General features: G+C 33.5%; 788 protein-coding genes, 8 tRNA genes, 3 pseudogenes and 1 riboswitch (2 of these 800 cut by a window edge). Of the genes and pseudogenes, 540 read left to right on the top strand and 259 right to left on the bottom strand.

The window, feature by feature from the left end:
• From Q0X14_RS07890 to Q0X14_RS07850, 9 genes are all read right to left on the bottom strand, one after another.
• Nucleotides 1–1,702: the 5' portion of a DUF2723 domain-containing protein gene (locus Q0X14_RS07890; protein WP_297836717.1), read on the bottom strand. The gene continues 1,271 nt to the left of window position 1, outside the view; the window shows 1,702 of its 2,973 coding nt (coding positions 1–1,702); it begins with the start codon at nucleotides 1,700–1,702; the stop codon falls past the left edge of the window.
• A gap of 36 nt (nucleotides 1,703–1,738) precedes the next feature.
• A complete protein-coding gene (locus tag Q0X14_RS07885; RefSeq protein ID WP_297836714.1) occupies nucleotides 1,739–1,963 on the bottom strand; it encodes a hypothetical protein in 225 nt (74 codons plus the stop codon).
• A gap of 182 nt (nucleotides 1,964–2,145) precedes the next feature.
• Nucleotides 2,146–2,787: a tRNA (guanosine(46)-N7)-methyltransferase TrmB gene (trmB, locus tag Q0X14_RS07880; RefSeq protein WP_297836711.1), complete on the bottom strand. Its 642-nt coding sequence runs from the start codon at nucleotides 2,785–2,787 to the stop codon at nucleotides 2,146–2,148.
• 94 nt (nucleotides 2,788–2,881) lie between these two features.
• A complete protein-coding gene (locus tag Q0X14_RS07875; RefSeq protein ID WP_297836708.1) occupies nucleotides 2,882–4,423 on the bottom strand; it encodes a DUF6029 family protein in 1,542 nt (513 codons plus the stop codon).
• Nucleotides 4,424–4,450: 27 nt separating this feature from the next.
• Nucleotides 4,451–4,948 (bottom strand): TlpA disulfide reductase family protein, encoded by a 498-nt coding sequence (locus tag Q0X14_RS07870; RefSeq protein WP_297836704.1) that lies wholly within the window; start codon nucleotides 4,946–4,948, stop codon nucleotides 4,451–4,453.
• A 4-nt stretch (nucleotides 4,949–4,952) separates the two neighbouring features.
• The gene (locus tag Q0X14_RS07865; RefSeq protein ID WP_297836701.1) at nucleotides 4,953–5,678 is read right to left on the bottom strand and encodes a T9SS type A sorting domain-containing protein; all 726 of its coding nucleotides are present in this window, start codon (nucleotides 5,676–5,678) and stop codon (nucleotides 4,953–4,955) included.
• 87 nt (nucleotides 5,679–5,765) lie between these two features.
• On the bottom strand, nucleotides 5,766–8,057 hold the full coding sequence (locus tag Q0X14_RS07860) for a T9SS type A sorting domain-containing protein (RefSeq protein WP_297836700.1): 2,292 nt from the start codon (nucleotides 8,055–8,057) through the stop codon (nucleotides 5,766–5,768).
• 28 nt (nucleotides 8,058–8,085) lie between these two features.
• Nucleotides 8,086–8,913, bottom strand: a complete 828-nt coding sequence (locus Q0X14_RS07855; RefSeq protein ID WP_297836697.1) for a hypothetical protein — start codon at nucleotides 8,911–8,913, stop codon at nucleotides 8,086–8,088.
• A gap of 54 nt (nucleotides 8,914–8,967) precedes the next feature.
• Nucleotides 8,968–10,863: a T9SS type A sorting domain-containing protein gene (locus tag Q0X14_RS07850; protein WP_297836696.1), complete on the bottom strand. Its 1,896-nt coding sequence runs from the start codon at nucleotides 10,861–10,863 to the stop codon at nucleotides 8,968–8,970.
• Nucleotides 10,864–11,130: 267 nt separating this feature from the next.
• Between Q0X14_RS07850 and Q0X14_RS07845 the strand changes: the two genes are divergently transcribed.
• The 7 genes from Q0X14_RS07845 to Q0X14_RS07815 all read left to right on the top strand — a co-directional run bounded on the left by Q0X14_RS07845 (nucleotide 11,131) and on the right by Q0X14_RS07815 (nucleotide 21,294).
• Nucleotides 11,131–12,087: a hypothetical protein gene (locus tag Q0X14_RS07845; protein WP_297836694.1), complete on the top strand. Its 957-nt coding sequence runs from the start codon at nucleotides 11,131–11,133 to the stop codon at nucleotides 12,085–12,087.
• A gap of 102 nt (nucleotides 12,088–12,189) precedes the next feature.
• Nucleotides 12,190–13,095 (top strand): hypothetical protein, encoded by a 906-nt coding sequence (locus Q0X14_RS07840; protein ID WP_297836692.1) that lies wholly within the window; start codon nucleotides 12,190–12,192, stop codon nucleotides 13,093–13,095.
• 32 nt (nucleotides 13,096–13,127) lie between these two features.
• A complete protein-coding gene (locus Q0X14_RS07835) occupies nucleotides 13,128–15,071 on the top strand; it encodes a transglutaminase-like domain-containing protein (protein WP_297836689.1) in 1,944 nt (647 codons plus the stop codon).
• Nucleotides 15,072–15,084: 13 nt separating this feature from the next.
• A complete protein-coding gene (locus Q0X14_RS07830; protein ID WP_297836686.1) occupies nucleotides 15,085–15,762 on the top strand; it encodes a hypothetical protein in 678 nt (225 codons plus the stop codon).
• A gap of 396 nt (nucleotides 15,763–16,158) precedes the next feature.
• Nucleotides 16,159–18,540, top strand: a complete 2,382-nt coding sequence (locus Q0X14_RS07825; protein ID WP_297836683.1) for a hypothetical protein — start codon at nucleotides 16,159–16,161, stop codon at nucleotides 18,538–18,540.
• Nucleotides 18,541–18,558: 18 nt separating this feature from the next.
• On the top strand, nucleotides 18,559–20,367 hold the full coding sequence (locus tag Q0X14_RS07820) for a hypothetical protein (protein ID WP_297836681.1): 1,809 nt from the start codon (nucleotides 18,559–18,561) through the stop codon (nucleotides 20,365–20,367).
• 282 nt (nucleotides 20,368–20,649) lie between these two features.
• The gene (locus tag Q0X14_RS07815) at nucleotides 20,650–21,294 is read left to right on the top strand and encodes a T9SS type A sorting domain-containing protein (protein WP_297836678.1); all 645 of its coding nucleotides are present in this window, start codon (nucleotides 20,650–20,652) and stop codon (nucleotides 21,292–21,294) included.
• 81 nt (nucleotides 21,295–21,375) lie between these two features.
• Here the strand turns inward: Q0X14_RS07815 and aspA are convergent, their stop codons facing one another.
• Nucleotides 21,376–23,244 (bottom strand): aspartate ammonia-lyase, encoded by a 1,869-nt coding sequence (gene aspA, locus Q0X14_RS07810; protein ID WP_297836675.1) that lies wholly within the window; start codon nucleotides 23,242–23,244, stop codon nucleotides 21,376–21,378.
• A gap of 174 nt (nucleotides 23,245–23,418) precedes the next feature.
• Between aspA and leuS the strand changes: the two genes are divergently transcribed.
• From leuS to fbp, 8 genes are read left to right on the top strand one after another with little or no spacing between them, the layout of a single operon-like run.
• Nucleotides 23,419–25,887, top strand: a complete 2,469-nt coding sequence (gene leuS / locus Q0X14_RS07805) for a leucine--tRNA ligase (protein ID WP_297836672.1) — start codon at nucleotides 23,419–23,421, stop codon at nucleotides 25,885–25,887.
• 36 nt (nucleotides 25,888–25,923) lie between these two features.
• Entirely contained in the window at nucleotides 25,924–26,328 is a 405-nt protein-coding gene (locus tag Q0X14_RS07800; RefSeq protein WP_297836668.1) for a GxxExxY protein, read from the top strand.
• Between the two features lie 60 nt (nucleotides 26,329–26,388).
• Nucleotides 26,389–27,669 carry a serine--tRNA ligase gene (gene serS / locus Q0X14_RS07795; RefSeq protein ID WP_297836665.1) on the top strand — a complete coding sequence of 427 codons (1,281 nt, stop codon included), beginning with the start codon at nucleotides 26,389–26,391 and terminating at the stop codon, nucleotides 27,667–27,669.
• 9 nt (nucleotides 27,670–27,678) lie between these two features.
• A complete protein-coding gene (locus tag Q0X14_RS07790; RefSeq protein WP_297836662.1) occupies nucleotides 27,679–28,005 on the top strand; it encodes a hypothetical protein in 327 nt (108 codons plus the stop codon).
• Nucleotides 27,935–28,552 carry a nucleotidyl transferase AbiEii/AbiGii toxin family protein gene (locus Q0X14_RS07785; protein WP_297836661.1) on the top strand — a complete coding sequence of 206 codons (618 nt, stop codon included), beginning with the start codon at nucleotides 27,935–27,937 and terminating at the stop codon, nucleotides 28,550–28,552. The genes Q0X14_RS07790 and Q0X14_RS07785 overlap by 71 nt, the downstream gene beginning before the upstream one ends.
• Before the next feature lie 15 nt (nucleotides 28,553–28,567).
• Nucleotides 28,568–30,316: an ABC transporter ATP-binding protein gene (locus tag Q0X14_RS07780; RefSeq protein ID WP_297836658.1), complete on the top strand. Its 1,749-nt coding sequence runs from the start codon at nucleotides 28,568–28,570 to the stop codon at nucleotides 30,314–30,316.
• A gap of 24 nt (nucleotides 30,317–30,340) precedes the next feature.
• Nucleotides 30,341–32,131 (top strand): ABC transporter ATP-binding protein, encoded by a 1,791-nt coding sequence (locus tag Q0X14_RS07775; RefSeq protein WP_297836655.1) that lies wholly within the window; start codon nucleotides 30,341–30,343, stop codon nucleotides 32,129–32,131.
• A gap of 29 nt (nucleotides 32,132–32,160) precedes the next feature.
• The gene (gene fbp, locus Q0X14_RS07770; RefSeq protein WP_297836652.1) at nucleotides 32,161–33,171 is read left to right on the top strand and encodes a class 1 fructose-bisphosphatase; all 1,011 of its coding nucleotides are present in this window, start codon (nucleotides 32,161–32,163) and stop codon (nucleotides 33,169–33,171) included.
• 57 nt (nucleotides 33,172–33,228) lie between these two features.
• Here the strand turns inward: fbp and Q0X14_RS07765 are convergent, their stop codons facing one another.
• A complete protein-coding gene (locus Q0X14_RS07765) occupies nucleotides 33,229–33,492 on the bottom strand; it encodes a hypothetical protein (protein ID WP_297836650.1) in 264 nt (87 codons plus the stop codon).
• Between the two features lie 119 nt (nucleotides 33,493–33,611).
• Between Q0X14_RS07765 and Q0X14_RS07760 the strand changes: the two genes are divergently transcribed.
• Together Q0X14_RS07760 and Q0X14_RS07755 are read left to right on the top strand one after the other, a co-directional pair.
• The gene (locus Q0X14_RS07760; protein WP_297836647.1) at nucleotides 33,612–34,616 is read left to right on the top strand and encodes a glycosyltransferase family 9 protein; all 1,005 of its coding nucleotides are present in this window, start codon (nucleotides 33,612–33,614) and stop codon (nucleotides 34,614–34,616) included.
• Complete coding sequence (locus Q0X14_RS07755; protein ID WP_297836644.1) at nucleotides 34,609–35,889, top strand: glycosyltransferase N-terminal domain-containing protein; 1,281 nt, start codon at nucleotides 34,609–34,611, stop codon at nucleotides 35,887–35,889. The genes Q0X14_RS07760 and Q0X14_RS07755 overlap by 8 nt, the downstream gene beginning before the upstream one ends.
• Before the next feature lie 6 nt (nucleotides 35,890–35,895).
• Here the strand turns inward: Q0X14_RS07755 and Q0X14_RS07750 are convergent, their stop codons facing one another.
• Together Q0X14_RS07750 and Q0X14_RS07745 are read right to left on the bottom strand one after the other, a co-directional pair.
• On the bottom strand, nucleotides 35,896–36,405 hold the full coding sequence (locus Q0X14_RS07750) for a DinB family protein (RefSeq protein ID WP_297836642.1): 510 nt from the start codon (nucleotides 36,403–36,405) through the stop codon (nucleotides 35,896–35,898).
• Between the two features lie 12 nt (nucleotides 36,406–36,417).
• Nucleotides 36,418–37,392 (bottom strand): isoaspartyl peptidase/L-asparaginase family protein, encoded by a 975-nt coding sequence (locus Q0X14_RS07745; RefSeq protein WP_297836640.1) that lies wholly within the window; start codon nucleotides 37,390–37,392, stop codon nucleotides 36,418–36,420.
• A gap of 37 nt (nucleotides 37,393–37,429) precedes the next feature.
• Between Q0X14_RS07745 and Q0X14_RS07740 the strand changes: the two genes are divergently transcribed.
• A complete protein-coding gene (locus tag Q0X14_RS07740) occupies nucleotides 37,430–38,074 on the top strand; it encodes a DUF2459 domain-containing protein (RefSeq protein WP_297836637.1) in 645 nt (214 codons plus the stop codon).
• On the opposite strand, the gene sugE is transcribed toward Q0X14_RS07740, so the two are convergent.
• Genes sugE through Q0X14_RS07715 form a run of 5 tightly spaced genes read right to left on the bottom strand, consistent with a single transcriptional unit; the run spans nucleotide 38,075 to nucleotide 42,356 of the window.
• Complete coding sequence (gene sugE / locus Q0X14_RS07735; RefSeq protein WP_297836633.1) at nucleotides 38,075–38,398, bottom strand: quaternary ammonium compound efflux SMR transporter SugE; 324 nt, start codon at nucleotides 38,396–38,398, stop codon at nucleotides 38,075–38,077.
• Between the two features lies 1 nt (nucleotide 38,399).
• On the bottom strand, nucleotides 38,400–38,960 hold the full coding sequence (locus Q0X14_RS07730) for a DUF4476 domain-containing protein (protein WP_297836630.1): 561 nt from the start codon (nucleotides 38,958–38,960) through the stop codon (nucleotides 38,400–38,402).
• 8 nt (nucleotides 38,961–38,968) lie between these two features.
• Nucleotides 38,969–41,077, bottom strand: a complete 2,109-nt coding sequence (locus tag Q0X14_RS07725) for a S46 family peptidase (RefSeq protein ID WP_297836627.1) — start codon at nucleotides 41,075–41,077, stop codon at nucleotides 38,969–38,971.
• A gap of 13 nt (nucleotides 41,078–41,090) precedes the next feature.
• A complete protein-coding gene (locus tag Q0X14_RS07720; RefSeq protein ID WP_297836624.1) occupies nucleotides 41,091–41,372 on the bottom strand; it encodes a P-II family nitrogen regulator in 282 nt (93 codons plus the stop codon).
• Nucleotides 41,373–41,375: 3 nt separating this feature from the next.
• Nucleotides 41,376–42,356: a sodium-dependent bicarbonate transport family permease gene (locus Q0X14_RS07715; RefSeq protein ID WP_297836620.1), complete on the bottom strand. Its 981-nt coding sequence runs from the start codon at nucleotides 42,354–42,356 to the stop codon at nucleotides 41,376–41,378.
• Nucleotides 42,357–42,697: 341 nt separating this feature from the next.
• On the opposite strand from Q0X14_RS07715, the gene Q0X14_RS07710 reads away from it, so the two are divergent.
• The 4 genes from Q0X14_RS07710 to priA are packed head-to-tail and all read left to right on the top strand — an operon-like array spanning nucleotide 42,698 to nucleotide 48,891.
• Nucleotides 42,698–44,752 (top strand): acetate--CoA ligase, encoded by a 2,055-nt coding sequence (locus Q0X14_RS07710; protein ID WP_297836619.1) that lies wholly within the window; start codon nucleotides 42,698–42,700, stop codon nucleotides 44,750–44,752.
• Nucleotides 44,753–44,775: 23 nt separating this feature from the next.
• Nucleotides 44,776–45,840: an LD-carboxypeptidase gene (locus Q0X14_RS07705; RefSeq protein WP_297836616.1), complete on the top strand. Its 1,065-nt coding sequence runs from the start codon at nucleotides 44,776–44,778 to the stop codon at nucleotides 45,838–45,840.
• 49 nt (nucleotides 45,841–45,889) lie between these two features.
• Nucleotides 45,890–46,426 (top strand): hypothetical protein, encoded by a 537-nt coding sequence (locus Q0X14_RS07700; RefSeq protein WP_297836615.1) that lies wholly within the window; start codon nucleotides 45,890–45,892, stop codon nucleotides 46,424–46,426.
• Complete coding sequence (gene priA / locus Q0X14_RS07695; protein ID WP_297836613.1) at nucleotides 46,426–48,891, top strand: primosomal protein N'; 2,466 nt, start codon at nucleotides 46,426–46,428, stop codon at nucleotides 48,889–48,891. The genes Q0X14_RS07700 and priA overlap by 1 nt, the downstream gene beginning before the upstream one ends.
• A 98-nt stretch (nucleotides 48,892–48,989) precedes the next feature.
• Here the strand turns inward: priA and Q0X14_RS07690 are convergent, their stop codons facing one another.
• A complete protein-coding gene (locus Q0X14_RS07690; RefSeq protein ID WP_297836610.1) occupies nucleotides 48,990–49,793 on the bottom strand; it encodes a YIP1 family protein in 804 nt (267 codons plus the stop codon).
• 164 nt (nucleotides 49,794–49,957) lie between these two features.
• Here Q0X14_RS07690 and Q0X14_RS07685 point away from each other — a divergent pair, with 164 nt between their 5' ends.
• The 4 genes from Q0X14_RS07685 to amrB all read left to right on the top strand — a co-directional run bounded on the left by Q0X14_RS07685 (nucleotide 49,958) and on the right by amrB (nucleotide 53,641).
• Nucleotides 49,958–51,337 (top strand): tryptophanase, encoded by a 1,380-nt coding sequence (locus Q0X14_RS07685; RefSeq protein WP_297836607.1) that lies wholly within the window; start codon nucleotides 49,958–49,960, stop codon nucleotides 51,335–51,337.
• A 121-nt stretch (nucleotides 51,338–51,458) separates the two neighbouring features.
• Nucleotides 51,459–52,253: a DUF4905 domain-containing protein gene (locus tag Q0X14_RS07680; protein WP_297836604.1), complete on the top strand. Its 795-nt coding sequence runs from the start codon at nucleotides 51,459–51,461 to the stop codon at nucleotides 52,251–52,253.
• A 9-nt stretch (nucleotides 52,254–52,262) separates the two neighbouring features.
• A complete protein-coding gene (gene amrA, locus Q0X14_RS07675; RefSeq protein ID WP_297836601.1) occupies nucleotides 52,263–52,826 on the top strand; it encodes an AmmeMemoRadiSam system protein A in 564 nt (187 codons plus the stop codon).
• Nucleotides 52,823–53,641, top strand: coding sequence for an AmmeMemoRadiSam system protein B (gene amrB / locus Q0X14_RS07670; RefSeq protein WP_297836598.1), 819 nt, complete (start codon nucleotides 52,823–52,825; stop codon nucleotides 53,639–53,641). The genes amrA and amrB overlap by 4 nt, the downstream gene beginning before the upstream one ends.
• Before the next feature lie 7 nt (nucleotides 53,642–53,648).
• Here amrB and Q0X14_RS07665 read toward each other — a convergent pair whose 3' ends face one another.
• Entirely contained in the window at nucleotides 53,649–54,647 is a 999-nt protein-coding gene (locus Q0X14_RS07665) for an inorganic phosphate transporter (protein ID WP_297836595.1), read from the bottom strand.
• A complete protein-coding gene (locus tag Q0X14_RS07660; RefSeq protein WP_297836593.1) occupies nucleotides 54,647–55,258 on the bottom strand; it encodes a DUF47 family protein in 612 nt (203 codons plus the stop codon). Before Q0X14_RS07660 ends, Q0X14_RS07665 begins: the two co-directional genes overlap by 1 nt.
• Nucleotides 55,259–55,394: 136 nt before the next feature.
• Between Q0X14_RS07660 and Q0X14_RS07655 the strand changes: the two genes are divergently transcribed.
• The 3 genes from Q0X14_RS07655 to Q0X14_RS07645 all read left to right on the top strand — a co-directional run bounded on the left by Q0X14_RS07655 (nucleotide 55,395) and on the right by Q0X14_RS07645 (nucleotide 60,167).
• Nucleotides 55,395–56,888 carry a glycine--tRNA ligase gene (locus tag Q0X14_RS07655; protein ID WP_297836591.1) on the top strand — a complete coding sequence of 498 codons (1,494 nt, stop codon included), beginning with the start codon at nucleotides 55,395–55,397 and terminating at the stop codon, nucleotides 56,886–56,888.
• A gap of 360 nt (nucleotides 56,889–57,248) precedes the next feature.
• Entirely contained in the window at nucleotides 57,249–58,715 is a 1,467-nt protein-coding gene (locus Q0X14_RS07650; protein WP_297836589.1) for a glucosyl transferase, read from the top strand.
• A 321-nt stretch (nucleotides 58,716–59,036) separates the two neighbouring features.
• The gene (locus Q0X14_RS07645) at nucleotides 59,037–60,167 is read left to right on the top strand and encodes a tetratricopeptide repeat protein (RefSeq protein ID WP_297836587.1); all 1,131 of its coding nucleotides are present in this window, start codon (nucleotides 59,037–59,039) and stop codon (nucleotides 60,165–60,167) included.
• Between the two features lie 36 nt (nucleotides 60,168–60,203).
• Here Q0X14_RS07645 and porQ read toward each other — a convergent pair whose 3' ends face one another.
• A complete protein-coding gene (porQ, locus tag Q0X14_RS07640) occupies nucleotides 60,204–61,139 on the bottom strand; it encodes a type IX secretion system protein PorQ (protein ID WP_297836585.1) in 936 nt (311 codons plus the stop codon).
• Between the two features lie 140 nt (nucleotides 61,140–61,279).
• Between porQ and Q0X14_RS07635 the strand changes: the two genes are divergently transcribed.
• Nucleotides 61,280–63,445 carry a S46 family peptidase gene (locus Q0X14_RS07635; protein ID WP_297844704.1) on the top strand — a complete coding sequence of 722 codons (2,166 nt, stop codon included), beginning with the start codon at nucleotides 61,280–61,282 and terminating at the stop codon, nucleotides 63,443–63,445.
• Nucleotides 63,446–63,458: 13 nt separating this feature from the next.
• Here Q0X14_RS07635 and Q0X14_RS07630 read toward each other — a convergent pair whose 3' ends face one another.
• Complete coding sequence (locus Q0X14_RS07630) at nucleotides 63,459–64,382, bottom strand: EamA family transporter (protein WP_297844702.1); 924 nt, start codon at nucleotides 64,380–64,382, stop codon at nucleotides 63,459–63,461.
• A 103-nt stretch (nucleotides 64,383–64,485) separates the two neighbouring features.
• On the opposite strand from Q0X14_RS07630, the gene Q0X14_RS07625 reads away from it, so the two are divergent.
• The 5 genes from Q0X14_RS07625 (at nucleotide 64,486) to Q0X14_RS07605 (ending at nucleotide 68,048) form a co-directional block, all read left to right on the top strand.
• Nucleotides 64,486–66,594, top strand: coding sequence for a PAS domain S-box protein (locus Q0X14_RS07625; protein ID WP_297844699.1), 2,109 nt, complete (start codon nucleotides 64,486–64,488; stop codon nucleotides 66,592–66,594).
• 14 nt (nucleotides 66,595–66,608) lie between these two features.
• Nucleotides 66,609–67,244, top strand: coding sequence for a response regulator transcription factor (locus Q0X14_RS07620; RefSeq protein ID WP_297844697.1), 636 nt, complete (start codon nucleotides 66,609–66,611; stop codon nucleotides 67,242–67,244).
• A gap of 96 nt (nucleotides 67,245–67,340) precedes the next feature.
• The gene (locus tag Q0X14_RS07615) at nucleotides 67,341–67,718 is read left to right on the top strand and encodes a response regulator transcription factor (RefSeq protein ID WP_297844695.1); all 378 of its coding nucleotides are present in this window, start codon (nucleotides 67,341–67,343) and stop codon (nucleotides 67,716–67,718) included.
• A gap of 76 nt (nucleotides 67,719–67,794) precedes the next feature.
• A tRNA-Asn gene (locus tag Q0X14_RS07610) sits at nucleotides 67,795–67,869 on the top strand.
• 41 nt (nucleotides 67,870–67,910) lie between these two features.
• A complete protein-coding gene (locus Q0X14_RS07605; protein ID WP_297844692.1) occupies nucleotides 67,911–68,048 on the top strand; it encodes a GIY-YIG nuclease family protein in 138 nt (45 codons plus the stop codon).
• 271 nt (nucleotides 68,049–68,319) lie between these two features.
• Here the strand turns inward: Q0X14_RS07605 and Q0X14_RS07600 are convergent, their stop codons facing one another.
• From Q0X14_RS07600 to fucP, 6 genes are all read right to left on the bottom strand, one after another.
• Nucleotides 68,320–70,419, bottom strand: a complete 2,100-nt coding sequence (locus Q0X14_RS07600; protein WP_297844689.1) for a glycoside hydrolase family 97 protein — start codon at nucleotides 70,417–70,419, stop codon at nucleotides 68,320–68,322.
• 16 nt (nucleotides 70,420–70,435) lie between these two features.
• Complete coding sequence (locus Q0X14_RS07595) at nucleotides 70,436–72,433, bottom strand: glycoside hydrolase family 9 protein (RefSeq protein WP_297844687.1); 1,998 nt, start codon at nucleotides 72,431–72,433, stop codon at nucleotides 70,436–70,438.
• Between the two features lie 28 nt (nucleotides 72,434–72,461).
• Nucleotides 72,462–74,306, bottom strand: coding sequence for a peptidyl-prolyl cis-trans isomerase (locus tag Q0X14_RS07590; RefSeq protein ID WP_297844684.1), 1,845 nt, complete (start codon nucleotides 74,304–74,306; stop codon nucleotides 72,462–72,464).
• Nucleotides 74,307–74,448: 142 nt separating this feature from the next.
• Nucleotides 74,449–75,678, bottom strand: a complete 1,230-nt coding sequence (locus Q0X14_RS07585; protein WP_297844681.1) for a glycoside hydrolase family 5 protein — start codon at nucleotides 75,676–75,678, stop codon at nucleotides 74,449–74,451.
• A gap of 135 nt (nucleotides 75,679–75,813) precedes the next feature.
• Entirely contained in the window at nucleotides 75,814–76,791 is a 978-nt protein-coding gene (locus tag Q0X14_RS07580) for an ROK family protein (RefSeq protein ID WP_297844677.1), read from the bottom strand.
• Nucleotides 76,791–78,125, bottom strand: a complete 1,335-nt coding sequence (gene fucP, locus Q0X14_RS07575; protein WP_297844674.1) for an L-fucose:H+ symporter permease — start codon at nucleotides 78,123–78,125, stop codon at nucleotides 76,791–76,793. Before fucP ends, Q0X14_RS07580 begins: the two co-directional genes overlap by 1 nt.
• 244 nt (nucleotides 78,126–78,369) lie before the next feature.
• Here fucP and Q0X14_RS07570 point away from each other — a divergent pair, with 244 nt between their 5' ends.
• The 14 genes from Q0X14_RS07570 (at nucleotide 78,370) to Q0X14_RS07505 (ending at nucleotide 105,924) form a co-directional block, all read left to right on the top strand.
• Nucleotides 78,370–79,683, top strand: a complete 1,314-nt coding sequence (locus Q0X14_RS07570; RefSeq protein ID WP_297844671.1) for an extracellular solute-binding protein — start codon at nucleotides 78,370–78,372, stop codon at nucleotides 79,681–79,683.
• Nucleotides 79,683–81,167 (top strand): ATP-binding protein, encoded by a 1,485-nt coding sequence (locus Q0X14_RS07565; RefSeq protein ID WP_297844668.1) that lies wholly within the window; start codon nucleotides 79,683–79,685, stop codon nucleotides 81,165–81,167. Before Q0X14_RS07570 ends, Q0X14_RS07565 begins: the two co-directional genes overlap by 1 nt.
• A 9-nt stretch (nucleotides 81,168–81,176) precedes the next feature.
• Nucleotides 81,177–82,646, top strand: a complete 1,470-nt coding sequence (locus Q0X14_RS07560) for a sigma-54 dependent transcriptional regulator (protein WP_297844665.1) — start codon at nucleotides 81,177–81,179, stop codon at nucleotides 82,644–82,646.
• A 165-nt stretch (nucleotides 82,647–82,811) separates the two neighbouring features.
• Nucleotides 82,812–85,157, top strand: a complete 2,346-nt coding sequence (locus Q0X14_RS07555) for a glycoside hydrolase family 2 TIM barrel-domain containing protein (RefSeq protein WP_297844661.1) — start codon at nucleotides 82,812–82,814, stop codon at nucleotides 85,155–85,157.
• Nucleotides 85,158–85,306: 149 nt separating this feature from the next.
• Nucleotides 85,307–86,932: a sodium/solute symporter gene (locus tag Q0X14_RS07550; RefSeq protein ID WP_297844659.1), complete on the top strand. Its 1,626-nt coding sequence runs from the start codon at nucleotides 85,307–85,309 to the stop codon at nucleotides 86,930–86,932.
• A gap of 61 nt (nucleotides 86,933–86,993) precedes the next feature.
• Nucleotides 86,994–89,447 (top strand): sugar-binding protein, encoded by a 2,454-nt coding sequence (locus Q0X14_RS07545; protein ID WP_297844655.1) that lies wholly within the window; start codon nucleotides 86,994–86,996, stop codon nucleotides 89,445–89,447.
• Nucleotides 89,448–89,514: 67 nt separating this feature from the next.
• On the top strand, nucleotides 89,515–92,241 hold the full coding sequence (locus Q0X14_RS07540) for a TonB-dependent receptor (RefSeq protein ID WP_297844652.1): 2,727 nt from the start codon (nucleotides 89,515–89,517) through the stop codon (nucleotides 92,239–92,241).
• Nucleotides 92,242–92,261: 20 nt separating this feature from the next.
• On the top strand, nucleotides 92,262–95,381 hold the full coding sequence (locus Q0X14_RS07535) for a hypothetical protein (protein WP_297844650.1): 3,120 nt from the start codon (nucleotides 92,262–92,264) through the stop codon (nucleotides 95,379–95,381).
• 15 nt (nucleotides 95,382–95,396) lie between these two features.
• Nucleotides 95,397–96,428 carry a PorV/PorQ family protein gene (locus Q0X14_RS07530; protein ID WP_297844647.1) on the top strand — a complete coding sequence of 344 codons (1,032 nt, stop codon included), beginning with the start codon at nucleotides 95,397–95,399 and terminating at the stop codon, nucleotides 96,426–96,428.
• A gap of 71 nt (nucleotides 96,429–96,499) precedes the next feature.
• Nucleotides 96,500–98,311, top strand: coding sequence for a family 16 glycosylhydrolase (locus Q0X14_RS07525; RefSeq protein WP_297844644.1), 1,812 nt, complete (start codon nucleotides 96,500–96,502; stop codon nucleotides 98,309–98,311).
• A 38-nt stretch (nucleotides 98,312–98,349) separates the two neighbouring features.
• Nucleotides 98,350–100,584: a glycoside hydrolase family 3 N-terminal domain-containing protein gene (locus Q0X14_RS07520; RefSeq protein ID WP_297844641.1), complete on the top strand. Its 2,235-nt coding sequence runs from the start codon at nucleotides 98,350–98,352 to the stop codon at nucleotides 100,582–100,584.
• Between the two features lie 51 nt (nucleotides 100,585–100,635).
• Nucleotides 100,636–102,612 (top strand): cellulase family glycosylhydrolase, encoded by a 1,977-nt coding sequence (locus Q0X14_RS07515; protein WP_297844638.1) that lies wholly within the window; start codon nucleotides 100,636–100,638, stop codon nucleotides 102,610–102,612.
• Nucleotides 102,609–104,282, top strand: a complete 1,674-nt coding sequence (locus Q0X14_RS07510) for a CotH kinase family protein (protein WP_297844635.1) — start codon at nucleotides 102,609–102,611, stop codon at nucleotides 104,280–104,282. Before Q0X14_RS07515 ends, Q0X14_RS07510 begins: the two co-directional genes overlap by 4 nt.
• Nucleotides 104,283–104,328: 46 nt before the next feature.
• Nucleotides 104,329–105,924, top strand: a complete 1,596-nt coding sequence (locus Q0X14_RS07505; protein ID WP_297844630.1) for a sodium:solute symporter — start codon at nucleotides 104,329–104,331, stop codon at nucleotides 105,922–105,924.
• A gap of 50 nt (nucleotides 105,925–105,974) precedes the next feature.
• Here the strand turns inward: Q0X14_RS07505 and Q0X14_RS07500 are convergent, their stop codons facing one another.
• Nucleotides 105,975–106,961 (bottom strand): aldo/keto reductase, encoded by a 987-nt coding sequence (locus tag Q0X14_RS07500; protein WP_297844627.1) that lies wholly within the window; start codon nucleotides 106,959–106,961, stop codon nucleotides 105,975–105,977.
• 231 nt (nucleotides 106,962–107,192) lie between these two features.
• Here Q0X14_RS07500 and Q0X14_RS07495 point away from each other — a divergent pair, with 231 nt between their 5' ends.
• The 3 genes from Q0X14_RS07495 (at nucleotide 107,193) to Q0X14_RS07485 (ending at nucleotide 112,374) form a co-directional block, all read left to right on the top strand.
• The gene (locus tag Q0X14_RS07495; RefSeq protein WP_297844624.1) at nucleotides 107,193–107,645 is read left to right on the top strand and encodes a (2Fe-2S)-binding protein; all 453 of its coding nucleotides are present in this window, start codon (nucleotides 107,193–107,195) and stop codon (nucleotides 107,643–107,645) included.
• 1 nt (nucleotide 107,646) lies between these two features.
• The gene (locus tag Q0X14_RS07490) at nucleotides 107,647–109,752 is read left to right on the top strand and encodes a xanthine dehydrogenase family protein molybdopterin-binding subunit (protein WP_297844621.1); all 2,106 of its coding nucleotides are present in this window, start codon (nucleotides 107,647–107,649) and stop codon (nucleotides 109,750–109,752) included.
• A gap of 207 nt (nucleotides 109,753–109,959) precedes the next feature.
• Nucleotides 109,960–112,374 (top strand): outer membrane beta-barrel family protein, encoded by a 2,415-nt coding sequence (locus tag Q0X14_RS07485; protein ID WP_297844618.1) that lies wholly within the window; start codon nucleotides 109,960–109,962, stop codon nucleotides 112,372–112,374.
• A 73-nt stretch (nucleotides 112,375–112,447) separates the two neighbouring features.
• On the opposite strand, the gene Q0X14_RS07480 is transcribed toward Q0X14_RS07485, so the two are convergent.
• The 4 genes from Q0X14_RS07480 to Q0X14_RS07465 are packed head-to-tail and all read right to left on the bottom strand — an operon-like array spanning nucleotide 112,448 to nucleotide 121,499.
• Complete coding sequence (locus tag Q0X14_RS07480; RefSeq protein WP_297844616.1) at nucleotides 112,448–113,953, bottom strand: TPR domain-containing glycosyltransferase; 1,506 nt, start codon at nucleotides 113,951–113,953, stop codon at nucleotides 112,448–112,450.
• On the bottom strand, nucleotides 113,950–117,585 hold the full coding sequence (locus tag Q0X14_RS07475; protein WP_297844614.1) for a glycosyltransferase: 3,636 nt from the start codon (nucleotides 117,583–117,585) through the stop codon (nucleotides 113,950–113,952). The genes Q0X14_RS07480 and Q0X14_RS07475 overlap by 4 nt, the downstream gene beginning before the upstream one ends.
• A gap of 3 nt (nucleotides 117,586–117,588) precedes the next feature.
• Entirely contained in the window at nucleotides 117,589–120,201 is a 2,613-nt protein-coding gene (locus Q0X14_RS07470; protein ID WP_297844610.1) for a methyltransferase domain-containing protein, read from the bottom strand.
• Nucleotides 120,201–121,499, bottom strand: a complete 1,299-nt coding sequence (locus tag Q0X14_RS07465; RefSeq protein ID WP_297844608.1) for a cytidyltransferase — start codon at nucleotides 121,497–121,499, stop codon at nucleotides 120,201–120,203. The genes Q0X14_RS07470 and Q0X14_RS07465 overlap by 1 nt, the downstream gene beginning before the upstream one ends.
• Nucleotides 121,500–121,750: 251 nt before the next feature.
• Between Q0X14_RS07465 and Q0X14_RS07460 the strand changes: the two genes are divergently transcribed.
• The 71 genes from Q0X14_RS07460 (at nucleotide 121,751) to Q0X14_RS07110 (ending at nucleotide 184,612) form a co-directional block, all read left to right on the top strand.
• Complete coding sequence (locus Q0X14_RS07460; RefSeq protein ID WP_297844606.1) at nucleotides 121,751–123,604, top strand: hypothetical protein; 1,854 nt, start codon at nucleotides 121,751–121,753, stop codon at nucleotides 123,602–123,604.
• A 146-nt stretch (nucleotides 123,605–123,750) separates the two neighbouring features.
• Nucleotides 123,751–124,539, top strand: coding sequence for a flagellin (locus Q0X14_RS07455; protein ID WP_297844603.1), 789 nt, complete (start codon nucleotides 123,751–123,753; stop codon nucleotides 124,537–124,539).
• A gap of 65 nt (nucleotides 124,540–124,604) precedes the next feature.
• Nucleotides 124,605–124,952 (top strand): flagellar protein FliS, encoded by a 348-nt coding sequence (locus tag Q0X14_RS07450; protein WP_297844601.1) that lies wholly within the window; start codon nucleotides 124,605–124,607, stop codon nucleotides 124,950–124,952.
• Entirely contained in the window at nucleotides 124,942–126,702 is a 1,761-nt protein-coding gene (fliD, locus tag Q0X14_RS07445) for a flagellar filament capping protein FliD (RefSeq protein WP_297844597.1), read from the top strand. The genes Q0X14_RS07450 and fliD overlap by 11 nt, the downstream gene beginning before the upstream one ends.
• Nucleotides 126,703–126,708: 6 nt before the next feature.
• The gene (locus Q0X14_RS07440) at nucleotides 126,709–127,026 is read left to right on the top strand and encodes a hypothetical protein (RefSeq protein ID WP_297844594.1); all 318 of its coding nucleotides are present in this window, start codon (nucleotides 126,709–126,711) and stop codon (nucleotides 127,024–127,026) included.
• A gap of 1 nt (nucleotide 127,027) precedes the next feature.
• Nucleotides 127,028–127,279, top strand: a complete 252-nt coding sequence (locus Q0X14_RS07435) for a flagellar biosynthesis anti-sigma factor FlgM (protein ID WP_297844592.1) — start codon at nucleotides 127,028–127,030, stop codon at nucleotides 127,277–127,279.
• A 93-nt stretch (nucleotides 127,280–127,372) separates the two neighbouring features.
• The gene (locus Q0X14_RS07430; RefSeq protein ID WP_297844589.1) at nucleotides 127,373–128,092 is read left to right on the top strand and encodes an ATP-binding protein; all 720 of its coding nucleotides are present in this window, start codon (nucleotides 127,373–127,375) and stop codon (nucleotides 128,090–128,092) included.
• On the top strand, nucleotides 128,082–129,479 hold the full coding sequence (locus tag Q0X14_RS07425) for a sigma-54 dependent transcriptional regulator (protein WP_297844587.1): 1,398 nt from the start codon (nucleotides 128,082–128,084) through the stop codon (nucleotides 129,477–129,479). The genes Q0X14_RS07430 and Q0X14_RS07425 overlap by 11 nt, the downstream gene beginning before the upstream one ends.
• A 95-nt stretch (nucleotides 129,480–129,574) precedes the next feature.
• Entirely contained in the window at nucleotides 129,575–130,060 is a 486-nt protein-coding gene (locus Q0X14_RS07420; RefSeq protein ID WP_297844585.1) for a chemotaxis protein CheW, read from the top strand.
• 67 nt (nucleotides 130,061–130,127) lie between these two features.
• Nucleotides 130,128–130,511: an energy transducer TonB gene (locus tag Q0X14_RS07415; RefSeq protein WP_297844582.1), complete on the top strand. Its 384-nt coding sequence runs from the start codon at nucleotides 130,128–130,130 to the stop codon at nucleotides 130,509–130,511.
• A 14-nt stretch (nucleotides 130,512–130,525) separates the two neighbouring features.
• Nucleotides 130,526–132,667 carry a methyl-accepting chemotaxis protein gene (locus Q0X14_RS07410; RefSeq protein ID WP_297844580.1) on the top strand — a complete coding sequence of 714 codons (2,142 nt, stop codon included), beginning with the start codon at nucleotides 130,526–130,528 and terminating at the stop codon, nucleotides 132,665–132,667.
• A 185-nt stretch (nucleotides 132,668–132,852) separates the two neighbouring features.
• Entirely contained in the window at nucleotides 132,853–134,238 is a 1,386-nt protein-coding gene (locus Q0X14_RS07405; protein ID WP_297844578.1) for a HEAT repeat domain-containing protein, read from the top strand.
• Nucleotides 134,239–134,248: 10 nt separating this feature from the next.
• Entirely contained in the window at nucleotides 134,249–135,157 is a 909-nt protein-coding gene (locus tag Q0X14_RS07400) for a protein-glutamate O-methyltransferase CheR (RefSeq protein WP_297844575.1), read from the top strand.
• Between the two features lie 5 nt (nucleotides 135,158–135,162).
• The gene (locus Q0X14_RS07395; protein ID WP_297844572.1) at nucleotides 135,163–135,528 is read left to right on the top strand and encodes a response regulator; all 366 of its coding nucleotides are present in this window, start codon (nucleotides 135,163–135,165) and stop codon (nucleotides 135,526–135,528) included.
• 11 nt (nucleotides 135,529–135,539) lie between these two features.
• Nucleotides 135,540–135,929 carry a response regulator gene (locus Q0X14_RS07390; protein ID WP_297844569.1) on the top strand — a complete coding sequence of 130 codons (390 nt, stop codon included), beginning with the start codon at nucleotides 135,540–135,542 and terminating at the stop codon, nucleotides 135,927–135,929.
• Complete coding sequence (locus tag Q0X14_RS07385) at nucleotides 135,930–136,688, top strand: hypothetical protein (RefSeq protein ID WP_297844567.1); 759 nt, start codon at nucleotides 135,930–135,932, stop codon at nucleotides 136,686–136,688.
• Complete coding sequence (locus Q0X14_RS07380) at nucleotides 136,688–138,496, top strand: chemotaxis protein CheA (protein ID WP_297844563.1); 1,809 nt, start codon at nucleotides 136,688–136,690, stop codon at nucleotides 138,494–138,496. Before Q0X14_RS07385 ends, Q0X14_RS07380 begins: the two co-directional genes overlap by 1 nt.
• Nucleotides 138,486–139,595 (top strand): chemotaxis response regulator protein-glutamate methylesterase, encoded by a 1,110-nt coding sequence (locus tag Q0X14_RS07375; RefSeq protein ID WP_297844559.1) that lies wholly within the window; start codon nucleotides 138,486–138,488, stop codon nucleotides 139,593–139,595. Before Q0X14_RS07380 ends, Q0X14_RS07375 begins: the two co-directional genes overlap by 11 nt.
• Nucleotides 139,564–139,809: a hypothetical protein gene (locus tag Q0X14_RS07370; RefSeq protein ID WP_297844556.1), complete on the top strand. Its 246-nt coding sequence runs from the start codon at nucleotides 139,564–139,566 to the stop codon at nucleotides 139,807–139,809. The genes Q0X14_RS07375 and Q0X14_RS07370 overlap by 32 nt, the downstream gene beginning before the upstream one ends.
• 253 nt (nucleotides 139,810–140,062) lie before the next feature.
• The gene (flgB, locus tag Q0X14_RS07365; RefSeq protein ID WP_297844554.1) at nucleotides 140,063–140,449 is read left to right on the top strand and encodes a flagellar basal body rod protein FlgB; all 387 of its coding nucleotides are present in this window, start codon (nucleotides 140,063–140,065) and stop codon (nucleotides 140,447–140,449) included.
• On the top strand, nucleotides 140,446–140,943 hold the full coding sequence (gene flgC / locus Q0X14_RS07360; RefSeq protein ID WP_297844552.1) for a flagellar basal body rod protein FlgC: 498 nt from the start codon (nucleotides 140,446–140,448) through the stop codon (nucleotides 140,941–140,943). The genes flgB and flgC overlap by 4 nt, the downstream gene beginning before the upstream one ends.
• A 1-nt stretch (nucleotide 140,944) precedes the next feature.
• Nucleotides 140,945–141,187 carry a hypothetical protein gene (locus Q0X14_RS07355; RefSeq protein WP_297844550.1) on the top strand — a complete coding sequence of 81 codons (243 nt, stop codon included), beginning with the start codon at nucleotides 140,945–140,947 and terminating at the stop codon, nucleotides 141,185–141,187.
• A gap of 1 nt (nucleotide 141,188) precedes the next feature.
• Nucleotides 141,189–141,479, top strand: coding sequence for a flagellar hook-basal body complex protein FliE (fliE, locus tag Q0X14_RS07350; RefSeq protein ID WP_297844548.1), 291 nt, complete (start codon nucleotides 141,189–141,191; stop codon nucleotides 141,477–141,479).
• Nucleotides 141,480–141,483: 4 nt separating this feature from the next.
• Nucleotides 141,484–143,082, top strand: coding sequence for a flagellar basal-body MS-ring/collar protein FliF (gene fliF, locus Q0X14_RS07345; protein WP_297844546.1), 1,599 nt, complete (start codon nucleotides 141,484–141,486; stop codon nucleotides 143,080–143,082).
• Nucleotides 143,075–144,115: a flagellar motor switch protein FliG gene (fliG, locus tag Q0X14_RS07340; protein WP_297844543.1), complete on the top strand. Its 1,041-nt coding sequence runs from the start codon at nucleotides 143,075–143,077 to the stop codon at nucleotides 144,113–144,115. Before fliF ends, fliG begins: the two co-directional genes overlap by 8 nt.
• On the top strand, nucleotides 144,108–144,734 hold the full coding sequence (locus Q0X14_RS07335) for a FliH/SctL family protein (RefSeq protein WP_297844540.1): 627 nt from the start codon (nucleotides 144,108–144,110) through the stop codon (nucleotides 144,732–144,734). Before fliG ends, Q0X14_RS07335 begins: the two co-directional genes overlap by 8 nt.
• Nucleotides 144,724–146,040 (top strand): flagellar protein export ATPase FliI, encoded by a 1,317-nt coding sequence (fliI, locus tag Q0X14_RS07330; RefSeq protein WP_297844537.1) that lies wholly within the window; start codon nucleotides 144,724–144,726, stop codon nucleotides 146,038–146,040. The genes Q0X14_RS07335 and fliI overlap by 11 nt, the downstream gene beginning before the upstream one ends.
• A 7-nt stretch (nucleotides 146,041–146,047) precedes the next feature.
• A complete protein-coding gene (gene fliJ, locus Q0X14_RS07325) occupies nucleotides 146,048–146,482 on the top strand; it encodes a flagellar export protein FliJ (RefSeq protein WP_297844536.1) in 435 nt (144 codons plus the stop codon).
• A complete protein-coding gene (locus Q0X14_RS07320) occupies nucleotides 146,479–147,117 on the top strand; it encodes a hypothetical protein (RefSeq protein WP_297844534.1) in 639 nt (212 codons plus the stop codon). The genes fliJ and Q0X14_RS07320 overlap by 4 nt, the downstream gene beginning before the upstream one ends.
• On the top strand, nucleotides 147,117–149,801 hold the full coding sequence (locus Q0X14_RS07315) for a flagellar hook-length control protein FliK (RefSeq protein WP_297844532.1): 2,685 nt from the start codon (nucleotides 147,117–147,119) through the stop codon (nucleotides 149,799–149,801). Before Q0X14_RS07320 ends, Q0X14_RS07315 begins: the two co-directional genes overlap by 1 nt.
• 10 nt (nucleotides 149,802–149,811) lie before the next feature.
• Nucleotides 149,812–150,495 carry a flagellar hook capping FlgD N-terminal domain-containing protein gene (locus Q0X14_RS07310; RefSeq protein ID WP_297844530.1) on the top strand — a complete coding sequence of 228 codons (684 nt, stop codon included), beginning with the start codon at nucleotides 149,812–149,814 and terminating at the stop codon, nucleotides 150,493–150,495.
• Entirely contained in the window at nucleotides 150,496–150,867 is a 372-nt protein-coding gene (locus Q0X14_RS07305) for a TIGR02530 family flagellar biosynthesis protein (protein ID WP_297844527.1), read from the top strand.
• A gap of 110 nt (nucleotides 150,868–150,977) precedes the next feature.
• Nucleotides 150,978–152,612, top strand: a complete 1,635-nt coding sequence (locus Q0X14_RS07300; RefSeq protein WP_297844524.1) for a flagellar hook-basal body complex protein — start codon at nucleotides 150,978–150,980, stop codon at nucleotides 152,610–152,612.
• Between the two features lie 152 nt (nucleotides 152,613–152,764).
• The gene (locus Q0X14_RS07295) at nucleotides 152,765–153,340 is read left to right on the top strand and encodes a flagellar basal body-associated FliL family protein (protein ID WP_297844521.1); all 576 of its coding nucleotides are present in this window, start codon (nucleotides 152,765–152,767) and stop codon (nucleotides 153,338–153,340) included.
• Nucleotide 153,341: 1 nt separating this feature from the next.
• Entirely contained in the window at nucleotides 153,342–154,316 is a 975-nt protein-coding gene (gene fliM / locus Q0X14_RS07290; protein ID WP_297844518.1) for a flagellar motor switch protein FliM, read from the top strand.
• Between the two features lie 10 nt (nucleotides 154,317–154,326).
• Nucleotides 154,327–154,707 carry a flagellar motor switch protein FliN gene (gene fliN / locus Q0X14_RS07285; RefSeq protein ID WP_297844515.1) on the top strand — a complete coding sequence of 127 codons (381 nt, stop codon included), beginning with the start codon at nucleotides 154,327–154,329 and terminating at the stop codon, nucleotides 154,705–154,707.
• The gene (gene fliO, locus Q0X14_RS07280; RefSeq protein WP_297844512.1) at nucleotides 154,707–155,039 is read left to right on the top strand and encodes a flagellar biosynthetic protein FliO; all 333 of its coding nucleotides are present in this window, start codon (nucleotides 154,707–154,709) and stop codon (nucleotides 155,037–155,039) included. Before fliN ends, fliO begins: the two co-directional genes overlap by 1 nt.
• Complete coding sequence (fliP, locus tag Q0X14_RS07275) at nucleotides 155,036–155,803, top strand: flagellar type III secretion system pore protein FliP (RefSeq protein WP_297844509.1); 768 nt, start codon at nucleotides 155,036–155,038, stop codon at nucleotides 155,801–155,803. The genes fliO and fliP overlap by 4 nt, the downstream gene beginning before the upstream one ends.
• Nucleotides 155,800–156,069, top strand: a complete 270-nt coding sequence (gene fliQ / locus Q0X14_RS07270) for a flagellar biosynthesis protein FliQ (RefSeq protein ID WP_297844506.1) — start codon at nucleotides 155,800–155,802, stop codon at nucleotides 156,067–156,069. The genes fliP and fliQ overlap by 4 nt, the downstream gene beginning before the upstream one ends.
• A 2-nt stretch (nucleotides 156,070–156,071) precedes the next feature.
• On the top strand, nucleotides 156,072–156,839 hold the full coding sequence (fliR, locus tag Q0X14_RS07265) for a flagellar biosynthetic protein FliR (protein WP_297844503.1): 768 nt from the start codon (nucleotides 156,072–156,074) through the stop codon (nucleotides 156,837–156,839).
• Nucleotides 156,840–156,842: 3 nt separating this feature from the next.
• Nucleotides 156,843–157,913: a flagellar biosynthesis protein FlhB gene (gene flhB, locus Q0X14_RS07260; protein WP_297844500.1), complete on the top strand. Its 1,071-nt coding sequence runs from the start codon at nucleotides 156,843–156,845 to the stop codon at nucleotides 157,911–157,913.
• 5 nt (nucleotides 157,914–157,918) lie between these two features.
• Nucleotides 157,919–159,970, top strand: coding sequence for a flagellar biosynthesis protein FlhA (gene flhA, locus Q0X14_RS07255; RefSeq protein WP_366522790.1), 2,052 nt, complete (start codon nucleotides 157,919–157,921; stop codon nucleotides 159,968–159,970).
• The gene (flhF, locus tag Q0X14_RS07250) at nucleotides 159,960–161,060 is read left to right on the top strand and encodes a flagellar biosynthesis protein FlhF (protein WP_297844494.1); all 1,101 of its coding nucleotides are present in this window, start codon (nucleotides 159,960–159,962) and stop codon (nucleotides 161,058–161,060) included. The genes flhA and flhF overlap by 11 nt, the downstream gene beginning before the upstream one ends.
• Nucleotides 161,057–161,944 carry an AAA family ATPase gene (locus Q0X14_RS07245; RefSeq protein ID WP_297844491.1) on the top strand — a complete coding sequence of 296 codons (888 nt, stop codon included), beginning with the start codon at nucleotides 161,057–161,059 and terminating at the stop codon, nucleotides 161,942–161,944. The genes flhF and Q0X14_RS07245 overlap by 4 nt, the downstream gene beginning before the upstream one ends.
• Nucleotides 161,945–161,997: 53 nt before the next feature.
• Nucleotides 161,998–162,234 (top strand): hypothetical protein, encoded by a 237-nt coding sequence (locus Q0X14_RS07240; protein ID WP_297844488.1) that lies wholly within the window; start codon nucleotides 161,998–162,000, stop codon nucleotides 162,232–162,234.
• On the top strand, nucleotides 162,227–162,856 hold the full coding sequence (locus Q0X14_RS07235; protein ID WP_297844485.1) for a sigma-70 family RNA polymerase sigma factor: 630 nt from the start codon (nucleotides 162,227–162,229) through the stop codon (nucleotides 162,854–162,856). The genes Q0X14_RS07240 and Q0X14_RS07235 overlap by 8 nt, the downstream gene beginning before the upstream one ends.
• Nucleotides 162,849–163,727 (top strand): HDOD domain-containing protein, encoded by an 879-nt coding sequence (locus Q0X14_RS07230; RefSeq protein WP_297844482.1) that lies wholly within the window; start codon nucleotides 162,849–162,851, stop codon nucleotides 163,725–163,727. Before Q0X14_RS07235 ends, Q0X14_RS07230 begins: the two co-directional genes overlap by 8 nt.
• 9 nt (nucleotides 163,728–163,736) lie before the next feature.
• The gene (locus Q0X14_RS07225) at nucleotides 163,737–164,621 is read left to right on the top strand and encodes an HDOD domain-containing protein (RefSeq protein ID WP_297844479.1); all 885 of its coding nucleotides are present in this window, start codon (nucleotides 163,737–163,739) and stop codon (nucleotides 164,619–164,621) included.
• On the top strand, nucleotides 164,618–165,907 hold the full coding sequence (locus Q0X14_RS07220) for a hypothetical protein (protein ID WP_297844475.1): 1,290 nt from the start codon (nucleotides 164,618–164,620) through the stop codon (nucleotides 165,905–165,907). Before Q0X14_RS07225 ends, Q0X14_RS07220 begins: the two co-directional genes overlap by 4 nt.
• Nucleotides 165,904–166,215, top strand: a complete 312-nt coding sequence (locus Q0X14_RS07215; RefSeq protein WP_297844473.1) for a hypothetical protein — start codon at nucleotides 165,904–165,906, stop codon at nucleotides 166,213–166,215. The genes Q0X14_RS07220 and Q0X14_RS07215 overlap by 4 nt, the downstream gene beginning before the upstream one ends.
• Nucleotides 166,216–166,226: 11 nt before the next feature.
• Nucleotides 166,227–166,934: a flagellar hook basal-body protein gene (locus tag Q0X14_RS07210; protein WP_297844470.1), complete on the top strand. Its 708-nt coding sequence runs from the start codon at nucleotides 166,227–166,229 to the stop codon at nucleotides 166,932–166,934.
• A 10-nt stretch (nucleotides 166,935–166,944) separates the two neighbouring features.
• Complete coding sequence (gene flgG / locus Q0X14_RS07205; RefSeq protein ID WP_014561360.1) at nucleotides 166,945–167,745, top strand: flagellar basal-body rod protein FlgG; 801 nt, start codon at nucleotides 166,945–166,947, stop codon at nucleotides 167,743–167,745.
• 18 nt (nucleotides 167,746–167,763) lie between these two features.
• Entirely contained in the window at nucleotides 167,764–168,402 is a 639-nt protein-coding gene (gene flgA / locus Q0X14_RS07200; RefSeq protein WP_297844463.1) for a flagellar basal body P-ring formation chaperone FlgA, read from the top strand.
• 4 nt (nucleotides 168,403–168,406) lie between these two features.
• Nucleotides 168,407–168,976, top strand: coding sequence for a flagellar basal body L-ring protein FlgH (locus Q0X14_RS07195; RefSeq protein WP_297844460.1), 570 nt, complete (start codon nucleotides 168,407–168,409; stop codon nucleotides 168,974–168,976).
• 7 nt (nucleotides 168,977–168,983) lie between these two features.
• Nucleotides 168,984–170,078 (top strand): flagellar basal body P-ring protein FlgI, encoded by a 1,095-nt coding sequence (locus Q0X14_RS07190; RefSeq protein ID WP_297844457.1) that lies wholly within the window; start codon nucleotides 168,984–168,986, stop codon nucleotides 170,076–170,078.
• Between the two features lie 11 nt (nucleotides 170,079–170,089).
• Nucleotides 170,090–170,902 carry a transglycosylase SLT domain-containing protein gene (locus tag Q0X14_RS07185; protein ID WP_297844453.1) on the top strand — a complete coding sequence of 271 codons (813 nt, stop codon included), beginning with the start codon at nucleotides 170,090–170,092 and terminating at the stop codon, nucleotides 170,900–170,902.
• Nucleotides 170,902–171,354 (top strand): flagellar export chaperone FlgN, encoded by a 453-nt coding sequence (flgN, locus tag Q0X14_RS07180; protein WP_297844448.1) that lies wholly within the window; start codon nucleotides 170,902–170,904, stop codon nucleotides 171,352–171,354. Before Q0X14_RS07185 ends, flgN begins: the two co-directional genes overlap by 1 nt.
• A 2-nt stretch (nucleotides 171,355–171,356) precedes the next feature.
• Complete coding sequence (gene flgK, locus Q0X14_RS07175) at nucleotides 171,357–172,715, top strand: flagellar hook-associated protein FlgK (protein WP_297844446.1); 1,359 nt, start codon at nucleotides 171,357–171,359, stop codon at nucleotides 172,713–172,715.
• A complete protein-coding gene (flgL, locus tag Q0X14_RS07170) occupies nucleotides 172,715–173,962 on the top strand; it encodes a flagellar hook-associated protein FlgL (protein ID WP_297844443.1) in 1,248 nt (415 codons plus the stop codon). Before flgK ends, flgL begins: the two co-directional genes overlap by 1 nt.
• Entirely contained in the window at nucleotides 173,959–174,735 is a 777-nt protein-coding gene (locus Q0X14_RS07165; protein WP_297844440.1) for a MotA/TolQ/ExbB proton channel family protein, read from the top strand. Before flgL ends, Q0X14_RS07165 begins: the two co-directional genes overlap by 4 nt.
• Complete coding sequence (locus Q0X14_RS07160; RefSeq protein ID WP_297844731.1) at nucleotides 174,630–175,406, top strand: OmpA family protein; 777 nt, start codon at nucleotides 174,630–174,632, stop codon at nucleotides 175,404–175,406. The genes Q0X14_RS07165 and Q0X14_RS07160 overlap by 106 nt, the downstream gene beginning before the upstream one ends.
• Before the next feature lie 8 nt (nucleotides 175,407–175,414).
• Nucleotides 175,415–175,798 carry a flagellar assembly protein FliW gene (gene fliW / locus Q0X14_RS07155; RefSeq protein WP_297844437.1) on the top strand — a complete coding sequence of 128 codons (384 nt, stop codon included), beginning with the start codon at nucleotides 175,415–175,417 and terminating at the stop codon, nucleotides 175,796–175,798.
• A gap of 3 nt (nucleotides 175,799–175,801) precedes the next feature.
• Entirely contained in the window at nucleotides 175,802–176,035 is a 234-nt protein-coding gene (gene csrA / locus Q0X14_RS07150; protein WP_297844434.1) for a carbon storage regulator CsrA, read from the top strand.
• A 1-nt stretch (nucleotide 176,036) separates the two neighbouring features.
• A complete protein-coding gene (locus Q0X14_RS07145; protein ID WP_297844431.1) occupies nucleotides 176,037–176,738 on the top strand; it encodes a response regulator in 702 nt (233 codons plus the stop codon).
• A 3-nt stretch (nucleotides 176,739–176,741) separates the two neighbouring features.
• On the top strand, nucleotides 176,742–177,602 hold the full coding sequence (gene motA, locus Q0X14_RS07140; RefSeq protein ID WP_297844428.1) for a flagellar motor stator protein MotA: 861 nt from the start codon (nucleotides 176,742–176,744) through the stop codon (nucleotides 177,600–177,602).
• A complete protein-coding gene (locus Q0X14_RS07135; protein ID WP_297844424.1) occupies nucleotides 177,602–178,378 on the top strand; it encodes an OmpA family protein in 777 nt (258 codons plus the stop codon). Before motA ends, Q0X14_RS07135 begins: the two co-directional genes overlap by 1 nt.
• Nucleotides 178,375–178,767 carry a response regulator gene (locus tag Q0X14_RS07130; RefSeq protein ID WP_297844422.1) on the top strand — a complete coding sequence of 131 codons (393 nt, stop codon included), beginning with the start codon at nucleotides 178,375–178,377 and terminating at the stop codon, nucleotides 178,765–178,767. The genes Q0X14_RS07135 and Q0X14_RS07130 overlap by 4 nt, the downstream gene beginning before the upstream one ends.
• Entirely contained in the window at nucleotides 178,764–179,426 is a 663-nt protein-coding gene (locus Q0X14_RS07125; protein ID WP_297844419.1) for a response regulator, read from the top strand. The genes Q0X14_RS07130 and Q0X14_RS07125 overlap by 4 nt, the downstream gene beginning before the upstream one ends.
• 56 nt (nucleotides 179,427–179,482) lie before the next feature.
• A complete protein-coding gene (locus Q0X14_RS07120; protein ID WP_297844416.1) occupies nucleotides 179,483–180,127 on the top strand; it encodes a hypothetical protein in 645 nt (214 codons plus the stop codon).
• 319 nt (nucleotides 180,128–180,446) lie between these two features.
• The gene (locus Q0X14_RS07115; RefSeq protein WP_297844413.1) at nucleotides 180,447–181,928 is read left to right on the top strand and encodes an ATP-binding protein; all 1,482 of its coding nucleotides are present in this window, start codon (nucleotides 180,447–180,449) and stop codon (nucleotides 181,926–181,928) included.
• Between the two features lie 221 nt (nucleotides 181,929–182,149).
• A complete protein-coding gene (locus Q0X14_RS07110) occupies nucleotides 182,150–184,612 on the top strand; it encodes an ATP-binding protein (protein ID WP_297844410.1) in 2,463 nt (820 codons plus the stop codon).
• 8 nt (nucleotides 184,613–184,620) lie between these two features.
• Here Q0X14_RS07110 and Q0X14_RS07105 read toward each other — a convergent pair whose 3' ends face one another.
• The gene (locus tag Q0X14_RS07105; RefSeq protein ID WP_297844407.1) at nucleotides 184,621–185,268 is read right to left on the bottom strand and encodes a response regulator transcription factor; all 648 of its coding nucleotides are present in this window, start codon (nucleotides 185,266–185,268) and stop codon (nucleotides 184,621–184,623) included.
• A 19-nt stretch (nucleotides 185,269–185,287) separates the two neighbouring features.
• Nucleotides 185,288–188,389, bottom strand: coding sequence for a PAS domain S-box protein (locus tag Q0X14_RS07100; protein ID WP_297844404.1), 3,102 nt, complete (start codon nucleotides 188,387–188,389; stop codon nucleotides 185,288–185,290).
• Between the two features lie 113 nt (nucleotides 188,390–188,502).
• Here Q0X14_RS07100 and Q0X14_RS07095 point away from each other — a divergent pair, with 113 nt between their 5' ends.
• Nucleotides 188,503–188,955 carry a hypothetical protein gene (locus tag Q0X14_RS07095; RefSeq protein WP_297844401.1) on the top strand — a complete coding sequence of 151 codons (453 nt, stop codon included), beginning with the start codon at nucleotides 188,503–188,505 and terminating at the stop codon, nucleotides 188,953–188,955.
• A gap of 7 nt (nucleotides 188,956–188,962) precedes the next feature.
• Nucleotides 188,963–190,381 carry an AMP-binding protein gene (locus Q0X14_RS07090; RefSeq protein WP_297844399.1) on the top strand — a complete coding sequence of 473 codons (1,419 nt, stop codon included), beginning with the start codon at nucleotides 188,963–188,965 and terminating at the stop codon, nucleotides 190,379–190,381.
• A 172-nt stretch (nucleotides 190,382–190,553) separates the two neighbouring features.
• Here the strand turns inward: Q0X14_RS07090 and nadE are convergent, their stop codons facing one another.
• From nadE to Q0X14_RS07060, 7 genes are all read right to left on the bottom strand, one after another.
• A complete protein-coding gene (gene nadE / locus Q0X14_RS07085) occupies nucleotides 190,554–191,519 on the bottom strand; it encodes an NAD(+) synthase (protein WP_297844396.1) in 966 nt (321 codons plus the stop codon).
• Between the two features lie 18 nt (nucleotides 191,520–191,537).
• Complete coding sequence (locus tag Q0X14_RS07080; RefSeq protein ID WP_366522802.1) at nucleotides 191,538–192,113, bottom strand: asparagine synthase C-terminal domain-containing protein; 576 nt, start codon at nucleotides 192,111–192,113, stop codon at nucleotides 191,538–191,540.
• Nucleotides 192,114–192,258: 145 nt separating this feature from the next.
• Nucleotides 192,259–192,543 (bottom strand): asparagine synthase-related protein, encoded by a 285-nt coding sequence (locus tag Q0X14_RS15610; RefSeq protein WP_366522801.1) that lies wholly within the window; start codon nucleotides 192,541–192,543, stop codon nucleotides 192,259–192,261.
• 10 nt (nucleotides 192,544–192,553) lie between these two features.
• Nucleotides 192,554–193,519 (bottom strand): asparagine synthase (glutamine-hydrolyzing), encoded by a 966-nt coding sequence (gene asnB, locus Q0X14_RS07075; protein WP_297844391.1) that lies wholly within the window; start codon nucleotides 193,517–193,519, stop codon nucleotides 192,554–192,556.
• Nucleotides 193,520–193,521: 2 nt separating this feature from the next.
• The gene (locus Q0X14_RS07070; protein WP_297844389.1) at nucleotides 193,522–193,785 is read right to left on the bottom strand and encodes an acyl carrier protein; all 264 of its coding nucleotides are present in this window, start codon (nucleotides 193,783–193,785) and stop codon (nucleotides 193,522–193,524) included.
• A 3-nt stretch (nucleotides 193,786–193,788) separates the two neighbouring features.
• Entirely contained in the window at nucleotides 193,789–194,301 is a 513-nt protein-coding gene (locus tag Q0X14_RS07065) for an acyltransferase (RefSeq protein ID WP_297844387.1), read from the bottom strand.
• 122 nt (nucleotides 194,302–194,423) lie between these two features.
• On the bottom strand, nucleotides 194,424–195,119 hold the full coding sequence (locus Q0X14_RS07060) for a 4'-phosphopantetheinyl transferase superfamily protein (protein ID WP_297844385.1): 696 nt from the start codon (nucleotides 195,117–195,119) through the stop codon (nucleotides 194,424–194,426).
• 294 nt (nucleotides 195,120–195,413) lie between these two features.
• Here Q0X14_RS07060 and Q0X14_RS07055 point away from each other — a divergent pair, with 294 nt between their 5' ends.
• From Q0X14_RS07055 to Q0X14_RS07020, 8 genes are all read left to right on the top strand, one after another.
• On the top strand, nucleotides 195,414–196,262 hold the full coding sequence (locus Q0X14_RS07055; protein ID WP_297844383.1) for a cupin-like domain-containing protein: 849 nt from the start codon (nucleotides 195,414–195,416) through the stop codon (nucleotides 196,260–196,262).
• Between the two features lie 33 nt (nucleotides 196,263–196,295).
• Nucleotides 196,296–204,260, top strand: coding sequence for a non-ribosomal peptide synthetase/type I polyketide synthase (locus Q0X14_RS07050; protein WP_297844380.1), 7,965 nt, complete (start codon nucleotides 196,296–196,298; stop codon nucleotides 204,258–204,260).
• A gap of 7 nt (nucleotides 204,261–204,267) precedes the next feature.
• A complete protein-coding gene (locus tag Q0X14_RS07045) occupies nucleotides 204,268–206,844 on the top strand; it encodes an amino acid adenylation domain-containing protein (RefSeq protein WP_297844378.1) in 2,577 nt (858 codons plus the stop codon).
• Nucleotides 206,845–206,864: 20 nt separating this feature from the next.
• Nucleotides 206,865–207,773: a hypothetical protein gene (locus Q0X14_RS07040; RefSeq protein ID WP_297844376.1), complete on the top strand. Its 909-nt coding sequence runs from the start codon at nucleotides 206,865–206,867 to the stop codon at nucleotides 207,771–207,773.
• A 177-nt stretch (nucleotides 207,774–207,950) separates the two neighbouring features.
• Complete coding sequence (locus Q0X14_RS07035) at nucleotides 207,951–209,465, top strand: glycosyltransferase family 39 protein (protein WP_297844373.1); 1,515 nt, start codon at nucleotides 207,951–207,953, stop codon at nucleotides 209,463–209,465.
• A gap of 48 nt (nucleotides 209,466–209,513) precedes the next feature.
• On the top strand, nucleotides 209,514–210,029 hold the full coding sequence (locus Q0X14_RS07030) for a hypothetical protein (protein ID WP_297844371.1): 516 nt from the start codon (nucleotides 209,514–209,516) through the stop codon (nucleotides 210,027–210,029).
• A 16-nt stretch (nucleotides 210,030–210,045) separates the two neighbouring features.
• The gene (locus Q0X14_RS07025; RefSeq protein WP_366522800.1) at nucleotides 210,046–210,672 is read left to right on the top strand and encodes an ATP-grasp domain-containing protein; all 627 of its coding nucleotides are present in this window, start codon (nucleotides 210,046–210,048) and stop codon (nucleotides 210,670–210,672) included.
• Nucleotides 210,673–210,678: 6 nt separating this feature from the next.
• The gene (locus Q0X14_RS07020) at nucleotides 210,679–211,362 is read left to right on the top strand and encodes an HAD family hydrolase (RefSeq protein WP_297844368.1); all 684 of its coding nucleotides are present in this window, start codon (nucleotides 210,679–210,681) and stop codon (nucleotides 211,360–211,362) included.
• A gap of 1,164 nt (nucleotides 211,363–212,526) precedes the next feature.
• On the opposite strand, the gene Q0X14_RS07015 is transcribed toward Q0X14_RS07020, so the two are convergent.
• Complete coding sequence (locus Q0X14_RS07015; RefSeq protein WP_297844365.1) at nucleotides 212,527–213,435, bottom strand: glycosyltransferase family 2 protein; 909 nt, start codon at nucleotides 213,433–213,435, stop codon at nucleotides 212,527–212,529.
• Nucleotides 213,436–213,978: 543 nt separating this feature from the next.
• On the opposite strand from Q0X14_RS07015, the gene Q0X14_RS07010 reads away from it, so the two are divergent.
• Nucleotides 213,979–214,905 carry an SGNH/GDSL hydrolase family protein gene (locus Q0X14_RS07010; protein WP_297844363.1) on the top strand — a complete coding sequence of 309 codons (927 nt, stop codon included), beginning with the start codon at nucleotides 213,979–213,981 and terminating at the stop codon, nucleotides 214,903–214,905.
• A 1,392-nt stretch (nucleotides 214,906–216,297) separates the two neighbouring features.
• On the top strand, nucleotides 216,298–217,389 hold the full coding sequence (locus tag Q0X14_RS07005) for a DNRLRE domain-containing protein (RefSeq protein WP_297844360.1): 1,092 nt from the start codon (nucleotides 216,298–216,300) through the stop codon (nucleotides 217,387–217,389).
• Between the two features lie 1,696 nt (nucleotides 217,390–219,085).
• On the opposite strand, the gene Q0X14_RS07000 is transcribed toward Q0X14_RS07005, so the two are convergent.
• Together Q0X14_RS07000 and Q0X14_RS06995 are read right to left on the bottom strand one after the other, a co-directional pair.
• A complete protein-coding gene (locus tag Q0X14_RS07000; RefSeq protein ID WP_297844358.1) occupies nucleotides 219,086–220,291 on the bottom strand; it encodes a peptidoglycan bridge formation glycyltransferase FemA/FemB family protein in 1,206 nt (401 codons plus the stop codon).
• 413 nt (nucleotides 220,292–220,704) lie between these two features.
• Nucleotides 220,705–221,394, bottom strand: a complete 690-nt coding sequence (locus Q0X14_RS06995; protein ID WP_297844355.1) for a hypothetical protein — start codon at nucleotides 221,392–221,394, stop codon at nucleotides 220,705–220,707.
• Between the two features lie 468 nt (nucleotides 221,395–221,862).
• Here Q0X14_RS06995 and Q0X14_RS06990 point away from each other — a divergent pair, with 468 nt between their 5' ends.
• From Q0X14_RS06990 to Q0X14_RS06950, 9 genes are all read left to right on the top strand, one after another.
• A complete protein-coding gene (locus tag Q0X14_RS06990) occupies nucleotides 221,863–222,438 on the top strand; it encodes a hypothetical protein (protein WP_297844353.1) in 576 nt (191 codons plus the stop codon).
• Nucleotides 222,439–222,741: 303 nt separating this feature from the next.
• Nucleotides 222,742–223,125 (top strand): hypothetical protein, encoded by a 384-nt coding sequence (locus tag Q0X14_RS06985; protein ID WP_297844352.1) that lies wholly within the window; start codon nucleotides 222,742–222,744, stop codon nucleotides 223,123–223,125.
• On the top strand, nucleotides 223,125–223,883 hold the full coding sequence (locus tag Q0X14_RS06980; protein ID WP_297844351.1) for an ImmA/IrrE family metallo-endopeptidase: 759 nt from the start codon (nucleotides 223,125–223,127) through the stop codon (nucleotides 223,881–223,883). The genes Q0X14_RS06985 and Q0X14_RS06980 overlap by 1 nt, the downstream gene beginning before the upstream one ends.
• A gap of 3,366 nt (nucleotides 223,884–227,249) precedes the next feature.
• Nucleotides 227,250–230,135 carry a discoidin domain-containing protein gene (locus tag Q0X14_RS06975; protein WP_297844347.1) on the top strand — a complete coding sequence of 962 codons (2,886 nt, stop codon included), beginning with the start codon at nucleotides 227,250–227,252 and terminating at the stop codon, nucleotides 230,133–230,135.
• Between the two features lie 1,422 nt (nucleotides 230,136–231,557).
• Nucleotides 231,558–232,748 carry an ATP-grasp domain-containing protein gene (locus Q0X14_RS06970; protein WP_297844344.1) on the top strand — a complete coding sequence of 397 codons (1,191 nt, stop codon included), beginning with the start codon at nucleotides 231,558–231,560 and terminating at the stop codon, nucleotides 232,746–232,748.
• The gene (locus Q0X14_RS06965; protein ID WP_297844341.1) at nucleotides 232,723–233,403 is read left to right on the top strand and encodes a PHP domain-containing protein; all 681 of its coding nucleotides are present in this window, start codon (nucleotides 232,723–232,725) and stop codon (nucleotides 233,401–233,403) included. The genes Q0X14_RS06970 and Q0X14_RS06965 overlap by 26 nt, the downstream gene beginning before the upstream one ends.
• 295 nt (nucleotides 233,404–233,698) lie before the next feature.
• Nucleotides 233,699–234,754, top strand: a complete 1,056-nt coding sequence (locus Q0X14_RS06960) for a polysaccharide deacetylase family protein (protein ID WP_297844338.1) — start codon at nucleotides 233,699–233,701, stop codon at nucleotides 234,752–234,754.
• Between the two features lie 1,265 nt (nucleotides 234,755–236,019).
• Nucleotides 236,020–239,886: a YCF48-related protein gene (locus Q0X14_RS06955; RefSeq protein WP_297844335.1), complete on the top strand. Its 3,867-nt coding sequence runs from the start codon at nucleotides 236,020–236,022 to the stop codon at nucleotides 239,884–239,886.
• Between the two features lie 300 nt (nucleotides 239,887–240,186).
• Nucleotides 240,187–241,176 carry a hypothetical protein gene (locus tag Q0X14_RS06950; RefSeq protein WP_297844333.1) on the top strand — a complete coding sequence of 330 codons (990 nt, stop codon included), beginning with the start codon at nucleotides 240,187–240,189 and terminating at the stop codon, nucleotides 241,174–241,176.
• Between the two features lie 316 nt (nucleotides 241,177–241,492).
• Here the strand turns inward: Q0X14_RS06950 and Q0X14_RS06945 are convergent, their stop codons facing one another.
• The 27 genes and pseudogenes from Q0X14_RS06945 to Q0X14_RS06815 form a co-directional block, all read right to left on the bottom strand.
• Nucleotides 241,493–242,488 (bottom strand): glycosyltransferase family 2 protein, encoded by a 996-nt coding sequence (locus Q0X14_RS06945; protein WP_297844331.1) that lies wholly within the window; start codon nucleotides 242,486–242,488, stop codon nucleotides 241,493–241,495.
• A gap of 61 nt (nucleotides 242,489–242,549) precedes the next feature.
• On the bottom strand, nucleotides 242,550–243,506 hold the full coding sequence (locus Q0X14_RS06940) for a glycosyltransferase (protein WP_297844329.1): 957 nt from the start codon (nucleotides 243,504–243,506) through the stop codon (nucleotides 242,550–242,552).
• A complete protein-coding gene (locus tag Q0X14_RS06935; protein WP_297844326.1) occupies nucleotides 243,493–243,942 on the bottom strand; it encodes a GNAT family N-acetyltransferase in 450 nt (149 codons plus the stop codon). Before Q0X14_RS06935 ends, Q0X14_RS06940 begins: the two co-directional genes overlap by 14 nt.
• Nucleotides 243,943–243,974: 32 nt before the next feature.
• The gene (locus Q0X14_RS06930) at nucleotides 243,975–245,186 is read right to left on the bottom strand and encodes an ATP-grasp domain-containing protein (protein ID WP_297844324.1); all 1,212 of its coding nucleotides are present in this window, start codon (nucleotides 245,184–245,186) and stop codon (nucleotides 243,975–243,977) included.
• 1 nt (nucleotide 245,187) lies between these two features.
• Entirely contained in the window at nucleotides 245,188–246,264 is a 1,077-nt protein-coding gene (locus Q0X14_RS06925; RefSeq protein WP_297844321.1) for a sugar-transfer associated ATP-grasp domain-containing protein, read from the bottom strand.
• A 6-nt stretch (nucleotides 246,265–246,270) separates the two neighbouring features.
• Nucleotides 246,271–247,401: pseudogene (locus tag Q0X14_RS15605) on the bottom strand (DegT/DnrJ/EryC1/StrS family aminotransferase).
• Nucleotides 247,402–247,726: 325 nt separating this feature from the next.
• Nucleotides 247,727–248,860 (bottom strand): lipopolysaccharide biosynthesis protein, encoded by a 1,134-nt coding sequence (locus tag Q0X14_RS06915; RefSeq protein ID WP_297844317.1) that lies wholly within the window; start codon nucleotides 248,858–248,860, stop codon nucleotides 247,727–247,729.
• On the bottom strand, nucleotides 248,861–249,517 hold the full coding sequence (locus Q0X14_RS06910) for a hypothetical protein (RefSeq protein WP_297844315.1): 657 nt from the start codon (nucleotides 249,515–249,517) through the stop codon (nucleotides 248,861–248,863).
• 25 nt (nucleotides 249,518–249,542) lie between these two features.
• Nucleotides 249,543–250,295: a glycosyltransferase family 39 protein gene (locus Q0X14_RS06905; protein WP_297844313.1), complete on the bottom strand. Its 753-nt coding sequence runs from the start codon at nucleotides 250,293–250,295 to the stop codon at nucleotides 249,543–249,545.
• A 26-nt stretch (nucleotides 250,296–250,321) separates the two neighbouring features.
• Complete coding sequence (locus Q0X14_RS06900) at nucleotides 250,322–251,566, bottom strand: O-antigen ligase family protein (RefSeq protein WP_297844310.1); 1,245 nt, start codon at nucleotides 251,564–251,566, stop codon at nucleotides 250,322–250,324.
• A gap of 9 nt (nucleotides 251,567–251,575) precedes the next feature.
• Nucleotides 251,576–252,559 (bottom strand): class I SAM-dependent methyltransferase, encoded by a 984-nt coding sequence (locus tag Q0X14_RS06895; RefSeq protein ID WP_297844308.1) that lies wholly within the window; start codon nucleotides 252,557–252,559, stop codon nucleotides 251,576–251,578.
• A 16-nt stretch (nucleotides 252,560–252,575) separates the two neighbouring features.
• Complete coding sequence (locus tag Q0X14_RS06890) at nucleotides 252,576–253,502, bottom strand: glycosyltransferase (protein WP_297844305.1); 927 nt, start codon at nucleotides 253,500–253,502, stop codon at nucleotides 252,576–252,578.
• Nucleotides 253,499–254,485 (bottom strand): glycosyltransferase family 2 protein, encoded by a 987-nt coding sequence (locus Q0X14_RS06885; protein ID WP_297844303.1) that lies wholly within the window; start codon nucleotides 254,483–254,485, stop codon nucleotides 253,499–253,501. Before Q0X14_RS06885 ends, Q0X14_RS06890 begins: the two co-directional genes overlap by 4 nt.
• A gap of 4 nt (nucleotides 254,486–254,489) precedes the next feature.
• A complete protein-coding gene (locus Q0X14_RS06880; protein ID WP_297844299.1) occupies nucleotides 254,490–255,497 on the bottom strand; it encodes a glycosyltransferase in 1,008 nt (335 codons plus the stop codon).
• Between the two features lie 4 nt (nucleotides 255,498–255,501).
• Nucleotides 255,502–256,179: a WbqC family protein gene (locus Q0X14_RS06875; protein ID WP_297844297.1), complete on the bottom strand. Its 678-nt coding sequence runs from the start codon at nucleotides 256,177–256,179 to the stop codon at nucleotides 255,502–255,504.
• Between the two features lie 3 nt (nucleotides 256,180–256,182).
• Entirely contained in the window at nucleotides 256,183–256,626 is a 444-nt protein-coding gene (locus Q0X14_RS06870) for a GNAT family N-acetyltransferase (protein ID WP_297844295.1), read from the bottom strand.
• Complete coding sequence (locus Q0X14_RS06865; RefSeq protein ID WP_297844292.1) at nucleotides 256,627–257,253, bottom strand: PIG-L deacetylase family protein; 627 nt, start codon at nucleotides 257,251–257,253, stop codon at nucleotides 256,627–256,629.
• Nucleotides 257,243–258,493 (bottom strand): glycosyltransferase, encoded by a 1,251-nt coding sequence (locus Q0X14_RS06860; RefSeq protein WP_297844290.1) that lies wholly within the window; start codon nucleotides 258,491–258,493, stop codon nucleotides 257,243–257,245. Before Q0X14_RS06860 ends, Q0X14_RS06865 begins: the two co-directional genes overlap by 11 nt.
• The gene (locus Q0X14_RS06855) at nucleotides 258,490–259,083 is read right to left on the bottom strand and encodes an acyltransferase (RefSeq protein ID WP_297844287.1); all 594 of its coding nucleotides are present in this window, start codon (nucleotides 259,081–259,083) and stop codon (nucleotides 258,490–258,492) included. The genes Q0X14_RS06860 and Q0X14_RS06855 overlap by 4 nt, the downstream gene beginning before the upstream one ends.
• Before the next feature lie 90 nt (nucleotides 259,084–259,173).
• On the bottom strand, nucleotides 259,174–260,112 hold the full coding sequence (locus Q0X14_RS06850) for a Gfo/Idh/MocA family oxidoreductase (RefSeq protein WP_297844285.1): 939 nt from the start codon (nucleotides 260,110–260,112) through the stop codon (nucleotides 259,174–259,176).
• Between the two features lie 843 nt (nucleotides 260,113–260,955).
• Nucleotides 260,956–261,816 (bottom strand): hypothetical protein, encoded by an 861-nt coding sequence (locus Q0X14_RS06845; RefSeq protein ID WP_297844282.1) that lies wholly within the window; start codon nucleotides 261,814–261,816, stop codon nucleotides 260,956–260,958.
• Between the two features lie 69 nt (nucleotides 261,817–261,885).
• Nucleotides 261,886–263,037 carry a hypothetical protein gene (locus Q0X14_RS06840; protein ID WP_297844280.1) on the bottom strand — a complete coding sequence of 384 codons (1,152 nt, stop codon included), beginning with the start codon at nucleotides 263,035–263,037 and terminating at the stop codon, nucleotides 261,886–261,888.
• Between the two features lie 137 nt (nucleotides 263,038–263,174).
• Nucleotides 263,175–264,233, bottom strand: a complete 1,059-nt coding sequence (locus Q0X14_RS06835; protein WP_297844278.1) for a sugar-transfer associated ATP-grasp domain-containing protein — start codon at nucleotides 264,231–264,233, stop codon at nucleotides 263,175–263,177.
• Between the two features lie 21 nt (nucleotides 264,234–264,254).
• Nucleotides 264,255–265,268 carry a GNAT family N-acetyltransferase gene (locus Q0X14_RS06830; protein WP_297844276.1) on the bottom strand — a complete coding sequence of 338 codons (1,014 nt, stop codon included), beginning with the start codon at nucleotides 265,266–265,268 and terminating at the stop codon, nucleotides 264,255–264,257.
• A gap of 2 nt (nucleotides 265,269–265,270) precedes the next feature.
• A complete protein-coding gene (locus Q0X14_RS06825; RefSeq protein WP_297844273.1) occupies nucleotides 265,271–266,317 on the bottom strand; it encodes a GNAT family N-acetyltransferase in 1,047 nt (348 codons plus the stop codon).
• Between the two features lie 81 nt (nucleotides 266,318–266,398).
• The gene (locus Q0X14_RS06820; RefSeq protein ID WP_297844270.1) at nucleotides 266,399–269,020 is read right to left on the bottom strand and encodes a polysaccharide biosynthesis tyrosine autokinase; all 2,622 of its coding nucleotides are present in this window, start codon (nucleotides 269,018–269,020) and stop codon (nucleotides 266,399–266,401) included.
• Between the two features lie 17 nt (nucleotides 269,021–269,037).
• Nucleotides 269,038–269,640, bottom strand: a complete 603-nt coding sequence (locus tag Q0X14_RS06815; RefSeq protein WP_297844267.1) for a polysaccharide biosynthesis/export family protein — start codon at nucleotides 269,638–269,640, stop codon at nucleotides 269,038–269,040.
• 265 nt (nucleotides 269,641–269,905) lie between these two features.
• Between Q0X14_RS06815 and Q0X14_RS06810 the strand changes: the two genes are divergently transcribed.
• The 4 genes from Q0X14_RS06810 (at nucleotide 269,906) to Q0X14_RS06795 (ending at nucleotide 274,175) form a co-directional block, all read left to right on the top strand.
• A complete protein-coding gene (locus tag Q0X14_RS06810) occupies nucleotides 269,906–271,045 on the top strand; it encodes a DegT/DnrJ/EryC1/StrS family aminotransferase (protein ID WP_297844265.1) in 1,140 nt (379 codons plus the stop codon).
• Nucleotides 271,046–271,206: 161 nt separating this feature from the next.
• On the top strand, nucleotides 271,207–272,649 hold the full coding sequence (locus Q0X14_RS06805; RefSeq protein ID WP_297844262.1) for a sugar transferase: 1,443 nt from the start codon (nucleotides 271,207–271,209) through the stop codon (nucleotides 272,647–272,649).
• A gap of 14 nt (nucleotides 272,650–272,663) precedes the next feature.
• On the top strand, nucleotides 272,664–273,680 hold the full coding sequence (locus tag Q0X14_RS06800; protein WP_297844259.1) for a Gfo/Idh/MocA family oxidoreductase: 1,017 nt from the start codon (nucleotides 272,664–272,666) through the stop codon (nucleotides 273,678–273,680).
• A gap of 24 nt (nucleotides 273,681–273,704) precedes the next feature.
• A complete protein-coding gene (locus Q0X14_RS06795; protein ID WP_297844256.1) occupies nucleotides 273,705–274,175 on the top strand; it encodes an acyltransferase in 471 nt (156 codons plus the stop codon).
• Between the two features lie 8 nt (nucleotides 274,176–274,183).
• Here Q0X14_RS06795 and Q0X14_RS06790 read toward each other — a convergent pair whose 3' ends face one another.
• Both Q0X14_RS06790 and Q0X14_RS06785 read right to left on the bottom strand, forming a co-directional pair.
• On the bottom strand, nucleotides 274,184–274,363 hold the full coding sequence (locus tag Q0X14_RS06790; protein ID WP_297844253.1) for a hypothetical protein: 180 nt from the start codon (nucleotides 274,361–274,363) through the stop codon (nucleotides 274,184–274,186).
• Between the two features lie 148 nt (nucleotides 274,364–274,511).
• Nucleotides 274,512–275,978 carry an OmpA family protein gene (locus tag Q0X14_RS06785; protein ID WP_297844250.1) on the bottom strand — a complete coding sequence of 489 codons (1,467 nt, stop codon included), beginning with the start codon at nucleotides 275,976–275,978 and terminating at the stop codon, nucleotides 274,512–274,514.
• Between the two features lie 169 nt (nucleotides 275,979–276,147).
• Here Q0X14_RS06785 and Q0X14_RS06780 point away from each other — a divergent pair, with 169 nt between their 5' ends.
• Both Q0X14_RS06780 and Q0X14_RS06775 read left to right on the top strand, forming a co-directional pair.
• On the top strand, nucleotides 276,148–277,236 hold the full coding sequence (locus Q0X14_RS06780) for an OmpA family protein (RefSeq protein ID WP_297844247.1): 1,089 nt from the start codon (nucleotides 276,148–276,150) through the stop codon (nucleotides 277,234–277,236).
• Nucleotides 277,237–277,417: 181 nt separating this feature from the next.
• Entirely contained in the window at nucleotides 277,418–279,868 is a 2,451-nt protein-coding gene (locus tag Q0X14_RS06775) for a TonB-dependent receptor (RefSeq protein ID WP_297844244.1), read from the top strand.
• A 121-nt stretch (nucleotides 279,869–279,989) separates the two neighbouring features.
• Here Q0X14_RS06775 and meaB (Q0X14_RS06770) read toward each other — a convergent pair whose 3' ends face one another.
• The 3 genes from meaB (Q0X14_RS06770) to Q0X14_RS06760 are packed head-to-tail and all read right to left on the bottom strand — an operon-like array spanning nucleotide 279,990 to nucleotide 282,626.
• A complete protein-coding gene (gene meaB / locus Q0X14_RS06770; protein WP_297844240.1) occupies nucleotides 279,990–281,114 on the bottom strand; it encodes a methylmalonyl Co-A mutase-associated GTPase MeaB in 1,125 nt (374 codons plus the stop codon).
• A 16-nt stretch (nucleotides 281,115–281,130) separates the two neighbouring features.
• Nucleotides 281,131–282,033: a nucleotidyl transferase AbiEii/AbiGii toxin family protein gene (locus Q0X14_RS06765; protein ID WP_297844237.1), complete on the bottom strand. Its 903-nt coding sequence runs from the start codon at nucleotides 282,031–282,033 to the stop codon at nucleotides 281,131–281,133.
• On the bottom strand, nucleotides 282,030–282,626 hold the full coding sequence (locus tag Q0X14_RS06760) for a type IV toxin-antitoxin system AbiEi family antitoxin domain-containing protein (protein WP_297844236.1): 597 nt from the start codon (nucleotides 282,624–282,626) through the stop codon (nucleotides 282,030–282,032). Before Q0X14_RS06760 ends, Q0X14_RS06765 begins: the two co-directional genes overlap by 4 nt.
• Nucleotides 282,627–282,843: 217 nt before the next feature.
• Between Q0X14_RS06760 and Q0X14_RS06755 the strand changes: the two genes are divergently transcribed.
• Together Q0X14_RS06755 and Q0X14_RS06750 are read left to right on the top strand one after the other, a co-directional pair.
• Nucleotides 282,844–287,955, top strand: a complete 5,112-nt coding sequence (locus Q0X14_RS06755; RefSeq protein ID WP_297844233.1) for an amino acid permease — start codon at nucleotides 282,844–282,846, stop codon at nucleotides 287,953–287,955.
• Complete coding sequence (locus Q0X14_RS06750) at nucleotides 287,952–288,686, top strand: mechanosensitive ion channel family protein (RefSeq protein ID WP_297844230.1); 735 nt, start codon at nucleotides 287,952–287,954, stop codon at nucleotides 288,684–288,686. The genes Q0X14_RS06755 and Q0X14_RS06750 overlap by 4 nt, the downstream gene beginning before the upstream one ends.
• Nucleotides 288,687–288,721: 35 nt before the next feature.
• Here Q0X14_RS06750 and Q0X14_RS06745 read toward each other — a convergent pair.
• The 7 genes and pseudogenes from Q0X14_RS06745 to Q0X14_RS06715 form a co-directional block, all read right to left on the bottom strand.
• Nucleotides 288,722–289,240 (bottom strand): annotated as a pseudogene (locus tag Q0X14_RS06745) (transposase); the annotation flags it as partial.
• 97 nt (nucleotides 289,241–289,337) lie between these two features.
• On the bottom strand, nucleotides 289,338–291,509 hold the full coding sequence (scpA, locus tag Q0X14_RS06740) for a methylmalonyl-CoA mutase (protein WP_297844226.1): 2,172 nt from the start codon (nucleotides 291,507–291,509) through the stop codon (nucleotides 289,338–289,340).
• Between the two features lie 112 nt (nucleotides 291,510–291,621).
• Nucleotides 291,622–293,781 carry a methylmalonyl-CoA mutase family protein gene (locus Q0X14_RS06735; RefSeq protein WP_297844224.1) on the bottom strand — a complete coding sequence of 720 codons (2,160 nt, stop codon included), beginning with the start codon at nucleotides 293,779–293,781 and terminating at the stop codon, nucleotides 291,622–291,624.
• A 151-nt stretch (nucleotides 293,782–293,932) separates the two neighbouring features.
• The gene (locus tag Q0X14_RS06730; RefSeq protein WP_297844221.1) at nucleotides 293,933–294,421 is read right to left on the bottom strand and encodes a PD-(D/E)XK nuclease superfamily protein; all 489 of its coding nucleotides are present in this window, start codon (nucleotides 294,419–294,421) and stop codon (nucleotides 293,933–293,935) included.
• On the bottom strand, nucleotides 294,379–295,410 hold the full coding sequence (locus Q0X14_RS06725) for a Dam family site-specific DNA-(adenine-N6)-methyltransferase (protein WP_297844219.1): 1,032 nt from the start codon (nucleotides 295,408–295,410) through the stop codon (nucleotides 294,379–294,381). The genes Q0X14_RS06730 and Q0X14_RS06725 overlap by 43 nt, the downstream gene beginning before the upstream one ends.
• 121 nt (nucleotides 295,411–295,531) lie before the next feature.
• Nucleotides 295,532–295,762, bottom strand: a complete 231-nt coding sequence (locus tag Q0X14_RS06720; protein ID WP_297844216.1) for a hypothetical protein — start codon at nucleotides 295,760–295,762, stop codon at nucleotides 295,532–295,534.
• A 140-nt stretch (nucleotides 295,763–295,902) separates the two neighbouring features.
• A complete protein-coding gene (locus tag Q0X14_RS06715; RefSeq protein WP_297844213.1) occupies nucleotides 295,903–296,415 on the bottom strand; it encodes a PepSY domain-containing protein in 513 nt (170 codons plus the stop codon).
• Nucleotides 296,416–296,552: 137 nt separating this feature from the next.
• Between Q0X14_RS06715 and Q0X14_RS06710 the strand changes: the two genes are divergently transcribed.
• The 4 genes from Q0X14_RS06710 (at nucleotide 296,553) to Q0X14_RS06695 (ending at nucleotide 299,316) form a co-directional block, all read left to right on the top strand.
• The gene (locus tag Q0X14_RS06710) at nucleotides 296,553–297,074 is read left to right on the top strand and encodes a hypothetical protein (protein ID WP_297844210.1); all 522 of its coding nucleotides are present in this window, start codon (nucleotides 296,553–296,555) and stop codon (nucleotides 297,072–297,074) included.
• A gap of 62 nt (nucleotides 297,075–297,136) precedes the next feature.
• Entirely contained in the window at nucleotides 297,137–297,538 is a 402-nt protein-coding gene (locus Q0X14_RS06705) for a zf-TFIIB domain-containing protein (RefSeq protein WP_297844207.1), read from the top strand.
• Entirely contained in the window at nucleotides 297,535–298,092 is a 558-nt protein-coding gene (locus Q0X14_RS06700; protein WP_297844205.1) for a LemA family protein, read from the top strand. Before Q0X14_RS06705 ends, Q0X14_RS06700 begins: the two co-directional genes overlap by 4 nt.
• Before the next feature lie 6 nt (nucleotides 298,093–298,098).
• A complete protein-coding gene (locus Q0X14_RS06695; protein WP_297844204.1) occupies nucleotides 298,099–299,316 on the top strand; it encodes a M48 family metallopeptidase in 1,218 nt (405 codons plus the stop codon).
• 258 nt (nucleotides 299,317–299,574) lie between these two features.
• Here Q0X14_RS06695 and Q0X14_RS06690 read toward each other — a convergent pair whose 3' ends face one another.
• The 10 genes from Q0X14_RS06690 to Q0X14_RS06645 form a co-directional block, all read right to left on the bottom strand.
• On the bottom strand, nucleotides 299,575–300,099 hold the full coding sequence (locus Q0X14_RS06690; RefSeq protein ID WP_297844202.1) for an archaemetzincin family Zn-dependent metalloprotease: 525 nt from the start codon (nucleotides 300,097–300,099) through the stop codon (nucleotides 299,575–299,577).
• The gene (locus Q0X14_RS06685; protein ID WP_297844200.1) at nucleotides 300,099–301,451 is read right to left on the bottom strand and encodes a sigma-54 dependent transcriptional regulator; all 1,353 of its coding nucleotides are present in this window, start codon (nucleotides 301,449–301,451) and stop codon (nucleotides 300,099–300,101) included. The genes Q0X14_RS06690 and Q0X14_RS06685 overlap by 1 nt, the downstream gene beginning before the upstream one ends.
• Entirely contained in the window at nucleotides 301,420–303,027 is a 1,608-nt protein-coding gene (locus Q0X14_RS06680) for an ATP-binding protein (RefSeq protein WP_297844198.1), read from the bottom strand. Before Q0X14_RS06680 ends, Q0X14_RS06685 begins: the two co-directional genes overlap by 32 nt.
• Nucleotides 303,028–303,170: 143 nt before the next feature.
• Nucleotides 303,171–304,340: an NrfD/PsrC family molybdoenzyme membrane anchor subunit gene (gene nrfD, locus Q0X14_RS06675; RefSeq protein ID WP_297844195.1), complete on the bottom strand. Its 1,170-nt coding sequence runs from the start codon at nucleotides 304,338–304,340 to the stop codon at nucleotides 303,171–303,173.
• Nucleotides 304,337–305,116, bottom strand: coding sequence for a 4Fe-4S dicluster domain-containing protein (locus Q0X14_RS06670; protein WP_297844193.1), 780 nt, complete (start codon nucleotides 305,114–305,116; stop codon nucleotides 304,337–304,339). Before Q0X14_RS06670 ends, nrfD begins: the two co-directional genes overlap by 4 nt.
• Before the next feature lie 18 nt (nucleotides 305,117–305,134).
• Nucleotides 305,135–305,782 carry a hypothetical protein gene (locus tag Q0X14_RS06665; RefSeq protein WP_297844191.1) on the bottom strand — a complete coding sequence of 216 codons (648 nt, stop codon included), beginning with the start codon at nucleotides 305,780–305,782 and terminating at the stop codon, nucleotides 305,135–305,137.
• Between the two features lie 368 nt (nucleotides 305,783–306,150).
• Nucleotides 306,151–307,266, bottom strand: coding sequence for a C-GCAxxG-C-C family (seleno)protein (locus Q0X14_RS06660; protein ID WP_297844189.1), 1,116 nt, complete (start codon nucleotides 307,264–307,266; stop codon nucleotides 306,151–306,153).
• A 12-nt stretch (nucleotides 307,267–307,278) separates the two neighbouring features.
• Nucleotides 307,279–307,737 carry a MarR family transcriptional regulator gene (locus Q0X14_RS06655; protein ID WP_297844187.1) on the bottom strand — a complete coding sequence of 153 codons (459 nt, stop codon included), beginning with the start codon at nucleotides 307,735–307,737 and terminating at the stop codon, nucleotides 307,279–307,281.
• A gap of 230 nt (nucleotides 307,738–307,967) precedes the next feature.
• A complete protein-coding gene (locus Q0X14_RS06650; protein ID WP_297844185.1) occupies nucleotides 307,968–308,402 on the bottom strand; it encodes a copper chaperone PCu(A)C in 435 nt (144 codons plus the stop codon).
• 107 nt (nucleotides 308,403–308,509) lie between these two features.
• Complete coding sequence (locus tag Q0X14_RS06645) at nucleotides 308,510–309,109, bottom strand: SCO family protein (protein WP_297844183.1); 600 nt, start codon at nucleotides 309,107–309,109, stop codon at nucleotides 308,510–308,512.
• 115 nt (nucleotides 309,110–309,224) lie between these two features.
• Between Q0X14_RS06645 and Q0X14_RS06640 the strand changes: the two genes are divergently transcribed.
• The 10 genes from Q0X14_RS06640 (at nucleotide 309,225) to Q0X14_RS06595 (ending at nucleotide 319,480) form a co-directional block, all read left to right on the top strand.
• Nucleotides 309,225–310,667, top strand: a complete 1,443-nt coding sequence (locus Q0X14_RS06640; RefSeq protein WP_297844181.1) for an aminotransferase class I/II-fold pyridoxal phosphate-dependent enzyme — start codon at nucleotides 309,225–309,227, stop codon at nucleotides 310,665–310,667.
• 241 nt (nucleotides 310,668–310,908) lie between these two features.
• Nucleotides 310,909–311,334: an OsmC family protein gene (locus Q0X14_RS06635; RefSeq protein WP_297844179.1), complete on the top strand. Its 426-nt coding sequence runs from the start codon at nucleotides 310,909–310,911 to the stop codon at nucleotides 311,332–311,334.
• A 140-nt stretch (nucleotides 311,335–311,474) separates the two neighbouring features.
• Nucleotides 311,475–311,951 carry a transcription elongation factor GreA gene (gene greA, locus Q0X14_RS06630; RefSeq protein ID WP_297844177.1) on the top strand — a complete coding sequence of 159 codons (477 nt, stop codon included), beginning with the start codon at nucleotides 311,475–311,477 and terminating at the stop codon, nucleotides 311,949–311,951.
• Nucleotides 311,952–311,959: 8 nt separating this feature from the next.
• Nucleotides 311,960–313,048, top strand: coding sequence for a bifunctional diaminohydroxyphosphoribosylaminopyrimidine deaminase/5-amino-6-(5-phosphoribosylamino)uracil reductase RibD (ribD, locus tag Q0X14_RS06625; protein WP_297844176.1), 1,089 nt, complete (start codon nucleotides 311,960–311,962; stop codon nucleotides 313,046–313,048).
• Between the two features lie 69 nt (nucleotides 313,049–313,117).
• Complete coding sequence (locus Q0X14_RS06620; protein ID WP_297844174.1) at nucleotides 313,118–313,720, top strand: riboflavin synthase; 603 nt, start codon at nucleotides 313,118–313,120, stop codon at nucleotides 313,718–313,720.
• A gap of 8 nt (nucleotides 313,721–313,728) precedes the next feature.
• Nucleotides 313,729–315,093, top strand: a complete 1,365-nt coding sequence (gene tilS, locus Q0X14_RS06615; protein ID WP_297844172.1) for a tRNA lysidine(34) synthetase TilS — start codon at nucleotides 313,729–313,731, stop codon at nucleotides 315,091–315,093.
• Nucleotides 315,086–315,637, top strand: a complete 552-nt coding sequence (gene hpt / locus Q0X14_RS06610) for a hypoxanthine phosphoribosyltransferase (RefSeq protein ID WP_297844170.1) — start codon at nucleotides 315,086–315,088, stop codon at nucleotides 315,635–315,637. The genes tilS and hpt overlap by 8 nt, the downstream gene beginning before the upstream one ends.
• Nucleotides 315,638–315,652: 15 nt before the next feature.
• Nucleotides 315,653–317,725, top strand: coding sequence for an ATP-dependent zinc metalloprotease FtsH (gene ftsH / locus Q0X14_RS06605; protein ID WP_297844168.1), 2,073 nt, complete (start codon nucleotides 315,653–315,655; stop codon nucleotides 317,723–317,725).
• On the top strand, nucleotides 317,712–318,380 hold the full coding sequence (locus tag Q0X14_RS06600) for a dolichol kinase (protein ID WP_297844166.1): 669 nt from the start codon (nucleotides 317,712–317,714) through the stop codon (nucleotides 318,378–318,380). Before ftsH ends, Q0X14_RS06600 begins: the two co-directional genes overlap by 14 nt.
• 2 nt (nucleotides 318,381–318,382) lie before the next feature.
• On the top strand, nucleotides 318,383–319,480 hold the full coding sequence (locus Q0X14_RS06595; protein WP_297844164.1) for a DUF4837 family protein: 1,098 nt from the start codon (nucleotides 318,383–318,385) through the stop codon (nucleotides 319,478–319,480).
• On the opposite strand, the gene Q0X14_RS06590 is transcribed toward Q0X14_RS06595, so the two are convergent.
• Complete coding sequence (locus Q0X14_RS06590) at nucleotides 319,466–321,391, bottom strand: DUF2723 domain-containing protein (RefSeq protein ID WP_297844162.1); 1,926 nt, start codon at nucleotides 321,389–321,391, stop codon at nucleotides 319,466–319,468. The genes Q0X14_RS06595 and Q0X14_RS06590 overlap by 15 nt on opposite strands.
• Nucleotides 321,388–324,174: a hypothetical protein gene (locus Q0X14_RS06585; protein WP_297844160.1), complete on the bottom strand. Its 2,787-nt coding sequence runs from the start codon at nucleotides 324,172–324,174 to the stop codon at nucleotides 321,388–321,390. Before Q0X14_RS06585 ends, Q0X14_RS06590 begins: the two co-directional genes overlap by 4 nt.
• Before the next feature lie 136 nt (nucleotides 324,175–324,310).
• Here Q0X14_RS06585 and Q0X14_RS06580 point away from each other — a divergent pair, with 136 nt between their 5' ends.
• Both Q0X14_RS06580 and Q0X14_RS06575 read left to right on the top strand, forming a co-directional pair.
• Nucleotides 324,311–324,727 (top strand): hypothetical protein, encoded by a 417-nt coding sequence (locus tag Q0X14_RS06580; RefSeq protein WP_297844158.1) that lies wholly within the window; start codon nucleotides 324,311–324,313, stop codon nucleotides 324,725–324,727.
• A gap of 30 nt (nucleotides 324,728–324,757) precedes the next feature.
• Nucleotides 324,758–327,811, top strand: a complete 3,054-nt coding sequence (locus tag Q0X14_RS06575; RefSeq protein WP_297844156.1) for a T9SS type A sorting domain-containing protein — start codon at nucleotides 324,758–324,760, stop codon at nucleotides 327,809–327,811.
• A 183-nt stretch (nucleotides 327,812–327,994) separates the two neighbouring features.
• Here Q0X14_RS06575 and trpA read toward each other — a convergent pair whose 3' ends face one another.
• From trpA to trpE, 8 genes are read right to left on the bottom strand one after another with little or no spacing between them, the layout of a single operon-like run.
• Nucleotides 327,995–328,780, bottom strand: coding sequence for a tryptophan synthase subunit alpha (gene trpA, locus Q0X14_RS06570; RefSeq protein WP_297844154.1), 786 nt, complete (start codon nucleotides 328,778–328,780; stop codon nucleotides 327,995–327,997).
• On the bottom strand, nucleotides 328,777–329,970 hold the full coding sequence (gene trpB / locus Q0X14_RS06565; protein ID WP_297844153.1) for a tryptophan synthase subunit beta: 1,194 nt from the start codon (nucleotides 329,968–329,970) through the stop codon (nucleotides 328,777–328,779). Before trpB ends, trpA begins: the two co-directional genes overlap by 4 nt.
• Complete coding sequence (aroF, locus tag Q0X14_RS06560; RefSeq protein WP_297844151.1) at nucleotides 329,963–330,991, bottom strand: 3-deoxy-7-phosphoheptulonate synthase; 1,029 nt, start codon at nucleotides 330,989–330,991, stop codon at nucleotides 329,963–329,965. Before aroF ends, trpB begins: the two co-directional genes overlap by 8 nt.
• Entirely contained in the window at nucleotides 330,957–331,604 is a 648-nt protein-coding gene (locus Q0X14_RS06555; protein ID WP_297844149.1) for a phosphoribosylanthranilate isomerase, read from the bottom strand. The genes aroF and Q0X14_RS06555 overlap by 35 nt, the downstream gene beginning before the upstream one ends.
• Nucleotides 331,594–332,388 carry an indole-3-glycerol phosphate synthase TrpC gene (gene trpC, locus Q0X14_RS06550; protein WP_297844146.1) on the bottom strand — a complete coding sequence of 265 codons (795 nt, stop codon included), beginning with the start codon at nucleotides 332,386–332,388 and terminating at the stop codon, nucleotides 331,594–331,596. Before trpC ends, Q0X14_RS06555 begins: the two co-directional genes overlap by 11 nt.
• A gap of 3 nt (nucleotides 332,389–332,391) precedes the next feature.
• On the bottom strand, nucleotides 332,392–333,405 hold the full coding sequence (trpD, locus tag Q0X14_RS06545) for an anthranilate phosphoribosyltransferase (RefSeq protein ID WP_297844142.1): 1,014 nt from the start codon (nucleotides 333,403–333,405) through the stop codon (nucleotides 332,392–332,394).
• Nucleotides 333,402–333,971 (bottom strand): aminodeoxychorismate/anthranilate synthase component II, encoded by a 570-nt coding sequence (locus tag Q0X14_RS06540; protein WP_297844139.1) that lies wholly within the window; start codon nucleotides 333,969–333,971, stop codon nucleotides 333,402–333,404. Before Q0X14_RS06540 ends, trpD begins: the two co-directional genes overlap by 4 nt.
• Entirely contained in the window at nucleotides 333,952–335,427 is a 1,476-nt protein-coding gene (gene trpE, locus Q0X14_RS06535) for an anthranilate synthase component I (RefSeq protein WP_297844136.1), read from the bottom strand. Before trpE ends, Q0X14_RS06540 begins: the two co-directional genes overlap by 20 nt.
• A 393-nt stretch (nucleotides 335,428–335,820) precedes the next feature.
• Between trpE and Q0X14_RS06530 the strand changes: the two genes are divergently transcribed.
• Genes Q0X14_RS06530 through argS form a run of 4 tightly spaced genes read left to right on the top strand, consistent with a single transcriptional unit; the run spans nucleotide 335,821 to nucleotide 338,871 of the window.
• The gene (locus Q0X14_RS06530) at nucleotides 335,821–336,312 is read left to right on the top strand and encodes a hypothetical protein (protein ID WP_297844133.1); all 492 of its coding nucleotides are present in this window, start codon (nucleotides 335,821–335,823) and stop codon (nucleotides 336,310–336,312) included.
• Between the two features lie 7 nt (nucleotides 336,313–336,319).
• Nucleotides 336,320–336,793 (top strand): LytR C-terminal domain-containing protein, encoded by a 474-nt coding sequence (locus tag Q0X14_RS06525; protein ID WP_297844131.1) that lies wholly within the window; start codon nucleotides 336,320–336,322, stop codon nucleotides 336,791–336,793.
• A 9-nt stretch (nucleotides 336,794–336,802) separates the two neighbouring features.
• Nucleotides 336,803–337,246, top strand: coding sequence for a ribosome silencing factor (gene rsfS, locus Q0X14_RS06520; protein WP_297844128.1), 444 nt, complete (start codon nucleotides 336,803–336,805; stop codon nucleotides 337,244–337,246).
• The gene (argS, locus tag Q0X14_RS06515) at nucleotides 337,243–338,871 is read left to right on the top strand and encodes an arginine--tRNA ligase (RefSeq protein WP_297844125.1); all 1,629 of its coding nucleotides are present in this window, start codon (nucleotides 337,243–337,245) and stop codon (nucleotides 338,869–338,871) included. The genes rsfS and argS overlap by 4 nt, the downstream gene beginning before the upstream one ends.
• A gap of 1 nt (nucleotide 338,872) precedes the next feature.
• Here argS and Q0X14_RS06510 read toward each other — a convergent pair whose 3' ends face one another.
• Genes Q0X14_RS06510 through surE form a run of 4 tightly spaced genes read right to left on the bottom strand, consistent with a single transcriptional unit; the run spans nucleotide 338,873 to nucleotide 343,339 of the window.
• Complete coding sequence (locus Q0X14_RS06510) at nucleotides 338,873–339,562, bottom strand: ComF family protein (RefSeq protein WP_297844123.1); 690 nt, start codon at nucleotides 339,560–339,562, stop codon at nucleotides 338,873–338,875.
• A gap of 6 nt (nucleotides 339,563–339,568) precedes the next feature.
• Nucleotides 339,569–341,713, bottom strand: a complete 2,145-nt coding sequence (locus Q0X14_RS06505; protein ID WP_297844120.1) for a hypothetical protein — start codon at nucleotides 341,711–341,713, stop codon at nucleotides 339,569–339,571.
• A complete protein-coding gene (locus Q0X14_RS06500) occupies nucleotides 341,713–342,576 on the bottom strand; it encodes a PhzF family phenazine biosynthesis protein (RefSeq protein ID WP_297844118.1) in 864 nt (287 codons plus the stop codon). The genes Q0X14_RS06505 and Q0X14_RS06500 overlap by 1 nt, the downstream gene beginning before the upstream one ends.
• The gene (surE, locus tag Q0X14_RS06495) at nucleotides 342,545–343,339 is read right to left on the bottom strand and encodes a 5'/3'-nucleotidase SurE (RefSeq protein ID WP_297844114.1); all 795 of its coding nucleotides are present in this window, start codon (nucleotides 343,337–343,339) and stop codon (nucleotides 342,545–342,547) included. The genes Q0X14_RS06500 and surE overlap by 32 nt, the downstream gene beginning before the upstream one ends.
• 146 nt (nucleotides 343,340–343,485) lie before the next feature.
• Between surE and pgeF the strand changes: the two genes are divergently transcribed.
• The 13 genes from pgeF (at nucleotide 343,486) to Q0X14_RS06430 (ending at nucleotide 354,852) form a co-directional block, all read left to right on the top strand.
• The gene (gene pgeF, locus Q0X14_RS06490; RefSeq protein WP_297844112.1) at nucleotides 343,486–344,220 is read left to right on the top strand and encodes a peptidoglycan editing factor PgeF; all 735 of its coding nucleotides are present in this window, start codon (nucleotides 343,486–343,488) and stop codon (nucleotides 344,218–344,220) included.
• A complete protein-coding gene (locus tag Q0X14_RS06485) occupies nucleotides 344,217–345,128 on the top strand; it encodes an EamA family transporter (RefSeq protein WP_297844110.1) in 912 nt (303 codons plus the stop codon). The genes pgeF and Q0X14_RS06485 overlap by 4 nt, the downstream gene beginning before the upstream one ends.
• A gap of 52 nt (nucleotides 345,129–345,180) precedes the next feature.
• Entirely contained in the window at nucleotides 345,181–345,552 is a 372-nt protein-coding gene (gene folB, locus Q0X14_RS06480) for a dihydroneopterin aldolase (protein WP_297844108.1), read from the top strand.
• A complete protein-coding gene (gene folK / locus Q0X14_RS06475) occupies nucleotides 345,552–346,082 on the top strand; it encodes a 2-amino-4-hydroxy-6-hydroxymethyldihydropteridine diphosphokinase (RefSeq protein WP_297844105.1) in 531 nt (176 codons plus the stop codon). Before folB ends, folK begins: the two co-directional genes overlap by 1 nt.
• A complete protein-coding gene (locus Q0X14_RS06470; protein ID WP_297844103.1) occupies nucleotides 346,075–346,734 on the top strand; it encodes a deoxynucleoside kinase in 660 nt (219 codons plus the stop codon). Before folK ends, Q0X14_RS06470 begins: the two co-directional genes overlap by 8 nt.
• Nucleotides 346,734–346,922 carry a hypothetical protein gene (locus Q0X14_RS06465; RefSeq protein WP_297844100.1) on the top strand — a complete coding sequence of 63 codons (189 nt, stop codon included), beginning with the start codon at nucleotides 346,734–346,736 and terminating at the stop codon, nucleotides 346,920–346,922. The genes Q0X14_RS06470 and Q0X14_RS06465 overlap by 1 nt, the downstream gene beginning before the upstream one ends.
• 4 nt (nucleotides 346,923–346,926) lie before the next feature.
• Nucleotides 346,927–348,030 carry a glycosyltransferase family 9 protein gene (locus tag Q0X14_RS06460; RefSeq protein ID WP_297844097.1) on the top strand — a complete coding sequence of 368 codons (1,104 nt, stop codon included), beginning with the start codon at nucleotides 346,927–346,929 and terminating at the stop codon, nucleotides 348,028–348,030.
• A complete protein-coding gene (locus Q0X14_RS06455) occupies nucleotides 348,020–348,976 on the top strand; it encodes a hypothetical protein (protein ID WP_297844094.1) in 957 nt (318 codons plus the stop codon). The genes Q0X14_RS06460 and Q0X14_RS06455 overlap by 11 nt, the downstream gene beginning before the upstream one ends.
• Before the next feature lie 74 nt (nucleotides 348,977–349,050).
• Nucleotides 349,051–350,844, top strand: coding sequence for a translation elongation factor 4 (lepA, locus tag Q0X14_RS06450; protein ID WP_297844093.1), 1,794 nt, complete (start codon nucleotides 349,051–349,053; stop codon nucleotides 350,842–350,844).
• A gap of 11 nt (nucleotides 350,845–350,855) precedes the next feature.
• Nucleotides 350,856–351,743: a signal peptidase I gene (gene lepB / locus Q0X14_RS06445; RefSeq protein WP_297844089.1), complete on the top strand. Its 888-nt coding sequence runs from the start codon at nucleotides 350,856–350,858 to the stop codon at nucleotides 351,741–351,743.
• A gap of 18 nt (nucleotides 351,744–351,761) precedes the next feature.
• Nucleotides 351,762–353,741: a S8 family peptidase gene (locus Q0X14_RS06440; protein WP_297844085.1), complete on the top strand. Its 1,980-nt coding sequence runs from the start codon at nucleotides 351,762–351,764 to the stop codon at nucleotides 353,739–353,741.
• A 41-nt stretch (nucleotides 353,742–353,782) separates the two neighbouring features.
• A complete protein-coding gene (locus Q0X14_RS06435; RefSeq protein ID WP_297844083.1) occupies nucleotides 353,783–354,427 on the top strand; it encodes an O-methyltransferase in 645 nt (214 codons plus the stop codon).
• Nucleotides 354,424–354,852 (top strand): hypothetical protein, encoded by a 429-nt coding sequence (locus Q0X14_RS06430; protein ID WP_297844080.1) that lies wholly within the window; start codon nucleotides 354,424–354,426, stop codon nucleotides 354,850–354,852. The genes Q0X14_RS06435 and Q0X14_RS06430 overlap by 4 nt, the downstream gene beginning before the upstream one ends.
• Here Q0X14_RS06430 and Q0X14_RS06425 read toward each other — a convergent pair.
• Nucleotides 354,849–355,295 (bottom strand): MarR family transcriptional regulator, encoded by a 447-nt coding sequence (locus tag Q0X14_RS06425; protein ID WP_297844077.1) that lies wholly within the window; start codon nucleotides 355,293–355,295, stop codon nucleotides 354,849–354,851. The genes Q0X14_RS06430 and Q0X14_RS06425 overlap by 4 nt on opposite strands.
• A gap of 63 nt (nucleotides 355,296–355,358) precedes the next feature.
• On the bottom strand, nucleotides 355,359–356,024 hold the full coding sequence (locus Q0X14_RS06420) for a YigZ family protein (protein WP_297844076.1): 666 nt from the start codon (nucleotides 356,022–356,024) through the stop codon (nucleotides 355,359–355,361).
• Between the two features lie 71 nt (nucleotides 356,025–356,095).
• Here Q0X14_RS06420 and uvrA point away from each other — a divergent pair, with 71 nt between their 5' ends.
• Entirely contained in the window at nucleotides 356,096–358,918 is a 2,823-nt protein-coding gene (uvrA, locus tag Q0X14_RS06415) for an excinuclease ABC subunit UvrA (RefSeq protein WP_297844073.1), read from the top strand.
• A gap of 4 nt (nucleotides 358,919–358,922) precedes the next feature.
• On the opposite strand, the gene Q0X14_RS06410 is transcribed toward uvrA, so the two are convergent.
• Nucleotides 358,923–359,744, bottom strand: a complete 822-nt coding sequence (locus tag Q0X14_RS06410) for an aldo/keto reductase (protein ID WP_297844070.1) — start codon at nucleotides 359,742–359,744, stop codon at nucleotides 358,923–358,925.
• An 8-nt stretch (nucleotides 359,745–359,752) separates the two neighbouring features.
• Nucleotides 359,753–360,499: a sulfite exporter TauE/SafE family protein gene (locus Q0X14_RS06405; RefSeq protein ID WP_297844067.1), complete on the bottom strand. Its 747-nt coding sequence runs from the start codon at nucleotides 360,497–360,499 to the stop codon at nucleotides 359,753–359,755.
• Between the two features lie 116 nt (nucleotides 360,500–360,615).
• Between Q0X14_RS06405 and Q0X14_RS06400 the strand changes: the two genes are divergently transcribed.
• The 9 genes from Q0X14_RS06400 to Q0X14_RS06360 all read left to right on the top strand — a co-directional run bounded on the left by Q0X14_RS06400 (nucleotide 360,616) and on the right by Q0X14_RS06360 (nucleotide 368,124).
• On the top strand, nucleotides 360,616–362,499 hold the full coding sequence (locus tag Q0X14_RS06400; protein ID WP_297844064.1) for a CocE/NonD family hydrolase: 1,884 nt from the start codon (nucleotides 360,616–360,618) through the stop codon (nucleotides 362,497–362,499).
• Nucleotides 362,496–363,479: a DUF1028 domain-containing protein gene (locus tag Q0X14_RS06395; protein WP_297844060.1), complete on the top strand. Its 984-nt coding sequence runs from the start codon at nucleotides 362,496–362,498 to the stop codon at nucleotides 363,477–363,479. Before Q0X14_RS06400 ends, Q0X14_RS06395 begins: the two co-directional genes overlap by 4 nt.
• Before the next feature lie 74 nt (nucleotides 363,480–363,553).
• The gene (locus Q0X14_RS06390) at nucleotides 363,554–363,850 is read left to right on the top strand and encodes a type II toxin-antitoxin system Phd/YefM family antitoxin (RefSeq protein ID WP_297844058.1); all 297 of its coding nucleotides are present in this window, start codon (nucleotides 363,554–363,556) and stop codon (nucleotides 363,848–363,850) included.
• A complete protein-coding gene (locus tag Q0X14_RS06385; protein ID WP_297844056.1) occupies nucleotides 363,843–364,172 on the top strand; it encodes a type II toxin-antitoxin system RelE/ParE family toxin in 330 nt (109 codons plus the stop codon). Before Q0X14_RS06390 ends, Q0X14_RS06385 begins: the two co-directional genes overlap by 8 nt.
• A gap of 41 nt (nucleotides 364,173–364,213) precedes the next feature.
• Nucleotides 364,214–364,840 (top strand): rhomboid family intramembrane serine protease, encoded by a 627-nt coding sequence (locus tag Q0X14_RS06380; protein ID WP_297844052.1) that lies wholly within the window; start codon nucleotides 364,214–364,216, stop codon nucleotides 364,838–364,840.
• 119 nt (nucleotides 364,841–364,959) lie between these two features.
• A complete protein-coding gene (locus Q0X14_RS06375) occupies nucleotides 364,960–365,319 on the top strand; it encodes a carboxymuconolactone decarboxylase family protein (protein WP_297844048.1) in 360 nt (119 codons plus the stop codon).
• A gap of 120 nt (nucleotides 365,320–365,439) precedes the next feature.
• Entirely contained in the window at nucleotides 365,440–366,777 is a 1,338-nt protein-coding gene (locus Q0X14_RS06370; RefSeq protein ID WP_297844045.1) for an amidohydrolase family protein, read from the top strand.
• A 1-nt stretch (nucleotide 366,778) separates the two neighbouring features.
• On the top strand, nucleotides 366,779–367,366 hold the full coding sequence (locus Q0X14_RS06365) for an XTP/dITP diphosphatase (protein WP_297844042.1): 588 nt from the start codon (nucleotides 366,779–366,781) through the stop codon (nucleotides 367,364–367,366).
• Nucleotides 367,363–368,124, top strand: coding sequence for a hypothetical protein (locus tag Q0X14_RS06360; protein WP_297844039.1), 762 nt, complete (start codon nucleotides 367,363–367,365; stop codon nucleotides 368,122–368,124). Before Q0X14_RS06365 ends, Q0X14_RS06360 begins: the two co-directional genes overlap by 4 nt.
• Here the strand turns inward: Q0X14_RS06360 and ubiE are convergent, their stop codons facing one another.
• The 3 genes from ubiE to rsmA form a co-directional block, all read right to left on the bottom strand.
• A complete protein-coding gene (gene ubiE / locus Q0X14_RS06355; protein ID WP_297844037.1) occupies nucleotides 368,125–368,811 on the bottom strand; it encodes a bifunctional demethylmenaquinone methyltransferase/2-methoxy-6-polyprenyl-1,4-benzoquinol methylase UbiE in 687 nt (228 codons plus the stop codon).
• A gap of 147 nt (nucleotides 368,812–368,958) precedes the next feature.
• Entirely contained in the window at nucleotides 368,959–369,909 is a 951-nt protein-coding gene (locus Q0X14_RS06350; protein ID WP_297844034.1) for a phosphatase PAP2 family protein, read from the bottom strand.
• A 6-nt stretch (nucleotides 369,910–369,915) separates the two neighbouring features.
• On the bottom strand, nucleotides 369,916–370,695 hold the full coding sequence (gene rsmA, locus Q0X14_RS06345) for a 16S rRNA (adenine(1518)-N(6)/adenine(1519)-N(6))-dimethyltransferase RsmA (RefSeq protein ID WP_297844031.1): 780 nt from the start codon (nucleotides 370,693–370,695) through the stop codon (nucleotides 369,916–369,918).
• 117 nt (nucleotides 370,696–370,812) lie between these two features.
• Between rsmA and Q0X14_RS06340 the strand changes: the two genes are divergently transcribed.
• On the top strand, nucleotides 370,813–371,790 hold the full coding sequence (locus tag Q0X14_RS06340) for an ROK family protein (protein WP_297844029.1): 978 nt from the start codon (nucleotides 370,813–370,815) through the stop codon (nucleotides 371,788–371,790).
• Here Q0X14_RS06340 and abc-f read toward each other — a convergent pair.
• The 5 genes from abc-f to Q0X14_RS06315 all read right to left on the bottom strand — a co-directional run bounded on the left by abc-f (nucleotide 371,787) and on the right by Q0X14_RS06315 (nucleotide 378,088).
• A complete protein-coding gene (gene abc-f, locus Q0X14_RS06335; RefSeq protein WP_297844027.1) occupies nucleotides 371,787–373,754 on the bottom strand; it encodes a ribosomal protection-like ABC-F family protein in 1,968 nt (655 codons plus the stop codon). The two genes, Q0X14_RS06340 and abc-f, sit on opposite strands and share 4 nt — an antisense overlap.
• Nucleotides 373,755–373,758: 4 nt before the next feature.
• Complete coding sequence (locus Q0X14_RS06330) at nucleotides 373,759–375,993, bottom strand: two-component regulator propeller domain-containing protein (RefSeq protein ID WP_297844026.1); 2,235 nt, start codon at nucleotides 375,991–375,993, stop codon at nucleotides 373,759–373,761.
• Nucleotides 375,994–376,100: 107 nt separating this feature from the next.
• On the bottom strand, nucleotides 376,101–376,562 hold the full coding sequence (gene ribE / locus Q0X14_RS06325) for a 6,7-dimethyl-8-ribityllumazine synthase (RefSeq protein WP_297844023.1): 462 nt from the start codon (nucleotides 376,560–376,562) through the stop codon (nucleotides 376,101–376,103).
• A 2-nt stretch (nucleotides 376,563–376,564) separates the two neighbouring features.
• Nucleotides 376,565–377,392 carry a PHP domain-containing protein gene (locus tag Q0X14_RS06320; protein WP_297844020.1) on the bottom strand — a complete coding sequence of 276 codons (828 nt, stop codon included), beginning with the start codon at nucleotides 377,390–377,392 and terminating at the stop codon, nucleotides 376,565–376,567.
• A 6-nt stretch (nucleotides 377,393–377,398) separates the two neighbouring features.
• Nucleotides 377,399–378,088, bottom strand: a complete 690-nt coding sequence (locus tag Q0X14_RS06315; protein WP_297844017.1) for a Crp/Fnr family transcriptional regulator — start codon at nucleotides 378,086–378,088, stop codon at nucleotides 377,399–377,401.
• A 208-nt stretch (nucleotides 378,089–378,296) separates the two neighbouring features.
• Here Q0X14_RS06315 and Q0X14_RS06310 point away from each other — a divergent pair, with 208 nt between their 5' ends.
• The 5 genes from Q0X14_RS06310 (at nucleotide 378,297) to Q0X14_RS06290 (ending at nucleotide 385,620) form a co-directional block, all read left to right on the top strand.
• Nucleotides 378,297–380,366, top strand: coding sequence for a peptidylprolyl isomerase (locus Q0X14_RS06310; RefSeq protein WP_297844014.1), 2,070 nt, complete (start codon nucleotides 378,297–378,299; stop codon nucleotides 380,364–380,366).
• An 83-nt stretch (nucleotides 380,367–380,449) separates the two neighbouring features.
• Complete coding sequence (locus Q0X14_RS06305; RefSeq protein ID WP_297844012.1) at nucleotides 380,450–381,169, top strand: hypothetical protein; 720 nt, start codon at nucleotides 380,450–380,452, stop codon at nucleotides 381,167–381,169.
• 926 nt (nucleotides 381,170–382,095) lie between these two features.
• Nucleotides 382,096–382,536, top strand: a complete 441-nt coding sequence (locus Q0X14_RS06300; RefSeq protein ID WP_297844010.1) for a phage integrase N-terminal SAM-like domain-containing protein — start codon at nucleotides 382,096–382,098, stop codon at nucleotides 382,534–382,536.
• Between the two features lie 31 nt (nucleotides 382,537–382,567).
• Nucleotides 382,568–383,332 carry a DUF6602 domain-containing protein gene (locus Q0X14_RS06295; protein WP_297844008.1) on the top strand — a complete coding sequence of 255 codons (765 nt, stop codon included), beginning with the start codon at nucleotides 382,568–382,570 and terminating at the stop codon, nucleotides 383,330–383,332.
• Nucleotides 383,333–383,493: 161 nt separating this feature from the next.
• Complete coding sequence (locus Q0X14_RS06290; RefSeq protein WP_297844006.1) at nucleotides 383,494–385,620, top strand: YCF48-related protein; 2,127 nt, start codon at nucleotides 383,494–383,496, stop codon at nucleotides 385,618–385,620.
• A gap of 255 nt (nucleotides 385,621–385,875) precedes the next feature.
• Here the strand turns inward: Q0X14_RS06290 and Q0X14_RS06285 are convergent, their stop codons facing one another.
• Entirely contained in the window at nucleotides 385,876–386,355 is a 480-nt protein-coding gene (locus Q0X14_RS06285; protein ID WP_297844004.1) for a transposase, read from the bottom strand.
• A 60-nt stretch (nucleotides 386,356–386,415) separates the two neighbouring features.
• Entirely contained in the window at nucleotides 386,416–386,688 is a 273-nt protein-coding gene (locus Q0X14_RS15600; RefSeq protein ID WP_366522799.1) for a transposase, read from the bottom strand.
• Nucleotides 386,689–387,341: 653 nt separating this feature from the next.
• Between Q0X14_RS15600 and Q0X14_RS06280 the strand changes: the two genes are divergently transcribed.
• Together Q0X14_RS06280 and Q0X14_RS06275 are read left to right on the top strand one after the other, a co-directional pair.
• Nucleotides 387,342–388,373: a hypothetical protein gene (locus Q0X14_RS06280; RefSeq protein WP_297844002.1), complete on the top strand. Its 1,032-nt coding sequence runs from the start codon at nucleotides 387,342–387,344 to the stop codon at nucleotides 388,371–388,373.
• Between the two features lie 123 nt (nucleotides 388,374–388,496).
• Nucleotides 388,497–388,964: a hypothetical protein gene (locus Q0X14_RS06275; protein WP_297844000.1), complete on the top strand. Its 468-nt coding sequence runs from the start codon at nucleotides 388,497–388,499 to the stop codon at nucleotides 388,962–388,964.
• Between the two features lie 114 nt (nucleotides 388,965–389,078).
• Here the strand turns inward: Q0X14_RS06275 and Q0X14_RS06270 are convergent, their stop codons facing one another.
• A complete protein-coding gene (locus Q0X14_RS06270; protein WP_297843997.1) occupies nucleotides 389,079–389,729 on the bottom strand; it encodes an OmpW family outer membrane protein in 651 nt (216 codons plus the stop codon).
• Nucleotides 389,730–389,808: 79 nt separating this feature from the next.
• On the opposite strand from Q0X14_RS06270, the gene Q0X14_RS06265 reads away from it, so the two are divergent.
• From Q0X14_RS06265 to Q0X14_RS06245, 5 genes are all read left to right on the top strand, one after another.
• Entirely contained in the window at nucleotides 389,809–390,426 is a 618-nt protein-coding gene (locus Q0X14_RS06265; RefSeq protein WP_297843994.1) for a methyltransferase domain-containing protein, read from the top strand.
• Nucleotides 390,410–390,916 carry a class IV adenylate cyclase gene (locus tag Q0X14_RS06260; RefSeq protein WP_297843992.1) on the top strand — a complete coding sequence of 169 codons (507 nt, stop codon included), beginning with the start codon at nucleotides 390,410–390,412 and terminating at the stop codon, nucleotides 390,914–390,916. The genes Q0X14_RS06265 and Q0X14_RS06260 overlap by 17 nt, the downstream gene beginning before the upstream one ends.
• On the top strand, nucleotides 390,913–394,044 hold the full coding sequence (locus Q0X14_RS06255) for a PD-(D/E)XK nuclease family protein (protein ID WP_297843989.1): 3,132 nt from the start codon (nucleotides 390,913–390,915) through the stop codon (nucleotides 394,042–394,044). The genes Q0X14_RS06260 and Q0X14_RS06255 overlap by 4 nt, the downstream gene beginning before the upstream one ends.
• Before the next feature lie 78 nt (nucleotides 394,045–394,122).
• Entirely contained in the window at nucleotides 394,123–396,090 is a 1,968-nt protein-coding gene (locus tag Q0X14_RS06250; RefSeq protein ID WP_297843986.1) for a M1 family aminopeptidase, read from the top strand.
• 72 nt (nucleotides 396,091–396,162) lie between these two features.
• The gene (locus Q0X14_RS06245) at nucleotides 396,163–398,094 is read left to right on the top strand and encodes a T9SS type A sorting domain-containing protein (RefSeq protein ID WP_297843983.1); all 1,932 of its coding nucleotides are present in this window, start codon (nucleotides 396,163–396,165) and stop codon (nucleotides 398,092–398,094) included.
• Between the two features lie 257 nt (nucleotides 398,095–398,351).
• Here Q0X14_RS06245 and Q0X14_RS06240 read toward each other — a convergent pair whose 3' ends face one another.
• Nucleotides 398,352–398,702: a VOC family protein gene (locus tag Q0X14_RS06240; protein ID WP_297843980.1), complete on the bottom strand. Its 351-nt coding sequence runs from the start codon at nucleotides 398,700–398,702 to the stop codon at nucleotides 398,352–398,354.
• 160 nt (nucleotides 398,703–398,862) lie between these two features.
• Between Q0X14_RS06240 and Q0X14_RS06235 the strand changes: the two genes are divergently transcribed.
• From Q0X14_RS06235 to Q0X14_RS06215, 5 genes are all read left to right on the top strand, one after another.
• Nucleotides 398,863–402,999 (top strand): two-component regulator propeller domain-containing protein, encoded by a 4,137-nt coding sequence (locus Q0X14_RS06235; RefSeq protein WP_297843977.1) that lies wholly within the window; start codon nucleotides 398,863–398,865, stop codon nucleotides 402,997–402,999.
• Nucleotides 403,000–403,128: 129 nt separating this feature from the next.
• Nucleotides 403,129–404,310 carry a T9SS type A sorting domain-containing protein gene (locus tag Q0X14_RS06230; protein ID WP_297843972.1) on the top strand — a complete coding sequence of 394 codons (1,182 nt, stop codon included), beginning with the start codon at nucleotides 403,129–403,131 and terminating at the stop codon, nucleotides 404,308–404,310.
• 12 nt (nucleotides 404,311–404,322) lie between these two features.
• Nucleotides 404,323–405,714: a T9SS type A sorting domain-containing protein gene (locus Q0X14_RS06225; protein WP_297843969.1), complete on the top strand. Its 1,392-nt coding sequence runs from the start codon at nucleotides 404,323–404,325 to the stop codon at nucleotides 405,712–405,714.
• Between the two features lie 25 nt (nucleotides 405,715–405,739).
• Nucleotides 405,740–408,061, top strand: a complete 2,322-nt coding sequence (locus tag Q0X14_RS06220) for a LamG-like jellyroll fold domain-containing protein (protein WP_297843965.1) — start codon at nucleotides 405,740–405,742, stop codon at nucleotides 408,059–408,061.
• Between the two features lie 53 nt (nucleotides 408,062–408,114).
• Nucleotides 408,115–408,669 carry a hypothetical protein gene (locus Q0X14_RS06215; protein ID WP_297843963.1) on the top strand — a complete coding sequence of 185 codons (555 nt, stop codon included), beginning with the start codon at nucleotides 408,115–408,117 and terminating at the stop codon, nucleotides 408,667–408,669.
• Between the two features lie 705 nt (nucleotides 408,670–409,374).
• Here Q0X14_RS06215 and Q0X14_RS06210 read toward each other — a convergent pair.
• Both Q0X14_RS06210 and Q0X14_RS06205 read right to left on the bottom strand, forming a co-directional pair.
• Nucleotides 409,375–409,932 carry a hydrolase gene (locus Q0X14_RS06210; RefSeq protein ID WP_297843961.1) on the bottom strand — a complete coding sequence of 186 codons (558 nt, stop codon included), beginning with the start codon at nucleotides 409,930–409,932 and terminating at the stop codon, nucleotides 409,375–409,377.
• 129 nt (nucleotides 409,933–410,061) lie between these two features.
• A complete protein-coding gene (locus tag Q0X14_RS06205) occupies nucleotides 410,062–410,898 on the bottom strand; it encodes a hypothetical protein (RefSeq protein ID WP_297843959.1) in 837 nt (278 codons plus the stop codon).
• Between the two features lie 82 nt (nucleotides 410,899–410,980).
• Between Q0X14_RS06205 and Q0X14_RS06200 the strand changes: the two genes are divergently transcribed.
• Nucleotides 410,981–412,057 carry an ATP-grasp domain-containing protein gene (locus Q0X14_RS06200; RefSeq protein WP_297843956.1) on the top strand — a complete coding sequence of 359 codons (1,077 nt, stop codon included), beginning with the start codon at nucleotides 410,981–410,983 and terminating at the stop codon, nucleotides 412,055–412,057.
• On the opposite strand, the gene Q0X14_RS06195 is transcribed toward Q0X14_RS06200, so the two are convergent.
• From Q0X14_RS06195 to Q0X14_RS06185, 3 genes are all read right to left on the bottom strand, one after another.
• Nucleotides 412,050–412,811 carry an HAD-IIA family hydrolase gene (locus Q0X14_RS06195; RefSeq protein WP_297843953.1) on the bottom strand — a complete coding sequence of 254 codons (762 nt, stop codon included), beginning with the start codon at nucleotides 412,809–412,811 and terminating at the stop codon, nucleotides 412,050–412,052. The two genes, Q0X14_RS06200 and Q0X14_RS06195, sit on opposite strands and share 8 nt — an antisense overlap.
• 54 nt (nucleotides 412,812–412,865) lie before the next feature.
• Nucleotides 412,866–413,390: a DUF6580 family putative transport protein gene (locus tag Q0X14_RS06190; protein WP_297843950.1), complete on the bottom strand. Its 525-nt coding sequence runs from the start codon at nucleotides 413,388–413,390 to the stop codon at nucleotides 412,866–412,868.
• 139 nt (nucleotides 413,391–413,529) lie between these two features.
• Complete coding sequence (locus tag Q0X14_RS06185; RefSeq protein ID WP_297843948.1) at nucleotides 413,530–415,476, bottom strand: TonB-dependent receptor; 1,947 nt, start codon at nucleotides 415,474–415,476, stop codon at nucleotides 413,530–413,532.
• Nucleotides 415,477–415,593: 117 nt separating this feature from the next.
• A riboswitch (cobalamin riboswitch) is annotated at nucleotides 415,594–415,801 on the bottom strand.
• 247 nt (nucleotides 415,802–416,048) lie between these two features.
• Between Q0X14_RS06185 and Q0X14_RS06180 the strand changes: the two genes are divergently transcribed.
• The 7 genes from Q0X14_RS06180 to secG all read left to right on the top strand — a co-directional run bounded on the left by Q0X14_RS06180 (nucleotide 416,049) and on the right by secG (nucleotide 422,831).
• Entirely contained in the window at nucleotides 416,049–416,726 is a 678-nt protein-coding gene (locus Q0X14_RS06180; protein ID WP_297843945.1) for a succinate dehydrogenase cytochrome b subunit, read from the top strand.
• Complete coding sequence (locus Q0X14_RS06175; RefSeq protein ID WP_297843942.1) at nucleotides 416,723–418,633, top strand: fumarate reductase/succinate dehydrogenase flavoprotein subunit; 1,911 nt, start codon at nucleotides 416,723–416,725, stop codon at nucleotides 418,631–418,633. Before Q0X14_RS06180 ends, Q0X14_RS06175 begins: the two co-directional genes overlap by 4 nt.
• Nucleotides 418,633–419,403 (top strand): succinate dehydrogenase/fumarate reductase iron-sulfur subunit, encoded by a 771-nt coding sequence (locus Q0X14_RS06170; RefSeq protein ID WP_297843938.1) that lies wholly within the window; start codon nucleotides 418,633–418,635, stop codon nucleotides 419,401–419,403. Before Q0X14_RS06175 ends, Q0X14_RS06170 begins: the two co-directional genes overlap by 1 nt.
• A gap of 101 nt (nucleotides 419,404–419,504) precedes the next feature.
• Nucleotides 419,505–421,076 carry a hypothetical protein gene (locus tag Q0X14_RS06165; RefSeq protein WP_297843935.1) on the top strand — a complete coding sequence of 524 codons (1,572 nt, stop codon included), beginning with the start codon at nucleotides 419,505–419,507 and terminating at the stop codon, nucleotides 421,074–421,076.
• Nucleotides 421,077–421,078: 2 nt separating this feature from the next.
• Nucleotides 421,079–422,071 (top strand): GTPase ObgE, encoded by a 993-nt coding sequence (gene obgE / locus Q0X14_RS06160; RefSeq protein WP_297843932.1) that lies wholly within the window; start codon nucleotides 421,079–421,081, stop codon nucleotides 422,069–422,071.
• A gap of 318 nt (nucleotides 422,072–422,389) precedes the next feature.
• A tRNA-Met gene (locus Q0X14_RS06155) sits at nucleotides 422,390–422,463 on the top strand.
• A gap of 23 nt (nucleotides 422,464–422,486) precedes the next feature.
• Nucleotides 422,487–422,831 carry a preprotein translocase subunit SecG gene (secG, locus tag Q0X14_RS06150; protein WP_014561146.1) on the top strand — a complete coding sequence of 115 codons (345 nt, stop codon included), beginning with the start codon at nucleotides 422,487–422,489 and terminating at the stop codon, nucleotides 422,829–422,831.
• A 15-nt stretch (nucleotides 422,832–422,846) separates the two neighbouring features.
• Here secG and Q0X14_RS06145 read toward each other — a convergent pair whose 3' ends face one another.
• A complete protein-coding gene (locus Q0X14_RS06145) occupies nucleotides 422,847–424,121 on the bottom strand; it encodes a D-alanyl-D-alanine carboxypeptidase (protein ID WP_297843926.1) in 1,275 nt (424 codons plus the stop codon).
• A gap of 86 nt (nucleotides 424,122–424,207) precedes the next feature.
• On the opposite strand from Q0X14_RS06145, the gene Q0X14_RS06140 reads away from it, so the two are divergent.
• Nucleotides 424,208–425,065: a TIGR00730 family Rossman fold protein gene (locus Q0X14_RS06140; protein WP_297843924.1), complete on the top strand. Its 858-nt coding sequence runs from the start codon at nucleotides 424,208–424,210 to the stop codon at nucleotides 425,063–425,065.
• A gap of 54 nt (nucleotides 425,066–425,119) precedes the next feature.
• On the opposite strand, the gene rpsU is transcribed toward Q0X14_RS06140, so the two are convergent.
• The 6 genes from rpsU to Q0X14_RS06110 form a co-directional block, all read right to left on the bottom strand.
• Entirely contained in the window at nucleotides 425,120–425,311 is a 192-nt protein-coding gene (gene rpsU, locus Q0X14_RS06135; protein WP_014561143.1) for a 30S ribosomal protein S21, read from the bottom strand.
• Nucleotides 425,312–425,713, bottom strand: a complete 402-nt coding sequence (locus Q0X14_RS06130) for a hypothetical protein (protein ID WP_297843919.1) — start codon at nucleotides 425,711–425,713, stop codon at nucleotides 425,312–425,314.
• Between the two features lie 82 nt (nucleotides 425,714–425,795).
• Entirely contained in the window at nucleotides 425,796–426,248 is a 453-nt protein-coding gene (locus Q0X14_RS06125; RefSeq protein ID WP_297843916.1) for a universal stress protein, read from the bottom strand.
• A 14-nt stretch (nucleotides 426,249–426,262) separates the two neighbouring features.
• Complete coding sequence (locus tag Q0X14_RS06120) at nucleotides 426,263–427,096, bottom strand: hypothetical protein (protein ID WP_297843911.1); 834 nt, start codon at nucleotides 427,094–427,096, stop codon at nucleotides 426,263–426,265.
• Between the two features lie 2 nt (nucleotides 427,097–427,098).
• On the bottom strand, nucleotides 427,099–427,713 hold the full coding sequence (locus Q0X14_RS06115) for a sigma-70 family RNA polymerase sigma factor (RefSeq protein WP_297843909.1): 615 nt from the start codon (nucleotides 427,711–427,713) through the stop codon (nucleotides 427,099–427,101).
• A 55-nt stretch (nucleotides 427,714–427,768) separates the two neighbouring features.
• Nucleotides 427,769–429,184, bottom strand: coding sequence for a M14 family zinc carboxypeptidase (locus tag Q0X14_RS06110; RefSeq protein ID WP_297843906.1), 1,416 nt, complete (start codon nucleotides 429,182–429,184; stop codon nucleotides 427,769–427,771).
• A gap of 93 nt (nucleotides 429,185–429,277) precedes the next feature.
• Here Q0X14_RS06110 and Q0X14_RS06105 point away from each other — a divergent pair, with 93 nt between their 5' ends.
• The 5 genes and pseudogenes from Q0X14_RS06105 (at nucleotide 429,278) to Q0X14_RS06085 (ending at nucleotide 436,438) form a co-directional block, all read left to right on the top strand.
• Nucleotides 429,278–429,829 carry a thioredoxin family protein gene (locus Q0X14_RS06105; protein ID WP_297843903.1) on the top strand — a complete coding sequence of 184 codons (552 nt, stop codon included), beginning with the start codon at nucleotides 429,278–429,280 and terminating at the stop codon, nucleotides 429,827–429,829.
• Between the two features lie 128 nt (nucleotides 429,830–429,957).
• Nucleotides 429,958–433,002, top strand: a complete 3,045-nt coding sequence (gene secA / locus Q0X14_RS06100; RefSeq protein WP_297843900.1) for a preprotein translocase subunit SecA — start codon at nucleotides 429,958–429,960, stop codon at nucleotides 433,000–433,002.
• Nucleotides 433,003–433,016: 14 nt separating this feature from the next.
• Entirely contained in the window at nucleotides 433,017–433,355 is a 339-nt protein-coding gene (locus Q0X14_RS06095) for a P-II family nitrogen regulator (RefSeq protein WP_297843897.1), read from the top strand.
• A gap of 44 nt (nucleotides 433,356–433,399) precedes the next feature.
• Nucleotides 433,400–434,104 (top strand): annotated as a pseudogene (locus Q0X14_RS15595) (tetratricopeptide repeat protein); the annotation flags it as partial.
• Between the two features lie 1,677 nt (nucleotides 434,105–435,781).
• On the top strand, nucleotides 435,782–436,438 hold the full coding sequence (locus Q0X14_RS06085) for an RNA-binding domain-containing protein (protein WP_297843891.1): 657 nt from the start codon (nucleotides 435,782–435,784) through the stop codon (nucleotides 436,436–436,438).
• Nucleotides 436,439–436,459: 21 nt separating this feature from the next.
• On the opposite strand, the gene Q0X14_RS06080 is transcribed toward Q0X14_RS06085, so the two are convergent.
• From Q0X14_RS06080 to rlmN, 3 genes are all read right to left on the bottom strand, one after another.
• Nucleotides 436,460–438,574 carry a hypothetical protein gene (locus Q0X14_RS06080; RefSeq protein ID WP_297843889.1) on the bottom strand — a complete coding sequence of 705 codons (2,115 nt, stop codon included), beginning with the start codon at nucleotides 438,572–438,574 and terminating at the stop codon, nucleotides 436,460–436,462.
• 86 nt (nucleotides 438,575–438,660) lie between these two features.
• Nucleotides 438,661–439,203, bottom strand: coding sequence for an RNA methyltransferase (locus Q0X14_RS06075; protein ID WP_297843887.1), 543 nt, complete (start codon nucleotides 439,201–439,203; stop codon nucleotides 438,661–438,663).
• Nucleotides 439,196–440,293, bottom strand: coding sequence for a 23S rRNA (adenine(2503)-C(2))-methyltransferase RlmN (gene rlmN, locus Q0X14_RS06070; protein WP_297843884.1), 1,098 nt, complete (start codon nucleotides 440,291–440,293; stop codon nucleotides 439,196–439,198). Before rlmN ends, Q0X14_RS06075 begins: the two co-directional genes overlap by 8 nt.
• A gap of 167 nt (nucleotides 440,294–440,460) precedes the next feature.
• Between rlmN and Q0X14_RS06065 the strand changes: the two genes are divergently transcribed.
• The 24 genes from Q0X14_RS06065 to Q0X14_RS05950 all read left to right on the top strand — a co-directional run bounded on the left by Q0X14_RS06065 (nucleotide 440,461) and on the right by Q0X14_RS05950 (nucleotide 457,826).
• Entirely contained in the window at nucleotides 440,461–441,606 is a 1,146-nt protein-coding gene (locus tag Q0X14_RS06065) for an acyl-CoA dehydrogenase (RefSeq protein WP_297843881.1), read from the top strand.
• Nucleotides 441,584–442,054, top strand: coding sequence for a membrane protein insertion efficiency factor YidD (gene yidD, locus Q0X14_RS06060; protein WP_297843879.1), 471 nt, complete (start codon nucleotides 441,584–441,586; stop codon nucleotides 442,052–442,054). The genes Q0X14_RS06065 and yidD overlap by 23 nt, the downstream gene beginning before the upstream one ends.
• A complete protein-coding gene (locus tag Q0X14_RS06055; protein ID WP_297843877.1) occupies nucleotides 442,054–442,881 on the top strand; it encodes a hypothetical protein in 828 nt (275 codons plus the stop codon). Before yidD ends, Q0X14_RS06055 begins: the two co-directional genes overlap by 1 nt.
• Entirely contained in the window at nucleotides 442,865–443,698 is an 834-nt protein-coding gene (locus Q0X14_RS06050) for a tetratricopeptide repeat protein (protein ID WP_297843874.1), read from the top strand. The genes Q0X14_RS06055 and Q0X14_RS06050 overlap by 17 nt, the downstream gene beginning before the upstream one ends.
• A 93-nt stretch (nucleotides 443,699–443,791) precedes the next feature.
• Nucleotides 443,792–444,400, top strand: a complete 609-nt coding sequence (locus Q0X14_RS06045) for a LemA family protein (protein ID WP_297843869.1) — start codon at nucleotides 443,792–443,794, stop codon at nucleotides 444,398–444,400.
• A 3-nt stretch (nucleotides 444,401–444,403) separates the two neighbouring features.
• Nucleotides 444,404–445,105: a TPM domain-containing protein gene (locus tag Q0X14_RS06040; RefSeq protein WP_297843867.1), complete on the top strand. Its 702-nt coding sequence runs from the start codon at nucleotides 444,404–444,406 to the stop codon at nucleotides 445,103–445,105.
• Between the two features lie 106 nt (nucleotides 445,106–445,211).
• On the top strand, nucleotides 445,212–445,544 hold the full coding sequence (locus tag Q0X14_RS06035) for a 4Fe-4S dicluster domain-containing protein (protein WP_297843865.1): 333 nt from the start codon (nucleotides 445,212–445,214) through the stop codon (nucleotides 445,542–445,544).
• Between the two features lie 171 nt (nucleotides 445,545–445,715).
• Nucleotides 445,716–445,982 carry a 4Fe-4S binding protein gene (locus tag Q0X14_RS06030; RefSeq protein ID WP_297843848.1) on the top strand — a complete coding sequence of 89 codons (267 nt, stop codon included), beginning with the start codon at nucleotides 445,716–445,718 and terminating at the stop codon, nucleotides 445,980–445,982.
• Between the two features lie 183 nt (nucleotides 445,983–446,165).
• Entirely contained in the window at nucleotides 446,166–447,008 is an 843-nt protein-coding gene (locus Q0X14_RS06025; protein ID WP_297843846.1) for an MBL fold metallo-hydrolase, read from the top strand.
• Entirely contained in the window at nucleotides 447,005–447,358 is a 354-nt protein-coding gene (locus Q0X14_RS06020; RefSeq protein ID WP_297843843.1) for a Rieske 2Fe-2S domain-containing protein, read from the top strand. The genes Q0X14_RS06025 and Q0X14_RS06020 overlap by 4 nt, the downstream gene beginning before the upstream one ends.
• A 2-nt stretch (nucleotides 447,359–447,360) precedes the next feature.
• Complete coding sequence (gene queG, locus Q0X14_RS06015) at nucleotides 447,361–448,281, top strand: tRNA epoxyqueuosine(34) reductase QueG (RefSeq protein WP_297843839.1); 921 nt, start codon at nucleotides 447,361–447,363, stop codon at nucleotides 448,279–448,281.
• A gap of 91 nt (nucleotides 448,282–448,372) precedes the next feature.
• Nucleotides 448,373–449,326 (top strand): thioredoxin-disulfide reductase, encoded by a 954-nt coding sequence (gene trxB, locus Q0X14_RS06010; protein WP_297843838.1) that lies wholly within the window; start codon nucleotides 448,373–448,375, stop codon nucleotides 449,324–449,326.
• A 144-nt stretch (nucleotides 449,327–449,470) separates the two neighbouring features.
• Nucleotides 449,471–450,376: a GTPase Era gene (era, locus tag Q0X14_RS06005; RefSeq protein ID WP_297843835.1), complete on the top strand. Its 906-nt coding sequence runs from the start codon at nucleotides 449,471–449,473 to the stop codon at nucleotides 450,374–450,376.
• A 19-nt stretch (nucleotides 450,377–450,395) separates the two neighbouring features.
• Nucleotides 450,396–451,325: a DMT family transporter gene (locus Q0X14_RS06000; protein WP_297843832.1), complete on the top strand. Its 930-nt coding sequence runs from the start codon at nucleotides 450,396–450,398 to the stop codon at nucleotides 451,323–451,325.
• A complete protein-coding gene (locus tag Q0X14_RS05995) occupies nucleotides 451,291–451,572 on the top strand; it encodes an acylphosphatase (protein ID WP_297843829.1) in 282 nt (93 codons plus the stop codon). Before Q0X14_RS06000 ends, Q0X14_RS05995 begins: the two co-directional genes overlap by 35 nt.
• Nucleotides 451,569–452,066, top strand: a complete 498-nt coding sequence (gene ispF, locus Q0X14_RS05990; protein WP_297843826.1) for a 2-C-methyl-D-erythritol 2,4-cyclodiphosphate synthase — start codon at nucleotides 451,569–451,571, stop codon at nucleotides 452,064–452,066. The genes Q0X14_RS05995 and ispF overlap by 4 nt, the downstream gene beginning before the upstream one ends.
• Nucleotides 452,059–452,676 carry a DedA family protein gene (locus Q0X14_RS05985; RefSeq protein WP_297843824.1) on the top strand — a complete coding sequence of 206 codons (618 nt, stop codon included), beginning with the start codon at nucleotides 452,059–452,061 and terminating at the stop codon, nucleotides 452,674–452,676. Before ispF ends, Q0X14_RS05985 begins: the two co-directional genes overlap by 8 nt.
• Nucleotides 452,677–452,678: 2 nt before the next feature.
• Nucleotides 452,679–454,325, top strand: coding sequence for an apolipoprotein N-acyltransferase (lnt, locus tag Q0X14_RS05980; RefSeq protein ID WP_297843821.1), 1,647 nt, complete (start codon nucleotides 452,679–452,681; stop codon nucleotides 454,323–454,325).
• A 47-nt stretch (nucleotides 454,326–454,372) separates the two neighbouring features.
• Nucleotides 454,373–454,570 (top strand): hypothetical protein, encoded by a 198-nt coding sequence (locus Q0X14_RS05975; protein WP_297843819.1) that lies wholly within the window; start codon nucleotides 454,373–454,375, stop codon nucleotides 454,568–454,570.
• Nucleotides 454,570–454,971: a type II toxin-antitoxin system VapC family toxin gene (locus tag Q0X14_RS05970; protein WP_297843816.1), complete on the top strand. Its 402-nt coding sequence runs from the start codon at nucleotides 454,570–454,572 to the stop codon at nucleotides 454,969–454,971. Before Q0X14_RS05975 ends, Q0X14_RS05970 begins: the two co-directional genes overlap by 1 nt.
• Complete coding sequence (locus tag Q0X14_RS05965; RefSeq protein WP_297843808.1) at nucleotides 454,958–455,983, top strand: GntG family PLP-dependent aldolase; 1,026 nt, start codon at nucleotides 454,958–454,960, stop codon at nucleotides 455,981–455,983. Before Q0X14_RS05970 ends, Q0X14_RS05965 begins: the two co-directional genes overlap by 14 nt.
• A gap of 16 nt (nucleotides 455,984–455,999) precedes the next feature.
• On the top strand, nucleotides 456,000–456,683 hold the full coding sequence (locus tag Q0X14_RS05960) for a methyltransferase domain-containing protein (RefSeq protein WP_297843805.1): 684 nt from the start codon (nucleotides 456,000–456,002) through the stop codon (nucleotides 456,681–456,683).
• Nucleotides 456,684–456,689: 6 nt separating this feature from the next.
• Entirely contained in the window at nucleotides 456,690–457,130 is a 441-nt protein-coding gene (locus tag Q0X14_RS05955) for a thioesterase family protein (RefSeq protein WP_297843803.1), read from the top strand.
• A 6-nt stretch (nucleotides 457,131–457,136) separates the two neighbouring features.
• A complete protein-coding gene (locus Q0X14_RS05950) occupies nucleotides 457,137–457,826 on the top strand; it encodes a ribonuclease H-like domain-containing protein (RefSeq protein WP_297843800.1) in 690 nt (229 codons plus the stop codon).
• A gap of 563 nt (nucleotides 457,827–458,389) precedes the next feature.
• Here the strand turns inward: Q0X14_RS05950 and Q0X14_RS05945 are convergent.
• From Q0X14_RS05945 to floA, 3 genes are read right to left on the bottom strand one after another with little or no spacing between them, the layout of a single operon-like run.
• Nucleotides 458,390–460,384 (bottom strand): ATP-dependent helicase, encoded by a 1,995-nt coding sequence (locus Q0X14_RS05945; RefSeq protein WP_297843797.1) that lies wholly within the window; start codon nucleotides 460,382–460,384, stop codon nucleotides 458,390–458,392.
• On the bottom strand, nucleotides 460,384–460,944 hold the full coding sequence (locus Q0X14_RS05940; protein WP_297843795.1) for a hypothetical protein: 561 nt from the start codon (nucleotides 460,942–460,944) through the stop codon (nucleotides 460,384–460,386). Before Q0X14_RS05940 ends, Q0X14_RS05945 begins: the two co-directional genes overlap by 1 nt.
• Entirely contained in the window at nucleotides 460,937–461,929 is a 993-nt protein-coding gene (gene floA, locus Q0X14_RS05935) for a flotillin-like protein FloA (RefSeq protein WP_297843793.1), read from the bottom strand. The genes Q0X14_RS05940 and floA overlap by 8 nt, the downstream gene beginning before the upstream one ends.
• A 359-nt stretch (nucleotides 461,930–462,288) precedes the next feature.
• On the opposite strand from floA, the gene Q0X14_RS05930 reads away from it, so the two are divergent.
• From Q0X14_RS05930 to Q0X14_RS05895, 8 genes are all read left to right on the top strand, one after another.
• Nucleotides 462,289–464,778, top strand: a complete 2,490-nt coding sequence (locus tag Q0X14_RS05930; protein WP_297843790.1) for an ATP-dependent Clp protease ATP-binding subunit — start codon at nucleotides 462,289–462,291, stop codon at nucleotides 464,776–464,778.
• Nucleotides 464,779–464,869: 91 nt separating this feature from the next.
• Entirely contained in the window at nucleotides 464,870–465,154 is a 285-nt protein-coding gene (locus tag Q0X14_RS05925) for a 4a-hydroxytetrahydrobiopterin dehydratase (RefSeq protein ID WP_297843787.1), read from the top strand.
• The gene (locus tag Q0X14_RS05920) at nucleotides 465,151–465,462 is read left to right on the top strand and encodes a tetratricopeptide repeat protein (RefSeq protein ID WP_297843784.1); all 312 of its coding nucleotides are present in this window, start codon (nucleotides 465,151–465,153) and stop codon (nucleotides 465,460–465,462) included. Before Q0X14_RS05925 ends, Q0X14_RS05920 begins: the two co-directional genes overlap by 4 nt.
• Nucleotides 465,455–466,033 (top strand): orotate phosphoribosyltransferase, encoded by a 579-nt coding sequence (pyrE, locus tag Q0X14_RS05915; RefSeq protein ID WP_366522798.1) that lies wholly within the window; start codon nucleotides 465,455–465,457, stop codon nucleotides 466,031–466,033. Before Q0X14_RS05920 ends, pyrE begins: the two co-directional genes overlap by 8 nt.
• Nucleotides 466,030–467,157 carry a mechanosensitive ion channel domain-containing protein gene (locus Q0X14_RS05910; protein WP_297843778.1) on the top strand — a complete coding sequence of 376 codons (1,128 nt, stop codon included), beginning with the start codon at nucleotides 466,030–466,032 and terminating at the stop codon, nucleotides 467,155–467,157. The genes pyrE and Q0X14_RS05910 overlap by 4 nt, the downstream gene beginning before the upstream one ends.
• A 6-nt stretch (nucleotides 467,158–467,163) precedes the next feature.
• Nucleotides 467,164–468,438 carry a M64 family metallopeptidase gene (locus tag Q0X14_RS05905; RefSeq protein ID WP_297843775.1) on the top strand — a complete coding sequence of 425 codons (1,275 nt, stop codon included), beginning with the start codon at nucleotides 467,164–467,166 and terminating at the stop codon, nucleotides 468,436–468,438.
• A gap of 11 nt (nucleotides 468,439–468,449) precedes the next feature.
• A complete protein-coding gene (locus Q0X14_RS05900) occupies nucleotides 468,450–469,682 on the top strand; it encodes a PP2C family protein-serine/threonine phosphatase (protein ID WP_297843772.1) in 1,233 nt (410 codons plus the stop codon).
• A gap of 17 nt (nucleotides 469,683–469,699) precedes the next feature.
• Nucleotides 469,700–471,064, top strand: coding sequence for an NAD-dependent succinate-semialdehyde dehydrogenase (locus Q0X14_RS05895; protein WP_297843768.1), 1,365 nt, complete (start codon nucleotides 469,700–469,702; stop codon nucleotides 471,062–471,064).
• A 65-nt stretch (nucleotides 471,065–471,129) separates the two neighbouring features.
• On the opposite strand, the gene Q0X14_RS05890 is transcribed toward Q0X14_RS05895, so the two are convergent.
• Nucleotides 471,130–475,251: a PAS domain S-box protein gene (locus Q0X14_RS05890; protein ID WP_297843766.1), complete on the bottom strand. Its 4,122-nt coding sequence runs from the start codon at nucleotides 475,249–475,251 to the stop codon at nucleotides 471,130–471,132.
• A gap of 102 nt (nucleotides 475,252–475,353) precedes the next feature.
• Here Q0X14_RS05890 and Q0X14_RS05885 point away from each other — a divergent pair, with 102 nt between their 5' ends.
• The 7 genes from Q0X14_RS05885 (at nucleotide 475,354) to Q0X14_RS05855 (ending at nucleotide 481,136) form a co-directional block, all read left to right on the top strand.
• On the top strand, nucleotides 475,354–476,676 hold the full coding sequence (locus tag Q0X14_RS05885; RefSeq protein WP_297843763.1) for an MgtC/SapB family protein: 1,323 nt from the start codon (nucleotides 475,354–475,356) through the stop codon (nucleotides 476,674–476,676).
• Between the two features lie 9 nt (nucleotides 476,677–476,685).
• Nucleotides 476,686–477,414, top strand: a complete 729-nt coding sequence (truA, locus tag Q0X14_RS05880; protein WP_297843760.1) for a tRNA pseudouridine(38-40) synthase TruA — start codon at nucleotides 476,686–476,688, stop codon at nucleotides 477,412–477,414.
• 2 nt (nucleotides 477,415–477,416) lie between these two features.
• Nucleotides 477,417–478,172 carry a 3-oxoacyl-ACP reductase family protein gene (locus Q0X14_RS05875; RefSeq protein ID WP_297843757.1) on the top strand — a complete coding sequence of 252 codons (756 nt, stop codon included), beginning with the start codon at nucleotides 477,417–477,419 and terminating at the stop codon, nucleotides 478,170–478,172.
• 1 nt (nucleotide 478,173) lies between these two features.
• Nucleotides 478,174–478,623 carry a DUF2231 domain-containing protein gene (locus tag Q0X14_RS05870; RefSeq protein ID WP_297843754.1) on the top strand — a complete coding sequence of 150 codons (450 nt, stop codon included), beginning with the start codon at nucleotides 478,174–478,176 and terminating at the stop codon, nucleotides 478,621–478,623.
• Between the two features lie 115 nt (nucleotides 478,624–478,738).
• Complete coding sequence (locus tag Q0X14_RS05865) at nucleotides 478,739–479,338, top strand: outer membrane beta-barrel protein (protein ID WP_297843751.1); 600 nt, start codon at nucleotides 478,739–478,741, stop codon at nucleotides 479,336–479,338.
• Nucleotides 479,339–479,346: 8 nt separating this feature from the next.
• Complete coding sequence (locus tag Q0X14_RS05860; RefSeq protein WP_297843748.1) at nucleotides 479,347–480,129, top strand: enoyl-CoA hydratase-related protein; 783 nt, start codon at nucleotides 479,347–479,349, stop codon at nucleotides 480,127–480,129.
• 8 nt (nucleotides 480,130–480,137) lie between these two features.
• Nucleotides 480,138–481,136 carry a hypothetical protein gene (locus Q0X14_RS05855; protein ID WP_297843745.1) on the top strand — a complete coding sequence of 333 codons (999 nt, stop codon included), beginning with the start codon at nucleotides 480,138–480,140 and terminating at the stop codon, nucleotides 481,134–481,136.
• A gap of 49 nt (nucleotides 481,137–481,185) precedes the next feature.
• On the opposite strand, the gene Q0X14_RS05850 is transcribed toward Q0X14_RS05855, so the two are convergent.
• The 4 genes from Q0X14_RS05850 to Q0X14_RS05835 are packed head-to-tail and all read right to left on the bottom strand — an operon-like array spanning nucleotide 481,186 to nucleotide 485,046.
• Nucleotides 481,186–482,538, bottom strand: coding sequence for a pitrilysin family protein (locus tag Q0X14_RS05850; protein ID WP_297843741.1), 1,353 nt, complete (start codon nucleotides 482,536–482,538; stop codon nucleotides 481,186–481,188).
• On the bottom strand, nucleotides 482,539–482,832 hold the full coding sequence (locus Q0X14_RS05845) for a hypothetical protein (protein WP_297843739.1): 294 nt from the start codon (nucleotides 482,830–482,832) through the stop codon (nucleotides 482,539–482,541).
• Entirely contained in the window at nucleotides 482,813–483,805 is a 993-nt protein-coding gene (locus Q0X14_RS05840) for a pitrilysin family protein (protein ID WP_297843736.1), read from the bottom strand. The genes Q0X14_RS05845 and Q0X14_RS05840 overlap by 20 nt, the downstream gene beginning before the upstream one ends.
• A gap of 5 nt (nucleotides 483,806–483,810) precedes the next feature.
• Nucleotides 483,811–485,046 carry an ectonucleotide pyrophosphatase/phosphodiesterase gene (locus Q0X14_RS05835; RefSeq protein ID WP_297843733.1) on the bottom strand — a complete coding sequence of 412 codons (1,236 nt, stop codon included), beginning with the start codon at nucleotides 485,044–485,046 and terminating at the stop codon, nucleotides 483,811–483,813.
• Between the two features lie 297 nt (nucleotides 485,047–485,343).
• On the opposite strand from Q0X14_RS05835, the gene Q0X14_RS05830 reads away from it, so the two are divergent.
• From Q0X14_RS05830 to Q0X14_RS05810, 5 genes are all read left to right on the top strand, one after another.
• Nucleotides 485,344–486,708: an alkaline phosphatase D family protein gene (locus Q0X14_RS05830; protein WP_297843728.1), complete on the top strand. Its 1,365-nt coding sequence runs from the start codon at nucleotides 485,344–485,346 to the stop codon at nucleotides 486,706–486,708.
• Between the two features lie 184 nt (nucleotides 486,709–486,892).
• Nucleotides 486,893–488,245: a TonB-dependent receptor gene (locus tag Q0X14_RS05825; protein WP_297843725.1), complete on the top strand. Its 1,353-nt coding sequence runs from the start codon at nucleotides 486,893–486,895 to the stop codon at nucleotides 488,243–488,245.
• Nucleotides 488,226–488,681: a hypothetical protein gene (locus Q0X14_RS05820; RefSeq protein ID WP_297843722.1), complete on the top strand. Its 456-nt coding sequence runs from the start codon at nucleotides 488,226–488,228 to the stop codon at nucleotides 488,679–488,681. The genes Q0X14_RS05825 and Q0X14_RS05820 overlap by 20 nt, the downstream gene beginning before the upstream one ends.
• Nucleotides 488,666–489,571, top strand: coding sequence for a hypothetical protein (locus Q0X14_RS05815; RefSeq protein ID WP_297843720.1), 906 nt, complete (start codon nucleotides 488,666–488,668; stop codon nucleotides 489,569–489,571). Before Q0X14_RS05820 ends, Q0X14_RS05815 begins: the two co-directional genes overlap by 16 nt.
• On the top strand, nucleotides 489,498–490,172 hold the full coding sequence (locus tag Q0X14_RS05810; protein ID WP_297843717.1) for a hypothetical protein: 675 nt from the start codon (nucleotides 489,498–489,500) through the stop codon (nucleotides 490,170–490,172). The genes Q0X14_RS05815 and Q0X14_RS05810 overlap by 74 nt, the downstream gene beginning before the upstream one ends.
• 137 nt (nucleotides 490,173–490,309) lie before the next feature.
• Here Q0X14_RS05810 and lepB (Q0X14_RS05805) read toward each other — a convergent pair whose 3' ends face one another.
• A complete protein-coding gene (gene lepB / locus Q0X14_RS05805; protein ID WP_297843715.1) occupies nucleotides 490,310–491,254 on the bottom strand; it encodes a signal peptidase I in 945 nt (314 codons plus the stop codon).
• A gap of 14 nt (nucleotides 491,255–491,268) precedes the next feature.
• Nucleotides 491,269–492,723, bottom strand: coding sequence for an Asp-tRNA(Asn)/Glu-tRNA(Gln) amidotransferase subunit GatB (gene gatB, locus Q0X14_RS05800; RefSeq protein ID WP_297843713.1), 1,455 nt, complete (start codon nucleotides 492,721–492,723; stop codon nucleotides 491,269–491,271).
• Nucleotides 492,724–492,974: 251 nt separating this feature from the next.
• On the opposite strand from gatB, the gene Q0X14_RS05795 reads away from it, so the two are divergent.
• The 6 genes from Q0X14_RS05795 to Q0X14_RS05770 all read left to right on the top strand — a co-directional run bounded on the left by Q0X14_RS05795 (nucleotide 492,975) and on the right by Q0X14_RS05770 (nucleotide 498,963).
• Nucleotides 492,975–494,486 (top strand): SLC13 family permease, encoded by a 1,512-nt coding sequence (locus Q0X14_RS05795; protein WP_297843711.1) that lies wholly within the window; start codon nucleotides 492,975–492,977, stop codon nucleotides 494,484–494,486.
• Between the two features lie 11 nt (nucleotides 494,487–494,497).
• Nucleotides 494,498–494,806: a DUF4286 family protein gene (locus Q0X14_RS05790; protein ID WP_297843708.1), complete on the top strand. Its 309-nt coding sequence runs from the start codon at nucleotides 494,498–494,500 to the stop codon at nucleotides 494,804–494,806.
• A 70-nt stretch (nucleotides 494,807–494,876) separates the two neighbouring features.
• Nucleotides 494,877–495,287 carry a hypothetical protein gene (locus Q0X14_RS05785; protein ID WP_297843705.1) on the top strand — a complete coding sequence of 137 codons (411 nt, stop codon included), beginning with the start codon at nucleotides 494,877–494,879 and terminating at the stop codon, nucleotides 495,285–495,287.
• A 180-nt stretch (nucleotides 495,288–495,467) separates the two neighbouring features.
• On the top strand, nucleotides 495,468–497,315 hold the full coding sequence (gene pepF / locus Q0X14_RS05780; protein WP_297843702.1) for an oligoendopeptidase F: 1,848 nt from the start codon (nucleotides 495,468–495,470) through the stop codon (nucleotides 497,313–497,315).
• Between the two features lie 14 nt (nucleotides 497,316–497,329).
• Nucleotides 497,330–498,343, top strand: coding sequence for a guanosine monophosphate reductase (locus Q0X14_RS05775; protein WP_297843699.1), 1,014 nt, complete (start codon nucleotides 497,330–497,332; stop codon nucleotides 498,341–498,343).
• A gap of 44 nt (nucleotides 498,344–498,387) precedes the next feature.
• The gene (locus Q0X14_RS05770; protein ID WP_297843696.1) at nucleotides 498,388–498,963 is read left to right on the top strand and encodes a DUF1579 domain-containing protein; all 576 of its coding nucleotides are present in this window, start codon (nucleotides 498,388–498,390) and stop codon (nucleotides 498,961–498,963) included.
• Nucleotides 498,964–499,067: 104 nt separating this feature from the next.
• Here the strand turns inward: Q0X14_RS05770 and Q0X14_RS05765 are convergent, their stop codons facing one another.
• The 4 genes from Q0X14_RS05765 to Q0X14_RS05750 all read right to left on the bottom strand — a co-directional run bounded on the left by Q0X14_RS05765 (nucleotide 499,068) and on the right by Q0X14_RS05750 (nucleotide 502,575).
• Nucleotides 499,068–501,308: a heavy metal translocating P-type ATPase gene (locus Q0X14_RS05765; protein ID WP_297843693.1), complete on the bottom strand. Its 2,241-nt coding sequence runs from the start codon at nucleotides 501,306–501,308 to the stop codon at nucleotides 499,068–499,070.
• Complete coding sequence (locus Q0X14_RS05760) at nucleotides 501,305–501,502, bottom strand: heavy-metal-associated domain-containing protein (RefSeq protein WP_297843691.1); 198 nt, start codon at nucleotides 501,500–501,502, stop codon at nucleotides 501,305–501,307. Before Q0X14_RS05760 ends, Q0X14_RS05765 begins: the two co-directional genes overlap by 4 nt.
• Before the next feature lie 95 nt (nucleotides 501,503–501,597).
• On the bottom strand, nucleotides 501,598–502,143 hold the full coding sequence (locus tag Q0X14_RS05755; protein ID WP_366522797.1) for an AraC family transcriptional regulator: 546 nt from the start codon (nucleotides 502,141–502,143) through the stop codon (nucleotides 501,598–501,600).
• 54 nt (nucleotides 502,144–502,197) lie between these two features.
• A complete protein-coding gene (locus Q0X14_RS05750) occupies nucleotides 502,198–502,575 on the bottom strand; it encodes a hypothetical protein (protein ID WP_297843687.1) in 378 nt (125 codons plus the stop codon).
• A gap of 237 nt (nucleotides 502,576–502,812) precedes the next feature.
• Here Q0X14_RS05750 and Q0X14_RS05745 point away from each other — a divergent pair, with 237 nt between their 5' ends.
• From Q0X14_RS05745 to Q0X14_RS05655, 19 genes are all read left to right on the top strand, one after another.
• A complete protein-coding gene (locus Q0X14_RS05745; protein ID WP_297843685.1) occupies nucleotides 502,813–503,145 on the top strand; it encodes an HU family DNA-binding protein in 333 nt (110 codons plus the stop codon).
• A complete protein-coding gene (locus Q0X14_RS05740) occupies nucleotides 503,142–503,867 on the top strand; it encodes a tetratricopeptide repeat protein (protein WP_297843682.1) in 726 nt (241 codons plus the stop codon). The genes Q0X14_RS05745 and Q0X14_RS05740 overlap by 4 nt, the downstream gene beginning before the upstream one ends.
• A 137-nt stretch (nucleotides 503,868–504,004) precedes the next feature.
• Nucleotides 504,005–504,077 (top strand) — tRNA-Thr (locus tag Q0X14_RS05735).
• Nucleotides 504,078–504,269: 192 nt separating this feature from the next.
• Nucleotides 504,270–504,710, top strand: coding sequence for a division/cell wall cluster transcriptional repressor MraZ (mraZ, locus tag Q0X14_RS05730; RefSeq protein WP_014561067.1), 441 nt, complete (start codon nucleotides 504,270–504,272; stop codon nucleotides 504,708–504,710).
• Entirely contained in the window at nucleotides 504,707–505,630 is a 924-nt protein-coding gene (gene rsmH / locus Q0X14_RS05725) for a 16S rRNA (cytosine(1402)-N(4))-methyltransferase RsmH (protein ID WP_297843679.1), read from the top strand. Before mraZ ends, rsmH begins: the two co-directional genes overlap by 4 nt.
• Entirely contained in the window at nucleotides 505,627–505,956 is a 330-nt protein-coding gene (locus Q0X14_RS05720; protein ID WP_297843676.1) for a cell division protein FtsL, read from the top strand. Before rsmH ends, Q0X14_RS05720 begins: the two co-directional genes overlap by 4 nt.
• Complete coding sequence (locus Q0X14_RS05715) at nucleotides 505,949–507,928, top strand: penicillin-binding protein (protein WP_297843674.1); 1,980 nt, start codon at nucleotides 505,949–505,951, stop codon at nucleotides 507,926–507,928. Before Q0X14_RS05720 ends, Q0X14_RS05715 begins: the two co-directional genes overlap by 8 nt.
• Entirely contained in the window at nucleotides 507,928–509,394 is a 1,467-nt protein-coding gene (locus Q0X14_RS05710) for a UDP-N-acetylmuramoyl-L-alanyl-D-glutamate--2,6-diaminopimelate ligase (protein WP_297843671.1), read from the top strand. Before Q0X14_RS05715 ends, Q0X14_RS05710 begins: the two co-directional genes overlap by 1 nt.
• Nucleotides 509,394–510,782: a UDP-N-acetylmuramoyl-tripeptide--D-alanyl-D-alanine ligase gene (gene murF, locus Q0X14_RS05705; protein ID WP_297843668.1), complete on the top strand. Its 1,389-nt coding sequence runs from the start codon at nucleotides 509,394–509,396 to the stop codon at nucleotides 510,780–510,782. The genes Q0X14_RS05710 and murF overlap by 1 nt, the downstream gene beginning before the upstream one ends.
• The gene (gene mraY, locus Q0X14_RS05700; protein ID WP_297843665.1) at nucleotides 510,783–511,892 is read left to right on the top strand and encodes a phospho-N-acetylmuramoyl-pentapeptide-transferase; all 1,110 of its coding nucleotides are present in this window, start codon (nucleotides 510,783–510,785) and stop codon (nucleotides 511,890–511,892) included. It abuts the gene before it with no gap.
• On the top strand, nucleotides 511,892–513,238 hold the full coding sequence (gene murD / locus Q0X14_RS05695) for a UDP-N-acetylmuramoyl-L-alanine--D-glutamate ligase (protein ID WP_297843662.1): 1,347 nt from the start codon (nucleotides 511,892–511,894) through the stop codon (nucleotides 513,236–513,238). Before mraY ends, murD begins: the two co-directional genes overlap by 1 nt.
• Complete coding sequence (locus Q0X14_RS05690; protein ID WP_297843660.1) at nucleotides 513,235–514,380, top strand: putative peptidoglycan glycosyltransferase FtsW; 1,146 nt, start codon at nucleotides 513,235–513,237, stop codon at nucleotides 514,378–514,380. Before murD ends, Q0X14_RS05690 begins: the two co-directional genes overlap by 4 nt.
• Nucleotides 514,370–515,473, top strand: a complete 1,104-nt coding sequence (murG, locus tag Q0X14_RS05685; RefSeq protein ID WP_297843657.1) for an undecaprenyldiphospho-muramoylpentapeptide beta-N-acetylglucosaminyltransferase — start codon at nucleotides 514,370–514,372, stop codon at nucleotides 515,471–515,473. Before Q0X14_RS05690 ends, murG begins: the two co-directional genes overlap by 11 nt.
• Entirely contained in the window at nucleotides 515,470–515,946 is a 477-nt protein-coding gene (locus tag Q0X14_RS05680) for a hypothetical protein (RefSeq protein WP_297843654.1), read from the top strand. The genes murG and Q0X14_RS05680 overlap by 4 nt, the downstream gene beginning before the upstream one ends.
• The gene (murC, locus tag Q0X14_RS05675) at nucleotides 515,946–517,319 is read left to right on the top strand and encodes a UDP-N-acetylmuramate--L-alanine ligase (protein ID WP_297843653.1); all 1,374 of its coding nucleotides are present in this window, start codon (nucleotides 515,946–515,948) and stop codon (nucleotides 517,317–517,319) included. Before Q0X14_RS05680 ends, murC begins: the two co-directional genes overlap by 1 nt.
• A complete protein-coding gene (locus Q0X14_RS05670) occupies nucleotides 517,316–518,077 on the top strand; it encodes an FtsQ-type POTRA domain-containing protein (protein WP_297843650.1) in 762 nt (253 codons plus the stop codon). Before murC ends, Q0X14_RS05670 begins: the two co-directional genes overlap by 4 nt.
• Entirely contained in the window at nucleotides 518,040–519,332 is a 1,293-nt protein-coding gene (gene ftsA, locus Q0X14_RS05665; RefSeq protein ID WP_297843647.1) for a cell division protein FtsA, read from the top strand. Before Q0X14_RS05670 ends, ftsA begins: the two co-directional genes overlap by 38 nt.
• Nucleotides 519,333–519,352: 20 nt before the next feature.
• Entirely contained in the window at nucleotides 519,353–520,639 is a 1,287-nt protein-coding gene (gene ftsZ, locus Q0X14_RS05660) for a cell division protein FtsZ (RefSeq protein ID WP_297843644.1), read from the top strand.
• A 7-nt stretch (nucleotides 520,640–520,646) separates the two neighbouring features.
• On the top strand, nucleotides 520,647–520,862 hold the full coding sequence (locus tag Q0X14_RS05655) for a hypothetical protein (protein ID WP_297843641.1): 216 nt from the start codon (nucleotides 520,647–520,649) through the stop codon (nucleotides 520,860–520,862).
• Nucleotides 520,863–520,891: 29 nt separating this feature from the next.
• On the opposite strand, the gene Q0X14_RS05650 is transcribed toward Q0X14_RS05655, so the two are convergent.
• Nucleotides 520,892–521,086, bottom strand: coding sequence for a CPXCG motif-containing cysteine-rich protein (locus Q0X14_RS05650; protein WP_297843638.1), 195 nt, complete (start codon nucleotides 521,084–521,086; stop codon nucleotides 520,892–520,894).
• Nucleotides 521,087–521,220: 134 nt separating this feature from the next.
• Here Q0X14_RS05650 and Q0X14_RS05645 point away from each other — a divergent pair, with 134 nt between their 5' ends.
• On the top strand, nucleotides 521,221–522,888 hold the full coding sequence (locus Q0X14_RS05645; protein WP_297843635.1) for a hypothetical protein: 1,668 nt from the start codon (nucleotides 521,221–521,223) through the stop codon (nucleotides 522,886–522,888).
• Nucleotide 522,889: 1 nt separating this feature from the next.
• Here the strand turns inward: Q0X14_RS05645 and Q0X14_RS05640 are convergent, their stop codons facing one another.
• The 3 genes from Q0X14_RS05640 to Q0X14_RS05630 all read right to left on the bottom strand — a co-directional run bounded on the left by Q0X14_RS05640 (nucleotide 522,890) and on the right by Q0X14_RS05630 (nucleotide 524,022).
• Nucleotides 522,890–523,387, bottom strand: coding sequence for a YajQ family cyclic di-GMP-binding protein (locus Q0X14_RS05640; protein WP_297843633.1), 498 nt, complete (start codon nucleotides 523,385–523,387; stop codon nucleotides 522,890–522,892).
• A gap of 290 nt (nucleotides 523,388–523,677) precedes the next feature.
• A tRNA-Pro gene (locus Q0X14_RS05635) sits at nucleotides 523,678–523,752 on the bottom strand.
• 93 nt (nucleotides 523,753–523,845) lie between these two features.
• The gene (locus Q0X14_RS05630) at nucleotides 523,846–524,022 is read right to left on the bottom strand and encodes a GIY-YIG nuclease family protein (RefSeq protein WP_297843630.1); all 177 of its coding nucleotides are present in this window, start codon (nucleotides 524,020–524,022) and stop codon (nucleotides 523,846–523,848) included.
• Between the two features lie 324 nt (nucleotides 524,023–524,346).
• Here Q0X14_RS05630 and pyrR point away from each other — a divergent pair, with 324 nt between their 5' ends.
• The 13 genes from pyrR (at nucleotide 524,347) to Q0X14_RS05565 (ending at nucleotide 542,314) form a co-directional block, all read left to right on the top strand.
• Nucleotides 524,347–524,892, top strand: a complete 546-nt coding sequence (pyrR, locus tag Q0X14_RS05625) for a bifunctional pyr operon transcriptional regulator/uracil phosphoribosyltransferase PyrR (protein WP_014561047.1) — start codon at nucleotides 524,347–524,349, stop codon at nucleotides 524,890–524,892.
• 11 nt (nucleotides 524,893–524,903) lie between these two features.
• The gene (locus Q0X14_RS05620; RefSeq protein WP_297843628.1) at nucleotides 524,904–525,824 is read left to right on the top strand and encodes an aspartate carbamoyltransferase catalytic subunit; all 921 of its coding nucleotides are present in this window, start codon (nucleotides 524,904–524,906) and stop codon (nucleotides 525,822–525,824) included.
• Between the two features lie 9 nt (nucleotides 525,825–525,833).
• Nucleotides 525,834–527,126 carry a dihydroorotase gene (locus tag Q0X14_RS05615; protein ID WP_297843625.1) on the top strand — a complete coding sequence of 431 codons (1,293 nt, stop codon included), beginning with the start codon at nucleotides 525,834–525,836 and terminating at the stop codon, nucleotides 527,124–527,126.
• A gap of 144 nt (nucleotides 527,127–527,270) precedes the next feature.
• Complete coding sequence (locus tag Q0X14_RS05610) at nucleotides 527,271–528,083, top strand: hypothetical protein (protein ID WP_297843622.1); 813 nt, start codon at nucleotides 527,271–527,273, stop codon at nucleotides 528,081–528,083.
• Between the two features lie 65 nt (nucleotides 528,084–528,148).
• Nucleotides 528,149–528,592 carry a DUF4783 domain-containing protein gene (locus tag Q0X14_RS05605; RefSeq protein WP_297843619.1) on the top strand — a complete coding sequence of 148 codons (444 nt, stop codon included), beginning with the start codon at nucleotides 528,149–528,151 and terminating at the stop codon, nucleotides 528,590–528,592.
• Complete coding sequence (locus Q0X14_RS05600) at nucleotides 528,592–532,422, top strand: ATP-binding protein (RefSeq protein ID WP_297843617.1); 3,831 nt, start codon at nucleotides 528,592–528,594, stop codon at nucleotides 532,420–532,422. The genes Q0X14_RS05605 and Q0X14_RS05600 overlap by 1 nt, the downstream gene beginning before the upstream one ends.
• Nucleotide 532,423: 1 nt before the next feature.
• Nucleotides 532,424–535,984, top strand: coding sequence for a UvrD-helicase domain-containing protein (locus tag Q0X14_RS05595; protein ID WP_297843615.1), 3,561 nt, complete (start codon nucleotides 532,424–532,426; stop codon nucleotides 535,982–535,984).
• A gap of 17 nt (nucleotides 535,985–536,001) precedes the next feature.
• Nucleotides 536,002–536,454: a hypothetical protein gene (locus Q0X14_RS05590; RefSeq protein ID WP_297843612.1), complete on the top strand. Its 453-nt coding sequence runs from the start codon at nucleotides 536,002–536,004 to the stop codon at nucleotides 536,452–536,454.
• A 26-nt stretch (nucleotides 536,455–536,480) separates the two neighbouring features.
• Nucleotides 536,481–538,109 carry a spore maturation protein gene (locus Q0X14_RS05585; protein ID WP_297843610.1) on the top strand — a complete coding sequence of 543 codons (1,629 nt, stop codon included), beginning with the start codon at nucleotides 536,481–536,483 and terminating at the stop codon, nucleotides 538,107–538,109.
• Nucleotides 538,102–539,064, top strand: coding sequence for a D-glycerate dehydrogenase (locus Q0X14_RS05580; protein WP_297843608.1), 963 nt, complete (start codon nucleotides 538,102–538,104; stop codon nucleotides 539,062–539,064). The genes Q0X14_RS05585 and Q0X14_RS05580 overlap by 8 nt, the downstream gene beginning before the upstream one ends.
• Before the next feature lie 55 nt (nucleotides 539,065–539,119).
• Nucleotides 539,120–540,241, top strand: coding sequence for an alanine dehydrogenase (gene ald, locus Q0X14_RS05575; RefSeq protein WP_297843605.1), 1,122 nt, complete (start codon nucleotides 539,120–539,122; stop codon nucleotides 540,239–540,241).
• Between the two features lie 21 nt (nucleotides 540,242–540,262).
• Entirely contained in the window at nucleotides 540,263–541,618 is a 1,356-nt protein-coding gene (locus Q0X14_RS05570) for an acetyl-CoA hydrolase/transferase C-terminal domain-containing protein (protein WP_297843602.1), read from the top strand.
• A gap of 6 nt (nucleotides 541,619–541,624) precedes the next feature.
• Nucleotides 541,625–542,314: a metallophosphoesterase gene (locus tag Q0X14_RS05565; RefSeq protein ID WP_297843599.1), complete on the top strand. Its 690-nt coding sequence runs from the start codon at nucleotides 541,625–541,627 to the stop codon at nucleotides 542,312–542,314.
• Here the strand turns inward: Q0X14_RS05565 and Q0X14_RS05560 are convergent.
• From Q0X14_RS05560 to groES, 3 genes are all read right to left on the bottom strand, one after another.
• On the bottom strand, nucleotides 542,311–546,156 hold the full coding sequence (locus Q0X14_RS05560) for an AAA family ATPase (RefSeq protein ID WP_297843596.1): 3,846 nt from the start codon (nucleotides 546,154–546,156) through the stop codon (nucleotides 542,311–542,313). The genes Q0X14_RS05565 and Q0X14_RS05560 overlap by 4 nt on opposite strands.
• A gap of 121 nt (nucleotides 546,157–546,277) precedes the next feature.
• On the bottom strand, nucleotides 546,278–547,906 hold the full coding sequence (groL, locus tag Q0X14_RS05555; RefSeq protein ID WP_297843593.1) for a chaperonin GroEL: 1,629 nt from the start codon (nucleotides 547,904–547,906) through the stop codon (nucleotides 546,278–546,280).
• A gap of 22 nt (nucleotides 547,907–547,928) precedes the next feature.
• Complete coding sequence (groES, locus tag Q0X14_RS05550; protein ID WP_014561032.1) at nucleotides 547,929–548,228, bottom strand: co-chaperone GroES; 300 nt, start codon at nucleotides 548,226–548,228, stop codon at nucleotides 547,929–547,931.
• A gap of 152 nt (nucleotides 548,229–548,380) precedes the next feature.
• Between groES and Q0X14_RS05545 the strand changes: the two genes are divergently transcribed.
• Nucleotides 548,381–549,178: a CPBP family intramembrane glutamic endopeptidase gene (locus Q0X14_RS05545; RefSeq protein WP_297843589.1), complete on the top strand. Its 798-nt coding sequence runs from the start codon at nucleotides 548,381–548,383 to the stop codon at nucleotides 549,176–549,178.
• A gap of 11 nt (nucleotides 549,179–549,189) precedes the next feature.
• Nucleotides 549,190–549,906 (top strand): pyridoxine 5'-phosphate synthase, encoded by a 717-nt coding sequence (locus Q0X14_RS05540; RefSeq protein WP_297843586.1) that lies wholly within the window; start codon nucleotides 549,190–549,192, stop codon nucleotides 549,904–549,906.
• Between the two features lie 260 nt (nucleotides 549,907–550,166).
• On the opposite strand, the gene Q0X14_RS05535 is transcribed toward Q0X14_RS05540, so the two are convergent.
• Nucleotides 550,167–551,396: an anion transporter gene (locus Q0X14_RS05535; protein ID WP_297843583.1), complete on the bottom strand. Its 1,230-nt coding sequence runs from the start codon at nucleotides 551,394–551,396 to the stop codon at nucleotides 550,167–550,169.
• Nucleotides 551,397–551,506: 110 nt separating this feature from the next.
• On the opposite strand from Q0X14_RS05535, the gene Q0X14_RS05530 reads away from it, so the two are divergent.
• Nucleotides 551,507–553,030 carry an AbgT family transporter gene (locus Q0X14_RS05530; protein ID WP_297843580.1) on the top strand — a complete coding sequence of 508 codons (1,524 nt, stop codon included), beginning with the start codon at nucleotides 551,507–551,509 and terminating at the stop codon, nucleotides 553,028–553,030.
• A 7-nt stretch (nucleotides 553,031–553,037) separates the two neighbouring features.
• On the opposite strand, the gene Q0X14_RS05525 is transcribed toward Q0X14_RS05530, so the two are convergent.
• The 3 genes from Q0X14_RS05525 to Q0X14_RS05515 all read right to left on the bottom strand — a co-directional run bounded on the left by Q0X14_RS05525 (nucleotide 553,038) and on the right by Q0X14_RS05515 (nucleotide 557,866).
• Entirely contained in the window at nucleotides 553,038–554,786 is a 1,749-nt protein-coding gene (locus tag Q0X14_RS05525; protein ID WP_297843578.1) for a sodium:solute symporter family protein, read from the bottom strand.
• A gap of 74 nt (nucleotides 554,787–554,860) precedes the next feature.
• Nucleotides 554,861–556,303, bottom strand: a complete 1,443-nt coding sequence (locus tag Q0X14_RS05520; protein WP_297843575.1) for a sodium:solute symporter — start codon at nucleotides 556,301–556,303, stop codon at nucleotides 554,861–554,863.
• A 240-nt stretch (nucleotides 556,304–556,543) separates the two neighbouring features.
• Entirely contained in the window at nucleotides 556,544–557,866 is a 1,323-nt protein-coding gene (locus tag Q0X14_RS05515; protein WP_297843573.1) for a cyclic 2,3-diphosphoglycerate synthase, read from the bottom strand.
• A gap of 238 nt (nucleotides 557,867–558,104) precedes the next feature.
• Between Q0X14_RS05515 and Q0X14_RS05510 the strand changes: the two genes are divergently transcribed.
• Both Q0X14_RS05510 and Q0X14_RS05505 read left to right on the top strand, forming a co-directional pair.
• Entirely contained in the window at nucleotides 558,105–559,565 is a 1,461-nt protein-coding gene (locus tag Q0X14_RS05510; protein WP_297843570.1) for a M64 family metallopeptidase, read from the top strand.
• Between the two features lie 77 nt (nucleotides 559,566–559,642).
• Nucleotides 559,643–560,416, top strand: coding sequence for an AMP nucleosidase (locus Q0X14_RS05505; protein WP_297843568.1), 774 nt, complete (start codon nucleotides 559,643–559,645; stop codon nucleotides 560,414–560,416).
• A 151-nt stretch (nucleotides 560,417–560,567) separates the two neighbouring features.
• Here Q0X14_RS05505 and Q0X14_RS05500 read toward each other — a convergent pair whose 3' ends face one another.
• Nucleotides 560,568–561,227 carry a phosphatase PAP2 family protein gene (locus Q0X14_RS05500; protein WP_297843566.1) on the bottom strand — a complete coding sequence of 220 codons (660 nt, stop codon included), beginning with the start codon at nucleotides 561,225–561,227 and terminating at the stop codon, nucleotides 560,568–560,570.
• Between the two features lie 35 nt (nucleotides 561,228–561,262).
• Complete coding sequence (locus tag Q0X14_RS05495) at nucleotides 561,263–562,198, bottom strand: YitT family protein (RefSeq protein WP_297843564.1); 936 nt, start codon at nucleotides 562,196–562,198, stop codon at nucleotides 561,263–561,265.
• Between the two features lie 234 nt (nucleotides 562,199–562,432).
• Here Q0X14_RS05495 and Q0X14_RS05490 point away from each other — a divergent pair, with 234 nt between their 5' ends.
• From Q0X14_RS05490 to fmt, 16 genes are all read left to right on the top strand, one after another.
• Entirely contained in the window at nucleotides 562,433–564,274 is a 1,842-nt protein-coding gene (locus tag Q0X14_RS05490; protein ID WP_297843561.1) for a T9SS type A sorting domain-containing protein, read from the top strand.
• A complete protein-coding gene (locus tag Q0X14_RS05485; protein WP_297843559.1) occupies nucleotides 564,271–564,792 on the top strand; it encodes a hypothetical protein in 522 nt (173 codons plus the stop codon). Before Q0X14_RS05490 ends, Q0X14_RS05485 begins: the two co-directional genes overlap by 4 nt.
• A gap of 8 nt (nucleotides 564,793–564,800) precedes the next feature.
• Nucleotides 564,801–566,960, top strand: coding sequence for a TonB-dependent receptor (locus tag Q0X14_RS05480; protein WP_297843556.1), 2,160 nt, complete (start codon nucleotides 564,801–564,803; stop codon nucleotides 566,958–566,960).
• 60 nt (nucleotides 566,961–567,020) lie between these two features.
• On the top strand, nucleotides 567,021–568,100 hold the full coding sequence (locus tag Q0X14_RS05475) for a T9SS type A sorting domain-containing protein (RefSeq protein ID WP_297843553.1): 1,080 nt from the start codon (nucleotides 567,021–567,023) through the stop codon (nucleotides 568,098–568,100).
• Between the two features lie 18 nt (nucleotides 568,101–568,118).
• Nucleotides 568,119–568,883 (top strand): hypothetical protein, encoded by a 765-nt coding sequence (locus tag Q0X14_RS05470; RefSeq protein WP_297843551.1) that lies wholly within the window; start codon nucleotides 568,119–568,121, stop codon nucleotides 568,881–568,883.
• Nucleotides 568,884–568,887: 4 nt separating this feature from the next.
• Nucleotides 568,888–571,161, top strand: coding sequence for a YCF48-related protein (locus tag Q0X14_RS05465; RefSeq protein WP_297843549.1), 2,274 nt, complete (start codon nucleotides 568,888–568,890; stop codon nucleotides 571,159–571,161).
• A 73-nt stretch (nucleotides 571,162–571,234) separates the two neighbouring features.
• Nucleotides 571,235–572,020, top strand: a complete 786-nt coding sequence (locus Q0X14_RS05460; protein WP_297843547.1) for a TIGR02757 family protein — start codon at nucleotides 571,235–571,237, stop codon at nucleotides 572,018–572,020.
• A gap of 54 nt (nucleotides 572,021–572,074) precedes the next feature.
• Complete coding sequence (locus Q0X14_RS05455; protein WP_297843545.1) at nucleotides 572,075–574,639, top strand: ATP-binding protein; 2,565 nt, start codon at nucleotides 572,075–572,077, stop codon at nucleotides 574,637–574,639.
• A gap of 123 nt (nucleotides 574,640–574,762) precedes the next feature.
• Nucleotides 574,763–576,787 carry an oligopeptide transporter, OPT family gene (locus tag Q0X14_RS05450; protein ID WP_297843538.1) on the top strand — a complete coding sequence of 675 codons (2,025 nt, stop codon included), beginning with the start codon at nucleotides 574,763–574,765 and terminating at the stop codon, nucleotides 576,785–576,787.
• 67 nt (nucleotides 576,788–576,854) lie between these two features.
• Nucleotides 576,855–577,223, top strand: coding sequence for a PqqD family protein (locus Q0X14_RS05445; protein ID WP_297843534.1), 369 nt, complete (start codon nucleotides 576,855–576,857; stop codon nucleotides 577,221–577,223).
• A 2-nt stretch (nucleotides 577,224–577,225) separates the two neighbouring features.
• A complete protein-coding gene (locus Q0X14_RS05440) occupies nucleotides 577,226–578,689 on the top strand; it encodes an aminoacyl-histidine dipeptidase (RefSeq protein WP_297843531.1) in 1,464 nt (487 codons plus the stop codon).
• An 89-nt stretch (nucleotides 578,690–578,778) separates the two neighbouring features.
• Nucleotides 578,779–580,281, top strand: a complete 1,503-nt coding sequence (locus tag Q0X14_RS05435) for an MFS transporter (protein WP_297843528.1) — start codon at nucleotides 578,779–578,781, stop codon at nucleotides 580,279–580,281.
• Nucleotides 580,282–580,358: 77 nt separating this feature from the next.
• Complete coding sequence (locus tag Q0X14_RS05430; RefSeq protein ID WP_297843526.1) at nucleotides 580,359–581,111, top strand: hypothetical protein; 753 nt, start codon at nucleotides 580,359–580,361, stop codon at nucleotides 581,109–581,111.
• A gap of 14 nt (nucleotides 581,112–581,125) precedes the next feature.
• A complete protein-coding gene (locus Q0X14_RS05425) occupies nucleotides 581,126–582,097 on the top strand; it encodes an aminopeptidase (protein ID WP_297843524.1) in 972 nt (323 codons plus the stop codon).
• 143 nt (nucleotides 582,098–582,240) lie between these two features.
• Nucleotides 582,241–582,807 carry a peptide deformylase gene (gene def, locus Q0X14_RS05420; protein WP_297843521.1) on the top strand — a complete coding sequence of 189 codons (567 nt, stop codon included), beginning with the start codon at nucleotides 582,241–582,243 and terminating at the stop codon, nucleotides 582,805–582,807.
• Between the two features lie 8 nt (nucleotides 582,808–582,815).
• A complete protein-coding gene (fmt, locus tag Q0X14_RS05415; protein WP_297843518.1) occupies nucleotides 582,816–583,721 on the top strand; it encodes a methionyl-tRNA formyltransferase in 906 nt (301 codons plus the stop codon).
• Between the two features lie 134 nt (nucleotides 583,722–583,855).
• Here the strand turns inward: fmt and Q0X14_RS05410 are convergent, their stop codons facing one another.
• The 8 genes from Q0X14_RS05410 to Q0X14_RS05375 form a co-directional block, all read right to left on the bottom strand.
• Nucleotides 583,856–584,542, bottom strand: coding sequence for a DNA methyltransferase (locus Q0X14_RS05410; protein WP_297843515.1), 687 nt, complete (start codon nucleotides 584,540–584,542; stop codon nucleotides 583,856–583,858).
• 7 nt (nucleotides 584,543–584,549) lie between these two features.
• Complete coding sequence (locus Q0X14_RS05405; protein ID WP_297843512.1) at nucleotides 584,550–585,218, bottom strand: BsaWI family type II restriction enzyme; 669 nt, start codon at nucleotides 585,216–585,218, stop codon at nucleotides 584,550–584,552.
• On the bottom strand, nucleotides 585,215–586,525 hold the full coding sequence (locus Q0X14_RS05400; RefSeq protein ID WP_297843509.1) for a DNA methyltransferase: 1,311 nt from the start codon (nucleotides 586,523–586,525) through the stop codon (nucleotides 585,215–585,217). The genes Q0X14_RS05405 and Q0X14_RS05400 overlap by 4 nt, the downstream gene beginning before the upstream one ends.
• Nucleotides 586,526–586,920: 395 nt before the next feature.
• Nucleotides 586,921–589,086, bottom strand: a complete 2,166-nt coding sequence (locus Q0X14_RS05395; protein WP_297843506.1) for a hypothetical protein — start codon at nucleotides 589,084–589,086, stop codon at nucleotides 586,921–586,923.
• A 14-nt stretch (nucleotides 589,087–589,100) separates the two neighbouring features.
• Nucleotides 589,101–593,798 carry a hypothetical protein gene (locus Q0X14_RS05390; protein ID WP_297843504.1) on the bottom strand — a complete coding sequence of 1,566 codons (4,698 nt, stop codon included), beginning with the start codon at nucleotides 593,796–593,798 and terminating at the stop codon, nucleotides 589,101–589,103.
• A 131-nt stretch (nucleotides 593,799–593,929) separates the two neighbouring features.
• Complete coding sequence (locus Q0X14_RS05385) at nucleotides 593,930–596,059, bottom strand: hypothetical protein (protein WP_297843500.1); 2,130 nt, start codon at nucleotides 596,057–596,059, stop codon at nucleotides 593,930–593,932.
• A 21-nt stretch (nucleotides 596,060–596,080) separates the two neighbouring features.
• Nucleotides 596,081–599,131: a hypothetical protein gene (locus tag Q0X14_RS05380; RefSeq protein WP_297843497.1), complete on the bottom strand. Its 3,051-nt coding sequence runs from the start codon at nucleotides 599,129–599,131 to the stop codon at nucleotides 596,081–596,083.
• A gap of 251 nt (nucleotides 599,132–599,382) precedes the next feature.
• Nucleotides 599,383–599,880: a hypothetical protein gene (locus Q0X14_RS05375; RefSeq protein ID WP_297843494.1), complete on the bottom strand. Its 498-nt coding sequence runs from the start codon at nucleotides 599,878–599,880 to the stop codon at nucleotides 599,383–599,385.
• A gap of 177 nt (nucleotides 599,881–600,057) precedes the next feature.
• On the opposite strand from Q0X14_RS05375, the gene Q0X14_RS05370 reads away from it, so the two are divergent.
• The 18 genes from Q0X14_RS05370 (at nucleotide 600,058) to rpmA (ending at nucleotide 616,944) form a co-directional block, all read left to right on the top strand.
• Nucleotides 600,058–601,419 carry a pyridoxal-phosphate dependent enzyme gene (locus Q0X14_RS05370; protein ID WP_297843490.1) on the top strand — a complete coding sequence of 454 codons (1,362 nt, stop codon included), beginning with the start codon at nucleotides 600,058–600,060 and terminating at the stop codon, nucleotides 601,417–601,419.
• Nucleotides 601,420–601,536: 117 nt separating this feature from the next.
• Nucleotides 601,537–601,926 (top strand): four helix bundle protein, encoded by a 390-nt coding sequence (locus Q0X14_RS05365; RefSeq protein WP_297843487.1) that lies wholly within the window; start codon nucleotides 601,537–601,539, stop codon nucleotides 601,924–601,926.
• A gap of 92 nt (nucleotides 601,927–602,018) precedes the next feature.
• On the top strand, nucleotides 602,019–603,155 hold the full coding sequence (locus Q0X14_RS05360; RefSeq protein WP_297843485.1) for a PLP-dependent aspartate aminotransferase family protein: 1,137 nt from the start codon (nucleotides 602,019–602,021) through the stop codon (nucleotides 603,153–603,155).
• Between the two features lie 81 nt (nucleotides 603,156–603,236).
• Nucleotides 603,237–604,070 carry a hypothetical protein gene (locus tag Q0X14_RS05355; protein WP_297843482.1) on the top strand — a complete coding sequence of 278 codons (834 nt, stop codon included), beginning with the start codon at nucleotides 603,237–603,239 and terminating at the stop codon, nucleotides 604,068–604,070.
• 55 nt (nucleotides 604,071–604,125) lie between these two features.
• On the top strand, nucleotides 604,126–606,654 hold the full coding sequence (locus Q0X14_RS05350) for a TonB-dependent receptor (RefSeq protein WP_297843479.1): 2,529 nt from the start codon (nucleotides 604,126–604,128) through the stop codon (nucleotides 606,652–606,654).
• A gap of 48 nt (nucleotides 606,655–606,702) precedes the next feature.
• Nucleotides 606,703–607,524 (top strand): hypothetical protein, encoded by an 822-nt coding sequence (locus Q0X14_RS05345; RefSeq protein WP_297843476.1) that lies wholly within the window; start codon nucleotides 606,703–606,705, stop codon nucleotides 607,522–607,524.
• A 37-nt stretch (nucleotides 607,525–607,561) separates the two neighbouring features.
• On the top strand, nucleotides 607,562–607,711 hold the full coding sequence (locus Q0X14_RS05340) for an exodeoxyribonuclease VII large subunit (protein WP_297843473.1): 150 nt from the start codon (nucleotides 607,562–607,564) through the stop codon (nucleotides 607,709–607,711).
• Nucleotides 607,641–607,979, top strand: a complete 339-nt coding sequence (locus Q0X14_RS05335; RefSeq protein WP_297844722.1) for an exodeoxyribonuclease VII large subunit — start codon at nucleotides 607,641–607,643, stop codon at nucleotides 607,977–607,979. The genes Q0X14_RS05340 and Q0X14_RS05335 overlap by 71 nt, the downstream gene beginning before the upstream one ends.
• Nucleotides 607,939–608,751, top strand: coding sequence for an exodeoxyribonuclease VII large subunit (gene xseA / locus Q0X14_RS05330; RefSeq protein WP_297843470.1), 813 nt, complete (start codon nucleotides 607,939–607,941; stop codon nucleotides 608,749–608,751). Before Q0X14_RS05335 ends, xseA begins: the two co-directional genes overlap by 41 nt.
• A complete protein-coding gene (gene xseB, locus Q0X14_RS05325; protein ID WP_297843467.1) occupies nucleotides 608,748–608,981 on the top strand; it encodes an exodeoxyribonuclease VII small subunit in 234 nt (77 codons plus the stop codon). The genes xseA and xseB overlap by 4 nt, the downstream gene beginning before the upstream one ends.
• A complete protein-coding gene (gene dxs / locus Q0X14_RS05320; protein ID WP_297843464.1) occupies nucleotides 608,974–610,920 on the top strand; it encodes a 1-deoxy-D-xylulose-5-phosphate synthase in 1,947 nt (648 codons plus the stop codon). The genes xseB and dxs overlap by 8 nt, the downstream gene beginning before the upstream one ends.
• Nucleotides 610,920–611,921, top strand: a complete 1,002-nt coding sequence (locus tag Q0X14_RS05315; protein WP_297843461.1) for a Gfo/Idh/MocA family oxidoreductase — start codon at nucleotides 610,920–610,922, stop codon at nucleotides 611,919–611,921. The genes dxs and Q0X14_RS05315 overlap by 1 nt, the downstream gene beginning before the upstream one ends.
• Nucleotide 611,922: 1 nt before the next feature.
• Nucleotides 611,923–612,615, top strand: coding sequence for a response regulator transcription factor (locus Q0X14_RS05310; protein ID WP_297843458.1), 693 nt, complete (start codon nucleotides 611,923–611,925; stop codon nucleotides 612,613–612,615).
• Nucleotides 612,605–613,633, top strand: a complete 1,029-nt coding sequence (locus Q0X14_RS05305) for an ATP-binding protein (protein WP_297843456.1) — start codon at nucleotides 612,605–612,607, stop codon at nucleotides 613,631–613,633. Before Q0X14_RS05310 ends, Q0X14_RS05305 begins: the two co-directional genes overlap by 11 nt.
• A gap of 5 nt (nucleotides 613,634–613,638) precedes the next feature.
• Nucleotides 613,639–614,775, top strand: a complete 1,137-nt coding sequence (locus tag Q0X14_RS05300) for a glycosyltransferase family 2 protein (RefSeq protein WP_297843453.1) — start codon at nucleotides 613,639–613,641, stop codon at nucleotides 614,773–614,775.
• 668 nt (nucleotides 614,776–615,443) lie between these two features.
• Nucleotides 615,444–616,298, top strand: a complete 855-nt coding sequence (locus Q0X14_RS05295) for a hypothetical protein (protein WP_297843451.1) — start codon at nucleotides 615,444–615,446, stop codon at nucleotides 616,296–616,298.
• A gap of 67 nt (nucleotides 616,299–616,365) precedes the next feature.
• A complete protein-coding gene (gene rplU / locus Q0X14_RS05290) occupies nucleotides 616,366–616,674 on the top strand; it encodes a 50S ribosomal protein L21 (protein WP_297843448.1) in 309 nt (102 codons plus the stop codon).
• A 12-nt stretch (nucleotides 616,675–616,686) separates the two neighbouring features.
• Nucleotides 616,687–616,944 (top strand): 50S ribosomal protein L27, encoded by a 258-nt coding sequence (gene rpmA / locus Q0X14_RS05285; RefSeq protein WP_297843446.1) that lies wholly within the window; start codon nucleotides 616,687–616,689, stop codon nucleotides 616,942–616,944.
• 66 nt (nucleotides 616,945–617,010) lie between these two features.
• Here the strand turns inward: rpmA and mdh are convergent, their stop codons facing one another.
• From mdh to Q0X14_RS05270, 3 genes are all read right to left on the bottom strand, one after another.
• The gene (gene mdh, locus Q0X14_RS05280; RefSeq protein ID WP_297843444.1) at nucleotides 617,011–617,976 is read right to left on the bottom strand and encodes a malate dehydrogenase; all 966 of its coding nucleotides are present in this window, start codon (nucleotides 617,974–617,976) and stop codon (nucleotides 617,011–617,013) included.
• An 83-nt stretch (nucleotides 617,977–618,059) separates the two neighbouring features.
• The gene (locus tag Q0X14_RS05275; RefSeq protein WP_297843442.1) at nucleotides 618,060–618,473 is read right to left on the bottom strand and encodes an ATP-binding protein; all 414 of its coding nucleotides are present in this window, start codon (nucleotides 618,471–618,473) and stop codon (nucleotides 618,060–618,062) included.
• Between the two features lie 38 nt (nucleotides 618,474–618,511).
• Nucleotides 618,512–620,407 (bottom strand): hypothetical protein, encoded by a 1,896-nt coding sequence (locus tag Q0X14_RS05270; protein WP_297843439.1) that lies wholly within the window; start codon nucleotides 620,405–620,407, stop codon nucleotides 618,512–618,514.
• 207 nt (nucleotides 620,408–620,614) lie between these two features.
• On the opposite strand from Q0X14_RS05270, the gene Q0X14_RS05265 reads away from it, so the two are divergent.
• From Q0X14_RS05265 to Q0X14_RS05145, 25 genes are all read left to right on the top strand, one after another.
• Nucleotides 620,615–620,983 (top strand): NADH-quinone oxidoreductase subunit A, encoded by a 369-nt coding sequence (locus Q0X14_RS05265; protein ID WP_297843436.1) that lies wholly within the window; start codon nucleotides 620,615–620,617, stop codon nucleotides 620,981–620,983.
• Nucleotides 620,974–621,495, top strand: a complete 522-nt coding sequence (gene nuoB / locus Q0X14_RS05260) for an NADH-quinone oxidoreductase subunit NuoB (RefSeq protein WP_014560977.1) — start codon at nucleotides 620,974–620,976, stop codon at nucleotides 621,493–621,495. Before Q0X14_RS05265 ends, nuoB begins: the two co-directional genes overlap by 10 nt.
• 1 nt (nucleotide 621,496) lies before the next feature.
• Nucleotides 621,497–621,985 carry an NADH-quinone oxidoreductase subunit C gene (locus Q0X14_RS05255; protein WP_297843432.1) on the top strand — a complete coding sequence of 163 codons (489 nt, stop codon included), beginning with the start codon at nucleotides 621,497–621,499 and terminating at the stop codon, nucleotides 621,983–621,985.
• 6 nt (nucleotides 621,986–621,991) lie between these two features.
• Nucleotides 621,992–623,242 carry an NADH dehydrogenase (quinone) subunit D gene (gene nuoD, locus Q0X14_RS05250; RefSeq protein ID WP_014560975.1) on the top strand — a complete coding sequence of 417 codons (1,251 nt, stop codon included), beginning with the start codon at nucleotides 621,992–621,994 and terminating at the stop codon, nucleotides 623,240–623,242.
• A gap of 79 nt (nucleotides 623,243–623,321) precedes the next feature.
• Entirely contained in the window at nucleotides 623,322–623,741 is a 420-nt protein-coding gene (locus Q0X14_RS05245) for a four helix bundle protein (RefSeq protein ID WP_297843428.1), read from the top strand.
• A gap of 40 nt (nucleotides 623,742–623,781) precedes the next feature.
• Nucleotides 623,782–624,264 carry an NADH-quinone oxidoreductase subunit NuoE gene (nuoE, locus tag Q0X14_RS05240; RefSeq protein WP_297843425.1) on the top strand — a complete coding sequence of 161 codons (483 nt, stop codon included), beginning with the start codon at nucleotides 623,782–623,784 and terminating at the stop codon, nucleotides 624,262–624,264.
• Nucleotides 624,264–625,586 carry an NADH-quinone oxidoreductase subunit NuoF gene (nuoF, locus tag Q0X14_RS05235; RefSeq protein WP_297843422.1) on the top strand — a complete coding sequence of 441 codons (1,323 nt, stop codon included), beginning with the start codon at nucleotides 624,264–624,266 and terminating at the stop codon, nucleotides 625,584–625,586. Before nuoE ends, nuoF begins: the two co-directional genes overlap by 1 nt.
• A 118-nt stretch (nucleotides 625,587–625,704) precedes the next feature.
• Nucleotides 625,705–627,543, top strand: coding sequence for a hypothetical protein (locus Q0X14_RS05230; protein ID WP_297843419.1), 1,839 nt, complete (start codon nucleotides 625,705–625,707; stop codon nucleotides 627,541–627,543).
• A gap of 641 nt (nucleotides 627,544–628,184) precedes the next feature.
• A complete protein-coding gene (locus tag Q0X14_RS05225; protein WP_297843414.1) occupies nucleotides 628,185–628,727 on the top strand; it encodes a hypothetical protein in 543 nt (180 codons plus the stop codon).
• A 52-nt stretch (nucleotides 628,728–628,779) separates the two neighbouring features.
• Entirely contained in the window at nucleotides 628,780–628,962 is a 183-nt protein-coding gene (locus Q0X14_RS05220; protein ID WP_297843411.1) for a hypothetical protein, read from the top strand.
• A gap of 154 nt (nucleotides 628,963–629,116) precedes the next feature.
• The gene (locus tag Q0X14_RS05215; RefSeq protein ID WP_297843409.1) at nucleotides 629,117–630,874 is read left to right on the top strand and encodes a hypothetical protein; all 1,758 of its coding nucleotides are present in this window, start codon (nucleotides 629,117–629,119) and stop codon (nucleotides 630,872–630,874) included.
• Nucleotides 630,875–630,913: 39 nt separating this feature from the next.
• Nucleotides 630,914–632,347, top strand: coding sequence for a hypothetical protein (locus Q0X14_RS05210; RefSeq protein WP_297843406.1), 1,434 nt, complete (start codon nucleotides 630,914–630,916; stop codon nucleotides 632,345–632,347).
• An 18-nt stretch (nucleotides 632,348–632,365) separates the two neighbouring features.
• Nucleotides 632,366–632,764: a T9SS type A sorting domain-containing protein gene (locus Q0X14_RS05205; RefSeq protein ID WP_297843404.1), complete on the top strand. Its 399-nt coding sequence runs from the start codon at nucleotides 632,366–632,368 to the stop codon at nucleotides 632,762–632,764.
• A 150-nt stretch (nucleotides 632,765–632,914) separates the two neighbouring features.
• Nucleotides 632,915–633,802 carry a thymidylate synthase gene (gene thyA, locus Q0X14_RS05200; protein WP_297843400.1) on the top strand — a complete coding sequence of 296 codons (888 nt, stop codon included), beginning with the start codon at nucleotides 632,915–632,917 and terminating at the stop codon, nucleotides 633,800–633,802.
• Complete coding sequence (locus tag Q0X14_RS05195) at nucleotides 633,799–634,278, top strand: dihydrofolate reductase (protein ID WP_297843398.1); 480 nt, start codon at nucleotides 633,799–633,801, stop codon at nucleotides 634,276–634,278. Before thyA ends, Q0X14_RS05195 begins: the two co-directional genes overlap by 4 nt.
• Complete coding sequence (gene mutL, locus Q0X14_RS05190) at nucleotides 634,278–636,122, top strand: DNA mismatch repair endonuclease MutL (protein WP_297843395.1); 1,845 nt, start codon at nucleotides 634,278–634,280, stop codon at nucleotides 636,120–636,122. Before Q0X14_RS05195 ends, mutL begins: the two co-directional genes overlap by 1 nt.
• Before the next feature lie 39 nt (nucleotides 636,123–636,161).
• On the top strand, nucleotides 636,162–637,817 hold the full coding sequence (locus Q0X14_RS05185) for a methylmalonyl-CoA mutase family protein (protein WP_297843392.1): 1,656 nt from the start codon (nucleotides 636,162–636,164) through the stop codon (nucleotides 637,815–637,817).
• Nucleotides 637,817–638,692, top strand: coding sequence for a decaprenyl-phosphate phosphoribosyltransferase (locus tag Q0X14_RS05180; RefSeq protein WP_297843390.1), 876 nt, complete (start codon nucleotides 637,817–637,819; stop codon nucleotides 638,690–638,692). The genes Q0X14_RS05185 and Q0X14_RS05180 overlap by 1 nt, the downstream gene beginning before the upstream one ends.
• A complete protein-coding gene (locus Q0X14_RS05175; RefSeq protein ID WP_297843387.1) occupies nucleotides 638,689–639,135 on the top strand; it encodes a hypothetical protein in 447 nt (148 codons plus the stop codon). The genes Q0X14_RS05180 and Q0X14_RS05175 overlap by 4 nt, the downstream gene beginning before the upstream one ends.
• Nucleotides 639,135–640,361, top strand: coding sequence for a hemolysin family protein (locus Q0X14_RS05170; RefSeq protein WP_297843383.1), 1,227 nt, complete (start codon nucleotides 639,135–639,137; stop codon nucleotides 640,359–640,361). Before Q0X14_RS05175 ends, Q0X14_RS05170 begins: the two co-directional genes overlap by 1 nt.
• Nucleotides 640,354–640,752, top strand: a complete 399-nt coding sequence (locus Q0X14_RS05165) for a thiol-disulfide oxidoreductase DCC family protein (protein ID WP_297843381.1) — start codon at nucleotides 640,354–640,356, stop codon at nucleotides 640,750–640,752. Before Q0X14_RS05170 ends, Q0X14_RS05165 begins: the two co-directional genes overlap by 8 nt.
• A gap of 108 nt (nucleotides 640,753–640,860) precedes the next feature.
• Entirely contained in the window at nucleotides 640,861–641,994 is a 1,134-nt protein-coding gene (gene tgt, locus Q0X14_RS05160) for a tRNA guanosine(34) transglycosylase Tgt (RefSeq protein WP_297843377.1), read from the top strand.
• A gap of 16 nt (nucleotides 641,995–642,010) precedes the next feature.
• Entirely contained in the window at nucleotides 642,011–642,328 is a 318-nt protein-coding gene (gene yajC, locus Q0X14_RS05155) for a preprotein translocase subunit YajC (protein WP_297843374.1), read from the top strand.
• 3 nt (nucleotides 642,329–642,331) lie between these two features.
• Nucleotides 642,332–643,534 (top strand): bifunctional 3,4-dihydroxy-2-butanone-4-phosphate synthase/GTP cyclohydrolase II, encoded by a 1,203-nt coding sequence (locus Q0X14_RS05150; protein WP_297843371.1) that lies wholly within the window; start codon nucleotides 642,332–642,334, stop codon nucleotides 643,532–643,534.
• 117 nt (nucleotides 643,535–643,651) lie between these two features.
• The gene (locus tag Q0X14_RS05145; RefSeq protein ID WP_297843369.1) at nucleotides 643,652–644,971 is read left to right on the top strand and encodes a nodulation protein NfeD; all 1,320 of its coding nucleotides are present in this window, start codon (nucleotides 643,652–643,654) and stop codon (nucleotides 644,969–644,971) included.
• 44 nt (nucleotides 644,972–645,015) lie between these two features.
• Here the strand turns inward: Q0X14_RS05145 and Q0X14_RS05140 are convergent, their stop codons facing one another.
• The 11 genes from Q0X14_RS05140 to Q0X14_RS05090 form a co-directional block, all read right to left on the bottom strand.
• On the bottom strand, nucleotides 645,016–646,068 hold the full coding sequence (locus tag Q0X14_RS05140; protein WP_297843367.1) for a DUF6263 family protein: 1,053 nt from the start codon (nucleotides 646,066–646,068) through the stop codon (nucleotides 645,016–645,018).
• Between the two features lie 20 nt (nucleotides 646,069–646,088).
• Complete coding sequence (gene ndk / locus Q0X14_RS05135; RefSeq protein WP_297843364.1) at nucleotides 646,089–646,520, bottom strand: nucleoside-diphosphate kinase; 432 nt, start codon at nucleotides 646,518–646,520, stop codon at nucleotides 646,089–646,091.
• 9 nt (nucleotides 646,521–646,529) lie between these two features.
• Nucleotides 646,530–647,537 (bottom strand): succinate--CoA ligase subunit alpha, encoded by a 1,008-nt coding sequence (sucD, locus tag Q0X14_RS05130; RefSeq protein WP_297843361.1) that lies wholly within the window; start codon nucleotides 647,535–647,537, stop codon nucleotides 646,530–646,532.
• Between the two features lie 71 nt (nucleotides 647,538–647,608).
• Nucleotides 647,609–648,106 (bottom strand): GNAT family N-acetyltransferase, encoded by a 498-nt coding sequence (locus Q0X14_RS05125; RefSeq protein ID WP_297843358.1) that lies wholly within the window; start codon nucleotides 648,104–648,106, stop codon nucleotides 647,609–647,611.
• A complete protein-coding gene (gatA, locus tag Q0X14_RS05120) occupies nucleotides 648,107–649,531 on the bottom strand; it encodes an Asp-tRNA(Asn)/Glu-tRNA(Gln) amidotransferase subunit GatA (RefSeq protein WP_297843355.1) in 1,425 nt (474 codons plus the stop codon).
• Nucleotides 649,532–649,604: 73 nt separating this feature from the next.
• Nucleotides 649,605–649,802: a twin-arginine translocase TatA/TatE family subunit gene (gene tatA / locus Q0X14_RS05115; protein WP_297843353.1), complete on the bottom strand. Its 198-nt coding sequence runs from the start codon at nucleotides 649,800–649,802 to the stop codon at nucleotides 649,605–649,607.
• Between the two features lie 15 nt (nucleotides 649,803–649,817).
• Nucleotides 649,818–650,519, bottom strand: a complete 702-nt coding sequence (gene purQ, locus Q0X14_RS05110; protein WP_297843350.1) for a phosphoribosylformylglycinamidine synthase subunit PurQ — start codon at nucleotides 650,517–650,519, stop codon at nucleotides 649,818–649,820.
• Nucleotide 650,520: 1 nt separating this feature from the next.
• Nucleotides 650,521–650,772, bottom strand: a complete 252-nt coding sequence (purS, locus tag Q0X14_RS05105; protein WP_297843347.1) for a phosphoribosylformylglycinamidine synthase subunit PurS — start codon at nucleotides 650,770–650,772, stop codon at nucleotides 650,521–650,523.
• A gap of 2 nt (nucleotides 650,773–650,774) precedes the next feature.
• Complete coding sequence (gene pssA / locus Q0X14_RS05100; protein WP_297843344.1) at nucleotides 650,775–651,497, bottom strand: CDP-diacylglycerol--serine O-phosphatidyltransferase; 723 nt, start codon at nucleotides 651,495–651,497, stop codon at nucleotides 650,775–650,777.
• A gap of 5 nt (nucleotides 651,498–651,502) precedes the next feature.
• Nucleotides 651,503–652,150 (bottom strand): phosphatidylserine decarboxylase family protein, encoded by a 648-nt coding sequence (locus Q0X14_RS05095; protein ID WP_297843341.1) that lies wholly within the window; start codon nucleotides 652,148–652,150, stop codon nucleotides 651,503–651,505.
• Nucleotides 652,150–652,821, bottom strand: a complete 672-nt coding sequence (locus tag Q0X14_RS05090) for a phosphoribosylaminoimidazolesuccinocarboxamide synthase (RefSeq protein WP_297843339.1) — start codon at nucleotides 652,819–652,821, stop codon at nucleotides 652,150–652,152. The genes Q0X14_RS05095 and Q0X14_RS05090 overlap by 1 nt, the downstream gene beginning before the upstream one ends.
• 126 nt (nucleotides 652,822–652,947) lie before the next feature.
• Here Q0X14_RS05090 and Q0X14_RS05085 point away from each other — a divergent pair, with 126 nt between their 5' ends.
• From Q0X14_RS05085 to Q0X14_RS04975, 23 genes are all read left to right on the top strand, one after another.
• Nucleotides 652,948–653,271 carry a YbaB/EbfC family nucleoid-associated protein gene (locus Q0X14_RS05085; RefSeq protein WP_297843335.1) on the top strand — a complete coding sequence of 108 codons (324 nt, stop codon included), beginning with the start codon at nucleotides 652,948–652,950 and terminating at the stop codon, nucleotides 653,269–653,271.
• Nucleotides 653,272–653,273: 2 nt separating this feature from the next.
• Nucleotides 653,274–653,870 carry a recombination mediator RecR gene (recR, locus tag Q0X14_RS05080; protein ID WP_297843334.1) on the top strand — a complete coding sequence of 199 codons (597 nt, stop codon included), beginning with the start codon at nucleotides 653,274–653,276 and terminating at the stop codon, nucleotides 653,868–653,870.
• Nucleotides 653,867–654,607, top strand: a complete 741-nt coding sequence (locus Q0X14_RS05075; protein ID WP_297843333.1) for a class I SAM-dependent methyltransferase — start codon at nucleotides 653,867–653,869, stop codon at nucleotides 654,605–654,607. The genes recR and Q0X14_RS05075 overlap by 4 nt, the downstream gene beginning before the upstream one ends.
• Complete coding sequence (locus Q0X14_RS05070) at nucleotides 654,592–655,176, top strand: hypothetical protein (RefSeq protein ID WP_297843332.1); 585 nt, start codon at nucleotides 654,592–654,594, stop codon at nucleotides 655,174–655,176. Before Q0X14_RS05075 ends, Q0X14_RS05070 begins: the two co-directional genes overlap by 16 nt.
• 256 nt (nucleotides 655,177–655,432) lie before the next feature.
• Nucleotides 655,433–655,672 carry a hypothetical protein gene (locus tag Q0X14_RS05065; protein ID WP_297843331.1) on the top strand — a complete coding sequence of 80 codons (240 nt, stop codon included), beginning with the start codon at nucleotides 655,433–655,435 and terminating at the stop codon, nucleotides 655,670–655,672.
• Nucleotides 655,673–655,770: 98 nt separating this feature from the next.
• Nucleotides 655,771–656,547 (top strand): permease-like cell division protein FtsX, encoded by a 777-nt coding sequence (locus Q0X14_RS05060; RefSeq protein WP_297843328.1) that lies wholly within the window; start codon nucleotides 655,771–655,773, stop codon nucleotides 656,545–656,547.
• Nucleotides 656,548–656,613: 66 nt separating this feature from the next.
• Entirely contained in the window at nucleotides 656,614–658,197 is a 1,584-nt protein-coding gene (locus tag Q0X14_RS05055) for an SLBB domain-containing protein (RefSeq protein ID WP_297843325.1), read from the top strand.
• A gap of 2 nt (nucleotides 658,198–658,199) precedes the next feature.
• Nucleotides 658,200–659,345, top strand: coding sequence for a Wzz/FepE/Etk N-terminal domain-containing protein (locus Q0X14_RS05050; protein WP_297843323.1), 1,146 nt, complete (start codon nucleotides 658,200–658,202; stop codon nucleotides 659,343–659,345).
• The gene (locus tag Q0X14_RS05045) at nucleotides 659,338–659,793 is read left to right on the top strand and encodes a class I SAM-dependent methyltransferase (protein ID WP_297843321.1); all 456 of its coding nucleotides are present in this window, start codon (nucleotides 659,338–659,340) and stop codon (nucleotides 659,791–659,793) included. Before Q0X14_RS05050 ends, Q0X14_RS05045 begins: the two co-directional genes overlap by 8 nt.
• Nucleotides 659,794–659,807: 14 nt before the next feature.
• Entirely contained in the window at nucleotides 659,808–661,343 is a 1,536-nt protein-coding gene (locus Q0X14_RS05040) for a lipid II flippase MurJ (RefSeq protein ID WP_297843319.1), read from the top strand.
• Nucleotides 661,340–662,302, top strand: a complete 963-nt coding sequence (locus Q0X14_RS05035) for a D-glucuronyl C5-epimerase family protein (RefSeq protein ID WP_297843316.1) — start codon at nucleotides 661,340–661,342, stop codon at nucleotides 662,300–662,302. The genes Q0X14_RS05040 and Q0X14_RS05035 overlap by 4 nt, the downstream gene beginning before the upstream one ends.
• Before the next feature lie 137 nt (nucleotides 662,303–662,439).
• A complete protein-coding gene (locus Q0X14_RS05030) occupies nucleotides 662,440–663,399 on the top strand; it encodes a glycosyltransferase family 9 protein (protein ID WP_297843313.1) in 960 nt (319 codons plus the stop codon).
• A gap of 578 nt (nucleotides 663,400–663,977) precedes the next feature.
• Nucleotides 663,978–664,826, top strand: coding sequence for an O-antigen ligase family protein (locus Q0X14_RS05025; protein ID WP_297843310.1), 849 nt, complete (start codon nucleotides 663,978–663,980; stop codon nucleotides 664,824–664,826).
• Nucleotides 664,823–665,935, top strand: coding sequence for a glycosyltransferase (locus tag Q0X14_RS05020; RefSeq protein WP_297843308.1), 1,113 nt, complete (start codon nucleotides 664,823–664,825; stop codon nucleotides 665,933–665,935). The genes Q0X14_RS05025 and Q0X14_RS05020 overlap by 4 nt, the downstream gene beginning before the upstream one ends.
• Nucleotides 665,936–667,771 carry an asparagine synthase (glutamine-hydrolyzing) gene (asnB, locus tag Q0X14_RS05015; protein ID WP_297843305.1) on the top strand — a complete coding sequence of 612 codons (1,836 nt, stop codon included), beginning with the start codon at nucleotides 665,936–665,938 and terminating at the stop codon, nucleotides 667,769–667,771. It begins immediately after the preceding gene.
• Nucleotide 667,772: 1 nt separating this feature from the next.
• Nucleotides 667,773–668,372 carry a GNAT family N-acetyltransferase gene (locus Q0X14_RS05010; RefSeq protein WP_297843302.1) on the top strand — a complete coding sequence of 200 codons (600 nt, stop codon included), beginning with the start codon at nucleotides 667,773–667,775 and terminating at the stop codon, nucleotides 668,370–668,372.
• Nucleotides 668,369–669,322: a glycosyltransferase family 2 protein gene (locus Q0X14_RS05005; protein ID WP_297843299.1), complete on the top strand. Its 954-nt coding sequence runs from the start codon at nucleotides 668,369–668,371 to the stop codon at nucleotides 669,320–669,322. The genes Q0X14_RS05010 and Q0X14_RS05005 overlap by 4 nt, the downstream gene beginning before the upstream one ends.
• Before the next feature lie 87 nt (nucleotides 669,323–669,409).
• Complete coding sequence (locus Q0X14_RS05000) at nucleotides 669,410–670,570, top strand: DegT/DnrJ/EryC1/StrS family aminotransferase (RefSeq protein ID WP_297843296.1); 1,161 nt, start codon at nucleotides 669,410–669,412, stop codon at nucleotides 670,568–670,570.
• Nucleotides 670,571–670,580: 10 nt separating this feature from the next.
• Nucleotides 670,581–671,156, top strand: a complete 576-nt coding sequence (locus Q0X14_RS04995; protein WP_297843293.1) for a sugar transferase — start codon at nucleotides 670,581–670,583, stop codon at nucleotides 671,154–671,156.
• Nucleotides 671,157–671,159: 3 nt separating this feature from the next.
• Nucleotides 671,160–672,125 (top strand): hypothetical protein, encoded by a 966-nt coding sequence (locus Q0X14_RS04990; RefSeq protein ID WP_297843290.1) that lies wholly within the window; start codon nucleotides 671,160–671,162, stop codon nucleotides 672,123–672,125.
• 242 nt (nucleotides 672,126–672,367) lie between these two features.
• Nucleotides 672,368–678,001 (top strand): C25 family cysteine peptidase, encoded by a 5,634-nt coding sequence (locus tag Q0X14_RS04985; protein WP_297843287.1) that lies wholly within the window; start codon nucleotides 672,368–672,370, stop codon nucleotides 677,999–678,001.
• A gap of 28 nt (nucleotides 678,002–678,029) precedes the next feature.
• Nucleotides 678,030–679,862, top strand: coding sequence for a glutamine--fructose-6-phosphate transaminase (isomerizing) (gene glmS, locus Q0X14_RS04980; RefSeq protein WP_297843284.1), 1,833 nt, complete (start codon nucleotides 678,030–678,032; stop codon nucleotides 679,860–679,862).
• Nucleotides 679,863–679,912: 50 nt separating this feature from the next.
• Nucleotides 679,913–679,985, top strand: a tRNA-Phe gene (locus Q0X14_RS04975).
• Nucleotides 679,986–680,039: 54 nt separating this feature from the next.
• Here Q0X14_RS04975 and Q0X14_RS04970 read toward each other — a convergent pair.
• The 6 genes from Q0X14_RS04970 to Q0X14_RS04945 form a co-directional block, all read right to left on the bottom strand.
• The gene (locus Q0X14_RS04970) at nucleotides 680,040–681,458 is read right to left on the bottom strand and encodes an outer membrane protein transport protein (protein WP_297843281.1); all 1,419 of its coding nucleotides are present in this window, start codon (nucleotides 681,456–681,458) and stop codon (nucleotides 680,040–680,042) included.
• Between the two features lie 2 nt (nucleotides 681,459–681,460).
• The gene (locus tag Q0X14_RS04965; RefSeq protein WP_297843278.1) at nucleotides 681,461–681,925 is read right to left on the bottom strand and encodes a hypothetical protein; all 465 of its coding nucleotides are present in this window, start codon (nucleotides 681,923–681,925) and stop codon (nucleotides 681,461–681,463) included.
• Nucleotides 681,922–682,995, bottom strand: a complete 1,074-nt coding sequence (locus tag Q0X14_RS04960) for a hypothetical protein (protein ID WP_297843276.1) — start codon at nucleotides 682,993–682,995, stop codon at nucleotides 681,922–681,924. Before Q0X14_RS04960 ends, Q0X14_RS04965 begins: the two co-directional genes overlap by 4 nt.
• Nucleotides 682,996–683,145: 150 nt before the next feature.
• A complete protein-coding gene (locus Q0X14_RS04955) occupies nucleotides 683,146–683,922 on the bottom strand; it encodes a YjbH domain-containing protein (protein ID WP_297843273.1) in 777 nt (258 codons plus the stop codon).
• 55 nt (nucleotides 683,923–683,977) lie between these two features.
• Nucleotides 683,978–684,361 carry a hypothetical protein gene (locus tag Q0X14_RS04950; protein WP_297843270.1) on the bottom strand — a complete coding sequence of 128 codons (384 nt, stop codon included), beginning with the start codon at nucleotides 684,359–684,361 and terminating at the stop codon, nucleotides 683,978–683,980.
• Nucleotides 684,358–685,269: a hypothetical protein gene (locus tag Q0X14_RS04945; RefSeq protein WP_297843267.1), complete on the bottom strand. Its 912-nt coding sequence runs from the start codon at nucleotides 685,267–685,269 to the stop codon at nucleotides 684,358–684,360. The genes Q0X14_RS04950 and Q0X14_RS04945 overlap by 4 nt, the downstream gene beginning before the upstream one ends.
• Before the next feature lie 100 nt (nucleotides 685,270–685,369).
• On the opposite strand from Q0X14_RS04945, the gene Q0X14_RS04940 reads away from it, so the two are divergent.
• From Q0X14_RS04940 to Q0X14_RS04925, 4 genes are read left to right on the top strand one after another with little or no spacing between them, the layout of a single operon-like run.
• Nucleotides 685,370–687,190: a tetratricopeptide repeat protein gene (locus Q0X14_RS04940; RefSeq protein WP_297843264.1), complete on the top strand. Its 1,821-nt coding sequence runs from the start codon at nucleotides 685,370–685,372 to the stop codon at nucleotides 687,188–687,190.
• Nucleotides 687,187–687,975, top strand: coding sequence for a DUF4292 domain-containing protein (locus tag Q0X14_RS04935; RefSeq protein ID WP_297843261.1), 789 nt, complete (start codon nucleotides 687,187–687,189; stop codon nucleotides 687,973–687,975). Before Q0X14_RS04940 ends, Q0X14_RS04935 begins: the two co-directional genes overlap by 4 nt.
• A complete protein-coding gene (locus Q0X14_RS04930) occupies nucleotides 687,969–689,192 on the top strand; it encodes a peptidoglycan DD-metalloendopeptidase family protein (protein WP_297843258.1) in 1,224 nt (407 codons plus the stop codon). The genes Q0X14_RS04935 and Q0X14_RS04930 overlap by 7 nt, the downstream gene beginning before the upstream one ends.
• 27 nt (nucleotides 689,193–689,219) lie before the next feature.
• Complete coding sequence (locus Q0X14_RS04925) at nucleotides 689,220–690,563, top strand: hypothetical protein (RefSeq protein WP_297843255.1); 1,344 nt, start codon at nucleotides 689,220–689,222, stop codon at nucleotides 690,561–690,563.
• A 19-nt stretch (nucleotides 690,564–690,582) separates the two neighbouring features.
• On the opposite strand, the gene Q0X14_RS04920 is transcribed toward Q0X14_RS04925, so the two are convergent.
• A complete protein-coding gene (locus Q0X14_RS04920) occupies nucleotides 690,583–691,239 on the bottom strand; it encodes an HAD family hydrolase (protein WP_297843252.1) in 657 nt (218 codons plus the stop codon).
• 169 nt (nucleotides 691,240–691,408) lie between these two features.
• Here Q0X14_RS04920 and Q0X14_RS04915 point away from each other — a divergent pair, with 169 nt between their 5' ends.
• The 12 genes from Q0X14_RS04915 (at nucleotide 691,409) to Q0X14_RS04860 (ending at nucleotide 701,932) form a co-directional block, all read left to right on the top strand.
• Nucleotides 691,409–692,251: a hypothetical protein gene (locus Q0X14_RS04915; protein WP_297843249.1), complete on the top strand. Its 843-nt coding sequence runs from the start codon at nucleotides 691,409–691,411 to the stop codon at nucleotides 692,249–692,251.
• Nucleotides 692,229–692,471 (top strand): hypothetical protein, encoded by a 243-nt coding sequence (locus Q0X14_RS04910; protein WP_297843246.1) that lies wholly within the window; start codon nucleotides 692,229–692,231, stop codon nucleotides 692,469–692,471. Before Q0X14_RS04915 ends, Q0X14_RS04910 begins: the two co-directional genes overlap by 23 nt.
• 84 nt (nucleotides 692,472–692,555) lie before the next feature.
• Nucleotides 692,556–693,242 carry a T9SS type A sorting domain-containing protein gene (locus tag Q0X14_RS04905; RefSeq protein WP_297843242.1) on the top strand — a complete coding sequence of 229 codons (687 nt, stop codon included), beginning with the start codon at nucleotides 692,556–692,558 and terminating at the stop codon, nucleotides 693,240–693,242.
• A gap of 151 nt (nucleotides 693,243–693,393) precedes the next feature.
• Nucleotides 693,394–694,377 carry a MoxR family ATPase gene (locus tag Q0X14_RS04900; RefSeq protein WP_297843238.1) on the top strand — a complete coding sequence of 328 codons (984 nt, stop codon included), beginning with the start codon at nucleotides 693,394–693,396 and terminating at the stop codon, nucleotides 694,375–694,377.
• A gap of 2 nt (nucleotides 694,378–694,379) precedes the next feature.
• Nucleotides 694,380–695,255: a DUF58 domain-containing protein gene (locus Q0X14_RS04895; RefSeq protein ID WP_297843236.1), complete on the top strand. Its 876-nt coding sequence runs from the start codon at nucleotides 694,380–694,382 to the stop codon at nucleotides 695,253–695,255.
• On the top strand, nucleotides 695,249–696,196 hold the full coding sequence (locus tag Q0X14_RS04890) for a hypothetical protein (protein WP_297843233.1): 948 nt from the start codon (nucleotides 695,249–695,251) through the stop codon (nucleotides 696,194–696,196). Before Q0X14_RS04895 ends, Q0X14_RS04890 begins: the two co-directional genes overlap by 7 nt.
• Nucleotides 696,186–697,181: a VWA domain-containing protein gene (locus tag Q0X14_RS04885; protein WP_297843230.1), complete on the top strand. Its 996-nt coding sequence runs from the start codon at nucleotides 696,186–696,188 to the stop codon at nucleotides 697,179–697,181. The genes Q0X14_RS04890 and Q0X14_RS04885 overlap by 11 nt, the downstream gene beginning before the upstream one ends.
• Before the next feature lies 1 nt (nucleotide 697,182).
• Complete coding sequence (locus Q0X14_RS04880; RefSeq protein WP_297843227.1) at nucleotides 697,183–698,223, top strand: VWA domain-containing protein; 1,041 nt, start codon at nucleotides 697,183–697,185, stop codon at nucleotides 698,221–698,223.
• Nucleotides 698,220–698,969 (top strand): tetratricopeptide repeat protein, encoded by a 750-nt coding sequence (locus Q0X14_RS04875; protein WP_297843224.1) that lies wholly within the window; start codon nucleotides 698,220–698,222, stop codon nucleotides 698,967–698,969. Before Q0X14_RS04880 ends, Q0X14_RS04875 begins: the two co-directional genes overlap by 4 nt.
• Nucleotides 698,969–700,771 (top strand): BatD family protein, encoded by a 1,803-nt coding sequence (locus tag Q0X14_RS04870; RefSeq protein ID WP_297843221.1) that lies wholly within the window; start codon nucleotides 698,969–698,971, stop codon nucleotides 700,769–700,771. Before Q0X14_RS04875 ends, Q0X14_RS04870 begins: the two co-directional genes overlap by 1 nt.
• Before the next feature lies 1 nt (nucleotide 700,772).
• Nucleotides 700,773–701,531: a tetratricopeptide repeat protein gene (locus Q0X14_RS04865; RefSeq protein WP_297843218.1), complete on the top strand. Its 759-nt coding sequence runs from the start codon at nucleotides 700,773–700,775 to the stop codon at nucleotides 701,529–701,531.
• Between the two features lie 23 nt (nucleotides 701,532–701,554).
• On the top strand, nucleotides 701,555–701,932 hold the full coding sequence (locus Q0X14_RS04860) for a hypothetical protein (protein ID WP_297843216.1): 378 nt from the start codon (nucleotides 701,555–701,557) through the stop codon (nucleotides 701,930–701,932).
• 166 nt (nucleotides 701,933–702,098) lie between these two features.
• On the opposite strand, the gene Q0X14_RS04855 is transcribed toward Q0X14_RS04860, so the two are convergent.
• Nucleotides 702,099–704,354 (bottom strand): PAS domain S-box protein, encoded by a 2,256-nt coding sequence (locus Q0X14_RS04855; RefSeq protein WP_297843213.1) that lies wholly within the window; start codon nucleotides 704,352–704,354, stop codon nucleotides 702,099–702,101.
• Between the two features lie 373 nt (nucleotides 704,355–704,727).
• On the opposite strand from Q0X14_RS04855, the gene Q0X14_RS04850 reads away from it, so the two are divergent.
• Nucleotides 704,728–705,012: a hypothetical protein gene (locus Q0X14_RS04850; RefSeq protein WP_297843212.1), complete on the top strand. Its 285-nt coding sequence runs from the start codon at nucleotides 704,728–704,730 to the stop codon at nucleotides 705,010–705,012.
• A gap of 108 nt (nucleotides 705,013–705,120) precedes the next feature.
• On the opposite strand, the gene Q0X14_RS04845 is transcribed toward Q0X14_RS04850, so the two are convergent.
• Entirely contained in the window at nucleotides 705,121–705,855 is a 735-nt protein-coding gene (locus tag Q0X14_RS04845) for an outer membrane beta-barrel protein (protein ID WP_297843209.1), read from the bottom strand.
• Nucleotides 705,856–705,970: 115 nt separating this feature from the next.
• On the opposite strand from Q0X14_RS04845, the gene Q0X14_RS04840 reads away from it, so the two are divergent.
• From Q0X14_RS04840 to pfp, 12 genes are all read left to right on the top strand, one after another.
• Nucleotides 705,971–707,107 (top strand): M48 family metallopeptidase, encoded by a 1,137-nt coding sequence (locus tag Q0X14_RS04840; RefSeq protein ID WP_297843206.1) that lies wholly within the window; start codon nucleotides 705,971–705,973, stop codon nucleotides 707,105–707,107.
• Nucleotides 707,104–707,811, top strand: a complete 708-nt coding sequence (locus Q0X14_RS04835; protein WP_297843203.1) for a lysophospholipid acyltransferase family protein — start codon at nucleotides 707,104–707,106, stop codon at nucleotides 707,809–707,811. The genes Q0X14_RS04840 and Q0X14_RS04835 overlap by 4 nt, the downstream gene beginning before the upstream one ends.
• Nucleotides 707,812–708,111 (top strand): Asp-tRNA(Asn)/Glu-tRNA(Gln) amidotransferase subunit GatC, encoded by a 300-nt coding sequence (gatC, locus tag Q0X14_RS04830; protein WP_297843200.1) that lies wholly within the window; start codon nucleotides 707,812–707,814, stop codon nucleotides 708,109–708,111.
• Nucleotides 708,112–708,116: 5 nt separating this feature from the next.
• Nucleotides 708,117–708,929: a 3-deoxy-manno-octulosonate cytidylyltransferase gene (gene kdsB / locus Q0X14_RS04825; RefSeq protein ID WP_297843196.1), complete on the top strand. Its 813-nt coding sequence runs from the start codon at nucleotides 708,117–708,119 to the stop codon at nucleotides 708,927–708,929.
• The gene (locus tag Q0X14_RS04820; RefSeq protein WP_297843193.1) at nucleotides 708,907–709,863 is read left to right on the top strand and encodes a pyridoxal-phosphate dependent enzyme; all 957 of its coding nucleotides are present in this window, start codon (nucleotides 708,907–708,909) and stop codon (nucleotides 709,861–709,863) included. The genes kdsB and Q0X14_RS04820 overlap by 23 nt, the downstream gene beginning before the upstream one ends.
• A gap of 55 nt (nucleotides 709,864–709,918) precedes the next feature.
• A complete protein-coding gene (locus Q0X14_RS04815) occupies nucleotides 709,919–710,350 on the top strand; it encodes an HIT family protein (protein WP_297843191.1) in 432 nt (143 codons plus the stop codon).
• Nucleotides 710,343–710,750 (top strand): cobalamin B12-binding domain-containing protein, encoded by a 408-nt coding sequence (locus tag Q0X14_RS04810; protein ID WP_014560894.1) that lies wholly within the window; start codon nucleotides 710,343–710,345, stop codon nucleotides 710,748–710,750. The genes Q0X14_RS04815 and Q0X14_RS04810 overlap by 8 nt, the downstream gene beginning before the upstream one ends.
• Nucleotides 710,751–710,784: 34 nt before the next feature.
• Nucleotides 710,785–714,036 carry a choice-of-anchor D domain-containing protein gene (locus Q0X14_RS04805; protein WP_297843186.1) on the top strand — a complete coding sequence of 1,084 codons (3,252 nt, stop codon included), beginning with the start codon at nucleotides 710,785–710,787 and terminating at the stop codon, nucleotides 714,034–714,036.
• 21 nt (nucleotides 714,037–714,057) lie between these two features.
• A complete protein-coding gene (locus Q0X14_RS04800) occupies nucleotides 714,058–716,121 on the top strand; it encodes an FG-GAP-like repeat-containing protein (RefSeq protein WP_297843183.1) in 2,064 nt (687 codons plus the stop codon).
• A gap of 151 nt (nucleotides 716,122–716,272) precedes the next feature.
• A complete protein-coding gene (locus Q0X14_RS04795; RefSeq protein ID WP_297843181.1) occupies nucleotides 716,273–716,536 on the top strand; it encodes a hypothetical protein in 264 nt (87 codons plus the stop codon).
• A 169-nt stretch (nucleotides 716,537–716,705) separates the two neighbouring features.
• Complete coding sequence (locus Q0X14_RS04790) at nucleotides 716,706–718,889, top strand: UvrD-helicase domain-containing protein (RefSeq protein WP_297843179.1); 2,184 nt, start codon at nucleotides 716,706–716,708, stop codon at nucleotides 718,887–718,889.
• A 42-nt stretch (nucleotides 718,890–718,931) separates the two neighbouring features.
• Nucleotides 718,932–720,320 (top strand): diphosphate--fructose-6-phosphate 1-phosphotransferase, encoded by a 1,389-nt coding sequence (gene pfp, locus Q0X14_RS04785; RefSeq protein ID WP_297843176.1) that lies wholly within the window; start codon nucleotides 718,932–718,934, stop codon nucleotides 720,318–720,320.
• Between the two features lie 172 nt (nucleotides 720,321–720,492).
• Here the strand turns inward: pfp and Q0X14_RS04780 are convergent, their stop codons facing one another.
• Entirely contained in the window at nucleotides 720,493–722,049 is a 1,557-nt protein-coding gene (locus tag Q0X14_RS04780) for a sodium-dependent transporter (protein WP_297843174.1), read from the bottom strand.
• 185 nt (nucleotides 722,050–722,234) lie between these two features.
• Here Q0X14_RS04780 and Q0X14_RS04775 point away from each other — a divergent pair, with 185 nt between their 5' ends.
• The 10 genes from Q0X14_RS04775 (at nucleotide 722,235) to lexA (ending at nucleotide 738,597) form a co-directional block, all read left to right on the top strand.
• Nucleotides 722,235–722,876, top strand: a complete 642-nt coding sequence (locus Q0X14_RS04775; RefSeq protein WP_297843171.1) for a sterol desaturase family protein — start codon at nucleotides 722,235–722,237, stop codon at nucleotides 722,874–722,876.
• 23 nt (nucleotides 722,877–722,899) lie between these two features.
• The gene (locus Q0X14_RS04770; protein WP_297843168.1) at nucleotides 722,900–724,537 is read left to right on the top strand and encodes a glycoside hydrolase family 9 protein; all 1,638 of its coding nucleotides are present in this window, start codon (nucleotides 722,900–722,902) and stop codon (nucleotides 724,535–724,537) included.
• Nucleotides 724,538–724,685: 148 nt separating this feature from the next.
• Nucleotides 724,686–725,918, top strand: coding sequence for an ATPase domain-containing protein (locus tag Q0X14_RS04765; RefSeq protein ID WP_297843165.1), 1,233 nt, complete (start codon nucleotides 724,686–724,688; stop codon nucleotides 725,916–725,918).
• 1 nt (nucleotide 725,919) lies between these two features.
• Nucleotides 725,920–728,739 (top strand): tetratricopeptide repeat protein, encoded by a 2,820-nt coding sequence (locus Q0X14_RS04760; protein WP_297843163.1) that lies wholly within the window; start codon nucleotides 725,920–725,922, stop codon nucleotides 728,737–728,739.
• 256 nt (nucleotides 728,740–728,995) lie between these two features.
• Nucleotides 728,996–730,303, top strand: coding sequence for a glycosyltransferase (locus tag Q0X14_RS04755; RefSeq protein WP_297843160.1), 1,308 nt, complete (start codon nucleotides 728,996–728,998; stop codon nucleotides 730,301–730,303).
• 14 nt (nucleotides 730,304–730,317) lie between these two features.
• A complete protein-coding gene (locus Q0X14_RS04750) occupies nucleotides 730,318–730,752 on the top strand; it encodes a hypothetical protein (protein ID WP_297843157.1) in 435 nt (144 codons plus the stop codon).
• Nucleotides 730,743–732,644 carry a polysaccharide deacetylase family protein gene (locus Q0X14_RS04745; RefSeq protein WP_297843155.1) on the top strand — a complete coding sequence of 634 codons (1,902 nt, stop codon included), beginning with the start codon at nucleotides 730,743–730,745 and terminating at the stop codon, nucleotides 732,642–732,644. The genes Q0X14_RS04750 and Q0X14_RS04745 overlap by 10 nt, the downstream gene beginning before the upstream one ends.
• 9 nt (nucleotides 732,645–732,653) lie before the next feature.
• Complete coding sequence (locus Q0X14_RS04740; RefSeq protein WP_297843152.1) at nucleotides 732,654–734,216, top strand: hypothetical protein; 1,563 nt, start codon at nucleotides 732,654–732,656, stop codon at nucleotides 734,214–734,216.
• Nucleotides 734,217–734,408: 192 nt separating this feature from the next.
• Entirely contained in the window at nucleotides 734,409–737,834 is a 3,426-nt protein-coding gene (locus tag Q0X14_RS04735; RefSeq protein WP_297843150.1) for a PAS domain S-box protein, read from the top strand.
• A 139-nt stretch (nucleotides 737,835–737,973) separates the two neighbouring features.
• On the top strand, nucleotides 737,974–738,597 hold the full coding sequence (lexA, locus tag Q0X14_RS04730) for a transcriptional repressor LexA (RefSeq protein ID WP_297843147.1): 624 nt from the start codon (nucleotides 737,974–737,976) through the stop codon (nucleotides 738,595–738,597).
• Between the two features lie 13 nt (nucleotides 738,598–738,610).
• Here the strand turns inward: lexA and Q0X14_RS04725 are convergent, their stop codons facing one another.
• On the bottom strand, nucleotides 738,611–739,282 hold the full coding sequence (locus Q0X14_RS04725; protein ID WP_297843144.1) for a nucleotidyl transferase AbiEii/AbiGii toxin family protein: 672 nt from the start codon (nucleotides 739,280–739,282) through the stop codon (nucleotides 738,611–738,613).
• A complete protein-coding gene (locus tag Q0X14_RS04720) occupies nucleotides 739,261–739,854 on the bottom strand; it encodes a hypothetical protein (protein ID WP_297843140.1) in 594 nt (197 codons plus the stop codon). Before Q0X14_RS04720 ends, Q0X14_RS04725 begins: the two co-directional genes overlap by 22 nt.
• A 70-nt stretch (nucleotides 739,855–739,924) precedes the next feature.
• On the opposite strand from Q0X14_RS04720, the gene Q0X14_RS04715 reads away from it, so the two are divergent.
• From Q0X14_RS04715 to dinB, 3 genes are all read left to right on the top strand, one after another.
• The gene (locus Q0X14_RS04715) at nucleotides 739,925–740,836 is read left to right on the top strand and encodes a DUF72 domain-containing protein (protein WP_297843138.1); all 912 of its coding nucleotides are present in this window, start codon (nucleotides 739,925–739,927) and stop codon (nucleotides 740,834–740,836) included.
• Between the two features lie 63 nt (nucleotides 740,837–740,899).
• The gene (locus Q0X14_RS04710) at nucleotides 740,900–741,286 is read left to right on the top strand and encodes a GxxExxY protein (RefSeq protein WP_297843136.1); all 387 of its coding nucleotides are present in this window, start codon (nucleotides 740,900–740,902) and stop codon (nucleotides 741,284–741,286) included.
• Between the two features lie 51 nt (nucleotides 741,287–741,337).
• Nucleotides 741,338–742,492: a DNA polymerase IV gene (gene dinB / locus Q0X14_RS04705; RefSeq protein WP_297843133.1), complete on the top strand. Its 1,155-nt coding sequence runs from the start codon at nucleotides 741,338–741,340 to the stop codon at nucleotides 742,490–742,492.
• A gap of 1 nt (nucleotide 742,493) precedes the next feature.
• Here the strand turns inward: dinB and Q0X14_RS04700 are convergent, their stop codons facing one another.
• Genes Q0X14_RS04700 through Q0X14_RS04680 form a run of 5 tightly spaced genes read right to left on the bottom strand, consistent with a single transcriptional unit; the run spans nucleotide 742,494 to nucleotide 745,317 of the window.
• Nucleotides 742,494–742,763 (bottom strand): DUF2442 domain-containing protein, encoded by a 270-nt coding sequence (locus Q0X14_RS04700; RefSeq protein WP_297843130.1) that lies wholly within the window; start codon nucleotides 742,761–742,763, stop codon nucleotides 742,494–742,496.
• A 2-nt stretch (nucleotides 742,764–742,765) separates the two neighbouring features.
• On the bottom strand, nucleotides 742,766–743,014 hold the full coding sequence (locus Q0X14_RS04695) for a DUF4160 domain-containing protein (RefSeq protein ID WP_297843127.1): 249 nt from the start codon (nucleotides 743,012–743,014) through the stop codon (nucleotides 742,766–742,768).
• 25 nt (nucleotides 743,015–743,039) lie between these two features.
• Nucleotides 743,040–743,384, bottom strand: a complete 345-nt coding sequence (locus Q0X14_RS04690; RefSeq protein ID WP_297843124.1) for a histidine triad nucleotide-binding protein — start codon at nucleotides 743,382–743,384, stop codon at nucleotides 743,040–743,042.
• A complete protein-coding gene (locus Q0X14_RS04685; protein WP_297843121.1) occupies nucleotides 743,384–744,742 on the bottom strand; it encodes a sigma-54 dependent transcriptional regulator in 1,359 nt (452 codons plus the stop codon). Before Q0X14_RS04685 ends, Q0X14_RS04690 begins: the two co-directional genes overlap by 1 nt.
• On the bottom strand, nucleotides 744,739–745,317 hold the full coding sequence (locus Q0X14_RS04680) for a hypothetical protein (RefSeq protein ID WP_297843118.1): 579 nt from the start codon (nucleotides 745,315–745,317) through the stop codon (nucleotides 744,739–744,741). Before Q0X14_RS04680 ends, Q0X14_RS04685 begins: the two co-directional genes overlap by 4 nt.
• Nucleotides 745,318–745,482: 165 nt before the next feature.
• Here Q0X14_RS04680 and Q0X14_RS04675 point away from each other — a divergent pair, with 165 nt between their 5' ends.
• The 7 genes from Q0X14_RS04675 to Q0X14_RS04645 all read left to right on the top strand — a co-directional run bounded on the left by Q0X14_RS04675 (nucleotide 745,483) and on the right by Q0X14_RS04645 (nucleotide 753,668).
• Nucleotides 745,483–747,237, top strand: a complete 1,755-nt coding sequence (locus Q0X14_RS04675) for a sensor histidine kinase (RefSeq protein WP_297843115.1) — start codon at nucleotides 745,483–745,485, stop codon at nucleotides 747,235–747,237.
• Nucleotides 747,238–747,313: 76 nt separating this feature from the next.
• Nucleotides 747,314–747,964, top strand: a complete 651-nt coding sequence (locus Q0X14_RS04670; RefSeq protein WP_297843111.1) for a response regulator transcription factor — start codon at nucleotides 747,314–747,316, stop codon at nucleotides 747,962–747,964.
• Between the two features lie 198 nt (nucleotides 747,965–748,162).
• Nucleotides 748,163–748,717 (top strand): outer membrane beta-barrel protein, encoded by a 555-nt coding sequence (locus Q0X14_RS04665; protein WP_297843108.1) that lies wholly within the window; start codon nucleotides 748,163–748,165, stop codon nucleotides 748,715–748,717.
• A 318-nt stretch (nucleotides 748,718–749,035) separates the two neighbouring features.
• Nucleotides 749,036–750,319: a T9SS type A sorting domain-containing protein gene (locus tag Q0X14_RS04660; RefSeq protein WP_297843105.1), complete on the top strand. Its 1,284-nt coding sequence runs from the start codon at nucleotides 749,036–749,038 to the stop codon at nucleotides 750,317–750,319.
• Between the two features lie 98 nt (nucleotides 750,320–750,417).
• Nucleotides 750,418–751,617: a T9SS type A sorting domain-containing protein gene (locus Q0X14_RS04655; RefSeq protein ID WP_297843102.1), complete on the top strand. Its 1,200-nt coding sequence runs from the start codon at nucleotides 750,418–750,420 to the stop codon at nucleotides 751,615–751,617.
• A gap of 102 nt (nucleotides 751,618–751,719) precedes the next feature.
• Nucleotides 751,720–752,961: a T9SS type A sorting domain-containing protein gene (locus Q0X14_RS04650; protein ID WP_297843100.1), complete on the top strand. Its 1,242-nt coding sequence runs from the start codon at nucleotides 751,720–751,722 to the stop codon at nucleotides 752,959–752,961.
• 104 nt (nucleotides 752,962–753,065) lie between these two features.
• Complete coding sequence (locus Q0X14_RS04645) at nucleotides 753,066–753,668, top strand: hypothetical protein (protein ID WP_297843097.1); 603 nt, start codon at nucleotides 753,066–753,068, stop codon at nucleotides 753,666–753,668.
• 186 nt (nucleotides 753,669–753,854) lie between these two features.
• On the opposite strand, the gene Q0X14_RS04640 is transcribed toward Q0X14_RS04645, so the two are convergent.
• From Q0X14_RS04640 to Q0X14_RS04600, 9 genes are all read right to left on the bottom strand, one after another.
• Nucleotides 753,855–755,522, bottom strand: coding sequence for a carboxyl transferase domain-containing protein (locus Q0X14_RS04640; RefSeq protein WP_297843095.1), 1,668 nt, complete (start codon nucleotides 755,520–755,522; stop codon nucleotides 753,855–753,857).
• 121 nt (nucleotides 755,523–755,643) lie between these two features.
• On the bottom strand, nucleotides 755,644–756,801 hold the full coding sequence (locus Q0X14_RS04635; protein WP_297843092.1) for an acyl-CoA dehydrogenase: 1,158 nt from the start codon (nucleotides 756,799–756,801) through the stop codon (nucleotides 755,644–755,646).
• Nucleotides 756,802–756,910: 109 nt separating this feature from the next.
• On the bottom strand, nucleotides 756,911–757,864 hold the full coding sequence (gene meaB / locus Q0X14_RS04630) for a methylmalonyl Co-A mutase-associated GTPase MeaB (RefSeq protein ID WP_297843088.1): 954 nt from the start codon (nucleotides 757,862–757,864) through the stop codon (nucleotides 756,911–756,913).
• Between the two features lies 1 nt (nucleotide 757,865).
• Complete coding sequence (locus tag Q0X14_RS04625; RefSeq protein ID WP_297843086.1) at nucleotides 757,866–758,792, bottom strand: NAD-dependent epimerase/dehydratase family protein; 927 nt, start codon at nucleotides 758,790–758,792, stop codon at nucleotides 757,866–757,868.
• Complete coding sequence (gene nadD / locus Q0X14_RS04620; protein WP_297843084.1) at nucleotides 758,789–759,373, bottom strand: nicotinate-nucleotide adenylyltransferase; 585 nt, start codon at nucleotides 759,371–759,373, stop codon at nucleotides 758,789–758,791. The genes Q0X14_RS04625 and nadD overlap by 4 nt, the downstream gene beginning before the upstream one ends.
• Complete coding sequence (locus Q0X14_RS04615) at nucleotides 759,370–760,068, bottom strand: hypothetical protein (protein WP_297843081.1); 699 nt, start codon at nucleotides 760,066–760,068, stop codon at nucleotides 759,370–759,372. Before Q0X14_RS04615 ends, nadD begins: the two co-directional genes overlap by 4 nt.
• 1 nt (nucleotide 760,069) lies before the next feature.
• A complete protein-coding gene (locus Q0X14_RS04610; RefSeq protein ID WP_297843079.1) occupies nucleotides 760,070–761,020 on the bottom strand; it encodes a PrsW family intramembrane metalloprotease in 951 nt (316 codons plus the stop codon).
• A 70-nt stretch (nucleotides 761,021–761,090) separates the two neighbouring features.
• Nucleotides 761,091–762,332: an ABC transporter permease gene (locus Q0X14_RS04605; protein ID WP_297843076.1), complete on the bottom strand. Its 1,242-nt coding sequence runs from the start codon at nucleotides 762,330–762,332 to the stop codon at nucleotides 761,091–761,093.
• A 4-nt stretch (nucleotides 762,333–762,336) separates the two neighbouring features.
• Nucleotides 762,337–763,230 carry an ATP-binding cassette domain-containing protein gene (locus tag Q0X14_RS04600; protein WP_297843073.1) on the bottom strand — a complete coding sequence of 298 codons (894 nt, stop codon included), beginning with the start codon at nucleotides 763,228–763,230 and terminating at the stop codon, nucleotides 762,337–762,339.
• Nucleotides 763,231–763,423: 193 nt separating this feature from the next.
• Here Q0X14_RS04600 and Q0X14_RS04595 point away from each other — a divergent pair, with 193 nt between their 5' ends.
• The 14 genes from Q0X14_RS04595 to Q0X14_RS04530 all read left to right on the top strand — a co-directional run bounded on the left by Q0X14_RS04595 (nucleotide 763,424) and on the right by Q0X14_RS04530 (nucleotide 776,447).
• Nucleotides 763,424–763,915 carry a DUF177 domain-containing protein gene (locus tag Q0X14_RS04595; RefSeq protein WP_297843071.1) on the top strand — a complete coding sequence of 164 codons (492 nt, stop codon included), beginning with the start codon at nucleotides 763,424–763,426 and terminating at the stop codon, nucleotides 763,913–763,915.
• A gap of 28 nt (nucleotides 763,916–763,943) precedes the next feature.
• A complete protein-coding gene (rpmF, locus tag Q0X14_RS04590) occupies nucleotides 763,944–764,123 on the top strand; it encodes a 50S ribosomal protein L32 (protein ID WP_014560849.1) in 180 nt (59 codons plus the stop codon).
• A gap of 16 nt (nucleotides 764,124–764,139) precedes the next feature.
• On the top strand, nucleotides 764,140–765,186 hold the full coding sequence (gene plsX, locus Q0X14_RS04585; protein ID WP_297843068.1) for a phosphate acyltransferase PlsX: 1,047 nt from the start codon (nucleotides 764,140–764,142) through the stop codon (nucleotides 765,184–765,186).
• Nucleotides 765,183–766,187: a beta-ketoacyl-ACP synthase III gene (locus Q0X14_RS04580; protein WP_297843065.1), complete on the top strand. Its 1,005-nt coding sequence runs from the start codon at nucleotides 765,183–765,185 to the stop codon at nucleotides 766,185–766,187. The genes plsX and Q0X14_RS04580 overlap by 4 nt, the downstream gene beginning before the upstream one ends.
• Before the next feature lie 18 nt (nucleotides 766,188–766,205).
• On the top strand, nucleotides 766,206–767,120 hold the full coding sequence (gene fabD / locus Q0X14_RS04575; RefSeq protein ID WP_297843061.1) for an ACP S-malonyltransferase: 915 nt from the start codon (nucleotides 766,206–766,208) through the stop codon (nucleotides 767,118–767,120).
• A 6-nt stretch (nucleotides 767,121–767,126) separates the two neighbouring features.
• Nucleotides 767,127–767,726 carry a DUF3109 family protein gene (locus Q0X14_RS04570; RefSeq protein ID WP_297843058.1) on the top strand — a complete coding sequence of 200 codons (600 nt, stop codon included), beginning with the start codon at nucleotides 767,127–767,129 and terminating at the stop codon, nucleotides 767,724–767,726.
• Complete coding sequence (gene fabG / locus Q0X14_RS04565; RefSeq protein WP_297843055.1) at nucleotides 767,710–768,471, top strand: 3-oxoacyl-[acyl-carrier-protein] reductase; 762 nt, start codon at nucleotides 767,710–767,712, stop codon at nucleotides 768,469–768,471. The genes Q0X14_RS04570 and fabG overlap by 17 nt, the downstream gene beginning before the upstream one ends.
• Before the next feature lie 86 nt (nucleotides 768,472–768,557).
• On the top strand, nucleotides 768,558–768,791 hold the full coding sequence (locus tag Q0X14_RS04560; protein WP_014560843.1) for an acyl carrier protein: 234 nt from the start codon (nucleotides 768,558–768,560) through the stop codon (nucleotides 768,789–768,791).
• Between the two features lie 47 nt (nucleotides 768,792–768,838).
• Nucleotides 768,839–770,086 (top strand): beta-ketoacyl-ACP synthase II, encoded by a 1,248-nt coding sequence (fabF, locus tag Q0X14_RS04555; protein WP_297843052.1) that lies wholly within the window; start codon nucleotides 768,839–768,841, stop codon nucleotides 770,084–770,086.
• A gap of 2 nt (nucleotides 770,087–770,088) precedes the next feature.
• Entirely contained in the window at nucleotides 770,089–770,868 is a 780-nt protein-coding gene (gene rnc, locus Q0X14_RS04550; RefSeq protein WP_297843049.1) for a ribonuclease III, read from the top strand.
• Between the two features lie 94 nt (nucleotides 770,869–770,962).
• The gene (gene gcvP / locus Q0X14_RS04545) at nucleotides 770,963–773,863 is read left to right on the top strand and encodes an aminomethyl-transferring glycine dehydrogenase (RefSeq protein ID WP_297843047.1); all 2,901 of its coding nucleotides are present in this window, start codon (nucleotides 770,963–770,965) and stop codon (nucleotides 773,861–773,863) included.
• 175 nt (nucleotides 773,864–774,038) lie between these two features.
• Entirely contained in the window at nucleotides 774,039–775,346 is a 1,308-nt protein-coding gene (locus Q0X14_RS04540; protein ID WP_297843045.1) for a POTRA domain-containing protein, read from the top strand.
• On the top strand, nucleotides 775,303–776,022 hold the full coding sequence (locus Q0X14_RS04535; protein WP_297843042.1) for an RsmE family RNA methyltransferase: 720 nt from the start codon (nucleotides 775,303–775,305) through the stop codon (nucleotides 776,020–776,022). The genes Q0X14_RS04540 and Q0X14_RS04535 overlap by 44 nt, the downstream gene beginning before the upstream one ends.
• A complete protein-coding gene (locus Q0X14_RS04530) occupies nucleotides 776,019–776,447 on the top strand; it encodes a septal ring lytic transglycosylase RlpA family protein (protein WP_297843039.1) in 429 nt (142 codons plus the stop codon). Before Q0X14_RS04535 ends, Q0X14_RS04530 begins: the two co-directional genes overlap by 4 nt.
• A gap of 27 nt (nucleotides 776,448–776,474) precedes the next feature.
• Here the strand turns inward: Q0X14_RS04530 and Q0X14_RS04525 are convergent, their stop codons facing one another.
• A complete protein-coding gene (locus Q0X14_RS04525) occupies nucleotides 776,475–776,789 on the bottom strand; it encodes a hypothetical protein (RefSeq protein ID WP_297843036.1) in 315 nt (104 codons plus the stop codon).
• 55 nt (nucleotides 776,790–776,844) lie between these two features.
• On the opposite strand from Q0X14_RS04525, the gene rnhC reads away from it, so the two are divergent.
• The 3 genes from rnhC to Q0X14_RS04510 all read left to right on the top strand — a co-directional run bounded on the left by rnhC (nucleotide 776,845) and on the right by Q0X14_RS04510 (nucleotide 779,219).
• Nucleotides 776,845–777,771, top strand: coding sequence for a ribonuclease HIII (gene rnhC, locus Q0X14_RS04520; RefSeq protein WP_297843031.1), 927 nt, complete (start codon nucleotides 776,845–776,847; stop codon nucleotides 777,769–777,771).
• A 25-nt stretch (nucleotides 777,772–777,796) separates the two neighbouring features.
• A complete protein-coding gene (locus Q0X14_RS04515; protein ID WP_297843029.1) occupies nucleotides 777,797–778,894 on the top strand; it encodes an ATP-dependent 6-phosphofructokinase in 1,098 nt (365 codons plus the stop codon).
• 248 nt (nucleotides 778,895–779,142) lie between these two features.
• A tRNA-Asp gene (locus tag Q0X14_RS04510) sits at nucleotides 779,143–779,219 on the top strand.
• A gap of 170 nt (nucleotides 779,220–779,389) precedes the next feature.
• Here Q0X14_RS04510 and Q0X14_RS04505 read toward each other — a convergent pair.
• The 4 genes from Q0X14_RS04505 to Q0X14_RS04490 form a co-directional block, all read right to left on the bottom strand.
• Entirely contained in the window at nucleotides 779,390–779,716 is a 327-nt protein-coding gene (locus tag Q0X14_RS04505; RefSeq protein WP_297844720.1) for a host-nuclease inhibitor Gam family protein, read from the bottom strand.
• A 23-nt stretch (nucleotides 779,717–779,739) separates the two neighbouring features.
• Nucleotides 779,740–779,862: a hypothetical protein gene (locus Q0X14_RS04500; RefSeq protein WP_297843026.1), complete on the bottom strand. Its 123-nt coding sequence runs from the start codon at nucleotides 779,860–779,862 to the stop codon at nucleotides 779,740–779,742.
• A 236-nt stretch (nucleotides 779,863–780,098) separates the two neighbouring features.
• Complete coding sequence (locus Q0X14_RS04495; protein WP_297843023.1) at nucleotides 780,099–780,344, bottom strand: hypothetical protein; 246 nt, start codon at nucleotides 780,342–780,344, stop codon at nucleotides 780,099–780,101.
• Nucleotides 780,316–780,486, bottom strand: a complete 171-nt coding sequence (locus Q0X14_RS04490; RefSeq protein WP_297843020.1) for a hypothetical protein — start codon at nucleotides 780,484–780,486, stop codon at nucleotides 780,316–780,318. Before Q0X14_RS04490 ends, Q0X14_RS04495 begins: the two co-directional genes overlap by 29 nt.
• Before the next feature lie 227 nt (nucleotides 780,487–780,713).
• On the opposite strand from Q0X14_RS04490, the gene Q0X14_RS04485 reads away from it, so the two are divergent.
• The 6 genes from Q0X14_RS04485 to Q0X14_RS04460 all read left to right on the top strand — a co-directional run bounded on the left by Q0X14_RS04485 (nucleotide 780,714) and on the right by Q0X14_RS04460 (nucleotide 791,746).
• On the top strand, nucleotides 780,714–783,965 hold the full coding sequence (locus Q0X14_RS04485; RefSeq protein ID WP_297843018.1) for a helicase-related protein: 3,252 nt from the start codon (nucleotides 780,714–780,716) through the stop codon (nucleotides 783,963–783,965).
• 83 nt (nucleotides 783,966–784,048) lie between these two features.
• The gene (locus tag Q0X14_RS04480; protein ID WP_297843015.1) at nucleotides 784,049–784,423 is read left to right on the top strand and encodes an endonuclease domain-containing protein; all 375 of its coding nucleotides are present in this window, start codon (nucleotides 784,049–784,051) and stop codon (nucleotides 784,421–784,423) included.
• Between the two features lie 119 nt (nucleotides 784,424–784,542).
• Nucleotides 784,543–788,238 (top strand): N-6 DNA methylase, encoded by a 3,696-nt coding sequence (locus Q0X14_RS04475; RefSeq protein WP_297843012.1) that lies wholly within the window; start codon nucleotides 784,543–784,545, stop codon nucleotides 788,236–788,238.
• 2 nt (nucleotides 788,239–788,240) lie between these two features.
• Nucleotides 788,241–789,125 (top strand): HAD family hydrolase, encoded by an 885-nt coding sequence (locus tag Q0X14_RS04470; protein ID WP_297843008.1) that lies wholly within the window; start codon nucleotides 788,241–788,243, stop codon nucleotides 789,123–789,125.
• 325 nt (nucleotides 789,126–789,450) lie between these two features.
• Complete coding sequence (locus Q0X14_RS04465; RefSeq protein WP_297843005.1) at nucleotides 789,451–789,957, top strand: hypothetical protein; 507 nt, start codon at nucleotides 789,451–789,453, stop codon at nucleotides 789,955–789,957.
• 496 nt (nucleotides 789,958–790,453) lie between these two features.
• Nucleotides 790,454–791,746 carry a hypothetical protein gene (locus Q0X14_RS04460; protein WP_297843002.1) on the top strand — a complete coding sequence of 431 codons (1,293 nt, stop codon included), beginning with the start codon at nucleotides 790,454–790,456 and terminating at the stop codon, nucleotides 791,744–791,746.
• A 132-nt stretch (nucleotides 791,747–791,878) separates the two neighbouring features.
• Here the strand turns inward: Q0X14_RS04460 and Q0X14_RS04455 are convergent, their stop codons facing one another.
• The gene (locus tag Q0X14_RS04455) at nucleotides 791,879–792,652 is read right to left on the bottom strand and encodes an ADP-ribosylglycohydrolase family protein (protein WP_297843000.1); all 774 of its coding nucleotides are present in this window, start codon (nucleotides 792,650–792,652) and stop codon (nucleotides 791,879–791,881) included.
• Nucleotides 792,653–792,672: 20 nt separating this feature from the next.
• A complete protein-coding gene (locus Q0X14_RS04450; RefSeq protein WP_297842997.1) occupies nucleotides 792,673–793,350 on the bottom strand; it encodes a hypothetical protein in 678 nt (225 codons plus the stop codon).
• Between the two features lie 277 nt (nucleotides 793,351–793,627).
• On the opposite strand from Q0X14_RS04450, the gene Q0X14_RS04445 reads away from it, so the two are divergent.
• From Q0X14_RS04445 to Q0X14_RS04405, 9 genes are all read left to right on the top strand, one after another.
• Nucleotides 793,628–794,158, top strand: a complete 531-nt coding sequence (locus Q0X14_RS04445; protein WP_297842994.1) for a 3'-5' exonuclease — start codon at nucleotides 793,628–793,630, stop codon at nucleotides 794,156–794,158.
• A gap of 198 nt (nucleotides 794,159–794,356) precedes the next feature.
• The gene (locus tag Q0X14_RS04440) at nucleotides 794,357–796,201 is read left to right on the top strand and encodes an AAA family ATPase (protein ID WP_297842992.1); all 1,845 of its coding nucleotides are present in this window, start codon (nucleotides 794,357–794,359) and stop codon (nucleotides 796,199–796,201) included.
• Nucleotides 796,202–796,204: 3 nt separating this feature from the next.
• A complete protein-coding gene (locus Q0X14_RS04435) occupies nucleotides 796,205–798,199 on the top strand; it encodes a UvrD-helicase domain-containing protein (RefSeq protein WP_297842989.1) in 1,995 nt (664 codons plus the stop codon).
• Nucleotides 798,200–798,424: 225 nt separating this feature from the next.
• Nucleotides 798,425–799,558, top strand: a complete 1,134-nt coding sequence (locus Q0X14_RS04430; protein WP_297842985.1) for an ImmA/IrrE family metallo-endopeptidase — start codon at nucleotides 798,425–798,427, stop codon at nucleotides 799,556–799,558.
• Nucleotides 799,558–800,064 (top strand): DUF4411 family protein, encoded by a 507-nt coding sequence (locus Q0X14_RS04425; RefSeq protein WP_297842982.1) that lies wholly within the window; start codon nucleotides 799,558–799,560, stop codon nucleotides 800,062–800,064. Before Q0X14_RS04430 ends, Q0X14_RS04425 begins: the two co-directional genes overlap by 1 nt.
• Before the next feature lie 39 nt (nucleotides 800,065–800,103).
• Complete coding sequence (locus Q0X14_RS04420; protein ID WP_297842980.1) at nucleotides 800,104–800,865, top strand: phage Gp37/Gp68 family protein; 762 nt, start codon at nucleotides 800,104–800,106, stop codon at nucleotides 800,863–800,865.
• 193 nt (nucleotides 800,866–801,058) lie between these two features.
• Nucleotides 801,059–802,327 (top strand): hypothetical protein, encoded by a 1,269-nt coding sequence (locus Q0X14_RS04415; RefSeq protein WP_297842977.1) that lies wholly within the window; start codon nucleotides 801,059–801,061, stop codon nucleotides 802,325–802,327.
• 28 nt (nucleotides 802,328–802,355) lie between these two features.
• Nucleotides 802,356–803,000, top strand: coding sequence for a WG repeat-containing protein (locus Q0X14_RS04410; protein ID WP_297842973.1), 645 nt, complete (start codon nucleotides 802,356–802,358; stop codon nucleotides 802,998–803,000).
• 67 nt (nucleotides 803,001–803,067) lie between these two features.
• A complete protein-coding gene (locus Q0X14_RS04405; RefSeq protein WP_297842970.1) occupies nucleotides 803,068–804,138 on the top strand; it encodes a T9SS type A sorting domain-containing protein in 1,071 nt (356 codons plus the stop codon).
• Nucleotides 804,139–804,258: 120 nt separating this feature from the next.
• Here the strand turns inward: Q0X14_RS04405 and Q0X14_RS04400 are convergent, their stop codons facing one another.
• Entirely contained in the window at nucleotides 804,259–804,651 is a 393-nt protein-coding gene (locus Q0X14_RS04400) for an STAS domain-containing protein (protein ID WP_297842967.1), read from the bottom strand.
• A gap of 197 nt (nucleotides 804,652–804,848) precedes the next feature.
• Here Q0X14_RS04400 and hpnC point away from each other — a divergent pair, with 197 nt between their 5' ends.
• Genes hpnC through hpnE form a run of 3 tightly spaced genes read left to right on the top strand, consistent with a single transcriptional unit; the run spans nucleotide 804,849 to nucleotide 807,813 of the window.
• The gene (gene hpnC / locus Q0X14_RS04395; protein ID WP_297842964.1) at nucleotides 804,849–805,688 is read left to right on the top strand and encodes a squalene synthase HpnC; all 840 of its coding nucleotides are present in this window, start codon (nucleotides 804,849–804,851) and stop codon (nucleotides 805,686–805,688) included.
• Nucleotides 805,688–806,530 carry a presqualene diphosphate synthase HpnD gene (hpnD, locus tag Q0X14_RS04390; protein WP_297842961.1) on the top strand — a complete coding sequence of 281 codons (843 nt, stop codon included), beginning with the start codon at nucleotides 805,688–805,690 and terminating at the stop codon, nucleotides 806,528–806,530. The genes hpnC and hpnD overlap by 1 nt, the downstream gene beginning before the upstream one ends.
• On the top strand, nucleotides 806,530–807,813 hold the full coding sequence (gene hpnE / locus Q0X14_RS04385; RefSeq protein WP_297842956.1) for a hydroxysqualene dehydroxylase HpnE: 1,284 nt from the start codon (nucleotides 806,530–806,532) through the stop codon (nucleotides 807,811–807,813). The genes hpnD and hpnE overlap by 1 nt, the downstream gene beginning before the upstream one ends.
• 130 nt (nucleotides 807,814–807,943) lie before the next feature.
• Here the strand turns inward: hpnE and Q0X14_RS04380 are convergent, their stop codons facing one another.
• The 3 genes from Q0X14_RS04380 to Q0X14_RS04370 form a co-directional block, all read right to left on the bottom strand.
• Nucleotides 807,944–811,174, bottom strand: coding sequence for a T9SS type A sorting domain-containing protein (locus tag Q0X14_RS04380; protein ID WP_297842953.1), 3,231 nt, complete (start codon nucleotides 811,172–811,174; stop codon nucleotides 807,944–807,946).
• A 13-nt stretch (nucleotides 811,175–811,187) separates the two neighbouring features.
• Entirely contained in the window at nucleotides 811,188–813,209 is a 2,022-nt protein-coding gene (locus tag Q0X14_RS04375) for a hypothetical protein (RefSeq protein WP_297842950.1), read from the bottom strand.
• 647 nt (nucleotides 813,210–813,856) lie between these two features.
• Nucleotides 813,857–815,233 (bottom strand): M20/M25/M40 family metallo-hydrolase, encoded by a 1,377-nt coding sequence (locus Q0X14_RS04370; RefSeq protein WP_297842947.1) that lies wholly within the window; start codon nucleotides 815,231–815,233, stop codon nucleotides 813,857–813,859.
• A 94-nt stretch (nucleotides 815,234–815,327) separates the two neighbouring features.
• Between Q0X14_RS04370 and Q0X14_RS04365 the strand changes: the two genes are divergently transcribed.
• The 7 genes from Q0X14_RS04365 (at nucleotide 815,328) to accD (ending at nucleotide 827,109) form a co-directional block, all read left to right on the top strand.
• On the top strand, nucleotides 815,328–815,825 hold the full coding sequence (locus Q0X14_RS04365) for a cupin domain-containing protein (protein WP_297842944.1): 498 nt from the start codon (nucleotides 815,328–815,330) through the stop codon (nucleotides 815,823–815,825).
• A 288-nt stretch (nucleotides 815,826–816,113) separates the two neighbouring features.
• Nucleotides 816,114–822,908, top strand: coding sequence for a cell surface protein SprA (sprA, locus tag Q0X14_RS04360; protein WP_297842941.1), 6,795 nt, complete (start codon nucleotides 816,114–816,116; stop codon nucleotides 822,906–822,908).
• Between the two features lie 6 nt (nucleotides 822,909–822,914).
• Nucleotides 822,915–824,483 (top strand): bifunctional response regulator/alkaline phosphatase family protein, encoded by a 1,569-nt coding sequence (locus Q0X14_RS04355; RefSeq protein WP_297842938.1) that lies wholly within the window; start codon nucleotides 822,915–822,917, stop codon nucleotides 824,481–824,483.
• Nucleotide 824,484: 1 nt separating this feature from the next.
• The gene (gene tsaE, locus Q0X14_RS04350) at nucleotides 824,485–824,913 is read left to right on the top strand and encodes a tRNA (adenosine(37)-N6)-threonylcarbamoyltransferase complex ATPase subunit type 1 TsaE (protein ID WP_297842935.1); all 429 of its coding nucleotides are present in this window, start codon (nucleotides 824,485–824,487) and stop codon (nucleotides 824,911–824,913) included.
• Complete coding sequence (gene tsaB / locus Q0X14_RS04345; protein ID WP_297842932.1) at nucleotides 824,876–825,559, top strand: tRNA (adenosine(37)-N6)-threonylcarbamoyltransferase complex dimerization subunit type 1 TsaB; 684 nt, start codon at nucleotides 824,876–824,878, stop codon at nucleotides 825,557–825,559. The genes tsaE and tsaB overlap by 38 nt, the downstream gene beginning before the upstream one ends.
• Nucleotides 825,552–826,268, top strand: coding sequence for a DUF1573 domain-containing protein (locus Q0X14_RS04340; protein ID WP_297842929.1), 717 nt, complete (start codon nucleotides 825,552–825,554; stop codon nucleotides 826,266–826,268). The genes tsaB and Q0X14_RS04340 overlap by 8 nt, the downstream gene beginning before the upstream one ends.
• Before the next feature lies 1 nt (nucleotide 826,269).
• Nucleotides 826,270–827,109, top strand: coding sequence for an acetyl-CoA carboxylase, carboxyltransferase subunit beta (accD, locus tag Q0X14_RS04335; RefSeq protein ID WP_297842926.1), 840 nt, complete (start codon nucleotides 826,270–826,272; stop codon nucleotides 827,107–827,109).
• 10 nt (nucleotides 827,110–827,119) lie between these two features.
• Here accD and Q0X14_RS04330 read toward each other — a convergent pair whose 3' ends face one another.
• On the bottom strand, nucleotides 827,120–827,893 hold the full coding sequence (locus Q0X14_RS04330; RefSeq protein WP_297842923.1) for a biotin--[acetyl-CoA-carboxylase] ligase: 774 nt from the start codon (nucleotides 827,891–827,893) through the stop codon (nucleotides 827,120–827,122).
• 250 nt (nucleotides 827,894–828,143) lie between these two features.
• On the opposite strand from Q0X14_RS04330, the gene dnaK reads away from it, so the two are divergent.
• The 4 genes from dnaK (at nucleotide 828,144) to Q0X14_RS04310 (ending at nucleotide 834,178) form a co-directional block, all read left to right on the top strand.
• On the top strand, nucleotides 828,144–830,063 hold the full coding sequence (dnaK, locus tag Q0X14_RS04325; RefSeq protein WP_297842920.1) for a molecular chaperone DnaK: 1,920 nt from the start codon (nucleotides 828,144–828,146) through the stop codon (nucleotides 830,061–830,063).
• 99 nt (nucleotides 830,064–830,162) lie between these two features.
• Nucleotides 830,163–831,257: a heparan-alpha-glucosaminide N-acetyltransferase domain-containing protein gene (locus Q0X14_RS04320; protein ID WP_297842917.1), complete on the top strand. Its 1,095-nt coding sequence runs from the start codon at nucleotides 830,163–830,165 to the stop codon at nucleotides 831,255–831,257.
• Between the two features lies 1 nt (nucleotide 831,258).
• Nucleotides 831,259–832,290, top strand: coding sequence for a Holliday junction branch migration DNA helicase RuvB (gene ruvB, locus Q0X14_RS04315; protein WP_297842914.1), 1,032 nt, complete (start codon nucleotides 831,259–831,261; stop codon nucleotides 832,288–832,290).
• 10 nt (nucleotides 832,291–832,300) lie between these two features.
• Nucleotides 832,301–834,178, top strand: coding sequence for a M1 family metallopeptidase (locus Q0X14_RS04310; protein ID WP_297842911.1), 1,878 nt, complete (start codon nucleotides 832,301–832,303; stop codon nucleotides 834,176–834,178).
• A 97-nt stretch (nucleotides 834,179–834,275) separates the two neighbouring features.
• Here Q0X14_RS04310 and Q0X14_RS04305 read toward each other — a convergent pair whose 3' ends face one another.
• From Q0X14_RS04305 to Q0X14_RS04285, 5 genes are all read right to left on the bottom strand, one after another.
• Nucleotides 834,276–834,392 (bottom strand): 30S ribosomal protein THX, encoded by a 117-nt coding sequence (locus Q0X14_RS04305; RefSeq protein WP_297842908.1) that lies wholly within the window; start codon nucleotides 834,390–834,392, stop codon nucleotides 834,276–834,278.
• Between the two features lie 75 nt (nucleotides 834,393–834,467).
• Complete coding sequence (locus tag Q0X14_RS04300) at nucleotides 834,468–834,920, bottom strand: YhcH/YjgK/YiaL family protein (protein ID WP_297842905.1); 453 nt, start codon at nucleotides 834,918–834,920, stop codon at nucleotides 834,468–834,470.
• A 27-nt stretch (nucleotides 834,921–834,947) separates the two neighbouring features.
• A complete protein-coding gene (locus Q0X14_RS04295; protein ID WP_297842902.1) occupies nucleotides 834,948–837,044 on the bottom strand; it encodes a sodium:solute symporter family protein in 2,097 nt (698 codons plus the stop codon).
• Between the two features lie 18 nt (nucleotides 837,045–837,062).
• Nucleotides 837,063–837,275, bottom strand: coding sequence for a hypothetical protein (locus tag Q0X14_RS04290; RefSeq protein ID WP_297842900.1), 213 nt, complete (start codon nucleotides 837,273–837,275; stop codon nucleotides 837,063–837,065).
• A 40-nt stretch (nucleotides 837,276–837,315) separates the two neighbouring features.
• Nucleotides 837,316–837,534, bottom strand: coding sequence for a hypothetical protein (locus Q0X14_RS04285; protein WP_297842897.1), 219 nt, complete (start codon nucleotides 837,532–837,534; stop codon nucleotides 837,316–837,318).
• A 196-nt stretch (nucleotides 837,535–837,730) separates the two neighbouring features.
• Here Q0X14_RS04285 and Q0X14_RS04280 point away from each other — a divergent pair, with 196 nt between their 5' ends.
• The 5 genes from Q0X14_RS04280 to phoU are packed head-to-tail and all read left to right on the top strand — an operon-like array spanning nucleotide 837,731 to nucleotide 844,279.
• Nucleotides 837,731–838,804, top strand: coding sequence for a PstS family phosphate ABC transporter substrate-binding protein (locus Q0X14_RS04280; protein WP_297842895.1), 1,074 nt, complete (start codon nucleotides 837,731–837,733; stop codon nucleotides 838,802–838,804).
• Between the two features lie 5 nt (nucleotides 838,805–838,809).
• Nucleotides 838,810–841,086 carry an ABC transporter permease subunit gene (locus tag Q0X14_RS04275; protein ID WP_297842892.1) on the top strand — a complete coding sequence of 759 codons (2,277 nt, stop codon included), beginning with the start codon at nucleotides 838,810–838,812 and terminating at the stop codon, nucleotides 841,084–841,086.
• 7 nt (nucleotides 841,087–841,093) lie between these two features.
• Entirely contained in the window at nucleotides 841,094–842,731 is a 1,638-nt protein-coding gene (pstA, locus tag Q0X14_RS04270) for a phosphate ABC transporter permease PstA (protein WP_297842889.1), read from the top strand.
• Nucleotides 842,732–842,742: 11 nt separating this feature from the next.
• The gene (gene pstB / locus Q0X14_RS04265) at nucleotides 842,743–843,555 is read left to right on the top strand and encodes a phosphate ABC transporter ATP-binding protein PstB (RefSeq protein WP_297842886.1); all 813 of its coding nucleotides are present in this window, start codon (nucleotides 842,743–842,745) and stop codon (nucleotides 843,553–843,555) included.
• Nucleotides 843,556–843,583: 28 nt separating this feature from the next.
• Nucleotides 843,584–844,279 carry a phosphate signaling complex protein PhoU gene (gene phoU / locus Q0X14_RS04260; RefSeq protein ID WP_297842884.1) on the top strand — a complete coding sequence of 232 codons (696 nt, stop codon included), beginning with the start codon at nucleotides 843,584–843,586 and terminating at the stop codon, nucleotides 844,277–844,279.
• Here phoU and Q0X14_RS04255 read toward each other — a convergent pair.
• Complete coding sequence (locus Q0X14_RS04255) at nucleotides 844,276–844,854, bottom strand: TetR/AcrR family transcriptional regulator (protein WP_297842880.1); 579 nt, start codon at nucleotides 844,852–844,854, stop codon at nucleotides 844,276–844,278. The two genes, phoU and Q0X14_RS04255, sit on opposite strands and share 4 nt — an antisense overlap.
• A gap of 191 nt (nucleotides 844,855–845,045) precedes the next feature.
• Between Q0X14_RS04255 and kdsA the strand changes: the two genes are divergently transcribed.
• The 6 genes from kdsA to lptB are packed head-to-tail and all read left to right on the top strand — an operon-like array spanning nucleotide 845,046 to nucleotide 850,220.
• Nucleotides 845,046–845,873: a 3-deoxy-8-phosphooctulonate synthase gene (kdsA, locus tag Q0X14_RS04250; RefSeq protein WP_297842878.1), complete on the top strand. Its 828-nt coding sequence runs from the start codon at nucleotides 845,046–845,048 to the stop codon at nucleotides 845,871–845,873.
• Nucleotides 845,870–846,601 (top strand): hypothetical protein, encoded by a 732-nt coding sequence (locus Q0X14_RS04245; RefSeq protein WP_297842875.1) that lies wholly within the window; start codon nucleotides 845,870–845,872, stop codon nucleotides 846,599–846,601. The genes kdsA and Q0X14_RS04245 overlap by 4 nt, the downstream gene beginning before the upstream one ends.
• A 1-nt stretch (nucleotide 846,602) precedes the next feature.
• Nucleotides 846,603–847,580 (top strand): KpsF/GutQ family sugar-phosphate isomerase, encoded by a 978-nt coding sequence (locus Q0X14_RS04240; protein ID WP_297842873.1) that lies wholly within the window; start codon nucleotides 846,603–846,605, stop codon nucleotides 847,578–847,580.
• Complete coding sequence (gene lptC / locus Q0X14_RS04235) at nucleotides 847,577–848,107, top strand: LPS export ABC transporter periplasmic protein LptC (RefSeq protein WP_297842868.1); 531 nt, start codon at nucleotides 847,577–847,579, stop codon at nucleotides 848,105–848,107. Before Q0X14_RS04240 ends, lptC begins: the two co-directional genes overlap by 4 nt.
• The gene (locus tag Q0X14_RS04230; RefSeq protein ID WP_297842866.1) at nucleotides 848,104–849,498 is read left to right on the top strand and encodes an OstA-like protein; all 1,395 of its coding nucleotides are present in this window, start codon (nucleotides 848,104–848,106) and stop codon (nucleotides 849,496–849,498) included. Before lptC ends, Q0X14_RS04230 begins: the two co-directional genes overlap by 4 nt.
• Nucleotides 849,483–850,220 carry an LPS export ABC transporter ATP-binding protein gene (lptB, locus tag Q0X14_RS04225; RefSeq protein WP_297842862.1) on the top strand — a complete coding sequence of 246 codons (738 nt, stop codon included), beginning with the start codon at nucleotides 849,483–849,485 and terminating at the stop codon, nucleotides 850,218–850,220. The genes Q0X14_RS04230 and lptB overlap by 16 nt, the downstream gene beginning before the upstream one ends.
• Nucleotides 850,221–850,223: 3 nt before the next feature.
• Here lptB and Q0X14_RS04220 read toward each other — a convergent pair whose 3' ends face one another.
• Both Q0X14_RS04220 and Q0X14_RS04215 read right to left on the bottom strand, forming a co-directional pair.
• Nucleotides 850,224–850,754: a GNAT family protein gene (locus tag Q0X14_RS04220; protein WP_297842860.1), complete on the bottom strand. Its 531-nt coding sequence runs from the start codon at nucleotides 850,752–850,754 to the stop codon at nucleotides 850,224–850,226.
• A 1-nt stretch (nucleotide 850,755) separates the two neighbouring features.
• Nucleotides 850,756–851,712 (bottom strand): right-handed parallel beta-helix repeat-containing protein, encoded by a 957-nt coding sequence (locus tag Q0X14_RS04215; protein ID WP_297842857.1) that lies wholly within the window; start codon nucleotides 851,710–851,712, stop codon nucleotides 850,756–850,758.
• 49 nt (nucleotides 851,713–851,761) lie between these two features.
• Here Q0X14_RS04215 and Q0X14_RS04210 point away from each other — a divergent pair, with 49 nt between their 5' ends.
• The gene (locus Q0X14_RS04210; RefSeq protein ID WP_297842854.1) at nucleotides 851,762–852,898 is read left to right on the top strand and encodes an alpha/beta hydrolase-fold protein; all 1,137 of its coding nucleotides are present in this window, start codon (nucleotides 851,762–851,764) and stop codon (nucleotides 852,896–852,898) included.
• On the opposite strand, the gene Q0X14_RS04205 is transcribed toward Q0X14_RS04210, so the two are convergent.
• The 10 genes from Q0X14_RS04205 to Q0X14_RS04160 form a co-directional block, all read right to left on the bottom strand.
• Nucleotides 852,895–853,500, bottom strand: coding sequence for a M15 family metallopeptidase (locus Q0X14_RS04205; RefSeq protein ID WP_297842851.1), 606 nt, complete (start codon nucleotides 853,498–853,500; stop codon nucleotides 852,895–852,897). The two genes, Q0X14_RS04210 and Q0X14_RS04205, sit on opposite strands and share 4 nt — an antisense overlap.
• A complete protein-coding gene (locus tag Q0X14_RS04200) occupies nucleotides 853,497–854,363 on the bottom strand; it encodes a fructosamine kinase family protein (RefSeq protein ID WP_297842846.1) in 867 nt (288 codons plus the stop codon). The genes Q0X14_RS04205 and Q0X14_RS04200 overlap by 4 nt, the downstream gene beginning before the upstream one ends.
• Nucleotides 854,360–854,830: a low molecular weight protein-tyrosine-phosphatase gene (locus tag Q0X14_RS04195; protein WP_297842844.1), complete on the bottom strand. Its 471-nt coding sequence runs from the start codon at nucleotides 854,828–854,830 to the stop codon at nucleotides 854,360–854,362. Before Q0X14_RS04195 ends, Q0X14_RS04200 begins: the two co-directional genes overlap by 4 nt.
• Nucleotides 854,831–854,857: 27 nt before the next feature.
• Nucleotides 854,858–855,280, bottom strand: coding sequence for a secondary thiamine-phosphate synthase enzyme YjbQ (locus Q0X14_RS04190; RefSeq protein WP_297842841.1), 423 nt, complete (start codon nucleotides 855,278–855,280; stop codon nucleotides 854,858–854,860).
• Between the two features lie 30 nt (nucleotides 855,281–855,310).
• Nucleotides 855,311–857,083 carry a M28 family peptidase gene (locus Q0X14_RS04185; RefSeq protein ID WP_297842839.1) on the bottom strand — a complete coding sequence of 591 codons (1,773 nt, stop codon included), beginning with the start codon at nucleotides 857,081–857,083 and terminating at the stop codon, nucleotides 855,311–855,313.
• 10 nt (nucleotides 857,084–857,093) lie between these two features.
• Nucleotides 857,094–858,143: a hypothetical protein gene (locus tag Q0X14_RS04180; protein ID WP_297842836.1), complete on the bottom strand. Its 1,050-nt coding sequence runs from the start codon at nucleotides 858,141–858,143 to the stop codon at nucleotides 857,094–857,096.
• Between the two features lie 14 nt (nucleotides 858,144–858,157).
• Entirely contained in the window at nucleotides 858,158–858,871 is a 714-nt protein-coding gene (locus Q0X14_RS04175) for an MBL fold metallo-hydrolase (RefSeq protein ID WP_297842833.1), read from the bottom strand.
• Nucleotides 858,872–858,894: 23 nt separating this feature from the next.
• Nucleotides 858,895–859,341, bottom strand: a complete 447-nt coding sequence (locus Q0X14_RS04170; protein WP_297842831.1) for a transcriptional repressor — start codon at nucleotides 859,339–859,341, stop codon at nucleotides 858,895–858,897.
• Nucleotides 859,342–859,406: 65 nt separating this feature from the next.
• Nucleotides 859,407–861,428, bottom strand: a complete 2,022-nt coding sequence (feoB, locus tag Q0X14_RS04165) for a ferrous iron transport protein B (protein WP_297842828.1) — start codon at nucleotides 861,426–861,428, stop codon at nucleotides 859,407–859,409.
• Nucleotides 861,425–861,646: a FeoA family protein gene (locus Q0X14_RS04160; RefSeq protein WP_014560733.1), complete on the bottom strand. Its 222-nt coding sequence runs from the start codon at nucleotides 861,644–861,646 to the stop codon at nucleotides 861,425–861,427. The genes feoB and Q0X14_RS04160 overlap by 4 nt, the downstream gene beginning before the upstream one ends.
• Nucleotides 861,647–862,120: 474 nt before the next feature.
• Here Q0X14_RS04160 and Q0X14_RS04155 point away from each other — a divergent pair, with 474 nt between their 5' ends.
• Both Q0X14_RS04155 and Q0X14_RS04150 read left to right on the top strand, forming a co-directional pair.
• Complete coding sequence (locus Q0X14_RS04155) at nucleotides 862,121–862,654, top strand: hypothetical protein (RefSeq protein WP_014560731.1); 534 nt, start codon at nucleotides 862,121–862,123, stop codon at nucleotides 862,652–862,654.
• 2 nt (nucleotides 862,655–862,656) lie between these two features.
• The gene (locus tag Q0X14_RS04150) at nucleotides 862,657–865,344 is read left to right on the top strand and encodes a helicase-related protein (RefSeq protein ID WP_297842822.1); all 2,688 of its coding nucleotides are present in this window, start codon (nucleotides 862,657–862,659) and stop codon (nucleotides 865,342–865,344) included.
• On the opposite strand, the gene Q0X14_RS04145 is transcribed toward Q0X14_RS04150, so the two are convergent.
• The 3 genes from Q0X14_RS04145 to Q0X14_RS04135 form a co-directional block, all read right to left on the bottom strand.
• A complete protein-coding gene (locus Q0X14_RS04145) occupies nucleotides 865,336–866,940 on the bottom strand; it encodes a C69 family dipeptidase (protein ID WP_297842820.1) in 1,605 nt (534 codons plus the stop codon). The genes Q0X14_RS04150 and Q0X14_RS04145 overlap by 9 nt on opposite strands.
• A gap of 64 nt (nucleotides 866,941–867,004) precedes the next feature.
• Nucleotides 867,005–868,402, bottom strand: coding sequence for a sigma-54 dependent transcriptional regulator (locus tag Q0X14_RS04140; protein ID WP_297842817.1), 1,398 nt, complete (start codon nucleotides 868,400–868,402; stop codon nucleotides 867,005–867,007).
• A 15-nt stretch (nucleotides 868,403–868,417) separates the two neighbouring features.
• A complete protein-coding gene (locus tag Q0X14_RS04135) occupies nucleotides 868,418–869,944 on the bottom strand; it encodes an ATP-binding protein (protein ID WP_297842815.1) in 1,527 nt (508 codons plus the stop codon).
• Between the two features lie 231 nt (nucleotides 869,945–870,175).
• On the opposite strand from Q0X14_RS04135, the gene Q0X14_RS04130 reads away from it, so the two are divergent.
• The 15 genes from Q0X14_RS04130 to Q0X14_RS04060 all read left to right on the top strand — a co-directional run bounded on the left by Q0X14_RS04130 (nucleotide 870,176) and on the right by Q0X14_RS04060 (nucleotide 887,265).
• A complete protein-coding gene (locus tag Q0X14_RS04130) occupies nucleotides 870,176–873,277 on the top strand; it encodes an ethylbenzene dehydrogenase-related protein (protein ID WP_297842813.1) in 3,102 nt (1,033 codons plus the stop codon).
• A 93-nt stretch (nucleotides 873,278–873,370) separates the two neighbouring features.
• A complete protein-coding gene (locus Q0X14_RS04125; RefSeq protein WP_297842810.1) occupies nucleotides 873,371–873,691 on the top strand; it encodes a cupin domain-containing protein in 321 nt (106 codons plus the stop codon).
• A 101-nt stretch (nucleotides 873,692–873,792) separates the two neighbouring features.
• Nucleotides 873,793–875,088 carry an asparagine--tRNA ligase gene (asnS, locus tag Q0X14_RS04120; protein ID WP_297842805.1) on the top strand — a complete coding sequence of 432 codons (1,296 nt, stop codon included), beginning with the start codon at nucleotides 873,793–873,795 and terminating at the stop codon, nucleotides 875,086–875,088.
• Nucleotides 875,089–875,094: 6 nt separating this feature from the next.
• Complete coding sequence (locus Q0X14_RS04115; RefSeq protein ID WP_297842801.1) at nucleotides 875,095–875,610, top strand: NADH-quinone oxidoreductase subunit J; 516 nt, start codon at nucleotides 875,095–875,097, stop codon at nucleotides 875,608–875,610.
• 2 nt (nucleotides 875,611–875,612) lie between these two features.
• Nucleotides 875,613–875,918, top strand: coding sequence for an NADH-quinone oxidoreductase subunit NuoK (gene nuoK, locus Q0X14_RS04110; protein WP_014560725.1), 306 nt, complete (start codon nucleotides 875,613–875,615; stop codon nucleotides 875,916–875,918).
• A gap of 9 nt (nucleotides 875,919–875,927) precedes the next feature.
• Nucleotides 875,928–877,865: an NADH-quinone oxidoreductase subunit L gene (gene nuoL / locus Q0X14_RS04105; protein WP_297842796.1), complete on the top strand. Its 1,938-nt coding sequence runs from the start codon at nucleotides 875,928–875,930 to the stop codon at nucleotides 877,863–877,865.
• A 3-nt stretch (nucleotides 877,866–877,868) separates the two neighbouring features.
• Nucleotides 877,869–879,407: an NADH-quinone oxidoreductase subunit M gene (locus tag Q0X14_RS04100; protein ID WP_297842794.1), complete on the top strand. Its 1,539-nt coding sequence runs from the start codon at nucleotides 877,869–877,871 to the stop codon at nucleotides 879,405–879,407.
• 16 nt (nucleotides 879,408–879,423) lie between these two features.
• On the top strand, nucleotides 879,424–880,851 hold the full coding sequence (locus Q0X14_RS04095) for an NADH-quinone oxidoreductase subunit N (RefSeq protein WP_297842791.1): 1,428 nt from the start codon (nucleotides 879,424–879,426) through the stop codon (nucleotides 880,849–880,851).
• Between the two features lie 52 nt (nucleotides 880,852–880,903).
• The gene (locus Q0X14_RS04090; protein ID WP_297842788.1) at nucleotides 880,904–882,460 is read left to right on the top strand and encodes an NAD(P)H-hydrate dehydratase; all 1,557 of its coding nucleotides are present in this window, start codon (nucleotides 880,904–880,906) and stop codon (nucleotides 882,458–882,460) included.
• Nucleotides 882,450–882,857, top strand: a complete 408-nt coding sequence (locus tag Q0X14_RS04085) for a VanZ family protein (RefSeq protein ID WP_297842786.1) — start codon at nucleotides 882,450–882,452, stop codon at nucleotides 882,855–882,857. Before Q0X14_RS04090 ends, Q0X14_RS04085 begins: the two co-directional genes overlap by 11 nt.
• Before the next feature lie 110 nt (nucleotides 882,858–882,967).
• A complete protein-coding gene (locus Q0X14_RS04080; protein ID WP_297842783.1) occupies nucleotides 882,968–883,624 on the top strand; it encodes an energy transducer TonB in 657 nt (218 codons plus the stop codon).
• A gap of 107 nt (nucleotides 883,625–883,731) precedes the next feature.
• Nucleotides 883,732–884,385 (top strand): energy transducer TonB, encoded by a 654-nt coding sequence (locus tag Q0X14_RS04075; protein WP_297842780.1) that lies wholly within the window; start codon nucleotides 883,732–883,734, stop codon nucleotides 884,383–884,385.
• Between the two features lie 125 nt (nucleotides 884,386–884,510).
• The gene (locus Q0X14_RS04070; protein ID WP_297842777.1) at nucleotides 884,511–885,533 is read left to right on the top strand and encodes a YdcF family protein; all 1,023 of its coding nucleotides are present in this window, start codon (nucleotides 884,511–884,513) and stop codon (nucleotides 885,531–885,533) included.
• Between the two features lie 14 nt (nucleotides 885,534–885,547).
• Nucleotides 885,548–886,036 carry a transcription antitermination factor NusB gene (nusB, locus tag Q0X14_RS04065; protein ID WP_297842774.1) on the top strand — a complete coding sequence of 163 codons (489 nt, stop codon included), beginning with the start codon at nucleotides 885,548–885,550 and terminating at the stop codon, nucleotides 886,034–886,036.
• Complete coding sequence (locus Q0X14_RS04060; protein ID WP_297842772.1) at nucleotides 886,033–887,265, top strand: MFS transporter; 1,233 nt, start codon at nucleotides 886,033–886,035, stop codon at nucleotides 887,263–887,265. Before nusB ends, Q0X14_RS04060 begins: the two co-directional genes overlap by 4 nt.
• On the opposite strand, the gene Q0X14_RS04055 is transcribed toward Q0X14_RS04060, so the two are convergent.
• From Q0X14_RS04055 to Q0X14_RS04045, 3 genes are read right to left on the bottom strand one after another with little or no spacing between them, the layout of a single operon-like run.
• The gene (locus Q0X14_RS04055; RefSeq protein ID WP_297842769.1) at nucleotides 887,246–888,244 is read right to left on the bottom strand and encodes a cation diffusion facilitator family transporter; all 999 of its coding nucleotides are present in this window, start codon (nucleotides 888,242–888,244) and stop codon (nucleotides 887,246–887,248) included. The two genes, Q0X14_RS04060 and Q0X14_RS04055, sit on opposite strands and share 20 nt — an antisense overlap.
• The gene (locus Q0X14_RS04050; protein WP_297842766.1) at nucleotides 888,241–889,380 is read right to left on the bottom strand and encodes a methionine aminotransferase; all 1,140 of its coding nucleotides are present in this window, start codon (nucleotides 889,378–889,380) and stop codon (nucleotides 888,241–888,243) included. Before Q0X14_RS04050 ends, Q0X14_RS04055 begins: the two co-directional genes overlap by 4 nt.
• Before the next feature lie 18 nt (nucleotides 889,381–889,398).
• Nucleotides 889,399–890,946 carry a tetratricopeptide repeat protein gene (locus Q0X14_RS04045; protein ID WP_297842763.1) on the bottom strand — a complete coding sequence of 516 codons (1,548 nt, stop codon included), beginning with the start codon at nucleotides 890,944–890,946 and terminating at the stop codon, nucleotides 889,399–889,401.
• A 145-nt stretch (nucleotides 890,947–891,091) separates the two neighbouring features.
• Here Q0X14_RS04045 and Q0X14_RS04040 point away from each other — a divergent pair, with 145 nt between their 5' ends.
• The 13 genes from Q0X14_RS04040 (at nucleotide 891,092) to Q0X14_RS03980 (ending at nucleotide 906,697) form a co-directional block, all read left to right on the top strand.
• Nucleotides 891,092–893,527, top strand: coding sequence for a PP2C family protein-serine/threonine phosphatase (locus Q0X14_RS04040; protein ID WP_297842760.1), 2,436 nt, complete (start codon nucleotides 891,092–891,094; stop codon nucleotides 893,525–893,527).
• A gap of 64 nt (nucleotides 893,528–893,591) precedes the next feature.
• On the top strand, nucleotides 893,592–895,223 hold the full coding sequence (locus Q0X14_RS04035) for a CTP synthase (RefSeq protein WP_297842758.1): 1,632 nt from the start codon (nucleotides 893,592–893,594) through the stop codon (nucleotides 895,221–895,223).
• Nucleotides 895,224–895,229: 6 nt separating this feature from the next.
• Entirely contained in the window at nucleotides 895,230–896,009 is a 780-nt protein-coding gene (locus Q0X14_RS04030; protein WP_297842755.1) for a hypothetical protein, read from the top strand.
• A 148-nt stretch (nucleotides 896,010–896,157) separates the two neighbouring features.
• Complete coding sequence (locus Q0X14_RS04025) at nucleotides 896,158–896,736, top strand: hypothetical protein (RefSeq protein ID WP_297842752.1); 579 nt, start codon at nucleotides 896,158–896,160, stop codon at nucleotides 896,734–896,736.
• Nucleotides 896,737–896,803: 67 nt separating this feature from the next.
• Complete coding sequence (gene purN, locus Q0X14_RS04020; RefSeq protein ID WP_297842749.1) at nucleotides 896,804–897,412, top strand: phosphoribosylglycinamide formyltransferase; 609 nt, start codon at nucleotides 896,804–896,806, stop codon at nucleotides 897,410–897,412.
• 10 nt (nucleotides 897,413–897,422) lie between these two features.
• Nucleotides 897,423–898,940, top strand: a complete 1,518-nt coding sequence (gene purH, locus Q0X14_RS04015) for a bifunctional phosphoribosylaminoimidazolecarboxamide formyltransferase/IMP cyclohydrolase (protein WP_297842746.1) — start codon at nucleotides 897,423–897,425, stop codon at nucleotides 898,938–898,940.
• Nucleotides 898,941–898,948: 8 nt separating this feature from the next.
• Nucleotides 898,949–899,977 (top strand): rod shape-determining protein, encoded by a 1,029-nt coding sequence (locus Q0X14_RS04010; RefSeq protein ID WP_014560707.1) that lies wholly within the window; start codon nucleotides 898,949–898,951, stop codon nucleotides 899,975–899,977.
• Nucleotides 899,977–900,813, top strand: coding sequence for a rod shape-determining protein MreC (mreC, locus tag Q0X14_RS04005; protein ID WP_297842741.1), 837 nt, complete (start codon nucleotides 899,977–899,979; stop codon nucleotides 900,811–900,813). The genes Q0X14_RS04010 and mreC overlap by 1 nt, the downstream gene beginning before the upstream one ends.
• The gene (gene mreD / locus Q0X14_RS04000) at nucleotides 900,810–901,298 is read left to right on the top strand and encodes a rod shape-determining protein MreD (protein WP_297842740.1); all 489 of its coding nucleotides are present in this window, start codon (nucleotides 900,810–900,812) and stop codon (nucleotides 901,296–901,298) included. Before mreC ends, mreD begins: the two co-directional genes overlap by 4 nt.
• Nucleotides 901,295–903,106 carry a penicillin-binding protein 2 gene (gene mrdA / locus Q0X14_RS03995; RefSeq protein WP_297842739.1) on the top strand — a complete coding sequence of 604 codons (1,812 nt, stop codon included), beginning with the start codon at nucleotides 901,295–901,297 and terminating at the stop codon, nucleotides 903,104–903,106. The genes mreD and mrdA overlap by 4 nt, the downstream gene beginning before the upstream one ends.
• Nucleotides 903,096–904,325: a rod shape-determining protein RodA gene (gene rodA, locus Q0X14_RS03990; RefSeq protein ID WP_297842736.1), complete on the top strand. Its 1,230-nt coding sequence runs from the start codon at nucleotides 903,096–903,098 to the stop codon at nucleotides 904,323–904,325. Before mrdA ends, rodA begins: the two co-directional genes overlap by 11 nt.
• Nucleotides 904,326–904,328: 3 nt before the next feature.
• Nucleotides 904,329–905,138: an orotidine-5'-phosphate decarboxylase gene (gene pyrF / locus Q0X14_RS03985; protein ID WP_297842734.1), complete on the top strand. Its 810-nt coding sequence runs from the start codon at nucleotides 904,329–904,331 to the stop codon at nucleotides 905,136–905,138.
• Nucleotides 905,139–905,218: 80 nt separating this feature from the next.
• Complete coding sequence (locus tag Q0X14_RS03980) at nucleotides 905,219–906,697, top strand: DUF2851 family protein (RefSeq protein ID WP_297842732.1); 1,479 nt, start codon at nucleotides 905,219–905,221, stop codon at nucleotides 906,695–906,697.
• A gap of 2 nt (nucleotides 906,698–906,699) precedes the next feature.
• Here the strand turns inward: Q0X14_RS03980 and Q0X14_RS03975 are convergent, their stop codons facing one another.
• The 3 genes from Q0X14_RS03975 to Q0X14_RS03965 are packed head-to-tail and all read right to left on the bottom strand — an operon-like array spanning nucleotide 906,700 to nucleotide 909,037.
• The gene (locus Q0X14_RS03975) at nucleotides 906,700–907,296 is read right to left on the bottom strand and encodes a bifunctional nuclease domain-containing protein (RefSeq protein ID WP_297842729.1); all 597 of its coding nucleotides are present in this window, start codon (nucleotides 907,294–907,296) and stop codon (nucleotides 906,700–906,702) included.
• An 11-nt stretch (nucleotides 907,297–907,307) separates the two neighbouring features.
• Nucleotides 907,308–908,276, bottom strand: coding sequence for an electron transfer flavoprotein subunit alpha/FixB family protein (locus tag Q0X14_RS03970; RefSeq protein WP_297842724.1), 969 nt, complete (start codon nucleotides 908,274–908,276; stop codon nucleotides 907,308–907,310).
• Nucleotides 908,277–908,284: 8 nt separating this feature from the next.
• The gene (locus Q0X14_RS03965) at nucleotides 908,285–909,037 is read right to left on the bottom strand and encodes an electron transfer flavoprotein subunit beta/FixA family protein (protein WP_297842722.1); all 753 of its coding nucleotides are present in this window, start codon (nucleotides 909,035–909,037) and stop codon (nucleotides 908,285–908,287) included.
• Nucleotides 909,038–909,252: 215 nt separating this feature from the next.
• Here Q0X14_RS03965 and Q0X14_RS03960 point away from each other — a divergent pair, with 215 nt between their 5' ends.
• Nucleotides 909,253–909,537, top strand: coding sequence for an ATP-dependent Clp protease adaptor ClpS (locus Q0X14_RS03960; RefSeq protein WP_297842720.1), 285 nt, complete (start codon nucleotides 909,253–909,255; stop codon nucleotides 909,535–909,537).
• On the opposite strand, the gene Q0X14_RS03955 is transcribed toward Q0X14_RS03960, so the two are convergent.
• Complete coding sequence (locus Q0X14_RS03955; RefSeq protein ID WP_297842717.1) at nucleotides 909,538–909,951, bottom strand: SET domain-containing protein-lysine N-methyltransferase; 414 nt, start codon at nucleotides 909,949–909,951, stop codon at nucleotides 909,538–909,540.
• A 311-nt stretch (nucleotides 909,952–910,262) separates the two neighbouring features.
• On the opposite strand from Q0X14_RS03955, the gene Q0X14_RS03950 reads away from it, so the two are divergent.
• The 4 genes from Q0X14_RS03950 to Q0X14_RS03935 are packed head-to-tail and all read left to right on the top strand — an operon-like array spanning nucleotide 910,263 to nucleotide 914,155.
• Complete coding sequence (locus Q0X14_RS03950) at nucleotides 910,263–910,799, top strand: cytochrome c family protein (RefSeq protein ID WP_297842715.1); 537 nt, start codon at nucleotides 910,263–910,265, stop codon at nucleotides 910,797–910,799.
• Nucleotides 910,800–910,817: 18 nt separating this feature from the next.
• Entirely contained in the window at nucleotides 910,818–912,083 is a 1,266-nt protein-coding gene (locus Q0X14_RS03945; protein WP_297842712.1) for a hypothetical protein, read from the top strand.
• A gap of 7 nt (nucleotides 912,084–912,090) precedes the next feature.
• Nucleotides 912,091–913,293: a cytochrome c3 family protein gene (locus Q0X14_RS03940; RefSeq protein ID WP_297842709.1), complete on the top strand. Its 1,203-nt coding sequence runs from the start codon at nucleotides 912,091–912,093 to the stop codon at nucleotides 913,291–913,293.
• Nucleotide 913,294: 1 nt separating this feature from the next.
• A complete protein-coding gene (locus tag Q0X14_RS03935; RefSeq protein ID WP_297842706.1) occupies nucleotides 913,295–914,155 on the top strand; it encodes a hypothetical protein in 861 nt (286 codons plus the stop codon).
• A 75-nt stretch (nucleotides 914,156–914,230) separates the two neighbouring features.
• Here Q0X14_RS03935 and Q0X14_RS03930 read toward each other — a convergent pair.
• A tRNA-Ser gene (locus Q0X14_RS03930) sits at nucleotides 914,231–914,318 on the bottom strand.
• Between the two features lie 116 nt (nucleotides 914,319–914,434).
• Here Q0X14_RS03930 and Q0X14_RS03925 point away from each other — a divergent pair.
• Nucleotides 914,435–914,523 (top strand) — tRNA-Ser (locus Q0X14_RS03925).
• Nucleotides 914,524–914,575: 52 nt separating this feature from the next.
• Here Q0X14_RS03925 and Q0X14_RS03920 read toward each other — a convergent pair.
• The 3 genes from Q0X14_RS03920 to Q0X14_RS03910 form a co-directional block, all read right to left on the bottom strand.
• Nucleotides 914,576–918,235 carry a choice-of-anchor J domain-containing protein gene (locus Q0X14_RS03920; RefSeq protein ID WP_297842703.1) on the bottom strand — a complete coding sequence of 1,220 codons (3,660 nt, stop codon included), beginning with the start codon at nucleotides 918,233–918,235 and terminating at the stop codon, nucleotides 914,576–914,578.
• Between the two features lie 86 nt (nucleotides 918,236–918,321).
• Nucleotides 918,322–922,065 (bottom strand): T9SS type A sorting domain-containing protein, encoded by a 3,744-nt coding sequence (locus tag Q0X14_RS03915; RefSeq protein ID WP_297842701.1) that lies wholly within the window; start codon nucleotides 922,063–922,065, stop codon nucleotides 918,322–918,324.
• 26 nt (nucleotides 922,066–922,091) lie between these two features.
• On the bottom strand, nucleotides 922,092–922,746 hold the 3' end of the coding sequence (locus Q0X14_RS03910) for an endonuclease/exonuclease/phosphatase family protein (protein ID WP_297842699.1). The gene runs 818 nt beyond the window's last position; 655 of the gene's 1,473 nt are visible here — the last part of the coding sequence; the start codon falls outside the window, past its right edge; it ends in the stop codon at nucleotides 922,092–922,094.

Genomic DNA, 922,746 nt, shown 5'->3' with positions numbered 1-922,746 from the left:
GGAAAGAAGGTCTTTTGATTTTTTCAAGTGCAAGTTCAATCAAGCTATGAATTCCAACAGAAATCCAGATTGCAAAAACGAAAAACGCACCAACATAGAAATAATCTCTTTCTCTTGGCTGTGGTTGTTGTTGATTTTGATAGAAGGCAGTAAGATAACCCATCAAAATGAACATAATCATAAATGCAGAAGCCATCTTCCAGTCTTTTCGGAAGTGGAAGTAAATTCCAAGTAAGCCAATCAGAAATGGAATTCCGAATAAAGAATCCTTTACTTCACCGGCAAACTTAATTCCCAATAGTTTTCCAAAAGCATTTCCGATTCCATTAAAAGGTGCAATGTTAGCTCCCTGATCCTGAACCCAGCCTTCACGTCCAGCAAAATTCCACAACCAGTATCTTGTCATCATATGATTCATCTGATAAGAGTAAAAGAAATCCAGGTCGGATGAGTAGTTTGTATAAATTCCTTGTTGGTGAGGTTCAGCACTGAATCTTCTCTTGAAAGTAGGGAAGTCACCGTACTGCTCACGATTCAAATACTTTTCAAGTTTAGGAAATGTATTTGGCTCATTCTCATTCATTGGTGGGTTTTGATTTGAACGGATTATAACCATTGCAAAAGTAGTAAATCCGAGCAGGATAAAAATTGCAGACATAAAAACAAGATGTAGTGTCGGTTTATTATTCTTAACTGCATAATGAACAAGATATCCAAGCACTGCAAAGGTCAACAGAACAACGAGAAGTTCAATTGTAATATTTTCACCACCAATTGTAGTAAGTAATGCCGGAAAATATTTAACAACTCCCGGATAAGTGGCAGCAAGTGCAACACCGCCAATTATCAAAGGCATATAGAAAGAATTTCTTGTAAATACTTTCTTATAATAAATACCCATTATCAAAGCACTTACACCAAGAATGAAAATTTTGAACTTCGAATCAAATGCCTGATATTGCTCAGGTGATGGAGGAGTTGTTGATGTTTCTCCAGCCCACCAAAAAACAGCAAGAAGCAGAATTATTGCTGAGTGTAATAAAAAGATGTATGAAGTTTTTTTAAGACTTTCTTCGTCGTTGACATATTTTCTGAACATAATAATCATAACTACAGGAACAATTGCCAAAACACTCATAAGGTGAACACCAGTTGATAATCCAACTAAGTATGCAATCATGATAATATATTTTTCCGCATCAGGATTATCAGCCCGTTCGTTCCATCGCATAATAAGATAAGTAACTGCCGCAAAAAGAAAGGTACTGAATGCATAAACTTCAGCTTCTACTCCGTTAAACCAGAAAGTATCACTGAATGAAAAAGCTAATGCTCCAATTGCTGCCGAAATGTAAAGGGTCAATCCTTCAAAAAGATTTTCAGGATCTTTTTGTTTGTAATTTTTAATTAGTTTAATGGCAATCAAGTAAAGTAATAAAACTGAAAGAGCACTGGAAAGAACCGATACAAAGTTTACTCTTAATCCAATGTTTTCAACAAAAGGGATTTTTGAAAAAATATTTCCTACAATTAAAAAGAAAGGGGTTCCCGGAGGATGAGGCACTTGCAAGTAGTATGATGCTGCAATGAACTCGCCGCAATCCCAGAAAGAAACCGATGGCTGAACTGTTGCTGCAAATTGCCAGAATGAAATTATAAAAACTATTGCTGCAAAAATTCTGTTCAGTGTTTTTAAGTTCATCTATAACCTCTGATATGAATTTATCGTTGATAAAAATTAGTCTTCTTTTTTTCTGAATAAATCATCCAGTTTGGACTTATCCGGTGCAGTGTAATATTTATCGTAAAGTTCTTTTAATCTCCGCATCGAAACGGAATCAAAATCTTCATCATCCTTATGACGCTTAACAAACATTTTGTACTCATCTAATTCTTTGGGAGTGAATTTTTTCTCACATCTTTTAAGATAATCAAGATATTTCTGCTGATCTCTTCTGGACATTTGAGTATCTCCATCCAAAATTCAATTTTATCAGAACTAAAATAAAGAAAGCCACTCTTCTAAAAAATAAAAATTGGGTTGTATTGCTATATTAATTTGTAGGTTTCAAAGTTCTCAGAGTGCAGAAATTGTACATAATTCCTGTATTTTTTCTTTTGAATAGTCAAATATTTGAAAATAATTTAAGTTAAAGAAAAACATATATACTTGATTTTCTTTCCATCATGAAGATGCTGTATTTCATACTTTGTTTGAATTTTCAGTTCATCTTTATAAAACTCTGAATTGTAAAGATCATCAGTTGCAGCAATCAGTTTCAGATTTTCTTCTTCTATCACTTTAAGAGCATAACTATATAATGTTTCGTCATCAGTTTTAAGATGAATTCTGGCTTTTGGCAAACAGGTTTTTCTGTAAACATCAATAAATCTTTTGTGAACTAATCTTTGCTTAATACTTTTTCTGAGTGGAAACGGATTTGGAAAAGGTATCCATATTTCTTCTACAACAGGATTTTTGAAAACGAGAAATAATCGGTCAATGTATGTAATGATAAACGCAGCATTAATGATTGAAAGGTTTAATGCTTTTTTCGCGCCGGTCCAGATTCGGCTTCCTTTTACATCAACACCAATAAAATTCTTGTCAGGATATTTTTGTGCAAGTGCTAAAGTATATTCTCCGTTGCCGCAACCAAGTTCGAGTACAATGGGATGCTTGTTATTAAAATATTTCTGAACTGATTCGGAAATAGTTTCCAGATTTCCGTGGAAAACATTAGGAAAAGTTCTTACTTCTTTTTGCTTTCTTCCTTTTCGACGCATACTCTGTTAACAAACTGAACAAATTTTTTTGAAGTCGAAAAATAAAGCAAAAGAAACAAAAGGTTAGAATATTTTCACTTAGTAGAATTGAGTTTTATAATCTGGTTAACATCTTGAATTCAATTCCTTTGAATTCAGGTTCGAAACGACAGACACCACCAATACAGATGTTACCAGCTTGCCTTGAGCCAATCAATAAACTTAAGTCAGTGTGCGAGGAAATTTTATATCCGAATTGCACAAAGCTCCAGACTTTACGTATTGTTTTTCCTTCTTCAGGTTCTTTTGTCTGGATTTCACTAACCCAGGCAACATTAAACAAAGGTGAGCGTAAATATTCAATAGAAATTACATCAGAAAAATATTTCTCGGATGTAATTCGGTTTTTAGTGTGTTGATGTTCCAGAATTAGTTTTAGAGTGTTTACTTCGCCGAAATAATATTTCCCTTCAAAAACAGGAGTTAAATTTTTTGTGTTTGAGGAAAGCTCTTCATTGTAACCCAATGAAAGAGTTGTGTTGATCTCATCGTTCCAGGAATGATATGCCTGTACGAAAAATTCTTTGAACTGAGTAACTGTCTCAAGATCAAAACCATTTACTCTTTGAAAATATGAACTTCGTGGAAGAGTTTGGGTAAGGCCATAACTTGTTTGAAAATTAGTTTCATCATCAAGTGTGTAATTGACTTCAATCTGAAAACCTTTTTCGTTTGACTGATCAAGTGGTGAGGGATGTCTGTTCAGCAATAAATATGTATATTCTTTTCTAAGCGATGGAGGAGTATTGTAAAAAATTGTTCCATCACTTGAGGTGAATGCAAAATTATCGTATAACTTATATTCGCCGGTTATTGCTAATGGTCCGTAATAAAAATTCGTATTACCATAAAATCCTTTCCCAATAATTGATTCTTCACTGTCAAAAACATTCCTTTGAATGTCCGGGTTTTGCTTAATTCCGAATTCAAAATAGAAATCGAAATTCCAGATTGTTGGTTCCAGTCGCAAAGAGGATAAACTTGTTTTAGAACTTGATTCATCCTCCGGTAAATTGGCAGCGTGAGTAAATCCTAATTTCAAAAAGTTTAGACCACGATAGGAAATATCAACTGCGTGAAGAATATCTTTTCTAAGGTTTTGTGAATTTGCTGCAGAACCCGATAAAGCAGTAAGATGAAAATCATAAAGATGACCTTCTGCTTTAACTCCAATGAGATTGTTGTCAATTCTTATATTTCTGTCTTCATAACTTTTCAGAATCATTCCTCTTCCAAACAAAGTATAAAAATTTCCTGCAGTTATTTTAACTCCTTTATCAAGGTCGCCAATATCAAGTGAGATGTATTTATAAGCAATATCGGCATAACGAACTTTGCCTCTGCTGATTGATGGGTCAGGATCATTTGGTTGAAATGCTTCGAATCTAAATCCGGCAGCAAAAATACCTTTCATATAATCAACATTAGTCCAGTTTTCAAAAATTTCTCTTTTGGTATCTACATTAAACGAATATTCTAAATGATTCTGAACTCCCAAACCTTCGGGTAACAAAAACCACGAATCATCGGATTGAGCGAAACTTATTGCAGTTAAAAAAACAAGAAATGAGGAATGAATGAAAATTTGCTTCAACATTTTGATCAACAATTTTGTGAATGAAAATTATTTTAGGAGCGACAAAATTTTCTCACGCAATTTTTTTTCGTCGCCTTTCATATAACCCATATGCGACGAAACTATTTTTCCATCTTTGTCAATCAGGACAGAATAAGGAATTTGCTGTGCATAGTATTTTCTGGCGACATCAGAATTTTTGTCAAGCAAAACCGTAAAGTTATAACCTTTGGATTTTACAAGTGGTTTTACTTTGGCAATAGTTTTTTCATTATCGGTTGAAATTGCCAGAAGCGTAAAACCTTTTTCCTTTAACTCTTCATAAATTTTGTTAAACTCATTCATCTCTTCCATACAGGGTTTACACCAGGTTGCCCAAAAGCTTAGCAACACAGGTCCTTTTCCCAGTGCTTGTGTAAGTTCAAAATTATTTCCATCAAGACTTTCAAGTTTGAAATTTGGTGCAGTCTTGCCCTGTGAAAGTTCATCTTGTGCAAAGGAGAAAAACGGAATAGAGATGAATAAAATTAGAATTATTTTTTTCATCAGATTATTTCTCCAATATCATAGCTTTAGATTGAGAAAAAGCACCAACAGTAAGGCGATAGAAATAAATTCCGCTTGGTAAGTCAGAGGCATTAAATATCAGTTCGTGATTGCCCGCAGGTTTTTCCTCATTAACTAAAGTTGAAATTTCATTACCAAGCAAATCATATACTTTTAATGTTTGCCAACCGCTTATTGGTGATTGCCATCTGATTTTAGTGGCTGGATTAAACGGGTTTGGATAGTTTTGCTCAAGATTAAAGTTAGTAATCGAATTAACTTCATCTTCAACAGAGGTTGGATCAAATGTAGAAGCTTGTAATTCAACAGTTATCCTTTGATCGGGATTTCTGAAAGTTCCTGCCTGCAATTGAACCATTCCGGTATTTGGAGCATTGTTAGTAAAAAAATGAACAGATACTTCTCTTGACTCACCAGGTTGCAAAGGACTGCTACCATAAGTTTGGGTTGTTGCTATGCTATCCATCCAATCAGGATAACAATAATCAAAACACAATGAAGTACTCCAACCGTTGGGCATTTGGTTAATTGTGCGAACAACAAAAACAGTTTGCTCTGCCTGAGAAATGTTTGTGAGATCAATATAAATTACAACTTCGTCACCGATTGTATCGTTAACTGATGTTTCTCTTGGAATAAAGGAAATATCCTGCGCAAATATTTTTAAAGAAATAAAAATCGAAATGGTAAATAAATAAGAAAATCTCATATCACAATTCTCCAAAAAATTTTTTTAGGAAGAGGTTGTTCCGAAATAAAAGATTTATCTGATATTCAGGAACAACCTCAAAATTTTTTACTTAATTAAAGTCATCTTCTTTGCTGAAACGAATGAAGAACCATCTTCACCTGTTGCTTCGAGCTTATAGATATAAACTCCGCTGTTTAGATTGATAGCATTGAATTCAACTTCCTGTTTTCCTGCATTCATCTGACCATTCAATAATTCTGCAACTTCTTCTCCTATCAGATTATAAACTTTAAGAGAGACTTTTGAATTAACAGCAAGATTGAATCTGATTTTTGTTGATGGATTAAACGGATTTGGATAATTCTGCTCGATGAAAAATACTTTTGGTCCGGTTACATCGACTTCAATTTCATCTGAAAAGTGATAAGCACCGCTATAATCAATCTGTTTTAAGCGATAAGTGTAACTTCCTTCATTCAATTCTCTGTCAGTGAAGTTGTAGTGTTTTATTTCAGTGGTTGAACCGTTTCCTTTTACAAAACCCACTGTAATAAAATCATCCGATGCTTTCCTTTGTATTTCGAAACCATAATTGTTCATTTCAGTTGAAGTTGTCCAGCTCAACTCAACATCCAAACCATTTGCTTTCGCATTAAAGGTTGAAAGTTCAACAGGAATAACCTGAGCAAGAGGATATGAAAATGTTTGCCACTGATTTGCATTAGGAACAAATGCATTGGTTGTGGTTGGTGCGGTTGCTAATTGAGCTCCGGATTTATCAAAAATAACATGCGGATAAGTAGCGCCACCATCGAGTGAAAGTTTTACAATTAAACGATCAACATAAGCTGAGGAGTATTGAGCGTAAGCCCAATCAAATTTTACTGAATCAACTTCATTCAGACCATTATAAACCGGAGAATAAAGAAAATCATTCTGATTGGTAGAACTATATGAATAGAATTCCATTCTAACTGATTTAGTCCCTCCGAATGACGGTCCATTTGCACCCTCAAATTGTGCAAATGTAATTCCTCCATCAGGATTGTTTATAGTCCAACCCGGCGAAGGGAATGTACCATCAAATAATTCATAGTAGAAGTAGTTGCTCAAAACACTTTGAGGATTTTCAATCAAAAAGTTTCTTGAACTTTCAATAAAATCAAATGCAACAATTGGTTTTTGAACAAATGGCTGATCAAAACCAGTGTTAACATAAGTTGCCTCGAGATAATTTCTGGATTTTGCTGCATTAAGAACTTCTTTGTTTGCATCATTCTGAACAAAAACAGCAGTATAAATCATGCTATCAACCCAAACAGCCATATCAAGCGGATACTTAAATGTAAAATTATATGTGCCTGGTGCGGTTGGAATAGGTGTCCCGGTTGAATTCGGAAAAGCTCTTCTGAATACATCATAAAAGTCGGTCTCACCATTTGTTCCCGGTGCGGTGTTGTAATGAATATGTCTTTCAACAGCGTGAACTCTGAGATAATATTGTCCTGCAGGCAATTGATGACCAATTTGTAATGTTACATCTGCCTGAATTGTATCACCGGGAAGTCTTGTGTTAGTAACTGATAAAGCTAATGGAGTTCCAACACTCTTTCTTGGATAAAAAGCGTTTGGCAAACTCGGTGGATTTGAATATGGGTATGATGGATTAACTATACCATCCATAATTACATGTGGAACTGCATTTACACCATAATAAAATCGTCTGTCATTTGCCTGCTGAGGGTTATAAAGATACATCGGATCATTTCCTGGTGATGGCCAGTTCATATGATATTTTACAGCAACCAAAGAATCAAATCTTGCAGCAATGAATGCATCAATTGTCGGATTATTTGCTGCACAGGGTCCGCAAGTTGAGCTTGTCCATTCTTCGAGTAAAACATTTCTCTGATAACCTGGTAAAAACAATGTGTATTGAGTTAAAGAATTATTGGATGTGTTCTGGTCACCGGATAAATTAGCATTAACTGTAATATTAATTGCCTGACTTGGTGTAATAGTAAGATTATCAAATGTTACAGTAGTGGATTGTCCACTGCTTAATGAATTGATTGATTTATTGCTTACATAACCTCCTGGATTGACCTGCATGGTTACTGTAAAAGAAGTTGTGATATTATTTCTGCCAAGATTAATAAATGCAACCTGCGGTGCAACTGTAATTGGATTTGAGCCAACTGTAAAGCTTGTGTCCGGATCAATATTTAAAATTCCAACTACTGCTACATCACTATCGAAACGATTTCCGATAGTAACATTATCGATATAAAGATTATTACCGTAACCGTTTATTGTGTTAAACTGTACTTTCACCTGAGAATAGGAAAGAAAAGTACAACACAATGAAACCAAAAGAAGTAGAAATAGTTTTTTCATAGTGAACCCTCCTCTGTAATTTAATTATTTAGTTATGAACACAAGATTGAATTATCTCCTTGGTATTAGCATTCTGAATAAAAGTGACAGCTCTGATTCTATTAAGATTCCAGGTTGAATCAATTGAGTTTTCAAATTGAAATGATAAATGTCCTTTTATTTCAGACAACTTGTATCCGTCATTGGAAGGCAAAATGTTTCTGACAACATCATAAAATTTAGTCTCACCATTTGAGCCGGGAGGTGTTGAGTAATTAACTTCTGTTTCAACAAGTGCTATTCTTAAGATAAGATTTTCAAGTTCAGGATTATTAATATTAGAAGTCTCTACATTGATGTTGACAAATAAACCATTATTTATTACTTCACTGGAGTCAGAAATCCAGAAATTACTTGCTGTCTGTAATCTTTGCAGTATTGCATTTTTAATTTGGTTCGAATCAGTAGGAACAGGTCTTAAAATTCCATCAATAATTATTGTCGGTGCAAAAAGAATCTGATAAAAACTCATTCTGTAATCGCAAAATTCTTTTGCTGTAAGGTACATCGGGTCAACAGGCGAAGGGAAGTTAGTTGGGAATTTGATAACCTTTATTCTATCACTGTACTCTGAATGTTTGCTTAAAGATTCAATTATTTTATTTGATATAAGACAAGGCGTACAACTTACATTTGCAAAGTCTTCAATCTGAACAATTTTAGTTGCGGAAAGATTTCTCTTTTCAGTAAAATTAATATTGACAAGAACTTCGCCGGTCTTCAGACTAATTTTATTTGGAGCGGTTGGAGGGTTTGTTTCACAGGAAAGTAGTCCGATTAAAAAGATAAATACTATTAATCTATTTAATAATTTCATAAGCAATTTATTATTTCTTCAGAAAAATAGTTTAATATTTTTTTGCGCACAATTTTATTTCATCAAAACAAACTTTTTAACTGCAATGTATTGTCCTGCTTGTAATTTATATAAATAAATTCCGCTGGGAAGATTATACTTGGTTGCATCAAATTCAATTTCATAATTCCCTGAAGTTCTATAATCATTAACAAGAGCGGTGATTTCATTTCCAAGCATATCATAAACCTTTAAGGTTTGCCAACTGTTAAATGGCGACCTCCAACTGATTTTAGTTGTTGGATTAAATGGATTAGGATAATTCTGATTGAGTATAAATTTACTTGCAGTATTCAATTCATCATTAACATTTGTTATGACTGTTTTATTTATTGACTTCATCACAAATGGTTCGTTAGGCAATTGGTTATACATCGAAACGAATTTATCTATGTCGGGTTCACTAATGTTGCTAAGGTAATCAACAACTTTTGGTTTGATAGATTGAAAACAAACTTCAGCAGTAATTGTATAGCTTGAATTTGTCATAGCTGGAATTCTATAAGTGACAATATCGCTTCCGCTTCCATCAGAACCATTCTCTCTGTTGAAATTTGGATCAGTCAACGCATTGCCAAAAATTGCAGTTGTATCATAACTAGTATGAGTTGAAACAAAACCAAGCGGAGGAATTCTGTTATCTTTTATGTATTGCGAAGCCCGCAACAATCTGTTCGTAACATTTCCATCAACATCAATCATAACTCCTTCATAAATCTGAATCTCATCAGGATCTGTTACTACATCATAATGAGGTTCGTAATCCTGATTTAATCCGATTATCTCTCCATTTGAATTCCAATTACCTGATTCAAAAACAATATTGTTTGAACCATCAATAACTTTAAGATGAATCCACATTCTTCTGAATGGAATTCCAGCCGGAAGTTTATGTCCGGCTTTGTTTGTAAGTTTCACAAAAATATTTAACGAGTCATTTTCAAAAGATTCAGAAACCTCGAGTTCTAATGCTTTCTGAGTGAGATTATATTCAGCTCGTGCAATTGTAGAATCAAAATTTTCAACAGAAGCCGTAATTCCCAAAGAGTCAATATTGTTCCGAAGCATTTTTAACATATAAACATTTCCACCGACAAATTCATGTTTCCAATACGGGCTTCGTAACACCTGATGAGCTGGAGGAATTGTTGCAATATCAATAGGATCATTTGTAACAGGCATATGACAATCCTGACATTGAATATTCTGAGCTGAGTAAATACTGTTTTTCCATTCGAGGTAAGGTGTCTGTTCAGGAAATTGTCCGGCAATTTGTCCCTGATTATCAAGATATGGAGTGAACAATGTATGACAGGTTGCGCAAAGCTCTGATTTGTTCATATGTGTTGTGAAAACGGGAGTATAATTTACAATCATTTGCATATAAGTTAGCTCGGGGTTTTCATATGGACCATAAATAATGCTATCGTTTTCAATTACATAATGACCTGAATAAGAATTTTGTGAGCCAAAATTATCAGGTTTTATCTGATGGCAGGCTGTGCAACTAACTCCGTCATTAGCAATAGGATCCTGTTTAAGTTGATTCATTGAGTAAGTAGTTTGTCCGTTGTAAAAAGCTTCAGTGTAGCCCAAAGGTGCGTGACATCTTGTACAGGTTGTTTCAATAGTCTGTTGAAGTTGTGGATAATTGTGAACTTCTTCTGCAACCATTGCCCGCCAGAATGGATCTTTACTAGAATTTGCCATCATAGTTGAGCGCCAGTAAGTCGGTGGCGAAATATCAACTCCGTTTTGTGATAGAACATTTCCATCGCCGGTATGACACATTGCACAATTTCCAGAACCAGAAAAAATTATTGTGCGTCCGAAAGGAAGGGGTAAACCCTGAGCCAATGAAAAATTGAAAAATAAAATGATGAATGCTATTGTGGTAAAAATACTTTTCATTTCTCTCCTGCTGAAGACTCTGATGAATTTCTTTTATTAAAATAGATATTAAATCATTCAAATTCATATTGTATGAGTAAAAAATTTGATTGGAAATTAATAATCCATGCGAAATGCTGGTTATTCCATGCGGTTGTAAAATGATTTAGATATTGATTTTAATTCATAATCAAAAGAAAAATTAAAAATTAAATCTGGCATAATTATTATTTAGGTAATCACGTGCTTTTGAAAAAAAATCATCAACAAATAAAAGGAGATCGAAAAATGAAAGGAACAAATTTCGTAAAGAAGAATTTACTGCCACTTTTAATATTGGCGTTAATTTCTTTTTTCGTCGGCTGTCAGGAAGAATCATCACTCGAAACTTCCGAACCAAAAACTGACAAAGAGGCAATGATTCAAATTGCTGATGAAGATTCACTACTCGCATCTTTTGAACCAAATTATAATGAAGATGGTGTAATGGATATTATAGGTAAAGTTAATACACCAATTTATCCAGTTAGAGTCGGACAAAAGATGAGATTGGTTAATCGTGTACTTGATATTAATATTCAAGGTGATACTGCTTATGGAGTATTAACAAAAACCTTTGAAGGTACTCTATTTATTCTTGCAAAGTATGATTCCACATCAACTGAGCCGGATACATTAATTCAGAAACCATTTACATCAACAGTTACCAGAAATCTTGTATTCATTAAAATCGCAAATACAGAACTTCCAAAACGAAACTGGGTTCTTGCAGCAGTTTCATTACCCGAAGGTGGAACAAATACTCCTCAAAGTATTGACATTACTAAAATGACAGTATTCCTGCCAAACGGAGATACATTAGTAATCAATTCACCGAATGATTATTACCTCCATAGAAGATGGGGATTTTGGTGGAGATGGAAAAACTTCCCGGTTGTTCCAGGCAATTCTCAGCTAACAATCAAAGTTGAGCTAACAAGTGCTTATGAACAAGATGATTTCGTAACTTTAACTTTCGGTGCTGATGCAAGAGGACTTCACAGAGCAAAGAAAAGATTTGTTCTTGTTAGTTCTACCTTTAACGGAACTGGTTACGATAAAGTTTATGAACAGAGTTTTCAAACTCATCAATACCGGGGATTCTTCCACGCAATCCTGAATGCAATGCCAGGTCAGGTTGTACTGGATGATTCCGCACCTGTTGAACAGGAAAGCTGGGGCGTTCCATACTTCGTCAGACCGTAGTTCATATTGCTCTCTCATTACCTCTCCTGCTTCGGTGGGAGAGGTAATTTTGTTTAAGCGGAGAATAATAAATAATGAATTAAATTTGAGCAGGTAACTGAAATGAATTTTATAATTAAAATATTATCAGCATTAGCAATAATAATTTTGCTATTTTCTTGCGATAAACCATCTCCAACTGAATTGGTTGACAATTCAAATCAAAACGAGAACTTTGAAGTTGAAATAATTAGTAAAGATACTGAAGATGAATTTTACAGCAACGGATTTGATACAAGTGGAGTTGTTCAAACTCAGATAAATAGTATAATAAGTATAACGGGCGGCAAAGTTTCATTTCAGGGTCAAACAGAAAATTTTTCTTTAGCTCAAACAATCATCTTTGATAAAAATAATCCTGTCTATAACTCTTCGGGAAAATTAGTTGGATATAAAACACGTACACCCGGAACAATCAGATTTAATAACCTATTATGTAGATTAGTCGATTACCGGATCCGTTACCGTGATGCCAGTCAGATTGTTGATACTTTACTCGGCAAAAAGTATGCGTTGTATAAAGGTAGAGGTTATTTTCAGGATAATTTTGATTTTCCTTATAACTCAGTAGTTAACTTTAATTTTAATCCTCTAATCGGTCCAACAATTAATTTCGATATTCCAACTCCTGTAGAAGTTAATGGCTCTGTAAGATTGGAAGGAAGCAGGGCTGAAAAAAATCTCAGAGCAATTTTACAATGGAATACGAATCATAATCCTTACTTTTCAATTGTGATAGGTGTTGGGAAGAGAAATTCGCGTGATGTATTTCCACTTTACAGAATTAAAACTAATGATGATGGTAGTTTAATAATTCCGCCGAAGCTTTTATTAAATATCTCTCGTGACAGATTTGATAAACTTGTTTTTACTTTTATCAGAAGTTTTGATAACAGAACTGATCTCGACAATCAGAATGTTTTTATTTCATCGCAAAGTATTCATACAATTAATGTAGTTCTGCCTTGAGATTAATTTTATTTACAACCTTGATTTTATTGATGAGTGCTTTAACTATGGCTCAGCAAAGTTTCTACATAAACGGTTTATGGAACAGTGATTTATTGATTAGTTCTGAACTAAATTCTGAAAATAATTTTCCTGTTTCATCAAATGTTAAAGACTGGCTATTCTCCGTTTCTTATGGTTCGGAATTTTCAGGAAGAACTAATTCTTATTTGAATCAAATTTCTGTTATCAAATCATTTGGTAATCATTTATTCAAAGCAAAGTATTCACCGGGATTCCAAAAAGAATTTTTATTCAGTACAGGACAATCAATCATTCTTAGCGATACAAATTCACAATCGCTTAAAGCCGATTATGTTTATAAAGAATTATTTGGATTTGGATATTCTTATAATCTTAATGAAAAAATTTCATTCGGCTTTAATCTGAAATTTTTCAATCAGACTTTTACTCAAGAAGTAATTAAGCCGGTTTTTTCAGATACGAATTATCTGGTAATAGAAACTGAAAAAGATGATATTGATTTATGGAAAGCAGATTTGGGAATGTCTTATAAATTTTCAGAAAATTTTTTAGTGAGTTTAGCTTCGTTGAATCTGCTTACATCTGAATCAAATCCTCAATATGATTATAATAAAAATTTTCTGTTGAACACTGATAGAAGTTTTTCTTTCGCCGTTTATATAAAACCACTTCAGAACTCAGCGATAAATTTTATTTATGAAACAGATAATTCTTTTGCCGGCAGTTTAAATCAATTCTTCAGATTGAATAATGATAAAATTGGAATTTCGATTACAGCTTATCACGATAAGTTTCAGAACCCTTTTATCAACAGCATTTCACCTTCATTGGTTTATTCATCAAAATATTTTGATGTTGCTTTATCGGGAATAAAATATTTTGAAAAGCGAAAAGATATTTCTTCTTTTCAGAAGTTTTCTGATGATGGAATTAAAAACTTACTTCACAACCAATTTAGCTTCGACAGAGTTAACCTCACTTTCAACTTTAAATTGAACACTAAAGCAGAACAACAAATCAAAATTCTTGATGCAGAAATCAAGCTAGATATTTTCCCGGCATTGTCAGAAGAATATCTTGATAAACCAATTGCTATTGCAAAAGTTGTTAATCTCACCGAAAAACTTTTGACAGTAAAACCGGCAATCAGAATAAACGGAATAAATAAAGATGTGATTCAACTCGGAAACTTTCAGATTGCAGCGTTTGATACTGCAGAGATTCCTGTGTATGCTTTTATTCCCGAGAATATTCAGATTGATAAAGCGACACTTTCTTACGCGGAAATTTATTTCTTCACAAATACAGAACAGCAGGAAGATGAGATTCAGAAGCCAATACTTATAAATAGCGTTAATTCATGGGATGGAGAAGTAAAAAATCTGAGATACTTTATTAAAAAAGATCTGGCTTTCTCGCAGTCGTATGCAAAGCAACTGCTTTCAAATTATAAATCACAGTTGGATACACTTCCTAATTCATTAGCAGATTTTTATAAAGCAAAGATTATTTTCAACAACATTATCAAAAATTTGTCATATGTTTCCGATCCAAGAATTAAATGGGACTTTGTTCAATATCCTTCTGAAACTTTAAAGTTAAAAGGTGGTGATTGTGATGATCTGAGTGTTTTGTTTTCATCACTACTTGAAAGTATTGGGATTGAAACAGCTTTAATTGATTATCGTTCAAGAAATGACATAAGACATGTAAATGTTTTGGTGAATACAAAACTTTCGCCACAACAAGCATTATTGATTACTGAAAATGATTCGAAATATTTTATTAGAAAAAATGAATCTGGTGTTGATGAAGTCTGGATTGCAGTAGAAACAACTTCTCTTACTGATTTTGATACTGCGTGGAGTTTAGGTTCTGAAATTTTTAATGGTGAAGCTATTGATAAAATGGGATTGTTAAATGGTGATGTTCAAATTATTGATGTTTATTAAAAGGAGAATTAAAATGAAAAAGATAATCTTTCTGTTGGTGATGATTTCATTAAATGCATTCCCGCAGAATTTTGAAATCATAAAAGTAAACGGAAAAGCAAAAGCTCTGCTTAATAGCTCTGATAGTTGGATTGAATTAAAATCAGGCAGTAAACTATCAGCAAATTCAATCATCGAAATTGATAAAAATTCTTCTGTTAAAATTGTCGGTGAAAATGTTTCTGTTACATTAAATGGCAGCTCAGCAATAACTTTATCAAGCTTGAAAAAGATGAGTACGGAAGAATTGTTGCTTGCACTCGCGATGGAAAATATTTTAAGTGCTCCCAGAAAAAACAAAAATAACAATTCACCAAACACAGCTGTTTATGGCAAGAATGATTTTGAGAAAAATCCTGTGGTTTCAAATGATGAATTTGGATTGAAAAGACTGAACGGTGCAAAACAGTTAGCTGAAAACGGACTGAAAGAATCAGCAGTAGTTGCAGCGAAAGAAGTATACAGAAAATATCCGTCAACAAAATCATTAGCAGAGTACAGAATTTTCTTCGCTGATATTCTTTATGAAAAAAAGTTATATGAAGAAACTCTAGATGAATATAAAGAGATCAAAACATTAACTCTATCAGAACAACAAAAAGAAAAAGTATCTGAGCGGATTGAAGAGATAAAGAAAAAGATTGCAAAGTAAGTAATACAATTTTGAATTAAATAATAAAGTCTAACACAAATATCTTGCTAAAGTTGCGACATCCTTTGCGTTCCTTGCGGTGAAAAAGAAAATTAACCGCAAAGAGCGCAAAGGAGCGCGAAGGACTACAACCAACAACATTCAATTTTCATCCTCCGACTTCCAATTCCCAACCACCCACAACCTGTTAACATTTCCCTTGCAGCAAGTAAGTGTAAAAGTATTTTAAAAAAAAGTGTGTTGGCATAAAAATATTTTTCAAAAAAAATCAATAAGCGCTTGACAAAAAGTAAAACAATAGATTAAGTTCACCTCAGAAAAAGAAAACCTCAACAACCAAAAACGGAAAAAGCTTATGGGAGAAAGCAAAAAGAGAGTTGACAAACAAAGAAAAATTTGTTTTCAATCATTCAATCATTCAATCATTCAATCATTCAATCATTCAATCATTCAATTTATATTGTATTAACCATCTTCTTGTTAGTAACCATATCAACTGTTAAAGCACAGATAATAATAAAAGAGAAAGTGGAGATAAATCCTGAGACAATCACACCTGAATATGCAGCACCTCAATACACACCCTGTGGTCCTTGGATAGCATCATACGACAGACTTAATCCCTGGCAGGTGGTATGGAACAGCATTTCTTTTGCACCCGACCCTTATCAACAAATGTTTAACTTTCAGGATAACAGATATGGGCCCGGCTTGCAAAGAAGAACATACAAATTTGATCCGGATAAAACCTACAACATAACACTGCAGCAGTCAGATGAGTATGCATATTTTACTTATGGTGGATTTTATGATAACACAACAGGAAGTTATGTTCCGATACAATATGTTGGAACAACACTAGACGGAGTACTTGGTTCAGACCTTGGAGCAACATCTATATATGATTATGTGCAGGATTACCCGAATGGATTATATCACAACGACTCAAAATACAGACTAAGAATAAAAAGGAATGTTCCATTGGGAACAGAAATAATAATGACAGTATTTGATGGACAGGAGACGATAAACTATCATACAAGAGTAGAAACACCAACCTTTACTATAGAAAGCAGAGCAGCAGAAGATGATCTACTGCATTATTACAGCAGAGATATAGAATTCTGGTTAAACTTTCAGCATAGTTGTCAATTAGATGGATATGGAGGAGCATATCCTGAGGGAATAAAATTTAATGTAGAGATAGTACAAGGACAGGAATATGGAAATCTGTATTATCCGGGCACAGTTGCAGAGCCTGAACAATCAGGAACATCAATAACAAATCTTGAAGATGAATATGGAATGGGGATTGCCACCTATACAATTAAATATAAAGCCGATGGAATACAGCCTGATGAATCAAATCCTGGAATAGTAACAATAAGATGCACGGCAAATGATTTAGATATAGCACCAGTAGAAGTAAGCTTTCCGGTAGTATATAATGAAGACCCGCCTGATGAAGGAGGAGTAATAGTAGTAGAGTTTGACAAAGACAGTTATCAGCCAGGAGAGACAGCAATAGCAAACTGCAGATGGTTAACAGGATACAATGAGTTGATAGATTTTCCTTCAGAACAGATATTTAATGTTGAGATAACCGGAGGCAGTGAATACGGAGAGTTACAAAATCCTGTAAGTGGGGAAGTTGGGACAAGATTAGAAGCAGTAAGTAATGGTTTCAGAGTATTAACAGCAACGGAAATAGCAGAAGAAGAAGTAAGGATAATACTGAGAGTTAGTACAATAGTAGGAGGAGGAATAGCCACGAGACCTGCAAATAAAAAAGGCAGTGAGGAAGAAAAAACGATAGACAAAGAAGTAAAGCAGAAAGAACCGATAATACCTGAGCTGATAATAATCGGAGGTGAAGAAGAAATAGTTGGCTTTGGAACAGTAGTAGTAAGAAAAGTTGAGTGTGATGAGGAGATTGTTGTTTGTGAAAATCCTCAACCACAAATGTTAGACATGAATAGTATAGAATTTTATAAAGAGAACGATATTTTTCATACATGGCTATATGATCCACTTGGTAATGAAATAACCTATTATGTTCAAGGGTGTGAATTTAAAAGTAAGGAAAAGGGGAAAATCAGTTTAGGTGTTACTCTGTTAATACCTGGTATGCCACTATTTAAATCTTTAAGTGGTCCATTCGATTGGAAGACCGAAAGTGAAGTTGAGTTTAGAACTTGTGTTCACCAAAATGAAAATCGTTGGATAATAAATGTAGAAAGACTTAGAATACCCGTTTTTAGTTCTTCTTGTATTAATAATCCACCTGAACCATACTTCGAATTTATAGATTTAGGAGATGGCTCAGATATACTTTTATTGGAAAATAATATTCCAGATAGAGAAACATTTGATATGGTTATGAGAGATTTAGAATATTGGAAGACACCCCTAGAACGGTTTAAGAGATATCCAGAGAAATTTGTTTTCAAATCTGGAATACAAAGACACGAAGATTATCATGGAATTCTTGAAGCAGAAAATATCAAAATGTTATTCAATGGTTATTTCCAGATACTTTTCAATGCAAATTATTCGCTCAATACCTATAAATGTCCAGAGGACCTTTTGAGAATAATAGAATCGCAAATGAGAGCCAATATTGGAGCTAAAAGAGATGAGGCATTTTATAGGTATACAAATTTAGGTGCCAATGGGCAAAAAAATGAGGAAATGGAATGTGATAAATATGCTGTTAGTGAATATGAAGCAATTGAAAAAAGAATAATAAACTGGGCAAAAAATAAAACGTGGTATTAAAATTTATTAGGAATTAAAATGAAAACAATTATAATAATTTTTTGGTTTTTATTAACTATGTTAACTATGGACTCCTTAGCGCAAAGCCTTTGGGAATTCGAACCCGCGCCCTCCGATTATTTTATCACAAATAATGATACATCATATTTAACATTAAAGAACTATTTGCAAAATGATTCACTTGCTTTTGAAACTCCCTACTTATCAGTGGCTAACCTGTTCGCTTATTACTATGGGAATTCAGAAAAAGACTTTATTTTAGAAAAACTACAAATATTTTATGATACTACCCAACCTAAATTTAATTGGAATAATTTTTTTTCAGCTCAAGTTTTAAGGGGATTTTTAGGGGACCAGGGAGCGATTGAAGGATTGGATTCTGTTATTAGATATTCTAACAATATGTTGTTGAAACTTAGTGCAATAAGTTATCTATATGAAGTTGGAATTCTGGATTATTTTCAGACTATTAAACAAGCTTTTATGGAACAAAATTCTTTGTACAATGGATTTGTTCAACTTGCCCAATATGGCTCAGATGAAAGATTCAAAGATGAAGCAGCGGCTCTATTGGCCGGTGTAATTACTGATTCAACAGATCGAATAAAAACATTTTCTGCTGCAACTAATTTAGCATCTTTTAATAAATTGCTTGCTATTCAAAGTCTAGAATCAAGGTTTTATTCATCAAATGGAGAAGATAGACTGAATTTTTTTATGGATCTTGAATTCATTGACCCCGATGGACAGCCTGAAAGAAGTATGTATGCAATTCCTTTAGAAACGGATGTATATATTAGAAGTGAGTTCTTCCCTCCAACTGGTTCTGCAGAAAAAGGATTGGTAACACGCAGATATCTTGAACCCTTTTGGATTAACTTTATTAAAGAATGGTATAATTATGAATCAGAAAAAATAATTAAATCTTCAATTCTACGGTATATAGAAGATTTTGAACCTAACATTATTGATTCTACATCATCAACTTTAGAATTAATTGAAGACCTAATTGATTTAACAGACACAGTTTACAACTACTCCTGGCTCGGCGATGAACAATTTAAAAATGAGTTACAATCAATCCTCCAATTAGCAAAATCAAATTTGCAAAACGGAGATTCACTCGCTTGCAGAGTTCAGGTAAAAACATTTCAGGGTTTAGTGGATAATGTTTACAAAGATTCACTAAACACAGACCTAAGTTTTGTAACAATTGAAGGCTGGAAGTTTCTTTACTGGAATGCACAGTATATTTTAGACAGACTTCCGCAGCTACCTGTTAATGCAGATATTGAAGAAATCAATCCCGCAATGTCTTTAGTTAATCCGGGTGCTTTCAAAATGGAAGTAAAGGGAACGGGATTTACAGCTAACTCAGTTGTTTACTTTAATGGTAACGCAAGAACAACAACATTTGTTACAGATACACTTCTAACAGCAGAGATATTAGGTACAGATGTAAGCGTAGCGGGAAACTATCCTGTTTGGGTAAGCAGCGGTACAACAAACAGCGATACAGTTATTTATAAAGTAGTAAACACTCTTCCTAAGCCAGTTCGTCCGGTACTGGAGTGTGTAAGAAACAACGGAGATGGTACTTACACAGCATACTTTGGATATAAGAATGATAACACGGTAAGTGTATATATTCCTTTAGGAAGCAAGAACAAGTTCACACCAACACAACAGGACAGAGGACAGACGAGAGTATTTCTGCCGGGAAGGAAGTACAAGGTATTTACAGTAAACTTTAACGGCAGTAATCTTGTATGGACACTAAACGGAAGAACATCAACGGCAAGCAGTAACTCAGCGCCGTGCAATTGAGAATGTACAATGCACAATGTAGAATTAAACTCAGTGTCCGTTAGCCAACGGACACAGAGAATACACGGAGGTACACGGAGAAAACTTTGTGTGCTTGGTGAAAAAATCTTTGAGTTCTTTGTGGTAAAAAAAGAGTAACCACAAAGTTCACAAAGCAAAAACAACGCAATGCCCTCAAAGCAAAAGAAATAAGACAATGGTACGCTGATCTGACTGATTTATTAAGATCAGTTAAGATCATAAACAATCATAAAAATCAGTGTACAATTAACGGAGATTAAAATGAAAAATATAATGATCACACTCTTACTTATAACCTTACTCTCAATCTTAAACTATCCTCAAAACACATACAGCATTCAACCGGGAGTAAAGAATAACCAGATAATACTTGAACTAAAAAATATATCAGAAACAGAACAAACAAGCCTCCCCAAACCCCTCCTAAGGAGGGGCTTTAAGCACATAAAATTTTATGATAACACAGAAGAACAGATTGTTTTGAATCCTGAAGAAACAAAAGAAATTGTTTACAATTTTGATATTGATTACAATATCGGAAATGTTATAGCTGATACACTAGAATTTATGATTACTGATAATAAATCTGTTTACTTAACCAAACAGTTTATTTTACAATATGTTTTACCAACAGAATTTACATTGGACCAGAATTATCCAAATCCATTTAATCCAAGAACGAAAATAAGATTCACAATACCAGATGTAGGGTCTGAGCTTGCTCAGACCGTAATAAAAGTTTACGACATTCTCGGCAATGAAGTAACAACATTGGTAAACGAACAAAAAGAACCCGGTTACTATGAAGTAGAATTCAATGCAGAGCGATTATCCAGCGGAGTATATTTTTATCGATTGCAGGCTGGTAACTTTACACAAACCAAGAAAATGATATTGATGAGATAAAAATGTTGGCGATTCTTAGCGTCCCTTGCGGTTAAATTGTGATATTGCAAGGGGTGAAAAAGGAATTACGAAACAAAATATTCATCTAACCAAATTCGGATTTATCATATTTTCTGGTTTTAATAATTCGTCCAACTTCTCTTTTGATAAAAGATTTTTCTCAAGCACCAATTCATAAATGCCCTTTCCTGTTTCAAGTGCTTCTTTTGCAAGTTGAGTGGAAGTTTCATATCCAAGAACAGGATTTAATGCTGTAACCAATCCAATACTATTTTCAACATAATCCCTGCATCTTTTTTCGTTGGCAGTAATTCCATCAATGCATTTTAATTTCAAAGTCATCATTCCATTTTTAAGCATTTCGATTGACTCAAATAAACTTTGAACAATTACCGGTTCAAAAACATTTAATTCAAGTTGTCCGGCTTCTGCGGCAAGTGTAACTGTTAAATCATTACCAATAACTTTAAATGCGATTTGATTAACAACTTCCGGAATAACGGGATTAACCTTTCCCGGCATTATTGATGAACCAGGTTGCATCGGCGGAAGATTAATTTCATTAAGTCCGGCACGAGGTCCTGATGATAGTAATCTTAAATCATTACTTATTTTAGACAATTTAACAGCAAGTCTTTTCACTGCTGAAGAGTACATTACAAATGATCCGGTATCTTGTGTTGCTTCAACAAGATTTTCAGCAAGAACAATATCTAATCCTGTTACTTCTCTTAAATGCTTAATCACATTTTCGCTATACTGCGGATGAGCATTTATGCCTGTCCCTATTGCAGTAGCTCCCATATTTACTTCAAGGAATAGCTTTGCATTCTGCTCAAGTCTCTGAATTTCCTCTTTAAGTGTTACAGCATAAGCTTCAAACTCCTGACCAAGAGTCATAGGAACAGCATCCTGCAATTGTGTTCTTCCCATTTTTATTATGTGTGAAAATTCTTTTGCTTTTTGCTCGAAAGAAGAAATCAGATCTTTCAGAACCTCTACAAGTTTTTGATTTGCTTTAATCAATGCAATTTTGATCGAAGTTGGATAAGCATCATTGGTTGATTGTGAAAGATTAACATGATTATTCGGATGACAATATTTGTATTCACCTTTTTGGTAGCCGAGAATTTCCAGAGCACGATTTGCAATCACTTCATTTGCATTCATATTTGTTGAAGTGCCGGCACCACCCTGAATCATATCAACAGCAAAATGCGAATGAAGTTTACCGTTTATTATCTCAGTGCAAGCCTGAACAATTGCATCTGCAACTGGTTTAGAAAGCAATCCCAGGTCATAGTTTGCTTTTGCTGCAGCGAGTTTAACCATAGCAAGCGCTTCAATTAGATGCGGATAGAAATTAAGTGTAACTCCACTTATGTTAAAATTTTCTATAGCTCGTAAAGTCTGAATTCCATAATAAAATTCTTCAGGCACTTCACGGTCACCAAGTAAATCGTGTTCTTTTCTTGTTCGTCCGGATTGATATTGTGCAGCAAGATTTATTACTCTTGTGTTAGCTGAACTCATTCGTCTGGAAATTACTCTGGCAATCTTTCCCAAAATATTAATCGCAAGCTGATTATGTTCGCTTATAAGTTCATTAAACTTATCACGGGAAAGAATCAAAATCTCTGAATCAACAGTAGTTCTTGCTGAAGTTGAATGAGGTGAATCATCAAGCAATGCACCTTCACCCAGAAAATCATATTTACTGAATAATGCCAATCGTCTTTCGGCACCATAAGGTGACTTTTTATACAATTCAACTTCACCATCATAAATAACAAAAAGATTTTTACGAATGTTATTTTCTGTGAAAATGTTTTTGCCGGCAGGAAAATTTTCAAATGAGACTTTTGCAGTTAATTGAGAAAGTTGTTCATCGTTGAGATCTTTGAATAGTTCAACTCTTTTCAGGAACTCAACCAATACTTGCTTTTCCATTTTAACTTTTCCTTAAAAATTCTTTTGACAAAACTAAATATTCTTCCTGATATTGAATGTTCGGTTAATCAAGTCAATTCTCTCAGTATGTTATAAAGCACTTTACAAACATTTGAATTACCTGCTCAATTAGGTAAATTTGCAATCAATTTTTCAACAAAATCATTATAAAATATGCGTTATCCTTTTGATCTGATTGAAGCAAAATGGCAAAAATTCTGGGAAGAAAATAAAGTATTCAAAACAGATTTTAATGACATCAGCAAAAAGCTTTATACACTTGTAATGTTCATTTATCCTTCCGGTGCAAAACTTCATATAGGGCATTGGTACAATTACGGTCCAACAGATAGCTGGGCAAGATTTAAGAAGTTACAGGGTTACAATGTTTTCGAACCAATGGGTTATGATGCGTTTGGATTGCCTGCAGAAAATTATGCAATCAAAACAGGCATTCATCCTTTTGATAGTACGATGCAAAACATAAATGATATTCGTCAGCAATTGAAACGAATGGGTTGTATGTATGATTGGGATGCTGAACTAATGACTTGTGTGCCTGAATATTATAAATGGAACCAATGGATATTTCTTCAGATGTACAAGCGAGGATTGGCTTACAGAAAAAATGCTCCGGTTAACTGGTGCCCGAAAGATCAAACAGTTCTTGCAAATGAGCAGGTTCAGGATGGTGCTTGCGAACGATGTGGAACTCCGGTTATTCAGAAGAATCTTTATCAGTGGTTCTTTAAGATTACTGATTATGCCGAAGAATTATTGCAAGGTCTTGATAAAATAAATTGGCCCGAGAAAACAAAAACAATGCAGCGCAACTGGATTGGAAAAAGTGAAGGAGCTGAAGTTAACTTTAAAGTTATTGGAAGTGATGATGAAATTAAAGTTTTTACTACAAGACCGGATACATTGTTCGGAGTTACTTATGTTGTCCTTGCACCTGAACATCCTTTAGTTGATAAAATTACAACTGCTGATTACAGAAAAGCAGTTGAAGATTACCGTGATTCAATAAAATCATTAACTGAAATTGAACGAACTTCTACTGTTAAAGAAAAAACCGGTGTACCAACAGGAGCTTTTGCAATCAATCCTGTAAATGGTGAGAAAGTTCCTGTATGGATTGCAGATTATGCACTGATAACTTACGGAACTGGTGCTGTAATGGCTGTACCTGCGCATGATGAAAGAGATTTTGAATTTGCTACTAAGTTTAATTTGCCAATAAAAAAAGTAATTCTTCAGGATGGAACAAAGGAAAATGATGAACTTAAATCTGCTTTTACAGAAGTTGGCACGATGATAAACTCCGGTCAGTTTAATGGGGTGAGATCAGATGAAGGAATTCAAAAAGTGATTGAATATCTCGAGCAGAATAAATTCGGCAAAAGAAAAATTAATTACAGGCTTCGTGACTGGTTAATATCACGACAGAGATACTGGGGAACACCAATTCCGATTATTCATTGTCCGAAATGTGGTGAAGTTCCGGTTGACGAAAAAGATTTGCCGGTTGAACTACCTTATGATGTTGATTTTCAACCTGGTGGTGAATCGCCTTTAGCGAGAAATGAAAAATTTATAAATGTGAAATGTCCGAAGTGCGGCACTGACGCAAAAAGAGATCCGGACACAATGGATACATTTGTTGATTCTTCCTGGTATTATCTGCGTTATCTTGATCCAAGAATTTCAGATGCACCTTTTGATGTTCAGCTTGCAAACAAATGGACGCCCGTTGATATGTATGTCGGTGGCGCAGAGCATGCAACAATGCATCTTTTGTATGCCAGATTTGTTCATAAATTTTTGAGAGATATTGGTTTGGTTAACAGCGATGAACCATTTCAGACATTAGTTCATCAGGGAACAATTACTAATCAAGGTGCAAAGATGTCAAAGTCAAAAGGGAATGTTGTTAATCCTGACGACTTCACATCAAAATATGGTTCAGATGTTTTCAGAATGTATTTGATGTTTATGGGACCTTATGATCAGGGCGGCGATTGGAGCGACAAAGGAATCTCAGGAGTTGATCGTTTTGTTCAAAGAACTTATGAATTGTTTAATCAACATAAGGATCTGAACAAATCAGTAGTATCAAAAAGCAAATATGAGATTACATCTTTAAACGACAGTGAAAAGAAAATTTATCGCAAAGTAAATCAGACTCTTAAAAAGTTTAATGAAGAAATAGAAAATTTCAGATTTAATACAGCGATTGCATCATTGATGGAATTGCTGAACGAAATGAAAGTTCTTGAGAGTTGTAAAGATGAAATTAAAGTTTATGCACTTGAAAGATTTGCTTTTATGCTTGCACCTGTTGCTCCACATTTAGGAGAAGAATGCTGGCAGATTCTTGGTAAAGAAAATTCAATTTATCAGAAGCCAGTTATCTTCGAGATTGATAAAGATGCATTGATTGAAGACACGGTAAATCTTGCGGTTCAGGTTAATGGGAAATTGCGTGCAACGATTGAAGTCCCGTTAAACAGTGAACAGGAAGCTGTAAAACCAATCATCTTTGCTGATGAAAGAGTGATGAAATTTGTTGACGGCAAAAAGATTGTTAAGGAAATTTTCGTTAAGAATAAGATTTATAATATTGTCGTGAAGGATAGTTAATGGTACGCTGATCGTTATGATTTTTTATGATTATTTATGATAAAAGAAAATTATAAATATTCTGAAATTACGGAATTGATAATAAAAACTTTCTATAGTGTTTATAATAAACTCGGTTATGGATTTCTTGAAAAAGTTTATGAAAATGGAATGATGATAGAATTAAAAAGATTAGGTTTGAAAGTTGAAAAGCAAAAACAGATTAAGGTATTTTATGATGAATTTGAAATAGGTGAATATTTTGCTGATTTAGTTGTAAATGATTCAGTAATTGTTGAATTAAAAGCTGCTGAAAATTTATTACCCGAACACGAAGCTCAATTAGTAAATTATTTAAAAGCAACAGACATCGAAGTTGGAATGCTTTTAAATTTTGGTAAGGAACCAAAATTCAAAAGAAGAGTTTTATCATCTGAATACAAAAATCATAAAAAATCATAATGAATCATAAAAATCTGTGTACCATTTCTCTTTGGTAGTGATTAAATAAAGGAAAAAATAATGCTCGACTTAAAATTCATTCGTGAAAATCCCGAGAAAGTAAAACAGGGAATAGCTAACAAAAACGAAAAAGACAGAGTTGATGAAATACTCGAACTCGATAAACATCGTCGCGAACTGATTGCTCAGTCTGAAGAACTGAAAGCAAAACGAAATCAGGTTTCTGCTGAAATACCAAAACTCAAAAAAGCCGGACAGGATGTAACGGATATCCTTGCTGAAATGAAAAAAGTTTCTGACAGCATAACTGAACTTGATGTAAAACTCCGGGAAGTAGAAAATCAGTTAAATGAAATACTGATGTACATTCCCAATCTTCCCCACGAATCTGTTCCTGTTGGTAAATCATCTGAAGAAAATGTTGAAGTAAGACAATGGTTGCCGGAAGGATTTTTATTTCAATGGGAAAATGGAAAACCACTCGACCACATTGAACTTGGTAAAAAACTTAACATACTTGATTTCGAAAGAGGTGCTAAGGTAAGTGGTTCGGGATTTCCCGTTTATAAGGGAAAAGGCGCAACTTTAGAAAGAGCATTGATAAATTTCATGCTCGACTATCACTTACAGCATCATGGTTATAATGAAATCTTTCCTCCGTTTTTAGTTAATCGTGATTCAATGAGAGGAACAGGTCAGCTTCCAAAGATGGAAGAAGATATGTATCACATAGAAAAAGATGGATTATATCCAATACCAACTGCTGAAGTTCCTATTACAAATCTTCACAGAGAAGAAATATTAAATGAAAAAGATTTGCCGCTTAAATATGTTGGCTACTCAGCTTGCTTCAGAAGAGAGGCAGGTTCTTATGGCAAAGAAAGTAAAGGATTCCTTCGCGTTCATCAGTTTAATAAAGTTGAAATGGTTAAGTTTGTTAAACCGGAAACTTCTTATAACGAATTGGAGTTATTAGTAAAAGACGCTGAAGACATTTTGCAAGCGTTGAAGATTCCTTACAGAATTTTAATGCTTTGTACTGGTGATTTAAGTTTTGCAGCAGCAAAATGTTATGATATAGAAACCTGGTCGCCGGCAGAAAACCGTTGGCTTGAAGCTTCTTCCTGTAGCAACTTTGAAGACTTTCAGGCAAGAAGAGCAAATATCAAATACAGAAATGAGCAAACAAAAAAGCTTGAATTTGTTCACACATTAAATGGAAGCGGACTTGCAACAAGTCGTTTGATGGTTTCAATCCTCGAAAATTATCAGACGCCCGAAGGAAAAGTAATTGTGCCACCTGTACTTCAAAAGTACACTGGTTTTAATTTAATAGGGTAAAGCGTTAAAATGAATGATAGAAAGAAGAAAAATTTAATAAAAAAAAATTCACACTTGTTCTGGTATATTAAAAAGGATTCTTTGGATAAAATTAATGATGAGTTTTTAGTTGAAACGATATTGAACTATGGTGATTGGAAATCAGTTCAAAAACTACTTGAAATTTTTTCAATCGAAAAGGTTGCAAAAATATTTTTTAATCAGATTAGTCAAAAACGCAATAATTATAAAAAACCAACACTGAATTTCTTTAAACTTTATTTCAATGAGCATATTCAAAAAAGAAGTATTATCAAAAGATCAATTAAAACTTCTGCCAATAATCAGAAAGTTTAAGAGAAGTTTTTATTTAGCTGGAGGAACTGCAATTGCATTGTATGCAGGTCATAGAAAATCTGTGGATTTTGATTTATTTACTAATAGGTCTCTCGATAAGAAATATCTGGATAACAGATTAAAACAACTTGGTATCAAATACAAATTAGCATTTCAGACAAAACAAGAATGGACAATTTTTATAAAAAATGTTAAAGTAACATTTTATAATTTTACTGAAAATATTAAACCTGATAAAGATTTTGAGAATATTATTAAAATACCATCTTTACTTGATTTGGCTGCTCTGAAAGCATTTACCATTGGCGAGCGTGCTAAATGGAAGGATTATGTCGATTTATATTTTATTATAAAAGATTTTTTCCCCATACAAAAAATTATAAATAACGCTTACTCAATCTTTCAGGATAGATTTAATGAAAAACTTTTCAGAGAGCAACTGACTTATTTTGATGATATCAATTTCAGTGAACCCATTGAGTATCTAGTCTCTGAACCTGACAACGAAACCATCAAAAATTTTTTAATAAATGCTGCATTGCATTAATACTATTATCATCAAATGAAAAATCTCCGCAAATTAAAAAAATATTTTATTCGATATAAGAAAAAGCTTTTTCTTGGTTTTATCTTTATACTCTTTTCAAATGCCGGAACGGTCTATGTTCCCATCTTAATGAAAGATGCAATCAATCAACTTCAAAATAATACCACAACACATACACTTTTATTTTATGCAACCTTAATTGTTTTGTCTTCTCTTTTTGCGGGAATTTTCAGATTTCTTATCCGGCAAACAATAATTGTAGTTTCCCGTGAGATTGAATTTGATCTTAGGAATGATTTCTGGTCACATATTCAAAAACTTCCATTAAGATATTTCCAGAATAACTCAACCGGAAATATTATGTCTCACGCAACAAATGACATTAATGCTGTGAGAAACTTTATCGGACCAGCTGTTATGTATTCAATTGATACCGGAGTTAGACTGTTAACCGTTGTTACAATAATGCTTTCACTTGATTGGGCACTGACTCTCGCTGCTCTTTTTCCACTACCGCTTTTGTCTTATGGTGTTTACAGAATTATGAAGTTGATTCATGAAAAGTATACTAAAATTCAGGAAGCGTTTTCTGTCCTTACTACAGTTGCGCAGGAAAACTTCTCAGGAATAAGAGTAATCAAATCTTATGTCAGGGAAGCAAATGAAATTCAGAAGTGGAAAAATTTAAGTAAGGATTATCTTAACAAGAATATGAATCTTGTCCGGATTCAAGCGTGGATAATGCCGATACTTTTAATCATAACAGGAATATCAATAATTATTGTTATATGGATTGGCGGATTAAAAGTTATAAACGGAACAATGAACCTTGGTGAAATAACAGCGTTTATTGTTTATCTCGGAATTTTAATTTGGCCAGTAATTGCTTTTGGCTGGGTTACAAATATAGTTCAGCAGGCAGAAGCAAGTATGAAAAGACTTAATAAAATTTTTGCTGAACCTTATGAGATTGATGATACTGAGCAAACCGATTATTCAATTAAAGAAATCAAAGGTGAAATTGAATTCAGAAATGTGTCATTCAGATATTCGGAAGTTTTGCCAAATGTTTTAACAAACATCAATCTGAAAATTCCGGTTGGTTCAACTTTGGCGATAATCGGACACACTGGCTCCGGCAAAACAACTTTGATAAATTTAATTCCGCGACTTTATGATACGACTGAAGGAGAATTATTGATTGATGGAGTTGATGTAAGAAAAATTCCTCTTGATGTTTTGCGTAAAAACATTGGACTTGTTCCTCAGGAGTCATTTTTATTCTCTGATACTATCACAAACAATATTGGTTATGGTTTAAGAGAAATCAGTAAAGAAAAAATTATTGAAGTTTCCAGGATTGCTCAGTTCGATAAAGATGTTGAAACTTTTCCTCAAGGTTATGAAACCATTGTTGGCGAACGAGGAATTACTTTTTCGGGTGGACAGAAACAAAGAGCTTGTCTCGCAAGAGCTTTAGCTATTGAACCTAAAATTTTAATTCTTGATGATTCATTCTCAGCAGTTGATACTAACACTGAAGAAGAAATTCTTAAAAACCTCAGACAATACTTGAAAAACAGAACAAGCATTATCATTAGTCATCGAATATCTACAGTGAAAGATGCTGATAATATAATTGTTCTCCATGAAGGTAAAATTGCTGAGCAAGGAACTCACGATGAACTTGTTGCTCTCGGTGGACTCTATGCAGATTTGCATTTCAAACAACTGCTTGAAAAGGAACTCGAGGAATTAAATTGATAACTAAAAATTGTATACAAAGTAATGGCAGATAACAGACACGACGACGAAATACTTGGTAAGGCATACGATGCCCGGCTGATGAAAAGATTACTTACTTATGTTAAACCTTATAAGAAGTATGTTTTCTTTGCAATTCTACTTAATATTTTTGTTGCTGCTTTAGGACCGCTAAGACCTTATCTCACAAAGGTTGCAATTGACAATTATATTGTTAACTCAAATTACAATGGTTTACTTTTAATCAGTATTGTTCTCTTCGCTTCCTTAATGCTTCAGGCAGCAATACAATACTTTCTGACATATTACACACAGTATCTCGGGCAGAAAACACTTTATGATTTGCGGGTTCAGCTATTTAGTCATGTTCAGAAATTGGCTTTAAAGTTTTTTGATAAAACTCCGATTGGAAGAATTGTTACAAGAACAACTAATGATGTTGAATCACTCGGAGAACTTTTCTCAAGTGGAATTGTGATGGTGTTCAGTGATGTGTTTATCATCATCTGGATTCTCGCATTTATGTTTTTTATGGATGTTAATCTATCTCTTGTAACATTGTCTGTTCTGCCTGTTTTGATTTATGGAACTTTTCTGTTTCGTAAAAAAGTAAGAGAGACTTACCGCGATGTAAGATTTCATCTCGCAAGGTTAAACTCTTATATGCAGGAACATGTAACAGGAATGAATGTAGTTCAGATTTTCAGAAAGGAAAAAGAAGAATTCAATAAGTTCTCGTCAATTAATGCTGATCACCGGGATGCAAATATTCGTTCGATATTTTATTACGCAATATTTTATCCAAGTGTTGAGTTAATAAGTTCAGCAGCAATTGCTTTGATAATCTGGTATGGTGGAGGAGAAATAATTCAACAACAAATGACAATTGGTGTTTTATTCGCTTTTATACAATACACAGAAATGTTTTTCAGACCAATCAGAGACCTTTCTGAAAAATATAACATACTTCAAACTTCAATGGCTTCTTCGGAGAGAATTTTTAAACTACTCGATAATCAAACATTTGTTCAGAATCCGGATAATCCAGTAGAGCTTAAAAATGTAAAAGGAGATATCAGTTTCAAAAATGTTTGGTTTGCCTATGAAGATGAAAATTTTGTTTTGAAGGATATCAGTTTTGATATTCGTGCTGGTGAAACAGTTGCAATTGTCGGTCATACCGGTGCAGGCAAGTCAACAATAATTAATCTTCTAACAAGATTTTATGATATTCAGAAAGGACAAATTTTACTTGACGGAATTGATATCAGACTTGTAGACAAAAGAGAATTAAGAAAACATATTTCAATTGTTCTTCAGGATGTTTATCTGTTTTCAGGTACAATTAAATCGAACATTACAATGGATAATCCTGAAATCAGTTTTGAAAAAGTTGTTCAGGCAGCAAAACTTGTTGGTGCTGATAAATTCATAGAAAATCTTACAAGCAAATATGATGAAGAAGTTAAAGAAAGAGGTGCAACCTTAAGTGTCGGGCAAAAGCAGTTAATATCATTTGCAAGAGCTTTAGCTTATGATCCGAAAATATTAATTTTGGATGAGGCAACTTCAAGTGTTGATACAGATACCGAGAAACTTATTCAGCAGGCAATTGAAAATTTGTTGAAAGGCAGAACAGCAGTTGTAATTGCCCATCGTCTTTCAACTATTCAGAACGCTGATAAAATAATTGTTCTTCACAAAGGTGAATTAAAAGAAATCGGAACTCATCAGCAATTGCTTGCTAAAAGAGGAATCTATTACAAACTTTATCAGTTGCAATATAAAGACCAGGAATTAGTAAGTTCCAAATAAAACCACACATCACAAAAGGGAGAGGAATCATGCAAAAAATTAAATTCAATACACTTGCCCGTCATATCTACGAAGAAGAAAGAAAATATCCTGAAGCAACCGGAGAGCTTTCTGATCTTCTGCACGATTTATCTTTAGCTGCAAAAGTAATCTCTCTTGAAGTTAATAAAGCCGGACTTGTTGATATCCTGGGTTTTACCGGAAGTAGTAATGTTCATGGTGAAGAAGTAAAAAAGCTTGATGTTTATGCTCACGACATGCTCATCAAAGCTATGGATCATGGCGGACATCTTTGCGTAATGGCTTCGGAAGAGGATGAGGATATTATTCACATTCCTCCTGAGTTTTATATTGGTAAATATGTTTTATTGTTTGACCCGCTAGATGGTTCATCCAATATTGATGTTAATGTCAGTATCGGGACTATATTTTCTATTTACCGAAGAATTTCAGAGGGAAACGGGCCGGGAACTTTGGAAGATTGTCTTCAACCGGGATTTAAACAAGTTGCTGCTGGTTATATTATTTACGGTTCAAGTACAATATTTGTTTACACCGCGGGAAATGGTGTCCACGGTTTTACTCTCGATCCTTCTTTCGGTGAATTCATTCTTTCACATCCGAACATTAAAACTCCTAAAAAGGGAAAAATCTATAGCATCAACGAAGGAAATTATCTTTACTGGCATCCAGGATTAAAGAAATATATTAAGTGGTTGCAGGAAGAAGATAAATCAACAGGAAGACCTTATTCATCTAGATATATTGGGTCAATGGTTGCTGATATTCATCGTAATCTTTTGTATGGTGGAATATTTATGTATCCTGCCGATATCAGAAACCCAAACGGAAAACTCAGATTGATGTATGAATGCAATCCAATGGCATTTATTGTTGAGCAGGCAGGTGGCAGAGCATCAGATGGTAAGAAAAGAATTTTAGAAATCCAGCCGGAAAAGCTTCATCAGAGAGTTCCTATTTTTATTGGTAGCGAGGAAGATGTTCTGATGGTTGAAAAATTTTTAAGAGAGAACGAATAACAAAATCGGAATTGTCAGATTGATATTAAATTCAGTCTGACAATTCCGCTGAAAATTTTATTTAATCTTCTTTAATTCTTCGTCAATTCTTTTTGCTAATTCTTCTTCAGTTAAACCAACTATTTTTAATTTATTTGTTTTAACTGCCATTAGTGGAGCGTCGCCTTCACCTTTCAAATATTTGAAAAGAGAAAATGCAAGACGATTTCGGTCATTCATAATCGGTAGATTATCCTTAAACGATTCGATAATGTTATACACTTTTTTCTCAAGAGAATCATCCGGAAACTGTTTCACTTTTGGCGGTGGTAATGTTGTCATATCATTTCCTTAAATTGTTTACCACAAAAATATGATTTCTATCATAAAATCTAATCAGACTAATATGGAGTTGTGACGAAATCATCAATAAATTTGCAGACAAAATTCGAGAAAACATTTTGGATATAAACCGGATAAAAGAGTTTAAGAGAATTTTAATCATACGCCTAAGTTCGCTTGGAGATATTCTTCTTACAACTCCATTTGTTCGTGCTCTCAAAAAATTTAATCCGCAGTTGAATATTGAATTTTTACTCCGTCTGGAATACAAAGATTTACTTATAAAGAACCCGAATATCAATCAACTATATTTTTTCACCCGAAATGATTTTGAAAATCTTAATCTTATAAACAAACTTCGTCAACAACCATTTGATCTTATAATTGATTTGCAAAATAATCTCAGAAGTCGCGGTATAATTTCGAAACTGAAGGGAGAAAAAGTAAAATTCGATAAAAAATCTTTTCAGAAAGCATTACTTGTAAAAACAAAAATTAATTTGTTGAGGAATTCTCCACCAATTCCTTTAAGGTATGCAGCTGTTATTGATGGAATTGAGCTTGATGATTATGGATTAGATTTATTTACTGATAGAGAACCTTCGGAAGAAATTAAATCAAAAGAAAATCTTATCGGAATTTGTCCCGGTGCCCGTCATTTTACTAAGAGATGGCCTCTTGAATATTATATTGAGCTGAGCAAAATTCTCATTCAAAATAAATTTGATGTAGTTTTATTCGGTGGTAAAATTGATAAGAATATTTGTGAACAAATAAAGAATGAGATTCCACAAGCAATAAATCTTTGCAATGAAGATGAGATACTTCAGACTGCTGCAGATATGAAATTATGCAAAGCGATTGTTTGTAACGATTCAGGATTAATGCACACAGCTTCTGCTGTCGGAACAAAATTGATAACAATTTTTGGTTCATCAGTTAAGGAATTTGGTTTTGTACCTTACAATTGTAAAAGTTTAATACTTGAAAACAATTCATTAAGTTGCAGACCGTGTTCACATATCGGAAGAGAAAGTTGTCCGGAAAAGCATTTCGCTTGTATGAAAGAAATCAAACCAGAATTTGTATTTAACGAGCTAATAAAATTTCTTAAAAATGATTAAAACATTTTGGTTTCTATTTTATAATATTTTTGTCGTCCCATCTCTTTATTTGATTCTTCGTTTTGCCGGAATATTTAATTCCAAAATCAGAAGAGGAATAAAAGGAAGAAAGCGGGTTTATGAACAACTTATTCTGGATGCTGCTGCTATTGATAAATCCAGGAAGCTTGTATGGTTTCATTCATCTTCGTTGGGTGAGTTTGAACAGGCAAAACCTATAATTGAAAAATTAAAGAAAGAAAAAAATGTAAATGTGTTGATTACTTTCTTTTCACCATCTGGCTATGAGAACTCACGAAAATATCCACACGCAGATCTGATTTCTTACATTCCATTTGACACAAAATCGAATGCAGAGCGATTTATAAAAATTGTAAATCCAACTGTCGCAGTAATAATGCGATATGATATCTGGCCAAATATTATTAAAGCTTTGAATGATCATTCCGTACCTGTATTTCTTGTTGATGCTACAATGAGAGGAAGTTCACCAAGAAAATACCCTTTCATAAAATCATTCCATAAAATGCTTTTTACATTCTTTACAAAAATTCTTACTGTTTCTGAAGAAGATGCTAACGGATTTTTAGATTTTGGATTAAGTGAAGATAAAGTTAAAGCTGTTGGTGATACAAGATTTGACAGAGTTTATCAGAGAAGTTTGCAAGCAAAGGAAAGAAATCTGATTAAAGATGAAATACTTAAGGATAAAAAAATATTTGTTGCCGGAAGTACCTGGGAACAGGATGAAGAAGTAATATTTCCCGCATTTGAAAAACTATTCAGGTTTGATTCAAAAGCAATGATGATTGTTGCACCACACGAGCCAACAGTTTTACACCTCGAAAAAATTGAAAATGAATTTTCCGGAAAAATTAAGACAATCAGATTTTCACACCTTAATAACTATACTGATGAAAGAATAATAATCATTGACTCAATAGGAATTCTTCTTACGCTTTACACTTATGCTGATGTAGCATTTGTCGGAGGAAGCTTTAAGCAAAATGTTCACAATGTGTTGGAAGCAGCTGTTTATGGTATTCCCGTGATGTTTGGTCCTAAAATCGATAATTCTCAGGAAGCAAAAAAGCTTGCTGAACTTGGAGGTGGAATCATTATCAGAAATAAACGGCAAGCTTATAAAGTTCTGAGGACATTATTCATAAATGAAGAATTGAGAAAACACAAAGGGCAGATTTCAATTTCCTTTGTGAAAGAAAACCTCGGAGCCACAGAAAAAATATTAAAAGAAATTTATTCGTTTCTTTGAGAATAATTATTTCAAATACTTCTCTCTCAAAATATTAAGATGATGTTTCTGATGTCCGGCAATCATCCACATCAAAGCTAATACAGTAACCTCGTTTCCTGCAGCAACACCTCTGTTAGAATAAACTGATTGATCAAATCCTTTGAATAATAAAATGTTTGATTCTCTGAGAAGTCTGTATTCATAAGTCAGATCAGATAATTCCCGTAAGTTGAATTTTCCGTTTTTTACATATTCATCCTGATCAAAAGAAGGAAGTGGTTGTTTTTCTCCTCGCGCAATTGCTAAAGCTCTGTATGCAAAAATCCTGTCCGTATCCATCATATGACCAACAACTTCTTTAACACTCCATTTACCCGGAGCATAAGCAAAGTTGCCTTTGCTCTGCGGAAATGAATTAAGAACATCAGAAGTCTCTTTATTTAAAGATGAAAGAATGTTTATAATATCTTCACCTTCTATTAAATCAATGTACCGCTGATAATATTCGGCGTAATCTGTTTTTGCCGGACGCATAACTCCTCCTGTTTATTTCCATATTGCTGTTTGAAATAATCCTTCAGAATTTGCAACTGCTCTGAACATTGCCGGTGTTGTGAAAACCATCTCGAAGTTACCTTGTTTATCAACTGCAATAATTCCACCAGCACCTTCAGGCAGGACTTTATACATTACTTCTTCGCAAGCTTGTTTAAGTGTATAACCTTTTAATTCCATCAAAACAGAGACTCTGTAAGCAACTGTATTTCTAATGAATAATTCACCAATGCCTGTTGCCGAAACACCACAGGTTCGGTTATCAGCATAAGTACCGGCATTGATTAAAGGAGAGTCACCAACTCTGCCGGGCATTTTGTTTTGTCTTCCACCGGTTGAAGTGCCTGCGGTAATATTCCCGAATTTATCAATTGCAACACAGCCAACTGTTTCGCCAGGTTGCTTTGGCATTCTTGACTTTAACCAGTTCTGATATTGCTCTTCTGTGTGGAAGTAAGTATTGTGAACGACAGGAACACCAAGTTTTAATCCGAGTTCATCAGCACCTTTTCCTGCGAATAAAACATGTTCTGTTTTTTCCATAACCAATCTTGCTAATGAAATTGGATTTTTTATTATTGTTACTCCTGCAACGGCACCGGTTGAAAGGTCTTTCCCAAACATTATTGAAGCATCGAGTTCGTGCTTTCCTTCAGATGTGAAGACTCCACCTCGTCCAGCGTTAAACAAAGGATTATCTTCAAGATAGTTTATTACTTTTTCAACTGCATCAAGAGAACTTCCTCCATTTTCCAAAATATTTTTCCCAATTGATAAAGCTTCTGCGAGAGAATTAAGATATGCTTGTTTTATTGAATCGGGCGCATTTTCCGGAAATCCACCAGCACCACCGTGAATAACAATTGTATATTTTCCGGAATTGGTTTGAGCAAATACAAATGACTGATTTACAGTGAAATAAATTGAAGAAAGAATTAATATTGATGTGAGAATATTTTTTATCATAGCTGCTCCATCTGCTGACAAATAAGATAAATTGAACATGCACAACTTAGTAATATTTCCTGTAATTTTCTTCTTTCTGAATACTTCGCCCGCACTTCAGATTAATGTGATAGCTGGTGATGAAGTAGGATATGAAATTTATTTCATTAAGCAGCGATGGCATACGGCAATAGTTTTTAGAACTTCCGATATTGACTCAAACATTTTCCCGGTTGTTAAAAATTTCAGAAATTATAATTTGATTGATATTGGTTGGGGTGACGAAGAATTTTATCAGTATCCGGATTTTGATTGGGAGCTTGCTTTCAAAGCACTTTTATATCCAACTTCAAGTACATTAAGAGTTGAAGGAATATCTATTCCCAAAGAACTTTATTTTGATTTATCCGAAATAGTAGTTAAGATGATCGTAACTGATGAACAGTTTAAGGAAATTTTAAAGTTCATTGATGATACTTTTGACAGAGATGATTCCGGAGAAAAAATTTTAAGTTCGAAAGCTGGCGGACAAATAATTTTTTATGCGGCAAAAGGGAAATATCATTTGTTTAATACCTGCAATACGTGGTTAGCAAGATGTATGAATAAAGCCGGATTAAAAATTAAAACGGACATTATTCTTACAGAGCAACTTTTCAATGAGTTAGCTAAAATTGGTGAAGTAATTAAAGTTAAAGAATAATCATTCACTACCAGAGAATATTTTTAATCCTACTATACCAACAACAATTAAAAAAATAAAAAATAGTCTTATAAATTCTTTCGATTCATTGAAAAGAATAATTCCAAGTATTGCTGTACCAACTGCTCCAATGCCCGTCCAGACAGCATAAGCAGTGCCTACCGGAATATGTTTTACTGCATAGGCAAGAAGTCCCATACTTATTATCATTGAGACAATTGTGAAAATACTTGGAACTAACTTGCTGAAACCATCTGTGTATTTTAACCCGATTGCCCAGGCAACTTCAAACAATCCGGCTACGACAAGAATTAGCCAATACATTTTATTTATCCGGAAAGTCATTAATTATTTTTTTTACTCTTTCTTTATCTGATGAATGCGTAAATTCATTTATTATCAGATGAGAATTGTATTTATCAACTACATTTGGATAGACAATTTTAACAACTTCAATTTTATCATTAGAAAAACTCATAAGGTTAATTAAATTTATTAATTGCGCAACTGTGAATCTGTTGTACTTAGCAGCTAATTGAATCACATAAATTTTATCAGATTCAAATCCTTCAGATTTTATTTTTTCACAAAGGTCAGAAAAATCTCTGTCGCTCATAATTTTCATCTCTTCGCGGATTGTTATTCCGTTGTCAGGAATCATCCTTAAAAGATTGTATGATTCGATAAGTAATTCTCTTGCTTTGCGATAATCCTTGTAGCTAAGATTTTGCAAATATTCTGAATCTAATTCCTGAAGGTTTTCAATCAAACGGTTTTTGACTTCACGGATTGAAATATTTCCGAAATCCGGTTTTCTTTGTGAATATGTTTCGCTCACAGATACAAAAACAAAAAGAAGAATTATGAGCAAAAAGAATTTTTTCATTTTCTTCCTCACTTTCTTTTACCTGATAATATTTCTTGACTCAGTTTTTCAGCTTTATAAAGGTCACGAATAGCTTCAATCATTCCTAATGCACTAACGGATACTGTTCTGTTTGCTTCGGTTGTGTAAATAAAATTGTTTGGCAGACTTTCAATATTTCCGTCGAAAGCAAGTCCAACTATTTCTGCATTTATGTTCAATACTGCACTTCCGGAGTTACCTCCAACAATATCATTTGTACTTACAAAGTTGAGTGGAGTTGATAAATCAAATTCAGCCGGAAGATTTTCCCAATACTCAGGAAGATTAAAAGGAAATTTTTTATCAAATGAATAATACCTGTCAAGTGCACCATAAAAAGTAGTTTTAATTGGAGCACGGGTTCCATTGTAATCATAACCTTTAACAATTCCATCTGCAAGTCTCAATGTACCTGTTGCATCAGGTGGAATTGCATCACCATAAACAGCATACAAAGCTTCACCAAGCATTTGATTTAGTATCTCTTCTCTCTGATTTCTGGTTTTATTTTCCTCCAGCATTTTATTTAATTCATCTTTGGTGTTTGTTACAAAAAAGATGAATGGATCATTACTTTTTAAAATCTCTTCAGGATTCATCTTTATCAATTTATCAAAATTTTCTTTTGATGTCAGAAAACTTTTTGCGAGAATTTTTTCTGCCGCCTTTTCGATAGAATTATTTCCAATGAGTCTTTTAATTATTTCCGAGTCATCTGAAAGATTATCCTTCCATACTTTTAACTGAACAGACAATAACTTGTTTTGAAGTTGATAATTCATTTCTTTTGGATAAAGAGTAGTCAAAAGACTATCATACTTTTCCTTTGAGATTTTCCCCGAGCTAAAATCTTCAAGCAATCCGATTAATCTTGATGCGATTTGTAAATACTGTGGTGAATAAAATCCACTGACTGAATATGCAAAAATTTTCTTTGCAGTTTTTATTGCTTCAGTTCTTGACTGAGCCAATTCATTCCATATATTTCCGTACTTTTTATTTAGATCAGCATTAGTTGTCACAGCATTTCTGAACTGATTTTCAAAATCTTTTTTACGAGCAATCAGAAAAGGATCGAGTAAACCTTTATATGTTCCTTCATAAACTTTAAGTGCATTTCCGATTGAATATAGTCTTGCAATTAATCTGAAATCTTCTGCATTAGTTTGAGTAACAAGTTCTTCATAAATCTTGTATAAATCTTTGAGCATTTTAACCATCATCGGATAACGAACATCACGCTCAAATTCTATTTGAGCCATAGTATTTATCCTGTCAGTTCTTCCCGGATTACCAACAACAAAAACCGGTTGATCTTCTACAACTCCATCAAGATTCCATTTAAAGAAAAATTTTGTTTTCATTGGTTTATCATTTTCATAAGCCCTAAGGAAAGCACAATCAAGACCATAACGAGGATAAGTGAAGTTGTCATAATCTCCACCAAGTTTTGCAACAAAGAGCTCAGGAACAAATACAAGTCTTATATCATCATACACTTTGTAACCATAGAGAGAGTATTTTCCACCATTGTAAAGTGAAATTACTTTGAATACCAAATCAGGGAAATCATTCTTGTATTTTGTTTTCAGTTCATCAATTTTCTTTTCACGCAGCTCAATTTTTTCTGAATCTGATTGTCCTTTGCTCATCTCATCGTGTATTTCATTACTTATGTCTTTAATAAAAAGAAGCTGCTCAACTTTTAAATTTGGAACCCTTCGTTCTTCCTGAAGATCTTTTGCATAAAAGCCATCTTTCAGAATATTTTCATTTTCAGATTGAACTGTTGGAAGTATACCTCTTACACAATGATGATTCGTCATAATCAAACCGTCTTCTGAAATGAATGATGCGGAACAACCACCACCAAATTTTAATGCAGACTTTTGCATCTTCTCAAGCCACTCTTGCGATGGTGTAAAACCATATTCTTCCTGAAAATATTTTATGGGAGGATTTTCGAATGTCCACATTTTCCCCATATCGAATTTCTGTGCTCTGACAGTGTCAGGATTGAAACCATAAAAAGTTTGTGCAAATGAAAATGATGCTATTAAAAGAAAAATCGTTAAAAGAAAATTCCTGAATTTCATTTTGTTCTCCGTTTTATTCAATAACATTTATGTCAGATAAAAACATTTTACCTGAATAATATTTAAAAACTTCCTTAAGCCTTTCAATTGCTTTGTTGATTATAGATTCTTCATCTACTACAATTATCATTGAACTCTTTAAAATGTTACTCAAATCCTGTGCATACTTAGGACCGGTTTTGCCTCTGCCCTGAATATCATCAATGATTGAATAGCCCTTTACACCGACTTCATCCAGAATACGGCAAACTCTTTTTCTTTCAACTGACTCAATTATAATTTCAAGTTTTTTCATAAATCACCTGAACATATTTATTAGATAATAATAGAAAGGAATTCCGACAATTATATTGAACGGAAAAGTTATTGCTAATGACATTGTAATGTAATAAGCCGGATTTGCCTGAGGTAATGCAATTCTTACTGCTGCAGGTGCGGCGATGTATGACGCACTTGCAGCTAAGACAGTAAAAAGAAGTGTATCTCCAACTGAAAAACCAAATAAACCTGAAAGCAAAATTGTGATTGATGCACTTATTAAAGGCATTACAATCGCAAAAAAGAAGAGGAATAAACCAACAGCTTTGAACTCTGCAATTCTTTTTCCTGCAATCATTCCCATATCAAGTAAGAATAAAGTTAATACGCCGTTAAATGGTTCAATGAAAAATGGTTTAACAGCAGTCATTCCTTTTTCACCAACTGCAAAACCAATAAGCAAACTTCCGAAAAGTAAAACTACACTTGCATTGAAAAGAGATTCTCTCAACAAATCCACAGTGTTTGATTTTAGTGAAGCAATCCTCTCTGAATTAAATATCCTTACAAGAAATAGAGAAACGAAAATTGCCGGCGATTCCATTAAAGCCATCATTCCCACCATATAACCGCTATAGATTTCAGTCTTACTGTTCAGAAAAGATATTGCGGTTACAAATGTTACAACACTAACAGAACCATAATGTGCAGCAATTGCACCAGAGTTCGTTGAATCAAATTTTCCAATAAATTTTAGAATCAGGAATGCGATGACGGGAACAATGATTCCAATCAATAATGAATTGATAATTGATGTATAGAGATTTGCATCAATTCCACTTTTGCTGATTTCAAATCCACCTTTTAATCCAATAGCAATCATAAAATAGATTGCAAGCGTTTTGGTAATAACCTCAGGAATTTCAATATCTGATTTGAGTATGGTGGAAATAAAACCAAGCACAAAAAATAGAATCATTGGAGAAGAAAAATTTGAAAGAGCATCTGACAAAAATTCCATATCAAAACCTGAATATTTAACTAGTCAAAAGATAAGAAAAGAAATAAAAAATCTCTGCAGCGTTATGAATGATTTCTGGGTGGCATGAAATCAGTTCACTTTTGCCGCAGAGACATTTTGAAGTGGATGAGGGAATATCCACAGTCAATTATAGTGATAAATATTTTTTAATTCGAACCGAAAAATTTTACCGAATTATTTCATCTCATTTCTTTTGTAAATATATCATTCAATGATGTGAAAGAAAACTTTTTAGCTCACATTTTTAGTTTAATGATAGAATAAATCTTCTGCTTCAATTAAGTTTGAAATGTAGTTTTAAAAAATCAGGCGGAACATTTATGAAACCAGTTTTTGATTACTTCTTCTACCCACATTCAATTTGCATTGTCGGAGCTTCTTCCAAACCCAAAAGTCTTGGCTATGAATTAACTAAATCAGTGAACCTGTACGGTTACACAGGCAAGCTTGTATTAGTAAATCCTAAAGCTGATGAAATACTCGGCTATAAATGTTACCCAACAATAAATGATGTTGATGTTCAGATTGATCTTGCAATTGTTATGGTACCAAAACAGTTTGTTGAAGATTCAATAAAAGATTTACTTAACAAAAATGTCAAAGCAATAATTTTAATAACTGCTGGATTTAAGGAAACCGGTGAAGCAGGAGCTGAAGCAGAAAAAAGAATTTTATCTCTGATAAAAAATTCCGATGCCCGAATGGTTGGACCAAACTGTATGGGTATAATCAATACTTTACCTTCAATTAAAATGAATGCTACCTTTGTTGCAGAACAACCACGACAGGGCAGAATGGCTTTCTGTTCACAAAGTGGTGCTATTGGTGCTGCCGTACTTAATTCACTCAGAGAAACTGATATAAGATTTGGTCAGTTCATCAGTGTTGGGAACAAAGCAGATGTAAATGAAAATGATTTGCTTGAATATTGGCAGAGTAATAATGATGTTGGAGTAATTACATTTTATCTCGAAAGTTTTGTCGATGGTGAAAAGTTTATTCAATATTTTATTGAAAAGAAAATAACCAAACCTGTAATTGTTCTTAAAGGTGGAAGAACATCAAGCGGAATGAAAGCAGCGTCATCACACACAGGTGCGCTTGGAAGCAGTGATAAAGTGGTTGATGCTGTGCTTCGTCAATTCGGAATTATTCGTGCTGATGATTTAAATGATATGTTTAACACTGCAAAAGGATTTGAAGAGTTTCCCTCACCAGAAGGTAATCGTGTTGCAGTTGTAACTAATGCAGGTGGACCGGCAATTTTAACAGTTGATTCTCTTGAAAAAAATAATCTTGCATTAGCCGAACTGACTGAAGAAACAAAGAAGAAACTAAGAGAGATTGTTCATCCGGAAGGAAGTGTAAATAATCCTGTTGATTTGCTGCCTGGTGGAACGGCTGAACAATTCAAAGCTGTGAATGAAATTCTAGTTCAGGATAAAAATGTTGATGTTGTGATTTCAGTTTTTGTTGAACCTATAATGGTTAAAGCTTTGCCAGTGATTGAAGGAATAAATGAAATCAATTCTGACAAACCAATCTTTCAGGTTGTAATGCCTTTACCGGAATTCTGGGATGAATATCGTCGCGAATCAAAAACCAGAAAACCTCTGTTCAGATTTGCTGAAGATCCTGCAGTTGTTATAAGCAATATGATAAAGTATAATAAAAAACCAGATGCACAGAGACTTTCAAAACAATCAACTCAAATTAATTTGAATCTTAAAGATTATTCGAACAGGTTTTTACCACCTGAATTAGTAAGTGAATTGGTTGATAAGTATTCACTGCCAGGGATAAAAGAAAAAATTTTATCTTATGATCAGTTGTTAAATGTGGATTTCGGGTTTCCATTAGTACTAAAAGCTGTTGGTGAAAAAATAATTCATAAATCGGATTTGAAAGGTGTTGTATTGAATATCAAAACAAAAGACGAATTGATTTATCATGTAGATGAATTGAAAAAGAATTTTTCCCAAAAGAATATTGAACTAAAATCATTCTTAATTCAGCCGTTTCTTACAGCAAGATTTGAATTGCTTATTGGTGGATTCAGAGATTCAAGTTTTGGTCCGATGGTGATGTTTGGTTCCGGCGGAAAGTATGTTGAATATATTGATGATACAGTGATGCGCTCTGCTTACCTTAGTGAAAAAGATATTGATGAAATGATAAGCTCAACAAAAATCGGAAAAATTATTCAGGGAGTTCGCGGTGAAGAACCCGCTAACATATCTCTGATAAAAAATACAATAAGAAACTTAGCTCAGATGATGCTTAATCATCCTGAAATAAAAGAAGTAGATTTAAATCCTTTGCTTGTTACAAATGAAAATAAAATCTTTGCAGTGGATGTAAGAATTAAATGTTAATATCAGGTTGAAATTTATTATCTATGAACAGAAAAAAATTTATTAAATCATTAACTGCAGTTACAGCAATAAGTGCATTACCTTTTGAAAAGAATTTTACATTTTCGACAGAGGAGGAATTTAATTCTGAAAAAGTTTCAGTAATCAAACCTCCGAGATTAAAAGAAGGTGACAGAATTGCACTTGTTGCTCCGGGCAGTTATATATCTGAAAGTGAGCTTCAGGATTCAGTAAAAAATTTAAGTGATCTCGGCTTTCAGGTTACATTTTCAGAGCGATTGACACTTCAGAATGGTTATTTTTCCGGAACAGATCAACAGCGTGCTGATGATTTGATGGATATGTTTGAAAGAGAAGATGTTGATGCAATTATGTGTGTTCGTGGTGGTTATGGCTGCGCAAGAATTCTTCCTCTTCTTGATTATTCGATTATTAAAAAGCATCCAAAAATTCTAATCGGTTATAGTGATGTTACAGCTTTGCTTTATGGAATTTTCAGAAAAACCGGTTTGATAACTTTTCACGGACCAGTTGCAACATCAACATTTAATGAATTTTCAGTAAGTAGTTTCAAAAGTGTTTTGATGAATACTAACTCTCAGAAGAAATTTTACAATGCAAATCCTTCAAGTGATGAAAATATTTATGGCGTTCGAACTTTAGTAAAAGGAAAAGCAAAAGGAAGATTAGTTGGTGGAAATTTATCCATTATGGTTTCGCTTATCGGAACAAAGTACGATGTTGATTATGCAAACAAGATTATCTTCATAGAAGAAATTGGTGAAGAGCCGTATCGTATTGACAGAATGCTTACTCAATTAATTCAGGCGGATAAATTTAAAAATGCTTCGGGTGTCATGATGGGAATTTTCAGCAAGTGTGAACCAAAGGAAATAGAACCATCATTTTCAAAATCTTTTTCTTTGATTGAAGTTTTACAAGACAGATTTGCTGACTTTAAAATCCCGGTTATCTACGGAATGTCTTTTGGTCATGTTAAAGATAAATTTACGATTCCATTCGGCGTCCGTGCTGAACTTAATACGGTAGAGCAAACTTTCACTTTACTCGAATCAGCAGTTAAATGATTTTACAATAGTCTTTTTAATTTTAGTTCGATAATAAAAAGAGGTCGCAATGAAAAAAAATATTTTAGTGGTATTAACAACTTTTTTATTAAATGGTTGTGTGTTATTTAATACAGTCAGTTATGAAATTACAATGAGAACTGAAAACTCAGGAAGTGCATTGGTAATAATTAATGACATTTGTACTGATGCAAAAAACGAAGAAGAAGAAATGAATGACGTGAACAATGTATTTGACTACGCTGCAAAAAGTTCGCAGTTTATTACTGATCAGGAAAGTGAAGGTAAAAAAATTACGAACAGAAAATTATTTGTTGAAGCTAATCAACTTAATGCAATGCTATCATTTGATTTTGAAGATATCAATGATGTTGAAGGAATTCAGTTTGATGACCCATATTACTATCTCACACTTAATCCCGAAGACAGTGTGGTTTCAACAAACGGACAATTATTTAAAAATAAAGACTATAAAAGAATTGTGTGGGATAAATCTATTAAAGTTTTGAAATTTACAATGTTCAGTGAAGACACGGATAAACCAGGAATCAAAAAGATGTCAGTTTATTTTAATAAAGAAAAATAATGTTTGCTGAAGTTGTCTTTGCATTACCTTTCCGGAAAACATTTACTTATGAAATTCCTTCTGATTTAAAAAAATTTGTTAAGAAAGGAGTTCGCGTTGTTGCACCTTTCGGTAAGCGTACTCTTACGGGTTTTGTAATAAATGTTACCAAAACAACTGAAGTTAAGGAAGAGATAAAACCCATCCGTGAAGTTCTTGATGATGAACCAATCTTTAATAAAACTTTATTAAAATTTTATGAATGGATTGCAGAATATTATTTATGTTCGCTTGGTGAAGCATTAAAATTACTTGTTCCGCACGGAACTGAGGTTGAATCGAAAAGGAAAATTTCCATAGACAAAAGCTTTGTCCAAAAACTTCTTCAAAAAGAAACTAGGAAAACAACACTTCGTTATAAAATACTTCAGGAACTTTCAACCCGGGAACAAATTACATTTTCTTCACTGCAAAAAGCAGTTGGCAAAAAAAATATTTATTCTCAAATAAGAGCACTTGTTGAAGAAGGTGCCGTTTCTGTTATAGATGAAATTGAAAGCGCAAAAGTAAAACCTAAGAAAGTTAAGTTTGTTCGTCTTACAAAAGATGTTAAGGAGCTATACTCAGCATTGCCCGAACTTGATAGAAGATCACCAAAACAAGTAAAACTTCTTCTTGTATTAATTGAAGCAAAAGGGAATTCCCTGCCGGTTTCGGAATTACTTCATAAAACAGAAACTTCCAAAGCCGCTTTAGACAGTCTTGAAAGAAAAGGATTTGTTGAAATCTTTGAAAAGGAAGTTGACCGAAGATACAAAGAGCATTATGTGGAAGTTCATCAGGAGTTTGTTTTAACGGAGCAGCAGAGAAAAGTTTTGGAAGAAATTACTCCGAAGATAAGGGAATCAGTATTTCAGGCTTACCTTTTACATGGTGTTACCGGAAGTGGCAAAACTCAGGTTTATATTGAGCTTGCAAAAATAGCACTTGAACAAAACAAATCGGTTTTAATTCTTGTTCCTGAAATTGCACTTACACCACAAATTACTTCAAGATTTTATAACAACTTTGGCGATCTTGTTACCGTGCTGCACAGCAAAATGTCTGCAGGTGAACGATTTGATTCGTGGAGAAGAATTCACAAAGGTAAATCAAAAATAGTAGTTGGTGCACGCTCGGCTTTGTTTGCACCAATATATAATCTTGGTTTGATTGTAGTTGATGAAGAACATGATGCCAGCTATAAACAACAGGATATGATACCAAAGTATAATGCAAGAGATTCCGCAGTTGTTTTAGGTAGCATTCACAATTGTCCGGTTGTGCTTGGTTCTGCTACGCCTTCGGTTGAAAGCAGATACAATGCTGAGATTGGAAAATATAAGTTAATGACTCTTCCTCTTCGTATTGATGATGCAAAACTTCCCACCATAACTTTGGTTAATGTTAATGTTGAACGAAAAAAGGGAAGAATGGATAATATTTTTTCCAGAACTCTTCTTGATAAAATTGAAGACAGATTAAAGAAAAAAGAAGGCGTAATAATTCTTCAGAACAGAAGAGGATTTTCTACACAAATTTATTGCGAAGACTGTGGCGAAATTGAGATGTGTGAAAATTGCAGCGTACCGATGGTATTTCATATCAATAAAAATATAATTCAGTGTCATTACTGCGGACTGGAGAAACCGGTACCAAATGCATGCACTCACTGCGGCTCAATCAATATTAAATATTTTGGCACAGGTACGGAAAGAGTTGAAGATGAACTTCAGTTCTATTTTCCCGATGCAAGAATAAGCAGAATTGATTCTGACTCTATTACAAAGAAAGCTTATCTGAGTAATCTGTTACTAAGTTTTGGCAGAGGTGAAATTGATATTCTTGTGGGAACTCAAATGGTTTCCAAAGGTTTGGATTTTTCGCGGGTTACACTTGTGGGAGTTATTTCTGCTGAAACAACTCTGTGGTTGCCGGACTTCAGAGCTGATGAAAGAACCTTTCAGTTACTAACTCAAGTTGCCGGTAGAGCAGGACGAAGTAAAATTGCCGGAGAAGTAATTATTCAAACACAAAATGAAAAACATTTTGCTCTTCAAAAAGTTCTTCAGAATGATTACGATGGATTTTATAAAAGGGAAATTGTTGACAGAGAAAGATTGGGTTATCCGCCATTTACAAGACTTGCACTTATTGAAACAAAAGACAAATCTGAACAGAAAGCAAAAGGTGCAGCAATTGATTTTCGTAAAGCACTAAAAAAATTCGAAAAGCATCTTAAAATTTCTGAACCAACAACAGCTTTAATTTACAAGCTAAAAGGTTTTTATCGGTATCATATATTAATTAAGAGTTCGAGGAAATCTGATCCGGCAGGAAAACTTTTAAGAAGAGCAGTGCTTGAAGCTTACACAGAGTTTAATCGCATATCAAGATATAAAGATGTAAAATTATTTTATGATATTGATCCGCAAAGTATTATGTAAAAAAGTGGCTATCTCATAAGCCGTAGATTTTCAGTCAAAGCTCATCGAAGAATAACAATAAAAATTGCTTATTGAGATAGCCCAATTGATAGAAATTCTTATCCTCCAAATCCACCAAGAAACGGAAATATTTTTCCAAGGAAGAAGAAGAGTAATCCACCCAAAATCCACAGTGCAAAGACCAGAATAAAATATGGTGTTGAGCTTTGAGCACGATTAAGCTTTGTCAATCCGATTGCAAGCACTGAGTAAGCCCAGATTGATATAGGATCAATTTTGGAGACAATAAATTTTACGATGCTTCCTTTTTCCAAATCAAGGAAATTAGCAACACTTGTATCCATAAAGATTTTTCCAAGAACAAATGTCAGAATTCCACCAATTAGAACCTGAATCATAGTGATGTATGAAGTTAATCCACTTGCAACCAGAACATGTTGATAACTTCCTTCTCCTTTGAGGAAAAATTTTATGAAAAGAAAATAAATTCCGGCAATAATGAAAAAGAATATGAAACCAAATATTAAAGTTGAGACTATATTTATAACCCAACCAATCGGACCTCTCATAAACTCCATTTGTTTTTCAATTCCCTCAATTGCTTTATCAGCTTGTTCCTGAGTCATTTTACCTTCGCTAACCATCTTATCAAACATTTCAATTTGCGCTTGTCTGGTTTGAAGTGCAACTTCTTCATTTAACATTGCAAGACTTCTCATCAAACCAATAAGAATAAAAACAATAACTACTGGTAAAACCCAATCAATAGAGCGTACAGGAAATTTAGCAATCGCTTCAAAAGTATTCGAGGGTTCTGTAAAAACACCAATCATTTTATCTGAATGAGATAGCTCCTGCTGCTGATTTGTTTGCTCATTGTTCAAAGTTTCATTGTTTTCCATAGATGCTCCTTAAGTTGATTTTTGATTTGGCTAAATGTATATGTTTAATAAGAAATCACAAAGTAAAATTATATGAGCGGAAATCTGTTTATTCAAAAGTATAATTGATATAATATTTAGCTTAATTTTGTATGTAGAATTATTCATTTTTCCAGGATACATAAATGAAATACAAAACCATCATCGAACCATTCAAAATCAAATCGGTTGAACCAATCAGATTTACCACAAGAGAAGAAAGAGAAGTGCTTTTAAAAGAAGCAGGATATAATCCTTTTATGCTTCATTCAGATGATGTGCTGATTGATTTGCTTACAGACAGCGGAACTTCAGCAATGAGTTCAAAACAATGGGCTGGAATTATGGAAGGTGATGAAGCTTATGCTGGTTCGAAAAGTTTCTATCGTTTCGAAGCTGTTGTAAGAAGTATTACTCAGATGAAACATATTATTCCCACGCATCAGGGAAGAGCTGCTGAGAAAATTTTATTTTCAATTGTTGGCGGACCGGGAAAATATTTTCCAAACAATACACACTTCGACACTACTCGGGCAAATATTGAATTCACCGGCTCAGAAGCAGTTGATTTACTTAACGAAGTTGGTAAACATCCTGAACAACGAGCTGACTTTAAAGGAAATATGGACATAGAAAAACTTGAAGCATTCATTAAAGAAAAAGGTCCTGAAAATATTCCGCTCTGTATGATCACTGTTACAAATAATTCCGGCGGCGGACAACCGGTTTCGATGCAGAATATCAGAAAGACAAAAGAAATCTGTAAAAAATATGGAATTCCATTATTCCTTGATGCTTGTCGTTTTGCTGAAAATGCTTACTTCATTAAACTTCGTGAAAAGGGTTATGAAAATAAAACTCCACTTGAAATTGCCCAGGAAATGTTTTCTTATGCAGATGGTGTAACTATGAGCGCAAAGAAAGATGCGCTTGTAAACATTGGTGGTTTTCTGGCATTGAATGATGATGAGCTTGCAATGAAATGTAGAAATCTTTTAATAGTTACGGAAGGTTTCCCAACTTACGGTGGATTGGCAGGAAGAGATTTGGAAGCAGTTGCTCAGGGTTTACTTGAAGTTCTTGATGAACACTATCTCCAGTACAGGATAAGAAGTGTTGAATATCTCGGTGAAAAATTAATTTCTTTTGGAGTACCAATAATTGAACCTCCCGGCGGACATGCAATTTATATTGATGCAAAAAGATTTACTCCACATATTCCACCTGAACAATATCCAGGACAATCAATTGTGTGCGAACTTTATCTTGAAGGCGGAGTTCGTGCAGTTGAAATCGGAAGTGTGATGTTCGGGAAATATGATAAACAGGGAAAACTTATTCCTGCTATGATGGAGCTTGTTCGTCTGGCAATTCCGAGAAGGGTTTATACACAAAGTCATGTTGATTATCTGATTGAAGTTATATCTGAGGTTTATAAAAAGAGAAATGAACTGAAAGGTTACAGAATAACCTATGAAGCACCAATACTCAGACACTTTACAGCTAAGTTTGAACCGATAAAATAGGAATGAAATGGCACGCAGATGACACTGATTGAACAGATCAAACACAGATTAAAATCAATGCAAATCTATAAAATCTGTGTTGTCTGCGTGCTATTTAGCTCTTAAGTAAATGGAGTTTTTAATGGTTATTAAAAATTTATATAAATACGATCGAGGCAGACAGATTTTCCGATTGCTTCCAACCGAAACAGGTAAACTTTTAATTGAAGAAAGAGACAGAAACATAAAAGAAGCTTTTTTTAATTGTCTTGATATTCATACGGGAAAAGAAATTTTCTCTGACTTACAATTCGATGAAAAATACTGGATTGGCATTGAATCGATATACAAAGATGTAATTCTTTTCCATCGCTTTGAGCGACCTGATTTGCCAAATCACAAAGGAATAATTGCTTATGATATAAAATCGCAAACAGTTCTTTGGGAAAATCCAAATTCCTTTTTATATGCCGGTGATGATAAAATAGTGTTTATGACTTTTGAATCAGGAATAAAAGGATTAGTTGCAGTCGATTATCTTAGCGGTGAATTGATAGAAGATGGAAGAACAATTATGGGAATCATTCCTGAGAAAGAGGAACACGGTTCTTATATTTATTCAAAAAGAATCCCTTTGACGGAACTTGATAAAGTTGCTGGAGAAACTTCTGGAAAAATATTTTCTGATTATCTGATAAAAGGAGATATTAATTTTGCACATAGAGATAAATTCTCTTTTTACAATTTCCATCACATTACGGAAAATGGAAAGCTGGACAATCTGTTCTTCGCAATTGATGAAAGTGGAACTATTCTTCTGAAAGAAACACTAAATAAAGGGCTGGATAAATTAGAGCCCGAATCATTTTTTATAAAAGACGATTTGCTCTTTTTGTTATTTGGTTCTTCAGGACTTGGAGTTTATCAAATTATCTGAGAGGTGACTATGAACATCTCCAAAGAAGCAAAAATTTTTTTGCTCAAAGCTGCGCGACAATCAATAGGAACAATGTTTGGTGGAAAGGAACCGGCAAAACCCGATTATGAAAAATTCCCCGAACTGAAATCCGAATCAGGTGCATTCGTAACTCTTACAATTAATAAACAACTTCGCGGATGTATTGGTTATATAATCGGACAAGGGCCTTTATTCGAAACAGTTTGTGATGCTGCAATTCAAGCAGCTTTTAACGATCCAAGGTTTCCTTCATTAACAGAAAAAGAATTTGATAAAATTAAAATTGAGATTTCTGTTTTAGGAAATTTCACTCCAATTAAATCTTATGATGATATTATTATTGGTAAACATGGTTTGCTGCTTGAGGAAGGAGGCAGAGGTTTACTTCTTCCTCAAGTCGCCACTGAACATAATATGACAAGAGATGAATTTCTTACTGCACTTTGTCATAAAGCCGGATTGTATGGTAATTACTGGAAAGAACGGGTTTTGAAAATCAAAACTTTTACGGCAGAAGTTTTTTCTGAAGATGATTTTAAGGAGGAGCTATGAAAAAAATAAGACCACCACATGTTGCCGGTTACTTTTATCCTGCTGATCCCGTTACACTTCACAATGAAATACAAAGAATGCTTGATGAAACAAAAACTGAAAAATCATTTAACAAAATTGTTGGTATTGTTTCACCGCACGCAGGTTATATGTACTCAGGCAAAACCGCTGCTTATGCTTATAATATTCTGAAAGGGAAAAACTATAAAACTGCAATAGTGATTTCACCAAGCCATTCCGAATATTTTCCCGGAATTTCTGTTTATGACGGTGATGCTTACGAAACTCCACTCGGTGTAGTTGAAATTGATGAAGAGAAAGCTAACAAGCTTGTTGAAGGGAGTAAACTGATTTTCAGAGGAATTCAAGGTCATCGAAGAGAACACGCTCTCGAAGTTCAGATACCTTTTCTGCAATCTGTGCTGGAAGATTTTAAAATTGTTCCGTTGGTTATGGGAGACCAAAGTAGTGTATTCGTAAATGAGCTTGCAAGAAAATTAGCTGAAGTTATGGATGAGGAAACAATTATTATTGCAAGTTCTGATCTATCACATTTCTATAATGCAAACCAGGCAAATCAACTTGATTCGGTAGTTGAAAAAAGAATTAATGATTTTGATTATGAACAACTTCAGAAAGATTTGGATTCACATCGTTGTGAAGCATGTGGTGGCGGACCGATTGTTGCAATGATGAAAGCTGCTGCTCTTAAAAATTATAACAAAGCAAAAGTATTGAAACGAACCGATTCCGGCGATGTAACAGGTGACAAATCGGAAGTGGTAGGATATCTTTCAGCTGTTGTTTATGAATAAAATTAAATTAAAACCAACTTCCGATTTTAGTTGATATTTCGTAAGTAAGCATAGCAAACAGTGCTGAAAGCGGTATAGTGAGAATCCACGCCCATAAAATGTTTCTTGCAACACCCCAACGGACTGCTGAAAGAGATTTTGTTGCACCAACTCCGATTATTGCACCAGTTATAGTGTGAGTTGTACTTACGGGAATTCCAAAAATAGTTGCTCCGATTATAGTCAATCCCGCTGATGTTTCTGCGCTGAATCCTCCGAACGGAGTAAGTTTAGTTACGCGCATTCCCAATGTTCTGATAACTTTCCATCCTCCAACCAAAGTTCCAAGTGCAATAACACTGTGACTTAGTAACACTACACTGAAAGGAACATGAAAAGTATTTCCTAACACACCATTTGTAAACAAAATGACTGTAATTATTCCAATAGTTTTTTGCGCATCATTTGAACCGTGACTTAAGCTATAAATTGCTGCTGAAACTAACTGAAGTTTTCTGAAATATTTATCAACTTTGCGGGGAGGCATATTTTTTACTATCCAAAGAGTAACAACAGAAAAAAATAAAGCTATAACTAACCCAAGTATTGGAGCCAGAATAATAAAAATTAAAACTTTTATATATCCTGAAAGGATGATTGCATCAATTCCGGCTTTGATTAAACCAGCACCGCCATAACCTCCTATTATTGCATGAGAGACACTAATTGGTAATCCAAGATGCGTTGCTGTTGCAGTCAGAAGAATCGCACCAACTAAGCCGGAAAAAATCACATAGTTATCAACGATGTTTACATCAACAATGCCTTTCCCGATTGTAGTTGCAACACTTACTCCGAAGAAAAATGCAGCTGCAAAATTAAAAAATGCAGCCCAGGCGACTGCTTGTAAGGGAGTCAACACTCTGGTTGAAACTATTGTTGCAATTGAGTTTGCAGCATCGTTCATTCCGTTATAGAAATCGAAAATCAATGCGAGGAGAACAATACTTATAACTATTGTTGTCATCAGGTATTCTTCAGGAAAATTGATAAGATTACATTTGCAGTTGATTGACATCTGTCTGAAATTCTCTCAAGCAAGTCAAGAATTTCTTTTTTCTTAATAAGATTAATTGCATTTGTCTCCTGTTCAAATAATTCTTTCATTGCAGTCTGATAAACACGATCAGCTTCCGATTCAAGGTCTTTAACTGCTTTCATCTCATTTATTCTTTTGACTTTCAAATCCTGAATTGCTACACCGAGTTCGTTTATCTGTTCCTGAACGATTGCAGCCATTCTGTCAGCGTGATTAATTTTTTTATCAATTACAAAAGTATCAACACGGGCTGCAGCTCCTAAAAGCATATCACTGATGTCATCAAGTCGTTTTACCAAAGCAAAAATGTCTTCTCTGTCAAATGGTGTTATGTAAGTTTTATTAAGTCGCTTTGTAATTCGTGAGGAAATTTCGTCACATCTGACTTCAAGTGGTTTCATTTTGAGGAAGTTATTCTTATCCGGTACTTCAGCATCAAAAAGCTCTTTATTAAATTTTGCCATCTCTTCGATGTGGAAGATCATTTCTTTGAAATCTTCAAAGTATTTCTCTTCCTTAGGTAGGATTTTCTTTAACATAACTCTCCTGTAAAAAATTTTTTCCTTCGACATTCAAACCTATGTACTAAAAGGTTATTTAAACAAGTATCAGCTCACTAAGAAATTACCGGCTGTTTTCTTATATTCGCAACCAATTAAAAATCAGGAGTATTTTGTGAGCGATAAGAAAAATAAACCTGCAGATGCAGTTGCAAATATTGTCTCTCTAGCAAAACGAAGAGGTTTCGTATTTCAATCAAGTGAAATTTATGGCGGATTAAACGGTTGCTGGGATTATGGTCCGCTTGGTGTTGAGCTCCTCAGAAATATAAAAGAAGAATGGTGGAAAGCTATGACTTTCCGTGAAGATGTAGAAGGGATTGATGCAGCTATTCTTATGCATCCGAGAGTTTGGGAAGCATCGGGACATGTTGAGAATTTTACTGATCCAATGATTGATTGTAAAGTTTGTAAAGCCCGATTCAGACTTGATGTTCTTGGTGATTCGATAAGCGATAAGAAAAAAGAAAAAGCACTTAATGATTTGAAGTTTGAAATTAAAGACAATTCAGTGCTACTTGAAAAACTGGAAAATAAACTTGCCAAACCAGGCGATGAAGATCCTTTTAATCTTATTCTTGAAGATAACGATTTAGGTAAGTTACTTCTTTCAAAATTAAATTGTCCTCAATGTGGTAATCTGAATTCATTTACTGATGCAAGAAAATTTAATCTGATGTTCAAGACTTTTATCGGTCCTGTTGAAGACAGCAGTGCGGTTGTTTACCTGCGACCTGAAACCGCACAGGGAATTTTCGTCAACTTTCTTAATGTTCAAAGTTCTGCACGACAGAAATTACCCTTTGGAATAGCACAAATCGGAAAAGCATTTCGCAATGAAATCAACACAAAGAATTTTCTCTTCCGCACAAGAGAATTTGAACAGATGGAAATGCAGTTCTTTGTAAATCCGAAAAATGATAAACAATGGTACGACTACTGGAAAGCCGAAAGACTTCAGTGGTATAAATCTCTTGGTATGAATCCGAATAAACTTCGTTATCACGATCATCCTGCAAATAAACTGGCTCACTACGCAAAAGAAGCAACAGATATTGAATATGAATTTCCTTTTGGCTGGGGAGAGATTGAAGGTATTCATAACCGCACTGATTTTGACTTAAGCAGACACGAAGAATACTCAGGTAAATCATTAAAGTACTTTGATGATGAGACTAAAGAGAAATATATTCCGTATATAATCGAAACTTCCGCCGGTGCAAGCAGAGGTTTTATGGCTTTTCTGATTGATGCTTATTATGAAGAAGAAGTTAATGGTGAAATGAGATCAGTTCTTAAATTCCATCCTAAACTTGCACCGATAAAAGCCGCAATTTTTCCTTTAGTTAATAAAGACGGAATGCCGGAGATTGCCCGTGAAATCGAAAAAGATCTCAGACGGAATTTTAAAGTATTTTATGATGATAAAGGTGCAATCGGAAGAAGATACAGAAGGCAGGATGAAGCAGGAACTCCGTTCTGCATAACTGTTGATACACAAACTCTCGAAGACAGAACTGTAACTGTCCGTGATCGTGATTCAATGTTGCAGGAAAGAGTAAGCGTTGATCAGTTATCAAAATATTTGAATGATAAAATAATATTGTAATCCCACTTTAAACTTTTTTTAGGGAACGAACTCCTGTTCGTTCCTGATGTGTTGAATTGTTGCGGTTCGGACAGAGTCCGAACCCTACAATGAAGATTCTAAAATGTTCGTAGAATATAGATTCTTCGTTGCTTCGCTGCTCAAAATGACAATTTTGTTTTCCTTTTAATCAGCTTGTCAACAAATCTATCGTCAAACTTTTTTACAACATTCTGAGTTCACAAACCTCTGAAAAAATTTATTAAGTTATTCCGAACGAAGTGAGGAATCTTTAAATTTATCTGGTTTTTGAAGCAACGATAAACTAATTTTCTTTTGCACAGTGTTTGTATTATTGATAACAGCAACGGAGAAATCCTAATGCTAATATTATCCTTTTATAAGTCAATCAATCAATTTAATAATCATTCAGTCATTCAACCATTCATTCAGCCATTCATTCATTCAATCACTCAACCATTTCTACGCTCTGTTGAGTTATTCCTTTTTTTAAGTATGACTATACTGCTATTTGGTTGCAAGCAAACCACAGAGCCAAAGCTTGAGGCAGAGCTTAAACTTGAACTTGAAGATGTAAGTTGCACAGAAGCTTGGATAAAACTGACAACCACAAATCTCCAATTGCCAGCAACAGTAAATCTGCTGCAAGACGGTAATCTTTCTGAAACAATCAACCTGTTGGGTGCAGACACGGTGTTATATGTTGACTCACTACTACCAAACCAAACATACAAATTTCAGGTAACCATTCAGCTTTACATGCCGAAGGCAGGCATTCAACCATTCAATCATTCAGGTTTACCTGCCGAAGGCAGGCATTCAAGCAATGAGCTTACGGTAACGACAATGGACACCACAAGCCACAACTTTACCTGGCAGAGCTGGGAGTTTGGGCAGCACAGCAGCAGCACGCTTTACGATGTAGCGATAATAGATGAAAACAACATCTGGGCGGTTGGTGAGATTTATATGCTTGACTCACTCGGCAACCCTGACCCGAACGCATACAACGCAGTCCATTGGGATGGAACTAAGTGGGAATTGAAGAGGATATATTTTTATACTTTTTGTGGTCAACAAAGTATGGGTTCGTATCCTGCAAAATCAATTTTTGCTTTCGGACCGAATGATATTTGGATTGGAATGGATGGTTCTCAAGTGGTAAGATGGAATGGGCAAAGCCAATCAGAGCCAATTTGTACACCAGTATCAATCAACAAACTCTGGGGCAGCTCGAGTGAGAATTTATTTGCAGTAGGTAATAATGGCAACATAGCGCACTGGGATGGACGTAAGTGGACGAAGATAGAAAGCGGGACGACTGTGAACTTAAAGTCTGTATCCGGAAATAATAATGATTTGTTTATTAGTGGCTACTCTTTAGATCAGAGTGAGAGTGTGCTATTGAGACTAACAAATTATCAAACAAGAACAGTTTGGTATAACAATAAAATAAATGGCACCGATCCATACGGAAATATAATATACAGTTCAAAAGTAATAGACAATAATTTATTTCTTTCAAGTAACAGAGGCATATATAGAGAGACCTTAGGAATAAATAATCAGACAAAATATTTATTTCCAATACCCCGACGAGTATATCGGATAGAGGGAGAAAAGTCAAATGATGTTTATACGGTTGGTACAAGCTCGAGCATTAATCATTACAATGGAATAAATAAAAGAGAAGTATATATAGACTTCACATCAACATCAGCATTGTATGGTGCTGATTCAAAACTGAATACTATAGTAGGAGTCGGAACAAAGGTACAGAATGCAATATACCATAAAGCAATTATAATAGTTGGAAAAAGAAATTGAAAAAAAAAGGAGATTAAAAATGAAATTAATTTAACAGTCCAGGAATTATTTGTCACTCTTTGTTCTGATTTGTTGGAAGGAAGATTCTTCGTCGCTTCGCTCCTCAGAATGACAATTATGTTTTTGGAACTTAATCAGAAAAGATTCTAAACTCTTTGTGAAAAATTATAAAGAGCGGGTGAAGTTGTCCGCTCTTTTTTGCGCAGTCAATAATGAAACCTCCGAGGTCTTAATAATTTCGGAGGCTTCTTGTTTGTATTTGATTTTTCACTTGTTTATCTGACTAATCATTCAAAAATTTAATTCAAAATTTTTTAGGTTATGAAAAAAATCATCCTGTTTATCTTTTTGTTGACCAATTTATTTGCACAGCAATCAGATTTTGAGTCTCGTGTTGAATTGGGAATAAAGCAAATCTATAATATCAAATTTGAAGATGCAGAAAAAACATTTCGCTCACTGATTGCTGATTATCCAAATCATCCTGCCGGAAGATTTTTTCTTGCAATGATTGACTGGTGGAAAATTCTGCTCGATGTTGAAAATGAATCCCACGACGAAATTTTCTTTCAGAAACTTGAAGATGTAATTTTTCAATGCGATAAAATTTTAGAAAAAGAGCCTGATAATGTTGAGGCGCTGTTCTTCAAAGGAGGTTCAATCGGATTTCGCGGAAGATTACGATCATTGCGTGAAAGCTGGCTTAAAGCTGCTGATGACGGAAGGGAAGCTTTGCCAATTGTTGAAAGGGCTTCGAAACTTGATCCAAATAATCTTGATGTTCAGCTTGGCTTTGGAATCTATAATTATTATGCTGCTGTGATTCCTGAAGAATATCCAATGATAAAACCGCTCATGATTTTTTTCCCAAGTGGAAATAAAGAAGAAGGTCTGAAGCAATTAAGAAACACTGCATTCAATGGAAAGTATGCAAAGTACGAAGCGAGATACTTTCTGATGACTATTTACTATCGTTATGAATCTAATCCCTGGCAGGCGGAAGAGTTTGCTAAAATTCTTCTTGATGATTTCCCGGATAATCCTACATTCCAAAGATGGCTTGGAAGAATTTATGTGCGACAAGGGAAAATGCAACTTGCTGATTCACTGTTCAAAGATGTTCTAAGAAAAGCAAATGAAAATTATTACGGATATAACTTTCCTGTGGCACTTCGCGAAGCTAATTATTATGTTGGATACAATTACAAATTGAACAATGAACTCGATTCGGCAAAAATTTATTTGTCAAAATGTGCTGAAATATCTAAACAGATTGATAAAGAAGAAGAATCCGGATTTCTAATAAACTCAATTCTGTATCTTGCACAAATAAGTGAAGCAAAGAAACTTTTTGAAGAAGCGATCAGTTATTATGAACAATTACTTAAAATGCGTGATTGGGGAAATTCACATTCTATTGCTGAAATGAATCTGAAAAGATTAAAAGGTTAAAAAGCCGTAAGCTGATTAACCTACGGCTTTCAAAACTTAAAACGAAGTTGAAATTCCTATTCTGTGCAATGCGCCAACCAATCCAAGTGATGAATAACCATAATTAAAATTATATTCTGAAATTTTTGCTCCAAGTCCTATGTTAAATCCTGCAATGCCTGCTGTGGTTCCAATCTTCAAATCTGATCTTCTTTCATTATCATAACCGAGGCGAAGAGTTAATACTTTGCTTAGATTAATTTCTGTTCCCACTGAAAATGCTTTAAATCTCTGCGTAAAGTTTTCTCTATCCTCATTCAATCTGTGAAAATCAAGTGATAATCTTACAGGAATTTTTTCAAGCTTTTTTGAAATACCAATCGTTACATCCAATGGAAGTTCTTCTTTAAGACTGTAATAACTTGATATCTGTGAACCAAGATTTAAAATTGAAAATCCGATATTTATAAATTGTTCTGGTATAGTGTAATGCAATCCCAAATCCGCAGCAATTGCATTTGACGAGCGATCAGCTATACTCGAATAAATGAATTTTACATTAGCACCATAATAAAAATTTGCATCGAGTAAATTGGAATATCCGACAATCATAGCAAGCTCGCCTGCACCAAATTCTCCGGTTCTGTTTCCAAACTCATCTGCCTCATCAAAGCTTCCATAATTTATATATCTGACTGCAGCACCAAATCTACCTAAATTTTCAAACTCTGTAGAGAAAGAAACACTTGCAAGATTTATATCCATCAAATGTTTTACGAATGAAAATGAAACGGGATTATTTTCAAGCATACTAATACCGGCAGGATTATAAAAGATAACATCAGGATCATCATTATTGGCAACAAAACTGCCTCCGAGCGCTGCTGCTCTGGCACTCATATCAAGTTTAAGAAACTCATAGGTGTTTTGAGAATAACTAAAAGATGAAATGATTAGGACTAAAATTGCCGGAATTAAAAATATTCTTTTCATTATTTCTCCAAATTTTCTGGCACTATTTAACTATATACAAATATAAAGGCAAGGGAATTCTTTGGTAAAAGAGTATAAAATTTTTTCTAAAAGTAATCATCAATTTATATTTAGAAAGATAAATAACAGGAATAATTACGATGAAAAATAATCTCTTAAAACGAATCAGCTTTCTTCTCACATCTATAGCGATAATAGTTTCATTTGCCTTCATTCCTCCCAAACCGGATGAAGGAATGTATCCTTTGAGTGATATCCGAAAATTAAATCTTAATGAGAAAGGTCTAAAAATTTCTGTTGATGAATTGTATAATCCGGATGGTGCCAGTCTCGTTGATGCGTTAGTTCGACTTGGTGGCTGCACTGGTTCTTTTGTTTCACCCGAAGGATTAATAATTACAAATCATCATTGTGTTTTTGGTTCAGTGCAAAGAGCAAGCACAATTGAAAACAACTATCTTGAAAATGGATTTGTAGCTCAGACGAAAGAGCAGGAAATTCCCGCCGAAGGTTTAACTGCACGAATAACTGTTTCTTATGAAGATGTTAGTTCTGAAGTACTTCAGGCAGCGGAGAATGTTGATGATATTTCAAAAAGGGCAAAAGCAATTTCGGATAAGATATCAGAAATTGTGAAGAGAGAAGAATCAAAAGACAGCACAATTAAAGCAGAAGTATCAGAAATGTTTGTTGGCGAACAATATGTTCTGTTCAGATATAAAATGATTAATGATATCCGACTTGTATATGTTCCACCCAGATCAATTGGTGAATTCGGTGGCGAATCGGATAATTGGATTTGGCCAAGACACACAGGTGATTTTTCTTTTGTTCGTGCTTATGTTGCACCTGATGGCTCTCCGGCAAAATACTCAAAAGATAATGTACCTTTTAAACCAAAAAGATTTTTAACAGTTAATCCAAATGGAATTAATGAGGAGGATTTCGTTTTCATTCTTGGTTATCCCGGAAGAACTTACAAAAATATGCCTGCAAGATTTGTCGAATATCATTATAAATATCAGCTACCTTACATTCAGAATTTATTCTCCTGGCTTATCAATCTTTATACAAAACGAGGTGAGAACGATCCTGAGTTTGCGTTAAAAATTTCTTCAACCATTAAGGGATTGGCAAACACGGAAAAAAATTATCGTGGTAAAATTCAGGGAATAAGAAATCTTGATTTGATTAACAGAAAACTTGAGGAAGAAAAAAATCTTTTGAAGTTTATAAATTCAAATCAGGAACTCAAATCAAAATATGGAAAACTTCCTGATGAAATAAATCAACTTTATGATGATGTTTTTGAAAGCGGAAGAAGACTTTTTGTATTGAATTTTTTAAGAAACTATGTGTCTTATTACAGACTTGCGGATTTGTTCGTAGATTATAAAACCGAACAATTGAAAGATGAAAGTGAAAGAAAATCCAATTACAAAGAATCGAACAAAGATAAACTGATTGCTGAAATTGAAAATATTTATAAGAATCGAAAAGCTGATCTTGAACCACAGATTTTTATGAAGATTTACGGTGATGCATCAGAATTTGATGAGCTGAAAAATATAGAACCATTTTCTTCTTTTAGAAGTGTTGTAAATGAAGAAGAATATGTAAATAAACTTTTCGCGAATACTTTTATAGCTGATAAAGAAAGATTCATCGAAAGATTATTTGATAAAGATTTTACTGTTGAAAATTCTAATGATGATTTAATAAAAATAGCAAACCAACTTTATCAGTTAAAGAATGAAGAGCAAAAAAGACAACAAATAAGAGATGGTAAATCGAATATCCTGCTTGCACAATTTAATGAAGTCAAGAGAATCTGGTTAAATAAAAACTTTATTCCAGATGCAAACAGCACATTGCGTTTAACTTTTGGTTATGTAAGAGGATATTCACCAAGAGATGCTGTTTATTACTCTCCAATAAGTTCATTGAAAGGAATGATTGAAAAATCTTTTGAAGGTGGTGATTACAGAATTTACGAAAAGATTAAAGAAGTTTATGCTAAAAAAGATTTTGGAAAATTCATTCATCCAAAACTGAATGATGTACCGGTTGCATTTATTTATAACACTGATACAAGCGGCGGAAATTCAGGAAGTCCGATTATGGATGCTTATGGAAGATTAGTCGGAGTAAACTTCGACAGATGTTTTGAAGCTACAATAAATGATTATGCCTGGAATGAAACATATAGTCGTTCAATCGGAGTTGATATAAGATTTGTACTTTGGGTTGTTCAGAAAATTGGCAAAGCGGATTTTCTTCTAAAAGAGATGAATATTAACCTTTAATTTCATTTTGTTGTCAGGTGCTCGATTGAGTGCCTGACAACTTCCTGACTAAATTTACTTCACTTCCTTTCTTTACTAACATAACACCTGCAATAATTAGAATAGCTGCAATTATCATATAGAAATTTAATTTCTCATTCAAAACAAACCAGCCAAGAAATACAGCAATTATAGGATTGATGTAAGCATAAGTTGAGACCAAAGAAAGTGGTAAATGTTCTATCGCATAAATGTATGAGCCATAACCTAATATCGAACCAAAAACAATCAGATAGGAAAGCGAATAGATTCCTTCCTGATTTATCTTCACCTGAGAAATTTCTCCAAGAATAATTCCAAGTAAAGTTTGTGCTATACCTGCAACAAGCATCTGAACGGCAGCACTCATCAACGGATGTGCATTTATCTTTTTATGCTTTGAATAAACTGAACCAAGAGACCACGCTATTACAGCTCCGAGAATACTGAGTACTCCGATTAGATAATCTTTATTAAATAAATCCTTCCAGTTATCTCCGAAAATTGCGCTTACTCCAACTAAACCAAGTAGTAAACCGGAAATAATAAATTTATTAAAAACTGATTTCTTAACGGCAAGTGAATCAAATCCAACAATCCAGAATGGAACGGTTGTAATAAGCAGAGCTGCCAATCCACTGCTAATGAATTGTTCTCCGGTAACAACCAAACCATTCCCAAATCCCAACATCAATAAGCCCATCACAGCAATATGTTTTAAGTCTTTAAGCGGAGGAAATTTTTTGTGAGAAAGTTTTAGCACACTTACAAAAATTACTCCGGCAATTATCCATCTTATTCCTGCAAACAGCATTGGTGGAATATGAGCAACACCAATTCTGATAGCCAGATAAGTTGTTCCCCAAACAATGCAAACAGAAATCCAGGCGAGATAACCCTTAAGTTTGTATTCAGCCATTTGTCAATTATAAAATTTTAATGATAAAAATTACTAGCTTAAATTATTGTATGTTTTAAGATAAAGTCCGATTTTTCAGAAGCACTTATCACACAATAAAATTATGCCCGAAAACCTAAAGCAAAAAATATTAAGTTTTGTCAGAGCATTTAAGATTCCTCTTATCTATTTGATATTAAGCACAATCTGGATTTTCACATCAGATGCATTTGTGGAAAGACTCACTTCAAATCCGAATGAGTTAACAAGACTTCAGACCGTTAAGGGTTGGATATTTGTTTTTGCATCAACTTTACTTCTGTACTTTTTAATAAAATATGATAGAAAAAAAATTGAAGATGCTTTGAGAATCGAAAAGTCTGCAAGAGAACAAGCCGAGCTGATGAAAAAGAAAATTGCTGATGAACAGGAAAAAACGAAAATGATAATTGAATATGCTTCAGAAGGAATCTTTATTGCCGATGAAAAAGGAAAATATATTGATGTTAATCCCGTTGGATGCAGAATGCTTGGATACAGCAAAGAAGAGTTACTTGAAAAGAATCTTCGTGATTTAATTTATTATGATAGTTCAGCTTCGCCTCTTGCTCTGGATAAACTTTTAGCAGGTGAGACTGTTACAGTTGAAAGAAAATTGAAAAAGAAAGATGGAAGCATCCTTCATTGCGAAATTGTTGCTAAGATGCTTCCTGATAAAAGATTTCAGGGATTAGTAAGAGATATTTCTGAACGAAAACATGCAGAAGATATTCTAAAACAAAGTGAAGAAAGATTCAGAGCATTTTTTAATTCCGATGTTATTGGAACATTCTATGGTGATTTGAATGGAAATGTTTTTTCAGCAAATGACGAGTTTCTTAGAATTCTTGGATTAACCAAAGAAGATATTGTAAATGAAAAAATCAGAATTCAGAATTTTACTCCACCAGAGTATTTTACACTCGATGAAGAAAATATAAGGAGTGCAGTTGTAATAGGTTCCTGTCATCCATATGAAAAGCAATTCATAAAGAAGAACGGTGAACGGATTTGGGTGCTTGTTGGATTCGTAGTAGTAGGGAATAAACGGGATGAAATTCTTGGTTATGCTCTCGACCTTACAAAGTTAAAAGAAACAGAAGAAAACTATAAGAGACTTTACATCGAAAATGAGGAGTTACTTCAAAGACTTCAGTTGCATCTGGAAAGAATCCCTCTTGCTTATCTGATTATTGATAAAGATTTCAAAATAAAATTTTTTAATCCCGAAGCCGAAAAGATTTTTGGTTATACCAACAAAGAAGTAAAAGGAAAAGATCCTTATGAATTTTTGATCCCCGAATCATCAAAACCTTTGGTTGAAGAGAAAAGAAAAAGATGGATACTCGGTGATATGAATGCGAATGGAATCAATGAGAACATCACAAAAGATGGAAGAATAATATTATGCGAATGGTATAATACTCCAATACTTGATGAAAATGGGAATCTCGTTGAAGTAATATCAATGGGAATAGATGTTACCGAAAGAGAAAAATCAAAAGAGGAGTTGATTAAATCTGAGCAGAAGCTGAGAGCACTTGCCTCACATCTTCAATCAGTAAGAGAAGAAGAAAGAGCAGCTATTGCAAGAGAACTGCACGATGAGCTGGGACAAATTCTTACATCAGTAAAAATGAATCTGATGATGATGACCAAACAGGTAATTCAGGAAGATGAATCTTTTGATAAAACAATTTTCGAAAATGAAATTCAATCAATGAATGAAATGATTGAACACTCAGTAAGAAGATTGAAAAAGCTTATTTCGGAGTTAAGACCAGAAGTTCTTGATAATCTCGGTTTAATTCCTGCAGTTGAATGGTTAGTTGAGCAGTTTATTTCACGTTCAGGAATCAAAGTCAATTATTCGCCAAAGATTAAGAATATTGATTTGCCAAAAGACAAACAATTAAATATATATCGCATTATTCAGGAATCACTAACAAATGTGTTGCGACACTCTCAAGCAAATGAAATTAATTTGAATATATTTGAATCAGACAATAATATTTGTATTGAAATTAAAGATAACGGAAGAGGATTTAGTCTGGATAAATTAGACCCTCTTCATTCAATCGGAATTACAGGAATGAAAGAAAGGGCTTTGACATTCGGAGCTAAACTCAAAATTGAATCACTTCCCGGTTCAGGTACATCGGTATTGCTAAGTGTTCCTAAAAATAATAATTAAAAAACGGAACCACCATGAAACCATTGAAAGTCTACTTGGCCGACGACCATCTACTCATTAGAGAAGGATTGAAAAAAATCCTTTCATCTGAAAAAAATTTTACGATTGTTGGAGAATCCGGTGATCCCGATGAAGTTCTTGATTTTATAAATGATAATGAAGTTGATATTCTGATACTTGATTTAAATATGCCCGGCAGAAGCGGTTTGGATATTCTTAAGCATGTAAAAAATATTAAGCCGGAAGTTAAAGTTCTGATTTTAAGCATGTATTCAGAAGATCAGTTTGGTGAAAGAACAATTAAAGCCGGTGCTTCCGGATATATTACTAAAGAATCAGCTTCTGAAGAATTACTAAATGCTCTTCATAAAATCGCTAAAGGTGGCAATTATGTAAGTCCGGCTTTTGCAGAGAAATTATTATTCAGAAAACAAAACATTCCTGATAAAAAACCACACGAGATTCTCTCCGATCGCGAATTTCAAATAATGATTCTATTAGCTAAAGGTAAAACTCAGGTCGAAATTTCAAATGAACTTGCTCTCAGTTCAAGTACTGTCAATACTTATCGTTCCCGCATACTTGAAAAGCTAAACCTGAAATCGAATGCAGAAATAATTCGATACGCTATTCAGAATAATCTCATCTAAGAATTCTTGTCGTAAAAATACTACAAACAAATCAGACTTTGTCCAGAGGAATTCTTTCGGGAAAATCCTTAAATACGGATTAGGAATTGCAATGTTATGCAAAAACTAAAATTATATATTGTAGATGATTCACCTTATGTAAGAAAAAGCTTAGTGCGTGTATTCAGTGAAGTTGAAAAAGTTGAGATAATTGGGGAAGGTGCAAATGTTAAATCTGCACTAAAATTTCTTTCAGAAAATGATCCGGATGTATGCCTATTGGATTATAATTTACCAGATGGTACTGCTGTGGATTTAATAAAATATTCGAGTTATAAAAGCAAAGATGTTATTAATATTGTAATTTCTAACTTTGCTGATGAACAAATGAAAAAAATGATATTGCGTGCAGGTGCCAATTATTTTTTTGATAAAGCAAATGAAATTGATGAATTAACTGATCTGATAATAAAACTTGCCTCAGAGAAAAAATAAACACTATAATAATCTGAAAATCAGCTTGACAAAGAAGGGGTGCAACATTATTTTTGAACGCAATTTTTAATGAAATTCCGCGATAGCTCAATGGTGGAGCATCCGGCTGTTAACCGGAGGGTTGCAGGTTCGAGTCCTGCTCGCGGAGCCAACAAAAACAAAACCTCAGATATTCTCTGGGGTTTTTTAGTTATGTACACAGTATATACAATCTATTCAGAGAAGTTCAACAAGATTTATATTGGTCAAACTGAAAATATTGAGCGCAGAATGTTTGAGCACAATAATGGTTTGTTATCAGTTTATTCAAAAAGATATCAACCGTGGTAACTGGTTTATAGAGAGGAATATCCGACAAGAGCAGAGGCTATGAAGCGGGAGAGACAGTTAAAATCGCAAAAAGGACGGGAATTTATTTGGAATCTGATTAAACAGAAACATCAACAATAAATTAGCCGGTTACAGGTTCGATCCGTTAGCTAACGGACTGCTCGCGGAGCCAACAGCCGCAGATAAAACATTAGGGCTTTTTATTTGGTAATTATTGAAAATTAGAAGACTTCCAATCAAATAAATACCTCAGTTAACAAAATCAAACAAATTATTTTTTTATAAATGATATTGCACAACCTCCGCCTTCTGCCAAACGGATTTTAATTTTATCGGAGTTAGTTACAACTCTTTTCTCAATTTTATAAGACATTGGATTTGTTTTCCAGTTTGCATCGTTTGAATCACAATAAAAAATAGCTTCATAATTTCCTTCATCCAAAAATTCGAGAGACAATTCAAATTCTCTTTCATTTTCATCCGTTACAGCACCAAGAAACCAGTTTTCAGAATTTCTATCTTTTCTTGCAATCACTATAAAATCACCAGGTTCTGCGCTTAATACTTTTTTTCTTTGCCAGTCAACTGGTACATCAACAATGAATTGAAATGCGTCAGGAAATCTTTCATAATTTTCTGGTAAATCAGCAGCCATTTGAATCGGACTATACATTATCACAAAAAGAGCAAGTTGTTTTGCCAATGTTGTGTGCACCTGAAATTTGTTTCCGGGATTATAGTAATCCATTTTAATCTGAAAAATTCCCGGAGTGTAATCCATTGGTCCGCCAATAAGTCTTGTGAATGGTAAAATGGTTTCGTGTTCAGGTGGGTTTCCATCACTCCATGCATTAAACTCATTTCCTCGCGATGCTTCAGCAGAAAGCCAGTTTGGATAAGTTCTGTGCAAACCGGTTGGTCTTACTGATTCGTGAGAATCAATACAAATTTTTTCTTTGGCAGCTTTTTCAAGAACACGAGTAAAATGATTAACCATCCATTGTCCATCATGATGTTCGCCTCTTGGAATTATTCTTCCAACATATCCAGTCTTAATGGAATTATAATTATAATTTTTCAAAAATCTAAAAGCTTCATCCAATCTTCGCTCATAATTGGTAACTGAAGCAGATGTTTCATGATGCATTATGAGATTTACTGATTTTGCTTTCGAGTAGTTACTTACTTCCTCAACATCAAAATCTGGATATGGAGTAATAAAATCGAAAACATTTTCTTTCCAGTGACCAAACCAATCTTCCCAACCAACATTCCAACCTTCAATCAATACAGCATCAAAACCATATTTTGCTGCAAAGTCGATGTATCTTTTTGTTCTTTCGGTTGTTGCGCCGTGTTTTCCATTTGGTTTTAGATTTTTCCAATCGGTCGCTTCTATTCTGATGTTATCCAGGTCTGCATAATTCCAACTATACAGACCAACATGCATTCCCCACCAAATTCCTATATACTTTTGTGGTTTTATCCAGCTTACATCTTTTATTTTAGAAGGTTCATTAAGATTTAAGATGAGATTTGATTCCAGAATCTTTTCAGCTTTCTCTGAAACAATTATTGTTCGCCATGGAGTACTGAACGGAGTTTGCAGATAAGCTTTATTTCCAAAGATGTCAGGACAAAGGTGAGATCTTAGAACAAAACTTTCTTTGTCAACTTCAAGGTACATAACAGGATAATCAAGTAGGGCAGCTTCGTGAATGTTAATATATAATCCATCGTCGCTTTTTAGCATCAATGGAGTTTGAACAAAATTATTCCCGGGAATTGATTTTACAATTATATCATCGAAGCTTAATCCTTTAGCAGAATTCACTTCTGATATTCTGGAAGTTGTGTAAGTATATTCCTGTGAGTCATAATCTCCGGGAATCCAGAATGCCTTGTGATTTCCCGAAAGTGAAAATTCAGAAAGTTCATCTTTTACAATAAAATATTTCAGATTTTCCTGTTTTGGAAATTCGTATCTGAATCCAAGTCCATCATTAAAAATTCTAAAAGTAATTATTAACTGTCTTTCTGATGATTCTTGTTTTAAAGCTACTTTTACTTCATTGAATTGATTTAATATCGAATCAATCTCACCCCAGACTGTTGGCCACTTTTCGCTAACATAACTCTGATCTATGTTTTCAACTTTAAATGAACTATAAAAATCATCATTCTCATTTAGGATAAATCCAAGTTTACTACTCTTCACAACGAATTTGTCTTTGAACTTTAATTGATAATAAAGCTCACCCTTTTCGTTTATGCTAATGCTTAATTGAAGATTCTTATCAGGTGAATAGTAAGTTTGGGCAATACTGACATTAAACAATAAAATAGAAATAAGCAGTAAAAATTTTTTCATATCAAAACCCTTAAAATTATTTGAGATAGATCATTTTCTTTGAAAGAAAGGAACTACCGCAATTTAACTGATAATAATAAACACCGCTTGGTAAAAAACTATCAATCTGAAATAAATGAGAATGATTTCCTTTAAGAAAATATCCTTCTGCAATAGTTTCTAATTCTCTTCCAAGAGTATCATAAAGTTTAATTGTTTGCCATCCACTTTCGGGTGAATACCATTTAATTCTGGTTGATGAATTAAATGGGTTCGGAAAATTTTGTTCAAGATAAAACCCTTGTGGATTGAATTCATTATCTTCTTCGACTGAGGTAGTTGAAATATTATTAAAATAACCCGAAACAAGCACAAGTGGTGCATTCCAATTTATAGCGATTTCATTCGAAGCATAACTTCCCACATCATCAATATAACATAATGCTGGTGGTGTATTCTGATTAAAGTGTTGTTGTAAAACAGGGTCGTTCAGATATTGATTCGGGCCTCCAACAATTAAACCGGGAATTGGCTCAACAATTCCATCTGCTTCGGAAGGACGATGATGCGGATGCATCGGATATTTTATTCCAACTCCGGTAATAAATGATAAGTTATGTGCATTACACCCGGTTACGTAATTTAATTGTTCTAAAGCTGCTTTCAGATAATTCAGGTTATTATTTTTTGTGTGAGAAAGAATTAATAAAACTGCATTGTTAAGCACTTGTGAATTTGAACCCCAATAATATTCGCCGGGATTCAATGTTACTCCGAAACCATTTGCATTAACTTTTGTCAGAAGAGAATTACAATATGAATCTAATGAAGCAGCTAATTGAGCTTTAATGATTGGATCGGTATTAAGTTGTTTGGAAAATAAATAAGTAATGTGTGCGAGCGATTTAACATTCTGCCAGTTCATTGTTGAATTGAATAAGCCGGAAATGTTGTAATTGAATTCATAATATTCTTTAAAGATTTGATCTCCTGTTGATTCAAACAATTCTGCTGCTGCCCATAATCTCTCATCGAAATCATTGTTATCACCATATTCCCCGGTATAAGTTCCTGGCGGATTATGAAATCCTCCCGGAGGAACAATTGAAATTTGATTTGATAACCATTCCCAGGCATCTAATGCAGCATTTAAACAATCGTTTGCAAATGTTGAATCATAATTTTTGTAAACTCTGTAAAATCGTGCTAACACGGAAATAAAATTTGCTGTTGCAGCAGATGATTTTTCATAAATGTATCTCATACCGGAATCCTGCGAAGGCATTACAAAAGGTTCGAATTGCTCTTTTGTCAACTTGAAATAAACAGCACCACTTGTATCCTGCATTGTCAGAAACCATTGAACTTCATATTTCACTTCATCAAGGATATCAGGAATTCCGTTACCACTTTCCGGAATATTTAAATTATCATTACTGAAATAAGATGGAAAGTATTCATAAGCCATTAACAGGGTTGCTGCGCTGATACCGGCATTAACAATATATTTTCCGTAATCACCTGCATCGTGCCAACCACCGCGTGAAAATTTAAATCCACTTTGTCCGGTTGATGAATGAAAGAATGCATCGCCTGTGTGGCAAATATTTCTCTGATATTGTCCGGCATGCGTATATAATAATTGCGCTCCACATCTTTGAAAATAAAATGACTTTAAAGATTTGTTAAAAAGATCATAATAAACATTTTGATTAATAGAGAAATGATATGAAGTATCGTTTGTATTTAATCTGATAAAGTAATTTCCAAATCTGTTTAATGAAGTGAAATCTCCTTTTCTAACTGGCATTCCGGCTCCCGGATCATTTGAACTGATAAGCTGAAGATTACCGTTGTAAAAAGTAGTCCCGGTTTCTGAATCTACAACATCGAAATTTGATGCTGAGATGTTTGTATAAAATATTTTGGGTAATTCGGTTTTATATCCGGACTGATTTACGAAAACCTGTGAATAAATTTTAATGCTGTAAAACAGAATTATGAGTAAAGAAAATTTAGTTTCGAATGGCTTCATAAATGCCTCAAATAAATAACAGAGAAAATTATGGCAGCATTACTTCTTTCAATTTTTTTGTATCAATCCAGTCTGCCCAATTATCGAGCAAAGGAATGCCAGCTATTCTTCCACCAAAACCCATCAATCGGTGAACAAACATCTGAATACCTGTCGTTTTTGTTTGGAGTGCATTATCTTCATAAACTTTTGCATTATATCTTTGAGCTAGTTGGATTGTTTTTCGGGAAATAGTTTCGTTGAGTTTCTTTTGAAAGAGAAAACCTCTGAGTTTTTCTTTTGTTGTGTTGTTATCAATTTTTAAAGAATCGGAAGCGGTTTTCTTTTCTGTGACCATTAATAAAGTGTAACCATCGCTTCTTTTTATCGGACCGTAGAGCTTATTAACATTCAATTGGCTTGCAATTGTCCCGATGTCACCCAATGCAAATGCTGGCTGCAATCCAGTCTGAGCATTTTCATCAACAAGCGGATCTGTCTTACCGAATTGTTGTATTATTTCGTCAAAAGTCTGTCCTTCTGTTAACCGCACAAGAACATTTTCCATTTCCTGAAGTGAAGGTAAAGTGAGGAGTTTAAGATTCAGATAAATCAAAGAATTTTCTTTCTTTGAACTTTCCTCCAGATATTGATTTAGTTCGTTATCATCAACTTTTGCAGAATCAAGAAAAGTTAATTTATTAAGCTGAGCAAGATAATTTTGTTTCCACAATTCAAGTTCATCATAAATATTTTTTTGCTTATCAAGTCCGGATTTCTTTGCTTCATAAGTAAGAATTTGTTGTTGTACAAAGTCTTTTGCAATTCTATTTAATTTCTGGAACACAATATTCTTTTCAATTTTTTGAAAGCGATGTTCTTCAAAAGCAAGATTAGCTAAAAAATCCCAAACAGTAACTTTTTTATCAAAGACTTTGAAAAGTTCTTTGCTGAGATTCTCTTCACCAAGTTGAGACTTGATAATGCGATAATCATTATCACTTAGAATTAACCCTGAAGTGTCCTTTTTCGATTGAGATAAAAAACTCAATCTCTCAAAAATTTTTTCTGATACAAGCAGGAATGAAGTTTCATCTATGTTGATTATAATATCGTTTAACAGATTTTGTAGATATTCATTTGTTCTCAGCATAATCCTTCTGCTTCGTACAATATTTTTAATTTTATTAACGGTCGCTTCATCTGAAATATCAATTGGTGTAAATAATTTATCTTTGATTAAAAAAATTACCCATCCTACTTCACTCTTTATTGGTTCGGTAAATTCATTTGGTGAAAGAGTAAAGAGAAAATCTTCAATTTCTTCATCTCTTAACGAACCGAGGGTAATTTCAAATTGATTCGCTGTAACAGAATTAAATGGTTTTAATGTTAGTAAGGAATCGTGATTATCAGTTATCTTAAGTTTAGAATATAATTCAAATATTAAACTTGAATCGTTTGAAGTCAGAATATTCGATATCAATTTGTACTGAGCTTTATTGAGAGCATTCGACACATCTTCAGCAGATAGTTTTACCTTTCCTTCAACTTCTTTTTTGAATAATGCATCCCGCAAAAAAATATCTTCAAGTGATTTGAAATAAAACTTGAAGTCCTCTGATTCCGCAAGTCCTTTTTCGAGAGCGTCGAGATACCATAATCTTTCTGCAACAAGTGAGTAGAGAAAATCTGATTTGAGTGAATCCTGATTCCAGGCAGATTTATGAGTAATGAACGGAGATAATTCAAGACGATAAATAAATTCCTTATCTGTAATTTTTGTGTTGGCTATTTCTGCAACAATGTTGGAACTTGTTTGTCCGAGAGAAACATTTAAGTGGCTCAGTATTATATATAAAACCAAGAAGAGATATTGAGTATTTCTAATCATATAATCTTGAATAACATTAAATTATTATTTTATGAACTAACCAAATTAAAATAATAAAATCATTTCAGAATATTTGATCGATAATTAAACCTATTACTTGATAGATTTGTAAAAATGTTTGCTGGCTTGAGGTTGATTAATTTTATTTAAGTCCCAAAGCTTTTATGTAATCTTTGTTAATAATACAATTTTGAATTTTAGAATTCTCCAGATAATTCTTAAGTATTTCTCTTACTTTGTGTTTATCAGGTCTGTTATCTCTTATATAACTGTAAGAAAGTTCGAAAGATTCGGCAAAATCTTTTATCAAATCATAATTTGAAGGATGCCTGATTGAGACAACACCTCTTTCGTTATCCAATTTTTTATAAGGCCAGAAACACCAGCCGATATTATTTTTCTCGAGAACAATTCTGAACTCGGTTATCCATTCGTTTGTATTTTCACCCGATTCACCAAGCCAGATAGGGACATTGTACTTGTCTCTGAAATCAATATAACTTTGAATTACATTCTGAGTTGGTTCAGTCCAATATTTATGAAATGTATAAACAAGTTTATCATCGAATGGTTTGTTGAAAATCGAAAAATCGCTGTCCCAGATTGCTCCACCAAGAAAAATAATATGGTTAGAATCGACTTCTCTAATGGCGGTTGTTATTTTTTTATAAAGAGGTTCAAGCAGTGGTTTTAATCTGTCAACATCAAAGTAGTGGGCAATTGGTTCATTCAGTAAATCATAACCGATCACGATTTCTTCATCTTTATAAATCTCTGCTAATCGCTTCCATATTTGAGTTGTGTGTTCCTGAGCAAGAGGACTATCAAAAAGAAACGGATAGCCAAAACTGTCGTCAATATTATCGCCGGTTTGTCCTCCCGGTGCGCAATGCATATCAAGAATTACATAAAGATTTTCCTGTTTGCACCAGCTTATTACGCTATCGAGTAGTTGGTATCCAACACCCTTAAGTTCATAAAAGGGATAATCAGTGATGAACAAACGATAGTTGAAAGGAATTCTTACACTATTAAACCCCAGTGATTTTATAAAATGTATATCTTCTTTGGTGATATAAGTCTTTCTGAATTCTTCCCAAAATTTATTCGCCTCTTCATATCCAATAAGAGTATTGAAAAATAAGTATATGAATTGTGGAGAATTAATTTTACTGAAGTGGAACATATAACCTTCCGGTACAAGCCAGTTACCAAGATTAATACCCTTAAGTAGAATTGGATTTCCGCCCTGATCAATTATTTCTTTTCCTTTTACAGAGAAGAAATTTTTTGATTGTGAATAGGCATCTGTTGAAATGATAATTAACAGGGAAGCAATTAAAAAAAACAGAAAGTTATTTATTTTTTTCATCTTTTTTGATTTCCGGATAAATGAATACTCCTCTCGAAGCGCAGTGATGACAAGTCTTTTGTTGAAGCACAACCTTTTCAGTTTCGGCTTTAAAGTAATTCCTGATAGATAAAAATATTCTTTTCAACAAATTCATTATTGGGTTATTACCATAGTGTTAAGCTCGTGCCATATTAGTGCTGCAGCACCAAGTACAGCGGATTTTCCTTCATTGAGTTCAGACTTTAATATCTTAACTTTATTTCTGAAAACATGAAAAACATTTTCTTCAAGATATTTTTTAGTTGGAACTAACAATAAATCGCCGGCGTTTGCAAGTCCACCAAAGAGTATTATTGCTTCAGGACTTGTATGTGCAACTGCATCAGCGAGTTTAATTCCAAGCACTCTTGCTGTGAAATCAAAAGCTTCCAGTGCTATCCTATCACCTTGCAAAGCAAGTTCAGTAATAAGTTTTGCATCCAGACTTTCATAACTAACCGAACGAAGTTTGCTCTTAAAATTGGTATTTGCAATAAGTTCCATCACGGTTCTTTTAATTCCAGGTGCCGATGCATAAGTCTCAAGACAACCTTTTCTTCCGCAACCACACTGTCTTCCCTGAGGATCGTAAATTGTGTGTCCGATTTCTCCCGCAAAACCATCATGACCATAGACAAGATTTCCGTTAACTACAATTCCACTTCCTAAGCCAGTTCCCAAAGTTATTACGATGAAATCTTTCATTCCTTTAGCTGCTCCGTAATACATTTCACCCAAAGCAGCTGCATTTGCATCATTGGTTAAAGCAACAGGAACTGATGAATAATTTTTTATTAAAGAGATTACATCTACATATCCCCAATTAAGGTTTGGTGGATTTTCTACTGTGCCTTTATAATAATTTGCATTTGGTGCACCAATACCTATTCCAACTAATTCAAATTCTTCTTTAACATCTTTAGATAGCTCTTTGAATTTCTCAAAAAGTCTTGAGAACAAATTTTCTGCTGAGATTTCTGCTTGAGTGGGAATTGAGTCAATTAGAAAAACATTCCCAAGCTGATCAACCAGACCGAAAACAGTGTTAGTGCCACCAACATCAACGCCAAGCACTAATTTGTTTTTACTCATTAGTCTACCTCGACTGCAAGAGCTGCTTTTTCGAATGAAGGAACACTACCTCTGAATCCATAATAAGCTATGAACAAATAACAAAGCACTGGCAGTATAAATGCGTGATGAATTCCAATTGAATCTGCAATCAAACCTTGAATAACAGGTATTACAGCACCACCTACAATTGCCATACAAAGAATTCCTGATGCCTGTCCGGTGTGTTTTCCTAATCCACGAATTGCAAGTGAGAAAATAGTTGGGAACATTATTGAATTAAATAATCCAACAAGAAGAATTGACCACATAGCAACTTTGCCATCAGAGATCATAGAAATAATGACAAGTAACGAAGCCATAATTGCATTAAATCCGAGAACAGTTCCGGGTTTTATTTTTCTTTGAACAGCCGAACCAATAAATCTACCTACCATTGCACCACCCCAGTAAAACGAAACCATTTTTCCTGCTTCCATTTCAAGCATTGAACTATCCAATGAAACAAAATATTTTACCAGAAAACTTCCAATGGCAACTTCAGCACCCACATAAACAAAAATTCCGATTGCACCTAAAAGAAGATGTTTATAACCCCAGGCACTATCGTGAATTTCATCATAGTTTCCATTGCCATCACCGGACTGAACCGTGCTTGCTTCAATTTGCGGAAGTTTTATTACAGCAAAAATTGCAGCGATAATAAAAAGAACTGCCGCAAGTCCAAGATATGGATATTGAACAGCTGCTGCTTCGGCTGCTTTGTATGCCTCAACTTCAGCAGGAGACATTTTACTGAGTTCTTCTGCTGTTTTAACTGCAGTTGATAATATTAACAGCGAGCCGAAATAGGGAGCTACTGTTGTTCCAAGTGAGTTAAATGCTTGTGTAAGATTTAATCTTGATGACGCTGTTTCCGGTTTTCCTAAAATTGTTACATAAGGATTTGCAGCAACCTGAAGTAAGGTTATTCCTGATGCGAGGATAAAGAAAGCAAGAAGAAATACCGGATAAGATCTTAAACCTGCTGCAGGATAAAAAATCAGTGTTCCGATTCCTGCAGTAACCAAACCAATAACAATCCCTTTTTTGTATCCAACCTTTTCAACAAGTTTTCCTGAAGGAAGAGAAATTAAGAAGTATGCAAGGAAAAATGTAAACTGAACCAGCATTGATTGGAAGTAATTCAGTTCAAAAACATTTTGTAAATGAGGAATCAGAATATCGTTAAGACAAGTAAGAAATCCCCACATAAAAAACAGAGAAGTGAGAATAGTTAATTCCGGTAAATAATTTCTCTGATTACCAGTATTAGCAGCTGAACTGTTAACTGTAGATGAAGGTGTTGATGCCATCAGTTACTCCAGATAAATTTTCGAATAATTACTTTTAAATGAAAAGATTTTTCCAATTATTGTGCCTGCAAAAGTCATTAAGAAATAACTTAGTTAATAAATCTTTGCAAGTTTGTTTTATCTGAAGTTATTATTTTAATAATTGCAGGTTATTAAAATGATAAATTAATGACTGATGAATAGTGAGTAAAAAGATTTTTAACTGTTCTATATTTGCAGGTGTTATTTAAGTGAGTAGTGGTTTATGTTAAGTCTGGAAAAAGTTTTTTATATAATCATAAGCACAATTCTGGTAACAGTCTTTATTCTGTTCACTTTTGTTTTTTCACCAAATGCAGTTGATAATCAAAAAGGCAAAGTAAAAACAATTTATTTTGCAGATAACATTTCCAGAGCACATCAGAAAATAATTGATAAGTTTAATAAGAAGTTTGAAGGTCAGATTAAGGTTGAAACTATTAATCTTCCATTTGAAAAATTCAGTACAAATGAGAGAAAAGAACTTTTAGCAAGGTATCTGAGAAGTAAAAGTAATCGCATAGATGTCTTCAGTGTGGATATTATATGGGTTCCGAGATTCGCAAAATGGTGTCTTCCACTCGATTCAATGATTGACTCACAAAAAGTTAATAACCTTCTGCCTTATGCTTTAAAATCCTGTTTATATGATAATAAACTTTATGCTTTACCTCTTTATATTGATATTGCCCTGATGTTTTATCGCGATGATATGCTGAAGCAACTTCCGGATTATCAGGAATTTTCAACTGAACTCGCATCATCAATTACCTGGGAAAGATTTTTCGAATTGCAGAAAAAATTAAAAACACCAAATAATAACTTTTATATTTTTCAGGCGGATGATTATGAAGGTTTATTGTGTTCTTTTACTGAAATAATGTCTAATCTGAATAGCAGAATAATAGAAGAGAAAGAACAATTGAAACTCGATGAACAAAACACAAGAAAGGCAATCGGGTTTCTTCACGATTTAATTTATAATAAAAAGTCATCACCAGAAGCCGTAACTGATTTAAGAGAAAACAATAGTTATCAGTTCTTTGTAAACAATAATTCTTTCGCTGTTCGTGGCTGGCCTAATTTCCTTAGCGATGATAATAATTATCTGAGTGAAAATCTTAAATCAAATATCAAAAGAGCTCCGCTGCCTCATATCGCAGGTTCAGAACCAGCTGCAGTTTTTGGTGGATGGAATCTTATGGTTTCAAAATATTCGGAAAGAATTCCGGAGGTTATGAAATTCCTCGAGTTTATTCTCAGCGACGAAGCACAGAAAATTCTTTATGAAGAAGAAAATTTTTTACCAGTGATTAAATCATTATATCAGGATTTATCATTTACTAAGAATCACTCTGAGTTAAAATATTATGATAATCTTTTCAGAACTGGTGTTTACAGACCATTTCTTGAAGAATACACAAATGTTTCTGATATACTTTCATTTTACATTAACAAAGCACTTAAGAATGAAATCAGCATTGACGATGCAGTTAAGCTGGCTTCTGAAAAAATATCAGAGAAAATCGTAATTGACTGATGGCAGATAATCGAAAAAAAATATTTGAAAAGATTAAAGAATATCACTTTGAGTTTAAGCATGTAACAGTTTTGTTTCTCATACTTTTCATCTTTCAATTGATTGTTTCATTTATCAATAAAGCTGCGATAAAAAATTTTCTTACCACAACTCAGGAATGGTATCAGAAGGAATCTGCTGAAGAGATTGCAAATCTTACGGCTACTGCATTGGAGCTTGTGATTGAATCGATTAGCAAAACTGATAAACAAGATGCTGAGCAGCGTAATAAAATCATACAATCGTTTGAAATTATTTTCAGTCAGCAACAACTTAGTCATAATATAACCAATCTTTGTTTGCTTGTAAGAGAAAAGGATAGAATCATTAAAATTGAAGATGGAAAGACATTATACAGTATTTTAATCGAAAAAGATTTTAAAGATGCCGCAGTAAAGGGAGATAATGATGAAATAATAAGAATGTATAGGGCTGTTGAAGATAGTTTAAAACTAACCGAACAGATAACAAGCATCATTACAGAAAGAAGAACTTTTAACACTTTTGTTCCTTTCGTAATTAAAGGAGAATATCTTGGTGCTGTATATCTTCGAAACACTCCTGATTTCAGTTCTATAAGTAATCAGGTGATCAGCAATTATGATGAAACTTCAGTGATTTATCTTTCATTAATTTTGCTCGGTTTGCTTGCGATGTACTTTATTTCATCATACACTGTAAAGGAAAGAGACGCAGCACAAAAAATGTTATTTGAAGAACATGAAGAAAATCTCAAAAAACAAATCAATTATGAAAAGGAATTAATCTTTACTAAAAGAATTTATCACACTCATCATAAAGCTGAAAAGATAATGGGCTTTATAAAAGAAGATTTGAGAACCCTCTCAGATAAAAATATCGATGAGATAAAATTCAGAGTATCTAAATATTCCAATTTTATTTCCAGAGTAATCTATGATATGAAATGGTTTGATCCTCCGGTTCAGACTATCAGAAATCCGATGTTCAGAACAGATTTGAATGAAGTAATAAAATTCATAATCTATAATATCTTTCTCAGAATTTCGTCGCAGTCAACAGCATTCAAAATAAATTTTGAACCGGATAACAATCTTCCCATTGTGAATGTGAATGAATTTGTGATTTGGGAAATAATCGAACCATTAATTCAGAACAGCATTGACCACGGCGGTGAAAGTAATCTTTTGATTATAGTCAGAACAAAATATGATTCTTCAACCAACAAATCTTACATTCATATTGAAGACAACGGAAAAGGAATTGCACCGGAACTTCTTGAAGTAAATGAAAACAATATGAAACTTTTATTTGTCGAGAACACAACAACCAAAACACAAGGTTTACAAAATTCAGGCTATGGATGTTATATTGCTTATGAAATGACAAGAAGATGCGGTTGGAATATTGACGCAGAAAATTTACCTCAGTGCGGTTGCAGATTTACAATAATCATTAATAACTAAAGTGATAATATGATTTTCGAAGAAAAAAATATTAACATACTTCTAATTGAGGATGAAGAGTTTGATGTCCGGAGAGTGAAAAATACTATCTCACCTTTCAGCAGCAGAATAAGAATCATTGAAACTGTTTCTAATGGAAAAGCTGCAGTTGAATTCCTGCAATCCAATAAAGGCGATGTTGATGTTGTAATAATGGATTATCAGATTGCCGGTGGATTAATGGGAGAATCTTTAATTCAGAGGATTAAGGAAATTGATAGTACTGTTCAGATTATTGTCATTACTAAAATGACAGTCAACATTTCTGATTACAATTTTGCAAATAAACTTATAAAAGCAGGAGCATTTTGGTACTGCACAAAATATCCCGGCGATATTGAAGACTATATTTATCAGCCAACAGATTTTTTAATGAGTCTTTTTAATGCTTACGAAAAATCACTCTTAGAAAGAGAAAGATATCGTTCGCAGTTAAAGCTGAGAAGAAATGTTGAGGATATTCTTTTTCAAAAACAGATTATTGGTGAATCACCGATAATGAAAGAATTGAAAGAGGAGATTAACAGATTTGCCAAAAGTAATGTTAATACTTTGATTCGCGGTGCATCTGGAACGGGAAAAGAATTAGTTGCTTACAATATTCATTACCGAAGCGACAGGAAATATGAAAACTTTGTGATTATAAATTGCGGCAGTTTGCCAAGTCAATTGGTAGAAAGTGAACTGTTTGGTTATGAAAAGGGGGCTTTTACCGGAGCTGATAAAAAGAAACCAGGATTATTTGAAATAGCTCATCACGGAACAATTTTTCTTGATGAAGTTACTGAGTTGCCTTTGAGTGCACAGGTAAAATTATTGAGAGTGATTCAGGATGGTGAAATTGAAAAAATCGGAAGAACAGAAAAAATAAAAGTTGATGTACGAATAATTGCAGCAACAAACAGAAACATCGAAGAAGAAGTTAAAGAAAAAAGATTCAGAGAGGATCTTTATTATCGATTAAATGTATTGCCAATCTTTGTTCCGGACTTGAAAAAACGAGCTTCTGATATTCCTTTACTGGTTGATTATTTCCTTTCGAACATAAGTGTTGATATGGGAAGGGAGAAACCGGAAATACCGGAAGAAACTCTTAAAGTATTTCTGAATTATGATTGGCCCGGAAATGTTCGGGAACTGAAAAATGTTGTTCAGCGGATTTTATTTCATGCTGAATCTGTAGTTACACCAGCGCTTGCAAGAAGAGCAATTGGCGTTGGAGAATTGTCCCAAGGTCAGGTTGATTCAAATCTTGTCGACCTTTTCAATCCGGGTAGCATTCTTCCATTGAAAGATTTTGAAAAGTTAATTCGTGAAAGATATTTCAGATTTGTAAGAATGAATTCGAATTCAGATACTGAAGCAGCAAGAAAATTAGGACTTGCGCCACCGAATTATCACAGAATGGCAAAAGAGCTGGGATTGAAAACCACAGAATAATTTTATAGTAGGTTATTATTTTAATAAAGCCTCATTTATCACTTTAATAATTTCAGGAAGTCCCAACCAAATTTTTAACTCGTTTCAAAGTAAAATTCATTTACTGTCAAATGGTATCAATATTGACTTAGCAAAAAATTAATTCAGAAAAAATCCAGGAATGCTATGTCAAATAAGATTACTTCATTGCTTTTAATCTTCATAGTTTCATTATTCATTTCATCAAATTTGTTCTCTCAGGTTGCATCTCTTGAAGCAACTTTTTCCTTAAAGACAGTTGACGGAATTAAAATTCCTTTCCAATACGGAATGCCCGTTCCAACATTTGAAAAACAAAACAGAACAATAATTAATCTTGCAGGTCAGTGGAAGAAGCAGAGATTTTCTGCGAACGACAACATCACATTGGCTAAAAGAGATTCGGTTGGATATCAGAATTTATTGATTGAAGCTCAGGGAAGACAAAGTTCAACTTATGATGATAATAGTTGGGAGAATAAAATCCTTCCTTCGGTAGAAAATCAAATGAATGTATATCCTGCTGTTCCTGAATATTATCAGGATGGTGTCTGGTACAGAAGAAATTTTTCAGTTCCTGATTCATTAAACGGTAAGTTTGTAAAACTGATTTTCTATGCAGTAAACTATGTAGCAGATGTTTGGGTTAATGATGTTTATGTTGGTTATCACGAAGGCGGTTATACTTCTTTTGCATTTGATGTTTCTCAAATTTTAAACTATGGTGGGAATAATGTTATTGCCGTAAGAGTTGATAATCCTGCCTGGGGAACAAGAAATGATATTGTTCCGTACACTCAATGTGATTGGTTTAACTATACAGGAATTATTCACGATGTTTATCTGGAGATAAGTGAACCTGTTTCCGTAATAAGAACTGATGTTGTACCACTTGATATAAATGGTCAGATTCAGACAACGGTAGTGTTGAATAACAAATCAACTTCAGATAAGAATGCTGAAGTAACAATTGAGGTATTTAATGCTGAAATAAATGAAACGAACATCAGCAGTGAAAGAGCATCGGATTTAGTTGGAACACCTGCATCAGTTTCTGGTCAAACTCAGAATACTATTTTAATCAAAAGTGATTCAGTAAAAGCATGGCGCACCAATTTAATTGTTAATAATCCTCAGCTTTGGAGCCCAAAGAATCCTAATCTCTACATTATGAAAATTACTGTGCGTGTCGATGGAAATGTTGTTGATACATACTACACTCAATTTGGAATAAGAACCATTAAAACTTTTGTTGATAAAGTTTATCTCAATAACAATCCTGTATTCTTTACGGGCGTTGCACGACATGAAGATCATCCGGTTTTTGGCAGAAGTATTCCTGTTGATTCAATTTATTCTGATTTATTAAAAGTTAAATCAGTTAAAGCAACAATGTTAAGGACCGCTCATTATCCAAATCATCCTTACACTTATCAGATTACAGACAGATTAGGAATCGTTGTTGTTGAAGAAATTCCTGTCTGGTGGTTTGATACTGCATTGGCCTGGGTTATTCAAAACAGTGCAAGACACATTCACGAACAAATGTTTCGCGAAATGGTTTTCAGAGATTACAACAGACCTTCAATAATTCTATGGAGCACAACAAACGAATGTCTTGATGTTGATAACAGAAAAGTTTTTATCAATAAAGTCAGAAATGATCTGAACTTCAACTATCCTGATGGAAGACTGATAACACAATCAGCTGCTGCTGATCGTCCTGGTCCTAATGATGCTTCCCAATCCAATTGTGATGTCGCTGGCTGGACAATGTACTTCGGAATATTTCACGGAGGAACTTATTATGAAGGTACAAGATACTTTTTAACTCTTGCAAATTATTATTATCCTGAAAAACCAATTCTCGATACAGAGTTTGGATATTGGAGCGGAGAACTTAACAGTACAAATGGACAGCAAGCTCAGGTAACTGTGTTCAAAGAAACGTTCAATGCGTTTACATATCGTGCATCGGTAATAAGACGAGATGGAACTTACAGAGATGGAGGATATTTGATGGGTGTTACCTGGTGGTGTATTTTCGATTGGTATTCACATCAGCATCCGGATGGTTTTCAAAGTATGGGATTATACAGAATGAACAGAGATACTTTGAAAGCAGTTGGAGATACACTAAGAACTTACTATTCAACATTTTATGAACTTGGCGGAGTTGTGACAGATGTATCTGAGAAAAATGAAGAAACAGTTCCTGATGAATTTTCACTTGAGCAAAACTACCCGAACCCATTCAATCCAAACACAAAGATAAGATTTTCAATTCCAGTTAATGTAGCAGCAGGCAATAAAGTATCTTTAAGGATTTATGATGTGCTGGGAAATTTAATTACAACATTAATAGATGAAAACAAACAACCAGGAAATTATGAAGTTGAATTTGATGGAAACTCCTTAAGCTCGGGAGTATATTTCTATAAACTGCAAGCCGGGGATTTTATCCAAACGAAGAAAATGATTTTATTAAAATAATAAGTTGTTATTATCACTTTAATAAATAGCTTTGAAAAAAAATACTCCTTATTGAGAAATCGGGTAAACAATTAGACAAAATTTATTTTTTTCTTGGTGGCATTATTTATGTCAAATTCCTTTATTGTAAAAAATTGAAATAAAATTTAGTGGAAATTTTTTCCTACATAGATGGTTTCATTCTTATCCTTTATCTCATAATTGTTTTGACTTTGGGATTTTATTATTCGCGTAGGAATGAAGATAATTATGTTGATTATTTTCTTGCCGGAAGAAATATTGGTTGGGCTGCGGTTGGTATTTCAATTTTTGCAACAAACATTTCAAGCGAACATTTTATCGGTTTAGCTGGTGCTGGTTCAATGAGAGGACTGGCAGTAGGTCAATTCGAGTTAATGGCAATTTTCACTCTGATTTTTCTTGGATGGTTTTTAGCTCCTGTTTATTTCAAATCAAATGTTGTAACAGTTCCTGAATTTCTTGAATTAAGATTTGATATCCGGATAAGAAAATTCTTTGCTGCATTCTCAATTGTAATTTATATCTTCACAAAAATTCTTGTATCACTATTTGCAGCCGGAATTCTATTCTATAACATTTTCGGTTTGAACATTTATGCTTCATCAATTCTTATCGTTTTAATTACCGGACTTTACAGCGTAACCGGTGGAGCTAAAGCAGTTATAAAAACACAAACTTTCCAGGGAATAGTTTTAATTCTTGGTGCAGTAATTTTATCTGTAGCCGGGTTTATAGCTGTTGGCGGATTCGGTGGATTATACTCAAAACTTCCTTCAGATTTTTTCACAATGTTTAAACCAGCCAGTGATCCGGATTATCCTTGGACAGGAATTATTTTTGGCGCACCAATAATTGCATTCTGGTATTGGTGTACTGATCAATACATTGTTCAAAGATTATTGAGTGCAAAATCAGTAAACGATGCCCGAAAAGGTACTCTGCTCGCAGCATTTCTAAAACTTCTTCCAATATTCATTCTTGTTCTGCCAGGTTTATTCGCTGCTGTTTTATTTCCTGTATCTAAAGGTGATTCTGCTTATGCTGCTTTAATTTATAGCGATGTTCTCCCATTGGGATTAAAAGGAATTGTTGTTGCCGGTTTGCTTGCAGCAATTATGTCATCTCTTTCAGGCGCATTTAACAGTATATCAGTTTTGTTTACAAACGATTATTACAAAATTCGCTATCCCGATTCATCAGAAAGAAAATTAGTGCTTGTGGGAAGATTGGCTACTACTGCTGCTGTAGTTGGTGCAATTCTGATTGTGCCATTAGTTAAGGTTATCAGCTCACAAATTTATTTATTCCTGCAAAGTGTTCAATCATTTGTAAGCCCACCTATCACTGCCGTTTTTCTATTTGGATTATTTTCTAAAAGACTTACTGCTAAAACGGCAATTATAACCTTAATAGCAGGTGAGATAATTGGAATAGGAAGATTGATTCTTCAGATTTTACAAAATAATTCTGTTGAACTGCATCCCGTTTTTATCTGGATACTTAACATAAACTTTTTACACTTTTCAATTTTACTGTTCTTATTAAGTGTAAGCATAATTCTGATTATGAATTTAAAAGAGCATGCTGAAAAGAATTCTTATGCATTAAATCTCAACACTCTTGTAGTTGAGAATGTTTCTGAATTCACTTCTGGAATAGTTGCTATTAAACAAAACAAAAAAATGAATTCTAATCTTGTTATGTCGGTAGTTATTCTTGTAATAATCATCGGATTATGGAGCTTATGGAATTAATTATAATTCAATTTAATATTCTAAATAAACAAACATTCATTAAACAAAAACGAGGTAAGTTATGAGAAAACTTCTTCCGTTGCTTTTAGTTATTCTGAGCTTCAATATTTCACAAGCTCAGATAATTGAAAGCTTTGATACTGAATTAAGTCAGGATTCCACAATTCAGTTTCTAACTGAAGGTGGTGCGAGCAGAATTGATTTTGCTCTGAATACAGCAGATAAAATGGAGGGAACTGGCTCAGCTCAGTTTAAGTTTGTCATCGGTTCTCATCACGATTGGGGTAGTTTTGCTCAGGTAATAAAAAGATTACCTGAAGGAGAAACCTGGGATTGGACAATCAATGATTCATTAGCTTTATGGATTAAGGTTGTAACGCCGCCGGTTAGTCCGACTCAAATGGTTTTCAGGATTCACATTGCTGACAGACCTTCACCTTCCGACCCAATCGAAGAATATCTTTATGAGCACGCAACAATCCTTGATAACACAACTAGCTGGATTGAATTAAAAGTTCCATTAAGAATTTTAAGCGAAGATGGAAATATGACTCCGAATGACTCAGGTTTTGTAATCTTTCCCAACTCATGGGGTGGTGGAAGTCGTAACAACAACCATTTCGATTCTGATAAAATTGTTGGTTTTAACTTAGCTGCTGTTACAACTAGTATATCTGCTGATTCTCTTGAAGTAATGTTTGATGGCTTCAGAAGATTTGGTGTAAGAGCTATTCCTGCAATTGTATTTAACGGTGTTACATTCCCAAGTTACATCACATCCTGGGCTTGGGGACAATCAGCAATCGAAGTTGTTGAAGGTGCAGGACCTGTACAAAATTCAAACGCAATTAAGTGGACACAAGGTGATGAATGGGGAAATGGCTGGACCGGTTGGGGCTGCACAGTTGATCCTCCGTTTAATTTAGCCGGTGCATGGCAAACTGACTCTGCAAAAATTAAAATTAAATGTCCTCCGGGAACTGGTCCATTAAGAATACAATACGAAGGTGGTCCTGGAAAAGTCGGAACAGTATTCCAGCCAATAGATGATGATCAATGGCATCAGTATTACTTCCCGCTTAGAGAAATGGTTTATCAGGATGGTACTTCCGGTTTTGATTCATCCTCTGTTCAAGTTGTAGGATTGATGGCTGAAGCTTCCGGACAAGCGGGCAGAGTTCTTTGGATAACTGATTGGTGGACAGGTAATCCAACATTTGATGTAATTGCTCCAAATCCACCAACAGGTGTAAGTGCTTTCGCTGGTACATATCAGAATATCGTAACATGGCAGGATGTTCCTGGTGAGACAGGTGAAAAGTATGATGTTTATTATAGCAAGAATCCGATTTCAGATGTAAATGATCCTGGCGTTGAAGTTGTAAAATTAGGTGTTCCTGAAAACAGTCAGTTGATAGAACACTTGCTCTTTGCGCCTGTAACTGATCAGAATGTTACTTATTATTATGCAGTTGTTTGCCGTGATGCATCCGGAAATGCAAGTGTTGTTAGTCAGAATTCTTCTGCAGTTACAAACCTTGCAAAAGGTGTTACTACAATCTCATTAAATGCACCAACAAACTTCGTTGCTGATGGTGATTTAAGCGAGTGGGCAGGAATTACTCCATTCAGAATGTTTCCATCAGATGGAACAGGACATATAGTTACAAATACCACAATAAGTGGAGATAATGATCTATCAGTTCTTTCTTATGTTGCCGTTGATAATCAATATCTCTATGTAGCATTCGATGTTAACGATGACATAGTTGTTAAAAATGCACAATCGCAAGCTTATCTGAATGATGCTCCGGATATTTTCCTTGGATTATATAACTGGCATGGCAAACCTCACACAACTTATAAAAGAGGTGCAGAACCGGATTATCATATCAGATTTGCTTGGAACAGAGTAATATTAGATCAGACAGGTGGAACAGATAGTTTAGTTGGATTGGGTCCTGACTATTATTGGGATGAAAAATTCCCTTCAGGTTATATTGTAGAATTCAGAGTTAGATGGACTGACTTAGCAGCTCCGGGTGGTGATAATGTGTTTACACCAGTAGAAGGTTACAGAATTCCAATCGATTATTCAATCAACGATGCTGATGCAACCGGTGAAAGAGAGGGTATCTTAACATATTCGCCATTCAATGAAGATCAATCCTGGCAGGATGTTTCAAGATGGTTATACACCTGGATTGGAAGTCTGTGGGAACCAAATTCAGTTGAAGATGTATTAACAGCAGATAATTATGCGCTTGCACAAAACTATCCTAATCCTTTCAACCCATCAACAAAAATCAGTTATTCAATTAAAGAATCTGGTTTTGTTTCACTGAAGGTTTATGATGTATTAGGTAGAGAAGTTGCAACTTTAGTAAACGAAGACCAAACTCCTGGTGTTTATACTGTTCAGTTTAATGCTTCTAATCTGGCAAGTGGAATTTATCTGTACAGATTAGAAACAGGTTCATTTACAAAAGTTAATAAGATGATGTTACTAAAGTAATATTCTAATAAGGTGCAGCTGAAATATGCTGCACCTTTTTTTGAAAAGAAAATTATAGGATAATCAGATGAAGAATATTGTTAAAAAATTTTTTGTTAATTGTTTTCAGTCTTTTTCATTAGTTGGACTGATGATTCTGTTTTTAACAACTTCGATTGCATTTGCAGGAACTACCGGTAAAATTACAGGCAAGGTAACCGATGATCAAACCGGCGAACCTGTAGTTGGTGCAAATGTAGTAGTTGAAGGAACATTCCTTGGTGCTGCTGCAGACCTTGATGGGTTCTACTCAATTAGCAATGTTCCTCCGGGAACTTATCGCTTGATTGTTTCAGCAGTGGGTTACCAGAAAACAATTATAGAAAATGTTCTCGTTAAAATTGATTTGACAACAAGAATTGATATAAAACTTTCGAGTTCTGTTATTCAGCTGAATCAGGAAGTTGTTGTTACATCTCAAAGACCAATGGTTCAAAAAGACCTTACATCAACTTCTGTTACAATTTCTTCTGATGATATCCGAATGATGCCCGTTGAAAGCATCGGACAAATAGTTAACTTACAGGCAGGTGTAATAGATGGCCACTTTCGTGGTGGAAGATCAAACGATGTTGCATATCTGATTGATGGTGTTGCTGTTACTGATCCATTTAATGGTGGATTTACGGTTGAAGTTGAAAATACTTCAATCAGACAAATGGAAGTTATAACCGGAACATTCAATGCAGAGTATGGTCAGGCACTTTCTGGTGTTGTTAACATTGTCACAGAAGGTGGTTCCGATAAATTCAAAGCAAGCATTTCTTCTTACGCTGGAAATTTTATTACCAGTCACACTGATATTTTCCGAAATCTTGATAAAGCAGACAGAATTGCTCAAAAGAATTTTCAAATAACTTTAAGTGGTCCGGTTCAACCGGTTAAAAATCTTTATTTCTTCTTAACAGGAAGATATTTTGATAACATAGGACATCTTTACGGGAAAAGAGTTTATAATGTAACCGATGATGTTCCATTCTTTCCTAATCCAATGGACAAAACTGTATGGATTCCCAGAAATACAGGCGACGGTGCGTTTGTTCCTATGAATCCTTACACAAAATATTCGGCAAATGGTAAACTAACCTATGCAATGCCTGAACTTGCAGTTACTTATTCAATATTCTGGGATAAAACAAAAAACAAATATTATGATCATAATTTTTCGTGGACTCCGGACGGAATAATGACACACTATGGTGATGACTGGATTCAGAGTTTACAGCTTACTCACTATCCATCTGCATCAACTTATCAGACTTTGAAGTTCACAGCAAACTATTATCACTTCAAAGGATATCTTTATGAAGATCCTTTCGATCCAAGATATGTTAATCCAAGAAGAGGAATTGCTATTTCAAATTATACTTTCAGATCTGGTGGCAATCAGGGCGGCAGATATGACAGACATACTAAAACATTAATCGGGCAATGGTCATTGGCTTCTCAGATTAGCAAGGAACATAAAATAGGTCTCGGTGTTGAAGGAAGACTTTATGATATTTATAATCATTCAATGGATTTAGTCAACTTAACTGAAGGACAATTAGATAGTCTGGGAAATGAGATTTTTACCCCAGGTTATCCTGATAAAGGTACTATTTCAGATCAGGGTTCGCACATTGAATATGCAAGATATCCGATAGAAGCTTCGGCTTATATTCAGGATAAGATGGAATATGATATTATGATTATCAATGTTGGATTACGATTTGATTATTTCAATTCAAGAGCAAAGCTTCCGGCAGATAAAAGAAATCCAACACGAAATCCAAACTTCCCAGGTGCAAATCAGTGGGTTGATGCAAAAGCAAAAATGCAGTTGAGCCCAAGACTTGGTGCTTCATTCCCAATTACAGATAAAGGTATAATAAGATTTTCTTACGGTCACTTCTTTAAGATTCCGGCTTTTGAAAACCTTTATCAGAATCCTGATTTCATAGTTAGACCAGGAAACAGCTTAAACTCAATTATTGGAAATCCGGATTTGAATGCAGAGAAAAATGTCATTTATGAAATCGGTCTTCAACAGGTTTTGTTTGAAGATGTTGCAATTAATTTATCAGTTTACTACCGCGACATCAGAAACTGGCTTGGAATGGAAATCGTAAATACTTATGAAGGATTTAAGTATGCAAGATTTATAAACCGGGATTATGCAAATGTAAGAGGATTTATTGTAACGCTTGATAAACGATTCTCAAATTACTTTAGTGCAAAGTTAGATTACACTTATCAGATTGCTGAAGGAAATGCATCCGATCCTTATTCAGTTTATAATAAGAATCAAACCAATCCTCCAATCGAAGAAACAAAAACTGTAGTTCCTTTGGATTGGGATCAGAGACATACATTAAATCTTACGGTTAATGTCGGAGTTGCGGGTGATTGGACTGCTGGATTTATTTTCCAGTATGGTTCAGGAATGCCATACACAGAAGATGTTAAAATTTCAAAAGGTGTTCGTTTTGAAAACGGCGGAAAGAAACCTGCTTTTTATAATGTTGATTTAAGAGCAGATAAAATCTTTAGAGTCTTTGGAGTTAATGTTATGACATACTTAATGGTTTATAATGTATTCGATATTAAAAATGAGTTCGGTGTTTATGCAACTACAGGGCGAGCTAATGTTGATTTGAACACTCAATATGCCGGTGAGATAATTGGCTTAAATACAATTCAGGAATACATTAATAATCCATCAATGTACTCAACTCCAAGAGAAGTTCGTCTTGGAATCGGATTCGAATTATAAAGTTTAAATGGAGATACAGAATGCTGAAAAAAATTATCATACTTGCAGTAATCGTTTTTACGGAAATTAGTTTTTCTCAGATTACACCTCAAACTCAATTGTACAGAGAAGAACCCAAAGGAAATATTCAGTACAGAAGAGAAGGTGTAATGGATGGAAATCAGATAAGAACTTTATTCTATAACAATGGTGAAGTTGGTCAATGGCCATATCAACCTTCAGGCGAATGGCCAAAAGGTTCAGGCCATTCATATCTTGATGGAGTTTGTGTTTTAATTGCGTCAGAAGTTACAGCTCCGGGCAACGGACAAGCAATTCATCCGCTTGAAACTTCTTATCGTGAATGGATGGATAAAGATCCTTCAACAGGAGAAATCTGGGGTTTAGAACCTGTCCCGGGTTATGTTAATCCGTCTTCAACAAAACCTGCAATAAACACAGACCCAAAATCCTGGCCTGACTTCTGGCCTGTTGCACTAAATCTTACTCCTGAATGGAATGGATTCTGGTATGGATACTTTGGAAGAGGCGTGCTCAACTCTGACTTCGAAACATTTTTCGTTATGGATGATTCAAGAGATAAGGAGTTTACTCGTACACCTTTCAATTACTTTCCAATAGCATCTGATCAGGACCGAGGTGGTTTAGGATTGAGAGTTGAAGTTAGAGGATTTCAATGGTCTCATGTTCTTGCTGAAGATATTATATTCTGGCATTATGATATAGTAAACATTTCTGATTTTAATTATCCCACCACGCTTTTCGGATTTTATACAGACTGCGGCGTAGGCGGAACAGATGATTCTGAAGACGATAATGCTTCATTCGATTTGTTACTTGATTTAGCTTATTGTTTTGATAGCAACGGACTTGGTGTTCCGGATAACTGGAAAACAGGATATTATGGTTACGCTTATCTTGAAAGTCCCGGAAATGGTTTTGATGGAATTGATAATGATGAGGACGGAATGGTTGATGAAAGAAGAGATGACGGAATTGATAACGACGGTGATTGGTTACCTTATACAGATTTAAATGGGAACGGTGAATGGGATCCCGATGAAAATGAGCCACTAAACAATGATGTTGGAAAGGATGGTGTTGGTCCGTTCGATAGACAATATACTGGTCCGGATGAAGGTGAAGGTGATGGAATTCCAACAGACGGCGAACCAAATTTCGACAAAACAGATAAAGATGAATCCGATCAGATTGGTCTTACTGCAGTTTCAATCTACAGATTAGGTCAGGGCGGAACTGGTGGTGGCTGGCCTAAAGATGATGAATCAATGTGGTTAAAGATGAACGCTGGCACTTTTGATACATCATTACAGAGAGCAAACATTTCAATGGTTTTCTCTTCAGGTCCTTTCCCACTCAATCAGAATTTGAGAGAACGATTTTCAATGGCTTTGGTTTTTGGTGAAGACCTTGATGATATAATGTTCAATAAAGAAACTGTTCAACAGATTTATAATGCAAACTATAATTTCTCTAAACCACCGATTAAACCCAAGCTGACAGCAATTCCCGGCGATCAGAAAGTTATTCTTTACTGGGATAACATTGCTGAAGAATCACGCGATCCATTTTTAGGATATCAGAATGGAGATCCAACACAGGGATACAAAAAAGATTTTGAAGGATATTTGATTTACAGAAGCACTGAACCTGAATTCAACGATATTAAGGTTATCACCGATTCTAAAGGTTCACCAAAATACTGGAAACCAATCGCTCAGTTTGATCTGAAAGATGGAATTAAAGGACCTGATCCGGTGGGAATAAATGGTGCACATTTCTGGAGAGGTGATGATACAGGATTACAATATTCTTATGTTGACACCGATGTTAAAAATGGTGTTAAGTATTATTATGCTTGTGTTTCTTATGATATGGGTGATCCTAACTTTGGCACTGCTGGTTTACAACCTTCTGAATGTACAAAAATCATTACAGAAGATTTTGCCGGCAATCTTCAGTTTGTAGATATCAACTGTGCTGTTGTTGTTCCAAATGCACCTGTTGCTGGGTATGTTCCTCCTCAAATTCAGGGAGATATAAAACATGTTGTTGAAGGCGCAGGAACCGGCTCACTTCAAATTAACATTATTGATCCCCGAGTTGTTCTTGAAGGAGCTCAATATAATATTGAATTCAATTCGTCTGATGATTATCCGCTTTATCATACCAGGTCATATAAAGTGATTAAGACTTTTGAAGGTGTAACAGATACTATTTTAACAGTTGATTCAACTTATTTTGGAGCAGAAAGAATTAGTCCTCCGTTTGATGGAATGGCTTTAACAGTTTTGAATGATACCACAGTTGCAATCATTGATACTTTAACTGGATGGATGATTGGCAATAGTAATTTGATTGTTTATCCATTCCCGGACGCAACTCCGATTCGTGGAATTCCATGGCCAGCAGATTATGAAATCACTTTTTATGATACACCTCAGGATACAACTTATATTCAGTCACCTCCATTGTACAGAAGATTTCCTGTTAATCTAAAAGTATGGAATAAGACTGAAGGAAAGTATTCTAAAGTTGCTGTAAAAGATAATGATGGCTCTCAATCACTAACGATTGGTGATCAGATTCAGATACTTGAATTCCAGGGTGCAATCAGCCCATCAAATGTGAGATTTGCCTGGAACCTTACTTATGATGCTCCGGCAGATCCGAATGCAACACCTGTTTATCCGGCAAACGGAGATAAGTTCCTGATATCTACAACCAAGCAATTTAAGACTGGTGATAAGTTTGTCTTCAATACCAAAGCCGTTAATGTTGATAAGAATCTCGCAAAGGAACAACTTTCAAAAATTGATGTTGTCCCAAATCCTTATTTAGGTGCAGCAGCTTGGGAAAGACGAAATCTTAATTCAACAGGAAGAGGTGATAGAAAAATTGATTTCATTAATCTTCCTAATCAGTGTACAATCAGAATTTATACGATCACTGGTCAATTGATAAAAACATTATACAAGGATTCCGGCTACCTGGATGGAACTATTTCATGGAATCTTGTAACTGATGACGGAATGGACGCAGCGTATGGTGTTTATGTTTATCATGTCGATGCTCCCGGAGTTGGTGAGTACATCGGAAAATTTGCATTAATTAAATAAGTGGAGATTTTGAAAATGAAAAAATATTTATTCTACTTTGGCTTAATCATTACAATATTATCATTGAATATTTCTGCTCAGACTTTCAAATCCGATGTATCGAAAAGAGGAACTACAGCAGCACCGTTCTTAACTATTGGTCAAGGTGCCAGATCAATCGCAATGGGAAGTGCTTTCGTTGGTGTATCGAATGATGTAAGTTCAATCTACTGGAATCCTGCAGGATTAACAAAAGCAGAAGGTGTGCAGATAATGTTCGATCATACACAATGGATTGCTGACATAAAATATAATTTTCTTGCTGCAAGCTATAACCTCGGTGATTTGGGAACTATCGGTGTTAGCTTTCTGACTTCCAACATTGGTGAAATGAAAGTAACAACTATTGAACAACCAAACGGAACCGGAGAAACATTTTCCGCAAGCGATATGGCTATAAGTCTTGCTTATGCAATCCAACTTACTGATCGTTTCTCAATTGGATTTAATCCCAAATTTATCTATCAGGGAATCTGGAAAATGAGCGCAACTGCATTCGCACTTGATCTTGGTGTTCAATATGTAACTCCATTTGATGATGCAGTACTTGCGATGTCAATTTCTAATTTCGGAACTAAAATGCAATTGCTCGGAAATTCTAATTTGGTATTATATGATCCTGATCCATTTGGAACCGGCAACAACGGAAAAATTCCTGCATATCTCGAAACAAATTCCTGGTCATTACCATTAAACTTCCGTGTTGGAATCAGTTATCAACCAGTAAAAATTGAGGAACATTCTCTTTTAATTGCTGTTGATGCAGCACATCCCAGTGATGATTATGAAAGTATAAACATCGGTGGTGAATATTCTTATAACGATTTTGTTTTCATCAGAGGTGGGTATAAATCATTATTCCTCCAGGACTCGGAAGAGAAGTTTACACTAGGATTCGGTCTGAAGCAACAATTACTTAATAATGTTTCTTTAAGAATTGATTATGCATATCAGAATTTTGGAAGGTTCACTGATATTCAGAAATTTACATTAAGTGTTAATTTTTAATAGCGGTCTCCCGGCTCTCTGAATTCTGATTTTATTTTCCGAAGAGAGCCGAGAATTAATTGAGAGGTGAAATGAAAAATATTTTCTTTTTGATTTTATTAAATATCGTCCTGATTCTTTCTGTTTCAATATCAGCAAAAGAATTTAAAGGAGCAGAATATCGTACAAAACAATCTTTTCTCTATGGTAGATTTGAAGTAAGCATGAAATCTGCTTACAGAGAAGGAATGCTTTCTTCATTCTTTACTTACTATGATGGTGGTGGCGGAGTTAGTACATGGAATGAAATTGATATTGAAATTCTTGGACGATATCCAAATGACATTCAATTCAATACAATCACTCCAGGACAAGTAAATCATGTAAGTCATTATCCAATGAATTCATCACCTCATACAGATTATCATACTTATGCTTTTGAATGGACACCAAATTATGTCGCGTGGTTTGTTGATGGAGTTGAAGTTTATAAACAAACGGGTCCACACATTCAATCACTCAATCGTGCGCAGAAAATAATGATGAACATCTGGAATCCTCAAGCACCAAATTGGGCAGGAGCCTGGAATCCAAATGTTTTACCTGCTTTTGCATTTTATGATTGGGTAAGCTACTATTCTTATACTCCCGGAACAGGCAATTACGGAACAGGAAATAATTTTACTCACAGCTGGACTGATAATTTTGATTACTGGAATACTTCACGATGGGATAAAGCTTCTCACACATGGGATGGAAATGGTTGCGATTTTATTTATGAGAATGTTGTATTTCAAAATGGTAAACTGATTCTGTGTTTAACTGATAGCATCAATATAGGCTATACTGATGTTAAAGGACCGGTTTATCTATCTGCAAGAACACTTAATGAAAAAGTGTTGGTTTACTTTACCGAAGAGCTCGACCAAGCATCTGCAGAAAATATTTCAAATTATTTTATTCCTGGTGTAACAATTACAAATGCTCAATTACTTAGTGACAGAAAAACTGTTCAGCTGAGTGTTGATGGTTGGGACTTTGTTTCGCCAAAAACACTTTTAGTGTTGAATGTTAAAGATACTTTTCTTAACACTATGTCAGCACGAAATCTTACAATTATTCTAACAACTCAGTTCTCATTTCCGTTAAAGATTAATTGTGCTGGTCCGGCTGCACTTGATTATCTGCCCGATCAGGAATATACATTAAATTCTGATTATGGTTTTATGGATGGAAGCAGTTCTTCTTATAGTAACACATTACAGATTAACAATACTGATGAAGATGAAATTTACCGAAGCGAAAAATATGGTATGGTCACTTATAATGTTAGACTGCACAACGGAATTTATAATGTTAAACTGATGTTTGCTGAAAATTATTTTACTCAGGCAGGTAAAAGAATTTTTGATGTTTATGTTGAGGGAAACAGAGTACTTCAGGATTTTGATATATTCAATCTTGTTGGAAATAACACTGCTTATTTGAAGGAAGTGAATAATGTTTCTGTAAATGATGGTGAATTAAATATTCATTTTGCTGCTAAGATTGATAATCCAATGATTAATGGTATAGTGATTGAACTTGTATCACTTGGTGTAAATGATGAATATATGCCGGATGAACATTCATTTATTCTGAATCAAAATTATCCAAATCCATTCAACGGACAAACTCAAATCGAATTTATAGTTAATCAACCTGATTATTATAAACTTTCAGTTTATGATATTAAAGGTTCTCAGGTTGCAATCATTGATTTAGGTTATCTGGAGAGTGGTTATTATAAAAATACTTTTGATGTAAAAAAAAATTCAAATGACATTTTATCATCCGGGATTTATTTCTATGAATTAAGAAATTCAAGAATAAGTCAGTCCAAAAAATTCGTTCTTCTTAATTAATTTTTTTTACTTACTAACTTCTAAAATCAGGGTTGATTATGAAGCTCATTACATTTCTTTGTCTTTTAACAATTTCACTCACCACAACTGAAATTATATCACAAAAGAAAAATTCAGATATCGAAAAGAAAGTTAAAAACCTCCTTTCTCAAATGACACTTGAAGAAAAAGTTGGTCAGATGACACAGGTTACACTTCAGGTTGTTTCAAAGAAGCAGGGAACTAAAAATCAACATCATGAACTTGATGAAGCAAAGCTTGAGGAAGCAATTCTTAAGTATCATGTTGGTTCTATTCTTAATGTATATGATGTTGCCCACGAATCAGAATACTGGCACGAAGTTATAACAAAGATTCAAAACATCGCACAGAAGACACGATTAAAAATTCCGGTAATATACGGTATTGATGCTATTCACGGTGCTACTTACACAAAAGGTGCAACATTATTTCCTCAGGCACTTGCTGTTGCTTCAACCTGGAATAAAGACATTGCCAAAAGAATTGGAGAAATTACTTCCATCGAAACAAGAGCTTCCGGAATTCCCTGGAATTTTTATCCTGTAATGGATATCGGAAGACAACCTCTCTGGCCAAGATTATGGGAAACATTTGGCGAAGATGTTTTTCTTGCTTCTGAGCTTGGGGTGAATTACATCAAAGGTGCGCAAGGTGATGATATTTCAAGACAGGATAAACTCGCAACCTGTCTCAAACATTATGTTGGATACAGTTTCCCATTGAATGGATTAGACAGAACACCTGCTTGGATTTCAGAAAGAATGATGAGGGAATATTTTCTTCCATCTTTCGAAGCTGGTATTTTAGCTGGTTCACCAACAATTATGGTTAACTCTGCTGAAGTTGATGGTATTCCAGGACATGCTAATTATCATTTACTGACTGAAGTTCTTCGCGATGAATTAAAGTTCAAAGGATTTGTAGTTTCTGATTGGGAAGATATCAAGAGACTTTACACAAGAGACAGAGTTGCTTCATCACCTAAAGAAGCTGTTAGACTTGCTGTTATGGCTGGTGTTGATATGAGTATGGTTCCACAAGATTATAGTTTTTATGATTTACTCCTTGAATTAGTTAAGGAAGGTAAAGTTCCGATGAAGAGAATTGATGAAGCTGTTTCAAGAATTTTAAGTGTAAAATTTCAATTAGGTCTTTTTGAAAATCCTTTCCCAAACAAAGAGTTGTTAAAAAACATTGCAACGGAAGAACACAAGCAAGCTAACTTAAATGCAGCTCGTGAATCTATTATTCTTGCAAAGAATGATGATGATTTCCTTCCATTAAAAAAGGACAAAAAAGTTTTTGTAACTGGTCCAACTGCAAACATGCTTTCACCACTTAATGGCGGTTGGACAATTACCTGGCAGGGAAATGAAGAATCACTTTATCCACAGGAGAAAAACACAATACTTGAAGCAATCAAATCAAAAGTTGGTGAGAGCAATGTTAAATATATGGAAGGTTGTTCATTTGATGCTGATATAAATTCGAATGAAGCATATATGGAAGCAACAAACTCTGATGTAATTGTTTTGTGTTTGGGAGAACCTGCATATTGTGAGACACCGGGAAATATTTATGATCTTACTTTACCAAAAGCGCAACTTGATTATACTAAAAAGTTAATTGCTACTGGTAAACCCATTGTTTTAGTTATGGTTGAAGGACGGCCAAGAGTGATTACAGAAATTGCAAAAGATGTTAAATCAATACTACTTGCATTTCTTCCCGGTATGGAAGGTGGCAATGCTATTGCTGATATTATTTACGGAGATGAAAATCCAAGTGGAAAATTGCCTGTAACATATCCCAAATCTCCCAATGGTATTACTCTTTATGATTATAAACCTCTTGAATACTTTGATGAAAATAAATACAACCCGTTATTTCCTTTTGGTCACGGTTTAAGTTATACAAAATTTAAATACAGCAATCTGAAGTTAAGTTCAGATAAAATTAAAATGAATGAAAAACTTGTTGTTTCGGTTGATGTTGAGAATGTTGGTAAAATAAAAGGGAAAGAAGTTGTCCAGCTTTATTTGACTGATTTATATGGTTCTGTAAGCCGACCAAACAAGCAGTTGAAAGGTTTTGAAAAAATTGAATTAAATCCCGGTGAACAAAAGACAGTTACATTCACAATTGATAAGTCACATCTTTCTTTCATCGGAATTGAAAATAAAAGAATTGCTGAACCCGGAGAATTTGTAATAACAATAGGAGATTTGAAGAAGAATTTTTTCGTTGAATAAAAGCTGAAAGTATTTTTTATGCAAATAATTAATTTCATAAAAAGAAATTTAATGTTCTGTTCTTTGACGCTTGCAACCTTAGCTTTGTCTTCTGCTGAAATTTACTCTCAGGGATTTCTGAAAGTTGATAATAAAAGAATTGTAAACGGAAACGGACAGGAAATATATCTTAAAGGAATTGGGCTCGGCGGATGGCTTCTTCAGGAAGGTTATATGCTTCATACTTCCGGGTTTGCTAATGCTCAGTGGCAAATAAGAGAACGAATCGTTGATTTAATTGGTGAAGCTAACACTGAATTATTTTATGAAGCGTATAGAAATAATTATGTAAGAAAAATTGATATTGATTCGATTAAAAGCTGGGGATTCAATTCAATCAGACTTCCTTTTCATTATAATCTTTTTGCAGTCAATTCAAATCCACCAGTATTTCTGAATAAAGGATTTGAAATTCTTGACTCACTTCTTGCATGGTGCGAAGCAAATCAAATTTATCTTATTCTTGATATGCACGCTGCACCTGGCGGACAGAGTGACGAAAATATCAGTGATTACAACCCGGCATTTCCCTCTCTTTGGGAGAGTGAGCAAAATAAAACTTTAACAGTTCAGATATGGAGAAAAATTGCTGAACGCTACAAGGATAAACAGTGGATTGGTGGTTATGATCTTCTTAACGAACCTAAGTGGAATCTTCCGCCAAATAACCAACCATTACGGGATCTCTATATCAGAATCACCGACACAATCAGAGCAGTTGATACTAATCATATTATCTTTATTGAAGGCAACTGGTTCGCAACAGATTTTAACGGACTTACTCCTCCCTGGGATGATAATATGGTTTACAGTTTCCACAAATACTGGAATGCAAACAATCAGGGAAGTATTCAATATTTAATTGATTTAAGAAATAATACAAACAGACCTCTGTGGTTAGGTGAAACAGGGGAGAATTCTAATAAATGGTTCACAGATTGTGTTGAATTGATGAAGACCAACAATATCGGATGGGCCTGGTGGCCTCATAAAAAAATTCAATCAATCGCCGGACCTCTTTCTGCTATTCTTTCTCCCCTGTATCAAACTTTGCTTAACTACTGGAGCGGGCAAGGTCCGCGTCCTTCAGCATCTTTTGCCTTTAATGCTCTGATGACCCAGGCGAATAATTTAAAACTTGAAATGTGTGAATATCATAAAGATGTGATTGATGCTTTGATGCGTCAACCTTTCAATACCCAGAATAAACCTTTCGCAACAAATGAAATTCCCGGTACTGTTTATGCAACTGATTATGATATGGGTAAATGGAATACAGCTTATTATGATCTTGATTATCAGAATGTTAGTGGTGGAAACTGGAATAATGGTTCTCAATACAGAAATGATGGTGTGGATATTGAATCCTGTATTGATTTCGGTTCGAATGGCTATAATGTTGGTTGGATTGAAAATGGTGAATGGTTAAAATACACCGTTAATGTTGCCCAAAGTGGGATCTATAATCTTAAAGTTAATGTTTCATCACCAAATTCAAATGGACAAATACTTTTACGTTTGAATGGACAGGTTTTAGGTTCATTTGTGAATGTTCCGAATACTGGCGGATGGCAAAACTGGCAGCTTGTTCAACTCAACAATATTTATATTCCTTCCGGGACACATCAATTGGAAGTAAGATTTTATAATGGTGGATTTAATTTTAGTCACATCGAGTTTGAACTAATCTCAACTGGTGTTGAAGAAATGATTCACCCACTCGAATATGAACTGCAACAGAATTTTCCGAACCCATTTAATCCGGTTACAAAAATCAGATGGCAAACTCCGGTTGGCAGTCATCAAACTTTAAAAGTTTATGATGTTCTTGGAAAGGAAGTAGTCATATTAGTCGATGAATACAGAGAGGCAGGCAGATATGAAATCGATTTCGATGCTACAACATATAATTTACAAAGTGGAATTTATTTCTATAAATTAAAGGCAGGTAATTTTATTCAAACCAGGAAAATGATTTTATTAAAATGAAAAACCCAACTGGCTCTTTAATAATTCTGTTACTTTCGGTAACAATTATTCTTCCGCAAAATAATCAAACTGAAAATACTAAAGTTGATTTTACATCTTCCAACCTTCCTATTGTTGTAATTAATACAAACGGACAAATCATTCCGGATGATTATAAAATTACAGCAGACATGGGTATAATTTATTACGGCGAAGGCGTAAGAAATTACATTACAGATCCGTTCAATCATTACAATGGAAAGATTGGGATTGAACTACGAGGTTCATCTTCCCAACAATTCCCTAAAAAGCAATATGGAGTTGAAACAAGAGACTCAGTCGGAAATGATTTTTCTTTTCCTTTACTTGGACTTCCATCCGAAACAGATTGGGTTTTCTTTGCACCGTACAATGATAAAACCTTAATTCGCGATGCACTCTCATATAAACTTGCAAGAGATATGAATCGGTATGCAAGTCGTTCTAAATTTTTTGAACTGGTTTTGAACGGCGAGTATATGGGTGTTTATGTTCTGTTTGAAAAAATTAAAAGAGACGCCAACAGAGTAAATATTAAAAAACTTAATCCGGCTGACACAACCGGTGATGCTGTAACTGGCGGTTACATTCTGAAAATTGATAAACTTGACGGTGAAGGAAATGATGGTTGGTATTCTAAATTCTTACCATTTCCACAATCAAATAAACAGATATTCTGGCAGTATCACTATCCGAAACCGGAAGACATAGTCCCTTTGCAAAAAAATTATATAAAGAGCTTTATACTTGCGTTTGAATCGGCAATGCACGGACCATATTTTGCTGATACCGTTGTTGGTTATAATAAATATATTGATGCAACTTCTTTCGCTGATTTTATTCTTTTGAATGAACTTGTAAAAAACATTGACTCTTACCGATTGAGTACATTTTTCTACAAAGACAGAGATAGCCGAAATCCAAAAATGTTTGCCGGACCAGTTTGGGATTTTAATCTTGCTTTCGGTAATGCTGATTATTATGAAGCTTATCTTACCAATGGTTGGGTTCTTGAATATGTCTCTGACTTCAGCAACATGCCGGATTGGGAAAACTTTTATATTCCTTTCTGGTGGAAAAAACTTTTTGATGAAAGTAAGTTCAGAAATATTATTTATAACCGCTGGCAACAACTCCGAAGCACAGTTTGGACAAATCAGAATATTATGAATATGATTGATTCGTTAGTTGTACATCTCGAAGAATCCCGAATAAGGAATTTTCAAAAATGGCCAGTAATTGGCGTTTGGATTTGGCCAAATTATTTTGTTGGGCAAACCTATCAGGAAGAAATTGATTATTTGAAAAATTGGTTAACCGGAAGACTAAACTGGTTAGACCAGAATATGGTTGGTGGTCCTTCTTCTGTAGAATATGAATATCAGCCAAATGAATTTTATCTTTATCAAAACTATCCAAACCCTTTCAATCCTGTTACTAAGATTAGTTGGCGGTCGCCAGTAAGCAGTTGGCAATCATTAAGAGTTTATGATCTACTTGGCAATGAAGTAAAAACACTTTTTATCGGATACAAACCTGCAGGAATTCATGAAGTTGAATTTGATGCAAGTAACCTCTCTTCAGGGATTTATTTTTATAAACTTCAGACTGGTAATTTTTCTTCTGTGAAGAAAATGATTCTTCTCAGATAATTTTTAATTTTGATTAAAGAATTTAAGTTCATTCAGCGGAGCATTTATGGGAGGCAGTTTAAGTGTTCTCGATTCTCTGATTATTCTTATCTACATTCTTATAGTCTTATCAATCGGATTTTACTTCAGAAAAAGAAGTAAAAACTCTGAAGAATATTTTCTGGCAGGAAGAAAAGTTGGATGGATTGCTATCGGCGCTTCCTTATTTGCTACGAATATTTCCAGCGAACATTTTCTCGGACTTGCCGGAACAGGCTCCAAATCAGGTTTAGCTGTAGGACATTTTGAATGGCTTGCTTGTTTAATCTTATTACTTCTTGGGTGGGTATTCACTCCGTTCTATATTAAATCCGGAGTATTTACAATGCCTGAGTTTCTTGAGAAGAGATATAACTCTGCTTCAAGATATTATCTTAGCGTTGTTTCAATTCTTAGTTATATTCTTACAAAGATTTCAATTTCTCTTTATGCTGGTGGAATTTTACTTAATGCTGTTGTTGGTTGGGATATGGTAACTTCCGCAGTTGTTATAGTAATCATAACAGGAATTTATACTTTACTCGGAGGACTTTCAGCAGTAATCTACACTGATCTGGTTCAGATGTTCATTCTTATTATCGGCTCAATTATTCTAACCTTAATTGGATTAAGCGAAGCTGGTGGCTGGGCAAATCTTGTTGCAAATACTCCTGCAGATTTCTGGAATATGTTTAAACCATTAACTCATCCTGATTTTCCCTGGACAGGAATAATATTCGGTGCTCCAATTTTGGGAATTTGGTATTGGTGTACCGATCAATATATCGTTCAGAGAGTTTTAAGTGCTAAAAATTTAACTAATGCACAAAGCGGAACAATTTTCGCTGGCTACTTAAAAATATTGCCTGTTTTCATTCTGGTTCTTCCGGGCATTATTGCTTTCAATATTTCCGGTGGAACTATTAGTGGAGATAAAGCTTATCCCTGGCTTGTAACTCATTTGCTTCCTTCGGGAATTAAAGGAATTGTTGTTGCAGGATTACTTGCAGCTTTAATGTCTTCGCTTAGCGCAATGTTCAATTCAACATCAACACTTCTTACTATTGATGTTTTTAAAAAACTTAAACCTAATGCAGATGAAAAAATGCTCGTTCGGTTTGGAAGAATTTCCACCGGAATAATGATAACTCTTGGCTTACTGTGGATTCCATTTATTGGATTACTAAGCGACGACAGAATGTATGTTTATTTGCAAAGTGTGCAAGCTTATGTTTCACCACCAATTGCTGCAGTATTTTTATTCGGATTATTTTCGTCTCGTGTTAATGGGAAAGGGGCAATTAGTGCTTTACTTACAGGTTTATTCCTTGGAGTGTTCAGGTTAATAATTGAAGTCAACAATAAAATCGAACCACTCTCAAATGAATTTCTGAAATATCTTGCTTCAATAAACTTTCTTCACTATGCAATTTTTCTTTTCATCGTTTCATCGCTTGTTCTTTTAACAATAAGCTCAATTACAGAAAGACCATCCGGAGAAATTAACTCATTATTATTCAATAAGAAGCTCATCTATGAAAAGAATAAATGGCTGTTAGTAAATATTGCTGCTTCCATTTTACTGGTTTTATTACTTCTTCTGCTTTGGTGGATATTCAGGTAAAATAAAAATACTCAGCCAACTTTATTTAGCTGGCTGAGTGAAAATCTAATTCATAAATACTTTGTCTCGTCGGCAAAAAGAGATTTGATGAATTCAAATTCTTCATCGTTCAAAGGCATGTTTTGTCCGTATAAGTTAGCTTTAACCTGTGCAAGATTTCTGAATCCGGGAATTACTGCACCGACTTGTTTATAATGCAGAAGATATTGCAGTGCAACACGGGCAAGCTGTTCAGTTGTTCCACCAAATTTTTGTTTTAACTTTTCAATCTTAGGCTCAACTTTAGCAAGATATTCCGGTTTGAATCTTTCAGCATTTGCTCTGTGATCACCGGGCTCAAATTGCGGTGGATTGCTTGCACTATATTTTCCCAAGAGAATTCCCTGAGCAAGTGGACCAAATGCAATGAATGAAATCTGATATTCATCCAGAAGTTTTCTCGTTGGTGAACCATCTTTAAGAAATCTGTCATCAAGAGCACTTGCAAAACTTTGAATAACATCCGGTTTAACTTTTGGAATCAGTTTAACAAAGTCTTCGTGTTTGTACGCAGATTGACCAATCAACCGGATTTTGCCTTCTTCTCTTAATCTGTACATTACCTCAATTGCATCATCAAGATATTCATCGTTCTCACCAAAATTTCCGTGATGGAAATAATAGATATCAATGTATTCGCGTTTCAGATTAATCAAGGACTGTTCACACTGATGGCGAATATGTGCAGGTTCATAAGCGTGTGCAGCCGTTCCTTTGAACCAGCCGACTTTTGTAGCAATTATAAAATTATTTGTTCTGTTACCTAAAATTCTTGCAAGCATTCTTTCGGCTCTGCCATTTCCGTAAACATCTGCATTATCAAAATGATTAACACCGTTATCAATAGCATAATTAATTGCTTCTGAAATTTCTTTCTCATCAACATTTGCCCAACCGTTTGGGACTCCATCAACCCAGTTAAGTCCGCCCATTGTCCAACATCCTAAACTGATTTCTGAAACTTCAACATTTGTTTTTCCAAGTTTTCTGTACTTCATTTTAACTCTCCTGATTTTTTTGAATTTACTTTACAAAATTAGGAATTATTTTAACTATAAAGTTTGATTAACTGATGATTGGAAATAATTAAGATCAATACTTGCTCAAGTTTATTCTGTTTACTTTCCTGTAAAAGCCAAAAGTTTTATAAGTATAATTTTTCTGTTCCTGTCTTGTAAATACTTATTTCAAGTTTTATTTTTTAGAAAACAAATCATCAGGTAAATCAAATGGCAAAATTCAATCTACTTATTAATAACAAAAATTATTCGATTGAAGTTGAACCGGACACACCACTTTTGTGGGTGCTTCGCGATAAACTTGGTTTAACAGGAACAAAGTACAGTTGCGGTGAAGGAATTTGTGGTGCTTGCACCGTTCATATTAATGGAAATGCTGAGAGGTCGTGTATAGTTTCAGTTAAAGATGCTGAAGGTTCTTCCATTACAACAATTGAAGGTCTTGCAGAAAATCCTGAGCATCCGATTTTCAAAACCTGGATTGAACTTGAAGTTTCGCAATGTGGTTATTGTCAACCCGGACAAATTATGACTCTCGCTGCGATGTTGAACAAAAATTCATCTAAGCAGGAAATTGAAAGAGAAATGTCAACTGTTCTTTGCAGATGCGGAACTTATCATCGAATTCGTAAAGCGGTTGATAAACTTGTGGAGGAGAAGTAAAATGAAAAAGAAACAAACCAGAAGAGAGTTTATAAAAGTTGTTTCGGTGAGTGGAGGAGGATTAATTCTCGCAACATATATTCCTTTTAATAATTTGTTTGCTAAAACCGGCGATGATCCCAAAATATTTTCACCAAGTGTTTATTTGAAAATTGATTCAAACGGAGTTGTTACTGTAATTGTTCATCGCTCTGAAATGGGACAAGGAGTAAAGACAGCGCTTCCGATGCTAATTGCTGAAGAGCTTGAAGTTGACTGGGAAAAAATTGTAATAGAACAAGCTGATGCTGATTCAAAATATGGAAGTCAATCTACTGGTGGCAGTACAAGTGTAAGAAGAAACTGGGAACCACTTCGAGTTGCAGGAGCTACTGCCAGAGAAATGCTTATTCTTGCGGCAGCAAACAAATGGAATGTTGATAAATCAGATTGCTTTGCAGAGAATGGATTTGTTATCAATAAAAAGTCAAATCAGAAATTTTCTTATGGCGAATTAGTTGAAGATGCTTCGAAACTTCCTGTGCCAGAAAATGTAAAACTTAAAGATCCAAAAGACTTTAAACTGATTGGCAAACGCATTCATCGTGTTGATACACCCGATAAAATTTATGGTAGAGCAAAATTCGGAATTGATATTGTGATTCCCGGAATGAGTTACGCAGCACTAAGTCGTTGTCCTTCTTTTGGTGGAAGAGTAAAATCATTCAATACTGAAATAGCCAAAAAAATGTCCGGTGTTATTGATGTGGTTCAGATTTCAAATGGTGTCGCAGTAATTGCTGATTCAACCTGGAATGCATTCAATGGAAGAGATGCTCTTGAGATTGAATGGGATTATGGACCTTATGCGAATGTCAGCACAGAAGATATTCGAAATGAAATGTTAAAACATATTAAAGAGGAAGGTTCTGAGTTTGAAAATCGTGGAAACATTCATCAGTCAATTCCCAACGAAAAATTTATTGAAGCAATTTATGAAGTTCCTTTTATGGCTCACGCACCAATGGAACCAATGAATTGTGTTGCCAGATATGAAAACGGAAAGATTGAACTTTGGGCTCCAACTCAAAATCCACAAAATGTCAAAAGCGAAGTTGCAAAAGCTCTTGGTTTAAATGAAAATGATGTAACTGTTCATGTAACTTTAATGGGCGGAGGTTTTGGAAGAAGACTCGTTAGCGATTTTGCAGTTGAGGCAGCAGAAATTTCCAAAGCTTGTGGCAGAGCAGTTAAGTTAACCTGGACACGAAAAGAAGATATGAAGTTTGGTTATTATCGTCCACCAAGTATGCATGTTCTCAAAGGTTCTGTTAGCGCTGATGGAAAACCCTTAAAGTTTTATCATCACGTAATTGCACCTTCAATCAGACAAATGAGATTTGATAAAAATCTGACTGCAGAAAAATCTGAAATAAAAGAAGGTACAGTTGATTTGGAATATCAGATTCCAAATCTGAAAATAACCGGAACACTTATTCCTACTCATGTTCCTATCTCCTGGTGGCGTGCAGTTTATAATTCACAAAATCCTTTTGCAGTTGAATCATTCATTGATGAACTTGCTTATGCTGCCGGCAAAGACCCTTATGAATTTCGTAAGCAGATGTTACCACAGGATTCAAGATTATTAAATGTAATGAATATCGCAGTTGAAAAATCTGGTTGGAAAAACCGAACTCCAAAAGGAAAAGGGAGAGGACTTGCAATATCTTATGGCTATGAAAGTTATTGTGCTCAGGTTGCAGAAGTCTCCGTAGTAAATAACAAATTAAAAGTTGAAAAATTCACTGCGGTTATTGATTGCGGAGTGGTAGTAAATCCTGATATTGTTGAAGCTCAAATGGAAGGTGCAATTGCATTTGCATTATCGGCAGCAATGAAAGGTGAAATCACAATTAAAAATGGTGGAGTTGAACAAAATAATTTCGATGATTTTGAAATTTTAACTTATGATGAAATGCCAATCGTTGATGTTCACATTGTTCAGAATAATTTTAAAGTTGGTGGAGTTGGTGAAGTTGGAATTGCAGCTTGCGCACCAGCATTATGCAATGCAATTTTTGCTGCAACAGGGAAGAGAATAAGAAGATTACCAGTTAAAATTTAGTAATAACATGATTCACACTTTCCGAACAGAAAGGACATACGGGTGAGGCAAGCCTCACCCCTACTGGTCTTATCAGATTAAATATGCAACACAAAATTTTTCCGTTCCTTAATGTTTACTTACCGCTTACAATAATTTAATTCCCATCACTGCTTTTAAAAAATATTTTCACAACGAGAATTTAATTAAACTTTGAAGGAGGTAAATATGGTTCGTTTATTATTAACTCTCGTTGTGGTTGTTAATATGATGTCTTTTGCACAAAGTTCATCTTTATCAGCCGGAAAAATCGTCAGCGGTATTGTGCTCGATTCAGCAACTGCATCAGCGCTTCCGTTTGCAAATATTACTTTGCACTCAAAATCTGACTCAGCATTTGTAACAGGTGCTTCCACAGATGTTGAAGGTGAATTTGAATTGAATAATGTTACAGAAGGCGAGTATTACTTAAAAATCAGTTTTGTTGGATACAACACTAAATTCATTCCGAATCTGAAAATCAATAAGAGTAGTCAGAAAATTGATTTGGGTAAAATTACCTTATCAAAAGTAACCTATGAATTAGATGCTGCTGAAGTAGTCGGCGAAAAAGTTAGTGAGGAACTTCATCTTGATAAAAAGGTAATCAATGTTTCTCAGAATTTAAATGCACAGGGTGGAAGTGCACTCGATGTTTTACAGAATCAGCCATCAGTTCGCGTTGATCCTGATGGAACAGTTTATCTTAGAGGAAGTTCAAACTTTACAGTATATGTGAATGGTAAACCTTATCCATTGCAGGGCTCTGATGCACTTAAGCAAATCTCTGCAAACACAATTGAAAATATTGAGCTGATTACTAATCCCTCTTCAAAGTATGATGCTGAAGGTTCTGCTGGTATAATCAACATTAACTTAAAAGCACAAAAAGATTACTCACTAAGTGGAATATTAAATCTGAATAGTGGAACGGGAGATAAATACAATGCAGATGGAACGATAAACTATAATCATAATGGTTTAAGTCTTAATGGTGGATTGGACTATAGAAATAATTTATTTCTTAACAATCAGGAAATTCAGCGTGTTAGTAATCTTGGAAGTTTCACTCAACTAAACCAGACGAATGTATCTGTCAGGAATAAAAGAGAACAATACGCTTTCAGAAGCGGATTGGACTATACTTTTAATCCACAGAGTTCACTTGGATTAACATTAGGAGTTGGAGTAGTTGATATTGAAGGTGGTTTAAGTACAAATGTTTTGAAACAGCAGTCAGGTTTATCGAATTATTCATATGTGAAGAATAAAATGGAAATTCCGGTTAAGTATGTGAACACTTCATTGAATTATCAGTACAAGTTTGAGCCGGATGTTAATGATATCTATTTCGAAGCAACTTATAATTATGTGGATGTTCCTAATGATCAGGTAACCGAAGAATATTCTTCGAACGAAAATTTTAATTCAATAACTGATTTGATAAGTAAAGTATCATATTCAAATGGCTCTAAAAGAAATGAAGGAAGAGCAAAACTAAATTACAAACACAAATTGTCTGAAGGAACAACAATTGAAACAGGTGTTCAGACTAATTATTCTTTCAGAAACTTAAGTGCAGTTAATAAAATCTTTGATAAAAATCTGAATGATTATGTTGTTGATTATAATCTTACAAATGAATTTGACTTAAGAAATAATGTGTATGCCGGATTTGTTTCTTTTACTTCTCAGATTGCTGAGTTCAGCTATATGATTGGTTTGCGTGGTGAATATATGGACAGACTTCTTGATCAGAAGACATTATCTCAATCATATACTTTTGAGAAAATGGATTTCTTCCCATCAGTTAATGTTTCAAGAAAGATTGATGATCATCAGCTTCAATTGAGTTACAGCAGAAGAATCAACAGACCAAATGAAAATATTTTGAATCCTTTTCCATTTTTCTCGGATCCGAACATTTCGGTTTCCGGAAATCCAAAGCTGAAACCTGAATACATTGATGCTTTCGAATTTAATTATCAGAAAATGTTTGGTGGAGTATTCTTCTCTGCACAAACTTATTACAGAAAGTCCAAAGACTCTTTTACTCAAACTTTCTCAACTGATTCAACAGGAAAGCTGAACATAATTTTTAACAACTATGGAAACTCTGATGTCTATGGTGCTGAACTTTCTTCCAGCTTTTCTGTGGCAGATATTTTCAGATTTGATCCTTCGGTGAATTTATTTCAAACTCACTTAGATGGTCTTGCTGATGGAAAAGCCATTGTTAAAGATTTCTTCAATTGGTCTGCGAGATTAAATGCTACTGTTACAATTACGCCTGACACAAGATTTATGTTATCAGGAAATTATATGAAGTTTGTTGATGCACAATCAGAGTCGGATCCTTTTATGCAAATAAGTGCTTCGCTTCGTCAGGAATTTTTTAACAAAGCAATGTCATTAACATTACAGGCGAGAAATTTATTCAAAGCATCTGATATGAAATTCACAACAACTGGTTCAAACTTTAGTGGAAAAGCATTCATAAGACCAGAAGCTCCGGTATTTTCACTCATATTCTCTTATAACTTTAATAATTTTAAGAGAACACAAAGACCAAATGAAAATATTGATATCCCAACAGGATTGTAATTAAAAATTGAAACGAAGTTAGTGTGATAATTATAAATGTCAGTCTGAGTTTATCGAAGACTGACATTTTTTATTAAACTTCAACACTCCGTAATAACTTTTCCTTAATTGTTCTTACTTTAAAAACCATTTCCTGATAGTGATAAAAATCTTTTTCAATCGAGTTAAAAATTTTAAGAGCTTTTTCGTTCTGATTAGATTTCAGATAAAACATAGCATGATAAAGAAGGGAAGATGGATCAGACTTTACAACTTCAAAATGATTTTCCAGTAATTTTATCGCTTCATTTGTTTTACTTAAACTGTCCAATGTAAGAGCATATTGTTTCAGTACATCACTATTACTGCTGAACTTTTGATAAAGTTCTTTCAGAAAATCCAGAGCAAATGATTTGTTATTATGTTTAGAAAGAATAAAAGTTATTAATGAAATGTTCAGATTAGAAATTGAATCAATGTACGAACGAACATCATAAATATTTATTACAGAACCTGATTCGATAATCTTAATCAACTCAACGAACTTGCTTTCCTCCTGTTTGTAAAGTTCCTCAAACATTTTTTGTTTAAGAATCGAATCATTAATCTGATATGAAAGTTGTAATCCATAAAAAAGAATTTCCTGCAACGACACATTAACCTGCTGAAGATTGTTTATAGAACTTCTTTCTGAATTCTTTGCAGATTCGATTGACTTCTTCAGTTCATCTATAGCTTCTTTTAATTTACTCTTACGAAGATAGATTTTGGAAAGAAGTAAATGATAAAATGGTTGTGAGTGGTTTAATTTAATTGCTGATGAAATAAATTTTTCTGCTTCATCAACCTTAAATTTATTTAATGAAATCTGTGCTAAATAAGAATATGATTCGGCTTTGAATTGTTTGTTTAACTTATCTGATTTGACAAGCTGAAGAAAATTATTTTCTGCCTCTGAAAAATTCTCAAGCACAAAATTCGATTGACCAATCTGAAATAAAACATAATCATTCGGATGAGTTATGAAGTCTTTCTCGAGCAGCTTCAGATTTCTCAAAGCTTTTTGTTTCTTACCATCTTTCGAAATATCATAACCAATATGATGAATAACTAAATCAGAATTAATGAATTTATAATTTAATCTTTCAAGTGATGGTGTAATTTGTTCGTGAACTTTTCCTGTAAATTTCGCTTCGGAATTATTCCTGAAAAATCTTACATACTTTATCGAGTTGCTTCTCTGAATCTCAGAATCATAACTGACTATTGTGCAGTAATAACCAACATTATCATTGGTTTCAGTAAGAGATTTTATTTTTACAGCAGACTTTTTATCAAGTCTCTCATCTGCATCAAGATAAAGAATCCATTTCCCGGTACAATTACTAAGTGAAAAATTTCTTGCTGCAGAAAAATCATCATTCCAATCAAAGTGAAAAATATTTGCGTCAAAACTTTTTGCAATATCTAAAGTGTTATCTGTTGAACCAGTGTCAACTATAACTATTTCATCAACAACATCTTTAACTGAGTTGAGACAATCATACAAATGCTTGCCTTCATTTTTAACAATCATTGAAAGACTTATACCAGAACTCATTGAGTTACTCCCAGAGTTGGTTTTTCTGCTTCAACTCCGAACATTGAATTCAGTTCATTCAAAGCAGCAAGTGCATTTGGGTTATCCGGATTATTTTTCACTGCCCACTCGAACATTACTTTAGCAGCTTCGGGTTGATTATTAGCAAACAATACTTTACCCAATCCCAGGCAAGCATTCGATGAATTTGGTGAAAGCTGAAGTTCTTGTTCAAAATAATATTGAGCTTTTTCAATATTATTATTTGTAAGGAAAAGATTACCAGCAAGGTCAAGCAAATCAACTTTACTAATTACACTTGCATCTCCTTCCTGATAGTGTTCTATTGCTTTTTCAATTTCTATTTGAGCTAATTCAATTTCATTATCTGCCAGATGCACACGGACCCTTCTAAAGTGTTGTTGGAAAAGGTTTTTGTCAATCGGATAGAAAATCTGATGCGGTTTTATTTGCTTATTCTTTAACCAAATTTCATCCGGTGTTGCACCCCATTTATCCACAAATATTTTTTGATTTTTCATCAATCTATCCTGATAAGCTTTTTCACCATTTGCTTTAAATGATTTTGAACCAAAGTGATGAATAAAAACATCCTTAGCAATTACAGTTTTGTATCCTGCAAGTTGAGCGCGCAAGCAAAAATCATCATCTTCATAATTACCGGGCGAAAATCTTTCATCAAGTCCACCGATTTTCTCAATAACCTCTCGTTTGATTAAAGTACAAAGGAAAGCAACTCGCGGAAAGTGAAGTACCTGACCTTTATTTTTCTCTCTTACCTGAGCAGCATACTGATGCATCTCTTCAATTGAATTGTACTTTGCATTCTCATCTTTTTGCAAGCCACTCACTTCGTTACTTATTGGACCAACAATGCCGATTTTATTATCTGATTCTGCAACTTCAATTAATCTATCTATTAAATAATTTGTAATAATTGTATCATTATTCAAAATTAAAATATATTCACCCAAAGCTTCTTTAATACCCTGATTAACTGCACAAGGAAATCCAAGATTTACTTTATTTTGATAGTATCTGACGAAATCATAATTCCTTGAGAATGTTGGTTTTGTTTCATCGGTTGAAGCATTATCGATTAAAACTACTTCATAACTGATGTTGACTTTTTCTTTTATACTTTCAACACATTTTTTTGTGTAATCAGACTGATTGTATGCTACAATAATAAAACTAACTTTAGGTGGTGCAGACTGATTTAATGCATACTTGCTTTTTAATGAATGTTTTGTATGGTTAAAAATAAATCGGAGTCTTTTTCTCATTAGTTCACTCGAATACTGAGATGCAATCAATTTCTTTCCTTTATCCGAGAACCCATTCCACATTTTTTCATCTTGATAAAGTTCAATTACTTTTTCCGCAAAGGATTTGGGTTCATCGCATATATAAGCATGAATTCCATTTTCGATTCCCATTCCCTCTGCGCCTATTGATGTAGTTACAATCGGAATTCCACTTGACAGAGCTTCGCCAACTTTACCTTTGTTTCCTGCACCATATCGTAAAGGAACAACTTCGACGCGGCACTTATCAATATATTCTTTTACATCAGCGACCCAACCTGTTATTATAATATCTTCTGATTCAAGAGCTTTCACTTTTTCAGTTGGATTATTTCCAACAATATAAAATTTAACTTCGAGTAATCTGGATTTTATAGTTGGAAAAATTTCTTTGGTAAAGAATAAAACCGCATCTTCATTTGGTTTATGATTGAAGTTTCCTACAAATATTAAATCCTTCCGATTTTGAAATGAAGGTGTATTTTCCCTTGGATCGTGAACATCAGTTAAAATAAAAATTGGTTTGTCTTTTATGAATTTCCTTAATTCACTTCTATCGGCTTCGGTTACAGTGGTAATTACATCAGCTTTTGAATAAACAGCTAATTCACGTTTCTTGTTTTCCTTTGCTTTAATTTTTAATGAGTTATCTTTTGACAACTCAGCTTCGCGTTCTTCACGCAAATAGTGAATATCCATAGTGTCAATTAATATTGGTACAGAAGGTATTTGTAGTTTAATTAAATCAATAAAATATTCTGCAATATGCCAGAACGCGATATAAACAAAATCAAATGCACGATCCTTCAGTTCAAGAGAATTAATAAGAGTTTCTATATATTCTTTTGCCTGTTCACTGTATCTGAAATTATACCAGTATTCATAATTGAACCATATAAATTCAACACCTTGCATTTTAAAGTCTGTCAAATATTTTATACCAGCCTCATCAGCATATTGTTTTCCCATCAGGTGAACATAAGTTACTTTATAACCTAAGTTCAACATTTGTTTGAGAGTATGATAATGTCTCAATGCGCCTGCAGCTCTATCTGGTAATGGAGGAATGTCATCAATAATGAGTATTCTCTTTCCTTTGTTTCTATCAGAAAATTTATAACGAAGCTTTGGATCATTTGGAAACTGAAACTTCAGTACATCTTTCCATTTATCAATAAATTTCGGTGCATTGAGAACCTGATATCTTTTGAAGCCAGAGTTTAAATCAGTACCTGCAGTTACTCCTTCGTGATGAACTACTTTTGAAAAAGGATTAAAGTAAACTTTATAACCAAATTTTCTTACACTGAAACATAAATCGGTATCCTCATAATATGCCGGTGAATATCTTTCATCAAACTTTCCGATTAGTTCGAATAAATCTTTTCTTATCATCAAGGATGCACCTGAACAGTAATCAACTTCTCTGCAGTACGTAAACCTCGAATCCCCTGGTGATGCACCTCTACCGTAATTCCAACCGGAAGCATCATTAAATATTACACCTCCGGCTTCCTGAAGTTTATCATCAGGATAAATGAGCATTGAACCTGCTGCACCAGCATCTTTAAAATATTTAAAAGTGTTAAATAAATTAGTCAACCAACCGGCTTGTGGTTCAGTATCATTATTAAGAAAAACAATATATTCACCCTGAGCGAATTGACTTGCGTAATTATTCCCACCAACGAAACCAAGATTTTTTTTGGCTCTTATATATTTAATTGGTTCTCCATAGGCAAGCAAATAGTCCGGTGTTTCATCAACTGATGCATTGTCTAATACAATTACTTCGAAGTTTGGATATTTTGTGTTTGTAAATAATGCCTTAAGGCATTTAAGTGTGAACTCAATTTTATTATAACAGAGAATGATTATTGAAATTAAAGGAAAACGTTTGTCTTTTTCATCATATTTATGAAATAATTGTGAGTATCTAAAATTTTTAGTTGTTTCAAATTTTTTTAGTCGTAATGAAATTGACTTAAGAATATGATCATTACTTGGGTTGTGATAATACAATTGATTTAAAAGTAGAACAGAATCAAGGTGTCTGTTTGTTCGCCAGTAGATTTCAGCAAGATAAATTAATATGTTTAAATGGTTACTGCTTTGGTGGAGAATTTCGGAAAATAAGTTTTCAGCATTTACGAAATCATTTTGGAAAAAATACTCTCGGGCCAAATAGAATTTCAAAAAGTTTTTTTCTTCTTGATTAAGTTCTTTGCTTTCAATAAAATCTTTTATAAAATCTATGACGTTAGAGTCCTCATCAGAATTATAAAATTCCTGAAGAGATTTTAGAAATTCTGTCCTGTTGAGCATTTGCTAATCTCCTTTTTCTGCTACAAAAAATATTTGTTCTCCACCGAGATAGCCGTATTCTTTTGAATAGGTAGTAAGAGCATATGCATCCTTAAATCCGGCATTTTTAAGTTCATCTAACAATTCCCAACCAAAGTGATAATAGCATAAACAGCTTTGAGAATCATTTACCGGATCGCCGTGATATTCAGGTGGAAGTAAATGTGTTATAATTCCATTTTCATCAATCTTTGCCCGGACGATATTAGATTTTGAATTTTTGTTAAATGGTACAGTAAATAAAAATTTACCGTTCGGTCTTAAAACTCTGAAACTTTCTTTTAATGCCTGCTTATAATCGGGAATGTGTTCGAGAACTTCCAGAGAAATCAAATAATCGAATTTCTTATCTTCGAAAGTCAGCTTAGTGAAATTTTCATTTCTGATTCCGGAATCATCAACTGAACCTAAAGGAATAGCTTCCCCTAAAAATTCACTACCTATTATATCAGGATTTATTTTCTTTAATGTCTGGTAAAAGCCAGTCATTTGTTCAGTTATATAAACTGAAGCATCAGCAAAATCATTAAATATGGTTTTGATAGTATGATAAGTCAATCTTAATCTATTATTTAATTCGCAATTAGGACACACCAGTCTTTCTCTCCAGTTAGGTACAAGTTTACCATCTAGTTGATAAGCATAATTAAAATCAACTTTAAAGGGCACAACATCTTCGCAAACAAAACAATAACCTGTATAAGAGAAGTCAGAAGGATTATTGGGTAATAGTTCTAACTCAAATTTTTTCCTTTCCTGATACTCAGTACTCATTTTTCGCTCATACTCTAGCGATTCAGCAAAAGAAGATATTTTGTTAAGTTGAAGTTCCGGCCGGAGCAACTTAGTTAACTGGTCATTAACAAAAGAATTATCGAGTTTGTTGTTTTCGACAAGAAAGCTAAGGTTACTTAACGCAATTTCATCTTTTGGATTTGTTTGAAGTACCGTGATTATATTATCAAATGCTTGAAGGTAATTCTCTTCGAGGATTTCAATGTAAGCCAAATCATTAAGGGCATCAGTTTTATAATTAGGGAAATTTAATGCTTTGTGAAGAAGTGCTCTTGCTTCCGAGAAAGAATTTTCAGTAATTAAATTCTCCGCTTCACGAATCAAGTCGTCTCCAGAGATTTTGGGAAGATAACTATAGTAATTCACAAGTTTTCTTTCTAGCTGTTCTTTAAGTAAAGTTAAGTGTGGATGGAATTTATCTTTGAGATGGTCAGTTTGTACTATTCTGAATTTACTATTTCGATTATCCGAAATCTGACTTTGTATGAAAATGTTTTTTTCGAATTCATTTAGTCTTTCGTATAAATTACTATCGGGAATATCATTCTTTGCATTTTTGCATACGAAGTCTGTGAAATCATCTAAATTTTTTCCGGGAGATTCCTCTGTATAAAAATATATGTGGCTCTTTAGAAGAGATCCAAAAAATATTTTTGAATTATTGAGTTTTAGTTCAAAAGCAGATTTTGCTAGTGCTTCATTAAGTATTGAAGAAAAATCTTCTTTGGATTGAGGTATATATGCTGCATCATATTCATATAGTGAACTCCTTGCAATTAATATAATCGGCTTTTCATATAGCAATACTTCATACTGGATTGTAGAATTACCAATAATAATTAAATCAGAAATTTCGATTAATCTTCTGTTAAAAAAGTTCTTTGTTACAAACACTCGCTCACTTTCAAGTGATGAATAATCATTTTTATCTGCGGGGTGAGGTTTAATCACCAATATTAGATTTGGATTTTTATTTACTTCTTCTGTTATAAAATGTGCTGCCTCAGTTGTGTACTTAAAAAGTGTTGAAATTTGTCTCGAATAAATTTGATCTTCAGGAAAGAATATTGAATCGTGAGTTCCATAAAAAGTAATTACCTTAAATCCCTCTTTCTTTTTTTGTTGAAGAATTAACTCAAGCTTCTCATCGTGATATTCGGGATATTTTGAAGATAAGTTCTTAAGATAGAATTCTTTTAATCTTTCATAATTATTAAACGAGGTTTTTGCCTGAAAGTTATTTTTATCCTTCGCAAAAGTATTTAATTCATTGTAGAGTAATTCTTCTATCATCAAACTGCCATTGAAGAAACCTCGTTCAAGAAAAAATGAAGGAACATTATTATTCTCAAGTATTTCTTTAAATATTAAGGATTGAGGTAACAAATTTCCCCAAACAAAAACTAAAGAAGGTTTAATTTTCTTGACTAACTCGGTATAGAAATATTTGCAAGTATAAAATCCATTTATATACTGATCATAATTATCTGCAGAATCATTATTCCAGAATATATCTCTTTCTATGAGATGAACGTCATCTTCGTCCAGATAAGATTTTTTCAAATCTGCATGTCCAAAATTTTCAGCGAAACCTTTTAATGAAAATGGAATTTTTATAACAGGAAATTCTAACTCTTCATAATCCTCACTGGATGAAAGAAATAATAATTCAAAACCCTGCTTTCCCAATAGTTCTGAAATTTTATTCCAAAGCTTTTTATATTCTTTATTAAATGGTAGAAATGAACAAATAATACAAGTCTTTTTATTTGATTGAGTCATTAAAATAGTCCGTATTTATTAACTAATTCACTTGTATGAACTCCTTTTGCAACATCGATAAGAATAAGCTTTTCGTTTTGTAATTTTTGTAATGCAGTTTCAATAATCTGACTCTCATATTTCCTTGGGATAACAACAACACCATCTCTGTCTCCAAATATCAAATCATCTTTATGTATACTGATTCCATCAATTATTATAGTTTTGTTTTTAGAAGTTACAATCCCGCGCTTACGAGTGTCTTTACAATAATTACCTTTTGAAAATACCGGAAAGCCCATGTCAGAAGTCTCACGGGTATCTCTGGTAACTCCATCTATAATTGCAGCAGAAGCCCCTGCCCTCAATGCCAGATTAGCATTCAACTCTCCAAAGAATGCATAATCCGGAATTTTATTTGCAACTACAATTACATCATTAGTTACTACATGGTCGTATAAATTCAATCCGTCATAAATTTTTTTAAAGTCTTCATCATCGGGACAAAGATCTATCTGAAGTGTTTTTGCTCTACCTAAAACTTTTGCATTTGGTAGATTCAGTGAAAATTTGCTCGATAAAACTCCACTTAAGTTCATATCGTCAAGAATATCCGAAAGCAAAGCACTGGAGAGAAGTAATTTAAGATTATCAAATAATCTTCTTTCCTGTTCACGAAGTCCAATTGCTATAAGATTGGCAAGTTCAAAATCTTCAGGCCAGTTAACATCGATACTTTCGGCAGGATCTATTTCGAGTAAATATGGATTATCTCCGATTCTTCTTTTTAATTGAAGGGCAACATCTCTTCTTACAATGTACAATCCCATCGACTCGATAATGGTATCTTCAAGTTCGGTGGAGTTTGGTATATGATGGATATTATAAATAGGTCTTCCATCCTTCCAGAGATATTGTTTTTCCTTTCTGATTGCAACCACAGAATCATATTCCTGGTTATCAAGTAAAATTTTAATTCCTTTTTCAATTGTGGAAGGTTTAATAAACGGGCTTGTACAAAGTAATTGAACGCAGATATCTGCATCTGTATTCTGAACTTCGTTATAAAAAAGCATATTGCCATCTGTTTTATTTGATGCAAGAGATACATCTCTTCTAAGGATTCTGCATTTTACTTCAGATGCTAGTTCTATTATTTCAAATGATTCAGTATCAAGATAAACCTCATCAATTAATGGGATGCTCATAAGTTTCTTTAAACTTCTTAAAAAGAGCGGCTCTCCGTCTAATAACATTGTATTTTTATTTGGAATCCTGTTGCTTGATCCCTTTGCTGGTAAAAATGCTGCTACTTTCATAAAAAAATTTTTTTTGCAGAATAAGCCAAATAGTATTCCACTTTGAAAGTCTGATTTACTTAAATAAATGCAGCTCTTTGGAGTTTCTCCTGCACAATATTGTTGTAGTGAATAATATTATACAGAGAATGTGCTTGTTAGAACAATGGATGTCTGATCGTAAAAAATGGAATAGTCTATTATGGAAAAATTTTGCTAAAAAATTTGAGAAAATTTTCGATTATTAGCAGGGATAAAATATTCGAAATAACATGATAGAAGAGAAAACCACATTTGAACTGAATACGAATGATGACCGGAAGGTTGATCTTCTGATTGATTTTAACCGGATGAAAAAAAGTTATTTCGATTTTTATCTTTCAAGAAGAAAATCATTTCAGGAAAAAATCAGCGAGTATAAAAAGTTTTTTTCGCTGCAACTACCGGTTAATTTGGGTGAAGTTTTTATCACTGAGAATAATACTCCATTGCTTTGGCTTTTCGATAATCCTTTTGTTTTAGCTTATGAAAATGAGCTGAAAGAGAAATTATCACTCTTTAAAATCAAACATCTTAATCTGAAAAAATATTTTTATAAAGTTTTTACCAATGAAGATAGAAAGACTAGCGAAATAAATATTAACCTGTTTCTTGGTGCAGCAAAATCATTTTATGGAATAAATCATTTTTTTGTTCCTTTTTATAAAGCGATTGTATTTCTTTATGGCAGTAAAAATCCCGATCCGCTTTTATCACTTGAAGAATTGCGAAAAGCAGAATCAATGCTCGTAAATCTTGAACTTACTCAGAAAACCAAACAGGAATTATCATACTTTTTAAATTTATATTCTGCATTTGCACATCAAAAGATTGCTCAATACGATTCAGCAATAGAATATCTAAATGCTGCAATTGATATAAATCCTTTTGCAGTCACAGCACGATATTATCTTTTGGTTAACTCTCTATCATTAAGTGACTTTGAAACAGCAAATCATATAACAGAAAAATTATTTAAGCTAGACTTAGAAAGATTAAGATACTCTCTTGATGAATGTAACTCATTGATTTTTGATTATTGCATAACCAATCCAATAACGCCCAACTTTTTTGTGTCTAATGATCTCGCACCGATTAGCGTGATATTAGAAAAACTGATTACAGCAAATTTCAGTCATCAAATATCCAGTCAATCACTTGAAAAGAAGTTAAATAATTTGATGAATCTCAGATTGGACGATTATTATGATCAGACACTTAAAAGTAGTTACTCTTTTCTTAAATATATTTTTTTAGAGCAGAAGAATAGCTCAACAGTTTTTTTCAAAATGATTTTACCGGAAGTTGAGAAAAAATTTCTTTCTTCCGTAGAAACTTTGAAATCTCTGATTAGAGAAAAAGCTTTTGAAAATTGTTATCAGGAATTGAAATCATATGATGAGATTATTCAGGATACACTCAGAACAAAAGAGCAGCTTGAGAAAGAAATTGTTGAATACAAGAATGATTTGCAAAAAAAATTAGCTGACTCAATTAAAGCAGTTGAAGATTATACTGTTCAAGCAATTCAGGAGACTGAATACAATCTGACTCATGCTCACGAGATGGATAAGTTCAATCCAACAGTAGCTTTTAATAATACTATGATATATAACCTGGTTGTATCAGTTATAGTTTTTCTGATTGGTGCAATAGCGGGATACTTTAACAATTCTCACATAAGTTCCTTGGAATTTTATGAAATGCTCAGCTCAGTGCTGATAACAGGCGCTAAATGGACTTCCATAACATTTATTTTCGGTGTAGTTGTTGCATCAGGTATCTCTGTTTTTGTGCTGGCTGAGAAAGCTACATACAAACAAAATCTTAAGAGAAAAATAAATGAATTAAAGAAAGAAAAAGAACTAAGCATTGATATGCTTAAAAAGGAAGCAGCCAGAAAAGAAAAATCAATGTCAGAAAATCTGAATGAAAGAATTGAAACATATAAAAGAAGAATTGAAGAACTGAAAATTGAAAAGTTAGAAAGAGAGAAACACCTCAAATCAAAAGCTGAAGAAAGTATTAAACCTCTGATGGAAAAAATCGATAATGCAATTGGAATTAATTATGAGCAAAAGAATTGAGAAATATTATAGAATATCTGATAACAGCTATAAACTAATAATTGTTGAGTGCGATAATAAAATTGAAAATAAAAATTCTTAATTAACTAAATAAAAACAAGCAAGGATGCTTGTAATTTAATAAACAAAATACATGGAGGTTCACAATGGCGTTCCAAATCAACACCAACCTTGATGCGTTAAAAGCTTACAATGCTCTTGTAAAGGTTAACGCACAAACAACCAAAGCTCAGCTGCGTCTTGCAACAATGAAGAAAATCAACAGTGTAGCTGACGACACTTCCGGCTTCAGAGTAAGCAAAGAACTCGAAGCTGAAAACTTCAAGTACAATGCTCAGTTAAACAACATTTCATCTGCAAAGAATTTGCTATCAACTGGTGAATCAGCTTTAATGCAGGTTCTTGATAAATTAAACCAGATTGAAGCTAAACAGGAAGATGCAAAAGATCCATTAAAGAACTCTGCTGCACTTTCTGAAGATGTTAAAGTTCTTGCTGATGAAATTGAAAACATTCTGACCAATACAAAAATTAACGGTTCTGATATTCTTGCAAGTTCAAACTTCGATTTCGGTGCAGGAACAACTCTTACCGTTAATATTGGTGCTCAGATCGGTAATAACTCTGCAACAATTACCGCTTTACAAAACACAAGTGGTGGTGCTAACTTAACTCAAAGTATTACAACATTCAGAGATAACATTAAAACAGCTTTGGGTTACATTGGTAATAGAATGCAGACATTTGAGTCGCGCGAAGATTTCATTACCGCGTCGATTACAAACAACTCAGCTACAATTTCCCGTCTGGTAGATGCTGATATGGCAATGGAGCAATTGAATGCTACTAAAGGTCAGATCGGAACGCAGATTGCAACAGCAATGCTGGCTCAGGTTAATGTTGGTCCGCAAAGCTTACTCGGCTTGTTCAGATAATTTAGTTGATTCAGGGGAGACCCCCGCAGAATAATGCGGGGGTTATTTTTAAAAAGGGATGAAAAATGCAGAATACAGCAACTTACAGAACAAATAAACTTAATACTTACTTAGCAAATGAGATTTTAAATTCCAGTCCGGAAAAATTGTTAATCAAAGTTTTTGATTTTGCAATTGTAAATTCTCAGAAACACGACATTGTTAAAACCAATGAAGCAATTCAGCAGCTTATAAATGCTTTGCGATTTGATAATGAAGAAATGAGTGCTATTTCTTCGGGGCTTCTGAGGTTATATCAGTTTTGTCAGGATCAGATGAGAAAACACAACTATGATGTTGTAAAAGAAATCCTTGTTCAGTTAAGAGAAACCTGGATTACGGTGTTTAATCAGGTGAAATCTAATGGCTATTGATCTGCTAACAACTTCAGGCATTAATTCATTTATAAACTCTTACATTCAGACTGAGAGTGCAAAGAGGATTTCGCCCTTAAAAACAAAACAGTCTAAATACAATAATTTATCCACAGCTTACAGTAATCTATTAAGCAATATTGATAAACTTAAAAGTTCTCTTTCAACCTTAAAGCTGAGGGATTCTTCATCGATATTTCGTGCAAAGAAAGCAGAATCTTCAAACACAAATTTAGTCTCTGCAACTGCTGGTTCTGGTGCCGATGAAGGAACATTTACACTTAGAACAAATCAACTAGCAAAGAATGATACTTTGCTTTCGATAGACAGAAATTCAGATTCATATTCTTCAATTAATTCACCAGGCACTTATTCATTTACAATCAAAACAGGCGATGGTTCCGGTTCATTTTATTTAAGTAATGTTAGTGTCACTTTAGAGGAATCTGATTTTAACAATGGAAATATTTCTTATTCCTCTTTAGCAGATAAAATTAAAGCTGCTGTTAAGGATGATAAAGCGGTTATAACTTCAAATGCTGTTAATGGTTATTTCGCTTCTTCCGGTTCTTTCAAATTAAATCTTGGTGGAACTGAAACTGAAATAACTTACTCAGAAGGAAACTATGAGGATGTGATTGATAGTATTGTTACACAGATAAATAATATCAGCGGCGTAATAGCAGAAAAAATTGTTGATAATGGAAATGTTCAATTAAAGATAACGGCTGTAAATTCATCAAAATTTATTCAACTTAAAGACGACACAGGTTCACTTTTGACACAATTGGGGGTGTCATCGAACAAGGAAATTGCGGCTTCTGGCGTTATTTCTGCCTCTACTTTCTCTCCCGTTGTCGGAAGCACGCAATTTTCTATTTCTTCAAAAAATACCGGCTATAATTTCAGAATAATGGAAATTTCTGATGATAATCCGAATGGCTTGCTTAATGAATTTGGAATTAATCTTGGAACAAACAGACAGGCATTCGTCCAGAATGAAAGTGGAGAGGACACAGCAGGATTTGTTCACAACGAATCTGAACTGAGTGCAAAATTCTTATTTAACGGAATTGAAATTCAGCGTGATTCAAATACAGTTTCCGATTTAGTTAATGGAGTTACAATAACTCTCAAATCAGTTTTTACTTCAAACGATCCTGATGTTGTGATATCCGTTGGAACTGATGTTGCAAGTATAAAATCGAAAATTGAATCTTTCATTAATTCTTTTAATGAGCTTTATTCTTATCTGAGAAAAAATTCATCTTCAGTTTCAGGACAAAGGGGAATATTATTCGGAGATTCTACAACTTCAACATTAACAAATATCCTGAGTTCTTCAGCTTACCTGCCGTTAAGTGGTTTTTCAAGCGATGTGATCAATTCACTGTCAAAGTTAGGGATTACATTTGATGTAAATAATGGATTATCAGTTTCAGATTCATCACAACTCGAATCAGCAATTTTGAGTCGCACTTCAGAAGTTGAATTATTCTTTAATGATACAAACGGTTTTGCTGAAACGCTTTATTCAAAAATTAATTCTTACTCCGGTGCTAATGGTTATATTCAACAAGCTATTTCAAGATTGGATACAAATCTTACTCAATTGAATGATTCGATTACTCGAATCCAGACTCAGATAAATAAAAGTGCTGAGAATTTGAGAAAACAATATCAGAAGCTTCAGTCACAGTTGGCTGAACTACTTTCCTCACAAAGTCTTTTCACGAATTATTTAGGGTAAAACTTAATGATACATTTTGATAAACATGAATTGGTTAGTGAGCTGGAAAAAATTGCTGAAGAACTAAATAATCTGGACGAAAATAATTTTGAGGAAAAATTTCCGGAGCTAAAGAAAAAAATGTGCGAAATGCACGAAATAACAGAGAGAACATACTATTTGTATTCAGAAGCAGACCAGGAAAAAATTTCTAATGCCTCTAAACTTATCAAAGAAGCTTTCGATAATGTATTGAGAAAATGGATGGACCGTTCGGAAGAAGTTAAAAATGAATTAGATTTGTGTATGAAACAGAAAAAAATTTTAAGCTATAAGAGGTTTTAATATGGAAATCAAAGGAATAACTCCCAAAACGATTATTGTTGATGAAAGCAAAAACAATAAGTCAGTAAAAAAAGAAGTTCAGAAAAAAGATTCACTTGAAATCTCAAAAGAAGCAAAAGAACTTCAGCAGAAAAGTGAACAGATAAAGGACTTATCTGCTATCAGAGAGAAAATCAAATCAGGATTTTATAACACTGATGAAGTCCTTAATAAAGTAGCAGATCGTATCCTGAAAGAACTAAACAGTAAATAGTTGTAAAAACTTTTTACAATCTAGCTTCATTTTAAAAATTTTTTGTCAAAAAATATTTACTCTTAAACTCCAACCATTTATTTTTGTCATTGTATGAACAATGACGAAATCTTTTCTCATAAACTTTTCCTATTGGGGAAATTCACTGCAAGCCTTATTCACGAAATAAGGAATCCTTTATCTGTAATAAAGATGAATCTTGAATTCCTCAATATGCTGAAAGGTGAATTACCACCTGAAGCAATTGATAGCGTCCAGTCCTGTGTCGAAGCAACTAACAGAATGATTTTCCTTATTGAAAATTTTTCTGACTTTTCTAAAAAGCATCCCTCTGAAATGAGCATCTGCAATGTTAACGAGATTACTCAAATTGCTGTTAACATTTCCCAGGTTAATGCGAGTCGTTTAAATCTTTATATTGAAACAGATCTTTCTCCAGCCCTTCCATCAATCTATTTTCATAAAGATAAAATGCTTCATGTTTTTCTAAATCTTCTGAACAATGCCATTGAAGCTGATAATAAATCAGATAGAATTTATGTGCGAACTTATTTACGCAACATTGATGATAAGCAAAAGATTGTTTGGGAAATTGAAGATAGTGGAACAGGTATAGATTACGAACTTGGTGAAAAAATCTTCACTGATTTTTATACAAGCAAGAAAAAAGGCACCGGGCTTGGTTTGGGTGTCTGTAAAATACTTTTAGAACAATACAATGCTGAAATACATTTCGAAAGTGAACCGGGCAAAGGAACAAAATTTTTTGTATTTTTCGACACCAGTTCACTAAGGAATGGAAATGTTAAATAAAATACTTATCATTGATGACGACGAGCTCGTCTGCCAGTCTCTAAAAAAAATATTAGTAAAACTCGGCTATCAAACTGAGTACACTACCGAAGCTGATTTTGCTCTCGACAAAATTGAGCAATTCGACCCGGATTTAATTCTTCTTGATATTTATCTTACTACTATGAATGGACTTGATTTGCTTAAACAAATCCATTCAAAATACTTTAACATTCCTGTTATAATGATTACTGCTTTTGCTGATGTAAACATAGCAGTAAAAGCAATGAAGCTTGGTGCTACTGAATTTCTTTTAAAACCAATTGATATTGATCAGCTAAAGATTACAATTGATAAAGCAATTACCACTAAAAATTTAAAAGCCGAAGTTGAAAGACTTAGTGAGATTGTTAAAGAAGACATATTAACAAAAGAATACTTCGGGAAAAGTAGTAAGATTCAAAAAGTAGTTAGCGCTGTTGAAAAGCTTGCTAAAAGTCCTGATACAACTATTCTGATTGAAGGTGAAAGCGGAACCGGCAAAGAAATGATTGCAAAATTTATTCATCAGAATAGTCCACGGAAAGATGGACCATTTATTCGTATAAACTGTTCTGCAATACCGCGGGAATTAGCTGAAAGCGAATTGTTTGGACATGAAAAAGGTGCATTTACCGGTGCATTACAAAAAACCAAGATGGGAAAATTTGAACTTGCATCCGGTGGTACAATTTTACTCGATGAAATTGCAGAACTATCGCCCGAGATGCAGGCAAAGCTTCTTAGAGTGCTTCAGGAAAAAAAATATTTCCGTCTCGGAGGTGAAAAGGAAATCGAAGTTGATGTTCGGGTTTTAGCCGCTACAAATAAAAAACTTGAAGATGAAGTTAAGAAAGGAAATTTCAGAGAGGATCTTTTTTATAGATTGAATGTTGGTCAGGTTACAGTTCCACCTTTGCGTGAAAGGAAAGAAGACATTCCATTTCTTGCATATTCTTTTCTTCAGGAGTTTGCAAAGAAATTCGATAAACAAATAAAAGGTTTTGATGCAGGCGCACTCGAAATTCTGACGGAATATCCATGGAAAGGAAATATCCGTGAGCTTCGAAATGTTATTGAAAGAGTAACTCTTCTCCTGGAAGAAGATGAGGTTAAAGAAAAACACCTTCATTTTCTTAAATCGGGAGTTGCTGAAAGTGCAGTAAGTGAAGACAAATTTATTCTGAAAATTCCTGCAAAAGGAATTGCAATTGATGTAGTATTAAAAAAGCTTATTGAAGATACACTTAGAATAACAAATGGGAATCAGGTTAAAGCTGCAAAAATTCTTGGCTTATCCCGTTCAAAACTTCGGTACAGAATGGAACAACTTGGGATTGAAGTAACAAAAAACATTCAGCATAACTAAAATATCTCCCGCCTCTAAACTTTTTCCGGATTATTCCGATAATCTGATGCAGAGAAGTGTAGCTTTGCATCAATTTTCAGGTTATCGGAGAAATGATGGAAATTCTCGAATCCAGTAAATCGTCGACTTCAGAAATTCTTCAGCTTGTTAGTTTCATTATTGGCAATGAAGAATACGCAGTCGATATATTTTATGTCAAAGAAATAAACCGACTTTCGCACATCACAAAAGTTCCAAATGCTCCTGAATTTATTGAAGGCGTGATAAACCTTCGCGGAAGAATAATTCCGGTTATTGACCTTCGTATTAAAATGGGTTTGCCTAAAAAGGAGAACGATAAAGATTCCCGGATAATTGTAATTGAGGATGAAGACCTTCTCGTTGGATTTTTAGTTGATTCAGTTAGAGAAGTGATTCGCATTCCGAAAAACATTATTGAAGAGCCACCGGAGATTGTAACTTCAAGTAAAACGGATTTCATAAGTTCAGTCGGAAAACTCGATGACAGATTACTGATACTAATTGATCTTAAAAAAATTCTTTCAAAAAATGAACAAAATAAACTTAAAGAAGTTGTTTAAAATTAGTTTACTGATTTAATAAATAAACTGTTGTTTCGATAATCAAATAGTTAAATGAGGTTTAAATATGAAAATATTTTCTTTATTGATTTTCACTTTACTGATATTTGTTAGTTCTAACTTTGCTCAGGCTGAAGTTAGCAGTGACGATGGTTATCTTGCATTTGCCCAGGTAATGCCTGAGCCAGTTGAAGGTTTGCCTGCCGTGATTAAGAAAATCCAATATCCAACTATCGCAAAACAAGCTGGTCTTGAAGGAAAAGTTTTTGTGATGGCTTATGTGGATGAGAAAGGAAATGTTGATGATGTTAAAGTTCTAAAGGCTATTGGTGGAGGATGTGAAGAAGAGGTGATAAAAGTTTTAAAGGCAACAAAATTTAAACCTGGTATGAATAACGGTCAACCAGTCAAAGTAAAAACATCATTATCCTTTGCTTTCAAACTAAAATAATAATTTGAATTGCCATGAAAGAAAAAATTAAAAAATTATTAAACACACAAAACTGGACATTCAGGAGAAAAGTTGAAGTAGCATTTTTCGCTTTAGCTGCAGTTTCAACTCTGACAATATTTTTTGCTTTGTTTAACCTTATAAGATTGTCCGATAACAATGCTGAGACAACAAAACAGTATGTTGTCCCTTCAGAAAAGTTGAATGAAATATATCAGGCATTTCAGCATCAACAATTTCATTTGATGAAATTTTCTATTCCCGAATACAAAGAAAAATTTCAGGAAAATATTGCTGATGTTCAACTCAACAGGAAATTGATTGATAGTCTTGTAACAGAATTTAAAAAAGTTGCATCAGATGAAAATATCAAAAAGTACTCAGATGAAATAGAAAAAACATTTAAGGAATATAACAATCTTGTGGTTGATGCGACATTGAGCGCAGCAGCAATGCAGGACTTTGAAATGGCCTCAATGATTGCCTCAACTAGCGGCGATGAAATCGGTGGTAAACTGAATCAGAGTATCAGAAATATCTTTGACTATCTTAATGCAAAGAAAGCAGGGCTTGATGATTCAACAAGCAACATTCTGACTTTATCAATTTATTTTATTGCATTTATGGTAATTATTGGTACTCTCCATTTTCTATTCACATTTATGAGAATTATTCCTTCTCTTGTTAAACCAATTAATTTAATGCTTGGAGCAATCGAAAGATTTTCATTGGGAGATTTTGAAAATGCAATCGAATACAAGCAAAATGATGAATTTGGACAGATTGCTCAGGGACTGAACAGACTAAGAGAAGCAACTTTAGAAAAAATAAAAGCAGCAGACCGGATTGCCGAAGGTGATCTGAATGTTGAAATAAATGTGCTTTCTGAAAAAGATTGTTTGTCGAAAAGCTTCAATAAGATGAAAGAAAATATTTCTTATCTTATTAAAGAAGGACAAAAATTAACTGAAGCTTTAGCTGAAGGTAAAAGCAGAACCAGAGCTAATGCCGAACATCTTCTTGGAGCTTATAAAGAAATATTACTTGGCTTCAACAAGGCGTTGGATGAAATATATATGCCACTGGCTGATGCGATGGATGTTTTGAGAAAAATATCTGCCGGAGATTTAACAGTTCGTTTAACAAAAGAATACAAAGGCGATCATCAGCTAATAAAGTCAAGTATAAATCAGGTTACTGACTCTTTAAGCACGGCTATTACTCAGGTTACCGAAGCAGTTGAATCAACAGCAAGTGCAGCGAATCAGATTCTTTCGAGTACAGAGGAAATGGCTGCAGGAGCACAGGAACAATCACAACAAACTGCAGAAGTTGCAAATGCAGTTGAAGAAATGGCTAAAACAATTATTGAAACCACCAGAAATACAGTAGCTGCTGCCGAAGCTTCTAAAGGTGCCGGTGAAGTAGCTCGCGAAGGTGGAATAGTTGTGCTTGAAACCATTGAGGGAATGAACAGAATAGCTGATGTTGTTAAACGAAGTGCTGACACTGTTACTCAGCTTGGTAAAAACAGTGATCAGATTGGTGAGATTATACAGGTTATTGAAGATATTGCTGATCAAACAAATCTATTGGCACTTAATGCCGCAATTGAAGCTGCGAGAGCAGGCGAGCAGGGCAGAGGTTTTGCAGTAGTAGCTGATGAGGTTAGAAAATTAGCTGAACGAACTACCAAGGCAACTAAAGAAATCGCTTCTATGATTAAGCAAATTCAAAAAGATACCAAATGGGCAGTCGAAGCGATGAATGAAGGTAAATCTGAGGTTGAAAAAGGCAAAGAAAAAGCTGAGCAAGCCGGAAGATCACTTGAAAAAATTATTGTCGAGTCTGAAAGAGTTGTTGATATAATTTCTCAGGTTGCAGCAGCAAGTGAACAGCAATCAAGCGCTTCGGAACAAATAAGTAAAAGTCTTGAATCAATCTCAAATGTAACTCATCAGAGTGCTGCCGGAATCCAACAAATTGCCCGCGCTGCAGAAGAACTTAACAATTTAACTTTAAATCTGCAGAACCTCGTTTCTGCGTTCAAAATTGAAAAGGTTGAAGAATTTAATAAAAGGCAGGGGAGAGCCAGGGGGAGAGAAGAAAAAGGTGAGATGTTTGTTAAACATAACGGAACATTTCACTTTAAATAACTCATTCTCTTCTTGAAAGGGGTGAACTTTCACCCCTTTTTTATTTTGCTCAAATATTCTCACTTGGCTAATAATAATCAGTTCTTTTTTGAGTTAAGAGATTTTAATAGGAAAAATTCTGATTTTCTTTGCGGCATTAAAGTTGCCAAAATGCTTTGTTAGTAAAGTAAGTGTTTATTAGTCTTATGACGAAAACAAAAATTTCTACAGAAATAATAGATGAAGTATTCCAGTCAGGAAACATTGATGCTCAGATAGATTTCCTGGATCAACTGGAATGTGAAGAGTATGATCCTGCTGTTGCTACACATCTTTGTTCATATCTGCAAAATAAAGATAAAGGACTAAGAAGCGCTTTAAGTCATTTCTTAAAAAATCGTCAATGCTATCTTGTTGCTGATAAGCTTACTGAATTTATTGCTTCAGATGATATTAGTTTGAGAAATATTGCCGGAGAAATTTTAATTTCTTATGGCCAGTATGCAGTTGATTCCCTGATAAAGTTTCTTAAAAAAACTAAAGATGTTATTGATTTAAAATTTGCTGCTGATATACTTGCAGAAATTCACGACAAAAAAGTGGAGAAAGCAGTATTAGAACTTATCAATAACACGGAAAATGAAAATGTTCTGATTTCATATATCGAAGCTTTGGGTAATAACCGAAGTATTCAGGCTGTTGATTTGCTGATTTCTCTTTATGATAAAAGTGAAATTCTCAAACCATACATTATCAATTCTTTAGGGAAAATTGGAACAGTTAAAGCATTTAACTTTATTATTCAAAAATACAATGATGAAGATGACTTAGTTAAATATATGATAATAGAAAGTTTGGGTGATATTGGTAATGAAGAATCTTTTTTCTTCCTTTTATCTGAATTACAAAATGCAAGCTTACCTTTTATTCCACCAATTGTAGAAGCAATTTATAAATTACATGTAAGATATGGATTTGATGTTCCATTTGATGAAAAAATTAAAAGAGCTTTGTTAGTAATGCTGGCAAATAAAGAAAATGAATATCGAAAAATTGGTGCAAAACTTCTTAATGAATTTGATGATAACGAAATAATTTATGAAGCTCTTAAATATTATGGAATTGATCCTGAGTATGATGGAATTATCTATCATAAATTGTTGATAAACAAAGAACTTGTCTTAAAACAAATTTCAATTCTGATTAAAAACGATGTACAAAATATTTCTCATTTACTTAAGCTGGTCGATGAATTTATTCAGCAAGAACCAGATTTGATAAAAGAATTGAATGAGTTTGAACTTCATAAATTAATGGACTCTATCTCACGATGTCTTAATCATTCCGATGAAATGGTCAGATTATCAACTATTGAATTATTATTTAAGCTTGATGCTGACACAGCCATAATGTTATTGGATAATGATTTTCTTAATGAAAATTTCTGGATAAAATTAAGGTTGACTGAATTACTCGAAAATATTGATAATCAAAACTCTTATTCTTTTCTCGAAAAACTTGCTGAAGATGAAAATGAAATGGTAAGTCAGCGAGCTAAAGAGATACTGATGATTAAAAAAAATATTAACTGAAGCAATCTCATTGAAAATAGAGACATTAAATAGTGCTGTTAAAACCGGTGAGTTCATTTCAGAAAAGAACAATGATAAGCTTTTCATTGAGATGTCCTATGAATTATTCTCTCAGTGGAGGACATTCATCTACGAAAAAACCGGAATCTATTTCCAGGATAATAAAAAGTATTTGCTCGAGAGCAGATTGATGCGTCGGCTTCTTCATCTTAAAATGAATAGTTACCAGGATTATTTTAACTTCGTTAAAAACACACCACAAGGCAAATACGAGCTTCGCTATTTGTATGATGCAATAACTATCAACGAGACTTTCTTTTTTAGAAATCAGGCACAACTTGATGCGTTGGTACTTAAGGTAATTCCTGAACTGATAACTGAAAAAAGAAAAAGCAGCCAAAGTAAAATTAAAATCTGGAGCGCTGCTGTATCTTCAGGTGAAGAAGTATATTCAATTGCGATGATGATAAATGACTTTATTGGACATAAATATCCTGATTTTGAATTTGAACTTATAGGAACAGACATAAGCAATACTGCGCTTGAAGCTGCAGTTAAAGGAGTATACGGTGAGTATTCGGTAAGAAATGTTCCAATTCAATTCCTTAAAAGATATTTCAGAAAAGCCGATAATTATTATGAAATATCGCCAATGATAAAAGGTATGGTTGAATTCAGATATCTTAATCTTTACGAAGATATCGGAATAATAGGATTGGGTAATGTTGATGTGATTTTCTGTGCTAATGTATTAATCTATTTTGATCAGAATTCGAAAATAAAAGTAATAAATAATCTGTATCGGACGCTCAACAAAAACGGATATTTGTTTATTGGTTACTCTGAGTCATTGCACGGAATAAGCAAGGCATTCAGACTTATTAGCTTTCCAAAAACTGTTGGATATAAGAAGGAGTAATAAAGGTGAAGAAAACCATAATGGTGGCTGACGATTCACCAATAATAAGAAAGCTGATAACATTTTCATTGTCTATTAAAGGATATGAAATTATCAGTGTAAATGATGGAATGGAAGCTCTGGAAATTCTTCCAAGAGAGAATATTGATTTACTGATTACAGATCTCAATATGCCTAATGTGGATGGATTTGAACTGATAAAAGCGGTAAGAGAGAATGATGAACTTAAGCATACACCGATAATTGTTTTATCAAATCTTTCTGAAACTGATGACATCGAAAGAGCGCTTCAATTTGGAGCTGATTCATATTTAATAAAACCATTTGAGCAAAAAACAATACTTAATGAAGTTTCAAAATATTTAAACTAATCGGAGAAGTTATGAACCTTAAATTTTTGGTTGTTGATGATTCAGTTACAATGCGTCGTATTGTAATCAATTCACTTGCGAATCTAAACTATCTTGACTATGTGGAAGCAAGTGATGGAAAGGATGCATTGGCAAAGCTTGAATCTAATCCTGATATCAACTTTGTTATTACTGACTGGAATATGCCAGAAATGTCCGGACTTGAGTTAGTAAAAGCCATTCGTTCAGATGAAAGATTCAGTGAATTACCAGTTTTAATGGTAACCACAAGAGGTTTGAAGAATGATATTATTGAAGCTCTGAAAGCAAGAGTAAATAATTACATTCTCAAACCATTTACCCCTCAGGTACTTCGGGAAAAAATTGAACAGATTCTTTCAACAACAATCACGGAGAAGTAGATGAGCTCTGACACAGTAATGACCAGATTATTCGAAAAGTTGAATGATCTGAAAGCAATTTTTATGTATTCGGAAAAATTGATTCCGGTAATCCAAAGTTTAATTGATTTTATGCGGGATACAATTCCGCTGCTCGAAAATATTAATCATTCAATAACTGACAGCGCATCCAAAATTCCAAAAGTAACTCATCAGATAAATAATGTTACTAATGCAACCGAGCTTGCAACAAACGAGATTCTCGATCTTGTAGATAAAGTATTGAATGAAACCAGTCATTCAGAATCAATGCTCGAAAGACTTCTTGAACTTGAAAAAGAAAAAGCAGAGCTGATAAGAGAAGTTGCAATGGAATCAAACTCACCAAGAGCAGTTGAGTTGTTGCAGAAGTATGATGAGAAATATGACAACTCAGCCCGAATTGAAGTATTGCTTGGAGTTATAAAGAATGTAAAGGAATATGCAAATAGCATTACAATTTCATTGCAGGTTCAGGATATTACAGCACAGCAATTAGCTGCGGTAAATCATCTGATTGATTCAGTTCAGAAAAAACTTGGTTCACTAATAAATGATATTGAAAAAAGTCATATCAAATCATCAGATGATCTGCAGATTCCATTTGAAGAAAGTATGACTTTCGATCCGAATGCGAGATATCAGAACGGAAATTCATCTCAACAGTTAGTTGATGATGTAGTTACAAAGAAAATTAATGCATCCACTCAGGAAGAAATTGATAAACTGTTTCGGAAATAATGAGTAAATCTGAAATAAATCCGATGCTCACAGATCCCGAAATGAAGGAGATCGTTGATAGCTTTCTGATTGAATCAAAGGAAATAATTGATTCTCTTGATGTGGATTTAATCGAACTGGAAAAAAATCCGACTGATGAAAACCTTTTGAATAAAGTTTTCCGTTCATTTCATACAATTAAAGGTTCATCCGGATTTCTTAATCTGAATAAACTTACCTCATTAACACATCGTTGTGAAGATATTCTTAACAAGCTCAGAAAGAAAGAAGCTTCACTTGATTCGATGGTGATGGATTCGATTCTACTTGGTTATGATAAGATGAAAGAATTACTGAACTCTATTGAAACAAATCATAATGAAGATGTTGAAATAGAAAATGTTATTCAAAAACTTCAGACAACAATTTCTAAACTTGGTAATAAGAATAAAGAACTGATTCAAATAGTCGAGACACAAAAAAGTAAAAGAGGCAGAAAGAAAAAAACTGAAGAAAAGATACTTGTCGAGGCGAAGAAAGATTTAGCTGTAACGAAAGTTGAGGAAACTTCGAAACAAGTTCAATCCGAAGAACAAAAATCAGAAACAGAGAATACTAACCAGGAAAATAAAAAAGCAGATAATTCAATTCGTGTTGATGTTGAAAAACTTGATGAACTATTAAATATGGTTTCTGAACTTGTGCTGGGTAGAAATCGACTTGCGCAGATAAATCTTGAAGTCTCAAGAGAATTTGAAGGAACGCAACTTGCCCGCGAACTTGAAGACACTACAAAGTTAATTGATATGATGACGAACGAATTACAGCAATTAGTAATGAAAACAAGAATGGTTAAGATTGGTAAAGTATTCAACAAATATCCTCGACTTGTAAGAGACTTATCTAAAACTGCTAATAAGAAAATAAATCTGATAATCGAAGGTGAAGAAACAGAACTTGATAAAACTCTTATTGAGGAAATTAACGATCCTCTTGTTCACATATTAAGAAACAGTATCGATCACGGAATTGAAAAAGAAGAAGACAGAATTAAAGCTGGTAAAAATCCTGTTGGAACAATAAAATTGAATGCTGAACACGAAGGGAATAACATAATCATCACTATTGAAGATGATGGAAAAGGAATTGATCCTGAAGTGATAAAATCCAAAGCAATTAGCAAAGGATTAATATCTCAACAAAAAGCAGATGAATTATCAAAACAGGATTTACTTAATCTGATTTTTCTTCCCGGATTTTCTACCGCTGAGGTTGTAACAAACATTTCGGGAAGAGGAGTTGGAATGGATGTGGTTAAAACGAATGTAACAAAGTTAAGAGGAATGATAAACCTTGAATCAACAGTCGGAGTTGGAACAAAAATTCAGATAAAGCTGCCTCTAACTTTGGCAATTATAAGCGGAATGATTGTAAAAGTTGATAAAGAACAATTCGTTATTCCACTTAACTCGGTTATTGAAGTAATAAGAGTTCATTCAGAAAATGTTTATTCCATTAATAATAAACCTGTAATAAAACTTCGTGACAGAATTATTCCTCTTGTTTCTTTAAGGCAAGTTGTATTAAATCAAACTGAGCAATCTGAAAATAACATTTGGCAATATGTTGTTATTGTTGGTCTGGCAGAAAGACAAGTCGGAATTGAAGTTGATGAATTATTAGGACAAAAAGAAATTGTAATTAAATCTCTTGGCAGTTATATCGGAAGAGTTCCGGGAATTGCCGGTTCAACCATAATGGGTGACGGAACAGTAATTTTAATTCTTGATATCAACGAACTGATAAATAAAACTCAGCATGACAAATAGCAGAAAAATAAAAGTACTCGTTATTGATGACTCAGCTTTTATGAGAAAAACACTTTCTTTTATGTTAGAAAGTGCAGGTGATATTGAAGTTGTTGCTACAGCAAAAAATGGTTTGGAAGGTTTTGAATTAATAAGAACTCATCAACCGGATGTTGTTACTCTGGATTTCGAAATGCCAGGTTTGAACGGACTGGAAACTCTTGATAAAATTATGAAAGACTTTCCTGTTCCGGTTTTAATGGTAAGTTCATTTACCACCGAAGGTGCGGATGTTACAATCAAAGCATTGTCTTTAGGAGCAGTTGATTTCTTACCTAAAGAGCCAAGTGCCGTTGCAAGCGGAGTAATGAAAATAAAAGATGAACTGATTGATAAGATCCGAAATATTTATAAGCAAACTTCAATTGCAACCAGACTTAAACGAATATCAAATATTACAGTTGGTGAGAGAAAAACCACAACAAAAACAATTCAAGCCAAAGACTGGATTCCGTCATTTGATATTAAAGCAATTCTAATCGGAATTTCAACAGGAGGACCTTTATCGCTTCAGAAGGTTATTCCTCATTTACATGCTCATCTGCCAGTTCCAATTGTTATTGTTCAGCATATGCCACCAATGTTTACCAATTCATTGGCTGAAAGGTTAAACAAGTTAAGCGAGTTAACAGTAATAGAAGCAGCAGATAATGATTTGCTTGAATCTTCAAAAGTCTATTTCGCTCCTGGAGGTAAACATTTATTTGTATCCCAGACTTCCGGACGTGTATCTATAAAAATTTCAGATTCTCCCGATAATACATTGTACAAACCATGCGTTGATGTAACATTAAATTCAATGATAGATGTTTTTGGTAAGAATGTTCTTCCTATCATAATGACAGGTATGGGCAAGGATGGTTTGGAAGCAGTAAAAAGATTAAAGCGAATAGGTGGTTATGCTTTTGCTCAGGATGAAGACAGCAGTGTAGTTTATGGAATGCCAAGAGCAATAGTAGATAGTCAATTAGCTGATTTGATTTTACCTTTGGATAAAATCGCTTATCAGATAAATAAAATATTTAAATATGAGTATTCTTATGCAGGAAATGTTGTTTGAAGTTATAAACTCAAATGGATTAAAAAGCGGAAAGAATGTTATCAAATCCGAAGAGCTTCAACTCGAAGGAAAAACAAAGATTTCTTTTGAGGAAGACGATATTGATGGAATAAAGATCGTCCTTAATAAAGATGAGAATAACAATGTCCGTGAAATAAAATTTATCTGCAGTTGCGGACAAACAAAATCAATCATACTTGATTACGGCGAATAAATTTTACGCATAGCATAGCTCCCTCCGATGAGCCGCCTTGCTTAGGTAAGGCGGTTCCTCTCTTTTTATTCACTAAGAGTTCAGAAATTATTATTTGAAATTTAATTACCCTCAGTTCAACTAATGAGCAATAACTAACAGTTGTTTATAATTAGCCAACCAGCATTCAGAAGAAATAAAAAATCACACAATCTAAATGTCTTTTTGCGTGGTATCATATTTGTCACTGCCTTAACAAAACAAGTTGATTGAAATGAGTACACAAACAATAAAACTACTTGAAAAATTTATTGATTACTGTTCGGTAAAGAACAAAGTAATCAGTAAAAACATTGCAAACATCGGTACTGAAAATTATAAGAGAGAAGATGTTTCTTTCCAGGAAATGCTCGACACAAAAATGAATCAGATGAGAACCACGAGTCCAAAGCACATCAGTTTTCTCCCGATGAGTGAAACTCAGTTTCAGATTTACAAAGATAAAGGAATGGAAAATGTTTCTGGTGTTAACAATGTGGATATTGATAAAGAAATGTCCGAGCTAGCTGCTAATGCACTTCTCTTCAGATTCTCTTCGAAAAAAATTGGCGATTACTATCGCGGTCTTCAAAATGTAATTAAAGGCGGAGGTAAATTATGAAAATCGGTGATAACATTCTGGGCTTTGGAATCAGTGCAAAAGGGTTGAGCGTTCAAAGAAAGAAAATGAATCTTATTGCAGAAAATCTTGCAAACGGAAACTCTGTTAGAACTGCTGATGGTCAGCCAGTAAAAAGAAAAATTCTTAATGTAACTCAGAAGAAAAATGTTCTAAACCATCAAGTGGTTGATTTTTCCAAAACAATGAAACTTGCTACGACAAATCCAAATCATATTTCAAATCCGACACTAACCACAAACAAAACAAGTTCAACTTCGGACCTCGAATTCAAAGTAACCGAAGACAATACTCCTGGTGATATTGTTTATATGCCTGAACATCCAAACGCAGATGAAAACGGTTATGTGCAGATGTCTAATATCAATACTATTACAGAAATGATTGATATGATTGCAGCTTCAAGAAGTTATGAAGCTAATCTCACAGCATTTAATGCATCAAAGCAAATGGCAAAAGATTCATTGGAGATATAAAATGAAAATCGGACAAGGCGCAAATCAGAATTTTATCAATAACATTTCCGTAAACAGCAGAATAAACCGTACATATTCTCAGAATGTTAAATCATCTGAAGAAGTTTTAAACGAAAAAGAAAAACAATTCTTTGCACAAATGTTTCCGGATAAAAGTTCTGAGATAATGGAATACAGCTTTTATGGAAAATCCGGAAAACTTAACAACATTAAGATTGGCTCACACTTCGATAGGAGAGGTTAAAATGGCAATAGAATCAATCGGTGGAAAACTTCCTTCGTTAATTCAGGAAGTTCAAAAACAATCTAAAGATATTTCCGGATTCGGAAATGTGCTTGGGGAATTTATCGGTTCAGTAAATGATGATCAGTTAAAGTCATCCGAGATAACAAAAGATTTTATAAATGGTGATGGAGTTGAAATTCACGAAGTAATGATTGCCGGAGAAAAAGCAAAAACAAGTCTCGAACTTCTGATGGAAATCAGAAATAAAACAATTGATATGTATCGCGAACTAACAAGAATGTCAATTTAATATTATGAGTAAAAATCCAACCGAAGCATTAACAAAAGCTTTAAACTCACTTTCACTTCAGCAGAAAGTACTCATCGGCGGAACTGCTGTAATCACATTGGTTCTTATCATTATTCTTGTCAATATGATGAATGAACCTTCTTATTCAGTATTGTATTCAAATCTTGCTCAGCAGGATGCTTCAAAAGTTGTGGAGTATTTAAGTGCTCAGAAGATTCCCTACAAGATAGAAGATAACGGAACTGTTATTAAAGTTCCTAAAGATAAACTGTACGAAACCAGATTAGAATTAGCTGGAAAAGGAATTCCCACTTCCGGAACAATAGGTTATGAGTTATTTGACAAATCAACGATGGGAATGTCTGACTTTATGCAAAAATTAAATTACAAAAGAGCACTTGAAGGCGAACTTGCCAGAACAATACTTGGACAAGATGGAGTCGAAGGTGCAAGAGTTCACATTGTCTTTCCTGAAAGAACCATTTTCCGTGATGAACAAAAACAACCAACAGCTTCAATCGTTCTGAAGTTAAGAGATAATTACAAACTGCAGCGAACCAGTGCAATGGCTATTGTGAATCTTGTTGCAAGTGCTGTTGAAGGGCTATCAACAAATAACATCACTTTGATTGATACTCACGGAAGATTGCTTTGGAAAGAAGATAGTGACGGAACAATGACAGTTTCATCGGGCAAACAATATGAAATTAAAAATTCTGTAGAAAGTTATCTGGCGCAAAAAGCACAAACAATTCTTGATAATGTTCTCGGTTATGGAAATGCACTTGTTCAGGTTAATGCTGAGTTAAACTTTGACCAGGTTGAAAAAACTATGGAGCTTTATGATCCTGAGTCGCAAGTTGTGGTTAGTGAGCAAACATTAAAATCCACAAATGTCGGAAAAGCAATCGGAGATACTTCTGCTCAATCAACAGAAAATGTTACAACAAATTATGAAATAAGTAAAACTGTTCAGCGGGTAGTTGAAGGAACAGGAAATATTTTAAGATTAAGTGTTGCTGCAGTGATAAATGATGTACCAAAGCAGGTGGAAAAAGATGGTAAAACAGTAATTGAATATGTACCACGATCACAGGACCAGATTCGTAAACTTGAAGAATTAATTAAAAGTGCTGTTGGAGTTAATCCGGAAAGAAATGATCAGGTTTCGATAGTCAATATTCCGTTCGAAACAAAACCAACTGACGAATTGGTGGAAGAATCATCTCCTTGGTTTGAAGATGCAAACGGAATCTCAAATCTTGTTCTGGTTCTTCTGGCAATAGGTGCTTCAATATTTCTGCTGAGAGGATTAATGTCAAAACTTAAAAGTGAAAAAATATTCTTAGGAACCATTCCGAGTGAATTAAGTCATGCTGCAGCAGGAGGAGGTGCAACAATGTTAACTTCTAAACATTTACCTGGTGCACTTAACGAAATTAAAAAGAAGAAAGATCTATTACCTATCGGAGACATTGAAGATGAAATAACAGATGAAGCAATAAGAAAGAAAACCAGACAGGAAAAAATTCAAAACTATGTTTCAAAAAATCCAACTGAAGCAGCAAAACTAATTAATACATGGTTGCACGAAAATGAATGAACAACAATTCAAAGATGATGTCCTTAGCAAGGACCAGATAAACGGAATTCAGAAAGCTGCATTGTTAATGATTGCGCTTGATATTGAAACGGCAGCTTCTGTACTTAAGTATCTTGATCCTGAACAGGTTGAAAAGATTTCTGCAGAGATTACTCGCGTAAAAAATATTCCATCAAAAGTTGTTGATTCGATAATGCAGGATTTTTATGATATGGTTACGGCAAGGGAATATGTACTTGAAGGTGGTTTGGAATATGCACAAGCAATACTTGAAAAATCATTTGGAATGAATAAAGCAATCGAAATTGTTGATAAAGTAAAATCTCTCACAACACTTAAAGGTTTTGATGTTCTTAAGAAAGCTGATTCTGTGCAACTCGTTTCATTTCTAAGTAAAGAACATCCGCAGACGATTGCTCTTATTTTATCACATCTCAATCCAGACCAAACAGCCGAGGCACTTAAAGAGCTTTCTCCGGAACTTAGGGCTGATGTTGCTTACCGCATTGCAACACTTGGTAAAGTTTCTCCACAGACTTTAAAGCAAATTGAAAAAGTTGTTGATGAAATGGCTGGTACAACTCTAAGTCAATCAGTCAGCAAAATCGGTGGGTCAAAAAGTCTGGCAAATATTCTTAATCGCTTGAACCTTAATCTTACAAAAGAAATACTTGAACAGATTGAGATTAACGATCCGGATGTTGCTGCTGAAGTTAAAAGACTGATGTTCATGTTCGAAGACATAATTAACATTCAGGATAAAGACATTCAGAAAATTCTTAAAGAAGTTGACCGCAAAGATCTTGCACTTGCATTAAAAGTTGCTGATGATGCTCTACGTAATAAAATATTCTCAAATATGTCTGAAAGAGCTGCTGACCTGTTGAAAGAGGAATTGCAGTATATGGGTATGGTAAAACTTAAAGAAGTTGAAGCTGCTCAATCGAAGATTATTGATATTATAAAAAGTCTTGAAGAAAGTGGCGAAATATCTCTCAATATGCGTGGCAGCAAAGAGGATGTGTATGTCTAATGTTATCAAGCTAAATGGTAAATCAGCAAGAGTGAATGTAAAGATTAGTGAAGAATCATTTGCACCAATTGAGAATGAAAAAAAGGATAATTCACTTGAGCTGGAATTGCACAACAGATATGTGACTGGCTTTAATGATGGGTTAAAAGATGCAACGAACAGATTGCAAAAAGAGTATTCTGAAAAGCTAAGAGCAAAGTACAATCAGCTCGATGAACTTATGAATCATCTGGCTGAACAATCACAAAATCAAAAAGAAATTTTCAGCCAACTTGTAATTGAAACATCATTTGCAATTGCTGAAAAAATAATTCAAAGAGAGATTGAAAAAGAATCAAACATTTTGAGTGTAATAGAAACTTGCTTGAAAAAAGTGCTGACGGCAAACAGCATTCTCATCAAACTCAATCCGGAAGATTTAGAAGTTGTTTCAAATGATCTGAAAGAATTAAACAAAAGCGTTGATGTTTCAAAAATCAAATTTGAAAAAGATGAAATGATTGAAAAAGGTGGTTGCCTTGTTGAAACAGAAATCGGAAATGCTGACGCACGTATCTCTTCCCAACTAAGTGAATTAAAAAGAAAACTTGAACAAAAGAACGAACAAGATGATAACTGAGCTTGCAGAAAAATATAAACACGTTATAAAAAATACTGATACAATCAAACTCAGCGGAAAGGTAAGTGATGTAATTGGATTGGTGATTGTTTCAGTCGGTCCAAATGTATCACTCGGTGAAGTATGTTCAATTATAGATAGAAACGGAAATGAAGTTTGTAAATCAGAAGTTGTTGGTTTCAAAGATGGAAAAGTTCTCTCGGTAGCTTTAGGAGAAGTTCATAACATTTCGCCAAAGTCAGAAATTATAGCTGAAGGCAAAACATTCTCTGTTGGAGTTGGGAAAGAATTACTTGGAAGAGTTATTGACGGTCTTGGAAATCCGATAGATGGAAAAGGAGAATTGAATGTTTCTTCATACAGATCAATTTATCGGGAAGCACCAAATCCGTTACACAGAAAAAGAATTGATACACCATTGCAAACGGGTGTTCGTGCAATTGATGGATTACTTACAATCGGCAAAGGACAGCGAATGGGAATTTTTGCTGGTAGTGGTGTTGGCAAAAGCGTTACGCTTGGAATGATTGCGCGCAATACTAACGCAGATGTTAATGTTATTACACTTATTGGTGAAAGAGGAAGAGAAGTAAGAGAATTTATCGAAAGAGATTTGGGTGAAGAGGGATTGCAAAGATCAGTTGTAGTAGTTGCAACGAGCGATAAGTCAGCCTTGATCAGAATGAAAGGAGCATACATCGGAACAACGATTGCGGAATACTTTCGTGATCTTGGGATGGATGTTTTACTGATGATGGACTCGGTAACAAGATTTGCAATGGCTCAAAGAGAAATAGGACTTGCAATTGGTGAACCACCAACAACCAAAGGTTATACACCAAGTGTATTCGCAACCTTACCAAAACTTTTGGAAAGAGCTGGTACTTCTGATAAAGGTTCTATCACTGGTTTATATAATGTTCTTGTTGATGGTGATGATTTGACAGAGCCAATCGCCGATGCTGTTCGCTCGATACTTGATGGACACATTGTTCTTTCTCGACGGCTTGCAAACAGCGGTCAGTTTCCGGCTGTTGATCCTTTGCAGAGTGTAAGCAGAGTGATGCCTGATATAACATCAAACGAGCACAGAGAAAGAATAAAAATATTTAACGAAATACTTGCAACTTATAAAGAAGCTGAAGACCTTATAAATATTGGAGCTTATGTGAAGGGAAGTAATCCGGCGATTGATCATGCTCTCTCAAAAATTTCTCAGCTTAAGTCTTTCCTGCGACAGGATATGTTTGAAAAAACAGATTTCGATTCAACAATTAAAAGATTAAATGAAATTATTCAATTGTAGATAAACTATGGCAAAATTTATTTTCAGATTGGATTCGGTTAAAAGAGTAAAAGAAAATTATGAAAAGAAAGCTAAAAGAGAATTGGCTGTTATAAACAACTATATCAACGACCATCAGAAGTTAAGAGAAAAATTGATTGAAGAGGTTAATTCATTAAGAAATAATATAAAGCCAAGAATGACGGCTTCAGAATTGAAATTTCTTGGTGGCTATAAAAATTCACTTACACTCAGAATAAAAAATGAAGAAGCAGAATTAACTAGACTTGAGCAGGAAAAGAAAAGAAAAATTTCTGAAGTAATGCAGAGAGCAAAAGAGAAAAAAATTTTAACTCAACTTGAGGATCATCAGCACAAAGAATTTTTAAAAGAAGAAAATAAAAATGAGCTGAAGCAATTCGATGAGATTGCGATTCAGAATTTTAGTCGGGATAAAAAATGAAAACATACATACTGAATACTTTACCATTTGTTTTTGCATTTATTGTTGTAACCGGTGTAATCATCTATTTGAATGGACAATTCAATAACATTTTCCAATTTGATTTCACACCGAGAAACCAGACAGTCAATCAGATGAAGGATTCCACACAGTCAAGTAAAGAAAATGACATCACATCTGCTGATTTAAAAGTTGAAACAAAAAATGATTCACTAACAATTCCCGAAACACAAACTGATTCAGTTTTAAGTGTTAATCTGAACGAACAAAAAGTAATCTCTGAGACTAATGTCGAATCAGATATTAAAAATATTTCCAAAAAGGAATTGGAAAAACAAATTGAAAAAAAACCGGAAGCAGATTTAAATAAAATTGAACCAAAGTTTGCATCAAATGAGAATATTCAAAACAATGATGTCAGGCAACAAAAGCGTGATTCATCTTATTCAAACTGGTTAAAAAATGTATCTAAGCTTCTTGAGCAGATGGAACCTTCCAAAGCATCTAAAATAATTCAGAACTATTCCGATAATGTAGCGAGAGATATCATTTACACAATGAATAAAAAAAGTGCAGCAAAAATTGTTTCTGAATTAAGTCCCGAAATTGCTCAAAGAATAATAAGGTATGACTGATGCTTATCAATTCATTATTTCTGTCAAAATTATTTAATCCGAAAACTGAAAATCAAACATCCGAAACGGATGCAAATGGTTTTTCTTATTTGTTTTCAGAGATAATAAAAATTAAAAGTGAAAACGAAGAGTCGAATTTCATACCTGAAAACATTGGTGGCACTTTACTCGATCACAAAACAATATTTCTATCCAATTCATCTCCATTAGAGAATAAGACGCACGGTAAATTGAGTTCTTCTGTTAAAGTTATTGAAGAGCTTTACAAATTATTCAATTCAGCAAATGGCGAAACGAAAGTTGAATCAGAAAGTCTGATTCTTGATTTAAACAAGATTACAACAGATAAAAATCAGTTTCTGAAGAGTATTGAAACATTGATCAAGAATATTCTTACTGAAACGAATAATCAAAATCAGGAAGTTGAAATAAGATATGTTTCGAAAAATTTAGTTGAGACAAAAAAAGTTACTAAAGAAAATCTCTCTCAGTTCTCTGAATATCTATCAAAACTAATTGATGGCAATCAATCTTTCTCATTTGTGATTGGTGCAAACGGAAAGCAAATATTATTTGATGTTGAAAATCTTATTGCTACTTCTGAACAAGAGTCAAAAGTTCAGCTTGATAATAAAACAGAAACGAGTACAGTAAAAAACTTTGTCTCAACTGAATCTGCTGAATTGAAAGCTGGTGAAGAAATTAAATCCATGTCAGGTGAAAAAGAAAATCATTCAGTTAAAAATTCTTCGGATGAAGTCAGGTTATTTAATAATGATAAAGATCAAAATTTAAAAACCTCAGTTAACACTGATAGAACAAATAACGAAGAAATAAATTCCGCAAATAAAACACCTGAGCAGGAATTATTAAATACAATAAATAAAAAAACTATTGAAACTGTAAAACCTAAACTATCCGGTAAATTACTATCTGAATTATCCAGCGAGAACTATAAAACTCATAATAATTCTTCGATAAACACAAAGAACTTGTTTACAGAGACTAATGTTAAATATGATAATACACTTGAAAATAAAGTATCAAATCAGACTGAGAGATTAGAAAATGTTAATGTAACTTCAAGACAGCATCAGGATAAAGAAACATCTGGTTTGACTTCAACTCACGCAAAATCAGTTCATCAAGAACAAAATATTACTGTTGAAAAAGAATTAAAATCAGAAAGTCCTGTAATAAAACAGCAAGGTGAAATCCCTGAACATAAGTTTGAGGATATAAGAGAGGTTAAAATTGTAATTAAAGAAAAATCACAGCGCGTTTATCCAAAAGATGAAAATCAGATCACAGGAAAAATTTTACACGATAAAAAGTTAAGTGATACTAATCAGTCTGGTCAACTTAGTTCAAATCTCACAGTCCAGAATTTCAGTAAAATGAAATCAGGTAATCTTTTCAAATCAATCACAAATAATGTTTCGCAACTTTCGGAAAAAGATTTACCAACAATAATAAGTTCACAAACTGATGAGCCGAGAATAAGTCGTGCTGGATTGCCTTTAATAGCTGATTACCAGGATTGGGATTTAGTCTTTGAAAAAAGTTTAAGTCAGATTAAAAATAATTTTGAGGATAAGAACTCATTTGTAAAACCAACTACTGATAAGGAAGTAATTCAAGATCAAAATCAAAAATCATCGATCAATAATTTCCAAAATAAAGTTAAGCTTAATTTGGAAGATTCATCTTCACAAAATCATCTGGGAAAAACTACAGAGAAAATTAAAACTGATTCTGAGCAAGATATTAATGAGTTTAGTGAGAAGACCGCATCAAAAGAAAATGTATTACAATTAAAATTTTCGGGTGAAAAGAAAATTGTTTCCGTAATAGATAATACTTCTGAACAACCAATTCAAAATGCTAATGAGGTAACAAATAAAAATATCTCGCAGCATTCAATAACAAATGAAAAAGTTTCTGAAAATATCCAAACGAATAAATCTGCCAACGAAATAAAGTTTGAATCTCATAAAACAGTAATTGAACCGGATATAAAACTAAAAAATGCTGATACTAAAAACGAAGAACACTTTGAAAATCAAAATAAGCAAGAGAAAAGTCCTTCTTCAGTTGCTGCAAACAAAGTGAATGATGAAGATAATATTCTGAATGATAAAACTTTCAAGTCCGAGTTAATTGATTCCAGTAAGGGAAGTATTCCGCTAGATAATAAACCACATCTGTTAAACAATAAGACAATAATTGAACATTTTATTAAAAGTCCGGTTGAATCAAAAACACTTGAAAAGTTTTTGCAGATTCTTGATAAACAGGAAGTAATCCAGAAATCTGAAATAGTTAATTATTCCAAACAGAATCATTCGGTTGAAATAAAATTATCGCCAAAAGAATTAGGAAGTATAAAAATCTTGCTTGATACAAACGATAATAATGTGAGCGCTAAAATCGAAGTGGGGAATGAGCAGACAAAATCAATTGTAGTTAATAATCTTCCGCAGCTCAGAGAAACTATGTCGCAACAAGGAGTAAATCTTAACAATGTGAATGTTACAGTTTCATCTGAAGAGCAGAGAAATCCGGAACAGACAAAACAAAAGAGTAAAAAGAAATCACAGGTTGATAATCCAAAAGTTGAAATTGCAGAGGAAAAGAAAACTGTGAGAAACTTGGGATACAACACTTATGAATATTTAGTATAGGAGAAAGTTTATGCAAACAGGAATTACAAGTGGTTTAGGATATTTGAATAACACACCAATGGGAAAATCAGTTTTAGGAAAAGATGATTTTCTCAAGTTGATGTTAACACAGATGAAAAGCCAGGACCCATTAAATCCAATGGAATCGACAGAGTTTGCAGCACAGCTTGCACAATTCAGCTCACTCGAGCAGTTACTCAATCTTAATGATCAGATGAAGACAAGTATTGATGCAAACTTTTATCTGACTCAGTCAATAAATAATACTCTTGCTGCAACCTTTATCGGGAAGGAAGCAAAACTTTCTACCAATACTTTTCAATTTAACGGACAGGAAACACAAACAATTGGTTATAGTTTAGGTTCGCGTGCAACAAATGTAACAGTAAAAATTTATAATGAAGATGGAGCTCTGATAAAAACAATAGAAAACGCTCCGGCTAATGCAGGCGACAATAAACTTTCCTGGGATTTCACCGATAATAATGGTAACACTGTACCTTATGGTAAATACAGATTTGAAGTTGAAGCGATAGATGCAAATGATCAACCGATTACAGTTTCTAAGTATGTTCTTGGAAAAATTGGTGGAGTTAGATTTACAGAATTCGGAACAAAACTTTTAATCAACGGAACTGAATTCAATCTTTCTGACATACTCGAAATTTTCGAACCTTCAAACGGAGGAAACTAAATGTACGAAATAAATGGAATCAAAGTACCTTTTCTGCCAATCAATAATTATGATGGCGAACAGGTACGCAATAAAAGTTCTGCTGAAAGTTTTGAATCAATATTTCAGCAAGAACTTGAGAAACTAAAATTTTCTCATCACGCGCTGAAGCGACTTGAGGAAAGAAACATCAGCTTAAGTGATGATGATATGTTGAAGATAAACACTGCAGTTGAGAAAGCAGAACAGAAAGGAGCAAAGGATTCTCTTGTTATGATGAACTCAACAGCATTTATCGTAAACATCCCGAACAGAACAATCATTACAGCTTTACCAGTTGAAAGTGGTAATGAAAATGTGTTCACAAATATTGATTCAGTAGTGTTTGCATAAAAAAAATTAATTAACTGTTACGGGCGGGACCTCAAAAGGACGCCCGGTCCGATGGACTGACTGAAGTCGGACACTTTTTAACAAAAAACTTAAATTATCAGGAGGTCATTATGTCACTTCTAAATTCTCTTTTCTCGGGCGTTTCCGGATTAAGAAACCATCAGGCAATGATGGATGTTATCAGTAACAACATCGCTAATGTTAACACAATTGGTTACAAAGGTTCTCGTGTTACATTCAGTGATACATTCAACAAAATTATTCGCTACGGTTCAAACCCAACAGAAACTGCCGGTGGCACAAATACATTCCAGATTGGTCTTGGAATGAAAATGAATTCCGTTGACAGAAACTGGACCCAGGGAACATTTGAAGGTACCGGAATTGTAACTGATCTTGCGCTTCAGGGTAAAGGTCTTTTCATTCTTGAAAACAATGGTGAAAGATTTTATTCAAGAGCTGGTGCTTTCATTTTTGATGCACAGGGAAGATTAGTAAACTCACAGAATGGTGCAATTGTTCAAGGTAAAGTTGCAAATGAAGAAGGTATCATTCCTCCGGGAAATTATCTTGAAGATATTGTAATTGACACGAATCTCAGATTACCTGCTGTAGCTACAACAGACATAACCTGGGGTGGAAATCTTGACAGCTCATCAAGTATCACAAGATCAGAGTTATATCTTGAAACCGGAAACATTAACGCTAACATTAACATCGGTGATTCGGTAACCGACTCCAATACAATCTATGACGAGAATGGAAATGCATATTCTTTTAATGTTACCTACACTAAAACTGCTGCTGATACTTATGATATGACTTATGTATTACAGGATGCAAATGGTAATAATGTAGTGGGACCAACAACTGCAACAGTTGTATTTGATCCTGCAACCGGTCAAATGTTAACTATAAACGGTGGTGCTCCGGCTCCGATTAACATTCAGGATGTAAACCTTGGTATTAACTTCAATTTTGATCCAACTGCAGTTACACAAACAGGTAATTCAACTACGCTTGCTTCAACTGTAGATTCAAACAGAGAGCCTACTATTGTTACAGGTTCTTTAACCATATTCGATTCTCTTGGATCACCACATGTTCTGACTATCAAATTCACCAAAACCTCAAACAATAACTGGAATTGGTCTTGCACAGTTCCTCCAGCCGATGGTTCATTAAGCGGTGCGAGCGGAACCATAACTTTCAATCCCGATGGTTCTATTGCTTCGATATCTCCAAATCCACCGGTATTAACTTTTACCCCTAATGGTGGTGCAAGTCCGCAGAATATTGTTCTGAATCTTGGCGAAGGATTTAATGGAATAACACAAACATCGTCCAGTTCGGTTGTTTCTGCGCTCTCTCAGAACGGTTCTGCTGCAGCTTCTCTTTCAAATATTAACATAGATAAATATGGATATATAATCGGTGTCTTTACAAACGGACAAAGCAGACCGCTGGCTCAGGTTCTTCTTGCAACATTTCCGAATTTAAATGGATTGGTTAGTGTTGGTGAAAACATGTTTACAATTTCGGCAAATACAGGCGATCCACTCATAGGTGAACCCGGTGAAACGACCGGTACAACAATTCAATCCGGTGCGCTTGAGCAATCGAATGTTGATTTGTCAGAAGAGTTCACAAGAATGATTGTTTCTCAAAGAGGATTTCAGGCAAGTGCAAGAGTAGTAACTGTTTCAGATACATTACTTCAGGAAATAACAAACCTCGTTAGATAATCACACCTAAGCCCTCGTTAAGGGAGCTCAGAGATGGGCTCCCTTTTTTAACCACCTGTTGAATAATAACCACTTTATTCATTCGGATAATTCTGTTTATTAGAAAATCACTTAAAATTTCGTGGCATATTGGTTGAAAAACCAAATCTGCAATGAAAGAAGAAAAACAAAATAAAGAACAGAAACCTGTAGAAACCTTAAAGAAAAATTCTGCTATGAAACCAAAACTCTTAATTGTTGGTCTGCCGCTTTTTATTGTCCAACTTGTAGTCGTTTATTTTATTACTGCAAACATTCTAATTCCAAAGGATCATAATTCGGGGAACAAAGAAGAGGTTAAACAAGAACAGACCTCTGAGGAACAGAAAGAAACTAAATCCGAAGGAGATGATAAGACATCTGAGAAAGAAGTGAACACAAGTTCAGGTGAAAATATTTTTAACCTCGATGACATTATTGTTAATCCTGCTGAAACAAATGGAAAAACATTAGTGCTTGCAAGTCTTGGATTTGACTTAAGTACACCTGAAGCAAAAAAGACGATGGAAGAGAAAGTAATCATTGTTAAAGATGCTGTGATTACTTTACTCTCGAGTAAAACAGTTCCACAATTAAGCAATACAGCATATCGGGATTCTTTGAAAACAGAAATGATTTCTGATCTTTCGAAAAAAATGCCCGGTGTTAAAATCAACAATATTTATTTCAGCAAATTCATAATTCAATAATATGCCTGAAGTTGTATCACAACAAGATATAGATGCCCTGTTAAAAAGTGGCGGACAGGAACCTTCTAAACCAAAGGAAGAAAACGAAATTCAACCTTATGATTTTCGTCTTCCGAACAGAATATCTAAAACTCAGCTAAGAACTATCAGAACAATTCACGAAAACTTTGCTGAAAGTTTCAGCTCATTTCTTGTAACTAAACTTCAGACAATTGTTAATATGTCCGTGAACACTGTTGATCAGATTTATTATTCTGAATATGTAATGTCCGTTCCTGATCCAGCGTGTCTTTTCACTTTCAGCATCAAGCATACTGATATTAAAGGTATTCTTGAGCTTAATGTTGATCTTGCACTTGCACTCGTTGACCGTCTGTTGGGCGGAAACGGAACCAGTACGAAGCAACAAAAAATCATTACTCCAATTGAACAAAAGGTTCTTCAGACTGTTGTCGAGAAAGTAATGCTCGATATGAAAAAAGCGTGGCATATAATTGACAATTTTGATTTCGTTGCTGAAAGATTTGAACCTGATGTAGATTTTGTTCAATTGACTTCGCCGAATGAATCTGTTCTTCTGATAACATTCGAAGTTATTCTTGGTGAAAAATCTTATTTCATGAATATCTGCTTTGCAACTTTTGCATTTGATCCGATAATTGCGAAGCTGTCATCAAAAAAACTTTCTTCAGTTCGTCCAACCAAATACAATGGAATGAGTGCGCAGGAGCTGATTCGCAAACAACTGAATTCTGTTTTGCTGCCGGTTACAGTTGAACTTGGTAAATCTACAATCACTTTGCAGGAAATGCTCGATTTGAAAAAAGGCGATATGATAATTCTTGATAAAAAAATTCACGAAGAACTTACAGTTAAAGTAAACGGTAAAACTTTTTATTATGGTTATCCCGGAATAGTAAACAACCACAAAGCAGTAAAAGTAACAAAGAATCTTTTAACCGATAATTCTTTTTAAGGAAGTAATTATGGCTGATGAATTAAATAAACAAACAGAAAACCAAAAAGTTAAAGCTGGTGCAACCAAAACTGCTGCAGCTGCTGAATTTCCTCAGTTTGAAGAATCACAATTTCAGGGCTTTGAAGCCGGTGAGAAAATTAATTTTATAAAAGACCTTCAGCTGAATGTCTACATTGAACTTGGCAGAACTCAGATGCAGATTAAAGACATACTCGAGTTGGAGCGAGGTTATGTAATTGAGCTTGATAAACTTGCAAGTGAGCCGGTTGATATTTATGTGAATAACAAAAAAATAGCTGAAGGCGAAGTTGTTGTAATTGATAAACACTTCGGAATAAGAATAGTAAACCTTACTGACGATGCTGCACAATTCAAAGGAATTTCATAATGTCCTTTTTTGAAATTCTTAAACTTGTCTTTCCGTTATTTCTGATAGTTGTGATGCTCTATGGTGTTTTATTGTTTGTAAAAAAATATCAGTTCAAGGGAAGTAAACTCAGTTCAGAAAATCTCAGAATAATCACAACACTCATGCTTATGCCAAAAAAATATTTATCAGTTGTAAAAGTAAATGACAAAGTTTTGATTCTTGGCTTAAGTGAACAGAGTATAACACTCCTTAAAGAAATGAACATCGAAGAATTGAATCTGGCAGATGACTCAAACTTTCAGAATAATCCAAACTTTTTAGAAGTATTTAAGAAGATGATAAGACAATGAGAACGAAATTAATCCTGATTGCGTTTGTTTCGGTGTTTCTAATTTCTGCTTCTGCATCAGCACAGCAAACTCAAAGTTTAAGCTTTCCGATTCCAAAGATTAATGTTGATGTTGGAACATCGCAGAATGGAAAAGATGTGGCTGTTACTTTACAGATTCTTCTTCTGATGACAATACTTGCTCTGGCTCCTTCAATCATTATAATGACAACATCATATCTAAGAATAATTATTGTTTTCCATTTTCTAAAAAGTGCTTTGGGAACTCAACAAATGCCACCAGGACAATTGCTTGCCGGTGTTGCATTGTTCATAACATTTTTTGTAATGGCTCCAACCTGGAATAAAGTCAATCAGGATGCACTCAAACCTTTGCTCGATGAAAAAATCGGTGTAGAAGAAGCTTATAATAAAGGAATTGAACCAATCAGAGAATTTATGTTCAAGCATGTAAGAGACGAAGACATTGAACTTTTTGTATCAATGGCAAATATGAGCAGACCAAACAACAGGAATGAATTGCCAACATACATTGTTGTTCCTGCTTTTGTCTTAAGTGAATTAAGAACCGGATTTATAATCGGATTTTTTCTTTTCATTCCATTCATAATGGTTGATTTAATTATTTCATCTATCCTTATGTCAATGGGAATGATGATGCTTCCACCAATGTTAATATCTCTTCCATTCAAAATTTTATTATTCATACTTGTCGATGGTTGGAATTTAATCGTCGGCTCTGTAGTAAGGAGTTTTGCACAATGACAGAAGAAGTTGTAGTCGAAATACTTAAAGAAGCATTCTTTACTTCATTTTATATTTTACTTCCGATACTAGGAGTTGCACTGATTATTGGAATCATTGTTTCAATTTTTCAGGCAGCAACATCAATACAGGAAATGACACTTACATTTATTCCGAAGATTCTTGTTACTGCACTTGCAATAATTCTACTGCTTCCCTGGATGATGGACAGGATGATAGCTATTACAATCAAATTCTTCACGATGTTTAACACATTCATCAGATAACTATGTTCAGCGTAAGAGAATTTATAATATTGTTTTTAATTTTTCTGAGAATCTCTTCTGCTTTTGTTTCAGCGCCATTCTTTGGTAACAAAATCATTCCAGTTGTTACAAAATTATTTATCTCTATGATTATCAGTTACATTATTTTTCTTTCAACTGATCATTCTGCAATCAAAGATGTTCCAACCGGTTGGCTTTTGTTAGTTTATTCATTTAAAGAAGTAATCACAGGATTGATAATTGGTTTTGCGCTTCAATTTGTTTTCTTTGGTGTAAGTTACGCCGGAACTCTAATTGGCTTTGAAATCGGATTGAACATTGCCGAAGTATTTAACCCCTCAGAAGAAATTAACTCAAATATAATAGGTGAGTTGCTTTACTTTAGCGCAATATTAATTTTCTTGCTAATCAACGGACATCACTATCTGATAAGAGCTTTACAGCAGTCATTCAACATCATTGGAATTGGAATGTTCTCATTTCCTGAACCACTTTATCAGACTATGATAAAGCTTGCTGGAGGTGTTTTTGTAATTGCTGTTAAAATTGCAACACCAATTATTGTCTCATTCTTCCTGATAAATATCGCCGAAGGAATTATCTCACGAATGATTCCTAATATGCAGGTTTTCTTTGTTACTCAACCATTGAAAGTTGGACTTGGCTTGTTGATGCTTGGTTTAATATCTCCCGTATTTATCTATATGATAAAAAATTTACTGCGCGATTATGAAAATCAGCTTTATGTATTAATCACTTCGATGAGTTAATAAATGGCAGAGCTTGAAGGACAAGAAAAAACTGAGCAACCGTCGGGGAAAAAACTCGAAGATGCAAGAAGAAAAGGAATGGTTGCTAAAAGTATTGAGGTAAATTCACTTTTAATTGTTGTTACCGGTTTGATTACAATTTTTTTATTACAATCATACATTGGTCAGAGAGTGAGCAACTTTACAATAAATATTTTTAATTCACTTGACACATTACCAAAAAAAGTTTCGCTGCTTCCAAATATGGCTTTTGATTGGTATATGTTTTTCTTTTCTGTGTTAGCACCAATTATGACAGCTATTGTAATTGTCTCTCTTGCATCGAATATTGCTCAAGTCGGCTTCAAACTTAGCACTGAAGCATTAGCTCCGAAATTTTCAAAATTGAATCCGGCAAGTGGAATTAAAAAAATATTTTCATCAAAGTCTGTAGTAGAAGTATTTAAAACTTTGTTGAAGTTTTTTGTAATTGCCTTCTTTACTTATCTGATTCTCAGCGATTTGATTGTAGCTTCAGCATATCTGGATAATCTTAATCCATCTGAATTGATAATCTTTATGCTTGATAATGCATTTTCACTTCTCTGGAAGATTGCACTCTTGTATGCTGTGATTGCTGCAATAGATTTCGTTTATCAAAAATATAAATTCAAAAAAGATATGATGATGACAAAACAGGAAGTGAAAGAAGAAATGAAGCAACTTGAAGGTGATCCGACGGTGAAAGGAAGAATCAGAAAGATGCAGATGCAGGCAGCACAACAAAGAATGATGGCTAATTTGCCAACTGCTGATGTTGTTATAACTAACCCGACTCACTACGCAGTTGCATTGAAATACGATATGACAAAAGACTCAGCGCCTGAAGTAATAGCAAAAGGTGTTGATTTACTTGCTCAGAGAATTAAAAAAGTTGCAGCAGAACATAATATTCCGCTGCACGAAGACAGAGAGCTTGCAAGAGCTTTATACAAAATGTGCGATGTTGGAGATAAAATTCCACCATCACTTTTCAAAGCTGTAGCACAAGTGTTGGCTTATGTTTACAATCTTAAAAAGAATAAAAAGTATTGAGTTGAATGATGAAACTGTTCGGAAAAAATTCTGATTTAATGCTCGCATTTGGGTTAATCCTTATTCTTGGATTAATGATTATTCCTTTGCCTGCAGCTTTACTGGACTTTTTCCTGGCATTAAGCATCACTCTTTCAGTATTGGTACTTGTTGTTTCATTATTCATTAACTCGCCGCTTGACATTTCAGTGTTTCCTGGTCTGTTACTCGTTTCAACATTGTTCAGACTTGCATTAAATATCAGCTCAACAAGATTAATTCTTATTGATGGATATGCAGGAAAAGTAATTGAGACATTCGGTTCGTTCGTTGTTCGTGGTGATTATGTAGTCGGGTTCATTGTGTTCATTATACTTGTGATAATTCAATTCATAGTAATTGTAAAAGGTTCAGGAAGAATTTCTGAAGTAGCTGCCAGATTTACTCTTGATGCAATGCCAGGTAAACAAATGGCAATTGATGCAGATTTGAATACCGGTCTAATCACCGAAGATCAGGCAAGAGAAAGAAGAGAAAAAATTTCCCGTGAAGCAGAATTTTATGGTGCAATGGATGGTGCCAGCAAGTTTGTTAAAGGTGATGCAATTGCCGGATTGATTATCAATTTCATTAACATAATTGGTGGTTTTATTATCGGTATTGGTCAGCGAGGATTAACAATTACTGATGCGCTGCAACAATACACAATTTTAACAATTGGTGATGGTCTCGTCTCGCAAGTACCGGCATTGCTTATTTCAACTGCTGCCGGATTTGTCGTAACAAGAAGTGCCTCAGGAATTTCTCTCGATTCACAATTTAAAACTCAGTTATTTTCAAATTACAGAGTACTCGCAATTGTAGCTTCAACAATTTTTCTCTTTGCTTTTTTACCGGGAATGCCAACTATTCCGTTTCTAATTCTCGGAGTTTCACTTGCAGTAAGTTCTTATATGAAGAAGAAGACAGCATTAACAGTTGAAGAATCAGTTACAGATGAGAAAGTTACTTCGCCAATTCCTGAAGAAACAGTTGAACAATATCTGCAGGTTGATCCGATTGAAATTGAAATTGGTTATGGGTTGATTTCACTTGTTGATGAAAATCAGGGTGGAAATCTTTTTCAGAAAATTTCTGCTACAAGAAAATTTATTGCTCTTGAATATGGTGTTCTGATTCCTCCTGTAAGAGTTCGTGACAACTTGCAGTTAAATCCAAACCAGTATATCATAAAAATTAAAGGCAACATTGTTTCATCAGATGAAATTTTTCCTGACAGATACCTTGCAATGAATCCTGGTGGAATTTCTGAACAGCTTCAGGGAATTCCAACAAAGGATCCTGCATTTGGTTTGGATAGTTACTGGATTACAAGAGAAGAAAAAGATCGCGCTGAAATGCTTGGTTATACCGTTGTTGATGCAATCTCTGTTCTTTCAACTAATCTGCAGGAAACATTAAAAAAGAATTTCGAAAAGATTTTAACTCGGCAGGCGGTTAAACAATTACTTGATGCACTTAAAAAAGATTATCCTGCAGTTGTTGATGAAATACAACCCGACACATTACCTCTCGGAACAATTCAAAAAGTTTTGCAGAATCTTCTTAAAGAATACATTCCGATTAAAGATATGGTTCAGATAATTGAATCACTGATTGACTATTCAAAGGTTACAAAAAATATTGATGTGCTTACTGAATATGTAAGGCATTCACTCGGAAATACGATTGCAAATCTTTATAAAGATTCAAATGGTGTCATTCACGCAGCAGCAATAGGCGAAGGACTTGAACAGTACATCACTCGCTCACTCCAAAATCAGAAAGAAGCAACTCAAACATTGGGACTTACACCTCAGATGCTTGGTGAATTAAAAGTTGCACTTGAAAATCTTTATGAGAAATTTAATTCACTTGGCTATCAGCCGATATTAATTACTTCTGCAACAATTCGTCCTTATTTCTATCGTTTGATAAATTCATCTTTCCCTGATTTTGTAGTTTTATCCTACACAGAACTTCCATCAAATGTTGAAATAGAATTTATAGATAATCTGGAGATAAACAATGCAGGTTAAAAAATTTACAGCACAATCTCTAAGCGAAGCTACCAGACAAATGAAAGACGAACTTGGCTATGAGGCAGTTATCCTCAGTACAAGAGTTGTTAACGATCGGAAAAATCCGACAGTAAAACTTTATGAAATAACAGCCGGAATAGATGAGCTTCCAACTGAAAAAAATAAAAACCATACAAGCGATGCACACAAAACTTTTCTTGAAGAGCTGGCAAAAATTTCTGACACAGTTTATAGAAAAAATTCAGCAAGAATAAAAGAAGCTTATGGAAAAGCAGTTGAAGAAAAAGTCAAAGAATCAAAGGAAACAATTGAGAAAAAACTTAAATCAGTATTTCACAAATTAGCTGATAAAGAAGTTCAGAAATCTGTTATCGTTTCAGTGATGGATCAAATGAAACGATATAAAAATTTTCTTCAACCGGATAATGTTGAAAATTATGTAAAGACTTGTCTCAGCTCTTTGATACTCACAAGAAATTTTGATGTAACACCTAAAAAGAACAAAGTTGTCGCTTTAGTTGGTCCAACAGGAGTTGGGAAAACAACAACAATTGCAAAGCTCGCACTCATTGCCAAAATAATTCACAAACTTGATGTTGGTCTGATATCTATTGATACATTTCGACTTGGAGCTATCGATCAGTTGCAAAGTTTTGCAGATGTAAGTCACATTGATTTACTTGTCGCTTATAAGCCGGAAGAAATGCCCACATTGCTAAAGAAGTTTGCGAAGAAAGATATTGTTTTCATTGATACAGTTGGAAGAAGTCAGAATAAATCAGAACAATTAAAACTCAACCAGGATTTTCTTTCAACAATTAAAGTTGATGAAACCTTGCTTGTTTTAAATTCATCTGCTTCATACAGAACACTAGTTGATGTTGCAACAAAATTCAAATCATTTAACTATAGCGGATTCATATTCAGCAAAGTAGATGAAGCTCCTGTTCACGGAAATATTATTAATCTCATAACTAAAACAGGAATTCCGGTTTCTTTTGTTACAAATGGGCAGGTTATTCCTGATGATATTCTTGCAGCCGATCCTGAAAACATTGCAAGTCTTATTTTAAATAGCAGTTTATGATAACCGGACAGCTAAAAAGAATTATTGAACTGCAGTCATCTGAATCAAATCAGAGCAAAGATAAAAAGAATATCTGCGCTGTTGTTTCGGGTAAAGGTGGAACGGGAAAAACTATTTTCTCAATTTTGCTTTCTGATATTCTGGCAAACCAAGAAAATAAAATTCTTCTTATTGATCTTGATATTAATCTCGCTAATATTCACTTCTTATTGAATGAAACTCCATCAAAGTCATTGAATAGCTATTTCAATCATAATGAAGAATTACAAAAGTTAATTACTGAGTACTCGGAAAATCTTCACATCATTTATGGGTTGAATTCATACTCAATTAAAGATATTCCATTTAAATCTTCTTTGGAGCGACTAATCAGAGATATTGATTCAATAAGTGGTAATTATGATTTAGTAATTTTAGATCTTGGAGCCGGATTAAGTGAATTAACTTTAAATGCACTTAGAATTTCGGGAATTAAGATAATTGTTTCTTATCCTGAAGCTACTTCCATAATGGACGCTTATGCTGTTATTAAAATGTATGAGAATTTTGATAGTCCTTCAGAATTCCAGTTGGTTCTAAATCGTTGTATTGATAAAAATGATGGAGCTGAAGGATTTAATAAATTATCTAAAGCTGTAAAAAGCTTTTTGAAAAGTTCAGTAAAACTTCTTGCAACAATTTGTGAAAGTAAAGAAATACGACATTCAGTTGCCGGGCAAACTCTTCTGGAAGACGCAAATTCTGATAATCAATTTATATCAGAATTTATGGTGGCTGCTGAGAAAATTGATAAATATATTCATCTGACTAATATTAACCAGCCATCAAAAAGTGCTTCTACTAATACCTCAAAAAACAATTCAAAAAGCTCAATAATCCTTTAGAATTTTTTTAAGATGCTTGGCATGCTGTTTGTCTTTTAGACAACGGTGATGATATGAATAAAATAATCTTAAATATCGGTTTACTGATTTTCTGCTTCTCAATCATCTTTTTCAGTCAGAGAGAGATGCCAATTGTAGAAGTTATAACAAAGTCATTTATAGTTTTTATTTCGTCAACGGTTATTCTGAGTGTTACAGCAATCGTATTGGTAAAACTGCTTCAGAAAACCGAATCACATTCAAATGAAAATTCTGATCACACAATCTTAGGAAGCAAAGCTCATGAATAATTCTGAATTATGGAGAGAGTATAAGCTGGCTCCAACACCGGCACTCAAAAAAGAAATCATAATGAAATATTTAAACCTTGTTCATTATGTCATTCGTAAAACTCCTCTTTCAAAAAATCAGGTTCTTGATGAGCGCGACTTTTTCCAGTATGGAATCGAAGGACTAAGCGAGGCAGTTGACAGATTTGATCCTGACTATGGAACAAAATTCGAGACTTATGCAATTCAAAGAATTCGTGGAAAAATTATTGATGAGCTTAGAAAGCTTCAAAGCAAATTTAAAACTGAAGAAGGTGATCAGACAGTAGATAATTATTATACAAATCTTTCAATCAACAATCAGATTGATGATGAAGATGGTTATACTCTTGCAGAGGTAATTCCAAATGAACAATTATCTCAATCTGAAGAAGTTGAAAAAAATGAAATGAAAGAAATTCTTCTCAAAGCATTGAAAGGTTTGAATGAAAGAGACCGACTAATTATTTCTCTTTACTACTATGAAAATCTGAATTACCAGGAAATTGCAAAACTTATGAACATTACAATTTCAAGAGTATCACAAATTCATTCGAGAATACTTAAAAATCTGAAATCAAAACTTTTAGTGTATAATGAATAATTTCACTGATAATATTGATGCAAAAAGAGAGTGGAGCAAAAAGATGCTCGCAGGAATCAGGAATCTTCCTCCTGTTCCTTTCATAATGGTTGAGATTTCTAAATTGCTTGATAACCCGCGAACAGGTGCTGCCGATCTCGGAAAAATTATCAGTAAAGATCAGGCAATGGTTGCAAAAATTTTAAGTGTTGCCAACTCACCTTTATATGGACTTCCTCGTCGTGTTTCCACAATTGAATTTGCAATAGTAATACTCGGCTTTGATCAGATAAAAAATATTGTTATTGCATTTTCGATGATGGAAGCATTCCGCACAAAAGAAGACAGAAGATGGAACCGAAGAGCTTACTGGGTTCATTCACTTATGGTTGCAAGTGCAGCAAAAAGAATTGCAGATGATCTCGGTATAAGAAAATCTGGTGAAGCTTTTACTGCAGGATTGTTGCACGATCTCGGAATTTCTGTTATCCAGAAATATTTCAATGATGATTTTCAGAAAATTAATAATCTCGTTGAGCAACAGCAGATCAGATTTATAAATGCCGAAGAAAAGATTCTTGGAATATCTCACCAGGAAATTGGAAAATATCTTATTGAAAAATGGAATCTTCCTTCAGCACTTGGCGAAGCAATTCTTTATCATCATCAACCCTCTCTTGCAGAAGAAGAAAAAAAGCTCGCAGCAGTTGTTCACCTTGCAGATTATATGACACAGAGATTTCAAATCGGTGACTTCAACTGGGATGAAAGTATTGATCTCGATTTAGGAGTGATTGAAATCCTTCAACTTGGAGATGAAAGTTATCTTGAAAGTTTAATCGAGAGTTATCACGAATTATTCAAAGTAAATTTAGAATCACTTAATCTATAAAGGTATAATATGATAATGACTGATTTATCCTTGCAGCAAAAACGCGAAAGAACAACAAAGATTATTTCCAACATTCTTAATCTGAATGTGATTCCCAAAGTTGTTTTTGAGTTGATGAAAATACTTGATAATCCAAATACAACAGCAAACGAGTTGAACAAGATTATCAGCAAAGACCAGGCACTTGTTACAAAAATTCTTTCTGTTGCTAACTCGCCTTTGTATGGTTTGCAAAGAAAAGTTGCAACTATTGATTTTGCTATTCTTGTTCTTGGATTCAAAGAGCTGAAAAGTATTATATCAGTTATCTCTATTTCTGATGCTCTTAAAAATAAAACAGATAAATATCTGAATCAGAAAGAATTTATGCTTCACTCATATATGGTTGGAGCTGCAAGTAAAAAGATTGCAAAGGATATGGGATTCCAAAATTCTGGTGAAGCATTCATCGCCGGCTTTTTGCACGATATCGGAATTTCGATAGTTCATCGTTACCTGCATTCAAACTTTGCAATGATATTTGATTTGATGGAAACTCAGAAAATGACTTTCAGAGATGCTGAAATTGAAGTTAATGGAATGACTCACGAAGAAATCGGAAGTTTTCTTTTAGAGAAATGGAATTTTCCAGCTGAAATTTGTGATGCTGTTTTGAATCATCATAATCCTGGCAAAGCACAAATCAGTCCGGCAATGGCTTCAATAGTTAGTGTTTCAGATTATATGACTCAATCACTTAAAGTCGGTGAACTGAAAATAGATAAAGACAATCATCTTGATGATTATACTTTAAGCAAATTCAATTTCGAAAAAGAACTTGATGCTGAAAAATTTGCAGCCAAGTACAAAGATCTCTTCTGGGAGCAGTTAGAATTTGTAAGGTTTTTAAATTGAGAGTAATAAAAGAAAATAATCAGGAATTTCACTCATTCACTCTTTCGCTCAAACAACTTGAGCGAAGCAGTTCACAAAACGGAACTGTGTTTGTTGAAAAGAATGATGATAACTTTTCCGATTTAAACGGAAAAGAATCATCACTTGGCAGAATTTTGAATTTCACAAAAAGAATTAATTCTCACACAAACCTTCAGGATATAATTTCTGATTTTAAGAATGAAGTTAAAACTCTCACATTCTTTAGTGAACCTGAAATTTTTCTTATCAACGAAAAAACATCAAACTGTTTTCCGCTTAACACAAACTGCAAAGAAAATATTTCATCTTTCGTCAGAAGAAATCTCAGCGCCGGTGTTATTGATTGGATAGCTGAGACCGGCAGTTATAAAATTATTCCTTACGGAAATTACAATTCTCTTTCGTTCGGATTGAATTGTCTTATTGTTCCAATCTTCAACAGTGGAAAGTTCAGGGGAGTACTTTCTACAATAACTTCATTTACCGAACTTGATAAGAACTCCTATGAACTTCAGGTTCTTACTACTTTACTGAATATCGTTTTTTCTAAAATCCAGTACGAATTAACCAAGAACGAATTAAACAGTGTTTATTCAGAATTGCAATCAGTTCAATCAAAGCTTGAAAATGATTATAAACTTGCTGCACTTGGTGAACTCGCTTACAGAAGCATTGAAGAAATATCATCTCCGATTCAGGTTATACTTAGCTATGCTGATTTGTTGAAGCGTGAATATCCTGAAATTGATGAAGAGATGACTGATTTGATAAAGAAGAAAGTTTATGATATCAAATCAATACTTGAAAGATTGGTCAAATTCATCACAACAGATGATAAAGTAAAAAAAGTTGTTCCTTGTTCAGTTAATGAAGTGATAGTTGAATTCAGAAAACTAATTGAACCGGCATTAAATGCAGAAAATTGTGAATGTGTTTTGGACCTTGAAGAAAATATGCCATCAATTCTTAGCAATAAAAATTATCTCAATCAGATTTTCATCAATGGATTCAGTCTTATAAATCCTTTAACTGAGCCCGGTGGTGGAGTAATAATTCAAAGTCGTTATTCAAAGCAAAGAATCGTAGTTAAAATGCTATTCACAAAATCAGTTGACCTGAACAAAATAAATGAACAGGATGTTGGTCTAAATATTCTTAAATCTTTGATGGATAAACATGAAGGCGAATTTCTGATTGACTCCGACGAAGCAACAGGAAGCACATTGGTATTTTCATTTCCATTAATCAGAAAGGTGAGAGAATGAATATTGATTTGATTTTTTCTTTGATGTTACTCGTAGTTTTTTCTTTATCAATCTTAGGATTTTATTATATCAACAGAACAAAAAGACAAAACCAACTACTGCTTAAAAGAAACATATCACTATTAAGAGAAGAGAAAATAATAGCTGCTGTTGAACCCAACAGAGTGAAGAAAAGAAGAAAACTTCTCCGGCGGATTAAAACAAATAATGATTTGAATGAACAGCAGGTTTTATCTGAAGCTCAGAAGAGTAAGCTTTCTGCCGGAGAGATTCTTCTTGCAAACAGAATTAATTCATTCAGTAAATAACGGGATGAAAAATGATCAAAGGAATTTATCACGCTGCAAGAAGTCTTGAAACTCAGAATAAGAACCTGGAACGAATTGCAAACAATCTCGCTAATATGAATACAATCGGATACAAAAGAGAAGGATTGTTCGTTCAGATTCTGAATCAATTAGGTGGACCACAGATTAAAAGTCCGGTTGATTTAAGACAAGGCGAAGTATTCGAAACTAAAAATCCGCTTGATGTTGCAATTGTTGGAGTTGGTTTGTTTGTAGTTAAAACTGAAAAGGGATATGAATATATCAGAAACGGAAACTTCCAGATCTCTCAGGAAGGATTTCTTGTTGATAAAGAAGGACGAAAAGTTATCGGCAAAAATGGAGAAATAAATTTGTCAGAATATCAACTCGATGAAAATAATCTTTTAACGATTACAAGAAACGGTGAAATAAAGGTTGGAGAAAATTCTGTTGATAATTTACTGGTTGTCAAAATGAATGAAGATAACTATGAATACCGCAAAGAAGGTTTGAACTTCGATTCGTTAAATGATATTGAAGAGTTTGCAGATGAAAATGAATATCAGATTTTACAAGGTTATCTCGAGGAATCAAATGTTAATCCGATTCAGGAAATGGAAAATATGATTCGTGTTTCAAAAGATTATGAGTCATCTTATAAAATGGTTATTAGTCTTGATGAGTCATTACAAAAATCAGTAGACATAGGAAAAATCTAAGAGGTTAAAAATGAGTACAAGAGCACTAAGAACAGCAGCTTCCGGAATGTATGCACAGCAAATTAACATCGAAGTAATTTCAAACAACATTGCTAATATGAATACAACCGGATTCAAGAAGAACAAACCTGAATTTCAGGATTTAATGTATCAGGAAGTTGCGGTTAATCCAATCAACTCATCTGCACCTGGAATAAAATCAACAGGAACAGAAGTTATTCAGGTTGGTAATGGTGTTAAACCATCTTCAACACAAAAAATATTTTTACAAGGTGATCTTGTTCCAACAAATAATCTTCTTGATCTCGCAATTCAGGGCGATGGATTTTTCCAGATTAGAAAACCGGATGGAACATTTGTTTACACCCGCGATGGTTCATTTAAGGTAAATGCTGAAGGAATAATTGTAACAAGCAGTGGTTATTCACTTGATCCTGAAATCAGAATTGATGAAAACTCTGTCGGATTTTCTGTTTCGCGAGATGGTGTAATTGAACTTCAGCAAAGAGACGGAACAAATATTCCGATTGGAAATATTCAATTAGTAAGATTTTTAAATCCTGCTGGTCTTATGGCACTCGGAGATAATCTTTATGCAGAAACAGAAGCCAGTGGTGTTCCGATTTTTGGAACTCCTGGATTAGATGGCTTCGGAGAAATTCATCAGGGATTTTTAGAATCTTCAAATGTTGATGTTGTGGAAGAAATGATTTCAATGATAACGGCACAAAGAGCTTATGAAATAAATAGTAAAACCGTGAAGACAGTTGAAGAAATGATGACTATGGCTAATAATCTTAAAAGAGGTTAAGTAAAAGGAGAATGAATTGTGTTTCTGATTTTAGTCATATTGCTTTCAGTTTCGCTTTCGGCTCAGGATTTTAATTCTGAAGTTGAAATCTATCTTAACAAAAAACTTAAAGGATATGACAAGATAGAATTTTCAATTCTGAATAATGTTAAAGATCGAAATTATAAAATTGATGAAAGTCGTGAATTAAAGTTCAAAGGTGCAACAGCATATCTTCCGGTTAAATATTCTGATGGAAATAAATCAGTCAATTCAATACTTACTTTGCAAATTAAGTTATATAAAAAAGTTCCGGTTGCAATTCAGGAAATTAAGAGAAAAGAAAAAATTGATGCGAACAGTTATTCTGTCCAGACTGTTGAAATAACTTCGCTAAAAAATCCCGAGATAGTGACATTAGCTGATTTGAACTCAATTCGTGCAAAAAGTTTAATAAAAGAAGGTCAGGTAATTACGAAAGATTTGATTGAAGAAATTCCGGTTATTCAATCAGGTTCAAGAGTAATTGCTGAATGTGTTAAAGGTTCAGTTGTAGTTAGTACGGAAGCGGTTGCAAGACAGGATGGAAAAGTTGATGAGGTAATTGATATTCTCACTTTTTCAAATGAAATGTTAAAAGCAAAAGTAATTAACTCACAAAAAGTTTTAATTGAGTAAGACTATGAAGAAATTATTTTCAATTATTGTGTTCATAACAGTTGCAATTTTTCCTCAGGAGATGAGGAAGAATGCAGCTTATTCACTTTTCTCAGATGAGAAAGCAGCCAGAGTTGGTGATGCAATCACAATTATTGTTGTGGAATCATCAATTGCATCAAACAATGCGGAAACTAAAAGCGGCAGAGAAACCAATCTCGGTTTTGATTTATCGGGACAATTAGATAAAACTAAATTACCTTCAGGCAGTCTTGATATTGGTAGCGGAAATGATTTTAAAGGTTCTGGTTCAACCAAAACTTCCGGAGTAATTCAAACCAAAATCAGTGCAACCATTGATTCAGTTTTAGCAAACGGAAATCTGATAATTAGAGGCAGTAAAAAAATTACAATCAATGGTGAAGAACAATTAATCTCGATTAAAGGTATCGTCAGAACTTCTGATGTTCGCGCTGATAATTCAGTTCTGTCTTACAACATTTCTGATGCTGAAATTACATTCGAAGGAAATGGAATTGTAAGCGATGTTCAATCACCGGGTCTTTTAACAAAATTTTTAAGAATGCTTTTTTAGGTAAACTATGAAAACCTTTAAGCTGATTTTATTCGTAATATTGATAATCTCTCAACAGGTCTTTACACAAAGAATTAAAGATATCGCATATCTCAACAGCGATCATACTGAACAGGTGATCGGATATGGTCTTGTTGTTGGTTTAGCCGGAACTGGTGACAGTTATAGAACTCAGTTTACGATGCAATCAATAACAAGTATGCTGAAGAGATTTGGTATTACTGTTCCGCAAACTGATGTGAGAACAAGAAATGTTGCTGCTGTAATGGTAACTGCTTCGCTTCAGCATAACTTTAAACCAGGATTTAAGTTTGATGTTATTGTTTCATCGCTTGGAGATGCAACAAGTCTTTTAGGCGGAACATTATTAATGACACCCCTCTCTGCAATTAACGGTGAAGTTTACGCAATGGCACAAGGTCCAATTTCAATCGGTGGATATGATTTTAACACTTACACAGGAAATCGAGTTGCAAAAAATCATGCGTTAACCGGCAGAGTTCCGCTTGGTGGAGTTCTGAAAGAAAATTTACCCCAAAATACTGTTACTAATAATGAGCTTAGTATTTTTCTTAAAATGCCTGACTTAACTACATCAAATAATGTTGCATTAGCTATTAATGATAAGTTCGGGCAGAATACAGCAATTTCAATTGATGCAGCTGAAGTTCGTGTAAAAGTTCCAGCTGATAAACAAAGTGATGTAATAAGTTTTCTTGCAGAGCTTGAATCACTTCCTGTTCAAACAGATTATGTTGCAAAAGTTATTCTTAATGAAAGAACCGGAACAGTTGTAGCCGGAAATAATGTTCAGATTAAACCTGTAAGCATTACTCACGGAAGTTTAAACATAACAATCAGAAATTATCCTTTTGTTTCTCAGCCGGGAGCTTTTTCAAGCGGAACTACTGCAGTTGTTAACAATGCAATTCCTTATGTTCAGCAGGATTCAACAAACACAATTGCAATTCAAGGTGCAAGCAATGTTCAGGAAGTTGCTGCAGCATTGAATTCACTAAAAGTTTCTCCGAAAGATATAATTGCAATATTTCAGGCACTTAAAGAAGCAGGTGCTCTTGTAGCAGAACTTGTAATAATGTAAAGAAAATTTTTATGAGCGATATCAGCTTGAAAATAACAAATCCGAATAAGCACATTTCTCAGGTGCAGCAGCAGACTTATCAGAAAAACATTGATAAGAAAAAATTAGCTGATGCATCAAAGCAGTTCGAAAGCTTGCTTACTTCGATGATGTTAAAAAGTATGTCGCAAACCACTGGTGGATTATTCGGAGAGGAAAGTTTCGGTGGAGATTTTTTTGAATCCATATTCCAATATGAAATTGCAAATCATATCGCAAAAGGAAAAGGACTTGGTGTTGCTGATATGATTTACAAGAGAATTACAGGCGAAAGTATTTCAAACATAAATTCGGAAGTAGAAACAAATCCATTGACTGTAAAAAATGCTCCCAAGATTGAATATCAAAAACCTGAAGTACCTGCTGTTAAACCAACCGAGCAGGCATTGGACAGGATTTCAAAATATGAATCGATTATAGAAGAAGCTGCTCAAACTCACGGAGTTGATAAAAATCTTATTAAAGCTGTAATACTTGCAGAATCAGCCGGAAAAGAAAATGCTCTTTCATCGGCTAATGCAAAAGGTTTAATGCAGTTGATTGATGCAACAGCAGATTATTTGGGTGTGAGAAATGTTTGGAATCCGAAAGAAAATATTTTTGGCGGCACTAAATATTTGGCAGAACTTCTTCGAAAATATGATGGGGATCTTAAGCTTGCTTTAGCAGGATATAATGCAGGTCCCGGAAATGTAGATAAGTATAACGATATTCCGCCTTTTACAGAGACACAAACTTATGTAAAACGCGTGATGGGCTATTTAAATCATCTTGAGGCAATGTAATGAAAATTTTTAAGCTGCTCGAAATAATGCGTAATCAGTTGAATAAACTTCAGGAGATGTATGAAGTTCTTCAGAAGATGCAGACTGCTATGGTAGAATCTGATTACGAAAATTTCGAAAAAGCTATTGAGCTTCAGGAAAGAATTTTAGCTGAGATTAGAAATTTGGAGAAAGCCCGGATTGACATTTTAAAGGATTTACTTCAAAGTGATATTCTTCCTGAAAAAAATCTTTTGGTTCAGAAATTATTTGAAGCAGAACCCGAAGCAGATATTACACTTCAGGAAGAGTATCTAAACATCAGAAACTCGTTAGTTGAAGTAGTTGATGAAATAGAAAATCTGAACTTTCAGAATAAATATTTAATCGATCATTCAAGAAAATTTATTAAAGGACTTGTTACAAATCTTTACGGAGTTAAAAATCAAAAATTACTCGACAGGAAGGTGTAGTTATGGCGATAACAAAAATATTTGACATATCATCACGAAGTCTTTCTGTTTATCGCAGAGCTTTGGAAGTAACAAGTCATAATATTGCAAATGCAAACAATCCTGCTTTTTCCCGTCAGCGAATAATATTTGAAACGGACATTTCTGATTTAAATGCCGGAAAGGTTTGGGGAAACGGTGTCAGAATTTCTGATGTTCAGCGGGTGAGAGATGCATTAATCGAAGCACACATCAGAGAAGCAAATTCAAAGTTCTATAACAACAGTCGTCAAAGCCAGTTGATAAATAATATCGAACAATTTTTTTCCGAACCAGGTGATCTTGGTTTATCAAATTTGTTTGCAGGATTCTTTAACAGTTTTGATGAACTGGCAACTTCACCAAATTCAATTCCATTAAGATTAAGTGTTATCAACGCAGCGAACAATTTATCTGCTAAAGTAAACACGATAAATCAATCATTCGCAAGAATGAAGCAGGATATAAAAGATGAATTTCAAAATCAGGTTCAGGCAATAAATACATTGTTGAAACAAATTCATCAGATAAACAAAGAGCAGTTTACAAATAGCTACAAAGGTTTAGCAGTAAATGATTTGCTTGATAAACGGGATGATTTGATTCAACAATTAAGTCAGATTGTAAATATTACTGTTACTTATGATCAGAATAATAATGCGAATATCTCAATCGGAGGTGCTCTGGCAGCTGACGGATTACACGCAGCAGAATTTGAAGCAACAGAATCGAATGGAAGACTTTCAATTAAATTAAAGAATGGTGGCATTCCGGTAATCTTAAATGGTGGCCAACTTAATGCTTTATCAGAAATTTACTCTGATAAAATTCCGGCATATCAGAAAAATCTTGATCAGATTGTTACAGCTTTTGTAGATGCAGTTAATCAGGTACATAAACAGGGATATTCAATTACAAATCCACCGCAAACTAATATTAACTTTTTTGATAGTTATGAAAACGGGGTTTTAAAAGTCAATCAGAGTATTCTTGATAATCCTTCATTGATTGCAATTTCTGCCGATGGAGATAATGGTAATGGAGATATTGCCTTACAGATTGCAGGATTGCGTGAAGCACAGATCGTTAACGGGGCAACTGTTGTAGATGCTTATTCAGCTTTGATAAATGGAATCGGTAATGATGCATTGTTACAAACAAATTACGCTCAGGCAAACAATATGGTACTTTCACAGCTTGAAGATCAGCGGCAGTCATTATCAGGGGTTTCAATTGATGAAGAAATGACAAATGTATTGAAGTTTCAGAGATCTTATGAAGCATCTGCAAAACTCATTACTGTTGCTGATGAAATGATTAGAACAATTCTGGAGATGGTCTGATGAGAATAACAGAAACAATGATGTCTAATTATTATATCGGAAGTATAAATCAGCTTAAAGATAGAATTGCACTTTTGCAACGACAGATTTCTTCCGGAGTAAAGATTGAAAAACCATCTGACTCTCCAACCGGAGCGGTGAAAGTAATCAGGAATAACGATCAGTTGAGTCAGCTCGATACATATCTTAAAAATATTCACACAGGTTTATCATTTCTCGATCAAACAACTTTTGCACTGCAGTCAATACAGGATGAAGTTTTAAATGTAGTTGGAAAACTTGAAGAACTGAACAATCCAATCAATCAGCAAAATATGAGTCTCTATGCTGATATGATTGAAAACTCTTTACGATTAATGGTTGATGTTGCAAATTCAAAAGCAGATGGTAAGTATATTTTTGGTGGAACAGATCAAACTGCTAAGCCATTTGTTTATTCTTCAGATGGACAAACTATCGAACAAAATACAAAGATAAGAGGTTATAATAAGGTAAGAATTAGTCAGGAAATTGAGCAGAGAATTAATATAACCGGAATCGAAATTTTCGGAACGATTGTTTCTGCTGATGGAACACTTGATAAAAATTCATCAGTCGGAACAATAGTAACACAGAACAGAGAAATTTATGATAATCTTGGAAATCAATATAATCTTCAGGTTAATATTGAGAAGACAAACAGCAATCAATATCAGGTTACATATAACATAACTGATGGTGGAGGGAACACAGTTTATACTTCTTCAACACCAAATCAGCTTGTGTTCAATCCAACAACAGGTGCTCTTGAAACTCTGGATGGGAAATCTCCTTCGGTAATCAATATAAGTGTACCTGCAAACAGAATTAATTTTAATATTGATTTAAGTCAATTGAGAGAAACTGACACAAACCAGGTATTGCTGAATGCAAATCAGGATATGGATATTTTCAATCAGTTAAAAATTATTATTGATAATCTACGAAATGGAATTCCACCAACTGAAGAACAAAGAGCTGCTGTAAACGCTTTCAATTCTAAAGTAATTGGAAAGCTATCTGAAATTGGAAATATCATTAATCAGTTTACATCAATTGAAAGTATGCTAACACAGCAGAATCTTGATATCACTGAAAATAATACTCAGGTAAATGGAGTTGATGTTGCAAAAGCAATAATCGAATTACAGAATCAGGATTATCTATTACAACTTTCTCAAAAACTTGCTGCAACAATTTTACCTAAATCGCTTCTGGATTACTTATGATAAAAAAGTTCGGAACAATTAATGGATTATTGTTAGGAATTGTATCAGTATTTGGTGCATTTATTTGGGAAGGCGGAGCAGTAAATGCTTTATTTTTACTTCCGCCAATGCTTATTGTTTTCGGTGGAACTTTTGCAGCTGTTATAATCGGTTTCGGATATGAAAATTTCAAAAACATTTTTAAGCTTATAAAGCTTGCATACTTTCCACCAAGTTATAATCCTCATCCTATCATCAATACTTTTGTTCAGCTTGCATTCAAAGCAAGAAAGGAAGGATTACTTTCCATTGAAAGAGATATCGAAAAAATTGATTTTTTCTTTTGCAAAAAACTATTGAGAAATGCAATTGATGGAACTGATCCAGAAACACTTCAGGATCTTGCCGAGCTTGAAATGAAAACTATTCAGGAACGACACTATTCTAACATTTTTATTTTTACAAAGATGGGCGGTTATGCTCCAACAATGGGAATACTCGGAACTGTAATGGGTTTGATAATGGCTTTATCACATGCCGGAGCTGATCCGACTACATTAATAAAAAGTATAGCAACAGCTTTTATCGCAACGCTCTGGGGTGTTTTTACGGCAAATTTAATTTGGTTACCAATAGCAGATAAATTAAAAAAATGTCACTTGGACGAAAAACAGATGATGCAACTCTCATTGCAGGGAGTTCTGGCTTTGCAAAGCGGAGAAATTCCGGTTTTGGTGAAATCCAGACTGGTAAGCATGCTTCCTCAAAGAGAGCAAGAGCAAATGCACAGATAGATGAGTATGAAGAATCTCCTTTTCACGAATCTGCTGAAAAGGATAGATACCTTATTACTTATGCTGATCTGATTACTTTGCTGTTGGGTCTTTTTATTTTACTTTACACTGCATCAAATCTTGATATTCAGAAATACGAAAAGATGCTGAGTGCTTTTGGTAATGTATTCGGAACAGAAGTAACAAAAGTTAAAATTGATGCTATTCCGGAGAAAGTTATTGCAACACCTTTAGATAAATTGAAAAATGACATTACTCAGCTTATTGCCGAGAATGATTATTCAAAATCAATAAGAATGGAAGAAAATGAAAGAGGAATTACAATTCATATTCTTGAAGACATTGTTTTTCCTTCAGGTTCAGCGGAATTAAAAAGCACTTCAAAACTTGTGCTTAAAAGAGTTGCAGATATAATTAAAAAATTACCAAATGATATTCGTGTTGAAGGCCATACTGATAATGTTCCGATTAGTTCGTCCGCTTTTCCTTCAAACTGGCATTTATCAGTTGCAAGGGCATTAAACACAGCATATTATCTTATTAAAGAAGAAGGTGTAAATCCGGATAAGGTTTCAATCGTTGGATATGCTGAATATAAACCGATTGAATCAAATGATACACCTTACGGAAGAGCTTCAAACAGAAGAGTTGACATAGTAATAATTAAATAAGAAAGATTATGAAACTTAAAACAGACCAATTCGGCGAAATTGAATTTTCTGAAGACCTGATTCTGAACTTTCAAGATGGTCTTTATGGATTTGAGCAATTGAAAAAATATTTGCTCATTAAAACTGATGATGATTTATTTTACTGGTTAACATCGGTTGAAAGACCGGAAATTTGTTTTCCACTTGTTGGAACCAGAATCATTGATGAAGAATTTCCGGAGGTTGAAAACTACGAAGCATTTGCAATTGTTACTTTAAATAAAGATCCTTTGCTAATCACAGCTAACCTGAAAGCTCCGGTTTATATCAATCAGGATAAGAAAACCGGTTTCCAGAAAATTATCGACACAGATAAATACCCAATCAATTATAAACTTTTTGTAGAGAGCTAAGCTATGCTGATTCTAACGAGAAAACTTAACGAGGAAATAAACATTGATGGGGAAATTACTATAAAAATAATTTCAATTTCCGATAATCAGGTGAAGTTGGGAATTGAAGCACCAAAAGATGTTCAAATTGTGAGGAAAGAAGTGCTTGACAGAGTTAAAGAAAGCACCAAAGATGCTCTTAACAAAATCAAAGAGAAGCCATCTGAAATTAAAGGTTTGAAAATCAAGAAAATTTAGAATGAGTAATAAACCATTAAATATTCTGATTGTTGATGATTCTGATTTAACAAGGAGTTCATTGACAAAACTGTTTTCTGAATATCAGTGCAACATTATTACAAGCATTGATGGACTTGATGGAATTCAGAAATCTTTAACATCAAAACCCGATATAATATTGCTTGACATTCTAATGCCTAATCTTGATGGTATTAAAATGCTTCAGGTAATAAAGATAATTGATGAATTGAAAAAAATTCCTGTAATAGTAATAAGCGGTAATAGCAATAAAACTAATGTATTCGCAAGCCTTGAAGCCGGAGCGGATAAAGTTATTACAAAACCTATTGATGAAGAAGCACTTATAAAATCGATAGAAGAATTAACAAAAAGTAAATTACATCCTAAATCAAAATCAGATGGCTTAATTGCAGATAGCACCATTGATGAACTGAAAAAAATTTATATAAAAGCTTTTCCACAGAAAGAGCTTCAGATTAATAAAGCAATTGCTGAAAGAGATAAGTATGCTGTTGGAAATATTTTTCATGAACTTAAAGGAGTATCTGCATCAATGGGCTTTCCGGAAGTTACAGAGATAAGCAGAATGATTGAACTTGCACTTAATTCAGAAAAGATTGATTGGAATTATATCAGGAATCAGACAGATGAAATAATTTCTTTAATTGAAAGAAAAACTTTTTCATTCGATGGAGACTAAAACATGTTTGTTATTATAGGAATAGTTGTCGTAATTGGTGCTGTGCTTGGTGGATTCACTATGGCACACGGAAATATCGCTTTGCTGATTCAGCCGGCGGAGTTTGTTACAATTTTAGGTGCAGCACTTGGAAGTCTTCTTATAGCATCACCATTGAGTTTAATTAAGAAAATATTTGCCTCAATCCCTCATCTTATTAAAGGAGTTAACTATACCAAACAGGATTATCTTGAATTGCTAAAGTCATTTAATGATTTGTTTTTACTTGCTCAAAGAGATGGATTGCTTGCAATTGAAAAGCATGTCGAAAGTCCAAAAGACAGTGAAATACTTTCACTCAGCAAAACTTTTATCAATAATCATCACGCTTCAACTTTCTTCTCAGACACAATGAAAGTAATGCTTTCAGGTGGAGTTCCACCACACGAACTTGAAGCATTGATAGATGCTGAAATTGAAACTTTTGAAATGGAAGCGAAACCTGTTGCTAATGCTATTTCAAAAGTTGGTGATTCATTTCCGGGACTTGGAATAGTTGCAGCAGTTCTTGGTATTATAGTAACGATGAGTTCAATTGATGAAGGAGCTGCAACTGTTGGTATGCACGTGGCTGCAGCTCTTGTTGGAACATTTCTCGGTGTATTAATGGCTTATGGTTTCGTTAATCCTATAGCCACCAATCTTGAACTTCAGCACGAACTTGAAAAGCGTTATCTTGAAACGATAAAAGCATGTATCGTTGCTTATGCAAAAGGAAATCCTCCGATTATTGCAGTTGAAATTGCAAGAAGAACTATTTTCAGCGATTACAGACCATCATTCCAGGAACTTGAAAATTATATTCGCGGAAAGAGTGATAAGTAATGCCACAAGATCAGGAAACTCCGATAATAATTAAGAAGGTACACAAAGGCCACGGACATCACGGTGGTGCCTGGAAAGTTGCTTATGCAGATTTTGTAACAGCAATGATGGCACTGTTTATTGTTTTATGGATTCTTGGTCAGGATGAAAAAGTTGTGCAGAATGTTGCTGGATACTTCAAAGATCCTGTTGGATTTTCTGATAAGATGAGATCAATCATTGAGGGTAAATCTGATTTACCGAGTATTATCGATTCAGCTTTTATTAAAAAGAAGATGAGAGAAGAAGAACAGAAGCAGCTTGAATCAATGGGAAATGAAATTATAAATCAACTGAAGAATACACCTGAATTTGAAAATCTCGCTGATCAGGTTAAAATAGAAATTGCAAAAGAGGGATTAAGAATCGAAATGATTGATTCAGCAAATGATATTTTCTTTGAAGTTGGAACTTCTGAATTGAAACCGGAAGCGAAAAAACTTTTGGAAAAGATTAGTGCTAATCTTCAAAAGCTTTCTAATAAAGTTGTAATTGAAGGACATACTGATTCCCGTCCATATAGTGGTGAAGGAAAAGGTTATTCTAATTTTGAATTAAGTTCTGAAAGAGCAAATGCGGCAAGAAGAGTTCTTGTTCATTCAGGATTACCTACAGGCAGAGTTGATGAGGTGAGAGGTTATGCAGATACAAGATTGCTTGATAAAAATGATCCATTCAGCGTTGTTAACAGAAGAATAAGTATCGTTATCAAATATGCAACGGAGGAACCACAATGAAAAAGTTGCTCATTGTTGAAGACGATACTCTCACTCAGCAATTATATATGGTCTATTTCAGAAAGTCAGGTATTGAACCTTATATAACCGACAATGGTGAAGAACTTTTCACAATACTCAAGAGAGAAAATATTGGTTTAATTTTAATGGATATAAATCTGACAAATACTTATTTTAGAGGCGAGAAAATGGATGGGATAAAGCTGAGTCGGTTGATTAAGTCTGATTCTGAAACTAAAAGTATTCCAATTATTATTGCAACAGGATTTTCTTCCCTTAATCAGAACGATTCCCTTGTTAGACAAACTCAAGCCGATGAGCTGATTGTTAAACCGATTACTAACTTTAAATCATTTATTCAAAAAGTAAATAGTTATCTGATACATTGAGCGAAAAAAAAGATAAAATATTAATTGTTGAGGACGAAAAGGATACAAGATTTATTCTTGAAAAGCTTCTCACTAAAAATGATTTTGAAGTCGTGACTGCAAATAATGGTCTCGAAGCTTTGGAAGTTTTAAAAACATTCTCACCAAAAGTAATCCTTGCCGATTGGACAATGCCTGTTATGGACGGTTTGAAACTATGTAATCAGGTTAAGTCTGATCCGAAATTAAAAATCATTTACTTTATTATTCTCACTGCACGAACATCATTAAGAGATAGAATTACAGGACTTGATGTCGGAGCAGATGATTTTCTGATTAAACCAATCGAGAATCAGGAATTGATTGCCAGAATAAAATCCGGTGTCAGAATTTATGATTTGCAAAGTGAGTTAAAATCTATTGAGCATACCAAAGCTTTGGTGGAAATTGCCTGCACAATCGGACACAATTTTAACAATCCTTTAAGCAGCTTAACTATGGCTCTTCAGAATCTTAAACAGGAAATTGCTGAAAAGAAGATTGATAAGATTGAAGAAGATTTCGAAATAATTGATAAATCAATCGAAAAAATCAAACAACTTATTAAACAACTTACAAACCTTGAAAATCCGCAGGTAATTGACTACGCCGACGACAGCAAAATGATAAAACTTGATTAGTCCGCTACTTTAAACTATGACTGTTTGCTTCGATAATTAATCGAGGTAATACAGTCATGTTGAATAAAATAGAAAATATTACTCTTAATCCGAATTCAAGGAATGAAATCAAATCCTCGAAGAAAGATTCGCATATTAATCATCTGACTAAAAAAGAGAACTTTTCTGATACAATCACTTTTTCTGCCGCACTTTTGTTTTTGTCTCAATTGAAATGGCGACTAAAAAAAATCAATCACATCTCTACCGATGAACTGGAAGTTGAAATAATTGCGAACGACATCAGTTACTCAACAATTATAAATTTGAAAGAACCTTCTGTAAAGAATTTGAATTTTAAAGTTCAGAATGAATTTCCATTTAAGCATAATAAATCACTTTACAGTATAGATGTTTTGTTCAATTATGTGAAAGTTGAAAGCACGGATGAAGAAAAATTGTATGAACCAGTTAATAAATTGTTATATCGGATTCCATCGTATGAATACGCTGACGAAAAAGAAATAAGCTCCACTTTTTATTATGAATTGCTCGAAGGTATTGAAACCGGGCTTGCGATAAGCTTATCAATGATTTACAGAAATATGATTCAGTTCTCTGATAAGTTAGCCGGAAAGAATAACCTCAGTGTGATTGAAAACCTCAATACTGATGAGCAACTGATTAAGATTAATAAAATCGTGGTCAATCATATTCAGTAACTTAATGTTTCATACCTTACCTTAAAGTAATTTTTTCTTCATTTGTAAAAGAAACCTGCGAAAAAAATCATTAGACAATTTCACTTTCAAATCAACATAACCGACCTTGTTCATTTTCAAAAGATTATATTTCTAATTATAGCCAATTGTTTACTATTCAACAGGAATAGAAGTGTAAGTCAGGAATCAGTGTTTACATATCAACAGAAATCTTTATTTGCTCATTCTTTTATAAACAAATTTTTACTAGAGAATTCAAGACATAAAATATTTCTATGGCATTTAACTTGTCTTTTAGCTGTAGTTTAATTGGATAGTTATGGAACTCGAAAAAGAAATATTAAACAACAATCAAAACAATCTGCTTGAATCTTTATTAAATCATCCTTCATTAGGAATGATTCGTATTACTTCCGAAGGAATTCCTGTTTTAGCTAACGGGACAATTCTCAAATTCTTATCACTTGAATCTTTTACTGAACTTATTGAGTTATATAATCAGAGTGAATCGTTCCGCAATAACTTTAATACACACAAATACTTTAAATACATTAATCAGGAAATAAAAAATAATTATCTTGAAACAGAATGGCTTAATAAAAATGGTAAAGTAGTTTTTTTCAAGGAGTTTGTAAGTCCGGTTTACAATGGTTCCGGTTTCCCGGATTATTTTGACTGTATAATTGAAGATCAGACAGATAAAAAAATTGTTGAACAATTAATTAAAAGTTGTCAGACAAGAGATTTTCAGATACTTAAAGCTTTGCCGGATATTTTATTTATAGTTTCTTCAGATGGCTCTTTGCTCGATAGTAAATTCAATTCACACTCAAGTTTTTTTAAAAATCCTGCTTTGCTGATCGGGAGAAAAATAACTTCAGTTTTTCCGAAAGCTGTTTCTGAAAAATTATCCGAAGCAATTAAACATACGCTTCAAACAAATCAATTAAGCTCAGTCGAGTTTTCAGTTATATCTGAGGATAAAGAAATTTTTTACGAAGCAAGAATAGTTGTTAATTCTGATAATCAGGCATTAATGCTTTTGCGCGATGTTACACCACAGAAAGAAGCCGAAGCACAATTAAGAAAAGTAACTGAAGACCTTAAGCAGGCAAATGCTTCAAAGGATAAATTCTTTTCAATTATTGCTCATGATCTCAGAACACCTTTAATTGGTTTGATTGGTTACGCAGAAATTCTTTCAGAAGATATTGATGAACTTGAGCTTTCGGAAATAAAGGAATATTCAAAAAACATTGTGGACATTTCACGACAAACGATTAAGCTATTATCAAACTTACTTGAGTGGTCACGATTACAAACTGGTAAAATTCAATTTAACCCTTCAGATGTTAAAATTTATTCCATCGTTGAAAATATTTTTCAACTACTCAAATCGAATGCACAGCATAAAGAAATTCAACTTCTAAATTCGACAGATGTAAATCATATTGCTTATGCAGATGATAATATGATTTATTCTGTTCTCAATAATCTGATTTCAAACGCAATTAAGTTTACCAGAACAGGTGGTAAAATAGAAGTTTCATCAGAACAAAAAGGCGAAGAGATTATTGTGTCTGTAAAAGATAATGGTGTTGGTATTGATGAAGAAAATCTGAAAAATCTTTTTGAACTTGATAAAAGCTTTACTACTCCGGGCACTGAAAATGAAAAAGGTTCCGGACTCGGAATTATTCTTTGCCGTGATTTTATAAAAAAACATGGTGGTAGAATTTGGGTTGATAGTAAAGTGGGTGAAGGGACTACTTTCTTTTTTACTCTTCCTGTCTTTCATTGATAGTCCCAAATCGCTGAAAAAATTTTTTACACTTTTGAAAAATTTTCTTGCCGTAAAAAGTCTTGTTGATATAACACTTATGATTTTCAAAGCTATAGATATCAATTATGATATTTCGTCATATAAATTGTTATGAAATTCAACACTAATGAAAAACTTGCTCGGAAAATTTCTGGCATTTAATTGGAAATAAAGAGAGACATAAAATCACTAACTAATAAATGTCACAATATTCTTTTGCATCGGTAGTTCAGAAAGCATACAGAATCATCTCAAGTTCTGATAATCCTTGTCAGATGCTTGATTCTTTATGCAAACTTCTTGCAAACGAAAAAGAATTTGTTTTCGTCTGGATTGAACCGGTGGATTCGATACTAAAAGATAACAAGCTATGTTTTGCAAGAGAAGGTTACTTTGAAAAGCACGACAAGAGATTAATAATTCAACATTTTACAGAATGTACATCATTTAAAGCTGACAGAAACAAAAACGGAATTCATAATATTTCTTCAGAAAATAATGACAGATGTTTTAATATCATCAAAACTTATTTCCCTGATAAAAATTCTGCTGCGATATTTTCCACTTCAATCCGATATGATCAAACAGAATTTGCATACCTTAACATTCTGATTACAGATATCAGTAACATTCCTGAAGAAGTATTTTCACTTCTGAAAGAACTTGTTGCCGATGTTGCTGCAAAGATAAATGAACTTACAACTACGACTAAGGAGCAGGAGAAACAAATAACCGAATCATCTGAAAATCAGGAATATCTTAAAACACTTCTTCATTGTATGTATGAAGACATAGTGGTGATTGATAAAAATTACAATGTAGTTGATGTAAATAATAGTAAACTTAAAATTAGCGGTAAAAAAACTGAAGAGGTTTTAGGAGCAAAATGTTATGCGGTTTCGCATGGATTTGACAAGCCGTGTAATTTTTATGGTGAAGAATGTCCAATGCAGGAAGTCTTTAAAACCGGAAAGTCCAGGCAGGTAAGACATCAGCTTACTAACGAAAACGGGATTGTGAAATATGTTGACATTCTCTTTTCGCCCTTCAAAAATGAAAATGGTGAAGTTGAAAGAGTGATTGAAACTATAAGAGATGTTACGGAAACTGTTGATGCACAACTTGAATTAAAAGCAAAAGAAATTCAATTAAAACAGATTGTTAATAATCTAGATATAGTTTTCTTCAATCTTGATTTAAGCGGAAGAAAACCTAAACTTGCTTATCTGAGTGAAGGTTTCAATAAAATTTGGGGAATTGACAGAACATTGGCTTTAGAAAATCAAAAGATTTGGTTTAATTCAGTTTATGAAGAAGATCGTCCGAAGGTCTTTCAGTTAGTTCGCGAATACATTAGAACGAAAGACCCAAACATTAAAACTGAATTCAGAATTGTCAGACCTGATGATTCTTTAAGATGGATCAGCTTGCGAACGAAAATTATTACCGATACTTCCGGAGCTTCAAAGCAAATATTTGGAATTGCCGAAGATATCACTGATAAAAAACTTTTGGAACTTGAGTTACAAAATGCTTATCAGAAAGCAAAAGAAAGTATAAACTTCAAGAATTATCTTCTGGGAAATATCAATCACGAAATCAGAACTCCATTAAATGCTGTTCTTGGTTTTACGCAAATTCTGAAAGAAGAAACTTCGAAAGAAGTAATTGATGAACTTGCTGATAAAATTTTGTGTGCAAGTAATCGGCTTCTTAATACACTTGATTCGATAATAGAGCTTTCGGATTTACAATCAGATTCAAGAAAATTGATTCATAACGAAGTAAGCATTTTTGAATTACTTAAAACCGTTCAGCACAAGTTTTTCTCAATTGCGCAGGAAAAGAATTTACAGTTTGAAGTAATTGAACCTGATCAGGACATTACAATCAAGTCAGACGAATTTTTGCTAAAGAAAATTTTATATCAATTGCTTGATAATGCTTTTAAATATACTAATCAGGGTAGTGTTACTTTAAGTTTAAGATTTGATATAAAAGAAGATGAAAACTGGTTAGTGCTAGATGTTTCGGATACAGGAATTGGAATTGAACCGGAAAAGCTTGAAACAATTTTTGAAGCGTTCAGGCAGGGAAGTGAAGGATTAGCAAGATCATATCAGGGCACAGGATTAGGACTTACATTAACAAAAAAAATGATTGAGTTGTTGGGTGGAAAAATTTCAGTTGAAAGCGAAACGGGAATCGGATCTAAGTTTTCAGTACACATTCCATTTGATTTTCCTGAACAGAAAGAAAAGAAGAATGGAAATAATAACGGTCATTCAAATCTTGAAGGAAAGAGAATTTTAATTGTAGAAGATAATCAGTTGAATGCAGAAGTTTTAAGACATTATTTAAAAAGTGTAATCAATACTGACATTGCATTTGATTCTCATCAGGCGTTCGAGCTATCAGAAAAATATTTATATGATTTGGTATTGATGGATATAAGTCTGAAAAATGGTGAAAGCGGAATTGAGGTGATGAAAAAAATGAAAATGCGGGATGAGTATAAAACAGTTCCGATTGTTGCTCTGACTGCATTTACTTTTGATGAAGATAAAAATAAATTTATAGCGGAAGGTTTCGATGGTTTTATTCCAAAACCAATTCAAAGAAATGAATTACTGACTGAGATAAAAAGTTATTTCAGAAAGTAGTTTATTCATCATTGCAAAAGATTATTCCTCACCGCATACATAACAATATCTGCGTTATTCTTTAGTCTTGTCTTTTCAAGGATGTGGGTCCGGTGGGTGCTGACAGTTTTAACACTCAAAGAAAGTATCTCTGCAATTTCTGAAACTGTTTTGCCTTGCGCTATCAACATAAAAATTTCATATTCTCTGTCGGAAAGCAGTTCGCTTAGTTCAAGACTTTTATCTTTTTTCACTACATCAGAGAGAAGGTCCATCACAGTTGGAGAGATGTATTTCTTTCCTTCAAGAATATCTTTCACAGCATCAACAAGTTCTTCAGGTGCGCTGTCTTTTCGAATGTAACCTGCAGCTCCGGATTTCATTACTCTGAGAGCAAATTGTTCCTCAGGATACATACTTAGAATAAGTACCGGTAATTCAGGATGCGTGGCTTTTATATCTTTCAAAATCTCGAGACCGCTTTTACCCGGCATACTTATATCAAGTATAATCAAATCCCATTTAGATTTCTGCAATTGCTCAAATATTTCGTTATCTCTTGAAGCTTCACCAACATAAGCTTCAGAAAATTCATCCTCCAGAATTTTTTTTAGTCCGTGTCTTACAATTTTGTGGTCGTCTGCAAGAAGTACATTAAACTTTTTTTGGATTTTCAATTTTTAACTCCTTCAAAATTTATTTGAGTGGAATAAAAATTTTTATTTCTGTGCCGAAATTTATTTTACTATTTATTTCCATAAAACCTCCGACAGACTTAATTCTTTCCTTCATACCGAGTAAGCCGAGTCCGCCTTTTTTTGAAATTGATTCAGGTGTAAAACCAATGCCATTATCACGAACAATCATCATAAGTTTTTCTTCATCGGTTGTTATGCTTACCGCAATTTCAGTTGCTTTTGAATGCCTTGAAATGTTTGTAGTTATTTCCTGGAATGTTCTGAATATTGCAACTTCCTGCTCTTTAGTTAATCCGGTAATTTCTTCGGGAAGATTTGTTTGAGTTTTTATTCCTAATCTTTTTCTTACTTCATCAATCTGCCATTCAATTGCAGCAAGCAAACCAAGACGATCAAGAATTACAGGTCTTAATTCTGACGAAATTTTTCTTACTGTGTTTATTGTGTCTTCAACTAATGAAATAATTGGAGCAACCTTTTGAGGAATTTCTTTTTTGTATGGAGGTTTTTTAATCAGAGAATTCAGATCAATCTTTATTGCTGTAAGAACCTGTCCGAGTTCATCGTGAAGTTCCATTGCAATTCTTGTTCTTTCTTCTTCACGAATGTCCTGCAATTTTTGTGTTAATGATCGCAGCATCTCTTCGGAACGTTTTAATTCTTCCTGACTTTCTCTCAAAGCTATTTCTGCTATTTTCTTCTCTGTTATATCTCTTCCAACACCAATGATTGCAATAGGTTTTCCATTTTCATCAAATACCATTGTATCTGCCCAGTTGAACCATTTCCATCCTTTTGCAGTGAGTGCTCTTTGCTCAATGTAACAGGAATAAGGATGAGAGTAAAGTTTTTCCATTTCTTTCAATGTGCTCTCACGGTCATCGGGATGCACGAGCGGAAGAAATTTATTATTCAGTAATTCTTCCTGAGATTTACCAAATGTTTTACAGTACGATTCGCTTACGAAAAGAAATCTTCCTTCTAAATCAACCTTAACTACAAGGTCAGTCTGATTTTCAACAAGCAATCGGTATTTCTCTTCACTTTCTTTCAGCGATTCTTCAAAAATAATTCTGTCTGTAATATCGTAAGCTGTTCCGATAGCAGCAGGTTTGCCTTTGTATTCAATTATCTCTGCACCAAAATCAACCCAGCGTGCTTCACCATTTTTTCTGATTATTTTGAAAACATATCTGTTTTCAATTTCTTCACCTAATTGTCTACGAATGCCTCTTTCCTTAACCATTTCTCTGTGATCAGGATGAACAAGTTCAAAAAATTTCATACCATAAATTTCATTTAACTTATAACCTGTAAGGTTTTCTGCTGCAGGATTAAGATACTGGAAATATTCACCCTGATAGATAAAAATTGCTGCCGGAGTTGATTCAGCCAATGCTCTGAATTTTTCTTCACTTTCTCTTAAAAGCATTTCTGCTTCATAGCTTACGGTTATATCACGATTTATGCTTGCATAACCAATCAGATTTCCACTTTTATCCTTTACAGCAAAACCCTTCGCATCAACATAAATTTTTCTACCGGATTTATGATACTGAATTACTCTTGTTGAGTACTTTCCTTCAATAGATAATTTTTTTAATATATCATCCCGGCCAAGCTCAAGATACTGTGTATGTAAAACATCTCTTGTTGTTTTACCAATAGCTTCATTTCTTTTTATTCCATAAATCTGTTCTGCAGCTTCATTCCAATAAGTAATTCTAAGATTTTTGTCCGTTGCAATAATTGCATCATTAACATTCGAAAGAAGATTAGATTGATATTCAAGTTCAGATCTTATTTTTTCTCTCTCAGATTCTGTTTCCAGATATTCGATTGCGAAGGAAATATCTTTTGATAACTCATCAAGCAATTTGATTTCGTCTTCATCAAAGAAGTCTTTGATATCAGAATATAAATTGAATGTGGCTATAGTTTTACCAAAAACTATGATTGGAAAAATTGCTGAAGATTTGAAACCATATTTTTGTGCAAGCAACATCCACTGAGCAACACTTTTTTCATTCTGAAAATCATTAATTATCACATAATGATTTTCTCTGAATGCCACACCAATCGGCTCACTACTTGAATTTAATTCTGAAAGACTGATACTAATGTTATTCAGGAAATCTTCAGATGTTCCTGCTGAAGCTGCTGATTTGATCTGAAGTGTTTCTTCATCAAGAACAGAAATCCAGGTCATTTTAAATTTTCCGATATCAACAGCAATATTGCAGATATCCTGAAATAATTTTTTCTTATCGTGGACTCTTACTATTGTTTGATTAACCTCACTAAGTACTGCATAAACACGGGTCAATCTTCTGATTTTCTCTTCAGCTAAAAATTGTTCTGTAATATCATTTGCAAGTACAAGTCTTGCATTATGTCCTTCATAATTAAGTCCGTGTGATGATATTTCAGTGTAAATTATTCTTCCGTCTTTGAGTTTATGTTTCCATGGTCGCGACTTTTGAAGATCATCTTTTACTTCAGCTATATTTTTCATCAGAGCAGGGATTTCGTCATCAGGTCTGATATCCTTTATTGTCATTGATAAAAATTCTTCTCTCGAATAACCGTATTTATTAATAGCTGCATTATTAACAGCCAAAAATTTTAATGTATCTAAATCATAAACCCACATTGGTAAAGGATTGTGTTCAAAAAGATATTTGTAAAGAGACTCACTTTCAATCAGTTTTTCTTCGTCAAGTTTTCTTTTTGTTATGTCTCGTGCAATTCCCTGAATAGCTATTAGATTTCCTTCGGAATCATAAATTGGTGTGTTGATTTGCTCTGTCCAGATTATTGTTCCGTCTTTTTTCTTCCATCTAAGAATAATTGGTTCTGTGATTATATTCTTTTCAAGAAAAGCTTGCAGAATTGGTAAGTCATCAGGATGGACAAGCTTTAACCCAAGTTGCGGATCTGCGTAATGTTCTTCCGGAGTGTATCCTGTAATTCTTGTTGCAGAAGGACTGACATATTCAAATTTAGGTTCAGGTACAAGTCTGTAGATATAGATTAAATCGCTGGCGTTTTCAGCAAGGAATTCAAAAATTCTTTCAGAAGTTAATAAATTTATATCCATCAAATTCTCAACATTTTATCAGATTAGTGCAGCTGACTTTTATTATTTTTGTTACACATAAAAATACTAAAAACATCAGTTAGTTTTATTGGTTAAATAATCCTGCAGATACTTTGAATATAGATTATATCAAGACAATTTTATTCCTTTTAGCGGCAGTATTTCCGGTTTTATTGATATTAAGAAGTTCCTCTAATAATTATCGGAAATTTCTGAGCAAAATTTTACTTGTGCATTTGGTTTTATTATTTATTGTAACTTTCAAACTACATCACTTACTTAGAAGTTTGTTTAATATACCAAACACAATTACTTATATACTTGGGGCGATACCTTTCATAATTTTATTTACAAAGCACAGAGCAGAACTAAAAACCAAGGAGTTTTTGCTATTTATAACTTCTATATTTTTGCTCGCAACAGCGGTGATAATAGATTTGCTTAGTGATGGAAAATTATTAATTATTCCGGATAATGATAACATTGAAGAAATATTCAGAATTGCAGGTGCATTTATATGGCTGCTGTTTAATTTTCTTTTATATTCCCGACTAAAAAAAATCTGAAATCAATATGAAAAATTATTTTTGGGAAACGTTTGGTGACTTTGGAAATAAAACTTCACTGATTGAAGCTGATTCCGGAAAATCAATTACTTACGGTGAGCTTGATAAAATAACTGATGAAATCTCTGAGAAATTTATCTCGGAAGAAAAAAAACTTTTTTTTCTTTTCACTAATAACTCAATAAAATCTTTAATTTCTTATCTGGCAATTCTTAAATCAGGTGATGCGGTTTTACTTCTTGATGATAAATTGAATTCTGAAATAAGAAAAAATCTTATTGAAATTTATAAACCAAGTGTAATCATAAACCAAAGTGAAGAAGTCGAGGGATATGAACAAAGATCAGTAGGAATTTTAGAGAATTGTCTTTTCAGAACCAACATGTCCGAAGTCAAACTTCATCCGTCATTAAAAGTTTTGTTGTCAACTTCAGGAACAACCGGTTCGCCAAAACTTGTGCGATTAAGTGCTGATAATATTCAATCAAATGCAGAATCAATTGCACAATACCTTGAGATAGATGAAAATGAAAAACCCATTACAACTTTGCCATTCAATTATTCTTATGGATTATCTGTCATAAACAGTCATTTGCTAAAAGGTGCCACAATTGTTCTGACTGAAAAAACGGTTTTCTTCAAAGATTTCTGGAATACATTCAAACAACATGAATGCACTTCATTTGCAGGAGTTCCTTATACTTACCAGATGCTTAAACGAACTGGCTTTGACAAACTGGATTTACCTTCACTTAAAACTATGACACAAGCTGGTGGAAAACTGAACGAAGAAATGATAAAATATTTTTACGAATATGCCGAAAGAAAAAATATTAGATTCTTCGTTATGTACGGACAAACGGAAGCTACAGCAAGAATAAGTTATGTTCCTTATGAAAAGTTAAAATATAAAATTGGCTCAATTGGTATTTCAATTCCTGGTGGAAAATTAAGTCTGATGAAAGATGGAAATGAAATAACAGAACCACATCAGGTTGGTGAAATTGTTTATGAAGGTGAAAATGTTATGCTCGGTTATGCCGAATCACTAAATGATTTGAGTAAGGGTAACGAATTAAATTTTACATTACACACAGGTGATTTGGGTTACTTTGATGAAGACAGATTCTTTTATGTAACCGGCAGGATGAAAAGATTTATTAAAATGTTCGGTTTAAGAATCAATCTTGATGAGGTGCAGAAAATGATTGAAAATCATTTTAACATTGCAGCAGCTTGCACAGGAGAAGATGAGAAACTAAAAATCTTAGTTCAAACTGCTGATGAACTTGATAATAAGGTTAAACAAAAAGTTTGTGAAACTTATAAGCTCAATCCTTCCACAGTTTATGTTAAACAAACTGATAATATTCCAACGAAATCAACCGGTAAGTACGATTACGAAAAAATAAATTTGATGTTTTAGATTAAATCAAAAATTTGTTTTATATCAGTCTGAATTTGAAATAACTCAAGAAATTAGAAATTGTCAGAGTAAGTTCAACGAAAATTTTTTATCTGAACAAAGACCACTCACTTCGTTCGGAGCGACAGAATATTACCAGCGAAAGAAACAAAATTTTATAACAAAGATTTTATTAACCTAAAGAAATCGGTTCCATTCTAAGATATTCAGTAGTTTTTATTTTCTGCCTGATATCATTTATTACAACATCAACTTGTGCTTCAGAAAGATTAAGTGCCTCAGCAATTTCTTTACTTGAAAATCCTTTTTCCCAACCAAACCAGATTCTGTCAAGCACAGAGTAGGGAAGTCTGAAGAAAAATTCTTCCTGAGTTTGTTCTGCACTGTATGTATCAGTAGTTGGTGTTCTTTTCTGAATCTCTTCCGGAACTCCAAGGTATTCCGCAAGCTGATAAACCTGTGTTTTAAATAAATGAGCAATTGGTTTTATATCAGCACCACCGTCACCATACTTAACAAAAAATCCTTGCTCGTGCTCATTCTTATTTCCTGTTCCAATCACAGCATAATTTCTTGCTTCAGCATGATAATAAAGAAAATTTGTTCTGCTTCTTTGCTTAAAGTTTGAAGCTGCTACGATTTGCAGATACTCTGCTAATGGCAGTCGAGCAGTTTTTTCTTCTCCGTTCGGTGAGATAATTGTAACATAATAAACATTTAATTTCCCTTTTGCTTCATCATCTTTAGGCAGAACAATTTTCATTTTATATGATTCGTCATATTCAGGAAAAACTTTTTTAACCGCTTCATCTCTTCTTTTATAAGCACCGAAACCTTTTACTGCTTCAGTTATATCTTCAACTATGTACGGAACATTGAATTTTTCTACGAGTTTTTTTGCAAGATTCAAACTGTCAGGACTTGAATCTTTATCAGGCATCATCAAAGCAAGAACTTTTTCAGGACCAAAAGCATTAGCGCATAATGCCAGAACAACTGAGGAATCAATTCCACCGCTTACACCAACAACCGCTCCTCTTTTATGAATTTTTTTAGCAACGATTTCGCGAAGTTCTTTAATAATTCTTTCTGCTTCAGCTTTTGCATCTATTAAAATTGAATCTTTCTGAAATGACATATTTTCTCCTGAGATGATTTAGTTATTTGTTCTGTTATCAAAAAATATTTTGAAGTGATAATTATCTATGTTGAAATTTTTTTTACTTGCGATAAAATGTTCAAACAACAACTGAGTTGAGATTATTCCTGCAAGAGCCATATTATCAAGCTCGCTTAATGAATTTGATTTTTTAGCTTTCTGTAAAAGTAATTTCACTTTTGAAGGATTAAATACTCCGGATTGAATTAGCTTTTCTTCAGACAAAATATCTTCTGCATTAAAATCATTATTATCAAAGAAGCTATTTCTGATCGGAGCTCTGTAAGGATTTTTTGCCCGATATAAAATTTCTTTTGGTAGAGAATCCTTGAAAACTTTTTTAAGAATGTACTTTTCATTCAAACCGAATATCTTATACTTTGCGGGTACAGTTGACATAAATTCAATTAATCTGTGATCGAGATAAGGAACACGAAGCTCAACTGAATTTCCCATTGCCATTCTATCGCCCTGAGATGAAAGCAAGTAACCACTCATAAAAGTTGAAATCTCCAGATACTGAGCTTTTGATAGCGTTTCCCATCTATCAAAATCTTCAGGAAGCTTTAACAGAAACTCGTCTATTGCATTATAATCTTTTATCTGATCTTTGAATTCATCAGAAAAGAAATTTTTAAGCTTTGAATTATTTGTCCATCTGACGATATGTGAAAAGAAAGGATTATCAGGTTCATCAATTCCTGACTTGAAAAATGCCTCAAGAGTACTGAATAATCTTTTGTCTTTGAAAGATGTATGGATAAAGCTTTTTAAGCAGCTTAGATCTTAATTTTGATTCAGGATTGTTTGACCAGAACTTTCTGATTTTTGCTTCTTTGAATATGTTATAACCACCGAAAATTTCATCGGCACCTTCGCCGGTTAGTACAACTTTAAAATTTTCTTCACGAACTTTTTTTGAAAGAAGATAAAGAGGTGCTGGTGCTGTACGAAAAACAGGTCTTTCACCAAAATAAATTATATCTGCAAAGTACTTACCAATATCGGAATTCTTAGCATAAACTTCGGAATGATTTGTCTGAAGATGATTTCACCATTAATTTCTGAAAACTGCTTTCATCAAATGATTCTTCTTCGAAACTAATTCCGAAAGTTCTCAGTTCGTTGTTAAACTTTTTCTTCACAATAGTTGTAAGTCCGGAAGAATCCAAACCACCGCTTAAATAGCTTCCAACAGGAACATCAGCTCTTAATCGTATTCTCACTGCATCTGTTAATAGTTCGGATGCTCTATCTGTAATTTCACTGATAGGAAAATCTTTTATCTCATTTTCTTTTTTGAACTGTAATTGCCAATAAGGTTTCAGGATAAATTTTCCATCAAAATTAATTTTCAGAAAATGAGCAGGTGGAATTTCTTTGTAATCTTTGAAAGGAGTATCGCCGGGAAGATTGGTCCAGAAAGTAAAAATTTGTTCAAAGCCAATCGGATCAAAATTCGGATTTTCATTTTTAATTGAAAATATTGCTTTAAGTTCTGATGCAAAGTAAAATTTATCACTTTCAAGTCTGAAGAATAGCGGAAGTATTCCTGTCCTGTCACGGGCAAGGAATAATTCTTTCTTTTTACTATTCCATATTGCAAAAGCAAATTGTCCGTTTAAATAAAAAAGACATTCTTCATTTTTCTCCTCATAAAGATGGAGAATAACTTCTGTATCAGTGTGAGTATAAAATTTATGTCCGAGTTTTATCAGTTCCTCACGAAGTTCAGGATAATTAAAAATCTCACCGTTAAAAATTATCCAGAGAGATTTATCCTCATTGTGAATTGGTTGGCTTCCGCCGGAAAGATCAATAATACTCAATCGTGATTGTGCCAATCCGATGTAGTCATCAAGATAAGCACCTGCTTCATCCGGACCGCGATGTTTAAGAGCAAAAGACATTACTCTTAATTGGTCGGGAGAAATTGGCGCTTTTTCTTTAAGATTTAATATGCCGCTTATGCCGCACATTATCAGGAGTTTTTGTGATTAAGTTTATTCTGCAGGAATTTTTCAATCGAGTTGATTGATGAGAAATTATCCTGAACAAGTTCATCGTCAAGAATAGTGACTTTATAATTTTCTTCGATGAAAGAAACCAGTTCAAGTACACCGGTTGAATCAACGATTCCTTTTTCAAAAAGGGGAGTATCATTATTTAATTGTGAATCATCTCCAAAGAGAAAATTATCAACAATGAAAGATCTTATAAGGCCAGAGTATTTTTGTTCGCTCATAAATTAACTTTTATCCTTTTGATTATTATTTCTTTTTCTTATTGGTCTTAAACCTCTGACGAATTCTTCATAACCGTGTTCAGAAGTAAGAGGTACAGTTACGGTAGCCAAAGGTTCGGCATTCGGCATTCCATATAAAGTATTAGGAGGAACATTCCTTGTTACAACCGTTCCACCTTTAATAACAGAGTTATCACCAATCGTTACATTTGGTAGAATTAAACAATGCGGACCAACATAAACATTCTTTCCAATTACAACTTTGTTTGGATTATTTTTTTGTCTTTTACCAAAATAAGTATGAGTAAATATTGTTGTTCGCAAACCAATAGTGCTGTTATCACCTATTTCAACACACTCAGGATGATTATCATCAATATAAACGAATTTACTTATCCACACATTTTTACCAATCTTCACACCTCTCAGACGATGAAGAAAAGGTCTCACGGAATCGCCAAATGGAATAATAAAAGCGATACCGTGAAGCATCCGATTAATGATTGATTTTAACATTGTGTGAATTATTATGAATTTTTAAAGCCAAATAATAATTATGCCAAAATTTAAGAACAATTTTACTTTCTAATGAGACAATAGAAATAAAACTTTTCTCAAAATAGATTAAAAAAACAAAATCAGACAATATTTTCATCAAAATAAATGATTTTTTTGGTGCTGATGGAATTATAACAAATACTGGCAATATAAGCTTTGGGTGTGGTAAGCTCTTCAATTATCCAATCTTTCCCGGAATAAAAAAATTTCTCAATAAAGGAATTAAACTTTTCTGAGTAAAGATTAATCTTCCCTAAATCGTCATTCAATCCTGTTCCTAATGCTTTAACAAAAGCTTCTTTCCTGGTCCATATCTTATAAAAAAAATTAAGCTTATCTTTTAAAGTGGTTAAACTCAAAAAAGCTTTCTGTTCATTATGGGAAAAATAGTTTTTAACTAATGAATTTAAATCGGGAAATTCTTCTACCAGTTCGATATCAACCCCTATTTCAGCGTCTCTGTTCAGGGCGTAAACAATCAAATCACCTGAGTGAGAGTAATTAAATTTCAGATAAGTAAGTCCCTGATTATCAATATATGGTTTTCCTGATTTACCAATTTTAAAGGATAAATTTTCAGGTGATAAACCAGTATATTCAGAGAGAATTTTTCTTCGAAAAAAATATGTTACGATGGCTCTTTCCCTGTCGCGAGCAAATTTATATTTCCCTGATTTTTCTTTTTCTTCGTCTGAAAGAATTCCATTAAAATTCTGAATATCATTTCTCAATTTTGAAATGTTTATCAAATGGATATGTATTTCAGAATTTTCCAATATCATTACCTATTAAAATAATACTATTAAAAATTTTTACACTTTCTCAAATTGATATATTTTTATAGAAAAATCTAAATAATAGAAAAAATATAAATAATTGTCGTTCATTAAATCTAAAATATTGCTAAAAATAGTCATATTTGAACAGTTGATTCAGATTATCTATTATCAGTTGGCACACAAATCGAACCAGTAAAAACATTCTATGAGGGCGTATATACCTTCCATAATCAGATAGTCTCTTAAGGAAAAATTTACCAGCAAAGTAATAAAGGTTAAGGAGTAAGTAAAATGAATTCATTAGAAAAAGTTAAAAATATTTCACCGGAGGAATTCCGAAAAGAATTTGTAGCGAAAAGAAAACCAGTAGTAATTGAAGATGCAACAAAACATTGGAAAGCGTTGGATAAATGGACTCCGGAATTCTGGCAAAAAAACTACGGAAGCAAAATAGTCGAAATAGATGGTAAAGAAATCTCAATAAATCAGGTAATAGATTTATCGCTTAAATCAGATGAGAATAATCCCGCACCATATTACAGAAATATCAGAATAGCGCACGAGTATCCTGAATTAGTTCCTGACATTTCTCCTGAATCAGAGTTTTGTTTGCCAAATTATTTTCTACATAAAGTATTTACTCCTCTCAGGACTTCGCTGTTTGCCTACGGTCAATATGAATTATTTATAGGAGGGAAAGGAAGATCATTTCCATATCTGCACTATGATGTTCCGGGAGCAGACACTTTTATTCACCAAATAGCAGGTGAAAAAGAACTAATACTATTCAGCCCTGATGATTCAAACTATCTTTATCCAAAGACAGGGGCTGAGTTTAATGTCTCTTCTATTCCGGATATTGAAAATGTGCAACTTGATAAATTTCCACTTTATAAAAATGCTACAAAAATTACAGTCGTTTTAAAAGCAGGTGAAAGTATATATTTCCCATCAGGTTGGTGGCATACAGCCAAGATGCTATCATTCTCTATTTCAATTGGTATTGATGTAGCAAACCAATTCAACTGGAAAACAGTAGAAGGATTTTTAAATAAAAAAGCGAAGGCAAAGCTATCTGTTTTATCACCATTATTTATGATTTATCTAAAAGCCGGGAAACAATTCGCTAAATCAAATTAAAGTTTGAAATTAATTAAAAAAGAAAATTCATTTATGATTGATCAAAAATCAATAATTGAACTATTTGAAAAACAAGTAGCTCAAAACAAAGACGAAATTGCAATTGTTTCGTCTGCAAAAGAATATACTTATGATGAGCTGAACTCTAAAGCAGATGCAATTGCTAAAACTTTACAGGATAGAGGAGTTACCAAAAACTCTTTTGTTGGATTAGCAGTAGAACGTTCATTTGATTTGATAGCTTCGGTTTTAGGTATAATAAAAGCTGGTGGGTGTTGTTTCCCGATTGATATGAATTATCCCTCTGACAGAATCAGTTTTATGATTGATGATGCTAAACCTAAGCTAATTTTAACAACACATTCAGCTAAAAAAAGAATTCCGGATTTTGATTCAGAAATTATTTTAGTTGATAAAATATCTGAACAAAATAAAACCAATTTTAAGACGATTTATCCGGAGCCAAACGACCTGATTTATCTGATCTATACCTCCGGTTCAACAGGCAAACCAAAGGGCATAAAAATGCCACATCGGGTTATTTCTAATCTTATTGATTGGCAAAATAATATTTCCACCCCTGGCAGATTCCGAACATTGCAGTTTGCACCGATTAGCTTTGATGTTTCTTTTCAAGAGATATTTGCGACATTAACAAGTGGTAGTACTCTATATTTGATTGATGATATTAACAGAAAAGACCCATTCGAATTAATAAAGTTTATATCAAAGTATCAGATAGAAAGAATCTTTTTACCATTTATAGCTTTACAAACTCTTGCAGAAGCAGCAGAGCAATCAAATTATAAAAATTATTTGAAACACATTATTACTGCTGGTGAACAGCTTATAATAACTCCACAGATAAAACAATTTTTCAAAAATCATTCAGATGTAATTCTCCATAATCAATACGGACCCTCGGAAACACATGTTTGTACTTCGTTTATACTGAACGGAGATGCAGATAGCTGGTCAAAACTTCCACCAATTGGTAAAGCCATTCAAAACTCTAAAGTTGTTTTGTTAGATGATAATCTTAACCTGGTAGCTCGTGGAACTGAAGGAGAGATTTTTATCGGAGGAATTTGTGTAGCTGAAGGATATTTGAACAGAGACGAATTAACTGCCGCACGATTTCAAAAAATTCTGATTGACGGGGAGGAACAGATTTTCTACAGGACAGGTGATCTTGGTGTAATCAATGACCTCGGTGATATTGAATTTTTAGGACGCGCTGATGAACAAATAAAACTTCACGGTTACAGAATTGAACCTGGTGAAATTGAAAATTACATCCTTGAATTTCCAGGGATTAAATCTGTTGCGGTTATTTTACAAGAACTAAGTAATCAAGAAAAGGTTCTTACAGCTTATTTCAGCTCTGATGGAAAGGCTATTGATGTAAATGCACTCAAATTGTTCCTTGATGAAAAATTACCATCATACATGGTTCCGAAGTATTATTTTCAGAAAGAAGCACTGCCATTAACCCCAAGTGGAAAGATTGATAAAAAAACATTAAAGTCTGAAAAAATTAACTTAGAACATAAATTGTCGGATAAAACTTCTGAGTTAAAAATAGATTTTATTGAAAAAACATTAATAAAAATCTGGCAGGAAGTTTTAGGAAAAGATACTTTCACCATTGAGGACAATTTTTTTGATATAGGTGGAGATTCGATTTCAGTCGGAAGAGTACAAATTAAAATTAAGGAATATCTCAAAGAGGATATTTCCGTAGTAGATTTATATACTTATCCATCCATTTTTTCTCTGCGAAAATTTATAAGTGAGAAAAGAAATTTACTCCATACAAGAACTAAATCAATTAAACAATTAGTCAAACCAACTGGTTCTGATATCGCAATCATCGGAATTGCTGGCAGATATCCAAAAGCAAATACAATTAAAGAATTCTGGGAAAATCTTTCGAATGGAGTTGAAGCGATTTCTTTCTTCTCCGATGAAGAGCTTGAGTTTATTCCAAACAGCAATCCCGATTCTGAATTAAAATTTATAAAAGCACGTGGCGTTCTTGAAGATGCCGATAAATTTGATGCAGAGTTCTTTGGTTTTAATCCAAGAGAAGCTGCAATAATGGACCCTCAACATCGGGTATTTCTTGAGTGTTGTTATAACGCTCTTGAAGATGCCGGATATGTTCCTGAAAAATTTGATGGTTCAATTGGAATTTTTGCCGGCTCAAGTCTGAATACTTATTTGATATACAATTTACTTTCTGACAGAAATAAGCAGGAAGATTTGGCTAACTCGTATCAGATAGCTGATTACACCACCCTCACCGGAAATGATAATGGATTTCTTACTACAAAAGTTGCTTACAAATTGGGACTTAATGGTCCTGCTGTAAATGTTCAAACTGCCTGTTCAACTTCACTTGTTGCAGTTGGAGAAGCATATAAAAGTCTTATTACAGGCGAATGCGATATGGCAATTGCTGGAGGAGTTTCAATATCGTTTCCACAAAAAAGAGGATATTACTTTGTTGATGGAAGTATTGGTTCAGTTGATGGTCATTGTAAGCCATTCGATGCTGATGCAACCGGAACAGTATTCAGTGCAGGTGCAGGAGTAGTTGTATTAAAACGACTTGAAGATGCAATCAAGGATGGAGATTCTATTTATGCAGTTATTAAATCCGTTGCACTAAATAATGATGGCAGTGACAAAGCAGGTTATATGACACCAAGCATTGATGGACAGAAAGATGTTATAGTCAGAGCACAGAAAATGGCTGGCATTAATCCAGAAACAATTAAATATGTCGAAACTCATGGAACCGGTACTCCTGTTGGTGATCCAATTGAAGTAACAGCATTGGAAAAAGCTTTTAGAATTTCAACTGATAAAACTCAGTTCTGTGGAATTGGTTCTGTTAAATCAAATGTTGGTCATACTGATGCAGCAGCCGGTGTTACAGGTTTAATTAAAACAGCTTTGGTTCTGAAACATAAAACGATTCCACCAACACTTCATTTTCAGAAACCAAATCCGAGATTTGATTTTTCAAAATCACCATTCTATGTGGTTGATAAACTCACACGGTTAGAAAGTGATAACGGTCCAATCAGAGCAGCAGTAAGTGCATTTGGAGTTGGTGGAACAAATGCTCACGCTGTACTTGAAGAATATATCGATAATGAAATCAGAGGCAAAGAAGAGACAAGTAAGCAGATTTTAATTATTTCAGCTAAAACAGAAAACTCATTAAAAGCAAATGTTTCTTCGCTTTTAAACTTTTTAGCAGATAACAAAAATGAAAATCTCAATGATATTGCTTTCACACTTCAGCAGGGAAGAAAGGAATTTGAATGGAGACAGTTTGTTCTTGCATCCGATATTTCCAACGCTGAAAAGAAATTAAGAGATGCCGTTGCCTCAGGCAGCAATAAATCAAAAGTGAATCTGAATGATCGCAATCATCTTGTGTTTATGTTTCCTGGACAAGGGGCTCAATATGTAAATATGGGTAAAGGGTTATATGATTCCGAACCAGTTTTCAAAGAGACAGTAGATAAATGTTCTGAAGTACTTATTCCATTATTAAATCTTGATATTCGTGAATTACTGTTTCCTGAAAATTTGAATGATGAATCAGCGAGGAAACTTGAGCAGACTGTTTATACACAACCAGCTTTATACGTGATTGAATATTCTCTTGCAAAACTGTTTATAAGTTATGGAATTAAACCTAACTCAATGATTGGTCATAGTGTGGGAGATTATGTAGCTGCTTGTTTGGCTGATGTATTTACACTTGAAGATGCTTTGTTCATTTTATCGGGAAGAGCAAAGCTGATGCAACAGCAAAAATCCGGAAGTATGCTCTCTGTAAGAAGCAATGAAGAGGCAGTTAAAAAACTTATTCAGGATGAAGATATTGCAATAGCTGCAATCAACTCACCAAATCTTGTTGTTCTTTCCGGTGAGACAGAAAAAATCAAAACCTTTTCTGAGAAGCTAAATGAATTGAACATTGAGAACAGAATTCTCTTTACTTCTCACGCTTATCATTCAAAGATGATGGAGCCAGCTATTGAACCTTTCATAGATGAGTTTAAACATATTACGATGAATAAACCATCTGCTCCTTTTATTTCAAGCTTGACAGGAACCTGGATAACTGATGAACAAGCAACTGATTCTAAATTCTGGGCAGCTCAGTTAAGAAACACAGTAAGATTTTCCGATGGAATTAAAGAACTACAAAAAATTAATAATATTGTTTTGGTTGAAGTTGGTCCTGGAAGAGCATTATCAACAATGGCAGGGCAGCATAAAAAAGAAACAGGTAAGCAGACAATCGTAACGACACTAACTCAACCAAATGAAGATGCTGATGATTCAACCAACTTCCTTAATGCTATTGGTAAACTTTGGATAAGCGGAATTAAAATTGAATGGGAAAACTTTCATAAAGATAAACGAAGAAGAAGATTACATCTTCCAGGATATCAGTTTGATCGAAAAAGTTATTGGATTGAACCACCTAAAAGAGATAATTTAAAGCAAAAATCTGAATCCGATTCTTCTGCTCCGGTCGTTCAATCAATCAAAAAAGAAAAAGTTAAAAAGGTAATTCAAGGAGAGGCAATGTCGCGCAAAGAATATATAGCCGGAATTCTTAAAGAAATACTTCAAGAACTTTCCGGAATAAATAAATCTGAACTTGATGAATCAAAAACATTTCTTGAGCTTGGATTTGATTCTCTATTTATGACTCAGGTAAGTCTCGCATTTCAAAAAAAGTTTGATGTGAAAATTACTTTGCGTCAATTGCTTGAAACTGCACCAAGTATCAACGCAATAGCAGAATTTATTGATGGTTCATTAGCACAGGGAAAATTTGAACCACCAAAACAAGAAATAGTGATTGAAGAGGAAATTGAAGTTCCTGTTTCCGATAACAATCAGCAAAATATTTCTCAAACCTACGCCCAGCAACAAATAGCATTTGTTCCTACAAATAATGTTGAGAAACTTATCCAGGAACAACTTGAAATAATGAAGAAACAACTTGAAGTATTAAGCGGAGTGAAAATAACACAGCAGGTTCAAAATCAAATCTCTCCATCAGTCACCGAACAACCTAAAGCAATTAAAGAAGAGAAATTATCAACTGAAACATCTTCAAAGCCGAAAGATGAGAAAAAAGTATTTGAAAGATTTGGTCCTTATAAACCGATTGAAACTAAAAAGGGTGGTGCGTTAACCGAAAAGCAGCAGAGATATCTGAATCGTTTAATAGATGAATACACAAGAAAAACTCCAACCTCAAAAAAAATGACACAGGAAAATCGAGCGCATTATTCTGATCCAAGAACGGTTTCTGGTTTTCTTCCTATCTGGAAAGAAATGACTTATCAAATAATAGTTAAGGAATCAAAAGGTTCTAAACTTATTGATGTTGATAATAATGAGTACACTGATGTTATAATGGGCTTTGGTCAGTATTTATTCGGACACAATCCTGATTTTCTGAAAGAAGCGATTGAAGAGCAATTAAAACTTGGAATAGAGATTGGTCCTCAATCTCCAATAGCCGGTGAAGTTGCAAAACTGATTTGTGAATTTACCGGATTAGACAGAGCAGCATTTTGTGTTACTGGTTCAGAAGCTGTGCTTGGTGCAATGAGAGCTGCCAGAACTGTTACTGGCAAAGATAAAATTGTTTTCTTTGCAGGTGATTATCACGGTATTATTGATGAAGTTTTAATTAAGACTACTGTGAACGGTGATCAGATTAAAACAATGCCAATTGCTCCTGGTATTCCAAGAGAGAATGTTCAAAATACCATTGCACTTGAATATGGTTCTGAAGAATCATTAAGAATTATTGAAAGACTTTTGCCAGAGCTTGCCGGAATTATGGTTGAACCTGTTCAATCAAGAAGACCTGATCTTCAACCAAAAGAATTCTTACATAAACTAAGGGAAATTGCTGACAAAGCAAACATCCCACTGATTTTTGATGAAGTGATAACCGGATTCAGAATTTCAAACGGCGGTGCTCAGGAGTATTTTGGTGTAAAAGCAGACATAGCTACTTATGGAAAAATTATTGGTGGTGGATTTCCAATAGGTGTTATTGCCGGAAAGAAATTATATATGGATGCTTTTGATGGTGGTTATTGGCAGTATGGAGATGATTCAATTCCTGAAGCAGGAGTTACATTCTTTGCAGGAACTTTTGCTCGTCATCCTCTTTCACTTAAAGGAGCTTTAACTGTTCTTAACTATCTGAAGAAAAATAATAATCAATTGCAGCAGGAGTTAAATTCAAAAGCAGCATCACTTGCAAAAGAGCTTAATGAATTTATGTTGAAAAGAAATGTTCCAATTAAGTTCTTAAACTTCAGCTCGGTTCTTTATTACAGTTACCCGAAGGATCTGAATTATTTTAGCTTACTTTTCTATTTATTAAGGCACAAGGGAATTCATATTCTGGAAGGATTTCCATTCTTCCTTTCTTCAGCACACAGTGATAATGATATAAAGAAAATTATCAATGCATTTAAAGAAAGTGTTATTGAACTTCAGGATAATGGATTTTTCCCCTCACCACTTGAAGGTGGAAATGGGAAAATTGAAAAAGAGGGAACTGTTGAGTTCGAAACAAATCAGTTTCCTTTAGCTGATGCTCAGAAAGAAATCTGGCTCGCATCTCAGATAAGTGAAATTTCTAATTGTGCTTTCAACGAATCAAATAACATTGAGTTCAAAGGTAAGATGAATGTTGAAGCATTCAGAAGAGCTTTTGACAGATTGATTCAAAGACACGATGCATTAAGAACTACTTTCTCCGGTGACGGGCAATATCAGATTGCTCACGATAAAATCAACTTCAATCTCGATTTAATCGATCTATCTGAATTGCAGGAATCAGATAAAGAAAAAGAGTTAGATCGTTTAATTCAAAACGAACCTAAAATTCCATTTGATTTGGTTAAAGGTCCGTTACTGAGGGCTTGTCTAATAAAACTTGATGATGAAAATCATAATCTTCTGTTAACTGCTCATCATATAGTTTGCGATGGCTGGTCGTATGATGTAATGGTTCGTGACCTTAGCAGATTATACAATGAAGAAATTGAAGGAAAGAAATCTGAAGAAATTATTCCGATGCAAATGAAAGATTATGTTGAATACCTTGAGAATTTCAAGCAGACCAATGATTATAAACAACAGGAAAAATTCTGGTTAGAAAAACTAAGTGGTGAAATTTCTGATATTGAACTTCCAAATGATAAACAGCGACCTGCAATTCGTACTTTTAATGGCGCACGGATAACAGGATTTATTGATGAGCAGTTATTTAACAAAACAAAATCTTTGTGCGTTAATCAAAAAGTGACTTTATTTACCACTATGCTGTCCTTGTGGGGAATTTTATTGAATAAACTTAGTAATCAGAATGATATTATAACAGGAATTCCTGCTGCTGGTCAGCAAGTTGTTGGTGCAGATGATTTGGTTGGACATTGCACAAACCTTCTTCCCATAAGATTTAATATTAAGTCAGATATGAAATTTTCTGATTTCCTAAAAGATGTTAAATCTCTTGTTCTTGATGCATATGAAAATCAGCAGGTTACTTATGTTGATATTATTTCTAAACTAAAATTAAAGAGAAGTTCTAATCGCTCACCATTGCTATCAACAATGTTTAATATTGATCCTGCAATTATGGGATTAAAGTTTTCCGGACTTGATTGTAAGATGAATGTTAATCCAAGAGTAGGATTTCAATTCGAGATAGGATTTAATATTGTTTCTTACGATAACCATTGCGAAATTGAATGTGACTATAACACTGACTTATTCACCGAAGAGAAAGTCAATTCAATCATTAATTATTATAAAAACATTATCCAGCAGGTAACAGATAATAATGAAATTCTGATTAAAGATATTAAGGTCTTAAGTGTAAATGAACTGGAACAAATAATGAACTTCTTAAACGGAAATAATTAAACACACAATGACAGTTTATTCTTTATTTAAAAAACAGGTAAGCGACAGTCCGAATTCGATTGCAATTTCTTTTAATGGTAATAAAATTTCCTATAAAAAATTAGCAGAAGAATCTGATAAAATAGCGCATCTACTAATTGAATCCGGAGTAAAGCCAGGCGATATTGTTGGACTCTGTATAAACCGCTCTGCTGAGATGATAATCGCTCTGCTTGGAATAATTAAATCTGGTGCTGCTTATCTTCCGCTTGATCCATTCTTTCCGGATAAAAGATTGGAATATATGTTAAATGATTCTGCAACACGTTTCTTAATTACTGAATCTTTGCTTTTTCCAAAGTTCAGTTACTACAAAGGAAAGTTTATTGATGTCAATGAAATCAAGCAGATAAAATTAAGTTCTGAGGTGGTTGATAAATCAGATGAGAACAATCTTGCTTATGTAATTTACACCTCCGGATCTACAGGTAATCCAAAGGGAGTGCAAATAGCTCATTATAGTTTGACAAACTTCCTTTTATCAATGCAAAAAACTCCTGGCATAAGTGAAAAAGATAATATACTTGCATTGACCACTCTTTCGTTTGATATTTCCGGATTAGAGATTTTCTTACCTTTAATTACCGGAGCGAAAATTACTATAGCAACAAGAGATGAAGCCAAAGATGGAAAATCTTTATTAGATAAAATCAAAAAAGAAAAAGTAACAATTGTTCAGGCAACACCATCAACCTGGAAAATGATGATTGATTCCGGGTGGAATGAAAAGTTAAAAATAAAAGCTTTATGTGGTGGCGAACCATTGCCGCAGGATATTGCGGCAAAATTATTAGAGCTTGTTGATGAATTATGGAATATGTATGGTCCGACAGAAACAACAATCTGGTCTTCCTGTTCAAGAGTGATTAAAGGAGAATCAATTCATCTTGGTAAACCTATTGCTAACACACAGTTTTATATAGTTGATAGAGATTTAAATTTCTGTCCGCCCGGAGTTGCGGGAGAACTTTTAATTGGTGGTGCCGGGTTATCAATTGGATATCTTAACAGAGATGATTTAACAACAGAAAAGTTTATCACAAATCCTTTTGATAAAGAAGGTAAGTCCAAAGTTTATCGTACAGGTGATCTGGTTAAACTCAATTCAAAAATGCAACTTGAATTTCTTGGCAGAATTGATAATCAGGTAAAAATAAGAGGTTATAGAATTGAACTTGAAGAGATAGAAAATGTAATTAAAAAAAATGAAGCAGTTAAAGATTGTGCTGTTGTTGTAAAAGAAGTGAATAACGATAAAAAGATTATTGCTTATTTAGTACTAAAATCAAAATTATCCGAAGAAAATTTACCATCTGAAATTAATTCAATCCGAGATGTTGCAATCAGAAATCTTCCTGATTATATGATTCCTGCCTTGATAATTCCTATTGAACAATTTCCACTTACACCTAACAATAAAATTGATAAAAAAGCTCTTGCGGCAAGAGATATCTCCGGAATTATTTCACACACATCAACTGCAAAAGCCGAAACTGAAATGCAAAAGACTTTTGTTAATATCTGGGAAAATCTTCTAGGTATTTCGGGTATCGGAATTGATGATAATTTCTTTGAGCTTGGCGGGCATTCAATACTTGCAGCACAAATGCTTGCTGATTTTGAAAAAGCAACGGGGAAGAAGATACCACTTGCTGAAATGTTTACTTCACAGACAATCAGACAACTTGCTAAAATAGTTGAATCGGACAATACAGAACTGAAATGGTCTCCCTTAGTTGAAATAAAAAAAGGAGATGCTTCGCTTCCACCATTATTTTTAGTGCACGGAGCCGAAGGAAATATTTTGCTTTACAGAGATCTTGCTAAAAGATTGAATTCAAATCGCAGTGTGTATGGTATTCAGGCAAGAGGATTAAACGGAGAGGATCATATTCATCATTCGATAGAAGAAATGGCAGCCGATTATATTAAAGCAATCAAAACAGTGCAACCCAAAGGACCTTATCATATCGGTGGATATTGTATGGGTGGTTCTGTAGCTTATGAAATGGCGTTGCAACTCTCAGAAAAGGGTGAATCTGTGGCAAATGTATTTCTGTTGGAAACTTATAATGCTTGTCTGCTTGATCACGAAGCATTGAAAAAAACACGCATTAAAGAAAAAATTGAAAATATTAAATTTCACTTTGAAAATGTAAAATCTTTAAGTGGAAAAGAGAAAGTGGCCTTTGTCCAGAGGAAAGCTGAAACTGCGCTGAAAAGAACAAGCGCAAGGATAAGCAGAATAACTTCTTCGATGGGGTTAAGTGATAAAAAAGAAATTAAAAGTCATATTACATTGACATTAAGAGATATTAATGATCAGGCACAGATGCGATACCAACCTGAAGGTTACAGAGGTAAAGTTGTTCTTTTACGACCTAAAGTAAGTTTTACTACTGAGTCAGATCCCAAATTCGGCTGGGGTGATTTTGTAAAAGGTGAACTTAAAATCTATAAGCTTGATGTTGCACCGAGAGGAATGTTAGCAGAACCTTTTGTAAAACAAACTTCAAGTATCATTGAATCTGAAATCAATCAGTGAAAAAGTTTTAATGAATATAAATGCTTAAACCGAACGATCTGGTAAGAGTAAAATCTTTCGAACAAATAATTCAAACACTTGATGATGAAGGCTGCCTTGATGGACTTCCATTTATGCCTGAAATGATTGATCATTGTGGAAAAATTTTCAGAGTTTCTTTGAAAGTTGAAAAGACTTGTGTAGATAATCCAACAATGTATATGGCTGAATTCAGAAATAATGATGTTTATTTTTTAGAAGATTTAAGATGCTCCGGAATTTATCACGATGGATGTCAAAGATATTGCAGATTATTCTGGAAAGAATCCTGGCTGGAAGTTGTCAGGGGCAATCCGGAAGAAAATGAAGCTGGTACTAAGTTAAAAGATGAAATAATTAAGCAGCGATTAAAAACAAAACAATCAGAAGAAATTTACTTCTGTCAATCCACACAATTAAGAAATGCAACGAAACCATTATCAGCTAAAGAAAAAATTTTTAAACTATTCAAAGATGTTCAAATTGGAACTTATAATTTTTATGAAGCACTCAAACTTTTGATTCAACCTCTTATTCGTAAAGTAATAAAAAAAATAAAAGATCAACATCCCAAAGGTGAATTAACAAAAACTCCGGAAGAAGTATTAAATCTTCAGCCCGGCGAACTGGTACAGGTGAGGTCATTTGAAGAAATTCTTAAAACACTTGACAAGCGTGGAAAGAATAAAGGACTTTCTTTTGAACCGGATATGAAAATGTTTTGTGGAAAGCAATTCACTGTGAGAAACAGACTGGAGAAAATGATTTTGGAAAGAAACGGAAAAATGGTAGAAGTAAAAAATAGTGTTATTCTTGATGGAGTTACCTGCGAGTGTTTTTTTGCTTTTGGTGGTTGTCCGAGAAAAGAATTTCAATACTGGAGAGAAATCTGGCTTAAAAGAATAAATTAAGCTAATCTTACTAAAAAATATTTTCCATAACTAGTAATTAACATTCTAACTAATAGCGATAATAATATACCGATACCTACAATCATTCAGTTAATCTTGAACAAAGTTAACTTCTGAATTGCTTTTAAGTTCAGATGAAAAAATTGCACTATTGGCATTCACAAATGAAAATTATTTATGGACACTAATTCTCTAACTTCCCGAACAAATTCAAAAAAATATCTCGCCTTGATAATTTTTATATGGGTGATTATACAGTTAACCATTTCTTTACCGGATTCATTATTAAATGATTGGATGAGCTGGAGACAGGCAGATACTCAAAACATTGCACGTAACTTTTATAAAAACGGTGAAAGTATTTTTTATCCTCAGATAAATTGGGGTGGAAATGGACCTGGTTATGTTGAAAATGAATTTCAGCTTTACACTTTTATTATCTCTAAGATTTTTCTGATAACAGGAGAAAAAGAATTTCCAGGTCAGCTGCTTAGTCTTCTATTTATAATTATTACAGCAATCTTTATTTATAAAATTGTCCTTTACCGATTTCAGAATGAAAACGCTGCATTATTCAGTTCTATAGTTTTTCTAGTATCAAACGGACCAGTTCATTTATCCACTGCTATTATGCCCGATGCTCTTTCAATAATGTTCTACTCAATCGGCTTTTATTCATTTATAAAGTTTGTGTATGAACAAAAAAATATAAATTTATTTTATACTATTATTTTTACTTCACTTGCGGGACTTGTAAAACCACTTGCATTAAATCTCGGAATAATTCAATTCTTTATTTTATTCCTCGGGAAAAGAGAAATGCTGAAAAACTTCAAAGTTTGGTTAGCCTGGATATTTATTGTCTTGATAGTTGGTGGCTATATGTACTTTTCCTATAAATTATATCTTGAATATGGAAATACATTTGGTGTGATTGGTGGAGAGAAGAAATTTCCAACTTTGCACGGACTTACAGTTCTGATTCATTATCCAAAACTTTTTTATATGTCAGTTGTATGGGGTCTTGGTATCACGGGTTGGTTTTCACTTATCTATCTTTTAATTAAAAAGAAGTTTACAAGTGTTGAATGGGCAATGCTAATAGGAAATGTGATTGCCGTATTTGTAGCAATGAGATATATGGTTAACCAGGGTTTTAGTCCTCATTATTATATTTTTATGTGTTTCTATGGCTCTTATTTATCCGGATATACCTTTAAATTATTAAAGGAAAACATACCTGACAAAGAAAAATCCAAAAAGTTTAATATTGCAGTCGCAATTCTGATTTTAATAGTGTTTTCTACTCACTTATATCACCGGACTCATCCATTAAGAATTCACTATCATCCTAATGTAAATGAGATTGGATTTAAGTTAAAAGAACTGGCTGAACCGGGTAGTTTAATTATAGTCAGAAGCATTGCAAACGAACGGGAACGAAGTACGTGGGGGAATAGAATTAACAATTTTGAAGATCCAAGAGTATTTTATATTACAGATTTACATGGCTGGTCTATTCCGAGAGATGATAAAGGATATAAAAGAATTAAAAGTTATGTTGAAAAAGGTGCCAAGTATTATGTTGAGCCATTCAGGAATGCAGTTGATAAGGAACTTGAAGAATGGTTAGACATAAATTCTTATAAAATATATGCTGATTCTAATGGAAGAATTTATAAATTTAAATAAAGTTTATTAGAATAATTGCAAATCACTCAATCTTAATTTTGAATTATATTGAACGATAACAATAAAATAAAAATACTTCTTACCAACGGATGGGATCGCATTGCTTATAATGTATTGAGAGGATTGGCAAAAGAAAATCTGAAAGTTGCTTTTGGCACCGATAATCTACTCGGGATGGGATACTATTCCAATCTTGTTGCTGCAAAATTCATTCATCACAATTATAAAATCTCGGAATCTTTATTTATTGATGATTTATTGCAGGCAATAGAAAAATTCAAACCGGAGGTATATCTACCAACAGGGGAAGAGATTTTTGCAGTCTCAAGAAATATCGAATCAATCCGCAAAACTGGAGTACATATCCCGATTTCAGATATTCAAATTCTCGAGTCACTTAACAATAAAACGATTTCTTTCAGAATAGCTGAATCAGCAGGTGTACCAATTCCCGAAACCATTATACCCCAAGGTGAAAAAGATCTTAATGAATTTATTAATGAAACCGGATTGCCTGTAATAGTAAAAAAAAGGTTGGTCCAGATCTGCCGAAGGCGTATGTAAATTAGATAAAGAAAATATTCACAATATTAAAGCTATTCTTAAAAAATATAATCTGGAATATGGAAAATTCATTGCACAGAAATTTGTGGTTGGCTCAACTTATGGTGTTTCTTTGTTGATGAATAATGGTGAACCCAGAGCGATTTTCACGCATAAAAGGATTCGTGAAAGAATAAGAACCGGTGGACCAAGTACATTACGAATCAGCTCAAAAAACGAAATATTGGAAAACTATGCTATAAATCTTCTCAAATCTGTCAGATTTCATGGCGTAGCAATGATTGAATTTAAATATGATGAAAAAACAAAAAAAGCATGGTTTATTGAATGCAATCCGAGATTCTGGGGTTCAGTTGGACTCGCGATTAATTCCGGTGTTAACTTTCCTTATCTTTTATATAAAATGGCAAAGGAAGGAGATGTTGAACCTGTGAATACCTACAAGGAAGGAGTAGTGGTTGAATGGTGGCTTGCAGATAAAATTGCTCAAATGAAAAATCTTTTCTCTTTGAATGGAAATTTTAAGTTTAAGTTTAATTCGAAAAATATTGACTGCTATGATGATTTTTATAAAGATGATCCTATTCCATTCTTCGCCTGGATATATCTTTTAGCAAGAAGAAAATTTGTAAAACTAAGGTAAAAAGCATTGAATCTGTTAGCCTTCGATTTTGATAAAACCATAACGATTTCAGATATAATTCTGCCTCTGTGCAGATACTTTAGCAGACAAATTAAATCTTCCAATACCTTCTTCATTATTCAGATTTATTATATTATCTACAGATTTGGTCTAATAAGCAGCAAACGATTCAAAGAAACAACAATTAAACATTTATTGAAAAATAAGTCAACTGAAGAAATAGAAAATCTTGTTACGGAATTTTATAAGTTAAATTTGGAGAAATTGTTCAATCCTGAAATTATAAATCTGATTAGTGAGCAGCATAATGCCGGAAATAAAATAATTATTGTTACATCTAATCTTGATTTATTTATCAGACCAGTTATGAAGTTATTGCCAGTTGATGAGGTATTTGGTACTAGAGTAAAAGTAATAAACGGTAATGTGGTTGGTATGATTGAAGGAGAGAATTGTTCTGGACGTTTAAAGGTAGAAGCAATAAAACAATACACTCCAAAATTTCAATTCGATAGAATAATTTCCTATGGCGATTCACCCGGTGATTTTGAAATGCTTAAATTTTCTGATCAGAGCTTTATTGCTGAATATAAGTTTGACTCACTCCTAAGTAAATTAGCTTGCAGAATAAAATACCTTTGCGGCAGAATTTGCAGAGATGGATTTAAGGTGGTATTCAAAAAATTTTAGCCACTAATTTCACGAATTATCACGGATTGATTTGCCCCTCCAAACATCTCCAAATAAGGAAGGGCCTCACCCAAACTCTGCAAGGAGAGGCTTTTAAATTTTTCTGTGTTAATCTGTGGTTTGAAGAATCTTTGCGTTTATTGTGGCTTTGCGTGAAAATAATATCACTCCTTCTGGGTTTTATTATGCTCGGTTGCTCGAATTGGTCTATAAATATTTCAATCCTATCGGGATTTTCGAATAATATTCTAATCAGATTAATTTTAATCTAATTCGTGACCAATTTGTGATAATTCGTGGCAAAAAAATCTGTGATAATCTGTGGTTAAATAATTAACAGGAAATAGAACATAGATTAAACTGATTTTTACTGTTTAATTGCAACGTATAAGTTATGTATATCCCGATCGAATTTTAATATCATAGAATTGATTAATAAACTTCCAATGACGATTGACAAATGACGAATAACGAATTTAAATAATCCCCGAAGGGGAGAAATTATTGTAACAAGAAATCACAACACAACAACAAAACCCTGAAGGGGTGACATTATTAGTAAATAAAATAATGAACTCATCCTAAATCCTTCTCTTGGACTTGTCCGCCTTTGGCGGAAGAGAAGGACTTGTTGGTAGTTTGAACAAGTATCGTTGATGCTATCGTATTTTTTAAAATGTAGGGAATGGACTCTGTCCATTCCGAAGGAGGGGAATTTCCGGAAGCGATGAATAATGAATATCGAATATAGAATAATGAATCAAGAATTTTTCTATCCCCGAAGGGGAGAAATTGTTTTAATAATAATGTATCAACGACAAAACATAATCCCAATAGAGATGAAATTATTGATACAAATTTTTTTATTGAAGATTGTCTGAAAGATTAAAAACAATGTCATCCCTACGGGATTTCGGTTTAGATTATTATTGATTATTCTATAATAATATTATCCTGTTGGGATTATTAAGGGGTTTTGAATTATGAATATTGAGATTATGAACTCATCCTAATCCTTCTCTTAGACTTGTCCGCCTTTGGCGGAAGAGAAGAACTTGTTGGTAGTGTGGACAGGTATTGGTGATGCTATCGGATTTTATAAAATGTAGGGAATGGACTCTGTCCATTCCGCAATTTGGCTTTTGAGTAAACTTCGTGAGTAATCTAAATGGTTTTTAAGGGTATCTTTGTCCGAAATTTATTACGGATTTTTTTAATCAGGCCCTTAAAAATGAAGGGATAAGCTTTAAAGAAAAATTTTATTGAATCTGAAATTATTCCATTTGCCAATGCTTTAAATAACCAATAATAACAAGGACCTCCGATGATTGCATGTCGCTCAAATTTTCTTTCATCTCCGCCTGCAAATATTCCTTCCTTTTCTTCCAATATCAGATAATTCAGACTTTTAATTACGCGTCTTAAATTCTTTACACTATTCTCAGAGTGTGTTCTATATGCAAATTGAAAAGGTTCGAATATTATTATCGTGGGACTTATTGTTCCGGCTCTTAACATAAAATCAAGGTCATCGAGAAAAAATATACCCTTCGGTTCATAAGGTCTGAACATTCCAACTTTATAAAAATACTCTTTTTTAATTACGATCATACTTGAGGAAGAGTAAACTGTCCTGTCCTTAGAAAAATAATCTTTAAAAACAGCATATTTAATAGAATCTTTATTGCCATTTAGTACATTGCCTGGGAGATGATAAGAAAAATGATATGGCTGACCCAGAACAAGTGGTGGAAATTTTTCATTTTCAATCACTTTGTTATAAACCTGCAGAGTCCAGGGAAACATTAAATCATCACTATCAAAAAAGCAGAAATAATCTCCACTGGCAATTGCAGCCCCTGCATTTCTGCTTTTTTCTGAACCCGAATTCTCTTTATGAAGTACTTTTATTCTGTTTCCATACCCATTGAGTATTTCTTTAGTATTGTCTGTTGAGCCATCATTAACAACAATTATTTCATAATCCTTAAAAGTCTGGTTAAGGGCTGAGTTTATTGTCTCAACCAGCAAATCTGAGCGGTTATATGTTGGAATTATAATAGAGAAACGCACAAAATTAAATATTTAATAATAGTTAAACCTTTTAATGAATTAGTCTATTAAGGGAATAAATATTAAATGGTTTTTAATATGATATTAATAATTTCTATCTTAATCTAACAAATTATTTTGGTTGAGTAAAAATTATTTTCTTAAAAATTTGTAAAAATATAATTTAAAAGATATGAAGTATAATCTCTATTTATGACATTTAACTTTAATTTTGAAAGCACCTAAGGTAGTCATAACCAAATTTTCAGCATAGTCTATAAAATAATCTATTAAAAGCATATGCATAATTCAAAGAAATACTATTCGATTCCGTCTTTAATTTCTATTTTTATTTTTTTGTTACTGAGCGGGTTTATCTACAGGGGGTTTTTTTATCCTGATCAAATATTTCTAAATGCTAACCCACTCTATAAAACGATATCGATAGCAATTCTTATTATCTTTCCCATTTTAATCATACTATTGGTTTTTATTTTTTTAAGAATAATTCAGGGAAAGACAAAATTATCGTCGCTTCTGCTAACCCTGTTCACAATATTTCTGATGATACTACTTGTTTATCCGGTTGGGGAATATTTTTATAAAAAGAGATATAGAATGAGTCTTGAAAAGTATCATACTTTCCTTCAACTTAAACCAAATATTCCTGATTCTGTTTCGGATCACAATCTTAATATTTTTTGTCTGGGTGGATCAACAACTGAATTTAAAGATAAAAATGGAAGAGACTGGCCATCACTTACAGAAAAGGTGATTAAAGAAAGATATAAAATTGATTCTATAAAATTTTATAATCTCGGAAAACAGTGGTACACAACTCAGCATTCATTGATTAACTACATCCAGAATCTGAGAAAGTTTAAACCAGATGTTTTATTGGTTATGCATAACATTAATGATTTACTGGTTAATGCGGATTTTTCAAGGTTCAGTAATGGTGCATTCAGAGAGGACTATGGACATTTTCTTGGACCAGAAGCGCTTATGATTAAGTATGGTAGTCTTGCTGAATTTATTTATAATAACTTTAAATTACTTTGGTATAGACCCAAACCTTTTGATGTTGATACAGATTATTTCCCCGGTCTTAATTCTTTCAAGAGAAATCTTACAACAATTATTGAATTGGCAAAGTTAGACGGGACGAAAGTAATTCTTATGACTCAGCCAAATATTTATAAATCAGAAATGAGTGATAAAGAATTAAAATCTCTGACTATGTTAAATAAGGAAGCGATTGGTGATGGTAAAAGATGGACTTATAATACCGCATTCAGAGGAATAGAAGCTTATAATAATGCAATAAAAGAAATTGCTATTTTGATGAATGTACCTCTAATAGATCTTGATAAAGTGGTTCCTAAAAATCTTGAGTATTTTTATGATGATGTTCATTATAACAGTATAACATATGACCTGATCAGTTCGTTTCTGGCTGATGAAATTATAAAAATACTACAAGATAGGTGAGAATTATGTGGTTTGAAGATTATAGTCCGTGTTTGTTTCGATAGCCAGGAAGTTGGATAAGGAATATTGAACAAGGAATTATGAATATAGAAATTATGAGCTCATCCTAAATTCTTCTCTTAGACTTGTCCGCCTTTGGCGGAAAGAGAAGGACTTATCGGTAGTGTGAACAAGTATCGTTGATGCTATCGTATTCTTTAAAATGTAGGGAATGGACTCTGTCCATTCCGAAGGAGGGGAATTGCCGGAGGCGATGAATAATGAATATCGAATATAGAATAATGAATCAAGAATTTTTCTATCCCTGAAGGGGAGAAATTGTTGTAATAATGATGTATCAAAAATAAAAAAGAACCCTAGAGGGGTGAGATTATTAGATTTCGAATTCTGTGAATCCAAATAGATACACATCCATTAATATTAATAATATCATCCCTTCGGGATTTTGTTTCAGATTATTACTGATTATTCTATAATAATATCATCCCGTTGGGATTTACATTTAATTCATTCATTTATAACTCTCTATAATATTAGCATCCCTTTGGGATTGGGGGCAATTTTTTTGATCAGATGTGTTACAATAATGTCATCCCTTCGGGATTTCGGTTCAGATTATTAATGATGATTCTATAATAATATCATCCCTTGGGGATTAAATTTTGAATAATAAATAATAAACTTCAAATTATGAACTCATCCTAATCCTTCTCTTGGACTCGTCCGCCTTTGGCGGAAGAGAAGGACTTATTAGTAGTGATAACAAGTATTTGTGATGCTATCGGATTTTTAAAAATGTAGGGAATGGACTCCGTCCATTCCGAAGCAGGGGAATTGCCGGAGGCGATGAATAAAGAATATCGAATAAGGAATTATGAATTTAGAATTTCTAAACTCATCTTATATCATTCTCTTAAGCTTTTCCTGATCTTGCGAAAAGAGAAGGACTTGTTGGAGATGATAATTAATATTTGTATCGCTGCCGTGAGATTTTTCATCAGTACAAGTCATAACAAATCATAAGAATCTGCGTAATATTTTGAATGATTAATATCGACTTTGAATCTAACAGTAATAAAAGTTGTAAAAGTTCATCTAATTCTTGAAAAATGATTAAATGTAATTTTTTTAAGTTCTTTCGCATTTCTTAGTCATTATTAGCATTAAATTTTTGCAAAATACTAATAATATGCAGAATGAAGGCTATTTCCGTATTATTGGCTCACAATAAGAATTTATGACTATTTTCTATCCAATCTGAGATTTTGTTAAACTGTTAATTAAAAATTATTCAAAAATTTAGCTAAATCGTGGCTTAATAATTGACTTCATAAATTTTCAGAGGGTTTTCACTAATTAAATAAATCATCACCAACAAAATGGAGTCGCTTTATGAAGTTGCTTAAATTATTTCCAGCATTATTAATGCTGACATTAGGGCTTTTGATTATTGGCTGTAATGAAAAGCCAGATATTACAAGTCCGCAAAATGATTTTTCAAGTGTCAAGAAAATTGTAATACCGCAAGGTGCTACAATAGACTATGCCAAGTTTTGGATTTATTCGACAGCACCTAAAGGTCATTACACGTATGCCCACAGAATAACTGCAGATTGGACGGAGTGTGATGTAACCTGGAACTCGTTTGCAAATTCATTCGATCCAACTGTTGTGGATTCATTCCTTAACAATTCAACTGGCTGGAAATCCTTGGAAGTTACAAGTTTAGTTAATGATTGGCTTAATGGAAGTGCACCAAATTTCGGTATTCTTCTGAAAGACAGAACAACTGACCCGGGATATACCTGGCAGCGTTCGATGTACGATACCCGTGAGACATCAAACAAACCATATCTCGAAATTTGTTATACATATAATGGAGTTCAGACCTGTACAACAGATGTTGCTATTGCTGATGTATACATTTGGCAACTGAATCCCAACACAAACTATTGCACACAAACTACACTTTATACCGGGGCTCGTCAGGTTAATCAGGAAAAATATTCCCTGATTCGATTTGAGCTTGAATCACCACCACCAGTTGTTTATGACTGCGAAACAGCTTATGCTTATGGACAGGGAAATAGTCTGCAGACTTTATGTTTTCTGAATATTTCAAATAAGAATGGAAAGAACTGGGGATGGACAAATAAAATCTCAGAAGGAACATATAACTGGCCAATTTATGCAGGTGCCGGACAATGTGATATTAGTAAAGGAACATTAGTAGGAACATTAAATGTAGTTTACTCAGGCGGCACTGCTACAATTACTTATAATGCTCTTCCTGGTTTTATTATAGGTGATACTCATGTATGGGTTGGACAAGGTTCTAATTTACTTCCCAAAGCACCAAATGGTAAATGGACTTCGGCCCCGGGTCAGTTTAATTATAATGGACAAAACCCCGTTGTTGTAACTGGTTTATCAGGTGATATATGGATTGCGGCACATTCAGGTGTTTGCTGGGCAAGACAATAAAATCCTATCAATAATAAATTTTATAGAAAAAGGCTACAAAACTTTTGTAGCCTTTTTTAATTAATGAACACAAAGAAAAAACTAATTCTTAATTTATTTAATAAATATCTTTCTCAGAATATTACTAAAAAATTCTTTTTACATTATTTAATATTATATTAAAGAGTACTTGCCGGAAATTCAACGAAGAATTTACAGATTATTCTAGTTAGATAATTTTCGATTAATCGAGCCCCCCTATGGCGGGTACCAGGTATAATATATTTATAATACCGATAATAAAATTGTTTTTCAAAAAATTGATTAGCTACCTTAAGGCCGGAGGGATTTTTTAAAAATTTTTTCAAGAAGGAATTACCTTTCAAATCTGTTATTGATGAAATCTCAAAAAATCTGAACTTAAATTTTCTTTTACTAGCTAATAGTTCAATGGATTATGTCCTGTGTTTTGGTAAAAATCTTAAAAAGAAACTCTTAAATTATAATTTAGTTCAAATAATTGCTGGACAGTAGAGAATATATTTTGCTTAAGGTAAATAAATTTTAACAGCAATTTCTGGCTAGAGCGTTATTAGCCTCCAGCAATAAAACATAGATCGCTCTTTCTAGTAAAAAGTAAAAAAGAACAATTTTATTTAACTATGCCTGAATACTCGTAAAAAACATGAAAAATTTGCAAAATGAATTATAATATATTTATTGCCATTATCCTTCTTGTATATAAAAGTGAACGCACATAAACCTATCATCAGGAGATTTTTATAAAGCTAAAGATTTTTCTGCATAACCCGTCCCCGATCCCAAAGTTAAAGCTATATCTGATAATTTATTGGCCAGATTCAAATAAGGAATGAATTTTTGTAAATAATTGATGGAGATGTTGTATTATTTAATATTATGTATGATTTAGACTATGTCTGTTCTCAACCTTTTTGGCTTTAATTCCAGATTTTTAACTATAGGGAGAAGTGAATGATTTATTTCGAATTTCTAAATTCGTCCTAATCCCTTCTCTTAGACTTGTCCGTCTTTTGTGGAATAAGAAGGGCTTTGTAGGAGATGATAATTAATATTTGTGTCGCTGTCGTAAGATTTTTCATCAGTGCGAGTCATAACAAATCATAAGAATCTGTGTACTATTTTTAATAATGAATATCGAATATCGAATTATGAATTTTGAATCTAAAATTTATAATATCCCCAAAGGGGAGAAATTATTGTAACACGAACGCCTCTCAACAACAAACCAAAAACCCAGAAGGGGTGAAATTATTGGATATCGAATTTTGTGAATCCCAATAGATACACATCTATTAATAATGTCATCCCTTTGGGATTTTGATTTAATTGTTTCACTTATAAATCTCTATAATAATATCATCCCTTCGGGATTAAATTTTGAATAATAAATAATAAACTTCAAATTATGAACTCATCCTAATCCTTCTCTTGGACTTGTTCGCCTTTGGCGGAAAAGAAGGACTTGTTGGAGATTAAAATTAATATTGTGCTACTGTAGTAAGATTTTTCATCAGTACCAATCATTACAGAACATAAAAATCTGCGTACTATTTTAAATAATGAATGTTGAATAAGGAATGATGAGTTTAGAAGTTATTTGCTATTATATTTAGCTAAATCAGAAATACTTAAGAAAATAAATTTAATATTGGATTGGTAATTAGCTCTGTGAACTTTAATGAGCATTAAGGTTAATGCGGAATTTTTTCTTTAGTATTAGTTTACTTTTGTTCAAGCTTAGGTAAAATTTATATAATGCCCTTAAAACCGGGTTGGGAATATGAACAACAGAATCAGGTAGTCGTCTAATATAGCAGCCAAAACCCATCTTGTAAAAGGTAGCTGATTTGAGTTCTTTCTCATTAAGATTTTTATTTAATGAAGAAAGTTTTTCGGCGGTTGATAAATTGACTCCTCCTAAGTTATACTTTTTAAATCCTTTCTGCTTAGCAATTCGAATTAACTCCCAGTGAAAAATGTCATTGGGCTTAAATTTTGCATATTTACCTGACCAACCAAATTTCCATGGAATAAAGCGATCCTGATATTCAAAAGCAAGAATTGCAGAAACAATTTCATTGTTGATACTAAACAAGTATAGATTCAGCAAGTTTTTGTAATGATAATAATTCCATATTTTCTTTACCATAGCCAAACTTGAAGGATTTGGCTTCACATTATTCCTTTGACAAGTGTCAGACATAAGTTTAAAGAAGGTTTCAAGATGTTCCTCACCTCCTTCAAAAATGTGGTAATTATAAGTAGTTCTCTTGCTGATATTCTGCCTTCGCATTCTTAGCATATTCTTTAAAATTGTATTTTCATCTGCTGATAAGTCCATCTCAGCTTCTGCATTTATCACATTGAAAAAAATATTCCTATCAAATCGGGTAGTTAATTCATCAACCAGAATATTGTTATTGAATGGTGGGCTTATTATTGCTAGTCTAATTCCTATCTTTTTAATAATAATCCTAAAATCTTCAATTAATTTTTTTACAAATTCATAATTCTGAATCTGTGTAACAGGGGCGTGATTCAAATATGCAATCTTACCGATAAAAGGAAAATTTTTAATTAAAATTTGATAGCCCCCTATTATTATGTTGTCTTGTGTGTAAATAAATCTGATAAAATCCCACCCTTCTGAACTCTTAACATCAGCCCACCCACTTAATTGGTGCAGGCAGCTGTCGTTTATTCCAGTGACAAATTTATCCCATTCATCATCAATCAGAATTTTAGACTCATAAACTTTGATTACTTTATCATCAATTATAAATTGATTAAAGAAAGAATAAGATTCATCAGTCCGGACATTATTTATAGGTTTAATGTCTTTTACTAACTCTTCTGATAATGATTCTCTTGTAAGTTCCATTGTAAATTTTCAAATTATAATGACTCACCCTATCAAATTAAGGAGGGATTTCTATTATTACTGAGATATTAAAAATAATATGCCAGCGTAAATGCTTAAAAACTCATTTAATTTAACAACAATTGTCTTAATTTAGGAATTTGTTTTTCCATTGAAGCAAAAAGTTTCAATAATATAGCGATAATTAAAGCAGAATTCATTAATAATTCTTGAGGGTTTAATTAAACACTTCAAAAGACTATTCAAATATAAAAATCTAATTGATGAGAAATGACGAGATATAACAATTATTAGGAATTATAAATAAATTTTAATTAAAGAGTATTTCTGAAAATATAAATGGGATAATTTAATTTTTGCATTATATAAAAAGCTTCCCCTTATTGAGGTAGGGGAAGCTATTTTATTTGATACTAAGAACTAAAGAAAGTAGTTGAACGATTTACTGGTAAATTATTATCATCCAGTGTTATCAAAGCAGAAAATACTTTCTTAGAATTGTAGTTCTGTATCAAATCACCATAAGTCTGGGAGATATCAATATCAAATGTTAGCACTTCGGAAAGAATAAGAACCTGAGCATCAGATTGAATTGTGATGAGTTCAAATGCATTTTTGTTCTTATCTACCGGGTCTGCTAATAATATGATTGATATCAATTTAATTTTTTTATCGAATTCCGGATTAAGCAAAGGAATATTATTTAGTGCCTGAATTTTGACATTAATATTTCCGGAAGTCACAGTATTCGAAATGATTATGGCTTTGAATGAATTTTCATCAGGAGTTATCCGGGGATTGGATGATATACCATCAGCCGTAATGTAGCCATAATTTTTTTGAACCAGAAAATTAAATAAACGGGTAACGGTCGGAAATTCTGTTTTCCAGATTTTTTTAAGATCGTTTACCCGATTGATATTTTTTGCAAGTTTTACTGCTAACGAGAACTTTATAGTTCTCTCACGGAATCCCTGAGTATCAGGCTTTTTATAACTTGCAGGTTTCTGGGCAATATAATTTGTTGTTCCAATTTGTCTGAATACTGCATCTCCGAAAGCACCGGAGATATTGCCGAATAATTTCTTTTTTAATCTAGCCATTTTAATTCTTTCCTTTCTAAAAATTTTTAGTTAAACTTTACAACTATTGAATTAAATCATAATATTTTTTTCTAATAGCTGTCTTAATTTTCAAATAATTAATTCCTTAAATTTTATTTAAGCAGAAAAGTAATTGTTGGTGAGCGCATTGTATAAACTTTGACTTTAAATCCTGTTATAATACGCAGGATATTTATGCTAAATGGTCTCGCACATTCGAGAGACCATTTAGTGACTTTAAACCGACTTTGCAGTGACTTTAGAACGACTTTAGTAATAAGCACTGCCTTACGCTGTCTAAAAAGTCTCAATATTTCGTTACTAACTATACTCATTGTAAAATTTTATTTTTCTCATTAATTCCGACGAAGTAAATCAATACGCCATAAAAATTTTTTATTTTTCTGTGGCGGAATTCCGTTTCTGGCCGGAATTAATGATATATAAGAAATAAGAGGGATGCTTTAATTGTCAATAAATGTTGAAAAAGCTAAAATATTTGAAGAGGTTCTAACCACTAATAAAGGAATACCCAAAAAATGGATATGGGTGTGTTTACGGTATATATATTTTTATTTAGGTAATCACAAAGACAGTTTAGAATTAGCTAAAGACATAATTATGGAAATTGTTGAAAAGACTATCACAGAACAGATAAAATGGGATATGGATAAAGAAACTCTTGACACGCATATGTACAACACCATCTGGAACAAAGTTAGTCACATTGCCGAAAAGCAAAGGAGATTTGTGGAAAATGAACGATATGATGAAAAATCCGGAGTACATTATAGAATTACTGAAGAATTTTCAGATAAGACTAAAGAAGAAATTGATACTATGATTGACAATAATGATCTTATTAAAAAATGCTATGAAGAAATTAATGATGATACTGAAATGGGAATCTTGTTTTTACTTTTACTGGAAGGGAAAACACCAAAAGAAATTGAAAAAGACTATGGCATTCCCACAAAAAAACAGGATGCCATAAAAAAAAGAATTAAAAGAGTTCTTACAAAACATTTTGGAAAAGAATATTAGTAAGAATCTGAAATTCATTTGCACAGTCTGCAAATTCAATGAAGTCACACATCGCTTTCGGGGCAAAATGGGATAATGATAAGTGCCTATAATTAAATAGAGTGATAAAGCAAAACAGGCATCTATGAAAATTAATTTGGAATTTATAAAACTTTCTCGACAGAATGATGTTGAGAATAGATGATATTTTAAATTTGGTCTTCTAAGTATCTGTATGATAAAAATAAACGAGCAAAAATTCCAAACTGTTAAAACAGTTTTAATCGCTAAAAAATATTTGAACGAAACACACCGGGAGGTTATATGAAAAAGGAGGAAATTAAATTACTGGCAGATATCTATGCCGATCCTGACCTCGTTACTCCGGAAGAAATTGAAAAAGAACTGAACGAACTTGGTTTCAATTACAATGAATTCATAACTGCATTATTGGATAAAATAATTGAATTAAAAAGGGAAGCATTGTATAATGAAGGAAGAGAAAAAATAGTAAAGTATTCTTCACTTCTATCCGGGTTGAAAGAAAAACTTAAATTATCTAAGGCAAATAATGAACTGGAGGTGCAGATTAAGCTTGCATTTAATAAACAAGGTGATCTGACAGAAGAAGATATAGAAGAAATTCTGCTAGATCAAAAGAAACTTCTACTATTAAAGGATTTTATTGATAAACAGCAAATCGAATAATGATTGCAAAAGCAAATGCCAGATTAGTAATTGAAAAATTCGGGATTACCAAACCCGAGCATATAGATCTTTATGCAATAGCCGGATATGAAAATATAATTATTGAGGAAGCAAATCTTAAAAATCACTTAGCGCGGATTCATCATACAGAAAATGTCGGATTAATTAAAATTAACAAGGATATTACAGACACAGGACAAAAAAGATTTGTTATAGCACACGAGCTTGGTCATTTTCTAAATGAAAGGAAAAAAGATATTCGCAGTTGCACCTCATCGGATTTGTTAAGTTATAAATCGAAAAAAGAGTTTGAGCGTAATGCTAATATTTTTGCGGCTGAATTACTGATGTATGAAAAATGGTTTTGGGAATTTACAAGAGGTAAAATTCCGGGCGCCAAATTGATTAAAGATTGTGCAGAGTACTTTAAAACTTCTCTAACTTCGGCAGCAATAAGATATGCTGAAATTGGTAATCATCCGGTTGCCATTATTCTGAGCAAAGATAAAAAAGTAATCTGGAGTGCAATTAATAAAAACTTTACTTTCCAATGGATTCCCGCAGGATATAAAGTTAATGCTAATTCATATGCATATGATTATTTTACAACAGGACAAATGGATACTGACATTAACGAAGTGCTGGCTGATGCCTGGTTTTTAGAGGATAAACTTTATAGAAGAAATTACAGAATGTATGAGCAGAATATGTATCTGACTAATTATAAGTCGGTGCTTACGATTTTATGGGAGAGATGAATTAAGAATATTGAAATTAAAAACTCATCCTAAATCCTTCTCTTGTACTTGTCCGCCTTTGGCGGAAAGAGAAGGACTTATTGGTAGTGATAAAAATTATTTGTGATGCTATCGGATTTTTAAAAATGTAGGGAATGGACTCTGTCCATTCCGAAGGAGTGGAATTGCCGGAGGCGATGAATAATGAATATCGAATATCCAATTATGAATATTGAATCTCGAATTTTTAATATCCCCGAAGGGGAGAAATTATTGTAACAATGATGTATCAACAACAAAACAAAATCCCAATAAGGATGAAATTATTAGATATCGAATTTTGTGAATCCCAATAGATACTACATCTATTAATAATATCATCCCTCAGGGATTTCCATTTAATTTTTTCATTTATAAATCTTTATAATAATGTCATCCCTTCGGGATTTCCTTTTAGATTATTACTGATGATTCTATAATAATATCATCCCTTCGGGATTATTAAATGAATTTGATTTATAAACATCGAAATTTGAACTCATTCTAAATCCTTCTCTTGGACTTGTCCGCCTTTGGCGGAAGAGAAGGACTTGTTGGAGAAGATAATGAACATTTTGGTTTATATCGTAAGATTTTTCATCAGTACCAATCATAACAAATCATAAAAATCTGCGTACTATTTTGAATGATGAATATCGAATTATGAATATCGAATCTGGAATTTTTAATATCTCCGAAGGGGAGAAATTGTTGTAACGCAGTTCTATCTCAACAGCAAATAAAAATCCCAGAGGGGGTGAAATTATTGGATATCGAATTTTGTGAATCCCAATAAATACTACATCGATTAATAATGTCATCCCTTCGGGATTAAATTTTAAATAATAAATAATAAACTTCAAATTATGAACTCATCCTAATCCTTCTCTTTAGAAGAGAAGGACTTATTAGTAGTGATAACAATTATTTGTGATGCTATCGGATTTTTAAAAATGTAGGGAATGGACTCTGTCCATTCCGAAGGAGGGGAATTGCTGGAGGCGATGAATAATGAATATCGAATATCGAATTATGAATTTTGAATCTGGAATTTTTAATATCCCCAAAGGGGAGAAATTATTGATACACATTATTTTATTGAAGATTGACTGAAGGATAAAAGATAATTTCATCCCTTCGGGATTTTGGTTCAGATTATTACTGATGATTATATAATAATATCATCCCGTTGGGATTAAATTTTTAATAATAAATAATAAACTTCAAATTATGAACTCATCCTAATCCTTCTCTTCTACAGAGAAGGACTTATTGGTAGTGATAAAAATTATTTGTGATGCTATCGGATTTTAAAAAATGTAGGGAATGGACTCTGTCCATTCCAAAGGAGGGGAATTGCCGGAGGCGATGAATGATGAATATCGAATTATGAATATTGAATCTAGAATTTTTAATATCCCCGAAGGGGATAGATTATTATAACACGAATGCGCCTCAACAACAGGCCCAAAACCCAGAGGGGGTGAAATTATTAGGTATCGAATTTTGTGAAGCCCAATAGATACTACATCTATTAATAATGTCATTCCTCTGGGATTTCGGTTTAAATTATTAATGATGATTCTATAATAATATCGTCCCGTTGGGATTATTAAAAAGTTTTGAATTATTAATGTTGAAATTTGAACTCATCCTAAATCCTTCTCTTGGACTTGTCCGCCTGTGGCGGAAAGAGAAGGACTTATTAGTAATGATAACAAGTATTTGTGATGCTATCGGATTTTAAAAAATGTAGGGAATGGACTCTGTCCATTCCGAAGGACGGGAATTGTCGGAGGCGATGAATAATGAATATCGAATTATGAATATCGAATCTAGAATTTATTAAATCCCTGAAGGGGAGAAATTGTTATAACACGAATTCGTCTCAACAACAAACCAAAAACTCAGAGGGGATGAAATTATTAGATATCGAATTTTGTGAATCCCAATAGATACTACATCGATTAATAATGTCATCCCTCTGGGATTTCGGTTTAAATTATTAATGATGATTCTATAATAATATCATCCCGTTGGGATTTCGAATTAATTTATTCATTTATAAATCTCTATAATAATATCATCCGGTGGGGATTTGAGGTAATCCTTTTGACCGGATATATTACAATAGTGTAATTCCATTTGGATTATAATAAGGTTTTGAATTATTAATGTTGAAATTTGAACTCATCCTAAATCCTTCTCTTGGACTAGTCCGCCTTTGGCGGAAAGAGAAGGACTTGTTGGTAGTGATAACAAGTATTTGTGATGCTATCGTATTCTTTAAAATGTAGGGAATGGACTCTGTCCATTCCGAAGGAGGGGAATTGCCGGAGGCAATGAATAATGAATATCGAATTATGAATATTAAATCTAGAATTTATAATATCCCCAAAGGGGAGAAATTGTTGTAACAATGATGTATCAACAACAAAACAATATCCCAATAGGAATGAAATTATTAATGCACATTAATTTATTGAAGATTATATGAAAGATTAAAGATAATGTCATCCCTTCGGGATTTCGATTTAATGTATTTATTTATTACTAAAATAATGTCATCCCTTCGGGATTTCGGTTTAGATTATTGCTAATGATTCTATAATAATGTCATCCCTTTGGGATTGGGGGTAATTTTTTTTGATGAGATGTGTTACAATAATATCATCCCTTCGGGATTTACATTTAATCATTCATTTATAACACTCTATAATAATGTCATCCCTTCGGGATTGCTATTTAATTTTTTCATTTATAACTCTCTATAATAATATCATCCCGTTGGGATTTTTGCTTATCTTAATTCATTGAAAACACTCTCTCTTTTAAAAGCTATGTAAATAAATAATGTCATCCCTTTGGGATTTAGGATTATTTTAACCGAATGATCCATAAGAGGATTATTAAACTGTATCACTTTGTTACAAAATTTGTTGAGAAAAATATAAAAATTATGAATCTATCCTAAAAAATTGCTTATACCATATTCCGTTTACCTTGAACCTTATACCCACTACTCAACTTCCTAACCCCAACCTCCCAAAATTTCGACCTATAAAATTTTTTCGTCAGGTATTTCGTTTAAATGAAAAATAAGTTAAGTTTGTAGCCCAGAGCGCAAAATTTTTGATACACCTCTAATTGCTGTTCTCCTTATTGCAATGCTCTAAAACTTTACTATTAGCCATTCGGCGTTATAATTTGTCGTTCTTAAGAAATGTTATGTAAAAGTTACCATTATTACGATTTTACATTTTGTCTCAATTTGATTTCATCAAAAATTCATTGGTTCAGTTCGGTACATTTTTGGCTTATAAATGAAAAAATTCAGGAGTAGATATTATGTCACAATTATATTCTGGCTGGTTTAAATCTTTTTTTCAGAAAACAATCCTACTAATAATATTATTATCCTTCTCTTTATTCGCTCAAAACAGATGGTATTTATCACCTACGGGTTCAGGTAACCAGGATGGTCTGAGCAGAGCTAATGCAAGATTTTATACAAATCATGGCACATTAAATATTCAACCTGGTGATACTGTATATTTTGTAGAAGGGTATTATACTCAGCAATTAGATTGGCTGAAAAGCGGAGCACCTGGTGCTTTAATTACTTTAATGCCAGACCCTGCAAATACTGGTGAAGTAGTTTTCAGTAACCCAAATGATTATGCAATAAAGATTACAGGCAGAAGTTATTTAAGATTATATAAACTTAAAATAAGAAATTCATTAGGTGGAGTAAGAGTTGGACAAGGAAAGGTAAAATATCTTGATTCTTTAGACATAAGAAAAAGTGCAAATACTGGAATAAACATTTACGGGAAAGTTAGCACAACAGGTTCATTTGTTTATGACCCAAATTATGACCCTGGTTTACATAGTAATGTTGACAGTGTATTTATAAGATGGTGTTATGTTGCTACTGATACTCAGGTAACTGCTCAGACAGATGTAATTACAGGATATTGGATGCACGGAGTAAGAATAATTGGGAATTATTTATTTCAAGGAAATTATACGGGTGATGGACATAATGATTGCATTCAACTTGGACATGGTCTTGGAGATGTTTACATTACTAATAATGTGTTAATAAATCTTAAACAAGCCAGCTCTCAAATATTTATGAATGGTAATTCTTGGGGAGGTTACAAAACAGTTATTTATAATAATGTTGCTATACATTATGGAGCAGGTGTTGGAATGTGGCAAACCTACGCATATAATGGACTTAATCCAAATGGTGGGATAGCTGATATAAAAAGAGATGGAGAAGTATATTTAATAAATAATACAATGGTTGGGAAAAGATATTTGTTTATGATGACAACATTGCCAGATACGGTAACAGGTAAACAACTTGACAGTTTATATGCAGTTAATAATATCTTTTATCATATACAATCTGATGGTTCAAGAGCTTTAGGAGTACCACGAAAAGCAACAGAAAGTTATAATGCTATGTATATTGATAATAACATACATGCTATCGTAGGTGGAGGAAGCATAAAACATATTGAGGCTTGGTATGGTAATACACCACAAGGTAATTGGACATTAAGCGAATGGAATAATCTTTCATCTATGAAAATGTTAGGTTCAACTACTTCATCACCTACATTCCAAAATCTACAATATAATGCAAATTTATATTGGGAAGAAGATTTAAGATTAACGTCTGGAAGCGTTGGAATAAATGCGGGAAGAAATGATATTAAAATTAAAGGTAATCAGTGGGTTAATCTGAAAACACTTGTTGAATCATTCGGGCTTGAATGGAAAGGATTTGATAATCCTTATGTTAGCTGGAGTAACCCTGTTCCACGCAGTGAAACAGCTCCAACAATAGGTGCATGGGAATTTCCCGGTGGTTCATCAGGCAACCTGCCACCAAATGCACCTTCAAATCCCAATCCATCTAATGGTGCTTCCGGTCAGGCCACATCACTGACACTTACCTGGTCCTGCACTGATCCTGATGGCGATCCGCTTACTTATGATATTTATTTTGGTACAAATAATAATCCACCTCTTGCAGCACAGAATCTCACAAACACTAATTTTGTTCAAAATAATCTGAACGCAGCAACGACATATTACTGGAGAATTGTGGCCAGGGATAATCAGGGGGCTACGAGATCAGGCAGTGTGTGGAGCTTCACAACAGCCAGCACTGACACAATAGCTCCAAGACTTGTTAGTGCAACCTTGATTGATAATATAACGCTTTCACTTACATTTTCGGAAAATCTTAATCCGGCATCTGTTAATAATACAGGGAATTATATTATAAATAACGGAATACAGGTCAACAGTGTTTTACTTAATGGATCAAATATACGATTAAGCACCACACCACATTCACCAGGTTTTTATAATGTAACAGTTAATAATGTTACTGATATGTCGGGTAATCTGATTAATTCCTCTTTTAATTCAGTTTCATATGGATACAACCCTGATACATTGCTGACCATGGTTAAATTTACTCCTTTCAATTCAGATGCATCCAGTGCACCAGATACAAACTTAAACCCATATAAAACATTTGATGGACTTACTGCGAACAGTGGTGATCCTACTACGAGATGGGCCGCACCAGGCTTGCCGCAATGGATTGGTTATGACCTTGGGGATACCAAAATACTGAACAAAACCCGAGTACAGTTTTTCAGATATGCTGAAAGAACTTATCAGTATTCTATTCAGGTTTCTGTTGACTCGGTTAATTGGACTGAAGTTAGAACTAATGTATCTTCTTTACAAGGCGCAGAGTGGGATGAGCAAATTCTGGACGCGGTTCCAGCAAGATATATCAGGATAATTGTATTAAATAACTCAGCTCAAAATAACTGGGCCAGTATCTGGGAAACAGAGTTTTATGGTCAGTTGATGGTTTCTAATAATGAATATAACGATAAAGTTCCTACAGAATTTGTGCTTGAGCAGAATTATCCGAATCCGTTTAATCCGACAACAAAAATAAGATTCAGTTTGCCAGCCTCATCCCTAAATCCCTTCTCCAAAGGAGAAGGGACTTTGATTAGTCTGAAAGTTTATGATTTATTGGGAAATGAAGTAGCAACGCTGGTTAATGAATATAAACAACCTGGAGTTTACGAAGTTGAGTTTGATGCATCGGATTTATCATCGGGGGTATATATTTACAGATTACAGGCGGATGCATTTGTTAATACAAGGAAGATGGTTTTGTTGAGATGATCTTCTGTCAGTAGGCAACTGACAGTAAGCAGTAGGCAATTTGTAGAGACACGCTATGGCGTGTCTTTACTGTTTTAAAGGAGGCCTCACCAAACCTCTCCTGAGGAGAGGCTTTAAAACCCCTGAAGAATGAAATTTTATTCGGTGCTAAGCCGAAAGGCGCCAGTAGGCAATAAGCAAAGTAATAAAAAAGAAAACTCCAAGTGGATGATATTTTTAAAGAAGCAAGCACTAAGGGAATTAGTCTACAGTCTTCAGTCCACAGTCTTCAGTCCACAGTCCACAGGCAACAGTCAGCAGTCTTCAGTGTTCAATAGGCAAAGGCAATTGAGGAAATTAAAGTTCTGATGTATGTTAACCGAAATAAATTCTCTACGGTACTCCATAATGTGTTTATAGCAGCAATATTCTCTGTGTAACTCCGTGTAATGAGAAATATTATAACACGGAGAGAATTGGAGAAATTTCACGGAGAACCACAGAAAATTCAATACCTAAAGATTCGCAAATAAAAATTCCTGATGTTCTTTTGAAAAACCTTTGTGTCCATTTCGGTAAAAATGGAGAGTTGATATAACGAATAAGGGCCTCACCAAACTTCTACTGAGAAAAGCACTAAGAAATAGGATTTTAGGCATAGGTAGTTTTACCGTGATTGGTGAGAGTTGATTATCAAAAACTTGTAAAGACAAGTCTAGGCGTGTCTTCAAATCAGTGGAAAAAGATGGATTTATTTTGAAGGATAAAGTTGAGAAATTGAAAGACAGGCGAGAAAAAGCGAAATGCGGGCCTCACCAAACATCTCCAAAGGAGAGGCTTTTATTAAATTAAGGTTAAAAAAGTCATATTAAAAAATTTGACATCAGGGTTATTTGAGAGAGAACTTTGGTATAGCATAATAATTGCATTTCAACTTTTCATAATTTTTAAGAAGGGTTTTTTTAACATTTATAGATACACACCATGGCTTGTCTCTACTTGCTCATTGAGACTCTTTAAACAAATCAAAACGAAGTATTTTTTATAAATTAATTGGATTAAATATTATAGTTCTATAGACATTGTTCTAAAGACTGAATTTTTAGCTAATACTGGGATAAATAAAAAATCACAAAGTAGCAAGAATAGTAAATATCACAAGATTTTTTTTAATCTATTCTACTCTTAATTTTATTTAAAAATTCTCAAAAAAAAACAATTCTGGTATTATTTTACATTTTAAGAATTCTCTCTTATCATTTAAGCATTATATTAAATAAAATGAGGCATATTGATTGAGTAGATTTGTATGTGAAAAAGTTAATAATAAAATAAAAATACTGAAGTTGGTTTCCTTATTCCGAAAATAACTATTTTTAAATTATGTAATTAAAAATCAAGTTATACAAGCCTTATATTATATTGAATTAAAATAATTATTCTATGCGACTTAATGTTATAGTAACCGACGGAAATTATCAGAATACAAATGCAATAATTAGAGCTTTGAAGTCCAAAGGATTAAAGGTAGGTGTAATCTTAAATTCAATTACTGACCTTAACTTTTACTCTGTCCTGCCTGATAAAAAATTTTTTTTCAAAACAAATTTGTTAAAAAGTTCAGAACAGAATGATTTTGAAAAGTATTGGCAGGAGCTTGAGGTTATTTTAAGAAATAACCCAGTTGAAGTTTTTATGCCTGTCGGTAATATCTCCTGCAGATTTGCTTCTTTGTATAAAAATAAAATTGAACAATATGCAAAGGTGCCTGTTGTTGAAATTGAAACAATGGAGATAGCTCAGAATAAACAATTAACATTTAATTATGCAGAAAAATTAGGAATTCCAATACCCAAAACAATTGAACTTAATAATAAGACCGAAATAAATGATTCATTCCTAAACTCAATCCCTTACCCCTGTGTTATTAAAAAAACTAATTATAATGAAGGTGGTGTAATTTATTGTAATAATAGGAATGAATTAAAAAATCATCTTCTGTTGTACCAGGAAAATAAGAAAAATATTAAAACATTCCCTGTAATTCAGGAATACATTAAAGGAACTGGGGCAGGATATTATGGTATTTATCAAAACGGAGCGTGTAAAGGATATTTTATGCACGAAAGAATTCATGAATTTCCGATTACTGGTGGTGCAAGCACACTGGCCAGAAGTGCTTATAATGAAAAATTAAAATATTTAGGTGATAAATTGCTTCAAGAACTTAAATGGCAGGGAGTTGCAATGGTTGAATTCAAAAAGACTTCTGAAAATGAATTTGTACTTATGGAAGTAAATCCGAAATTCTGGGGGTCATTAGAACTTAGTTATGCAGCCGGAATAAATTTCCCTTATCTAAATTATCTTATAGCACTCGGTAAAGATGTTCCAGCATCCGATTACAAAACAGACATCTATTTCCGATGGGTTTTTCCTTACGATTTATTATGGCTTTTATATTCAGATAAGAAAAACAGAATAGAATTCAGAAAGATTAAAAAAAATCATAAAATATTCAGCAATCTTCATTTTGATGATCCCTTTGTATTGCTTCATAATTTTTTACATTTTTTCATAAAATTACTTAAAATAAAGAAATATCCACATGGACATATTAAACAAGAAAATTAATTTCCATATTCATACAAAATATTCATTTGACAGTTTACTTGAGCCTTCTTTCATAGTTGATTATTTATTTCAGAACGGATTTGATGCAGCAATAATCACTGACCATAATACAATTAAAGGTGCTGTTGAAGCTCAAGAATATGCCACAAAAAAGTACAAAGATAAATTTACTGTAATAATTGGGGAAGAAGTGAAATCCGATATCGGTGATATTATTGGTTTTCCATTAGAAGAGGAAGTTGAACCCGGAGATTGGGAAACAGTGGTAATGAAAATGAAACAGCAAGGTGCATTTCTCTGTCTGCCTCATCCATATAAATCACACAATCTTTTTTTAATTCATCAGGAAGAATTCATAAATCAATTTGATTTTATAGAAATTTTTAATGCAAGAATAAATGATAAACTTAATGAACATGCATTTAACCTTGCTGAAAAGTATAAAAAAATAAAAATAGTTGGTAACGATGCTCATGTAAAATCAGATTTATTAAACTGCTCCAATTATTATGACGGAAGTTTAGAAACGCCGGTGTTTACAACAAATAAAACTCATTTAAGAAATGTTAGACATAGTCAGATAATAAATTATTATAAAAAGAGGAATATCGCTGAGACTTTAAAGTATTCTTTACTATATTTTATTGGTAAATAAAATGATAAATATTAGTATAAATCCAAAAAATTTATCAGAGAAAAAGTATATACTTGATATAATTTTCAATGAATTCTTAGGAATCAACTATTTACTAGATTTTGAAAACATTGAGAATACTTATAGAATAAGATTTTCAACCAATAAATCATTGATCATTTATGATGCTTTCTGGAATAAATTAGAAAATGAAAAAGATTACCTTAATAAAAATTACATACCTGTTGAAATCAAGTATATAAAAAGTAAATTTACTTTTGAAAATGATTTGCCTGTGCTTTATGGAAATCCGGTTTTGAGCGAAAAAGAAGATAGTATAGTTTGTGAGGCGGATATTTTTGCCGGGGTATACTTCTTTTTAACCCGATGGGAAGAATATATTTCAGAAGATATGGACCAGTATGGAAGGTTCAAATATAAAAACTCTGTGGCGTATAAATTCAATCTTGTACATCGGCCGGTTGTAAATGAATATGCTGAATTTTTATGGAATATAATAAAATATTTAGACCCTTCCATTAAAAGAGTTCAAAGAAAATACCTCCCGGTAATTACACACGACATAGATGCACCTCTCAGGTTACTTGATTTAAAGATGCTGAGAAATTCATTCTTCAGAAATTTGATAAAAAGAAAAAATTATAGTAATGCACTCAGAGATATACCGGTTTATTTTATAAATAAATTTAACCCGAGGTTTGATCTTGGTAACACTTACGAACTTCTTATGGATGCCTCAGAGTCTATTGGAGTGAAATCAAATTTCTTTTTTATACAGTCAGAAAAAACAAAATTCGATCCCGGTTATGATAATAGAAGTAAATTATTACAGAATATATTCAAGAAAATTAAGGACAGGGGGCACAATATAGGTATTCATTCAAGTTACTATTCACTTGAAAACGCGGAAAAATGGAAAAATGAATATCATGAATTATGTAATGCAACCGGGGTAAAAATTAAAAACGGAAGGCATCATTATTTAAGATTTAAAGTGCCTTTTACCTGGCAGGTGTGGGATGATAATGGGTTAGAATCAGACCATACTTTGGGATTTGCTGAGATGGAGGGGTTCAGGTGCGGTACCTGTTATTCTTATAGTGTTTATAATTTTTTAACCCGAAAAAAACTTAAATTAAAAGAATCACCATTGATTTTAATGGAAGTGAGTGTTACTGAGTATCAGAAACTGGACAAACCTGAACAGTTTGCGGAAAAACTAAAGAATGTCGTAAATATAGTTAAAAGATATAATGGCGAGTTTGTTTTTCTATATCATAATTCATTCTTTGACACAAAATATCTTACCAAAGAAAAGTATTGGGAGTGGATCAGTATAATTAGTGATTAAAAGGAGTTTTAAGAATTTAATTCTATTGAATATTTTGATTGGGAAGCAAGACCTGATAGGCCTCACCAAACCTCTCCTAAGGAGAGGCTTAGAAAAATGATTTTGGATATAAGAAGTGTTAGCTTGATTTGTAAGAATTGATTACCAAAAACTTGTAGAGACAAGTCATGGCGTGTCTTTACTATTTTAAAGGAGGCCTCACCAAACCTCTCCAAAGGAGAGGCTTTCATTAAATCAAGGTAAACAGTTAAATGTAAAAAGTCATAATAGATTTTTTAGGATGAGGATTTTAATATATCATTATGATGATTTGAGTTATTGTATTTGCTTTGAAATGTTGACAAGAAAACTGCAGAGACACGCTATAGCGTTTTAAAAGGGTCATACCAAACCTTTGCAAAGGAGAGACTCTAATAGCATGGAGAATTAAATTTTATTGAGTGTCAGGTTGGGAGGTTCCAATAGGCAATAAGTAAAGTAAAATAAATAAATCCCAAGGGGATGATATTTTTATAGAAGAAAGTACTAAAGGAACTAGTCCCACAGTCCACAGTCAGCAGTCTACAGTATTCAATAGGCAAAGGCAAGTAAGGAAGTTAAAGGACAGATGTGTGTTAACCAAAATAAATTCTCTGCGGTACTGCATATTGTGTTTATAGCACAAATATTCTCTGTGTAACTCTGTGTAATGAAAAATAATATAACACGGAGATAAGCTGAGAAATTTCACGGAGAACCACAGAGAATCCAATACCTAAAGATTCGCAAATAAAAATTCCTGATGTTCTTTTGAAAAATCTTTGTGTTCATTTCGTTAAAAATGGAGAGTTGATATAACGAATAAGGGCCTCACGAAACCTCTCCAAAGGAGAGGATTTTAAATTAAACTTTTTCAAATATGAAAGATCATTAATCAAATTAAAAGGTCTCATCAAAGTTTTTAAGTAAAATATTTAATCAGCTGGGCTTGTCTTGAATTTAATCGTAATTGTTATTCTTCCCATCTCTCAAATCAATTTGTCCAAAATAAATCATAAATGCTATTTATTCGCAAAATAAGAATAAATATGTTGAAAAAGCCCCGGAAATCGATAAAAATCAGGCATATTCATTGAAAATAAATCTCATTCATTTTCATTTTTTAGTAAACATAGTGAATTTAATATGACAACTGAGAATAGTTATTCAACAAACATCTTTAAGAATTTTTGCTTTTCTTTTAAGGAATTTTTAAGTTTCAAGTGTTCACAGAGAGGGGCTGTGCTATGAAAATCATCTTACTTATTTTCTCCTTTTTACTGATTTCTAACTCAATACAAGCTCAATGGACCGATATTAATCCAGTACCGGAAGGTAATACTTTATGGAGTACTTTTTTTATTAACGATTCAGTTGGGTGGATTGCCGGTTCAGATGGTTTTATTAAAAAAACCACCGACGGTGGGATTGAATGGATTCAACAAAATATCAGTACCAGCGCCGAAATTAAATCGATATTCTTTATTTCGATTGATACCGGATGGATTTGCGGTGAACAAGGAATATTGTTAAAAACGATTAATGGTGGATATAGCTGGATTTCATTAAACTCCGGAACAACCGAGCGATTAAATCAAATTAAATTTTACAATAAGTTAAATGGCATTGCAGTGGGTGATAAAGGCATAATAATCAGGACTACAGATGGGGGTATTTCGTGGAGTCAGGTTTATAATAATAACTTAATTGAATTACTTTCTGCAGATTTAGCTTCTGACAATATTTTTTATACGACCGGATATGAGCCAGGATCTAATTCTCCCAAAATTCTAAAATCAACCGATGCGGGCATTAATTGGATTGATTTATCTTCGAATTTAAGTGGGTTAGTTGGTTCCTTAAATACAGTTGAATTTGTTAATGCTGATACGGGTTTTGCCGGAGGGGGAGAATTTTACTTTAGCATTGGGTTTATTCTTAAAACAACCGATGGTGGAATCACCTGGCAACAAAAGAGCTTACCACTGCCAAGAAATGACAAACCTTTTGAAAATCATAAAATTTTAATTGATGATGAATATTACGGTATCCGTGCTATTTATTTCAAGGATGAGAATACAGGTTTTGCAGTTGGTGGAAATGGAGGAGGATGGCGAAGGGTAATCCTTTCAACTACCGATGCCGGTTCGACATGGGGATTGAAATATCACGGTATGGAGGAGTATGGTTTACTTTCAGTATCCGTTACTGAAAGTGGTTTTGGAATTGCAACAGGTTTCAATGGATCGATTTTCAGAACTGAGAATAATGGTGTTAACTGGTTTCAGCAACTCAGCGGTGGAGTTAATTATGGGGGCAAGGAAAAACTTAATTGTGTTTCTTTTATTACTGACTCTTTTGGATGGACGGGTGGTACCAGACAAAGTTTTGGTGGTAATGAGGATGGATATTTATTAATGAAAACCACCAATGGCGGGAAGCTCTGGGTTACGAATACATATTATTACGATATACCATTATATCTTCGTGACATATTTTTTATTAACGAAAATTTTGGTTGGATTGCTACTTCTGATGGAATACAATATACTACCGACGCCGGTAATACCTGGGGTTATAATAATCAAATTACAAGTGTGTCATCAATTTTCTTCATTGACCATAATACAGGATGGCTTTTATCCGATAATACCTACTTTAAGAATAACAAATCGTTTCAAGTAAATAATGTAATTGCCAAATCAACCGATGGCGGAGTTAGCTGGACTGTGAAGAGTACACCGGGAGGTAATTCAATTTATTTCTCAGATTCATTAAATGGTTGGGTAGCAGGAGATAACGGAAACATAAGGAAAACAACAGACGGAGGCGAAACCTGGATAAATAAATTAAGCGGTACAGTATCAGATTTAAAGTCAATTAAGTTTTTTAATAATAACCTTGGTGCAGTTGCTGGCAGTAACAGCACATTTCTGATTTCAACAGATGGGGGTGAAACATGGTTATCAAGAAATACAAATACCAACACAGCATTTAATTCAATTACATTCATCGATGCAAATTCAATCTGGTTGGTTGGAGATAACGGAACAATTTTATTTACCGATGACCTTGGAAATACCTGGACAAACTATGGTAACATTACAAACAAAAATCTGAAAAGCATTTACAAGAAAAATGATAACTCAGTTTTTATTGCCGGACATCAGGGCGCTATGTTAAGATATTTTAATAACACACAACAACCACCTATGCACTTCAATAAAAACTGGAGTGGTAATCCTTATCTTCCAATGAACATTTATATCACCTCAGCTAAGATTGAGAATGCTTCATTAAAAGCAGGTGATGAAATTGCTGTTTTCAGTAGTGGTAATTGTGTTGGGTCTATACGACTAAATGATTCAATTCCGCAAAACGGTTTTGTTCAGATAATTACCTCATTGGATGATCCGAATACGAATGAAGTAGATGGTTTCATACCAAACGATACTATTGTATTCAAGTTCTGGAATTCACAAACCCAGCAGGAAATAGAATTAGTGATTGCCTCATATACACAGGGAACAGGACGTTTCATTCAGCAGGGAACTTCCGTAGTTAATTTAAATGGATATAATTATCTGACGCAAAGCGTTGGGCTGACAGGCGGATGGAATATAATATCGCTTAATGTTCAGCCAGATAACATTAATATGATGAGTATATTCAATTCTTTAATAAGCGGGGATGTTTTAATCAAGGTGCAGGATGAAACAGGAAATGCAATCGAGAAGCTACCGGAACCAATCGGATGGATAAATAATATAGGAAACTGGAGTCCTACTGAAGGGTATTATACTAAAATTCAACCCAATTCAGCAGCTTCCCTCATTACAACCGGAATAAAAGTTCCGCTTCCGCAAAATATTATTTTAACAAATGGATGGAATATTATCAGTTATCCTGTTCAGACAGAACAGAATGCACTTCTGATACTTCAGGACCTTATAAATAACGGAAAGCTGGTAAAGGTTCAGGATGAAGCGGGAAATGCAATTGAATATTTACCCGAGCCGATTGGCTGGATAAACAATATTGGAAATTTCAAACCGGGAGAAGGATATTATTTGAAAGTGAATTCAATTGCATCGTTAACATATACAGAATCTGCATTACCCAAATCAATTGAATTAAATAAAAATATTATTGCGGAAAAGAACAATACTTCGCACTTCACACAGATTTGGAGTGATAATCCATATCTTCCAATGAATATTTATGTGACTGATTTTAATTTACCTGATGGAAGTTCATTAATTCAGGGGGATGAAATCGGAATATTTTACTCAGATATTTGCATTGGTGCTGCTCAGATAAGTCAGAACGATATAAATCGTGGTTATGTTCAGATTATTTTATCGGCCGATGATCCAACAACAATCGAGACAGATGGTTTTGTTGCTGGAAATTCTATCATTGTAAATGTTTGGAAGGCAAATCAGAATCAATTCATTACAATTTCAAATCCCGTATTTCTTTCAGGTTCAGAATTTTTTGAACCTCTGGGAACATCTGTTATCAGGTTTAATACAGTTATACCAGTCGAATTAATTTCTTTTGGTGCTTTAGTAAATAATTCAGATGTACGGTTAAGCTGGAGTACTTCAACCGAATTAAATAATCGTGGATTTGAAATTGAGAGAGGTCAAAAGCCAAAAGTCAAAAGTCAAATTGATTGGGAAAGCATTGGCTTTATAAACGGTAAAGGAACAACTACTGAAACTCAGAATTATTCTTTTGCTGATAAAAACCTATTACCGGGTAAGTATTACTACAGACTGAAGCAAATAGATTTTGATGGAAAATTTAGTTTTTCCGGAATGATAGAAGTAAATGTTGATTTACCTACAGAGTTTGCACTTGAGCAGAATTATCCGAACCCTTTTAATCCGACAACAAAAATCAGTTGGCAGTCGCCAGTAGGCAGTTGGCAAACATTAAAAGTATTTGATATACTTGGCAATGAAGTTGCAACATTAGTGGATGAGTATAAAGAGCCAGGCAGATATGAAGTTGAGTTTGATGCATCGGATTTATCATCGGGGGTATATATTTACAGATTACAGGCGGATGCATTTATCAGTACGAAGAAAATGGTATTGCTAAGGTAAAGCTATAATCAAATAGATTGAATGTAGGGGATGAGCTTGCTCATCCCGAAATGTGGCTGAAGCCGAAGGGTAGATTAAATGATAATTAGTTATATTTCCTTGTGCCAGTTGACTAAAGTCAACTGTAATAGAGTTTAAGGCCTCACCAAACTTCTCCAAAGAAGAGGCTTAGAAAAATGATTTTGGATATAAGAAGTATTAGTTTTATTTATAAAAATTGACTACCAAAATTTTGTAGAGAGAATCTTTGGCGTGTCTCTACATTAAGTCAGGATTGGAAACTTAAAATATTTCTTTAATATGATTAAAATATTAACTGCGGTTTTATTCTTTTCACAAATACTCAATGCTCAACAAGGCGATATTTCGATCATTGAAAATTCAAATCATTTTATCCCTGTGTGGAATAACAACCCATATCTCCCGATGAATATTTATGTATCTGCAGCAATTTTGGATGGACTTCCGCTTGAAGATGGTGATGAAATAGGAATATTTAATGATAATATTTGTGTGGGAAGTAAAAAGTTAAGCTCTCCGATTAATCCGGTAAGTCCAATATCAATTATTGCATCAACAGATGATCCTCTTACTACTCAGAAAGATGGCTTCACGCCGGGGGACACAATAATTTTCAAAATATGGAAATCATCTTTGTCAAAAGAAATTTTTAATTGTGTCCCAACTTATTTGACAGGGCAGGGATATTTTATTTCGCTAGGGTCTGCATTAGTTAGTCTTGATTGTTTTAGTAAATTGAAAATAGCTCCGTTAAAACTATTAATTGAAGGGCTTTTCAACGGAATTAAAATGATGCCGGATACCGTTGTTGTTCAACTAAGAGATAATTTAAGTCCCTATCAATTGCTAGATCAAACAAAACTATTGGTTGACAGTACCGGTAGTTCAATAGCAGAGTTTGATTCAATGAGAATCGGAAGACAATTCTATATTGTGATAAGACACCGCAACTCAATCGAAACCTGGAGTAAAAATCCGCAGGTATTTAATTCCGGGATTACAGCATATGATTTTACAAGCGATTCAACTCAGGCATTTGGGAATAATTTAGTTTTTAAGGCGGGGAAGTGGTGCATTTACAGCGGCGATGTAAATCAGGACGATGTAATTGACTCACTGGATTTGAACCTGGTTTTTACTGATAATGTGATGGGTGCCGAAGGTTATATACCAACAGATTTAAATGGTGATGGATTGACTGAAATAGAAGATTTGGTATTAGTTTATTTGAATGCCCGAGGAATGATAAGCACAATGAAACCCGAATAACTTATTTCCATAATTAAACCTTTTTTAATCTTAAGTTTTTGTATTGCAGTGAGTATGCATAGAAAAAAGTTGAATAGATTAAAATCTTTTGGTTGCTTTATAGATGAAAATAACAGGAACACAGATTTAACTGATTTTTACTGATTTAAAGAGATTTATTTTCAGTAAGTCAAATTATAATTATCTGCTAACCCTCTTTTATTAAACTCTTAATAATCCTTTGCGAGCCTTGTGGTAAAAAATAATGGGGATGCGGTCTTAACTGATTTTGACGGCTGCACACAGATTTATTTTAAGTAAAAGCTGAGAATGCAGATTAAATTTTATTTAAAAGTTTATTTATTCTTATCTCCATAGACCAAAAGAATAATTTTAAGGTTCTGGCCAGTTTAAGACCCAAAATCTTTCTCATAATAAAAAACCTAAAAGATTCCATTTTCTGGGGGATATTACCGTCTAAAGATAAAATTTTTTTCTTCAGGGAATGGATTTCAGGTATTTCATCATCTTCAAATAATAATTTTGAATAAAAATTTTGCAGGAATATCCGGCAAGCAGTCTTCATACTTTCATTATTATTAAAATTAAGTGCATTATTAACAATTTCAAGGTTTGCGTTAATAAGTGATACTATTTTCCTTTTTGATTTATTATTACTTATACTGGACAAATTTCCTGTGCGATAATAACATTTCGCTTCAGGTACAAATTTTACAAACTTACTTGAAGCGACAACTCTGGAAAAGTATTCCCCATCCTGATTAAGTAAGATATTTTCATTCCAGGTACCAGCTTTTTCAGTGATTCTCCGGTTTACAAGCCAACAATGAGGATAAATAACCGAATTATCTTTAAGATGCAATTGAAGCCAATTTTCCGGAGAAAGATCCTGCCAGAGAGAGTTTGGAATAAATCTGGTTTTAGAAATATCTTCATAAAATTTTGCAAAGGAGCAGGACAATAAAATTTCTGTATCTTTAACAAACTTTACTACTTCCAACTGGGATTCAATTTTATATTTATCCAACAGATCATCTGAATCAAGCCACTGGATATAGTGTCCATTAGAAACTGACAAAGCTTTATTTCTGGCAGAACAAGCCCCTTTATTTTCCTGCCTGATTGCCTTGATAATTTCAGGAAATTTTTTCTGATATTCTTCTATAATATTCCAGCTATTGTCAGTTGAGCCGTCATCAACTATGATTATTTCAATATTTTTGTATGACTGGTTTATTGCAGACAAAATTGTTTGACTCAGCCATTCAGATGAGTTATAAACAGGTATGCAGATTGATACAATGGGTAACATTGAGTATTTGCAACTCTTAAATTAATTATATAAAAATTTATAGTGTGATTTGGAAGTAAATTTATAAATTATTTTTAAAGAATATTTTCCTAAAGAATTTCACTACTCTTCTTTTAATCCTAAGATAAAGCACCACTAAAAATAGTGAAAGCTGCGTAGCATCAAGATATTTCCTGTAATATTTATTAAAGTTTTTAATAAGTTTTAATGGATGACTCAGTTCTGATTTAATATAGGAATAAAACTCATATAAGCCACGGTCGATTAAATTTATGTTATTCTCCTCAATTCCAAGAATTTTATAGAATTCTCTAAACCTTTCCAATCTTTTTTCTCTTTTTGCAAGGTTATCAAAAGAGGACCAGACTCCTTCGCCGGATTCGCGATAGCAAGCGGTAACTTCGTCCAGATAATAAATATCACCCATCAGAGAGCAATAATAAGCAACTAATCTGTCGCCAGAGGGATAAGAAGAATGTCTTTGCCTAAAAGTAATTAATCCAGGAAAGTTACGCATTAAAATTGTTTGCGTTGCGGGAATAAAATTTTTGACTACATCTTTGGTCTTAAAGATTCTTTGGGGATACCTCTCAATTCGGAAGAAATTTCCATCTCTATCAATGACATTTCTGGCAGTAAAGCACATTGAATACTCCGGATGAGCTTCGAGAATATCCACCTGTTTTTGCAGTTTATACGGGTCTGTCCAGTAGTCGTCACCTTCACAAAGTGCAATGTATTTACCGCGTGCTTTTGGCCAAACATAAGTTGGCAATGGCATTATACCTTTCGACCATTGATTTTCTTTTTGGTATATACAAACAAAGAGATCAGGATATTTGTTCTCATATTCTCGAATAATATCTGCGGTTCTGTCAGTCGAGGCATCATCGTGGATAATAATTTCAAAAGGGAAGTCCGTTTTTTGCATTATGAATCCCTCGAGTGCATCACGGATATATTTTTCGTGATTATATGTGATACAACAAATAGATACCTTATAATTATTTGATTTCATATTGCATTATTATTGTATCTTCTTTTTTATCAATTGTGTAAAAATTAAATTTTTCATACAGTTTTCTTGCCTTGTAGTTCTCAATCCCAACTTCGAGTCTTATAAATTTAAAATTTTTGTTTTTGGCAAATTCAATAACAGTATCAATTAATCTTTTACTCAAACCCAAACCTCGATATGATTTATTTACACACAAAGATGATATAAAAGCGATTTTATTTTCAAAATCATTACAATAAAAGGCAACAATTCCAACTATTTTATCGCCACTTACTAAAGTATTAATTTCCGCTTTATCTAATAATTTCCTACTATAATCTGATATATTTACTCTGCTTGAAAGTTTTGGTATAAAATCATTATCGCAATCTTCAAGTAAACGTATAAGTTCATTTAGCTTGATGTTTTTAGATTGAATTTTAATTTTGTTTGACATCATGGAAAAAATATTGCTGGAAATTCAAATTTTTAATTTATTAAATTAACAGATATTAATTTTTGAAAATTATTTGAAAAGTATTCCATCTCAAACCTTGAACTAAATTGTAAAATAACAACTCCAACCGCTGAATTTGAAGAAATAAAACTGTTAACTTCAGTTCCGGGAGACATATAAAGAAAAATCTCTTTTATAAAAGGTTTAATTTCATCACTAATATTCAAATCTTTAAAAATACCTTTATGATCAGTATGTATTGCAAAGTAAGAGACAAATTTATAATTGTTATAGTCAAAGTTTTTTATTTCAATATTTTTATTCTCCAAAACATCAAGATAAAATTTGACCAAATCAAAACCAGTAGAATACTTAATGGCCTGTGGAACATAATGGCCCCCATTGCGAGGACCTATTTCCATTATAAATAATTTGCCTTCACTATTAATTCTTGCTTCAATATTGATAGGCCCAAAAGAGAATCCACTTTTATTAATAATTTTATTTACTTCTGCTTCAACTTTTTTAATTAAATCTGATGATACTTTTGAAGGCCATAAAGTACCACATGGATTAAAAGGATTTGATAATTTGTTATAAATGTGATCACCTAAACAGCTAAAAATTAATTTTCCATTAAGTACAAATCCATCACCATGTAAATCACCCTGTGAATTATCTATATATTCTTCTATGATTACTTTCCCACTTCTTGAAAATTTCATAGAATAATCAACAGCACCAGTTAAATTATCAATTGAGTCAACTAAACTAACACCTTTGCTGCCAGATGAATCATTTGGTTTTACAATAACCGGAAACTGTAAATTAAATTTATCAATTAAATTTTTATAGCTATGTTTATCAGTACTAATAAAATTAGGAACATTAAAAGAATTATGCTTTAGAAAATCCCTAAATAAATCTTTTTCTGCTAATGTTCTTGTACTTTGATAGGAGTTACCAGGTTTATTTAGTTTCTCCGAGACATAAGAGGCTACCGGAGCAGCTGGATCAGATGCATAGGCAACAATAAAATCCGGGCCTAATTCTTCTGCAAGTTTTAATACAGATTGAACATCAGTCGTGCTAATATTATAGTATTCGTCCGCTAATTTGTGTCCAGGGTTATTTGGCAAATAATCACAGGTTATAATGTAAAAACCCCTTGATTTGGCTTCAACGATAATTGGTACTTGAGACGGAGCACCACCAAGAAAGAGGATTTTTTTTTGTTTCTGCATATTATTTTATTATTTCAGAAAAGAATTTTTTCAGGGGTTCACTTTCCCAAATTCCCTTCTCAACTTGTAAAGGTGCTAGTGTAGGATGTGAATTGAGTTCAATTATCTTAAATCCATTATCAGTTATAATTATATCAATACCAACATACTTTAGAAATGATAAATTGTTCATTACACTTATAATTTTTTCTATTATATTATTCCAATTTGGTATCTGAATACCTTCAACTCTTGTTTCTGTCTCGGGATGATAGAAATTATTGTGAAGATCTATTGGTTTGTTATAATATTTTAATAATCCATGGCCTCTAAGTTTACCGGAAACCGTATCAATGTAATATAATATACCTCCGCCATTGCCAATGTTATCAACTAATTTATTCTGCATGCCAAATCGGTGAAAGGAATTAGCAATGATAAAACTATTTACTTCAGAGTTCCATAAAAGTAATAATCTCACTGTATTAGAACTTTTAGAATAAATTTCATTCGCATATTTATGTTGCTTAATGTATTCGGTACAAATATAATCATTTAAAGATTGAATTAATTTTTCTAATTCTTCTATGGAGATTTCTTTCTTATTGACATAATATCTGGAACTATTGTATTCTAAAAGGTAGAATCCTTCGCCTAAAGAAGAATAACAATGTTTAAGAACTAATTTATTTTGCTGTTTTAATAAATCTAAAAAACCCGTGTCTTTACTTAAATCTTTGGAGAGTATGATTTTTCTTCCATTACTCAAAAAATAAAAATATTTAGGGATGATTTCAGGATAGTCTTTAAATAAAAAAGGAAGATACAACTTATTATCGATTATCGATGAATAAACCCCATTTATAGGATGAATTTTATTGTAGATTTTGTCACTAAGAAAATTACTGTAATTTTTTCTATTAATTTTACAAAGCTCAATGGAATCAATGTAAAATCCTTTATTAAATGAAAAAATTATTTTTTCAACACTTTTTTTCCCCTCAAACTTTTTTAGATTGTTAAAAAATTCCCAAATCCATTTTCCATGCGGTATTAAACAAAACAACAATCGGTTTTTAATTTTTGTGAATATACTCATTAGAAGTTAGTTTATTATTATTTTAATAATTTCACTTAAGGCAGTCTTATTTAATTCCGGGTATATTGGAAGACAGAGAATCTTTTCAGAGATTTTATTAGCTAAGGGAAGATTTTCAAAACTTGCCGAAGGTAATGAACTATAGCTTGAGAAATTACTTATTAAAGGATAGAAGTATCTTCGAGTAAAGATATTATTATCTTTCAATTTCTGGTATAATTCGTCTCTCGTCATTCCGTAATACTCACTATCGATTAATATTGGAAAGTATGAGTAGCTGTGTGTAACACCTTCTATATCCTCAAGAAATCTAATACCTTTTACATCTTTAAGATGAATTCTGTAATAATCAGCAACTTCTTTTCTTTTGAGTCGAACTTGATCTGCATATTTAAGTTGAAGCAGTCCCAACGCTGCCTGAAACTCATTCATCTTAGCATTTATTCCGGGAGCAACAACAGTAGATTCACCTGCAAAACCAAAATTTTTAAGATAATCAATACGCTTTTTCAGTTTTCTCATCGTTTGACAAACAATAGCGCCACCTTCAAAAGTAGTAAACAACTTTTGTACCATGGAAACTCAGCACAGACATATCACCAAAATTCAGCAGAAGACTGTTACTATTTCATTTTGACTACCAAAAGCATGAGCAAGCATCATAAATAACTTTTAATCCGTATGTATCAGCAATATCCTGGATCTTACCTCTGTACATCGCAAGGGATGCCCATAAACATGCACAGGCAAAATAGCGGTTGTTTTAGGAGTTATAAGCAGCTTCAATTTTATTTAGGGTCAATGTTAAAGTGATTTGGCTTCAATATCAACAAAAGACAGGGGTAATGCCATTCCACCATAATGCGTGAGTAGTTGCAACAAAACTAAAAGGTGTTGTTATAACTTCTCCTGTTATTCTGAGTGCCTGTAATCCAACTACCAGGGCAAGTGTAGCATTTGCAAATAGATTAATATGCTCAACTCCCAGATACTTAGCTAATTCTTTCTCAAACTTTTGATGAAAAGGTCCATTGTTAGTCAGAATTTATTCTTCCAGATTTCCTCAAGATACGGCTGCAATTTTTCCAAAGGTGGAAGATTAGGGCGTGTTACATAAATAGGATAATCATAAGTCATTTGTTATTCCTGATTTTAAGAAATTTTTCGAAAATTATGTTTTTAATTTCGAGATATGGTTCAAGTTTGATCATTTCAGATATTGCAACGACAAAGATTAAGCCAGCAATACTTTGAATAATCAATAAAATTAAAGAATTTAAATTGAAGAATTTGTCCTATAGATAAAAACCAATGTACCAATAATAGAAGTTAAAATAAATGAAGGTAGTAAATCACGAACCTGCTCCTTTGAAATTATAATCGATTAAGAAACGCGGTGTAATAGCTATTAAGATAATATGCCATGATTGGGAACTTAAGAATCATTGCATAAATCATAGCTTTAATTCCCAGAAATATTCCGGTAAGAACAACAGGGAATTGCAATTATTTTTTTAATAATTTCAAGTTTAAGAAATAAATCCGATCTTCCTTTAACATTAAGCATATTTAAGTTAAGCGAATGAAGAGGGAAAAGCATCAGAGAAAAGCATAATAATTGAAGATATTCAACTGATGGAATCCATTTTTTACCTATTAGTGTTATAATAAGTGACTCTGCTGAAGCTGCCATGATAATCATTAAGAAAAAAGTAATAAACATTGTAGTTTTAATAAGTTTCTTAAGAGCTCTTTTAAGAGCCGCATCATCATCCTGGATTTTTACAAGAACAGGATAACTGATTCTCTGAACAACTCCATTAATGTTAGAGGAAGGCAGCCGTGCAAAAGTATCAGCCCTGGAATAATAACCAAGTTGCTCTGCGGAGAAAAACTTACCTACAATAAAATAATAAATATTTTCGAAAATTTTATCTAATAGCCCGGAGAACAAAAGTTTGGACCCAAAAGAAAACATTTCTTTTAGAGAACTAAATGAAAAAACCAAAGAAGGACGCCACTTACTGAAATACCACAATAGCAAATTCCTTACAAATACATTTGAAAGATTTCTGAATACAAGACTCCAGACACTAAATCCAAAGTATGCCATGGTCACCGCAATTATACCAGAACTTATATTTGCGACGATAGAAATTTTAGTCTGAATTTTTATCTGAATATTTTTTGTTAGCTGAGTTTGCTGAACGAGTCCGAAGGCATTAATAAGAATACTTAAACTTACAACTCTGGTTATATCAATCAGTTTTGGTTCATTAAAAAAATCTGAAATCAGTCCGGAAGAAGCAAAAAGCACAGAGTAGAAAAAAAATGAGACTGCAAGATTAAAATAAAAAATTGTGCTATAGTCATTGGTTGTACAATCTTTTTTTCTGATAAGTGCATTGCTGAAGCCGCTGTCAACAAATGACTGACTGATTACAATGAAAATTCCGACCATTCCCACAAGTCCAAACTCTGCAGGGCTTAATAATCTCGCCAGAATTATTCCAACTATAAAAGTTATTATTTGAGTTAAGGAATTGTCTATAAAACTCCAGATGATTCCGGATACAGTTTGTTCTTTAAGTTTCATTTATTTAGCCGGGTTTGGGGATTTATTAATTTTCCTCATCAGATAATTCATTATAACATTAAAACCATATGCGCTTATGCCAATATAAAAAGGAACGGCCGGCATTTTAAATCTTGCCAAACCACCTGCACCGGCTATCAGAAGAAAATAGAATGCAAATAAAACTGCTATAAAAAGAAAAGATTTTTTCTCTGATTTTGCCAATTTTACAAAACCAATGATAAAAGAAATATATACAAATAAAAGATATAATATTACGAAAGAACCAATTAATAATTCTCCTGTACTTTTTCCGGAGATAAATTTCTTTAAAGCATTTAAAAGATTTGGCTCAGCTTTTAAATTGATATATTCACCTTTGCTTATGCCTAAATTCACCGAAAAGTCTGAAGTGGCTAAATTAAACAATGTATGGGCTATGCCAAGTCCGTAATATTTAACGAAGTTAACAGGGTCATTCATTATATATTTAAGAGCTACTTTTTTCCAGTATCTGGTTTTATTGTAATCCTGTTGAAGATGTAAACTTTCCCAATAGTCCTGCGGGGTTTTATTCCAATGTGGTTTTACACCTTCTGAAAGCATCAGACTATCAGCTTCATTTCGAAGCTCTCTTTCGACAACATGTTGCGGTTTGTTTCTTTTGGATATTTCCATTGGAGTAATGTTTATTGCTAACAGATTATATTCCCCTGAATTTGAAAGAAAAAATTCGCCATAGTGAATATAGTTTCTTATTAACCAGGGGCTTAGTGTCATCAAATAAATAAGAGTAAAGAAGAATGATTTTTTTTATAGCAACCCGGAGATTTTTCCTATACAAATAGAACAATATCAATATAACCAGAATGAACATATAAGTGCCTGCCGGTTTAACTAAAACTGATAGGCCGAGAAAAGTTGCTGATATACCAAAAGTCAGATCATTTTTTTCAGCGGTAATAATTGATTTAATAAAAAAGTAGAAAAATAAGGAAAGCAAAAATACAAATAATGTATCGCTGTAAAGTGTATTAGAATTTAAAATCATATGAGGTTCGATAGCATAAAGCAAAGCAGCAGGGAATCCAGTCTTATTATTAAAAAGAATAGTTATTGTGAAGAATATTAAAATTGCAGTTAATGAATCAATTACATTTTGAAAAAGTAAAACAAACCAAGGTTTTTCACCAAAGGTGTAATATATTGTACTGATAAACAAAGGATAAAAAGGGGTTCTTAAAACCACAGGTGGTAAATCTGGCTTAAAGGATAACTTACCATGTTCAATAAAGTTTAATGCGAGTTGATTATAGCCCCGCTGATCGGTTCCCATCGGAATAATTTTATCCTCACTTACAGAACTATCCCAGGATCTTTGAAATAGAAAAAATAAAATTCTTAATGATAATGCAAGAATGAAAATGATGATTAAATATTTTTTTTGATTTTCCATCAAAACTCTTGAGATTTTTTGACAAATTATTGTTTAATTATAAATTTATTTTTATATATGAAATATTCAAGGGAGTTGAATAATAAAATCCAAATCAACACAAAAGATAAACCGCCTCTGCCTCTGAACAAAGCACTTTCAGTAAAGTTTAATAATAAAATTGCAATCAGTGCAACAATGTTGAACACTGTATTAGATTTGACCGCCCTGTAAAAGTGTGCAACAAAAACAGCGGCCATCGAACTAAAACCCACAAAACCCAGTTCATTAAATATTTCAATGAACCCGTTATGTGCTGTGTTTCCTATTTCAAAAAAAGCATTAAGGTTACCAGGCACATCCCAGAATGAATCATAACCACATCCAAACCAGAAATGGTTTGAGATATGATAAAGCATACCTTCCCATTTTTCTGTTCTGCCGGTAAATGTGAGATCTTTGCCGAAGTATTGAGATACCACAATCTCCAGAAAATCCGAATTGAAAGAAAACAATATTGCAAAAACAATAAGAAAAAAAAGAAGAATCCCGGAAAATGCCCTTCCTATCCGAATATCTTTAAAAAATATATCAACTTTGAAAATTAAGAGTAAAGCTAAAATGTAAAGCAAAGTAACCAATGCAGTTGTGCTTAAAGAAGTAATAATAAACATAGCCGAAACTATAAGTCCACCCATAGTAATAACTTTATTCAGGGAGTCTTTACTGAACTGATTAAGTATGAGGTAGAGTAAAAAAATCAGGACAAAAATTTGTCCGAAGGAATTTTTCTGAAGAGTTAAACCCCTGGGAGAATTAAAAACAGGGTCAATAGCTTCAGGCACAACAGCAATTGAAATTGCCGATATTATTGTGTAAAGAGTAATTATTACTTTTATTACATTCAATTGTTTTTCGAATTTAATAAGGATAAGTGATGTAAGTACTACCTGAAAAACTGTGAAAAGCTGGAACGATCTACGGAAAGAAATCGCCGGATAGTCTGCCCATATTGCACTTAAAACACAATATAAAATGAAAATTGTAAGATACCTCTCTTTCCTGACAAATTCGAATACAGCTTCTCTTTTCATTATTACAATAATGAGAGAAGACAAAAAAAGTGAGGTGTAAACTATCTGATTAACAGGGTTAGTGGAACCGAATTCTGAGCGTTCATACCGAAAAGGGGGTGATGTTCCAAAAAAGGATACGAAAACTAAAACTGCGAAATTGAATAAAGCAATAGTTTTGTATTCAAGTAAGTTATATAAAATATTTCTGACAGACATCGCAAAATTCTACTTTATTTTTCTCAACCAGAGTGACCGGGGTTCTTTAGTAAAGTTGTTTTTCAGTGCAGGGCACCGGCTTTCCAGTAATTCTTTATTTATGTGATAGAGATGATTCAAAGCCAGAATTATTTTAAATCTGTCGGAATGAGATAGAATCGCCTCAACCATATATTGTTCATTCCAGAATGAAACGGATTTAAGTATCCAATCATCGGGATAATTTTTAGGAGTAAAAATGTCGTGTATGTGAATAATTACATTTTTAGCAATGACAGGTAAAATCTCAAGATACTCAGTAAGCACATCCCCCTGAGGTTTTATCATATGAGTTGAATCAATAAACAATATGTCATTCTCTTCCAGATTTTCGAAAATGCTTTTATCTACTGTTTCCAGATTTTTTTCTATTAGGTTAATATTTTTTTTATTTCGTAACCATCTCCTGGGGTAGGGTTCTATACAGATATGTTCACACAAATATTTTGAATTTTCATAACTATTTTTCTCAATTGCTGCTGATGCTATCAGAGTTGACATGCCACTACCGATTTCTATAACCCGTTTTGGTTTAAAGTATCTGATGAGACTATAAAGAATCTCTGCATCTCCTACAGTAAACCTTGGATTATTAAAATAAAATTCGTTGTCAGATCTTTTCTCAAAAGGGAATAAGCTGAGTTCGTCAGAGTAATTAAAATCAGATAGCAGTTTAATCTGCTCATCGGTATTTAAGTCGATTCCCGGCAAAGCCCTGTTATGCAATGAACCAATAATTTTTTTTGAATTGAAGTGTGGCTCATAGTAATGATCTTTTATTGGGAAAACCCCTATAGTATTGAATAAAAATTTACTAACAGGCATTCTTTCAGTTCCACATTCTCTTATGTACCTCATCCATAAAGAACTAATTATGGTAAACGGAAACAAAAGAATTTCAAGTGCAGGTCCCCAAAATATTATGAAGTTTCTGATAAGTTGCTTTAAATCCATGATTATCCTTCTTTATTCAATGAATATTCTTGTAAAATCCCAAAGAACCTCTGATTTCCCCTATACCACTGCCTAATAAACTTAAAGATTTAATTCCGAATTTTGTATGAAAAAACCCTGGGAGAAGTAATGCTGTTCCTATAAGAATCTTCGCGAATGCTTTTGGTATCAGAATGCCAATGAAAAATTCACCTTTATGTTTAATGAAATTTCTTGCATAAGTTTGTCCGCCTCTTATAAATCTGTTATAAAAAAATTTTCTCGTAGTTCTTTCTTTGCTAATGAATTCATAAGAAATTGCTTCCCGGCAATTGATAAATCTTGCCCCATGCTGCTTTAACCGGTTAAAGAAATCTGAGTCTTCGCCTCCTGTAATACCATATTCCGGATCAAAAAAGATTTTGTTCTTTTTAACTAATTCTGATTTAAATAGAACACTTCCAGCAAACATATATTTTGCTTCTGTTCCGGTAACACCCATATTACTGAAAAAGTATTCTCTTTTCTTAAATTTGTCGTTTATACCTTCTTCAAATCTCGGAACCACCAATCCAAAAACACCATCTGAATTATAATTTTTAAGGCAATTATAAAGGTTATAGAGCCATTTTTCATCGGCGGTTTCGTCGTCATCAATAAAAGCAATCAAATTGCCCTTTGCATTTTCAAGTGCTTTATTTCTTGTTATACTAATATTTTTTATGGGTTGAACAAAATAACTAACTTGAAAATTTGTAAGAGTTTTAAATTTCTGAACTACATTTTCAGCCGAGCGATCTTTATCATTATCAACAATAATAATTTCAATTTCAGTATTTTCTGGTATTAAAAGTTTAGATAAACTTTCCAGTAACTGCTCAAGTAAAAGTTGTCTTTTGAAGGTTGCAATACAGACAGAGATAAGTGTAATTACTTTATTTTTTGAAAAATCCGATATAGTCATTTTAGTTGTGTCCTATATTTAAAAGTACCCCACAGTGATTTTAACTTTAATGCGTTTTTAGTACCAATAAATATTTTTATTATACTAAATAATGCCGATTCTTGTGGTCCTTTAAAATCCCCTCCATAATATTTCAGTAAATTTATTGCTTTTTCAACAGATTCTGATTGTGTATAAAAATATTTAGATATAAAAATATTTAACACATATCTAATGGCTCTGTCTGTTCGGGGGCTTTTCTCAGTTTCTGAAATAATTTTTATACACTTATTGATTGAATTAAATAAGGAGTTTATAGCTTCTGCTGAATAATTTGAACTAATACTATTACTAGCAGCTTTTCTATAATACAATTTAGAGTCAGGGGTAAATTTAACAAAACCAGATTTTGAAACGAGACGAAATATATATTCACCGTCCTGATTTCTGATCAATGATTCATCCCAGGGGCCGGCTTTTTCAGCTAACTGCCTGTGAATAAGCCAGATTCCCGGTTGAGTCATTAGTACTTTACCAAGAAAGGTTATCATCCACTCTATGGGTTTTAAATCTCTTGAAAGTTCGTCCTGAATAATGATAGATTTATCAGGGTTTTTTCTGAATATCCCATAAGACCCACAAAACAGAACATTCGGATTAACCAACTCAATTGCATACTTCATCTGATTTTCAATCTTTTGAGGATGAAGAATATCATCTGCATCCAACCATTGAATATATTGTCCATTAGATTTTTCTAGTGCGAAATTTCGGGCAGCACAAGCCCCTCTGTTCTGCTGAACGAATGATTTAATAATATTAGGGTATTTATCAACAAAGCTCTGAATTATATTCCAGGTATTGTCAGTTGATCCATCATCCACAATAATGATTTCTTTGTTCTGCCAGGTCTGATTAATAGCAGATTCAATTGTATGACTAATCCATCTTCCGGCGTTAAAAGCCGGGATGCAAATTGAAACAAGTGGATAGTTTGATGCCATTTGACTAATCTAAAATACCGAGATGTTTTTTTATTTTAGCAAGGTCTTCAGCTCTTTTTGCAGACAAATTGTACTTGAGTGAATTTATATTACTTAACAGTGCTTCTCTGGAAAGCAAAAATTTTTGAATTCCTTCGGCTATTGCATCAGGAGTAATTTCTGTAAGAACCATTTTATTATCAAATAACTCCAGATTAGTAAGATTTTTATTAGAAATAAATGGAACACCAGCACCTAAAGCTTCCATAAGTGCGAATTGCTGAACTCTTTCCCTCACTGAATAGGATATAACACCAAGTGAATTTACAAGCTGCTGATGATAAACTTTCTGATCAACAAAACCGAGAAAAATTATTTTAGGATGTTTAAATTGTTCAAACAGGCGGATTTTTTTATTGTAATTTCCAGTAACACGGAATTCAATTTCAGTATTAGGGTTTTGCTTAAGAAATTCCATTATACCTTCCAGCACAATTTCAATCGGTTCATCACCATGAAATGTTGTAACAGCCAATAAATAGTTTTTATTATCATCAGATTTATAATAAGGAATTTCGGGTATTGGGTCGTTAAGTGTAAAAAATTTACAATCTTTGAATCGCTTGTCATTTTCCACTAAATACTTTAAAGGATTATTGTGAACTAATATTGCATCGGCTTTTTTCATAGCTAGTTTATGACCAGGTATGCTAATCATAGGATTTTCAAATGCACCATTATGAGCATCTATAACAAATTTATACTTTAATAATGGTCTGAAAATTATTGCGATGATACTAGAAATTGGAGGAGGGTCTTCTGTAAACAAAAGTAAAGGTTTGACTTTGAAGATAATATAGAGGCTTTTATACGACTTTTTAATATATACTAAGAATTTTAATAATTTATTTCTATCAGTCTTTATTTTTTTAAATGAACTAATAAATTTAATTTCAGAATTAAACGTTTTTGCCTGTAAATAAGCATGCCAATTAAAATCTGTCCAGCTTATGTAAACTTTTTTCCCAATCATTTATTTAACCATTAAGCAATATACTTCTGCTACTAGGGCCGCAATTATACAAAAGGTCTATTGCTGCTAAGTTGGGTATAAATGAATCCCCAATTTGTGGATACATAGGATGATTAAAGTTGTTATATCTGATTTCTATTCCCGCATCATAAAATGATTGATCATCATTATATGATTTGGCACCGTTTCCAGAGAGATAAACATCCGCTCCCAGGGTTTTACAAATAGATAAATTTCTATCACTACCTTCTCCTGATATATCTTTTAATTCCGATGCTAAAACTATTTTGGTTTTTATTCCTAATTGGTTTTTAATAAAATTTATTAAGGCAATATTTAAGTCCATAAGTCTATCCCAATTCCCATTATAAATTAATTTTAATTCCTCAAAATAGGTGTTCCAGTAGTAAGACTTACTATAACCATTCTGAATTAGTCGCCAGTGCTTTTGTAAATTATTCACAGGGTCAGCCAAAATTAATTCATTTATTAAACTCTCTTTGTTTTTGAGCGGTACAGAGAGTAAGAATTCTTTGTTATTTACTTTAATTTTGTTTCTATGTGTAAATGAACTCTTAGAGTGCTTTACGTTATCTAAAAGAACAAAAACATCACTATTAGCCATTTTATGAAAAAATCCTAACCAAGGAAGATAATTCGGTTGATGAATAGCGACAATCATACTTTAACCTAAATCTTTTTTCATCAATAAATAATCTGAGTGTTCTGAATGAATTTTGAAGTTGTGCTTCAAATAAAAACATATTGCTGAATAATTACTTTTTTTTACCTTTAATGTAATTAGATTTTTTTTCTCTGTTTTACATTTATTTTCAAAATGTTCTAACATTAATGTTCCTATATTTTGTCCTCTGAATCTTTTATCAATCATAAATTTGTTTATATGAATTGAATTATAAAAATCCTTGTAAGATGCAATAATATAACCTATTATTTGCTCGAGATTATTCGTTGCATATAAACTAAAACTCCATTTAGATGGTAACTCTAACAAAAAGTGCTCTGATTTCCAATATTCATCCGGAATATCGCTAAGAATATCAATAAACCGGTTAATATTTTTTTCTAATATTTCTTTAGTCAATTGTTTAATGAAAATTTTTTCCATTTAGATAAGAATCCTTAAAATTTCAAATGATTCAGCATAATCACTTTCGAATTGAGTACCGCGAGTTTTAGCTAACCCCCAAATAAATTGTTCGTTTAAGTAACTTCGGTGCTGTTGGGTTTTGTAACATTGTAATGCAGCTATTTTTTTTGCGATGTGTGTCTTATTAAGCTTTACAAAACTCCGTGTTTCAAAAATGATATTATTCCAAGGTAATTCATAGCCAAGAATAGAAATTTTTTTGAATGCCCTTAAACCTTCTGCAGTTATCACCTGATGATCCTGATGAATATCATTAGGACTTGGAACAAATACCAGGTCAGGATTTATTTCATTTCTGAGTTTAACAATATCCTCCAAAATGTCCTGTCTGAATGATGTGAAATGTCTAACTCGATAACGGAAGGTTCGAATATTTTGTTCTTTAAGCCCAAGCGTTTTCATAGCGTTAGAAAACTCAGTTAGCAAAGCATCTTTTGGGAACCCAGCAGGGACGGAATCTTCAGCAATTGAAAATGCAACACAATGTACTTCTTTACCTTCATCAACAAATTTTGCTATTGTACCACCACACCCCAACTCGCCATCATCAGTATGGGGTGCAAGAATTAAAATCCTATTGAACATATGTTTCTCCTTGCTCCACAAATTTCTTTCTCATTGAATTTTTGTCGAAAATAGATTCATAAATATTTAAATATTTTTGTTGCATTATTTCAAAAGAAACTTTTTGTAAATCTTCAAATGCACATTGTGCCATCCTTTTTCTAAACTCAGTGTTTAAGTAAATCTCAATAATTTTTTTGGATATAAAATCATAATCGTGAGGATTAACTAAGCAGATACTTTCATTTCGAAATACAGATTGTATGGATGATAGCTTTGAAACTATCTGCGGAAGTCCAATAGCTGCATATTCAAACACTTTGGTTGGTATTCCATAATGCGTATAATCAGACACTTCTGGTAAAACTAATCCAAAATCAGCGAGTTTTAATCTTTCGGATACATATCGATAGGGAATAGAGTTTTCAAAAATAATATTATGATTTAAGCCGAGTTTTTCAACTAATGTCTTTAACTTAGAGCCATATTCGGTATGTATATTTCCAATAATCGTTAAGTAAACATTCTTATTAATTTTTACTAATTCATTTATTGTATAGATCAAATTATGAATCCCATATCTTTCGGCGATTGTCCCATGGTAAATTAAATTAATTTTATCATTAGGTTCGGAATAATTTTTATTATTAAATGGGAAATAATTTAAATCAGGGGTATTCATTATTACGCTAATATTTTTACCAGGGTTTCTTTTTTCTAAGACTTGTTTACATTCATTCGAAACTGTTATCAATTCATCGGCAAAAAGGACACTTAATCTTTCTCCAATTAGTAAAAGAGGTTTTAGTAATTTAAATTTAATTTCACCCCATTTTTCTCTAAATAGTTCGATTGTAAGGTCGTGAATATCCAGTATAATGTAGACCCCTTTAAGTTTTAAATAAAGAGCAGAAAAAACCAAATAATCAGGCATATTATGAATTTGGACTATATCAAACTTATTCCTTTTATTTAACTGACGGCTTAATAATAGAGCTTTAATAAGGAAAATTACTGAGTTAAAAATGTAGGACAGTATTTTATTCTGATCAAATTTATTCATAATTCTATGAACCAATACCCCGTTAACTTTTTCGTGTGCTGGTTTATTCTCATAATTCAGGCAAATTATTTCGACTTTTATATTATTTTTTTTTAGGGTTTCTACCTGTCTTAAAATTCTTGCATCATAATCATAAAATGATTGCGCAATCATCAAGACTCTTTTAGGTACTTCAGAATTTAATTTGTCACTGTTCATTCTACTTCAATTACTCTGTTATTTTCAAGTTTATATTTTTTATTACTTTTTTCACAAAATGCAATGCCGTCTTTGTCAAAGTGAAGTTTTTTCCCGGCTTCACTAACCCATCCAATTAATTTTGCGGGATTGCCAACTACGAGAGCAAAGTCCGGAACATCTTTTGTTACAACTGCACCTGCACCAATGAAAGCGTATCTACCAATTGTAATACCGCAAACGATCGTGCAATTAGCTCCTAGTGAAGCTCCTTCTTTTACAAGTGTATTGATATAAAATTTAGAACCAACCTGAGGATATTTACTTCTGGGGTCGCGAACATTTGTAAATACAATTGAGGGTCCGCAGAATACATAATCCTCAAGGGTAACGCCTTCGTAAACAGAGACATTGTTCTGAATCTTACAGTAGTTTCCAATTACAACATTATTCCCGACATTTACGTTCTGTCCAAGTACACAGTATTTACCAATTTTTGCTCCACTCTGAACATGTGAAAAATGCCAGATTTTTGTGCCCTCACCAATTTCTACATTTTCATCTACAACAGCATATTGGTTGATATAATAATTTTTATTGGTTGATTCCATTTAACTTTTTTTCTCTGGTTTTTATTTCGAATTAATATGATTTTATTAATGTGCTTTTTCCATAACAAAGACTAACAAACTTTGTAATATTTAAAAATTAATTTCATTTCTTATTTTGTAAACAAGTTCGATTGCAGGTCTTGCATCAATAATCCCAAAACCTCGTCCAGCTAAGGTTTCCTGATAAACGACAGTGTGTAAATTAGTAAAACCTTCTGTGAATTCAATTTCTTTATTGTCTATTTTTATTGAGCGATAAGTTGTAACCTGCTTATCAGGATTGTTATCATTAATCTTTTTTATTTCATCAGGCAGATCGTTAAAATTGATTGAAAGAAACCATTTTACATTTGCATATTCAAGCTCCAGTTCTCCTTTTACCGACCTAAGTTTGGAATCAATTACATTGCTATGAACCGGTTTACCGAATAACCAAATGAGTAGATCAAAGAAATGTACGCCAATATTTGTAGCTACTCCCCCTGATTTTTCTTTAATACCTTTCCAGGAATAGTCATACCATATCCCACGGGCTGTTATATAGTTGAGATCTACATTAAACTTGATTTTGTTATTATGTTTTATAGTTTCATCAATCTCTGATTTTAATTTTACCAGCGAAGGATGAACTCTTAGTTGTAAAATTGTAAATACCTTTTTTCCTGATTCCTGCTCGAGCTCCTCAAGTGCATCAAGATTCCATGGATTTAGAACAAGTGGCTTTTCGCAGATTGCATCTGCGCCAACTCTTAACGCAAGTCTTATGTGTGCATCGTGTAAATTGTTTGGTGAACAAATAGAGATATAATCTACCTTCTCAGGTGAATTTGTTCGTCTTAGTTTTTCGAGATGTCTGTCGAATCTTTCAAATTCAGTAAAGAAACTTGCATTTGGAAAATACCGGTCAATTATACCAACGCTATCGTTTGGGTCAATTGCAGCAACCAATCGATTGCCCGTATCTTTAATTGCCTGTAAATGTCGCGGGGCTATATATCCACCCACTCCCGTGATTGCAAAATTTTTCATTAAATGAATAAGATAAATTTATTGATGAAAAGCTAGTTTCAATCATTATGCCGTAAAAATAGTTAAAAAAGTAACAGAAAGTAAGATTTTTATAAATCTTTTATAAGAATTTTTGAATTTCTTCGAAGTTCAGAGAATTTGTCTCAGTAGTGAACAGATTTATTTTATTTAAAGTCATAAATGGCTATAAATTGATTCTGGATTTTTTTCGTTTTTTATTTAGGCTTTAAATGGATACATCAAATCATGTGCTGGATAAGCGAGCCTGGAGGTAATTTTATTGCGGGTTTGGAAGCTTTTTACGAATAATTTTACTCAAGCCGGATTATTTGTTACACAGAGAACCACGGAGAAGAAAAGTAGAGAACCTCGGAGAAAAATTTGTGTCAATCTGTGATTTGAATAATATTTGTGTAGAAATAATATCATCCCTTCAGGGATTTAACATTATCGGCTACTTGAATTGATCTATAAATATTTCATCCCTATTGGGATTTTCGAATAATGTTTTAATTAGACTAGTTTTATCAAATTCGTGATAATTAGTAGCGGAACATCTGTGTTAATCTGTGGTTTAAATTTTCTCTTTGCGTTCCCTGCGGCTTTGCTTGGAAATAATGTCATCCCTATAGGGATTTAATATTATCGGCTACTTGAATTGATCTACAAATATTTCATCCCTATTGGGATTTATAAATAATATTCAAATTAGATTAAGGGTTATCTAATCAGTGATGATCAATTGTAGAAATATCTGTGTTAATCTGTGGTTTAATTTTTCTCTTTGCGTTCTTTGCGACTTTGCGTGAACAAGAAATATAAGCTCAGATCCGGAGACTTGAGTTACGGTTTAATCAACTTTTTCCAAAAAGCAGCAACTTCAGCTGGCAGCGGATTCCAGTATTTACCTTCGTACTTTGTCTTTACATATTCTAGAAATTCAGTGTAGATATTCAGATTGAACTCTTCAAAGTTTTTACCTGAATTTTCAAAATCAATATAATCGGGATGAACATTAACTAATGCCATTCCGTTGTGTTCAGCAATCCAATCAAGTTTATCAATCCAGATTTTGGGGGTTGTTTCTTTCATCAGAACATACGGAGTAAAATCCTGTGGAAGAGTATATGGCAATTCTATGTACCCACCTTCAGGATGTCTCTTATTTTCAACCCAAAAGGGGAATATCGTTCCAACTCCATCCGGTTGTGGTTCGAAAGGATCAGTATCGAAAGTTGACATATCATATTCGATATTAAGTGCTCCAATCCAATCGAGATTATGATGCATAGCAGGTGCTCTGAAACCATTTGTATTCCAGTCCTTAAGATAAGCATTTATTTTAGTCGCTCTTCTAAGAAATTCGGATTCGGATGAAAATAATTTTCCATCGTGATAAAGTCCGTGAACACCATAATCAAAACCATTTTCTCTCAGAGTTTGGAGAATTTCTTTTTCAACTTTATAATCTCTTTCGGGCACAAAGTTAAATGAAGAAACGAATCCGAGTTTCTTTTCAATCTCCAAAAGCTTAATTACACGGTCATAACCTCTTTTGTGTTCAACATCGTGAGTAAGCACTAAAGTAAATTGTTTTCCTTCCGGCCAGCCAGAAAAGTATTCAGGTTTCTTTTCAGAACCTTTTAATGTTGGCCAAATATCTTTATAGGATGGTAGCTTCGAAAAAATAAGTTTTCTTCTCAATTGCAATTGCAATTTTCTTGGAATAAGGGGTTTTATTATGTAAAAGATTTTTTTTAGCATTATCATTCATTATTTAATTACAATACTCTTAAACTGATTTTTAATCAAAGCAAAGAAAGGTTTTATATCCCTAAAATCAAATATCTCAAAAAATCTGGTTCTAAATATTCTTTGAAACAAAAGAGATAGCTCTTTTAGTTTATTATTATTTAATGATTTAATTCTTCTTATTTCATTAGTTTCGCTCATCCACAAGTTTTTTGAAAATTTATATTCTATTTTTTGTGGGGGTAAATTCAATTCAAATCGGTATAACTGTAAGGGTAGATTCAGCTTGTTCAAATATGTTACCGCGAACTGACGGTTAAATCTATTTGGAGTTATTTCGATTATTTTAAATTTATTATCTCTTGGGTCAAGTTTAAATTCAATACTCGCATATCCGACAAGTTTTAATTTTTTAAATATCATTTCGCTTAAATGCTTTAATCTTTCATCATAAATGGGTATTGCAACTGAAGTATTACCAAAGTTTGGGGGGAACTGAGTTAATTTTCTACAGAATCCAACTTCGATTGGTTCTGAGTTATGATCTAAAACAGCAAATGAACAGAAAATCTGGTCTTCACTGCCTGGAATAATTTCCTGAATGAGGTAGTTTGTATCAAACTCTTTTATTTGTTCAACTGCTGACTCCAGGTCATTTCTGCTATAAATTCTGAAAACTTTTTTCTCTTTGAATTTCTCCAACCAATCATTAGTTCTCCACGATGGTTTTATAATTACGGGAAATTCCAAATCTTTAATCTGGTCAAAAGCTTTGGTTATATCATTTATTTTAATTGATTTTGGGATAGGGAGATTATTGAAATTTGCTAAATCAATAAATTCCTCTTTTCTAAGAATTTGTTTAATGGTAATATCTGGTGGTAATGTAAAATAGTAAAGACTTTTTAATTGCTCCCTGTTCGATGAAATAATATTCAGTACAGTATCGCTTGCCAAAAAAAGGACTGGTTTTAGCTTACAATTTTCTCCGAAATTTATCAGAAGATTGATTAGATTTTTTTCATAATCACTTTCATCAAAAAATAATGTTTGTCTTATATATTTAGACTTCCTTATTATTTCCTGATAATTAGCTTTTGATTTTCTGGTACCAAATATCGTATCAACAGGAATATTATTTTTACCGAGCAGTCTGATAATTGGTAATGACATAATATTATTGCAATTTAGTACCAGTGCCGGATTAGTCATAATTATAGCCGAAAAAATTTATATATAATAACTTACTAATAAACCGGATTAGTTTATGATTCTAATGAACCACTTAAAATTACACAAAATAAATAAAATTAATTCCTTACATCATTGGTTTTCAGAAAGTTAATAAAAGAGTCATCAAGTGCTAATGGTTTATCTGGACCTTGGATATATAAATCTGGTCCATTGTTCCCTTCAATAAGGTAATATTTATCATTGGTCAGAATTATATCCCAACCAGCAAATTTTATGTAGGGTGAAATCAAAGTTGATAATTGAATAAAATTGTTTTTAATTTCCTGCCACTTAGGTATTTGAACATCCTTAATTTGAACTTTTGTCTCGGGATGTTCTGTATGACAGACGAATCTCCCATTTTCAAATAATTCAATAGCGGTATCTAATTTACCTGTTTCAATATCAATTGTGGCATAAATGCCTCCGGAGCCGACATTGTCAACCGGAATCGATTTTTTAGTACCAAATCTCATTAATGCATATAAAATTTTTCCCTTAAAAGAGTTAGGATCAGAAAAAGTTGTAATTCTTATGGTATTAGTTGATTCCGCAAAAAATCTTTCTGCAAAATTACCCTGTTTAATAAATCTAACAACTATGTAGTCATCCAGTGAACCGATAAAATCTTTGAGGTAGTTGATATCAATAATAGTTTGGTTAAGCTTATAAAAATTGTGATTTATTTTTTCAATTTTTATTATTCCTTGTCCACTTGTGCCAAATCTTGGCTTCATAATTAAAGTATTATTCTCAAGTAACTCTATAATCAGATCGAGTGAAATCTGAATAAAATTTTTATCAACCGGGTTAATTTTCCCTTTACTAATAAGTGCATAAATTTCTGGTACATTACAATAGTTTTTAAAGAATAGTGAAAAAACAAGTTTATCTCTAAGAAGTCTTCCATAAGGATAGTTTAAATAAGAAAGTTTGATATTCTCGAGGTCGCTAATAAAATCAGAATACTTGTAATTTTTAAAGTCAAAAGGAACCTGTCCTAAGCTATAAAATCCTTTAGAAAGCAATTTTAATTTTTTCAGCGAAAAATTTCTTCTTCCAAATAATTTTTCTTTTTTAAGAAATTCAAAAAGACTAAGAAGGTTAAAAAAGATTTTATAAAACGAAAAATTCATTTATCAAATTACTCTTTAAAATTATTCAAAGTGTTTGAATAATAGCTTCCCTTCAAGAATTAGTAATTTCTCGGGAAAAAGTTTATTAATTTTTCTGAAACAAGAATAAATGAAAGATTGTTTTAAGCATTTATCTTTAGAGTTTGTAACTTCGATTAAATTAGTTCGGTTTGCATTCCAGCTCTCTTTGAAGAATATTAAACCACTTTGCCTTTTATCTGTTCTACCCATATCAAGCGTATCTGCGCGATATTCATTGATTGATTTTTTAATTATTTCCCAGTGAAGAAAATGGTTCGGATAAATGTTTATAAATTTTTTATCCAATGCAGTGTATTCAATAATCACTTCCTTTTTAAATTTTAATACAATAGATGCCGCTACCGGGATTGAGTCTTTTATGACTATTGGCAGTATCATTAAATCTTTTGGAAATAAATTCTTCCATAAACTTATGAAAAACTTATATGGTGCTGGGGGTAATCCTAAGCTTTTGCGAAGTTTACACTCCAGTTTATAAAATGTTTGAAGATCTTTTTCATCTTTACCCAATTTTAAGATAAAGCCATTTTCATTAGATCTTTTTATGAATCTTCTGATTTTTCGATTTAGGAAAGAATTAAACATTTTGTCGACATCGTTCTCCAGCTGAATTCTATGAGAATAATAGTCAGAAACTGATTGATATGGAATTGACAAATTTTCTTCTCGGAAGGTGAATTTAAAACCTTTAACTTTATTAAATAATTGATTTATCTGTAAAATTAAATCCTCAAATATAATATCTTCAGGTAATAGAGGTGTACAATGTGTTGTGAAAGGTAGTGACACGAATTTATTATGATAAATTATGAATGGGATCAGTCCCTTTATAGTTTGATTCTCTGAAATTAAAAGATATCTGCCTTCCTTATTTATCCCATCTGAAATTGCTTTTAACCAGGCAGGATGATGATATATGGTAGCTCTGTTATCGCTTAATATAAAATTAAGAATTCTTTCGTCTTCCAAATTATTTGTAACTGAAAAATTCATTCTCAACCCATATACTTATAAAAAGTATTTCCTATAACCTTAAGAACAGGAAGTGGCAGTTTCCCAAAAATTTTATTATGTATGCCGGTAGTCCTGGTCTCAGGTTGAATGAAACTTTTGGTTCTTATATCATATCGTGTCGTATAAATAATCATCTCATCGGCACCAAAACCAAGTTTATATCTTCGTAATCCTTCGTGATTAGTTTCTGTTCTTCCGAAATCAAATTCTTTAAATCCAAGAGAGGAATACTTTTCAATAGCTTCCCACATCAGCAAATGATTTGCACCTTTTGGTAAACTCTGATTTAAAGAAGCTCCGAATTTATATAAAGCTTTTTCACCGAAAGTGAAAAACATAAGAGAGGCAATTGGCTTCCCATTGAGATAAGCGAAAAACATTGTCCCTTTACTCTGAGATAGTATATGTTTGTAAATATTATCAAAGAATGATTCAGGTTGAGGGGGTAATCCATGTTTTTTTCGTGTTATACACTGTAGCTTGTAAAAGGTTTTTAATGCTGCTTCTGAATTTTCTTCTTTAATGATAATCCCTTCTTTGATGGCACTTTTAATATTTCTTTTTGTATTATCCGATAAGTTTTTCTTTAATTCATTTTTATCAGGGACAAGATTTAAGATGTGTCGTAAGTCAGTTCTGAATTGCCCGGTTTCAAAAGGGAATCTGGTCTCTGAAGTACGAAACTCAATAAATTTCAGATGATTGTTTTCACAATACTCAAAAATTTTTTCTTTAAGTGTTTCGGATTCCTCAATTGAATTAAACAATGGCTCACAGAAATCACTGAAGGGGAGTGAAACAATTCTTTTTCCGGTTAATTTACTTTTAATTTCCATAGCAGGTACTACGGAACAAATCCTGTTATTTCTGATTAAACTGAAATAAACTGGTTTATAATGATAGGTATCTGTCAGAATTCTGGACCATTCAGAAGAATGAAAAAATGAGTAATGATCAAACTTCAGAATTTCAGAATTCCAACCTGTATAATCAGATGGATTTATAATTTTAATTATATAATCGGACAAAATCTATTTTACATTGTTAAAAATTAACCCTACTTAGTCCACAAGCAGGTTTTCAATAATCATTTTTATTAAAGCTCAACATTAATTCTTATGCGTAAGCTGATCTTTAAACTTCAGTTGAAATTCCTGCTTAATCTTTTTTGCATCTTTTGCTTTGCCATTTCCATTTTTGCTTCCATAACCATAACCATAACCATAACGATGCTTATAGTAATAGGAATTTTCTATATCTGCAGCGTTAATTACTAATCCTTTAACACTGATTTTAGCATTTAGCAATTCGGATATTCCCCAGCGAACAGTTTCTAAAAGGGAATGTTCAGGTCTCACCACCACAATTGCATTATGCAAGGAATGTGATAATACCAGAGGATCGACAACTCGGGTTACTGGTGGTGTATCAACAATTATTAAATCATACTGTGTTGTATCAAGTGACCTGAAGAGTAATCTCATTCTGGCTGAATCGAGCAATGTGCCGGAATCAGAGCTTAAGCCACCTGAGGGAATTATATCAATATTCTTTGAAGCTCGGGTATAAATTTTAGGTGGACTATCGTTGAGTAAATAATCCAGTAACCCTTTTGTTTCTTTACTGAGTCCAAACAATCCAGAGAGATCACCTTTTCTTAAATCGCAGTCGATAAGAAGAACTCTTTTGCCTTCTTGCGCTAAAGATGCCGCCAGGTTTGTAGCCACAGTGGTTTTACCCGAATCTTCTTCACAACTGGTTATCATTAACAATTTGGTTTCGGGATTAATGTTCTGGAATAATTTTGTTTTTAGTACACGATAAGTTTCCTTCAATCCATCATCCTGAACAGTGAGTAAAGCAACTTTATGTTCGGGATTATTTTCAACTGCTTTAATAACTTCCTTAGAAAGCTTTGGTATTAAGGAAAGAATTGGAATCTTAAATTCTTCTTCAAGTTCGTCGAGAATGATAAATTTAGATTTTCTCAGTTCAAGTAGAAAAATAATAAGTATTCCGGTAAAACTTCCAAGTAAGATACTTATCATAACAATCATTTGTTTTTTAGGCCACGAAGGTCTGTTCGGCATTTTTGCAAGATCAACTATAGAAATATCCTGCGGACTAGAAAGTTCAGCAACACGCATTGCTTCTCTTTGATCAAGCAGAATAGTAAATATTTTTTCGTAAGTAGCTTTTTGTCTTAAGATTTGTGCAAGCTTATTTTCCTGAGCCGGTAAACTCTGTAATTTAGCTTCATATTTCGACATCATATCATTAATTCTAAGTAACTTTTTTTCTAAAGTATTTATAAGAATTTCATATGCGGTAATAGTATTTTGATTGAAACTGGAGAGTTTTTCTTTTACTACCTGAATTTGCTCATCAATAGCTTTAACATCCGGATGGTTTTCAGTTCTTTTTTGTAGTAATTCAATCCTCTGAAGTTCTAATGTAGAAAGCTGACGCATTAACTCGCTGAAAGCACTATTATCTGCTGTTGTAGTTGGACCTAAATAACTTTGGTCAAAATATCCAGTCTTATTTATTTGGCTCTTTAAGTCAGCAACCCGGTTTTTATAATCGGAAAGCTGTAAGTCTATATTCATTTTTTCTGCTTCAAGCCTGCTAAGATAACCAATTAAGTTTTGTGAACTCGCATCAATGGTCATTATTTGTCCACTGGCTTTAAAGTTACTTAAAATTTCCTCTGCTTCTCGTAATTTATCCTGAATCTCCAAAAGTTGCTTATCAACAGTATTATAACTATAACGAATGGTTTCTTTTTTCTGCTCCATTCGTGCTTCCCGGTATTTATTTACAAAAGTATTAGTAATAACAGTAGCCGCATATGCAGATCTGCTGGAATATCCCAAATTAAAAATATTTGTCTTTCCCAACCTTGAAACTTTAATACCACCAGAAACACCCATTGCTATGCTATTTATATCATTTATTGAGAATATCAGTTCACTTTTTTCCGGCGCCTGATCCCATCGGAATTCTATTTTAACATCTTCATTTATTGGTAGAATAAATATTGCAGCAGTATCACGTTTGATTGTAAAACCGGGTATAGTATCAAGCAGAGAAATTCCATCATACTTAGGTTTTTCAATTGTGCTTTCAGAAATCTTTTTACCACTTAACAAATCAATTAGTTCATATTTATCTACATTCTTTTTTACAATTGAGAAATCACCACTAATCAGATCCTCTGTACGATTGAATTTTATCTTAAACTTTTCAGGTATTCTGAATTTTCTTGAATTTTTTGATATGAATGATGGATCACTCATTTCAACAAAGGTTTTATTTACTTCATAATTTTTATCGTTACTGTTCCATTTAATTTCTTTAACATTTACAAAAAGGTCCAATTCTTTGGCTACTTCTGAAGCAACTTTAAATGTTTTTATCAGTTCAAGCTCGGTTTCGATTTCATCCGTTGATTGCAAACTTAAAAGTGTTGATATGTCTGTTCCTGAGCCTAATCTTCTGTCGTTTGGATTTCCTTCTTTTTTTAAAGTTGCACTTGTTTCATAAATCGGGGTAGCTGTAAAGCTGTAGATTAATGCAGCAACCAGGAAAACGCCTACGGTGGCGAATAATATTTTTTTATTCCTTGCAATTATCTGAAATATTTCAATAAGTGTTTTCTCTCTCTTAGGTACATTTTTGCTGCTGAATCTGAGAGGTATATATTCTTCGTTATTTTTATTCTGTTCCATACTCATTTGACTTTTTATTATCTGATTAGTAATGCTATTACTGTACTAAGGACAGCAATTCCGGAAAATATAATTGCGTATTGAGATGCATCAGCCCAGAAACTTCTTGGTACAAAAATTCTGTCTCCCGAGCGAAGCCCAAAGTCTGCTGCAGTGTTTCCTTTAGCTGTTAATTCTGAAACATTTAATTCAATTTCTTCTTCACCCCTGAGGATATAAATTTCTTTTGAAGCTGCAGCACCTGTAACGCCGCCAGCCAAAGCAAGAATTCCGGTTATTTTTTCAACATCAGTTACATAGTAGTAACCGGGATTTCTCACCTCGCCAAGAATATTAATTCTTAACAACGGCTGAACCGTTAGCTCCGGATTTTTATAAAGTGAATCATACTTTGTTACAATCTGATTTTTGATAAACTTAAAATCACGATTTCTTGTATCAATGTTTCCGATAAATGGTAACTGCAATAAACCATCCTGCTGAATGTAATAATCTCCTGATATATTATCATTAATATTGTAGAAAATTATTCTTACTCCGTCACCCGGGTTAAGAATTTGAGTATATGAATTCGTATTGAATAATATTAAAGCGACAAACACTATAAATAAATTTTTCATAATACTTTCTGAGATGACACTCGATTTGTTGAAAGAATTGTCCAATTATTATGCCTATGTTTTATTGAGTATTTCCTAAAACTTAAATCAAAAATTATTAAAATGAGAATAATATAAAAATATGTGTCAAAGTTGTTAAATATTTGCTATTTATCATCAAGACAATTCTTTTCAATTCAAGTAATTAAACAAAGAAAATTACTTAGCATAATATTTGAAACAATACAAATTTAACTTTTACAATTCATTCATTGAGGAGATAAAAATGCAAGTACCTTTTCTGGATTTAAAAGCTCAGTACAATAGTATTAAAAAAGAAGTTAATGAAGCAATCCAAGAAGTTTTGGATAATACTGCTTACATACTTGGTAATTCTGTTAAAAATTTTGAAAAAGAATTTGCCAAAGCACATAATGTTAAACATTGTGTTGGGTTAAGTTCAGGTACAGACGGAAATCATCTGGCACTATGGGCTTTGGGAATAAAACCGGGAGATGAAGTAATTATTCCTGCAAATACTTTTATCGCAACTGCCTGGGGTGCTACACTATGCGGTGCAAAACCTGTCTTTGTCGATTGTGATTCTGATAGTTATAATATTGATCCAAAGAAAGTTGAGGCAGTTATCTCTCCGCGAACGAAAGCAATAGTAGCGGTTCATCTTTATGGTCAGCCAGCAGATATGGACCCTTTAAGAGAGATTGCCAACGCAAAAAATATTCATCTGGTGGAAGATTGTGCGCAATCTCATCTTGCTGAATATAAAGGAAAGAAAACCGGTGGACTTTCTGAGGCAGCATCTTTCAGTTTTTATCCGGGGAAAAATCTTGGAGCTTATGGGGAAGCAGGTGCAATATGCACAAACGATGATGAGCTTGCAGATTATTTTGTGAAACTTAGAGAGCACGGGCAATCGAAGAAATATTATCATCAGACTTATGGACATAATTACCGAATGGAAGGTATTCAGGGTGCTGTGCTTGGAGTGAAACTTAAATACTTACCCAAGTGGACGGAAGGAAGAAGAGATGTTGCTAAAAAATACCGTGAACATTTGGGAGAATTTGATAAAATAAAACTGCCAACCGAGATGAGCTATGCTAAACATGTCTATCATCTTTATGTAATTCAGGTTCAGGCAGCATCAGATGTAAAGAAAAATTCGGAGTTGAGGGATAAACTAAAAGATTATTTACAGGAAAAGGGAATCGCTACAGGATTACATTATCCTGTTCCACTTCATCTACAGGAATGTTTCAAAGATTTAGGATATAAAGAAGGCGATTTTCCGGAAACTGAAAAGCTTGCATTCACTGGTCTTTCATTGCCAATGTTTCCTGAATTGACTGATGATCAGATTAAATATGTAGCAGACAGTATTAAGGAATTTTTCTTGAAGAATTGATATTTGTCTCAATCAGTTATTGATATTTCTATATTCTCAGTTTGAAACCAATTTTATAGAAAAATAGCTAAAAAATGAACAAATAATAGTACTTTAGTGGCACGATAGTGGCGACCATCAAAACTCAGTGAGGGCATTTTTTAATAAATAGATTTCCACTTATGCAAAAATTACTTAATTACAAAAATGTTTATTCGATTGTTGATACAGTAATTCTGACATTTTCATTTTTCATTTCGGTTTATTTGTTAAGAAACGATTCCTCAAAATCAATCATTGAGTTTTATGCAAGTCATCCGTTTGTAATCCCTCTGATTTTCCTGGTAGTTTCATTTATAATTCTTGTTTTTCAGTATAACGGCTTATATATGATTGATGTGATTCTAAAAAGAACAAATCATTTTGCTGCATTGCTGAAAGCTGTTTATTTCAGTGCTCTTACTATTGTGCTGTTTTCTATGGCATTGGATTTTTATGGACTAACAGACTCAAGATTACTGATTTTTATCTTTTTGTTAATAAGTATTCCTTTGTTTATCTCTATCAGAGTATTTTTATTAAGACAGTTCTACATTGAATTAAGTAAAGCAGGTTTAAGAAAAAATGTTCTGATTGTTGGTGATGGAGAAGCTGGAAAACTTCTGGCTACAAAACTCATTTATGAGAACCCAATTGGATTGAATGTAGTAGGATTTGTAAATGATCAGAAAAAAATAGGTGAGTTCATTATAAATGATCTTAGAAATTTTGGCCGGCTTTCAGATCTTCCTTATCTGATTAAAGAATTAAAAATAGATGAACTGATTGTTGCGATGGATGAAGATGAAGATTATGACAAAGTTTTCAGCACGATTGATTATTGTAAAACTCTCGATGTTAAAGTTAGTATTACTTCTGAAATTTTTGATGTAATAACAGAAAGAATAAAGACAGAGAAGTACATTGATATTCCCGTAATATCTGTAGATCCAAAATACAATGATTCTTTTACTCTTACATTAAAGCGATTTTTCGATATTGCATTTGCAATAATTGGATTGATACTTCTTTCCCCTGTAATGATAACTATTGCAATTCTTGTAAAATTATCATCACCTGGTCCAGTTTTTTATAAACAAAAGCGTATAGGCCTTTACGGAAGAGAATTTGATTTTTATAAATTCAGATCAATGAAACCTGTTGATGGCGAGGATGAAGAACGAAAGAAGAAAATGATTGAGTTTATGAAAAAAGGTCAAACAGGTGGAAAGGATTTGAAGGTTGTTAATGAAGACAGAATTACCTGGATTGGACGATTTATAAGGAAAACTTCTCTTGATGAATTACCACAGCTTTTCAATGTTATTAAAGGAGATATGAGTTTAGTTGGTCCTCGTCCCTGTCTCCCTTATGAATTTGAAAACTATACTGAATGGCAGAAGCGAAGAGTTAATGTAATGCCTGGTTGTACTGGTGTATGGCAGGTTTGGGGAAGAAGTCAGGTTTCTTTCGATGACAGCGTTGTGATGGATATTTATTATATAAACAACATGTCACCCTGGCTTGACTTACAATTAATTTTTCAAACAATTCCTGTTATGCTCTTTTCAAGAGGAGCCAGATAAAAGAAAGGTTTTTTATGAAAGTTGGAATAATCGGACTTGGTTATTGGGGTCCAAATCTTTTAAGAAATTTTTTAGCGCAACCGGATGTTGAAAAAGTAATTGGGTGCGATTTGAATCCAAGCCGGATTAAAGCAAGTAAGCCGAAATTTCCCAATGCATATTTCACAGAAGATTATGACCAAGTATTAAAAGGTGATATTGATTTAGTAGTTATTGCAACTCCGGTAGCAACACATTATCCGCTTGCCAAAACAGCTCTTGAAAATGGTAAACACATCTGGGTCGAAAAACCTTTTACTGCATCTGTAGGTGAAGCTGTTGATTTAATTGAAACTGCCGAAAGAAAAAATCTTAAAATATTTGTTGATCATACATTTATATATAATGGTGCAGTAATTAAATTAAAAGAACTTGTTGATAAAGGTGAGCTTGGTAATATACTCTATTTTGATTCTGAGAGAATTAATCTGGGATTATTCCAAAAAGATGTGAATGTTGTTTGGGATCTTGCACCGCACGACCTTTCAATTATGCTTCATCTAATGAATCATCAAAAACCAAAGGCAATTACAGCAACCGGAATAGCTAATTTCAATGGAATGGAAAATCTTGCGCACATTTGTGTTTACTTCGAGAATAATTGCTTTGCACATTTCCATGTCAATTGGACTTCACCTGTTAAAATTAGAAGGATGATTGTTGGTGGAGATAAGAAAATGGTAGTTTATGATGATATGGAGAACATGGAAAAGATTAAAGTTTATGACAGTGGTATTGATATTAAATCAACAGAAAAAATTCATGAAGCATTAGTGCAGTACAGAATTGGTGATATGTATTCACCAAAAGTAATTCAGGTTGAAGCTCTTGCACTTGCTGCCAGAGAATGTCTAGATGCTATTAAAGAAAACCGTTTACCAAAAACAAATGGCTACGATGGTCTGGAAGTGGTAAAAATTCTTGAAGCAAGTGACAGATCAATAAAAAATATGGGTCAGATTATTGAATTAGCTGATTTAATTTCAGCATAAAAAATATATTGTGAGGTTATTACTGTGGAGAAAAAAAATATCAATAATGTAAAACTTGGGGAAAATGTTAAAATATTCGATTTCGTAAATCTTTATGGTTGTACCATTGGAGATAATACAAAGATTGGAACTTTTGTAGAAATACAGAAGAATGCAACCATAGGTAAAAACTGTAAGATTTCTTCTCACACTTTTATTTGCGAAGGAGTTCACATTGGTGATGGGGTTTTCGTTGGGCACAATGTTACTTTCATCAATGATAAACTTCCTCGTGCAGTAAATCCTGATGGCTCAATGCAAACCGAAGCCGATTGGAAACTTGAAGAAACTTTCGTTAAAAACGGTGCTTCAATTGGTTCATCGGCTACAATTATGTGCGGTGTAACGATAGGAGAGAATGCCATTGTTGGTGCAGGTGCAGTGGTAACTAAGGATGTTCCACCAAATACGGTTGTTGCGGGAGTTCCTGCAAAAGTAATTAAGAAATTAAGTTAGCCGGTTACTCACTTAACGAATAAATACAAAGTCAAACCAACCAACACAAAAAAGTAAAGCACTGAAAGATAGGTCTTAATCATACTTATCTTTAGTGCTTTTTTTCTTCTTAAATCTCTTGCTGAATTTTTACTTACCTCACCAGAGGATGTAAAGTCTGCAATTTTTATTTTTTCAGCTGAAATCATTTTCATACCTGATTTTCGAAAGTTTCAGGAAAAATTATACCACCCTTCGTTATACGAAAATTCAGCGATTTCAGCTTGTATTCCAAATTCAGGTAAAAATTACCTGCAGATTATTCCCCAATTGTCAAATAATCATTTTATAATTTTCTTATTTCTGCAAAACTATTCTGATTCTTCTGTTTTGTTTCCTTCCTTCTTCTGTAAGATTATTCGCAATAGGGAAGTTATCAGCTAAACCATAAATCTCAAATCTCTGTGGATCAAGTCCTTTCGAAACAAGATAATCGTAAACAGCTTTAGCTCTGTCATAAGACATTTTCTTTATATAAGAAGCAGTTCCCTGACTATCCATATGTCCTTCAATTCTCCATCTTGTATTTGGTCTTCCCTTTAAAAATTTAACTAAATCATTTAACTGAGCTGTTGCAGTTTCTTTGAACTTAGCTGAATTTGATTGGAAAAGATCATCAGCGCTGAGAACCATTTCATCAATGGTGATTCCAAGTTCAACTTCATCAGGACAACCATCTTCATCAAGATATCCGTTTATTGTTTCAGGTTCATTAGGGCATTCATCAACTTTATCCGGAATACCATCATTATCATTATCTAAATCAGGGCATCCATCCTGATCCTGAAAACCATCAATATCCTCAGCTTCGTCAGGACATTTATCCATATAATCCGCAATTCCATCACTGTCTTTGTCTGCATCCGGGCAACCATCATCATCTTTAATTCCGTTGAAGTCTTCAGGTATTCCAATACAATCATCTATGTCATCAATAATTCCGTCTCCATCACTGTCAAATTCAGGGCAACCATCTTCATCTTTATAGCCATTAAAAGTTTCGGGAGCTTTTACACATTGATCAACATCATCCGGAATACCATCTCCATCTGAATCTCTTTTAGCAAGGAGATTATATGAAAAACCGAGAGAGATTGACATATAACTGTCTTTACTTGTTGATGCAGAAACATCTTCAAGGTAATCTGTATTGGGAAGGAAATATTCCCCCTGAACATAAAGTGAAATAGCATTACTGATGTTGTAACGCATTCCACCACCGATACCGAGGTTCGAAATTATTCTTTCATACTTACCATCTCTGCTGAAAGCGGCGTTGGTTCCGTCCTCAAGTTGCGGGTCAAAATTAAAATAAGATGCACTGAACATAACATACGGACTTACTATTTCAAATAAATCAAATCCAATGTTTCCGGTAACTCCAAGCTCAAAGAACTTAGTAGAAATTTTGTCGGGTATATTTCTAAGTCCATCATTTGTTGCTATTCTTTGTCGGTTATCCTGTCCATCAACATTACCAAGACCAGCCCGAAGTCCAAAACCCAGATTCATTCCTGTTGCAGGATGAAAATTATATTCAGTAGCAAATCTGAAAACAGAGCTGGAAACTTGTTTTTTATAGTCAGTAAAGCCCTGAGTAAAGCCACCTTCTAAGGAAAGAAGAAATTTGTTTGTTTTAAATTTCAGATCGCTTATTCTTTTGTAATATGCTTCATTTTTAATTTGTGCAGGGGTAATTGTTGAGACAATTACGAAAATTGATGTGCTTAGTAATAAAAAGAAAAATATTTTGTTTTTTTTCATGGCAACAACCTGATTATTAAAATTCCCTTTTGACAAAATTAGTTTATTAATCCACTAACTTCAAAAATAATTGCGAAAAGAAAATCAATTTTCAACACAATCATATTCATATTCAGTCATTTTGATGGCATTTACTTTGCCTCTTTCTATTAAAAAGTTACGAGGAAATATGAAAAAATTATATTTTATTATCGGACTTCTGCTCATAAATATTCAGATGTCTTATTCTCAAACATATTCGGATAAATGGGCATTCGGTATTGGTGCATCCTATCCAAGATTTTTCAGTGTTAGTGGAACTGATTTTTCGGGAAATGAAAATTACGGAGGGTACTTCTCTCTTGAATATTTTTTTAATGAACAGGTAAGTCTCCGTTTATTAAATAACTATTTAAGAATTGAATCGAATTACTATAGATTTCCTGGTGATCAGGTTCAATCTCATTTTCTTAATCAATTCAGTTCAAACCTTGAAGTACTTTATGAATTTCTTCCATGTCGCAGTGTCTCTCCTTATCTTTTATTCGGAGGTGGTGTAACATTTTTCAAAAATGAAAGTTCATTCAATCCTGACCTAGACGACGACTTCTTTGGCTATCAAATGAATTTTGGTGTTGGTGTTAGGTGGGGATTATCAGAATCTTTTGCCTTGAAAACTGAAGCCGTTTACCAGACTGCTTCAAACAATAAAATTGATGGTAATGACAGGTTCAATGAAAACTTTAAAGGTTTCTTTGGTGGAAATGGTGATACATACGGTAGAATTGATTTCGGATTACTATGGTACTTCTCAAAAGGCGATCAATCTGATTTATGTGACAAATGTCCAGATGGAATAAGAGAGATTTATTATCGTGATTCTATCATCATTAAAGAACCTTATGAAGTTATTAAATATCAGAAAGACACTGTAAGAGTAAAAGAACCTTTATTATTTAATGTTCATTTCGATTTTGATAAATATACACTACGACCTGAATCATATCCGATTCTTGATCAGGCAGTAAAGACATTAAATGAATTTAAGGATGTTCAGGTTGTGATCTCCGGACATACAGATAGCTTTGGTTCAGATGAATACAATGAAAAACTTTCGCAGAGAAGAGTCGAGACTGTATATAATTATCTCATCAGTAAAGGTGTAAATCCAAACAGAATAAGCAGAAGCTGGTTTGGAGAAAAACAACCGATTCGATCAAATGACAGCGATATCAACAGGGCATTCAACCGAAGAGTTGAAATAAAAATTTCAAATTAAATTAGTGCTTTATTAGTAATAAGCAGTTCATCTTAAAAGGTGAACTGCTTTTTTTATGATTAATTGCCACATCAGTTTGCACCATTTTTTGTATTTTCACATCTTATTTCAGGCAAATTTGAATTAAAAGTTAAACCTGAGTGTTTACTTTATTGTCAAATCAAAAAATTGAGAGAGGATTATGTTCAATAAATATTTGCTAATAGCGTTCCTGATTTTTGCCAATATTGGCTTTGCTCAAAATCGTCAGGGAAATTTTCAGGGAATGCAGTTAAACGGAAAAATAACCGGGAAAATTATTGATGCACAAACTAAACAAATAATAGAGTATTGTAATGTTGTTCTGTTCAGCTATCGTGATTCTGCAATGGTAAATGGAACAATTACAGATAAAGAAGGCAAATTTACTTTAAGCAATTTAAGACCCGGATTTTATTTCCTGCGAGCTTCGTACATTGGTTATGATAATCGGACAATAGATTCTATTCGCATTACGCCTAACAAACCAGAAATAGATTTGGGAGTTATTGCTCTTGATGAAAAGACGATTGAACTTTCGAATGTTGTGGTTACAGGTGAGAAGGAAGTGATCATTAATAATCTCGATAAGAAAGTTATCAATGTAGAGAAAGATTTAACTAACCTCGGAGGAACTGCTGTAGATGTTGTTCAGAATATTCCGTCGGTTACTGTTGATGCAGATGGAAATGTAAGTTACCGTGGAAATCAGAATGTAAGAATATTAATTGATGGAAAGCCCAGCGAGTTACTTGGATTGGGAAGCGGAGATGTTTTATCTAATATCCCTGCAAGCCAGATTGAATCTATTGAATTAGTTACTAATCCTTCGGCTCGTTATGACCCCGAAGGTACCGGAGGCATTCTGAATATTGTTCTTAAGAAAAGAATAAACGGTGGTTTGAACGGAACTATAAGTCTTACCGGCGGTACTAAAGAAAATTTTAACGGCTCCTTGAATTTCAATTATAAATTTCCTGATATAAATTTTTTCTTTTCGATTGATTCCAGAATCAGAAATTCTGATAACAGCGGAAGTTCATTCAGAACCAATAATATTAATAATGTTACTTCATATCTTGATCAGTTCAATGATGGTACATTTAATCATTTTGGTCATAACTTTACTGCGGGAATTGATGTAACACCTGATAACTATAATACATTTACTTTTTCAACTCGTTACAGAAAATTCGGATTTGATAATCAGAGTCTGATTAAAACAACAAATCTTAATTCCGCTAATGCTGTAACAAGATATTTTGAGCGAAGCGGTGATGCAGTTCGTAGAATGAATGCTATGCAGTATACCTTAAGTTATAAAAGAACTTTTGATACAAAAGGAGCGGAGTTTACAACCGATATTATTTTTGGTGATTTTAAAATGACGAGAGATGAAGATATCGTTCAAAAGAATTTCACAACCGATTTTATCCCAACCGGTGAAGAATTTTTTGAAAAAGGATTGTCGGACAATAAGAGTACACGCTGGACATTTCAATCGAATTATATAAATCCTATTGAGGGATTTGGCAGAATTGAAACGGGGTTCGAAATTAACCTTAAAAATTTTAATTCAAAAAATGATTATCTCAATCTTAATAATATTACAGGAGATTGGTCAGAGGATTTAACAAGAAAGACCGATTTTGATTATAAGGAAAATATTTATGCCGTTTACGGGATTTATTCAAATAATATTGATGAATTCAAATACCAGTTTGGTCTTAGAGCAGAACAGGCAGATGTTAAAGGAAATGAAAATCTTTCAAATTCATCATTCACTAATGATTATTTTGCATTATATCCTACTGTTCATCTTGTTCAGGGATTGCCTTCACAACAGGAAATTCAATTGAGTTACAGCAGAAGAGTTGAAAGACCAAATAACCGTAGATTAAATCCTTATGTTGACCGATCGGATTCTTTAAATATTTATTATGGAAATCCGGAACTTAAACCTGAATTTACAAATTCTCTCGAATTAGGTTACTCAAAACTGTTTAACAAAACTGCTCTAACATCTTCAATTTTTTACAGAACAACTCAGGATGCAATAACGGAGTACACTATTGTAAATGAAAACGGTATAACAGAGCGAACCTGGGAAAATCTTGCTAAAAATATTTCGTACGGACTTGAGTTGACATTCAGTTCACCTCTTTTTGACTGGTTCAGAACTAATACGAGTTTTACATATTTTAATAATGAATTTGATGGGCTGGGTATATTAAATTCTGATAATAGCTGGATGGCAAAAATGAATAATACTTTCTCCATAAGTAAAGATTTTAATCTGCAGATCAATCTGAATTACGATGGACCCAGAGTAATGGCACAGACTAAGATGAAAGAACAATTTGTCACCGATTTTGCTGTTAGAAAGGATTTTCTGGACGGACAACTTTCCGTATCATTCCGGCTAAGCGATGTTTTTAATACAAGAAAATGGGAAAGCGAAACTTTCGGCCAGAATTTTATAACTTCTTCTTACAGAAAATTTGATACAAGAATTGCATATCTGGGAATAACATACAGATTATCTCCATCCAATAACAATAAGGATAGAGAACGGAGACGACCACAGGATGAAGAAGGAATGGATGAGTTTTAATTTATAAGAGACTTCTGAAAAAAAAGTCTGACATGTACACTGAATTTTTTTCAGCATCTTATATTTGTTTTGGAATGAATTTAAAGTGATAATTTTATTTAAATTAAATTTTTGAAAGGGTTCATTTCGAACCCTTTTTTGTTTTATAAATGTTAAGAAGTTTTTCAGCGGCCAAGGTAGGAGTTAGTTGTCCTTTAAGGATTTCGTCCTTTACTTTACTAATTATCTTTTTAATGTTTTCATCATTATAAAAATCATCGATAAGTTTATTCTCTACCATTTTAAAAGCCCATTCAACAATCTGATTACTTCTTCGTTCTTCAAATGTTCCGTTGGATTTTGTTAGCTTTTCAAATTTTAAAATAACATTCCATAATTCATGAATTCCTTTTCCGGTTAAAGCAGAACCGGTGTATGCTTTGGGCTGCCAACCTTTTGTAGCTGGTTGAAGATAATGAAGAGCATTATTATAATCTGTTTGAGCAATCAAAGCTCTTTTTTCATTATCACCATCAGCTTTATTTATGAAAATCGCATCGCATAATTCCATTACACCTCTTTTTATTCCCTGAAGCTCATCACCTGCACCGGCAATCAAAACGAGTAAAAAGAAATCTACCATCGAACGAACTGTAACTTCACTCTGACCAACTCCGACAGTTTCAATAAGAACAACATCAAATCCTGCAGCTTCTACTATAGTAATTGTTTCCCGGGTTTTTCTTGCTACACCTCCAAGTTCACCACCTGATGGCGAAGGACGAATAAAACAATTTTCTTCTTTTGAAAGTTTTTCCATTCTTGTTTTATCGCCCAGAATACTTCCTTTTGTTACTGTACTGCTTGGATCAACAGTAAGCACAGCAACTTTATGACCTTGACCTATCAGAAACATTCCGAGAGTTTCAATTAAAGTACTTTTGCCCGCACCGGGAACACCGGTGATTCCAATTCGTAATGATTTACCTGAGTAGGGAAGAAGTTTCTTAAGGACTTCCTGTGCAGTATCGTGATGAACCGGATTGTTGCTTTCAATTAATGTTATGGTTCGTGCCAGAATATTTCTATCAAAATTCAAAACACCATTAACATAATCATCAACGGAAAGATGTTTGCGTTTGGATGAAGATAATTTATTAATATTCTCTGTATGCTCAACACCTTTAACAACTCTTACTGCGAATTCATCACCAGCATTTTCTGGAGTCCAATCAGGTTTGTAAGAATTTGGTTTTTGTTTTTTCATATATGCAATTTAAGGATTATTCCCATTCCCATTTCTCTGGATTCCAATTATTCTCTGTCTTAGATTCGAATACAGGTTGTATAAAAGATTGAATTAGTGAAACTACTTCGGGGAAACTTTTTGTGTTTTCTAATTTATTTCTGGCAATAAATGCTTCCCACAGTTTTTGAAACCCATCATTTTCTATGAACTGGTCCGCAAAGATAGTTTTACTTAATTCTAAATTGGTTGATCTATTCTTAAATGTTGTCGTGATTGCCTGAATTAGTTTTTGTTTTTTGAAATCATAATTTTCTGCAAAAAACAGAATATCATAAAAATCTTTCATTCTGCTTGTTTGTAATTGTAGAGAAACTATCGCTTCAAACTTTTCAGCAATTGCAGTTTCAATTGAATAAACTTTTAATCTTGGTGCAGGAAAATCAAGTAGTGTTGGAAATTCAATTTCCACCGGACCTGCAGTAATTTTATCACCAAATCCGATATCAAGTTGAATTCTTTCTCTGGAATTTTCCAGATATGCATAAAACTTAATTCTTACACCTTTATAATCGCCGTGCTCAGTTATGTATTCAGCTTCAATGGAATCAGAATCGAACCTTAATCCGTCATCGAACTTAATTTGCAGGATTTCTTTAATTAGTTCGAGCAAATCATCAATCTCATTTGGAATTTTTGAGCCTAGAAAATCAATATCTCTTGTAGGACGATTTCTGCTTATATTATGGGCAACGAATAACAACGCGCCTTTCAAAATAAGATTGTTTGAATAAATTGACTTTGAAAGGCGATATAAAAATCTTTCCTGCATATACTGACTAACTATGCTTTGAAATTCCAGTCCGGATTGGGTTGATATATTTCTTAATCTTTCTTTAACCGATGCAGCAATATTTTTTATTTCTTTTTTCCCTCTCACGATAGTATTGCCTTAATCAACGGTTCGATTTTCTTTTTTACTCCACAAATTTCTGCGTACTCAATAAGCTTTGGAATATTTCTTTCTTTTCTATTTTGCAGATACGTTTTTAGTGATTCAACAGCAATATCCTCGCCTATCTTTTTCATATATCTAAAAAGATCTCCAATAGTTTTTTCTCTGTTATATATCCTTACAATTCCACTTTTTGTTTTTAGGGTTTCAATTCCTGGTGAGTAATAACTATCTGCGAAGTAATAAACTTTTATTGGTGGATAACTAAGTACAAATTTATCGGTGTTATTTGGAACTGCAACATAAATTTCCGATGGATTAAATGTTGTTAGTTCATAATAACTGGCTGCCGAAAGCATACAAATAACAGCTCGTCTATTAGCATGGCATACTTCGACAAAACCTTCATGTTCATCACGCTCATAGTTTACAAGTTTGTAAAGACCAGGCTTAATTTTTTCAATTAGACCAATTTCAATTGCTTTCGCAATATCACGGGTTTGAATACCTGAAGAGCGGAGTTCCTTCATTCTCGCATATCCGTTATTTTTTTTAAATATTTTAATAATTTTTTCCATAATTCATATCTTGAATCGTTTGCAAGGTAAATATAGTAAATTTACCTTGAAATTGATTCATTAACTTTATTTACTGCCAAAAAAAATACATTGGCAGAACTTTAGAAACAAAAGTTTTTTGTATTTGTCGTTCGTTAATATTGTTTTTCTTCTAAAAACTTAATCAAAATCTGCAAATAAATTTTATTAAATTGCCGCAGCAAAAATTTTAATCTTTATGGCAAAGTCAAAAAAAATTGGAACCTTTGGTGGTGTTTTCACTCCATCAATACTCACCATTCTTGGCGTAATAATGTATTTAAGACTTCCCTGGATTGCAGGCCAGGCAGGTCTTTATATGACAATCGGAATAATTCTTCTGGCACATCTGATTTCTGTTACTACAGGATTAAGTGTCTCCTCAATTGCGACAGATAAAAAAGTTCAGGCCGGCGGTACATATTACATGATTTCAAGAAGTCTTGGTTTACCAATCGGTGGCACACTTGGACTTGCTTTATTTGTCGGTCTTTCATTCAGTGTTAGTTTATATCTGATTGGTTTTGCAGAAAGTTTCTTAAGTTACTGGAATCTTCCGATGGATAAAAACACAATCAGGATGACAGGTACAATAGTTTTGATTGCCGTAACTATAATTACTTTTATAAGCACATCGCTCGCAATAAAAACACAATACTTCATAATGGCTGCAATAGGATTGTCCCTTCTTTCAATAATATTGGGAAATCATCAATACGCTCCGAGCGAACCGACACTATTACCATCAGAGACTGCTGCACCGTTTATAGTATTGTTTGGAATCTTTTTTCCTGCTGTAACAGGATTCGAAGCCGGCGTTTCTATGTCGGGCGATTTAAAGGATCCCAAGAAATCAATTCCATTAGGAACTATTTCCGCAATTGTAATTGGGTTGGTTGTTTATATACTTCTTGCATTCTTTTTTTCCACACAGGTCAGTCCTGAGCTTCTGGAAAACGATCCCAAAGCATTATTCAAAATTGCACTGATTCCGGAACTTGTAATTGCAGGAATTTGGGGTGCTACTCTTTCTTCGGCATTAGGAAGTATCTTAGGTGCCCCAAGAATTTTACAGGCAACATCCACGGATAAAATTACTCCCGAATTTTTTGGAGTTGGATTTGGCGAATCCAATGAACCAAGAAACGCTTTAATGTTAACTTTTATTATTGCTGAAGCCGGAATACTTATAGGTGAACTGGATGTTATCGCAAGAATAGTTTCTATGTTCTTTATTACTACATATGGTTTCCTGAATCTTAGTTGTGCCATTGAAGGTTGGGCAAGTTCAGACTTTTACCCATCGTTTAAAGTACCCGGAATCGTTAGTCTTATTGGCTCTGTTGCCTGTTTTATTGTAATGATTCAACTTGATTTTGTTGCCATGATTGGTGCAACAATTATTCTCGGTGCTTTATTTATTTATCTGAAACGAAAAGAACTTACTTTGGAAAGTGGTGATACTTGGGAAGGTGTATGGGCTTCATTAGTGAGAACCGGATTGACAAAACTTAAGGGAAGAGTTAAATCTGTAAGAAACTGGAGACCAAATATTATTCTTTTCAGCGGTGGTCTTCAAAACAGACCACACCTTGTTGAAATGAGTAAAGCAATTGCCGGAAAATTGGGCGTTATTTCAAATTTTGATTTTATTGAAGACCCTGATTCTGAGACGTTATTCGATTCGGCAATTAAAGAAGCCGAACAACAAATTGATGCAATTGCCGAAGGAATTTTTTCCAAAAAACTTAAATGCAAAAATATTTATCAGGGTATTGAAACTATCACAAGAATTTATGGTTTTACAGGTATTGAACCGAACACAGTTCTGATGGGATGGGCAAGAAATACAAAATATCCCGACCAATTTGCAAGGTTGATTGACGACCTTAATAAAATGGATTATAATATTGTCTTTCTTGATTATGATAATGAACGAGGTTTTGGAAGCAGAAAGACTATTGACCTTTGGTGGCGCGGTTACGGTAATAACTTTTCATTTGCTTTAACCATTCTAAGATTTATTCGCTCCAGTTCACTTTGGAAAGAGGCAACATTAAGAATTCTTTTTATTGTTGATGAAGATGTAAATGTTGAACGGGTTTTTAAAAATGCAAATCAGGTTTTAGAGCAATACAGAATTGAAGCAGAAATAAAAATTTTAAGAGAACAGAGTAAAAGCAAAACACCTCTTGATATAATTATATCAGAATCCGCTTCTACTGATTTGATAATTCTTGGCATTTCCGACGAATCGCTGAAAAACCCTGATTCCTATATTAAAAAAATGAATGAGTTTATGGATAAAATCGGAACGGTAATGCTCATTCATTCATCTTCATTTTTTGAAAAGATTGATATAGGAATATTAAGAAAAACAGGTGAAACTGCTCATGAAAAAATAGAAACCGAAATCACTCCACTCCCTGAAGTTATAGGGAGTGCACTTGCTGGAAATCTTCGCAAACTTGACGAAGATATGATCTCAATTATAAAAACATTCAGTGATGAAACAATATTATTTTATTCTGCCAAACACAGTGAGCTTTTAAGCAAACTGGGAAATTTAGCTGGAAGACAATTTAATATTTTGGAAAAAGCTTTGGGTGAATCTGGTATGCCAAGATTGAGGAAACTGGCTCATAAGACACTAAATGATCTTTTATTTCATATTTACAGAATTACAGAAGAGTATAGTACGGAATATGAAAAAAAATATCAGACAACTTTTGATTCCGCATTGGAATCATTTGAGAATCAGACAAAGGATTTGATTGAACACTATCCTGATTATTTCAATCTTCATTTTGAAAAAGATGCATTCAAATCAGATAAAAATGACAATGTAAGGTTAAGATTTTTCAAGCTCAGAAAACGAATTTCAGCCTCACTGAGTAAAAAAGTTTTGTCTGTAAAATTAAATTTCAGAAAGCTGCTTCAATACTATATTCTTCATAAACAAAAAGTACGCTTGGCTGATGTATTAAATGAGGCAGGTGTAAGTGTTCATACTTTCTTTTCGGATTTAAAAATATTCATTTTATCACTACACGACTCACTTGAAAAAATTTGTATTGAATGTGAAAATGGTAATTACTCTTCTGAACTTATTAAAAGTGAACGGGAAAAAATTCAGGATAAGCTGACAAAAATTCAATCTTTCCTTTCAGAAAATGCAGCCGGATTGAGAAAGAGATATGTTATAAGCTGGAGAAATGATCTGATGGAAATAAATGAAATGGCTGCAACTCCGACTGTAAATTATCTAATTAAGAAAAAACTTAGAACCAGGAAATCCGAGAAAGTAAAAATTGATTACGCTGATAAATTTTCTTTTGTCTTCAGAGAAAATTATAATTTATTTATTTCGGATCTTAAACTTGAAACAGTTGATTTACGACTCAAAGGCAGAATTAAATCGGTTAAAGAAGATGTGGTTCAATCTTTCTCCGAATACTTACTTAATAAGATTTTAAAACCGATTGAAGAAATCAAAAATGAAATTGATGAAGTCAACGGTGGTAAAATTCCTGCCATCTCTCTGCCTGAATTCAGTGACCCATCATCCGACTTGTTAAAAGAAGTGGAAGAAAATTTATCAATAACAGAAGAGTTCTTTGAAACTTTTCCTGAAAAAACGGATGTTCCTTCCGACGATTTTATTACTGAAATAAGCAGAGGAGAATTCAATCCTGCGGATGTAAAATCAATAAACTTCAGAAGGTTGGCTGAAATCCTGATTGAAACAGCATTTGCTGAACCGATTATCAAAGATGTTGAAAAAATTGGCGAGTTATTATCTGAATTGAATGAAAATCTTAGAGATGCGATAAACCTGGCTAACTTTAATATTAGTTCTCTGGAAGATGAAACTCCCGACAGGCAAAAACTTATTGAGGATTATTTAACTTCACTGAAACAAAAGCTGGATAAATTTTCTAACGAAGCAGTAGGAATACTGGAAAACTTTATTGCCTCAATCGAAAAGCATTACAAACTTATCAGTGAAATGTTAAATCCGTTTTCACTTAAAAGAACTTCGGAAGAAATGGGGCTTTTAGTTAGAAAACAGGAAAGCAGAAAACTACTTCAATCTGTTTCAGATTCTTTTGAACAGGCTCAGGAAGCGGCTAAGCGGGTTCTTGTTGATTTAATTTACGGAAAGAGCAAGGGAATTATCTTTGCAAGAAAACAAAAAAGCTATTCAAAAACACCAGGTTCCACAATCGGTGAAGTTCTGCAATTCGTTAAATCCGTAAGTCCAAAACCGGATGTTTATTCTACATTACCAAATTATTATAAAAAATTATTCAGCTGTTCATCCAGAATCAGCAAAGATTTCTGGGTCGAAATGAGAAGTGAAATGCAAACTGCCTCAGCTGCACTGAATTATTATAAGTCCGGCTATCATGGTGCGTTGCTGATTCTTGGTGAAAGAAATTCCGGTAAAACAACGCTTTCGGGTATGATTGCAAATAAATATTTCAGAGCTGACAGAATATTTTCACTTCGTTCACCGGCAAACAGCACTTCAAATGTTTCAGACTTTGAAAAATTTCTTCGCAGACATATAAACTTGTCCGGTTCTATTGATAGTGTTTTCAATACTTTGCCATCGGATTGCGCTATGATAATTAACGATTTGGAAATCTGGTGGGAAAGAAATGAATCCGGTTTTGAAGTTGTGGATTTAATTTCAGATCTGGTAAGAAAATATTCTGATAAAATATTATTTATAATTAATTGTAACATTCATTCTTTTCAATTAATAAATAAAATAAAAAGGATCGATGATCTCTTTATTTCCTCAATTCTTTGTGAACCTTTTAATTCTGAAAATCTTAAAGAATTGATTTTACGCAGACATAATTCAAGCGGACTGATGTTTCAATTAGGTAATAAAGATGAAGAACAGATTGGAGAATTAAAACTTGCAGGATTGTTTGACAGGTACTTCGATTATTATGATGGAAATCCCGGAACGGCAATGAACGGTTGGCTTGCGAATATTAAAAAGTATGATAGCAATAAACTGATTATTCAGAATCCGGCTATTTACGATTTAAGCCCTCTGGAAGAATTGAATGAAGACTGGCTCATTTATCTCGCTCAGATTTCTCTTCACAGAAGAATTTCGCTTGAATCACTATTGAAAGTGATGAAGGCAAATGAGAAATCAGGTGCAGATATTGTCAGAACTTTACTTCGAAGCGGATTAATAATTGAAAAATCCTCAAACGTTTATGGAATTAACTTATACATTGAACCATTTTTGATCAAAGTATTAAAAAAACGGATGCTGATAATATGATAATTACACCACACATTCCGGCATTTGAATCTGTAAGTTTTATAATTGTTGCAATTATACTTTACATCGCACTCAGAATAATTTTAAAATTATTCGTGATGCTTAAACTACCGGCGAATTTCTTACAATTTATTAAGAAACTTATACCTGTTCTGGATTTTGTTTTTGCAATTACTCTTGTCTATTGGTTGGTTATTGCTTTTTTCTCCGGTACTCAAATGTTACCTGTTATTCTATCGGTTGTTACAATAACACTAATTGCGCTTATTGCATGGTTCTGGTTCAGGGATTTTATAGCTGGAATAATTTTGAAGAGCGAAAATGATTTTTCGCTAAATACGAAAGTAAAAATTGAAAATAAATCTGGAACAATAGTTAAGACAACACTCAGACATATTGAAATAGAAACCGGTGAAGGTGAAAGAATTAAAATTCCTTACAGCAAATTAAGTGGTAGTACATTCAGTCAACTCTCAAATTCCGAGAAATATGAAAGTCATCTGATTACACTTACAACATCCGGCAAAACAGATTTTGAAAAAATAAGAGAAGAACTAAAAAGAAAAATTTATTTTTCGCCGTGGCATTTACCCGCAAAAGAGCCGGAGATAAATTTAGTTACGGATGAAAAAGGGGAAATGAGGATTGATATAAAAATAGCCACACTAAAACCCGAACATGCTGATTTGATAAGGAAAGAGTTATTAAAAGCCCAAACCTCCGAGGTTTAAGAAAACCCCGGAGGTTTTATAGAGAAGTTTAATTATTAAAAATCGTAAGTTACTTTTATTGATTTATCCATTAAAAACTTAATCATACTTTCTCTTGATTGAAAAAAGGATTCTACATATCTCACATCTGTCAAATTTCCATTCCGTAACCCAACTAAATCTTTTGCATTAGAAAATTCCCATTCTACAATATTATCTGCTAATTTGGCTTTCACAGGATTTTCAAGAATGTATTTTATTACCCAAACAAAATATGTTTCATCCTCAATTTGTTTACTTTTGGTTTTACTCTCGAACAATGTTCCGCTGTGTTGATATTTTTTATTTATGGATTTTACATAAGAATTTAGCAGTGAAGAAATGAATGAGGAAACAGAATATTCATCGGTTGTTTGTTTTAAAAATAAATGGAAGTGGTTAGGCATTAGACAGTAAGATAAAATCTTTATTTTATACTTATTGGAATAATATTTCATTCTTCTTAAAAAGTACAAATAATTTTCTCTTTCGTAAAAGATAGGGGATTTGTTGGCGCCTCTGTTGTAAAGATGATGATAAGTGTTTTTGTAATAGTTTCTCTTTTTTCCATATTAAAAATTATCTTCAAACCTCCGAGGTTTTAGAAACCTCGGAGGTTTAATGGTTTAATTCTTAGAATCTCTCATTTATCAATTCCATTATCTTTTTACCGGCTTCGGGAATTTTTGTACCGGGACCAAAGATTGCAGAGGCTCCGTGTTCATATAAATAATCATAATCCTGTGCGGGAATAACTCCGCCGCAAATTACGATTATATCTTCTCTTCCGAGTTTTTTCAATTCTTCAACTAGTTGAGGTAAAAGTGTTTTATGCCCACCGGCAAGTGAGCTCATTCCAACAACATGAACATCGTTTTCAACAGCTTGTTTAGCTGTTTCTTCTGGTGTCTGGAATAATGGACCAACATCAACATCAAATCCCATATCGGCGTATGCCGTTGCCACAACTTTCGCACCTCTGTCATGTCCATCCTGACCCATTTTGGCAATCATAATTCTTGGGCGACGTCCTTCGCGCTGAGCAAATTCATCTGTCAGTTTTCTTACCTCGTTGAAAAGCTGATCATCTTTTGAATATTCGCTGCTGTAAACTCCGGATATTGTTCTTGTCACTGCCTGATACCTTCCGCAAACTTTTTCAATTGCATAAGAAATTTCTCCGAGTGTTGCTCTTTTTCTTGCTGCATCAATTGCAAGTTCGAGCAAATTTCCTTTTCCTGATTTTGCCGCGTTTGTAATTGCATCAAGTGCTTGCTGAACTTCAGTTTCATTTCTTTTATTTTTTACTTCCTGAATTCTTTTTATCTGATTTTGTCTGACTGCTGTATTATCGACTTCAAGAATTTCAATTGGTTCTTCTTTTTCAAGTCTGTATTTATTAACACCAACGATTGTTTCTTTACCAGAGTCTATCCTTGCCTGTCTTCTTGCAGCAGCTTCTTCAATTCGCATTTTAGGAATGCCAGCTTCAATTGCTTTTGTCATTCCGCCATACGATTCAACTTCCAGAATATGTTCCCAACCTTTTTGTAAAAGTGCATCAGTTAATGCTTCAACATAATAAGAACCACCCCAAGGATCAATAACTTTTGTTATAAAAGTTTCATCCTGAAGATAAAGCTGCGTGTTTCTTGCAATTCTGGCTGAGAAGTCAGTAGGAAGAGCGATTGCTTCATCAAGTGAATTTGTATGAAGTGATTGTGTATGACCAAGTGCAGCTGCTAAAGCTTCAATGCAAGTGCGAACAACATTGTTGAAAGGATCTTGTTCAGATAAAGACCAACCGGAAGTTTGTGAGTGAGTTCGCAACGACATTGACTTTGGATTTTTGGGATTGAATTGTTTTATGATTTTTGCCCAGATTAATCGTGCAGCACGAAGCTTAGCAACTTCCATAAAATAATTCATTCCTTCTGCCCAAAAGAATGAAAGTCTTGGTGCGAAGTCATCTATATCCAAACCGGCTTTGATACCTGTTCTTACATATTCCAAACCATCAGATAATGTATAAGCCATCTCAAGGTCTGCAGTAGCACCGGCTTCCTGCATATGATATCCTGAAATTGAAATGCTGTTAAACTTGGGCATGTGTTTAGCAGTAAACTTGAAAATATCTGCGATGATTCGCATTGACATTTCAGGTGGATAAATATAAGTGTTGCGAACCATGTATTCTTTCAGAATATCATTCTGAATTGTTCCCGTTAACTGTTCGTGTTTGACTCCTTGCTCTTCTGCGGCAACTATGTAAAATGCCATTACCGGAATTACCGCTCCGTTCATCGTCATTGATACAGACATTTTATCAAGCGGAATCTGATCGAATAATATTTTCATATCTTCAACTGTATCAATTGCAACTCCTGCTTTACCCACATCACCAACAACTCTCGGATGATCTGAATCATATCCGCGATGAGTTGCAAGATCAAATGCAACCGATAATCCCATTTGTCCTTGTGCAAGATTACGACGATAGAATGCATTGCTTTCTTCTGCAGTTGAAAAACCAGCGTATTGTCTCACTGTCCAAGGTCGCTGAACATACATTGTTGAATATGGTCCGCGTAAGAATGGAGGTAATCCCGAGAGGTAATCAATGTGTTCAAGCTCTTTAATATCTTCTTGTGTATATAGAGGTTTGACAGGAATTTTTTCCATTGTTTCCCAGATGAAATCTTCAACTGATTTTCCGGTTTCCTGTTTAAACTTTTCTTTCCATTCAGTCCGGGAAATCTGCTTTGCCGATAAATCAAGTTTTATGTCTTTGAAATTTGGTTTCATATTATTTTTTTTAATTCTAATTCCCATGTCATCCTGAGCTTGTCGAAGGATGACGATTATTCTATTTTCATATTTACGTCACACTTCGACTTCGCTCAGTGTGACAATTGCTTTAATTCAATTTTAAAGTTTTATTTAATAAAGTTGAAAGGACTTTTTGCACATCTGCTCCGAGATAAATGAACTCATCAATTCCTGATTGCTTATGTTGCTCGATCTGATCTTTAGGATATCCAGCAAGAACTAAAATCGATTCGGGTGATTTTTCTTTTATTTTTCTTGCGAGTAGTGGAACAAGTTCGGGATATGTTTCATCAGTTGAACATATTGTAATTATCTCAGCACTTGAATTTATAGCAGCATCAACAGCTTCATCAGTTGTTTTAAATCCTTGCGAGGGATAAATAATTTCAAATCCACAAACTTCAAAAAATCCTCTTGAAAAATCTGCACGTGCTTTATATTGTTTCAATGTTCCCATAACCGCTAAAAATACTTTTGGTTTATGACCATATTTTTTTCTGAAATTTTCCGAAGCAAATCTAAGTTCTTCAAAAATTTCTGAAGCACGGTGAATTTCCAATGCATTAACTTTAATTTCTTCTTTACCAGTTGATCGAATAGAGCTTGCAACTTCACCAATTGCAGCACCGTCAATGTAAGCTTCAATGGCTGCTTCTACCAAATCATAGGATTTAGTGTCAGCAATTATCTGAAGTTTATCTAAAATGTTTTTATGCTTCTGATCATCACCACTAATTCTGTATTTCTGAATATACTCAACACGCTTTTTGTAAATTAGTTCGTAGTCTGGAGATTTTGGTTCATTCAATTCTTCTTTTGGATTAGCATACATATTTGTTCCAACTAAAACGGATTTTCTTTTCGCAAAATCTTTCTTTCTTGCTTCTGCAACTTTATTAACTTCATCCTGAATAAATCCTGTTTCAATTGCTTTAAACATTCCACCCGATTCGTCTATTTGCTGAAAAAGTTTCCATGCTGATTCTGCGAGTTGTGCAGTGAGACTTTCGACGAAAAATGATCCGGCTGCAGGATCGATTACCTGATCAAGATGAGATTCCTCTTTAAGAATTATCTGTGTATTACGGGCAATTCGTCTTGAAAAATTATCGGGAATGTCAAACACTTCATCAAAAGGACTTGTAGTCAGTGCATCAACTCCACCAACAACAGCAGAGAATGCTTCTGTAGTTGTTCGAAGCATATTTACATAAGGATCAATTATAGTCTGATTATATTGGGATGTTTTACCGTGTATATAAATTTTTCGGTTATCTTCAGAAACATTGTATTGTTTAAGAATGTTATTCCACAAAATTCTTGCTGCCCTTAGCTTAGCAATTTCCATAAAGTAGAACGAACTGATTCCGAATGTAAATTTAAACCTCTTTACAACTTCCTCAATCGCCAGACCTCTGTTAAGCATTTCTTCCAGATACTCAACAGCAGTTGCAAACACAAATGCAAGCTCCTGAACCGCATTAGCCCCGGCATTGTTGTAATTCAATCCGCTTACTCCAATTGTTCTTATCGGAGAATTGGAACGAATCATCAGTTGAGTTGAAAATTTTATTTCATCAAAAATTTGTTTGAATGAATAAGGAAGAAATCCGTGCTTTAAAAGAAAATCGTACGGGTCTGATGTGATTGATCCTTTTAGATTCATCAGACTTAAGCGAAGCTCTCTTGTGAATGCAGCATACAACAATGTAAAAGGTAACGCAGAGAAGCCCGCATTAATATGAATGGGATGTTTTGTCAAATCGATGTTATCAAACAGTACCTGCATTTTTCTTATTCCGGAAATCGAAAGCCCACCTTTACCAACTTCGCCGGGTTTGGATTGGTCTGCATCAATACCAAGTTGAGTTGGTAAATCAAGATTAATATTTATGCTTTCAAGACCTCGCTGTAAATCGTGCTTTAGAGCTTCATTCAATTCTTCGGGCAATGCATAAGAGTATTCCTGAGCAATTTCCCACGCGGAAGAATGATAACCTGAAGCTTTAGTTCCACGCACAAAATTTTCGAAACTTGGATAATTATTCAGAAAAGGAATGTCTTTAATATCATTTGAAGTGTAAATTGGTTGAAGGTCAATTCCCTCGTAAGTTTTCGTAACTAATTTTTTCTCAAAGGATTCGCCTTTAAGGTCTGATTCAACTTGTTTTTTCCATTCATCAAAAGAAGGAACGGGGAAATCTTTTTTAAGATTAATCTTTTCTTCGAGTTTAATTTCAGCACTCATAAATTCTCTCCGAATTCGTAAAATTTATTGCTCAAAATTACAAAATAAGCTTCAAAGCTCACTGGTAATTTTTAACAGAAATGATTTATTGCCGAAAGTGATGTGATGCAGATAAATGTTAAATGTGAAATAAAATGATTATCTCAATTTTTTATATAAAAGTTTTATTAGCCCAAGTAAAAAAATCTGTAAGATTAAATACAAGAATATCTTTTTGCTCACTATTTTGATTGGTATATCTTTTTTTCTCGACAGATTCTTTAAGCCATTTTATTGCTCCTTCTTTCCAACCTCTACCATCGATTAAAATTAGAATTTTATCTTCGGGCATCGCTTCAATTACATTTAAGTACAAGTAAGGGAGTTTTTCATCTACAGAACCACTAGTTTGTTGCCACTTGCACTCAATTCTGATTGTACAGTTATATTTTTTAGAAATTAAAAGAAATTCAGTGTTACCTTTGTGCTTATATATTGTTGTATAGGGGACATTGGTAAGCAATAATTCATCCCCAAATTTATGAGGTGTTTTAATCCAATCTCGATACTTTACAATTTTAAATCCTTTACCAGAAAGAACTGTTTTAACAGCGGCTTCTAGCTGATTACCTGTAATGTTGCCTTTTTGTCCTTTTCCCATAAGTAATTAGAATAGTTTGTGATAACTAGCTCATTAATAGCGCCTCTTTTAGTCCCAATAGAGTTGATCATTCTTTTTGCAGGAATTCTATGAATGTTAAAACCAGAATAAAGCTTGTCAAAATAGTTATCATTTGGGTTTACATTCTTAGGATCAGAATTGCTGAGCATCAATTTGTGACCATTTTTGTGTAAGAATTTGAATAATTTGGCTAATTCTTTTTGTTCTAAGTCAGAAAAAGTATGATGACTATATGAATTAAAATTTGAGGTTGTGCTTAAGGGTCTGTAAGGCGGATCAAAGTAGATAAAGGAATGATCTGAAAGATCATTTTGAACTTCTCTGAAATCACCGGCTTTAATTGTGGCAAGTTGAAGGACCTTGTTAACTAATAGTAAATTATCCTCATCACAAATTTTGGGATTATCATAATCCCCAGCTGGTGAATTAAATTCCCCTTTAGAGTTAACACGATAAAGTCCATTATAACAAGTCCTGTTCAAAAATATTAATTGTGCTGCTCTTGGTATCCAATTTTCAGAGTAATATTTGTAATTAATGTTAAATCGTTGCAAATTATAGTTAGTTCTTTGTTCGTAATAAAATTCATGCTTCTCCTTTTTATTCAGTCTAGAATATACTTTCTGATAATCATAAAGATAATCTAGCAGTTTATTTATATCCTGTTGAATTACTTTATAAGTAATTATCAACTCATCATTAATATCATATAAATAAGCATTTTCAATTCTAAAATTTTGAACAATATGAAAAAATACGGCTCCACTACCCAAAAATGGTTCATAATAATTTTTGATAACACCAACTTTGAGTTCAAACGGATACAATTCCTTAAACTTATCTAATAATTGACTTTTTCCACCAGCCCACTTTAAAAAGGGTTTAGCACCTATATTATATTCATAGAATAGATCTTTAACCTCCCCTGAATCTTTCTTTTCGTTTATATACTTGTTTTGTTTAATCATGGTATATCATTAAATAAAATTCTTGTTAATAATTTTATGTAATTTTTATGAAAGAATATTGCTTTTATAATAAATAAAAATTCTATAATAATTTAATTCATAATTTATGTAATATCAAACCTCAAGCCGGTGGATTCCAGGTTGATAAGTCCGGTTTTTCATTTTCTGATAAAGAATTTTTAACTTCAACAATTCTGAATATTGTACGGTTGAAAATTCTGAATGAATTTTCAATGAACAAACGCATTGATTCAATATCATTCATATCAGGTTCATTGTGGGTAGCTTCAATCATATCTTCATAAATCTGATCAAGAAGTTTTATTTCATTCTGAAAATTTTTTGTGGTCATAATAAATTCCTTAAAAAGTGATGACGAAAAATAAGCAAAGTATCTGAGATGGTTGGAAAGATTTAAAAAGAAAATGTCACTCCTGAAAATGAATTTGTGGAATAAAATTCATTTAGAGTGACATTGCCAAACAAGACTGATTAGCTTTTTATTCTTACTACATTTCCATTAGTTGCATTAATTCTTACTTCCCATTCTTTACCTGAAGAAATTCTGAATCTGTATTGCCACATATTATCGCTTAAATCAAATTCAAGTTTCCACTCAATTATATTTCCGTTTACTGAACTCAATGCAATCTGCTTTGCTGCCGAATAGTTGATTAATCCATTTTCAGGTTCAACTTCATAATTAAATGATGGTGTTAATCCTTTAATTTCCTTCAACTGATTGTTGCTTACAAAGTACTCAAACTTTACAATCCCACCATCACCGGGCATATCAACCTTTACTTCCCAATGAGCTCCATTGTTTATTTGTGTTGTTGAAACAACCGAAACCTGTCCGTTTGATTTTGTCATATTTGAAGTCTTTTGTAAAACAGATGTCTGATCACCACTGCTGAGATTTGGAGCAGTTGATGAATCATCTTTACAAGCAGAGAAAAGAAAAACGCTGCTGATTAATACTACCGAAAAAATTATTCGTAACATATTTAACTCCTTTTGTTTGTTATATAATTGTTTGTTCTGAACAATTAGTGCAGCAGAGTTAATTAAAGTGACATCTTATGAAAATTCTTTTATTCGGAGTATTTTAGAATTAAATAAAATCACTAAAGGAGTAATTCGTGAAAAAATTTCTTTTCGCAATAATTTGCTTACACACACTTACATTTGCTCAGCAACAGATAAGCAAGCCAAAATATGATGTCTTTAATTTCGAAAAGACAGTCAACTTACCGGGAACACCGGAACAGGTTTATGATCTTGCAACAGGAGATATAAGCGGTTGGTGGGATCATTCGTTTTCAGAAAAACCAAAAAAATTTTTAATTGAACCAAAACCTGGCGGAGGATTTTATGAAATTTTTGATGATGAAGGAAATGGTGTTCTTCACGCGACAGTAATTTATGCCCAGAGAGGAAAAATGCTCAGGTTTGATGGACCACTGGGACTTTCTGGTTTAGCTGTAAAGATGGTTACCACTTATTCATTTGAAAAAGTTGGAAATGATTCTACCTTAATGAAAGTTGAAATTCACGGTTCAGGGGAAATTGCAGAAGGCATTCCTTCAATTGTTGAGAAGGTCTGGGAACATTTTATTTTTGAACGGTTTAAACCTTATGTTGAAAAAGTAATAAAAAAATAATCTTCAGAAATTTTTATAAACTTCAATTAAATATGATATTTGTAAAAACAAATTGAGCATTTATGAATTGTCCTGTTTGTAAAGAGCCAATGATTATTCTTGAATTGAATAAAGTCGAGATTGACTTTTGTCCAAATTGTTCAGGGATATGGCTTGATGAAGGTGAACTTGAATTGCTTTATTCAATTGATAAACCGGATAATGAATTACAAAAACTTTTTCAGCAAACAACTTCTTCAAAAGAAAAATCTTACAAGTGCCCGATTTGCAGAAAGCGAATGATCAAAACACAATTTAGTAATACTGATTTGATTTTGGACAGATGTCCTCAAAATCATGGTATTTGGTTCGACAAGGGAGAACTTGAAAAAGTATTAACAATAAAATCTAATTCTTCATCTGAAAAAATTCTTGCTTTATTAAAAGACATGTTTTCATACAACAAAAGCCAGGAGGCAGAATGATTTACTTCATCATTTTTATAGTGTTAATTGTTCTCATTATTCTTTTCTTCGTATCAATTTATAATGCACTTATTCGTTTGAGAAATCAGGTTAAAAATGCGTGGGCACAAATTGATGTTCAGCTTAAAAGACGACACGACCTTATTCCAAACCTTATAGAAACAGTAAAAGGATATATGACACACGAGCGTCAGATAATGGAAAACATTACAAAGTATAGAAGTCAGGCGATGAATGCACAAACAGTTGGTGAGAAGGCACAGGCAGAATCATTACTGAGTGGTGCTCTTGGTCAGCTTCGTGTTCAGGTTGAAAATTATCCTGACTTAAAAGCTAATCAGAATTTCCTTGCATTACAGGAAGAACTGACTGCAACGGAAAATAAAATTTCATTTGCACGACAGAATTACAACGATCAGGTTTTAATGTACAATAACAAGATTCAAATGTTCCCATCGAATATTGTTGCAGGAATGTTCAACTTCAAAGAAGAAGAATTTTTCGAACTTAAAGATCAGGCGGAAAAAGAAGTTCCTAAAGTCAGCTTCAATTAATTTTTTATGTGGGAATTAATTCAGTCGAATAAACGGAAGTCGCTCATTCTGTTTTTTGGAATGGGCGCACTTCTGATTTTAATTGGTTATGTGTTCGGAAGTTTCTATAATCCTGAATCTGGTGGAGCAGTAGGAATTTTCTTTGCAATTATTCTATGGATGATTTTATCAACTATCAGTTACTTTGCGGGGAGTAAAATTCTTCTTGCAGTAAGCGGAGCCAAAGAGGTAACAAAAGATGTTCATCCTCAACTTTATAATGTTGTTGAAGAAATGAAAATCGCTTCAGGTGTTCCTTACTTTCCCAAAATTTATATTATAGATGACCCTTCACCGAATGCTTTTGCAACCGGAGTGAAACCTGAAAACTCGGCTATTGCAGTTACATCAGGTTTGCTATCAACATTAAACAGATATGAACTGCAAGGAGTTGTTGCCCACGAAATATCACACATTGTAAATCGTGATATTCTTTTAATGACTTTTGCCGGAATGATGCTTGGCGCAATTACACTTATGTCAGAAGTTTTCTTCAGAGGTTTATATTTTGGCGGAGGTTCGAGATATCGTTCAAAATCCTCATCAAAAAATAGCGGACAAGGCCAGATAATCATAATGATTCTTGCCCTTGTTCTTGCTATACTCGGACCTATCTTAGCACAACTATTTTATTTTGCTATTTCGAGAAAGAGAGAATATCTGGCAGATGCTTCTGCGGCAAGATTAACAAGATATCCTGAAGGTCTGGCAAACGCTCTTGAGAAAATCGCAAACTCATCCTACAAACTCCGAAGTGCAAATAAAGTTACTGCTCCAATGTATATCGTTAATCCTTTGAAAAGGGAAGGAATGAAATTAGCTGATCTGACAAGCACACATCCGCCAATTTCAGAAAGAATAAAAATTCTTAGAGCATTACAACAAGGAGTTAGTTATAAGGATTATCAAAAAGTTTTTGAAATGATTCATGGTAAGAAGGAAAAAATTATTCCTGATTCTGCATTGACGGAAAGTATTCCGGTGGCACCGATTATGGGTTTAGCGAACCAGAATAAAAGCTTTAGTCATGTTGATGCAAAGCGTGAAGCTAATGATGCAGTAATGAAACTGAATGATTACAAGTTCATCAATTGCAAATGTGGAGTAAGAATTAAAATTCCACCGGATTACAATCAGCCAATAGTTGTCTGTCCTCGCTGCGGAACAAGGCATCAGTTAGGTTGATTGGGTATAGGGGAATAAGGTATAAGGGGAATAAGTTAAAAGGTATAACGGGAATAAGGTATAAGCTAAAAGAAATGACTGCAGTGTAATATTTCCTATAAACATTCGAATTTCATAATCACTCATCCATTCATTCAATTCATTCACTCATTCATCCATTCAATTCATTCACTCATTCATCCATTCAATCATTCACTAATTCATCCATTCAATCATTCTCTCATTCAATCATTTCTGAGAAAGCAATTAGCTTTAAGTTTATAACCTAATCATTCTTTTGCAATTAGAGCAATAATCAATTCCTTTTATATCAACTTCTTCAATTCCAAGTGATGAATGCATTACGCAATCCCAATCTTTGCAGTGTATCAATCCGAAGTTGTGTCCGAGTTCGTGTAAGATTTCTTTAACAGATCTTTCAATTAAAAGCTTCTCATCAGAAATGCCTGAGTAAAATTCTTCGTGCAGTCTTGTTAAAGAAACAATAGAAACTTTTCCGTTTAGTTGTGCTTCACCAAAAACATAAGTGAACACAGGAATAAATAAATCGACTTCTAATAAAGCAAGAAATTTTCCATTTATATTTTCAGAGAAGGGAAGAAGATGCTGAATAATTTTTGTTGAATAATATTGTCCTCTTTCAATTGAGTAAGCAAAATTCAAATCAATTTGAAGTGGCTGAAGATTTATTTTATAGGGCAAATATTTTTTAAGCTCAGAGAGAATTTTTTCTATGAGTTCGGGATTAGAAAAATTTATTGGTGCTATAACTATTTCTGACATTATTCGGGTTTGCGAAGACCATATTTTTTAATTTTATTGTAAAGTGTAACACGGTCAATCTTCAAATCATCCGCAGACTTTGAAATATTCCAGTTATTTTCTTTCAACACCAAAGCTATGTGCCTCTTCTCAACTTCAGAAAGTGATTTGTCTTCAACTTCACTGTATAAAGAATTATTACTTATTCTGAATGGAAGATCTTCGAGCTGAATTTTATCAGTACGACAAACAACAACTGCACGCTCAATCGCATTTTCAAGCTCTCTTACATTTCCGGGCCATCTGTACTTCAGCATAAAACTCATTGCTTCATCTGAAATACCTGTAATCTTCTTGTTCATTGATGTTGTAAACTTTTTTAGAAAGTAATTTGCAAGTAATGGAATGTCTTCAATTCTTTCTCTTAAAGGAGGAATATGTATTGTGAAAACATTTAATCTGTAATAAAGATCTTCTCTGAAGACTCCTTCTTTAACAAGTTCATCAAGATTTTCATTTGTTGCAGCAATAACTCTGAAATCGCTTGAGATAGTTTCACTCCCACCAACTCTCGTAAATTGTTTTGTCTCGATTACTCTTAACAACTCAACCTGAACTTTATTTGAAATTGTTCCAATCTCATCAAGAAATATTGTTCCACCGTTTGCCATTTCGAACTTTCCTTTGCGTCTGTAATGAGCTCCTGTAAATGCTCCTTTTTCGTGTCCGAATAATTCACTTTCAAGTAATGATTCCGGTAATGCACCGCAATTAACTGTAACAAGAGGAAAATATTTTCTTTTACTGTTTAAGTGAATAGCCTTTGCAACTAATTCTTTTCCTGTTCCACTTTCTCCGAGAATTAAAACTGTCGTATCTGTTTGTGCAACAGTATTAATCAATGAATATATTTCTTTCATCTGATGACTTTCGCCGATAAGATTGTCTGGCTTTGAAATTTCATCAATACTTTCTTTCAGCTTAACATTTTCATTCTCAAGATTTTTTTGATAAAGTGCTTTCTCAACGATGTGTGAAAGTTCGTCCGGGTCAATTGGTTTGGTAATATAATCATAGGCACCACTTTTAAGTGCTTTAACTGCTGATGAAACTGATGCATAAGCAGTTATTAAAATAATGATTGCATCGGGATCATATTCTTTAAGCTTAACGAGTAAATCCATTCCACTCATTCCCGGCATTTTGATATCAAGAAGTATCAGCGAATATTTCCCCTTTTCAAAAAGTCTTAAAGCTGCATCAGCATTTTCAGCAGTATCAACTTCGTAACCATCTTCTTTGAACCAGGCAAGAAGAGATTGTCTTACAATTTCTTCATCATCAACTACTAATATTCTGTGTTTCTTTTCCATTTTGTTTGCTATGATTTATTGGTAATGAAATTTTGAATGTTGTACCTTTTATTGAAGTCTGCTCAACAAAAACTTTTCCGCCGTGTTGTTGAATTATTCCATAAACTACTGCCAATCCAAGTCCTGTATCTTTAACTTTATCTTTTGTGGTAAAGAATGGTTCGAAAATGTGTGGTAAAATTTCAGGAGGAATTCCTTTACCTTCATCGCTGATACGAATTACCGCATTATCCATCTCCTGAGCAAGTGATACTGTAATTGTTCCTCCTTCAGGCATTGCTTCAACAGCGTTTACGAGAATGGCAATTAAAGCTTGCTCAATTCTTTGTGCATCGCACTCAACATAAATATCATCAACTTTAAAGTCTGTTTTGATTGTAACATTATTTATCTGAAAATGATGACTCATTAATTTTAGTGCACGGTTAATAACATCTTTTATGCTCGAATGGACAAACTGAATTTCATCCTGATGTGAAAACTGTAGTAAGTCTTTAACAATTCTTCCGCAGCGTGAAGATTCATCTGCAATGAGTTGAAGAATTTTAATTATCTCATCGTACTTTTCTTTGTCATCAAATTTTTCAAGTTTTTTGGTTACAAGTTTACTGTAAGTAAGAATTCCCTCAAGTGGATTATTCAGCTCGTGTGCAACAGTTGCAGAAAGTTTACCGAGTGAAGCTAATTTTTCTACCTGAACAATTTGTTCATAAATATTTTTCAGCTCCTGATTCTTCTGTTCAACTTTTTTATTCAGGTTTTCATTCCAGTCTTTTATTTCATCGTAAGCAGATTTCAGCTTAGCTGTCATAGAATTAAACTCTTTTGCCATTAGACCTAACTCATCACTTCTGTTAAGTTCAATCCTGTAATCAAGATTTCCTTTACCAATTTCCTGAATTCCAACGAAAATTTTTCTGAGAGGTTTGTTGACAGAATACCTGATAGTAAAAATTGTAGCAATAACAAGTAATATAAATGTTGCAATCACTCCGCTGATAAAAATATTAGTTGATTGATTAATTATTGAATCAACGGTCTCCGTGCTCATCTGAACGCTTATTATTCCGAGCAATTTATCTGTACTTTTATGTGCGTGACAATCGGCTGTGTAACAAGCTTGTTCATTAATTATCGGATTAACAAGAACTAATGAACCTTCAGATTTGTTGATTAAATCTTTTACAGGAAGAGTGGTTGGAATTGGTTTTATCGAATGACAGGAATTACAAGCTGTATGTTCAAGATCAACAATTGTTTTTAATTCAGTTGAATCAGATGAATAAGCAATCATTCCGTTCTTGTTAAATATTCTTATTTTCATCACACCTTTTTCAGTCGCAATCGTATTTATGATTTGTTCAACATGTTCACGACTATTAAGTAGCATTCCATATCTTGTTGATTTTTTAATCACATCACTTATGTTATAAGCATTTTGTGTACAGGCTTGTCCGAGATTCTCGTGAATCATTTTAATTGTGTAGAAAGAATAAACACTTATTGTTATAATGAATATCAATAAGAAAATGAGAATGAGGCGTGTGCTAAGTTTATTTAGAATTGTTACTTTCATCTTTCTCCCGCTGACTGTTCGAAATCTAATTTTATTTTGTTCCAATATCAATTATGATTTACAAACAGTTGTTAAATGCCAAAAAATAAATTAAATAAATAGCAGTGACATTTGTGCTTTATGCCACTGCTAAGAATATTTAATCAGATTTTGCCTTCAGATAATTTCTCGCTGTATTTGAGATTATGATTTTCAAAATGAACTTCTGATGCGAATACAGGAAAGTTCTTTGCAATAAATTTAAATGCCCACATTCCCAATGTTACAAGCATAAGCGTTACACTGATTTCATAAATGCTCGGGAAATAACTTACCCCTGCACCCGGAGTAATTGATGTGATACTAACATTAAGTCTGTTTAGTAAGAATCCTGAGATTACCATAATAGCTGAGGCATAAAGCCATCTTCTGTTTTCTCTGATTCTTTTCTGAATTAACAAACCAAATGGTACAATTGTACCAACAAGTATTTCAAGATAGAATAACAAAGTATAATTGTTGATTGTAAAAAGAAGATGAATTTTATCCGTGAGAGCGAAATCAATTAACTTAATTATCAAGCCGAGCATCAGAATAATAACTCCATACAAACCAATCCTTGAAAGTAAATCAGCTTCTATTCCTTTATTAAATGCTCTTGCTGATAAATATGCTTCGAATATTACCATTGTCAAACCTGCACCAACAGCACTAATAAAGAAAAATACAGGTAGCAAACCCGAGTACCACAAAGGATACATCTTCTGAGGAACAATTAAGAATAAAGATCCTAATGATGATTGATGAAGTGTTGATAAAATTACTCCCGTAATCATTATAGGAATTCCGACTTTCTTCATAAATGCAAGAAGTTTCTTCAACCGGAATTTCTCAAGTGCAATTGGCAGGAATTCGAGAAACAAAACTGTAGTGTATAGCATAACGCACCATGCAACTTCAAACATCACAGATCGGGGATTCCAGTAAATTATTGCATGCCAGATGTTATATGGTTTTCCCAAATCATACATCAAACCAAAAATTACCAGAAGATAACCGAGAAATGCAGTTAATATTGCTGGTCTTGCGAGTGGTTTATACTTTTCGATATTGAAGATATGAGTGATTGCGCAAATGGTGAAGCCACCAGCAGCTAAACCAACACCGACGAGAATATCAAAACCAATCCACAAGCCCCAGGGAAATTCATCACTTAAGTTAGTGGAAGCTCCAAGTCCGCCGGTGAATCTGAGATAAGTTGAATAAAGTCCGGCAACAACTATAATAACTGCCACCACTCTCCAGAAAGTTATTTTAGGAATTATCTGTTTCATTTTTCATCTCCGGATGTTGAATTCATATTATTTTGTTTTTCTTCTGCTGCAATTAGGTTTTTTCTCTTTGTAAGCCAGTACATTGCAGCGAGGAACACTCCACCACCAGCAACAACGCCCGGAATTTTCTCAAGTGCTTTTGCTGTGTAAGTTGGCAGAGCTTCTTTGGGAAGATTTTCAGCAAATCCAAGCTGATCGAAAGGAACAGGAGAAATAATTAATACATCAGTTCCACCGGCTTCTTCCAATCCATAAATTTTCTGATAGTAAGTATCAGGATCACTTTCAAGTCGTTCTTTTGCAATTTTGATTAACTCATCTCTGTCGCCAAACAAAGTAGCACCGGTTGGACAAGCTTCTGCGCAAGCAGTTTGCTGTCCATTCTTTACTCTATCATAACACATTATACATTTTTTAACAGTTGGATTTACTTTGTTCCATTCATATCTCGGTATATGATGAGGGCATGCCTGCATGCAATAACGACAACCAAGACATTTATCACCGTCATAAATTACAGGTCCTAATTCTGTTTTCTCCATTGCACCAACCGGACAAACTGAAACGCAGGTTGGATCGACACAATGCATACACATTTTTCTGGTGTAAACATCCCCGTATTCTTCTACAACTGTGTAAGTATTTGCTGAAAGATGATCTTTCAGAAAATCGTCTGTTGTTTCGGGAAGATGATTAGCTTCTTTACAGGCATTATAACACTCGCCGCATCCGGCACAAAGTGTTGCATCAAAGAGAATAGCTTTCTGTTTTATCATGGCATTACTCTCTTTCTATTATAAAAATTGTTCTTCAAATTCTTTGATAGTGTTGTCATCGAATGAACGAAGAACACCTTCAACTATATTACCGCCATCCTGCAAGGTAACTCCGGCAAGTTCAGGTTCGCCAGCTTTTGCAGCAACAAAATCTTTGAATCTGTTAAACTCATCGTGTAACCATTTTAGTGCATCATTACCTTTTTTCAGAAATGCTGATGAGAGCGAGAGATCATTTTTTGGTTCAATTAACAAAGCCCAATCATCACCATAAGGATCATCAACAGGTTTCTGATTGATGTTTTTGTTGATGAATCTGATTGAACCATCAACTGGTGCACGAAAAGTTATAGTGCGGTTTCCGAAAACTGCCTGAAGTATTGGCTCACCTTTATTAACAGATTCACCTTCAGCTTTTAATGGAACGAGATGAAGTTTTCCCAACGCTTTCATAATGAATTCATCTATACCAAGTTTGTAAAAACCGTTCTGGGCTTTTTGTAACCACAAATGACCAGTTGAAAGGATTGCTTCAGCAGGGAAGAAAAATCTTTTATCAAATACCTTCACGGCAAAAGCCGGATGTTCTTTACCCTGAGCTTTCAGTACAAGCAAATCAATCAGAATAAAGAATAAAAAAGTAAGTACGACAAATAATGCGACCATTTTAACACCTCATTGTTTTAAGTTTTAAGAATAATTTTCTTTCAAAGAACATTATCCTTAATGCAACGGGTGTGCCTTAAATAATTTTATGATTGGATTTCGAATTAACTTATTTATTTATATGAAGTTAGATTTAAACTCGAATTATTTATTAAATCCCCATAAATTTTTTGAATGATGAAAATTTAAGCAGCACAACAGTAGAATAATTGAATAAATTTGTTATTGTTGAAAAATTCAAATAACGAGTGTGTTGAATACTTAAATATCTGTTTGATGAAATATTAAACAAGAATAGCGGTATAAAAACAAAAAAACCGCAGCGATGTTAATCGCTGCGGCCTGAATCAGTTGAAGTAACGGGTATCCTACTTCACAAGACTCATCTTAATAGTTTTCATAAATGAATCACTTTCCAGTCGGCTGAAGTAAATTCCGCTTGCAACCTTTGCACCTGTGAAATCTGTTCCATCCCAAACTGTTTCATAAACTCCGGGGGATTGAAGTTCATGATCTACAAGAACTTTTATAAGTGAACCCTGAATGTCATAAATTCCAACTGTAACTTTTTCAGGCTTTGAAATTGAATATCTGATTTTGGTTGACGGGTTAAATGGATTTGGATAGTTCTGATACAATTCAAAACTGTTTGCAACAGGGTCAATTTGTTCTACAGAATTTGGATGTGGATTATCACCGTGACACTGTGTGCATTCCATTTTAGTCATAACATTATTCAATACAGCCGAACCGTGGCATCCCATACAAGCAGTAAGAGTTGCGGGGTCAACATAAGTCGGAACAAATGTTCCGGCAAAATGTGCATTAAGCAGTTCAACAACTTTTGCAGCAACATCACCAGTTACTCTTGCACATCTTTCTTTTCTTTCGACATCAGAAACTTTTTTCTGTGCGTGAATACACCATTCGGTAACTGAGATATGACATAGCGGACTTCCGGAAATATTTTGAGGTAATGCCTGATCATAATTATGAACCAAATATTGTCCGTTAACAGCTACCTGGTTTGCCTGATCAGTTGGAAGTATTGCTGAGTTATACCAGCCCCACAATTCAGTAATTAATGGTGTGGACTGAGATTTAGTTGTAACAAGACTAATAATTGCTGCGCCTCCATTCAAGCATCCGCAAAGAGTTCCCCAACCAGCACCGCCGCCACGACCATAAAGCAAAGTTTCAATAGGTATATTTGTCCAGGGATCTCCAATTGCCGCGGCAAGCGCCTGAACTATAGCCCCGAAAGTTCCGGAAGAACAATCTTTATCATTCCAATAAAGATAATGTGCCTGAATTCTTACTGCCTCAGGATCTAACTGAGTATAAGGCCAGGGCCAGGGAGTTACTTTACTTCCTGCTTTTAGTGAAGCAGTAGTGACAATGCTTGACAATCCACCAACTGCTGCCAATCCAACAGCAGCTTTTGATGCATTTGATAAGAAATCTTTTCGTGAAAGTTTTTCCATAGATACTCCTTTTTAATTATTAGACATTTCTGTTAATGAAAGTTTATTTAAGGCCATTTTCGATTTTAAAGTATTTGAAAAACTCAGAATATCTTCCGGTTTGACTATCATCGTTTTAACTATTTTTTCACACAAGAATTCCTGGATAAATTCGATTATAATACAAGTTACTCTTATACCACCTTCGGTTAACAAAACCTGCTCAAATCTTTTGTTCAGAGGATTAAGTTGTCGAAAGATTAAATTCTTTTTTTCTAATGATGATAATACTTTTGAGGTGAGAGTAGGTGAGAGTGATAGTCTTTTGGAAATCTGTTTGATTGATTCGGGTTTTTCATCGTACACAACTAATAAGATTCGTATTTCATTTTCAGATAGATTAAAATTTCGTTTTATAGCTTTGCAGGTTTCACCGAATAACTGACAAAGTGCAATAAATCCAAGTGAGAATTGTAGTTTAATATCTTTCATTATTCACTCGATATAACAGTTGAATGATTGCAACTGTTGTACCGAGTAGAACTAACCTTCAATAACTAATTTTCAATTAAATTTAAGAGTTAATTGAAAACCTGTTCCTTTGAAGTGTTGAATAATTAAATAGTAGCGTGATGAAATGTTAAACAAAATTAGAAGTAAAAACCAAAGCCACAGCAATGTTATTAACTGCGGCTTGAGGAAAAAATATTCGTTAGTAATAATTAATGTTTATGTTCCATCTTTGGCATTTGCATTTCCTGGGCTGTGGCTTTTACTTTCAGCTTACCTGCTTGTTTAAAGTAAAGTGTAAACTCTTCCTGAGTCCCTTTTTTAATATCCTTCTTTAACTTAATTACCATTATATGATGTGATCTTGGTTTTAATTCAAAAGTTGATTTGGGAGGAATTACAATGAAAGGAACTTCTCTCATACCCATCATTTCGCCTTGCTGATAGGTTTCATGAATTTCAACTCTGCCAGCAAAGTCGCATTCAGCTTTGTAAAGTGTATCAGCAACATCGCCAGTATTTTCAATTTTCATAAATAGTGCAGTTGATTGTCCTTCTGCACTGATTCTCATCCAGGGATCTTTAATTTTAATTTTTTCTTCCGGTGAAGAAATAAAGATTACAAGCGCTAATAATAATAACTTCATTTTTTATTCCTTTCTATGTTTTATTTATTCTCTTTAGTGTTTTGGTACTTTAGTAGCGAAAAACTTCCTCATCTAAAACCTGAAAGCATAAAGATACACGAAAAATATTACTGTAAAAGATACTCTATATCATTTACGATTTCATTTATATCCGCGATACTTCCGACATAATTTCTTCGAAGCACACCATCCTGATCGATTAAAGAAATCCTGTCAGTATGAATAATGTAATAAGAAAGATTTCCTTGTTCATCATAAGATGAATCTGCCGGAACAGCTTTTACATCAAACTTCAGCATTACTTCTTTAGTGTTTTGTTCATCACCACTTAAAAAACTCCAGCGATTAAAATCAATGTCTCTTATCTCTGCAAACTTTTTCAGAACATTTGGTGTATCACGATTCGGGTCAAAAGTAATTATTACAAACCGCACTTTATCTAATTCATCTTTACTCAATTTTGATTCTACTAATTGCATATTATGTGTTGTCATTGGACAAATATCAGGACAATGCGTATAAACCATTGCCATCAAAGTAACTTTTCCTTTTGTCAATTCCGGAAATTTGACTTCCACACTATCCTGGTTAAGAAAATTATTTTGTGTTCTGGAAATATCTTGTTTAAGTGGAAAATGTTCGTAGCAGCCACTTAGTATAATCAGTGAGAAAATTACAGTGCTTAAAAAGTATATTTTTGATTTCATCTTGTGTAAAAGATTTATTTCACTTGTAAAATTAAGTCTTATCATCAACGAATAAAAGATAAATTCTTTTCTTAGATTTGAATCAGATTTTTTACACCAATATTTCAAACTGAAAATGGAAAACAATTTTACAGATATGCCAATTGAAGAATTCCGTGAAAGCGGGAAGAATCTTATTGATTGGATTGCAGATTACATTAAAGAAATTGAAAAGTATCCACCGCTTTCACAAGTAAAGCCGGGAGAAATTTTATCCCGAATTCCCGAGCAACCTCCACAAACTGGTGAAGATATAGAAAAAATAATTAGCAGCATTGACAGAATTTTAATTGATGGAATAACACACTGGAATCATCCGGGATTTATGGCTTACTTCAATTCAACTTCAAGTATGCCCGGTGTTTTAGCAGAGATGCTCTCTGCAGCTTTCAACGCAAACGGAATGTTATGGAAAACATCACCTGCGTTTACAGAACTTGAAAAAGCTATGATGAACTGGTTCAGGCAAATGGTTGGCTTACCTGAAAATTATTGGGGAATTATTTACGACACTGCTTCAACAAGTTCGATGCACGCAATTGCTTCTGCCAGGGAACAATTGAATCTGAATATAAGAGAGAAAGGAATGTCAGGAAGAACTGATTTGCCAAAACTAAGATTGTATTGTTCCGAGCAAGCTCACTCATCAATCGAAAAAGGTGCAGTTACTCTGGGAATTGGTTTGGAAGGAGTTAGAAAAATTTCTGTTAATGAAAAATATGAAATGAATGCCCAAGAACTTGAAGCGGCAATTAAATCAGATATTTCCAAAGGCATAAAACCGTTTTGTGTTGTGGCAACTGTTGGAACAACTTCAACTACAAGTATTGATCCTGTTAGAGAGATTTCAGAAGTATGTAAAAAGTATAATCTCTGGCTTCATATTGATGCAGCTTATGCAGGTGTTACTGCAATGATTCCCGATATGAAATGGATTACCGATGCTTGGGACGAAGCCGATTCAATTGTTATCAATCCGCATAAATGGATGTTCACACCTATGGATTTGAGTATTTATTTTACCAGGAAACCGGAAATACTTAAAAGAGCTTTTAGTCTTGTTCCCGAATACTTAAAAACGAAGGTTGATGACGAAGTAGAAAATCTGATGGATTATGGAATTCAGCTTGGAAGAAGATTTCGTTCACTAAAACTCTGGTTTATCATCAGGTATTTTGGAGTTGATGGATTGGCAGAGAGAATAAAGCATCACATTGAAATGGCTCAGGAATTTGCGAATTGGGTTGATGAAGAAAAGTTTTTTGAAAGAATGGCTCCGGTACCTTTTTCCACGGTTTGTTTTCGTTATAATCCGGGAAATAAATCTGAGGAAGAATTGAACAGATTGAATGAAAAATTATTGGAAGATATTAACGCTTCGGGGAAAATATTTTTATCTCATACAAAATTAAATGGTAAGTTTACACTTCGTTTAACTATTGGAAGTATAAGACACGAAAGAAGACATGTTGTTGAAGCTTGGGAACTAATTAAAAAAATGGTACATAAGCAAAGCTGATAAAAAAATGGATGGATTAATAAAATTAGTAAATAACCTTGTTTAATAAATTAAATGCCTAAAAGTGTTATTTTGATAATCTGTGAGTATCTGTTTCATCAGCGTTATATGTGTTCCATTATCTGTAAAAATTATAATAAAACCTATTAAATTCATAAGTAGGTGTATCTTGAAACTCTCTCCAAAATATAACATCTGATATGTTAAAAGAATATTTAATTTTTCAAATAAGAGGTAACTAATGGCAACTAAAAAAGCTTTCGTTAAACAAGTAAAGGGTATTACATTTGTTGGAAAAACAGATTCAAACCATTGGATTACAATGGATGGACCTGAAGAATTTGGTGGCAGTAATGCCGGTATTCGTCCAAAGGAACTAATTCTTATTTCATTAGCAGGTTGTACAGGAAGTGATGTGGCAAGCATTCTTTCAAAGAAACGAGTTAAACTTGATGGATTTGAAATGAACATTACTGCCGATGTTGCTGAGGAACATCCGCAGGTTTTTACAAAAATTAATCTTGAATATGTTTTCTACGGAAAAAATCTTCCTGTCAAAGAAATTGAAAGAGCTATTGAATTATCTCAAACAAAATATTGCAGTGTTACTGCAATGCTTCAAAAAGCTATGCCTATTGAACATTCTTACAGAATCGTTGAAGAATAAAATTTTTCTGATAGAGAAATAGCAAATTCTTACTTGACACGCTAAACATACCTTCATATTTTTGCGATGCCACTGTATCGGATTTCTCGAAACGGTGGCAATTTTTTTTCTGATTTCATTAACAAATTGAGAATGTAATTATGAACGGACAAAACTTTGTTTATCTTACAAGAGAAAGATTACTCGAACTTGAAAAAGAACTTCAGGATATGAAGAATAATGGGCGTAAAGAAATTGCCCGAAAAATTGCCGAAGCCAGAGCACACGGCGACCTATCAGAAAATGCTGAGTATGATGCTGCAAAAGAAGAACAAGGATTATTTGAATTAAGAATTGCAAAGCTTGAAGATATTCTTTCACGGGCAAGAGTTATAGATACTTCCAAAATGCCTAATGATGAAGTTCACATTCTATCTGTAGTAAAAATTAAAAATCTCAAAACAAACAAAATTTTTGAATATACATTAGTCTCACCTGAAGAGGCTGATTTTCAGGCAGGAAAAATTTCTATTACATCACCCGTTGGTCAGGGATTGATGGGCGCAAAGATTGGACAGAAGGTAACAATTAAAGCACCTGCCGGAAATATGGAATTCGAAATACTTGAAATAAAATAATCATTAACTTGAATGATGAAACTTACATACAACTAACACTTGAAATCGCAAAGCGGGGAAGCGGTTTTGTTAGTCCAAATCCAATGGTTGGTTGTGTTATTACTAAAAACAATAAAATCATTGGAGCAGGTTATCATCAGAAGTATGGTGAAAATCATGCTGAAGTTAATGCAATCAACTCTGCAGTCGAACCACTTGAAGGATCAACACTTTATGTAAATCTTGAACCTTGCAGCCACTACGGACACACTCCTCCTTGTGTAGATAAAATCATAGAATCAAAAATTAAACGGGTTGTAATTGGAACACTTGATGTAAATCCTTTAGTGAGTGGAAATGGAGTAAAAAAACTTAAGAAAGCTGGAATTGAAGTAAGAGTTGGCGTGCTTGAAAAAGAGTGTACTGAATTAAATAAATTTTTTTTCAAATATATAACAAAAAAAATTCCTTATGTAACATTAAAGATTGCACAAACACTTGACGGAAAAATTGCAGATGATTCAAATTATTCGCAGTGGATAACTTCCTCTGAAGCAAGAAAGTTTGTTCATTCACTCAGAGCAGAATATGATGCTGTATTGATTGGAAGACGAACTGCTGAAATTGATAATCCACTCCTGACTGTAAGATTAACTGAAGGAAGAAATCCCTGGCGAATAGTTCTTGATTCTAATTTAAAGTTGAACCCTGATTTAAAATTGTTCACACAAAACACAGACGGAAAAACTATATTAATTACATCTAAAGAATCAATTTCCAGGAAAAGCAAAATAAAAAAACTATCCGGACTTGGTGTCAGAATAATTTTTGTTAAACGAAACGGCAATGGCAATCTCAACTTAAAAAGTATACTGAAAGAATTAGCAATACTTGAAATTACATCATTGTTAGTAGAAGGTGGTTCAGAAGTTTTTTCTTCTTTCTTAAGACAAAATCTTTTCGATGATGTTTTACTTTTCATTAGTCCTAAACTTTTGGGAAGCGGAATACCGGCATTCAACTCCATCCGGATTAACGACCTTAAAAAAGCATATAGATTCAGAGTTAAACATTCAGAACTTGTCGGAGACGACATTCTACTTGAGCTGACCAAATAAAGCACTTCAATTGAACCGGGCTTTAGTTAATTTTGTATAATAATTTTTCAAATTTATCCGGAGCAAAAAATGTTTACTGGTTTAGTTGAAGAAAAAGGAATATTGAAAGAAAAAATTCCAACCGGTGATGGTTTTCAATTTGAAATTCAGGCAGAAAAAGTCTTGGATGATTTAACTATCGGAAGCAGTATTGCTGTAAATGGTTGTTGCCTAACTGTAGTTAAAAGAACTGAAAAAACTTTTTCGGTTGATACTATTGAGGAAACACTTAACAAAACTAATCTTGGAGTCTTGAAGCAAGGAGAAAAAGTTAATCTCGAGAGACCTTTGAAAGCAGATGCAAGATTGGGTGGTCATTTTGTGCTTGGACATATTGATACTACAGGCAGGATTGAAGAAATTAAAGAGCTTTCAAATAGTCATTGGATGACAATTTCTTTTCCCGAGAGATTTAAGCAATATCTTATTTATGTTGGTTCAGTTGCAATTGATGGTGTTAGTATGACAGTCGCAGAATTGAAGGATAGTAAATTTTCTGTTGGAATAATTCCTCACACCTGGAAAGAAACAATTTTTTCCGATAAGAAAGTCGGAGACACTGTAAACCTTGAATTTGATGTCTTAGGAAAATATGTCGAAAGAATTATGAATAATAAAACTTCTGAAGAGTAGATAATTCAATGAACTCCACTGAACAAAAAGTTTTAAGATTCATTCAAAGTCATTCGTTAATAAAAACAGGAGATAGAATCCTTTTAGCTCTCAGTGGAGGACCGGATTCAGTTTTTCTACTTTATTTTCTGAAAAAGTTTGCAAATAAATTCCGAATCGAATTAGCAGCTTTTCACTTGAATCATTCATTACGAAAATCAGCAGATAGAGAGCAGAAATTTTGTGAACAATTATGTGAGGAGCTTTCAATTCCTTTCCATTCTGCCAAAGCTGATGTTAAATCTTACGCAAAGAAAAATAAAATTTCTGTTGAAGAAGCCGGCAGGATTATCCGATATGATTTATTAAATGATTGCGCAGAAAAAAATTATTACACTAAGATTGCAACTGCTCATAATGCCGATGACAACGCTGAAACAGTTCTGCTTAACATATCTAAAGGCACCGGAATAAAAGGTATTGCCGGAATTCCAGTTTTCCGTGAAAATATTATCAGACCGATTTTATGCCTCAGAAAATCCGAAATAGTTTCATATCTCAAAGAGAAAAAAATTAAATATGTGATTGATGAATCAAATCTTTCGGAAGAATACGAGAGAAATTTTATACGATTGAAAATCATTCCTGAGCTTGAGAAAAAAATAAATACGGGATTAGTTAATTCAGTGCTTTCAACATCATTAAACTTGCAGAGTTTCAATAAATATTTTGATAAGTTTATTTCACAAACTCAAAAAAAATATTCTGAAGATTTAATAGATGAAATAAGAATAAAATTAACTTTGTTTGAGAAAGAAGATGAGTTCATTCAATCTGAAGTAATAAGAAAAGTTTTATCCGATAAATTCAAACTACAGACTGAACAAAAAGATGTTGAGAAAATTATTTCACTAACTAAAAAGCAGGTTGGAATTTCAGAGTCTTTAAAGAAAAATGTTATAGCAATTCGTGAGCGGGATTTTATTTCAATCTACTCCAGAAACTCCCATTCTGAAAATAATATTAAGATTAAAGCAGGCGAAACTAAAAAGTTCAGCTCCGGAACAATTTCTATTTCAAAAGTTGATCTATCTGATGTTAATTTAACACCTGATAAAAATATTGAGTATGTTGATGCTGATTTGACAGGCGAGAATTTCATCATAAGAAAATGGAAACCAGGTGATAAGTTCAATCCGATTGGAATGAAAGGAACTAAAAAGATTTCGGATTATCTAAATGACATTAAAACTGAGGCAAAAGAAAAAAAGAATCAGTATGTTCTTGGAACAAAAAACAAAATAGTTTGGGTAATTGCAAAAAGACTTGATGAAAAATTTAAAGTTACTCCCGAAACAAAAAATATTTACAAACTTGAGCTGATAAATGACTAATCAAACTGAAAAATTAATTATCAATGGCGATACCTTTGTTCCATTGCTTTCTTCAGAGCAAATACAGTCGAGAGTAAAGGAACTTGGTTCGGAAATTTCGAAAGAATATGTTGGTAAAGTTCCGATATTTATCGGAGTTCTGAACGGTGCTTTTATCTTTATGAGCGATTTAATTAAAAATGTTGATATTGAATGTGAAATCGATTTTTTCAAACTATCAAGCTATGGAGATTCAAAAATATCCTCCGGAAATGTGAAGTTGCTTAAGGAACTTAATTGCGATGTGAACGGAAGAGACATAATTATTGTTGAGGATATTGTCGATACAGGACTTTCGATTAAATACATTGAAGAGTTATTCTCAAAACATACGCCCAAAAGTATGAAGGTTGTATCGCTTTTGGTGAAACCTGAGAGTCTCAAATATGATGTAAAAATTGATTATATTGGCTTCAGGATTCCGAGCCAGTTTGTTATTGGTTATGGGCTGGATTATCAGCAAAAATACAGGAATCTTACTTCAATTTATGTTTTAAGTGAATGATGGAGTTAATGTTAAATGGATAACAAGTTCAGAAAATTTTACAACGGAGATGATGATAACAAATCTAATTTCCGTAAGAATAATAATAACTCAAATAAACCGGATGATAATTTTGACTGGTCTAAAATTATCAGAATGGTTTTTGGTTGGGGCGCTGTAATCGTTGCTGCAGTAATTATTATGCAGCTTTTCAGAACCGGCGCTGAAAACTATACTGAAATTTCATTCGGTGAATATGAAAAGTTACTTAGCCAGCCAGGCAAAATTGTATCAGCAAAGGTTTCTAAAAAGGATATCAACGATTATTACTTTAACGCTGAGTTGAATACAGAGACAACAGTTAAAGTTGGTACAAGAAATTTTCCCACCAAAGCTATTTCAGTTTACATTCCTGAGCCAATCATTAAGGAACAGGAAGCCAAATGGAGAGAACTCGGAATTCAGTACACTTTTGAAAAAGATTCAACTGAATGGCTTAACATCATTATAGGATTCTTACCATGGATTCTTATCATAGCAATATGGATTGTTATAATGCGAAGAATGCAAGGGCAAGGTGGAGGAACCAGAGGAATTTTTTCGTTTGGAAAAAGCAAAGCAAAGCTTATCACTCCTTCTAATAAAAGAGTTACCTTTAAAGATGTAGCAGGTGCAGACGAAGCAAAACTCGAACTTCAGGAAATTATTGAGTTCCTGAAAGAACCAAGTAAGTTTCAAAAACTTGGTGGAAAAATTCCAAGAGGAGTTTTGTTGTTAGGACCTCCGGGAACAGGAAAAACATTATTAGCACGAGCAGTTGCTGGTGAAGCTGGTGTTCCGTTTTTCTCAATCTCTGGTGCTGACTTCGTGGAGATGTTTGTTGGTGTTGGAGCTAGTCGTGTAAGAGACTTATTCGATCAGGGAAAACGACATGCACCTTGCATAATTTTTATTGATGAAATTGATGCAGTTGGAAGACATCGTGGTGCCGGACTTGGTGGCGGACACGATGAAAGAGAACAAACTCTTAATCAGCTTTTGGTTGAGATGGATGGATTTGAACAGAACAGCGGTGTAATTATCATCGCTGCAACAAATCGCCCTGATGTTCTTGATCCTGCATTACTTCGTCCGGGACGATTTGACAGACAAGTTGTCGTTGACCGTCCTGATGTTAAAGGTCGTGAAGGAATTCTAAAAGTTCACACACGAAACATTCCTTTAGGTGATGATGTTGATCTTGAAGTTCTTGCAAAAGGAACACCTGGTTTAGCTGGTGCTGAACTTGCAAATCTTGTTAATGAAGCAGCACTTCTTGCCGCTAGAAAAAATAAGAAGAAAGTTGAAATGAGTGATTTTGAAGAAGCAAAAGATAAAGTTATGATGGGAATGGAAAGAAAGAGTTTGATTATTTCTGAAGAAGAGAAGAAAACAACAGCTTATCATGAAATAGGACATGTTCTTGTTGCAAAAAAATTACCTGAAGCTGATCCGGTTCACAAGGTAACAATTATTCCAAGAGGAAGAGCGCTTGGTGTTACGAGTTATCTTCCTATCGATGAAAAACATACTTATTCCAAAGAATATCTTGAAGCTATGATTACCTATGCACTTGGTGGTCGTGCTGCAGAAAAACTTATCTTCAACCATTTCACAACAGGCGCTGGCAATGATATCGAAAAAGCAACAAACATTGCCCGCAAAATGGTTTGTGAATGGGGAATGAGTGAAAGACTTGGTCCGCTTGCTTATGGTGCAAAAGAAGAAGAAATATTTTTAGGAAGAGAAATTCAGCGTCATAAAGATTACAGTGAAAAGACTGCTCAGGAAATTGATGACGAAGTTAGAACAATAATAAGAAATGCTGAACAGCGTGCTGAAAATATTCTGAAAGAAAATATTGAGTTACTTCATAAACTTTCCAAAGAACTTCTTGAAAGAGAAATTCTTGATGGAGATGAAATTGATGCAATAATAAAAGGACAGGAGCTTCCGCCAGTCAAGAAACCGGAAAAATCTAATGGTGAAGAAGACATTCCTGATCATGTTAAGAAACTGATGGAACAGCGGAATAAAAAGGAAACTGCTCCTAAAGATGAATCCAATTGATAACGGAACAATCCATTACAGAGATGAGTTAGTCCGAAAACTAATTCATCTCTTTTCTTTATCTATACCAACGATTTATTACTTCATACCAAAATCTGTTGCAATTATAATTCTTGCAAGCTTAACTGCATTTGCATTGGTTGTTGATGTGGCGAGGTACTTCCATCCTGAAGTGGGAAAAATTTTTTATAAAATTTTCGGATTTTTATTGCGCAAACATGAAGTTGATCACGAAAAGAAAAATCTTAACGGCGCTACTTATGTTTTAATCTCTGCTTTAATTGGTGTAATCATTTTTCCGAAAGTAATATTTGTTACAGCATTTGCAATTCTTATCATTAGTGACACAAGCGCAGCTTTGATTGGACGGAAGTTCGGTAAAAGACCATTTTTAAGGAAAAGTTTTGAGGGAACTTTAGCTTTTTTCATTAGTGCAAGTATCGTGATTTTATTTACACCAAAATTAACAGAAAGCTTTGCTGAATATATGATTGGTTTTGTTGCTGCATTTATCGGAGCAATTGTAGAAAATATTTCTTATGGAATTGCTGATGATAATCTTTCAATCCCTCTCTCAGTTGGATTTATAATGTGGGCGCTTTATCTGATAGTTTTTCCAAATCTCGATTTAATTTTACCTAATGTACCGAGGTAGTTATGAAAAGAATAATTTTAATATCAACTGTATTAATGTTCGTTTATTTATTCAATTCTTGTGAAAGTAAAAAATTTGCCACCGGACTTGAAGATGAAATTTATGTGGTTGCTGATTCTACAGAATATCAGGAGTTGTATGATGCACTTTCTCAAACTTTTGAAATAGAAATAAATACTCCGTTGCCCGAAAAACTTTTTACACTCAAACGAATTTCACCAAATCAGATTAATCAAATACAGCGAAAGAAAAATATTGTAATCGTAGCGCCAATAAATTCCGGATCTCTAACATCACAATTCATTAATACTATTGTTGATGATAGTGTAAAAAAACTTTTAAGCAATGAAGATTTTTTTGTTACCAAGTATGACCTGTGGGCGAGAAATCAGCTTGTAACTGTCATTAGTGCAAATGGAATGCAGGAACTTGAATTCAAAATTCTTAAGAACAAAGACAAACTCTTGTATGCTTATCAGAAAATTTCTGATGACCGGCTTAGAGAAAGTCTTTACTCAGCTAAGTATGAGAGAAAAGAAATCGAAGGAAAATTATTAAGAGATTTTGGTTGGATAATTTATGTTCAGGCAGACTTTAAACTTGCCAAAACATCACCCGAAGATAATTTCGTCTGGTTAAGAAGAGCACCGGGAAGTGATATGGAGCGCTGGATTTTTGTTCACTGGATTGATAATGCATCACCTGAATATCTAAATGTTGATTCGATAAAAGCAATAAGAAACAGAATTACAGAAAAATATTACAGAACAAGCGATGACTCTGCTTATGTTTTAATCGCGCAGGATTTCTTTGTAAGTAATGAAGTTAATTTCAAAGGAAGATACGCCATCTTTACACAAGGACTTTGGGATTTGAATATTAAAGGAATGGGAGGACCATTTGTGAACTATACTTTTTATGATGAAAAGTCCAAAAGAATTTATATGCTTGACGGTTCAGTTTTTGCTCCAAAATACTTCAAGCGAAATTTGATTCAGCAGATGGATGTATTGCTTCAGTCATTTATGACCAAAGATGAATTATCAAAAGACAGGATTGAAGATCTTCTCAATTCAATAGACGAATCAGTTAAGTATTAAATATTGAAGTTGCTGAGGAATCTGAGTATTCGGAAATTCTTCAGCAACTTTTTTCAAATATAATTTAGCTCTTTCCGGTTTGTTAAACTGCATTTCATAATAAGCTCTTCTTACAAGCATCAATCCTACAATTGAATTAAGTGCTGTTTGATATTTATCCTTTCTTTCCGAAAAATTTAATTTAAAGTCCGGTAACGGTGCATCTACATAATCATCTGTTTTAACAACTTTGAAAAGAAATAAGTGAGGAACAAGCTTATATCCTTCCGGCAAATTTATTTCACCACGCTGTATTTCATTATCAAAAATTTCGGGACCGATGTAAACTTCTCTTTTATCATAATTAGTTGAAATAAGATTTGCTATGATTCTTCTGTACAAATTTTCGAGTAATGCAGCGTTATAATTTTCTTTCCTTTCAAATGGTTTAAGTGCGTCTAAAAATAAATTTACTTCAGTCTGAACACCTGAAAGCAAACCCGGATAATTTCTTTCAAGTTGATTGAAATACCAGGAGCGTCTTAAAAGTTCTTTATCCACAATTGCTATTTCTGGTCTGAACTTCTCAACAAACTGAAAATAGTAAGAAGCTGAAATGAAATAATCCCACTGATAACTTAGTATCATTGCATTTTCCGGTACTGAATTTAATAGAGACTTTGTGTAATTCTCATAAACAACTGTTTTGCTTTGATCAACTTCAGGAAATGATTTTACAAATTGTGAAACAGGGAAAAGAAGTAAAACCAACATAACAGCCATTTGATTTAGTTTATTCGCAATCATTATTTGATAAAGTTTTACCAATCCGAAAAGATTAAAAAATGCAAATGAGATATACGCAAGCAGAAAATATGAATCTATGTCTGATATATCGTAATTGATTGAATAAATTACTGTCGAAATAAAAGTTATTAAATTGAAAACGAAAAACTTTCTTGCTTTGATAAATGTGTTAATAAGCCCGATAACTGCTAAGATTAAAGAGAAGAAAAATTCCGATGGAAGATTTGTAATAAAATACTCAAGTTGTTTTTTAGCTGCTTCTGTGGAAGAAAATAGCCAAACCTGATACTGAAAACCTGAAATGTGTCTCAGAATTCTTTCGATGTCAATCGGATTACCCCAATTCAAATGCGGGTTTTGTGACGCGCGAATTGGTAAGTATGAATATATTATCACGAGTAAAATCAGAAATACACTAATCATTGAAGCAAGTTTTTTAAAACTTTGCGAAGTGAATTTTTCTTTGTTGAAATACAGATAAGCTGTTCCGGGCAGAATCAATAGAGTTGTCATATGATTTGAAAAACCCAACGATAGTCCAAGAGCAAAGACAATCCAATAATTCCTCATTGAAAAATTATTTGTTGAATCACTTACAAAAGCTTTCAATAACAAAAAAGCGATAAGCGAGATTAAAAGAAGGTGAAGACTATAAACTTCAACAGATGTACTTTGAAACCAGAATGTTTTACTTAACGACAATGTTAATCCTGCAATTACAGCAAATATAATTTTCTGATTCTCATTTAATTCTGATGATTCATCTTTTGGGCTGACTTTATTCTTCTTCTTTGATTTTTGAAGTTTTACGATGTTGAAAGAGTTAAGATTATCTAGAATATATTTAGAGGTAATTGTGAATATGCCTGCAGCTAAAGCACTATATAAAGCGGCTAACAAATTAAGCTGATAAATTTTTGTGAATGGTAATGGTATGAAAGAAAAGAGATATCCAAGCATAGTAAATAAAGGATAGCCGGTTGGATGTGCAATTCCCAGTGTTGACTGAACTGCAGCAAGTTCACCGCTATCAATCTGAATTACTGAAGGAGCGAGAGTAAAAAGATAAACTATGAAAACGAAAAGGGAAGTAATCAGCGCAAAATATTTTTTAAGAAAATTCATTGCTCACCAAGATATTTTTTAAATAACTGAATGTTAGACAATGTGGTTTTATTAAAGTGTTGAATAAATTCTTCGTCACTTTCAAAACCTGATTGCAAAGATAATTTCTTAAGATTTAATTTATCTGCCGGAAGTTTAGCTGTTCGGACATCAAAAATATTCTGTATAATCAATTCAATATTCTTCAGAAATAGATAATTGTTCCTGATTTTATCAAATTCCTTTTCACTTAAAATTGCTTTCAGAGCAATTAACTTTTCAAAGATACTTTGCCCAATAAGTCCTTTAAATTCGGAAATATTTTTTAGTAGCAGATAAGAAACTATAAAATCCAAATCAATCAATCCGCCTTTGCTTCTTTTGATATTAAAGCCGGTTTCTTCCGATGCAAAAAGTTTTGCTCTCATCTGAATCATTTCGTTTTTCAAAATTTTCTCATCAGTCTTTTGTACTCTTTCAGTGAAAGAGTTAATTAGTTCGTCTAATAATTTTTTATTCCCTTCAACAAATTTGCATTTTGTTAATGACTGCAGCTCCCAAACTCTCGCTCTGTTAGCCAAATACTTTTTGTATTCTTCAATATCCCAAACAAGATAACTGCTTTTTCCTTCAGGTCGAAGACGGCAATCAATTTCAGTTCCTTTTATTTCGGTTTTCAATTTATTCAATAAAGTTTGAAATATTTTTTGTGCGTTACTGTGTTTATTCAAATCCTTTACAACAAAAATTAAATCAACATCGCTCGAGAGATTCATCTCTTCAGAACCAAAACTTCCAAGTCCCGCAATCAGATAATTATTATTAAAGTGTTCAGTAAGATTTTCCTTTTTAATAATGTTCTGAACTTTATATAAGTGATATTTTGAAATAGCTTCTGTAGTCTCTTTAAGATTAATGTTCTTATTTAATAATTGAACACAAACTCTAAAGTGAAGTTGAGGCAATGAAATCAATGCAAAACTATCTTCATTCAATTCTTCGAAACAGGTGCGACTTAGTAAGTCATCTTTTATAAAATTATCCTCAAAAAATTTGTTAACAGCTTTCTGAGAAAATTCACACATTGTCAGAAAAAAGTTGAAAAACTTCTCGTCGGTAAATTCATCGTACCAGATTTTTGGTAAAGGAACAGTTCTGATAATTTTTGCAAAATTTTCCAGCACAAAATCAGGATCAGATGATTTGCTCAAATAATCATTCAATCGTTTACTGATTTTTTCGAATGCTTCGATTGTTCTGCTATCAAATTGTTTTGTGCCGAGAAGTGATTTTCCGGTTCTGAGAAATTCATAATTATTTCTAGCTCTAACCTGATCTTTATAATTTATTTTTAATTTTTCTTTTGACTCTTCATCTGTTTGAACAACAGAATTATAAAACTTTGCAACTTCTTTCCTGATTTTACTTAATTCAGCTCTGAACTCATTTGCATTTTTGTATCCGAGATAGAAGGCAATCTTTTCAGGCAACTCACCACTTTCAGGAATAGTGTGAGTTTGTCTGTCATTCATTAGTTGTAAATAGTGTTCAATCCTTCTGTACAATTTGTAAGTATTGATAAGAAATAAAGTTTCTTTATCTGTGATAATTTTATGCTTATTCAAAGCTATAATAGCATCCAGAGTTGATGCTGTTCTTACTTGAGAATATTTTTTCCCATTAACTAATTGTAATGCCTGAACAGAAAATTCAATATCACGAATTCCACCTGAAGAAAGTTTTATGTTATCTTCATCTGCTGCTCTTTGCTCAAGACTTTGCTTTAGTTTTTTAATTTGAACAAAAGGAGAGTTAACATTAAAAGAAGAAAAAACAATTCGATCTTTGAACTCAAAAAATTTCTTATACAAACTTTTACTTCCGCAAATAAATCCGGTTTTAATTAGCATTTGTCTTTCCCAATCCTCACTTCGTGTTTCGTAGTATCTGATGTATTCAGTAATCGAATTTGAAAGAGGACTATTCCTTCCATCAGGTCGAAGTCTGAAATCGATGCGATATAAATATCCGTTAGAAGTAATTTGAGTTGAAGTTTCAATGAAAAGTTTTATCGTTTCGTTTATGATTTCACTGTAAAAGTATCTTTTATTTATATGTGAGTTCTTATCATAAAAACAAATCAAATCAATATCAGAGCTATAATTGAGTTCCTGGGCTCCGAGTTTTCCTAACGCAATTACACAATATTTTCGATTTATTTTTTCAATTTTATATTTATTCAGTATCTCCTGATAACAAAGTGAAAAAAGTTTTGAGGATATTGCAGTAGCTAACTGAGATAATTCTGTTGTGACCGCAACCAGATCATCGTATTTATAAAAATCTCTTAATCCAATTCGGAGTATTTCTTTCTTCTTAACATTTTTGAGCGCATTAACTTTTGAATCGAAGCCTTTAAAGATATCAGTTGATTTCTTAACAACTTCGTTAAAATATTTTTCATCCGGCTTGAATCTCAGAATTTCAGGATTTACTACCCAATAAAAATATTCAGGATTCCTAACTAAAATATCTGTCAGATAGTTACTGTGAACAGAAACAGAAATAATCACTTCAAGATGATGAGGATAACTCAACAGGTCTGAAATGAAAAAAGACAAATCGAATTGACTTTGAATAAGTCTGATTAAATTTGCCTCTGATGTTTCAGTAAAATAAAAATCTAAGAGCAGTTTATCAGTTTCAGAAATAAACTTGTCAATCTGTGCAGCAGAAACTTTTCCGGCACACAATTCAACAAACTTATTTATAAAATTATCTGATAACTTTTTCCGACGATACATCCAAATTTTCTTTTCTGCTAAGGTGAATCAAACATTTAGAATTGAGTAATTAAAAATAACATTGATTAATGATTTATTTCTTTACTTGAATGAAATAAATTTTTGTTTATTTTTCCATAGCAAAAAAGGAGGCATTATGAGGTTACTTACTTCAGTTCTTGTTTTATGTTCATTGTTCTTTTTGATTTCCTGCAGTAATTGCAAAGAAAGTCAAACAGCAAACCAATCAAATCAAAATTTCCCGACAACGATTGGACAAAATTTATCAAAGGTTGAAGCAGAAGTACTTGAGATAATTGGTGCTGGTAATGACTTTAAAGTAAAAGTCAAAGTACTTAATTCTCAGGAAACGGAGGCATATCCAAGCATTGCTGTTGCAGGAGAAGAATACATTCTCATTCCGAATCTTCGCAGTGATAATGGTAAACTGCTCGACAATGAAATCAATTCTAATCTGTTATCACTCCGTAATTATTCTAAAGGTCAGAGGTTTAATGCTGAAATTTCACTTGACCAGAAAAGCGGCTGGCTGATTCAGAGAGTAATAAAATAATTTCCTACAAAAAATTCACTAGGAGGCAAAATGAAATCATTAATCATTCTTATGATTGCTCTTGGTGCAGTCATAATTGGCTTTCAGATTTTTACCACTGAAAGTTCAAATGAAAAAACCTATTCAGATTATCTCGAATACAAAATTAAAATGAAAAAGGAACGGGCAAATCTGAAAAATGATCAACCGGATAAAGCATTGCTTTGGTATTATGAGCAAAGAGCTTATCCTAATGGTTCTATTCCTGATAACTGGAGAGAAGAAGCATACAGACACATTCAACTTCACAACAGAAGAACTGAGCTATCACCAAATGCTTTAAGCTGGACACAGGTCGGTCCATCAAATGTTGGCGGAAGAATAAGAGCAATTGCTGTTCATCCGTCGGATCCGAATGTAGTATATCTTGGTGCGGTTGCCGGTGGAGTCTGGCAATCTATTGACGGTGGAAGTAATTGGATGCCACTTGTTGGTTTGAATGATAATCTGGCAGTTTGTGCATTGGTCATTGATCCGAATAATCCGAACATAATTTATGCTGGTACTGGTGAGGGCTTTTTTAATCTTGATGCAATCAGAGGTGCCGGAATCTTTAAATCAACAGATGGAGGAAATACCTGGACACAATTGTCCGCAACAAATAACTCTAATTATTATTATGTGAATGATCTTGATATTGACGCTACAACCGGAAATCTTTATGCAGCTACAAGAAAAGGTTTGTTTGTTTCAAGCAATGGTGGAAATTCATTTACTGGTTTACTTACCGGAAGTGGTGGTGCTGATGTGAATTGTACTGATATTGAAATTGCGTACACTTCTCCGGTTAGAATTTATTCAACATTTGGTTTGTTTAATCAATCCGAAATCTGGTTATCAACAGACGGTGGGACGAACTTCACTCAAAATTATTCACAGGCAAATATGGGAAGAATCGAAATCGCTGTATCAAAATCAAATCCACTCGTTGCTTATGCTTCATTTATGAGTTTAAGCACTTATGGTGCTGGTCATTTTATCGTAACGACTAATGGCGGCTTATCCTGGTCGGCAGTTAATATTCCTGGTCCGTCATTTTCAGGTGCATCGACATACTTAGGTGGTCAAGGATGGTATGATCATATTCTTGCTGTGGATCCAGATAATCCAAATGTTTTACTTGCAGGCGGAATTGATAACTGGAAAACCACAAATGCTGGTTCAAGCTGGACACAGAAAACAAACTGGTATTCACAAAGTGGAGCACCACCTTATGTTCACGCTGATCAGCATGTTTATGCTTTCGCACCTTCTAATTCAAATATAGTTTATTTAGGTAATGATGGTGGAATTTACAAATCCACAAATAAAGGTGAAACCTGGACGGCAATAAATTATAATCTTCCGATAACTCAGTTTTATTATGGTGCTGTTGCTCCAACCGGTACTAATTATTATGGCGGAACACAGGATAATGGAACATTGAAAGCAAGTGGTTCAGTTATTTGGACTGAAATACTTGGCGGAGATGGTGGAGCTACTGAAGTGGACTTCAACAATACAAATAATATTTATATGGAATATGTGAACTTTGCATTTTTCAAATCTACAAACGGTGGTGCTACATTCTTCAAGGCAATGAATGGAATACCAACCGGTCCGAATTTTTATGATGGTACAACTGACAGAACATTATTCATAACTCCTTTCTCTATGGCGCCGAGTAATCCCAACATAATTGTAGGCGGAACCTACAGAGTCTGGCGTACTATGGATGGTGCTTCAAGCTGGACAGCAATCAGCGGTGATTTAACCGGAGATGGCTCGGGTCAAAGTGGTGCTATGATTTCAACGGTTATTGTTGGCAGTGGAATTCCGGCTATTTATGTCGGATGTACAAATGGCAGAGTTCAGGTATCAACCGATGGCGGTTCTACATGGAATCTTCGTAATTCAGGTTTACCAAATCTTTATGTTACCAGAATTGCAACCGAAACCAATAATTCAGCAACCGCATTTGTTACATTCTCAGGTTATTCATCCGGAAACAAGATATTCAAAACAACTAATTACGGAGTTAACTGGACAAACATCAGCGGAAATCTTCCGAACATACCAGTCAATTGTGTATTAGTAAATCCTGGTGATGTAAATAATCTTTTTGTGGGAACTGACCTTGGTGTATTTACAACAACAAATGGAGGAAATTCCTGGACTCAGGATAATGGCTCGATGGGCAATGTACCAGTGTTTGATCTTGATTACAGAAGTTCAGATAACAAAATATTTGCAGCAACACACGGCAGAAGTATGTTTGTCGCAACTCTTGGAGGTGGAGGCGGAACTCAGACTGCTCAATTAATTTATGATGATGGAACTCCTACAAGCGGTTATTACTGGCCTAATAATAATCAGGGTTCTGCAAACAGAATGACTCCAACTTTAAGCAATGCTCAACTTATAAATATGCAGATTTATTTTGTGAGTATTGTACAAGGTAATGCAACTTATAAACCAATTGTAATGTCAAGCAATAGTGGTACTCCCGGATATGATTTAATTAATCATCCTTTCAAAACAGCGGCTTCAGTTCCCGGTTGGGATAATACAGATTTAACATCATATAACATTACTGTTAACAATGAATTCTTCATTGGCTTAAAGTATAATGGAACAGACAGACCTACATTTGGTTATGATCCTACAAACAACGGAAGAGCATGGGACTATGATGGTATAAGCTGGTCTGCTTGGAATGAAACATACTTCTTCCGTGCAACTATTCAAACGACAACATCAGTTGCAGAAATTACCAACATAATCCCAGATAAATTTGAAGTTAGCCAGAATTATCCTAATCCGTTTAATCCTTCTACAAAGTTTCGTTACGCTTTACCGGAAGGAAGAAATGTTAAAATTATCGTTTATGATATTCAGGGTAGACAAGTTGCCGAGTTAGTGAATAACTATCAGGTTCCCGGCACTTATGAAGTTACCTGGAATGGTAAGAATGATAATGGCGAAATTGTTTCGAGTGGAGTTTACTTCTACAAAATTGAGGCAGGAAATTATTCTGTTTCGAAGAAGATGGTAATGCTCAAGTAGGATTTAGAAATAAGGTATGAAAAGTTGATAGAGCGGATAAAATGTCCGCTCTTTTTTTATTAAAAAATCTGAAGACTAAACTTCATTATTATAAAAAATATAAAATGATTGTATGAAGCATAATCCTGTTCGCTCCAGTAATTAAGTAAAAAGATTAATTTTTGATAACATAATCTTTTCTGTTCACTGAAAACTTAACTCATTTTTAATTGAGTTGAGAAGAAAAAACATCTCTTCAAATTTATTCTCAGCGAGTAATTTTATTGCCGCACTTCCGACAATTACTCCATCTGACACAGATGCGAAACGCTTTGCAATCTGCGGATTAGAAATTCCAAATCCGACTAAGATATTCTTGTCGGGTAAAATCGTTTTTACTTTTTTGATGTAGTCTAAGCTTTCCTGAGAAACTGAGTTTCTTTCTCCGGTTATACCTTTAACACTAACGCAATAAACAAATCCTCTGGATTTTTCTCCAATTAATTTAATTCTGTAATTATCTGATGTTGGACTAACCAACAAAATTGTATCAATGTTTTTTACAGAAGGATCAAAGAATGAATCATATTCTTCTAATGGAATATCCGGAATAATCAAGCCATCAACTTTTAATTCATTACAAGCTGAAAAAAATGAAGTAACACCAAATTTTAAAATCGGATTCGCATAACCCATTAGAATAATTGGTTTATCTGAGTGTTTTCTGATTTCACTAACGATTAGAAAAACTTTTTCTAAAGTAATTCCATTCTCAATAGCAACCTGAGATGAATGTTGAATAACCGGACCATCAGCAATTGGATCGCTGAATGGAATTCCCAATTCGATCATGTCTGCACCGGATTCAAATGTCTTTAAAACCAAATCTGAAAATCCATCAACAACAGGAAATCCTGCAGTCAGAAAAACTGAAAGAACTTTTCTTCCATTCGATATATCATTTTTAATAGTTGCTTCTATTTTGCTCATAAGAATTCCATAATAGTATTTAAATCTTTATCACCTCTTCCGCTAAGATTTATAATTACAATTTCATTTTCATTAGTTTGCGGTAAAAGATATTTCAGATATGCAATTGCATGTGCGGTTTCGAGCGCGGGAATAATACCTTCAGTTTGAGAAAGTAGTTTTACTGCTTCAATCGCTTCCTGATCAGTAATTGAAAAATATTCAACAAGATTTTCTTCTTTCAGAAAACTATGTTCAGGACCAACGCCCGGATAATCAAGTCCCGCCGAGATAGAATAAACTTCACGCACCTGACCAGCTTCGTCCTGAAGTAAATAGGTTTTCATTCCCTGAAAAATTCCATCACGACCTTTAGTTAAAGTTGCGCAATGTTCATCTGTGTCTAAACCTTTTCCTGCAGCTTCTATTCCAATCTTTTTAACTTTATCATCTCCAATGAAAGTGAAGAACATTCCGATTGCATTACTACCACCACCAACACAAGCAAGCAGATAATCGGGCAGACGATTTTCTTTTTCAATAATTTGTTTGCGTGTTTCTTTTCCGATTATTGATTGAAAATCACGCACAATCATTGGATAAGGATGCGGTCCTACAACTGAACCAATTATGTAATGAGTATCCTCAACATTTGTAACCCAATCTCTTATTGCTTCATTCGTTGCATCTTTCAAAGTTCTGCTACCGGATTTAACGGGAATAACTTCAGCGCCCATCAGTTTCATTCTGAAAACATTTGGCTTCTGTCTTTCGATGTCGGTTTCGCCCATATAAACAACGCATTGCAGACCAAACTTTGCGCAGGCAGTTGCTGTTGCAACTCCGTGCTGACCGGCACCTGTTTCTGCAATGATTCTTTTCTTTCCTAAATATTTTGCAAGAAGTATCTGGCCTAAAACATTATTTATTTTGTGTGCACCTGTATGACAGAGGTCTTCTCTTTTCAGATAAATTTTTGCTTTGCTGAAATGTTTTGTCAATCGCTCTGCAAAAGTCAAAGGAGTTGGTCTGCCTGTGAATTCTATATTTAAATAATTCAGTTCGTCATTAAAACTCTTATCATCTTTTAAGTTCAGATAAGCTTCTTCAAGCTGTTGAAGCGGTGTGATTAAAGTTTCGGGAACAAACTTTCCACCAAATCTTCCAAACTTTCCTTTAGAATCAGGTTGATTGTAAGATGTTTTAATCATAGTGCAACTCGAGTTTTCTATCTACTACGGGAGCTAATTCAACAAGTTTATCAAGTAAAGATTTAAAGTGTTTCGGAGTTAGGGATTGATATCCATCTGACAAAGCTTTTTCAGGATGATTGTGAACTTCGATTATCAATCCATCTGCTCCGGCAGCTACAGCTGCCATTGCCATTGGTTTCACTTTATCCCAAATGCCAATTCCATGAGATGGATCAACAATTATAGGTAAGTGAGAATTTTTCTTTACTACAGGAACAGCATTAAGATCAAGTGTGTTTCTTGTATATGTTTCAAAAGTTCGAATGCCTCTTTCGCAAAGTATTACATTATAATTTCCTTTTGATAGAATGTATTCAGCGCTCATAAGTAAATCTTCAATTGTAGCTGCGAGTCCGCGTTTTAATAAAACAGGTTTATCAATTTTACCAACGGCTTCAAGCAAAGAGAAGTTCTGCATATTTCTTGCACCAATCTGAATTACATCAGCCACTTGTGAAATAAGCGGAAGAGTTTCAGTATCCTTTACTTCGGTAACTATTTTCATTCCGAGTTTTTCTTTTACTTCTGCAAGATATTCCAAACCTTTTTCTTTCAATCCCTGAAATGCATAAGGACTTGTTCTTGGTTTATAAGCTCCTGCACGAAGTAATTTTATTCCCATCTCTTTCAGCTCGGATGCAATATCAAAAATCTGTTCACGACTTTCTACAGAGCACGGTCCGGCAATTACAGCAAGATTAGTATTGCCGATTTTTATTCCACCAACATCAATAATAGTGCTTTCACGCTTCATCTCTCTGCTTACAAGTTTGTAAGGTTTTGAAACGCGCACAACTTCTTCAACTGAATCTAATGTAAGGAAATCTTCAATTGTTAAAGTTGACGATGGTCCTGTAATTCCAATTGCCAGTTTTTCCGAGCCAGGAATTTCATGTGGCGTGCAGCCGTGTTCGATGATTTTGTTTTTTACTTTATCAATATGCTCACGAGGTGAGTTTAAGCTCATCATTATCAGCATAATTTCTCCTTAAAGAATTAATTTTATTAAAAAACTGAATTACTTTTTCTTTATTCTTTTTACCCGGATATTCTTCAAGCGAAGAAGATATATCAATTGCTTTTGGATTTACTTGCTTAAAGACTTCTTCAATATTTTCTGAACTTATTCCACCTGCCAAAATAATTTTTGATTTTAATTTGTCAGGAATTACTGACCAATCAAAAGATTTTCCCGTTCCACCCAATTCTTCTTTGTCAAATGAGTCAAGTAGTATGAAAGAGTTTGAATAAAATTCAAGCACTGAAAAATCAAATTTACTATCAACACGAAATGCTTTAATAACTGGCGAATTTATTAAGCTAATATCCTCAGGTGTTTCTCCACCGTGCAATTGAACCATGCTCAAACCAACAGTTCTAACTATGTCATTAATCAGAACCGGATTTTCATCAACGAATACTCCGACTTTAACGGTAAAGGGATTTAAGTGTTTAACTATTTCAGATGCTTCATCGGGCATAATTTGTCTTTTGCTTCCTGCATAAAAAATAAACCCGAGTGCATCAGCACCAAGACTTTCACAAAGCAAAGCATCAGCAAGATTTGTTATTCCACAGACTTTAATTTTCATAATTGCACCATTCAGTGAATTGTTTGAGTTCGTCAGCAGGATTTTCTGAGCGCATAAAATGTTCTCCTACAAGAATTGCGTTAACATTAATTGATTTAAGGTATTCGATGTCATTTCTTTTACTGATTCCACTTTCAGAAACAGAAATAATTTTTTTATCAATTTTCTTAAGAACTTTTTCAGTTGTTGTCAAATCAACTTCAAATGTTTTCAAATCACGGTTGTTAATTCCAATTAAATCATTTCTGTTAAAATCAATCTTTATGATTTCATTTTCAGAGTGAAGTTCGAGTAATACATCAAGATTATTTTCTTTTGCGCAATCAGTTAAATCTTTTATCTGATTTGCAGAAAGAATTTCGCTGATTAAAAGAATAGCATCAGCACCGAATGCTTTAGCTTCAAAAATTTGATATTCATCTATCAGAAAATCTTTTCTGAGTAAGGGAATGTTTGTTTGTTTTCTGATATCAGTGAGAAAATTTATATGTCCCTGAAAAAATTTTTCATCGGTAAGAACTGATATTGCATCAGCACCGGCTGATTGATATGTTTCTGCAATTCTGATATGATTGAAATTATTTTGTATTATGCCTTTTGATGGACTTGCTTTTTTTACTTCAGCAATGATTGAAATTTTCTTTTGATTAGATAAAACTTTTTTCAAACTTCTCGTTTGACTATAAAAATATTCCATTGAGTTAAATGAGTTAAAAGAATATTTCTTTTTAAGATTTTTTACTTCTTCTTTTTTAACTTCGACAATTTCTTCAAGAATATTCATATATCAACTATTTGAGATTTGAATTAATTGTTCAAGCTTTTCATAAGCTCTGTTACTTAGAATAGCTTCTTCTGCAGCAATTGCTGCCTCAGAAAGGGAAGAATACTTTCCTGAAATTTTCAAAGCCAAAGCTGCATTTGCACAAACAGTGTGAAATGCTCCGTTCTTTTTATGATTTTTAAAAATATCCAGCATCAATCTGGCATTTTCTTCAGGTGTTCCACCTTTAAGATTTTCTTTACTTACTTGTTCATAGTTAAAATCATTATGATTCAGTTTGTAATTAATAATTTCTTTCTGGTTATTTAGCTCAAATACATTCGTTTCATATTCGAGAAAAATTTCATCATACTGATTATTATTACAGATAACCGAAAGACTTTCATAGTTCAGATGTGAAGCTGCTTCACAAAGTAGTTTTGCAGTTTCATTGTTGAATGTTCCAATCATTTGTCTTTTTAATGAAACAGGATTTGTCAAAGGACCAAGAATATTAAATACGGTCCGGATTTTTAATTCCTGTCTGACTGGTGCAGCAAATTTCATTGCGGGATGATAAACGGGCGCGAACAAAAATGTTATTCCAACTTCATTCAATGCTTTTTCTGCTGTTTGTGGTGACATATTTATATTAACACCAAGTTGTTTAAGAACATCTGCACTGCCTGAGTTACTGCTGATTGAACGATTACCATGTTTTGCAACCGGAACTCCACATGCTGCAACAACAAAAGCCGTAGCAGTTGAAATATTAAAACTTCCGGAATTATCTCCACCTGTTCCGCATACATCAATTACATCCGGATTTTCACATTTAATTTTTATGCTATGCTCACGCATTGCCTTGGCAAATCCTGCAATCTCTTCTGCGGTTTCACCTTTTGCTTTCATCGCAGTAAGGAAAGATGAAATGATTACAGGAGTAGCTTTTCCTTCCATAATTGAAGTCATAACATTGTATGCTTCATCAAATGAAAGGTGTGAATCTTCAAGTAGTTTTTCGATTACCTGTTTCATATTGCCTCCAACCAGTTTTTAATCAGGTTTTTTCCTTCAGTCGTCAGAATCGATTCAGGATGAAATTGTATTCCTTCGACAGGATAAGTTTTATGTCTTATTCCCATTATCATTCCGTCATCAGAAGTTGCTGTAATTTCCAGACATTCAGGTAAAGTTTTTTTATCAACAATAAGCGAATGATATCTTGTTGCGACAAAATTTTGCGGAAGTGATTTGAATACACCTTTACCGTTGTGTTTTATTTTACTGGTTTTTCCGTGCATTAGCTTTGAAGCACGAATCACTTTTCCACCAAAGCAAATTCCTATTGCCTGATGACCCAGACAAACTCCAAGCACCGGAATTTCTTTTCCAAAGTTTTTAATTGCATCAAGTGAAATTTTTGAATCTTCAGGTTTACCCGGTCCCGGAGAAATAAGAATTTTATCCGGATTAATTTTTTTTATTTCATTCACATCTGTTTCATCATTTCTTTTGACTATAATCTCACAATCAAAACTTCCAAGCAGTTGAACAAGATTGTATGTGAATGAATCGTAATTATCAATTACCAGAATTTTCATCAATTACCTCTGCATATTTTAATGCGTTTAACATTACTGCTGATTTATTATTTATTTCAAGCGCTTCTTTTTCCGGAACGCTGTCGGCAACAATTCCGGCACCTGCCTGCCAGTAAATTGTATTTCCATTTGCAAACAAGGTTCTGATTGCGATACACATATCGAGATTACCGGAGAAATCGATGTATCCAACAGCTCCTGCATAAATATTTCTTTCTTCATTTTCAAATTTGCTTATGAGTTGCATTGCACGGATTTTTGGCGCTCCGCTTACTGTTCCGGCAGGGAAACATGATTTTAATGCATCAATCGGATGAACATCATCTCTCAAATCACCTTCGACTTTTGAAACAATATGCATTACATGTGAGTAGCGTTGTATTTTCATAAACTCTGAAACATTTACAGTTCCATATTTGCAAACACGACCAAGATCATTCCGTCCCAAATCAACTAACATCGTATGCTCAGCAAGTTCTTTGGGATCGTTCAATAAATTTTTTTCTAATTGAATATCTTCAGATTCATCTTTTCCTCTTCTTCTTGTTCCTGCAATCGGAAGAACAGTTGCTTTTCTGTTTTTTATGCGAAGTAAATCCTCAGGCGAAGTACCAAGCACTGAAAATCCGTCTTCATTTTCTAAAAAATACATATAAGGTGAAGGATTGATTATTCTCAAAGCACGGTAAACATTTATTAAATCACCATTGAACTCACTTGAAAATCTTTTTGAGAGAACTATCTGAAATATTTCTCCAGCACGAATTTCTTCTTTACATTTTTCTACAAGGTCGTAAAATTTTTGCTTATCGAAATATTGCTCTGAATTATCCTTGAGTCTGAATTTCCCAATTTTCACAGTACTATTGAGTAATATTTTTTTCAGCTCAGAAAGGGTTTCCTTAGATTGAAAATAAAGCTCATCTGGATTTGAATCATTATTTACATAGGTATTATTGATAAGAATTATCTGGTGTTTATAGTGATCGAAGGCTATGATAGTTTTATACAGACCAAAGTTTGAATCGTAACCGAACTGAGATTCATACTTAAATTCAACAACAGGTTCTATCAGTGAAATATTTTCATAACCTAAGAATCCAACCAAACCGCCAGTGAATTCTGGTAATTCAGGAAGATGTACTTGCCTGATGTTCTCTGTTTCTTTTTTCAATCTGTCAAAAATATTTTCATAATGTTCTTGTGAATTTCCATATTTTATTTCGGTCACAACATTTTTTCTGTTAAGAATGATTTTCTCAGGATTAATTCCAATGAAAGAATATCTTGCCATATTCAATGAACCCTGAACGGATTCAAGCAGGAAACTTTGCTTTCCACTCTGACGAAGTTTTGCATAAGCCAGAACCGGTGTAAGTAAATCTGCGGTTATAATCTCGTAAACCGGAATGAGATTAAAATTTTCAGAAAGCTCCTTAAATCTTTTTAATTCCATAAAATTTTAATTCAGAAATTTTTATTACATAACAAAAAACCCTTCTCAGTGCTGAGAAGGGTTTTACAAACTTATTAGTTCTCAATTCACTGAGTTATATCGTTACACAGAATTCCACCACCACCAATTGATAATTGGTGAATTGAAATAATAACGATATGACTCAGTAAAGTGTTTCATAAAATTTTCTGTGCAAATCTATAAAAGAATTTTTAATTGTCAATAACTAAATCAATAATTCTTCGTCTAAATTTTCAGATTGTTGAAGTAAAGTCATCAGCTTGATTATATTTGAACAGCAGTTATGACAAGTTTTATATTTTAAGTTGAAAAAGTAATCGGTTGATTTTGGATTAATAAAGCATTAAAATTCAAAAAAAGAATGAGAAGAATATGAAAAAGTTTTTAATTATAATGAGTTTAGTTTCATCTTTATCATTTGCTCAATTTAAAGATAGCGGATTTCCTACAGAAACTCCGAGAGATGGGATTTATAATAAATCATCAAATTTTCTTTTTGATTTTCTTAACAGCGAAAACTTCTCAATGAAGCATTCATTCAGTATGTCTTATTCTGCATTTGCTGGACAAGGAATTGCACTCGGTGTTTATACAAATAGTATGATGTACAAATTCAGTGATAATCTAAATGTTCAACTTGATGCAAGCATTGTGAACTCACCTTACAGCACTTTTGGAAAAGATTTTCAGAGCAGTATAAACGGATTATATATCAGTCGTGCAGCGGTTAATTATAGACCTTGGAATGATGTTTACATTACTTTGCAATACAGAAGTATGCCTTATTTATTTAATAATCCTTATAATGGATACAGAAATTATTATTATAACCCTTTCTATAATGATTACTTTTCCGGATTTTAATTAAGAGGTGAATAACATCGACAATCAGGAAGTATTTAATACAAGTAAGAAATCCCGTCAGCAACAAAAATTCCTCGCAGTAATTAATCTGCTTCTCGCCGCAGTATCGGTTACATTGTTAATAGTAATTATAACAAAAATTCTTCCGCTTTTTGAAAAAGAAAAACAACCGGCAAATAAAACTTCTCATATCATTCAGGTTGAAGTTCTTAATGCATGTGGCACTGCAGGACTTGCCGACAAGTTCACTGATTTGCTTCGCTCGAAAAAATTTGATGTTGTTAAGACCGGGAACTTCGCTTCATTCGATATTGATAACTCATTTGTAATTGATAGGGTTGGTAATAAAGATTATGCTTATTCATTAGCTGACTCAATCGGAATTCCGAAATCGAATGTAATTCAGCAGTTCAATAAAAATTATTATCTGGATGTTACATTAGTCATTGGAAAAGATTTTAACAATTTATTAAATCATTAAGGAGAAAACTTGGATTCAAAAGTATTCGCAGAAAAAATTGCTAATCTCGTTTTTAATAAAAAAGGTTATGATGTTAAGATTATTGATTTAAAAAACCTCGCTTCATTTGCTGATTATTTTGTAATATGCTCGGCGGACTCAGATACTCAGGTTAAAGCAATTGCAGATGAAATTGATGATAAGCTTCGTGATGAAGGTATAAAATGCTGGCACAAAGAAGGTTACACAGCACTGCAATGGGTTTTGCTTGATTATGTTGATGTTGTTGTTCATGTCTTTCGAAAAGAAGCCAGAGAGTTTTATAATCTTGAAAAACTTTGGGGTGATGCACCAAGCTGGATTGTTGAAGATCCTGCACTTAAAAAAGATGAACCACAAAAGGAAGTTAAGATTAAAGAAACTTCAACCACAAAAACCAAAACCACAACCAGAAGAAAGAGTAGTAAAAGTTGAAAGAATATTTACAATATCTTTTTAATCAGGCAGCTTTAAAAATTCCTGAACTAAAAGAAATTTCTCTTCAGTTTGATATTCCTAAATCAGAAGAGCATGGTGATTTATCCTCCAATGCTGCAATGCTTTTATCAAAGAAGTTGAAAAAAAATCCCAGAGAAATTGCACAGCTTATAATCAGTTCATTGGAGATTGATTCAAACATAATTTTGAAAGTAGAAATTGCTGGTCCCGGATTTATAAATTTCTTTTTCAATCCGGTTTTCTTTTCAAAAATTATATCAGAGATAGTATCAGAAAATGAAAACTTTGGTCGCTCTGATAAATTTAAAGGCAAAAGAGCAAATGTAGAATTTGTTTCTGCAAATCCAACCGGACCATTAACAGTCGGGCACGGAAGAAACGCTGTTGTTGGTGATACAGTTGCAAACTTACTTGAGTGGATTGGTTATGAAGTTGATCGCGAATATTACTTCAACAACGCCGGCAGACAAATGCGTGTGCTTGGTGATTCTGTAAGATTGCGTTATCTCGAAATTCTTGGTGAGAAAATTGAATTTCCTGAAGATTATTATCAGGGAGAATATATTAAAGATATTGCTATGATGTTGTTCAAGGAATATGGTGATAAGCTTAAAAATGAGGATGCTGAAGGAATCTTCAAACAAACCGCAGAAAGAGAAATATTTAAAGACATAAAAAAGTCTTTAAACAATCTTAACATTAATCATAAAATTTTCTTTAATGAAAATTCTTTGTATGAAGAAGGAAAGATTGATGAACTTTTAAAGATATTTAAAGAGAAAAATTTATCTTATGAAAAAGATGGAGCTGTTTGGTTAAAGCTTACTGAATTGGGAAAAGAACAGGATAAAGTTATTGTTAAATCTACAGGTGAACCAACATACAGATTACCAGATATTGCATATCACATCACAAAATTTCAGCGTGGATATGATTTGATGGTTGATTTATTTGGTTCTGATCATAATGCAACATATCCTGATGTTTTAGCCGGACTTCAATCGCTCGGTTATGATATTAATAAAGTCAAAGTGCTGATTCATCAGTTTGTAACCATTATAAAAGACGGTGAGATTGTAAAAATGTCAACCCGAAAAGCTAATTACATAACTTTAGATGAATTGGTTGATGAAGTCGGAAAAGATGTTGTAAGATATTTTTTCAATATGAGGAATGTCACCTCGCACATGAATTTTGATCTAACACTTGCAAAAAAACAATCTGATGAAAATCCGGTTTTCTATCTTCAATATGCTCACGCAAGAATTTGCTCAATTATCAGAACTGTTGCGAAAGAAAATCTTCAGCCGGATTATAACAATCTGCATTTACTCAATTCACCTGAAGAAGTACAGCTTCTTAAAAAGTTAAATCTTTTTAAAGAAGAGGTTCTTTATGCAGCCGAGAATTTTGAAACGCATAGAATCTGCACTTATCTGGAAGAACTTGCAACTCTGTTTCATAAATTTTATACATTCAGAAGAATACTTGGTTCAGAAAAAGATGTTGCTGAAGCTCGCTTAGCTTTGGTGAATGCTGTTAAAATTGTAATCAGAAATGGTTTGAGTATTCTTGGAGTTTCTGCTCCTGAGCAAATGTAATTTATTCAGCTATTGCCATTGAAGTTGCATAAATATTTTTTGCACCTGCAAGAATTAACTGATGTGCACACTCAGATATTGTTGAACCGGTTGTGATAACATCATCAACGAGCAAAATATTTTTTCCATCAACTGCATCCTTATCTTTTATCTTGAATGCATCTTTAACATTTAGCTGTCTTTCTTCCGCAGTAAGATGCGTTTGTGTTTCAGTATATTTTTTTCTGCTTATAATTTTTTTGTTCCACCGAATTCCTGTCTGAACTGAAATTCCCTTTGCAATAAACTCTGATTGGTTATAACCTCTTTCAGCTTTTTTAAGCTTATGAAGTGGAACAGGAATAATCAGGTCAATCTTCCAATTGTCGAGTTTATCTTTGATCTGATTTCCAATGATCTTCCCGAAATATATTCCGACACTAAAATGTCTGTTATACTTTAATGCATGAATAATGTGCTGAACTTCACGATCCTTTTCAAATATAAAAACAGGATGAAAATCACTTATATATTTTTTAGCAGAAAATTTTTTATGATACTCTTCTTCAATGAGAGATTCATGTGCAAGTTTTAATTTATCAAAACAATTATCACAAATTATCTCTTCTGAATGTTTAAGCTTTTGATTACAGGCAGGGCAAATTCGTGGAAGAAAGAAATCGAATATCTTGGTTAAGAATTCGTTTCGCATATGATATCAAAGCATTCCTGATTGTTTTCTGATAAACCACTCAAGACTAAACAGTAGAACAGCAATTACAAGCATCCATTCATTAGACCATAATTTAAATTGCGACTCAACTATTTTTTCATCCGAAACTTTGTTAATACTCCTGCGCAATTCAGAAATAAGTGAATTTACTTCTTCGGGCATAAATAATTTGCCGTCAGTTCGGTAAGAAAGATCGTTTAGCATTTCATAATTCATTCTGGTGTCTGTCATTTCGATGTCAATATCGCCAACATTAAATCTGCCTGAATCTGTTTTATATGTTTTTCCACTAAGCTTTGATGTTGCTGTAAAATTGTAATCACCGGGTTTCATCAACTTTATTTTTCCTTCATACAATCCATTGCCTATTGAATTCAATTGTAAATCAAACTCATTGTCAGATGATTTGATTTTAATTTCAACTTCAGCATCATTCAATGGATTAAGTGCTTCGTCGTATAGCTCGGCAACGAATTCAACATCATCACCTGCCGAATAAAATTTCCTAATCGTTCTAACCTTGAATTGTTTTTGCTCATCAGTAACGCTTAGCCACTTTGCAATATTTATTATCAGATTATCATACAATCCAATATTCTTTGTTGCAGTTTGAAGTTTCCATTTCCAAAAATCTTTTCCGATAAAACACAAACTTCTTTTGGAGGCAAGATTCCTTGAAACAATCAGTGGTTGCTTTAGTCTGTTTGTTTCAACTTTGATAAAGCTAAGTACTTTACTTTCTGCTTTTGCGGTAATTGTTCCGACCGAATAAATAATCGGTGGAAGATTATTCCAGTCATTAATATTAATGTTTGCAGAAATTATCGGATTATTCGTTTCATCTGAATTTAAATCAGGTTGTGCAATTAAATAATCACCACGAAAGTTTTGAATTGCAACAGGAAGAACATTCGAAATTTGAGAAAGCTTTGCAAGATCAACAGCATTATTCAACATTATGAAAAATGGAGTATTCTTGTTAAGAATTTTATCTCTGATGCGATTAAAAATTTCCTGTGAAGTTTCTTTTGTTGGAAACGATAAAAGAAAAATTACATCGGCACTATCAATCTTCTGATTTGAGTTTATTTCAAGAAATGAAGAACCAACTGCTTGAGTTAATGTGTTTACCTGAAAATTATTTTCTCTTTGAAGAACATTTTTAATAAAAGTTAAATCCGGCGAAGGACTACCTGCAACAATCAGGATTTTTATTTTATTGCTACGGACATTCAGAAAAAAAGGATATACATTGTTTGCAGTAGAAGTTTCGTTTTCAAGATTATTAATTCTCACAGTAAGTTTTTTTTCGCCGCTTTCCTTTGGTGTATAATTAAAGTTAATTGAATTAACACCACTGTTATCAAGAGAAATTTGTTGTTGTTCAATCAGAGTATTACCTTCAAACAGCGAAGCAGTAATTGATTGTCCTGCAAATCCATTGTTTATAACAGTAGCTGAAATAGTTGTTGGTGTTTCGGCATAAATATATTCATTGAACAAAACATTTTTAATAGCCACATCTTTTTTTCTGCTACTATCTCCAACTGCAATTGTGAAAACCTGTTTACCAAATTTTTCTGCCTGATAAGTTGGTGTACTTCCTTCAGTAATTACTCCATCTGAGATAATGGATATCGAAGAAATATTTTTATTTCTGAATAACTCCGGATTAAAAATTTTTGTGAAGTTAGTTGAACTTTCATCAAAGTTTAGTGAATTAGAAAAATTATTTCCTTCAATTTGCTTTACATCAGAACCGAAGGAATAGAAAAGCAAATTATTTTTCAAATCAGATTTACTTAATTCATCTAAAAGTGAAAGAGTTTTTTCTACTCTCTGAGTTCCATCGTTAATCTGCATTGACTTACTGTTATCAACAAAAATCAAATTTACCGGTTGTGCTTTAACTTTTTTAACAAGAGTTAAAACTGGCTCAAAGAATACAAGAATTAAAACTGTCAGAGCCAGGAATCTTAATAATGCAAGAAAAAATCGTTTAAGATTTGAAACAGGTGGAAGTGTAAACCGATAAACATAAACTGAATAAGCAAGAGCTATTAAAATCAGTAATACAAAAATTATCCAGCTAAAAGAAAAACTGAATTCTATTTTATCATAACCGAACATCAGATTATTAAATTTCCTTTAAGAATGGTTACTGCATTTCCGTGAATTTTCAAAATATTATTTTTCTGATTGTATGAAACTCCAACCCGACCTTTTCTGTTGAGAATGTCTCCTTGTTCTAATTTGTAAATTCTGTTGTCTGAAAAATTATTAATAAGATTTCGCTGATAAAGCAACATCAATAAAGGACCTGCTGCGGAACCGGTTACAGGATCTTCCAATATTCCTTCTGCAGGAGCGAAAAATCTTAAGTGAGCCACAGAATCTGCTTCCAAAGTTTCCATTGAATATACTGCTATATCAGTGTAATCATTTTGTGAAGAAATAATTTTTGAAAGTCTTACAAAATCAATTTCAAGATTAAACAGAGTTTGAAGATTATCAACTCCAATAAAAAGGTATTTCCTGTTCGAAACAAAAATATCTTTATTAACCTTTGATGTACTTAATCCTAAAGCGAAAAAAAGTTCATTAAAATCTTTTGTGATCTTATTAAATCTTGTTTCAGGAATTTGCATCCAGTAATGGTTTGCAGATTTTCCTGCGTGAATAATTCCTGATTTAGTATTAAAAGTGATTTCTGAATTTTCTTTAATCAGATTTTTTTCGAATAGAAAATGAAGTGAAGCAATAGTAGCGTGTCCACATAAATTATCTTCCATCTTTGGAGTGAACCATCGTAAGTTAAAATCGGCTTTGTCAGAACTTGAAAGAAAAGCTGTTTCTGAAAGATTCATTTCAGCAGCAATTCTTTTCATTTCAGATTCTTTTAAGAAATCATCAAGAACAACTGCAGCCGGATTTCCACTAAATGGTTCAGAAGTAAAAGCGTCAATTTGAAATATCTCGATGAGCTTTGGCATTCAGAAGATTTTCAATTTTCCATTGTTTCATTTCTTCGAAAGTTTTGTAATCAGTGAGATCGAAATGAATTGGAGTTACGGAAACATAATTATTTCTTATCGCTGCCTGATCGTATTCTAGCGAATGATCAACTTCAACAAGATTGCCTGTAAGCCAATAATAATTTCTTCCATAAGGATCAACTCTTTTCTCATAAACATCATCCCACTTCGACTTTCCTTGCTTTGTCACAATAATTCCTGCAACTTTTTCTTCAGGCAGGTTGGGAACATTTACATTAAGCATTGTGCCTTTTGGCAATCCTCTTTTATGAACTTCAAGTGCAAGCATTTTGGCAACCTTTGCAGCAAAAGTAAAATCCATAACAGAATGACTTGTAACTGAAATTGCAATTGAAGGCACATCCATTATTGCTGCTTCTCTTGCTGCGGAAACAGTTCCCGAGTAAATAATATTGATTGCAGTATTTGAACCATGATTTATTCCGGATACCATTAAGTCGGGCGGTTCGGTCATCAAATTTCTTATTCCGATTTTAACACAATCGGCAGGAGTTCCATCAATAGCATAACCAAAAAATTTTCCGTCTTTATGATATTCAAAAACTCTCAACGGAGTTTGCATTGTGATTGCGTGTCCAACTGCACTTTGTTCCTGATGAGGAGCAACTACAGTAACATCAGCAATTTCCCGTAACGACTTTACAAGTGCCTGTATTCCGGCTGAGTCAATTCCGTCATCGTTTGATACTAGTATTTTCAATTCGGTTTCCTTTATTCTAAAAATTGGTTGCTTAATATAACACTAATTAAAATTTCACTCAATTATTCTTTACTTTGCCTTATCATAAAGTTTAAGAAGAACATGATTTCAGTTAAATTTGCTCACAATTTTTTGAAAGATTCAGATTGTTCGTAATAAAACCATATATCTTCAACAGATTTCCGGAAATAGTTTGCGGCTTTAGCACCAAAATTGGGTTAGACAGAAAATCACCATACTTTTTCAATTTATCTCTTTCTGTCGGAGATGATGAAGAACTAGTCCGTGAAAACAGAGAAGCATTCTTTAATTATTTTGGATTAACTTCCGGTAATATTGCATTTCAAAGACAAATTCATTCTGATATTATCACAATAGTCAATTCTCCTGGTGTTTGTGGTGAAAGCGATGCAATGATAACTGATAAGACTAATCTTGGTTTGGTAATCTCCGCAGCAGATTGTACTTCTGTTTACATTTATGATTTCAAGCTAAAAGTAATTGCTGCCATTCATTCAGGTTGGCGTGGTACTAAAGAAAAAATTGTTGATAAAACATTACAAATACTTTTAAACGATTTTAACTGTAAACCTGAAAATTTATTTGTCTACATCGGTCCGTCAATATCACAAGTTAATTATGAAGTAGGTAAAGAAGTTGCCGAACAATTTGACGGAAAATATTTGAAATTAATTAATAACAAATTTTACCTTGATGTTGCTGGTGCAAATTATGATATGTTGATAAAAAGAGGAATACCATCATCAAACATTCAGAAATCTGATTTATGTACTTTTGAATATAATGAGCTTCTTCATTCATACAGACGCGATGGAGTTAAATCCGGCAGGTCACTTGGATTGATTGCAATTAAGAAATGAACAGAGAAACCTTTAAAATAATTTTTACTTATTTATTGCTTTGTTTTATCTGGGGCTCAACCTGGCTTGCAATAAGAATCAGTCTTGAGTCGTTTACTCCGTTTCTTTCAGGTGGATTAAGATTCATAATCGCTTCAATTGCAATTTTTATTGTAATGAGACTAAGAGGAATCACTCTTCAAAAAGATAAGTTGTCGGTAAAACTTTATCTTCAAATGGGATTTTTATCATTTGTAATTCCATTTGGCTTAGTTTATTGGGCTGAGCAGTTTGTGCCTTCAGGACTTGCTTCAGTACTATTTGGAGTTTATCCTTTCTTCGTTGCAATCTTTTCTTATTTTATGATTCCAAATGAAAAAATCGGAATCGGAAAAACTATCGGAATGATTTTAGGATTTGCAGGAATAGTAGTCATTTTTTCTGATTCATTTTCTTTTACAATTTCTGATTATCTGCTCGGAATGTTCGCAGTTATGTTAAGTGGAATAATGCAGGCATACATTGCAGTGACACTTAAAAAATATGGTAAACATCTCAATCCGCTTTCAATGAATTTTATTCCAATGTTGATTGCAGGAATTGCAGGAACATTGATTGGTTTGCTCGCTGAAGATATGTCAAGAGTTTCTTTACACGAAGCAGGAATTTTTGCAGTTCTTTATCTTGCTTTGTTTGGAAGTGTGGTTACCTTCACCGCATTCTATTGGCTAATGAAACGGATTAATGTTGTTATACTTTCATTGATTGCTTTCATAACTCCGATAGTTGCATTAATTCTTGGTTGGATATTTTATAATGAAGTTCTTACAACTCAGCACCTGATTGGTTCGTCCATGGTTCTCATCGGACTTTTAATAGCAAACCTTTATGGAATTGCTTTTCAGAAGGCAAAAGAAATAAAAATTTAGATAATTGTTGTAAACAGATTTCTTAACTTTGCACTGTCGAAAAAGGATTCTTATGGAAAACATTATACGGATTAAAAAAGCTACATTCTATGGTTATCACGGAGTTCGGAGTGAAGAACAAAGTGTCGGTGGTAAATTTGAAGCAGATGTTGATATCTATACGGATTTTTCAAAAGCTGCCCGCAAAGATTCGCTGACTGACACAATAGATTATCATAAAGTTTATAAGTTTTTATATCGAATGGCTCTCGAACAAAAATATTATCTGATTGAAGCACTTGCAATGAGAATTGCCGATGAACTACTGATTAACTTTCAGACGATTAACAAGGTTGCTGTAAGAATTCGTAAAAACAATCCTCCGCTTGGAGGCGTTGTTGACTGTGTTGAAGTAGAAGTTATAAAAGAAAGAAAAGATTTATAATGTCTCACGAACAACATACAGCTTTTATTGGTATTGGTTCCAATGTAGGAAACAGAATTGATAACATCAGGAAAGCTGTAAATCTGATTAACGCGACAGAAGGAATTGAGTTAATTGCGGTTTCATCTTTATATGAATCTTTACCATTCGGGAATCACAATCAGCAAAATTTTTATAATGCAGCGATTAAAATTCAAACTGTCTTAACTCCATATAAACTTTTTGAATTGCTGAAAAAGTTTGAATTGATGCTTGGAAGAATTCACAGAGCACATTGGGGACCTCGTGAGATTGATCTCGATATTCTTTTATTTGACGATTTAATTTTATCTGATGATGTTTTAACTTTGCCACATAAGGGAATGCATTTAAGAGATTTTGTTTTATTACCATTAGCTGAAATTGATGATAAAATTATTCATCCTGTTTACAAAATGACTGTTAAACAGTTTTTGAATCAGATTAAAGACAGAACAATTATTTCAAAGATTGATGAAAAAATTTTAAAAGAGGAGAAAGAGATTGGATAACAACTCTGAACTTCGGTACATTGCTGTTGAAGGTGTAATTGGAGCCGGTAAAACTGCTCTTGCAAAAAAACTAAAAGCACGACTTGATGCAAGAATAGTTCTTGAACAGTTTGAAACAAATCCTTTTCTCGAAAAATTTTATAATGACAGAAGAAGATATGCTTTTCAGACTCAGATGTTTTTTCTCATAAACCGATTTAAGCAACAGGAAGAACTTATACAGGAGGATTTATTCTCAAACTACATTGTTTCAGATTATATTTTTGAAAAAGACAGAATATTTGCTTATCTCAATCTAACAGGTGATGAATTAAAATTATACGAATCACTTTATCCTTTGCTTGCCCGCACTCTTCGTAAACCGGATTTGGTTGTGTTTCTTCAATCAAGTATTGATCGTTTGATGTTCAATATTAAAAAGCGCGGCAGAGCAGTTGAAAAAAATCTGACAAGAAGTTACATAGAAGAATTGAGTGAAGCTTACAATCATTTTTTCTTCCGTTATAATGCGACACCTCTTTTGATTGTCAACTCAACTGAAATTGATTTTGTCAATAATGAAAATGATTTTGAAGAATTATTCCGGCAGATTTTTAGAGAAGACAGAGGATTGATTGAATACTTTAATCCTGAAACACGGAGAGTTTTATAATGTTAAGGTTATTGCTATACCTTCTGCTATTCTTTCTTGTTTACAGAATTGTAAGAAACTTTATCAAAGGTTACACTTCAGGCGATGTTAAAACAAAAGTTCGCGAACAGAAAAGAGTTAAATCAAAGTATGAAGATGTTGAAGAGGCAAAGTACACCGAAATAAAGGACGATAAAGAAAAAAAATAAATGAATGGCAAAGAAGAATTTTTTATCTAACCTGTTACTCACATTTCTAAAAAAACTTTTCGAAGTTCCTGAAAGTCATTCAAACGATCTCGGAGAAATAAAGGAAATATTAATTGTAAGACAGCATAATCAACTTGGAGATTTACTTGCTGGTATATCTTTACTTCGGGCTATCAAAGAAAAGTATCCTGATTCTTCAATCACAATAATTCTCAGTAAAGAAAATTATAAAGGACTATTAAAGAACCGGTTCATAAAAGAGCTTTTCGTATTTGATAAATCAAAACTTTTCAATCCGAATTATTTCATAAAATTAATAAAGCTCTTACGCAAAGAATATGATGTTGTCTTTGTTCCGGTTACTGTTTCGATTTCTTTTACAAGTAACCTTCTGGCAAGAATTTCCAAATCGAAAATTAGAGTTGGGCCAAAATCTCTTGATGGAAAATTGAATGATAGTCAGTTCTTTTTTGACAGAAGAATTAACATTGACTGGAGAAAACACCCCGATTCACATGTTGCAGAAAGAATTCTTGATCTAGTAAGACCATTTGGAATAGATACAAATGACTTCAGTTCAGAAATTAATTTCGATGATGATGACATCTCTGTTGCAAAAAAATTTCTGAGTGAAATTAAAAAAGACAATTCATCATTTATTATTGGACTTCATGTTGGTGCTGGTAAACCGCAGAACAGATGGTCATTGCAGAAATATGTAGAACTGATTGAACTTCTGAATCAGAACTTTAATTGCACTTTCTTTCTTACAGGAAGTGACGCTGATAATGAAGAATTGAATTATGTCAAATCAAAATCAAAAATTCATCTGCCTGTATTCAAAAACATGGAAATATCTCAGGTTGCTGCATTGATTTCTCAGGCAGATTTATTCATCACAAACGATACAGGAACTATGCACATTGCAGGTTCGACTAAAACTCCGCAGATTTCTTTGTTCGGTCCGACAAATCCATATAACTGGGCACCGATTGGTGTTAATAAACATTTTATTCGTAAATCAGAACTAATTGATGATATAACAGTTCAGGATGTTTATGAGCTTGCAAGCCAAATTATTAAAAGCAGAGCAAAAGATGAAAACTAATAACAGAATTGCTGCAATCGATATTGGAACGAATTCTTTCCATCTCGTAATCGTTGAAGTTCAGAGTGATAACACATTCAAACTTCTTGATAAGCAAAGGGAAGTCATTCGACTTGGTTCACATAAAGGTGAAGATCTTTCAGTAATCTCAGAAGGTGAAATTGAAAAAGCAATTGACATTCTGAAAAATTACAAAATGCTTGCAGAACACTACGGAGCTTCAATCAGAGCTGTTGCAACAAGTGCGGTTCGTGAAGCAGAGAATAAAGATAAGTTTGTTAAAGCAGTCAGAGATAAAATTGGGATTGATATTGAAGTCGTTGACGGAAGAACTGAAGCAAGACTTATTTTTTATGGAATTATGAATGCTATTGATGTAAAAGAAAAAAATGTTTTATGCATTGATATCGGCGGTGGAAGTTCTGAGTTTATTTATGCTGAAAAAGGAAATCCTGTCATAACCGAAAGTGTTAAGATTGGTGCGGTTCGTCTAAGCAAAAAGTTTTTCCCCGATTTCATACTCAAGAAAGAATCAGTCGAAGCTTGTCAATCTTATGTTCAGGCACAAATCAGCTATATCAAATATTTAATTAGCGAAAAGAAAATTGATCAGGTGATTGGCGCATCAGGAACAATTGTAGCTGCAGCAATTCTTGTTCAGGAGTTATTCAATAAACCAAAAAGAAAATCAATCAACAAAATGACATTCACTTCTGATGAATTGAATTTTGTTTATAAAGAAATTATCAGACGAAAGACTCCTGCTGAAAGAATTTCATTACCGGGTATGGAATTAAAGCGCGTAGATATAATTCCTGCAGGAATAATTATTCTGAAAACAGTTTTCGATTTATTTGAAATAAAAAATATCACACTTTCCGAATATGCCTTGAGAGAAGGTATTATCTACGATACAATAGTAAAGCAAAGCTCAGCTAAAAACTGAATGTTGATGCTTATCTTCAGTCTTATCTTGGTTCTCATTTTATCATTATATTTGCATTGAATTTAAGGGAAACGATGAACAACATTAGAAATTTTTGCATAATAGCTCATATAGATCACGGTAAATCAACAATTGCAGATTGTCTGCTGGAAAAAACCGGAGTAGTTTCAGAAAGAGAAGCGAAAGATCAGATATTAGATGATCTTGAACTTGAAAGAGAACGCGGAATAACAATTAAATCTCACGCTATCCAAATGCACTATCGTGCAAAGGATGGAAATGATTATATCCTTAATCTGATTGATACTCCCGGACATGTTGATTTCACTTATGAAGTTTCGAGATCACTTGCTGCCTGCGAAGGTGCTATTCTCGTCGTTGATGCTGCACAAGGTGTAGAAGCACAAACGATAAGCAATCTTTATCTAGCAATAGAAGCTGGATTAGAAATCATTCCTGTCATTAATAAAATTGATTTACCAAGCGCTGAAATTGACAGAGTATCTCAGCAAATAATTGATTTGCTTGGTTGTAACAAAGAAGATATTCATCTTGTTAGTGCAAAAGCTAAAATCGGAATAGAAGAATTACTTGAAACAATAGTTAGCAAAGTGCCTCCTCCAACCGGCGATCCAAAAGCTCCGCTGCAGGCTCTGATATTTGATTCTCTGTTCGACTCCTATCGTGGTGCAATAGCTTACATTCGTGTTGTTAATGGAACTTTGAAAACCGGAGAGCGAATTAAGTTCTTTAAAGTAAATAAAGAATTTGATGCCGAAGAAATTGGTGTGCTTGGACTCAAGAGAATTAAAACTGAACAGCTCACTGCCGGTGATGTTGGTTATCTTATTGCTGGTGTAAAAGATGTTCACGACACTAAAGTTGGTGATACGGTTACACACTCTAAAAATGGCGCTACTGAACCTCTGCCCGGTTATAAAGAAGTAAAGCCAATGGTTTACAGTGGACTTTATCCAACTTCATCGGATGATTTTGAAGACTTAAGAGACGCACTTGAAAAATTCAGATTGAACGATTCCGCTTTGGTATATCAACCTGAAACTTCCGCTGCACTTGGATTTGGTTTTCGTTGTGGCTTTCTTGGATTGCTTCATATGGAAATCGTTCAGGAACGATTGCTTCGTGAATACAACCAATCAATAATTACAACACTACCGAATGTTGAGTACATCGTTTATACGAAGAAAGGCGAAAAAATAATTGTTGATAATCCTGCAGAAATGCCTCCGGTTGGTGAAATTGATCATGTTGAAGAACCATATATGAAAGCTCAGATTGTTACTCCAAGTGAATATGTCGGAAACATAATGAAACTTGCGATGGACAAACGCGGTGTTTATAAAAATACAACTTACATCGATCCGACAAGAGCTGATTTACAATTTGAATTTCCCTTGTCAGAAATAATCTTTGACTTTTATGATAAGCTGAAATCAGTAACTCGTGGTTATGCATCTTTTGATTACGAGTTTATCGGATATCGTGAAAGTGATCTTGTAAAGCTTGACATTCTGCTCAATGGTGAACCGGTTGATGCACTATCAATGATCGTTCACAGAAGCAAAGCTTATGATTGGGGCAGGAAAGTTTGTTCGAAGCTAAAGGATTTAATTCCAAGACAAATGTTTGAGATAAATGTTCAGGCAGCAATTGGAACAAAAGTAATTTCTAAATCAGTAATCAAAGCATTAAGGAAAAATGTTCTTGCTAAATGTTATGGCGGTGATATAACACGAAAAAGAAAACTTCTTGAAAAACAAAAAGAAGGTAAGAAAAGAATGAAGCAGGTTGGTAATGTTGAAATTCCGCAGGAAGCATTTTTAGCAGTATTACAAATTGACGAATAAACGGATGTAAATTGTCAGCACAGGCATACAAACCGGCAGTAAAGAAAAAATCTAAGCTGAAGATTTTTTTGTTCGTATTAATTTTCTTTCTTACACTTATAATTATTAAAGGAATTTTTCTTGGAGCTTATCATATAACTTCTTCTTCAATGAGAAATGCATTGATTGAAGGTGATTTTGTTCTTGTTAAAAAATCTTCGTATCAGATAAAAACACCGGATAAATTCCCATTCACACCGTTTAAGATTCCATCGTTCAGAATTTTTAAAAGACAGAAACCTGAAAGAAATGATGTTGTAGTTTTTAAGATGAATGAGTTTCTTGTTGATACTTCTTTAACTGAGTACGATCTTGTAAAAAGAATAATTGCTTTGCCTGGTGAAACTGTTCAGTTAAAAGACAGATCAGTTTTTATAAATGATGAAGAAATTAATAATCCCTCGACGGTTACTTTTAATCTTAATAGTCCTTTCTTCTACAATAAAGCTGAACAAAAATTTTATCCGTTTAATGACAAAACCTGGAAAATAAATTTTTACGGTCCTGTTAAAGTTCCGCAAAGAGGCGATACAATTCAGATAAATCCAAAGAATATTTCAATTTGGCAACCAATTATAAATTATGAATCAGGTGGAAAATTTATTAATGTTGAAGGAACAGTAATCACTTACAAAGGAAGACCAATTACAGAATACATCATTCAGAAAGATTACTACTTTGTTTTAGGAGATAACAGATTTGAGAGTGTTGACAGCAGATTCTTCGGCTTTGTTCCTGAAGATGAAATTATCGGGAAAGTCTGGATGATTTACTGGTCAATCAATCCGAATATTGAAACCGGATTTTGGGATTTCTTTAATGCACTTCGATTCGATAGAATTACAAAAAGCATTTACTGAATTATGAAATAAAATCTGATGAATAAAAAAATTATTTTACTTCTTGTAATTGTCACTTCATTTTCACTTGCTCAACAAAAATATTTTATCTTCTTTAAAGACAAAGGAATTGATAAAAGCATTTCGTTAAGTAAATCCTCTTCAGAATATCAGATAGCAGTTAATTCTCTAAAAGAAAAAGCAATTGAACGAAGAAAGAAAAATCTTGGTGAAGAAATAATTCGTTTCGAAGATTTGCCTTTGAGAAACGATTATCTGAATGAATTAAGAAAACTCGGAATAAAGATTGTTCACGAACTGAACTGGTTCAATTGCGTTTCTGCAGTCGTTTCTCAGGATAAAATTGATATTATACGTTCGCTTCCGTTTGTTGAAGATATAAAACCAGTTAAAAGAATATCATTCAAAAAAGATTTAATTCAGGAATCACTTCTTAAAGAGAATAATTTCAACCTCTTCGTTAATGAATACGGACCATCTTTTACTCAATTAAATTTGTCAGATGTTCCTTTAGTTCATTCCAAAGGAATTGATGGAAGAAATGTTTTGGTCGGATTATTAGACTCAGGATTTGACTGGAAAAGACATACTGCACTTTCAACAAGAGATGTAGTTGCTGAATATGATTTTGTGTTTGATGATTCTGTTACTGCAAATCAATCACAGGATGTTCCCGGACAGGATTTTCACGGAACATTAGTTTTTTCAATTATCGGAGGTTATCGGGATAGTATTTTAATTGGCTCAGCTTTCAACAGTTCATTCCTGCTTGCAAAAACTGAATACATCGCAACTGAAACTCATGTTGAAGAAGACAATTACGCAGCCGCTTTAATTTGGATGGAAAATCTTGGTGTGGATATCACAAGTAGTTCACTTGGTTATAATGAATTCGATACGGGCGAAGATTCATATACTTATGAAGATATGAATGGCAAAACTACTATAGTTAGCAAAGCAGTTGATTTAGCATTCGAAAGAGGTGTGGTTACATTTACTTCTGCTGGTAATGAAGGAAATACAAAATGGAAATACATTACTGCACCAGCCGATGCCTTTAATGTTATTGCAGTCGGTTCGGTTGATGCACAAAATAATCCCGCAAGTTTTAGTTCAGTTGGACCAACTTATGACGGGAGAATTAAACCGGAAGTGGTTGCAATGGGAGTTTCAGTCTATGGTGCTTTAGCAGGTACAACGAATGATTACCGTTATGCAAACGGAACATCTACTTCATCTCCAATTGCTGCCGGAGTAGCTGCATTACTTCTTTCTAAATTTCCGCACTTAACAAATTCACAGGTCAGAAGTATAATTCTAGAATCATCATCAAATTCACAATCACCAAATAATCAGATTGGTTATGGATTAATCTCTGCAAAAAGTGCATTGGAATTTCCTAACATCAGACAGGTAAATGGAAGTTATCTGCTGAACAAAATATTTTTTGATGATTCAAAAAATCCGAATTCAATTCGACTTCATATTTCTGAAGATGGAGCATCATTTACAAGTTATAATTTCAACACTTTCAAAGATGACACTTACGAATTTGTTCTTCCATCATTCTCAAACGGTAAGAAACTTGAATTTTACTTTACATATCAGGATAGCTCGGGAAATCTGACAAGAGTTCCTTCAAACAAAAATTATAAAATGTTTTACGGTTTGTTAAATATTTTACTCAACTTAAACTTATCTAGTAATAATCTTGATTATACTGTTAGCGACATTTATCCAAATCCATTTCTGCCATTGAAGAATAAAGTTGTCAGAATTAATTATCGTTCATCAGGAAATGAGTCTTTCAGACTTTCAATTATTGATGCTTCAGGAAGAAGTGTAAAAGAGATTTCACAGATTAGTAATCCAGGTGAAAATGTTGTTGAGTGGGATGGAACGAATGACGAAAAAATTCTTTGCTCAAGTGGAGTCTATTATTTCCTTATCTCTCTCAACGGAAAACAATTTGGTAAAAAATTAGTTCTATTAAAGTAATTTTGGAAAGAAGATTTATATAACTTTTCGGGAGTAACCAGATGTCAAGAATTATTTTACCTCTGCAAGAAAAGTATCTTGATTCATTCGATAAGAAAAAAGATTCGCTTCTAAAGAGTATGGAAGAGTTTGCAGAGGAAAATAATGTTCCAATACTTTCGAACCTTTCAGCAAATCTTCTGGAGCAACTAATCGTAATGAATAAACCTCAGCGAGTTTTAGAAATAGGAACAGCAATCGGTTACTCTACAATCCGAATAGCAAGAAAGTTAGGAAGAAAATCAATTATTCATACGATTGAAAAAAGCACTGACAACATCACTATTGCTAAAGATAATTTCAAAAAATCCGGACTTGAAAGCAAGATTAAACTTCTCGAAGGTGATGCCTTAAGAATAATGCCGCAGCTTCAGAAAAAGTATGATTTTATTTTTCTTGACGCTGATAAGGAAGACTATAAAAGATTGTTTGATTACTCAATGGTGCTTTTGAAAAAGGGAGGAGTAATTTTTGTTGATAATCTTCTGTGGCACGGTTATGTAGCAGCGAATAAGATTCCGCCAAAGTATAAAAAGTCCACTGCACTTATAAGAGATTTCAACAGAATTTTTATGACACAGCCGTCATTATCTTCAACCATATTACCCGTTGGTGATGGAATTGGAATAGGAGTAAAAGTACTATGACAACAACCATAACACACAATTTTCTTAATGAAGTTGAGTCTTTTACCGAAAGAAAACTTCATCATAAAATATTTCTTCAGCAGTTGATTGATGAAGCAAATAAAAATGATACAGTTCAGAAATTTGAAGAACTTGCATTCACAGGGAAGTATGTAAGCGGATTGTTCAGAGCGATAAAAATTGGCCAGTCAAATCCTGATGTAACTAATCTTCAAATGATTAAAGAAGATTTGATGAGGAATATAGAAAAGGTCATAACCTTAATAAAGGAAATGACCTCAAATTTAAATGCAGAAGTCTTCGCAGAAATAAATACAAAGTTTATTGAGCTAAGTAAAGATCAATTCAACAACATTACCCAACTTGTTGATGATCTCGACCAGGTAAAAAAGTATCTTAATTACCTGAAAAGAAATATCAGTTAGCTTTTAGCCAACCACTTTTCCAAAGCTTCAAGCAGATGTTCCAAAGCTGTAGTTAAAGGTTCATGCTGATCAGGATCAATATCTTTCAGAATTTCCCGATGAATATCTACATAAGCTTTGTTCAATTGCTTAACAAGTGATTGACCTTTTGATGATAAAGTAACTCTCATATTCCGTCTGTCATTCGGGTCAATCTCTCTGATTATATATTCTTTGTTTACCAATCCATCAATAATCCTTGTCAATCTACTTGGACTTAAATTCATCCTTTCAGCAATCTTCTTATTATTAACAGTTTCATCCGAACCAAATAATCTGAGACAACGGAATTCTGCTTGAGTTAAGCCATGAATTTCTGCCAGCCGAACTTCTTTTTCCTGACAATTTGCAAGCAAACTGAATGTTAAGTTTGCCAGCTTCTCTGCGTGTTGATTTAATTCCATATTTAACCCCTGTAAAAGATTAATAATTGTGCATATCAAAAATCGTTAAAACTAATATTTTAATCAAGTGGAGGTTAAGGATTTGTTATAAGTAAATGATTGATGGATTTCAATCTTAGCTGTTCCGTTAGTAGTATTAAGTAATTCATTCTTGAAATCATCAACTAATGATGTTTTAATGGAGATATAAAATTTTGCAAAGTCGCTATATTCAGAATTATCAATTATTCCCTCGTAATTATTAACAACTCGGTGAAATTGACTGATATAATTAAATTCTATTTGTACAGAAATTTCTTGATAAAGATTTAATTGTACAATTTTCTTTTCATCAATAACATTTAATGCAGATTGATAATAAGCTTTTCCAAGCGGACCAACTCCTAATTTTGTGCCACCGAAATAGCGAATAACAATTATCAAAACATTTGTAAGCCCATAATGCTCAATTGCGTTAAGAATTCTTAATCCGGCAGTACCTTTTGGTTCACCATCGTCAGATGATTTTATTTCATAATTGAGCAGTTTGTATGCATAGCAGTGATGTGTTGCATCAAAATACTTCTTTCTGACTGTGTCAAGAATTGTTTCTGCTTGTTCATGCTTTTCAATGTGATATATCTGAGCGATAAATTCAGATGATTTTTCCTTATAAACGCTTTCATTGAACTCAAACACAGTTTTTATTTGTTCTGGAAGTGATTTGGATGATAAAGGATTAGAGTGCATGCTAAAACTATTTGAATATGAATTTGAGTGTGACTAAAATACATGTTTGAAAATTTTATTACTATACAAACTTGGAAAAAGACAAAATAATAATTAAAGGTGCACGCGAACATAATCTCAAGAATATTGATGTCGAGATACCGCGTGAATCCTTCACTGTAATAACAGGTTTATCAGGTTCCGGTAAATCTTCACTTGCCTTCGATACAATTTATGCTGAAGGACAGAGAAGGTATATCGAATCGCTTTCAGCTTATGCAAGGCAGTTTCTTGATATGCTTGAAAAACCTGATGTAGATTTAATTGATGGATTAAGTCCTGCAATTTCAATTGAACAGAAATCAACTTCCGGAAATCCTCGTTCAACAGTTGGAACTGTAACTGAAATTTATGATTACCTTCGTTTGTTATTTGCAAGAGTCGGAACTCCGCATTGTTACAATTGCGGCAAACCGGTTGTAAAACAATCATCAAATCAGATAATTGATTCTATTCTTACAAACTATAATGGTAAAAAGATTACTGTTTTAGCTCCTGTTATAAGAGGAAGAAAAGGACATTATCGGGAATTGTTTGAAGAGATTCTCTCAGATGGATTTCTAAAAGTCAGAGTTGATGGTGAGTATTTTGAAATCTATAAAGGATTCAGTGTTGACAGATACAAACTGCATAATATTGAAATTGCAGTTGACAAACTTCAGGTAAGTGAAAAATCAAGAAACCGTTTAACTGAATCTGTTGATGTTGCGTTAAACTACGGTGGAGGAATAGTAATTATTGATACAGGAAAGGAAGATAAAGTTTACAGCCGTCATCTTGCCTGTCTTGATTGTGGAATAAGTTATCGTGAACTTGCACCAAATTCATTTTCATTTAACTCGCCTTATGGTTCCTGTCAAAACTGCGAAGGTCTTGGAGAAATCAAAGAACTTGATATTAACCTGATCATCCCGGATTGGAATAAATCAATAAACGAAGAAGCAATTGCAGCGCTTGGTAAACCAAGACAAATCTGGTTTTTCAATCAGCTTGAAGCAATAGGAAAAAAATATGGTTTTGATTTCGATACCAAATTAAAAGATTTAACAGAGGAACAAAAAGATATACTTCTTAACGGCACAAAAGATAAAATTCCCTTTACTTACACTTACGGAAAAGGTAAGCCGGTTACTTATCTTCATCGTTTTACAGGATTGATGGAATATCTCAGAAATTATTATTCAACCACAACATCAGCAAGTATTCGTGAGTGGGTTGAATCATTTATGAATACTGTGACATGTCCTGTTTGTAATGGCGGAAGATTAAAGAAAGAATCACTATCTGTTAAGTTTGCCGGAAAAAATATAAGTGAGATAACTAATCTTTCAATCAATCGTGCAATCGAATTCTTTGCTAAACTAAAACTTACAGGAAGAGATGCACAAATTTCAAAACCAATTTTGAAAGAGATAACAACCAGACTTCAGTTTCTTTCAAATGTGGGATTGGATTATCTGACATTAAATCGTTCTGCAAGAACTTTGTCGGGTGGAGAATCACAGAGAATAAGATTAGCAACTCAGATTGGCTCTCAGCTCGCAGGAGTATTGTATGTTCTTGATGAACCTTCAATAGGATTGCATCAGAGCGATAACATAAAACTCATAAACTCGCTTAAAGAATTAAGAGACCTTGGAAACACTGTTATCGTAGTTGAGCACGATAAAGAAACAATAGAAAATTCTGACTTTATGATTGACCTTGGACCCGGAGCAGGTGAACAGGGAGGAAAAGTTTGTATTGCCGGCGAAACTAAAAAGTTAGTTGACTCAAAAAATGGCTTTGATTCAATTACACTTTCATATTTGAAGCATCGGAAAGAAATTAAAATTCCTGAGCAGAGAAGAAAAGGCAATGGCAAATTTATTTTACTTAATGGCGCTTCAGGAAATAACTTAAAAAATGTTGATTTGAAAATTCCTCTTGGAACTCTGACACTAGTAACAGGAGTTAGCGGCTCAGGTAAATCAAGTTTGATTAACGAAACTCTTGTTAAAATTTTGATGAGAAAGTTTTATAACTCAGCAGTGGTTCCGCTTCCTTATAAATCAGTTGAAGGACTTGAAAATATTGACAAAGTAATTGAGATTGATCAGTCACCAATTGGCAGAACACCGCGATCAAACCCAGCTACTTATACTGGTTTATTTACTTTAATTCGTGATTTGTTTGCTCAACTTCCTGAATCGAAAATGAGAGGATATGAACCGGGAAGATTCAGCTTTAATGTGGAAGGAGGAAGATGTGAAGCTTGTTCAGGTGATGGAGTAAAAAAGATTGAAATGAATTTTCTTCCTGATGTTTATGTAACCTGCGATGTTTGTCACGGAAAGCGTTATAACAGAGAAACACTTCAGGTTTTGTATAAAACAAAATCAATTGCCGATGTTCTTGATATGCGAGTTGACGAAGCTCTGGAATTTTTTGAAGACTTGCCGAGAATTAAAAGGAAGATTAAAGCAATTCACGATGTTGGTTTAGGTTATATAAGACTTGGACAACAGGCAACAACACTTTCCGGTGGCGAAGCACAACGGGTTAAGCTCGCTACTGAATTAAGCAAAGTTTCAACAGGAAAAACTTTATATATCCTTGATGAACCAACAACAGGACTTCATTTTGAAGATGTAAACATTCTTATGAATGTGCTGAATAAATTAGTTGATAAAGGAAATACTGTCATAGTTATTGAACACAATCTCGATGTAATAAAGTTAGCAGATTGGATAATTGATCTCGGTCCCGGAGGAGGAGAATTCGGTGGAGAAATTATCGCTGAAGGAACTCCCGAAGAAATTGTAAACAACAAAAAAAGTCTCACCGGAAAATTTTTGAAGAAAGAATTAAAGTAAATTTTTACTCAATCTCACTTGGATCCCAGGAAACTCTGAAGTTTTCATTCAACTCATTTAATACTTTCATATCTTCTGCACTTAACTTGAAATCAAAAACTTCAGCATTCTCTTTTATTCTCTTTTTATTTGCAGACTTTGGAATAACAATCAGTTTATGCTCCAGACACCAGCGAATTAAAATCTGAGCGTGAGTTTTGTTATACTTTTTTGCTATACTGTTTACAACCGGATTATTTTTTTTCTTCATTCTGGCTAAAGGTGAGTATGCTTCAACTTCAATTTTATTTGAACGGCAATATTCAAGCAATTCTTTCTGATAAAGAAAAGGAGAAAACTCAACCTGATTAACAGTTGGAATTACATTCGAATATTCTTTCATCTCTTCAAGATGTCTGATCATATAATTGCTAACACCAATTGCTTTACATCTTCCTTCCGAATAAATTTTTTCTAAAGCTCTCCAGCTTTCTTTTCTCAGATTTGGAACAGGCCAATGAATGAGATATAAATCAACATAATCAAGTTGTAATCTTTTTAAACTTTCGTCAAATGCTTTTAATGCTAAATCATAACCGTGATCATCATTCCAAAGTTTTGTTGTGATAAATATTTCTTCGCGTGGAATTCCCGACTGTTTAACTGCAATCCCAACTTCTTTTTCATTTCCATAAACTGCTGCAGTATCAATTAATCTATAACCAATTTCTAAAGCATAAGAAACCGCTTCTATTGTTTCTTTACCAGGAGCAGCTTTATAAACTCCAAGTCCGAAGTACGGCATTTCATAGCCATTATTTAATTTGCATTTAGAATGAATGTTCATCTGTTCTCCTAAAAAATATTCAGTAGTTTAATTGCCATTATGAAAATTGAAACTATTAGAACTGCTTTGATTAGTTTTTCTCCTTTCTTTACTGAAAGTTTAGCTCCCCACCATCCACCAAAAGCATTTCCGGCAGAAAGGCTTAATCCATAAAACCAGTTGACATTGTTTGTCAAAATAAAAACAAGTAATGCAGGAATTGTGAAAATGAATACGATAAAAACCTTATGCATATTTACCCTTATTAAATCGAGTTTAAGAATATTATGAAGCAAAGCCATTATAATGAATCCAACACCAACCTGAAGAAATCCTCCATAAAAGCCAATTAGTATCATCGAGAGTACAACTTTCCAATCAACTTTGAAATCAGCAGTAACATTTTTTTCCCGCTTCTGAGGTATAATCATAGTAATAATTATCAGAATCATTATTATCCCAAGAACTTTTTCAAAAGCATCATTGGATATTTTTACCGCAAAGACAGCACCAGCTATCGCTCCGGGTAAACTCAGAAGCGAAAGAATCATACTGTTTTTCAATTCATAATATTTTTCTTTTTTGAATGAATAAACAGCAGAGATATTCTGGAATATGATTGCAACACGATTAGTCCCGTTTGCAACAGATGCATCAAGTCCGAGAAAAATTAATGCAGGCAAAGTGAGTGATGAGCCACCACCAGCGTTTACATTAATAAACGCAGCAATTGCTCCAACGCCAAAGAGAATCAAGACAGAGAAAATATCAGACAATTAATCTCCTTAATTTTAATCACTAAAATATGAAAAGAAGATAAATGATTTTGATATACTTTTTGAATGAAATATTATCTTTATATTTTAACAAAAACAATACTGGAGATTTGCTGATGCGAATAAAAACATACTCAAACTTTTTACTCATTCTCATCTTTGTTTTAAATGTTTTTGCTTGTGCTCAGGATAAAGAAAACTATATAAAAGAAAATTACGATAAGAATGAGTATCGTATTAAAATGCGGGACGGTGTTCATCTATACACAATTGTCTATTCACCAAAAGATAAATCAAAAAAATATCCGATTATTTTAACACGAACTCCTTATTCAATCGGACCTTATGGTGAAGATAAATTTGCAAGATTCTTAGGACCAGCTGAACAATTCGTTAAAGAAGGTTACATTTTTGTGCTTCAGGATGTTAGAGGAAGATTTATGTCCGAAGGTGAATTTGATAATATGCGACCGCATAAACCTGATAAAACTAAGAACGAAACTGATGAAAGCAGTGACACTTATGATACTATTGAATGGCTGATAAAAAATATTCCGAACAACAATGGCAAAGTCGGAATGTGGGGAAATTCTTATCCGGGTTTTTATACAATAATGGGAGCGATTGATGCTCATCCAAATCTTGCAGCTGTATCTCCGCAAGCTCCGATTTCTGATTGGTTCATTGGTGATGATATGCATCATAACGGTGCTTTTTCATTACAAATGTCTTTCAACTTTTTTAAGAATTTTGGAATCCCAAGAAAAGCTCCAACAACTCAATGGCAGAGAGGTGCTGATTATCCATCGCCGGATAATTATTCTTTCTTCCTGAAACACACGCCAATTAAAAAACTGAATGAAAACATTCTGAAAAATTCTATTCCGTTTTGGGATTCGATAATGGCACACGGAAGTTATGATTACTTCTGGCAGGAAAGAAGTAACCTTAAACATCTGAAGAACATTAAACCGGCAGTTCTTATTGTTGGCGGTTGGTACGATGCTGAGGATTTATTCGGTCCGTTAAATATTTATAAAACTATTGAGAAAAATGATCAGGATAATCAATGCAGGATTGTTATGGGTCCGTGGACTCACGGTTCTTGGATTGCAACAAAAGGTGATTCACTAGGTGATTTTTATTTTGGCAGTAACACTGCTGATTATTACAGACAAAAAATATTAATTCCGTTTTTCAACTATTATCTGAAAGGAATTGGAAAACCTTTGACATCAGATGCTTATATGTTTAATACCGGTGAAAATAAATTTTATCAATTCAATCAATGGCCTCCGGAGAATGTAACAACATCAGATTTATTCCTTTCATCAGATTATAAATTAAGCTTTTCTTCTGACTTTGGTTCAAAAGAATTTTCAGAATATCTGAGTGACCCCTGGAATCCGGTTCCATATACTTCAAAATTTCTTGACTCGAAAAATTTCTATAACAGAACTTTTATGATAGAAGACCAGAGATATGTTTCAACAAGACCTGATGTTCTTACTTTCGAAACCGAGCCGCTTGATACTGATTTTACTATTGCCGGCCCGATTGAAGCTACTCTTTATGTTTCAACTTCAGGTACTGATGCAGATTTTGTTGTTAAGGTAATTGATGTCTATCCTGATGATGAACCTAATCCTGAACCAAATCCCAATCAGGTTGAAATGGGTGGATATCAAAGATTAGTTCGTGCAGAAATAATGAGAGGCAAATTCCGAAACAGTTATGAAAATCCTGAACCGTTTACTCCGAACAAAATCGAGGAAGTTAAAATTAAATTGAATGATGCCTTTCATACCTTCAAGAAAGGACATAAGATAATGATTCAGATACACAGCAGTTGGTTTCCTTTCTTTGATAGTAATCCGCAAACTTTTACTGATATTTATAATGCAGATGAAAAAGATTTCGTAAAAGCTCAAATAAAAGTTTATCATTCAAAAGATTATCAATCAAAAATTTCATTTAAAATTTACGGAGAGAAGCAATGAAAAAATTATTTTTTCTGTTTTGCTTAATTCTTCTTTCGTTTGACTTGAATGCACAGCTTTTTTACAGCAACGAACCTCTTGCACACACTTATTCAATCGTAGCAAGGGATCCCAAAACCGGAGAGATGGGTGTTGCAGTTCAATCTCACTGGTTTTCTGTTGGCTCAATTGTAAGTTGGGGTGAAGCCGGAGTTGGAGTAATCGCAACTCAATCTTTTGTTAATCCATCATTCGGTCAAAGAGGACTTGAAATGTTGAAGCAGGGAATGACTGCACAGGAAGTAGTTGATTTACTTATTGCTTCGGATGAAGGAAGAGATTTTCGTCAGCTTGCCATTGTAGATGCAAAAGGAAATTCAGCTGCTTATACAGGAAGCAAATGTATACCTGAAGCAGGACATATTGTGGGTGATAACTATTGTGTTGAGGCTAATTTAATGTTAAGTAATCTGGTTTGGAGTGAAATGTCAAAAGCATTTGAAAGTAGTGATGGACCGTTAGCCGAAAGACTTATTGCTGCTTTAGAAGCTGCTCAGAATGTTGGCGGTGATATCAGGGGACAACAATCTGCTGCAATACTTGTTGTAAAAGGCGAGGCAACAGGAAAACTTTGGGAAGATCGTTACATTGATTTAAGAGTTGAAGATCATCCCGAACCAATTAAAGAAATTAAAAGATTGTTGAAAGTTTTCAGAGCTTATGAGCATATGAATAATGGTGATCTTGCAGTTGAAAAGAATGATATGAAACTTGCAATGGAGCATTATTCTGCTGCAATGAAAATGTTTCCTGAAAATCTTGAAATGAAATATTGGACGGCTGTTACTCTTGTTAATAATGGACAACTTAATGATGCATTACCTATGTTCAAAGAAATTTTTGCATCTGATGACAATTGGAGAAAGCTTACTCCACGATTGATAAAAGTTGGATTGCTTAACGCAGATGAAAAAACATTGGAGAAAATAATTACACAATAGTTAGTAGTTTTATCAAGTGATTGACACAGACCACTTAAAAGACTATATTTGGTCAGGAATAAAATGGAGCGAAAATGAAATTTAGTGAATCTATAAAACCAGTAAGTTATTTAAAAGCTCATGTTTCAGAAATATTAAAAGATCTTAATGAAAATAGTAAAACTCTTCTTATTACTCAGAATGGTGAAGCGAAAGCAATTTTACAAGACATTAAACTTTACGAACAAACTCAGGAAGCCATTGCACTTTTGAAGATAGTTTCATTAAGCAACCTGAGTCTTGAACAGAAAAAATTTAAAACTGTTAATAAGTCAATTAAAGACTTAAAGAATAAAATCAAAGAATTTGAAAAGCATTATAACGATGTATAAAATATTCGTTATTGAAGATGCGGAAACAGACATATTTGAAATTTATCGGTATATCTATTTAAACGAGTCAACAAGTCGAGCCGATAAATTTTTTCAGAAAATCTATGAAAAAATTTTATCTCTTCAGAAACATCCTGAACGAGGTCATCCTCCAAAGGAACTTAAACACTTGGGTATTTATGAGTATTTAGAGATTGTTCAAAAGCCGTATCGGATCATATATCGAATAATCAATAAAAAGATTTTTATTTATTGCGTTCTTGATGGCAGAAGAGATATGCATAAATTATTACAGGAAAGATTACTCAGGTTTAAAATTTAGTATCCACTCTTTTGAAGAACTTATTATCAAAAATAAATTTTGTGTTAATTCCACTTTCTTTCCCATTTATATTATGGATTCTTCATTTCACTTTTAATTTGCTAAATATTTATCCATACAAACTTGGGGTTTATCCACGACATCTTTCCGGGATAATTGGAGTTTTAACATCTCCTTTAATTCATTCAAATTATTCTCATCTTATTTCTAACACTGTTCCTTTAGCTGTTATGGGCTTGGGAATTTTTTATTTCTATCCCAAAGCTGCTTATAAAGTTTTTGCATTCGTTTATTTTTGCACCGGAATTTTAGTCTGGCTTTTTGCTAGAGAAGTTTATCATATTGGAGCAAGTGGAATTGTTTATGCATTTGTCTCTTATTTATTCTTCAGCGGAATTTTCAGAAGAGATAATAAGTCAATTACGCTTTCTTTAATTGTGGTTTTTCTTTATGGTGGACTTGTTTGGGGAGTTTTGCCAGGACTCGAAGGAATAAGCTGGGAATCACATTTATTTGGCGCAATAACAGGTATTATTGCAGCGTTTGTATTCAGAAAATCTGATCCCATTAAACATTATGACTGGGAAGATGAAGAATCAGATGTGCCCCCGGAAAAGTTAGAAGTATCTTATGATCCGGAAAAGAATAAATTTTTGGATGAACTTTAATTTTTTTTCTTCGTGCCTTGGTGTTTTCGTGGCAGAAAACGACCGCCCCCAAAACAAAGAATAGTTGCCACAAAGATTCTAAGACATAAAGAAATTTTAAAAAAAGGATGAATAACATTATGAAAAAAACTACAAGCGAAACCCGACTTTACAGAACTGAGATGAATGAAAAAATTCTTAACTCAGGCTTTAAAGATTTTAATAAATTTTTTGCACTGGATAACAAAGCATATCTCGATGGAGCTTTACCAGCCAAAACAAAAGAGCTTATGGGACTTGTTGCATCAATGGTATTGAGATGTAACGATTGTATTTTCTATCATATCGATCGTTCAATTCAGGAAGGTGCAACACGCGAAGAATTATATGAAACATTCAACATAGCTTTAATAGTTGGTGGCTCAATTGTAATTCCGCATTTACGATATGCATTTGAAATGATGGAAAAGATTTATGAAGAAAGTTCAAGTAAAAGTTAAAGCTTAAGTTAAAGTTTAAGAATGTAATTGATTTTGTACTTTAATAAATAAATCTGATTTTTTCTCTCTGCAACTTTGCGAGATACTAAATTCTAAACCATAACTTATGAATGAATAGAAATGAAATATCTGATAATTCCGAAATTCATTGTAACAAACGATCTGAATGATTCAGTTCTTAAAAATTATGCGATTGAAATTACGGATGGAATAATTAATTCTCTTATTGACTTAAATAAAAGTGAAATAAAAAATTACCCGGGTGAAATTTTTCATTATCCTGAACTGACTCTGATTCCCGGCTTTGTGCAAACTCATATCCATCTTTGTCAGACACTCTTCAGAGGGCTTGCAGATGATTTACAACTACTAGATTGGTTGCAGTACAGAATTTTTCCTTACGAGAATGCACACGATAAAAATTCACTAAGCGCTTCAGTGAAAGTTGGGATAAATGAACTACTTCGAGGCGGTACAACGACAATTCTTGATATGGGAACTTTACGTCATCAGGAAATTATTTTTGATGAATTGATTAACTCTGGTATAAGAGCATTTGCAGGTAACTGTCTTATTGATCAAAATGATTTATTCCCGCAGTTCAAATCAAGCACAAAAGAGCAAATAGATTATACTTACTCACTTGCAAAAGAATTTCACAATAAAGCTGATGGAAGAATTAAATTCGGATTTGCACCAAGATTTGTTCTCTCTTGTTCGGAGGAATTGCTCAAAGAATCATTTCAAATGAAAAATGAATTCGCCGGTTCGGTTTATCATACTCACTCATCAGAAAATAAAAATGAAATTGCGGAAGTAAGAAAAAAATTTGGCAAAGAAAATATTGAATACTTCCATTCAATAAATACAATTGATGATCATTCGGTTTTTGCTCATTGCATTCATACGAGTGAAAATGAAATTGAAATAATGAAGCAAACAAAAATGAGAGTGGCTCATTGTCCATCATCAAATTTAAAACTTGCTTCGGGAATTGCTAACATTCCACGCTATCTGAAAGAGGGCATCTCAGTTTCACTCGGTGCTGATGGTGCTCCTTGCAATAATAATCTCAGTGCTTTTACAGAAATGCGTCTTGCAGCATTGATACAAAAACCTATTTATGGTGCGGATGTGATGGATGCAAAAACAGTATTCAAGCTTGCTACAATCGAAGGTGCAAAAGCGCTTCATCTTGAAAATGAAATTGGAAGTATTGAGATTGGTAAAAAAGCAGATTTGGTTTTACTCGATTTGAATTTATTTAATAATTCTTATCTTGAAAATGAAAACAGTATTTATTCAGACATTGTTTATTCAAGTGGATTGAATAATGTTCACTCTGTAATTGTTGATGGGAAATGGCTGGTGAAAGATTTTAAGTCTTTGGTTTACGATGAAAATGAAATCACAGAAAATGCTAAATCAGAATTGCAAAAACTTTTAGGACGAGTGTAGCGTGAAAAAAATTTTAATTGCAACAAAGAACAAAGGCAAGTTGAACGATATCAAAGAGATTTTCAAAGATCTAAATGTTGAAATTATTTCATTTCTGGATTTTGAAGATTCGCCCGATGTTGATGAGACAGGAAAAACATTTGAGGAAAATGCAAAGTTGAAAGCAAAAGCTTGTTATGATAAATACGGAATTCCGGCAATTGGTGATGATTCAGGTTTGGTAGTTGAACAATTGAATGGTGAACCCGGAATTTATTCCGCAAGATATGCCGGAGAAAATGCGAATGATTTTCTTAATAATGAAAAGTTAATAAAAGCAATTCAAAAATTTCCTGAACCTCACAGAGCAAAGTTTGTTTGTGTTGCAAGTTATTATGATGGAAAGAATTTCACTAATGCATACGGAGAAGTGAAGGGAAGAGTAATAACAGAACCAAGAGGCAAAAATGGTTTTGGATATGATCCACTGTTTATTCCTAACGGTTATGATAAAACATTCGGCGAACTTTCACACGAGGAAAAAAATAAAATAAGTCATCGTTCAATGGCATTTAGGAAATTACATAGAAAATTAGAGGCGATATTATGAAAAAGATTTTTTATTTAATGATTATTAGCTCTTTACTAATTACTTATTCCTGTAAAGATGATTCGATTATCAATCCACCTGATGATAACAAGGATTATTTTCCTGCAAAAGTTGGTTCAAAATTTAGTTATAGTCTAACTCTGGATTCCAATTTGGCTTTAAGTGGTGCACGAATTTCTGATATAACTGGTGTGCAAAATATTAACGGGACAGAATATTTCGTTCAGGTTGATTCAATAATTATAGAACGAGCTTTAACTTTAGATACAACATACTTTCGAAAGAGTAGCACAGGCGTTTTTTATTACACAGATACTACTGGTTTGGGTCAATTGATTCCCGATAGTCTAAGAAATTCTCTAAGAATAGACACTGAATCAAGATTGTTATTTCTTCCATTACAATTAAATCAAACCTGGCCTGTTTATCAGATTGATATTACTGTTGGTGGAATTCCAGTATTCTCTCCAATTAAAACAAGTGCTAAAGTTTTAGGAACAGAGCAATTAACAGTAGCTACAAGAGATTCGCAATACACAATTGATGTTTATAAAATTGAATATAAGCTCGAAATACAAATCGATCCGCTAGGTTCTGCAGAAAGCTTTTATGCTTATGGCTACATTGCAGAAAACATTGGATTTGTTAAATGGAAAGGTGAATCATTTGTTTTAAATCTAATCAGAGGTGGAAGATTAGATTTATCATTAACATCAACTTATGTTCTGGAAGAATTAAGAAATTATTTTATCCCTTGATTACTTTTCAGCGATTATAGTTTGAACAATTCCGAATGTAAAATTATAGACTTCAATTTTTCTGAAACCAGAATTCTGTAAAAGCTTTATTAAATCAACTTTCATATCAAATTCTTCCACTGATTCAGGCAGATAAGTATAAGCAGATTTATTTCCGGAAATTAATCCTCCGATTGCGGGAAGAATTTTCTTAAAATAAAATTTATACAGAGCAGCAAAAAGTTTATTCTTTGGCATTTTAAATTCGATTATTGTTGCTTTGCCACCTTGTTTCAACACTCTGTAAAATGAATTGAATCCTTGTTGAATATCGTAAAAGTTTCTTACTCCAAATGCAACTGTGATGTTTGTAAATGTATTGTCTTTAAAGGGCATTTGTTCTGCAACCATCTGAACATTATTTCCAACAATCCATTTACTTTTCTTGTTGAAGAATGAAAGCATGTTGTGCGAAAAATCTGCGCCGACAATTTTTTCTACACCGATATTCTTTGCTTCGATTGCAACATCACCTGTACCACAGGCAACATCAAGAAGAAATGAATCTTTATTTAGTCCTGTGAGTTTCAGAGCTTTCTTTCTCCATCGTTTATCAACACCAAAGCTAAGCAGATGATTCAGTAAATCGTATTTACCGGATATGTCGTCGAAGATGTTCTTTACTTTATGTTTTTTTTCAGTGGACATTTAATCTTTTATTTAATTTTTAATAGAACGCAGACAGTACAGATTTAATTAATTATTTAATCCAAAAATCATTCATTCAAACACTCATTCAGTCATTCAATAATTCATACATCCCAAATCTTAAACTTAAACTTTAACTTAAACTTCTCAATACTTCCCATACTCAAATTCTTCTTTGCCAATCTTTCTTCGCCACCAGTTGAAAATGTGTTTGCCGCTCCACATTGCAAAAGCCATAAACACAGCGCCTCCAATTAAATCAATAACATAATGATACCACAGATAAACTGTTGAGAATATCAATAAAGTTCCAACAACAGAGAGAAAATATCTTGTTTTGGATTTAAGTTTTATTGAAAGATAAATAACAATCAATGTAATCATTGTATGTCCGCTCGGGAATACATCTCTTTGAACAACTTCGGCAGGATTTGGAGTACCTGCTGGAATACTTTCACCTGTGTTTACAATTTCTCTTAAAAAGTTTGTAAGGAATAATCCGGGCAGTTGTTCATTTAAAGTTGAGAAGTCGTGCAAAGTAAATCTTGGACCAATTCCCGGAAGAGAGAAATAACCCAGATAAGAAAGAAAGAATCCATAAACAACTGAGAACACAGCAAAATCGAGTGCAACAAATCTTTTTTCTTTAAGTAATGATAAACCAAGAATTATTGGTAACAGATAAAACATTCCATAAACAATTTGCAAAATTTCTGTTAAAACCGGATTAGCAATCTGATAAAGCAAATGTGTTGGATCAGTACCGAACATCCACCTGTCAATCTGAATAAATAACCAATCATAATCAACTCCGCGAATTGGTTTAACCATATACCAGAGTTGCTTAAAAGTGATTAGAATAATTGGTGCTATGTACCAGTAATGTATTATGTACCAGATTTTACTTTCGCTTATCGATTCAAGGTAAGATATAAGAAATGCAAAACCAATAATTGAAATGTTGATTAGTATCCACGCAGTTGAATACTCAATTCTGTCGAAAAAAATTAAATGAAGCAGTGAAAGGATAAGATAGAAAACTACTACAACAACATCGAATGCTTTTAACTTTTTAATAAGTCGCTTTGCTTTATCCATTAAAACCTAAATTGATGATGCAGAAATATTTTCGCGGGCAAATTCGGCAAGCTTAATAAAGTCAGATAAATCAAGCTGCTCAGCGCGAAGTGAAAGGTCAACATCGCACCCGCTGAAATTTAATTGTGCAAATATACTGTTAGAGAGTGAATTTTTAAGGGTTTTTCTTCTGTTGCCAAATGCTGCTTTGACAATCTGAATGAATGTTTTATTCAGTGACTCATCCAGATTCTTTTTGAATTTTATTTTAACAACTGCCGAAAATACTTTTGGCTTCGGATAAAAAACATTTGGTGAAACTTTAAAGCAAAACTCAGTATCAGCAAAGTAGCTTAAAAGAACAGAAAGAATTCCATAATCCTTAGTTCCTTTCTTAGCAGTCATTCTTTTTGCTACTTCATATTGAACCATAAACACAGCATCACGGATGAGATAATAGTTTTCAATCAGTTTAAATATTATTGGTGAAGTAATATTGTAAGGAATATTTCCAACAATCCGTAAATCAGAAGATCCAAAATGAGTTAAATCAATTTCGAGGAAATCCTGATTTATTATTTTTACTTCAGGATATGTTTCCTTCAGATGTTCAATGACGCGTTTATCAATCTCAATTGCTGTAACATCAGCGCCACTGTTTGACAGGAGTTTTGTTAGTGCACCTTCGCCAGGACCAATCTCAATAATCTTATCATTCTTTTGAGGATTTATTACTTCAGTAATTTTCCTGAGAATATTATTGTCTTTAAGAAAATTCTGTCCGAATCTTTTTATTGGTTTAACCACTTATCATCCGAATTTAATTATTCAAACTTACAAAAATCATGTTGATGAATTATTGTATAAGAGCTAAATATGTAATAGTTTTTCAATGCAAATCTTGTAAAAAATCAGGAGATAAAATTGGAAGAAAAATTTGTAATAAGTGTTGATATGGGCGGAACAAAAATGCTCGCTTCGGTTATCAATTCACATAAAGGAATCATATCACGGGCAAAAATTTCAACCGACCTCGATAAAACCCCAAACGATTATGTAAAAGATATTGCTTCACTTGTTAAAACACTTGTTGATGATGTTGGTTTATCAAACTCTCAGATTGTTTCTGTTTGTCTCGGTGTTCCCGGTTCTGTTAATCCATTTACAGGACACATAGGAATTGCACCAAACCTTGGGATAAAAAATTTCAATATTAAAAACCGTCTGGAAAAAATTCTTCCATATAAAGTATTAATTGAAAATGATGTAAATCTTGGTGCACTTGGAATAAAACATTTTGGTGTAGGAAAGAGTGCTAAAAATCTTTTGGCAGTTTTCATTGGAACAGGAATAGGTGGTGGTGTCATTATCAACGGAGAAATTTACAGAGGTTCAAACTTTGTTGCCGGAGAGATCGGACATATGTTGGTAGATAAAAACGGACCCAAGTGTGGCTGCGGAAGAAAAGGTTGTTTTGAAGCTCTTGCAAGCAGAACAGCAATAGTCAATAACATTATTAAAGATGTTAAGAAAGAAAAGAAAAGAAGTATTCTTGAAAAACAAATCAAGGCAAATGAAAGAATTAAGAGCAAAGCTTTGTTGAATGCAGTTCAGATGGGAGATAAAGTAGTAATTAACAGAATGAAAGAAGCTGCACAAATAACCGGACAGGTTCTTTCAGGAATTCAAAATCTGATGAACTTTGATATGATTGTTTTAGGTGGTGGTGTTATTGAAGCACTAGGAAAGTTTTATATTCCATTGATTAAAAATGAATTCTATAAATATGCACTCGAAGATTCATCTAAAAATCTGAAAATCGTTCAATCAAAACTTGGTGATGATGCTGCAATTTATGGTGGCATTGCACTTACGAAGGAATTTTTAGGTGTTGATGTTTAATTGAACTGATTCAGAATATTATTAAGCTCTTCGGTTTTTGATTCCCATTGAATCATTAACTCTTCTAATTCTTTTTCAACTTCCTTGAATCTTTTGTTTGTAATTTTCACTTCCTCAGTGTTAGTATAAAATTCCGGGTCAGCAAGTTTTGTTTGAATGGCTTTATGTTCCTCCTCAAGTAAACTTATTTGCTTTTCAAGTCTCTCAATTTCTTTTGTTAAATCTTTCGTTGCCTGATATTTTTTCTGTCGAAGTTCAGCTTCCAATCTTTTCTGTTCTTTTCTTGAAAGATTTTCACTGACAGAATTTTTTTGCAAAGATGATTCTGATTTATCCGAGTTATAATTACTCTCTTCAATTAATTCTTTACGCTTAAAAAGATAATAATCAATATCTCCGTGATACATCTTCAATCCTGATTTTCTTATATCCAACACTTTGTTGATAATTGGTCTAAGGAAATCAACATCGTGCGATACAATAACAAGCGAACCATTGAAATCAACTAATGCTTTCTGAAGTATTCGCTTTGAATCAATATCAAGGTGGTTTGTCGGCTCATCGAGAATGATAAGATTAGCTTTTGTAAGAAGAATTTTGCAGAGAGCAACACGACTTTTTTCTCCACCCGAAAGCACGCCAACTTTTTTGAATACATCATCGCCTGTGAATAAGAAAGAACCAAGCAAAGAACGAAGTTCGCCAACAGTTTTCTCTTCATTGATTCCGTAAACCGAGTCAAGAATATCAAGTTCAGGATTGAGATTATCTGCAACATCCTGTGCATAGTAAGAAATGAAAGTATTATGACCGATTATTCTTTCGCCGGTATCATGTTGCAGAACGCCTGCTATGATTTTCGCTAAAGTTGTTTTGCCTGCTCCATTCGGACCGACAAAAGCAATTTTATCTCCGCGCTCAATTGTCAAATCAATGTTATTCAAAACAAGTTTATCGCCATAACTTTTTCTGACTCCGATTAATTGAATTGGAATTCTTCCGCTTTGTGGTGGAGTTGGAAATCTTATATCAATTTCATTTTTCGATTCAGGTAACTCAACAAGTTCAAGTTTTTCAAGCTGCTTGATTCTGCTTTGAACCTGCCTTGCTTTTGTAGCTTTATAACGGAAACGCTCAATAAATCTTTCAGTCTCTTTAATCTTTTTTTGCTGAAGTTCATACTGATGAATTGTTTGTGCATCTCTTTCTTCTTTATACTTCAGATAAGAATCATAATCGCCTTTGAATGTATAAAATTTTCCAAGATATATTTCGAGAGTTTTATCTGTAACCTGATTAACAAAATTTTTATCGTGCGAAACAACCATAAGTGCGCCACGATAAGATTTAAGAAAACTGATTAACCAGTTAAGAGAATCAATATCGAGATGATTTGTAGGTTCATCGAGCAGAAGAATATCATTTTGTGAGATGAGAATTTTAGCAAGTGCTATTCTCATCTGCCAGCCACCTGAAAAAGTCTGTGTTGGACGATCAAAATCTTCCTCTTCAAATCCAAGACCTTTAAGAATTTTCTCAACTTTAGCATTAGCAGAATACGAATCAAGTTCTACTAATCTTAAGTGAACTTCACCAAGCTGATGAATTAAATCATCACGTTCCTGCTCAGTTAAATTCTCTTTTGAAAGTTCAGATTGAAGTTCTTTTTCCTTCTCCTGAAGCTTGATAATATCACTGAGTGCTGAAGTGGCTTCTTCAAGTAAAGTTTTGTTTGCGTGAGTTACATTTTCCTGCGGAAGGTAACCAATCGAAATATTTTTTTGCCTTTGAACTGTTCCGCTCTCGGGTTCAATTTCTCCGGTTATAATTTTCAGAAGGGAAGACTTTCCGGTTCCGTTTGCACCGACTAAAGAAATCTTATCTCCGGATGAAATTCTGTAATTGACATCCTTGAATAGATACTTACCATTAAACTGAAGTGAGACATTAATCAGATCAATCATAGAACTATTTTCTTATCACAGCAATCTTTCCGGTTTCAACACTGTTTGCTTCTCTGTCTGATGCAACTACTACATAAATACCTGAATTAACGAGATTTCCATCATCATCTCTGCCGTCCCAAAAAGCAACTCTGCCGCCGGGAGTTTCAAGTTTTCTTACAAGCTTTCCCGAAACAGTTAAAATTTTTATTTCGCTATCTCTTATTAATCCATCAATTGTCACAAGCTGACTTCCATCAGAAATAACAAAAGGACTTGGATAAATAAATAAACCTGAAAAGCTATCAACAGGTTTAATTGCAGGAGTTTCAAAAGTGTTCAATCCTAATTTTGTTCCAACAAATACCTTTCCTGTTTTTTCATCAACTGCAAGACTTTCAATTCTATCATCAAGCAAAGGTGAATTTTTGGAATTAAGATTTGCTATTACTCTCAGTCCGTCGCTGCTTACGAGAATAAGTCCTTCATTTGTTCCAATCCATTTTTGATTAAGCGGATCAACTGCAATTGCTGTTATAACCTGCTGCCTTAAAGCAAACACGGATGTAATTCTTAATTGAGGATTTGCTGAATTTAAAATTGTAGAAGTGTTAGTAATGATATTTAATCCTCTGCTTGTACCAACCCAGACATCACCTCGTCTATCAACTTTGATTGCCGAGATATCCACACTGTTCAATCCGTTTGATTCTGTTAGCAATCCACTCTTGTCATCTGCAGGATTAGTGAAAGTTTTATTTTCATTAAAGTAATAAAGTCCTTTGGTTCCATTGTCAGCATTAAACCACTTTGTATCGTATTGATCAATTACAAGATTTTTATTTTGCGAAACTACTCTTCCTTGCTGAGCAGGAATCTGAAATACATACCACGAACTATCCGGTGTAAGCATTGCAAGATTGTTTCTGTCAGCAGCATCAAAATTCAGTGCCCATAAGTTATTTCTTGAATCATAGCCAAGTGCTGTAATTACAATGAAGTTACCATCGCCGGGAATTCCAACCATCGGCGAATTTGATGCATCGAATCTTGTAATTCTATTGTCATCAATTCTTACAAAACCTTTTCCCCAATTTCCCGAATAAATTTTACCATCGGGTGCGCAATAAATTGAAAAGAAAGAGTTTGTAAGAAGTTCAGGATAATCTGAAACTGAGTAAACTGTCCACTGGTTTCCGTCAAACTTTTGAATTCCTTTTCCGGTAACATCGTTTCCTGTTGAAGACCAAAGTACACTGTTTACATCAACAGAAAGTTGAGGAAACTGATTTGCAACAGGTCCGTTTGGAAAATAAAATTTGTTATCATTTAATGTTAAAACACCATCAGATGTTGATAGGATTATTCCAAAGTTATCAGAGTAGAAAACATTTCTTAAAGCCGAAGCTGAATTAAATAATTCATTCAGATTTGAATTTGAGTATTCGAACAACTTGTCAGAAGATATACAATAAAGTTTATTCTGTGCAACAAGCATATTTATTATTGCTGTGCTATTCAATTGCGGAATGAAAGAACTCCACAAAGAGTTTGCTGAGTCAAAAACATAAATACCTTTGTCTGATGAAGCTAAAATATTTCCTTCATAAATGGTTATATCAGAAATACGAATCGAAGGTAAACCATTATTTGTATTATAAACATTCCACGATTCCGGTGCTGACAGATTGGTTGAACCTTGTTTTTGTATTGCAACACCAGATTCAGTTGCAGCATAAATCAAATTGCTGAGAAAAATTTTATTTACTTTAATGTTAGATGGAAAGGTTCCGAATTTGAAATATGTATCGTAGAAGAAAAATGATTTTGTATCAATCAGTGATATACCAAAATCCGTTGCAACAAAAATTGTATCGCCTTTAACGGAAAAACTGTTTATTCCTTTATTAGTTCTGTCGGAATTAAAAATATCTCTTATGGTGCTGAAAGAATTATTTGAAGGATCATAAACATCAATCAAACCTGTTGAGCTTCCGAACCAGATTTTACCATAATTATCAATCGCTATTGCATTAACATCGGTTCCGAATAGTCCTTCGGCTTTTCCAAATTTTTTATACTCTCCGGATGAAAAATTATAATTAAATACTCCACCTGATGATGCTGCCCAAAGTTCGTTGCCTGAAGTAACAACACTTTTAATACTTTTCATATCCGAGTAATTTTTCCAGTCGGTAAAGATCTGCGGGAAAATTTGGATAGAATAAAATATGATAAGTGAAAAAAATAAATTTTTCATTACTGTTTCCTTAATTTGTTAGAGCAGTAACCAGGTGCGATTTGAATCCGTTTTTTGTTGTTCAAAATTACTATAGAAGGTAAAGAATTGAAGCGATAAAATTTTCCCTAAATTTGTTTGAATAAATCAGCCATCTCGAGTGCTGTTAATGCAGCATCCCAACCTTTATTGCCTGCTTTTGTTCCGGCTCTTTCTATTGCTTGTTCAATTGTATCTGTTGTTAGAACACCAAAGATAACCGGTAAAGAATGTTTGAGTCCAACCTGAGCAATTCCATTACTCGCTGCTGAAGCAACATATTCAAAATGCGGAGTAGCTCCCCGGATAACAACACCAAGGCAAACAATTGCTGAGTATTTTTTTGATGCTGCAAGTTTATCTGCAGTTACCGGTATTTCGAATGCACCGGGAACTTTAATAACATCAATACTATCCTGACTTACACCGTGTTTTTCAAAGCAATCAACTGCGCCTTTTAATAAACTTTCGCCAATGTATTCATTAAAGCGACTTAAAATTATTGCAAACTTTTTTCCTGCTGCTGAGTATTTACCTTCTATGATTTTCATTTTTAAGCTGTGTTCCTTAATAAATAATTTTTCATTGCATCAACTTTCAGTGAGGTTGTGTAGTACTTTCCGAAATTTGAATAATCATTTCTGTCACCGCCGTGAAAATCAGAGCCGCCACTTTCGAGTAAGAAAAATTCCCCAACAATTCCTCTGAAATGTTTTACCTGATTTGGAAGGTGAGAAGGATGGATTACTTCAATTCCATCAACACCATCTTCAATTAATTCTTTCAAAATTACATCGGGCATATTGTTTGGATGAGCAATAAATGATAATCCACCTGCATCATTAATTATTTTGAATGCACTTTTAGGAGAAAGATGAATTTTCTTTTCGTAAGCAGGGCAACCATTGCCAATGAACTTATAAAATGCTTCATAATAATTTGAAACAATCTGTCTCTGTACCATTGCCTGAGCAATGTGTGGTCTTCCAACTGCTGAATCACCGGCTTTCTCAAGAACATCTTCAATTGTTATTTCAAATCCGAGTAAGTTTAACTTTTCAACAATCCTTGAGGCACGCTTAACTCTTTCCGATCTGAAAAATTTCAAATATTCTTCCAGCTCTTTACTATCAGGATCAAAAAAGTATGCAAGAATATGCACTTCCTGATCACGAATATCAGAACTGATTTCTAATCCCGGAATTACTTCAATTCCATAAAATCTTCCAATTTCAATCGCTTCCTTAATTGCAGAAATATTATCGTGATCGGTTATACTGATAATTTCAAGACCTCTTTCTTTTGCCATCAGAATAACTTCCTCAGTGGAATGCGCTCCATCTGAATGTTTTGTATGCATATGTAAATCAGCTTTTCTCATCAGATTCTATTGACCATAGAGTTCTTTAAACTTTTCGTAGTCGAGAATTTTTACTTTTGATCCTTCTAATTCAATCATTCCTTTTTTAGCAAAAGAGTGAAGTGTTCTTGAAATGGTTTCGCGTGAAGTTCCTGCCATATTAGCAAGTTCCTGCTGATAGGGAAGGTCTTCGATTTCAACAATTCCCTGACGGATTTTTCCTACTTCATCAGCAATCTGAAGAAGAACCGTTGCTACTTTTCCTTCAGCATCTTTTAATGAAAGTGCTTTGATTTTCATGGTTGCAGCACGAAGTCTTCTTGAAAGTTCCTGAAGTAAAGCGATTGAAACTTCGGGATAATTTTTAAGTAGTTCAAGAAATTCAGCTCTCTGAATAATAAACAGTTTTGAATCTTCAACTGCTGTAACTGTAGCTGAACGTGTCATACCGTCCAGAATTGCCATCTCTCCAAAAAAATCTGATTCGTTAAGGATTGCAAGAATAACTTCTTTACCATCTCCGCTTGAACGGGAAACTTTAACTTTGCCTTCAACAATAAAGAACATGGCACTGCCGGCATCTTCTTCCGAAAGAATAACGGAGTTTTTTCTGAAGTTCTGCAATAATCCCGATTTATAAATTTTTTGGAGGGTATCGTCGTCCAAATCTGAAAAAATAGGTATGTTCTTAAGAAAGTCAATATTTGTTGTATTCACGCACTTAACCTCAAAATTGTTTATTAAAAATTAGTCTTGAATTAGCTGAAAATCAAATATTTTGTGGTCGTAAGGAATTTAATGGTTTAGAATTTTCCAGAGTGTCATTTAATTGTTTTTTTAGAGCTTATAGTCTATTTTTAGCCACTTAAAATTAAAGACTTTAACAAATTTCGGAGATTATCTCACTATGCCAATGATGGAGAGAATGCGTAGTTTAGCTCCTGCATTCATAATTACAGTAGGTGCTCTTTTTGTTTTATTTATGGTTATTTCTGATTCAAATGTTCTTGAAGCTCTTGGCGGAAAGACAAATTATATCGGGAAAGTTAACGGAAAAGAAATTACTTATCAGGAATTCCAGACTGCACTTGATCGTCAACTCGAAAATTTAAAACAGCAGACAGGTCAGGATATTGATGAAAGTCAGATGGATCAAATCCGCGAGCAGGTTTGGGAATCAATCGTAAATCAGGTTTTGATTGAACAGGCAGTTCAGAAATTTGGAATTACAGTATCAGATGAAGAGATAAAAGAAATTATTCTGGGAGAAAATCCACCTGATTTCCTGAAGCAAAATTTTGTTGATTCACTTGGTAACTTTAATCGTCAGCTTTATGAACAGGCATTATTTGACCCAAGAAACAAAGAAGCTCTGGTTCAGGCAGAAGAATTCGTAAGACAGCAGAGATTAACTCAGAAACTTCAAAGTTATCTTTTAGCTGGTATTGTTGTTACAGAAGATGAGGTTAAACAGAAGTTTATCGATCAGAACATCTCGATGGAAGCCGATTATGTTTTGTTTGATGTGAACAGTGTTCCGGAATCCGAAATTCAGGTTACTGATGCTGACTTAAAAGCATATTACGATAAAAACATAAATCTCTATAAACAACCTCCGCAGAGAAAACTTCAGTTCGTGTTATTCCCGAATGTTCCTTCTGCAGATGATACCAATCTTGTTGTGAAAAATCTTCAGAATATTTTAAGAAAGATTAAAGAAGAAGGTGCAGACTTTAAAGAAATGGTTGATATCTATTCTGAAATTCCATATTCCCGTGATACTCTATCAGTTCAATACTTTACTCCGGAAGCTCTTAAGCTTATCAGTTCTGCAAATCCAGGTGATGTAATCGGACCTGTAGCAGCACCACAGGGTTTTACTCTTTATAAATTTTACGGCAAAGTTACAAGTCCGGAAACATTTGCAAGAGCATCACACATTCTGATTAATCAATATGGAAGTGATGAGAAAAATCTTGAGGAAGCAAATAAAGTTTATCAGAGATTAATTGCAGGTGAAGATTTTGCAAAGCTTGCAAAAGAATTATCTGCTGATCCTGGAAGTGGTAAGAACGGCGGAGATTTAGGATTTTTTACAAAAGGTATGATGGTTAAAGAATTTGAAGATGCGGTATTTAATGGAAAAGTTGGCGAAATTCAGAAACCCGTAAAGACTTCTTATGGTTATCATATTATCAAAGTGACAGACAGAATAAATTATAAATTTGTTGTAGAAAGAATTTCGATGCAGGTTAAACAATCTGCAACTACAAAAGACAGAATTTATAATCAGGCGAATGACTTTTCATTTCTTGCAAATAAAAACGGCTTTGAAAGTGAAGCAAAGTTGATGGGTTATGAAATAAGAGAGACACCTTTATTCAGCGAACAATCCGTTTCAGTTCCTGCAATTGGTCCCAATAAACAATTAGTAAAATATTCTTTTGAAAACAGTGTAAATACAGTTAGTCCGCCATTTAAAACTCCGAGTGGTTATGTAGTTGTAAGAATTGCTGAAGCTTTGGGTGAAAGATTTACTCCTTTTGACGAAGTAAAAGTTTCTATGAAACCGGCAGTAATCAGAGAAAAGAAATTTGAGAAACTTGAAAAGACTGCAAAAGAAGTTTACTCAAAAGCTGGTGGAGATATTTATAAAGTGCCACAGATTCGTCCTGATTTAACCATTCAGCAAACCGGACCATTTACTGCACAAGGAACAATTCCTAATCTCGGAAGAGATTATGCTTTCATTAATAAAGCACAATCACTCGAAGTAGGTAAAACAACCGAGCCATTCAAGGGAATGCGTGGTTATTACATTATGAAACTTACTAAGAAAACTCCTTTTGATAAGGACAGTTATTCTGCTCAGGCAGCTACAATAAAGATGCAGTTGCTTAATGAGAAGAAAGCAAGATTTATAAACGAATGGCTTGAACAGATGAAAAAGGATGCAAAGATTGTAGATAACAGATATATATTCTTCGGATATTAATATTCTTATGATTTTAGCCCCCGATACTCCGGGTAGTATTCGGGGGTTTTTTTATTTTAAACAAAATTCAAAGATTGCATGTAATGAATAAACTAATTCCGAAAATTTTTTTAGTATTGATTTTTGGAGCAGGCTCTGCTTTCAGTCAATATCAGAATCACGATTATAGTATTAGTGTTGGTTCTGTTTACATTACTTCTGCACAATTATTCCTTAACCCAAACTCAAGCGATATCTTTTTACGAAATCAATCATTTGAACTGAAGGATATAATTTCTCCCGGAATCGAGTTAAGATATAAAATCAGCGATGCAGTTGTGATTGGACTTAGTACCGAGTACGGGAGAAAAAGTCAAAGAGGAAATTTACTGACTGTATTAGCCGGAAGTCAAATTATTCAGCTTGAAAGTGAAGATGGCTTTACATTCATTCCGATAGAATTATCTGTTTATAATATCCTTCCATTTTCAACTGAATCATTTAAGTTTAATATGGCTGGCGGAATAGGATTCTATTACGCCACACATACAAGAAAATTTGGTGATACAGATATTTCAAATCTTGAAACAAAACCAGTACTCGGAATTCAGGTTAGTACCGGAATGGAATATCTTGTTAAAGAAAATATCGGTATCAGATTACAACTGAAATTCCGTGCACCCGAAGTAAAAGTTAAAAGCAAATACAACAGTACAACAGTTAATTACAATGGAAACACAATAACAATTCTCCAGGATACATTCGACTCCAAAGTTGGCGTAAACGGTGCAGTGTTTATGCTTGGAGTAAGCTATTCATTTTAATACTAACCAATTAAAACTTTATTCTACTTTTTGTTGGCCTCAAACTTTTCTTATTAAAAGTACATCAGAATTGAAAGAAATATTTTTTTTTGAATAAATGCTTACTTTCTATAGTTAACATTTAAAAATTGTCATTTCGACCCCGACCTGTCGGGGGAGAAATCCTTCAGCACAATCAGCATAAAACCTGATGAATGACTGCCTTTGGTAGATGAATTCTTACCTTCGGTAGGTAAAGACGAAAAAAAATTATAATAAATTTAATTGCCACGCTCTTCAGAGCGTGGAAAAAGTAAACTCTAATAATATGGACTTTAGTCCAAATACTTTTATTGATTGGGCTAAAGCACGGAGTATTTTCTGGGATTTATTCTCACCGGCAAAAATGCCGGCGCAATTAGAAGTATCAATGAATGAATCAATTTGTCATTCCCAATTCCAGATTTACCTGGAAGCTTAACCTTTATTTTTGAATGAATGTCTGCTTTCTTTAGTGAAAATTAGAAATTGATCAATTGTCATTTCGACTCCGACTTGTCGGGGGAGAAATCTTTCATCACGATAAGCATAAAACTTTAGTCCAATTACTTTTATTGATTGGGCTAAAGCCCGGAGTAATTTCCGGGATTATATTTTCACCGGCATAAATGCCGGCACAATTAGAAGTATCAATGAATAAATCAATTTGTCATTCCGGAATTCCTGATTTTTAGTAATGAGAAGGTTTAATTTAGAGTTGATGAATGTTTGCCTTCGTATGTTTTAGTGACAGGATAAATCCTTCCTACAGGATTTGATTTTATTAGAAAGCACTAATGTTTGGTGTTTGTCATTTTACATCTGACAAATAAAAAATTTTTTTCATAATACTTGACTGATTAAAATTAATTTTTTAGGTTTCAACAGCACAAAAGAGAAAATTCAAATTGAATGGTGGAAAGCTAAATAGTGCATCACATCTTCTAACTTCTGAAAAACAGGTAACCAACCCTAAACTCCTTGATCAGGTTAGGATACACCTTAGAGTAAACCACTACAGCCGAAAAACTGAAGAAGCATATATCAGTTGGATAAAGAGATTTATTCTTTTCAACAATAAAAGACATCCCAATGAAATGGGAAAAGACATAAGAGCAATACAAGAATTGCTTGGACATAAATCTGTAAGAACAACTATGGTTTATACTCACGTTATGAATAAATTTAAGGGAGTAAGGAGTCCGCTTGATAATATTCTTAATAGTGTGCAGACTATGTGGAATTTTAAGAAGAAAATGTTTGAAAACATAGAATTTTATAAGAATAGAAAAGAATATAATATGCAGAACCGCCATGCATACTATACGGAATTTTGGCGGGTTAAATAATAGTTATGCAGTTAAATGAAATGGAATAACAATGGATGCAAAAAAGTTCCAAGAATCTGTCACTGAAGAACTTAATGTCGTAAGAAATCGTGTCCGAAATTTAATAGGCAATCACCATTGGGGAGAAGAAGGCAGATATAAAGAAGCCATACTAAAAAACATATTGCGTAAATTCCTTCCCAAAAATATCTCTGTAGGAACGGGTTTTATAATTAGTTCAAATGATCAGCACAGAATCAGTAAGCAAATTGATATTATTATCTATGAGAATGATTATCCTGTGCTTTTTTCAGAAGGTGATTTTATAATAACAACAACGGAAAACGTAAAAGGCATAATTGAAGTAAAATCAAATATCGGATCTGGAAACAATACTTTTCAGAACGTAATTCAGCAATTTGACGAAACAATTCAACCTATCAATAACAATTTTGCAAACAGAAAATTATTTCTTGGCATCTTTGCATTTGAGTTTAGTGGTAATATTGAATCTCAAATAATTGATGAGAATCTAAATCAATCAGCCAAAAATGTAAATCATATCTCATTAGGTAAAGACTATTTCATTCGCAAATGGAGAAGCCAAGATGCCACTCGACTTCAACCACCAGTTACTAACTGCAATAGTGATTTTTACAATATCTATGAAATAACTGACCTTTCTTTTTCTTATTTTATCTCCAACTTAATCGACATTGTTTGTGGTGGTTTAAATGATAGATATTGGTTTTCCTTTCCTATTCAAGGAACTAAAGAAATTCATAGAGTTAGAACAATATGTTTAGAAGATGCATAACAATTGGCTCAACTTGACCGCAGGGGCTGTGCGGTTTTTCAAGGTTGGAAAACCGCATGAAGAATTTTTGGTTATTTAAAATCTGTGTCCCGCAAACCTGCGGCAAGTTAGCCAAAACGTTAGGCATTTATAAAAAAAGTAATCCATAATTGGTCAAAGTATTGCGAATAATAGTTTTTACACTCTCTTGGTATTTGTTTTTTACAAATTTTCTTTCCAGTCAAACAAATCCAATATCTTGGAATTGGCAAAATCCAAAACCACAAGGGAATCACTTATATGATGTTCATGTATTTGAACCACAAAGAGTAATCTCAGGAGGATCTGCTGGAACAATTATTTATAGTACGAACGCCGGAAATGATTGGGAAATAAAACATTCAGTTGGTGGTTATCAAACCACCCCATATACAAAGACAATATGGTCATTAAGTTTCCTTCCCGAAGGTATGGGTTGGGCAACAAGATCGGATGGTCGAATATTAAAATCTACCGATTTTGGAGAGACATGGATTCAACAATACTCAACAGGAGGACCAGCTTTAACTGGCTGTTATTTTGTTAATGAAAATGAAGGCTGGGTTTGTGGCGGAGGAGGTGCAATTTATCACACGACGAATTCTGGAAATATTTGGCTTTATCAAAATTCAAATGTTAATTATTGGCTCGAAAGAATTTATTTTGTGTCATCAACATATGGCTGGGCTGTCGGAGATAATGGTACTGTTGTGACAACTTCTGATGGTGGTAATGTCTGGACAGTTCAGAATGTCCCTTCTTTTTATGGAACGCTATACGACGTTCAATTTCTAAATGAATCTAATGGGTGGCTAGTTGGAAGTTATGGTAAAATATTTAAAACAAATGACGGTGGATTAAATTGGATAGAAAGTTCGAGTCCAACAACTTCGCCAATATTTTGTCTAAAATTTCTTACAGAATCAATTGGTTGGATAGGTTCAATTGGAGGGGAGGTTTACTTAACAACCGATGGAGGTCTGAGTTGGATAAATCGCTTTATACCAACTAATGCTAATATTTTTAAAATAGATTTTTCAGATGAAAATAATGGATGGGCGGTGGGCGTTGGAGGATTTATTGCATCTACAACGAATGGAGGCAATAATTGGACTGAACTTTACTCGAATTTATCATTTGCGCGAAATGAATGGGTTAGTTTTATATCTTCTGAGATCGGTTGGATTGTTACTTCCGATGGATCAATTTATAAAACAACCAATGGAGGTGAAAACTGGTATTCCTATTTGATAGAACCAGGATTATGGCTAAGTGATGGTTGTTTCATAGATAGTCAAAATGGGTGGGTTTCAGGAAGAAATGGAAAAATCTATAAAACAACTGATGGTGGAGAGTCATGGTTTCAACAAATTACAAATGTTAACACTTGGATTCATGCTGTCGAGTTTTCCGATCAAAATTTCGGTTGGGCTGCCGGAGAAAATGGTATAATATTGCATACAACAAATGGAGGAACAACTTGGGAAATTCAAGACACTCCTATTTCTGAAATTTTATTTGGTATGTATGTTCTAAATTCTGAGGTTGTATGGTGTGTTGGCCAAAATGGAATCATTTTAAACACTACAGATGGAGGAGAGAATTGGATTATTCAAAACAGTAATACATCAAATAATTTACGGAATGTTTTTTTTGTATCATCTCAAATAGGTTGGGCAATTGGTCAAGGTGGTACCATTAGGAAAACTACTAACGCAGGCGCAAATTGGTTTGCACAGTATACACCACAAGCTCAGTGGTATGAATCTGTTTTTTTTACGTCAGAAATAAATGGGTGGATAGTAGGAGGCGGGGGAACAATGTTACATACATCAGATGGAGGGAATTCCTGGAATTATCAACCACTGATATTTGAGGAACCATTACTTTCCTGTTATTTTGTTTCTGATACCTTAGGTTGGGTGGTTGGATTGTATGGAACAATTTTAAATACAGGTAATAGATCAATTAACGATATTGATGATAATGAACAAAACGATTTTTTAAAATCTTTTATCCTTTTTCAAAATTATCCTAATCCATTCAATTCAAGAACAACAATAGAATATAATTTAGAAACTTCGGGACAAGTAATTATTGAAATCTTTAATCTACTTGGTGAAAAAGTGGTAGAGTTATTGAATAAATACCAAACAAAAGGGTTACATTCAATTGCCTTTGATTCGTATAATTTGGTAAGCGGAATATATTTATATCAAATTAGGGTTGATGGATTCAAACAAAGTAAAAAAATGGTTTTGCTACGATAAAATGCCTAACCGCTTAAAAAAGTAAAAAGTCCCCAAAGGGGCAGGCAATAGGGCGTAAAAATTTAAAGGGACATAAGTCTAAAAAAGTTCTTTGAAATACTTAACAATCATAGCCTTCGTGATATCAAATGGACTGCAACAGAAAAAACAATGGCAGCCAAACCGCTTAAGGGGCTTAAAAATTATCCCAGATATATAAAAGGCTGGCGCATTACTTCCCATTCCAGCGCAAAGAGTCTGCTAACGAGCTACTAGTTAGACGTCGGGGCTTGTAATGCGCGGCCATTGAACAGATTTCTTTTGTTCTAGGTCAACACCTTTGAATTTGTTATTGAAGTCAGTTTTATATTTGAGAACGTAATAGACTATACGAGCAATTTCTTTGGAGATGATAGCTTTAGCAACCTGTTTTTTCTTCTTTCTGAGTTTAGAGTTATGGTATCGTCTAATCACGGGATAATATTGTAGGGCGTGCACTGCGGCATCGGAGAAAACAATTTTGAGATATTTGTTACCATCTTTAGAAGAAGATTTTTGTTTTACTCTGCCGCCGGAATTGCGGGCAGAAGGAGTAAGCCGGCAGTAAGAGAAGAAATTTTTCTCTGACTGAAAACGGTTAATGTCACCAACTTCTAAAAGGATAGTAAAGGCATTCATTTTCCCGATGCCGGGAATCCAGAGCAGACGTTGAATGTCTTCGTTAGGAATTAGAGATGAATAAAGAGATTTTTCCAAAGTAAGCATTTGTTCTTTAAGTAATTTAGCCTGGATATCAAACTGCTGATACTGAAGCTTTTAGAAATCATTGAGCGATGAAGGATCAGTAATGTTAAACTTCTCAAGCATTCGGTGCATAAAGTTAATGCAGCTTGTTCTTTTTACGGAAAGTCTTAGTCTGGCTCTTAGAGTATCCCGAAGAGTACGGATATCATCGGATATTTTGTAAGCTTCAGGTATAAAATTAAGACGAAGCAGTTGAGCCAGGATGTGGGAATCAACTTTATCGGTTTTAACTTTAGCATAAGCAATGGCTTTTACGTACTTGGCGTGAGCGAGTTTGAGATCAATGCCTTAAGAAGAAAGCAGTTCATTGATCCAGTACCTTCCACCGGTAGTCTCAACGGTTGCAATATGCTGATTATACCGAGAGATGAGAAGTAGTTAAGAATTTCGAAGCTGTTATTGTTTAGTTTGGCTTCTTTAATAATTTTACCGTCAGAATCAACGGTAGTAATGTAAGAGAAGAGTTTATGCTGGTCGATACCAGAGTAAAACATAGGACCTCCAAAAAGTTGTTATAAGAAAAGTTAAAAACTTTTTGGAAATATCCAGCGCCTCAACGCCGACCGCCATTTTGGTTTGGCGCATTTATAATTATTGGCGTTTAGTTTTTGTTTGGCATTTTGTTCTAAGTGTTCTCCGTCAGTTAATGGACTAATTAATTAACCTGCCTGCGGCAGGCAGGTTTGTTTTTGATGCTTTGCTAACCCAATCCCTTTGCTAACGGAAAGTACCTACGGCAAAACCTTTACAATGCGTTCTGGTTTTTCTTTTTGTTAGGGACAACTCTATAGGCATAAATTAGCTGATACTTGAACATTTTCCTTGACACATATTTGATTACTGATGATTTTAATACTTATAAAAAAAGAATTGCTAAACATAGATATTAGCAATTTCTGATAATTTTTAGTTAGTTAACAAAAATTATAAGGTGTTTTATGAGATTAAAAATTATTTTCTCAATTGTCGTTTTTGCTTTCTTAATAAGTTGTAACGATAAAGAATGCAACCTGGTTTCAACAACAGATGAAAACAGGGTGTCATTTGAAATCAGTTTTCTGGATTACTCTGAGGATAATTTTTTTGTTGATGAAGTTTATACTGATACAAGTCCTGGACTCAATTTATATAATTTATATTATGGTAATTTAACCCCAATCGTTCAAGCAAAATATTTCATTAGTGAAATTGAAGTTTATAAAACAGTAGAGCGAGTAGGCGAAAATGGATTTTTGGCAAGCGCACGTATTAACCTTCCACCGAGGGCGGTTTGGCGCAGATATTCCGATTCTTTAAGAAACCTGTCTGAGATTATTCCCGGTGAGATTGAAACAGGAAAATTTAAACTTCTCAGTGTTGGAAGAGATTATTTATTTAATCAGTGTACAGGTTCTTTAAAATTTTTAATTCCAATAAATGAAAATGATCTGGTTGCAGTTGCTTATAAAATTGACAATACAGATCCTTCAGTTGCGGATGATTTGGCATATGGAGAATTTTTTGCAGATCTAATTAATAATTCCGATTCAGTAGGAGTATTAAAACTTGTTAAACCAAGAAACCTGAATCCAAGAATGGAATCTGCCTGGAAACTGAAAATGAAAAATCATTATCAGATTAAACCATTTATTGGAACAATTTCTGATTTAGAACTTGATATTTTTCTCAAAAAAGCAGATGGAACTGAAACTAATTCAATTGGGAATGTGAGGTTATTAGAATTATTCGGATTTGATAAACTGAATGAAAGATTCGAAACAAAGCCAGATGGAAAATTTGATTATCGAATAAATTTAACTTTTATCCCGCAAACTCAAGAAATTATTTTTCCGGTAATAGAACCCTTTGGGAGGAATATTCCAAATAATTTAAGCGAATATAAGTATCAGGCAATTTATGACACTTTAAAGAATTTTCTGACTTTACCTGGAAATAGTTTTTTTATTAAAGGTTCTTATAAACCGTTATAATCATTAGTTTGAATATCGTAATAAAAACTTTTAATTAGCTTATTCAACTATAAATATCTTTTGAAATGATGAAATTTATTATTTCTGTATGCTCTTCTAAACTGATAGTAAAAAAATAAATTTATGCTGAATAAAATTTTTACTTTCATATTAATTATTTTCATCTTCAGTTGCTCTTATAAAAACATTAGTTATTCAACCGGACCGGATTTAATTATCCAAAGTGCTGTTGTTTCTGTCAGATATGAAGATGGCCACGATCAAACAGGTATGCCTGTACAAACACCTTATAAAATGCTTTACATAATACTCAGAATAAAGAATATTGGTAGGGAGCCATTTAATTCATCATTGTATGTCGCAAGTACAAGTTCGGAAGAGGATTTTAAGTTAAATAAATTTACCAGTTTCAAACTATTTGAACCCGATCCGGTAAGAATTTTGCCTGATGAAGTAATTGAATTTGAGTTTACAAAAAGGGTCCCGCGCAGTTCATCACATATTAAATTTCAGGTGAACTTTCATTCCACTCTGGAGAATATAGCAAAGGAAACAGATTATTTTAACAATGTTTATTCTGTAAATTATTAATTTTTCGAAGTGTAAGAATCTTGCCGATTGGTTTTAATTATTAATAAAAATCTGCGGTTTAAATTCCATCTTTTTAATGTTAAGAAGTAACATTATGCTCAATAAAAAAATTTTTCAATACATCAACCCAAGATTTAGTGCGATGAAGAATCCGCTTAAGTTATCTTTGAATCTTCCAAAGAGACTTTCAACTCCATCATCAAAAAACTGAACTCTGAAATATCTTACATTAATTCCCACTAAACTTGATTTATCAATTCCGAAGTTTGCACCAATGCCAACATATCCTCCAAGTGCAAATTTGGATTGGGCATTTCCAAATGCACTGAAAAATTCTTCTTCATAAGGAGTTGTAATTACAAGTGTTGGTCCCACTCCTGCACTGACATAAGGTCTCAGATTATCTTCAATATCTCCTTTGAATAATCTGTATTGCAAGCCCAAAATAAGTGGAAGCTGAAAAACACGATTCTTTTTTCCGATTACAAAAGTTTGTCCAAAGTAATCAATGTATTCAATCTCTCTTTCATCCTTTGCTTCTGCAAATGATAAGTCTGCAAATGCAGTCAGGTTCCCACCGATTTGTCTTCTAAGAAAAGTGCCTAATCCAAATCCCGATTCACCAAACATTATATCAATTCCCCAGGCATTATCAGGATAAATTTCAGGTTCTTTTTCAGGTGCAAGTTTTCCTATTCGCTGAGCATTTAAATTTGTCAACGGAATAACTAATATTAAACCAAGAATAAAAAATATTTTTTTCATGATAACAGCTTATTTATTTCTGCTCGAAAAATACTTATCCGGCTAAAAATAACAATGTATAATTTTATATTCTTTTTATATGAACGATGTAAATAAAAGCGATTTCTGGGAAGAGCTTTACAGGAACAATACTGTAGCGTGGGATTTAAGAACTCCGACTCCGGCTTTTATTGATTTGCTTAATTCAGAATATTTTTTGAATAAGAAGAAAATGTTAGTTGTTGGTTGCGGATATGGTTATGATGCAATTGAAGCAGCGAAAAAAGGATTCAATGTAACTGCGCTTGACTTTTCAGATACGGCAATTGAGTTTGCAAAAACACTTGCCGGAAAAGAGAAAGTCAGTGTTAATTTTTTGGTCGAAGATTTCTTTAATCTTAATACTTCTTTCTTGAATTCATTTGAAATTATTTTTGATTATGTTACTTACTGTGCTATTGATCCAGCCAGAAGAAAAGAATATGCTGATAAAATTTCGCAGTTGCTTAAGCCGGAAGGTTTATTCGCAATTATTCTTTTTCCGGTTGAAAACAGAGTTGGCGGTCCACCTTTTGCCGTTGATGTTAATGAAGCAACAAATTTTTTCTCTGAAAAACTTGAGTTGATTATTTCGACCGATAAAATAAATTCAATTAAACCAAGAAAAGGAAGAGAGTTTTTACAAATTTACAGGAAACCAAATGGCGCGCAATCTTGAAATAAAAGTAAAACTTAATTCGCATAAGAGGATTAAAAAAATTCTTTCAGCCAACAACATTAAACTTGCTGAAATGTTGAAGCAAAAAGATATTTACTACAAAGTAAAAGAAGGTTTGCTGAAATTAAGAATAGAAAACGGAACTCAGACTTTGATTTTTTATAACCGTAATGAAAAATCAAAAAAGCGGTGGTCCGATTATTATTTGCTCGATATAAATACTCCGGATGCAGAAAAATTTTTAGATAAGGTTCTCGATCGGATAATTGAAGTGAAAAAAATCAGAGAACTTTATCTGTATGATAATACAAGAATTCATCTTGATAAGGTTGATAAACTCGGATACTTTCTTGAACTTGAAACAAGAGTTATAAATGGTTTGAGTGATGCTGAGAAGCGATTCAATTATCTGGTAGAATTGCTTGAGTTGAAAAAATATCCTGAGTTAAGGGATACATACAGAAATCTTTTGATAAGAGAATTGAAATGATTCTTTCAAAAAAGAATTTAAAGAAGATTGATATTGATTTTATTCTGAATGAAAAAATTCAGAATGAAAAGCTGAATGAAACTCTTATCGTTGTCCCTACAAACAGGAAAGTGCGTTCACTGAAAAGAGAATTGATTTCACTTTCACCAAATGGGGCAACAGCCAATCTTCACATTCATACTTTATCAACTTTGAGTTTAGGATTGTTCAAGATTACAAACCTTAGTGAATTTTTTCTTCTTGATGATGCGACAGCAGTTGTACTTCTTAATAAAGCTTTCAATAAAATAAAACCATCTTACTTTGCAAATTATAAAGATGAAATTCCTGCAGGCACACTTGACAGAATTAAAAATGTAATTTCTGAATACAAGCGAAATGGTGTTTCTCCAGATTTACTTTTTGAGTTAGCGGAGAATCTTTCGGGAAGTGAAAAAAACAAAGCGATTGATATTGCGAAAATCTACACCGAATATTTTAACGAATGCAAGCAGAATAATTTATTTGAAATAGGCGATGTTTATAAATTTCTGAATGAACTTTCCAATAAAGATTTTAAGAAAGCATTCGATGAATTGTTTAATGAAGTTAATTTTGTTTTGATAAATGGATTTGATGAATTCAGTAATCCTGAAATTGAGTTGCTTAACAGAATTTCTGAATGTCGCCAAGATTTTTTCATTCAGTTTGATTATTACAAATTCAATTCTGCACTGTTCGGACATCTTGACGAATGCTTTACGAAGTTTCAGAAGAAAGGATTTAAAGAAATAACTGATTTATCTGAATCACAGAATCTTCATTTCCATTCTGTTATTCGCGAGAAATTATTTGATTATCAAAAGCATAAACCTCAATCAGTTAATGAGAAAATTTTTATTGTTAATCCTGCAACACCGGAAAAAGAAATCGAGTTCATAGCAAAAGAAATTAAACGATTATTGTTCGAAGAAAAAATTCCACCTGAAAAAATCTGTGTTGCTTTTAATCTGATTTCAGAGCATTCGAAAGTTGTGCGGGATGTATTTACAGAATATGGTTTACCTTTTAATTTAACAGACAGATTCGCTCTGAGCGAATCTCAGCCAATCATTGCACTGATAAATCTTCTGGAAATTATAGAGAACAATTTTTTCTATAAAAATATTTTCAGAACATTAAGCGGAAGATGGATTGAGCTTGATGGAATTGATTTATCAAATCTGCTTCAGGTTGCTTCAAACTTAAAGATAGTTGCCGGCTATAATAACTGGATTGAAACTATTGATAATGCTCTGGAAGAAATTAAAATTATTAATGAAGATGACGAAAGAAATTTTTTACCTGAAGAAAATTATCTGAAAGCAAAAGAGGATATTATATCAATTGCTGAAATACTGAATCCATTTAAATCGAAATTAACCGTTGATGAATTCCGTAATGAACTTGATAATCTGATTGTAAGACTTCAGTTGATTCCCAAAGCAATAAATGATCATAAAGATTACGCTGAAAAAAATGTAAGAGCAATTACAAGTTTTGTTCAAACAGTTCATAATCTTTTTGAGCTGATGAAAATTGAGTTTGGTGAAAAGTCAAAACACAGTCTTTCATTTTATTTGAGGAACATTAAAACGGCACTTCAGTTTGCGCGATACAATCTTCGTGAAAAAATTGATTCGGGAATTCTTGTAACATCAATCAATGAAATCAGAGGATTGAACTTTGATTATCTTTTTATAGGCGGAATGACTGACGGAGAATTTCCCACACGATATCAACCCGAAATATTTTTAAGCGGTTCATTCAGAAAAGAAGATTATAAACATATTCTCGAAGAGCGATATCATTTTTATCAGGCATTGTGTACGGTTAAAAAAGTCTTGTATCTGACTTATCCGAATTCTGATGAAAGAAAACAATTTACACCTTCAACATTCATAAAAGATTTGAAAGATCTTGTTCTGACTTCTGAAATCAAAAGCTCTGATTATGATTTTGTTATAGCTTCGGAAAAAGAACTTCTTTCGACAATTAAAAAAGATGAGATTAAATCTGAACAAGTAAATAAGAATTTAATCGCAGCAGGAATTGAACCTGAGAATCTGATTGAAGAAATAAGTATTGATGAACAAAGATTTCAGAATCCGTTTGATGAAAATCCATATAATGGTTTCTTGTCAGAGCAATTGAGCAAAGAATCATTAGAAAAACTGAAGGCATTATCAGACAGAACTTACTCTGCAACTCAACTTGAGGAATATGCAAAATGTCCTTTCCAATATTTCCTGCGTCGGATATTGTTCATTGAAACTATTGAAGAACCAACCGAAGAAATTGAAGCATTTGAACTTGGAAGTGTTATTCATTCAATACTTTATACATTCTATAAAACGGTTAAAGAGCAGCAAAGAAAAGTTGAAAACTGCAGCGAAGAAGAGTTTGCGGAATTTGTTCAACTTATTTTTTCAATTGCAAAGAAAAAGACTGAGCATATAAAATTTTCTTCGCCATATTCTTTCTTCGAGTATGAAAAAATCTTTGGCATAAATGGAAACATACAACATTCCATACTTTACAAATTTTTAGAAGAAGAACAAAAAGATAAAGAAGGTTTTAAACCTGAATTTTTTGAAATTGCTTTTGGAAGAAAGAACAATTCCGCAGTAGAAGTAAAACTCAATGAAATAAATTTCAGAGGAAAGATTGATAGAGTTGATGTGAATGAAGATGAAAATTTATATAAAGTTATTGATTACAAACTTGGCGGAAGAAAACCTTCAAAAGATGATTTGAATCTTGGAATATCACTTCAGTTACCTTTGTATTTATACGCATCAAAATTATTACTTAAAGCTGAGTTTAAGGAAGAATACAGACCAGCAAGTGCAGAGATATATTCACTCAAAATTTTCAAAGAAGAATTCGGAAGAAAAATTGTTCACAATCTTCAGGGAAGAAAATTCACATTGGAAAATTATATACAAGCTTCTGAAGATTTGATTAAAATATTTGAGGAAGTTGTACCTCATTACATTGAGAACATAAGAAGAGGAGTATTTAATCTCAGCACGCTTGAAAAGAGGGAAGAAAAAGTTTGTGGCTTTTGCGAGTTCAGTTCAATTTGCAGAATTCGTGATGTCGGTTAAAGAATGTGAACTAAAAAAGTATTTCCTTTTGATTTGGGATTTTCCTTAGTTTTAAATGAAAAATATCAAGGATTAATTATGAAATTATTTACATCAGTTTTAGTGGTCTTGTTAAGTGTCAACTTAATGTCACAAATTCCGGACAAGTTTTGGGTAAAATCGGAACAGCTTAGAGCAGAAAGATTACTCAAGAATGAAAATGTAAATTATCCCGGTGATTCAAGGTTTGATGTCACTTACTACAAACTTGATTTGAAAATAATGCATACGACACAAACAATTTCAGGTAATGTAATTGTGAATGCAAAAGCCGATACATTAAGTGTGAATAATATTTATCTCGATTTGGTTAATCAGCTAATTGTCGATTCGGTTTTATGCAACGGAAACTCTGCAGCTTTTACGCACAGCACAAATAAAATAAACATTACACTCGATAACACTTACAATAATGGTGAATCATTTTCAATTCAGGTTTATTATCACGGTACACCGCCTTCAAGCGGATTCGGAAGCTTTACATTTGGCACCAGATCGGGTGGTTCTCCGTCAATCTTTACATTAAGTGAACCTTATGGCTCAAGAGATTGGTGGCCCTGTAAAGATACTCCGGCAGATAAAGCTGATTCCGCTGATATCTGGTTTACAGTAACTAATCCGATTAAAGCAATTTCAAACGGAACTCTGGTTGAAGTTGTTGACAACGGAAATAACACTTCAACTTATAAATGGAAAGTAAGATATCCGATTGCACAATATCTTATCTCACTTGCAGCCACTGACTTCGTTGAGTATATAAATTACTATAACTATAGTCCAACTGATTCGATGCCGGTAACTCATTACATCTATCCGGAAACATTTAATACAACACTGAAAAATCTTCTTGATAAAACTCCACAAATGATTGAAGTGTTCAAACAGCATTTCGGAGAGTATCCGTTTATCAATGAAAAATACGGACACGCACAGTTTGGTTGGGGCGGAGGAATGGAACATCAGACTTGTTCTTCGATGGGTGCTTTTGGTGAAGGGATTAATTCTCATGAATTAGCACATCAATGGTATGGAGATGCAATAACCTGCAAAGATTGGCATCATATCTGGCTTAATGAAGGTTTTGCAACTTACGCTGAAGGAGTCTGGATTGAAGCAACACAGGGAAGAGCGGCTTATAATAATTACATCGCAAATGAAATGAATTCTGCCAAGAATGCAAGTGGTTCGGTTTGGGTTACTGACATTTCATCTGTGAATAGTATTTTTAATTATGCGAGATCTTATGCGAAAGGTGCTGTAATTCTTCATATGTTGAGAGGTGTTGTTGGTGATTCTACTTTCTATAATATACTCAGAACATATACTTATCACCCGACAGTTGCTTATGGTGTAGCTGTAACTGAAGATTTTCAGGCAATTGCGGAAAGTGTTTCGGGAATGGATCTTGATTATTTCTTTCAGCAGTGGATTTATGGTGAGAATTATCCAAGATATAATGTTAACTGGAGTAAATCTCAGTTGAATGATTCTTTGTGGAATCTGAGATTAAATATTAGTCAGTTAACCAATACTAATCCCATCTTCTTTACAATGCCTATTCAGATAAACATTACAAGAGCCGGACTTCCCGATACTCTAATAACTATATTTAACGATCAGCAAAATCAGGAATTTAATATTCAAGTTCTTGGACAGATTAACTCTATGCAATTCGATCCTTATAATTTCATATTGAAAAATTTAAATGTTACAGTTGATGTGGATGAAGAAAGTAAATTACCAACAGAATTTGTGCTTGAACAGAATTACCCAAACCCATTTAATCCAACAACAAAAATCAGTTGGCAGTCACCAGTAAGCAGTTGGCAAATATTAAAAGTTTACGACATCCTCGGCAATGAAATAGCCACACTTGTGAATGAAGAAAAACCGGCAGGATATTATGAAGTAGAATTCAATGCAACAGAATTATCAAGCGGAATATATTTTTATCGTTTGAAGGCTGGTAACTTCACGCAAACGAAAAAGATGATATTGATGAGATAAAAATTTTCGTGTTCCTTAGTGAAGTACTTTGTGAACTTAGTTGTGAAAAGAAAATTAACAAAGGGTACAACCATGAGATTTCTTTTTTTAATTTTTTTATCAACTTTGTTTTTCAATCTCAATACGAATTGTCTGGCTCAATGGATAAATGATGGATTCATAAATACCGCAATTTGTATTGCAGACGGAGATCAAAAAAATCCTCAAATTATTAGTATCGGAGATAAAGGATACATATTAATTTGGGAGGATTACAGGAATGGAAATGAGGATATTTACGCGCAAAGGGTGACAAAAGGCGGTTATTTAAGTTGGGATTCAGAAGGGATTCCAATAACTACAGCTCCGGGAGATCAAAAAAATTTTAATGTAATAAATGATAGGAATTATGGAGCTATAGTTGTTTGGGAAGATTACCGAAACAATTACCCGGATATTTACGCTCAGCGCATTGATTCTAATGGTACAACACTTTGGGGTGATAATGGTATTCCTGTATGTTCGGCACCAAGCTTTCAATATCTTCCACAATTGGTGGGTAGTGAAATCGGAGGTGCAATTTTCACTTGGTTTGACTATCGAACAGGATTTTTTGATATTTATGCACAGAGAATTGACTCCTCTGGAAATATTAAATGGCAAATGGATGGTATTCCTATTTGTACAGCACAAGGTCTACAGTCACATCCAAGATTAATTTCAGATGATTCTTCCGGTGCAATTATTTGCTGGCAAGATCATAGAAATAATAATTTCGATATTTATGCCCAGAGGGTAAATTCAAATGGTGATTTCCTATGGGATTCTGGCGGAATTCCTGTTTGTGATTATTTAGGAAACCAGAATTATCCTCAGATTATCAAAAGTGGAAATGGAGCAATTATAATTTGGAGAGACGCAAGAAGCGTTACATACGATATTTATGGACAGAGAATAGACTTTAATGGCTTAAAACAATGGCAGCCAATTGGGAATTGGCTTGAGGTAACTAATAATCTATACGAAGATGAAATTAAAGCCGTTGAAGATGGATCTGATGGAGTAATTATTTATTTCAAAACTGCGATGGATTATCCTGACTTGCATTGGCTGAAATGCAAAAGAATTGGAGTTAATGGAGAACCGCTTTGGAATGTGCCAACTTCGCTTGCATATATGGGCAGTTCACTAATTGGTATTAATAATCAAAATGTTGGTGCATGGTTTGCATATGTACTTGATCAAAAAATTAAATCACAACGTGTAAGTTTAAGTGGCGCACTCTCTTGGCCAGATGGCAAAATAGTAGGCGGCAATATTTCAGAAAAATATTCACCAAATTTAGTTAGCAATGGAATGCAAGGTGCCATAATTTGTTGGTATGAAAAGAGAGGCGATGATTTTGATATCTATGCTCAACTAATTGACAGATATGGATATCTCCCAGTTGAGTTAATTTCATTTAATTGCAATCAGATTGACGATGATGTTCAACTTATGTGGGTAACAGCTACCGAATTAAATAACTTAGGCTTCGAAGTGCAGAGAAAAATGGAATCAAATGAATTTATAACTATAGGTTTTGTCAAAGGTAGTGGTACAACTTCTGAATTACATCATTACTCATATATTGATAGAGATTTAGCCCCCGGCAAATATTTTTATAGGTTAAAGCAGATAGACCATAATGGACAATATGAATTTAGTCAAGTGGTTGATATTGAAATCATTTCGAATTATGCACTTGAGCAGAATTACCCAAATCCGTTTAATCCAGTAACGAAGATAAGATACACAATAGCAGCCTCATCCCTAAATCCCTTCTCCAAAGGAGAAGGGACTTTAACAATTCTTAAAGTTTTTGATATTCTTGGTAATGAAGTCGCAACACTTGTAAATGAAAATCTGCAACCCGGAGTTTATGAGTATGAGTTTGATGCTTCTTCTTTAACGAGTGGAGTTTATTTTTATAAACTCATAAGTGGAAACTTTACTGAAGTGAAGAAGATGATATTGATGAGATAAAAAGTCTTTGCGGTACTTTGCGACATATTTTGCGTCCCTTGCGGTGAAAAGAAAATTAACCGCCAGGAACGCAAAGGATATTTCAATTGATGGACGCAAAGAAGTTTTGCAGTTGATGAACATAAGAATTAATTGATTTCATTGGAAGAGAAAATAGATAACTTTGATTTATTTTGTGGCTGGTTATGATCTTGTTGAGAATATTTCAATTCAGGTTTTAATTAACCCACGACCACAGGGATCGTGGGTTTAAAGTTTTATCCTTTTTGATAAAGACCGATAGTGTTTCCATCCGGATCTGTAAGTAAGGCATACCAGCCCATTGCGGGAATTACAGTTTTATTCCTTTTAACTGCTCCGCCATTTGCTTTTACCTTTTCGAGGATTGAATTTATGTCGGGAATATTAACATGAAAAACTGTAGTATCACCAACCGAAACATTATCAACCTGTCTTAAACCAACCATTATCCCTTTGTGATTATTAAAAAGTAAATAACCATTTCCGAAGGGTTTAAAATCCCAACCAAAAACTTTGTGATAAAAATCTTTTGAACGCTCTAAATCAGTTGCTGGAATTTCAACATGAGCAATTAAAGGTTCTGCCATAATATTTTCCTTTTAGTTTGTTAATCTCAGTTAAAAATTAAATTCTCCAAAAGAATTTTCAAAAGATAAATAATAAATTTTTAATGAAAATATTTCTCTATTGTTCTTGAAAAGTAGGCAGGCACTTAATAACTTACATCAGGAATAATTACAAAAAAGTATGTTTGGGAAAGCACTTCTTAGTTTACTAATCATTTCACTTCTTCTAAAAGCCCAATCTATTGAGTTCAGGAATTATACTGTTCAGGATGGTCTTTCTAATAATAAAGTAAATTGTGTTTTGCAGGATAGAACCGGTTTCATCTGGTTTGGGACTGAAGATGGATTGAACCGCTTTGACGGACACGAATTTAAGGTGTTCAAACCATCATCAGAAAAAAATAATTTTATTTCAAGAGATATCTGGTCAATTCACGAAGACAGAGAAGGGAACTTATGGATTGGAACCAAGAGCGGAGATGTGATTAAACTCGATTTCAACACTCAAAAATTTTCTAGTTGGATAATTGAAGAGATAACTGTTAATGATAATTCAGTTACAGCTATTTATGTTGATAAGAAAAAAAATGTTTGGGTTGGTACTTATCAGCAAGGACTTTTTAAATTCGATCAGAATGGTAAGAAATTAGGTCACTGGGATTACAATCCTGAAAATTCTATTGGAATAAGTAATAACTTCATAACTTCAATTTTAGAAGATGAAAATGGAATTATCTGGATCAGCACATATTATGGTTTGAATGAATTCAATCCTGCAGAACCAAATAAAGGATTTAAAAAATATTTTGCCGGAAGTAATTCTATCAATAATAATCTTATCTGGGAACTGCGACTTTCTTCTGTTGATAAAAACAAATTGTGGATTTGTAATGCAGGCGGTTTGAATTTTATTGATGTGAATTCAAAAATAATAAACTCAATAAATTTACCTGAAGAAAAGTCCATCCAATTTTCAGGCAGTGTTGGCGATGTTGTTGAATCAATAGAGAACAACAGGGAAATTCTTTACATAGCAACTTATGGAGGAATAATAAGGTACGATTTGGAATCCAAAGCATCAGTCAGATATGTTCAGCAGAAAGATAATCCGAAAGGAATTATAAGCAATCAGGTCAATCAGATGATTCTGGATAAATCCGGAGTAATTTGGATTGCAACTGAAAATGGTGTTAGTTCGCTTTCTCTTAGATATAATTTTTTACTTCCCCATATATTATCATCACAGAATAAGCTTAAAGTATTGAATAATGATGTTAAATCAATAGTAAGATATGATAAAGAAAATATTTTAGTTGGAACATCTGACGGACTGTTCAAAGTGAATCTTAAACAAATGAAAGAAGAAGAAATTCCTCAGCTCGCAGGTTTAAATATCTGGTCACTTTATAAAGATGATAATGATAATTTATGGGTTGGGACTTATGGACAGGGATTGTTCAATTTTAATTTTAGAACAAACTCGCTCAAAAAGATTCTAATTGAATATCCATTATTTAAAACTCTTGCATACAACTACATAAAAGATATTAAAAAGGATAGAGAAGGTAATTTATTGATTGCAACATGGGGCGGAGGACTTGTAAAGTTTATTAACCCTAACAGTGAAAAATATGAACTTAAATTCTGGCGAAGCAATAAAAATAATCCCGAAGCATTAAGTTTCAACGATGTTTGGTCTGTACTTATTGATAAGAATAGAAGAGTCTGGTTGGGAACTTATGGCGGTGGTTTGAATTACTTTGATGAAAGTAGAAACAGGTTCGTGTCATTAAATGTAAGTAATAGTAAAAATCACCTTAAAAGCAATTCAATCTTAAGTATTTATGAATCGACTTTCTCTTCAGATGAAGAAAACCAACTTACAGAATTATGGCTTTGTACAGATCAGGGATTGACAAAACTTACCTTAAAGAATGATGTTGAATTCAATACAATTTCTGATATCATCGTTTCATCAAAAAATTATACAGTTAGTGATGGATTAACATCTGAAGTTATTAAGTCAATTAATAAAGATGCACATAATAATCTTTGGGTAGCAACCAGCAACGGAATTTTTGTTTACGATAAAAGAAATGATAGATTTAATCCAATATCATACTTGTATGAAAGGAAAATAAATGACTACAATTCAGGTGCTTCATTAAATTTTAATGATGAGTATTTTCTTTTTGGTGCTAGTGATGGATTAAAAATTTTCCCTGCAAAAAATATTTCCGAATCAGATTTCAAACCGAATGTGATCATCTCTGATTTTCAATTATTTAATAAGTCATTTATATCAGACGAAAATTCTCCTGTTAAAAATTCTTTAAATAATAATGGCATAATTGAGCTTTCACACAGTCAGAATGTTTTCTCATTTGTGTTCTCTTCTACTGATTATAATAATCCCGCCTCAATTAAATATGCATATATGATGAAAGGTTTTGATAAGGATTGGATTTACGCAGATAACAGGAGATTTGTAACCTACACAAACTTGAATCCGGGTCAATACGAGTTTCTGGTCAAAGCAACCAACAGTGAAGGAGTTTGGAATCAGGAAGCAGCTTCAATTCAGGTAATCATAAATCCACCTTGGTGGAGAACAATCTGGGCATACTTTATTTATATCATTCTGTTTTTAGGTGGTATTCTTGCGATAAGAAGACTTGAATTAAACAAAGCAAAACTTCTCAACGAAATAAAGATGAAAGATTTTGAAGCAGAAAAACTTCGTGAGGTTGAAGCGATGAAGTCGAGATTTTTTGCTAACATTTCACACGAGTTAAGAACTCCTCTTATGCTTATTAAAGGTCCGCTTGATGAACTTCTAAATAAAAGTTCATCCGGATTTGTAAGGGAATTAACTCAGCTTGCTTCAAAAAACAGCGAAAAACTTAAAACACTAATTGATCAGTTGCTTGAATTAACACAACTTGATTCGGCGAAAATCCCTGTGAAAGCTTCATTGAATGACATAGTGAGTTTCAGTAAAAATGTTTTCTGTTCGTTCAAATCAATGGCTGAACAGAAAAATATTGAACTTGTATTCGAATCTGATGAAAAAGAACTATTAGTTTGGTTTGATAATGATATTCTTGAAAAAGTATTAAATAATCTGATCTCAAATGCTTATAAATTTACAAATACAAATGGCAAAATAGGTTTAAGAATCCATAGTGCAGCTGATTCACAAAAACCACATCTTATTCTTTCTGTTTGGGATAATGGAATTGGAATAGATGATAATGAAATTGATAAGATTTTTGACAGATTTCATCAGGCGACAGATAGTCACAAAAAAAATTATTCTGGATTTGGAATAGGGCTTTCGCTTATCAAAGAATTAGTTGATTTGCATAGATGGAAAATAGAAGTTAAGAGCAAGAAAGGTGAAGGTTCAGAATTCAGTTTGACAATTCCACTTTATGATTACCTTGATGAGTCGCAAAAACTCAAAGAAGAAGCACAAGAAAATAAAATTGATTCGAATGAAGAAATAAAACCCGTAGAACATCCCGAAGCCGTATCAACTTCTGATGTTCAGGCAGAAAAATCAACAATAATGATTGTCGAAGATTCTGAAGATGTGAGGTTTTTTCTCTCAACACTTTTAAAGGATGAATATAATCTGATTTTAGCTGAGAATGGAAAAGATGCGATTGAAAAATCGGTGGAGCAACTACCGGATTTAATTGTAAGCGATATTATGATGCCTGAAATGGATGGACTTGAATTCTGCAGAATGATAAAGTCAGATTGGAAGACCAGTCATATTCCGATAATTCTCCTGACAGCACGAATGACTATTGATGATAAAGTAGAAGGGCTTGAGCTTGGTGCGGATGATTATATTACCAAACCGTTTAACTCGAAAGAACTTAGAGTAAGAATAAAAAATCTTCTTGAACAGAGGAGAAAACTGAAAGAACGATTCAGTACAGTAGAAGAAATAAAAACAGATGAATACAAATTCTCACCGGAAGAAAATGAATTTATTCAGAATGCAGTCCGAATTGTAGAAGAGAACATCAGCAACATTGATTTTGATACGGAAAAATTTGCTGAAAAAATGTTTTTAAGCAGAAGTCAGCTTCACAGAAAGTTCATTCAACTCACAAACGAAAGCCCTGGAGAATTTATAAGAACCATAAGACTAAAATATGCCGCAAAACTATTACTTCAGAAAAATTTTAACATAACTCAGATAGCACTTGAAGTAGGATTTAACAGTCCTTCACATTTTTCAAAAGCATTCAAACAATTTTTCAATTGCACACCAAAGGAATTTATACAGCAAAAATCCGCTTAATGTCGTTTTCCATTAATTTCCTTCTAAACGCAACAAATTCGCTAATGTTTGCAACACTATCGACAACAACCACTTTGTTAAAAAACTAATTTTGTGCTGAAATTTTTCAATATTCAAGAGGATTTTACAATGAGTAAATTATTTACAATAGCAGTAATTCTGTTTTTCTTTTCAAATGCTTTGATTAAATCTCAAACCATCCCCGACTTACCCACTCAAGTTTCATACGCAGCTGCAGAAGTCTGGGGCGATTCAATCTATTTCTTCGGTGGTTCAAATAATTACAGTGGTACAGAGTTATATAAAAGAATTTATAAATATGACGGAACATCCTGGAGCTATTACGATACAATACCGTTCGATCATGTCTGGGGTTTTGAGTCGACTATAAAAGGTGACAGCGTTTTTCTTTTTGGTGGTTGGCCAAACGGAGCGGGAAAATTTTTTGTTTACAGATTAAGCACCAAATCATGGACACAACTTGCAAATGGTCCTTTAGCTTTTTCGAACTATGGTCATACAATGGAATTCCTGAACGGATATGTTTATGCTTTCTTTAATGGTTCTGCTGCAAGATATGATCCTTCAACTAATAGCTGGGTAAATCTCACGAGCACTAGTAATTCTGCAAGTTTTTCCTCTTCTACTGTTTACAACAATGAGATTTATATTGCCGGATGGACGAGTTCGCTATTCTTTAAATACAATCCAACTTCAAATAGCTGGATACAGTTAGCGGATTTACCGGAATTTTTATCGGGTGGTTCTTTGCGGGTAATTGATAATAATATCTATCTAGTTGGTGGTTCCAGTGGATTTTCAAACGGAACTTCAATAAAAGTTTACAAATATGATATTGTGACCAATCAATGGAGTTTATACGGTCATACTATAAGCTCTAAGCGAGCATACATGGAAGATGTTCTTTACCAAAATAAATTTTATATACTCGGTGGAATGAATGAAAATTTCCAGGCTGTAAGCACTGTTGAATTTGTAATGAATCAAACCACCGGTGTTCAAGACAATAACATTCTACCATCAGAATTTTATTTAGAACAAAACTATCCAAATCCTTTTAATCCTTCTACAAAAATTAAGTATGTCATTCCGAACGGAGTGAGGAATCTGGTAACATTAAAAGTTTACGATATCCTCGGCAACGAAGTGGCGACATTAGTTAACGAAGAAAAACCAGCCGGAGTTTATGAAGTTGAATTTGATGCTGCTCAATTATCAAGCGGAGTTTATTTTTATAAAATTCAGGCAGGTTCTTATACACAATCAAAAAAGATGATAGTATTAAAATAAATCGGAGGTAAAATGAAATTAAGTTCTATAATTGTTATGACTCTTTTATCTCTTATACTTTTTTTTACAAAAGTGAATGCCCAATCACTAACCTGGCTTGGAACACTTGGTGGAGAAACAAGCAATGCTTACGATGTTTCAGATGATGGAACTATCGTAGTTGGAGAGAGTGAAACTTATGGGGGGAATACCAGAGCATTTATTTGGACACCAGGTACCGGTATGCAGCCGCTAACTAACTTGCAAAATATAAGCAGCTGGGCAGTCCATATATCTTCAGATGGAAATTCAGTTATTGGAACTGCAAGAACCATTAACGGCATAAACTACCAGGCAATCAGATGGTGGAGAAACGACGGTGTAATTACTTTTCTTGGTACACTTGGTGGAAGCGGAAGTTTTAATAATAGTGAAGGATACTCGTGCAATGCTGATGCTTCAATTATTGTCGGTACAGCAGCGGCAAGTAACAATAGCAGACACGCCTTTAAATGGACTGCTTCAGGCGGAATGGAAGACCTTGGGACATTTGGCAATGTAGCTAATCGTTTTTCTGCTGCAACCGGAATTTCTGATGATGCTTCATTAATTGTTGGTCATTCTGAATATGGTGGCAGCTATACAAGACCTTGCTTTTGGTTAAATGGTTCAATAAATGAACTTCTTACTGCTTTTGCAACTTCAATCGAGCGTGGTGAAGTAACCAATGTTTCTCCGAACGGAAATTATATCTGTGGATGGATTGATGACTCTACAACTTTTAGTAATGAAAATGCTTATTTGTGGAGTGGAAATCCTTCATTTACAGGATTTGATATTGGTCTTTTACCCCTAGTTGCACTTGATCAAGGTACAAGCAAAGCATTTGATGTTAATGATAATGGAGAAGTAGTTGGAACTGCTACCGATACATTGTATGAAGATAATGCTTTTTATTGGTACTATGGAGTTATTGAAAATCTGAATTTAACTTACGGAAGTATAATCCCATTTGGATCAAAATTAATTTCCGCAAACGCTATATCAAATAATGGCAGATATATAGTTGGACAGGGATATAATGTAGCAACAAACAGAAATGAAGCATTTTTGTTGGATAGGGGCGGTGCAACTTCTATTGAGAATTCAGAGGAATTGCCAAATAATTTTTCCTTAGAACAAAACTATCCAAACCCTTTTAATCCTTCTACAAAAATCAATTGGCAGTCGCCAGTCGGCATTCATCAAACATTAAAAGTTTATGATGTGCTTGGTAAAGAAGTTGCAATTCTTGTAGATGAGTACAGAGACTCAGGCAAATACGAAGTTGAATTCAATGCAGAAAAACTTTCTTCAGGAATTTATTTCTACAAACTGCAGTCAGGTTCATTTACTGAGACAAAGAAAATGATTTTATTAAGATAAATATTCAGTCTATTCGGAGAAAATTATGCTAAAAAAAATAATAACAATAACATTTCTAATTCTGATTACAACAGTAAATAATTTTTCACAATGGTCACAAAATCCATATGAGAATAATCCGGTTTGTACAGTTAGCGGAGGACAGTATAGTCCTAAGATTACATCTGATTCAAAGGGTGGTGCAATAATTGCCTGGGAAGATTACAGAGATGGAACATCAAAAATTTATATCCAGAGAATTGATAAAAACGGTATTGTAAAATGGACTGACAATGGATTGCCACTTTGCAGTTATAATTCTGGACAGAGTAATCCACAACTTATTGATGATGGTAATGGTGGTGCTGTTATGGTCTGGGTTGACGACAGGTATGGTAACTTTGATTTATTTGCACAGAGGATAGATTCGCTTGGAAATAAATTATGGAATAGCAATGGCGTACTTGTTTTTGATAATGATGGAAATCAAACGCAGCCACAAATTGTTAAAACAAGCGATAACATTTATTATGTTGTTTGTCTCGATGATAGAATGGGTACTCAAAATCTGTTTGTTCAAAAATTAGATTTACAGGGCAATATGATTTGGGGTGATAATGGTAAGATGGGTAATCATTTAAGAAGTCTTAGAAATTTTAAATCAATTATTGACAAAAATGATAACCTTGTTTTAGTGTGGGAAGATTTTGCGTTTAATATTGATGGAATGATCTACTCACAGATACTTGATTCAAATGGAAACTTTTTGTGGGAATTTAACCAGGATGATCTTCTAATCTCATCAAATAATATTAATGTTAAAGCCCAGCATCCGGATTTAATCCAACTTCAAAATGGAAATTATATGATTGCATGGCAGGATAATCGCTCCGGTGATTTTGATATTTATGGTCAAATTCTTCTTCCAAACGGAGCAAATCTTCTTTCAAATGAAGGTGAATATCTTGAAGGCGGTGCGGGTAATGATATAATGCCAGAAATATGTTTATCAGGTAATCAATTTTATATGATAGCCTGGGTCAATAACAATTCAACAAATTCATTTATAAAAGCAAGATCATTTTATTCTGACCCTGTTACATTTATTCAATATTGGTCCCAAACCCTAATTGTTGCTCAACAATTTAATGGCGGATTTAACTATCTAAATTTTATTTCAGATAAAGCAGGGGGTGCATTATTGTCATTTGTGACAGCTGACGCTGAATACTCAGATATTTGGTTTGCTAAAATATCTTCTTACGGAGATAAAAGGGGTGGAGTAATTTGCAATGCAAATATTAATCAAACTCAGCTTTCAGTTTGCTCAGACTCTTCGGATGGAATTATAGCAACCTGGGCAGATTTAAGAAGCGGTGATTTTGACATTTATTGCTCGCAAGTTGATGCCAATGGAGTTTTTGGTGCCGGGCAACATGAAATCGGTTTAGTTGCAGACTATCGATTTAATGGTGATGCAACAGATGCTGCCTATGGGAATAATGCAACTATATTTAATGCAACTCTTACATCAGACAGATTTGGTGCTGCTAATTCAGCTTTTGAATTTAATGGCGTCTCTTCTTATTTAAGCGCTCCATCAACATTTCTTTTGGAATCACCAACTTATGAACTAACTCAAACGGCCTGGGTTTATTTATATGATTGGGGAATCAATGGTAATTCTTTTGTGCCAATCTTAATGAAATCCGATTCGCCTGATAATTCATTTCAATACAGATTGGCTTTATCACCACACACTGTTATTACTTCCGTAAACAATTGGTTAAATACAGTTTGGCAAACAGGTTTTAATATGAACATGAATGATTGGTATATGGTTACTTCAGTAATAAAACTTGATACAGTCTCAACTTATATTAACAACGAATATGTAGGATTTATGGTATTACAAGGTCCTATTATTCCGGATAATAAGCCCCTGGAGATTGGAAGAGATGTACCCGGAACAACAGAATATTTTTATGGAAAGTTGGATGATATAAAAATATTTAATCGTGCTTTAACTTATCAGGAAGTAATCAACTTATACAATTTTGGAAGTACAACAGAGATAGAGACAAATAGATATTCAACTTCTCCTGAAAAATTTTCGTTGGAACAAAACTATCCAAACCCTTTTAATCCTTCTACAAAAATCAGTTGGCAGTTGCCAGTCAGCAGTCATCAAACATTAAAAGTTTATGATGTGCTTGGTAAAGAAGTTGCAACTCTTGTAGATGAGTACAGAGACTCAGGCAAATACGAAGTTGAATTTGATGCTTCAAAGCTTTCATCAGGAATTTATTTCTACAAGCTTAATGCTGGTTCGTTTAGTGAAACAAAGAAGATGATTCTAATCAAATAGTTTTTAAAAATCATAATCAACAATTATCTATTCAAAAGAGAAAGGATCGTAAAATGAACTCAATCAAAATTCTCACCAATTCATTCCTGGTTTTATTATTAGTAGCGGGATTTTTTGCCTGCTCAAAAAAATCAGATAATCCGGTTGCACCAACTAATCCTACCACTGAGTTAAAGTTGACTGTTGGTGGACAACAAATTACTTTTAATCAGGGTATAGGAGGTTATGCGATAAATGAAAATCTTACCTACATTCAATTTACAAAAGCGGAAGCAGGTGACACACTTTTATTTTTCCTTCTATTTTCCGGTAAGCAAACTGGTAATCAATCCTGGGATCCAAACGCCGATACGGGAGTTCTTTTATATCAATACGGAGCTTCAGGAAATATAATTTACTCTCCTGTACAAGGTAGTACCTCCGTAAACTCTTATGGTAATGTTGGAAGTGCTATTTCCGGTACTTTAACGGGTACACTTGCGGATGTTAATGCAACAAATGTAGCCGTGAGCGGAAATTTTACCGTGCAAAGATCAGCTGATATTCAAACAATTGGTAAAGCGGTTAATATCGGCATTGCTAAGCATATTGAGTTAATTGCTAACTAAAAAAATAAAAAAACTGGTTTTCCTTTTATCTGAAACAAAAAAGCAAAACTTTGAAACAAAATCGACAGAAGTACTTTAGGTATGAAATTATTTTTGCATCAATTATAAACTAAAAATCACAAAGGTGTAAAATGAAATCTTTCAGCCCTGATGGAAAACTTACCATAATGATTACAAATTTTACACTTACGATATTGGGTTTTTCTCTAATATTAATAATTGTTATGCTCATTCTGATTTAGTGTAAGTTATGAAAAATTTTTTCTGCCGATATTGTTTCAATATTATCTATTTAATAGTTCTGATAATTCTTTTGTTAATTTCTGCATAAGGCAGGTTTAACAAAGAGGAAAACCAGAAATCTAATCATTTATGCTGAGTTTAATTTTATATAATGAAAAACAATGATAGTTCTGATAACCAAGTTGAAAACAAACAGAATGAAGAGGTTCGAAAGATTAATTTGTTAGTTTCATTGATTGTTTTCTTTATGCTTATTCTGATATTGGTAATTATGTTTTTGTAATCAAATTGTTGACAATCTTTCTTATCAGTTGTTCAAATAGTTTAAGTACAATAATGCTCAACCCTCAATTCTATTTTAAGGAGGGAATAGATTGAGGGTTGTTGCGATTATAAGTTTGCTGATGTAACTCTTGTTGATATGTGGTTAGTAAGGCGGAGTAATATAGAGTTGCTCCGCTTTTATTTTACAATTTTTGAGATAGCTTTGAATTCCGGGGTTCCGCAAACTTCCAATAGTTCAAAAAGAATCGATTCTGAAGTTGTAATTTCTGCACCCAGAGTTCGCATTCTGTCCAGAGCAATCATAAAATCAAATTCTCTTCTCGAAGAAACTGCATCTGCTGCAACATTTACCTGAAAATCATTTGCGAGTAAATCAAGTACAGTCTGCTGCACACAAACATGAGATTCAACTCCGGCAATAACTATCTGATGAAGTTTTTTTGATTTAAGTTCGTTAAATAATTCTTCCGCACCGAAACAACTAAAGCTCATTTTCTGAATTGCTGAATAACCTTCAAGCTCTGATAAAATTTTTTGTGATGTTGGTCCAAGTCCTTTGGGATATTGTTCGGTGAAATAAATCGGGAGCTGAAGCTCTTTGAAACCTTTAATCAATTTAAGAGTGTTTTCAATTACCGAATCAACATTTCGTATAACAGGAAGAATCTTCTCCTGTAAATCAATTATTAAAAGTGCTGTTGATTCTTTTTTTAGAATTATCGGATTTCTTTTCATATTGAGTCTCCAAATGATTTACTCTTACACTTAATCTTACTTTTTATCTTAAAATCTCTACCTTTTCAACTTAATCTTAAACCTAAACTTTAACTTTAACTTTAACTTTAACTTAAACTTAAACTTATTTCAGTAAATCTCATCCATTCCATATTTACCACAAGCATACATCATCAGAATCGAAGCAAGGTCAATGAGAGCTTTCTTTTGTTCGTCAGCGTGAATCACAAGATCATAGACCTCAGCCATAAACTGAAAGTTACTCAGAATTTTTTTCAGCTCTCTCAAAGTCGGAGAACCATGCCAATATGCAACCTGCTTGATTAGTAGTTTTTCATATCTTCTTAAAAAGTCTTTGAATGAAATTAGATGAGTAGTGTTGGCATGTCTTGGATGACAAATAGAAATCAAATCGTTAAAGTATTTATCCCACTTTTTCGCTAGTTCCTGATTACGTGAATCCATAACAAATCTTGCAGCCTCAAGCGAGAAGTTTGCTTTGGTTGTAACTTTGTATTGGGGAATTATTGCATAACCATCATAGCTAACATCATCGGCATCTTCATCATAATATTTCCATCTTTTGACTAATTGATTGGGTGTGTAGATAGTGATTACTTTATCAAGTGAGCTGTCAGTTACAATGAATTTTCTATGCTGATAATTTACAACGGTCAGCCAATGTTCCCAGTTATCAACACTCAGAATACAGGGATAACCTTTCTTAATTTGTTCTACCAAAGCTTTAATTGCGTCTTCAGGTTTTTCTCTTCGGAAGTATTTCATTTTACAACCGTAATACTTTGCCGCTTTGGCAAGACCTATTTCATCAGTACCATACCACCAGGTGCTTCCTGCTTTAACAGCAATCTGATTTTCGCTCTCAAATCTTCCGAGCATTACGAGTGCATACTTTAATGCGAATGGTCCGCATTGATATTTATAAGGTTGGGGATAGAAACTCATAACTGTTCATATCTAAAAATTGCATGCAAACATAAATAATCAAATTGTTTTTTATGCAAGCTCAAATAGGTATTTTTGTGGTATGAAAGAAAAAAATCTTAAAGTGGCAATAGTTTACAACGAACCTCATCCTGAGATGTATAAAATTCCTTCCAAAAGAGAGGAAACGATTGATTTTGAACTTTACTTTGAGGTCGAAAAAATTACCCCGATGGAAGAGTATGAGCTTATGGCCAAACGATTGAATAAAGCTGGATTTAATGCTTATACTCTGAATATTAAAGACAATATATTCTCATTCATAGACGATTTTAAGAAAAATAAACCTGATGTAGTTTTTAATTTTGTTGAGATTTATAAGGATAAACCTTATCTCGAAATGAATGTGGTAAGTCTTTATGAATTATTAGGAGTTGCTTATACCGGTGCTTCGCCTATGGCATTGGCAAATTGTCAGAATAAGCAATTGGCAAAAAGAATTTTATCTTCTGCAGGGGTTCTGACTCCACGCTTTACTTTTTTTGATAAACCGCAAAAATCATATAAACATAATCTGAATTATCCTCTGATAGTTAAACCTGCATTCGAAGATGCAAGTGTTGGAATCGAAAATTCAGCCATTGTTAGTGATGACAAAGCACTTAAGAAAAGAATTGAATTTGTTTTTGAGCATTTCAAACAACCAGCTCTTTGTGAAGAATTTATTGACGGCAGGGAATTAAATGTTGCTGTTCTTGGTGATGAAAATCCTGTAGCACTACCAATAAGTGAAATTGATTTCTCACAAATGCCAGATCATCTTTATAATATTGTAAGTTATCAGGCAAAATGGGATCCATTTCACGAAGCTTATCATAAAACAATTCCAATATGTCCGGCAAAACTTCCGAAAAAGATTGAATTGAAAGCGAAAGAAATTGCTGTAAAAGCTTTTAAGATTATGGGTGCTCGTGATTATGCCAGAATTGATATGAGATTGAGTAAGGATAATAAACTTTATGTTCTTGAAGTAAATCCAAATCCTGATTTGACTGAAGATGCCGGATTTATGCGTTCATCTAAAGCTGCCGGTTATTCTTATGTAAAAACTCTGAAGAAGATTATAACTCTCGCTTATAAAAGAGGAAAACAAAATAAAATTTTTAGCCAAACTATTTGACTGAAAAATAAGATAAAACAGGTATTGCTTCAGACAAAGAGTTAACAATAAAATCCGGCTTTTCATCCTTAATATCTTCTGATCTGGTTTTCCCTGTTAAAATCAAAATACCTTTTCCACCAATTTTCTGAGCAGCAATAACATCATTTTCAAGGTCATCTCCAATCATTATAAACCCTTGCTGAAAGCTAAATCCAAGTTTTTCAGCTGCTGTTTTGAAGTAAAGAGGAGAAGGTTTGCCTATTACAGTTGCCTGTTTGCCTGTTGCAAACTCAATCGCGGTTATAAAAGCTCCTGCATCAAGTATCAGCTTTCCTTCAGGTTGCCAGAATTTATTTTTGTGCATTGCAATTATTTCTGCCCCGTTCATTACATAATTAAAGATTTCATTCATAGTATCATAATTCCAACGATTACCGATGTCGCCGATTACTACGGCTTCCGGATTTTCATCATCAATTACTCCTTCAAAGTGATTAAGTAAATAATCACGACAATAAACTTTTACTTTTGAATAATTCTTTTTCACATATTCAAGGGTTACATCGAATGCAGTAAACGCAGGAATATTTATTTCCAGACCTTTATCTTTCAAAAAATTTTTCATCAACCCGGATGTGCGTAAAGTTGAGTTGCTGAGAATGCAGGCAGGAATATTTGACTTATCCAAGAATTCAAAAAAATCTTTTGCATCAGGTGCAATCTCGCTTCCAATTTTAATAACACCATCAAAGTCAATCAGTAATGGTTTCATTTTATTCATATAAAAAAAGCCGGACTTAGCCGGCTTCTAAAATTTTGAGTTTAATTAAGCTTTTGCCTGAGCTAAAGCGGGAAGTTTTGTTTTAGCAAATTCAAATATTCCGAACATTACACCGCTGAAGAATAAATCTCCAAGTAATGTATTCTGAATAAAAGGAATTGCAGCAATATAACATTCAACTAAACCAGCAATGTTTTTAGGATACATTGTTCCGAATGCCCAAACACCAAAATTTGTAATGATAAAGAAACTTAATGAAGCAGTAACTGAAGCAAGCACAACATTTTTTATACTAACCTTTTTCAGCATTAACATTCCGATTACTACGATTAGTGCGAAACTTAAATAGACAATCCACATTCCCGAATGAAAACCGATTATTGCATCAGTTAAAAACATTGCTACTAAAGGTACAGCAAATGCAAATGATTTTTTATTGAAGTAAGCTCCACCGAATAATGCCATTGCAGCGATAGGTGCAAAGTTTGGTGGATGAGGCAATAATCTTACAAATGCAGCAGCAAAAATCATAATAGTTAAAATCCAGAATCTTGGAGTAATCTTTTCCATTTTATTTTCCTTTCAATTAAAAATTTCTTAGAATTTTTTCATTTCTAACTAATCAAAGATAATCTATCTGAAACAAATTCTGAAAGACAATTTAGTATTCAGAAGTAAATTTTATGTAATTACATTTAATTAATTTTCATCAAAATGCTGCAAAAGGATTAAGACTTAAACCAGCATAAAATGAAATTCCCGGCGTTCCGTAACCAAATACCTCTTCGTATTCTTTATTCAGAATATTTTCGATGCGACCGAACAATTGTAGAAAATCCGTGACCTTGTAGCTTGCCGCTAAGTTTAATAGTAAATAAGAATTTAAGGTAACTCTTTCAGCAGGGAATAAGCTGAAATCTTTGTCAAATCTTTTCCCAACATAAATAGCTTCAATGGAAGAGTTAATTTTTGTGTTGAAATCATAGCTTGCAAATAATCCGGCTTTGTGTTCAGGTCTTCGCAATAAAGGTTCATCCTCAGCAGTAACACCTTCTGATTTGTCGAAAGCTTTTGTGAAAGTATAATTTGCTTTCAAATAAAAATTATCCAATGGTTTGAATTGGGTAAAGAATTCAATTCCACTAGTCTGAGCTTTGTTGATGTTAATCGTTTTGAATGTATTAGGATCAAATCCAAACATTTCCCTGAAATAATTAACAAAGAAAGTAGTACCAAATGAAAAATTTTCTTTCCAGAAGTATTGCTCAAATCCAAAATCAACTCCGAAACTTTTTTCAGGTTTTAACTCACTATTTCCGAAAGCCGGGTCGTATAAATAAAACAGTGATGGTGCCTTATATCCTGTGCCAAAAGTGGCTTTAACTTTTGTTCCGCTTTCCCAAAAGATAATTGCAGGCGCAATTTGATATGTTAGTGATGTTCCGAATTTATCATGCTTATCAACTCTGATTCCGGCTGAAGTGAAAAATGATTCTCCGATTTTAATCTGTTCAAGAATGTAACCACCAAAGATTTTACTGTTAACCTTTGGGAAGAGACTTTCATAATTAAATGAAGAGAAATACAGGTATTCAGATAAAGCTTCGTCATATTGAAAATCAGCGCCAATTGATAGCAGATTATTCTCGGATAACTGAATATTGTTCTGCCAGTCGATTTTATATTTTCGTCCATCATAAAGACTTCTTGATGAGGCCGGATTATTCAATGTTTCATCAAATTTGTATTTACGTACATTTCTTAAAAAGGAAAGACTCAGTTTTTGATTCCATTTATCTTCGAATAAATTTATTCTGGTTTCATTACTCAGATTCAGTTCCTCTAAGTTGTAAACGAAAGTCGGATCATCACCCAGTTTACCTGATTGATCAAGATCAGATTTTGCTTTTATGAATCTGAAGAAAAGATCATTTTTTATCTTATCAGAAAAATTAAAACCTATATTCGAAATGACCTGATCTTTAAGATAGCCGTCCTTCTCGTTATTCCCATATTTTTCATTCGCTACAGAAAATCCATCACTACCATTTCTGCTTAGTGAAATTGAGTAATTTAATTTGTCAAACGAACCATTTGATAAAGCATTTAATCTGTATGTCTTGTATGAACCACCTGAAGCATTAAGCGACAAGGCAGGTTTGCCAAAACCTTTTTTAGTTATAATATTAATTACGCCAGCCATTGCATCAGCGCCATAAAGAGTTGATTGTGGTCCTCTGAGAATTTCTATTCTTTCGATGTTGTCAACAGGGAAAGAAGAAAAATCAAAAACTCCACCCGGATCGTTGTTAAGATTTAACTCAACTCCATCTATTAGAACCAAAACATAATTTGTATTACTTCCACGCATGTAAACATTAGTCAAAGTTCCTGGTCCGCCTTGAGAAGTTAAACTTAAGCCATATTCATTATTTAGTAAGTCGGAAAGATTGCTGACATTTTTTGATGCTATTTCAATTGAGTCAATAACTGATATTGAATTTGCCAGCTCTAAAGTGTTACCCGAAGTTCTGGTTGCAGTTACAACAACTTCAGATAAGCGAAAGGATTTAATTGAATCATTCACTTGTGCAAATGATACAGAAAAGAAAAGAAAAATTGCAGAGAGCAAAAAAAGTTTTTTGAATGTTTCCATAGAAGTTACTCCTTTTGTTAAAAAATGGTTAAAAGTAACTTCGAGGGATTTTGTGTTAGTGAAAAACGAACAGCTTTTTTTGGAAAGCATCGTTAATCTAACCTCACCCGCGAAGGTTGATTACAAGTTGTTTACGGCAGGTCTCCTGGCTTCATTCAGTGGGCAGTGGGCAGAATGCAGTAAGCAACATTTTACTTACTGACTATTGTGAACTGCTTACTGAATTTCACAGTTGCGCGACAGCGCCGGATTTTCACCGGACTTCCCTATAATTTCCCTTGTCCCGATCTTTCGGGATGGGAACACCATAAACACAATGAAAAGAACTCGCACAAAAATACTACTAAGTTTTGAACTGACAAGAACTTTAAAATTTTTTTTTGAAACTCTTTTCACACTAATTAAAATTTCCTAAGTTTAGCACAGAATTTATTGTCTTTTAGCAAACTAAGAATTTTTTTACAGCTTTTGATGAAATCAAAATCATTTCTCAGTGAACTGCGCATCCGATACTTTTGTTTTTTAAACAAACTTCCTATTCAATCACTAAGTGAATTAAAAGGAGTTCTTTAATGGGCTGGTTTACAACTTTTGCAAACTCCTCGCTCGGTAAAAAATTTATTATGGCATTAACGGGGAGTTTTCTGATCATATTTCTTATTATTCATTTAATAGGAAACATTACCCTCTATTTCGGTCCTGATGCATTCAATGGTTATGTAAAAACCCTTGATTTTATCAAACCATTGATACGGGTTATTGAATTGGTTCTTCTTTCAGCTTTCATTTTCCATATATTTAATGGAGCGCGACTTTGGTGGGAGAATAAAAAAGCCCGTCCGGTTACTTATAAAATTAATGGTTCGCCGGAAAACACAACTCTGTTCTCAAGAACTATGTTTGTTTCCGGTTCAATCATTTTCATCTTTCTCGTTCTTCATCTCGGAACATTTTTCTGGCGATTTAATGTACACGATCCTCAGCAGTTAGCTGATTCACATCAATACTATGATATTGTAGTTGGCTTCTTTCAGATTTGGTGGTATGTGTTATTGTACATCATCGCAATGATACTTTTAGGATTTCATCTCAATCATGGATTTCAAAGTGCTTTTCAAACATTTGGATGGAACCACAAAAAATATACTCCTCTTATCAAAAAAATCGGAACTGCCTATGCAATTATTATGGCAGTTGGTTTTGCTTCAATGCCGATTTACTTTTTCTTTTTTTACGGAGGTAATCAATGACAAAGTTAGAATCTAAAGTTCCAGCCGGTCACATTTCAGAAAAATGGACTAATCACAAGTTTAATATGAAACTTGTGAATCCGGCTAACAAAAGAAAATTTACAATAATAGTTGTTGGAACAGGATTAGCCGGTGCATCTGCTGCTGCAAGCTTCGGTGAACTTGGTTATAATGTACTTGCTTTCACTTTCCACGATAGCGCCAGAAGAGCGCACTCTATTGCTGCTCAGGGTGGAATAAACGCTTCCAAAAATTATCAGAATGATGGTGATTCAACTTTCAGATTGTTTTATGATACAGTTAAAGGTGGCGACTTCAGAGCCAGAGAGGCAAATGTATATCGTCTTGCAGAAGTAAGTGGAAATATTATTGATCAATGTGTTGCTCAAGGTGTTCCGTTTGCAAGAGAATACGGCGGTTTGTTGGATAACAGATCCTTTGGTGGTGCGCAGGTTTCAAGAACATTTTATGCAAGAGGTCAGACGGGTCAGCAACTTTTGCTTGGTGCTGTATCTGCATTGAACAGACAGATCGACAGAGGAACAGTAAAACTTTATACAAGAAGGGAAATGCTTGATGTTGTAATTGTGGATGGTCAGGCCAAAGGAATAATTGTAAGGAATTTAGTTACAGGTGAAATTGAAAAATATGCTGCGCACGCTGTTGTTCTTGCAACAGGTGGTTATTCAAATGTATTCTTTCTTTCTACCAATGCTATGAATTGTAATGCTACTGCAATATGGCGTGCTCATAAAAAAGGTGCTTTCTTTGGAAATCCTTGTTTCACTCAGATTCATCCGACTTGTTTACCTGTACATGGTGATTCACAATCAAAACTTACTTTGATGAGTGAATCACTTCGTAATGATGGAAGAGTTTGGGTCTCTAAAAAGAAGAACGATATGCGTCATCCGAATGATATTCCTGAAGAAGAGAGAGATTATTATCTTGAAAGAAAATATCCTTCATTTGGAAATCTTTCACCAAGAGATATTTCTTCGAGAGCAGCAAAAGAAGTTTGTGATGAAGGACGTGGTGTTCAGGGAGGTGAAGCTGTTTATCTTGATTTCAGAGATGCAATAAATCGTTTAGGAAGAAAAGTAATTGAAGAAAGATATGGAAATCTTTTTGAAATTTATGAAACGATAACCGGTGAAAATCCTTATGAAGTTCCGATGAAAATTTATCCTGCACCTCATTACACTATGGGTGGACTTTGGGTTGATTACAACTTAATGAGCACAGTTCCGGGATTGTTTGTAATTGGTGAAGCAAACTTCTCAGATCACGGTGCAAATCGTCTTGGTGCTTCAGCTTTGATGCAAGGTTTAGCTGATGGATATTTTGTTATTCCTTACACTATGGGTGATTATCTTGCAAGTTACAAACCAGCAGCTGTTAAAACTGATCATCCTGAATTTGAAAAAGCTGCTAAAGAAGTAAAAGATCTTACAAATAAACTTCTGTCTATAAAAGGTAAGAGAACTGTTGATGACCTGCACAAACAGCTTGGCAGAATTATGTGGGATAAAGTTGGAATGGCAAGAAGTGAACAAGGATTGAAAGAAGCAATTCAGGAAATTAGGCAGCTTAGAGAAGAGTTCTGGAAAAATGTAAATGTTCCCGGCAGTGGTGATGATGTTAACCAAACACTTGAAAGAGCAGGAAGATTAGCTGACTATTTTGAACTCGGTGAACTTATGGCAATTGATGCATTGCACAGAAACGAATCCTGTGGCGGACATTTCAGAGTTGAATATCAGTATGAAGATGGAGAAGCAAAACGCGATGATGAAAACTTCTCTTATGTCGCTGCCTGGGAGTTCAAAGAGGTTGGTAATTGGGAACTCCATAAAGAACCACTTGTTTTTGAATATGTGAAACCATCTGTAAGGAGTTATAAATAATGGAAGCAAAGAAATTAAATCTTAAGCTTAAAATCTGGAGACAGAAAAACTCTAACTCCGTTGGAAGTTTTGTTGATTATGATGTTCAGGTTTCACCTGATGCGTCTTTTCTCGAAATGCTGGATGAGCTGAACAACCGTCTTGAAGCTAATAATGAAGAACCAATTGTTTTCGAAAGTGATTGTCGAGAAGGTATTTGTGGTACTTGCGGACTCGTAATAAACGGTCGCCCACACGGACCTTTACCGAAAATTGCAACCTGTCAGCTTCATATGAGAAACTTCAAAGATGGAGAAACAATTTGGGTAGAACCATTCAGAGCAAAAGCATTTCCGGTTATAAAAGATCTGATGGTTGATCGTTCAGGATTTGATAAGATACTTCAGGCAGGTGGTTATATTTCTGTAAACACTGGTGGTGCACCGGATGCAAATGCAATTCCAATTCCAAAGGATGCAGCTTCAGAAGCTTTTGATGCTGCTGCCTGTATTGGTTGTGGTGCTTGTGTTGCTGCTTGTAAAAATGCATCAGCAATGCTTTTTGTTTCAGCAAAGATTTCTCATCTCGGTCTTCTTCCACAAGGTCAACCTGAAAGATATATAAGAGTTCAGAGAATGATTAAAGTTATGGACGAACTTGGTTTTGGTAGCTGTACAAATACTTATGCCTGCGAAGCAGAATGTCCAAAAGGAATTTCAGTTACTAACATTGCAAGAATGAACAGAGATTACGTTCGCGCAAAGTTCACTTCAAAAATGATTGAAGTGTGACTGACACCAACTAACTAACATAACTTACAAATCCCGGTTATACTTTATAATCGGGATTTTTTTATTTTTCAGGTGCATTTCTAAGAATTAAGAGTAAAGCGATGTTTCAGAACGAAATAAAATTTATTTATGATTTTGTTATTAACAGAATAAAAAATCTTGGCGAAGTTTTTACTATCGAAAAACTGCTTGAGGCAGATATTCATCCTGCAATTAAAAAATATATCGAAGCCGAAATAGATTTTCTTATTTATGATGACAGAAAAAAACTTTTGCAGAATTCAATATTTGATTATACAGGAATTAAGATTGCCAGATACTTTGAACTGATTTCTCAGGAAATAAAAAAATCCAAACGAGTTAATGTTGAAGATATTCAGAAGCTTGTACTTCAGGCAGTTTCATTTAATGCGAATTATGTGGTTCGTCCAAAATGGTCGCTTACTAAACTAATTTTTGGTAACAACAAATCCATCTCAAATGAAGAACTTTCGATGATGCTGAATTATATCTATTACTATGATTATCTGAAAAACATCATCGAAGCATATCTTGAGAAAAGAAAACTACTAACAATTTCAGTAACTGAATTTGAACTAATACTTAACAAAATTGATCGTGAACTTTTTCAATATGATAAACAAAAGCTAATTGATAACTCTCTCATTTCAATTGCAGATTTTTTTAGTATTGGTGCATTAAATAAATCTTCAGTTACAGTTGAATGCGTTGAAAATTTTCTTAAAGAAAAAAATCTGATTGATGAGTTGATTAAACTTAAAAGAGTTTTCCCAGAAGATATCAGAAAACCAATACCTATTGATGATATTAAAAAAGTCATTTACTCGACTGCTCCAATCATCACTCAGGAAGAAGAAAAAATTGAAGCAGAGTTATCAACTAATGAAGAATTAAAAGAAGAAGATATACAAACGAGTCCTCAGGAGACAGAAGCTGAAAAATCAGAACCAATCAATGAATCAATCTCTCAAGAAATAATCTCGGACGAAGTTCCTGAAGAAGAATCAGAAGAAAAAGTCTCAGAGGAAGTTGAACAAATTCTTGAAAACATTGAAGAGGAATTAGAGTCTGACGAAAGAACAGATGAAATAGAACCTTTAACCGAAAAAGAAGAACAAGAGTTGCTTTCTTTTTATGATAAGGAATTGAAAAAAGTTGATGAAGTTGCTGAAGAAACAAATGAGATAGATTCTTCACTTAAAGAACTTGAGCAGGAAATGCAGGAAGCTTTGGATAATGAAATTGAAATATCTGATGAAATTGAAATCGAAGAAGTAATTGAATTTGAAACCGAAGGAGAAAAAGAAAATATTCAACTTGATATAACAGAAAGAACCGGTGAAGAACAACAGGTTGAAGAAAATGAAGTTCCGGCAGAAGATATTTCAGAAAATAAAGAAAATAAACCGAATCGTGAGAAGGATATTTTCAGTTACCTGAGTAAAAAAGAAATTGATAGAATAATTGATTCAGTATTCAACTCTGACAGCGAAGATTTTGCAAGCACAATTGAAAGAATTTCCGAATGTTCTACTTACGAAGAGGCAACTGAAATATTAAAAACAGTTTTCACAACTTACAAGGTTGGGGAACTTTCTAAAGAAGCAGTGTTACTTACAAATGCCGTAGCCAGATATTTCAGTCAGGATTAATTATGTTTATTGATTATGCCGAAATTGAAGTTAAAGCCGGCGATGGTGGAAATGGTGCAGTTGCTTTCAGAAGAGAAAAGTATGTTCCCAAAGGCGGACCAAGCGGTGGAAATGGCGGCAATGGTGGTAGCGTTTATCTTTTAGCTGATGAAAATTTATCAACTCTTCTCGACTTCAGATATAAAAGAAAATATCATGCAGGGAAAGGTCAACCCGGAGGCAGCTCACTAAAAGATGGTAAGAATGGTGAAGATGTAATTATTAAAGTTCCTGTTGGAACTGTGGTTAAAGATGCAGAAACAGGAAAAATTCTTTTTGATTTGACTGAGAACGGACAGAAGGTCCTGGTTGCTAAAGGCGGAAAAGGAGGAAAAGGAAATTCAAATTTTGCGACTCCAACAAGAAGAACTCCACGATTTGCTGAACCAGGAAAACCAGGTGAAGAAAGAAGAATCATCCTCGAGCTGAAATTAATTGCTGATGTTGGATTGGTAGGTTTTCCAAATGCAGGGAAATCTACCTTAATTTCTACAATATCTGCAGCAAGACCAAAAATTGCTGATTATCCCTTTACCACACTTGAACCTGTTCTTGGAATAGTTCAGTATAAAGATTTCCGAAGTTTTACAGTTGCAGATATTCCTGGTATAATTGAAGGTGCGCATCAGGGCAAAGGTCTTGGTTTGAAATTTCTCCGTCATATTGAAAGAACAAAAATTTTATTGTTTCTGATTGATATAACTTCGGATGATTATCAGCGTGACTTTAAAACTTTGTACAACGAATTGAAAAAGTACAGTCGAAAACTGGTTGATAAAAAAATTCTTGTTTCATTATCCAAAGCAGATTTGGTAGAAGAAAGTGAATTAAAAAAATTAAAAAAGACAAAGTTCAAGGGAATTGATGAACCGGTAATTATCTTTTCCGCTGTAAGCAGTTACGGAATTGGTGAATTACTCGACAGACTGTGGTTGGCTCTTAATAGTAATGAATGATTGAATGAATTGTTTATTTGTTGAATGACTGAATGACTGAATGGCTGATTTACTGATTGACTGAATGATTAAATGACTATTGTAAAAGTAAAAATTTTATTAGTTCGCTTTTTTATTCGGATAATAAACACACTTTATCTAACTGATTAACACTCAAAGTTATTTACATTCTTTGAGGTATTTTCTTAATTATAGTGTAAAAATTGTTTAATTAGCTCCCCAAATGTGAAGTAATTCATTATAAGAGTTATCAGATATATTAAAAAACTTGGAAAATCGACCTTTGACTGTTTATATTTGTAACCCTAAAATAAATAGGGCGGGGTAGCTCAGTAGGTTAGAGCAGTGGAATCATAATCCACGTGTCGGGGGTTCGAATCCCTCCCCCGCTACAACTTTTAAGGAGAATTATTTTATGTATACATTATTAGTATTGCTTGCTACAATTGATGCAATTTTACTTATAATAATTGTTTTACTTCAGGCAAGTAAAGGCGGAGGTCTGGCAGGTACTTTCGGTGGTGCAGGTAACATTGGTTCAATGTTCGGCACAAGAAGAACTGCTGACTTTTTAAGTAAATCTACCTGGTGGCTTGCTGGAATTCTGGCTGTATTAGCATTAGCAATAAACCTATTCTTTTTACCAGGTCAAACAACCAAAGAACAGAGAAGTGTTATTCAGGAAAGTGGAAGAACCACAGTTCCTCAGCAACCAACACTTCCTCAGCAAATGCCTCAGCAGCAAAACAACAATAAATAATTTTTTAAGCTCCGGTTAAAAATCGGAGCTTTCTTTTTTCCATTTAGCCAGCGATTTAATAATCTCATCCTGTATATCACGATAAAAATTCCAGCTACCTCTCGAAAACTCAAACATAATTGTGATAATCAATTCATCTTTATCATCAGACATTAGATAACCGGTTAGAGCAATCACGCTATTAAGTGTTCCGGTTTTACCACGAAAACTAAATCCGTTTGGTAAATCACTTAAACGATTTTGTAATGTTCCATCTACACCGGCATAGCTTAATGAATTATAGAAAGGTTCAAAATTCTTTAAATCAAAATACATAGTCTCGAGTACTCCATTAACTGACGCAACAGTAACCTGATCAAATCTTGAAATTCCGGAACCATCAACAATCTCTGTATTTATCGAATATATATTATTCTTCTTGATAAATTCCTGAATTGCTTGTTGAGAATAAAATGAATTGCTTTGTTTCCCTGAGTAAAAAGCTCCAATTGATTTAAATAAACATTCAGCTAAAAAGTTGTCACTGTGTTTATTTATCATTGCAATTAAATCCGTTATTGCAACAGATGACTCAGCAATTTCTAGTACATTATTTGGTGTAATTCCGGATTTAGCTACTCCTTTAACTGAGATTTCATTTTCTTCAATAAGTTGCTTGAATTTTTGAGCAATGTTTAACGGAGGATTTTTAAAATTCTCAGTAACATAAATTGTTCTTCTGCCCCTTTTTCTTTTGGCGACAGTTTTATTCCTGTCTAATACTAATGCAGATATCGGAGGTAATTTAACATTTGCAGATTCATCAGGAATCCAATCCTCTCTGTAATAAATATTATCAAAGTATGAATCATCGCCAACAATATTGCCAGTGATTTCTTTTATTCCAAGATTCTTTAACTTAAAAATAAAGTGAAGAAGGTCTTCGGAGCTGAAAGTTGCATTACCAAAACCTTTTAGGAAAAGATTTCCGTTTATAGTTCCATCTTTAATGTTTGAATCATCAGTAAAAAGAATAGTAGAAAGTCTGTAATCCTTTCCCATCAACGAGAGTGCAGTTGCAGTTGTGAATACTTTTGTAACTGATGCAGGTATCATTGGTGAGAAAATATTCTGTGAATAAATTGTATCCTGAGTTAAAGGATTGTAAATAAGAATGCCGGTTTTTGTATCCGAAGGAATTCTTGAAAGTATTGTTGAAATTTGATTTTCTAATTTATCTTTTGAACCAGCAATCGAGTTTGGGTGATAAGGAGTTAATAGTAAAATTAATACGAGTAAAATTCTAATCATTAATAATTTTTTCGGTATTTTTAAGAGAAAATTTTTGAAAGCAATTATAAATTAAAATCATTTTTAATCACAATATAAAAATCGGTATGGCTAAAATAATCAAACCACCCAAAGCATATCAGAATCAGGAATTTATTTCTTCTTCTGATGCACGAGTAATAAGAATTCTTGCTGAGTATCTTGAACCCCAGTCAAGATTCAAAAAACACAAGATTCTTGATACAATTGTATTCTTCGGTTCAGCAAGATTAAAGTCACGAAAAGATGCTTTAGCAGAATTGAACAAATTCAAATCAATGAATCCAAAAGCGCCTGGTTTTGCTAAAGAGTTAAGACATGCTCAAAAGATGCTCGAAATGTCGAAGTATTACGAAGATGCTGTAGAACTTTCAAGAAGATTAACAGAATGGTCTATGAATCTTGAAACATCAGCAAACAGATTTATCATTTGTACTGGTGGCGGACCCGGAATTATGGAAGCAGCAAATAAAGGTGCAAAGAAAGCCGGTGGTTATTCAATTGGATTAAATATCAGTATTCCATTCGAACAGTTTGTAAATAATTATGTTACAAAGGAACTAAGCTTCGAATTTCACTACTTCTTCATGAGAAAATTCTGGTTTGCATATCTTTCAAAAGCATTGATTGTTTTTCCCGGTGGTTTTGGAACTATGGATGAATTCTTCGAGATATTAACCTTAATTCAAACTGAAAAAATCAGAAAGAAACTTGCATTGGTAGTTTACGATGAAAAGTATTGGAAGAGTGTGATAAATTTTGATATGCTGATAGAGCATGGTGTTATTAGTGAAACAGATTTGGATTTATTTTATTTCTGTAATGATGTTGATACAGCTTTCAAAACAATAACTTCACATCTCGAAAAGTATTTTATGAAAGAAAAAGAAAGTGCACTTATTGAACCAAAGCTGAATATTAAGTAGTACAATCATAAAATATCATAAATAAAAAAGCCCCTCTCAAAAGGGGCTTTTAAATTACATGCTCTCTACAGGTCTCTGAGCTCTTCTGATAGCTTTAAGTTTTTCCATTCGTTTCTTTACAGAAGGCTTAACATAGAAAGTGCGTTTCTTAAATTCCTTAAGAACGCCGGACCTTTCGTATTTCTTTTTGAATCTTCTGAGAGCTTTATCGATGGATTCATTTTCACCGATTTGAATCCCTACCAATTATATCACCTCGCTTTGTGGTTTTTGAATATATGATTCTATTAGTTTTTTATTTCCTGATTTTTGAAACTCAACTATAATTGAACTTTGTCCGTCTGATGTAACAACCTTGTTCACAACTTTCCCAAAATCATCCCAGCTTTTATGATAAATATTATCACCAATCTCATAAGTCTCTGTTGGCGAATAATTTTTTACACTCTGATTTTCAATACCTTCAAGATTTGGTTTACTTTCAGTTTTAATATCAGCCAAATCAATTATTCTTGTTTGCTTACAGGTTTTACATTTTGCCCAGCGTTTATTCTGGTTTTCTTCGCCGGTGAGTGTACCGGTAACTTCAAACTTCTTAACAGAACCGCAGATTGTACAAAATGCCTCAACATTTTTTATTCTTGCCATAACTATTCCTTTCAATGAAACAAAATCACTTACAAAAATATTAAATCTTAAGCCATTAACCAAAAATAAGGTGGTTATAAGTCTATTTGTGATGCGGAGTTATGACCAAAACAGGTATTTTGGAGTATCTAATGACTTTTTCTGCAACGCTTCCTAACAATGTATGTAATAATCCGGTTCTTCCGTGTGTTGCAATCACAATTACATCTATTTTCTTTTCTTTGGAATAATTAATTATTTCCTCGTAATCCAAACCTTTCCTTAAAACAGGAATTATTTCAACATTTCCGTGCTTTTTGATTTTTTCGATAGTTTTATGTAATTGAGCATTTGCATCAGATTCAATTGATTCAAGGATTTTTTCTCTCGATAAATCAAGTGTTCTTATTGTTAAAATTGGTGGAGTTTTTTCCAATACATGAAGCAAATGAATTTTTGCGCCATATTGCATCGCAAGGTTAACCGCATATTCGGCTGCTGCTAATGAGGTTTTACTGAAATCGGTTGGAAGGAGAATATTTTTAATCTTAATCATAAGAATCTCTTTGATTAAATGTTACAAAAATTATTTTGAACATCCTGTATTGGAGCATTTGAAACTACAGCACAAATGTTATGATCAATTTTTTTGAAGAGAAGAACTTTGTCTTTCTCAGTTTTTACATAACAGTTGCCTTGCTCAAGATATTGCAATAAACTTTCATCCAGTGAAATTATTTCGTGACTTTTAAGATAAGATTCATCAACCTGAAAGACATAAACAATTTCACCTTTTTTACCAGCATAAACATGATGTGCAAATTTTTCTCCTTTATCTTCAGATACAACAGCACCAAGTAATGACCATTCGGAAAATGTGGGAACTAAAGTTGAATATTTAACCCCACTTGATTCAAAAAAACTTTTAATCTGTTCAGGATTATTTGCTACGAGTTGTGGTGCGAGTTTTCCCTGAATGATTGCTTCAAAATTATTCTCTGCCTGATAAAACATATTGTCAGGTGTAAGTTTATCTTCAGAAATTACCGGTGGTTGTTGAGGAGTTCTGTTAAATAAAATCAGAATAACAGAAATGACAATTATAATTGCAGTTGCGAATGAAAAAGCAGGCTTGGAGAAAAGTCCTGCCCAAAATGAAGTAGCTTTCTTTTGTGGTCTTGCTTTTACTTGTTCAGGTGCAATCTGATTAAGAATTCTTATCCTCAGATGGTCAGGAGCAGTTGTTCTTTTGTATTTCTCTTTGGCAATTCGTTTAACAAGCGATTGAACCTGATATTCGTATCTGAATTCTTCATCAGTATCAATCAGATGCTTTATTTCGTCTTTCAGAGAAGCATCTTTAATCTCATTATCAACGAATGCTGTAATAAGTTCTTTATTCATAACTATTTTTCATCTTTACTAATATAACCACGCTCACTGGCGTACTTTTGCAATTTTGTGAATAACATTTTTCGAGCCCGATGTAATCTTGACCTTACAGTTCCAACGGGAACATCAATGAAGTCAGCAATCTCTTCATAAGTGAAACCTTCGATATCACATAGGATAACCACAGTTTTGAAATCTTCGGGAAGCGAATTTATTGCTTCAGAAAGTTCGTCATCGAGAAGATTATCATAAATATCTTTCTCGAGGTGTGCGCTGTCTGTAGATGATGGTTTGACATTCTCGTAAAAATTCTCAACTTCTTCATAATCAACTTTATCCGGCTCTTTGGTTTCTTTTCGATACTTATTGATATAAGTATTCTTCATTATCCGAAACAACCAGGCTTTACAATTAGTTCCTTTCTCGAATTTGTCGAAAAAACGGAATGCTTTAAGGTAAGTTTCCTGAACAAGGTCATCAGCTTCGTCACTATCGCCAGTCATTTTAAGTGCAAAATTGTAAAGTGCATCCATATGAGGAACAGCTTCGCGCTCAAAGTCCTCATAGAGCTGTCTTTGATTTTCATCAGGTACTACTATTGCAAAATTGAATATAAAAGGGAAAAACATATAAGACTTTAAATTTCTTTCTGAATTATAAAAATATTATGGCTTTTGTCAAAGTCTATTTGATGACAAGTCCATTTCCCTGAAAGTCTGAATTTCCATCAACTCTTTCTAAAAATCCATTTATAATAACATAATCTATCTTACCATTTTTCTTCAGAACAAAATTAGGTTTGGCTCCAGGTTGAATTTTTGTTTTAATTTCTTTCTTATTGTTTGAAATTAAATTTATTGGAATATCAATCCACTCTTTGTTAATGGTTTTTTTAAGAATAAAGTTCAAGAATCCCTTTTTATAAAATTCGGAAATGTCGATTTTTTTCAACTCATCAACAGTAAATGATTTTTCATTATAAGTTTTTGCGTCGTGAATTTCATATCCACTAAGGTCAACATCAGTGTAACCGAAAAAGACAGATAAGTCTCCGACATCTTCAATTGTTGCTTTTTTGTAAGATGTTTTTTTATCATCATCAAGCACTTCTTCGAAATTTATTCCGATGTCAATTTTAATTTTGCTTCCATTTTTTTCTAATGTAAGATTCCTCAAAACCACATCGAATATTTTTTCTTCGTTAAATGGAATCGTTTCATAAATTGATGTTGGAATATTCCGGAAAGAATTTTCAGCAATTTGCTTCATAGCAGAAAGTAATAAGATAAAATTAAGTTTCCGGATAAATTGTTTTTCAGGATCATTCTGCCAACCACCTGATTCAACAAGAATTGTACTTGTACCTTTTCGTTGAAATGTATCACCAAATGCTCTTGGTTCATAATCGTCGGAGTATTTTGCAATATGTCCGGGGATATATTTACTTAGCATCTTAAACAAACTACCGATTAACTTTATTGCATTTAATCTAACATCATCAACTTCCTTTTCATAGTTTATTGGTGGTGCAAGAAAAGATATTGCAGCTGATTTGAAAGAATTTCCAGCTGAATATCTATGATTCTGATCGTGTAGATTAAATCCGAAATCTGCTTTAAGTGAGTCAAATACAGTCATCAGAATATTTGCTTCCGGAGTTTGAAGTCTGTTTGCATCTCTGTTCAGGTCAATTGAAAGAGCATTTCTTCTTTTGAAAACCTCTGCACCATCCGGATTGACCATTGGCATAAAATAAATTTTAGTGTTTGTAAGAATAAATTCTTTTACTTCCTTATAATGAGTTGTGTCAGAAAAGAAATTAAAAATATCAAACAATGCCATTGTTGCAGTTGGCTCATCTCCGTGCATTTGAGACCAAAGGAAAATTTTTTTCTTTCCGCTGCCAACTGACAAAAGAAAAATCTCTCTTCCTTCAAAAGATTTTCCCGCCACACTCACTTCAAACAATTTTTTCTTTTGAAGATTTGATATAAGCTTAGTTATATCCGAATGTTTAAAAAATCTGTTTTGCAAAGATTTATCTTTGAAAAATTCATAATTATAATAAAGACTTTGCTCGAAATCATAATTCTGTGACATAGCAATACCGTTAAAAAGTATTATTAAAAGGATTGTTTTAAATTTGTTCATAATGAAATGAAAAGTTATTAGAAAAACTAAGGAGAAAATAACATGGCAACTGATAAACTTAAAATAGGTTCATCTGCTCCAGATTTTAATCTTAAAAGTGTTGATGGAAAACTATATTCACTAAATAGTTTTCCAGATAAAAAAGTTTTGATTGTTATTTTCAGTTGTAACCATTGCCCTTATGTTCAGGCATATGAAAAAAGAATAATATCAATTCAGAGAGACTTCGCTGATAAAAGTGTTCAGATAGTTGCAATAAATTCGAATGAAGATGTTAATTATCCCGAAGATTCGTTTGATGAAATGATTAAACGAAGTAAAGAGAAAAATTATAATTTCCCTTACCTGCGGGACGAAACTCAGGAAGTTGCAAAAGCTTACGGCGCGACTCATACTCCTGAAATTTTTCTTTTTGATGAACAAAGAAAGCTGCGCTATCACGGAAAAATTGATGATAATTGGAAAGAACCGGAAAAAGTAAAATATAATTATCTGCGTGATGCAATTACAGAAGTTCTTGAAGGTAAAGAAGTATCCATTCCTGAAACTTTTTCTATTGGTTGTACGATTAAATGGAAGCAAAATCAGTATTAATTAAATCATAATAGATAAGATTGGTAGTATTTCTCAATAATTATGCTTAATGCATTTATTCTTATATTTCATATCAGAATGACAATCTTTAATTTTCAATTCGAATTTCACTGGAGAAAAATTTTTAGATGATAAATCTTATTAAGAAAATATTTGGCGATAAAAAAGAACGCGATGTAAAACTTCTTTGGCCAATAGTTGATGAAATAAATAAGTATTACGAAGAATTCAAAAAACTAACTGATGATGAACTTCGTAACAAAACAAAAGAATTCAAAGAAAGAATAAACGAACGAACTGCAGAAACCAGAAAACGAATTGATGAAATAAAAGCCCGTCTTCAATCTAATGAAGATTTTGACAGAAGAGCAGCTTATGATGAACTCGATGAACTTGAAGAACAACTGAATCAGGAATATGAAGAAATATTAGATCAGATTCTTCCCGAAGCATTTGCAGTAGTAAAATCAACCTGTGAAAGACTTGTTGGAAAAAGCTGGACAGTTGCAGGTCACAAAATTACCTGGGATATGGTACCTTATGATGTTCAGCTGCTCGGTGGAATTGTTCTTCATCAGGGCAAAATTGCTGAAATGGCTACAGGTGAAGGTAAAACTCTTGTCGCTACTTTGCCACTTTACCTTAATGCGTTAACAGGAAGAGGAGTTCACCTCGTAACTGTTAATGATTATCTCGCCAAAAGAGATAGTGAATGGATGGGAGAAATTTTCAGATTTCATGGTTTAACAGTTGGTTGTATTCTCAACACAATGGATTCTGCACAAAGACAAGTCCAATATGCTTGCGATATAACTTATGGAACAAACAATGAATTTGGTTTTGATTATCTGCGCGATAATATGGCAATTGATAAATCTTATCAGGTTCAACGCGGACATAACTATGCCATTGTTGACGAAGTTGACTCGGTATTAATTGATGAAGCTCGAACGCCGCTTATTATTTCAGGTCCTGTTGACAGAGACGATCAGCTTTTTGGAGAAATGAAACCTAAAGTTGAAAGACTTTATCGTCTTCAACAAAATTTAGTAGGCAAGATTGTTTCTGAAGCTGAAGAAATTTTGAAGAACAACGGAACTTCTCGTGAAGCAGGAATTCTTTTATTAAGAGCTTCGAGAGGATTACCTAAGAATGCCAAACTGATGAAAGTACTTTCTGAACCTGAGTATAAAAAACTTTTGCAGGAGACTGAACTTGAGTTCCTTCGCGAGAAAGGTAAGAATATGCACATCATTGACGATGAACTTTATTTCGTCATTGATGAAAAATCTAATACAATTGATTTAACTGAAAAAGGAAGAGAAGAGCTTGCTCGTGGTACAGGAAAAGAAAAAGACTTTTTCGTTCTTCCTGATCTTGGAACCGAAATCAGCAAATTTGAAAACGATCCGAATATCACTCCTGAAGAGAAAGTCAGAAAAAAAGAAGAACTTTATAAACATTATTCAGAAGCGAGTGAAAGAATTCACGCAATTCACCAATTGCTGAAAGCTTATACTTTATTTGAAAAAGATGTTGAATATGTTGTAACTGAAGATGGAAAAATTGCAATCGTTGATGAATTTACAGGAAGAATTCTTCCGGGAAGAAGATACAGCGATGGACTTCATCAGGCAATCGAAGCAAAAGAAAATGTAAAGGTTGAAAGAGATTCTCAAACTCTTGCAACAATCACTCTTCAGAACTACTTCAGAATGTACAATAAACTTGCCGGAATGACTGGTACTGCAGAAACTGAAGAAGCAGAATTTTATGAAATATATAAACTGGAAGTAGTTGTTATTCCAACCAACAAACCTGTAATCAGAGAAGACCTTGATGATGCAGTTTACAGAACAAAACGGGAAAAATATAACGCAGTTATTGATCAGATTGAAGAATTAAGAAAACAGGGAAGACCAGTTCTTGTTGGTACAACTTCGGTTGAAGTATCTGAAACTATTTCCCGAATGTTGAAACGAAAAGGAATACCACACAATGTTTTGAATGCAAAACAACATCAGCGTGAAGCAGAAATAATTGCACATGCAGGAGAAATAGGTGCTGTTACAATCGCAACAAATATGGCTGGTCGTGGAACTGATATTAAACTTGGTGCAGGCGTTCGTGAAAGAGGTGGACTTTATATTCTTGGAACAGAAAGACATGAATCAAGAAGAATCGATCGTCAGTTGCGAGGCCGTGCTGGTCGTCAGGGAGATCCCGGAACCTCAAAATTCTTTATCTCACTTGAAGATGATTTAATGCGCTTATTCGGAAGCGACAGAATTTCTTCAATAATGTCCCGAATGGGAATTAAAGAAGGAGAAGTAATTCAGCATCCGATGATTACAAAATCAGTGGAAAGAGCACAGAAAAAAGTTGAAGAGAACAACTTTGCAATCAGAAAAAGATTGCTTGAATATGATGACACAATGAATCAGCAGCGCGAAGTAATTTATGCAAGAAGACAAAAAGCTTTGCAAGGTGATAGACTTAAAAGTGAAATTTTCGAATTACTTGATGAATGGGTTAGCGAAATTGTTGAGAAGCATTTTGAAGATGCAAATGCTCAGGCAATTCGTGATGAAGTGATGCAACATCTTCTGGTTGATGTAAAAATTCAACCTGAAGATTTTGAGAAACTTGGTGAACAGGGAATCAAGGATAAAATCGTGGAAGCAGCAAAACAATTCTACAATAAAAAAGAAGAAATGCTTGGCTCGGAGCTGATGGCACGACTTGAAAGATATGCAATGCTCAGTGTAATCGATCATAAATGGAAAGAACATTTACGAGAAATGGATGATTTGAAAGAAGGAATTGGTTTAAGAGCATATGGCCAAAAAGATCCTTTGGTTGAGTACAAAGCAGAAGCATTTAAGTTATTTGTAATACTTCTTGAACAAATAAGAAATGAAACGGTTTCATTTGTATTTAAATTTTTCCCGCAGGCGCCCGATGAAGTTCAGCAAAGCAGAAGACAACCGGTCAGAAGATATTCAGAAGTTAAGCAAAGTGCTGATAACATAGGATTAACAACTGCAGCACAACCATCACGAGAAAGCCAGGGTGGTAAAATGCAGCCAATAAAAGTTGAAGAACGAATTGGCAGAAATGATCCTTGTCCTTGCGGAAGCGGTAAAAAATATAAACACTGTCACGGTAAATAATTAATAGGGCATCTATGAAAAAAATCGAAGCAATCATCCGTCCCTTTAAATTGGATGATGTTAAGCAGGCATTACTTGAAGAAGGAGTTCGCGGCTTAACAATTTCAGAAGTCCGTGGTTACGGAAGACAAAAAGGTCATACTGAAACTTACCGCGGAAGTGAATATCACATTGAATTTGTGCCTAAAATAAAAATTGAAGTTGTAGTAGATGATAATCTTGTTGATAAAATTGTAGATGCCATAATTCGTGCAGCCAAGACAGGTCAGGTTGGTGATGGAAAAATTTTTATTTCCGAAATAAGCGAAGTAATCAGAATAAGAACTGAAGAATCAGGACCTCACGCGTTGTAAAAAAAATACCTTTTTCTTTTTAATGCTGCATTATACTTTTTGATATGAATTCATCAAAAAACATAAAAATTATCTTTGCCATTTCACTTATGCTTTCTTTAGGTGCCTGCAGTGTTTGGCAAAACTTCACAACATACTTCAATCTTTGGTACAATATAAAAACACTTTTCAGTGATGCAGAGAAGGACATTCAATCGCAGAAAAAAGATTTGTTTTCAAACGAACCACTCGTCCTTTCAAATACCGCAAGAAACAATCTTACCAAAGTAATAGAAAAATGTTCTGAGCTTCTTCAATTTCATGGCAACACAGCTTATGTTGATGATGCACTTCTGATTTTAGGAAAGTCTTTTTATTATCAGAGCAATTTTCAAAAAGCAAAAAGAAAATTTGAGGAATTGCTGGCAACAAACCCGGATGAGGATTTAATACTTGAAGCTAACTTATGGATTGCTAAGTGCGATATGCAGTTGAAAAATTATTCTGCTGGTTTGGATGGATTAAAAAGAGTTCGTGATGAAGCATTGCAAAAAGAAATAGACAATATTATTAAAGAGTCATTTGTTGAAGAAATTAAATATCGCATTGCTCAAAAAGAATTTGCAATTGCATTAGAACTCGCGAAACAATTTGCCGATGTAGCTGATGATGATGAATTAAAAGCAACAGTTTATTTTGAAATAGGAAATCTCTACTCTCAAACCGGAAGTTACGAAAACGCAGTTGAGTATTATGATAAAGTTTTTGAATACTCGCCTGACATTGACACCGAGATAAAAGCAAGCATCAGATATGGAAAAGCACTAAGAGAATCTGGCAGAGCCGAGGATGCAGTTAACTTTTTCAGTGATTTGAGAAAGAAAGATAAATTTTCAGAATCGCTTGCCGAAATAGATCTTGAACTTGGTAAATCTTATTCTGCAGTTGGTGATTTTACTTCATCACTCGAACAATTGACAAAAGTTGATACAACTTATAAAGGTTCTCCATTTGCAGCATTAGCAAGTCTGGAAATCGGCAAATTGTACAGAGATGAGTTGCTTAATTATGATAGTGCAACAGTATATTTCTCAAAAACTATTCTCAACAATCCACCAAAAGACTATCTTGACGAAGCAAAAAGTCTCAATCAGCTTTTCAATAGATATTCAACTCTTCGAAAGACAATTAACAACTACGATAAGCAATTGTTTTATGCTGAGAATCCTGATGTGTTTATTCAAGACTCGATAAATTATGTTCAGGACTCTTTACAAATTCTTCAGGATTATCTCGCAAAGAAAGAATTAGCTGATATCTGGAAATCTGCTCTTACCGAAAATTTAAAGGACACTTCTAAAACAGATACTTTAGTTTTCCGCGATTCAATTTTTGTTCAGGATAGTCTGGCTATAGTTGATAGTCTTTCCAAAATTTCAGCTTTCATTGATACAGCAGAAGTGAACCGTTTATTAATTGCTAAAACTGAGTTAAGAATACAGCAGAAAAAGAAGCAAGCAGAATTAAAATTATCTCAGGAAATGCAGGCGTTGATGAAGACAGATACCGTGAAGTTCAAAAATAATCCGCCGCAAAAACCAAAGATTACAACTGACTCGCTGAAAACTTTGCTTGCAAAAAACAGATTGGAACTTGGAAATTTATTTTTCACAGAGATTAATGTTCCCGATTCAGCAAAAAAATTATACGAAGAAATAATCGAAAACTTTGCTGATACGAGATACTATCCTGATGCTCTGCTTGCATTAGGAAGTTATTATCAGACGGTAAATGAGAATGCGAAAGCTGATAGTTTGTTCAGAATAATTTATGATAATTATAAAGATCGTCCGATTGCCAATGCTGCAGCAAATAAACTCGGTTTGCCTTTAATTGACTTGAACTATGATCCTGCTGTTGAATTATACATTGAAGCAGAATCTGAAATGAAAAACGGAAACTTTGATGCATCATTCAGAAAATTTTATGAAATTTATAAAAAGCATCCTCAATCGCAGTATGCTTCAAAAGGTCTTTATGCAGCAGGATTCATTTTAGAAAATGATTTAAAGCTTACTGATTCTGCTGCATCTGTTTATGACACATTAATTTCTAAATATCCTTCATCTCCTTATGTTAAAAGTATAGCTGCAAAGGTTAACACTTACAAACAGGAAAAAGCAAGAATTGAAAGAGAAAAACAAACTCAGATTCAGCAACAACAGGAGAAGAAAGATTCAACCAATGTTACTGAATTAGCATTTCTTGGCAATAAAGAAGATGAAGAATTAACCGAAGAAGAAATTCAAAAGCAGGAACAGCTTATTACTAATCCGGAGATTAAGAACGAAGAAACTCCAAAGACGACTAAAAGAAAATTAGAACGTCTCTGGAATCCAAGAAAACTTAGGCGATAATATTCATCAAATAAAATTTTGTTCTTTGCTATGAAGTATCGCGAACTGAAAGAGTTAATTGAAGAAGGGGAGAATATTCAGTGTGAATTTAAACTGAAATTTTCCACACCTGAGAAGATTGCCCGCGAAATGATTGCTTTTGCAAATACAAAAGGCGGCTATATAATTTTTGGTGTTGATGATGATAAAGATGTTGTTGGTGTTGAAAGTGAAAAAGAAGTAGCCGAACTTGTAAAAGAAACTGCAGAAAAATATTGTGAACCTCCCATCGAATTTTCAATTGAGTTTATGGAATACCACTCGAAAGAGTTAGTTATCGTTGCAATTCCAGAATCATACATCAAACCACACAGGTTACAGGATTATCTTGAAGATATAGATTTACACAAATCTGTAGTTACGATTCGAGTAAATGATAAAAGTGTTCAGGCAAGCAAAGAGATGATAAGATTACTTCGTGCACAGAACGGAAACAAAGCTTTGATAAAATACACAATTGGTCAGAATGAAAAACTTGTTTTTGAATATTTAAAACACAACGAAAGAATATCCGTAAAGGAATTAAGCAAACTTGTAAACATTTCAGAAAGAAGAGCTTCACGGACACTTGTGAAAATGGTTCGTGCTAATCTTTTAATGATTCACACAAAGGATAATGGTGAAGAGTATTTTACTGCGGCAATGTGAGAGTTCGGGATTGATGAAACATTATTTTTTCAATTCTTTCAAACTGATAAATTTATTCCCATCCCAATATTTAATGCTATCCTTAAGCATCTGAAAATATTCAGGTGTGTATGTGAGAGGATAAGACAATTTTCCTCCTCTGACGAGTTTATCTCGTTCTAATTGAAAGTAATCAGCAGTTTCGATAGAGTTAAGTGATAAATCAAGATTAAAATTATACTGAATATTAGCTGCAATATCACCAACCATTTCGCTCTCACAAGTTTTAATCGTTAATAATTTATCCTTTGAATAATATTTAATTTGATAGAAAAGAGGAAAATTATATCTTAATCCATTATATTCTGCATAATCAGTTTTAGGGATTAGTAAATATTTATCCAATTTAGCAGGTGGAATATCTTTTAAAACATAGTTCTCAGGAGCTATTGCCTGTCCGGAAAGATTATCCAGGTCAAGTGACATAACTGCAACACATTCGTAACCGTTATTTATTCCAGCCAGAAAAATTTTTTGTTTTTTATTTACATCCTGAAATAAAATTCCGCCAGCAAGATGACCTGAATGCCAGAATATATCAGTTACTATCTTTCCTGTATTTAAATCTAATCCGAATACGGCAGTTGGAAAGTATTCGTTTCTGGCGATAACATATAATATTTTTTTATCACCTTCTTTATGAACTCCTATAAAACTCATTAAATAATTTGTCGAACCTGATAAATTAGTTGCGGTAATCTGCTTGTCAAATCTGAATTGCCAAATGGTTTGTCGTTTATTATCAAAACAAATTATGCCTTCTCTGTTCTCGGATTTAAGTTCATTCCAGAGATAAAGTTTAGTTAGAATAACTTCATTTGTTCCATCATCATTTATATCATATAATAGAGAAATATCGTTTGTTAAGCAGTTTTTATCTATGAAATAATCGGGAATGGGTACTGTTTTTGTACTCCACAATAATGTTTTATTTGAATTACAAACTTTAATCTGATTATTCTCATAAATCAGTAATTGAGGATTAGAATCAAAATCCCACCAATTAGTTAAATATAAAACCACGCTCAGTACAAAAAGCAATAAAATCACAACCCGATTCTTTTGAATATATTTTCTTGTTCTGATAACCGGGTTAACTTTTTTTATTTTCAAAAGGTCTCTTCGATTTAGAACATCGTTAATGTCTTCAACCGCAATCAACTTAAGTTTTCGGTTTGGGTAAATTTTTTGCAGCTGAGTTAAAGCAAAGAAAGCATAAGATTCTTCATGTTTTTGAAAAACAAAATTTTTCACAGGTGAAAAAAAGATTGTATGAATCTTTTTCTTTATAATTTCTTCACCCGTATTTCGAACGTTTCCGTCAATATCAATTCCACCTGTGAATGCTGTATTATTTGCAATAATTATCTGATAAGTCGGATTATAAAATTTAAGTAACTCCTCCAGCATTGCCAGACTTAATGCAAGTCCCAGCGAATTACCCTCATAAATTCCTTCTCTTTTGTCAAAGCTTATTATTACTTCGTGAAACGGGTAAGGTTTCCTGACATATTTTTTCAGAAGTTTTATTGCAAGTTCCCACGAAATATTTATTTGTTCTGAGATTGTTTTTTCAATTTCAACCTCACTCGGTATTAAAATAAACTTATTCCTATTTGTAGCTTTACTGATCCTGATAGTTATTGAATCAATAATACCATAAATCTGAGTTAAAGAGTCTTTGTAAACTAAAGGGAAGTTTGCTTTTGTATAGATGTACCCGACACTTTCTTTGCCCTCAAGAATCTGAATTAGTGACTCATATTGTTGTTCTATTCTTGTTAATTGATTCCTGAGAGTTAATTGGTAATTCGTTAAAAATTTTAAATCAGAAATTTTTTTTAATTGTTCTATTAGTTGCAAAGAATAATTTGGATCAACTCCCCAAATTTCAAATTCCCCGATTAAATCAACATAAGTTTCAATAAATTCTGAAAGAAATGCTTCCTTTATGTTGTTGTTATTTGTTTTCAGTATTTGCTCAAAGTAGATAAACAGAAAGGATAATTTTTGTTTCGGATAAGGAGTGTTATTTATTTTCTCAAGAGTAGTTACTCTCAAGGATTCTAAGTAATTCAGATTAATCTCGTTTTTCATCTGGATAATTAATCAGTTCCGAACAACTAAATAAATCTACAGTATTTTTATTTTCAAAAAAAGTATTGGATAATGAATAATTTCAGTTAGAAATCATATTCATCATAAATTTTACGCATCTGATAAACAGCTATTCCGTAAGCTACTGCAACATTAAGTGATTGTTTTATTCCATATTGAGGAATTTCAATTGAGAAATCACAGTGATCAAGAATTTCCTGAGAAACTCCTGTAATTTCATTTCCTACTACAAGAGCAAGAGGAAAATCATTTTTACTTATTTCATAATAAGGTCTGCTGTTCTCAGTTAGTTCAAGTGCACAGATTTTTATTCCTTTATTTTTTAATTTTTTGATAATAGTTAATGGGTCATTGATGTATTCCCATTTTACACTTTCTGTTGCACCAAGCGCTGTTTTAAGAATTTCTTTTTTGGGAGGATGAGGCGTGTAACCACATAAGTAAAGTTTTTCAATCATCGCTCCATCCGAAGTACGGAAAATTGAGCCGACATTGTAATTACTTCTTATTGAATTAAGGATTACATAAACCGGAAGTTTTTTAACCGAAGGAATATCTTCTGGTTTGCTTCGTTTTAATGAAATTTCATCGTGGGTAAGCTTACGCATCTGAATTTTGTTCTATTTTATATGCAAGCTGACCACAAGCTGCTGCAATATCATCACCTTGTGTATATCTGACAGTTACCGTAATATCTTTTTCTCTTAACTTTCTTACAAATTCATCAATTCTGATTTTTGAAGACGGACGAAGTTCAGATGCTAATCCTTGCGGAAACATATGAGCAATTGAGTTAAAAGGAATAACATTCAGTTTGCAGGGAAGAGATTTACACAATCTTACTAAGGCATGAAAATCATCTTCTCTGTCGTTAATATCTTTGAGCATAACATATTCAAAAGTAATCCGCGTTCCGGTTTGTTTAGAATAATATCTGATAGCTTCTAGGTTTTCACTTATCGAGTACTTTCGTGTAATAGGCATTATTTTGCTTCTGGTTTCTTCAAAGAGAGAATGAAGTGAAAGAGCAAGCTTTACTCTAATTCCCGAATCAGCGAGTTCAACAATTTTTGGTGCGATTCCGGCAGTTGAAACAGTAATTTTCTTAAGACTGATTCCTCTTGTTTTTTCTTCTGCAAATATCTGAAGCGATTTTAATGTATTCTGAAAGTTGAGAAGTGGTTCGCCCATTCCCATATAAACGATGTTGGTTATCGGAGACTTTGTGTAATCTTTTGATGCAAGTAAATACTGATCGAAAATTTCTCCGGCAGAAAGATTTCTTTTGTAACCCATCAATCCTGTTGCACAAAACTGACAGTCAAGTGGACAGCCAACCTGAGTTGAAATACAAAGTGTTGTTCTTTTGGAATCCGGAATTACGACGGCTTCAATTTTATGTCCATCGTTTGTTTCAAAGATATATTTTGTGGTACCTGTTGATGGTGATTCCTGTTTTGTTAAAAAACGGAGAGTATTCAGTTCGCAGTAAACATTCATTTTCTTTCGGAGATATTTCGGAATGTTGGCCATATCATCAAAACTTTGAACCATATGACCATAAAGCCATTCGAAAACCTGTTCACCCCTGAATCTTTTTTCCCCAACGGCTGAGAAGAAATCTTTAAGCTCTTTAAGGGTTAATCCCTTTAGCATCGTCTTAACGACGGGTTCCTCAGTTGTAATGTTATTTTGCATAGCACCTATATTTCATAAAGGATTTGAGCAAAAATAAGATTAATCTTAAATCAAACAAAAGTTTGAAAAATTATTGTTTACATCTTAATCTTTAATTGATATACACAAATTAAAAAATTATTTTTGAATCAATAGTATATCTTCATAATTCAATCAAAGAGGTTTTTATGGAATTCAATTTCACTGAAGAACAATTAATGATTCAGGAATCAGCACGCGATTTTGCTCAGAATGAAATCGCGCCCTCTGCTGTTGAGCGGGATATTAAAGCTGAATTTCCGTATGAGATTGTAAAAAAGATGGGCGAACTTGGCTTTATGGGAATGATGGTTCCTCCTGAATTTGGAGGCGCAGGACTCGATACGATTAGTTACGTACTTGCTATGATTGAAATTTCGAAAGTTGATGCGAGTGTTGGTGTTATTATGTCTGTTAATAACTCACTTGTTTGTTATGGATTGGAAAAATATGGTTCACCTTATATCAAAGAAAAATATCTTATACCTTTAGCAAAAGGTGAAAAACTTGGAGCTTTTGCTCTTTCCGAACCTGAAGCAGGAAGTGATGCGACAAAACAAAAAACTACTGCTGATAAAGATGGTGACTACTATGTATTGAATGGAATAAAAAACTGGATTACAAATGGAACCACTGCTGATTATGTTTTGGTAATGGCTACTACTGACAAATCAAAAGGTCACAAAGGAATTTCAACTTTTGTAGTTGAAAAGGGTTTCGAAGGTTTCGGTCACGGAGTTAAAGAAGATAAACTTGGAATCAGAAGCTCTGATACTTGTTCTTTAACTTTTGAAAATTGCAGAGTTCCGGCACAAAATCTTGTTTGGGAAGAAGGAAAAGGTTTTAACTTTGCAATGAATACTCTGAATGGCGGAAGAATCGGAATTGCTGCTCAGGCAATTGGCATTGCTGAAGCATCACTTGAAGCTGCATTGAAGTATTCAAAACAAAGAAAAGCATTCGGACAGGAGATTTCAAACTTTCAGGCGATTCAATTTAAGCTGGCGGATATGGCTGTTAAAGTTGATGCTGCAAAGCTTCTTACATTAAAAGCTGCTGCGTTGAAGGATGCTGGTAAACCTTATTACAAAGAAGCAGCGATGGCAAAACTTTATGCTTCAAAAATAGCTGTTGAATGTGCGTTGGAAGCAATTCAGATTCACGGTGGTTACGGTTATGTGAGAGAATATCTTGTAGAAAGATATCTCCGTGACGCAAAGATTACAGAAATTTATGAAGGAACATCCGAGATTCAACGAATAGTAATTGCTCGTGCATTACTTGATCAAAAATAAATTTTTCATCCAGATAACTTTTTCATTTCTTATCGTTGTCAGCTCAGTTGCACAGACTGACTGGCAACGATGGGAAAAAACCGAATCAAATTATTTGTTAGAAACATCAAACCATCAAAGAGATTATTCATATAGTGATAATTCTCTTTCTTATATTCTTTCAAAGACTTTAATCAATGCTTATTGGATTTTAATATCTGATGTTGATGGAGACAATTGTCCATTTCATCCATCCTGTTCTTCTTTTCTCATTCAATCAATTGAGGAAACAAATTTAATTCAGGGCGCTTTGATGTTCTTTGATCGCTTCACAAGAGATTCAAATCCTGTTGCAAGAGAAGAACATTATCCTGTTTATAAAAACTATCGCTTTTATGATCCTCCAACTCTTTACGCTCTTGATAAAAACAAAATTAAATTCATCCCACCCAAAAGAGTTGTTGAGTGATGAAAATTATTTTTATTTCACTGCTCATAAGTATTCCGGCATTTTGCCAGTTAAATAATTTACATACTCCACAAAACAAAAAACTTTTTGCGGATTATCTTTTCTGTGAACAGGATTATCTTCGTGCTGCGGAAGAATATATTTCTTTAGGGGAAACTTTTCTCTCTGATACAATTCTGTATAAAATCGCTAAGAGCTATTCAATAATTGGTGATTATGAAAATTCTTTGAATTATTTCTCCAGAATTCCTCAATCATCTTTTTTTTATGATAACTCTTTAAAGGAAATCGGAAAAATTTATTATCTGAATCAAGATGATACTTCGCTGGATAAGTTAATTGATGAAGATGAAAATTCATTTAATGAATTATTAAAACTTAAAATCGCATTAAAGTTAGTAAAAAATCAAACTGATGACTTGGAAAGATTGCTTTCGAATTCTGATGAAGAATTTTTTGTATTAAAAAGGTTTTATCAGCAAAGAAAAAATCCTGATTACAAGTCTGAATTAGTTGCAGGAATTTTATCCGCAATTGTTCCTGGTTGGGGAAAAATTTATACGGAAGAATATGGTGATGGAGTGACTGCATTTTTGTTAACAGGAATATTTACCTATCTGGCATATGATAACTTTAAGAATGATCATAAATTCAGAGGTTACTTATTTACTGGAATTGCCAGCGGATTTTATTTGGGAAATATTTATGGCTCAGTTGCTTCGGCTCAGATTTTTAATGCAAAAGTTGATTTTAATTTTCTTGAATCACTTTCTGATTTTCTGATTAATAGAAATTATTTTGTGAAGGAATATGACTTTTGTAAATAAAATAATTTTTCTGCTGCTGGTTAATGTCGTTAATTTATTCCCGCAGGAGTTTCTGTCAGAACAGTTAAGAATTGCTGATTCACTTTTTACTTCTGAAAAATATTTTGACGCAATCACAGAGTATAAAAGATTGTTGTTTTTTGATTCGACAAAACAATTTTCGCACGAAGCAAATTTCAAAATAGGTCTTGCTTACAAAGAAGGTAATAAACTCTCGGATGCAATAAAATATTTTGCTTTAGCTGAGATGAGTGCAAATAATCCGGAACAATTTTTTGAAAGTAAAATTTATCAGGTTAGAACTAATATTTTGCGTCGCTCAACTTCAAGAGCAGAAAAAATTCTTGATGAACTTGAAAATGATAATCGTTTTACAGAACATCAGCGCGAAATAAAATACTGGCGCGCCTGGAACAAATTATTTTCTGATAAATGGGAAGAGGCACATCACATCTTCAAACAAATAAATGAAACTGAATTAGCTGAATTATGTCTTAATACTCATAATAAATTTTATTCAGTTGATTTTGCAAAATACAGTTCGATGATTTTACCAGGGCTTGGACAGATTTACACAGGCGAGTATCTGAATGGATTATTATCACTTGCCTGGAATATTTTTTCAGGATATCTGACAATAAATGCTTTTAATGAAGAAAGAATTTTTGATGGAATTGTTACAGCAAATTTTCTTTGGTTCAGGTTTTATCGAGGAAATTTTCAAAATGCAGAAAATTTTGCCAAAGAAAAAAATCTTCTAATCAAAAATGAAACACTTTCTATTCTCCAAAATGATTTTATGGGATTAAAACCATAAAAAACTGGATTTTTCTTAGTGCAAATGGAATAAACAAATATTATATTCACTAAACGAAAATCAACATTATTACCACTGAATTCAGGAGGTTAAATGAAAAATAAAGGACTAATTGTTGGTTTAGCCATTGGGGGTGTTCTAATAATCGGAATTATACTTCTGGTCATGTGGGGAATCAGTGTGTATAACAATCTCGTTGCATCCGAGCAAAATGTTCTTAAGCAATGGTCTCAGGTAGAAAATCAATATCAAAGAAGAGCCGATTTAATACCTAATCTGGTAAATACAGTTAAAGGTTATGCTAATTTTGAAAAAGAAGTTCTGACTCAGGTTACAGAAGCAAGAGCAAGAGTCGGACAGTTTAATGTTACTCCTGAAGTTTTAAATGATCCTCAGGCATTTGAAAAATTTCAATCAGTTCAGGGAGAATTAAGTAGTGCCTTATCAAGATTATTAGCTGTGGTTGAGAACTATCCCGAACTAAAAGCTAATGAAAACTTTCTTCAACTTCAGGCACAACTTGAAGGAACTGAAAACAGAATCTCTGTTGAAAGAAAAAGATTTAACGAAGCTGTGCAGGAATACAATACTATGATTAAAAGATTTCCTGCATCGATGCTTGCGGGAATGTTCGGTTTTCGTGAAAAGCAATATTTCAAAGCTGTTCAGGGAGCTGAAGTTCCGCCCAAAGTAGAATTTTAATCTATGTTAAGATTAACTCTGATTTTAATTTTATTCTCCGTTCAATCTTTTGCACAGATTGAAATACCCACAATTAAAATGTGGGCAACTGACTTAACAAACACACTCAACAAATCAGAGTTAGATGACCTTAATTATCGGTTAAAAACATACGAAGATACAACTTCAAATCAATTAGTTACTTTAATGATTCCATCTCTCGGCGGATATCCGATTGAAGAGGTCGCAAATGAAATTTTTACCAAGAATAAAATTGGAACTAAGAAGAATGATAATGGTGTTTTACTTCTAATTGCAAAAGATGACAGAAAACTCAGAATTGAAGTTGGTTATGGTTTGGAAGGTGTGTTACCAGATGCTCTATGTTCTTCAATTATCCGAAATGTTATTGTCCCAAGATTAAAAGCAGAACAATACTATCTCGCCATAAGTGACGGAATAAATGCAATTATTTCTGCTATTGGTGGTGAATATATTGCCGATAATGCAAATCAGGATGAAGATTCGATTTCCATAGGTTTTGTTATTGTTCTTATAATTTTATTTATATTTATTTTTAGGCGCGGAGGCGGAATGCCCGGTGGAGTATATCGTAGTGGTGGTTTTGGAGGATGGAGTAGTGGTGGAAGTGGTTGGGGCGGAGGTGGAGGTTTTAGCGGCGGTGGAGGATCGTCAGGCGGCGGTGGTGCAAGTGGTTCCTGGTAATTTTCTATAATTCTATTGACTTGATGAAGTTTTATACTTTTTATAAAATGCATAAGAGATTTTAAGAATTATTCTATTTCTGAATTTAACTTTAAGGAGACTAAAAATGGCTATAATGATAACTGAAGAATGCATCAACTGCGGTGCATGCGAACCTGAATGCCCTAATAATGCAATTTATGAAGGTGGCACAAATTGGGAATTAGCAGGTAAAACTTATGGTCCGGATGATCCGGCTCCTTCCGGTGCAACAGGATTTTTCTCGAATGATTATTTCTACATTGTTCCTGACAAATGCACTGAATGTGTCGGTTTTCATGACGAACCACAATGTGCAGCCGTTTGTCCTGTTGATTGTTGTGTTCCTGATCCAAAACATGTTGAGGATAAAGATACACTACTCAAAAAGAAAGAATATCTCGATTCATTAGGAAGATAAAAATTCAGGGCATCACTTCGATGCCCATTTTTATTTTTTAGAAACTAATCTTCGCATTATTTCATTTCTGAGAAACCTCACTCCAAAGCTGTTTACTATTACCTTAATTTCACAAAATTATTTTGGCATTATCTTCGCAAATAATAAATCAAATTTATTATTGGAGATAAAATGGCATACAGAATAACTGAAGAATGCATCAATTGTGGAGCTTGTTTTCCCGAATGCCCAAACGATGCAATATACGAAGCAGGAAGCAATTGGGATATGAATGGTCAGACTTACGGAGAAGGCGATCCTGCACCTTCCGGAGCAACAGGTTTTTATTCTGATCAGTTTTATTACATTGTTCCTGATAAATGCACTGAATGTGTAGGATTTTATGATGAACCTCAGTGCGTAAGCAACTGTCCTACTGATGCAGTTGTAAAAATATAGAACTTCATAGTGCCTCCTTTATTTGTTGGTTAGTTGGTTAGTTAGTTACAATAATAGGGGAATAAGTTCAGAGGAGAGAAGGCGGGTTTTTAATCCGCCCTTTTTTCTTTTTACTAAAGCATTTCATCTTTATCATTATTCTAATCTTCGCTAATTTGAACCTCAATAATTTCAAATTATTCAATGAAAATAGGTAAATATCAATTACATACCATTCATTCCGGCTACATTGGTTTGGATGGCGGAGCTATGTTCGGAATTATTCCCAAACCGTTGTGGGAAAAAAACAACCCTGCTGATGAAGTTAACAGAGTTACTCTTTCCACAAGAAATTTGCTTCTTGTAAGTGATTCAAGAAAAATTTTAATTGATACAGGAATGGGTACAAAGTGGGATGAAAAATCCCGCAACATTTATAGAATTGATGATAATCTTTCACTTGAAAAATCCTTATCTCAAAAAGGTTTTACTGTTGATCAGATTACCGATGTTATACTTACTCACCTGCATTTTGATCATACCGGTGGTTCAACTAAAATTGAAAATGATAAACTCATTCCAACTTTTCCCAATGCAAAATTTTATGTTCAGAAACAGAATTTTGAATGGGCAATGAATCCAAGCGATAGAGACCGTGGGAGTTATCTTAAAGAAAATTTTGAACCATTGGTAAAAGAAGGTGTGCTAAATCTTCTTACAAATAATGAGTTTGACGAAAACATTTCTTTCGAAGTTATAAATGGTCATACTTTTGGTCAGCAGATGGTTAAAATTTCTGATGGAACAAATACTGTTTTATACTGTGCAGATTTGCTACCATTTGTTTCACATATACGTTTGCCATATATAATGGCTTACGATTTACAACCTTTGGTTACACTTTCAGAAAAAAAGAAATATCTGAAGCAAGCATTGGAGGAAAACTGGATTTTGTATTTTGGTCACGATCCGGAATATGCCGCAGTAACAATTAAACACTCTGATAAAGGAATCACTCACGACAAAGTTTTCTTTGATTTGATATGAACGAAATTAAATTTCACAAAGTCTGCAGAATAAATGAACTTCGGGAAAATGAAGGTAGAAGGTTCATAGTTCCTGCGTCTGATGGTTCTGGCGATGAAGTTGAAATTGCTATATTCAAAGTAGATGGTGAGATTTATGCTCTGAGTAATATTTGTCCGCATCAGCACACTGCGTTAATCTATGATGGATTTATAGAAGATGGTTGTGTTGTATGTCCGGCTCACGGTTGGAAGTTTGATTTGAAAACCGGAAATCAACCAACGGGAAGAAAAGGATTAGATGTTTATCCAATTAAAATTGAAAAAGATGAAATAATGGTTGCTGCACACTCAAAGAAATTTAATTGGTAAACATGAAAAAGCTTACGAATGAAATTGTTTTATCGAAAGCAAAGTCCCTCGGATTTGATTTAGTAGGATTTGCACAAGCTGTTGAACTTACTGATGAGATTGAAAAACTGAATCTCTGGCTTGATAAAAAATTTCAAGCCGGAATGAGTTATATGGAACGAAATATTCATAAAAGAAAAAATCCCAAAGAAATTCTGCCCGATGCTAAAAGTATTATTTCTCTTGCACTCATTTATAATACACCATTCTATCATTCAAATGATAAAGACTTTGGTAAAATATCCAGATATGCCTGGGGAAAAGATTATCATCTTATCATCTGGGAAAAATTAGATCAGTTGGAAAATGAATTGAAAGCAATTGATTCAAACTTTAATTCTATTTCTTATGTGGATACCGGACCGGTAATGGATAAAGTGTGGGCAGTTAAAGCTGGTTTAGGTTGGATGGGAAAACATACTAACATCATTAATCGTGAAATTGGTAGTTGGTTTTTTATTGCTAACATCATTTGTAATTATGAATTCGAATATTCTGAACAGATTCCTGACTTTTGTGGAGAATGCACAGCTTGTATTGATGCCTGTCCAACTGATGCAATAGTTCAACCTTATGTTGTTGATTCAAATAAATGCATTTCATATCAAACGATTGAAAATAAAAACGAGATAACTGAAGAACTGAAAGGTAAATTTGAAAATTGGTTGTTTGGTTGCGACATCTGTCAGGAAGTATGTCCGTGGAATAAAAAATTTAGTATTACAACATCACTAAAAGATTTTTATCCGAGGAATAAGGAACTAACTTATTCTGAAATAATGCAGATGGATGAAGAAACATTCAAAGAAAAATTTTCAGATAGTCCCATTAAAAGAACAAAGCTTTCTGGACTTAAGCGAAATGCTAAATTTTTATTCGAGTGATTGCAATCATTAAAATTGAAACTAAACTTGTACAATTGAATCAAACGGAAGCTAAACAAAAATTTAATTACTCAAAACATTGAGGTAAAAAATGTCGGAACAAATAAATCATTTTAAAGTTGCAATTATTGGATCCGGACCTGCTGGATTAACTGCAGCAATTTATACTGCAAGAGCAAATCTTAATCCTGTGGTATTTGAAGGATTACAACCTGGCGGTCAATTAACAATAACTACTGAGGTTGAAAACTTTCCCGGATTTGAGCACGGAATTCAAGGTCCTGAATTGATGGACATAATGAGAAAACAAGCACATCGTTTCGGAGCGCAATCAATTTACAAAGACATTACGGAAGTTGATTTTTCAAAGAGACCATTCAAATTAAAATCTTATGATGAAGAATATTTTGCTGATGCAGTTATAATTTCAACAGGCGCTTCTGCAAGATTACTTGGACTTGAAAGCGAAGCAAAGTATATGGGTTACGGAGTTTCTGCTTGTGCTACGTGCGATGGCTTTTTCTTCAAAGGATTAAAAGTTATTGTTGTTGGTGGTGGTGATACAGCGATGGAGGAAGCAAATTTCCTTACCAAGTTTGCAAGTGAAGTTATTATTGTTCATCGAAGAGATGAATTCAGAGCCTCTAAGATTATGCTTGATAGAGCGAAGAAAAATCCTAAAATAAAATTTGTAACGAATAAAGTTATCAAAGAAGTGCTTGGTGTTGAGGAAGGTGGAAAGAAAAGAATGACCGGAGTTCTTCTGGAAGACACGAAAGATCATTCAGTTACTCAGCTTGATGCAGATGGATTATTTATAGCTATTGGTCATAAACCAAATACAGAGTTATTTAAGAATTATCTTGAGATGGATGAAACAGGTTACCTCATTGTAAAACCCGGCTCAACTTATACAAATGTCGAAGGAGTTTTTGCTGCAGGCGATGTTGCTGATAAAAAATATCGTCAGGCGATTACAGCAGCAGGAACCGGTTGTATGGCAGCACTTGACGCTGAACGATGGTTAGAAGCTCAGGAATCATAACTAGTAATTATTTTTTGAAAGAAGCCCTTCTTAAACAGAAGGGTTTTTTTATTCAGGAAATTTTTTTTGAATAATCACTACATCTTCAATCACTTTAAATGAGGATAACATTATTATATTTGAATAAACGATACGGAATTTAATATGAGTCACAAAGTTGGATATGTTTCAATTATTGGTTTGCCAAATGTCGGTAAGTCAACCTTGCTGAATGCAATTCTGAAACAAAAAATTTCCATAGTAACACCAAAACCACAAACAACGAGAAAAAAAATTCTCGGCATATTAACGGAAAATGATTTTCAGATTGTTTTTCTCGATACACCCGGAATTGTAAGACCCGCTTACCTTCTTCACGAAAAAATGCTTGAGGAAATCAATGAATCCATAAAAGATGCAGATGTTATTGTGCTTTTGTTTGATGTTAGTAATGAGAGCAGAATAAAAGAAAGTGAAGAAAATGAAATAATAAAAAATCTTATCGAGCAAAAGACAAAGCCGATTATCCTGGCTTTGAATAAAGTAGATTCAATAACACAGGAACAAGCGCAACAACTGGTAAATCATTATGAAAGTTTAAATAAGTTTAGATCTGTTGTTCCGATTGCTGCTTCATTGAATTTTAATGTAGAAAGATTAATTCAGGAAATAGTTTCGTTACTTCCTGAAGGAGAAAAATTTTATCCGGATGATATAATATCTGAAGCAAGTGAAAGATTTTTTGTCTCAGAAATAATTCGTGAAAAAATTTTTGAACTGTATGAAGATGAAGTTCCGTACAGCACAGAAGTTATAATAGCAGACTTCAAAGAAAGATCATCGGGCAAGGATTTTATTAGTGCTGAAATTATTGTTGAGCGTGATTCTCAAAAACCAATCATAATTGGTAAAGAAGGGAAATCAATTAAAAAACTCGGTGAACTTGCCCGCAAAGAAATCGAAGAATTTTTACAAAAGGAAGTTTATCTTGAGCTTCGAGTGAAAGTAAGAGAAAAGTGGCGCTCTAACGAAAAGATGCTGAAGTATTTTGGATACGGAACCAGGAAATAATTGAGGGAACAATTCTTCAATGAAAAAATACATTGGTGAAAGTGCTCTCTTACTTAATACAGTTATCTGGGGCGGAACATTTGCTCTTATTAAAAATGCATTAGCTGATATTTCTCCACTGTTATTTCTTGGAATCAGATTTTTTCTTGCAGCGGCTATTTTACTTCCTTTCATTTATTCTATTGTTAAAAAGACCGATAAAAAAACTTTTATAGCAGGTTCTATTCTTGGAGTATTTTATTTCCTTGGTTTTGCCACTCAGACTATCGGTTTAAATTACACAACTGCAACAAAGTCCGGATTTATTACAGGAACATTTGTTGTTATAATCCCGATTCTTCAGACAATTATTGAAAAGAAAAAACCTAAGTGGTATAACCTCGTCAGTATTTTGTTTGTTATGATTGGATTAATTTTTCTCTCAAGCAGCGGAGATAATTTATTTCAATTCATAAATGAACTCGGTTCTGATTTTAACTTCGGAGATTTCCTTACTTTACTTTGTGCTGTTTTATTTGCCTTTCAGGTTGTTTATGTAGATGTGTTTACAAAAAAATATGATTATATGCCTATGGTATTTATTCAGCTTTTGATTACAGGTTTGGGTGGATTTCTTGGTTCAATAATTCTTTCAGCATTCGGTTTAGAGATAGTAAAGTTTAATCTGAATACCAATGTACTATTTGCTTTGATTTACACTTCAGTTTTTGCATCAATCATTGCAACAATACTTCAATTAAAATATCAGAAGGTCGTAACGCCAACTAAGGCAGGAATAATTTATTCTTTCGAGCCAATAATGGCAGCAGTTCTGGCATTCTTCATTGTCGGTGAAAAAATTTCTAAATTTGGAATGTTTGGTGGCGTATTTATAGTAATTGGTTTACTTCTTTCAGAAATATTAGAAAACAGAAATGAGCAAACTGGCAAGAGCAACAATAATAGTTGATGGAGTTGTTCAGGGAGTTGGATTCAGATATTTTGTTTTGCGGAATGCAAATGCTTTAGGACTTAAAGGTTACACAAAAAATTTATTTACGGGTGAAGTGTTAACAGAAGTTGAAGGTGAAGAAGGAATGATTCACGAGTTGATAAAAAAGTTAAAAGTTGGTCCTTCTCACGCCTATGTTAAAGATTGTAAAGTAGAATGGAAAGAATTCAAAAATGAATTTAAAGATTTTGAGGTGCGATATTGAAACTTGATATTAAAATCGGATTTGGTTTTGATGTTCATTCTTTTGCGGAAGGAAGAAAATTAATTTTAGGTGGAATTGAAATTCCGTCAAACAAAGGATTGGAAGGTCATTCTGATGCTGATGTACTTCTTCACGCAATTTCTGATGCGATTCTTGGTGCTTTGGCTTTAGGAGATATCGGTCAGCATTTCCCGAACACTGACGAAAGATGGAAAGATGTTGATAGTTCAATCATTCTCAAACATTGCTATTCTCTCGTGAAGAAAGAAGGCTATACAATTTCCAACATTGATTCGATGCTCGCACTTGAATCTCCGAAAATTTCTCCTTTCATAGAAAAAATTAAAAATAACATTTCGCAATTACTGGAAATCTCTCCATCACAAATTTCAGTTAAAGCTACAACAACCGAGAAACTTGGTTTTGTTGGAAGGGCTGAAGGTGCGGTTGCAATGGCTACAGTTTTACTAATCAAGAGTGATTTTAATGTTTGAAGAAATTCTTACTCGAATTTCAGAACTTAGTCCAATCTGGATTTATCTGACAATCTTTTTTTTCGCTTTCATAGAAAATTTATTTCCACCTTCTCCTAGCGATATGGTTATTGTTGTTGGTGGCTCACTCGTCGGAGCTTCTGACCTGCACTTTGTTCCGGTTCTTATTTTTGCCACAGGTGGAAGTCTTGTTGGCTTTCTAACTGCATTTGCTATTGGATGGCAGATTGATAAAAGAATATTACATTCAGGTAAAATTAAATTTCTTACCATTGAGTCTATTGAAAAAGTGGAGAATGCATTTCGCAAGTACGGATATTTTCTGATTATTGCTAATAGGTTTTTACCGGGAACAAGAGCAGTGATTTCTTTCTTCGCAGGAATGAGCAGATTGAATGTTCACTACACAGTGCTGCTTTCTGCTGCGAGTGCTCTTATTTGGAATTCAATTTTAATTTCACTTGGAATGGTTTTCGGTGAGAACATTCAAAAAGTAGATGCATTTCTGACTACATATAATCAAATAGTAATTGCAGCAACAGTTGTAGTTATAGCGTTTCTGATTATTCGTTACTTCATCAAGAAAAGTAAAAAGAAATTCCAGAATTGAATTTGTTAAAACTTTTTAGGCGAAATAAATTATCTGCGGAAGAAAAGTCATTTTTAAGAAAAGAAAGACTGCTAATAGTTTTATCCGGAATATTAACAGGAATTTCTTTCACGCCATTTCCATTTCCTTTTTCACTTTTTCTTTTCTTCTCATTTGTTCCATACTTGTTTGTAATTGACAAAAGAAAAACATTACTCGAAATAAACCGTGCTTCTTACTTAATGTTTTTTACTTTAAGCGTAATTACAATTTATTGGGTAGGTAGCTGGCAAAGTAAAGCCGATCCTTTTTTAATGATTGGAGGTGGAGTTTTAATATTTTTCTATCCTGTTGTGTTGCTTATAAATTCTACTTTGTTTTATTTATCACAAAAAATTGTCGTGAAAGAAAAAGCACTCTGGCTTTTTCCAATCATTTGGGTAACAGGCGAATATCTTCTGACCTTAACTGATCTGAAATTTCCTTGGCTTACTCTTGGACACGGATTGGCAAAGTTCACAGCTTTTATTCAGATTGTCGATGTTGTAGGAGCTTTTGGATTATCATTGATTGTTCTTTATATAAATGTTTCACTTTTTCTTGTTATAAAAAATTTCATTTCAACCAAAAAATATAATCTGAAGTATCTCTTCATTGCTGTCCTTCTGTTTTGTTTTGTATTTATTTATGGTTTAGTAAAGTTGAATGAGAAAAATGATTCGGAAAAATTTATTAGAGTTGGTGTTGTGCAACCAAATTTAGATCCTTGGGACAAATGGGAACTTGGCGGTCTCGATAATATTCTGAAAAATTATATTGAGCTATCTGAAGAATGTACAAAGCAAAATGCAAAGATTATCATCTGGCCGGAAACAGCATTACCGGTTTATCTTCTTTCAGGAACTTACTCTGATATTGTAGATTCAATTTATTCATTTCTCAGAAAAAATAATGTTTATCTTCTTACCGGAATGCCTGATTACATTGTTCACTACGAAAATCCCCCGACTGATGCGAAGTTAAGTAAAGCAGGAAATTTTTATTATTCAACTTATAATTCTATTCTCCTGATAAGTCCAAATTCTTATGAGATTCAGCGTTATGGTAAAATGCAATTGGTTCCGCTTGGTGAAAAAGTTCCCTTCGTTGATGCTTTGCCATTTTTAGCTGACTGGTTTAAATGGGGCGTGGGATTAAGTGGTTGGAATGTTGGTAAAGATACTACTGTCTTTAAATTAAAAATTGATAATGACTCACTCAGAATTGCCGGATTGGTTTGTTATGAATCTGTTTTTCCTGACTTTGTTACTCACTTTGTGAAAAGAGGTGCTCAATTTATCACTGTGGTTACGAATGATAGCTGGTATGGAAATTCAAGCGGACCTTATCAGCATAAGGAATTTGCAGCATTGCGTGCAGTAGAAAACAGAAGAGCAGTAGTGCGTTCTGCCAACGGAGGAATTAGTTGTTTGATAAACAAATTCGGAATAACAGAATTCGAAACGAAATTGTTTACTCGCACATCATTTGTGGTTGATGTTCCTCTGAATGATGAAAAACCTTTTTATACTAAATATCCACTAATTATTCCTGTCTTGAGCTCTGCACTATCATTGTGGATAATTGGAATATCAATTTTGCTCTGGATGAAAAATAAATTGAAACTCTAAACTTATCAGATTATTTTTGATTAAGATAATTAATAGAGGTAAATAAAATGATAATTACATTGCCCAAAGATGCTTTGAAATATCTTGATGATAAAATAATCAAGGTTGAAATTAATGAAAAACTCTTAAATAAGAACAGAAAAATTTCAGATGTTAAAAAAGCAAAAGGCATCCTTAAAAAATATCTGATGGATGGAACAGAGTATCAAAATAAAGTCAGAAAAGAATTGGAAAGAAATAACTAATGCAATCAAAATACTTTTACGATACTAATATTTTTATTTATTACTTTAATGATGAGGATGCTGTACAATTTTATTTCGACGAAGATTTCATTACTAAAAATGAAATTTATTTTTCAGTAATAAATGAAATAGAACTTTTATCATTCCCCAAAATTACTTCTGAAGAAATTACTGCCATAAAAAATTGCCTTTTTGCATTCAACAAAATCTTTTTAACTGATTCAATCGTAAATAAAACAATTGAATTGAAGAAAAATTATAATCTTGGAATTGGGGATGCAATAATTGCAGCTTCAACATTAGATTGTAATGCTGTTCTTATAACAAGAAATGAAAAAGATTTCAGTAAAATTCACAATCTAAAGATAATCAATCCTTTTAATATTGATGAAATTTATTGATTTACGAAGCGACACAGTTACAAAACCATCTCAGGAAATGCGCAAAGCAATGTGTGAAGCTGAGGTTGGTGATGATGTTTTCAAAGAAGACCCCACAGTAAATAAACTTGAGGAATTTGCTGCAGAACTTTTAGGTAAAGAAGCAGCATTATTTGTTACAAGTGGCGTGATGGGCAATCAAATCTGTCTTAATGTTTTAACAAATCCGGGGGATGAAGTAATTTGTGAAAGAGATGCGCACATTTTTAATTATGAATCAGGTTCACCTGCAAAATTAAGCGGCATTCAATTGCTGCCTGTTGAAGGAAAGAACGGTGTCTTTACTGCAAAACAGGTTGAGCCTTTAATCAGACCTGCATCTGCATATTATATGCCTCGCACAAAAGTTATTGAAGTAGAAAACACACACAATCGTGCGAGTGGTGCAATCTGGCCTTTGGAAAAAATAATTGAATTGAAAATTCTTGCGCAGAAGTACAATCTCTTTTATCATCTTGATGGTGCAAGAATCTGGAATGCATCAGTTGCAACAGGAATTTCTGTTAAAGAGTATTCATCGCATTTCGATACGATTTCATGCTGTCTTTCAAAAGGACTCGGAGCTCCGGTTGGTTCTATCATTGCCGGCACAAAAGAATTTATTAAAGAAGCATACAGAATCAGAAAATCCTGGGGTGGAGGAATGAGACAAGCAGGAATTCTTGCTGCAGCAGGATTATATGCTTTGAAAAACAATATTCAGAGATTAAAAGAAGATCACGAAAAAGCCAGATATCTTGCTCAAAGAATTTCTGAAAATCCTAATCTTGAAGTTGATCCTGCATTAGTTCAAACAAATATTATTTTGTTTAAACCATTAACATTAAGTGTTGAGGAAGGAATAAAGCGTTGTAAAGATGAAGGTTTGCTTTTATCAGTTGGTAAAGTGGATTTAATTCGTGCAGTAACTCACCTGGATGTCTCTTTCGATGATGTGCAAAAAGCAGCAGATATAATTGATTCAGTATTTTAAAAAGTAAAGGGAAGTTATGAGTTCACCAATTGCTACTAGTAAAAAATCTGTTCTCAAAAAAAGCATAATTAATTTGCACAAGAAACTTTCTCATAGCCATAGGATAGCAGTATTAGGGGAGATAATATCCAAGGAAATTTCATCATTAAGATCAGGAAGAGAAGAGATAAAAATTTTGGATATTGGCTGCGGCGATATGTCTCTGATTGAATTGATTCAGACTTATGTAGAAAATGTTAATCCAATTTGCTTAGATATTTATCCCTTACCTGGGGAGTATTTGAACGACTCTAAATGGCAAAAGTACAAACAATTTGATGGACAAAATATTCCTTATGATGGCAATTATTTCGATTTTTCAATTTTGAGTGATGTGTTACATCACGACTTTAAAAATTCATATAGTTTGCTAAAAGAATCTTTAAGAGTTAGTCATATTACTATTATAAAGGACCATTTTCAAAAATCATTTTATTCTCGTTTAATGCTTAAGTTTATGGATATAATCGGCAATTGGGGTTATGGAGTTGCTTTGCCAAAAAATTATTTTACGGAGGTTTCCTTTCAAAAATTGCTTAACGAAGTCGGTGCTGTTGAAATAAAAAGAATAAATAATATTGAATTATATTCACACAATATCTTCTTATCAATATTTCTTAAATCTGATTGGCAATTTATTTCAATAATAAAGAAAAAATAGAGTTCTATGAAAGATTTCAATCATAAAACTACAGTAACAGTTCGCTTTCACGAAGTTGATATGCTAGGTGTTTGTAATAATGCTGTTTATATAAATTATTTTGAACACGCCAGACTTGAGTATGTGAAAGCTGCCGGTTTGATTCCTAAGGGTGGAATTTTTTCAGATGGAAAACTTTTTTTTATGGTTCGAAACGAAATCAATTATCGTGATCATGCTTTTTATGATGATGAATTAGAAATTTATTCCAGAATCTCTTACATAAAAAATTCTTCGTTTGGTTTTGATCATTTGATTGTAAAAAAGAAAACCGGACAAATCATTGTCGATGGTAAAGGTGTTGTGGTCTATGTTGATCCTAAAACAAGAAAATCAACATCATTACCGGATGATTTTATAGAAAAAGTGAAAAAGATTGATCCTGATGTCCAATTAATTAGGAGTTAGAAACAAATGAGAAGAATTGTATTTGATATTGAAACTTGTTCGTATCCTTTTAGCTCGTTAGCTCCAAGTCAGCAGGAGTATTTACTAAAATATGCTGATAAAGAAACTGATCCTGACAAAAAACAACAAATGACTGATGAAGCAATCAGATATACAAGTCTTTATCCGTTTACCGCTAAGTGTATTGTGATAGGAATTTATGATATCGAAAAAGAAAAGTCTTATGTTTATTATGAATCTGAAAATCCAGAAGAATGGAAATCGGAGGATGAAAAAACTAATTACAAAGGATTAACCGAAAAAGAAATGCTTGAATCGTTCTGGAGAATTGCAGAGAAAGTTGACCAGTTTGTTACATTTAATGGAAGAAACTTCGATGTGCCTTTTTTAATGCTTCGTTCTGCAATGCTGAAGGTGAAGCCATCCGTAAATCTGATGGGAAGCAGATATAATGAAACTCATATTGACTTACTTGAGCAGTTTACTTTTTTCGGTACGACCAGAAAATTTAATCTGGATTTCTACTGCAATGCTTTTGGAATCGAATCACCCAAATCAAAAGACATCTCCGGAATGGAAGTAAAGAATTTGTATGAAGCCGGAAGAATAAAAGATATTGCTACTTATTGTTCAAAGGATATTTATGCTACTTATCAGTTATATAAAATTTGGGAAGAATTTCTGAGATTTAAATAATTAACTATTTAAAAATTCATTCTACCATTCAACCAATCATTCATTTATCGAGTCATTCTATCATTCATCTTTACCTACCGAAGGTAGGCATTCAACTTTTCACTTTTGTGTTAAGCAAAATTAGGGTAAAAGATTTCTCATCCTACTAAGGATTCGAAATGACATCCTTCACTCAGTCATTCGTTAAATCATTCAATAATCCAACAATTCATTCATTCATTCAAAGACTTTTTTGTTTTGGGCTTAGCAGATTTGTTTAAAAAGATTTCTCCCTTCGGTCGAAATGACAGCCATTCATTTAGTCATTCGGTTAATCATTCAACAATTCAAACATTCAATCAAAGACTTTTTTGTTTTTGGTTTAGCAGATATGTACAAAAAGATTTCTCATCCTAGTAAGGATTCGAAATGACATCATTCATTCAATCGTTCAACAATTCAAACATTCAATCAAAGACTTTTTTGTTTTTGGTTTATCAGATTTGTACAAAAAGATTTCTCATCCTAGTAAGGATTCGAAATGACATCATTCATTCACATAGTCTTTCAATCATTCTTTCAATTTAAAATTCTTCTTCAAGTAACCAACCTTCAGCTAAATCCGGAGTAATTTCAGAAATAAATCTTGAAGGTTTTGATAAAGTTGTTCCGGCTTCCCGGTCGTAAAGATTCATCGGATAAGTTATGAATAGATTATTCTTTGCTCTTGTTGATGCTACATACATCAGTCTTCTTTCTTCTTCAAGCTGCTCAAGATTTTCTGCACTTTTACTTGAAGGGAAGTAACCCTCTACAGCGTGAATGATAAAAACTGTGTGCCATTCAAGTCCTTTAGCTGAATGTATTGTTGAAAGAGTGACAAATTCATTCTCTTTATCTTCAGCTCCAATATCAACAACACTATCAATGATGGGTTCAATCGCCATATCCGATAGAAGCGTATCTACGGATGAATAGTTCTCAACGATATTTAAAAATATTTCTAAATCCTTCTTACGTTTATTCCAATCATCATAGTTAGCTTTGAATAAATCCCAATAATATTCATAAACCGATTGAACCATTTCCGAGGGCATAATTTTTTTCTTTTGAAGATTATACAACAGATAAAAAAGCGGACCTAATTTCTGATAACTGAATTCCGGTTGTTGTTCAGGTTCAGCTTTAATTGTAATTCTTGCTGTTGCCAATTCATCCAAAATTTTCTGTGCAGTTTTTGGTCCGACTCCTTCGTGAAGCAATAAGACTCTGTACCAGCTAATTACATCTCTTGGATTTACAACTATTCTAAGAAATGCCATCACATCTTTAATGTGAGCAGTTTCAACGAATTTCATTCCACCAAATTTTTGAAAAGGGATGTTAGCTTTTGATAGTTCCAATTCCAGATCAAAAGAATGAAATGAAGAACGGAATAAAACAGCGATGTCTCTGAGCGGTACTCCTTCCTCTCTGAGGTCAAGAATTTTTTCGACAATGAATTTGGATTGAAGATTTTCTGTTGTTGCAGCAACAATATTTGGTAACGGACCACTTCCTCGTCTTGTATAAAGATTTTTTTCAAACTTTTCTAATGCAGTGTGATTTATTCGATTTGCGAAATCCAATATTGATTGGTAACTGCGATAGTTCTCTTCCAATTTGATAATCTTCACATCCGGAAAAAGTTTTGGAAACTCCATTATGTTTTTAAAATCTGCTCCACGGAAAGAATAAATCGCCTGTGAATCATCGCCAACTACCATTACATTTCTGTTATACTGCGCAAGTCCTTTAACAATTTCTGCCTGAAGATGATTAGTATCCTGATATTCATCAACCATTACGAATTTTATTTCGGAGGTAAAAGCTTTGGCAGCTAATCCGCCGTTAAATAAAAATTCTTTTAAGTATAGTAATAAATCATCATAATCCAGCAAATTATTTTTTCTTTTATAATCATTATAAATTTTTTGAATATCCAATATCTTATCAAGTAATGGGAGAAAATGTGGATAGTCTTCCTGAATAATTTCTTCAACTTTCCGTTTAGTGTTTACACTAAGACTATAGACTTTGCCAAGTGTTTGTTTATTTGGAAATCTTCTTTCTTTTGTAAGAAATTTATCCTGAGAACGAATTAAATTTATCACATCTTCACTATCACCCTGATCAAGAATTGTAAAGTTGGAATCAAGACCAACAGCGCGGGCATATTTTCTTAATGTAATGTTTGCGAATGAATGAAATGTTCCGCCGCGAATTTTAGAACATCTATCATCAAGCAGTAATGAAGCTCGTCGCATCATTTCATTAGCTGCTTTTCTTGTGAAGGTTAAAAGCAGAATTGAATTAGGATCGTTGCCAAGTTCAATAAGTCTTGCAACACGATAAACCAGTGTTCTGGTTTTTCCTGTTCCTGCACCGGCAATTATAAGATATATTCCTTCAACGGCAGAAGCCGCTTCGTACTGCGATGGATTTAACTCTTCTCGGTAATTAATCTTAAAGCGGGATTCATCAACTTCTGATTTGAATCCCGCTTCAGAAAATCTTTTAAGCTTATATTTCTTTTCCATTACCTTCTGTAAGCGACAGGTTTACCCAATATTTCTGATATTAAAATATATTCTTTCAATGATTGAGGATTTTTTAGTTTGTCAACAATCGGATGTTTTTTCTTTTCAGATATTGAATGTTCTTTGAGCAATTCTTCAAATTTTTCTGCTTCACGAAGAGTTTTTTCATCAAGTTTTTTTACAGCATCCCTCGATTTGATCGCACGACTCTCTGCACTAAACATTCTTGCATCTTGCTTATCATAGTTCGTACTAAAAGCTTCGTTAAATTTTTCTTCTTCCTTCTGCTGAAGAATTGTTTTGTTTTTGTCTTCTGGTTGAGGAACAGGAATTCCCATATTTTCTTTGAAGATATTCTCAATCTCCTTAAGAATATCATAGCTCTCAGCAGATTTAGTTTCCATTCCTGGCTCAACAGATGGTGTTGACATTTCTTTTTCTCTTTCAGGAACGGGCAAACTACTTCCCGGTTTCTTTTCCTGTTCTTTTTTCTTGAACAAAGAACTGAGGAAAGAAAAAATTATTATCAGATAGATAAGTATTTCAAAAAAATTATCCATTTGGTTTGTTTTTCTTTTCTTCAGGTTGTGCTATTGAAGAACGCATTTCAGTATCTGCCTGAATATTCTTCAGGTTATAATAATCCAGAACACCGAGTCTTCCGGCTCTGAAAGCTTCTGCAATTGCTCTTGGAACTTCGGCTTCAGCTTCTATAACTTTTGCACGCTGACGAGCAACTTCTGCAATCATTTCCTGCTCTAATGCAACTGCAGCTGCTCTTCTTTCTTCTGCCTTTGCACGAGCAACTTTAAGATCTGCTTCTGCCTGATCAGTTTGCAGAATTGCACCAATGTTCTGTCCGATGTCTACATCAGCGATGTCAATTGAAAGAATTTCGAAAGCAGTACCGGAGTCGAGACCTTTAGCCAAAACGCTTTTGGAAATTTTATCAGGATTTTCCAAAACTTCTTTATGAGAATTACTTGAACCGATTGTAGAGACGATTCCTTCACCAACTCTTGCAAGAATTGTAGCTTCTCCGGCGCCACCAACTAACCTGTCAATGTTAGCTCTTACAGTTACTCTCGCAATCGCTTTTAGCTGAATACCATCTTTTGCAACCGCTGCAACCATTGGAGTTTCAATTACTTTCGGTACGACTGACATCTTTACAGCTTCAAGTACATCTCTTCCAGCAAGATCAATTGCTGTTGCCCTTTCAAAAGTCAATCCGATATTTGCTTTATCAGCAGAGACTAGAGCGTTTATTACTTTAGTTACATTTCCACCGGCAAGATAGTGAGCTTCAAGCTTTGCCTGGTCAACTGTTAGTCCTGCTTTGGTTGCAGTTATCATATTTCTTACAATTAAAACTGGTGGAACTTTTCTTAATCTCATTCCAACTAAATCACGGAATATTTTCAGCTTAACACCTGAAAAGTAAGCGGTAATGAATAGTCCAATTGGAATGAAGTAAAAGAAAAGAATAAGAAGTAATACTATTGCTATAATAATTACAATTGATAAACCTGTTAATGCTTCCATATTCATACTCCAGAATTTTAATGAGATTTGTGTTGTTAAATTAAGGATTATTTCTGAAATCTTTTAGGTTAATTATTCAGACTATTTGTAATTATTACAAAGATTTTTAGCCATATTGTTAGATATTAGGAATAGTTGGCTGAATAATTTTCATTATAATATTTTACATTTTTTTAAGCTTAAAAAATCAGTAAAATTGCAGAGTGAATAATGGCACTTTATTTGGCTGAATTACTCGATTATTGGGGCTAAAATTGATTGCCTTCTATTGATTAGCCCCGTTGTCATTTATATATTGCAAAAGAAACGGAATTCAAAAATTTTTTGTTTAACTATAAAACACTTAAAGGTATAAAACTATGGATGGAAATTTTTCAGACAGACTGCAGGATGTTATAAGACTCAGCCGCGAAGAAGCATTAAGACTTGGACACGATTATATTGGTACTGAACATCTTCTGCTCGGAATTATCCGGGAAGGACAAGGTGTTGCTGTAAAAATCTTAAGAAATCTTGATTGTGATTTATTGAAATTAAAGAAAGCAATCGAAGATACTGTAAGAACTTCCGGTGGAACTCTTACTATCGGAAATATTCCTCTTACCAAACAGGCAGAAAAAGTACTTAAGATTACTCAGATCGAATCAAAGATTTATAAAGCTGATGTTATCGGAACTGAGCATCTTCTTCTTTCATTGTTGAGAGATGAAGATAACATTGCTACTCAGATTCTTCATCAGTTCAATGTTACTTATGATGCTGCCCGGGCTGAGTTGAATGAAATGCTTAGCAGCAAAAGTCCTAAAGATCCTTCTCAACCACGACCACCTGTTTCCGACAGGAAGCCAGAAAAAACCAAAACTCCTGTGCTCGATAATTTTGGTCGTGATTTGACCAAGCTTGCAATCGAAGATAAACTTGACCCTGTTGTTGGAAGAGAAAAGGAAATCGAAAGAGTTGCTCAGATACTTAGTCGAAGAAAGAAAAATAATCCTGTCCTCATTGGCGAGCCAGGCGTTGGTAAAACAGCAATTGCCGAAGGTCTTGCTTTAAGAATCATTCAGAAAAAAGTTCCAAGAACTTTGCAGGATAAAAGAGTTGTAACACTTGATCTTGCAGGACTTGTCGCTGGTACAAAATATCGCGGACAATTTGAAGAGCGTATGAAAGCTTTGATGAATGAGCTTGAGAAAGCTGAAGATGTAATTCTTTTCATTGATGAGCTTCATACGATTGTTGGTGCTGGAGGTGCATCAGGTTCACTTGATGCTTCGAATATGTTCAAACCAGCTTTAGCTCGTGGTGATATTCAGTGCATTGGTGCAACTACTCTTGATGAGTATAGAAAATATATCGAAACTGATGGTGCATTAGATCGAAGATTCCAGAAAGTAATGGTTGAACCACCTTCTTATGAAGAAACTCTTCAGATTCTTGAAAACATAAAATTCAAATATGAAGAACATCATCGCGTTCGATATACAAAAGAGGCGATTGAAGCCGCAGTTAAACTTAGCAACAGATATATAACAGACAGACATCTGCCTGATAAAGCAATTGATGTTATTGATGAAGCTGGTTCAAGAGTACATATGGGACATTTTGAAGTTCCAAAAGAAATTCTTGATCTTGAAGCTGAAATTGAAAATGTAAGAAAAGAAAAAGCACGTGTTGTTAAAATGCAGGATTATGAGGAAGCTGCGAGATTGCGTGATAAAGAACGAAATCTTCAGTCAGAACTTGAGCTTGCAAAACGTGAATGGGAAAACAAAACAAAAGACATTGTTCACGATGTAACCGAAGAAGATATTGCAACAGTTGTTGCAATGATGACCGGTATTCCTGTTAACAGAATAGCTCAAACTGAGTCTGAAAAACTTCTCAAGATGGAAGATGCTCTTAAACAGCACATTGTTGGTCAGGATGAAGCTGTAATTAAATTAACTAAAGCTATTCGAAGAACCAGAGCCGGACTTAAAAATCCAAACAGACCAATCGGAAGCTTTATTTTCCTTGGTCCGACAGGAGTTGGTAAAACGGAGCTTTGTAAAGTTCTTGCAAAATACTTGTTCGATAGCGAAGATGCTCTCATCAGAATTGATATGAGTGAGTATATGGAGAAGTTTTCAGTCTCCAGATTAGTTGGAGCACCTCCGGGATATGTTGGTTATGAAGAAGGCGGACAGTTAACAGAAAAAGTCAGACGTAAACCATATTCGGTAGTATTGTTTGACGAGATTGAAAAAGCTCATCCGGATATTTTCAGTATTTTGCTTCAGGTACTTGATGATGGAATGCTTACAGATAGTCTTGGAAGAAAAGTTGATTTCAAGAACACAATCATCATAATGACTTCTAACATTGGTACAAAGGATCTGAAGAATATTAGCTCGTTTGGATTTGGTGCAAAAGAAGAAGCTGATAATTATGCGCATATGAAAGACACTGTTGAGGAAGCAATGAGGAAATTATTTAATCCGGAATTCCTGAACAGAATTGATGAAACTATTGTATTCAGAAGTCTGAATAAAGAAGATATACTTAAAATTATCGATATCGAATTGAAGGACTTGCTGCAGAATATGAAAGATCAGAAGATGAACATTGTTCTTGATGAATCAGCGAAGAATTTTCTTGTGGAAAAAGGATACGATGAAAAATTTGGCGCAAGACCTTTAAGAAGAGCAATTCAAAGATATGTTGAAGATCCTTTGGCTGAAGAAATCTTAAGAGGTTCTTTCAAAGAGGGATCAACAATTATCGCCAAACATTTTGAAAATTCTGAAGAGTTGGTATTCATAGAGGAAACTCCGGAACAACCAATTCAGCAGGAATCTAAAGAGTCATAAAAAAACTTTATCATTTTACCAGACGCATTCTTTCTGAATGCGTCTTTTTTTGTTTAAATTTGGATTGTAAAATCAATAACATCAATTCAATATGACTGCATTAACAAATCAACAAATCTTAGAACAATTAAAATCCTTAAAGAACTGGATTTATGTTAATAATTCCATCAGTAAAGAGTTTGAGTTTAAAGATTTTATTGAAGCAATGGCATTCGTAAACTCGCTTGCTCTGGAAGCAGAAAAAATGGATCATCATCCTGATATTTTAATTTATGGATGGAATAAAGTTAAAATAAATCTCTCAACACACAGCGCTGGTGGAGTTACGGAAAAAGATTTTCAACTCGCAAAAAAAATTGAAGAAAGACTCAAATGAAATCAAGATTAGAATCATTACTCGAAATGCTTGAACAACAGCCATTCGATTCATTCCTTCTTTATGGAATTGCTTTGGAATACATGGCAATGAATGATGATGAAAAAGCTGAAGAATATTTCAAAGAGCTACTGGAAGCTGATCCTGGTTATGTGCCAGCGTATATGCAATATGCTTCTTTGAAAATAAATCAGAATGAAATTGAAGATGCAAAATTTCTGTTGAGAAAGGGAATCAAACTTGCTCGTGAAAAAAATGATCGTCACGCTGTAAATGAAATGGAGGATTTGCTTGATGAGCTTGAATGATCAGCAAATCCTTGACATATTCCTAAAAACTGATGCACTCCTTCAAGGACACTTTCTATTAACCTCGGGAAGACACAGCAATCAATATTTTCAATGTGCTAAAGTACTTCAATATCCGGATTACACATCTCAGGTTTGCTCTGTTCTTGCAGATTACTTCAAAAACTTTGAGATTGACACAGTAATTGCACCGGCTATGGGTGGAATAATTGTTGGCTATGAAGTTGCCCGTCAGCTGAATAGAAGATCAATATTTACCGAAAGAGAAAACAATGTTATGACTTTACGTCGTGGATTTTCTCTTTCGCCACAAGAGAAAGTTTTAGTTTGTGAAGATGTCGTAACAACCGGTGGTTCTGTTTTTGAAGTTATTGATATTGTGAAAAGCTCAGGTGCTAAAGTTATTGGAGTTGCATCAATAGTTGATAGGAGTAATGGCAAGGTGAATTTTGGTTATCCTTTCAAAAGTACATTGAAGCTTGATGTAGTTTCTTATCTTCCTGATGAATGCCCTATCTGTGCTTTAGGAAAATTGCCGCTTGTTAAACCTGGTTCAAGGAAAGTCTCATGAGTGCCTGGATATTTAACTTCCTTCGTGATTTGGTTAAAGATGATCTTCTGTACAGAGTTATTCTTGTCATTGTTGTAATCGTCTTATCCTACTTTGCCTCAAAATTTCTTGCATTCATTCTTAAAAAAATTATCAGACCATTTGTCTCAAAGACTAAAACAGATCTTGATGATAAAATACTTGCTGCTTCAGGTTCAGCAATTTATCGGCTGTCCTTTATTGCCGGAATTTTTCTTTCAGTCGAGATATTTAAGGAAGGTATTAAAAGCGAATCCAAATTTCTTCCAAAGCCATTGATCGAGATTTATCCGTTTCTTGATAATGTTGTATTAATAACTGAAGCTCTTCTTTTCATCGCATTAGTAATAATTCTTCTTGTAGTTTCATTCAGATATATAAATGTTTTACTGGATTGGTACTCGCAAAAAATTGATGCAAGTGATAACAGAAATCTTAGTGGTAGTCTGATTCCGTTATTAAAAAAAGTTTTAAAGATAGTAGTGTTTGCTCTTGCGGTAGTAATAGTTCTTGGGAAATTTAATGTAGATATAAGTGCTTTTGTTGTATCGCTCGGTGTTGGTTCATTAGCAATCGCTTTGGCAGCTCAGGAAACTCTATCGAATATGATTTCCGGTTTTATAATAATGACTGACAGACCTTTCAGAATTGGTGACAGAATCAGATATGCTGATAATCAGGTTGGCGATGTGGTTGATATCGGAATAAGAAGCACAAAAATTTTAGACTTTGATAACAATATTGTTATTATTCCGAATAATGAAATAGTAAAGTCCAGACTCGTTAACATCACTTATCCAAACTCGCTTACAAGAGTCGTAGTTGATGTTGGTGTTGCCTATGGAACTGATATTAAAAAAGTAAAAGAAATTCTTCTTAATATCGCAAATAATGATCCTGATTGCTCAAAACAAATTGCACCCGATGTATTCTTCATAAATTTCGGAGCTTCATCACTTGATTTCAGATTAGTTGCAAGAACAGATGACTATCGGAATGCCTGGGCAATGCAATGCAGATTACGGGAAAAAATTTATGAAGAATTTAACAAACACAATATTGAAATTCCTTTCACTCAGGTTGTTGTACATCAATCCAAATCTTAAAATAAAATGAAGTTAAAAAATTTACTGCTGATATTTCTCGTTCAAATAAGTTTACAAGCTCAGATTCAATTCGATGATTACTTTACAGATGGTTCACTACGATTGGATTATTTTCACACAGGAAATGACACTCTGGAAATCTATTCATTTGATGAATTATATGCTGAACCATTTTGGGGTGGAAGTAAGAATAATCTGATTGATGTTTTTGATTACGGGAAGTATAAATTCGTTGTGAGAGATGAAATCACCAAAGCTGAAATCTATTCGAGAACCTATTCAACATTATTCAGTGAGTGGCTGACAACTGAAGAAGCAAAACTAACAACAAAGTCGTTCAGTGAAACTGTAGTATTTCCGTTTCCAAAGAATAAAGTGATTGTTGAATTTTATTCGCGTGATAAGAAAAACCAGCTCCATAAAAAATTTGAATATAAATTTGACCCTTCAAATTATTTTATTAGAAGAGACAGGCCATTAAAATTTTCTTCAGTTAAAATTCTTGATATTGGAAACCCATCAGAAAAGGTTGATGTAGTTATAATTCCGGATGGATATACAAAAACAGATAGTATTAAATTTCTTCGTGACTGCGAAAGATTTTCGAATTATCTTTTTGGTTCATCACCATTTAAAGAAAATAAAGATAAGTTTAACATCCACGCAGTGCTTGCCTGGTCCGAAGAATCAGGAACTGATATTCCTGCAGAAAATATCTGGAAGAGTACAATTGCAAATTCCAGTTTTTATACTTTTGATGTTGATCGTTATCTGATGATTTACGACAACAAAACACTTCGTCATCTTGCATCAAACGCTCCTTACGATCAGATTTATGTTTTGGTAAATACTAGTAAGTATGGCGGTGGTTCAATTTATAATCACTATTCTGTTTGTGTAAGTGATAATCCTAATTCAGAATATATTTTTGTTCACGAATTTGGACATGGTTTTGCAGCATTGGGAGATGAATATTACACTTCTGAAGTAGCTTACTCTGAATTTTATCCGCTTGATGTTGAACCATTGGATCCAAATCTTTCCACACTTGTAAATTTTGATTTGAAGTGGAAAGATTTAATTGAGGAAGGAACTCCCGTACCAACGCCAAATACCAAAGAATACCGGGATAAAATCGGAGTGTTCGAAGGCGGAGGTTATAGTGCCAAAGGAGTTTACAGACCAGCTTATGATTGCACAATGAAATCAATTTCAATTGATAACTTTTGTGCTGTGTGCAAAAGAGCTATTCAGCGAATGATAGAATTTTATTCAAACTGAGGAAATAAAAATTGGATCAAAAGAAATTACATAAAACAATTGAAAGTATTGCATCTCAAAAATTCAATAGCGAAGAAGAGATGCTGAAATATGTGCTTGAGCAAATAGTTAATGATAAGAGTTTTGAAATAACCGGTGGAAGAATCTGGAAACTTGAACCGGAAACATTCAGTTATAAACTTCTTTATCAAACAGGAAAGATGGAGGCGATTGATCCGAGATTCAAAATAAAATTAAAAAATTACCCTGAGTTCGACCGGATTGCAAGCGAAAGAACTATTCTTGCCGACGAAACATTAACCGAATTAAAGAAGAAGGGAATTTTCAGATATTCAGCTACAGGTGTTGGTTCAAGAATTAAACTTAACGGCAAAATTTATTACGAATACATTCTTGCATTAAACAGCAATTCTTTGGATGAAGAGTTCCGCTTGAATATGAGTATAATAGCAACGGCTCTTACTTCGCAAATCAGGCAAAGAAGAATTCTTGCAAGCGCATCAAACCTTAAAGCTGATCTTGATAAAGCACGGCAACTTCAAAAATCAATTTTACCTGAACACGAATATAAATTCCATAATTATGATATATTCGGATTAACTGATCCTGCAGAAATAGTTGGTGGTGATTTTTTTGACTATCTTGAAATTGGTGATGATCAGGATAGATTAGGAATTGCAGTTGGTGATGCTGCAAGCAAGGGTGTTTCCGCTGCTGCCGAAGCAATGTACATTTCTGGTGCACTCCGTATGGCAAGCAATTTTGAGATAAAGATTACTCCTTTGATGAAAAAGATGAATCAACTTGTAAACAAAATTTTTGAGGACGATAAATTTTCATCTTTGTTTTATGGAGAACTCTCCACAGATAAAAACGGATTATTCCTTTACACAAATGCGGGCCACAATCCTCCTCTTTTTTATAGCAGCAGAAAAAACAAAGTTGAATACCTGATGGTTACTGGTCCTGTTCTTGGTCCTGTTCCTCACGCAAAATATCAGATTGAAAGTATAAACTTTTTTCCCGGCGATATTCTTTTGATGTTCTCTGATGGTATTGTTGATTCAACTAATTCAAAAGGAGAACCTTTTCCGGAGGTAAGATTAATTAATCTTTTGAAGAACAATAGAAATAAAACTCCAAAAGAAATTGCATTGAGAATTCTTGATGATGTATTGAGATATAACAAAAATGGTACTTATTCCGACGACAAAACTTTGGTTGTAATAAAAAGAAATGAATAAAAATTTCGGAGTTTAAGATGGTACAGTCAATAAACCCTTCAAACAACGAACTTATAAAATCCTATAAGGAAATTTCTGATATAGAGTTACAAAACACTCTTGTAAGAATGAAGACTGCATTTGAAAACTGGAAGCAACAATCATTTAGTTTTCGTTCATCCTTAATGAAAAATGCGGCGGAAATTTTAAGAAAGAAAAGAGAAGAATATTCTAAGCTCATGACACTCGAGATGGGTAAACCAATTTCTCAATCCAGAGCTGAGATTGATAAATGTGCATGGGTTTGTGATTACTATGCTGATAACGCAGAAAAATTTTTAACAGATGAAATCATTAAAACAGATTCAACGAAAAGTTTCGTTACTTATCAACCGCTTGGAGTGATACTTGCCGTGATGCCGTGGAATTTTCCTTTCTGGCAGGTTTTCAGATTTGCAGCACCAACTTTGATGGCAGGAAATGTCGGAATTCTTAAACACGCTTCAAATGTCAGTGGATGTTCATTAGCAATTGAAGAGGTTTTTTCAGAGGCAGGTTTTCCTGAGTTTGTCTTTAAATCTGTGATATTAAGTTCATCAAGAGTTAAGGATTTAATATCCAATCCAATCATTCAAGCTGTTTCAATAACTGGAAGTGTGCCTGCAGGAAAATCTGTTGCATCAGTTGCTGGCTCGTTTATAAAGAAAACTGTTTTAGAGCTTGGAGGAAGCGATCCTTATGTTGTTCTTGAAGATGCTGATTTAACAGAAACAGTTCAAACGTGTGTGAATTCAAGATTGATTAATGGTGGACAAAGTTGTATTGCTGCCAAAAGATTTATTGTTGTGAAAGAAGTTTATGATAGATTCACAGAAATGTATGTTGATTTTATGAAGCACAAAAAAATGGGTGATCCCTTTGATGAAACGAATGACATTGGACCTCAGGCAAGTGTTAAACTCAGAGATGAACTTCATGATCAGGTCCTAAGAAGTATTGAAGCTGGTGCTAAACTTTTGCTCGGTGGATTTGTTCCTGAATTGAAAGGTGCATTTTATCCTCCAACAGTTTTAGCTGATGTCAAACCAGGAATGCCAGCATTTGATGAAGAACTTTTTGGTCCGGTTGCTGCCATAGTAAAAGCTGAAGATGAGGATGATGCAATTAAACTTGCCAATCAAACAGTGTTCGGTTTGGGTGCGGCTGTATTTACTAAAGATGTAGCACGGGGTGAAAGAATTGCAAAAGAAAAACTTAATGCAGGAAGTTGTTTCGTAAATCAATTTGTTCGTTCTGATCCAAGATTGCCATTTGGTGGAATTAAAGAATCAGGATACGGAAGGGAATTATCAGTTTTTGGAATAAGAGAGTTTGTTAATATCAAAACTGTTTCTATCAAATAAATTGAAACTTGAATAAGTTTAACGAAATTCAGATAGACTATTTACAAATGCACTGATAAATGAAATCATTGCGAATTAATTATTTCATTTACCAATCCGAGCAGTTCATCTTTCTTAAATGGTTTTGAAATATAATGCGAGCAACCTGCCTTTAAAAATTCTTCTTTATCACCAAGCATTGCATAAGCAGTCATTGCGACGATTGGAACATCTTCGTAACCTTTCATTAATCTTATTTGTTTTGTGACTTCAATTCCACTTAATCCTCTTCCAAGATTTATATCCATAAGAATCAAATCGAATTTAGTTTTATCCAATAACTCAAGTGCCTCTGCTCCGGTTTTTGCGACCATCATCTTCCCAAAATCTCTGAGAAATAATTTTGTCACTTCAATACTTGCTTCATCGTTTTCAACAAGGAGAATGTTTAGTGATTTCTTTTGTGCAGGAATAACTTTAGTGGTTGAAGTATCAGTATCATTTGTGTCTTTTTCAGTAATTTGTTTTTCCTCATAGCTTGCCGGGAAACAAATTGAAAAAGTTGAACCTTTGTCAACTTCACTTTCTACACTTATTGTTCCTCCCAAAAGTTCAACAAATTTTTTAGTCAGAGTTAATCCAAGTCCGGTTCCTTCAAATTTACGGTCAAGTCCTTCGCTAACCTGTCTGAACTCTTCAAATATTCTGGAGAGACTATCTTTTGGTATTCCAATTCCTGTATCCTGAATTTTAATTATAACATTCGAATTGTTGTTAATTATTTCTCTCCGGACTTTAACTGTTACTCCACCTTTTTGCGTATACTTAATAGCGTTGTTAATCAGATTATTCATAATCTGATGAAGAATTTTTTCATCCAGGAAACAAATTATTTCTTCTTCCTCTAACTCACTTTTCAGATATAAGTTTTTTGTTTTTGCAAGTGCTTCAAACTGAAGAAGATTCTCGCGAACAACACGACATATATTTATATGATCAAGTTTAAGTTCCATTCTGTTAGCTTCAATACGGGATAAGTCAAGTATTGAATTCAAAGTTTCGAGCAGTCTTTTACCACTTACATGAATTCTTGAAGCCATTTCAGACAAATCTTTATCAGTTATGTTATCACGAAGTAACTCTGCAAATCCAAGAATTCCCACTAACGGAGTTCGTAATTCGTGACTCATATTAGCTAGAAATGTTGATTTGAGTTTATTTATTTCCTCAGCTTTAACTTTTGCCTCACGGATTTCTCTTTCATTCTTTTTTCGTTGTGTAATATCTTCTTTAATGGCTATGTAATGATTAATCTCGCTATCGCTATCATAAATTGGTGTGATCGTCATTTCTTCTTCATAAAAAGTTCCATCTTTTCTTTTATTGATTAATTCACCCTTCCAGACTTTTCCGCTTTCAATGGTATCCCACATCTTTTTATAGAATTCATCCGGTAGCAATCCTGATTTGAAAATTGAAGTTGACTTTCCGATTAGTTCATCTTCTTTATAACCGGTTAGTTTTTCAATTGCTTCATTTAGCCAGATAATTTTTCCACTTCTGTCAGTGATCATTACACCATTAGCAGCGCTGTGCAGTGCATTTGTTAAAAGGTGGAGCATCTTTTCGGTCTTAACTCTATCAGTAATATCTCTTAATGTTGTAAGTAATACTTCCTGATTCTGATAGCGGATACGCGTTGACATACTTTCAACCCAACGGATTTGCTTGGTTGCAGTAACAATTTGAAATGTATCTCGTCTTGATTCGCCGCTATCTTTTTCAAATGAAATTAATCGGATTGCTTTATCTATGTTTGATGGATGGAGAAATTCCGTAACACTTTTCCCGATTCCTTTTTCAGGTGAATCCAAGTCAACAAGTTTAGCCGCACTCTTGTTCGCAAATAAAATTTTTCCATTCCAATCAACTATTATAACTGACTCAATAATATTATCTAAAAGTGATCTGAATCTTTCCTCACTTTCTGCGAGTCTCTGTAAAGTTTGTTTTCTTTCAGTTATGTCTTCAACAATTCCGGTTAATGCAATCAGATTTCCTTTCTCATCGTAGATTGGTGATGTTGAGAGCGAAATTATGAACTCTTCACCAGATTTTTTTACATTTATGAGCTCACCTTTCCAACCACCTTTTAAAGTTTGTGGTAATATTTTTTGAACAATATGAGTTGGATTTTTAGGAGAGCGGATTAAGCTGACATTTTTCCCAATGATTTCTTCAGGTTTATATCCATAGGTTTTAGTGAATGCCTCGTTTACGAAAATTATGTTGTCCTGTGTATCGCCGATTATCACGCATTCTGAAATGTTTCTGAATGCGTTTGCGAACATTGCAATTTGTTTTTGCGATTTTTTCTTTTCTGTTATATCACGAACAATTGCCTGAATAAATTTTTCGCCTTTAATCTCAGTAGAGGTTAAACTTACCTCTGCAATAAATTCTGTTTTGTCCTTTTTGATATGCTTCCACTCGAAAAATTGTGGAGAACCATTCAATGCTTCCTGAATTAAGCTTATTCCTTTATCCTGTGATTTTAATCCATCATCCTGAAACTCGGGGGAGAAATCAAACGGAGTTTTATTTATTAACTCTTCTCTCGAGCAACCAAACATTTCAAGTGCTTTCTGGTTAGCATCGATGAAGTATTCATTCTTCATAAGTATGATTGCATCATTTGAACCTTCAAACAAAGTTTTGTATTTAAGTTCACTTTCAGCAATTCGTTCAATTGATTTTTCTCTGTCAGTAATGTCTGTGAAAAATATTGCTACAGTATTTTCTGCAAGCTGAATTGCAGAATATTCATAAACGCCACTTACATTTTTATCGTTGTAGTTTATTTTCTGAAATAAATAGCTCCCACCGTTTTTTGCAATTTCTCTGAATTGCTTAACAACTGTTTGATGAGGTAAAGCAGGAAAAATTTCTTCAATCTTTTTGTACAAATAATCATCGGCTCTTATTCCTAAAATTGTTTCTGCTGAATGATTAGTAGTGATCAATCTTAGATGGTTATCTTTATCAAGCGCATAAACAAGAACTCCAAGTGGAGATGCATCAAGCATTCTTTGAAGTGATTTTGCATAATCAACTAAAGTCTTTTCAGTGTCTTTCTGAACTGTAATATTATCACAAACAATCATCACTTCATTGCTTCCTTTATCAGTAACGAACGAAATAGCACTTACTCTTACCCAAACAATGTTTTTGAATTTGTTTAATAATCTTAATTCCCAGGTAAATGTTTTGTTTGGATTTTGAAGACATTGATTAATCTGAAAATTAATAAGTCGTTCGTCTTCGGGATGATAGATTTTTGAAATGTGATTACCAATCAAATCATCGTTCAGATATTGCAATTCACTGAGAACACTTTTATTAACTCCCGAAATAATTCCATCAGAATCAATTATGAAGATCATTAAAGGATTATTGTCATACAAAATCTTAAAACGATTTTCACTTGACTGAAGCTTCTGTGCAGATATTTGGTTTAATGTATTTGAACTCGCAGCAAATAAAATTAAATCTCTGTTAGAATAATTTATTTTGGAAATACGAACCTTTAGATAAATTTCATCGCCATTGCTTTTAAGATGAATTGTTTCATATTCAATTGGTTTATCAGAAAGGTTTGAATCGCGGAGAATTTCAATTTCTTTTTCGGGTAATCTGGATAAGTAAATAAAGTTGAAACCAATAATTTCTTCTCTCGAGGTATTATAAGATTTTACAGCAGCTTGATTGGCTTCTACGATTTTAAATTCTAATGGATCAATCAGAAGAATAATATCACTTGTCAATTCAAAAAGTTTCATAAAGACCGATTCCATATTCCCTTTTTCAATTTCAGTAAGCAGGCAAAGGAAACGGGTTTCATTTTCGGACTTTATTTTACTGATTGTTATATGAAGAACCTTTTGAGAATTGAAATCAGTAAAATCAAATTCAAAAAAGTTTGATTCGGAAATATTCTTTAATCTTTTTCTAACTTCTGAGTGTAAAGAGTTAAAACTCTCTGCAATTATCTCTGAAGATTCATTCTGTTTGTTGATAGATTCATTAAAAAAATTTAAAGCATAATTGTTGTAATGAAGCAAATTAAATTCTTCATCAAACAATAATGCAGCTACACTAAACTGGTTTATTAATTCAGAAAGATCCTTCTTACTTTTATTAGTTAACATACAAATGATTTTTCCCAGGGTTGGAACAAATTAGAATACTTTATTAAGATTGCGAATAAAATTATTCTAATATCATTAGATTTGCAAAAAGAAATTTTTATTATGCAGACACACACTGATTCAACATCGTTGTTTCAAAATCTACTGCCCAAACCCGAACCTCTTTTAGAGTCCGGCGATATGTTTACAATTCTTAAAGGTCTTGCAGTCGTTATTTTCATAGGTATGCTAATAGGACTTGAAAGAGAGTACGCAAGAAATAAAGACGAAAAAATTTTTGCCGGAATAAGAACTTTTCCTTTAATCGGACTTTATGGTTTTACTTCTGCACTTATTTCTTCAATTACTGAAAATTGGGTTTATGCAATTTTCTTTATAGGATTTGCAGGACTTACAATCGCAGCATACTATTCATCTTCAAGAGATGGTAAAGTTGGTGGAACAAGTGAAGTATCTTCATTCATAGTTTTTATTCTCGGTTCATTGGTTTATTGGGGATATATTCTTCTTCCGGTTGTGATAGCAATAATAATCACAATGTTTCTTTCGCTTAAAATTCAATTGCATTCCTTCGTTGGAAAAGTTAACGCTGCAGATATTTATGCCACTTTAAAACTTGCAATCATTACTCTGATTGTGCTTCCTGTCCTTCCAGACAAAACTTATGGTCCTTTCGATGTTCTTAATCCACGACTAATCTGGTATATGGTAATATTTGTAAGTGGAATAAGTTTTATCGGTTATATTTTTATTAAACTTTTGGGAAAGGATAAGGGAATAATAGTTACGAGTTTGCTTGGTGGAATGGTATCGAGCACCGCACTTACTTATTCATTAACAAAGAAAAGTAAAATTGAAGAGCCACTTTCATTCAATTATGGTCTGGGAGTTATTACCGCATCATCAATGATGTTCTTGAGAGTATTGCTGATAATTTCAATTCTTAATGTTGATTTAGCAATCCCACTATTTTTTCCAATGATAATTTTTGCGTTGGCTGGTGTTATTGCTTCAATAATCTTTTACAAAAAAAATATTAATATTCCTCAGGCAGAAATTGAACTTAAAAATCCTTTCGAACTGAAATCTGCATTCGTCTTTGGAATTATTTTCGGAGTTACAATCTTTCTTGCAAAAGCTGCTCAGGTTTATTTTGGAGATCAGGGATTATTTGCAGCAAGTGCTTTGGCTGGATTCTCAAGTGTTGATGCTATTACGATTTCAATTTCGAGATTGTTTAATGAATCTATTACACTAAATGTAGCAATGAAGGCGATTGTATTTGCAACTATTTCAAACACAGTTATTAAGATGTCAATCTCATCATTCTGGGGAAGCAATGTTCTTAAATATGTTGTGTGGAAAGGATTGGGTATAATGTTGCTTGTTCAGATTATTTATCTTTTAATTCTCTCTTTCATATAATTTGTAATTATGAATAACTACAAAATGATTTTACAATATGATGGAACTGTTTATTCAGGCTGGCAAATTCAAGAGAACGCAAAAACAATTCAGCAAGAAATTATAAATGCGATTAAAATTATTCTTAAAGAAGAAGTTAATTTGATAGGTTCAGGAAGAACTGATGCTGGAGTTCATGCTTTAGGTCAGGTTGCAAATTTCAGATCTGAAAAAGAAATTGATTTATACAAATTCCAATTCTCGCTCAATTCAATTCTTCCGCAAGATATTTCAGTGCTCTCAATTGAGAAAGTTCGCGAAAGTTTTCATTCACGGTTTGATGCAAAGAAAAGGACTTACATTTATTTGATTTCACAATTCAAGTCACCGTTTTATAAAAATTATTCTTTTTTTTATCCACAGAAAATTGATTTAGAAATTCTTAATGACTTAAGTAAACTTTTTTTAGGTAGGAAAAATTTTTCTTCATTCTGTAAAAAGAAATCTGAGGTTGAAAATAAGTTTTGCGAAGTAACTGAAATTAGCTGGACAAATCAATTTGATCTTATTGTGTTTGAAATTTCTGCTGACAGATTTTTACACGGAATGGTTAGAGCGATTGTTGGAACATTGCTCAAAGCATTAAAAATGGAAAAACCTGAAGAATATATTCAGGAAGTATTTAGATCAGAAGACAGAGAATTTGCCGGAGAAGCTGTTCCGGCAAAAGGTTTATTTCTTCATAAAGTGGAGTATTAAAAATGATTAATCTGAAATCCAAAGTTGTTTTGATAACAGGTGGCTCAAGAGGAATTGGTGCTTCCTGTGTAAAATATTTTGCAATCACCGGAGCTTCTGTAGCATTCACTTACAACAGCAGCAAATCGCAGGCGGAAAAACTTGTTAAAAGATATTCAAAGCTTACAAGAATCAGAGCTTATAAGGTCGATGTAGCAAATCCGGAAGAAATCCGGGAATGTGTTAAAGAGGTAATGAAAGATTTTGGTCGTGTAGATATTCTTGTTAACAATGCCGGAATCTGGAAAGAAGGCAAAATTGATAAAATGACTTTAGCTCAGTGGGAAGAAACTTTACGAATAAATCTTACATCTGCTTTTCTGTTTTCCTCACTTGTAATTCCTTCGATGAAAAAGAAACGCTTTGGAAGAATAATAAATATTTCTTCAACTGCCGGACAAAGAGGTGAAGCCAGATATTCACATTACGCAGCATCAAAAGGTGGAATGATTTCATTTACAAAATCTTTGGCAGAAGAACTTGCTGAGTTCAATATACTTGTTAATAGTGTTGCACCTGGTTGGGTTTGGACTGATATGTCAATTCCAGCTTTATCCGATAAGAAAAGTTTTGAAAGTGAAATAAAAGAAATTCCTTTAAAGAGAATTGCACAACCTGATGATATCGCTGGTCCGGTTTTATTTCTCGCATCAGATCTTGCCAGACATATTACCGGCGAAGTGATAAATGTAAACGGTGGTTCGGTAATGTGTGGTTGATATGGAATTTTTAGCAGAACTTCATCATAAGATAATTCATTTTCCGATTGCACTGCTTTTCATTTATCCTTTCATTGAAGCCGTGTCAATCTTTTATAAAAAAGAATTTTTCTCATTCACCTCATTGGTAATTCTGATTCTTGGAATAGTTGCATCATTGGCTGCAGTTCTTACCGGTAATCAGGCATTAAATTCAATTGATAAAATGAATCCGGATTTATATGAATTAGCTGATAAACATTATACTTATGCAAACATTGTTGTGTGGTTATTCTCATTAATTTTGTTTTCAAGAATTTATTTGCAGATAAAAAAGAAGTATGAAGGCAAGTGGAAAATAATTTTGCTCTTACTTGCGTTTGCAGGTTGTTATTTCATTTACCAGACTGGTGAATACGGAGGGAAAACAGCTCATACGAGAATCAGCACTATCATTGGGAAGAATGAATGATAACCAAAGATTCCTCGCTTCGCTCGGAATGACAGAGGAGTAACTTCTTATTCTATCGTGAAATTAATTTTTCCATAGTTCATTAAGCAAAAACTATTTTGTAATTTTCAATAGTATGAAATCAATCTTTAGAAATACCATTTTTTTATTAATCGCATTAAGTATTTTTTCTTTTGCTGAGAAACCTCCAAGCAGTCGTGCTGTGGGATTTTTTGTTGGAGTTGGAGTTGGTCCTCGTTTACCAATTGGTGATTTTGCTTCAAACACAGATGTTGGTTATGGTTTTAATATTGAATTTTCATATACCGATAATGAGTTCCTACCGGTTTTTCTTTATACTACAATTGGTTTTGAACAATATCCTGGCTCTCAAAGTTTTTATCGCGAGACAGATTATTCAAATTTTCACACTAATACCTTACCTGTAAATTTTGGTGCAAGATATTACTTCCCGCCGCTTGCAGAAAATATTGTTCTGTTTATGCCTATTCTGCAAGTTTCAGGTTCTTATACATACTATCAGAAACTTCATGAGTTTAAACCAGGCAGAGGCAAGACAAATTTTCTGGAGGAGACTTCAAAGTTTGGATTCAGTGTTGGTGCAGGAGTTTCAATGTTTATGCTTGAGATACTAGCTTCATACAATTATTTTGAATCAAATCAGTTTGTAGGATTCGATTTAAGAGTCCGGCTTCCAATCTTTATAAGTTTATAGGAGGAACAATGAGTTATACAAATTTATTATTGGACATAAAAGATAAAACAGCTTTGGTCACAATAAATCGTCCTGATAAACTGAATGCATTAAATCATCAAACATTAACAGAGCTGAAAAATGTTTTTCAGGAATTAAGAAACAATGATGATGTTTATTCTGTTATTCTGACGGGAAGCGGAGAGAAAGCTTTTGTTGCAGGAGCAGATATTTCGGAATTAAACAAACTGAACATGCTCGAAGGAAAAAAGTTTGCTGAATTTGGTCAAAGTGTTTTCAACACGATTGAAAATTTTGAAAAACCGGTTATCGCTTCTGTTAATGGATTTGCACTTGGTGGAGGATGCGAACTTGCTTTGGCTTGTCATTTCAGAATTGCATCTGAAAATGCAAAGTTTGGTCAACCGGAAGTTAATCTTGGTATCATTCCAGGTTATGGTGGAACTCAAAGACTTGCAAGATTAGTCGGAAGTGGCAGAGCGATGGAAATGATTTTAACCGGCGATATGATCGATGCAAATGAAGCTTTAAGAATTGGCCTGGTGAATAAAGTTTTTCCTGCTGCAGAACTGCAGGCAAAAGTATTTGAGATTGCACAAAAAATTAATTCAAAAGGCCAGCAAGCGATAAGACTTGCAATTGAGGCAGTTAATGCAACTGATAAAATGAATTTGCAGGATGGACTTGATTTTGAAGCAGTGCTTTTTGCTATGTGTTGTGGAACTGAAGATTTTAAAGAAGGAACTTCTGCTTTTCTGGAAAAAAGAAAACCTGCATTTAAGAACAAATAAAAGAAGTGATGTTTAAAGATTTTGATTTATCTAAATCAGCAAGGTATTTATTTGCTGTTGCGATTTTATTGCTTGTTGTCACTATCCTTATTGATCGTTACATAACTGCGGAAAAACCGGAGCTCAAAAAGAAAGATATTTCTATTTCTGAAGCAGATTCACTTTTCAAACAAGCTTTGAAAAATTATGACATCAGTGAAAAGTTTTTGAGCATTAAAAGAAATAAAAAAAATCCTTCCGATTCTGTCTATTCGGTAAAAGTTTATAGCGATGTTCCGATTTCATTACTTCTTCTCGAGATAGAAAATTTGTTTTCTCCAACCACAGCGAAGATAACAAGCGAAGAAGAATCTATTGGCGGAAAAACAATCCTAAAAATTATTCTTGATAACAAGCCACTTATTGTTTCAGAGTTTGTAACTGATAAAAACATTTCAAGAGAAAAGGGAAGAGTTGGCTTTGTTGTCTTTAATATTGATTATGCGATTGATAACTCAGCAATTCTAAATACTCCGGAACAAATAATTTTCCTTATTACGCCTTCGGAACAATCAAAAAAGTTTATCAATAAAATTCTTTCTGCAGGAAAAAGATATGCTCTTCTTCTGAATGATGATATTCAGGATTTAAATTATAAAATGGATGAGAGTTATCCGATTCGCAGAAATAAAAAATCAGTTGAGAATCTTTTCAAGTATTTTCCTTCGGCTGCATTTATTGCTATTGATGATAAGTCAGATTTATTTGAATCATCTATAAAAGATTTTTTGATTAAAGAACTGGATTGGCGAAAAGCATTTTATGTTAATCTCAGTCGCTTTGATTTACTTGATAGTTACTCATCGAATGCAGAAAGTGCTTTCAGAGAGATGATTAAAAGCATGAGTAAGAATGAATCGAGAAGAATTTTAATTGACAGCAAAAATTTTAACGAACTGCTTCCGTTAATTCCGGCTTACCGGAAAATTGGTTATAAGTTTGTTTCTGCTACTGAGTTGTTGAAGTAGAATTTTAACGTAAAATTATTAGAAGAGTGTAAAACAATTGATAATGTTTTTATTTAATATTTCCTCTCTCATCAACATCAATCAATTCAAATCCGTTTTTAATGAACTCATCTGCAAATGAATCTCTATTTCCAACAAGAACAATTTTCATATCTGCTTGGGAAAGTTTTAGCGCTTCAGTGTTTACTTCATCAATTGTAACTGCATTCAGATTATTCAGATAATTGTTAAAGTAATCAATCGGAAGATTATGTATTCCCAAAGCAGAAAGATTTGATGTAAGATGACGATAAGTTTCAAAGTTCAATGGGAACTTTCTTGATAAAGATGTCTTTACAAAACTAAGCTCATCCGAAGTAACTCCGTCTTTGAGTTTTTCCAGTTCGCTTTTGATTTCTTTGATTGCGGCCAAAGTATTTTCTGTATTAACGGAAGTGCTGATTACAAAATAACCCGAATCTTTCTGATAAACGAACTGCGAACCCACACCATAGGTAAAACCATTTCTTTCACGCAGATTTGAATTTAACCTGCTGTTAAATTGTCCACCGAAAATTGTGTTGAGTAGATGCTTCTGAAAAAAAATATTTGCGTTTCGTTTGCCGGAAACATAACCAACTCTTATTTCTGTTTGCACTGACTCAGGTTTGTTATAAACAAAAACTTTTTTATCAGAAGTTATATTTTTTTCTGTTAAAACAATTTTGGTATCAGATGATTTGTAACCTTTAAAATATTTTTCTACTAATTGATAAAACTTTTCGGAAGAAATATTTCCTGCAGCGGCTATAAAAGATTTATCTGCTTTAAATAAATTTTCATAAAACTTTTTGATATCCTGAAGATTAATTTTTTCAACAGTATCATAATAACCTCTCACAGGAAAGCTGTAATAGTGATCCTGATAAATTACTTTGTCAAAAATCTGTTCGGCAATTCTTTCCGGGTCATCTTTCAACTGAAGAATGCTAACCAGGAGTTTTTTCTTCTCTCTTTCAAATTCACTTTCAGGGAAATCAGGTTTAGTAATTACCAGAGACAGAAGCTCAAGTGATCTTTCAATATTTTCTGTAAGCGATTGCAAAGACAAAACAATAAAATCGTTATCAGTTGAAATGTTAAAATCCGTTCCAAGCAAATCAAACTCATCACTTAACTCAAGAGAGGATAAACCTCCTGCTCCTTCATCAATCATAGCGGAAGTAAGTCTTGCTAATCCTGGAATTGACAGAGAATCGAATTTACTTCCGGCTTCAACAATAAAATTTAATCGGATTAAAGGAAGTTTTTCTTTTTGCAGGTAAAATATTTTTAATCCGTTTGAAAACTCTTTAACAGAAATATTTTCAAGTTGAAATTTCAGTTCGTTTTTAATTTCTGGTTTTGTTCGAAAAGAATTCATTTATTTTTCTTTCGGAATGATATTTAATTCAAGATAATTTTTATTTAAAAGTTCATTGCAGACTGATTTTACATCATAAGTTTGTATTAACATATATCGATTTAAATCCCATTCAAATGAATTTGGTTCATTGAGATAAAAGTTATAATGATTAAGATGATCAGCAATGTTATCAAGATTTTGCATTGCTGAGATGAAATTTGATTTTATTCCATTTCGTGTTTTCGTTAGTTCTTTCTCAGAAATTCCATTTGAACTGATTAATGAAAGCTCTTCAAAAATTTTCTTTTTCAAATCTGAAATTCTCAACTCCCGGTTTTGCTGTTGAAATAATCATAAACATTCCGCCATACTTTCCTGAGAACTGAAAAGCAGAAACATCCTGAGCAATCTGCTCATCAAAAACCAGTCTTTTATTTAAGCGACTGTTTTTTGAACCACTAAGAATATCACTTAGTACTTCAAGCTCAGCATCTTTTGGTTCGTAACTTTTCACAGTAGGAAAAGCGAGATACAATCTTGGCAACTGAACATTATCTTTATGCTCGATATAAATGTTTTCATTAAGTTGAAAGTCAGGTGCGATTGGCGATGCCGGAGTTTCATAAGACGGAATTTCAGCAAAATATTTTTCTATCAATTGCAGAGATTCCGATTCATTTATATCACCGGCAACTACAAGTGTTGCATTTGATGGTGAGTAAAACGATTTGAAAAAGTTTTTCACATCATCAAGAGTAAAACTTTCGATGTCTTCTTTAAATCCGATTGTGGGCCAACTATAAGGATGATTTTTCGGAAAAAGATTTTTTACTATGATTTCCCAGGCAAGTCCGTATGGCTGATTATCATATCGCTCAAGTCGCTCATTTATTACAACACTTTTTTGATTTTCAAGTTTTTCTTCATCCAGTGCATTTAGCAGAAGTCCCATTCTGTCACTTTCTAACCAAAGCGGAATTTCAATTGCGTTCGACGGAAGTTTCTCATAATAGTTTGTTCGGTCAAAACTTGTTGAGCCGTTTAGAATTCCACCAGCTTCCTGAATGTATTTAAAGTGCATTTCCTTAGGAACATTTTCTGAGCCCTGAAACATCATATGTTCAAAAAGATGTGCAAGCCCAGTTTTTCCTTCTCTTTCATTTGCAGAACCGACTTTGTACCAGATATTTACTGCCACAAGAGGAAGAGACGAATCTTTATGAAGAATTACCTCAAGTCCGTTTTTAAGTTTTGTTTTTGTATAAGTTAGATTAAATAAACTCAAGACTGTTATTCCTTTTCCTTTAAGATGAATGAAATGTTTTCAAGTTTACCATCAATGTTTTGCTTTGGAATAATATTAAGAATTCTGCAAAGCAAAGGATAAATATTAATATTCTCTATGGTGCCGGTTTTATAATTTTCTTTAAATGACGGACCGATCGCATAAAATATTCCGTGCATATCCATAAATGAATTATCAAACCCGTGATTACCACCATTATAATCATTCATTCTGTCTTTATCTTTTGTGGTACCGACCGACCAACCTGGTTCTGCAAGCACAAACAAATCTCCAATTAAATGATTATGGTTGAAATGAAAATGTGCAGGAACATCTTCCGGTTTATAAACTTTGTAATGATTTTCATTCCGTTTTAGTTTATTGAAGACTTCATCAACTTTATTTTTATCATTGATGAAAATATTCATAACAGCTCCACGATTAAAGAATTTACAGCTATTGCAGTTCGCAATCTCTTCGATGTTTACATATCGGTCTTTTGAAATTTCAGTCATTCCGTGATCAGATACGATAATCAAATTTACACTGTCGCGTAGTTTAATTTCATCAAGCTTTTTGAACAAGACACCAATCAGTGAGTCAAGTCTTGCAATAGCAGTATTAACCTCCGGCGAATTCGGACCAAATCGATGACCTTCACTATCGGTTAAATCATAATACAAAGTAATAAATTTTGGTCTCTGATTGTATGGAAGTTTTAACCAATTAATTACTCCGTTTATTCTCTCGGCATAGTCTCTTTCGTGTTCATACTTTTCATAATATGTCGGACGCCGATATTCGATGTTCATTTCAGAGCCAGGCCAGAAATAACTGGCTGTGATAACACCTTGTCTTCTGGCGGTTTCCCAAATCATCTCACCTTTATACCAATAAGCATTACGAACTTCTGCCGTATCCCGAAGTGAATATAATTTATCTGTAACAGGGTCATACATTGTGTTTGCTATAACTCCGTGATTTTGAGGATACATTCCTGTTACAATTGAGATATGATTTGGAAATGTAATAGAAGGAAAGGATGGCTTAAGCGAAAGAGCTTTTACACCGTGTTTTTCTATGTAATCAAAATTCGGAGTTAATCCTCTGTTAGTATAATCCCATCTGAATCCATCGAATGAAATCAATATTGTATAAGGAATATTTTGAGAATATAAACCTGATGCTGTCAGTAAGATGAATATCAGAATGACGATAAATCTGTTCAATAATGTTTTCATAAAAATTCCTTGAAATTTTATGCGTTAAAATAGTTTTTTAGAACGAATCTTTTTCAGCAATTGATGTTAATAAATTTCAAAAAATCAGTTTAATTCTTATAAGAATTTGCAACTTTAGTCACCAACTTTGAGCCATATCATTTTGAATTCTTTAAACTTTAAAAGAAATGAATTAGCTTTACACAGAAATTTTTATGCACTATAGTAAAAACTTTCTCGAAACTCAATTTTGTGTGAAGGCATCTGGCTTAATTTCGACCAATATTAGATTAAAAAACTAATCTGGAAATAGTGAATATGCTTAATAAAAAACGAACTTTCACAATTCTAATTTTACAATTCTTTTTACTTCTATCATTTTCGATTAACTTAAATGCACAATCACTCATTCAATCAGGTCCGATGGTTGGATATTCTGCAATGCGTGAAGTCGGTTTATGGGTTCAAACTAAAACTGATGCAGAAGTGTTCATTAAATACTGGAACACCAAAGAACCACCAAAAAAATTTTCTACTAACTCTGTTAAGACTGAAAAGAACAAAGCTTTCACAGCAAAACTAATTGCTGATAATCTTGAGCCCGGACAAATCTATAACTATGAAGTTTATGTTAATAACAAAAAAGTCTCCTTCAATTATGAATTAAAATTTCAAACACAAAAACTTTGGCAATGGCGTGAAGACCCTCCGGAATTCAGTTTTGTAACAGGCAGTTGCTTTTATGTTAACGAAGAAAAATATGACAGACCTGGGAAACCTTATGGAAGTGATTATCAGATCGTGGAAAGTATTCATAAATCAAAACCAGATTTTATGCTATGGCTTGGAGATAATTATTATTTAAGAGAAGCCGATTGGGATTCGTGGTCGGGAATTCTTCATCGAATAACACACACTCGTTCGCTTCCGGAATTACAGCCGCTTCTCGGTTCGGTTCATCATTATGCAATTTGGGATGATCACGATTTTGGTCCGAACAATAGTGACAGAGGTTTTTGGAATAAAGAAAAAACTCTTGAAGCATTTAAATTATTTTGGGTCAATCCATCTTTTGGTGTTAATGGTAATCCCGGAATTACAACCTACTTTCAATGGGCTGATGTTGATTTCTTTTTAATGGATGATCGTTATTTTCGTGCGCCAAATGATTTAGCAGATGATGAAAAACCATACCTGGGAGATGAACAAATTAAATGGTTAATTGATAATCTTGTTAACAGTAGGGCTCCATTTAAGATTGTAGCTATTGGTGGTCAGGTTTTGAATCCTGTTAGTGGAAGAGGAATTGAAACCTATGAAATGTTCAAGAAGGAAAAGGAAAAACTTTTGAGCTTGCTTGAGAAAAATAAAATTGAAGGTGTAATATTTCTCTCAGGCGACAGACATCATTCAGAAGTTTCTAAAATGGAAAGAGAAAACTCTTATCCTCTGTATGAAATTACAGTTTCATCATTGACTGCAGGAGTATCACCCGGTAAAAATGAAAATAATCCATATAGGATTGGGCAAAGCATTGACCAGCACAATTTTGCCAAAATCACCGTTAAAGGTCCGAGAAAGAACCGTGAACTGGAATGTAATTTTTATGATATAGAAGGGAAATTTATTTCAGGAATAAAAATTTCAGAGGATGAACTTAAGTACCAATCCGTCGGAAAGTAATGAATTAATCTTAACAAAAAAAATATTTCAGAAATTAAGAAATTATTAATTTTTCGTAAGATTTTGGCTAATAAAACCCTGATGGATAAGTTTGAATTGATGATTAATAAAGTTTTTTATCTAACAAGTGTGTCAATAAAATTTACCTTAATTAACTCTTTAATAAACTAATTAGGAGAAACCTATGAGAAAACTTCAACTGTTTATTTCGATTGTGTTTCTGGTTACTGCAGTTGGTTTCTTCCAGAATGCCTACTCTCAGGTTGTTACTACTTCCAGTATGTACGGAACAGTAACTGATGATAAAGGAGAGGCATTGCCTGGTGCCAATATCATTGCATTGCATGTACCTTCAGGAACACAATATGGAACATCAACCCGTGCTGATGGTAAATACAATATCACAGGTATGCGTGTTGGTGGTCCCTATAAAGTAACAGTTTCTTTTGTTGGTTATAACAGCCAATCAATTGAAAATCTTTACCTTGAATTGGGGCAGAATTTAAAAGTTGATTTCAAATTATCTGAATCAGCAATTCAATTAGGAGATATTACTGTTGTTGCTGAAAAAGATGCTATCATTCGTTCAGACAGAACAGGTACATCAACCACTGTAAGAAGAGAAAGCATCGAAACTCTTCCAACAATTTCAAGAAGAATAGAAGACCTTACCCGTCTTACTCCTCAGGTTGGAAGAAATATGACTTTTGCCGGAATGGATAATCGTTTCAACAACATTACAGTTGACGGTTCTTATTTTAACAATTCATTCGGTTTGGCAGGATTACCCGGAGACAGAACTGGTGTTGCACCAATTTCTCTTGATGCTGTCGAACAGATTCAGGTAAACATTTCACCATTTGATGTTCGAAATGGAAACTTTGTTGGTGCTGGTGTTAATACAGTTACAAAATCCGGAACAAATGAATATTCAGCATCAGTTTACTACAATTTCAGAAACAACACTTTTGTTGGTAAAAATGCTGGTGATGTTGAATTTAAGTCAGGTACATTTAAGTTCGGACAGTTTGGAATGCGTTTAGGTGCTCCTCTTATTCAGAATAAACTTTTCCTCTTTGTCAATTTTGAAGATGATAAACTTACTCAACCCGGAACAACTTACATTGCAAGACCAGATACAAGCACTCCTGTTGGAGGTAATGTAACAAGAGTTCTTGCAAGTGATCTTGATGCATTAAGTAATTATTTAAAATCAAATTTTGGTTATGATCCGGGACCATATCAGGGTTATGATTTCGAAACTCCATCAACCAGATTTTTGATGAAGTTGGATTATAACATTGACAACAAGAACAAAGTTAGTTTAAGATATACTCATCTCGATTCATTCACTGATTTACTTGTTTCAAACTCCAGCTCACTAGGATTTGGTAGCAGAAGATCATCTACCCAGGCATTGAACTTTGCTAATTCAAATTATAAGATCTTGAAAATATCCGTTCAATCGTTGGTGAATGGAACTCAATTCTTGCTGATAATATGTCAAATAACCTTTATTGTCGGATATACACTATAATGATGAAAGTCGTGAATCAAAAGGAAAGTTCTTCCCATTCGTTGATATTTTACAAGGCGGTTCTGTTTATACATCATTCGGATTTGAACCCTTTACACCAAATAACGAATTAAGATACAAGAGCTTCCAATTACAGAACAACCTCAGTGTTTATCTTGGTGAACATAACCTTACATTCGGTATTAGTGCAGAAAGATATGAATCTGAAAATGTGTTCTTCCCTGGCTCACAAAGTGTTTATGTCTATAACTCATTAGCTGATTTCTATACAGATGCTAATGATTATTTGGTTAATCCAAACAGAACAACTTCACCGGTAACATTAAGAAGATTCCAGGTTCGCTGGTCAAATATTCCGGGTCAGGAAAAACCAATTCAGCCATTAAAAGTATGGTATACCGGTGCTTATGCACAGGATCAGTGGCAGAGTACTTGATAACCTTAAATATTATTGCCGGTTTAAGAGTAGATGTACCATTCTTTGAAAATACCGGATACCACAATCCTGAAGTTGATACAATGAATTTCAGAGACGAGAATGGAAATATTGTTAACTACAAAACTGATAAAATGCCTGACGCTAATATTCTCTTCTCGCCGAGAATCGGATTCAACTACGATGTATTCGGCAACAAGATGACTCAGTTGAGAGGTGGAACAGGTATCTTCACTGGTAAACCTGCTTATGTATGGATTTCGAACCAGATCGGAAACAACGGAATTCTCACAGGATTTGAAAGAGAAGACAATACAACAAATTATCCATTTAATCCCAATCCAAACCGATATAAACCTACTAATGTAACAGGAGCACCAGCTGGCTCTTATGAATTGGCGTTAACTGATCCTAATTTCAAGTTCCCACAACTTTGGAGATCAAATTTAGGAGTTGATCAGAAATTACCGTTATTCGGTTTGGTAGCTACAGTTGAGGGATTATATAGCAGAGATGTAAACGGCATCTATTATATCAATGCTAACCAGGCTGAACCAAATTCTGTATTAGTTGGAGCAGATACCAGACCCAGATGGACAAGTTCAAGTGCAAGGAAAATTTATCAGAAAGTTGATAATGCAATTGTGCTGAAAAATCAGAATGAAGGTTATTACTGGAGCATTTCTGCTGCATTAGAAAAGCCATTCAGCGATAACTGGTATTTCAAAGCTGGTTACAATTACGGAGAAGCTAAAAACACAGTTGACCCGGGCTCAATTGCATTCGGTTCATGGAATAACAATCAACACTCAGGAAATGCAAATAATCCCGGACTTAGGTTTCTCCGCAAATTCACCCGGTCACAGAGTATTCGGAACATTATCATATAAATTTGACTACTTCAATTTTGGTTCAACCACAATTACATTATTTGGTGAAGCCTTTACACAGGGAAATGCAAGTTATACCTATGCAGGCGATCTTAATGGTGATGGCGGAACAAGTAATGACCTGATTTATATTCCTAAGGATGCTTCCGAAATGTATTTTGAACAATATACTGATGGTGGCACTACATTCACAGTAGCTGATCAACAAGCTGCATGGAATGCTTTCATCGAACAGGATGAATACTTAAGCAAGCATAGAGGCGAATATGCTGAAAGAGGTGCTGTATTTATGCCAATGGTATTCCGTGCTGATTTAAGCATCGTTCAGGAATTCTACGGTGAATTTATCGGTAAGAAAAATTCATTGCAGGTAAGAGTTGATATTCTGAACTTCACAAATCTTTTGAATAAGAGCTGGGGAGTTGGTGATGTTTTCGTTACAACTTCACCTCTTATTTTCAGAAGTATTGACACTGAAGGTAAACCTGTTTACAGATTAAGAAGTATTGGTGGTAAGCTTATTGATAAGACTTTCCAACCTTCTGCTTCAGTTCTCGATGTATACAGAATACAACTTGGTGTAAGATACAATTTCAATTAACAGTATCTCGCACTTAAAAATTAAAAGCTGCTCAGAAATGAGCAGCTTTTTTATTTTAAAATGGTGAACAGTTTATAAACTATTATGTGAAAAGGAAGTCAAAGAAATTGACAACAGTCCATCTCCTAAAAAGATGTTTAATGAATTAACTTCAGAATTCTATCTGTTCTGACTGAGGCAAGCAATCTGAATAATTCTGAAAATGGAATTTCACGATCCCAGGAAAATAAAATTATAAATGCTTCGCCAACTACAGCATCGCGAGGAACAAATCCCCAGAATCTGCTATCAAGACTATCATCCCGATTATCTCCCATCATAAAGTAATAATCTTTTTTAAATGTATATGATGATGCAGGTTGACCATCAATGTAAACTACATTGCCTCTTATTTCAACAACTCTCTTTCCAAATTCTCTGTCAATTGTTGTCCTCCATTGCTCAACATTATATATGTTAATTGGAATTGTCATTCCTTTTTTAGGAACAACTAATGGTCCGTAATTATCTTCATTCCACGGCATTCCTCTTGGGAAAATTCTTGGTTCAGCATAACCTTTTGGAAGAGGTCTTAAGTTTGATCCAATCATTCCACGATAGTATTTAATGTAAGGTGGACGCCAGAATTCTTTACCGTTTACAAATACTACTTTATCTCTTATTTCAACAGTATCACCAGGAGTTCCGATACATCTCTTAACATAGTTTACACCTTTTTCAGTCGGTTCAAGCTGGTCTCTGTCCCCTGGATATTCAAACACAACTATATCAGTTGGTTTTGGATCTTTAAATGCCGGCAAAGTGAAATAGGGAAGCGGAGTTTCTGTAAATGGAATATACCTTGGTGAACTTGAACCGTAAATAAATTTATTTACCAGCACGAAGTCACCAACAAGAATCGTATCTTCCATTGAGCCGGTTGGAATTCTTGTATTTTGAATTATAAATGTGATTATGAAAAAAGCAGCAATTGCAGCATAAAATAGTTGTTTGAAAAACTCCTTTACTTTCTCTGCAGGAGTTTGTGGCTCTTTCTTTTCTTTCTTCTTAAAAATATTCTTCAATTTTTCCTGAAACGACAATTTAATTCTCCTTTTTATTTGCGATACTTTTCTAATTCTGATTTCAAAAGTTGATTTACCATCTGTGGATTGGCTTTGCCTTTAGTTTCTTTCATTACTTGTCCAACAAAAAATCCAAGCACTTTATCTTTTCCTGATAAATATTCATCAATCTGATTTTTATTTTTATCCAGAATACTATTTATAACTTTTATGATTTCTCCCTCATCAGAAATTTGAACAAGATTTTTCTCTTCTACAATTTTATCCGGAGTATCATTTGACTTAAGCATCAGTTGGAAAACTTCTTTTGCAATTTTGCTGCTGATAGTTCCATCAGTTATCAGATTTATTAATTTGCCAAGATTTTCAGCACTAATCGGAAACTGTTCAATTTCGATTTTATGCTCATTCAAATAACCGAGAACATCAGTCATAATCCAATTGCTCACTGATTTATAGTCACTCGCAACAGAAGAAACTTTTTCATAGTAATCAGCAATTGCTTTTGATTGAGTTAAAATATCTGCGTCGTATTCCGGAAGATTATACTGCTGAACAAATCTTTTAAACTTTGCTTCAGGGAGTTCGGGCATTAGTGAGGAAATTTTATTTTTCCATTCATCATCAACAATAACAGGTAGTAAATCCGGATCAGGAAAATATCTGTAATCGTGAGCTTCTTCTTTACTTCGCATCGGTAAAGCTTCATTCAAATCAGCATTCCATAACAAAGTTTGTTGAATTATTTCTTCGCCATCTTCAAGCAAATCTATCTGTCTCTCAATTTCATAATTTAACGCTCGCTCAACATTCCTGAATGAATTCATATTTTTTATTTCTGTTTTGACACCGAGTTTCTTTTCACCTTTTAATCTTACAGAAACATTTGCGTCGCATCTTAGTGAACCTTCTTCCATATTCCCATCACAAATTCCAAGATATTGAACAATCTGCTTTATCTTAGTAAGATATTGATATGCTTCCTCTGATGAATTGATATCAGGTTCGGTAACAATTTCAATCAACGGTACCCCGCAACGATTAACATCAACGAGAGTATATTCACTTTGGTCGTGAATTGATTTTCCAGCGTCTTCTTCCATGTGAATTCTTTTTATCCTGATTTTTTTTGTGCTTCCATCTGAGAGATTTACTTCAATGAATCCATTTTCGCAAATTGGTTCTTCATATTGTGAAATCTGATATCCTTTCGGTAAATCAGGATAAAAATAATTTTTTCTGGCAAAGATAGAGTGTTTGTTTATTGTACAATTAGTTGCAAGTCCCATCAGTACGGTAAACTCAACAACTTTTTTATTCAAAACAGGTAACACACCGGGATGACCAAGACAAACCGGGCAAACATTTGAATTCGGTGCATCACCAAATTTAGTGGAACAGCCACAAAATGCTTTTGTTTCGGTGAGAAGTTGTGCGTGAACTTCGAGTCCGATTACCGCTTCGTATTTACTGTTTTTTATCTGCATACAATAATTCAGGGCTCAAATATAAATATGATTGTGTGCATTGGAAAGAATATTCTTTGGGAATAACAATCGCAAAAAGGGAATGAATGATTGAATGAATGAATGATTGATTGATTGAATGGAAGTATGATTGAATGCCTATCTTCGGTGGGTAAAGCTGAATAGATGAATGAAAGATTTGATAAATTTATCCGGTTCATGTTTTGATGTACTTTTTGAAAACTAAGAAATGAATATTTATTTTAACAACAATGAGAAGATTGTTTATAAATAATTTTTCATATCTGGGCTTTAGCATTGGAGTAATTGCATTTGTTCTTATGCTTTCTTTTTTTGATCCGCAACCTGACAAACCATCAATTAAATACACTGCTGCAGTTGCAGTATTGATGGCAATCTGGTGGATGACTGAAGCACTTCCTTTAGCCGTTACTGCTCTTGTTCCTTTAGTTTTATTTCCATTAACCGGTGTACTCCCTGCATCCAAAGTATCTGATTCTTATATCAATTCTGTGATATTCCTTTTCCTGGGTGGCTTTCTGATTGCAATTGCTATGGAAAGATGGAAATTGCATAGACGGATTGCTCTTAAGATTATTACAATAATGGGAGCTTCAGCACCTTCGATATTACTTGGATTTATGGTCGCTTCCGCTTTTCTTTCAATGTGGATTTCAAACACAGCAACTGCAGTAATGATGTTACCTATTGCACTTGCAGTAATTTCCAAAATTGAAAGCGATGTTTCTGAAGAAAAAGCATCAAAGATTTCAAAAGCTTTATTACTCGGTATAGCATATTCTTGCTCTATCGGTGGAATTGCAACTTTGGTCGGAACTCCGCCAAATCTTGCATTGGTTAGAATAACAAAAATTATTTTTCCAGATTCACCTCAAATTTCATTTGGAAGCTGGATGATGCTTGCGGTTCCTATCTCAATATTACTTTTTTTTGCTGCTTTTCTTATCATCAAATTTTTATTTGGAGTTAATAAAAAGATATCATTAGATAAATCTTATATTAAAACTGAGTATATGTCTTTAGGTAAAATAACTTTCGAGGAAAAAGCAGTTTTGATAGTTTTTGTAAGCACGGTACTCTTATGGATTTTCAGAGTCGAACTAAATCTTGGATTTATGATAATTCAAGGATGGGCTTCATTATTGAAAATTCAGGAATTGGTTGATGATTCTACTATTGCAATCATTGCAGCGCTGACTTTATTTGTAATTCCAACAAGGAATAAATCAGAGCAGAATTCAATACTTGCTGCAAACTCCATTGAGCAGGTTCCTTGGAGTGTTATATTACTTTTTGGTGGTGGCTTTGCTTTGGCAAATGCTTTTTCTGTAAGTGGACTTTCAGAATACATTGGGTTGCAACTCAAAGGAATTACTCATATTGAAATTCTAATTCTTATTCTAATCATTTCTGCTTCAATTAATTTTCTGACTGAGCTTACATCAAACACAGCAACAACGCAGATGATTCTTCCTGTATTAGCATCAGTTTCTTTATCAATGGAAGTTAATCCATTGTTGCTAATGATACCTGCAACACTTTCTGCTTCTATGGCATTTATGTTACCAGTCGGAACGCCTCCAAACACAATCGTATTCGCAAGTAAAAGGTTAAGAATTATTGATATGATTAAAACAGGATTTACTTTAAATATCAGTAGTATTCTGATAATCACACTTCTTGTTTACACATTGGGAAATGTTATTTTTGGATTGAGCATATTTCCTGAGTGGGCAAAATAACAGAGGTGATTATGGGTGTTTACATTGTTACTATAAATATCAAGAGACAAGTTGAAGAAGAGTGGTTACAATGGATGAAGCAGGAGCACATTCCTGATATTATGAATGCAGGTTTTTTCACCAGCTACGAAATTTTTAAAGTTGTAATTCCTGATACTGTTTCCGATGAAGCTGTTTATCAGTTTCATTACCGTTTTAATTCAATTGATGACTATTATCAGTATGCTGAAAAAGCTGCACCGGAATTCCAGCGAAAACATTCCGAGAAATTCTTAGGCAAATTCAAAGCTTCCCGAGCAATTCTAAAAAAAATTGACTGACTATTAAATAAAGGATTGACAGAAATATCACAATAACTTAATTTCATTTCACAAATAAGCACGATTTGAAATGAAACTAGTTATTATATCAGTTTTATTATTCGCATTTACTTCCTGCAGGGAAGAAATCCTTGAACCATACAATCCTGCGGGTAATGTCAATCAGCCATTTCAGGAAAACAAATTAAATTATCTGAATCTTGTGATGACTGCATCTGATCTTACATACGACTTTGAAATCAATGTTAACTTTAATTCCAGTGAATCCAGAATACTAATATCAGTAGTTGACCGCGAAAAAGGGAATGTTACTGTTAATGTTCTTAATGAAAATAAAAATCTGATTTATGTTGCCTCAATTGAAACCGAAATTCCAGGTCTTGTAGACAGAATTCGAGGTAATATTCCGGACAAGGTCAGAATATCCTGCACAGATTTTAGTGGTAAAATAAGGGTTCAATTGAGTAAAGCGACTCCTTAATTTTGCCAAAAGAAAATTTATGATAATTCCTTTTACTTTTCTTATATTGCCATCCGCATAAATTCAATCTTAAGTTTTTATGCCCTATGATGTACTGTTCGATTAAATTTTTATTGTTTCAAAATTTTCGGGTTTTATATTTAATGGAAATCTTTTATTCACCATATATCGGGGGTTATTATGGATTATAGACTTTTGCCCAAATTTATTCATTCTACCGAAACAGCAACAGCCACACTTCCCACAAGAGAACAAATCGACGAAAAGTACAAATGGAATCTAAAAGATATCTATGAATCCGATGAGCAATGGGATAAAGATTTTGAATGGACTAACAAAAATCTGATCAGATATTCTGACTTTAAAGGCAAACTTAGCAGTTCACCTTCGGCTTTATATGCTTGCTTGAAGCTGGACGAAGAAATCGGAATAAAATTGGAAAAGCTTTCTCTTTATGCAATGCTTGCAAAAGATAGTGATATGAGGGTTTCGCGTTATCACGCAATGGATGACAGAATTAAAAACCTATATGCCCGTGCACTTTCAGAAAGCTCTTTCATTAAACCCGAAATTCTTTCAATTGAGGAAAATCAGTTAAGAAAATGGATTGAAGAAAATCAGGAGTTAAAAATTTTCCAACATTATTTTGATGATATACTTCGTGAGAAACCACATACTTTGGATAGTGATAAAGAATCTATTCTTGCATTAAGTTCTGAAATTGCTCAGGTTCCCTACAACACATATTCAATTTTTACAAATGCTGATATGAAATTTCCTTTCATAAAAGATGAAAACGGAAATGATATTCAGATTTCACACGGTAGATATTATGCAGCTATGTATTCCAAAGACCGAGCATACAGAGAAAGAGCATTCAAAGCATATCTTAAACCTTACAAAGAATATGTGAATTCTTTAAACTCACTTTTTACAGGAAATCTTAAAGCAAATATTTTTTATGCGAAGGTAAGAAATTATAAATCAGCAAGAGAAGCAGCATTAAGCAAAAACAATATTCCGGTTTCTGTCTATGATAATCTTGTTGAAACTGTTAACAAAAATTTCGCTCCAATGTATCGCTGGGCGAATCTTAAGAAAGAACTTTTAGGTGTTGATAAATTACATCCTTATGATATTTATGTTACTTTATTCGATCAGAAATATGAGAAAAAATATAGCTATGATGAAGCAGTTGAATTAGTTCTCAAAGCATTGGAAATTATGGGAGATGACTATTTGAATTCATTAAGAAAAGCTTTTAACGAAAGATGGATTGATGTTTATGAAACTGTTGGAAAAAGAAGCGGTGCATATTCTTCCGGAACAACCTATGGTGTCCATCCTTATGTAATGCTAAACTGGACTGATTTACTAAACGATGTATTCACTCTAGCTCACGAAATGGGTCATAATATGCATTCATATTATACTGGTTTAACACAGCCATTTCATTATGCAAACTACTCAATCTTCCTTGCTGAAGTTGCTTCAACTTTTAATGAATCACTTTTATTGGATTATCTGATTCAAAATTCAAATTCAAAAGAAGAAAAGCTTCATTTGCTTGAAAGATATCTCAACAATATCACAAGCACATTTTACAGACAGGTTATGTTTGCTGAGTTCGAACAAACTGTTTACGAAGAAACAGAAAAAGGTGAAGCTCTTACACCTGAAGAATTGTGTAGCTTGTACAGTTCATTATTTCAGAAGTATTGGGGACCTTCGATGTTTGTTGATGAAGAGGAATCATTTACCTGGGCAAGAGTACCTCATTTCTATTATAACTTTTATGTATTTCAATATGCAACAGGAATGTCTGCATCAGAAACATTAGCACATAAAGTTAAGACAGAAGGTAAACCAGCTATCGAACGATATATCAGTTTTCTTAAAGCCGGAAATTCTGATTATCCGATTAATGTTTTAAGAAAAGCCGGTGTTGATATGAATTCTCCCGAACCGGTTTTATCAGTTACAAAAAAGATGAACACAATTTTAGATGAATTAGAAAATCTACTCTAACTACAGGGATAAATATGAAAATATATTCTAAGAAAGAATTAAACGAATACACTCAATCACTCACTTATGATGATATAAGTCTTATTCCAACTCAGGTATCAAGAGTTAAATCAAGAAAAGATCCGTCAACTCAAACAACTTTTTTAGGTCTGAAACTTCAGCTACCGATTCTTTCAAGTCCAATGGATACAGTTACAGGACTTGAGATGGCTAAAGAGCTAACAAGACTTGGTTGTCTTGGCATTCTTAACCGTTTCGATTCTTCATTGGAAATTTTACTACAGGGTAAAAATGGTAAAGGAGTGCGAGCCGTTTCAATTGGTCTAAGTACGGATATGAAAATTGTTGAGCAACTCGTTGAAAAAAATCTTATTATTTGCATTGATACAGCAAATGCAAATAATAAAGAAGTTCTGAAAAAATGTGAGCAAATCAAAAAGAAGTTCGAAACAAAAATTATAATAGGCAACATTGCTCACGGCGGAACTTTGCAACAACTTGAAGATTCTGGCGCAGATGCAGTTCGTGTTGGAATTGGAAGTGGAAGCGTTTGTACAACTTCCATTCAAACCGGAATTGGAATTGGACAAGTGTCATCTTTATTGAATGTTTATTTCCATAGAGAAGCAAAAAAATTAAAAATTAAAATCATAGCTGATGGTGGAATTAAAAGTCCCGGCGATGTTGCAAAAGCTATTGCACTTGGTGCTGATGTTGTTATGCTTGGTAGAATGCTTTCCGGAACTAGAGAAACACCTGGCGAAGTAATAAAATACAAAGGACAGCTCTGGAAAAAATATCGTGGTTCAGCTTCATTCGGAGTAAAGATGAGAAACGAGTTTATTGAAGGTGAAGAAACAATGGTTGCATATAAAGGAGCAGTTCAAAATGTAATTGATGCAATTTCGGATGGATTAAGAAGTTCTATGAGTTATATGAACTGTATTAACATCAACGAATTAAGAAATGCTGATACATTTGCGGTGCTTAGCAATAGTTCATATCTTGAAAGATTACCTAAGATTTAATGGGGATAAATAACATATTATCAATTTCAAAAAGGAGCGCATCTATGAAAAAATTTTTGATCACTTCGCTTTTACTCACTTTTCTTTGGGGTAACTCATACGCTCAGAATGAAGGAATGAATTCTGACGAACAAATGAAAATCTGGATGGATTACATGACTCCCGGTTCTATGCACGAGATGATGGCTAAATACGTTGGTGAATGGAAAATGGTTTCTAAAATGTGGATGGAGCCAAATGCAGAGCCAGTTGTTTCTGAAGGTACTGTTAATGCTGAAATGATCCTTGGTGGAAGATTTCTGAAAATGGTTGCAAAATTTCCAATGATGGGTATGCAAACCGAAGGATGGTCACTTGAAGCTTATGACAATGGCAAAAAAGAATTTATTAACATCTGGATTGATAATATGGGAACCGGAGTTGCTATCAGCACAGGTAAATTTGATGATGCAACCAAGAGTATAATCTACAATGGTAAAATGTATGATCCACTTGCCGGTAAAGATGTAGAATTCAAATCTGTTTCGAAGATGGTTAGTGATAATGAAATGGTTTTTGAAATGTTTGGAAATTTTGATGGAAAAGAAGTAAAGATGATGGAAATTAATTACACCAGATAATTCTTTTTTATATGATTTAATTATAAAGCCCGCAATTTGTTTGTGGGCTTTTTTGTGAAATAAGATTCTGTTATACAGATTTATAAAAAAGTTTTCCCCGGATACTAAATCTTGCTTCTTTTTAATCTTAATGAATTACTTACTACAGAAACCGAACTGAATGACATTGCCAAAGCTGCAATCATCGGATTAAGCAATCCAATTGCTGCCAGAGGAATTCCAATAACATTATATATAAAAGCCCAAAAAAGATTCTGGCGAATTGTCTTCACAACTTGTTTTGATACTTTAATTGCGTTTGCAACATTTAACAAATCAGTATTAAGCAATACAATGTCAGAAGTTTCAAGAGCAACATCAGTTCCCGAACCAATTGCTATACCAACATCAGCCGAAGCAAGAGCAGGTGCATCATTAATCCCATCACCAACGAACGCAACAATATTATTCCCAACCTTGTATTCCGAAACAATTTTAAGTTTATCTTCCGGCAATAGTTCAGATTTTACTTCATCTACTCCAACTTCATTAGCAATTTTAAGCGAAGTATTCTTATTGTCACCTGTAAGCATTACTGTTTTTATGTCCATTTCTTTCAGTAATCGAATTGCTTCTTTGGAAGTCTCTTTAATTTTATCATCAATAAAAATTATCGCAGCAAGTTTTTGATTTACAGCAATAAAAATTTTAGTGGAAGAATTTTCTTTAAGATATAATTTTTCATCAATATGAAAGTCAGTATTAATATGATTTTCTTTAAGAAACTTTTCATTCCCAATTATAAGATTTTTCTCATCTACTTTGGCTTTAATTCCAAGACCGGTTTTACTTTCAAACTCTTCTAATGGATATTCACCAGCTTTTAATTTCTCAGCATATCTTAAAATTGCTTTTGCAATCGGATGTTCAGATCTTTTTTCGGCGGGAATAAGCATTGATAATATTTCTGATTCGCTAAAACCAAAAGTGATAAGTTTACTTACTTCCGGAACTCCTTCTGTAATTGTGCCGGTCTTATCAAATAAAATTATATTAACTTTATGAGCAAGCTCAAGACTTTCTGCATTCTTAATCAGAATACCTTTCTGTGCAGCTTTTCCTAATCCAACAATCAGTGCAGTAGGAGTTGCTAAACCCAGTGCGCAAGGGCAGGCAATTATCAGAACGGCAACAAAGTTCATCAGTGCAAGAGAAAAATTATCAGTGTATAAAATCCAGAATAAAAATGATATCAAAGCAATTAAAATCACTACAGGAACAAACACCGCTGCTATTTTATCTGCAAGTTGTTGAATAGGAGCTTTTGAACCTTGAGCTTCTTCAACTAATCGGATGATATTTCCTAAAACAGAATTGTCACCGGTAGCAGTAACTCTAAACTCGAATGTTCCATTTTCATTGATTGTTCCACCGAATACTTTATTATTAACTGATTTTTCAACCGGTAAACTTTCACCAGTCAACATTGATTCATTAACATATGAATTACCTTTGATGATAATTCCGTCAGCGGGAATTTTATCACCAGGCCGAACAATAACAATGTCACCGATTTGTAATTCGTCAATTCTTTTCTCTATCTCCAGACCATTTGATACAACCGTGGCGGTTTCTGGTCTTAATGCAATTAACTTCTTCACAGCATCATTAGTCTTTGACTTTGCTCTGGCTTCAAGCCATTTACCCATAAGTATTAATGTTATTATTACTGCAGTTGAGTCAAAATAAACATGAGAAGTGTTCTGATGATGAAAAATTTCAGGAAATAATACTAGCATTAAACTATACAAGTAAGCTGAACCGGTTCCAATTGCAACAAGCGAGTTCATATCCGCAGTGAAGTGTTTGGTGTTCTTCCAGAAAACAGAAAAGAATCTTTTGCCTGGAATAAAAATTATTGGAGTCGTAAGTAATAGCAGGACTTTGTTTAATTGTTCGATGCTAATTGGTAGCAGATTTCTGAATTCAGACCACATCACTCCCATGCTTAAAATGAAAACAGGTAAGGTGAAAAAAAGCGAAATGAAAAAGTCCTTTTTAATTTCAGTTAAATATTCTGAAGTGGTTTCTTTTTTTTGAAAAGTAGTACTTGATGATTTATTAATTGTATTAGAATTTTCAGGTAAAATAACTTTATAGCCACTTTCTTCTACAGCATCCTTAATTAAATTGAAATCAAATTTTGTAGGATCAATTTCTACCAACGCTTTTTCGGTTGCAAGATTAACAGAGACTTTTTTTACTCCCGGTGCATTTGCAATAGCTTTTTCAACCCGAGTAACACAACTAGCGCAAGTCATTCCCTCAATTGGAATTGAAATTTTTTCTGTTTCTATTTTTTTCATTCTACTACAATGTAACCTGCTTTTTCGATAGCCTGTTTAATTTGTTCCTTCGATAAATTGTTTTTCTCGGGATCAATTTCGACTAAACCAATTTCAACCTTAAAGTCTTTTGCATCCAGTTTGTTTAATTCTTTTTGTATAGCCATTACGCAATGTTGACAGGACATCCCTTCAACTTTGAACTGAATTGTCATATTACACTCCTTATTTAATTTTTTAATACAAAACAAAATTAGAGAAAGAAGGCGAGTGGTTATTTATAAAATTTTATAGAATGTTTGTAAAATATTCAGATTATTTTATCGAGAGGATTTCTTTTAATGTCTTTGATTTTTTTGAAGTGGGAGGGAGTTAATCCGGTAATCTTTTTGAACTGGTTTGAAAGATGCTGAACGCTGCTATAACCAAGCCGATAAGCAATTTCACTGATTGATAATTCATCATATACAATCAACTCTTTAACTTTTTCAATCTTCTGAAGTATGATATATTTTTCAATTGTGATTCCTTCGGATGAAGAAAACAATCCTGATAAGTATTGGTAACTCAGATGAAGATTTTCCTGAAGTAAATCACTGAATTGAACATTAACGATTTTTCCTTCAGACATTTCTTTGATTGTTTCAATAATTGTAACCTTAATTTTCTCAATTATTCTTGAATGCCTTGAGTCAATCAACTCAAATCCATTTTCAATCAAAACTTTATTTATTAATTCAAAATCAATTTTGGAGTCAGAATGAATTGTGGCTTCACCTAAAGAAATCTCATCTACTTTATAACCAAGGTTTTGTAATTCTTCACGCACTACCTTAATGCAGCGATTACAAACCATGTTCTTTATGTGAATAATGGCTTTTTCCAAGGTTCAAATTTCTTTTTGTGAAAATTATCTATTGGAAGGAGAAGTAACAAGGTAAATGAATTTCGGTGAGTGTGTCTTTCTTAATGAAGAAATATTTTTATTTACAACTAAAAATTTCTCAGCCGCATTAGTAGTTTTTTTCTCCAGAGGAACTGATTGAGTATAAGTTTTTATTATTTGATATCTCGAAACAGAGGTGGATTTCTTTTCAGTAGTAACAGTTGGCTTTTCAATTTCTTTTATTTCTTTGGGAATGAGTTTTAGATTATCATTTACATTTTGTTTTACGGACTTATTAGATGATTCCCGATATCTGTAAACCAGATATGAAATTCCCATCAGGGCTAAAAGTCCAACAGAAAAAGCAAGTAAGGTAATATTTATTATTTCAATAAGAGGCAAAAGCCCTCCAAAAAAGACACTAAAATGGTTCTAAATAAATGCCAGAATTAAATCCTAAAAACAATCCAGAATCAAATTATAACCAAACCAATATCGTCCAAAATGAGATTTAAGATAAAATTGAAATATAAAAAGTGACTAATCTCGGTAATTCATTATTTTTTAATGAGTTAAAATTGCTTTTAGCATTAAGGTTTAATAATTTTACAGCCCAAAAATAAATAAAATGTAGAAATTATGAATGCCACAAAAGCTGATTTAGTAGATAAAGTTGCAACTGGTACTGGTTTAACAAAATTAGAAACCGAAGCAATAATTGAAGGTTTTCTTCGTTCAATCATTGATACTTTAGCCGAAGGTAGAAGTATAGAAATAAGAGGATTCGGCAGTTACAAAGTAAAAAAGAAAAGAGCACGACAAGCAAGAAATCCTAAAACCGGTGAAAAAGTTTTTGTACCTGAGCATTATGTCCCAACATTTAAATTTTCGAAAGACTTTAAAGAAATGGTTGATCGTGGAATTCAAAAAAGAATTTCTGATGGAACTTTTGGTAAAGGAGAAAAGAAGTGATTAAATGTTCGAACTGCGGATATGTTATTCAAAAAAGTGATTATGTATTTTGTCCCAAATGCGGAACGAAGCTAAGCGAGCGTTCTTCCGCTCAGTCTTCAAAAAGAGAAAAAACAAATAACTCTAAGCAAGCTGATAACGCTCAGGGAAAAACATTAGACATAAAAATTGTTTATGCATCGGTGTTAGGTGGAATAGTACTTATTCTTTTGATATTATATGTCTCAGGAGTATTTGATGCAACGAAGGTTCCCTCTACAAACACTATGAACTTTAATAATAATACACAACAAACTCAGCAACCAGGGGTTGATCTTTCTGCCATTCAAAAAATTAATGATTTGGAAGCAAAAGTTAAAGCAAATCCGAATGATCACCAGACACTTTTAGAATTGGCACATTTAAGAATGGATTCAGGTTTTTATGAGCAAGCAATTCAGAATTATAAAACTTATCTTAAGCATCATCCAGAAGATGCAGATGTGCGGATTGATATGGGAGTTTGTTACTTTAACTTAAGAGATTTCAATACTGCTATTACGGAAATGGAAAAAGCATTGCAATATCAACCCAATCATCAAATTGGTCATTTGAATTTAGGAGTTGTAAATCTTAATGCAGGAAATCTTGAGAAAGCAAAAGAATATTTCAAAAAAGCAGTTGAGATAAACCCAAACACAGAAGCCGGAAAAAAAGCACAACAATTATTAACATCACATTAAATTAAGGAGTAGAAAATATGCCTTGCGGAAGAAAACGTAAGCGCCATAAAATGGCAACTCACAAGAGAAAGAAAAGATTAAGAAAGAACAGACATAAAAAGAAAATCAGATAGTTTTTATCTTTTCGATTAGTAAAAGCCAACTTAGCTCAGCTGGTAGAGCAGCGCATTCGTAATGCGCCGGTCGCCGGTTCAAATCCGGCAGTTGGCTCTTTCCCTTTTACTTCATTAATAACTCTTTCCTTTTTATCCACATTTAAATTTCTCCTGAGATCAAATCACTAGAAAAAAAAGTTAAATTTTTTTTTCCTAAAATCTTGACTTTCCTCAAACTTTTATGTTATTTTTGGGGAGTAGTGGGGAAAAATGGTGAAAATTCCCATGAAATAATTGAGAAAATGCAATGTTTAAAGGTCAATTTACATATTCCATAGATAACAAAGGCAGAATTAGCATCCCTGCAAAGCTCCGCAAACATATCTCTCCCGAAGCTAATGATACCTTCGTAATGACCAGAGGACTATCTTCCTGCATAGATCTTTATCCAATGGATGAATGGTTAAAGATTGAAGAAAAGCTTCTTCAGTTAAACTCATTCAGTGAATCTGAAGCAAGATTCCTTAGAATGATTTCTCAATATGCTTCGGAAGATAAAATGGATTCGCAGGCAAGAATTTTAATCCCCCAGAATCTATTGGAATATGCAAAAATTGAAAATGAAGTTCTGATTCTCGGTGCTTTAAGAAAAATAGAAGTATGGAATCCAAAAGTTTTTGAAAATTACCTTAACAGTTCACCAGAAAGTTATGAAGAGATAGCAGCTAAAGTTATGGCTTCACGATGAGTATAGTTCATGCTCCAGTCCTACTAAATGAAAGTATTGATCTTTTAATTACTGATAAATCCGGTTCTTATTTCGATGCAACTTTAGGATTTGGCGGTCATTCCGTAGCCATCCTACAAAAGCTCGATTCAAAGGGGAAGTTAATTGCTACTGATGTTGATGAAAATGCCTTTAATTATTGTAAAGAAAAGTTTAAAGACGATAAGCGGGTTTCTCTTTATAAATTTAATTTTTCAATGGTGGATGTGATAGCTAAAATAGAATCTCTTCAGGCATTTGATGGTATACTTGCAGATCTCGGAGTCTCTTCCTTTCAACTGGATGATCCGGATTCAGGTTTTACATTTCGTACAGAAACTTTGCTTGACCTTAGAATGGATAAAAGTAAAAAACAAACTGCCGCTGATGTAGTCAATGAATTGAGTGAAGAGGAGTTATCATTGATAATTCGGAATTTTGGTGAAGAGAGAAATCATAAAAAAATTGCCCGGGCAATAGTTAATAAAAGAGAGATTAAGAAAATCGAAACCACAACCGATCTGAAAGAAATTATTTCTGAATTTACTCCGGTTAATTATCTGACTAAAACATTATCTCGAGTATTTCAGGCGCTCCGGATTTATGTGAATGATGAATTGAATATGCTAAAAGAATTTTTAGAAAGATCAGTTGAAGTTCTCAAACCAGGTGGAAGGTTGGTTGTCATCTCATATCATTCTTTGGAGGATAGAATAGTTAAAGATTTTTTCCGGAATGAATCTATTACCAGTCTCAGTCCAAAAGAAGATCCATTTGGATTGCAAAAGAAATCAGCCAGGTTGAAAATCTTAACCAAGAAGCCAATTCTTCCTTCAAAAGATGAAGTTAAGTTGAACCGACGTGCAAGAAGTGCAAAATTAAGAGCTGCGGAAAGAATATGAGTAAAAGTGCTAAACCTCTGATTTTTTATGTTCTGTTTTTACTTGTAATTGTAACAATTTTTTTTATAGCTGTTGTGATAGTGAAAATAAGTTATGAGGAAACAATAAGATCAAAAGAAGAAGTAGAAAGAAGATTGAAGGCAGAAAATCAAAAATTAGTCAGTCTTCAGGCAGAGTACCAGGATGTGACTACAGAAGATAAAATCAGGTTTATAGCTTCTTCTCAACTTGGTATGATTAAACGAATAGAACCATCGATCTTAATTAAAGTATCAAGAGAAAAAACAGAAGAACTCGAGAACGAAATTAAATTTAAATATGAATAACACCCGGGCACTCATAATAATATTTGCAGTTTTCATTCTTGTTACCGTTCTGGTAATAAGATTAGCAAATATTCAATTGGTTAAAAGCGAGGAGTATTCATATTATGCATTTCAGCAACAAACAGATGTTGAAAAAATTGAAGCGGATTTTGGGTTGATATATGACAGAGAAAATAACTTGCTTGTTTACAATAGGAATGATGTTACATTTTATGCTGATCTGGCGATGCTTCCCAAATCAAAACGAGAGTTGATTGCTAATAAGTTTTCAAAAGTGCTTGATAAACCAAAGAGTTATTTTCTAAATCTGCTGAAGGGCAAAAAAGGTACAATCACATTAGCGAAAAAAGTTACTACTGAACAATTAAAAGCCTTGGGTGAAATAAAAATTGCCGGTTTATATTATAAAGATGACCCAACACGAATTAATCACTACGGAAATTTAGCCAGTCACTTGCTTGGATACATTAACAAAGAACGTAAACCAGTTTCAGGTGTAACTGAATTCTTTCAGAAAGAAATTGAAGGGGTTGATGGCTCTCGTCGGATAATCAAAAATGCAATCGGGGAGTTAGTAAGCATTGAAGAAAATGAAACTCAACCAGCAATTCCGGGTTCGGATTTAGTACTTACAATTAACAAAGAATACCAATCAGTGCTTGAGGAAGAATTAAGAAAAGGTTTAGAAAAGTTCAAAGCACATTCTGCAACCGGAATAATGATGAATCCAAACACAGGCGAAATTCTGGCGCTTGCAAATGTTGATGATTATGATCCTAATTTCTACTGGCAGTACAATGATTTTCAAAGAAGAAATAGAGCAATTACAGATACTTACGAACCTGGTTCAACATTTAAACCTTTCACTCTTGCTGCGTTATTGGATAGAAAACTTTGCAGACTTGATGAAAATCTCTATCTGGAAAACGGTACTTATCAATTTAAAAATGTGAAGATAAGAGATACACATCCACATAAATATCTAAATGTTGCAGAAATAATTGAACAATCAAGTAACATTGGAATTGCAAAACTTGCTCAAAGAATTTCAGATGATGACTTTTATAAATATTTGCGAGGATTCGGTTTTGGAAATTTGACATCAATACAATTGCCCGGTGAAACTGCCGGTAAACTGAAGAAACCAAATGATTGGTCAAAAATTACAAAAGCTTATATGTCTTTTGGATATGAAATTTCTGTTACACCTTTGCAATTGATTACAGCTTTTTCAGCATTGATTAATGGTGGTGTTCTTTACGAACCTCAGTTACTTTTGAAAAGAATAAATCACAATGGTGAACTTGAATACGAATTTGAACCAAAACCAATCAGAAAAGTTGTAAGCGAACAGACATCAGTAATTATGAAAAATATATTACGTGGCGTTGTAAAAAATGGAACAGGTAAAAATGCTGATGTTGAATTTATCTCGGTTGGTGGTAAAACAGGAACTTCACAAAAACTAGTTGATGGTTCTTATTCTAAAGCTCAATACAATTCCTCATTTATCGGTTTCTTTCCTGTTGAAGATCCGCAGATTGTTTGTTTGATTTTATTCAATTCACCTGATGTTGGAAAATATGGAGGTTTAGTTGCTGCTCCAGTTTTCAAAGCAGTTGCTTCCAGAATAGTTGAAAAAGATTTTGACAAATTTGAAAAGTATATTGATGAAACATTCAAGCAGAAACTTCTTTTCACATCTTTAGAAAAAGGAATGACTGCTGATGATTCCAATCAGATAAAAATTAAAGAAGTAAAATTACCTGCTGATAAAAGGATGCCTGATTTGGTAAACTGTACGGTTCGTGATGCCATAAGTGCTTTAACAAGAATGGGAATTAAATATAAAATTAATGGAAGTGGTGTAGTTATTAATCAAAGTATTCAACCCGGTAGTAAAATCCGGACTAATGAAATTTGTGTTCTCAACTGTTCTGAAGTAACAATTTCAGGAGCGAGTATTTATTAATGGAATTAACTGAATTAATAAATCACATTAAAGTTATTCAGGTTGCGGGAAATGTTCAGCGCAAAGATGTTTCTGGCATTGAACACGATTCACGTAAAGTGAAAAAGAATTCTGTATTTGTGGCAATTAAAGGATATAAGACAGATGGTCATTTGTTTGTGATGGATGCTATTAATAAAGGTGCAGTAGCAGTAGTTGTTGAAGAGAATAATAATATCCCTGATGAAATTTTTATTCACGCTGATATTGCCAAGATAGTTGTACACAACACCAGAATTGCATTGGCTCAATTGAGTAAAGGATTTTATAAAGATCCTACTTCAAAATTAAAACTTGTTGGAATTACAGGAACAAATGGTAAAACAACTACGGCATTTATAATAAAAAATATTTTTGAAACAGCTGGAATCAGAGCAGGTTTAGTCGGAACAATTGCAAATTATATTGGCTCGGAAAAAATTGATTCAAAACTCACAACTCCAGAATCAAATGATCTTAATGATTTGTTTTTACAGATGATAAACAGTGGATGTGAAAATGCCGTGATGGAAGTTTCATCCCATTCACTTGTTCTGAACAGAGTTTATGGATTGAATTTTTCCTCAGCTGTTTTTACAAATATCACATCAGATCATCTGGATTTTCATCAGACATTTGAAAATTATCTGAATGCAAAAAAGATTTTGTTTGATATACTTCCATCTGATGCAACTGCAGTGGTCAATGCTGATGATGAATCTTCTCATCACATTGTCTCTGATTCAAAAGCAAAAGTAATAACTTACGGTAAAAATGAAAATTCAGATTATGTGATTTCTTCAATTAAATATGATTTGAATGGAACATCTTTTAAGATTACCTGTGGTGGAAAATCTTACGAAGTTCAAACAAAATTGATTGGCGAATTCAATGCTTACAATTCTGCAGCTGCATTCGCAATAGCAGATCAATCCAACATCGCTAAAGAAAAAATTATTGATGGAATAAAATCAACTCCATTTGTGCCTGGTAGATTTGAAGTCATTGGTAGTGGAAAGAAAAAAGCAATAGTAGATTATTCTCATACTGCTGATAGTCTTGAGAAAGCTATTCTTGCATTGCGACAAATTATTGGAAGTGATAGACAACTTGTAACTGTATTTGGTTGTGGTGGTGATAGAGATAAAACCAAAAGGCCTGTAATGGGTAAGGTTGCAACAGAATTAAGTGACTTTGTAATAATTACTTCAGATAATCCAAGAACTGAAAATCCGATGCAAATTATTAACGACATAAAAAAAGGTGTTATAAAAAATAATTTTATTGTAATCGAAAACAGGTATGAAGCGATTAAGTATGCAATTCAAAAATCAAAAGAGGATGCTGCAATATTAATTGCAGGCAAAGGTCACGAGACTTATCAGGAAATTAATGGTGTTAGAAATCATTTCTCTGATCAGGAAACAGCGAGGGAGTTTTTAAGCTGATGAAAAAGATAAAGCTAACATTGAACGACTTTTTCAATCTTCCCGATGCTGAAATATTTAATCCGGATAGGTTTAAGGATATTACATCGGTTTCAATTGATTCCAGAAAGATTGGTAAGAATTGTCTCTTTATTGCAATTAAAGGGGAAAGATTTGATGGACATGATTTTATAGAAGAAGTTGTGAAGAAAAAAGTTTCAGCAGTAATGATTAATAAAAATCAACTGAAAAGATTTTCTGATCTTGAAATACCATTTATCACTGTGAAAGATACAACAAAATCTTTAGGTGATATTGCCTCTGTATGGAGAGATAAATTAAATGCGAAGGTTATTGGCATCACTGGAAGTGCTGGCAAGACTACAACAAAAGAAATTATTGCTGCAATTCTTTCTGTTCGTTACAGAGTTCACAAAACAAATGGAAATAATAATAATCATATTGGTGTGCCTTTAACTTTGTTAAATGCAAAAGCAAGGCATCAGATATTAGTAGTCGAACAGGGCACCAATCATTTCGGTGAGATAAAATATACTTCAAAAATTTCAAAACCAGATTTAGCTTTAATAACAAATATTGGTTATTCGCATATTGAATTTCTGAAGGATAGGAATGGCGTACTTAAAGAAAAATCAGAGTTGTTGAAGATTACGGTTCAAAGAGGTGGTGTTGCTTTTATTAATAACGATGACGATTTATTAAGAAAGTTTGGAAAACGGTTAAAAAGAAAAATTACTTTTGGTTTCGACAACTTCAGTGACTATCAGGCAAAAATTTTAATTATTGATAAAACGGGCAGAGCAATAATTTCAATTAAGTACGGAAAGAAGTTATTTCAGACAAAACTTCCGATTGCTGGTGAACAGAATGCTAAAAATTTCCTTGCTGCCTTCGCAATAGCAAAAGAACTTGGCTTGAGTGATAAACAAATTCTTAAAGGTTTAAAGAGAATTAAGTCGGTGAATAAACGACTCGAGATTAAAAAATTTAAAGACACAATAATCATAAACGATTCATATAACGCAAATCCTGATTCGATGAAAGCTTCACTTAATCTTTTAAGCAAAATGAAACCATCATATAAAAAAATTGCTGTACTCGGTGATATGTTTGAGCTTGGCAGTCAATCAATAAAATTACACAAAGAAATAGGTTCTTTCATAAATGAATTGAAATTAGATACGGTTTATACATTAGGAAAATTTTCTGAAAATATTATAAACACATTAAATAGTAGAGTACCAGTTAAAAAGCATTTTAAAGAAAAGAAAAATTTAATCAGTTCCCTAAAAAGAAGTCAATTAAAGAAGACTGTTGTGCTCATTAAAGGTTCAAGAGGAATGAAGATGGAAGAAATTTATTCAGCTTTGGAGGAAAGTTTAAAGTAAATGCTTTACTATCTGTTTGAATACATAAATAAAGTTTATTCACCACCTGGATTTGATATTTTCAGATTTTTGACTTTCAGATCTGCTTTAGCTGCAATCACGAGTTTATTCCTTGCTTTTTATCTCGGACCGAAGATAATAAGAAAATTACAACAGCATCAGATTGGTGAAGCAAAAAAAGCTGATGGACCAAAATTCCATTGGTCAAAAGCCGGAACCCCAACAATGGGTGGGCTTATAATAATTTTTTCCGTTGTTGTTCCTGTTCTTCTTTGGGCTGATATAAAAAGTATCTACATAATTTTAATTCTTGTTGGAACATTATGGCTAAGTGGTGTTGGTTTTCTTGATGATTATCTGAAGGTTATAAAAAAATATCCAAACGGTCTGATAGCAAGATATAAACTTCTTGGACAAATCATCATTGGTTTGGTTGTCGGATTAACAATTTACTTTGCACCTGAATTTAAAGATATAAGTACGCTTACAACATTTCCGTTTCTTAAAAATGTGAATTTTGATTTTTCGTTTCTTTACATACCAGCAGTTGTATTTATTATTGCTGCAACTTCAAATGCGGTTAATTTGACCGATGGGCTTGATGGTTTGGCAGCAGGTCTTATTGCAATTGTTATGATTGCTCTCGCATTGCTTAGTTATTTCAGCGGTAATGCAATCTTCGCAAATTATTTGAATATAATTTACTTGCCTGGCTCAGGTGAATTGACAGTGTTTATTGCTGCACTTGTTGGTGCGAGTTTAGGTTTTTTATGGTTCAACACTTATCCGGCACAGGTATTTATGGGAGACACTGGCTCTCTTGCCTTAGGTGGAGCGTTCGGAATAATTGCTGTACTAATTAAAAAAGAATTGTTTATTCCTATTCTTGGCGGAATATTTTTTATGGAAACAATTTCTGTGATTGTACAAAGATTGTATTTCAAATACACAAAGAAAAAATACGGAGAAGGCAAAAGAATTTTTAAGATGGCTCCGATTCATCATCACTTTGAAATACTTGGATGGCAGGAACCAAAAATTGTTGTTCGGTTTTATATCATCGGAATCATTCTGGCAATTATAAGTTTAGTTTCATTTAAGATTAGATAATGGAGATAAAGAATAAAAAAATATCAATTATTGGAGCCGCAAGAAGTGGTGTTGGCGCTGCAAAGCTTGCAAAGAAATATGGTGCTATTCCATTTGTAAGCGATTCCGGTTCTGAAGATAAATTAAAATCAAATTTATTGGTTCTAAAAAATTCAAACATAGATTATGAGGTCGGGCAACATTCTCAGCGTGTTTACGATTGTGATTTGATGGTTGTTTCACCAGGTGTTCCTTCAGATGCAGAAGTAATTAAGTCAGCCAAAGCAAAAAAATTAAAAGTTATCAGTGAGATAGAATTTGCTTTCTGGTTTTGTAAAGGTACTATAATAGGAATAACAGGTACAAATGGTAAAACAACAACAACAAGTTTGTGCGGTTATCTTTTTAATGAGTGTGGTGCAAAAACTTATGTAGCAGGCAATATTGGTCTCGCATTTTCTGAAATTGCTGATCAGGTTAAAGAGAATGAATTCCTTTCTCTGGAGGTTTCAAGTTTTCAATTGGATTTAATTGATAAGTTTAATCCTAAAGTTGCAATGATATTAAACATAACACCGGATCATCTTAACAGATATGAAAATAGTGTTGAGAGATATGCTTTATCAAAGCAACGTATTTATATGAATCAAACTGAAAATGAATTTTTAATTCTAGGTCGTGATAGTGAATTGCTCAATCAATACATACTTCAACATAAGAGTAAAACATTTTGGTTCTCAACCAAAGAAAAAGTAAATGATGGTTGCTGGTTAGATGATAGTCGGGTTGTTTTCAGCAGAAATGGTAAAGAAGAATTTTCATGCAATGTAAGTGATATTTTTATTCAGGGAGAACATAATATTCAGAATGCAATGGCTGTGATTGTAGCGGCTAAAATATTTGATTTCGAAAATGAAAAAATTATTAATGCACTTAATACATTCAGAGGAGTTGAGCATCGATTAGAATTCGTAAAAGAAATTGAAGGAATAAAATTCATCAACGATTCGAAAGCGACGAATATTGATTCAGTTATTGTTGCACTTAAAAGTTTTGATGAACCGATTTTCTTAATTCTCGGAGGACTTGACAAAGGAAATGATTATTCAACAATTGAAGAACTTGTTATTAAAAAAGTAAAAAAAATTTATGCTATTGGTTCATCCGCAGAAAAAATATTTAATTACTTTCATAACAAAGTAAAAACAGAAATAAGAAAAGATCTTGAAGAAGTAGTTGCATCAGCATTAAGTGAAGCAAGAGCTGGCGATGTTGTTCTTTTATCTCCGGCTTGTGCGAGCTTCGATATGTTTGAAAATTACGAACATCGCGGAAAAGTTTTTAAGGAGATCGTAAACAAAATATGAAAAAGCTTGCGTTAACAGTATTCTTCGATACACTATTGTTGATTTGTCTTGGACTTATCATTGTGCTTACTGCAAGCAGCACAATAAGTGCAATTAAATTTTCTGATAGTCTTTATCTATTTAATTCACATTTAATAAGAGTACTGATCGCCATATTCGTAATGATAGTGTTTAGTTTTATTCCGTATGAAATTTATAAGTCATTTAGCAAACCAATGATTTCTTTTGCAGTTGGACTTTTGATTTACACTTTACTATTTGCTCCGGAAATTAAAGGCGCAGGAAGATGGTTAAGTATTGCAGGAGTAACTTTCCAACCGGCAGATATCGCCAAACTAGTTTTGATTATTCATTTGGCAGTGATGCTCGAGAAGAAATCGGATTATCTCTATGATTTCAAAAATGCTTTTGTACCAATGTTCATCTGGGTAGTTGTTGTTGCAGGATTGATTTTAATTCAACCAAATATCAGTAACGGACTTTTAATTATTGCTATTGCATTAACAATGATGTTTGTTGGAGGAATTCATTTCAAACATATTTTTTTATCTTCTGCTGCAATGGCTTTATCTGGTGGTGCAATCGCTATGATATTTTCACACTCCCGACAAAGAATTTTATCATTTGTGAATTCAATTATAAATGGTGGTGATTTGAATCTTCAGGTAAAGCAGGCATTGGTAAGTCTTGGAAGCGGAGGTTTGTTTGGTGTTGGAATCGGAAACAGTAAACAAAATAATTTATTTCTACCTGAAGCATATGGTGATTTTATCTTCGCCATTCTCGGCGAACAATTAGGATTTATTGGTTCAGTTGCTGTGATTTTATTCTATTTGATTCTGTTCATTGCAGGAATTCTTATTGCAAAGAAAGCCCAGGATAAGTTTGGACAACTGCTTGCGTTTGGAATTACTTTTTCAATTGCTATTTATGCTTTTGTAAACATTGCAGTTGCAACAGGTACTATCCCAACTACTGGTTTGCCTCTTCCATTCATAAGCTATGGAGGAACCTCTATAATATTTTTAAGTATGGGAATTGGCATCCTGATTAACATTGCAATTCTGAATTCCAAAAAAACAAAAGTGGCTGAAAACAATTTAACTAAGAATATTTCTCTGAGAAATAATTTTGAGCAATAGTAATACACCATATCGTTTTTTGTTCGCCGCTGGTGGAACAGGAGGTCATTTATATCCTGCTGTTGCTGTTGCCGATGAAATAAAAAAGATTAAACCCGAATCTGAAATTTTATTTGTCGGAACAAAAGATAGAATTGAAGAAAAAGTGATACCAAAACTTGGATATAAATTTAAATCAATTTGGATAAAAGGATTTGCAAGGAAATTTAATTTGTCAAATCTATTGTTTCCGATAAGACTTTTGGTTTCACTAATTCAATCAGTTTTGATTTCAATGAAATTTAAACCAAGAGTTGCAATTGGCACTGGTGGTTATGTCGCTGGTCCGGCGCTTTGGGGCGCATCTGTAATGGGTGCTAAAATTATTTTAATGGAATCAAATAGTTATCCAGGAATAACAACACGATTGCTTGAAAGATATGCAGATGAAGTTCATTTGAGTTTTGAATCATCAAAAAAATATTTGAGAAGACAAAACATACTTAAAGTAACCGGAAATCCTGTGAGAGAATATCTCGGAACAACAGATAAATTATCCGCAAAAAAATATTTTGGACTTGATGAAAATAAAAAAACAATTTTAGTTCTTGGCGGAAGTTTAGGTGCTTCATCAATCAACAGAACAATTGAAAAATCTTTAAACACTTTCATAGAAAATGATTTGCAATTGATCTGGCAGACAGGAAAAAATTATTACGATCACTATAAAAATCTTAACTTTGCAGCTGTTAAAATTTTTGACTTTGTCGAAGATATGAATAAAGCTTACTCAGCTTGTGATCTTCTTGTTGCGAGGGCTGGTGCAACAACAATAGCTGAGTTAACTGTGCTTGGTTTGCCTGCAATATTAATTCCTTCACCAAATGTTGCAGAGAATCATCAATACCATAATGCTAAAGCTTTATCTGATGAAAATGCTGCAGTATTGATTAAAGATGATGAGCTGGAGAATAAACTTCAGGAAACTATTTTAAATCTCATTAATGATTCAGAAAACTTAAATCAGCTTGCATCAAATGCTAAGAAATTGGCTAAACCTGATGCAGCTAAAGAGATTGCTCTGAGCGCAATAAAATTTGCTCAAATAATATGACAGAAGAACAGTTAAAAAATAAAAGTGTATTCAGATACAATGTAGCTTTTTACTATCAGTCAACAATTATATACTTTGTTGCGTTTGCACTTTATTTAATTATCCGGGGTCAGTTTGTTGAAGGTTATTACACTGTTATAACAAAAGATCCAATTATTTATTTCTTTGGAATAATTGTAATTATTTCAGTTGTTGCTTTGATTTATAACATTTATAGAAACCGTTACATTGAATTCAACAATGAAGGAGTTGCATTCGGCGACAGATTTAAATCGAAAGTAATTCGAAAAGATCAGATAGCAGAAATAAAAATTTCGAAAAAAGCCAATGCAAGATTTCCGGGATTGAAATTAGTAAGATTAAAACTTAAAAACAGAATAAGACCTGTTATCATCAGACTTTCAGATTATGAAAATGATGATGAATTAATTAAAAGATTTTCTCAATTAAAAGACTTAATTAATAAAAGCTAATGTTTAAGAATATTAAAAAAGTTCATTTTGTCGGAATAGGTGGAATCGGAATGAGTGGAATTGCGGAGATTCTCTGGAATCAGGGTTTTGAAGTTTCCGGCTCTGATAAATCTCTTTCTGATGTAACCGACAGATTAGAAAAACTTGGAATTAAAATTTACGAAGGTCATTCGGAAGAAAATCTGAAAGATGTTGATGTATTAGTTTATTCGTCTGCAGTAACACTTGATAATCCTGAAGTTAAAGCCGCAATCGAAAGAAAAATTCCTATAATTAAAAGATCTGAAATGCTTGCTGAAACAATGCGAATGAAATACGGAATTGGTATCGCAGGAACACACGGTAAAACAACAACTACTTCGATGGTTGGTTTAACTTTAACCGAAGGCGGAATTGACCCTACAATTATCGTTGGTGGAAAACTCAGCAGTCTTGGCGGAACAAATGCCCGACTTGGAAATGGTGAATTCATTGTAGTTGAAGCAGATGAGTTTGACAGATCATTTTTAAAACTTACACCGACTATTGCGGCTTTAACTACATTAGAAAGTGATCATCTTGATACCTATAAAGATCTCGAAGATATTAAATCGGCTTTTGTAGAATTTGCAAGTAAAGTTCCGTTTTATGGTTTTGTGGTTCTTTGTCTTGATGAGCCGGCGTTGCAGGATATTATTCCACAGATAAACAAAAAAATCATAACATACGGAACAACTGCTCAGGCGGATGTAAGAGCTATTGATATTAAGCAAGATAAATTTCTTACAAATTATACTGTTAAATATTTCGGTAAAGAAATTGGCGAGATAACTTTAAAAGTTCCTGGTGTACATAATGTAAAGAATTCACTCGTTGCTGTTATAATCGGTACTGAGTTGGGAATTGATTTCAGCATTATCAAGAGAGCTTTGGAATCCTTCACTGGTGTTTACAGAAGATTTGAAGTTAAATATAATAAAGAAATTCTTGTCGTTGATGATTATGCGCATCATCCGACAGAAACATCGGCTACACTTAAAGCTATAAGAGATGGATGGGACAGAAGATTAGTTGCAGTATTCCAGCCACATTTATATTCACGAACGAAGGATTTTTGTCAGGAGTTCGGAAGATCATTTCTTAATTCCGATGTATTTGTTTGCACGGATGTTTATCCAGCTCGTGAAGAACCAATTCCGGGTGTAACTGGTGAACTTATTGCAGAAGCAACAAGAAAATTCGGACATAAGAATGTTCATTACATAGCTGATAAAAAAGATATTCCAGCATTCTTAAATGAAATTAAAAAGGATGATGATATAATAGTTACAATGGGTGCAGGAGATATCTGGAAATATGGTGAACAATTTGTCGGATTATTGAATAAAAAATGAAAAACGATTTTGGAAATTTTGCCGGACTAACTGTTTTCTCTTTAATACTGATTGTAATTCTTTACTTAGCTCTTTTTTTGTATAACAAAAAAGGGAAAGAAGAAATAAAAATGATTACATTACACGGAAACTCGCTCCTCAGTAAAGAGCAGTATCTCAGATTTGCGGATTTAAATCAGACTGATGAATATTCTGATTTATCTCTGAATGGAATAAAAAACAGAATTGAAAAACATCCGTACATCTTCAAAGCAGAAGTAAAATCTGATGGAAGGGGGAATGTAGATATAAATATTAAAGAGAAAGAAATTTATGCGGTTATAATTCACAGCAGTGAACCATATTTTATTTCAGCCGACTTTGAATTCATTAAAATTCTTGAATACACGAATTACACTGATATACCTTTAATAAGTAATGCAAAGCTACCGGATAAAATTGTTCCGGGAATTTCTAACAAAAGTAGTGATATAATTCAGGCATTCAGAATAATTGATGCAGCAAGAATTACAGATCAGGATATTTCCAAACGCCTTGCAGAAATAAATATGAAGTTTGGTGGGGATGTGGTTTTGACATTAAGTGGGATGAACTATCCCGTAATTTTTGGACGAGGAAATGAAGTTAAGAAAATGATTTATCTGAGCATTATGTGGGATAAAACTAAAGAACTCGATCTTATTGGAGATAATACATCATACATTGACTTGAGATTTTCAAATGAAGCTTTCATTGGTAAAAAAACAGGAACAGGTTAACAGAATGAAAAAAGAAATTCTGGCAGGACTTGATTTAGGTACGACAAAAGTCTGTGCAGTTATTGCAGAAAAAATTCCTGAAAAGAATAAAATAGATATTCTTGGATTTGGTGTCGCACCGTCTGAAGGATTGCACAAAGGTTTGGTTGCTAATATTGGTAAAACTGCAGAAGCAATTAAAGCGGCAATGTCACAAGCTTGTAATCGTGCAGGCATCGAAATTAAAACAATAAATGTTGGAGTTGCTGGCGAACATATAACAAGCATTAGACATAGAAATTATGTAACAATAAATCGTGATGAAAAGGAAATTACAAAGGAAGATCTTGATCGGCTTGAAGCTGATGTAAGAACAATCAGAATACCGAGTGACAGACAGATTCTTCATATTATTCCTGAAGAGTTTTCAGTGGATCATCAGGGAGGAATTGAAAACCCGATTGGAATGTCCGGATCAAGATTAGAGGCAAGTAGTCATGTTGTTCTCGCATCTGTAGCAGCAATAGAAAACATCAAGAAGTCGGTTGAAAGAGCAGGTTATCAGGTACAGGATTATATACTTCAACCAATAGCTTCAAGTGCATCTGTACTCGATGAAAGTGAAAAAGATCTCGGTGTAGCTCTTCTTGATATTGGTGGAGGTACAACAGACATAGCAATTTATCATAAAAAATCAATTAAGCACACCAGGGTTATTGGAGTTGCTGGTAATCAGGTTACAAATGATATAAGAGAATCTTTAGGTGTTATCACAGAAGAAGCGGAAAGATTGAAAAGAGAGTATGGCTATGCTACTGAAGCTGCAATAATCAAAGATGAAGATATTCTTATTCGCGGTGTTGGTGCAAGAGGAAATACAAAAATTCCAATAAGCTTATTAACACAAATCATTTCATTAAGAATGAGAGAGTTATTTACTCTGGTTGATAATGAAATTAGAGCTGCAGGATTTAAATCTAAAATCAAAGCTGGAATTGTTCTTACAGGAGGCGGTTCATTACTGAGAGGTTGTACAGAATTAGCTGAAGAAGTTTTTGGATTGCCCACACGAATTGGTGTTCCTCAGGACCTAGGTGAGGGATTATCAAATGAAATTGAAAGTCCGGAATTTGCAACAGTTGCTGGTTTGATAAAAGGAATTCCGGGTGGAAAGTCTAGTGAATATCAAATTTTAATCAGAAAAAATCTGAAAAAATCAGATAATAAGTTCAAACAGTTATTTAAAAAAGTTCAGGAATTTTTTAACGAATTATAAAACTATAGTAGGAGGGCCTTATGGCGCGCTTTGCAACAATCGATAGAGAAAAACCAATGTCTGCCGTACTGAAAGTTGTCGGTGTTGGCGGAGGAGGTTGTAATGCAATTGAAAGTATGATTGCAAGAGGTTTAACCGGTGTAGAATACATTGCAGTTAATACTGATGCTCAGGTTTTAGCAGGTAGCAGTGCTACTCATAAAGTTCAATGCGGAACAACAATAACCCGCGGACTTGGTGCCGGCGCAGATCCTAATATTGGAAGAAAAGCAGTTGAAGAAGATCGTGAACTTATCGCAGAGGTTTTAAGCGGAAGCGATATGGTTTTCATAACTGCTGGAATGGGCGGTGGAACAGGCACTGGTGGTGCACCGGTTATCGCTTCAATTGCAAAAAGCATTGGCGCGCTTGTAGTCGGAATTGTTACCAAACCCTTCAGATGGGAAGGTAAACTCCGAATGATGAATGCTGAAAAAGGAATTCAGGAGCTAAGACAACATGTTGACTCATTAATAGTTATTCCTAATGAAAGACTTCTCACAATACTTGATAAGAGTACAACAGCATTTGCTGCATTTGATAAACCAAATGAAGTTCTTTATGAAGCAACAAGAGGAATCGCTGATATTATTACAATTGAAGGTTTGATAAATGTTGATTTTGCAGATGTTCGTGCTGTTATGAATCAAAGTGGTGAAGCTTTAATGGGTTGCGGAATTGCAAGTGGTGAAAATCGTGCAATCGAAGCTGCGCAGAAAGCAATTTCAAGTCCTCTGCTTGAAGGAGTAAGCATCAAGGGTGCAAAGAGTGTTCTTGTTAATGTTACAGGTTCGAGCAATATGACAATGCAGGAAATAAATGAAGGTAATAATGTAATCTTCGAAGCTGCTGGTGAAGAAGCAAATGTGATATTCGGTGTTGTAAAGAAAGAAGAAATGAATGATTACATTTCCTACACTGTTATTGCTACAGGATTTAACTCTGCAAAGACATTCACAGCATCAAAAACTTCTGCTCTAACGAATAAGAAAAAAACAAATCTCTCAGACCATCTGAGAAGTGGATTTAACCCATCGTTTTTTGAACAGGATAATATTGATAAACAGGATTTGGATACTCCAACAATTTTGAGGGTTAATTCTCCAAAAACTCAGTTGGATGATAATGAAGATGAAGAGAAAGAAACTCCGGCAGGTTTTTCAATTGATGCTTCAAGATATTCGTGGTCCAAACAAAAAGCAGAAAGGAAAGATGATTCTGATGATGACGATGAAAGTTCTTCATTCCTCAGAATGATTATGGATTAATGCTTTGATGAGAGAGCAGTTTAGTGATAACAAAAATTTGTTTGAGGGAGATGCTCTCTCATCGCCGGAAGAGCTTTCGCTGATCGATAAAAGAAATTCTGAGTATCACAATCAGCAACTTCATGAAATAGTTCTTAAGAAGCAGAAATTAATAATTTATCTTTCGATTGTTTATACGGCTGCAGTAATAGGTAGTCTTATCTATCTGATTTTTTTGAAGTAATATTTGGTGCGGAGTTTTTAAGTTAATTTTTATTCATCAATCGGTCGGGCTTCGATCATCACATTGCCGTCATAATCTCTTACAACAATAATTCGATTTGGGCGGCAACATATTCTGCAGTCTTCAACAAAATCCTGCTTGCCTTCAATTGTTAAATCAACCCACACAGAATTTTCTACTCCGCAATACTGACAAGTCCATTCTAATACATCATCGGTTTGCATAAAGTCACCAAAAATTTCTGCTGTTAATTAGCTAATAAACTCTTTAAAAATCAATTGCTGGTTATCAACTCTGCTATTGCCTTTTAATTCAAAAAATATTAAATAGTGTGCAAGTGAACACTAATTTATTTAAAATGGCAGAACAATTTCATTTGACATATCAGCCGCCAAAAGAATGGTTAAATGGATTAAAGATAAAAACAATCTATCCGCCCATTCCGAGAAAAACATCCGAAGTTGATTTTGATATTTACGACTTCGAAATGCTGTTTAATGATAAATCAACGACTGATTTAATCCGTTCGGGAAAAACCATTGGATGTTTCTATATCGAATCTCCCGGAATGCGTTCACTTCTTCGCCGGCTTGATGTTCACACATTTGAAATGCTTACAGCAGCAAGTTCAATCATTCGTCCCGGTGTTGCAGAAAGTGGTATGATGCAGGAATTTATTGCGCGGCATAAAGATCCTTCCCGAAGAGAATATTTGATTCCCGAAATGGGAGAATTACTTGCTGAAACTTATGGAATAATGATTTATCAGGAAGATGTAATTAAAGTTGCTCACTTCATTGCAGGACTAAGTCTCGAAGAAGCAGATCTACTACGCAGAGCAATGAGTGGTAAGATGCGTTCGCACGATGCTATGAAAAAAATTGAAGGAAACTTTTTTGCAAGCTGCAAAAAGAAAGGTTACACAGATGCACAAACAAAAGAACTATGGCGACAAATAGAATCATTTGCCGGATATTCATTTTGCAAAGCACACAGTGCTTCATTTGCTTTGCTTTCTTATCAGGTTGCTTTTCTTAAAGCACATTATCCTGCTGAGTTTTTGGCGGCTGTGCTGAGTAACGGAGGTGGATTTTATTCTCCTGCAGTTTACATCTGGGAAGCTGTTCGTTGTGGATTAAAAGTAAAACTTCCATCCATCAATCATAGTATGTATGAATACACTGGCAGCGGAAATGAGATTCGTATCGGACTTATGGCAATAAAAAATCTTTCAACTAAAACAATTCGTAAAATTGTTGAAGAGAGAGAACTTCACGGTGAATATAAATCGCTTGCTGATTTTCTTGTAAGAACGAAAACCGGATTTGAAGAATCCTCAATTCTTATAAAATGCGGAGCTATGGGATGTTTGAAAAAAACAAGACCAACTTTGCTTCGCCTGCTGGATATTTATATCCACAAAAGAAAACTGCTTGAAGAAAATTACAATGATCTTTTTGTTTCCGAATCATTTGCTCTTGAAAATGAAGTGGATACTTATCAGAATTTTTCTCTTGAAGAAATTTGTAAACAGGAATATGAAGCATTTGGTTATATGGTAACGCGACATCCATTGCATTTTTACAGAAAATATATTGATGATAAATCAGTAACCAAAGCTGCTGAAATGCAACAGAAGAAAGGGAAGTATGTTAAAATGATCGGATGGTATATGACTTCGAAAAGAATAAAAACCAAAAGCGGTGAAATAATGAAGTTCCTGTCACTTGAAGATCTAACCGGAACATTCGAAGCTGTAATCTTTCCAAAAGTGTATCACCAGTATGCTGAACTTACTTCTTCAATGGGACCGTATTTTGTAGAAGGAATAATTGATGAGAATGATCATACAAATCTTATTGTTAAAAAGTTATCAATACTTTCTGCGCAGATTGTAAAATCAGATTTTGAAAAAGATGGTGTTGAAAACACTTATCTCGGTGATATAGAAAAAATTTCTGAGGAAGATTTTCGTCTGGCAGAAATACTGAACCAGGAGAAACTGCGAAAAGCTTATCTTGGTTGAATTATTTCATGTTGACGAACTGAGTTGGAAAATCTAAGTCAGCGTCTTTAATCATTTTTATTACTGCCTGAAGGTCATCAATCTTGGGTCCTGTAACACGCACCTGCTCATCCTGAATCTGTGCATTAACTTTTAATTTTGAGTCTTTAATCATTTTGACAATTTTCTTTGCATTATCTTTTGATATACCGGATTGCAGGTTAATAATTTGTTTTAATCTTCCACCTGCAGCTTGTTCGGGTTCATTTAACTTTAATGCTTTTATTGAAATTCCTCTTCGGATAAACTTTGTTTGAAGAATATCAATGCTTTGTTTTAAGGAGTAATCATCTTTTGTATTTATTGTAAGAAGTTTGTCTTTCTTATTAAGCTCAATTGTTGTATTAGAATCTTTTAGATCATATCGCTGATGGATTTCTTTTAATGCCTGATTAACAGCATTATCAACTTCCTGTAAGTCAATTTCCGAAACTATATCGAAAGAATGATTTTGTGCCATAATTAAATAATCTCTTTTATATCTAAAATTTTAAATTAAGAAAAACTTATTTCTTTATACCTTCACACTTCACCTGAGAACCTCCGACATTCCCGACAAGTCGGGACGCACTAACTGGGCTGAGCCAAAGAATAAATTCTATCAATAAAAAAATAACAAGTTTAGTCGGGGCGAGAGGATTTTGCAAAGCATCCTTCGGAGAACCTCCGACCTTCCCGACAAGTCGGGACGTACTAACCGGGCTGAGCCAAAAAATAAATTCTATCAATAAAAAAATAACAAGTTAAGTGTCGGGGCGAGAGGATTTGAACCTCCGACCTCCTGGTCCCGAACCAGGCGCTCTAACCGGGCTGAGCCACGCCCCGAAGGAATCAAAAATTTAGAAAGAACTCAGAATATTCTTTTCGTATAAAATTTTTATTTCGAAGTTTTTTAAGTTTTAGTTCAAATCTGTTTGCTTATAAATTCGTTTCAAACTTCCTGAGAAAAATTAATCTCCAGGGTCGTTTTGCTCTGGTTGATTTATTTTCACCCGAGTTATGCTCTTCCAATCTTCTTCCGATATTGTTAGTGTGTCCAATATACCAGGATTGATCAGAAAGAGACTCAATTATGTAAGTATAAAAATTATCCACGACCTTCCCGACTTGTCGGGACGCTCTAACCGGGCTGAGCCACGCCCCGAAGGAATTAAAAATTTAGAAAGAACTCAGAATATTCTTTTCGTATAAAATTTTTATTTCTACATCACAAAGATATATCAACTTTGAATAAAATTTATTCCTGAGAGCGACCTTCTTTTCTTTAAACTAAAATTATTTTAAGTTTGGGCAGCAAATAATATTTATTCACCTTTAAATCTATCCGGTGAGGTAGAGAAGGATACCAAATGAAGAAATCAAATTTATTAAAAAATAAAGGACCTCAGAGGAATTTATTCCGATGAGGATTTTTTTTATATGAACATCAAAGCAAAATTAGTTGACAAAGAGGGACTTGACCGAATCCTTACCAGAATTGCTCACGAGATTCTGGAAAAAAATAAAGGTTCAAAAAATCTGGTCTTAATCGGAATGAGAACACGCGGCGAGTTTCTTGCAAAAAGACTGCAGAAGAAAATTAAAGAAATTGAAGGTGTTGAACTTCCGTTCGGAGTTCTTGATGTGACTCTTTATCGTGACGACTTCAGAACGAGATTGAAACAACCACAGGTTTCAGTTTCAGATATTACTTTTGATATTAACGAGAAAGATGTAATTCTTGTTGATGATGTTTTATACACAGGAAGAACTGTCCGAAGTGCATTAAATGCTTTAATGGATTTTGGAAGACCAGCTACCATTCAGCTTTGTATCCTTGTTGATAGAGGTCATCGTGAATTACCAATACGTGCTGACTTTGTGGGAAAAAACATTCCAACATCTCTTAATGAAGAAATAAAATTAAAAGTTGAAGAATATGATGGTGAAGATGCCATCTATTTAGTAGAAGCAGAAAAAAAATAATTGGATAAAACATGTCATTATCAAGCAGACATTTACTGGGGTTACAAGGTGTTCCTAAAGAGGACATTCAGTTAATTTTAGATACAGCAACCACATTTCGCGAAGTTCTGGAAAGACCAATTAAAAGAGTTCCAACTTTACAAGGAAAAACAGTTGTAAATCTTTTTTATGAAAGTTCAACCAGGACGAGAATATCTTTTGAACTTGCTGAAAAAAGACTTTCAGCTGATGCAATAAATTTTGCAGTATCTACAAGCAGTGTGAATAAAGGTGAATCACTAAAAGATACTGTCAGGAATATTGAAGCGATGAAAGTTGATATGGTTGTTATTCGTCATGCTGCTGCCGGAACGCCTCTGATGCTTACAAAACTTTGTGATGCTAATATAATCAATGCCGGTGATGGTATTCACGAACATCCCACTCAGGCATTACTTGATATGTATTCCATCAGAGAAAAACTCGGAAGACTGGACGGACTTAAAGTTTGTATCGTTGGAGATATTGCTCATAGCAGAGTAGCGCTTTCAAACATCTTCGGATTAAAAACAATGGGTGCTAAAGTTTCAGTTTGCGGTCCTTCTACAATGATTCCCAAATACATTGAAGATCTTGGAGTTGATGTTATTTACAACATTGATGAAGCTATTCAGGAAAATGATGTTCTAAATGTTCTCAGAATTCAGCTTGAAAGAAAAGCGAGAGAATACTTCCCATCAATAAGGGAGTATGTTAAGTATTTTGGAATTACTTCTGAAAGACTTGAAAAAAATAAAAAAGACATACTTATACTTCATCCCGGACCAATTAATCGTGGAGTTGAACTTTCATCAGATGTTGCGGATGGTCCTTATCAAATAATTCTTCAACAAGTAACTAATGGTGTTGCAGTCAGAATGGCTGTTTTGTATTTATTAGGAACTTTAAACTAAAGTGATAATATGAAACTATTATTAAAAAACGCTTCAGTAATAAATCCATTGCAGAATCTGAACGAAAAGGATTTTGATATTCTTATAGAAGATGGAATTATAAAAGAAACAGGAAAAAATCTTCAAATAAATTCTGGAGATATTAAAACTATTGATTTATCCGGAAAAATAATTTCTCCGGGATTTATAGATATTCATGTTCATCTGCGAGAGCCGGGAAGGGAAGATGAAGAAACAGTTGAAACAGGTTGTAATGCTGCTGCGAATGGTGGATTTACAGCAGTTGCATGTATGCCAAACACAGAACCTGCAATTGACTCAGCAGAAGTGGTTGAGTTTATTAAAAAGCAGGCATCTGGTCATCTTGTTGATGTTTATCCTGTTGCTGCTGCTACATTAGGTAGAAAAGGTGAGGTTCTTTCACCAATGGCAGAACTTAAAGATGCAGGTGCTGTTGCTTTTTCAGATGACGGTGTTGCGATTAAATCTTCTTCTTTACTAAAGCGGGCATTGGAATATTCATTAATGTTTGATTTACCGATAATCGAACATTGTGAAGATGAGTCGCTTGCTGGTGGAGCTATGAATGAAAGTATAAACTCAACATTACTTGGTTTGCCTGCAATTCCAAATGTTGCTGAAGATTTAATTGTTATGCGTGACATTTTATTAGCTGAATATACAGGTGGACGAGTTCATATCGCACATATTAGCTCAGCTAATGCAGTAAATATGGTTCGTGAAGCAAAGAAAAAAGGGATAAAAGTTACTGCGGAAGTTACTCCGCATCATTTTACGCTGACAGATGATGCAGTAAAAACTTATGATACAAATACCAAAATGAATCCTCCTTTAAGAACAAGAAAAGATGTTGAAGCTATTATTGAAGGATTGAAGGACGGAACGATTGACGCAATCGCTTCAGACCATGCGCCACATTCAATTGAAGAAAAGGAAATGGAATTCGAATATGCTCCTAATGGAATTGTTGGACTTGAAACCTCAGTTGGATTAGCTTTTACCGAACTACTTCATAAAAAACTTTTAAGTATTGAAGAATTGATTCTAAAATATGCAATCAATCCGAGAAAAATTTTAAATCTTGGTATGCCTTTAATTCAAAAAGGCAATATTGCTAATCTTACTATTCTCGATACTGATGTTGTCTGGACTGTTGATAAAACAAAATTCTTATCTAAATCCAGAAATACTCCATTTCATAAAAGACTACTCACAGGAAAAGCAATTGGAGTAATTAACAATCGTAAAATGTTTTTCGATGGAAGATTCACATCAATCTGATTAAAATTACGATTAATTACTCAGTATCTGTATTTTGTTGCATACACATTTCCGGTTTATCCTTTGATTAGGTTGGAATGAATAAACTTTTCTATGGCATTTCATTTGGCTTTGTTACGATGAAATTATTTATTGAGGTGTGAAATGAAAAAAAGATTAACATTCGTCACAATCATTTCTTTAGTAACTTTCTTAACAGCTTGTAATGTTAATGACAGCTATTATGAAGATTACACTCCACCGGCTCCACCAACCGGAATACAGGTTATAAATGGTGATGAAAGAGTTGATATTTACTGGAATCACAACAGGGAAAGTGATGTTGCCGGTTATAATGTTTACTACAGTTATTCCTATAATGGCAGATATACTTTAATCGGTTCAACAGCAAATAATTACTTTATTGACTTTGATGCTAACAATGGTGAAAAATATTATTATGCGGTAGCTGCTTATGATTATAACGGAAACGAGAGTGATTTAAGTTATGATGTCGTTTATGCTGTTCCCAGACCTGAAGGATTCAATCAAACAATTTTCGATTACAGAAGATTTCCTAACAACGCTGGTTATTCATTTTCGAACTATTCCGTTGTTCGTTACGATGACCAAAATTCTGATGTATTTTTCGAAAACTATCAGGGAACTTATTATCTGGTGGTATGGGATGATACAGACATTCAGGATATGGGAGTTACTAATGATATATATGATATCCCTTATGCACCAACATCCGGTTGGTCACCTTCGAAGGATGTTATCGCAAAAGTCGGACATACTTATGTAATCTGGACCTGGAATAATCATTATGCAAAGATCAGAGTGAAAAATATAACTCCGGATAGAATAGTGTTTGATTGGGCTTATCAATTAGTTGAAGGTGAACCGATGTTGAAACCATCAGTAAAAGGTGGAATAAGAAAACAAATAAATAAATCTACTCTGGAAAGAGAATAACGAAATTATTAGTTTTGAAGTGAGTCTAATTGAAAACATTTAATTAGACTCACTTTTCTATATTTATGAAAAAATTATTATCCATATTACTTATTATAATATTTTATTCGGGATTTCTTTCCGCACAGGAAAATTTTCGTTCAAATATTCAATCAAAGGATTCTAATCAAATAATCAATTATGTTTTTGATGATATTGAAATTTCAATCAGAGAAGGAAATGTTGGAAGATTATCTAAATATCTTGGTGCACAAACTTATTTTAGTCTTTCTAACGGAGTGAATGGTTATTATTCTCCAAATCAGGCATACTATATTTTGGAAGATTTCTTTAATTTGTACAAAGTAACAGCTTTTAAGTTTAATCAGATTAGCAAAGACAAAATCAGTCCTTATGCAACCGGGACTTTTTCTTTCGATAACAAAGGGAAAAGAAACACTGCAAAAGTATATATCTCTTTGAAGAAAATTGGTGATAAGTGGAATATTACTCAACTAACTATTAACTGATGATTAATTGGCTCAGAAAAAAGTTTAAAGGCGATAGAAAATATTTCTCTATCGTCTTTTTTATTTTTTTGATGATTCCTGTCTCGGGAATTATTACAAACAATCTTATCGAAAAAACCAAAGCAGAATGGTTTGATATTCTTACCAGAAAGATTAACTATTTACAATCTTCAATTACGGGAGATTTTAATAAAGAGCAAACCAAATTACTTTCAATCGTAAAAGTACTAAAATCAAAATTAGTTATTGATCTTTCGAATAGTGAAGAATTATATAAGACCTTTGTTGAAATTTTAAATGATAAAAAATTTGATGAATATTCTTTGGAAATTTTTGCTCCAAATGGAAAGCTGATTGCCTGGAGTAAATCAGTTGCAATAAATCAGAACGAACTTTTTCCTTTACCAGCTCCGCTTGGCGAAACTTATTTTCTTGAGAAACCGCTTGCATTTTACATTTCGATAATTGACACAATTCACATTGATTCAGATGTATTTTATTTAACAGCAAATTATCCGATTGAATTAAAATATTCTTTAACAAATCCTTATTTCAGAAACATCAATTTTTCAGAAAAATGTAGTAAGAATTATGAAATAGAATGCAAAGTTGATTTTAATCCTTTTACATCTTCCACAAAGGATGGTAAGAAATATTCTTTCGAACTTCTTAATAACAACGAAAAGAAAATTGGTCTCGCTACTATTAACAAACCAACTTTGGTTGCTGAACTCAATTCAATTAAAGATATTTCTGCGAATATTCAGGCGATACTTGTATTTATTGCACTTGTATTTGTTGGTTTGGGATTAAAGACTGATTATCGCAGTCTGACTTCATTAAAAATTAAATTTATTCTTTTCGTTTTTTATTTAGTTATTGTAAGAGTAATTATTTTCCTCCTGGATATTCCAACAAGATTAATTGAAGGACCATTAACTGAGCCGGCAAATTTCTCATCCACTTTTGCTTTTGGAATTGTAAAATCTCCAATAGAATTTCTCGTAACAAATTTCTTTCTTGTTCTGATTGCGATTCAGTTTTTCAGATATACTAATATCTATCTCCTAAATCGTGAAATCAAAAAGCCAAATCTGTTAACAAGATCTTTCTCAATTTTGTTATTTCCGCTTATTGTGTTATTGATGCGTGGTTTTGCAGCGGCAATCAGAAGCGTAATTTTTGATTCAAAACTTAGATACTTCAAAGATCCTGATATAATTCCGGATTTAACTTTACTTTCAATGCATCTTAATATTTTGCTGATTGGATTCATCGTTACCGCTTTAGTTATCGGTTTATTTAATCTTGTTTTGAAAATGAATGGCTTTAATGTGAAGAAGAAAATTGTAGGTTTGTTTGTCATATCATATCTGACTTTAGTCATCATAAGTCTAGTAATGTTTTTTATAAGTAAAGATCCACTCGTAAATATTTTAATCCTCATAGCTTTTGTTGCTGCAATTATTCTTGTCAGTTATCAGGTTCTTATCAGAAGTCGGAACTCTGTTTTTAATTATGTTTTACTTCTTCTTGTTGGTTCGATATTTTCAATCACATTATTAAACTATTTTAATTCTAAACTTGAAAAGGAATCATTAAAAACAACCGCTTATGAACTGAATAGAATTGATGAAAATCTTATTCAGTTCTATTTGATGGAGCTTATAAATCAATCAGCTTCAGATGAAAAGGTGATTTCATCTTTCGCTCAAAGCAATTTAAACTTTGATGCACTTGCATTTATACAATGGTCTAATAGCATTCTGCAAAAAGAATCTATGAATTCTTTTCTTGCTTTTTACGACCGTTTCGGAAATAAAAAGGGAAGTTTTGATATTGGTTTTTCTTCGAAGGAAAAAATTCCCGTTAACAAAGTTCCAGTTTCGAATGAGGTTATTTTTTTTAATGAAGCAAGAAATCCAATAGAAAAAAATATTATCGGAATAAAAAGAATTTCCGAACTTGGAGTTACGCGAGGATTTATTTCTTCAGGTATTGATTTTAATATATCAAAACTAACTGCTTCTGAATTTCCGGATTTCATTGGATCAAATCTATCTCTACTGAATCAGGTTGTTAATATTAAACAACTTAAAATATTTCTTTTCCTGAATGGCGAATTAGCTCAGGTTTATGGTGATATTTTTCCATCGAGAGAGCAAATTAAAAATCTGTTAAATACTGAACTTGATAGCACATTCAACGATGGCTGGTTGAAATTGGATTTTAGTGGAGAGACTTATCAAACTTATCTTCTCAAGACTTTCGATAATGGCAATGAAATTCTGACGGCGATTTCAGTTGCAGATAAAGAATTCAGTTGGAATCTGTTTAATTTCTTCAAAGTGTTTTTTGTTCACGCTATTTTTATTCTGATTGTATTTGTGGCTTTGTTTATAATCAGAATCAGAAAAATTAATTATACATTCAAGACAAAAATTCTTTTTGCATTTCTGTTTGTGTCTATTATTCCCGTGATAGTTCTAGCAATTTACAATCGTCAGGTTGTTGAAGAACGCTCGAGGGAAAGTATTTTCAATGAACTAAAACAAAGAGCTGATTATGTTCAAAGTCATATTGAAAGTCAGATTAAAAAAAATAAAAACAGAAATATCATTCAAGCTTCAGAAAATGCTTCTAATGAATTAAAAATTTCTTTTTCAATTTTCGATGGAACTGAGCAAGTTTTCAATTCAAATAATAATTATTCGCAAATTGAATTACTTGACAAAAAATTAAACTCAGGAGCATATTATCATTTGCATTATCTTCGTTCGAAAGAGTTTATGACAAGTGAAAAGATTAATGATTATGTTTACGATTCTTACTACCGCCAAATCAAACTTGATAATAAAGAATACATCCTTGCTGTTAATGATGCTTTCAATAAAATTAAAATTCCTTTTTCCACAACTGAAATTGATGTAGTAATATTTGGCATTTATTCTTTCGCAGTGCTTCTGATAGTTTTGTTCAGTACAATTTTCGCTAACCAGATTTCATCACCAATTCAAAAATTGACAAAGGCAACAGAAGCTGTTGGTAAAGGTGATCTTAATGTTCAGATTCAACATAATGCGAAAGGTGAAATTAAAGAATTGCTCGATGGTTTTAATCTTATGACTATGGAGCTTAAGAAAAATCAGATGGAACTTGCGGAACTTGAAAGGGAATCTGCCTGGAAAGAAATGGCAAAACAAGTTGCACACGAAATAAAAAATCCGCTTACGCCAATGAAACTTGCAATTCAACAGTTGATTGCAGCATACAGAGAAAAGCACGGTGATTTTGATAAATTATTTGATAAAGTATCTAACACGATTTTAACTCAGATTGATAACCTGAGTCAGATTGCGTCCGAGTTCAGCAGGTTTGCAAAAATGCCAAGCTTGAAAATTGAAGTTGTTGATTTGATTAAAGTTGTCAACGATACAATTAACATTTTTATCAATGAAAAAGCAAAAATTATTTTAGAAACAGATTATCAGGAAGCATTGATTGAAGCTGATAAAAATCAGTTGAGCAGAATGTTTATTAATTTCATTCGCAATTCAATTCAAGCTAATGCGGATAAAATTATCATTAATATAAACAGCAAAGAAAATGATTTTGAAATAAGAATTACAGATAATGGAACCGGAATACCGGAAGAAATTCGTGATAAGATTTTTAATGAAAACTTCACAACAAAAAATCAGGGAATGGGTTTAGGTTTAAGTATGGCAAAGAGATTTATTGAAAATATTAATGGCAGAATTGAACTTGAATCATCTTCAGAAAAAGGAACGACATTCAAAATAATAATTCCGGCGTATAAAAAAGTTTAATATGCTGACACCACATCAACAACGGGCTGTAACTCTTGATGATCATCTTGCATTAACTGCAAATGCAGGTTCAGGTAAAACATTTGTATTAAGCAGAAAATATCTTGAAGCTGCAATTAAACTTGATGGACAAGTCTCTTCAATCGCTGCGATTACTTTTACTGAAAAAGCTGCAAGTGAACTCTATCAGAAAATATCAGAACTAATTGATACTGAAATTAAAAATGCAAAAGATTATACGAGAATTAAAGTACTTGAAAAAATCAGACGGAATCTTGTATCGGCTTATATCTCTACAATTCATTCTTTTTGCATTGATATACTTCGTGAGTTTCCTGTAGAAGCCGGTATTGATGCAAACTTTACACCCATTGATCAATCACTTGCGAATGAACTTCTCGAATTAGCAGTCGAAGAAACTATAGATGAATATTTCAATGATCCTTCTCGTTCTGAAATTGTTAAGAGACTGTTACGGTACTTCTCAAGAAAATCAGTTCTTCAAAAAGAATTGATGAGCTTGATTGATGACAGAAAAAATGTTTTGAAAGTAAAAGAGGAGATTTATTCTAAATCAGATGAAGAAATTATAAAAAACTTCAATGAAAAATTTGAAATTATCTTCAATGAAATCTGGAGCTATTATGAGAATGATTTTATCCATTCATTAAAAAAAATTAATAACTCAGTACTAGCCAATAATCCCAAAAGTGAATTTGCACCAACAATAAAATTCTATATTGATAAATTTGAAAAAAACAAAAACCCGATTGAACTTCTTATAAACATACGGGAACATCTTCTTACAGATAAACTTCAGGTAAGAAAGCAGAAATATTTAGTGAAAGATTTACAGGATTCACTTACAACAGAAATAAGAATTTGTGAGAAGACATTTAGTGAACTTGAAATGTTTACACGAGTTTCTGATGGTGAGCTTTATCCTGATTTGATAAAGCTTGGTAGAGAAATGTTAATGCTTTTTGACCGTGCACTTCAGTTATATCAATTTAAAAAGAAAGAAGAATCTTACATTGACTTTGAAGATATTTTATTGTCCACAAAAGAATTACTGAAAAATCAGGATGTGCAAAACTATCTTAGCACAAAATTCAAATATCTGATGGTTGATGAATTTCAGGATACAAATGAACTTCAGTATGAAATTTTTCTTCCGATACTTGATTATCTGAAATCCGGCAAACTATTTATCGTTGGTGATGAAAAGCAAAGTATCTACAAATTCCGCGATGCGGAGCTGGAGATTTTTTACAAAACAAAAGATGACATTGTCAGAGAAAGAAACATTTCGCATCTGATGGAACTGCCTGATAGTTTCAGGATGAATGAAGAAATATGTCTTTTTACAAATTTTATTTTTAACAGATTGTTTGAGAGAGATATTCCTCTGTTTGGTGAATTAAAAAATGTTCCGATTGTTTGCGCAAAAAAGAAAGAGCGTAAAGGTGAGATTAGTTTTCTTATTTCAAAATGTGAAGATGATAAACCTACACAAGCTGAACTTGTTGCTGATAAAATTATTCAGCTTGTGAGTACTGAGAATTATAATTTTGGTGATATAACAATACTTGTGAGAAAAAGAAAATCTTTTGATGATCTTGAAGCAATTTTTATTAAACGTGGAATTCCTTACTCAATCATCGGCGGAAGAGGATTTTATCAGAAACAAGTGATTAACGACATTCACAACTATCTTGCATTTTTACTTAATCAGGAAAATGATGCAGCGCTGGTTGGAATTCTAAGATCACCTTTCTTTACAATACCTGACACCACGATTTTTGAAATATCACTTCAGCCAGGAAAAAGTTTTTATGATAAACTAAAAAACTTTCCCGATAACGGCCGGCTGGAAAAAGTAAAACGGGTTCTTCAAACTCATATCGATTTAAGTGCTTCGCTTCAATTAACTCAATTATTAAATCAGATACTATCAGACACTGATTATCTTGCAGTAATTTATAATCGTATAGATGGCGAACAGGAAATCGCAAACATCAAGAAATTACTTTCAATTTCAAGAAGCTTTGATTCAAAAGGTTATCGTAATCTTTATGATTTTGTCAATACACTTTCAGAGTCCATTTCTAGGGTCGAAGATGAACCTCAGGCAGCAGTTAGCACAGCACTCAATGCAGTTCAGTTAATGACTGTTCATCAGGCAAAAGGACTCGAGTTTCCGGTTGTGTTTTTATTCAAAGCAGAAGACTACGGACAAACTGCAAAGATAAAATCCAAATCAATTTTTGTTAATAAAAATTTGGGGCTGCTTGCAAAAGTTCAGAATCCAAATAATCCAACTGGCGAATATGTTGCACTTCCTATCACACAGTTAAATGATTTTATAGAAAAGAAAAAAAATCTGGCTGAGATTAAACGACTTTTATATGTTGCAATTACGCGAGCAAAAGAGAAACTTTTTATTTCGGCTGATTTGAAAGAAGATAAAGAACCTAATAAAGAATCATTTATTTATTTACTTAAAGAGGCACTGAATTGTGATTTTGAAAATTATATTGTAATTAAAGATGAACTTGAGTTTTTATTTGAGAAGGAAAATAAATTCTTTAATGAAAAGAAAACTCTTGAGTTAAAGATTCCAGTTATTCATAATCTTGATGCAACTGTTGAAAAGCTTGAACAAATAGTTGATAATCAAACTCAAAAAAAATATTTAATTCAGAAATATCCGGAAAAAGAGAAAAGTCAGATAATTTCTGCAACCAGAATTTCAGTTTACTCTCAATGTCCGTTGAAATATCATCTTACATATAATCTCGGTTTTGCATTACTTAATAAAATTCTGCCGCAGTGGAAAGAGGTTTCAGGATTTAATGAAGAATTTTATTTCGATGAAGAAAATTATTCTGACAATTTTGTCGAAAATGAAAATGAAACAGTAACTGCACTTAAAAGCACTTCGCTCAGATCAGAAAAAATAGGTGAACTAATTCATAAAATATTACAACTCGAGCTTGATGAATCGGAAACATTAAGTTTTATAAAAAGTCAGGTAAAGCAAATTGATACTGTTGAAAAATCAGCCGAAGAAACAATAAATCAAATTTCTGATTTGATTAAGACTTTCAGGGAATCTGAAGTTTTTAGGGAAATTTCTGCTTATAAAAATTATAAAAATGAATTTGAGATTTATCTGAAGCAAAATTCATACTTTCTTCACGGAATTTTGGATAAAATAATTTTCGAAAAAGGCAAAATTTTAATTATAGATTATAAGACAGATGATGTTGATGAAAAATCTGCATCACATAAGTTTGAAGAATATTCAAACCAATTAAAATTTTATTTATATATTTCGTCACATTTATTTAAGGATTATGAGAAATTTGAGGCAAGGTTAATTTTTTTAAGAAAGCCGGAATTTAATTTCACTTTAAGATATTCATCTGAAAATATTTCTGAATTAAAGAATGAAATTTCTGCAAAGATAGAGGGAATCGTAAGCAATTCATTTACAAAAAATTTAGATCACTGTAGTCTTTGCCAATTTTCAACAAAAGGAAATTGTGTAGTTAATTAAAGTACTTAAGGAATTTTATGCAAAGAAATCAAATAATAATCCGCGATATAAAAGAGATTGAAAAAGATATCAACGAAGCACTAACTGGCGTTGCTTCAATGCTTCTTGATACAGACAAAATTTATCAAGTTCCGACAAATTTTATTTATCTCGACAAAAATATTTTTGTTTACCTTGATAAGAATGAAGAAGCCTTCGAAAGTATAAAGTTTAACAGCCCGGCAAGTTTTTCAATTGTAAAATCAGAAAAACAGGGCGGTAAAGAAATTACATATCGTCTTAAATCAATAACGATAAACGGTGAGATAAGAATTGTAGATGAACAAAAGCTAATTGATCAGATAAAAGAAATGTATAGACTAAAATATTCTTCGCGTCTTTCATCTGATGAATACGAAGTTCCTGAAAATTTTATTGTTTGTATTATCGACACTTCGGAGATAAAAGCTCTAATAGAAGAAGGCAACTAATTTCCTAATTAACCGCGAGGTTAGTATTGCTAAATTATGTCTGGCTCGCATTAATTCTGCTGGGATTTGCTTCGGCAGTTTATCTTGATGTTTCTGACATCTCATCAAATAAATTCCGCAATGATGAACAGCTTGAATGTATTGTTTCATTTGCATCCGAGTTTCGAAATCAAAATTCCTTTGATACAAAAATTTTAATCAGCAAAAAAACTTTTTCAGAATTTTACGGACAATCAATTGAAAATGATTTAACCATTCCGGTAAAGCTTACCAAAACAAATCAGAAAGATATTTATCAGTCATTTATCAAAATTGATAATTCTTTTCCTGATATCTGGAGGGAAATTGCTGCTGCTTCAGGAAAAGACGATGATTTAATTGGCAAAGTTCATCTCACTTCTCCGATTGATAGCGCAAAGTATTCTGCAAAAATTACTCTTCAGTCAGTCAGTTTTGTATTTCTGAAAAAAGTAACTAACGAAGCAATAAAAATTGCAGGCACAGCTGTTGAAATTGCTCTTGGACTAATTGGTTTAATGGCAATGTGGCTTGGTGTAATGAAAGTTGCTGAAGATGCAGGATTAATAAAAATCATTGCAAACTTCATTAAACCTGTTACGAAAAGAATATTTCCTGAAATTCCACCTGATCATCCTGCAATTGGTTCAATGGTGATGAATATCTCTGCTAATATGTTAGGATTAGGTAATGCAGCAACTCCGTTTGGTTTGAAAGCTATGGAAGAACTTGATACTCTTAATCCAAACAAAGGAACTGCAACTAATTCGATGATAACTTTTCTTGCAATAAACACGGCAGGATTAACTCTCATTCCGGCAACAGCAATAGCTGTTCGTGCAGCTGCAAGTAGCTCTGATCCAACAATTATTATCGGTACAACTATGTTTGCTGCTTTCTGTGCCACACTTACCGGCTTAACCACAGCAAAATTGTTTCATCTTATTTCTGCGGGAAAAGAAAAATTCCTTGAGACGATAAAAAAGAATCTGAAAAAAATCTTGTTAGTGTTATTAGTTATTATTTCTTTGGTAGCAATTTCTTCGGTTGGCGCGTTCAAATTCTTATCATTCATATTTAATGATACATCATTTAGTATATTCAAAAAAACGATTGAAGTTATATCCGTAATTGCAATTCCCGTAATCATAGTAGCGTTCATTGGTTTTGGAGCTTACAAAAAAGTAAAAGTTTATGAACAATTTGTAGAAGGCGCTAAAGAAGGATTCAATATTGCAGTAAGAATAATTCCTTATTTAGTTGCAATGTTGGTTGCAATTGCAATTTTCCGGGCTGGTGGTGCAATGAACAATTGGCTTGTACCAATTCTCAAAATCATTACTGATCCTCTTGGAATGCCTGCGGAAGCATTGCCGATGGCTTTGATGCGTCCTTTATCCGGAAGTGGTTCACTTGGAATAATGGCTGAGATTATGAAAGTTCATGGTCCGGATTCATTTATCGGGATTTTGGTTTCCACATTCTTCGGAAGTACAGAGACAACTTTTTATGTACTTGCTGTTTATTTCGGAGCAGTAAATGTTAAAAACACAAGATACGCTCTTCCTGTTGGATTGATTGCAGATGTTGCTGGCATTATTGCAGCATTATTCATTGTAACTTTATTATATGGATAAGAAAAAAGTTTTTATTACATACCTGATTCCTGAGATTGGAATAGAATTAATCCGAAAAAAAGGATTTGATGTAAAAGTTTATTCGAAAGAAAAACTTATTAGTCGACAGGAGTTAATTAAAAATGTAAAAGATGCTGATGCAGTTATTTCATTACTTACAGATAAAATTGACAAAGATGTAATTGATCAAATGAAGCGATGTAAAATTATTGCAAACTATGCTGTCGGCTTTAATAATATTGATATTGAATACGCAAGAAGAAAAAATATAATTGTAACTAACACTCCTGATGTCCTTACCGATTCAACAGCAGATTTAGCGATGACTTTAGTGCTTGCCTGTGCACGAAGATTAAATGAAGGTGAAAAAATGGTAAGACAGCGGAAGTTTAAAGGATGGCGTCCAAAGCTATTACTTGGATATGAACTTAAAGGTAAAACTTTTGGAATTATTGGAATGGGTCGCATTGGATTTGCTGTTGCTAAAAGAGCTTATGCGTTTGGTTGCAGAATAATTTATTATTCGAATAAAAAAAATCCTGATGCTGAAAATTTACTGAATGCCAAAAAGGTATCTCTGACATCGCTTATGAAAAATTCCGATATCATTTCATTACATGTTCCACTAACCAATAAAACCAAAAATCTGATAAACTCAGAGATGCTTGATTTAATGAAACGGAATGCAATTTTTATAAACACTGCAAGAGGAGAAGTAGTTGATGAAAAATATCTGATTGAAATACTTCGCGAGAGAAAAATATTTTCAGCTGGCTTCGATGTTTATGAAAATGAACCAGATATAAATCCGGAATTATTAAAACTTGATAATGTTGTTTTACTTCCACACATCGGAAGTGCGACTCACGAAGCAAGAAATGCAATGTCAGAATTAGCAGCAAAAAATGTTATTGCAGTTTTAAGCGGAAAAAATCCACTCACTCCAGTTAACTGAATTTTCGGACATTAACATTTAGTATATTTACAAACAAAAATAAAAAGATTTAGCTATGAGATTTGGCATTCCAAAAGAGACACAGTTCGAAGAAAAAAGAGTAGCACTCACACCTGCTGGTGTTGATGCACTCGTTCGGGCTGGACATACAGTTTATATCCAAAGTGGTGCTGGAGAAGGAAGTCATTTCCTCGACGAAGAGTATAGAAAAATCGGGGCACAAATTGTTTATTCTGCTGAAGAAGTTTTCGGACGAGCTGAAGTTGTTGTGAAAGTTGCACCATTAAGTGAACAGGAAGCAGAAATGCTTCAGGAAAATCAGATACTCTTTTCATTCCTTCATCTCGCTGTTGGGAAGAGAAAAGTACTGGACACATTGCTTCGTAAAAGAATCACTGCCATTGGTTATGAGCTGATTGAACAGGATAACCGGTTACCTGTACTTCATTCGATGAGTGAAATTGCCGGTCAGCTTGCTATTCAGAATGCTGAAAGACAACTTGAAACATTCAGTAAAGGTGGACGTGGCATATTGCTCGGTGGAATTACAGGTGTTGCACCTGCAGCTGTTGTAATTCTGGGCGCTGGTGTTGTCGGTGTTACTGCCGCCGCTGCAGCTTTAGGAAGAGGTGCACAGGTAATTGTGCTTGATAAAGATTTGAACAGGTTAAGACAGATTGATGTCAATTTCAGAAAAAGAATTACTACAGTTGTCGCAAATCCATATACAATTTCACGCGGAGTAAAATTCGCAGATGTGTTCATCGGTGCAGTTTTGATTAAAGGAGAAAAAGCACCGCACCTTGTTACAGAGGAGATGGTTAAACAGATGAAAAAAGGTGCCGTTATTGTTGATGTTTCAATTGACCAGGGCGGATGTGTAGAGACGAGTCATATTACAACACTTTCTGATCCTGTTTATATTATGCACGATGTAATTCATTATTGTGTTCCAAATATGCCTGCGTTAGTTTCAAGAACTGCAAGTTACGGATTGAACAATGCTTCTTTAGAATACTTAATGAACATTGCAGAAAATGGCTTAACAAATGCTTTACTCTCGGATGCTGGTTTAGCAAAAGGAGTATGTACACATAATGGTTATTGTTCGAATGAATCCATAGCACACAATTTTAATATTGAATTCAGAAAGCTTCATTTATTTTCAACAAATTGATTACAAAATATGAGTATTGATATGGCAGCCCAGGAAGAAGTTTCTTATAAGCAATTTATACCAACTAATATTTTAAGAATCTATAACAATAAACTTGTTTCTGCTGATGAAGCAGTTAAGCACATCAAGTCCGGCGATAATATAGTGGTACAACCTGGTTGTGCAGCTCCAATGGAATTAATTCGTGCTTTGGTAAGAAGAAAAGATGAACTGAAAGACATAACACTTTATCATATTCTTATTGTTGGTGATTTACCTTATCTGCATCCCGGAATGGAAAAACATTTCAAGCATAAAGCATTTTTTATCGGAGCTAATTCACGTCAGGCAGTCAATGATGGCAGAGCAGAATTTATTCCAATCTTTTTATCCGAAGTTCCTCTTCTTTTCAAAAATGGTCTAATAAAATCTGATGTTGCGTTGCTTAATGTTTCACCACCAGATGAGCATGGTTTTTGCAGCTACGGTGTTGATGTCGGAACAATTAAAACACCGGCAGAAAAATCAAAATTGATTATCGCACAAATTAATCGCCATCAGCCAAGAACGCTTGGTGATAGTTTTATTCATATCAATAAAATAAACTACATTGTAGAATACGATGAACCTATTCACGAACTTCCTCAGGTAGATCCAAATGCTACTAAAGATGAGCTCGAAGTTTTTGATAAAATTGGAAGTTACATCGCTGATCTGGTTGAAGATGGTTCAACCTTACAGATGGGTATCGGTGCAATTCCTGATTCAGTTATGAGATATCTGCATAACAAAAAAGATTTGGGCATTCACACCGAAATGTTTTCAGATGGAATAATTGAATTAGTAGAGCAGGGAATAATTAACGGTGAGAAGAAGACTTTGCATCCGGGAAAAATTATTGCAGGATTTGTTTTAGGAACCAGGAAAGTTTATGATTTTATAGATAACAATCCGATAATCGAATTTCATCCCCAGGAATACGTTAATGATCCGTTCATAATTTCTAAAAACAACAAGATGGTTGCAATCAACTCCGCAATTGAAGTTGACCTTACAGGACAGGTTTGTTCAGATTCAATCGGGACAAAATTTTATAGCGGAATAGGTGGACAAGTAGATTTCATTCGCGGTGCTGCTCGTTCCGAAGGCGGTAAACCGATAATAGCTTTGCCCTCAAGTACAAAGAATGCAACAATAAGTAGAATTGTTCCAACATTAAAACCCGGAGCCGGTGTTGTAACTTCTCGAGGCGATGTGCATTATGTTGTAACTGAGTATGGAGTTGCAGAGTTGTTTGGGAAGTCAATTCAGGAAAGAGCTAAAGCGTTAATAAACATTGCTCATCCTAATTTCAGAGACGAGTTGACAAAGTATGCTAAAGAAACTTTCCATATCTGAGTCTGAATGGTTGCAGTAATCGGAGATGTTCACGGCTGTTTTTTTACTCTCACTAAACTTATTGAAGAAGTAGAAAAAAAATATCCTCAGGCAGAAATTTATCTCGTCGGCGATTTGGTTGATCGTGGTAAGCATAGCTGTGAAGTAATGGATTTTGTAGCTGAAAGGAAAATCAAATTCACTGCAGGTAATCACGATTATATGTTTTATCATCATTTCAGATTTCCTCATTCAACACTTGCTGAAGCCTGGTTTAATAACGGTGCTGAATTTACTTTGAAATCCTATGAAAATCGTTTTGAAAGAATTCATGAACACATTGAATTAATTATTAAAGCTCCGCTTTTCTTCAATCTTGAAGATTGTTTCATATCGCACGCGGGCATATCCATCTTTTATAAAGATTTAATTAATGAAGATGTGTTAAAAGATGATTCCAAATTGGCGGAAATCCTTAAAGAAGATTTAGAAACCGATATTGGAGTTCTTTGGTACAGAGGACCTTTGCTTAATATTGGTAAACTACAGGTTGTCGGTCATACAAGAATGTTCGAACCAAGATATGTTAAGGAAAATAATTCTCTTTACATAGATACAGCAGCAATTGCAGGCAATAAACTGACAGCCGGAATTATTGATAAAAATAATATAGTAGATTTTGTCTCCGTTAAGACAGAATCAGCAGATCTTTATTAAACTAACCTGGAAATATCATCAATAGTAATTGTTACCAAATCTTCGTCAGAAAGATTTTCTTTACTCCCGATTCTTGCTTCCTGAAAAGTAATCGCTTTAAATATTAAATCCAGAACAGTTTTGGAATTTCCATTTTCAGGATTTTTTGAATAAAGATCATTAAAGATATCCAGCAACAACTGCCATGCACCTTCATCAAGTTGGTAACCATATTGTTGTGTGAGGTTGAGAGCTATTTCAAGCATTTCACGAGGAGTATAATTATTAAACTGAAAAGTATTTGTAAAAAATGTTTTTAATTCAGGGTACGTATTCAGAATTTTCTCAATTTCTGTTTTTGTATCAGAAAGAATTAACACAAATTTATCATTATAATGTTTTAATAAACTTAAAGTGGTATTAAAGAAATTGTTAATCGATGAATCTTTAATTGAAAAAAATTGTCCTGCATAATTCAGCACAATAACTTTTCCGTCAAAAAGTGTAAGCAAATTTTCTATAGTCAAATTGTTTTCATTCCTGATAAAATTTTTAATTGTTAGTCTTTCAATCTCCAGCGGCTCATCGGATTTAATTAGATTCATCTCATATAAAATTTTTGCATAAATTCTTGCGATAGTTGATTTCCCGGTTCCACCTGTCCCGATGAAAAGTCCGTGTAGATTTCTCGGGAGAACTGCCAGACCTCTTTCTTTTCTTAGTGCAGCCACTTTTTCACTGTTGATAATTCGGAATATAGTATGCTTTACATCATTCAAACCTGCGAGCATTTCTAATTCATCAAGTTGTTTTCTGATAGATGAATTATAGTCGCCTGAAGCAGTGGACTCTTTTGACTTCTCCAGTTTTATTATGTCTTCTATATCATCAGGACTAATGCTTCTATTAATTTCATCTGTTCTTTTGTTGCGAGGTATATCAGCAATTCTTAATAAATGCTTTCTCTGAATTATGTCCAAAATATTTTTTAGTAATAAAGTGTTAGGTGGATACTTATCTTTATTTCGGTAAACATGAAAGAAAAACTTACGTAAAAGTTCTTTGCTTGCTTCAGTAAGAAATAATTTTTTTTCACCAATCATAGAAATAAAAACATCCAGCATCTCATCGGGTGTGTAATCTTCAAAGTGAATTACTTTTGTGAAAAAAGTTTTAATCGGGTTAAATTCAATGGGAATATTTTCAGGGAATTCATTATCTGTTTCGACTATCACGAATATCTTACCAGCATCAGTTTGTAATCTTTTTAACAAAACCCTCACAAATTCAGAAATGATAGATGTGTTTAATTGTTTGTCAAGAAAGATTAAATCAAAATCTTTGATAAGTATAATCCCACCTTTTGCCTTGTCAAAGATTTTATTTGTAGTCTCAGCAGTCTGATAAATATTATTTCCGATGAATTGCCTTATATCAAATTCATAAAGTTCATTTTTCTGAATTAATTTTAATGAATAAAGTAATTCACTAAGATATTTTGCTGCTATACTCTGTCCTGCAAAATTTTTCCCTGCAAAGATGAAGTGGAAATTGATTTTATCGGATAAATTCTCACCTTCCTCTAAATAATACTTTGCCAATTTTACAAGCTCATTTGTTTCTTGCTTGAAGTTATCGAGCCCAATAAGATTATTTATTTTTTCTAATATTCTGTCAACTGATTTTATATCAGAATTATTTGCTGGATTGATTTCACCAATTTTTTCAAAAGCATTTTTCAGATCTTCCAGACTTATTTTATTTAGTGAAAATCTGAGTCTCTCTTCCTCATTAACTGATTGATATCGTTTACTCAGTTGTATTTTACTTTCGGAAAATATTTTTCTAATAAGTCTTGCATTGCCAAAAGATTCATCCCTGTGCTTATAAATATCTTCCAATTGTTTTATCAAAAATTTTTCTGCCTCACTTTCGAGTTCGTATTCTTCTTTAGAAGCGAAGAGTTTAAATATCTGTACAAGTTGTGAAGGAGTATAATCATCAAATGAGAAAGTATGCGTAAATCTTGACCTAAGTCCCGGATTGGATTCAATAAACTCATTCATCAAAGATGGATAGCCAGCGGCAATTACAATAAATTTCCCTTTGTGATCTTCCATTCTTTTCAATAAGGTATCAATGGCTTCCTGTCCAAAGTCTGATGAGACATTTGATTTCTTTAATGAGTAAGCTTCATCAATAAATAAAATTCCACCCAAAGCTTCTGAAATAATTTTATCCGTTTTGATTGCAGTCTCACCAATATATTGTCCCACCAAACCTGATCGATCAACTTCTATAACATGACCATTTTCAAGAACACCCATTGACTTGAGTATTTTCCCAAGTAATCGTGCAACAGATGTTTTTCCGGTGCCCGGATTTCCGAGAAACAAACAGTGAAGTTCTAGTCTTTCGTCTGTTTTAATTCCTTTTCTTCTTCGTTCATTAACAAAATTCAAGTAGGTTAGAAAATCTACTAATGATTGCTTCAAATTATCGAGGCCAATGAATTCATACAGTTCGTTCAGCAAATTTTCCAACGAGATTGAATCTGCTTTGTGATAAGTATATAAATCAACTGAAGGGGGCTGAGATGTTTCTGATTTCAATAATTTTTCCGGGAGTACATTCTCACCATTTGCTTCGAGATTCATGATTTCTGATTCGCCAATCAAAAATTTTCTTGAACAAAGCAGCACTTCATCAAAATAAATCTCCACTTTCCCTTCGCCAGATTTCCAAAATCCGGGTAATTCTGTTCCCCAACTCTGAACAAATTCAATGTTCTCCCATTCAGGATTAAGCTCAATTTCAAAATTGTTTCTACCGGCCTCATTTTCATTCAAAAACCAGATTGCAGTACCTTTAATAATTTTATTCTCTTTCCTGAAAAATGGATTTCGAAAAATTAATTCAACTGCCAGATAAGTAAGATTGTTCTCATCAAACTGTAAAAGATATTTTCTTTTTCCGGATGTTAGACTTTCGGTTAAATCAAAAAATTTTGCTGATAAAATTTCGACTTTGCTTTCCTGAGATTTTTTTAACTCTGTTTGAGCTAAAACTTTTCTGATGTTAAGAGGTTGACTTTCTGTAGTTCGATATTTGTTAATCGTTTGAAGTTTTAATAGAGTTTCATTGAATGTTGAATTGCTATAAAAAGTGTTTTTTAATTCATTGGAATAATTTTCAGCTTCTTTAATCCGGAACAGTGAAACGAGAGATATGAAGTATAAAAGTTTAAGTTCTTCTTTGAATCTTTCACTAGCAAATTTATCAAATAAATATTTGTACACAACTGTAACGAACCAGAAATGTCCGAACTCAATTGCGGATTTACATTGCTTGAGTATCTCATTTTCATTCTGAAGAGTTTGGAAAGTGCCGGAGATTATATTAAGCGATGTCTTTATCAGATTTAATAAAAATTCTAACTCTTCATTATTCTGAGTTTCATTTTTAAGTTCTTCTATTAATTCAAGAGCTTCAAAAAATCTTTCATTTGCAGCAAAAATTTTGACCTTTAATAATAAAGCTTTAAGATCTTTTTTATTATCTGAAAGATAAAATTCATTATCAACAAGAGCTCCGTCATAAATACTCAATCGATAAAGAATGTAAGCTCTATCCAATCTTATTTCCGGAGAATTAGAAGAAATCTCAACTGCATAGTTAATAATATCCAATGCTTGAAATGGATTCAAATTTTCAAGTAGAGCTTCGGAATATAGTGAGTATGATTTAGGATTTTCAGGAAAAGTATCAACAAGTTTTTTGGATGTAATTAGTGCAAGTTTATATCGTTTCAGTTTAAGGTGTTCGATAACTTCTTTAGTTAGTTCGGAATAATTACTGTTCATTTAAAAAAATCCAAATCAGTTATGTTGAATATAAGAAAATTCACAGACTGAACATTAAAATAAAAAAGGCGAGGAAAAATTAATCCTCGCCTTGTCCAACCAACCAACAATAAAGGAGCTATTAATAGTCCATTCCGCCCATACCACCGTGTGGCATAGCAGGAGCTGGCTCTTTCTCTTTCTTCTCGTAAACAACAGCTTCTGTTGTAATGAGAAGTGAAGAAACTGATGCTGCGTTTTCCAAAGCAGTTCTGGTTACCTTTGTAGGATCTATAACACCTGCTTTGATAAGATTTTCATATTGTTCGGTAGCAGCATTAAATCCAAAGTCATCTTTACCTTCTTTAACTTTCTGAAGAACAACTGAACCTTCGAGACCAGCATTGTTTACGATTTGTCTTAATGGTTCTTCCAGAGCTTTCTGAACTATTCGAATACCTGTAGTCTGGTCTTCATTCTGTCCTTCGAGTTTTTCAAGAACAGGGATTGCTCTTACTAATGCAACACCACCACCAGCAACAATACCTTCTTCAACAGCAGCACGGGTAGCATGTAAAGCATCTTCAACTCTGGCTTTTTTCTCTTTCATTTCAACTTCGGTGGATGCACCGATTTTCAGAACAGCAACTCCACCTGAAAGTTTTGCCAGTCTTTCCTGTAATTTTTCTTTGTCATAGTCAGATGTTGTTTTTTCAATCTGAGCTTTGATTTCATTTATTCTCTTTTTGATTTCTTCTGGTTTTCCGGAACCTTCAACAATTGTGGTGTTATCTTTATCAATTACAACTTTCTTTGCAGTTCCAAGATATGAAATTGTTGCATTTTCAAGTTTGAATCCTCTTTCTTCGGAAATTACTGTTCCGTTTGTAAGAACAGCAATATCTTCGAGCATAGCTTTTCTTCTGTCACCAAATCCAGGAGCTTTAACTGCGCATACTTTCAGTGTGCCACGAATTTTGTTTACCACCAAAGTTGCTAATGCTTCACCTTCAACTTCCTCTGCAATTATAAGAAGTGCACGACCTTGTTGAGCAACTTTTTCAAGAATAGGTAAAAGGTCTTTCATTGATGAGATTTTTTTGTCGTGGATTAAAATGTAAGGATCTTCAAGTATAGCTTCCATTGATTCAGGATCGGTAACAAAATATGGGGAGAGATATCCACGATCGAATTGCATACCTTCTACAACTTCTAATGAGGTCTCAGTACCTTTTGCTTCTTCAACAGTGATAACACCATCTTTACCAACTTTTTCCATTGCATCGGCAATCAAATCACCTATTGATTTGTCATTGTTAGCAGAGATAGCACCAACCTGAGCGATTTCATTTCTGCCTTCAACATCTTTGCTGATTGATTTGAGGTATTCAACAACTTTAGTTACTGCAAAGTCAATACCTCTTTTCAAATCCATTGGATTTGCACCAGCTGTAACATTTTTTAATCCTTCTCTGAAAATTGCCTGAGCTAAAACAGTAGCTGTAGTTGTTCCATCGCCTGCAACATCACTGGTTTTGGAAGCAACTTCGCGAACCATCTGTGCACCCATATTTTCAACAGGGTCTTCAAGTTCGATTTCTTTTGCAACAGTAACACCATCTTTGGTAACAGTTGGTGCACCGAATTTTTTCTCGATGATAACATTGCGGCCTTTAGGACCTAAAGTAACTTTAACAGCATCAGCAAGTTTATCAACACCGGCTTTAAGTCCGGCACGAGCTTCAGTGTTATATACAATTAATTTTGCCATAGTTCTTACCTCTTATTTTTTCTTATTTATTAATAATTCCGAAAATATCACTCTCGCGCATGATGAGATATTCCTCACCATCAATTGTTACTTCAGTACCGCTGTATTTTCCGTAAAGCACTCTGTCACCTACCTTTACTTCCGGTTTAATCAGTTTTCCATCATCACTTGTTTTTCCTGGACCAACAGCAACAACAGTTCCTTCAATTGGTTTTTCTTTAGCGGTATCGGGAAGTATAATTCCTCCAGCAGTTTTTTCTTCAGCTTCTGCTGGTTTAACAACTACGCGATCAGCTAAAGGTTTTATTTTAAAATCTGCCATTTTTTACTCCTTTAATTTATTATTGATTGTGATTAGCACTCTTAAAAAGCGAGTGCTAAAATATACTTTCTGTTTAATTTTGTCAAATCTTGATGGGTTAAAAGTTGTGATTTTCTTCAAAATTTAGATATTTTTATGACAGAAATAAATTTTTGACAGAGTTAACCAAAGTGCTCAAAAAAGAGATAGAAGATTTCATTTCGACTTTAAAAGGTCTTGACAGAAAAATTGTCACTGTGTTTTTGGCTGTTGCAGTTCTCCAGACTTTCAGTTGGTATTTTACTTCAAGAAGATTTTTTCGTGAAAATTTATTTGAATACTTTCTTCAACATAAAGATCCATATCTTATCGAATACCTTTACTGGTTTTCAGGAGATTTTTTAACATTTGTTATTCCCACAATTTTTATCATCAAATTTTTTTTCAAAGAAAATATTGCAGACTATGGCTTCAGATTAGGAGAACGGAGGCAAGGATTTGTTCTAAGTATAATTTTTTTATCAGTTATGATTCCAATTATCTGGTTTGCTTCTTCTTCAAATGATTTCATTCAGAAATATCCTCATCTTTCTTCTGCAAGAGAATCGTGGAATGTTTTTATAATATATGAATTTGGAATGTTGGTGTATATGATTGGTTGGGAATTTATCTGGAGAGGATTTATGTTATTTGGTCTCGAAAAGAAATTTGGTTCTTATGCAATTTTCATTCAGATGATACCATTTGTGATTTTACATAACGGTAAACCATTTTTAGAAACACTTGGCTCAGTCCCAGGTGGCATCGCTCTGGGTTGGCTTGCTTTGAGAACCAGATCATTTTATTATTGCGTAGCAGTTCATATTGGTGTTATGTATTTAATAGATTTGATTTCTGTGATTCGATTCCGAACTAACGAATATGGAATTGGTATCGAATCAATTTTTAATATTATTGGTCACATCTTTTAAGGAGAATTTAAATGAGACTTGCAATTAATGTTGATCACATCGCCACTTTAAGAAATGCAAGAGGAGAAAGTCAGCCGGATCCTGTTACGGCTGCTTTAATTGCTGAACAAGCTGGTGCAGATGGTATTGTTGTTCATCTTCGGGAAGACAGAAGACACATAAATGAAAGAGATGTTAGATTATTAAGAGAACTAATTACTACTAAACTCGATCTTGAAATGGCTGCAACTGAAGAAATTATTAAAATAGCTTGTGATGTTGGGCCCGAGCTAGCCACAATTGTTCCAGAAAAAAGAATGGAATTGACGACTGAGGGTGGTATCAATGTAATTGATAACATTTCATTATTAAAAGATACTATTAAAGAACTACACCAATACGAAATTGAAGTATCTTTATTTATTGAACCTGATGTTAATCAGATTGATGCATCAGCTGAAATAGAAAGTGATTTTATAGAAATTCACACAGGAATTTTTGCAAATGCTTTGTCTGAAGAAGAGCAATTTGACGAACTTGACAGGATAAGAATTGCGGCAAGGCACGCAAAAAAACTAGGCTTGGGAGTAAACGCCGGACATGGTTTAAATTATTCTAATATTAAAGTCTTTAGAGAAGTTAAAGAAATTGATGAAGTAAGTATTGGTCACTCAATAATCTCCCGTGCAGTTTTTGTGGGAATGAACAAGGCAGTAAAAGAAATGATAGATTTAATCAATTTTAGGTAAAAATTATTGTTTACCTGAAATTTTTCTAATCGGAGAAATTTTGGGATTTTTAAATTTTTTCAACAAAAAATAAAGTTAAGTGCTTAATTTTTAACAAGATACGGGGATTTTTCTTTCAAAAAATTATTTTTAGTATCGGACATTTTCCTATTGCTTTATAATAAGTTGTAAATTATTTTTACAATGTCGCATGCAGAAGGTTAACCCCCAGACCTTTTGTATGGACAAACCCGATGGCTTCGGTCATCGGGTTCTTTATTTTAAAGGAGAAAAACAAGCCAGATAATCCCGACTAAAAAGGTCAGAATTGTGATTGGAATTCCACTTTTCAAATATTCGGAAAATGATATAGTTACTCCATGTCTTTTAGCTGATTCGGCAACAATCAGATTTGCTACAGAACCGAGGAGTGTAAGATTTCCCGCAAAAGTTGAAGACATAGCCAACGCCAGCCAGTAAATATCTGTATTTCCCAGTTGTTTTATTATTGGACTTAAGACTAAAACAGCCGGAACATTTGATATTAAATTGCTTAAGATCAAGGAAATAATAGAAAGATCAACCAAAGGATTATTGGTGATGACTTCAACATTTCCATTAAAGTTAGGAGAAATTAAAATCTGATTTAATAAATCCGTTACGATGAATAATCCGGAAAAGAAAACTAACAAAGACCAGTCAAGCTCTATGAAGACTCTCTCAGGTTTAATTCTTCTTGTAATTAGTAATAAAGCAGAAGCGCCTAAGGCAGATAGAGCAATTGGCAATCCTGAAATGAAAGCTACAAGCATTATGAAAAGAACGATTGAACTTTTAATCAGGAGTGGTTTGAAAATTTTCGGATGAAATACTTCAGATTCCAGATAAACCTTTACACGAAATTCTTCTTTATAAATTAAAACAATAATTGCCCATATTATAATCATTCCGAAAAAAGCAATTGGAATAAGCTTTAAAGCAAATTCAACAAAACTCAATCCGGAGAAAATTCCTATTATCATATTTTGAGGATTACCCACTATGGTTGCAACACTTCCTACATTGGCTGAAGTAGCTAATGCTATAAGATAGGGAAGAGGATTCCTTTTTAATTTCAGAACAACTTCTATTAAAAGTGGAGTAAACATTAAAACTATTGTATCATTTAGAAATAGACTCGATAAAAATCCAGATGAAAAAATTATGAGTGCTAATAATTGCTGTGGCGTTTTTGCTATGCGTATTATTCTGTTGGCTATGATATTAAAAAAACCGGAAAGTCTCAGATTAATATTTAATACCATCATTGCGAATAAAAGCATTATAGTATTTATGTCCACAAGTCGGGCGGTATCTTCCAAAGATAAATTATTAATTATTACCAGAGTTGTCGCACCAACTAATGCAATTGTTGCACGGTTCATTCGGAATCCTGGATAACTTCCGATTGCAATTCCGATTAAAGTTAATGTAATAGTGAAAATACTAAGATAATACGCTGTTTCATTCATAAAGCAGATTTACTTCTTGTTAAACCAAATTACCAATTTATCTTTGTGAAGAGAAAAAAATTACTCTATTCAATTTAGCTAAATTCTTTAGACAAAGTTATGAGGTCATATTGAATAAGAACAAAAACTCTTCAAAGTTGTTTAATAAGGTACTTGATTACATAGAGATTGTTGGAAATAAATTACCTCATCCGGCAACTTTATTTGCAATACTTGCAGTAGTTGTTGCAATTGCTTCGTTAATCGGTGACTGGTTCTCTTTAACAGCAATTCATCCTGCTGATGGTTCTGAAATAAAGGTTAAAAATTTGTTATCATCTGATGGGTTAAGATGGATTTATACTAATGTTGTACACAACTTTGTAAATTTTCCTCCGCTTGGTTATGTACTTGCAGTTATGATTGGAATTGGTGTTGCCGAAGGTTCGGGATTATTCAATTCTATGATAAGAGCTCTGGTTTTGAAAGCGCCAAGTAAATTAATTACAGGTGCTATAGTTTTTGCAGGCGTATTATCTCATTTAGCTTCTGAAGCTGGTTATGTTATTCTCATTCCTCTTGGAGCAGCAATTTATTATGCTTTAGGAAGACATCCTATGGCAGGACTTGCTGCTGCATTTTGCGGTGTTAGCGGAGGATTTGGCGCTAATTTTTTAATTGGTTCAATCGATCCGGTTCTTGCAGGACTTTCTGAATCTGCTGCAAACATTATTGATCCGAATATTAAAATAAATGCTGCAGTTAATTTTTATTTTATGTTCGTTTCAGCAATATTAATTGTTATAGTCGGAACCTGGATAACTGAAAAGATTGTTGAACCTCGTTTAAAATCATATGAAGGAAATGCTGAAAAGATATCAGTTGAGAAAATTTCGGAAGAAGAAAAGAAAGGACTTAAATGGGCTGGAGTTTCTTTAATCATTTTGGTAATTCTGCTTGCACTGACCATTATTCCTGAAAACGGATTGTTCCGAAATCCAAAGACAGGTGAAATTCTTCATTCACCTTTCTTTGATGGGATAATTACAGGAATACTGATTTTCTTTTTAATACCCGGCCTTGCCTATGGCATTGCTGTTAAGACAATAAAAAACGATAAAGATTTTATGAAGCATATCATAAAATCGATGTCAACAATGGCAACTTATATTGTTCTGGTATTCTTCGCAGCCCAGTTTGTTTACTTTTTCAGATACAGTAATCTTGGTTTAATTATCGCAATAGATGGAGCAGCTTTTCTGAAAAATATTGGATTAACCGGAATTCCACTACTCGTTGCATTTGTCCTTGTTTCAGCTTTCATAAATTTATTTATGGGAAGTGCCTCTGCTAAGTGGGCAATTATGGCTCCGGTTTTTGTACCTATGTTTATGCTACTTGGTTATCATCCTGCTTTAACACAAGCAGCATTCAGAATTGGTGACTCAGTAACCAATCTTGTAACACCAATGATGAGTTACTTCGCTCTGATAGTTGCTTTTGCTCAGAAGTATGATGAGAAATATGGAATCGGAACAATTATTTCAACGATGATTCCTTATACGGTTTTACTCACAATATTTTGGATAATTCTTTTAATTATCTGGATGTTGCTTGGATTACCACTTGGTCCGGACGGACCGCTGTATCTTTAATAAAAGATTATTTTAAAATTGTCTCCCATCCTTCTTTGGATAAATTTTTTGATATAACAATTACTGAAATAATAATCAGAACAAAATAAATTATTGATTCGTTATAAAATCCGAGAATAATTTTACCGATAGCAAAAAGGGAAGAGTAAACCAAAATTACTCCCGCAATCCAGTTAACAAACATCGAAAAGAAGTTTTGTTGTTTTGGAGAATCAGGAATTTTTTCAGATATTTTTGACCAGAGTTTTCCACCCGGATAAACTTTTCTGTAAAATTCAATTAATGTTTTTTCATCAGTTGGTTTTGTTAGAAATGTTACTACCAGCCAAACAATAGTTGTAATGGGTACAATTAAGAAAAGAGTAAATGGAAATTTGACCTGAAGAATTTTCAGAACAGGAAGAATGATAAAAGGAGTAATCATTGCAGATATTTCACTCCAGGCATTTATTCGCCACCAGAACCAACGCATTATTAAAACTAGTCCCAGGCCAGCACCACATTCAAGAATAAACTCCCATGCACCGGAAATTCGGTTTATAAAAAGTGTAATAATAACAGAAACGACCATCAGCAATAGGGTAACTAAGCGTGAAATAAAAACATAGTGTTTTTCAGAATTATCTTTCACTAAAAATCTTCTGTAAAAATCATTTATGATGTAAGATGTTCCCCAGTTAAGTTGAGTTGCTATTGTGCTCATATATGCAGCAAAAAAAGCAGCGATTAATAAACCCTTTAATCCGGTTGGAAGAAAGTCCTTCATAGCATAAATATATCCAAGACCTTTTTGATTTTCAGATAAACTTGGATATAAAACAAGGGTTGCTAATCCAACTATTATCCAGGGCCAAGGTCTTAATGCATAGTGTGCAACCTGAAAAAACAATGTTGCAAAAAGCGAATGCTTTTCATTTTTTGCCGACAGCATCCTTTGCACAACATAACCACCACCGCCAGGTTCTGCACCTGGATACCAACTTGCCCACCAGATTATACCAACATAAGCCAGAAATGATGAGAGAGATAAGACCATCTTTCCAGCTGCTTGATCTATCTCAGAAATAGCTGGAAAGAAGTTGAAAACACTTTCAGGTAATTTACTTTGTAGTTCAGCCATTCCTCCAATCTGTGGTGAATTAACAACGAGAATTGCAAGCACGATGCAACCTGTCATTGCCATAAAAAATTGAAATGCATCAGTAACAACTACTCCCCACAAACCCGAAAGTGCAGAATAAATTGCTACAATGAACATCACTCCAAATACATACAAGTAAACGATTGATTCATCAATTCCAAAGAATCCAGTTAGTATTGATATCATAGCTTTGTTAACCCAGCCTATGATTATTATGTTCATAATGAATCCGAGATATACTGCTCTGAATCCTCTAAGAAATTTTGCAGGTTTTCCTGAATATCTAAATTCTGCAAACTCAACTTCAGTCATTAGTCCGGCTCGTCGCCATAATCTTGAAAAGAAAAAGACTGTCAGCATACCACCGAAAGCGAAATTCCACCATAGCCAGTTGCCTGCAATTCCATTTTTTGCAACTAACTCCGTTACGGCTAAAGGTGTATCAGCTGCAAATGTGGTTGCAACCATTGATAAACCGGCAAGATACCAGGGAAGATTTCTTCCGGAAAGAAAAAATTCATTTGTGTCTTTTCCAGCTCGCTTATAAAAGTAAAAAGCGATGGAAAAGGAAATTATGAAGTAAAGGATAACAATCAGGTAATCAAGTAATTCCATATTTCATACCTAAAAAAATGGTATTAAAAATCTTTGTGGCTTCAAGTCTTTGAGGCAAAAATAATCGGCATTAGTCATTTATCAATAAACATTTTAAGTTTTGATAGCATGAACCCAAGAATAAGAACAGTAGCAACACCAATAAACACAAACCACGTCCACGCAACAAGTTTTAATATTATAAAAAGTGACACAACCAGAATTCCAATAATGAAAGATATCAAAGCAATTTTTTCATTTGCTTGTTTAATAAAAATTCCCAGTAAAAATGTTCCTAACATTCCACCAAAAGTAAATGATGAAATACTCAATGCGAGTTCAACCACAGCTTTATCGGTATTCATAAAAAAGAAAGCCGAAGCAACAAGTATCATCGTCCAGAAAATTGTGAATAGTCTTGAGTAACGCAGCTTAGTTTTTTCATTAAGTAAATTCTTTTTGTTATTAAGAAAAAGATCAATCATAGTAGAAGAAGAGAGAGAACTAATAGAGCCAGCAAGAGTTGATAAAGCTGCAGCAAAAACGCCTGCGATGATTATACCTGATAATCCCGTTGGGAGTTGAGTGATGATAAATTTTGGAAGCACTTCATCTGATTTGATATCCAATGTTCCATAAAAAGCGTAAAGTAAAAATCCTATGAAAAGAAATATCGCAAACTGAAAAATGATTATAATTCCCGATGTAGTTATGGCTAGCTGACTTTTTCGGAGGTTCTGCAAAGCGAGTAATCTTTGAACAATCAATTGATCAGTTCCGTGTGAAGCCATTGATAAAAATCCACCACCAATCAAACCGCTTAACAAAGTATATGGCTGTCTGAAAAAGTCATTCAATCCTTCTCCTAATCCGAAATTGATTACTGAAAGCTTTTGGCTTAGCAGGTTTGCATCAGAAAAAATATTTAAATCAATTTTATTGATGATAAAAATAATTATAACAATTGCTCCACCAAGATATATCATCATTTGAAATGCATCTACATATATGATTGCTTTCAATCCACCTATGTACGTATAAATTAAAGCAATTACACTTATTATCATTATAGCATAAACAGGATTTATATCAAGCAACAGATAAAGTGGAATTGAAGCAGCAAAAAGTCTTACTCCATCTGAAGCAACTCTTGTCAAAAGAAAAACTACTGATGCAAAAGTTCTGACTCTTCTTCCAAATCTATTTTCAAGATATGTATAAACTGTTGAGATTTCACCCTGATAATATTTTGGTAATAATATCAGTGCAACAGCAATTCTCCCAATCAAAAAACCAAATGTTAGTTGAAGAAAATTAAAGTTTGATTTGTAGGCAAGTCCGGGAATTGAGATAAAAGTAAGAGCGCTTGTTTCAGCAGCAATAATTGAAAAGCTGACTGCAAGCCAGGGAATTTTTTCTGCTCCAAGAAAATAATCTTTTATGGATTTTTGTTTTCCACCAGAAAAGATTCCTATCAGTGCAACGACAATTAGATAGGTAATAACAATAATTAAATCAGTTATCTGTTCAGGATTCATTAATCTAAATAGTTTGAAAATTTCCTTTCAAACATAAAACAACAGCCACGAATTACACTAATTTTCACAAATTATTTTCAAATATTTCAATTAAGTCCAACGGATGCCAGAGAGTTATTATTCCTTTCTAAAAAAAATAATGACGATTAATTTTTATTCGTGTTAATTAGTGAAATTAGTGGTAAAAAAAACCTGCAGAGAATTTTCTGCAGGTTCTTAAAAGAAGATAAAATGATTTTATTATTTGATTATTTTCTTTTCTCTTAAAATGGTTTCAACTGTAATTGAACCAATTTCCTGTAAATCATATTTAACGCGAGTGTGAGGTTTATTTATCTTTATGTATCTGCTTAAGTCAATTGGAGTTCCGATTACAACCACATCACATTTTGTTCTGTTGATAGTCGTTTCAAGATCTTTCATCTGTTGTTTACCATATCCCATCGCAGGAAGAAGTGTTCCAATGTTTGGATATTTTTTATAAGTCTCTGTAATTGATTTAACCGTATAAGGTCTTGGATCAACAATTTCTTTTGCACCCAGTTTTTGTGCAGCAACTGTTCCGGCACCATATCTCATTTCTCCGTGAGTTAATGTTGGTCCGTCTTCAACAACAAGCACTCTTTTACCTCTGATCAATTCCGGTTTCTCAACAGTTACAGGTGAAGCAGCTTCAATGATGGCTGCTTTTGGATTAACCTTTTGAATATTCTCACGAACTAAATTGATGTTAGATGCATCAGCAGAATCAATTTTATTTATGATTGCGCAATCAGCCATTCTTAATGAAGTATTTCCCGGATAATATCTTAATTCGTGTCCTGGTCTGTGAGGATCAACAACTGTGAAAGTTACATCGGCTTTGTAAAATGAAAAGTCGTTATTTCCACCATCCCAAAGAATTACATCAGCTTCTTTTTCAGCTTCACGAAGTATTGCTTCGTAATCAACTCCCGCATATATAACACCACCGCGTGCAATGTGAGGTTCGTATTCTTCTATTTCTTCAATTGTACAATTATGTTTTTTCAAATCAGCATAAGTAGCAAATCTCTGAACTTTTTGTTTAACTAAATCACCATAAGGCATTGGATGACGGATGGCAACAACCTTTTTACCGGCTTTGGTTAACACCTCAACAATTTTTCTTGAAGTCTGAGATTTACCGCAACCTGTTCTTACAGCAAGAACCGCTACAACAGGTTTAGTGCTTTTAACCTGAGTCTCAGCTGCTCCAAGCAATCTGAACGAAACACCGGCTGCGTTGACAATCGATGCCTTTGTCATTACATATTCAAAAGGAACATCAGAATATGAAAAGACAACTTCATCAACCTTTAGTTTTTTGATAAGCTCTTCGAGTTTTGACTCCTCGTAAATTTTTATTCCATTTGGATAAAGTTTGCCGGCAAGTTGTTTTGGATAGATTCGACCTTCGATATTAGGTATTTGAGTTGCAGTAAAAGCTACTACATTGTAGTCAGGATTGTTACGATAAAAAACATTGAAGTTGTGGAAATCGCGTCCTGCCGCGCCCATTATCAACACGTTCTTTCGAGCCATAAAAATACTCTCCTTTGATTTTTTAATTTGAGTTGTTTGATGAAAAGGTTTATGTTCATTTTTTATTAATCCTTAAAAATTTGTTGTTCAAAATTAAGGATTTCAGCGTTTACTTACCTAATTATTTTCAGCCACGAATTTCACTAATTATCACGAATGCTTTTAATTAATTAGTGAAAATTCGTGTAATTAGTGGCTTAGTTTCTTATTTTCACAAACGAAATTTCAGAGGTTTTTTATGCGTATAATAATTTTTCTTTTAATTGCTTCAGTTTGCTTTTCCCAACCAAATTCTGATTTTGATAAATACTTTCTTGATGAAACAATGAGAATTGATTATTTCCATATTGGCGATGCTAAATCAGAAATGTTTACGATTGATAAGATTTACAGATATGGAATCTGGGCGGGAAGTTTAACTAATCTGATTGATAATCTTAACAACGGGAAATATTATCATAAAATTTATGATGCTGCTTCAGGTAAACTAATTTACTCAAAAGGATTTGATACTTTCTTCGGTGAATATGCTTCGAGTGAAAATGGTTTGGCAGGAATTAAAAAATCATATCACGAATCAGCAATAATTCCATATCCAAAAAGCAAAATAATTTTTGCAATTGAGAAGCGAGATGAATCAAACCTGATGAATGAAATTTTCAGAACTGAGATTGACCCTGCAAGCATTTACATTATCAAAGACAAAGTCGTTGACTCCGATGTTGAAATCTTTAAACCGGTTTTTAACGGTGACCCTCACAAAAAAGTTGATGTTGTAATTCTCGCCGAAGGATATACAATTGAAGAAAGAGGAAAGTTCGCAGAAGACCTTGAAAGATTTGTTGGTTATTTCTTTGAGCAGGAACCATATAAATCAAATAAAAGTGATTTTAATTTTTATGGTGTATTCAAACCTTCGGAAGAAAGTGGAACTGACTTGCCCGGCGCAGACATTTTTGTTAACACAGTTCTGAATACTACTTTCTGGTCGCTTGGATCAGAGAGATATCTGATGACCGAAGATAATAAAACAATGCGGGACCTTGCTGCATTTGTTCCTTATGATGCGATTTACATTCAGGTTAATCATCCACGATATGGTGGTGGTGGAATTTATAATCAGTTCTGTACTTATACCACTGATAATCAGTTTGCAAAATATTTATTCATTCATGAGTTTGGTCATTCATTCACCGGACTTGCTGATGAATATTATACTTCAGATGTTGCTTACACAGATTTTTATAAACCAACAGTAGAACCAATTGAACCAAACATAACTGCATTGCTCGATCCAAAGAACATCAAATGGAAACATTTATTGAGTAAAGGAATTGAAATTCCAACACCTTGGGAAAAAGAAGAATTCGACAGGATGAGTTATGTATGGTTAAAGGAAAGAAATCGTTTGAACAATTACATTGCTGAACTCAAAAAAAACAGAGCACCTGAAGAACAAATTAAAGCTGCAGAAGAAGAGTATGCAATTAAAGATAAACTACAATCAGAAAAAGTTGATAAATATTTAAGAAGCAGTAAATATTGGGGCAAAGTTGGAGCTTTTGAAGGTGCTGGTTATCAGGCAACAGGATTATATCGTCCAATGCTTGATTGTATTATGTTCTCAAAAGGCGATAAACCATTTTGCAAAGTTTGTGAAGAAGCGATTAAAAAAGTTATTAAACATTATACAAATTAAAATTTCTTAGCGACTCTGCGACTTTGCGAGAAAAAATTCTAACTCAGTAGTGCAATAAGAAAGGACAAATTTGATTTATGAAAACAAAACTCGATATTGCAAAAAACTGGTTACCTCGTTACACCGGAACTCAGATTGACGAGTTTGGTGATTATATGCTGCTTACAAATTTTCATAACTATGTGGAAAGATTCGCAGAACGGTTCAATTGTGAAATTAAAGGTATCGGTAAACCAATGCAGACAGCAACAAACAGTGCTGGCCTTTCAATAATTAATTTTGGAATTGGATCGGCGAATGCCGCTACAATTATGGATTTACTTGTTGCAAGAGCACCTAAAGGTGTTTTGTTTCTTGGCAAATGTGGCGGACTCAAACACTCAACTGAAATCGGACATTTTATATTGCCTATTGCTGCAATCAGGGGCGAAGGAACAAGCGATGATTACAAACCAAAAGAAGTTCCAGCATTACCTTCATTCAAACTTCATAAATTTGTTTCAGATAAAATTGTTCAGAGAGGACTTGAGTACAGAACCGGAGTTGTTTATACAACCAACCGACGAGTCTGGGAATGGGATGAAGAATTTAAAAGTTATCTGCGGAAGCTTTCTACTATTGCAATTGATATGGAAACAGCAACTCTTTTCATTGTTGGATTAGTAAATGAAATTCCGCGCGGTGCGTTGTTACTCGTTTCAGATGTTCCGATGATTCCCGAAGGTATTAAAACTGAAGAATCAGATTTGATGGTAACTCAGAAATATTCGGATCTTCATTTGGAGATTGGAATTGAAGCAATGACTGATATTGGAGTTAAAGGAGAACCGATAAAACATTTTACTTATTAGAATGAATTGATTAATGCTTACCTTCGATAGGTGAGGTTGAATGGATGAATGACTGAATGACTACCTTCGGAGGGTGAAATTGAATGGATGAATGAATAAATGCCTAACTTAAGAAAGTTGAAATGAATGGTTGATTGAGTGAATGAAAATCTTATTCGGGATTTGAATTTTTGAACAAGATAAATTTGATTAAAGCAAACCAGCTTAAACCTAAAGACCAACCTGCAATAACATCGGTAACTGTATGACCACTTCCGGTTACTCTGGAAATTCCTACAATAATTACAATTGCAATTGCGCTGGTGAAATAAAAACTTTTCAATTTGATTGAATTAGCTGGCAATGAAAGAAAATATGCAATTGATGGATAAAGAACGGTTGAAATAAAAGTATGTCCGCTAGGAAAATTTGCAAGTGTTTCCGTGTAAAGTTCTTTGAATGTAACTGTTTCTCTTTCTGAATTTATATACTTCACTAGCACGATAAACATCAAAGAAATAATTACAGTGAAAGCAAACTTTACTGCATCATTTTTCCTATCTGAAACTAAGAGATAGAAAAAGAAAATTGTGCTGATAATAAAAACTATTTCTTTACTTCCGAATGAAGAAACATTTCCATTCAGATTCACAAACCATTCTGGTCCATATGAATGACTCCATTTGTTTGTGTAACCAAGCCAATTGTACAATAGTAATGAAACTTCAGCAGAGATTCCATCAAATACTCCAAATGAACTGAGCAAAAAGAAAAATATTCCTGTAACGAAAAAAATGATTAGGAGCTTTTGTTCTTTGCCGTATGCATTCAAAATTCGTCTTCCGGATTAATTATTTCTGATTGAAATTAAATTCTTCTTCTGAAACCCTCACCCATTACTTCGTGCACATTATGAATTGTAACGAATGCTTTCGGGTCAATCTTTTTTATTATTGAAAGGAGCTTGCCAAGTTCTTTCAAAGTAACAACTGTTACAATTACTTCACGATCAATGTTCCGATAAAGTCCTCGGGCTTTAATTGCCGTTGCACCACGACTTAAATCATTCATAATAGCTTGAGCAATTTCTTCATTCTTATCTGAAATTATATAAGCTGATCTTGCATAATCGAACCCATCAATTATAGCATCAACCAATCTGCTTGAAATAAATAAAAGAAACAGTGCATAGAAAGTTAAAGTAATTGCAGATCTTTCAACAGCTAATCCTTTCAGTTCAAGAACAAGTCCTGCGGTCATAATCACAAAAAAGTCAATCAGCATTATTGCCATTCCGGGTTTAATCCCAAATCTTTTTTGCATTATGGCAGCAACAATATCAGAACCTGCTGTTGTACCTTTAAATTTGAAAATAATGCCTAATCCAATTCCAAGAAAAGCAGCACCAAGCAGAATCAAAAACAAAAAATCATTTTGTTGAAGGTCTTTGATTGTTTGTGTATTCTGTAATCCTAAACCACCAATAAAAGGTACCTCACCTCTGAAGAAATCGATAAAAAATGAGTTTAATGTAAAACCATAAAATGTCCTTACGCCGAATTCTTTACCAAGCTCTTTGATTCCCCAGATATAAAGTGGAACATTAAGCACCCAAATCATTACACCAACAGGAATTTTATTTGAAGAAAGATAATGAATTGCCATTGATAGTCCGCTAACTCCACCGGGAACAACCTGTGCATCAACAAGAAAAACACCAATCCCAATTCCCATTATTGCAGCACCGATTGTGATTGCAATGTAATCAATAATAACATGCTCTTTGTAAAGTTTCTCTGTCATACTTTCTCCGGAATTTTAGTGTAAAAATAGAAAAGAATGGATTGTCAATTTGTGCTTTGGATAATTTCAAGTGTTTAAATCACTCGGTTAAAAAGATTTACTGAAAAAATGGATTGTTCTGCTTTTCGTAACTGAAAAAAGTATATCATTATTGTGATTTAAAAGTTAATTTGAAATAAAAATCATTTTGATTAAGATAGTAGTGAAAATTTCCCATCTTTATAAAGGGATAGCATGAAAACATTGATTATCATTTGTTGCTTCTCCATCCTTTCATACGCACAATACCTTAATGTTCGTGTTGATTCACCCACAAGCAATCAGCCAGAGGAAGTTTCAATTGCAATAAATCCGGTAAATCCAAATTATCTTTCAGCAGGAGCTAATATCAATCACTTTTTCAGATCTTCTGATGGAGGTTATAACTGGAGTACTTCATTTTTATCATCATCCTTTGGAGTTTGGGGTGATCCCGTTGTTGTTTATGATGAACTTGGATATTTGTATTACGGTCATCTTTCCAATCCACCTTTCCCGGGTTACTGGATTGATAGAATTGTTATTCAGCGATCAACTGATAATGGTCTAAGCTGGAATGATGGTGCAGGAATAGGTTTTCTGAGTCCTAAAAATCAGGATAAAGAATGGATTGCAGTTGATATGCACAGCAGTCAATTCAAAGGGAATGTTTATGTGTGTTGGACAGAATTTGATGATTATGGAAGTTCAAGTCCAAATGATTCATCAAGAATAAAATTTTCGCGCTCAACTGATAAAGGATTAACCTGGAGTAATGCAATAACAATAAGCGATCGAAGCGGAGATTGTATCGACAGCGACAACACTGTTGAAGGTGCAGTCCCTTGTGTTGGACCGAACGGTGAAATTTATGTTAGCTGGGCAGGACCACTTGGTTTGGTTTTCGATAAATCAACAGACGGAGGATTAACCTGGGGAACTGATATCTTCGTCAGCAATATCCCAGGTGGTTGGGACTTTGATGTATCCGGAATTTACCGTTGCAATGGCTTACCAATTACTGCTTGCGACACAAGTCAATCACAATATCGTGGTAACATTTATATAAACTGGTCTGATCAGAGAAACGGAACAAATAATACAGATGTCTTCTTTGTTAAATCAACTGACGGTGGAAATACCTGGTCATCACCTTTAAAGGTAAATGATGATAATACTAATCGTCATCAGTTTTTTACCTGGATGACAATTGATCAAACAACAGGAGCCATCTACATTGTTTTTTATGACAGAAGAAATACATCTGGCAATGCTACAGATGTTTATGTTGCCCGCTCAACTAACGGAGGTGAAACATTTACTAACTTTAAGGTAAGTGAATCTTCATTTATTCCATCATCAAATATTTTCTTCGGCGATTATACAAACATTGCTGCATTTAATAAAAAAGTTTATCCGATTTGGATGAGGTTGGATGGTTCTGCACTTAGTGTTTGGACTGCTATTATTAACGACTCACTTGTTTTCGTTCCTGTTGAACTTGAAAGTTTCACCGCTTCAAAACTCGATGATAAAAAAGTTCTTTTATCCTGGCAGACAGCAAGCGAAATAAATAACAGGGGATTCGAGGTTCAGCGAAAATTTCATAATTCTGATTATGTAACAATAGGATTTGTTGATGGAAAAGGAACAACTTCTGAAAAACAATATTATAACTTTACAGATACACCATTTGAGGATGGAGTATATTCTTACAGATTAAAACAAATTGACTATGATGGAAAATTTCAGTTCTCAAATGAAGTTGAAATAAACCTTCAGACTGTTAGTTTTCTTTTTCTCGAACAGAATTATCCAAATCCTTTTAATAACAGAACTGTACTAAGATTCGCAACAGCAGATACCAGATGGATTACTTTGAAGTTGTATGATATGCTTGGCAGGGAAGTTTTAACTTTTGTCAATGAAATTTTAGAACCAGGTATATACGAGAGAGAAATTAATTTTAGTGAGTATAGTTTCCCAACAGGAATGTATTTTTATGAACTTAACGACGGCAGATCAACTATTGTAAAAAAGCTGATTTACATGAAATGAAAAATTTTTTAACAATTGCTGTACTAATTTTAATTTTTTCTCTTTTATCCTGCGATCACGGTATTTCTCCTTTAGCTGAACAACCCGAAGTCTCCGGATTTGAGGGAACAATTTACTTTGTTAGTCCCTGGCCTGATAGCATCAAAAGAACTTATTTGGTTGTATTTAAAAATCCTTTACTTCAACCATCAGATTTTGTAATTACTAATCTGAAATATCTCAGCAACGAAATTCCATTCGGAGTGCAATCTTACAAATTCAGTTCACTTGATAGTGCGATTATTCCTGTTTCACCGGGTCCTTTTGAACCAGGTGAATATGCTTATGTTGCAGTTGCACACCAAACTACTGATGAATTATCGCTTGCAAGAAAAGACTGGTTTGTCTCGGGTATCTATTATACAAACAATGATACAACAAAGCCCGGAGTTCTTGTTATTGAGGAAAATAAAATTACAAGAAATGTAAACATAAGAGTAGATTTCAATAAACTTCCACCACAACCACCAGGCGGATAATAGAAATTATGAGCACAATCTTTTTAACATTCTTAATAATTTTTTCGTTTATAAGTTATTCACAATCATTCGAACTAACCGGGCGAATAACCGATCCGGAGTTTACTCCGATTCCCGGAGTTAATGTCTATCTTCTGAATACATCTTTTGGTGATGCGACTAACGAAAAGGGATATTTTCAAATTAAAAATGTTCCTGCCGGAAACTACGAATTAGAAATTTCTGCAATTGGTTACGCTAAAAAGCGACAGAAAATTTTCATCAACAAAAATATGAATATTGATTTTATACTTATTCCGGAAGCAATAAAAACAGATGAGATAATTGTTACTGCCGGAAAGTATGAACAAAAAAAATCCGAGCTTCCGGTAAGCACAGAAATTATTTACGGAACTAAACTTATCGAAAGAAATTTTCGCAATCTTGAATCAGCAATGCGTTTTGTTCCTGGTGTTAATATGACTGAAGACCAGATAAGCATTCGTGGCTCGAGTGGTTATAGTCGTGGTGCTGGTGCAAGAGCATTAGTTACAATTGATGGACTTCCTTTTTATACCGGCGACACTGGCGAAATAGTTTGGGAAATGATTCCAACAACTGAAATTCAAAGAGTTGAAATAGTAAAAGGCGCTGCCAGTTCTCTTTATGGTTCGTCAGCTATTGGTGGTGTTGTAAGTGCCATCACAAGAGAGATTTCAGCTTTTCCAAGAACAATGGTAAATGCTTATTATGGATTTTATGATAAACCATTCTATCAGGAATGGAATTGGTCAGATGAATTCAGACCATTTAATGGAGTTACAGTTTCTCATTCAAACTCATTTAATAATTTCGGATTAAATTTATCTTTAACGCGACTTGAAGATTTAAGTTATCGTCGGGATGATTTTTCAAAAAAGTATATTGGCTTTTTGAAAATGCAATATGTATTCAGTCCAAAATCATCATTGATGTTTTTAGCTAACTCATTCAATAAAAGAGCGGGAAATTTTCTTTACTGGAAAGATTCGAGAAATGCATTGATTAATTCTGATTTTGTTTCTGCAAACCGTATAGAAACAAACAGGTACTTACTTGGATTAGTTTATAAAAATCTTCTGAGTGATGAAACGATTTTGTTTATAAAAGGAAGTTATTACAGAAATAATTTTTCTGATAACTCAGTACCATCAAATATTTCGAATTCACATTTATACAGATTTGAAACTCAGGTTACTTCGGGTTTAAATAAAAATATTATTCTTACATCAGGCGCTGAAGTCATTCCATCAAAAGTAAACTCAAGTTTATTTGGAAATCCTGATGCAATAAGTGCTGGTTTATATTCTGTAGCAGACATTAATTTCGATTTCCCACTCATTGTTTCTTTGGGATTAAGATATGATTACGGTAAACTTGATTCGTTAGAATCTTCCGGTTCGCTTTCACCTAAAATTGGTTTTAACTATAAGTTATATGAAAATCTTATTTTCAGATCTTCACTCGGTACAGGTTTCAGAAATCCAACTCTTGCTGAAGCTTTTACTTCAACATCAACAAGTGGAATAACAGTTAAGCCAAATCCTGATATCAAACCTGAAAGAAATTTAACTATTGAATTTGGAGTAAACTATTCCTATCAAACTATATTCGAAATTGATTTTGCTGTATTCCAAAATGAATATTACAAAATGATTGAAGCAAGCGTTGATCCATCCGATGGTTTGATATTTTTTAACAATCTTCTGAGAGCAAGAATACAAGGTTTTGAAATCGGTTCAACTATAAACATCATTCCAGGAATTCTTAAATCAAATTTGGCTTACACTTTTTTGAATTCAAAAGATGTTGAAGAAGGAAAACCATTGAAGTACAGACCAAAGCATAGTTTCACTGGCTCTGTGGAATTTACAAACTGGCATTTTGGATTGGGAATTTTTTTCAGATATCAAAGCAGAGTTGAAGAGATTGATAATGAACTTATTGATTTGGGAATTGTTCGCGACGGTCAATTGCGGGTTTCCATTTATCAGACGGATGTCAGTTTAAGTTATGATTTAATATCATTTGGATTGCCTGCAACGGTTTATTTTAATGCTAAAAATATTTTTAATTATAATTATGTTGAGCTGGTTGGTAACCTTAAACCGATTAGAAATTTTTCATTCGGATTTAATTTAATCTTATAATAATTTTAAGTAAGTAGGTTTTAATCCGATTAAAATATCCCAACATCACGAGGTAAGCTTATGAAAAGATTTTTATTGACAATTTTTTTACTAATTAGTACTTCAGTTTTTCCTCAGCAAGCGAGTGATTATTTCCCATCAGCAACCGGCTATTTGTGGAATTATCAGGTAACACCATTGGATTCACTAAATAATCCTCTTACAAATCTTACTTTCTTCAGACAGGACTCTTTTGCTCTTGTTCAATCATATCAGGGCAGAACTGCCAATATTGTTCTTTCCAAAGAAGGACCTTTGCAAACAATTCTTTTGCAGTCATACACAGATTCTATTTTCTATAGCTTTCAGGGAACAGATGGTTATGAGTATTTCAGTGTTTCGGGTATTGAAACTTTCCTGAATCAATTAGATTCACTTGGATTAGATCCTAATTTTAACTTTCTGAATTTTTTCAGATCACTCCAGGACTGGTATTCTGTTTACAGATTCGCCGCTAACACTGGAACAAGATATACGCTTCTTCAAAAAGACACATTAATTTCAACATACAATATCAGATTTAAATATTCTGCCGTAAGAAATAATGATCAAACCATAAACACAGTCTTAGGCACATTCGATTGTAAAAAGTTTACAACGCAATGGGAGTTCTCTTATTTGTTAGGACCAATTCCTATTCCGTTATTTTCGATAGAAGATACAAACTGGATTGCACCAGGCAATTGGTTAGTGAAAGCATATCAACCATCAAAAGGAGTTGATTTATCTCTGCTCGGAATTCCACCTTTCTATATTCCCGGAAGAACAATTGATGTAATTGATCAAATAGTTGGTGTGGATGATGAATCATTAGTAGTAAATGAATTTAAACTTTACCAGAATTATCCAAACCCATTTAACCCAAGCACAAAAATCAGTTGGCAGTCGCCAGTAGGCGCTCATCAAACATTAAAGGTTTATGATGTTCTTGGAAATGAAATTGTCACATTAGTGAATGAATACAGAGATGCAGGAAGATATGAAGTTGAATTTCCTAATGTAGAGACAAGGCATGCCTCGTCTTTACCAAGTGGAGTTTATTTTTACAAACTGCAGGTTGGCAACTTTGTCGAAACAAAGAAAATGATACTGATAAAATAAATTATAAACGAAGTAAATATGAAAATATTTATAATTAAGCTAATATTAGCCGGACTTTTATTCCTTATTATTAATTCTTGTTCAGATAATATTGTTAATGAACCCAGAGAATCTTCCGGAGTTTTGGGAATGGTTGTTGATACCGCTGGTAAACCAATCCCAGATGTAAAAATCTACTGCTTATACTGGTATGATTACTATCCTATCTATCCAAACCTGAATAAAGAAAATTTCAAATTTTTTACTCCTGGTTCATTTGATTTTGAACTGAAGCAAAATTTCCCAAATCCCGTTCAGAATTCAACATTTATAAGATTTTCATTACCATATGATTGTGATATTACATTAACTATTAAAAATAAAATTTCCGGTCAAATTGTTTATAGCTTGAATGGAACTTATGCCTATGGATTATATCAACAATACCTTGGTGATATTGTAAGTAACCAGCAGTTGGAAAATGGTAATTATATCATAACTCTCACTGCCAAAGGAAGTTTAGGTCAGGAATTAGTTGCAGAGAAAAATTTATTTGTAGTAAGTATCTTTGGGCAGCCGAATGCAATAACCGAAAGAAATGGTTCCTACTTTTTTGATTACCAAAAAGCTTTTATTAATGATACAGTTTTCATAACATATGTCGAAGATGATCCTTTCCCAAAGCAAATTAATAACAGAGTGTATTTGTATTTTATTAAGGAAGGATATTTCCCCTCGATTATTAGTGTAGACTTAATTTCAAATTTTCTTTTACGAAGAGATGTAATACTTTATAAGGAATAAGAAGATGAGAAATTTAATATTTTATTTTGTTCTATCTTTATTTATATCATCAACTTATTCCCAATCCAGTTGGAATTGGATTTCTCCTGAACCACCAAATAAAAGAGTGTATTCGTCGGTATTAGTTGATGGCAAAGCTTTCTTATGGTGTGAGGATAATTGTGTTATTAAACTTGATACTCGCTCTGAAAGCTTTGAAATAATGCCTGTTTATGCCAAACAAAATAATTCCTCGCTCGGCGATTTTACTGAACAGGGGATTGCCTTTATTGATTCTATGATTGGTTATATTACTGATATCTCTAAAGGAGAATTCAGAACCACAGATGGAGGGAAAAACTGGAGTATTAAATCGACTCCAGGTTCGACCAGCTATTTAGTTACCTTTGGTTCAAGAAACAGAGGTTGGAAATTAGGCCCAAATGGATTTTTCATTACTAATGATGCTGGTCTCAGTTGGACTTTGACTCCGAGTCCACCTTTTTTCGGTGGGTATGGTTATTTTTCAAAAATCTTTGCTTTGAATGAAAATCAAGTTTGGGTATTGCGAAGTTTTCACTTTAGCGGAGATGAGGGTTCTATTTATTATAGTTCAAATGCAGGTTATAACTGGCGAAAAATTAATACCGGTCTCAATTCAAGTGTCTCTCATCAGGTTCGATATACAGATATAAAAATTAATTCATCGGGAATTGGTTTTGCAATAGGAAATATTACGAAACCAGATAGTAATGTTGTTTTTAGCTTTATTCAAAGAACAACTGATATGGGAGTTACTTGGTCAATAGTCGAATTTCGAGATGGAATTTATAAAAATATTATATCTATTAGTGATAGTGAATGGATTTTCCTTGGACACAATCCTGGTATTTTTTCTACAGAAAATACTGTTATTCAGAGGAAAACTACCGACCTTGGGCATACTTGGAGTTACTCAGAACCATTAACAGATTTTCATAGTAATTCTTTTTTTTATTCTTCTTTATTTTCAGATGACAACCAAACAATTTACGTATTTGCAAGTTCGGGAATTTTCAAATCTGTGGATAAAGGTAATACTTATCAGAAAATAACCTCAGAAAGGGATATTTTTTTAAGTAATGTTGTTTTTGATTCTAAACCAATCAATGCTGATAGTCAATTAGGTGTTGCTTATAGTAAATGGTATGGCAAGAATTACTTGTTGACAACAAATGGAGGATATACCTGGCACAAAAAATCTCTCCCCAATGAATTTGGTTATATATGGAAAGTGGGAATTGCAGAGAATGTTATTTATATGATAATCGAACAAACCAAAATAATAAAGTCAACTGACTTTGGAGCAACCTGGATTCAGTTAACTCCACCGGTTTACTACACCGGACTACAGGCATTGAGTGTTTATAACAAAGATATCATTGCATTTGCAGCATATAAAAATTTAATTTCATCCACTGATGGTGGCAATTCTTGGATAAAAGGACCTTTATTATCAAATGTTTTCTTTACAAGCACTAACATTGTAAGTCCGGGAAATATATTTGGTGTAGGAATATATTTTACAAATTCTACCGAGCAGGGATTTCTACTTAATTCTTATGATTATGGACTCTCCTGGCACTTAATTGATTATGAAAGCAGAGTGGAAAAAATTCAGATGCTTAATGAAAGAACTGGTTATGCTTTATCAAAAAATAAATTACTTAAAACAACAAACTCAGGAAAATCCTGGAGACCAGTTCTGGACTCTTATGAAGATTTAATATTAGACAATTTTATTTTTTTAGATTCAGTTAAAGGAATTGTGAATGAAAAAGATAAATTTCATTCAACTACTAATGGTGGAGCTACTTGGGAAAGGGATTACCTGAGTATGCCAATTAGTACAATGACTGATATGACTTTTAATGCAAAGGGAGATTTATTCGTAATCGGTAAAGGATCTATGGTTATGATTCCGTTTGGCTCAGGACCAATACCAGGTTCAAAAGAAAATTATGATAATATAACCAATCTGGATTTCAATCTATTTCAGAATTATCCAAACCCATTCAACCCAAGCACAAAGATCAGTTGGCAGTCGCCAGTAGGCGGTCATCAAACATTAAAAGTTTATGATGTTCTTGGAAATGAAATTGTCACATTAGTGAATGAATACCGAGATGCGGGAATATATGAAGTTGAATTTCCTGATGTAGGGACGAGGCATGCCTCCTCTCTACCAAGTGGAGTTTATTTTTACAAACTGCAGGTTGGCAACTTTGTCGAAACAAAGAAAATGATTTTATTGCGATAGAGGAAAATAATATTGATTCAAGAAAATAGGTCAGGTAAATCCTGACCTATTTTTATATCTTGCATTTAACAATATGAATAGACTTAAAACAAAACTGGAAAAAATCTACTCTGAATATTCAAAGCTTGAAAATACTTCTGATCCGCTTCATTTAATTCATCAATTAAAAGATAAAAAAGATATTGAAGTATTTGCTTTTCTTGCTTCGGTTTTTGCTTATGGAAATATCAAACAAATCAATAAAGTATTGTCTGAATTCCTGAGAGCATCGGATAATAAACCTTATAGATTTGTTCGAACATTTTCACAAAAAAATAATTTCATTGTTAAGCATAGATTTTATTCTGAAAGTGATGTCCGGAATTTAATTTCTCTTCTGCAATTCATTCTGAAAGATTATGATTCACTCGGAAATTATTTCAAGCAATTTTATTCTGATGAACATTCCACTGTAAAAAAATCTGTTTCGGGATTTTCAAATTCATTATTAAGCATTTATGAGAATAATTTCGGTGAGGCAAGCCAGGGAATAAAATTTATGTTTCCAATTCCCGAAAAAGGAAGTGCCTGCAAAAGAATGAATTTGTTTTTGAGATGGATGGTAAGAAAAGATAATCTCGATTTTGGATTATGGGAATTTGTTCCTCCGAAAAAACTCATCATTCCTGTTGATACTCACATTGCAAAAATTTCACATCGGCTTGGTTTAACTGAAAGAAAAAATGTTACATGGAAAATGGCTGAGGAGATTACCAATAATCTTAGAAAATTTGATAAAGATGATCCGGTAAGATTTGATTATGCACTTTGCCATTTTGATATGATAAAAGAAAATTCTGATTATTCAATTAAAATCTGATTGGAAGATTATAGTTAAACTTGTTATTATTGCACAGTCGGAAAAAGGTTTATTATGTCAGAACAAAAATTTCCCATAAAATATTTCCTCATCTTTCTTGCAGTAATAATTGTAATCATTATTTCAGGATATGCGTTTTACAATTCTGCAAAAAAGGATATTGAGCACGAATGGAATCAACAGATAAGTTCAATCAAAGAATTAAAGCTTCAGCAAATAGAAAAGGAACAGTTTCAACGAATAAAGATAATTGAATCTTTCATTAAGAATACTGCAATCTCACAATTACTTTCAGAAATCATAACTAATTCTGCTGACACAACACAAATTCAAAAAGCAAACAGATGGATAAAGGAATTACAAACAAACTTTGCATTTGGTGATATTTATCTTCTTGATTCAAACGCTACAATTATTCTCACAACAGATCAGGAAAGAAAACTTCAGCGAAGTTTTTTAAGAGAAGAAATTAAAATTGTTGCAGGAAAAGATTCAGCAAGCGTTAGTAACCTTTATGTGAGAGATAACAGAAATTTACTTCAGGCAATTGTTCTTCCACTTAATCGAAGCAATTCGAGAATTGGTTATTTGTGGGCTGAAGTTTCATTCTTCGAATATTTCTATCCGATTTTATTTTACTCGCAAAAAGAATATGACAAAGCAGAATTTCTTCTAGTCAAGAAAAACGGGGATATAGGATTTCTTCTCAAAAATTTTATTGGTGATTCCAATCAGGATATTCAAACAATTCCACTTAAAGAGGAAGAAAGAAAAGCTTTTCAGGATGCAGCACTAAAGGAAGATGAAGTAAGAGAGCTTCAATTCGGCAATCAATCAATGTTTGTGTCAGTTCGATCTATTCCCGGCACAGATTGGTTCCTTGCTGCAAAAGTAGATGAAGGCACTGTTGTAAGTTCAGCTAAAAATATTGCAACAGCAATTATCATTGTTGTGATTTTATTAATCATTCTTGCTGCAGCACTCACTTATGCTGTTTGGAAACGCAGCACTCTGGATTACATTCAGAGAACATTAAAGTTAAGAAAAGAAAAAGATGAACTTTCCGAGCGTTACACTTCGCTTACTAAATATGCTAATGATGTGATAATTACGATAAACAAAGATGGAAAAATTCTGGAGGCAAACAGAAAAGCTTTTGAAATTTATGGCTACAATCACGCTGAATTAATTGGAAAAAACTTTATCGAATTAAGTAACAATCGTGAATTTGATCTTAAAAAAATTGAAGAAGCAAGAATTAATGATGAAGGTATTCTGTTTGAATCAACTCATCGTAAAAAAGATGGAAGTAATATTCCGGTTGAGATAAGTGCAAAGCATATTAATCAGGATGGCGAAAAAATAATTATTGCCATTATAAGAGATTTTACAGAGCGAAAGAAACTTGAATCTGAATTAATTCAGGCAAAAGAACATGCCGAAGAGATGAACCGGCTTAAAACATATTTTCTTGCAAACATCAGCCACGAACTTCGTACACCGATGAATGGAATTTTGGGATATGCAGAAATGCTCATGATGGATTTGAATGATCCAAAACTCCGTGAAATGGCTTCAATGATTTTCAAGAGCAGCAGAAGATTACACGATACTCTTGATTCGCTTATTGATTTATCCAAATTGGAATCTCAGGTACAGAAACTTGAGCTTGAGAATATAGAATTAGTTACAGTGCTTGAAGATATTAAAGCTTCATTTGAAGGTTTTGCAAAAGAAAAAGGATTATCATTAACATCGGAACATAAACATCCAAGAATATATTTCAGCACTGACCCAAGAATCTTTAACAAAATAATTTCGAACATTCTTAGCAATGCAATTAAGTATACTTCAAAAGGCGAAATCAAATTATTAACTGATTTCAGAGATGGAAAAATTATTATTAAAATTTCTGATACTGGAATCGGGATTTCTGCAGATAATCTCAGCAAAATCTTCGAACCATTCCGACAGGAGAGTGAAGGATTTAACCGAAAGTATGAAGGTACAGGAATAGGTTTAACGCTTACCAAAAAATTTGTTGAATTACTTGAAGGCAATCTTGATATTGATAGTGAAGTTGGCAAAGGAACAACTGTAACTATAACATTACCAGTAAGAGAAACTAAAGAAGTTTCCAAACCTAAGGTTGAACAAAAACCAGAAATCAAAGAACCGGTTAAACCTCAGCCAATTAAAGAAGAAAAGATTGAATTACATATCGAAAAGAAAGAAGAAAAAATTCTTCCCAAAGTATTATTGGTTGAAGATGATGAAGTTAATTCAAGACTGATTAAAATAATGCTCGAAGGAAATTTTGATATCACCTGGGCTTTTGATTCTTCAGAAGCATTGTCGTTAGTTAACAGTTTTTCTTATGATATAATTCTGATGGATATAAATCTTAAAGGTGAACTAAACGGAATTGAGACCACAAGAGAAATCAGGAAACTCGAGCAGTACAAAGAAATTCCCATAATTGCCGTAACAGCTTATGCTATGCACGATGAAAGAGAAAAAATACTAAACAGCGGATTTACGGGATACCTATCCAAACCTTTCAAGAAAGATGACCTTATTAGAACTCTCAATGATGTTCTGATAAAAAATATTTCCTGAAAAAGTCAAGAAATAAAGCTGTAATTATTGAGAAAAAAGAAAATTCCTTCTTAAATTTCGCAAGTTCTTTTTTACGAAAATCAATCCAAAATAAATTATTTGCTCAGTAATAGGAGAAAAAGTATGTCAGAGCAAAAACGATTTGTTCCTTTCGTCTCACCTGAAACCAATATGGCCGAATTTACTATCCGCGCACTTGTTATTGGTTTAATTATGTCAGTTGTTCTTGGAGCAGCAAATGCATATCTCGGATTAAAAGCAGGTATGACTATAGCTGCAACTTATCCTGCTGCTGTAATCGGAATGGCAGTTTTAAGAATCTTTAAAGGTTCAATTCTCGAAGAAAACTTTGCAAGAACAGTTGGTTCGATTGGCGAATCCGTTGCTGCCGGCGCAATCTTCACTATTCCAGCCTTTATGATTGCAGGAGTCTGGCAGGAATTCTGGTCTGTTCGTCATTATCTTGAAGCAACTGCAATAATGTTTGTTGGTGGTGTAGTCGGAATTTTGTTTGTTACAATACTCCGCAGAGTAATGGTTGAAGATCGTGAACTTCCATTTCCTGAATCTGTTGCAGCTTCAGAAATTCATAAAGCAGGAAGATCAGGCAAAAGCGGGGCAAAGTTTTTATTCTGGGCAATGGGTTTGGGTGCTTTAATTCAAATCCTTAAACAAGTTCAGTTCTTTGCTGCTTCCTGGGAAAAATTCATTTACTTCGCAAAACAAAAATTATCTTTCTCAGGTGGTGCTTCGGTTGAAGCAAGTGGTGGAGCATTATTAAGCACTCCTGGAGTAAGTCCTGCATATATGGGAGTTGGTTATATTATCGGACCAAACTTAGCTGCACTTAACTTTACCGGTGGATTACTTGCCTGGGGTTTATTCGTTCCTTTGCTTTTATATTTCTTAGGTCCGGAACTTCTTTCTTCATTGCAGGCAAATGGTGTTACCGAAGTTACTGATGAAACCTGGATTGGATTGGCAAATCAGGTGTGGCGTTCGATAGTCAGACCGATTGCAATTGGTGGAATGTTAATGTCTGCTGCTTATACTTTATACAGAATGAGAAAAAGTTTAGGTGCCGGATTAAGTCGTGCAATTGGTGATGTTAAAAAAGCTGCTGCAGGTTCTTCTCACGAAGAAGTCAGAACTGAAAAAGATATGCCTTTCAAATGGGTTTTCATCGGATTGATTCTTGCATCGGTTGCTACTTTTATAATTTATAATTACTTCTCGGGTGATGTTGTTGCAGCATTGGTTGCTACAATTGTTATGATTGTTGCAGGATTTTTCTTCGCTGCAGTTTCGGGTTACCTTGTTGGATTAATCGGTTCAAGTAACAACCCAATTTCCGGATTAACAATATCAACACTCATCGTAGCAGCAATTCTTATGGTTGCTCTGGGTGTTACAGGAATGCCGGGAATAGCTGCTGTACTTGGTGTTGCTGCAGTTATTTGTGTTGCTGCTGCAGTTGCAGGTGAAATGTTACAAGACCTTAAAGTTGGACATATTCTCGGTGGTACTCCGTGGAAGATGCAGGTTGGTGATTTATTCGGTATTCTTCTTTCAGCAGCAGTAATGTTTTTCCCATTGTTAATTCTTCATCAGGGAGATATTAACACTGGTGGAACCGGATTGGGAGGTAAAGCTTATCCTGCACCACAGGCAAGTTTAATGGCAATTCTTGCTAAAGGAATTGTTGGTGGTGATATGGCCTGGCCATTAATTATCGTTGGAATTTTAATGGCAATTGGATTTATTCTTCTGAAAGTTAAAAGCCCAATGTTGGTTTGTGTAGGAATGTATCTGCCACTCGAAACATCATTCGCAATTTTCATTGGTGGTTTGATTAAAGGTATCCTTGATAAAATTTCAGAAAAAAGAAAATTAAATGACGCTCAGAAAGCAAGAGTTGAAAACAATGGTGTTCTTCTTGCTTCCGGTCTTATTGCTGGTGAAGCATTGGTAGGATTATTATTCGCGTTCTTTGCAGTTGTTGAAATTCAGACTCCAAGAATTTTCGAAGCTCCTTCATTCTTGGTAAGCTTATTAGTTTTTGTAGTGGTAGGTTATGTCTTGATTTCAACTCCGTTAAAGAATGCAGGCAGACCTGATGAACCCGCACCTCCAAGTGCAATGGCTTAATTAATTTTTCAAACTGCAGAAGAGAATTAAGATTTTCTTCTGCAGTATTTTTCTATTTATTCGGATTATGTTCAAAAAAAATAAAAATCTTACTGAAGTTAATTACTTAGAACTCACACCGATAAGAAGTTATAATCATATTGAGGAGGAAGAAAATAAAGTTTCGGTTTTGGTTCCCAGATTTACAAATAAATTTTTAGTTAAGTATTTAGTACCAAGATTAAAATCTCCGGATATAAAAGTTAAACTTGATAAATTTGGTTCAGCAGCTTGGTTAAAAGCTGATGGAAACAAAAATGTTCAACAGATTTGTAATGAATTACTTTCTGAATTCGGAGAAGAGATAAATCCTGTAGTTGAACGTGTTACAAAATTTTATACTCAGTTATATCAATATCAATTCATAAGTTTCAAAGAACTAAAAGAAAGGAAATAAGTATGGGAGAAATATTAGGACATCTAAAACCCGCACTGGTTTGGAATCACTTCGAAGAAATCTGCAAATATCCTCGTCCTTCCAAAAAGGAAGAGAAGATTGCCCAATATGTTGTTTCTGTTGGTAAAAGACTTGGTCTTGAAGTAGAAAAAGATAAGTTTGGTAATATTCTGATTAGAAAACCTGCAACTCCCGGAATGGAAAACAGAAAAACTGTAACTCTTCAATCGCATATTGATATGGTTTGCGAAAAGAATCGTGATGTTGAACATGATTTTGATAACGATCCGATTCAACCATATATTGATGGCGATTGGGTAAAAGCAAAAGGAACTACACTTGGTGCTGATAATGGAATTGGTGTAGCTGCTGCTTTGGCAGTTCTTGAATCGAATGATTTGCAGCACGGACCAATTGAAGCATTGTTCACTCTTGATGAAGAAACCGGTTTAACCGGTGCTTCAAGTTTGAAAAAAGGTTGGTTGAAAGGTGATATACTCATTAACATGGATTCTGAAGAACTCGGCACTTTATATATCGGATGTGCTGGCGGAAAAAACACTCAGGCAAAGTTCAAATTTAAACCTGAAAAATCTCCTCGTAATTATGTTGCCTTTGAAGCTAAAGTTGCCGGATTAAAAGGTGGCCATTCAGGACTCGAAATTCATGTTGGAAGAGGAAATGCAATTAAGATTCTTAACAGATTATTGTGGACTTATTCACGAGATAAAAAATTAAGAATTGCTAAAATTGAAGGCGGGAATAAACACAATGCAATTCCTCGCGAAGCATTTGCAGTTATTCTTGTTCCAAAAGCTGATGAAAAGAAATTCAAAAAGTTTGTTGCGGAATACAATACGACAGTAAAAGATGAGTTCGCAACTGTTGAACCTGATTTATCAGTTTCAGTTGAAAAGCATCAAATGCCTGACAAAGTAATGGATGAAAAAACTCAGGCAAAACTTCTGAATGCTCTTTATGCTGTTCCTCACGGTGTAATCAAAATGTCTGCTGATATTCCGGAACTTGTAGAAACATCTACCAACCTTGCTACTATTGTAACCGACGGAAAATTTGTTAACATAGTTACTAGTCAACGAAGCTCTGTTGCATCAGAAATAAAAGACATAACAAATATGGTATCTGCGGTCTTTGAACTTGCTGGTGCTGAATTAAATTATGGCGATGGATATCCTGGCTGGAAACCTGATGTTCATTCTGAAATTCTTCAGGTATTTAAATCAACATTTGCAAATATGTATGGAAAAGAACCTGAAGTAAAAGCAATTCACGCTGGACTTGAATGCGGAATAATCAAAGAAAAATATCCGCAAATGGATATGATTTCTTTTGGACCTACAATGTTTGGTGTTCATTCACCTGATGAAAGATTACAGATTTCTACCGTACCTGAATTCTGGAATCAACTTGTAAATGTTTTGAAAAATATTCCGGTCAAATCATAAAAATAAATTGTTGTTAACAGGCGAAGCAGTTTAAATCTGCTTCGCTTTTATTTTTAAATTCGCACTAGACAAAAATTGAAGGTTAGTATATGAACCAAGTTTCTGTTTCTAAACCTGAACCAACTGCATTACTTCGCTGGACAGTTTTACTTCTGATAAGTCTGGGAATGTTTGGTAATTACTATATCTATGATAGTATTAGTCCGCTTGCTGATTTGCTGAAATCACAACTCGGATTTTCAGATTCCAATATTGGCTTGCTTAATGCGATATACTCTTTTCCAAACATAATAATGGTATTGATTGGCGGATTGATAATAGACCGAATCGGCACACGAACTTCAGTTCTGATTTTTACAACACTGATTATGCTCGGTTCTATTATCACTGCAATCACAGGAAATATTATTGTGATGTCAATCGGAAGATTAATTTTTGGTTTAGGTGCTGAATCAATGATTGTTGCAATCACTACTGTAATTGCAAGATGGTTCAAAGGTAAGGAATTATCATTTGCTTTCGGATTGAATTTAACCGTTGCACGACTTGGTTCATTTCTCGCGCTTAATTCTCCAACCTGGGGAAAATCATTGTATGAATTCTGGCAAACACCGCTTTGGGTTACTGTTGCTGCCGGTGTGTTTGCATTCTTAAGTATCATTGTGTACTTCTTCCTTGATGTTTATGCTTCAAAAAATTATGCGTTGGCTAGCGAAGGTGAGCAGGATAAAATTCTTCTTTCTGATATCCTAAGAATTCAGGAAAGCAAAAGATGGATGTATCTTGGATTAATTTTATTAGTAATAGTCATACTACTTTTCATTGCGCCGGAAAACTGGTCAATCTACTTAATTCTTTTTATTGTTTCTGCGCTTGCATTATTTCTTAAATCATCTTCATTCTCAAAATCATTCTGGTACATCACAGCGCTTTGCGTTACATTTTATTCAGCAATGTTTCCATTCCAGACTTTTGCAATTAAATTTTTTCAGGAAGCACACGGAACTAGCAGAGAAGTTGGTGGAAATCTCTCAAGTATTCTTACTCTTGCTGCAATGGTTTTCACTCCATTATTTGGTTTGCTGGCAGATAAAATCGGGAAGCGCTCTTTACTAATGATGTTCGGTTCTTTGTTGATTATTCCTGTTTATCTTATGATGGCATATAAAGTCGGAAGACCAGATATAATGACCGACAGTGATTTTATTCATATCAGTATAAAATTTTTTGACATTGATGCGATGATTCCAATCTATTTGATTTATCCGATGGCAATGATGGGAATAGCATTTTCGCTTGTTCCTGCTGTGATGTGGCCCTCTGTAGCTTTAATTGTTCCAAACGCAAAGCTTGGAACAGCTTATGGATTAATGACAATGATTCAGAATATTGGTTTGTTTGGATTTAATCTTTTGATTGGATTTGCAAATGATATTTCAGGTGCAAGTGCTGAGAATCCTGCAGGATACAATCTTGGAATGTGGATATTTTCAATATTAGGTTTTCTTGGATTGTTATTTGCATTCCTTTTAAGAAGAAGTGAACTTGGTTCCGGTGGACACGGTTTGGAAAATGGAATGCAAAAATCTTAGCAGATGATTATTTATTCGCTGGTTGATATTTCTTTAAGTTATTTGTTAATTTGTTACTGAAAATTTGTGAGTTGGCTATGTTTAAAAAAATTATAGTTATAGTGTCATTAACTTTTACATTCGTAAATGTAAATGCACAATCATTTGGCTTTGGTTGTCTTGGTTTGGTTGGAGGTTACGGAGGTTATAATTATCAACAATATCAACCCGGAATGCTTGAAACTTATGTTAATCAATTCAATGCAAATTCTGTAGCTTCGGGAGGAAAGCAGTTAGATAAATTTGGTAAAGCAGAAGGTTATAGATTAGGTCTGAATTTTTTCAGAGCAAAGTTTAGCGGATTCTTTATCACTGCAAAAGGTTACTATCAACAGTTGGCTGAATCTCACGAGGGGAGTTTAAATTCAAGAGCCGGAGTTTTTAATTATGATTATGATCTAAAATTAAAAAGCTGGGGAGTTGGACTTGATGTTGGTATTCCTATCTTCAACGGACTTCACTGGAAAATTTTAGATGGAGCTCTTTTAATTAACTCAGCACGTCTAACCGAAACAGTCAATTCATTTGCCGGCACTTCAGTGCAGAAATTTAATAATGACAAAACAGAACTTGGATACTCAGTCGGCTCTGGTTTTGTGGTTGAGGTGTTAAAAAACTATATCAGCATTGAAGGTATTGTTGCTTATAGTTATTTGAAGATTGATAAAATGAGTACAGATGAAAATTTTCAGTTCAAAGATTTAATTGATTCTCCCGATGCAAACGAACCATTTATAAAATCAGGCGGCTTTAATGCTGTGCTACAACTAAATGTTGGATTTCCGCTATAATCAAAAGGAAAAAAATGAAAAAGAAATTAACAAAACTTGATAGTGCTTGTGTTATAGCAATCAGGGATTGTATGGGCACTAAACCAGAAGAAAAAATTTTGGTAATTACAGATGAACAAAAGAGAGAAATCGGATTAGCACTTCACGAGAATGCAATCAGATTGGGTTATTATTCTTTGCTTGTGGAGATGAAATCCGGAAAAATAAATGGCGAAGAACCTCCTGCAGAAGTTGCAGAGTTAATGCAGAAGTTCGATGTGGTCTTTTGTCCGACTGCAAAATCACTTACTCATACAAACGCAAGAAGAACTGCTTCTGCCAAAGGTGTAAGAGTTGCAACATTTCCGGGAATTACTAAAGAAGTTATGATTCGCGGAATGAATGCAAACTATAAAAAAATAGCTGCACTCTCAATTAAGCTAAAGGAAATTCTTGAGAAGGGAAAATTTATCAGAGTTACTGCACCAGCCGGAACTGATATTTCATTTTCGATTGAAGGACGAACTGCTTATGCAAGCAAAGGATTATTTCATGCAAAAGGTGAAAGCGGAAATCTTCCAACAGGTGAAACATTTTTAGCTCCTGTTGAAGGAACTGCAAACGGAATTTTTGTAGTTGATGGTTCTATGGCAGGTTTGGGATTAATTAAAAATGCAAATATCAGAATTGAAGTTGAAAATGGTTATGCTACAAAAATATCAGGCGGAACTTTAGCAAGAAAACTAAAGCAACAACTTGATTCTGTTGGGAAAGATGCACGAAACATTGCGGAGTTCGGAATAGGTACTAATGATTCTGCAAAGCTTAGCGGAATTCTGCTTGAGGATGAAAAAGTTATGGGAACGATTCATATTGCTTTAGGAAATAATGTTTCTATGGGTGGAAGTGTAAATGTTCCTATTCATCTTGATGGTGTTGTTAAAAAACCAACTGTTTGGCTTGATGATAAATTGTTAATGAAAGATGGAAAGCTCCTGATAAAATGATAAATGCTTAGTCTTAAATGCTTAATTAAAATATAAATGATTTAATTCATTGAGCATTGAACATTTAAAAAAACCCTTTCTATTCGAAACAGCTTTTTTTATTTTTTACCAGAATATAAAATAAATTATTGGTTAAGTAATAAATGTCAATACTTCCTATTACAGTTTGCGGTGATAAAATACTTCGAAAGAAAGCTGCAAGAGTAAATGAAATTGATGATAAAATTATCAACATCATTGCTGATATGTTTGAAACAATGCGAAACGCAAACGGAATCGGATTAGCTGCAAATCAGATTGGAGTTAATCGTCAGATTTTTGTTGTTGATATTTCTCCTGTAGAAGGTTATGAAAAATATAAACCGCTGGCTTTGATAAATCCTAAAATAATTTCAAAGTCAGATGAAACATCTTCATTTGAAGAAGGTTGTTTAAGTATTCCTGATCTTCGTGCTGATATTATAAGACCGAAAGGTATTCAGATTTCATATCTTGATACCAATATGAAAGAGCATACAATTGAAGCTGATGATTTGTTAGCTCGTGTTATTCAACACGAGTTTGATCATCTGCAGGGAGTTTTGTTTATTGATTATCTTGATGACGAAAAGAAAAAAATATATAAAAGACATCTTGATAAAATCAGAAAAAGAAAACTTGAAGTTCAATATCCAATCAGCAATTCTTCCGATTACCTTTTAATTAAATAGGTGTGCGAATGAGAATTGTTTTTATGGGCACACCTGATTTTTCAATTCCTTCACTTAACGCAATTTATCAAAGCAAACACGATTTAATTGCCGTCGTAACTACTCCCGATAAAGAACGCGGCAGGGGACAGAAAGTTACATTCACACCGGTTAAACAATTTGCAGTTGAAAATAACATTCCCGTATTTCAACCTGAAAAACTGAAGGGTAACGACGAATTCGTTAATCAGATGAAAGAACTTCAACCTGATTTATTTGTTGTGGTTGCATTCAGGATTTTGCCGAAAGAGATTTTTGAAATTCCGAAATATGGCTCGTTCAATCTTCACGCATCATTGCTTCCGAAATATCGTGGTGCCGCACCGATTCAATGGGCAATTATAAAAGGAGAAACGGAAACCGGATTGACTACCTTTAAATTGGCTGAAAAAGTTGATACCGGAAATATCTATCTTCAGGTTAAAGTACCGGTTTATCCCGAAGACAATTTTGGAACACTGCACGACAGATTGAGTGAACTCGGTGCCGATGTTGTTATGAAAACTATCAGTTTAATTGAAAGTGGAAATTATCAGTTGCTTCCGCAGGATGATTCGCTTGCATCACCCGCACCAAAAATCACAAAAGAAATTTGTAAAATTGATTGGAACAAACCTGCCGAAGAAATTCACAATCTTGTTAGAGGTTTGTCACCATATCCTGCTGCATTCTTTGTTCACAATGAAAAAGTAATTAAAGTTTACAAGACCGAAGTTGTAAAAGAAATTAAGTTAGCACCAGCAGAGTTTCATCAAACAAAAAAAGAATTAATTGTAGGTTGCGGAAAAGATGCAATTAAAATTCTTGAAATCCAGCAGGAAGGGAAGAAGCGAATGAGCATTGAAGAGTTTTTAAGAGGGTTTAGGTTTGGATAATTGAAACTTAAATAAGCTGAGAAATTCAGAGATAATATCTATTGCGTAGAAAAAAATAATTTATTACAAGAAACTTCACTATTTATTTTTTTACTTTTTAACCTGTAATAAGAACCGATTTTCTTTATATAATTTTATCTTTTTTGCATTATGATTAAATATTTAAACCCTCGTAAGTAAAAATTAAACTTTCTTGCACGGTTGTGCCAAACGCTGGTATTAGAAGTTTGATTATGCCGAGTTACACAAATTATATCAACGGGCTCAAAATATTTTTCTAATCGTTGATATAAAAGAAATCCTGTAGGAGTAAATTTCTTTTTTATCCATTGGTCGCCTATGAGCCACGCTGTCACTTTTCTTGGCTTTAGTATTCGTTCAATTTCTTTTGCAACTTTTTCTAACTCATCAAAGAACTCTGTTTTCTCGCAAGATATTTTTCCAATACATCTTGGATCATCAGAATACTTTATATTATCGGAATAAGGTGGGTCAATGAAAACGAAATCAACGGAATTAGCTGCCAATGGAATATGTCTCGCATCGTTTTTTATTACATCTGGGCGAACAACATTCAAATCGTATCCAATAACTTTTCGGTTAAGTTCTTTTGCAACATCTATGGTCGTTCCACTTCCACACATTGGGTCTACTACCAAATCATTTTCTTTTGTGTATCGTTGTAATAAATTCCAAATTACAAATGCGGGAGTTACTCCATTGTATTTATTGTTACCGTGTGGTTTATTTCCATAATTTTGAGTTGGAAAATCCCAGAGAGTTGTTGATTCAAGAATAAGTTCTTTATTGTTCTTTCTCATTTAAAGATCATTGAATTATTTTTCTTAAATCTTCAATAAATTTGTCAAACATTTTAACCTTGTTACTTTCCTCTATATCTGTCTCACTCAAAACATAGCTTCCATCTAAATCCGTTTCAACTATTGCTCTACCTTTCTTTGCTGGTATTTTTGTTGTGAGCGTTCCGTCTTCGTCTGGTGTAACAAAATAAACTTTTATGTGCTGTGTAACTTTATCTGAAGCAAGTTTTATTTTCCAATAACCAGTTTGTGCAATTCTCTCTCTCAAAGTTACTTTACTTGAAAGCACTGCAATTATTTTACTGTCTTTCGGATTATAAATAACTATATCTACATCAGGGAGATGTGAGCCAAACTCTCCGTAATCAATAAGCAAGTTTCTTTTTACTTTTCCTAAAACTTCAGGTAAATTTTTTCCGTTAGTTCGTTCAAGTAGATTTCCATTTACTACTTCAAGTTCCAAACTTCTGACTTCATCTACGATTATGTATTCAATTAGTTTTTCAAGATTTTTACCTTTAAATGATCTCCAGGATTGTTCGTGATCATCTCCCTCAAAATCTTTCTGATGTTGAGCTTTTGCTTCTCGCAAAAGATTCGAAATGTGACGATATGCATCTTTCCCGAATTTCTCTTTTTTCTTTTCGTAAAGTATTATAAGGTCATTGATAGTCATAATTTCTCCATTATTAAAATATATTCTGTCGGATAAGCCAACTTTAAATTTTTATCTGTTGTTTTTACAAATTGTCCCGTTAACGTATCTCGCGTAGATGGAAGCATTTTTGAAGGAATTTCTCTATGAATTATATCGTGAGTTTTGAATCCAATATTCTCGAATTGTTCTTGAAAAACTTCTGCATTTAAAATTTTTACACCGTTAAATTCGGTGTTACCAATTACAATGCAAGATCTACCACCTTTTTTCAAAACTCTTTTCATTTCTAAAAATGTTTCTAGCATATCAGCAAAATAATTTTTTACCTCTCTGCCTTTTTTATTTTCTCCTAATTCTGAAACAATTTTTTCTGCAAGTGTACTTTTCAAATCAATTTTTCCTCTATCTCCTTTATAGGCACTACCAATAAATTTTCTCCTGAAATCTGACAACTCATTTAAATAACCAAACCACAAGGAAGGTAACTGATGTAAATCAGCGTACTCATAAGAAGTTACATAAGGTGGGCTTGTAACAATTAGTGTTGCTTTTTCATTTTCGCAAGGTAAATTTCTTGAGTCACTGCACTGTACAACTCTGTATTTGTCAATATTCTGTTTTATTAATGGATTTAAAATTTTGTCAAACTCATAATGCTTTTTCAACATTTTTTGTGATTGATTGAGAAACAAAGTAAGCGGTTCGTAAATTTTTTTATTTGGATCACGTGTGGGCTTAACACTTTTCTGCAACCAGATAGAACACGATTTTAGGATTTGAGCAAATGCGATTAGGAAAAAATCTCTGATATCTTTATTCTTTATTTCTAAAATCCTTGCAAAAATTATTGACAATTTTTCTTTTTGCTGGGGTAAAAACCAATAATCAATTCTTTCATTTTTTGGTAAAAGTTGTTCTGCATTTTTCAAGAAGTAATCAAAATTTCCATTTATTCTACTTTTTAAATCAAAATCAAGGTTAGTGAACTCTTGCAAAAGTTGTGAAATTTTAATTGGGGTTGTCTTAACTTTTGTGAGTAAACAGGCGATTTCGTTTATATCTGTTCCAATACTAATTCTGTTATTTAAAATGGATTCAACAATAGTCGTCCCACTACCCATAAAAGGGTCAATGACAATATCTCCCTCTTTGGAATTTTCTCGGATTAGGCGTGCCGCGAGTTGTGGAATAAATTTAGCAGGATATGTGTAGTACCCGTGTGTAATGTATGAAGTATCCTTGATAGTCATGTTTGAAAATGACCAAGAGTAATCAACGGGGATTTCTGAAAAAGATGCTAGTTCTAATATTTCCTTATTACTCATCTATTATTTCTATTTATTTTAAATTACAATTTTTTATTCCAAAACATGCACAACTTTTGGTAGCTTTTTAATAGCCCATAATTCAAAATTTTCTACAATTAGTATAGGTAAAAGTTATTGGTGTTTTTACTCAATTGCTTTTATTTACAACTCTAAATTAATAAAAGCTTATCTATAACTAAAGATTACTGAAGGAAATTAATTTTCATATTTTTAGAAATCCGGCAGGAAGGGAAGAAGCGAATGAGTATTGAAGAGTTTTTAAGAGGGTTCAGGTTTACTGAATAATGAAAGGACCGGAGTTCAAATTTCCGGAATGAAATAAAACATTGAGCTGAGTTTAATGTGAACTCCGATCCTAAATAAAGTTAATTACTTACCTTAGTTGCTAATTCTTATTTGTACAAAATTTCCTTTTTATCACTCAACTTTGATTCTCCGCTGAAATTGTCATAAGCTTTTATTGCATAAAAATATTTTCCGCTGCCGTTTGAGAAATCTGTGTCAATGTAATTACGGACTTCAGAGGATTTTAATGTTTTGTATCTTGTTAAAGGTTGATTCTCGTATGCACGGTAAATTACAAAGTATACATCCTTCTTATCTTCGTAATTCCAGCTTAGATTTGCGGATTTTTTCCCCGAATCATAAGAGACATTAAAATTTTTAATGTCAGGTAAGATTCCAAGATAATATGGTCTTGCCTCCAGAATAAATGACAACTCCGATTTCAGGTTGCTGCTATCAACAGCAAACAGGCAGTATTGATATGTAATGTTTGCAGATACTTTATCATCAACATAAACAGAATCTTTTGGTTTAAGGACTGCAAGTGTGTCCCATTTTTCTTCACCATTTACACGCTTAAGGACGAAATGGTTTTTTACATCTTCGCTTTCGCTTGGAATAAATTTTAAGGTTACATCCTTCTCTGTAACGAGTGCATCGGTTAGTACAGGCGCAATCGGAGGTACAACATCCGGTCTGGGCACAGCAATTATTTCGGAAAGTTCAGATTCATTATATCTGTTATCTAGTGCTGTTGCTCTGTAATAAACATACTTTGTCATTGTTTGAAGGTCAACCGTATCGGTGAACTCAACTTTAAATCTGAGTTCAGACGAATCAGGATCAAAAGATTCAATGATTGATGAAAATTCATGATAAGGTGCATTTGCTTTGAGAATTCTGTAACCCATCAAATCAAATTCTTTATTCGGTTGTAATCTCAATGTAACAACTCCGTTTGAATCCATAAATGCTTCTTTCCATTTTGGCGGAGCAGGTGGAACTGTATCATTGAGTACAACATAGACCGGATAAGAAGAGTTAAAATTTCCTGCAGTATCGAATGCAAACACAGTGTAGAAGTTGTAATTATTTTTTGAAAATGTTGTATCAATAAATTCCCGGGTATCTTTTGACAATGGATTTTTATGAATGTAATTGTATTTACCATCAATAAGAGAATCGCGACCAACATAAAATCCCACCAAATCACTTGCAGGTGGATTTGCCATTTGCCAGGTGATTCTGACTTTATTTTCATCAATATGAGCTGGCTGAGGAACATAAGGTTGTTCCGGTGGAGTTCGATCCCTTCCCATCGCAGTTATTTCTCCAAGCAGAATTTCATCAGCAAATACAGTCATTGCATAAACACGATATGTATAAGGTTTGTAATTTATAATTGTTGTATCAATGAATGAATCTTTATTCAAACTATCTGACGGAGCGCTCTTTAAAGTAAGCAGGGGAGAGTCATTAAGTCTTTTAAAAGTTTTTTTATCCTCTGACCTTTCAACATTATATGTACTGAACTGAAAATCAGTGTCCCAGATGATTTCTATACTTCCGTCATTTTCATTTGCCTGAAGTTGTTGAAGTGCTCTCTTTGGATCGAACTTAGTATTTTTAATAGAAAAGTATGTTGTATCGAATGAGTATAGATTTGATTTATAATTGATATAAATTCTGTAAGAGTAAGTTTCATTTTCTTTCACATCACGATCAACATAAAAAAGTCCCAAACCTTCTGCTGCAGTTAAACTATTATTTGCAGCAATTAAAGAAAGTAACAACGCCCATTCCTGACTGCTTCTCTTTTCTTTAATCGATTTCAGAAAATCTTCATTCTCCTGTGGCAAGTTTAATTTTTCTTCATCATCTTTTTCACCAATACCAAGAGTAAAAGCTATTCCTTCATTATCAAGCGAAGAAACATCTTTTGGAGGTCGAGATTCAAAATATTCTTCCCATTTTTCATAAGGCCAGGGTTTTATTGGTTGTTCAGTTACTTTAGAGTATTTATCGGTATTTCCATTGGGAAGAACTTTTGCTTTCTCAATGATAAAACCATTTTCTTTTGCAAGACGCCATGCAATTGGATTTGTAACTGCCCATCGAAGATAAATTGAATCACCATAAGCACGTGCAGTTAATCCGATTTTAAGTTTTGTTGGCTCTTCGACACTCTGAGCAAAAGAAATATTAAAGAGTATTAGAATTGAAAAAGTAACTTTACAAATCTGATTTATTATTCTTCTGATGTTCATATTCATTTTCATTCTCCAACTTAGTTATTTGGATTAGCCGGTGGATTATTATTCTGAGCAGACAATAAAACATCCGTATTGAATGTAACTGACTTAATTTCATAAATGAAATTGTTGTATTTGTCTTTTGCCTTTTCCCAGCTATTAGTCGAAGTATTAAACTTCCACAAATCTGCTCTAACGGTAAATTTATATTTTGAATTATCATCCAGGTTTCTGAATATATTTCCCTGATACTGATTCGAGCCACGATTGATCCAGTATTCGTAAGCATTCATATAATTTCTTTGAGCCGAGCGCGTAATATTCTGTTGCACCTGATTATCAATCATCTGGTTTCCGGAACCAATTGTTACATACTTAATTAAGTCAGCAGTATATGTAACTTTAAATGTTTTTGTCTGGATATTTCCGTTTGATTGTAACTCAGGAACTTCAAACGGAGTCTCATCATAAGCTGTGTAAACATTTATTTTCTTTCCCGGATTAATTAAATCATTCGATTGAGGATCAACATTCAGAATCAAATCACCGATTTTATCTGTTGCATATTCCTGAGTAAATGTTTGTGTGTAAGAAGTTTGTTGAATATTATTGCAGGGACTTCCCCAATTAAGATCAACATTCCCGGACCAATTCAAACCAAAAACATTTACATGTACTGTTGCTTGTCCCTGAACCCACGATGGATTGATAAAACCTGCCTGAGTCCAGAAACCAACTTTAATCGATGCAAGATTTGCTATACAGGGATCAGGATCCCCCTTACCTTTACAACAAATAAGACATGGTCTTTTATTTTTTCGTGCAAGCTCAACTCTTGCATATCCATATAACCAGGCAGCTGCACTGCCGTTTGCATACCAATTATTAAAACCAATCGGATTACCATTACATCCGTTGTATTGTAGTAATGACAAATTAATTTCAAAACCACCACCACCACCGTATTTAAGATAAGGAGTTCTTCCTCCAACAGCCCAGGATAACCAACCCATTCCGAGTGATTTATCAACACTGAAGAACACTCCAGCGCCAAATGAGAATCCTCTTCCTGTTCCTGCCAGAGTTGGAATTTGTGTTGTTGGAGCAGTTAGATTTAAACCTACAGAAGCTAATCCATTCAAGGTTTGTGGTTGAAACCCTGTTCGAACAAACTGACCAATGTCATTTCCAAACATCAGATATTCCCAACTTGTAACTCCCAAAATTTTTACTTTATTTGTTTGTGAAGGTTTGCCTGCAAGGAAATACCATTTATTTGTTTTTCCGTTTATCATCAGAAGCAAGCTAACTTTATCGTTTGGATTTCCAATTCCATCAGTTCTGACAACAGGGTTATTTCTTGGATATTGAATAAAAGCATTTGCATTCATCAGGAAAAGTTTGTCTGGCGGAGTATATTCAATAGTAACATCTCCATAAACCGGTGCTTCATTCCGTTTGAGCAAATCAGCTTTTGCCCAAAAGTTCGTGACGAAACTTATTTTGTTTAATCCTCCACTGTTTGAAAATTGTGCGGATAAAGCTGCATCAAGATTAAATGTTTTTGGTTCAGGGTAAGTGCCCATAACAGCCATAACCTTAAAGCCAAAACCAATAGAATTATCAGGTGTGAATGTCGCACCACTTGTAGGTGTGTTTGAAACATTTCCGGCATTTTGAACTTCAGACGGAGTTGGCATTGATAAGTTGGAAACATTTATTCGCTGCCAAGCTGCAGCTCCAAATCCATAAAATGCAACACCTGGCAGAAAAACTATTCCATACTGTTTTGGTAAAATTGCTTTTGCTTCTACATACCAATAGCGATAGTAATTATTTCCATTGTTGTACTTGGTTGAACCGACTTTAAAAGAAGAGGACAATTCCATCTGTATGGAGTTAAAAGTTGCTTTAATATTTCCACCAAATCCATTTCCAAACGTAGGGTTTGTAAGTTCACTGAAGAATGCGATCTGACCTTTTACTTTTACCGCAGCCAGATTGACGTTTAGATTTATTGTATCAACGACTACGCCATTTAAGTTTGGTTGAAATTTTCCATTATTGTCCTTCGATACCGCGCCTAAAATAGATAGCTTGCTTGAACCGGAAAATTTCTCATTCAGATTGACATCAACTTTAAATGATAATGAACCATTCAACACTTCATTGCCTTGTGCCTGATGTTGTTCAAATTTAATATTCTTGATAGTAATAGGAATGTTGGCAAATGATTTTTGTGGACTCGCAAAACTCCACTGTCCTGCATTTATTTTTAGTTTGCCTTGTTGTTGTGTTCTGCTTTCATCATAATCAAGATTAAGATTCTGGAAATTAGTCTGAATATTTATTCTCTTTACATTAAACAAATCCAAATTGGCAATGTTAAATTGTCCGTTTAAGTTAATTACAAATTTGGGATTGCTGCTCAGCCACATATTGAATGTGGATGTGTTACTGATTGTTAATGAAGCATTGCCAAACAACTTTGCCTGTATTGCATTCTGTGGTTGCAAACTTACCTGCAATGAATTTGAATTCATTAAGTTAATTTTATAAAGCAATGCATTTTGCTGATTAGTTTGGGAAATTGGAAGAACGATTTTTCCTCTCACATAAGCATCGGTAACTGAACTGCACAATAAAACCAATTTAACAGAATCTACACTTGCAGACATTGATGATATTTTACCATTTGGAAATGTAAGAAGATTATTCGCTGAAATCGTTCCGGTTATTCCTTGTTTATTTATTATCAAATTGTTGATAGATATTTCAACGGGTTGATTTGAAGTGCTGAGAAAATTATTTGGCAAATTTACTTTTGCAGTTTTTACAAAAAATCCTTTAAAGTCCGGACCCTGCGTAGCATTTGCCGGATAGTTGGCAGGAAAAACTATAGATTGTGGATTCAAGCTAACTGAATTGTCAAACCACATTTCATTTATTTCCAGCTCGACACCTGATGTACCAACAATCGAACATTTATTCAAAGAAGTTTGAACAATTAAATCATCCCAATGTTCAATAGTTGTAATTGCACTTGCTTTAGCTTTTTGTCCGTTATCAGGAATTGGTTTTAGCCAGCTTCTTGGGAAAAGAAAATCGAGATCAACATTGAGTGTGTTAAATCCCTGACAATCCCAATTAATAAAAGTTCCTTTCGGCTGTCCTGCAACTTGTTTTCCACCAGAAGGTTTTTTCTTAATCACAATTTCATAAGTATCACCATTCGGAACATTTCCCACTATACTAACATCCTGTATCAAAGCCAATTCACCTGAAGATGAAGACGGACCTTGTGGTGAAAATGGAATGTCACCACCTTTAAATGCAAGTGTATCGTCTTCAACAGGGAAGACAGCTAAACAATTTAATTTAGCTGAAGTTGGTTCAAACTTCATTTCGGAAATTGCGATTGTATATCCTTTAATATTGTTGAAACCAAGAGGAAGTTTCAATGGAGTATCGGTATAATCCTGAACCATTTGGTTTAGATCAAAATCCTTAACCAATTTATTAACAACAGGCCAACCACTGAATGCATTATGTAGCCAGTTATCGAGTTTCTTAACCTGTTCTTCAGTCCAATTAAAGTTTCCAACAACATTAATTCCCCATTGATATGGCCATGGTTCAGGTGTTTGATCTTTTTCAGTGAAAACAGTACCATTAAACATTACAGTGTCTGAATTAATTTTTATGTTTTGAAATTCAACTGCAATAGGAGTTTTTAACCAGGGGACAACAATTGAACCTTTACCTGTCAAGCCAGCACTGTTTCCGCTTGCCTGAAGTACTTTCATTTTAAAGTGACCAACCTTAATGTAGTTATTAACATAATCCTGTGCGGATTTATTATCAGGATTATTATTAGTGATTTGCAAGCTCGGCAAATTGCTATTGCAAGGACTAACAACACTTTGCTTTAAATTAGTTGTAGTGCTGTCTCCGGTTGTGTCACCACCAGCAAATTTCAAATTACTTTTACTTACTGTGAATGTCCAAATTTCACTTGCAGTCTGTTCCGGATTATCCTTCAGATAAACCTGCCAGGCATAAGTTTTATTTTCGGAAAACTTTCTTTCGTTTGCAGGATATTGGAAGTTAGGTATTTTGATTCCATCCTTCTGGAAGAATGGTCTGTTATCACGCATTGCAACTAAAGGACTTTGATTTCCTATAAGTTCAACAATTCGTAATGAGTATTCCTTCGCAGATGGAAGTGGCACCCAACTGAAAACAACTTCATTCTCCGAAATAACTGATTCATCATCGGGTGAGATTAATGTGATGTTACTTAGTTGTCTTACCGAATGATAAATACAATTTTCCTGTCCAATAATTTCATCAGATTCATTATAGACTGTAATACAAATTGTGTAATCACCGTCAGGAGCTCCGCCGGTTCTTAAAAGAATTTCTTTGTACCGATTGTTGTAGTAATTAACATCTGCATTAGGAAAATCTTTTTGTGTATAAGTGTTGTTGCCAGGTCTGATAGTAAATATTTTTGTTCTGGCTTCAACAATTAATCCGTCATTGTCTTCGGAAAGAGTTCCGACAATGTAACCTTTGATTTCTTTTCTCGTAGTGTTATTTAAATCAATAGACCACAAGTCAGAAATACCAAAACGATTTGGTGGTGGTTGCTTTAATCTTGATATGACTTGATTCTGTGAGAATACATTGATCGTAAATAAATAAATTAAAATTAGTATTCTAATTTTCATTTTGCCTCCGTATAAGAAGTTGGGCGATTGAAAATAATTACTTATCCATTTTTAGCAAAAATCTTGATTATCTATTTAATTTTATTAAACCAGTATTAGTTATATGATTCTGTAATGCATATAAATAAATTTTAGTTTACACCTGGTTCATTTACACCAATCTGATATTTTTGCTTAATTATTAAAGACTCAATATTATTTTTCCTTAATTGACTAACTTTATTTAATCCTTCTTTCCCTATCTCAATCACTGATTTATCTTCTGTAGATTTATCACTTTTCAAAATGATTAATATGTCTTTAGTTGTGATTCCATTTCCGCTATTTGGAGGAGGTAGAATATCTAACATTTCAATTTCTTTTATATCTGGACATAATTTGCATAAACAATACTCGGTGTTTCCTGGCCAATGTTTGCAACTGCAGGATACGCCGCCATCATTCGTACAACCACAACCTTCTGGAGGACAAGGCACGGTCTTGCTAGTGGGAGTCCCGAACAAAATAAGAATTTCTTCACCCAACTCTGCACTATTTTCTTCTTTGATAAAATTTATTAACCCTGCATTTACCCGTTCGCCAAAAGTTGCTCCTTGTGTTTGCTTTGTGACTGTAAATTTTTTAGTAGGCTTTACAACTTCATCCGCAATTAAAATTCTGACAAACTCTTCAAGCTCACTCTGAAAATTATCAAGATTCGATTCAGCTATTTGACCTTCAGGATACAATAAAGTTATCCTGAAATTTTTCTTTTGTGCTTCTGTTTTGATGATCTTATATGGAAGAGATTTAGTTTTAATAACTAAATTGGGCGAAGCACTGGTTCTTTTGTAAGTAATATTATTCCAATCATTATTTTTGAATGTATTACTAATAATATTTTCAATTTTTTCACCGCCTCTTTGCCGAAGAACTAAAGTAACAGCACCAGATTCTTCAAAATCAGCACCGAGCAATAGAGTGGTTACTTGTCCTACATTCATCTTTAAAGATGTAGAATCAGAGTGATTCCCGGTATTATCTCCTGGAAAGATAAGATCCCAAACTTCTTCGTTGTCAGCAAATAAAAACACCAACAAATTTCTGCTGTTTGATTGCTGATTTGCTAATTTAAGAATTTCTGTAACTTGTCCGGCGCCAATGATTCGTCTTCCGCCATCAATTACAGCTTTTTTAACTCTATCAGCTAACTCAGCTCCAGCTCTGAATCTTACTTTCTTATTGTCTAAGTTTATTGTATCGTGGATTCCCTCGTGATCAATAATCCTCCAAAGTATTCCGTTTTGCTGTTCTCTGGTAAATACTTTTTTAAATTCACTTACAAAGCTTTCGTCATTAAAAATTTCTAAAAGACTTTCAACCAAATTACCGTGGCCATTACAATCTTTATCCATAACTTTAGTTGGGTTTTCACCCACATTAACATTTTTTGATCCACACAAATTAAAGACAACTATCTCGAGAGAATCAAGTTCATTATTGTTTGTCAATGCTGACTTGCAGCACTTCCAAACATACACATCACTTTGACTTTCTCCGGCTTTAACCTGCCACGCAAAAGTTCTTCTGATATCTTTCCTTTCACTACCTCTTAAAAAAGACTTAACTTCTGACTGACTTAGCTGAAAACTATTACTACCAAAAATATTTTTTTCTACAAGTGGTCTGTTTTGTTCAATTGCAACAAAAGGTGATTGACCATCGAGTACTTCAACTATTTTAATGTTGTACTTTTGTGTTTCTGGTAATGGACTCCAGCTAAATAAAATTGGCTGCTCAGTATTAACGATTTCGTCGTCATCTGGGGAAATTAAAGTTATTGGAACTGCAATTCTTACCGAATGAAAAATACAATTTTCCTGTCCAATAATTTCATCAGATTCATTATAGACTGTAATACAAATTGTGTAATCACCGTCAGGAGCTCCGCCGGTTCTTAAAAGAATTTCTTTGTACCGATTGTTGTAGTAATTAACATCTGCATTAGGAAAATCTTTTTGTGTATAAGTGTTGTTGCCAGGTCTGATAGTAAATATTTTTGTTCTGGCTTCAACAATTAATCCGTCATTGTCTTCGGAAAGAGTTCCGACAATGTAACCTTTGATTTCTTTTCTCGTAGTGTTATTTAAATCAATAGACCACAAGTCAGAAATACCAAAACGATTTGGTGGTGGTTGCTTTAATCTTGAGATAACCTGAGTTTGTGAATAAACAGAATGAAATAAAAATAAAATCAGAAAAACTGTGAAATATTTTTTCATCTGTCAGCCTCCCTTCAAATTTTATATTTTAATTCTTATAGTTGTTCTTGCTAAAATTTCATCGTAATCATTTGTGCTAAGAATTTTATCAGAGTAATTGTTTTTTTCAATTCGCAAGTCGGCACTAATATTTTCTGAAATGTCATAAGTTGAGTTGAGATAAAATCCTAAACGATTATTCTTGTCCTTCTCAAAGGAATAATAAACTCCCAAAACATTATTCCACTGCTCGAAGAAAGTATAACCTACATTTCCATCAATGTTTGTGATTGTACTTGACATTCCGGCAAAGTCCATAAAATTCATTCCGAAACCAAAACCAATAACTAATGGAGATTTGAATGCGAGATTTTCAGATAATGTAAAGCTGTTTAATGTATAACCACTCAAACTATCAAGCGATTTAGATTTATTGAACATATAAAAAAGATTTGAAGATAAATTCATATCATTACTCAGTTTGAAGTTGTAGCCAGTATTAGCAGTAAACAAATGATTTTTAAAATCAACTTTCTTCAAAGGATCGTTTGAATCATTTGAGAGAAAGTTTGGATTGTAACTTAGATTTAATGATGGATAATTTTTAAATCGTAAGCCTAACTGAATGCCCGGAGCAAGTGTGGTAGTTGTATAAAGTTTTGAATTGATAAGATTGTCGCGATAATATTTCATAGATGCAGTTACTGATACTTGTCTTTGAACAAATTTCTGATCGACTTTCCCTTCAACTTCAAATCTGTCGTTTCGTAATGTTGGATTTCCATGAGTTCTGTAACCCGGTCCAATCATTCTTACACCAGCAGTTACTTTGGTATTCGATTCACTATTGTTGAAAGTACTTTTTAATGAATAAGCATAATCAACCTGACTTGAGACTTTAGGTTGAAAAATATTTCTTACAAATTGGGGAATGTCTTCATTAACCAAATCCGGATCGCGGTTGTCTCTTGTTAACATTGCACCGGAAATTTCTCCTTCTAATGAAAATTTATCTTCAAATAAATTTAATCTCGAATCAATACCAAAAACATAGTTTGTGTTAGGAGTTAAAATTCTGTTTGTTGAATCAACTAAAATTGAACCTGCTTTATCTTTTGAGTAAATACCGGTCAAAAAGAGATGTGAATCATCTTTCTTTCCAACACCTATTCTGCCTGCATACAAATCTCTTCTGAATGCAGTATTGTTTATTGGTTTTTGATTTTGTTGCAATGCTGTTGCCAGATAAAACCAACCGGGATTGAATTCAAAACTTAAGCCCGATACCGGCGCTCCCTGCATTGTGAATGGTGTGTATGAGGGATAATTCGTCCCGATTCCAAACGAATTAAAGTAAGAGAAAAATTTCATCAGTCCTGGTACATTCTCTTCACCTTCTGCTTCTATTTGATTTTCGATTGCTTCTCTTGCAGCATCAACACTGTAAAAGAATGAAACTGAATTTATATTTTGTCTTCCTGCAGAGTTTTCAGATGAGAGAAGCAAATTTAATCCAAATGGAATTCCATAAAGACTGACTGAGGGCGTAAATCTTAAATAACCGTATGAAGGTTTTCTATCTGAGCCGCTTCCTCTTCTGCTGGCTGTTTCGCCGGATAATTCACCTTCAAAACCAAAACTAACCGCTTTTGTTTCAGAATTACCAAGTAAACTTCCAAGTAAATTCGGAATGCTGAAAAGATTATTTGTTCCTGATAGGTTTCCGCTTCTGAAACTTAATGAATTATTAGTAAAGATATTTGAAGATGATGACCTTAATCCTTCAGGCAAATTATCAATTATTATATTCGATGCTCTTATAATATTGAGCATACTTCTTTTTGCATCATTGATTGATCTTTTGATCTGATTATTTGGTTTGAATGAAAATGTGTAAATCTCACTTGATGCTAACAGTGAACCTTGCGAATAAGCTTCAACTTGCCATGCATAGGATCTATCAGGATTAAATTCTCTGGCAGCAACAGGATACTGAAAACTCGTACTGATTATTCCTGATGCAGAAAAGAAAAATGGATTTGATTGCATTGCATCGTATGGCGATTGATTGTCATACATTTCAACAATCTTTATTCTGTATGAAATTAAGGTATTCTGAGGAACAGGAGTTGGTGGTAACCAACTGAAAACCATCGAACTGCTTTTTAATCTCGATTTAGAATTCTGTGTCCCGAGTTTAGCATTAAACATTCCTCTCCAGATATCTTTCTTTTCAATTCCCCTTAAATTTTCTCCTGCATTTAAGTTATTATCATTTTCCTGTTGTGTTATACCTGTAGTTTCATCTTCAGTCTCCCCCTTAAGTTTATCTTTCGAAATTATACCTGTAGTTTCATCTTCAGTCTCCCCCTTAAGTTTATCTTTCGAAATTATACCTGTAGTTTCATCTTCAGTCTCCCCTTTAAGTTTATCTTTCGAAATTATACCTGTAGTTTCATCTTCAGTCTCCCCTTTAAGTTTATCTTTCGAAATTATACCTGTAGTTTCATCTTCAGTCTCCCCCTTAAGCTTATCTTTCGAAATTAAACGGGTAGTTTCAGTCTCTGATTCATCATTATTCAGAATTGCCTGATCTTCCGGATACATTAAAGTAACCTGAGAAAGATTTAGCACTTCCTGAGTTATACAAGAAACTCCCAATACGGAATTGGAATTTGCATCAATAACTTCAATACAAATTTCATATGAACCATTTGGTAAAGCCGATAAACGGTTAATTACAGATTGATAATTACTGTTTTTCTGATTGATTGTAATTGTTCCGACATCAGCAGCACGAACTCTTTTACTTCCTGTTGGCAGATTAAAAACAGAAGTACTCACATCAACTATAAGTCCTGTAGTTAATTCAATTGCTGTTCCGTGCAGATAAACCTGTCTTTCGATTTCTCTGTTAACGATCACAAGATTCCACATATCTTCAATTCTCATCTGATAAGGTGGAGGAGCTTGCAGATTCACAATTACTGACTGAGCTGAAATTTCCTGAACAGAAAAGAGCATCAGAATTGTTATAAGCAGATATTTTTGATATTTGTGTAATCGATTAAAGAACGAATTAAAATTGTTCATGAAGAAACCTCCTGTAATTTGAACAACTATTTTTTAGCAAAAATTTTATCCGGATTAGCTAATTGATTTAGTACTAAACAATCATTGTTCCACAACAACAATTGTCAATTTTCTCAAAAAAAATATAAAAAAATTGAAAATCAATCAATTTTTTGAATTTTTGGGGGACTATTAAGATTAGCCCTTAAGTGAATAGAATAAAAAATTGGAAAATTTTTCTATCAGGCAATTTTTTCTACAATATAAATGAATTATGGAGTCCAGAATTCTTTTATAGTAGTTACATAGTTTTCTGACAAATAGATTTCAAATACTTTGGTTGAGTCAATATACTTTTTAAAGATTTCAGGAGCAGATAAACTTTTTTGAGTAACCTGATAATTAGTTGATTGATCGGAAATCCAAACATCCATTTTGCAGTTTTTATCAAGCTGAAACTTTAATGAGTCAATACGGACATTCATCATATAATAGTCATTAGGAAGGAACCAGATTGTATCGCCATTATCATTAATTTCAAATTCCGCATCACCAAAATTTTTTGATGCAGAAATTGCTGAATCACCTGTGAGTAAATTCACCAGGTCTACTTCTATAAAATTGGCAGAATCTGTTTCGTACAACCTGTTGATGTAGCAGAAATATTTTTGCACAGACTTATTTTCCGTTATTGTCTGATTATTATCTGATTTTTTACAGCAGGGAAGAAAAAAAAGAAGGAAACTAATCAGGATAGTTTTGAGTTTCATATTCAACTCCATTATTAAAATGGAATTTAACTGAAGTAAAAATATTCATATTATTTTTTTGTCACAACGATGCATCTTTAATTCTATAAAAATGTAACAACTGAACATTATTTTAACTTTTATCATAAATAAGGATTGTGTAAAATTGCCTCACAAATTTTTTAAATGAGAATCTAAGTGGAATATAAAAACAATATACTCGAACAGATTGGTAATACACCTCTCATAAAACTTAATAAGATCAACAAAGGTCTTAAGCCAAAAATATTCGCTAAACTCGAGTCAGCTAATCCTGGTGGAAGCGTTAAAGACCGAATCGGACTTGCAATGATTGAAGATGCTGAAAGAAGAGGTGAATTAAAACCGGGCGGAACAATTATAGAAGCAACAAGTGGTAATACCGGAATTGGTCTTGCACTTACTGCTGCGGTAAAAGGTTACAAATGTATTTTCGTTGTTACTGATAAAGTTAGTCAGGAAAAAATTAATTATCTGAAAGCTTTAGGCGCCGAAGTTATTGTAGTATCAAGATTTGTTGATCCTGATGACCCTGAGTATTATGTGAATGTAGCAAAACGCTTACACAAAGAAATTCCGAATTCATTCTTTGCTTATCAGTATTCAAATCCATCTAATCCCGAAATGCATTATCGCACAACCGGTCCTGAAATCTGGCGACAAACTGATGGAAAGATTACTCATTTTGTTTCAAGTATTGGCACTGGTGGGACAATCAGTGGCACAGGAAGATTTCTGAAAGAAAAAAATCCAAACATTCAGGTTATTGCAGCTGATCCGCTTGGCTCAATATTCAAACATTATAAAGAAACCGGTGAATTGATTAAAGGAACTCCGTATCTGGTTGAAGGTATTGGTCAGGATTGTTTGCCTGCGAATGTTCATTTTCAATATATAGATAAAATCTACAACATTAGCGATAAAGAATCTTTTGCTGCTGCAAGAAAACTAACTCTTGAAGAAGGAATATTCTGTGGTGGAAGCACAGGTACAATTGTTCATGTGGCTTTACAGGTAGCAAAAGAATGCTCTGAGAATGATGTAATTGTTTTTATCGTGTGTGATACAGGTGAAAGATATTTATCCAAAATGCACAATGAAGAATGGTTAAGACAGAATAGAATGCTTGATCCCGAAATAAGAATTTTAAGAGATTTATCTGACATCAAGAAACAAAGAGGTTTTGAAGAAATTGTTTCTGTTAAAGATACCGATTCAATTAAGGATGTACTTGAGCTAATCAGCAGAACAGGTTATTCAAATATACCCGTGCTGAGAGGACGACAATCAATTGGTTGTATCAGAGAAAATAAACTTCTCGCAAAGCTTGTCGAAGACCCAACTTTATACAATGCAAAGGTTAAAGACCTTATGGAAGAATCTCTTCCTGTTCTTGATGCAAAAACAGAAATTGCTGAAGTAAAAAAATATCTGAAAGAAAATCCTGCAATCCTTGTCAGCGACTTTGGATTGATTACGGATATAATTACAAGATATGATTTGATTAATCTGAGTGTGTAAAAAAATTTTCTTTGTATATCATATATTGAACAAAGAAGTCTTCAAATTAATTATTCTCTTAAATATCGAATGACGAATATTGAATTTCGAATATTGAATTAGTTTAATGAATGAGCTATGAACAAAAACACAAATAAAAAATATGATCTGGAAGATAGATTAATAGAATTCGCAGTGTTAATAATTAAAATTGCCGAAAATTTAAAAAATTCACGAGCAGGAAATCACATTGCAGGACAAATAGTTCGTTCAGGGACTTCGCCTTCATTAAATTATGGCGAAGCTCAAAGTGCCGAATCATTAAGTGATTTTATTCATAAGTTTAAAATTTTGTTGAAGGAGTTAAGAGAAACAAGAGTGGCTTTGAAAATTATAAAAAGAATACCTTTGATAGATGATATAGAATTAGTTGATAAAGGAATTACTGAATGCAATGAACTTATTTCAATTTTTGTTAAAAGTATCGATACAGCAAATAAGAATACAAAAAAGGATAAAAATAATTAGAGAAAAATTCGACATTCGATATTCGACATTCATAATTCGATATTCAATACTCTAACTGATGATATTTAACAATTAAAGGAAAGATTAAACAAATGGGCTTTTCAACGGACGCAATTCACGAAGGACAAATTCCTGAACCTATAACAGGAGCTGTTATAACTCCGATTTTTCAAACATCTACTTATGCTCAATATGAGCTTGGTAAAAGTACAGGATTTGAATATGGCAGAACTCATAATCCGACAAGACAAGCATTAGAAAAAAATATTGCAGCGCTTGAAAAAGGTAAGTATGGAATTGCATTCGCATCAGGACTTGCAGCAACGCATGCACTTATGAGTTTAGTAAAAGCAGGCGATCATATCGTTATTTCAAACAATGTTTACGGTGGTACTTATCGTCTGTATGAACTGAATATGAAAAATTACGGATTGGATTTTTCCTGGGTTGATACAACTGATTTGAAAAACATTGAGCAGGCGATTAAGCCAAATACAAAAATGCTTTATGTAGAAACTCCGACTAATCCAATGCTAAACATTACTGACCTTAGAGGAGTTACAGAAATTGCCAGACGGAATAATCTGATTTCTGTCTGTGATAATACTTTTATGAGTCCTTATTTTCAGAATCCATTAACATTTGGAATTGATATTGTACTTCATTCAACAACAAAATATTTAAATGGTCATAGCGATATCATTGGGGGCATTTTAGTCACAAGCGATGAAAAGCTTCACGAAAGATTAAGATACATTCAGAATGCGGCTGGTGGAGTTCCATCGCCATTTGATTGCTGGCTTGTTCTTCGCTCTACGAAAACGCTTGCTGTAAGAATGAAACAACACGAAGCAAATGCAATTGAATTAGCGAACTTTCTTGAACAATCAGGACTTGCTAAAAAAGTTATCTATCCAGGACTAAAATCACATCCGCAACACGGACTTGCAAAGCAACAAATGAGAGGATTTGGCGGAATGGTGTCCGCTGACTTTGGCGATATTGAAACTGCTAAAAAAGTTCTGAATAATGTTAAGATTTTTACTCTCGCTGAAAGTCTTGGCGGAGTAGAAAGTCTTATCTGTCATCCTGCATCAATGACTCACGCATCGGTTCCAAAAGAGGAAAGAGATAAAATGGGATTGACTGATTCCTTAGTCAGATTCTCAGTTGGAATTGAGGACATTGAAGATTTAATAGCAGATGTTAAGCAGGCTCTGGAAAAATAAATAGTATTTCCTATTGAGAAATTAATCAACGATGATTTATAAACCTTTGATTATGTTTGCTTTAAACAAAAGCAGAATTTTATGAATAAATTATTGATACTTTTATTTACGGTATTTCTTTGTCATTTCAATTATGCTCAGAATGAAGACACAACTCAGCAAGGGATTGAAATATTTCTCATCGATGCATATTGCAAACCCGATACACCTCACCCGTTTATTTTATCATTTTACACTGATATTCCTGCTAAGTCAAAAGTAATTTTAGATAAGAAATATGAATTTGTAGTGAGCAAAGATTTTGAAGAGATGCATAATATTCAGATTGATATAACAAAACTATTTTTTATCGATAAACAAGTGCAGTTTGTTATTCAGGTGGAGGATTCTCTTGGCAATCGGGTTACTTCAGAAACTTTTGATTTCGATCTACCATATGAACCTGTTATAACCGGAGGTTCAAGTTTACTTACTTTGTGTTTATTCGGTGGATTTGTTTTTCTTCTTCCGACACCAAACTATGTAATACAAAATGGTCAATCATATTTTAGTTTGACAAAAGAAATTCCATTCCTGTCATTCAGATCAAAAAGCTTTCGATATCCCGCATCATATTTTGCAATTGAATTAACATACATCTTCAAAGCAGAGGACAAAAAATTTTTCAGAACGAGTTATAAAAGATTATTTGAGTTACCAGTAATAGAATATGTTGCTCCGGGAATTGGAGGTTACACAAACTTTGCCGGAAACAATGGCATTGCAGCTGAATTTACAATAGGACTTTTCAGACTTTTTGATACTTTCACAATCTTCACTCGTTACAGATACAATTTTCAACCATCCGGGAATAAATCGCACTTTCACGAGATAAATTTGGGACTTTACTCGGGATTCTTTTCTATTTATTTATAAATGGATTTTGGAATGATTTTCCAAAATTCTTTGTTTGTATGAAAAAAGAAATTCTATGCGATTTATAATTTTAATAATCTTAATTTATTCAACATTAATACTTCCTCAATCAGGCAATCTCAAAGGAAAAGTTACTGATGGAAGAAATCCAATTCCATCTGTTAATGTATTTGTGCCTGAGCTTGGTATTGGTGATGCAACAAATACTGATGGAGAATATCATCTTAAAAATCTTCCTGCCAAAGAACTTGAAATAAGATTTAGTGCAGTTGGTTACGAAACTCAGGAAATTGATGTTGAAATTCTTCCTGACAAAACAGTTGAACTGAATATTACTTTAAAGGAAAAAGTGATTGAAGTTCAAACTATTGTTGTAACTGCTTTAAGACAACAGGAGCAAAAAGACACTAGAACAAGTCTCATAGATTTAAATCCCAGAAGTGCGAAAATCCTTGCTGGTGGAGTTGAAGATGTTTTCAGAACATTACAATCTCTTCCCGGTGTAGTTGCCCCAAATGATTTTTCTTCTCAGCTAATTGTTCGTGGCAGTGGTCCGGATCAGAACCTAATCATTATGGATGATATTGAAGTCTTTAATCCATATCGCTTGTATGGTGTGATAAGTATGTTCAATCCTGATGCAGTTTCAGATGTAAATCTTATTTCAGGTGGATTTCCGGCTAAGTATGGTGACAGATTATCTGCGGTTCTCGATGTTACCAACAGAGAGGGCGATGCATCCAAAGCGTTTAAAGGAAATATCAATGCTTCAATTGTTGATGCGAATATTGTTTTGGAAGGAAGAAATCCTTTTAACATAAAAGGAAGCTGGCTAATAAATTCCAGAAGAACATATTATGATTTGATCATTGAACCTTTTGTTAAAAGTGCCGGATTAGTTGATGATAACACTTCCTTCCCAAATTTTTATGACTTTCAGGCAAAGCTTGTTTTTGGTCCTTTTAACGGAAGTAAAATACTCTTAAATGGAATACTTTCGCGCGATGGAGTAAATGTAATTAGTGGAAAAGATAGAAACACTCCGGATAGTGTTGGAGTTTTTAATATTACAAGAAATGATGTTCTGGCTGCTGCCTGGCATTTTGCACCTTCCAGAAAATTATTAAACAAAGTAATTGTATCCTGGTATAAAAATAATGGCGATACGGATTTCGATTCTCAAATTCTTGATCCATCACTGAACAGATCAACTTTCGAAGATGCAATTCCTGATACATTAAAACCATATCTTCTTGGTTTTAAATTCAATGGAACATTTGACTATCGGAAAATCTCTTTCGATGATAAATTCACCTACCTTTGGGGTGAAAACACTTTTGAAGCCGGAGTTGGTTTTGATAGAATGGAAACAACAATTGATTTTAACTTTGAACTTGATCCTCAGCTTGAAGCTATTTTCAGAGCGAACCCGCAATTCAGAGCTGCATTGAGTGATATAAAAGATGTGAAAAATTATAACAGATACAGAGCATATGTTCAGAATAACTTTAAAGTGACAAACAGATTTTATTTCAATCCAAGTCTCAGATTTGATTATTATGATCTATTGGATAAGCAATATGTTGCTCCAAGACTTTCGATGTCTTATGCAATAGATGAAATCACAACTTTAAGAGCTGTTTGGGGAATTTATTATCAATCTCCCGGATATGAAAAACTTCGTGATCAAAATGTCCTGTTCGATCTGGACGAAAGATTTACAAAGTCACTCGAAGCAGAAAAAGCAACTCATTATGTAGTTGGAATTGAAAGATGGCTGACTAATGAATGGAGTTTGAGATTTGAATCTTACTACAAAAATTTTGATAATCTTATAGTGCAAAAAATTATTCCTGGGACAAGATTCATTACGGAACCAATTCCGGGAAAAGATCCAAAACTTTCAGCCAGCTGGACAAGACCAGTACCTGTTATTGGTGATTCGGTTACTCAAATTCCAATTAACAATTCTGATGGAGAAGCTTATGGCTTTGAATTCTTTCTTGCAAAAAGAAATATTGAAAGAGGTTCGAGATTTTCAGGTTGGATTTCTTATTCTCTGGCATATGCTGATCGTTATGAATCTGGAGAAACTCTTCCTTTCCGTTTTGATCAAAGGCATACTGTCAATGTAGTTCTTAATTATGAATTTAATAGTTGGTTTAATGTCGGAGTTCGCTGGCAATATGGTTCCGGCTTTCCTATAAGTATTCCATTAGGTATAAAGCCAAGAGTTATTTATAGTGATACAAACGGTGACGGAGTTTTTGATACTCCGGTAATTGCCACCCGAAAACCATTTGGAAATCCAAATGCAGAAGGTCAGGTTATTTATGATATTGATTTCGGAAATCAAAAATTAAACGCGAGAAAACCAGCTTATCATAGACTTGATATCCGTCTTAATTTTCTTGCAAACTTCTGGAATCTTGATTGGAATTTTTATCTTGATGTTGTTAATGTTTACAACAGAAAAAATGTTGTCGGATATGATTGGTACATTACAGAAGACCTGCAACTTGCTCGTGAACAAAATAATATGTTCCCGATTCTTCCGACCTTAGGTTTTGCAGTTAAGTTTTAGCTTAAACATTCATAAATTTCACACCACAAAAAATTTTATTATCTGAAAATGAAAAAATCAGTAATACTTTGGTTAATTGCTTTAATTTTAACAATTGGTACAGCATTTTTCCAACGATTAACAGGTCCGACTTATCCAATCAAAGGTAAAATAGTTCTTAAAGATTTTACAATAAATTATTCACTTGATCGTTCACATTCTGGCGATGATCATCATGTGGTAAGAATCAAAGTCAGAGATGAAAATGTAACCGGCGTTCTCGAATGGAAAAGATATAAGACAAATGATACTTGGCGAATTCAGAGAATGAAATTTAAAGATGGTGAACTGGTTGGAGCTTTACCACCTCAACCTCCGGCTGGAAAACTTGAGTACAGAATCATTTTAACTGATGATGAATATCAGGTTCTTATTCCTCAGGATAAACCTGTCGTAATAAGATTTAAAGGCATTGTACCAAGTTATATTTTGATTCCACATGTTATTTTCATTTTTCTTGCGATGTTATTTTCAACGAGAGCAGGATTGGAATTTTTTAACAAAGAACCCAAATATAATCTTCTCGTTTACCTTACTATGATATTTTTAATTTTGGGTGGATTTATCTTTGGTCCATTAGTTCAGTATTTTGCATTCGGTGCTTTCTGGACTGGTTTTCCATTCGGATATGATTTAACAGACAATAAAACTTTAATTGCTCTTATTGGATGGATTATAGCATTTGTGATGATGAAGCGCTCATCAAAACTACAGAGATGGATAATTGCAGCTTCAGTTTTAATGTTTGTTGTATTTCTGATTCCTCACAGTTTGCTTGGTTCCGAATTAGATTATAGTAAACTTGAGAACAATATTGAAATTCAAAAGTAATTTTCTTTAAAACCATCAAAATAATTCTACTTTAATATTGAATGAAGAGAAACAAATATTTACTGTTAGTGAACTGACTCAATCAATCAAGTTTGTTCTCGAGTCAGCATTTGAAAATATTTCAGTTGAAGGGGAAATATCTAATTTCAAATCTCATATTTCCGGTCACTGGTACTTTCAATCTTAAAGATGAAAATGCTGTAATCAATTGCACTATGTGGCGTGGATTAAATAATTATGTTTTCTTCACTCCACAGGATGGAATGAAAGTAGTCGTTACGGGAAGAATTACTGTTTATCCGCCAAGAGGAAATTATCAGATTGATGTTCGGAGTATGAAACCAGCCGGTGAAGGTGAACTTCAGGCAGCATTCGAAAGATTAAAACAGAAATTAAAAGCCGAAGGTTTGTTTGATGAAGAGAGGAAAACGAAAAATTCCATTCTTCCCAAATAAGATTGGAATTGTAACAGCAATTGACGGTGCTGCAATCCGTGATATGATTTCAGTTGCTGAAAGAAGATTTCCATTAGTTGAGTTAATTATTGCCCCAACAAAAGTTCAGGGAAGCGGTGCTGCTGAAGATATAGTTGACAGTTTACATAAATTGAACAATTTAAAAGATATTGATGTTATAATTGTTGCAAGAGGCGGAGGTTCAATAGAGGACCTTTGGGCATTTAATGAAGAGATTGTTGCAAGGGCTATTTATAATTCGAAAATTCCTGTTATAACCGGTATAGGACACGAAATTGATTTTACTATTGCTGATTTTGTAGCAGATTTGCGAGCACCAACTCCATCAGTCGCAATGGAAATAGCTACTCCCGATAAAAACGAATTAATAAATGCTATTAACTATGCTGTTGAACATATGGAGGAATTAATTGAACAATCCGTTTATGATTACAGACAAAGAATAAATGATGTTCTCGATTCATATATGTTCAGATATCCATTAGAAAAGGTCAGGAATTTTTATCAAAAGATTGATAACTTGTTTTATAAAATTTCTCAACAAATTGATAAGAAAATTTTATTGGCAGAGAAAGAAACTCAGAAATATTTTTCAATTATAAATTCATACGATATTGAAAAAACATTAAAGAAAGGTTTCACACTTATCAAACAAGATGATAATTTTGTTACACGAAAACAATTTTACAATCCCGGGAAATCTGTTTCAATAAAATTTTATGACGGTGAAATTAAGCTGGAAAAGAAATGACTAAAGGAAAAACCTCAAAATCTTTCGAAGAGAAATTGAAACGTCTCGAACAAATTTCTGAATTACTTGAAAGCGGTGATGTGAAACTTGAAGAATCAATAAGTCTTTTTGAAGAAGGGATAAAACTTTCAAAAGAGTGCTTAGCTATTCTCGAAAATGCGGAATTAAAAATAACCAAACTAAAAAAAGAAGTTAGTAATAAATCAAACTACGAAGGTGATGATGAATAACAACGGAGAAAACAAAACTACCAACGAACAAAAGTATCCGGTTCTTTCAAAAGTCAACTATCCCTCTGATATAAAACAGATGGATGTTGCTGAATTAAAACAGTTATGTAAGGATATTCGCGAATATCTTGTTGATACTATTTCGGAAATCGGTGGACATTTTGGTGGTGGTCTTGGAACGGTTGAATTAACTGTAGCAGTTCATAAAGTTTTTAATACTCCTTATGATCTAGTTGTTTGGGATACAGGTCATCAGGCATATCCGCACAAAATTTTAACAGGCAGAAAAGAAGCACTGAAAAGAATCAGAAAGTTTGGTGGAATAAGTGGTTTTCTTAAAAGAACTGAAAGCGAATATGATGCATTTGGTGCTGGTCATGCTACAACAAGTATTTCTGCTGCGCTTGGAATGGCAGTCGGAAGAGATTTGAATAATGAACCAAATAGAAAAGTAATTGCAATTATTGGTGACGGTGCAATGACTGGTGGAATGGCTTATGAAGCAATGAATAATTCCGGAGTTCTTAAATCAGATTTAATTGTTGTTTTGAATGATAACAGAATGTCTATTGCTCCGAATGTATGGCAAATTTCGAATTACTTTACAGAAATGATTTCACATCCGGATTACAACAAATTCAAAGCACAAATTTGGGATTTAACAGGAAAGTTAGATGCATTTGGCGACAGACTAAGGAAAATAGCTGCAAGACTTGAAAGCGGTATAAAAGCTGTTGTAACTCCCGGAATGCTTTTCGAAGCTCTTGGCTTCAGATATTTTGGACCGGTAAATGGACATAACCTTCATCAACTAATCAGAATTTTTGAACATGTTAAAACTCTTAAAGGTCCGATTCTTATTCACGCAATAACTGAAAAAGGGAAAGGTTATAAGCCAGCCGAAGGACATGTTCAGAGATTACATGCCTCAACTCCATTCGATAAACTAACCGGAAAGGCATATAAAAAAGAAGGCGCACCACCTGCATACACAACAATTTTTGGAAACGCTCTTGTTGAAATCGTAAAACAAAACCCTAAGGTTGTTGGAATAACAGGCGCAATGCCTGACGGTACAGGTTTGGATATTTTGCAGAAAGAATGTCCAAAAAATTATTTTGATGTAGGAATTGCTGAAGAACACGCTGTTACTTTTGCTGCAGGATTGGCAACTCAGGGAATAATTCCGGTAGTAGCAATTTATTCTACTTTTCTGCAAAGAGCTTTCGATCAAATTATTCACGATGTTGCACTTCAGAAGCTTCATGTTGTTTTCGTGATGGACAGAGCAGGACTTGTTGGAGCTGATGGACCAACTCACCACGGTGCATTTGATGTATCATATCTACGGTTTATTCCAGGTATGGTCATTATGGCACCGAAGGATGAAGCTGAACTAAGAAATATGTTATACACTGCTGTTGAATACAAAGACGGTCCAATCGCATTGCGTTATCCTAGAGGTTCTGCGCTTGGTGTTGAAGTAAAACCAGGTTTTGAAAAAATTGAAATTGGCAAAGCAGAAATATTAAAATCAGGTGAAGATGTTGCTTTACTTGCATTCGGTTCGATGGTTAATTATGCTTTAATAGCAGCAGAGAAACTTGAAAGTCAGGGAGTACACGCTGAAGTAATAAATATGAGATTTGCAAAACCGCTAGACACAGATTTGCTTGATGATGTTGCATCGAAATTCAGGAAGATTGTTACATTGGAAGAAAATTCAATTATTGGTGGATTTGGAAGCGGTATTGTTGAATACTTCTCAGATAAAAATTATAAGAACGATATCCTGCGAATAGGTTTGCCCGATAAATTCGTTGACCACGGTACGCAAGAAGAACTCCATAAATTGCTTGGAATTGATCCCGATGGAATTGTAAATCAGGTTATTCATTTTATTGAAATAAAAAAATCTAAAGAAGAGGTTTCAGTATAATGCCGAAAATAAAAATCGGAGTTATTGGATTAGGAAGTATTGCTCAGTTAGTGCATCTTCCTAATTTGGCTAAGTTAGACAATGCAGAAGTTGTTGCAGTTTCTGAAATTAAAAAAAACCGATTGAATACAATTGCAGATAAGTTCGGTATATCTCAGCGTTTTTCTGATTACAAAGAAATGCTTGAAAAGACTGAACTTGATGCAGTGATAATTGCCACTCCGACTAATACTCATAAAGAGATTGCAATTGATTGTCTCAATGCTGATAAAGATGTTCTTGTTGAGAAACCTTTGGCAAGAACTTTTTCAGAAGCAAAAGCAGTTGTTGATGTCGCAAGAAAGAATAAAAAGAAATTAATGGTCGGTATGAATCTCAGATACAGACCTGATACTATGTTATTAAGAAGTATTGTTAGCTCAGGAGAAATTGGCGAACCATTTTATGCAAAATGTGGCTGGGTGAGAAGACAGAGTTCTGAAGAGAAATGGTTCACGAAAAAAGAAGAAGCTGGTGGAGGAGTTATAATTGATTTGGGAATTCACTTGCTTGATCTTGCGCTTTGGCTTATGAATTATCCGGAAATAAATTCTGTATCCTGTAAAACATATCAGCATAACACAAAAAATGTTGAAGATACTGCAATCAGTTTTATCAAATTCAAAAATGATTCGCTTATCAATTTGGAAGTTAGCTGGTCGATGCCAACTGATAAAGATCATTTTTTCCTGAGCGTGTTCGGAACAAAAGGAAGCTTTACATTAAATCCATTACATGTTTATAAAAGAATAAACGATGAAATTCTCGATCTTACTCCCGCGCAGGTTGATAATTCTACAACGCTCTTTAAAAAATCATATATGAATGAACTTAAAAGTTTCGTAGGTGCAGTAAAAGGTTTGAATCCGGTTTTATCACCCGGTGATGAAGCATTAGAGAGAATGAAAATAATAGAAGCAATGTATCAATCAGCTAATAAAGACCAGGAAATAAAGCTTTAACATGTCTAAAATACTTCTCATTGACGATGAACCTGATATTCTCGAATTTCTTAAATACAATCTTGAGAACGAAGGATATCAGGTAATAACAGGTACTGATGGTCAGCAAGCTTTGGAAAAAATTGCGGAGAATCCTGATCTTATTGTGTTGGATATTATGATGCCGAAGCTTGATGGCTTTGAGGTAATGGAAAGAATCCGTTCTGATAAACGATATAAAGATATACCTGTCATCTTTCTTACTGCAAAAGCTGGTGAAGCTCACGAAATAAAAGGACTTGAGCTTGGTGCAAGTGATTACATTCAAAAACCTATTTCTCCCAAAAAATTAATTGCACGAGTAAAAGCCAATCTGAAAAAATCCGAGTTGATTTCTCCGAAAAAAGAAAAATTACCGGAGAAAATTAATTTTGGTCCGATTGAGATTGACAGAAAAACATTTACAGTTCTTGTTGATGGTGAAAAAATATATTTCCCTCGTAAAGAATTTGAAATTTTGTTTTTTCTTTTGAGCAGTCCAGAAAGAGTTTTTAACAGAGAAATTTTGCTGAAAGAAATTTGGGGAAATGATGTATATGTAGTTGATAGAACGATTGATGTTCATGTACGTAAAATCAGAGAGAAACTCGGAAATTATGCAGATATGATCGAAACAATTAAGGGCGTGGGGTATAAAGTTAAAAGTGTGGAATGAGCTAAAGAAAGATATCAGGTTTTCAAAGCATTATTTCAAAGAACTCTTTGCCTTCTCATCTATATTGGTAGCTGCTATTTTAATTCTTCAGGGAAATTTCAACAACCTTGTTTTAATCATCTCAATTGTCCTGGCCTTGAATCTGCTGGCTGTAGTTTATTTGAGCAGCAAAAGAAGAAAAGAGCTTTGTGAAATTGAAGGGATTATCAATAATATCAGAAATAACTTTTACCAAAATGCTGATGAAATAATCTTATCTGAAAATCTTTCTTCACTCGAACAGGCAATTAAAGAGATGTTTATTAAATCCAAGAATGATATTGAATATATGAGAAAGCTTCAAAGAGTTAGATCAGAATTCATCGCAAATGTCTCGCACGAACTTAGAACTCCAATTTTCGCAATTCAAGGTTATATTGAAACATTACTAAATGGTGCCATCAACGATTCTAATGTTAATAAATCTTTTCTTGAGAAAGCTGCTCATCATACTAATAACCTCAGTAATCTTCTTAATGATTTGATTAATATTTCCATGATTGAAAGTGGTGAAATGCAGATGAGCTTCAGGTACTTCGACCTTGGACCTTACATTCTGTCCGTAGTTGAAGAAATGAAGTATCTTGCTGATGAAAAAAATATCAATCTCGTTTGTAATCCAATAAGAAATGGTCTTCAGGTTTTTGGTGATAAAGAAAGATTGAAACAGGTTCTTATAAATCTTATTCAGAACGCAATAAAATATACAGAGAAAGGTGGAGTTGAAATTTTAGTTGAGGAAGATAAAAAATTTGTAACGATTAAAGTTAGAGATACAGGCATTGGTATTCCCGAGGATCAATTAACACGGATTTTTGAAAGATTCTATAGGGTTGATAAAGCCCGTTCACGAGCTGTTGGAGGTACCGGACTGGGATTATCAATTGTTAAACATATTATTGAAGCACACAACTCGAAAGTGGAAGTAAAAAGCACTGTTGGAATTGGAAGCGAATTCAGCTTTAAACTAAAAAAATAATTTTTATGAAAAATCCATCATTATCTATTATTGTTCCTTGTTTAAATGAAGAGAAAACTCTTCCAATTGTTTTAGAAAAAATATTATCAATCAAACAAAATGATCTGAAGGATTTTTCGGTAAGAATAATTGTTTCCGATAATGGCAGCACTGATAATTCTATTGAAATTGCAAAAAGTTTTGGTGCTGAAGTTGTTCACTGCGAAACAAGAGGTTATGGCGCTGCTTTGGATTTCGGTATAAAATCAACCGATTCTGATTACATAATTTTTGCTGATGCTGATGACACATATGATTTTTTAGAAGCGCCAAAATTATTCTTTGAAGCAATCAAAGGATATGATTTAGTAATTGGTAACAGACTGAATAAAAATCTCAAAAAACAATCAATGCCATTTTTGCATAGATATTTAGGAACACCTATCCTGAATGCAATCATAAATTTTTTATACACAAAGTCTGACAATAAAATTAAAGATTGTAATTCTGGTTTCAGATGCTTCAATAGAAAAGCTTATTTAAATTGGGATATTGTTGGAACAGGTATGGAATTTGCCTCTGAAATGTTAGTTAAAGCGCTGAGTTGTAATGCCAAAATATCTCACATAGATATTACATTGTATCCTGATAAAGAGGGAAGAGTCCCTCATCTTAAAACATGGCGAGATGGAATGAGACATTTACTCCAGATTCTGGTTGAATCACCAAAATTTTTTTATCAGGCTGGTACTTTTCTTTTTCTTTTCTCATTTATCGGAATAATTCTGGGATGGCTAGTTGGTCCTGTCAAAATCGGAATTTTTAATATTCTTGGAATTCATTCAATGCTTATCTTACTCTTTCTTGGAGTTATTGGATTATCTATTTTTTCAATTGGTTTAGGTTTATCAACAAAAAAGAAAAACTTACCTAAAGTTTATAATTATCTTATAAATTTATCAGAAGATAAATTGTTCTGGTTTTCTGTTTTAACTTTAATTATTTCACTAGGATTTATTTTGATATTATTTATTCTTTGGGCAAGAAATGGTTTTTCGAATATTGATTTTTCTAAAGATACAATTTTCTTTGTTTCTATAGGTACATTTGGAATTCAATTAGTTAGTTCAATTATTTTTTCTCATTTAATCAAACGCGTTTAATGCAAAACGTTTTGCAAGAAAAAAAGCATATAGTTGTTGCTTCCTCAATTTATTTAATCTTGTGGATTGTTAGTTCACTGTTTTTAATTCACGGAATAAATGCTGATAGCATAAGCTACTTTTCAATTTCTAAAAAATATTTTGATGGCAATTTTTCTGAAGCGATTAATGCTTATTGGGGACCATTGTTCTCGTGGTTGATAATTCCTGCTTTCTTAATCAAAATTGAACCTCACATTTTCGCTAGAATATTATTCGGAATTTTTTCAGTCGCATTATTTTTCCTTGTTGATAAATATTTAATCAGATTTGAATTAAACAAAAACATAAGATCTCTGGGAATATATTTCTTCGTATTACCAGCATTATTTTTTTCTTTTTACAGATTAACACCTGATTACCTTCTTTTAATTATCACTTTAGCTTATGTCTATGTAGTTTCAGATAAAAATTATTGGGAGAAAAAAAATCAAGTCATAATATCTTCAATTTTAGGAGCTATAATGTTCCTTACTAAAAGTTATGGTTTGATTTTTTTTATTGTTTATCAAACAATCCTGGTTTTGATGGAGCACTATTCAAGCAAACGGATCAGCAGAAATATTCTATTAAATTACTTTTTAAGTTTAGTCGTACTATCGATTTTTATATCGCCCTGGATTTTTCTATTGAGTAATAAATATGGAGCTTTTACTGTTTCAACTTCTGGAGCTATAAATATCAGGATTGTTAATCCGGAACTAAACTTTAAACATCCTCCTATTGAATCAGGTTTTGCGGAACCATCTGATCAATATTCTATAAGTGCATGGGATGACCCAGATTTAGAAGCTTATCCAGAATGGAACCCTTTATCTTTCTCTAATATTAAGTACTTTCTAACTAATACCGCGAAAAATGTCCTTAAACTAATTATTTTTATTTTAGCTTTTTCACCTTTGTTATCCTCTTTAATAATTTTCATCAGGAAAAAAGAGATTGAGAATAAGATTTTAGTAAAAATTCTATTTGCTGGAATAATTTATGGCCTGGGTTATACTACAATTTATGTTGAAAACAGGTATATCTGGCCAAGCTGCGTTTTAATTACAATAATAGGTGTTTTTATCCTTAACTCATTTTATGAAAAAATCTTTACAAATTCTTTGAAGTCTGCTGTAATTAGTTTTTTAATTATTATCTCATTCATTCCTTTTTTTATTTATGGAATTACTCAGCAATTACCGAATACGAAAGCATATTATCAAGCAAAGTCATTAAAAAATAATTTAGAAATTAGTGGGAATATCGCCTCAACAAATTATTGGGATCATGGGCTAGCCCTAAGTTATTTTCTTAATTCAAAGTTTTACGGCACCGAGAAACTACCTCTAAATAAACCAGAGTTATTAGAAAAAGCAAAAAAAATGGGAATTAATTACATTTTTGATTATTCAAATAATGCTCAATCTCCAAATGGACTTAAATTTATTGGAAAAATTGATTCAATATCTGTTTATAAAATTGTAGAACAAACACCCTAAATAAATTTGCCTAAATACTTCATTTTTATTACTTTTACACCTCTAAAAAAGAAAAATAGGATGAAAAATGTACGCAGTAGTTGATATAGCTGGTCAACAGTTTAAAGTTACAGAAAATACAAAGTATTATGTACCACGATTAAAAGACTCTGAAAATTCAGAGGTTGTTTTCGATAGAGTTTTACTATTAACTGATGGTAAAACAACAAAAATAGGTAATCCAGTTGTTGAAGGTGCAAAAGTAACTGCAAAAGTATTAGAACATCTTAAAGATGATAAAGTAATTGTGTTCAAGAAAAAAAGAAGAATCAGTTACAAAAAAACTCACGGGCACAGACAACACTTAACAAGAATAGAAGTTTTAAAGATAGGTTAAAGGAGATTATCAATGGCTCATAAAAAAGGTCAAGGTTCATCCAGAAACGGTCGTGATAGTAATGCACAACGTTTGGGTGTTAAAAGATTCGGCGGACAGCAGGTCTTAGCCGGAAATATTTTAGTCAGACAAAGAGGAACAAAATTCCATCCCGGTGAAAATGTCGGAAAGGGTAGTGATGATACATTATTCGCTTTAATTGATGGTGTTGTGAAGTTTGAAGTAAAACGCGGCAACAGACAGTATGTCAGTGTTTATCCGATGAATTAAATCGTTAGTTTTAGTATTAAAAAAGCCCTCAGTTTTTGAGGGCTTTTTTATTTAGTAAAATCAATATCAGAATCCTAATCTTTCCATATCTGCTACAAGAGATTTAACTGCATTAACTGAATTATCGAGTAATGCTTTTTCTTCTGTATCCAAATCAAATTCAATAACTTTTTCTACACCATTTTCTCCAAGAACTGCAGGAACACCAACATAATATCCTTTAACTCCATACTCACCATTTAGGTAAGCACAGACCGGAAGAACTCTCTTTTCATCATAAATAATGGATTCAGCCATTGCTATTGCTGCAGATGCGGGTGAATAAAAAGCTGAACCTGTTTTGAGTAATTTAACGACCTCACCACCAGCTTGTTTTGTTCTTTCAACCATTGCAGTCATAACTTCTTTTGCTTTGTTTTTATCTCCGTATTTTTTCTCGAGTAATTCCATTGCCGGAATTCCGTTTACATTTGCATAACGAACAATCGGGACCATAGTATCTCCGTGTCCACCTAATACTAATGCATTTACATCTTTGACTGAAACTCCTAATTCCCAGGCGATGAAGGTTGCAAATCGTGAAGAGTCCAAAACACCTGCCTGACCCATAACCCTGCTCTCAGGAAATCCTGTAATCTTTTTGTACAGAGTTACCATCGCATCCAATGGATTTGAAATTATAATAGAAATTGCATTTGGTGCATATTGCTTTACATTTTCAGCAACGGTCTTCATAATCTTAGCATTGGTTGTGAGAAGATCATCTCTGCTCATCCCTGGTTTTCTTGGTAAACCTGCAGTGACGATTACTAAATCTGACCCTTCAATATCTTTATAATCATTGGTACCTTTTACAACTACATCAAATCCATCAATTCTTGAAGCTTCGGCAATATCAAGGCATTTACCTTGTGGCAAATCCTCAACTATATCATACATTACGATATCACCGAGTTGTCTTTGGGCAATTAGTTGTGCTAAAACACCACCAATTTGTCCACCACCGATTAAAGCAATTTTTTTTCTGGACATAATATTTTCTCCTAAAATTTATTTTTACTACAATCAAAATTAGATAAGCTTTTAAGCAGTTGCAAAAGATGAGGAAGAATAAACTATTTTATTTTTAATTTAAGAATTGTTTCTGTCCCCTGAGGAGTATTCTTAAAATCAACTTCGTCCATATAAACTCTCATAAGATAGAGTCCTCTTCCGGAGTCTTTAAGTAAATTTTCGGGATGAGTTGGGTCAGGTACATCAGCAGGATTGAATCCGGCACCCTGATCTTTTACCGAAATTATCAAGTAATCATTTACAACATCAACATCAATGTTAACCATTTTGTTGATGTCATTTTTATTACCGTGTTTGATGGCGTTTGTTGTAGCTTCGGTTACTGAAAGCAAAAGACCATTGAGCTTTTCTTCATCAAGTCCCAGATCTAATGCAAAGTAATTTACAAACTCTTCTACGGTAATAAGATTTCTTGGATCGCTTTCTATTTCTAAATGATAATGTGTCTGTGGCAAATCTATCTTAAATTTTTGTGAAAAATTAAACTATTGTTTCAGAAATTCCAACTAATACCCAAATTCAAATTTGCCTGTTGTTTGCTTTCAGAGTTTGTAAGCGATATGAACTCATAAAATCCAGTAATTGAAATTAAAAGTTTTTTGAATAACCTCGACTGAATTATTGTTGTTGGTCCGATACTTCGATATTCCGAATCTAAATCGAGGTCCTTTCCTTTATAATTAAAAGTGCTTAATGAAAAATATCTTATCCCAACTGAAAATAAAGAACTTGCACGATATAAAATTAATCGTGGTTCTAAATAAATTTCTCTTAATGCTCTCGTTGGTTTCTCAGAAAACGAATTCCAGTTCAAAATTCCTTGCTCTGATATCTTAATGTATCCAAAGATAAATATGGATGTACTTGATGTTATTCTTATTGTCGTGGAATCAATTGCAGTGAATTGTCTGAATGAAAAACTTTTTAATGGTGATGTTAAATCCTCAAAATCATATACTGTGTAATTTGCAGAAACATCAAAACTATTAAATGAACTGAAGTTTGAACCAATATACTCGCCACCGGTTTTTAATTTAATGATTCTGTTGATGTTGTTGTTAGAACTTCTTGAAGCAAAGATATAAACAGTATGTGAGTAAGAACCTTCTGCATTTATGAATGCTGTGAAAAATGGATTGAGTTTTTTATAGTAACCTAATCTGGCTATTGAAAGTATTTCATCACGGTCATCATCGTTTAACGCACTTGGAGTATCGTATTTAAGTTTGCTCTGATAGACACTTAAAGTGAATTTATCATCTTCGCTTAGATTCAAACCTCCGTCAAATGAAAGTGTTGCGTAACTGCTGGTATTATTTTTTTGCTGTTCTGATTCTTCTCTTTGATTAAAAAAAGCTTCGTTTATTCCCTGAAATCTTATTGCTTTATGTTTTTCATCTTTCTCGTTCATTGTGAATCTTATAGTTGAATTAAAACTTCTGGACCGATATCCTAATATCGCATCAAGTTCAAGTTTTAATTCATCGATTTGAGAATCGAAGATAGAAGAAGATTGCACTTCAGTTGATTTGTACTTCAAACCGCGTTCAATATTTCTTAGTGTAACTTTTCCTGTTGCATCAAGTGTTAGAATATCAAGGAATTCATCAAAGAAAAATCTGTTTTGCAGTTGATAACCAGATTCAATTCTGTTCTGAATATTATTTTTAATGCTGAACTGCTGCGATGTAACTGAATCTGCATTTATATAAAAATCTTTTCGTGATTGGTAATACTTTATGTTAAAATTATTATAAACATTTCTTTCAAAGTAGTTTAACATATTAAGATTAAGATACCTGGAATAATTTTTTCGTGGAGAGATATCTTCATTTTTAAATTTCAGTTCTGCATCGAATTGAAAATCTGAAATATTGATTTTGTCTCCACCTGCTTCAAAACCATAAACAAATCCATAATCGTTTTCACCAATTTGTCTGTTATTGGAATAACCTGAAAATGGTGCAAATGAAAAGTCCTTCAGAGATTTTATCCTCGAGAATAAAATTATATTCGAAATGGAAGATTGATTAATTTCCAGTGTACGACTATCAGAAAGAATAGTGTTATTTCCTATCAAACCAAAATCTATTTTATCTGAAAAATGGTAATTCAGGTTTAGTGCAAAATGATGTTCATCACGAACAGTTTTTTCAATCCCTTTAATGAAACTGGATTTATAATCCTCAGAAATGCCAAATGAATAACCTGAGAAACGATTGAAAAAATTAATACCGGAATTCAGGTAATAAGTATTTAATTGCTTATCAAGTTTCGAAGAAAGTAAGTTGGTTTTTGGGAATGGTCTGATAAACTCAAGACTATCAATCCTGGTTTGCGCAATTATGCCAAAACTTAAAAGTATCAGTATGGCTGTAACGAATTTCAATTTGAAATATTTAGGCAATTCCAGGCACAAATTATTTTACACATTCTTTATTCAAATTTATGGAATCTGAAATTAAAATTTCTATTCTTAATCTGATGAGAAATTAGAATACTAAGTAAGAAAAAGCACTGTAAGGAATTATACTTTAAATTGACAATCATTCAATTTTTGGATAACTTTGCCAGCAAATTTTAATAAATAAAAACAATGCTGGAACAATATATACCAATTTTTCTCGTAATTACTGTTGCTCTGATTTTTGCAGTAGTAACTGTATTTACATCCAAAATTTTTGGACCTCAAAGACCTAATAAAAGCAAAGTTTCCACATACGAAAGTGGAATGCAGCCAATTGGAACTACAAATGAAAGAGTATCAGTAAAATATTATCTGGTTGCTATGCTTTTCATAATTTTTGATCTGGAAGTGATTTTTATTTACCCATGGGCTGTTCAGTTCAAAAAATTATTTGGTGAATTGGGAATTTCAATTTTCGTTTCGATGTTTATATTCTTAGTAGTTCTTGAATTAGGTTATTTGTATGCTTATAAAAAAGGAGGATTCAAATGGGATTAGAAGCTAAATTAAATCAAGATGGATTTCTTGTAACCAAACTTGATGCTATAATTGGCTGGGCAAGAAAAAATTCTGTTTGGCCAATGCCTATGGGTATTTCCTGCTGTGCTATTGAAATGATGGCTGTTGGTGATCCAAAATATGATATTGCAAGATTTGGCTCAGAGGTGATGAGATTCACCCCTCGTCAATGCGATTTGATGATTGTTGCAGGAACAGTTACCTACAAGATGTCTCATGTTGTCAGAAAAATTTATGATCAGATGCCTGATCCAAAATGGGTAATTGCGATGGGCGCTTGCACATCAACCGGCGGAATGTATCGTTCTTATTCTGTTGTGCAGGGAATAGATCAGTTTTTGCCCGTTGATGTTTATGTTGCTGGTTGTCCGCCAAGACCGGATAATCTGTTAAACGCTTTAATTATGATTCAGGAAAAAATCGGAAAAACCAGAGCAAGAGATTTTCAGGATCTGAAACTTCCGGAATTAAATGTAATACAATCAAACTAATATGGAATTTAAAGAACTTATTCAGCAGAAATTGCAATCAAACTTTCCAGAAGCCAGTCTTGAATTTTCAGAATATAAAGATGAGTTCTGTGTAAAGCTTGATAAAAAATTTATCTTTCCTGTTTGTAAATTGCTTAAAGAGGATGCTGATTTACAATTTCTTTTGTGCGAAGATATTACTGCAGTTGATTGGGCAACTCGCAAAAACAGATTTACTGTAGTTTATCATATCTTCTCACTCAAGAACAAATTCCGATTAAAACTTAAAGCTGATGTTGATGAAAAGGATAGCAATATTGATTCGGTTTCATCTGTTTGGCGGGCTGCTAACTGGCAGGAAAGAGAATGTTATGATATGTACGGAATAATATTTAATAATCATCCGGATTTAAGAAGAATGTATATGCCAGAAGACTTTGAATATCATCCATTGAGAAAAGATTTTCCTCTTCTTGGAATTCCGGGTTCACTTCCATTACCAAAAAAATAATGTGATATGGAAAAACTAACAAAAGATGATGTCCATCCGAAAATAGTTCAGGCGCTTCTAAAAGATACTGACATAACGATTGAAGATGCCCTTGAAAATGAAATGATTCTTAATATGGGACCGCAGCATCCAGCAACTCATGGTGTGTTGCGTGTTTTATTAAGACTCGATGGCGAAACAGTTATAGGTTGCGTTCCTGAGCTTGGTTATCTTCATCGTGGATATGAGAAGATGGCTGAGAATATGAGTTATTATGAGTACATCCCTCACACTGACAGACTTGATTACATTTCCCCTATGGCTAATAATGTTGCATGGGTTTTAGCAGTTGAAAAGTTAGCTGGAATAGAAGTTCCACCAAGAGCACAATATATTCGTATGATGGTTGCTGAGCTTGCAAGAATTACTTCACATCTTGTTGCTGTTGGTGCCTTTGCGATGGATGTTGGTGCTTTGACAGTATTTTTATGGACCTTGCGTGAACGAGAGAAAGTTCTTGATATCTGGGATATTCTTTGTGGTGCAAGATTCACAAACAGTTATACCAGAATTGGTGGAGTAGCTAATGATGCACCACCTGAAGCTTTGGCAAAAGTAAAATGGTTTATTGATCAGTTTGATGATAATCTTACTGAGTGTGAAAAGCTCTTAAACACAAATAGAATTTTTATTGAAAGACTTGAAGGAATAGGTGTGATGTCAGGTGAGCTTGCTTTGGATCTTGGTGTTACAGGACCAAGTTTGCGTGCATCAGGAATAGAATTCGATTTACGAAGAGCAACTCCTTATCTGAAGTACAACGAAATTGATTTTAATATTCCGACTTATACCGAAGGTGATTCTTTAGCTCGTTATTTTGTTCGTGTTGATGAGATGAGAGAAAGTGCAAAGATTGTAAGACAAATTTTGGAAAAGATGCCTCAGGGAGAAGTGCTTGCAAACAGTCCTAAAAAAGTTCTTCCTCACAAAACGGAAATTTATACCAGAATGGAAGAACTTATTCATGATTTTATGATTGTTAATTTTGGTATCAATCCTCCAGTAGGAGAAATTTATCACGCTATTGAAGGTTCAAAAGGAGAACTTGGATTTTACCTTGTAAGTAAAGGTGAAGGTCATCCATGGAAATGTAAAATTCGTTCACCTTCATTTAATAACTTACAAGCTTTGCCACATCTGGTTAAAGGACATATGATTTCGGATGTGGTGGCAATAATCGGAAGTATTGACCCTATAATGGGTGAAGCGGATAAGTGACGAAGTTTAAGTTTAAGCTTAAGTTAAAGACAAGGTCAATCTGAGTTTCTTATTTATATAAATTGTAACAAAAATTAAAATGGAAAAACAATTCAGTCACGAAAAATTAATTGTTTATCAGAGGTCTTTAGATTTTGTAGAATTTGTAGAAAACATACTATCAAGAGTTAAAGATAAACTTCATGTTTACGAACAAATTGATAAAAGCTCCACATCAATCCCATTAAACATTGCGGAAGGAACTGGAAAATACTCTATTAAAGATAAGAACAAATACTATGATATTGCTCGTGGTTCAGCTTCAGAAAGTGCGGCTTGTCTCGATGTTTTGTTAAGAAGAAAACGAATCACAGTTGAAAAGAATAAAGAAGGTAAAGATATTTTAATTGAGATAATATCTATGTTGGTAGGTTTAGTCAGAAGTAACTCCGAACGGGTTTATGAAGATGATGAAAATTATGGCTCTGATTTTAATAACTACCAAAAGTTAAAAGATTGAATTTCAAATCTTAAACTTAAACATTAACTTAAACTTAAATATGGACTTCAAATTCACACCGGAAAATTTAGAACGGATAAATGCTGAGATTAAAAAGTATCCGAAAAAGCAATCAGCTGTTATGGCTGCACTTTATATTGCTCAGGAACAGAATGGCTATATCACAAGCGAAGTGATGAAGGAAATTGCTAAAATTCTTGATATGCATCCGCACGATGTTTTAGGCGTGGTTACATTCTATACGATGTATCATCAGAAACCAATGGGCAAGTATCATATTCAGGTTTGCACAAATGTTTCATGTATGCTCAGAGGTGGTTATGATATATGGAATCAGGTTAAAGAGAAACTTGGTATTGATAACATGCAGGTAACCCAGGATGGGAAATTCTCTCTTGAAGAAGTTGAATGTATGGGAAGTTGTGGAACTGCTCCAATGTTCGCAATAAATGAAGACTATTTTGAAAACCTTACCAAAGAAAAAGTTAACGAAATTTTAGATTCATTAAAGAATACAAACTAATGGAAAAAATAGTTTTACCGGATATTAAAGACTTTCATATACTTGATGTTTATCTTCAACACGGCGGATACACAGCAGCTAAAAAAGCTTTTACACAATCACCTGACGATATTATCGATCAGGTAAAAAGATCTGGACTTCGTGGAAGAGGTGGCGCTGCTTTTCTTACCGGATTGAAGTGGAGCTTTATGCCCAAGACTACTGATAAACCTAAATACCTTTGCGTAAACGGAGATGAGAGTGAACCTGGTTCTTTCAAAGACAGACAAATTTTCGAGTACAATCCTCATCAGCTAATCGAAGGAACTATTATTACTTGCTATGCAATCGGTGCTAAAGTTGCCTATATCTACATTCGTGGTGAATACCATAAATGGATAAAGCTGATGCAAAAAGCTTTGGATGATGCTTATGCTAACGGATACCTTGGTGAGAAGATGAAAGAAAAATTCGGGACAGATTTCTCCTGCGATATTTACATACACAAAGGTGCAGGTGCTTATATCTGTGGAGAAGAATCTGCTTTAATGAATTCTATAGAAGGAAAAAGAGGATATCCAAGAGTTAAACCTCCCTTTCCTGCACAAAATGGTTTATGGGGATGCCCGACAACGATAAATAATGTGGAAACTATCGCAAATGTTCCTCCAATAATAAACAAAGGTTGGGAATGGTTTGCTTCGATTGGTGAACCGAAACATCCCGGAACTATTCTTTTTGGAGTTAGCGGTCATGTTAATAAACCAGGTGTTTACGAATTACCTTCGGGTACTTTGCTGACTGATATAATTTATAAATACGCAGGAGGAGTTCCGGGTAATAAAAAGATTCTTTGTGTTATTCCTGGTGGTTCCTCAATGCCTCCTCTTCGAGGTGATCAGATTGAAGGTGTAAAGATGGATGCCGAATCACTTAAAGCTGCCGGCTCTGCAATCGGTACAGGCGGAATAATGGTGATGGATGAAGACACTGATTTGGTTAAAGTGTTAGCTCGGATTGCTCACTTCTATCATCACGAAAGTTGCGGGCAATGTACACCTTGTCGTGAAGGAACCGGTTGGCTTGAAAAGATTTTGAAAAGATTAATTGCCGGAAAAGGTTCTGTTAGTGATTTGGATTTACTTATTACCGTTGCGAATCAGATTGAAGGGAATACAATTTGTGCATTAGGTGAAGCTGCTGCCTGGCCAGTAAAATATATGGTTGAAAGATTTCGTGATTACTTTGAACAACGAGTAAGTAAAGAGATAAATTTACCTGTTGCAAATAAAGTTCATTCGATGAGACACACTGTAATTCCAGTTGAAGAAATTAAGCATTAAATTTTATCCGTAGCTCATTCCTTTGGGATGGGCTACTTTTATTTCCTCTCTTCTTGCATCTCTTCCAAAAAACTCTTAACATCAATCGGAAAAAATATTCTTCTTTGGGAATATCTTTATGAAAACAAAACAATCCACTCTGTTTATACTTTTTTTCTTTTTACTCCTGACTTTTTACTTTTCACCTGAGCTAAATGCAACCATCCGTTATGTAAGTAAAACCGGCAGCAGTACACCGCCATACACAAGCTGGGCAACTGCTGCAGACAGCATACAAAAGTGTATCAACATTTGTGAAAATGGCGATACAATTTATGTGGCAAATGGTGTTTACAGGGAACAAATCATCATGATACCTGGTTTGTCTCTAATTGGCGTTGGGATGGATAGTTGTATAATTGACACTAGATATTTAACTACACAATTATATACATCTGTGGTTGTTAGTGAAAATTGTCTCTTTAAAGACTTTTTTCTAGTTGTTTCAAATAATAAAGAAACTGGTTATGGAATTAATGTACTGAATAATTCTATTATAACTTATTGTAAAATAATTAAAGCTGGAATTGCTATCTGGATATCAGGTGTGAATGCTTTAATAAAAAATAACCATATACTAGAATCTGGTGATGGAATCTATTTTTCAAATTCTAGCGCAATGGTAAAAGGTAATATAATAACTGATTGCGATTATGGAATATATCTAAACACACCATATCTATTTTATGAACCTATAATAGATTCAAACTTCATAGATACTTACGGAACTGCAATAAGAAATTCATTTGGTTCAAAGCCAACGGTCAGAAATAATTTTATTATTCTAAGAGGCAGAAGTTCCGTGGGGTTTTCAAATAGTTATTCAGATACCGCAAAAGTATATAACAATGTTGTTATTGCTTTCGATAGTCTGGGTGAAGCTACGGGTATTTATTGTACAAGCGTTCCTCATAAGGTATATAATAATCTGGTATTTGGGAAATTAAAAATTGGCATTGGAACAACAGGCATTTACCCTAATTTAATAGAATTGGTTAACAATGCAATAGTTAAACCACAATACGGGATAAATGCAGGAACACAAGTTAATGCCCATCACAACAATGTCTGGAACTCACAGATAAGTTACAGCGGATTTACACCTGATTCAACAAACACAACTGTTGACCCGATGATTGTAAACGATGATACAACACAGGGTGAACTTGACTTCCATCTTCAGAAGTTCTCTCCGCTTATTGATGCTGGTGACCCTACAATCCTTGACCTCGACGGCACAAGAAGCGACATAGGACTCTACGGAGGTCCTTTCGGACAGCGTTATATTTATCAGGATTTGCCTCCTAAACCTCCTGTTAATCTTACTGCTCTGGTTGATACGGGCAGAATACTGCTTCGATGGAACAGAAACACTGAAGCTGATACTTCTCATTATAACATTTTCCGCTCATTAAATCCCGACTTCACGGCTGATTCAACAACTCTTATTGGTTCAACCACAGATACTTTCTTTGTTGACAAGCTTAATCAGGAATATGAACGGTTGTATTACAAGATTACCTGTGTTGACAGACAGGGCAATCAATCAAATCCATCAGAAGAGATAGCAATAGTATTTTCTTCAATCAATGATTATCCGATTACAATAAATGACTACTACCTCTATCAGAACTATCCTAATCCATTTAATCCGACAACAAAGATTGGATACCGGTTGAAAGAAGACGGATATGTAAAACTTTATGTATATAACATAAAGGGAGAGGTAGTAGATATACTTGTAAACCAATATCAGCAGGGAGGGTATTATGAAGTAGAATTTAATGTAGGAAAGGGTCTCCAGACTGTTCCGCAAACACTCATAGCCAGCGGCATATACATCTACCAGATAATGGTAAGAGGCAGAGGGGATATTCCTGTTTTTACTGATTCAAAGAAGATGTTGTTTATTAAATAACTATCAGCAATCACAAAGAAAAACGGGAGGAAAAACAAAATGAAATTAAAGATAAAAAATCTCTCGGATGATAGTAGATTAGTTCAATCATAATAAGCACAGCGATACACTCACAGGAACAACCACAAAATCCTGATTTCACATACGGAGTATTTTCACATCTTAATACTTCGTGGAATTATCAGAATGCAAAAGCATATCTGGACAGTGCTGGGTTCAACTATATAATAGACGGTATTATACCTGACACAACTACAGCATTAAATCAAAATCTTATTGGAATTAAAGAATCCAGTCCACAGGATTACATCGGATATTACTCAAAAGGATATTACAGTAAATGGGAAGCAGAAAGGAATGAATTTGTATTTGGCAGGGTCGGGTTTAAGCATCCGCATAAAAATGGAACACCTCCTTATTTATACGGGCAGGTTGAAACACATCTTGGCGCTAAATGTTGGGCAACACAAAGGGATATTGGACACAGAGTTGATAGTGTTCTTTGGGGTCCTCATTATCATCAGGATAAAAAATATGATTATGGATTTTGGGACCCTAATCCTAAAATCACCTACATAGCATCCTACCGTATGGCATTCAGCAACATACCTCAGAAATCACAGGACGATGAGGTATGCAAAATGAAAGTAACATACAGTTACAGATATGGGGTTTTTCCTGACACACACATTGTTGTTATTCCACTTAATGAGAAACTGCTTCGTGTAAGGGATTTTCCGGCTGACAGTAGTTTCAGAAATTTTACAATCTCATATCAACTGCCTGACGGATACATTATTAGGGACAGAAGAATGCCGGAGAATATAATTCCATCTGCAGACACATTATATGAAGATGATGTGGTGCTATCGGGAATTGAATTCAAACTTGAATGGAGCGGTATTGGAAAACTTTATATTGATTATGTGGAAGTATACGATAGTACTGTGTGGGGAGATGGATTTATTAATCCACTACGTAGAGACTCGACAATAAATAAAATTAAAAACATGGCACAGCAGTATGGCACAATATCGAAATTAAAGTACTGGTATGTAAACGATGAACCAAACTCAATAGACACCTATTTGCCAATGAGAATAGTTGATTCTCTGGTTAACACAGTTACACCCGGCAAAAACACAATTACTGAAATATATCCGACACTGGCGAGGCGAGTTTAATGGCGAGCATCATCTCAAACAGTTTGTTCAGGTAAGCAATACCAAAAAACTTATGATTGATCATTACCCTGCATATACCGGACAAGCTTACTGGGAAGGACTTGATTATCTTCAGAACTCACTTCAATGGGCCTGGGAAGCACAACCCAACTTCTGGTATGTAGCTCAGGATTTAGGTCAGAAATTGGCCGGAACAGATTCTTTTATCGAATTAATGAAGAACCCCGAAAAATAATTTAAACTCCTAAGGAAGATTTAGAAAAGGATTTGACGGGGATCATATCAATTAAATAAAGATTTCTGAAAATAGTTCTACTTCTATTCTTGCATCTCTTCTTAAAAACTCTTAACATCAATCGGAAAAAATATTCTTCTTTGGGAATATCTTTATGAAAACAAAACAATCATCTCTGTCTTTACTTTTTTTCTTTTCTCTTTTGACTTTTTACTTTTCACCTGAGCTAAATGCAACCATCCGTTATGTAAGTAAAACCGGCAGCAGTACACCGCCATACACAAGCTGGGCTACTGCTGCAGACAGCATACAGAAGTGTATAAACATTTGTGAATACGGTGATACTATTTATGTAGCAAATGGAGTTTACAAAGAAAAAATAGTAATGATACCCGGTTTGTCTTTAATCGGCGCAGGGATGGATAGCTGTGTTATTGATACGAGACAATTTCCGGCAACAACTGATTTTTATTCTGTTTCATTAAATAATAATTCATTGATTGAAGGATTTAAGATATACTGCAAAAGAATTGATTGGGGCACAGGAATTTATGTATATGGTTCTTTGAATATTATCAAGAACAATAAAATTCTATTTGCCAAATATGGAGTAGATATTTACACTTATCCTTTAGGTTACAACTTAATAGAATTGAATCATGTCATTAATACTGATTATGGAATTTATTGTAGTTTCACAAATTCCTTAATATCGAATAATATTATTATTTACCCAAATGTAGGATTATCCTCAGGTTTATATAATAAATCCACATATCTGAATAATGTAATCCTATATCCTAACTATGATGGATTTGACGGCTTTACTCACAACTCAATTTTGAAAAATAATTTTTTCCTCTATGAGTTTAGAGGTGGTCCGTTGGGTTCAAATACGGGGATCTCTTCTTATGGTGATACAATCATAAACAATGCAATAATAGGATGGCCTAGTTACGGTCATGGGTTTTCAGGAAACTCTGCCACATTAAAAAATAATCATTTTGAAAATAATTATAGTGCAATTCAAAGAGTTGGCGGAGGCAGTGATCTAAATTTTCAATACAATAATCTATGGAACAACGTTATTAACTATACGAATTTCTCAGCAGACAGTACAAACATTTACAGAGATCCAATGTTTGTACGCTCAGATAGTCTCGACTATCGTCTTCAGAAGTTCTCTCCGCTTATTGATGCTGGTGACCCTACAATTCTTGACCTCGACGGCACAAGAAGCGACATAGGACTCTACGGAGGTCCTTTCGGACAGCGTTATATTTATCAGGACTTGCCTCCTAAACCTCCTGTTAATCTTACTGCTCTGGTTGATACAGGCAGAATAATGCTTCGATGGAACAGAAACACTGAAGCTGATACTTCTCATTATAACATTTTCCGCTCATTAAATCCTGACTTCACTGCTGATTCAACAACTCTTTTTGGTTCAACCACTGATACTTTCTTTGTTGACAAGCTTAATCAGGAATATGAACGGTTGTATTATAAGATTACCTGTGTTGACAGACAGGGCAATCAGTCAAATCCATCTGAAGAGTTAGCAATAGTATTTTCTTCAATCAATGATTATCCGATTACAATAAATGACTACTACCTCTATCAGAACTATCCTAATCCATTTAATCCGACAACAAAGATTGGATACCGGTTGAAAGAAGACGGATATGTAAAACTTTATGTATATAACATAAAGGGAGAGTTAGTAGATATACTTGTAAACCAATATCAGCAGGGAGGGTATTATGAAGTAGAATTTAATGTAGGGAACAGTCTCCAGACTGTTCCGCAAACACTCATAGCCAGCGGCATATACATCTACCAGATAATGGTAAGAGGCAGAGGGGATATTCCTGTTTTTACTGATTCAAAGAAGATGTTGTTTATTAAATGACTATCAGCAATCACATAGAAAAACTGGAGGAAAAATGAAATGGAGAAAAAAGCTAAATCAGAAACTAATAAAATAACTTTTGTATTTCTGTTTTTACTGCTTATTATATATTCTTCAAATGCACAACAGGAAGAATTTATCAGAGGTGTATTTATTCATTCAGGCGAAGGAGCATTAACATTGTATGGAAACTATGATCAAGTGCAACTGATGGGAACTAATTCTGTTCATCAGATGGTTGTTAGAGAAGTGCCAAGATTAGGTCAGACAAATAACTTTCAGCAACTGAGCAGATTTAATTATATATATGCATCCAATGACTCGGGCACGGGAAGCGAAAATTGTGATTGGTGTAATGAAGAACCTGAGAATATAGATTGGATAAGTTACTTTACTCAGGCAAAATATATGAAATGGGAAGCAGAAGGAGACAGTATATTTAATGGAAGTGTTGGTATAAAACATCAGGGAGGTGAGTTTTATCAAGAGGCAGATGGTACTAAGGGATGGAAGACATCTGATAATAACATAGGTGATACAGTAATCTACGGACCTAATTACTGGCAGTATCCAAGATATACTTTTACTAATCCAGCCTGGAATCCCACCCCAATTAATTACAAGGCAAACTTCAGGATGAAAATTGATTTTCCTTCGAGTGAATCATTGCCTGTATGTATAATAATGGTACTAATGACAAAGCCCTCGACAGGATATTCTAAAATACTTGATATTGATACTCTTACCACAGATGTATTAAATACCGCATATCAGAACTTTACACTAAGTTATAATTATAAAGATTATATAATTTTTGAGGGAATTGCTAATTCTTCTGGTATTCATCCAGCTACAATAACAAAACCTTTTTCAGAAATAGATACAAATCCATCTTTGAATATTGGCTCAGAAGTTCAGTTTATTGTCAAATGGCTTGGTAACAGACAGTTATTCATTGACTATATCGAAGTTTATGATGAGAAAATTTGGGAATATTATTTTATTAATAGGATATCACAAACAAAGAATGCTATCAGGGATTATAACTTAAGTTTTTCTTCTAATCCAAATCTATATGAAAAACTAAAATATTATGTCACAATAGATGCACCCTATTCGATAGATGGTTACATACCTATAAAAAGGGTACAGCAAATAATGGATTCTTTAAATACTGATAAAAATCTTCTTGTTCACTGGTATCCGGGATGGAGTCATTACAGAGATGGGTCAAAAACTTGGCCTTTGTATTATCAATTAGCTAAACCGAAGAAAATAAATTTCTGGTATGCACCTTTTGTCTCTGATGAAAATGGGAACAACACAGCTAATGATTTTACACTTTACTGGTTTCAAAGAAATTTACAACAAGCACATCTTCAACAAAACGATTTCTTTGTTACTCTTCAGACCTTTGGCTGGAGAGATAAACAGAGTAAATTATCCTATGGTTATAGAACACCGACACCATAAGAAATAAGTGCTGAGACAATGCTTGCTCTTGCACATGGAATAAAAGGTCTTTTCTATGAACATTACTATTCAATTAGAAATATGGAGTTTAGTGGAAGTTATTATATGGTTGATGGTATTGCTATTGATAAATCAGCATCAGGATACCCGGCAACAGTAACTGAGTATAAGCTCGAGCAGAATTACCCTAATCCATTCAATCCCACAACACAAATCAAATATTCAATAAAAGAGAGACAATTGGTTCAACTAAAAATATATGATGTACTTGGAAGAGAATTGTTTACGCTTGAAGATAATTACAAAGAACCTGGAAATTATGAGACAGAATTTGATGCCAGTTCACTTGCAAACGGAGTTTATATCTACCGTCTTTCAGCCGGTGATTTTGTTGATGAAAGAAAATGGTTGTGGTGAAGTGATTTTCCAAAATAATTGCAGTCTAACTCTCCGGAGTTGAGCTACCTTTACAGAATGTTCTGATTTTTGCTCAAAATTTAATGTTTTTCTATCCTTCCTTTTTCTTTAAATTCCAACACAAAATTTTCAGAAATTATCAGGTAATAAATGAAACAATATCACGATTTGGTAAAACTTGTAATGAATGAAGGTGTCCGCAAATCATCCCGAACTGGAGTGGACACAATCTCTTATTTTGGTGCTTTTTACAGAGTTGATCTTTCGAAAGGATTTCCTCTTCTTACAACAAAAAAGATGGAATGGAAGTCGTTGCTTTACGAAGTACTTTGGTATTTATCAGGTGAAGAACATATCAGAAATCTGAAACAACATACAAAAATCTGGGATGCCTGGGCTGATGAAAATGGACGACTTCAAACAGCTTATGGAAGATTTTGGAGACGATTTCCTGTACCCGATAAATCAGCAGCTTTAGACGGAGAAATTTTTGTGGAAGAAAATCATCCTTTCGTAAAAAGAGAATCAAATGGTTCATTGGTTTTTGATCAGGTTGGTTGGGTAATAAATGAAATTAAAAGTAATCCTAACTCAAGAAGACTTGTCATTACTGCCTGGCATCCTGCTAATGCTGTGATTAGTAAATTACCACCTTGTCATTACACATTTGCATTTAATGTAAGTAACGGAAAACTTAATTGTCATCTCACACAACGAAGCGGCGATATTGCTCTTGGAATTCCTTTTAATCTTGCTGCATACTCAATACTTACTCAAATTATTGCACAAGAAACAAATCTTGAACTTGGTTATTTTGCTCATACAATTATCGATGCACATATCTATGTTGCAGATAAAGGAAGTCCGACTGAGAAATACGATCATCTTGAAGGATTAAAATTACAATTAACCCGTGAGCCATTTCCATTACCACAACTTAAAATTGCCAAAAAGCCAATTGATGAACTTCAATTCGAAGATTTTGAACTGATCGGATATCAGCATCATCCTAAAATTAAATTTGAGGTTGCGGTTTGATTATCAGTTTAATTGTTGCAATTGCGCAGAATGGAGTTATTGGTAAATCATCCGGAGAAATGTCCTGGCATGTAAGCGAAGAATTCAAACATTTCAAAAATACTACGAAAGGTTTCCCGGTATTAATGGGAAGAAAAACTTTTGAAACGCTTGGTAATCCACTGAAGGAAAGATTAAATATTGTTATTACAAGAAATCCGGAATACAAAACACAATTCGATGATGTACTGATATTCTCTTCACTTGATGAAGCAATTAATTTTTGCAGAGAAAAGAAGTTCGAAAAAATTTTTATTATCGGTGGTGCTGAAATATATAAAATTGCAATTCCCATTGTTGATGAAATGATAATCTCCAGAATGAAGTTTACTGCAGAAGGTGATGTTTATTTTCCTGAGTTTGATGAATCTAACTGGAAGAAAGAAAAAATTATGGATAAAGAATTATTTGAAGTTTATTTGTATAAAAGGATTTAATGTCAGGTAGAATTAAAATATTACCCGAAAATCTTGCAAACAAAATTGCAGCAGGCGAAGTTGTTCAACGACCTGAATCTGTAGTTAAAGAATTACTTGAAAACTCAATCGATGCCGAAGCAAAAAACATTGAGCTGATAATTAAACAAGCCGGTAAGTCTTTAATTCAGGTTTGTGATGATGGTATTGGAATGACGGAAGAAGATGCAATCCTTTGTATTCAGAAACATGCTACAAGTAAAATTTCAACTCTTTCCGATCTCGAGGCAATCAGAACACTTGGATTTCGCGGTGAAGCTTTGAGCTCCATTGCTGCTGTATCACAAATTGAAATCAGAACTCAAACTGCCCAGCAGGAAATTGGTACTCTTATCCGGATTGAAAAAGAAGGTGAGATCATTAAAGAAAAAGTTTCTGTAAACAAAGGAACTTGTGTTTCGGTGAAAAATCTTTTTTACAATACTCCAGCAAGAAGAAAATTTCTTAAATCAGATGCAACAGAACTTAAACATGTAATTGATACATTCAATCGGATTGCACTTGCTCATCCCGAAATAAATTTTAAATTTTATAACAATGACACACTTGTGAATGATTATAAATCCGGAACAGTTGAAGAAAGAATTGCACAGATATTTGCAGATAATATGCTTGATGCTTTAATTCCGGTTGAAGAAAAAACGGAATATCTTTCATTGCACGGATACATCGGTAAGCCGTCAATATTTCGTAAAAGTAAAGGTGAGCAATATCTTTATCTTAACAAAAGATTTGTAGTTAATAAACATATCAATCATGCTGTATTTACAGCATTCGAAAACATTCTTGAAAAAGGTGATTATCCTTTCTTTGTGCTGTTCATGGAAATTGATCCTTCTAAAGTTGATGTGAATATTCACCCATCAAAGCTTGAAGTAAAATTTGATGACGAAAAAGATGTTTACAATTTTGTACTTGCTGTTATAAGGAAATCAATCGGCAGCCACGATCTTGTTCCATCAATGACTTTTTCAGGGAATGAAAATTCAGAAGAGAAACTTTCATTTAATGCTTTTACTCCTGTTGCGAAAAATGATTTCTCTGACAGACCGGTTTTTTCGAAATCAATTGATTCAAAGCGTGAGAGAATTTCTGACGAAGATATTGAACTTGTATTTGGTAATCTTGCAACAAATGTTATCAGGAAAGAGCAAAGTAATTTCATCCCTGAATTTATTGAATCTGAATCGCAGCAGGAATATAAATTGGAGAAAAAGACAACTGCTGATGATGAAGAACCAAGTTTCATTATTCAGCTTCATAACAAATACATTTTATCTCAGATTAAATCCGGCTTAATGATTATTGATCAGCATGTTGCTCACGAAAGAATATTGTATGAGAAAGCTTTATCAAGATTAGAAACGGATATTCCTTTTTCACAACAATTATTATTTCCTATTACAATTCAGTTCGATCCTGCGAGTTATGAAATTCTTAAAGAACTTAATTCACATCTTCACAGACTTGGATTTCAATTAAAATTTTCTTCCAGATATTACATTACAATCGAAGGCGTTCCTGAAGATATCAAAAGCGGTTCGGAAGAAAGAATACTTAAAGAATTTATCGAAGAGTTTAAGACAAATCAGCTTGAAAAAAAACTTGAGGAAAAAGATAACATTGCGAAATCTTATTCCTGTAAAACGGCAATAAAAGCCGGAGATAAATTATCAGAAAGTGAAATGAGACTATTGATTGATCAGCTGTTTGCTACTTCAATGCCTTATGTTTGTCCTCACGGAAGACCAATTGTAATAAAAATTTCTCTTGAAGAATTTGACAGACGATTTGGAAGAACCTAATTTTGAAACACTAATCCGATAACAATTAAAGGTTAAACTATGGCAGATAAAGAATATCTTGCTCAGCGTAAAGCTTATGAAGAAAAAGCCAAAGCTGCGAAAACAACAGGAATGAAATTTACGACTGTAAGCGGCAGAGATATTAATGTGCTTTACGGTCCTGATGATGTTGAGCATATCAACTATTTATCTGAAATCGGTTTTCCGGGTGAATATCCTTACACCAGAGGCATCCACGCAAATGGCTATCGTGGAAAAATCTGGACAATGCGTCAGTTCGCTGGATTCGGAACTCCGGAAGATACTAATCAAAGGTTTCATTATCTGCTTAATAACGGACAAACAGGTTTATCTGTTGCTTTTGATCTTCCGACATTGATGGGTTGGGATGCAGATGCACCTTTAAGTGAAGGTGAAGTAGGAATTTGTGGTGTGTCGGTTTCATCATTAAAAGATATGGAAGTGTTGTTTGATAAAATTCCGCTTGATAAAGTTTCTACTTCGATGACAATAAATTCTCCGGCTGCAATGATTTTTGCATTCTATCTTGCAGTAGCACAAAAACAAGGAGTAGATTTCAAACAGCTTAGAGGAACATTACAAAATGATATTCTAAAAGAATACATTGCACAGAAAGAATACATTTTCCCTCCAACTCCTTCAATGCGAATAATTGTTGATATGATTGAATACTGCACAAACGAAGTTCCTCAGTGGAATCCGGTTTCTGTTAGTGGTTATCATATTCGCGAAGCAGGTTCAACTGCCGTGCAGGAACTTGCTTATACACTCGCGGATGGATTTGCTTACATTGAAGCTTGTATCGAAAGAGGAATGGATGTGGATTCCTTTGCACCAAGAATTTCTTTCTTCTTCAATTCTCATCTTGATTTCTTTGAAGAGATTGCAAAGTTCCGTGCAGCACGAAAAATTTATGCTAAACGAATGAGAGAAAGATACGGAGCCAAAAATCCAAGAAGCTGGTGGTTACGATTTCATACTCAAACTGCAGGATGTACATTAACTGCTCAGCAACCGGAAAATAATATTGTCAGAACCGCAATTCAGGCACTTGCCGGAGTACTTGGTGGCACTCAATCATTGCATACAAATTCGATGGATGAAACACTTGCTCTTCCAAGTGAAAAAGCTGTTAAGATTGCCCTAAGAACTCAGCAACTTATTGCTTATGAAACAGGTGTGATTAATACAGTTGATCCTCTTGGAGGAAGTTATTTTGTTGAGGCATTAACTGATCAGATGGAAAAAGAAGCAAATGAAATTTTTGAACAGATTGATGCAATGGGAGGAGTAATTCCTGCAATTGAAGCCGGTTATTTTCAGAAAGAAATTGCTGATGCAGCATATCGTTATCAGAAAGAAGTCGAAAGAAAAGAAAAAATCATAGTTGGTGTGAATGAATTCGTTGAACCTGATGAGAAAATAGACATTCCAATTCTCACAATTCCACCCGAAGTTGAAATCCAGCAAAAGCAAAGATTAGCAGATCTTCGTCAGAGCCGCAATCAGCAGGCAGTTGAAGAATCTCTTAAGGAAATTAAACAGGCAGCTATCGATGGTAAAAATCTGATGCCTGTGCTTGTAAAAGCAGCACAAAATTATGTAACACTTGGTGAAATGGTGGGCGAACTCAAAGAAGTCTTTGGAACATACGAGGAGGTTTCAGTATTCTGATGATTAAAGATTATCTCAAACTAATTCGTGTTCCACAGTGGATTAAAAACTTTTTTGTATTTGTTCCACTTTTATTTTCGTTACATCTTTTTGACAAAGATTATCTTCTTCTTTCATTTAAAGCATTTATTGTTTTTAGTCTTGCATCCAGCTTCGTTTATGTTGTTAATGATATTATCGATATTGAAGCTGATCGTGCCCATCCAAAAAAGAAAAATCGTCCGCTTGCATCAGGTAAAATCAGTAAATCGTCTGCAATTATACTTTCTGTTGTTTTATTGATTGTTGTTTTGTCATCCTATTTTATTTTCAATTATCAATTCGTTTCATTCCTTTATGCTTTTCTGATTCTCAACATTTTATATTCATTCTATCTGAAACACATAGTTATACTTGATATATTCAGCATTGCAGCAGGATTTTCAATCAGAGTGCTTGCTGGTGCAGCAGTAATTGATGTTCCTGTTTCAAGCTGGTTAATTCTTACCACAATGTTTATTTCACTTTTTCTTGGTGTTATGAAAAGACACTCCGAGCTTGTTCAGGTTGCAGATAACAACAAATCAACACGCAAAGTGCTTGCTGAGTATTCAACTAATTTCACAAATCAGATGGCAACTGTTGCTGCTTCGGGCGTGATTATTTGTTATGCACTTTACACAGTTTCTCAGAGAACTGTTTCGGTATTCAATACAGAAAATCTTATTTATACAACACCTTTTGTCGTCTTTGGAATTTTCAGATATATGTATCTCGAATATCAGAGCAATCAGGGAGAAAACACAACTCAGGTTATGATGACTGATATTCCGATGATTCTTACCGTTATCAGTTATGCAATTGTAACAGTTTTAATCATCTATAAAATTATATGAAATCAATTATTTATTTGATTGCTATTACAATCTTGTTTATGAATGCTTGCTGCAGTACTGCCCGATTAGAAAATGATAAATCAATTACAATTCTTGAAACTAATTGCTGGTTAAACTTAATGCCTGGCGGAGAACCTTCTTTTCATTATTCCGGTACTTTTGAAATTGAAAAACAACTTGCAGACAGGATGAAATTTTCATCTGTAGAAGTTTATTACAAAGATGAACTGATACACAAATCACAACCATTACTTCAGTTTTATGATGAAGTTGTAACTGATTCAATGAAAGTAATAAGATTTAATTTTTATTCTGAACAGGGAATTAAAGTAACTGAAACAATGATGAAAGCAGAATCTGTTGACTTTCATTTTGTTTTTGAGTTCAATGGTGATAAAGTTGAAGAAGATTTGAAAGAAATTACTCTTACCAGAGCTTACTGATGGTTACTGAAATTTTATTACTAATAGTGCTGCTTATACTTAGTGCTTATTTTTCCTCTACAGAAATAGCTTACATTGCTGCCAACAAACTCAAGCTTGAAGTCAAAACCAGAAAGAAAGATTTAGTTGCAAGAAATGTTGCTTACTATCTGAACAATCCGAATACATTTTTCTCTACAATCCTTCTTGGAAATAATATTGTTAATATTGCTTTTGCATCATTAAGTGCGGTCATTTTAGCATCTTTATTTAACTTAACCGAAATACAAATCTTATCAATAACTACTTTCTTACTTTTATTTTTTGGTGAATTAATTCCAAAATATTTCGCTCACGAAACCGCTGATTTATTTATCATTGTTTCATCATCGATTCTCAGGATAATTACAACAATTTTATTCCCTTTCATAAAAGCATTGACATTTATTTCTGATAAACTTACTTCCAATGTTAGTTCCCAGAAAGCTGAAAATATTTCTCAGTTGTTTGATAAAGAAGATATTAAAGCTCTTTTAGATGAAGGACATAAAGCTGGAAAAGTTTTGCCTCAGGAAAAAAATATAATCGAAAAAGTAATTGACCTTGGCGAACAAAAAGTTTATGAAGCAATGCGTCCCAGAACTGAAATTGTTGGTGTCGAAATTCATTCATCAATAGAGGATGTTCATAAAACTTTTATTGATTCAGGTTATTCTAAGTTAATTGTTTATGAAGAAAACCTGGATAACATCAAAGGTGTTATTCTCGCCAAAGATTTATTCGCCAATCCCAAAACTATAACTGAAGTTCTGCGTGAAATTAAATTTTATCCTGAAACCAAGAGAAGTCTCGAAGTTTTGAATGAGTTACTGGAAAGTAAAATTTCCATTGCTGTTGTGGTTGATGAATTTGGTGGCACAGCGGGAATTGTAACGATGGAAGATATTATTGAAGAACTTTTCGGTGAAATAAAAGATGAATATGATGTTGAAGAACACATCTGCCGAAGAATTTCAAGAGATACTTATTTAATTAGTGGTAAAGTTGAAATTGATCATCTGAATGAAAAATATAAAATAGGAATTCCTGAAGGAGATTACGAAACAGTTGCCGGATATATTGAAAATCGGCTTGGAAGAATACCGAAACAAGGCGAGTCGTTCCTGATTGATAATTATGATATTATCATTGTTAAAGCAACTCAAACTAAAATTGAATTAATCAAGCTTATTGTAAGAAATGAATAAAAAGATTGTTCTATTTGATGGTGTTTGTAACTTTTGTAATTATTGGGTGAATTTTATAATTGATCGTGATAACAAAAATCTTTTCCTTTTCTCTTCACTTCAATCGAAAGCAGGACAGGAATTGCTGAAAAGATTCAATCTGCCAACGGATGAATTTGATACTTTCATTCTTGTTGATGGCGATACTTATCTCACAAAATCAGATGCTGTAATCAGTATTGCAAGATGCTTAAGAGGATTTCCCAAAGCATTAGTCCTTGGTAAAATACTTCCGAAATTCCTCAGGGATTTATTTTATGATTTGATTGCAAAGAATAGATATAAAATTTTTGGCAGAAAAGATTCTTGCAGAATTCCAACCGCAGAAGAGAAATCAAAATTTTTAGAATGAGATTTCTTAAACGCATATAAACTCAATCACAACTGTCAAATCTTACATTGGGGAACATCCATTTTTAAGTTAAATTTGTAATACAAAATTCAAGAAGAAGATTGATTATTGCTTAAACTTAATTTAGTTGCACAAGATAAAAATTCTAAAGCTCGTGCCGGATGGTTTGAAACTGATCACGGTGTTGTTGAAACGCCGATTTTTATGCCAGTAGGCACTCAAGGTACTGTTAAAGCTGTAAATCAATATTATCTCGAGCAGGAAATAAAAGCTCAGATTGTTCTTTCAAACACTTATCATCTTTACTTAAGACCAGGTACCGAAATTCTTGAAGCTGCAGGTGGCTTGCATAGGTTTATGAATTGGCAAAAGCCAATACTTACAGATAGCGGTGGTTATCAGGTTTTTAGTTTGACTGAATTACGAAAGCTAAAAGAAAATGGAGTTGAATTCAGGTCGCATCTTGATGGCTCAAAACATTTTTTTACACCTGAAAAAGTAATTCAGATTCAAAGAAGTATTGGTTCAGATATAATGATGGTTCTGGATGAATGTGCTCCTTATCCGTGCGAGTATGAATATGCAAAAAAATCTGTTCAGTTGACAAGTAATTGGGCTGTTCTGAATAAAAATGCTTTTGATAATTCTGAGCCAAGATATGGTCACAAACAATTTTTATTCGGAATAATTCAAGGAAGTGTTTACAAGGATTTAAGAAAACAATCAGTCGAGGATTTGCTTGCACTTGAATTTGATAGTTATGCAATTGGTGGTTTAGCTGTTGGAGAACCAACAGAACAAATGTATGAACTTGTTGATTTTACTACTGAACTTATGCCGGTTGAGCAACCAAGGTATCTGATGGGAGTTGGAAGACCTGAAAATATTCTTGAGTCAATTGCTCGTGGTGTTGATATGTTCGATTGTGTGATGCCAACAAGGAATGCAAGGAATGCAAATGTGTTTACCTGGAATGGAACTCTTTCAATGCGAAATGCAAAATATAAAGATGACTTTAAGCCGCTTGATGAGAATTGCAATTGTTACACTTGCAGAAATTTTACCAGAGCGTATTTAAGACATTTATTTGTTGCAGAAGAAATTCTTGCGCTTGAATTGGCTTCGATACATAATCTTTATTTTTATCTTGAACTTGTCAGAAAGGCAAGAGAAAAAATTATTGAAGGTTCTTTTAACTATTGGAAAATTCAGATTGTAGAAAAAATATCTGTTAAAAACTAAAACAAAGGAAAAAAATATGTTAGAAGTTATGATTGCTATGGCTCCACAAAACGGTGGTGGCGGAAGTGCAAATCTTATCAGCACTCTTATAATGTTTGGTGCAATCTTTTTGATTTTCTATTTCATGATTATCAGACCTCAGCAGAAGCGAGCAAAGGAAAGAGAAAAAATGCTTAATGCTTTGGAAAAGGGTGATAAGGTTGTCACTTCAGGTGGTATTCACGGCACTATTGCAGGATTGGATGACAAAACCGTTCTGCTTCAGATTGCTGATAATGTAAAAATAAAAGTTGATAGAAGCGCAATTAACATTGTTGAGAAAAAAACATCATAAATTATGAACCCTTTTTGCTCTGTCGAAGAAGCCATTGAAGAAATTAAAAATGGCAAAGTAATAATAGTAGTTGATGATGAAGATCGTGAGAACGAAGGAGACTTTATCTGTGCTGCAGAATATGTTACTCCTGATATCGTTAACTTTATGGTTACTCATGGAAGAGGAATGCTGTGTGTTGCTTTAAGTAAAAAGAGACTTGATGAATTAAATCTTCCATTGATGGTTGATTCCAATTCTGCTCTTCACGGCACTCAGTTTACAGTTACTGTTGACGCAATAGAAGGAACAACAACCGGTATATCTGCTGCTGACAGGGCATTGACAATTAAAAAATTAGTTGATGATGATTCGAAGCCCGAGGACTTCGCTCGTCCCGGGCATATTTTCCCATTAAGAGCATTTGATGAAGGTGTTCTTCGTAGAGCCGGACATACTGAAGCTGCTGTTGATTTGTGTCGCCTGGCTAACCTGAAACCTGCAGGTGTTCTCTGTGAAATTCTTCGTGAAGATGGTGAAATGGCTCGTGTTCCTGAATTGATTGAAGTTGCCAAAAAATTTAATCTCAAAATATTAACAGTACAGGACTTAATTCAATATCGTGTAAGAACTGAAAAGCTTATTGAGAAAATAACTGATATTAATTTCCCAACAGCACACGGCGAATTCAGACTTCATCTTTACAGAAATTTGCTTGATAGGAAAAAACAGGTCGCAATTGTAAAAGGTAATCCAAGTCCTGAGGAACCTTTTCTTGTTCGAATGCATTCAGAATGTTTAACCGGTGATGTATTTCATTCACTTCGTTGCGATTGTCACGACCAACTTAATTATGCTTTAGATTTAATTGAGGCGAATGGCTCTGGCGCACTTGTTTATATGCGACAAGAGGGAAGAGGAATCGGACTTGAGAACAAAATCAAAGCATACAGACTTCAGGATGAAGGACTCGACACCGTTGAAGCAAATGAAAAACTTGGCTTTAAACCAGACCTGAGAGATTATGGTATCGGTGCTCAGATATTACTTGATCTTGGAATCAGGAAAATCAAACTTTTAACCAACAATCCTAAAAAAGTAATCGGCTTAAAAGGTTACGGACTCGAAATAGTTGAAAGAGTTCCTATTGAAATTCCACCAAATAAGAACAACGAAAAATATCTGAAAACAAAAAGAGATAAGCTGGGGCATATAATTCTTAAATAGCTTTAGAATTTTAATAATCTGTTTCTTTTCTATTTAACAATTAGTGTTCTCCTCCATCAGTTTCTTAATTCCTATCTTAACACTATTTTAGAATCAGAAACTAACTTTGGTTTTTATATGAAAGCACTAAAAATTCTTTCCATACTTTTAGTTATTACAATAATTGAAGTCACAGCACAGCAAAAAACAGTTTATCTTGGTTTCATTGAAGGCGATATCGATCTTGGATTAGCTCCTTATGTTACTCGTGTTATTAATGAAGCAGAAAAAAATAATGCTGATGCAATAATTTTTAAGATCAATACCTTCGGTGGAAGAGTTGATGCTGCAACTCAGATTAAAGATGCAATACTTTCAAGCAAAGTTAAGACAGTTGCTTTTGTAAATAACAGAGCAATCTCTGCCGGCGCACTGATTACACTTTCCTGTAATGTTATTGTAATGGCACCCGGAAGTAATATGGGTGCTGCTACTGTAGTTGATCAAACAGGTCAGAAAGTTGGTGAAAAGTATCAGTCTTATATGCGTTCTGAGATGAGGTCTACTGCTGAAAAAAATGGAAGACCAACTGATATTGCCCAGGCAATGGTTGATGAAAGAATTGTCATTCCGGGTTTATGCGATAGTACTCAACTCGTTACTTTAACTTCTGAAGAAGCTGTAAAATATAAAATGGCTGACACAATTCTCACCAGACTCGATGATGTTTTATCATACATTGGGATGAAGGATGCTAAAATTGTTGATGTCAGATCTAATTGGGCTGAAGATATTGTAAGATTTTTAAATAATCCTATCATTGCTTCAATCCTTATTATGATTGGCTTTTTTGGATTACTTGCTGAGATAAAAACTCCCGGCTGGGGTTTACCTGGTACAGCAGGGTTAATTGCTTTAGCACTTTTCTTTGGTTCATCTTACATTCTTCAACTTGCATCAATCGTTGAGATTCTGATGTTTGTTGCAGGAGTAGTTTTACTTCTTGTAGAGATTTTTGTAATTCCCGGATTTGGTGTGGCGGGAATATCAGGAATTGTTTTGATATTCGCTTCAATATTTTTATCACTGATAGGCAGCGAGCCATTCATTACTTTTGAATCTATTTCAGTTGCAATAATTCAACTGACTGTTGCATTGATTGCAGCAATAATTCTGGTTTTTCTTCTCGCAAAGTTTTTACCCAAGACTACTGCTTTCAGCAAATTAGTCCTTTCAGAATCTGAAAAAACTGATCAGGGATTTGTTTCATATCCTTCTGATACTTCTCTTATCGGCAAATCAGGAAAAGCACTTACTGTGTTAAGACCAGCCGGCATTGCTGAAATTGATGGGAAAAAATACGATGTTGTAGCTGATAATGAATACATTGAACCCGGTAAACCAGTTAAAGTTATTCGTGTTGAAGGAATTAAAGTAGTTGTTCAGGAAGTGAAATAAAATTTTTGGGAGAGGATTAACTCTCCCATTAAAATAGAAATGAATTAAAGCATTTCAAGAATGCTGGTGTTGGCAACAGTTTCTTTTCTGCTTCCTTTCTGTTTACCTTGCGGTGTGTTTGCATCGAAAGTAAAGAACATTTCAGTATAAGACTTTGTTTTCGATTTCTGAATTCTTCCTTTATCAATATTAAAGTAAATTGTACCTTCACCTGTTGAAACAGGTTTTTTGAAATTATAGACAACTCCACGCTCTTCATATTTTGTATCGCCGGTAACATTATAATCCATTCCGGCATCAATTACTGCAAGTCTGTCTTCTTCCAGTTTTTCAATGGAATTTATTTTATACTTGTTTGTGAAATTAATCTGAAATACCATCATTGGAATTGGTGGTTGTGGGATTGTCCAGGTTGAATCCTTTGCAAGCTGTTTCTCCGGCATTTTTCTAATTAACTGAAGTACAATGGGCTTTAATACATTGCTAACCATATCATCTTTTACCATATTCTTTGTTTGAGCATCAAGAGAGTCAGCACCACGCAAACTGAAAAATTTATTTGCAATCTTATCAGCTCTGAATACTTCAAGCACTTCACCAGCTTTGTTAAATCTTACAGAGAAAGGATTATTCCAAAGAGCAAGAAATTCCGCAAATCTTTTTTGATCTGCAGAATCAACATTTTTACCGGCTTCAAAATTTACTTTCTCTCCGTTTACATTTGCACTTAATTTCACACCTAAAATTTTAATATCAGCTTCTGTGACTCCGTCCTTATCAATTTCCTTTGGTGTAAAATCAAAAACATAAACAACTTCCTGATGAAGTTTCATTGTGATTGAAGTATCGGTTGTTAAAGTTTGCATGTTTTCAGAAATAGTGGAAAGTCTGTATCGAACAGTTTCGCCTTTGTTAAAATTATAAGCTAACTGAAAATTAGACTTATCATCAATTGGCTGAGCTTTAATTCCCGTAGAATCATATACATAAGCTGTACTATCCAACTGAGCACTTTCCGGAGCATCGCCTTTCTTTTCTCCGCAGGCTGAAATAATAACAGCAGTTAAAATTGTTACGATTAAAAAATATTTTTTCATTTGATTCCTCATTTCATTTTTTAGTTTGGATAATTTTCTAACAACTCCTGCCTGGAGAAAAAGAAAGCGATTTCCTTTTCGGCATTTTCATCAGAATCAGAGCCGTGAACAGCATTAAACTGTTTATTTCTTGCATAAAGTTTTCTGACAGTTCCTTCTTCTGCTTGAGCCGGATCGGTTGCGCCGATCAGTTTTCTGTAATCTTCAACAGCATTTTCTTTTTCCAATGCAATCGGAACACACGGACCTGAAGTCATATATTCTACCAAATCATTGTAGAAAGGTCTTTCTTTGTGAACTTCATAAAAGCTCTTTGCCTGATTTACTGTTAAATGAACCATCTTCAGAGCTTTTACTTTGAAACCAGCTTTTGTGATCATTGAAATAATTTCGCCAATATAACCATCGCTTACAGCGTCAGGTTTAATAATTGCTAATGTTTTGTTACCCAATTTATTCTCCTATCTTTTCTTTTTATGTGACTTTTTCTTTGATGATTTTTCTTTTTTTGATGACTTACTTTTTTTATCAGTAGTTTTTGTTTTTGTCGGTTTTGCCTTTTTAGAATCTACCTTTGAAACTGCTTTTGCTTTTCTCAACTTCTCTATTGCTTTGAACATTGTAATTCCAATTTCGGCAGGACTTTCAACAACATGAATTCCGGCTTTTTTCATCGCTGCCATTTTTTCTGCTGCAGTACCTTTTCCACCAGAGATTATTGCACCTGCGTGACCCATTCTTCTTCCCGGAGGAGCAGTTCTTCCGGCAATAAATCCAACAACAGGTTTCTTCACATTTTTCTTTATAAACTCTGCAGCTTCTTCTTCAGCACTTCCGCCAATCTCACCAATCATTACGATGCCTTCTGTGTCAGGATCTTCATTAAACATTTTTATTATATCTGTAAACTTTGAACCTATAATCGGATCACCACCAATTCCGACGCAAGTTGATTGTCCAAGCCCAACATCAGTTAATTGTTTTACTGCTTCATAAGTCAATGTTCCACTTCTTGATACAACACCAATGTTTCCTTTTTTATGAATGAATCCTGGCATAATTCCAACTTTAGCTTGTCCGGGTGAAATTACTCCGGGACAATTCGGACCGATTAAAACAACATCTTTATTTTTAATTGCATTATAAACTTTCAACATATCGTTGGTTGGAATTCCTTCAGTGATGCATATAATTACTTTAATGCCTGCATTGGCTGCCTCAAGGATTGCATCTGCAGCAAATGCCGGTGGAACGAAAATTACAGATGTATTTGCCTTTTGTTCTTTAACTGCTTCTTCAACAGTGTTATAAATTGGAATACCTTCGAATTTTGTTCCGCCTTTTCCGGGAGTTACACCTGCAACTACTTTGGTTCCGTATTCAACCATTTGTCCGGTATGAAAAGAACCTTCGCTGCCTGTAATTCCCTGAACGACTAATCTTGTTTTATTTGAAACGAGAATACTCATTGATTTATCCCTTTTCTATTAAAAATGTGCATCAAAAATAAAGAATTTAAGTTGAAGTATGAACAGGAAAGTTATATTAGTTTGTATCCTATAAGATGCATCACTACTGTTTTTCCCATCTGAAATGGTTCTTCTTCAACGAAATTAAATCCGATTTTTTTGTACCATTCCAGTGCTTTGATATTATCTTTCATAACACCAAGCCAAATCCGGTCGTAACCTTTCTGCCTTGCAATTTCTTCAGCTTTATTCATCAAAATTTTACCAATACCAGTACCTTGAAATTGAGGGAGAACATAAAGTGAGGATACATAAAATCTCTTTTGTGATTTGTTGTCGTATAACTTCATCCAACCGGATGAATGTCCATCTGATTCAGTAATGAAACATTGTGTATATGGATCGATAAAGAGAACGTTTAGTTTTTCTTCACTATAAAATTTATCTAAGTGAAACAGGATATCTTCTTCAGGAATGAATGAATATGTATCTAACCAGGTTTCGGTTAAAATTTTTCTTACAGTTTTGAAATCGCTTTTTAACCAACTTCGGATTTTTGTTTGAGGCATTTATCTGCCGAGTAAATTTTTAGTTAACGAAGCTATTTGAAATATTTTATTCTCATCAAAGTGTCTTGAAAGGATTTGCATTCCAATAGGTAATCTTTCTTTATTAAATCCTATTGGGATATTTAATCCTGGAATTCCGGCAAGATTAGCTGAAGTTGTGTATATATCGCTCAGATACATTTGTAATGGATCACTTGATTTTTCACCAAGCTTAAATGCAACTGAAGGTGTAGTTGGGGTTATGAGCAAATCAACCTGCGCAAACACTTTATCAAAATCTTCTTTAATCAATCGTCTAACTTTCTGAGCTTTTCGATAGTAAGCATCATAATACCCGGATGATAAAACATAAGTGCCTAACATTATTCTTCGTTTTACTTCATTGCCAAATCCTTCTGACCGGGAATTAACATACATTTCTTCCAGTGTTCCTGATTGTTTGGAACGGTAGCCATACCGGGCACCATCATATCTCGCCAGGTTTGAAGATGCTTCCGCAGTTGTGAGAATGTAATAAGTTGCGATATTGTATTCTGTCATCGGAAGAGAAACAGATTCAAATTCAATCCCGTTACTTTTTAATATTTCTACAACATTAAAAATTCTCATCTTAATTTCATTATCTAATCCTTCACCAAAATATTCTTTTGGTATACCAATTTTTATTTTTTGTTCAGTGAGCTCTTTTATCGGATAATCAATTTTGTTTGAATCAACTGAAGTTGAGTCATTATCATCTTTACCAGAAATTACATTCAGAATCAGCGCCACATCTTCAATACTTTTTGCAAATGGTCCAATCGTATCAAAAGAAGATGCAAATGCAGTTAAACCAAATCTTGAAACTCTTCCGTAAGTTGGTTTCATTCCAAATATTCCGCAGAAAGCAGCAGGCTGACGAATTGAACCACCGGTATCAGTTCCAAGTGATGCATCGCATAAATCAGCATCAACAGCTACTGCAGAACCTCCGCTTGAACCACCGGGAACTCTGGTTTCATCAATTGGATTTAAGACTGCACCAAATGCCGAATTCTCATTTGATGAACCCATTGCAAATTCATCACAATTTGTTTTGCCGATGATAATAGCATCTTCATCAATTAATTTCTTTACTGCTGTTGCTGTGTATATTGAAATAAAATCAGATAAGATTTTTGAAGAGCAGGTGAGAGGATGATCTTTATAAGCAAGAACATCTTTGATTGCGATTACTGCTCCGGCAAGTTTACCGTGTTTGCCTGATTTAATTTTATTTTCAACTTCTTCTGCTTTAGCAATTGCTTCTTCAGCGAAAATAAAATTAAATGCATTAAGATTTTTTCTTGCTTCAATTCTGATTAAAAAATCTTTTACATTCTGAACGAGAGAAATTTTGCCATCTTTAATTAAAGAAATTTTTTCTGTGATGTTTTTATATTCCATTATACGCTCTTATGAATAATAAAAAACCGTTTCTGGAAAAGAAACGGTTAAATTTTTTCAGGAAAGAAAATCATTAAGATTTTTTTTCTTCTTTCTTTACTTCTTCATCTGTTTTTTTGATTTCGTCTTCAACATCACGAACGGCTTTCTTAAATTCTTTCATTCCTTTACCCAAACCCTGAGCAAGTTCAGGAATTTTCTTTGCTCCAAACAGAAGAAGAATTACAAGTATTATCAGGATTATTTCACCGGCGCCTAAATTTCCAAACATATCAGCTCCTTCGTTTTAATTTGTTAAATAATTTATTATTGACTTAAATATAAGTTGTCCATCAGTTTTACCAAGAACAGAATCACAAGCTCTTTCAGGATGAGGCATCATTCCAAGAACATTACCTTTTTTGTTAATTATACCAGCAATGTTTAACAAAGAGCCATTTGGATTTAATTCTTCTGAAACAATTCCATTTGAATCTGAATATCTGAAAACTATCTGATTATTATCTTCAAGTTCTTTAAGAACATCTTCGCTAGCAAAGTAATTACCTTCACCGTGTGCTATTGGAATTTTAATAGCTTTTTTTTCAGAAGGTATTTCACTTGTAAAAAGTGTGCTTCTGTTTTCAGTCGAAAGATAAACATCTTTACAAACAAATTGCAGTGAAATATTTCGTAGCATAACGCCGGGTAATAATCCGGCTTCAAGTAAAATCTGGAAACCATTACAAATTCCAATTACAATTCCACCTTTGTTTGCAAAATCAATTACGGAATTCATTATAGGAGAAAATCTTGCTATAGCACCTGTTCTTAAATAATCACCGTAAGAGAATCCACCGGGAAGAATTATAACATTTGTATCATCAAGATTATTTTCTTTGTGCCACAAAAAAGTTACATCGTGATCAAGAATTTTTTTAATAACATAATAAGCATCGTGATCACAGTTGGAACCAGGAAAAACTACAACGCCGAACTTTGGTTTCATATCACTTCACTTCTTCAAGTGTGAATTCATAATCTTCCATAATTGGATTTGCAAGAAGCTTATTACAATAATCATTAACTTCTTTCTCTGCTTCCTGACGATTATCGCTCAGAACATCAAATTCAATGTATTTACCAATTCTGGTGTTTCTGATGTTCGTTAATCCAAGATGCTGAGCGCCTTTTTCAACTGCTTTTCCCTGAGGATCAAGAATAGAAGGTCTTCGTTTAATAATTACTTTCGCTTTGAACAACTTTAACCTCTGATGGTTTTATTTGTAATCTTTAGATAATAATGTCTTATTAGACCGAGTAAAATCATCGCTACAAAACTAAAGAAAAGTCCTTTTACATAGAAAATGATTATCGCTACAAATGAAAGAAACATAAAAATGAAATGAAAAGGTTTTGCTTTGATGTTTTCTGAACTGAATTTCGGAAATGTTTCATATCTTACTTTGCTTACCATCAGATAAGAGATGATGATAACTCCGGGAATAATTATGTAGTCAAAAATTTTTTCAAACCCGTTGTTGTAAAAACTTAGAATCATTGTAGCAAATATGATTGCTGCGGATGGAATGGGCAAGCCGGTAAAATATTTTTTATCAAAGCCAACCAACTGAACATTAAATCTTGCAAGACGAAATCCGCCGGCAATAAGAGGCAATGAGCTTAAAATTATTCCTGCCGTTTCAAAATTATAGAAATAAGTTTTGTAAAGCAGAAATGATGGTGCAGCACCGAAAGAAACAACATCAGAAAGTGAGTCGAGCTCAACTCCAAGCTCACTACTAGATTTTGTAAGTCGTGCCATTAAACCATCAAGTGTATCGAAGATTGCAGCAACAATTATCAACCAGCCGGCATAAACAAAATTTTCATTGCTTGAATAAATGATGGACAAAAATCCACTGAACATATTCAGAGCAGTAAAGAGATTAGGAATAACTGAAGGTGTGATTTTAAGTTTGCTCATCTTTATTATGGAATTTCGAAAAGAACTGTTTCGCCTGCAAAAACTTTATCATCTTTTTTAACTTTTTCCTGCCAATCAATTGGAACGAGAATATCGACACGACTGCCAAATTTAATCATTCCAAATCGCTCTCCGATTTTAACTTCATCTCCGGATTTCAAATCACAAACTATTCTTCGTGCTACAAATCCCGCAATCTGAGTGAACAGTACTTTACCTTTTAGAGATGTAATTCCAATCTCTGTTCTTTCATTTCTTTCTGAAGCTTTGTCTTCAAATGCAGCAATAAATTCTCCTTCGTAATGTTTTAAATAATCAACTTTACCTGAGATAGGAATTCGATTAACATGAACATTTAACGGTGACATAAAAACAGAAATCTGCTTTGCTTTTCCTTTGAGAAATTTTTCATCAATTACTTCTTTTACAAAAAGTACTTTTCCATCGGCAGGAGATACAACAATATTTTCTTTTGAGGGAACTATTCTTTCAGGATCTCTGAAAAAATTTAAAGTGAAAGCAATTAAAAGTAATGCGAGAATAAAAAGAGGATATCTGATGTAACCATTATTTATAAAAATCCCGATTACAATTAGTATGAAAGAAATTATTGCAACAGTGCCGATTGTTGTGTAACCATATTTTGTGAACATTATTTAGGACTCACGATATTATGTAGAAAATCAGTATACTTTTTAATTTCTGCTGGTGTGTTCATCTTTTCAGGGTCGAACCATTTCTTATTTTCTTCTTTTGGATAAACTTTCAAACCGAAAGGTGAGAAATCACCACTTAAACAAATCTTCTCTTCAAATTTACCAAAAGTGCAGGAAAGTTGAGATAAGATTTCATTTCTTCTATCGAAAAAAGATTTTAACACTGCGTTAACCTTCGAACTTATTCTTAAAATTACTTTCATATCTTCCTGATTACAAAGATCAAAAGAAATTAAATGACTTTCACTTATCAATGTGTCTTTACCTTCTCCATAATGAAATTCAAAAACGGGTAGTTTTAGTTCGCTGTGTTCTTTTAGTCCGAAAATTTTTGCAATTCTTTTGTCAGCACGATTTAAGATTTTTACGGTAAAAGAAAAAGGTTTGTGATTAACAAACTTCAGAATTGTTTTATCATCTTTTTTAACATAAGCAGTCGGTATTTGAAATCCGGTTGCATATTCAAAAAAGAAATGACTCAGTTCGCAGGTTTTTATTCCAATGTCTTTAACTTTTATTTTCTTTTTCTCCAATAAAACTGTGTCAGTATATTCAACTTGAATGTACTTTTCATCAATTGGTTGAGAATGTAAAATTGTCTCTAACATAAAAGACCTTTTTCTTTTTGTTATCTATGTTTCAAATTTGTATTAAGAAATAAATAAAGTCAAACCTTTATCATATATTTGTAGAAGTAATTTTTTCCTAATTAAAATCAATTTGGAGTTAAAAGAATGAAAAATTTGCAGGGAATGTTAAAGCAAGTACAGAAAATGCAGGAAGAAATGCAGAAAGTTCAGGCGCAGCTTGTCAATATGACAGTTACTGAAGAAGCTGGCGGTGGAATTATAAAAGCGACTGCAAACGGAGCAAAAGAGATTGTTTCTATAGAAATTGATCCTCAGGTTATCAATCAGGAAGAAAAAGAGATTCTTGAAGATCTGGTTGTTGCAGCAGTAAATAAAGCATTAACTTCTGCAGGTAAAATGGCGGAAGAAGAACTTGCTAAAGTTACAAAAGGAATGTTGCCTCCAGGTATGAATATTCCAGGATTCTAACAGTGCAAATAGCAGAAACATTACTGATAGCAATAGATGAATTAAGTAAACTTCCGGGAATTGGGAAGAAAACTGCCCAGAGATTAGCACTTCACATAATTAAAAACGATAAAGAATCTGCTGAAAAGTTAGCCAAAGCGATAATTGACCTCAAAGAAAAATTAACGCTCTGTAAAAAGTGCTATAATCTTTCAGAAGATGAACTTTGTGATATTTGTAAAAACCCTAAACGGGATCAGTCAACAATTTGTGTTGTTGAAGAGGCTAGTGATGTTATTGCAATTGAAAAATCTCACGAGTTTAATGGATTGTATCACGTTTTGGGTGGAGTTCTATCGCCATTAATGGGAATTGGTGCTGAGAACCTGAGAATAAAAGAATTAATTAACAGATTTCACGATGAAGAAATAAAGGAAGTAATCCTCGCACTTAATCCCGATACAGAAGGTGAAACTACTTCGTTGTATCTTGCTAAATTGATTAAACCACTTGGAGTTAAAGTAACAAGAATTGCAAGAGGTATTCCAATCGGAGGTGATTTAGAATTTGCTGATGAAGCTACAATTGGAAAGGCAATGCTGAATAGAATTGATTTATGAAAAAAGATTGGTTCGTTGAGTGGTTTAATACAGATGAGTATCTAAATGTTTATAAGCATCGGAATGAAAACGATGCTGAATGTCATATCCGATTTTTGCTTTCTAAAATTAAATTACCTCCAAACGCATCTGTTTTGGATTTAGCTTGTGGTGCTGGCAGACATTCGATTTTACTTGCTAAAGTTGGTTATAAAGTTACAGGTGTTGACTTGAGTGCAAGACTTCTGAATGAAGCAAGATTTAATGCTGAAAAAGAAAATCTTGATATAGAATTTATTCAGTCTGATTTAAGGCAGTTTACTGCTTCTAAAAAGTTTGATCTTGTCCTTAACCTTTTTACAAGTTTTGGATACTTTGAAACCGATGATGAAAATTTTCTCCTATTTCAAAAAGCTTACTCTTTATTAAATTCAAATGGCTATTTTGTTCTGGATTATTTCAATAAAAACCACCTTGAAAAAAATCTGGTTGAATATTCTGAAGAATCCAATGAAAATTATATTATTAAGCAGGAAAGAAAAATTGTTGATCAGAGAGTGAATAAAAAAATTACTATTATTCGCAACGGAAATTCAAAAGTTTATTTTGAATCAGTGAAGTTATACGAAAGTAATTTACTTACTCTTAAGTTGAAGGAATTTGGATTTGAAATTATTAATTTGTTTGGAGATTTTTTAGGAAATGAATTTGATGAAATTTCATCTCCGCGCTTTATAGCAATATGCAAAAAAAAATAATTAAAATATCCTTAATCTTTCTGTTGATAGTATCAGGCTGTGATCTTTTTACTACAAGAGAACCTGAAAACCCGGATGAGAACAGAGCTAACTTTTTACCGCCAAAAGAACCCTCAATTGTAATCGAGAATCTCAAAAATTCTTTTAACGATAAAAATACTCAAAACTATATTGCTTGTTTTGTTGATACTTTATTCGTGAGCAAACCTTTTACATTTATCCCTTCGAGCGAAGCAGTTTCCACTTATGCTTTTCTTGCACAGGATTGGGGACTTGATGATGAACGGAGATATTTTAACAGTGTTGTTGCAAAAGTTCCAAAAGACTTTCCAATAACTCTTACATTCAGCGATGAAAGTTATAGCAGTCTTTCAGGTGATACGCTGGTTTATTCTGCAAATTATTTTATTAATATTCCACACAATTCATCCGAACCCAAAAATTATTCCGGAAATCTGCAGTTTAATATGATTAGAGATAATCGTTCGGATTGGTCAATTTATTACTGGAAAGATACAAGAAGCAGCAGTTTGCCAAGCTGGAGTGAAATGAAAGGAATTTTCTATTAAGAATTTAATTTACATATCGCTGATATTTTTTATTGGATGTACAAATCCATTTGCACCGTCTTATGATGAAAATATTGGAGATGATAAACCACCAATATCGGATCAAAAAGATATTAACGGAGTCTTTCAGAATTTTCAATATGCTTATACTTTCAAGGATACCACAATTTACGGTCAGCTTTTAACTCAGGATTTTGTTTTCACTTACAGAGACTATGATCAGGGGTTTGATGTATCCTGGGGAAGAGATGACGAGATGAGAACAACTTTAGGACTTTTTCAGAATGTCCAAAGATTAGATTTGGTTTGGAATAATATAATTTTACTTACACAGGATTCTCTTACTGCAAATGTTGTAAGAAGCTTTAATCTGACGATAATTTTTAATCCAACAGATGTTATTCGTGTTGATGGAAGAGTAAATCTTGCATTGAAGAAAAATCCAGAAAATGAAAAATGGCAGATTTCCCGTTGGCTTGATGAGTCTAATTTTTAAGAAAGAAAGAAATGAGTTTTGTCATAAAAGAATCTTTTAAACTAATCCTTAGATCCAAATTAAATTTTTTCTTAAATCTTATTTCTTTAACCCTTTGTGTGTTACTGATTGTATTATCTTTTTATTTAATCAGAGCATCAAAATTTTTACAGGAATATGTTCAACAAAATATCTCTTTAAACATTTTTATTAAAGACAATGTTAGCGATGAATCATTAAATAACTTTGCAGAGCAACTGAAGAATCAACCTTTTACTTCCAAAATTGAATTCATCTCGAAAGAAAGAGCAGCAGAAATTTTTCTGAAAGAAACCGGTGAAGATTTCAGGAAAATTCTTGATTATAATCCATTACCAGCTTCTTACACTCTTTATTTGAAAAATGAATACACAAATAAGGACTCGCTGAAAAAAATTATGAGTGCTATTCAAAGGGAAGAAATTGTAACCGAAGTGGTATCTAAAATGGAATTTCTTCAAAAGGTAATTGCATTTTCGGAAAAAGTTAAACTATACATTTTCATATTCACTGGATTTATGCTTCTTGTATCAATTTATCTTGTTTACAGCACTGTTAAACTGATTATGAATTCAAAATATGAAGAGCTTGAAACTATGAAGCTGGTTGGTGCTAAACTAAGCACGATAAAATTGCCCATAATTTTCAATATCATTCTGATAGGATTATTATCAGGTGCAATTAGTATGCTCGTTTCTTTTTCAGTTATATCGTACTTCAATTTAGATTATAATTTGTTGTTGAAAGTGACAGGATTCGATTTTAGATTATTCATAGTTTTGATTTTACTAATTGGACCTTTTATTGGTTCAATTGTAACCACTGTTGCACTAAGAAAAATTTCGTTAAGAGTTTAATAAGTTTTATTATTTTATAAGTATAGAATTTAGTTTGTATCACAACAATCACAATTTGGTATAAAATTGAAGGCGCAATTACTTTTTCTCATTTTATTATTAATCAATTTTACTTCAATTGCTCAGGTTTTTCCTGATTATCAGGAGAGAGCATTGCTTGGATTGAAAGACTCAACATTGATAACTCAGTTTTTAACGACTTCATCCGAAGGAGCAATTGATCCGAATGAATATAAAGTTGGTCCCGGCGATATTCTCTTTATCTCGATCAGCGGTTTGGATGAAAAAATATTTACCCCGGGCATTGATCCGGAAGGATTTATCTACATTCCAAGAATCGGAGCAATAGATCTTCGGAATAAAACTTTATCAGAAGCAAAAGTGGCTATACAAACCAGATTGATGAAGAGCTTTAAAGATGTTGATATTCACATTTCACTTCAGAATTTCAGAAAGTTAAAAGTTTCTTTGGTTGGTAATGTAATCAATCCATCGACTTATGTATTAAGTTCGTCATCACGACTATTAGATTTGTTCGTATTGTCATCCGGACTTACTAACTCTTCAGACATCAGAAATATCAGGATAAATTCCAAAAACGGCGAACAAAAGAAAGTTGATTTATTAAAATTCCTCAGACTTGGTGATTACAGTCAAAATCCTTTCTTGAATGATGGAGATATCGTGCTTGTTGATAAAGCAGAAAGGTTTGTTTCACTTTTCGGGCACATTAAATATCCAGGTAATTATGAGTATAAAGAAGGTGAATCAATTGATGAAGTATTGAATGTCGCTGGTGGAATTTTATACAAAGCAAGAACTGATTCAATTGAAATTGTTCGCTTTACAGATGATGGAAAGTCTCAGTATAGTATTTATTTCAGTTATGAAAAGATTAAGTCGGAAAAACCAAAAGTAAATAAAGGAGATTTTATCATTGTCAGGGAAATTCCGGATTACTTTGATGTTCATTATGTAGAGGTGAAAGGTGAAATCAAATATCCTGGTGTTTATAAAATTAAAAAAGATGAAACAACTCTTTCACAGGTTATAAACGAAGCCGGCGGTTTCAAAAAAAATGCTTCTTTAAAAGATGCTGTTCTTTACAGAACAAAAGCTGACTCAACTTATGATCCTGAACTTGAACGATTGCGACTTATCCCAAGAGCTGATATGACTGATGATGAATATGATTATCTCAAAGCACGTTCTCGACAGAAAAGAGGAAGAGTTGTTATTGATTTTGAAAAACTTTTTCTACAAAAAGATTCTAATGAAGATGTTGTATTAAAAATTGGAGATATAATCACAATTCCGGAAAAGAAAGAATATATTTCAATTATAGGACAGGTTGTCAATCCCGGAAACATTACTTACAAAACAGGATTAACTATTGATGATTACATTAATATCGCAGGTGGTTTTAGTTGGCGAGCAAAAGAAGGTGATGTAAGAGTTATACGAGCCAACACAGGTGAATGGGTGGATGCAGAGGATGTTGATGAACTAAAACCTGGCGATACAATTTGGGTTCCTGAAGATCCGCCGGGACCGAAATTCTGGGAAGTATTTACAACGAGTCTGCAGGTTCTTGGTCAAATAGCAGCCGTTGTTGCAGCAACAGTAGCAGTAATTGTAGCAACGAGGTAAAAATGGATTTTCATTCAATACTACATACAATCCTGATAAACTGGAAACGGATCATAAGCGTTACTATTTTATCAACAGTTATTCTGTTCCTGATATTATTGTTTGTTTATCCGGTGACATATACGAGTAGTGTAACTATTCTTCCTCCCGAGAGAAAAAAAGATTTTGGTCTTGGAAGTTTATTAAGTATAGGTTCTAATGATTTAGGCGGTATTTCTTCCGGAATGATGACGATAGCAAGTTCAGAGATGTATATTCAAATAATGAAAAGCAGAACTTTATCTGAATTTGTTATCAATAAATTAAATCTCGAAGAAAAGTTTGATGTTGACTCAAAAGAAAAGGCAATCTCGAAATTGCAAAAAATGATTTCGTTTGATTTAAATAAGGAAGGAATTGTAAAACTTTCTGTTGATGTCACCTCAGATATTTTCCCTCAGATTACGGCGAATAGAGATTCATTAAAAACACTAGCTAAAGAAATTGCCAAGACTTTTATAGATGGGTTAAACTATTTCAATAATAGTAAGTTGTCAACTAAATCAAAAAATACAAGAATCTACTTGGAGGAACAACTAAAGGAAACTAAAGTTCAACTCGATTCACTTGAAACTGAGTTGGTGAAATTCCAGCAAAAGTATAAGACTATTTCACTTTCTGACCAAATGAAAAGCTCACTTGAAGCAGCTGCTAAATTAAAATCAGAAATTACCAGAATAGAAATTGAGATGAGTTTGTTGAAAAATGATGTAACTGAGGAAAATAAATACTATCATACCTTACAAAAGCAATTAGAAGAACTAAAAAGACAATACAATAATTTCGACACTGATAGAATTGATTATTTATTAAGCTTCAAAAATGCTCCTGAATTAGGACAGCAATTATCATCACTTTTCCGTGAAGTAAGGATTCAAAATGAAATTTATGTGATGTTGCAGCAGCTTTACTATAAAGAAAAAATTCAGGAAAAAAGAGATACACCTTCAGTTGATGTCCTTGATGAACCAACCTTACCTGATTCTCAATCATCTCCTCGATTATTTTTTTCTTCTTTTATTGGAGGGATATTTGTTTTTTTAGGTCTCAGCTCTTTCTATTTATATAAAGATTCAAAAATTATTAGAGTGAAAACTCCAAATGAGTAATCATAGGAATCTGCTTTACCAGGATTATCACACTAAGTTCAAATCAAAAATTTCAAGTAATAGAATTAACGATTTGAGGAGCTTATTTAAACATTATAACATTAAGATTTTGCCTTTCATTAAATCACTGGCTTACAATTATAATATACTCGAGCTCGGTTGTGGACCCGGTTATTTGCTTGATTATCTAAAGTCCAAAGGATTTAATAACATAAAAGGAATTGATATTTCATTAGTGCAAAATGAGATTCCTCAATTGCTTCCTGCAAAAATATTTAATGAAATAAAGTCTAATTACTTCACTCCTGCAAGCATAAATACAATTGATAGAGATATATTTTTCTTACGGAAATTAGTTGAGTCGTTTCTGAGCTTCTTTAAAATGATTAAGACTGTTTGCGATCAGGATGTTTGGATGTATAATTTCCATTGTATCGTCAAAAAATAATTTGATTTTATTTTATGAATAAAACTTCTTCAATTGGAAGTGCCACAATCATTTTGACAATTTTTGGTTTACTAGGTAAAGCTACCGGCTTTTTCAGAGAGGTTTTATTCGCTAATTATTTTGGCATTTCACGAGAATATGAATTCTATCTTGTTGCGTCTGTCTTACCAATAACTCTTAACTCAATTGCACTCTACATATATCAGAATTATTTTGTTCCGGCTTATCCCAAGAGAGAAATTCTAGGTCATGAATATTTAGCAGATTTTTCAAAAAAAACTTTTTTGAATTCCTTATCAATTGCACTCTTCACAGCTTCGATCCTTATTTTATTCAGAACTCCAATTCTAAAAATATATTTAGGTAGTGAACTTGTCTCAGATAAAACTGAAATATTGTTTGTCATATTTAGTTTAACAGTTCCTTTAAGCATTGTCTCTGGTTTCTTAATCGCTTATTTACAAACCCAGTTTAACTTTAAATCACCAGCAATTGCTGCACTTAGTCTTAATATTTTTACAATTCTTGCTCTTTTGATATTCAAGGAAACAAATATTATTTATATCGCAACTGCATATTTTCTTGGAGTAGTATTTCAGACAATAATTTTGATTAAAGTATCACGAATTTTCAATTTGTTCCGAATAAAATTGACTAAAGCTTCAGTAAAATTTAAATCAATTGATCCATCTATATTGTGGATACTACTGATTGAGGTCATGGGTCAATTCTATATTTTATCTGATAGATATTTTCTTTCAAGAGTTGATGAGGGTGGAATCGCGGCTATTAATTATTCTCTAACAATTTTTCTGTTACCAATTTCCATAATTACAATTTCAATATCCACTGCTGCTTTGCCAAAGTTTTCACAACTTGCTGCTTCAAATTCCAAGTCTGAACTGAAAGAGAAAATAACTACAGCACTGGTTAGCATTTCACTTTTATTTATTCCAATAAACCTAATTTTTATCTTTTGGGGAAAAGAGGTTGTAAGAATTTTTTATGAGAGAGGAAATTTCACATTTACCAGCACGCAATTAACATCTGATGTCTTATTTTATTTTTCTTTGAGTTTAGTCTTTTATAGTCTTTATGGAATTCTGAATAAAATATTTTATGTCTTTGGGAAAGTTAAGACATTATTCGTTATAACAGTTCTTGGAATTGCCTTAAAGATAGCATTGAATTTTATTTTAGTTGATTCATTTAAACAAAACGGATTGGCTATATCAACTTCTTTAAGCTACATTTTCTTTTTTATATTAAGTTTAATAATAATTCATTCGATGCTTAAATTAATAGGATTTAGAACTTTTCTTATAAAATTTACTTCTTATTTACTCAATGGGCTATTTTCATTTTTGATTGTTAAGATATTATTTACTCTTGTTACTATCGACACAATTTTGTTTGATTTAATTAAAATAACTTTATTCCTTTTGATCTATTATATTAATAATCAGGTCGTTGATGATATATATCAACTTGAAATTCAAAAAGAGCTTCTAAGATTTTTACCAAAAAAATTTTCTAAAAGAGAAATTTGAATTTATTACACTATTTAAATAAAGCTTTAGTTTTTATAAAACCGGATAAAGCCAGCTACTGGCATACAATCACAAGATGCACAATTGATCAAAAACCTGATTCGTTAGGCAGGTATTATTTGAATTTTGAATCGAAGCTCGCTTATCCGGAGAAATTTGATGATAATGACATCCCATTATGGAGAATAAATGATGAACCTTATTTTCATCACCCAATTGTAATCTGTCAGTATGCACTTGGAATATTTGAACACTTATATCAAAAAAATTTCTCGGATGAGGAATTAAAGTTAAGATTTCTAAAACAAGCTGATTGGTTAATAAATAATTTTACTGAAATTCACTGTGGCAAAATATGGTATATTTATTATGATATTCCCTTGTATGGAATAAAAAAACCCTGGTACTCAGCATTAGCTCAGGGAGAGGCTGTATCTGTATTAACACGAGCTTATCTTCTTACCAAAGATGAAACATATTTAAATCTTGCTGAAGATGCAATCAAACCTTTTTTTGTGGAAGTTAAAAATGGTGGGCTGTTAAATTATTTCAACTCAATCCCGATTTATGAAGAGTATCCTTCACAAATTAGAACAGTGGGAGTTTTAAATGGATTTATGTTTTCACTTTTTGGTTTGTATGATTTAATACTTATACGTAATTCTGAAAATTCAAAAGAGTTACTTGAAAGAGGAATTGAATCACTTAAAAAATTATTACCTTATTACGATACAGGTTATTGGGCAAGATATTTTCTATATGATTATCCGAAAGCATATGTCGCTTCTTATACATATATTTCAATTATGTACGAGCAGCTAAAAGTTTTATTTCATCTAACCGGAGAAAACTTATTTGATGCATATTCTGAAAGATGGAAATCATATACAGAAAAGAAATGGAACAAGCTCAGAGCACTTGCTAAAAAAATCATTTATGCAAATACAGTTAGTAAATGAGCACGCAAATAAAATATTATGAGTGTTTGACTAGCAGAAAAATTTTACAAGAAATTTTATTTGTTTGTTTCAATTTAGTTCTAAAGACCATCAGACTTTTTATAAAATTTATTCCACTGGAAAGAAAAAATATCTGTGTGATTTCAATTCATAAACTTGGTGATACAATATTCACTTTTGATGCAATTAATTCAATAAAAAAATTTTATGGAGATGAAGTTTTTATAATTTGTAATATCGACTCTGTCCCAATTTATGAATTGATTCACAAGCGAGATTATCTTATTTCAATTCCTAAAAATTACTTTCACTTTGGTGATAGATACTTAGATAGAAGAGCAAGAAAATTATTAAGAGCTTTGAAACCCAAAATAATTATTGACTTAACAGGTGTTATGACATCAGCGAGTTTAATTTTTAACTCGAGAGCTAATTATATATGTGGATTTAATAGAAGAATCTTTAGAGGAATTTATAATAACTTTAAAGAGTTTCAATTAGGAAATCATTCAAGGGAAATTTATACAAATGCAATTAAAGATATTATTCCGATAACAGAGTTTAATGGGATTAGCTCTACTACATCTGATTCTGACAGAATCCTGATTGCACCTTTTGCTGGTTGGATATCTAAAGAGTGGTCGTTAGTTAAATTCATTGAATTGGCAGAGAGATTAAATAATAGTTTTAATGTGTGTTTTATTTTTGATAATAGAAAAATTAGTGAAGAAATAATAAACTATCTTTACAGTAAAAGAATAAATTTTGTAAGAACAAATTCAGTAGTTGAATTGATCTCCGAAATTAAAAATTGCAAATTATTAATTGGCAACGATTCCGGTCCCGTTCAGATTGCTGCATTACTTGGTAAGTACACTTTCAGTATCTATGGGCCAACGAATCCGAATTTTCATTTACCCAAAGGTGACAAACATTTTTTTATCCAAAAGAAAATACCATGTTCACCCTCAGATAATGAGCGATTATGTTTTACCGATGGTGGGAAAGATGGTTGTCCGGCTTTTGAATGTTTGAACAATCTAACTGTTGATGAGGTGTATGAAAAATCTATACAAATTATTAAAAGTCTAAGTTAATAATGATAACGGTTCATTCTATTAATAAAAGTACTTCAAATCTATTACTGTTTGTGGCAAGTTTGCTTCTAATATTTTTAGTGTGGATAAGTTTACTACCCGAATTTCAAATATTACTTATACCTATTACTATTCTTACCTTATATTTTATTTTTCTAAAATCAGATCATTACCTACTTTTCATTTTACTGATGTATTTGGTTGTAGTCGGTGAGATAAACCCGCTATTAAGAGTTTTTGTTCATTTGCTTGGATCTGCTTCGCTTTTAATTTTTTTATTTCTGCACAAAGAAATAGTTAGAGATATTTATTCTTCAATTGATAAAAGAATAAAAAAATTTATACTATATTTTTTTTCGATAGTTTTTCTTTCATCAATATTTTCTCAGATCCCTATAAAGGGAATTGAAATCATATTCAAAGAGCTTTATTTCTTTTTCATAGTATTTTCCTTTTACGTTTATCTTTATTTGAAGAAAAATACTTCCCCGATGATCATAGTACTTATGATATCTGGTTTAATTATGAGTCTATCAAGTATTTTTAATTTAAAGGATACTAATCTAATTGATCTGCTAATGAAGGGCTCTGCATCATTCCGCACTGGAGGTTTATTAAGTAATGTTAATGCACTGTCTGGTTATATAGTTGTTGTTTTTCCTTTATTTATTTTTTATTTATTTATTAAAAATTCTAGAATCTTAAAAATTTTGATCTTGCTTGGATTAACTGTTCTAAGTCTTGGAGTTTTGGCTACAATATCAAGATCAGCTGGGCTTTCAATTATTATTGGATTATTATTTTTTTCATACATTATAAACAAAAGAGCAGCTTTGTGGATTGTATTCTCAGTTCTTATTGTAGTATTAGTTTTGTTGATATTACCGACATCTGAAATGATTCTCTCTGCTTTAAGAATAGAACAGGGATTTAGTCAACGAGATTTACTATGGGAATTGTCGATTGAAATGTTTAAAGATAACTGGTTTTTAGGAGTTGGTCCCGGATTATGGGGACTTCAAATGTTCAATTATTCACCAGTTCTTCAGGATAGTTTTATTGGTTACCTTTTCTATGATGTAAATGTTATTACCGGCGGCTTTAATAATTCACATAATTATTATCTGGTTTTTATGAGTGATTTAGGAATCTTTGGTTTATTTTTATCACTTTATTTACCTTTTACATTTTTTTCAATTGCGAAAGAGAATTTAAAACTTTCAAAACTTTATAGTAATGAATCATACTTATTAAACCTTGCACTAACAACAGTTGGTGTTAGTATGTTTATAAGAGCTTTCTTTGAAGGTATTAGTATAATTACTTTCGGCTGGGTTGCTATAGACTTGCCATTTTGGATTATTGTTGCGATACTTATTTATAATAATCAATTCCTAAAAAAATCTAAAGAGTTTATTCTGTCTTGAAAATTCTTCTTCTATCAAATATCGAAGCCTCTCATACTCTAAAGTGGGCTAATAGTTTAATTAAATATGATATTGATGTTTATTTATTTGGATTGGGCGAAAATATTCCGGAAGGTTATCATCATAAAGTAAATATTACAAATGTAAAAATTCCAAATTCAACAAAGTCTCAGACTGATGGAGCATTTAGAAAAAGTATTTATCTGAAGTCTGTCCCTACAATTCATACACTTGTCAAAAAAATTAAACCAGATATCATGCACGCTCACTATGCCTCAAGTTATGGATTGCTGGGTGCTTTAACAGGCTTCAAACCTTTTATTGTTTCAGTTTGGGGGAATGATGTTTTTGATTTTCCTCAAAAATCGTTTTTGCATAAATGGATACTTAAATTTGTTCTTAGAAAAGCTGATAGAATTTACTCTACCAGCAAAGTGATGGCAAATGAAACTAATCTTTACACTTCCAAAGAGATTGGAATTATTCCATTTGGAGTAGATACTGAAGTATTTAAACCAATCACAATTAACAAAATGTTTGATGAAGATACATTAGTTCTCGGAACAGTCAAATCTTTATCTTATAAATATGGAATTGAATACCTTTTAGAAGCTTTTAAAATTATTAAAGAAAAATTGCCTGATAAAAAAATCAAATTACTGTTGGTTGGTGATGGAATATTAAAAAATTCACTTCAAAGAAAAGCTAAAGAACTCAATATTAATAATGATGTAATCTTCTATGGTTCTGTGCCACATAATAAAGTACCTGAAATGTATAATATGATTGATATAGCAGTGTTTCCATCAGTATGGGAAAGCTTTGGTGTTTCTAATCTTGAAGCAGCATCTTGTGAAAAACCTCAGGTAGCTTCTAATGTTGGTGGATTCCCTGAAATTATTGATGATGGTGTTACAGGTTTTCTAGTTGAGTCCGGAAATCCTAAAGACATAGCTGATAAAGTAATTAAATTAATAAATGATAAATCGTTAAGAACTAAGATGGGTAAAGCAGCACGAAAGAAAGTTATCGAAGAATTTAACTGGAACGATAATGTCCAATCTATGATTTTAGAATATAAAAAAGTTTTAGAGGGAAGAAACAAATAAATGTGTGGAATCTTTGGTGCAATTAGTCTTGCCGAAAAATTTAATCAAAAAGATTATAACAGATTCGTTGAACTGACGGATTTGGTTTCTTATCGTGGACCTGATGCTTCAGATTATAAAATTTTTGATACTCAAAAAAATACTACCGAAAATTTTCAATTCGATATTTTCTTTGGTCACAGAAGACTTTCAATTATTGATTTAAGCGATGAAGGTAAACAACCATTATTCAGTGATGATTGCTGGATAATTTTTAACGGAGAAATTTTTAATTACATCGAACTTCGCGAAGAACTTAAATTAAAAAATCATATATTCAAGACCAGCACAGATACAGAAGTCATTATAAAAGTATATAAAGAATATGGTGAAAGTGGTTTTGATAAACTTAATGGGATGTGGGCATTTGCTTTATACGATATAAAATTAAACAAGATAATTTTGTCGCGTGATAGATTTTCAATAAAACCATTTTTTCTATTTCAAAATAATCAAAAAGTATTTTTTGCCAGCGAGATAAAACAATTACTACCACTTCTCGATAAAAAAGAATTAGAACTTGATATTATGCTGGTATTTCTTCAGCAGGGTTTGTTGGACTTTAATGATAATACTTTATTCAAAAATATTTACAGATTAAAACCCAAAACCAATCTAATAATAAATCTTAATTCAAAAGAGATTACTGAAAAAAAATATTGGGACTATTCTAATGAACCAATTGTGGGAAGTGATGAAAGTATTTTTTTAAAGTTTAGAGAATTGTTCACTGACTCAGTAAGAATAAGATTAAGAAGTGATGTTCAAATTGGCTCACTACTGAGCGGAGGACTTGATTCCTCTGTAATCACTTTTGCTGCATTAAACTTTTCTGGTAATTCCTTAAAAACATATTCTGTTATAAGTAATCAAAAAGAATTTTCTGAAGAAAAGTTTATAGATATAATCACTCAAAAATTAAATATCCACAATCAAAAAATTTTGCTTGATGCTGATCAATTAAAGAATAATATAGACAAGGTTATCGAGCATCAGGATGAACCATTTAACTATTTCATTCCTGTTGCACATTTTAATTTGATAAAAGCATTAAATGAAAACTCAGATATAGTAGTTATCCTTAATGGTCAAGGTGGAGATGAGACTTTACTTGGTTATCTGAGATTTTATTTTTTTTATTGGAAGAAACTTTTAAGGGAAAAAGAATTTTCTCTTTTAACTAAAGAATTATTTGCATCTGTGTTAAACAGGACAGCAATTTTTCAGTTTCGTTTGAATGCAGCAAAAAGATATATGCCACAAAAATTATTAAGTAAAAAGAATTTTCTCTTACAAAAACATAATCTCATAAATGTGTGGGAATTTAATGATCTAAGAACTTCACAAATTAATGATATCGATTATTATTCAGTTCCTTTTTTAAATCGATATGAAGACAGAAACTCAATGGCATTTTCGAAAGAAATCAGATTACCATTTTTAGATCACAGACTTGTGGATTTTCTTGTTAATATTCAACCTGATAAAAAAATGAGAAATGGTTGGAGTAAGTACATCTTAAGAAAATCATTCCCTGAATTACCAAAACAAATTCGATGGAGACGAGATAAAAAAGGATTCGTTCTTCCGGAATCGAAATGGTTAAAAGAAGATTTACGAGACTCTATCCAATCAATATTCAGTGGGAAAAATTTTTTGAGTCAATTCGGTTTGATAGATTCAAATAAATTTTTAGAATATTATAATAATTTTTTAAATGGAGATAAAATTATTCATTCAACTGATATCTCCAGAATATTTATTGCAGAAAAATGGTTAGAAAAATATTTCAATTAGAATGAGCGATAAAGAAATTAGAATAGAAATACTTACTGTTAGCGACGAATCAATCAAAAAGATTGCTCAACTTCATAAGCTTCTTTTTGATAAAGATCATTTTACTTCAATTTTTACTGAGGAGTTGTTACTGGGATATTTTAACTTACTGTTAAAGTACAGTCAATTTAAATATGTCGCAGTAGCAGATGATAAATATTATGGTTATTTAATTGGTGGTGTTAGACTAGATGAGGTTTTATCCAATTTCAGCAATAAAAACTTCATAACATTACTATTCTTATTAATCAAACATCCTAAATTTTTAAAAGAAAAATTTCAGGATTTGTTCAGGAAAATATTTTTATCCAGTAATAAATCAACTGCAAAAATGCGTCTATTTCTAATTGCAGCTAAGCACAATGAACATATTAAAGGAGTTGGTAAAAAAATAATAAAACAATTTGAGCAAGACTTAATTCAAAATGGAATTTATTTATATGGGCTTTCGGTCAGAAAACATAATTCAAACGCAATTGATTTTTACCATCAACTTCGTTTTGTAGAAGAATTCCAAACATCGAAATCAATTTATTTCATAAAGAATTTGAAGAAGATATGATTACAGTAGTTTGTCCGGTTTATAATGAGGAAGAGTATATCGAAAATGTTTTAAAGTTTTTCATCGGGGCTAAACCGGATGATAAAGAGCTGATTATTGTTGATGGTGGTTCAACTGATAGAACTTTGGATATTATAGTCAATTGGATTAAAAATTATAACAATATAAAACTGCTTCATAACAAGAATAAATATGTACCTTACGCATTAAATCTCGCTATTAGAAATTCCAAAGGTGATCCAATCATAAGACTCGATGCTCATACTCTTTATGAGAAAAATTATCTGGAAAAAATTCTTGAAACTTTTGAAAAAACCAATGCAGATATTGTCGGTGGACCAATGAGAAAAGTCGGGGAAAGCGATTTTCAACTTGCAGTTGCTTATGCCACAACATCTTTATTCGGAATTGGTGATAGTAAAATTCATAAAATTGATTACAATGGTGAAAGTGACCATGTTTATTTGGGTGCCTGGCGAAGAAGATTATTTGAAGAAATTGGATACTTCGATGAAAAATTGGTTAGGAATCAGGATGATGAATTTCACTACAGAGCAAAAAGTTTTGGAAAGAAAATTTATCTATCCTCTGAAATTGTATCTTACTATTATCCCAGAAAATCTTTTTGGGGATTATTTAAACAATATTTCCAATATGGATTATATAAACCTTTGGTACTAAAAAAAATTAAAAGTGAAATAAAGCTCAGACACCTGATACCTGCTCTTTTTACGACCTATTTAATTCTTCTACCAATTTTAATAATCCTAAATGAATTCTTCATACTTCCTCTATTGCTATATTTTTTAATAAATCTTATTTTCACACTCCGAAATAGGGGAAGCTTTAAACAGAAAATTTTAGTTTTTATTATTTATCCAATTATCCATTTTGCCTACGGTCTTGGCTCAATTTTGGGAATAGGCAAAATCTTTAAATTAAGTTTTTGAAAATTCTTATAAATAATTAGATTATAGAGCAAATTTTTCCGATTGTTTAGAATCACTTACAATCACAGGATTTAAATATTTCTTAATATGAATAAAGATTATCTTCTTTTCCACAGACCTTTCATTACTGAAGATGAAATTAATGAAATGGTTGATACTCTTCGGTCCGGTTGGTTAAGTATGGGACCAAAGACAATTAAATTTGAGGAAGAATTTAATAAATACATCGGTAGTAAAAGATCAATTGCTGTAAGCTCTTGGACCGCAGCAGGTCATCTTGCATTAGAAGCTTTTGGAATCCAGAGAGATGATGAAGTAATTGTCCCTACCATGACTTTTCCTGCAACTGCAGAAATTGTTTGCTACTTTGGTGCAAAACCTGTTATAGTAGATGTTGAAGAAGACACTCTTAACATTTCACTGAAAGAAATTGAAAAAGCACTTTCACCCAAAACCAAAGCAATAATTCCCGTGCATTATGGTGGGCAACCTTGTGATATGGATGAGATAATGGAATTTGCTAAGCTTCATAATCTTAAAGTTCTTGAAGATGCTGCTCATTCATTACCTGCATATTATAAAGGAAGAAAGATCGGTACAATTGCTGATGTTACTTGTTTCAGTTTTTATGCAACCAAAACTCTTTCAACTGGCGAAGGTGGAATGATTTGCACAAATGATGAAGAAATTGCTGAACGCTGTGCTATTATGCGCTTACACGGAATTAACAGAGATGCCTGGAAACGCTATTCAGAGTCTGGTTCCTGGTATTATGAAGTTGTTGCTCCGGGATTCAAATATAATTTCACTGATTTGCAAGCATCTTTAGGACTTCCACAGTTGAAAAAAGTTGATGATATGTGGAATTCCCGAAAACAAATTGCCGCAAGATATACAGAAGCATTTAAAGATCTGGATACTATTACTCTTCATACAATTAAAACAGATAGAGAATCTTCCTGGCATCTATTTCCGGTAAGATTGAATTTAGATATGCTTAAAGTAGGAAGAGCACAAATAATTGAAGAACTAAAACAGAATAATGTTGGTGTGGGTGTACATTTTATGCCTGTGCATCAACATTTATTTTATAGTGAGACCTTCAAACTTGATGATAAAAATTATCCCGTTGCTTCATCAGTTTTCCCAAGATTGATATCGCTACCAATCTATCCGGGTATGACTGATAAGAATGTGGATAAAGTAATTAATGTATTTACTGATATTCTGAAAAAGTATAGAAAATAATCCCACTCAAATGGGCAAGCAGGGAAGTTTTCTCAAGAGATTTACTGATATTCTGATTAGCATCATCGTCCTAATAATTTCACTTCCTTTTTTTTTAATCGCAATGATCGCTATTAAACTGGATTCTAAAGGTCCGGTTTTTTTTATACATGAGAGAACCGGTTATAAAGGCAAACCTTTCAGAATGATTAAGTTCAGAGGCATGATTGACAATGCTTTAGCTTTTGGTCCGGAGCTTACTCAGGAAAATGATCCAAGAATAACAAGAGTTGGTAAAATCCTTAGAAGAACAAGCTTTGATGAAGTTCCACAATTTATCAATGTACTTAAGGGTGAGATGAGTATAATTGGTCCAAGACCAGAGATAATCAGTATAACGAATACATATGATGATTATCAAAGAAAAGTATTTGACTATAAGCCTGGAATAACCGGAATATCTCAAATAAATGGAAGACAGAAGCTGACTCCCGATCAGAGAACCAAAATGGAAATTGAATATTATGAAAAAGAAAATTTCTGGAGTGATATGAAAATAATATTTAAAACTTTTGCTGTGGTTTTTACTAATGAAGGTAACATCTGATTGATGAAAATTTATAAACTTCTTTCACTACTCATTCTTCTGTATCTCATTACTTTCCCTCGTTTTAATTGGAGACCACTTCCTTCACCTTTAAATAGTTTTGTGGGAACCAAGCCATTTGATGTTGAACAATATGAAAAGTATGTAGAGTATTTCAGAGGGAATACGCAATTAGCTACTGAATTAGAAGGTCCATTCTCATATCGTCCACTGGTTCCATATTTAGCTTCATTCTTACCTTTTGATGCATTAACTTCAATCAATTTGATAAATCTTCTGTTTCTAAGTTTAGGTTTAATCTACTTAATTAAATTTTTGTCAGAGATTAAAATTGCAGAGAAATTCATAACAATCGGTCTGATAATATTTATTGTTTCATTTCCGGTATTTTATTATACCACTAGCGGGTATATTGATGCATCATTGATTGGCATTCTTGCAATTACGAATTATTATTTATTTCTTAATAAGTACTTGAAATTCATTATTTCATTCTTTTTCGGGATCCTAATCAAAGAGACAATCATAATAATTTTACCACTTGCGGTAGTTTATTTTTTGATGAATGAAAAAAAGAACAATAAATATTTAAAGATTATACTTCCGGTCTTTTTATATCTAACAACCGTAATTGCAATCAGGTCCTTAGTTCCTCAAAAAGAAAATTATATATGGAATCCATCTATTGAAATCTTTATTTATAACATATCAAGAGCGAAAACTTATTTATCATTTATCCTAACATTAGGCATTCCAGGAGTGCTTTCTCTATACTTAATACTTTCAGATAAGAAGAAAAATATTTCAAGAGAATTGTTATTTCCTTTGGTCACAGGATTTTTATTCAGTGTTTTACTTTGGGTTTATTCTTTATTCTCTGCTTATTCAGACGGCAGACAATTATGGACTTCTTATGTATATACTATTCCTTTAATGCTTGAATTATTTAATTCAATATCTACAAACTAACTTTAATAAGAAAATAGTCATTCCAATGTTTTGTTTACCTATCATTGTTTTAATATAAATATAAAAAATCAAGTTGTGATATTATTTTGACCTTGTTTAATTTAATTAAAGAAATTTATTTAGAAGCAAAAAAAGTGATAATTATGATCAAGAAAAAATCCTTCCTCTATTTTGTCACAATATTCTTACTTTTACTTATTAGTACATCATATTCTCAAAAACAAAATTTATATTATCAGATATTGGAGTCAAATTTAAATTACCTGGAAATAGAATTTGATTTTGATAATCATTACGAAGTCAAAGATTTTCAAATTGATAACATAAAATTCACTTCAGTATTATCATCTGAAATACCATTTAGAATTCCAGGTGAACCAAACTTACCAACAAAGTTGTTAAAAATTGCTTTGCCGCCAAACTCTATTCCATCAATTTCAATTTCAAATACCCAAATAGAAGAATATCCTAATAAATTTATTTTACCTGTTAGAGACTCTGCAAATCAAAAAATTTCTGAGCTTAATTTTAATGAAGATATTTATGGTTTAAATTCTTTTTTCCCTTCATCTCCAGTTATAAATTCAGAACCGGCCTATTATCGTTACATAAAATTTACCACACTAACCATTTCACCTTTTCAATATAATCCTGTTGAACGGAAATTGATTTTTCATAAAAAATTTAAAGTTAGAATTGATTTTCAGGAAGATAAAAACTTACAAGCAAATTTTATTTTCCAAGCTGATAAATCTACAGATGAGTTTATACAATCTAGCTTGATTAATAAGGATATTGCTATAAATTTTATGGCACGGGTTGCTGATAATTCAAATACCCCAACTTCAAATTACTGGTACGATCCTAACAAAGACTACTACAAAATATATCTAAACAAAAAGGGCGTCTATCGTATTACCTTTGAAGAGCTTGTTAATGCTGGCATTGAGCCAAATGGGTCTATAAGAGATGGAAAATTTGAAATTTATAATTATGGTGAAAAAATTCCATTGGATATTGTTGATTCTGATAGTAATGGTTTATTTAATGAAGGTGATTACTTCCAGTTTGTTGGTTATCCTGTTAAGCCAAGTCCTTTCTCTGGACTGAATATTTATAACCTCACAAATGTTTATTGGTTCTCCTATCAAGCTGACTCAGTCTATAATTATCGATACAAAGATGGATACCCCGATAATACTTATTTTTTAATAACTTCCTCAATTAACACAATACATTGGGAAGAAGATCATATCTATGACAATTTTGGTTATGCATCAAATGATCAGAGAGATTTTTGGAATTGGGAAACTATTGAGGTAAGAGATGGAAGACCGATAAACTTTTTTGATTATTTTATTAAGGATAGTATTGCTTATGTGAGGGATCCTACAAGGAATGATGCTAAGTTAAGGGTAGCATTACATGGCGTGAGTTTCAGTCCATGCCCAACTGCACATAATGCTTGGGTTAAATGGAATTTCACTAAGATCGGTCCCACAGTCACTTGGTCTGGCCAAAATTCTGCTATGATTGAAGGTAGCTTTTTCTGGGGTTTGGGTGGTGATAGTGTTTATTGCTCTCCAGATAGTAATTATATAATTGTTGGACTGGATACTGTCAATTGTAATTCAAACCTTGATATAGTCAGGTTAAATTGGTTTGAGTTAGATTATTGGCGATTACATAATATGTTGTTGAAGCCATATTTTAGTTTCATCAGTCCGCCTAACAGATATGGAGCCAATAATTACTTCCTCTTCAGATATCCTTACAATGAAATGAAAATATATATTCCTAGCAGAGGTGATTTAATTTATAATCCGTGGATTCGAGGTGATTCTGATCAAGGTGTATATTTTCGTGATACGGTTTACCAACAGACAGAGTATTTCTGTGTTGAGCCGAATTATTACTTAACAGTTGATTCCATTAAGAGGGATAAATCTTCTGATCTCAGAAATATTTCTAACGGTGCTGACTATATAATAATAACTCACGAGTTTTTCACCACTGCTGCAGAAAGATTAAAGAATTTCCGAATGAGTAATTTATTTGGTTTTGATGAACCCAGAATAGCAATCGCAGAAATACAGGACATATATGATGAATTTAATTTTGGTTTAATGGATCCCAAAGCGGTTAAGGAATTTATTAAATATGCATTCAATAATTGGGAATCTCCATCTCCAACCTACATTGCATTATTAGGTGATATGAGCCATGATTATCGTGGTTTATTAGAGAATAGTCGTCAAAATTTTATTCCATCAATGACATTTCATGCTGTCAGGTTTGGCCAGGTTGCAAGTGATAATGAGCTAGTTACAATTGTTGGCAATGATTTAATACCCGATTTAGCTATCGGTCGAATATCTTGTGAGTCAATGGAAGAAGCAAATATATTAATAGACAAAATAATTAATTATCCTGCCGATCAATCAAAATTATGGAGAAAAACAATAGGTTTATTTTCTGGTGGCTTGGATGAAAACGATGAGAATACTTTAAGATTTAATGATCGCAGTATGGATTTGGAAAATTTTTATGTTAAACCACATGGAAGTTTAACAACAAAAGTTTTTCGTTACCCTAATAAACCTGAATATATACCGTTTTATGGAAGTGGTCCGGAAATTAGAAGAGAAATCAATGAGGGTACAATTATCGCTAACTATTATGGTCACGGTGGAGGTTATCAGTGGGATTTTGTTTTTACTGATGATGATATATATGCCTTGACCAACGGCGACAAACTTCCTTTTGTTATTAGCGTAACCTGTTATACAAATCATTTTGACAATCAAGAGGTTTTTGGTGAGATATTCAACTCGCTTCCTTATGGCGGAAGTATAGCTTTTCTGGGAAGCACTGGATTAACTTATTGGCCTATTACTGCGATCTTCAATCAAGAAATGTTTAGGGAGATTTTCTTAAATAGAAAATATAAAATTGGTGATGCTATTCAAATTGCAAAATCAAATCCAGCTTATGGTCAAATGTTACCAATGCTGAATCTATTGGGGGATCCAGCAATAAAATTAGCATTACCTGAGAAAGCTGATTTTTCAATAGAGACCAGAGATATCTCAATATCTCCAGTTAATCCCTTAATCAATGATACCGTATTAGTAACTATTGGCTATAAAAATCTTGGAACAGCATTTACGAATGATTCAGTATTAGTTGAATTATATCAAAATATTATTTCTGATTCAACATTGATCGGTAGTCAGATGAGACCCTCTTTCGATTACATAGATACAGTTTATTTTAATTGGATACCGCAGCAGCAAGGTTTAGTTCCTCTTATTGTAAGAATTAACGAAAATTTCTCAATTCCCGAAGATGATCATTCTGATAATTTTGCTTCAAAAACTTTTCCTGTTTTTAGCTTAGAACAACCAAATATATTGAAACCAATTGACTATTATTTTACTACTTCTAATACGGTTGAATTTAAAATAGTTGATATAGGTGATTACATTAATCAGGAATTAAGATATCAAATAATTCTTGATACAAGTAAAAGCTTAAACTCAAATTTTAAGATTGCATCCGGGGATCTTGTTGCTCAAGAGGGAATTGTAACTTGGCAAACACCTCAACTTCAACCAGGTATTTACTATTGGACTGCATTCATTTACTCAAATACCGACACAAATTCTTCCCCAATCAAAAGTTTCTCAATAAATAATAGAGAAGGTTTGGGATTCTATGCTAGTCGGAAGCAGCTCACTGACTTTGTGAATACTAATGTCCTTTATTCAAATGAGGATGAAGGACTAATCCTTAATACTCAACTATTACCTCCAAGACCATCGGATAATACTATGCGTGATTCGATTCTTTTATCTATCCCTGAAGACTCAACTTATCTTACGGCTGCGACAACTGATGGGAACTATATTTATTTCGGAAATATTATTGACAGAAATTTTGATCGTCCTTCAAAAATATATAAAATTGGGACTGGTCGAGGTGGAACAACCCGAGGGTTTAACTATGGAACGATTGGAGATATTTCTGTTACTATAAAGAATCAGATGTTTTACTTAGACGGTTATATTTATATAGCGACAGGTGATGATTCGACATTGTTGAGATTAAATCCACTAAATGCTGATACCATTCGAGTAAATATACCAGATAAACTTTTACCGTCTGAGGATGGAATTCTATCCAATGGTGGAATTCATGTTTCAACTGATGGCAGATATGTTTATAATTTAACTGCAGGATATGGAAATAAAAGAAATAAATATATACTTCGTACATTTGATCCTATGAATAACTGGATTAAGGTTGGCGATGATGTTGAATTTATCGGTGCTTCACAACCGACATTTTCAAATTTCTTTGTTTCAGATGGTTATGTTATAACAATAGAAAGTTTCTATAATCATTATATTCGAAGATATAAACTTGATGGATTCTTTGAAGAAGAATGGATTGTGTCAAATAGACCAAATATTTTTTATGCATTTGCACATGACAGAGAAAATAATTTGGTTTATATAAGTACTTATAAGCCACCGATTTTTCCTTATCAACCTGCATTCTTTGAATTTGCTGGAAGTTATAAGAATGCATTTGGAAAAATTGAATCTCCTACTATTGGTCCTGCAAAGAAATGGGAATCAATATCATATGATTTAGATTCACAAGGCTCATTAGGAACTTTTAATAACTTATTACTTGGTAAAAATAGTACTAACAACAATTGGGACACGATTATCGTTAATTTCTCCCCTGATTATAATATCTCTAGCTTGAGCAACCAATATGAGTTTATTAAAGCAGTTTTTGAGTTAAAAGATTCTTCTTTCGGTGCCTCCTCGCCACTTAAATTCAAAAATCTTATGATAAAATATTCTCCATTACCTGAAGTACATATTCACCCTAACTATTTGATTTTTACTCCGGATTCTGTAATGCAAGGATTCGATGTGCAATTAGACCTAAAGATAAAAAATGTAGGTTATACTAAAGCTGACTCTATAAAAATTCTCTTCAAATTTAACGATGAGGATTCGATTGTATTTTCTCATTCAATTAGTTCATTGCCTGAGGATTCTTCCTATGTTTACTCAAGAATTATCCCCACTACTAATCTTTTATATACCGCACCTGTAACTACCATTTCTGTGAGAGGTGAGGTTGAGATGTCTGAAAAGGAATTATACTACTTTAATAATATTATTGAAAATAAATTTTATATATCCCGTGATTCCATCGCTCCAAGATTTAATATAACATTTGATGGCAGAGATATATTGGATGGAGATATTATTTCTTCCGAGCCTGTTGTTTATATGACACTTGAGGATAATAGTCCATTGCCATTGGATACAGCAAATTTCACAATAGTTCATAATAATATTCCGGTTAGGTTTTCTAATCTGGATCTTAATTTCTCATATTCTCCTTATCCAAATTCAAAAGCAGAAATAATCTGGACCCCAAAACTTAATGACGGAAGACATGTGCTTGAAGTATTGGCAAAAGATGCTTCTAATAATTTCTTCGATACAACTTCTTACAGAAAAATTTTCTATGTTTACAACGATCCGGATTTAAGGCAGGTTTATAATTATCCCAACCCTTTTAAGGATGATACCTACTTTACATTTGAACTGAGAGGTATTAATCCACCGGAAGAATTTAGAATTAAGATCTTTACCATTGCCGGCCGTTTAATTCGTGAATTAAATATTCCACCCTCATCTTTGCAAATCGGATTTAATAAAATATATTGGGATGGCAGAGATGAAGATGGTGATGAAATTGCCAACGGACTTTATTTCTTTAAAATAATCTCTAAGCAGGCTGATGAAATAAAAACAGTAACTCAAAAGCTTGCTAAAGTTAAGTAACCATTAGCACAAAAAGGGAATAAAAATTATGTGTGGGATTGTCGGATATATCGGCAAACGAAATTGTGTGCCCATTTTAATTGAAGGTCTGAAACGACTTGAATATAGAGGATATGATTCTGCAGGAATAGGAATTCTAAATGGCAATGACTCAATAATCATAAAGAATAAAGGCAAGGTATCTCTATTACAGGAAAAAGTTGAGCAGCTAAATCTTCAATCATCCATCGGAGTAGGTCACACAAGATGGGCAACACATGGAATTCCAAATGAGACAAATGCACATCCTCATTCAAATTCAGATGGTTCATTATTTCTTATTCATAATGGTATAATCGAGAATTATCAGACTCTTAAAAAAAGTTTGATAAATAATGGTTATAAATTCAAAAGTGAAACTGACTCCGAAGTTCTACCACATCTGATTGATTCATTTCTTAAGAAAGGAAATAATTTAGTTAAATCAGTGCAGCTTGCTTTACAGGAAGTTGAAGGCACCTACGGTCTTGCAATAATTTATACAAAAGAACCGGATAAAATTGTAGCAGCTCGCAAGGGATCTCCTTTAGTTGTAGGACTTGGAGATGAAGAAAATTTTGTTGCATCAGATGTATCAGCAGTAATTGCTTACACAAAACAGGTTGTTTATCTCGAAGATGGTGAGGTTGCAGTAATAACCAAAAATGATTTTTGTGCAAAAACAATTTATGATGAAGATATCAGGAAAGAAGTCCACGAAATAACAATGTCTCTTGAGGAAATTGATAAAGGTGGTTATCCGCATTTTATGCTAAAAGAAATTATGGAGCAGCCTGAGTCAATCCGTAATTCAATGCGCGGAAGAATTTTATTGGATGAAGGTAATGCGAAATTGGGTGGACTTACTGATGTTGCAGATAGATTAGCGAATTCAAAAAGAATTTTAATCTCTGCTTGTGGAACAAGCTGGCATGCAGGGTTGGTTGGCGAATATATGTTTGAACATTTTACAAGAATTCCTACTGAAGTTGAGTACGCATCAGAATTCAGATACCGAAATCCAATTGTTGGTAACGAAGATACAGTATTTTTTATTTCTCAGAGTGGTGAAACCGCTGATACATTAGCTGCATTGCGAGAAGCTAAATTGCGTGGTGCGCTAGCATTGGGAATTTGTAATGCAGTTGGAAGTTCAATCGCACGTGAAAGTGATGCAGGAGTTTATACTCATGCCGGGCCTGAAATTGGAGTTGCATCAACAAAAGCATTCACCTCTCAATTAGTAGTTTTAGCTCTGATTACTCTTTTAGTTGGAAGAAAAAAGAATCTAAGCAGAGAGGATGGAAAACTTATAGCTTCAGAACTATTATCAATTCCCGATAAAGTTGAAAAAATATTGAAGCTAAACTCTGAGATTGAAATTATCGCTGAGCAATTTAAAGATGCAAAGAATTTTCTTTACCTCGGCAGAGGTTATAATTTTCCGGTAGCACTTGAAGGTGCGCTTAAGCTAAAAGAAATATCTTACATTCATGCTGAAGGTTATCCTGCAGCAGAAATGAAACACGGTCCGATAGCATTAATTGACGAGAATATGCCTGTTGTATTCATTGCACCAAAGGATTCGACCTATGAGAAAATTAAAAGTAATATTCAGGAAGTAAAAGCTCGCGGAGGAAAGATAATTGCTATTGCAAGTGAAAATGATGATGAGATTGATCATTTGGTTGATTACGCAATCAAAATTCCTGATACAATTGAAATGCTTAGACCTATTCTGACCGTTATTCCACTTCAGCTATTGGCTTATCATATTGCAGTTAAAAAGGGATTAAATGTTGATCAGCCGAGAAATTTAGCTAAAAGTGTTACAGTTGAATAATTTTTGTGATTAAATGAAAAATCTATATTTTTGTGCGCCAAAATTTTTAAGGGCAGATAGCTCAGTCGGTAGAGCAAAGGACTGAAAATCCTTGTGTCGGCGGTTCGATTCCGTCTCTGCCCACAAAAAAACCTCACTTCAAAAGTGAGGTTTTTTGTTTTTTAGCAAATTAGTTAATTAAAACCTGTATGAAGTTGTTAACATAACTTTATGATATGTTATATCCTGAAAAGTTCTTGAGACATTTGAATCATAATTATCTCCAACATCTTTCCACCAACCATAAGCATAAGCTATATCAATTCCTATAACTCCATCAGAAAGAAATCCAACGCCGGCAGTAAGATATTTTTTATCAAAGTCAGATGGATCATTTTTGAAAGCCGAAGGTTGAAGAATAAATCCACCTCTTAATCTGAAACCTATTTCAGGGAAGGTATATTCAGCACCAAGATTATAATTAACAACTGGTCTCATTAAATTTTTAATTCGTTTATTCTGATCCGAAAAGTATGTTGAAGATATGCCTTCTCCGTTTGAAAATTCCATTTCCTTATAATCAATGTAAGTTGCTTGTGCACTAACTATTAATCCTTTTAGATTTACGGAAGCACCGCCCGATATTTCATAGGGAGAAGTGATATCATATTTAACTTTGTCACTATATTTTTCAGGGTCCAAAGTAACAGAAGCATTTGCAAATTCACTCCTGCCTTCAACATTAAAATCTTCATTGATCTTATAGACTTTAGGAAATTGAATTGTTAATCCAAGTCTTGCTATTTTTTCAAACTGATAAAGAAACCCGACTTTTGCATTCCAACCTTCAATATCCCATTTCAATAAATTCTTTAAATAGAAAGTTCGGAAATCAGTAGTTGAAGGGTAACCCGGTGCAGTTTCACCCTGATAAATATTTTGTGTATCGTCTTCGTAGTAATCAAAATCAGAGGTGAAGCTACCACTTACAACAGATACATTTGCACCGATGAACAAATTTCTGTAAGCTTCAATAGCTCCTGTTAATGTCCATTGATTAAGTGAACCTGAGTTAAGCATATTTCCACTTTGATTTAATCTTCCATTGATGATAGTATTACCATTATCATCAGTCAGATATAAATCGTATGGAATATCAGTATCAAGCAAGCTTTGGATTTTTGAATTACTGCCGTTATTAAATCCATTGAATTCAAGACTTCCGACAAAATCCTTTGTGGTATTGTAGGACAATCCAAATACAAGACTTCCTCTTAAAGTTGGAATTGGGAAAGTTAAACTGATATTATCTAACTTCGTTTGGCTGGAATTACTTTCCGTAGTTTGATTAAAGAATTTTGTTGAATTATTAAATGAAGTAATATCTATTCCGCCCATAAACTCAAGTTTTTTAACCAAACCTAATCCTGCCGGATTAAAGAATGAAGCTGAACCATCATCACTTAATGATATGTAACTGTTTCCCATTCCTAATGCTCTTGCACTTGCACCTAATCCAGGCACACTTACTCTCAAAGCATCATTATAGTTTTGAGAAAAAGTTAAAGTGCTGAAAATAATTACTACTAATGTTAACTGAATATTTCTGTATAACATTTTTATCTCCTGCTGTTTCCTGAATTTCTGTTTCCGTTTTCATTTCTGATTGAACCGGAATTTGAATTTCCCGAACTATTACCAGAATTTGTATTACTTCTTACTTCATTTCCCGAAGAAGTTCCTGATTTTTGAGTTGTTGTAGATGAACTATTGTCCCTGCTTGGTGGTGGGGTTGTAATTATACCATCACGAGAACCGGATTCATATCTGAATCCATCATTATTTCTAATTGATTGAGTATCAGTACTTCTGTTTTTCGTTGATCCATTACTTATTGTAACAATTGGAGTTGTTATCCACCATGGAACCTCATAATAACTTCCATAAGAACCAAAATATTCACTGAGATAGAAGCCATAATAGTTGTCATAAACTGGCGTTCTGTCTTCGGGAGTTAAAATTACTGTGTAACATCCCTGAAGTAAGAACAATAAAACCGCTGACCCTAAAATTATTTTTTTCATCTTCTGCTCCTGTCTGACCCGGAGTTTCCTCTGTTTCCACCGTTATTTCTTGGTGGTGGAGTTGAATTCTGTCTGGATGTATTATTTGTCGGAGGACTATAAGACCTTGGAGTATTGTTATTCCTGGGCGTTGAATAGGTCCTCTCCGGAGTTCTGTTTCTGTTACTATCATTGTTATATCTTGGAGTTCTTGACTCAGTGTTTTCATTTCTTTTTATCTGTGGCGGTTTTCTTTCTTCCTGTCTTTTTCTAATTTCATTTTGTTTTCTGATGTCGTTATTATTGCCGTCAGTTTGTTCACGATTTCGAATTTCGATTCTGTTTCTATCGGTTTCGCGTACATCTTTTCTTTTTTGTACTTCAATTCTGTTCCTGTTCTCATCAATATTTTCTCTCGATCGTAAAAGCTGATCATTGTTTCTATTGCGAACATCAGTTTGTCTATCACGATTTCTTAACTCATTTCGCTCTCTAAGATTTTCATTTCTTGTTGTTAGAAGATTTCTCTCTCTAACTCTTAATTGATCACGAAGTATCTGGTCTGTACCACGATTGCCGTCATTTCGTGTAACAAGATTATTTCTGAAACCGCTTGAGTTTCTTATTCTGTATCCATCATTTGATCGGTATTTATAAATTGAAGGATAATAAGTCCAGTAGCTACCGTAATATCGAGGATACCAATAATAATAGCCCGGATACCAATAAGTTGAATAATAAATCACGGTTGGATACCATGGGTCGCAGAACCAAGGATCCCAATACCATGGATCATAATACCACCAAGGGTTTCCTATACCAATGGATATATGAAGAGAAGGGTAATAACCCCAATAATATTTTCTATAAATCGGATATCCATAAAAGTGATAGTGATATTCATTTCCTTCATTGTCATAAAGAGTATCGGAATAAGTTTCCTCATAGGTATAATCATCATCATTTTGATCTTCAGATTGCGAATAGTAATAATCTGAATCGTTTGATCTTTTATCTTTATCAAGCGCAATCTGAGTATAGCATCCTGTAAACAGAATTGCAATCAAAGGTAATAAAAATAAATTTTTCATCTCAACCTCCGTAAATAACTGTAGAAATATTGGCAAATATCTTGCCTTAAGAAAGGAGAAAAGTAAGTGCTAAACTTTAGTTTCTAAGATAGATGTGTTCAAATAATGTAGCTAATTCTGAACTATTATGTCCAGAATTAGCAACAAACATTAAAATATACTTTGAATGTATTCAATTCTTAGTGCGCGGTCTGCTGCGTTTGGATTCCATCTTTTGTTTTGCAATAAATCTCTCAAATCAAAACCAAGTGTGAACCCAGAACCAATTGCCCATCTTAATCCAAGATTAAGATATCCTTTGCCTTCACCAAATGATGAAGCCGCATTATCATTCAGTGCGAAATCGTATTCAGCAATTACTGAGAAATTTTGTCCTAAAGTTTTTTCCGCACCTACCCAAAGATTAAGAAAGTTATCGCCATCATTTTTTTCAAGAGAGTAGTTAATTGCACCGTGCAAACTCAGATATCCAAGTAATGCAAAGTTTTTGCTTGCAGCAGCAAAAAATCCGGGAGATTTTATTGCAAATCTCTTTGGACTTTCAAATTCTTCACCTTTGCCCTGTGAATCAAATCCAATTACTAAAGCTGGGAGAATTAACGATTCATTAATCATTCTGAATCTAATGTTTACTCCAGGCAATTCATACCAATTTGGTTTTCCTGAACCAATCAGATTTGCAGCACCATAAGAAATTCCAAAACTAACATTTTGAAAGACCCCAACCTCCATCTTTGCAACTACAACACCAGCTGGAAGTACATCTGTAGTAACACCTACCATACCTTTTTCAAGTATTCCAGCGGTTGGCATATCTATCAGATATCTGTATTCAAACTTTGCTGATTCACCAGCAGTTCCTTGAGAGTAATTTTGATTAAATGCAATAATCAGAAATAAAATCGTTGATAAAATTTTCACTTTCATAAATCCTCACTTCAAATTTTCTTTGACTTTAAAATAACCATTTAAATTTTCTTTTTCAGACTCGAAGAGGTAAAATCAGAATTTCAACATATTGTGGGAATAAAGAGTGTTTATTAATAATCTTTATACCAACTTTACCTTCAATTCCTTTTGATTTTATTTTCATAAGAGAATTCTTTTTGTCAATTGTTTCCACTTCAACCAATTCTTTACCTTCAATTATTTCAAATTCACTTTCTGTATATCGAAAAATTGCTTTCGAACCAAGTGCATTAATTGGAATAACCTTTATTTCAACCTTTGAATTTACATCTGCATAAAGTTGTGAGGGATTAACCTCGACTTTAATTTCATAAATATTATAAAGAAAGTAATAACCAAGAATTAATAAAATTATTAATGCAGAAACTAAAATCATTATCAGGTCTTTTCGTCTCATTTTTTCTTTACTTCTTTAATAACAGCTTTTTTAAGTTGTTCGATAATATCATAAACAACTTCATCCGGAATTCCATCCTGATGTTTCGATTTAAATCTCATATCACACTGATCATTCACATAATCAATAACGACAAATTTATTCTCTTCAGTAATTGCAATTTCAGTTGAAAAAAAATCAAGTGTTGTTAGTCTGGCAATCTTTCGGGTAATCTCATTTAACTTTTTAAGATTAAAAATTTCAAACTCATCCTGTGTTATAATTTCATAGATATGAGTTTGATCATCCCACCAGCAGCAGATTACTTTTCCAAAAGCCCAGAAACACCTGAACCATGCTCTCTTTCCGTCAAGAGTTTTTGGGTAAATTTTTTGTTGAAGAATATACTTGTCATTATCGAAAGTGCTTCTTTCGTCCAATACTTCTTTTAATGTTTCTGCTCCGGTAACGACTCCGATTCCACCACCAGTTGTATTACATGGTTTGATTATAAACGGCCTGCCAAGCACAGCGAGATCATCAACCGAAATTTTTAAATCATTATTATGCTTGTGAGGTGGAATTATAATTGAATAAGGAACATTCAATCCCGCTGTAATGAATTCCAGATGCATAGAAGCTTTATCAATTGCGTGCTGAACTTTATCATAAGGATTAAATATTCTTATTTTCCTTCTGGTCAGAATTTTTGCAAGTTCAAGATAGTCATCATCAACATCAGATGCTCTATCCAGATATGTTCTGAATGAAAGCTTTTTTAATCTGACATCTTCTGTAACTTCTTTGATATTGTAATCTGTAACTCTGTAAGTTGATAAACCTTCAGCCTGAAGAATTTTTTCAATCGCATCTACAAAATCGAAATCATATTCCCAGGTGAATGCAATTGCAAAGTCATATGTATTCATACAAAAATTATTTTATTTTCTCAGCAAAGATAAGAACAATAAGGAAGCATTCATTAACTTGTTATTGCTTTATGGCAATGATATATTTTCGCCTGTGAAAATGAGTTTTATAGTTAAATATTTATTGGCAATTCTTCTAATCTTTTCTTTGTTGAGTTGTTCCTCATCCAAAGAATTAAAACCAATAGAAGAAATTAAAAAGTCAGAATTAGATTTATCACCTGAGCAGAGGAAGAAGATTGCCCTTGAAAATTTCATTGATGGAAATGTGAATTTTCAGCAGGGTAATTATTCTCTTGCAATGAAAAAGTTTGAAACCGCATTGCAATTTGACACCTCTGCCGGACTTCTATATACTTATGCCAAAGCTGCTTTATTCAATAATAAATTGAACCTCGCTTTGGATGCTTCCAAGAAGGCAGTTGCTCTTGATTCAACTCAATCAGATTACTTTGATTTACTTTCTGATATTTATAACATCGGTAAGCAAAAGGATTCTGCAATTATTGTTCTGGAAAGAGCAATTCAACTTTTCCCAACTAATCAAAATTTTTATTACAAACTTGCCAGACTTTATCAGGATGACAGACCAATTAAAGCAATTGAAATGTATGAAAAGATAATTGACTTAATAGGACCTGAGTGGAATGTTTTGTTTCGTTTAGTTGAATTGAACAATAAATTGAATAATACCGAAGGTGTTATCAAAGCAATTAAACAGCTTCTGGAAATTGATCCTTCGAATATTCAATTAAAAAAATCTTTGGTAGAAAATCTTCTTTTAGCAAAAAGAAATTCTGAGGCAATAGAAATTTTAGATGAGTTGATTCAACTTTATCCTGCTGACCTTGAGCTGATTCAAAGAAAATCTCAGATACTTTTGTCGGACAATAAATGGCAGGAAGCATATCGAACTCTAAATTTTGTTTTTGATGATGAAAAAATAAATCTCGATGCAAAACTTGAAGTTGGTTATTTGTTTTTCGAAAAATCGATTACCGACTCCTCGCTGAAACCTTTGGCAAAGCAAATTTTCTCCAGACTTGATAGAGATACTTCTTACTGGGCTGTAAAAATTGTTTTAGGTGCAATTGCAATCGAAGAGAATAACGATTCAATTGCAATTGAATACTTTAAATATGTAACCGAAAATGCAAACTGGAATGTTGATGCGTGGATAAGACTCGGCGCCTTATATTTTGATAATAAAAAGTATGAGGAGGCAGAAAAAATTTTACTTCAGGCAATTCAATCATTTCCCGATAACTATGCAATAAATTTTATACTTGGAATTTCTTTGTCACAGCAATCTAAAAATGATGAAGCTGAGACTTATCTTAAAAAAGCTGTCTCTCTTAATCCAAATGATCTGAATACACTTTCTGCTTATGCATATACATTGAATCAACTTAAGAAAGATGATCAGGCAATTTATTATTTGAATCAGGCACTTACCATTGATCCAAATGATGTTAATGTTATTGGTACACTTGCATTGATTTACAATGCACAAAAGAAATTTGAATTGAGTGACAGTTTATATGAACGTGCACTGCAACTTAAACCTGATGATCCTTTGATTAACAATAATTATGCTTATTCACTTTCAACCAGAGCCATTCAACTTGAAAGAGCTTTGAATATGGTTACTCTCGCACTTGAAAAAGATTCGTTGAATACCGCTTACCTTGATACAAAAGGTTGGATTCTATATCAATTAGGAAAATATGAAGAGGCAAAAAAATATATTTCCAAAGCTATTGAACAGGGGACAAAAAGTGCCGTTATAATCGATCATCTCGGAGATGTTGAGTTTAAATTAGGCAATAAAGAAAAAGCTATTGAGCTTTGGAAAGAAGCTTTTCAGCTTGATCCGTCAAAAAAAGAAATTGAAGATAAAATCAATAAAGGTGAACTTTGAAAAAAATATTATTTAGCTTTTTATTTGTTGTAACTTTAATTGAACTAACTTTAACCGGCTGTGTTCCATCACAGCCAACTGATGAAGTAGAAATTCTATCTTCGGACAGGTTGATAAACAGATTAGAAGCAAACAGAAGAAGAATAAGAAATTTTGAAGGTCAGGGAACAATTACAGTTAATTCAAGCACATTACAAAACTCGGCTACCTTCAGAGTTGTGATGATAAAACCTGACTCAGTTTACATCACATTCTTCGGACCATTTGGAATCGAGTTAGCGCAGGCAATAGTCACGAATTCAGGTTTCATTTTTTATGATGCACTTCAAAACACAGCTTATACAGGCGAAGCAGATTCTGATGTATTACAAAACATTTTCAGAATAAATTTATCTTTCAGTGATATAGTTGATGCTTTTACCGGTTCTGTAAATCTTAGTTCAAATCTTTATAAATCACCGGATAAGTTTGAAGTCATTTACGATAAATATATCCTCACATACATTAATCCTGATGATGCATTGACATCAGTTTACAAAATTGACATCAGAAGATTAGGCATCACGGAATACATTCTTAAATCAGATGATGGTCTGATAGACCTGGAAGGGAAGTATTCTGATTTTCAATTGATTGAGAATGTTGCTATTCCTTATAAAATTTCTGTGCTTAATCGTGCTGATAATCAGAAAATAGATGTTGAGTACAGAAAAATTTCAGTTAATAAAAAAGATATTGCAATTGATTTTAAGATTCCTGACGATGCTACAATAGTCAAGTGGTAAAAAAGATACTACATACAACGCTATTACTTTTCTCTTTTCTTCTTCTTGCACAGGATGCTCAGATTGAAAAGAAGAAACTGGAATTGGAGAAGATAAAATCAGAATTACAGCAATTGCAGAATGAACTTAATGCAAAATCAAAAAAGGAAAAACTGACTTACGAATCTTATAATAATCTTAGCCGGCAAACACATCTGATTTCAAAAGTTATTTCTTCTCTTCAAAAAGAAGAAAGCATAAAGCAATCCCAGATAGAAAGTATCAAAAAAGAAATATCGCGGATTGAATCTGAAATTGAATCAATTAAAAATAATTATTCACGTTATGTTGTGGCGATTTATAAGTATGGAAAAACTTCTGAACTGGAATCAGTAATTGATGCACAAAGTTTTAATCAGGCAGTTTTAAGAATAAAATATCTTCGCGAGTTTTCTAACAGAAGAAAATCTGATATTGAAAGATTGCAGGAGAGTAAAATTAAACTATCAGATGCAAAGTTAGTTTTGAGTAAAGAACTTGAGGAAAGAAGAAAATTAAAAGAAGCTAAGGAATCGGAGATTACTCAATTAAATAAAAGACTTGATGAAGAGAAAAAACTTCTCTCAGTTCTGCGAAAAGACAAAAGCAACATCTCAAAAAAACTTAATGACAGAAAAAAAGCAGAAATTCAGATAAAAAATCTCATCTCAAAATTGATTGAAGAATCAGAAAAGAAAAAAGAGATGATTGCCTCTACGGATAAAAATGTTACGGACAAGAAAGTTATAAATAACGAAGCTGAATATGATATAGATTTGTCAACAAAAAACTTCACATCTTTTTCGGAGATGAAAGGGAGTATGATTTGGCCTGTTTCTAAAGGAAAAATTATTACTCGTTTTGGCGAACAGCGAAATCCTAAGCTCAACACAGTTACAGTTAGTTATGGAATAGATATTTTAGCACGAGGCGAATTATCTGTAAAAGTTGTAGCTGATGGTGTTGTAAGTGCTGTTGAATGGTTGCCTGGTTATGGAACAGTTTTAATTGTATCACACAAAGGCGGTTACAAAACTGTTTATGGTCATCTTGCTGAAGTATATGTTAGTGAAGGTGATAAATTAAAAACAGGCGGACTTATAGGGAAAGTCGGTGAATCGCTTGAAGGAAATGTACTTCACTTTCAGATCTGGAATGGAAGACAAAGTGTTAATCCTGAAAACTGGTTAAGAAAATAAATTAAAAAATATCATTAAGAGGTATTTATGAAAATAACTACAATTCTGTTTTTAATAATACTTTATGTTCAAAGTCTGCTTGGTCAGATTTATAAAGAACCAAAACCTGACGAAGGATTTTTTACCGGTGGTGCTGGTTTAATTTGGATTGATGGTCAACCACACTACAGAATCAGTTTTCGTCCTGAAGTTTCATTTTCAAATTTTGGAGTCGGGCTTGATTTGAACCTTGATTTTGACTCACAGGGAAAACTTAGAAATGAAAACTTTAATGAGTTTACAGATTACCTAAGCATAATCAGATATGTTCGCTATGGTTATAAAAATGATCCGGTCTTCATTAAGCTTGGTGCATTGGATTATTATACATTAGGACACGGAACAATTATTAACTATTATAATAACAGTCCAACTTTCGATGCAAGAAGAATTGGTTTAGTTGCTGATGTTGATTTTGGTAACCTGGGATTTGAGTCCATTTATGGAAATTTTGCACAAGCAGGATTATTCGGAATAAGAGGTTATGTCCGGCCATTAAAATTTACTGAAGCAGGAAACATTCCCATTATTGGTAATCTGGAATTAGGTGCAACTTACGCAACTGACTTTGATAAAAATGCCACTGTGCTTGCCGGAAATTATGATTCACAAAAAGGTGAGTTCGTTAAAACTGAAGACAAAGGCGCATTATCAATTTTTGGTTTTGATATAGGATTACCAGTTGTTAAAAGTGGATTTACAACTTTGTTGCTTTATTTCGACTATAACAAAATATCAAATTTTGGAAGCGGTATGGCAAGCGGTGTAAAGCTTGATCTTAATGGTCTGGGTTTGGTTGAACTTTCTGCAAAACTTGAAAGAAGATTTAATCAGGATAAATACATCCCATCATACTTCAATTCATTTTATGAAATTGAAAGATTCAAGCTCGATACTGTAAATAATAATTTTTCAAGCAAAGCACTTGCTTTACAAAATGTTGGAAATGATTTGAATGGATTTTATGGAGATTTGTTGGTAAGAGTGTTAGGTCTTTTTGATATTTATGGTGCTTATCAGAGATTGGATAAAGAACCTAAAAGTGGAATACTTAATTTAAGAACAGATGTATCTCCAAAAGATGGTTCAATTGTTTTGCGAGCTGGTTATGATAAAGTTAATATTCAGGATGAAAAAGATCTTTTCAAGCTTGATGATCGTTCATATCTTTTTACGGAGTTTGGATATAAACCTCTGCCATATCTAATTGTTTCAATTGTCTATAACTGGACTTTTACACCCGAACGCGATTCAAATGATAATATAACCGGATATAAACCTCAGAAAAGAATTGAACCAAGGATTTATTTCGTTTATCCTTTCAATCTTTAATCAAATTACAAGGGAATGGTTAATTGCCATTCCCTTTTTCAAAAATAAATTTCCTTAGTTGCTCAACAGTTTCGAAAACGGTTTCTTTATTTAATTTTTTGACTTCGTCTGCAGAGTAACTATCCCACACAACCGAAGCGATATTTACACCAGCTTCTCTGGCTGCTTTAATGTCGGAAGGTGCATCCCCAATCATCAGAACTTCTTCAGGTTTGAGATTAAATGTTTTGATGAATTTAATTATCCCTTCAGGAGATGGTTTATGATTTTTTACATCGTCTCCAGTAACAATCATATCGAATAAATCCCTGATTCCAAGAAAATTTAAAGTAATTAAAGATGATGTTCTGCCTTTGCCGGTAAAAATTCCTAAGATCATTCCTGCCTTTTTAAGATCGATGAGTAATTCTTTTATACCATCATAAAGTTGAGCAATTCGATGATTTTGATGATAGTATTCGTAGTAATCATTTCTTACTTCTTCGAACTTATCCGGAAACATCTGCTTGAGTATCACATCTTCGGTCGGTCCGAACAGAGCAATAATTTCTTCATCAGAAAATTTTTTGTTAAGGTATTTTTCAGCAATGTAGTTGAATGAATCAAAGATAAGTTGATTGGTGAATGTTAATGTTCCATCAATATCAAAAATTACGGCTTTGAGTTGATTTATCATATTCTTTTAATTCCTTTTATGGAAAAACTTACTTGTAAAAATATCTTATTGAATATTCTAAATAGTTGTTTGTGGCAAATTAAATTATTTAATTTTGGTATGCAAAATGTAAAAATTTTGTTTCCCAATAAAATGTTATTAAATCACTAACATCACAGGAGGTTACATTATGAAATCATTTTTAATCTTCTTTCTGTTCTTTTTCCAAATAATTTTATCAGCTCAGGACGGTGGAGTACTATATGAACCTGATTACTCAAATTGCTCTGAAGGCAAAACGCCATATGTTAAAGCAGTTGATTTGACAAAGCATTTTGAACTTGATAAGAAATTGAAAGCCGCAATTGAAAGTGGCGATCGAGTTTTAGAAAGACAAATAAGATTGCAAATGGATGAGTTGTATAAAGATCAAATTAAGATTATGGAAAACAATGGTGATATTGAACCAATTACGGTCGCTCCGCCAATGCCAAATTCCACTGAATGGATAAATGGTGATATTAAAATTTTTGATGGGTATATTTCTCAATTAGGATCTGGAAACAAAAGAATAGATATTAAACTTGCTGAAGATGGTAATTTATATGTTGCATTAATTCAAGCAGCAGAAGGAAATTTTCTTGGGAGAGCCGTTGTATATTCATCGAGTAATGGTGGTGCAACCTGGAATTTTATAGGAGGTATGCAAAGTCAAACTCTTTATTTTGCGCATATATCAATGGCTGTCGAATTGATGTCTAATACCAATTTTGATTCAACAAAGATTTTGCTTTTTGTATCTGCCTCCGAAAATCCAAATTTTAATGATGCCACAATTAGATTTGCATCTTTTTTAAGGAATAATACAAGTTGGTATAGTAGTTTGGTTCTCACCCCTTCTGCAGGGAATAAACTTTTATATCCCTCTGTAGTTACCGATGGTCAGTATTATTCTTTAGGAACATTTATAGGAGTTACCTGCGGAGAGTATAAAAAACGATTACTCAGCAATGATTCAACTTCATTTTGCTAGGTCAACAGATTGGGGACAGACTTTCGTTACCAGTCAAATTAATGATAGTTATTTTAATTATGGTGATTGGTACCCTGTGTCTGCATTTAAAAAATCTTCATTTGGTGTGGATTCAATATATATTGCAGTTGAGAGAAGGTTTGCTAATACTAGCTTGAAATCAAAAGTAAGAATTATCTCGACACCCTGGACTCCATCTTCTGCATTCTTCAGATATTAATTATCAAATGTAGATTCTATAGAATATCAAAAGCCTGATATTAGTATCTTACAAGACGCCTCAAGTCTACCTAAAAGAATTATAGTGGCAGCTATTAAAAATGGAACCGCTATTTATCATTATAGCACTAACGGAGGAACCAATTGGTATCTTGATGGGTCGCTTGGTTTATCAAGTGAAGATAATATCACTTGTGTTTCTGTAAATTCGGACAGTAACAAATCCAATAATGGCTATTTTATAGCAGCTTATCAGTTTGGTTATGGTGATACAATAGTCGTAAGAAGAGGTGTATTGGGTTCATTGGGTACGAGACTTTATAAACCTAATAGTTACCGATCCTCAATTATTAGCTCTCCTAAGGTTGCTATTTACAGGTCTGGCTTATCACAATACTCTTCGCTGATTTATGCCGGGGTTGAAAGTGGTTACACTAAAGATTTATATTTTGATCAGGAAAGTCTTACCTCAGTTTCTGATGATAATATTCTTTCCAATAATTTTTTATTATATCAAAACTATCCCAATCCATTCAATCCAACAACGAAAATTGTATGGCAATCTCCGGTAAGCGGATGGCAAACATTGAAAGTTTATGATGTTCTTGGAAATGAAGTTACTACGCTTGTAAATGAATACAGAGATGCAGGAAGAAATGAAGTTGAATTCCATTCGGCAATTGGTAATAGGCAGTTGGCAAGTGGAGTATATTACTATCAATTAAAAATTGGTCAATTTATTCAAACCAAGAAGATGATGCTGATAAAGTAATCTCTGTCAGATTTAATAGATTGAAGGCGAGTATATATGCTCGCCTTTTTTATTTTTACCGCTTATTACTGAGTTGCTTAAACTCCGCAACCTTTATAAGTTTGCGCCGTCCAAATTCATTCATATTTCCAAATAATTTGCGAGGTTCAAATTGGATATCGTAGCACTTAACGAAAAAATTAAAAGGGAAAGCGCTTTTGTTGATGTTCTCTTTAACGAAATCGGAAAGGTAATTGTCGGACAGAGAGCAATGGTTGAGAGACTGATCGTTGGACTATTAGGCAATGGTCATATTCTTCTTGAGGGCGTGCCGGGATTAGCAAAAACTCTTGCTATAAAAACACTTGCTTCAGCAATGAAAGCTAAATTCCAGCGAATTCAATTTACTCCGGATTTACTTCCTGCAGATTTAATCGGAACACAAATTTATAATCAACGCGACGGAAATTTTTTAATTCGTAAAGGTCCTATCTTTTCAAATTTCATTCTTGCTGATGAAATAAATCGTGCGCCTGCCAAAGTTCAATCAGCTTTACTCGAAGCGATGCAGGAAAGACAGGTTACCATTGGTGAGCATACATTCAAACTTGATGAACCTTTTCTTGTACTTGCTACACAAAATCCAATCGAGCAGGAAGGAACATACCCTCTCCCCGAAGCACAGGTTGATCGTTTTATGTTAAAAGTAAAGATTGATTATCCTTCCAGAGAAGAAGAACTTAAAATTATGCGCCAGAATATTAGCGGCGATGGTTTATCAGTTAATCAGGTTATTTCACCTGATGATATTCTTCGTGCAAGAAATCTTATTCACGAAGTTTATATTGATGAAAAGATTGAGAAATACATTCTTGATATTGTATTTGCTACAAGAAATCCAAAACAATTTGGTTTAAATAATCTTGCGGATTTGATAAGCTATGGAGCTTCACCTCGTGCAACAATCAATTTAGCTCTCGGTGCAAAAGCAATGGCATTTATTAAGCGCAGAGGTTATGTTATTCCTGAAGATGTAAGAGCAATTTGTTTTGATGTATTGCGGCACAGAATTGCTGTTACTTATGAAGCCGAAGCTGAAGAACTTACAAGTGAAAATATCATTCAGGAAATTCTTAACCGTATTGAAGTTCCTTAATAATGATTGATAAAGAATTACTCAAGCAGGTTCGCGAAATTGAAATCAGAACTAAAGGACTTGTTAATCAGGTCTTTTCAGGAGAATACCATTCTGTTTTTAAAGGAAGAGGAATGGAATTTTCTGAAGTTCGTGAATATCAGTTTGGTGATGATATAAGAAACATTGACTGGAATGTTACTGCAAGATTTGGTCATCCTTATGTAAAGATTTTTGAAGAAGAGAGAGAATTAACTGTAATTATGATGGTTGACTTAAGCGGTTCTCTTGCATTTGGTTCGAAAGAAAAAACCAAACAGCGTATTGCTGCTGAAGTTAGTGCAATTCTTTCTTTTTCTGCATTAAAGAACAACGACAAAGTTGGATTACTTCTTTTTACAGATAAAATTGAAAAGTTCGTTCCTCCACGCAAAGGAAGAAAACATGTTCTGAGAATTGTTCGTGAAGTGCTTTCATTCAAACCTGAAGGAAATCAAACTAATCTAAAAGTTGCTCTGGAATATCTCAACCGTGCAGTGAAAAAACGAGCAATAGTATTTTTACTCTCTGATTTTATTGATGAAGGATTTGAAAAGATTCTTCGCATTGTAAGTAAGAAACATGACTTGATTGGATTGGTACTCGAAGACAAAAGAGAAAAAGAAATTCCGAAAATCGGATTGGTTAAATTTGTTGATCCTGAAACGCAGCAGGAAAGCTGGATAGATACAAACAGTAGATTTTTCCAACAGAATTTTATCACTTACACAAAGCAACTTTCTGAAAGAAGAAAATTTATTTTCCGTTCAAACAAAATTGATTCAGTGAATATCAGGACAGGAGAAAATTACATTAAGCCGCTTGTTCAGTTTTTCAAACTCAGGGAAAGAAGATGGTAAAGTTTCTGCTGAAATTTATTTTATCCGTTTTGATTATAGTTCCTGTTTATGCACAGGAAATCTCCGTTAAGGCATTCACTGATTCATCAGATTATCTTATCGGTGATCATATAAATTTTACTCTTCTTATCAATCATGCTGATAATGTTGGAATAGTTACACCTTTCTTCAGAGACAGTCTGAAAACATTTGAAATCATTAAAGAACTTCCTGTTGAAAAGAAAAAAGTTGAAAACAGAAATGAAATTAGATATAAATATGTTTTAAGTTATTTCGATTCCGCCGAAGTTACCATTCCGCAAATCAGAATTTTTTATCGAACTAAAGCTGATACATCATTAAATGCTATACAATCTGATTCACTAACATTGAGGATCCATAAATTAAGTGTAAAAGTAGAAGAAGATATTAAAGATGTTAAACCACCTGTGAGAATTCCTTTTGATTGGCTTACTTTAATTCTCTGGATTTTGGCAGGAATAGCTTTACTGGTGATTGCATATTTCCTTTACAAAAAATATTTCCATAAAAAGAAAGTTGAAGAGATTAGTAAACCTGTAATCGTTTTACCGCCTCACGAAGAAGCATTAATGAGACTTGATCAACTTGACAGAGAGCAACTCTGGCAGAAAGGTTATATTAAAGAGTATCATTCAAGAATTACAGAAATTATTCGAGAATATTTTGAAAAACGATTTGGTTTACCTGCACTTGAATTACCAACATCTGAACAATTAACTCTGCTTAAAAGAATTCCGGATGCAAAACAAATTTTAGAATTAACTGAATCATTCCTTACAAATGCTGATTTGGTTAAGTTCGCCAGGTTTGTACCAATGGATGGTGTGAATGCTGAAATGATGAAACAAGCAATTGAAATTGTAAACAGAACTGCACAGAAAAAATTAGAACAACAAGGAGTTGCCGGTAATGTTTCATAATGTTGTGTTTGCATATCCCTGGGTTTTATATTTTCTTTTGCTCGTTCCATTGATTGGAATATGGTATTTTTTCAGAGGGAAGAAAAATCGTTCAACGATTATTTATTCATCATTCAAACTTTTTCCTGCACAGATTTCTTCTTTAAGAACTAAGTTAATTCATCTCCCGATTATTTTGAGATTGATTGTATTAGCATTATTGATTATTGCACTTGCACGACCACAGAATTTTTCTTCCGGTACAAATATCAACACTGAAGGAATTGATATCGCAATGGTTCTCGATATTTCCGGAAGTATGCTTGCTGAGGATTTCAAGCCAAACCGACTTGAAGCAGCCAAGCAAGTTGTTGATGAGTTTATTCAGGGAAGAGTTTCAGACAGGATTGGTTTAGTTATCTTTTCACGGGATGCATTTACTCAATGTCCTTTGACAATTGATTACAGCGTGCTGAGAAATTTATTAAAAGATATAAGAAGCGGAATGCTTGAAGATGGAACTGCAATCGGGAATGCTATTGCCAATGGTGTTAACAGATTGAAAGACAGTGATGCAAAAAGTAAAGTCATAATTCTTTTAACAGACGGTGTAAACAATGCCGGTGAAGTAGATCCACTTTCTGCAGCAGAAATTGCAAGAACATTCGGAATAAGAATTTATGCAATAGGAGTTGGGACAAGAGGCGAAGCTCCATATCCTGTTCAAACTCCTTTTGGAATTCGATATCAGATGATGCCCGTTGAAATTGACGAAGCATTATTAAAACAAATTGCAGAAAGAACTGGTGGACAATATTTCAGAGCTACAAACAACAGAGCATTGAAAGAGATTTATGAGAGAATTGATAAAATGGAAAAATCAAAAATTGAGGTAACATCATACAGATCTGCTCAGGAATTATATTTCAATTGGCTTGCAGCTGCATTTATTTTTTTATTGGTTGAAGCAGGATTATCAAGAACATTTTTAAGGAAGTTGCCGTAATATGTTCAGATTCGAAAATCCGGAATACCTGAATTTGTTATGGTTAATCCCATTAGGGATTATTTTACTTATTTGGCTAAACAAACAGAAGAAAAAAGCTCTCAATACCTTTGCAGATGAGAATCTTCATAGTTCTATTATTCCAAATCATAGTAATGCAAAAACTAAAATTAAAACTGTTTTAATTCTTATTGCACTTTCACTTTTAATTCTTGCTGCAGCAAATCCGCAAGTTGGAACCAAACTTCAGGAAGTTAAACAAACCGGTATTGATGTTTTTATTTGTCTTGATGTTTCTCTTAGCATGAGTGCTGAGGATATAAAACCGAACAGACTTGATAAAGCTAAATATCAGATTTCAAATCTGATTCAGAAATTAAGAGGTGATCGGATTGGTCTGATTATTTTTGCCGGTCAGGCTTATATACAATTTCCACTTACTACTGATTATTCAGCCGCTAATTTATTTCTTAACGCTGTTGATTTCAGTTCAGTTCCTCAACAGGGAACAGCAATTGCCTCTGCTATAAACATGGCTACTCAGTCGTTCGACACTGCTTCCACTCAGAAAGCAATAATAATTATTACAGATGGAGAAGACCACGAGGGCGACATTGAATCTGCTGTTGAGAATGCAGTTGAGAAGGGAATAAAGATTTACACAATTGGTTTAGGTTCTCCAGAAGGAGTTCCGATTCCGATTTACGATGAAAGAGGAAATTTGCGTGGCTTCAAAACTGATAACTCCGGGAATACAGTTTTAACGAAACTTAATGAACAAATACTGAAAGAAATTGCAAGTAAAGGAGACGGTGTTTATTACCGTGGAAACAATTATGAAGATTATCTTGATAAAATTTATTCTGATTTGTCGCAATTAGAAAAATCCGAGTATGGAACAAAAAAAGTTACCGATTACGAAAGTCGCTATTATTATCTTGTAATACCTGCTGTTATTCTTTTGCTACTGGAATTTTTTATTTCTGAAAGGAAATCTCCTTTCTTTGTTCGTCTAAACAAAAAATTAGGTCTTGAAGAATGATTAACAAATTAATGTACATATTTTTCTTTGCTCTGATGTTTACTACTAGTAATGTGCTTCCACAATCTATTAGAAAATTGAACAACGATGGTGTTGACCTGTACGAACAAAAAAAATATGCGGATGCAGAAGTAAATTTCAGAAAGGTTCTTGAAAAAAATAAAGATGACTTTATTACTAATTTTAATTTGGGAGATGCCTATTACAAACAGGAAAAATATGATGAAGCAATTAAATCATATCAGAATGCATTGGGAAAAACAAATGATGATTTGACTAAAGCTAAAGTTTACCATAACATCGGAAACTCGTTACTTAAATCAAATAAGATTGAAGAAAGTATTGAAGCTTATAAAAATGCTTTGAAATTAAATCCTGATGACTCTGATACAAAATACAATTTATCTTTTGCTTTAGAGCTTCTGAAGAATAAAAATAAGAATCAGCAACAGCAACAACAGAATCAGAACAATCAGCAAAATCAGAATCAACAGCAACAGAATCAGAATCAGAATCAAAATCAGGATAAGAATCAACAGAACCAGAATCAGCAGCAGCAAAATCAACAACCAAAGGATCAGGAAGCAAAACAGGATAACACCAAACAGCAACAGCAACCTGATTCAAAAATTTCCAAAGAGCAGGCAGAAAGAATACTTGAAGCATTAAAGAATAATGAAAAAGATTTACAGAAAAATTTAAGAAGAGTTAAAGGTAAAGTTGTTAAACCGGAGAAGGATTGGTGATGAAGAAAAATTTCTTTTTCATTTTTTTACTACTGGGTTTTCAATTCACTTTCGCTCAATCGTTTACTGCATCAGTAGATAAAAATCCGGTTGCAGAGAATGAGCGGTTTGAAGTTTCTTTCACTTTTGAAGGAAGCGATATTAATTCCATCAGAAATTTTACTCCACCTTCATTCCAGAATTTCAGAATACTTGGCGGACCTAATCAATCGACAAGTATGCAAATTATAAACGGAGCAGTAAGTGCTTCCCGAACTTTCTCTTATATTTTACTCCCAAATTCGGTTGGGGTTTTTACAATTGGAAGTGCAAGCATTGAATTCAAAGGTCAGGTTTTAAAGACTGAACCACTTAAAATTACAGTTGTTAAAGGTAGTCCAAAACCAAAAGAAGAAGAAGTCGCAGGAGTTTCTGAAAGTGAAATTGCAAAAAATTTGTTTATCAAAGCGAGTGTTGATAAAAACAGAGCGTATATCGGTGAGCAATTAACAGTTACTTATAAACTTTACACGAGACTGAATATTGCGGCTCTGATGTCTATCAGTAAGCTTCCGCAATACAATGGCTTTTGGGCTGAAGAACTGGAAACTTCCAGAACATTAAGTTTTACTACAGAAGTTATTGACGGAAAAAGATATAGTGTTGCTGTTCTGAAAAAAGCAGCACTGTTTCCCACTCAAGTAGGAAAACTTGAAGTAACACCATTTGAACTTACTGTTCCAATTGAAATACCCAAGAAAAGAAATCCAAACAATATTTGGGACAGTTTTTTTGATGACCCTTTCAGAAGAGGAGATATTTATCAATATAATGCTAAATCGAATATCGTAAAGATAGATGTTTTACCTTTACCTGAGGAAAATAAGCCAGCTTCATTCAAAGGCGCAGTTGGTAAGTTTGATTTTTCTGCAACCATCGATAAATCAAAAACAAAAACAAACGAACCAATTACTTTAAAACTTAATATTTCTGGTGTTGGAAATTTAAGTTTGTTACAACCACCTGATTTTGAACTTCCGGCCGGATTTGAAAAATATGAACCGAAGACAAACGATCAGATAAATCGTTTAAATAAAATTGGTGGTGTTAAAACTGTAGAATATCTTTTGATACCGAGAATATCCGGCACAAGGGAAATTAAACCAATTCTATTTTCTTATTTTGATCCTGATGTAAAGAGATATATTGAATTAAAATCAAATCCATTTTATATCACGATTGAACAAGGTGATAGCGCAGGAAGTTATTACATTGCTCAGAAAGAAGGTATAAAGCAACTCGGAACTGATATAAGATTTATCAAAACAAATTTTCAGGACATTAAGCGTAGAGAAGAATTATTGATTTCAAAACCTGTATTCTGGATTGCGACAGGTTTGCCACTAATTGCATTTATCGGACTTATTGGTTGGAAAAGAAAACAGGATAAACTTTCAGGAAACATTCAGCTATTGAAATATCAGCGTGCAGAAAAAATTGCAAAATCAAAATTCAAAAAAGCACTTAAGTTTCTCGAAGCAGGGAATAGTGAAGCATATTATTCTGAAATTGCTCAGGCATTTTTTGGTTATCTTGAAGACAAACTTCACATTCCTAAATCTGAATTTACACTTGATAAAGCTCATTCGCTTCTGATTGAAAAAGGAATTGATACTCAACTTGCAGATAGGATGAAAGCTGCAGGCGAAAAATGTGAGTTTATAAGATTTGCACCAAATGCCGGAGCTTCAACAGCAATGAAAGAATTTTATGATGAACTTCTGAATATCGTAATTGATATTGAGAAAGGATTGGATAAGTAAGATGAATAGAATCATTCAGATTATTCTTACAATAATTTTATTCAATTCTGGTTTTGCTCAATCCTCTGTTGAGGAACTGATGAAAAAGGCAAATCAGTTTTATGTCAATGGGCAGTTTGAAGAAGCAATAAGAACTTATGAGGAATTAACCCAGCAAGGTTATGAAGGCACTTCACTTTTCTACAATCTTGGAAACGCATATTATCGTATCGGAAAGATTGGCTATGCGATTATGTACTATGAAAAAGCAGCCAAGCTTTCACCTGATGATGAAGATGTTAAACACAATCTTCAGTTAGCACAGATGAATGTGAAAGATAAAATCGAAGCTCTTCCTTCTTTTTTTCTTTTCAGAATTTGGGAATCGATATTATCTGGTTTATCAGCAGATGGCTGGACAATGATGAGTTATGCTTTATTCTTACTATTTCTTTTTGCTCTTGGATTTTATTTCTTTGCTAAGAATATTGCACAACAGAAGGCAGCATTTTATTCATTTGTAGTCTTACTTATTTTCTTCCTGGTTTCTGCGAGTTTGCTGATAGTTAAGTTAAATCAGGAATCTAAATTAAAATATGGAATTGTTCTTAATACAAGTTTAACAGCCAAAACAAGTCCTGACCCGCAGGGAAAAGATGCATTTGTCATTCACGAAGGATTAAAAGTGAAAGTTGAAGATAAAGTTGACAAATGGATTAAGATCAGATTAGAAGACGGACAAATTGGTTGGGTTGAAAAAGAATCAATAGGTATCATTTAATAACAATAAAATCAGGAGGTTCTATGAAACTCTTCTTATCAGTGTTAGCGCTTATCTTTTTTATTTCAGTTGGAACTTTTGCTCAGGAAAAGTCCTGTTGCAGTTCCGGTGATCATTCTAAGAAAGAAGTCTCTATCGAAAAATCAAATAACAAAGACGGAAAGACTGTTCAGGTTAAAGAAACCATAATGAAAGACGGAAAGACAGTCGAAGTTAAAAAAGTTGTGAATGAAGAGGTAAAAAAAGATGGATGCTGCTCTTCAGGGAAAGAAATGATTGGTAAGACATCTGATAAAGACAAGGATTGCTCAACCAAAGAAGTGTCTTCAAATAAAAGCGATTGCTGCAAAACAGATTTGAAAGCTGAAAACAAAATTGAAATGGAAAAAAAGGATAAGTAAACTTCCAAAAGAGAATCTGATTCTCAATTCTTAATTTCGGTTAAATTTTTTCAGATTAAGCGAAGCAAATTATAATTGATTAAAAAATTTTTGCTTCGCTTTTTTTATTAATGAATTCTCATTTAATCAAAGTGAGAAGAGAATTAAGTAATTAAAACTTGAAAAATTATTCTGAGAAAATTTCTTCAAGCAAATCAATCAATTGCTTTCTTGGAAATGGCTTTGCCAGATAGTGAGTGCAACCAGATGAAAGCATTTTATCACGATCACTATCCATTGCATAAGCTGTAACTGCAGCAATTGGCGTTGAATGATACTGGGGCATCATTCTGATTTCTCTTACTACATCGAGACCATTTTTATCTCCACTCAAGCCAATGTCCATCAAAATTAAATCAAAGTTTTTGGTCCTGGCTATTTCGATTGCATCATTAGCATTATTTACTGAAGTAAGATGTACTAAATTTCCGATAAAGGCAGTAATCGTTTGAATGTTGATTGGATCATCTTCCACAAGCAATACTTGCTTAGATCTGAAATCAGTTATCTTAGGTTTTTCATTAACTTCGTCAGCAATTGGTTCTGAATGTTTTTCAGCAGCATTTAATTCAACAAAGAAAGCCGAGCCTTCTCCAAGTTTGCTGTTGAACCAAATCCTTCCATTCATCAACTTGACATATTTTTTTGTAAGAGTCAAACCAAGTCCACTTCCTTCAAATTGTCGGTTGTATCCTTCACTAACTTGTCTGAACGGCTCAAAAATTATATCACGATAGGAATCCGGAATTCCGATTCCGGTATCAACTACTTTTATTATGATTTTATTTTCATTTGTAAATGCTCTGATGGAAACTCCACCAATTTCTGTGTACTTGATTGCATTGCTTATTAAATGAGATAATACAGATTTTAAGAGGTTCAAATCAGCAAAAGCGATTATTTCTTCTTCATCAACATCGAGATAGAGATTTAAACCTTTGAGCTTTGCCTCGTTAATGAAAAGCTCATAGGTATTTTTTATGAGTGGTAAAATATCAACCTGCGTTAAATCAACTGGTAACGATTCAGTCTCCAGTCTGGTTAAATCCAGAATTGCGTTTAATGTTTCGTGCAATCTTTGTCCGCTTTTGTTAATGATGTTAGCAAGTTCCTGTGTTAGAGGTTCCTTCGTATCTTCAGCAATCATACTTGCGCAACCAAGAATTCCAACAAGCGGAGTTCTTAATTCGTGACTCATATTAGCAAGAAAATTTGTTTTCAGTCTGCTGTTTTCTTCAGCTTTTGCTTTGGCAATTTTTAATTCATCAAGAAGTTTTTTTAGCTGAGTAATATCATCTTTAATCCCGATGAAATTGGTGATTCTACCTTGTTCATCTTTTACAGGAGAAATTCTTGCTGATTCCCAAAATAAAGTTCCATCTTTTCTCTTATTCAGAAATTCACCGGTCCACTGCTTACCAGCGGTAATGCTTTCCCAAAGCTGTTTGTAAGTTTCCTGAGATGTATAACCCGATTTAAGAATCCTTGGATTTTTCCCAATCACTTCTTCTTTCGAATAGCCGGTTAGCTTGCAAAAAGTATCATTAACATATTCTATGTTTCCATTCAAATCAGTAAGAACAATTCCCGAGTTGCTTTGGTTGATTGATAATGAAAGAAGTTTTAATTGCTCTTCAGATTTTCTTTTCTCAGTTGTGTCGTTAATGATAACCTGTATGAGACTGTTACCGTTAATATCAACTTTGTAAAGATTAATATTTGTCAGAACCTGCTTACCATCCTTATCAAAGCAAAACTCAAATTCTGTTTTACCTCCCTTAAGTGCTTGATTGATGTAAAAGTTTATCAACTCACCCGAATTTTCTCCATTACACTGAAACTCAGGTGAGAAATCCTGCAAGAGCGAATGCAAAATCTGTGTTTGAGGTTTTCCAAACAGTTTTTCGGTAGCCGGATTACAATCAAATATCCGGAAAGATTTTATGTCGAGAAGAAGAATTGGTACATAAGCATTTTCGAAAAGCGCTCTGAATTTTTTTTCGGATTCTTTGATTGCGGTTTGAGCTTTTTTTCTGGAGGTAATGTCTCTTGTTATGCAGAGTAAATAATCTTCATTATTTATACTGATACCTTTGGCACTTACTTCTGCATCGAAAGTTGTCCCGTCTTTTCTGCGGTGAAGTAATTCAAAAATTTCTGTTTTACCCCTGAGCTCATTTATTGTTGATAAGATTTTTTCCTGATTCCAACTTGCGTTGTAATCTTTTGCATTGAGCTGCAGTAATTCAGAAATACTGTAGCCCAACATTTTGCAGAAAGTATCATTTGCCTGAACGATATTTCCATTTTTATCCAGAATGTAAACAGCATCGTTAATGGATTGTAACAGTTCAAGATTAAGATTACCTGAATTCTCTTTCATTAATAGCAAGCATCCATATTATTCTTTGGTAAACTTGCTTCATTTGGTAGTAATAAAAAATAAGAGTAAAGAGGTATTTCGTGTAGTAATTCAGCTACAAAAATTTTTTACACTTTTGGAAGTCAAGATATACTTTAGGTTGTAGTAAAATTACTACAAAAAAATAATTGATTATCCTATAATAAATGTTGTGGGAAAAATTAAAATTAGAGAAGTAAATTTTTAGGAATATTGAAAATGAAAAATTGTGGAGTCGCCGTACTTGATCGAATTATGACCTTTCTTTCCGTGCTATATTCCCTCATACTGCTTTCCACCCTCATAATTCTTTTAAGTTAACGGCGCTCCCAATGCTCAGAACTGGGAAACAAAGATGATCTGGTACAAAATAAGTTTTCCGTCATATATGACTAACGGCAGAAGCCGGGAATCTTTTATTAAAGAATTCTTTAAACATTGGAGAGTTTTCGGAAAACCTGACGGAATGGCAATTTATGAGTTGGAATATGATCTTGATGCACATGGAGTTATTTATGTTTCAATACCGAATCAGTCACTTGATAATCTGATTCAGCTTTCATTAAAAAAATTTACACCGATACCTGTTAAAGCTCCATCGGTGAAATTGAGAAAAATTACTTTAGAAGTTTTTTCATAGCCTCCTCTGTGATTGTTGGTGGTTAGTATAACAATACGATTCAAGCCGTTCGGTCAAGCGGCTTGGAAAAGCCTCCACAAGCCCCTCCGGAAACGGAGGGGATTTTTTTTATAATCCTATCATCAATCCAAGTTTAAATTGCATATTGTTAATTGAGCGTTTGTCAGCGATTATATGCTCATCACTTGTGGATGAATAAAGTGGATCTTTATCATCGTTTAATGAAATGTATGAATCCAACCTTCTTACTGATGCAGGATCTACTGAATTAAATTCTTTACCGAATAAATTGAGTAATTGATAGTGGATACTTATATCTAATTTTAAAGCAGGATTTAATTTAAACAGAACACCAACAGCTCCACCAGCACCAATCCGTGTGGCTGATTTCAAATCATAAGTTCCGCTTGGAACTCTGGACACACCCTGAAATTTAACCTCACCGCTGAATTGGTTAATCATTAGATAAGGTGCTAAATATGGAGAGACAGGTGAAAGTGGAATGTCAATCATAATCTCCGGTCCAAGTTTTACTGAGAAATTCTGCAAAGATACTTCTACTGTCCCTCTGTTTTCATCTGCATTTCCGTCACCACTTAGTTTTGCATAATCAATTTCTGCAAAGAATGATGTGCCTAATAAACCAGCCCTTGCTTTGGCAAAGAATGAAAAACCATTTGACAAACCATACTTGGTACCTTTGTAAAATTCATCCGTTGTACCGCCGGCATCTCCTTGTGGCAGATTATACGATAAGCCACCACCAATTTGAGCGGTTATCTGTGCTGAAGTTATTGAGATAAATGAAACTGAGAAAAGAACAATCAGAATTAATTTTTTCATTTCAGTACTCCTTGATTTTTGCATCCTTAACTTAATAAAACGGGCGCGTCATTGAAATAAGATTTATACTTTTTCTGAAATTGATAAGTAACAAGTATGTGCATATTTTTCTAATATGAATTCCAAGAAGTATAATAATATAAAGCTTGCGATAAGCATTTCAGAAACAGTATTACTGTTTATTTTAACTTTTCTGTTTCTTAGCTCCGGCTACAGTAAAGTTTTATCAGAATGGCTCTACACCTTCACTCAATACGATTATCTTGTTTTAGTTCTTTTCACAATTATAACCGGTTTGGCAGTTTCGATAATCTTCTTTCCAATGAATTTTTATTCGTCATTTATTCTTGAGCATAAGTATAATTTATCTAACCAAACTTTACTTAAATATTTTATAGAGGGAACGAAGTCAACAGTTGTCTCAGGTGTAATAGGAATTCCGATTCTGCTTTTGTTTTATTTTATACTCAAAGAGTTTGGAGATAACTGGTGGTTAGTTTTTGCTATAGCAATGTTTTTTATTTCTGTGATCTTATCTCAATTATTCCCGATAGTTATATTCCCGATTTTTTATAAAGTAAAACCAATCGAAGATGAAGAATTAAAAGAAAGAATAAAATCTTTAGCTATTCAGGCAGGATTAAAAGTTCAGGATGTTTATTCTTTTGATATGAGTAAAAACACAAAGAAAGCAAACGCTGCTTTTACAGGACTTGGAAAAACAAAAAGAATAATTCTCGGAGATACTTTACTTTCATCATGCACAAAGGATGAAATCGAAACCGTTATTGCTCACGAACTTGGTCATTACAAGAAAAAACACATCATAAAAAATATTATTTATGGAACGCTAAATAGCTTTCTTATCTTTTTTGTGATTTCAATTCTATATAAATCAACTCTTAACTGGTTTGGATTTTCATCTATAACGGAAATTGCTGCATTACCATTATTAACTTTATGGGCAATGCTGATTGGTTTGATTCAAACACCAATTGGGAATATGCTTTCAAGAAAATTCGAATATGAAGCTGATCAATATGCAATTGAAACTACAAGGAAGCCATTTAGTTTTATTCAAACACTTAATAAACTTACTGATCAGAATCTTGGTGATAGAGAACCACATCCGTTTGTTGAATGGTTCTTTTACAGTCATCCTTCAATCAGGAAAAGAATAGCTGCGATAGAAAACTTTGCAAATAAGACTGGAATTGCTGAAGGGTCACATTTACAGGAGCAGATGATTTGATAACTGTAGTAAAATTATTTTTTATTGTCATTCACACTATAATCTGTTCTGTTTTTGCCTTAATATTTATTTTCATTGACAGAACATTTACTTTATATCATTGGTTATCAAAAGTATTCTCTGGTGGAATACTTCTTATTAGTGGAATCAGAATTAAAATTGATGGTCTTGAAAACATTGATTCAAAAGCAGTTTATGTTTTTGCATCCAATCACTCCAGCCAACTGGATATTACAGCTTTACAATGGGGAGTACCAAATCGACTTGCAATGATTTTCAAAAAGGAGCTTGCAAGAATTCCATTATTTGGCTGGCAATTAAGATTAGGTCCATATATTATGGTTGACAGAAAGAGTCTTGAGAGTGCTGCGAAGAGCATTGAAGAGGCAAAGAAATTAATGAAGAAGAAAAAAATTTCTGTACTTGTTTTCCCCGAAGGCACAAGAAGCAAGACTGGCGAAGTGCAACAATTTAAGAGAGGTGCATTTCACTTAGCCGCTAAAGTTGGTTATCCGATTGTTCCGGTTACCATAAATGGAACTGAAAAAATACTTCCCAAAGGAACATTTAAATTGAAAAGAGGAACAATCTATTTGCATATTGATAAACCAATAAATACAGACCACATTAAATCAAAACAGGATGAGGTTGAACTGATGGAAAGAGTCAGACAAATTATCATCGCAAATAAAAAGGAGTATTAGATGTCAGTAACCAAAAAAGAAGTTGAAAAGATTGCTGAGCTTGCTAAACTAAAATTTAGCGAAGAGGAATTAGAAAACTTCACTCATCAAATGAATGACATTCTGAAGTATATGGAAAAACTAAATGAACTTAATACTGACAATGTTGAACCACTTTCTCATCCAATCGAATCAACAAATGTTTTTAGAAATGATGAGTTGAAATCTTCGATAAGTACTAATGAGGCACTTAAAAATGCTCCGCTTGCAGATGAAAATTATTTCAAAGTGCCAAAAGTAATTCAGGACAAGAATAAGTAATAATAATGATAGTCTCCGATAAAAAATCTCCATACATTCTTGGTGTTATTCCGGCAAGATTTGCATCTACCAGACTAATGGGAAAACCACTTGCTAACATTGGTGGAAAACCTATGATTCAGCATACTTATGAAAGTGCATCAAAATCAAAGTTGCTGAATAAAATAATAATTGCAGTTGATGATGATAAAGTTGCTGATGTCTGTAAATCATTTGGTGCAGCAGTTATGATGACACCACGCGATGTTCAAACTGGCTCAGATAGAATTGCGATTGTTGCAAAGGAATTTCCGAGAGCTGATATTATTGTTAACATTCAGGGCGATGAACCTTTTATTAAAGGAATTATGATTGACCAGGCAATTGAACCTCTTCTGTTCGATGAAAGCATAAATGTTTCAACTCTCGCAAAAAAAATTATCTCAGTTGACGAACTTAATTCACCATCAATACCGAAAGTTGTATTCGATTATGAAAATTTTGCTTTGTATTTCTCCCGCTCAACAATTCCTTATGTAAGAGATGCAAAAGATGAATCAGAAATACTTGAGATGGCAGACATTTACAAACACATTGGATTATATGCGTTCAGAAGAGAATCACTTTTCAGATTTACTTCTTTAGAACAAACAGATCTGGAACGATGGGAAAAACTTGAGCAACTGAGAATGCTTGAACACGGATTTAAAATAAAAGTTGTGGTAACAGAGTTTGATACATTTTCGGTTGATACTCCTGATGATCTGAAAATAGCAAGACGATTATATTCAAAACTCAAAAAGAAAAAACTTAAAAATGAAAACACCAAAAAAAGTTAATCTCGCTTTAACTCCAACTCCTTTAGAGATAATTAAATATCAGGACAAAAAGTTTTTAATTAAACGGGACGATCTCACCGGTTGTGAACTTTCCGGTAATAAAGTCAGAAAGCTAGAATACATTTTAGCAGATGCAATCAGAAATAAAGCTGATATAATTTTCACCTGTGGAGGAGAGCAATCGAATCACGCCCGAGCAACAACAATTGCAGCAAAGAAATTCGGCATTCCGGTGAAATTATTTCTTTGGGGGAACGAAAGAAAAATTCCAAGTGGTAATTTGTTCCTGAACAAAATGTACGGAGCTGAAATATTATTTCTGAATAAAAATGATTATGAGAAAGTAAATGATATAATGCAATATCAGAGGGAAAAACTTTCAAGAAAAAATATTAATGCTTATGTAATTCCCGAAGGAGGTTCAACTGCAACCGGAATTTTTGGTTATTTCTCGTTCATTATAGAATTAATGAAGCAAACGGACTTGAACAGAGTAAAGGGAATTGTTACAGCAGCAGGAACAGGTGGCACAAGTGCCGGAATGCTTGCAGCTGTTTCTTATCTTAATCTTGATTTGAAAATCGTTGCAGTTAATGTTCTTTATCCTAAAGATGTAATTACGAAAAAGATTTTAATGCTCGCTGAAGCAATTAATCTGGAATTTGATTTAAACGCAAAAATAAAATCGGAAAATCTGATTATACTTGACGGATATTCCGAAGAAGGTTATAAAAATATTTCCAGCGATAAAATTAAACTTATTAGAAATTTTGCTAAAGAAACGGCAATTCTTTTCGATCCGGCTTACACTGGTAAAGCATTCGTTGCATATTATGAAAATTATCTCACTAAAAATCTTGGAATGAAATACATATTTGTTCATACAGGTGGTATTTTCGGTGTTTTTGGAAGAGAAAAAGAATATCTGATTTAAGAGGAAAAAGTTATTAATTTATTTTAAGTTTGTATTAAAAATAAAAGGTGACTAAATGGATTGCATCTTCTGCGAAATAGCTCAGAAAAAATCTCCGGCAGAAATTCTATTTGAGAATGAAAAATTTCTTGCTTTCCTTGATATCAATCCTATCAATTATGGGCACACATTAGTTATTACAAAAGAACATTTCGATAATTTTCTTACTGTTCCTGAAAAAGAACTTTCAGATATTACTAGACTTACACAATATCTTGCCGGCGCAGTAAAAAGGTCATTGAAAGCCGATGGATTTAATATCATTTCGAATAACGGAGCTTCAGCAGGACAAACAGTTTACCATTTTCATTACCATATTATACCAAGATTCGAAAATGATTTTCTGATGAAACCAAGAACAAAAGAATATGATGAGAATGAAATAAAGAATTTTGCTGAACAAATTAAGTCATTCATTTCAAAATATGAGGGCTTAATAAATGGATAGAAGAATAAGAGTATTAGTAGCCAAAGCTGGTCTTGATGGCCATGACAGAGGTGCAAAAGTTATTGCCGCAGCATTGCGTGATGCCGGAATGGAAGTTATTTATACTGGTCTGAGACAAACTCCGGAAATGATTGTTGAAGCTGCAATTCAGGAAGATGTTGATGTAATTGGAATAAGTATTCTTTCCGGCGCTCATATGACTATCTTCCCGAAAATTGTTAACTTATTAAAAGAGCGCGGTGTAACTGATGTTTTAGTTACAGGTGGCGGAATAATTCCCGAAGAAGATATACAGAAATTAAAACAGATGGGCGTTGGTGAATTATTTACTCCAGGTTCTTCTACTACTGCGATTGCTGAATATATCAAAGAATGGGTTAAAGCTCATCCGAGAAATTAAAATTTTCTTTCACTTATTTGAAAGGAGTTTAGAGATGAAGAAATTATTTATACTCTTTGCTCTTCTCTCAACCTGCATTTTTTCACAAACATTAATTCAAACTGTCAATTTACCCAGTAGCACATTCTACAATTACGGTTATGGGTTGGTTTATGTGAATGGTAAATATTGGATTTCTTCGGATAATTCAACTGTTGGTTCCGGAGTTCTGAACGCTGTGAATGATCAGGGAGTTCAGGTTGATAATCTTTTAATTCAATATCCCGGCATAAGAGCCTCGCAAGGTTTGGCTTTCGATGGAACTGATTTCTGGTATGTTGAGAGAAAAGTTGCCAGATGCGATTTGTTCAAAGTCAGCACAACAGGTGTGGTGCTCGATTCAATTACAACCCCTGAAATTTTCGGTGGAAATACTTCAATGATACTTGGCGGTGCTGCGTGGGATGGAACTGGATTATGGATTTCTGTTTATTCACCTGATACAAGAGTTGCTTTGTATAAAGTTAATGTAGCCGCCAGAGCAATCGTTGATACGATTCAAATTCAACAATTTGGACTACAACCAACGGGTATTACCGTTAAAGGTGATACGCTATTTTTCGTTATGGATGGATTTCAGAATAACGATGAAAGAATTTATGCTGTTAGTCTTGCTACAAAGGACACTTTGTTCTCTTTTCATGTTCCTGAACAACCAGGTGTTAGACAAAATCCAAGAGGACTTGCCTGGGACGGAAATTATTTCTGGTTGCTTGCTGAACCAGTTGGTGCTTCATCAGGAAGACAATTATTTAAGTATGACTTAACCGGTTCCGGCACTCCCTCAATTAATCTCTATACCACAACTATCAATTTTGGAAATGTAATGATTGATTCGACTTCAACATCTTCGATACTTATCAGGAATTATGGTTCTGCAAATCTGGTAATTGATTCAGCTAAAGTGAGTAATTCAGTTTTTTCATTGGGAACTTCTTTCCCGGTTATAATTCAACCAGGGGTTACGATTTCAATTCCGGTTTCATTCACTCCAACTGCAAATCAGACATACAATGATTCAGTAATGTTCTTTCATAACGACCCAAACTTTGCTTACTCCAGAACTTTGTTAACCGGAACGGGAGTTTACACTGCGCCTTACATTGTGTTTGTTCCACCAGCATTGGTTTATGGAAATAAAAGAGTTAATTCAACTTCATATCTAACTCTGAAAATTGAAAATCGTGGCTCAAGCATTCTGACAATTGATTCAATAAAATTAAAATCTGATAAGTTTTATTTTGAAAATCTTTTCACACCAGTAAATGTTCTTCCACTTTCTTCTTTCAGTTTCAATGTTTGGTTCAATCCTGATGCATTAAGATTATTCACTGATTCAGTTATCGTTTATTCAAATGCTTCAAATGGAAATGTTCTTTATGTAAGTTGCTCAGGAACAGGTGTGGCAGCTGATCCAACACTCGGAAATATTTTCTGGCAGGGACAAATTCCCCCAAACCCAGGAACAAGTTTGCAGGATTATACACCGCGCTCAATAAAGAAAATTCAGGATATAAATGGAGATGGGATTAAAGATATAGTTGTTGCAACTGAAAATTACTGGACTCTTGCTTTTAATGGAAACAGTAGCGGAAATGGTGATATACTCTGGATGTATTCAACCTACTTTGGAAGTATTAATACTGGTTCGGTTGATTACGAACAGTGTTTGCAAATTGCATCTGATTTGAATAATGATGGTCACGAAGATGTTGTCATTGGCACTGGTGGTGGAAATGAATTCGTTTATGCTCTTAATGGATTAACCGGAGAAGTGCTGTGGGAATTTGGAAATGCTTCAACAACCAGCGATGGTGACATTATGGGTTTAGATGTAAAAAGAGATTTTACCGGTGATGGTATTCCTGATGTTCTTTGCACTGCCAGTGGTAATGAATCAACCGGCGAAGGAAGATTTTCGATTTATCTTCTTAACGGAGCAAATGGTCAGGAAATCTGGAGAATCAATCAGGCATCTGAGCAAAAGTTGAAATATATGGTTACTTCAACTGATGCTGGTGGTGCAGCTGGTTCAAGAGTAGGAACTTTAAATGAAGTGATAGGATTCAATCAAACAGGGGGCATAAGATGGGTATTTCCTACAACTGGAACTCCTTGGACAGTTAAAGAAATTTCTGATATTGGTGGTTTACCTGGTTCTGATGTTGTAATCGGTACTACAACAGGTAGAGTTTATGTAGTTGATGGAAACACCGGACAGCAACTCTGGCAGGCAAATATTGGAAATGTCTTTATCGAAGACCTTAGAGTTACTCCTGATATGAATAATTCAGGTTATCCCGATGTACTTGTTAGTGGAATAAATCCAAATATCTTTTTACTTGAAGGTCAGAATGGAAATGTTATCTGGCAGAATAATACTGGTGGAAATATCCTTGGAAAAGATGTTCTTAGTGATCTGACTGGGGATGGATATCCTGAATTTGGTTCCGCTTCATTGAATAATTTAGTTCACATATATGATGGTATCACTGGTCAAATAAAATTTCAGTATGCATTTGGTGGCGGAGGAAATTCAACTGCTGCCGAGCATGTAGTTGATTTGGATGATATTGATGGTAACCTTAGCGTTGAATTTGTTGCTTGCTCAAGAGATGGAAGAGTGATCTGCTTTTCAGGTGGAACAGATATTATTCCTGTTGAGATGACTACTTTTTACGCAACTGTAAATGGTAATGATGTGAACTTAATATGGTCAACTGCTACCGAGACAAACAATAAAGGATTTGAAATTCAGCGTACATCTATTGAAGAAGACAAGAACAGCAATTGGAAAACAATAGGTTTCGTGAATGGAGTTGGAACAACAACTCAATCCCAAAATTATAGTTATGTTGATAGGAATATCAGTTCAGGTAAATATCTCTACAGATTAAAACAAATTGATTTAGATGGAAGTTATAAATATTCAAATGAGATTGAAGTAATAATAGGATTACCGGATAGATTTGTGTTAGAACAGAATTATCCAAATCCATTTAATCCTGTAACAAAGATAAAATTCAGTTTGCCAGCAGATGTTAAAGGTCAAATATCAAAAGTAGAATTAAAGATATACGATGTACTTGGAAAAGAAGTAGCAACATTGATAAATGAAAACAAGGAAGCAGGGAATTATGAAATCGAATTTGATGCAAATAAATATGGAATAACGAGCGGAGTATATTTCTATCAGCTGAAGTATGGAGAATTGTCTTCAGTAAAGAAACTAGTTTTGTTGAAATAAACTTTATAGGTAAAGAAAAACATGTTTAGTTATAAAACAATCTTATTGACTATCGTTTTTTGTTCGTTACTTTTATCTCAGACTAACAGGAAAGAAGTAACCGATATATCTCCTGATAATCAATATAAAATTTCCTATCTGCTTAATGAGGAAAATAAATTTGGCGAAGTGATTAAAAACTCGCTCGATATTCCATTTGGAACAACACCTGATTGGACTTCAACATTAGAGAGACAAATCGGTGGTATGGCTTGGGGTGATTATGATGATGATGGTGATTTAGATTTAGCTACGGGATGTTATTTCAGTCAGTCTTATCCACCAATTCCTGAGTATGAAGTTCTTATCTATAGAAATGACAACGGTGTACTGACAAACACACCTGCGTGGATTTCATCAGATATGCGCTCAACAACTGATGTTAAATTTGCTGATCTGAATAACGATGGTAAACCCGAATTAATAGCTGCAAATGGAGATCAGAGTTTTGTACCTTCAGTAATTTATTTTAATGGAGCTAATGGATTAAATAATGTACCTGGTTGGTTGTCGCAGGATAATAACTGGACTGTTGGAGCTGCACTTTGTGACATTGATGATGATGGCGATTTAGATCTTGCATTCGGGAATCAGGGAAATACAGTAATTCCAACCAAACCAATTTGTGTTTTTTATAATAACGGAGGAACTTTTACAACAGTACCAAACTGGCTTTCAGCAGATGAAATGATTACAAATTCAGTTGCATTTGGTGATCTTGATAATGCTCAATTAAAATATTCATTTGTTGAATTTTTTGGTGATGGAATCCGTCATGTATTTCCATTAAATCTCTATCCGATTTATTCTATTGACACTGTACTTGTTGATGACATTCCGTATCATTCTTATTGTTATGACCCTGTTAGTGCTTGGATTTCATTAGGAACAGTTCCACAATCAGGATTTACAATTAAAATCAGTTACAGATACATCGCAAAAGGTGATCTTGCTGCTTCAAAGTGGGTGAATTATGAAAGCGGCGTTTATTTTAACAATAATGGGATTCTAAATTCACTTCCGAATTGGACCGTTGGAAATACTCAAAGTCAAAAAGGAATCGCTTGGGCAGATTTTGATAAAGATGGATATCTTGATTTAGCAATTTCAGGAAGCAGTGTTCAGACAGTCATTTATAAAAATAATAATGGAACATTAACTGGACCTGTTTGGACATCAAACTCTGTAAATCCTTCTGCGCAGGAATTAATAACTGGCGATTTGGATAATGATGGATATCCCGAGTTAGCAGTAGTGCATTTCGGCTCAAAGAGGGTAGAGATCTTTAAAAACAGAAACGGAATTTTAGATACTGAACCAACCTGGCTTTATATCGCAGGTTCATCTGCTACATCAATTTCATTTGGTGATGTTAACGGCGATGGTTTTCTAGATCTTGCCGTTGGCACTGCAAGAACCCCAGCAGTAGTTTTTCTGAATCAATCATCTATTATCCCAGTTGAACTGACTTCATTTAATTTTTCTATTGAAGGTAACAATGTTGAATTAAAATGGTCAACTGCTACCGAGACGAACAATAAAGGATTTGAAATTCAGCGCACATCCATTGAAGAAAACAAGAACAGCAATTGGAGAACAATAGGTTTCGTAAATGGAGTTGGAACAACAACTCAATCACAGAGTTATAGTTATGTTGACAAGAATATCAGATCAGGTAAATATCTCTACAGATTAAAACAAATTGATTTTGATGGAAGTTATAAATATTCAAGTGAGATTGAAGTAATAATAGGATTGCCAGATAGATTTGTGTTAGAACAGAATTATCCAAATCCATTTAATCCTGTAACAAAGATAAAATTCAGTTTGCCAGCAGATGTTAAAGGTCAAACATCAAAAGTAGAATTAAAGATATACGATGTACTTGGAAAAGAAGTAGCAACATTGATAAATGAAAACAAGGAAGCAGGGAATTATGAAATCGAATTTGATGCAAATAAATATGGAATAACGAGCGGAGTATATTTCTATCATCTGAAGTATGGGGAATTATCTTCTGTTAAAAAATTTGTACTGATGAAATAAAATATCATTTACATAACAAACAGAAATTTAATTTTTTTTCTACTCGTACGAGTATGAGAATCTGATTCTCTTCTCCCATTCAAATAATCTGTTCTGGAATTTCTGATTTGGCTAATTAACCCAACAATATTAACTAACTACAGGAGGCAATATGACTCTCAGAAAGCGTGCTTTCGGATTGTCAATTGGGGTTGTAATGGGGCTTTCATTTCTATTTTTGACTTGGTTTCTGCTCTGGAGAAATTCTCCCGGAGAAATTATGTCAAAGTTCAGCTCAGTTTTTTATGGTTACTCTTACAGCTGGGTAGGTGGAATTGTAGGTTTCATTTGGGGATTAGTCGTTGGCTTTGTTTTAGGTGTACTTATTGCCTGGTTCTATGATATTTTCTCAAAAATGCTTTATAAAGAGAAATAATTTGTAAAATTCCCCGCTTAAGCTGAATATTGAGCGGGGTATTTTTTATTTCTTTTACAACCCAAAGAATTCAACTTACATCATTCAATTTCTTCCTTTATAATCGAGGTATAATTCCTTATATTTGCACCTGTTTTTAATAAAAATTATACGGAAGACAGGATAAAATATGAGTTCATTCAAAGAAGAATTAAATCCCGCCCAACTCGCAGCAGTAGAATATATTGATGGTCCGCAGATAATTATTGCTGGTGCTGGTTCAGGAAAGACAAGGGTGCTTACTTATAAAATTGCTTATTTACTAAAAAAGAACTTCAAACCGGAAAGTATTTTAGCGCTTACCTTTACAAATAAAGCTGCAAATGAAATGAAAGAGAGAATTAAAGAGCTTGTACCTAAAAAAGCGGATTCTCTCTGGATGGGAACATTCCATTCTATCTTCGCAAAGATTCTGAGAATTGAATCAAAGCATATCAATTACGATAGTAATTTCTCTATTTATGATACCATAGATTCGCTTTCGCTTGTTCAGAACATTATGGAAGATTTGAATATTGATCAGGATAAAATTCAACCGGGTGCTATAAGACATAGAATAAGCTTTGTAAAGAATCATATGGTAACTCCGGAAGAGTTCAGAAAAAGTTATGTAAAATCTTTCTTCGATGAAAAAGTTGCAGATGTGTTTGAAGAATATGAAAAGAGACTTTATTCATTCAATGCAATGGATTTTGATGATTTACTTTTAAAGCCAATTTATCTGTTTAATGATAAACCATCTATTTTGAAAAAATATCGTTCTATGTTCGAATATGTTTTGGTTGATGAATTTCAGGATACAAACAAAGCTCAATATGAATTGCTGAGAACTCTTGTTCCAAAAAATGGATTGATTTCAGTTGTTGGTGATGATGCACAAAGTATTTATAGCTGGCGTGGTGCTCAGGTAAGTAATATGCAGGAATTTCAGAAAGATTTTTCAAAAGTTAAAATCTTTAAACTTGAACAGAATTATCGTTCAACTAAGACAATTCTCAAAGCAGCAGACTCTGTAATAAAGAATAATCCAAATCAATTGGAAAAAACTTTATGGACTGATAATGAAGAAGGTGAACCAATTGTATTGTTAAAATGTGCTGATGAAAAAGATGAAGCTGCTCAGATTGCAAAATATATCAAGCAGGAAACCTCCAAAAAGAAACTTACATTTAATGATTTTGCAATTCTCTACCGCACTAATGCTCAATCCCGTGCAATGGAAGATATTTTCCGTAGGGAAAAAATTCCTTATATAATTATTGGTGGGGTAGAATTCTACAAAAGAAAAGAAGTTAAAGATGTAATTGCATATCTGAGGGTAATTGCAAATCCAAATGATCAGGAAAGTTTGCTTAGAATTATGAACTTTCCGCAAAGAGGAATTGGAAACACAACAATTGTGAGAATGCTTGCTTTTGCTAAAAAGCATAATCTTACTCTGTTTCAAACAATGGCAAGAGTGTTTGAAGTAATTGACATCAAAGAGAGAATTCAGAAGAATGTTAAGAACTTCAAAATTTTACTTGATAAATACATCGGATTAAAAGATAAATTATCTATCGGAGAACTAACAAGAGCTTTGATTGATGAACTTGGCATTATCAAAATGTTTAAAGAAGATAATACTCCTGAATCATTGCAGAGAATGGAAAATGTCAATCAATTGATTGCGTGGATTTCTGAATATTCTGAACAGAACAAAGATGTTATGCTCGAGCAATTTCTTGAGGAGGTTTCTCTCATATCCGATATAGATAATTATTCTTCAGATAAAAATGCAGTTGCAATGCTTACTTTCCACAGTGCAAAAGGACTTGAGTGGCCAATCGTTTTCGTTACCGGATGTGAAGAAGACATTTTCCCAATTGCTCCTAAGTTCAGTCAGGATACATCCGTTGAGGAGGAAAGAAGATTATTTTATGTGGCATTAACAAGAGCCCAGAAAAAAGCTTATATCACTCACGCGAGATCAAGATACAGATTTGGAGAAGTTGCTTATCAAAGTCGCTCAAGATTTATTGATGAACTTGACCCTTCAACATATAAAGAAGTAAATGGTGGTTTGGGTAGAAAGGGAAATCGTAAAACTAAAAAAGAACTCTACTACGAGTATTTCCAGAATGTTGATTATGAAAACTTCAATCAGGAAGGTGCAACACTAAAGCCGGGAAGCAGAGTTATGCACGACAAATTCGGGCTTGGTCGCGTTATAGATGTAGTAGGAAGTGGAGATATGACAAAAGCTATTGTACATTTTGAAGGGAACAATGTTAAGCAATTAATGCTTAAGTTTGCTAAGCTAAAAGTTCTTTAATAGATTTTAATGAAATAAAACTGATTTAATGGAGTTGTAACTATGACAATTGCACCAAAAAAATTAGCAATACTTGTTGGCGGTGGTCCTGCACCAGGAATAAATAGTGTTATCGGTGCAGCAACAATTCGTGCAGCAGTTGAAGGTATTGAAGTGCTCGGAATTAAAGATGGCTTCCAGTGGATAATGGAAGGCGATATAACAAGAGTAAAAGAATTAACCATTCACAATGTAAGTCGTATTCACTTCAGAGGTGGGTCTTATATTGGAATTTCCAGAGCAAATCCGACTAAAGATAAAAAACATCTGGAGAACACTGTCACCTCTTTGCTTAGACTTAATGTTGATAAACTTATTACAATTGGCGGTGATGATACTGCTTATAGTGCATTGAAAGTTAATGAAATGGCTGCAGGAAGAATTAAAGTTGTGCATGTTCCAAAAACAATTGATAACGATCTCGATCTTCCTCACGGAATTCCTACTTTTGGTTTTCAGACTGCAAGACATATCGGAGTTGATATTGTAAAAAATCTTATGGTTGATGCTCAAACAACCTCGCGTTGGTATTTCGTTATTTCGATGGGAAGAAAAGCCGGACATCTTGCATTGGGAATTGGTAAAGCAACAGGTGCTACACTAACACTAATTCCCGAAGAATTTACAGGTAAAGAAATAAAACTTAATCATATAGTTGACATTCTTGTTGGTGCGATTATAAAAAGACTAAGTTACGGCAGACCGGATGGTGTTGCAATTATTGCAGAAGGATTGGTTGAACATTTAAACCCTGCTGACCTTGAAGATTTGGTAACTGTTGAAAGAGATGCACACGACAATATCAGAATTGCTGAAATTAATTTCGGTGAAATACTTAAAGCAAAAGTTCAGGAACGATTAAAACAATTCGGATTGAAAGCTACAATCGTTGCAAAGAACATTGGTTATGAATTACGCTGCGCCGATCCAATTCCATTTGATATGGAATATACGAGAGATCTTGGATTTGCTGCTTCTCAGTTTATTCTTAGTGGTGGAAGCGGTGCAATGGTTTCAATTCAGAATGGAAGATTTGTTCCTTTATACTTTAATGAAATTCTCGATCCTAAAACCGGACGCACAAAAGTCAGGATGGTTGATCCTTCATCAGAATCATTCTACATTGCAAGAAGATATATGCTCAGATTAAATCAGGCAGATTTTGATGACCCACATGAATTAGCTAAGCTTGCTGCAACAGCAGGTATTTCTATTGATGAATTTAGAAATCAGTTTTACTATCTGATTGAAAATGATTTACTGTATAAATTTATTCGTGAAGGAAAGATTGAATTAGCATCTCAGGACAGTAATTGGGCATATAATCCACCAGTTCCTTCAAGAGATGCTGAGAATGAATTAAACGGTGAAACAATGTTGCCAAATTTGTAATTGTTTAGATTCCAGAAGTTTAGATAAGCCCCGATTGAAATTTTTCTTTCGGGGCTTTTATTTTATTTGGAGTTATTACCTTTTAATACTTTATAAAAACAATAGGAAATTAAAGTTAAAATTACTCCCCAGGCCAAAGTTAGAAATATCCATCCTTCAGTTGTCATTCCCATTAGAAAATCTCCTTTCTGTTGTTCCAGGCTTTTTTAACTAACCACATAATTCCACCAAGAAGAATTAACATTAACACTCTTGAACCCCAGATGTAAGGCACATTTTCAGGTGCAACATTTTTAAGTAATAAAGTTGGAAGAGCATTCTGTACAAACCACCAAACCATAATTCCTGCAAGGATCAGAGGAGTTATATATTTCATTATGTAATAAAATATTCTTGGTATTTTGATATCGCCACCATCATTCATTTCTTTCCAGGCTTTATCAGCACCGAAAACCCACATAAATAAAATTGTTTCCATTAAAGCAAAAACAACTAAACCAAAAGTTCCTGCCCAATAATCCATTTCATCTAAAAATCCGTACTTCAAAAAGAATACAACAAATTGAACAGAGATTAAAACTACTGCTGCAAGAGTTAAAACTGCTTTTCTTCTATCCATTCCAAATTCATCTTCAAGAAATGCTACTATCGGCTGACCCATCGCAACTGAGGAAGTTATTCCTGCAAAAAATAAAAGTAAGAACCAAAGGAAACCAAAAATCTCACCAAGAGGTAAGTGAGCACTTCCGAAAATTGCTGGCATTGCAACAAATCCTAAGTTAAAAGCACCACCTTGTGCAATAGCTTTAGTCATATCTAATCCGAAGAATGCAACAGCAACAGGAATTGCAATAGAAGCTCCTAAAACTACTTCTGCAAATTCATTTGTAGAAGCTGTTGTTAAAGCTGAAAGTGCAATATCATCTTTCGGCTTAAGGTAGCTTGCATAAGCGTGTATTGTTCCCATTCCAACTGATAATGTGAAGAATATTTGTCCTGCAGCTGCTAACCATATAATCGGATTTCCTAATTGATTAAAATCCGGATTCCAAATAAATGCGAATCCATTCTCAACGGAATTATCAGGTAATGACGGATCAGGAGTTCCTAATGTAATAACACGGACAACGAGTATTATCGCAAAGATGAAAAGTAACGGCATTGCTATCTTAGCTAATTTTTCTATACCCTGAGCTATTCCTCTGTAGAGAATATAAAAATTAAGGCAGAATGTGAATAACATTAATAAGTACGCTGTCCAAATTGAAGAGAATGTGCTGGATTCTGTTACACCTTGATAACTTGAAAGAAAGTTAGGCATTGTTTGAACAGTTTCATTGGAAAAAAATCCCAGTATGGAGAAGATACTGAAACCAAGCGTCCAGGATTCTATATAAGTGTAGTAAATAAGAATAGTAAGTGATATGAATAATCCGAAAGAACCAAGATATTTAGCAAGTTTATGTTTCCATAACACATCGAACATTCCAGGTGCACTACCGTGTCTGTATTTTCCACCGTGTCTTCCGATACCCCATTCAATCCACATCAAAGGAATTCCAAGCAAAATAAAAAAGATGAAATAGGGAATCATAAATGCCCCACCGCCGTTTTGTGCTGCCTGCACAGGAAATCTTAAAAAGTTTCCCAGACCGACTGCATTTCCGGCGACTGCCAGTATTAGTCCGATTCTTGTTCCCCATTGTTCTCTTTCACCAGAATTTGCCATTTAACCTCCGGTTTTTGAAGAATAAAAAATTTGCGTGTTGAATATCATTACTTTCATTTAATTTTTCAAATAAAAGAAAATTTTTATAATCAAATTTTTATAAAGGCATAGCTCACAAATTTTTGTTTCTTATTCATCAATTATTTATTAAATTTATTCCAGATAAAAAATAAAAGGAGATAACTATGCCCAAAAATTTTGTATCCAATAAAGATGAAACAGTTAGAATGTTTAACAATGATTTTCTCGAAGCTTTATCACGAGTTCATCCTTCAGTTCCATTAATTATTTATGTGCCGGTTGTTGTTTATGTTCTTTATCTGGCAGTTGCTGAATATTCTCTTTCATTTCTAACAATACTTGGTCTTTTTGTGTTTGGGGTATTTGTATGGACAGTTACAGAATACTTGTTACACAGATTTGTATTTCACTTCAAACCGAAAAGTCAATTGGGAGAAAAACTTCACTTTATTTTTCACGGAGTTCATCACGATTATCCAAGTGATTCAAAAAGACTGGTGATGCCTCCATCTGTTTCAATTCCTCTTGCAGTTTTGTTTTTCTTCTTGTTCAAGTACCTGATTGGCTCCATTTATGTCTATCCTTTCTTTGCAGGATTTCTTGTTGGTTATTTGTTTTATGATATAACACACTACGCAATTCATCATTTCAATATGCATAGTAAATTCTGGCTCGAAATTAAAAACCATCATATGCGTCATCATTATTTAGATCCGAACAAAGGATTTGGTGTAAGCACACCTTTATGGGATATTATCATTGGAACTAACTTCAGATTAAAAAAGGAAGAGCAAAAAGCCAACTAAATTTTTCAAAGCAGACTTAAACGATGAGAATTATACGATTTTATTTCATCATTGTTTTAAGTCTGCTTTTTCATTCCTGCAATCCTCAATCGAATGAAACATTATTTTTAAGATTAAATCAGATTGGTTTTTTACCGGCTGATTATAAAACTGCAGTGATCATTTCCAGAAAACCATTCGAAGAAAAAATTTTTAAGATAAAGAACTCCGAAGACGAAACAATTTTTGTTGATTCAATTCAACAGCTTCCATTCAAACTAAACTCAAATTTTAACTACTCGGCTTTGATTAATTTTTCAGATTTGAATAAATCAGGCGAGTACTTCATTGAGTTTCAAAAAGTAAAATCTTATGCTTTCAGGATTGATGAAAATGTGTTTAATGCAGTTAGAGATTCGTTGAGCAAATTTTTTCGGGTTCAAAGATGCGGACCAACTAATCCTTTATTACATAATGTATGTCACCTTCAGGATGCTTCCAAAGTTATTGGCTATACTGATTCAACAGGAATCGATTTGACCGGTGGCTGGCATGATGCAGGCGATTATATAAAATTTTTATATACAACTTCCTTCACTACCTATATGCTTCTTTTCAGTTATGAATTCGCTCCGGAAAAATTTTCCTTTGATTTAGATAATGATTCTGTACCTGATATACTTCAGGAAGCAAGAGTTGGTTTGGATTTTTTGCTTCGTTGTAACTTTGCTGATGATGCTTTCATTTCTCAAGTTCAGGATGACAGAGACCACACAGCCGGTTGGCGACTACCGGATGAAGATGCTTTTACATATGATCGTCCGGCTTTTGTAAAAATGAATCGAAGTCAAATTGGACTTTACAGTGCTGCTCTGGCAATTGCCTCAAGAATTTGGAAAGAGAGATTTTACGATTATGAATTTTCTAAAAAATGTTTAAATGTATCGAAAAAAATTTTTGAACTCAGAGAAAAAATTGAAGATTATAATGATGATGAGAAATATTATAAACAGAACGAGTTCCAATCAAAACTTGCATTAGCAGCAATAGAAATTTTTGAATCATCAAAAGAAAATAAATATCTTGAAACTGCACTTGATTATGGAAGTCAAATAAAAGAAAATAATTGGTGGAGCTGGGGAGATTTTAATGCTTTGGTTTTTTATAAACTTGCGGAGTATGACTCTAACTTCACTTCAAGATTAAAATCTATTTTACAATTCTACAGTAGCTATTCAAATTCAAATTTATTTGGTGAAGCGCATCCTTATAATTGGGGAACTACTCACTCCTTTGTGGGAGTTGTATTGAGTTCTATTTTATTCAAGAAACTTACCGGCTCTGATGAGTTTGACAGTCTTGCAGTCATAAATCGGGATTTTATTTTAGGAAGGAATGCGTGGGGAATGAGTTTTATATACAACATTGGAAAGAATTTTCCGAAAAGAATTCATCATCATATTGCATATTTCAATAAAGGATATCTTCCCGGAGCAATGGTTTCAGGACCCGCGCCTGATTCACTCTTAAAAAAATTCAATTTATTCCCTTCAAAAAACGAATTAACTGATTTTAATTTTTCTGCAATATATTCTGACGAATTTGAAAATTACATCACAAACGAACCCACAATTTCTTCCAATGCAACAGCATTATTTATCTGCGGTTATTACTCAAAATAACAATTTTCTGCTTGTTGCATTATAATACAACAATTTTAAGCTTGTCTCTTATTAGTTCAAATATCGTTTATTAGTTCACATTATTGAACGCAATAGAGCAGGTTGGCGGTATAATTTTTGGGTAAATTATAAAAATTTTAAGATTAAAATGAAAAAAGCTGTGCAACTATTTCCTTCTGGAATTTCCATAATTGATAGTGCTTGGGGAGGGCTTTACAGAGGCGGCACTTATTTATTAGTCGGTGAAAGAAAAACAGGCAAAACTCTTTTGAGTATTCAATTTGCAGTTGAGACTGCAAAACAAAAAGAAGTATGTCTGTTCTTTACCAACACCAGACCAAAGGATTTAATGATTCAGGCAGCATCAATTGATGTTGACCTTGAATATTATATGAATCAAAATTTAATAATTGTCGTAAGAGTTGCTCCACCACCAGAGCCAGCTCAGTTTGGAAGCAGAGATGATTATTTGGGAGAATACCTTAGCGATATAATTACAGTTGTAAATCAGTATAATCCAACAAGATTAGTTTTTGATGAAATCACTCCTTATGTTGAATTCGAAGACCCAATTAAACTAAGGGAAATTTTTTCGAACACATTTGAGCAAATTGAAGATCTTGGTGTTACAAGTTTACTTGCCATCAGGGAACCTGCCTCAGCTTCTACTCAGATGATTTTTAACATTCTTAATACTTATGCTACTGGTGTTATTCAGCTTTCTAAAAAAGCAGATTCAAATGGTTCGACCAAAAGTGGAATAATTGATATTCAACCAAACATTGGACATACGGAAGGAAGATTTAAAGCTCATTACTCAATTGAACCTTACAAAGGAATCACAACGGATTTCAAAACTCCCAAAACAAAAGAAACTGAAAGAATTCCAGATAAAATTGGAAATTATATTCCACTATCTGAGATTAAGACTTCGGGAGAAGAAATTACTATACCAAATTTTTATTCTTTGGAAGATTTTAAGCTAATCCTCAACAACCAGATTGCGATGTTTAAGACTACTGGTCAGGTTTTTACACTGGTTTCTTTCAGACTCGCATCAAAGGAAAATAGAAATTCCTCATTAACAATTAATCAACTCAAGCATATCATCAGAATTTCATCAGAGAAGAAAGATAAAATCTGTCAGGTTGATGAAAAGATTTGTGTTCTTCTGGTAAAAGAAGATCCGAAATCAATTTCAGATTTCATTAACAAAATAAAACTTAACCTACCTACTGACGATCCTGCAGAAAGAGAACAAATAGCTTCAGATATTTTCTTTTACTACCTTAAAGTGTCTGATTCATTTGATAACGCTGATCAGATGCTTGCTAAGATGCATTTCGAAGTAAAGGATTCGATAAATTCTCTTTCTTCGTGAAATGAAAATTTTTATTTCAATATTCCTCTTTTGCAGTCTGTCTTTTGTTTCCTTTAGTCAGACAGATCAATTCAAATTGCTTAGTGATTCCAAATCTTTAATCAGCTCCGGACGTTTTGGTGAGGCGATTGAATTATTGAACAGATTCGTTGCAGCTAACCCACAATCAGCTGAGGGTTTTAACCTTAGAGGAATTTGTCACGAGAAACGTGGTAATTATGAACAGGCGGTTTATGACTATCGAACCGCAATAAGAATTGCACCTGATGACAAAGAAATTTCCGAAAATCTTAAACGAGCTGAGAATGATTGGTATAGATTGTTGTATAATCAGATTGAAGGTTACAAAAGGGAAATAGCAATAAATCCTGCAGCTCCAAAAAATTATCTGGAAATCGGAAAGTGTTATAAAAATTTAGGTGAATGGAATGAAGCTGAAATCTGGTATGATATCTATCTGGAAAAGGAAAAAGCATCAGCGGATGAAATTCTTCGTTATACAGAAATTCTTGCAAAGAATAATCATATCACAAAAGGTGAACCTTACTTAAAAGAATATGTTGAGAAATATTCTGATGATCATCGCCTTTGGTCAAGATACGGATATTTTCTTTATTGGCTTGGAAAATCTAAAGCAGCAGAAAATGCTTTCACACAGGCATTGCAAATTCGTCCTTTCTTCAAAGAAGCTTTGGATGGTTTGGATTTAGTAAGAGGGAAGAAAATTTTATATACTGTGAACGATACAACTTACAAATTTGGCAAAGGCAAAAAAGAAAAAGTTTATCTGATAGATAATTATTTAAAGTTGCTGACAAAAAATCCTGACAACGATGAATTGAGATTTAAACTGATTGAAGAGTTCATAAAGTATAATAGAATTGAAGAAGCTTACCAGCAGTTAGGACTATTGAAAGAGAAATATTCTAATGACAGTAGATTTAAAGATCTTCAATCAAATGTCATCTCAAAAAGAAATGATTTGATTGATCGGCAAATTGATGAAATAAAAAACACTTTATTTAACAATCCTTACGACAAGAATGCGGTTTTAAAGTTAGCAGAATTACTCAGCTACAGAAATAAACTCGATGAAGCAGTTGAGTATTTGAGTCAGTTTTTGCAATTAAATGATGACGATGATGTTAGGTTCACATTAGCTAAATATCAGCTGTGGAGCTCAAACCTATGTGAGAGTAAGAATGAATTAGAAGTTTTGATGCAAAGAAAATATAAAAATCCTGATGCAGAATTGATGCTAGCTAAAATTTATTTATGGCTTGATATCAATTTGCAAAAAGCGGAATATCTTTTTGAAAAATATTTATCAGAGTTTCCCGATCATAAAGAAGCAGTTTCTGGTTTAATTGAAACAAAATTGAAACTCAACAACTATAATGAGGCAGAAAAAATCCTAAACGATAAGAATCAGCTTTTCACTTTTACCGAGATTGAAAATATTAATAAAAAAATAAAAGAAACGGAAAAATTATATAGACTTTCAAAAGATTTTAAAACACTTGAGCAAGCAAGAGAATTTGCTTTAAATAAAAACTATCCGTCTGCAATCAGAAAATACATTGAGTATCTGAATGCTCAACCGGAAAATCTTCAGGCGAAATTAGAGCTTGCTGATGTATATGCAGCAAATTCAGAATTTGAAAAATCGAATGAGATTTATGAACAAATTCTTATAAGTAAATACGATTACGAAATGGATAAACGTAGGGCTAAAAATATTTTCTGGAATAAAAATTATCTCTTGGCTAATCGGGAATTCAAGCGCCTCTCATTAAAATATCCTGATGATGTTGAGACAAAATTATTCCTCGCCGATTCCTATTTATTCAGTGGTGAAAAAGAAAAAGCAAAATCAATTTATTACGAACTACTTAATCAATCTCCTGAATCATATATACTTAACCAAAGATTAGTCTGGCTTGGAGATAAGCCATCAAGCTCAGGTTTTAATTTTTCATTTCAAATCGTTCCCTCCGCAAACTATTTTAATGATAATCAGGATTTTACTTATTCCGGACAATCTTTCCTGATTAGAACAGCATTAACTGATAATTTTGTATTTGGAGGGGCAATCCACAGAGGTGGTCTTTCTTCACTTAGTGAGGAAAGGACCTTATATCTGGTCAAAGGAATGCTTAATCTCAGAATTTCTGAGATGATTAATACAGAAGCATCCTTTGGCCAAATATTTTTTAATTCTAAAGAGAAACAATTTTTTGGTGAATTCAACTTAACACTAAATAATCCTGATAATTTTTCATTCAGAGGTTTTTATAAAAGAACTGATGCTGCTCTTGAATTATATTCACCTGCATTGGTTGATAAAAGATTTTATCTGAATTTCACAGGATTAGATTTATCAATTTATCCGGGAATGAATTTTATTATTTCTTCACGATATCATTTAATCCTGCCGGAGGATAAAAATCAGGGACATCAATTAGTCTTCAGATTTGGTAATAAAATTCTTCCACGATTTACTGTTGGTTATGAATTCTTTTATTACACTTATAAAGATTTTTCTAACTTCTATTGGTCACCGGAAGATTTTATTTCTCATTCATTATGGCTTGAATGGAAAATATTCAATTCATCAAAAGCTTATTTAAACATTGGTGGTAAAGCTGGAATCATTCCTGAAAATAATTATGTTTTATCTGAAGCTTTTACTGATTTCAACTATCACTTTATTCAGAATTTATCCTTTAATATTTATCTCGCCGGAGGTAAAACATATCGGAAAGAAACAGGCGGTTACGGATCATTTTCTGTTTTGTCATCCTTAATTTTTTCCTTCTGAAAATGCTTGTTTAGTTATGATACAAGCAAGTAATTATTTCCTATAATGGTTCAGAGAGAAAAAATTCTAACCTTAAAAAACTGTTAAAATTCGCACTTTATGGCATTATTGTTGCCCTAAGTGTAATAATTTTTTCCAATCTAAAACGAGTTATATTACGGTTAAGAGGGCTTACTACATATTTAATCAACCGGAGAATGAACAGAAGGGAGAAAATTTAGAGCGAAAATATTTACGAAGAATAGTGTTTAGTGGTTTGTTTTCCTTAATTCTTCTTGTAATTATTTATCTGACATTACCACTTACAGTTCTTTCGGTTAGCGCTCTGATTGAATACTCAGTTATTGTTGCACTGGTAATTTTCCTTTTCATTCTTCTTGTGAGATATTTTGCCATTCTCATTATGGCTTATCTCTATGTAAATGAATATACTTTTTCTGAAGAAGATACTGACTTTAGTCCTTTTGTTTCAGTTATAGTTCCGGTTTATAACGAAGAAAAAGTTATTCGTGATTCAATAAACTCACTTTTAAATCTTAATTATTCAAATTATGAAATTATCATAGTTAATGATGGCTCTACCGATAACACAAAATCAATTTGCGAAAGTCTTGTCGGATTAAGGAAAGGGAAATTCTCTAATGTTAAAATAACTTTGATAAATAAAGAGAATGCAGGTAAAGCGACAGCGCTTAATACAGGAATTGCTTTTTCAAAAGCTGATTTTGTTCTGTGTATGGATGGTGATTCACAATTGCTGCCTGATACACTTAAAGCTGCGGTAAGACATTTTGCCGATGAAAAAATTGGTGCAGTTGCCGGAAATGTTAAAGTGCTTAATCGTAAAAAGTTTCTGACAGATCTTCAGGCACTTGAATACATTGAAGGATTAAATATGGCAAGAAGTGCCCAGAGTTTTTTGAGATTGGTGAACATTATTCCGGGTCCAATTGGAGTATTCAGAAGAAAAGCACTTGAAGAAGCAGGATTTTATTCAAGCGATACTTTTGCTGAAGATGCTGATATTACTCTTAAACTTTTATCCAAAGGTTGGAAAATCTATTATGAACCTTTGGCAGTATCATTCACCCAAGCTCCAGCAACACTTCAGCAGTTGTTGAAACAAAGATACAGATGGACAAGAGGCATACTTCAATCTGTTCGAAAACATAAAAGATTTTTATTTAATCCGACATTAAACTTTGGATATTCATTTGTTTTATGGACAATGTTTTATGAAGCTCTTGTTTGGCCGGTTATGAATATTGCTGCAAATGCTTTTTTTATAACTGCAGCACTTGTCTTTGGATTTTCGAATTTACTGTTTTTCTGGTGGGCCGGACTTGCTCTACTTGATATGATTACTGCTCTTTATTGTATTGCAGTAGAAAAAGAAGAATTCAGATTAATCTGGTACGCAGTGCTTTACAGAATGGTTTTCATTCTGATTATAGATATATGTAAAACGATGTCGACAATTGAAGAATTCCTCGGTATTCGTATGACCTGGGGAAAATTAGAAAGACAAACAAATACAATAGTTGCTCCTATTTCCGGTAATTAGATTAAGGTAATATAATGGAACTTATCCCGATACTTTCTACGATTATTCTTGTTGCAACAATCAGTACCTTTTTGCTTGCAATCGGGGCTTATATTTTGTACAAAGTTCGAGAAAGAAAATATCAAAGGCAGATTGAAACTCAGCCAACAAAATATCAGGCAGAAGTTATTATGCCCACAGAAACTCAAAGCCCTTATGTTACTCCGATGCCTCAACCAGTTTTTGCAGAACAACGTGTTACTTATACTCCGGAAGAAGTGAAAAGAACTCCTCAGCCATCACCGGCAGCATTTACACCACCACCAAAAGAATATTCTCCTTCATCAGTTAAAGTAGAAGAACCTCCCAAGAAAAAATTAACCGATGAAACCAAATTTATGAAATACACTTCTGAGGGATATATTACTCCACAAGAGGATAGAAGCTCAGGAGCCGTAAAGTGGAAGTAACTAATCGCAAATATGGAATAAGAATTAATTTTCTGTTCTTACTATTAAGCGGAATCATAATTCTGCTTTCCTCTATTCTGATATACCTTTTTGTACTTCGCGGAGTCTTCGGAAAATTTAGTGTTTATGATTTAATCCCAACAGAACAAACAATCAAAAGTTTGTTTACTGGAAAGAAGAATGACACCGCAATTCTTTACTCCGAATACACACAAAATGTTTTGCCAAAGGGAAGCACCTGGTTAGTTGATAACATTTCAACCTGGAAAAAATTTCTCTCAAATCTTAATGTTAATTATGAAGTTGTTGATGATAAGAAAATTGAATCGGATGATCTTTCAGATTATAAACTTATTGTTCTTCCAGGAATAAAAGCCTTGAGTGAAAAGGAAATAATCAAACTAAAAAAATATCTTGAATCAGGAGGAAGTATTTTTGCAACTGGAGGAATTGCCTCCTACTCTAATGATGGTAAATGGAAAGGTTGGCAATTTCTGAACGAAGTTTTTGGAATTAACTTCACAAAAGAAATTAGTGTAAATGAAATTTATAAAATTCATACACTTCGTGGTGGCTTACCACTGACTGCAAATGTTCCAACCGGATTTCCATTAAAAGTTGCAACCTGGGATAGACCAATGGCAGTCGAGGTTCTTGATCCTCGTACTACTCAAGTAAGTTTTTGGTATAACTACAAAGCAGAATATGGACTCGTTAGAGAAGAAATTAAAAAAACTGCTGGAATCGTTTATGGCAATTATGGAAAAGGTAGATTCGTTTGGATGGGCTTTGAAATAAATTCTGTGATTGGTTCTCAGGATGACTATGTTTATTTCGAAAAACTATTTAATAATTCTGTCAATTGGCTTACTTACTCTCCGATAGGATATGTTAAAGATTGGCCTACAGGATATAATTCTGCTGCGATAGTTTCATTCATAATTTCTGATGATTCAAAAAACATTGACAATGTTTTGCCAGTAATCAGAAGAGAAAACATACCTGTTACTTTTTTTGCAAATGCAGAATTAGCAAAAAGTAATCCTGAACTCATAAAAAAACTTTCTGAGTATGGTGAGATTGCTTCTATAACAGACATCGGTTATGTAACCTCAGTAAATGATCAGATAAACAAACTGGATTCATTAGAACTTCAGATAAAAAAAATTGCTGAATCAAAAACTACTTTAGAAAATATTTCTGGTAGAAAAGTTAAAGGTTTAATCCCACTTTATGGATTATTTGATCAAAACACTATTACAGCCGGAATAAAGAATGAATTGAAATATTTAATTACCGATTCTCTTACAGATAGGTCAGTTCCCAAAACAATAATCAGAGGAAAAAACAGAATTCTTACTATAACCAAAACTGCAAGAGATGACTACGAAGTCATCAGAGATCTTGGATTAACGCAACCGGAGTTTCAATTTTATACTTATCAGGAAGATATCGATAGAATTTTATTCGAAGGTGGTTTGTATGTATTGAAGCTTCACACAGATTATCAACTGAAGAATGAATTTGTACAGGTTGTTTCAGATTTAATTGCTGAGTTGAAATCAAAAAATTTCTGGATTGCTTCAGCATCCGATATACAAAGCTGGTATGAGAAAAAAGATTATGTGGAAATAAAAACCGAGAAAAGAGGGAATAGTCGTGTGGCAATTAAAGTTTCAAACCCTGGCAATGAAATGATAAATAATCTTGTGATAGATATTGACTTAAACGAAAAAGTAAAAAACTTAACACTTGATTCAGAAATAATTGGAACTCGTCCGGCATCTATAAAGCATAACGATGGCTCACAGATGTTGTATTTATATATTGATAAACTGGATGCTGGAGAGTCAAGAATTTATTTCATTGATTACGATAGAGTTACAAGCTGATTTTAGAAAATGATGAAATTTATATCGAAAATAATTTTGATTGCACTTTCTTTTACAACTGTTTTATTCTCACAAAACAGAATTGCAATAGTTTTACCAGCCGATATAAGAGAAACAAACAAAACTTTAGAAACAGAATTAATCAATGATATTACTGCATTTGAAATATTTCTTACGCAGAACAAAATCAATTATTCGGTTATTTATTCAGATGAGTTAACAGACAAAATATTGCAAAAATTTAATGGTCTGATTTTCCCAACTTCAGTGAATCTCTCTGAAGATAATTACTATTCGATTGAAGAAGCATTAAAGAATGGAATAGGAATTATATCGTTTGGAAATTTCAATTATTCTGAGGATGATAGTCGACTCGATATCTGCAATATACTCTATGGTGTTAAATCGCAGCAAAATTCAGAATCAAATAATCAGAATTTTTTTCAGCATTTTCACATAAACACAAATTTATTAAGACCTGCAAATGATTTTGAACTTTTAATTTCATCAGCTTCCGTAAAGAATTTATATGAAGTTAATAACAATACTGTTTTTTCATTTGGATGTTATGATGATAATAATCAATTGACCACTTCATTTTATGGATTTAAGTCTTCAGGAAGATTTGCCCATTTCGGGTTTTCTTTCAGTAAAATCATTAGTGACAAAAAATCAGTAAAAGCTTTTGAGAATTTATTACTAAGTCTTTTTAGCTGGATACAAAAAGATTCCGGAATATGGCTAACAGAGACAAATGATAATGAAAATTATTATTTATTTCTGCTTGATTTAACAAAAGGTTCTTTCCTCAATTCAGCAACAATAAGTAAAATATTCGAGAAGAATTTAAAAGTAGTGATTGCATCCGATAGTCCTGAGAAATTAAATGCAATTTACAATGAGTACGATGATAAAGCTTATTTAGCATTGAAATTCAATTGTACAAACAATATTGATACGCTGATTAAAAATATAAATTTGGTAAAAAACAAAATTGATTTTTTAATTCTTGAAAATAACTGTTTAGATGAACGGGATATTAAAAGACTTTCGTTTGCAGGAATAGAAACCATTTTAATCAGAAACGATGATAAATTTTATTTCAATCCTATCTACAATGTGCTTTCAGTTTCATATTCATCAATTGTTACTTCTTCCTGTACTAGAAATAAAATTGTTATTGTAGAATATCCAGAGAAGCTCAGTTGTGAAGAAATGCAACTTGACAATTTCCTGAGCAAAATCTCAATATTGCATACAGAACAAAACTATTTTAATCGCGATAAACTTATTAATGATTTTCTAATTTCTGAATTAACTGTTAATACTTTTCAACGCAGTGGTGAATTTGTAATTGAAATAAAAAATACAACGGAGTCAGAAATCAGAGACTTGGATCTCATCATAGATTACAAAGAGCTTCACGACAAAATGATTTATGATTTTAAGGTAAATGGTCAAAGCCGGTTTATTCAAAAAGATTCTTTAACCGGTTATTACAGAGTTAGATTAAATTCAATTGCTCCAAAGTCAGATATTCGTGTTAACATACTAATTGACGACAATATTTAGATAGTAAAATGAGAATTAAATTTGAACAAATAATCTATTTTATTTTACTGCTCATTCTCCTTTTAGTTAATCTGTCAATATTCTGACAATTGGACAAATATCTAACTGGGGTTTGATAGCTTTCTGTAATAATATAGTTTTAATAATTATTTTAGTTACGAGTAACAAAAATTTTTTGGCGCAGAAACAGTCTTGGACAAAAAGCAAACTAACATTTCAGAACTTCTTCATCCTGTAATTGAATCAATTCCAAATCCTGCAATTATTCTATCTTTTGATTTAAAGACAATCCTATCTAATCGATTATTTGATGAGTTAATAAGTCGAAATAAAATTTACGACGCTCAAAGACTATTTAGCTTAAATATTTTAGAAGAGATAAAAAAGAAATTTCTAACGCTTAGGGAAACAAACATTCCACAAAGAATTTTCTCGGCTACATTAAATTTTGAAGATAGAGAACTTCAAACTGATCTAACAATTAACAGACTTCAGTTTGAAGATGAAGATTATTTTATGATAACATTTTTATCAGAAGAATTTTCAACTAAAGATTTTAGTGATATTAAATTGACTTTTACAGATGAAGTTAAACGATACATTGACGAAGAACTGATTGAGTTTTTTTCAGAAATAAGTTCGTTACTACCTTTGACTCTGCTGGTTAAAAACAGACTAAAGAAAATTCTGGATGAAAGACCTGAAATAATTTGGCTGAAAGATGAAAACGGTAAACTATTCCTGTCAAATAAAAATTATGATGAAGCAATCGGTATAAACTTAGATGAATTAAAGAATCGAAGCACAGATTTGCTTCTCTTTCCTTATCAATCAAATCTTATTCGCTCTTCGACTGAGTATCTGAAATTAACAAGGAGACCAATCGTTTTAGAAGGACTTAAGTTCACTTCTGAAAAAGCCAATGGAAAAGCTTTGGTGTTACTACCAGTAACAGACAAGCAGGGTAAATTCTACTACTCTGCTGCAATTATTTCACAAGCTAATATTTTAGCTAAAGAAAATCAGAAGATTTTTGGCAAGATTTTTTCAGAAGTACCTTTGCCGATTCTAATAATTTCGAAAGATGGATTAATTCAGCATGCTAATGAAGAATTTATTAAATTGGTGGCAGAGAAATCAGAAGATTTGTTGAATCAGCACATTCAACAATTTTTTCCTTATTTACTTACAGAGAATCTTAGTTCTTTTTTAGAAAGCGAACTGAATGATGAACAAATTCAGATTGACGAGAGCTTTAATCCTGTTGATTCTGGTTTTGCAAAATATTTTCTGAAAGTTAAAAAGCATTTTGATTCGCAGGGGAAAATTGAAAATCTGATTCTGTTATTTTATCCTGTTGAAAAAGTTGATGATCTTGAACATTTAATCAAGCATAGAGGAAGAATGTTTGACATATTAATCCAAAAAAATCCGGAACCAATATTTATTTATGATAAAGAGAATCTTAAATTTCTTGAAGTAAATGAAGCTGCACTGGAGCTCTATGGTTATTCAAGAGATGAGTTTCTGCAACTTGATTTAACTGACCTTTATTCACCCGAAGATATTCAAACCTTGCTTGACTCTTTTAACGAATCGGAACTTGATAAAAAATTCAGCAGACCGTTCAGGCATAAAAGAAAAGATGGCAGTACGGTTTTTGTTGAAATCAGTCGTTCGGAATTTAAATTCAATGATAAAGATGCTCACTTTACAATTGTTCGTGATGTAACCGATAAAATTGAAAAAGAAAAACAAACAAAAGTTTTTCAGACGGTTTTTGATTCTACTTCAGACCCTGTAATCGGAACTGATGCGATGGGCTTTATTAAATTCATCAATAAAGCTGTCACAGAAAGACTTGGATATCAGGAAAAAGATTTAATTGATTCTTCATTCATTAGCCTGGCAAAGGATGATGAGCGAGGTTTGGTTAATACAACGATCTTCCAATCATCATTGATAGAACCAATCACAGTACGACTATCAATTAAAAAATCTGATAATCAGATTGTAGAAAGTGAATTGATCGCAACACCTTTGCTTGATATTAATAATGAAATCGAGTCGTTTACAATTATTTTAAAGTTACCTGATATAAAAGAAACCCAATCTGAAACTAAAGAAATTGTAAAAGAAGTAATCAAAGAAGTTATAGTTGAAAAACCTGTTCAAGTAGGAAAAAGTAAAGAGATTCCTGAATCCTCATTTTTGTCCGGAGTATTTCACGAGTTGCTTACACCGTTGAATGTAATCTTTGGTTTCTCACAGGAGATAATTGATAGTCTTACAAATCCAACTCCCGAACAGCAGGAAGCTGCAGAGATAATAAATCAAAACCGCATTAAGTTACTCGATACTATGAATTCAGTGGTTGAGTATACAGAAATAATTCAGGAAAAATCTCCGATTAAAATTCAATCAGTATCTATTACAGATATAATTGATAAGATTGACAGACAAATAAAAGATTTAGTGGGACTTAGCGAGATAGAATTTGGCTATGGAAAAATTTCATCTTCGCTCTCTTTTGAAACAGATAAAGATAAATTTGAAAGAATGATTAGTGGATTGATTAAAGTGATTGCAAGGATTACACGCGAAAAGAAAATATATTTCTCTGCTTTTTCTCTGGACAATGAATCATTCATGATTTCTCTAAGTGATCAATATGGTTCTATCTCATCATATCTTTCCAACACTCTCGAAAAATTATTTGCTGAAGATCGTGATCCTAAAGATTTGGGTGCTCCAAAACTAACAACTCATCTTACAAAATTTTTTGTTGACTTGCTGGGAGGAAAATTCACCAAACAAGTTAACTTCGCTGGTAGAACTGAATGTGGTTTTGTTTTTCCAATTAAGCTTAGTGAAAGACAATCAGTTGAGCAGCAGGAAGTATTTCATTTTGAACAACCAACAGAGACTCAGGTTGAAAGTCCTGAGATCCAGGAACAACCTGTATCTGAAGTGCAACAGGAAGCAGAAAAAGAAGTAGAAGCTCCAAAAGAAATTCTACCGGAAGAAGAGTTCGAACCAGTTACTCCTGTTTCTGAATTATTAACCTCACAACTTCCCGAATCTGAAAAAATTGAAAAGCCAATACTTGAGCAGGAAGACGAACTTACTGAAATATCAAAAGAACTTGATAAAGATCTTGAAGAAGTGAATGAAGGAATTGAAACCACTGAAACAACCTTAACAGAAAAACAAAAAGAAATCGTTCCGCCAACACTTGATCTATCAAAATTAAATTGTCTTTACATAGAAGACCAGGTTGACTCACAGATACTTTTCAAAGTTCAGTTAAAAGGATTGAAAGATATTCAGTTTGCCCCAAGTTTCGAAGATGCCTTACCATTGCTTGATAAACAAAATTTTGATTTCATTGTTATTGATATTAACCTTCAGGGTGAATACAATGGGCTTGATGCACTTAAGTTAATTCATAAAATGCCAGGTTACGAAAATACTCCAATAATTGCTGTTACTGCCTATGTTCTGCCTGGTGATAAAGAAAAATTTATTGCTGCAGGTTTTGATGATTTTATTGCCAAGCCAATCTTTCGCGAAAAAATGATCGATTCATTGCAGAAAATTTTCCTTTCTAAATCATAGCTTACATAAAAATTTTGCACATCCTCTTTTCTGAAATATCAGGAAAGAGGATTTTTTATCCCACTAAACAAGCCCTTGACAATTAAAGCCAGCTGATTTAAGTTTACCATACAAATGTATGGTATTTTATTTATTAACTATGAAAAAAGAACTGACACAAATACAAAAGCAAATTCTGGATTTTCTGATTGAACAGAAAATATCCAAAGGAATTCCACCAACACTTGCTGAAATTGCCTCACATTTCGGATATAAAAATCGTGCAACAGTTCAACAGCATCTTCAGGCAATAGAAAAGAAAGGATATATCAGAAAAAATCCGAAGCTTTCCCGTGCAATTGAAATTACTGTTGAGGAAAAATTTTTCATACCAAGACCGGTTCTTGGAGAAGTTGCTGCAGGAAATCCGTTAACAATTTATCCCGATGCAATCGATACAGTTGAACTTCCAACAATTGCAAGAATGCCTAAGGATTCTTTTCTGCTTCGTGTAAAAGGCGATAGCTTGAAAGATGCATACATTTTCAGCGGTGATATTGTGATTGTTAATCCGAATCTTGAACCCAAAAACGGACAAATAGTTGTTGCAATACTTGATGATGCGGCGGTGGTAAAAAGATTTTATAAAAAGAAAAATGAAATCGAATTGGTTTCTGAAAATCCTGATTATAAACCAATTGTGATTGATAAGAAATATCCTTCATTTAAGATTGTAGGAATAGTGGTTGGAGTGTACCGAAGTATGAGTAAAAAGGCAGTATAGAAAAAGTTTAAAGTTATTCTGAAATATTTATTCGTTTTGTTATTTCTTCTTTAAGCAAGTTAAATTTATTAGCCAAATAGAACTTTCTGTCTTTTTCGTCGAGTATGGAACCTAATGTTACTTTAAAGTCTTGTTCTTTGAAATTACTAATTATTTGAAGTGCTGCTTTCAGTAAAGATTTATCAGATGGAAGTTCAATTCCTCTCATCAAGAGAAACTCGATATCAAATGCGTCACGTATAATCTTGCGTGAAAGTAATGCTTCAAATTTATTTTTCATCATTTGGTCGAGTGTTAGAGCTTTTACCATTACTTGTTTGGTGGTGAATCTTGAAAAAGCGATTTTATATTCCCAGTCGAATTCTTTCTGTTCTTTTCTGATTTCGATTTTTAATGAGCGACTAACAGATGGTGATTTAAGTTCAAATAAAAGAGTATTTCGTTTATTCATAGAATCTGTAAGTTTATAATTATCAGCCAGGTGTTTACGAATCAATTGATATATCTGTTTACTGTCCGATGAAATATCTAACCAGAAATCGAGATCAGTAGAGTAGCGATTAAGATTATGACAAAGCCGGAGCATAGTGCCACCACCAAAATAAAGATATTCAAGTACTTTAATGCTGTTAAGTAATTCAAGAATTTCAATTTCAAGTACTTCTAAATTTTGTAGCGTTTGCATAGCTTTTCCCAAAATTTAATTGTTATAGAATTGGAATTTTTCAGATATGAATTGACCAGGTCTATGTTTAGCTTTTTGAAGTTTATTGATTCAAAATCAGTACTGTATTTTCCTAAAGAAGTTAGATACACAGAATCAGCAAATGCTTTTTCAGGTTGAGCAATGAAGAAATTATCTGAATTAACAAATCCGGAATAGAATGATTGTTTAACTTTATAAAATCTGAATTCAATATTATTAACTACCTGATTTTTTGTTCTCTTTAATGAAATTGATTCAATTACATTTTGCAATTGCTGTGTGGTAATATTGTAGTAGCTCAATGCTGTGCTAAGAGAAATATATGAAGGAACTTCAATAAAGTTTGCTATTTGAAATAATTCTGATTCTTTAAGCTCTTTGAATTTTGATACAGATATGTAAAGATTTCTTTTAATTCTGATTAATAAGCCGGACTTACAATATCTGTTTGCTGTTACTTTTGCAGATTCCTTACTTATTGATAGCTGATTGGCTATATCATTTATAGTAAGGAATATTTTCCTGGAATTATTTAATAAAAATTGTTTCATAACCAAAGTATAGAAAATTAACACTATTGTTAACTTAGTATACTTAGCACTAAAAAGCAAAAAATTAAGTATGTCAATTAAATATTACATAGGAACTGCTGGCTGGTCTTACAAAGACTGGGTGCCAAGCTTTTATCCTAAGAATCAATCAGGCGGATTTGATTGGTTACAGTTTTATTCACACTACTTTAATTGTGTTGAAGTAAACTCAACTTACTACACATACATTAGTCCGAAGATTGTTGAAGGCTGGATTAAAAAGGTTGAAAATTCGGATGAGTTTAAATTTCACATCAAACTTCATCAGGATTTTACACATAAAAGAAAATTCGATGAACAAAATGTTAAAGCAGTTCGTTATAACCTTGATATTCTGAAAAAGTCAGAACGACTTGGTGGTTTACTGATTCAGTTTCCTTACTCGTTTTCATTTGATGGTGCTTCAGTTCAGCACATACAAAAGATAAAAGATATATTTTCTGATATAAGTTGTTTCGTTGAAGTTCGTCATTCGAGCTGGAGAAATAAACGCGCATTGGAATTCTTCAGTCAGAATGATTTAACACTTTGTACAATTGATCAACCGCAAATAGGACAAGCGATTCCATTTGAACCAATAGTAACAAACGATAAAGCTTCAAACGATAAAGCTTACATTCGTTTTCATGGTAGAAATGTGGAAGCATGGAAAAAATCATTATCAAACTTTGGCAAAGAACAAACTTATGAAGAGCAAAGCTCAAGATACAGTTATCTTTATTCACCAGGAGAATTAATTGAGATTGTACAAAAGATAAAATCAATTGAAAGCAAAGTGAAAGAAATAAATGTAATTATGAATAATCATCCGAAAGGTGATGCAGTTGCAAATGCCTTTGAGTTGATTCATCTGCTGCAAGAAAAAACAAAAGTAGAAATGCCTGAAACAATTATAAAAGCTTATCCAAGATTAGAAACCCTATTAGCTACCCTTAGTCAATAGCACACAGATGACACTGATTTAACAGATAATCACAGATTTAATTTCATAAATAAAGGAGTAGCAATGAACGATTATTTATTTCAAGATTTGACATCTAAAATCATTTCTTGTTTCTATAAAGTTTATAATAAACTTGGCTTTGGATTTTTAGAAAAGGTTTATGAAAATGCACTTTTGATTGAATTGACTAATAGTGGATTGAGAGTTGAGAGACAAAAACCGATAAATGTTTATTATGAAAATCAATTAGTTGGAGAGTATTTTGCAGATTTGATAGTAGATGATAAAGTTATCATTGAATTAAAAGCCGCTGAAGCTCTAATCGAAGAACATGAACTTCAACTCATAAACTATTTAAAAGCTACAGATATTGAAGTTGGTTTACTATTAAACTTTGGGAAGAAACCCGAAATCAGAAGGAAAATATTTACCAATGATAAGCGGAAATAGTTCTATCTGTGTTGATCAGTCTAATCTGTGTCATCAGTGTGCCATTGACTTATGCGTTTAATTCTTCACCTCGATCTTGATGCTTTCTTTGTTTCGGTAGAGAGAATTCTCGATCCGAAGTTAAATGGCAAACCTGTAATTGTTGGTGGCGATCCAAAATACGGAAGAGGAGTTGTCGCTGCCTGTTCATACGAAGCACGTGCTTTTGGTTTACACTCTGCTATGCCGATACGAACTGCTTACAAACTTTGTCCACACGGAATTTATTTGCACGGACATTTCGAAGAATATGAAAGATATTCCAATGCAGTTAAAAGCATTCTTGAAAGATATGCTCCATTGATTGAACAGGCATCAATTGATGAGTTTTATATTGATATGACAGGAACACAAATTATTTATGGCTCTATGTTTGCATTTGCATCAAAACTTCAAAAAGAAATCTGGGATGAACTTCATTTGCCTTGTTCAATTGGAATCGGAAGTAATAAAACAGTAGCTAAGATTGGTTCTGATTGTATGAAACCAAAAGGGATTACATACATAATTCCCGGAATGGAAAAAGAATTTCTCGCTCCGATGCCAGTTGAAGCAATTCCCGGTGTTGGTAAAGTAATGAAGCAACATCTTAATGAAAGAGGAATTTACAGAATTGCCGATATAACAAAACTTTCTGCTGATTATTTTTCAATTGCTTTTGGAAAGTATGGAGTTGACTTATGGAGAAAAGCTCACGGTGAGGGAACAGAATATCTGACAATTCAAAGAGAGAGAAAAAGTATTTCAAGAGAAACTACTTTCGGTAAAGATGTAACAAGTGATGAAGAACTTAAACAAACACTATTTTATTTAACGGGAAAAGTTTGTCAGTCACTGCGTAAAAGGGGTTGGGAAGCATCAACAATTGAAATCAAACTGCGTTATATTGATTTTCAAACATTAATTCGTTCGAAAACAATTTCTCCTACTGATGATGATAAAATTGTTTTTGATACCGCCTGGGAATTACTACGAAAAGCAAAAACACGAAGAGTTGCGGTTAGATTAATTGGTGTGGGCCTGACAAATTTTTCTCCGGCAAGTGAACAGGAATTTTTATTCGAAGATTATGAATTGAAAAGAAAGAAAATGTTTAAAGCAGTAACAAAAATTCGTGATAAGTTTGGATATGAATCGTTAAAGTTCGCAGGGACAATTAAAAGTTAAGTTATTTTGAAAATGAAGTTCTTTTTCGAAGTGGCTTTGATGCTGATTTAATTTTCAATAATCCATCTATTGAAATATCCTCATCAAGGAGAGGCCAATGAATTCCATACCCTGAGGGTGAAATTATAAAGTTGCTCAATTCATCAGGCTGTGCATTAGAGAGTTTATCAGAAATTAATTTCAAAGGGAATTTATAATTCGTCCCATCAATATTCAGAAGCAAAGCTTTTTCTTCAAACCTAATGTTTTTAATAGTATGATACTTCTTCATTATTACCTCTTATGAAATTTATTCCATTCTTTTTCAATTAATTCGAAATATTCAAAAATTATTTTTTTAACTTCTCTTTTGTCTTTTTGATTAAGCTTATATGTATATGCTTCTTTAACATCAAATTCTTTTGTAAGGAGCCAATATTTTCCTTCTTTTTCACCTTTTTGAAAATGAATATGGATTGGTTCATTTAACTCATTTGAATAAAAGAAAAATCTCCAGCCATTAATAAATAATATAGTCGGCATATAAAATTTAAAAGTTTTTTAATAATCATCCCGGAGGCCAATTCATCTTTCTGCCACCAAGCAAATGCATATGTAAATGATAAACTTCCTGACCACCATTATTTCCGCAATTGAAGACTAACCTGAAACCATCTTCAGCAATTCCCATATCCTTTGCAATTTTATTTGCAGTATCAAACATCTCCCCAAGTAATTGAGCGTGTTCGGTACCTTTTATATCTGTTACTTTTGGGATTTCAATTTTTGGTATAATCAAAATATGTACAGGTGCTTGTGGACGAATATCTTTGAATGCAAGCACATTCTCTGATTCGTAAACAATGTCAGCAGGAATTTCCCGGTTGATAATTTTTGAAAAGATGGTTGACATTAATCTTCCTCCTTTTCTATTCCGTATTTACGCATTTTTGTATAAAGATGACTTCTTTGAATATCAAGTATTTCAGCGGTTTTGCTGATGTTCCAATCATTTGCTTTAAGTTGTTTAAGTATAAATGCACGCTCAGCTTTTTCTTTGAATTCCTGAAATGAGTTGCTTGTCTCAATAAGATTATCAAGCGATGCCTGATTAGCAGCAAATAGAAAATCAATATCTTTTGCAGATATTTCTCTTTTGTCAACGATGATTATAATCCTTTCGACAATGTTACGAAGTTCGCGAACATTTCCAGTCCAGGGTTGTGCCTGCAAAATTTTTATTGCATCATCAGTAAATCGAACTGATGGCTTTTTATGTTTTACAGTAATTTCTTTACAGAAATGTTCAACTAAAATCGGAATGTCTTCAACTCTTTCTCTTAATGGAGGAACATGAATTGGGATTACATTTAATCTGTGATAAAGGTCTTCTCTGAAATTTCCTTTATGAATTTCTTCAAGCAAATTTTTATTCGTCGCCGCAATTATTCTTACATCAACTTCAATTTTCTTTCCGCCGCCAACTCTCTCAATTCGTCCTTCCTCAATTGCACGCAGTACTTTCGCCTGTGCCTGAAGACTCATATCACCAATTTCATCAAGAAAAATTATTCCTTTGTTTGCAAGTTCAAACTTTCCGATTCTCTGTGATACTGCTCCGGTGAACGAACCTTTTTCGTGACCGAATAATTCTGATTCAATTAACTCATTTGGAATTGCCGCACAATTAACTTCGATAAATGGTTTATCTTTTCGTTCACTCTTTTTGTGGATAGCACGAGCAACTAATTCTTTGCCGGTTCCGTTTTCACCGGTAATCAAAACTCTGGTTTCCAATGGCGCAACTTTATCAATCAACTCAAGAATTTTTTGTATTGCTTTGCTCTTGCCAAGAATTTCTCCTTCTCCAACAAATGTTTTTCTTATTTCTTCATTCTCTTCTTTAAGAGTTGTCTGTTCCGTAGCATTGCGAACACTGATTAGTAGTTTATCACGATCAATTGGTTTTTCAAGAAAATCGAAAGCACCAAGTCTTGTAGCTTTAATTGCGTTTTCAACACTTCCGTGCGCAGAAATAATTATCACTGATGCAGAAGGTTTTATCTCTTTTATTTTTTTCAGAACTTCAAATCCATTCATCTCAGGCATTTGAATATCAAGCAGTACAGCTGAAAAATCCTGTTCAGAAAATTTTTTTAATCCTTCTGAAGCACTTGTGGTTGAATCGACAGCGTATCCTTCATATTCAAGAATCATACTTATGCTGTCGCAAATTTCTCTTTCATCATCGATTATTAATACAGGTTTCATAGAATTATACTAAAGAATTTTATTGATCTTAATAAGATAATTTGTGATGGTAAAATTGTTTTGTCATTTTTAAGTAGCTTACCGAAAAGTCTGCCATAATAATTCACATCTATATCTCTGAAATCAATTTCGCTCTGGACTTTAAAACTTTCTTCAAATACTTCTACAAAATAACCAATTAGCTCACCTAAATCAAAGATGTTTGAGTTGTACGACAAGAATGCACTTCCAAAAAAATGTGCAAGTTTATCCAAATCACCGTATTCATTTTGCGGACTATCAATAAACAAATATCGTGGAAGATTTTTATTCTTTTGATTAAATGTTTCCAGATCAGCTGAGATAAGAGGATAGTTAAGATGAAATTTTAATATTGGCGTTTTTACAGGAACTTCGCGATAGGGAACAGTTGCAAACATAAGCGAAAGTAAAGTTTCGCTGTAATCATAATTGTTTACTTTGAGTGCAAAAAAGAAAATTGAATCAACAGATGTTAAATCACCAACTTCATTTTTTAAGTTAAGAAACTTTTCTGAGGCAATGTATTCTGATATTTGATTTACCGATTTAGACAATTTACTTTGTTGGGAAAATAAGTCTGAAGACGAAATAATGACTATCCAAACCGATAATAATAAAATTTTATAACGCATATTCAAATTTAAATTGATAATAGTATTTTTGCTTCCAGAAGCGGAATCATTTCTAAGCATAAATATCTTTTTTGAGTAAATTATTTTATGAATTCAATAAAAAGGTATAGCTTATTTATAGTTTTCTTAATTAGCAACATCCTGAATTCTCAAACCAATTTGAATGAGATTGATTCGATTAATTCAATTAGTTATCAGGATATTGTTTCAAATCTTCAAAAGTATCATATCATATTTAATGATAATCTTCGTAAAGCACGCGAATCAGGATATCAAAAAGGAATAGCAAAATCATTAAGTAATCTTGCACTGGTTCATTATCTGAAAGGTGATTATGATGAATCAATTCAATATCATCTTGAAGCGATAGAACTATTTCAGAAATTGCAAATGTTTTTTGAGTTAAGCGAGGAATATGCAGAAATGGGTTATCAGTTGAAACGTCAGAATCTGAACAGAGCTATAGAGTTGATGCAAAAAGCCATATCAATAGCAGAAGAAAATAATTTACCTCCATTCAGAATCAGCAAGATTTATGATAATTATGGTGTTCTGAAAGAGATGAATGAGGAATACGATAGCGCTTTTCATTTTTATAACAAAGCAATGAAGATAAAAGAAGAGCTTAATGATTCTATTGGAATTCCTTATAGCTTAAATAAGATTGCTGTTCTTTATGCAAATCTCGGTCAATTTGATAAGGCATATAAATATCTTAATAAATCAGATTTATACAGAGCCAAAGAACAGGGTGACTTTGGCAGAATTGAAAATTTATCTCTTCATGCAGACTTTCTTTCTTTACAAAATAAAATTGATGAGGCAATTAAAAAGTATGAAGAGGTTTTTCAATCTGCTAAGAAAATAAATTATACATATCTGGTTTTGTACAGTCTTCAAAATTTATCAGAACTATTCCGGAAAAAAGGAGATTTTGAAAATGCATTAAAGAATTATCAACTTTATTATTCGCTAAAAGATAGTATTGATAATGTTGATGTTAAAACAAGAATTGCACAGCTTGAAATAGCTTATGAAACAGAACAGAAAAATAAATTGATTGCTGAAAGTCAGTACGAATTGAGAAGTAAGGAACAGCAACTGTTTTTCGCTATAGTTACAGTAATATTATTGATAATGATTTTCATTGGTGTTTATAAATTTTTGCAATTGAAGAAAAAAAGAGACATAGCTGAAATAGAATATAAATCTAAACTGCAAGCTGCAATGCTTGAGAAAAAAATCTCCGATGAGAAATTAAAATTATCAAGAGAACTTCATGATAACATCGGCTCTCAGCTCACATTCATAATCAGTTCATTGGAAAATATCGTTTACAAAATTCCTGAAGCTAATTTCTCTAAAGCACTTAGTCCAATAAAAGAATTCAGTAGAAATGCTCTTGATGATTTACGAAATACAATCTGGGCAATGAAACATCAGGAAGGAAGTATTGAAGAACTTGCATTAAAGGTAACCGAATTCGTGTCGAAGATTAATAACTCAATTACATCTTTAGAAATCGAAACTGAATTTGATATAAATGAAAATCATCCGCTCAATTCAACTCAAATGTTAAACCTTTTCAGAATAATTCAGGAAGCAGTACAGAATATTATTAAGCATTCAGGAGCTGATAAGGTCAGAATAATTTTTAAATCAGATAAAAACAGATTTAGTCTAAGAATTAAAGATAATGGTTGTGGCTTTGATATAAATATGATTTCAAATGGTAATGGTCTTTACAATATGAAACTCAGATGTGAGGAAAGCGGTGGTAAATTTTCAATCGAAAGCTCTTCAAATGGAACAGAGATTTTATGCGATTTGCAATTTGTATAGTTAAAATAGTGCATTTGACTAATTGAGCTAAAAGAAAATTTAGAATAGATTTATTTATCATCTAAATAAAGAAATTATGAAAATTGCAATAGCTGAAGACAATGATTTTTTAGCAAAATCAATTAAAGAAAAACTATCTCTTTTTCCCGATAAGTTTGATATTCTATTCAGAGCTCGTAATGGGAAAGAGATAGTTGATTATGTTTTGCAATATAAAAATCTTGATGCAATACTAATGGACATCGAAATGCCTCAAATGGATGGTATTAAAGCTACTGAACTCATTAACAGTGTACTTCCCGAAATAAAAATTATTATTCTTACAGTTTTTGATGATGATGAAAAAATTTTTAGTGCAATAAAAGCAGGAGCCAGCGGATATTTACTTAAAGATGAGCCTGTGGAAAAAATAGTTGAAGGAATCGAGATGGTATTCTCCGGTGGCGCTCCAATGTCTGCTTCAATTGCAGCTAAAACTCTTTCGATGCTAAAGAATGCTCAAAATGTTATTCAGATTTCAGAACAGAGTAATTATAATTTAACTTCAAGAGAAATTGAAATACTTGAATATCTTAAGTTAGGTTATGATTATAATAAAACTGCAGAGAAGCTTTTTATTTCACCATTCACAGTAAGAAAACATATCGAAAATATTTACCGAAAACTTCAGGTCAACAATAAAATTCAGGCAGTTCAGAAAGCAATCCAAAATCAGATAATTAAATAACTTCCTAAAAAATACTGCATCTGCCTTATTTACCTCATCATTTGCAAAAATTATTTTTGATATGAGTTAAGTTAATTTACTTAGCTTAGGTAGAAACGATGTATAAGAGAATTATCATGAATTTAAATATGATTAAATAATAAACATAAATTCATTTTTTAATTAACTTATTTTATTAACAAAAAGAGGAGTGGTTTCATGAAACGGATTATTCAGGTAAGTATTATTATTTTACTTTTAGGAAATTTTTTATTCGCACAATCCAAGCTTTCCATAGGTATTGGAGGTAATGTAGCAATACCAGTAGGTGGTTTAGGCGATGTTGCATCAACCGGTTTTGGTGGTGGAGCTATTTTTGCATATGGTGTGAATCAGCAGTTGGCAATTACAGGTTCAGGACAATATTTAAAGTTTGGGGCAAAAGATGATGTTGTAGGCGTTGACTGGACTATTATTCCTGTGTTGGTAGGTACAAGGTATTATTTTAGTTCTAACTTTTACAGCTTTGCCGAGATCGGAATGAATTTTTGGAGTACAACTGTAAAAATTCCGGCTGTTGTTATCGGCGGAGTGACTGTATTTCCCGAAAGTGAAGTTAGTGCCTCTGACTCAGATTTTGGTTTTGCAATCGGTGGAGGATATGAATTACCAGTTGGTACTTCGGGGTCAGTAGACATTTCTGTTAAATACCAGCAATATGCTAGCAGTACAAATGCAATTAATCTAGCAGTTGCTTACAAGTTCAAAATATAAAAATCCCTCTCCTTACTTAGTAAGCGGTATGATCCAATCATACCGCTATCCATTATAACCTTAAATAAAAATTTGTATAAAATTATTATTCCTTTGGTTAATTTAATTAATCTCCCTATAGATGATTAAAGTAGTTGGAATTAATCAGACTGAAATGATAATTAACATAATTAAAATCTTAAATAATTATCATGAAATATTTAAAATACGACATCTGCCTTATTTCCATCACACCACATAAAAATTAAATTTCACTCAAACAAATAATAAAAATTAAGTTAACTCTTAATAATAACTACCAATAAGGAGGATCGGATTATGAAAAAAATTATATTACTTTTTTTATCATTGTCTATCATTCCAGCATTAGCTCAGTGGACTCAAGTCAATAATGGACTTGGAAGTTTAAAAATTAAAGGACTAATTGCGGTTGGTAACTCTTTAATTGCTACAACTGCAGATCAAGGATTATTCGTCTCGACAAATCTTGGAGATAATTGGCAGGTTCATCCTCAAAATGCAAGTCTACCAAATTTAAACATACTTTACTCTGAAGGAGATATCATCAGTTATCAAGGGCTTACAGTTCTGGGACAAGGATATTATGCCGGTGTTGGAGAATCAAACATTTTGGTATTACCAATTCAAGGAATTCCAAATAATAATCTCAGTGCCTGGACGAGTGAAGAAGGTTCAGGTATCCCTGAAGTTGATATCTTAGGTACTGCTGGTGGTGGGTTGTTTTGGGCTGATAATCTTGCAAGTACAACATGGACAGAAATAACAGGTTTACCTGATGCAAATTCAAAATATATTACTGGCTTGTCTATATTTAATGATCCAAACTCGAATGACGAATATTTATTAGTTGGTACAAGGAACGGGGCCTACATATCCTCATCGCCAAACAGTCTTACAAGTGTTTCACCAAAAAGTCAGGGTCTAACCGGAAACGCGTTATTTATCAACAAACTTTTCGGTCAATTTGCGTTAACGCAGAATGGTGTCTATATATTTCCGGAAGAAACAGGATTAAACTCGGGTTGGGTAGCATTAATCCCTTCTGGTGATTTCAGAACAATTACAATGAATTTTTTTAATCAAAGTTTTTATTTCTTTGGAAATCAGGTTGGCAAGGTGGTAATTGGTGATGGTTCTGTGATTAATGATGTTGATTTGAGCGGGATTACCGGTGGTGCAATCACTTCGTCATTTGTATACTATCCAAACTTTACTCCACCAGGTTACATATTTGTTGGAACAGAGAATGGTGGTGTATTCAGAAAACAACTTTCAACAACAGATGTAGAAAATAATTCTGTTGTTGTTACAGAGTTCAAGTTAAACCAAAACTATCCAAACCCATTCAACCCAAGCACAAAAATTAGTTGGCAATCACCAGTTGGCGGTCATCAAACATTAAAGGTTTATGATGTGCTTGGGAATGAAGTAGCAACACTGGTTAATGAATACCGAAATGCAGGAAGTTACGAAGTTGAGTTTAATGCTGGACAAACTCGTAATCTTTCGAGTGGAGTTTATTTCTACAAATTGCAGGTTGGAGAATATATTCAAACGAAGAAGATGATATTGGCAAAGTAGGCCTCACCCCAAACCCCTCTCCTAAGGAGAGGTGCTTTTAAGAATATTTAGTTAAAAAACAAACTAACATATTATTAACAATAAAAAGAGAAATTAAAATGAAAGTCTTAATTACCTTTTTAACATTTTTGTTAGTTGCCACAGTTAATGCGCAGTGGGTAAATATAAAGCCTGAGAATTATTTCTCTATTAATTGTATGTATAACTATAATTCCAAATTATATGTCGGAGCAAAAAATGGTATTTTCACCTTAACTAACACTGGTTGGCTAGGACTTAACAATGGAATTGGTAGTGAGAATGTAAAATCTATTGCATTAAAAGATTCAAATCTTTTCGCTGCTGTTTATATGAAAGGAGTATATCGGTCGACTGATAATGGTTCAAATTGGACTTCTGTCAGCTCAGGATTGCCAAATAATTATTTAACCTCTTTGGAAACTAATGGCCAAAATTTATTTGTAGGATTATATAATGGAGGTGTATTCTTATCAACAGACAATGGTTCAAGTTGGAGTAATATTTCTACGGGATTAGCGAACAATCGGGTCGAATTTCTTAAATCATTAGATAATATCTTATACGTTGGTTCAGAAGGAGGAGGACTTAGATACACAACTGATAACGGCGCAAATTGGCTGACAACCGGTTTGACAAGTGGAACGGTTCAAGCACTTGTAAAAATTAATAATAAACTTTTCGCTGCTCTTAGAAATGGGGGAATAGTAGTCTCAACTGACAATGGGAATAACTGGACAAATGTTAGCAATGGTATTACTGATATGAATGTAAGGGCATTAACAGTGTATGGAACAAATATATTTGCCGGGAACTGGAGTGGCGTTTTTCTCTCAACGGATTACGGTGCAAACTGGACAGAAATAAATTCAGGACTATGGAGTTTAAGTGTTAATGCGCTTGCTATTTTGGGAACTAACATTTTTGCTGGTACAAGTAGTGGCGCTGTTTTTAGAAGACCATTATCTGAAATAGTTACATCAGTTGAAAGTTCGGATGAAATTCCTACAGACTTTAATTTAAAACAAAACTATCCAAACCCATTCAATCCAAGCACAAAAATCAGTTGGCAATCACCAGTTGGCGGTCATCAAACATTAAAGGTTTATGATGTACTTGGGAATGAAGTAGCCACACTGGTTGATGAATACCGAAATGCAGGAAGTTACGAAGTTGAATTCAATGTAGGAAAGACTTTCAGTCTGTCGAGTGGAGTATATTTCTACAAATTACAAGTTGGAGAATATATTCAAACGAAGAAGATGATATTGGCAAAATAAGTCTCAGCCCAAATCCCTCTCCAAAGGTGAGGGGCTTTTGGTGAATGTTTAGTTAAAAAATAAACTAATATTTATTAACAATAAAATTAAAGAGGAACTAAAATGAAAGTCTTAATTACCTTTTTAACTTTTTTATTAGTTGCCACTATTAATGCGCAGTGGATTGGAGACAATGAAGGTTTTCTTGGCGGTACAGTTAAAGGATTTGCAGTTATTAATAATAAATTATTTGCCGGTACAGATGCATTTGGTGGAGTATATCTGCATGAAAATTCAGTCACTTGGGTACAAAAAAATAATGGTTTGACTAACAAGCAAGTTAACTCAATAATTTCAAAAGATGGAAAAATGTATGTCGGGACTACCAATGGTGGAGTATTTGTTTCAACTGATGAAGGAGAAAGTTGGGTATCAAAAAGCATTACATCAACGACTTCAACAATTTATTCCTTGGGTGTTAATGGTCAAACTATATTTGCAGGAACTTTGAATGGTATCTACATTTCGACTAATGGAGGAGACAGTTGGAGTGCGTCTACAAATGGTTTTCCAAATTCACCCGTTACATCAATACTTGTTAACGGAAACGAAATTTTTGCTGCGACTTATGGTGCAGGAGTCTATTATTCCAATGATAATGGTTTATCGTGGGTACCCAAAAACAATGGAATAAGCATTTTAGCGTTATGGGCTATTACATCTCACAATAATTTACTGATCGTTGGTAGTAATAGTGGGTTATATTATTCAAATGATAACGGGAATAGTTGGAATTTATTTGGGATTTATGACAACCGTCCCTTTAAAAGTCTTTTAAGTTATGGAAATACGATTTTTGCTGGTAAGGCTGAACCAGCACCAACAAATTTTCTATTTAGTACTGATAATGGTGCAACATGGCAAACATCTAGTGATGGTTTCACATCAAGCGTTTATGAAATCATTGCAATAGGTGTGAACAATGGTTATGTCTATGTTTCTACACCCGGTTCTGGTTACAGAATTCATAGAAGATTATTATCTGAAATAGTTACATCAGTTGAAAGTTCGGATGAAATTCCTACAGACTTTAATTTAAACCAAAACTATCCAAACCCATTCAACCCAAGCACAAAAATCAGTTGGCAGTCTCCAGTAGGCGGTCATCAAACATTAAAGGTTTATGATGTACTTGGGAATGAAGTAGCCACACTGGTTGATGAATACCGTAATGCAGGAAGTTACGAAGTTGAGTTTCCTAATGCTGAGACTAGTTATGCCTCCTCTCTACCAAGTGGAGTTTATTTCTACAAATTGCAGGTTGGAGAATTTGTTCAAACAAAGAAAATGATATTGGCAAAGTAAGCCTCAACCCAAACCCCTCTCCAAAAGAGAGGGGCTTTAAGGTTTACTTGTAACTTAAATGATAATTCTTAATCAAATTTTCAAAGTAATATGATAAGTTAATGATGAAGCGATTAGTAATATTAATTTTTCTGTTTAATTATACCCTGATTTATCCTCAATTAGGAATAAATGGTGGTGTAGATTATACTTCATTTACTGCTGGTTCATTTAAGAACACCAAACTGGATGATAATAAATATTGGTTTAATGGGTGGTTTATAAGTTTTGGTGTTATAGGAGGTGTTGAAGGAAGGAGTATAAGCGGTGATTTTGAGATGTTATTTCAATATCATAACAGAACTGCAAACATTAAATTCAATGGGAATGAACATAAACTAACAAATAGTGAAGTATCTCTTTCTTTAGGTCCCCATATTGGGGATAAAAGTGGTTTTGGTATTTCTTTAACAGCTCACCTTGGAATTGGGTGGATTGGCTCTGATACTCCATTTGAACATTCCGGCGTTTACGGAAGTGCATCTATTGGAATTACTCCTTCAATAATAATATCAAGAGTTAGGTTGTTTGCATCAGGTAAACTTAATATCGGATACTTTTATTTTTCTGCATCTGACCCGAATCTGTACTCATCAGACCCCTTGCTCTCTTCTGATGGTTTAATATCCGGACCTGAAATTCAAATTGGAGCGGGTTTTATTTTCTAATGTAAATAAAAAAAATATTTTTTAATTATAATTCGAAGCATAAATGAAAATTGAGAATTCAATAATAACTTCCATAATCTATAAAATAGCGGGGACATTACTTCCTTTTTTTGCGAGAGTAAAAAGGAGTGAATCTTAGCACTGAAGTTATGTACACTGTAAATCTGATTGTCCGGTTAAGTAAACCTAAACCTGTATCACTCCCGGATTGAACTTTGGTATTTCCGGATTGTGATTCGCAACTTCCAAACAAAGTGAAATCCATTCGCGGGTTTTTGCAGGATCAATTATTTCATCTATCCATAATCTTGCCGAAGCATAAACAGGATTACTCTTTTCATCATAAGATTTGAGAATATCATTAAGTAATTTTTTTTGGTCTTCTTCGCTGAATTTTCGTCCGCTTCTTTCTTCCTGCTTAAGTTTTATGTCAAGCAAAACACTGCTTGCCTGATTTCCACCCATCACAGAAATTTTTGCATTTGGATAAGCGAAGATAAATCTTGGATCATAAGCTTTTCCACACATTGCATAATTGCCAGCACCAAAACTGTTTCCAACTATGATTGTAATTTTTGGAACAACAGAGTTAGCTACTGCATTAACCATCTTTGCACCGTCTTTAATTATTCCTCCGTGCTCAGCTTTGCTGCCAACCATAAATCCTGTAACATCCTGAAAAAAGAGTAGTGGAATTTTTTTCTGATTGCAGTTCATTATGAATCTTGTTGCTTTGTCTGCTGAATCAGAATAAATAACTCCGCCAATTTGCATTTCACCACTACCTTTGACGGCTTCAGTTTTAACTACACTTCTTTGATTTGCAACAATTCCTACTGCCCAGCCATCAATTCTTGCATATGCTGTTATGATTGTTTTGCCATAACCGGCTTTGTATTCATCAATTTCAGAATTATCAACGATTCTTGCAATAACTTCGTACATATCGTAAGGTTTAATCTGATCTTCGGGAAGAAGGGAATATATTTCTTTTTGTTCAAATTTTGGTGGCTTCGATTCAATTCTGTTAAATCCTGCTTTTGGAAATTCGCCTAACTTGGAAACTAAATTTCTGATTTGTTGAATGCACTCTTCGTCATTTTTCATTATATAATCGGTTACACCCGAAATATTCGACTGAACTCTCGCACCGCCTAGTGATTCATTATCAATTACTTCACCAATTGCCGCTTTAACCAAATGTGAGCCGGCAAGAAAAACTGACCCTTCACCTTCAACAATCAATGCTTCATCAGACATAATTGGCAGGTAAGCACCACCAGCAACACAAGGTCCCATTATCGCTGCAATCTGCGGAATTCCCATTGAAGACATTTTTGCATTGTTACGAAAAATTCTTCCGAAGTGTTCTTTGTCAGGAAAGATTTCATCCTGCAATGGAAGAAATACGCCAGCACTATCAACCAGATAAATAATCGGCAACCGGTTTTCCATTGCAATTTCCTGAGCACGGAGATTTTTCTTTGCTGTAATCGGAAACCAGGCACCGGCTTTAACTGTTGCATCGTTTGCAACAATTACACAAAGTCTGTTGTGAATTTTTCCGATTCCATAAATTGTTCCGGATGAAGGTGCTCCGCCGAATTCTTCATACATTCCATAAGCAGCAAGAGTACTAAGTTCGTAGAATTCTTTTGGATTATCTACAAGCTTTTCTATTCTTTCTCTTGCAGTTAGTTTACCTTTTGCTTTGTGCTTCTCGATTGCTTTCTTTCCACCACCTTCACGCACTTTTTCTTTAATCCCATCAATTTTTCTGAGAAGCTCTTTCTGATAATCATCTCTCTTTAGAAATAATTCGTTTTCTTTAATCGGTGTTCCAATTATTTTCATAATGTTTTTACTTTCCTTTAAATTCCTCGGTGGTTCCCTGTGCCTTCTTAGTGGTTCTCCGTGAAATTAAATTATTTATTACACAGAGTTACACGGAGAAAACACGGAGTTGCACTGAGAATTAATCTTTAAGTAAATCTTTTGCAATTACTATTCTCTGAATTTCAGATGTACCTTCTCCAATTGTGAGAAGTTTCACATCACGATAATATTTTTCAACAGGATATTCTTTTATGTAACCATAACCACCAAACATCTGAACAGCTTCGCTTGCTGCTTTCTCAGCAATTTCACTTGCAAACAGTTTTGCTTCTGCTGCTTCTTTTGTATTCGGAATTCCGTTATCCTTCATCCATGCTGCACGATATGTAAGCATTCTTGCTGCTTCAATATTTGTGTGCATCTCTGCAAGTTTAAATTGTGTTGCCTGAAACTCCGATAAAAATTTTCCAAACTGTTTTCTCTCGTTGGTGTATTTAAGACAAGCATCAAGACAACCTTGTGCAAGTCCAACACTTAAAGCTGCAATTGAAATTCTGCCACCTTCAAGTACCTGCATTGAATTGATAAAACCCATTCCTTCCTGACCGAGTAAATTTTCTTTAGGCACTTTACAGTTTTCAAATGCGAGTTGAGTTGTATCGCTTGCACGCATTCCAAGTTTATTTTCTTTCTTGCCAATGATTAATCCTTCAAAACCTTTTTCAAGAATGAAAGCTGATATTCCTTTCTTGCCAGCATCTTTATTTGTAATTGCCATTACAACATATGTTTCACCAACAGTTCCGTGAGTTGTGAATTGCTTACTGCCATTCAATATCCAATAATCACTATCTTTTACTGCGAAACTTTTTAATCCTGCAGCATCACTTCCTGAAGCAGCTTCTGTTAAACCCCAGGCACCAATTTTTTTCCCACTTGCTAAATCCGGAAGATATTTTCTTTTTTGTTCTTCGTTGCCGAAAAGATTGATATGATTTGTGCAAAGTCCGTTATGTGCAGCAACAGATAAAGCAACAGAAGGATCAACTTTTGCGAGTTCTTCTATTATCAATGCATATTCAATGTAACCAAGTCCGGCTCCGCCATATTCTTCAGGAACGAGAATGCCCATAAATCCAAGCTCGCCAAGTTGCTGCATTATTTCCATTGGAAACTTTTGTGACTCATCATATTCCATTATCACGGGTCGAATGTTTTTTTCAGCAAAATCTCTGATTGTATCACGAATCATTAATTGATTTTCAGTAAGCTCAAGTAAGAATGGTTGTGTTGACATAAGTTGTCCCTTATCTTTTTGACAAAGAATAATTTTTCTAATTTTTCTGACTTTCTTTGTGCCTTTGAGTCTTTGTGGCAAAAAATAGAGTCACGAAGTCAGCAAGGCACTAAGATTTATTTACAAACTGATTTAGTATTTCTTCTGCAATATGATATGGTGATGAATTACCTAGCACAACTTTTTGCAGGGACGAATTTAATAAATTTTCTCTGTCTTCACTCCACAATTTTTCTTTCAATTTATTCTCAACAATTTCTTTAATTCTTATTCGTGCCTGGTTTTGTCTTTTATTCTGAAAAAGATTTTTTTCAATCAGAAAAGATTTATGTTTTTCAACTTCCTCTGCAATCTCTTCAATGCCTTTATTTTCTGATGCAACAGCTTTAATGATTTTAGGCAGCCAGGTATTTTCATCGTGTTCTTTAATCATCAGAATTGTTTGTAATGCAGTATAAGCTTGTTGCGAACCAGGTCGATCACACTTATTTAATACAAACAAATCTGCAATTTCCATTAAACCAGCTTTCATTGCCTGAACAGAATCTCCGCTTTCGGGAACGAGAACCACAATGGTTGTATCAGCCGCCTGAGCAATATCGAGTTCAGATTGACCTACTCCAACTGTTTCAAGAATAACGATATCAAATCCTGCAGCATCAAGAATATCAGCAGCATCAATTGCTTTTTTTGAAAGTCCACCTAAACTACCTCGGGTTGCCATACTTCTGATAAAAACTCCCTGATCCATTCCAACATCAGTCATTCTTACTCTGTCGCCAAGTAAAGCGCCACCGGTAAAAGGTGAAGTAGGATCAACAGCAATAATTCCAACTTTCTTATTTTGTTTTCTGTAAAACTTTGTAAGCTGATTTGTGATTGTACTTTTACCAGCGCCCGGCGGACCCGTAATTCCTATTCTGTAAGCATTGCCAACTTTGTTGTAAAGTTCTTTTAAATATTCTGATGTTAAATTGTTATCAGATTCAATAAAAGAAATTGCTCTTGCAACTGCGCGTCTATTACTGTTTAATAATTGTTCAACTAAATTTTTATCAATCATTTTAAGGCAGATTGTTTCTGAAAAAATCAACTGTCAGTTTTAACCCTTCATCCAAAGTTGTTGAAGGTTTCCAACCAAACTTCTTAAAAAGTTTTTCTGAAGTGATAACACTTCTCATTTGTTCGCCCGGTGCAGCAGGACCATGCTTTTCTTCTTTGTTTGCACCAATGATGTTATTCAGTTTGTGAAAGAGTTGATTAACATTTGTTTCGATGCCTGTTCCAACATTATAAATATCGTTTGCTGAATCGTTAAGTGTAAGAAGATTTGCTTTGACAACATCACCGACAAAAACATAATCTCTTGTTTGTTCGCCGCTTCCGTTTATTATTGGCTGTTCACCCTTTAATAATTTTGTTGAGAAAATTGCAACAACTCCGGCTTCACCAAAAGGATTTTGTCTTGGACCATAAATGTTAGCATAACGAAGTATGGTGTAGTTCAATCCGTACTCAGCATTGTAGAAGTACAAATATTTCTCAACTGCAAGTTTTGAAATTCCATAAGGTGATCGTGGTTGTGTTGGATGATTTTCATCAGCAGGGAAGTATGATTGCTCACCATAAACAGCACCACCGGTTGAAGCAAACATAAATTTCTTTACTTTGAATTTGATTGCATTCTGAAGAAGATTTATTGTGCCCATAATGTTTGTGTTAGCATCGAATGCCGGGTCTTTCACTGAGCGTCTTACATCCATCTGAGCTGCATGATGATTGATTACATCAAACTGTTCCTCACTAAATAGTTTCTCGACTAATTCTTTATCACAGATATTTCCTTTTACAAATTTTGCTTTTGGATTAATATTCTTTTCAAATCCTGATGATAAATCATCAAGCACAACAACATGATGACCTTCGTTAACAAAAGCATCAGTAATGTGTGAAGCAATAAAGCCGGCTCCACCGGTTACAAGAATTTTCAAATTTCCTCCGTATATAGTTTATGTTCAAGTATATATTTTTCAACTTCCTTTGGTACAAGATAATGAATTGGTAATCCCTGATGAACACGATGTCGTATGTCAGTTGCACTAATTTCAATTCCTCTTGTTTGCACGAAAGTAGCTTGTTCAACATATTTATCAATAAATTCAACTGGCTGAGAAGATTTTCTTTTCAGCACAATCACTTTGGCAAGATTCATTATTTCATCAGGTTCTTTCCAGGTATAAAATTTAAAGATGTTATCATAACCAATTATCAATTCAATTTCATCGTAAAACTTTTTGAATTCTCTTAAAGTGTCAACTGTGTAGGAAACATCGTGCTTCTTAATTTCAAAATCAGATACTTCGAAAAAATCTACTCCTTCAATCGAAAGTTTTATCATATTCAATCGGTCTTCAGGTGATGAGGTTTTGACATTCGTTTTGTGTGGTGAAATGTAAGTCGGAATAAAAATGATTTTATCAAGCTCTCTGATTTCTCTTACGGATTGCGCAGTTATTAAATGACCGTGATGTATTGGATCAAATGTACCACCAAATATTCCGATTTTGCTCATTTAAGTAAGTCCTTATATTCAACAAAAAGATGGGTAAATTTTTCGTGCATTTCCTGCGAGCAGTATTCGATGCTTTTTTTCTGAGAAAGATCATCATAAAGTTCTTTAAAAGATTGAGTATCATAAACTCTTACAAATCCGTTCAGAGTATGAATGAAATGTTCTTCTGTTCTAAGCAAAGCCAGCAATTTCGAATAATCTCTTTCCGAATACTGAATTGCTTTAAGTAAATTTTCTGTATAATGATTAAAACCAATTAAACAAATGGATGAATTTCCTGATGTTCCAATAACGATTGTATTTTCATCAGTGCTTAACAAGTTCAGTATCTCATTAACTGAAGATAAACTTACTCCCATCACATCTGCATAAATTATAATCGAATGCTTCTGAGGTTTTATTTTGGTAGAAAGAAATGTCAAATCAGGTTCAGAATCATAAAAAAACAATTTGAATTTATCCGCACTGATGGTTGATAATTCTGTTTGGATTAAATCATTATCGTTCTTCTCAGCATAAATTGTCAGATCAGTATCATTCTGGCTGCGGTTGAGATTTTCAATAAGATTAAGAAATAAAGTACCGAATAAAAGTTTTGTATCCTCGATAGATAATGTTTCAAAAGTTTTAAGACTGTTTTCATTAAAAATAACTTTGTCTGAAATAACCACTAATGAAATTGAATTATCAGCCATTTTATGCTTTTATCCCACTTAATAAAAATGAAATAAATTTTCTGTAATTATCTATATCATTTTCATAATAAATTTTACTCGCTCCATTTGAATTTCTTGCCTGCATTTTTCTGAAAGCAAGAGTAGTTGCAGATTTAATATAATCCTTTCTTATGCTTTCAGGAACCCATCCTTGCTGTTCTCTTACTGATGAACTCAAAATAGATAAATGAGTTGAAGGAATTATTCCGTTAGCTGCTTCTTCAGAGAGTTCATTAAAAATTATTTTTCTCTCTCGTGCGACTGAAACAGTAAATACTGTTATAAAAATTAACACAGTGATGAAAAGAAACAGAAATCCTAATGGAGCAGTTGATTGAAAACTTACCGATGAATTCCATCCTGCGTGAATTAGCATTGCAATTGTTAGTCCAATCAAAGCAAATAAAATTCTTTTACCTTTACTCATAAATTTTGAATAGCCGAGAAAAGCACCAAGTGTTGCAGTAGATACGCAATGCATTACCGCTGAAAAAAGAGTTCGTATAATAATAATTGCAATCCAGCTTCCAAGGTTATTAGCATTCCCAACGAAGTAAAGAAAATTTTCAGTCATTCCAAATCCAAGCCCGATTGCACCACCATAAACAATTCCATCAGTGATGTTATCAAATTTCCTGTTGCTTACTGTTATAAGAAGAAAAATTCCTTTTGTAATTTCTTCAACAAAAGGAGCCACAGCAACGGCTCCAACTAAACCTAAACTTCTGTCATCTTTTACAAAAAAAGAAATTATAGTTGTAAGAAAAAAACTTCCGACTAAAGCAAGAAAGATAGCACCAATCGCTCCCCAAAGATAATTCGCCAGGACAATTCCAAATGGTTCGCGGTCATACTTATCAAATCGCCAGATAAGTATCAGATAAATTGTCATAGGAATAATAGCGGCAAGCGCAGAAAAAATAATGAGCATTTCAAGATACCGTATGTTGGAAAATTATCTGTTTCAAATTATTAAAATGCTCAATCACATTCAAAAAAAATTATTCTTTAAGCCAGACTTTAATTTCTTTCATACTTGGCATTTTTCCATAATATAAAACACCAAATCTGAAAATTTTTCCAGAAATTCTGATAACAATCAGAATTGAGAAAATCATAATCAGAATTGTTGAAAGAATCTCCCAAAGTGGAATAGGTGATACATTTACTCTTAATATCATAACCGATGGAAGTGTGAAAGGAATATAAGAGAGAACTTTTACAAGACTACTATCAGGATTCTGTAATGTGCTGATTATAAATACACTTGGAAGTACAAGCAACAAACTCAGATAACTTGTTATTTGCTGAGCTTCCTGTTCAGTGCTTGCTACTGAGCCAATTCCAACAAACAGTGTGGTGTAAAAAACAAATCCAAGAATAAAGTATAATAATATCAAATGAATATTATCGAATGAAGTCATAGGTACTATTGCCGCACCAATTAGGGAAATTCCTATGATTAACCAGACAGCAACCTGCGTGAGTCCGAGTGCACTAAGTCCAAAAACTTTTCCAAAGAGTAAATCCTGTGGCGTACAACTCGAAATCAATATTTCAATAAGTCGGTTTGATTTTTCTTCGAGCATACTTCTTACAAGCATTTGTCCTGAATAAATTATCATCATCATCAGAAGAAGTATAAAAATTATCGAGGAGAAGAATACCATTTCAAATCCGCCTTTACCTTCTTCACCTGGTTTTTCAATCTTAATCTGATTTACATTCGTTCTCTGTTTAATTACTTCAATTATTTCCGGATCAAAATTTTCTGATAACAGTTTTCTTTTAATTCTCAGATTGTTAAATGCTTCTTCAAATCTTGCAACATCCTGAAAATTTCCAATGCTTTTAGACCGAAATTCTATCTTGAGAGAATCATTTATTCCTTTTTGAATGAGAAGATAACCATCTAACTTATTTTCAATTACCATTGCGTCGGATATTTTAACAAGTGAATCAGCATCTGTGTTTGATTTATAATTATTCAGAATTGCATAAGCAGGTAAGTTATTGTTCAGTTTGTAGGTCTCAATTTCATTTTTCAAATCATAAAAATATTCCTGAGTGAGATCAAGAATACCAATTGCTTTTGTTGAATCACTATCTTTTGTAGCTAAAAGTGTCGGCAGCACAGAAAATAGTATAATTATCGCAGGAGTAAGGAATAATGAGATAATAAACGCTTTTGATTTAATTTTTTCAAGAAATTCCCATTTGGCTACTGTTATTGCTTTTTTCATAAGACTAATTCTTATTTTTTATTGTATCAATAAAAATTTTATTAAGTGTTGGTTCAACTATTGAATATTGTTTAATCGTAACTTTATCGATTATTTTTTTGAGGAAATGTTCCGGTTTAATTTCATCTTTAATGTGTACTTCAGCATTGTTGCTATATAACTCGAAGCTTATTACTTCATCCATTTCGCTAAGGAATTTCACATCACCTTCGTAAGAGAATCTGACATGATTTCCACCGAATTTTTGTTTTATCTCTGAGAGACTTCCGCTAAGAACTTCTTTGCCTTCATTTATCAATAAAATTTCACTGCATAGTTTTTCTGCTGTATCCATCTGGTGAGTTGAGAGAATAATAATTTTCCCATTATCAAGTAAATCCAAAATAACATCTTTAATAAGCTGTTGATTAATTGGATCAAATCCTGAGAATGGTTCATCAAGAATAAGTAATTCAGGATTATGTATTACCGCCGTTATAAACTGAATCTTTTGCTGATTACCTTTTGAAAGCTCTTCAACTTTTCTTTCTCTGTATTGCGGAATTTCCAGCTTCTTCAACCATTTATCAGTTTCTGTTTTAATATCGGAGCTTTGCATTCCTTTCAGATGAGCCAGGTAAGTAATTACATCAACTACTTTGCTTTTTTTATAAAGACCGCGCTCTTCGGGAAGATATCCAATCGAATTAAATAAGTCTTTCGTTACTGGTTTTCCATTCAGAAAAACTTCGCCTGAGTTTGGTTTAATTATATTTAGAATTGTCCTGATTGTTGTTGTTTTACCAGCGCCATTTGGACCAAGCATACCGAAAATTTTGCCTGGCTTTACTGAAAATGTGAGGTTATCAACTGCTCTGATTTGACCGTAAGTTTTAGTAAGATTCTTTACTTCAAGCATAATAATTCCGAAACTCTTAAAGATTTTGTGCTAAAATAGTTAACTGCATTGATAATTATTAACTTTTTTTGATAAATGGATAAATTTATTTTTGAGCTAAATAATTCTCTGGCAAAGATTTAATCACACTTCTATGTTTGATTATCAAAACCTCTGATAATATATTTGAAGCCAATTTTTGAGCGATTTTGCAATGAAAGTAAAAATTTCAAATCTAAGCATAGGGGAACATGTTTTTGATTTTGAAGAGACAGTAGAAGATATTGACCTTGGGGAACCGTTTTTTGGAAAGGTTAAAACAAATATCAGATTAAATAAACTTCACGATCAGATTATAACTCATGTTAGTTCTGAAATTAATGCTTCATTTGAATGCGACAGATGTACTATCAAATTTGAAAGATTAATTCAAAGCGATTATGAAATGATTTATCTTATGAATGAAGAACCTGAAGATACTGATGACATTAACATTACATATATTAGCAGAGACACTGATAAGCTCGATTTTGATAATGATGTACGAGAATTCGCTATATTAGCAATTCCTATGAAAAAATTGTGTAAAGAAGATTGTAAAGGACTTTGTCCGAGGTGCGGAGCAGATTTGAACTTTGAACAATGTTCCTGTCAGAAAGATGATATTGATCCGAGATGGGAAAAATTATTTACAAAGAAATTTTAATATCAAATAACTAAAAGGAAAAGCTACCATGCCAAATCCGAAACGCAAAATGTCTAAGAGCCGAAGAGATAAGAGAAGAACTCATTACAAAGCATCACTTCCGACTTTGAGTAAATGCTCAAATTGTGGTGAAATGAAATTAGCTCATCGGGCTTGTCCATCCTGTGGTTACTATAGCGAACGATCAGTATTCGTTCCTAAAAGCTAACAAGTAAATATCAATTATGCCGGATAACTCCACAGAACAAACAAAATGTAAAATTGTTGTTGATGCAATGGGGGGCGATTTTGCCCCTCAGAATGCAGTTGTTGGTGCTGTTCAGGCATTGAGCCAAAATCAGGATTTCGAGCTTTACCTCGTCGGTAAAAAATCTGAAATTATTTCAGTGCTCAAAAAAAACAATCTCTCTTTTGATGAAAGATTTATCATCAATGCTGAACAAGTAATCGAAATGGGAGAATCTCCAACCACAGCAATAAAATCAAAACCTGATTCTTCAATTGTTGTTGGAGCCAGATTAGTAAAAGAAAAAAAAGCTGATGCCTTTGTAAGTGCTGGCAACACAGGTGCAATGATGTCAGCTTCAACTTTAATTATCGGAAGAATTCCAGGAGTTGGCAGACCAACAATTGGTGCTGAGATTCCTAATGTTTATGGAACTTGTTATTTGTATGATGTTGGTGCAGGAAAGGATGCAAAACCTATTCACTTGCTTGAGTACGCAATAATGGGAACAATTTACGCAAAGGAAATGGGTGGAGTTTCCAATCCCTCTGTCGGTGTTCTAAGTATGGGTGAAGAAGTGGGGAAAGGAAATGAAGTTGCAAATGAAGCTTACAACCTTTTGAAAAATTCCAGACATAATTTTATCGGAAATGTAGAAGGCAGGGATATTCTTACAGGTAAAGTTGATGTTGTTGTTTGTGACGGATTTGTCGGAAATATATTATTAAAATTTGGTGAAGCTGTTCCAAAACTTCTTAAACATTTGCTTGAGCAAACCGCAAAAAAAAGTTTGATTGATGCTTTAAAGATTGTTTTGGTTAAAAGCACATTAAAAAAAGCTCTCAAAAGTCTTGACTATCAGGAACACGGCGGAGTTCCTTTGTTGGGTGTAAATGGAATCTCAATAATTGGTCATGGCTCAAGTACACCAAAAGCAATAACAAATATGGTGCTTAAAGCAAAGCTTATGTACGATAAAAAACTTGTGCAAAAAATTGAAAAATCAATAAGTGAATATTCTAATAAAAAAATGGATAGCGAATGAGTGAAACAAGAAAATATAATGCAATTGTAACAGGGGTAGGAATGTATGTTCCGGAAAAAGTTCTTGACAATAAATATTTTGAAAAAATCGTTGACACAAACGATGAGTGGATAAGAACCAGAACCGGAATTCGTGAGCGAAGAATTATTGAAAATGGTGCAACCAGTGATTTAGCTACATTGGCTGCTAAAGATTTGTTTGAAAAACATAATGTTGACCCAAAAGATATTGAAGTAATTATCATTGCTACAGTTACTCCGGATATGTTTTTCCCTGCAACCGCAACTTTAGTTCAGCACAAACTTGGTATTCCAAATGCGTGGGGATTTGACTTATCTGCCGCCTGTTCAGGATTTTTGTTTGCATTACAAACCGGTGCATCTCTGATTGAAAGTGGGCGTTACAAAAAAGTTTTGGTTATTGGTGCAGATAAAATGAGTGCGATTACCGATTATACTGATCGAAACACCTGCATCCTTTTTGGTGATGCTGGCTCTGCAGTATTACTCGAGCCAACTGAAGATTTAAACTTAGGATTAAAGAAATCAATTTTAAGAATTGATGGTTCTGGAAAAGACGCTTTGTATATGCTTGGTGGTGGAAGTTTGAATCCCGCATCTCACGAAACAGTTGATAAAAAATGGCATTACATCTATCAGGATGGAAAAGCAGTATTCAAAGTTGCAGTAAAAGGTATGGCAGATGTTTCAGCAGAAGTTATGGAAATCAGCGGACTTAAATCCGAAGATGTAGCTTATCTTGTACCTCATCAGGCAAATTTAAGAATCATTGATGCGACCGCAGAGAGAATGGGGATTAGTAAAGATAAAGTTATGATTAACATTGATAAATATGGAAACACAACTGCAGCCACTATTCCTTTATGTTTGACTGAATATTACAGAGCCGGCAAATTAAAAAAAGGCGATAATCTTATTTTGGCTGCTTTTGGTGCCGGATATACCTGGGGAGCTTCTCATCTTGTGTGGGCAATTGACTAACAAAAAACGTTTTTAACTATGGCAAAAAAAGCTTTTCTGTTTCCCGGTCAGGGATCGCAATATGTTGGAATGGCTAAAGATCTGTTTGATAATTCAGTTGAAGCCAAAGAAATGATTCGAACTGCTGATGAAGCAGTTGGTGCAAATCTTTCTTATATAATGTTTAACGGACCTGAAGAAGAATTAAAGCAAACTGAGTTTACTCAACCGGCAATTTTCCTGCATTCGGTCGTGTTGGCTAGTTTAATCAGAACTTTGAGACCTGATGCTGCTGCAGGACACTCACTTGGCGAGTATTCTGCTTTAGTTGCTGCAGGAGCTATTCAATTTTACGAAGCAGTGAAATTAGTCAGACAAAGAGGATTAGCAATGCAATATGCTGGTACAGTTATGCAGGGAACTATGGCTGCTGTTGTTGGACTTCAACCTGAAGTGGTTGAAAATTTATGTAAAGAAGCTTCTGCTGTCGGAATTGTTCAGTGTGCAAACTTTAATTCGCCCGGACAAATTGTAATTTCAGGTTCAGTCGATGGTGTGAAGAAAGCAATGGAACTTTGCAAAGCCAATGGTGCTAAATTGGTTAAAGAGCTTGTGGTAAGTGGTGCGTTTCATTCCCCTTTAATGGAACCGGCAAAAGAGCGATTGCAAAAAGCTCTTGATGAAACTAATTTTTACAATGCACGATTTGCTGTTTACGCTAATGTTACTGCAAAACCTGTTTCTGAGAAAGAAGAAATCAAAAAATTACTCTTTGATCAATTAACCTCTCCCGTAAGATGGGAAGAAACTATTAAAAATATGATTGATGATGGAATAGAAGAATTTTACGAAATCGGGCCAGGCAAAGTTTTACAGGGATTAGTGAAGCGTATTAATCCTGATGTTAAAGTTTTTGGTATAGATAAGTACGAAGATGTATACCAATATATTTAGGTTTGTATGAGTATAAAGGAAAAGTACATAAACGGAATTAAAATCGATCCCAATATTTTTACATTCAAGTTTGGTTGCAGATGTAATGGTGAATGTTGTCATTACGGTGTTTATACAGACTTAAAAGAAAGTGAACACATATTGACTATTAAAGACAAAATCATTCCTTTAATGGATGAAACACAATCAAAAAATATTTCTGAATGGTTCGAACCAGCAGAAGAGGATGAAGATTTTGAATCAGGTGTTGCAGTAGGAACTGAAATAATTAATAACAAATGCACCTTCCTTGATAAAAACGGATTGTGTGTGCTGCAGAGATTAGCGTTGCAGGAAGGTGAACATAAATGGAAATACAAGCCAATCTATTGTGTTCTATTTCCTTTAACAATTTACCAAAACACATTAACGATTGATGATGAACATATAGATCGTTTAAAATACTGTAACAAATTTCCTGTTGCTGATACATCAATCTTTGAAGCTTGTAAAGAAGAAATTCATTATTTTCTTGGTGATGAGGGTTTTCAGGAACTCTTGAATTACAAAGAAGAAGTTTTATCTCAACTTCAGAACGGAGTTTTAGCTGATGGAAACAAAAAATAAAAAAGCTATTGTAACCGGAGGAACAAGAGGAATCGGAAGAGCAATTGTTAAGGAACTCGCCACTAATACAAATTACAAAGGTGTTTTATCTGATGTTGCATTTATTTATAATAAATCAGATGAAGCTGCTCAGCAATTAGTAAAAGAATTGGAAAATTCTCAGACAAAGATTTTTGCCATCAAAGCAGATGTTGCTTCATTTGAAGAAACTCAAAGAGCAATTTCTGAGGCGATTGAAAAACTTGGCGGAATTGATTTCCTTATTAACAATGCCGGAATAACAAGAGATACTCTTCTTTTAAGAATGTCTGAAAAAGATTTTGACGATGTAATTGATGCCAATCTTAAAAGTGTTTTCAACTGTACAAAAGCAGTTCTTAAAAATCTTGTTTCTCAAAGGTCAGGAAGAATTGTAAACATCTCATCAGTTGTTGCTTTAATTGGAAATCCCGGACAAGCAAACTATGTAGCTTCTAAAGCAGGATTAATTGGCTTTACAAAATCTGTTGCAAGAGAAGTTGCCTCAAGAGGAATTACAGTTAATGCAATTGCACCAGGATTTATTAAATCGGATATGACAGACAAATTAACTGATGAGCAAAAACAAAAACTGGTTCAGAACATTCCGCTCGGTAAAATAGGTACACCTGAAAATATTGCAAAGATGGTTGCATTTTTGTGCAGCGACGATGCAGAATATATAACCGGACAGGTCTTTGCTGTTGATGGCGGACTGACAATGTAGCTTTTTTATTGAAAATCAATTTTATTAAATTTACAATAGTCAAATATTCGTTAACAAAAATCATCAATAAATTATAGGAGAATACAATGGATGTTGAAGCAAAGGTAAAAGAGATCATTATTGATAAACTCGGTGTTGAAGAATCTCAGATTACTCCTGAAGCATCATTCACAAATGATTTGGGTGCTGATTCATTAGATATCGTTGAATTGGTAATGGGTTTTGAAAGCGCATTCCAGATTTCAATCCCTGATGAAGATGCTGAGAAAATCGGCACTGTTGGAGATGCTATCAACTATCTTAAATCAAAATTAGGTTAAGGATTTAGTCGGGATTTTATCCCGACTAAATCTCTAATCTCGCTTTTATGGAAAAGAGAAGAGTTGTTGTAACCGGAATGGGAGCTGTTACTCCCATTGGTATTGGAGTAAAAGAATATTGGCAGGGCTTAATTGAAGGAAGAAACGGTGTTGACCTCATTACTCATTTCGATGCTTCAAATTTTGATACAAAATTCGCCGCAGAAGTAAAAAATTTTAATCCCGAAAATTACTTTGATAAAAAAAGTATAAAGAGACTTGATCCATTCACTCAATTCGCACTTGTTTCTGCACAAGAAGCAATTGATGATTCGGGATTAAATCTGGATAAAATTAACAAAAATAGGGTTGGGGTAATCTTTGGAAGCGGCATCGGTGGAATTGAAGCACTCAAAACTGAACACTTTAAATATTTTGAAGCTAAAAATCCAAATGTTATCAGTCCATTCTTCATCCCGATGATGATTGCTGATTTAGCCGCAGGTCAGATCTCAATTAAGTATGGCTTTAAGGGACCTAACTACGCCACCACTTCAGCCTGCGCAACTTCATCGCACGCTATAGCTGATGCTTTTATGTTAATTCAAAGAGGAAATGCCGAGATTATGGTCACCGGTGGTAGTGAAGCTTCAGTTTCAGAAATGGCAATCGGTGGATTTAATTCTATGAAAGCACTTTCAACCTGGAATGACAGATATAAAGAAGCATCCAGACCTTTTGATAAAGACAGAAACGGATTTGTAATGGGTGAAGGTGCAGGTACTCTTATTCTTGAAGAACTTAATCACGCTTTGAGTCGTGGTGCAAAAATTTACGCAGAACTTGCAGGAATCGGATTAACTGCTGATGCTTACCATATCACTGCACCGGCGCCTGGCGGAGAAGGTGCTGTAAGGTCTATGAGAGAAGCTATTTTTGATGCTGGCTTAAGTCCGGAGGATATTGATCATATCAATGCACACGGAACATCTACTCCATACAATGATGTAAATGAAACAAAAGCAATTAAAACAGTATTTGGTGAACACGCTTATAAGTTGGTGGTTAATTCTACAAAATCTATGACAGGACATTTACTTGGTGCTGCAGGAGGAATTGAAGCAATTGCAACAGTGCTTGCAATTTTTAATGATTTAATTCCACCCACAATAAACCTGACCAATCCTGATCCTGAATGTGATTTGAATTATTCGTCATTAAAGGCAACTAAAAAGACTGTTCGTGCTGCAATCAGTAACACATTTGGTTTTGGCGGACATAATGCATCTTTGCTTTTTAAAAAATTTGAGGAATAATCTTGGACGGAATATTCTCCCGCATTAAAAAAATTTTCAGAAGGCGGGTTACTCAAAAGAATAAATTATCCAAAAGACTTCTCACTGCTCAGCAATTCTCTGACCTCGAAAAAATTATTGGCTATCCTATTAAAGATCAATCTCATTACATTCAGGCACTTATTCACCGCTCTTTTCTTGAAGAACTTGATGAAGATGATGCTTCAAATGAGCGACTTGAATTTCTTGGCGATGCTGTATTAAGCCTGATAACTGCAGAATATTTATTCCATCTTTATCCGGATAAAGATGAAGGATTTTTAACTAAAGTTCGGGCAAAAATTGTTAACAGAAATTCACTTGCTGAAAGTGCCGAAGAAATTGGTCTCGTAAAATTTTTATTGATCAATCAGAACCTTTCGAACACATTTTCAAGAGGAGCTAAAACAGTTTTATCGGATGCTTTTGAAGCTTTGGTTGGTGCGCTTTATCTCGATCAGGGTTTGGATGCCTGCCGTGTTTTTATTCGTAAAGTTTTGATTGATCCTATTGTTGAAGCAGGTGAACATTTGGTCGATGAAAATTATAAAAGTCAGTTACTTGAATATGCTCAGGCGAATAAACTTGAATTACCGAATTATAAAGTAATAAAAGAAGAAGGTCCGCAGCACGAAAGAACCTTTACTGTTCAGGTTAGTGTTGGTGATAAAATAGTTGGAATCGGAAAAGGAAAAAATAAAAAATCAGCTGAGCAGAATGCTGCACAGAAGGCAATGGAAAAGATACTTAAATCACAACAGTAATTTTCCCACTTTAGATTTGAATCAGTTTCAATTTTTATTTGTTTAATTTTGTAATGATTATTAAAAATTTCTAACATTTTATACAGAGAATTTTATGAAACACTTTGAACATCCCGATAAATTTGAATCCCGTCATATCGGACCTTCGTTTGATGAATTAAATCAGATGGCAATTGAATGTGGTGCACAATCAGTTGATGACTTAATTGATCAAACAGTTCCTAAAAATATCCGCTTAACCAAACCTTTAAACATTGGCGAACCGCTTTCTGAATTTGAGTACATCAAAAAATTAAGAGAGCTGGCATCAAAGAATAAAATCTATAAGACTTATATCGGAATGGGTTATTATCCTACAATTCTTCCATCCGTTATAAGAAGAAATATTCTTGAAAATCCCGGTTGGTACACACAATACACTCCTTATCAGGCAGAGATTGCTCAGGGAAGACTTGAAGCTTTATTAAACTTTCAAACTGTTGTCGCTGATTTAACAGGTTTACCAATCGCTAATGCATCACTTCTTGATGAAGGTACAGCAGGGGCAGAAGCTATGATAATGTTTCATAACCTTAGGAAAAAAGACAAACTAAACTCACATAAATTCTTTGTTTCACAAGAGCTTTTTCCACAGACGATTGATGTAATAAAAACAAGAGCAAAGTTGTTAGGAATTGAATTAATTATTGGTGATCACAAATCGATTCAACTTAATAATGATTACTTTGCCCTGATAGTCCAATATCCTTCGGATAGCGGTGAAATTTATGATTACTCTGATTTCTTTAAACAAGCTGACTCTCTTGGAATTTATAAAATAGTTGCTGCTGATATAATGAGTCTTACATTACTTACTCCTCCGGGGGAATTTGGTGCTGATTGCGCAGTTGGTTCAACACAAAGATTTGGAGTACCAATGGGTTATGGTGGACCTCATGCTGCTTTTATGTCAACTAAAGATGAATTTAAGAGAAACATTCCGGGAAGAATAATAGGCGTCTCGATTGATGCTCAGGGAAATCGTGCTTTGCGAATGGCTCTGCAAACCAGAGAACAGCATATCAAAAGAGAAAGAGCAACAAGTAATATTTGTACTGCACAGGTTCTTCTTGCAGTTATGGCAGGAATGTATGCAGTTTATCACGGTCCGGAAAGATTAAAGAAAATAGCATCAAGAATAAATAATCTTACAAAATTTTTATCCCAATCTCTCAAACAACTTGGCTTCGAACAGAAGAATCAGAATTATTTTGATACGATTACTCTATTAACAGACAAGAGTCTTCAAAATAAAATTCACACCGAAGCATTAAAGAAAGAAATTAACCTTCGATACAATAAAGATTTCAGTATTGGAATCTCAATATCTGAAGCGACAACTTTTGAAGATGTGATTGAACTTATTGAAGTGTTTGCCAATGCGACAGATAAAAATTTCGAAGTTCGTGATGTTAATGAAAATGATTATGAAAGTTATAATTCATTTCCTGCAGCATTAAAAAGAAAATCAAATTATCTCACTCATCCTGTATTTAATTCCTATCATTCTGAAACTGAGATGATGAGATATATTAAAAGATTAGAGAATAAAGATCTTTCGCTCGTTCATTCAATGATTCCGCTTGGTTCCTGCACGATGAAACTAAATGCTGCTACTGAAATGCTTGGCGTTACTATGCCTGAATTTTCTGAGCTTCATCCATTTATTCCTGAGGAGCAGGCACTTGGTTATAAAGAATTATTTAACGAACTTGAAAAAGACTTAGCTGAGATTACAGGTTTTGAAGCTGTATCACTTCAACCAAATTCCGGTGCACAAGGTGAGTATTCCGGTTTGTCTGTCATCAGAGCTTATCTTGAAGATATTGGTCAGGGATATCGCAATGTAACTTTAATTCCTTCTTCTGCACACGGAACAAATCCCGCAAGTGCTGTAATGGCAGGAATGAAGGTTGTAGTAGTGAATTGTGATGCACACGGAAATATAGATGTTGATGATCTCAGGAAAAAAGCAGAAGCAAATAAAGATAATTTAGCTGCTTTGATGGTTACATATCCTTCTACTCACGGAGTATTTGAAGAATCAATAAAAGAGATTTGTGAAATCATTCATCAGTATGGTGGACAGGTTTATATGGATGGAGCTAATCTTAATGCTCAGGTTGGTTTAACAACTCCGGCATTTATTGGTGCCGATGTTTGTCATATAAATCTTCATAAAACATTTTGCATTCCGCATGGTGGTGGTGGTCCGGGAATGGGTCCAATTGCAGTTGCAAAACATCTGGTGCCATTTTTACCAGGACATTCAGTTGTGAACATCAACAAAGAAAAATCAATTCATTCTGTTTCATCGGCTCCGTGGGGAAGTGCGGGTATTTTGATTATATCTTATGCTTATATTAAAATGATGGGAAGCGAAGGATTGACTAATGCTTCTAAAGCTGCAATAGTTAATGCTAATTATATCAAAGCTAAACTTGAAAAGTATTTTCCTGTACTTTATTCCGGATTGAATGGAAGAGTTGGACACGAATTGATTTTCGATATGCGTTCATTCAAACAATCTGCTCATGTTGAAGTTGAAGATATTGCAAAAAGATTAATGGATTATGGATATCACGCTCCGACTGTTTCATTTCCTGTTCCGGGGACTTTGATGGTCGAACCAACTGAAAGCGAATCAAAAGCTGAACTCGACAGATTTTGTGAAGTTATGATTTCAATCAGAGAAGAGATAAAAGAAATCGAAGAAGGCAAAGCCGATCCAAACAACAATGTTTTGAAAAATGCTCCTCACACTTTGCAAATGCTTATCTCAGATAAATGGAATTATCCTTACAATAGAGAAAAAGCAGGTTATCCGTTAAAGTGGACAAGACAAAGTAAGTTCTGGCCTTCTGTTGCGAGGGTAGATAATGCTTATGGTGACAGAAACCTTGTTTGCAGTTGCATTCCTGTTTCAGAATATGCTGAAGAGAATTTAGCAAATTAAACTTTAAGGGCTGTCTTCGGAATTATATTTAATTTCGGAACAGCCTATTTTTATGTTTAAAATATTAACTTAAGAATTTCTTCTTTTGATATATTGAAGAAACAAAGAATTAATTAATAATTATTCCTGATTATCTGAACTAAAAAATTTGACTAAAATTATAGCAAAATATTTTTTGGCATTTCTATTCTTTAATGGAGTAATTACTGCTCAAATACCTGATTCACTGGTTTATCAAACTTCATTTCCTTTCGTAGTAGATTCAATAAGAATAATTGGAAACGATCAGACAGAAGATTTTATCATTAGACGTGAATTAACTTTTTCAATTGGAGATACTTTAACTCCGGAAATTATTTTTTATAACAGAGAAAGAATATACAGTCTTGGTTTGTTTGCACATGTTTATGTTAATCCATTAGTCGAAAACTCAACTAACATTCTTGAAATAAAAGTTGAAGAACGATGGTATATATATCCCATTCCCTTTGTAAACATTAAAGAAAGAGACTGGAATAAACTTTCATACGGAATTTTTTTAAGAATAGATAATTTCCGTGGAAGGAATGAGCAAATAAATGCAATCACTTCATTTGGATATGATCCGTCATTTGCGTTGAATTACTATAATCCCAACCTAATCGGTAAGGAGGACTTCTTTTTACGCGTTGGCTTTCTCTATTCGAATGTTAACAACAAAAGTCCTTCAGCAGAAATTTTATATGGTGAACCATTCAAACAAAAATTTTTCAGACCATATTTATTGTTTGGTAAAAGGTTATTGTTATTTCATAAACTTTATGCTTCAATTGCATACAATTATTATGAAACCGAAAAGTATTTTGACGGAATAAACATATCAGGAGAAAGAATAGACAGATTTCCTGAGTTACAACTCGGTTATGAATTTGATTCAAGGGATTTAGTTCAATTCCCTCGCGAGGGAATTTTCACACAAGCGAGTTATTCATTAAAAGGTTTAGGCGTTAATTCAATCAATTATCAGGTTGCAAGAATTGATTTCCGTGAGTACAGGAATGTTGTTGGAAAACTTTTTTCAAAGTGGAGATTAACAGCTAGATTTACAAGCGGAGATAAAGTACCATATTATGATTATTCAATCCTGGGTTTGGATGAAAGAATCAGAGGTTACTTTACCAGAAAGTCTGAAGGCAGTCATTTTTATTTTACATCATTGGAATTTTTCTATCCGATCATCGAAGAACTTAATATTGATTTAGAGTTTATTCCTATTATTCCAAAACAACTTTTGAAATACCGGGTTGCTCTTTACTCCCAACTTTTTGGTGATGCAGGTACAGCTTTATATAAAAACAAGTCACTTAGTCTCAACCGGTTTCAGAGCGGCTATGGAATTGGATTAACATTTTTGGTTCTTCCTTATAACCTACTTAGAATTGAATACGCATTTGATAACTTTGGAAAAACAGAATGGATTTTTGACCTTGGAGTTGCTTTCTGACATAGAGCTTTTTTATTCTGAAGAAGTATCATCAGACTCAATTATACTGAGCAATGATGAGTTTCATCACTGTACAAAAGTATTCAGAAAAAAAATCGGAGATGAAATTTTTATAACTAATGGAAAAGGGAAAATTTATAATTGCACAATTGAAATAATTGGAAAGAAGGAATTAAAAGCTTTAATCAATTCATCTGTTTCTTTCGAAGAAAAATTTCCAAACTACATTTTCTGCATTCCTTTACTTCGTAACAAAGACAGGTTCAGATTTGCAATTGAAAAACTAATTGAGCAAGGAATAACCAGAATTTTTTTATTCAAAGCTCAGCGGGCAGTTGCGGAGAAAATTAACATCAATAAGTTGAATAAAATTGCAATCGAGACTATTAAACAATCTTTACAATCAATACTACCGGAATTTAAAGTCGTTTCCTCTTTGAAAGAACTTAATAATTTCAAAGGGAATAAAATAATTTTTAATCAGAAAAGTGAACTTAAATTTGATAAGAAATTTATTAATGCAAATGAACCGCACTATTTTATCTTCGGACCTGAAGGTGGATTAACTGAAGAGGAGACAGAATCGCTATTAGACAAAAACATTTTCTCATTAGCTGATAACCGATTACGTAGTGAAACAGCTATAATAAAAGTTGCATCAATTTTAACTTTATGAAAGAATTAAAAGTTATTTTTTTAACTCTCTTAATAATATTCTTTACTGCCTGCTCTGCAAGCAAAAGATTCACTTCTGACAAGGATTATGAAAACTATGAATTTAATACTCCTGATGAAGAAGGATTAGAATTTGTTGAACAAGGAATTGCTTCATATTATGCTGATGAATATCACGGAAAGAAAACTGCAAGTGGTGAGATTTACAATATGAATGATCTTACAGCTGCACATCCGAGTTTATCATTTGGAATTAAGTTGTTGGTAAAAAATCTTAAGAACAACAAGACAGTAATTGTTAGAATTAATGACAGAATGCCTGACTTTAAAGGAAGAGTAATAGACCTATCACTTGCAGCTGCAAAAAAGATTGATATGATTTCGGATGGAACTGTTGAAGTAAAAATTTATAAGTTGAGAAAATAAAAAGTCCCGATTGTTCGGGACCTGTATTTATAAAACAGATTGAACCTGTTTCCACCAGTCATTCTTGATAATATCATATTTCATTTTTTGTCTTTTATCAAGATATGATTCAACTTTGGATTGTGCTTCTTTAATTATTTCGCTTTTATCTTCAACAGATTTCGATTTAGTTATGAGTTCATTAAGCACTTTTTGAATAGAATTAGTTTGATCATCAGACAAAAGAACCTTTTGCTTTAGTGTATTAACAAGATTATTAACTGACTCTGATTTATCCTGAGCAAATGTATTTGTCAGTTGAAAAATCAAAATCAAACTGAGTATAAATAATAAGTTTTTCATTTAAATATCTCCTTTATAACTGTTCAAAAATTAAAAATAAAAGTCATTAAAGCCAATGCAATCAGCGTTCCAGAATCAGCACTCAATAATTGAGCAAAAAGCACTGCAGGAAATTCAAAAAGTAAGAAATATTCTTCTGAAAGATGGTTATTTAGTAGACGAACCGACTAAAAAACAATACAACTATGAAATCAATATCAGCAATGGAAAAGATAAGCTTAAATTTCTGGTTTACTTTGGTAAAAAAGGAATTAAGAATGTATTGCAAGGCAATCTGAACTCTGATTTTTATAAAAAGATAGATGCTCTGATTAATTCGAAATTTAACTTTCAATCCGAAGAAATAACAGAACCTGAAAACTATATCGGCTCAGATGAAAGTGGTAAAGGAGATTTCTTTGGTCCTCTTGTAGTAGCTGCTTTTGCTTTTGACATTAAAATCCGTAATGAATTATCAGACCTTAATATTAAAGATAGCAAAGAACTTTCCGATGATGATATTAGAAAAATTGCTTTTAAAATTCGCAAAAGATTTGCTGAAAGAATTTGCGTTATTGAGATAACTCCCAAAAGATATAATGAATTATATGAAAGTTTTAAGAACCTTAATTCAATTCTTATTTGGGCGCATACAAAAGCAATTGAAGAATTAAAAAAGAATTTTAACTACTCTGATTTGGTGATTGATAAATTCTGTAATGAAGATCTGATAAGAACTGAATTAAACAAGAAGCTAACAAATTATAATTTGCTTCTCGCAGAAAAAGCTGAGAGATTTTATGGTGTTGCGATTGCATCAATTCTCGCAAGAGAAAGAGTACTAAACTGGTTTGAAAAGAAAAGGACTGAATTGAAAATAGATTTGCCACTTGGTGCAGCAGAGAAAGTGAATGATGTTGCAAGTCACATAAAACGAAAATTTGGAAACGAAGTTTTAAGTGAATTAATTAAATTGCACTTCAAAAATTTTAAGAACATTTAATTGAGAACTAAAAGGAAAAGAAATAATGGCTAAAAAAAATGAAATAAGAAGAATAGGAATATTAACAGGTGGAGGAGATTGTCCCGGACTGAATGCTGTAATCAGAGGTGTTACAAAACCAGCTGAAGATTATGGAATGACGGTATTTGGAATCCTGGATGGATTTGAAGGTTTGGTTGAAGGGAAAGCCAAAGAATTAACAAACAGTGATGTTTCAGGTATCTTGGCAAGAGGAGGAACTATACTCGGATCATCAAACAAGGGCGACCCGTTCCATTGGCCTGTTGAAGTTGCAGGTAAGATAGAAATACAGGATAAATCGCAGGCAGCATTGAACAACTATAAAGCTTGGAATCTTGACGCACTTATTGCAATTGGTGGTGATGGAACGATGCACATTTGTAATAAACTTTCTCAGATGGGAATGAATGTTATCGGAGTGCCAAAAACAATTGATAATGATTTGGAAGCAACAGATTTAACATTTGGACACGATTCCGCAGTTTATGTAGTTGCAACTTCGCTCGATCGATTACATACAACTGCAGCATCTCATCATAGAGTTCTGGTTGTTGAAGTAATGGGAAGATACGCTGGTTGGATTGCACTTAATGGCGGACTAGCTGGTGGTGCCGATATAATTTTAATTCCCGAAATTCCTTTCTCGTGGGAAAAAGTTTATGCTAAGATTAAAGAAAGAGAATTAATGGGTAAGAAGTTCAGTCTTGTTTGTGTTGCAGAAGGAGCAAAACCACTTGGTGGTGATATTGTAACAAGAGGAACTGACATTAAAAGAACTGATCCTGTTCAGCTTGGAGGAATTGGAAAAGTTGTAGCTGATAAAATAGAAGAGAACACAGGCAGAGAAACCAGAGTAACTGTGCTTGGTCATTTGCAGAGAGGTGGAAGTCCAACCCCTTTTGACAGAATTCTCTCTACTAAATTTGGTGCATTCGCAATAGATTTGGTTGCTCAGAAAAAGTTTGGACGAATGGTTGCATTAAAAGGAAGTGAAATTAAAAGCGTAAGAATTGAAGATGCTATATCAAGACAAAAACTGGTAAAACCCGATGATCAGGCTGTGATAGCTGCCAGAAGAGTTGGTATTTCATTCGGAGATTGATTTGTAAATTCTGCACTTCAGAATTATATTTGGCGTGCGAAAAAAATATTTTTAATTCGTAGTTAATACGTTGACTAATGGATGTTAGAACGCCTGTCCCGACAAGTCGGGAAGGTCGCGAGTTCTTTTTTTTGTGAAATAAAATTTTAAGGGGTCGTAGTTCATCCGTTGGCTAACGGAGGTTAGAACGCCTGTCCCGACAAGTCGGGAAGGTCGCGAGTTCTTTTTTTTGTGAAATAAAATTTTAAGGGGTCGTAGTTCAGTTGGTTAGAACGCCTGCCTGTCACGCAGGAGGTCGCGAGTTCGAGTCTCGTCGGCCCCGCCAGAAAAAACCCTGTAAGTTAAATACTTGCAGGGTTTTTTATTTTCAAACATTTTTCCCTTGATTTTTTTATTATTTCCATTTTTTCTTTTCTCCTTTTTTATTGTATAACTGAATTTTTCTTCACCTCTTGTAACTTCCACACCATCAGGTATTCTGCCTGTGCGTGTTATCTAGGCTTTTATCTTTAACAAGTCTGGTTTTACGGATTCCGGGATGATATTCAACAAATCATCAGTGGCTTTCCTAAAGAACAATTCTTCATCAACATTGATTCTCTTGTCTGGTTGTTTCCGAATTCGAATTATTCCGTTTGGTAAATCAAGCGTTTTCAGATTTTCATTTTTTAGGTATAGCTCCAGTTTCCTGCTTATCCATTCAATTCTTTTAGTCAACTTTTCATTTCTCTTCAAAGCCCAGGTTTCAATTATCTCTATTTCCTGTGCTGCAGTATCGAAATTCTTCTCAATCTGTTCTTCCAGCTTTTTTATTTCAACCAGAATTAAATCCAGATGAGCTTGTTCTAACTTTTTTCTTTCTGCTCTGATTCAGCAATGAGTTGTTCTATGACTGAAATTTCTTCTGTCATTTTCTCCTTTTTCTCTTTAATTGATTGTATATAAAAGCCATCAGGTTGATCAGACATCTTGAGGCTTAAGTTATAACCGTTTTAATAAAAGTTGTTGGGATCTTCATAGAAATTTCTCCTTTTTGGTTTTTCACGAATGAATTCTTTTCTGATGATATACAGGATGCTCGAAGCTAGGCTTACGAAAATACTGAGAAGTTTGTTTATGTTTAGTTTTAGTATTGGTATAATTCTCCTTTAAAATGAATAAGCTTATTCAGTTATCTTATACCAAATAAATTATGATTTTGGGGTTAGTTTTTAACAGGTAGGGTTGTATTGTCGGCAATAGTTTTAGCAACTATAACCAAGTTAGTCATTATCCCCGATTCAAATGATTTGGACCAAGTATAAAGATTGTTATCTATGAACTCAGCAAGTTCCTCAGTTGTAAGAGAATCAACATAGTTCTTAAATTCATCACTTGCTTGATCATAAATATCCTGAAAGATGAACTCTGTTTTCCAGATTTCAGTTAATCTGAGTTTGCTTTTTGTCATCAAGTTCTACTCCTTTCTTTTTTAAGTAATCTTCGATGGCTTCATTAACCATCGTAGTCATAGGTGGTTTATTCGGTAAAGATTGTTTTAGATGATAGAGTTTTTTAACCAACTCTGATTTAATTTTAGGACTATAAGTCATAAGACCTCCTGGAAAATTTGTTAGTGTTTATACAAGGTTCTTATACCCATTATTTGCCACTTGTTAATAAAATATTTTTGCAGTTAGGTGCAAATAATTATTATTTTTCAAATAATAATTCTAAGATTGCTTACAATATGAGCAATTCCTGCGCAGAAGTTTTTTGGGGTGCTAAGTTGTGGTCAAGAAAATTTCATTTATAATTAGTAATTTTTAACTGGAGCTAAATGCCACATCAATTTATTACAAACACGGATAAACTACTCGCTGAGGTCTTTAATAATATCCTACCTTCCTCAAAATCATTGTACTTTCTTGTTGGATACTTTTACTTCTCAGGATTTGAAGAAATTTATAAAAATCTTGAAGACAAAAACATTAAAATTCTTGTTGGATTAGATGCTGAAAAAGACCTGTTGAATAAGATTAGAGAATTTGAAATTATAGATGAAACAAATCACTCGAGGGGTGAAATAAGATTAAATTTTCATAAAAATTTTGTGACAATATTTAATGATACAGATTTTTTTGATTCAGTTGAAAAACAAGAAGCATTCAAATTATTCATTGAAAAGATAAAGAATGGAACTTTAGAAATCAGAAAAACACTTAGACCTAATCATTCCAAATTATATTTATTTGAAAATAAAGATGAATACTCACAAGGGGGAGAATTTCCAGGGACATTAATAACTGGTTCAAGTAATTTAAGTCGTTCTGGATTGAGAGGTCAGCACGAGATAAATGTAATTTTTAGAGATGAACATTTTAAAGAAGGTCTTGAATTATTTAACCGATTGTGGGAAGAAGCTGTTCTGATTGTTAATAAGGATAATTTCAACGAATTTGAAGAAAAAGTAATTCATAAAATTTGGATAGATAAACTACCTTCTCCTTACTTGCTCTATCTTCGAGTTTTAATTGAATATTTCACAATTGAAAAGCGAGGTTCCATAGCATTTCCGTCGGATATTACTGGTGAAAAATTTAAAGATCTAAAATATCAAATTGATGCGGTTACAAGAGCGATTAATATTCTTGAACAACATAATGGAGTAATTATTGCAGATGTGGTTGGACTTGGTAAAAGTATAATTGCTTCAGCCATTGCTTACAATCTGAAACTCAGAACAATCATTATTGCTCCGCCACACTTAATTTCGCAATGGAGTGATTACTCTTATGAATTTAACTTTAGGACAAAAATATATTCGAGTGGTAAGATTGCACAAGCTCTAGAAGAAAATGATGATGATGAACTAAAACTAATTATTATTGATGAAGCACATAAATACCGAAACGAAAATACAAATGATTATGCGTTACTGCATCAACTTTGTCAGAAAAATAAAGTAATTTTACTTTCTGCAACACCTTTCAATAACAGACCACAAGATATTTTTGCTTTAATCAGACTTTTTCAGATAACCGCTAAATCAACAATCAGGACAGTTGATAACCTAAGTTATCAGTTTAGGGAAATGGTGAAGGAGTATAAAAAGATAAAAGAAAGTCAGCGCAAGAAAACGAAATCAAATTTAGAAATAAAAAATGAGATTGAAATTTTAGCAGATAAAATAAGAGATATCCTTTCACCGCTTATCATTCGGCGCTCACGAATTGATCTTGATTTGATAGATGAATATATAGAGGATTTAAAGTCTCAAAATATATCCTTTCCAAAAGTAAATGACCCTGTTGTGCTGGAATATAAACTTGGTGATCTTGCTGAATTATATATTAGTACATTTTATAAAATAGCACCGCAAGAAGAAGGTAAAGGATTTATTGGTGCCAGATATATGCCGGCTAATTACATTAAAAATATTGAGAAGTATAAGCAAAAAATATCTGAAGAATTTGATGATGTAAACTTATTTAAGCAAGCACAACGAAATATAGCAGATTTTATGAAGCATTTACTTGTTCGAAGATTTGAAAGTTCGATTGAAGCTTTTGCAAAAAGTCTTGATTCAATGATTGCATCGTCTGAATATATTAAAGATTGGTATGAGCGACTAGGTAAAGTTCCAATTTATAAAAAAGGAAATCTTCCATCGATAGAAGAACTTTTCGATCTTGAAGGGGAAGATGCAGAAATTGATTTAACCGAAATTAATTTCGAAGAACAACTTGCTTCCTACACTGAGAAAGGATTGTTTCTGATTGATAAAAAGGAGTTGAAATTAGATTTTATACGTGATTTGGATAAAGATATTAATTTACTGAAGTCTATTAAAAGTGAATGGTTTGGTAAAGGTTACCCGGAAGATCCTAAGCTTAAAGACTTTAAGAAAATACTTAAGAGTAAGTTAAAAGAAATGCCTTCGAGAAAAATTGTTGTTTTTACTGAGTTTAGTGATACTGCTGATTATCTTTACAAAGAATTGAAGAATGAATTTCGTGTTTTTAAGTATTCATCTAAAGATGCATCACTTTCAAATAAAGAAACTATCAGAAGAAATTTTGATGCTGGAATAAAAGAACAACTTAAACTCAATGACTATGATATTCTTATCGCAACAGATGCAATCTCTGAAGGATTTAATCTTCATCGTGCAGGAATAATTTTTAACTACGATATTCCATATAATCCAACGAGAGTTATTCAACGTGTCGGTCGAATCAATCGAATTAATAAAAAGGTTTTTGATGAATTATTTATTTACAATTTTTTCCCATCTGCAGAAGGACAACAACATACTTTTGTTACACAAATTGCATCGTTAAAGCTTACAATGATTCAAGCATTGATAGGTGAAGATACTAAAGTGCTTACTTCGGATGAAGAACTTCGCTCTTATTTTGTCGAAAGATTCAGAGAAGAAATGAAAGAACAAGAAGCGAAGGAATCCTGGGATGCTAAATTCTTAAATGAATTAAATAAAATTAAAACAACCAATCCGGAATTATACAGACAAGCAATAGAATTGCCGAGAAGAATAAGAATTAAAAGATCAAAAACATTTGAACAAAAAGGTGTTCTGGTTTTTGGTAAAAAAGGAAATGATTACATATTCAAACTCGGAACTTCACCTGTTGAATATCAATCACTAAACGCCCGTGATGCAATAAGTTTATTTAAAGCCGATATTGATGAAAAAGCCGAACCGGTAAGTAATGAATTCGAAGCCACATATCAAAAAGTAAAAGAAAATCTATTCACAAAGAAAAATGAAGTGGCACTCGATAAGGGAAAGCGGGAAACTATTGATAAACTCAAATTTTTGATTGACAATAAATTAGGTAATCCAGATTATCTTAAAGATCTTCTGTTTGTTGTCGCAGAGCTTGATTCATTGCCGGAATTGTATCACAGACAAATTAGAAAAATTAGTGATAAAACAATTAATTCCGATTTGGAATACTTAATGAAAGAAATTCCGCATAGTTATTTGATTAATATTATTAAAAAAGCAGAACAAATTGATGAAGCTGAAGAAAATCTGATTTTAGCTGAAGAACTGAACCCATCCTAAATCCTTCCCTTTACCAAAGGGAAGGACTTGTGGACTCCCTCCTTTTCTAAGGAGAGAACCGAAGGGTTCAAAGGAATATCAAGGTGACAAAACATTATAACAAACAAGAAATGAAAAAACGAAGACGAGAGCTTCGTAAAAATATGACTTTTTGTGAAAAGCTTGTTTGGACTTATCTCCGAAAAAAACAACTTAAAGTAAGATTTTTGCGCCAATATTCAATTGATAATTATGTTGTTGATTTTTACTGTCCAAAATTTAAACTGGCAATTGAAATTGACGGTGATGTACACGAATTAAAAGAGCAGAAAATTTATGACACGGAAAGACAATCTTATTTGGAAAACTTTGGGATCAAATTTGTAAGAATTAAAAACGAAGAACTGCTTGGAAATCCGGATTTGGCTTTTGAGAAAATTGAAAAAGCTATAAAACAATTAATTACGAACCCATCCTAAATCCTTCCCTTTATCAAAGGGAAGGACTTTTGAACACCCTCCCTTTGCCAAAGGGAGGGACGGGGAGGGTTCAGTAGGTTATTGAGAGCAAAAACATAAATTTAAATTCAGGATATTCTATGAATTTCCAAAATCCATATTCAAGAAGTGATTATAAAAATTTCTTCCGGAATCAATTTTTAACAGATGACTTTAAAATCACAGAAGAAAGACTTTCTTTTGAATTCACACCACAATATTCAAAAGAAGCTTTTCTTATTGGTGAAGATAAATCTCTTGAGTTGAAAGTAATTGAGGTTCAACACGAATCGGAAAATGACCCCCGTGTTGGATTATCCAGGGATATTTTCCGTCTGATGCGATCTTACGGATATCGAAGAGCATTGGTATTACTGCATTCTTCAAAATCACAGAACTATCGTCTTTCACTTGCAACTATTGAATTTTCACTTGAAGGAAGCAAAGTTAAAAAAGAATATTCCAATCCACGTCGTTACTCATTCTTTCTTGGACCAGATGCAAAAGTAAAAACACCCTATGAGTTTTTAGTCACGAAAGGAAGAGTAAAAGATTTTGAGGATTTGCAAGGTAGATTTTCAATTGAGGTTGTTACCAAACAATTCTATCAGGAAATTGCAAACTGGTATTTCTGGGCTGTTAAAAATGTTAGATTTCCTAAAGATGCTGAGAATGAAACTAACGGAAGAAACATTGCAGTTATAAGATTGATAACCCGCCTGATTTTTATTTGGTTTATGAAAGCAAAGGGTTTGATTGGTAATCATTTGTTTAATCCTGATAATCTAAAGGAATACCTAATAAATTTTGATCCTTCATCTGAAGATTCGAATTTTTATAAAGCAATACTCCAAAATTTATTTTTTGCAACACTCAACACGAAAATTGAAAAACGCAAATTCAGAAGGGAAGAAACTTTTCAGGGTAAAAATAAAGATTATATGGAACCCAACTATTACCGCTATCATTCCCTTTTCAAAAATCCGAAGGATATGCTGGATATCTTTAAAAATATTCCATTTCTAAACGGAGGTTTGTTTGAGTGCCTTGATAAAAGTAAAGATGACCCAACAAACGAAACGGGTAAAGAGATAAGAATTGATGGATTTTCTGACAAAGCAGCTAATCAACCGGCTGTTCCGAATTTTCTTTTCTTCTCCGGTGAGCAAAAGGTTGACTTACAAAAAGATTTTGGATCTGCAAAATATAAAAATACCAGGGTTAAAGGTTTAATAAATATACTTGAGACCTATAATTTTACAATTGATGAAAACACACCAATTGATGAAGAAGTTGCATTGGACCCTGAGCTATTGGGAAAAGTTTTTGAAAACCTTCTAGCCGCTTACAACCCTGAAACCGCAACAACTGTACGTAAAGCTACGGGAAGCTATTACACTCCTCGTGAAATAGTTAACTATATGGTTGATGAGTCCCTGATTGCTTATCTGAAAAATAAAATGATTGAAGGTGCAAAAAGTTACATTGAAATTGGAACCGATCAAATTGATATGTTTGGAAATAAAGCACGAAAAGGACAGCTTAAAATTGAGGAAGAATTATTACCGAGCCGCTGGATTGATAAAGAAGACGAACTTGAAGTAGAATTGAGGAAATTAATTTCTTATGCAGAGGAACCACACAGATTTACCGATAAAGAAACCGATATTCTCATAGATGCAATAAACAGTTGCAAAATACTAGACCCTGCTGTTGGTTCCGGTGCCTTTCCTATGGGTGTACTGCACAAATTGGTTTTAATTTTATCAAAACTCGACCCTCATAATATTAAGTGGAAACAACAGCAAATTAATGCAATTGAAAATAATATTACCGATCCTGGACTCAAGAAAATACTAATAAACAAAATTGAAGATAATTTTAAAAGGAATGAATTAGATTATGGTAGAAAACTATATCTCATTCAAAATTGTCTTTACGGAGTAGACATTCAACCAATTGCAATACAAATAGCAAAACTACGTTTCTTCATTTCGCTATTAGTAGATGAAAAGGTCATCTCTCCCGAGGGTGAGGTCGACAACCTTGGCATAGATCCCCTGCCGAACCTCGAAACAAAACTTGTGGCAGCCAACACACTTATTGGGTTGCCTGATACTTTAACTTTAAGACCTTCAGAATTGGATAACCTTGAAAAAGAGCTCTTTGAATTAAGACAAAAATATTTTACTACAAGTGAAGAAAGTGAAAAGAAAAAGCTTGAAAATAAAGACAGGGAACTACGTAAAAAAATAAGAAAAGTTTTGGATGATAACAGGATTGATAATGAATTCTCTGACAAGATTGCAAGCTGGGACCCTTACGATACAAACAAATTCTCAGAATGGTTTGACCCGGAATGGATGTTTGGAGTAAAAGTAAATGAATCCTCCGGATTCGATATTGTAATTGGAAATCCTCCTTACATTCAATTGCAGAAAGCAATTAGTGATAAAAGTAAATTTAAATATGCTGACCTTTACAAAGATCAGAATTATAAAACATTTGAAAGAACAGGAGATATTTATTGTCTCTTTTATGAAAAAGGGATTAATCTATTGAGGAAATTTGGTCATCTCTGTTACATCACATCAAATAAATGGATGCGTGCAGGATACGGGGAAACATTGCGAGAATTTTTCACTAAGCACAATCCCAAAGTTTTAATTGACTTAGGACCTGGAATATTTGAAAGTGCAACAGTTGATACAAATATTTTGCTTATTCAAAAATCCAATCCAAAGGTGAATGGTCATTCTGAAACTAATTTATCAGGTGAAAAATCTATTTTCAATTTGCAAGCGTTAACATTAACCAAAGAAAATAATATTGATTTTAATAAACAGTTAAAAGAAAAAGGAGTTACACTTACAAAACTGACTAAAGATGCCTGGTTTATTGGCAATAACGCCGAGCAAAAGCTTAAAGAAAAAATAGAACTCATTGGCAAACCGCTCAAAGATTGGGATGTGAAAATTTATTATGGAATTAAAACCGGCTTGAACGAAGCATTTATAATCACAACAGAAAAGCGAAATGAAATATTGAATAATTGCAGTGTAGCCGAATCGTCCCGATTCGGTGGACTGACTGAACGACAGCGTACCGAAGCAATAATAAAACCAATTTTGCGAGGACGAGATATAAAAAGATATTATTATGATTGGGCGGGTTTGTGGGTGATTGGAACTTTTCCGGCATTACATTTAAATATCGAGAAGTTTCCAGCTCTAAAGAAATACTTTTTAGATAATTTCGATATCCGACAGCTTGAGCAATCTGGTAAGAAATATCCAAATTTAGGCTTTAATGCACGCAAACAAACTGGCAATAAATGGTTTGAAACACAAGACCAAATTGCCTACTACCCCGAGTTTGAGAAGGAGAAGGTGGTGTGGCAACGTATTACACAAGAGCCAACATTTTGTATAGTTGAACCTAATGTTTTTATTTTGGATAGTATGGCATTCTTTACTGGAAATAATCTGAAATATATAATGGGAATTTTGAATTCAAAATTAATTTATGAGTATGTATTAATGATAGTCCATCAATATGGTTTTACTGGTTTTAGATTATCAAATCAATATGTTGAGGTTATGCCATTACCTCCAATCACTCCAAATAACCATTTTATTATTCAGCAAATAGAGACACTGGTAGATAAAATAATTACTGCGAAAAAACAAAACCCGCAATCAGATACAAGTGCTTGGGAAAAAGAAATCGACAATTTAGTTTACCAGCTTTACGAATTAACTCCGGAAGAAATAGAAATAATAGAAGGAGGGAAATAGATATGCGTAATAAAAAAATAAGAATTGCAATATGTTATGACTTTGATGGTACGCTTGCACCCGGGAATATGCAGGAACACTCATTATTACCAGCATTAAATCTTAGACCCAAAATCTTTTGGGGAGAGGTTAAGGATTTTGCAAAAGAAAAAAAAATGAATGAAATACTTGCTTATATGTATTTAACAATTGATAAGGCAAAAAATGCAAACCATCAAATTAAGAGAGCCTCTTTTAGAAAACACGGAAACCAAATACAACTTTTTAAGGGTGTTGATAAATATTTTGATTTAATTAATAAATACGCTGAATCAAAAAATATTGCTATTGAGCACTATATAATATCTTCAGGCTTGAAAGAAATAATTGAGGGAACAAGAATCAGGAATAAATTCAAATTTATTTTTGCTTCCGAATTTTTTTATGATATAAATGGAGTTGCTCAGTGGCCTGCTCTGGCAATTGATTATACAAATAAAACTCAATATTTATTTAGAATCAATAAAGGAATAATGAACGTTTGGGATAATACAAAAATTAATAAATATGTTCCTGAAGAAGAAAGATATATTCCCTTTAAGAGAATGATATATATTGGTGATGGTGAGACTGATATTCCTTCTATGAAAATGGTCAATTTTCAAGGTGGTTACTCAATAGCTGTTTATGACCCAAATAAAAGGCATACAAAAACCAAAAAGTCACCCAAAGAAATTTGTGAAGAATTATTAGAACACGGACGAGCAAGGTATATAGCACCAGCGAAATATTCAAAAAATAGTAAGCTCGTTTCTTTAATTAAATTAATTATTGATAAAATTTTAATCGAGGAATCATTAATAAAAACCTTACCAACAAAGTATAAGAAACTAAAGCATATAAACTAATAATCAGATTCCAAACGCTGGGAAATAGAAATAGACAATTTAGTTTACCAGCTCTACGATTTAACTCCGGAAGAAATTGAAATAATAGAAGGAGTTACATTCCTCTAGGTTGTTAAATCAAGGATAATCAAGTTTGAAATAGAGGGAAAAGACAGAACAAGAATCTAAATAATACCAAAATTAAAATGAATGTTGACCAATAAAATGAAAACTGATTTAATTTTTCTACTGAAACACTTTAATCGTAAGGAAAGGTTTTTCCTTATCGGGCAAGCTCTTGGGAATAAGGATTTCAGAATTTCTGAGGAATTTCGCAAAACAATTGGTGAAAAAAATAAAAATTGAAATTCCATATGATGATTTTGCTGCTATGGATTATCACCTGGATTGGATTTATGCAAGTCTATATTGTGCTGAAAGGGGAACAACAGAATTTATCAGTGATAATACGGTTGGATTAAACTCAAATCAGGAAGACATTGATTTCATAGTTGCCTTCAAGAAAGATAATATTTACAATATAGTTCTGATCGAAGCAAAAGCAGAGTCAGGTTGGACAAATAAACAATTCGGTTCTAAAATAAATAAGTTAAGATTAATATTTGGATTCAATAACTGCATATGGAATAATGTCAAACCTTATTTTTTAATAACCTCTCCACGTAAACCTGTTAATCTAAGGATAGATGAACTACCAGCTTATCTTCAGCGTTCAATGGATGATATATGGTTTAAATTAAATGTTCCTGACCATTTAATAAAAATTACTCGATGTGATGCGAATGGTAATGCCTCAATAAGGGGTAATAAATGGAAGGTTGAAAAGACTTAGTTTTCTTAAATAAAGTTTTACAAGGAATTTGGTAGCAAATTGGTAGCAAAAACTGATCCTGATTAGTACCGTTATTACATTAGTCTTTGGTATTTAGTTGAATAATTAACCACAGATTAATTTAGGTCATATCACGACACATTGGATTTTAGGGACAAACAATAAAATTTAATGCTTATAAAAAGCTTAGGGAAAAATCTAATACTTTCTCTACAATACAATTCATTTTTAATCAACTACAGGATTTTAAATATTTTTCTTTGTAAAGAGATTTTAGATTTAATAATTCTTTTATTTTGCTTGCTAATTACAAAACATCACTTATTGATTTTACATTAAAAAAATATGAAGTTTCTAATGAGAAAATTTTTAATAATTAAATCCAGGTAAACCGCTCTTTCACTACTTGATTTTATTATGTGTTCTTTTCATTGTTGCAACGAAAACATTTAAGCAAATGTTTTTTCAATCCAATTTTGAATTATGAGGCGAAATTATGAAATCAAATAATAAATGGTTTCTGATTTTTTCATTCTTCATAATTCTTGCTTTAATAGCAATAAGCTGTAAAGAAGACAGCAACCCGGTAGATGCAGATGTAGCTATCCAGTCAACCAAAAATATAACGCCAACAGACGGAGGAACTCTTGAAATAACCAGCCCTGATGGTGATAGAATTTTTTTGACAATCCCCAAATATGCGTTTTTAGATTCAAAAGCCATTACACTCCAGCTTCTAAAATCAACAGAAGCAAATCCTTTCTCAAATAATCTGATTAATACAATCCGGATTCTTCCAGATGGATTGAAATTACGAAATGCTGCCGAATTAAAAGTTATTTTCAACAAAACCATTGCTGATACCTCCAGAACTATTCTATATAGTCGAAAAGCATCTGACTATGCGTTGCCATTATATAAAACAGAAATAACTAACAACTCTGTGACTTCAGAAATATTTCATTTTAGCGATTATGGGGGTGCCCAGCCAACTAACGAGGAGATAATCTCTCAGTCGAATAAAGCCAATTCAGATTTAATTATTGATTTAATGGATTGGCAAAGCTTTTCTGAACTGATAAAAGGAATACTTCAGTATATTGAGCTATTGCAGGCGATTGGAGAAGATCAACTGGCAAACCAAATGTTAGAATCCCTGGAGCAAAAAATTATTCAGCGGGTAAATGCATTTTTAGATTTACCAATACCTGAAGATCCTTGTGGATATTATCAGCAAGCACTATTTAAATATGGCGAAATGGTTATGCTACTTACTTCCGATTCACAACTCAACAGAAGAGTTGGTGACAGAATTATTGAAATAAGAAACAGTTGTTTTATAAGAGGTGAACGTGAATATGATCATATTATGACATTCAGTATCGGGGGTGGAACAATACAGAGAACTATTAAAGGTTTCGTGCCATTTATTGTTAATACATATAATGAACCATACGGTGAGATAACAGGAAATGGAACAGTAGATTGGAATGGAATTGAACAATCTGTTTGCATCGGAACAGAGACGGTTGTAGGGAACATTTCATTATCAGGAGAGATGGAAGCTGACAATTTTGGTTATCCGTGGCTGAATTTTGAAATGAATGAAACCTGGTCTGGTTCAATTACTGTTGTATGCCCGAACGGAACAGCCGTCAATCCATTTAATCCTCCTCCAAGTACATCAACGGCAAGATTTTTAATGGAAGAGGGCTATACTGTTGTACAACCCCCTCCAGTGGGTAATGGTCAGTTTAAGTGGATTTTGCATATTAATTTTCAACCTTAATTCTTCTATAATCGATTAAAGAATTAAATTTAGGTAGTTTTAACTTTAATCTGATTAAGATTTTGGAAAATATGTGAAATAGTCTAATGACTGTTTTGCATAAAATGTAAGTGGATTTTGCAAGAGTCTATTTTATAAGATTTTATATTTATCAGTAAAATCATTCACAATCTTTAACAAATGATCATCAAGCTTTTGCTTGACTATTTCAACAATTGATTTAGGTATTCCATAATATGCCTGTGCAATTGAACCATTTATGCAAGCAAGTGTATCTGAATCACCACCAATATAAATAGCTTTACGAATTGAGTCCTCAAAACTATCAGAGATTAAAAAAGTGTAGATTGCCTGGGGTACAGTCTTCTGGCAGGTTTCATTAAATGTATAGTTCTTTCTGAGTTCTTCCAGATCGAAATCCAGGAAATAAGCAAAGTTTTTTTCTATGTATTCTTTAATCTCATTCTTTGAACTTCCGGAACGAGCCAGGAAAATAGCTGATGCAGTAGCTTGTGCACCTTTAATTCCCTCAGGATGATTGTGTGTTACCTCTGCTGATTCTTTAGCTTTAGCTAACACTGTTTCTAAATCATTGAAAGCCCAGGCGACTGGACTAACACGCATTGCAGATCCGTTACCATAACTATTGTAAGGTGGTGAATTCTTGACCTCTGCCCATTTGTGAAAAAATCCACCATATCCACCATAAGGATAACGATGATAATATTCATAAAGTTTAAATCTGTAATCTTCATTATTCAGAATACTATCTGCTAATGCAACAGAAAGTATAGTATCATCAGTGAAGTGAGAATTCTCAGTAAATAAAGGAAAGTCATATTCCGGTTTTTCATCATCAAATTCATAAATAGAGCCGATGATATCTCCTGCGATTGCCCCAATCATTATGAACCTATTAATTATTCTTAAATAAATTTCTTACCAAAAGTTGAACTCCAGAAAAGTTTGGAATTCTTTACACCTGTTAACGCAACCAAAGCTAATCCATTACCAAATTCAAGCTTGATAAGGTCTTCTACATCAATTAAAAAATTTAGAATTGAATTTTTATCCAATTCGGACAAATCAAAATTAAAAAGTTTCATAACAAAATCCGGCTTAGATAAAGTTTTTTTGTTATCGTCGTTTGGATTCCAAAAGTGCACCAGGCAAAATAGTTTATTGGAGTTGAGTAATTCTTTATTCAGCTTTTCTAAACTAACTGTTAATTCAAGAAAATTATTATTCAGTTTAATTTGAACATCAGTTAAAGGAATTGAGTCAGGTGTGATTTTATTTCTGATACTCAAAGAGACTGGTTCTGTAAGAGAGGAATTCACTTTGATCAGTTTTTGATAACTGTTTGTGGCTTTGATTTTAGCTTCTGCCCAAATTTTTGATAATGTTTTATCATTGTTTATCTCTTTAGCAAGTGCAACAGCTAGTGAGAATTTATATCTGGCAGACAGCGCACTTTTGGATTTACTAACCTTTTGCTTTGATGGTTTGGTATATGCCACCAACTTACCATTTCTAACCCTTAAAATGATATCAGAAAGGGAGCCCTGGAAAGTTCCAAGTATATTTCGCTTAATGATTGCCATAAAGTACCTTAAGTATAGTACAAATATAAGAAAATAGTAGAACTTAGAGCGTATCTGGAGCGTATGTGAAGCGTATCTGAAGCGTATGTGGAACGTATGTAAGTAGGAGTTAATTTATAGTTAAGTAATAAGTAAGTTTATATCATTAGATAAGTTTATTAAATAATAAAGTGATAGCTTCTGGAGAAAATTGTAAGCATTATTTATTTTTGATTGGGTGACGAACTAAAAATTATCAATTGATAATCGGGGTAATAAAATAAGAGGGAATATTCAAATGAAGAATTTACAACCAAGAGTCCCTTCTTTTACCGCTATAGACTTTGAAACTGCTAATTATTATCGTGATAGTGCCTGCGCAATCGGATTAGTTAGAGTTGAAGATAGTAAAATAGTATCGAAAGATTTTTTCTTAATAAGACCACCAAGTAGTTGGTTTGTTTTTACAGATTTACATGGAATAAGCTGGGAAGATGTAAAAGATGCTCCTACATTCGAAGAATTATGGCCAATAATTAAAAAATATTTCAGAGGGGTAGGTTTTATAGCTGCACATAATGCTTCATTTGATAAAAGCGTTTTATTAAAATGTTGTGAAAGATATGGAATTAATCCTCCACGAAAACCATTCCATTGTACAATGCAAATATCGAGAAATTTCTGGGGGTTTGAATATTATGGTTTGGAAGATGTTTGCGATTACTTTGGTATTCCCTTAAATCATCACGAAGCACTTTCCGATGCACTTGCTTGTGCAAAAATTATGATAAAAACACTAAAAAGAGGATATTTAATTCAAAGAAAATAAAATTCTGGCTGGTATCAAATAAAACAAAATATTTTACCTGGCTTTAGCCGAAACAGAGAAAGGAATATTTAGGCTAAAGCCAATACAGACTTGATAATCAATTTAATCCACGAGCTAAAGCTCGTGGCAAATAAAAAAATTTTCTATATAAAATTAATTTCGGAAGAAATAGAAATAATAGAAGGAGGGAAGTGAAAAATGTATATTAAGAATTTGAAAATCTGGAATTTTCGCTGCTTTGCTCAAGGACAAAATGACGAGCCTGGTTTATCTATCGACTTTAATCCAAGATTAAATCTATTGATTGGCGCTAATGACTCTGGTAAAACAGCCATTATTGATGCCATTAGATATTGTTTAGGTACTCAAACTTATGACCCAATCAGAATTGATGAAGAGGATTTTTATCAATCCAATACTAAAGAAAGAGCTAAGGAATTTAAAATTGAAATTACTTTTGCAGGATTTACAGATACAGAAGCAGGTCAGTTTTTAGAATGGCTCCATTTTAATGATAAAAATGAAGCAGAATTAACTATAAGATTAACAGCAAAGAATAGAGATAACCGAATTATTACGAACTTAAGGGCGGGCATTGATGAAGAAGGGCAATATTTAGAGGGAAATGTAAGAGACCTAATAAGAGTAACTTATCTTAAGCCCTTGCGCGATGCGGAGGTGGAACTTTCGCCAGGTTATCGATCACGATTGTACCAAATATTAAAAAGTCACGATATATTCATAAAAAAAGAAAACCAAAAACATGCTTTAGAGAAATATTTTGAATATGCTAATAAACTTGTATTAGATTTTTTTGAAAAAGATAGCCTAGAAAAAGATGGAAATCTTAAAATAGAAGGCGGCGAAAAAGGTGGAAAAATTATTAAAGAAATTTTCAATTCTCAAACTAAGGATTTTTTAGATATTAATGACAAGAGAGAACCTCAAATAAAAATTACCCCTGCTGAACTACAATCCATTTTACGCAAGCTTGAACTAGCATTAGAAGAAAATAAAGCAGGACTAGGAACTTTGAATTTGCTTTATATGGCCGCAGAATTAATACATCTCAATAGAGAAAATCATAATGGCTTACGACTTGCATTAATAGAAGAACTCGAGGCACATTTACATCCACAAGCCCAGTTAAGAGTTCTTAAATCTTCATTGAACAGAGAAAGCAAAGGAGTTCAGAATATTTTAACTACACATAGTGTGATATTAGGCTCAAGTATTCCACTTGAATATATAAAGCTTTGTTATAACGGGGCCGTGTTTTCATTGGATAAAAACTCAACGGCATTAAATGAAAGTGATTATCAGTTTTTAGAGCGCTTTTTGGACGCCACAAAAGCCAATCTATTTTTCGCGAAAAGAGTTATCATTGTTGAGGGTGATGCTGAAAATTTAATCATTCCTACAGTAGCAGAAATTATCGGACGTCCGTTGCATAAGTATGGTGTTTCAATAGTAAATGTCGGAAGCAAGGCACTACTTAGATATGCAAATATTTTTAAGCAAAAAAACGGCTCTTCTTTACCTATTAAAGTAGCTGTAGTTACTGACTTAGATCTGAAAATTGATGAAGATGGAAAAATAAATGATGGACAGAATGCAGATGAAGAAAAACAAAAGATTGAAAAAAAATTTAATTCACCAGATTATAATATAAAAGTATTTACATCTCCATACAAAACTCTGGAATTTGATATTGCTCTGGGCAATCTTTTCGAATATATGCACAAAGCTATACAGATAGCAACTAAATGTAATAGGGATAAGTGGATTGAAGAAAATGAATTACAAAATATTTTTAATAATTCAAATGACCCAATTTTAACTGAGCAAAATATAATAAAGCGCGCTTGTAAAATTTACGAACCACTTGAAAAAAGACAAGCATCAAAATCAATAACAGCACAATGGTTTGCTAAGTTATTAATAGATAATAAAAATAATATTATAAATCTTATCAAAAAAGATTGTCAGGAAAATACTGGCATAAATTATATCATTGATGCCATTAAGCATGTAACAGAATAACATATGAACATAACAGATGATGATATAAAAAGAGTTGAAAAAATATTTTTCCCTAATGGGGGTTCATTCAAAGACGCTAAAAATGAACGTTATAATTTTATAAAATGTATAGATAAAAGTATTCATTTACAGGCTTGTCCAGGTAGCGGTAAAACAACTGCACTCCTTGCTAAAATATACTTGCTTTCTGAAAAAATGCCTTTTGAAAACAATAAAGGTATCTGCGTTTTAACTCACACCAATATTGCTATAGATATAATTAAAAAACAACTGGGTAATAAAGCTGATAAACTTTTTACACATCCTAACTTTTTTGGAACTATTCAATCATTTGTAGATAGATTTTTGGCAATTCCTGCTTATCTATCATTCTTTCACTATAAACCATATTATATTGACACAAATCTTCAAAGAAGAAGAATGGAAACTACATATAATTTGCCTAATATTGATCAAAATATATTTAATAAACTTCGTTCTTATCATTATGCTTATGATTTATTTGGGAATTACACAATTCATCAAAATACTATAATCAATTCTGTTACAAGAAAAGAAATAACATTTAAAAAACCAAATAGCCTAAATGATTGGTCTAATAAAGAGAAAGAGCAAATAAAACAAGCTGCCATAAAATTAAAGTTAAAAATATGGAAGGAAGATAAAATACTATCTTTCGAAGATGCTTATAATTTTGCTAATTGTTATTTATGCAAATACCCAATTTTAAAAAATTACTTCTCGTCAAGATTTAAATATGTTTTCATTGATGAAGCGCAAGATACTTCTGAAATTCAAAAAAAAATTATCGGAAAATGTTTTAATGAAAATGTCGTTATTCAATGGATTGGAGATGTTAATCAATCTATAATGAATTATAATGAGGAGCAAAGCTGCTGGAACCCAGAAGATAATAGATATGATGTCTTGTGTTTAACTGACTCAAAAAGAGTTTCCCAACCCATTGCAGATGTAATCAAAAATGTTGCAGTGAAACCATACAATACTTTAATTGGCAATAATAATGTTTGTTTAAAGCCAGTAATAATATTATTTGATGATAATACTAAAGATAAAGTTATAGAAGAATTCGCCAAACTTGTTATTAACTTGACTGCAAAGTTTAATAACGAACAAAAATCTCTATATGAAATTTCACAACTAACAGGAAATCCAATTAAAGCAGTAGGATGGGTGGGTAAGCCAAAGAATAATGGTTTATCTATTCAATCCTATTTTCCAGATTTTTATAAAAAAAGTAGTACAAGAAAGAAAGTATATTTTCCTAATTTTTATAATATGTTGCATTTATCAAAAAATGAAAGTTTAAAAACTTTTACAGAGAGATTTTATAACTGTGTTGTGGAAGCATTATATCTTTCTGATGTAAAAGATAAAAACAATAAAAGATATTCAAGAACATCATTTATTGATTATATAAAAGCAATCGACGAAAAAATCTTAATAAAATTTCAATTTAAGGTTTACCAGTGTTATAGAATATTGCAAAAGTTTAAATTATCAGATGAATTTTTTAATAAAATTTCTTCAATGTTAGTTAATTGTATTATTAATACTTTAAAACTTAACTTAAATGATTATGGTAAAAGTTACTTGGGAAAAGCTGAGTTAAAAGATTTTTCAAAAGATCAAGTTGATAGTAATAATACTTTTAGGACTCAGGTGGATGGAAAATCAATCAGTATTGATATAGACACTGTTCATGGCGTAAAAGGAGAAACACATACTGCAACATTATATTTAGATACAAAATATCGTGATAATAGCATTAAATATTTTATTGATGAACTTATTGGTAATCCAATTCAGAACAACTCGAAAATAAAACCATATGGTTTAAAAATTGCGCATGTAGCTTTTTCAAGACCAACTCATTTATTATGTATTGCTATTGAAAAAAAAACAGCTTCAAGTAAAGAGTTTGATGCTAATACCTTTGAAAAAATTGATTTAACAGAAAATAACTCAAATACATAAATATTCTTTAATAGAAACTAGAAAAAGTAAAAAACTTTTGTAAAGCTCCTTACAAAACCTTATAGTAGATAAAATTGCGTATGAAAAAGAAATAGACAATTTAGTTTACCAGCTTTACGAATTAACTCCGGAAGAAATAGAAATAATAGAAGGAGGGAAGTGAGATAGAAATGCAGATACTAATGAAGTTATGAATTCGATTAGAAAATCTTATATATTTGAAATATGAAACCAGAGATAAAAATAAATAACGACATACTTTTATGGGCTATTGAAAGATCCGGTTTAAGTGTTGATGAGGTTAGTAAAAAAATTCCTCCTTTTATTTCCTGGCTTGAAGGTAAAAAAAGTCCAACATTTAAACAGCTACAAATTTTTGCACAAAAAGTTTATTTACCATTCGGATATTTGTTTTTAGAAAAACCACCGGAAGAAAAACTGCCTATTCCGTTTTTTAGAACAAACAGAGCAAATAAGGAAAAAATCCCAATCAATGTTTTTGATGCGATATTAATTGTACAGCAAAGGCAAGAATGGTTATCTAATTATCTAAAAGAAAATGATTATGACAGAATAAACTTTGTTGGGAAATTCAGAAATAAAAGATTTCAGATTGACGAAGTTGTTGCAGATATAAGAAACACACTAAATATTAAAGAAAGCTGGGCAAAAGAATTATCTACCTGGGAAGAAGCAATAAATTATTTGACTGATAAAATTGAAGAAGCTGGGATAATAATAAATTCTAGTGGTATAGTTGGTAATAATACACGAAGAAAAATAAAAGTAGATGATTGTCGTGGTTTTGTTTTAATTGATGAGTATGCACCATTTTTATTTGTTAATTCTGCTGATAGCAAATCTGCACAAATATTTACACTTGCACACGAGCTGGCTCATATCTGGCTTGGTGAAAGCGCAGGTTTTGATTTTAGACATCTTCTTCCGGCTGATAATCCAACAGAAATTTTATGCGATAAAATAGCAGCTGAATTTTTAGTCCCCCAAAAAGAGCTGACTGAAATTTTAACAGATGTACTTGATATTGAAAATATTGCCAGAAGATTTAAAGTTAGCCAAATAGTTATTGCACGTAGGTTGCTAGATCTTGGAAAGATAACTCGAAACGAATTCTTTGAATTTTATGATGAATACATAAGTCGCGATATTCAAAAGAAAGGGGAAAAAGAAGGCGGTGGTGATTTCTATAAAACTCAACGTAAACGACTGAGTACTCGGTTCCTGAGTTATGTAAATCAAGCCGTACTAACAAACAAATTATTACTGCGAGAAGCATATCAGTTAACAGGTTTAAAAGGTGATACCTACAATAAATTTATGAAGGAGCACCTTTACTAATGTCAGTTTTTATATTAGACACAAATTGTTTTATTCAATCCCACAGAATCACATATCCTTTAGATGTAGCTACTACTTTCTGGCAAAAAATAAAAAAATTGTGTCTCGAGAATAAAATAATCAGCATAGATAAAGTAAGAGAAGAGATTTTTAAGAATGATGATGAACTTAAAAAATGGATTGTACAAAATATACCAGAGGAATTTTTCAAGTCAACTGAAACACCGCAAATAATATCTGAATATCAAAAAGTTGTTCAATGGGCTAATTCTAAATCAAAACATTATGTTCAAAAAGCAATAGATGATTTTTTAAGATATGAAAATGCTGACAGCTGGATAGTTGCTTATGCAATTTCTTTTAATGACAATTGTCAGATAGTTACACAAGAAAAAAGTGAACCTAATAGAAAAAATAAAATTAAAATCCCGGAAGTCTGCGATGCATTTAGTATTCAATACAAGAACATCATTGAAATGTTCAGATTATTAGGTGAAACTTTTTAATTGAAATAATAATTCTTATAATTTTCTTCCCTCTTAAAAATGAAAACCACTAAAATCGAATGGACAGAAAAAGTTTGGAATCCATCAATTGGATGCGATAAGGTTTCAGCCGGTTGTAAGTTTTGCTATGCAGAAGTGTTTGCAAAAAGACTTAAAGCAATGGGGATTGAAGATTACAGAGATGGCTTTACCTTTAAGATTTTACCTCACCGGCTTGAGGAACCATTAAGAATTAAAAAGCCGACAAAGTTTTTTGTTAACTCAATGAGCGATCTATTCCATGAAGAAATGCCGTTTGAATATCTCGATATGATATTTGATGTAATGAGAAAAACTCCTCAGCATATCTACCAAATTCTCACTAAACGTGATAAAATTATGCTTGAATATTTTTCAGATAAGAAAGCGCCATCAAATGTCTGGCTTGGTGTAAGCGTAGAAAATTCAACATTCAAAGAAAGAATAGATACACTCAGAAAAATAAATGCTCGAGTAAGATTTATTTCTTTTGAGCCACTTATTGGTGCAGTTGGTAATTTGGATTTAACAGGTATTCATTGGGCAATAGTTGGAGGAGAATCTGGAACAAGAGCAAGGCCAATAAAAAAAGAATGGGTTGAAGAAATTTTTAATCAATGTAAAGAGCAGGGAGTTGCATTTTTCTTTAAGCAATGGGGAACCTGGGGAGCAGACGAGGTAAAGAGAAATAAAAAAGTGAATGGAAGAAAATTTAAAGGTAGAGTTTGGAATGAATTTCCATCAATTAATTTCCCTTTTAATAAATTTTTTACATCAAGCTAAGCTGTTAAATTTCATCAATAAATTCTATTTATTCATTTATTCCTAGCACTCTGTTTCTATTCTCACATTTAGATATTCATCATTTTATATTTTTAATTGTAAGTCTAAAATGAGTCTAATTCTCTGCGAATTTTCTTTTGAAAATTTAATTTCTAATAATTATCTTTAATTAAAAATTATTTTGGAGCAAAAAATGTTAAAAAAATTTTTCATTTTTTTTATCATACTTTTATTCATAAGTCCTTCCACTTTCAGTCAGAAGTACACGAAAAAACAAATTGAGAAGTTATCTCATGAATTATTCTTTTATGCTGGTCGAGACGATCCTGATGATCTCTACAAGTTAGAGGAATTTTTAAAGTTTGAGAAAAAATTCCCAATCGATTTTAGACATCCTGAGGGGGGATATACAGCATTACAATTTGCTGTTTTTAATCGAAAAATAAAGCCAGCTCAGTTATTATTGAAGTATGGAGCCAATCCTGGTGTTAAATTTCCAGTAAAAAATGGGAAAATAATTTTCAACGAAAAATCAATAGAATTTTGTTATGCTCCCCCCAACGTTGACAGTGTTGATTTAATGCAACTTGCAATTCTATCTGCAATTTCTGAAAAAGACACTGCTAATATTTCTTATATCTGGGAGAATGTTTACGGAGGTAAACCTTGGTATGATAAAGAAGGTAACACATTACTTCATATCGCAACTTTTTCCAAGCTAAGTGAAGGCTATTGGGTTAACGATAATAAAGAACAATTTTTAGGATATATTTGTCGAAGATTCAACATCAATCCTAATTCATTAAACATACACGGCCAAAATGCTGTATGTTATTTTTTCAGCAACCCTTTAATTTGTTATTATACCAGTAGCCCTATATATGGCTCTTCTGCAAATAGAACAGAAGAACGAACATATTGCATCTCGCCAACAAAGATATTATTTCAATGTATTAAAGCTGGAATGGATGTTGAGAAATCTGATAATTATGGGAAAAATTATATGGCATATCTCAAGGAGTTTAATTTTACAAATGTCATCGATAAAATTAACCAGGAAAAGGAATATCAGAGAGTATTAGCAATTTTGAAGAAATTTAAGGAGACTGATCACGAGGAATTGCGTAGAAGAAATGAGGAATTATCAAGAAAATATCAAGAAGAATTTAAGAATTATTATAACAGTAATCGAAGTTCAAGTTCACAATCTGATTGCAAGGAGAAATGCTATGCGTGTTTTGGTTTTGGCAGCGGAGAACAGATTGCACAAAGAGAACCTTGTTCAGAATGTAATGGTAGAGGTAATAATGGTTATAATTATTCTAAAATAGATGGTTATCAGAATACTTTATATTTTTCATCACCCAAGACTTGTTGGAAATGTAACGGGACAGGTTATCAGATAGTATATTACGGTACCGCTTGCAAAGTTTGCGGTGGAACAGGATGTATAAAGTACTAAAATTCATTAACAAATTATTGTGAGAAAAATGAAAAAGCTAATTTTATCATTTTTAGTTTCAATTTTCTTCTTCAACTCTTACCCCCAAGGTAAAATGGAACTAATTCCATACAGAAAGGGAGAAAAATTTGGTTTCTGTACTTACAATAAAAAAATTGTAATAGAGCCCAAGTATGACGAGGTTAGTTTTTTCGAAGGCAAACTTGCCGGTGTGAAAATTGATGATTTGTGGGGTGTGATAAATGATAAAGGAAACATTATTGTCCCACCAAATTACACAATAATAGAAATTTGTGGAGAAATGATTCTTGCATATAAAAGAGATAATTATTCAATTTTTGATAAATTTGGCAAAGAAATGCCTAGCATTAGTAAAAAGTATAATTGGTTTAAACCAGCGGATGAATCTGGCTTAATTATAGTTACGGAAGGCAAGAAATATGGATTAATTAACGATAAAGGAAACGCTATTGTTCCAGCCAAATATGATTTTCTAAGTAATTTTAATAGCGGAATGGCCAGATTTCAAAAAGACAAAAAGTGGGGTTTTATTAATAAAGCTGGTAAGGAAGTAATCACCGCTGAATATGACGATGCTGAAAATTTTCAGGGAGATTTAGCAATTGTTGAGAAAAATGGTCAAAGGGGAGTAATCAATAAGCAAAACATCTGATGGTGGTTATATTATTACGGGTTGGACATTTTCATACGGACCAGGCGCAGTTGGAAATGTGTGGCTGGTGAAAACAGATGCAGCCGGAAATATGGTCTGGAATAAGTTCTTTGGTGGGACTGATGTTGACAGAGGTTTATCTGTGAAACAAACCAGCGATGGAGGTTATATTTTGACAGGATATACTGCTTCTTCGGGTGCAGGATTAGATGACCTGCTATTAATTAAAACTGATTCTCTTGGAAACGCTCAATGGCAAAATACATTTGGTGGAAGTGGAAGAGATTACGGTAACTCAGTTATTCAAAGTTCAGACGGAGGATTTGTAGTTACAGGGTACACACTTTCATACGGAGCGGGTGGCGACGATTTATGGATTGTTAAGACTAACGAACTTGGGAATCAATTGTGGAGTAAAACTTTGGGTGGGGCTCAATCTGATGTTGGTAATTATCTTATTGAGACTTCTGATGGAAGTTTTGTTATTACAGGTCATACTCTTTCATTTGGTGCGGGCTTGCACGATGTATGGTTGATTAAACTTGCTTCTGTCATTCCTGTTGAATTAGTTTCTTTTAGTGCTTCAGTAATAGGAAATGATATAGAGCTTAAGTGGGTAACTGCAAGTGAGATAAATAATAAAGGTTTTGAAATTGAAAAGTGCCTCACTCAAACTCCAACCAAAGAAGAGGGCTTTATAGATTGGATTTCGTTGGGTTTTGTTAGGGGTAATGGAACAAGCACTGAAATGAATAGTTACGAATTTGTTGATCAGAATCTGGAACCCGGTAAGTATAGTTACAGATTAAAGCAAATAGATTATGACGGAAGTTTCAGTTTTTCTAACATTGTTGAAGCAGAAGTTTTTGCGCCAGATGAATTTAGCTTGGAACAAAATTATCCCAACCCATTTAATCCAACGACAGTAATCAGTTGGCAGTCACCAGTTGGCAGTCATCAAACACTTAAGATTTATGATGTCCTAGGCAATGAAGTAGCAACTTTAGTGGATGAATACAGAGAAGCCGGAAGATTTAAAGTTGAATTTTATGCAAGCAATCTTGCAAGCGGACTTTACTTTTATAAACTTACAGCTGGTAATTATTCTGCAACTCGCAAGATGATTTTGATGAAATAGAAAAATCCGGTTTAGATTAGATCTGCTCTGAAGCATTTAAGAGAAATAAATATTTAAAATAAAAAACACTTCCCAGCGTTAAAGGAAGTGTTTTAGGGGGTGCCATGAACAATAAAATTATTAAGCTTGTGCTGAAAGTCCTTCTCTTGTATAGTAATTTGAAGCGTGAGTGAATTCAAAACTTTCAACCGCTTCATCAAGTGTATCATAAGCATTGAAAATATTCAGTGTTCCTGATTTTTCCATCAATGCTCTCACAACTGATTTTGGTTTAACAAGTCTGATTTCACCACTGATCATTGATATTTTTTTAAGTGATAATACAAGCACACCTAAAAAGGTTGAATCAATGAATTCACATTGGCTTAAATCAACAATTAATTTTCTGAATTTCTTTTCAATATCATCATCAAGAATTTTTTTTAACTCACTTGCTTCTTTATAAGTTGCTCTTGTGAGGTTTACTTTCTCAATGATTATATCTTTGATTACCAGTTTTTCGAAATCTTCCATTTTGACCCTCGTTATTTCTTGAATCCCCTGTACATTAAAAATTTTACTTTCAAATAAATTTAAGTTCATATCTGTATCTCCAATAATTATTCCAATTGAATTATCGCATAATTAGAAATAATTTTTATGCCGTTTGGCTCACTTTGATAATTGATTTCTTTTTATTTACTAAATTGAACCAACAAAAAATGCGTTTTATGCCCGATTCAACATTAAAAGCTGCGATTTCATTGTCAAAAACCCATTATGAAAACTTTCCCGTAGCTTCTTTTCTGATTCCAAAAGGGAAAAGGCGTGATATAGCAATTGTTTATTGGTTTGCCAGAACAGCTGATGATTTGGCGGATGAAGGTCAAATATCTGCAAGTGAACGAATATCTGCATTAAATAACTTTGAAAAGAATTTCCAGGATGCTCTTAATAATAAATTTGTCAATGAAGAGTTTAGGATTTTGTCTGATGTTATTGTAAGAAATAAACTTAGTCCCGAGTATTTCACAGATCTGATTTCAGCTTTTAAGCAGGATGTGATAAAAAACAGATACAAGAATTTTGATGAAGTTATGGATTACTGCAAAAGATCTGCAAATCCCGTTGGCAGAATAGTCCTTGACATCTTTGATATAAGAGATGAAAAAGCTTATCTGTATTCTGATAAAATTTGTACTGCGCTACAATTGACCAATTTCTTTCAGGATGTGGAAATTGATTATGAGAAAGGCAGAATATATTTACCGCAGGAGGAAATGAATCATTTTAATGTTGATGAAAATATGTTTGAGATGAAAGAAAATAATCCTAATTTTTCAGCACTGTTGAAATACAATATAGAAAGAACAAAAAACCTTTTTTCCGAAGGCAAGAGATTGTTCCCATTTCTGAAGGGAAGACTAAAAGTTGAAATTAAATGGACAGTTGCTGGTGGGGAAAGAATTCTATCAAAGATTGAAAAAAATAAATATCAGATTTTTGGTAAAAGACTAAAGATTAACAAAAGAGATTTTATTACGATACTATTAAAAAGTATTTTTTATTAATGAACGATTCAGCAAAACAAATATCCAGGGAAAGCAAAAGCAGTTTTTACTATGCTTTTAATCTTTTGCCTGAAAAGCAAAGAGATGCAATGAATACTGTTTATGCTTTCTGCAGAAAAACTGATGATATAGTTGATGATATTTCCGTTCCTGATGATGTTAAATATGAAAAGTTAAGAAGATGGCGAATTGAGTTTGAAAAAGCTTTTGCAGGCAGAAGTGAATATCCTTTATTGAACAAGCTTGGCAAAACAATTTCAAACTTCAATATTCCGCTTGATCCATTTTTTGAACTGATTAAAGGAATGGAAATGGACTTGCAGAAAAATCGTTATAAGAATTTTGATGATTTGCTTGTTTATTGTTACCGTGTTGCTTCCACGGTCGGGCTTATGTGTATAGAAATATTTGGATATAAAAATCCTTCAACAAAAGATTTTGCTGTTAATCTTGGTATTGCTTTACAGTTGACTAATATCCTTCGTGATCTTGGTAAAGATGCCGAGCAGGGAAGAATCTATTTACCCCAGGAGGACTTAGAAAAATTTAATTACAGCGAAACTCAACTTTATCAAAAAATATCAGACGAAAATTTTAAGCAGTTAATGAAGTATGAAGTTGAGCGTGCGAAAAATTATTTTGAGAAAGCAACTCAGTCTCTTGACCTTGATGATAAAAAAACAATGTTTGCCGCAAGGGCTATGCAACATATCTATTACAGAATGCTCGAAAGAATAATCCAAACTGATTACGATGTTTTAAATAACGAAATAAAAGTTAAAAAAATAGAAAAAGTCGGAATTGCTTTAGGTGTTTGGGCAAAGTATCAGTTAGTTTATTGATGAAAAGAGTTTTAGTAATTGGTGGTGGATTAGCAGGACTTTCATCCGCAGTTTATCTTTCCCAAAATAAATTTCAGGTTACACTTCTTGAAGCATCTCCAAAAGCAGGCGGAAGAGTTTATTCTTTTGTAGATGAAACAACCAATACCGAAATTGATAATGGTCAGCATATCCTGATGGGTTGTTATGCCGATACGCTTAACTTTCTGCGATTAATTGATGCTTACAAGTATTTGAAAATCCAGAAAAATCTTGAAGTAAATTATTTGTCTCACAAAGGCAACTCATTTAAACTAAAAGCAGCCCAATTTCCTTTCCCGTTTAATTTACTTTATGCTTTATTTTCATTTAAGAGATTAAATGTTCGAGAAAAGTTCTTGCTGATAAAACTTTTCACAAAAATTAATTTTATTGATTCCGATAAACTTTCCGGATTAAGTGTCATTGAATGGTTGAAAAAAGAAAAACAATCGGATAACTCAATAAAGATTTTCTGGGAAATAATTTCAATTGGAGCATTAAATACATCAACCGAAAAAGCTTCAGCAAAAATTTTTTGTGATATTCTTAAAGAAATTTTCTGGAAAGACAATACATCTTCTTCAATTATCCTTCCTACTTTGCCTTTGACAAAAGTATTCTCTGAACCTTCAATTGAATTAATAAAGAAAAAGGGCGGGGAAGTAAGATTGTCAGAGAAAGTTATCGGAGTTGAGATTGAAGATGTGAAGATTAATAAAGTAATTACAGATAAGAATATTTATGAAGATTTTGATTTTGTAATTTCCGCTGTTCCTTATTTTGCGTTGGAAAAATTTATTGATAAAAAGTTTTTTGATAAGCAACCCGAATTTCATTACTCATCAATTTTGAATATCCATTTATGGCTAAAGCAAAATTTCCTCAGTGAAGATTTTTATGCTTTTATTGATTCGGAGTTACATTGGTTTTTTAACAAGAAAACTCATTGGAATATTGTAATCAGCAATGCAGATAAGTTTATGCAGATGAATAATGAAGAAATTTTTAATTTGGTTTTCACGGAGCTTAAAAAATTTATTGCAATTTCTGATGATGATATTCTTTTATACAAAATAATTAAGGAGAAAAGAGCTACATTTATTCCTGATGATTTTACTTTGAAACACAGACCTTCAACAGAAACAAAAGTTAAAAATCTTTTCATTGCAGGAGATTGGGTTGATACAAAACTTCCTGCTACAATTGAAAGTGCAGTAAGAAGCGGAAGAATTGCCGCGGAGAAGATTGTTTTCAATAATTAATGTTCACTTGTTTAACTGGAAGTTTTTATAAACTTAGCAAAAAAAGAGCGGATAATTTATCCGCTCTTTTGACTTTTGAATTATAAAAAAGTCCCTTCTCCTTTGGAGAAGGGATTTAGGGATGAGGTATTTATTTTATCACCATCATCTTCTTACTTGATGTAAACGAACCGGCAGTTAACTTATAAATATAAACTCCACTTGCAAGTTTGCTTGCATCAAACTCAACTTTATATCTTCCCGCTTCTCTGTACTCATCAACTAAGGTTGCTGCTTCGTTGCCTAATATATCGTAAACTTTTAATGTTGTATGACTGCCTACTGGTGACTGCCAACGGATTACTGTTGTAGGATTGAAAGGGTTCGGGTAGTTATCAAATAGTTTATATTCCGTTGGTATTTCTTTAGAACTCTCGGTGGTCATTGGTTTATTTATTCCTTTCAAGTACAAACTATCTGTCACATATCTTCCTGCTGTCTTTAGGATATATGCTCTGTTTCCTGTTGTTGTAGTTGTATTGAATGTCAGATCTATTCGCTCTGTTGGACTTAGCTCCCCGTAATTACCGTCTAAACTTATTAGTTTTCCTTTTATTTCTCCGTTTACTGAGTGCACTGCACTGCTTAACGAAAGAGTTTTGGTTTTTACTGTCTGTAGATTTATCACAAATGCAAAGTAATCCAGCTCAAGCGGTTTATTAACTTGCAACTCTATTACTCCTGATGGCAGATTAGTTATTCTCTTGCTTATTATACTTTTATTTGGTCGCAGGAAGAATTCTGTTATCGGAATTACCTCTGTTATTTGCTCTCCCTGTTCATTCGTTATTTCTTTTCTAAGATTCATCCGCAATGCACTTAACCTTTTCTGAGGTGGTGGTGGCTCTACTCCTCCAAGCACTACATCACCATCTGCTTCAACTCCTTCTGTAAACCGGGTGATTGTTATAACATCTCCAACATTTAGCTGAACTGTTACCGAGTCCATATTCCCAAGTGCGGAAGTTATATCTGTTTGACCATTGAGCATTATCCTCAGTGGTATTGTTGAACTGTAGTTTATTACCTGTCCTTGTTCATTTACAACTATATTCTCTCCCTGGTTTGCTGTTGCTTCAATCAGAGATATCTGATCAAACCAGCTATGCTCTGTCTGTGGCTCGTGAACTGTAAGTTTTATCTTATTATTTACGGGTGTTATCGGAGTATTGATAAGATAATAGTCTATTACATCTTTACCAGGGTTTCTTAGTGATGTAATAAGAAGAGGATTTTCATCGAAGAGCATTCCATTCTGTTCAAATGAAAGAGTTGGACAACCATTACAATCACTGAGTATAGGAGTATAACGCATAGTGCTTTCACCTACTGAATTGCTTACCGTACAACCAAAATCCCAGGTAGGTCCTTCAGCTCCAAGAGCAACTGCATCTGCGCTGCTGTAAGTAATTGTACATCTGTTTGAATTTGGACTAAAGTTGACTGTTACACCCGAAGGAGCATTATATGAAAACCAGTTATAAGTTAAATTACCATTACCTTGAGAAAGATTAACATAAACATATCCTGTTGTACCTTTACATATTGGATTGGGCGATTGTGTGAAGTTGGAGATCACCGGGGCTATCAATGGGGTAAATAGAAGTTCTTTAATTTTCCAATCGACCGAATAATTTCCGTAAGAAGAATTATAAAAAGGCAAAAAAGAGACTCTAAAAATGTATGTGCCTGCTGAAAATTGATTTGTTGGAATTAAAATTTGATTAATTTCACCACCAATATTAGTACTTGAGTTTTTAGTGTATAATACAGAACCATCCGCCATTTTAATTATTTCAAATTTATAATAACATTTATCAGTGAATTTACACTTTGCCCTATAATAACTTCCATTATCAGTAATTTCTAACTCGATGGCATCTGCACCAGGCAATATTCTTTTTGAACCTTTACTTTGTGTCCAAAGATCATTTACAAAATGTGTTAGTATTCCAAAATTTGGGTTTGTTAATAATGTATTACCTATTCTTTGGGTTGAATGAAACGGGAAGTCTGCAATTTTATAAGAGCAAATATATTCACCATAAAAACTAAATTTGTGTACTAAACCACTTTCATCTGTTACTAGAATGTTATAGCTTGCGTCCAGCGCAATATCTGTTGGATTATAAATGTATGGTAATTTGGAGATGTTGTAACATACGATTGTGGATGGGAGAATTTCACAAGAGATTATATAATTAGATCCTTTATCAATAAATTGAGTTGACCAATTTGAGGAGATCCTAGTTGGCCAATCAATATTGTATACCGTACCATTATAAATATAAGTAGTGTATTCCTTAATTAATATTCCTTCTCGTGAAAATTTTAGAATTGATTTTCTTAGTCTATCTGTAACCAAAATAAAATCATCTTGTGGATAGTCTGCTGTTTCATTACTCGAATAATCTAAATCTTCAGGATATCTTAATAATTGAACCGGAATATCTAAAAGCCCTTGATACATTAAAGAATTAGCATTTATATTATATATAAATTTATGAATTTGTTTGGTATATCTATCCAAAATAAAAACCTCCCCAAATTCATTAACATCAATTGCAACTGGGTCAAAAAATTTAACTTCATTTTGGGCACAGCTATAACATTTTATTTCATCACTACCTAACTTAGAGAAAAGTACTCTTTTCCATTTATCATCCAAATTAAAAATAGCATAATTTGTAGTATTGTTAGATTCAGTAGCATAAAGCGCAATATCTATTTTAGAATATAATCCGAACAATAGTTTTGTAGTATAATTTTGAGTAATATTTCCATTTATTTCCATAATTTCAGGGGAAAGATAATGAGCTTCTAAAATTCCGGTATTATAACTTATTATAGGTTCTATTACATTTATTGACTTTATCTTGCTTTTTGGAATAAACTTATTATTATATAGGTTTTTAACTTTTCCTTCTAGAGTACCAAGTTCGGTTATTTTCCATTGATTCCTATTTTTTTCTAAATAAATTGTATCTAAAATAAATTTATCAATTAAATTATTATTTCTGAATTTTATAATACAGATAACTCTTGCATTAGAAGATTCTTTTATAATATTAATAGGTTGGATATCTAACAAATCAAAAGGATTTTGAAAATGATTTTCTTCCATATGGTAATTATCATCTAAAATTTTATTTATCTTATCAATATCATCTTCAATGATTGCATTATTTAGTTCACTTATTGTGTGGTAAATAAAATCTTTATCATACTCCAACTTAATTAGCTTGCCGCTATTTATTTGAGAAATGATTGTGTTTGGCATAAAAAACACAGAAATTAAAAATATTATAATTGTTGTTTTCATTATACTCACCCTCTCAATAAAGTAAATGCCGGATTTGTTTTTTAGTATCTAAATTATCAGGCCAACTTCTCAATACTTCAAGAAGATAACAATCTGGTTGATTACGTTTCAAATTTTCGATTATTTCTTCGAGCAAAATCCTATTTTCAAGATGATTTCCCAAAAGGTTTAGGAATAAATATACAGCCTTTGAGCTGTTGGGATAGCTAATTATATATTGTTTGGTTAGTTTAAGTTTTAAAGTTGTTTCCAGATTCGGATAACTAAGAAGTTTTTTTAGAGCTCTCTCGCTATAAAAAGAGTTTTTATACTTTTCATAAAGCGATTTTGCTTCATCAAGTGGTGTTGATTTATTTGAGAGGTATATTAATTCATTCAACTGTGGCTTTACAGAATCCGGGGGTTCTAAAATTGTAAATCTTACTTTATTAGAAACTATTTTACGATCATTAATGATTTCAGTCAACCAATATTCATATGTACCAGAAGGGAATGGATTACCAATATATTCATCTGACATTAACCAGTCATGAGGATCTATTATTGATTTTTCAATACTAAAAGCAGGAATACCAGTTTGAGATCTTCGACTATAGTTTTCTCTTGAATTATAAAGTTTTCCGGTATTAAGGTTTAGTAAATGATGTTCGTATCCTCCGATATAAACAGACATAGCTGATTGATTGAAAACTGAACAAAGAATATTTATTGATTCACCTTGAAAAAATTCATTTTTAGATAACATCAGTTCAATTTTAATTGAATCGCTTCTGTAAATACTCTGTTCATTATTTAGCGCAAATAAGATATGTTTTAGTGGTGTTGTATTTTCACCATAAGGACTATATTGCCTTAAGCGCCAGGAGATATTCATACCTCGTTGTAGGTGACCTTCGCAAAACCCTCTCAGAGTTAATATTCGGTCTCCATCTCCTTGTGGTTCGCCGTCTGAATTGTAATCAAAGTAATTTAAGGAGCACATATTTCTATTATTTCCATTGTGCCAAGAGGTATGTACTTCATTTGTAATGTCAGCACACCATAAATGTCCTAATTCATGGATTGTTGTAGTCGAAATCTCCTCATCTTCCCAATTATTGGCTACTATGTCTCTTATTCTTTGAACAAAGATAAATGAAATCGGAGATAGTATTCTATCTCCATTGAAATATATTCGTCTAGTGTAACCGAATATGTAATTTAACGGTTGTGCATTTATCGGATTATAGTTCTGAACAAAAAATAGTAATCCTTCATTTGGATGCTCATTCCAAAAACTCATCAACGCCTGATCAATTGGAATTTCACCATAAATGCGGCTAAAAGCATAAATAACCCCAGGATCTTCATTTATTGGCAGGATATTAGAAAAATCGTAATTAAAAGTTTGGTTGGGAAGATTATTATTAACGTTAATTATATTATTACCATTGTAACCAAAGTAAACATTCATTTCCCCAAATGCTCTTACTATATCATTTCTTACATTATCCAAAGCATTGTAGTTTTGTTGTTGATAAACTCTAAGTCCCCAGTCTCTTGAATAAAGATCCCCGCTTACCTGTAAACTTATGCTTTTATTGGCATAAGAAATCAAATTAGTGCCGGATAAATTCCCAACATTCAGATTAACATTATGATTCCCTACTGATGGTTGAAGTAAAAATTGGACGCTATAGAAATTTTCCCCATTAATGGTTTGGATTTGAGAATCATTAATGTTATTTACAATTCTTTCTGTGGGCCAATCTGAATTACTCTCAAGCCATACAACATTATAATTGTTTTGATTTTGTGTGGGCAATTTTCCACCAATGTAAATAGCCCTTCTTTCTTCACCAACAAAAAAAAATGTATCGTACTCTGTGTCAATAACATCCTCAGATAGTTCTGATAAATTGCCATTTTGCGTAATTAAATACAAGTTTTCATCAGAATTTTGATTGGCACTTCCATCCGGGATAGAGCTGCTCTGACTACAACCTTTTAAAAAAATAAAGATTAATATTATTAATAAATGATTTATGTTTTTCATAATTATGTTCCCTTTGATTTTATTAAAAATAGAAAAATTATTTTTAAGTAAAAACTATAACAGTTTAAACAAATCCAGAGGTGTAAAAAGTGATTGAAATGTATATTGATAATTTGTTAACCATCAATTGATTGGGGGGGGGGTAATTGTTTCCGTCACTAAAATATTATTTTGCCACAGATAACTACTGAATATAAAATAGACAAAACAGAGTTTTATTCTGTGCTTTATTATTACGTCAAAAATGGTAATTAACTGCATAGTAAGCTCCTCTTAACTATAAATATATCAACTTTTATTCCTTATAAAATTCTTTAATTAAAAAATGAAAATGAAGAGTGAGGAATTCTATTAGTCAAGTTTACAAGTAAAAACTAAAGCGGTGTAAAAAATTTTGACGACGGGAAAGAGGTATAATGGAATAAGGTATAAGGGAGTAAGGTAAAAATACGGAATTACAATCTTAACACAATGCAGCCTGAAGGTTGCGGCTAAATTAAAAAAAACAGATTGCTTAGAATATTATCGATAACTTTAGAGCAACCCAAATTCTGCTTAATTTAATTTTTTAAATAAATTACTCGTAATTAGTTAGTGGTAATAACCTCCGAGGTCTTTTAAGACCTCGGAGGTTTTATTTTCTTTCTCTACAAACCTTCTTCACTTAAAAGATAAACCATCACAGCCATTGCAGCAGTGCCTAATTCAAATTCTCTCGGATGAACTTCTTCAAAAACATCATTGGCTGAATGATGTAAATCCATATACCTTTGATCATCTGGAACAAAGCCAAGTAATGCTTTTGCATTTTTAATCTTGCTGACATCAACTCCACTGCCGCCTTTTTTAATCCACTCAATTGAAGCTTTTTCAAATACAGGCAACCATCTCGAAATTTTATCTATAGTTAAAGAATCACTATCAACATAAAATCCGACGGGAGTGAATGCACCTCTGTCAGCTTCAATGGCAGCAATATGTTTTTCTGATGAAGATAAAGCAAATTTTCCATACTCAATTCCGCCACGAGAACCATTCTCTTCATTTATGAATAAAACGCATCTGATAGTTCTTTTTGGTTTTATATGAAGTCGTTTGAATAAATCCAGTACTTCCATAGATTGGATGCATCCGGCGCCGTCGTCGTGAGCACCGCATCCAACATCCCAGCTGTCGAAATGTCCTCCGACAACTATTACTTCATCAGGCAATTGCGTTCCTTTAATTTCACCAATCACATTGAATGACGGTGCATCTTCAAATGTTCTGCAATTCAATCGGAGTTTTAACAAAAGCTCAGGATTTATTTTTAATTGTTCACTTAAAAAATCAGAATCAAGATAACCAATTGCAGCGGCAGGAATTCTGGGTAAACTATCAGCGTAAAGCATAACGCCTGTGTGAGGAACATTATCATATTTCGTTGTAACTGATCTTATTACAACCCCAACAGCTCCATACTTAGCGGCTTCGATAGCACCATAAACTCTCTGGTCAACAGCAGAACCATAACCGGAAAAAGTATTTATCAATCCCTGATCAATTGGTCTGCTGAAAAAAACAATTTTGCCTTTAACATCCGATGATTTTTGTTTCAGTTCATCAAAAGATTTTACTTCAATAACATTTGCTGTAATTCCATTTTTATCAGTGGAAATACTCCCTCCGAGAGCAAGGATATTTAACTCTCTTACAAAATTATTTCCATTGTAAACAGCACAGAATTCTTTTTCACCTCTTTCCCAATGAGGAACCATAACCGGCTGAAGCCACACTGAGTCGAAACCAAGTTGTTTCATTTTATTTTCGGCCCAGAAGATTGCTTTTAATGAATTCTCTGAACCGCTGAGTCTTGGTCCGATTTCACAAAGTTCTTTCAACCAATCATAACCTTTCCGATCTCTCAAAGCTGTTTTGGTGAGAGTGTCTGCAACAGAAATATAATTGTTGATCTTTTCGTTCTGAGCAAATGACAATACTGTTGAAAGAAAAAACAGGGAAATGAGTAGTGAGAATTTTAACATTTCTATTCCAAAATTTTTCAGCAAAATTAGTTAAGGTAGTGTTAATTCAAAATCAGAATAAATTCTTATCTTACTTGTAAGGAAAAAATATTTTATGAATTCAAAAGCCAGATATTATATAGATAAACTGGAATTGCAGAAACATCCTGAAGGAGGTTTTTATTGCGAAATTTATCGTGCCGGCGAAATGTTTTTTACTGAAACTATTCCCGCAAAGAAGTTAAATAAAAAAAATATATCTACTTCGATTTACTTTTTATTGACCGGAAGAGATAAATCTTTGTTCCACAGATTAAAGTCAGACGAGATATGGCATTTTTATGATGGATGTGATGTTAAATTATATGTAATTGATCAAAATGGTAAATTGACTGAACATCTTTTTGGAAAGGGAAGTGAAATTTTTCAGCTTGTGATTCCAAAGAATAATTGGTTTGCTGCAGAACTTACTGACAAAAATTCATTTGCTCTGATTGGATGCACTGTTGCACCAGGATTTGATTTTAAGGATTTTGAACTTGCAGACAGAAAAAATTTAATAACTAAATTTCCTGAACATGCAAAGCTGATTAAAAAGTTTACTAAACTTTAAACAGCAGCTAAAATTTTGACCTAAAAAATTTTATGAGAACTTTTATGTTTTGTATGTGTAAAAAGTACTTTCTTGAAAATATCTATGACTTTCGCTTATTTTTTCAAACAAAAAAAGGAGTCATATCGAAAAATACCTCTACTGTATTGTTTAATATTCTGTTAGGTGTTCCTCATTAAACGCGCGTTAAAAAATTCCGTGAAAGATTTCATCCGGATTATTCTCGGTTCAGCGTTACTTTTTTATGCCGGGATAAATCTGGGGTTTAATTCATCTGAAAAATCTCAGATGAATAAGGATATTTGGAGAGATATTTGTTTCAATCTGATTACTCTCCAGCAACAATCTGAAATACAGAATTCATCAAATGATGAATTAGTTCCGCCAATTACATCCGGGAATAATGAATTAAAAATTCCTTTCTACAATACACCACCAGATACTGGTTTGGAGAATAAAACAGATTCAACCTTTATAAATGGCGATTCTCTAATTACGAAAACTGATTCTGTTAAATCGGCTTTAGATACTGTAAAAATAATTATTAATAAAGACTCGTTGAGATTGTATCAGTGGTCTCAGGATTCTACTGCGCGATTAGAACACTTCAGATATTTTCGTGAAGATGTTCCTTATGTTCGCTTAAAACAAAAACGTCTTTCTAAGTTTTTTGTCGAACCTTCACCAACTTTTAAACAAAGAAAAATTACAATTGATTCGACAGGGAAGTATGTTGAAATAAGAGAACTTATCGCCGGTAAGGATTCAAAAATATTACTGAGAATGCCGATTGAAGAATATATTCAGGAAAGGTTGAAAGTTGAAGAGCGAAAGAAATGGGAAGATTTAGGTTATGCTTACGAACTTAAATCAGGTAAAGTTGGTCTTCAGGAATTAATGAAGAGCATTACTGACTTTGAAATTCCTTTACCAAAAGTTGGTGTATTAAGTATTTTTGGTGAACCTAAAATAAGTTTGAAAATTGGTGGTGCTGTTCAGATTCATGGTGCCTGGAGAAATGAAACAACAGAAGGTGTTACTGCTTCAAGATTAGGCAATACAAGAAACGAACCTGACTTTAAACAGCAGGTTCAGATAAATGTGAATGGAACTATCGGAGATAAGTTAAACATTAGTGCTGACTGGAATACTGAAAGAACATTTGAATATGAAAATCAGCTTAAGATAAAATATACTGGTTATGAAGATGAAATAATTCAAAGCATAGAAGCAGGAAATGTTTCACTTCAGACTTCGCCACTTGTTGGTGGTAGTGAAGCTCTATTCGGAATCAAAGCACTTTTCAAAATGGGACCTTTTACACTTACTACGATTGCTAGTCAGAAGAAAGGTGAAACAAAAGAAGTTGAGGTCTCAGGTGGAACAACTGCTAGCGAATTCCAGAAACGGGCTTATGATTATTCAACAAATCACTATTTTGTTGATACAGTTTACGCTGACCCTACATTAAATATTTTTAATAACTATTATGGAAATCCGACTCCGCAAGTAAATAATCAGTATCTGATAACTGAAATACAGGTTTGGAAATCTATATCTACAATTACAACTGATAAGTCCCGTGAACGTGAAGCAAATGCATTTATTTCATTGCCGCCAATAAGCAGGAATCAACAATATCCTGATTCATACAGACAACCTCTTGACAATCCTGTTTCCGGAATTGAAGAAGCAGGAAGATTTCTATTACTTCAGGAAGGAATTGATTACACACTTCATGCTGAAACAGGATTTATAACCTTTAAAACTGCCATCAATGAAAATGATGCTATCGCTGTTTCTTATGGAAGAGAAAACGGACCGGGAACAGCTGATGATGAATATTTTGGAGAATGGCTTGCGCCCGGTGATACTAACACTACCAAAAGATTAGTTCTAAAACTTGTTAAGCCAAAAAATCTTCAGCCACTTTATCAAACAGCGTGGAAATTGCAACTTAAAAACATTTATCCGATTGGGGTAAGAAATATTAAAGAAGAAGGATTTGAATTTGATATTAAATACGAAATTGAAGGTGGCGAACCTGTAAGAGAATTAAATGGTAAAAGATTGTTGAATGCATTTGGACTTGATTTACTTGATGCAAGTAAACAGCCAAATCCAGATAATATTTTCGACTTCAGACCAAACATTACTGTCTTTCCTGAAACAGGCGAAATAATTTTCCCCACCTTAGAGCCATTCGGAAGAAATATTCCATCTGAATTAAGTCAATACACTTATCAGGATATTTATGATACAACTAAAACCTTTGCACAGCAGAAGAAAGAAAAAGACAAATGGCTTCTTGTTGGTAAAAGCACAGGTACTGCATCAGCAACATATCAGCTCGGATTTAATGTTGTTGAAAATTCGGTTAAAGTTTTGCTCGATGGAAGACCTTTGAAAGAGGGCGTTGATTATCGTGTAGATTACAACAGTGGTCAGTTAACTATTACAAATAGTGCTGCTCTTGTGCCGGGCGCCAACCTAAGAATCACTTTTGAACAGAATGATTTATTCCAGCTTGCATCAAAAACATTGTTGGGTGCTCGTGGTATTTATGAGTTCTCAAAGAAAACAAATCTTGGATTCTCAGTTCTCAATCTTAATCAACAAACATTAAGTGATAAAGTAAGAATTGGTGAAGAACCATTAAGCAATACAATTTATGGAGTTGATTTTAATACTTCAGCTGATTTGCCATTTGTTACAAAAGCAATTGATAAAGTTATTTCTACAAGAGAAATGTCTTCATTTAATTTCAGCGGTGAATTTGCTTATATGAGTCCTGATCCGAATACAAAGAAAAGTACAATCTCATCAGATCAGGGGAAAAGTATTGCTTACATTGATGATTTTGAAGGAGCTAAAAGATTAATTCCTGTTGGAGTTTCATATACTTCCTGGAAAGATTTAAGTGCGCCTGATTCATTAGCTAATCTTCCGGGAACTTCACGACGGGAAAAAATGCCATACAAAGGTAAAGCATTCTGGTTCAATGAAACACCATCACCATTTACTGTACAGCAAATTTATGGGGAAAGAAAGCAGGTTGCACGTTCTGATCAACAAGTAACAGTTCTTGATTATGTTTTCTTACCAGACACGCCGGGAACTTATAACTGGGAACCAAACCTGAGCGATCCTCAGAAAGTCTGGGGTGGAAATATGAAAGTGCTTTCTTCAACAGCAAATAATTTAATTGAAGAGAATGTAGAGTTTATTGAATTCTGGGCACAGATTGTTGATGCTGAACCTGGTGCAAAACTTTACCTTGATTTAGGTAAAATAAGTGAAGATGTAATTCCAAATAATATTCTTGATACCGAAGACAAAGACAGAAATGATGCAATTGATGTTGAGGGTAAAGAAGACACGGGACTTGATGGATTATTCGACGCTGCTGAAAGAACAACATATAACAGTACAAAATCTGATCCTTCCGGAGATAATTTCTTTTTCCAGCGAGGAAGTACGCCTTATCCTTATGATTATTTCAATATTAATGGAACTGAAGGTAACGCTGTATTAACCGACATTGGTCGTTTACCTGATACTGAAGACCTTAACAGAAACGGAACTCTGGATAACGCAACAGCATTCTTCAGATACGAAATTCCGCTCGATACTGTTCCGCAGAACAATCCATTTATTGCTGGTGGAGGTTTAACCGAATTTAACTGGTATTTATTCAGAATACCTTTGCAGGAATATAAGAATGCAATAGGACAGGCAAGTTTTTCAAATGTTGAATTCATTAGAATGTTCACTACAGGAGTAAATAATAAAGTTCATTTCAGGATTGCGGAATTTAATCTTGTTGGAAGTCAATGGCAGAAACTTGTAAAGAATGATAGCGTCTTGTCAATTTCTGTTGTAAGTATTGAGGAAAATCCGGAATATAAAAGTCCTCCAGGTGTATTTCAGGAAAGAGACAGAACAAGACCTGATGAAAATATTCTAAGAAATGAACAATCATTAAGTTTAGTTCTTAACGGACTGCCTGATGGTCAATCAAGAGAAGCCGTAAAATATTTGTTCAGACCTTTGGATGTTTTTAATTACAAACAAATGAAATTGTTTATTCACGGAGATTTGAATGATGTTCCCGGCTCGATTTCATACAGCGATACACTTGGTGGACAACGACAATACTCTACGGAAGTATATTTCCGTTTTGGTGGTGATACTAACAACTATTATGAATATCGTCAACCAGTACTGCCCGATTGGAATGAAATCACAATTGATTTTGATAAAATTACTGCAATAAAGCAGACAACCAGAGATTCATTAAATCAGATTATTAAAATTCCGGTTGAAGGAAGACCGGGACATTATTATGTCTTCAAAGGTAATCCGACACTGACATCAATTAAATTTTTATCTGTTGGCGTATTTAATATTGATAATAGTTTTAACCAGGGACCGTTATCAGGACAAGTTTGGGTGAATGAACTTCGTGTAGTTGGTGCTGATGATTCACCTGGGTGGGCTTATAGTATTAATAGTTCTCTGAAACTTGCTGATTTGATGACTGTTAATTTTACTTATAGTAAAAAGGATCCATACTTCCATCGTTTATCTGAAAGGTTCGGTTCAAGAGTAGATAATACAAACTGGTCGGTTTCAACTGATTTAAATGTTTTGAAACTACTACCAATAAATTTACCTGAAAGTAGCCTTCGTATTAATTATTCACACACAGAGCAGAAAGGTAAACCGCTATATTTGCCGGGAACTGATGTTAAAGTTGATGAAGCTGTTCAGAGGCAGCAGACTATTTATGATTTGGATACAACAGGCAGAGTTAAAACTCCTCAACAAATAAGAGAAGAAACTGAAACTGAATCAATTTCTGATACCTGGTCAGCTTCGAATATTAAAATTAAAATTCCTTCTTCCTGGTGGTTAATCAGAGATACATTTAATGCACTCACATTTGGATTTAACTATAACAAAACTTTCAGCAGGAATCCTACAATAGAAAAATCTACTGCTTGGGTCTGGAATGCAAATATGACTTACGGTTTGAACTTAAGTCCTGATTATAATATCGTTATCGCAGATATTCCTATACTTGGTTCGTTCATTCAGCTATTTAAAGATTATGCAAATCTTAAGATTTATTTTCTTCCACAAAACATTAGTCTTAATGTAACTGCAAAGCGAAACAGAAATGCAAGTAAGAGCAGACCCACATATAATCCACAGACTGGTCAGTTTACTGAACCAGATGAAGTGGTCTCAAGAGATTTCTCTACGACAAGAGGAATGACATTTAACTGGAAAGTTACTGAAGGAGGATTTTTAAATCTTACAACAAGTTACAATGTCAACATTACTTCAACACTTGCAAATCTCGAGACTGATATATACGGAAGAGAAAGAACAGAAAGTGAAATATGGTCCGACATCATTGGAGGAAAATTCTTTGGTAAGGATTTCAGATATCAGCAGTCTATAGATTTCAGAACAGCACCAAAACTTCCTTCTCTTTTCGATCTGAATAAATTTTTCACAATCACCGCTGGTTATACTGCCGGATACCAATGGAATTATGATTTACGACAGGAAGAATTAGGTAGAAGTGCGGGTTATAATAATAAGTCGAATGTTGGATTAACTTTAAGATTGAAAGCACTTTTTGCTCCTTTGTTCGCTGAAGAACCTGAACAAAAACAAAATGTAACACAGAGACAAATAAATCAGGAAAAACAAATTCTTAATCGTCAGGATATTCAGAATGAAGACAGTCTTCTTGTAAATAAAACGGATTCGCCTGATTCACTTAGTGCTGAGGATTTGAATAAACCATCAGCAATTTCAAAGGCTTTAGGATTTCTGAAAACAGTTGCAAAAAATATATTCTTTGATTATGAAACAATCTCAATTAGCTTTTCGAATGATAATCAACTATCCAAATCAGGATTAAAATCAATGGGAACCGGTTTTTCAAACTTTTGGGGATTGTTTTACAATGAGGATGCTGGTCCTACCCGTGGATTTATGTTAGGACTTTCTGGTGATGTTGGCAAACGTGTAACTGCAGCTAGAACGAATCTTAGCGATAACTTCTCACAGAAAAATAATCTTGATTTCAAAACATCCAGACCACTTTGGGAAGGTGCTAAAATTGATATCAACTGGAAAGTTGGCTGGTCATTGAATAAAGTCACTACACTTTCAGTTGATGATAATGGAAACTTATTTGTTCAGGGAATAACTTCTTCCGGAACATTAACAAGATCATTTGTTACATTCCCACCAGTCTTGTTATTGTCCGTTGCAAACAGCGGTATAAAAAAGGTTCACGAACTTTATAATCCTCAATCCGGTGATGCTGCTTCAAGTTTATCAAATGCGTTTCAGGAAGGATTTGAAAGTTTCCCATTTCTTTCAAAGCTTCCGTTCTTAAGCAAAGTAACAAAGTATATTCCAAGACCAAACTGGAGAATAACCTGGGATGGTTTAGAAAACTTTTTAATTTTCAAATCCATAGCTAAACGTGTTTCACTTGAGCACGGTTACACAGCAAACTATACTGAAGGATGGAAATTAAGTCGTGATGGGAAAGAGGAAATTCAGACACAAAAAATTGATTATGGATTTTCACCTTTAGCAGGATTGAATTTAACTTTTGGTCAGTTATGGGAAGGAAATCTTTCCGGTAGCTTAAAATATGGTACTCGAACCAGTTATGATCTCGGAATAACAACGACGAATATTAATGAAACTTTTTCACGGGACATAGGATTCACACTTCAATATTCTAAAAGTGGATTTGAAATCCCATTGTTTGGTGTATCATTAAAGAACGATGTTGAATTTAGTCTTGCTTATAATCAATCAAAGAATTCTGTAGTAAGATATGAAATGAATAACTTTACCGAAGAAGGAATTCCGCAGGATGGAACAACAAGAGTAACTATTGAACCAAGAATCAAATACACAATAAGTTCAAAAGTTACGCTTTCAATTTTTTATAAACGCTCATCAGTTTCTCCTGAAGGCGCTTCGAGAATTCCGCCAACAACAACAAATGAAGCCGGAATTGATGTTAACATTACAATAAACTGAGGAAAGATGGATAAGAAAAAAATTCTATGGGTTGACGACGAAATTGATTTGCTGAGATCTCATATTATTTTCCTCTCCGAAAAGGGATATGAGGTTGATACTGCAACTAATGGTGAAGATGCTTTGTCGATGGTAAGAGAAAAAGCTTACGATCTTATTTTTCTTGATGAGATGATGGCTGGAATGGGTGGTTTGGAAACTCTCAGCAAGATAAAAGAAATTAATTCTGCTTTACCTGTTGTGATGATTACAAAATCAGAAGAAGAATCTTTAATGAATGAAGCAATAGGGGGAAAAATATCCGATTATCTTACCAAGCCGGTTAACCCAAGTCAGGTATTGCTTGTGTGCAAAAAAATTCTTGAGTCGAAAAAAATCGTTGGACAATATGCTGCAAAAGACTATCTGAATGATTTCAATCTGATTTCTCAAAAACTTCTCGGCGGATTGGAATACGATGAATGGATTGATATTTATCTAAAACTTGTTAACTGGTCAATTGAACTCGATAAGCACCCTGAACTTGGACTTAAAGAAACCTTGTCAGACTTATACAGAGAAGCCAACAAAGAGTTTTCAAAATTTGTAGAAAGAAATTATCCTGAATGGTTGCAATCCTTGGGTAAACCTGATGTCCCGACTTTAAGTCCTGAAATTCCTGAAAAATATCTATTCAAAAATTTACGGGATGAAAATACTTCAGTCTTTTATATTGTGATAGATTGCCTTCGGATGGATCAGTGGCTTATAATGGAGCAACATTTATCAGAGTACTTCAAAATTGAAAAGGATTTCTATTACTCGATTCTTCCGACAGCAACACCATATTCCCGCAATGCATTATTCAGCGGATTATTTCCTGCAGATATTGAAAAATATTATCCTGATTTATGGATGAGCGGAAGTGAAGATGAAAACAGTATGAATAAATATGAGAAAGATTTATTCAAATTACTTTTGGACAGAAAAAGAATTAAGCTCAAAAATGAGTTTAAGTATATTAAGATAATTGATCCCGAAGTGGGAAGAAATTTTGAACAAAATATTTATTCATACAAGAACAATCAACTAACAGCTGTTGTGGTTAACTTTCTGGATATGATTGCTCACGGAAGATCGGATTCAGACATATTAAAAGAAATTGCACCTGATGAAGCAGCTTATCGCTCTTTAACTAATAGTTGGTTTACACATTCATCTCTTTTTGCATCATTCAAAGCATTGGCTAAAATGGATAAGGTTAAATTAATTGTTACAACTGACCATGGAAGCATTCGCTGTTTGCGAGGTGCTAAAGTTTTGGGTGACAGAGAAGCATCAACAAATTTAAGATTTAAGTACGGACGAAATTTAAAAGCAGATAACAAGAATGCAGTCTTTGTGAAAAATGCTTCTGATTACAAATTACCAAAACGCGGAGTAACAATAAATTACATCATAGCAAAAGAAGATTATTATTTCGTTTATCCAACTGATTATCACAAATATTTATCTTATTACAAGGATACTTTTCAGCACGGGGGAATTTCTATGGAGGAAATGATTTTACCTGTAATTACTATGGAGCCAAAGTAAAATGGATTTTCCTTGTGAGCGAATCAGCAATTCTGAAGAAGAGACCAGGCAACTTGCTCTGGAATTTCTAACAGAACTTAAATCGGGTGATGTTGTAGTTTTGAATGGTGAGCTTGGAACAGGTAAAACATTTTTCATAAAAAAAATTACTGAAGCATTAGGAATTCATAACGCAAACAGTCCAACATTCGCACTCGTTAATGAATATGAAGGGGATTTAAGAATTTATCACTTCGATTTTTACAGAATTAATAAAGAAGCTGAGTTACACGATATTGGGCTGGAAGATTATCTTGCTGATAATGAAGCAATTACATTCATCGAATGGGGTGAATTGTTTCAAAATGTATTACCGAAAAAAAGATTTGAAATAAAAATTGAAGCAACAGGAAATGAACAAAGAAAATTCAGATTCTTCAAGTTCAGTTGATATTCTGCCATTACTTTCAATTGAAACATCAGAAAAATTATGTGGTGTTTCCTTTCTTTTGAACGAAACTGAGTATTACTCGGCCAAGATTTTTCTGCCTCATTCACATTCCGAAAAATTATTTGAGCTTATTGAAACGCTCAGAGATAATTCAAGCATCAAACTAAATGAAATTAAATCAGTCGCTGTATCTGCAGGACCAGGTTCGTTTACCGGACTTCGAATCGGAATGGCTGCGGCAAAAGGGATTGCAGCAGGAATAAAAATTCCAATTATTCCTGTTCCCACTTTCGAAGCACTTGCATTTCATCTTTCACAAATTCTTCCTGATGGACAGAGGTTCATTATTGCGAATAAAGCAAACCGTGATGAGGCATACTTTGCAAAGTTTCATGTTAAAAACAATAATTATATATTTGAAGAGGAATTAAAAATATTACCAATTACTGATGTCAAAATAAATGATGGTGAATTGTTATTTGGTAATATTTCTTCTAACCCGAATAAAATAATTTCACCCGAACCTGAAGTAATTGGTTTGTGGGCTTTAAAATTCGGAAAGACAAAAATTATCAATGACTTTGATTTCCTTGAACCAAATTACATTAAAGATTTTATTGTGAAGGAGGTTAAGAAAAATGGTTAAAAAAATATTTTCTTTGACTCTTATTCTATCCATTAGTGTATTTGCACAACTTGTTGGACCAAAAGCCAGTGCACAAATAACCGAATATAATTTTGGCGATATAAAACAAGGTGATGTCGTTTCTTACGATTTCAAAATAATGAACAATGGTGGAGATGTTTTAAAGATAATTGATGTTCGTGCTTCCTGTGGATGCACTGCTGCTCAACCCGATAAAAAAGAATTAAAGCCGGGTGAAACAACAACGATCAAAGTTACATTCAACTCTAAAGGGAGAAAAGGTGCACAAATCAAGACTGTTAGAGTAATTACAAATGATCCTGAGAAAAGCGATATAAACTTTGTAATCCGTTGCAATATTCTGGTGGATGAAAATAAAGATAAACCTTCCGGAGCCCTTTTATATTTACCTGAAAGTCAGTTTAACTTTGGGCAGGTTAAAGAAGGTACAACAGTGTCCCATACTTTTGAATTAGTTAACAAAGGTACCGATATCCTAAATATAAAAGATGTAAGAACCTCATGTGGATGTACTGCTGCACTTGTTAGCAGTTCAGAATTAAAACCAGGTGAGAAGGGAACTTTGAAAGTTGACCTTGATACAAAAGGAAGACAAGGCAAGATGAGCAGAACAATTTCAATTATGTCGAATGATAGCGAGCAATCTACAAAAGTAATAACAATTTATGCAGAGGTTCTAAAAAACTAATATGCCTTGGTTTAGAAGATCAAAACAGAATATAGCCCCTGACACTCAAAAGCGTGAGTTGCCTGATGGACTTTGGGAAAAGTGTCCATCTTGTGGTGAAATAATCCATAGAAAACAACTTGAATTAAATCTGTGGACTTGTCTCAAGTGTGATTATCATTGGCGTATTGGTAGTAAAGAGTACATTTCATTTCTTTTAGATAAAAATTCATTTAAAGAAATGGACAAAAAAATGCGCTCAGCAGATCCTCTCGAATTTAAGGATACCAAAAAGTACACAGAAAGAATTGCTGAGGCAATTAAAAAACTTGATCTTTATGATGCTGTTAGAACAGGAACAGGAAAGATTGAGGGAAGAGATGTAGCACTTGGTTGTATGGACTTTGAATTCATTGGTGGAAGTATGGGCTCTGTAGTTGGGGAGAAGTTAGCCAGATTGATTGACAAAGCGTATAAAGATAAACTTCCGACAATAATAATTTCCCGCAGTGGTGGTGCAAGAATGATGGAGGGCGCATATTCACTTATGCAGCTTGCAAAGGTAAGTGCCAGGTTAACCAAACTCGCCGAAGCCGGAATTCCTTATATTTCCATATTGACTGACCCAACTACGGGTGGAACTACTGCGAGTTATGCTATGCTTGGAGATATTCATATTGCTGAGCCAAAAGCTTTAATCGGCTTTGCTGGTCCTCGAGTTATAAAACAAACAATCGGAAAAGATTTGCCCGAAGGTTTTCAACGATCAGAATTTCTGCTTGAGAAGGGATTTATAGATTTTATATCTCACAGAAAAGATCTTAGAGCTAATCTGATAAGAGTGCTGGATTTACTTGCATAAAGAAGTGATATCAGACGATGCTGACATCACCAATAGTTATTTTTTCTATTCCATCTTTAGTTCTGAGTAAAAGAAATCCTTCTTCGTCAATATCATCAAAAATACCATTTTTAATTACATCACCTTCTTTCACATAAATTTTTTCGCCAATCATTCTACACTTTTCTTTCCATTCACGAGTGATGTAATTCGATTCAGTTGAAATTTTATTCAGATAAAATTCAAAATTATTTAAGATTTCTGCCAGAAGTTTTTCTCTTTCAACTTCGCGCCCAAGCTCAATTCTTATTGAAGTGGGAGGAAAATTAAATTGCCCCTGAAACATTGATTGATTTACATTCACTCCGATTCCAACAACAACCCTATCAATTTTATTTCCCTGAGATGATGATTCGAGCAAAATGCCGCAGGTTTTTTTCTTATTTATCAGAACATCATTAGGCCACTTTAACTCAGTGCGAAGTTGATATAAGTTTTCGATTGAATTCGCAACTGCAAGCGAAGCAGAAAAATTTATAAGATTTAAATGATTGAAAAGTTTATAATCCTTACAAAGTAAAATTGAGAAGGTCAGGTTTTGTTCTTTTGAACTATACCAAACTCTATCCTTTCTGCCTCTTCCTTTGGTTTGTTTTTCTGCCAGCACAACTGTTCCTGATTCATTAACTCCATTTCTTCTATCCAGAAGAAAAGTATTTGTTGAATCAATCTCTTCGACATAAATAAAATTTCTACCAATGAAATCGGTATTCAGCTTTAAGTCAAAATTTTCTATCTCAAACACAAAACCTCCAAAAATTATTTGTAAAAATACTCAAATATTCAATATCTGTCAGTATATTTGACAGTAATCAATATTATCTGACGAAAATTCAGAATGAGCTGACAAATTTACTAAATTGGTTACTTTACTCGATTTTAAAAACCGCATTTTTTGCACAAATTCAAGCTTTTTATTGGCAAGATGATTGGATAAGAAAATCGAGTTTTATAAACAAAATTTTGAAAATTTCTTTAAGAAAGGAGAAATAATAATGGGAAAAATAATAGGAATTGACCTCGGTACTACAAACTCTTGCGTTGCTGTAATGGAAGGTAATGAACCGGTCGTTATCCCAAATTCCGAAGGTGGAAGAACAACACCGTCGGTGGTTGCTTTTACTAAAACTGGCGAGCGATTGGTTGGAATGCCCGCCAAAAGACAAGCGATAACAAATCCAAAGAATACAATCTTCTCTATTAAAAGATTTATGGGAAGATTTTATGATGAAGTTGACAGAGAAAGAAGTGAAGTTCCTTATGAAGTTGTTCGTGGTGAAAATAATACTGTAAGAGTTAAAATTGGTGACAGATTATACTCTCCGCCGGAAATTTCAGCAATGATTCTTCAAAAGATGAAAAAGACTGCTGAAGATTATCTTGGTCAGGAAGTAACTGAAGCTGTTATAACTGTTCCAGCATATTTTAATGATGCACAAAGACAAGCTACAAAAGATGCCGGAGAAATTGCAGGACTTACAGTAAGAAGAATTATTAACGAACCCACAGCAGCAGCTCTTGCTTATGGTCTTGATAAAAAACATAAAGACCAGATTGTTGCTGTTTATGACCTTGGTGGTGGTACATTTGATATTTCAATTCTTCAGTTAGGTGAAGGTGTTTTTGAAGTTAAATCAACAAATGGAGATACACATCTTGGCGGTGATGATTTTGACCAGAGATTAATTGATTATCTTGCTGATGAATTCAAACGAATGGAAGGAATTGATTTAAGAAAAGACCCAATGGCATTACAGCGTCTTAAAGAAGCTGCAGAAAAAGCAAAGATTGAATTGTCTTCTTCAATGCAGACTGATGTTAATTTACCATTCATTACTGCAACTCAGGATGGCCCTAAACATTTGAATATAACATTAACCCGTTCAAAATTTGAACAGTTAATTCATGATTTGGTTGAGAAAACAAGAATACCTTGTGAACAGGCAATGAAAGATGCTGGCGTAACTGCATCACAGATTGATGAAGTAATATTAGTTGGTGGTTCTACAAGAATTCCGATGGTTCAGGAACTTGTAAAGAAAATTTTTGGCAAAGAGCCACATAAAGGTGTAAATCCTGATGAAGTTGTAGCAATTGGTGCAGCAATACAAGGTGGAGTTCTTGCCGGAGATGTTAAAGATGTATTATTACTTGATGTTACTCCACTTTCACTTGGTATTGAAACTCTTGGTGGTGTAATGACTACTTTGATTCCGGCAAACACTACAATTCCAACAAGAAAGAGTGAAATATTCTCTACTGCATCTGATAATCAGCCATCAGTTGAAATTCATGTTCTGCAGGGTGAAAGACCAATGGCTGCAGATAACAGAACATTAGGTAAGTTTCATCTTGATGGAATTCCACCAGCACCTCGTGGTGTTCCGCAGATTGAAGTTACTTTTGACATTGATGCTAACGGAATTTTACATGTGAGTGCTAAGGATAAAGCTACTGGTAAAGAACAAAGTATAAGAATAACATCTTCAAGCGGTTTAAGTAAAGAAGAAATAGAAAAGATGAAACGGGAAGCTCAGGAACATGCTGCTGAAGATAAAAGAAAGAAAGAAGCTGCTGAAGTTAAGAATACAGCAGATACTTTAGTATTCCAGACCAAAAAACAACTTGAAGAACTGAAGGATAAACTTACTCCGGATATGAAATCAAGAATTGAAGCTGAGATTAAGAAAGTAGAAGATGCTTTGTCAACCAATAATACAGAGCAGATAAAATCTGCAACTGATTCATTAACAAAAGCATGGAATGAAATATCTCAAAAGATTTATTCTCAGGCAGGTGCACAAACCCCGCACGAACAAGCAGCAGGACAACAATCTGGTTCAACTCAATCCGGAGATGGAAAAGATAATGTTCAGGATGCTTCATACGAAGTTGTTGATGACGATAAAAAATAATCTTAAAACTTTTCATTAACACAAGCCTCGCTTTTTAGCGGGGCTTTTTCTTTATTAAACACTATTCTTATCTTTAACACACTTTTTAATAATATTAAGATGACGCAGACAGATAAAAAGCATAGGATCATCTTTATTGATTTGATGAGAGCATTTGCTGTTCTTCAAATGGTTCAAGGTCACACTGTTGATGCTTTGCTTGCACCAGATTACAGATTACTTGATTATCCGGTTTATGCAGTTTGGAATTTTATGAGAGGGATGACTGCTCCAATCTTTATGTTCACATCAGGCACTGTATTCACTTATTTATTCAGGTTGGTTGATGAGCCTTTTGAAAAAAATCCTCGCGTTAAAAAAGGTCTAAAAAGATTTTTACTTTTAGTTTTTCTGGGATATTTACTTCGTTATCCAACTTACAAAATATTTGATTTCTCCAATGTTACTAGGCAACAGCTGGATATTTTCTTTGCTGTTGATGTCTTACAACTTATAGGTTTTGGACTTTTATTCCTGATGATATCAGCATTTATTTCTGAGAAATTAAAACTCGGAGATACTATTACATTTCTTTTAATCGGACTTGCTTTCATAATTCCATCACCGTTCTTTGCAAAAATTGATTGGCTAAGATATTTTCCTCAGCCGATAGCAAACTATTTTTACGCAGGAAATGGTTCGTTATTCCCTCTGTTTCCCTGGGCTGGCTATGTAATTCTTGGTGGTATATTAGGAAGTTATCTTGCAAGAAATCCATTGGTCTTTAAAACAAATAAATTCAGTATAAGACTCGTTTTAATTGGAATACTTCTAATCCTTATTTCCATTATTTATATGATGTTGAACTTAGGAAAATCAATATCAAATTATTCTGATTCTTATACTTATGACACAATAATTTTCAGAGTTGGATTTGTATTAATTCTTACCGGAATTGTTTCTTACATCTCGCAATCAATTAATTCTATCCCAAGAATAATAATTTTAATCGGAAGAAATACATTGTTAATTTATGTTGTTCATTTAATGATCATTTATGGAAGTGCTTGGAATCCGGGATTATTTAACTTATGGGGAAATTCGCTTGCAGCGACTTACACAATATTTATAGCACTAATAATGATAACTCTGATGACTTTTATGGTTTACATTCTTAACAAATTAAAAATCAGAAATAAGCAACTTGTAACCTGATATGAGAAAATCTGCAAACACTAATCCGGAACCAACTGAAGAAGACAAAAAGTTTGAACAGAATCTGCGTCCACAGTTTCTTACTGATTTTGGTGGGCAGGAAAAGATTACTGAAAATCTTAATGTATTTATTTCAGCTGCCAAAAAAAGGGGAGAGGCATTGGATCATGTTTTGCTCACTGGTCCACCTGGACTTGGTAAAACTACTCTTGCACATATAATCGCAAATGAACTCGGAGTAAAACTCAAAATAACTTCAGGACCAGTTCTCGAAAAACCAGGAGATCTGGCAGGCATATTAACTAATCTCGAGGAGCATTCAGTTTTATTCATTGATGAAATTCATCGGCTTAGCCCTGTTGTTGAAGAATATCTTTACTCAGCAATGGAAGACTATAAACTTGATATTATGATAGATAGCGGTCCGAATGCCAGAACCGTTCAGATCAGTTTGCCTAAATACACTTTAGTTGGTGCAACAACAAGAGCAGGCATGCTTACATCTCCGTTACGTGACAGATTCGGCATTAAATTCAGATTGGATTATTATGCTAATGAAACACTTAAGATAATTATTCAAAGGTCAGCGAAAATTCTTAATCTTAAAATTGATGAAGATGCTGCTGCTGAAATAGCAAAGAGATCGAGAGGAACACCAAGAATTGCAAACAGATTGTTAAGAAGAACCCGTGATTTTGCTGATTTCGAAAACAAAAAATCAGTTGACATCGAAATATCCAAAAAAGCTTTAGCCGCTTTGGAAGTGGATGAATATGGTCTTGACGAAATGGATAAAGAAATTATTCTTGCCATCATCGATAAATATAATGGCGGACCTGTTGGATTGAATACTTTATCTGTTGCAGTTAATGAAGACCCTGGTACAATAGAGGAAGTTTATGAACCATTTTTAATTCAGCAGGGATTTATTCAAAGAACTCCGCGTGGCAGAGAAGCAACTCAACTTGCCTACAAAAGATTTGGAAGAAGTAAATTCGGAAATACAACAAATACATTATTCGATAACATCTAAAGGTGAAACATTGAAAACAAAAATTCTTTTCACTTTACTATTTTTTTTCTCAACTGGCATTTTTTCACAAACCAATTATTACATTCCAAGAAATGTTTTAAAAGCTTACGAGAAAGGAACAAGATCTTTTGACGGAAAGCCGGGCAAAAATTATTGGCAGAATTCATCTGATTATAAAATTCAGGTAAGCGTTAATCCAAAAACAAGAATTTTATCCGGAAGAGAGTTCATAACTTATTATAACAATAGCCCCGATACTCTGACTGAAATTGTAATGAGACTTTATCCGAATATTTCCAAGCCATCATCGAAGAGAGATTTTAATGTTTCAGAAGATGCTCTTACTGAAGGTGTTAAAATTTCGTCTTTTAGTTTCAACAAGAGTAATTTAAATCCAGATGACAAAAATATTTTCAAGTACAATGGAACAAACCTTCGTATAATTCTTAAAGATAAAATTGCACCGGCATCTAAATCAGAAATTGAGATTGAATGGTCATTCGAAATCCCAAAAACTAATTATGCAAGAATGGGTACCTACGATTCAACTTCATTCTTTATCGCATATTGGTATCCTCAAATGGCTGTTTACGATGATATAGATGGATGGGATTATAATGAATACACAGGTTACACAGAAATGTACAATGATTTTTCAAACTTTGAAGTTGATATCACTGTACCGAACGGTTTCCATATTTGGTCAACGGGTGTTTGGCAAAATCCAGATGAAATTCTATCGAATGAATATTTAAAGAGATATGAACAAGCCAAACAGAGTGATGAGGTAATTAGAATTTTTACTTCAGATGATTTGAAAAATCCAAACAGATATAAAACTACTTCTGAAACTCATACCTTTAAATTCAAAGCTGATAAAGTACCTGATTTTGCTTTCGGTATGAGTGATCATTATTTATGGGATGCAGTTAGTTATCTGACACCAGCAAACAAACGAATCTATATTGCTGCGGCTTATAAAGAATCATCGAAAGATTTTGTTGATGTAGCGTTTTATGCAAAAGAAACAATTAAATACTTTTCTGAAGAACTACCTGCAATACCCTTTCCATATCCAAGTTGCACAGTCTGGAATGGCTCAGGTGGAATGGAATATCCGATGATAGTTAACAACGGCTCTTCACAAAGCAAAGAAGGAACTGTTGGTGTTACCTCACATGAAATTGCACATCAGTATATGCCTTTTTATATGGGAATAAATGAGCGCAAATATGCTTTTATGGATGAAGGTTGGGCAGTTATGTTACCATTTGATTTTCAGGAGAGAATGACTGAAGGTGCAATGCCAAGAGAACGAAATGTATTTGGATTTGAATTTGTTGCAGGAAACGAAATGGAAATGCCTTTGATTGTACCTTCAAATTTGCTGTCAGGTTATTCTTATCGTGTTTCAGCTTATGCGAGACCCGGGCTTGCTTATGATTTCCTGAGAGATTTTTTAGGTAAAGAAAAATTCCTGAAAGCACTTCATCTTTATATGGAAAGATGGAACGGAAAGCATCCAATTCCCTGGGATTTTTATTTTTCATTCAATGAAGCCGCCGGTGAAGATCTTTCCTGGTATTGGAAACCATGGTTCTTTGAATTTGGTCATCCTGATCTTGGAATTAAATCTTACGAATTGAAAGATGGAACTTTGAAATTAGAAGTTGAAAAAGTTGGTAACATCCCGATTCCGATTAAAGTTACTTTGATGAATGATGATCAGACAGTAAAAGAACTTTACTATACTGCATATGTTTGGAAAACCGGAAATAAAACATTCAAGATTAGTGTTGATAATGTTAAAGGTGTGAATAAAATTGTTCTTGGTAGTTCCAGAATTCCGGATTCAAAAAGAGATAATAATGAAGTGGTGATTAAGTAGAATCTAAAAGAATTATTGCAATTAGATCATTTAATTTCTTTAAAAATCGAATGGCTGCTTAGTATAAACTTCGCAGCCATTTTTATTAAGTTCAAAATTATTTATTCTCGGTACTAGCGGGTTTTGTAGCTTTTTTCTTTTTCTTTGGACGAAATTTTCCTGTTGTTCCCTGAAAAATTTTTCCACGCTTGGTTCTTCTATCACCTTTTCCCATATATCTCCTTATTATTTAGTTAAAATTTATTTGCAAAAATAAATCCTGCTTGAATCTATTTCAAACCTGCTGAAACTAAATCACTTTAACTTTTACTACAACTTTCTTTACTAAAACAGGATTGGTAACTCTAATGCCGGGCATATGAATATCAGTAGGGAAGAAAACCGCAAACATTTTCTTCTGAATAAGGCAAAGTGATTGCTCACAATCATAGAAGGTAATATCATTTGTCTCATTATAAGGTTCAACAATTTTCTGATTGCCAAGTGGAGCGTAACCGATAAACTCTTCACCGGAATAAACGAACTGAACATCAATGTAATTTTTGTGAGATTCGGGTTTGCCTTGTGATAAGTCTTTAGTTTTATACTCACTAACTAAAGCAAAAATATTTTCACCATCTATTTCATATTTGCCTGCTTCAGTTTCACTGAAATCGGTTTCAGCTAAATAGTCCAAAGCTTTTTTGATGTTTGGATTAAGATTTGAATAAAGGTCTTTATTTTCTATATGGTCTACTATCATTATAATTCTATTCTAAATTATTGAATGCTACATTTCTTTTTCGGCAGTTAGTAATTTTCCTTTTACAAACTGACCTTGTTCATAATGTTCATTTGATATATATACTATACCATCTTCATCATGAGGTTCGCCATAAACTGTATGAACTGATTTTAATCCTCCAAGATATCTTCTGGCATCAGATATATAAACCAAATCCCCAACTTCAGCAGCCATCCGTTTCATATCATTTTTTGAAAAATGCACTGTGTCATCTTCACCTTCTTTTAATTTCCAATGTACTTTGATTTTTTCACCTTCTCGTTCATTTAATTTGCTGCCTTTAAAGTATTCTTTTGCTTTTTTAATAGACCAAACTGTAAGACCATCAGTTTTCTCTTCTTCGTTGTATTTGATAAAATAATTTGCTGCTAAAACAACCATTCCAACCATTATAAATGTAAGAACAAATAATACAGGTAATGATAGTAAATTGAATGCGATCAAAAGGAAAATGATTATTGAAGCAACGACGAAAGAGCTCATTATCAGTCGGTGATTTTCACTCTGGCGAATCTTTTCCACAATTTTTATTTGTTGTTTTGTGGTAAGTGTAGTTATAACTGCAAACAGAGCGCACACAAACAAATTGTATAACGCGCCAATGTAAGTATAAGGATGATTAGGTTCGTAAGCTGTTCCGTGTGAAAAAATTTCAATCAATGGTCTTGGGTAATACATTCCCATAATCATTAAAGCAACTCCGCCTACAAGTGTTCCTATAACGGCAGCGTTTGTATATCGTTTCCAGAAAACACCAAGAAATATTGCTGTTACCAGCGGTGGTGTTAATGTTGAATGGAAATAGCCGTGTGCTTCATAGACTGTTGGGAATTTACTGAAAGGAATAACTGTTAATACTCCTAGGAATGTGAAAATTGCTGTTGCAATTCTTGCTGAGAGTAATTCCTGTTTATCCTCTTCTTTCCAGGTTTGAACTTTTTTAGTTAACCATTTTTTTACAGGTCTGTGAATATCATTTATGTAAACTGCTGCAGTTGCATTTAACAGAGTATCAACAGTTGACATAAGTGCTGCAGTAAGAGCAGCCATTATAAATCCAAAAACACCCGGATGAGAAATTATGTTTGCTACTACAACAAAAATTGAATCCGGATTTGTTGTTGGTGGTACGACTGAAGGATCAGCTACTGAAATTGCCTTACCAATCCAGCCAGCATTTCCAACAACTACTGCAGAAATCGGTAACATAAAAAGTATATTAAAGGTGGCGGCTTTTCTTCCTTCATCAACATCTTTGCAAGCCATAAATCTCATTACTAAACCCATATTCATAAATAAAAATCCAACAGATCCGGCAACACCATCTTGCCAGAATATTCCAACGAAGTTAAAACCTGGCGGATCATTGAAATGAGCTAAGGGAAGTTTCCATTCGGTTGGAAGTAAATCCCAGAATACTTTAAATCCACCTAAATAATCCAAACCTAAAACAAAAACTAACATACCGGCAAAAATCAGAACGAATCCCTGAGCAAGATCAGTGAAAATTACAGCAGTTTGTCCACCATAAGTAATATAGATACCAATTATAATTGCAATAACAACAATTAAACCCATCAGCGTGATCTCAAAATGCATTCCGAACAATGTAAATTCAGGTGGAAGTAATGGCAGAATTGCTTTGCCCATGGTTAGAAATCCAATCCCAACATAACCAATCATATAAAACAAAAGAAGAATTGTTGCCAGAAATCTGGTCAGTGCACTGAATCTTTTTTCAAAATATTCCGGTATTGATCTTATTCTTGTGTAAACGATAATTGGTAGCCATCCAAAAATGAAAAATGGTACAAAGAACCAATCGTTCATATAAGTCATTGTGGATGAAAAACCTGCCTCAAATCCTTTTGCAGAATATTTAATAAAGCTATGACTACCAACTCCGGTTGCAACAATGCTCATTGCAATTAACCACCAGGCAAATCTTCTTCCACCGAAGAAAAAGTCTGTAGTCGTTCGGTTATACTTTGAGAAGTATGCTCCAAATACCATAATGGCTATAAAATAAACTACCATTACGATCCAGTCAGTTGATGTTCCTAAACTGTGATGAACTTCCATAATTCCAGTTTCAATTTGTTAGAGATAAAGTGCTGCAAGAATAAAAGCAGCGTGAATTAACATAAAATAGAAAAATCCTAAAATTGTAATTTTCCACCAGTATCTGTGTCTCTTGTTTTGTGGATTATAAGCACCTGCTTTTTTAACGATGAACAACCCACTGACAAAGAAAATCCCACCAACACCATATAAATAAATAAAGGGCAACCAGGTATTATAAAATGACGGCATATATTTTTTGCTTATTTAGTTAGTTGTTTGACTGATATTCTCATAAGTAAAGTGCAGAAATTATCAGGAATGCGTGCAAAAAAAGAAAAAAGAAATAACCACCGAATAGAACTTTAATCCAGAACTTGTGCTTTCTTTTTTTTGGATCAAGTGAGCCACTTTTTATGATAATGTACATTCCGCTAAAGAAAAATATTCCACCAACAACATACAAGTAGATAAACGGCAACCATGTCTGAAAAACTGTTTGTAAAATCATATCTTTACTCTTGAATAAAATGACATTGAAAAAATATAGAAAGGTTAATAAATGAACAATTGAAATTGTAATGAAATCGTGCAAAAAACTTTAATATTTCACCAAAAATTAAAGTGTTAACAATTTCTTAACATAAAACTATCAGAATAATGAAATATATTTTTATAATTTTGAAGACACATTTTTAGGAGAGATTATGCTTAAAATAAAATTTGCCTCAATCGTATTTTCTATCACATTTCTGCTATCATTTCTTTTTGTTAGCTGCGGTGATAAAAAAGAAGATGTTTCCCCGAAACAGGAAACTATGCAGAATGAACAATCGGCTCTGGAATCTGCACAAAAAACTGAAACAACTGATGCGACAGCAGTTAAAGTTGATTCCAACATTCCGCATTACACAAAAGTGGCAGGTATTTCCGGAAACCTTTCAAGTATTGGTTCTGATACAATGAATAACCTGCTCACGCTTTGGTTAGAAGGATTTAAAAGATATTATCCAAATGTAAATATTCAGGTTGAAGGGAAAGGTTCAAGTACTGCTCCACCTGCTTTAATTAGTGGAACCGCTCAACTTGGACCAATGTCGCGGGATATGAAGCAGGAAGAAATTGATGCATTTGAGAAGAAATTTGGTTATAAACCAACAGAGCTTCGGGTAGCAATTGATGCTCTTGCAGTTTATGTGAATAAAGATAATCCATTAAAAGGTTTAACACTACCTCAGGTTGATGCTATATTTTCTAAGACAAGAAGAGGTGGTTACAAAACTGATATTGCCAAGTGGGGCGATTTGGGCTTAACCGGTGATTGGACAAACAGAGGTATCAGTCTGTATGGAAGAAATTCTGCATCCGGAACTTATGGTTACTTTAAAGAACACGCTTTATTCAAAGGTGATTTCAAAGATCAGGTCAAAGAACAACCTGGAAGTGCTTCTGTTGTTCAAGGAGTTACCGAAGACAGATATGGAATCGGTTATTCAGGAATTGGCTATCGTACTTCCGGTGTAATTGCATTACCGCTTGCAAAATCTGAAAATGATGAATTTCATTTACCTGACTATGAAAATTGTTTAAATGGTAAATATCCCTTAAGCCGTTTCCTTAACATCTATATTAACAAAGCACCGAACAAACCTGTAGATCCTTTATTAAAAGAATTTCTTAAATTTGTGCTAAGCTATGAAGGTCAGGAAGTGGTTGTAAAAGATGGTTATCTTCCGCTGACTCACGAATTAGTTAAAAAGGAACTCGCGAAACTTGATTAAAGATATTGGGAAATAAGCTGAGCACTGAGAAAAAAAATAATTCGGTTAAAGAATCAAAGCTTCATAAGAAAGCTTTATTCTTCGATAAAACAGCCAAGGGAGTAATATATTTTGGAGGAATTGCAACAATCATATCGGTTGTTGCAATTCTCGTTTTTGTATTATGGGAAGCACTTCCTCTTTGGTTTGGTGCTAAAGGTCAGGAAAAAGAAAAAATTCAATCGCAGCAAATACTTCAATCGAAAAAACCATTAATCATTGGCATTGATGAGTATCAGGAAATTTTATACACCTTTACTGATTCTGCTACCGTTGATTTTATCAGTCTATCTTCAGAGAAAATAATTAAATCTGAAAAGATAGATTTATCTTCTGACGAATTTATTTCGAGTGCAGTAAAATCTGCTAACAAAAATTTAATTGCTCTGGGAACAAATAAAGGAAAAGTAATTTTAGGGCAAGTAAAATTTTCAATTAACTTTATTGAAGAAGATAAAAGAGAAATCACTCCTGAGTTTATTCTCACTTCATCTATTGAAATCGATTCAAGTAAAAAATCAATTAGTAAGCTTGTTTACAGGAAGAATTCTGATAATGAGTTTACTGTAGTAGCATTAACTTCTGATAACCGATTACTTCAATACAGTTCAGAAAAAACTTTCTCGCTTCTTTCAGATGAAGAAGAAAAGATTTACAGGAATGATTTATCAAACCTCGTTGAATATCCAATATCAGCAATTGAACTGGATAACTTTTGTGAGAAGCTGATGATCGGAACTTCAAATGGTTGGCTTTACTATATTTCTCTAAAAGACAAAAGTAATCCACAACTTATTCAAAAAATTAATCCAACTCCTTCAGGTAAAAGTGCTATCACTTCACTTGGTTTTATCATTGGCGATCAATCAATAATTGTTGGTGATGCTGATGGAAATGTTACTTCCTGGATGCGTGTACTCGATGAAAAAACAGATTACGGATGGAAACTTGTAAATCCTCACACATTCGATTCTCATAAGGCAGCAGTAACTTCAGTCGCAAGTTCACTGCGAAATAAAAGTTTTATTACCGGAGATTCAAAAGGGAAAATTTATCTTGAGCATCTTACAAGTGAAAGAACTTTAATTGAATTAAGCGGAAAAGACTTGCCTGTTAAAGACATTGCATTCTCTCCAAAAGGTGATGGTGCAGTAGTTTTATATGAAGATGGAACGATAGTCTCATATGAAATTAAAAATCCTCATCCGGAAATAACACTGAAAACACTTTTCGGAAAAGTCTGGTATGAAGGTTATTCAAAACCTGAATTTGTTTGGCAATCTACTGGTGGTACAGATGATTTTGAGCCCAAGTTCAGTTTGGTTCCGCTTATTATTGGAACTCTAAAAGGAACTTTCTACGCAATGCTTTTTGCTATTCCTCTTGCATTGTTTGGAGCGCTTTATACTTCGCAATTTTCTCATCCAAAAGTTCGCAACTATATTAAGCCAACTGTTGAAGTAATGGCTGCTTTGCCAAGTGTTGTTATTGGATTTCTTGCAGGACTTTGGTTAGCACCTTTACTCGAAAGAATTTTGCCAGGTGTTTTTCTAATGTTCTTCACAGTCCCGGTTGTTATTGCACTTGGTGCTTCTTTATGGAAACGAATTCCAGGCAGAATAAGATTTAGGTTAAAGCCAGGTTATGAATTATTCTTTATAATTCCACTTATTATTCTTGGTTTTTATATCGCTCAATGGTTAGGACCGATTTTCGAATATTATGTTTTAGGCGGGGATTACAGAACCTGGCTGATGACCAATTTGAACGAACAATATGATCAGAGAAATAGTATCGTTGTTGGATTTGCAATGGGCTTTGCAGTGATTCCAATTATTTTCACAATTTGTGAAGATGCACTCTCAAGCGTTCCCTCTAGTTTAACTTCTGCTTCGCTTGCACTTGGAGCAACTAAATGGGAAACTGCGACAAGAATTGTTTTACCTTCTGCAAGTCCAGGAATTTTTTCTGCTATAATGATTGGTTTCGGACGAGCGGTTGGAGAAACTATGATTGTTTTGATGGCGACAGGTAACACACCAATACTTTCTTTTAGTCCTTTTAACGGAATGAGAACACTTTCAGCAAATATTGCAGTTGAAATTCCAGAAGCTCCTTATCAGGGAACGCTTTACAGAGTATTATTTCTCGCTGCAACACTTTTGTTTATTCTTACTTTCATCGTTAACACGTTTGCCGAAATAATAAGACAAAGATTAAGAAAAAAATACGCTGAGTTGTAAACGAACTATGAAAAAATATTTTAGATCAGGAGAAATATTTATCTGGTTTACCGGAATGGGACTTGGCTTAAGTCTGATTATGATTACCGGACTTCTGTTTCTGATTGTTGTAAACGGAAAGGATTATTTCTGGGCTTCTGAAATTGTTCAGATAACAAGAACAGATGGAAGTAAACAACTTGGTGAAATTGTTAAAGAAGAACCAATTCCGAATCTTAATTTACCTGACTCTCTATGGAATACAGGATTGATGAGAATGCAAATGAAAATCGGTAATCGCGATTTATATGGTTTTGATTTCCAATGGATTGATGAAAGGGAAATTAAGCAAACAGAATTACCAAAGTTTGCTTCGACCATCGAAAGAATGGAGTTTGGAAATTTTTATGGATTCATAAAAGAAATTCTGATTGATGGAAATGTTAAAGTAAAAGGTGAAGAAAATGTTGCTGGTAAACTCAATTCCTATCTAAGTATTACATCATCTATTCGTGATGAAATTAAAGACATCGAAAAATCAAAAATCGGAAAAGTAAATTACAATATCGAAAATCTTAGACTAAAGATTAAGAAGATTCAGTATGAAGGAAAAAATTCAGAAAATAATAAAGTCGAAATAGCTAAACTTGAAAATGAAATTGCTCAGGAAAATAAAAAGTATGAAGTTCTAAAAACAAAAGTTGACTCATTGAATTTGCTTGCTTCAAGATATGCAGTTTATTGTGAAGATGCGAACGGAAGAGGTAAAACAATTCCAATGATTAACATCGTGAGAGTTTATCAACCAAATAATATGTCATTCGCAAGTAAAATCGGATTTACATTTACAAAAATTCGCGAATTCATTTTTGATGACCCAAGAGAATCAAACACTGAAGGTGGTGTGTTTCCTGCAATATTCGGTACAGTAATGATGGTTCTGCTGATGAGCATTTTCACAGTTCCTTTTGGAGTTCTTGCTGCTTTGTATTTACGTGAATATGCAAAGCAAGGTCCTTTAGTAAGAACAGTTCGTATTGCTGTTAATAACCTTGCAGGAGTTCCTTCAATTGTTTTTGGTGTTTTCGGACTTGGATTTTTTATTTACTTAATCGGTGGAACAATTGATCAACTTTTCTTTCCTGAAAGACTTCCTTCTCCAACCTGGGGAACAGGTGGAATTCTTTGGGCTTCATTAACATTAGCTTTGTTAACAATGCCTGTTGTTATAGTTGCAACTGAAGAAGCTCTAACTCAAATTCCTCGTGGAATGAGAGAAGCAGCTTTAGCTCTAGGGGCAACCAAATGGCAGGTTGTAAGAAGAGTCATTTTACCAGCAGCAACTCCCGGAATTTTAACAGGACTAATTTTAGCAATGGCTCGTGCAGCCGGTGAAGTTGCTCCTTTAATGATTACAGGCGTTGTAAAGCTTGCGCCATCATTGCCGTTTGATTCATATTTCCCTTTCTTCCATCTTGACAGAAAATTTATGCATCTGGGATTTCACATTTATGATGTTGGATTTCAATCACCAAATATTGAAGCGGCGATGCCAATGGTTTATACAACAACTTTATTATTAATTTTGATAGTAGTGCTTCTGAATATTACTGCAATGATAATTCGTGCTAATCTTAGGAAAAAATATAAATCATCTACATTTTAGAGATAGTTGATATGAAAGAACAGACAGTGGAAACAGTTCAACATAGTGAAAAGCAAAAGTCCGGTAAAATAAAGATTGAAGTAAACAATCTTAATTTTTACTATGGTGATGTAATTGCTTTGAAAAATATCAATTTGAAAATTCCGTCAAACAATGTAACTGCGTTAATTGGACCATCAGGTTGTGGCAAATCTACATTTCTCAGAACATTGAACAGGATGAATGAACTTATTGATGATGTGAGAGTTGAAGGTGAAATTATTATTGATGGTCAGAATATTTATGAAAGCGGGATTGATGTTGTGGAACTTAGAAAAAGAGTTGGAATGATTTTCCAGAAATCTAATCCTTTCCCAAAATCAATTTATGAAAATGTTGCGTTCGGATTAAGAATTGGTGGACTTGGTAAAAAATCAAAGAATGAACTTGATGAAATTGTTGAAAGAAGTCTGAAGCAAGCAGCCTTGTGGGATGAAGTTAAAGATCGCTTGAATGAATCTGCACTTGGTTTGTCAGGTGGGCAGCAGCAAAGACTTTGCATTGCAAGAGCATTGGCAATCGAACCGGAAATTTTATTGATGGATGAGCCTGCAAGTGCTCTTGATCCGATTTCAACCGCAAAAGTTGAGGAACTTATTCATCAGTTACGAAATAATTATACAATTGTAATAGTAACACATAACCTTCAGCAAGCTGCAAGAGTAAGTGATTATACGGCTTTCTTCTATCTCGGAAGCTTGATTGAATTTGATAAAACTTCAAAGATATTTACCAACCCTTCCAATAAACAGACGGAAGATTATATTACAGGAAGGTTCGGTTAATTCATAACTTACTTTTAAGGAGAGAACAATGCAAAGATTATTAGATGAGCATTTAGAAAAATTAAAAACAAGAATTTTGAAAATGTGCAGTCTTGTTGACGAACAATTTCAGTTAACTGTTAAAGCTGTTGAGGAAGAAAATCTTGAATTAGCTAACCTTGTTATTGAACGTGATGCTAAAGTTGATAAATATGATTTAAAGATTGAAAAAATCTGTCAGAAAATTTTTGCATTATCACAACCTGTTGCAATGGATTTAAGATTGATAATGTCTTCAATGACTTTGAATACTGACCTTGAAAGAATTGGTGATATCTCAGTTAACATTTGTGAAAACATTTTATTGATTCAGAAGAAGCCAGATTTTTATAACCGCACTAAACTTCCTGAAATGTTTCAACTTACAAAAGAGGTTCTGAAGAATGCAATTGACGCTTATATAAACGGAAACGCTGAGCTTGCAAAGAAAGTAATTGTATCTGACGATCAGATTGATAAGTTGAATGCAGAGAATCATACAATTCTTAAGTCAATTATGAAAGAGAATCCGGATAATATTGAAGCGGCTGTTGCTTTACTCGTAATATCAAGAGAATTAGAGAGAGTTGCCGATCATTCAACAAACATCGCAGAAGATGTTTTCTTTATTGTTGAGGCGCAATTAATCAAACACAAATATGAAAAATATATTTTTGGCGAAGAAGAGGAAGACGACAAAGATTAATCGAGTAATGAATTAATAATTCCCTGGATATTTTCCAGAGTTAAGAATTCTTTCTCTGAGTTTAACTGTGAGCTCACTTTTCTACCAACTGCAATCATCCAGCTAAGCATTACCACTGAATAAGGAAGTGATTTACTGACAGCTTTAATTTTATCTTTATAGAAATAAACAAGTACTTTCTTAATTATTTCTTCTTCTTTTGTAAGATATTCTTTCAATAATTCTGTTTCAGCTTCAGTAGTTCTTTCGGCAATGAACTGAACAATTATTTCGAAGATCAACTTAAAATCATTTCTGACAGAATCTTTTTTAATAAAATAATCTTCAAACCTGTTCTCAATTGAATGCTCATCATTTGAAAAAATCTGATTTACCATTTCGAGGTAATTTTCAAATTCCCATTTTATAACTTCAATATATAAAGCATCCTTTGATTCGAAGTAGTAGTAAAGAGTTGGTTTTCCAATTCTTATATCTCTTGCAATCTCATCCATATTGGTTTTGTGGAATCCATGGCGGGCAAATCTTTTATCAGCGGCTTTTATTATCTGCATTTTACGATCGTTATTTTTCATCTCTCCTCTGAATTTTGAAAATTCTACTAAAGAAAAATAATATCACTTAATGTTGAGAAACAAAATTATTTGAAATTCTGTGCTCAGGAGCTGTCTATTTTCATAAGGTAACATTGATGGATGGAAGCAGATTTAATCACTTCATTCCCAACTGCAATTTTTTTATTTTCACACAAAACAAATTATGGAAAATGGTAATAGAAGTAGGAAATATTAAAATTGGCGATAACCTGCCATTTGTTCTGATTGCAGGACCTTGTGTTGTTGAAAGTGAAGAATTGATATTCTCAACGGCGAAAAAAATCTCAGAAATAGCTGCGAGAAATAGTATCCCTTTTATATTCAAATCAAGTTTTAAAAAGGCAAACAGAACTAATCTGAATTCATTCTCTGGACTTGGTGATGAAAAAGCTATCTCTATCCTCAAAAAAGTTCGTGATGAATTTGAAATTCCTGTTCTTACAGATATTCACACAGAATCAGATATTGATAAAGTTAAAAATGCAGTTGATGTTATTCAGATACCTGCTTTTCTTTGCCGACAAACAGAATTACTCATCGCAGCAGGTAATTCAGGTTTGGCAGTTAATATTAAGAAAGGACAATTTCTCGCTCCTGAAGATATGAAGCACGCTGCTGATAAAGTTGCTTCAACCGGTAATAAAAAGATATTGCTCACAGAACGAGGAACCACATTTGGTTATCACAATTTAGTTGTTGATATGCGTTCGCTTGTAATTATGCGCGAGATTGGATATCCCGTTGTTATGGATGCGACTCACTCAGTTCAGCTACCGAGTAAAGATAATGTAAGTGGTGGTCAGCCGAAATTTATCAGACCACTTGCGAGATCTGCTGCAGCGGTTGGCATTGATGCATTATTTCTTGAAGTTCATCCTGAACCATCAAAAGCATTGAGTGATGCTGCAAGTCAGTTACCATTATCTGAGCTGGAAGAACTTCTTATTGAAATCAAAGCAATTGATTCAGTAATTAAATCCGTGAGTAAACACACTTGAGAGAATTTCCAAGAAAATTATCTGATGCTGAATTGAATCTGCTCTTGCTATTACTTCCCGAAGAAAAATCCGGTTATGCCAGATACAGAAGTTTAATCAGAGAATTTTTCGTAATCGGAGAAGGTAGATTTGGTGAGGGAAATTATTTGCTTGGAAATGCAGACGATGAAATTGATTTGGAAATTTCCTCTTCTCCAATCTTAACAAGTGGAGTAGTTAAAGCTGACAAAACAACTTTTGAAATTTCAATCAATGAAATTCAGGATAACAAAATTGAATTTTCAATTTCACCTTATCCTGATCAAAATGAAATTTATAAAGTTGAGAGGGTTATTACACTTTCTGATTGGATACCGGGTAAAAAATCGCCCGATGGAAACAAAGTAAAATTATATTCAATTGATGGAATGAATTATATTCTTGCAATTGTGCCAGCTGAACATAAAATCTGGTTGTATGAAAAAAGCAGTGGAATAAATTACCCGATTCCAGTAAGCAATTTTTATAATGAACTTTTAAGATTGAAAAGAGAAACTCGCAATGAGGTTTATAAAAATCCAAATAAACTTTTTGAGGACATTGAATCGTTTACAGAATCGGAAATAATTCTCGCATTTCTTTTATATTCCAAATACAAAAGAAGATTTCATCTTGATCATCTTATAGATAAATTTTTAACTGAACCGAAAAAGAAAAAATCTTTATTCAGTTTTTTCAGGAGAAAATAAATTGAACTCAAAGGATATTATTCATCGGGGAAAAGAAGTAATCAGAATTGAAGCTGAAGCAGTTGCCAATCTTGCCAGCGGAATTGATGAACAATTTGTTGAAGCGGTTGAAACCATGTACCAATGCAAAGGAAGAATTGTTTTAACCGGAATGGGTAAGTCAGGATTAATTGCCAGAAAAATTGTAGCAACACTTAATTCAACTGGTACTGCATCAATTTATCTTCATCCTACAGATGCACTTCATGGCGATTTGGGAATGGTACGAGGTGAAGATGTTGTAATTCTTATTTCCAAAAGCGGTGAAAGTGAAGAGATAATTAATTTAATTCCTATGTTCAAGCGATTAGGTGTTAAGCTTATTGCAATGTGCGGAAATAAAAATTCTAAGCTTGCCAGAGAGAGTGATATCTTTATAAACATTGCGGTAAAAGAAGAAGCCTGTCCTTATGATTTGGCTCCAACCGCATCTACAACTGCTACACTTGCTATGGGCGATGCACTTTCAGTCGCGCTTTTACACAAAAGGAATTTTACACAGGAAGATTTCGCAATGCTGCATCCTGGTGGAAGTCTTGGTAAACGTTTATCACTCAAGATTAAAGAAATAATGGTTACTGGTGAAAGAGTTCCGAAGGTGCGTGAAAATACTTCACTTAAAGATGTTATACTTGAAATAACTTCCAAAAGGTTGGGCACTACAAGTGTGGTAAATGAAGAAGGAATTTTAACCGGTATTATAACTGATGGCGATTTGAGAAGACTGCTTGAGAAAACTATGGACATAAAAGATTTAAAAGCTATTGATGTAATGACAAAAAATCCGAAAGTCATTAAACCAGAATTTCTCGCCTCGTTTGCTTTACAACAAATGGAAAATTATAAAATCACCAGTTTGATTGTTATTGACGATTCCAATAAACCAATCGGAATAGTTCATCTTCACGATTTGATTAACCTCGGTTTGCAAGCAAGATGAAGCGCATTCTACTTTTGATTTTTTTGCTCTTAACAGCTTGCTCAGGTGAGCGCGTTAAACCACCAATAGACAGAACATTTCAGGATAAAGATATTCCTGCTCAGGAAAGCTGGAACTCAGTTGTAACATTTTCTGATTCAGGGAAAATTCGTGCAATACTTTATGCCGGACACATCAGAATGTATCCGGAGAAAAATGAAACTCTACTTGATAGTAGCATCAAAATAGATTTTTATGATATTAATGAAAGAAAGACAACAACTCTCACTTCCAAACGAGGTAGAGTTGATGATCTTACAAATGATCTTTTTGCAATTGATAGTGTAGTAGCTGTGAGTGACAGCGTTACCATTACAACAGATGAGATGATGTGGCGAAATAAAGATAGAAAAATTGTTTCTGATAAATTTGTAACAATACTTTCTCCGAAAGAAAAAATTCAGGGTTATGGATTTGAGTCTGATCAGAATCTGAAAAATTATGTTATATATAATATCACTTACATCACCAGACGGGATACTTTGTGATTAAAAAAATACTCATAATGATTTTCTCTTTTTCTCTCATTTCTTTTGCTCAGGAAAAAGAAATGATTACAGTTATTGGTGATAGTCTTGTTGGAAAAGTTGTAAACGGTGAGTCAATTCGTGAAGTGAGTGGAAATGTTATTTTAACTCAAGGCAATGTTAAAATAACCTGCCGCAAAGCCATCCAATATCTTTCAAGAAATGATGCTGAACTTATTGGTGATGTAGTTGCTACGCAGGATACTCTAATCATCAAAACCGAAAGAGGATTTTATTTCGGGAATTTAAGAAAGACTTCAAGTAATTCTGGTGTAACGCTCGAAGATAAAAAAGTTGTACTTACGGCTGAACAGGGCGAATATTTTTTCGATGAGGACAAAGCGGTCTTTCAAAAGAATGTAAGACTTTATGATACTGCTTCAACATTAACATCACAGCAACTGACTTATTTAAGAAATGAAGACAGAGCTATTGCAACCATTGATGTAAAGATTATTGATTCTCTTAATACGATTTTTGCTGACACAGTTGATCATTTCAGAAAAAAACAAATTACAATTGCTTCAGGTAATGTTGTAATAAAAAATAATTCAAATAATTCTTTGGTCTTTGGTGAACATCTTGAGGATTATCGTGAGAGCAAGTACACAATAATTGATAAACTCCCGATGCTTGTTCAGGTAGATACAAGCAAATCAACAGATTCACTTGGTTTTGAAACAGTAAGACTTGATACTTTACTCATTCAGTGTAAAGTAATGGAAGTCTTTCGTGAACCAGAACAGAAATTCATTGCAACAGATTCAGTAAGAATTATTCGTGATTTATTCGCATCAAAAAATGATCTTACAGTTTATCTGAAAGATGAAGAAAAAATTATAACTCAAAAAATCAGTGATGAACATAATCAGCCAATTTTGTGGTATGATAATTCTCAACTAACAGGAGATTCAATTACAATTTATATTGAAGATAAAAAAATCAGACAGCTTGATGTTGATGGTAATGCTTTTATGGTATCACAGCATAAAAATTATTTAAACCGATTTGATCAGTCTTCCGCTACTGGTATTAAGATGTTCTTTAACGATAATAAAATTCAGAGAGCAGAATTTTTCGGCAATGTATATTCAATTTATTATCTTTACGAAGAAGATCAACCGAATGGTTTGATGAAAGCAAATTCATTAGATGCAGCAATTTTATTCGAAGATAATGAAGTAAGTGAAGTTAAACTTTTCGGAAATCCCGGAAGTGAATATTATCCGGAACAACAAGTCAGCGGAAATGAGAAAACTTTTCAACTCCCGAAATTTATTTTTAGTGACGAACGACCTGACAAACAAAAAATGTATGAGCAAATTAACAGGATAAAATGGCAACTACATTAAGAAGTGAAAATTTAGTAAAGGTTTATAAGAAAAGAACAGTTGTTAATAAAGCTTCTGTCAAAGTTTCAAAGGGTGAGATTGTCGGATTACTTGGACCGAACGGAGCAGGGAAGACAACTACATTTTATATGATTACCGGAATGATAAAACCTGAATCCGGAAAAGTTTTTCTTGACGATTTAGAGATTACTAAAATTCCAATGTACAAAAGGGCAAGATTGGGCATTGGATATTTACCACAGGAAGCATCAATTTTCAGAAGACTGACAGTTGAAGAAAATCTTTTAGCAGTTCTTGAAATGACTAATCTTTCCTCAACAGATCAAAAAGAAAAATGTGAAAAGCTTCTTGAAGAATTATCTATTACACACATCAGAAAAAGTATGGGATTTCAGTTAAGCGGTGGTGAAAGAAGAAGAACAGAAATAGCGCGTGCACTCGCTACTGATCCTAGTTTTATTTTACTCGATGAACCTTTTGCCGGAGTTGATCCAATTGCTGTTGAGGACATTATGAACATTGTTGCAAATCTTAAAAACAGAGGCATCGGAGTTTTAATTACTGATCACAATGTTCACGAAACATTAAGTATTGTTGATAATGCTTATATTCTTATCAATGGAGTTATCTTCAAGCAGGGTAATGCACTCGATTTAGCAAATGATGAGGAAGTAAGGAAATTGTATCTTGGTGAGAAGTTTAAACTGGATAGATACTTTTAAATTTTATTTTACTTCTTCTCTTAACAATGAATAAACATACAAGTCCCAAAATAATTTTTCTTTAAATACAGCTTTTCTTATCACACCATCAAGTTTGAATCCGGCCTTTGTTAAAACTCTCATTGAAGCTTTATTCCCCTCATAAACATTAGCAGTAATTGATCTGATATTGTAGTGATTGAATAAATATTTTGTAAAAACTTTTACAGCTTCTGTAACAATACCTTTTCCCCAGAATGGTTCTCCAAGCCAATAACCAAGTTCCCAGGAATATCGGTAAACATCTTCTTTAAATTTTACTCCAATTCCGCCAATCAATTCATTCTGATTTGCAATTGCATAATTGAGTCCATCGTTGGTATTTCGAGAGACAGTAACCCATTGTTCAGCATCTTTAATTGAATATGGATAAGGAAAATTATCTTTAACCCAACGAAAGATTTTATAATTATTAGCATACTTTACAAGAGCTTCAACATCACCTAATTGAAAATCGCGGATTAAATACCGATCATTTAAAAATTTTATTAACATTTCACCATCCTCCATAAGGTCCGCCGTAAGCACCCTGATCGTTGCGCGAACCATCTATATCATTAAATTCAGGATCAGGATTTCCGGCATCTTTACAAGGTGACATATAATAAAGTCTGAAATCATCTTCAAATAGAAACATAGGATCATTATCTTCATCACCGAAAAAATTATATTGTTCAATCAGGTTTGATGAATCACCTGGTGCAAAAAAGAAGTTATGCTTTCCGGTTGGAGAATTATTTTTAAAGAAAATATTGTTGTGAATTTCAGTCCGCAAATGATAGTCAACAAAAATTCCGGCGCCTTCCAATGAACTTGTGTTTTTATAGAATACGCAATTTATAACAGTCAGATTTGAATTAACTGAATGAATTGTTCCACCCTGAGATTGTGCTGAATTTTTTGTGAAGATATTGTTATAGATGCTAATCACTGAGCTTCGTAATCCTATTGCACCGCCGATTTTAGATTTGTTTTCAGTTATATAATTGTTTTTCAACTCAGCAGAAGAGCCAATAAATGAAATAGCAGAATAACCGGTTCCATCTTGTTTTTCAAAAACTATTTTTTCAATTATACAAAACTGAATTACTGAATTGTGATTGGAGTAAAGAAATTTTATTCCTTCCCAGTCTCTGTTATAAGCTGTAAAAAGAATTGGACGATATCTTGTCCCAACTGCAATAAGAGTTCCTTGCACAATCATTTTTTTGCCGTCATCAAAGTAAAGCTCTGCATCAGGTTCAATTATTAGTGTATCAGATGGTTCTATAATTAAATCTTCTTTGATCAGATAAGGTGAATCTGCTCTGGTTAATTTTCCTGAAATTTTTCCACCAATTTCAGTAAACAGACCGGAAATCGGAGGTGCACCGCTGGTATCATCAAAGCTCTGCCTTTCAACACAACCGTTAATGACCAATATGATTAGTGTCAAAGAAAAAAAATATTTCATAAAAAAGAAAATATCATTCAATATATTTCACAACAAAAATATTTTAATTATGCGAAAAATAACATTAACACTTTTAGTATCAATTTGTGTTTCGATACTTACTTTTGCTCAAGTTAAAGTCACAATAAATGTCTGCGCGAATTCAGTTCAGGAAAGTGAAAAAGTTTTTATCGCTGGAAATCATACTCAGCTTGGAGAATGGATTCCGAACAGAATTGTCCTCGAACAAATTGATTTATTTATTTGGACGAAAACTTTTTTATTCAACAAAAATGAATTTCTTGAATTTAAGTTTACAAAAGGAGATTGGAGTAAGGAAGCATTAACAAATGATAAAACTGTTCCTCCGAACCATAAACTTACGGTTATCAACGACACGGTTTTAACATTTAAGATTAACTACTGGAAAGATGAATTCCGTATAAGTGTACCAGATACAATTAATGGAAAATATGTACACATCAAAAATTTTGATGCTAAAGAAATTCAGGACAGAGATGTAATTATTTGGTTGCCACCTGATTATGATTCTTCTGACAGCAAAAAGTATCCGGTGCTTTATATGCACGATGGTCAGAATGTTTTTAATCCGGCAACATCAACACTTGGGTATGATTGGAGGATTGATGAAATAGCCGATAGTCTTATTTCACTTGGCGATGTTCCTTCTTTCATTGTTGTTGCGATTTATAATTCCGGCAGAAGATTCTATGAATATTCAAATACTGAAGAAGGTGAAAATTATATGCGGTTCATCGTAAGTGAGCTTAAACCATTTATTGATAAAAACTTTAAAACACTCTCAACAAGAGAGAATACTTTTGTTGGCGGTTCTTCGATGGGTGGATTAATTTCTTTTATGCTTGGTTGGGAATATCCTGAAGTATTTTCAAGAATGATTTGTATTTCACCGGCATTCAAAATCAGAGATGTTGATTATGTAAGTGTTGTGAAGAATTATTCCGGCGCTAAGAAACCTTTGAAGATTTACATTGATAACGGAGGTGTTGGTTTGGAAGCTGAACTACAAGCTGGAATAGACGAAATGTTAAAAGTGTTAAATGATTTGGGATATAAATTAAGTGAAGATATAATGTGGATAAAAGATAATGAAGCCGAGCATAATGAAATCGCGTGGTCAAAGCGTGCACCAAAGTTTCTAAAATTTTTATTTGATAAAAATTAGTTAGTTCTCTTTTCGAAATGCTGATAGTCTTTTGAAGAGCGCCAGAAACCACCCCACATCCAACCGCGTTTGCGGAATTCTTTGACAATCTGTGATGACTCAGTCAATGTTCCTGGTTTTGATTTATCATATGTTGAACCTTCAGGAATTGTTTTTCCTCTTTTGATATGAGGATTCTGCATTGGGTTAATATCAATTGCCAATCCTTTTGCATGGTAAGAAACTATGTTTGCATCTCTTAATCTTCTGTAATTAAATGCCGAAGTATTGTTAACACTCATAGATACATCATCATTCCACCCATACTTCGCAATCGGAATTGCTTTTTCAATCGGGAATTTTATTTCTTTAATAATTCTGAATATTTCTATTAAATCTTTTGCCGTTGATTTATGAACCACCAATTGACCTTGATGTAACTTGTCATCAAAAGAGTAGTATTGAACATCAATTAAGACAAGATTATTTCTGATTGTTTCCGGAATATTTATTCCTGCGATAGCTTCTTCAAAAGTCATATCCGAATCAATAATTACTTCTTCTTCAATCTGAGCAAAAAGATGTATGGTCGATAAAATAAAAAGCGTTATTAAAAATTTCATAAATAAAAGTCCATAAGCGAAATTGTCTGATGATAATAACCGCCACCAAAAAGATTAAGGTGATTCATTATATGATAAAGTTTATAAATATTCTCACGGTAATCATATCCTTCAGGTAAAGGAAAGAATTCATTGTATGATTTATAAAATGTTGAACTAAATCCGCCGAACAATTTTGTCATTGCAAGATCAGCTTCTCTGTTACCATAATAAACTGCAGGATCAATAAGGCACGCATTCCCATTTTCATCAACTAAATAATTTCCTGACCATAAATCACCGTGCAAAAGTGAAGGAATATTTTCTGAACCCTGCAAAATCGTTTCAATCTTATCTTCAAGTAAAGAAATTCTTCTTTTCATTGATGAGTCTGCATAACCATTTTTTTCGAGTAATTTGTATTGAAACAAAATACGCTTGTTGAAATAAAATTTTATCCAGTTATTTTTTTCATCCGGTTCAGGAATATTTCTTTGAGGTGTTGAACCAATGTAATTATCTTCATAAAAGCCAAAATGTTCTGAAGTGAATTGATGCATCTTTGCGAATGATCTTCCGAAATCTTCGTCAAATGTTTTTGATTTTCTACCAATGTTTATATGTTCGAGCAAAATAAAATTAGTGTCAACCAGAACTACATCAGGAACTCTTATTGCTTTGGCTCTTTTAAGTTCTCTCAAACCATTTGCTTCCTTGTAAAACATATCTTTTGCTGAATGATAATTCAACTTTAAAAAATATTTTCTGCCGTCGGAAGTTGTTATTGTTTGTGCATCGTTTATGCAACCACCACCAACACTCTTTGATGATACAATTTTACAATTGAGTTCTTTCTCGATGTATTTAATTATTGCATCTCTCATAATTCATTTTGAATGTGCTTTAATAAACCTTTTGCAGCATCTTCGATTAAATCCAATGAATACTCAAAATCACTTTTATCTCCGTAATAAGGATCAGGAATTTCTTTGGCTTTCATCTCTGAAAGGAAATCTGCCATCTTAAAAATTTTATTCTGAAATTTCTTTTGTGAATCAAGTCTTTGAACGGAACGGTGAATTTGATCATCCATTGTGATAATGTAATCAAACTTTTCCAGATCTGATTTTGTTATCTGTCTAGCTTTATGATTTAACTCGTAGCCTCTTTCTGCGGCTGCTTCAATCATTCTCGAGTCGGGAAGTTCACCTGCGTGATAATCAATCGTTCCTGCTGAATCAATAAAGACTTTATCTTTCAGACCATTCTGATTTACAAGCGATTTCATTACTCCTTCGGCAGCAGGTGAGCGGCAGATGTTTCCCATACAAACAAATAAAATTTTCTTCATCTACTTTCTCGTTGGTTTATGAGATTATTATTCGGTTCCAATTAAAGTTATTACAACTTTTCTTCTGTGCGAGTGAATACGATGTTCACAAAGATAAATTCCTTGCCAGGTACCAAGGTTCAGTCTTCCATCAGTGATAGGAATTGTTAACGAATTTCCAATCAAGGAAGTTTTTATATGTGCCGGCATATCATCTTCGCCCTCATAATTGTGCAAAAAATATTTTTCATTCGGAACAAGTTTATCCAGAAAATTATCCATATCAACTCGAACCTCAGGACTTGCGTTTTCATTTATTGAAAGAGAAGCTGAAGTATGTTTTAAAAAAATGTTCGCTATTCCAACACGGATACTTTTTATCTCGGGTATTTCAGAAATTATTTCTGAAGTAATCAGATAAATTCCTTTTGAGCGACTTTTAAGTGTTATTTCCTTTTGAATGAAAATCATAAAAAAAGCGGTATTGCTACCGCTCCTCTTTTACCTTGCTTTTAATTCAAGTTCTACTTCAAGCTCCTGGTCAGCTCGTTTAATTAAGACTTTTACTTTATCGCCTGGTTTATAATTCCCAATCGCATAAGTAAAATCATAGATGTTGGAAATTTTCTTATCACCAAATTTTGTAATTATATCACCGGCTTTCAGACCAGCCAGAGCAGCCGGGCTGCCTTCAGTAACACCACCAAGTTTATAACCATCTACATCACCAGCAAAATCAGGAATAGTTCCAACCCAAACTCTTGATGCAGTCATTCTGCCGGAATCCTTTCTTTCAACTGCGAGATAATCCGGTTTGTTTTCTGAGTTAATTATTTCGGTTGCAACTGAGTGAATGTATTTAAGAATTTTTTCCTGACCATCGGAATTTATTTTATCATAATCATCGCTTGGTTTATGGTAGTCAGAATGTGTTCCGGTAAAGAAAAATAAAACAGGTATTTTCTTACCATAAAATGATGAATGATCGCTTGGACCAAATCCTTCATCATTAAAAGTCAATTTGAATCCAAATGAATTTTTATCATTTAAAGTATTTTTCCAGTTAGAAGATGTTCCGGTTCCATAAACTATCAGTGAGCTATCTTTCAATCTTCCAATCATATCCATATTTATCATTGAAACTACTTTCTCAGTAGGAACAGGAAAGTGATTTACAAGATAATTGGAACCGAGTAATCCAAGTTCTTCACCTGAAAATGCAAAGAAGAAAATACTTCGCTTCAAATTATTTTTTTCAAAAGCAAATTTTTCAGAAAGCTCAAGCACACCGGTTGTGCCTGATGCATTATCATCAGCACCATTATGAATAGCCGGTTCACCCTGATAAAGTGAATTTTGTTTTCCCCAACCAAGATGATCGAAATGAGCACCGATGGCAAGATACTCATCAGATAATTTTTCATCGTTAGCTTTTAATAAACCGCCAACATTCCAGCTAATGCTTTCAACTTCAATAACTTCTGTCTTAATCTTTGCAGTGGTGTTAAGTTCAAATGAAATTGGTTTCTTATTTTCTGTTATCTGCTTTTCAAGTTCTTCTGCATCAAGCTTAATTTTTGATAAAAGTTTCTGCAGAACATCTCTTTTAATTTGTATTACTGAAATTCCTTTTACTTTTGCAGCTCCATCATAAACAAGTTTGAATAATTGATCATCATCTTTTTTGTCAGAAGTATTTACGAAAATTATTCCTGCTGCACCTTTATCTCTTGCAACAGTTGCTTTGTATCTTAAGCCGGCAAATTGTTCAAGCGGAGAATGTGGAGTATTTATATCCGGATGATTTCGGAAAACAATCACAATCTTGTCTTTTACATCAATGTTTTCATAATCATCATAATTATTTTCTTTTGAAGAAATTCCAAATCCTGCAAAAATTAGTTTACCTTCAACTGTCAGGTTATCGGAAAAGGGAAGTGGAGTGAAATCATTATTAACTTTTAATGAAATTTTTTCTTCATTAATCAACTCACAAAAATTATCTCCTAATTTGATATCAGAGATAAAAGGAAATTCCTGAATGTAGCTTCCGTTGAAAGCTGGTTGAAGTCCGGCTTTTTCAAATTCCTTTGCAATATATTCTGCAGCAATACGACATTGTTCAGTACCTGTAAATCTTCCTTCCAATTCATCCGAAGCAAGATATTTTATGTGTTGATAGATTTCTTCTTTTGTAATTTCAGGTGAGTCAACAACCTGAGAGAAAGAAGCAACTTGCAGTGATGCAAAAATTATTAAAACTAATTTTTTCATATTTATTCCTTTACTCTTCTTCTACCCATTCAGCGATAAAAATGTTTGTATCGTTTGGATTTTTATTGAAACGGTTTGAACCAAAAACTAAGTACTTACCATCCGGAGAAAACATTGGAAAGCCGTCGAATGTTGGATTAAAAGTGATTTGCTTTAATCCTGTTCCATCAATGTTTATCATAAATAAATTAAAGTCGCGACCATTTTCGCTTCCATAATTAGATGAGAAAATAATTCGTTTACCATCAGGATGAAAGAAAGGTGCGAAACTGGCTTTACCAAGATTGGTAACTTGTTTCATATTTTTTCCATCAGCATCCATAACAAATATTTCGAGTGCGGTCGGACGCACATATCCATATTTTACAAGTTCATCATAATCTGCTAATTGAGCTTCTGTTTTCGGTCTGCTTGCTCTGAACACAATTTTGCTTCCATCAGCAGAAAAGAAAGCGCCTCCATCATAACCCTTTTCGAAAGTTAATCTGGTTTGATTAGAGCCATCAAGATCCATTACATAGAGTTCAGGATCGTTATCTCTTGTAGATGTGAAAATGATTTTATCTCCTTTGGGAGAAATTGTAGCTTCAGCATCATACTTACCTGAGTTAGTAAGTTGAACAAGATTTTTACCATCTTTGTCAGCCATAAAAATGTCGTAAGAATCGTAAAGCTTCCAGACATAACCTTTAGATCTGTCTGGTGGAGGTGGACATTCTTCATCAAAATGATGAGTTGAAGCATAAAGTATTTTCTCTCCATCAGGATAAAAGTAAGCACAGGTAGTTCTGCCTTTGCCGGTTGAAACCATTTTTTTATCGCTGCCATCAATGTTCATTGTAAATATCTGGTCGCATTTCAAAGTATCAACAGTTGCCTGAAAAATTAATTTTTTACCATCGAATGAAAAATATGCTTCTGCATTCTCACCAACTTCAGTAAGCATTCTGAGGTTTTTTAAATGCTTTTCGCCTTCAAATCTGTATTTTTCATCTTGTGATTGTGCTATTACAAAATGAGTAATAAAAAATGTAAGTAATACAATATTTATCTTATTCATTAAATACTCCATAATTATTCGGGAACATGAACTAAAAAATATTCTTTTGCGGTTTCGCCAATTGATTTTGCTTCTTTGAAAGACATATGCATATCGTCTGATTCTTCTTCACCGTGACCGGCTTCGATAATTGCGAGATCAGCACCTTTAGCACTTCGCACTAAAGTTTCGCAATAAGCAGTATCACCACCATAACAGATTTTCATCTTGTTATAAGAAAAATTATATCCCAACGCTGGCACTTGTCTTTTTCCTCTACCATCATTCAAAATTTCTTTATGAATCACTTCAAATGGTTTAATACGAACTTTTTTACTTGTAACAACAGATTTACCATCTATTTCTTTAAGTTTGATAATGTAAGGAAGTGAATCCTGATAGACTTTTACAAATGCGTTATGAATATGTTCGATCTCAATACAACCTTTGGGATAGTAAATTGTCAGCGGAGTTTTTTTATTCATTACACGGAGGTAAGTGAGCAAAGACCAAACACCACCGACATGATCGTGATGTCCGTGTGTTACGAAAACATCTGAGATAGATTTTATCTGTTCAACTGTTAACTCTTTATTCAGGTCTCGCAAAATTCCATCTCCGGGATCAATAACAATATTTGCGTCGCCTGCACGTACTAAAATTCCTGTAGCAATATTCGGGATAGAACAAAAGATTTTAATTGAAAAATCTTTTTTGGACCAGCTTAAAGGATACTTCGTTTTTTTCATTGGTAAAATTTTTTAAAGAGTGTTTATTGGTTTTTACAATTCTTTCTATTCTTACATCTGGCAAAAATATTAAACGAATAACTATCAAATTCAAATCCTAAATCATCACTTATTTGTTCCGGAAGTTTTTTGATGCGCGGGTCTGAGAATTCTACAATCTTTCCGCAGTCAACACAAATTAAGTGGTCGTGTGTTTGTTTTTTATAATTGCTTTCATAACGGGTAATGTTATCACCAAAATTTCTTTTGGAAATTAAGTCGCACTGAACTAACAACTCCAAAGTATTATAAACTGTAGCTCTTGAAACTCTGGATTTTGCATTTTTCATTTTAATGTAAAGATCATCTGCACCAAAGTGACCTTCGTGTTCAAGAGCATATTCAAGTACTTCAAATCTTTCGGGTGTTATTCTGTTTTTGCCCTGTTTAAGAAATTTGCGGAAAATTTCTTCAGCTTTTTCGTTCTTCATTTTCTTTTTTTTAATTGCACTTAAAAATAAATGAGCTGAATAGTTTTATCAAGGTAAACCTCGAACTAATTAATGCCTAACAATCTTAGTCCATTCACTGTAATTAATGTAAACAAATAAGCTGTTGAAGTAAAAATTATTAATTGAAGAATCGGAATTCTCCAACCACCGGTTTCTTTTCTTGAAACTGCAATTGTAGAAATACATTGCAAAGCAAATACAAAGAAAACCACAAGTCCGATTACCGTTGCAGTAGTAAATAATGGTTCACCTGTTTCCTGATTAGTAGCCGTTTGCATTGCAGTTAATAGTGATGATTGAATATTCTCATCATCTGTAACTCTGAAAATCAAAGCAAGTGATGAAACGAAAACCTCTCGTGCTGCAAAAGCTGCAATTAACGAAACACCGATTCTCCAATCCATACCTAACGGGGCCATAATTGGTTGAATGAATTTTCCAAGCTCCGCAGCATATGATGTTGCCAATCTTTCCGATTTTTCTAATTGAATAATTTCTTCTTGGTTTAATCCAGTCGCATCAATCTGAGGAGAATGATTAGGCATATATGTTAAAAACCAGATTATCAACGAAAGTAACAGAATAATTGGTCCGGCTCTTTTAATATAATGCAATGCATTGATGTAAGAATTTTTCAACACAACTTTAAGTTTAGGAATTCTGTAAGCTGGTAACTCAAGTATGAAAGAAGAATTATCTTCAGCTTTTATGAGCTTCTTACTGAATTTATTTATCAATGATGCAACAATAATTGAGCTAATTATACTAAACAGATAAATTGAAGCAAGCAGTATTCCACCAAACCAAGGTTTATCAGATGGAGTTAAGAATGCAACTAACAAAACATATACTGGCAATCTCGCACTACAACTCATTAGCGGAATAATAAAAATTGTTAACAATCTTTCACGCTTATTTGAAATTGTTCTGGCAGCAAGCATCGCAGGAATTGCACAAGCAAAGCCGGATAGCATAGGCACAAATGATTTTCCATTTAATCCGATTTTGGATAACGGTTTGTCAATCATCATTGCACCTCGTGCAAGGTAACCTGTATCTTCAAGCAAACCGAGAATTAGAAATAGAATTAAAATCTGAGGAAGAAAAACTAACACAGAACCGGTACCACTTATCAAACCATCACTAATTAGATGAGAATACCATGTATTACCTAAAAGTTCTGAAGAAGTTTGTGCCATATAGGAAAAGAAATCATCAACCATTGTCATGAAAGGATCAGCGAGCCAGAAGATGGATGTAAACATGGTAGTCATTATAAGGAAGAAAAATAATAATCCGTATCTTCTGTGTAAAAGAATTCGATCAAGTTTTAATGTGAATAAATCCGGCTGCAAACTTGGCTCTGTTAAAACCGGATTAAGTATTTTCAATTCTTTATTAATCTTTTCCAGGTCAGGAGTTTCGATTGGTTCAATTACTGCACGTGTTAAATCTTCAATCTCTGAGTAAAGAGTGATTAAATTTTCTTTGCTTAATTCATTTGAAAGTGTATAAGGTTGAAAATGATTATTCGTAACTCCTTTTAGATTTTTTTCTATTTTAAGAATCAAATCATCAATGCCAACACCGGTTCTACCGTTTACTGTTACAACATCACAACGAAGAAGTTTAGATAGTTTATCGGTATTTACTTTTAATCCTTTTTTTTCTAGTAAGTCTCGCATTGTAAGAACTAGTATAACCCGAAACCCAGCAGTCAACAATTGTTTTGTTAAAAGTAAATGACGTGATAGCTGGCTTGAATCAGCAGTGGCAATTACTAAATCAGGGACACCAAATTCCGGATGATTATATAAAGAATTAACTGTAACTTCTTCATCAGGTGAATTTGGGTTGAGTGAAATAATTCCGGGAGAGTCGAGAAGATTGGCTTCAATATTATATTTATCCTGAATTTTGCATGTATAATATTCTACTGTTGAGCCGGGATAATTTACAGTTTTAAAATTTTTACCACTAAGGTAATTGAATAGAGTAGTTTTACCAGAGTTAGGAGGACCGACAAGAGTTATCAGAGGAATTCGCTTAGCAACATCAATGTTCATGACAAAATTATACAGTCAGCTTCATTTCTTCTTATAGCAATTAAAGTTCCTCTGATCGAAAAAGCCATTGGATCATCGAACACAGAAGTGTTCACAAGTTCTATTTCTTGTCCAGGTGTAAATCCAATTTCAATTAATCTCTTGTAAGAAGGATTATCTGAATTTATATCAGATATTCTTGCTTTTTCTCCGTGTTTTAATTCTGCAGCTGTTTTCATCTTTTTTCCAAACTATTTAGATTTAGTCTACATAAACTTACATATCACTTAATTATAAAGCAAGAACTTTTAATCAGGATTGTAATTAAAATCACTTGACAAAGAGCAAATACCATATGTTAATATCATTTATTCAGAGATTTAATTTTTGAAGCTCGGTAAAACTTACAAATTATTTCAAATCTTCATAACGAATTTGGAGTTGAGCTTCGGGAAACTATAAACGACCCGATGTGTAAAATCTAAAATGAAATTAAGTAATCATTGCAAAATTATTCATCGTACATAAAAAGAATTGAAACTAAAGTAATTTCAAAAAAAATGGCGACAAATCTGTCAGTCAATATTGACTGATATTTTAAAAGAATTCGAGGAATATTTAATATTAAGAGTTGATGTAGTGATTCTTAATTTGGCATTGAATATGCAAAAATAAACCATAAATATCGAACAAATTTTTCAAAGAGGATTAAAATGGATATCGCAAAATTAGCTTTTCTTGAGACTTATAATTTGCCCGATAACGGAGGCATTATGGGTGCTGTTTTAGTTACAGATGCAGAAACCAAACCACTTGAATTCAGGGTTACAGCACCGATTAAACCAACAAGTTTTCAGAAAACTTTGTACGGTGATGTTTTGCTTGAGCATGTACTTGTCGAATTAATTGCAATTCCTTTGTTGAATGCAATCAACGAACAAGTTGATATGATTCTGGTAAAAGATCCTCTTTTCTTAAGTGCAAACAATAAACAGGGAATAAGAGTAGTAAGAATTGTGAATGACGAGAGCAGCAAAGCGAAAGGGAATACAGTTCTCATTCCGCTTAATACTCCGATGAACGGTAGTGCAAAAGCATATCTTGAAAGTGCTAAGAAGTTTGAAGAAGAATTACAGTCTATAAAAGAAAAACTAGAAAAGATAGCTGAATCAAGAAACCTTTCCGAACCATTTGAGAGACTGAAACTAGCTTGTGAACAGGTTCAATCTCAAAGAACAGGTGACTAAAATTGGTTGTAAGACAAGCCAGAAAAAAATTAGCGACCTCAATCTCAAAGATTGAGGTTCGTGATGAATTTCAATTCAACAAATGGCTTCGTCCGCCAGTAAATAAAAAAATAGAAATTCCAAAAGTCCGCACATTTGAAGACCCTTATCTCGTAGAGTTCGATAAACTTCGTCCACCATTGGCTGTAAAATTTAAGTTTAATTTTACTGAGCCAGAATTGCCACAGATTAAGTTTCCGGAATTTAACCAGAAGGCAAGAAGCTATATGGTTTTCTTCACAATTCCGAAACAAAAAGTTATTGATAAAAGCGACATTTTTGTTTGTAATAAAAAAGCTGAAGTCCAATCTTATGAATTCAATTTAGAAACTACGGTAATTAACAAATCAAAAATTTATATTCCGGAAGCACCGAAAATTATTCAAAAGCAGTTTGCTATCTCTTTACCTTCTCTTAAAGAAATGCCGATGCTAATAAGACAGCCGCTGATAAAAGATTATCTGGCTGAGATGATTCCGGAGATAATCAAAATTGATTTACTTGATGAGCAATCTGTTTCCTTTGATATTGATCAGAAAAATTTGTGGCAAAAATTTGAAGTTGATAAAATTAAGACACCCAAAATTTATAAGATCAAAGTCCCAGGCGTTGAAAATATATTCAACACTATTACCTCAACCAGAATTATTCCAATTATTGATTTGGAAATAACACCAATCTATGACTTTAAGACTTCTATAGATTCAATACCAAAAATTTCAAAAGCAAAATTTGAGTTGAATAAAACATCAACTCAAAAAATTAATTTCTCACAATATGAAACTAAAGCAGAAGTAATTGATGTATTAGGTTCTGAGCATAGTTCACTGTCTGATAAAATTAAACATATTTTATCACCAATTGTTGATTTGAAATGGGAAGATGTAGTTAATCAGCTTAACTTCCTGAGAGAACACGAAATTGAAGGTGCTAAGTTTTTAACAGAACATAATTTTGCAATTCTCGCTGATGAACTTGGAATTGATAAAAAGACTCAGTTGTTAGCTGCTGCAAAGTTTCTACTTCGAACAGGAAATGTTAATTCTGTTTTGTGTATTACTCAGGATAAGAAATTATTTGATTCATCTATCGGAAAGAAGTTTGAATATGATTTTGGATGGGAAAGTATTCTGCTAAGAAAATTTCACGATCTTCATTACACTATTATCTCCCCGGAAAAAGAAAATCCTGAAAGACAAACTCACTTAACATTTTTACCCATCAATAAATTAGGCTCAGATTCCTTTGAGCTTCTTAAAAAATTAAGACGATTTGATTTGGTTATTCTGGATGATATGATCGCTGGTTTTACTTCGAAAGAAGTGATAGATCAGATTATTAATAAAATTGAACCACAGTATTTCTGGGTAACATCCGATATTGCCAGTGAAGGAATTAATGAAACCTTGCTGAATGAATTTGATTTCGGAAGCAAAGTTAAGTTCAGTTATCTCGGAAGAAATATTGATTCAATTAAATCAGATTCAGAAACAATAAGAAAAGAAATCTGGTTTGAACTCGATGAAATGCAGGTTTTTGAATATGAAGAAGCAGTTAATTCGGCTAAAGATGAATTGATAAAAACTTTCGAGACGATGAATCCATTTAAATTTCAGTCCAATATTTTTACTTTGATTCATAAACTCAAGCAGATTTTAAATTTCTCATCATTCAGAAACATCAGTTCAAAAGCAACTCACCTGATAGAACAACTTGTATCAATATCCAGAAACAGAAGGAAAGCATTGATCTTTACTCAGTACGATGAAAACGGATTAAAGAAACTGGATCAGGTATTGACAAACAATGATTTGAAATTTGTGATGATTAAAAATGGTGCAACCATTGACGAGATAAAAAAATCTGTAGAAGACTTTTATAACAGAAAAGAAATTTGTGCTCTGATAACGAATCTCAAACCTGCAAAGCTCTCTATTGATTTAAGTAAAATCTCTTACATTGTTAATTTTGATCAATGGTGGAATCCTGTAATAAATTGGCAAAACGAGACCGAGCTCAAACTTGAACAACCAAGGAATAATAAAATAGTTGTATACGACTATTATATTAAAAATACCTTTGAAGAAGATTTAAAATATTTTCTGCAAACAAAAGGATTACTTCACAAAGATGTATTTGAATTTGTAAAGAATGAGGTTATTGCTGATATGATTCCCGCATCTCAATGGTTAAAATTTTTCGGTCATTCGGTTACAGATGATGAAAGTGCTAAAGAATTATATGAAGAGTTAGTTGCATTCATTGAACAAACAGATTTATCAAAGTTTAAAGAAATGGTTCAGCTTGTTTTGAATTCAATCGGCTTTAAGGAAATAGAAATACTGGATATCAAACAAGAACCATCATTTTATATCACTGGTTTTGCTAAGAAGGGAAGATACAAATTTGAACTTCAGGCAAAGGGTATAATGTCTGACAAAGTTACTTTAGCAGATTACGAAGAAATGCTGACTACACAGAATAAAGAAAAGAATTCAAAACGCCTGCTGTTTGCAAATTGTGAAATTGAAAAAATTGAAACAAACAGAATTACATTTATAGACAAATACCTTCTTGCAAATTATATTCAATTGCTTGGATATATTTACAAATTCCTAACAAAGAGAACTTCCGTCAGTAAATCAATATAATTCGTCGTATTTAGTCATCAGTTCTTCAAATAATAACCAGCAGCGATCTACCACTTTTACCTGCCAGTCGTAACAATAGTCCGTAATAAATTTTATTGCTTGTTTCTTATCCTTCTTAAGTAGTTCCAAAGCTTTCTGTTCAAATGCATTTTGATTATCAAACAATTCTTTTTGCCAGGGATCCCAAACAGCACGAACATCTTTTCTCATATCGCCCCAACGCTGATGGGCAAGAGAACTCATTGCATTAAATGCCCACCAGGCAGATTTTTTTGTAAATCCATTTTCTCTTCCCGGTGTAGAAGATGTCTCGGGCACTTTGGTTATACTGCAATAATGAGGTGTGTAGATTGAAGTTGCAACATTATCCCACGCAAGCCATACAAGACCACCTATTTCATTTGGTAACCAACTTCTGCATTGAATAATAGTTGCATACATTGTATACCATCGCGCTATTGTTCTTTCTCCTCTCCAGCCCCATCCACCGTTTATTTTTAATAACTTATTCATATCATAGGGCATTTGTGGATTTGCCAATGGTGAAATAATTGTTCTTCCGCTGTCATCAGTCACAGTAAGATTCTTTGTCATATCGAAGTCAGTTCCTTCATAATAGTCTGAAAAAATTTCAACCATCTTTTCCAGAGTGACAGGTTTATCAGGTTTGACTGAGAATGGGTAATTTTCAGAATTTGGATCAAGTTTTAGAGATGGAGCAACTAAATCAAATACTCTCCATTCTCTTCTTCTGGCTGCAAGTGAATTTCTATCAGCATAAGCATAACAAAATTCAAACGGTCCAAGATTGGGGTTCCACCAACCATTTTCTAAAGCAACTGAAAATACATTCTCTGAGTACATAAAATTGTTTGTATCGGTTGTATCAATTTGTCTGATACGACTTGCATTAGCATTTACTGAAATATGATCATCAGGTACTCTTTGTGCAACCCAAACTGCTCCAACTTTATCTTTACCCGGACCAACCACTTCGAACATCCAGACTTCATTTGGATCTGCAATTGTGAGACACTCACCTTCATCATTCCAACCATATTTCCCTAAAAGTTCTCCAGCCATTTTTATCGCATCTCTTGCAGTTGAGCATCGTTCAACCATAAGTGTAACAAGCTGAGTGCAATCAATCAATCCCTTATCAGAAACAAGTTCCGGTCTTCCACCAAATGTTGATTCTCCGATTGCAAGTTGCTCGGTATTTATACAAGGATAAGCAGTATTAATATATCCAAAGGTTTTTTCAACTTCAGGAATTTTTCCGGTTTCAACAAACTTATAGGCAGGCATTTTTTTAGAATTATCCGGAACTCTTTTGTAGAGAGTTTTCAATGTACCTGGTTTAAATGTTTTTGGAGGCACGATGTCAAATTCGCTTCTGGTTCTGTGGCTGTCATCAGTATGAGATGTCATAACACTTCCATCAAAGCTGGCGAGCTTTCCAACTGTAATTGTCGTACAACCTTCAGGATATCCATCTTCCCAGTCGGGCTTTATTTCTTTTTTAGTTTGAAGGTGTTGTGGAAAAGAAATTAAAGTATATGCTGATAAAAAAAATATTAATAATAATGATTTCATAATTATTCCTGAATGTTTTGACAATTAAATATAAAGATAGAGAGGAATTAAAAAAATTTATGATTTATTCTTTCATGTCTGAAATAACTGAAGAAAAGAGATTATACTGATGAAGTTTTGTGAAAAGTTGCCTTCGATTTATTCCCAATAATTCAGCAGCTTTCGATTTATTCCCATTTGTTTTATTCAATACTTTAATTATTAATTCTTTCTCTAAATTTGCGATTGCTTCGTGAAGGTTAAAATTTTCTTCATTAGAGAATTTATGAGTTGAGACTTTATATTCATCATTGAGTGGAATAGCAATATCTTCTTTTGATATGACGGAACCCTGCGCAACAATCAAAGCTCTTTGAATAACATTTTCAAGTTCACGAATATTCCCTTGCCAGGTGTGATTCATTAATAATTCAAGTGCAGAATCTGAAATTGTTAGATTTTTTTTGTGACAATGTTTTTGGATAAAATGCTCAACCAACAAAGGTATATCTTCCTTATGTTCCCTTAATGGAGGAATTTTTATATGCATTATATTAAGTCTGTAAAACAAATCTTCTCTGAAGTTTCCGAGCTTAACTTCCTCTTCAATATTTTTATTTGTAGCCGAAATTATTCTTACATCAACAGATATCGTTTCGTTACCACCAACTCTTTCAAAAGTTTTATGTTGAAGAAATCTCAGCAACTTAGTTTGTAGTGCAAGACTCATATTATTAATTTCATCAAGGAAAATTGTTCCTCCATTTGCCAGTTCGAATCTTCCGATTTTTTTATTTGTGGCGTCAGTGAATGCACCTTTTTCATAACCAAATAATTCGCTTTCGAGCAAAGTATCTGGAATTGCAGCACAATTAATTTTAATATATGGTTTGTTAGCTCGTAGTGAATGCCTCTGAATGGTATCTGCAATAATTTCTTTACCAGTTCCGCTTTCGCCTTCAATAAGAACAGTAACATCAGTCGGAGCAGCTCTTCCAATCAATTTGTAGATTTGCTTCATCTTGTATGAAGAACCGATTATATCGTCATAATTTATCTGCGGACTGACAAATGAAGTGTTATGTTTTATTGAATTTAACTCGCTAATGAGATTTGAGTATCTGATTGCTCTTTTAATGATGAAAAGAAAATCATCAAGTTCAAAAGGTTTATCAATATAATCGAAAGCACCAATTTTCATTGCTTTAATTATTCTTTCATTTGAACCAAAGGCGGTGAACATAATTACAGGTAAATCATTATCGATGTTCTTAATTTCTTGTAATACTTCCAGTCCATCTTTATAAGGCAAATTAATATCCAGAATTACGGCATCGTAGTGATTAGATTTAATTTTTTCCAAAGCGATGATTCCATCTGTTGCTTCATCAACAGAATATTTTTCATTTTCCAGAATTTCTCGGACTGTTGCAAGCATTTTAATTTCATCATCTACAACCAAAATTTTATTCTCAGCATTCATAGTACAATTCAATATTTAATTTATTGGTAAAATAATTCTGAAAATTGTTCCTCTGGGTTCATTCTGAAAAACATTAATAGAACCTTTGTGTAATTTAATAATTTCGTATGCAATGGAAAGTCCAAGTCCATATCCTTCTTTTTTTGTTGTGAAAAACGGATCAAAAATTTTATCTATTATTTCTGAAGGAATTCCGATTCCATTGTCTTTAATCTCTATCGCAATTTGGTTTTCAGATATTTGAAAAGTATGAATCACGATTTCGCCATCATTCTGAATTGCGTGAATAGCATTTACTAAAATATTAACTATCACCTGTTCAAATGATGAAGGATTAATTCTAACTAATGGTAATTTCTGACGATCAAATCTGACTTTGATTTTGTTGCTATCGAGTTCACTCTTCAATAATCCCAGAACTTTATCAACCGTTTCATTGATATCGCTTTCTATAAAATCTTCTACAGGATTTTTTAAGAACAAAAGTAGTTTATTAACCAGCCCGGATAATCTATCAATTTCTGAAACAATCTCTGACATAGACTCTTTTGTAATTATACCATTCGCATTTTCATCTGATATGTTTTCTATTTTTCTTTGCCAAAGTTGAATTTTCGATTTAATTATAGCCAAAGGTGTTTTAATCTGATGAGTAACAGCAGCTATTAGATTTCCCAATGCTGCCATTCTTTCTTTCATTTGTAACTCTTTTTCTAATCTTATTCTTTCGCGCTGTTCCTCATCTCTGGCATCAAGAAGGTTATTGATTGATTTTGAAATAACTCCAAGTACTCCTTTTTGATGATGAAGTCTAAGAGATTGATTTTTTTTAATTAGTTCAAGACCATTTTTAATTTCTTCAACTCTCTTTCTGAGAAGCCAGGAAATATAAATCGCCAACCCAATTCCGGAGAATGAAAGAAAGAGTACAATAGGGAAAAATTTTTTATAAAAAGAAAATGGAAGAATTTGTTCAACTCTTATAATAGCATACGCAGCTCCAACAATTTTATTTTCAATTTTCAAATGTTTTGTGGCGAGTAAAAATACTGTGGGTTCAAACTGATAAACTTTGGTTATCTGTTCATGGCGATTTAAAGATTCTTCAATTTGATTTAATACAATATTATACTCACGAGGCGGAGGTCCGTATGAAGGTTGTGGAGGTGGACTTGTTGGGAAAGCGAAACCAACAAATTTTCTTGATTCGGATAAATAGAAACCACCCTCAACACCCGTATAATAAGACAATTCATTACTTGAAATTTCTTTGAATACAGAGTCTATCAGTTCTACTTCATTAGAAGAATTAGATGTAATATAATTTTGATTAAAATTCTTTAATTCATATCTCTTATAAAAAGCCAGTACAAGTTTATTTAAAGCGTTGTTAATATAAACTTTAGTTCTGCTAATAATAGCTTTTGTGTTTTGATTCTCATAATATTTTTCTGCAAATAACAGTGTGCCAGCAATAAGAACAACGATGAGTGAACCAAAAACAGGTCTAGAGATAAAATCCAATTTGAATTTTTTTAACATAGCATACTTACTTTGACAATTTATATACCGTCCCGATGAATACTATTTCAATAAAATATTTAACAAATAAAAAATAAGTGTGTTCAAATAGCTCAGTGATGTGTGCTTAATTAGCTCACATTGATTTACAGGAATAAAAAATTATCATTAAATAAATTTTTTCTGACGGCACAAAATTCGTTTATATAAAGGCGCTATGCAAATTCCTAAATAATAAAAAAAGGTGAAAATATGAAGAAAGGTCTTTTACTTTTATCAATTGCCGTCGTAGCAATATTTATAACATTTCAACTTTTAAATGCTTCAGTTGAAGCTAATACAGCTCTTCAACTAAAGTTTGAACAAATGCATAATGTTGGAATGATTAAAACTCCGTCATCAATTGCTGTCGTTTCGGGTGACTCAGTTTATGTTAAAGATATAGAACTTAAAGGGACATGGAGAATTCCTGAGAGCGGTTCAGCCCCATTGCCATTCCAGGCATATCAGTGGTTTACCGATCCTAGCGATGATAGCCCATTCAAACTTTTAAACTGGAATGGAATTGTTTTCGATACAACCTGGACTAAAACAATTATCAGAGCTGATTCAGTTCGTTTTCAGGTTCCAAATCGTTCATTAAAAGCAGTGAGATCGACTACTGCCTGGACTATCACCGGCGGATCTGCTGCTACACAGGGTTGGATGGATACAGCCGGAACTTACTATGTTGATGTTTATGCTGTTAGAGGTATTGGAGACACATTAATAAAAACCTATACTATTGAAGGTTTCTATGGCGGAACAAGAGAAATTCCTGAAATCGAATATGAAGTTAAATTTGGGGTAACTGGTTGGGCAAATGACTCATCATTAAACTATCCTCAATATGTTATAGCTGGTGAAACCAGTATGAAAATAAAATTCAAAAACGGACCTGCTGGTTTTGGTTTTCCGGTTGTTGCTGGAATGGATAGTTTGAAATTTGTCTGGAGAAATCCATCTATTACTTTTAATACGCAAACAGTTCCAATTGCATTTGCTGCACAAAATACCACAGGATTACAGATTCAGGCACAGATTGCAAATCTTCCTGGCAGTGGTTATTTCTCTGCTGGCGATACAATTCAAATAAATATTAACCTGGCTTCTGATAGCGGTCTTGTATTAGATTGGCAAACACAGGCACAGACACTTGGAATTCAAAAGCTTGAGTTAGTTATTTCAGGACCAAAGAGAGACTACATGAGAATAATGAATCTTCAGAATATAGTTAACAACTATATAGTTCAAACATATCCTGTAGCTCCATGGTCTGGTTTACCATCTGGCACTGCATTCAGCAATCCAATTAAAGTAATTATTCCACCAGATTCTTTGACGAAATTCGGAAATGGAACTTATACAGCTTATTTGTCTGCTAAAAGAATTTTTGGTGCTACGATTGAAAAATCATATAGAATAGATTTTCAGGTTGGTACTACAACAATTGATCCTGTTCCAATGTCTTCAGCAGTTGCTGGTCAATCATGTGCAACTTGCCACGGTGTAAATGGACCCGCAAAACATCACGGTTCTTTTGGTGTCGAAGATTGCTTGCCTTGTCACACAGATAATATGAGTAAACCACTTTACAGATTGTATCATGTAAAACATTTCAAGAGTACTAATTATACCGCTTCATTAGGAACATGTAATCCATGTCACTTGGACAACTCGCACGACAGATTTACAAGCGATGCTAATGAAGTTTGCCAATCATGCCATGTTAAAGTTCCGTATTTGTCAAGCGCACATCAAACTGCAATTCCTTTGTATGCAACATCTGGTTTGTCCTGCGCTACTGCTAATTGCCATTCTGGTGGTGGACTTGGAGTATTCCAGACAATTGCAATCACACATGCTGCATTAGAGACTAAGTATCCTGGTGGAACTATTACAGCTAAAAAGACAGATACTCCGATAATTATTGATGGTGTTCCCGAAGCACTGTGGAATTATGCCGATTCAATTGTAACAGTATCAAATATAAAAGTTAAGTTTTTGTATGATGATAATAATATTTATGCTTTAGCAACCTGGCTTGATGGACATAGAGAATATCCAACTGGAGTTGTTCCACCATCAAAGAGTGAATTCAGGAAGAGATGGACATTTGATGGTACAACATGGACTCAATCAGGTGATGAAGACAGACTTTCATTTGTTTGGAAGATGGATGATGGTTACGGTGCTGCTTGTTTCAGAACCTGTCATAATGAAAAAACTGCTCACGCAACACAAAACAACAAAATGGATGTTTGGCATTGGAAGGCACAAAGAACAAATCCGATAAGTTATCTTGATGATCAGTATTGGGATAATACCGGAAGAAAGAATGATGTGGTAATTTCAGGAAGTTTTGGAGTTGATAATATTTCCGGTACATTACCACTTTCTCAAGGACCTGATGCAAGTTCTAATTTAGCTCCATGGTTGTTGCAATCAACCGCACTTCCTTTCGTAAATTCCGGTTGGGTAGCTGGAGATAAAATTCCTGGTTATATCTTGAATGATTCACCAAACCCAATTACTGGTAGCCGTGCTGATGTAACTGCAAAAGCAGAATTTAATCCGTCAACCGGTTATTGGTCACTTGAAATCAAGAGAGCCTTAAACACAGGTAATACTGATGATTTTATTGCTGATTTGAATAATGGAAACTATTTCTCCATTGCACGATTTGATAATGTTGGCAGTGATCATGCCCGACAGGGATTAGATATTGGAGTTTATCATCTTGTTTATTCACCATTAGTAATTCCAGTAGAATTGGTTTCTTTCACAGCGAATGTTAGAGAAAATAAAGTTGAACTCAGATGGAGAACTGCTACAGAAAAGAATAACAAGGGATTTGAAGTTCAACGCAAATTGAATTCTGATTGGACCAATATTGGCTTTGTTGAGGGTAAAGGTAACTCAACTAAACCAACGGAATATTCTTTCACAGATAAAATTTCTTTAGCAGGAACCTATAAATACAGATTGCGTCAAGTTGATTTAGATGGAACTGAATCATATTCAAAAGAGATTGAAGTTTTCACTCAACCTACAGAATTCAATCTTAGTCAAAACTATCCGAATCCATTCAATCCGGTAACGAATATTGATTTTACAGTTTCTGTCAAAGAGCAGGTAACAGTTCAAATATTTAATGTAACCGGAGAGGTAGTTGCAACACTTGTTAATGAAGTTAAAGAACCAGGTTACTATACTCTCTCATTTAATGCTGGTAACCTTTCTTCAGGAGTGTACTTCTACAGAATGGTTGCAGGAAATTTTGTTTCAATTAAGAAGTTAGTTGTAATGAAATAGAGTACCTCCTTGAGAGTGATGTAGTTGAATTACTTAGGCTGCCCACAAGGGCAGCCTTTTTTATTATTTTTCACAAAACATTTATAAAAATTTATGAACTTAAAAAATTTCTTCTCAAACATTCCGGATAAATTATCGGATGAAATTATTGAAACTGTTTTTAAATCTGATTCAATAAGAATAGAAAGGATCATCTCTCAAGGTCAATCTAGTCCGGAAAATTTCTGGTATAATCAACCGGAGAATGAATGGGTGATTGTCCTTGAAGGCAAAGCTATGATCAGGTTTGAAGATAAATCAATTGTTACTCTTCACAAGGGAGATTATCTATTTATTCCCGCTTTCACAAAACATCGGGTTGAATGGACTGACCCGAATCAATTGACAATCTGGCTTGCAATATTTTTTAAGTAACTTCATTGTGTTTTGAATACAATGATTAACCGCAAACTTTTGATATTTTTTAGTGCCTGCATATATTTGGCAATCATTTTTGAAGAAATTATAGTTGGTAAATGCAGCAAATTACAATCAGTGACTTAAAGAATTTTGTTGGACAAGAAGTAACTTTATACGGATGGCTTTATCATAAAAGATCAAGTGGTAAAATTAAATTTTTAGTTTTACGTGATGGAACAGGGTATGTTCAATGTGTGTATTTCAAAGGTAATGTAAGTGATGAAATATTTGATATAGCTGATCGTATCGGACAAGAATCTTCGATTATTGTTACGGGCAAAGTCAAGCAAGAACCTAAAGCTCCTGGTGGATATGAGCTCGATGCTTCTGATTTAAAGATTATCCATGAAACTCACGACTATCCAATCACTCCAAAAGAACACGGAATTGAATTCCTGCTCGATAACAGACATCTCTGGCTTCGTTCAAAGCGTCAGGTGGCTATAATGAGAGTAAGACATCGTGTGGTAAAAGCAATTCGTGATTTTTTTGATGGAAAAGGTTTTACTTTAATGGATGCGCCTATTCTAACTCCAAATGCTGTGGAAGGTACATCAACTCTTTTCGAAACAAAATATTTTGATTTAGGAAGTGCTTATTTAACTCAATCCGGACAGCTTTATGCAGAAGCTGGTGCAATGGCTTTGGGAAAAGTTTATACATTTGGCCCTACTTTCAGAGCTGAGAAATCAAAAACCAGAAGACATTTAACAGAGTTCTGGATGGTTGAACCGGAAGTTGCGTTCGCAGATTTGAATGATGATATGGATTTAGCCGAAGAATTTCTTGAGTATATTGTCCAAACAGTTCTTAAGGAAAAAGATGAAGAATTAAAAATACTTGAAAGAGATACAACTAAACTTCAGAATGTAAAGAGACCATTCCCGCGAATTCATTATAATGAAGCTGTAGAGATTCTCAAGAAACACGGAGTTGATTTTCAGTGGGGAAATGATTTCGGTGGTGGAGATGAAACAATTATCTCCGAACAATTTGACAGACCTGTTATGGTTCATCACTATCCTGCAGAAGTTAAAGCATTCTATATGAAACGCGACCCACAGGATGAAAGATTTGCTCTTGCTGTTGATGTTCTGGCTCCTGAGGGGTATGGAGAAATAATCGGTGGCTCACAAAGAGAAGATGATCTTGATACATTACTTAAAAGAATTGCTGAACATAATCTTCCTCAATCAGCTTTCGAATGGTACCTTGACTTGAGAAGATTTGGTTCTGTTCCACATTCAGGATTTGGACTTGGATTAGAAAGAACTGTAAGCTGGATTTGTGGTCTTGAACATTTAAGAGAAGCAATTCCATTCCCAAGATTAATTTACAGAAATACACCTTAACACAATATGACGCTAGAAGTAATTTTATTTTTTATTTTCGGTTTTGTTGCAGCAGTTGCCGCAGTGATGATGATTACGAGAAATAATCCTGTTATTGCTGCTCTTTATTTGATATTAAATATGGCATCGTTGGCTGGTTTGTATCTTACTTTAAATGCTCAGTTTATTGCAGTAGCTCAAGTTATTGTTTATGCCGGTGCAATTATGGTTTTGTTCCTTTTCGTAATTATGCTATTAAGACCTGATAACGAAAAGAAGTTTATGGAATCGAATCCTAAAGTTAAGATTTTTGCATTTGTTGTTGCGGGATTCGTTTTGCTTCAGCTTGTCTATATCATATTCTTTTCTGCTCCATCAAAAATTTTGCAAAAAAATCTTGATGCAAGTATAAAAGCAGGCACAATCGAATCAATCGGTAATGAACTTTTCAGAAATTATGTTTTGCCTTTTGAAGCAGCAGGTTTCTTGCTTTTGGCTGCAACAATTGGAGCAATATTATTAGCAAAGAAAAAAATTGATTAGCTATGACAATAACAATTGAATATTACTTAGTTCTCAGCGCTTTTATGTTTCTTGTGGGAGTAGCGGGAGTTCTTACACGAAGAAATGCTATTGTAGTTTTTATGTGTATAGAATTAATGTTAAACTCCGCTAATCTCACAATGATTGCATTCGCATCATTTTTAGGAAGTTCGGTTGGTCAGTTGTTTGTATTTTTTGTAATGACTGTAGCCGCAGCCGAAGCAGCAGTTGGACTTGCTATAATTATAGCAATCTTTAGAAATAAACTTACTGTTAATATTGACGAAATAAATATTCTCAAGTGGTAATCAGATTTTATGCGTGAATTAATTTATTTAACTGTACTTCTTCCATTAGTCGGTTTTCTTATCAACGGAATTTTTGGAAGTCGTATTAAAAATGAAAAAGTTATCGGTACAATCGGAAGCGGTGTAATCGGAATTTCGTTTCTCATAGCACTTGGCGCATTCTTCGAAACTTTATCTCTACCTGTTGAACAAAGACAAATCATCGTTAGCTTATTCACCTGGCTTAATGTTGGCGGACTGGATGTAAGTTTCGCTTATCAGGTTGATCAACTTTCATTAGTAATGGCTTTGATTGTTACCGGTGTTGGTTTTGTTATTCATGTTTATTCGATTGGTTATATGCATGGTGATAAAGGTTTCTGGAGATTCTTTGCATATCTCAATCTATTCATCTTTGCAATGATGAATCTTATTCTCGCTGATAATTTTGTCCTTTTGTTTCTTGGTTGGGAAGGTGTTGGACTTTGTTCATATCTTTTGATTGGATTTTGGTATGATAGAAAATTTGAAAAGAATACAACATCGGATGCAGCTAAAAAAGCATTTATTGTAAACAGAATTGGCGACTTTGGTTTTCTTCTTGGAATGTTTTTAATCTTCCTAACATTTGGTTCTCTCAATTTTAATGATGTTTTCAGCAAAGCAAGTACATTCAGTGTTTCAGCTTCTGTTTATGGATTTATAACATTATTCCTTTTCATTGGTGCAACCGGCAAGTCTGCACAGATTCCACTTTATGTTTGGTTACCTGATGCAATGGCTGGTCCGACTCCGGTTTCAGCATTGATTCATGCTGCAACAATGGTTACCGCCGGAGTTTACATGGTTGCCCGATGTTCTGTTCTATTTGCCTCCGCACCTCAAATTATGATTGTTGTCGCCATTATCGGATTGATGACAGCATTCTTTGCTGCAACAATCGGAATTGTACAAAACGATATTAAAAAGGTTTTAGCTTATTCAACTATAAGTCAGCTTGGATATATGTTCCTCGCGATGGGTGTTGGTGCATTCAGTGCGGGAATATTTCATGTGATGACGCACGCTTTCTTTAAAGCTCTTCTCTTTCTTGGTGCAGGAAGTGTAATCCACGCAATGCACGAGGAGCAGGATATTCAGCGTTATGGTGGATTGAAAAAATATATGCCTCATACAGCAATTACATTTCTGATTGCTGCTTTAGCAATTTCCGGTATTCCACCACTTTCCGGATTCTTCAGTAAAGATGAAATTCTCTGGTATTCTTTTGCAAACGGAGGTTTTATTCTATGGTTAGTTGGTGTTATCACTGCATTGATGACTGCATTCTATATGTTCAGATTATACTTTCTTACTTTTGAAGGCAAGGAAAGATTTGGTCACGATAAACATCCGCACGAATCACCCAAAGTAATGACAATTCCATTAATCATTCTAGCAATACTTTCCGTTATCGGAGGATTCATTGGAATACCTGAAGTATTCAGTGGGGAACACGGAAATCAATTTCATAATTGGTTAGCACCAATCTTTAAAGATGCGGATAGAAAACTGATGCACTTCGGATTGCATTCACACTTTGAAGAAATTTTACTGATGGTGATTTCAGTTATTGGTGCTGCAGCTTCAATTTTACTGGCAAGATATATTTATCTGAAGAAACCAGAAATAGCTTCAAGAACTGCTACACGATTCAAAGGATTATATAATCTTTTGTGGAATAAATATTATGTAGATGAAATTTATGATGCAGTGATTGTTAATCCGATAGTAACAGTATCAAGAAATGTTTTATGGAAAATCGCTGATAATAAAATTATTGATGGAACTGTAAACGGTGTGGCAAAATTAGTTGATTTACTTTCTTCAATAATAAGAAAAGTTCAAACTGGAGTAGCTCAGCTTTATGCATTAGTTATGGTGCTTGGAATAGCTGCAGCTTTATTATGGATAATATTAAGTTTTTAATTTATGGAAAATAGTCTTTTACTTACATACCTGATTTTGCTTCCTTTAATTGGTGCTTTCGCTTTATTATTTATTAATAAAGAGAAAGCTTCAGCAATCAGATACACAGGTTTATTCTTTTCTGCTATAACATTCATAATATCATTATTCGTTTATTTTGGATTTGATCATTCATCCTCTGACTTTCAATTCATTCATAAGTTTGAATGGATACAAGGACTTAATGTTTATTACTTTGTTGGAGTTGACGGATTATCAATTTTGCTTGTGTTATTAACAACTTTTCTTACTCCACTTACATTGATTTCGAGTTGGTCAAGTATTGAACATAAAATAAAAGAATTTACATTTTTCATGCTTTTACTTGAAACAGGAATGATTGGCGTTTTTGTATCGCTTGATTTATTCCTGTTTTACATATTCTGGGAGGCAATGCTCATTCCGATGTACTTTATAATCGGAATCTGGGGAGGTAAAGAAAGAATTTATGCTGCAATAAAGTTCTTCCTTTACACAATGTTTGGAAGTTTGTTGATGTTAGTTGCAATTGTTTGGTTAGCTGTTTATGCCTCAGGTTCACTCGGATATTTTACTACAGATATAACACAGCTTTATAAGGTAGCACCGACAATCGCAAGAGATATTCAGCTTTGGATGTTCCTCGCATTTGGTTTAAGCTTTGCGATTAAAGTTCCGCTTTTCCCCTTACACACCTGGTTACCTGATGCTCATGTTCAGGCACCAACTGCCGGCTCTGTAATCCTTGCCGGAGTTTTGCTTAAAATGGGAACTTACGGTTTGCTCAGATTTAATCTTCCGCTTTTCCCCGATGCATCATTATACTTTGCACCTTACTTTTCTATTTTGGCTGTGATTGGGATAATTTATGGTGCTTTGGTTGCAATGGTTCAAACAGATATGAAGAAGCTTGTTGCATATTCTTCAGTTTCTCACCTTGGATTTGTAGTTCTTGGAATTTTTGCGATGACTCAGGAATCTGTTCAGGGTGCAGTGATACAAATGATTAATCACGGACTTTCAACAGGAGCATTATTCCTTTTGGTTGGTGTTATTTATGAAAGAACCCACACACGTGAAATTGCTGACTATGGTGGAATTGCTAAACTCGTGCCATTCTTTGCTTTCTCTTTAATGTTTGCATCTTTGTCATCAATTGGCTTACCAGGATTGAATGGATTCGTTGGTGAGTTTTTAATTCTTTTAGGTTCTTTCAAATCAGGAGTATTGAATAGTTGGTGGTTTACAGTTTTTGCTGCAAGCGGTGTAATATTCGCAGCGGTTTATTTGCTTTGGATGTATCAGCGTGTTGTATTTGGTGAAGTTAAAAACCCTTCACTCAATGGATTAAAAGATATGAATGCAAGAGAAATTTTTGTGATGATTCCTATTTTTATTTTCATTGTGTGGATAGGAATTTATCCCTCTACATTCTTAAAGGTATCTGAAAAAACTTCAGCCAAAATAATTCATCAGGTTTTTAATCCTGAACAGACTGCAGAGAAATTAATTAACAACAGGTAATTTGAGTTTTTGATTTATGTACAACAATATTCAGGAATTCTATAATACTCTTCCACTTGTGATTGTAGCTGCCGGAATCCTTATCGCAACTACAATCGAAATGTATTCGAAGAAAAGTGAAAACATACTAAGTTGGTTTTCGATTTTAATATTTCTTGCATCCGGATTTTATTCTCTATTCACACTTGATGCCCGTTCTGTAGTCTTGCAGAATATGCTTGCAACCGGTGGCTATGTAAATATTTTCTATTTCATATTTACATTCAGTGCTGCAATAATCTGCTTCCTTTCAATTGACTATATTAAAAAATATGATGCTTATTTTGGTGAGTACTATATTCTGATGCAAACTTCTGTTCTTGGTATGATGCTTATGGCTGGAGCCAAAGATTTATTTATGATTTTCCTTGGTTTGGAAGTAATGTCGGTTTCATTTTATGTGCTTGCAGGAATTAACAGAAAAAGATTAACCGCGACCGAGTCAGCTCTTAAATATTTTTTACTCGGTGCATTTGCAACAGGATTCATCGTTTACGGAATTGCTTTAATTTATGGTACAGCCCAAAGCACTTCTTTTGAAGTTATAACCACAAAATTTTCCGAGCTTTCCGGAAATCTTCTATTTCTAACCGGAGTTTTATTATTCTTGATTGGTTTCTCATTTAAAATAGCTGCATTCCCATTCCATATGTGGGTACCTGATGTTTATCAAGGCGCTCCATCAACAGTTGCAGGATTATTCTCAACCGCTGGAAAGGCTGCAGCGTTCAGTGCAATTATTGTTTCCTTGTTTGTTTTGTTTACTTCCGGTGCGATGCGAATAATTACTCCGTATCTTTCTGTTATATCTGTTCTCTCAATGTTCTTTGGTAGCATTGTTGCAATTGCTCAGACAAATATTAAAAGAATGCTTGCTTATTCATCAATCTCACACGCGGGATATTTAATAATTGGTTTAGCTGCATCCAATACTGAAGGCATCGCAGGAATTATATTTTATCTTGCAGCATATTCATTTATGAATCTTGGTGCTTTTGGAATAGTTAGTATTATAGAAGGAAAAGAAGAAGCTAATCTTGAATTAAATTCTTATCGTGGTTTAGGTACAAGACAACCATTACTTGCAGCATTACTTTCATTATTTATGTTTTCACTTGCTGGCATTCCACCATTTGCCGGATTCTTTGGAAAGTACTACATCTTTATTGCAGCAATTGAAGCAAAGTTAACCTGGTTAGCAATTCTTGGTGTTCTTTCGAGTGTTATAAGTGTTTATTTCTATCTGCGTTTAGTTGTGCTTATGTATTTCTATGATTCATCAGAGCAGATTGAAATTGAAAGAAGCAACACAGGTCTTTTAGCAGTTTTCATTTCAGCAATATTAGTTGTTTTGTTGGGAGTTTTACCAGGTTCACTTCTGAATCTGATAATTTCTTACCTATAAAAGTTGTAAGAGATTTAATAACTTTGCGCTGCAAAATTTCCCAACAGTAATTATGATTCCATTATACTCTAATTCACAAATCCGTGCTCTTGATTCTTTTGCAATTAATCAATTGCAAACTCCCGGAATAGTACTAATGGAAAATGCCGCACTCGGAATTTCCCAAACAATTTTATCTAAGTTTCCTTTAGTTAAATTAGTTGGAATAGTGTGTGGCAAAGGTAATAACGGAGGAGACGGATTTGCTGTTGCAAGGCATTTATCAAATAATGGTTTAGATGTAAAAGTAATTTATCTTGGTGATCCGCATTCGATGAGTGATGATTGCAGAGTCAATTTTGAAATCTGTCAGAATCTTTCTCAAAAAAGAGCTAATCTTGAGTTAATTCAATTCTCCGGTACAAAACAATTAAAAATATTTAAAGACAGAGAACTGATAATTGATGCAATTCTCGGCAGCGGTTTTTCAGGTACATTGAAAGAACCAATCTCTCTTATCGTAAATGAACTAAATAGAATTAATGCAATTAAAGTTGCAATTGATGTTCCTACCGGATTGAATGCAGACACTGGCTATGGTGATATAATCTTCAAATCTGATTTGACAATCACTCTTGGTGAATTTAAGAAAGGATTGTTCGTTTGCAAAGGTTATGAAAATTGTGGAGAAATAATTTTATGTGAAATCGGTGTTGGTCGTGATTTTTTTGATAGTGAGTTTACCAACACATTTTTATTTGAACCTGAAGATGCGTATCAATTTTTACCCAAAAGAGGAAAGAGAATTAATAAATACTCTGCCGGAAAGGTATTAACAATTGCAGGTTCGTTTCAATATCCAGGCGCGGCAGTATTAACTGCTGGTTCAGCGCTTTACTCAGGAACCGGAGCATCAGTTTTAGCAATTCCTCAGTCAGTTAAAAAATTTATTCACAAGAAAATAACTGAGTTAGTAGTTCAATCTTATGGAAACGATGATTGCAAATTTCTTACACCTGAATATTACAAGGCACTGGAATCAAAAATTAAATGGGCTGATGTTATTGCTTTTGGTCCTGGCATTGGAAGGGAAGAGCAAACCATCGAGTTTGTTCAAAAATTTATAAAGAAGAAAGACTTTAAAGCAGCGGTAATAGATGCTGATGCTTTATTCGCATTGAAGGATATTCTATCAAAAGCTGATTTAAGAAAATGTATTTTAACTCCGCATTTAGGTGAATTTTCAAATCTGGTAAATCTTCCTGTTGAAGAAATAGAAAAAAATATTTTTGAAATAGGAAGTGAATTTGCAAAGCATCACAAAACAATTTTAGTATTGAAAGGTGCTCCTACAATAACATTTATTTATACTGGTGATATAATTATCAATTCATCAGGAAATAATGGACTTGCAAAATTCGGAAGTGGTGATGTTCTAACCGGTATGATTGCCGGATTTTATTCACAATCAAAAAATCTGAAAGAAGCCGCTTTACTATCGGTTTACCTGCATGGACTTACTGCAGATATTTTATTAAATAAAAAAACTGAATTAGGAATTATTGCAACAGATTTAATGAAAAATATTCCTGCAACAATAAATTTTCTAAAGAGGTCATTTGAAAACTAATCCCAGAGTATTTGTTTTTATTTATCTTCCTTTGATCATTCATTGGATAACAATTTTCATCTTAACAAGTTTACCTTCTGATCAGCTTCCATCTGTTGAAATTGGTGATAAGGTTAATCATTTCCTGGCATTTTTTGTATTGGGCTTTTTCCTAAACCTTACATTGAAATATCAAACTAAATATCCATCACTTAAAAAAAATATTTTACTGATTACTATTATTATTGCTGCCGGATATGGATTACTCGATGAGCTTCATCAGCTATTTGTGCCGGGAAGAAGTGCAGAGGTTCTGGATTGGGTTGCAGATTTTGTTGGTGCAATCTCCGGAAGTTTGTTAGCAGAATTTCTGTACCGAAGGTTTTATATTTTTATTAATAATTTTTTGAAAGTTTAGCTGGAACTTTTTATTTGTATTACAGTAAAAATACCCGAGAAGTAATTTGACAATACATCAATCAAGTATTAAGTTAGTAACCAAAATTTACGATTTGAGGAGAAAACATAATGCCACTAAAAAGAACTAAAAAAGCTGATCTGATGGCTAAATACAGAAGAGTATTCGAGATCAGTTTAATCGCCTCCTTAGTTATTATGATTGTGGCTTTCAAATTCTTTCCTGATTTTGGAGGAAAGGAAGTTAAAATTGAAGGACCACAAGAGCTTTTTACTGTTGAAGATATTCAACAGACAAAACAGGAGAACAGACCTCCACCACCGCCAAAACCTCCTATCCCGATTGAGGCACCTTCTGATGAAGTGCTTGAAGATATTGAAATTGGAGAGACCGAAATTGACATTAATGCCAATGTAGAAGCTCCTCCACCTCCAAAGGAGGATAAAAAAATTGTTGAGGAAGAACCTCAGTACTTTGTAGCTGTAGAAGAAATGCCTGAACCGATTGGTGGAATCCAGGCAATTCAGAGCAAAATAGTTTATCCTGAAATTGCCAAAAGAGCAGGAGTTGAAGGTAAAGTATATGTTCTTGCTTTTGTTGATGAAAACGGTGATGTAAGAGATGCAAAAATTATTAAAGGCATTGGCGCTGGTTGCGATGAAGCAGCTCTTGATGCAGTAAAGAAAACTAAATTCAAACCTGGAAAACAAAGAGGTAAACCTGTAAGAGTTCAGGTGTCAATACCTGTAGTGTTCAAGCTTCAATAAATTTAAGGCACCTTTAAGGTGCCTTTTTTATTCATTACCCTTTCGGAACAAAACATCCCTTTCAAAGTAAAACCAATCAAACTAAAATAATATTTAGAGGAGGAGTTATGGCACTCGTAAAATCAAAGAAAGCCGATTTGATCTCTCGCTATAAAAAATCTTTAGAATTAAGTTACATAGCCGTTTTAATAATTATTATTACTGCCTTTAAATTCTTCCCCAGATTTGAATTAAATAGATTACTGATTACTGATCAACCTGTTATTATTACAGCTGTTGATATAACTCCAACTAGACAAACTGAAAAAGTTCCACCTCCACCAAAGCCTATTATTGCAGTTGAAGCAACTATTGATGAAAATTTTGAAGATATAATTTTTGAGGATACGAATGAACAAAAAGAAGTGGAAATTGGGAAACCACCGGTAGACTTAAACAGGAAAATTATTGAAGAGGAAGAACCTTTTCTCCCATTTTCCGAGGTGATGCCAGAGCCGATTGGTGGAATTCAGGCAATTCAAAGCAAAATAGTTTATCCTGAAATTGCCAAAAGAGCAGGAGTTGAAGGTAAAGTATATGTTCTTGCTTTTGTTGATGAAAACGGTGATGTAAGAGATGCAAAAATTATTAAAGGCATTGGCGCTGGTTGCGATGAAGCAGCTCTTGATGCAGTAAAGAAAACTAAATTCAAACCTGGAAAACAAAGAGGTAAACCTGTAAGAGTTCAGGTGTCAATACCTGTAGTGTTCAAGCTTCAATAAATTTAAGGCACCTTTAAGGTGCCTTTTTTATTCATTACTTCTTTAATGATTTATACCACATTTCAGTATTCGAAAAATCACTTCTGCTTGCTTAACTTTGTAAAGAAATTATTTAATTATCTTTGATGAAATCCGCCATTAACGAAAACAAAACTGTTCTGTATTTATTGATGATTGCTGCGTTTCTGCAACTCTTGTTACTTTATTTTTTTAAGTATCAGAATCAAAATCTTTCCATTCTTGATATCAATTTAGAAATCACCGGAAACCTTTTTAATCTTATTATCTATTTGATAGCTATCTTACTCTTAACTTTCGCATTGATTAATTCAAAGATTAAATTAAATCTCAAAGTTTTATCCTCACTAATGGTTGTATCTTATTTTTTCCTTGTGTTCGGCTATGTTTCAACCAAAATCAATTTGCCTTTTAATTCGATATATATTTTTGGTCAGTTTGGAAATAAATTATTTACCGGACTATGTTATACTATATATCAATTGATGATTTTTACTTTAATTTTTGTGTTACTTCTGGGATTAAGAAAAAATCAGAGCAAAATATTTTTTAAGTCCCTTGTTCTTTCTTTGTTAGTAATGATAGCATTTTTGGTTTATTCCTTCTTCTTTATTATTTCACGTGAAGAAAGAGTAAAACTTCAGCCACTTGATAAAAGAACTTCTTACACTATTGTGGTTTTAGGAGCGGCTGTTTGGTCAGATAATAAACCAAGTCCGATTCTTGCTGCAAGGGTTGACAAAGCGATTGATTTATTAGAAAATTTTAACGTTGATAAATTGTATCTTACTGGTAGTAATGCTCCCGGTGAACTGAGTGAAGCAGAAGTTGCGCTGAAATATCTCAAATCAAAAAATATTTCTTTTCAAAAAGTAATTACTGAGAATAATACAACTTCCACGACTGAGCAGATACAATTTATTAAAAATAAATTGATTGAAGAATCAAAGAGAAATTTAATAGTAGTTTCTGATTCATTTCATCTTGTCAGGATTAAAGAAATCAGTAAATTTCATCATCTTAATATTAAAACAATTGCATCTGAGCTGCAGTTAAATTTTTTATCGGAACTTTATAATAAAATAAGAGAATCATTGGCATTAACCGTGTTTTGGTTCTTTGCAATTTAATCTGGAGAGTAATTATGACAAAAGTATTCAAGAGAAGAATTATCAGAGAAAAAGTTTTACAGGTTCTTTACGCTTATGAAATGAATAATGATAATCTGCAATCACAAATTGATGAAGTGTTCGCAGATACTGAAGAAGATAGTGATAAGCAATTTGGACTTTCTTTGATTTACAAAGTTCTTCCCAACAGAAACAAATTTGATGAAATGATTAAAGAAAAAGTAAGTAATTGGGAAATGGATAGAATTGCACTCATCGACAAAATTTTAATACGAATGGGAATTTGTGAGCTTCTTTATTTTGAGGACATTCCGCCCAAAGTTTCAATTAATGAGGTAATCGAAATTTCAAAAAAATTCAGTACTGCTGGCAGCGCTAAATTTATTAACGGAGTTCTTGATGCTATTCTGAATGATTTGAAAAAATCTGGTGAATTGAAGAAAGCCGGTAGGGGACTTTTGGATGAAACAATTACTAAAAAAACTCCGAAGAAAAGTGAATGAGTAAAAAGGGTAAAATATTTGTCTGGACCCTTTTTGATTTTGCAAACACATCTTTTTCTATCATCGTTGTTACTTTCCTTTATGCAGTGTACTTCAAAAAAACTGTTGCATCAGGTGAGCCGATTGGTGATTTATACTGGTCTTTCGCTACAAGCATTGCGATGGTTATTACCGCTATCATTTCTCCGATTCTCGGCGCTATTGCTGATTATTCGGCAGGCAAGAAAAGATTTTTATTATTCTTTACAGCTTTATGCATTCTTGCAACAGCTTCACTTTACTTTGTTAAAGAAGGAACAATTTTCTGGGGAATTTTTCTTTTTGTGATTGCAAATATTGGTTTCGAAGCAGGTCTTGTTTTTTACGATGCATTCCTTCCAGAAATTACAGAACCAAAAAATTACGGTAGAGTAAGTGGCTATGGTTTTGCAATGGGTTATTTGGGTTCGCTCGCAACACTTGCAATAGTTTATCCTTTCATTACTGCAGAAAAAGTCAGAGAGACATTTGTAGTATCAGCAATTTTCTTTCTCATTTTCTCAGTACCTTTATTTTTATTCTTACGAGATAGCAGAAAAAATATTCAGGTTCACGAATCATATATAAAAATTGGTGTTGGAAGAGTTCTCGATACAGTTAAACACCTGAAGCATTATAAAAACCTTGCAACATTTCTGCTTGCATTTTTCTTCTACATCGAAGGAGTAAACACAGTAATTTATTTCTCAGGTAATTATGCAAGCACAACTTTAGGTTTCACTGAAACTGAACTACTGATTTTTTTTATTACTGTACAAACCACGGCTATTCTTGGTTCTGTTATTCTTGGAATTGTTGCTGATTCGATTGGACAAAAGAAAACTATCATTATAACATTGCTACTTTGGCTACTGACAATATTACTTGCAATTGTTATTCGTGATAAAACAGGATTTTATATTGTAGGTTTGCTTGCCGGTTCTGCAATGGGTTCAAGCCAATCCACAAGCAGAAGTCTTATGTCAAAACTAACTCCACCGGAAAAGAAGACAGAGTTTTTTGGGTTTTATTCTTTTTTTGGTAAAAGCTCTGCCGTGCTCGGACCTCTTGTTTTTGGGTTGGTTAGTTATTTAACTGAAAGTCAGAGAATCGCAATTTTCTCGGTTGGATTTTTCTTTCTGATAGGTTTATTCATTCTAACGAAAGTTAAAGAGCCGGCTGCAGAAAATACTATCCGGCTTTCGGAATGATTGTACCACCAATCAGTTTCTCTTTATTCCACAAAAACTTTTCTGAAAATATTTCTTTGCGATGTGGACATTCCTCAAACGAACAGAGTTTGCAAAGATCATCCCAGCAATAATCAAAATGAATTTTCAAATCAACATTCGGAAATATTTTTTGCAATTCGGACTTAATAAAATCTTCCTCATCGTGTGATTGTTTAACTGTAAAGTAAAATGGAACAATCAAATGAAAATCAATAAAGACTCTTTCGCCGGAAGTCCAGAATCTTAATTGATGAAGGTCAATCCAATAGTCTTTTCTGATAGAAAGCAATAAGTCAGAAATCTTTTTTAATATCTCTTCATCAGTTTCATTCATCAGTCCACCAATGGATTGACGAATAAGCTTATAGCCTGTGAAAAGAATGTTCGTCGCAACTATAATAGCAAATATCGGATCGATTTCTTTTATTCCTGTGAATAGTACCAGAATAATTCCAACCATTACTCCAATGCTAGTATAAGAATCAGTTAAAACATGTTTACCATCCGCAACAAGAGTCAGAGAACCAGTTTTCTTTCCAGTACGGATTAAAAACAAACCCAACAAAAGATTAATAATTCCAGCAGCTGTAATAACATAAAGACCAATATCCATTTTCTGAAGTTCGACACCAAGAATCAAATCTTTTGCACTTTCATATATAATTACTACTGCAGCAACAATAATTAAAAAGCCCTCGATGCCAGCAGAAAAATACTCTACATTCCCGTGTCCATAAAAATGTGATTGATCAGCCGGTTTGTTGCTGAAGATAATACTGAAAAGTGCCATTCCTGTTGCGAAAATATGAACTACTGATTCTGCAGCATCTGAAAAAATTGCTGATGAACCGGTAATTAAGTATGCAGAAATCTTTGCAGTAAACATTAACAGTCCGACTGCCATTGAAATTATTGCAGCACGTTTATTTACGCTGAAATTATCTTCTTTCTGAGTCATAACTTTTTCATTCTTTGAGATGCTTCATAAAGCACCTCATCTTTTTTTGCGAAACAAATTCTGACAAGTTTATTATTGTTTTTTTGAGAGTAAAATGGTGAAAGTGGAATAACAGCAACACCGATTTTATCAATCAATTCAAGTGAAAAATTAAAATCATCCTTATCTGAAATCTGAGTATAATCTAATAGCTGGAAATAAGTACCTTTCGAATGTAAAGGTTTAAATTTGGAATCCTTAATCAATTCCAAAAAGAAATCTCTTTTCTTTTGATAGAATGAATTTACATCGAGATAATTTTTCTCATCTTTCAGAAATTCAGCATAAGCATATTGAATTGGTGTGTTGACTGCGAACACGATAAACTGATGAAGTTTTCTGAATTCCTCTGTTAAAATTTTTGGAGCAGCACAATAACCGATTTTCCAACCTGTGGTGTGAAAAGTTTTTCCGAAGGAAGAAATCACAAAACTTTTGTTTCTCAGAATTTCTGATTCACATATTGAAATATGTTTGTTTCCATCGAATACAATGTGTTCATAAACTTCATCACTGATTATAAAAATATTTTTATCCCTGACAATTCTTTCTAATTCTTTGATATCACCCTGATTGATTATTGCTCCTGTTGGATTATGTGGTGAATTAATGATGATAAGTTTTGTCTTCGGATTGATTGAAGTGATAACTTCGTCCCACGGAATTGAAAAATCAGGAAGTCGTAATGAGATAAAAACTGGTTTCCCACCATTTGCAATTACAGAAGGTGCGTAACTGTCATAAGCTGGTTCAAAGATAATTGCCTCATCACCCGGATTTATTAAAACTGAAATTGCTGTGTACAGAGCTTGAGTAGCTCCTGCAGTGATTGTAATCTCACTTTCAAAATCATATTTACAATTGTTTAGTTTATCAATTTTATATGAGATCATTTTTCTGAGTTCAGGAACACCTGGCATTGGAGCATATTGATTTCTGCCATCTTTCATAAAGTGATTTACCAGCTCCATTAATATTGGCGAGATGTCAAAATCAGGAAATCCCTGCGAAAGGTTTAAAGCATTTTTCTCGTTTGCAAGTTTTGTCATTACAGCAAAAATGCTCGTTCCAATGTTTTTTAATTTCGATTCAATCAATTTTATTTAGAAAAAAATTTAGTTCACAATAAATTCAGTTGAAGTTGGTCTGATTTCATCATAAAGATTTTTTAATTGTTCATATGCAAATCGGTTTCCGCGGAATGCAGCTAATCGAAAATATTTAACAGCCAGAGCTTCATTTTTATTTGTTCCAATTCCTTTCAAATAACAAATACCAAGAGCAGACTGCGAAATAACAGAACCTTTCTCTGCAAAATTAATTAAAGCTGAGACTAATCGCTTACTGTTATCACTTTGTTGCTCTTTTAATATTTCACCTACTACAATCCTAATTGTTGCTTCAACACTTCCAAGTTGCTCAGCTTCTTTCCAAATCTGAAAAGCAGCTGATTCATTTTTTTGTAAATAATCTCCTGTGAAATAATTCAATCCAAGCTCGACCATTGAAGGAATGTGTTTTAGACCTGCTGCTGATTGTAATACTCTGAAAGTTTCGTTGATTACTAATTCGTTGTTGTAACCAAATCTTGATAAACCATACCATACAAACATTGCATCAGCATTTTGATTCAAAACTTCTTTTTGTAAAATGTTATTGAAATTATTCTTCTGTGTTAACTGATACAAAAGAAATGGTGCCCGGAATGATTCATATCTGATTGCTCTTAGATAATATCCGGCTGCTGTAATGATGTCCTTCTTGAAGTAAATGCCTTCTTCGAACAATTTTCCGACTAAAGTAAGAGCTTCGGGCGAACCATAATTGCACAGTTCCAATAAAATATTAATTTGATCATTACCAATAATTTCATTTATTGATTTAGCATTTTTCAATCTTAGCGTATCAAGAATATTCGTAATACCAGTTCTTGTGAGATCATTTATAAGTTCTATATCTTTCACTTCATGCTGAGTTGTATCTTCGAGTGCATCAAAATTTATAAAACTAAGTCCCAAAGATTTTTCAACGGTAGTTTGGCTTGAGGAATTTAATTCTGATTTAGAGGTAACATCATCTTTTGATATTTTTTCCTCAGCTAAAGCTTTACCTGTTTTAACTGAGTCAATAAAACCAGGACGGACTTTTGAAGCTAATTCATCCAGAATCTCCTGTTCAACAGCATAGCCATTTTCTTTTGCAAGATTGATGAAATAAAATGCTTTTTCCCAACTGCGGGGCACAATAAGATTATCAGTGAAAAGTATTCCTGTCACATATTGCGCTTGCGGCATTCCTTTAGAAGCAGCAATTCTAAAGTATCTGAAAGCTTCAAATGGATTCCAGTCAACACCCCAACCATTCATCAGTAATATTCCATAATTATATGCTGCTGCGCTAAGATTTTGATCAGCAGCTAATTTAATCCATTTCACTGCCAGAGCGGTGTCAGCCGCCATTCCTTCTCCAAGTAATAATCGGATACCAAGCTCGTGTTGTGCTAGAGCATCACCCGAATTTGCTTCCTGCAACAATCTGAATTGCTGAAGAAGTTGATATGATAAATCAGGTCTGTAAAAATATGGATTAGTTTTTACAGGTCTGTTTTTCTTGAAAGCAAGACTTTGTGTTGTATCTTGTGAATATAGATTGAAGCTGGACAAGATTATCAGAAATAAGAAAAAATATTTTTTTGTGAAGACTATCAAATGATAATTCTATTGAAGTAAAATTTATTTTGTTATTGCTTGCAAATTTATGATTTTTCTTTTGATTATTTAGTGAAAAATGTAAGTCGTTAAAATCATCATGTCGCTCAGCAATATAAAAATTATAATTCTTATAATATCAGTATTCATAGTTTCACTTCTGACAATAAATTATCTGACACCAGATTACCATCCTGATGGCGGATTGAAGTTAAAGTTAAGTAAAGATGAAATTTCTGAAATTGGTAATAAAATAGTTAAATCTTACAGACCTGAACTGAAGGATGAAAAACGAAATCTATCACTTGAATCTAATCCCGCAATTTTAAGATGGCTAAGAAGTACAAACAGAATTGATTCTGCCAACAGAAAAATAAGAGAGCAAAACTTATCTTATTTCTGGCTATTAAAAGTTTTATCGGTTAATGATACTAATCTCCTTATCACTTCGGATAAAAATCAAAATATTGAAACCAGCACAGTGCTTGAATTAAAAATTTCTCAGGAAGGTAAATTAATTGCTATCTCCGAAGTCTTTAATGAAACAAAGATTACAAATTATTTCAGTGAAGATTCTGCAAAATCATTTCTTGAAAGACAAATATCATCACTTGCTGATTACATCTCATTCACAAATGATTCACAAAAAATAAATTTCGGGTCTTACTTATTTACGCTGGACAAAATAGAGTTAATCCAAAAGCTTAACAGAAAAGATTACAATTTTGTATGGAAAGGTTACGATGATTCCGGTCAGTTAATTTATCTGAAGGCAAGTATTATTGGCGATAAATTAAAATCGTTTGAATTAATACTTCCTGTGCCAGATGAATACTCAAATTCTGACCCTGATATTTATGAAATAGTGACAACCATATTTTTGTTATTATTTGTACTGATAATGGTCATTGTCATTGGACTGAAAAGAATTAAAGCTTATGAGATTGGTTATAAAAATGCAATCATATTCGCATTTATCTACACATTCTTTTTTGCGCTTGCTCAAATTCTTGAATTAAGCTTTGATTTCCACTGGAATATTATGCTTGGGATTATCATAGCAGGAATTTTTATTTTTCTCTCAGCAGTTGCTCTCTGGGCAGTTGGAGAAACCTATTTAAGAGAAATCTGGAACGAAAAGTTTTCTTCCTTTGATTTAATCCGGCACAAATATTTAAATCATAGCATAATTGGGAGAACACTATCAGTGTCAGTTGCTGCAGGATTATTTTTAACAGCGATTTATCTGATACTAATTAAATTTGAATCAAATTACTTCTATCTGAACTTTACTTCAAAGAATTTTCAAACCGTAAAACATATTAATTCTGATTATCCTTTATTCTATTTATTCTCAAGCAGTATTAGTTCAAATCTTTTACTGATTATTCCACTACTGTTTTTTATATCGGGTTCAGTAGTAAGATATTTTAATGAAAGAATTGGTTTCATTTCTGTCAACTCGATTTTGTTTGCATTGCTTATATATCTTTTTATTGAACCAATTTATGCAAGTCTGATTGTCAGCTTTGCTATTGGTATAATTCTATCCATTCTTTTTTATGAATTTGATTTACTGACTACGAGTATTTCATTTATACTCTTTAATTTTTTTCTGCGTGCGGCTGATTTTAGTTTTATTGGAAATGAATCTTTCACGCATTACTGGACTTTAACAATTTTGCTTTCAGCAATTTCAATCATAATTGGTTTTGTCTTTATTCTGACAAAAGATAAATCAGTTGATGTAAATTCTTTAGCTCCAAAGTTTCTTGAAAACATCACTGAGCGACAGCGAATGAAAAAAGAACTGGAGGTAGCACGAATTGTTCAAATGAGTTTTCTTCCTAAAAAAGATCCGGTTTTGAATGGTGTTCAGATTGCCTCGGTTTGTATTCCTGCGTTTGAAGTGGGCGGAGATTATTATGATTTCATTAAATTAAGTGAAAATAAAATCGGTATCATAATAGGCGATGTATCAGGGAAAGGAACTCAGGCAGCATTCTATATGACACTTGCAAAAGGATTTATCAAAGCTATTGCAAAAGAGTCCGATTCGCCGGCGGATATTCTTTCAAAGATGAATGAACTGTTTTATGAAAATGTTGAACGAGGAAGATTCATTAGTATGATTTATGCAATACTTGATTTGGAAAAAAGAGTAATTAAAATTGCAAGAGCCGGACACAATCCGGTGTTGATAAATCATAACTCGGGAAAAATAAATCTGATTACTCCAAAAGGTTTAGCACTTGGACTTGAAAAAGGGATAATCTTTCGTCAGGTTATTTCTGAAGAGATAATTCAACTTGAAAAGGGAAATACTTTTGTTTTTTATACTGACGGATTTACGGAAGCAATTAACAGTAAAGGTGAAGAGTTTGGATTGGATAGAATTCAAAAAATATTAGAACAATATTCTTATGAATCAGCTGAGAAGATTCGGGAAATTTTATTGGCCGAAGTGAAAAAATTTATTGGTAAAACTCATCAATATGATGATATGACAATGGTAATCGTCAAAGTAAATTCATAATAATCAAACATTTAATTGATAATCAAGCTCTGTTAATCTATATTTGAAAGCAAAAAAAATCAGAATGTCACCACGAAAAAAAGTTAAATTTATCTTTGTAACAGGCGGAGTTGTTTCCTCATTAGGAAAAGGAATTACTGCCTCTTCACTCGGACTTCTTCTTAAACAACGCGGATTCAGAGTTACAATTCAAAAGTTTGATCCTTACATCAATGTTGATCCAGGAACTATGAGTCCATTTCAGCATGGCGAAGTTTATGTGACTGATGACGGCGCTGAGACAGATCTGGATTTAGGACATTATGAACGTTTTCTCGATGTGAATATGACCCGAGCTAATAACACAACTACCGGTCAGGTTTACAATGAAGTTATCACCAAAGAAAGAAGAGGAGATTTTCTTGGGGCAACAGTTCAGGTAATTCCTCATATAACTGATGAAATTAAACAGAGAATGCTGAAGCTTAGTGAACTTGGTGAATATGATGTGATTATAACTGAAATTGGTGGAACAGTTGGTGATATTGAATCTCTTCCTTTTATTGAGGCAATGCGTCAGTTAATGTTGCAGTTTGGAAGAGCAAACACAATGAGTATTCATGTTACTCTTGTTCCTTACATTGCATCTGCGGGCGAAGTAAAAACCAAACCAACACAGCACAGTGTAAAAAATCTTCTCGAACTCGGGATACAACCTGATGTTTTGATTTGCAGGTCGGAGAAAAAACTTTCAAGAGACATTAGAGAAAAGATTGCTCTTTTCTGCAATATAAATTCCAATGCTGTTATCTCTGCTTATGACTGTTCTTCAATTTATGAAGTTCCTTTGGTTTTATATAAAGAAAAGTTTGATCAGATTGTAATGAACAGACTGCATTTGCCGGATAGAAAAATAAAACTCGAGGAATGGGAGAATTTTGTCGAGAGTATAAAAAATCCTGATGAAAAAGTTGAAATTGCTTTGGTAGGAAAATACACAGAGCATCTTGATGCATACAAAAGTATTATGGAATCTTTTGTTCATGCTGGTGCTGAAAATAATTGTAAAGTAGTTGTAAAACCAATCAGTGCTGAGCAAGTTGAAGCAGAAGAACCGGAAAAATTATTTTCAAATGTAAGTGGAATCCTGGTGCCAGGTGGATTTGGTGAAAGAGGAATTGAAGGGAAAATAAAAGCAGTTCAATATGCACGAGAAAATAAAATTCCTTTCTTCGGAATTTGTCTTGGTTTACAATGTGCTGTAATCGAATTTGCAAGAAATGTGTGTGGAATCAAGAATGCTCACAGTTCTGAATTTAAGAATACAAAATATGCTGTTATTGATTTGATGCCTGAACAAAAGAATATTAAAAATATGGGCGCAACAATGCGGCTTGGTGCTTATCCTTGTGTTGTTAAAGAAAAAACAAATGCATTTGAAGCATATAAAACAGCATACATTTCGGAGCGCCACCGACATCGTTATGAGGTAAATAATAAATTCAGATCTGTGCTTACTGAACATGGAATGATATTAAGTGGTTTATCTCCGGATAAAGAATTAGTCGAGATAATAGAATTACCAAATCATCCCTGGTTCCTTGCTTGTCAATTTCATCCTGAACTTAAATCAAGAGCAACAAATGCTCATCCGCTATTCAGAGAATTTGTTAAAGCTTCATTGAATTTCTCTAAAGCTAAAGAGAACGGACAATAATATCTGATGAAAAAAAATCTGGTAATTGCTTTAATTATTATCTTTTCAATCTCTTTAAATTCTCAGACTGCAGACAAACAGATTCAATCAGCAGTCTCAAAATTTTATAACTTCAATTTTTCAAAAGCATCTGATGAATTAGACTTGTTCTCGAAAAAGTACCCGAATGACCATCGTGGTTTTTACTACAAATCGGTTATGAATTCATGGTTTTTCCTCGGGACATTAAATGAAGCATTTATCGACAGCTTCAATTTTTATTCTAAGAAAGCTGCAACGATTTTAGAGCAACTTGATGATGATAAAGAAGCAGATAAAATTAAAAAATTATTCTGGCTTGGAATGATTGATTACAATAACTCTGTTGTTTCTGCTCGCAACAATGATTTTGCAAGTGCTTTAGTATCAACAACGAGTATGAGAAACAGACTCGAAGAAGCTATTAAAATAAACCCTGATTTTTATGACGCTTATCTTGGACTTGGATTATCAAACTTTGCTTTCGCAGAGATTCCTGCCGCATTAAAATGGGCTGCGAACCTGGTTGGTTTCAACTCTGATAAAGAATTAGGTTTAAGTTATATTCAATTAGTAGCGGAAAAAGGTAATGTACTAAAAACTGATGCTCAATTTTATCTTTCACAAATTTATTCGCGTACGATAATTGATTATCCCGAAGCTGAAAAAATTCTTACAAAGCTTGTTAAATCTTATCCGAAAAATCTTTTATTCAATTATTCACTTGCTTCAATTAAATATGAATTGAATGATTTAACTAGCCTCTGAAAAGATACTTCGAAATATCATCTCATCGAATGACAGTTTATTCCCCTTTATAACTTCAAATTCTCATTTATTACTTGCTAATATTTTCTTTACAAAAGAACAGTATGATTCCGCTATAGTTCACTACAATTTATTCAGAGATAATCGTGTGAATAATGATTATGTTGGATTTGCAAATCTAAGAACCGGAATTTGTTTTGAGCTACTTGGCAACAGAAAACAAGCGATTAAATTTTACGAAAAATCTGATGAAGGGAATAAAGATATTGATGAAGACATTTATGCGGAGAGGTTAGGGAAAATTTTTGTTCAGAAACCAATCACTGAAGACTTTAAAACCATTCAGCATTTAAAGAATCTTTTGAAACTTAAAATGTACAAAGATGCAGAAGAACTTCTTACAAAAACTCTTTCAGAACAAGGAACATCAACTAATCTTAAAGCTGAATTATATCTGTTATTGAGTGAATTACAACTAATAAAAAAGAATTATGATGATGCTCTGGAAAATGCACTTCTTTGCTTGAAGTTTAATGGTGATAAAGAAAATACTATTGCCGCCGAAGCATATTATCGTGCTGCTGTTTCACTTTCAAATCTCAAACGGGAAACAGAAGCATTATATTATTTGAAAAAGATTGAAAGTATTGATGATTTTGACTTCAGGACTACGATAAAAAACAAAGCTTATTCGCTCTTAAGAAAAATCAATAAACAATCTGATTAAAATCAGGCATTAAATTGAAAATGAGCGCCTGATTGTATAATTTTCGCCTCAAATTAAGGTATTTTTTGTGCTAAGAGTAGCTGTTTTTGTTTCCGGCAGAGGTTCGAATCTCAAAGCAATTTTAACTCACACTGATTTAGCAAACCTAATTAAAGTTATTGCAGTTTTCAGTGATAAATCAGATTGTGCAGCTTTTGAGATTGCTAAAAGTTTTGGAATAGAAACGAAAGTAATTGGAAAAGGTGAAAATAAAATTGACACTGCTGATTTATTGAGTGTGCTTAAGAGTTATAATTTGGATTTGATTGTTTTAGCCGGTTACCTGAAACTGATACCATTGGATGTAGTTAAACATTTTGAAAATCGTATTATCAATATCCATCCGGCACTCCTTCCATCTTTTGGTGGAAAAGGAATGTATGGAATGAATGTTCATAATGCTGTATTTAATTCTTCTGCAAAGGTTAGCGGAGCAACTGTTCATTTTGTTGATCCTGAATATGACAGAGGAAAAATAATTGCTCAAAGATGTGTTGATATTTCAGATGTTAAGTCGCCTGAAGAAATTGCTGAACGAGTTTTGAAAATTGAACATCAATTATTGCCCGAAGTAATAAAAGCTTTTGCGGAAAATAAAATTAAAATTGAAGATAACAGAGTAGTAATTAAATCTTAGGTCGAATAAATTGAAAAAGTTTGCTCTTATAAGTGTTTCGGACAAAACAGGAATCGTTGATTTCGCAAAATCACTTCTAAAGTTTGATTATGAAATTTTAGCAACCGGAAATACTGCCAAACTATTAACTCAAAACTCTGTCCCTGTTACAGAAGTAAGTGATTTAACAGGTTTCCCGGAGATTTTTGAAGGCAGAGTTAAAACACTTCATCCGAAAGTTTTTGGAGGAATTCTTTTCAGAAGAGACAATCCTGAGGATAAAAATCAGGCGAATGAAAATTCAATACTTCCGATTGATATCGTATGCGTGAATCTTTATCCTTTCGTACAGACCATTAAAAAAGAAAATGTTTCTCTCGATGATGTTATTGAAAATATTGATATCGGTGGACCTAGCTTAGTTCGTGCCGCTGCTAAGAATTACAAATATGTTTCGATTCTTACAAGTCCAGAACAATATAAAAATTTCATTTCTGAACTTGAAAAAGGAAACATTTCTGATAAAACCAAAGAGCAGCTTGCCGTTGCGGCGTTTTCATACACGTCAAATTATGACACTCATATAGCAAATTATCTTGAGCAAAGATTTGATTTGGAGAAATCTCATATAAGAATAAATGAAAAACTAAACCGAAAATTACGTTACGGTGAAAATCCTCATCAGTCAGCAAAAGTATTTGGAAATTTTGATGAGTACTTTGAAGTTTTTCATGGGAAAGAAATTTCGTACAATAATATTTTAGATTTGGTTGCTGCAGTAGAACTCTGTGAAGAACTTGGTGATAATGCTTGCGCGATAATCAAACATAATAATGCTGCCGGAGCCGCTATTGGTGCATTTCCGCTTGATGCTTATCTGAAAGCATTAAAATGTGACCCTGTTTCTGCCTTTGGTGGAATAGTCGCGTTTAATGATGAAGTTGATGAGAAGACAGCAGAAAAGTTAAATGAAATTTTTCTTGAAATAATTTGTGCACCTTCATTTAGTGATGAAGCATTAGCTATTCTTAAAAAGAAAAAAGACAGAAGACTTGTAAGAAAGTTGAAAAAAATAAATGAGCCGGGATTATCTGCGAGAAGTATTCCGGGAGGTATTCTTGTTCAGGATAAAGATTTGGTCACTTTGAATAAAGATGAGCTCCAAATTGTAACCAACAGGAAACCAACTGAAAAAGAACTTGAAGATTTGACTTTTGCATGGATTGTTGCTAAACATACAAAGTCAAATGCAATTGTTTTTGCAAAAGATAAAGCTACGCTTGGAGTTGGCGCGGGACAAATGTCCAGACTTGATTCAGCTAAAATTGCTTATATGAAAGCTAAAGAACACGGACTTGATTTGACAAACTCGGTTGCTGCATCAGATGCATTTTTTCCATTTGCTGATGGGTTGCTTGAAATTATAAAATGTGGAGCAACTGCAGTTATTCAACCAGGTGGCTCTGTAAGAGATCAGGAAGTTATTGAGGCTGCAAATCAAAATAATATTACAATGGTATTTACTGGTATCAGACACTTTAAACACTAAGAGGACTTATGGGAATATTTGATTTTTTTTCAAATGATATAGCAATTGATTTAGGAACTGCCAATACTCTTATCTATGTAAAGGGTAAAGGAATTGTTTTAAACGAACCATCAATCGTTGCATTTGATAAAAACACAAAACGAATTATAGCTCTTGGCAATAAAGCCAAGGAAATGCAGGGAAGAGAACACAAAGAAATTAAAGTTACAAGACCGATGCGTGATGGAGTAATTGCCGATTTTGAAATTGCTGAAGGAATGATAAGAGCTTTTATAAAGAAGGTTCGTGGCTCCGGAGCTATGGGAAGCAGAAGAGTCGTTGTTGCTGTGCCAAGCGGTGTTACTGAAGTTGAAAAAAGAGCTGTAAGAGATTCAGCCGAGCACGCTGGTGCAAAAGAAGTTCATCTGATTGCTGAACCAATGGCTGCTGCAATTGGAATTGGAATAGATGTCGAAGCTCCTGTTGGAAATATGATTATTGATATTGGTGGTGGCACAACTGAAATTGCGGTTATTGCATTATCAGGAATTGTTAATGAAGAATCAATAAGAATTGCTGGCGATGAAATGAATTACGCAATTATGCAGTTCTTCAAAAAAAATCACAACATATTGATTGGAGAAAGAACTGCCGAAGCGATTAAATGCGAAGTTGGTTCTGCAGTTCCGTTAAAAGAAGAAATTACAATTCAGGTTAAAGGTAGAGACCTTGTCGGAGGAGTTCCTAAAACCACTGAAGTCAGTTCAGTAGAAATCCGTGAAGCACTTAACGAAGCAGTTGTTCAAATTGTTGATGCTGTAAGACAAACATTAGAAAGAACTCCACCCGAACTTTCTGCTGATATTCTTGACCGGGGAGTAATGCTCACAGGCGGTGGAGCATTGTTAAAAGGACTTGATGAAAGAATCAGAATGGAAACTAATCTTCCTGTGCATGTTGCAGAAGATCCTCTTACAGCCGTTGCCCGAGGTGCAGGTAAAGTTATTGAAAATATGAATCAGTATTCGAAAGTTCTTATTCGCAACAGAAGATATTAATGATAAGATTTCTAAATTCGGTTTGGTATAACTTCAAAGAATATATCATTCTAACAGTTCTTGTTATCTTAAGTTTATTCATTATCTCACAAAACCATTCTCCTGCAGTCCAAAGAGTAAGAGCCATCTCATTCGGAACATTTGCAACTGTTACATCAGTTGTTTCAGATGTTGTGAATATTAAAAGCTTAAAAAAAGAAAATGAACAGTTGCGGGAAACTAATGCAAAACTGATGCTTCAGTTAAGTAAACTAAGAGAAGCAGCAATAATAAATGAAGAGCTTAAAGGTTTAGTCACTCTGAAAGATACATCCGGTTATCCTTTGATTCCAGCTAGTGTAGTATCAAAATCTTTATCCAGAGTACAGGGAACAATTACATTGAATGTCGGAAACTCCGATTCAGTTAAAGTTGGCATGCCTGTTCTAACTGATAAAGGATTGGTTGGAATTATTTATTCAGTTTCAGGTAACTATTCAATTGCAAGAACATTACAAAATGTTGATTTGAAAATTACTGTTAAAGATGAAAGAACTAGAGAAAATGGTTTAATGAAATGGAATGGAGAAAATCTTGTTATCATCAATGTTCCAAAAACCTATCAGATAAAAAAAGGTGATAGAATAGTTACTTCTGAGTTAAGCTCGCTTGTACCATTTCCAATTCCGGTTGGCGTTGCTGCTGGTAGTAATAATGTTGAAACAGGAATATTTAATGAAATAAAAGTCATCCCATTTGTTGATTTCTCAAAAGTTGAAAATGTATTTGTATTAAAAACAGTTGCGAGCAAAGAAATTGATAGTCTCGAATTAAATTTTTTGAAAAAGTTTCAATGAAGTTTAACTATATCATATCAATATTAATTTTCATTCCCGTTTTAATAATTCAAACGACTGTTGTTCCACTTGTTTCAATTGGTGAAGTTGTTCCTGATTTAATTTTAATTCTGCTTGTTTATTACTCTATAACCGAAGGACAGATTTACGGAACAGTTTTAGGATTTATTTATGGATTATTCTTTGATTTAGTTACAGGCAGTTTACTTGGAAGCACTATGATTGCTAAAACTGTAGCAGGTTTTGTTGCAGGCTATTTCTCTTCAGAAAACAAAGTTGATATTTACTTGATGTTTTTCAATTTCGGATTGATTGTATTTTTAGCTGCGTTGGTTGATCAGATTATTTATTCATTTTTCTCTGCTTTTGATATATCATCAAATATTTTAATGATATTCTTTCAGAATGCTTTTCTACCAGCTTTTTATACTGCTTTATTAAGCATGATTATAATAATTTTTGTTCCGAAAAAAAGAATTTTATGAACGCAGTAAACTTTGCATCAGTAAACAGAAAAACAATTTTATACAGTATCATCATTTTGATATTTGCTGTATTCTCTGTGCGTTTATTCCAGATGCAAATAATTAATCACGAAGCTTATGATGAAAAATCCGCTGGCAATAGCATTAAACCAATTGAGCAGATTCCTTTGCGCGGTGTATTTTATGACAGGAATATGAATGTTCTTGTTGATAATATCCCTGCCTACACTCTTCGTATTACTCCTGCTGATTATGACACAAGTCTGAATAAAGTACTCGATAAAGTTCTTGGAGTTAATTCGGGATATGTTGCCAGCATACTGAAAAGAAATCAAATTTATTCCAAGTACATTCCAATCAGAATAAGAAGAGGAATTGATTTCAGTGTGGTTTCCTGGCTTGAGGAAAATTCAGAGTTTCTTCCTGGTGTTGATTACATTGTTGAGATGCAAAGAGGTTATCCTTATGGTGTGATGGGTTCTCATCTCTTCGGATACACGAAAGAAATTTCTTCACAGCAATTGGAAAAAGAAAAAGATTATTATCGTCCCGGTGATTATGTCGGACATAATGGAATTGAAAAACAATATGAAAAAGATTTAAGAGGTGAAAAAGGTTTTCACTATGTATTAGTTGATTCAAGAAGAAGAGAAATTGGCAGATATAAAGATGGGGCAAATGATAAAGAATCAATAAAAGGTCGCGATTTAGTTTTATCTATTGATGGAGATGTTCAGAAAGTTGCTGAAGAAGAATTAAGAGGAAAAAGAGGTGCTGTAGTTGCAATTGAACCTTCAACCGGAGAAATACTTGCTTTAGTAAGTGCTCCGGAATATGATTTGAATCAATTTTCATATATCACTTCCAAAGATTTTTTACAGGAACTTTATTCAGATCCGGATAAACCTTTGTTCAATCGTGCTACTATGTCATTAAAGCCACCAGGATCAACTTTCAAAGTACTTGCAGCTATCGCCGCACTTGATTTAGGTTTAATTGATGTGAATACAACAATTTATTGCGGTGGTGGGTTTACCTTTGGAAGGTTCTTTAAATGTCATGGCTCGCACGGATCAGTTAATGTTGTGCACGCAATTGAAAAATCTTGTAATACTTTTTTCTATAATTTGATTTACAAAATTGGTCTCGAAAAATGGAAAGAGTACGCAGCAAAATTTGGATTCAATCAGAAAACCGGAATTGATATAGGTGAAGAAGCTGCCGGTTTTATACCTGATGAATCTTATTATAAAAAACTCTATGGCGATAACTGGCCAAGAAGCATAATGGCAAGTTTAGGAATTGGTCAGGGCGAAGTAAGTGTAACTCCGCTTCAGCTCGCAAAGTATGTTGCTTTGATAGCAAATGATGGAAAGTCTTTTGCACCACATATTGTAAAAGGTTACCTTGATAACAAGACCGGCGAAATAGTTCCGTTCAGGTTTGATGAAATTAATTTGAAAATTAAAAAAGAAGTTTTTGATATCGTTAAACAGGGAATGTTTTTAGTAGTTCAAGGTTCAGGAACTGCGACACATTTAAGAAATCCGGATTATCACATATCAGGTAAAACCGGAACAGCACAAAATCCTCACGGAAAGGATCACGCATTTTTTATTGGTTTCGCTCCATCTGAAAATCCTAAAATTGCAGTTGCTGTGGTTGTTGAAAATGTTGGTTTTGGCGGTACTCATGCAGCACCTATTGCCAAAAAAATGATGGATGCTTATTTGTTGAAAGATAAATTGAAAAATCAGAAACAAAAGGTTGAACAACCTGTAATTGCAGGAGCACAAATTGAGGATTGATTATAAAATATCTGATAAGTTTGACTTTAAAATTTTTATTCCGGTTTTAATCCTTAACATCATTGGACTTGCTGCAATTTATAGTGCTACATTAAACAACCCACAGGCAGCAGGAAATTTTGAAAAGCAATTATTATTTACTGTTCTTGGTTATATTGGATTTTTTATAACATATGCATTACCAACAAATACAATAAAATTTATTTCAATCCCGACATATCTTCTCTCATTGTTATTCTTAGTAGTTGTGCTTGTTATCGGCAAAAAAGTTTCAGGTGCAAAAAGCTGGCTTGGGCTTGGTTCATTTGGGTTTCAACCATCCGAATTTGCTAAAATCGGAACTATACTTTTGCTTGCCAATTTTCTGACCAGATTAAATAACAATATTGATTCCTTCAAAGATATTCTTATTGCATTGGCAATCGGATTTGTTCCAATTGGTTTGATTTTGCTTGAACCTGATATGGGAACATCAATTATATTTTTCTCATTCATCTTAATTGTTCTTTTCTGGAAGGGAATAAGCTTACTTGGTTTATTTGTTGTTCTTTCGCCCGGATTTGTTGCAGTTGCATCTCTATTCGGATCTATTCCATTTATAGCATCACTTATCATTGTATTGGTAGTTTTATTTTTCTTTAAGAGAGATTTGTTTTTTAATGGCTCTGTGTTCGCGATAAATCTTGCAGCAGGATTTTTCACGGATAATTTATATAATGCTTTAAGTCCACATCAGCAAGCAAGAATAAAATCATTTATTGATCCGATGAGCGACCCTTTAGGTTCAGGTTACAATTCAATACAGGCAATGGTTGCAATAGGAAGTGGGGGAATTTTTGGTAAAGGTTATTTGCAGGGAAATCAAACTCAGCTGCAATATATCCCTGAGCAATGGACTGATTTTATTTACTGTGCAATTGGTGAAGAGTTTGGATTTATCGGTGCTATGCTTGTTCTATCTCTATTTCTAATAATCTTTCTCAGACTTTTAAATATTGCTTCGTCAACAAAAGATGAATTTTTAAGTTTGGTTATAATAGGAATATTTGGTGTTTACTTTACACACTTTCTCATCAATGTTGGAATGGTTATCGGAATTCTTCCAATTATTGGAGTGCCATTACCATTTGTAAGTTACGGTGGTAGTTCATTCCTGCTAAATATGTTTATGCTCGGAATTGTTCTGAATATTTATCGAACAAGAAAAAACTATGCTTAATATATGAAAGCTTTAGAAAAGTTATTGCTTAAAAATGATGAATTAAAATTTGTTTGTGTTGGATTAGATTCAGACCTGACTAAAATTCCGCAATATTTACTTTCTGAAACAGAACCAATTTTTGAATTCAACAGAAATATTGTAGAAGCCACAAAAGAATTTGCAGCTGCTTATAAAATTAATTTTGCTTTTTATGAAGCACTCGGGCAAAAAGGATTTGAGATTATTGAAAAGACCTTGGAATTTATTCCAGATGATATTTTAACAATTGCTGATGCAAAGCGCGGCGATATTGGAAACACTTCTGAAATGTATGCGAAGTCTGTATTTGAGCACTTTGGATTTGATGCTATTACGCTTCATCCATATATGGGAAAGGATTCACTTCAACCTTTCCTCAACTATAAAGATAAATTGAATTTTATTCTTGCCTTAACTTCTAATCCGGGCTCTATTGATTTTGAAAAACAAATTCTTAAAGATGGAACATTTCTTTACCAAAGAATAATAAGTTTAACTACTGATTGGAATATTGATAAAAACTGCGGAATCGTCTTTGGCGCTACTAATTTGGATGAACTCAAAACTAATATCAATTCATTTTCCGATTTGAGTGTTCTTCTTCCGGGAGTTGGAGCACAGGGAGGAAGTTTTGAGGATGTATTAAAAGTTTTTCACGGTCAGAACAGAAAAAATTTTATTGTGAATATCAGCAGAGGGATTATCTATTTGTCATCTGAAAAAGATTTCGGTCAACTTGCTGAAAAAGAAATTCAACGATTAAATGAAATAGCCAAACAAATTTTTTCTTAATAATAAATACTGTTTGATAAATAAATTTCATTTATTTTTGAATCAGAGTTTTATCCAAGCTTAATTTAAGCGAGGTTCCCGTGAAAAAATATTCCAGAATTCCCGAGCAACTTATTTATAAGATTTGGGAGGAAAAACAATTTAGTGAGGTTCTGAAAACTTCTGACGGAACTGAAATAGAAGTTATCGACCCTGGCTCAAAGAATAGTGATAAAGCTGGACCAGATTTTCATAATGCAAGAATTAGAATTGGAAATATTACTTTCACCGGTGATGTTGAAATCGATACTTTTCATTCCGACTGGCGTTCACACGGTCATCATCTGAATCAAAGATACAATAAAACAATTCTTCATATTACCATTGCTGATAATCAATCATCTGGTTATGTAATAACTCAGAGTGGAAGACATGTCCCAACACTTAATCTCAGTAAATATTTATCTCAACCACTACGCGAAACACTCTTAACAGAAATTTCTAAAATTGGTGAAGATGAAATTAAAATGCCTTGCAGTGAGGTTGCGGATGAAGCTCCAATCGAACTCAAATTAAAATTCATTAAAGAACTTGGTTTACAGAGGTACAGAAAAAAATGTGATAGATTTCTTGCACGTTTGAAAGAGTTAATAGTTTTACACGAAGTAATGATAAGTGAACCCAAAATAAATCATGATTTTCACAAAGAAATTGAAGAAAGAACTTTCACATCGAGTGATTTTGAAAACGCTGAGATTTGGCAACAACTTCTTTACGAAGAAATATTTGAGGCGTTAGGTTATTCCAAGAATAAAGATATAATGATGAAATTAAGTCACGCGATTGACATCAACTTTTTCAGAAGAATACCAAAGGAAAATTTTATTCCGCAAGCAGAAAGTGCTTTGTTTTTTATAAGCGGATTAGTCCCTGAATTAAATAAACTCGAAGATGAAGAAACAACTGAGTACATTCGAAATTTATACGAGAATTGGGAGCAATTAAAATCTGGTTATGATGGAGTTTATTTTAATAAATCACACTGGCACTTCTTTAAACTCAGACCACAGAACTTTCCGACTGTTCGGCTTGCAGCAGGTGCAAGATTACTGGACAGAATTCTGAATAAAAATTTATTCAGCAGAATAATAGGTGCAGTTTCAAGCATTCAGAATAACTATAAGTTGATTTCTAAACTAAGAGATTTACTTATTGTTAAAGGTGAAGATTATTGGGCGAAGCATTTTAATTTTAATAAGCCAGTCAGAACCGACATCAAGTATTTTATTGGATTGGGCAGAGCGGATGAAACAATTGTTAATATTATTTTACCAATTCTGACAGTTTACTTTGAGATATTCGATAAAAGGAAATTGGCTGAGCGCGTTCTTGCTCTATACATTCATTTTACACAAAAGGAAAGTAATCACCTTGTTGATGAAGTTAGCGAAGTACTAAATATATCAGATAAAAAATTAAGAAGTGTATATTATCAGGGAATGATAGAGCTTTTCAGAAATTTTTGCATCAAGCAGCAATGCATAGAGTGTGAAATAGGTAAAAAAGTTTTTGCAAGCTGATACTAATTACTTTGAGTTAACTTTTTAATATCATCCCTTAGTTTTGCAGCTCTTTCATATTCTTCTTTCTCAAGTGCTTCTCTCAACTTTTCCTGAAGAGCTGCAATCTGTGCTTCTTTGGATTTGGGTAAACTTTCGCCCGGTTTTTTTTCTTCTTCAAAACTTTCAGTTAAATCTGTTTCTGCTTCATCAGTCGGAATAAATGAAGCTGCTTCCATAACTGCTTCAGCAACGTAAATCGGGGCATCTGTTCTTACTGCCAAAGCCATAGCATCACTTGGTCTTGCATCTATTTCATTTGTCAATCCACTTACATCAAGAACTATCTTTGCATAAAAAGTATTTTCTCTTAATTCACTAATCACAATTTCAACGACTGTTCCTCCGAGATTATCAATTACGCTTTTGAGTAAATCATGAGTTAAAGGACGGGGAGGTTTTATACCTTCCATTTCCAAAGCAATTGCCTGAGCTTCGAAATGTCCGATGATAATTGGAAGCCGTCTGTTCCCATCAATCTCTTTCAATAATATTGCATAAGCTCCACCTGTAGATGGACTGGATGAAAGACCTACTATTTCGCACTGAACTTTATCCAATTTAATACCTGCTATGATTTTAATTTTTTTATTTCTTCAGTTAATGCAGGAAGAATTTCAAAAACATCGCCTGCAATTCCATAATCAGCCACATTAAAAATTGGTGCATCTTTATCTTTATTAATTGCTACGATATATTTTGAAGAAGACATACCAGCTAAATGTTGAATCGCACCTGAAATTCCGCAAGCAATATAAAGTGAAGGAGAAACAGTTTTACCAGTTTGTCCAACTTGCTCACGATGTGGTCTCCATCCGGCATCAACAACCGCTCTGGAAGCTCCTACCGCTGCACCAAGCACTTCAGCTAATTCTTCAATAAGATGAAAGTTTTCGGGCCCTTTCATTCCTCTGCCACCGGATACAATTATATCAGCTTCAGCAACATCAAGTTTACCTTCGGATTTTTTGAAAGCCGTAACTTTTGTTTTCAAGTTCGGATTATCAATTTGCTTTTCTTCAATTTGGACTGTTGATGAATCAACTGCCTGTGGTTTGAAAACATTAGGTCTGATTGTAAATATTTTTATGTCACTTTTAAGTTTAACATCAATTAAAGCTTTGCCAGCATAAACTGGTCTAGTAGCAATTACTTCATTATCCTTTACTTCAAGTTTCATACAATCCATAACTATTCCCGAATTCAACTTAACTGCAACTCTCGGTGCAAGATCAACACCCATTGCTGTATTCGGGAATATCAAAATCTTTGCTTCATTTTCTTTAGCAAAAGAAGCAATTGCTTCAGCATAAGCTGATGAAGAATAATTTTCTAATGATTCATTTTTAAGATGGGTTAATTTGCTAATTCCAAATTTTGATAACTCATTTAAGTTAGAAATTTCTTTCCCAACAACAACAGCTTCTGCTTGCAAACCAAGTTGATTAGCAAGATTGAGTGCTACGGAAGCCGCTTCAAATGATACCTTTTTAAGATTTCCTTCTCTTTGTTCGAGTACTGCTAAAATTTTTTCTGCCATAATAATTCCTATATTACTTTTGCTTCTTCTCTTAATAATCTGACTAACTCAGGAACAGCAGATTTGTCTGTTCCAAGAATTCTTCCCGGTTGTTTTGATGGTGGTAGATGCATATCGAGAATTTCTGTAAATACTTCAGAATCGAATGCAGGTTTCTCTGCTATAGTTTTTTTCTTAGCTGCCATAATACCTTTCAGCGAAGCATATCTTGGTTCATTCAATCCTTTCTGAGCTGTAATAACTGCGGGCAGTTCTGTTTCCACTACTTCGCGTCCACCTTCAATTTCTCTTTCAGCAATAATTTTATTTCCATCGAGTTTGAAGTCAACAACAACTGAGATACAATTATAACCAAGCATCTCAGCTACAAGTTGTCCGGTAATTCCGCTATCGAAATCTACTGACTGCTTTCCACAGAAAACAAGTTCACATCCAAGCGATTTTATTTCTTCAGAAAGAGCTTTTGCAATTGCAATTGAGTCTTTATAACCAGAACTTTTTAGTAATATTGCTTCATCAGCACCCATTGCAAGAGCTTTACGCAGTGTTTCTTTAACTGAATCGTCTCCGACTGAAATAACATAGACTACAGAATCCCCACCAATTTTCTCTTTAGTTTTAAGTGCTTCTTCAATTGCAAATTCATCATAAGGATTAATTATATAAGTAACACCAGTTGGATCAATTGATTTGTGATCAGAACCAATTTTTATCCTTGTAGCAGTGTCCGGAACCTGACTGACACATACTGCTATTTTCATTTTTCCTCCTTCAAAAACTTATTTTTTTGTGCGAAAAATATAAAGATGCACCTTTATAAATGCAATTCAGTTGAAAATATAACAAAGAGAGAATTTATAATTAATATTTTGATCAATAATTATTTATCAAACAAAATCTATTGATTAGAAACCTCTATCGGTTCAGGATTTTTTTATATTTTTGCAGTGTAGAACAATAAGAACCATATTTAGATATGCCAGAGTTACCAACTCAAAAACCTACTTTTGAAGAAGATGTAGATTCGATAAACGATATTGCAAGCCGGGTAGTGCTTTATAATGATGACTGGCACACTTTCGATGAAGTTATTGCTCAGTTAATTAAAGCAATAAACTGTACTTATGAGCAAGCAAGAGCATTATCATTTGAAGTTCATGTAAAAGGTAAGGCAATTGTATTCAGTGGTTCAATGCCAGACTGCCTTAAAGTGTCGTCAATTCTTGAAGAGATTGCACTTCACACACAAATTATTACCTGATCAAGCAGCAGATTCAAGTTTATTATCGCAGCTTTTGCAGGAACACTCTTCATAAATTTCTTCGTAACCATAATCAATTGTTAATTCTTCTCCCGCTTCAATATCTCTTGATGCAATAAGTACAAGATTTCCGGATTCATCTTCATCTATATAACAATTGCAATTACAACTGTGATTAATATACTTAATCTTCTCTGTTGATGATGCATCGATATAAGTGTTATCATCTTTCCAGAAGATATAAACATTATTCTCTTCGTTTTCTCTTCTTATGCATTCTGCTGCATCTATTTCTTCACCTTCAATCAGAAGTATCCGCTGATATTTCTTTATAGGAATATTTGTAAAAATACCATTACCATGAACATTCGATTCTTTAACAACTATATTTTCATAAAGGTAATCCAAAGACATAAAGTTTCCTTGCTTATTCTTTTTAACTTGTTCTAAAATTGCAGCGCAAAGTTAATCATTTCATCATAACTGATAAATAGTTCTTGTATTAAGTTTTCTTAAAGTTGAAAAGTATCATTATTTAATTCTTAAAAATGAAATCATTAGCTTGAATATTTCTTGATAACCTTCAAAAATAAATGGTATGAAATTGGCAATGTTTGATTGTTATGAATAATAAATGAATTACGAATTTTTTTTTGATTCTCTTTCATTTATTAAAAAAAATTCTGATTTTACAAGAGGAAATAATAAACTTCTTAGGAGGTTCTATGAGACACCTGGTAATCTTCCTTATAACATTTCTATTTATTAGCCCCGACTTATTCTCACAAAACAACTTCACCTATGTTGGGGTAGATCAATGTGTTATGTGCCATAAAACTGAAAAGCAGGGAAGTCAGTTAAGTATTTGGAAAAACAGCAAACATTCCAAAGCTTATGAAACTTTGAAGACAGACAAAGCTAACCAGATTGCCAAAGAAAAAGGATTTACAACTCCTGCTATTGAAACAGAGGACTGCCTTAAGTGTCACGCAACTGGTTATAACCTTGATAAAGCAATGCTTGGCAATAAATTTAAAGTTGAAGATGGAGTTCAGTGCGAAACCTGCCACGGACCTGGTTCTGCTTACAAAGATATGAAAGTTATGAAAGATAAAGCATTAGCTATTAAGAATGGATTAATTGTCCATGAAGAAAAAGAAAAATTCTGTATTGGATGTCATAATGCAGAAAGTCCAACATATACCGGATTTGAGTTTGAAGAATCGTGGGAAAAAATCAAACATAATGTTCCAAAAAACTAACTAAGAAAGAATGCATCTATGAAACAACTGCTGATTTTCTTTCTGTTGATATTCTGCGGAGTTTTATTTCCACAGAATATCAATGGAAGATTCTCATCATCGCTTTACAGCTTTGAAAGATTTGATTCAGCAGATGTGTCCAAAAATCACTTAAGGGCATATCAGATGTTGAATCTAAATCTCAACTACGGAGATGTTTCCATCCGCTCATATCTGAATTTTGAAAATGATTTTGCTCAGGATATTAAAGATGATCCTCGGCTCAGATTTTATAATCTTTATCTTGAAGCAAGAAATATTTTCAATATCGGTACTCTAAAGTTAGGCCGCCAACCAATTATCAATAGTGTTGTTGGAGGACTGATGGATGGTGTCTCTCTTTCACTTCGCAAAGCTGATTTTCAGCTTAGCGGCTTTTATGGTGGTAATGTTCCTGCATATCAGAAACTTGAATTGATTGAAAATTTTTCAGATAATTATATTGCTGGTGGGAAGCTTTCAACTACCATAATCAGGAATCTGCAACTTGGAGTTGGTTATGTAAATAAAAACTTCAAACCTCTTGATTACAAAGCAATCCGCCTTGATCCGGATCTGAACCCGATAGAAGTATTAATTCAAAATAAGTCAAACCAATATCAATTTATAATTGGTGAAGCTTCTTATTATTTGCCAGAAAAATTCTCAATCGATGTTAATTACGAATATGATTTGAATTTTAAGGAGACTTCCAAAATTGAATTTGATGGGCGATACGAGGAAATAAAAGATCTTGGTTTGAACTTCTACTACAGCTTCAGAGAACCCAAGATACGATACAATTCTATTTTCAGTGTCTTCGATTATGGTAACACTGAAGAAATTGAAATGGGTGCTGATATCAGAATCAATGAAAACTTTACAGTACTTGGTCAACTAGGAATTGTTAACTACAAGGATGATAATGCTTCAAGAGTTGGAATTGGTTTAGCTACAAGTGTAGGAACATTTAATTATAAAAAGACTTTTGGATACGCTGGTCAGATGGATGCTATATCAGGTTATTCAGCATACACATTAGCCGATGGATTAATAACACCTTCAGCTGGATTTTCGTACACAACATATAAACTTTCTCCTGATGCTGAAGAAAATTCTATTACATCTATACTTGTTGGTATGAATCTGAGACCATTCAGAAAACTGTCGTTCGATATACAGGGACAGTATATGGATAACAAAATCTATAAAGATGATTTCAGATTACTGTTCAAGTTAAATCATTGGTTTAATCTAAATCTGTAGAGAAGTTATGAAGAAAATTAAATATACATATAGTTTCTTATCAGTTGCAGTAATTATGTTCTTATTAATTGCTGCATTTCAAAAAGGAACATCTGAAACCGAAAATCCCAATGAAGGAAAAATAAAATTCTCTCATTCACTTCATTCTGAATTAGTTGATTGTCAAACCTGTCATAGTGCAGTTGTTGAAAGTACATCGTTAAAGACACTTCAACTCCCTAATCATGATAATTGTTCCACCTGCCACAGCGTTGATAACGAAGAGGAATGTAAAACTTGTCATATTAATGATGTTTATGAACCGCTGGTTCGGAAAAAATCTGAATTAATTTTTGATCATAGTTTTCATTTAAACAACACACAGATGAATTGTGAATCCTGCCACCAGGGCTTAAAAGAAGTTGATTACAGTTGGCAGGCAGTTGGTGTTAATCCTCCCATGGAAAATTGTTATAGTTGTCATAATGATAAATCAGTAGCATCAAATGCTTGTGAATCGTGCCATATATCCACCGCTAATTTATTACCACAGAATCACAAAGTTGCTAATTTTACCCGTAACCATAAATTTATGGCAAATGCTGTTGATGCAAATTGTGTTATGTGCCACGATAATCAAAGTTGTAATGATTGTCATGTTGCCACAAATGTCATAACAGAAGTTAATCTTAATAATGATTTCTATCAGCCATATTATCCAAGCAATTTTACTGATGGTACAAAACTTCAGGCAATAAGAAGAGTCCATGATTTAAACTACAGATTTACACACGGAATGGAGTCCAAAGGAAAGACAGCGGAATGTCAATCCTGCCATCAGGTTGAAACTTTCTGTGCAAATTGTCATGCTGCCGAGAATACTGATTTTGCGGTTAGTGGAATAATTCCCGCGAGTCATTTGAAACCAAACTTCTTTACAATTGGTGTCGGCACCGGAGGTGGGGAACACGCAATTCTTGCGAGAAGAGATATTGAACGTTGCACCTCTTGTCACGATGTTAATGGCTCCGATCCAACTTGCATTACCTGTCATCTTGATAGTGACGGAATTAAGGGAACAAATCCGAAAACGCATGCGAGAGGATTTATGAAAAATGAAAAAGGTGATTGGCACGATAGCGAAGGTTCTGTTTGCTATAATTGTCATACGAGTGCCTCGCCTTCATCTCAGAAAACAGCTGGTTTTTGTAACTATTGTCACGGGTTATAATATGAAAACAAGAATAATTTTATTATTAGTATCATTAACATTAACTCTTGCATTTATATCTTGCAGTGATATGAGAGTTGATGTTCAACCAGCTCCAGAAGTTGGTGTACATCCGGAAGGAATTATTAATCCCAAATCTCCAAATTTCCATGGTGTTTTGATACAAAATATTAATTGGAAATTGAATGAGTGTCAAAATTGTCACGCTGCTGACTACAGCGGTGGAATTACAGGTGCCAGTTGTTTAAGTTGTCATAATCAACCAGGTGGGCCAGAAGCTTGCAACACTTGTCACGGTGTATTTAATAATCCAAATATAATTGCACCTAACAAGGGAGCACATTATAAACATTTATACACTAATTCTAATGGCAAAGTAGTGGAATGCATTGCTTGTCATATCATTCCGGCAGAATTTAAATCTGTTGGACATATTGATGATTTCAAAGGTGCAGAAATTAATTTTAGTTCGATAGCATTAACCGAGACAAATGAACCGACTACTCAAGATTATGATAACTCGCTTTCACTTTTCACTCCTAATCCAACATACAATAAAACAAATCAGACTTGTGGGAATACCTATTGTCACGGTTACTTTAAAAATGGTAATACTGAAAATAATGTTAGTTTCACTGCTGGTTCCAATGGAGCTAAATGTGGAAGCTGTCACGGTGATGTAGCAACAGGAGATCCATTACCAAAAACATCAGCACAGGGTGGGACTCATCCGAATGTTAGTACCTGTAATTCTTGTCATTCAGGTGTTGTTGATTTAGTAAATGGTAATTGGGTAATTTCTGATCCTACGAAACACATAAACGGTTTGCTAAACATATTTGGACAGGAAAGAAATTATTAGAATTGAATTTAACCAAATTAAAAAAGCCGTCGCAGAAGTGACGGCTTTTTTGTTAAAAAATTAGAAAATATTGAGCGGAGAGAGTGGGATTCGAACCCACGGTACCCTTTAGAGGTACACACGCTCTCCAGGCGTGCCAGTTCAACCACTCCTGCATCTCTCCGAGTTATTAAGAACAAATTTTCAAAAATTGTTTTCAAATATATCACTTCAACTTCAGCTATCAAAAGAATCAATTCTTCATCAAATCAAAATTCTTTAACTTTGCATTGTACTTTTGGAAAGGTGCCGGAGCGGTTGAACGGGGCGGTCTCGAAAACCGTTGTCCCGAATATTCGGGACCGAGGGTTCGAATCCCTCCCTTTCCGCAAATAAAAAAGCCCCGCTTAAATCGGGGCTTTTTTAATATTTATTCAATTCTTACTTCAACAACATCATCTTCTTAACAGAAGAGAATTTGTTAGTCTTAAGTTCATAGATATACAATCCTGTAGCAACATTTCCAGCATTCCACTGATATCTGTATCTGCCTGCCTCCATCTTTCCGTTTACTAACTCTGCTACCTTCTCTCCCAATGCATTGTATATCGTCAATCTTACATTCTCTACATCCTCCGGCAACGAGAACTCTATCGTTGTCGTTGGGTTGAATGGATTCGGGTAGTTCTGTTCAAGTGAATATTTATCAGGAATAATATCACTCATCACATTCAACTTGCTTATCTGTGAGTTGCTGATTGTTATCTCTTCGCCTGACTTAACTCTCTCATTTATTGCTTTTCCTGTCTCATCTGTTATCCTAAGCATCATTCCTTCTACTCTTACTCTTACAGGATATTCAACTCCCTGCATCTGTATTGTCTTCATTGCACTGCCCAAATCTTCAACAAATCTTCCCGATGTGTATCTTACATCGAACATATCTGTAAATGGCACAGGAGGAAGTTCGAATAAATCAAGAGAAGTCTTCTGAGCCTGTTTACCCTGAGCAACATAGAGAGTATAAGACTTACCTGCATTATCAGTAATGATAATCTTACCGAAGTCATCAGGGATAAAGTCAGATAGTTTGAAGTTGGCTTTAGGACCAGGATTAACATTAATCTGACCAGCAGCAGTAAGTTTAACCCAGTAGCCATAGCCAGGCACAAGGTCAGATGCAACCTGATAACCAGTGCCAGGAGTGTAACCATAGACAAATCCAGAGATAAGTCCGGATGGTGTAGTAGTAAGAGCCGCAGTAGGAGCTAAGAACTCATAACCACCGATAAGGTTCCAACCAGCAGAACCAGCAATAGGATCGTGAGGAACGATATTGATACCGCCAGCAGGCCATTCATCACCTGTGTTGTAAGTATTAGCACCGAGATGTTTCATCCAGTAACCGAGACCGGGCTGAACAGTTGTGACAGGTTGATAAGCACCCTGGAACTTAAATACATTAGCAGCAGGGTCTTTACCAGACCACCAGGTAGTAACATTCTGATCAACAGGATGTTCACCAGGAACAGAAACCATATTCCAGCCATTTGATACATTAACTGTTAGTTGGAAAGTAGTTGATGAAGAGTAACGAAGAATTTCAACCAAGTCCAATCCAATATAGTTAGAGTTGTTTCCAAATTCACCACCGTCATAGATTAAATATCTGAATGCAATGTATCTGTTAGGTGAATTTGGTAATACATATGAATATCTTGTCCAGCCAGTTGTAGGCACTTCAATGTAATCAAGAATTGTGGTGAAATCGCCGATATTATTACCTGTGGTTGATACGAGAATTTGGATAGAGTCAGGCCAGATTGAACCATCAGGTGATCTTACCCAGAAAATCAGTGAGTCAGTAGCTTCAGTTATTGAGCTTCCTACATTTGGCGTAATCAACCACTGGTCGATGTAGAATCCATTTGCTCCCTGGAAGTTTGAGCCGGCATAACCGTTACCTTCTAATGACGGAAAAATAGTGGGATTTCCCTTAAACCATAATGTTGTACCACCGCCATCAACATTTACTGTATCCCAACCTGCTGGTGGAACATTACCTTCAAATCGTTCCAGAAAAACAGAATTATCGGGAGCCACATAAAAAGAATAAACATTTGAAGTGTCATTAAACGGGTTACCGTCACCTGCTAGAATTGTCCACGCCTTTATTGTATGTAATCCGGCTGTTGCAGTATTCCAAGTTAAAGTTAATGTATCTGTTTGAGCTGGTGCTAATGGTTGTGTGTTAGAAACAGGAGATTGATTTGTACCATCAACAGCCCAACCAACCTGATAACTATTCTCAGTTACATTTCCAAAATTCTTAACAACCACTTTAAATACTGGTGGTGTCACTTCTGAAAAGTCTGAATCAATTTTTTGAACTAGAGTAATTCCTATGTTTCCAGAACTGGTACCGTCAGTTGGGTCTATAGATTTTTCATAAATTTCTCGACTTAAGGTATTATTAACAATCTGTTCTTTCATCACACCAAGAGATTCATACAGGTTAACTGTTCCAAGGTCGTTATTTGGAGTTTCATAAATTGATACTTCATCTATATACAAATAAAATCGATCTGCATCGGAAAAACAATTGAATCCAAAATAATATGTACCACTTAAATTAGGTGTGAATGAAACTAATCTTTCAGTATAAGTTGTATTAGTCAGATTCGTGTCGCTCCACAATACTGTTGTTTGATTCGATATATTGGGGAAATTACCAACTGTTATTTTGAGTTTTTCAGGAAAACCTGCATTCTGAACTTTCTGATAGAATTTTACTGTATAGTTAATTCCTGCTGTTAGATTAAATCCAGGTGTTATCATCCACGCATCCGCATTATAGACAGGATTAAAAGGATACACCATAGCACCTACACCTGCATAAGGAACACCAGTACCTGTAAATCTTAACCATTGATTACTATTGCTTCCTCTCAAGCTGGTCCAGTAAGTAGGTGGAAAGAAAGCAGCATCAAAATTCTGGTTAAAAGGTAATAACTGAGGTTCAGCTATTGTTCTAAAAGCCCATAGCGTTCCTTGTGTAGTTCCTTCAGTACCTACTTCATCAACTCTCCAGAAATATACTTTATAAGGTTGTAGTGAAGTGACTAATTTTGAACTAACTAGTGATCCAGAGTGAATAAGAGATAAACTATCCGGATGTGGACCAAACCAAACCTGATTAGAAGTTGCTTCAGTTGGATTTGTCCAGGTCAAAGTTACATTTGGATATGATGCAATTACGCTTCCATCAAAAGGCGAAGGATTTTTTGCAGCACCTGGTCCGGTTGGAGCAATCGAGTTTCCAAATATTTTGAACGGTATTCCCTGATTAGTATAAATTCCATTATCAATCAATTCCTGCCAACTTCCGGAAATTTGTTGTAATGCGTCACCCGTATTAGGTTCTCCAATTATCGAGATTGGAGGCATCCACGGACCTGAAGAAAGAGAGCCTGTTGCACTGACCATTATCCAATATTCTCCAGATGGTAGGTTTAATCCAGTCGTTGATGCAACCACAGCCATAATTGGTCTAGTAGTTCCCACATTGTTTTCTGCATATCTATATGAACCTGTCCAATAAGTTCTCAATAATTTGTTTGTTGTTGTATCTCCATAAACAGGAGTTAACCCATAAGCAGGATTTCCTCTGTAAATAGAAATATATAATCCCGTGAAAGTAGAGGTAGTGGAAGAACCAGTCTGATAACCAAAAAATCTGATTGAATCAATATTCCAATTTGCACCATCGGGAACAGTAAAATTATCTGCAATAAATATTGAAGAAGATTTAGCCCAACCAAATCCTAAAGTATTCAGCCCAAGTGTTGTATTTTGCAATACACTTCCATCAGAACCACCTGGACCGCCACCAGGGTTTGTTACAAATGGACCATTATCATATAACTCCAGAAGCTCAGGGTAACGACTTGGTATTTGAGGAGAAATATTTAATGAGGTTTTATTTGGTTTTTCAGAAGTTATTTGAGTTTCAACAACTTCTGCATTTTGGGAGTAGAGATTAATTGAAAGCAACAACAGCATTAAGAGGAAAAAAGAAAAAAAGAATTTGTTTCTTTTCATATGGGCCTCCTATATATTGTTAATTTATTTTGATAAGTAAGAATTAAGAGGAGATATTCTTAATATCCCCTCGGTAATTAAAAATTTTACTTCAACAACATCATCTTCTTAACAGAAGAAAATTTGTTTGTCTTAAGTTCATAGATATACAATCCTGTAGCAACATTTCCAGCATTCCACTGATATCTGTATCTGCCTGCTTCCATCTTTCCGCTTATTAACTCTGCTACCTTTTCTCCCAATGCATTGTATATCGTCAATCTTACATTCTCTACATCCTCCGGCAACGAGAACTCTATCGTTGTCGTTGGGTTGAATGGATTCGGGTAGTTCTGTTCAAGTGAATACTTATCAGGTATTATATCACTCATCACATTCAACTTGCTTATCTGTGAGTTGCTGATAGTTATCTCTTCGCCTGACTTAACTCTCTCATTTATTGCTTTTCCTGTCTCATCTGTTATCCTAAGCATCATTCCTTCTACTCTTACTCTTACAGGATATTCAACTCCCTGCATCTGAATGGTCTTGATTGCACTGCCCAAATCTTCAACAAATCTTCCCGAAGTGTATCTTACATCAAACATATCTGTAAATGGCACAGGAGGAAGTTCGAATAAATCAAGTGAAGTCTTCTGAGCTTGTTTACCCTGAGCAACATAGAGAGTATAAGACTTACCTGCATTATCAGTAATGATAATCTTACCGAAGTCATCAGGGATAAAGTCAGATAGTTTGAAGTTGGCTTTAGGACCAGGATTAACATTAATCAGACCTGCAGCAGTAAGTTTAACCCAGTAGCCGTAACCAGGCACAAGGTCAGATGCAACCTGATAACCAGTGCCAGGTGTGTAGCCATAGACAAATCCGGAGATAAGTCCAGATGGTGTAGTAGTAAGAGCCGCAGTAGGAGCTAAGAACTCATAACCACCGATAAGGTTCCAACCAGCAGCAGCAGTAAGAGGATCGTGAGGAACGATATTGATACCGCCAGCAGGCCATTCATCACCTGTGTTGTAAGTATTAGCACCGAGATGTTTCATCCAGTAACCGAGACCGGGCTGAACAGTTGTGACAGACTGATAAGCACCCTGGAACTTAAATACATTTGCAGCAGGGTCTTTACCAGACCACCAGGTAGTAACATTCTGATCAACAGGATGTTGACCCGGAACAGAAACCATATTCCAGCCATTTGATACATTAACTGTTAGTTGGAAAGTAGTTTGTGATGATGAAGGAATCCATGAATTTGCAACTCTAATTCCATCAATATAAAGTTTTGGAGACGTACTTGTAGAACCTTGTCTCAATGCAACCATAGCTAAAGAAGTTGCATCGTTTCCAGCATCACCAACTGTTAAATCCGGTGTTGGTTCATTCCCATCGAGAACTGGATTGATCCAAAGTTTAACTGTATCATTGGATGTACCACCATCATAAAACTCATATTTTACTACAACAAGATAAGTTGTACCTATTGAATAAATTGGTGAAGTATAGACTGCTTCACTATTATTTCTCTTTGCAACGCCAAAAGCGAGATTTCCATTTAAGCTATCTCTCTTTGCAAATACTTTACCAAGAAAAGTGGTGGTTGTATTTTCTGGTCCAAAGTGTAAGAAATAATCACCAGCATTTTGAGCAGAGTCAACACTTACTAAGAATGAAGCGTACAAACTTCCTGTAGTTGTAGTTTCGAATGCTCGATTAACATCTTCACCAGTATTTGTTAGATAAACAGCTTTGCCAATATTTGAATACTGATAGCCAGTGTAAGAAAGGTTCGTATCAACAACTGTAACGGGATTTAAACCAGCTCCACTGTGAGTAACCCAGCCGTTTTGATTAAGTGTAGTACCGACAGAATAGCTAAAGTTTTCAATTATTGGAAGAGAGGGCAAATTATCTGTTGTAATACTGAATTGTGGTACTGAACCATCTGTTTTGTAATCTATTAAAGTACCAGAATTCGTGTATGGAAATATTTTAAAGTAATATGTTGTTCCACCATTCATTCCAAAAGTTGCTGTTTGAAGTCCTTGTGCAACATTCTGATTGAAAGTTGAATTATTCACCGGAACACCATCAACAGGATTTGGAATAGAATCAAATGCAATTGAACTTGCCCGGATTAAATAACCATCCGGTGAAGTTCCACCTGTTGCATCAATCCAATTGAGATTTATATAATAATACCCCGGATTACCTAGCGAGCCGCCAAAATTAGAAACATGATTTGTGGGTTCAGGTTTTATAACAAAGCCATTACAAGAAACTATAGCATCGCTTGCACCACCTCCGGAATTTATTATCACTTCACCATTATATAATCCTCCGGTAAGACCGGCCTTAAGTCTGACATATATGGGTGTAGAAGCAAGTGAACCACCACTGTATGGGACAAGTAATGAATTTGAAAATGTTGAGTTGTTCAAGGATATTTCATAATTAGTTGGTGCTGTAACTGTGATATTCCCGGAAGGAGGATTCAAATCCGAACCACTTAAATTATAACTTTGCGATGTTGATGGACCACCACCAACAATATAATTAAAGTTAGATAGAGTAGTTGGATTTGCAGTTAATAATGGCTGACCGGAAATTGGGAAAATTTCATTCCAAAAATGTGCAACGCGAATTCCATCTATGCTTGCATTGGGGGTATTGTTACCTTGACGGATTGCAAATCTGGCAATTTGAGATAAATCAACCGCAGCAACTTGTGTTAAATCAGGTGAAGGTTGTGTTCCATCAACTGGCGGATTTATCCATAAAGATGCTATATCATTAGCTGAACCAGGAACTATCTGATAACTTAAAACAACCAAATATGTTGTACCAATACTTAAATCATTTGGATACCATACAGCGACAGTATTGCTTGAACTGGCTCTAATTCCTAAATTAAAAGTATTGGGAATTGAGCCGGCTCTGATTGATACTCTTCCATTAAGTGTAGTGGTTGAAGTACTAGGTAAATAAGTTACAAAATAATCTCCTGTAGTAGAATTGTTTGCTAATAAACCTGTTGTATTTGTAATATTGACAAGAAAAGCCGATAAAATTGTTGTTGTGTCAGCAGGGAACTGTCTATAGGCATCTTCAGCTGAACTACTAGTATTTATAATATTGATTTTATTTCCTATTCCTGATGATAAATATCCTGTGTAAGATAAGCTACTATCAACAACTTGAATAAAATTAGCTGTTCCTGAAAAATTAATCCAGTTGCCCCCACTAACCGTTGTCAATTGTCCAGTTGAATAGCTAAAGTTTTCTTCAAAAAATAGTTGTTCAACAGAAAAATCTAAACTTAATACTTCTTCCGGTAAACCTGTTATATTATTCCAACTATAAACTCGTGTATAAGGTGTAATAGAATTTTTCCAGGTCAGATTAAAATAGCTTCCAGTAAATGAACTTGCCGTAGTTTGAAATCTGAAACGGGAAATTCTTTTTCCTTCTCCAGGAAGAATTGTTCCGTTTGCACCGGGAAGATTTGAAGATGTCCTGATAATATTACTTCCGGTGAGCAAAGCAGAAGGTGGCAGTGCGGTGGAAGGGAAGTCAGAATAATCTGTAATAAGCGAGAACAAAGCATTACCACCATTAAGAAATGCAGGATCATAATTCCACACAAATGCTGCATTGCTATATGTAACACTTGTTGCTCCTGTGTTCTGAATATAAACATCAAATGTCAGAGAGTTTGAAGACTCAAAACTTATATTTGATACAATCAGCTTTAACTGCTGTGAGAATGCAGTTGATATACTGATTGAAAACAACAGAAGAATAAAAACGAACAGATTGTTTTTTTTGTGCATAGCTTCACCTCAACTATATTTTTTTATTATGGTTTTTTAATTGAATATCCTTGAATATTATTTTGATAAACAAGATTTACATCATTCATATCTGTAATTGTGTCTCCATTTAAATCTGAGTTTACATATCCACTAACACCTAAAACATAATTCGTGAAAACATTTATCATATCACTTATTTCGATTATACCATCCTGATTTATATCTCCGCTTATAATGCACCATTTACTTCCAATAAGTTTTAAATTATTTCCGAAAGCTTTGTTGTCTGATGTAGTAAAATCATAACTCGATGCATCGTTAATAAAAGTGATTGGGTTTGCACTCCAGGTTTCCAGTGAATTCCGATGCTTTACTACCAAATAATATGGAGTATTGTTAATTGCTTGATTCAATGATATAGATACATCTCCATTTGAAGTTACTAAAACTTTTTTCTGTTCAACCATATTGTAAGGACTATTTGAATTTCTTAACTCAACAATTACAGAATCCGGAATCATAGTTGTCCCGTTAAATCTTCCCTCAATAAATAATTTGAGTGATAGTGTTTTATCGTTAGTAGGAAAGGAAAGAGTTGCAATTACCGGTAAATGATCACTTGCATAATGAAGAGCATCAGCAATTAATTGACCAACAGCATTGTTAGGGGGTCTATTGATTGAGTCATTGTAATGATTT

Source organism: Ignavibacterium sp., assembly GCF_025998815.1.
GTDB lineage: Bacteria > Bacteroidota > Ignavibacteria > Ignavibacteriales > Ignavibacteriaceae > Ignavibacterium.
The sequence above is the reverse complement of the archived record's forward strand: the minus strand, read 5'-3'. Positions and strand labels throughout refer to the sequence as shown.

Bases quoted from the DNA above. Each gene is read 5' to 3' on its own strand.
- Q0X14_RS04380 (WP_297842953.1), bottom strand. From the start codon at position 811,174: ATGAAAACAACAATTATAATATTTTTAATTTCTGTGTTTTTTATGCCA.
- Q0X14_RS07165 (WP_297844440.1), top strand. From the start codon at position 173,959: ATGATAAAAAAGTTCGGAACAATTAATGGATTATTGTTAGGAATTGTA.
- Q0X14_RS06065 (WP_297843881.1), top strand. From the start codon at position 440,461: ATGGAATTCAATTTCACTGAAGAACAATTAATGATTCAGGAATCAGCA.
- rlmN (WP_297843884.1), bottom strand. From the start codon at position 440,293: ATGCAAAATAACATTACAACTGAGGAACCCGTCGTTAAGACGATGCTA.
- Q0X14_RS06220 (WP_297843965.1), top strand. From the start codon at position 405,740: ATGCTAAAAAAAATAATAACAATAACATTTCTAATTCTGATTACAACA.
- Q0X14_RS06265 (WP_297843994.1), top strand. From the start codon at position 389,809: ATGAACGATGTAAATAAAAGCGATTTCTGGGAAGAGCTTTACAGGAAC.
- Q0X14_RS07700 (WP_297836615.1), top strand. From the start codon at position 45,890: ATGAAAAAAAATATTTTAGTGGTATTAACAACTTTTTTATTAAATGGT.
- nuoB (WP_014560977.1), top strand. From the start codon at position 620,974: ATGGGATTAGAAGCTAAATTAAATCAAGATGGATTTCTTGTAACCAAA.
- Q0X14_RS06190 (WP_297843950.1), bottom strand. From the start codon at position 413,390: ATGGAAAAGATTACTCCAAGATTCTGGATTTTAACTATTATGATTTTT.
- Q0X14_RS04675 (WP_297843115.1), top strand. From the start codon at position 745,483: ATGAATTCAATAAAAAGGTATAGCTTATTTATAGTTTTCTTAATTAGC.
- Q0X14_RS07440 (WP_297844594.1), top strand. From the start codon at position 126,709: ATGATACATTTTGATAAACATGAATTGGTTAGTGAGCTGGAAAAAATT.
- Q0X14_RS04190 (WP_297842841.1), bottom strand. From the start codon at position 855,280: ATGATTTTCATTCAAAAGGAAATAACACTTAAAAGTCGCTCAAAAGGA.
- fucP (WP_297844674.1), bottom strand. From the start codon at position 78,125: ATGGCATCAACACCTTCATCTACAGTTAACAGTTCAGCTGCTAATACT.
- fliP (WP_297844509.1), top strand. From the start codon at position 155,036: ATGAGAACGAAATTAATCCTGATTGCGTTTGTTTCGGTGTTTCTAATT.
- Q0X14_RS04845 (WP_297843209.1), bottom strand. From the start codon at position 705,855: ATGAAAAAATTAATTCTGATTGTTCTTTTCTCAGTTTCATTTATCTCA.
- Q0X14_RS05950 (WP_297843800.1), top strand. From the start codon at position 457,137: ATGAGAAGAATTGTATTTGATATTGAAACTTGTTCGTATCCTTTTAGC.
- Q0X14_RS07115 (WP_297844413.1), top strand. From the start codon at position 180,447: ATGGAACTCGAAAAAGAAATATTAAACAACAATCAAAACAATCTGCTT.
- mrdA (WP_297842739.1), top strand. From the start codon at position 901,295: ATGAACGCAGTAAACTTTGCATCAGTAAACAGAAAAACAATTTTATAC.
- asnB (WP_297844391.1), bottom strand. From the start codon at position 193,519: ATGTGCGGCATAAGCGGCATATTAAATCTTAAAGAAAAAGCGCCAATT.
- Q0X14_RS07580 (WP_297844677.1), bottom strand. From the start codon at position 76,791: ATGAGTAAAAACAAATTAGTGCTTGGCGTTGATGTTGGTGGCACTAAC.
- Q0X14_RS06095 (WP_297843897.1), top strand. From the start codon at position 433,017: ATGAAAAAAATCGAAGCAATCATCCGTCCCTTTAAATTGGATGATGTT.
- Q0X14_RS04145 (WP_297842820.1), bottom strand. From the start codon at position 866,940: ATGAAATCATTATTATTAATATTTTTTTTATCAGCATATACTTTAATT.
- Q0X14_RS07690 (WP_297836610.1), bottom strand. From the start codon at position 49,793: ATGGAAAACAATGAAACTTTGAACAATGAGCAAACAAATCAGCAGCAG.
- rnhC (WP_297843031.1), top strand. From the start codon at position 776,845: ATGCAATCAGCGTTCCAGAATCAGCACTCAATAATTGAGCAAAAAGCA.
- Q0X14_RS04400 (WP_297842967.1), bottom strand. From the start codon at position 804,651: ATGGAAGATTTCGAAAAACTGGTAATCAAAGATATAATCATTGAGAAA.
- trpC (WP_297844146.1), bottom strand. From the start codon at position 332,388: ATGAATATTCTTGAAGAAATTGTCGAAGTTAAAAAAGAAGAAGTAAAA.
- Q0X14_RS07710 (WP_297836619.1), top strand. From the start codon at position 42,698: ATGAAACCAGTTTTTGATTACTTCTTCTACCCACATTCAATTTGCATT.
- trpE (WP_297844136.1), bottom strand. From the start codon at position 335,427: ATGGAATTAAAAAGATTTAAGGAGCTTTCTGAAAATTTTAATCTCATT.
- pssA (WP_297843344.1), bottom strand. From the start codon at position 651,497: ATGAGCAAACTTAAAATCACACCTTCAGTTATTCCTAATCTCTTTACT.
- Q0X14_RS06025 (WP_297843846.1), top strand. From the start codon at position 446,166: ATGAAAATAGGTAAATATCAATTACATACCATTCATTCCGGCTACATT.
- Q0X14_RS04605 (WP_297843076.1), bottom strand. From the start codon at position 762,332: ATGAAAAAAGCAATAACAGTAGCCAAATGGGAATTTCTTGAAAAAATT.
- Q0X14_RS04435 (WP_297842989.1), top strand. From the start codon at position 796,205: ATGAACATAACAGATGATGATATAAAAAGAGTTGAAAAAATATTTTTC.
- Q0X14_RS06035 (WP_297843865.1), top strand. From the start codon at position 445,212: ATGGCTATAATGATAACTGAAGAATGCATCAACTGCGGTGCATGCGAA.
- Q0X14_RS07135 (WP_297844424.1), top strand. From the start codon at position 177,602: ATGCCACAAGATCAGGAAACTCCGATAATAATTAAGAAGGTACACAAA.
- Q0X14_RS05860 (WP_297843748.1), top strand. From the start codon at position 479,347: ATGAGTTATACAAATTTATTATTGGACATAAAAGATAAAACAGCTTTG.
- Q0X14_RS05045 (WP_297843321.1), top strand. From the start codon at position 659,338: ATGAGTAATCATAGGAATCTGCTTTACCAGGATTATCACACTAAGTTC.
- Q0X14_RS06820 (WP_297844270.1), bottom strand. From the start codon at position 269,020: ATGGAACAGAATAAAAATAACGAAGAATATATACCTCTCAGATTCAGC.
- Q0X14_RS06985 (WP_297844352.1), top strand. From the start codon at position 222,742: ATGAAAAAGGAGGAAATTAAATTACTGGCAGATATCTATGCCGATCCT.
- Q0X14_RS06030 (WP_297843848.1), top strand. From the start codon at position 445,716: ATGGCATACAGAATAACTGAAGAATGCATCAATTGTGGAGCTTGTTTT.
- Q0X14_RS07585 (WP_297844681.1), bottom strand. From the start codon at position 75,678: ATGAAAAAAATAAATAACTTTCTGTTTTTTTTAATTGCTTCCCTGTTA.
- Q0X14_RS06955 (WP_297844335.1), top strand. From the start codon at position 236,020: ATGAAAATCATCTTACTTATTTTCTCCTTTTTACTGATTTCTAACTCA.
- yajC (WP_297843374.1), top strand. From the start codon at position 642,011: ATGTTAGAAGTTATGATTGCTATGGCTCCACAAAACGGTGGTGGCGGA.
- Q0X14_RS05440 (WP_297843531.1), top strand. From the start codon at position 577,226: ATGGGAGAAATATTAGGACATCTAAAACCCGCACTGGTTTGGAATCAC.
- Q0X14_RS05985 (WP_297843824.1), top strand. From the start codon at position 452,059: ATGTTTGAAGAAATTCTTACTCGAATTTCAGAACTTAGTCCAATCTGG.
- Q0X14_RS06870 (WP_297844295.1), bottom strand. From the start codon at position 256,626: ATGGAAAAAATTTTCATTAAACAATTGACTAAAGAAATATTAGAAAAA.
- Q0X14_RS04950 (WP_297843270.1), bottom strand. From the start codon at position 684,361: ATGAGACGAAAAGACCTGATAATGATTTTAGTTTCTGCATTAATAATT.
- Q0X14_RS05460 (WP_297843547.1), top strand. From the start codon at position 571,235: ATGAATAGACTTAAAACAAAACTGGAAAAAATCTACTCTGAATATTCA.
- Q0X14_RS04410 (WP_297842973.1), top strand. From the start codon at position 802,356: ATGAAAAAGCTAATTTTATCATTTTTAGTTTCAATTTTCTTCTTCAAC.
- Q0X14_RS07600 (WP_297844689.1), bottom strand. From the start codon at position 70,419: ATGAAAAAATTTTTACTGCTTATTTCTATTTTATTGTTTAATGTCAGT.
- fliM (WP_297844518.1), top strand. From the start codon at position 153,342: ATGCCTGAAGTTGTATCACAACAAGATATAGATGCCCTGTTAAAAAGT.
- Q0X14_RS07460 (WP_297844606.1), top strand. From the start codon at position 121,751: ATGATAGAAGAGAAAACCACATTTGAACTGAATACGAATGATGACCGG.
- Q0X14_RS05165 (WP_297843381.1), top strand. From the start codon at position 640,354: ATGAATAAAAAGATTGTTCTATTTGATGGTGTTTGTAACTTTTGTAAT.
- Q0X14_RS04290 (WP_297842900.1), bottom strand. From the start codon at position 837,275: ATGCCGTCATTTTATAATACCTGGTTGCCCTTTATTTATTTATATGGT.
- Q0X14_RS05640 (WP_297843633.1), bottom strand. From the start codon at position 523,387: ATGGCACAAAATCATTCTTTCGATATAGTTTCGGAAATTGACTTACAG.
- Q0X14_RS04055 (WP_297842769.1), bottom strand. From the start codon at position 888,244: ATGACTCAGAAAGAAGATAATTTCAGCGTAAATAAACGTGCTGCAATA.
- xseA (WP_297843470.1), top strand. From the start codon at position 607,939: ATGAAGAGAGGAAAACGAAAAATTCCATTCTTCCCAAATAAGATTGGA.
- Q0X14_RS05455 (WP_297843545.1), top strand. From the start codon at position 572,075: ATGTCAGAACAAAAATTTCCCATAAAATATTTCCTCATCTTTCTTGCA.
- flgB (WP_297844554.1), top strand. From the start codon at position 140,063: ATGAGTACACAAACAATAAAACTACTTGAAAAATTTATTGATTACTGT.
- Q0X14_RS06465 (WP_297844100.1), top strand. From the start codon at position 346,734: ATGTTAAGGTTATTGCTATACCTTCTGCTATTCTTTCTTGTTTACAGA.
- Q0X14_RS05515 (WP_297843573.1), bottom strand. From the start codon at position 557,866: ATGGCTCGAAAGAACGTGTTGATAATGGGCGCGGCAGGACGCGATTTC.
- Q0X14_RS06965 (WP_297844341.1), top strand. From the start codon at position 232,723: ATGGACATATTAAACAAGAAAATTAATTTCCATATTCATACAAAATAT.
- Q0X14_RS07335 (WP_297844540.1), top strand. From the start codon at position 144,108: ATGTCTAATGTTATCAAGCTAAATGGTAAATCAGCAAGAGTGAATGTA.
- Q0X14_RS05490 (WP_297843561.1), top strand. From the start codon at position 562,433: ATGAAAACATTGATTATCATTTGTTGCTTCTCCATCCTTTCATACGCA.
- rplU (WP_297843448.1), top strand. From the start codon at position 616,366: ATGTACGCAGTAGTTGATATAGCTGGTCAACAGTTTAAAGTTACAGAA.
- Q0X14_RS05245 (WP_297843428.1), top strand. From the start codon at position 623,322: ATGGAAAAACAATTCAGTCACGAAAAATTAATTGTTTATCAGAGGTCT.
- Q0X14_RS04915 (WP_297843249.1), top strand. From the start codon at position 691,409: ATGAAATCATTTTTAATCTTCTTTCTGTTCTTTTTCCAAATAATTTTA.
- Q0X14_RS05215 (WP_297843409.1), top strand. From the start codon at position 629,117: ATGAAAACAAAACAATCATCTCTGTCTTTACTTTTTTTCTTTTCTCTT.
- Q0X14_RS05995 (WP_297843829.1), top strand. From the start codon at position 451,291: ATGAGCAAACTGGCAAGAGCAACAATAATAGTTGATGGAGTTGTTCAG.
- Q0X14_RS06945 (WP_297844331.1), bottom strand. From the start codon at position 242,488: ATGTTACCCATTGTATCAATCTGCATACCTGTTTATAACTCATCTGAA.
- Q0X14_RS05720 (WP_297843676.1), top strand. From the start codon at position 505,627: ATGAGTAAAAGTGCTAAACCTCTGATTTTTTATGTTCTGTTTTTACTT.
- Q0X14_RS04725 (WP_297843144.1), bottom strand. From the start codon at position 739,282: ATGCAAACGCTACAAAATTTAGAAGTACTTGAAATTGAAATTCTTGAA.
- sucD (WP_297843361.1), bottom strand. From the start codon at position 647,537: ATGAGTATTCTCGTTTCAAATAAAACAAGATTAGTCGTTCAGGGAATT.
- Q0X14_RS04720 (WP_297843140.1), bottom strand. From the start codon at position 739,854: ATGAAACAATTTTTATTAAATAATTCCAGGAAAATATTCCTTACTATA.
- Q0X14_RS03960 (WP_297842720.1), top strand. From the start codon at position 909,253: ATGCCAGAGTTACCAACTCAAAAACCTACTTTTGAAGAAGATGTAGAT.
- Q0X14_RS04940 (WP_297843264.1), top strand. From the start codon at position 685,370: ATGAGTTTTATAGTTAAATATTTATTGGCAATTCTTCTAATCTTTTCT.
- Q0X14_RS05565 (WP_297843599.1), top strand. From the start codon at position 541,625: ATGGTTGCAGTAATCGGAGATGTTCACGGCTGTTTTTTTACTCTCACT.
- fmt (WP_297843518.1), top strand. From the start codon at position 582,816: ATGAGAATTGTTTTTATGGGCACACCTGATTTTTCAATTCCTTCACTT.
- gatA (WP_297843355.1), bottom strand. From the start codon at position 649,531: ATGGAATATAAAAACATCACAGAAAAAATTTCTTTAATTAAAGATGGC.
- Q0X14_RS04925 (WP_297843255.1), top strand. From the start codon at position 689,220: ATGAAAATAACTACAATTCTGTTTTTAATAATACTTTATGTTCAAAGT.
- Q0X14_RS05825 (WP_297843725.1), top strand. From the start codon at position 486,893: ATGAGAAAACTTCAACTGTTTATTTCGATTGTGTTTCTGGTTACTGCA.
- sprA (WP_297842941.1), top strand. From the start codon at position 816,114: ATGAATAAGGATATTTGGAGAGATATTTGTTTCAATCTGATTACTCTC.
- nuoF (WP_297843422.1), top strand. From the start codon at position 624,264: ATGGAAAAAATAGTTTTACCGGATATTAAAGACTTTCATATACTTGAT.
- Q0X14_RS07875 (WP_297836708.1), bottom strand. From the start codon at position 4,423: ATGTTGAAGCAAATTTTCATTCATTCCTCATTTCTTGTTTTTTTAACT.
- Q0X14_RS04475 (WP_297843012.1), top strand. From the start codon at position 784,543: ATGAATTTCCAAAATCCATATTCAAGAAGTGATTATAAAAATTTCTTC.
- Q0X14_RS04205 (WP_297842851.1), bottom strand. From the start codon at position 853,500: ATGAAATTTTTAATAACGCTTTTTATTTTATCGACCATACATCTTTTT.
- Q0X14_RS06760 (WP_297844236.1), bottom strand. From the start codon at position 282,626: ATGGAAAAAATTATTAAAATATTTAAAAAAAATAACGGATATGCGAGA.
- Q0X14_RS07545 (WP_297844655.1), top strand. From the start codon at position 86,994: ATGAGAAAACTTCTTCCGTTGCTTTTAGTTATTCTGAGCTTCAATATT.
- Q0X14_RS05615 (WP_297843625.1), top strand. From the start codon at position 525,834: ATGAAACTATTATTAAAAAACGCTTCAGTAATAAATCCATTGCAGAAT.
- Q0X14_RS07045 (WP_297844378.1), top strand. From the start codon at position 204,268: ATGACAGTTTATTCTTTATTTAAAAAACAGGTAAGCGACAGTCCGAAT.
- Q0X14_RS06270 (WP_297843997.1), bottom strand. From the start codon at position 389,729: ATGAAAAAAATATTTTTTATTCTTGGTTTAATATTAGTTATTCCGTTG.
- Q0X14_RS06460 (WP_297844097.1), top strand. From the start codon at position 346,927: ATGGCAAAGAAGAATTTTTTATCTAACCTGTTACTCACATTTCTAAAA.
- Q0X14_RS04870 (WP_297843221.1), top strand. From the start codon at position 698,969: ATGAAGAAAAATTTCTTTTTCATTTTTTTACTACTGGGTTTTCAATTC.
- Q0X14_RS07100 (WP_297844404.1), bottom strand. From the start codon at position 188,389: ATGGATATAAATTTATTAACTTCTGAAAGAATTTTTGAATTCCTTGCT.
- Q0X14_RS04010 (WP_014560707.1), top strand. From the start codon at position 898,949: ATGGGAATATTTGATTTTTTTTCAAATGATATAGCAATTGATTTAGGA.
- Q0X14_RS04765 (WP_297843165.1), top strand. From the start codon at position 724,686: ATGAAAAAAGCTGTGCAACTATTTCCTTCTGGAATTTCCATAATTGAT.
- ubiE (WP_297844037.1), bottom strand. From the start codon at position 368,811: ATGTCCACTGAAAAAAAACATAAAGTAAAGAACATCTTCGACGACATA.
- hpnC (WP_297842964.1), top strand. From the start codon at position 804,849: ATGCCCGATTCAACATTAAAAGCTGCGATTTCATTGTCAAAAACCCAT.
- Q0X14_RS04300 (WP_297842905.1), bottom strand. From the start codon at position 834,920: ATGATAGTAGACCATATAGAAAATAAAGACCTTTATTCAAATCTTAAT.
- Q0X14_RS06080 (WP_297843889.1), bottom strand. From the start codon at position 438,574: ATGAAAAACGAGATTAATCTGAATTACTTAGAATCCTTGAGAGTAACT.
- Q0X14_RS07630 (WP_297844702.1), bottom strand. From the start codon at position 64,382: ATGGCTGAATACAAACTTAAGGGTTATCTCGCCTGGATTTCTGTTTGC.
- Q0X14_RS06925 (WP_297844321.1), bottom strand. From the start codon at position 246,264: ATGAGTATATTCACAAAAATTAAAAACCGATTGTTGTTTTGTTTAATA.
- Q0X14_RS04370 (WP_297842947.1), bottom strand. From the start codon at position 815,233: ATGTTAAAATTCTCACTACTCATTTCCCTGTTTTTTCTTTCAACAGTA.
- Q0X14_RS04810 (WP_014560894.1), top strand. From the start codon at position 710,343: ATGGATAGAAGAATAAGAGTATTAGTAGCCAAAGCTGGTCTTGATGGC.
- Q0X14_RS06040 (WP_297843867.1), top strand. From the start codon at position 444,404: ATGTTAAGATTAACTCTGATTTTAATTTTATTCTCCGTTCAATCTTTT.
- fliR (WP_297844503.1), top strand. From the start codon at position 156,072: ATGTTCAGCGTAAGAGAATTTATAATATTGTTTTTAATTTTTCTGAGA.
- Q0X14_RS04295 (WP_297842902.1), bottom strand. From the start codon at position 837,044: ATGGAAGTTCATCACAGTTTAGGAACATCAACTGACTGGATCGTAATG.
- Q0X14_RS07705 (WP_297836616.1), top strand. From the start codon at position 44,776: ATGAACAGAAAAAAATTTATTAAATCATTAACTGCAGTTACAGCAATA.
- Q0X14_RS05795 (WP_297843711.1), top strand. From the start codon at position 492,975: ATGAGAAGATTGTTTATAAATAATTTTTCATATCTGGGCTTTAGCATT.
- Q0X14_RS07830 (WP_297836686.1), top strand. From the start codon at position 15,085: ATGAAAAAGATAATCTTTCTGTTGGTGATGATTTCATTAAATGCATTC.
- dnaK (WP_297842920.1), top strand. From the start codon at position 828,144: ATGGGAAAAATAATAGGAATTGACCTCGGTACTACAAACTCTTGCGTT.
- plsX (WP_297843068.1), top strand. From the start codon at position 764,140: ATGCCGGATAACTCCACAGAACAAACAAAATGTAAAATTGTTGTTGAT.
- Q0X14_RS04160 (WP_014560733.1), bottom strand. From the start codon at position 861,646: ATGAAAACAGCTGCAGAATTAAAACACGGAGAAAAAGCAAGAATATCT.
- tatA (WP_297843353.1), bottom strand. From the start codon at position 649,802: ATGTTTGGAAATTTAGGCGCCGGTGAAATAATCCTGATAATACTTGTA.
- Q0X14_RS07475 (WP_297844614.1), bottom strand. From the start codon at position 117,585: ATGCTCAACAGGACAGAATTTCTAAAATCTCTTCAGGAATTTTATAAT.
- Q0X14_RS04170 (WP_297842831.1), bottom strand. From the start codon at position 859,341: ATGAAGAACGAAAAAGCTGAAGAAATTTTCCGCAAATTTCTTAAACAG.
- Q0X14_RS06600 (WP_297844166.1), top strand. From the start codon at position 317,712: ATGAATCCAATTGATAACGGAACAATCCATTACAGAGATGAGTTAGTC.
- serS (WP_297836665.1), top strand. From the start codon at position 26,389: ATGCTCGACTTAAAATTCATTCGTGAAAATCCCGAGAAAGTAAAACAG.
- Q0X14_RS07110 (WP_297844410.1), top strand. From the start codon at position 182,150: ATGTCACAATATTCTTTTGCATCGGTAGTTCAGAAAGCATACAGAATC.
- Q0X14_RS07660 (WP_297836593.1), bottom strand. From the start codon at position 55,258: ATGTTAAAGAAAATCCTACCTAAGGAAGAGAAATACTTTGAAGATTTC.
- groES (WP_014561032.1), bottom strand. From the start codon at position 548,228: ATGGCAGATTTTAAAATAAAACCTTTAGCTGATCGCGTAGTTGTTAAA.
- mreC (WP_297842741.1), top strand. From the start codon at position 899,977: ATGATAAGATTTCTAAATTCGGTTTGGTATAACTTCAAAGAATATATC.
- Q0X14_RS04450 (WP_297842997.1), bottom strand. From the start codon at position 793,350: ATGGCAATCATTAAGCGAAATATACTTGGAACTTTCCAGGGCTCCCTT.
- Q0X14_RS05905 (WP_297843775.1), top strand. From the start codon at position 467,164: ATGAAGTTAAAAAATTTACTGCTGATATTTCTCGTTCAAATAAGTTTA.
- floA (WP_297843793.1), bottom strand. From the start codon at position 461,929: ATGGAAGCATTAACAGGTTTATCAATTGTAATTATTATAGCAATAGTA.
- Q0X14_RS05710 (WP_297843671.1), top strand. From the start codon at position 507,928: ATGGAATTAACTGAATTAATAAATCACATTAAAGTTATTCAGGTTGCG.
- Q0X14_RS04910 (WP_297843246.1), top strand. From the start codon at position 692,229: ATGATTCAACTTCATTTTGCTAGGTCAACAGATTGGGGACAGACTTTC.
- Q0X14_RS07005 (WP_297844360.1), top strand. From the start codon at position 216,298: ATGAAGTTGCTTAAATTATTTCCAGCATTATTAATGCTGACATTAGGG.
- Q0X14_RS06240 (WP_297843980.1), bottom strand. From the start codon at position 398,702: ATGGCAGAACCTTTAATTGCTCATGTTGAAATTCCAGCAACTGATTTA.
- Q0X14_RS06670 (WP_297844193.1), bottom strand. From the start codon at position 305,116: ATGATAAAACAGAAAGCTATTCTCTTTGATGCAACACTTTGTGCCGGA.
- gcvP (WP_297843047.1), top strand. From the start codon at position 770,963: ATGAAACACTTTGAACATCCCGATAAATTTGAATCCCGTCATATCGGA.
- Q0X14_RS05715 (WP_297843674.1), top strand. From the start codon at position 505,949: ATGAATAACACCCGGGCACTCATAATAATATTTGCAGTTTTCATTCTT.
- Q0X14_RS06585 (WP_297844160.1), bottom strand. From the start codon at position 324,174: ATGTATCGTCGGAAAAAGTTATCAGATAATTTTATAAATAAGTTTGTT.
- ftsH (WP_297844168.1), top strand. From the start codon at position 315,653: ATGGATAACAAGTTCAGAAAATTTTACAACGGAGATGATGATAACAAA.
- Q0X14_RS04125 (WP_297842810.1), top strand. From the start codon at position 873,371: ATGAACTTAAAAAATTTCTTCTCAAACATTCCGGATAAATTATCGGAT.
- motA (WP_297844428.1), top strand. From the start codon at position 176,742: ATGTTTGTTATTATAGGAATAGTTGTCGTAATTGGTGCTGTGCTTGGT.
- Q0X14_RS06640 (WP_297844181.1), top strand. From the start codon at position 309,225: ATGGAAAACAATTTTACAGATATGCCAATTGAAGAATTCCGTGAAAGC.
- Q0X14_RS06320 (WP_297844020.1), bottom strand. From the start codon at position 377,392: ATGAGAAAAGCTGATTTACATATGCATACAAAACATTCAGATGGAGCG.
- Q0X14_RS07070 (WP_297844389.1), bottom strand. From the start codon at position 193,785: ATGAGCGAACAAAAATACTCTGGCCTTATAAGATCTTTCATTGTTGAT.
- Q0X14_RS07035 (WP_297844373.1), top strand. From the start codon at position 207,951: ATGGACACTAATTCTCTAACTTCCCGAACAAATTCAAAAAAATATCTC.
- Q0X14_RS07000 (WP_297844358.1), bottom strand. From the start codon at position 220,291: ATGGAACTTACAAGAGAATCATTATCAGAAGAGTTAGTAAAAGACATT.
- Q0X14_RS07560 (WP_297844665.1), top strand. From the start codon at position 81,177: ATGATTTTCGAAGAAAAAAATATTAACATACTTCTAATTGAGGATGAA.
- Q0X14_RS07215 (WP_297844473.1), top strand. From the start codon at position 165,904: ATGAATATTGATTTGATTTTTTCTTTGATGTTACTCGTAGTTTTTTCT.
- Q0X14_RS07665 (WP_297836595.1), bottom strand. From the start codon at position 54,647: ATGACAACAATAGTTATAAGTATTGTTCTCCTCGCATTGATTTTCGAT.
- Q0X14_RS06660 (WP_297844189.1), bottom strand. From the start codon at position 307,266: ATGGAAAAACTTTCACGAAAAGATTTCTTATCAAATGCATCAAAAGCT.
- Q0X14_RS04490 (WP_297843020.1), bottom strand. From the start codon at position 780,486: ATGACTTATAGTCCTAAAATTAAATCAGAGTTGGTTAAAAAACTCTAT.
- Q0X14_RS06455 (WP_297844094.1), top strand. From the start codon at position 348,020: ATGAAAACTAATAACAGAATTGCTGCAATCGATATTGGAACGAATTCT.
- Q0X14_RS06865 (WP_297844292.1), bottom strand. From the start codon at position 257,253: ATGTTCAATAGGATTTTAATTCTTGCACCCCATACTGATGATGGCGAG.
- Q0X14_RS06410 (WP_297844070.1), bottom strand. From the start codon at position 359,744: ATGAACATTCATTCTAAATGCAAATTAAATAATGGCTATGAAATGCCG.
- hpt (WP_297844170.1), top strand. From the start codon at position 315,086: ATGACTAATCAAACTGAAAAATTAATTATCAATGGCGATACCTTTGTT.
- Q0X14_RS04840 (WP_297843206.1), top strand. From the start codon at position 705,971: ATGAATTCCAAGAAGTATAATAATATAAAGCTTGCGATAAGCATTTCA.
- mreD (WP_297842740.1), top strand. From the start codon at position 900,810: ATGAAGTTTAACTATATCATATCAATATTAATTTTCATTCCCGTTTTA.
- Q0X14_RS04695 (WP_297843127.1), bottom strand. From the start codon at position 743,014: ATGCCGACTATATTATTTATTAATGGCTGGAGATTTTTCTTTTATTCA.
- lepA (WP_297844093.1), top strand. From the start codon at position 349,051: ATGAACAACATTAGAAATTTTTGCATAATAGCTCATATAGATCACGGT.
- Q0X14_RS04130 (WP_297842813.1), top strand. From the start codon at position 870,176: ATGAAGAAAGGTCTTTTACTTTTATCAATTGCCGTCGTAGCAATATTT.
- murC (WP_297843653.1), top strand. From the start codon at position 515,946: ATGTTTAAGAATATTAAAAAAGTTCATTTTGTCGGAATAGGTGGAATC.
- Q0X14_RS07505 (WP_297844630.1), top strand. From the start codon at position 104,329: ATGGGAGGCAGTTTAAGTGTTCTCGATTCTCTGATTATTCTTATCTAC.
- Q0X14_RS07510 (WP_297844635.1), top strand. From the start codon at position 102,609: ATGAAAAACCCAACTGGCTCTTTAATAATTCTGTTACTTTCGGTAACA.
- Q0X14_RS05680 (WP_297843654.1), top strand. From the start codon at position 515,470: ATGACAGAAGAACAGTTAAAAAATAAAAGTGTATTCAGATACAATGTA.
- Q0X14_RS05050 (WP_297843323.1), top strand. From the start codon at position 658,200: ATGGATTTTCATTCAATACTACATACAATCCTGATAAACTGGAAACGG.
- Q0X14_RS04215 (WP_297842857.1), bottom strand. From the start codon at position 851,712: ATGAAATATTTTTTTTCTTTGACACTAATCATATTGGTCATTAACGGT.
- Q0X14_RS05790 (WP_297843708.1), top strand. From the start codon at position 494,498: ATGGGTGTTTACATTGTTACTATAAATATCAAGAGACAAGTTGAAGAA.
- rsmH (WP_297843679.1), top strand. From the start codon at position 504,707: ATGAGTATAGTTCATGCTCCAGTCCTACTAAATGAAAGTATTGATCTT.
- Q0X14_RS05385 (WP_297843500.1), bottom strand. From the start codon at position 596,059: ATGAAAAAATATTTCACAGTTTTTCTGATTTTATTTTTATTTCATTCT.
- Q0X14_RS07490 (WP_297844621.1), top strand. From the start codon at position 107,647: ATGAAAAAGAAACAAACCAGAAGAGAGTTTATAAAAGTTGTTTCGGTG.
- Q0X14_RS04560 (WP_014560843.1), top strand. From the start codon at position 768,558: ATGGATGTTGAAGCAAAGGTAAAAGAGATCATTATTGATAAACTCGGT.
- Q0X14_RS06250 (WP_297843986.1), top strand. From the start codon at position 394,123: ATGAAATTATTTACATCAGTTTTAGTGGTCTTGTTAAGTGTCAACTTA.
- Q0X14_RS05495 (WP_297843564.1), bottom strand. From the start codon at position 562,198: ATGACAGAGAAACTTTACAAAGAGCATGTTATTATTGATTACATTGCA.
- Q0X14_RS04415 (WP_297842977.1), top strand. From the start codon at position 801,059: ATGTTAAAAAAATTTTTCATTTTTTTTATCATACTTTTATTCATAAGT.
- rpmA (WP_297843446.1), top strand. From the start codon at position 616,687: ATGGCTCATAAAAAAGGTCAAGGTTCATCCAGAAACGGTCGTGATAGT.
- Q0X14_RS07740 (WP_297836637.1), top strand. From the start codon at position 37,430: ATGCACAACTTAGTAATATTTCCTGTAATTTTCTTCTTTCTGAATACT.
- Q0X14_RS05525 (WP_297843578.1), bottom strand. From the start codon at position 554,786: ATGGAATTACTTGATTACCTGATTGTTATCCTTTACTTCATAATTTCC.
- Q0X14_RS04495 (WP_297843023.1), bottom strand. From the start codon at position 780,344: ATGACAAAAAGCAAACTCAGATTAACTGAAATCTGGAAAACAGAGTTC.
- hpnE (WP_297842956.1), top strand. From the start codon at position 806,530: ATGAAAAGAGTTTTAGTAATTGGTGGTGGATTAGCAGGACTTTCATCC.
- Q0X14_RS03940 (WP_297842709.1), top strand. From the start codon at position 912,091: ATGAAGAAAATTAAATATACATATAGTTTCTTATCAGTTGCAGTAATT.
- Q0X14_RS04640 (WP_297843095.1), bottom strand. From the start codon at position 755,522: ATGAAAATAATTGGAACACCGATTAAAGAAAACGAATTATTTCTAAAG.
- Q0X14_RS04155 (WP_014560731.1), top strand. From the start codon at position 862,121: ATGGATATCGCAAAATTAGCTTTTCTTGAGACTTATAATTTGCCCGAT.
- Q0X14_RS07425 (WP_297844587.1), top strand. From the start codon at position 128,082: ATGTTAAATAAAATACTTATCATTGATGACGACGAGCTCGTCTGCCAG.
- Q0X14_RS06980 (WP_297844351.1), top strand. From the start codon at position 223,125: ATGATTGCAAAAGCAAATGCCAGATTAGTAATTGAAAAATTCGGGATT.
- Q0X14_RS05965 (WP_297843808.1), top strand. From the start codon at position 454,958: ATGAAATTTATTGATTTACGAAGCGACACAGTTACAAAACCATCTCAG.
- Q0X14_RS05075 (WP_297843333.1), top strand. From the start codon at position 653,867: ATGAAAAAAGATTGGTTCGTTGAGTGGTTTAATACAGATGAGTATCTA.
- Q0X14_RS06255 (WP_297843989.1), top strand. From the start codon at position 390,913: ATGATTCTTTCAAAAAAGAATTTAAAGAAGATTGATATTGATTTTATT.
- Q0X14_RS06305 (WP_297844012.1), top strand. From the start codon at position 380,450: ATGAATAAACTAATTCCGAAAATTTTTTTAGTATTGATTTTTGGAGCA.
- Q0X14_RS04995 (WP_297843293.1), top strand. From the start codon at position 670,581: ATGGGCAAGCAGGGAAGTTTTCTCAAGAGATTTACTGATATTCTGATT.
- Q0X14_RS05090 (WP_297843339.1), bottom strand. From the start codon at position 652,821: ATGTTAGAGACAATTTTACATTCTCAACCAATTGATGAAAAGTACATT.
- Q0X14_RS06800 (WP_297844259.1), top strand. From the start codon at position 272,664: ATGAAAGTTGGAATAATCGGACTTGGTTATTGGGGTCCAAATCTTTTA.
- Q0X14_RS06125 (WP_297843916.1), bottom strand. From the start codon at position 426,248: ATGATTAAGATTAAAAATATTCTCCTTCCAACCGATTTCAGTAAAACC.
- Q0X14_RS05850 (WP_297843741.1), bottom strand. From the start codon at position 482,538: ATGAATTCTTTTCGAACAAAACCAGAAATTAAAAACGAACTGAAATTT.
- Q0X14_RS04220 (WP_297842860.1), bottom strand. From the start codon at position 850,754: ATGTTAATAAAATTTTTAAATGATCGGTATTTAATCCGCGATTTTCAA.
- Q0X14_RS06685 (WP_297844200.1), bottom strand. From the start codon at position 301,451: ATGGAAAAGAAACACAGAATATTAGTAGTTGATGATGAAGAAATTGTA.
- Q0X14_RS06350 (WP_297844034.1), bottom strand. From the start codon at position 369,909: ATGGATAAAGCAAAGCGACTTATTAAAAAGTTAAAAGCATTCGATGTT.
- Q0X14_RS04990 (WP_297843290.1), top strand. From the start codon at position 671,160: ATGAAAATTTATAAACTTCTTTCACTACTCATTCTTCTGTATCTCATT.
- Q0X14_RS06590 (WP_297844162.1), bottom strand. From the start codon at position 321,391: ATGAATTTTCTTAAAAAATATTTTGCGCTGATTACTTCCCTTTTCGTT.
- Q0X14_RS07355 (WP_297844550.1), top strand. From the start codon at position 140,945: ATGAAAATCGGACAAGGCGCAAATCAGAATTTTATCAATAACATTTCC.
- Q0X14_RS06875 (WP_297844297.1), bottom strand. From the start codon at position 256,179: ATGATTGTCGCTATTCATCAACCGAATTATCTTCCTTGGTTAGGATTT.
- Q0X14_RS04670 (WP_297843111.1), top strand. From the start codon at position 747,314: ATGAAAATTGCAATAGCTGAAGACAATGATTTTTTAGCAAAATCAATT.
- Q0X14_RS04515 (WP_297843029.1), top strand. From the start codon at position 777,797: ATGGCTAAAAAAAATGAAATAAGAAGAATAGGAATATTAACAGGTGGA.
- Q0X14_RS05590 (WP_297843612.1), top strand. From the start codon at position 536,002: ATGCAAAGAAATCAAATAATAATCCGCGATATAAAAGAGATTGAAAAA.
- Q0X14_RS06485 (WP_297844110.1), top strand. From the start codon at position 344,217: ATGAACAGAGAAACCTTTAAAATAATTTTTACTTATTTATTGCTTTGT.
- pstB (WP_297842886.1), top strand. From the start codon at position 842,743: ATGAAAGAACAGACAGTGGAAACAGTTCAACATAGTGAAAAGCAAAAG.
- Q0X14_RS07720 (WP_297836624.1), bottom strand. From the start codon at position 41,372: ATGAAAAAACTTGAAATTATAATTGAGTCAGTTGAAAGAAAAAGAGTT.
- Q0X14_RS06830 (WP_297844276.1), bottom strand. From the start codon at position 265,268: ATGAATTTTTCAGTTACAAATAATTTGGAAGACGAAAGAATTCTTAAT.
- tsaE (WP_297842935.1), top strand. From the start codon at position 824,485: ATGGATTTTCCTTGTGAGCGAATCAGCAATTCTGAAGAAGAGACCAGG.
- Q0X14_RS06510 (WP_297844123.1), bottom strand. From the start codon at position 339,562: ATGCGAAACGAATTCTTAACCAAGATATTCGATTTCTTTCTTCCACGA.
- Q0X14_RS06185 (WP_297843948.1), bottom strand. From the start codon at position 415,476: ATGGAAACATTCAAAAAACTTTTTTTGCTCTCTGCAATTTTTCTTTTC.
- Q0X14_RS06000 (WP_297843832.1), top strand. From the start codon at position 450,396: ATGAAAAAATACATTGGTGAAAGTGCTCTCTTACTTAATACAGTTATC.
- Q0X14_RS06835 (WP_297844278.1), bottom strand. From the start codon at position 264,233: ATGAATTTTTCGTTTTATAAAATCTTTTTTAACCTTCTTAGTCTTTTT.
- Q0X14_RS06860 (WP_297844290.1), bottom strand. From the start codon at position 258,493: ATGAACAGTGACAAATTAAATTCTGAAGTACCTAAAAGAGTCTTGATG.
- Q0X14_RS06880 (WP_297844299.1), bottom strand. From the start codon at position 255,497: ATGATTGGGAAAAAAGTTTACATAAGCTGGACAGATTTTAATTGGCAT.
- Q0X14_RS07715 (WP_297836620.1), bottom strand. From the start codon at position 42,356: ATGGAATTTTTGTCAGATGCTCTTTCAAATTTTTCTTCTCCAATGATT.
- Q0X14_RS05145 (WP_297843369.1), top strand. From the start codon at position 643,652: ATGAAAGCACTAAAAATTCTTTCCATACTTTTAGTTATTACAATAATT.
- Q0X14_RS04040 (WP_297842760.1), top strand. From the start codon at position 891,092: ATGTCGCTCAGCAATATAAAAATTATAATTCTTATAATATCAGTATTC.
- Q0X14_RS04700 (WP_297843130.1), bottom strand. From the start codon at position 742,763: ATGAAGAAGTATCATACTATTAAAAACATTAGGTTTGAAGAAAAAGCT.
- Q0X14_RS06165 (WP_297843935.1), top strand. From the start codon at position 419,505: ATGTTTCAGAACGAAATAAAATTTATTTATGATTTTGTTATTAACAGA.
- fabF (WP_297843052.1), top strand. From the start codon at position 768,839: ATGGAAAAGAGAAGAGTTGTTGTAACCGGAATGGGAGCTGTTACTCCC.
- Q0X14_RS04855 (WP_297843213.1), bottom strand. From the start codon at position 704,354: ATGAAAGAGAATTCAGGTAATCTTAATCTTGAACTGTTACAATCCATT.
- scpA (WP_297844226.1), bottom strand. From the start codon at position 291,509: ATGAAACCAAATTTCAAAGACATAAAACTTGATTTATCGGCAAAGCAG.
- folK (WP_297844105.1), top strand. From the start codon at position 345,552: ATGTCTCACGAACAACATACAGCTTTTATTGGTATTGGTTCCAATGTA.
- Q0X14_RS04195 (WP_297842844.1), bottom strand. From the start codon at position 854,830: ATGAAGAAAATTTTATTTGTTTGTATGGGAAACATCTGCCGCTCACCT.
- Q0X14_RS06180 (WP_297843945.1), top strand. From the start codon at position 416,049: ATGGGCTGGTTTACAACTTTTGCAAACTCCTCGCTCGGTAAAAAATTT.
- Q0X14_RS04890 (WP_297843233.1), top strand. From the start codon at position 695,249: ATGGTAAAGTTTCTGCTGAAATTTATTTTATCCGTTTTGATTATAGTT.
- Q0X14_RS06230 (WP_297843972.1), top strand. From the start codon at position 403,129: ATGAGTAAATTATTTACAATAGCAGTAATTCTGTTTTTCTTTTCAAAT.
- Q0X14_RS03955 (WP_297842717.1), bottom strand. From the start codon at position 909,951: ATGTCTTTGGATTACCTTTATGAAAATATAGTTGTTAAAGAATCGAAT.
- Q0X14_RS05890 (WP_297843766.1), bottom strand. From the start codon at position 475,251: ATGTTAACTAATAAAAGTAAGAAGGATCTTTCTGAATTAATAAACCAG.
- Q0X14_RS05605 (WP_297843619.1), top strand. From the start codon at position 528,149: ATGAAAAAATTATTATCCATATTACTTATTATAATATTTTATTCGGGA.
- Q0X14_RS05505 (WP_297843568.1), top strand. From the start codon at position 559,643: ATGAAAACAAAACTCGATATTGCAAAAAACTGGTTACCTCGTTACACC.
- Q0X14_RS07570 (WP_297844671.1), top strand. From the start codon at position 78,370: ATGTTAAGTCTGGAAAAAGTTTTTTATATAATCATAAGCACAATTCTG.
- era (WP_297843835.1), top strand. From the start codon at position 449,471: ATGAGTCACAAAGTTGGATATGTTTCAATTATTGGTTTGCCAAATGTC.
- fliI (WP_297844537.1), top strand. From the start codon at position 144,724: ATGATAACTGAGCTTGCAGAAAAATATAAACACGTTATAAAAAATACT.
- Q0X14_RS04285 (WP_297842897.1), bottom strand. From the start codon at position 837,534: ATGATTTTACAAACAGTTTTTCAGACATGGTTGCCGTTTATCTACTTG.
- lexA (WP_297843147.1), top strand. From the start codon at position 737,974: ATGAAAAAAGAACTGACACAAATACAAAAGCAAATTCTGGATTTTCTG.
- Q0X14_RS06120 (WP_297843911.1), bottom strand. From the start codon at position 427,096: ATGAATAAAGAACTTATTACAGCATTCGTTGATAATGAGATTAAAGAT.
- Q0X14_RS05205 (WP_297843404.1), top strand. From the start codon at position 632,366: ATGCTTGCTCTTGCACATGGAATAAAAGGTCTTTTCTATGAACATTAC.
- Q0X14_RS07415 (WP_297844582.1), top strand. From the start codon at position 130,128: ATGAAAATATTTTCTTTATTGATTTTCACTTTACTGATATTTGTTAGT.
- flhB (WP_297844500.1), top strand. From the start codon at position 156,843: ATGGCAGAGCTTGAAGGACAAGAAAAAACTGAGCAACCGTCGGGGAAA.
- Q0X14_RS04920 (WP_297843252.1), bottom strand. From the start codon at position 691,239: ATGATAAATCAACTCAAAGCCGTAATTTTTGATATTGATGGAACATTA.
- fliE (WP_297844548.1), top strand. From the start codon at position 141,189: ATGGCAATAGAATCAATCGGTGGAAAACTTCCTTCGTTAATTCAGGAA.
- Q0X14_RS04595 (WP_297843071.1), top strand. From the start codon at position 763,424: ATGAAAGTAAAAATTTCAAATCTAAGCATAGGGGAACATGTTTTTGAT.
- fliF (WP_297844546.1), top strand. From the start codon at position 141,484: ATGAGTAAAAATCCAACCGAAGCATTAACAAAAGCTTTAAACTCACTT.
- Q0X14_RS05000 (WP_297843296.1), top strand. From the start codon at position 669,410: ATGAATAAAGATTATCTTCTTTTCCACAGACCTTTCATTACTGAAGAT.
- Q0X14_RS03965 (WP_297842722.1), bottom strand. From the start codon at position 909,037: ATGAAAATAGCAGTATGTGTCAGTCAGGTTCCGGACACTGCTACAAGG.
- Q0X14_RS07820 (WP_297836681.1), top strand. From the start codon at position 18,559: ATGAAAACAATTATAATAATTTTTTGGTTTTTATTAACTATGTTAACT.
- amrB (WP_297836598.1), top strand. From the start codon at position 52,823: ATGAAAAAAATAAGACCACCACATGTTGCCGGTTACTTTTATCCTGCT.
- Q0X14_RS05870 (WP_297843754.1), top strand. From the start codon at position 478,174: ATGGAATTTTTAGCAGAACTTCATCATAAGATAATTCATTTTCCGATT.
- nusB (WP_297842774.1), top strand. From the start codon at position 885,548: ATGACAAAAGTATTCAAGAGAAGAATTATCAGAGAAAAAGTTTTACAG.
- flgG (WP_014561360.1), top strand. From the start codon at position 166,945: ATGAGTACAAGAGCACTAAGAACAGCAGCTTCCGGAATGTATGCACAG.
- abc-f (WP_297844027.1), bottom strand. From the start codon at position 373,754: ATGATTGATCTGATTAATGTCTCACTTCAGTTTAATGGTAAGTATCTA.
- secG (WP_014561146.1), top strand. From the start codon at position 422,487: ATGTATACATTATTAGTATTGCTTGCTACAATTGATGCAATTTTACTT.
- Q0X14_RS05960 (WP_297843805.1), top strand. From the start codon at position 456,000: ATGAGTTCACCAATTGCTACTAGTAAAAAATCTGTTCTCAAAAAAAGC.
- Q0X14_RS06085 (WP_297843891.1), top strand. From the start codon at position 435,782: ATGAAGTATCGCGAACTGAAAGAGTTAATTGAAGAAGGGGAGAATATT.
- nuoL (WP_297842796.1), top strand. From the start codon at position 875,928: ATGCGTGAATTAATTTATTTAACTGTACTTCTTCCATTAGTCGGTTTT.
- kdsA (WP_297842878.1), top strand. From the start codon at position 845,046: ATGGTAATAGAAGTAGGAAATATTAAAATTGGCGATAACCTGCCATTT.
- trxB (WP_297843838.1), top strand. From the start codon at position 448,373: ATGTCGGAACAAATAAATCATTTTAAAGTTGCAATTATTGGATCCGGA.
- Q0X14_RS06130 (WP_297843919.1), bottom strand. From the start codon at position 425,713: ATGGCAAGAATAAAAAATGTTGAGGCATTTTGTACAATCTGCGGTTCT.
- nadD (WP_297843084.1), bottom strand. From the start codon at position 759,373: ATGAGCAAAATCGGAATATTTGGTGGTACATTTGATCCAATACATCAC.
- greA (WP_297844177.1), top strand. From the start codon at position 311,475: ATGAACGGACAAAACTTTGTTTATCTTACAAGAGAAAGATTACTCGAA.
- Q0X14_RS04610 (WP_297843079.1), bottom strand. From the start codon at position 761,020: ATGCTCATTATTTTTTCTGCGCTTGCCGCTATTATTCCTATGACAATT.
- Q0X14_RS04580 (WP_297843065.1), top strand. From the start codon at position 765,183: ATGAGTGAAACAAGAAAATATAATGCAATTGTAACAGGGGTAGGAATG.
- Q0X14_RS05610 (WP_297843622.1), top strand. From the start codon at position 527,271: ATGAAAAAAAGATTAACATTCGTCACAATCATTTCTTTAGTAACTTTC.
- Q0X14_RS05425 (WP_297843524.1), top strand. From the start codon at position 581,126: ATGAAAAAGAAATTAACAAAACTTGATAGTGCTTGTGTTATAGCAATC.
- Q0X14_RS07470 (WP_297844610.1), bottom strand. From the start codon at position 120,201: ATGACTCAATCAAATAAAAAGACTTGTATTATTTGTTCATTTCTACCA.
- Q0X14_RS06105 (WP_297843903.1), top strand. From the start codon at position 429,278: ATGGCAACTGATAAACTTAAAATAGGTTCATCTGCTCCAGATTTTAAT.
- fliW (WP_297844437.1), top strand. From the start codon at position 175,415: ATGAAACTTAAAACAGACCAATTCGGCGAAATTGAATTTTCTGAAGAC.
- Q0X14_RS06245 (WP_297843983.1), top strand. From the start codon at position 396,163: ATGAGATTTCTTTTTTTAATTTTTTTATCAACTTTGTTTTTCAATCTC.
- Q0X14_RS07420 (WP_297844585.1), top strand. From the start codon at position 129,575: ATGGAAATTCTCGAATCCAGTAAATCGTCGACTTCAGAAATTCTTCAG.
- Q0X14_RS06170 (WP_297843938.1), top strand. From the start codon at position 418,633: ATGGAAGCAAAGAAATTAAATCTTAAGCTTAAAATCTGGAGACAGAAA.
- Q0X14_RS04070 (WP_297842777.1), top strand. From the start codon at position 884,511: ATGAAATCCGCCATTAACGAAAACAAAACTGTTCTGTATTTATTGATG.
- fliD (WP_297844597.1), top strand. From the start codon at position 124,942: ATGGCTATTGATCTGCTAACAACTTCAGGCATTAATTCATTTATAAAC.
- Q0X14_RS05010 (WP_297843302.1), top strand. From the start codon at position 667,773: ATGAGCGATAAAGAAATTAGAATAGAAATACTTACTGTTAGCGACGAA.
- Q0X14_RS06375 (WP_297844048.1), top strand. From the start codon at position 364,960: ATGAAAAAAACTACAAGCGAAACCCGACTTTACAGAACTGAGATGAAT.
- Q0X14_RS06280 (WP_297844002.1), top strand. From the start codon at position 387,342: ATGAGATTAAAAATTATTTTCTCAATTGTCGTTTTTGCTTTCTTAATA.
- Q0X14_RS06050 (WP_297843874.1), top strand. From the start codon at position 442,865: ATGACTTTTGTAAATAAAATAATTTTTCTGCTGCTGGTTAATGTCGTT.
- Q0X14_RS07525 (WP_297844644.1), top strand. From the start codon at position 96,500: ATGAAAAATATTTTCTTTTTGATTTTATTAAATATCGTCCTGATTCTT.
- Q0X14_RS06055 (WP_297843877.1), top strand. From the start codon at position 442,054: ATGAAAATTATTTTTATTTCACTGCTCATAAGTATTCCGGCATTTTGC.
- Q0X14_RS06235 (WP_297843977.1), top strand. From the start codon at position 398,863: ATGTTTGGGAAAGCACTTCTTAGTTTACTAATCATTTCACTTCTTCTA.
- Q0X14_RS04955 (WP_297843273.1), bottom strand. From the start codon at position 683,922: ATGAAAGTGAAAATTTTATCAACGATTTTATTTCTGATTATTGCATTT.
- Q0X14_RS05535 (WP_297843583.1), bottom strand. From the start codon at position 551,396: ATGAATGAAACAGCGTATTATCTTAGTATTTTCACTATTACATTAACT.
- nuoK (WP_014560725.1), top strand. From the start codon at position 875,613: ATGACAATAACAATTGAATATTACTTAGTTCTCAGCGCTTTTATGTTT.
- Q0X14_RS06750 (WP_297844230.1), top strand. From the start codon at position 287,952: ATGATAATTACACCACACATTCCGGCATTTGAATCTGTAAGTTTTATA.
- fabG (WP_297843055.1), top strand. From the start codon at position 767,710: ATGGAAACAAAAAATAAAAAAGCTATTGTAACCGGAGGAACAAGAGGA.
- Q0X14_RS07240 (WP_297844488.1), top strand. From the start codon at position 161,998: ATGAATAAAATAATCTTAAATATCGGTTTACTGATTTTCTGCTTCTCA.
- Q0X14_RS05645 (WP_297843635.1), top strand. From the start codon at position 521,221: ATGGCAGAACAATTTCATTTGACATATCAGCCGCCAAAAGAATGGTTA.
- Q0X14_RS07500 (WP_297844627.1), bottom strand. From the start codon at position 106,961: ATGAAGTACAGAAAACTTGGAAAAACAAATGTTGAAGTTTCAGAAATC.
- Q0X14_RS04430 (WP_297842985.1), top strand. From the start codon at position 798,425: ATGAAACCAGAGATAAAAATAAATAACGACATACTTTTATGGGCTATT.
- Q0X14_RS07845 (WP_297836694.1), top strand. From the start codon at position 11,131: ATGAAAGGAACAAATTTCGTAAAGAAGAATTTACTGCCACTTTTAATA.
- Q0X14_RS07615 (WP_297844695.1), top strand. From the start codon at position 67,341: ATGCAAAAACTAAAATTATATATTGTAGATGATTCACCTTATGTAAGA.
- Q0X14_RS05620 (WP_297843628.1), top strand. From the start codon at position 524,904: ATGTCATTATCAAGCAGACATTTACTGGGGTTACAAGGTGTTCCTAAA.
- hpnD (WP_297842961.1), top strand. From the start codon at position 805,688: ATGAACGATTCAGCAAAACAAATATCCAGGGAAAGCAAAAGCAGTTTT.
- Q0X14_RS05690 (WP_297843660.1), top strand. From the start codon at position 513,235: ATGAAAAAGCTTGCGTTAACAGTATTCTTCGATACACTATTGTTGATT.
- Q0X14_RS04875 (WP_297843224.1), top strand. From the start codon at position 698,220: ATGATTAACAAATTAATGTACATATTTTTCTTTGCTCTGATGTTTACT.
- Q0X14_RS06810 (WP_297844265.1), top strand. From the start codon at position 269,906: ATGCAAGTACCTTTTCTGGATTTAAAAGCTCAGTACAATAGTATTAAA.
- Q0X14_RS04650 (WP_297843100.1), top strand. From the start codon at position 751,720: ATGAAAGTCTTAATTACCTTTTTAACTTTTTTATTAGTTGCCACTATT.
- Q0X14_RS06655 (WP_297844187.1), bottom strand. From the start codon at position 307,737: ATGAAAGATATTAAACTACAATTCTCACTTGGATTTATTGCACTTTGT.
- Q0X14_RS07495 (WP_297844624.1), top strand. From the start codon at position 107,193: ATGGCAAAATTCAATCTACTTATTAATAACAAAAATTATTCGATTGAA.
- Q0X14_RS04600 (WP_297843073.1), bottom strand. From the start codon at position 763,230: ATGCTTGAAGTAAAGAATCTTACTAAAACTTACGGTCAAATCAGAGCA.
- mdh (WP_297843444.1), bottom strand. From the start codon at position 617,976: ATGTCCAGAAAAAAAATTGCTTTAATCGGTGGTGGACAAATTGGTGGT.
- csrA (WP_297844434.1), top strand. From the start codon at position 175,802: ATGCTGATTCTAACGAGAAAACTTAACGAGGAAATAAACATTGATGGG.
- Q0X14_RS07320 (WP_297844534.1), top strand. From the start codon at position 146,479: ATGAAAACATACATACTGAATACTTTACCATTTGTTTTTGCATTTATT.
- leuS (WP_297836672.1), top strand. From the start codon at position 23,419: ATGCGTTATCCTTTTGATCTGATTGAAGCAAAATGGCAAAAATTCTGG.
- Q0X14_RS05380 (WP_297843497.1), bottom strand. From the start codon at position 599,131: ATGAACAATTTTAATTCGTTCTTTAATCGATTACACAAATATCAAAAA.
- Q0X14_RS04690 (WP_297843124.1), bottom strand. From the start codon at position 743,384: ATGTCAACCATCTTTTCAAAAATTATCAACCGGGAAATTCCTGCTGAC.
- aroF (WP_297844151.1), bottom strand. From the start codon at position 330,991: ATGCTGATAATGATGAGCTTAAACTCACCTCGTGAGCATATTGATAAA.
- phoU (WP_297842884.1), top strand. From the start codon at position 843,584: ATGCAAAGATTATTAGATGAGCATTTAGAAAAATTAAAAACAAGAATT.
- Q0X14_RS05185 (WP_297843392.1), top strand. From the start codon at position 636,162: ATGGCAGATAAAGAATATCTTGCTCAGCGTAAAGCTTATGAAGAAAAA.
- Q0X14_RS04660 (WP_297843105.1), top strand. From the start codon at position 749,036: ATGAAAAAAATTATATTACTTTTTTTATCATTGTCTATCATTCCAGCA.
- Q0X14_RS05390 (WP_297843504.1), bottom strand. From the start codon at position 593,798: ATGAAAATTAGAATACTAATTTTAATTTATTTATTTACGATCAATGTA.
- flgL (WP_297844443.1), top strand. From the start codon at position 172,715: ATGAGAATAACAGAAACAATGATGTCTAATTATTATATCGGAAGTATA.
- Q0X14_RS07870 (WP_297836704.1), bottom strand. From the start codon at position 4,948: ATGAAAAAAATAATTCTAATTTTATTCATCTCTATTCCGTTTTTCTCC.
- Q0X14_RS05480 (WP_297843556.1), top strand. From the start codon at position 564,801: ATGAGCACAATCTTTTTAACATTCTTAATAATTTTTTCGTTTATAAGT.
- Q0X14_RS07530 (WP_297844647.1), top strand. From the start codon at position 95,397: ATGAAAAAATATTTATTCTACTTTGGCTTAATCATTACAATATTATCA.
- flgN (WP_297844448.1), top strand. From the start codon at position 170,902: ATGAAAATTTTTAAGCTGCTCGAAATAATGCGTAATCAGTTGAATAAA.
- fliG (WP_297844543.1), top strand. From the start codon at position 143,075: ATGAATGAACAACAATTCAAAGATGATGTCCTTAGCAAGGACCAGATA.
- ald (WP_297843605.1), top strand. From the start codon at position 539,120: ATGAGATTTGGCATTCCAAAAGAGACACAGTTCGAAGAAAAAAGAGTA.
- flhA (WP_366522790.1), top strand. From the start codon at position 157,919: ATGATGAAACTGTTCGGAAAAAATTCTGATTTAATGCTCGCATTTGGG.
- amrA (WP_297836601.1), top strand. From the start codon at position 52,263: ATGAACATCTCCAAAGAAGCAAAAATTTTTTTGCTCAAAGCTGCGCGA.
- nuoD (WP_014560975.1), top strand. From the start codon at position 621,992: ATGGAAAAACTAACAAAAGATGATGTCCATCCGAAAATAGTTCAGGCG.
- ftsZ (WP_297843644.1), top strand. From the start codon at position 519,353: ATGGCGCGCTTTGCAACAATCGATAGAGAAAAACCAATGTCTGCCGTA.
- Q0X14_RS06400 (WP_297844064.1), top strand. From the start codon at position 360,616: ATGCGAATAAAAACATACTCAAACTTTTTACTCATTCTCATCTTTGTT.
- accD (WP_297842926.1), top strand. From the start codon at position 826,270: ATGCCTTGGTTTAGAAGATCAAAACAGAATATAGCCCCTGACACTCAA.
- feoB (WP_297842828.1), bottom strand. From the start codon at position 861,428: ATGAACATTGATGTTGCTAAGCGAATTCCTCTGATAACTCTTGTCGGT.
- Q0X14_RS04860 (WP_297843216.1), top strand. From the start codon at position 701,555: ATGAAACTCTTCTTATCAGTGTTAGCGCTTATCTTTTTTATTTCAGTT.
- dxs (WP_297843464.1), top strand. From the start codon at position 608,974: ATGAATAACAACGGAGAAAACAAAACTACCAACGAACAAAAGTATCCG.
- Q0X14_RS06790 (WP_297844253.1), bottom strand. From the start codon at position 274,363: ATGATTTCAGCTGAAAAAATAAAAATTGCAGACTTTACATCCTCTGGT.
- Q0X14_RS04615 (WP_297843081.1), bottom strand. From the start codon at position 760,068: ATGGCTGATAATTCAATTTCATTAGTGGTTATTTCAGACAAAGTTATT.
- Q0X14_RS06295 (WP_297844008.1), top strand. From the start codon at position 382,568: ATGGATGCAAAAAAGTTCCAAGAATCTGTCACTGAAGAACTTAATGTC.
- Q0X14_RS04210 (WP_297842854.1), top strand. From the start codon at position 851,762: ATGCGAAAAATAACATTAACACTTTTAGTATCAATTTGTGTTTCGATA.
- Q0X14_RS05925 (WP_297843787.1), top strand. From the start codon at position 464,870: ATGACTGCATTAACAAATCAACAAATCTTAGAACAATTAAAATCCTTA.
- Q0X14_RS07190 (WP_297844457.1), top strand. From the start codon at position 168,984: ATGAAAACCTTTAAGCTGATTTTATTCGTAATATTGATAATCTCTCAA.
- Q0X14_RS05255 (WP_297843432.1), top strand. From the start codon at position 621,497: ATGGAATTTAAAGAACTTATTCAGCAGAAATTGCAATCAAACTTTCCA.
- Q0X14_RS07465 (WP_297844608.1), bottom strand. From the start codon at position 121,499: ATGAAAGTAGCAGCATTTTTACCAGCAAAGGGATCAAGCAACAGGATT.
- Q0X14_RS07315 (WP_297844532.1), top strand. From the start codon at position 147,117: ATGCTTATCAATTCATTATTTCTGTCAAAATTATTTAATCCGAAAACT.
- Q0X14_RS05360 (WP_297843485.1), top strand. From the start codon at position 602,019: ATGGGCTTTTCAACGGACGCAATTCACGAAGGACAAATTCCTGAACCT.
- Q0X14_RS04460 (WP_297843002.1), top strand. From the start codon at position 790,454: ATGAAATCAAATAATAAATGGTTTCTGATTTTTTCATTCTTCATAATT.
- Q0X14_RS04570 (WP_297843058.1), top strand. From the start codon at position 767,127: ATGAGTATAAAGGAAAAGTACATAAACGGAATTAAAATCGATCCCAAT.
- flhF (WP_297844494.1), top strand. From the start codon at position 159,960: ATGCAGGTTAAAAAATTTACAGCACAATCTCTAAGCGAAGCTACCAGA.
- Q0X14_RS05810 (WP_297843717.1), top strand. From the start codon at position 489,498: ATGCAAATAATCCCGGACTTAGGTTTCTCCGCAAATTCACCCGGTCAC.
- sugE (WP_297836633.1), bottom strand. From the start codon at position 38,398: ATGTATTGGCTAATTCTTGTCGTAGCCGGATTGTTTGAAGTTGCCTGG.
- Q0X14_RS07385 (WP_297844567.1), top strand. From the start codon at position 135,930: ATGAGCTCTGACACAGTAATGACCAGATTATTCGAAAAGTTGAATGAT.
- Q0X14_RS04485 (WP_297843018.1), top strand. From the start codon at position 780,714: ATGCCACATCAATTTATTACAAACACGGATAAACTACTCGCTGAGGTC.
- murD (WP_297843662.1), top strand. From the start codon at position 511,892: ATGGAGATAAAGAATAAAAAAATATCAATTATTGGAGCCGCAAGAAGT.
- Q0X14_RS04455 (WP_297843000.1), bottom strand. From the start codon at position 792,652: ATGATTGGGGCAATCGCAGGAGATATCATCGGCTCTATTTATGAATTT.
- trpA (WP_297844154.1), bottom strand. From the start codon at position 328,780: ATGAGCAAAATAGAAGCAACTATTAAAAATGATATATCGAATGGAAGA.
- Q0X14_RS05835 (WP_297843733.1), bottom strand. From the start codon at position 485,046: ATGAAAACATTATTGAACAGATTTATCGTCATTCTGATATTCATCTTA.
- Q0X14_RS06720 (WP_297844216.1), bottom strand. From the start codon at position 295,762: ATGACCACAAAAAATTTTCAGAATGAAATAAAACTTCTTGATCAGATT.
- Q0X14_RS07635 (WP_297844704.1), top strand. From the start codon at position 61,280: ATGAAAAATAATCTCTTAAAACGAATCAGCTTTCTTCTCACATCTATA.
- Q0X14_RS06145 (WP_297843926.1), bottom strand. From the start codon at position 424,121: ATGATTAGAATTTTACTCGTATTAATTTTACTATTAACTCCTTATCAC.
- nadE (WP_297844396.1), bottom strand. From the start codon at position 191,519: ATGTCATTTCAGAAAGATTCAATTTTAATAGATGCAAAAGCTGAAGCA.
- Q0X14_RS04420 (WP_297842980.1), top strand. From the start codon at position 800,104: ATGAAAACCACTAAAATCGAATGGACAGAAAAAGTTTGGAATCCATCA.
- Q0X14_RS05760 (WP_297843691.1), bottom strand. From the start codon at position 501,502: ATGACAATTCAGTTCAAAGTTGAAGGGATGTCCTGTCAACATTGCGTA.
- Q0X14_RS07375 (WP_297844559.1), top strand. From the start codon at position 138,486: ATGACAAATAGCAGAAAAATAAAAGTACTCGTTATTGATGACTCAGCT.
- Q0X14_RS04770 (WP_297843168.1), top strand. From the start codon at position 722,900: ATGAGAATTATACGATTTTATTTCATCATTGTTTTAAGTCTGCTTTTT.
- Q0X14_RS07840 (WP_297836692.1), top strand. From the start codon at position 12,190: ATGAATTTTATAATTAAAATATTATCAGCATTAGCAATAATAATTTTG.
- Q0X14_RS05150 (WP_297843371.1), top strand. From the start codon at position 642,332: ATGAACCCTTTTTGCTCTGTCGAAGAAGCCATTGAAGAAATTAAAAAT.
- Q0X14_RS05520 (WP_297843575.1), bottom strand. From the start codon at position 556,303: ATGAATCCTGAACAGATAACTGATTTAATTATTGTTATTACCTATCTA.
- Q0X14_RS05865 (WP_297843751.1), top strand. From the start codon at position 478,739: ATGAAATCAATCTTTAGAAATACCATTTTTTTATTAATCGCATTAAGT.
- Q0X14_RS07625 (WP_297844699.1), top strand. From the start codon at position 64,486: ATGCCCGAAAACCTAAAGCAAAAAATATTAAGTTTTGTCAGAGCATTT.
- Q0X14_RS07855 (WP_297836697.1), bottom strand. From the start codon at position 8,913: ATGAAATTATTAAATAGATTAATAGTATTTATCTTTTTAATCGGACTA.
- Q0X14_RS06430 (WP_297844080.1), top strand. From the start codon at position 354,424: ATGACAACAACCATAACACACAATTTTCTTAATGAAGTTGAGTCTTTT.
- Q0X14_RS05040 (WP_297843319.1), top strand. From the start codon at position 659,808: ATGAATAAAACTTCTTCAATTGGAAGTGCCACAATCATTTTGACAATT.
- Q0X14_RS07785 (WP_297836661.1), top strand. From the start codon at position 27,935: ATGAGCATATTCAAAAAAGAAGTATTATCAAAAGATCAATTAAAACTT.
- Q0X14_RS04635 (WP_297843092.1), bottom strand. From the start codon at position 756,801: ATGTCAACACAACCATTCTTACTTGAGCTTACTGAAAATCAATTAATG.
- Q0X14_RS05745 (WP_297843685.1), top strand. From the start codon at position 502,813: ATGAATGCCACAAAAGCTGATTTAGTAGATAAAGTTGCAACTGGTACT.
- Q0X14_RS05375 (WP_297843494.1), bottom strand. From the start codon at position 599,880: ATGAAACTCAAAACTATCCTGATTAGTTTCCTTCTTTTTTTTCTTCCC.
- Q0X14_RS05975 (WP_297843819.1), top strand. From the start codon at position 454,373: ATGATAATTACATTGCCCAAAGATGCTTTGAAATATCTTGATGATAAA.
- Q0X14_RS05775 (WP_297843699.1), top strand. From the start codon at position 497,330: ATGAAAATATATTCTAAGAAAGAATTAAACGAATACACTCAATCACTC.
- Q0X14_RS05435 (WP_297843528.1), top strand. From the start codon at position 578,779: ATGAACCAAGTTTCTGTTTCTAAACCTGAACCAACTGCATTACTTCGC.
- Q0X14_RS05540 (WP_297843586.1), top strand. From the start codon at position 549,190: ATGAGACTTGCAATTAATGTTGATCACATCGCCACTTTAAGAAATGCA.
- Q0X14_RS04280 (WP_297842895.1), top strand. From the start codon at position 837,731: ATGCTTAAAATAAAATTTGCCTCAATCGTATTTTCTATCACATTTCTG.
- Q0X14_RS05310 (WP_297843458.1), top strand. From the start codon at position 611,923: ATGTCTAAAATACTTCTCATTGACGATGAACCTGATATTCTCGAATTT.
- Q0X14_RS07850 (WP_297836696.1), bottom strand. From the start codon at position 10,863: ATGAAAAGTATTTTTACCACAATAGCATTCATCATTTTATTTTTCAAT.
- Q0X14_RS05265 (WP_297843436.1), top strand. From the start codon at position 620,615: ATGCTGGAACAATATATACCAATTTTTCTCGTAATTACTGTTGCTCTG.
- Q0X14_RS05765 (WP_297843693.1), bottom strand. From the start codon at position 501,308: ATGAAAAAAATAGAAACAGAAAAAATTTCAATTCCAATTGAGGGAATG.
- Q0X14_RS06715 (WP_297844213.1), bottom strand. From the start codon at position 296,415: ATGTTACGAATAATTTTTTCGGTAGTATTAATCAGCAGCGTTTTTCTT.
- Q0X14_RS05910 (WP_297843778.1), top strand. From the start codon at position 466,030: ATGAGTGCCTGGATATTTAACTTCCTTCGTGATTTGGTTAAAGATGAT.
- Q0X14_RS07590 (WP_297844684.1), bottom strand. From the start codon at position 74,306: ATGATTAGAAATACTCAATATCTCTTCTTGGTTTTATATATAATACTG.
- Q0X14_RS05350 (WP_297843479.1), top strand. From the start codon at position 604,126: ATGCGATTTATAATTTTAATAATCTTAATTTATTCAACATTAATACTT.
- Q0X14_RS04425 (WP_297842982.1), top strand. From the start codon at position 799,558: ATGTCAGTTTTTATATTAGACACAAATTGTTTTATTCAATCCCACAGA.
- Q0X14_RS07455 (WP_297844603.1), top strand. From the start codon at position 123,751: ATGGCGTTCCAAATCAACACCAACCTTGATGCGTTAAAAGCTTACAAT.
- Q0X14_RS05365 (WP_297843487.1), top strand. From the start codon at position 601,537: ATGAACAAAAACACAAATAAAAAATATGATCTGGAAGATAGATTAATA.
- purQ (WP_297843350.1), bottom strand. From the start codon at position 650,519: ATGAAACCAAAGTTCGGCGTTGTAGTTTTTCCTGGTTCCAACTGTGAT.
- Q0X14_RS04530 (WP_297843039.1), top strand. From the start codon at position 776,019: ATGAAAGAATTAAAAGTTATTTTTTTAACTCTCTTAATAATATTCTTT.
- Q0X14_RS05025 (WP_297843310.1), top strand. From the start codon at position 663,978: ATGAAGGGCTCTGCATCATTCCGCACTGGAGGTTTATTAAGTAATGTT.
- porQ (WP_297836585.1), bottom strand. From the start codon at position 61,139: ATGAAAAGAATATTTTTAATTCCGGCAATTTTAGTCCTAATCATTTCA.
- Q0X14_RS06700 (WP_297844205.1), top strand. From the start codon at position 297,535: ATGATTTACTTCATCATTTTTATAGTGTTAATTGTTCTCATTATTCTT.
- Q0X14_RS04140 (WP_297842817.1), bottom strand. From the start codon at position 868,402: ATGAATGCTGAGAATAAAATTTTGGTTGTAGATGATGAAATTAAAATG.
- Q0X14_RS06805 (WP_297844262.1), top strand. From the start codon at position 271,207: ATGCAAAAATTACTTAATTACAAAAATGTTTATTCGATTGTTGATACA.
- Q0X14_RS04175 (WP_297842833.1), bottom strand. From the start codon at position 858,871: ATGAAAAAAACGAAGTATCCTTTAAGCTGGTCCAAAAAAGATTTTTCA.
- Q0X14_RS06850 (WP_297844285.1), bottom strand. From the start codon at position 260,112: ATGAAAAATTTTGCAATCACGGGAGTGGGTGGATATATAGCCCCGCGA.
- Q0X14_RS07540 (WP_297844652.1), top strand. From the start codon at position 89,515: ATGAAGAATATTGTTAAAAAATTTTTTGTTAATTGTTTTCAGTCTTTT.
- Q0X14_RS05485 (WP_297843559.1), top strand. From the start codon at position 564,271: ATGAAAAATTTTTTAACAATTGCTGTACTAATTTTAATTTTTTCTCTT.
- Q0X14_RS04355 (WP_297842938.1), top strand. From the start codon at position 822,915: ATGGATAAGAAAAAAATTCTATGGGTTGACGACGAAATTGATTTGCTG.
- gatB (WP_297843713.1), bottom strand. From the start codon at position 492,723: ATGCAGATAAAAAACAGTAAATACGAAGCGGTAATCGGACTCGAAGTT.
- Q0X14_RS05580 (WP_297843608.1), top strand. From the start codon at position 538,102: ATGGATAAGAAAAAAGTTTTTATTACATACCTGATTCCTGAGATTGGA.
- Q0X14_RS06725 (WP_297844219.1), bottom strand. From the start codon at position 295,410: ATGATTAAACAAAACAAGTATATAAACGAAAAGAAAGATTCAGGGGAG.
- Q0X14_RS06020 (WP_297843843.1), top strand. From the start codon at position 447,005: ATGAACGAAATTAAATTTCACAAAGTCTGCAGAATAAATGAACTTCGG.
- Q0X14_RS05940 (WP_297843795.1), bottom strand. From the start codon at position 460,944: ATGGATAATTTTTTTGAAATACTTATCTATCTGATAATAATTTTTTCT.
- Q0X14_RS06595 (WP_297844164.1), top strand. From the start codon at position 318,383: ATGAAAAGAATAATTTTAATATCAACTGTATTAATGTTCGTTTATTTA.
- Q0X14_RS07755 (WP_297836644.1), top strand. From the start codon at position 34,609: ATGATTAAAACATTTTGGTTTCTATTTTATAATATTTTTGTCGTCCCA.
- Q0X14_RS07730 (WP_297836630.1), bottom strand. From the start codon at position 38,960: ATGAAAAAATTCTTTTTGCTCATAATTCTTCTTTTTGTTTTTGTATCT.
- Q0X14_RS06940 (WP_297844329.1), bottom strand. From the start codon at position 243,506: ATGAAATCAAATAATTATAAGGTATCTATTTGTTGTATCACATATAAT.
- tilS (WP_297844172.1), top strand. From the start codon at position 313,729: ATGAACTCCACTGAACAAAAAGTTTTAAGATTCATTCAAAGTCATTCG.
- Q0X14_RS05510 (WP_297843570.1), top strand. From the start codon at position 558,105: ATGCGTATAATAATTTTTCTTTTAATTGCTTCAGTTTGCTTTTCCCAA.
- Q0X14_RS04115 (WP_297842801.1), top strand. From the start codon at position 875,095: ATGACGCTAGAAGTAATTTTATTTTTTATTTTCGGTTTTGTTGCAGCA.
- Q0X14_RS06075 (WP_297843887.1), bottom strand. From the start codon at position 439,203: ATGCGTAAGCTTACCCACGATGAAATTTCATTAAAACGAAGCAAACCA.
- Q0X14_RS05315 (WP_297843461.1), top strand. From the start codon at position 610,920: ATGCCGAAAATAAAAATCGGAGTTATTGGATTAGGAAGTATTGCTCAG.
- fliQ (WP_297844506.1), top strand. From the start codon at position 155,800: ATGACAGAAGAAGTTGTAGTCGAAATACTTAAAGAAGCATTCTTTACT.
- Q0X14_RS04305 (WP_297842908.1), bottom strand. From the start codon at position 834,392: ATGGGAAAAGGTGATAGAAGAACCAAGCGTGGAAAAATTTTTCAGGGA.
- Q0X14_RS06905 (WP_297844313.1), bottom strand. From the start codon at position 250,295: ATGGAAAATCAAAAAAAATATTTAATCATCATTTTCATTCTTGCATTA.
- Q0X14_RS07520 (WP_297844641.1), top strand. From the start codon at position 98,350: ATGAAGCTCATTACATTTCTTTGTCTTTTAACAATTTCACTCACCACA.
- Q0X14_RS06115 (WP_297843909.1), bottom strand. From the start codon at position 427,713: ATGTTTTTCCCTTTTATATTCAATTTTGCAATAGTAGTACCTGATGAA.
- Q0X14_RS05345 (WP_297843476.1), top strand. From the start codon at position 606,703: ATGAAAAAATCAGTAATACTTTGGTTAATTGCTTTAATTTTAACAATT.
- Q0X14_RS07650 (WP_297836589.1), top strand. From the start codon at position 57,249: ATGCTAATATTATCCTTTTATAAGTCAATCAATCAATTTAATAATCAT.
- Q0X14_RS07800 (WP_297836668.1), top strand. From the start codon at position 25,924: ATGATAAAAGAAAATTATAAATATTCTGAAATTACGGAATTGATAATA.
- Q0X14_RS04795 (WP_297843181.1), top strand. From the start codon at position 716,273: ATGACTCTCAGAAAGCGTGCTTTCGGATTGTCAATTGGGGTTGTAATG.
- Q0X14_RS04965 (WP_297843278.1), bottom strand. From the start codon at position 681,925: ATGAAAAAAATAATTTTAGGGTCAGCGGTTTTATTGTTCTTACTTCAG.
- rpmF (WP_014560849.1), top strand. From the start codon at position 763,944: ATGCCAAATCCGAAACGCAAAATGTCTAAGAGCCGAAGAGATAAGAGA.
- Q0X14_RS04850 (WP_297843212.1), top strand. From the start codon at position 704,728: ATGATCTGGTACAAAATAAGTTTTCCGTCATATATGACTAACGGCAGA.
- Q0X14_RS05400 (WP_297843509.1), bottom strand. From the start codon at position 586,525: ATGAGTAATAAGGAAATATTAGAACTAGCATCTTTTTCAGAAATCCCC.
- Q0X14_RS06195 (WP_297843953.1), bottom strand. From the start codon at position 412,811: ATGAAACCATTACTGATTGACTTTGATGGTGTTATTAAAATTGGAAGC.
- fliJ (WP_297844536.1), top strand. From the start codon at position 146,048: ATGGCAAAATTTATTTTCAGATTGGATTCGGTTAAAAGAGTAAAAGAA.
- truA (WP_297843760.1), top strand. From the start codon at position 476,686: ATGAATAACTACAAAATGATTTTACAATATGATGGAACTGTTTATTCA.
- Q0X14_RS06275 (WP_297844000.1), top strand. From the start codon at position 388,497: ATGCTGAATAAAATTTTTACTTTCATATTAATTATTTTCATCTTCAGT.
- Q0X14_RS04750 (WP_297843157.1), top strand. From the start codon at position 730,318: ATGGAACTTATCCCGATACTTTCTACGATTATTCTTGTTGCAACAATC.
- pyrR (WP_014561047.1), top strand. From the start codon at position 524,347: ATGAACATCAAAGCAAAATTAGTTGACAAAGAGGGACTTGACCGAATC.
- Q0X14_RS05655 (WP_297843641.1), top strand. From the start codon at position 520,647: ATGAGAGAGCAGTTTAGTGATAACAAAAATTTGTTTGAGGGAGATGCT.
- Q0X14_RS07050 (WP_297844380.1), top strand. From the start codon at position 196,296: ATGATTGATCAAAAATCAATAATTGAACTATTTGAAAAACAAGTAGCT.
- Q0X14_RS04095 (WP_297842791.1), top strand. From the start codon at position 879,424: ATGTACAACAATATTCAGGAATTCTATAATACTCTTCCACTTGTGATT.
- Q0X14_RS06855 (WP_297844287.1), bottom strand. From the start codon at position 259,083: ATGGAATCAACCAATAAAAATTATTATATCAACCAATATGCTGTTGTA.
- Q0X14_RS05885 (WP_297843763.1), top strand. From the start codon at position 475,354: ATGCAGACACACACTGATTCAACATCGTTGTTTCAAAATCTACTGCCC.
- Q0X14_RS05560 (WP_297843596.1), bottom strand. From the start codon at position 546,156: ATGAACAGTAATTATTCCGAACTAACTAAAGAAGTTATCGAACACCTT.
- Q0X14_RS04685 (WP_297843121.1), bottom strand. From the start codon at position 744,742: ATGAAACCTGTATTAATAATCGATGATGAAAGAGAAATTTGCGACAGC.
- Q0X14_RS06210 (WP_297843961.1), bottom strand. From the start codon at position 409,932: ATGAAAAGAAATCCGATAATTCTAAAAAAAGAATCAACAGCACTTTTA.
- Q0X14_RS05650 (WP_297843638.1), bottom strand. From the start codon at position 521,086: ATGCAAACCGATGATGTATTAGAATGGACTTGTCAGTATTGCGGAGTA.
- Q0X14_RS06110 (WP_297843906.1), bottom strand. From the start codon at position 429,184: ATGTCACAGAATTATGATTTCGAGCAAAGTCTTTATTATAATTATGAA.
- Q0X14_RS06370 (WP_297844045.1), top strand. From the start codon at position 365,440: ATGAAATATCTGATAATTCCGAAATTCATTGTAACAAACGATCTGAAT.
- Q0X14_RS07835 (WP_297836689.1), top strand. From the start codon at position 13,128: ATGAGTGCTTTAACTATGGCTCAGCAAAGTTTCTACATAAACGGTTTA.
- Q0X14_RS04035 (WP_297842758.1), top strand. From the start codon at position 893,592: ATGTCACCACGAAAAAAAGTTAAATTTATCTTTGTAACAGGCGGAGTT.
- Q0X14_RS04790 (WP_297843179.1), top strand. From the start codon at position 716,706: ATGAGTTCATTCAAAGAAGAATTAAATCCCGCCCAACTCGCAGCAGTA.
- Q0X14_RS07745 (WP_297836640.1), bottom strand. From the start codon at position 37,392: ATGATAAAAAATATTCTCACATCAATATTAATTCTTTCTTCAATTTAT.
- Q0X14_RS07620 (WP_297844697.1), top strand. From the start codon at position 66,609: ATGAAACCATTGAAAGTCTACTTGGCCGACGACCATCTACTCATTAGA.
- Q0X14_RS07120 (WP_297844416.1), top strand. From the start codon at position 179,483: ATGTTGAATAAAATAGAAAATATTACTCTTAATCCGAATTCAAGGAAT.
- Q0X14_RS05180 (WP_297843390.1), top strand. From the start codon at position 637,817: ATGATTAAAGATTATCTCAAACTAATTCGTGTTCCACAGTGGATTAAA.
- Q0X14_RS06780 (WP_297844247.1), top strand. From the start codon at position 276,148: ATGAAAAAATTATATTTTATTATCGGACTTCTGCTCATAAATATTCAG.
- Q0X14_RS04340 (WP_297842929.1), top strand. From the start codon at position 825,552: ATGGTTAAAAAAATATTTTCTTTGACTCTTATTCTATCCATTAGTGTA.
- Q0X14_RS07605 (WP_297844692.1), top strand. From the start codon at position 67,911: ATGTACACAGTATATACAATCTATTCAGAGAAGTTCAACAAGATTTAT.
- Q0X14_RS04645 (WP_297843097.1), top strand. From the start codon at position 753,066: ATGAAGCGATTAGTAATATTAATTTTTCTGTTTAATTATACCCTGATT.
- Q0X14_RS06435 (WP_297844083.1), top strand. From the start codon at position 353,783: ATGTCAAGAATTATTTTACCTCTGCAAGAAAAGTATCTTGATTCATTC.
- ribE (WP_297844023.1), bottom strand. From the start codon at position 376,562: ATGAAAATCATAGAAGGTAAATACTCAGCAGCAGGAAAAAAGTTTGCA.
- Q0X14_RS05210 (WP_297843406.1), top strand. From the start codon at position 630,914: ATGGAGAAAAAAGCTAAATCAGAAACTAATAAAATAACTTTTGTATTT.
- Q0X14_RS06975 (WP_297844347.1), top strand. From the start codon at position 227,250: ATGTCACAATTATATTCTGGCTGGTTTAAATCTTTTTTTCAGAAAACA.
- Q0X14_RS04970 (WP_297843281.1), bottom strand. From the start codon at position 681,458: ATGTTATACAGAAATATTCAGTTAACATTAGTAGTAATTATTTTCAGC.
- Q0X14_RS06970 (WP_297844344.1), top strand. From the start codon at position 231,558: ATGCGACTTAATGTTATAGTAACCGACGGAAATTATCAGAATACAAAT.
- Q0X14_RS05755 (WP_366522797.1), bottom strand. From the start codon at position 502,143: ATGGTTTGTAATCGCTGCATTAAGGTAGTGCGTGAAGAATTACAAAAC.
- Q0X14_RS04815 (WP_297843191.1), top strand. From the start codon at position 709,919: ATGGATTGCATCTTCTGCGAAATAGCTCAGAAAAAATCTCCGGCAGAA.
- Q0X14_RS05920 (WP_297843784.1), top strand. From the start codon at position 465,151: ATGAAATCAAGATTAGAATCATTACTCGAAATGCTTGAACAACAGCCA.
- Q0X14_RS07210 (WP_297844470.1), top strand. From the start codon at position 166,227: ATGATCAAAGGAATTTATCACGCTGCAAGAAGTCTTGAAACTCAGAAT.
- Q0X14_RS07750 (WP_297836642.1), bottom strand. From the start codon at position 36,405: ATGCGTCCGGCAAAAACAGATTACGCCGAATATTATCAGCGGTACATT.
- Q0X14_RS06530 (WP_297844133.1), top strand. From the start codon at position 335,821: ATGAAAAAGTTTTTAATTATAATGAGTTTAGTTTCATCTTTATCATTT.
- Q0X14_RS05095 (WP_297843341.1), bottom strand. From the start codon at position 652,150: ATGTTCACAAAATATGGTTACACAACAATCGGCACTGTTGCAATAATT.
- pstA (WP_297842889.1), top strand. From the start codon at position 841,094: ATGAAAAAATATTTTAGATCAGGAGAAATATTTATCTGGTTTACCGGA.
- Q0X14_RS06930 (WP_297844324.1), bottom strand. From the start codon at position 245,186: ATGCAGAAACAAAAAAAAATCCTCTTTCTTGGTGGTGCTCCGTCTCAA.
- Q0X14_RS06390 (WP_297844058.1), top strand. From the start codon at position 363,554: ATGAAATTTAGTGAATCTATAAAACCAGTAAGTTATTTAAAAGCTCAT.
- Q0X14_RS06395 (WP_297844060.1), top strand. From the start codon at position 362,496: ATGAAAAAATTATTTTTTCTGTTTTGCTTAATTCTTCTTTCGTTTGAC.
- queG (WP_297843839.1), top strand. From the start codon at position 447,361: ATGAAAAAGCTTACGAATGAAATTGTTTTATCGAAAGCAAAGTCCCTC.
- Q0X14_RS06935 (WP_297844326.1), bottom strand. From the start codon at position 243,942: ATGTCAAACAAAATTAAAATTCAATCTAAAAACATCAAGCTAAATGAA.
- pyrF (WP_297842734.1), top strand. From the start codon at position 904,329: ATGAAAGCTTTAGAAAAGTTATTGCTTAAAAATGATGAATTAAAATTT.
- Q0X14_RS07515 (WP_297844638.1), top strand. From the start codon at position 100,636: ATGTTCTGTTCTTTGACGCTTGCAACCTTAGCTTTGTCTTCTGCTGAA.
- Q0X14_RS05065 (WP_297843331.1), top strand. From the start codon at position 655,433: ATGAGAACAACTTTAGGACTTTTTCAGAATGTCCAAAGATTAGATTTG.
- Q0X14_RS06755 (WP_297844233.1), top strand. From the start codon at position 282,844: ATGGCAAAGTCAAAAAAAATTGGAACCTTTGGTGGTGTTTTCACTCCA.
- Q0X14_RS05140 (WP_297843367.1), bottom strand. From the start codon at position 646,068: ATGAAAAAATATTTTTTAATCGTAACAATTTTAACTGCTGTTATTATT.
- Q0X14_RS06310 (WP_297844014.1), top strand. From the start codon at position 378,297: ATGCGTAGTTTAGCTCCTGCATTCATAATTACAGTAGGTGCTCTTTTT.
- Q0X14_RS05405 (WP_297843512.1), bottom strand. From the start codon at position 585,218: ATGACTATCAATGACCTTATAATACTTTACGAAAAGAAAAAAGAGAAA.
- Q0X14_RS05770 (WP_297843696.1), top strand. From the start codon at position 498,388: ATGAAAAAATTTTTGATCACTTCGCTTTTACTCACTTTTCTTTGGGGT.
- folB (WP_297844108.1), top strand. From the start codon at position 345,181: ATGGAAAACATTATACGGATTAAAAAAGCTACATTCTATGGTTATCAC.
- Q0X14_RS04945 (WP_297843267.1), bottom strand. From the start codon at position 685,269: ATGAATACATATGACTTTGCAATTGCATTCACCTGGGAATATGATTTC.
- Q0X14_RS05225 (WP_297843414.1), top strand. From the start codon at position 628,185: ATGAAAGTAACATACAGTTACAGATATGGGGTTTTTCCTGACACACAC.
- Q0X14_RS05085 (WP_297843335.1), top strand. From the start codon at position 652,948: ATGAAAAATTTGCAGGGAATGTTAAAGCAAGTACAGAAAATGCAGGAA.
- tsaB (WP_297842932.1), top strand. From the start codon at position 824,876: ATGAACAAAGAAAATTCAGATTCTTCAAGTTCAGTTGATATTCTGCCA.
- asnB (WP_297843305.1), top strand. From the start codon at position 665,936: ATGTGTGGAATCTTTGGTGCAATTAGTCTTGCCGAAAAATTTAATCAA.
- aspA (WP_297836675.1), bottom strand. From the start codon at position 23,244: ATGGAAAAGCAAGTATTGGTTGAGTTCCTGAAAAGAGTTGAACTATTC.
- Q0X14_RS07305 (WP_297844527.1), top strand. From the start codon at position 150,496: ATGTACGAAATAAATGGAATCAAAGTACCTTTTCTGCCAATCAATAAT.
- Q0X14_RS06205 (WP_297843959.1), bottom strand. From the start codon at position 410,898: ATGAGTTTCTATCCCCAACCTTATAAATATCAATGCGGACCATTCGCA.
- Q0X14_RS07310 (WP_297844530.1), top strand. From the start codon at position 149,812: ATGCAAACAGGAATTACAAGTGGTTTAGGATATTTGAATAACACACCA.
- Q0X14_RS06890 (WP_297844305.1), bottom strand. From the start codon at position 253,502: ATGACTATATCGGATTTTTCAAAAAATAAAGTAATTACACTTATCTCT.
- Q0X14_RS06635 (WP_297844179.1), top strand. From the start codon at position 310,909: ATGGCAACTAAAAAAGCTTTCGTTAAACAAGTAAAGGGTATTACATTT.
- Q0X14_RS05430 (WP_297843526.1), top strand. From the start codon at position 580,359: ATGTTTAAAAAAATTATAGTTATAGTGTCATTAACTTTTACATTCGTA.
- Q0X14_RS07535 (WP_297844650.1), top strand. From the start codon at position 92,262: ATGCTGAAAAAAATTATCATACTTGCAGTAATCGTTTTTACGGAAATT.
- Q0X14_RS07790 (WP_297836662.1), top strand. From the start codon at position 27,679: ATGAATGATAGAAAGAAGAAAAATTTAATAAAAAAAAATTCACACTTG.
- Q0X14_RS07130 (WP_297844422.1), top strand. From the start codon at position 178,375: ATGAAAAAGTTGCTCATTGTTGAAGACGATACTCTCACTCAGCAATTA.
- Q0X14_RS05875 (WP_297843757.1), top strand. From the start codon at position 477,417: ATGATTAATCTGAAATCCAAAGTTGTTTTGATAACAGGTGGCTCAAGA.
- Q0X14_RS05170 (WP_297843383.1), top strand. From the start codon at position 639,135: ATGGTTACTGAAATTTTATTACTAATAGTGCTGCTTATACTTAGTGCT.
- flgK (WP_297844446.1), top strand. From the start codon at position 171,357: ATGGCGATAACAAAAATATTTGACATATCATCACGAAGTCTTTCTGTT.
- Q0X14_RS04665 (WP_297843108.1), top strand. From the start codon at position 748,163: ATGAAACGGATTATTCAGGTAAGTATTATTATTTTACTTTTAGGAAAT.
- Q0X14_RS07765 (WP_297836650.1), bottom strand. From the start codon at position 33,492: ATGACAACATTACCACCGCCAAAAGTGAAACAGTTTCCGGATGATTCT.
- Q0X14_RS07860 (WP_297836700.1), bottom strand. From the start codon at position 8,057: ATGAAAAAACTATTTCTACTTCTTTTGGTTTCATTGTGTTGTACTTTT.
- priA (WP_297836613.1), top strand. From the start codon at position 46,426: ATGTTTGCTGAAGTTGTCTTTGCATTACCTTTCCGGAAAACATTTACT.
- Q0X14_RS05470 (WP_297843551.1), top strand. From the start codon at position 568,119: ATGAAAATATTTATAATTAAGCTAATATTAGCCGGACTTTTATTCCTT.
- Q0X14_RS04440 (WP_297842992.1), top strand. From the start codon at position 794,357: ATGTATATTAAGAATTTGAAAATCTGGAATTTTCGCTGCTTTGCTCAA.
- Q0X14_RS03920 (WP_297842703.1), bottom strand. From the start codon at position 918,235: ATGAAAAGAAACAAATTCTTTTTTTCTTTTTTCCTCTTAATGCTGTTG.
- Q0X14_RS06665 (WP_297844191.1), bottom strand. From the start codon at position 305,782: ATGGTCGCATTATTTGTCGTACTTACTTTTTTATTCTTTATTCTGATT.
- Q0X14_RS06425 (WP_297844077.1), bottom strand. From the start codon at position 355,295: ATGGAATTAAATCAACACGCAGAGAAGCTGGCAAACTTAACATTCAGT.
- Q0X14_RS07040 (WP_297844376.1), top strand. From the start codon at position 206,865: ATGCTTAAACCGAACGATCTGGTAAGAGTAAAATCTTTCGAACAAATA.
- trpD (WP_297844142.1), bottom strand. From the start codon at position 333,405: ATGAAACAGGTAATCGAAAAACTACTTGAAGATTCACACCTTTCATTT.
- Q0X14_RS04255 (WP_297842880.1), bottom strand. From the start codon at position 844,854: ATGAAAAATAACGATCGTAAAATGCAGATAATAAAAGCCGCTGATAAA.
- Q0X14_RS06840 (WP_297844280.1), bottom strand. From the start codon at position 263,037: ATGTCATTACCAATTATCAGACTGCTCGGTAAAAATAATATTCCTGTT.
- Q0X14_RS05955 (WP_297843803.1), top strand. From the start codon at position 456,690: ATGAAAGATTTCAATCATAAAACTACAGTAACAGTTCGCTTTCACGAA.
- Q0X14_RS06215 (WP_297843963.1), top strand. From the start codon at position 408,115: ATGAACTCAATCAAAATTCTCACCAATTCATTCCTGGTTTTATTATTA.
- trmB (WP_297836711.1), bottom strand. From the start codon at position 2,787: ATGCGTCGAAAAGGAAGAAAGCAAAAAGAAGTAAGAACTTTTCCTAAT.
- Q0X14_RS06775 (WP_297844244.1), top strand. From the start codon at position 277,418: ATGTTCAATAAATATTTGCTAATAGCGTTCCTGATTTTTGCCAATATT.
- Q0X14_RS05230 (WP_297843419.1), top strand. From the start codon at position 625,705: ATGAAAACAAAACAATCCACTCTGTTTATACTTTTTTTCTTTTTACTC.
- Q0X14_RS07680 (WP_297836604.1), top strand. From the start codon at position 51,459: ATGGTTATTAAAAATTTATATAAATACGATCGAGGCAGACAGATTTTC.
- Q0X14_RS05125 (WP_297843358.1), bottom strand. From the start codon at position 648,106: ATGCCTCAAACAAAAATCCGAAGTTGGTTAAAAAGCGATTTCAAAACT.
- Q0X14_RS07815 (WP_297836678.1), top strand. From the start codon at position 20,650: ATGAAAAATATAATGATCACACTCTTACTTATAACCTTACTCTCAATC.
- Q0X14_RS05945 (WP_297843797.1), bottom strand. From the start codon at position 460,384: ATGGAAAAGAAATATAAGCTTAAAAGATTTTCTGAAGCGGGATTCAAA.
- Q0X14_RS06225 (WP_297843969.1), top strand. From the start codon at position 404,323: ATGAAATTAAGTTCTATAATTGTTATGACTCTTTTATCTCTTATACTT.
- Q0X14_RS05855 (WP_297843745.1), top strand. From the start codon at position 480,138: ATGTTTAAAGATTTTGATTTATCTAAATCAGCAAGGTATTTATTTGCT.
- Q0X14_RS05595 (WP_297843615.1), top strand. From the start codon at position 532,424: ATGCTGACACCACATCAACAACGGGCTGTAACTCTTGATGATCATCTT.
- Q0X14_RS04805 (WP_297843186.1), top strand. From the start codon at position 710,785: ATGAAGAAATTATTTATACTCTTTGCTCTTCTCTCAACCTGCATTTTT.
- Q0X14_RS06360 (WP_297844039.1), top strand. From the start codon at position 367,363: ATGAAAAAGATTTTTTATTTAATGATTATTAGCTCTTTACTAATTACT.
- lptB (WP_297842862.1), top strand. From the start codon at position 849,483: ATGGCAACTACATTAAGAAGTGAAAATTTAGTAAAGGTTTATAAGAAA.
- nuoE (WP_297843425.1), top strand. From the start codon at position 623,782: ATGGACTTCAAATTCACACCGGAAAATTTAGAACGGATAAATGCTGAG.
- Q0X14_RS04880 (WP_297843227.1), top strand. From the start codon at position 697,183: ATGTTCAGATTCGAAAATCCGGAATACCTGAATTTGTTATGGTTAATC.
- Q0X14_RS04180 (WP_297842836.1), bottom strand. From the start codon at position 858,143: ATGAATAAGATAAATATTGTATTACTTACATTTTTTATTACTCATTTT.
- Q0X14_RS04185 (WP_297842839.1), bottom strand. From the start codon at position 857,083: ATGAAAAAATTAGTTTTAATAATTTTTGCATCACTGCAAGTTGCTTCT.
- Q0X14_RS04030 (WP_297842755.1), top strand. From the start codon at position 895,230: ATGAAAAAAAATCTGGTAATTGCTTTAATTATTATCTTTTCAATCTCT.
- Q0X14_RS06690 (WP_297844202.1), bottom strand. From the start codon at position 300,099: ATGTCAGAAATAGTTATAGCACCAATAAATTTTTCTAATCCCGAACTC.
- Q0X14_RS04135 (WP_297842815.1), bottom strand. From the start codon at position 869,944: ATGTTAAAAAAATTCAAATTGGATTTTATCTCTAGACCTGTTTTTGGT.
- Q0X14_RS07370 (WP_297844556.1), top strand. From the start codon at position 139,564: ATGAGTATTCTTATGCAGGAAATGTTGTTTGAAGTTATAAACTCAAAT.
- fabD (WP_297843061.1), top strand. From the start codon at position 766,206: ATGGCAAAAAAAGCTTTTCTGTTTCCCGGTCAGGGATCGCAATATGTT.
- Q0X14_RS07300 (WP_297844524.1), top strand. From the start codon at position 150,978: ATGTCACTTCTAAATTCTCTTTTCTCGGGCGTTTCCGGATTAAGAAAC.
- Q0X14_RS05300 (WP_297843453.1), top strand. From the start codon at position 613,639: ATGAAAAATCCATCATTATCTATTATTGTTCCTTGTTTAAATGAAGAG.
- Q0X14_RS06580 (WP_297844158.1), top strand. From the start codon at position 324,311: ATGAGGTTACTTACTTCAGTTCTTGTTTTATGTTCATTGTTCTTTTTG.
- Q0X14_RS06730 (WP_297844221.1), bottom strand. From the start codon at position 294,421: ATGGGAAAAGGACAAAAAGGCAACATTACAGGTAATCAGCTAGAAGCC.
- Q0X14_RS04780 (WP_297843174.1), bottom strand. From the start codon at position 722,049: ATGGCAAATTCTGGTGAAAGAGAACAATGGGGAACAAGAATCGGACTA.
- Q0X14_RS07435 (WP_297844592.1), top strand. From the start codon at position 127,028: ATGGAAATCAAAGGAATAACTCCCAAAACGATTATTGTTGATGAAAGC.
- Q0X14_RS07565 (WP_297844668.1), top strand. From the start codon at position 79,683: ATGGCAGATAATCGAAAAAAAATATTTGAAAAGATTAAAGAATATCAC.
- Q0X14_RS06910 (WP_297844315.1), bottom strand. From the start codon at position 249,517: ATGGAAATATCCAAAAGAAACAAACCGCAACATGTTGTCGAAAGAGAG.
- Q0X14_RS07555 (WP_297844661.1), top strand. From the start codon at position 82,812: ATGTCAAATAAGATTACTTCATTGCTTTTAATCTTCATAGTTTCATTA.
- Q0X14_RS05970 (WP_297843816.1), top strand. From the start codon at position 454,570: ATGCAATCAAAATACTTTTACGATACTAATATTTTTATTTATTACTTT.
- Q0X14_RS05785 (WP_297843705.1), top strand. From the start codon at position 494,877: ATGAAACTAGTTATTATATCAGTTTTATTATTCGCATTTACTTCCTGC.
- Q0X14_RS05005 (WP_297843299.1), top strand. From the start codon at position 668,369: ATGATTACAGTAGTTTGTCCGGTTTATAATGAGGAAGAGTATATCGAA.
- Q0X14_RS06705 (WP_297844207.1), top strand. From the start codon at position 297,137: ATGAATTGTCCTGTTTGTAAAGAGCCAATGATTATTCTTGAATTGAAT.
- Q0X14_RS06200 (WP_297843956.1), top strand. From the start codon at position 410,981: ATGAAAGAAAAAAATCTTAAAGTGGCAATAGTTTACAACGAACCTCAT.
- Q0X14_RS07185 (WP_297844453.1), top strand. From the start codon at position 170,090: ATGAGCGATATCAGCTTGAAAATAACAAATCCGAATAAGCACATTTCT.
- Q0X14_RS06900 (WP_297844310.1), bottom strand. From the start codon at position 251,566: ATGTCTGTCAGAAATATTTTATATAACTTACTTGAATACAAAACTATT.
- Q0X14_RS06885 (WP_297844303.1), bottom strand. From the start codon at position 254,485: ATGGCATCAAACTATCCACTTGTTTCAATTTGCATCCCGGCTTTTAAC.
- Q0X14_RS05930 (WP_297843790.1), top strand. From the start codon at position 462,289: ATGGATGGAAATTTTTCAGACAGACTGCAGGATGTTATAAGACTCAGC.
- dinB (WP_297843133.1), top strand. From the start codon at position 741,338: ATGCGTTTAATTCTTCACCTCGATCTTGATGCTTTCTTTGTTTCGGTA.
- Q0X14_RS06815 (WP_297844267.1), bottom strand. From the start codon at position 269,640: ATGAAAAATTTATTTATAGTGTTTGTCGCTTTAATATTATTCAATACG.
- Q0X14_RS07685 (WP_297836607.1), top strand. From the start codon at position 49,958: ATGAAATACAAAACCATCATCGAACCATTCAAAATCAAATCGGTTGAA.
- Q0X14_RS07595 (WP_297844687.1), bottom strand. From the start codon at position 72,433: ATGAAGCCATTCGAAACTAAATTTTCTTTACTCATAATTCTGTTTTAC.
- Q0X14_RS04365 (WP_297842944.1), top strand. From the start codon at position 815,328: ATGAATTCAAAAGCCAGATATTATATAGATAAACTGGAATTGCAGAAA.
- thyA (WP_297843400.1), top strand. From the start codon at position 632,915: ATGAAACAATATCACGATTTGGTAAAACTTGTAATGAATGAAGGTGTC.
- Q0X14_RS07780 (WP_297836658.1), top strand. From the start codon at position 28,568: ATGAAAAATCTCCGCAAATTAAAAAAATATTTTATTCGATATAAGAAA.
- Q0X14_RS06645 (WP_297844183.1), bottom strand. From the start codon at position 309,109: ATGAAATCAAAAATATACTTTTTAAGCACTGTAATTTTCTCACTGATT.
- kdsB (WP_297843196.1), top strand. From the start codon at position 708,117: ATGATAGTCTCCGATAAAAAATCTCCATACATTCTTGGTGTTATTCCG.
- glmS (WP_297843284.1), top strand. From the start codon at position 678,030: ATGTGTGGGATTGTCGGATATATCGGCAAACGAAATTGTGTGCCCATT.
- groL (WP_297843593.1), bottom strand. From the start codon at position 547,906: ATGGCAAAATTAATTGTATATAACACTGAAGCTCGTGCCGGACTTAAA.
- Q0X14_RS05670 (WP_297843650.1), top strand. From the start codon at position 517,316: ATGAAAAACGATTTTGGAAATTTTGCCGGACTAACTGTTTTCTCTTTA.
- Q0X14_RS06575 (WP_297844156.1), top strand. From the start codon at position 324,758: ATGAAATCATTAATCATTCTTATGATTGCTCTTGGTGCAGTCATAATT.
- fbp (WP_297836652.1), top strand. From the start codon at position 32,161: ATGCAAAAAATTAAATTCAATACACTTGCCCGTCATATCTACGAAGAA.
- gatC (WP_297843200.1), top strand. From the start codon at position 707,812: ATGTCAGTAACCAAAAAAGAAGTTGAAAAGATTGCTGAGCTTGCTAAA.
- Q0X14_RS04895 (WP_297843236.1), top strand. From the start codon at position 694,380: ATGATTGATAAAGAATTACTCAAGCAGGTTCGCGAAATTGAAATCAGA.
- Q0X14_RS07725 (WP_297836627.1), bottom strand. From the start codon at position 41,077: ATGAAATTCAGGAATTTTCTTTTAACGATTTTTCTTTTAATAGCATCA.
- nrfD (WP_297844195.1), bottom strand. From the start codon at position 304,340: ATGAAACAGATAATTCCTAAAATAACTTTCTGGAGAGTGGTGGCAGTT.
- Q0X14_RS06140 (WP_297843924.1), top strand. From the start codon at position 424,208: ATGGCTAAAATAATCAAACCACCCAAAGCATATCAGAATCAGGAATTT.
- Q0X14_RS05600 (WP_297843617.1), top strand. From the start codon at position 528,592: ATGATTAATTGGCTCAGAAAAAAGTTTAAAGGCGATAGAAAATATTTC.
- Q0X14_RS06045 (WP_297843869.1), top strand. From the start codon at position 443,792: ATGAAAAATAAAGGACTAATTGTTGGTTTAGCCATTGGGGGTGTTCTA.
- Q0X14_RS04075 (WP_297842780.1), top strand. From the start codon at position 883,732: ATGGCACTCGTAAAATCAAAGAAAGCCGATTTGATCTCTCGCTATAAA.
- Q0X14_RS06680 (WP_297844198.1), bottom strand. From the start codon at position 303,027: ATGAAAGTAACAATTCTAAATAAACTTAGCACACGCCTCATTCTCATT.
- meaB (WP_297844240.1), bottom strand. From the start codon at position 281,114: ATGAAAAAACAAAAACCAAATTCTTACAAACCTGATTGGACTCCAGAA.
- Q0X14_RS06620 (WP_297844174.1), top strand. From the start codon at position 313,118: ATGTTTACTGGTTTAGTTGAAGAAAAAGGAATATTGAAAGAAAAAATT.
- Q0X14_RS07010 (WP_297844363.1), top strand. From the start codon at position 213,979: ATGATACTACTTGTTTATCCGGTTGGGGAATATTTTTATAAAAAGAGA.
- obgE (WP_297843932.1), top strand. From the start codon at position 421,079: ATGTTTATTGATTATGCCGAAATTGAAGTTAAAGCCGGCGATGGTGGA.
- Q0X14_RS07065 (WP_297844387.1), bottom strand. From the start codon at position 194,301: ATGTTAAAATCAATCATTAATCGGATGCTTCACGGTATCGCTTTTATT.
- trpB (WP_297844153.1), bottom strand. From the start codon at position 329,970: ATGATTAAAACATCTTACAATCAACCTGATTCTAAAGGAAAGTTTGGA.
- Q0X14_RS05450 (WP_297843538.1), top strand. From the start codon at position 574,763: ATGTCAGAGCAAAAACGATTTGTTCCTTTCGTCTCACCTGAAACCAAT.
- Q0X14_RS04760 (WP_297843163.1), top strand. From the start codon at position 725,920: ATGAAAATTTTTATTTCAATATTCCTCTTTTGCAGTCTGTCTTTTGTT.
- Q0X14_RS05175 (WP_297843387.1), top strand. From the start codon at position 638,689: ATGAAATCAATTATTTATTTGATTGCTATTACAATCTTGTTTATGAAT.
- Q0X14_RS06950 (WP_297844333.1), top strand. From the start codon at position 240,187: ATGATTAAAATATTAACTGCGGTTTTATTCTTTTCACAAATACTCAAT.
- Q0X14_RS04710 (WP_297843136.1), top strand. From the start codon at position 740,900: ATGAACGATTATTTATTTCAAGATTTGACATCTAAAATCATTTCTTGT.
- Q0X14_RS06785 (WP_297844250.1), bottom strand. From the start codon at position 275,978: ATGAAAAAAAACAAAATATTTTTCTTTTTATTACTAAGCACATCAATT.
- lptC (WP_297842868.1), top strand. From the start codon at position 847,577: ATGAAGCGCATTCTACTTTTGATTTTTTTGCTCTTAACAGCTTGCTCA.
- Q0X14_RS06915 (WP_297844317.1), bottom strand. From the start codon at position 248,860: ATGAAACTTAAAGAACAAACTGTATCCGGAATCATCTGGAGTTTTATA.
- Q0X14_RS05465 (WP_297843549.1), top strand. From the start codon at position 568,888: ATGAGAAATTTAATATTTTATTTTGTTCTATCTTTATTTATATCATCA.
- Q0X14_RS04960 (WP_297843276.1), bottom strand. From the start codon at position 682,995: ATGAAAAATTTATTTTTATTACCTTTGATTGCAATTCTGTTTACAGGA.
- Q0X14_RS06735 (WP_297844224.1), bottom strand. From the start codon at position 293,781: ATGAGTGCTGAAATTAAACTCGAAGAAAAGATTAATCTTAAAAAAGAT.
- Q0X14_RS06540 (WP_297844139.1), bottom strand. From the start codon at position 333,971: ATGAAAATTCTGGTAATTGATAATTACGATTCATTCACATACAATCTT.
- Q0X14_RS07055 (WP_297844383.1), top strand. From the start codon at position 195,414: ATGAATTCATTAGAAAAAGTTAAAAATATTTCACCGGAGGAATTCCGA.
- Q0X14_RS04740 (WP_297843152.1), top strand. From the start codon at position 732,654: ATGATGAAATTTATATCGAAAATAATTTTGATTGCACTTTCTTTTACA.
- Q0X14_RS06505 (WP_297844120.1), bottom strand. From the start codon at position 341,713: ATGTTCGGTTATGATAAAATAGAATTCAGTTTTTCTTTTAGCTGGATA.
- Q0X14_RS04525 (WP_297843036.1), bottom strand. From the start codon at position 776,789: ATGAAAAACTTATTATTTATACTCAGTTTGATTTTGATTTTTCAACTG.
- Q0X14_RS07295 (WP_297844521.1), top strand. From the start codon at position 152,765: ATGAAAGAAGAAAAACAAAATAAAGAACAGAAACCTGTAGAAACCTTA.
- Q0X14_RS05070 (WP_297843332.1), top strand. From the start codon at position 654,592: ATGCAAAAAAAAATAATTAAAATATCCTTAATCTTTCTGTTGATAGTA.
- Q0X14_RS05395 (WP_297843506.1), bottom strand. From the start codon at position 589,086: ATGAATATGAACATCAGAAGAATAATAAATCAGATTTGTAAAGTTACT.
- Q0X14_RS07405 (WP_297844578.1), top strand. From the start codon at position 132,853: ATGACGAAAACAAAAATTTCTACAGAAATAATAGATGAAGTATTCCAG.
- Q0X14_RS06385 (WP_297844056.1), top strand. From the start codon at position 363,843: ATGTATAAAATATTCGTTATTGAAGATGCGGAAACAGACATATTTGAA.
- Q0X14_RS07230 (WP_297844482.1), top strand. From the start codon at position 162,849: ATGAATAATTTCACTGATAATATTGATGCAAAAAGAGAGTGGAGCAAA.
- fliN (WP_297844515.1), top strand. From the start codon at position 154,327: ATGGCTGATGAATTAAATAAACAAACAGAAAACCAAAAAGTTAAAGCT.
- Q0X14_RS07885 (WP_297836714.1), bottom strand. From the start codon at position 1,963: ATGTCCAGAAGAGATCAGCAGAAATATCTTGATTATCTTAAAAGATGT.
- Q0X14_RS07235 (WP_297844485.1), top strand. From the start codon at position 162,227: ATGAATAATTCTGAATTATGGAGAGAGTATAAGCTGGCTCCAACACCG.
- Q0X14_RS06695 (WP_297844204.1), top strand. From the start codon at position 298,099: ATGTGGGAATTAATTCAGTCGAATAAACGGAAGTCGCTCATTCTGTTT.
- murF (WP_297843668.1), top strand. From the start codon at position 509,394: ATGAAAAAGATAAAGCTAACATTGAACGACTTTTTCAATCTTCCCGAT.
- Q0X14_RS03935 (WP_297842706.1), top strand. From the start codon at position 913,295: ATGAAAACAAGAATAATTTTATTATTAGTATCATTAACATTAACTCTT.
- Q0X14_RS04775 (WP_297843171.1), top strand. From the start codon at position 722,235: ATGCCCAAAAATTTTGTATCCAATAAAGATGAAACAGTTAGAATGTTT.
- pfp (WP_297843176.1), top strand. From the start codon at position 718,932: ATGACAATTGCACCAAAAAAATTAGCAATACTTGTTGGCGGTGGTCCT.
- Q0X14_RS06330 (WP_297844026.1), bottom strand. From the start codon at position 375,993: ATGAAAAATTTATTTTTTTCACTTATCATATTTTATTCTATCCAAATT.
- Q0X14_RS04800 (WP_297843183.1), top strand. From the start codon at position 714,058: ATGTTTAGTTATAAAACAATCTTATTGACTATCGTTTTTTGTTCGTTA.
- Q0X14_RS04885 (WP_297843230.1), top strand. From the start codon at position 696,186: ATGTTTCATAATGTTGTGTTTGCATATCCCTGGGTTTTATATTTTCTT.
- Q0X14_RS04320 (WP_297842917.1), top strand. From the start codon at position 830,163: ATGACGCAGACAGATAAAAAGCATAGGATCATCTTTATTGATTTGATG.
- Q0X14_RS06260 (WP_297843992.1), top strand. From the start codon at position 390,410: ATGGCGCGCAATCTTGAAATAAAAGTAAAACTTAATTCGCATAAGAGG.
- Q0X14_RS03915 (WP_297842701.1), bottom strand. From the start codon at position 922,065: ATGCACAAAAAAAACAATCTGTTCGTTTTTATTCTTCTGTTGTTTTCA.
- Q0X14_RS03950 (WP_297842715.1), top strand. From the start codon at position 910,263: ATGAGACACCTGGTAATCTTCCTTATAACATTTCTATTTATTAGCCCC.
- Q0X14_RS05475 (WP_297843553.1), top strand. From the start codon at position 567,021: ATGAAAAGATTTTTATTGACAATTTTTTTACTAATTAGTACTTCAGTT.
- Q0X14_RS06650 (WP_297844185.1), bottom strand. From the start codon at position 308,402: ATGAAGTTATTATTATTAGCGCTTGTAATCTTTATTTCTTCACCGGAA.
- Q0X14_RS04820 (WP_297843193.1), top strand. From the start codon at position 708,907: ATGAAAACACCAAAAAAAGTTAATCTCGCTTTAACTCCAACTCCTTTA.
- Q0X14_RS07450 (WP_297844601.1), top strand. From the start codon at position 124,605: ATGCAGAATACAGCAACTTACAGAACAAATAAACTTAATACTTACTTA.
- Q0X14_RS07090 (WP_297844399.1), top strand. From the start codon at position 188,963: ATGAAAAATTATTTTTGGGAAACGTTTGGTGACTTTGGAAATAAAACT.
- Q0X14_RS04200 (WP_297842846.1), bottom strand. From the start codon at position 854,363: ATGAGAGATGCAATAATTAAATACATCGAGAAAGAACTCAATTGTAAA.
- Q0X14_RS03945 (WP_297842712.1), top strand. From the start codon at position 910,818: ATGAAACAACTGCTGATTTTCTTTCTGTTGATATTCTGCGGAGTTTTA.
- Q0X14_RS07485 (WP_297844618.1), top strand. From the start codon at position 109,960: ATGGTTCGTTTATTATTAACTCTCGTTGTGGTTGTTAATATGATGTCT.
- Q0X14_RS04715 (WP_297843138.1), top strand. From the start codon at position 739,925: ATGTCAATTAAATATTACATAGGAACTGCTGGCTGGTCTTACAAAGAC.
- mraZ (WP_014561067.1), top strand. From the start codon at position 504,270: ATGTTTAAAGGTCAATTTACATATTCCATAGATAACAAAGGCAGAATT.
- Q0X14_RS04445 (WP_297842994.1), top strand. From the start codon at position 793,628: ATGAAGAATTTACAACCAAGAGTCCCTTCTTTTACCGCTATAGACTTT.
- Q0X14_RS07380 (WP_297844563.1), top strand. From the start codon at position 136,688: ATGAGTAAATCTGAAATAAATCCGATGCTCACAGATCCCGAAATGAAG.
- Q0X14_RS04865 (WP_297843218.1), top strand. From the start codon at position 700,773: ATGAATAGAATCATTCAGATTATTCTTACAATAATTTTATTCAATTCT.
- secA (WP_297843900.1), top strand. From the start codon at position 429,958: ATGATAAATCTTATTAAGAAAATATTTGGCGATAAAAAAGAACGCGAT.
- Q0X14_RS07225 (WP_297844479.1), top strand. From the start codon at position 163,737: ATGATAATGACTGATTTATCCTTGCAGCAAAAACGCGAAAGAACAACA.
- Q0X14_RS07865 (WP_297836701.1), bottom strand. From the start codon at position 5,678: ATGAGATTTTCTTATTTATTTACCATTTCGATTTTTATTTCTTTAAAA.
- Q0X14_RS04655 (WP_297843102.1), top strand. From the start codon at position 750,418: ATGAAAGTCTTAATTACCTTTTTAACATTTTTGTTAGTTGCCACAGTT.
- Q0X14_RS06555 (WP_297844149.1), bottom strand. From the start codon at position 331,604: ATGAAAATTAAAGTCTGTGGAATAACAAATCTTGCTGATGCTTTGCTT.
- Q0X14_RS05445 (WP_297843534.1), top strand. From the start codon at position 576,855: ATGTTCAAAAAAAATAAAAATCTTACTGAAGTTAATTACTTAGAACTC.
- Q0X14_RS07775 (WP_297836655.1), top strand. From the start codon at position 30,341: ATGGCAGATAACAGACACGACGACGAAATACTTGGTAAGGCATACGAT.
- Q0X14_RS04470 (WP_297843008.1), top strand. From the start codon at position 788,241: ATGCGTAATAAAAAAATAAGAATTGCAATATGTTATGACTTTGATGGT.
- Q0X14_RS04090 (WP_297842788.1), top strand. From the start codon at position 880,904: ATGATTCCATTATACTCTAATTCACAAATCCGTGCTCTTGATTCTTTT.
- ruvB (WP_297842914.1), top strand. From the start codon at position 831,259: ATGAGAAAATCTGCAAACACTAATCCGGAACCAACTGAAGAAGACAAA.
- Q0X14_RS07245 (WP_297844491.1), top strand. From the start codon at position 161,057: ATGATAACCGGACAGCTAAAAAGAATTATTGAACTGCAGTCATCTGAA.
- mraY (WP_297843665.1), top strand. From the start codon at position 510,783: ATGCTTTACTATCTGTTTGAATACATAAATAAAGTTTATTCACCACCT.
- Q0X14_RS07480 (WP_297844616.1), bottom strand. From the start codon at position 113,953: ATGAGTTCTGGTATAAGTCTTTCAATGATTGTTAAAAATGAAGGCAAG.
- fliO (WP_297844512.1), top strand. From the start codon at position 154,707: ATGTCCTTTTTTGAAATTCTTAAACTTGTCTTTCCGTTATTTCTGATA.
- def (WP_297843521.1), top strand. From the start codon at position 582,241: ATGTCAATACTTCCTATTACAGTTTGCGGTGATAAAATACTTCGAAAG.
- Q0X14_RS04375 (WP_297842950.1), bottom strand. From the start codon at position 813,209: ATGAAAAACATAAATCATTTATTAATAATATTAATCTTTATTTTTTTA.
- Q0X14_RS07430 (WP_297844589.1), top strand. From the start codon at position 127,373: ATGAACAATGACGAAATCTTTTCTCATAAACTTTTCCTATTGGGGAAA.
- Q0X14_RS05410 (WP_297843515.1), bottom strand. From the start codon at position 584,542: ATGAGAAAGAACAATAAAGAACTTATTCTTGAATCAACAACTCTCTGG.
- Q0X14_RS05830 (WP_297843728.1), top strand. From the start codon at position 485,344: ATGCTTAATAAAAAACGAACTTTCACAATTCTAATTTTACAATTCTTT.
- xseB (WP_297843467.1), top strand. From the start codon at position 608,748: ATGACTAAAGGAAAAACCTCAAAATCTTTCGAAGAGAAATTGAAACGT.
- ftsA (WP_297843647.1), top strand. From the start codon at position 518,040: ATGAAGCTTTCATTGGTAAAAAAACAGGAACAGGTTAACAGAATGAAA.
- Q0X14_RS04100 (WP_297842794.1), top strand. From the start codon at position 877,869: ATGGAAAATAGTCTTTTACTTACATACCTGATTTTGCTTCCTTTAATT.
- Q0X14_RS06175 (WP_297843942.1), top strand. From the start codon at position 416,723: ATGACAAAGTTAGAATCTAAAGTTCCAGCCGGTCACATTTCAGAAAAA.
- Q0X14_RS03970 (WP_297842724.1), bottom strand. From the start codon at position 908,276: ATGGCAGAAAAAATTTTAGCAGTACTCGAACAAAGAGAAGGAAATCTT.
- Q0X14_RS07390 (WP_297844569.1), top strand. From the start codon at position 135,540: ATGAACCTTAAATTTTTGGTTGTTGATGATTCAGTTACAATGCGTCGT.
- Q0X14_RS07645 (WP_297836587.1), top strand. From the start codon at position 59,037: ATGAAAAAAATCATCCTGTTTATCTTTTTGTTGACCAATTTATTTGCA.
- flgC (WP_297844552.1), top strand. From the start codon at position 140,446: ATGAAAATCGGTGATAACATTCTGGGCTTTGGAATCAGTGCAAAAGGG.
- pepF (WP_297843702.1), top strand. From the start codon at position 495,468: ATGGATTATAGACTTTTGCCCAAATTTATTCATTCTACCGAAACAGCA.
- Q0X14_RS05895 (WP_297843768.1), top strand. From the start codon at position 469,700: ATGGTACAGTCAATAAACCCTTCAAACAACGAACTTATAAAATCCTAT.
- Q0X14_RS07410 (WP_297844580.1), top strand. From the start codon at position 130,526: ATGAAAGAAAAAATTAAAAAATTATTAAACACACAAAACTGGACATTC.
- Q0X14_RS07145 (WP_297844431.1), top strand. From the start codon at position 176,037: ATGAGTAATAAACCATTAAATATTCTGATTGTTGATGATTCTGATTTA.
- Q0X14_RS06420 (WP_297844076.1), bottom strand. From the start codon at position 356,024: ATGCACTCTAATCCTTTATCATCCAAATCACTTCCAGAACAAATAAAA.
- Q0X14_RS06995 (WP_297844355.1), bottom strand. From the start codon at position 221,394: ATGGCTAGATTAAAAAAGAAATTATTCGGCAATATCTCCGGTGCTTTC.
- asnS (WP_297842805.1), top strand. From the start codon at position 873,793: ATGCAGCAAATTACAATCAGTGACTTAAAGAATTTTGTTGGACAAGAA.
- Q0X14_RS07195 (WP_297844460.1), top strand. From the start codon at position 168,407: ATGAAGAAATTATTTTCAATTATTGTGTTCATAACAGTTGCAATTTTT.
- Q0X14_RS04080 (WP_297842783.1), top strand. From the start codon at position 882,968: ATGCCACTAAAAAGAACTAAAAAAGCTGATCTGATGGCTAAATACAGA.
- Q0X14_RS04060 (WP_297842772.1), top strand. From the start codon at position 886,033: ATGAGTAAAAAGGGTAAAATATTTGTCTGGACCCTTTTTGATTTTGCA.
- Q0X14_RS05220 (WP_297843411.1), top strand. From the start codon at position 628,780: ATGATTGATCATTACCCTGCATATACCGGACAAGCTTACTGGGAAGGA.
- Q0X14_RS06440 (WP_297844085.1), top strand. From the start codon at position 351,762: ATGAATAAAAAAATTATTTTACTTCTTGTAATTGTCACTTCATTTTCA.
- Q0X14_RS06500 (WP_297844118.1), bottom strand. From the start codon at position 342,576: ATGCCAAAGCTCATCGAGATATTTCAAATTGACGCTTTTACTTCTGAA.
- Q0X14_RS05570 (WP_297843602.1), top strand. From the start codon at position 540,263: ATGGCAGCCCAGGAAGAAGTTTCTTATAAGCAATTTATACCAACTAAT.
- mutL (WP_297843395.1), top strand. From the start codon at position 634,278: ATGTCAGGTAGAATTAAAATATTACCCGAAAATCTTGCAAACAAAATT.
- meaB (WP_297843088.1), bottom strand. From the start codon at position 757,864: ATGATTGATAAAAATTTAGTTGAACAATTATTAAACAGTAATAGACGC.
- Q0X14_RS04500 (WP_297843026.1), bottom strand. From the start codon at position 779,862: ATGTCTGATCAACCTGATGGCTTTTATATACAATCAATTAAAGAGAAA.
- Q0X14_RS06895 (WP_297844308.1), bottom strand. From the start codon at position 252,559: ATGGATTTAAAGCAACTTATCAGAAACTTCATAATATTTTGGGGACCT.
- Q0X14_RS05355 (WP_297843482.1), top strand. From the start codon at position 603,237: ATGAATAAATTATTGATACTTTTATTTACGGTATTTCTTTGTCATTTC.